Source organism: Bradyrhizobium sp. 172 (assembly GCF_023101065.1).
In the GTDB taxonomy this organism is placed as follows: domain Bacteria; phylum Pseudomonadota; class Alphaproteobacteria; order Rhizobiales; family Xanthobacteraceae; genus Bradyrhizobium; species Bradyrhizobium canariense_D.
On sequence record NZ_CP064701.1, the window covers coordinates 3,501,152 to 4,398,368 of the forward strand.

Annotated in this window: 861 protein-coding genes, 12 tRNA genes and 18 pseudogenes (2 of these 891 cut by a window edge); 476 read left to right on the forward strand and 415 right to left on the reverse strand. The window is 63.6% G+C overall.

From position 1 onward, the window contains the following. Positions 1-564 carry the 3' portion of a glycerol-3-phosphate 1-O-acyltransferase PlsY gene (gene plsY, locus IVB07_RS16895; protein WP_085395627.1) on the forward strand. It extends 120 nt beyond the left edge of the window, so 564 of the gene's 684 nt are visible here — the last part of the coding sequence; its start codon lies beyond the left edge, outside the window; it ends in the stop codon at positions 562-564. A gap of 1,364 nt (positions 565-1,928) precedes the next feature. Here the strand turns inward: plsY (IVB07_RS16895) and rpmG are convergent. Together rpmG and IVB07_RS16905 are read right to left on the reverse strand one after the other, a co-directional pair. Beyond that, the gene (rpmG, locus tag IVB07_RS16900; protein ID WP_007603295.1) at positions 1,929-2,096 is read right to left on the reverse strand and encodes a 50S ribosomal protein L33; all 168 of its coding nucleotides are present in this window, start codon (positions 2,094-2,096) and stop codon (positions 1,929-1,931) included. Between the two features lie 124 nt (positions 2,097-2,220). Beyond that, positions 2,221-3,546, reverse strand: coding sequence for an LLM class flavin-dependent oxidoreductase (locus IVB07_RS16905; protein WP_247296507.1), 1,326 nt, complete (start codon positions 3,544-3,546; stop codon positions 2,221-2,223). Between the two features lie 215 nt (positions 3,547-3,761). Here IVB07_RS16905 and IVB07_RS16910 point away from each other — a divergent pair, with 215 nt between their 5' ends. Further along, on the forward strand, positions 3,762-4,322 hold the full coding sequence (locus tag IVB07_RS16910; protein WP_247338479.1) for a hypothetical protein: 561 nt from the start codon (positions 3,762-3,764) through the stop codon (positions 4,320-4,322). Here IVB07_RS16910 and IVB07_RS16915 read toward each other — a convergent pair whose 3' ends face one another. The 4 genes from IVB07_RS16915 to topA are packed head-to-tail and all read right to left on the reverse strand — an operon-like array spanning position 4,323 to position 10,646. Then, the gene (locus IVB07_RS16915; RefSeq protein WP_085351448.1) at positions 4,323-5,072 is read right to left on the reverse strand and encodes an NUDIX hydrolase; all 750 of its coding nucleotides are present in this window, start codon (positions 5,070-5,072) and stop codon (positions 4,323-4,325) included. A gap of 33 nt (positions 5,073-5,105) precedes the next feature. Beyond that, on the reverse strand, positions 5,106-5,546 hold the full coding sequence (locus tag IVB07_RS16920; RefSeq protein WP_018458336.1) for a DUF983 domain-containing protein: 441 nt from the start codon (positions 5,544-5,546) through the stop codon (positions 5,106-5,108). Continuing rightward, a complete protein-coding gene (rnr, locus tag IVB07_RS16925) occupies positions 5,540-7,894 on the reverse strand; it encodes a ribonuclease R (protein WP_247767757.1) in 2,355 nt (784 codons plus the stop codon). The genes IVB07_RS16920 and rnr overlap by 7 nt, the downstream gene beginning before the upstream one ends. A 7-nt stretch (positions 7,895-7,901) precedes the next feature. Further along, the gene (gene topA, locus IVB07_RS16930) at positions 7,902-10,646 is read right to left on the reverse strand and encodes a type I DNA topoisomerase (protein WP_085383371.1); all 2,745 of its coding nucleotides are present in this window, start codon (positions 10,644-10,646) and stop codon (positions 7,902-7,904) included. 281 nt (positions 10,647-10,927) lie between these two features. Between topA and IVB07_RS16935 the strand changes: the two genes are divergently transcribed. After that, positions 10,928-11,113, forward strand: a complete 186-nt coding sequence (locus tag IVB07_RS16935) for a hypothetical protein (RefSeq protein ID WP_018458332.1) — start codon at positions 10,928-10,930, stop codon at positions 11,111-11,113. A gap of 33 nt (positions 11,114-11,146) precedes the next feature. Here IVB07_RS16935 and IVB07_RS16940 read toward each other — a convergent pair whose 3' ends face one another. Both IVB07_RS16940 and IVB07_RS16945 read right to left on the reverse strand, forming a co-directional pair. Beyond that, positions 11,147-11,701, reverse strand: coding sequence for a flavodoxin family protein (locus IVB07_RS16940; RefSeq protein ID WP_085395633.1), 555 nt, complete (start codon positions 11,699-11,701; stop codon positions 11,147-11,149). Positions 11,702-11,913: 212 nt separating this feature from the next. Then, positions 11,914-12,384, reverse strand: a complete 471-nt coding sequence (locus IVB07_RS16945) for a helix-turn-helix domain-containing protein (protein WP_204511390.1) — start codon at positions 12,382-12,384, stop codon at positions 11,914-11,916. A gap of 121 nt (positions 12,385-12,505) precedes the next feature. Here IVB07_RS16945 and IVB07_RS16950 point away from each other — a divergent pair, with 121 nt between their 5' ends. Beyond that, entirely contained in the window at positions 12,506-13,279 is a 774-nt protein-coding gene (locus IVB07_RS16950) for an SDR family oxidoreductase (RefSeq protein WP_166517487.1), read from the forward strand. Positions 13,280-13,456: 177 nt separating this feature from the next. Next, on the forward strand, positions 13,457-13,639 hold the full coding sequence (locus IVB07_RS16955; protein ID WP_018458328.1) for a hypothetical protein: 183 nt from the start codon (positions 13,457-13,459) through the stop codon (positions 13,637-13,639). A gap of 70 nt (positions 13,640-13,709) precedes the next feature. Here IVB07_RS16955 and IVB07_RS16960 read toward each other — a convergent pair whose 3' ends face one another. Then, positions 13,710-14,318 carry an FMN-dependent NADH-azoreductase gene (locus IVB07_RS16960; protein WP_018458327.1) on the reverse strand — a complete coding sequence of 203 codons (609 nt, stop codon included), beginning with the start codon at positions 14,316-14,318 and terminating at the stop codon, positions 13,710-13,712. Positions 14,319-14,401: 83 nt separating this feature from the next. Here IVB07_RS16960 and IVB07_RS16965 point away from each other — a divergent pair, with 83 nt between their 5' ends. Beyond that, positions 14,402-14,812, forward strand: coding sequence for a helix-turn-helix domain-containing protein (locus IVB07_RS16965; RefSeq protein WP_018458326.1), 411 nt, complete (start codon positions 14,402-14,404; stop codon positions 14,810-14,812). Here IVB07_RS16965 and dprA read toward each other — a convergent pair. Continuing rightward, positions 14,809-15,951: a DNA-processing protein DprA gene (gene dprA, locus IVB07_RS16970; protein ID WP_204511389.1), complete on the reverse strand. Its 1,143-nt coding sequence runs from the start codon at positions 15,949-15,951 to the stop codon at positions 14,809-14,811. The genes IVB07_RS16965 and dprA overlap by 4 nt on opposite strands. A gap of 91 nt (positions 15,952-16,042) precedes the next feature. On the opposite strand from dprA, the gene IVB07_RS16975 reads away from it, so the two are divergent. Beyond that, positions 16,043-17,287 carry an amidase gene (locus tag IVB07_RS16975; protein ID WP_247338480.1) on the forward strand — a complete coding sequence of 415 codons (1,245 nt, stop codon included), beginning with the start codon at positions 16,043-16,045 and terminating at the stop codon, positions 17,285-17,287. Here IVB07_RS16975 and IVB07_RS16980 read toward each other — a convergent pair. The 4 genes from IVB07_RS16980 to IVB07_RS16995 form a co-directional block, all read right to left on the reverse strand. Next, the gene (locus IVB07_RS16980; protein ID WP_247338481.1) at positions 17,279-18,487 is read right to left on the reverse strand and encodes a patatin-like phospholipase family protein; all 1,209 of its coding nucleotides are present in this window, start codon (positions 18,485-18,487) and stop codon (positions 17,279-17,281) included. The two genes, IVB07_RS16975 and IVB07_RS16980, sit on opposite strands and share 9 nt — an antisense overlap. Before the next feature lie 144 nt (positions 18,488-18,631). Continuing rightward, positions 18,632-19,228, reverse strand: coding sequence for a glycerol-3-phosphate 1-O-acyltransferase PlsY (gene plsY / locus IVB07_RS16985; RefSeq protein ID WP_247362548.1), 597 nt, complete (start codon positions 19,226-19,228; stop codon positions 18,632-18,634). Positions 19,229-19,260: 32 nt separating this feature from the next. Beyond that, positions 19,261-20,568: a dihydroorotase gene (locus tag IVB07_RS16990; protein WP_198959261.1), complete on the reverse strand. Its 1,308-nt coding sequence runs from the start codon at positions 20,566-20,568 to the stop codon at positions 19,261-19,263. Further along, on the reverse strand, positions 20,568-21,515 hold the full coding sequence (locus IVB07_RS16995) for an aspartate carbamoyltransferase catalytic subunit (protein WP_007603315.1): 948 nt from the start codon (positions 21,513-21,515) through the stop codon (positions 20,568-20,570). Before IVB07_RS16995 ends, IVB07_RS16990 begins: the two co-directional genes overlap by 1 nt. A gap of 226 nt (positions 21,516-21,741) precedes the next feature. Here IVB07_RS16995 and IVB07_RS17000 point away from each other — a divergent pair, with 226 nt between their 5' ends. From IVB07_RS17000 to IVB07_RS17010, 3 genes are read left to right on the forward strand one after another with little or no spacing between them, the layout of a single operon-like run. After that, positions 21,742-22,512, forward strand: coding sequence for a M15 family metallopeptidase (locus IVB07_RS17000; RefSeq protein ID WP_247767758.1), 771 nt, complete (start codon positions 21,742-21,744; stop codon positions 22,510-22,512). 20 nt (positions 22,513-22,532) lie between these two features. After that, entirely contained in the window at positions 22,533-24,176 is a 1,644-nt protein-coding gene (locus IVB07_RS17005; protein WP_247362550.1) for an acyl-CoA dehydrogenase family protein, read from the forward strand. 23 nt (positions 24,177-24,199) lie between these two features. Next, the gene (locus IVB07_RS17010; protein WP_247364690.1) at positions 24,200-24,964 is read left to right on the forward strand and encodes a type II CAAX endopeptidase family protein; all 765 of its coding nucleotides are present in this window, start codon (positions 24,200-24,202) and stop codon (positions 24,962-24,964) included. On the opposite strand, the gene IVB07_RS17015 is transcribed toward IVB07_RS17010, so the two are convergent. Together IVB07_RS17015 and ruvX are read right to left on the reverse strand one after the other, a co-directional pair. After that, positions 24,961-25,884, reverse strand: coding sequence for an AEC family transporter (locus tag IVB07_RS17015; RefSeq protein WP_247338486.1), 924 nt, complete (start codon positions 25,882-25,884; stop codon positions 24,961-24,963). The genes IVB07_RS17010 and IVB07_RS17015 overlap by 4 nt on opposite strands. A gap of 3 nt (positions 25,885-25,887) precedes the next feature. Next, the gene (ruvX, locus tag IVB07_RS17020) at positions 25,888-26,379 is read right to left on the reverse strand and encodes a Holliday junction resolvase RuvX (protein WP_007603328.1); all 492 of its coding nucleotides are present in this window, start codon (positions 26,377-26,379) and stop codon (positions 25,888-25,890) included. A 46-nt stretch (positions 26,380-26,425) separates the two neighbouring features. Between ruvX and IVB07_RS17025 the strand changes: the two genes are divergently transcribed. Next, a complete protein-coding gene (locus IVB07_RS17025; protein ID WP_247338487.1) occupies positions 26,426-26,641 on the forward strand; it encodes a hypothetical protein in 216 nt (71 codons plus the stop codon). Here IVB07_RS17025 and IVB07_RS17030 read toward each other — a convergent pair. Further along, positions 26,628-27,518 carry a LysR family transcriptional regulator gene (locus tag IVB07_RS17030; RefSeq protein ID WP_247767759.1) on the reverse strand — a complete coding sequence of 297 codons (891 nt, stop codon included), beginning with the start codon at positions 27,516-27,518 and terminating at the stop codon, positions 26,628-26,630. The two genes, IVB07_RS17025 and IVB07_RS17030, sit on opposite strands and share 14 nt — an antisense overlap. 95 nt (positions 27,519-27,613) lie before the next feature. On the opposite strand from IVB07_RS17030, the gene IVB07_RS17035 reads away from it, so the two are divergent. The 8 genes from IVB07_RS17035 (at position 27,614) to IVB07_RS17070 (ending at position 35,658) form a co-directional block, all read left to right on the forward strand. Further along, positions 27,614-28,588, forward strand: coding sequence for a nitronate monooxygenase (locus IVB07_RS17035; protein ID WP_247362555.1), 975 nt, complete (start codon positions 27,614-27,616; stop codon positions 28,586-28,588). Positions 28,589-28,605: 17 nt separating this feature from the next. Beyond that, positions 28,606-29,682 carry a nitronate monooxygenase family protein gene (locus IVB07_RS17040; RefSeq protein ID WP_247362558.1) on the forward strand — a complete coding sequence of 359 codons (1,077 nt, stop codon included), beginning with the start codon at positions 28,606-28,608 and terminating at the stop codon, positions 29,680-29,682. A 178-nt stretch (positions 29,683-29,860) separates the two neighbouring features. After that, a complete protein-coding gene (gatC, locus tag IVB07_RS17045) occupies positions 29,861-30,148 on the forward strand; it encodes an Asp-tRNA(Asn)/Glu-tRNA(Gln) amidotransferase subunit GatC (RefSeq protein ID WP_007603335.1) in 288 nt (95 codons plus the stop codon). 79 nt (positions 30,149-30,227) lie between these two features. Then, entirely contained in the window at positions 30,228-30,440 is a 213-nt protein-coding gene (locus IVB07_RS17050; RefSeq protein WP_007611210.1) for a hypothetical protein, read from the forward strand. After that, the gene (gatA, locus tag IVB07_RS17055; protein ID WP_247362561.1) at positions 30,437-31,912 is read left to right on the forward strand and encodes an Asp-tRNA(Asn)/Glu-tRNA(Gln) amidotransferase subunit GatA; all 1,476 of its coding nucleotides are present in this window, start codon (positions 30,437-30,439) and stop codon (positions 31,910-31,912) included. The genes IVB07_RS17050 and gatA overlap by 4 nt, the downstream gene beginning before the upstream one ends. Then, positions 31,903-32,205 carry a hypothetical protein gene (locus tag IVB07_RS17060; protein WP_247362563.1) on the forward strand — a complete coding sequence of 101 codons (303 nt, stop codon included), beginning with the start codon at positions 31,903-31,905 and terminating at the stop codon, positions 32,203-32,205. Before gatA ends, IVB07_RS17060 begins: the two co-directional genes overlap by 10 nt. After that, positions 32,202-33,686, forward strand: a complete 1,485-nt coding sequence (gatB, locus tag IVB07_RS17065; protein WP_247362565.1) for an Asp-tRNA(Asn)/Glu-tRNA(Gln) amidotransferase subunit GatB — start codon at positions 32,202-32,204, stop codon at positions 33,684-33,686. Before IVB07_RS17060 ends, gatB begins: the two co-directional genes overlap by 4 nt. 1,705 nt (positions 33,687-35,391) lie before the next feature. Then, positions 35,392-35,658, forward strand: coding sequence for a hypothetical protein (locus IVB07_RS17070; protein WP_085351418.1), 267 nt, complete (start codon positions 35,392-35,394; stop codon positions 35,656-35,658). 287 nt (positions 35,659-35,945) lie between these two features. On the opposite strand, the gene IVB07_RS17075 is transcribed toward IVB07_RS17070, so the two are convergent. Further along, positions 35,946-36,038 (reverse strand) — tRNA-Ser (locus IVB07_RS17075). 1,325 nt (positions 36,039-37,363) lie between these two features. On the opposite strand from IVB07_RS17075, the gene IVB07_RS17080 reads away from it, so the two are divergent. Further along, positions 37,364-38,935: a porin gene (locus tag IVB07_RS17080; RefSeq protein WP_018458418.1), complete on the forward strand. Its 1,572-nt coding sequence runs from the start codon at positions 37,364-37,366 to the stop codon at positions 38,933-38,935. Between the two features lie 318 nt (positions 38,936-39,253). Here the strand turns inward: IVB07_RS17080 and IVB07_RS17085 are convergent, their stop codons facing one another. Both IVB07_RS17085 and IVB07_RS17090 read right to left on the reverse strand, forming a co-directional pair. Continuing rightward, positions 39,254-40,072, reverse strand: coding sequence for a YkgJ family cysteine cluster protein (locus IVB07_RS17085; protein WP_247298797.1), 819 nt, complete (start codon positions 40,070-40,072; stop codon positions 39,254-39,256). A 201-nt stretch (positions 40,073-40,273) separates the two neighbouring features. Next, the gene (locus IVB07_RS17090) at positions 40,274-42,667 is read right to left on the reverse strand and encodes a lytic transglycosylase domain-containing protein (protein ID WP_247362567.1); all 2,394 of its coding nucleotides are present in this window, start codon (positions 42,665-42,667) and stop codon (positions 40,274-40,276) included. Between the two features lie 294 nt (positions 42,668-42,961). Here IVB07_RS17090 and dapA point away from each other — a divergent pair, with 294 nt between their 5' ends. From dapA to IVB07_RS17110, 4 genes are read left to right on the forward strand one after another with little or no spacing between them, the layout of a single operon-like run. Further along, on the forward strand, positions 42,962-43,852 hold the full coding sequence (gene dapA, locus IVB07_RS17095) for a 4-hydroxy-tetrahydrodipicolinate synthase (protein WP_007603384.1): 891 nt from the start codon (positions 42,962-42,964) through the stop codon (positions 43,850-43,852). A 25-nt stretch (positions 43,853-43,877) separates the two neighbouring features. Then, positions 43,878-44,321, forward strand: coding sequence for a large conductance mechanosensitive channel protein MscL (gene mscL, locus IVB07_RS17100; RefSeq protein WP_018458414.1), 444 nt, complete (start codon positions 43,878-43,880; stop codon positions 44,319-44,321). Positions 44,322-44,380: 59 nt separating this feature from the next. Then, positions 44,381-44,854, forward strand: a complete 474-nt coding sequence (smpB, locus tag IVB07_RS17105; RefSeq protein WP_007603387.1) for an SsrA-binding protein SmpB — start codon at positions 44,381-44,383, stop codon at positions 44,852-44,854. 4 nt (positions 44,855-44,858) lie between these two features. Next, complete coding sequence (locus IVB07_RS17110; RefSeq protein WP_085351429.1) at positions 44,859-45,452, forward strand: peroxiredoxin; 594 nt, start codon at positions 44,859-44,861, stop codon at positions 45,450-45,452. Here the strand turns inward: IVB07_RS17110 and IVB07_RS17115 are convergent. Together IVB07_RS17115 and IVB07_RS17120 are read right to left on the reverse strand one after the other, a co-directional pair. Beyond that, positions 45,449-46,123, reverse strand: coding sequence for a uracil-DNA glycosylase (locus IVB07_RS17115; RefSeq protein ID WP_106944134.1), 675 nt, complete (start codon positions 46,121-46,123; stop codon positions 45,449-45,451). The genes IVB07_RS17110 and IVB07_RS17115 overlap by 4 nt on opposite strands. Then, a complete protein-coding gene (locus tag IVB07_RS17120) occupies positions 46,104-46,751 on the reverse strand; it encodes an NYN domain-containing protein (RefSeq protein ID WP_247362569.1) in 648 nt (215 codons plus the stop codon). Before IVB07_RS17120 ends, IVB07_RS17115 begins: the two co-directional genes overlap by 20 nt. A gap of 329 nt (positions 46,752-47,080) precedes the next feature. On the opposite strand from IVB07_RS17120, the gene rpoZ reads away from it, so the two are divergent. The 12 genes from rpoZ (at position 47,081) to IVB07_RS17180 (ending at position 59,584) form a co-directional block, all read left to right on the forward strand. Beyond that, positions 47,081-47,473: a DNA-directed RNA polymerase subunit omega gene (gene rpoZ, locus IVB07_RS17125; protein WP_007603391.1), complete on the forward strand. Its 393-nt coding sequence runs from the start codon at positions 47,081-47,083 to the stop codon at positions 47,471-47,473. Between the two features lie 209 nt (positions 47,474-47,682). Further along, complete coding sequence (locus IVB07_RS17130; protein WP_247362571.1) at positions 47,683-49,968, forward strand: bifunctional (p)ppGpp synthetase/guanosine-3',5'-bis(diphosphate) 3'-pyrophosphohydrolase; 2,286 nt, start codon at positions 47,683-47,685, stop codon at positions 49,966-49,968. Positions 49,969-50,013: 45 nt separating this feature from the next. Continuing rightward, on the forward strand, positions 50,014-50,766 hold the full coding sequence (locus IVB07_RS17135; RefSeq protein ID WP_247362573.1) for a pyridoxine 5'-phosphate synthase: 753 nt from the start codon (positions 50,014-50,016) through the stop codon (positions 50,764-50,766). Then, positions 50,763-51,182: a holo-ACP synthase gene (gene acpS / locus IVB07_RS17140; RefSeq protein WP_007611179.1), complete on the forward strand. Its 420-nt coding sequence runs from the start codon at positions 50,763-50,765 to the stop codon at positions 51,180-51,182. The genes IVB07_RS17135 and acpS overlap by 4 nt, the downstream gene beginning before the upstream one ends. A gap of 248 nt (positions 51,183-51,430) precedes the next feature. After that, the gene (gene lepB / locus IVB07_RS17145) at positions 51,431-52,195 is read left to right on the forward strand and encodes a signal peptidase I (RefSeq protein WP_085357518.1); all 765 of its coding nucleotides are present in this window, start codon (positions 51,431-51,433) and stop codon (positions 52,193-52,195) included. Further along, the gene (rnc, locus tag IVB07_RS17150) at positions 52,192-53,058 is read left to right on the forward strand and encodes a ribonuclease III (RefSeq protein ID WP_085357520.1); all 867 of its coding nucleotides are present in this window, start codon (positions 52,192-52,194) and stop codon (positions 53,056-53,058) included. The genes lepB and rnc overlap by 4 nt, the downstream gene beginning before the upstream one ends. After that, positions 53,048-53,974, forward strand: a complete 927-nt coding sequence (gene era / locus IVB07_RS17155; RefSeq protein ID WP_018458406.1) for a GTPase Era — start codon at positions 53,048-53,050, stop codon at positions 53,972-53,974. The genes rnc and era overlap by 11 nt, the downstream gene beginning before the upstream one ends. Positions 53,975-53,995: 21 nt before the next feature. Beyond that, positions 53,996-54,376 (forward strand): hypothetical protein, encoded by a 381-nt coding sequence (locus tag IVB07_RS17160; protein WP_018458405.1) that lies wholly within the window; start codon positions 53,996-53,998, stop codon positions 54,374-54,376. Between the two features lie 122 nt (positions 54,377-54,498). Then, positions 54,499-55,251, forward strand: coding sequence for a DNA repair protein RecO (gene recO, locus IVB07_RS17165; RefSeq protein WP_085353424.1), 753 nt, complete (start codon positions 54,499-54,501; stop codon positions 55,249-55,251). Between the two features lie 100 nt (positions 55,252-55,351). After that, positions 55,352-55,636: a hypothetical protein gene (locus IVB07_RS17170; RefSeq protein WP_018458403.1), complete on the forward strand. Its 285-nt coding sequence runs from the start codon at positions 55,352-55,354 to the stop codon at positions 55,634-55,636. A gap of 60 nt (positions 55,637-55,696) precedes the next feature. Further along, positions 55,697-57,955 (forward strand): DNA topoisomerase IV subunit A, encoded by a 2,259-nt coding sequence (parC, locus tag IVB07_RS17175; RefSeq protein WP_018458402.1) that lies wholly within the window; start codon positions 55,697-55,699, stop codon positions 57,953-57,955. 84 nt (positions 57,956-58,039) lie between these two features. Continuing rightward, complete coding sequence (locus IVB07_RS17180) at positions 58,040-59,584, forward strand: GMC family oxidoreductase N-terminal domain-containing protein (protein ID WP_247362575.1); 1,545 nt, start codon at positions 58,040-58,042, stop codon at positions 59,582-59,584. A 53-nt stretch (positions 59,585-59,637) separates the two neighbouring features. On the opposite strand, the gene IVB07_RS17185 is transcribed toward IVB07_RS17180, so the two are convergent. Continuing rightward, positions 59,638-60,852, reverse strand: coding sequence for a YeeE/YedE family protein (locus IVB07_RS17185; protein WP_085353423.1), 1,215 nt, complete (start codon positions 60,850-60,852; stop codon positions 59,638-59,640). 1,257 nt (positions 60,853-62,109) lie between these two features. On the opposite strand from IVB07_RS17185, the gene IVB07_RS17190 reads away from it, so the two are divergent. Next, a complete protein-coding gene (locus tag IVB07_RS17190; protein ID WP_247298205.1) occupies positions 62,110-62,499 on the forward strand; it encodes a nuclear transport factor 2 family protein in 390 nt (129 codons plus the stop codon). Positions 62,500-62,695: 196 nt separating this feature from the next. On the opposite strand, the gene IVB07_RS17195 is transcribed toward IVB07_RS17190, so the two are convergent. The 3 genes from IVB07_RS17195 to IVB07_RS17205 form a co-directional block, all read right to left on the reverse strand. Next, a complete protein-coding gene (locus tag IVB07_RS17195) occupies positions 62,696-63,391 on the reverse strand; it encodes a DUF899 family protein (RefSeq protein ID WP_247362580.1) in 696 nt (231 codons plus the stop codon). A 278-nt stretch (positions 63,392-63,669) separates the two neighbouring features. After that, positions 63,670-65,055 (reverse strand): chromate efflux transporter, encoded by a 1,386-nt coding sequence (gene chrA, locus IVB07_RS17200; RefSeq protein ID WP_247362583.1) that lies wholly within the window; start codon positions 65,053-65,055, stop codon positions 63,670-63,672. After that, entirely contained in the window at positions 65,055-65,873 is an 819-nt protein-coding gene (locus IVB07_RS17205; RefSeq protein WP_026233570.1) for a chromate resistance protein ChrB domain-containing protein, read from the reverse strand. Before IVB07_RS17205 ends, chrA begins: the two co-directional genes overlap by 1 nt. Before the next feature lie 195 nt (positions 65,874-66,068). On the opposite strand from IVB07_RS17205, the gene dmeF reads away from it, so the two are divergent. The 3 genes from dmeF (at position 66,069) to IVB07_RS17220 (ending at position 68,904) form a co-directional block, all read left to right on the forward strand. Continuing rightward, the gene (dmeF, locus tag IVB07_RS17210) at positions 66,069-67,013 is read left to right on the forward strand and encodes a CDF family Co(II)/Ni(II) efflux transporter DmeF (protein WP_247362586.1); all 945 of its coding nucleotides are present in this window, start codon (positions 66,069-66,071) and stop codon (positions 67,011-67,013) included. A gap of 89 nt (positions 67,014-67,102) precedes the next feature. Beyond that, positions 67,103-67,942 (forward strand): N-acyl homoserine lactonase family protein, encoded by an 840-nt coding sequence (locus IVB07_RS17215; protein WP_085353415.1) that lies wholly within the window; start codon positions 67,103-67,105, stop codon positions 67,940-67,942. Positions 67,943-68,025: 83 nt separating this feature from the next. Then, positions 68,026-68,904 (forward strand): DMT family transporter, encoded by an 879-nt coding sequence (locus tag IVB07_RS17220; RefSeq protein ID WP_018458392.1) that lies wholly within the window; start codon positions 68,026-68,028, stop codon positions 68,902-68,904. Here IVB07_RS17220 and IVB07_RS17225 read toward each other — a convergent pair. Together IVB07_RS17225 and IVB07_RS17230 are read right to left on the reverse strand one after the other, a co-directional pair. After that, a pseudogene (locus IVB07_RS17225) lies at positions 68,901-69,093 on the reverse strand (hypothetical protein). The gene IVB07_RS17220 and the pseudogene IVB07_RS17225 sit on opposite strands and share 4 nt — an antisense overlap. Positions 69,094-69,124: 31 nt before the next feature. Continuing rightward, the gene (locus IVB07_RS17230; protein ID WP_247767760.1) at positions 69,125-70,282 is read right to left on the reverse strand and encodes an MFS transporter; all 1,158 of its coding nucleotides are present in this window, start codon (positions 70,280-70,282) and stop codon (positions 69,125-69,127) included. A 184-nt stretch (positions 70,283-70,466) separates the two neighbouring features. On the opposite strand from IVB07_RS17230, the gene IVB07_RS17235 reads away from it, so the two are divergent. Next, complete coding sequence (locus tag IVB07_RS17235) at positions 70,467-71,726, forward strand: adenylate/guanylate cyclase domain-containing protein (protein WP_247362589.1); 1,260 nt, start codon at positions 70,467-70,469, stop codon at positions 71,724-71,726. A gap of 114 nt (positions 71,727-71,840) precedes the next feature. Here IVB07_RS17235 and IVB07_RS17240 read toward each other — a convergent pair whose 3' ends face one another. Next, on the reverse strand, positions 71,841-73,085 hold the full coding sequence (locus IVB07_RS17240; RefSeq protein WP_018458389.1) for an MFS transporter: 1,245 nt from the start codon (positions 73,083-73,085) through the stop codon (positions 71,841-71,843). A 167-nt stretch (positions 73,086-73,252) separates the two neighbouring features. On the opposite strand from IVB07_RS17240, the gene IVB07_RS17245 reads away from it, so the two are divergent. Further along, a complete protein-coding gene (locus IVB07_RS17245; RefSeq protein WP_018458388.1) occupies positions 73,253-74,605 on the forward strand; it encodes an Nramp family divalent metal transporter in 1,353 nt (450 codons plus the stop codon). Positions 74,606-74,726: 121 nt separating this feature from the next. Here IVB07_RS17245 and IVB07_RS17250 read toward each other — a convergent pair whose 3' ends face one another. The 3 genes from IVB07_RS17250 to hemB form a co-directional block, all read right to left on the reverse strand. Beyond that, positions 74,727-75,503 (reverse strand): arginyltransferase, encoded by a 777-nt coding sequence (locus IVB07_RS17250; protein WP_018458387.1) that lies wholly within the window; start codon positions 75,501-75,503, stop codon positions 74,727-74,729. Positions 75,504-75,666: 163 nt separating this feature from the next. Further along, entirely contained in the window at positions 75,667-76,206 is a 540-nt protein-coding gene (locus IVB07_RS17255; RefSeq protein WP_039800407.1) for an RDD family protein, read from the reverse strand. 345 nt (positions 76,207-76,551) lie between these two features. Then, entirely contained in the window at positions 76,552-77,613 is a 1,062-nt protein-coding gene (gene hemB / locus IVB07_RS17260; RefSeq protein ID WP_018456862.1) for a porphobilinogen synthase, read from the reverse strand. A 122-nt stretch (positions 77,614-77,735) separates the two neighbouring features. Here hemB and IVB07_RS17265 point away from each other — a divergent pair, with 122 nt between their 5' ends. From IVB07_RS17265 to IVB07_RS17340, 16 genes are all read left to right on the forward strand, one after another. Beyond that, complete coding sequence (locus tag IVB07_RS17265) at positions 77,736-78,233, forward strand: DUF6163 family protein (protein WP_007611119.1); 498 nt, start codon at positions 77,736-77,738, stop codon at positions 78,231-78,233. A 406-nt stretch (positions 78,234-78,639) separates the two neighbouring features. Further along, positions 78,640-79,158, forward strand: a complete 519-nt coding sequence (locus tag IVB07_RS17270) for a MarR family winged helix-turn-helix transcriptional regulator (RefSeq protein ID WP_018456861.1) — start codon at positions 78,640-78,642, stop codon at positions 79,156-79,158. A 201-nt stretch (positions 79,159-79,359) separates the two neighbouring features. Continuing rightward, positions 79,360-79,596 (forward strand): hypothetical protein, encoded by a 237-nt coding sequence (locus IVB07_RS17275; RefSeq protein WP_026233256.1) that lies wholly within the window; start codon positions 79,360-79,362, stop codon positions 79,594-79,596. Between the two features lie 37 nt (positions 79,597-79,633). After that, complete coding sequence (locus IVB07_RS17280) at positions 79,634-79,855, forward strand: hypothetical protein (RefSeq protein WP_018456859.1); 222 nt, start codon at positions 79,634-79,636, stop codon at positions 79,853-79,855. Positions 79,856-80,102: 247 nt separating this feature from the next. Next, positions 80,103-81,401, forward strand: a complete 1,299-nt coding sequence (glyA, locus tag IVB07_RS17285; RefSeq protein WP_018456858.1) for a serine hydroxymethyltransferase — start codon at positions 80,103-80,105, stop codon at positions 81,399-81,401. A gap of 29 nt (positions 81,402-81,430) precedes the next feature. After that, positions 81,431-81,913, forward strand: coding sequence for a transcriptional regulator NrdR (nrdR, locus tag IVB07_RS17290; RefSeq protein ID WP_007603426.1), 483 nt, complete (start codon positions 81,431-81,433; stop codon positions 81,911-81,913). Then, positions 81,910-83,058 (forward strand): bifunctional diaminohydroxyphosphoribosylaminopyrimidine deaminase/5-amino-6-(5-phosphoribosylamino)uracil reductase RibD, encoded by a 1,149-nt coding sequence (gene ribD / locus IVB07_RS17295; protein ID WP_018456856.1) that lies wholly within the window; start codon positions 81,910-81,912, stop codon positions 83,056-83,058. The genes nrdR and ribD overlap by 4 nt, the downstream gene beginning before the upstream one ends. Beyond that, positions 83,058-83,681 (forward strand): riboflavin synthase, encoded by a 624-nt coding sequence (locus tag IVB07_RS17300; RefSeq protein ID WP_018456855.1) that lies wholly within the window; start codon positions 83,058-83,060, stop codon positions 83,679-83,681. The genes ribD and IVB07_RS17300 overlap by 1 nt, the downstream gene beginning before the upstream one ends. Positions 83,682-83,753: 72 nt before the next feature. Further along, positions 83,754-84,245 (forward strand): 6,7-dimethyl-8-ribityllumazine synthase, encoded by a 492-nt coding sequence (gene ribH / locus IVB07_RS17305; RefSeq protein ID WP_018456854.1) that lies wholly within the window; start codon positions 83,754-83,756, stop codon positions 84,243-84,245. Between the two features lie 2 nt (positions 84,246-84,247). Continuing rightward, complete coding sequence (gene nusB, locus IVB07_RS17310; protein ID WP_007611091.1) at positions 84,248-84,745, forward strand: transcription antitermination factor NusB; 498 nt, start codon at positions 84,248-84,250, stop codon at positions 84,743-84,745. 176 nt (positions 84,746-84,921) lie between these two features. Next, a complete protein-coding gene (gene thiL / locus IVB07_RS17315) occupies positions 84,922-85,920 on the forward strand; it encodes a thiamine-phosphate kinase (RefSeq protein WP_026233255.1) in 999 nt (332 codons plus the stop codon). Between the two features lie 235 nt (positions 85,921-86,155). Then, positions 86,156-88,276, forward strand: coding sequence for a sodium-translocating pyrophosphatase (locus IVB07_RS17320; protein ID WP_026233254.1), 2,121 nt, complete (start codon positions 86,156-86,158; stop codon positions 88,274-88,276). Positions 88,277-88,926: 650 nt separating this feature from the next. Next, positions 88,927-89,835: a class I SAM-dependent methyltransferase gene (locus IVB07_RS17325; protein WP_245288454.1), complete on the forward strand. Its 909-nt coding sequence runs from the start codon at positions 88,927-88,929 to the stop codon at positions 89,833-89,835. Continuing rightward, the gene (locus IVB07_RS17330) at positions 89,832-91,382 is read left to right on the forward strand and encodes an amino acid adenylation domain-containing protein (RefSeq protein ID WP_018456849.1); all 1,551 of its coding nucleotides are present in this window, start codon (positions 89,832-89,834) and stop codon (positions 91,380-91,382) included. The genes IVB07_RS17325 and IVB07_RS17330 overlap by 4 nt, the downstream gene beginning before the upstream one ends. Before the next feature lie 35 nt (positions 91,383-91,417). Continuing rightward, positions 91,418-92,896: a hypothetical protein gene (locus IVB07_RS17335; RefSeq protein WP_026233253.1), complete on the forward strand. Its 1,479-nt coding sequence runs from the start codon at positions 91,418-91,420 to the stop codon at positions 92,894-92,896. After that, positions 92,893-93,165 carry an acyl carrier protein gene (locus IVB07_RS17340; RefSeq protein ID WP_007603436.1) on the forward strand — a complete coding sequence of 91 codons (273 nt, stop codon included), beginning with the start codon at positions 92,893-92,895 and terminating at the stop codon, positions 93,163-93,165. Before IVB07_RS17335 ends, IVB07_RS17340 begins: the two co-directional genes overlap by 4 nt. A gap of 78 nt (positions 93,166-93,243) precedes the next feature. On the opposite strand, the gene IVB07_RS17345 is transcribed toward IVB07_RS17340, so the two are convergent. Both IVB07_RS17345 and bamE read right to left on the reverse strand, forming a co-directional pair. Beyond that, positions 93,244-94,245: a tripartite tricarboxylate transporter substrate binding protein gene (locus IVB07_RS17345; protein WP_026233252.1), complete on the reverse strand. Its 1,002-nt coding sequence runs from the start codon at positions 94,243-94,245 to the stop codon at positions 93,244-93,246. Between the two features lie 85 nt (positions 94,246-94,330). Next, on the reverse strand, positions 94,331-94,816 hold the full coding sequence (bamE, locus tag IVB07_RS17350) for an outer membrane protein assembly factor BamE (RefSeq protein ID WP_018456846.1): 486 nt from the start codon (positions 94,814-94,816) through the stop codon (positions 94,331-94,333). A gap of 98 nt (positions 94,817-94,914) precedes the next feature. Between bamE and IVB07_RS17355 the strand changes: the two genes are divergently transcribed. The 7 genes from IVB07_RS17355 to IVB07_RS17385 all read left to right on the forward strand — a co-directional run bounded on the left by IVB07_RS17355 (position 94,915) and on the right by IVB07_RS17385 (position 99,631). Continuing rightward, a complete protein-coding gene (locus IVB07_RS17355) occupies positions 94,915-95,466 on the forward strand; it encodes a ubiquinol-cytochrome C chaperone family protein (protein ID WP_026233251.1) in 552 nt (183 codons plus the stop codon). Next, on the forward strand, positions 95,463-96,026 hold the full coding sequence (locus IVB07_RS17360; protein WP_026233250.1) for a DUF177 domain-containing protein: 564 nt from the start codon (positions 95,463-95,465) through the stop codon (positions 96,024-96,026). The genes IVB07_RS17355 and IVB07_RS17360 overlap by 4 nt, the downstream gene beginning before the upstream one ends. A gap of 297 nt (positions 96,027-96,323) precedes the next feature. Then, on the forward strand, positions 96,324-97,385 hold the full coding sequence (plsX, locus tag IVB07_RS17365) for a phosphate acyltransferase PlsX (RefSeq protein ID WP_018456843.1): 1,062 nt from the start codon (positions 96,324-96,326) through the stop codon (positions 97,383-97,385). Then, positions 97,382-98,362 carry a beta-ketoacyl-ACP synthase III gene (locus IVB07_RS17370; RefSeq protein ID WP_026233249.1) on the forward strand — a complete coding sequence of 327 codons (981 nt, stop codon included), beginning with the start codon at positions 97,382-97,384 and terminating at the stop codon, positions 98,360-98,362. Before plsX ends, IVB07_RS17370 begins: the two co-directional genes overlap by 4 nt. 133 nt (positions 98,363-98,495) lie before the next feature. Next, positions 98,496-98,837 carry an integration host factor subunit alpha gene (locus IVB07_RS17375; protein ID WP_018456841.1) on the forward strand — a complete coding sequence of 114 codons (342 nt, stop codon included), beginning with the start codon at positions 98,496-98,498 and terminating at the stop codon, positions 98,835-98,837. A 27-nt stretch (positions 98,838-98,864) separates the two neighbouring features. Continuing rightward, positions 98,865-99,443, forward strand: coding sequence for a MerR family transcriptional regulator (locus tag IVB07_RS17380; protein WP_018456840.1), 579 nt, complete (start codon positions 98,865-98,867; stop codon positions 99,441-99,443). A 110-nt stretch (positions 99,444-99,553) separates the two neighbouring features. Then, positions 99,554-99,631: transfer RNA gene (locus tag IVB07_RS17385), tRNA-Pro, on the forward strand. 61 nt (positions 99,632-99,692) lie between these two features. Here IVB07_RS17385 and IVB07_RS17390 read toward each other — a convergent pair. Further along, on the reverse strand, positions 99,693-100,121 hold the full coding sequence (locus IVB07_RS17390; RefSeq protein WP_018456779.1) for a hypothetical protein: 429 nt from the start codon (positions 100,119-100,121) through the stop codon (positions 99,693-99,695). A gap of 36 nt (positions 100,122-100,157) precedes the next feature. On the opposite strand from IVB07_RS17390, the gene IVB07_RS17395 reads away from it, so the two are divergent. The 3 genes from IVB07_RS17395 (at position 100,158) to IVB07_RS17405 (ending at position 102,265) form a co-directional block, all read left to right on the forward strand. Further along, on the forward strand, positions 100,158-100,631 hold the full coding sequence (locus IVB07_RS17395) for a hypothetical protein (RefSeq protein WP_247298245.1): 474 nt from the start codon (positions 100,158-100,160) through the stop codon (positions 100,629-100,631). Positions 100,632-101,296: 665 nt separating this feature from the next. Further along, entirely contained in the window at positions 101,297-101,644 is a 348-nt protein-coding gene (locus tag IVB07_RS17400; RefSeq protein ID WP_018455146.1) for a hypothetical protein, read from the forward strand. A gap of 234 nt (positions 101,645-101,878) precedes the next feature. Next, a complete protein-coding gene (locus IVB07_RS17405) occupies positions 101,879-102,265 on the forward strand; it encodes a hypothetical protein (RefSeq protein WP_157642930.1) in 387 nt (128 codons plus the stop codon). 330 nt (positions 102,266-102,595) lie between these two features. Here the strand turns inward: IVB07_RS17405 and IVB07_RS17410 are convergent, their stop codons facing one another. Beyond that, positions 102,596-102,835: a hypothetical protein gene (locus IVB07_RS17410; protein ID WP_007603449.1), complete on the reverse strand. Its 240-nt coding sequence runs from the start codon at positions 102,833-102,835 to the stop codon at positions 102,596-102,598. 331 nt (positions 102,836-103,166) lie between these two features. Between IVB07_RS17410 and IVB07_RS17415 the strand changes: the two genes are divergently transcribed. The 3 genes from IVB07_RS17415 to IVB07_RS17425 all read left to right on the forward strand — a co-directional run bounded on the left by IVB07_RS17415 (position 103,167) and on the right by IVB07_RS17425 (position 106,583). Next, complete coding sequence (locus IVB07_RS17415; protein WP_026232886.1) at positions 103,167-104,075, forward strand: dihydrodipicolinate synthase family protein; 909 nt, start codon at positions 103,167-103,169, stop codon at positions 104,073-104,075. Positions 104,076-104,217: 142 nt separating this feature from the next. Further along, a complete protein-coding gene (locus IVB07_RS17420) occupies positions 104,218-105,189 on the forward strand; it encodes an SDR family NAD(P)-dependent oxidoreductase (protein ID WP_085353399.1) in 972 nt (323 codons plus the stop codon). Positions 105,190-105,464: 275 nt separating this feature from the next. Next, positions 105,465-106,583 carry an alpha/beta hydrolase gene (locus IVB07_RS17425; RefSeq protein WP_247362599.1) on the forward strand — a complete coding sequence of 373 codons (1,119 nt, stop codon included), beginning with the start codon at positions 105,465-105,467 and terminating at the stop codon, positions 106,581-106,583. Between the two features lie 10 nt (positions 106,584-106,593). Here the strand turns inward: IVB07_RS17425 and IVB07_RS17430 are convergent, their stop codons facing one another. Next, entirely contained in the window at positions 106,594-107,100 is a 507-nt protein-coding gene (locus tag IVB07_RS17430) for a MarR family transcriptional regulator (RefSeq protein WP_007611061.1), read from the reverse strand. A gap of 406 nt (positions 107,101-107,506) precedes the next feature. On the opposite strand from IVB07_RS17430, the gene IVB07_RS17435 reads away from it, so the two are divergent. Beyond that, on the forward strand, positions 107,507-109,063 hold the full coding sequence (locus tag IVB07_RS17435) for a porin (RefSeq protein ID WP_204511371.1): 1,557 nt from the start codon (positions 107,507-107,509) through the stop codon (positions 109,061-109,063). 304 nt (positions 109,064-109,367) lie between these two features. Here IVB07_RS17435 and IVB07_RS17440 read toward each other — a convergent pair whose 3' ends face one another. From IVB07_RS17440 to IVB07_RS17450, 3 genes are all read right to left on the reverse strand, one after another. Beyond that, positions 109,368-109,847, reverse strand: coding sequence for a GcrA family cell cycle regulator (locus IVB07_RS17440; RefSeq protein WP_018455139.1), 480 nt, complete (start codon positions 109,845-109,847; stop codon positions 109,368-109,370). 73 nt (positions 109,848-109,920) lie between these two features. Beyond that, entirely contained in the window at positions 109,921-110,118 is a 198-nt protein-coding gene (locus tag IVB07_RS17445; protein WP_007603456.1) for a hypothetical protein, read from the reverse strand. A 200-nt stretch (positions 110,119-110,318) separates the two neighbouring features. Further along, positions 110,319-111,260: an acetamidase/formamidase family protein gene (locus IVB07_RS17450; RefSeq protein WP_018455138.1), complete on the reverse strand. Its 942-nt coding sequence runs from the start codon at positions 111,258-111,260 to the stop codon at positions 110,319-110,321. Positions 111,261-111,442: 182 nt separating this feature from the next. Between IVB07_RS17450 and IVB07_RS17455 the strand changes: the two genes are divergently transcribed. Genes IVB07_RS17455 through IVB07_RS17465 form a run of 3 tightly spaced genes read left to right on the forward strand, consistent with a single transcriptional unit; the run spans position 111,443 to position 114,222 of the window. Next, entirely contained in the window at positions 111,443-112,192 is a 750-nt protein-coding gene (locus IVB07_RS17455; RefSeq protein WP_245288410.1) for a YdcF family protein, read from the forward strand. A 54-nt stretch (positions 112,193-112,246) separates the two neighbouring features. Further along, on the forward strand, positions 112,247-113,029 hold the full coding sequence (locus tag IVB07_RS17460; protein WP_018455136.1) for a DUF169 domain-containing protein: 783 nt from the start codon (positions 112,247-112,249) through the stop codon (positions 113,027-113,029). A 14-nt stretch (positions 113,030-113,043) separates the two neighbouring features. Further along, positions 113,044-114,222, forward strand: coding sequence for a saccharopine dehydrogenase NADP-binding domain-containing protein (locus tag IVB07_RS17465; RefSeq protein ID WP_018455135.1), 1,179 nt, complete (start codon positions 113,044-113,046; stop codon positions 114,220-114,222). Between the two features lie 158 nt (positions 114,223-114,380). Here the strand turns inward: IVB07_RS17465 and IVB07_RS17470 are convergent, their stop codons facing one another. Further along, positions 114,381-115,577 (reverse strand): FAD-dependent monooxygenase, encoded by a 1,197-nt coding sequence (locus tag IVB07_RS17470; protein ID WP_018455134.1) that lies wholly within the window; start codon positions 115,575-115,577, stop codon positions 114,381-114,383. A gap of 146 nt (positions 115,578-115,723) precedes the next feature. Here IVB07_RS17470 and IVB07_RS17475 point away from each other — a divergent pair, with 146 nt between their 5' ends. Further along, positions 115,724-116,200, forward strand: a complete 477-nt coding sequence (locus IVB07_RS17475; protein WP_051112981.1) for a MarR family transcriptional regulator — start codon at positions 115,724-115,726, stop codon at positions 116,198-116,200. Here the strand turns inward: IVB07_RS17475 and IVB07_RS17480 are convergent. The 3 genes from IVB07_RS17480 to IVB07_RS17490 form a co-directional block, all read right to left on the reverse strand. Next, positions 116,169-117,425 (reverse strand): O-antigen ligase family protein, encoded by a 1,257-nt coding sequence (locus tag IVB07_RS17480; RefSeq protein WP_026232883.1) that lies wholly within the window; start codon positions 117,423-117,425, stop codon positions 116,169-116,171. The two genes, IVB07_RS17475 and IVB07_RS17480, sit on opposite strands and share 32 nt — an antisense overlap. A gap of 180 nt (positions 117,426-117,605) precedes the next feature. Continuing rightward, complete coding sequence (locus IVB07_RS17485; RefSeq protein WP_018455131.1) at positions 117,606-119,156, reverse strand: undecaprenyl-phosphate glucose phosphotransferase; 1,551 nt, start codon at positions 119,154-119,156, stop codon at positions 117,606-117,608. Between the two features lie 120 nt (positions 119,157-119,276). Further along, positions 119,277-120,410, reverse strand: coding sequence for a glycosyltransferase family 4 protein (locus tag IVB07_RS17490; protein ID WP_026232882.1), 1,134 nt, complete (start codon positions 120,408-120,410; stop codon positions 119,277-119,279). 203 nt (positions 120,411-120,613) lie between these two features. Between IVB07_RS17490 and IVB07_RS17495 the strand changes: the two genes are divergently transcribed. From IVB07_RS17495 to IVB07_RS17535, 9 genes are all read left to right on the forward strand, one after another. After that, positions 120,614-122,890: an exopolysaccharide transport family protein gene (locus IVB07_RS17495; RefSeq protein WP_018455129.1), complete on the forward strand. Its 2,277-nt coding sequence runs from the start codon at positions 120,614-120,616 to the stop codon at positions 122,888-122,890. 291 nt (positions 122,891-123,181) lie between these two features. Beyond that, positions 123,182-124,369, forward strand: a complete 1,188-nt coding sequence (locus IVB07_RS17500; RefSeq protein ID WP_247336591.1) for a tyrosine-type recombinase/integrase — start codon at positions 123,182-123,184, stop codon at positions 124,367-124,369. A gap of 238 nt (positions 124,370-124,607) precedes the next feature. Next, positions 124,608-124,817 carry a hypothetical protein gene (locus IVB07_RS17505; RefSeq protein ID WP_247336594.1) on the forward strand — a complete coding sequence of 70 codons (210 nt, stop codon included), beginning with the start codon at positions 124,608-124,610 and terminating at the stop codon, positions 124,815-124,817. An 81-nt stretch (positions 124,818-124,898) separates the two neighbouring features. Further along, entirely contained in the window at positions 124,899-125,153 is a 255-nt protein-coding gene (locus tag IVB07_RS17510; RefSeq protein ID WP_018454181.1) for a hypothetical protein, read from the forward strand. Further along, a complete protein-coding gene (locus tag IVB07_RS17515; RefSeq protein WP_247767761.1) occupies positions 125,150-127,684 on the forward strand; it encodes a virulence-associated E family protein in 2,535 nt (844 codons plus the stop codon). The genes IVB07_RS17510 and IVB07_RS17515 overlap by 4 nt, the downstream gene beginning before the upstream one ends. A gap of 434 nt (positions 127,685-128,118) precedes the next feature. Continuing rightward, complete coding sequence (locus tag IVB07_RS17520; RefSeq protein ID WP_247361199.1) at positions 128,119-128,364, forward strand: hypothetical protein; 246 nt, start codon at positions 128,119-128,121, stop codon at positions 128,362-128,364. A gap of 51 nt (positions 128,365-128,415) precedes the next feature. Next, positions 128,416-128,682 carry a hypothetical protein gene (locus IVB07_RS17525; RefSeq protein WP_247336604.1) on the forward strand — a complete coding sequence of 89 codons (267 nt, stop codon included), beginning with the start codon at positions 128,416-128,418 and terminating at the stop codon, positions 128,680-128,682. Continuing rightward, complete coding sequence (locus IVB07_RS17530) at positions 128,683-129,018, forward strand: hypothetical protein (RefSeq protein WP_247336609.1); 336 nt, start codon at positions 128,683-128,685, stop codon at positions 129,016-129,018. Beyond that, positions 128,985-129,245 (forward strand): hypothetical protein, encoded by a 261-nt coding sequence (locus IVB07_RS17535; RefSeq protein ID WP_247298174.1) that lies wholly within the window; start codon positions 128,985-128,987, stop codon positions 129,243-129,245. Before IVB07_RS17530 ends, IVB07_RS17535 begins: the two co-directional genes overlap by 34 nt. A gap of 124 nt (positions 129,246-129,369) precedes the next feature. Here the strand turns inward: IVB07_RS17535 and IVB07_RS17540 are convergent, their stop codons facing one another. Next, a complete protein-coding gene (locus tag IVB07_RS17540; RefSeq protein ID WP_247336612.1) occupies positions 129,370-129,948 on the reverse strand; it encodes a hypothetical protein in 579 nt (192 codons plus the stop codon). Positions 129,949-130,350: 402 nt separating this feature from the next. On the opposite strand from IVB07_RS17540, the gene IVB07_RS17545 reads away from it, so the two are divergent. Together IVB07_RS17545 and IVB07_RS17550 are read left to right on the forward strand one after the other, a co-directional pair. Then, positions 130,351-131,442 (forward strand): acyltransferase, encoded by a 1,092-nt coding sequence (locus tag IVB07_RS17545; protein ID WP_247767762.1) that lies wholly within the window; start codon positions 130,351-130,353, stop codon positions 131,440-131,442. Positions 131,443-131,843: 401 nt separating this feature from the next. Continuing rightward, positions 131,844-133,100 (forward strand): serine hydrolase, encoded by a 1,257-nt coding sequence (locus IVB07_RS17550; protein WP_247336617.1) that lies wholly within the window; start codon positions 131,844-131,846, stop codon positions 133,098-133,100. A 656-nt stretch (positions 133,101-133,756) separates the two neighbouring features. On the opposite strand, the gene IVB07_RS17555 is transcribed toward IVB07_RS17550, so the two are convergent. The 3 genes from IVB07_RS17555 to IVB07_RS17565 form a co-directional block, all read right to left on the reverse strand. Beyond that, on the reverse strand, positions 133,757-133,969 hold the full coding sequence (locus IVB07_RS17555; protein WP_247336621.1) for a hypothetical protein: 213 nt from the start codon (positions 133,967-133,969) through the stop codon (positions 133,757-133,759). A 2-nt stretch (positions 133,970-133,971) separates the two neighbouring features. Further along, positions 133,972-134,331: a hypothetical protein gene (locus IVB07_RS17560; RefSeq protein ID WP_247361186.1), complete on the reverse strand. Its 360-nt coding sequence runs from the start codon at positions 134,329-134,331 to the stop codon at positions 133,972-133,974. Between the two features lie 87 nt (positions 134,332-134,418). Beyond that, complete coding sequence (locus IVB07_RS17565; RefSeq protein ID WP_247361183.1) at positions 134,419-135,009, reverse strand: RNA ligase family protein; 591 nt, start codon at positions 135,007-135,009, stop codon at positions 134,419-134,421. Positions 135,010-135,235: 226 nt separating this feature from the next. On the opposite strand from IVB07_RS17565, the gene IVB07_RS17570 reads away from it, so the two are divergent. Continuing rightward, a complete protein-coding gene (locus tag IVB07_RS17570; RefSeq protein ID WP_247767763.1) occupies positions 135,236-135,493 on the forward strand; it encodes a hypothetical protein in 258 nt (85 codons plus the stop codon). Between the two features lie 933 nt (positions 135,494-136,426). Here the strand turns inward: IVB07_RS17570 and IVB07_RS17575 are convergent. Next, a complete protein-coding gene (locus IVB07_RS17575) occupies positions 136,427-136,789 on the reverse strand; it encodes a hypothetical protein (protein ID WP_247336631.1) in 363 nt (120 codons plus the stop codon). A 320-nt stretch (positions 136,790-137,109) separates the two neighbouring features. Then, positions 137,110-137,319: a hypothetical protein gene (locus IVB07_RS17580; RefSeq protein WP_247336634.1), complete on the reverse strand. Its 210-nt coding sequence runs from the start codon at positions 137,317-137,319 to the stop codon at positions 137,110-137,112. A 919-nt stretch (positions 137,320-138,238) separates the two neighbouring features. Here IVB07_RS17580 and IVB07_RS17585 point away from each other — a divergent pair. Next, positions 138,239-138,454, forward strand: a complete 216-nt coding sequence (locus IVB07_RS17585) for a hypothetical protein (RefSeq protein ID WP_247336637.1) — start codon at positions 138,239-138,241, stop codon at positions 138,452-138,454. Positions 138,455-139,238: 784 nt separating this feature from the next. Here IVB07_RS17585 and IVB07_RS17590 read toward each other — a convergent pair. Continuing rightward, a complete protein-coding gene (locus tag IVB07_RS17590; RefSeq protein ID WP_247766646.1) occupies positions 139,239-140,267 on the reverse strand; it encodes an IS110 family transposase in 1,029 nt (342 codons plus the stop codon). 547 nt (positions 140,268-140,814) lie between these two features. On the opposite strand from IVB07_RS17590, the gene IVB07_RS17595 reads away from it, so the two are divergent. Next, on the forward strand, positions 140,815-141,060 hold the full coding sequence (locus tag IVB07_RS17595; protein ID WP_247336640.1) for a hypothetical protein: 246 nt from the start codon (positions 140,815-140,817) through the stop codon (positions 141,058-141,060). A gap of 158 nt (positions 141,061-141,218) precedes the next feature. Here IVB07_RS17595 and IVB07_RS17600 read toward each other — a convergent pair. Further along, positions 141,219-141,634: pseudogene (locus tag IVB07_RS17600) on the reverse strand (hypothetical protein). 170 nt (positions 141,635-141,804) lie between these two features. On the opposite strand from IVB07_RS17600, the gene IVB07_RS17605 reads away from it, so the two are divergent. Next, complete coding sequence (locus tag IVB07_RS17605; RefSeq protein ID WP_247336643.1) at positions 141,805-142,530, forward strand: hypothetical protein; 726 nt, start codon at positions 141,805-141,807, stop codon at positions 142,528-142,530. Between the two features lie 159 nt (positions 142,531-142,689). Further along, positions 142,690-143,079, forward strand: a complete 390-nt coding sequence (locus IVB07_RS17610) for a hypothetical protein (RefSeq protein ID WP_247336645.1) — start codon at positions 142,690-142,692, stop codon at positions 143,077-143,079. 242 nt (positions 143,080-143,321) lie between these two features. On the opposite strand, the gene IVB07_RS17615 is transcribed toward IVB07_RS17610, so the two are convergent. Beyond that, positions 143,322-144,503, reverse strand: a complete 1,182-nt coding sequence (locus IVB07_RS17615; protein ID WP_247362603.1) for a GNAT family N-acetyltransferase — start codon at positions 144,501-144,503, stop codon at positions 143,322-143,324. Positions 144,504-144,629: 126 nt separating this feature from the next. On the opposite strand from IVB07_RS17615, the gene IVB07_RS17620 reads away from it, so the two are divergent. Next, the gene (locus tag IVB07_RS17620) at positions 144,630-145,673 is read left to right on the forward strand and encodes a polysaccharide deacetylase family protein (protein WP_247767764.1); all 1,044 of its coding nucleotides are present in this window, start codon (positions 144,630-144,632) and stop codon (positions 145,671-145,673) included. Between the two features lie 21 nt (positions 145,674-145,694). On the opposite strand, the gene IVB07_RS17625 is transcribed toward IVB07_RS17620, so the two are convergent. After that, a complete protein-coding gene (locus IVB07_RS17625; RefSeq protein ID WP_007603477.1) occupies positions 145,695-145,916 on the reverse strand; it encodes a DUF2842 domain-containing protein in 222 nt (73 codons plus the stop codon). Positions 145,917-146,009: 93 nt separating this feature from the next. On the opposite strand from IVB07_RS17625, the gene IVB07_RS17630 reads away from it, so the two are divergent. Next, positions 146,010-147,092, forward strand: coding sequence for a COX15/CtaA family protein (locus IVB07_RS17630; protein ID WP_018455126.1), 1,083 nt, complete (start codon positions 146,010-146,012; stop codon positions 147,090-147,092). 13 nt (positions 147,093-147,105) lie between these two features. Here the strand turns inward: IVB07_RS17630 and IVB07_RS17635 are convergent, their stop codons facing one another. The 4 genes from IVB07_RS17635 to IVB07_RS17650 all read right to left on the reverse strand — a co-directional run bounded on the left by IVB07_RS17635 (position 147,106) and on the right by IVB07_RS17650 (position 150,512). Beyond that, entirely contained in the window at positions 147,106-147,450 is a 345-nt protein-coding gene (locus IVB07_RS17635; RefSeq protein WP_018455125.1) for a hypothetical protein, read from the reverse strand. Positions 147,451-147,571: 121 nt separating this feature from the next. Next, complete coding sequence (locus IVB07_RS17640; RefSeq protein WP_018455124.1) at positions 147,572-148,852, reverse strand: O-acetylhomoserine aminocarboxypropyltransferase; 1,281 nt, start codon at positions 148,850-148,852, stop codon at positions 147,572-147,574. A 138-nt stretch (positions 148,853-148,990) separates the two neighbouring features. Beyond that, entirely contained in the window at positions 148,991-149,575 is a 585-nt protein-coding gene (locus tag IVB07_RS17645) for a CoA-binding protein (RefSeq protein WP_018455123.1), read from the reverse strand. 112 nt (positions 149,576-149,687) lie between these two features. Further along, positions 149,688-150,512, reverse strand: coding sequence for an enoyl-CoA hydratase (locus IVB07_RS17650; protein ID WP_018455122.1), 825 nt, complete (start codon positions 150,510-150,512; stop codon positions 149,688-149,690). 86 nt (positions 150,513-150,598) lie between these two features. Here IVB07_RS17650 and IVB07_RS17655 point away from each other — a divergent pair, with 86 nt between their 5' ends. The 6 genes from IVB07_RS17655 to IVB07_RS17680 all read left to right on the forward strand — a co-directional run bounded on the left by IVB07_RS17655 (position 150,599) and on the right by IVB07_RS17680 (position 154,284). Continuing rightward, positions 150,599-151,027: a PaaI family thioesterase gene (locus IVB07_RS17655; RefSeq protein ID WP_007603483.1), complete on the forward strand. Its 429-nt coding sequence runs from the start codon at positions 150,599-150,601 to the stop codon at positions 151,025-151,027. Between the two features lie 157 nt (positions 151,028-151,184). Beyond that, positions 151,185-151,649: a 50S ribosomal protein L13 gene (gene rplM, locus IVB07_RS17660; protein WP_018455120.1), complete on the forward strand. Its 465-nt coding sequence runs from the start codon at positions 151,185-151,187 to the stop codon at positions 151,647-151,649. 1 nt (position 151,650) lies between these two features. Further along, on the forward strand, positions 151,651-152,130 hold the full coding sequence (rpsI, locus tag IVB07_RS17665; protein WP_007603485.1) for a 30S ribosomal protein S9: 480 nt from the start codon (positions 151,651-151,653) through the stop codon (positions 152,128-152,130). 229 nt (positions 152,131-152,359) lie between these two features. Continuing rightward, on the forward strand, positions 152,360-153,592 hold the full coding sequence (locus IVB07_RS17670; RefSeq protein WP_018455119.1) for a GGDEF domain-containing protein: 1,233 nt from the start codon (positions 152,360-152,362) through the stop codon (positions 153,590-153,592). A gap of 57 nt (positions 153,593-153,649) precedes the next feature. After that, complete coding sequence (locus tag IVB07_RS17675) at positions 153,650-153,886, forward strand: hypothetical protein (protein WP_018455118.1); 237 nt, start codon at positions 153,650-153,652, stop codon at positions 153,884-153,886. Between the two features lie 101 nt (positions 153,887-153,987). Further along, on the forward strand, positions 153,988-154,284 hold the full coding sequence (locus tag IVB07_RS17680; protein ID WP_018455117.1) for an antibiotic biosynthesis monooxygenase family protein: 297 nt from the start codon (positions 153,988-153,990) through the stop codon (positions 154,282-154,284). A gap of 6 nt (positions 154,285-154,290) precedes the next feature. Here IVB07_RS17680 and IVB07_RS17685 read toward each other — a convergent pair whose 3' ends face one another. Then, positions 154,291-155,427 (reverse strand): AI-2E family transporter, encoded by a 1,137-nt coding sequence (locus IVB07_RS17685; protein ID WP_247767805.1) that lies wholly within the window; start codon positions 155,425-155,427, stop codon positions 154,291-154,293. A 136-nt stretch (positions 155,428-155,563) separates the two neighbouring features. Here IVB07_RS17685 and IVB07_RS17690 point away from each other — a divergent pair, with 136 nt between their 5' ends. Both IVB07_RS17690 and IVB07_RS17695 read left to right on the forward strand, forming a co-directional pair. Continuing rightward, positions 155,564-156,268, forward strand: a complete 705-nt coding sequence (locus tag IVB07_RS17690; protein WP_026232881.1) for a hypothetical protein — start codon at positions 155,564-155,566, stop codon at positions 156,266-156,268. A 90-nt stretch (positions 156,269-156,358) separates the two neighbouring features. Further along, complete coding sequence (locus tag IVB07_RS17695) at positions 156,359-157,132, forward strand: gamma-glutamyl-gamma-aminobutyrate hydrolase family protein (RefSeq protein ID WP_018455114.1); 774 nt, start codon at positions 156,359-156,361, stop codon at positions 157,130-157,132. Positions 157,133-157,450: 318 nt separating this feature from the next. Here the strand turns inward: IVB07_RS17695 and glnA are convergent, their stop codons facing one another. Continuing rightward, entirely contained in the window at positions 157,451-158,860 is a 1,410-nt protein-coding gene (gene glnA, locus IVB07_RS17700; RefSeq protein ID WP_007603494.1) for a type I glutamate--ammonia ligase, read from the reverse strand. A gap of 149 nt (positions 158,861-159,009) precedes the next feature. Then, on the reverse strand, positions 159,010-159,348 hold the full coding sequence (locus tag IVB07_RS17705) for a P-II family nitrogen regulator (protein ID WP_007603495.1): 339 nt from the start codon (positions 159,346-159,348) through the stop codon (positions 159,010-159,012). Positions 159,349-159,728: 380 nt separating this feature from the next. Here IVB07_RS17705 and IVB07_RS17710 point away from each other — a divergent pair, with 380 nt between their 5' ends. Then, the gene (locus IVB07_RS17710; protein ID WP_018455113.1) at positions 159,729-161,228 is read left to right on the forward strand and encodes a bifunctional ADP-dependent NAD(P)H-hydrate dehydratase/NAD(P)H-hydrate epimerase; all 1,500 of its coding nucleotides are present in this window, start codon (positions 159,729-159,731) and stop codon (positions 161,226-161,228) included. Further along, positions 161,228-161,669, forward strand: a pseudogene (locus tag IVB07_RS17715) (GNAT family N-acetyltransferase). The gene IVB07_RS17710 and the pseudogene IVB07_RS17715 overlap by 1 nt, the downstream one beginning before the upstream one ends. A gap of 1 nt (position 161,670) precedes the next feature. On the opposite strand, the gene IVB07_RS17720 reads toward IVB07_RS17715, so the two are convergent. Further along, the gene (locus IVB07_RS17720; RefSeq protein ID WP_018455111.1) at positions 161,671-162,975 is read right to left on the reverse strand and encodes a multicopper oxidase domain-containing protein; all 1,305 of its coding nucleotides are present in this window, start codon (positions 162,973-162,975) and stop codon (positions 161,671-161,673) included. Positions 162,976-163,128: 153 nt separating this feature from the next. On the opposite strand from IVB07_RS17720, the gene IVB07_RS17725 reads away from it, so the two are divergent. The 8 genes from IVB07_RS17725 to IVB07_RS17760 all read left to right on the forward strand — a co-directional run bounded on the left by IVB07_RS17725 (position 163,129) and on the right by IVB07_RS17760 (position 171,795). After that, positions 163,129-163,213, forward strand: a tRNA-Leu gene (locus tag IVB07_RS17725). Between the two features lie 173 nt (positions 163,214-163,386). After that, complete coding sequence (gene tig / locus IVB07_RS17730) at positions 163,387-164,748, forward strand: trigger factor (protein ID WP_018455110.1); 1,362 nt, start codon at positions 163,387-163,389, stop codon at positions 164,746-164,748. A 331-nt stretch (positions 164,749-165,079) separates the two neighbouring features. Continuing rightward, a complete protein-coding gene (locus IVB07_RS17735; protein WP_007611005.1) occupies positions 165,080-165,715 on the forward strand; it encodes an ATP-dependent Clp protease proteolytic subunit in 636 nt (211 codons plus the stop codon). A gap of 441 nt (positions 165,716-166,156) precedes the next feature. Continuing rightward, the gene (clpX, locus tag IVB07_RS17740) at positions 166,157-167,428 is read left to right on the forward strand and encodes an ATP-dependent Clp protease ATP-binding subunit ClpX (RefSeq protein ID WP_007603503.1); all 1,272 of its coding nucleotides are present in this window, start codon (positions 166,157-166,159) and stop codon (positions 167,426-167,428) included. A 322-nt stretch (positions 167,429-167,750) separates the two neighbouring features. Continuing rightward, entirely contained in the window at positions 167,751-170,174 is a 2,424-nt protein-coding gene (lon, locus tag IVB07_RS17745; protein ID WP_018455109.1) for an endopeptidase La, read from the forward strand. Between the two features lie 87 nt (positions 170,175-170,261). After that, positions 170,262-170,666: a GFA family protein gene (locus IVB07_RS17750; RefSeq protein ID WP_018455108.1), complete on the forward strand. Its 405-nt coding sequence runs from the start codon at positions 170,262-170,264 to the stop codon at positions 170,664-170,666. A 63-nt stretch (positions 170,667-170,729) separates the two neighbouring features. Next, a tRNA-Val gene (locus tag IVB07_RS17755) sits at positions 170,730-170,806 on the forward strand. 128 nt (positions 170,807-170,934) lie between these two features. Further along, positions 170,935-171,795, forward strand: coding sequence for a methyltransferase domain-containing protein (locus tag IVB07_RS17760; RefSeq protein WP_085353363.1), 861 nt, complete (start codon positions 170,935-170,937; stop codon positions 171,793-171,795). 127 nt (positions 171,796-171,922) lie between these two features. Here the strand turns inward: IVB07_RS17760 and IVB07_RS17765 are convergent, their stop codons facing one another. The 6 genes from IVB07_RS17765 to IVB07_RS17790 form a co-directional block, all read right to left on the reverse strand. Then, the gene (locus tag IVB07_RS17765; protein ID WP_018455107.1) at positions 171,923-172,888 is read right to left on the reverse strand and encodes a cation diffusion facilitator family transporter; all 966 of its coding nucleotides are present in this window, start codon (positions 172,886-172,888) and stop codon (positions 171,923-171,925) included. Positions 172,889-172,890: 2 nt separating this feature from the next. Continuing rightward, positions 172,891-176,109 carry a CusA/CzcA family heavy metal efflux RND transporter gene (locus IVB07_RS17770; protein WP_247767765.1) on the reverse strand — a complete coding sequence of 1,073 codons (3,219 nt, stop codon included), beginning with the start codon at positions 176,107-176,109 and terminating at the stop codon, positions 172,891-172,893. Continuing rightward, on the reverse strand, positions 176,102-177,091 hold the full coding sequence (ihpB, locus tag IVB07_RS17775; protein ID WP_018455105.1) for a divalent metal ion exporter adaptor subunit IhpB: 990 nt from the start codon (positions 177,089-177,091) through the stop codon (positions 176,102-176,104). Before ihpB ends, IVB07_RS17770 begins: the two co-directional genes overlap by 8 nt. Beyond that, positions 177,088-178,362: a divalent metal ion exporter subunit IhpA gene (ihpA, locus tag IVB07_RS17780; protein WP_247362607.1), complete on the reverse strand. Its 1,275-nt coding sequence runs from the start codon at positions 178,360-178,362 to the stop codon at positions 177,088-177,090. Before ihpA ends, ihpB begins: the two co-directional genes overlap by 4 nt. Before the next feature lie 56 nt (positions 178,363-178,418). Beyond that, positions 178,419-178,781: a hypothetical protein gene (locus IVB07_RS17785; RefSeq protein WP_026232878.1), complete on the reverse strand. Its 363-nt coding sequence runs from the start codon at positions 178,779-178,781 to the stop codon at positions 178,419-178,421. Between the two features lie 120 nt (positions 178,782-178,901). Beyond that, the gene (locus tag IVB07_RS17790) at positions 178,902-179,126 is read right to left on the reverse strand and encodes a hypothetical protein (RefSeq protein WP_018455102.1); all 225 of its coding nucleotides are present in this window, start codon (positions 179,124-179,126) and stop codon (positions 178,902-178,904) included. A gap of 353 nt (positions 179,127-179,479) precedes the next feature. Here IVB07_RS17790 and IVB07_RS17795 point away from each other — a divergent pair, with 353 nt between their 5' ends. Next, positions 179,480-180,373 carry a hypothetical protein gene (locus IVB07_RS17795; protein ID WP_018455101.1) on the forward strand — a complete coding sequence of 298 codons (894 nt, stop codon included), beginning with the start codon at positions 179,480-179,482 and terminating at the stop codon, positions 180,371-180,373. Positions 180,374-180,428: 55 nt separating this feature from the next. Here the strand turns inward: IVB07_RS17795 and pepT are convergent, their stop codons facing one another. From pepT to IVB07_RS17825, 6 genes are all read right to left on the reverse strand, one after another. Then, positions 180,429-181,679 (reverse strand): peptidase T, encoded by a 1,251-nt coding sequence (gene pepT / locus IVB07_RS17800; protein WP_018455100.1) that lies wholly within the window; start codon positions 181,677-181,679, stop codon positions 180,429-180,431. Positions 181,680-181,781: 102 nt separating this feature from the next. After that, positions 181,782-182,096, reverse strand: coding sequence for an HU family DNA-binding protein (locus IVB07_RS17805; protein ID WP_018455099.1), 315 nt, complete (start codon positions 182,094-182,096; stop codon positions 181,782-181,784). 193 nt (positions 182,097-182,289) lie between these two features. After that, positions 182,290-182,366: transfer RNA gene (locus IVB07_RS17810), tRNA-Asp, on the reverse strand. A gap of 160 nt (positions 182,367-182,526) precedes the next feature. Then, complete coding sequence (locus IVB07_RS17815; protein ID WP_026232877.1) at positions 182,527-182,730, reverse strand: hypothetical protein; 204 nt, start codon at positions 182,728-182,730, stop codon at positions 182,527-182,529. Positions 182,731-182,871: 141 nt separating this feature from the next. Then, positions 182,872-184,167 carry an MFS transporter gene (locus tag IVB07_RS17820; protein ID WP_026232876.1) on the reverse strand — a complete coding sequence of 432 codons (1,296 nt, stop codon included), beginning with the start codon at positions 184,165-184,167 and terminating at the stop codon, positions 182,872-182,874. A gap of 60 nt (positions 184,168-184,227) precedes the next feature. Continuing rightward, positions 184,228-185,418, reverse strand: a complete 1,191-nt coding sequence (locus IVB07_RS17825) for an aromatic ring-hydroxylating dioxygenase subunit alpha (protein WP_018455096.1) — start codon at positions 185,416-185,418, stop codon at positions 184,228-184,230. 179 nt (positions 185,419-185,597) lie between these two features. Between IVB07_RS17825 and IVB07_RS17830 the strand changes: the two genes are divergently transcribed. The 29 genes from IVB07_RS17830 to IVB07_RS17970 all read left to right on the forward strand — a co-directional run bounded on the left by IVB07_RS17830 (position 185,598) and on the right by IVB07_RS17970 (position 215,280). Further along, entirely contained in the window at positions 185,598-186,113 is a 516-nt protein-coding gene (locus IVB07_RS17830; protein WP_018455095.1) for a MarR family transcriptional regulator, read from the forward strand. A 199-nt stretch (positions 186,114-186,312) separates the two neighbouring features. Continuing rightward, the gene (locus IVB07_RS17835) at positions 186,313-188,565 is read left to right on the forward strand and encodes a TonB-dependent siderophore receptor (protein WP_018455094.1); all 2,253 of its coding nucleotides are present in this window, start codon (positions 186,313-186,315) and stop codon (positions 188,563-188,565) included. Positions 188,566-189,136: 571 nt separating this feature from the next. Then, on the forward strand, positions 189,137-189,502 hold the full coding sequence (locus IVB07_RS17840) for an NADH-quinone oxidoreductase subunit A (RefSeq protein ID WP_008136158.1): 366 nt from the start codon (positions 189,137-189,139) through the stop codon (positions 189,500-189,502). Next, positions 189,499-190,080: an NADH-quinone oxidoreductase subunit B gene (locus IVB07_RS17845; protein WP_026232875.1), complete on the forward strand. Its 582-nt coding sequence runs from the start codon at positions 189,499-189,501 to the stop codon at positions 190,078-190,080. Before IVB07_RS17840 ends, IVB07_RS17845 begins: the two co-directional genes overlap by 4 nt. An 11-nt stretch (positions 190,081-190,091) precedes the next feature. Next, positions 190,092-190,706, forward strand: coding sequence for an NADH-quinone oxidoreductase subunit C (locus tag IVB07_RS17850; protein ID WP_018455092.1), 615 nt, complete (start codon positions 190,092-190,094; stop codon positions 190,704-190,706). A 2-nt stretch (positions 190,707-190,708) separates the two neighbouring features. Then, complete coding sequence (locus tag IVB07_RS17855) at positions 190,709-191,905, forward strand: NADH-quinone oxidoreductase subunit D (RefSeq protein WP_018455091.1); 1,197 nt, start codon at positions 190,709-190,711, stop codon at positions 191,903-191,905. Beyond that, a complete protein-coding gene (locus IVB07_RS17860) occupies positions 191,905-192,867 on the forward strand; it encodes an FkbM family methyltransferase (protein ID WP_018455090.1) in 963 nt (320 codons plus the stop codon). The genes IVB07_RS17855 and IVB07_RS17860 overlap by 1 nt, the downstream gene beginning before the upstream one ends. 12 nt (positions 192,868-192,879) lie before the next feature. Beyond that, positions 192,880-193,491, forward strand: a complete 612-nt coding sequence (gene nuoE / locus IVB07_RS17865) for an NADH-quinone oxidoreductase subunit NuoE (protein WP_247767766.1) — start codon at positions 192,880-192,882, stop codon at positions 193,489-193,491. Then, positions 193,491-193,694, forward strand: coding sequence for a hypothetical protein (locus IVB07_RS17870; protein WP_026232874.1), 204 nt, complete (start codon positions 193,491-193,493; stop codon positions 193,692-193,694). The genes nuoE and IVB07_RS17870 overlap by 1 nt, the downstream gene beginning before the upstream one ends. A 15-nt stretch (positions 193,695-193,709) precedes the next feature. Further along, complete coding sequence (gene nuoF / locus IVB07_RS17875; protein WP_018455087.1) at positions 193,710-195,035, forward strand: NADH-quinone oxidoreductase subunit NuoF; 1,326 nt, start codon at positions 193,710-193,712, stop codon at positions 195,033-195,035. A 5-nt stretch (positions 195,036-195,040) separates the two neighbouring features. Next, on the forward strand, positions 195,041-197,116 hold the full coding sequence (gene nuoG / locus IVB07_RS17880) for an NADH-quinone oxidoreductase subunit NuoG (RefSeq protein WP_247362609.1): 2,076 nt from the start codon (positions 195,041-195,043) through the stop codon (positions 197,114-197,116). Positions 197,117-197,120: 4 nt separating this feature from the next. Beyond that, a complete protein-coding gene (gene nuoH, locus IVB07_RS17885) occupies positions 197,121-198,188 on the forward strand; it encodes an NADH-quinone oxidoreductase subunit NuoH (RefSeq protein ID WP_018455085.1) in 1,068 nt (355 codons plus the stop codon). 14 nt (positions 198,189-198,202) lie between these two features. Beyond that, positions 198,203-198,691, forward strand: a complete 489-nt coding sequence (gene nuoI / locus IVB07_RS17890; RefSeq protein ID WP_026232873.1) for an NADH-quinone oxidoreductase subunit NuoI — start codon at positions 198,203-198,205, stop codon at positions 198,689-198,691. A gap of 9 nt (positions 198,692-198,700) precedes the next feature. Continuing rightward, a complete protein-coding gene (locus IVB07_RS17895; protein WP_018455084.1) occupies positions 198,701-199,339 on the forward strand; it encodes an NADH-quinone oxidoreductase subunit J in 639 nt (212 codons plus the stop codon). Further along, positions 199,336-199,644, forward strand: a complete 309-nt coding sequence (gene nuoK / locus IVB07_RS17900; protein ID WP_007603558.1) for an NADH-quinone oxidoreductase subunit NuoK — start codon at positions 199,336-199,338, stop codon at positions 199,642-199,644. The genes IVB07_RS17895 and nuoK overlap by 4 nt, the downstream gene beginning before the upstream one ends. A 61-nt stretch (positions 199,645-199,705) precedes the next feature. Further along, a complete protein-coding gene (gene nuoL / locus IVB07_RS17905; protein ID WP_247298475.1) occupies positions 199,706-201,805 on the forward strand; it encodes an NADH-quinone oxidoreductase subunit L in 2,100 nt (699 codons plus the stop codon). Then, positions 201,806-203,314 (forward strand): NADH-quinone oxidoreductase subunit M, encoded by a 1,509-nt coding sequence (locus IVB07_RS17910; protein ID WP_018455082.1) that lies wholly within the window; start codon positions 201,806-201,808, stop codon positions 203,312-203,314. A gap of 22 nt (positions 203,315-203,336) precedes the next feature. Then, complete coding sequence (gene nuoN, locus IVB07_RS17915) at positions 203,337-204,773, forward strand: NADH-quinone oxidoreductase subunit NuoN (protein WP_018455081.1); 1,437 nt, start codon at positions 203,337-203,339, stop codon at positions 204,771-204,773. Between the two features lies 1 nt (position 204,774). After that, a complete protein-coding gene (locus IVB07_RS17920) occupies positions 204,775-205,581 on the forward strand; it encodes a biotin--[acetyl-CoA-carboxylase] ligase (protein ID WP_018455080.1) in 807 nt (268 codons plus the stop codon). Beyond that, positions 205,581-207,251, forward strand: coding sequence for a ribonuclease J (locus IVB07_RS17925; protein ID WP_018455079.1), 1,671 nt, complete (start codon positions 205,581-205,583; stop codon positions 207,249-207,251). Before IVB07_RS17920 ends, IVB07_RS17925 begins: the two co-directional genes overlap by 1 nt. Before the next feature lie 12 nt (positions 207,252-207,263). Then, complete coding sequence (mce, locus tag IVB07_RS17930; protein WP_018455078.1) at positions 207,264-207,668, forward strand: methylmalonyl-CoA epimerase; 405 nt, start codon at positions 207,264-207,266, stop codon at positions 207,666-207,668. Positions 207,669-207,677: 9 nt separating this feature from the next. Beyond that, the gene (locus tag IVB07_RS17935) at positions 207,678-207,953 is read left to right on the forward strand and encodes a DUF1467 family protein (RefSeq protein ID WP_018455077.1); all 276 of its coding nucleotides are present in this window, start codon (positions 207,678-207,680) and stop codon (positions 207,951-207,953) included. Between the two features lie 28 nt (positions 207,954-207,981). Then, positions 207,982-208,329: a hypothetical protein gene (locus tag IVB07_RS17940; RefSeq protein WP_007603574.1), complete on the forward strand. Its 348-nt coding sequence runs from the start codon at positions 207,982-207,984 to the stop codon at positions 208,327-208,329. A 35-nt stretch (positions 208,330-208,364) separates the two neighbouring features. Further along, positions 208,365-209,645 (forward strand): S-methyl-5-thioribose kinase, encoded by a 1,281-nt coding sequence (gene mtnK, locus IVB07_RS17945; RefSeq protein ID WP_018455076.1) that lies wholly within the window; start codon positions 208,365-208,367, stop codon positions 209,643-209,645. 134 nt (positions 209,646-209,779) lie between these two features. Beyond that, positions 209,780-211,366, forward strand: coding sequence for an ABC transporter substrate-binding protein (locus tag IVB07_RS17950; RefSeq protein ID WP_039799326.1), 1,587 nt, complete (start codon positions 209,780-209,782; stop codon positions 211,364-211,366). A 60-nt stretch (positions 211,367-211,426) separates the two neighbouring features. Further along, positions 211,427-212,350 (forward strand): ABC transporter permease, encoded by a 924-nt coding sequence (locus IVB07_RS17955; protein WP_085384783.1) that lies wholly within the window; start codon positions 211,427-211,429, stop codon positions 212,348-212,350. After that, positions 212,347-213,168, forward strand: a complete 822-nt coding sequence (locus IVB07_RS17960) for an ABC transporter permease (protein ID WP_007603580.1) — start codon at positions 212,347-212,349, stop codon at positions 213,166-213,168. The genes IVB07_RS17955 and IVB07_RS17960 overlap by 4 nt, the downstream gene beginning before the upstream one ends. Next, the gene (locus IVB07_RS17965) at positions 213,165-214,145 is read left to right on the forward strand and encodes an ABC transporter ATP-binding protein (RefSeq protein ID WP_018455073.1); all 981 of its coding nucleotides are present in this window, start codon (positions 213,165-213,167) and stop codon (positions 214,143-214,145) included. Before IVB07_RS17960 ends, IVB07_RS17965 begins: the two co-directional genes overlap by 4 nt. Continuing rightward, positions 214,138-215,280, forward strand: a complete 1,143-nt coding sequence (locus tag IVB07_RS17970; protein ID WP_051112980.1) for an oligopeptide/dipeptide ABC transporter ATP-binding protein — start codon at positions 214,138-214,140, stop codon at positions 215,278-215,280. The genes IVB07_RS17965 and IVB07_RS17970 overlap by 8 nt, the downstream gene beginning before the upstream one ends. Here the strand turns inward: IVB07_RS17970 and IVB07_RS17975 are convergent. Further along, positions 215,195-215,818: a LysR family transcriptional regulator gene (locus IVB07_RS17975; RefSeq protein ID WP_026232872.1), complete on the reverse strand. Its 624-nt coding sequence runs from the start codon at positions 215,816-215,818 to the stop codon at positions 215,195-215,197. The genes IVB07_RS17970 and IVB07_RS17975 overlap by 86 nt on opposite strands. 129 nt (positions 215,819-215,947) lie before the next feature. Between IVB07_RS17975 and IVB07_RS17980 the strand changes: the two genes are divergently transcribed. Further along, entirely contained in the window at positions 215,948-216,340 is a 393-nt protein-coding gene (locus tag IVB07_RS17980) for a RidA family protein (RefSeq protein WP_026232871.1), read from the forward strand. Positions 216,341-216,381: 41 nt separating this feature from the next. Continuing rightward, positions 216,382-217,086, forward strand: coding sequence for an L-2-amino-thiazoline-4-carboxylic acid hydrolase (locus tag IVB07_RS17985; protein WP_018455069.1), 705 nt, complete (start codon positions 216,382-216,384; stop codon positions 217,084-217,086). Positions 217,087-217,412: 326 nt separating this feature from the next. On the opposite strand, the gene IVB07_RS17990 is transcribed toward IVB07_RS17985, so the two are convergent. The 4 genes from IVB07_RS17990 to IVB07_RS18005 form a co-directional block, all read right to left on the reverse strand. Then, entirely contained in the window at positions 217,413-218,441 is a 1,029-nt protein-coding gene (locus tag IVB07_RS17990; protein WP_026232870.1) for an ABC transporter permease, read from the reverse strand. A 12-nt stretch (positions 218,442-218,453) separates the two neighbouring features. After that, positions 218,454-219,956, reverse strand: a complete 1,503-nt coding sequence (locus IVB07_RS17995) for a sugar ABC transporter ATP-binding protein (RefSeq protein ID WP_018455067.1) — start codon at positions 219,954-219,956, stop codon at positions 218,454-218,456. Between the two features lie 6 nt (positions 219,957-219,962). Further along, on the reverse strand, positions 219,963-220,985 hold the full coding sequence (locus IVB07_RS18000; RefSeq protein WP_018455066.1) for a sugar ABC transporter substrate-binding protein: 1,023 nt from the start codon (positions 220,983-220,985) through the stop codon (positions 219,963-219,965). 141 nt (positions 220,986-221,126) lie between these two features. Continuing rightward, positions 221,127-221,531, reverse strand: a complete 405-nt coding sequence (locus IVB07_RS18005; RefSeq protein WP_018455065.1) for a globin — start codon at positions 221,529-221,531, stop codon at positions 221,127-221,129. A 476-nt stretch (positions 221,532-222,007) separates the two neighbouring features. Here IVB07_RS18005 and IVB07_RS18010 point away from each other — a divergent pair, with 476 nt between their 5' ends. The 8 genes from IVB07_RS18010 to IVB07_RS18045 all read left to right on the forward strand — a co-directional run bounded on the left by IVB07_RS18010 (position 222,008) and on the right by IVB07_RS18045 (position 230,981). Further along, positions 222,008-222,382, forward strand: coding sequence for a DUF2946 family protein (locus IVB07_RS18010; RefSeq protein WP_026232869.1), 375 nt, complete (start codon positions 222,008-222,010; stop codon positions 222,380-222,382). An 84-nt stretch (positions 222,383-222,466) separates the two neighbouring features. After that, on the forward strand, positions 222,467-224,674 hold the full coding sequence (locus tag IVB07_RS18015) for a TonB-dependent receptor (protein WP_026232868.1): 2,208 nt from the start codon (positions 222,467-222,469) through the stop codon (positions 224,672-224,674). A gap of 122 nt (positions 224,675-224,796) precedes the next feature. Then, positions 224,797-225,315 (forward strand): copper chaperone PCu(A)C, encoded by a 519-nt coding sequence (locus tag IVB07_RS18020; protein ID WP_026232867.1) that lies wholly within the window; start codon positions 224,797-224,799, stop codon positions 225,313-225,315. Between the two features lie 32 nt (positions 225,316-225,347). Further along, the gene (locus tag IVB07_RS18025; RefSeq protein WP_018455060.1) at positions 225,348-225,866 is read left to right on the forward strand and encodes a YcnI family protein; all 519 of its coding nucleotides are present in this window, start codon (positions 225,348-225,350) and stop codon (positions 225,864-225,866) included. Beyond that, on the forward strand, positions 225,866-227,428 hold the full coding sequence (locus IVB07_RS18030) for a CopD family protein (protein ID WP_018455059.1): 1,563 nt from the start codon (positions 225,866-225,868) through the stop codon (positions 227,426-227,428). Before IVB07_RS18025 ends, IVB07_RS18030 begins: the two co-directional genes overlap by 1 nt. Before the next feature lie 153 nt (positions 227,429-227,581). Continuing rightward, entirely contained in the window at positions 227,582-228,901 is a 1,320-nt protein-coding gene (gene proS / locus IVB07_RS18035) for a proline--tRNA ligase (RefSeq protein ID WP_018455058.1), read from the forward strand. Positions 228,902-228,991: 90 nt separating this feature from the next. Continuing rightward, positions 228,992-230,272 (forward strand): lipoprotein-releasing ABC transporter permease subunit, encoded by a 1,281-nt coding sequence (locus tag IVB07_RS18040; protein WP_018455057.1) that lies wholly within the window; start codon positions 228,992-228,994, stop codon positions 230,270-230,272. A 7-nt stretch (positions 230,273-230,279) separates the two neighbouring features. Further along, on the forward strand, positions 230,280-230,981 hold the full coding sequence (locus tag IVB07_RS18045; RefSeq protein WP_018455056.1) for an ABC transporter ATP-binding protein: 702 nt from the start codon (positions 230,280-230,282) through the stop codon (positions 230,979-230,981). Between the two features lie 77 nt (positions 230,982-231,058). Here the strand turns inward: IVB07_RS18045 and IVB07_RS18050 are convergent. Continuing rightward, positions 231,059-232,125 (reverse strand): annotated as a pseudogene (locus IVB07_RS18050) (zinc-binding alcohol dehydrogenase family protein). A gap of 107 nt (positions 232,126-232,232) precedes the next feature. Between IVB07_RS18050 and IVB07_RS18055 the strand changes: the two are divergent. Then, entirely contained in the window at positions 232,233-233,006 is a 774-nt protein-coding gene (locus IVB07_RS18055) for a helix-turn-helix transcriptional regulator (RefSeq protein ID WP_018455054.1), read from the forward strand. Between the two features lie 27 nt (positions 233,007-233,033). Here IVB07_RS18055 and IVB07_RS18060 read toward each other — a convergent pair whose 3' ends face one another. Further along, a complete protein-coding gene (locus IVB07_RS18060; protein WP_247362612.1) occupies positions 233,034-234,452 on the reverse strand; it encodes a PLP-dependent aminotransferase family protein in 1,419 nt (472 codons plus the stop codon). 137 nt (positions 234,453-234,589) lie between these two features. On the opposite strand from IVB07_RS18060, the gene IVB07_RS18065 reads away from it, so the two are divergent. Both IVB07_RS18065 and IVB07_RS18070 read left to right on the forward strand, forming a co-directional pair. After that, positions 234,590-235,051 (forward strand): carboxymuconolactone decarboxylase family protein, encoded by a 462-nt coding sequence (locus IVB07_RS18065; protein ID WP_018455053.1) that lies wholly within the window; start codon positions 234,590-234,592, stop codon positions 235,049-235,051. 111 nt (positions 235,052-235,162) lie between these two features. Beyond that, positions 235,163-235,780 (forward strand): HD domain-containing protein, encoded by a 618-nt coding sequence (locus tag IVB07_RS18070; protein ID WP_245288409.1) that lies wholly within the window; start codon positions 235,163-235,165, stop codon positions 235,778-235,780. Between the two features lie 35 nt (positions 235,781-235,815). Here the strand turns inward: IVB07_RS18070 and IVB07_RS18075 are convergent, their stop codons facing one another. Continuing rightward, on the reverse strand, positions 235,816-236,802 hold the full coding sequence (locus IVB07_RS18075) for a hypothetical protein (protein WP_245288408.1): 987 nt from the start codon (positions 236,800-236,802) through the stop codon (positions 235,816-235,818). A 605-nt stretch (positions 236,803-237,407) separates the two neighbouring features. On the opposite strand from IVB07_RS18075, the gene IVB07_RS18080 reads away from it, so the two are divergent. Both IVB07_RS18080 and map read left to right on the forward strand, forming a co-directional pair. Further along, positions 237,408-240,557 carry a GAF domain-containing protein gene (locus tag IVB07_RS18080; RefSeq protein ID WP_018455050.1) on the forward strand — a complete coding sequence of 1,050 codons (3,150 nt, stop codon included), beginning with the start codon at positions 237,408-237,410 and terminating at the stop codon, positions 240,555-240,557. Positions 240,558-240,635: 78 nt separating this feature from the next. After that, positions 240,636-241,385: a type I methionyl aminopeptidase gene (gene map, locus IVB07_RS18085; protein WP_026232866.1), complete on the forward strand. Its 750-nt coding sequence runs from the start codon at positions 240,636-240,638 to the stop codon at positions 241,383-241,385. Positions 241,386-241,533: 148 nt separating this feature from the next. On the opposite strand, the gene IVB07_RS18090 is transcribed toward map, so the two are convergent. After that, the gene (locus IVB07_RS18090) at positions 241,534-241,782 is read right to left on the reverse strand and encodes a DUF3551 domain-containing protein (protein ID WP_018455048.1); all 249 of its coding nucleotides are present in this window, start codon (positions 241,780-241,782) and stop codon (positions 241,534-241,536) included. 1 nt (position 241,783) lies between these two features. After that, complete coding sequence (locus IVB07_RS18095; protein ID WP_247767768.1) at positions 241,784-242,104, reverse strand: DUF3551 domain-containing protein; 321 nt, start codon at positions 242,102-242,104, stop codon at positions 241,784-241,786. 252 nt (positions 242,105-242,356) lie between these two features. On the opposite strand from IVB07_RS18095, the gene IVB07_RS18100 reads away from it, so the two are divergent. From IVB07_RS18100 to fabZ, 16 genes are all read left to right on the forward strand, one after another. Beyond that, positions 242,357-243,076, forward strand: coding sequence for an outer membrane beta-barrel protein (locus IVB07_RS18100; protein ID WP_018455046.1), 720 nt, complete (start codon positions 242,357-242,359; stop codon positions 243,074-243,076). 455 nt (positions 243,077-243,531) lie between these two features. Next, the gene (dnaE, locus tag IVB07_RS18105; RefSeq protein WP_018455045.1) at positions 243,532-247,029 is read left to right on the forward strand and encodes a DNA polymerase III subunit alpha; all 3,498 of its coding nucleotides are present in this window, start codon (positions 243,532-243,534) and stop codon (positions 247,027-247,029) included. A 114-nt stretch (positions 247,030-247,143) separates the two neighbouring features. After that, positions 247,144-247,662, forward strand: a complete 519-nt coding sequence (locus IVB07_RS18110; protein WP_247767806.1) for a DUF2846 domain-containing protein — start codon at positions 247,144-247,146, stop codon at positions 247,660-247,662. A 112-nt stretch (positions 247,663-247,774) separates the two neighbouring features. Continuing rightward, positions 247,775-248,515 (forward strand): carbonic anhydrase, encoded by a 741-nt coding sequence (locus IVB07_RS18115; protein ID WP_026232864.1) that lies wholly within the window; start codon positions 247,775-247,777, stop codon positions 248,513-248,515. Between the two features lie 191 nt (positions 248,516-248,706). Continuing rightward, on the forward strand, positions 248,707-251,202 hold the full coding sequence (locus IVB07_RS18120) for a caspase domain-containing protein (protein WP_018455042.1): 2,496 nt from the start codon (positions 248,707-248,709) through the stop codon (positions 251,200-251,202). Between the two features lie 219 nt (positions 251,203-251,421). Further along, complete coding sequence (locus IVB07_RS18125) at positions 251,422-252,411, forward strand: 30S ribosomal protein S2 (RefSeq protein WP_007603625.1); 990 nt, start codon at positions 251,422-251,424, stop codon at positions 252,409-252,411. Positions 252,412-252,542: 131 nt separating this feature from the next. Continuing rightward, a complete protein-coding gene (gene tsf, locus IVB07_RS18130; protein ID WP_018455041.1) occupies positions 252,543-253,466 on the forward strand; it encodes a translation elongation factor Ts in 924 nt (307 codons plus the stop codon). A 60-nt stretch (positions 253,467-253,526) separates the two neighbouring features. Continuing rightward, positions 253,527-254,243: a UMP kinase gene (pyrH, locus tag IVB07_RS18135; RefSeq protein ID WP_018455040.1), complete on the forward strand. Its 717-nt coding sequence runs from the start codon at positions 253,527-253,529 to the stop codon at positions 254,241-254,243. A 65-nt stretch (positions 254,244-254,308) separates the two neighbouring features. Next, a complete protein-coding gene (frr, locus tag IVB07_RS18140) occupies positions 254,309-254,872 on the forward strand; it encodes a ribosome recycling factor (RefSeq protein WP_007603628.1) in 564 nt (187 codons plus the stop codon). A gap of 112 nt (positions 254,873-254,984) precedes the next feature. Continuing rightward, positions 254,985-255,743, forward strand: coding sequence for an isoprenyl transferase (locus tag IVB07_RS18145; RefSeq protein WP_007610887.1), 759 nt, complete (start codon positions 254,985-254,987; stop codon positions 255,741-255,743). Next, positions 255,740-256,582, forward strand: coding sequence for a phosphatidate cytidylyltransferase (locus tag IVB07_RS18150; RefSeq protein ID WP_026232863.1), 843 nt, complete (start codon positions 255,740-255,742; stop codon positions 256,580-256,582). The genes IVB07_RS18145 and IVB07_RS18150 overlap by 4 nt, the downstream gene beginning before the upstream one ends. 4 nt (positions 256,583-256,586) lie before the next feature. Further along, positions 256,587-257,810 carry a 1-deoxy-D-xylulose-5-phosphate reductoisomerase gene (gene dxr / locus IVB07_RS18155; protein ID WP_018455038.1) on the forward strand — a complete coding sequence of 408 codons (1,224 nt, stop codon included), beginning with the start codon at positions 256,587-256,589 and terminating at the stop codon, positions 257,808-257,810. Between the two features lie 44 nt (positions 257,811-257,854). Beyond that, entirely contained in the window at positions 257,855-259,006 is a 1,152-nt protein-coding gene (gene rseP / locus IVB07_RS18160) for an RIP metalloprotease RseP (protein WP_018455037.1), read from the forward strand. Positions 259,007-259,193: 187 nt separating this feature from the next. After that, positions 259,194-261,749, forward strand: a complete 2,556-nt coding sequence (gene bamA, locus IVB07_RS18165) for an outer membrane protein assembly factor BamA (protein ID WP_026232862.1) — start codon at positions 259,194-259,196, stop codon at positions 261,747-261,749. A 125-nt stretch (positions 261,750-261,874) separates the two neighbouring features. Continuing rightward, positions 261,875-262,942 (forward strand): UDP-3-O-(3-hydroxymyristoyl)glucosamine N-acyltransferase, encoded by a 1,068-nt coding sequence (lpxD, locus tag IVB07_RS18170; protein ID WP_018455035.1) that lies wholly within the window; start codon positions 261,875-261,877, stop codon positions 262,940-262,942. Beyond that, positions 262,939-263,400 carry a 3-hydroxyacyl-ACP dehydratase FabZ gene (gene fabZ / locus IVB07_RS18175; protein WP_007610868.1) on the forward strand — a complete coding sequence of 154 codons (462 nt, stop codon included), beginning with the start codon at positions 262,939-262,941 and terminating at the stop codon, positions 263,398-263,400. Before lpxD ends, fabZ begins: the two co-directional genes overlap by 4 nt. A 6-nt stretch (positions 263,401-263,406) precedes the next feature. Here the strand turns inward: fabZ and IVB07_RS18180 are convergent, their stop codons facing one another. Next, positions 263,407-263,751, reverse strand: a complete 345-nt coding sequence (locus IVB07_RS18180) for a KTSC domain-containing protein (protein ID WP_085353277.1) — start codon at positions 263,749-263,751, stop codon at positions 263,407-263,409. Positions 263,752-263,926: 175 nt separating this feature from the next. Between IVB07_RS18180 and lpxA the strand changes: the two genes are divergently transcribed. The 4 genes from lpxA to IVB07_RS18200 all read left to right on the forward strand — a co-directional run bounded on the left by lpxA (position 263,927) and on the right by IVB07_RS18200 (position 268,659). After that, positions 263,927-264,718, forward strand: a complete 792-nt coding sequence (gene lpxA, locus IVB07_RS18185) for an acyl-ACP--UDP-N-acetylglucosamine O-acyltransferase (RefSeq protein ID WP_247298534.1) — start codon at positions 263,927-263,929, stop codon at positions 264,716-264,718. 19 nt (positions 264,719-264,737) lie between these two features. Then, positions 264,738-265,595 carry a UDP-2,3-diacylglucosamine diphosphatase LpxI gene (gene lpxI / locus IVB07_RS18190; RefSeq protein ID WP_039799320.1) on the forward strand — a complete coding sequence of 286 codons (858 nt, stop codon included), beginning with the start codon at positions 264,738-264,740 and terminating at the stop codon, positions 265,593-265,595. Further along, positions 265,592-266,791: a lipid-A-disaccharide synthase gene (lpxB, locus tag IVB07_RS18195; protein ID WP_247336816.1), complete on the forward strand. Its 1,200-nt coding sequence runs from the start codon at positions 265,592-265,594 to the stop codon at positions 266,789-266,791. Before lpxI ends, lpxB begins: the two co-directional genes overlap by 4 nt. A 1,694-nt stretch (positions 266,792-268,485) precedes the next feature. After that, positions 268,486-268,659, forward strand: coding sequence for a hypothetical protein (locus IVB07_RS18200; RefSeq protein WP_164988493.1), 174 nt, complete (start codon positions 268,486-268,488; stop codon positions 268,657-268,659). A 202-nt stretch (positions 268,660-268,861) separates the two neighbouring features. Here the strand turns inward: IVB07_RS18200 and IVB07_RS18205 are convergent, their stop codons facing one another. The 3 genes from IVB07_RS18205 to IVB07_RS18215 all read right to left on the reverse strand — a co-directional run bounded on the left by IVB07_RS18205 (position 268,862) and on the right by IVB07_RS18215 (position 270,641). Next, positions 268,862-269,266, reverse strand: a complete 405-nt coding sequence (locus IVB07_RS18205; protein ID WP_247336813.1) for a hypothetical protein — start codon at positions 269,264-269,266, stop codon at positions 268,862-268,864. A gap of 329 nt (positions 269,267-269,595) precedes the next feature. Then, positions 269,596-269,769 carry a hypothetical protein gene (locus IVB07_RS18210; protein ID WP_247336810.1) on the reverse strand — a complete coding sequence of 58 codons (174 nt, stop codon included), beginning with the start codon at positions 269,767-269,769 and terminating at the stop codon, positions 269,596-269,598. 464 nt (positions 269,770-270,233) lie between these two features. Then, positions 270,234-270,641 (reverse strand): hypothetical protein, encoded by a 408-nt coding sequence (locus IVB07_RS18215; RefSeq protein WP_085357631.1) that lies wholly within the window; start codon positions 270,639-270,641, stop codon positions 270,234-270,236. Positions 270,642-271,286: 645 nt separating this feature from the next. Here IVB07_RS18215 and IVB07_RS18220 point away from each other — a divergent pair. Continuing rightward, positions 271,287-272,219: an ABC transporter substrate-binding protein gene (locus IVB07_RS18220; RefSeq protein WP_247397107.1), complete on the forward strand. Its 933-nt coding sequence runs from the start codon at positions 271,287-271,289 to the stop codon at positions 272,217-272,219. Positions 272,220-272,340: 121 nt separating this feature from the next. Here IVB07_RS18220 and IVB07_RS18225 read toward each other — a convergent pair whose 3' ends face one another. From IVB07_RS18225 to gltX, 8 genes are all read right to left on the reverse strand, one after another. Continuing rightward, positions 272,341-273,108, reverse strand: a complete 768-nt coding sequence (locus tag IVB07_RS18225) for an SDR family oxidoreductase (protein ID WP_247336804.1) — start codon at positions 273,106-273,108, stop codon at positions 272,341-272,343. Beyond that, positions 273,105-274,214 (reverse strand): ATP-binding cassette domain-containing protein, encoded by a 1,110-nt coding sequence (locus IVB07_RS18230; RefSeq protein WP_247362619.1) that lies wholly within the window; start codon positions 274,212-274,214, stop codon positions 273,105-273,107. The genes IVB07_RS18225 and IVB07_RS18230 overlap by 4 nt, the downstream gene beginning before the upstream one ends. Positions 274,215-274,224: 10 nt before the next feature. Further along, positions 274,225-275,082 (reverse strand): carbohydrate ABC transporter permease, encoded by an 858-nt coding sequence (locus IVB07_RS18235; RefSeq protein WP_018458097.1) that lies wholly within the window; start codon positions 275,080-275,082, stop codon positions 274,225-274,227. Then, on the reverse strand, positions 275,075-275,998 hold the full coding sequence (locus IVB07_RS18240; RefSeq protein ID WP_085362119.1) for a sugar ABC transporter permease: 924 nt from the start codon (positions 275,996-275,998) through the stop codon (positions 275,075-275,077). The genes IVB07_RS18235 and IVB07_RS18240 overlap by 8 nt, the downstream gene beginning before the upstream one ends. Next, the gene (locus IVB07_RS18245) at positions 275,995-277,281 is read right to left on the reverse strand and encodes an ABC transporter substrate-binding protein (protein WP_085353258.1); all 1,287 of its coding nucleotides are present in this window, start codon (positions 277,279-277,281) and stop codon (positions 275,995-275,997) included. Before IVB07_RS18245 ends, IVB07_RS18240 begins: the two co-directional genes overlap by 4 nt. Positions 277,282-277,338: 57 nt before the next feature. Beyond that, the gene (locus tag IVB07_RS18250; protein ID WP_198957573.1) at positions 277,339-278,517 is read right to left on the reverse strand and encodes an ROK family transcriptional regulator; all 1,179 of its coding nucleotides are present in this window, start codon (positions 278,515-278,517) and stop codon (positions 277,339-277,341) included. A 177-nt stretch (positions 278,518-278,694) separates the two neighbouring features. Further along, positions 278,695-279,999 carry a citrate synthase gene (gltA, locus tag IVB07_RS18255; protein ID WP_018458093.1) on the reverse strand — a complete coding sequence of 435 codons (1,305 nt, stop codon included), beginning with the start codon at positions 279,997-279,999 and terminating at the stop codon, positions 278,695-278,697. Positions 280,000-280,168: 169 nt separating this feature from the next. Further along, on the reverse strand, positions 280,169-281,596 hold the full coding sequence (gene gltX, locus IVB07_RS18260; RefSeq protein ID WP_085353254.1) for a glutamate--tRNA ligase: 1,428 nt from the start codon (positions 281,594-281,596) through the stop codon (positions 280,169-280,171). Between the two features lie 166 nt (positions 281,597-281,762). Here gltX and IVB07_RS18265 point away from each other — a divergent pair, with 166 nt between their 5' ends. The 4 genes and pseudogenes from IVB07_RS18265 to IVB07_RS18280 all read left to right on the forward strand — a co-directional run bounded on the left by IVB07_RS18265 (position 281,763) and on the right by IVB07_RS18280 (position 286,537). Next, positions 281,763-283,439: a glutamine--tRNA ligase/YqeY domain fusion protein gene (locus tag IVB07_RS18265; protein ID WP_085395031.1), complete on the forward strand. Its 1,677-nt coding sequence runs from the start codon at positions 281,763-281,765 to the stop codon at positions 283,437-283,439. Positions 283,440-283,458: 19 nt separating this feature from the next. Next, positions 283,459-283,845 carry a nuclear transport factor 2 family protein gene (locus IVB07_RS18270; protein WP_018458090.1) on the forward strand — a complete coding sequence of 129 codons (387 nt, stop codon included), beginning with the start codon at positions 283,459-283,461 and terminating at the stop codon, positions 283,843-283,845. A gap of 84 nt (positions 283,846-283,929) precedes the next feature. Next, positions 283,930-284,163: a DUF2171 domain-containing protein gene (locus IVB07_RS18275; RefSeq protein ID WP_007610829.1), complete on the forward strand. Its 234-nt coding sequence runs from the start codon at positions 283,930-283,932 to the stop codon at positions 284,161-284,163. A 95-nt stretch (positions 284,164-284,258) separates the two neighbouring features. Next, positions 284,259-286,537, forward strand: a pseudogene (locus IVB07_RS18280) (ComEC/Rec2 family competence protein). A gap of 138 nt (positions 286,538-286,675) precedes the next feature. Here the strand turns inward: IVB07_RS18280 and IVB07_RS18285 are convergent. The 6 genes from IVB07_RS18285 to IVB07_RS18310 all read right to left on the reverse strand — a co-directional run bounded on the left by IVB07_RS18285 (position 286,676) and on the right by IVB07_RS18310 (position 292,066). Beyond that, positions 286,676-287,110 carry a hypothetical protein gene (locus IVB07_RS18285; RefSeq protein ID WP_018458088.1) on the reverse strand — a complete coding sequence of 145 codons (435 nt, stop codon included), beginning with the start codon at positions 287,108-287,110 and terminating at the stop codon, positions 286,676-286,678. Between the two features lie 494 nt (positions 287,111-287,604). After that, the gene (gene lexA, locus IVB07_RS18290) at positions 287,605-288,306 is read right to left on the reverse strand and encodes a transcriptional repressor LexA (RefSeq protein ID WP_026233499.1); all 702 of its coding nucleotides are present in this window, start codon (positions 288,304-288,306) and stop codon (positions 287,605-287,607) included. A gap of 176 nt (positions 288,307-288,482) precedes the next feature. Beyond that, positions 288,483-289,694: a gephyrin-like molybdotransferase Glp gene (glp, locus tag IVB07_RS18295; RefSeq protein ID WP_085395034.1), complete on the reverse strand. Its 1,212-nt coding sequence runs from the start codon at positions 289,692-289,694 to the stop codon at positions 288,483-288,485. Positions 289,695-289,932: 238 nt separating this feature from the next. Beyond that, a complete protein-coding gene (locus IVB07_RS18300) occupies positions 289,933-290,124 on the reverse strand; it encodes a hypothetical protein (RefSeq protein ID WP_026233498.1) in 192 nt (63 codons plus the stop codon). Between the two features lie 167 nt (positions 290,125-290,291). Beyond that, positions 290,292-290,918, reverse strand: a complete 627-nt coding sequence (locus tag IVB07_RS18305) for an HAD family phosphatase (protein ID WP_085395035.1) — start codon at positions 290,916-290,918, stop codon at positions 290,292-290,294. A gap of 14 nt (positions 290,919-290,932) precedes the next feature. Beyond that, positions 290,933-292,066, reverse strand: a complete 1,134-nt coding sequence (locus IVB07_RS18310) for an alpha-hydroxy acid oxidase (RefSeq protein WP_018458083.1) — start codon at positions 292,064-292,066, stop codon at positions 290,933-290,935. Between the two features lie 304 nt (positions 292,067-292,370). Here IVB07_RS18310 and IVB07_RS18315 point away from each other — a divergent pair, with 304 nt between their 5' ends. Then, positions 292,371-293,708: a S41 family peptidase gene (locus IVB07_RS18315; RefSeq protein ID WP_026233497.1), complete on the forward strand. Its 1,338-nt coding sequence runs from the start codon at positions 292,371-292,373 to the stop codon at positions 293,706-293,708. Positions 293,709-293,980: 272 nt separating this feature from the next. Here the strand turns inward: IVB07_RS18315 and IVB07_RS18320 are convergent, their stop codons facing one another. Beyond that, positions 293,981-296,713, reverse strand: a complete 2,733-nt coding sequence (locus tag IVB07_RS18320; RefSeq protein ID WP_247767769.1) for an EAL domain-containing protein — start codon at positions 296,711-296,713, stop codon at positions 293,981-293,983. A gap of 142 nt (positions 296,714-296,855) precedes the next feature. Here IVB07_RS18320 and IVB07_RS18325 point away from each other — a divergent pair, with 142 nt between their 5' ends. After that, positions 296,856-296,957, forward strand: a complete 102-nt coding sequence (locus IVB07_RS18325; RefSeq protein ID WP_247336957.1) for a Flp family type IVb pilin — start codon at positions 296,856-296,858, stop codon at positions 296,955-296,957. A 9-nt stretch (positions 296,958-296,966) separates the two neighbouring features. Here the strand turns inward: IVB07_RS18325 and moaC are convergent, their stop codons facing one another. From moaC to IVB07_RS18345, 4 genes are read right to left on the reverse strand one after another with little or no spacing between them, the layout of a single operon-like run. Further along, a complete protein-coding gene (moaC, locus tag IVB07_RS18330; RefSeq protein WP_018458079.1) occupies positions 296,967-297,509 on the reverse strand; it encodes a cyclic pyranopterin monophosphate synthase MoaC in 543 nt (180 codons plus the stop codon). Position 297,510: 1 nt separating this feature from the next. Then, a complete protein-coding gene (gene trpC, locus IVB07_RS18335) occupies positions 297,511-298,332 on the reverse strand; it encodes an indole-3-glycerol phosphate synthase TrpC (protein WP_204511310.1) in 822 nt (273 codons plus the stop codon). Between the two features lie 7 nt (positions 298,333-298,339). Then, the gene (gene trpD, locus IVB07_RS18340; protein WP_247336787.1) at positions 298,340-299,353 is read right to left on the reverse strand and encodes an anthranilate phosphoribosyltransferase; all 1,014 of its coding nucleotides are present in this window, start codon (positions 299,351-299,353) and stop codon (positions 298,340-298,342) included. A gap of 14 nt (positions 299,354-299,367) precedes the next feature. Beyond that, positions 299,368-301,266: a peptidylprolyl isomerase gene (locus IVB07_RS18345; RefSeq protein WP_247336783.1), complete on the reverse strand. Its 1,899-nt coding sequence runs from the start codon at positions 301,264-301,266 to the stop codon at positions 299,368-299,370. 223 nt (positions 301,267-301,489) lie between these two features. On the opposite strand from IVB07_RS18345, the gene tpiA reads away from it, so the two are divergent. The 3 genes from tpiA (at position 301,490) to IVB07_RS18360 (ending at position 304,590) form a co-directional block, all read left to right on the forward strand. Then, positions 301,490-302,248 (forward strand): triose-phosphate isomerase, encoded by a 759-nt coding sequence (tpiA, locus tag IVB07_RS18350; RefSeq protein ID WP_247362719.1) that lies wholly within the window; start codon positions 301,490-301,492, stop codon positions 302,246-302,248. 157 nt (positions 302,249-302,405) lie between these two features. Beyond that, on the forward strand, positions 302,406-302,792 hold the full coding sequence (gene secG / locus IVB07_RS18355) for a preprotein translocase subunit SecG (RefSeq protein ID WP_007590603.1): 387 nt from the start codon (positions 302,406-302,408) through the stop codon (positions 302,790-302,792). Positions 302,793-302,958: 166 nt separating this feature from the next. Next, the gene (locus IVB07_RS18360) at positions 302,959-304,590 is read left to right on the forward strand and encodes a CTP synthase (RefSeq protein WP_007590604.1); all 1,632 of its coding nucleotides are present in this window, start codon (positions 302,959-302,961) and stop codon (positions 304,588-304,590) included. A 4-nt stretch (positions 304,591-304,594) separates the two neighbouring features. Here the strand turns inward: IVB07_RS18360 and IVB07_RS18365 are convergent, their stop codons facing one another. The 3 genes from IVB07_RS18365 to IVB07_RS18375 form a co-directional block, all read right to left on the reverse strand. Beyond that, positions 304,595-305,257 carry an rRNA adenine N-6-methyltransferase family protein gene (locus IVB07_RS18365; protein ID WP_247767770.1) on the reverse strand — a complete coding sequence of 221 codons (663 nt, stop codon included), beginning with the start codon at positions 305,255-305,257 and terminating at the stop codon, positions 304,595-304,597. A 103-nt stretch (positions 305,258-305,360) separates the two neighbouring features. Beyond that, positions 305,361-306,737, reverse strand: coding sequence for a HAMP domain-containing sensor histidine kinase (locus tag IVB07_RS18370; protein ID WP_247336776.1), 1,377 nt, complete (start codon positions 306,735-306,737; stop codon positions 305,361-305,363). Next, on the reverse strand, positions 306,734-307,408 hold the full coding sequence (locus tag IVB07_RS18375) for a response regulator transcription factor (RefSeq protein WP_247362721.1): 675 nt from the start codon (positions 307,406-307,408) through the stop codon (positions 306,734-306,736). The genes IVB07_RS18370 and IVB07_RS18375 overlap by 4 nt, the downstream gene beginning before the upstream one ends. A gap of 195 nt (positions 307,409-307,603) precedes the next feature. Between IVB07_RS18375 and IVB07_RS18380 the strand changes: the two genes are divergently transcribed. The 3 genes from IVB07_RS18380 to IVB07_RS18390 all read left to right on the forward strand — a co-directional run bounded on the left by IVB07_RS18380 (position 307,604) and on the right by IVB07_RS18390 (position 310,127). Beyond that, complete coding sequence (locus tag IVB07_RS18380; RefSeq protein ID WP_247336773.1) at positions 307,604-307,930, forward strand: NIPSNAP family protein; 327 nt, start codon at positions 307,604-307,606, stop codon at positions 307,928-307,930. Positions 307,931-308,055: 125 nt separating this feature from the next. Continuing rightward, entirely contained in the window at positions 308,056-308,919 is an 864-nt protein-coding gene (gene kdsA, locus IVB07_RS18385) for a 3-deoxy-8-phosphooctulonate synthase (RefSeq protein ID WP_018458071.1), read from the forward strand. After that, the gene (locus tag IVB07_RS18390) at positions 308,919-310,127 is read left to right on the forward strand and encodes an MFS transporter (protein WP_085353232.1); all 1,209 of its coding nucleotides are present in this window, start codon (positions 308,919-308,921) and stop codon (positions 310,125-310,127) included. The genes kdsA and IVB07_RS18390 overlap by 1 nt, the downstream gene beginning before the upstream one ends. Positions 310,128-310,157: 30 nt before the next feature. On the opposite strand, the gene IVB07_RS18395 is transcribed toward IVB07_RS18390, so the two are convergent. Then, entirely contained in the window at positions 310,158-310,574 is a 417-nt protein-coding gene (locus IVB07_RS18395) for a helix-turn-helix domain-containing protein (RefSeq protein ID WP_085395042.1), read from the reverse strand. A gap of 110 nt (positions 310,575-310,684) precedes the next feature. Between IVB07_RS18395 and IVB07_RS18400 the strand changes: the two genes are divergently transcribed. Both IVB07_RS18400 and IVB07_RS18405 read left to right on the forward strand, forming a co-directional pair. Then, positions 310,685-310,987, forward strand: coding sequence for a hypothetical protein (locus IVB07_RS18400; RefSeq protein WP_247336770.1), 303 nt, complete (start codon positions 310,685-310,687; stop codon positions 310,985-310,987). A gap of 17 nt (positions 310,988-311,004) precedes the next feature. Beyond that, entirely contained in the window at positions 311,005-311,628 is a 624-nt protein-coding gene (locus tag IVB07_RS18405; RefSeq protein WP_085395044.1) for a dihydrofolate reductase family protein, read from the forward strand. A gap of 22 nt (positions 311,629-311,650) precedes the next feature. Here IVB07_RS18405 and queF read toward each other — a convergent pair whose 3' ends face one another. Further along, positions 311,651-312,103, reverse strand: a complete 453-nt coding sequence (gene queF / locus IVB07_RS18410; protein ID WP_018458066.1) for a preQ(1) synthase — start codon at positions 312,101-312,103, stop codon at positions 311,651-311,653. Between the two features lie 51 nt (positions 312,104-312,154). Then, positions 312,155-313,132, reverse strand: a complete 978-nt coding sequence (locus IVB07_RS18415; RefSeq protein ID WP_247336767.1) for a lyase — start codon at positions 313,130-313,132, stop codon at positions 312,155-312,157. 173 nt (positions 313,133-313,305) lie between these two features. Here IVB07_RS18415 and eno point away from each other — a divergent pair, with 173 nt between their 5' ends. The 14 genes from eno to IVB07_RS18485 all read left to right on the forward strand — a co-directional run bounded on the left by eno (position 313,306) and on the right by IVB07_RS18485 (position 327,185). Then, positions 313,306-314,589, forward strand: coding sequence for a phosphopyruvate hydratase (eno, locus tag IVB07_RS18420; protein ID WP_018458064.1), 1,284 nt, complete (start codon positions 313,306-313,308; stop codon positions 314,587-314,589). Positions 314,590-314,623: 34 nt separating this feature from the next. Next, positions 314,624-315,757 (forward strand): zinc-binding dehydrogenase, encoded by a 1,134-nt coding sequence (locus IVB07_RS18425; RefSeq protein WP_018458063.1) that lies wholly within the window; start codon positions 314,624-314,626, stop codon positions 315,755-315,757. A gap of 116 nt (positions 315,758-315,873) precedes the next feature. Next, entirely contained in the window at positions 315,874-316,872 is a 999-nt protein-coding gene (locus IVB07_RS18430) for an MBL fold metallo-hydrolase (protein WP_247336762.1), read from the forward strand. A gap of 175 nt (positions 316,873-317,047) precedes the next feature. Further along, on the forward strand, positions 317,048-317,599 hold the full coding sequence (locus tag IVB07_RS18435; protein ID WP_018458061.1) for an NADPH-dependent FMN reductase: 552 nt from the start codon (positions 317,048-317,050) through the stop codon (positions 317,597-317,599). Positions 317,600-317,808: 209 nt separating this feature from the next. Beyond that, positions 317,809-318,126 (forward strand): septum formation initiator family protein, encoded by a 318-nt coding sequence (locus IVB07_RS18440; RefSeq protein WP_007590617.1) that lies wholly within the window; start codon positions 317,809-317,811, stop codon positions 318,124-318,126. 311 nt (positions 318,127-318,437) lie between these two features. After that, positions 318,438-319,460 carry a pyruvate dehydrogenase (acetyl-transferring) E1 component subunit alpha gene (pdhA, locus tag IVB07_RS18445; RefSeq protein WP_018458060.1) on the forward strand — a complete coding sequence of 341 codons (1,023 nt, stop codon included), beginning with the start codon at positions 318,438-318,440 and terminating at the stop codon, positions 319,458-319,460. A gap of 29 nt (positions 319,461-319,489) precedes the next feature. Beyond that, positions 319,490-320,878, forward strand: a complete 1,389-nt coding sequence (locus IVB07_RS18450) for a pyruvate dehydrogenase complex E1 component subunit beta (protein ID WP_026233491.1) — start codon at positions 319,490-319,492, stop codon at positions 320,876-320,878. A 3-nt stretch (positions 320,879-320,881) separates the two neighbouring features. Next, a complete protein-coding gene (locus tag IVB07_RS18455; protein ID WP_007590623.1) occupies positions 320,882-321,184 on the forward strand; it encodes a DUF5076 domain-containing protein in 303 nt (100 codons plus the stop codon). A 2-nt stretch (positions 321,185-321,186) separates the two neighbouring features. Continuing rightward, complete coding sequence (locus IVB07_RS18460; protein ID WP_018458058.1) at positions 321,187-321,639, forward strand: nucleoside deaminase; 453 nt, start codon at positions 321,187-321,189, stop codon at positions 321,637-321,639. Between the two features lie 60 nt (positions 321,640-321,699). Next, positions 321,700-323,049: a pyruvate dehydrogenase complex dihydrolipoamide acetyltransferase gene (locus tag IVB07_RS18465; protein WP_018458057.1), complete on the forward strand. Its 1,350-nt coding sequence runs from the start codon at positions 321,700-321,702 to the stop codon at positions 323,047-323,049. A 48-nt stretch (positions 323,050-323,097) separates the two neighbouring features. Then, the gene (locus tag IVB07_RS18470) at positions 323,098-323,304 is read left to right on the forward strand and encodes a hypothetical protein (protein ID WP_018458056.1); all 207 of its coding nucleotides are present in this window, start codon (positions 323,098-323,100) and stop codon (positions 323,302-323,304) included. 17 nt (positions 323,305-323,321) lie between these two features. Beyond that, entirely contained in the window at positions 323,322-324,743 is a 1,422-nt protein-coding gene (gene lpdA / locus IVB07_RS18475; protein ID WP_018458055.1) for a dihydrolipoyl dehydrogenase, read from the forward strand. 145 nt (positions 324,744-324,888) lie between these two features. Beyond that, the gene (locus tag IVB07_RS18480) at positions 324,889-326,130 is read left to right on the forward strand and encodes a threonine synthase (protein ID WP_247362733.1); all 1,242 of its coding nucleotides are present in this window, start codon (positions 324,889-324,891) and stop codon (positions 326,128-326,130) included. Between the two features lie 86 nt (positions 326,131-326,216). Further along, on the forward strand, positions 326,217-327,185 hold the full coding sequence (locus IVB07_RS18485) for a tripartite tricarboxylate transporter substrate binding protein BugD (protein ID WP_018458053.1): 969 nt from the start codon (positions 326,217-326,219) through the stop codon (positions 327,183-327,185). Between the two features lie 32 nt (positions 327,186-327,217). Here IVB07_RS18485 and IVB07_RS18490 read toward each other — a convergent pair whose 3' ends face one another. From IVB07_RS18490 to IVB07_RS18500, 3 genes are all read right to left on the reverse strand, one after another. Next, entirely contained in the window at positions 327,218-327,604 is a 387-nt protein-coding gene (locus IVB07_RS18490; RefSeq protein ID WP_018458052.1) for a response regulator, read from the reverse strand. An 85-nt stretch (positions 327,605-327,689) separates the two neighbouring features. Further along, on the reverse strand, positions 327,690-328,361 hold the full coding sequence (locus IVB07_RS18495; RefSeq protein WP_018458051.1) for a response regulator transcription factor: 672 nt from the start codon (positions 328,359-328,361) through the stop codon (positions 327,690-327,692). Beyond that, positions 328,358-330,793 (reverse strand): PAS domain-containing sensor histidine kinase, encoded by a 2,436-nt coding sequence (locus IVB07_RS18500; RefSeq protein ID WP_026233490.1) that lies wholly within the window; start codon positions 330,791-330,793, stop codon positions 328,358-328,360. Before IVB07_RS18500 ends, IVB07_RS18495 begins: the two co-directional genes overlap by 4 nt. 744 nt (positions 330,794-331,537) lie before the next feature. On the opposite strand from IVB07_RS18500, the gene IVB07_RS18505 reads away from it, so the two are divergent. The 3 genes from IVB07_RS18505 (at position 331,538) to IVB07_RS18515 (ending at position 332,448) form a co-directional block, all read left to right on the forward strand. Beyond that, the gene (locus tag IVB07_RS18505; protein ID WP_231188449.1) at positions 331,538-331,906 is read left to right on the forward strand and encodes a hypothetical protein; all 369 of its coding nucleotides are present in this window, start codon (positions 331,538-331,540) and stop codon (positions 331,904-331,906) included. After that, positions 331,903-332,091, forward strand: a complete 189-nt coding sequence (locus IVB07_RS18510; protein WP_039800268.1) for a hypothetical protein — start codon at positions 331,903-331,905, stop codon at positions 332,089-332,091. The genes IVB07_RS18505 and IVB07_RS18510 overlap by 4 nt, the downstream gene beginning before the upstream one ends. Positions 332,092-332,157: 66 nt before the next feature. Beyond that, a complete protein-coding gene (locus IVB07_RS18515) occupies positions 332,158-332,448 on the forward strand; it encodes a hypothetical protein (protein WP_231188451.1) in 291 nt (96 codons plus the stop codon). A 91-nt stretch (positions 332,449-332,539) separates the two neighbouring features. On the opposite strand, the gene IVB07_RS18520 is transcribed toward IVB07_RS18515, so the two are convergent. Continuing rightward, positions 332,540-334,732 carry a lytic transglycosylase domain-containing protein gene (locus IVB07_RS18520; RefSeq protein WP_247336756.1) on the reverse strand — a complete coding sequence of 731 codons (2,193 nt, stop codon included), beginning with the start codon at positions 334,730-334,732 and terminating at the stop codon, positions 332,540-332,542. Positions 334,733-335,056: 324 nt separating this feature from the next. Between IVB07_RS18520 and IVB07_RS18525 the strand changes: the two genes are divergently transcribed. The 3 genes from IVB07_RS18525 (at position 335,057) to IVB07_RS18535 (ending at position 337,437) form a co-directional block, all read left to right on the forward strand. Then, complete coding sequence (locus tag IVB07_RS18525) at positions 335,057-336,793, forward strand: adenylate/guanylate cyclase domain-containing protein (protein ID WP_018458045.1); 1,737 nt, start codon at positions 335,057-335,059, stop codon at positions 336,791-336,793. A 105-nt stretch (positions 336,794-336,898) separates the two neighbouring features. Continuing rightward, positions 336,899-337,075: a hypothetical protein gene (locus IVB07_RS18530; protein ID WP_018458044.1), complete on the forward strand. Its 177-nt coding sequence runs from the start codon at positions 336,899-336,901 to the stop codon at positions 337,073-337,075. A gap of 149 nt (positions 337,076-337,224) precedes the next feature. After that, positions 337,225-337,437, forward strand: a complete 213-nt coding sequence (locus tag IVB07_RS18535; protein ID WP_018458043.1) for a hypothetical protein — start codon at positions 337,225-337,227, stop codon at positions 337,435-337,437. Positions 337,438-337,589: 152 nt separating this feature from the next. On the opposite strand, the gene IVB07_RS18540 is transcribed toward IVB07_RS18535, so the two are convergent. Next, complete coding sequence (locus IVB07_RS18540; protein ID WP_018458042.1) at positions 337,590-337,763, reverse strand: hypothetical protein; 174 nt, start codon at positions 337,761-337,763, stop codon at positions 337,590-337,592. Between the two features lie 199 nt (positions 337,764-337,962). Here IVB07_RS18540 and IVB07_RS18545 point away from each other — a divergent pair, with 199 nt between their 5' ends. Beyond that, positions 337,963-338,532, forward strand: coding sequence for a hypothetical protein (locus IVB07_RS18545; protein WP_085353207.1), 570 nt, complete (start codon positions 337,963-337,965; stop codon positions 338,530-338,532). Positions 338,533-338,558: 26 nt separating this feature from the next. On the opposite strand, the gene IVB07_RS18550 is transcribed toward IVB07_RS18545, so the two are convergent. Next, positions 338,559-338,780, reverse strand: a complete 222-nt coding sequence (locus IVB07_RS18550; protein WP_085353205.1) for a hypothetical protein — start codon at positions 338,778-338,780, stop codon at positions 338,559-338,561. Beyond that, a complete protein-coding gene (locus IVB07_RS18555) occupies positions 338,780-339,046 on the reverse strand; it encodes a hypothetical protein (protein ID WP_247336751.1) in 267 nt (88 codons plus the stop codon). Before IVB07_RS18555 ends, IVB07_RS18550 begins: the two co-directional genes overlap by 1 nt. A gap of 700 nt (positions 339,047-339,746) precedes the next feature. Here IVB07_RS18555 and ilvD (IVB07_RS18560) point away from each other — a divergent pair. Together ilvD (IVB07_RS18560) and IVB07_RS18565 are read left to right on the forward strand one after the other, a co-directional pair. Beyond that, positions 339,747-341,471: a dihydroxy-acid dehydratase gene (gene ilvD, locus IVB07_RS18560; protein WP_247767771.1), complete on the forward strand. Its 1,725-nt coding sequence runs from the start codon at positions 339,747-339,749 to the stop codon at positions 341,469-341,471. Further along, positions 341,458-342,279: a tetratricopeptide repeat protein gene (locus IVB07_RS18565; protein ID WP_026233489.1), complete on the forward strand. Its 822-nt coding sequence runs from the start codon at positions 341,458-341,460 to the stop codon at positions 342,277-342,279. Before ilvD (IVB07_RS18560) ends, IVB07_RS18565 begins: the two co-directional genes overlap by 14 nt. Before the next feature lie 15 nt (positions 342,280-342,294). Here the strand turns inward: IVB07_RS18565 and xth are convergent, their stop codons facing one another. Further along, positions 342,295-343,092: an exodeoxyribonuclease III gene (gene xth, locus IVB07_RS18570; protein WP_007610740.1), complete on the reverse strand. Its 798-nt coding sequence runs from the start codon at positions 343,090-343,092 to the stop codon at positions 342,295-342,297. Positions 343,093-343,225: 133 nt separating this feature from the next. Between xth and IVB07_RS18575 the strand changes: the two genes are divergently transcribed. Then, positions 343,226-345,556 carry an ATP-binding protein gene (locus IVB07_RS18575; protein ID WP_247336748.1) on the forward strand — a complete coding sequence of 777 codons (2,331 nt, stop codon included), beginning with the start codon at positions 343,226-343,228 and terminating at the stop codon, positions 345,554-345,556. 9 nt (positions 345,557-345,565) lie between these two features. On the opposite strand, the gene erpA is transcribed toward IVB07_RS18575, so the two are convergent. Continuing rightward, positions 345,566-345,895, reverse strand: a complete 330-nt coding sequence (erpA, locus tag IVB07_RS18580) for an iron-sulfur cluster insertion protein ErpA (protein WP_007610737.1) — start codon at positions 345,893-345,895, stop codon at positions 345,566-345,568. A gap of 134 nt (positions 345,896-346,029) precedes the next feature. Between erpA and IVB07_RS18585 the strand changes: the two genes are divergently transcribed. From IVB07_RS18585 to surE, 12 genes are all read left to right on the forward strand, one after another. Beyond that, positions 346,030-347,238 (forward strand): deoxyguanosinetriphosphate triphosphohydrolase, encoded by a 1,209-nt coding sequence (locus IVB07_RS18585; RefSeq protein ID WP_026233487.1) that lies wholly within the window; start codon positions 346,030-346,032, stop codon positions 347,236-347,238. A gap of 9 nt (positions 347,239-347,247) precedes the next feature. Beyond that, positions 347,248-349,038 (forward strand): arginine--tRNA ligase, encoded by a 1,791-nt coding sequence (gene argS / locus IVB07_RS18590; RefSeq protein WP_018458033.1) that lies wholly within the window; start codon positions 347,248-347,250, stop codon positions 349,036-349,038. Between the two features lie 139 nt (positions 349,039-349,177). Then, positions 349,178-350,752 (forward strand): SPOR domain-containing protein, encoded by a 1,575-nt coding sequence (locus IVB07_RS18595; RefSeq protein ID WP_026233486.1) that lies wholly within the window; start codon positions 349,178-349,180, stop codon positions 350,750-350,752. 45 nt (positions 350,753-350,797) lie between these two features. Continuing rightward, positions 350,798-351,826, forward strand: a complete 1,029-nt coding sequence (gene nagZ, locus IVB07_RS18600; RefSeq protein WP_018458031.1) for a beta-N-acetylhexosaminidase — start codon at positions 350,798-350,800, stop codon at positions 351,824-351,826. After that, positions 351,823-352,662, forward strand: coding sequence for a ScpA family protein (locus tag IVB07_RS18605; RefSeq protein ID WP_007590654.1), 840 nt, complete (start codon positions 351,823-351,825; stop codon positions 352,660-352,662). The genes nagZ and IVB07_RS18605 overlap by 4 nt, the downstream gene beginning before the upstream one ends. 21 nt (positions 352,663-352,683) lie before the next feature. Beyond that, the gene (scpB, locus tag IVB07_RS18610; RefSeq protein WP_247767772.1) at positions 352,684-353,436 is read left to right on the forward strand and encodes an SMC-Scp complex subunit ScpB; all 753 of its coding nucleotides are present in this window, start codon (positions 352,684-352,686) and stop codon (positions 353,434-353,436) included. 166 nt (positions 353,437-353,602) lie between these two features. Beyond that, the gene (locus IVB07_RS18615; protein ID WP_007610722.1) at positions 353,603-353,839 is read left to right on the forward strand and encodes a twin-arginine translocase TatA/TatE family subunit; all 237 of its coding nucleotides are present in this window, start codon (positions 353,603-353,605) and stop codon (positions 353,837-353,839) included. 88 nt (positions 353,840-353,927) lie between these two features. Continuing rightward, entirely contained in the window at positions 353,928-354,482 is a 555-nt protein-coding gene (gene tatB, locus IVB07_RS18620; protein WP_018458029.1) for a Sec-independent protein translocase protein TatB, read from the forward strand. Next, positions 354,479-355,291, forward strand: a complete 813-nt coding sequence (gene tatC, locus IVB07_RS18625; RefSeq protein WP_018458028.1) for a twin-arginine translocase subunit TatC — start codon at positions 354,479-354,481, stop codon at positions 355,289-355,291. Before tatB ends, tatC begins: the two co-directional genes overlap by 4 nt. A gap of 198 nt (positions 355,292-355,489) precedes the next feature. Then, positions 355,490-356,821, forward strand: a complete 1,332-nt coding sequence (gene serS / locus IVB07_RS18630; RefSeq protein WP_018458027.1) for a serine--tRNA ligase — start codon at positions 355,490-355,492, stop codon at positions 356,819-356,821. A gap of 94 nt (positions 356,822-356,915) precedes the next feature. After that, the gene (locus IVB07_RS18635; RefSeq protein ID WP_018458026.1) at positions 356,916-357,278 is read left to right on the forward strand and encodes a hypothetical protein; all 363 of its coding nucleotides are present in this window, start codon (positions 356,916-356,918) and stop codon (positions 357,276-357,278) included. 101 nt (positions 357,279-357,379) lie between these two features. Then, positions 357,380-358,147 carry a 5'/3'-nucleotidase SurE gene (gene surE, locus IVB07_RS18640; RefSeq protein WP_018458025.1) on the forward strand — a complete coding sequence of 256 codons (768 nt, stop codon included), beginning with the start codon at positions 357,380-357,382 and terminating at the stop codon, positions 358,145-358,147. Between the two features lie 35 nt (positions 358,148-358,182). On the opposite strand, the gene IVB07_RS18645 is transcribed toward surE, so the two are convergent. Then, positions 358,183-358,554: a response regulator gene (locus IVB07_RS18645; RefSeq protein ID WP_007590670.1), complete on the reverse strand. Its 372-nt coding sequence runs from the start codon at positions 358,552-358,554 to the stop codon at positions 358,183-358,185. Between the two features lie 225 nt (positions 358,555-358,779). Here IVB07_RS18645 and IVB07_RS18650 point away from each other — a divergent pair, with 225 nt between their 5' ends. Both IVB07_RS18650 and IVB07_RS18655 read left to right on the forward strand, forming a co-directional pair. Then, on the forward strand, positions 358,780-359,430 hold the full coding sequence (locus IVB07_RS18650) for a protein-L-isoaspartate(D-aspartate) O-methyltransferase (protein ID WP_026233485.1): 651 nt from the start codon (positions 358,780-358,782) through the stop codon (positions 359,428-359,430). Between the two features lie 109 nt (positions 359,431-359,539). Further along, positions 359,540-360,925: a LysM peptidoglycan-binding domain-containing M23 family metallopeptidase gene (locus IVB07_RS18655; RefSeq protein ID WP_018458022.1), complete on the forward strand. Its 1,386-nt coding sequence runs from the start codon at positions 359,540-359,542 to the stop codon at positions 360,923-360,925. Between the two features lie 157 nt (positions 360,926-361,082). On the opposite strand, the gene IVB07_RS18660 is transcribed toward IVB07_RS18655, so the two are convergent. Next, a complete protein-coding gene (locus tag IVB07_RS18660; RefSeq protein WP_018458021.1) occupies positions 361,083-362,099 on the reverse strand; it encodes an ATP-binding protein in 1,017 nt (338 codons plus the stop codon). A gap of 181 nt (positions 362,100-362,280) precedes the next feature. Here IVB07_RS18660 and yajC point away from each other — a divergent pair, with 181 nt between their 5' ends. Genes yajC through IVB07_RS18690 form a run of 6 tightly spaced genes read left to right on the forward strand, consistent with a single transcriptional unit; the run spans position 362,281 to position 367,934 of the window. Continuing rightward, positions 362,281-362,646 (forward strand): preprotein translocase subunit YajC, encoded by a 366-nt coding sequence (gene yajC / locus IVB07_RS18665; protein WP_007610701.1) that lies wholly within the window; start codon positions 362,281-362,283, stop codon positions 362,644-362,646. Positions 362,647-362,705: 59 nt separating this feature from the next. Beyond that, entirely contained in the window at positions 362,706-364,310 is a 1,605-nt protein-coding gene (secD, locus tag IVB07_RS18670; RefSeq protein WP_018458020.1) for a protein translocase subunit SecD, read from the forward strand. Positions 364,311-364,320: 10 nt separating this feature from the next. Beyond that, entirely contained in the window at positions 364,321-365,340 is a 1,020-nt protein-coding gene (gene secF / locus IVB07_RS18675; RefSeq protein WP_018458019.1) for a protein translocase subunit SecF, read from the forward strand. Positions 365,341-365,400: 60 nt separating this feature from the next. Beyond that, positions 365,401-365,784: an Mth938-like domain-containing protein gene (locus IVB07_RS18680; RefSeq protein WP_018458018.1), complete on the forward strand. Its 384-nt coding sequence runs from the start codon at positions 365,401-365,403 to the stop codon at positions 365,782-365,784. Then, complete coding sequence (locus IVB07_RS18685) at positions 365,781-366,644, forward strand: phytoene/squalene synthase family protein (RefSeq protein WP_018458017.1); 864 nt, start codon at positions 365,781-365,783, stop codon at positions 366,642-366,644. The genes IVB07_RS18680 and IVB07_RS18685 overlap by 4 nt, the downstream gene beginning before the upstream one ends. A gap of 45 nt (positions 366,645-366,689) precedes the next feature. After that, positions 366,690-367,934: a threonine ammonia-lyase gene (locus tag IVB07_RS18690; protein WP_018458016.1), complete on the forward strand. Its 1,245-nt coding sequence runs from the start codon at positions 366,690-366,692 to the stop codon at positions 367,932-367,934. A 16-nt stretch (positions 367,935-367,950) separates the two neighbouring features. Here IVB07_RS18690 and IVB07_RS18695 read toward each other — a convergent pair whose 3' ends face one another. From IVB07_RS18695 to IVB07_RS18715, 5 genes are all read right to left on the reverse strand, one after another. Further along, positions 367,951-369,129 (reverse strand): aminotransferase class V-fold PLP-dependent enzyme, encoded by a 1,179-nt coding sequence (locus IVB07_RS18695; RefSeq protein ID WP_018458015.1) that lies wholly within the window; start codon positions 369,127-369,129, stop codon positions 367,951-367,953. A gap of 78 nt (positions 369,130-369,207) precedes the next feature. Continuing rightward, complete coding sequence (locus tag IVB07_RS18700) at positions 369,208-369,765, reverse strand: CAP domain-containing protein (protein WP_039800294.1); 558 nt, start codon at positions 369,763-369,765, stop codon at positions 369,208-369,210. Positions 369,766-369,870: 105 nt separating this feature from the next. After that, positions 369,871-370,965: a serine/threonine protein kinase gene (locus IVB07_RS18705; RefSeq protein WP_026233483.1), complete on the reverse strand. Its 1,095-nt coding sequence runs from the start codon at positions 370,963-370,965 to the stop codon at positions 369,871-369,873. A 7-nt stretch (positions 370,966-370,972) separates the two neighbouring features. Then, complete coding sequence (gene trmFO / locus IVB07_RS18710) at positions 370,973-372,400, reverse strand: methylenetetrahydrofolate--tRNA-(uracil(54)-C(5))-methyltransferase (FADH(2)-oxidizing) TrmFO (RefSeq protein WP_247336741.1); 1,428 nt, start codon at positions 372,398-372,400, stop codon at positions 370,973-370,975. Between the two features lie 126 nt (positions 372,401-372,526). Further along, complete coding sequence (locus IVB07_RS18715) at positions 372,527-372,679, reverse strand: DUF1127 domain-containing protein (RefSeq protein ID WP_018458011.1); 153 nt, start codon at positions 372,677-372,679, stop codon at positions 372,527-372,529. Between the two features lie 617 nt (positions 372,680-373,296). Between IVB07_RS18715 and IVB07_RS18720 the strand changes: the two genes are divergently transcribed. After that, positions 373,297-373,623, forward strand: coding sequence for a hypothetical protein (locus tag IVB07_RS18720; protein WP_018458010.1), 327 nt, complete (start codon positions 373,297-373,299; stop codon positions 373,621-373,623). Positions 373,624-373,699: 76 nt separating this feature from the next. On the opposite strand, the gene IVB07_RS18725 is transcribed toward IVB07_RS18720, so the two are convergent. Next, on the reverse strand, positions 373,700-374,524 hold the full coding sequence (locus IVB07_RS18725) for a lytic murein transglycosylase (RefSeq protein WP_018458009.1): 825 nt from the start codon (positions 374,522-374,524) through the stop codon (positions 373,700-373,702). 130 nt (positions 374,525-374,654) lie between these two features. Next, entirely contained in the window at positions 374,655-375,563 is a 909-nt protein-coding gene (locus tag IVB07_RS18730; protein ID WP_026233481.1) for a DUF2189 domain-containing protein, read from the reverse strand. 334 nt (positions 375,564-375,897) lie between these two features. Between IVB07_RS18730 and IVB07_RS18735 the strand changes: the two genes are divergently transcribed. Continuing rightward, positions 375,898-376,281 (forward strand): DUF3597 domain-containing protein, encoded by a 384-nt coding sequence (locus IVB07_RS18735; RefSeq protein WP_026233480.1) that lies wholly within the window; start codon positions 375,898-375,900, stop codon positions 376,279-376,281. 53 nt (positions 376,282-376,334) lie between these two features. On the opposite strand, the gene IVB07_RS18740 is transcribed toward IVB07_RS18735, so the two are convergent. Together IVB07_RS18740 and IVB07_RS18745 are read right to left on the reverse strand one after the other, a co-directional pair. Further along, positions 376,335-376,610, reverse strand: a complete 276-nt coding sequence (locus tag IVB07_RS18740) for a GNAT family N-acetyltransferase (protein ID WP_018458006.1) — start codon at positions 376,608-376,610, stop codon at positions 376,335-376,337. 248 nt (positions 376,611-376,858) lie between these two features. Beyond that, positions 376,859-377,215 (reverse strand): hypothetical protein, encoded by a 357-nt coding sequence (locus IVB07_RS18745; protein WP_018458005.1) that lies wholly within the window; start codon positions 377,213-377,215, stop codon positions 376,859-376,861. Positions 377,216-377,394: 179 nt separating this feature from the next. Between IVB07_RS18745 and IVB07_RS18750 the strand changes: the two genes are divergently transcribed. Continuing rightward, the gene (locus IVB07_RS18750; protein ID WP_247336735.1) at positions 377,395-379,002 is read left to right on the forward strand and encodes an acyl-CoA synthetase; all 1,608 of its coding nucleotides are present in this window, start codon (positions 377,395-377,397) and stop codon (positions 379,000-379,002) included. A 9-nt stretch (positions 379,003-379,011) separates the two neighbouring features. After that, the gene (locus IVB07_RS18755; RefSeq protein WP_247336733.1) at positions 379,012-379,872 is read left to right on the forward strand and encodes a DUF296 domain-containing protein; all 861 of its coding nucleotides are present in this window, start codon (positions 379,012-379,014) and stop codon (positions 379,870-379,872) included. Between the two features lie 16 nt (positions 379,873-379,888). On the opposite strand, the gene IVB07_RS18760 is transcribed toward IVB07_RS18755, so the two are convergent. Next, on the reverse strand, positions 379,889-381,961 hold the full coding sequence (locus tag IVB07_RS18760) for a DUF1217 domain-containing protein (protein WP_018458002.1): 2,073 nt from the start codon (positions 381,959-381,961) through the stop codon (positions 379,889-379,891). A 1,163-nt stretch (positions 381,962-383,124) separates the two neighbouring features. Between IVB07_RS18760 and IVB07_RS18765 the strand changes: the two genes are divergently transcribed. Beyond that, positions 383,125-383,706, forward strand: a complete 582-nt coding sequence (locus IVB07_RS18765; RefSeq protein WP_018458001.1) for an SRPBCC family protein — start codon at positions 383,125-383,127, stop codon at positions 383,704-383,706. Positions 383,707-383,708: 2 nt separating this feature from the next. Next, positions 383,709-384,662 (forward strand): cytochrome D1 domain-containing protein, encoded by a 954-nt coding sequence (locus tag IVB07_RS18770; protein WP_018458000.1) that lies wholly within the window; start codon positions 383,709-383,711, stop codon positions 384,660-384,662. A 48-nt stretch (positions 384,663-384,710) separates the two neighbouring features. Here the strand turns inward: IVB07_RS18770 and IVB07_RS18775 are convergent, their stop codons facing one another. The 5 genes from IVB07_RS18775 to IVB07_RS18795 all read right to left on the reverse strand — a co-directional run bounded on the left by IVB07_RS18775 (position 384,711) and on the right by IVB07_RS18795 (position 390,980). Continuing rightward, positions 384,711-385,385, reverse strand: coding sequence for an HAD family hydrolase (locus IVB07_RS18775; protein ID WP_018457999.1), 675 nt, complete (start codon positions 385,383-385,385; stop codon positions 384,711-384,713). A gap of 18 nt (positions 385,386-385,403) precedes the next feature. Beyond that, entirely contained in the window at positions 385,404-385,967 is a 564-nt protein-coding gene (locus IVB07_RS18780; protein ID WP_026233478.1) for a DinB family protein, read from the reverse strand. Positions 385,968-386,013: 46 nt separating this feature from the next. Continuing rightward, positions 386,014-388,995, reverse strand: a complete 2,982-nt coding sequence (gene uvrA, locus IVB07_RS18785; protein WP_018457997.1) for an excinuclease ABC subunit UvrA — start codon at positions 388,993-388,995, stop codon at positions 386,014-386,016. Positions 388,996-389,277: 282 nt separating this feature from the next. Then, positions 389,278-389,967: an outer membrane protein gene (locus IVB07_RS18790; protein ID WP_018457996.1), complete on the reverse strand. Its 690-nt coding sequence runs from the start codon at positions 389,965-389,967 to the stop codon at positions 389,278-389,280. 230 nt (positions 389,968-390,197) lie between these two features. Beyond that, positions 390,198-390,980 (reverse strand): outer membrane beta-barrel protein, encoded by a 783-nt coding sequence (locus tag IVB07_RS18795; protein ID WP_026233477.1) that lies wholly within the window; start codon positions 390,978-390,980, stop codon positions 390,198-390,200. A gap of 459 nt (positions 390,981-391,439) precedes the next feature. Here IVB07_RS18795 and IVB07_RS18800 point away from each other — a divergent pair, with 459 nt between their 5' ends. Continuing rightward, positions 391,440-391,937 carry a single-stranded DNA-binding protein gene (locus tag IVB07_RS18800; RefSeq protein ID WP_018457994.1) on the forward strand — a complete coding sequence of 166 codons (498 nt, stop codon included), beginning with the start codon at positions 391,440-391,442 and terminating at the stop codon, positions 391,935-391,937. Between the two features lie 370 nt (positions 391,938-392,307). After that, a complete protein-coding gene (gene gyrA / locus IVB07_RS18805) occupies positions 392,308-395,052 on the forward strand; it encodes a DNA gyrase subunit A (RefSeq protein ID WP_018457993.1) in 2,745 nt (914 codons plus the stop codon). A gap of 105 nt (positions 395,053-395,157) precedes the next feature. Here the strand turns inward: gyrA and IVB07_RS18810 are convergent, their stop codons facing one another. Both IVB07_RS18810 and IVB07_RS18815 read right to left on the reverse strand, forming a co-directional pair. After that, positions 395,158-397,011, reverse strand: coding sequence for a KUP/HAK/KT family potassium transporter (locus IVB07_RS18810; protein ID WP_018457992.1), 1,854 nt, complete (start codon positions 397,009-397,011; stop codon positions 395,158-395,160). A gap of 199 nt (positions 397,012-397,210) precedes the next feature. Next, positions 397,211-397,468 (reverse strand): hypothetical protein, encoded by a 258-nt coding sequence (locus tag IVB07_RS18815; protein ID WP_018457991.1) that lies wholly within the window; start codon positions 397,466-397,468, stop codon positions 397,211-397,213. A 247-nt stretch (positions 397,469-397,715) separates the two neighbouring features. Between IVB07_RS18815 and coaD the strand changes: the two genes are divergently transcribed. The 8 genes from coaD to IVB07_RS18855 all read left to right on the forward strand — a co-directional run bounded on the left by coaD (position 397,716) and on the right by IVB07_RS18855 (position 401,614). Next, positions 397,716-398,210, forward strand: coding sequence for a pantetheine-phosphate adenylyltransferase (gene coaD, locus IVB07_RS18820; RefSeq protein WP_018457990.1), 495 nt, complete (start codon positions 397,716-397,718; stop codon positions 398,208-398,210). Between the two features lie 41 nt (positions 398,211-398,251). Then, the gene (locus IVB07_RS18825; protein ID WP_018457989.1) at positions 398,252-398,815 is read left to right on the forward strand and encodes a peptidylprolyl isomerase; all 564 of its coding nucleotides are present in this window, start codon (positions 398,252-398,254) and stop codon (positions 398,813-398,815) included. An 8-nt stretch (positions 398,816-398,823) separates the two neighbouring features. Further along, positions 398,824-399,249: a hypothetical protein gene (locus IVB07_RS18830; protein ID WP_018457988.1), complete on the forward strand. Its 426-nt coding sequence runs from the start codon at positions 398,824-398,826 to the stop codon at positions 399,247-399,249. Continuing rightward, positions 399,246-399,710 carry a peptidylprolyl isomerase gene (locus IVB07_RS18835; RefSeq protein ID WP_018457987.1) on the forward strand — a complete coding sequence of 155 codons (465 nt, stop codon included), beginning with the start codon at positions 399,246-399,248 and terminating at the stop codon, positions 399,708-399,710. Before IVB07_RS18830 ends, IVB07_RS18835 begins: the two co-directional genes overlap by 4 nt. A gap of 142 nt (positions 399,711-399,852) precedes the next feature. After that, a complete protein-coding gene (queA, locus tag IVB07_RS18840; RefSeq protein WP_018457986.1) occupies positions 399,853-400,926 on the forward strand; it encodes a tRNA preQ1(34) S-adenosylmethionine ribosyltransferase-isomerase QueA in 1,074 nt (357 codons plus the stop codon). Positions 400,927-400,983: 57 nt separating this feature from the next. Next, entirely contained in the window at positions 400,984-401,226 is a 243-nt protein-coding gene (locus IVB07_RS18845) for a type II toxin-antitoxin system VapB family antitoxin (protein WP_018457985.1), read from the forward strand. Further along, positions 401,226-401,387 carry a type II toxin-antitoxin system VapC family toxin gene (locus tag IVB07_RS18850; protein ID WP_018457984.1) on the forward strand — a complete coding sequence of 54 codons (162 nt, stop codon included), beginning with the start codon at positions 401,226-401,228 and terminating at the stop codon, positions 401,385-401,387. The genes IVB07_RS18845 and IVB07_RS18850 overlap by 1 nt, the downstream gene beginning before the upstream one ends. Continuing rightward, entirely contained in the window at positions 401,384-401,614 is a 231-nt protein-coding gene (locus IVB07_RS18855) for a type II toxin-antitoxin system VapC family toxin (protein WP_245288491.1), read from the forward strand. The genes IVB07_RS18850 and IVB07_RS18855 overlap by 4 nt, the downstream gene beginning before the upstream one ends. Before the next feature lie 118 nt (positions 401,615-401,732). Here the strand turns inward: IVB07_RS18855 and IVB07_RS18860 are convergent, their stop codons facing one another. From IVB07_RS18860 to IVB07_RS18875, 4 genes and pseudogenes are all read right to left on the reverse strand, one after another. Next, positions 401,733-402,770, reverse strand: coding sequence for an aspartate-semialdehyde dehydrogenase (locus IVB07_RS18860; RefSeq protein WP_018457983.1), 1,038 nt, complete (start codon positions 402,768-402,770; stop codon positions 401,733-401,735). A gap of 219 nt (positions 402,771-402,989) precedes the next feature. Beyond that, entirely contained in the window at positions 402,990-403,592 is a 603-nt protein-coding gene (locus IVB07_RS18865; protein ID WP_018457982.1) for a PepSY domain-containing protein, read from the reverse strand. A gap of 247 nt (positions 403,593-403,839) precedes the next feature. Further along, positions 403,840-404,586 (reverse strand): TetR/AcrR family transcriptional regulator, encoded by a 747-nt coding sequence (locus tag IVB07_RS18870; protein WP_018457980.1) that lies wholly within the window; start codon positions 404,584-404,586, stop codon positions 403,840-403,842. Positions 404,587-404,719: 133 nt separating this feature from the next. Then, positions 404,720-405,919 (reverse strand): annotated as a pseudogene (locus IVB07_RS18875) (patatin-like phospholipase family protein). A 204-nt stretch (positions 405,920-406,123) separates the two neighbouring features. Between IVB07_RS18875 and tgt the strand changes: the two are divergent. Then, on the forward strand, positions 406,124-407,272 hold the full coding sequence (gene tgt / locus IVB07_RS18880; RefSeq protein WP_247296644.1) for a tRNA guanosine(34) transglycosylase Tgt: 1,149 nt from the start codon (positions 406,124-406,126) through the stop codon (positions 407,270-407,272). A 15-nt stretch (positions 407,273-407,287) separates the two neighbouring features. On the opposite strand, the gene IVB07_RS18885 is transcribed toward tgt, so the two are convergent. Beyond that, on the reverse strand, positions 407,288-407,506 hold the full coding sequence (locus tag IVB07_RS18885; protein ID WP_026233474.1) for a hypothetical protein: 219 nt from the start codon (positions 407,504-407,506) through the stop codon (positions 407,288-407,290). Between the two features lie 199 nt (positions 407,507-407,705). Here IVB07_RS18885 and cysK point away from each other — a divergent pair, with 199 nt between their 5' ends. Together cysK and IVB07_RS18895 are read left to right on the forward strand one after the other, a co-directional pair. Continuing rightward, the gene (gene cysK / locus IVB07_RS18890; RefSeq protein WP_018457976.1) at positions 407,706-408,683 is read left to right on the forward strand and encodes a cysteine synthase A; all 978 of its coding nucleotides are present in this window, start codon (positions 407,706-407,708) and stop codon (positions 408,681-408,683) included. A 3-nt stretch (positions 408,684-408,686) separates the two neighbouring features. After that, positions 408,687-408,929, forward strand: coding sequence for a BrnA antitoxin family protein (locus tag IVB07_RS18895; protein ID WP_007610629.1), 243 nt, complete (start codon positions 408,687-408,689; stop codon positions 408,927-408,929). A gap of 76 nt (positions 408,930-409,005) precedes the next feature. On the opposite strand, the gene IVB07_RS18900 is transcribed toward IVB07_RS18895, so the two are convergent. After that, positions 409,006-410,436: a caspase family protein gene (locus IVB07_RS18900; RefSeq protein ID WP_018457974.1), complete on the reverse strand. Its 1,431-nt coding sequence runs from the start codon at positions 410,434-410,436 to the stop codon at positions 409,006-409,008. Positions 410,437-410,639: 203 nt separating this feature from the next. Continuing rightward, on the reverse strand, positions 410,640-411,515 hold the full coding sequence (locus tag IVB07_RS18905) for a DMT family transporter (protein ID WP_085353150.1): 876 nt from the start codon (positions 411,513-411,515) through the stop codon (positions 410,640-410,642). Between the two features lie 150 nt (positions 411,516-411,665). On the opposite strand from IVB07_RS18905, the gene IVB07_RS18910 reads away from it, so the two are divergent. Continuing rightward, complete coding sequence (locus IVB07_RS18910) at positions 411,666-412,064, forward strand: RidA family protein (protein WP_018457972.1); 399 nt, start codon at positions 411,666-411,668, stop codon at positions 412,062-412,064. Positions 412,065-412,115: 51 nt separating this feature from the next. Here IVB07_RS18910 and IVB07_RS18915 read toward each other — a convergent pair whose 3' ends face one another. The 3 genes from IVB07_RS18915 to IVB07_RS18925 form a co-directional block, all read right to left on the reverse strand. Beyond that, positions 412,116-412,661 carry a hypothetical protein gene (locus IVB07_RS18915; protein WP_026233473.1) on the reverse strand — a complete coding sequence of 182 codons (546 nt, stop codon included), beginning with the start codon at positions 412,659-412,661 and terminating at the stop codon, positions 412,116-412,118. Then, positions 412,606-412,950, reverse strand: a complete 345-nt coding sequence (locus IVB07_RS18920; RefSeq protein WP_018457970.1) for a hypothetical protein — start codon at positions 412,948-412,950, stop codon at positions 412,606-412,608. Before IVB07_RS18920 ends, IVB07_RS18915 begins: the two co-directional genes overlap by 56 nt. 200 nt (positions 412,951-413,150) lie before the next feature. Continuing rightward, positions 413,151-413,738, reverse strand: coding sequence for a formyltransferase family protein (locus IVB07_RS18925; protein WP_018457969.1), 588 nt, complete (start codon positions 413,736-413,738; stop codon positions 413,151-413,153). Positions 413,739-413,925: 187 nt separating this feature from the next. On the opposite strand from IVB07_RS18925, the gene IVB07_RS18930 reads away from it, so the two are divergent. Beyond that, positions 413,926-414,213 (forward strand): hypothetical protein, encoded by a 288-nt coding sequence (locus tag IVB07_RS18930; protein WP_247767773.1) that lies wholly within the window; start codon positions 413,926-413,928, stop codon positions 414,211-414,213. A gap of 337 nt (positions 414,214-414,550) precedes the next feature. After that, positions 414,551-414,787 carry a hypothetical protein gene (locus IVB07_RS18935; protein ID WP_026233472.1) on the forward strand — a complete coding sequence of 79 codons (237 nt, stop codon included), beginning with the start codon at positions 414,551-414,553 and terminating at the stop codon, positions 414,785-414,787. Between the two features lie 3 nt (positions 414,788-414,790). Here IVB07_RS18935 and IVB07_RS18940 read toward each other — a convergent pair whose 3' ends face one another. The 4 genes from IVB07_RS18940 to IVB07_RS18955 form a co-directional block, all read right to left on the reverse strand. Further along, complete coding sequence (locus IVB07_RS18940; protein WP_026233471.1) at positions 414,791-415,093, reverse strand: hypothetical protein; 303 nt, start codon at positions 415,091-415,093, stop codon at positions 414,791-414,793. A gap of 91 nt (positions 415,094-415,184) precedes the next feature. After that, positions 415,185-417,233 carry an acetoacetate--CoA ligase gene (locus IVB07_RS18945; protein ID WP_018457965.1) on the reverse strand — a complete coding sequence of 683 codons (2,049 nt, stop codon included), beginning with the start codon at positions 417,231-417,233 and terminating at the stop codon, positions 415,185-415,187. 118 nt (positions 417,234-417,351) lie between these two features. After that, positions 417,352-417,579: a hypothetical protein gene (locus tag IVB07_RS18950; RefSeq protein WP_018457964.1), complete on the reverse strand. Its 228-nt coding sequence runs from the start codon at positions 417,577-417,579 to the stop codon at positions 417,352-417,354. 155 nt (positions 417,580-417,734) lie between these two features. Then, entirely contained in the window at positions 417,735-417,956 is a 222-nt protein-coding gene (locus IVB07_RS18955) for a hypothetical protein (protein WP_018457963.1), read from the reverse strand. Between the two features lie 141 nt (positions 417,957-418,097). On the opposite strand from IVB07_RS18955, the gene IVB07_RS18960 reads away from it, so the two are divergent. Both IVB07_RS18960 and IVB07_RS18965 read left to right on the forward strand, forming a co-directional pair. After that, a complete protein-coding gene (locus tag IVB07_RS18960) occupies positions 418,098-419,207 on the forward strand; it encodes an AI-2E family transporter (RefSeq protein ID WP_026233470.1) in 1,110 nt (369 codons plus the stop codon). A 145-nt stretch (positions 419,208-419,352) separates the two neighbouring features. Beyond that, positions 419,353-419,739, forward strand: a complete 387-nt coding sequence (locus IVB07_RS18965) for an NUDIX hydrolase (protein WP_026233469.1) — start codon at positions 419,353-419,355, stop codon at positions 419,737-419,739. Between the two features lies 1 nt (position 419,740). Here IVB07_RS18965 and IVB07_RS18970 read toward each other — a convergent pair whose 3' ends face one another. From IVB07_RS18970 to IVB07_RS18985, 4 genes are all read right to left on the reverse strand, one after another. Continuing rightward, positions 419,741-420,034, reverse strand: a complete 294-nt coding sequence (locus IVB07_RS18970; RefSeq protein WP_018457960.1) for a hypothetical protein — start codon at positions 420,032-420,034, stop codon at positions 419,741-419,743. Between the two features lie 104 nt (positions 420,035-420,138). Then, a complete protein-coding gene (locus IVB07_RS18975; protein WP_026233468.1) occupies positions 420,139-420,378 on the reverse strand; it encodes a hypothetical protein in 240 nt (79 codons plus the stop codon). A gap of 121 nt (positions 420,379-420,499) precedes the next feature. Beyond that, positions 420,500-420,742 carry a hypothetical protein gene (locus tag IVB07_RS18980; protein WP_026233467.1) on the reverse strand — a complete coding sequence of 81 codons (243 nt, stop codon included), beginning with the start codon at positions 420,740-420,742 and terminating at the stop codon, positions 420,500-420,502. A 308-nt stretch (positions 420,743-421,050) separates the two neighbouring features. Then, positions 421,051-421,221, reverse strand: coding sequence for a hypothetical protein (locus IVB07_RS18985; protein WP_018457957.1), 171 nt, complete (start codon positions 421,219-421,221; stop codon positions 421,051-421,053). 488 nt (positions 421,222-421,709) lie between these two features. Here IVB07_RS18985 and IVB07_RS18990 point away from each other — a divergent pair, with 488 nt between their 5' ends. Both IVB07_RS18990 and IVB07_RS18995 read left to right on the forward strand, forming a co-directional pair. Further along, positions 421,710-422,372, forward strand: coding sequence for a hypothetical protein (locus IVB07_RS18990; RefSeq protein WP_018457956.1), 663 nt, complete (start codon positions 421,710-421,712; stop codon positions 422,370-422,372). Between the two features lie 694 nt (positions 422,373-423,066). Next, positions 423,067-423,273, forward strand: a complete 207-nt coding sequence (locus IVB07_RS18995) for a hypothetical protein (protein WP_026233466.1) — start codon at positions 423,067-423,069, stop codon at positions 423,271-423,273. 83 nt (positions 423,274-423,356) lie between these two features. On the opposite strand, the gene IVB07_RS19000 is transcribed toward IVB07_RS18995, so the two are convergent. From IVB07_RS19000 to IVB07_RS19030, 7 genes are all read right to left on the reverse strand, one after another. After that, a complete protein-coding gene (locus IVB07_RS19000; protein WP_018457954.1) occupies positions 423,357-423,539 on the reverse strand; it encodes a hypothetical protein in 183 nt (60 codons plus the stop codon). 69 nt (positions 423,540-423,608) lie between these two features. Further along, a complete protein-coding gene (locus tag IVB07_RS19005; RefSeq protein WP_018457953.1) occupies positions 423,609-423,800 on the reverse strand; it encodes a hypothetical protein in 192 nt (63 codons plus the stop codon). A gap of 47 nt (positions 423,801-423,847) precedes the next feature. Beyond that, on the reverse strand, positions 423,848-424,231 hold the full coding sequence (locus IVB07_RS19010; RefSeq protein WP_018457952.1) for a hypothetical protein: 384 nt from the start codon (positions 424,229-424,231) through the stop codon (positions 423,848-423,850). Positions 424,232-424,344: 113 nt separating this feature from the next. Beyond that, a complete protein-coding gene (locus tag IVB07_RS19015) occupies positions 424,345-424,701 on the reverse strand; it encodes a hypothetical protein (protein ID WP_018457951.1) in 357 nt (118 codons plus the stop codon). A gap of 674 nt (positions 424,702-425,375) precedes the next feature. Then, positions 425,376-425,451: transfer RNA gene (locus IVB07_RS19020), tRNA-Lys, on the reverse strand. Positions 425,452-425,766: 315 nt separating this feature from the next. Continuing rightward, complete coding sequence (locus tag IVB07_RS19025; RefSeq protein ID WP_018457949.1) at positions 425,767-428,442, reverse strand: glycosyltransferase; 2,676 nt, start codon at positions 428,440-428,442, stop codon at positions 425,767-425,769. A gap of 214 nt (positions 428,443-428,656) precedes the next feature. Next, positions 428,657-429,262, reverse strand: coding sequence for a beta-1,3-glucan biosynthesis protein (locus tag IVB07_RS19030; protein ID WP_018457948.1), 606 nt, complete (start codon positions 429,260-429,262; stop codon positions 428,657-428,659). 329 nt (positions 429,263-429,591) lie between these two features. On the opposite strand from IVB07_RS19030, the gene IVB07_RS19035 reads away from it, so the two are divergent. After that, positions 429,592-431,151, forward strand: coding sequence for a beta-1,6-glucan synthase (locus IVB07_RS19035; protein WP_039800292.1), 1,560 nt, complete (start codon positions 429,592-429,594; stop codon positions 431,149-431,151). Here IVB07_RS19035 and IVB07_RS19040 read toward each other — a convergent pair. Both IVB07_RS19040 and IVB07_RS19045 read right to left on the reverse strand, forming a co-directional pair. Further along, positions 431,111-431,491, reverse strand: a complete 381-nt coding sequence (locus tag IVB07_RS19040) for a hypothetical protein (protein ID WP_018457946.1) — start codon at positions 431,489-431,491, stop codon at positions 431,111-431,113. The genes IVB07_RS19035 and IVB07_RS19040 overlap by 41 nt on opposite strands. Before the next feature lie 110 nt (positions 431,492-431,601). After that, a complete protein-coding gene (locus tag IVB07_RS19045) occupies positions 431,602-432,990 on the reverse strand; it encodes a hypothetical protein (protein ID WP_247336719.1) in 1,389 nt (462 codons plus the stop codon). A 174-nt stretch (positions 432,991-433,164) separates the two neighbouring features. Between IVB07_RS19045 and glmU the strand changes: the two genes are divergently transcribed. Beyond that, positions 433,165-434,520 carry a bifunctional UDP-N-acetylglucosamine diphosphorylase/glucosamine-1-phosphate N-acetyltransferase GlmU gene (gene glmU, locus IVB07_RS19050; RefSeq protein WP_018457944.1) on the forward strand — a complete coding sequence of 452 codons (1,356 nt, stop codon included), beginning with the start codon at positions 433,165-433,167 and terminating at the stop codon, positions 434,518-434,520. 6 nt (positions 434,521-434,526) lie between these two features. Here the strand turns inward: glmU and IVB07_RS19055 are convergent, their stop codons facing one another. Further along, positions 434,527-434,745 carry a hypothetical protein gene (locus IVB07_RS19055; RefSeq protein ID WP_018457943.1) on the reverse strand — a complete coding sequence of 73 codons (219 nt, stop codon included), beginning with the start codon at positions 434,743-434,745 and terminating at the stop codon, positions 434,527-434,529. Between the two features lie 220 nt (positions 434,746-434,965). Here IVB07_RS19055 and glmS point away from each other — a divergent pair, with 220 nt between their 5' ends. The 3 genes from glmS to IVB07_RS19070 all read left to right on the forward strand — a co-directional run bounded on the left by glmS (position 434,966) and on the right by IVB07_RS19070 (position 438,617). Next, a complete protein-coding gene (glmS, locus tag IVB07_RS19060) occupies positions 434,966-436,792 on the forward strand; it encodes a glutamine--fructose-6-phosphate transaminase (isomerizing) (protein ID WP_018457942.1) in 1,827 nt (608 codons plus the stop codon). 89 nt (positions 436,793-436,881) lie between these two features. Next, positions 436,882-437,655, forward strand: a complete 774-nt coding sequence (locus IVB07_RS19065) for a DUF502 domain-containing protein (RefSeq protein ID WP_018457941.1) — start codon at positions 436,882-436,884, stop codon at positions 437,653-437,655. Between the two features lie 104 nt (positions 437,656-437,759). Continuing rightward, a complete protein-coding gene (locus tag IVB07_RS19070) occupies positions 437,760-438,617 on the forward strand; it encodes an NAD(P)-dependent oxidoreductase (RefSeq protein WP_026233464.1) in 858 nt (285 codons plus the stop codon). Positions 438,618-438,645: 28 nt separating this feature from the next. Here IVB07_RS19070 and IVB07_RS19075 read toward each other — a convergent pair whose 3' ends face one another. Beyond that, positions 438,646-439,161: an adenylate kinase gene (locus IVB07_RS19075; RefSeq protein WP_018457939.1), complete on the reverse strand. Its 516-nt coding sequence runs from the start codon at positions 439,159-439,161 to the stop codon at positions 438,646-438,648. A gap of 177 nt (positions 439,162-439,338) precedes the next feature. On the opposite strand from IVB07_RS19075, the gene IVB07_RS19080 reads away from it, so the two are divergent. The 3 genes from IVB07_RS19080 to panE all read left to right on the forward strand — a co-directional run bounded on the left by IVB07_RS19080 (position 439,339) and on the right by panE (position 441,661). Beyond that, positions 439,339-439,728 carry a hypothetical protein gene (locus tag IVB07_RS19080; protein WP_018457938.1) on the forward strand — a complete coding sequence of 130 codons (390 nt, stop codon included), beginning with the start codon at positions 439,339-439,341 and terminating at the stop codon, positions 439,726-439,728. Between the two features lie 106 nt (positions 439,729-439,834). Beyond that, entirely contained in the window at positions 439,835-440,665 is an 831-nt protein-coding gene (locus tag IVB07_RS19085; RefSeq protein ID WP_026233463.1) for a helix-turn-helix transcriptional regulator, read from the forward strand. A gap of 66 nt (positions 440,666-440,731) precedes the next feature. After that, positions 440,732-441,661, forward strand: coding sequence for a 2-dehydropantoate 2-reductase (gene panE, locus IVB07_RS19090; protein ID WP_018457936.1), 930 nt, complete (start codon positions 440,732-440,734; stop codon positions 441,659-441,661). On the opposite strand, the gene recG is transcribed toward panE, so the two are convergent. Next, complete coding sequence (gene recG, locus IVB07_RS19095) at positions 441,658-443,766, reverse strand: ATP-dependent DNA helicase RecG (protein ID WP_247767774.1); 2,109 nt, start codon at positions 443,764-443,766, stop codon at positions 441,658-441,660. The two genes, panE and recG, sit on opposite strands and share 4 nt — an antisense overlap. A gap of 182 nt (positions 443,767-443,948) precedes the next feature. Here recG and IVB07_RS19100 point away from each other — a divergent pair, with 182 nt between their 5' ends. From IVB07_RS19100 to IVB07_RS19110, 3 genes are all read left to right on the forward strand, one after another. Next, complete coding sequence (locus IVB07_RS19100; RefSeq protein WP_018457934.1) at positions 443,949-444,239, forward strand: succinate dehydrogenase assembly factor 2; 291 nt, start codon at positions 443,949-443,951, stop codon at positions 444,237-444,239. Further along, positions 444,236-447,754, forward strand: coding sequence for a transcription-repair coupling factor (mfd, locus tag IVB07_RS19105; protein ID WP_018457933.1), 3,519 nt, complete (start codon positions 444,236-444,238; stop codon positions 447,752-447,754). The genes IVB07_RS19100 and mfd overlap by 4 nt, the downstream gene beginning before the upstream one ends. 237 nt (positions 447,755-447,991) lie before the next feature. Next, complete coding sequence (locus IVB07_RS19110) at positions 447,992-448,201, forward strand: cold-shock protein (protein WP_018457932.1); 210 nt, start codon at positions 447,992-447,994, stop codon at positions 448,199-448,201. A gap of 202 nt (positions 448,202-448,403) precedes the next feature. Here the strand turns inward: IVB07_RS19110 and IVB07_RS19115 are convergent, their stop codons facing one another. From IVB07_RS19115 to IVB07_RS19125, 3 genes are all read right to left on the reverse strand, one after another. Then, positions 448,404-449,630, reverse strand: coding sequence for a hypothetical protein (locus IVB07_RS19115; RefSeq protein WP_018457931.1), 1,227 nt, complete (start codon positions 449,628-449,630; stop codon positions 448,404-448,406). Positions 449,631-449,715: 85 nt separating this feature from the next. After that, positions 449,716-451,221: an AMP-binding protein gene (locus tag IVB07_RS19120; protein WP_018457930.1), complete on the reverse strand. Its 1,506-nt coding sequence runs from the start codon at positions 451,219-451,221 to the stop codon at positions 449,716-449,718. A gap of 4 nt (positions 451,222-451,225) precedes the next feature. Next, positions 451,226-453,094 carry an extracellular solute-binding protein gene (locus IVB07_RS19125; RefSeq protein ID WP_018457929.1) on the reverse strand — a complete coding sequence of 623 codons (1,869 nt, stop codon included), beginning with the start codon at positions 453,092-453,094 and terminating at the stop codon, positions 451,226-451,228. Positions 453,095-453,354: 260 nt separating this feature from the next. Here IVB07_RS19125 and IVB07_RS19130 point away from each other — a divergent pair, with 260 nt between their 5' ends. After that, positions 453,355-454,179: an invasion associated locus B family protein gene (locus IVB07_RS19130; RefSeq protein ID WP_018457928.1), complete on the forward strand. Its 825-nt coding sequence runs from the start codon at positions 453,355-453,357 to the stop codon at positions 454,177-454,179. Between the two features lie 77 nt (positions 454,180-454,256). Here the strand turns inward: IVB07_RS19130 and hspQ are convergent, their stop codons facing one another. After that, positions 454,257-454,586, reverse strand: a complete 330-nt coding sequence (gene hspQ, locus IVB07_RS19135) for a heat shock protein HspQ (RefSeq protein ID WP_018457927.1) — start codon at positions 454,584-454,586, stop codon at positions 454,257-454,259. A 106-nt stretch (positions 454,587-454,692) separates the two neighbouring features. On the opposite strand from hspQ, the gene IVB07_RS19140 reads away from it, so the two are divergent. Continuing rightward, a complete protein-coding gene (locus IVB07_RS19140; protein ID WP_018457926.1) occupies positions 454,693-455,646 on the forward strand; it encodes an AEC family transporter in 954 nt (317 codons plus the stop codon). A gap of 7 nt (positions 455,647-455,653) precedes the next feature. Here the strand turns inward: IVB07_RS19140 and IVB07_RS19145 are convergent, their stop codons facing one another. After that, positions 455,654-456,838, reverse strand: coding sequence for a UbiH/UbiF family hydroxylase (locus tag IVB07_RS19145; RefSeq protein ID WP_018457925.1), 1,185 nt, complete (start codon positions 456,836-456,838; stop codon positions 455,654-455,656). Positions 456,839-456,925: 87 nt separating this feature from the next. On the opposite strand from IVB07_RS19145, the gene pcsA reads away from it, so the two are divergent. From pcsA to IVB07_RS19160, 3 genes are all read left to right on the forward strand, one after another. Beyond that, positions 456,926-457,693, forward strand: coding sequence for a phosphatidylcholine synthase (gene pcsA, locus IVB07_RS19150; protein WP_085353096.1), 768 nt, complete (start codon positions 456,926-456,928; stop codon positions 457,691-457,693). After that, positions 457,690-458,424, forward strand: coding sequence for a TerC family protein (locus IVB07_RS19155; protein WP_018457923.1), 735 nt, complete (start codon positions 457,690-457,692; stop codon positions 458,422-458,424). The genes pcsA and IVB07_RS19155 overlap by 4 nt, the downstream gene beginning before the upstream one ends. Before the next feature lie 75 nt (positions 458,425-458,499). After that, complete coding sequence (locus IVB07_RS19160) at positions 458,500-459,474, forward strand: quinone oxidoreductase (protein ID WP_018457922.1); 975 nt, start codon at positions 458,500-458,502, stop codon at positions 459,472-459,474. Between the two features lie 122 nt (positions 459,475-459,596). Here the strand turns inward: IVB07_RS19160 and IVB07_RS19165 are convergent, their stop codons facing one another. Continuing rightward, positions 459,597-460,793: an acetylornithine transaminase gene (locus IVB07_RS19165; protein WP_247767775.1), complete on the reverse strand. Its 1,197-nt coding sequence runs from the start codon at positions 460,791-460,793 to the stop codon at positions 459,597-459,599. A gap of 403 nt (positions 460,794-461,196) precedes the next feature. On the opposite strand from IVB07_RS19165, the gene IVB07_RS19170 reads away from it, so the two are divergent. From IVB07_RS19170 to IVB07_RS19180, 3 genes are all read left to right on the forward strand, one after another. After that, complete coding sequence (locus tag IVB07_RS19170; RefSeq protein ID WP_018457920.1) at positions 461,197-462,144, forward strand: hypothetical protein; 948 nt, start codon at positions 461,197-461,199, stop codon at positions 462,142-462,144. 125 nt (positions 462,145-462,269) lie between these two features. Then, entirely contained in the window at positions 462,270-462,701 is a 432-nt protein-coding gene (locus tag IVB07_RS19175; RefSeq protein WP_018457919.1) for a MerR family transcriptional regulator, read from the forward strand. Further along, positions 462,634-463,053, forward strand: a complete 420-nt coding sequence (locus IVB07_RS19180; RefSeq protein WP_026233462.1) for a carboxymuconolactone decarboxylase family protein — start codon at positions 462,634-462,636, stop codon at positions 463,051-463,053. Before IVB07_RS19175 ends, IVB07_RS19180 begins: the two co-directional genes overlap by 68 nt. Before the next feature lie 90 nt (positions 463,054-463,143). Here the strand turns inward: IVB07_RS19180 and rimO are convergent, their stop codons facing one another. Beyond that, complete coding sequence (rimO, locus tag IVB07_RS19185) at positions 463,144-464,469, reverse strand: 30S ribosomal protein S12 methylthiotransferase RimO (protein ID WP_018457917.1); 1,326 nt, start codon at positions 464,467-464,469, stop codon at positions 463,144-463,146. A gap of 111 nt (positions 464,470-464,580) precedes the next feature. Between rimO and IVB07_RS19190 the strand changes: the two genes are divergently transcribed. The 5 genes from IVB07_RS19190 (at position 464,581) to IVB07_RS19210 (ending at position 470,401) form a co-directional block, all read left to right on the forward strand. Continuing rightward, on the forward strand, positions 464,581-465,171 hold the full coding sequence (locus IVB07_RS19190; protein ID WP_007590901.1) for an ANTAR domain-containing protein: 591 nt from the start codon (positions 464,581-464,583) through the stop codon (positions 465,169-465,171). After that, positions 465,168-466,331 (forward strand): CmpA/NrtA family ABC transporter substrate-binding protein, encoded by a 1,164-nt coding sequence (locus IVB07_RS19195; RefSeq protein WP_018457916.1) that lies wholly within the window; start codon positions 465,168-465,170, stop codon positions 466,329-466,331. The genes IVB07_RS19190 and IVB07_RS19195 overlap by 4 nt, the downstream gene beginning before the upstream one ends. 331 nt (positions 466,332-466,662) lie before the next feature. Continuing rightward, on the forward strand, positions 466,663-468,444 hold the full coding sequence (locus IVB07_RS19200; protein WP_247362827.1) for a NirA family protein: 1,782 nt from the start codon (positions 466,663-466,665) through the stop codon (positions 468,442-468,444). After that, complete coding sequence (locus IVB07_RS19205) at positions 468,441-470,048, forward strand: sulfite reductase subunit alpha (protein ID WP_018457914.1); 1,608 nt, start codon at positions 468,441-468,443, stop codon at positions 470,046-470,048. Before IVB07_RS19200 ends, IVB07_RS19205 begins: the two co-directional genes overlap by 4 nt. A gap of 200 nt (positions 470,049-470,248) precedes the next feature. After that, positions 470,249-470,401: a hypothetical protein gene (locus IVB07_RS19210; RefSeq protein WP_007590908.1), complete on the forward strand. Its 153-nt coding sequence runs from the start codon at positions 470,249-470,251 to the stop codon at positions 470,399-470,401. On the opposite strand, the gene IVB07_RS19215 is transcribed toward IVB07_RS19210, so the two are convergent. The 3 genes from IVB07_RS19215 to pxpB are packed head-to-tail and all read right to left on the reverse strand — an operon-like array spanning position 470,402 to position 472,970. After that, entirely contained in the window at positions 470,402-471,172 is a 771-nt protein-coding gene (locus IVB07_RS19215; RefSeq protein WP_018457913.1) for a 5-oxoprolinase subunit PxpA, read from the reverse strand. 32 nt (positions 471,173-471,204) lie between these two features. Beyond that, entirely contained in the window at positions 471,205-472,242 is a 1,038-nt protein-coding gene (locus IVB07_RS19220) for a biotin-dependent carboxyltransferase family protein (protein WP_247767776.1), read from the reverse strand. Continuing rightward, positions 472,239-472,970, reverse strand: coding sequence for a 5-oxoprolinase subunit PxpB (gene pxpB / locus IVB07_RS19225; RefSeq protein WP_018457911.1), 732 nt, complete (start codon positions 472,968-472,970; stop codon positions 472,239-472,241). Before pxpB ends, IVB07_RS19220 begins: the two co-directional genes overlap by 4 nt. 245 nt (positions 472,971-473,215) lie before the next feature. Here pxpB and IVB07_RS19230 point away from each other — a divergent pair, with 245 nt between their 5' ends. Both IVB07_RS19230 and IVB07_RS19235 read left to right on the forward strand, forming a co-directional pair. Continuing rightward, a complete protein-coding gene (locus IVB07_RS19230) occupies positions 473,216-473,914 on the forward strand; it encodes a ribonuclease activity regulator RraA (protein ID WP_018457910.1) in 699 nt (232 codons plus the stop codon). A gap of 25 nt (positions 473,915-473,939) precedes the next feature. Continuing rightward, a complete protein-coding gene (locus IVB07_RS19235; protein ID WP_018457909.1) occupies positions 473,940-474,344 on the forward strand; it encodes a cupin domain-containing protein in 405 nt (134 codons plus the stop codon). Positions 474,345-474,487: 143 nt separating this feature from the next. Here the strand turns inward: IVB07_RS19235 and IVB07_RS19240 are convergent, their stop codons facing one another. The 3 genes from IVB07_RS19240 to IVB07_RS19250 all read right to left on the reverse strand — a co-directional run bounded on the left by IVB07_RS19240 (position 474,488) and on the right by IVB07_RS19250 (position 476,834). After that, positions 474,488-474,838: a hypothetical protein gene (locus IVB07_RS19240; RefSeq protein ID WP_007590916.1), complete on the reverse strand. Its 351-nt coding sequence runs from the start codon at positions 474,836-474,838 to the stop codon at positions 474,488-474,490. A gap of 177 nt (positions 474,839-475,015) precedes the next feature. Further along, positions 475,016-475,879 (reverse strand): DUF2147 domain-containing protein, encoded by an 864-nt coding sequence (locus IVB07_RS19245; RefSeq protein WP_018457908.1) that lies wholly within the window; start codon positions 475,877-475,879, stop codon positions 475,016-475,018. 172 nt (positions 475,880-476,051) lie between these two features. Continuing rightward, on the reverse strand, positions 476,052-476,834 hold the full coding sequence (locus tag IVB07_RS19250) for a transporter substrate-binding domain-containing protein (protein WP_018457907.1): 783 nt from the start codon (positions 476,832-476,834) through the stop codon (positions 476,052-476,054). Positions 476,835-476,972: 138 nt separating this feature from the next. On the opposite strand from IVB07_RS19250, the gene IVB07_RS19255 reads away from it, so the two are divergent. Further along, positions 476,973-477,470: a DUF1993 domain-containing protein gene (locus tag IVB07_RS19255; protein ID WP_018457906.1), complete on the forward strand. Its 498-nt coding sequence runs from the start codon at positions 476,973-476,975 to the stop codon at positions 477,468-477,470. Between the two features lie 33 nt (positions 477,471-477,503). On the opposite strand, the gene IVB07_RS19260 is transcribed toward IVB07_RS19255, so the two are convergent. The 6 genes from IVB07_RS19260 to IVB07_RS19285 all read right to left on the reverse strand — a co-directional run bounded on the left by IVB07_RS19260 (position 477,504) and on the right by IVB07_RS19285 (position 483,653). Beyond that, on the reverse strand, positions 477,504-478,001 hold the full coding sequence (locus IVB07_RS19260) for a hypothetical protein (protein ID WP_026233461.1): 498 nt from the start codon (positions 477,999-478,001) through the stop codon (positions 477,504-477,506). 184 nt (positions 478,002-478,185) lie between these two features. Then, complete coding sequence (locus IVB07_RS19265; protein ID WP_018457904.1) at positions 478,186-479,175, reverse strand: hydroxyacid dehydrogenase; 990 nt, start codon at positions 479,173-479,175, stop codon at positions 478,186-478,188. A gap of 33 nt (positions 479,176-479,208) precedes the next feature. Beyond that, entirely contained in the window at positions 479,209-480,309 is a 1,101-nt protein-coding gene (ugpC, locus tag IVB07_RS19270) for a sn-glycerol-3-phosphate ABC transporter ATP-binding protein UgpC (protein ID WP_018457903.1), read from the reverse strand. 6 nt (positions 480,310-480,315) lie between these two features. Next, positions 480,316-481,227 carry a carbohydrate ABC transporter permease gene (locus tag IVB07_RS19275; RefSeq protein ID WP_018457902.1) on the reverse strand — a complete coding sequence of 304 codons (912 nt, stop codon included), beginning with the start codon at positions 481,225-481,227 and terminating at the stop codon, positions 480,316-480,318. After that, complete coding sequence (locus IVB07_RS19280; RefSeq protein WP_007590928.1) at positions 481,227-482,165, reverse strand: sugar ABC transporter permease; 939 nt, start codon at positions 482,163-482,165, stop codon at positions 481,227-481,229. The genes IVB07_RS19275 and IVB07_RS19280 overlap by 1 nt, the downstream gene beginning before the upstream one ends. A gap of 147 nt (positions 482,166-482,312) precedes the next feature. Beyond that, positions 482,313-483,653, reverse strand: a complete 1,341-nt coding sequence (locus IVB07_RS19285) for an extracellular solute-binding protein (protein ID WP_026233460.1) — start codon at positions 483,651-483,653, stop codon at positions 482,313-482,315. 483 nt (positions 483,654-484,136) lie between these two features. Here IVB07_RS19285 and IVB07_RS19290 point away from each other — a divergent pair, with 483 nt between their 5' ends. Both IVB07_RS19290 and IVB07_RS19295 read left to right on the forward strand, forming a co-directional pair. Further along, positions 484,137-484,928 carry a Spy/CpxP family protein refolding chaperone gene (locus IVB07_RS19290; RefSeq protein WP_018457899.1) on the forward strand — a complete coding sequence of 264 codons (792 nt, stop codon included), beginning with the start codon at positions 484,137-484,139 and terminating at the stop codon, positions 484,926-484,928. 111 nt (positions 484,929-485,039) lie between these two features. Beyond that, positions 485,040-485,417: a response regulator gene (locus IVB07_RS19295; RefSeq protein ID WP_026233459.1), complete on the forward strand. Its 378-nt coding sequence runs from the start codon at positions 485,040-485,042 to the stop codon at positions 485,415-485,417. A gap of 62 nt (positions 485,418-485,479) precedes the next feature. On the opposite strand, the gene IVB07_RS19300 is transcribed toward IVB07_RS19295, so the two are convergent. From IVB07_RS19300 to glk, 3 genes are all read right to left on the reverse strand, one after another. Continuing rightward, positions 485,480-485,644, reverse strand: coding sequence for a hypothetical protein (locus IVB07_RS19300; protein WP_162847220.1), 165 nt, complete (start codon positions 485,642-485,644; stop codon positions 485,480-485,482). A 142-nt stretch (positions 485,645-485,786) separates the two neighbouring features. Beyond that, positions 485,787-485,990 carry a hypothetical protein gene (locus tag IVB07_RS19305; RefSeq protein ID WP_018457896.1) on the reverse strand — a complete coding sequence of 68 codons (204 nt, stop codon included), beginning with the start codon at positions 485,988-485,990 and terminating at the stop codon, positions 485,787-485,789. 143 nt (positions 485,991-486,133) lie between these two features. After that, positions 486,134-487,105 carry a glucokinase gene (gene glk / locus IVB07_RS19310; protein WP_018457895.1) on the reverse strand — a complete coding sequence of 324 codons (972 nt, stop codon included), beginning with the start codon at positions 487,103-487,105 and terminating at the stop codon, positions 486,134-486,136. A 254-nt stretch (positions 487,106-487,359) separates the two neighbouring features. Here glk and pncA point away from each other — a divergent pair, with 254 nt between their 5' ends. The 10 genes and pseudogenes from pncA (at position 487,360) to IVB07_RS19360 (ending at position 497,927) form a co-directional block, all read left to right on the forward strand. Further along, positions 487,360-487,998, forward strand: a complete 639-nt coding sequence (gene pncA, locus IVB07_RS19315; protein WP_018457894.1) for a bifunctional nicotinamidase/pyrazinamidase — start codon at positions 487,360-487,362, stop codon at positions 487,996-487,998. 16 nt (positions 487,999-488,014) lie between these two features. After that, positions 488,015-489,130: an alpha/beta fold hydrolase gene (locus tag IVB07_RS19320; RefSeq protein WP_018457893.1), complete on the forward strand. Its 1,116-nt coding sequence runs from the start codon at positions 488,015-488,017 to the stop codon at positions 489,128-489,130. Between the two features lie 146 nt (positions 489,131-489,276). Further along, on the forward strand, positions 489,277-491,310 hold the full coding sequence (locus IVB07_RS19325) for an NAD(+) synthase (protein ID WP_018457892.1): 2,034 nt from the start codon (positions 489,277-489,279) through the stop codon (positions 491,308-491,310). A gap of 14 nt (positions 491,311-491,324) precedes the next feature. Continuing rightward, positions 491,325-491,711 (forward strand): GrlR family regulatory protein, encoded by a 387-nt coding sequence (locus IVB07_RS19330; protein ID WP_018457891.1) that lies wholly within the window; start codon positions 491,325-491,327, stop codon positions 491,709-491,711. A 92-nt stretch (positions 491,712-491,803) separates the two neighbouring features. Continuing rightward, a complete protein-coding gene (locus IVB07_RS19335) occupies positions 491,804-493,057 on the forward strand; it encodes a DUF1236 domain-containing protein (RefSeq protein WP_247767777.1) in 1,254 nt (417 codons plus the stop codon). 362 nt (positions 493,058-493,419) lie between these two features. Then, a pseudogene (locus tag IVB07_RS19340) lies at positions 493,420-493,506 on the forward strand (ABC transporter permease); the annotation flags it as partial. A 245-nt stretch (positions 493,507-493,751) separates the two neighbouring features. After that, positions 493,752-495,602, forward strand: a complete 1,851-nt coding sequence (gene ilvD / locus IVB07_RS19345; protein ID WP_018457888.1) for a dihydroxy-acid dehydratase — start codon at positions 493,752-493,754, stop codon at positions 495,600-495,602. Positions 495,603-495,840: 238 nt separating this feature from the next. Next, a complete protein-coding gene (locus tag IVB07_RS19350; protein ID WP_018457887.1) occupies positions 495,841-496,164 on the forward strand; it encodes a hypothetical protein in 324 nt (107 codons plus the stop codon). 282 nt (positions 496,165-496,446) lie between these two features. Beyond that, a tRNA-Ser gene (locus IVB07_RS19355) sits at positions 496,447-496,536 on the forward strand. A gap of 161 nt (positions 496,537-496,697) precedes the next feature. Beyond that, on the forward strand, positions 496,698-497,927 hold the full coding sequence (locus IVB07_RS19360; RefSeq protein WP_247338840.1) for an integrase arm-type DNA-binding domain-containing protein: 1,230 nt from the start codon (positions 496,698-496,700) through the stop codon (positions 497,925-497,927). Positions 497,928-498,081: 154 nt separating this feature from the next. Here IVB07_RS19360 and IVB07_RS19365 read toward each other — a convergent pair whose 3' ends face one another. Together IVB07_RS19365 and IVB07_RS19370 are read right to left on the reverse strand one after the other, a co-directional pair. Next, positions 498,082-498,384 carry a hypothetical protein gene (locus tag IVB07_RS19365; RefSeq protein ID WP_247374880.1) on the reverse strand — a complete coding sequence of 101 codons (303 nt, stop codon included), beginning with the start codon at positions 498,382-498,384 and terminating at the stop codon, positions 498,082-498,084. 157 nt (positions 498,385-498,541) lie between these two features. Then, the gene (locus IVB07_RS19370; RefSeq protein ID WP_247338837.1) at positions 498,542-498,934 is read right to left on the reverse strand and encodes a response regulator; all 393 of its coding nucleotides are present in this window, start codon (positions 498,932-498,934) and stop codon (positions 498,542-498,544) included. Between the two features lie 565 nt (positions 498,935-499,499). Between IVB07_RS19370 and IVB07_RS19375 the strand changes: the two genes are divergently transcribed. Further along, positions 499,500-499,790 carry a hypothetical protein gene (locus IVB07_RS19375; protein ID WP_247374883.1) on the forward strand — a complete coding sequence of 97 codons (291 nt, stop codon included), beginning with the start codon at positions 499,500-499,502 and terminating at the stop codon, positions 499,788-499,790. A gap of 227 nt (positions 499,791-500,017) precedes the next feature. On the opposite strand, the gene IVB07_RS19380 is transcribed toward IVB07_RS19375, so the two are convergent. Both IVB07_RS19380 and ligD read right to left on the reverse strand, forming a co-directional pair. Beyond that, positions 500,018-500,350 (reverse strand): hypothetical protein, encoded by a 333-nt coding sequence (locus tag IVB07_RS19380; RefSeq protein ID WP_247374886.1) that lies wholly within the window; start codon positions 500,348-500,350, stop codon positions 500,018-500,020. A 1-nt stretch (position 500,351) separates the two neighbouring features. Then, positions 500,352-501,255: pseudogene (ligD, locus tag IVB07_RS19385) on the reverse strand (non-homologous end-joining DNA ligase). A gap of 210 nt (positions 501,256-501,465) precedes the next feature. Here ligD and IVB07_RS19390 point away from each other — a divergent pair. Continuing rightward, a complete protein-coding gene (locus IVB07_RS19390; protein WP_247338831.1) occupies positions 501,466-501,726 on the forward strand; it encodes a PepSY domain-containing protein in 261 nt (86 codons plus the stop codon). Between the two features lie 30 nt (positions 501,727-501,756). Here IVB07_RS19390 and IVB07_RS19395 read toward each other — a convergent pair whose 3' ends face one another. Beyond that, positions 501,757-502,002, reverse strand: coding sequence for a hypothetical protein (locus IVB07_RS19395; RefSeq protein WP_247367708.1), 246 nt, complete (start codon positions 502,000-502,002; stop codon positions 501,757-501,759). 368 nt (positions 502,003-502,370) lie between these two features. Further along, positions 502,371-502,847 carry a cupin domain-containing protein gene (locus IVB07_RS19400; protein ID WP_247367707.1) on the reverse strand — a complete coding sequence of 159 codons (477 nt, stop codon included), beginning with the start codon at positions 502,845-502,847 and terminating at the stop codon, positions 502,371-502,373. Positions 502,848-502,978: 131 nt separating this feature from the next. Between IVB07_RS19400 and IVB07_RS19405 the strand changes: the two genes are divergently transcribed. Continuing rightward, entirely contained in the window at positions 502,979-503,707 is a 729-nt protein-coding gene (locus IVB07_RS19405; protein WP_247374890.1) for a helix-turn-helix domain-containing protein, read from the forward strand. Between the two features lie 805 nt (positions 503,708-504,512). Here the strand turns inward: IVB07_RS19405 and IVB07_RS19410 are convergent. Then, positions 504,513-505,487, reverse strand: a complete 975-nt coding sequence (locus tag IVB07_RS19410) for an ABC transporter substrate-binding protein (protein WP_247402075.1) — start codon at positions 505,485-505,487, stop codon at positions 504,513-504,515. A gap of 195 nt (positions 505,488-505,682) precedes the next feature. Between IVB07_RS19410 and IVB07_RS19415 the strand changes: the two genes are divergently transcribed. The 13 genes from IVB07_RS19415 to IVB07_RS19475 all read left to right on the forward strand — a co-directional run bounded on the left by IVB07_RS19415 (position 505,683) and on the right by IVB07_RS19475 (position 523,194). After that, on the forward strand, positions 505,683-506,648 hold the full coding sequence (locus IVB07_RS19415) for an ABC transporter substrate-binding protein (protein WP_247402078.1): 966 nt from the start codon (positions 505,683-505,685) through the stop codon (positions 506,646-506,648). 284 nt (positions 506,649-506,932) lie between these two features. Next, positions 506,933-508,321 carry a hypothetical protein gene (locus IVB07_RS19420; protein ID WP_247767778.1) on the forward strand — a complete coding sequence of 463 codons (1,389 nt, stop codon included), beginning with the start codon at positions 506,933-506,935 and terminating at the stop codon, positions 508,319-508,321. A gap of 89 nt (positions 508,322-508,410) precedes the next feature. Further along, on the forward strand, positions 508,411-509,559 hold the full coding sequence (locus tag IVB07_RS19425; protein WP_247412785.1) for a hypothetical protein: 1,149 nt from the start codon (positions 508,411-508,413) through the stop codon (positions 509,557-509,559). Between the two features lie 461 nt (positions 509,560-510,020). Continuing rightward, on the forward strand, positions 510,021-510,188 hold the full coding sequence (locus tag IVB07_RS19430) for a hypothetical protein (protein ID WP_247338814.1): 168 nt from the start codon (positions 510,021-510,023) through the stop codon (positions 510,186-510,188). Between the two features lie 911 nt (positions 510,189-511,099). Further along, a complete protein-coding gene (locus IVB07_RS19435) occupies positions 511,100-511,627 on the forward strand; it encodes a hypothetical protein (RefSeq protein WP_247412623.1) in 528 nt (175 codons plus the stop codon). Between the two features lie 33 nt (positions 511,628-511,660). Continuing rightward, positions 511,661-511,873: a helix-turn-helix domain-containing protein gene (locus IVB07_RS19440; protein WP_247767779.1), complete on the forward strand. Its 213-nt coding sequence runs from the start codon at positions 511,661-511,663 to the stop codon at positions 511,871-511,873. A gap of 47 nt (positions 511,874-511,920) precedes the next feature. Further along, entirely contained in the window at positions 511,921-512,394 is a 474-nt protein-coding gene (locus IVB07_RS19445; protein WP_247564001.1) for a transposase, read from the forward strand. Continuing rightward, positions 512,375-512,728 carry an IS66 family insertion sequence element accessory protein TnpB gene (tnpB, locus tag IVB07_RS19450; protein WP_148750250.1) on the forward strand — a complete coding sequence of 118 codons (354 nt, stop codon included), beginning with the start codon at positions 512,375-512,377 and terminating at the stop codon, positions 512,726-512,728. The genes IVB07_RS19445 and tnpB (IVB07_RS19450) overlap by 20 nt, the downstream gene beginning before the upstream one ends. 52 nt (positions 512,729-512,780) lie before the next feature. Then, entirely contained in the window at positions 512,781-514,352 is a 1,572-nt protein-coding gene (locus tag IVB07_RS19455) for an IS66 family transposase (RefSeq protein WP_247384585.1), read from the forward strand. A 111-nt stretch (positions 514,353-514,463) separates the two neighbouring features. Beyond that, positions 514,464-515,066 (forward strand): hypothetical protein, encoded by a 603-nt coding sequence (locus IVB07_RS19460; RefSeq protein WP_247412617.1) that lies wholly within the window; start codon positions 514,464-514,466, stop codon positions 515,064-515,066. Positions 515,067-516,463: 1,397 nt separating this feature from the next. After that, the gene (locus IVB07_RS19465) at positions 516,464-517,930 is read left to right on the forward strand and encodes a hypothetical protein (RefSeq protein WP_247767780.1); all 1,467 of its coding nucleotides are present in this window, start codon (positions 516,464-516,466) and stop codon (positions 517,928-517,930) included. 998 nt (positions 517,931-518,928) lie between these two features. After that, the gene (locus tag IVB07_RS19470) at positions 518,929-522,489 is read left to right on the forward strand and encodes a hypothetical protein (RefSeq protein WP_247413159.1); all 3,561 of its coding nucleotides are present in this window, start codon (positions 518,929-518,931) and stop codon (positions 522,487-522,489) included. 456 nt (positions 522,490-522,945) lie between these two features. Continuing rightward, positions 522,946-523,194 (forward strand): PilZ domain-containing protein, encoded by a 249-nt coding sequence (locus IVB07_RS19475; protein WP_256464739.1) that lies wholly within the window; start codon positions 522,946-522,948, stop codon positions 523,192-523,194. A 99-nt stretch (positions 523,195-523,293) separates the two neighbouring features. Here IVB07_RS19475 and IVB07_RS19480 read toward each other — a convergent pair whose 3' ends face one another. The 7 genes and pseudogenes from IVB07_RS19480 to IVB07_RS19510 all read right to left on the reverse strand — a co-directional run bounded on the left by IVB07_RS19480 (position 523,294) and on the right by IVB07_RS19510 (position 529,487). Then, positions 523,294-523,830 (reverse strand): NUDIX domain-containing protein, encoded by a 537-nt coding sequence (locus IVB07_RS19480; RefSeq protein ID WP_247337970.1) that lies wholly within the window; start codon positions 523,828-523,830, stop codon positions 523,294-523,296. Between the two features lie 258 nt (positions 523,831-524,088). Next, positions 524,089-524,462 (reverse strand): annotated as a pseudogene (locus IVB07_RS19485) (hypothetical protein). Between the two features lie 52 nt (positions 524,463-524,514). Then, complete coding sequence (locus IVB07_RS19490; protein WP_247337974.1) at positions 524,515-524,736, reverse strand: hypothetical protein; 222 nt, start codon at positions 524,734-524,736, stop codon at positions 524,515-524,517. Positions 524,737-525,642: 906 nt separating this feature from the next. Beyond that, positions 525,643-525,969: a hypothetical protein gene (locus IVB07_RS19495; RefSeq protein WP_247337976.1), complete on the reverse strand. Its 327-nt coding sequence runs from the start codon at positions 525,967-525,969 to the stop codon at positions 525,643-525,645. Between the two features lie 1,086 nt (positions 525,970-527,055). Then, the gene (locus IVB07_RS19500; RefSeq protein ID WP_247767781.1) at positions 527,056-528,645 is read right to left on the reverse strand and encodes an IS66 family transposase; all 1,590 of its coding nucleotides are present in this window, start codon (positions 528,643-528,645) and stop codon (positions 527,056-527,058) included. A gap of 69 nt (positions 528,646-528,714) precedes the next feature. Continuing rightward, positions 528,715-529,068, reverse strand: a complete 354-nt coding sequence (gene tnpB, locus IVB07_RS19505; protein ID WP_247304128.1) for an IS66 family insertion sequence element accessory protein TnpB — start codon at positions 529,066-529,068, stop codon at positions 528,715-528,717. Then, positions 529,065-529,487 carry a transposase gene (locus IVB07_RS19510; protein WP_247337981.1) on the reverse strand — a complete coding sequence of 141 codons (423 nt, stop codon included), beginning with the start codon at positions 529,485-529,487 and terminating at the stop codon, positions 529,065-529,067. The genes tnpB (IVB07_RS19505) and IVB07_RS19510 overlap by 4 nt, the downstream gene beginning before the upstream one ends. Before the next feature lie 931 nt (positions 529,488-530,418). Between IVB07_RS19510 and IVB07_RS19515 the strand changes: the two genes are divergently transcribed. The 7 genes and pseudogenes from IVB07_RS19515 to IVB07_RS19545 form a co-directional block, all read left to right on the forward strand. After that, positions 530,419-532,545, forward strand: coding sequence for a type I secretion system permease/ATPase (locus IVB07_RS19515; RefSeq protein WP_247767782.1), 2,127 nt, complete (start codon positions 530,419-530,421; stop codon positions 532,543-532,545). Then, the gene (locus IVB07_RS19520; protein ID WP_247767783.1) at positions 532,532-533,971 is read left to right on the forward strand and encodes an HlyD family type I secretion periplasmic adaptor subunit; all 1,440 of its coding nucleotides are present in this window, start codon (positions 532,532-532,534) and stop codon (positions 533,969-533,971) included. The genes IVB07_RS19515 and IVB07_RS19520 overlap by 14 nt, the downstream gene beginning before the upstream one ends. Before the next feature lie 279 nt (positions 533,972-534,250). Beyond that, positions 534,251-534,808, forward strand: a complete 558-nt coding sequence (locus IVB07_RS19525; protein WP_247413154.1) for a DUF5625 family protein — start codon at positions 534,251-534,253, stop codon at positions 534,806-534,808. A 30-nt stretch (positions 534,809-534,838) separates the two neighbouring features. Next, positions 534,839-536,827: a hypothetical protein gene (locus IVB07_RS19530; protein WP_247478941.1), complete on the forward strand. Its 1,989-nt coding sequence runs from the start codon at positions 534,839-534,841 to the stop codon at positions 536,825-536,827. A gap of 44 nt (positions 536,828-536,871) precedes the next feature. Continuing rightward, positions 536,872-541,812, forward strand: coding sequence for a calcium-binding protein (locus IVB07_RS19535; RefSeq protein ID WP_247767784.1), 4,941 nt, complete (start codon positions 536,872-536,874; stop codon positions 541,810-541,812). Next, complete coding sequence (locus IVB07_RS19540) at positions 541,749-545,318, forward strand: calcium-binding protein (RefSeq protein ID WP_247767785.1); 3,570 nt, start codon at positions 541,749-541,751, stop codon at positions 545,316-545,318. Before IVB07_RS19535 ends, IVB07_RS19540 begins: the two co-directional genes overlap by 64 nt. A gap of 158 nt (positions 545,319-545,476) precedes the next feature. Beyond that, a pseudogene (locus IVB07_RS19545) lies at positions 545,477-545,632 on the forward strand (IS3 family transposase); the annotation flags it as partial. Between the two features lie 20 nt (positions 545,633-545,652). Here IVB07_RS19545 and IVB07_RS19550 read toward each other — a convergent pair. The 3 genes from IVB07_RS19550 to IVB07_RS19560 all read right to left on the reverse strand — a co-directional run bounded on the left by IVB07_RS19550 (position 545,653) and on the right by IVB07_RS19560 (position 548,035). Next, positions 545,653-547,131, reverse strand: a complete 1,479-nt coding sequence (locus IVB07_RS19550; protein WP_247767807.1) for an IS66 family transposase — start codon at positions 547,129-547,131, stop codon at positions 545,653-545,655. Between the two features lie 122 nt (positions 547,132-547,253). Continuing rightward, entirely contained in the window at positions 547,254-547,610 is a 357-nt protein-coding gene (gene tnpB / locus IVB07_RS19555) for an IS66 family insertion sequence element accessory protein TnpB (RefSeq protein ID WP_247767786.1), read from the reverse strand. Then, on the reverse strand, positions 547,607-548,035 hold the full coding sequence (locus tag IVB07_RS19560) for a transposase (protein WP_247767787.1): 429 nt from the start codon (positions 548,033-548,035) through the stop codon (positions 547,607-547,609). Before IVB07_RS19560 ends, tnpB (IVB07_RS19555) begins: the two co-directional genes overlap by 4 nt. 350 nt (positions 548,036-548,385) lie before the next feature. Here IVB07_RS19560 and IVB07_RS19565 point away from each other — a divergent pair, with 350 nt between their 5' ends. Beyond that, the gene (locus IVB07_RS19565; RefSeq protein ID WP_085348421.1) at positions 548,386-548,589 is read left to right on the forward strand and encodes a cold-shock protein; all 204 of its coding nucleotides are present in this window, start codon (positions 548,386-548,388) and stop codon (positions 548,587-548,589) included. Between the two features lie 367 nt (positions 548,590-548,956). Here IVB07_RS19565 and IVB07_RS19570 read toward each other — a convergent pair whose 3' ends face one another. Continuing rightward, positions 548,957-549,136 carry a hypothetical protein gene (locus tag IVB07_RS19570; RefSeq protein ID WP_247412147.1) on the reverse strand — a complete coding sequence of 60 codons (180 nt, stop codon included), beginning with the start codon at positions 549,134-549,136 and terminating at the stop codon, positions 548,957-548,959. 554 nt (positions 549,137-549,690) lie between these two features. On the opposite strand from IVB07_RS19570, the gene IVB07_RS19575 reads away from it, so the two are divergent. After that, positions 549,691-549,900 carry a hypothetical protein gene (locus IVB07_RS19575; RefSeq protein ID WP_247375882.1) on the forward strand — a complete coding sequence of 70 codons (210 nt, stop codon included), beginning with the start codon at positions 549,691-549,693 and terminating at the stop codon, positions 549,898-549,900. A 285-nt stretch (positions 549,901-550,185) separates the two neighbouring features. Then, positions 550,186-550,587: a hypothetical protein gene (locus IVB07_RS19580; RefSeq protein WP_247375884.1), complete on the forward strand. Its 402-nt coding sequence runs from the start codon at positions 550,186-550,188 to the stop codon at positions 550,585-550,587. Between the two features lie 23 nt (positions 550,588-550,610). Here the strand turns inward: IVB07_RS19580 and IVB07_RS19585 are convergent, their stop codons facing one another. Beyond that, a complete protein-coding gene (locus tag IVB07_RS19585) occupies positions 550,611-550,889 on the reverse strand; it encodes a hypothetical protein (RefSeq protein ID WP_247375886.1) in 279 nt (92 codons plus the stop codon). Positions 550,890-551,000: 111 nt separating this feature from the next. Between IVB07_RS19585 and IVB07_RS19590 the strand changes: the two genes are divergently transcribed. Further along, entirely contained in the window at positions 551,001-551,996 is a 996-nt protein-coding gene (locus IVB07_RS19590) for an IS30 family transposase (RefSeq protein ID WP_247767788.1), read from the forward strand. Between the two features lie 1,618 nt (positions 551,997-553,614). Next, positions 553,615-553,806 carry a hypothetical protein gene (locus IVB07_RS19595; RefSeq protein ID WP_247375890.1) on the forward strand — a complete coding sequence of 64 codons (192 nt, stop codon included), beginning with the start codon at positions 553,615-553,617 and terminating at the stop codon, positions 553,804-553,806. A gap of 133 nt (positions 553,807-553,939) precedes the next feature. Here the strand turns inward: IVB07_RS19595 and IVB07_RS19600 are convergent, their stop codons facing one another. From IVB07_RS19600 to IVB07_RS19625, 6 genes and pseudogenes are all read right to left on the reverse strand, one after another. Beyond that, complete coding sequence (locus tag IVB07_RS19600; protein WP_247375892.1) at positions 553,940-554,134, reverse strand: hypothetical protein; 195 nt, start codon at positions 554,132-554,134, stop codon at positions 553,940-553,942. Between the two features lie 1,975 nt (positions 554,135-556,109). Continuing rightward, positions 556,110-557,138 carry an IS110 family transposase gene (locus IVB07_RS19605; RefSeq protein ID WP_247766646.1) on the reverse strand — a complete coding sequence of 343 codons (1,029 nt, stop codon included), beginning with the start codon at positions 557,136-557,138 and terminating at the stop codon, positions 556,110-556,112. Positions 557,139-557,586: 448 nt separating this feature from the next. Then, a complete protein-coding gene (locus tag IVB07_RS19610; protein WP_247375897.1) occupies positions 557,587-557,766 on the reverse strand; it encodes a hypothetical protein in 180 nt (59 codons plus the stop codon). A gap of 173 nt (positions 557,767-557,939) precedes the next feature. Continuing rightward, a complete protein-coding gene (locus IVB07_RS19615) occupies positions 557,940-558,170 on the reverse strand; it encodes a hypothetical protein (RefSeq protein WP_247375898.1) in 231 nt (76 codons plus the stop codon). Positions 558,171-558,566: 396 nt separating this feature from the next. After that, entirely contained in the window at positions 558,567-558,833 is a 267-nt protein-coding gene (locus tag IVB07_RS19620; protein ID WP_247375900.1) for a hypothetical protein, read from the reverse strand. 1,113 nt (positions 558,834-559,946) lie between these two features. After that, positions 559,947-560,563: pseudogene (locus IVB07_RS19625) on the reverse strand (NYN domain-containing protein). 726 nt (positions 560,564-561,289) lie between these two features. Here IVB07_RS19625 and IVB07_RS19630 point away from each other — a divergent pair. Then, positions 561,290-561,625, forward strand: a complete 336-nt coding sequence (locus IVB07_RS19630) for a hypothetical protein (protein ID WP_018457874.1) — start codon at positions 561,290-561,292, stop codon at positions 561,623-561,625. 328 nt (positions 561,626-561,953) lie between these two features. Then, entirely contained in the window at positions 561,954-562,118 is a 165-nt protein-coding gene (locus IVB07_RS19635; RefSeq protein ID WP_018457873.1) for a hypothetical protein, read from the forward strand. A gap of 200 nt (positions 562,119-562,318) precedes the next feature. On the opposite strand, the gene IVB07_RS19640 is transcribed toward IVB07_RS19635, so the two are convergent. Together IVB07_RS19640 and IVB07_RS19645 are read right to left on the reverse strand one after the other, a co-directional pair. Then, positions 562,319-562,567: a hypothetical protein gene (locus tag IVB07_RS19640; RefSeq protein WP_018457872.1), complete on the reverse strand. Its 249-nt coding sequence runs from the start codon at positions 562,565-562,567 to the stop codon at positions 562,319-562,321. Positions 562,568-562,581: 14 nt separating this feature from the next. After that, complete coding sequence (locus IVB07_RS19645) at positions 562,582-562,761, reverse strand: hypothetical protein (RefSeq protein WP_018457871.1); 180 nt, start codon at positions 562,759-562,761, stop codon at positions 562,582-562,584. Positions 562,762-563,278: 517 nt separating this feature from the next. Here IVB07_RS19645 and IVB07_RS19650 point away from each other — a divergent pair. Then, a complete protein-coding gene (locus IVB07_RS19650; RefSeq protein ID WP_018457870.1) occupies positions 563,279-564,022 on the forward strand; it encodes a DUF2786 domain-containing protein in 744 nt (247 codons plus the stop codon). A gap of 41 nt (positions 564,023-564,063) precedes the next feature. On the opposite strand, the gene IVB07_RS40670 is transcribed toward IVB07_RS19650, so the two are convergent. Continuing rightward, positions 564,064-564,270 carry a hypothetical protein gene (locus IVB07_RS40670; protein ID WP_346658296.1) on the reverse strand — a complete coding sequence of 69 codons (207 nt, stop codon included), beginning with the start codon at positions 564,268-564,270 and terminating at the stop codon, positions 564,064-564,066. 307 nt (positions 564,271-564,577) lie between these two features. On the opposite strand from IVB07_RS40670, the gene IVB07_RS19655 reads away from it, so the two are divergent. From IVB07_RS19655 to IVB07_RS19670, 4 genes are all read left to right on the forward strand, one after another. Next, positions 564,578-564,874: a hypothetical protein gene (locus tag IVB07_RS19655; RefSeq protein ID WP_018457868.1), complete on the forward strand. Its 297-nt coding sequence runs from the start codon at positions 564,578-564,580 to the stop codon at positions 564,872-564,874. 187 nt (positions 564,875-565,061) lie between these two features. Continuing rightward, a complete protein-coding gene (locus tag IVB07_RS19660) occupies positions 565,062-567,089 on the forward strand; it encodes a VTT domain-containing protein (RefSeq protein ID WP_085349854.1) in 2,028 nt (675 codons plus the stop codon). Then, positions 567,089-567,784 (forward strand): endonuclease/exonuclease/phosphatase family protein, encoded by a 696-nt coding sequence (locus IVB07_RS19665; protein WP_039800285.1) that lies wholly within the window; start codon positions 567,089-567,091, stop codon positions 567,782-567,784. The genes IVB07_RS19660 and IVB07_RS19665 overlap by 1 nt, the downstream gene beginning before the upstream one ends. A gap of 129 nt (positions 567,785-567,913) precedes the next feature. After that, positions 567,914-568,105, forward strand: coding sequence for a hypothetical protein (locus IVB07_RS19670; protein WP_018457865.1), 192 nt, complete (start codon positions 567,914-567,916; stop codon positions 568,103-568,105). 49 nt (positions 568,106-568,154) lie between these two features. Here IVB07_RS19670 and IVB07_RS40675 read toward each other — a convergent pair. Then, positions 568,155-568,377: pseudogene (locus tag IVB07_RS40675) on the reverse strand (hypothetical protein). 235 nt (positions 568,378-568,612) lie between these two features. Here IVB07_RS40675 and IVB07_RS19675 point away from each other — a divergent pair. The 3 genes from IVB07_RS19675 (at position 568,613) to IVB07_RS19685 (ending at position 570,893) form a co-directional block, all read left to right on the forward strand. Further along, positions 568,613-568,930, forward strand: a complete 318-nt coding sequence (locus IVB07_RS19675) for a DUF1476 domain-containing protein (RefSeq protein WP_162847233.1) — start codon at positions 568,613-568,615, stop codon at positions 568,928-568,930. A 41-nt stretch (positions 568,931-568,971) separates the two neighbouring features. Then, positions 568,972-569,286, forward strand: a complete 315-nt coding sequence (locus IVB07_RS19680; RefSeq protein WP_085349855.1) for a hypothetical protein — start codon at positions 568,972-568,974, stop codon at positions 569,284-569,286. A gap of 671 nt (positions 569,287-569,957) precedes the next feature. Next, positions 569,958-570,893: a septal ring lytic transglycosylase RlpA family protein gene (locus tag IVB07_RS19685; protein WP_083926497.1), complete on the forward strand. Its 936-nt coding sequence runs from the start codon at positions 569,958-569,960 to the stop codon at positions 570,891-570,893. Here the strand turns inward: IVB07_RS19685 and IVB07_RS19690 are convergent. Further along, positions 570,887-571,843 carry an alpha/beta hydrolase gene (locus IVB07_RS19690; protein ID WP_085349804.1) on the reverse strand — a complete coding sequence of 319 codons (957 nt, stop codon included), beginning with the start codon at positions 571,841-571,843 and terminating at the stop codon, positions 570,887-570,889. The two genes, IVB07_RS19685 and IVB07_RS19690, sit on opposite strands and share 7 nt — an antisense overlap. 151 nt (positions 571,844-571,994) lie before the next feature. Between IVB07_RS19690 and IVB07_RS19695 the strand changes: the two genes are divergently transcribed. The 9 genes from IVB07_RS19695 to IVB07_RS19735 all read left to right on the forward strand — a co-directional run bounded on the left by IVB07_RS19695 (position 571,995) and on the right by IVB07_RS19735 (position 581,812). Next, positions 571,995-573,257 (forward strand): D-alanyl-D-alanine carboxypeptidase family protein, encoded by a 1,263-nt coding sequence (locus IVB07_RS19695; protein WP_018457858.1) that lies wholly within the window; start codon positions 571,995-571,997, stop codon positions 573,255-573,257. A gap of 2 nt (positions 573,258-573,259) precedes the next feature. After that, positions 573,260-573,946 carry a dTMP kinase gene (gene tmk, locus IVB07_RS19700; RefSeq protein ID WP_018457857.1) on the forward strand — a complete coding sequence of 229 codons (687 nt, stop codon included), beginning with the start codon at positions 573,260-573,262 and terminating at the stop codon, positions 573,944-573,946. Continuing rightward, the gene (locus tag IVB07_RS19705) at positions 573,943-574,989 is read left to right on the forward strand and encodes a DNA polymerase III subunit delta' (protein WP_018457856.1); all 1,047 of its coding nucleotides are present in this window, start codon (positions 573,943-573,945) and stop codon (positions 574,987-574,989) included. Before tmk ends, IVB07_RS19705 begins: the two co-directional genes overlap by 4 nt. Positions 574,990-575,098: 109 nt before the next feature. After that, entirely contained in the window at positions 575,099-577,120 is a 2,022-nt protein-coding gene (metG, locus tag IVB07_RS19710) for a methionine--tRNA ligase (protein ID WP_018457855.1), read from the forward strand. A 13-nt stretch (positions 577,121-577,133) separates the two neighbouring features. Further along, complete coding sequence (locus tag IVB07_RS19715; RefSeq protein WP_018457854.1) at positions 577,134-577,910, forward strand: TatD family hydrolase; 777 nt, start codon at positions 577,134-577,136, stop codon at positions 577,908-577,910. A 13-nt stretch (positions 577,911-577,923) separates the two neighbouring features. Continuing rightward, a complete protein-coding gene (locus IVB07_RS19720; RefSeq protein WP_018457853.1) occupies positions 577,924-578,721 on the forward strand; it encodes an MBL fold metallo-hydrolase in 798 nt (265 codons plus the stop codon). 165 nt (positions 578,722-578,886) lie between these two features. Further along, positions 578,887-579,480 (forward strand): TRAP transporter small permease, encoded by a 594-nt coding sequence (locus IVB07_RS19725; RefSeq protein ID WP_018457852.1) that lies wholly within the window; start codon positions 578,887-578,889, stop codon positions 579,478-579,480. 2 nt (positions 579,481-579,482) lie between these two features. Beyond that, the gene (locus tag IVB07_RS19730; RefSeq protein WP_007591091.1) at positions 579,483-580,796 is read left to right on the forward strand and encodes a TRAP transporter large permease subunit; all 1,314 of its coding nucleotides are present in this window, start codon (positions 579,483-579,485) and stop codon (positions 580,794-580,796) included. 38 nt (positions 580,797-580,834) lie between these two features. Further along, a complete protein-coding gene (locus IVB07_RS19735; protein WP_018457850.1) occupies positions 580,835-581,812 on the forward strand; it encodes a TRAP transporter substrate-binding protein in 978 nt (325 codons plus the stop codon). Positions 581,813-581,904: 92 nt separating this feature from the next. Here the strand turns inward: IVB07_RS19735 and IVB07_RS19740 are convergent, their stop codons facing one another. From IVB07_RS19740 to IVB07_RS19750, 3 genes are read right to left on the reverse strand one after another with little or no spacing between them, the layout of a single operon-like run. Continuing rightward, positions 581,905-583,554: an acyl-CoA synthetase gene (locus IVB07_RS19740; protein WP_018457849.1), complete on the reverse strand. Its 1,650-nt coding sequence runs from the start codon at positions 583,552-583,554 to the stop codon at positions 581,905-581,907. 23 nt (positions 583,555-583,577) lie between these two features. Further along, a complete protein-coding gene (locus tag IVB07_RS19745; protein WP_026233452.1) occupies positions 583,578-585,467 on the reverse strand; it encodes a TRAP transporter large permease subunit in 1,890 nt (629 codons plus the stop codon). A gap of 15 nt (positions 585,468-585,482) precedes the next feature. After that, the gene (locus IVB07_RS19750; protein ID WP_018457847.1) at positions 585,483-586,502 is read right to left on the reverse strand and encodes a TRAP transporter substrate-binding protein; all 1,020 of its coding nucleotides are present in this window, start codon (positions 586,500-586,502) and stop codon (positions 585,483-585,485) included. Positions 586,503-586,958: 456 nt separating this feature from the next. Here IVB07_RS19750 and IVB07_RS19755 point away from each other — a divergent pair, with 456 nt between their 5' ends. Next, complete coding sequence (locus IVB07_RS19755) at positions 586,959-588,155, forward strand: Xaa-Pro peptidase family protein (protein WP_018457846.1); 1,197 nt, start codon at positions 586,959-586,961, stop codon at positions 588,153-588,155. A gap of 83 nt (positions 588,156-588,238) precedes the next feature. Here IVB07_RS19755 and mdoH read toward each other — a convergent pair whose 3' ends face one another. The 10 genes and pseudogenes from mdoH to IVB07_RS19805 all read right to left on the reverse strand — a co-directional run bounded on the left by mdoH (position 588,239) and on the right by IVB07_RS19805 (position 602,093). Further along, on the reverse strand, positions 588,239-590,383 hold the full coding sequence (gene mdoH / locus IVB07_RS19760) for a glucans biosynthesis glucosyltransferase MdoH (RefSeq protein ID WP_026233451.1): 2,145 nt from the start codon (positions 590,381-590,383) through the stop codon (positions 588,239-588,241). Next, positions 590,371-591,879 (reverse strand): glucan biosynthesis protein G, encoded by a 1,509-nt coding sequence (locus IVB07_RS19765; RefSeq protein ID WP_026233450.1) that lies wholly within the window; start codon positions 591,877-591,879, stop codon positions 590,371-590,373. The genes mdoH and IVB07_RS19765 overlap by 13 nt, the downstream gene beginning before the upstream one ends. Positions 591,880-592,114: 235 nt before the next feature. After that, positions 592,115-592,942 carry a hypothetical protein gene (locus IVB07_RS19770; protein WP_018457843.1) on the reverse strand — a complete coding sequence of 276 codons (828 nt, stop codon included), beginning with the start codon at positions 592,940-592,942 and terminating at the stop codon, positions 592,115-592,117. An 83-nt stretch (positions 592,943-593,025) separates the two neighbouring features. Continuing rightward, on the reverse strand, positions 593,026-594,318 hold the full coding sequence (gene fsrB / locus IVB07_RS19775; RefSeq protein ID WP_018457842.1) for a siderophore utilization protein FsrB: 1,293 nt from the start codon (positions 594,316-594,318) through the stop codon (positions 593,026-593,028). A gap of 52 nt (positions 594,319-594,370) precedes the next feature. Then, positions 594,371-596,343 (reverse strand): annotated as a pseudogene (locus IVB07_RS19780) (TonB-dependent siderophore receptor). Between the two features lie 518 nt (positions 596,344-596,861). Further along, the gene (locus IVB07_RS19785) at positions 596,862-597,527 is read right to left on the reverse strand and encodes a methionine ABC transporter permease (RefSeq protein WP_018457839.1); all 666 of its coding nucleotides are present in this window, start codon (positions 597,525-597,527) and stop codon (positions 596,862-596,864) included. After that, positions 597,517-598,683, reverse strand: coding sequence for a methionine ABC transporter ATP-binding protein (locus IVB07_RS19790; protein ID WP_018457838.1), 1,167 nt, complete (start codon positions 598,681-598,683; stop codon positions 597,517-597,519). The genes IVB07_RS19785 and IVB07_RS19790 overlap by 11 nt, the downstream gene beginning before the upstream one ends. Before the next feature lie 226 nt (positions 598,684-598,909). Then, positions 598,910-600,382: a DASS family sodium-coupled anion symporter gene (locus IVB07_RS19795; RefSeq protein ID WP_018457837.1), complete on the reverse strand. Its 1,473-nt coding sequence runs from the start codon at positions 600,380-600,382 to the stop codon at positions 598,910-598,912. 112 nt (positions 600,383-600,494) lie between these two features. Then, the gene (locus tag IVB07_RS19800) at positions 600,495-601,301 is read right to left on the reverse strand and encodes an enoyl-CoA hydratase/isomerase family protein (RefSeq protein WP_018457836.1); all 807 of its coding nucleotides are present in this window, start codon (positions 601,299-601,301) and stop codon (positions 600,495-600,497) included. A 33-nt stretch (positions 601,302-601,334) separates the two neighbouring features. After that, complete coding sequence (locus IVB07_RS19805) at positions 601,335-602,093, reverse strand: hypothetical protein (RefSeq protein WP_018457835.1); 759 nt, start codon at positions 602,091-602,093, stop codon at positions 601,335-601,337. A gap of 62 nt (positions 602,094-602,155) precedes the next feature. Here IVB07_RS19805 and nthA point away from each other — a divergent pair, with 62 nt between their 5' ends. Genes nthA through IVB07_RS19820 form a run of 3 tightly spaced genes read left to right on the forward strand, consistent with a single transcriptional unit; the run spans position 602,156 to position 603,815 of the window. Next, entirely contained in the window at positions 602,156-602,779 is a 624-nt protein-coding gene (gene nthA / locus IVB07_RS19810; protein ID WP_018457834.1) for a nitrile hydratase subunit alpha, read from the forward strand. After that, complete coding sequence (nthB, locus tag IVB07_RS19815) at positions 602,776-603,435, forward strand: nitrile hydratase subunit beta (protein WP_018457833.1); 660 nt, start codon at positions 602,776-602,778, stop codon at positions 603,433-603,435. The genes nthA and nthB overlap by 4 nt, the downstream gene beginning before the upstream one ends. Continuing rightward, a complete protein-coding gene (locus tag IVB07_RS19820) occupies positions 603,435-603,815 on the forward strand; it encodes a nitrile hydratase accessory protein (protein WP_018457832.1) in 381 nt (126 codons plus the stop codon). Before nthB ends, IVB07_RS19820 begins: the two co-directional genes overlap by 1 nt. A gap of 158 nt (positions 603,816-603,973) precedes the next feature. Here IVB07_RS19820 and queC read toward each other — a convergent pair whose 3' ends face one another. Further along, positions 603,974-604,687 (reverse strand): 7-cyano-7-deazaguanine synthase QueC, encoded by a 714-nt coding sequence (gene queC, locus IVB07_RS19825; RefSeq protein WP_018457831.1) that lies wholly within the window; start codon positions 604,685-604,687, stop codon positions 603,974-603,976. A 136-nt stretch (positions 604,688-604,823) separates the two neighbouring features. Here queC and mazG point away from each other — a divergent pair, with 136 nt between their 5' ends. After that, complete coding sequence (gene mazG / locus IVB07_RS19830) at positions 604,824-605,678, forward strand: nucleoside triphosphate pyrophosphohydrolase (protein ID WP_018457830.1); 855 nt, start codon at positions 604,824-604,826, stop codon at positions 605,676-605,678. A gap of 20 nt (positions 605,679-605,698) precedes the next feature. On the opposite strand, the gene hflX is transcribed toward mazG, so the two are convergent. From hflX to IVB07_RS19850, 4 genes are all read right to left on the reverse strand, one after another. Further along, on the reverse strand, positions 605,699-607,081 hold the full coding sequence (gene hflX / locus IVB07_RS19835; RefSeq protein ID WP_026233449.1) for a GTPase HflX: 1,383 nt from the start codon (positions 607,079-607,081) through the stop codon (positions 605,699-605,701). Between the two features lie 11 nt (positions 607,082-607,092). Continuing rightward, the gene (gene hfq, locus IVB07_RS19840; RefSeq protein ID WP_007591126.1) at positions 607,093-607,341 is read right to left on the reverse strand and encodes an RNA chaperone Hfq; all 249 of its coding nucleotides are present in this window, start codon (positions 607,339-607,341) and stop codon (positions 607,093-607,095) included. A 237-nt stretch (positions 607,342-607,578) separates the two neighbouring features. Continuing rightward, entirely contained in the window at positions 607,579-608,949 is a 1,371-nt protein-coding gene (locus IVB07_RS19845) for a sigma-54 dependent transcriptional regulator (RefSeq protein WP_007591127.1), read from the reverse strand. Between the two features lie 15 nt (positions 608,950-608,964). Then, positions 608,965-611,358, reverse strand: coding sequence for a PAS domain-containing sensor histidine kinase (locus tag IVB07_RS19850; protein ID WP_247766627.1), 2,394 nt, complete (start codon positions 611,356-611,358; stop codon positions 608,965-608,967). A 175-nt stretch (positions 611,359-611,533) separates the two neighbouring features. Here IVB07_RS19850 and IVB07_RS19855 point away from each other — a divergent pair, with 175 nt between their 5' ends. After that, positions 611,534-611,680 (forward strand): hypothetical protein, encoded by a 147-nt coding sequence (locus IVB07_RS19855; protein ID WP_018457826.1) that lies wholly within the window; start codon positions 611,534-611,536, stop codon positions 611,678-611,680. A gap of 166 nt (positions 611,681-611,846) precedes the next feature. Here the strand turns inward: IVB07_RS19855 and ntrC are convergent, their stop codons facing one another. Genes ntrC through dusB form a run of 3 tightly spaced genes read right to left on the reverse strand, consistent with a single transcriptional unit; the run spans position 611,847 to position 615,472 of the window. Further along, positions 611,847-613,289 (reverse strand): nitrogen regulation protein NR(I), encoded by a 1,443-nt coding sequence (gene ntrC, locus IVB07_RS19860; protein WP_007610301.1) that lies wholly within the window; start codon positions 613,287-613,289, stop codon positions 611,847-611,849. 9 nt (positions 613,290-613,298) lie between these two features. After that, a complete protein-coding gene (locus IVB07_RS19865) occupies positions 613,299-614,474 on the reverse strand; it encodes a nitrogen regulation protein NR(II) (protein ID WP_026233448.1) in 1,176 nt (391 codons plus the stop codon). Then, positions 614,471-615,472, reverse strand: coding sequence for a tRNA dihydrouridine synthase DusB (dusB, locus tag IVB07_RS19870; protein ID WP_018457824.1), 1,002 nt, complete (start codon positions 615,470-615,472; stop codon positions 614,471-614,473). Before dusB ends, IVB07_RS19865 begins: the two co-directional genes overlap by 4 nt. A gap of 281 nt (positions 615,473-615,753) precedes the next feature. Between dusB and IVB07_RS19875 the strand changes: the two genes are divergently transcribed. Beyond that, entirely contained in the window at positions 615,754-616,935 is a 1,182-nt protein-coding gene (locus tag IVB07_RS19875; RefSeq protein WP_018457823.1) for a bifunctional 2-C-methyl-D-erythritol 4-phosphate cytidylyltransferase/2-C-methyl-D-erythritol 2,4-cyclodiphosphate synthase, read from the forward strand. 3 nt (positions 616,936-616,938) lie between these two features. Then, positions 616,939-617,538 carry a CinA family protein gene (locus IVB07_RS19880; RefSeq protein WP_018457822.1) on the forward strand — a complete coding sequence of 200 codons (600 nt, stop codon included), beginning with the start codon at positions 616,939-616,941 and terminating at the stop codon, positions 617,536-617,538. Here the strand turns inward: IVB07_RS19880 and IVB07_RS19885 are convergent. Next, entirely contained in the window at positions 617,438-617,767 is a 330-nt protein-coding gene (locus IVB07_RS19885; RefSeq protein WP_346659459.1) for a mechanosensitive ion channel domain-containing protein, read from the reverse strand. The genes IVB07_RS19880 and IVB07_RS19885 overlap by 101 nt on opposite strands. Positions 617,768-617,775: 8 nt before the next feature. Here IVB07_RS19885 and IVB07_RS40680 point away from each other — a divergent pair. Next, positions 617,776-617,880: pseudogene (locus tag IVB07_RS40680) on the forward strand (cytochrome c4); the annotation flags it as partial. Between the two features lie 141 nt (positions 617,881-618,021). Here the strand turns inward: IVB07_RS40680 and IVB07_RS19890 are convergent. Both IVB07_RS19890 and lipA read right to left on the reverse strand, forming a co-directional pair. Next, complete coding sequence (locus IVB07_RS19890; RefSeq protein ID WP_018457820.1) at positions 618,022-618,492, reverse strand: type II toxin-antitoxin system RatA family toxin; 471 nt, start codon at positions 618,490-618,492, stop codon at positions 618,022-618,024. A gap of 6 nt (positions 618,493-618,498) precedes the next feature. Next, complete coding sequence (gene lipA, locus IVB07_RS19895; protein WP_018457819.1) at positions 618,499-619,455, reverse strand: lipoyl synthase; 957 nt, start codon at positions 619,453-619,455, stop codon at positions 618,499-618,501. Positions 619,456-619,585: 130 nt separating this feature from the next. Between lipA and IVB07_RS19900 the strand changes: the two genes are divergently transcribed. Continuing rightward, on the forward strand, positions 619,586-620,188 hold the full coding sequence (locus tag IVB07_RS19900) for a DNA-3-methyladenine glycosylase (RefSeq protein ID WP_018457818.1): 603 nt from the start codon (positions 619,586-619,588) through the stop codon (positions 620,186-620,188). 2 nt (positions 620,189-620,190) lie between these two features. Here IVB07_RS19900 and IVB07_RS19905 read toward each other — a convergent pair whose 3' ends face one another. The 13 genes and pseudogenes from IVB07_RS19905 to IVB07_RS40685 all read right to left on the reverse strand — a co-directional run bounded on the left by IVB07_RS19905 (position 620,191) and on the right by IVB07_RS40685 (position 636,109). Next, entirely contained in the window at positions 620,191-623,067 is a 2,877-nt protein-coding gene (locus IVB07_RS19905) for a valine--tRNA ligase (protein ID WP_085349819.1), read from the reverse strand. Positions 623,068-623,208: 141 nt separating this feature from the next. Beyond that, positions 623,209-623,982 (reverse strand): DUF2497 domain-containing protein, encoded by a 774-nt coding sequence (locus tag IVB07_RS19910; protein ID WP_026233447.1) that lies wholly within the window; start codon positions 623,980-623,982, stop codon positions 623,209-623,211. 306 nt (positions 623,983-624,288) lie between these two features. Next, positions 624,289-625,680, reverse strand: a complete 1,392-nt coding sequence (locus tag IVB07_RS19915; RefSeq protein WP_018457815.1) for a TolC family outer membrane protein — start codon at positions 625,678-625,680, stop codon at positions 624,289-624,291. Between the two features lie 203 nt (positions 625,681-625,883). Then, a complete protein-coding gene (locus IVB07_RS19920; protein ID WP_018457814.1) occupies positions 625,884-626,546 on the reverse strand; it encodes a protein-L-isoaspartate O-methyltransferase in 663 nt (220 codons plus the stop codon). Between the two features lie 136 nt (positions 626,547-626,682). Beyond that, positions 626,683-626,862 carry a hypothetical protein gene (locus tag IVB07_RS19925; protein WP_026233446.1) on the reverse strand — a complete coding sequence of 60 codons (180 nt, stop codon included), beginning with the start codon at positions 626,860-626,862 and terminating at the stop codon, positions 626,683-626,685. A 176-nt stretch (positions 626,863-627,038) separates the two neighbouring features. Beyond that, positions 627,039-627,113 (reverse strand) — tRNA-Asn (locus IVB07_RS19930). A 134-nt stretch (positions 627,114-627,247) separates the two neighbouring features. Next, the gene (locus IVB07_RS19935; protein ID WP_018457812.1) at positions 627,248-627,616 is read right to left on the reverse strand and encodes a hypothetical protein; all 369 of its coding nucleotides are present in this window, start codon (positions 627,614-627,616) and stop codon (positions 627,248-627,250) included. A gap of 974 nt (positions 627,617-628,590) precedes the next feature. Next, positions 628,591-628,974 (reverse strand): RidA family protein, encoded by a 384-nt coding sequence (locus IVB07_RS19940; RefSeq protein WP_026233445.1) that lies wholly within the window; start codon positions 628,972-628,974, stop codon positions 628,591-628,593. Between the two features lie 16 nt (positions 628,975-628,990). Then, positions 628,991-631,324 (reverse strand): acetamidase/formamidase family protein, encoded by a 2,334-nt coding sequence (locus tag IVB07_RS19945; RefSeq protein WP_018457810.1) that lies wholly within the window; start codon positions 631,322-631,324, stop codon positions 628,991-628,993. A 259-nt stretch (positions 631,325-631,583) separates the two neighbouring features. Then, positions 631,584-632,825, reverse strand: a complete 1,242-nt coding sequence (locus IVB07_RS19950; protein WP_018457809.1) for an acetamidase/formamidase family protein — start codon at positions 632,823-632,825, stop codon at positions 631,584-631,586. A 49-nt stretch (positions 632,826-632,874) separates the two neighbouring features. Continuing rightward, on the reverse strand, positions 632,875-634,497 hold the full coding sequence (locus tag IVB07_RS19955; protein WP_018457808.1) for an amino acid ABC transporter permease/ATP-binding protein: 1,623 nt from the start codon (positions 634,495-634,497) through the stop codon (positions 632,875-632,877). Beyond that, on the reverse strand, positions 634,497-635,414 hold the full coding sequence (locus IVB07_RS19960; RefSeq protein ID WP_026233444.1) for an ABC transporter substrate-binding protein: 918 nt from the start codon (positions 635,412-635,414) through the stop codon (positions 634,497-634,499). Before IVB07_RS19960 ends, IVB07_RS19955 begins: the two co-directional genes overlap by 1 nt. A 432-nt stretch (positions 635,415-635,846) precedes the next feature. Next, positions 635,847-636,109 (reverse strand): annotated as a pseudogene (locus tag IVB07_RS40685) (hypothetical protein). 256 nt (positions 636,110-636,365) lie between these two features. On the opposite strand from IVB07_RS40685, the gene IVB07_RS19965 reads away from it, so the two are divergent. Continuing rightward, positions 636,366-636,578, forward strand: a complete 213-nt coding sequence (locus IVB07_RS19965; protein ID WP_018457805.1) for a hypothetical protein — start codon at positions 636,366-636,368, stop codon at positions 636,576-636,578. Positions 636,579-636,665: 87 nt separating this feature from the next. Here the strand turns inward: IVB07_RS19965 and IVB07_RS19970 are convergent, their stop codons facing one another. The 9 genes from IVB07_RS19970 to IVB07_RS20010 all read right to left on the reverse strand — a co-directional run bounded on the left by IVB07_RS19970 (position 636,666) and on the right by IVB07_RS20010 (position 648,752). Then, positions 636,666-636,812 carry a hypothetical protein gene (locus IVB07_RS19970; RefSeq protein ID WP_018457804.1) on the reverse strand — a complete coding sequence of 49 codons (147 nt, stop codon included), beginning with the start codon at positions 636,810-636,812 and terminating at the stop codon, positions 636,666-636,668. A 181-nt stretch (positions 636,813-636,993) separates the two neighbouring features. After that, positions 636,994-637,067: transfer RNA gene (locus tag IVB07_RS19975), tRNA-Cys, on the reverse strand. Between the two features lie 58 nt (positions 637,068-637,125). Further along, positions 637,126-637,878, reverse strand: coding sequence for an ABC transporter ATP-binding protein (locus IVB07_RS19980; RefSeq protein WP_018457803.1), 753 nt, complete (start codon positions 637,876-637,878; stop codon positions 637,126-637,128). A 10-nt stretch (positions 637,879-637,888) separates the two neighbouring features. Beyond that, positions 637,889-638,605, reverse strand: a complete 717-nt coding sequence (locus IVB07_RS19985) for an ABC transporter permease (protein ID WP_085385242.1) — start codon at positions 638,603-638,605, stop codon at positions 637,889-637,891. A 197-nt stretch (positions 638,606-638,802) separates the two neighbouring features. Continuing rightward, entirely contained in the window at positions 638,803-639,537 is a 735-nt protein-coding gene (locus IVB07_RS19990) for a tRNA-uridine aminocarboxypropyltransferase (RefSeq protein ID WP_018457801.1), read from the reverse strand. 41 nt (positions 639,538-639,578) lie between these two features. Next, the gene (locus IVB07_RS19995; protein ID WP_018457800.1) at positions 639,579-642,683 is read right to left on the reverse strand and encodes an efflux RND transporter permease subunit; all 3,105 of its coding nucleotides are present in this window, start codon (positions 642,681-642,683) and stop codon (positions 639,579-639,581) included. Beyond that, positions 642,683-645,832 (reverse strand): efflux RND transporter permease subunit, encoded by a 3,150-nt coding sequence (locus IVB07_RS20000; protein ID WP_085349831.1) that lies wholly within the window; start codon positions 645,830-645,832, stop codon positions 642,683-642,685. Before IVB07_RS20000 ends, IVB07_RS19995 begins: the two co-directional genes overlap by 1 nt. Positions 645,833-645,868: 36 nt before the next feature. Continuing rightward, positions 645,869-647,278, reverse strand: coding sequence for an efflux RND transporter periplasmic adaptor subunit (locus IVB07_RS20005; RefSeq protein WP_247338011.1), 1,410 nt, complete (start codon positions 647,276-647,278; stop codon positions 645,869-645,871). Next, positions 647,268-648,752, reverse strand: a complete 1,485-nt coding sequence (locus IVB07_RS20010; protein ID WP_026233443.1) for an efflux transporter outer membrane subunit — start codon at positions 648,750-648,752, stop codon at positions 647,268-647,270. Before IVB07_RS20010 ends, IVB07_RS20005 begins: the two co-directional genes overlap by 11 nt. Positions 648,753-649,476: 724 nt before the next feature. Between IVB07_RS20010 and IVB07_RS20015 the strand changes: the two genes are divergently transcribed. Continuing rightward, positions 649,477-650,511 carry a cysteine synthase A gene (locus IVB07_RS20015; RefSeq protein WP_204511168.1) on the forward strand — a complete coding sequence of 345 codons (1,035 nt, stop codon included), beginning with the start codon at positions 649,477-649,479 and terminating at the stop codon, positions 650,509-650,511. 21 nt (positions 650,512-650,532) lie between these two features. On the opposite strand, the gene IVB07_RS20020 is transcribed toward IVB07_RS20015, so the two are convergent. The 8 genes from IVB07_RS20020 to IVB07_RS20055 form a co-directional block, all read right to left on the reverse strand. Then, positions 650,533-651,066, reverse strand: coding sequence for a DUF805 domain-containing protein (locus IVB07_RS20020; RefSeq protein ID WP_018457795.1), 534 nt, complete (start codon positions 651,064-651,066; stop codon positions 650,533-650,535). Positions 651,067-651,201: 135 nt separating this feature from the next. Further along, complete coding sequence (locus IVB07_RS20025) at positions 651,202-653,442, reverse strand: glycosyltransferase family 41 protein (protein ID WP_247766629.1); 2,241 nt, start codon at positions 653,440-653,442, stop codon at positions 651,202-651,204. Between the two features lie 113 nt (positions 653,443-653,555). Continuing rightward, a complete protein-coding gene (locus tag IVB07_RS20030; RefSeq protein ID WP_247338013.1) occupies positions 653,556-655,796 on the reverse strand; it encodes a tetratricopeptide repeat protein in 2,241 nt (746 codons plus the stop codon). Between the two features lie 125 nt (positions 655,797-655,921). Continuing rightward, entirely contained in the window at positions 655,922-658,162 is a 2,241-nt protein-coding gene (locus tag IVB07_RS20035; RefSeq protein ID WP_018457792.1) for a tetratricopeptide repeat protein, read from the reverse strand. Between the two features lie 100 nt (positions 658,163-658,262). Next, complete coding sequence (locus tag IVB07_RS20040; RefSeq protein WP_018457791.1) at positions 658,263-659,000, reverse strand: amino acid ABC transporter ATP-binding protein; 738 nt, start codon at positions 658,998-659,000, stop codon at positions 658,263-658,265. A gap of 11 nt (positions 659,001-659,011) precedes the next feature. Beyond that, complete coding sequence (locus IVB07_RS20045) at positions 659,012-660,532, reverse strand: amino acid ABC transporter permease (RefSeq protein WP_018457790.1); 1,521 nt, start codon at positions 660,530-660,532, stop codon at positions 659,012-659,014. Next, positions 660,529-661,734, reverse strand: coding sequence for an ABC transporter permease subunit (locus IVB07_RS20050; protein WP_018457789.1), 1,206 nt, complete (start codon positions 661,732-661,734; stop codon positions 660,529-660,531). Before IVB07_RS20050 ends, IVB07_RS20045 begins: the two co-directional genes overlap by 4 nt. Before the next feature lie 25 nt (positions 661,735-661,759). After that, positions 661,760-662,776, reverse strand: coding sequence for an amino acid ABC transporter substrate-binding protein (locus IVB07_RS20055; RefSeq protein ID WP_018457788.1), 1,017 nt, complete (start codon positions 662,774-662,776; stop codon positions 661,760-661,762). A 395-nt stretch (positions 662,777-663,171) separates the two neighbouring features. Here IVB07_RS20055 and metC point away from each other — a divergent pair, with 395 nt between their 5' ends. After that, positions 663,172-664,356 carry a cystathionine beta-lyase gene (gene metC, locus IVB07_RS20060; protein ID WP_018457787.1) on the forward strand — a complete coding sequence of 395 codons (1,185 nt, stop codon included), beginning with the start codon at positions 663,172-663,174 and terminating at the stop codon, positions 664,354-664,356. Positions 664,357-664,489: 133 nt separating this feature from the next. Beyond that, positions 664,490-666,181, forward strand: a complete 1,692-nt coding sequence (locus IVB07_RS20065) for a Na/Pi cotransporter family protein (RefSeq protein WP_018457786.1) — start codon at positions 664,490-664,492, stop codon at positions 666,179-666,181. A 6-nt stretch (positions 666,182-666,187) separates the two neighbouring features. Here the strand turns inward: IVB07_RS20065 and IVB07_RS20070 are convergent, their stop codons facing one another. The 6 genes from IVB07_RS20070 to IVB07_RS20095 all read right to left on the reverse strand — a co-directional run bounded on the left by IVB07_RS20070 (position 666,188) and on the right by IVB07_RS20095 (position 677,381). Next, positions 666,188-666,526 carry a lipid-A-disaccharide synthase N-terminal domain-containing protein gene (locus IVB07_RS20070; protein WP_007591223.1) on the reverse strand — a complete coding sequence of 113 codons (339 nt, stop codon included), beginning with the start codon at positions 666,524-666,526 and terminating at the stop codon, positions 666,188-666,190. Continuing rightward, complete coding sequence (locus IVB07_RS20075; RefSeq protein ID WP_018457785.1) at positions 666,523-667,269, reverse strand: glycosyltransferase family 2 protein; 747 nt, start codon at positions 667,267-667,269, stop codon at positions 666,523-666,525. Before IVB07_RS20075 ends, IVB07_RS20070 begins: the two co-directional genes overlap by 4 nt. 63 nt (positions 667,270-667,332) lie before the next feature. Further along, positions 667,333-668,178, reverse strand: a complete 846-nt coding sequence (locus tag IVB07_RS20080) for a phosphatase PAP2 family protein (protein ID WP_085385250.1) — start codon at positions 668,176-668,178, stop codon at positions 667,333-667,335. A 1-nt stretch (position 668,179) separates the two neighbouring features. Continuing rightward, the gene (locus tag IVB07_RS20085; RefSeq protein WP_026233442.1) at positions 668,180-669,922 is read right to left on the reverse strand and encodes a glycosyltransferase family 39 protein; all 1,743 of its coding nucleotides are present in this window, start codon (positions 669,920-669,922) and stop codon (positions 668,180-668,182) included. Positions 669,923-669,972: 50 nt separating this feature from the next. Next, entirely contained in the window at positions 669,973-672,081 is a 2,109-nt protein-coding gene (gene pbpC, locus IVB07_RS20090) for a penicillin-binding protein 1C (RefSeq protein WP_247766630.1), read from the reverse strand. 95 nt (positions 672,082-672,176) lie between these two features. After that, positions 672,177-677,381: an alpha-2-macroglobulin gene (locus IVB07_RS20095; RefSeq protein WP_018457781.1), complete on the reverse strand. Its 5,205-nt coding sequence runs from the start codon at positions 677,379-677,381 to the stop codon at positions 672,177-672,179. Between the two features lie 402 nt (positions 677,382-677,783). Here IVB07_RS20095 and IVB07_RS20100 point away from each other — a divergent pair. Next, positions 677,784-677,860 (forward strand) — tRNA-Arg (locus tag IVB07_RS20100). A 179-nt stretch (positions 677,861-678,039) separates the two neighbouring features. Continuing rightward, positions 678,040-678,258, forward strand: a complete 219-nt coding sequence (locus tag IVB07_RS20105; RefSeq protein ID WP_018457780.1) for a hypothetical protein — start codon at positions 678,040-678,042, stop codon at positions 678,256-678,258. Between the two features lie 63 nt (positions 678,259-678,321). Here the strand turns inward: IVB07_RS20105 and IVB07_RS20110 are convergent, their stop codons facing one another. After that, complete coding sequence (locus tag IVB07_RS20110) at positions 678,322-678,687, reverse strand: hypothetical protein (protein ID WP_247338016.1); 366 nt, start codon at positions 678,685-678,687, stop codon at positions 678,322-678,324. A 15-nt stretch (positions 678,688-678,702) separates the two neighbouring features. Continuing rightward, a complete protein-coding gene (locus tag IVB07_RS20115) occupies positions 678,703-679,986 on the reverse strand; it encodes a hypothetical protein (RefSeq protein ID WP_026233440.1) in 1,284 nt (427 codons plus the stop codon). Positions 679,987-680,134: 148 nt separating this feature from the next. Here IVB07_RS20115 and IVB07_RS20120 point away from each other — a divergent pair, with 148 nt between their 5' ends. Further along, the gene (locus IVB07_RS20120; protein WP_018457777.1) at positions 680,135-680,362 is read left to right on the forward strand and encodes a DUF2171 domain-containing protein; all 228 of its coding nucleotides are present in this window, start codon (positions 680,135-680,137) and stop codon (positions 680,360-680,362) included. 334 nt (positions 680,363-680,696) lie between these two features. Here the strand turns inward: IVB07_RS20120 and IVB07_RS20125 are convergent, their stop codons facing one another. Further along, positions 680,697-680,846, reverse strand: coding sequence for a hypothetical protein (locus IVB07_RS20125; protein WP_018457776.1), 150 nt, complete (start codon positions 680,844-680,846; stop codon positions 680,697-680,699). A 244-nt stretch (positions 680,847-681,090) separates the two neighbouring features. On the opposite strand from IVB07_RS20125, the gene IVB07_RS20130 reads away from it, so the two are divergent. Then, positions 681,091-681,252 (forward strand): hypothetical protein, encoded by a 162-nt coding sequence (locus tag IVB07_RS20130; RefSeq protein ID WP_018457775.1) that lies wholly within the window; start codon positions 681,091-681,093, stop codon positions 681,250-681,252. 109 nt (positions 681,253-681,361) lie between these two features. On the opposite strand, the gene IVB07_RS20135 is transcribed toward IVB07_RS20130, so the two are convergent. The 3 genes from IVB07_RS20135 to IVB07_RS20145 all read right to left on the reverse strand — a co-directional run bounded on the left by IVB07_RS20135 (position 681,362) and on the right by IVB07_RS20145 (position 682,914). Next, a complete protein-coding gene (locus IVB07_RS20135) occupies positions 681,362-682,168 on the reverse strand; it encodes a hypothetical protein (RefSeq protein WP_247338017.1) in 807 nt (268 codons plus the stop codon). A 184-nt stretch (positions 682,169-682,352) separates the two neighbouring features. After that, complete coding sequence (locus tag IVB07_RS20140) at positions 682,353-682,601, reverse strand: hypothetical protein (RefSeq protein WP_018457773.1); 249 nt, start codon at positions 682,599-682,601, stop codon at positions 682,353-682,355. Between the two features lie 76 nt (positions 682,602-682,677). After that, on the reverse strand, positions 682,678-682,914 hold the full coding sequence (locus IVB07_RS20145) for a hypothetical protein (protein WP_018457772.1): 237 nt from the start codon (positions 682,912-682,914) through the stop codon (positions 682,678-682,680). Between the two features lie 267 nt (positions 682,915-683,181). On the opposite strand from IVB07_RS20145, the gene IVB07_RS20150 reads away from it, so the two are divergent. Then, complete coding sequence (locus tag IVB07_RS20150; protein WP_018457771.1) at positions 683,182-683,529, forward strand: DUF6481 family protein; 348 nt, start codon at positions 683,182-683,184, stop codon at positions 683,527-683,529. A 139-nt stretch (positions 683,530-683,668) separates the two neighbouring features. On the opposite strand, the gene IVB07_RS20155 is transcribed toward IVB07_RS20150, so the two are convergent. Further along, positions 683,669-683,911 (reverse strand): pentapeptide MXKDX repeat protein, encoded by a 243-nt coding sequence (locus IVB07_RS20155; RefSeq protein ID WP_007591301.1) that lies wholly within the window; start codon positions 683,909-683,911, stop codon positions 683,669-683,671. Positions 683,912-684,230: 319 nt separating this feature from the next. Between IVB07_RS20155 and dctP the strand changes: the two genes are divergently transcribed. The 3 genes from dctP to IVB07_RS20170 are packed head-to-tail and all read left to right on the forward strand — an operon-like array spanning position 684,231 to position 687,159. Beyond that, positions 684,231-685,253 (forward strand): TRAP transporter substrate-binding protein DctP, encoded by a 1,023-nt coding sequence (gene dctP, locus IVB07_RS20160; protein ID WP_247338018.1) that lies wholly within the window; start codon positions 684,231-684,233, stop codon positions 685,251-685,253. Continuing rightward, entirely contained in the window at positions 685,250-685,804 is a 555-nt protein-coding gene (locus tag IVB07_RS20165) for a TRAP transporter small permease (protein WP_247296812.1), read from the forward strand. The genes dctP and IVB07_RS20165 overlap by 4 nt, the downstream gene beginning before the upstream one ends. Continuing rightward, a complete protein-coding gene (locus tag IVB07_RS20170; RefSeq protein WP_007591317.1) occupies positions 685,801-687,159 on the forward strand; it encodes a TRAP transporter large permease in 1,359 nt (452 codons plus the stop codon). Before IVB07_RS20165 ends, IVB07_RS20170 begins: the two co-directional genes overlap by 4 nt. A 45-nt stretch (positions 687,160-687,204) precedes the next feature. Here the strand turns inward: IVB07_RS20170 and IVB07_RS20175 are convergent, their stop codons facing one another. From IVB07_RS20175 to IVB07_RS20190, 4 genes are read right to left on the reverse strand one after another with little or no spacing between them, the layout of a single operon-like run. Next, entirely contained in the window at positions 687,205-688,116 is a 912-nt protein-coding gene (locus tag IVB07_RS20175) for a hydroxymethylglutaryl-CoA lyase (RefSeq protein WP_018457768.1), read from the reverse strand. A 1-nt stretch (position 688,117) separates the two neighbouring features. After that, entirely contained in the window at positions 688,118-690,121 is a 2,004-nt protein-coding gene (locus IVB07_RS20180) for an acetyl/propionyl/methylcrotonyl-CoA carboxylase subunit alpha (RefSeq protein WP_018457767.1), read from the reverse strand. A gap of 4 nt (positions 690,122-690,125) precedes the next feature. Continuing rightward, a complete protein-coding gene (locus IVB07_RS20185; protein ID WP_018457766.1) occupies positions 690,126-691,730 on the reverse strand; it encodes a carboxyl transferase domain-containing protein in 1,605 nt (534 codons plus the stop codon). A 24-nt stretch (positions 691,731-691,754) separates the two neighbouring features. Then, complete coding sequence (locus IVB07_RS20190) at positions 691,755-692,927, reverse strand: isovaleryl-CoA dehydrogenase (protein WP_018457765.1); 1,173 nt, start codon at positions 692,925-692,927, stop codon at positions 691,755-691,757. 113 nt (positions 692,928-693,040) lie between these two features. Between IVB07_RS20190 and IVB07_RS20195 the strand changes: the two genes are divergently transcribed. Continuing rightward, positions 693,041-694,069 (forward strand): AraC family transcriptional regulator, encoded by a 1,029-nt coding sequence (locus tag IVB07_RS20195; protein WP_018457764.1) that lies wholly within the window; start codon positions 693,041-693,043, stop codon positions 694,067-694,069. A 72-nt stretch (positions 694,070-694,141) separates the two neighbouring features. Here the strand turns inward: IVB07_RS20195 and IVB07_RS20200 are convergent, their stop codons facing one another. From IVB07_RS20200 to IVB07_RS20210, 3 genes are all read right to left on the reverse strand, one after another. Beyond that, positions 694,142-694,441: a DUF3551 domain-containing protein gene (locus IVB07_RS20200; RefSeq protein WP_018457763.1), complete on the reverse strand. Its 300-nt coding sequence runs from the start codon at positions 694,439-694,441 to the stop codon at positions 694,142-694,144. A 273-nt stretch (positions 694,442-694,714) separates the two neighbouring features. Further along, the gene (locus IVB07_RS20205) at positions 694,715-695,200 is read right to left on the reverse strand and encodes an Lrp/AsnC family transcriptional regulator (RefSeq protein ID WP_007591345.1); all 486 of its coding nucleotides are present in this window, start codon (positions 695,198-695,200) and stop codon (positions 694,715-694,717) included. A 193-nt stretch (positions 695,201-695,393) separates the two neighbouring features. Further along, positions 695,394-695,699 (reverse strand): ETC complex I subunit, encoded by a 306-nt coding sequence (locus tag IVB07_RS20210; RefSeq protein WP_007591346.1) that lies wholly within the window; start codon positions 695,697-695,699, stop codon positions 695,394-695,396. A gap of 260 nt (positions 695,700-695,959) precedes the next feature. On the opposite strand from IVB07_RS20210, the gene IVB07_RS20215 reads away from it, so the two are divergent. Further along, a complete protein-coding gene (locus IVB07_RS20215) occupies positions 695,960-697,129 on the forward strand; it encodes an OpgC domain-containing protein (RefSeq protein ID WP_018457761.1) in 1,170 nt (389 codons plus the stop codon). Between the two features lie 40 nt (positions 697,130-697,169). On the opposite strand, the gene IVB07_RS20220 is transcribed toward IVB07_RS20215, so the two are convergent. Further along, positions 697,170-697,364, reverse strand: coding sequence for a hypothetical protein (locus IVB07_RS20220; RefSeq protein WP_018457760.1), 195 nt, complete (start codon positions 697,362-697,364; stop codon positions 697,170-697,172). A 335-nt stretch (positions 697,365-697,699) separates the two neighbouring features. On the opposite strand from IVB07_RS20220, the gene IVB07_RS40420 reads away from it, so the two are divergent. Continuing rightward, a complete protein-coding gene (locus tag IVB07_RS40420) occupies positions 697,700-697,831 on the forward strand; it encodes a hypothetical protein (protein WP_256374433.1) in 132 nt (43 codons plus the stop codon). A gap of 336 nt (positions 697,832-698,167) precedes the next feature. Here IVB07_RS40420 and IVB07_RS20225 read toward each other — a convergent pair. From IVB07_RS20225 to IVB07_RS20240, 4 genes are all read right to left on the reverse strand, one after another. Continuing rightward, a tRNA-Pro gene (locus tag IVB07_RS20225) sits at positions 698,168-698,244 on the reverse strand. A 111-nt stretch (positions 698,245-698,355) separates the two neighbouring features. Further along, the gene (locus IVB07_RS20230) at positions 698,356-698,841 is read right to left on the reverse strand and encodes a DUF192 domain-containing protein (protein WP_018457758.1); all 486 of its coding nucleotides are present in this window, start codon (positions 698,839-698,841) and stop codon (positions 698,356-698,358) included. A 111-nt stretch (positions 698,842-698,952) separates the two neighbouring features. Continuing rightward, entirely contained in the window at positions 698,953-699,585 is a 633-nt protein-coding gene (locus IVB07_RS20235) for a cold-shock protein (protein ID WP_018457757.1), read from the reverse strand. Between the two features lie 198 nt (positions 699,586-699,783). After that, complete coding sequence (locus IVB07_RS20240) at positions 699,784-700,545, reverse strand: NAD-dependent protein deacetylase (protein ID WP_247362880.1); 762 nt, start codon at positions 700,543-700,545, stop codon at positions 699,784-699,786. A gap of 274 nt (positions 700,546-700,819) precedes the next feature. Between IVB07_RS20240 and IVB07_RS20245 the strand changes: the two genes are divergently transcribed. After that, entirely contained in the window at positions 700,820-700,984 is a 165-nt protein-coding gene (locus IVB07_RS20245) for a hypothetical protein (RefSeq protein ID WP_018457755.1), read from the forward strand. Positions 700,985-701,051: 67 nt separating this feature from the next. Here IVB07_RS20245 and IVB07_RS20250 read toward each other — a convergent pair whose 3' ends face one another. Next, a complete protein-coding gene (locus tag IVB07_RS20250) occupies positions 701,052-701,345 on the reverse strand; it encodes a hypothetical protein (RefSeq protein WP_026233439.1) in 294 nt (97 codons plus the stop codon). Between the two features lie 278 nt (positions 701,346-701,623). Here IVB07_RS20250 and IVB07_RS20255 point away from each other — a divergent pair, with 278 nt between their 5' ends. Both IVB07_RS20255 and IVB07_RS40425 read left to right on the forward strand, forming a co-directional pair. Next, positions 701,624-701,854 (forward strand): hypothetical protein, encoded by a 231-nt coding sequence (locus IVB07_RS20255; protein ID WP_026233438.1) that lies wholly within the window; start codon positions 701,624-701,626, stop codon positions 701,852-701,854. A gap of 78 nt (positions 701,855-701,932) precedes the next feature. Then, positions 701,933-702,058: a hypothetical protein gene (locus tag IVB07_RS40425; protein ID WP_256464728.1), complete on the forward strand. Its 126-nt coding sequence runs from the start codon at positions 701,933-701,935 to the stop codon at positions 702,056-702,058. Here the strand turns inward: IVB07_RS40425 and IVB07_RS20260 are convergent. The 4 genes from IVB07_RS20260 to IVB07_RS20270 all read right to left on the reverse strand — a co-directional run bounded on the left by IVB07_RS20260 (position 702,055) and on the right by IVB07_RS20270 (position 703,568). Further along, positions 702,055-702,252 carry a hypothetical protein gene (locus IVB07_RS20260; protein WP_026232719.1) on the reverse strand — a complete coding sequence of 66 codons (198 nt, stop codon included), beginning with the start codon at positions 702,250-702,252 and terminating at the stop codon, positions 702,055-702,057. The genes IVB07_RS40425 and IVB07_RS20260 overlap by 4 nt on opposite strands. 195 nt (positions 702,253-702,447) lie before the next feature. Beyond that, complete coding sequence (locus tag IVB07_RS20265) at positions 702,448-702,828, reverse strand: hypothetical protein (protein ID WP_018454367.1); 381 nt, start codon at positions 702,826-702,828, stop codon at positions 702,448-702,450. A gap of 211 nt (positions 702,829-703,039) precedes the next feature. Next, entirely contained in the window at positions 703,040-703,162 is a 123-nt protein-coding gene (locus IVB07_RS40430; RefSeq protein WP_256374376.1) for a hypothetical protein, read from the reverse strand. A gap of 256 nt (positions 703,163-703,418) precedes the next feature. Beyond that, complete coding sequence (locus IVB07_RS20270) at positions 703,419-703,568, reverse strand: hypothetical protein (RefSeq protein WP_018454370.1); 150 nt, start codon at positions 703,566-703,568, stop codon at positions 703,419-703,421. 287 nt (positions 703,569-703,855) lie between these two features. Here IVB07_RS20270 and IVB07_RS20275 point away from each other — a divergent pair, with 287 nt between their 5' ends. Further along, positions 703,856-704,083, forward strand: a complete 228-nt coding sequence (locus IVB07_RS20275; protein WP_247766631.1) for a hypothetical protein — start codon at positions 703,856-703,858, stop codon at positions 704,081-704,083. Positions 704,084-704,335: 252 nt separating this feature from the next. On the opposite strand, the gene IVB07_RS20280 is transcribed toward IVB07_RS20275, so the two are convergent. Both IVB07_RS20280 and IVB07_RS20285 read right to left on the reverse strand, forming a co-directional pair. Further along, positions 704,336-704,512: a DUF2934 domain-containing protein gene (locus IVB07_RS20280; protein WP_018454372.1), complete on the reverse strand. Its 177-nt coding sequence runs from the start codon at positions 704,510-704,512 to the stop codon at positions 704,336-704,338. A 136-nt stretch (positions 704,513-704,648) separates the two neighbouring features. After that, the gene (locus tag IVB07_RS20285) at positions 704,649-704,945 is read right to left on the reverse strand and encodes an HU family DNA-binding protein (RefSeq protein WP_007591377.1); all 297 of its coding nucleotides are present in this window, start codon (positions 704,943-704,945) and stop codon (positions 704,649-704,651) included. A gap of 408 nt (positions 704,946-705,353) precedes the next feature. On the opposite strand from IVB07_RS20285, the gene IVB07_RS20290 reads away from it, so the two are divergent. From IVB07_RS20290 to IVB07_RS20310, 5 genes are all read left to right on the forward strand, one after another. After that, positions 705,354-705,539 (forward strand): hypothetical protein, encoded by a 186-nt coding sequence (locus tag IVB07_RS20290; RefSeq protein ID WP_007591378.1) that lies wholly within the window; start codon positions 705,354-705,356, stop codon positions 705,537-705,539. Between the two features lie 245 nt (positions 705,540-705,784). Continuing rightward, positions 705,785-706,087 carry a hypothetical protein gene (locus tag IVB07_RS20295; RefSeq protein WP_018454373.1) on the forward strand — a complete coding sequence of 101 codons (303 nt, stop codon included), beginning with the start codon at positions 705,785-705,787 and terminating at the stop codon, positions 706,085-706,087. 175 nt (positions 706,088-706,262) lie between these two features. Then, complete coding sequence (locus tag IVB07_RS20300) at positions 706,263-706,535, forward strand: hypothetical protein (protein WP_247338023.1); 273 nt, start codon at positions 706,263-706,265, stop codon at positions 706,533-706,535. A gap of 170 nt (positions 706,536-706,705) precedes the next feature. Beyond that, a complete protein-coding gene (locus IVB07_RS20305) occupies positions 706,706-706,882 on the forward strand; it encodes a hypothetical protein (RefSeq protein ID WP_007610124.1) in 177 nt (58 codons plus the stop codon). A 220-nt stretch (positions 706,883-707,102) separates the two neighbouring features. After that, positions 707,103-707,612, forward strand: coding sequence for a hypothetical protein (locus tag IVB07_RS20310; RefSeq protein ID WP_018454375.1), 510 nt, complete (start codon positions 707,103-707,105; stop codon positions 707,610-707,612). 22 nt (positions 707,613-707,634) lie between these two features. Here IVB07_RS20310 and IVB07_RS20315 read toward each other — a convergent pair whose 3' ends face one another. Continuing rightward, positions 707,635-708,015 carry a hypothetical protein gene (locus IVB07_RS20315; protein ID WP_018454376.1) on the reverse strand — a complete coding sequence of 127 codons (381 nt, stop codon included), beginning with the start codon at positions 708,013-708,015 and terminating at the stop codon, positions 707,635-707,637. Positions 708,016-708,183: 168 nt separating this feature from the next. Then, positions 708,184-708,399, reverse strand: coding sequence for a hypothetical protein (locus IVB07_RS20320; RefSeq protein WP_018454377.1), 216 nt, complete (start codon positions 708,397-708,399; stop codon positions 708,184-708,186). A gap of 160 nt (positions 708,400-708,559) precedes the next feature. Between IVB07_RS20320 and IVB07_RS20325 the strand changes: the two genes are divergently transcribed. Continuing rightward, positions 708,560-708,775 carry a DUF3072 domain-containing protein gene (locus tag IVB07_RS20325; protein ID WP_247364700.1) on the forward strand — a complete coding sequence of 72 codons (216 nt, stop codon included), beginning with the start codon at positions 708,560-708,562 and terminating at the stop codon, positions 708,773-708,775. Positions 708,776-709,399: 624 nt separating this feature from the next. Here the strand turns inward: IVB07_RS20325 and IVB07_RS20330 are convergent. Both IVB07_RS20330 and IVB07_RS20335 read right to left on the reverse strand, forming a co-directional pair. Then, the gene (locus IVB07_RS20330; protein WP_018454380.1) at positions 709,400-709,669 is read right to left on the reverse strand and encodes a hypothetical protein; all 270 of its coding nucleotides are present in this window, start codon (positions 709,667-709,669) and stop codon (positions 709,400-709,402) included. A 5-nt stretch (positions 709,670-709,674) separates the two neighbouring features. Then, a complete protein-coding gene (locus tag IVB07_RS20335; RefSeq protein ID WP_018454381.1) occupies positions 709,675-709,875 on the reverse strand; it encodes a hypothetical protein in 201 nt (66 codons plus the stop codon). 288 nt (positions 709,876-710,163) lie between these two features. Here IVB07_RS20335 and IVB07_RS20340 point away from each other — a divergent pair, with 288 nt between their 5' ends. From IVB07_RS20340 to IVB07_RS20350, 3 genes are all read left to right on the forward strand, one after another. Next, entirely contained in the window at positions 710,164-710,562 is a 399-nt protein-coding gene (locus IVB07_RS20340) for a VOC family protein (RefSeq protein ID WP_018454382.1), read from the forward strand. Positions 710,563-710,790: 228 nt separating this feature from the next. Beyond that, positions 710,791-711,243 carry a VOC family protein gene (locus IVB07_RS20345; protein WP_247338024.1) on the forward strand — a complete coding sequence of 151 codons (453 nt, stop codon included), beginning with the start codon at positions 710,791-710,793 and terminating at the stop codon, positions 711,241-711,243. A 293-nt stretch (positions 711,244-711,536) separates the two neighbouring features. Then, positions 711,537-712,175 carry a glutathione S-transferase gene (locus tag IVB07_RS20350; protein ID WP_247338025.1) on the forward strand — a complete coding sequence of 213 codons (639 nt, stop codon included), beginning with the start codon at positions 711,537-711,539 and terminating at the stop codon, positions 712,173-712,175. 108 nt (positions 712,176-712,283) lie between these two features. Here IVB07_RS20350 and IVB07_RS20355 read toward each other — a convergent pair whose 3' ends face one another. The 3 genes from IVB07_RS20355 to IVB07_RS20365 are packed head-to-tail and all read right to left on the reverse strand — an operon-like array spanning position 712,284 to position 713,016. Beyond that, positions 712,284-712,451, reverse strand: coding sequence for a hypothetical protein (locus tag IVB07_RS20355; protein WP_018454385.1), 168 nt, complete (start codon positions 712,449-712,451; stop codon positions 712,284-712,286). 6 nt (positions 712,452-712,457) lie between these two features. Then, positions 712,458-712,703: a hypothetical protein gene (locus IVB07_RS20360; RefSeq protein ID WP_247766632.1), complete on the reverse strand. Its 246-nt coding sequence runs from the start codon at positions 712,701-712,703 to the stop codon at positions 712,458-712,460. Positions 712,704-712,761: 58 nt separating this feature from the next. Further along, the gene (locus IVB07_RS20365; protein ID WP_007591415.1) at positions 712,762-713,016 is read right to left on the reverse strand and encodes a PilZ domain-containing protein; all 255 of its coding nucleotides are present in this window, start codon (positions 713,014-713,016) and stop codon (positions 712,762-712,764) included. 224 nt (positions 713,017-713,240) lie between these two features. On the opposite strand from IVB07_RS20365, the gene IVB07_RS20370 reads away from it, so the two are divergent. The 7 genes from IVB07_RS20370 to IVB07_RS20400 all read left to right on the forward strand — a co-directional run bounded on the left by IVB07_RS20370 (position 713,241) and on the right by IVB07_RS20400 (position 718,816). Further along, positions 713,241-713,315, forward strand: a tRNA-Glu gene (locus tag IVB07_RS20370). A 99-nt stretch (positions 713,316-713,414) separates the two neighbouring features. Next, entirely contained in the window at positions 713,415-714,062 is a 648-nt protein-coding gene (locus IVB07_RS20375) for a hypothetical protein (protein WP_018454387.1), read from the forward strand. Between the two features lie 165 nt (positions 714,063-714,227). Further along, positions 714,228-714,854 carry a pilus assembly protein PilZ gene (locus tag IVB07_RS20380; RefSeq protein WP_018454388.1) on the forward strand — a complete coding sequence of 209 codons (627 nt, stop codon included), beginning with the start codon at positions 714,228-714,230 and terminating at the stop codon, positions 714,852-714,854. Positions 714,855-714,958: 104 nt separating this feature from the next. Continuing rightward, positions 714,959-715,231 carry a hypothetical protein gene (locus tag IVB07_RS20385; RefSeq protein WP_018454389.1) on the forward strand — a complete coding sequence of 91 codons (273 nt, stop codon included), beginning with the start codon at positions 714,959-714,961 and terminating at the stop codon, positions 715,229-715,231. Positions 715,232-715,801: 570 nt separating this feature from the next. After that, positions 715,802-716,842 carry a PrsW family glutamic-type intramembrane protease gene (locus IVB07_RS20390; protein ID WP_018454391.1) on the forward strand — a complete coding sequence of 347 codons (1,041 nt, stop codon included), beginning with the start codon at positions 715,802-715,804 and terminating at the stop codon, positions 716,840-716,842. A gap of 74 nt (positions 716,843-716,916) precedes the next feature. After that, a complete protein-coding gene (locus tag IVB07_RS20395) occupies positions 716,917-717,495 on the forward strand; it encodes an HdeD family acid-resistance protein (RefSeq protein ID WP_026232724.1) in 579 nt (192 codons plus the stop codon). A 235-nt stretch (positions 717,496-717,730) separates the two neighbouring features. Further along, the gene (locus IVB07_RS20400; protein ID WP_018454393.1) at positions 717,731-718,816 is read left to right on the forward strand and encodes a 3-deoxy-7-phosphoheptulonate synthase; all 1,086 of its coding nucleotides are present in this window, start codon (positions 717,731-717,733) and stop codon (positions 718,814-718,816) included. Positions 718,817-718,870: 54 nt separating this feature from the next. On the opposite strand, the gene IVB07_RS20405 is transcribed toward IVB07_RS20400, so the two are convergent. Genes IVB07_RS20405 through epmA form a run of 3 tightly spaced genes read right to left on the reverse strand, consistent with a single transcriptional unit; the run spans position 718,871 to position 721,321 of the window. Then, on the reverse strand, positions 718,871-719,122 hold the full coding sequence (locus tag IVB07_RS20405; RefSeq protein ID WP_018454394.1) for a hypothetical protein: 252 nt from the start codon (positions 719,120-719,122) through the stop codon (positions 718,871-718,873). Positions 719,123-719,165: 43 nt separating this feature from the next. Then, complete coding sequence (locus IVB07_RS20410) at positions 719,166-720,260, reverse strand: lysine-2,3-aminomutase-like protein (protein WP_026232725.1); 1,095 nt, start codon at positions 720,258-720,260, stop codon at positions 719,166-719,168. Beyond that, positions 720,257-721,321 (reverse strand): EF-P lysine aminoacylase EpmA, encoded by a 1,065-nt coding sequence (gene epmA / locus IVB07_RS20415; protein WP_018454396.1) that lies wholly within the window; start codon positions 721,319-721,321, stop codon positions 720,257-720,259. Before epmA ends, IVB07_RS20410 begins: the two co-directional genes overlap by 4 nt. A 162-nt stretch (positions 721,322-721,483) precedes the next feature. Between epmA and efp the strand changes: the two genes are divergently transcribed. The 3 genes from efp (at position 721,484) to IVB07_RS20430 (ending at position 724,766) form a co-directional block, all read left to right on the forward strand. Further along, positions 721,484-722,050, forward strand: coding sequence for an elongation factor P (efp, locus tag IVB07_RS20420; RefSeq protein WP_026232726.1), 567 nt, complete (start codon positions 721,484-721,486; stop codon positions 722,048-722,050). Between the two features lie 23 nt (positions 722,051-722,073). Continuing rightward, entirely contained in the window at positions 722,074-723,696 is a 1,623-nt protein-coding gene (locus IVB07_RS20425) for a M23 family peptidase (protein WP_247766633.1), read from the forward strand. Between the two features lie 83 nt (positions 723,697-723,779). Further along, complete coding sequence (locus tag IVB07_RS20430; protein ID WP_018454399.1) at positions 723,780-724,766, forward strand: DUF808 domain-containing protein; 987 nt, start codon at positions 723,780-723,782, stop codon at positions 724,764-724,766. A 30-nt stretch (positions 724,767-724,796) separates the two neighbouring features. Here the strand turns inward: IVB07_RS20430 and IVB07_RS20435 are convergent, their stop codons facing one another. Beyond that, entirely contained in the window at positions 724,797-725,294 is a 498-nt protein-coding gene (locus IVB07_RS20435; RefSeq protein ID WP_026232727.1) for a cupin domain-containing protein, read from the reverse strand. A gap of 21 nt (positions 725,295-725,315) precedes the next feature. After that, a complete protein-coding gene (locus IVB07_RS20440) occupies positions 725,316-725,795 on the reverse strand; it encodes a carboxymuconolactone decarboxylase family protein (RefSeq protein ID WP_018454401.1) in 480 nt (159 codons plus the stop codon). A 54-nt stretch (positions 725,796-725,849) separates the two neighbouring features. Here IVB07_RS20440 and IVB07_RS20445 point away from each other — a divergent pair, with 54 nt between their 5' ends. Further along, entirely contained in the window at positions 725,850-726,371 is a 522-nt protein-coding gene (locus tag IVB07_RS20445; RefSeq protein WP_018454402.1) for a MarR family transcriptional regulator, read from the forward strand. 27 nt (positions 726,372-726,398) lie between these two features. Here the strand turns inward: IVB07_RS20445 and IVB07_RS20450 are convergent, their stop codons facing one another. From IVB07_RS20450 to IVB07_RS20460, 3 genes are all read right to left on the reverse strand, one after another. Continuing rightward, a complete protein-coding gene (locus IVB07_RS20450) occupies positions 726,399-726,569 on the reverse strand; it encodes a hypothetical protein (protein ID WP_018454403.1) in 171 nt (56 codons plus the stop codon). An 85-nt stretch (positions 726,570-726,654) separates the two neighbouring features. Continuing rightward, on the reverse strand, positions 726,655-726,906 hold the full coding sequence (locus IVB07_RS20455) for a hypothetical protein (protein WP_018454404.1): 252 nt from the start codon (positions 726,904-726,906) through the stop codon (positions 726,655-726,657). A 58-nt stretch (positions 726,907-726,964) separates the two neighbouring features. After that, positions 726,965-727,225, reverse strand: coding sequence for a hypothetical protein (locus IVB07_RS20460; protein ID WP_018454405.1), 261 nt, complete (start codon positions 727,223-727,225; stop codon positions 726,965-726,967). Positions 727,226-727,360: 135 nt separating this feature from the next. On the opposite strand from IVB07_RS20460, the gene IVB07_RS20465 reads away from it, so the two are divergent. After that, positions 727,361-728,581, forward strand: coding sequence for a lytic murein transglycosylase (locus IVB07_RS20465; protein WP_018454406.1), 1,221 nt, complete (start codon positions 727,361-727,363; stop codon positions 728,579-728,581). A 6-nt stretch (positions 728,582-728,587) separates the two neighbouring features. Here IVB07_RS20465 and IVB07_RS20470 read toward each other — a convergent pair whose 3' ends face one another. The 3 genes from IVB07_RS20470 to recJ form a co-directional block, all read right to left on the reverse strand. Continuing rightward, positions 728,588-729,385 (reverse strand): aldolase, encoded by a 798-nt coding sequence (locus tag IVB07_RS20470; protein ID WP_018454407.1) that lies wholly within the window; start codon positions 729,383-729,385, stop codon positions 728,588-728,590. 109 nt (positions 729,386-729,494) lie between these two features. Further along, positions 729,495-730,304 carry a glucose 1-dehydrogenase gene (locus IVB07_RS20475; protein ID WP_026232728.1) on the reverse strand — a complete coding sequence of 270 codons (810 nt, stop codon included), beginning with the start codon at positions 730,302-730,304 and terminating at the stop codon, positions 729,495-729,497. A 45-nt stretch (positions 730,305-730,349) separates the two neighbouring features. Then, positions 730,350-732,191: a single-stranded-DNA-specific exonuclease RecJ gene (gene recJ, locus IVB07_RS20480; RefSeq protein ID WP_247362891.1), complete on the reverse strand. Its 1,842-nt coding sequence runs from the start codon at positions 732,189-732,191 to the stop codon at positions 730,350-730,352. A gap of 276 nt (positions 732,192-732,467) precedes the next feature. On the opposite strand from recJ, the pseudogene IVB07_RS20485 reads away from it, so the two are divergent. Continuing rightward, a pseudogene (locus IVB07_RS20485) lies at positions 732,468-733,544 on the forward strand (methyl-accepting chemotaxis protein). A gap of 126 nt (positions 733,545-733,670) precedes the next feature. Here the strand turns inward: IVB07_RS20485 and IVB07_RS20490 are convergent. Continuing rightward, positions 733,671-734,690, reverse strand: a complete 1,020-nt coding sequence (locus tag IVB07_RS20490) for a helix-turn-helix domain-containing protein (RefSeq protein WP_018454411.1) — start codon at positions 734,688-734,690, stop codon at positions 733,671-733,673. A 359-nt stretch (positions 734,691-735,049) separates the two neighbouring features. Between IVB07_RS20490 and IVB07_RS20495 the strand changes: the two are divergent. The 3 genes and pseudogenes from IVB07_RS20495 (at position 735,050) to IVB07_RS20505 (ending at position 737,467) form a co-directional block, all read left to right on the forward strand. Continuing rightward, a pseudogene (locus IVB07_RS20495) lies at positions 735,050-736,062 on the forward strand (formylglycine-generating enzyme family protein). A 234-nt stretch (positions 736,063-736,296) separates the two neighbouring features. After that, positions 736,297-737,040, forward strand: coding sequence for an SDR family oxidoreductase (locus tag IVB07_RS20500; protein ID WP_018454412.1), 744 nt, complete (start codon positions 736,297-736,299; stop codon positions 737,038-737,040). A gap of 10 nt (positions 737,041-737,050) precedes the next feature. After that, positions 737,051-737,467: a cupin domain-containing protein gene (locus tag IVB07_RS20505; RefSeq protein WP_018454413.1), complete on the forward strand. Its 417-nt coding sequence runs from the start codon at positions 737,051-737,053 to the stop codon at positions 737,465-737,467. 41 nt (positions 737,468-737,508) lie between these two features. On the opposite strand, the gene IVB07_RS20510 is transcribed toward IVB07_RS20505, so the two are convergent. From IVB07_RS20510 to IVB07_RS20550, 10 genes are all read right to left on the reverse strand, one after another. After that, on the reverse strand, positions 737,509-738,507 hold the full coding sequence (locus IVB07_RS20510; RefSeq protein WP_018454414.1) for a L,D-transpeptidase family protein: 999 nt from the start codon (positions 738,505-738,507) through the stop codon (positions 737,509-737,511). 12 nt (positions 738,508-738,519) lie between these two features. Further along, complete coding sequence (locus tag IVB07_RS20515) at positions 738,520-739,581, reverse strand: glycosyltransferase family 4 protein (RefSeq protein WP_247766635.1); 1,062 nt, start codon at positions 739,579-739,581, stop codon at positions 738,520-738,522. 12 nt (positions 739,582-739,593) lie between these two features. After that, positions 739,594-739,722 carry a hypothetical protein gene (locus IVB07_RS40435; protein WP_018454416.1) on the reverse strand — a complete coding sequence of 43 codons (129 nt, stop codon included), beginning with the start codon at positions 739,720-739,722 and terminating at the stop codon, positions 739,594-739,596. Further along, positions 739,716-739,925, reverse strand: a complete 210-nt coding sequence (locus tag IVB07_RS20520; RefSeq protein WP_083926364.1) for a hypothetical protein — start codon at positions 739,923-739,925, stop codon at positions 739,716-739,718. The genes IVB07_RS40435 and IVB07_RS20520 overlap by 7 nt, the downstream gene beginning before the upstream one ends. Before the next feature lie 130 nt (positions 739,926-740,055). Further along, entirely contained in the window at positions 740,056-741,060 is a 1,005-nt protein-coding gene (locus IVB07_RS20525; RefSeq protein ID WP_018454417.1) for a 4-hydroxythreonine-4-phosphate dehydrogenase PdxA, read from the reverse strand. After that, the gene (locus IVB07_RS20530; RefSeq protein WP_018454418.1) at positions 741,057-742,643 is read right to left on the reverse strand and encodes a tripartite tricarboxylate transporter permease; all 1,587 of its coding nucleotides are present in this window, start codon (positions 742,641-742,643) and stop codon (positions 741,057-741,059) included. The genes IVB07_RS20525 and IVB07_RS20530 overlap by 4 nt, the downstream gene beginning before the upstream one ends. 11 nt (positions 742,644-742,654) lie before the next feature. Next, the gene (locus IVB07_RS20535) at positions 742,655-743,137 is read right to left on the reverse strand and encodes a tripartite tricarboxylate transporter TctB family protein (RefSeq protein ID WP_018454419.1); all 483 of its coding nucleotides are present in this window, start codon (positions 743,135-743,137) and stop codon (positions 742,655-742,657) included. 101 nt (positions 743,138-743,238) lie between these two features. Further along, on the reverse strand, positions 743,239-744,231 hold the full coding sequence (locus IVB07_RS20540) for a tripartite tricarboxylate transporter substrate-binding protein (protein ID WP_026232729.1): 993 nt from the start codon (positions 744,229-744,231) through the stop codon (positions 743,239-743,241). Positions 744,232-744,283: 52 nt separating this feature from the next. Then, complete coding sequence (locus IVB07_RS20545) at positions 744,284-745,543, reverse strand: CoA transferase (RefSeq protein ID WP_204511108.1); 1,260 nt, start codon at positions 745,541-745,543, stop codon at positions 744,284-744,286. A 9-nt stretch (positions 745,544-745,552) separates the two neighbouring features. Beyond that, positions 745,553-746,347 (reverse strand): enoyl-CoA hydratase/isomerase family protein, encoded by a 795-nt coding sequence (locus IVB07_RS20550; protein WP_018454422.1) that lies wholly within the window; start codon positions 746,345-746,347, stop codon positions 745,553-745,555. Between the two features lie 118 nt (positions 746,348-746,465). On the opposite strand from IVB07_RS20550, the gene IVB07_RS20555 reads away from it, so the two are divergent. The 3 genes from IVB07_RS20555 to IVB07_RS20565 all read left to right on the forward strand — a co-directional run bounded on the left by IVB07_RS20555 (position 746,466) and on the right by IVB07_RS20565 (position 750,407). Next, positions 746,466-747,131, forward strand: a complete 666-nt coding sequence (locus IVB07_RS20555; protein ID WP_018454423.1) for a GntR family transcriptional regulator — start codon at positions 746,466-746,468, stop codon at positions 747,129-747,131. A gap of 309 nt (positions 747,132-747,440) precedes the next feature. Further along, positions 747,441-748,412 carry an MBL fold metallo-hydrolase gene (locus tag IVB07_RS20560; protein WP_026232731.1) on the forward strand — a complete coding sequence of 324 codons (972 nt, stop codon included), beginning with the start codon at positions 747,441-747,443 and terminating at the stop codon, positions 748,410-748,412. Between the two features lie 174 nt (positions 748,413-748,586). Then, positions 748,587-750,407, forward strand: a complete 1,821-nt coding sequence (locus IVB07_RS20565; RefSeq protein ID WP_018454425.1) for a peroxidase family protein — start codon at positions 748,587-748,589, stop codon at positions 750,405-750,407. Positions 750,408-750,467: 60 nt separating this feature from the next. On the opposite strand, the gene IVB07_RS20570 is transcribed toward IVB07_RS20565, so the two are convergent. The 5 genes from IVB07_RS20570 to IVB07_RS20590 all read right to left on the reverse strand — a co-directional run bounded on the left by IVB07_RS20570 (position 750,468) and on the right by IVB07_RS20590 (position 755,450). Further along, positions 750,468-751,187 (reverse strand): haloacid dehalogenase type II, encoded by a 720-nt coding sequence (locus IVB07_RS20570; protein WP_018454426.1) that lies wholly within the window; start codon positions 751,185-751,187, stop codon positions 750,468-750,470. A gap of 125 nt (positions 751,188-751,312) precedes the next feature. Further along, the gene (glpX, locus tag IVB07_RS20575; protein WP_018454427.1) at positions 751,313-752,314 is read right to left on the reverse strand and encodes a class II fructose-bisphosphatase; all 1,002 of its coding nucleotides are present in this window, start codon (positions 752,312-752,314) and stop codon (positions 751,313-751,315) included. Positions 752,315-752,394: 80 nt separating this feature from the next. Then, complete coding sequence (locus IVB07_RS20580; protein WP_018454428.1) at positions 752,395-753,711, reverse strand: homoserine dehydrogenase; 1,317 nt, start codon at positions 753,709-753,711, stop codon at positions 752,395-752,397. A gap of 29 nt (positions 753,712-753,740) precedes the next feature. Next, positions 753,741-754,961, reverse strand: coding sequence for an LL-diaminopimelate aminotransferase (locus IVB07_RS20585; RefSeq protein ID WP_018454429.1), 1,221 nt, complete (start codon positions 754,959-754,961; stop codon positions 753,741-753,743). A gap of 213 nt (positions 754,962-755,174) precedes the next feature. Beyond that, a complete protein-coding gene (locus IVB07_RS20590) occupies positions 755,175-755,450 on the reverse strand; it encodes a hypothetical protein (protein WP_026232732.1) in 276 nt (91 codons plus the stop codon). A 254-nt stretch (positions 755,451-755,704) separates the two neighbouring features. Here IVB07_RS20590 and phaC point away from each other — a divergent pair, with 254 nt between their 5' ends. The 3 genes from phaC (at position 755,705) to IVB07_RS20605 (ending at position 758,927) form a co-directional block, all read left to right on the forward strand. Continuing rightward, on the forward strand, positions 755,705-757,513 hold the full coding sequence (gene phaC, locus IVB07_RS20595) for a class I poly(R)-hydroxyalkanoic acid synthase (RefSeq protein WP_026232733.1): 1,809 nt from the start codon (positions 755,705-755,707) through the stop codon (positions 757,511-757,513). A 65-nt stretch (positions 757,514-757,578) separates the two neighbouring features. After that, a complete protein-coding gene (locus IVB07_RS20600; RefSeq protein WP_018454432.1) occupies positions 757,579-757,977 on the forward strand; it encodes an MAPEG family protein in 399 nt (132 codons plus the stop codon). A 182-nt stretch (positions 757,978-758,159) separates the two neighbouring features. Beyond that, on the forward strand, positions 758,160-758,927 hold the full coding sequence (locus IVB07_RS20605; RefSeq protein ID WP_018454433.1) for an outer membrane beta-barrel protein: 768 nt from the start codon (positions 758,160-758,162) through the stop codon (positions 758,925-758,927). 65 nt (positions 758,928-758,992) lie between these two features. Here the strand turns inward: IVB07_RS20605 and argC are convergent, their stop codons facing one another. From argC to IVB07_RS20620, 3 genes are all read right to left on the reverse strand, one after another. Beyond that, on the reverse strand, positions 758,993-759,976 hold the full coding sequence (gene argC, locus IVB07_RS20610; protein ID WP_018454434.1) for an N-acetyl-gamma-glutamyl-phosphate reductase: 984 nt from the start codon (positions 759,974-759,976) through the stop codon (positions 758,993-758,995). Further along, entirely contained in the window at positions 759,973-760,641 is a 669-nt protein-coding gene (locus IVB07_RS20615; protein WP_085353489.1) for an FMN-binding negative transcriptional regulator, read from the reverse strand. Before IVB07_RS20615 ends, argC begins: the two co-directional genes overlap by 4 nt. Positions 760,642-760,864: 223 nt before the next feature. Continuing rightward, positions 760,865-761,395: a DedA family protein gene (locus tag IVB07_RS20620; protein WP_018454436.1), complete on the reverse strand. Its 531-nt coding sequence runs from the start codon at positions 761,393-761,395 to the stop codon at positions 760,865-760,867. A gap of 273 nt (positions 761,396-761,668) precedes the next feature. On the opposite strand from IVB07_RS20620, the gene parE reads away from it, so the two are divergent. From parE to IVB07_RS20640, 4 genes are all read left to right on the forward strand, one after another. Continuing rightward, entirely contained in the window at positions 761,669-763,711 is a 2,043-nt protein-coding gene (gene parE, locus IVB07_RS20625) for a DNA topoisomerase IV subunit B (RefSeq protein ID WP_018454437.1), read from the forward strand. A 455-nt stretch (positions 763,712-764,166) separates the two neighbouring features. After that, positions 764,167-764,949, forward strand: a complete 783-nt coding sequence (locus IVB07_RS20630; protein WP_018454438.1) for an outer membrane beta-barrel protein — start codon at positions 764,167-764,169, stop codon at positions 764,947-764,949. Positions 764,950-765,170: 221 nt separating this feature from the next. Then, positions 765,171-765,356: a hypothetical protein gene (locus tag IVB07_RS20635; RefSeq protein ID WP_018454439.1), complete on the forward strand. Its 186-nt coding sequence runs from the start codon at positions 765,171-765,173 to the stop codon at positions 765,354-765,356. 20 nt (positions 765,357-765,376) lie between these two features. Next, positions 765,377-766,147, forward strand: a complete 771-nt coding sequence (locus tag IVB07_RS20640) for a glucose 1-dehydrogenase (protein WP_247766636.1) — start codon at positions 765,377-765,379, stop codon at positions 766,145-766,147. Positions 766,148-766,255: 108 nt separating this feature from the next. On the opposite strand, the gene IVB07_RS20645 is transcribed toward IVB07_RS20640, so the two are convergent. Continuing rightward, entirely contained in the window at positions 766,256-767,026 is a 771-nt protein-coding gene (locus IVB07_RS20645) for an outer membrane beta-barrel protein (protein ID WP_204511099.1), read from the reverse strand. A gap of 179 nt (positions 767,027-767,205) precedes the next feature. Further along, on the reverse strand, positions 767,206-768,462 hold the full coding sequence (locus tag IVB07_RS20650; RefSeq protein ID WP_083926369.1) for an FAD-dependent oxidoreductase: 1,257 nt from the start codon (positions 768,460-768,462) through the stop codon (positions 767,206-767,208). 119 nt (positions 768,463-768,581) lie between these two features. Here IVB07_RS20650 and IVB07_RS20655 point away from each other — a divergent pair, with 119 nt between their 5' ends. After that, the gene (locus IVB07_RS20655) at positions 768,582-768,830 is read left to right on the forward strand and encodes a hypothetical protein (protein WP_018454443.1); all 249 of its coding nucleotides are present in this window, start codon (positions 768,582-768,584) and stop codon (positions 768,828-768,830) included. Positions 768,831-768,851: 21 nt separating this feature from the next. Here IVB07_RS20655 and IVB07_RS20660 read toward each other — a convergent pair whose 3' ends face one another. Further along, on the reverse strand, positions 768,852-770,366 hold the full coding sequence (locus tag IVB07_RS20660; protein WP_018454444.1) for a caspase family protein: 1,515 nt from the start codon (positions 770,364-770,366) through the stop codon (positions 768,852-768,854). A gap of 210 nt (positions 770,367-770,576) precedes the next feature. On the opposite strand from IVB07_RS20660, the gene IVB07_RS20665 reads away from it, so the two are divergent. The 4 genes from IVB07_RS20665 to fabA all read left to right on the forward strand — a co-directional run bounded on the left by IVB07_RS20665 (position 770,577) and on the right by fabA (position 775,256). Then, positions 770,577-771,542: a helix-turn-helix transcriptional regulator gene (locus IVB07_RS20665; RefSeq protein ID WP_018454445.1), complete on the forward strand. Its 966-nt coding sequence runs from the start codon at positions 770,577-770,579 to the stop codon at positions 771,540-771,542. Between the two features lie 272 nt (positions 771,543-771,814). Further along, positions 771,815-773,383, forward strand: coding sequence for a DEAD/DEAH box helicase (locus IVB07_RS20670; protein ID WP_247766637.1), 1,569 nt, complete (start codon positions 771,815-771,817; stop codon positions 773,381-773,383). Between the two features lie 166 nt (positions 773,384-773,549). Continuing rightward, positions 773,550-774,617 carry a GGDEF domain-containing protein gene (locus tag IVB07_RS20675; RefSeq protein ID WP_018454447.1) on the forward strand — a complete coding sequence of 356 codons (1,068 nt, stop codon included), beginning with the start codon at positions 773,550-773,552 and terminating at the stop codon, positions 774,615-774,617. 108 nt (positions 774,618-774,725) lie between these two features. Continuing rightward, a complete protein-coding gene (gene fabA, locus IVB07_RS20680) occupies positions 774,726-775,256 on the forward strand; it encodes a bifunctional 3-hydroxydecanoyl-ACP dehydratase/trans-2-decenoyl-ACP isomerase (protein WP_018454448.1) in 531 nt (176 codons plus the stop codon). A 60-nt stretch (positions 775,257-775,316) separates the two neighbouring features. Here fabA and IVB07_RS20685 read toward each other — a convergent pair whose 3' ends face one another. The 8 genes from IVB07_RS20685 to IVB07_RS20720 all read right to left on the reverse strand — a co-directional run bounded on the left by IVB07_RS20685 (position 775,317) and on the right by IVB07_RS20720 (position 782,919). Beyond that, positions 775,317-775,757 (reverse strand): TfoX/Sxy family protein, encoded by a 441-nt coding sequence (locus IVB07_RS20685; protein ID WP_018454449.1) that lies wholly within the window; start codon positions 775,755-775,757, stop codon positions 775,317-775,319. Positions 775,758-775,938: 181 nt separating this feature from the next. Next, complete coding sequence (locus IVB07_RS20690) at positions 775,939-776,349, reverse strand: iron-sulfur cluster assembly accessory protein (protein WP_083926365.1); 411 nt, start codon at positions 776,347-776,349, stop codon at positions 775,939-775,941. Positions 776,350-776,423: 74 nt separating this feature from the next. Then, on the reverse strand, positions 776,424-776,795 hold the full coding sequence (locus IVB07_RS20695; RefSeq protein WP_007591551.1) for an SUF system Fe-S cluster assembly protein: 372 nt from the start codon (positions 776,793-776,795) through the stop codon (positions 776,424-776,426). Next, positions 776,792-778,039, reverse strand: a complete 1,248-nt coding sequence (locus IVB07_RS20700; RefSeq protein WP_018454451.1) for a cysteine desulfurase — start codon at positions 778,037-778,039, stop codon at positions 776,792-776,794. The genes IVB07_RS20695 and IVB07_RS20700 overlap by 4 nt, the downstream gene beginning before the upstream one ends. Further along, a complete protein-coding gene (gene sufD / locus IVB07_RS20705) occupies positions 778,036-779,340 on the reverse strand; it encodes a Fe-S cluster assembly protein SufD (protein ID WP_018454452.1) in 1,305 nt (434 codons plus the stop codon). Before sufD ends, IVB07_RS20700 begins: the two co-directional genes overlap by 4 nt. Before the next feature lie 11 nt (positions 779,341-779,351). Continuing rightward, a complete protein-coding gene (sufC, locus tag IVB07_RS20710) occupies positions 779,352-780,104 on the reverse strand; it encodes a Fe-S cluster assembly ATPase SufC (RefSeq protein WP_007609807.1) in 753 nt (250 codons plus the stop codon). Between the two features lie 62 nt (positions 780,105-780,166). Next, positions 780,167-781,663 (reverse strand): Fe-S cluster assembly protein SufB, encoded by a 1,497-nt coding sequence (sufB, locus tag IVB07_RS20715; protein ID WP_007609805.1) that lies wholly within the window; start codon positions 781,661-781,663, stop codon positions 780,167-780,169. 116 nt (positions 781,664-781,779) lie between these two features. Next, complete coding sequence (locus IVB07_RS20720; RefSeq protein ID WP_018454455.1) at positions 781,780-782,919, reverse strand: cysteine desulfurase family protein; 1,140 nt, start codon at positions 782,917-782,919, stop codon at positions 781,780-781,782. Between the two features lie 344 nt (positions 782,920-783,263). Here IVB07_RS20720 and IVB07_RS20725 point away from each other — a divergent pair, with 344 nt between their 5' ends. After that, positions 783,264-783,911, forward strand: a complete 648-nt coding sequence (locus tag IVB07_RS20725) for an alpha/beta hydrolase (protein WP_007591562.1) — start codon at positions 783,264-783,266, stop codon at positions 783,909-783,911. 7 nt (positions 783,912-783,918) lie between these two features. After that, a complete protein-coding gene (locus tag IVB07_RS20730; RefSeq protein ID WP_247766638.1) occupies positions 783,919-784,428 on the forward strand; it encodes a DUF1697 domain-containing protein in 510 nt (169 codons plus the stop codon). On the opposite strand, the gene IVB07_RS20735 is transcribed toward IVB07_RS20730, so the two are convergent. The 3 genes from IVB07_RS20735 to IVB07_RS20745 all read right to left on the reverse strand — a co-directional run bounded on the left by IVB07_RS20735 (position 784,425) and on the right by IVB07_RS20745 (position 786,638). Continuing rightward, positions 784,425-784,748, reverse strand: a complete 324-nt coding sequence (locus tag IVB07_RS20735; RefSeq protein WP_039799056.1) for a multidrug efflux SMR transporter — start codon at positions 784,746-784,748, stop codon at positions 784,425-784,427. The genes IVB07_RS20730 and IVB07_RS20735 overlap by 4 nt on opposite strands. A gap of 10 nt (positions 784,749-784,758) precedes the next feature. Next, a complete protein-coding gene (locus tag IVB07_RS20740) occupies positions 784,759-785,436 on the reverse strand; it encodes a glutathione S-transferase family protein (RefSeq protein WP_247766639.1) in 678 nt (225 codons plus the stop codon). Positions 785,437-785,534: 98 nt separating this feature from the next. Further along, on the reverse strand, positions 785,535-786,638 hold the full coding sequence (locus IVB07_RS20745; RefSeq protein WP_018454458.1) for an anhydro-N-acetylmuramic acid kinase: 1,104 nt from the start codon (positions 786,636-786,638) through the stop codon (positions 785,535-785,537). Positions 786,639-786,802: 164 nt separating this feature from the next. On the opposite strand from IVB07_RS20745, the gene tyrS reads away from it, so the two are divergent. The 4 genes from tyrS to IVB07_RS20765 all read left to right on the forward strand — a co-directional run bounded on the left by tyrS (position 786,803) and on the right by IVB07_RS20765 (position 792,087). Then, entirely contained in the window at positions 786,803-788,056 is a 1,254-nt protein-coding gene (gene tyrS, locus IVB07_RS20750) for a tyrosine--tRNA ligase (RefSeq protein WP_018454459.1), read from the forward strand. Positions 788,057-788,113: 57 nt separating this feature from the next. Further along, positions 788,114-789,385 (forward strand): MFS transporter, encoded by a 1,272-nt coding sequence (locus IVB07_RS20755; protein ID WP_085353503.1) that lies wholly within the window; start codon positions 788,114-788,116, stop codon positions 789,383-789,385. A gap of 219 nt (positions 789,386-789,604) precedes the next feature. Then, positions 789,605-790,009 carry a DoxX family protein gene (locus tag IVB07_RS20760; RefSeq protein ID WP_018454461.1) on the forward strand — a complete coding sequence of 135 codons (405 nt, stop codon included), beginning with the start codon at positions 789,605-789,607 and terminating at the stop codon, positions 790,007-790,009. 383 nt (positions 790,010-790,392) lie between these two features. Continuing rightward, positions 790,393-792,087: a methyl-accepting chemotaxis protein gene (locus tag IVB07_RS20765; RefSeq protein ID WP_018454462.1), complete on the forward strand. Its 1,695-nt coding sequence runs from the start codon at positions 790,393-790,395 to the stop codon at positions 792,085-792,087. 32 nt (positions 792,088-792,119) lie between these two features. Here the strand turns inward: IVB07_RS20765 and IVB07_RS20770 are convergent, their stop codons facing one another. Beyond that, the gene (locus IVB07_RS20770) at positions 792,120-795,917 is read right to left on the reverse strand and encodes a DUF3971 domain-containing protein (protein WP_051112968.1); all 3,798 of its coding nucleotides are present in this window, start codon (positions 795,915-795,917) and stop codon (positions 792,120-792,122) included. 204 nt (positions 795,918-796,121) lie between these two features. Between IVB07_RS20770 and IVB07_RS20775 the strand changes: the two genes are divergently transcribed. The 3 genes from IVB07_RS20775 to IVB07_RS20785 all read left to right on the forward strand — a co-directional run bounded on the left by IVB07_RS20775 (position 796,122) and on the right by IVB07_RS20785 (position 798,868). Next, positions 796,122-796,814, forward strand: coding sequence for a peroxiredoxin (locus tag IVB07_RS20775; protein WP_247766640.1), 693 nt, complete (start codon positions 796,122-796,124; stop codon positions 796,812-796,814). Positions 796,815-796,924: 110 nt separating this feature from the next. Next, positions 796,925-798,283: a M23 family metallopeptidase gene (locus IVB07_RS20780; RefSeq protein ID WP_198957644.1), complete on the forward strand. Its 1,359-nt coding sequence runs from the start codon at positions 796,925-796,927 to the stop codon at positions 798,281-798,283. Positions 798,284-798,382: 99 nt separating this feature from the next. After that, on the forward strand, positions 798,383-798,868 hold the full coding sequence (locus IVB07_RS20785; RefSeq protein ID WP_026232740.1) for a low affinity iron permease family protein: 486 nt from the start codon (positions 798,383-798,385) through the stop codon (positions 798,866-798,868). 117 nt (positions 798,869-798,985) lie between these two features. On the opposite strand, the gene IVB07_RS20790 is transcribed toward IVB07_RS20785, so the two are convergent. The 8 genes from IVB07_RS20790 to IVB07_RS40690 all read right to left on the reverse strand — a co-directional run bounded on the left by IVB07_RS20790 (position 798,986) and on the right by IVB07_RS40690 (position 809,871). Then, entirely contained in the window at positions 798,986-800,221 is a 1,236-nt protein-coding gene (locus IVB07_RS20790; protein ID WP_018454467.1) for an ABC transporter substrate-binding protein, read from the reverse strand. Positions 800,222-800,327: 106 nt separating this feature from the next. After that, complete coding sequence (locus IVB07_RS20795) at positions 800,328-801,239, reverse strand: DMT family transporter (RefSeq protein WP_018454468.1); 912 nt, start codon at positions 801,237-801,239, stop codon at positions 800,328-800,330. Between the two features lie 80 nt (positions 801,240-801,319). Beyond that, complete coding sequence (locus IVB07_RS20800; RefSeq protein ID WP_247338035.1) at positions 801,320-802,195, reverse strand: DMT family transporter; 876 nt, start codon at positions 802,193-802,195, stop codon at positions 801,320-801,322. Positions 802,196-802,208: 13 nt separating this feature from the next. Then, positions 802,209-803,090 carry an NAD(P)-dependent oxidoreductase gene (locus IVB07_RS20805; protein WP_247338036.1) on the reverse strand — a complete coding sequence of 294 codons (882 nt, stop codon included), beginning with the start codon at positions 803,088-803,090 and terminating at the stop codon, positions 802,209-802,211. After that, a protein-coding gene (gene prfB / locus IVB07_RS20810; RefSeq protein ID WP_157642912.1) for a peptide chain release factor 2 occupies positions 803,090-804,221 on the reverse strand; the annotation gives its coding sequence in 2 pieces (ribosomal slippage) (positions 803,090-804,151 and positions 804,153-804,221; 1,131 coding nt in all). The genes IVB07_RS20805 and prfB overlap by 1 nt, the downstream gene beginning before the upstream one ends. A gap of 111 nt (positions 804,222-804,332) precedes the next feature. Next, on the reverse strand, positions 804,333-806,840 hold the full coding sequence (locus IVB07_RS20815; protein ID WP_018454472.1) for a penicillin-binding protein 1A: 2,508 nt from the start codon (positions 806,838-806,840) through the stop codon (positions 804,333-804,335). A gap of 273 nt (positions 806,841-807,113) precedes the next feature. Further along, the gene (locus IVB07_RS20820; protein WP_204511084.1) at positions 807,114-808,406 is read right to left on the reverse strand and encodes an N-acetylmuramoyl-L-alanine amidase; all 1,293 of its coding nucleotides are present in this window, start codon (positions 808,404-808,406) and stop codon (positions 807,114-807,116) included. A gap of 616 nt (positions 808,407-809,022) precedes the next feature. After that, the gene (locus IVB07_RS40690) at positions 809,023-809,871 is read right to left on the reverse strand and encodes a hypothetical protein (RefSeq protein WP_345947065.1); all 849 of its coding nucleotides are present in this window, start codon (positions 809,869-809,871) and stop codon (positions 809,023-809,025) included. 15 nt (positions 809,872-809,886) lie between these two features. Between IVB07_RS40690 and IVB07_RS20825 the strand changes: the two genes are divergently transcribed. Then, positions 809,887-812,184, forward strand: coding sequence for a ribonuclease E/G (locus IVB07_RS20825; RefSeq protein ID WP_345947064.1), 2,298 nt, complete (start codon positions 809,887-809,889; stop codon positions 812,182-812,184). Between the two features lie 64 nt (positions 812,185-812,248). After that, a complete protein-coding gene (locus IVB07_RS20830; protein ID WP_018454475.1) occupies positions 812,249-813,481 on the forward strand; it encodes an FAD-binding oxidoreductase in 1,233 nt (410 codons plus the stop codon). Positions 813,482-813,573: 92 nt separating this feature from the next. Here the strand turns inward: IVB07_RS20830 and IVB07_RS20835 are convergent, their stop codons facing one another. From IVB07_RS20835 to IVB07_RS20845, 3 genes are all read right to left on the reverse strand, one after another. Then, entirely contained in the window at positions 813,574-814,908 is a 1,335-nt protein-coding gene (locus IVB07_RS20835) for a dicarboxylate/amino acid:cation symporter (protein ID WP_018454476.1), read from the reverse strand. Positions 814,909-814,992: 84 nt separating this feature from the next. Continuing rightward, entirely contained in the window at positions 814,993-815,547 is a 555-nt protein-coding gene (locus IVB07_RS20840; RefSeq protein ID WP_018454477.1) for a biotin transporter BioY, read from the reverse strand. 87 nt (positions 815,548-815,634) lie between these two features. Continuing rightward, complete coding sequence (locus tag IVB07_RS20845) at positions 815,635-816,822, reverse strand: aminotransferase class I/II-fold pyridoxal phosphate-dependent enzyme (protein WP_018454478.1); 1,188 nt, start codon at positions 816,820-816,822, stop codon at positions 815,635-815,637. A gap of 234 nt (positions 816,823-817,056) precedes the next feature. Between IVB07_RS20845 and IVB07_RS20850 the strand changes: the two genes are divergently transcribed. From IVB07_RS20850 to aat, 10 genes are all read left to right on the forward strand, one after another. Then, positions 817,057-818,460 carry a M48 family metalloprotease gene (locus IVB07_RS20850; RefSeq protein WP_247766641.1) on the forward strand — a complete coding sequence of 468 codons (1,404 nt, stop codon included), beginning with the start codon at positions 817,057-817,059 and terminating at the stop codon, positions 818,458-818,460. Between the two features lie 126 nt (positions 818,461-818,586). Further along, positions 818,587-819,354 (forward strand): DsbA family protein, encoded by a 768-nt coding sequence (locus tag IVB07_RS20855; protein ID WP_018454480.1) that lies wholly within the window; start codon positions 818,587-818,589, stop codon positions 819,352-819,354. Positions 819,355-819,619: 265 nt separating this feature from the next. After that, positions 819,620-820,483, forward strand: coding sequence for a DUF1236 domain-containing protein (locus tag IVB07_RS20860; RefSeq protein WP_026232742.1), 864 nt, complete (start codon positions 819,620-819,622; stop codon positions 820,481-820,483). A 228-nt stretch (positions 820,484-820,711) separates the two neighbouring features. Next, positions 820,712-821,179, forward strand: coding sequence for a type II 3-dehydroquinate dehydratase (gene aroQ, locus IVB07_RS20865; protein WP_018454482.1), 468 nt, complete (start codon positions 820,712-820,714; stop codon positions 821,177-821,179). Between the two features lie 36 nt (positions 821,180-821,215). Next, a complete protein-coding gene (gene accB / locus IVB07_RS20870; protein ID WP_007591611.1) occupies positions 821,216-821,704 on the forward strand; it encodes an acetyl-CoA carboxylase biotin carboxyl carrier protein in 489 nt (162 codons plus the stop codon). A 60-nt stretch (positions 821,705-821,764) separates the two neighbouring features. After that, entirely contained in the window at positions 821,765-823,123 is a 1,359-nt protein-coding gene (accC, locus tag IVB07_RS20875; RefSeq protein WP_018454483.1) for an acetyl-CoA carboxylase biotin carboxylase subunit, read from the forward strand. Positions 823,124-823,228: 105 nt separating this feature from the next. Then, positions 823,229-824,746 carry a CHASE3 domain-containing protein gene (locus IVB07_RS20880; protein ID WP_018454484.1) on the forward strand — a complete coding sequence of 506 codons (1,518 nt, stop codon included), beginning with the start codon at positions 823,229-823,231 and terminating at the stop codon, positions 824,744-824,746. Beyond that, positions 824,743-825,183, forward strand: a complete 441-nt coding sequence (locus IVB07_RS20885) for a response regulator (protein WP_018454485.1) — start codon at positions 824,743-824,745, stop codon at positions 825,181-825,183. Before IVB07_RS20880 ends, IVB07_RS20885 begins: the two co-directional genes overlap by 4 nt. Next, the gene (locus IVB07_RS20890) at positions 825,180-826,283 is read left to right on the forward strand and encodes a histidine kinase dimerization/phosphoacceptor domain -containing protein (RefSeq protein ID WP_018454486.1); all 1,104 of its coding nucleotides are present in this window, start codon (positions 825,180-825,182) and stop codon (positions 826,281-826,283) included. The genes IVB07_RS20885 and IVB07_RS20890 overlap by 4 nt, the downstream gene beginning before the upstream one ends. Positions 826,284-826,333: 50 nt before the next feature. After that, positions 826,334-827,014, forward strand: a complete 681-nt coding sequence (aat, locus tag IVB07_RS20895; protein ID WP_026232743.1) for a leucyl/phenylalanyl-tRNA--protein transferase — start codon at positions 826,334-826,336, stop codon at positions 827,012-827,014. Between the two features lie 7 nt (positions 827,015-827,021). Here aat and IVB07_RS40570 read toward each other — a convergent pair. After that, positions 827,022-828,070 (reverse strand): annotated as a pseudogene (locus tag IVB07_RS40570) (DUF2155 domain-containing protein). A 202-nt stretch (positions 828,071-828,272) separates the two neighbouring features. Here IVB07_RS40570 and IVB07_RS20910 point away from each other — a divergent pair. Both IVB07_RS20910 and IVB07_RS20915 read left to right on the forward strand, forming a co-directional pair. Next, on the forward strand, positions 828,273-829,220 hold the full coding sequence (locus IVB07_RS20910) for an alpha/beta hydrolase (RefSeq protein WP_018454489.1): 948 nt from the start codon (positions 828,273-828,275) through the stop codon (positions 829,218-829,220). A 12-nt stretch (positions 829,221-829,232) separates the two neighbouring features. Then, a complete protein-coding gene (locus IVB07_RS20915) occupies positions 829,233-830,249 on the forward strand; it encodes a hypothetical protein (protein WP_018454490.1) in 1,017 nt (338 codons plus the stop codon). Positions 830,250-830,328: 79 nt separating this feature from the next. Here the strand turns inward: IVB07_RS20915 and IVB07_RS20920 are convergent, their stop codons facing one another. Then, on the reverse strand, positions 830,329-830,505 hold the full coding sequence (locus IVB07_RS20920; RefSeq protein WP_018454491.1) for a hypothetical protein: 177 nt from the start codon (positions 830,503-830,505) through the stop codon (positions 830,329-830,331). Between the two features lie 182 nt (positions 830,506-830,687). Next, on the reverse strand, positions 830,688-831,629 hold the full coding sequence (locus tag IVB07_RS20925) for a GlxA family transcriptional regulator (RefSeq protein ID WP_026232745.1): 942 nt from the start codon (positions 831,627-831,629) through the stop codon (positions 830,688-830,690). Positions 831,630-831,720: 91 nt separating this feature from the next. Between IVB07_RS20925 and IVB07_RS20930 the strand changes: the two genes are divergently transcribed. Continuing rightward, entirely contained in the window at positions 831,721-832,407 is a 687-nt protein-coding gene (locus IVB07_RS20930) for a DJ-1/PfpI family protein (protein ID WP_247766642.1), read from the forward strand. 420 nt (positions 832,408-832,827) lie between these two features. On the opposite strand, the gene IVB07_RS20935 is transcribed toward IVB07_RS20930, so the two are convergent. Further along, on the reverse strand, positions 832,828-833,235 hold the full coding sequence (locus IVB07_RS20935) for an NADH:ubiquinone oxidoreductase subunit NDUFA12 (RefSeq protein ID WP_026232746.1): 408 nt from the start codon (positions 833,233-833,235) through the stop codon (positions 832,828-832,830). 246 nt (positions 833,236-833,481) lie between these two features. Here IVB07_RS20935 and IVB07_RS20940 point away from each other — a divergent pair, with 246 nt between their 5' ends. The 3 genes from IVB07_RS20940 (at position 833,482) to IVB07_RS20950 (ending at position 837,095) form a co-directional block, all read left to right on the forward strand. Next, the gene (locus tag IVB07_RS20940) at positions 833,482-834,183 is read left to right on the forward strand and encodes a BA14K family protein (RefSeq protein WP_039799071.1); all 702 of its coding nucleotides are present in this window, start codon (positions 833,482-833,484) and stop codon (positions 834,181-834,183) included. Positions 834,184-834,423: 240 nt separating this feature from the next. Next, entirely contained in the window at positions 834,424-834,846 is a 423-nt protein-coding gene (locus IVB07_RS20945) for a response regulator (protein ID WP_085353532.1), read from the forward strand. After that, positions 834,843-837,095 carry a CHASE3 domain-containing protein gene (locus IVB07_RS20950; RefSeq protein ID WP_247338038.1) on the forward strand — a complete coding sequence of 751 codons (2,253 nt, stop codon included), beginning with the start codon at positions 834,843-834,845 and terminating at the stop codon, positions 837,093-837,095. Before IVB07_RS20945 ends, IVB07_RS20950 begins: the two co-directional genes overlap by 4 nt. Here the strand turns inward: IVB07_RS20950 and IVB07_RS20955 are convergent. Next, complete coding sequence (locus tag IVB07_RS20955) at positions 837,092-838,015, reverse strand: arginase family protein (protein WP_247766643.1); 924 nt, start codon at positions 838,013-838,015, stop codon at positions 837,092-837,094. The two genes, IVB07_RS20950 and IVB07_RS20955, sit on opposite strands and share 4 nt — an antisense overlap. Positions 838,016-838,339: 324 nt before the next feature. Between IVB07_RS20955 and IVB07_RS20960 the strand changes: the two genes are divergently transcribed. Next, positions 838,340-838,567, forward strand: coding sequence for a hypothetical protein (locus IVB07_RS20960; RefSeq protein WP_039799060.1), 228 nt, complete (start codon positions 838,340-838,342; stop codon positions 838,565-838,567). Positions 838,568-839,003: 436 nt separating this feature from the next. After that, positions 839,004-839,198: a hypothetical protein gene (locus IVB07_RS20965; protein ID WP_018454499.1), complete on the forward strand. Its 195-nt coding sequence runs from the start codon at positions 839,004-839,006 to the stop codon at positions 839,196-839,198. A gap of 178 nt (positions 839,199-839,376) precedes the next feature. Here the strand turns inward: IVB07_RS20965 and IVB07_RS20970 are convergent, their stop codons facing one another. Continuing rightward, positions 839,377-839,841, reverse strand: a complete 465-nt coding sequence (locus IVB07_RS20970) for a GrpB family protein (RefSeq protein WP_245288385.1) — start codon at positions 839,839-839,841, stop codon at positions 839,377-839,379. A gap of 301 nt (positions 839,842-840,142) precedes the next feature. Between IVB07_RS20970 and IVB07_RS20975 the strand changes: the two genes are divergently transcribed. After that, positions 840,143-840,601 (forward strand): hypothetical protein, encoded by a 459-nt coding sequence (locus IVB07_RS20975; RefSeq protein ID WP_157642913.1) that lies wholly within the window; start codon positions 840,143-840,145, stop codon positions 840,599-840,601. A gap of 802 nt (positions 840,602-841,403) precedes the next feature. Next, on the forward strand, positions 841,404-841,796 hold the full coding sequence (locus IVB07_RS20980) for a hypothetical protein (RefSeq protein ID WP_247766644.1): 393 nt from the start codon (positions 841,404-841,406) through the stop codon (positions 841,794-841,796). 169 nt (positions 841,797-841,965) lie between these two features. Here the strand turns inward: IVB07_RS20980 and IVB07_RS20985 are convergent, their stop codons facing one another. After that, complete coding sequence (locus IVB07_RS20985; RefSeq protein WP_018454504.1) at positions 841,966-842,862, reverse strand: DMT family transporter; 897 nt, start codon at positions 842,860-842,862, stop codon at positions 841,966-841,968. 504 nt (positions 842,863-843,366) lie between these two features. Here IVB07_RS20985 and IVB07_RS20990 point away from each other — a divergent pair. From IVB07_RS20990 to IVB07_RS21005, 4 genes are all read left to right on the forward strand, one after another. Then, positions 843,367-843,561, forward strand: coding sequence for a hypothetical protein (locus IVB07_RS20990; protein WP_026232747.1), 195 nt, complete (start codon positions 843,367-843,369; stop codon positions 843,559-843,561). Positions 843,562-843,622: 61 nt separating this feature from the next. Then, positions 843,623-847,387, forward strand: coding sequence for a vitamin B12-dependent ribonucleotide reductase (locus tag IVB07_RS20995; RefSeq protein WP_018454506.1), 3,765 nt, complete (start codon positions 843,623-843,625; stop codon positions 847,385-847,387). 194 nt (positions 847,388-847,581) lie between these two features. After that, complete coding sequence (locus tag IVB07_RS21000; protein WP_157642915.1) at positions 847,582-848,364, forward strand: NYN domain-containing protein; 783 nt, start codon at positions 847,582-847,584, stop codon at positions 848,362-848,364. A gap of 228 nt (positions 848,365-848,592) precedes the next feature. Beyond that, positions 848,593-849,108, forward strand: coding sequence for a ParB N-terminal domain-containing protein (locus tag IVB07_RS21005; protein ID WP_018454508.1), 516 nt, complete (start codon positions 848,593-848,595; stop codon positions 849,106-849,108). Between the two features lie 142 nt (positions 849,109-849,250). On the opposite strand, the gene IVB07_RS21010 is transcribed toward IVB07_RS21005, so the two are convergent. Then, complete coding sequence (locus tag IVB07_RS21010) at positions 849,251-849,757, reverse strand: hypothetical protein (protein WP_026232748.1); 507 nt, start codon at positions 849,755-849,757, stop codon at positions 849,251-849,253. A gap of 1,001 nt (positions 849,758-850,758) precedes the next feature. Then, entirely contained in the window at positions 850,759-850,923 is a 165-nt protein-coding gene (locus IVB07_RS21015) for a hypothetical protein (RefSeq protein ID WP_247766645.1), read from the reverse strand. A gap of 352 nt (positions 850,924-851,275) precedes the next feature. Here IVB07_RS21015 and IVB07_RS21020 point away from each other — a divergent pair, with 352 nt between their 5' ends. After that, positions 851,276-852,304: a hypothetical protein gene (locus IVB07_RS21020; protein ID WP_026232749.1), complete on the forward strand. Its 1,029-nt coding sequence runs from the start codon at positions 851,276-851,278 to the stop codon at positions 852,302-852,304. Between the two features lie 428 nt (positions 852,305-852,732). Here the strand turns inward: IVB07_RS21020 and IVB07_RS21025 are convergent, their stop codons facing one another. The 3 genes from IVB07_RS21025 to IVB07_RS21035 all read right to left on the reverse strand — a co-directional run bounded on the left by IVB07_RS21025 (position 852,733) and on the right by IVB07_RS21035 (position 853,533). Then, a complete protein-coding gene (locus tag IVB07_RS21025; RefSeq protein WP_007609614.1) occupies positions 852,733-852,951 on the reverse strand; it encodes a hypothetical protein in 219 nt (72 codons plus the stop codon). An 82-nt stretch (positions 852,952-853,033) separates the two neighbouring features. Next, positions 853,034-853,339, reverse strand: coding sequence for a GlsB/YeaQ/YmgE family stress response membrane protein (locus tag IVB07_RS21030; RefSeq protein WP_026232750.1), 306 nt, complete (start codon positions 853,337-853,339; stop codon positions 853,034-853,036). Continuing rightward, a complete protein-coding gene (locus tag IVB07_RS21035; RefSeq protein WP_018454514.1) occupies positions 853,336-853,533 on the reverse strand; it encodes a hypothetical protein in 198 nt (65 codons plus the stop codon). The genes IVB07_RS21030 and IVB07_RS21035 overlap by 4 nt, the downstream gene beginning before the upstream one ends. 374 nt (positions 853,534-853,907) lie before the next feature. Between IVB07_RS21035 and IVB07_RS21040 the strand changes: the two genes are divergently transcribed. Then, positions 853,908-854,642 (forward strand): DUF1236 domain-containing protein, encoded by a 735-nt coding sequence (locus IVB07_RS21040; protein ID WP_018454515.1) that lies wholly within the window; start codon positions 853,908-853,910, stop codon positions 854,640-854,642. Between the two features lie 125 nt (positions 854,643-854,767). Here IVB07_RS21040 and IVB07_RS21045 read toward each other — a convergent pair whose 3' ends face one another. After that, the gene (locus IVB07_RS21045; RefSeq protein ID WP_018454516.1) at positions 854,768-855,238 is read right to left on the reverse strand and encodes an SMI1/KNR4 family protein; all 471 of its coding nucleotides are present in this window, start codon (positions 855,236-855,238) and stop codon (positions 854,768-854,770) included. Between the two features lie 123 nt (positions 855,239-855,361). Continuing rightward, positions 855,362-856,369 (reverse strand): acyl-CoA desaturase, encoded by a 1,008-nt coding sequence (locus tag IVB07_RS21050; RefSeq protein ID WP_018454517.1) that lies wholly within the window; start codon positions 856,367-856,369, stop codon positions 855,362-855,364. 205 nt (positions 856,370-856,574) lie between these two features. Between IVB07_RS21050 and IVB07_RS21055 the strand changes: the two genes are divergently transcribed. Beyond that, positions 856,575-857,372 (forward strand): transglycosylase SLT domain-containing protein, encoded by a 798-nt coding sequence (locus tag IVB07_RS21055; protein ID WP_026232751.1) that lies wholly within the window; start codon positions 856,575-856,577, stop codon positions 857,370-857,372. A gap of 119 nt (positions 857,373-857,491) precedes the next feature. On the opposite strand, the gene IVB07_RS21060 is transcribed toward IVB07_RS21055, so the two are convergent. The 3 genes from IVB07_RS21060 to IVB07_RS21070 all read right to left on the reverse strand — a co-directional run bounded on the left by IVB07_RS21060 (position 857,492) and on the right by IVB07_RS21070 (position 859,322). Continuing rightward, positions 857,492-857,767, reverse strand: coding sequence for a hypothetical protein (locus IVB07_RS21060; protein ID WP_027517656.1), 276 nt, complete (start codon positions 857,765-857,767; stop codon positions 857,492-857,494). A gap of 146 nt (positions 857,768-857,913) precedes the next feature. After that, on the reverse strand, positions 857,914-858,564 hold the full coding sequence (locus IVB07_RS21065; RefSeq protein ID WP_018454519.1) for a hypothetical protein: 651 nt from the start codon (positions 858,562-858,564) through the stop codon (positions 857,914-857,916). 221 nt (positions 858,565-858,785) lie between these two features. After that, complete coding sequence (locus IVB07_RS21070) at positions 858,786-859,322, reverse strand: helix-turn-helix domain-containing protein (protein ID WP_026232752.1); 537 nt, start codon at positions 859,320-859,322, stop codon at positions 858,786-858,788. A 191-nt stretch (positions 859,323-859,513) separates the two neighbouring features. Between IVB07_RS21070 and IVB07_RS21075 the strand changes: the two genes are divergently transcribed. Continuing rightward, positions 859,514-859,864, forward strand: coding sequence for a zinc ribbon domain-containing protein YjdM (locus IVB07_RS21075; protein ID WP_018454521.1), 351 nt, complete (start codon positions 859,514-859,516; stop codon positions 859,862-859,864). 126 nt (positions 859,865-859,990) lie between these two features. On the opposite strand, the gene IVB07_RS21080 is transcribed toward IVB07_RS21075, so the two are convergent. The 4 genes from IVB07_RS21080 to IVB07_RS21095 all read right to left on the reverse strand — a co-directional run bounded on the left by IVB07_RS21080 (position 859,991) and on the right by IVB07_RS21095 (position 862,028). Then, positions 859,991-860,911: a DMT family transporter gene (locus IVB07_RS21080; protein ID WP_018454522.1), complete on the reverse strand. Its 921-nt coding sequence runs from the start codon at positions 860,909-860,911 to the stop codon at positions 859,991-859,993. A 90-nt stretch (positions 860,912-861,001) separates the two neighbouring features. Continuing rightward, positions 861,002-861,148, reverse strand: a complete 147-nt coding sequence (locus tag IVB07_RS21085; RefSeq protein ID WP_018454523.1) for a hypothetical protein — start codon at positions 861,146-861,148, stop codon at positions 861,002-861,004. 247 nt (positions 861,149-861,395) lie between these two features. Continuing rightward, a complete protein-coding gene (locus IVB07_RS21090; RefSeq protein WP_018454524.1) occupies positions 861,396-861,650 on the reverse strand; it encodes a hypothetical protein in 255 nt (84 codons plus the stop codon). 174 nt (positions 861,651-861,824) lie between these two features. Further along, entirely contained in the window at positions 861,825-862,028 is a 204-nt protein-coding gene (locus IVB07_RS21095; RefSeq protein WP_247297420.1) for a hypothetical protein, read from the reverse strand. Between the two features lie 324 nt (positions 862,029-862,352). On the opposite strand from IVB07_RS21095, the gene IVB07_RS21100 reads away from it, so the two are divergent. Beyond that, on the forward strand, positions 862,353-863,663 hold the full coding sequence (locus IVB07_RS21100) for a hypothetical protein (protein WP_026232753.1): 1,311 nt from the start codon (positions 862,353-862,355) through the stop codon (positions 863,661-863,663). Positions 863,664-863,673: 10 nt separating this feature from the next. Here IVB07_RS21100 and pdxY read toward each other — a convergent pair whose 3' ends face one another. The 4 genes from pdxY to IVB07_RS21120 all read right to left on the reverse strand — a co-directional run bounded on the left by pdxY (position 863,674) and on the right by IVB07_RS21120 (position 867,305). After that, complete coding sequence (gene pdxY, locus IVB07_RS21105; RefSeq protein WP_018454527.1) at positions 863,674-864,486, reverse strand: pyridoxal kinase; 813 nt, start codon at positions 864,484-864,486, stop codon at positions 863,674-863,676. A gap of 49 nt (positions 864,487-864,535) precedes the next feature. Then, positions 864,536-865,177 carry an FMN-binding negative transcriptional regulator gene (locus tag IVB07_RS21110; protein ID WP_018454528.1) on the reverse strand — a complete coding sequence of 214 codons (642 nt, stop codon included), beginning with the start codon at positions 865,175-865,177 and terminating at the stop codon, positions 864,536-864,538. 92 nt (positions 865,178-865,269) lie between these two features. Then, positions 865,270-865,914 (reverse strand): TetR family transcriptional regulator, encoded by a 645-nt coding sequence (locus IVB07_RS21115; RefSeq protein ID WP_026232754.1) that lies wholly within the window; start codon positions 865,912-865,914, stop codon positions 865,270-865,272. Between the two features lie 362 nt (positions 865,915-866,276). Beyond that, complete coding sequence (locus IVB07_RS21120) at positions 866,277-867,305, reverse strand: IS110 family transposase (RefSeq protein WP_247766646.1); 1,029 nt, start codon at positions 867,303-867,305, stop codon at positions 866,277-866,279. 78 nt (positions 867,306-867,383) lie between these two features. On the opposite strand from IVB07_RS21120, the gene IVB07_RS21125 reads away from it, so the two are divergent. Beyond that, positions 867,384-868,049 carry a class I SAM-dependent methyltransferase gene (locus IVB07_RS21125; protein ID WP_247362919.1) on the forward strand — a complete coding sequence of 222 codons (666 nt, stop codon included), beginning with the start codon at positions 867,384-867,386 and terminating at the stop codon, positions 868,047-868,049. A gap of 254 nt (positions 868,050-868,303) precedes the next feature. Here the strand turns inward: IVB07_RS21125 and IVB07_RS21130 are convergent, their stop codons facing one another. Further along, positions 868,304-868,618: a hypothetical protein gene (locus IVB07_RS21130; protein WP_018454532.1), complete on the reverse strand. Its 315-nt coding sequence runs from the start codon at positions 868,616-868,618 to the stop codon at positions 868,304-868,306. Positions 868,619-868,701: 83 nt separating this feature from the next. Then, a complete protein-coding gene (locus IVB07_RS21135; RefSeq protein ID WP_026232755.1) occupies positions 868,702-868,881 on the reverse strand; it encodes a hypothetical protein in 180 nt (59 codons plus the stop codon). 139 nt (positions 868,882-869,020) lie between these two features. On the opposite strand from IVB07_RS21135, the gene IVB07_RS21140 reads away from it, so the two are divergent. Next, positions 869,021-869,263, forward strand: a complete 243-nt coding sequence (locus IVB07_RS21140; protein ID WP_018454534.1) for a DUF3551 domain-containing protein — start codon at positions 869,021-869,023, stop codon at positions 869,261-869,263. Positions 869,264-869,317: 54 nt separating this feature from the next. Here IVB07_RS21140 and IVB07_RS21145 read toward each other — a convergent pair whose 3' ends face one another. From IVB07_RS21145 to IVB07_RS21155, 3 genes are all read right to left on the reverse strand, one after another. Beyond that, complete coding sequence (locus IVB07_RS21145) at positions 869,318-869,596, reverse strand: hypothetical protein (protein ID WP_026232756.1); 279 nt, start codon at positions 869,594-869,596, stop codon at positions 869,318-869,320. 174 nt (positions 869,597-869,770) lie between these two features. Further along, positions 869,771-870,757 carry an SH3 domain-containing protein gene (locus IVB07_RS21150; RefSeq protein WP_026232757.1) on the reverse strand — a complete coding sequence of 329 codons (987 nt, stop codon included), beginning with the start codon at positions 870,755-870,757 and terminating at the stop codon, positions 869,771-869,773. 168 nt (positions 870,758-870,925) lie between these two features. Next, positions 870,926-872,848, reverse strand: coding sequence for an FAD-binding monooxygenase (locus IVB07_RS21155; protein WP_247766647.1), 1,923 nt, complete (start codon positions 872,846-872,848; stop codon positions 870,926-870,928). A 103-nt stretch (positions 872,849-872,951) separates the two neighbouring features. Between IVB07_RS21155 and IVB07_RS21160 the strand changes: the two genes are divergently transcribed. Both IVB07_RS21160 and IVB07_RS21165 read left to right on the forward strand, forming a co-directional pair. Next, positions 872,952-873,416 (forward strand): MarR family transcriptional regulator, encoded by a 465-nt coding sequence (locus IVB07_RS21160; RefSeq protein WP_018454538.1) that lies wholly within the window; start codon positions 872,952-872,954, stop codon positions 873,414-873,416. A 179-nt stretch (positions 873,417-873,595) separates the two neighbouring features. Continuing rightward, positions 873,596-874,024 (forward strand): hypothetical protein, encoded by a 429-nt coding sequence (locus IVB07_RS21165; protein ID WP_018454539.1) that lies wholly within the window; start codon positions 873,596-873,598, stop codon positions 874,022-874,024. Positions 874,025-874,031: 7 nt separating this feature from the next. Here the strand turns inward: IVB07_RS21165 and IVB07_RS21170 are convergent, their stop codons facing one another. Further along, positions 874,032-874,628, reverse strand: a complete 597-nt coding sequence (locus IVB07_RS21170; protein WP_198293348.1) for a L,D-transpeptidase — start codon at positions 874,626-874,628, stop codon at positions 874,032-874,034. Between the two features lie 387 nt (positions 874,629-875,015). On the opposite strand from IVB07_RS21170, the gene IVB07_RS21175 reads away from it, so the two are divergent. The 4 genes from IVB07_RS21175 (at position 875,016) to IVB07_RS21190 (ending at position 877,482) form a co-directional block, all read left to right on the forward strand. Further along, a complete protein-coding gene (locus tag IVB07_RS21175; RefSeq protein WP_018454541.1) occupies positions 875,016-876,038 on the forward strand; it encodes a hypothetical protein in 1,023 nt (340 codons plus the stop codon). A gap of 371 nt (positions 876,039-876,409) precedes the next feature. Next, complete coding sequence (locus tag IVB07_RS21180; RefSeq protein WP_007591727.1) at positions 876,410-876,640, forward strand: hypothetical protein; 231 nt, start codon at positions 876,410-876,412, stop codon at positions 876,638-876,640. A 92-nt stretch (positions 876,641-876,732) separates the two neighbouring features. Next, on the forward strand, positions 876,733-877,122 hold the full coding sequence (locus tag IVB07_RS21185) for a hypothetical protein (RefSeq protein WP_018454542.1): 390 nt from the start codon (positions 876,733-876,735) through the stop codon (positions 877,120-877,122). 108 nt (positions 877,123-877,230) lie between these two features. Beyond that, complete coding sequence (locus tag IVB07_RS21190) at positions 877,231-877,482, forward strand: hypothetical protein (RefSeq protein WP_018454543.1); 252 nt, start codon at positions 877,231-877,233, stop codon at positions 877,480-877,482. Between the two features lie 13 nt (positions 877,483-877,495). On the opposite strand, the gene IVB07_RS21195 is transcribed toward IVB07_RS21190, so the two are convergent. The 5 genes from IVB07_RS21195 to IVB07_RS21215 form a co-directional block, all read right to left on the reverse strand. Then, positions 877,496-877,681 carry a hypothetical protein gene (locus tag IVB07_RS21195; RefSeq protein WP_018454544.1) on the reverse strand — a complete coding sequence of 62 codons (186 nt, stop codon included), beginning with the start codon at positions 877,679-877,681 and terminating at the stop codon, positions 877,496-877,498. Positions 877,682-877,857: 176 nt separating this feature from the next. Next, positions 877,858-878,139: a cell division topological specificity factor MinE gene (minE, locus tag IVB07_RS21200; protein ID WP_007591739.1), complete on the reverse strand. Its 282-nt coding sequence runs from the start codon at positions 878,137-878,139 to the stop codon at positions 877,858-877,860. Next, complete coding sequence (gene minD / locus IVB07_RS21205; protein ID WP_007591740.1) at positions 878,136-878,951, reverse strand: septum site-determining protein MinD; 816 nt, start codon at positions 878,949-878,951, stop codon at positions 878,136-878,138. Before minD ends, minE begins: the two co-directional genes overlap by 4 nt. Before the next feature lie 19 nt (positions 878,952-878,970). Continuing rightward, a complete protein-coding gene (gene minC, locus IVB07_RS21210) occupies positions 878,971-879,669 on the reverse strand; it encodes a septum site-determining protein MinC (RefSeq protein WP_026232759.1) in 699 nt (232 codons plus the stop codon). A gap of 273 nt (positions 879,670-879,942) precedes the next feature. Beyond that, entirely contained in the window at positions 879,943-880,959 is a 1,017-nt protein-coding gene (locus tag IVB07_RS21215; protein ID WP_018454546.1) for an ABC transporter substrate-binding protein, read from the reverse strand. A gap of 100 nt (positions 880,960-881,059) precedes the next feature. Between IVB07_RS21215 and IVB07_RS21220 the strand changes: the two genes are divergently transcribed. From IVB07_RS21220 to IVB07_RS21245, 6 genes are all read left to right on the forward strand, one after another. Beyond that, the gene (locus IVB07_RS21220) at positions 881,060-881,707 is read left to right on the forward strand and encodes a TetR/AcrR family transcriptional regulator (RefSeq protein ID WP_018454547.1); all 648 of its coding nucleotides are present in this window, start codon (positions 881,060-881,062) and stop codon (positions 881,705-881,707) included. Between the two features lie 84 nt (positions 881,708-881,791). Beyond that, positions 881,792-882,562: an ABC transporter permease gene (locus IVB07_RS21225; RefSeq protein WP_247766648.1), complete on the forward strand. Its 771-nt coding sequence runs from the start codon at positions 881,792-881,794 to the stop codon at positions 882,560-882,562. An 18-nt stretch (positions 882,563-882,580) separates the two neighbouring features. Further along, positions 882,581-883,618: an NAD(P)-dependent oxidoreductase gene (locus IVB07_RS21230; RefSeq protein ID WP_018454549.1), complete on the forward strand. Its 1,038-nt coding sequence runs from the start codon at positions 882,581-882,583 to the stop codon at positions 883,616-883,618. Continuing rightward, positions 883,605-884,426 (forward strand): GNAT family N-acetyltransferase, encoded by an 822-nt coding sequence (locus IVB07_RS21235; RefSeq protein ID WP_018454550.1) that lies wholly within the window; start codon positions 883,605-883,607, stop codon positions 884,424-884,426. The genes IVB07_RS21230 and IVB07_RS21235 overlap by 14 nt, the downstream gene beginning before the upstream one ends. 6 nt (positions 884,427-884,432) lie before the next feature. After that, a complete protein-coding gene (locus tag IVB07_RS21240) occupies positions 884,433-885,488 on the forward strand; it encodes a dihydrodipicolinate synthase family protein (RefSeq protein ID WP_018454551.1) in 1,056 nt (351 codons plus the stop codon). Further along, a complete protein-coding gene (locus IVB07_RS21245) occupies positions 885,476-886,258 on the forward strand; it encodes an ABC transporter ATP-binding protein (protein ID WP_018454552.1) in 783 nt (260 codons plus the stop codon). The genes IVB07_RS21240 and IVB07_RS21245 overlap by 13 nt, the downstream gene beginning before the upstream one ends. A gap of 155 nt (positions 886,259-886,413) precedes the next feature. Here IVB07_RS21245 and IVB07_RS21250 read toward each other — a convergent pair whose 3' ends face one another. From IVB07_RS21250 to IVB07_RS21260, 3 genes are all read right to left on the reverse strand, one after another. Next, positions 886,414-887,505, reverse strand: coding sequence for a substrate-binding domain-containing protein (locus tag IVB07_RS21250; RefSeq protein ID WP_018454553.1), 1,092 nt, complete (start codon positions 887,503-887,505; stop codon positions 886,414-886,416). A 154-nt stretch (positions 887,506-887,659) separates the two neighbouring features. After that, positions 887,660-887,917 carry a hypothetical protein gene (locus tag IVB07_RS21255; protein ID WP_007609546.1) on the reverse strand — a complete coding sequence of 86 codons (258 nt, stop codon included), beginning with the start codon at positions 887,915-887,917 and terminating at the stop codon, positions 887,660-887,662. 79 nt (positions 887,918-887,996) lie between these two features. Further along, positions 887,997-888,947, reverse strand: a complete 951-nt coding sequence (locus tag IVB07_RS21260) for a DUF2778 domain-containing protein (RefSeq protein WP_018454554.1) — start codon at positions 888,945-888,947, stop codon at positions 887,997-887,999. A gap of 212 nt (positions 888,948-889,159) precedes the next feature. Between IVB07_RS21260 and IVB07_RS21265 the strand changes: the two genes are divergently transcribed. Further along, positions 889,160-889,600 carry a DUF1810 domain-containing protein gene (locus tag IVB07_RS21265; RefSeq protein ID WP_018454555.1) on the forward strand — a complete coding sequence of 147 codons (441 nt, stop codon included), beginning with the start codon at positions 889,160-889,162 and terminating at the stop codon, positions 889,598-889,600. Between the two features lie 87 nt (positions 889,601-889,687). Beyond that, on the forward strand, positions 889,688-891,769 hold the full coding sequence (locus IVB07_RS21270) for a methyl-accepting chemotaxis protein (protein ID WP_247766649.1): 2,082 nt from the start codon (positions 889,688-889,690) through the stop codon (positions 891,767-891,769). 4 nt (positions 891,770-891,773) lie between these two features. On the opposite strand, the gene IVB07_RS21275 is transcribed toward IVB07_RS21270, so the two are convergent. Both IVB07_RS21275 and IVB07_RS21280 read right to left on the reverse strand, forming a co-directional pair. Further along, the gene (locus tag IVB07_RS21275; protein WP_018456361.1) at positions 891,774-892,364 is read right to left on the reverse strand and encodes an NADPH-dependent FMN reductase; all 591 of its coding nucleotides are present in this window, start codon (positions 892,362-892,364) and stop codon (positions 891,774-891,776) included. A gap of 51 nt (positions 892,365-892,415) precedes the next feature. Then, entirely contained in the window at positions 892,416-893,126 is a 711-nt protein-coding gene (locus tag IVB07_RS21280; RefSeq protein WP_245288436.1) for an AraC family transcriptional regulator, read from the reverse strand. 532 nt (positions 893,127-893,658) lie between these two features. On the opposite strand from IVB07_RS21280, the gene IVB07_RS21285 reads away from it, so the two are divergent. From IVB07_RS21285 to IVB07_RS21295, 3 genes are read left to right on the forward strand one after another with little or no spacing between them, the layout of a single operon-like run. Continuing rightward, on the forward strand, positions 893,659-894,756 hold the full coding sequence (locus IVB07_RS21285; RefSeq protein WP_018456359.1) for a DUF2336 domain-containing protein: 1,098 nt from the start codon (positions 893,659-893,661) through the stop codon (positions 894,754-894,756). Further along, positions 894,753-895,073: a PilZ domain-containing protein gene (locus IVB07_RS21290; protein WP_018456358.1), complete on the forward strand. Its 321-nt coding sequence runs from the start codon at positions 894,753-894,755 to the stop codon at positions 895,071-895,073. The genes IVB07_RS21285 and IVB07_RS21290 overlap by 4 nt, the downstream gene beginning before the upstream one ends. A 50-nt stretch (positions 895,074-895,123) precedes the next feature. Beyond that, on the forward strand, positions 895,124-896,245 hold the full coding sequence (locus IVB07_RS21295; RefSeq protein ID WP_026233153.1) for an HD domain-containing phosphohydrolase: 1,122 nt from the start codon (positions 895,124-895,126) through the stop codon (positions 896,243-896,245). 26 nt (positions 896,246-896,271) lie between these two features. Here IVB07_RS21295 and IVB07_RS21300 read toward each other — a convergent pair whose 3' ends face one another. Together IVB07_RS21300 and IVB07_RS21305 are read right to left on the reverse strand one after the other, a co-directional pair. Then, entirely contained in the window at positions 896,272-896,475 is a 204-nt protein-coding gene (locus IVB07_RS21300; protein WP_018456356.1) for a hypothetical protein, read from the reverse strand. 131 nt (positions 896,476-896,606) lie between these two features. Then, a protein-coding gene (locus IVB07_RS21305) for a nitroreductase (protein WP_026233152.1) crosses the window boundary here: on the reverse strand, positions 896,607-897,217 show its 3' portion. It continues 67 nt past the right edge of the window; the window shows 611 of its 678 coding nt (coding positions 68-678); its start codon lies off the right edge, out of view; its stop codon occupies positions 896,607-896,609.

Genomic DNA, 897,217 nt, shown 5'->3' on the forward strand with positions numbered 1-897,217 from the left:
AAGTCCACCGGGGCAACGAATGTCTTGCGCACTCTCGGCAAGGGGGCTGCCTTGTTCGTGCTCGTCGGCGATGTGCTGAAGGGCGTGGGTGCCATCATCGTCGCGCGTTCGTTCTGCCCTTGGCTGTACGCGGAAATATCCCCGCCGCCGACAGCGTCTGATCTGCATGTCTGGGTGCCATGGGCTGTTTGTCTGGCTGGACTTGCTGTGCTGTTGGGACATAGCCGATCGATCTGGCTGAACTTCACGGGCGGCAAGTCGGCTGCCGCGGGGCTCGGTGTGTTGCTGGCGATGTCTTGGCCCGTCGGATTGGGGGCTGCAGCCGTCTTTGGCCTCGTGCTGGCTATGACCAGGATCGTTTCCTTGAGCTCGATGCTCGCGGCTTTGACGTCAATCGTTCTTGTCTGCGCGGTCGAGCACCCATTGCCGTATCGGTTGCTGGTGATCGGAGGCGGCCTCTACGTGATCATCCGCCATCGTGCCAACATCCAAAGGCTTTTGGCGGGAACGGAGCCGCGTCTGGTTCGAAATGGCCAGGGTACGAAAGCGGAAGTGCAGGTTTAGCAGACGACTTATTTGCCGCGCTTATTGAGGTGCAGCAACGCTCAGTTGTCGAACGGCGCTGAGCGATATCAATTCACAATAGCGAACCCAACGGAGGGAACATGGCCTTCAGATCAGCGAGCTTTGTCCTCAATGCTGGAACATGGGAGGCCAAGGTAGGAGACCGTCCGTTTCACGGTTATTACTCATCCATACTGACCAGCGAAAATGGACAACTGAGGATTATCGAAGAAACGGTTGCAGTCGCAGCGCCCTGATCGTCTCGGTGATCAGCCGAAGCGGGAGCGCATAGCGGAGGCGACAGTTCCAGAAGCACGCTTCCTCGCGCTCTCGTGCCCCGGCGCAGCGCGGCGCTTCTTTAGCGGTGCGTTGCAGAGCCGGGGCCCAGTCGCTGGTTGTATTGTGTGGCTTTCTGGGTCCCGGTTCTGCGCAGCAACGCTTGCGCGTTGCAGCGCGCCCGGGACACGCGAGCGCCCAAGACGGGCCAGAAAAAGCCCATTCAAGCTCCGTGACGTCCGCGAACTTACGACAGGAGAGCTAAGTTCAACTGCGCCAGAAAGCCGGCGGACGGGATGGACTAACGCGTGCGTCCTGACCGCTTGAGATCGGCGACCTTAAACCTGTTGCCGGCGGCCAGACTGCTGCACAACCAGTGAGCCTTGTTTCGGTTGTCGCCCAGGAACGTCCTGGTTTCGACGCAGTCCAGGTAGGATTTGTGGGTGATGGTGTCTCGGCAGGTCGGCGAGAAAGGTCCGTAGTCTATGTTGCCGCCCGACACGCTGCATCCAACCCAGGGATCTTTGCCGCTTGGGAAGCTTGATGCACAGCCACCGTTGCAGCTGCTGGCGACTTTCTCCAGGCTGGCAATCCTCCCCATCACAGAACCCGGCGCATACGAAGGCGTTCGCGCGACTGACGTTTGAGCTGTTGAGGCAGTCCGACGCGGCGCAATTGTGTTTGCTCCTCGCTCCGACACGTGCGGCCTTGCCACCTGTTTCGGCGCGTCGACCGTGACGGGAGGAATCGTGGCGGCGGAGCCGGTTGGGATTTGCGACGCTGCCGGCGCGCACAGCAAGACGGTCGACAAGACAGCGATGGTTGAAGGCACGACAAGGCTTGATGCGAATCTCATGACCATGTCCTTCCAAATCCGGACGGAAATTTCCGCCCGGCAAGTGCACGGTAACATACATTCGGGAGCGAGCAACCGAAGGTTGAAAAAAATCTGGCCATGACTCGCTGTGCCCAGCTCGCAGCGTAGCGTCACGTCCACGGGGCGCTGCTGCGTATCCGGACACGAGAGAGGGGCCAAAATAAAACGGGACCCGAAAGGGCCCCGCAAAAGTCTTCTACGTTCCGCGATCTTACTTGATCTTGGCTTCGCGGAATTCGACGTGCTTGCGCGCCACGGGGTCGTACTTCTTCTTGACCAGCTTGTCGGTCATGGTGCGCGAATTCTTCTTGGCGACGTAGTAGAAGCCAGTGTCGGCCGAGGACACGAGCTTGACCTTGATGGTGACCGCTTTGGCCATGTTCAGAACCTCAGGAATGAAGGGAATCTGGAGCCGGCCAAATGGCCCGCGTTGGCCGGCAACCTAGCCAGAAACCGCCTGATGTCAAGATTTTAGGGCTCGAAAAGCACCCAGATCAGGCCGATTACGCCTCGAAGAACCGGTTTTTGGGCCGAGGCAGGCCCAGATTCTCTCTCAAAGTGGGCCCTTCGTACTCTTTCCGGAAAATCCCGCGGCGCTGCAGCTCCGGGACCACCTTGTCGACGAAATCGTCGAGGCCGGCAGGCAGGAACGGGAACATGATGTTGAAGCCGTCGGAGCCGCACCCGACCAGCCATTCCTCCATCTGGTCGGCGATGGTTTTGGCCGTGCCGACGAAGGATAGCCCGCCATAGCCGCCGACGCGTTGGGCGAGCTGGCGCACCGTGAGCTTGTCGCGGGCCGCGAGGTCGACCATGCGCTGGCGACCGCTCTTGCTGGCATTGGTCTCCGGGATTTCCGGCAATTGCCCATCCGGATCGAAGCCGGAGGCATCCGTGCCGAGGATGACCGAGAGCGAGGCGATGGCGCTGTCGTAATGCACGCGGCTGTCGAGCAGCGCGCGTTTCTCCCTGGCCTCGTCGACGCTGTCGCCGACCACGACGAAGGCGCCGGGCAGAATCTTGAGGTGTTCAGGATCGCGGCCGACCTTCTCCATGCGGCCCTTGATATCGGCATAGAGTTTCTGGCTGTCGGCAAGGCTGCCGCCGCCGGTGAAGACGGCTTCCGCGGTCTCGGCGGCGAGCTGCCTGCCGTCCTCGGAGGCGCCGGCCTGCACGATCACCGGCCAGCCCTGGACCGGGCGGGCGATGTTGAGGGGACCGCGCACCTTCAGATATTTGCCGTGATGGTCGAGCACATGCATCTTGGCGGGATCGACGAACACGCCGCTTTCGACGTCGCGCACGAAGGCGTCGTCGGCAAAGGAATCCCACAGGCCCGTGACGACGTCGTAGAACTCGCGGGCGCGCTTGTAGCGCTCGGCGTGCTCCATGTGGTCGTCGAGGCCGAAATTCAGCGCCGCATCCGGGTTCGAGGTGGTGACGATGTTCCAGCCCGCCCGCCCGCCGCTGAGATGGTCGAGCGAGGCGAAGCGCCGTGCGACGTGATAGGGCTCGTCGAACGTGGTCGAGCCCGTCGCGATCAGGCCGATCCGCTCGGTGACGGCCGAGAGCGCCGACAACAGCGTGAAGGGTTCGAACGAGGTGACCGTGTGGCTGCGCTTGAGCGCATTGACCGGCATGTTCAGCACGGCGAGGTGATCGGCCATGAAGAAGGCGTCGAACTTGCCGGCCTCGAGCTTCTGGATCAGCGTCTTGATGTGGCCGAAGTTGAAATTGGCGTCCGGCCAAGCCCCGGGATAGCGCCAGGCACCGGTGTGGATGCTGATCGGGCGCATGAACGCGCCAAGCTTGAGTTGCCGTTGTGCCATCGCCCGGTGTCCGTTCTTGGTGTCGTTCCCGAAGACATAGGCACGCCGCGGAACTCCGCCATCGGGGGAGGTAGGAAGATTATTTTGTTTTTCGCGACGCCCTGAGCACATTCGCGTCATTCCGGGCCGCGCCCGGAATGACGGAGGAGTCCCATCGAACCGATCCACGGCTCACTCCGACCAAGCCATGACTTTCGCTCCCGAGGAGACCTTCGATGGCAGGTGCAATGACCGTGGACGGGCGCATCGTCCGCATCGACCGGCCCATGCCCTGGGTCGGGCGGCTGCTGTCATTGCCGCTGCTGGCGGCGAGCTTCTATCTGCTGTGGAATGTCGCGCTCGGCCTGCGGCAGGATTTCTCCGGTTTTGGGCGGCTCGCCGATGATCTCATGCCGGTGGTGGTGTTCACGGGACTCGGGCTGCTCGTGGGCATCCCCGGAATCATCCTGCTCACCTTTCGCACCTTCGTCGTGCTGAACGAGACGCTGCGCCAGATCGTCATCACCAGGCAGTTCGGCCCGCTGAATTTTCGCAAGCATCGCGATCTCGCCGATTATCATTTCATCAGCATTACCGACGACGACGATCCGGAGCTGACGACATATGATGTCAATCTTTGCGGCAACAAAGGGACCGAGCCGATCACGCTGATGAGCTTCACCAAGCGCGAGGAAGCCAGTCGCTTCGCCAGCGAGCTCGGGCGAGTGCTGAACCTTCCCGCGCGCGACTATGTCGGCACCGAGCCCGACGCGGACAATGCGGACGTCACGAACTGATCAGCTCAAAATATCCTTCTGCATCTTGCCGCCGTAGAAATGGAAGAACGGCACCGGCGCATCGTGGCGGAGCGGGCCGGTGGCAAGGCGCGCGTCGAGCTCGTTGAGCACATTGCGCGTCATCGGATGCAGATCGGCGAGCGGCTTCGAGCCGAGCTCGACCCAGACCAGCTCGACAAGCTCGGCATCGGCGTGGATCACGCCGTCGACGCGATGGGTGATCGCGGAGGCGTCCGCCGTGAAGAAGCGCGTGTCGAACCGCTTGACGCGGCCGGGCGGGGTGATTGCGCGCGCGATCAGGAACAGGCTGGAGGGATCCGGCAACAGGCCCGCATCCGCGAACGGCTTCCAGGCGCCTTCGAGTTTTGTCTTTACCTCGGCCTTGCGTCCGAGGCAGAGACCCGTTTCCTCGCAGGCCTCGCGGATCGCGGCGATCGCCAGCGATTTTGCGCGGGAGGCCGGCGTCTTCGGGCTGCCCTTGGCGAGATTGGCTTCCAGTTCGGCGGTGATCGGCGCCGCGCATGGTACGCGATAATCGTCCTTGTCGACGCGGCCGCCCGGGAAAACGAATTTTCCGGGCATGAACACCACCTTGTCGTGGCGCTTGCCGACCAGGACTTTTGGAATGGCTCCGCTGCGGTCGACCAGGATCAGTGTCGCGGCATCCCTAGGGCGGAAATAGGGATGATGATCGGCTTCCTTGCCCTCGTGGATCTTTGCCTTGTCGGCTGCCTGCGACGTATCCGTCATGTCCTCACCCAAACCACTACTTGTTTATTTTGCTTACACCGGCGGAATACCATCCGTCGGGTTCTCGTCAAACCCGTGCATGCGCAGAGCCCATTGCAATCCGACCACGGCTCCCTTCACCGGCTGCAGCAGTGCCAGCGAGGCGACGAAGGTGAAGGGCAGATAGGCCGCGAAGCTGATCCAGACCGGCGTCGTATAGTTGGTCTCGATCCACAGAATAGTCGGCACCACGATGTGCCCGACAATGACGATGACGAGATAGGCTGGCAAATCGTCGGCCCGATGCGGCGTGACATCGAGGCCGCAGACGGAGCAGTTATCCGCGGTCTTCAGGAAGGCGCGGAACAGCTTTCCCTCGCCGCAGCGCGGGCAGCGGCCGCGAAAGCCGCGCCTCATCGCAGCAAAGACGTCGCGCTTCTCGACGAGGCCGGTGTCGCGGGTCCAGATCTTCGGCGCCGTGCTCGTCGTCACCATGCCTTGCCCTTCTGGCCCTTGCCCTTGCTTTTTCCCTTGGCCGTTTTCCCCTTGCCGGGCTTCTTCGGCTTGTCCGGCTTGCGCTTCTTGTCAGGACTGCGCCCGGGGTGCGCCTTGAACGAGCGGCGGCGTTGCGGACCGGAGGACCTGCGGCCCCGCGGTGCGGTCTCGCCGGACGAGGACAGCAGCTCGAAGCGCAACGCGCCTGCGATCGGAGCCGCCTCGATCAGGCGGACGTCGACAACATCACCGAGCTGATGCATGGTGCCGCTGCGGGTGCCGACCAGGGCGTGGCGGCCCTCGTCATAGTTGAAATATTCCGTGCCGAGGGATCGGATCGGGATCAGGCCGTCGGCGCCGGTCTCGGCGAGCTTGACGAACAGGCCGGCGCGCGTGACGCCGGAGACGCGGCCCTGGAAGCTCGAACCGATGCGGTCGGCGAGGTGATGGGCGATCAGGCGGTCGACGGTCTCGCGCTCCGCTTTCATCGCGCGCCGCTCGGTCACTGAGATATGAGCTGCGACCTCGCTCAACGTTTCCGGCGTCTCGGTGTCGGGCAGCGCGCCTTCGCCGAGGCCGAGCGCGCGAACCAGCGCACGGTGCACGACAAGGTCGGCGTAGCGGCGGATCGGCGAGGTGAAATGCGCATAGCGGCGCAAATTCAGGCCGAAATGACCGTAATTCTCCGAAGAGTATTCGGCCTGTGCCTGGGCGCGCAGCACGACCTCGCTGACCAGCGGAAAGTGGTCGTGGCCTTCGAGCTGCGCCAGCACGCGGTTGAACAGAGCGGGGCGCAGCGCGCCGCCTTTCGCGAACGGAACGTCCAGCGTCGCCAGGAATTCCGCGAGCGCGTGGACCTTTTCCAGGGTCGGCTCGTCATGCACCCGGTAGATCAGCGGCAGCGACTTCTTCTCGAGCATCTCGGCTGCCGCGACATTGGCGAGGATCATGAACTCCTCGATCAGCTTGTGCGCGTCGAGCCTGTCGGGCACGACGATGCGGTCGACCGTGCCGTCGGGCTTGAGCAGGATCTTGCGCTCGGGCAGATCGAGATTGAGCGGATCGCGCTCGTCGCGCGCGCGCTTGACGCAGGCATAGGCGGCATAAAGCGGCCTCAGGATTGGATCGAGCAGGGGGCCGGTGGTGTCGTCCGGCCTTCCGTCGATCGCGGCCTGCGCCTGCGCATAGTTCAGCTTGGCTGCGGAGCGCATCAGGATGCGGTGGAAGCTGTGCGACCGTTTCCGCCCGTCCGGCGCGATGATCATCCGCACCGCGAGCGCGCCGCGCGGCTCGCCCGGCACCAGCGAGCAGAGATCGTTGGAGATGCGCTCGGGCAGCATCGGCACGACGCGGTCGGGGAAATAGACCGAGTTGCCGCGATCGAGCGCATCGCGGTCGAGCGCGGTGCCCGGTCGCACGTAGAAGCTCACATCGGCGATGGCGACATCGACGATGAAGCCGCCCTTGTTGTTGAGATCAGGATCCGGCTGCGCGTGTACCGCGTCGTCGTGATCCTTGGCATCCGGCGGATCGATGGTGACCAGCGGCACATCGCGCCAGTCCTCGCGCCCCTTCAGATTGGCCGGCTCCGCCGCTTCGGCTTCGCGCTCTGCCGCGGGACGGAATTGCAGCGGGATGTCGTGCGCGTAGATCGCGATCAGGCTGATCGCCTTCTCCGACTTGACCGAGCCGAGCTTCTCCTTGACGCGGCCTGACGCCAGCCCAAAGCCGCGCGAGCGGATGATGTCGACGCTGACGAGATCGCCGTCCTGCGCGCCGTGCGTCTCAGTCGGGGCGATGTTCAGCTCGCGGTCGGCGGACTTCTTGTCGACCGGGATGATCCGTCCGCCGCCTTCGGGCAGGCTGCGGAAGACGCCGAGGATGCGGCTCTTGGTCTTGTCGAAAACCTTGATGATGTGGCCGCGATAGGCCGGGCCTTCGGTCTCGTCGGAGCGCTCGACCCGCAGCAGCGCGCGATCGCCAACGCCGGCCGCGGTGCCGGGCTTCGGCCGGCGCGGCATCGTGATGAGGATCTTTGGCGGCTCGCCGCTTTCGACCTCGTCCCATTCAGTGGGGGAGGCGACCAGCTCGCCGTCGGCGTCGCGGCCGGTAATGTCGGCGACCAGCGTCGGCGGGAGGCTGTCCGGCTCTGAAATCGTATGGCGCTTTTTCTTGACGAGCCCGTCGTCGGCGAGCTCGCGCAGCATGCGCTTGAGCTCGATGCGGTCGGCGTTCTTCAGGCCGAACTCGCGTGCAATTTCGCGGGTTCCGACCTTTCCGGGATTTGCCTTGATGAAGGCGACGATGGCTGCCCTGTCGGGAAAGCCACGGTCATTCTTGCGTTTCACTTAGCCTCTATTTGGTGCCGGCACTTTTCTTGGCCGGAGCTTTGGCGCCAGCTGCCTTGGTCGGTGACGTTTTGGCCGTCGACGACACGGCTGCGCGCGCCTTGCTGGTGGATTCGGATTTGGGTTTGGCCGCCTTCTTCGCGGCCGGCTTTTTGGTTTTTGGTGCGGCGTCATCGCCGTCGGCGGCCTTCGCCGCAGCCTTCTTGGCCTTGGCCGGCTTCGCCGCTTTCTTCGGCTTCTTGCCGCCGCCCTTGGCCGCACGCTCGTCGATCAGCGCGATTGCCTGCGGCAGCGTGATGGCGTCTTTCTCGATGTCGCTCGGGATCGTGGCATTGACGCCACCCGCGGTGACATAGGCGCCGTAGCGGCCGCCCTTTACCGTGACGGTGCCGAGGGTGGGATGATCGCCGATCGCCCTGCCGGGATCAGCGCCGAAGCGGCGGCTCGGGCCCTTGGCGATCTTCTCCGCGATCAGCGTCACCGCGCGGTTGATGCCGATGTCGAACACCTCATCGCCGGCCTCGAGGCTGGCATAAGTCTTCTCGTGCTTCACGAACGGCCCGAAGCGGCCGAGACCCGCGGTGATCGGCTCACCGGTTTCCGGATGCTTGCCGATCTCGCGCGGCAGCGACAGCAGCTTGAGCGCAAGCTCGAGCTCGACATCTCCAGGGGACATCCCCTTCGGAATGCCTGCGCGCTTCGGCTTCTCGCCCTCCGCATAATCCTTCTGCTCGCCGAGCTGGATGTAGGGGCCGAACCGCCCGGCCTTGACCCAGACATCGCGGCCCGTATCCGGGTCCTGGCCGAGCGAACGATCGGCCGTTGCCTCGCCGTCGGCGGCGAGCTGACGGGTGTAGCGACATTCCGGATAGTTCGAACAGCCGACGAAGGCGCCGAACTTGCCGGCCTTGAGATTGAGCCGCCCGTTGCCGCAGCTGGGGCATTGCCTGATGTCGCCGCCATCGGTGCGGGGCGGGTAGATGTGCTGTCCCAGCATGTCGTCGAGCACGTCGAGCACCTGCGCGACGCGCAAATCCTTGATCTCGTCGACCGCGCCGATGAAGCCGGTCCAGAAATCCTTCAGCACCTGCTGCCAGGAGATCTCGTTGTTGGAGATGCGGTCGAGCTGCTCTTCCAGATTGGCGGTGAAGTCGTATTCAACGTAGCGGGCAAAGAAGCTTTCGAGGAACGCGACTACGACGCGGCCCTTGTCCTCGCCGTGCAGGCGCTTCTTCTCGAGCTTGACGTAGCCGCGGTCCTTCAGCACCTGGAGGATCGAGGCATAGGTCGAGGGCCGGCCGATGCCGAGCTCTTCCATGCGCTTGACCAGCGAGGCCTCGGAGAAGCGCGGCGGCGGCTCGGTGAAGTGCTGGGTGACGGCGAGCGACTGCCGCTTCAGCGCATCGTTGGGGCTCATCGCGGGCAGGCGGCGGGAGTCCTCGTCCTCCTCGTCGTCGCGGCCTTCCTGGTAAAGTGCGAGGAAGCCGTCGAACTTGACGACCTGGCCGGTGGCGCGCAGGTCCAGCGTGCGGCCGCCGACCTTCGCCGTGATGTCGACCGTGGTGCGTTCCAGCTCGGCCGATTCCATCTGGCTCGCGATGGTGCGCTTCCAGATCAGTTCATAGAGTCTCGCCTGGTCGGACTCGAGCTTGCGGCTCATGCTGTCGGGACGGCGCGACATGTCGGTCGGCCGGATCGCTTCGTGGGCTTCCTGGGCGTTCTTGGCCTTGGCCTGGTACTGACGCGGCGCGTCCGGCACATAGGCGTTGCCGTAATCCTCGCCGATCACCTTGCGGGCCTGGGTGATCGCGGACGGGTCGATCTGCACGCCGTCGGTACGCATATAAGTAATGAGTCCGGTGGTCTCGCCGCCGATGTCGATGCCTTCATAGAGCCGCTGCGCGATGCGCATGGTGTGCGCCGGCGCAAAGCCGTATTTGCGGCTGGCTTCCTGCTGCAGCGTCGAGGTGGTGAAGGGGGCCTGCGGATTGCGGCGGGCCGGCTTGGCATCGACCGCGGTCACCGCGTAGGCGGCTGCTTCCAGCGCCTTCTTGAAGTCTTCGGCTTCCGCGCCGGTGCCGATGTCGAGGCGCTGGATCTTCTTGCCGTCGGCGCCGACGAGACGGGCCTCGAAGGCGTCGCCGCGCGGCGTCAGCAGGGTCGCGATCAGCGACCAGTATTCGCGCGCAACGAACTTTTCGATCTCGAGCTCGCGGTCGCAGACCAGACGCAGCGCCACCGACTGCACGCGGCCCGCCGAGCGGGCGCCCGGCAGCTTGCGCCACAGCACGGGGGAGAGGGTGAAGCCGACCAGATAGTCCAGCGCGCGGCGCGCCATATAGGCGTCGACCAGCGCACCGTCGATCTGGCGCGGATTCTTCATCGCGTCCGTCACCGCCTGCTTGGTGATGGCGTTGAACACCACGCGCTCGATCTTGTGGTCCTTGATCGCGCGCTTCTCTTTCAGGACCTCCAGCACGTGCCAGGAGATGGCCTCGCCCTCGCGATCAGGGTCGGTGGCGAGAATCAGGCGATCGGCGTTCTTGAGGGACTTGGCAATGTCGTTGAGCCGGCCGGCCGCCTTGGGGTCGACCTCCCAGATCATCTTGAAATTGGCGTCGGGATCGACGGAGCCGTTCTTTGCCGGCAAGTCGCGGACATGGCCAAACGAGGCCAGAACCTCGTAGGACGAGCCCAAATACTTGTTGATCGTCTTGGCTTTCGCCGGCGACTCCACAATGACGATATTCATGTAGTTCCAGTAACTTATGGGGAAATTTGGGGCCGAATTCGATGAGATTCGGGTCGGCCCTTTCGTCCCGAACATGGGTGGTGAGGCCGTCGCTGTCAAATCGAGGGCTGTTGAGAGCCCTCCCGATGGGAAAAGTTTCATATCGAGAAAGTTGCAGAATACCACCTTTGAGTTGCGGTCGATGTCGGCGTAATGTTGCCGCGGGGCATGGATTCGGGTGGGGGCTGGTGACTAAGCCAGGAAAGAAACGGGCGGGCGCCGCATCGCGCGCGGGGGGAGGCTTGCGTCACGAGGAACCGGGGGAGGGCGGCGTCGAGGAGGCGGTCGCCTTCATCGCCGAGCAGGTCGGGGCCCTGCGCAAGCTTGCCGAACGGCACAGGCTCGACGTGCTGCATTATCTCCTGGGAATGACCAAGCTCGAGGCGGACGAGCATCTGCGGCTGAGGAGCAAGCGCAGGCTGTCGTGAAGGGGGCGATGTACTGCTCCAACGACGGTGCGGTTAGCCGTTGCGGCTTGCCATTTTGGCCAATCGCAGGCCGAGATATGCGGCCGTGCCGAGGTCGCTCTCCGGCAACGAGCCGTCAATCAAGTGTGTTGCCAGACCAAGCTGGCTGCCCAAACGATTGCGGCCGCTCGGATCCTCGCCACCGGGAATATCCAGTCCGCACCAGAGCATGCCGTGCTGCGCGGCCAGAATGGAAAAGTAGGACAGTGTGTGGAGTTGATCGCCGCTTGCGCAGGCGCCCGTGGTGAACCCGGCTGCGATCTTGTTGGCCCAGCGCTGCTGGCTCCATCGATCACTTGAAGCATCGGCAAACGCTTTGAATTGAGCGGCTGGCCCGCCCATATAGGTCGGGCTGCCAAACGCAACTGCGTCGGCGCCATCGATCGTCTCCAGTAAGCTCTCATTCTGAAAGCGGCCTGACACGATGTCGCCGCCGGTGATGCGACACAGCGTGACCTGCGCTTTGCCATCTGCTCCGCGCGCAACCGCATGCGCCAGCTTCTCGGTGGTGCCCGAGATGGAAAAATAGGTGATGGCGAGCAGGGGCATGGTGGTGCCAGTTTGGTGGGACCTCGCCATCTTTGACGCTGTCGATGGCTTGTACAAGTCCGCCACGCCATATTGCGAGTTGGGACGCTCGGGTACATGCCGACCCGCCTTCGATGAAAGTGGGTCAACCTGCGGAGCAATCGCGGGCTGTCGTAGCCGCGAAGACCGAGCGGAATCGGTCGCCAGGACGACGTTGAAGAGACAGCGCACCGCTATCCCGCTGACCGTCGCCGCGGCGCAGGCCGCGGCTTCAGCGAGGTGTCCGCGAGGCTGAGCAATCGCCCGTCCTCCGCGCGCAGTTCGAGCTTCTTCACCGGTCGGCCTTTCTCGCGATCGACCAGGATGGTCGCGATCTCCGACGGGCGATCGTCGAAATCCTCGCCCCATTGGCGCAGCGCTACCAACACCGGGAAGACGCCGCGGCCTTTCGGCGTCAGCACATATTCCTCGTAAGGGCTGCCGTCGGAGGCGGGGGCCGTGGTCAGGATGCCGTGATCGACCAGCGCGCGCAGCCGCGTCGACAAGATGTTCTTGGCCATGCCGAGCTTGCTCTGAAACTCACCGAAGCGGCGCAGCCCAAACAGCGCCTCGCGGATGATCAGCAGGGACCACCGGTCGCCGATCGCCTCCAGCGATCGCGCGATCGGGCAGGCGTCCCCCTCGAAGCTCGTCCGTTTCACCATGATCTGGTCCTTTCGCGATCGCACGGTCCTGTCACCGTTCACGCGCTCTTGTGGTTGCATCTTAAAACCAGGTGGCCTAGATGGCAATCGTAGTTTTATGATGAAACCACTGGAGGCGAACGTGAGACTGAAGAACAAGACGGCCCTGATCACCGGCGGCAATAGCGGCATTGGACTGGCAACGGCAAAGCTGTTCGTGGCCGAGGGCGCCAAGGTGGTGATCACCGGGCGCAACAAGGAGACGCTCGAGGCGGCCGCGAAGGAGCTCGGGCCGAACGCGCTCGCGCTCGCCGCCGACGCCACCGACATTGCCGCGACCGAATCTGCGATCAAGAAGGGCGCCGAAAAGTTCGGCAAGTTCGACATCCTGTTCGCCAATGCCGGCATCGCCGGCGGTACGCCGCTGGGGTCGGCCACGCTGGAGGTCTTCGAGAAGGTCATCAGCACCAATCTGACCGGCGTGTTCTTCACCGTTCAGTCCGCGCTGCCTTATCTCAACGACAATGCTTCCATCGTCCTCAACGGCTCGGTGATCTCCGTGCTCGGCATTCCCGGCTATTCGGCCTATGGCGCCGCCAAGGCCGGCGTGCGGGCGATGGCGCGGATCATGGCCTCGGAGCTCTCGCCGCGGGGCATTCGCGTCAACGTGGTCGCGCCCGGTGCGATCCGCACGCCGATCTGGGGACCCGCGACCGCGACGCCCGAAGCCGAGAAGGCGTTCGAGAAGCGGATCGCGCTGACGACGCCGCTGGGGCGCATTGGTGAAACAGATCACGTCGCCAAGACTGTGCTGTTCCTCGCCTCCGACGATTCCGCGCATGTGCAGGGCCAGGAAATCTTCGTCGATGGCGGCGCGGTTGCCTCTCCGAGCGGCGCGCCGATCTATCGCGGCTGATCAATCTTGGTGCAAATTGAATCGGTCGGCGCAGCGGCGAGCGGTTGCGCCGGCCGGTTCCCACGTCTCGCGAGCTGTATTTTCTGAACGTTGCGGGAGGCATTGAACCTTCGCTTGCGCTGCCAAGACACTTTTACGGGCAGGGGGTCACGAAGACTCATTTCAAGGGAGCCCGATATGCCAAAGGCAGCTCGTATTATTTCCCCGATTTCAGCACCGCGTATTTACACCGAAAACTCCGCCGTTCCTGCCAAGCGTTCCGACACCTCCGAGTTCGTCGGGGTCGCTCTTTTCTCCGGCATCGGCCTGTTCGTTTCCCTCGTCGCCGTCATCCTGGGCATTCAGGGCGCCTGGTTTTAGCTTCGCCGATCGCGCACCGGTCGATCAGCCGCCGCAAGCGATGTTGCGGCGGCTGATGATGTGCGCGTTATCAGGCCGCGCGGAGGGCGGTCGCCGCCTCGAGCGCGCTTGCGAGCGACTTCTCGCGATGCTCCGGGCCGACCTGGATTCCGTCGGCGCTGATGAATTCGGGATGATGAATCCCCATGAAACCGAACACGCCACGCAGATAGCTTTCGAGGTGCTCCAGCGACGCGGCGGGCGAGCCCGCGCCGTAATAGCCCCCGCGCGAAACCGCGAAGATTACGCGCTTGCCGCCGGCAAGGCCCTGCGGGCCGTTGGCCCCATAGCTGAACGTCTTCCCCGCCACCAGGACCCGGTCGATCCAGGCCTTGAGCTGGCTCGGAATGGTGAAATTGTACATGGGCGCGCCGATCACGACGATGTCGGCGGCAAGAAACTCGTCCAGCGCGGCCTTGCTGGCGGCGAGATCGGGGCCGAGCTCCGCCGGCGCAGGCGCGCCTTGCGCGGCCGCCAGATGCGAGCCGGAGAGATGGGCGAGCGGGCTCTGCGTCAGGTCGCGATAGACGATGTCGAGCGATGGCGTCGCCTGCCTGAGACGGTCGACGATGGCGGCGGAGACTTGCCGCGAAACGGAGTGGGGGCCGAGCACGCTGGAGTCGATGTGGAGGAGTTTCATTCGGGATCACCCTGGTATAAGTTTGTAACCAGAGCTACATGAGTGACTATCGAAATCCCCGCAAGAACGCACCTTTTTGAGCCATGGGCACATCCCTGAAACCTGCGCACATCGATTTGCCCGCCTCACCAAGGCCGGATCCCAACCATGCGGACTGCCGCGGCGTCGCCTCGATCCTCGCGCGCGTCGGCGACAAATGGAGCGTGTTCGTCATCATGATGCTAAGTGACGGGCCCAAGCGCTTTAACGAGCTCAAGCGCATGATCAATGGCATTTCGCAGCGGATGCTGACCTTGACGCTGCGCGGGCTCGAGCGTGACGGCCTGGTCACACGCACGATCTTCCCGACCATTCCGCCGCGGGTGGATTACGAGCTGACCGATCTCGGCCGGGGACTGCAGCAGCCGGTAAAGGCACTCGGCGAATGGGCGATCACGCATCAGCAGCAGATCGCCGCGGCGCGTACGCGCTTCGACGAGCGGACCACTCCTTAAAGCAGCGAGACCAAGCCACCGCCGTGGCGTTCGAGCCGGCCGGCGAGCTCGAGTTCCAAGAGCACGGTACGCACGATGGCCGGCGAGGCGCCGGACATCCGCACGAGATCGTCAATCGTGACAGGGGCAGGGCCGAGCAGGCCGGTGATCTGGTCGCGGTCGTGCCCTTGAGGATCGCTCTCGAACGGCTCGCTGTCGGGCTCGCGCGCGGTACGCATCAGCGGCCGCTCCATGATCGGTGCGACCGCGTTGACGACGTCGGCCGCTTCGGTGACGAGCGTCGCGCCCTGCTTGATCAGATCGTTGGTGCCGGCGGCGCGCGGGTCGAGCGGCGAGCCCGGCACGGCGAACACTTCGCGACCCTGTTCGGCGGCCATGCGCGCGGTGATCAGCGAGCCCGAGCGGTGCGCCGCCTCCACCACGACCACGCCGAGCGCGGCGCCCGAGATCAGCCGGTTGCGGCGGGGAAAGTCGCGGGCGCGCGGCTCGTGGCCGAGCGGCATCTCGGAGATCGCGGCACCCTTGCGGTCGAGGATCGAGGCCAGCAGATCGCCGTGCTCCGGCGGATAGATGCAGTCATGTCCGCCGGCGAGCACGGCTATGGTGCCGCTCTCGAGGCTGGCGCGGTGCGCGGCCTGGTCGACCCCGCGGGCAAGGCCGGAGATGACGACAAAGCCGGCTTCGCCAAGCTCGCGGGCGAGCTGACCGGCGAATTTCAAGCCTGCGCCGGATGCGTTGCGCGAGCCGACGATCGCGATCATCGGTCGCGTCAGCGTTGCATTGTCGCCGCGTACGGCGAGCAGCGGCGGCGCATCGTCGAGCGTTGCCAGCCGCGCCGGATAACCGTCCTCACCGGGCGCGAGCCAGGCAATTCCGAACTTGCGGCTCGCGGCGAGCTCGGCTTTCGCCTCGTCGGCGCTGCAGATGCGCGCCGATCGTTGCGCGCCGCCGCGGCGTGCGAGATCCGGCAGCCGCTCCAGCGCCGCGCGCGCCGAGCCGAAATGCTCGACCAGCGACCGGAACGTGCGCGGCCCGACATTGTCGGACCGGATCAGCCGCAGGCGGTCGATCCTGTCGGCTTCGGTCAGCTCTACACTTGGATTGATGGCGTCCACGGCGGCTCCTTGCAGGGACAGCATGGAACAACCTGAGGGCGTGGGCAACAGTGACGTACGCTTGCGCGACCTTGCCCCGATGCTAAAAGCGATCCCAATAAGAAGGGTATTGCCCATGATCTCACTCGCCGACCTCCAGCGCCGCATCGAAGCGGGCGAGCTTTCGCCCGAGGCCGCCATCGCGCAATCGCATGCAGCCATCGAGGCGCGGGAGAAGGACGTCCATGCCTTCGTCCGTCACGACAGCTCCGCGAAGGCGCAAGCTTCTGGCCCGTTGCGCGGTATCGCGGTCGGGATCAAGGACATCATCGACACCGCCGATTTCCCGACCGAGATGGGATCATCGATCTATCGCGGCTGGCAGCCGCGCGCGGACGCGCCTGTGGTGATGATGCTGAAGCGGGCGGGCGCCACCATCATCGGCAAGACCACGACCACGGCATTCGCCTCGCGCGATCCGACCCCGACGCTCAATCCGCATAACCTCGGGCATACGCCGGGCGGCTCGTCCTCGGGCTCGGCCGCGGCCGTCGGTGCCGGCATGATTCCGCTGGCGCTGGGTACCCAGACCGGCGGCTCGGTGATCCGGCCCGCCGCCTATTGCGGCACCGCCGCGATCAAGCCTTCGTTCCGCATGCTGCCGACGGTCGGCGTCAAATGCTATTCGTGGGCGCTCGACACCGTCGGTCTGTTCGGCGCCCGCGCGGAAGATCTCGCGCGCGGACTGCTGGCAATGACCGGCCGCACCGAATTCGCCGGCATCGTCCCGGCGAAGGCGCCGCGCATCGGCGTTATCAGGCAGGAGTTTGCCGGCGCCGTGGAGCCGGCCGCCGAGGAGGGGCTGCAGGCCGCGATCAAGGCGGCGACGCGGGCTGGCGCCAGCGTGCAGACCATCGATCTGCCGCAGGCGGTGCAGGAGGCCTGGCGCATCCACCCTGTGATTCAGGACTTCGAGGCGCATCGCGCGCTCGCCTGGGAATTTTCCGAACGCCACGACGAGATCGCGCCGATGCTGCGCGCCAGTCTCGATGCGACGGTCGGTCTCACACCCAAGGACTACGACGACGCACGCCGGATCAGCCGCCACGGCCGCCGCGAGATTGGCGAATTGTTCGAGGGGTTCGACGCGCTGCTGACCTATTCGGCGCCGGGCACGGCGCCGGCCAAGGAGCTCGCGAGCACCGGCGACCCCCGCTACAACAGGCTCTGGACGCTGATGGGCAACCCTTGCGTCAACGTGCCGGTGCTCAAGGCCAATGGCCTGCCGATCGGCGTGCAGGTGATCGCGCGCTTCGGCAACGACGCGCATGCGCTGGCGACGGCGTGGTTCCTGGAGCAGGCGCTGGCGAAATCAGGCTAGCGCAGGTTCGAGAGCGACGATGCGCTGGCCGGATGCGGCCGGCGCTGCGCTGTGATCTGGACCTTGCTTGAGCCAGCGCCCGGCAGCCTCGCGGCCGCTCCGGTGCAGCGCGCGAATGAAGCCGCGGCCGAGATCGGTCGATGAGCGCTGCGCCAGGCCGTCCACGAAATCTTCCGCGGCGATCCTGGAGAGCCGCAACGACGATGCGGCCTGCGATTGCGCCCATTCGATCGCCGCGATCTCGGCATTGAGGGCGGCGTTGGCCGCGATCTGATCCAGCCTGCGGTCGATCGCGGCGAGCGTGATCGGCACGTAGCTGTCGCGCGCCGGCGTGGCCTGGACGAGCAGGATTTCGGCGCTCGTCGTGTCCTGCACGAGCCGCAGCAGGGGCGGATTGCCGCCGAGGCCGCCATCCCAATAAGCCTCGCCGTCGATCTCGACCGCGCAATGAACCAGCGGTGGACAGGTCGAGGCCAGCGCGACGTCGGCGGTGATCACGTCGTTGCGGAAGATCTGCTGCTGCCCGTCGCGGATCCGGGTCGCCGCGATCAGAAGCTTCGGGCAGCGCGGGTCGCGCAAGGCGGAAAAATTGATGTCGCGCGACAGCGCCTGCCGCAGCGGATCGAGATCGAACGGATCGAACTGGCCGGAGCGCAGCGTCGGGCCGAACGCGACCGAGCTTCCCGCCGGCGAGAAGCCGCCGATCAGCATCAGCGATCGGAACGAGGCTTCGTGCATCAGCCGGATCCAGAACCGGTTCAGCCGCGCGCGGGCGCCTTCACGGCCGCCCTCGGCGAAACCGGACGCGAGCAACAGCGCGTTGATGGCGCCGGCACTGGCGCCGCTGATGGTGTCGATCGCGATCGATGGCTCTTCCAGCAGCCGCTCCAGCACGCCCCAGGTGAAAGCAGCGAAGGTGCCGCCGCCCTGAAGCGCCAGCGACAATTTTCGCGGCGGCCATTGCCGCGGGGTCCGATCGTGCGTGACGGGCGCTGCAGTTAGGATTTCGGCTGGTTTCCCCGCTTCCACGATCGGATCGGGCTCGCGCGGTGGAGGTGGGACGGAAGCAGGCGCTGGAGCGACAAGCGGCGAGGGCGCACCAGACCAGATGTCCGTCGTCGAGAGTAGCCGGCTTGCCGCGGTGCAGGCAGCACCTCGCAAATCGCCATCGTCTTGCGCGCTGACAATCTTCTCGCTCATTCTGAGCAACCGCGTAGAGCCATGCCCACGTCAGGGCCAAGCCAGGAACCCGTTCGTCCATACAGCCGTGATTCGGCTGCAAGTTGCGAACACCATTTGAGATATAATGCAGAAGGGGTGCCGCGGTATCCGTGGATTCCCGGCTTATGTCTTCTCGCCGATCCGGCTTTCCTTGCCCGATTGCAGCCGCTTGATGTTCTCGCGATGGGCGTAGAACAGCAGCAGCGTCAGCACCGCGGCCATCGCTGCTAGTGCGAGATGGCCAAACCACCACAGGAACAGCGGCGTGATGAAGGACGCCACCAGCGCAGAGAGCGAGGAATAGCGGGTGGTGAAGGCGGTCGCGAGCCATAGCAGGCAGAACACCAGCGCGGCCGGCCAGAACAGCCCGAGCAGAATGCCGATATAGACGGCGACACCCTTGCCGCCGCGGAACTTGAGCCAGACCGGGAGGAGATGGCCGAGGAAGGCGCCGAGCCCGGCCAGCATCGCGGCGTTGGGACCGGCGATGTAGCCGGCGATCACCACGGCCACGGTGCCCTTGAGCGCGTCGAACAGCAGGGTCGCGGCGGCAAGGCCCTTGCGCCCCGTGCGCAGCACGTTCGTGGCGCCGATGCTGCCGGAGCCGATCGACCGCAGATCCTGCGTGCCGCCGAGCCTGGTCAGGATCAGCCCGAACGGAATCGAGCCGAGCAGGTAGCCGATGACGAAAGCGACCGGCAGAAACAGTTCAAGCGCCATGTCTGCAAATTCCCTGGCTGCAGCTCCGCACGTCAGACATGCTCGTACACTGTCCGTCCGCCGACAATGGTGCGCACCACGCGGCCTGTAAAGCGGGCCTCGTCGAACGGCGTGTTCTTGCAGGGCGATTTGAGGTCGGCGGGATCGACCACCCAGGGCACATCGGGGTCGATCACGATGACGTCGGCGGGGCTGCCCGTGCGCAGGGTTCCGCCAGGCAATCCCAAAATCTCGGCCGGCCGGGTCGACATCGCCCGGATCAGCGTCTTGAGGTCCAATTCGTCATTGTGCACGAGGCGCAGGCCCGCCGGGAGCATGGTCTCCAGCCCGATGGCGCCGGGGGCTGCTTCTGCGAAAGGCAGGCGCTTGACCTCGACGTCCTGCGGGTTGTGGTCGGACATGATGACGTCGACGAGGCCGGAGGCGACGGCGGCGACCAGCGCGCGGCGGTCGTCCTCGGTGCGCAGCGGCGGCGACAGCTTCAGGAACGAACGGTAAGGGCCGATGTCGTTCTCGTTCAGCGCAAGGTGGTTGATCGAGGCTGAGGCCGTCACGGCAAGGCCGGCGTCGCGGGCGCGCTTGAGCACGTCGAGCGACTCGATGCAGGTTAGCGACGCCGCGTGATAGCGGCCGCCGGTGAGCGCGACCAGGCGCATGTCGCGCTCCAGCATCACGGCTTCCGCCGCGTTCGGGATGCCCATCAGGCCGAGCCGCGAGGCGAACTCGCCCTCGTTCATCACGCCTTCGCCGACGAGATCGCGATCCTCGGTGTAGTGCACGATCAACGCGTCGAAATCGCGCGCGTAGGTCAAGGCGCGGCGCATCACCTGCGCATTGCTCACGCTCTTGTCGCAGTCGCTGAAGGCGATCGCGCCTGCTGCCTTGAGGAGGCCGAACTCGGTCATCTCCTCGCCGTGCATTCCCTTGGTCAGCGCCGCCATCGGCTGGATGTTGACGATCGCGGTGTCACGGGCGCGACGCATCACGAAGTCGACGGTCGCCGAGTTGTCGATCACCGGCAAGGTATCGGGCTGGCAGATGATGGTGGTGATGCCGCCGGTCGCAGCCGCCTGGCTCGCGGACGCAAAGGTCTCGCGATGGCTGAAGCCGGGCTCGCCGACGAAGGCGCGCATGTCGATCAGGCCGGGGGCGACGATCTTGCCGGCGCAGTTGACGACGTCGGTGCCCTCGGGGACGCCGGCAGCGCCAATGCCGCGGCGGGTCTCCCGGATGATGCCGTCGGCAATCAGGACATCGCCGGGGCCATCGAAATCCCTGCTGGGGTCGACGAGGCGGGCATTGGCAAGCAGGATGGGTCGGCGGTCGGTCAACATGAGCATCACGCGTTCGGCAGGTTGCGGGCGAGCGCTTCCAGCACCGCCATGCGCACGGCCACGCCCATCTCCACCTGTTCGCGGATCAGGGACTGCGCGCCGTCCGCGACCGCGGTGTCGATTTCGACGCCGCGGTTCATGGGGCCGGGATGCATGACAAGGGCGTCTGGCTTGGCGTAGGCGAGCTTCTTCTGGTCCAGCCCGAAATAATGGAAATACTCGGAGGTCGACGGCACGAAGGAGCCGTTCATGCGCTCGCGCTGGAGCCGCAACATCATGACGATGTCGGCGCCGTTGAGCCCCTCGCGCATGTCGCGCGCGACCTCGACGCCCATCCGCTCGATGCCGGGCGGCAGCAGTGTGGAGGGGCCGACGACGCGGACGCGGGCGCCCATCGCGTTGAGCAGGATGATGTTGGAGCGGGCCACGCGCGAATGCAGCACGTCACCGCAGATCGCGACGACTAGGCCCTCAAGCCGGCCCTTGTTGCGGCGGATGGTCAGCGCGTCGAGCAGGGCTTGTGTCGGATGCTCATGCGCGCCGTCGCCGGCATTGATCACGGAACCGTCGACCTTGCGGGCCAGCAGTTCCACCGCGCCGGAGGCGTGATGGCGCACCACCAGGATATCCGGGTGCATGGCGTTGAGCGTCATGGCGGTGTCGACCAGCGTCTCGCCCTTTTTGATGGACGAGGAGGACACCGACATGTTCATGACGTCGGCGCCCAGCCGTTTGCCGGCGAGCTCGAACGACGATTGGGTCCGGGTGGAAGCCTCGAAGAAGAGGTTCACCTGCGTCCGTCCACGCAGGACGGTGCGCTTCTTGTCAACCTGGCGGTTGAGCTCGACATATTCTTCGGACAGGTCGAGGAGGCCGGTGATGTCGGCCGCGGAAAGGCCCTCGATGCCCAGCAAATGCCGGTGGCCGAGGACGAAGGTCGATTTCGATGTCATTAAAGCGAGAGCTATAGGCGGGGATGGCCGGGGGGGCAAGGGCCAAAGCCCGGGCGGGGAGTTATCCCCCGATCTGTCGGTCTTATCGCTGGCGTGAGCTGTCCCCGTCTTCTCCGTCATGCCCGGGCCGAAGCGCGAAGCGCGTCTTCGCGCTAGACGTCCCGGGCATCCACGTTCTTAAGGTGCTGTCGCAGAAAAGGCGTGGATGGCCGGGACAAGCCCGGCCATGACGAAGGGGAGATTTCCGCTGAAAACAACTCTAACAGCGCTCTTGGTCGCGGCTTTTGTTTCCGGGGCCCACGCCCAATCGCTTCCCGGCGGTTTCGTCTATTTGCACGACATCGAGCCCAGCATCATCCAGGACATCCGCTACGCCACCTCGAACAATTTCGTCGGCCGTCCGCTCGCCGGCTACGGGGCCGGCGAGTGCGTGGTGAAGCGGGAGGTTGGGCTGCGGCTGAAGGCGGTCCAGCAGGAACTGGCGGCGCAAAATCTCTCACTGAAAATGTTCGACTGCTACCGGCCGGCGCGGGCCTCGCTCGACATGGTCAGGTGGTCGCAGAACGGCCACGAGACGGCCGCCGAGCGGCGCTACAATCCCAAAATTCCCAAGACCGAGCTGTTCCGCCTCGGCTACATCGCAAGCCGCTCGCAGCATTCGACGGGCGCAGCGCTCGATCTCACGCTGGTCGATCTCAACGCCGACAATTCAGGCAAATACGACCCGTCAAAGACCTACGCGGACTGCACGGCACCGGTCGAGGCGCGATTGCCGGAGGGCAGCGTCGACATGGCCACCGGCTATGACTGCACCGACGTGAAAGGGCATACCGCCGCACCAACGATCAGTCCGGATCAGCGCGCCTGGCGCAAGCGGCTGGTGGCTGCGATGGCAAGGCAAGGCTTTGTGAACTATGCAAAGGAGTGGTGGCACTTTTCGCTGCCGGGAGCGGGCGGTGCGCCGTATGATTTCCCGATCCAGCCGCGGCGGAACTGATTCCGCGCCGAGGACACGAGATGACCCAGCCCAGCTTCGCGACCCACGAGGTCTTCAACCAGTCGCCGCCGTTCGAGGACGCCGATCTCTTCGCCGTGGATCAGCCGCTGGTCGCGGCGGTCAGGGCCAATGGCGCTGCGGCGGCGGAACCGGAGCTCTCGGAGTTCGGCAAGCATTGGGGCTCGGCTGCGATGGCCGATCGGGGGCGCGTCGCGAACGAGAACACGCCGAAGCTGCGCACCTTCGATGCCAAGGGCAATCGGCGCGACCAGGTCGAGTTTCATCCGGCCTATCACGAGCTGATGGCTCACAGCGCCCGTGCCGGCGTGCACAATTCGACTTGGACTGCGGATGGAAGACCCGCGGGCGATGCCGCAGAGGTCATCCGCGCGGCAAAATTCTACATGGCCTCGCAGGTCGAGACCGGCCATCTCTGCCCGATCACGATGACGCGCGCCTCCGTTGCGGCGCTGGCGATGCAGCCTGATCTGCGCGCCAAGGTCATGCCGGTGCTGTCGACGAAAAGCTACGATCCCAGCTTCGCGCCGTGGTGGGAGAAGCGCGGTATGACGCTCGGCATGGGCATGACCGAGAAGCAGGGCGGTACCGACGTGCGCGCCAACATGACGCGCGCGGTGCGCGAGGGAGGCGCCTACCGTATCACCGGCCACAAATGGTTCATGTCGGCGCCGATGTGCGATGCCTTCCTGGTGCTGGCTCAGGCGGACCAGGGACTGACCTGTTTCTTCATGCCGCGCTTCGCGCCGGATGGTTCGGTGAACGCGATCCAGTTCCAGCGGCTGAAGGACAAGCTCGGCAACCGCTCCAACGCGTCATCCGAGGTTGAGTTCGTCGGTGCCTATGCGGAAGCCGTCGGCGATGAGGGCAAGGGCATCCGTACCATCATCCAGATGGTGCAAATGACGCGGCAGGATTGCGCGATCGCCTCGGTCGGCCTGATGCGCTCGGGGCTCGCCCACGCGCTGCATCACACCCGGCACCGCAGCGTGTTCCAGAAACATCTCGCCGATCAGCCGCTGATGCAGGCGGTACTCTCGGACATGGCGCTGCATGTGGAGGCGAGCACGGCTGTGGTGATGCGGCTCTGCCGCGCCTTCGATCGGACGCCGCTCGATCCGGCGGAGGCCGCCTACATGCGGCTGCTGACGCCTGCGATCAAATACTGGACCTGCAAGAGCGCGCCGCCGTTTCTCTACGAAGCTATGGAATGCCTCGGCGGCAACGGCTATGTCGAGGACGGCATTCTGGCGCGGCACTACCGGGAGTCGCCGGTCAACGCGATCTGGGAGGGCTCGGGCAACGTCATGTGTCTCGACGTGCTGCGCGCGCTCTCGCGCGAGCCGGAGGCAGCGGTATCGGTCCTGCAAGCGCTTGCTGCCGAGACCAAAGGTCTGCCAGGGGCAGGCGAGACTGCGGGATTCATCGGCAAGACCTTCGGCCGCCCGGACGGCGAGCGCGTAGCGCGCCTTGCGGTCGAGAAGCTGGCGCTGCTTGCGGCCGCCGCCGCGCTCAACGGCGTGTCACCGCGTCAAGCAGAACTGTTCGCTGCCACGCGCCTCGCCACGAACCACGCCAGCATGTACGGCGCGGTCGAGCTCGAGAGCGGCGACGTGCGCACGCTGCTGGAGCGGGCGCTGCCGTGAGCCTGCCAAACGAAAGCCTCCTGATGGACTCCCTCAATCCCGATCTGCCGCCGCTCACCGAGACGCCGGCGCCGCCGCGAGTCTGGAAGTTCTGGGGCACGGCGCTGTGGGGCATCGCCATCTTCGCAGCCATGTTCGTCGGGCAGATCGGGGCCATCGTCTATCTGGTCTGGGTCGCCCGTGACCCAATCGACCTCGCATCGATGCAGCACATCGGTCGCGAGCCGGCGTCGCTCGCGTTTTCGGTCACGATGGGCCTGCCGGCGACGCTGGCCGCCGTGTGGCTGGCCATCCGCATCAAGAAGGCCTCCTTCGTCGACTATCTCGCGTTCTATTGGCCGTCCTGGAAGCAACTCCTGTTCGGCGCCGTCGGGCTGATCCTGATCGTGGTCGCCTGGGAGACGATGTCGCGGAGTCTGGGCCGCGAGGCGACGCCGGGCTTCATGACCGACCTGTTGAAATCCGGTCGCGACAAGGGCGCGGCGCTGATGCTGCTGTTCGCCTTCAGCGTGGCCGCTCCGATGTCCGAAGAGGTCCTCGCCCGCGGCTTTCTGTTTCGCGGCTGGTCGGCGAGCTTCCTGCGCGTGCGCGGCGCCATCATCCTGTCGTCGCTGGTGTGGACGGTCGTGCATCTACAATACGACCTGTACTTCCTCGCCGAGGTCTTCTCCATCGGCCTGTGGTTCGGCTACATGCGCTACCGCAGCAGCTCGCTCTGGCTCACGATCGTGCTGCACGCGCTTAACAATCTGACGGCAGTGGTGCTGACGATGTGGCTGGGGAGTTAGGCCACCAGCGCGATCGCGATCGGCATGGTGATCGCCGCCAAAATCGTCTGCAGCGTGATGATCTGCGCCAGCAGCGGTGCATCGCCGCCCATCTGGCGGGCCAGCACGTAGGCGCTGGTCGAGGTCGGCACCGCGGCGCAGATCGCGACGATCGCAAGGCTGTCGCCGGACAGTCCGAACCAGACGGCGAGCCCCAGCGCGACCATCGGCATCAGCACCAGCTTGAACACCACGCCGATAGCGGCACCCGTGCTGGGGCGGAGCAGGCCTTCAAGATGCAGTCCGGCGCCGGTGACGAGCAGGCCGATGGCGAGCGAGGAGCGGCCGAGTGCGTCTGCCACCTCATGCCAGATCTTCGGCAGCGGCAGGTGGATGACGTTGACGACGAGCCCGATCACGCAGGCCCAGATCAGGGGATTGCGGACAACCGTCATGACAACGGTGCGCGCGGATTGCTTCTTCGGCGCTGCGTAGTGGGCGAGCACCGCGACGCTGAGGACGTTGACCAGCGGAATGATCGCCACCATCGCGACGGAGGCGAGCGCCAGCCCGACCTCGCCGAACATATTGGCGGAGACGGACAGCGCCACATAGGTCTGCCAGCGGATCGCGCCCTGGAAGATCGAGGTGAAGGCGGGGCCGTCGATATCGAGCCGCGACAGGGCCGGGCGGAGCGCGAGGCAGAGCAGCGACATCGCGAGCGCCGAGAGCAGCAGCGCGCCGCCGACGCCTGCGACCGGGACCTTGGACAGGTCGGCCTTCACCAGCGTCTGGATCAGCAGCATCGGAAACAGCACGAAATAGGTCAGCCGCTCCAGCCCGTTCCATTGCGTATCGAGCCGCATCAGGGTGCGCTTCAGCACCACGCCGAGCACGATCAGAATAAAGACGGGGAGGAGCGCCGCGATCACGACGGCCATGGATCAGTCAGGCCCCGGGGCTGCGCGCAGATTGGCGAGGCGGTCGAGCGCGCCTTGCAGGATGAAGATCGCGGCGTGCTCGTCGATCACTTCGGCGCGCTTGGCGCGGCTGACATCCATGCCGATCAGCTCGCGCTCGACCGCGGCGGTCGACAGGCGCTCGTCCCAGAGGCCGATGGGCAGCGCGGTCAGACCGGCGAGGTTGCGGGCAAACGCCCGGGTCGATTGCGCGCGCGGGCCCTCGCTGCCGTCCATGTTGATGGGCAGGCCGAGCACGAAGCCGACGGCCTTGCGTTCACTGGCGATCGCGAGCAGCCGGGCGGCATCCTGCTTGAACGCCTTGCGCTGGATCGTTTCGACGCCGGTCGCTAACCGGCGGTCTGGATTGGAGACGGCAACGCCAATTGTCTTGGTGCCGAGATCAAGGCCGACCAACCCGCCGCGTTCGGGCCAGTGGGTTGCAGCATCGACGAGAGGCAGGATAAGAGCCGGCATGGTGTTAGCGCATATCACGCGTCGCGCTACGGAGTGAACCCGGAACATGGATGCGCTGACATTATTCGGCTTGTTCGCCGTGACAGCGATGCTGGTCGCTTACGCCCTGGAAGACCGCAGCCACTGGTTCGTGCTGACGTTCGCAATGGCCTGCGTGCTCGGTTCGGCTTACGGCTTCCTGCAAGGAGCCTGGCCGTTTGGCGTGGTCGAGGCGATCTGGGCCGTCGTGGCGCTGCGGCGCTGGCATCTCAGGCCGCGATGACGTCGTCGTCTTGCTTCAGGCAGGCGGCAAATCCGTTCAGTGCACTGGTTTGATGTCCGGCACGACGCTGGATGAAGAGCGTCTCGACCTGCGCGTGCGAATGGCTCAGCGCGTGGATCGAGACGCTGCCGTTGATCGCACTGCGTTCGACCACGGCGCGCGGCAGCAGTGTCACGCCCATGTCGGCGGCGACACAGCCGATCATGCCGTCGAGCGTGCCGAGTTCGAAGCGTGCGGCTGACGGCCAGCCGAGCTCGACAAAGATCTGTTCCAGCCGCTGCCGGTAGGTGCAGCCGGTGCGGAACGTCAGTGCGGTCGGGCCCGACTCCGGCGTGCCGGCGCGCAGCTCGGCGAGCGTGGCCCAGCGCCGCGCACTGACCAGCACCAGCTCTTCGCGGAACGCGCTTGTCGCGGTAAGATCGGAATGCACGATCGGACCTGCGACGAAGGCGCCGTCGAGCGTGCCTTCGAGCACGCAGGCGACGAGGTCGGCGGTGGGCGCGGTGCGCAGGGTCAGCCGGACGGCGGGAAAGCGGCGATGATAATCGGCCAACAGCGGCGGCAGCCGCACCGCTGCGGTCGTTTCCATCGAGCCGATCGCGAGCGGTCCCTTGGGCTCGCCGTCGTCGCAGGCCGCGAGCACGGCCTCGCGCGCTAGTGCGGACATCCGTTGCGCGTAGGGCAAAAGGCGCTTGCCCGCGCCGGTCAGGGTCATGCCGCGGCTGTGCCGTTCGAACAGCGGCGTGCCGATCTCGGCTTCCAGTGCCTTCACGCGCTGGGTGACGTTCGACTGCACCGTGTTGAGCTCTTCCGCCGCGCGGGTGATCCCCCCGGTCCGGGCGACGGCAGCGAAGGTCTGGAGGTCGCTGAGTTCCATAATATCGTTTCTCTTTTGAGATGGCAGCGTTCGTAAGAAATCAATTTTGGAGAATGGTATTCTAGACTAATATTCGTGTCGAGAGCGGAGGAGCCATGCCGATCACCACGCCGCTGACCCAGCTCCTGGGGATCAAGCATCCGATCCTGCTGGCTCCAATGGACACGATCGCCGGCAGCCGGCTGACACGGGCTGTCAGCGAGGCCGGCGGCTTCGGGATCCTGGGTGGTGGCTACGGCGATCAGGAACGGCTCGAGGCCGAGACCAGGCAACTAAGCGGCTTTGCTTCGTTCGGTATCGGCTTCATCACGTGGAGCCTGGCAAGACAGCCAAGACTTCTCGACATCGCACTCGACGCCAATCCGCAAGCGATCATGCTGTCATTCGGCGATCCTGCACAATTTGCAGCGCGCATCAGGGCGTGCGGGGCGCGCTTGATCTGCCAGGTGCAGAGCGAGGACATGGCGAAGCAGGCACTGGATGCCGGTGCGGACATCCTGATCGCGCAGGGTACCGAAGCCGGCGGTCACGGCGCATCGCGCACAACCGTCGATATCGTACCTGCGATCGTCGATCTCACGGCCGGGCGCGTGCCGGTGGTTGCCGCCGGCGGAATTGCCGATGGTCGCGGGCTCGCCGCGATGATGATGCTGGGCGCCTCCGGCGTGCTGATCGGCACGCGCTTCTATGCGAGCGTGGAGGCCAATGGCGCGGAGGAAGCCAAGCAGCGCATTCGCGACGCTGATCCCAATGACACGGTGCGCGGCGTCATCGTCGACTGGTCACGCAGCCTGTTCTGGCCGGCCCCGTTCACCGCGCGAACGCTGGTCAACGATCATATCAGGCGCTGGACCGGCCGCGAGGTCGAGCTGATGCAGCGCGCCGCCGAGGTGACCGTCGAATATGCCGCGGCAAGGGCCGCGGGCAATTTCGAGGTCGCCGCGGTCTTTGCCGGCGAGGCCGTCGGCCTGATCCATGATATTCCGTCCGCCGCCGAAATCGTCGAACGGATCGCGACCGAGGCCGAGCAACTGCTAACCAGCCGGCGTAATTCCAGCGTGTCCGCCTAAACTGCGAGAGAACAACCATGTGGCCGAACCGTCGATTGATCGATCTCTTCAAGACCGAATTCCCGATCGTGCTGGCCCCGATGGCCGGCGTGATGGACGCGGAGCTGGTGATCGCCGTTGCGCAAGGCGGGGGCCTCGGCTCGCTGCCGAGCGCGATGCTGTCGCCGGAGAAAGCGCGCGAGCAGGTCAACATCATCCGGCAGCGCGTCTCCGCGCCGGTCAACATGAACTTCTTCTGCCACATACCGGTCGAGCTCACGGCCGAGGCGGAGGCGCGCTGGAAGCAGCGCCTCGCGGGCTACTACAATGAGCATGGCCTCGATCCCGCCGCACCCATCAATGCCGCGAACCGCGCGCCGTTCGACGCCGGCTTCTGCGAGGTCGTGGAGGAGCTGAAGCCGGAGATCGTCAGCTTCCATTTCGGTCTGCCCGAGGCCGCGCTGCTCAAGCGGGTCAAGGCGGCAGGATGTCTCGTCATCTCGTCGGCGACCACTGTGAGGGAAGCGGTCTGGCTCGAGCAGCACGGCGCTGACGCGGTGATCGCACAAGGCGCGGAGGCCGGCGGCCATCGCGGCATGTTCCTGACCGACAAGGTCTCTGAACAGCCCGGCACCTTTGCGCTCGTGCCGCAGGTGGTCGACGCGGTGAAGGTCCCGGTGATTGCGGCCGGCGGCGTTGCGGATGGCCGCGGCATTGCAGCCGCCTTCGCGCTCGGTGCGGCCGGCGTGCAGATCGGAAGTGCCTATCTGCGCTGCCCGGAATCCAAGGTCAGTGCGGCGGCCCGTGCGGCGCTCGCCGAGGGACGGGATGATTCCACCGTCATTACCAATGTCATGACCGGGCGGCCGGCGCGCGGCGTCCAAAACCGCCTGATGCGCGAGGCCGGCCCGATTTCGCCGGACGCGCCGCCATTTCCCCACGCCGCAACGGCGCTGGGACCGCTCAAGGCTGCGGCCGAGAAGCAGGGCAGGGTGGATTTCACCAATCTCTGGGCCGGGCAGGCGATCGGCCTGGGCCGCGAGGTCCCGGCAGCTGAACTGACCCGCGATCTCGCCAAATCGGCGCTTGCCCGGATGAAGGCGTTGGCCGGATAGGTCCCTAAAGCGCGATGAGCTTCGGGCGAAGCCTGATCGTGCTTTTGGTTCTTGTTTGCGCATGATCTTTTCGGAAAACCGCTTCATACTTTTCCGGATCATGCGCTGGCGCCGGTTGCGGCGCAAAAGCGGCCTCTGCTATACGGCACATAGGTTTTGCCGTGAGAGGCCTTATATAATGTCCGTCGACGCCGCTACCGTCCGCCGCATCGCGCATCTGGCGCGCATTGCGGTTTCCGAGGGCGAGGTTCCGCATCTGCAGGGCGAGCTCAACGCCATGCTCGCCTTTGTCGAGCAGCTCTCGGAGGTCAATGTCGAGGGCGTGGAGCCCATGACCTCGGTCACCCCGATGCAGATGAAAAAGCGGCAGGATTTGGTCAATGACGGCGAGATCGCCGACGATATCGTTGCCAACGCGCCCGCGACCGAAGGCCACTTCTTCCTGGTGCCGAAGGTTGTTGAGTAATTTACGTAGCGTTTTCGAGCGAAGTGGAAGCCGGTTCGCGTAAAGAAAACGCGTCAAAAGAGTCTCAGGACGAAGTCCGATGTGCATGCTTTGCGACGACGAGAAGGCCTATCAGGCTTACATGAACTATCTCGACAAGATGGAGCGGCAGGGCAAGGCTGCCGACCCCAACGTCGCCGTCAATGCCGTGCTCGACGAGATCGAGGCGGCTGCGAAAGCGGCCGCCAAGAAAGACGACCCGGCCAACGACAAATCCCTGTCTCCGTTCTTCTGCAGCCCGATCAATAAATGACCGATTTGACATCGCTGACGCTCGCGGAGGCCCGCAAGGGCCTCGCGGCAAAGACTTTCACGTCCCTCGAGCTGACCGACGCGCATCTGAACGCGATCGAAGCCGCGCGCGTGCTCAATGCTTTCGTCATGGAGACGCCCGACCGCGCGCGCGACATGGCGAAGGCCGTCGACGAGAAGATCGCCAAGGGTGACGCGGGGCCGCTCGCCGGCATTCCGCTCGGGATCAAGGACCTGTTCGCGACCAAGGGCGTGCGCACCACGGCGTGCTCGAAAATCCTCGACAACTTCGTGCCGACTTACGAGTCCACCATCACCTCGCAGCTCTGGCGCGACGGCGCGGTGATGCTGGGCAAGCTCAACAATGACGAGTTCGCGATGGGCTCGTCGAACGAGACCTCGTGCTTCGGCCCGGTCGGCAATCCCTGGCGGCGTGATGGCTCCAACACGACGCTGGTGCCGGGCGGCTCGTCTGGCGGCTCGGCCTCCGCCGTGGCGGCTCTGCTCTGCATGGGCGCGACCGCGACCGACACCGGCGGCTCGATCCGCCAGCCGGCGGCGTTCACCGCGACCGTCGGCATCAAGCCAACCTATGGCCGCTGCTCGCGCTGGGGCATCGTCGCCTTTGCCTCCTCGCTGGACCAGGCTGGTCCGATCGCGCGCAGCACGCGCGATGCCGCGATGCTGCTGCGCTCGATGGCTGGCCACGATCCCAAGGACACGACCTCGGTCGACATGGCCGTGCCGGACTACGAGGCCGCGATCGGCAAGTCCGTGAAGGGCATGAAGATCGGCATTCCCAAGGAATACCGTCTCGACGGCATGCCGGCCGAGATCGAAAACCTTTGGGAAGCGGGCGCGGCCTGGCTGAAAGCGGCCGGGGCCGAGCTCGTCGAAGTGTCACTGCCGCACACCAAATACGCGCTGCCGGCCTATTACATCGTGGCGCCGGCGGAGGCGTCCTCCAATCTCGCGCGCTATGACGGCGTGCGCTTCGGCCTGCGCGAGCAGGGCCGGAACATCAACGAACTCTACGAGAACACCCGTGCAGAAGGTTTTGGCGCGGAGGTGAAGCGCCGCGTCATGATCGGCACCTACGTGCTCTCGGCCGGCTATTATGACGCCTATTATTTGCGCGCCCAGAAGGTGCGCACGCTGATCAAGAAGGACTTTGAGGATTGCTTCGCCAAGGGCGTCGACGCGATCCTGACGCCGGCGACGCCGTCGGCGGCCTTCGGCATCGGCGAGAAGGGTGGCGCGGACCCCGTCGAGATGTACCTCAACGACATCTTCACGGTGACCGTGAACATGGCGGGCCTGCCGGGCATCGCTGTGCCCGCCGGCAAGGATGCGCAGGGCCTGCCGCTCGGCCTGCAGCTGATCGGCCGTCCCTTCGACGAGGAGACGCTGTTCTCGCTCGGCGAGGTGATCGAGCAGGCCGCCGGCCGCTTCACGCCGGCCAAATGGTGGTGAGCATGGCGGCGTATATCGCCAGCCTCGACGGCGCCGCGCCGGCGCCGGACCTCAGCGCTCCACTTGCCGCACTATGGTGGGCCGCCAAGGGCGACTGGGACCAGGCGCACAAGATCGTCCAGGACGAGAGCGGCCGCGCGGCCGCTTGGGTGCACGCCTATCTGCACCGGGTCGAGGGCGACCTCGGCAACGCCGGCTATTGGTACCGCCAGGCCGGCCAGCCCGTGGCAACGGATTCATTACAGGCAGAGTGGGAGCGGATCGCTGCCACGCTGCTCGGGAGCAAGCCATGAACGCACCTGCCGCACCCCACAAACTTCTCAAGGGCTCAACCGGTGACTGGGAGATGGTCATCGGCCTGGAGGTCCACGCTCAGGTGACGTCGAACGCGAAGCTGTTCTCCGGCGCCTCCACCGCATTCGGCGGCGAGCCGAACTCGCATGTGTCGCTGGTCGACGCGGCGATGCCGGGCATGCTGCCTGTGATCAATGAGGAATGCGTCAGACAAGCTGTCCGGACCGGCCTCGGGCTGAACGCGCAGATCAATCTGCGCTCGGTGTTCGATCGCAAGAACTATTTCTATCCAGACTCGCCGCAGGGCTACCAGATCAGCCAGTACAAGTCGCCGATCGTCGGCGAAGGCGAGGTCGTGGTCGAACTGGACGGCGGCAAGACCGCCACCATCGGCATCGAGCGGCTGCATCTGGAACAGGACGCCGGCAAATTGCTGCACGATCAGTCGCCGACCATGTCCTATGTCGATCTCAACCGCTGCGGCGTAGCGCTGATGGAGATCGTGTCGAAACCCGACATCCGCGATGCCGAGCAGGCCAAGGCCTATGTGACCAAGCTGCGCTCGATCCTGCGCTATCTCGGCACCTGCGACGGCGACATGGAGAAGGGATCCTTGCGCGCCGACGTCAACGTCTCCGTGCGCAAGCCCGGCGCGCCGCTGGGCACCCGCTGCGAGATCAAGAACATGAACTCGATCAATTTCATCGGCCAGGCGATCGAGTACGAGGCCCGGCGCCAGATCGAAATCCTCGAGGACGGCGGCGCGATCGACCAGGAGACCCGGCTCTACGACCCCAACAAGGGCGAGACGCGGTCGATGCGGTCCAAGGAAGAGGCGCACGACTATCGCTACTTCCCCGATCCCGACCTGCTGCCGCTGGAGTTTTCGCAAAGCTTCGTCGACGAGTTGAAGGCTGAGCTGCCCGAGCTGCCGGACCAGAAGAAGACGCGCTTCGTCGCGGATCTCGGCCTGTCGGCCTACGACGCCAGCGTGCTGGTCGCCGAGCGCGAGAGTGCCGTGTTCTACGAGACCGTGTTGGAGAAACTCGCCAACCGCGCGCGCGACGGCAAGGTCGCCGCGAACTGGGTGATCAACGAGCTGTTCGGTCGTCTCAACAAGGAAGGCCGGGATATTACGGACTCTCCGGTCGATGCCGCACAGCTCTCAGGGATCATCGACCTGATCGGCGAGGGTACGATCTCCGGCAAGATCGCCAAGGATCTGTTCGAGATCGTCTGGCAGGAGGGCGGCGATCCCCGCGCACTGGTCGAAAGCCGCGGCATGAAGCAGGTCACGGATCTTTCGGCGATCGAAAAGGTTGTCGACGACATCATCGCGGCCAATCCCGACAAGGCGGCGCAGGTCAAGGACAAGCCGCAGTCACTCGGCTGGTTCGTCGGCCAGGTGATGAAGGCATCCGGCGGCAAGGCCAACCCGCAGAGCGTCAACGAGCTGCTCAAGTCCAAGCTCGGCATCTGACCTCGCGCGTTCGAACGAGGTGACGGACAGGCGTCGTCACCTCGCTTTCGGTTCGCGATGCGACGCTCGCGCACATCCTCTGCGACGAACTTCATCCCGATCGAACGCGACACGCCGACCGAATCGCCGTCACGCGATTCGCGCAAAACGGCGACTTGCACGCGCTCTGACGAGCGCTCGCGCCGTTAATCATGAAAATATTTTCGTTGCCAAAAGTCGCGACTCAGAGTCCGCGAAGCGCCTTCGCGAGGCGCTCGGGCGATCGGCAGGATGCATCATTGCAACGATCGTGCGCGATGCACGCGTGCAAGAAAATACTTGCTGCATAGTGTTTTTCTACAATCGCATCTTCTGCAAACGTCGATGCCGCGGGCACTCTCTGCGATCGCAAGCACACCTCATGCAGTCCGTTTGCATCGCGTTCGCCAGCGCAGGCGCGTTTCGCCGTCAACACTTCTTTAAGCGAGACGCTGTTTTTTTCGTTGTGTTGGTGTATTCGGGATGAGTGTGCACTCGATCCCCGACTGCATGCAGCGATTAAGCCATCTCACACATCGGAGGGCAACATGGCCAAGAAAGCTAAGAAGGCAAAGAAGGCGAAGAAGGCGAAGAGCGCAGTGAAGAAGACTGCGAAGAAGACCCGCAAGGTCGCCAAGAAGAAGTAACTTCGCTTTTTGAAGTTGCCGGCTCCTAGAGAGCCGGCACGTCATCAGCGCCTCTCAAAAGGTTCTGGTCGACGATAGAGGGTGTCGGCGAGACATCAGGTCAACGGTCGGATTGTTCTCTTCGCGGGTTCGCTCGCTAAGCCCGGTCCGGCAGAAGAAACAAGTTTTCTTCGTTCGGTGCGGCTCTCCGTAAGGGGCTCCGCAATTTCACAGGCGGCCTTCGGCCAACGTGGAATCTGGTCCTGACGTGTTCGCCGACGCCCTCGTTCTCATGAGGCCGGGGTATTGCCGGCATTCCCATATCCCGACATCGTTGATCTGACCGCGATGTGGCCGTTCTGCCCTTGAGCAGTCAGGGTTGTCGCATATGACGTCAGCGGCGCCTGAGCGAGCACCTCGTCCTTCGAGAGGACCGCTTAGCGGTCCCCTCCGGATGAGGCTCGGCTGCATCCATCTACGTTGATGCTGCCGCATCCTCATCCCTCATCCTGAGGGCCCGCCGCAGGCGGGCGTCTCGAAGGATGGCCGCAGTCGAGCTTCCAGCCATATACTTCTTCATATGCGCGCCCTGCTTGAGCAGGGAGGCTGCAGCGCAATTGCAGGCAGTTCGCGCACCTCTTCTCCATTCGCGGTGTCATCGCCCGGCTCCGACCGGGCGATCCAGTACCCCGCAGCTTCTCGTGGGACCATTGCTGTCTCTGGAATACGGTGACGACAGCAGGCGGGGACACCACAGGACGCGCGTCACCGTGCGCAATGGTTATCGTTCTCCCAAAATCCCAAGGTAAACCGAATCTGACGAATTGCAGAAGTCCCTGCAAAATAGGGATTTCCTGCATTTGTCGTGCGCGCCTGGCGCGGGCGCGTTTACGTCTGCTTCATCGCGATACTTAAACTGCCATTCAAATTTGCCCGCCATCATTACCTCCAACAAGCCGGCAAACGGCACGGGCAAAAAGCCTCGGGGATGAGTTGAACAGTTGATCGGACGGGAGCCGCGCTCGGGGTACGAGACGGCATAAGAAAAAAGGGGATGCGTTATGTTTCAGGGTACTTTCGATCTGGAGACCGCGACGCCGATCGACGCAGGCGCGCTGTCGGACGTGCTGTTCGAGCGCGGCCTCTATTGGGCGAGCGGACGCGCCGGCCTCGTTGATCTCGTCGCCGCGCACAAATGGTTCAACCTCGCCGCGCTCAAGGGCCGCAAGGACGCCGTGACGCTGCGCCAGGAGGTCGCCGGGCAGATGTCGGACGCCGACATCTCGGCCGCCCAGCGCGAGGCGAGGGCCTGGGTCTCCGCCCACTGAGCGGTGAATCACGTCCCGGCGGTCGCAGGCGAACCTGATTTTCGCTAATCGGGTTCCCTCGTGGTCCGCCATCCGGGATTCCGAGCGGCGTGAGCGATCTCGACGAGATGACTGGGCGCAGATCAGAGGCGGCGGATTCAGATCGCGCCCTTGCACTATGATCTGGGATACTTCGACCCGGAGCAGAAAACCCTGCAACCTCTCGACAACCCGTTCGGCACGAGGCTGTCACCCATGTCTTAGGTACGTTCCGTTACCCATGTCTTCGGGCCGGACAAGCTGCGGAGTGGCGGAGAGGGAGGGATTCGAACCCTCGATACAGCTTGAGACCGTATGACGCTTTAGCAAAGCGTTGCCTTCAGCCACTCGGCCACCTCTCCGGTGCGAGCCTTATGCATCTAATTACTTGGGCTGGTCAATTTGGAAGCGTGTGTTTTTGCTCGAATATTCCCAGCGAATTCCGAAACCAGGCGGTTTGCTCTCGGGCCGAGAACGTAACGCCGCGATAACGGACGCCAAGCTGGAGGTTCTGGCGCTTGTATTAAGAGTGGTTCTGGCGCGCATAAAGGCTCCCTTCATCCATATAAACGATTGATTTCGCTTTCAAATTGGATCGGATGGCCCGCGTGTGGGACGACTGCCTTCGTCGCCGACCGCCTCTATCAAGTGATTCATTTGCAAGCGATTGATTTGATTGTCTCTTCCGCGATTCGCCACAAACTATGAGCGGTGATTGCCCTCAGATCGGCCGACGGGGCCCCGTGTCAGGGCTGCGGGAAGGGCGCTCTCACTATTAGTCGGGATAACTCGCTCGCCGGCCGAGGATCTGCCCCGTCGCGCCAGGCGTCGCCGCAACCAGGGAGGGCCTTGTCTGGCGATTTCTCTTTCCGTGGAAACGGCTTTGGAAATCAAAGCAGGGATGATCTGGCACGCTGTTTCATTCTTCAACTGTCAGGACTCCGCCGCTACGGATCTCATCTTACAATAGTCAGGACGTAGAGCATCCAGCTGGGTAGCTCACTGCGAGATATCGATAGGCAATATCCCGACCGCTTCGAGACGTACGCGTTTTCAATCGGTCCTGACGACAACAGCGATCTCCGCAAGCCGCTCGAAAAGTCATTCATCGCTTTGTCGATTGCGAGACAAGCTCGACGGTGAAGTCCTGCAAGCGATCGACGATGCGCAGATCGATATTTTGTCGATCTTGCAGCCGCTTGATGGTCAGGCCAGCCAGTTCCCGAAGGACTGGCGCACGGCGAGTCCCTGGTTGATTCCACGATTCGGGCGCCCCAGACCCACAGCGAGGCGTCTCCACGGATGTGAGGGGCTGGTGCCGGAACTTTTGATGGCAGATGAAGCCTGTCGAAAAAGATCAGCAGATTCAAAGTGTTACAAAGTCGCCCTGATCACATCTGCGTGTTATTTGTGCAACACCCGCCGGAAAACACGCTCGATCGGCCGGTTCTGAAGCGTTCTGTTGTTGTGTGTGCAAGGGGGTTCGGTAATTGTGACTGAGCGACGGAGGGGGGCATCCCGAGGTCGTCCCGTCTTAGGTGGTTCGCTTAAGTCCCTCGCGTTCAGCGGGTGTGTCCGAAGGCGCGAAGCGACTAAGCGGTGATTTTAAGGGACAAGGGAACCAACCTTAGGGTGTCTTCACCCAGCGGATCCGGAACCTTCCCTATGGCAAACTTGGAGGTTTAACATGAAGTTGGTTAAGAGCCTTTTGCTCGGTTCCGCGGCGGGTCTGCTCGCTGTTGGCGGAGCGCAGGCAGCCGATCTCCCCGTGAAGGCCAAAGCGGTCGAATACGTGAAGATCTGCTCCCTGTATGGTGCGGGTTTCTACTACATCCCCGGCACTGATACTTGCATCAAGCTGGGTGGTTATCTGCGCGCTGAAGTCGCGCTGAACACCAACTCTGACTTCAGCGGTCAGCTCACGTCGAACAACGGCGCGCGCAACCGTCTGACGAACTACTACACCATGCGCGCTCGTGAAGATCTCAACATCGACACGCGCACCGCGACCGAGTACGGCGTCGTCCGTACCTTCTTCGACGGCGTGTTCTCCTGGACCACCGGCAACTACGCCGGCACCGGCAGCGCGACCGGCACCACCGCCTACAGCAGCACGCTGGCGCTCAACACCTCGGGTGCGGCCCCGGCTCTCGTTGGTTCGTCGATCAACGGCACCGACGGCGCGACCTCCGGCGGTTCGCTCGGCGTGTACTACGCCTTCATCCAGTTCGCTGGCTTCACCATGGGTAAGGCCGTGTCGCAGTTCGACGCGCCCTGGACCAACTATCCCGGCAACAACTTCGACAGCCTCGTCGGCGGTTCCGGCACGGTCACTGGTGTCAACCAGTTCAGCTACACTGCTGACTTCGGTCAGGGCGTGACGGCGTCGTTCTCGGCGGAAGATCGGGCGGCCTACTATGATGCCGGCAACCTGAACATGACGGGCGCGAGTGCGGCCGGCATTGTTGGCGGTTCGTATGGCTCCAACGCCATCGGCGGCACGCGTTCGCCGAACCTCGTCGGTATGGTCCGTGTCGACCAGGCTTGGGGTCTGTTCCAGGCGTCGGTCGCTGCGCATGACAACCACGTTGCCTACTACGGCGCCACCGAGCCGACTGGCCATCCCGACGACAAGTGGGGTTGGGCTGCTCAGCTCGCTCTGTCGATCAAGAACATCCCGACTGGCGCGGGTGACGTGATCAACATCCAGGGCGTCTACACCGACGGCGCATCCCGCTACAACTTCCAGAACCTGGCGGGCGGCAGCTACTCGATGTTCGGCAGCTCCGGCGTTGCCTACCAGAGCGTCGGCTTCGCCGTCGCTCCGGACACCGTGTTCGTCACCGGTTCCTCACAGGAGACTGTGAAGACCTGGGGCTTCCGTGGTGCCTACACCCACAACTGGGATCCATACTGGAACACCGCGATCTACGGTGCCTACGCTCAGGCACAGTTCGGCTCGCTGGCTAAGACCACAATCTGCGGCGCAGGCGGTGCTGGCGGCGTGTTCGGCGGTCTCGCTGGTGTGACGGGTTGTAATCCTGACTTCGCCATCGGCCAGGTCGGTGTTATCACCCGCTGGACCCCGGTCAAGAACCTGACGTTCTCGGCCGACCTCTCCTGGACCCATCTGGACCAGAAGTACGCTGGTACGGTTGCTGTTGCTCCGTCCGGTGTCACAGCCAAGCCGGCCACTGTGTACGAGCTGAAGGATCAGGACACGCTCGTTCTGCTCCTCCGCGCTCAGCGCAACTGGTAAGTTCGGTCTAACGACCTGACAGAGAGCCCCGGCGGGAAACCGCCGGGGCTTTTTTTTGTACCAGGCGGACCACGGATCTCCGACATGTTCTGAAGAACGAGTGGAGTGTGGAATGATGAGTAGCTTTGGGTGATCAAGAGCTGGGTTCGGATCGCGCGATCAAGTCCACTTCAGCCGCCGCGGCAAGAGGCGGAGTCGCCGGCAGGTCCTTGAGATTCATGGCCACCACGGCGTCCAACGTGGTCTGCCCGTCTCGACCGCAACCAGCGCGAGTCGAGCGGCATAGAGCGAACTAGGCCGCGTCGACGACGTCGGAGTTCAGGCGTGGTGCGACAGCCGTAGAAGAGCCGGCCGATAGGGGGCTTGCGGATCGTCGTCCTCATTCGAGGGAATTGTGCAGGAGCCGAATTCCTGTCTGATCCGCTCGATCTCGGCGATGCGCTCGTGCAGCCGCTGCAGATGCTCCGGGGATTTCGCCCGCCAGAATCGAAATGTGTCGGCGGTGAGCGGCAGGAACGCGGTGCCGAACAGCGTCGGCTCCGGAACGACGGTTCGCCCGAGCAGCAGGAACCGCTCGGCACCGGAGACGACGAGGGTCGCGTAGCCGCGGTTTCCGATCCTCTTGATGCCATTCAGCGACCATTCGGCGAGCTTGCTGAAATAGGGCTCCTCCCGCCAGCGATCGGGGCAATGGTCATCGACGGTAACGTTGACCGCGTCCTGGCTGAAATGCACGATGATGCCCGATTTCGCCGGAAACCAGTCGTCATCCAGATGGCCCTGCAGCCAGGCGCAGACGAAGGACCGGCACATCTGCGGACGGCGCTCGTAGATGGTGCATCCAGTGCCCGTCTGCCAATGCCTGCACAGCTGGTTCACCGGCTTGTCGACGGCCGCCACTTCGAGGATATCGCAGCAGGCATTGCACGAGCCGCATTGCCGGGCTGGCTGGGCTGTCCTCGTCGGGCTGGTTCCGCGAAAACCCTGCCCGTCGCGGACCAGCAGCTTCTGCTTTTCCAGCGCATTCAACGCACGTTCGATTTTGAGACGAGATAGTCCCGTGGCGTCGATCACACCCTTCATCGTCGTCGCGCCTGCCTCTACTGCACGGGCGACGCTCAACATTGCCTGATCCATGTTTGTAGTTCTTTTCTTCTCTTATTGCGGCGCGCCCGATCCGCCCTGCACGATCTTCTCGTTCAGCTTCTCACCGTACGGTCTGGAGCACTCCGGCCCATGTTGATGGCCCCGCCTCAAACGCCGGGAGCTGACCGTGTTACCCCCTCGCGCGGATACCTTGTTATCGGATCGCCGCAAGCGAGTCTCATAGGCACGCCGCTATTCCACGCTGCCGGCGCCACGGCGCAAATCAGCCTCGATCTGCAACCGGGTGCCGCCGCCGAAGCGGGCGCGGTAGACCTGAAGGTTCTCCATGATCCGCTGCACATAGTTGCGCGTCTCGGAGAACGGGATCAGCTCGACCCAGTCGACCGCGTCGACCTTGGGGTCACGCGGATCGCCGTAGCGGTCGATCCACTTCTTCACACTGCCGCGGCCGGCATTGTAAGCGGCGAAGGTCATGATGTAGGAGCCGCGATAGTCTTCGAGCAGTCCACCGAGCTCGGCCGAGCCGAGCGTGGCGTTGTAGGCCGAATCGTTCTTCAGACGCCCCAGATCGTAGGTGCCGCCGTGCCGCTTGCAGACATAGCGCGCAGCGTCCGGCGTCACCTGCATCAGCCCATAGGCCTGCGCCGGCGAGACGACCGAGGGATTGAAGGCGCTCTCCTGCCGCGCGATGGCGTAGATGATGCTGCGCTCGACCTCGGGTCCGATCGGCGTGAATTGCGGAATGCCGTTGACGGGATAGGCATAGAAATCGAACGGCAGCCCGCGATTGAGCGCGGCCTTGCCGAGCAGCAGCATGCCGCGCGCGTCGCTGTGGCGCTGGGTGAGCTCGCCGAGGCCGGCTAGCGCTTCGGGATCGCCGTTCTCGCCCATGTCGGCGAGCAACGGTATCACCATCTCGCGCTCGTCGAGCTCGTAGAGCAGCTGCGCGGCGCGCACGATCTCCAGCCGTTCGGCACCGCGGCTGCGCGGCTGAGCGTTGAGCTCGATCTGCGGCAGGCCGAGCTTGGCGCGTGCGAGCTGGCCGTAATAGCTGGTGGATTGCTCGGCGGCCCGCGCGTAGGCGTTGCGCGCCTCCTGGTGGCGGCCTGCAGCTTCGGCGGCGCGGCCCTGCCAATAGCCGGCGCGCGCCAGCGTGGTCGGATTGACGCTGCCGATCCCGATGCGGGCAAAGTGCTGGGTGGCGGCCGCGGGATCGTTGAGGAAGCGCAGCGCGATCCAGCCGGCGGTGAACTCTTGCTCGGTCTTGTAGATGTCGCGCGAGGGCAGGGCCGCATCGCGCGCGATCAGATAGGCGCTGCGGAATTCCTCGGTGTCGATCATCTTGCGCGCCAGGAGGCGCCGTTCGATCCACCATTCGTCGAGATTGTAGAGCCGGCCCGGATCCTTCGGTGCCGACAGCATGAGCTGGGCGGCTTCCGCAAATTTCTCCTCGCGGCGCAGCAGCTGGATCTTGCTGAAGATGAAGCCCGGATCGCCGTGCAGCTCGCGCGGCACGGCTTCGAGCAGCGCACGAGCGTTCGGCGCTTTCTTGAGGGAGGCGATGCGGGCTTTGGCGAGTGCGACATAGCCGGCCCCGAGGCGCTTTGCAGCCCGCAATGCGGCCTCGTTCTCGCTGCCGTAGAGCAGCGTATCCATCCGCGCCTTCTGATCGCCGGGCGTCAGCAGCGCGCCGAACTGGTCGAGTGCGTTGTTTTCGGTCTCTTCCGACATCGGGTCGCTGCGCCAGGCATCGCGCACCAGACGTTCGGCGTTGGCACGGTCGCCGCGCGCCAGCATCGCCTTGGCGAGCGTGAAGCGGCCCTTGGCGGACACGGGGGATTCGTTCTCGAACCACGACCACGCGACCTGGTCGTCGCGCCTGTCGTCCCACATCGCGGCCTCTAGGCGCCGGCGCAGGAAGGTCTGCGAGGGCCAGCTCGGATTGGCGGACAGGAAGGCGCGGTAGCGCTCCACAGTCGCGCCATTGTCCTCGCTGCGAAGGATGATCCATTCCGCGAGTTTTCGCGCGACCGGATCCGAGATCGTGGCCGCGGCACTGGTGGCGTCGCCCGCCTTGCGCTTGCGCACGAGCTCGATCACGGTCTCCAGCGTGTCCTTGTCGGCTTGCGGCGTCGAGGAGGTCGCAGCAACCGCAGCCGGTGTGACCGGCTTGCGCGGGGCGGCATGCTGGCGGGTCGCCGGAGCCAGGACAGGAGCCGCGACGGGCTTGGCGGAGGCCGGGGCGGTCGGTCTGACGATGGCCGTTGCTGCCGGTGCGGGTGCGGTCTTCGGGACCGAGCCGCCAGCGGCCGGCTGAGGTTTCGGCGCGACAGCCGCAGGCTTCAGCTTGTCCTTCGCAGGTTCCTTGGCTGCGTTCTTGCCAGCATCCTTGCCAGCGTCCTTGGCAGGCTTCTTCGCGGCATCCTTGGCGGGTGGACTGGTCGGGCCCTTGCTTGCGCCCTTGGCGGCGTCCTTCGAAATGTCCTTGCCGGTTCCCTTGGACGCCCCCTTCGCGGTGTCCTTGGCGGCTGGCTTTGCGATTTCCTTCGCGGTTTCCTTCACGGTCTCCGCGGTTGTTTCATTGGATTTGGCCCAGGCGGCGCAGCCGGCCGACGGCCCTGCCATCAGGCACACGACCAGACAGATGGATCGCCATGCGGCGCGCGGAAAGGAGATCACGGCGTTTCGTCGCCCCGAATCAGTCAATTGGCTCAAGACCTAGCTGTACAAGATCTGGCTATATTTGATTGAATATGCGGACAAAATACCAACAGCCGCTTACCTTTGCCGGGTTTGCACCACCACCGCGGCAAAATCGCGGCCTAAACCCGTGCGTCACACGGAAGCGGGTCTTTTACCGGCGGGATAGACCCGATATGAATGCGGCTTGCTCGAGATCGCCGCGTACGGAGGAAGTCCATGGCAGCCAAGACGAAATTCCGGGGATCGTTCACCGCCTTGGTCACGCCGTTCAAGAACGGCTCGCTGGACGAGGCGGCGTTCCGCTCGCTGGTCAACTGGCAGATTTCGGAGGGCACCAACGGCCTGGTCCCGGTCGGCACCACCGGCGAGAGCCCGACGCTGAGCCATGACGAGCACAAGAAGGTCGTCGAATGGTGCATCGAGGAAGCGAAAGGCCGCGTGCCTGTCGTCGCCGGCGCCGGCTCCAACTCGACCAAGGAGGCGATCGAGCTCGCCCAGCACGCTGAAAAGGCGGGCGCCAACGCGGTTCTGGTCGTGACGCCCTACTACAACAAGCCGACCCAGGAAGGCATGTACCAGCACTTCAAGGCGATCAACGACGCGATCGGGATTCCGATCATCATCTACAACATCCCGCCGCGTTCCGTGATCGACATGTCGGTCGACACCATGGCGCGGCTGTGGGAGCTGAAGAACATCGCCGGCGTCAAGGACGCCACTGCCAGCATGGTTCGCGTCTCGCAGCAGCGCGCAGCAATGGGCGAGGACTTCAACCAGCTCTCCGGCGAGGATGCGACCATCCTGGGTTACATGGCCCATGGCGGCCATGGCTGCATCTCGGTGACCTCGAACGTCGCGCCGCGGCTCTGCTCCGAGTTCCAGGCCGCCTGGGCGAAGGGCGACCATGCCACCGCGCTGAAGCTGCACGACAAGCTGATGCCGCTGCACAACAACCTCTTCATCGAGAGCAATCCGGCGCCGATCAAGTACGCGCTGTCGCTGCTCGGCAAGCTGGACGAGACGTTGCGGCTGCCGATGGTGCCGGTCACCGAGCCGACCCGCGTTGCCGTGCGCAGCGCAATGGTTCATGCCGGCCTCATCAACTGACGCGCTGGCCGATCGGGGAGCTTTCATGGCGATCGAGGAAAGAGGCACGCGGATGCTCAGGGAGTTCCGCGAGTTCGCCATGAAGGGCAACGTCGTTGACCTCGCGGTCGGCGTCATCATCGGCGCGGCCTTCGGCGCCATCGTCACATCGCTGGTGGGCGACGTGATCATGCCGATCATCGGTGCGGCCACCGGCGGTCTCGACTTCTCGAACTACTTCACGCCGCTTTCGAGCAAGGTCACCGCCGCAAATCTCGCGGACGCGAAAAAGCAGGGCGCCGTCTTGGCTTGGGGCAACTTCCTCACGCTGACGATCAACTTCATCATCATTGCCTTCGTGCTGTTCCTGGTGATCCGTGCCATGAACAAGTTGAAGCGCAAGGACGAGGCGGAGCCTGCCGCTCCGCCGAAGCCGTCGGCCGAGGTCGAGCTGCTGACCGAGATCCGCGATCTCCTCAAGAAGTCTTGACGCGCGGGCTTCATCCAAACTGTTAGCGTCCTCGCGCATCTCGATCAGGTTTGTCCCCCATGGCCGACAAGAACGAACGTCCGATCAAGGTCATGGCGGAAAATCGCAAGGCCCGCTTCAACTATGCGATCGAGGATACGATCGAGGTCGGCATTGCCCTGACCGGCACCGAGGTCAAGTCGATCCGCAACGGCAAGAGCACGATCGCGGAATCCTACGCCGATTCCAAGGACGGCGAGATCTGGCTGATCAACGCCACCATTCCGGAATATCTTCAGGGCAACCGCTTCAATCACGAGCCCAAGCGGCCGCGAAAACTGCTGCTGCATCGCAAGCAGATCAACAAGCTGATGGGGGCGGTCGACCGCGAAGGCATGACGCTGATCCCGCTCAAGCTTTACTTCAACGAGCGTGGTCGCGCGAAATTGCAGCTCGCGGTTGCAAAAGGCAAGAAGCTGCACGACAAGCGCGAGTCCGAGAAGAAGCGCGACTGGAGCCGGGAGAAGGGCCGCCTGATGCGGGCGAGGGGATAGCGGGATGACTCAGAGAAACCTGCTCGAGGTTGATTGGACCCGGATTCCCGCCCCCGCGGATGACGGCGGCGCCGCGCACCTGAAAGGCATGACGCTGCCGCCGGTCAGCCTGCTCGCCACTGACGACACGTCAGTCGCGCTGTCGGCGCTGCGTGGCCGGACCGTGGTGTTCGCCTATCCGCGCACCGGCGAGCCCGGCAAGATCGCGCTGGTCGACGATTGGGACATGATCCCGGGCGCGCGCGGCTGCACGCCGCAGACTTGCGCGTTTCGCGATCTGTTCGCCGAGCTGAAGGCCGCCGGCGCCGCGCAGGTGTTCGGCCTCTCGACCCAGAGCAACGCGTACCAGACCGAGATGGCCTCGCGGCTGCATCTGCCGTTCCCGGTGCTCTCGGACGAGAAGCTGGCGCTCACGCGCGCCCTGAATTTGCCGACGATGGAGGTCGCAGGCCTGACGCTGATCAAGCGCCTTGCGCTGATCGTCGACGACGCCAGGATCACGCATGTGTTCTATCCGGTGTTTCCGCCCGACCGGAACGCCGGCGATGTGCTGGACTGGCTGAAGGCCAATCCGGCCAAAGGCTTGTCTAGGGATTAGTCGAGGTCGGCCTTCACCTTCGCGAACACGGAGCGGAACATGTCCGGCGTCAGCACGCGGGTGTTCGTGTTGTAGCGGGAGCAGTGATAGCTGTCGTAGAGCCTGAATGCGCCGGCCTGATGCACGGCGCCGTGGCCGAAGGGGGCTTGCGATCCCTTCAGGTTCAGCGGCTTGAGCACGGTGTCGTGCGCAATGCGCCCGAGGGCGACGATCGCGCGCAGGTTCGGCATCGTTGCGAGATTCGCGGCGAGAAACTGCCGGCAGGTGTTGATCTCGACCGGCAGCGGCTTGTTCTGCGGCGGCACGCAATGCACCGCATTGGCGATCCGGCAGTCGACCAGCTTCAGGCCGTCGTCGGGACGCGCCTGATATTGGCCCTTGGCGAAGCCGTATTCGAGCAGCGTGGCGTAGAGCAGGTCGCCGGCATAATCGCCGGTGAAGGGACGGCCGGTGCGGTTGGCGCCCTGCATCCCCGGCGCAAGGCCGACGATCAGCAGGCGCGCCTTGATGTCGCCGAAAGGCGCAACCGGTGCATTGTGCCACAATGGTTCGCGCGCGCGGTTCGCCTCGCGAAAGGCGACCAGGCGCGGACAGAGCGGACAGTCACGGTCGGGGACGAGGCTGAGAGGCTGGCGGCTTGACCGGGCCGCCTCACTCCTCGAAGTCGTCATCGCCCCTCGCCGGCGCCATCGTGGTCGCGCGCTGGAGGAACTGCGGACCGTGGTGGCGCGCCTCGCGGTCGCCGCGGTCACGCGGGGCGGGGCGTTCGGACGGGTCGCGACCGAGCTTGGACTGCAGCTCGACGAGGTCGGTGAAGACGTCGGCCTGGCGGCGCAGCTCGTCGGCGATCATCGGCGGCTGGCTCGCGATCGTGGAGATCACGGTGACCCGCACGCCGCGGCGCTGAACGGCCTCGACCAGGGAGCGGAAATCGCCGTCGCCCGAGAACAGCACCATCTGGTCGATGTGCTCGGCGAGCTCCATGGCGTTCACAGCGAGCTCGATGTCCATGTTGCCCTTGACCTTGCGGCGGCCGGAGGCGTCGATGAACTCCTTGGTCGCCTTGGTGACGACGGTGTAGCCGTTGTAGTCGAGCCAGTCGATCAGCGGCCGGATCGAGGAGTACTCCTGATCCTCGATGATCGCGGTGTAGTAGAACGCCCTAAGTAGCGTCCCGCGGCTCTGAAACTCCTTCAGCAGGCGCTTGTAATCGATGTCGAAGCCCAGAGTTTTTGCCGTCGCGTAGAGATTGGCTCCATCGATGAAGAGCGCGATCTTGTCGGTAGAGGAAGGTGACATTCAGTTTGCTCGCGTAGAGTTCGTGATTGATCGTTTATTGTTGGCGCGGCGACAGCAAGCCGCGCGCTTCTAAAGTCCCGCCGAAACCCGTCGAAACCGCAAATCCGGAGAAGTCGGGGCAATCAAGGTATAGTTATGGCCAACTTGCACATACCCGGCGCCGCCCTCGCCGGCGGCCCGGGTAACCACCCATCCCAGCGCCAATGTGGGGGTAGCAGAGCCGTTTGGCGAGGCCAAATCATAAATTGGCCTTGCGAAACCCTCCCGGTCGCTATAACTACCGGCATTCATCCACATATTTCGTCCCACCCACAACGGAGCGACAGTCGATGGCTCGCGTCACCGTAGAAGATTGTATCGACAAGGTCGACAACCGGTTTGACCTGGTCCTGCTGGCCGCCCACCGCGCCCGCATGATTTCGTCTGGTTCACAACTAACGGTTGACCGCGATAACGACAAGAACCCTGTTGTGTCTTTGCGCGAAATTGCTGAGACCACCATTTCGCCGGAGGACCTCCGCGAGGAGCTCGTGCACTCGCTGCAGAAGTTCGTCGAGGTCGACGAGCCCGAGCCTGACACTGTGCCGCTGATCGGTTCCGCCGGTGCAAGCGTGGATGCAGACGATACCGAAGTCGCCGTTGAGCGCATGACGGAAGAAGAGCTCCTGAAGGGTCTCGAAGGCCTCGCGCCGCCCGAGGAGCAACCCGAGGAAGACGAGTAAATCGTCCCGTCGCGCTCATCGACTTCTTTGTGATCTGATCAAAGGCCCGAACCGTTGTTCGGGCCTTTGCTTTTGTTGGCGTTTTCGTGGTTACCATAGCGTCGTCGGTTCGCGCCTGTCCCTGTCACTGAATTGATCGGACACGCGCGCGATCGGAGCTAAGATGTATACAACGGGCTCTGTCGTGGTCCGTTTGAAGGCAGGACGGCATGGCATATCGACGCCGCACACCAACGCAGATGCAGGCCGCGACCGAATCGGTTGCCGTGGCCCCGACTGCGCCGGTGGCGCGCCCGGCGAAGCCTCGCGCCCGCATGATGCGTCAATATGACCTCGTCGAGCGCGTCCGGTCCTACAATCCCAACACCGACGAAGATCTGCTGAACCGCGCCTATGTCTACGCCATGAAGGCGCACGGCTCGCAGACCCGCGCCTCGGGCGACCCGTACTTCTCCCATCCGCTCGAAGTGGCGGCGATTCTCACCGACCTGAAACTCGACGACGCCACCATCGTGGCTGCGCTGCTCCACGACACGATCGAGGACACCGAAGCGACGCGGGCCGAGATCGACCAGATCTTCGGGCCCGAGATCGGCGCGCTGGTCGAAGGGCTGACCAAGCTGAAGCGGCTGGAGCTGGTGTCGCGGGAAGCCAAACAGGCCGAAAACCTGCGCAAATTGTTGCTGGCCATTGCCGACGACGTCCGCGTGCTCCTGGTGAAGCTCGCCGATCGCCTGCATAACATGCGCACGCTGGACTTCGTGCCGACGGAATCGCGACGGCGCATTGCCGAGGAGACGCTCGATATCTATGCGCCGCTGGCCGGGCGCATGGGCATGCAGGAAATGCGCGAGGAGCTGGAGGACCTGTCGTTCCGGACCCTCGACCCGGAAGCCTATTCGGTGGTGATGCAGCGGCTCGATGCGCTGGCCGAGCGCAACCGCAATCTGATCGGCGAAATCGAGGACCAGCTCTCCAACAATCTGCGCCACCGGGGCCTGGGGGCGCGGGTCTATGGCCGCCGCAAGAAGCCATTCTCGATCTGGACCAAGATGGAGCGCAAGTCGGTCGGCTTCGAGCAATTGTCCGACATCTTCGGCTTCCGCGTCGTCGTCAACGACATCGAGGCCTGCTATCGCGCGCTCGGCATCGTCCACACGAACTGGCCGGTCGTGCCCGGGCGGTTCAAGGACTACATCTCGACGCCGAAGCAGAACGACTACCGCTCGATCCACACCACCGTGATCGGCCCCGGCAACCAGCGCGTCGAGTTGCAGATCCGCACCGAGGCAATGGACCAGATCGCCGAGCGCGGCATCGCCGCGCACGTGTTCTACAAGGAAGGCGTGGGCTCGCCGACCGAATTCCTCAAGCGCGAGTCCAATGCGTTCGCCTGGTTGCGCCACACCATCGGCATCCTCTCGGAGAGCGCCAACCCCGAGGAATTCCTAGAGCACACCAAGCTCGAGCTGTTCCACGACCAGGTGTTCTGCTTCACCCCGAAGGGCAAGCTGATCGCGCTGCCGCGCCATGCCAACGTGATCGACTTCGCCTATGCCGTGCATACCGACGTCGGCAACAGCGCGGTGGGCTGCAAGATCAACGGCCAGTTTGCGCCGCTGTCCTCGGAGCTCCAGAACGGCGACGAGGTCGAGGTGCTAACCTCGGAAGCGCAAGCGGCACCGCCGTCGGCCTGGGAAACGCTCGCGGTCACCGGCAAGGCGCGCGCCGCAATCCGCCGCGCCACCAGGACTGCGGTGCGCGATCAATATGTCGGTCTCGGCCGGCGCATCGTCGAGCGCCTGTTCGAGCGCGCCAAGATCGAATATGCCGACGACAAGCTCAAGGGCGCGCTGCCGCGGCTGGCACGAACCTCGATCGAGGACGTCATGGCGGCTGTGGGACGCGGCGAAATCAAGGCCTCCCACGTCGCGCGTGCGATGTATCCCGACTACAAGGAGGAGCGCATCGCGCGCTACGGCGTCAAGAAGGGGCTTGCCGGCAAGCTCAAGGAGAAGTCGTTCGAACCGCCGCGCACCCCGGTCGCGATCCCGATCCGCGGCATCAATTCCGACCTGCCGGTGAAGTTTGCGCCGAATGGCGGCGCAGTGCCCGGCGACCGCATCGTCGGCATCGTCACGCCGGGCGAGGGCATCACCATCTACCCAATCCAGGCGCCGGCCCTGAAGGATTTCGAAGAAGAGCCGGAGCGCTGGCTCGACGTGCGCTGGGACATCGAGGACTCCGCGCCGCAGCGCTTCCCGGCCCGCATCAAGGTCGAGAATGTCAACGAACCCGGCGCGCTGGCGCAGATCGCGACCGTGATCGCCGAGCACGACGGCAACATCGACAACATCAGCATGCAGCGCCGCTCACCGGACTTCACGGAGACGACGATCGATCTCGAAGTCTACGATCTCAAGCATTTGAGCGCGATCCTGGCCCAGCTGCGCGCGAAGGCGGTCGTCGCCCGCGCCGAACGTGTTAATGGATAGACGCCTTCCGTCATGGTCCATTCCTATGATTCCGTGAGTCCTGAAATGCCTGCACCTCCGCTCCGCCTCGGCGTCAATGTCGACCATGTCGCGACCCTGCGTAACGCGCGCAGCGGCCGCAATCCCGATCCGGTGCGCGCGGCGCTGCTGGCGATCGAGGCCGGCGCCGACGGCATCACCGCTCATTTGCGCGAGGATCGCCGGCACATCCGCGACGAGGACATGGCGCGGCTGAAAGCCGAGATCTCCAAGCCGCTTAATTTCGAGATGGCGGCGACCGAGGACATGATGCGTATTTCGCTCGCCACCAGGCCGCATGCGGTGTGCCTCGTGCCGGAGCGGCGCCAGGAGGTGACGACCGAAGGCGGGCTCGACGTCGTCGGCCAGCACAATGCGCTGGCGCCTTATATCGCGCGGCTGAACGATGCCGGCATCCGGGTGTCGCTGTTCATCGCGGCCGATCCCGCCCAGATCGAGACGGCGGCGCGGCTGCGCGCACCCGTGATCGAGATCCACACCGGCGCCTGGTGCGACGCCGTCGTCGAGGGTCACGCCGACAAGGCCGAGGCCGAATGGCGGCGGATCGTGGCAGGGGCGAAGCTGGCGAAAGAAGCAGGGCTGGAGGTTCACGCCGGACACGGGCTGGACTACGCGACAGCGGAGACGATCGCCGGCTTGCCGGACATCATGGAACTCAACATCGGCTACTACATGATCGGCGAAGCCCTGTTCGTCGGTCTCGCCGAGACGGTTCGCAGCATGCGCGCGGCGATGGACCGCGGCCGGAGACGGGCATGATCATCGGCATCGGCTCCGATCTGATCGACATCACCCGGGTCGGCAAGGTGATCGACCGCCATGGCGAGCGCTTCCTCGACCGCATCTTCACCGCGGCCGAGCGGGCCAAGGCGGAGCGGCGCGCCAAGAACGAGAAGATGGTGGTGGCAACCTACGCCAAGCGCTTCGCCGCCAAGGAGGCCTGCTCCAAGGCACTCGGCACCGGCATCAGGCGCGGCGTGTGGTGGCGCGACATGGGGGTGGTCAACCTGCCGGGAGGGCGGCCAACCATGCAATTGACGGGCGGGGCGCTGGCCCGGCTCCAGGCCCTGACGCCCGAAGGGTTCGCGGCGCAGATCGACCTGTCGATCACCGACGACTGGCCGCTGGCACAGGCCTTCGTCATCATTTCGGCCGTGCCGCTGGCCAAACCCTGACGGTGCTCCGATAATTTTATAATTCGCATTCAAAATCAAGCGCTTATGCAGTTTTGACGCGATCCTTGATTGCGTGGCCTCCGACAACCGTCTAAAAGTCCGCGGACGCAAATCAGGCTGGGCGAATTCGGCTTTACGCCGGAATTGGCCCTCATTATCAGAATCAGGACAATCTCCTTGGGCCGCGAGCGATGGGCTGTTCGCGGGAGGAGGGCGCGCTGTGACCGCCCGCCGGAATTGAGAGAGCAATGAGCGTGACTTCAGGAACGAAAACCGAGAGCGGCATCGGCGAAACGATCCGGGTCGTGATCCACGCTCTCCTGATCGCTCTGGTGATCCGCACCTTCCTGTTTCAGCCGTTCAACATCCCATCCGGCTCGATGAAGGCGACACTGCTGGTCGGCGACTATCTGTTCGTCTCGAAATATTCCTACGGCTACAGCCATTACTCGATCCCGTTCTCGCCGCCGCTGTTCTCGGGGCGGATCTGGGGCTCGGACCCGAACCGCGGCGACATCGTCGTATTCCGCCTGCCGAAGGACGATTCCACCGACTACATCAAGCGCGTGATCGGCCTGCCCGGCGACCGCATCCAGATGCGGGACGGGCTGCTCTACATCAACGACACGCCGGTCGAGCGGCAGCGCATGAGCGAATTTGTCGGCGAGGACCCCTGCGGCGCCGAAAGCAGCGGCGTCTCCCGGGTGAAGCGCTGGAAGGAAACGCTCCCGAATGGCGTGTCCTACGAGACGCTGGACTGCGCCGACAACGGCTACGTCGACAACACCAACGTCTACACCGTGCCGACCGGCCACTTCTTCATGATGGGCGACAACCGCGACAACTCCACCGACAGTCGCTTCCTCGGCCAGGTCGGCTACGTTCCGCAGGAGAATTTGATCGGGCGCGCCCAGATGATCTTCTTCTCGATCGCCGAAGGCGAGCATGCCTGGATGTTCTGGCGCTGGCCCTGGGCGGTGCGCTGGAATCGCTTCTTCAAAATCGTCCGATGAAAGACGAAGCCAAGGACATCGCGATCCTACCGACCGAGGCGCAAGCGGGCCCCGACGGCGAAGCTGCGACCAAGACTCTTGATACCAAGACCCTTGAGGTCAAGACGCCTGAGATCAAGACGCCCGCAAAGAAGAAGCGGGTGCGGAGCAGCAAGGTCAGGGGCTCGGATGCGAATGCGGGGCTCGAGGCACGCATCGGCTACAGCTTTGCCGATCCGAACCTCTTGATGCAAGGCATCACGCATGTCTCCGCGCTGAAGTCCGGGCGCAAGCGCGGCGACAGCTATCAGCGGCTGGAATTCCTCGGCGACCATGTGCTCGGGCTCGTCGTCTCCGACATGCTCTATCACGCCTTCCCGAACGCCGACGAAGGCGAGCTGTCCAAGCGACTTGCCGAACTGGTGCGCAAGGAGAGTTGCGCCGATGTCGCCAAGTCGCTCGGTCTGCTCGACGACATCAAGCTCGGCTCGGTCGGCTCCAGCGCCGACGCGCGCCTGCGCAAGAGCGTGCTCGGCGACATCTGCGAGGCCGTGATCGGCGCCGTCTTCCTAGACGGCGGCTACGCGGCAGCGGCCGATTTCGTCAAGCGCAACTGGACCGAGCGCATGCACAAGCCGCGACGTCCCTTGCGCGATCCCAAGACCGTTCTCCAGGAATGGGCACAGGGCAAGGGATTGCCGACGCCGGTTTATCGCGAGGTCGAGCGCACCGGCCCGCATCACGATCCGCAATTCCGCGTCGCGGTCGACCTGCCGGGGCTGGCACCGGCGGAAGGCATCGGCGGCAGCAAGCGCGCGGCAGAGAAAGTGGCAGCTTCAGTGATGATCGAACGTGAAGGCGTTGGCGGCGGCAATGACGGTTGAAGCAAGCGGCGAGGCGCCCACTGCCACGCGCTGCGGCTTCGTCGCGCTGATCGGCGCGCCGAATGTCGGCAAATCCACGCTGGTCAATGCGCTGGTCGGGGCCAAGGTCACGATCGTCTCGCGTAAGGTGCAGACCACGCGCGCGCTGATCCGCGGCATCGTGATCGAGAACAACGCGCAGATCATCCTGGTCGATACGCCCGGAATCTTCCTGCCCAAGCGCCGGCTCGACCGCGCCATGGTCTCGACCGCCTGGAGCGGCGCGCATGACGCCGACCTCGTCTGCGTGCTGCTGGATGCCAAGGCCGGCATCGACGAGGAAGCGGAGGCAATCCTCACCAAGGTCGCCAGCGTCAAGCACGAGAAGATTTTGGTCATCAACAAAGTCGACCTGGTCCAGCGCGAGAAGCTGCTGGCGCTGGCGCAGGCTGCCAACGAGCGCATGGCCTTCGCAAAGACGTTCATGATCGCGGCGATCTCCGGCGACGGCGTCGATGACCTCAGGCGTACACTGTCCGAGATCGTACCGCCGGGGCCGTTCCTCTATCCCGAAGACCAGATGTCGGACGCGCCGATGCGGCAGCTCGCGGCCGAGATCACGCGCGAGAAGATCTTTCGCAAACTGCACCAGGAACTGCCCTACCAGTCCACCGTCGAGACCGACAAGTGGGAAGAACGCAAGGACAAGTCGGTGCGCATCGAGCAGACGATTTTCGTCGAGCGCGAAAGCCAGCGCAAGATCGTGCTCGGCGCCGGTGGCGCCACCATCAAGTCGATCGGCGCGGACTCGCGCAAGGAGATCGGCGAGATCCTGGGCGTGCCGGTGCACCTGTTCCTGTTCGTCAAGGTGCGCGAGAACTGGAGCGACGATCCCGATCGCTACCGCGAGATGGGCCTGGAATTTCCCAAAGAATAACCAAGAAAAGATCGGTCGACGATGAGCGTACCCAGCAACGTACGGCGCTTCGAAGCGTTGCTCTATGCATCGTTGATGCTGGATGCCTTGTCGGTGGCGGTGCAGGACCGCACGCCGACTGCCGAGATGACCGAACAGATGATCATGACGTCGTCGCTGCTCGCCGGCGGCATGATCCTGCTGCTGGTGTATTTCGTCCGGCTGGCCGCGCACGGGCGCAAGAACTGGCCGCGCTGGGTGCTGGCGGCAGCGCTCGTGCTGTCGGTGATCTCGCTCGGCCAGATCATCGGCGAGAAAGGCATGGAACTCGACAGCGCCATCGAGATCGTCTCCTGCGTGCTGACCGCGATGGGATTGTATTTCTCGTTCCGCGGCGACGCGCAGGGCTGGTTCAACGCGTGAGGCCGTGTCGGGTGGATTGGCGGCGCGCAATTCACCTTCCAGGCGTGCCCCCGCGATTGGCCGATTAGGCCTTCGGCCAATCCGGCCTACGATTGAAGACCGGAATCCGCTAGACTTCACCGATGGAATGGACCGACGAAGGCATCGTGCTGGGGGTGCGGCGGCATGGCGAGAGCAGCGCCATCGTCGAGTTGCTAACCCGTGCCCACGGCCGCCATCTCGGTCTCGTCCGCGGCGGCGCCGGCTCTCGGATGCGTCCGTTGCTGCAGCCCGGCAACAGCCTCCGCGTGGTATGGCGGGCGCGGCTCGACGAGCATCTCGGCACCTATGCCATTGAGGGCCTCAAGCTGCGGGCGGCGACGCTGCTGGGATCATCCCACGGCGTCTACGGCATCACCCATCTCGCCTCGATCGCGCGGTTGCTGCCGGAGCGCGATCCGCACGAAAACCTCCTGGCGTTGCTCGAACATTCGCTGGACGATTTCGACGACATCGGCAGCGCGGCCGTGCACGTGATCCATTTCGAACTGGCAATGCTCACCGAACTCGGCTTCGGGCTGGCGCTGGAAAACTGCGCGGTGACAGGAGAGACCACCGACCTGATCTACGTCTCGCCCAAATCCGGCGGCGCGGTGTCCCGCGGGGCGGGCGAGCCGTGGCGCGACCGCCTGTTGCGGCTGCCGCCGTTCCTGCGCCAAAGCGAGGTGCAGGGCGACCTCACCGATCAGGATCTCCAGGACGGCTTTCGACTGACCGGCCTGTTCCTGCTGCGCCACGTGCTGGAACCACGCGGGCAAGGCCATTCCGATGCGCGGGCAGGCTTCATCAACGCGCTGACGCGACAGCAGGCAAAGGCCGCCATTCCCGCGCCATGAGCTTGGCGCGGCTCTGCGTTGCCTCAGTGGACCAGCCCTTGCTGGAACAAAACTCGGTTCCCCGGACTTGCCATTTTGGGTTCCAACCGGGGATAGCCTCATGCTGATCAAGGGACTTGTGATATCGGCAGCGCTGATTGCGCTGGCGCCGGACGCCCTCGCGGGTGAGCAGCCGGGCGTCTTTCGCCGTGCTTCCTGTACCGTCGTCAGATTCTATGTGGCTAAATATTCCGCTGCAGCCGCAGAGGCATGGGCACGGTCCAAAGGCGCGACGGAGGCCGAGATCGACACCGCGCGGCGGTGCCTGACCAATGCCCCGGCCACCACGCAGGCTAAAGCCGCGCCACCCACCCAGACCTTCACCGCAGGCTGGGCCGGCCAGTAGGCCGCCACAGGGAACCAATCGATCCTTGCCCGATTCGCTTCCACGGTTTAACCGGGCGGCATGGGAAAACGATTGATTCCGCCGGAGGAACCGGCCGAAATTCACGAGGTGCCGCTGCGTGAGGCGTTGGAAGAGCGCTATCTCGCCTACGCGCTCTCCACCATCATGCACCGCGCGCTGCCGGATGCGCGCGACGGCCTGAAGCCGGTACACCGGCGCATCCTGTATGGCATGCGGCTGCTCCGGCTCGACCCGGGCACGGCATTCAAGAAGTCCGCCAAAATCGTCGGCGACGTGATGGGCTCGTTCCATCCGCATGGCGACCAGGCGATCTACGACGCCATGGTGCGGCTGGCGCAGGACTTCTCCTCGCGCTACCCGCTGGTCGACGGCCAGGGCAATTTCGGCAATATCGACGGCGATAATCCCGCCGCCTATCGCTACACCGAAGCGCGCATGACCGACGTCGCGCGGCTTCTGCTCGACGGAATCGATGAGGACGGCGTCGAATTCCGCCCCAATTACGACGGCCAGTCGAAAGAGCCGATCGTGCTGCCCGGCGGCTTCCCGAATCTGCTCGCCAATGGCGCGCAAGGTATCGCAGTCGGCATGGCGACCTCGATCCCGCCGCACAACGCCGCCGAGCTCTGCGACGCCGCGCTGCATCTGATCGAGAAGCCCGACGCGAAGTCGAAGGCCTTGCTGAAATGGGTCAAGGGTCCGGACTTTCCAACCGGCGGAATCTGCGTCGATTCCAAGCAGGCGATCGCTGAAGCCTACACCACCGGTCGCGGTTCGTTTCGCGTCCGCTCCCGATGGGAGCAGGAAGAGGGCGCGCGCGGCACCTGGGTCGTCGTCGTCACCGAGATACCCTTTCTGGTGCAGAAGTCCCGGCTGATCGAGAAGATCGCCGAGCTGCTGGACCAGAAGAAGCTGCCGCTGGTCGGCGATATCAGGGACGAGTCGGCCGAAGACGTTCGCATCGTGATCGAGCCGAAATCGAAGAACGTCGATCCCGCGCTGATGATGGAATCGCTGTTCCGGCTGACCGAGCTCGAAAACAAGATTCCGCTGAACCTCAACGTGCTGATCAAGGGCCGCATTCCCAAAGTCGTGGGGCTCGCGGAGTGCTTGCGCGAATGGCTCGACCATCTGCGCGACGTGCTGATCCGTCGCACCAACCATCGCAAGGCCGAGATCGAGCGCCGGCTGGAGATCCTCGGCGGCTTGCTGATTGCCTATCTGAACATCGACGAGGTGATCAGGATCATCCGCAATGAGGACGAGCCGAAGCCGGCGCTGATCAAGGCGTTCAAGCTCACCGAGGTGCAGGCCGAAGCCATCCTCAACATGCGGCTGCGAAGCCTGCGCAAGCTCGAGGAGATGGAGATCCGCGGCGAGGACAAGGATCTTCGCAAGGAGCTGAAGGGCATCGAGGGATTGCTGGCGTCCGAACCCGAGCAGTGGAAGAAAGTCGGCGAGCAGGTCGGCAAGGTTCGCGACATGTTCGGACCGAAGACCCCGCTCGGCAAGCGCCGCACCACCTTTGCCGACGCGCCAGAGCATGATCTCGCTGCGATCGAGGAGGCCCTTGTCGAGCGCGAGCCGGTGACGGTGGTGGTCTCCGACAAGGGCTGGATCCGCACTCTCAAGGGCCATGTCGAGGATCTCTCGGGGCTGGCCTTCAAGCAGGACGACAAGCTCGGATTCGCGTTCTTCGCGGAAACGACCTCGAAGCTGCTGCTGTTCGCCACCAACGGAAAATTCTACTCGCTCGATGTCGCAAAACTTCCGGGCGGCCGCGGTCATGGCGAGCCGATCCGCCAGTTCATCGATCTCGAGCCGGAGGCCGCGCCGGTCACGCTGTTCGTCAACAAGGGCGGACGCAGATTCCTGGTCGCGAGCCACGAGGGCCAAGGGTTCGTCGTCAGCGAGGACGATTGCGTCGGCACCACCAAGAAGGGCAAGCAGGTCCTCAACGTCGACATGCCGAACGAGGCGCGCACAGTCACCGAGGTGATCGGCGACACCGTCGCGGTCATCGGCGAGAACCGCAAGATGCTGGTGTTCCCGCTCGACCAGGTGCCGGAGATGGCGCGTGGCCGGGGTGTGCGTCTGCAGAAGTACAAGGACGGCGGCCTCTCCGACATTGCAGTGTTCGACGCCAAGACGGGCCTGACCTGGAAGGACTCCGCCGGCCGCGAATTCTCCGCGACCATGAAGGAGCTCGCCGAGTGGAAAGGCTCTCGCGCGGACGCCGGCCGTCTGCCGCCGAAGGGATTCCCGAAGTCGAACAAGTTCGGCAGGGGGATCGGGTAGTCGGGCGACAGTCTGGTTCCGCCGGTGCGCGCGGTCTGATACCGTCCGCCATCCCGGTGTTCTGGAACGTTGAGAAGTAGCGCGATGTACGATGTCATTGTTGTCGGCGGCGGCTCGGCCGGCGCTGCTGTTGCGGCGCGGCTCTCGGAAGATCCCGCACGGCGCGTCCTGCTGCTGGAGGCGGGTCTGGACTGGCGCGCCGACGAGGCGCCCTGGGAGGTGATGACGCCAAATCCCATCCCGATCATCCACAAGCGCGAGTACCAGGAGAAGTGGCAATGGCCGGATCTTCTGACGCGCCGTGTGGCCGGCCAGGAGCCGCGCTTCTACTGGCGCGGCAAGGGGCTCGGCGGCTCGTCGATGATGAACGGCCAGATCGCCATCCGCGGCGTCGCTGCTGCGTTCGACGAATGGGCCGCCAATGGCTGCACCGGCTGGTCGGCCACGGACGTGATGCCGTTGTTCTCGGTGATCGAGGATGATCTGGAATTCGGCGACGCCGCCGGCCACGGCCGCGGTGGACCGCTGCCGGTCTATCGGGCGCCGCCGGAAAAATGGGGGCCGATCGACCGCGGCTTGCGCGATGCGGCCTTGGCGAGCGGCTATCCCTGGTGCGCCGACGTCAACGGCCCTGACGGCGAGGGCGTCGCCTGCTATCCCATCAACAGCCGCGACAGCCGCCGCATCACGACCAATGAGGGTTATCTGGAGCCCGCGCGGGGCCGCGCCAATCTGGAAATTCGCGGGCATGCGCTGGTCGACCGCGTGCTGATCAGCGACGGCCGGGCAACCGGCCTCCGCGTTCACATCGAGGGGCAGGGCACCAGCGAGATCAGCGCGCGCCAGATCGTGCTGTGCGCCGGCGCCATCCACAGTCCAGCGATCCTGCTGCGCTCGGGCATCGGTCCTGCGGAGGAGCTGAAGGCGATAGGGATCGCGGTCGAGCGCAACCTGCCGGTCGGCAAGCACTTCTTCGATCATCCGCTGTTCCGTGCCACGATCCAGCTCCACCAAGACCTGCGGCCGACCGATCCGGACACCCGCCACACCAATTGCTGCGTGACCTATTCGTCGGGCCTCGCCGAGGGCGGCAAGCGCGACATGATCCTGATCGCCTTCAATCACCGCGGCATCGGCGTGCCGGGCGCGATCGGCGCCGGGCTGTTCAACGCGTATTCGCGTGGAACGCTCAAGCTGGCCTCGACCGATCCCACGATCGATCCCGTCGTCGAGGAAAACATGCTGGCCGATCCCCGCGACATGCTGCGCATGAAGGATGCGGTGAAGCGGCTCGCCGTGATCACCTCCCAGCCGGCGCTATCAGGCATCGCCGACTGGATCCGGCTCGCGGACACCGATCTGACGCTGCCGCAAGCCGCGGCCTTGCCGGAGCATGAACTGGATGCGCTGCTGCGCCGTGAGACCGGCGATATCCAGCACGCCGCCGGCAGTTGTCGTATGACCGGCTTTGAGAGCGCCGACGGCGTGGTCAACCCTGACGGCACCGTGAAGGGCATCTCCGGCCTGCGCATCGCCGACGCCTCGATCATGCCATCGGATTGCCGGGCCAACACGCATTTCACGACCGTGGTGATTGGCGAGGCGATCGCGCGGATGATGATGCGTTAGGTTCAATCGTCGTCCGCCATGGCGGTCTGATGAAACGGCGCGCAGACGAAAACCTACCGCTCGACGGCCAAGCCGAACAGCGGTCGGAGATGTGTCCCCAGAATGTTGCCGACGAAAGCCGCCACCAGCCAGCACCAGCCATGCAGGCTGCCCGATGCGATCCCGCTGAAATAAGCGCCGATATTGCAGCCATAGGCGAGCCGGGCGCCATAGCCGAGAAGCAGGCCGCCGATGATGGCGGCGAGGAGCGAGGATGCGGAGATGCGCCATGTCGGATGGAATTTGCCGGCGAGGCCTGCGGCCAGCAACGCTCCCAGGATGATGCCGAAATCCATGACGGAGGTGATGTCGGCGAAGACGCTTTGGTGCAGCGAGGTCGCGCGAGCACCCTGCCAATAGGGCCATGACGCGACGTCGACGCCGAGGCTCATCAGGATCTTCGATCCCCAGAGCGCGAAAGCGGAGGTGATGCCCCAGGGACGTCCCGCAAGATACAGCGTGGCGAAATTTCCGATCGCGAGCAGGATCGCGCCCCACAGCAGCGGCCATGGCCCCTGCATGAAGCGGCGCGCGCCGCGGAGCTTCGTCCGCGCTCCCGGCTCGAGTTCGCCGTGGCGGCCGATCTCGGCCCTGAGGGTGATGAGATAAATTGCAGCCATAACAGCCCAGCAGAGCACGAGCGCCGGCAGCCATCCGAGCCGTTCGATCAACGAGACGGCGCCGATGTTCGGCAGCGCGCTCCACCACGGCAGATGCAATGCACCGAGCGTCGATCCGGCGATGAAGGCCGCCAGTGTCACCAGCATGCGGGTGTTGCCGCCGCCGGCGGTATAAAGCGTTCCCGACGCGCAGCCGCCGCCAAGCTGCATTCCAAGGCCGAACAGGAATGCCCCGGTGAGCATGCCCACGCCCACCGCGCCGAGCTCGCCACGCACGGCGACGCCGAACAGCGTGCCTTGCGCCAGGGCCGGGAAGAAGAGGGCGGTTGCCAGCGCAAGCATGACCATTTGGGCGCGAAGGCCGGCGCCTCGTCGTGCGACAATGAAGACGCGCCAAGCCGAGGTGAACCCGAACAGCGCATGGTACAGCGTCAGGCCAAGTGCGCCTCCGAGAAGAAACAACAATCCCTGTTGCCACGAAATCGTGCCTGACAAGGCCGCTGCGCCCGCCAGAAGAATTGCCGCCGCGACAGCGACGACCGTGAGATTGGCGCCGTGCCGGTCATTGTCAGGGGCAAGCAGCCGCGCATCGATAGATAGATCGGTCATGGCTCGTCCAAAAGCGGATTTCTCCGGCAGTGAGAGCTAACCGGGGCGAATTCTCCCCGTTCCAATCTTTCCACCTTGGAACTGATGCGATAGCGCTAGCCTGTCATGCCCAGGCTCGACCGGGGCATTCAGTACGCCGCGGCATCTCTTCTCAAATCTCGACTGTCTCGGGCTACCGGGTCGCCCGGTCAAGCCGGGCGACGACAGCGAGAGTGGGGCAAGATTAGCCGTCGCGCCGATGCACGTTTCAAACGGCGGACGAGAGTTCGCGATCTCGCGGCGCGTTCCGCCCGAGTCTTGCGTCGTCGCATCGCCCTCATTGAGACAAGGGCGCAGGGAAGGCCGGGCGCCGGCTGGCACCCGCAGGTCCGTGCGCGATCGAAATACACACGGGGTGGACCACAGGTTCGCCGATCGCCCGGCCTTCCCTGCACGATGGTTTTAACGTGTCCTTCGTGCTCTCCCCGGGGAGCGATGCACTATTGCCGCCCGTCGCCTTGCGGATAACTGATGCACGTGCCCGGTCGGGCCGCCACATCACCGCAGGACTTGACGCACAGACCCCGGGCGTCAGGACCACACGACTTGTTCGTCCGCGCACGTCCTCGCTGGGACTTCGAGTGCTGGCGTGTGCTCACACCCGAAGCCATGCGAAGACGCTTTCGGCATCGTGTCGCAGGCACGAAGGCCATTGCTCACAGCCAAAGCCGCCCTGCAATGCCTATCGTGCCCGAAGCCGTCGCGTCCATCGCTGCCCAGCCCGCGGTTCGTGACGATCGCGATCCGCCCCTTGTCTCGGGCCAGGGTGTGTCGCTTATACGTCAAATCCGAATTTCGGTAAAGTGGAATATTTTACGAGGTGGGCTTGACGGGCGATGTGGCGGAAGTGGTCGTCGCTGTTTTGCCCGACGGGCACGGGCAGGCGAGGATGACGGCTTCGCCCAAAGAGTTGAGACGGCAGCTTTGGAGGACAGAGAGTAAGTCCGCCGGCGCGGTCATCATCGACGGCTTGGGCCCCTGGACGGACATTCAACGGAAACCTCGAAATTCCTCATGGAATTCTGGCCAAGCGCGTGCAGCGCGAGCCCGGAACGATTTTTACCGAAGGTTGTTAAGGCTCAAATTATCTGATGTCGCTTCTATCGTGGCATGACGCCAGCAAGGGAGGGCGCTTTCGCCCAGCGTGAGGCCCCGAGCTCTTTGTTGAGGAGTCGCGGTCGGCCTTACGTTCGGTCGAACTCTAAAAGGAAAAACGGCATGACGAAAAGCACGCTCGATCTGGCACGTGCCAGGTTAAAGGCATACGTCGATAAGGATCGGACAGCGATCGAAGCGCTTCTTGCGGACGACTATCACTTCTCAAGTCCAATCGACAATGAGTTGGATCGTGCGACTTATCTGCGCCGTTGCTGGCCCAACAGCGAGAAGACCAATTCGTTCGATGAAGTCATCGCGACCGAGGATGGAAGCCGAGCAGTCATCGTCTATGAGGCAGCTGCCGCAGGGGGGCACAGGTTTCGTAATTGTGAGGTAACCACCGCTCGCGGAGACAAGATCGTTCGGGTGGAAGTCTACTTTGGATGGGATATGCCTCACAAAGCGCCGAAAGGCGGCTCCGTCGAAAATGACGGCGAGGGTCACGCTTAGCGGGATGCCGGTCGAGCTACGATCAACAACGCAGCTTTGGCATTTGTAGGCCCTTGGTCTCATCCCATGCGCGGTCATGCACGTCTCGACCTCGTCCGGGTTCGTCAGGATCACAGGCATCGCTTTCGCGCGGATGGCATTGCAACCTACTAGCGAAGCCGCGCGCGCATTATCACTATCACTGACGGCAGGAGGCTCAGTAAGCGAGCTTTGGGTACCAGTCGGTGCCGCGGCCTTCTGGCGTGGTATCGAGGATGGTCCAGAGCGGATCGAAGTCGGGCGCGCCGCGCGGATCCTGTTGGGGGTCGGCCATCGTGCCGCTCATCTCGCCGGACCAAAAATGTCGGATCGTGCCGTCGCGCTGTGTGAACACGCTGTAGCCGGGCACGTCGGCATCCTCGGCGCTGACATAGTCGCGCGTGTAATCGCCGGAGATGTCAGAGAAGACCTTGTGCCGCGTCCAGCCGCGCGCCTTCTTTGCCTCGATCAACCTGGCGATCGGTGACCGCGCGATGAAGACGAACCCGATACGCTGCTCGATGTCGGGTAATTTGTGCTCCCATGTGCTCATGAATGAGGTGCACATCGGGCAGGGCGTCTGCCGCTGCGGCCCGAACATGTAGCTGTAGACCGCGAGCGTCTGCTTGCCGTCGAACAAATCGGCGAAATTCACTTTGCCATTCTCGCCTTCAAACACGTAGTTTTTCTTCACCTCGCCGCCGGGCCGAAGCGCCCGGCGCAGTTCAGCGACACGCTCGATCTGACGACGCAGCTCGATCTCCTTCGTCAGGAGGTCTTGCCGGGCGCGGCGATAATCGACGCTTTCGTTGGGAAAATGAGCCTTGTTCGTACCAGCAAGCTCCGAAGCAGGCTTCAGGATGGAACTATCCATTGCATGACCTCTGGTTGGGGCCGATATCTGGGAAGACGTCCGGCGGCACCTCGTTCCGACACCTTCGCTCAACTATTTGGAAAGCGCTCGGTTGGTCCAAAAGATCCTGCTGCGGGTCGCTGCGGTGTTTCGAGCGCGCGTGGCCTCTAGGCCAAACGCCTGCTCATCAAGGTCGGTCCTTGGGTCCTTGCCCCTGAGCATAGTCGCCATTCAACCCTGACCGCTTAGCGATGCCTTCCATTGGCAAACCGGACGTGACGAACCAATCAGTCGGTGTCCTAGATCACCCCCGCCAGCCGCAACGCCACGCCCGCCGCGCAACTGCCGGCCAGCACCGTCAACATCCCCAGCTTGAACCGGAAGATCGCAGTTGCCGCCGCGATCGACAGCAGCAGCGCGGGGATGTCGATGCTGGTCAGCGCCGGCATGTCGAAGTCCAGCGGAAACGCATGCACCGGCACGGTGTCGCGGAACAGCGTGTGCAGCGCGAACCAGATCGAGAGGTTGAGGATCACGCCGACGACGGCGGCGGTGATAGCGCTCAGCGCGCCCGCAAGCCCGGTGTTGCCGCGCAGCCGTTCGATGTAGGGAGCACCGACAAAGATCCAGAGGAAGCAGGGCGTGAAGGTGACCCAGGTCGCGAGCAATCCGCCGAGCGTGGCCGCAAGCATCGGCGACAGGCCGCTGGCGTCGCGGTAGGCGGCCATGAAGCCCACGAACTGGAGCACCATGATCAGCGGACCCGGCGTGGTCTCGGCCATGCCGAGGCCGTCGAGCATCTCGTGCGGCTTGAGCCAGTGATAGTGCTCGACCGCCTGCTGGGCGACATAGGCCAGCACTGCGTAGGCGCCGCCGAAGGTGACCATCGCCATTTTCGAGAAGAACAGCGCGATGTGACTGAAGACATTGGCCTGCCCGAGCACAAGCACGAGCGCGATCACCGGCACCACCCAGAGCGCAAGCCACAGCGCGCCGACGCGAATGGTGCGGGCGGTGTTGGGTCGGACATGATCGGGCACGGCGTCGCCCAGCATGCTGTCGATCAAGGCGCTGCTGCCGCCGTGACCATGACCGGCCGGCGCGAACTCCGGACGGCCGCTTCTCGCGCCGGCATAGCCGATGATGCCTGCGGCGATGATGATGATGGGGAAGGGGACGGCAAAGAAGAAGATCGCGACGAAGGCCATCGCGGCGAGCGCGATCATGATGCGGTTCTTCAGCGCGCGCTTGCCGACGCGCACCACGGCCTCGACGACGATGGCGAGCACGGCGGCTTTCAAGCCGAAGAACAGCGCCTCGACGAAGCTGACATTGCCGTAGGCGGCGTAGACGTAGCTGAGGCCCATGATGGCGATGATGCCGGGCAGGATGAACAGTCCGCCCGCCATCAGCCCGCCGGCAGTGCGATGCATCAGCCAGCCGATATAGGTTGCGAGCTGCTGCGCCTCCGGGCCCGGCAAGAGCATGCAGTAGTTCAGCGCATGGAGGAAGCGGCCTTCCGAGATCCACTTCTTTTCCTCGACCAGGATGCGGTGCATCACCGCGATCTGGCCCGCGGGCCCGCCAAAACTCAGGCAGGCGACACGGAGCCAGACGCGAAAGGCTTCACTGAAGCTGACGCCGTGACCGGCATCAGCTCCGGTTTCGATCGTACGCGTATCCATCAAGCCTTTGCCTTGTTGGTCGGCCAGTTATGGGTCTCAGACGTCGCGTCGCGGCACCAGCGATAGAACGCGTCGTAGAGCAGCATACCGGCCTCGAGCTGTTCGAGGTCGTCATCATACATCCGCGACAGCCCGAGCGAAGCCGCGAGCAGACCGGGAGCCTCCGGCGCAAGGTCGGGCCGCCCGGTGTCGGCGCCGCGCACCAGCGTTGCGAGCCGGAGCAGCGCCGGCGCAGCAATCCCGAACTCCTCGATCATCACGTCGAAGGTGCAGAGCTCGCCACGGTGGCTCCAGAACACGTTCTCGATGTCGAACGGGGCTGCCTTGAAGCGTTCGCCGACGGCGACCACTTCGGACGGTGCCACGAACAGGAACACCGCATTGGGATCGACGAAGCGTCGGATCAGCCAGGGGCAGGCAATGCGGTCGACCTTGGGCCGCGCCCGCGTCACCCAGACGGTGCGTCCCTTGGCGTCGCGCGGCGGCAGCTTGCGGGTATCGAGCAGCGGCAGCTTTGCGTCCTTCCAGCCCTCGAATCCGCCTTCCAGCGTCTCGGCCTGGACCCCAAGCTGCCTAAGCCAGGCCGCCGTGCCCTGCGCCAGCTTTGCGCCGCGCAGGCAGGAGACGATGGCGGTGCGGCCGGCGAATTCGGCACCCCATTCCGGAACATTGTCGTGGCTGAGCTTGATCGAACCTGGGATCAACCGCCGGTCGGCGGCAAAATCCTCGTCGGTGCGCACGTCGATCAGGGCAGGGGCGTTTGCCGTGCCGATCAACCGTGCCAGCTTGTCAGATGATATCGTCGTGTAGGAAGACATGATGCGCCCTCGTGAAAAACAACGGGACGCGATACTTGGGCATGTCGCCTCGTGGGGAGATCGCTCAAATCCCCATGGCGTTCATTACACCGAAACGGCACCTACCTGTCAATCGGCTCATTCCGGCGATTTTGCCCAGAAGACTCGCAGGTCTATATTAGGGGTCAACGGCCCGGACCTTTCGGAGACTTTGCGATGCATTCCCATTCCATCGAACAATGGACCCATGACCACGCCTTTCTGGGCGACAAGCACGACGAGAACGAGCGGCGCACCTTGCTCGTCGTCATCCTGACGCTGGTCATGATGGTCGGCGAGATCGTCGCCGGCTCGCTGTTCGGCTCGATGGCACTGCTCGCCGACGGCTGGCACATGGGCACGCATGCGGCAGCGCTGGGGATTGCCGCGTTCGCGTATCGCTTTGCGCGGCGGCATCTGGGGAGCTCGCATTTCAGCTTCGGGACCGGCAAGTTCGGCGATCTCGCCGCCTTCGCCAGCGCGATCATCCTCGGCCTGATCGCGGTCGAGATCGCCTATGAGAGCGTGCTGCGGCTGATCAATCCGGTGCCGATCGTCTATGGCGAGGCGATCGTGGTCGCTGCCCTCGGCCTGTGCGTCAATCTCGCCAGTGCCTGGCTGCTCCGCGACAACCATGGTCATCACCATCATGGCCATGCGCATGATGATCACGATGATCATGACCATGATCACCACCACCACGACAACAATCTCCGTGCTGCCTATGTCCACGTCATGGCGGACGCAGCGACCTCGGTGCTGGCGATCGCCGCGCTCGTCGTCGCCATGTATTCGGGATGGGCCTGGGCCGATCCGGCGGTCGGCCTGATCGGCAGCGCTGTGATCGCGAGCTGGGCGTTCGGCCTGATCAAGACATCGGGCGCGGTGCTGCTTGACGTGCGCGCCGACGAGAAGCTCGAGCGTGTGATCCGGGCGCGCATGGAGATCGGCGACGACCGCGTCACGGATTTGCATCTCTGGCAGGTCGGCCCCGGCCATTGCGCCGTGCTGGTGTCGGTGGTGTCGGACCAGCCGAAGCAGCCGGCGGTCTACAAGAAGCGGCTCGCCGGACTGAAGGGGCTCAGCCACGTCACCGTCGAGGTCGAGACCTGCCCGCACTGAAGCGGTCTGCGGGAATTCTGCGAACGGACCAGGGTTGATCCTCGGTCACAGCCGACAAGACAGCCGACCTGGCTGCAAGGGAGGAACGAATGATGCCAAAGATCAAAAAGATCAAGCTCGCCGTCGTTGTCGCTGCACTCGTTCTGTCCGGTCATGCGGTGCTCGCGCAGTCCGAAAAGACCGGTGTCGAAAAACTCTACGTGCTCAATTGCGGCGAGGGCACCGCCGGCGACATCTCGCGCTGGACGCCCGGTCTCAATGAGGGCAAGACGATGGACTTCGTCGACAGCTGCTATCTCGTGAAGCACGCCAAGGGCTGGTTCCTGTGGGATACCGGCATCGCCGACGCAGTCGCCGCGATGCCGAATGGCCTTGCGCCCGCCGATCCCAAAGCCGTGACCTGGCGCCGGCCGAAGACGCTTGCCGCGCAGCTCGAACAGCTCGGCCTCAAGCCCGGTGACGTCAAGATGATGGCCGTCTCGCACACCCATCCCGACCATACCGGCAATGTCGAGCTGTTCCCGCAGGCCATGCTCTATGTGCAGAAGGCCGAGTATGACTGGCCCGGCGCCAACAACGAGCCGCGCTTCAAGCCGTCGCATCCGGTCGAGCTGCTTGCGGGCGACAAGGACGTGTTCGGCGACGGCAGCGTGACCATCCTGTCGACGCCCGGCCATACGCCGGGACACCAATCGCTGCTGGTGAAGCTGCCGAAGACCGGCGCCGTCGTGCTGTCGGGCGATGCGGTGCACTTCAAAGACAATTGGGACAACCGCCGTGTGCCGAGCATGAACGCCAACAAGGACCAGAGCGCGGCCTCGATGCAGAAGATCGCCGACACGCTCGGCAAGGAGAAGGCGCAACTCTGGATCAACCACGACAAGATCCAGCGCGACAGCCAGAAGATGTCGCCCGAGTTTTACGACTAGCTTCCCGCGACGCCCCTGTTGCCACTACGGTGGCAGCAGGGGCGTGCTAGCGCCCTCAGCAAGCTCCGCAACGGGAGACGATTGTGGGTGAGTGGGCCGGGGTTGCGATCGCGCTGGCGTCGAGCAGCCTTGGCGGCACTGCCGCGGCGATCACCCGCTATCTGGTCGGCGGCGCCGATCCGATCCTGCTCGCGATCCTGCGCTGGGGGATCGGCTTTCTCTGCCTGCTGCCGTGCGCGCTTCTGCTCGGCGTGCGCTGGCCGCAGCGGTCCGACTGGCCGGCCGTGGCGCTGCTCGGCATCTGCTTTTTCGGCGTGTTCTTCATCCTCTACAACATCGCGGTGTCCTACACGACCGCCGCGCGCGCCAGTCTCGCGCTGGCGACGCTGCCGCTCCACACCATGGTGGTCGGCGCCATCCTCGGCGTCGAGCGGCTGACGGCGCGCAAGATCACCGGCGTCGGCATCGCGGTGCTCGGCGTGGCGGCGGCACTGGCCGCGGGCCTGGCGCAAAGCCCGCCCGAGGCCTGGCGCGGCGAGCTGATCATGACCGGTGCCGTGTTCTGCATGGCGTTCTACAACGTGCTGTCGCGCCCGCTGATGCAGCGCTCCAGCCCGCTCGGCTTTCTCACGGTCGGCATGGGAGCAGGCGCCGCCGTGCTGGTGCTTGCGGGTATCGTGAAGGGCAGCTTTGCAGCGCTGGGGCAGTTCACGACGGCGCAGTGGATTGCCGGCATCTATCTCGGCATCGGCGGCGGTGCGCTCGCCTTCGTCCTCTGGGTCATGGCGCTGGCGCGCGCGACGCCGACCCGGGTCGCCAATACGATGACGGTCAATCCGATCGCCGCCACCTTGCTCGCCGCGCTGCTGATCGGCGAGCCGATCACGCCAAATCTACTGATCGGGCTGGTCGCCGTGTTCGCCGGCATCTGGATCGCGACCGGCGAAACGAAGCCGGCCTAGGTGCGCGGTGCCGTGACCGGCGGCGGGCTCGCTTCCGGCGCCTTCTTCGGTTTCAGCGAGCCGGCGTAGAAGGAGATCAGCCAGACCAGGATGACGGCGAGGAGATAGACACCCCAGGCCTGCGGCGGGCGTAGTCGCCCAGCGCAGGAGGCCTTTGAATGTGCGGGGTGGGCGCGTGTCTTCGGTCATGCTGCGCTTGTGCGCGAAAGCTCCGGCCCGGTCAATCCGGCCGCGGTTGCGCGCGGATCATGAACAGCGCGGCCAGCGCCGAGAGGCTGAGCGCGGAGGAGACGATCAGCACCTTGGCGCCCATGACGTCGATGAGCAGGCCAAAGGCCAGCGGCGCCACGGCCTGCGCCATCCGTGCCGGCGCGCCGATGATGCCGAGGCGATAGCCGAAATCCTTGGGGCCGAAGATCGACAGCGGCAGCGTGCCGCGCGCGATGGTCAGGATGCCGTTGCCGGAGCCGTGGAATAGCGCAAACGCACTGGCCGCGGCGCCGCCGAAGATCGCCACGACCACCGCGCCGATCGGGTGAGTGAGGCAGGCGAGCCGCGTCGACCACAGCGGATGAAAGCGGCTGAGGAAGCCTGCCTCCAGAACCCGTGCGGCCACTTGCGCAGGGCCGATCAGCGCACCGGCCGCGATCGCCTCGACCGGCGTCGCGCCGGTTGCCTCCAGGATGCGCGGGAAATGCGCGGCCATCGCGCCGGTGACGGTCCAGACCGCGGCAAAGATGAAGGCGAGCAGCACCATGGTGCGGTCGAGCGGCAGATGCGGCTTCGTCGCTGTCGCCGCTGCTTGCTTGGCGCCCTTGATCGTCGGCAGCAGGAAGAAATTGAGCGGCAGGCCGATCAGGATATTGGCAGCGGCCCAGGCGAAGCAGGTGTCGCGCCAGCCAAAATGCGACAGGCCCCAGGCGGTGAGCGGCCAGCCGACGGTCGATGCAAAGCCCGCCATCAGCGTGATGCCGGTGATCGGCCTGCGCGCCTCGGTGCCGTAGATGCGCCCGAGCGCGGCGAAGGCGGCGTCGTAGAGACCCATCGCCATGCCGATGCCGAGCACGAGCCAGGCCATTGCCATCACCGCCACCGATTGCGAGAGGCCGAGCAGAACGAGGCCGGCGGCGATCGTCAGGTTCGACACCGAGAGGACCTGCCGGCCGCCGACCAGATCGATCTGTCGCCCGATGCGCGGCCCGAGCAGCGCCGAAATCACCAGCGAGGCCGAGAACGCGCCAAACACCCAGTTGGAGGAGATACCGAGATCGCGCGCCATGGGATCGGCGAGCAGCGCCGGCAGATAGTAGCTCGAGGCCCAGGCCAGGGTCTGCGTGGTACCGAGCGCCAGGATGATCGGAAGCTGGCGCTGGCTCATATCCCCGTATTTCTGATCGGCGGTGTCATCATTCGCATTTGCCGCCCGAGGCGGGAGCGCGTCAACAGCGTCCGCGACATATGCGACCTGCCGCGGGCGGGAGCCTTGGCCGTGAGCGGAGCTTTGGCGACGCAAGCTCCGCGCGCCGCCTTTCGCTCGTCACGAATGCACGCCATAATGGCGCATGCAATTGACCTCTCGCCTTGCGCTGATGAACTGGTTGGCCGGCCAGGGGCTCACCGGCCTGCCCGAACCCGAACTGCTGCGCGGCTTCTGCGAGCGCTGCCGCGCCGAGGGGCTGGAACTCTCGCGTGGCCTTGTCGTCATCGATACGCTGCACCCGATCTACGAGGGTCGCGCCTTCCGCTGGAGCGATACACCGACCAACGAGAGCGACGTCGTCGAATACGGCTCGACGGCCGAGGGCGACGCGGCCAACAATTGGCGCCGGTCGGTTTTCTATCATTTGCTCGAGCACGGTCACGACGAGATGGTGATCGACCTCGCCGACGCGCCCTCGCTCGATTTTTCGCAAATCGGCGAGCTCGCCGAAACCGGTCATCGCCATTTCCTGGCCTTTGTGCACCGCTTCGGGGAGACCGGAGCGCTGGGGCAGATGGACTGCCTCTACTCCTCCTGGACAACGCGACGCGACAGCGGCTTCGCCGACGCCGAACTCGCCGCGCTGCGCGATCTCGTGCCGGTGCTGGGGCTCGCGATCAAGTCGGCGCAGCAGGTCGACATCGCGCGCACGCTCGGCCGCGTCTATCTCGGCCGCGATGCGTCAGAGCAGGTCTTGAGCGGACGTATCTCGCGCGGCGTCACCGAGCGCATCAACGCCGTGCTGTGGTATTCGGATCTGCGCGGCTCGACCGGAATCAGCGAGAGCATCGGCCCCGACGAGATCATCCCGTTCCTCAACGACTATGCGCAGGCCGTGATCGACGCGATCCACGACGCCGGCGGCGACGTGCTGAAGCTGATCGGCGACGGCGTGCTTGCGATGTTCACCGGTGAAGACATGGCGCATGCCCGGCGCGCGGCGCTGCGCGCCGAGCATCTGTTCCGCAAGAACCTCGCTGCGCTGAACCTGAGGCGGGGCGCGGAGGGCCGTCCCACCACGTCCGCCTATATCGGCCTGCATGTCGGCGAGGTCTTCTACGGCAATATTGGCAGCGAGGACCGGCTCGACTTCACCGTGGTCGGTCCGACCGTGAACGAGGTCAGCCGCATCGCCTCGATGAGCCGTTCGGTCGATCGCGAGCTGCTGGCATCGGCAGAATTCTACAAGGGCCTCGACGCCGCCGGCCGCCGCTATCTCGTCTCCACAGGCCGCTACGCGCTGCGTGGCATCGGCCGTGCGCAGGATCTCTACACGCTTGATCCGGAGGTGGACGCGAGCGAGCCGGTGACAGGCAGCTACGAGCGGTATCTGGCGAACTAGGCTGGCTGCTTCAACATACTCCGTCATTGCGAGGAGCTCTTGCGACCAAGCAATCCAGACTGTCTCCGCGGACGGATTCTGGATTGCTTCGCTTCGCTCGCAATGACGGTGCAGCTAACACCGCGCCACCGCCTCATCGCCCACCATGTCCGGCTGCCGGTCCAGCGCCACCGCGGGCGAGAGCCAAATGACCAGCGCCTGCACGCCGAACACGGCGGCGGCGAGATAGAGGCACGCTTCGGCGCTCCACAGGCCGCCGACGATCGCACCCAGCGCCGAGCCGACCGGACGGGCGCCATAGCTCATGATGTTGATGGCGGAGACGCGGCCGAGCAGGCGAGGCGGCGTCACCGACTGGCGCAGCGTCGTGGTCGAGATCACCCACAGGATCGGCCCGACGCCGAGCAGAAAGAAGCTCAAGGCCGCAAGCCAGGGCGAGGGGACCAGCACCGTCAGCGCCATCACCACCGCCGCGACGAAGCCGGTAACGGGGCCGAGGCCGACGACCGTGCCGAACGCGATGCGCTTCATCACCCGCGTCGCGAACAGCGCGCCGATCACCATGCCGACACCGTACATCGTCAGCACGGTGCCGACGCCGACCGCGTTTAGGCCGAGGTGACGTACGGCATAGGGCACGAACACCGCGATCTGCAGGAACCATCCGGTGTTGAAGATGAACTGGGTGATGAACACCGGCCGCAGCAGCGGATGATGAAACACGAAGGCCGCGCCTTCGCGGATGTCCTGAAACGGATGCCGCCGTGGCGCCGGCGTGCGGGCGGGCTCGTAGATGCCGGAGAGCAGCACGACGGCGATCGCGGACAGCGCGGCCGCAAAGCCGAAGGCCGGGCTCGCGCCCCACCACCCGACCAGCGCGCCGCCGAGCGCAGGGCCGCTGGCGAAGGCGATGGTGCGTGCGAGCTCGATCCGCGCATTGGCCGCCGGTAGCAGGTCCGAACTCACCAGCGAGGGCACCAGCGCCGGCGCGGCCACGCTGTAGACGACGGTGCCGCACACGGCGGCAAAGCCGAGCAGCGCCAGCAGCGGCAGATTGAGCGCGCCGAGCGCGAGCAGCAGCACGATCGCTGCAAGGGCCGCGGCCCGCAGCGCCTCGGCGCCCGCCATCAGCGAACGGCGGGAGATGCGGTCGGCCAGCAGGCCGGCGGGGATGGCGAAGAGGACGAAGGGCAGGGTCAGCGCGGTCTGGAGCAGGCCGGTCTGGCCTTCTGCCACGCCGAGCGTCAGCACCGCGACGATGGGGGCCGCGGCCAGCGCGATCTGTTCGGCCGACTGTGCCGCCAAATTGGACCAGGCGAGGCGGTTGAATGTCTCGGGGAGGCGCGGGGGAATTGACATGGCTCGTTTCCTGCAAAGTCGGGTTGGCGCCAGTATCCGCCTCGGGAGGCTCCCAAACCCACCCGCTTCCCGACAGGGGCGACACATAGCGACCGCCGAGGGACCGACGCGGCTAGATGCAGTTGCAAATGAGTTGCAATAAGGCTCGACTTCGGTATTCTCGCCGCATGGATGCTCGCTCTCCCGATCTGACCCGAGATGCTGCCGGCTGGCGCAATGACGCGCCGATGACAAAGAGCCTGGCCGAGGTGAATGCCTCGGTCGCCCTCCCCATCGCGGGGGTGTGGTGGCGGCGCCTGCTCGCCTTCGTCGGCCCGGGCTATCTGGTTTCGGTCGGCTACATGGACCCCGGCAATTGGGCGACGGATCTCGCCGGCGGGTCCAAGTTCGGCTACACGCTGCTCTCCGTCATCCTGCTCTCGAATTTGATGGCGATCCTGCTGCAATCGCTGGCGGCACGGCTCGGCATCGTCACCGACCGCGACCTCGCGCAGGCCTGCCGCGGGACCTATTCGCCGGCCGTGAACTTTCTACTCTGGCTTGCCTGCGAGGCGGCGATCATCGCCTGCGATCTCGCCGAGGTCATCGGCACCGCGATCGCGCTCAAGCTGCTGTTCGGCATTCCCCTGATTGGCGGCGCGCTGATCGCCGCGCTGGATGCCTTTTTGCTGCTCATCCTGATGAATCGGGGCTTCCGTTTCCTCGAAGCCTTCGTCATCGCGCTGCTCGTCGTGATCGCAGTCTGCTTCACCGTCCAGCTTGCCGCGGCAGCCCCGCCGGTCGCCGAGATGCTGAGGGGATTTGTGCCGAAGACCGAGATCTTCACCAACCCCGAAATGCTCTACATCGCGATCGGCATCATCGGCGCCACCGTGATGCCGCATAATCTCTATCTGCACTCCTCGATCGTGCAGACGCGCGCCTATGAGCGCAACGACGAAGGCCGGCGCGAGGCGATCAAATGGGCGACGACGGATTCGACCATCGCCCTGATGCTGGCGCTGTTCATCAATGCCGCGATCCTCGTGGTGGCTGCTGCAACCTTCCACAAGAGCGGCCATTCCGACGTCGCCGAGATCGGCCAGGCCTTCGAGCTGCTGTCTCCGTTGCTCGGCCTCGGCATCGCCTCGACGCTGTTCGCAGTGGCGCTACTCGCCTCGGGCCTGAATTCAACGGTGACGGCGACGCTCGCCGGCCAGATCGTGATGGAGGGCTTTCTCGACCTGCGCCTGCCGAGCTGGGCGCGGCGGTTGCTGACCCGCGGCATCGCGATCATTCCCGTGATCGTCGTCACCGCGATCTATGGCGAGCGCGGCACGGCTGATCTGCTGGTATTCAGCCAGGTCGTGTTGTCGATGCAATTGCCCTTCGCCGTCATCCCGCTGGTCCGCTTCGTCTCCGACCGCCGCAAGATGGGCAAGTTCGTCATACCGGTATGGGTCGCGGCGATCGCGTGGATCGTCGCCGGCATCATCGTGGTTTTGAACTTGAAGCTGCTCGCGGACACGCTGTTCGGGTGACCACACCACGGCTGTCGTCGTCCGGCTTGACCGGACGACCCAGTATTCCAGAGACAGTAGTGACTGAGCCGAGGCGCCGCGGCGTACTGGATGCCCCGCTTTCGCGGGGCATGACGGAGAGCTAATCCTGCGGCTCGGACGTCGCATCGCCTTGCGCGTCGATGCGCAGCCAACCTGACGGCGCGAGGCGCTGCTGCGGCAGGAAGCGGGCCTTGTAGTCCATCTTCTTGGAGCCCTCGATCCAGTAGCCGAGATAGACGTAAGGCAATCCCTGCCGCCGGGCGCGGGCAATGTGGTCGAGGATCATGAAGGTGCCCATCGAGCGGCTGACTTCGCCCGGCTCGAAGAACGAATAGACCATCGACAGGCCGTCGCTGAGCACGTCGGTCAGCGCCACCGCGATCAACTCCTCGCCGCGGCCGGTGATGCCGCTGTCGGGACCGCGCTTGCGGTACTCGATGATACGGGTCTCGACGTGGCTGTCCTCGACCATCATGGCGTAGTCGAGCACGGTCATGTCGGCCATGCCGCCATGGCGGTGACGGGAATCGAGATAGGCGCGGAACACCGAATATTGCTCGGAGGTCGGCACCGCGCTGCGCTGCTCGCCGATGATGTCGGCGTTGCGCGCGATGACTTTGCGGAAGTTGCGGGAGGGGCGGAACTCGTTGGCGATCACCCGGACCGAGACGCAGGCGCGACACTGGTCGCAGGCGGGACGGTAGGCGATCGACTGGCTGCGACGAAAGCCGCCATGGGTCAGGAGGTCGTTGAGGTCACCGGCGCGCTCACCTACGAGGTGCGTAAACACCTTGCGCTCGTGCCGGCCCGGCAGATAGGGGCAGGGGGAGGGCGCCGTGAGGTAAAATTGTGGGGTGTCGCGCGAGTGCTGGGTCAAGGGACGTCGTGGGCCTCCAAAATGTGCATCAGCATCGCGCTACGAAAGCCCCCGGTCAATCGGTCTACTCGGCAGGTCAGATCGGACAGCATAGCGGGTCCAGGTTGATAGGTTCTTGATCCAGGTTGGTTGATCAGTAGGTCCTTGATCGAAAGGTCGCTGATCAGTAGGTCCTGGCGCCCTGGGGCACCGGCGCACGAACGGAATTGTTGATCACGACCGTTCCCAACAAGAAATCCTGCAGCAAGCGCCTGCGGCCGTTGAAGAGGCCGACCAGGACGACGAAAGGCGACAGGAACGAGACGGTCACCCAGAACAGCACGGCGTGGGTGGCCCCGAGCACGAAATAGCCGGGCGCGCCGTACCAGGTGCGCAACTCAAGATCCATCACGCGCATGCCGATGGTCGCGGACGACGGACCGCCGATGCAGGCGCCGTAATAGACGATGGCCCAGATCACGGAGGCCGGCCAGGCCAGCCAGAACAGCGCCCAGCCGATGCCGAGCGTGACCACGCCGAACACCGCGATGAAGAGGTAGCCGAGGATCACCGGCACCGAGATCACAACCATGTCGATCAGGAAGGCGAAGACCCGCCGCGTCGCAACGCCGCGGAACAGTTCCGGGTGCAGATAGGGATCGTAGGCATGTGGCTGCGCCCCACCGTCATTGCGCCAGGCATTGCCCGAGTCCGAGTACGACATGACCATTCTCCCGAGGGAAACTCCCGTGGCAGGACTCCCGTGGAAGGACATGGGAACAGGCCGTCCGCGTGCCAAGGGCGCCGAGATTAACAAGCCGAAATATTCCGGCGATTCGGGGGCGGCGGAGGCGGGAGGAAAGGACGCGGCGCCACACCCTCAGTGTCGTCCTGGCGAAAGCCAGGACCCATTACCCCAGGGACAAGCTTGGCGAAAACTGGAAGTTAGTACGTTCGCCGGTATCGATACCGCGTGCTCTCGCTAGATCACCCGGTATGGGTCCTGGCTTTCGCCAGGACGACGATTAGAGACAGGGGCGCTCGGCCTTCGCCGGGACGACCTTGGGGCCTACCCCTGCGTCCGCAGCTTCTCCGCCGCCTTCGGTGCGAAATAACTCAGCACACCGTCGGCGCCGGCGCGCTTGAAGGCGAGCAGGCTCTCCATCATGGCGCGGTCGCCGTCGAGCCAGCCGTTGTTGGCGGCGGCCGCGATCATCGCGTATTCGCCGGACACCTGATAGGCGAAGGTCGGCATCGCGAACGTGTCCTTCACGCGACGGACGACGTCGAGATAGGGCATGCCGGGCTTGACCATCACCATGTCGGCGCCCTCGGCGATGTCGAGCTCGACCTCGCGGAGCGCCTCGTCGGTGTTGGCGCTGTCCATCTGGTAAGTGCGCTTGTCACCGGTGAGCGTCTTGGCCGAGCCGATGGCGTCTCGGAACGGGCCGTAAAAGGCGGACGCGTATTTTGCGGCATAGGCCATGATCTGCACGTCGAGCAGGCCGGTGCGATCCAGGCCCTCGCGGATCGCGGCAACGCGGCCGTCCATCATGTCGGAGGGCGCGATGATGTCGCAGCCGGCTTCGGCCTGCACCAGGGCCTGACGCACGAGCACAGCGACCGTCTCGTCGTTCAGGATCTTGCCGTCGGAGATCAGGCCGTCATGGCCGTGGCTGGTGAAGGGATCGAGCGCGACGTCGCAGAGAATGCCGATCTCCGGGAATTCCTTCTTGATCGCGCGCACCGCCTGGCAGACCAGATTGTTCGGGTTGGTGGCTTCCGAGCCCTCCTCGTCGCGCAGGGACGGATCGGTGTAGGGAAACAACGCGAGGCACGGGATGGTGAGCTTCATCGCCCGCTCGGCGTCGCGCACGGCCTGGTCGACACTGAGACGCTCGACACCCGGCATCGAGGCGATCTGCTCGCGCTTGTTGTTGCCGTCGATCAGAAACAGCGGCCAGATCAGATCGTCCGTCGTGAGCACGTTCTCGCGCACCATGCGCCGGGCCCATTCGGCCTTGCGGTTGCGGCGCGGGCGGACGGTCAGATCGAGGGCAGGGGAGGCCCCAGTGCCATCCCGGCGCGAGACCTCGCGCAACTCGATCGGACGTCCGTATTTGATCGCCATTACTTTTCCTCCGGCTGGAATTATTCTTATACCAGCTCGCATGGTTCCCGTCACCGCGGGTTGACCTGTCGCAAAAGATGGCAGCCGATTGATTTTGCGGGGCAAAGCAGCCAGAAGGGGGCATGTCCGAGATCTCCACCCGCGATGCGGCCCGCGACAGCACCAGGGATGCCGTCCGAGACAATGCCAGAGACAGCGCCATGTCGGTGGCGGCGATCTCGTCGGAGCGGGCTGAATCCGACGACAATGTCTGGACGCGCCGGCTCGTGCTGTTCCTGCGGGTGATGGCGCTGCTCTCGATCCTCAAGGGCCTCTATCATTGGGCGCAGGTGACGGGCTTCGTGGGCGGCGAGGACGAGGCCTTCGAGAACCAGTCGATGGCCTGGCAGGCCTCGACCATTTACTTCGCCGTGATCGAACTCGTTGCCGCGGTCGGGCTGTGGCTGGCGACGCCTTGGGGCGCCGTGGTGTGGCTGACGACCGTGGTGTCGATGGCGGTGATCGAGCTGATGTTCCCGGGCATCTACGGCGGCAGCCTGGTCGTGGTCGGCGTCGAAGCCTTCATGCTGGCGGCCTATCTCGCGCTCGCCTGGATGGCCGCACGCGAACGACCGCCATAGCAAACTCTCTTGCCCCGACTCTGCGCTCGGCTTCGCTGTGCTGGTCCGGGACACGAGATTGTCGCGCTTGGTTGACGGTTGGTTGCGTAAAATTCGACGTAAGTTTTCGCTAACCAGCGTGTTCCGCCACAGCTCTTACGCGGCCGTTTCGAAACGGGGCGGGGCTGTTCTGGAATGCGACAATCGGGGCGGACGGAGGGTGAACAGGACCTTGCGAGAGTCAACAGACTGTTGCGAAAAGTGCTTGTGGGACAGGCTTAATCCGCAATTCACTGTCTTAAATTCATGATCTCTTTATTCTCTTATTTAAGCCGATCTTCAAACGAGCCCCTTAAGTTGCACCTATCAGACGGGACACAAGTTTCGTCGAATGAGTGTCGATAAAAACGACAACAGGGGAAGTGTCATGATGAAAGCCGTCGCAACTGCGGCAGATACCGCAGAGCGCGTCTCCGGCCAGCAGGGTTCGGTGCAGACGCTCTATCTGGAAGCTTTGACTCTGGTGGAGCGGCTGCATCGCCGGCTGCTCGACGTCATCAAGGACGAGTTCGATCGCCGCGGCCGTGCGGACATCAACTCGGTGCAGGCGCTGCTGCTCTACAACATCGGCGACAAGGAGCTGACCGCGGGCGAACTGCGCACGCGCGGTTATTACCTCGGCTCCAACGTTTCCTACAATCTGAAGAAGCTCGTCGAGCTCGGCTTCCTCGACCATCAGCGCTCGCGCGTCGATCGCCGCTCGGTGCGCATCCGCCTGACGCCGCAGGGCCAGGAAATCCGCCGCATCGTCGACTCGCTCTACCAGAAGCACGTCAAGACGGTCGAACAGGTCGGCGGCATCTCGGGCGAGGAGTTCTCGACCCTGAACAAATCGCTGCACCGCCTCGAGCGGTTCTGGACCGACCAAATCCTGTATCGTCTCTGAGTTCTTTTCGACGGGACAAGGCCAAGCCGGCCCGCAACAAGACCGGCAAGCCTCCCGAACGTGCCTGAGCTTCCCCAAGCGCGCCGGCCCGGCTGTGTCCGGACCGGTGCGTTTTTCCATTTCGCGGTTGCGAAAAAATCCCCGACACCAGGGAACGAGTTCCCGGTTCGATGCTTATCTCCTCCGGATCGGAGGTTGACGATGCTGGTCGAGCGTGGCGTGGGGGTGATGAACGTGGAACTCGTGAGCGAGGCCTACGCCATCGCCGCGAACTATCTTCGCCGCTCCGGCGCGATCCGGGACACCCTCGTCACCGACGAGCGCCTGCTCGAGATCGTCATCAAGTTGCTCCAGCACGGCGAATTCAACAAGATCAGGCTGGCCAACAAGGCCATTGTCAGGTTCGAGGCGCAGTCCGAGGCCAAAGCGGTTGCCTGATCTCAAGTCCCAAACGCGGCAAGAACCAGAGGGTGCCATGGAAGCTGCCATCGACCGGATCATGCATACCTACGATTTGCTCGCCAACCGCACGTCCGCGGCGAGCGCGGAGGCGCGGGAAAAGGTCACGAACTACATCACCACCTTGATGGAAGCCGGCGAGAAGGACACCCACAGGTTGACGGTTTGCGGCCTGACCTATCTGCGGCAGCTCGACGGTAGCGTGGATCCCGTGAAGGCGGGGTATACCGGGCTGTAGAGGCCGGCCGCTCGCACCCGCGCGGCCTTTCGAGTCCAAAGCGGACCTTTCCTGGACATGGACGCCGGATACCACCCCGTCGTCCCAATCCTCCAATCCCACCATATCTTGCATAAATCACAGGTCCGACCCGCAAACCCTTGGCCTGTTGCGGGCGATGTGGTAGATCGCGCTCGCCGCTTCCGATCGCCACACCAGACCCGCCCGTAGCCCGCCAAAAGGCTGCGGCGGTGGAGATATTCGCAAGATGACCTTCGCCAAAACCGCCTCCGCGCCCGATTCGTTTTTCACCGCCTCGCTCGAGCAGGCTGACCCGGAAATCGCAGCCGCCATCAAGGGCGAGCTCGGCCGCCAGCGCCACGAGGTCGAGCTAATCGCCTCCGAGAACATCGTCAGCCGTGCCGTGCTGGAAGCGCAGGGTTCGGTGATGACCAACAAATACGCGGAAGGCTATCCGGGCGCGCGCTACTACGGCGGTTGTGAGTGGGTCGACGTCGCCGAGAACCTCGCGATCGATCGTGCCAAGAAGCTGTTCGGCGCCAACTTCGCCAACGTGCAGCCGAACTCCGGCAGCCAGATGAACCAGGCGGTGTTTCTGGCGCTGCTTCAGCCCGGCGACACCTTCATGGGCCTCGATCTCGCGGCCGGCGGCCATCTCACCCACGGCTCCCCGGTCAACATGAGCGGCAAGTGGTTCAAGGCCGCGCACTACACCGTGCGCCGCGAGGACCAGATCATCGACATGGACGCGGTCGCCAAGCAGGCCGAGGAGGTCAAGCCGAAGCTGATCGTGGCCGGCGGCTCGGCTTATTCGCGCGCCTGGGACTTCAAGCGCTTCCGCGAGATCGCGGACAGCGTCGGCGCGTATCTCCTGGTCGACATGGCGCACTTCGCCGGTCTCGTCGCCGGCGGCGTGCATGCCTCGCCCGTGCCTCACGCGCACATCACCACCACCACGACCCACAAGTCGCTGCGCGGTCCGCGTGGCGGCCTGATGCTGTGGAATGATGAGGCGCTGACCAAGAAATTCAACTCGGCGATCTTCCCGGGCCTGCAGGGCGGCCCCCTGATGCATGTCATCGCGGCCAAGGCGGTCGCCTTCGCCGAGGCGCTGCGGCCGGACTTCAAGGTCTATGCCAAGAACGTCGTCGAGAACGCCAAGGCTCTGGCGGAGGCGATGAAGGGCCACGGGTTCGACATTGTCTCGGGCGGCACCGATAATCATCTGATGCTGGTTGACCTCCGGCCGAAGGGCCTGAAGGGCAACGCCTCGGAGAAGGCGCTGGTTCGCGCCGCCATCACTTGCAACAAGAACGGCATTCCGTTCGATCCCGAGTCACCGTTCGTCACCTCCGGTATTCGTCTGGGCACGCCGGCTGCGACCACGCGCGGCTTTGGTGTCGCTGAATTCCAGCAGGTCGGCGGCATGATCGCCGAAGTCCTCAACGCGATCGCGCAGTCCGACGACGGCAAGGCGCCGCTGGTGGAAGCCGCGATCAAGGAACGGGTCAAGGTGCTCACCGACCGTTTCCCGATCTATCAGTAAGGCTCAAGAAAACCGGTCAAGGTCAACGGATGCGCTGCCCGAACTGCAACAGTCTCGATACGCAGGTGAAGGACTCGCGTCCGACCGAGGACTCTTCCGTGATACGCAGGCGGCGCGTGTGCGTCGCCTGCAATTTCCGCTTCACCACCTTCGAGCGCGTGCAGCTGCGCGAGCTCACGGTGATCAAGCGCAACGGCCGCCGCGTGCCGTTCGACCGCGACAAGCTGATGCGCTCGGTGTCGATCAGCTTGCGCAAGCGGCAGGTCGAGCCGGAACGGGTGGAGAAGATGGTCTCCACCATCGTGCGCGAGCTCGAGACCGGGGGCGAGGCTGAAATCTCCTCGGAGGTGATCGGCGAGACCGTGATGGAGCATCTGCGCACGCTCGACGACGTCGCCTATGTCCGCTTCGCCTCGGTCTACCGCAATTTCCGCGAGGCCAAGGATTTCGCCGACGTGCTCGGCGAGCTCTCCGGCGAGGAGGAAGCGCGGCTCGCCGCGATCCGCAAATGATCTTCCGCATCCTGGAGGATCAATTCGCGCAGAAGGCGCGCGAGTCCAGGGATGCCGACCGGCGCTTCATGGAGCTTGCGCTGGCGCTCGGCCGGCGCGGGCAGGGAAGTACCTGGCCCAATCCCGCCGTCGGCGCCGTCATCGTCAAGGACGGCGTGATCGTCGGCCGCGGTTGGACCCAACCTGGCGGACGGCCGCATGGCGAGCCTGAAGCGCTGCGGCGCGCAGGCGAGGCCGCGCGAGGCGCCACGCTCTACGTCACGCTGGAGCCGTGCTCGCATTTCGGCAAGTCGCCACCGTGCGCGGACGCCGTGATCGCCGCCGGCATCAAACGCGTGGTGGCCGCGATCGAGGATCCCAATCCGGAAGTCGCCGGTCAGGGCCACGCACGCCTGCGCGCCGCCGGCATCATGGTGGATGTGGGTCTGTGCGCGCGCGAAGCCGCCTTCGATCACGCCGGGCATTTCCGTCGCATCAGGGATCGCCGCCCGCATGTGATCCTGAAGCTCGCGGTCTCGCCCGACGGCAAGATCGGCGCGGCCGGCGGCAAGCCGGTCGCGATCACCGGCGAGGCGGCGCGCAACCGGGTGCATCTCCTCCGCGCGCAAAGCGACGCCATCCTAGTCGGCATCGGCACCGTGCTGGCGGACGATCCGCAGCTCGACTGCCGCCTGCCGGGCATGGCGGTGCGCTCGCCGGTGCGGGTGGTGCTCGACCAGAATCTGCGTATTCCCGGCGCAAGCAGGCTCGTGGGCTCCGCGCGCGAGATTCCGCTATGGGTGGTGGGTTCTGAACTCGCGGAGGCCGCGGCCGCCACGCGGCTCGGTGCGGCCGGTGCGCAGGTGATCCGCGTGCCGCCCGGCAATGCCTCGGGACTCGATCTTGCGGCCGTGCTGCATGCATTGGCCGGCAAGGGCATCACGCGGCTGATGGTCGAGGGCGGCAGCCGCGTCGCGGCGTCCTTCGCCGCCGCGGACCTCGTTGACGAGATCTGGCTGTTCCACGGCGCGGAAGCGGTGGGCGCCGACGGGGTGGATGCGCTCGCTGCATTGCCCCTGTCGAAAATCACGCAGTCGCAGGCCTACAAGGTTCATGCTAGCGAGACCTTCGATCAGGATACTCTCACCATCTACGAGCGCGCGTGATGTTCACCGGCATTGTCACCGATATCGGCGAGATCGTCGGCTTCACGCCGACGGCGCAGGGCCAGTTGCACCGGCTGCGCATCGCCTGCCGCTACGAGCAGACCACCATTGCGGACGGCGCCTCGATCGCCTGCAACGGCGTCTGCCTGACGGTGGTTGCTTCCGGCGTCGAAGGCGGCAAGGACTCTGCTCAAAGGACCTGGTTCGACGTCGATGCCGCGGCCGAGACGTTGGCGCTGACGACCGCAAAGCATTGGAGGGTCGGCACCAGGCTCAATCTCGAGCGTGCGCTCAAGATCGGCGACGAGCTTGGCGGGCATATCGTCGCCGGCCATGCCGATGGCATCGCGACCCTCGTCAGCCGCGAGGACCTGCCCGACATGGCGCGGTTCGAGCTCTCCACGACGCGGGAGCTGGCGCGGTTCATCGCGACCAAGGGCTCGATCACGCTCGACGGCGTCTCGCTGACGGTTAATACGGTGAAGGACGTGACCTTTTCGGTGCTGATCATCCCGCACACCCTGACGGTCACGACGATCGGCGGCTGGAAGGCGGGAGATGAGGTCAATATCGAGGTCGATCTGATGGCCCGCTACGCGGCGCGGCTGACGGAAATGAAGTGACGGCGTCTTTAAACTTGGCTTACCCGCTGGTGGCGACTACATAGCGCCAACCCCTGTGGAACGGATTTGACGATGGCAGACGCGCGGCGCGCACCCCTGAAGGACCAGACCGACGTTTCCGGCGCACGCGCGCTGATCGTCGAGGCGCGGTTCTATGACGATCTCCAGGACGCGATGCTCGAAGGCGCGGTGGCCGAGCTGAAGGCGGCCGGTCTGACCCACGACGTCATCACGGTTCCCGGTGCACTGGAGATTCCTGCGGCGATCGCCATCGCGGTTGACGCCGCGGCGACCAATGGCAAGCCCTATGATGCCGCGATCGCGCTCGGCTGCGTGATCCGTGGCGACACCATCCATTTCGAGATCGTCTCGCAGGAATCCTCGCGCGCGCTGATGGACCTGGCGGTGGCGCGAAAGCTGCCGCTCGGCAACGGCATCCTCACCGTCAACACCGAGGCGCAGGCCTGGGCGCGGGCGCGCGCCAGCGAGCTGAACAAGGGCGGCGATGCCGCGCGGGCCGCGATTGCGATGCTGCGCATAAAGCGCCGGCTGGCGCGGGCTTGATCATGGCCGATAACAACAAGAAGCCGCCGGCCGGCACGGAGAAGAAGGCGAACCGGCGCGGTGCGGCGCGGCTCGCAGCCGTACAGGCGCTGTACCAGATGGATATCGGCGGTGCCGGCATCAACGACATTTTTGCGGAGTTCGAGAGCCACTGGCTCGGCAACGAGGTCGAGGGCGACACATATCTCCCGGCGGAAGCGGCGTTCTTCCGCGACGTCGTCTCCGGCGTCGTGCGCGACCAGAAGAAACTCGATCCGCTGATCGACGAGGCGCTGTCGAAGGGCTGGCCATTGAAGCGCATCGAAGCGATCCTGCGCGCGGTGCTGCGGGCAGGGGCCTACGAATTGGAACACCGCAAGGACGTGCCGGGCCGCGTCGTCGTGTCCGAATATGTCGACGTCGCCAATGCCTTCGTCGACCGCGAGGAGACCGGCATGGTCAACGCGGTGCTCGACCAGATCGGCCGCCAGTTTCGCGGTGACGAGTTCGGGCGGGGGTGAATTGAGGCGCAGGGCGGTGAATTGATGCGATGTGGCTGCCCCATATTCCGCCGTCATCACCCGCGAAGGCGGGTGATCCAGTACGCCGCGGCCTATCGATGTCACACGATCGTCTCTGGAATACTGGATCGCCCGGTCAAGCCCGGCGATGACAGCGAAGTGTGTGGCTGACGCTGATGACAAACCCGCACAATCCCTCCGCCGAAGACTCCCTCATCGCGCGCTATTTCAAGCCGCTGGCGACTGATCCCGGCGCCTTGGGGCTGGTGGACGATGCCGCCATCCTGCAGGCGCTCGGCAGCGACATCGTCGTCACCACCGACGCGGTGGTCGAGGGCGTGCATTATCTTGCCACCGATCCGCCCGATACCATCGCGCGCAAGGCGCTGCGGGTGAACCTGTCCGATCTCGCCGCCAAGGGGGCCGTGCCGGCCGGCTTCGTGCTGACATTGGCGCTGCGCAGCAAGGAAGACGCTTGGCTCAGGCCGTTCGCGGACGCGCTCGGCGAGGATGCGAAAACCTTCGTCTGTCCGCTGCTCGGCGGCGACACGGTGTCGACGCCGGGGCCGCAAATGATCTCGATTACCGCCTTTGGCCGCGTGCCGCAGGGGCGGATGGTCGGCCGCACCGGCGCCCAACCGGGCGACCGTATCCTGGTGACGGGGACGATCGGCGACGCCGCGCTTGGCCTTGACGTGCTCAAGGGCGGCGCGGTCGCGAATGCGCTGGCCTCCGATCCGCACGCGCGCGAGACGCTGATCTCGCGCTATCGCGTGCCGCAGCCGCGCAATGCTCTCGCGCAGTCCGTGCGTGACCATGCGACGGCTGCGATGGATGTCTCCGACGGCCTTGCTGGAGATCTGACCAAGCTCTGTGCGGCATCAGGCGTCTCGGCCACGATCGACGTGACGAGCGTGCCGCTCTCGGCCGCTGCCGCCGGCCTGATCGCAGGCAAGGTCGTTTCCGTCGAGACGCTGCTGGCCGGAGGGGACGATTACGAGGTGCTGTGCACCGCTCCGCCAGCGCAAGCCAACGCGCTGATTGCCTTGGGGCGTGCGGCAGGCCTTGCCGTCACGGCCATCGGCACGATCGTCGCGGGCCATGAGCGGCCGCGCTTCCTGGACGGGCAGGGCCAGGAGCTGGTCTTGAAGCGGCTCTCCTACAGCCACTTCTAGGAATTGCTCCAAACCGGCGTCCCGGCTGCCAAGACAGGCTAAATACCTGCCGAGATCGGCTTTTCGGCCTTATCTGGCGTTGCACCCTCAATTTGATTTTGGCAAGGTCGTGACCGACTAAGGCCGCGCCTTCGGGCAAGGAGCGGCCTTCTTCAAAATCAAGGCGCCGCACCGCACGACGGAAAACAAAAGGCGCCGGGGGTACGTTCATCAAGGATCTGAGGCAAAAAATCACATGACAGCATTATGGTTGATTGTGCTCTGCGGAGTGCTTTCCGTCGTCTACGCGATCTGGGCGACGTCTTCGGTGTTGAGCGCGGATGCGGGGTCTCCGCGCATGCAGGAAATCGCGGCAGCGGTGCGCGAAGGCGCCCAGGCCTACCTGCGGCGTCAATACACCACGATCGGGATGGTCGGCATCGTCATCTTCGTGCTGCTTGCCTATTTCCTGGGACTCTACGTCGCGATCGGTTTTGCCATCGGCGCGATCCTGTCGGGGGCGGCCGGCTTCATCGGCATGAACGTCTCGGTCCGCGCCAATGTGCGCACCGCCCAGGCGGCGACCACGTCGCTCGCAGGTGGTCTCGAGCTCGCCTTCAAGGCGGGCGCCATCACCGGCATGCTGGTGGCGGGTCTCGCGCTGCTTGGCGTGACCCTCTATTTCGGCTTCCTGGTCCATTCGCTGAAGCTTGCGCCTGACAGCCGCGTCGTCATCGACGCCATGGTGGCGCTCGGCTTCGGCGCCTCGCTGATCTCGATCTTCGCTCGTCTCGGCGGCGGCATCTTCACCAAGGGTGCGGACGTCGGCGGCGACCTCGTCGGCAAGGTCGAGGCCGGCATCCCCGAGGACGATCCGCGCAACCCGGCCACCATCGCCGACAACGTGGGCGACAATGTCGGCGACTGCGCCGGCATGGCCGCCGACCTGTTCGAAACCTATGCGGTGACCGCGGTCGCCACCATGGTCCTGGCGGCGATCTTCTTCGCCAAGACGCCGATCCTCGCCGACATGATGACGTTGCCGCTCGCCATCGGCGGCATCTGCATCATCACCTCGATTATCGGCACCTTCTTCGTGAAGCTCGGGCCGAGCCAGTCGATCATGGGCGCGCTTTACAAGGGTCTGATCGCAACCGGCGTCCTCTCGCTGGTCGGCATCGCCGGTGTGATCCATTACCTGATCGGCTTCGGCAAGCTCGCCGGCGTCGACTATACCGGCATGGCGCTGTTCGAGTGCGGCGTGGTCGGCCTTGCCGTCACCGCGCTGATCATCTGGATCACCGAATACTACACCGGCACCGACTATCGTCCGGTGAAGTCGATCGCCCAGGCCTCGGTGACCGGCCACGGCACCAACGTGATCCAGGGCCTCGCCATCTCGATGGAAGCGACCGCGCTGCCCGCGATCGTCATCATCGCCGGCATCCTGGTCACCCACAGCCTCGCCGGCCTGTTCGGCATCGCGATCGCGACCGCCACGATGCTGGCGCTCGCCGGCATGGTCGTCGCGCTCGACGCGTTCGGTCCGGTGACCGACAACGCCGGCGGTATTGCCGAGATGGCGGGCCTGCCGAAGGAGGTTCGCAAGTCGACCGACGCGCTCGATGCAGTCGGCAACACCACCAAGGCGGTGACCAAGGGCTACGCGATCGGCTCCGCCGGTCTCGGCGCCCTGGTGCTGTTCGCGGCCTACAACGAGGATCTCAAGTTCTTCATTGCGGACTCCGCGCACCACGCCTACTTCGCCGGCGTCAAACCGGACTTCTCGCTCAACAATCCCTACGTCGTGGTAGGCCTGTTGTTCGGCGGTCTCTTGCCGTATCTGTTCGGCGCGATGGGCATGACCGCCGTGGGCCGCGCGGCGAGCGCGATCGTCGAGGAGGTCCGCCGACAATTCCGCGAGAAGCCGGGCATTATGCAAGGCACCGACAAGCCGGATTACGGCAAGGCGGTCGACCTTCTGACCAAAGCGGCGATCAAGGAAATGATCATCCCCTCGCTGCTTCCGGTGCTGTCACCGATCTTCGTCTACTTCGTGATCTATGCGATCGCGGGGGGCGGGGCGGCCGGCAAGTCGGCGGCGTTCTCGGCGGTGGGCGCGATGCTGCTCGGCGTGATCGTGACGGGCCTGTTCGTCGCGATCTCGATGACCTCGGGCGGGGGCGCCTGGGACAACGCCAAGAAGTACATCGAAGACGGTCATTTCGGCGGCAAGGGCAGTGACGCCCACAAGGCGGCCGTGACCGGCGACACCGTCGGCGATCCCTACAAGGACACGGCCGGCCCGGCGGTGAACCCGATGATCAAGATCACCAACATCGTGGCGTTGCTGCTGCTGGCAGTCCTCGCGCACTGAGGTAGACGTTGCTGAACGAAGACCCCGCGGCGCAGGCCTGCGGGGTCTTTCTTTGCGTGTGTGCTGCCGGAGGCCGGCGCATCATCTGAACATGAAACCCGCCCGGCGGGACGCGGAACGCAACAATCCGGTCATCAGAGCGATCCATCGATGCCGAGGGCGTAAGCCGCCCGAAAATGTGCACCCTACGCGTGCGCACATTTAGGGTTGCTTAACCGGCCGAGTTCTAGAAATACGAGAGACTGTCAGCGGCATCTTAGGGAGCTCCGCAGCACGCGTGTGGTGCTCCGCGCGCGGCGCGCTCTCGACATGCTCAGGGGTTCGCTGCCCGCCGCGAGAGGGAGGTTCCGTTGCCTGCACGGCCTGTGAACGAGATTGAGCGGGCATTGATGGCGCATCCGGGCGTGGCGGATGCTTTCCTCAGCGCCGAGCCTGGCCACGGCGGTCAGTCCGAGGTCGCTTTCGTCGCAATTGACCCCGATCATCTGAGCGCCGGCAAGGCGAAGCATCTCCAGGCCGAGTCGGATCGCAGAGTTGCGCAATGGCGTCGCGCTTTCGATCAAGCATATCGCCATGACGCCGACGGTGTTGTGCCGTCATTCGTCGGTTGGACCAGCAACTTCACCAACAGGCCCATTCCCGAACCCGATATGGTCGATTGGCTCGATCATACGATCCTGCAAATTCGTGCTCTTGGCGCAAGGCGGTTGTTGGAGATCGGGTGCGGCGTCGGCTTGCTCGTCGAAAAGCTCGCGCCCGGCTGTGACGTATATTGCGGGACCGACCTCTCGCCGGTGGCCGTTCAGCGGCTGCGTGCGTTCGCGCAGTCGAAGCCCGAGCTTCGGCATGTCGAGTTTCTAGAGCGGGAAGCCGCCGATTTGAGCGGCTTGCCGCTGAATTCGTTCGATGCAGTGGTGCTAAATTCGGTCGTGCAATACTTTCCCGGCATCGAATACCTGCACTTAGTCTTGGAGCAAGCCGCAGGCCTGGTGGCTCCTGGGGGGCACATCTTCGTCGGCGACGTTCGTAACCTCGAGCTCCTGCCGGTCTTCCATCGCGAAGTTCAATCCGCGAAAGTTTCGGGAGCCACGGATGCCGCGCTCGCGCGAAAGATCTTCCTGTCGATCGCCCAGGAGCGCGAGTTGGTGATCGACCCCCGCTACTTTCAGGGTATTTCCGGATCCATCCGGCGGATATCGGGTGCGGAAATCCTGCTCAAGCGCGGATCAAGCTACGAACTGACCCGCTATCGCTACGACGTGGTGCTGCGTGTCGATCGCGAAGCTGCTTCAGCTGACAGCGAGAACAGCAGCCTCGTGCCGGACATGAAGCAAGGGGAAAGTGAGGGCAGGCCGCTGGCGACCGATCCGATGGCCGCCGCGTTCCTTCAGCATCTCGGCATGGAGCTCGGGGACGTGTTGCAGGCCCAGTTTCCGGACGCGAAATTGCCCGCGGCCGTGATCGCGCTCAACCAGCGAGATTTTGCCGAGATCGTGCAGGCCTCGTCGAACGCGCCGGGCAATCCCGGCGACAATGAATTGATCGAGGCGTCGGTATGACCGCCCATAATCTGGCGCTGCGTTTCGAAGAGACCGTTGCGTCCTCGCCGGACGCCGTCGCCCTGTTGTGCGAAGGCGACAGCTTTGCCTTTTCGGAGCTCAACCGATTGGCAAACCGGTTGGCGCGCTGGTTGACATCGCGTGGCGTCAACAAGGGCGCCGTCGTGTGCCTTGAATTGCCGAAAATCGCCGAGGCCTATGCGCTCGCGATCGCCTGCATCAAGATCGGAGCACCCTATGCCTTCCTCGATCCTGCGGCCCCCGAGGAACGTGCCCGGCTGATGCTGGAGCGATGCCGGCCCGCGCTGATCGTCAGCGTGCGCGAGGGAGCTGGGCCGCGGACATTGATCGGCGATGCAATTGCCCGGGCTGCCTTGCATCATGCCCTGTCGCAGCTTGAAGACGACAATCTGCCGCTGACATCCCTGATCACCGGGGCCGATCCGGCCTATGTCATGTTCACCTCGGGATCGACGGGCGAACCGAAGGGCGTGGTCATCCCCCATCAAGGGGTGCTTCACCTGATCGCCTGGGCGAAGAGCGATCTTGGAATTGGACCCGGTGACCGGCTGACGAATGTCAACCCGATCTATTTCGACAATTCGGTCTTCGACATCTATGCCGGCTTCCTGAACGGAGCGGCGGTTGTCGCGCTGGACGCGCAGAAGGGGCGGCCCCCCGCAGAGCTGGTGTCGGAGATCACCAAGCATCAGTGCACGTTCTTCTTCGCCGTGCCGACCCTCTTCATGTTCCTGGACTCCATGCACCTTCTGAGCCCGGATTGGCTGCCGAGCGTCAGCCGATTCATGTTCGGCGGTGAGGGGTTTCCGCTGGCCCGGCTTCGTCGGTTCCACGACGCGTTTGCCGGCAAGGCGAAGCTGATCAATTGCTACGGCCCGACCGAGACGAGCTGCATTTGCAGCGGTTTCGAGATCGTCGAATCCGTTTTTGAGTCCAAGGACGGGTTGGCCCCGCTGGGGCGACTCAATCCCAATTTCAGCTACCGGATCCTGGACGAAGAGATGAAGCCGGCGCTTGCGGGCACTGCCGGCGAGTTGTGGCTGGGAGGCCCTGGGGTAGGGCTCGGCTACATCAACAACCCGGAAGAGACCGCCCGCCGTTTCTGTCAGGACCCTCTGATCGACGGCTATCGGTCGATCCTCTATCGGAGCGGCGACCTCGTGGAGGCCGACCTTGAAACCGGCGTCCTGCGTTTCCGCGGTCGCGCGGATAATCAGGTCAAGCTTCGGGGGTATCGGGTCGAGCTGGAGGAGATCGACCACGCGCTGATGGCGTGCAGGGGAATAACCCGTGCGCTCGCCGTGGTGCAGCACGACGCCAGTGGCGCCAGTCGGCTGCTGGCCGCGTATTCGGGTGCAAGAATGGCGGAAAGCGATCTGCGCCAGCACTGCACTGCGCACCTTCCCGCCTACATGGTGCCGGGCCGGTTCATCTGGATGGAAGACATTCCCGTCAATGCCAATGGCAAGGCGGACCGGCGCTCGGTAGCGTCACTGCTCGGCGAAGCTGTTGCAAGGGCCTCGTAGATGCAACAGCTCGTAGTGATCGCGCGCGTTGTCCGATGAGTGTTGAAAGCCAGCCCTACGGCTACGCGCCATCGGGTCCTCTTGCGAAGCCGTCGTGGCGGTTGATCCCCAAGATCGATCGGGACCCGAGGCTCGTGGCGGGGGTCCAGGACATCGGTGGCCGCGTGCTGCTCTGCTGCGCGGTCGGACTGCTCGCGGTTTTGTTTCGGCAGATAGGTATCGATTTTTCAGCGGCGGGACTCGCGCTGGTGTGCGCCTATGCCGGCCGGTACCGGCGCGTCCTGATCTTGCTCGCAACCTTGTTGCTGCTCTATCGCAGCGGCTTCCTGATCGACCGCGGTTTTCTCGAACGGCTGACGATCGACGAAGGCGTCGGCGACCGGATCCATCAGCCGCTGCTGGAAGCGGTCATGCTGGTCGTCGTGTTTGCGCTGTTCGCGGGCCTGCTGATCATGCAGGGGCCAGGGACGGTGGTCTTCCGCCGCCCGACGCTCAGCCTGTTGCTGGCGTTCCTGGCACTCGTCGCGCTGACGCAGGCCACGATGATGGCCGGCCTGCCGCGTGTTCTGCTGTGGTCGTTTCTGATGACGTTCCAGCCCTATTTGTGGTTTCTTGCCTATGGTTTGGCCGATGCGGGCAGGAAGCGATCTCCGGTGTGGCGGCACCTGAGCGTTTTCCACCCCTTCTGGGGATCGTCGCTGACGCCGTTCGGGAAGGGGCTGTCTTATCTCGACCGCTTCGAGGCCAAGACACCCGAGGAGCTTGCAGTGACGCAGCTCAAGGGCGTCAAGCTTGCGGTCTGGATCCTTGTGCTCGCCATCGTCAGAGTCTGTCTCGTCGAGATCGTCCACGGACGTTTGCAGCTTCCAATGTTCGACGACAACCTGCTGCAATATCTCGCGCGCCATCCCTGGCCGCGTTTCGTCGGATGGGCGAGCCTCGTCAGCTTCTTCGTCGAGGACTTGCTGAGCATGACCGTGTTCGGCGGCGTCATCATCGCCACGGCGCGACTTGCCGGCTTTCGCCTGCTGCGCAACACCTACCGGCCTCTGGAGTCAACGACGCTGGCGGAATTCTGGAATCGCTACTATTTCTATTACAAAGAACTGCTCGTCGACCATTTCTTCTACCCCACCTTTGTTCGCTGCCTCCGCGGCCATCGCCGGCTTCGCATGTTCTTCGCCACCTTTGCCGCGGCCTGTGTCGGCAACCTGCTGTTTCACTTCATCCGCGATATTCATTTCGTCGGCGAAATGGGCCTTTGGCGGGCGGTGGTCGGTCAGCAATCGCACGCGTTCTACACGTTTGTCCTGGCCATCAGTGTCGGGCTCTCGCAGATGCGCCGCGCCCCGCAACTGGCGCCGCGAGGATGGCTGCGTGGCCGCTTGCTGCCTTGCCTGTGGGTGTCGAGCTTCTTTTGTCTCATTCACGTCTTCGATGCGCCGCTCGACCGCGAGCATTCGCTCGGGCAACGCGCCGAATTCCTGTTCTATCTCCTGGGAGTCTCGACATGACCACGAAAGCCGGCCCTGAAGTCAGATCGCAGATGCGACGCTACATCGTGCAGCGGCTGCTGATGAAGGGCGACAGCGCGCCGCTTGGTGACGATGATCTGCTGTTCACCAGCGGCCGCCTCGATTCGCTCGACGCGGTCGAGCTGATCATGAGCATTGAGACCGACCACGGGATCAACTTCTCCGACATCGGCTTCGATTTGACGCGCCTGGACTCGATTTCGGCGATTGCCGCTTTGGTGGGACAGCCGTCGGCCGAGCTTGCATAGCAACCGAGGGTCGCCACGCACTCAACGCGAAAGCGCGGCCCGGCGCTGCATGTTGGGCCGCGTCCGCGGATGCGAAAGCTACTGCACGTCCATCTGCAGCCCTTCCTTCTGGATGATGCCGGCGAACTTCTTCGTCTCGGCGTCCACGAAGGCGGCAAACTGGTCGGGCGTGCCGTAGTCGGCGCGGGCCCCCATGGCCAGGATGTTCTTCTTGATGTCGTCGCGCTCGAGCATCGCCTTCACTTGAAGGTTGAGCGCTTCGAGAACGGCGGGCTGCACACCCTTCGGCAGGAACACCGAGAACCACGACGAGACGTCGAAAGCCGCAAGCTCCGGCGCGCTCTCGCGCATGGTCGGCAGGTTCGGCGCGAGGTCGCTGCGCTCCGTCGTGGTGACGCAGAGGCCGGTGAGGGTGCCGTTCTGTACCTGCGGCAGGCTCGGATAGAGGTTGTCGAACAGGATCTGGATGTCGCCGGCGAGCGCCGCCTGGAGCGCGGGACCGGCGCCGCGGAACGGGATGTGCGTCATCTTCAGCCCGGTGAGCTGCAGGAACCAGGCGCCGGTGAGGTGAGGGCTCTGGCCGACGCCGGAGGAGGCGTAGCTGAGCTTGTCCGGATTGGCCTTGAGATAGGCGACCAGCTCGGCGATCGACTTGATGCCGGTCTTGGGATGCGCCGAGACGATGTTCGGGATCCGGATCATGTTGGAGACCGGCTGGAGCTGGTCCGGCTTGTAGGTGAGGTTCTTGAAAATGCTGTAGGCGATCGCGTTCGGGCCGGGATTGCCGATCAGGATGGTGTGGCCGTCCGGCTTGGCGCGGACCACCTCGGCCGTGCCGATCGTACCGCCGCCGCCGGACCGGTTTTCCACCACGGCCGATTGGCCCCAGGCGGCCTGCAGATGCGCCGCCAGAAGCCGACCCATCACGTCGGTCGAACCGCCGGCGGCAGCCGGCACGACGAGGCGGACGTTTTCGGTCGGCTTCCAGTCCGCCAAGCTCGATCGCGGCAGGATCGCTGCGGCCGAGATAGCGGCAGCGCCAGTGAGCACGCGACGGCGGGACAGCAATTGATTGGGCACGAATCCACTCCCTGCATCTTATTTTGCAGGAGCGTATGGAAGCGTATGCGCAACGGCAAGCCGCACGAAGCCGCAGGCTGAAGGCTCAGTTAAAGCTGAGCAGCTTGAAGATCGGCGTGAGGTAGCTCATCTCCTGACCCGAGGTCGGCGTCGTCCGGCTGATGAAATCGAAGATCTTGCCGTCCTGGAGACCGTAATTCGCAAGCCGGCGCACACGCCGGTTCTTGTCGAAATAGACCGCGATGACGCGCTGGTCGACCACCCTCTGGTTCATGAAGGCGACAATGCGCTCGGAGCGCTGGGAGATGTAATAGAACACCTCGCCGTCGAGGGTTGCGACGGTGGAGGGGGTGCCCATCACGATCAGCACCTGGTCCTGGCTCGCACCGATCGGGATCTGCTCCAGTGCGCCGGGCGGCAGGATGTAACCCTTCTGGAACTGCTCGCCGGTGCAGCCCGCAAGCGCGGCGCCAACCAGGGCCGCGGCCGCGAAAAGGCGCAAGCCGCGCCAACGTGCATGAAGGCCGCGCGGCTTGTCTGCACGCAGGCTGGTCTGGTTCGTTATCGTCATAGCGGAACTGATTCCGTCCCCTTGCGTCGCGCGAGGCGCTGAAGTACCGGGCGGAGGCTCTGAATGCAACACGGGCGCGCCCGCTTGCGGAAACCACAATGCTTTGGCCGTTCAATCACTTCAGGAAACCCCGCCTAGCCTCGCCGGGCACCATTGAAGCCATCTATGGCATGATCGTGACGCAGGCGCGAGAACCCATGTTTTACCGCGACTTGGGCGTGCCGGATACCGTTAACGGGCGTTTCGATCTGTTGCTGCTGCACCTCTGGCTGCTGCTGCGCCGCCTGCGCACGGTCCAGAGCGCCACCGAGCTGTCGCAGGCGCTGTTCGACCGTTTCTGCGAGGACATGGACGACAATCTGCGCGAGATGGGGATAGGCGACCAGACCGTGCCGAAGCGGATGCGGGCCTTCGGCGAGGCGTTTTACGGCCGGGTCCAGGCCTACGATCAGGCCATGGAAGGCGGCGGCGAGGCGCTGGCATCCGCGATCTGCAAGAATATCTTGAATGGGGCCGGCATGGACCAGGCGCAGCAGCTCGCAGCCTATGCCAGGGCGGCCGAGGCCAACCTCGCCCAGACCGGCGAGGCCGCACTGCTGGGTGCGTCCTTCAAGTTTCCTCCAGCGCTTCCTGAGGATGTGACGCCATGACCCGACCGATACCAGCATCCGGGCCCGATCCCTGGCGGGTGCCCGTCATCGTTGCACAGATCCCGGATACCGGCCTGCATCGCAAGCTCGAGGCCTCGGCCGCCGAGCGGCAGGCCATGGCTGAGACGGCAGGCTTGCGCGAGGTTATCTCGGTCCAGGCCGATTTCGATGTCGTGCCGAAAAGCGGCAACCGGATCCAGGTCACGGGGCACGTTCGCGCCCGGATCGGCCAGACCTGTGTGGTCACGCTTGACCCGATGGAGAGCGACATCGACGAGGAGGTGGACCTGATATTCGCCCCCGAGGCCGAGGTCCGCCGCCTGGCCGACCTGATGGAGGAGGGGCACGACGATCGGGAGCAGGTCGCCGACCCGCCGGAGGCGATCGTCAATGGCATCATCGACCTTGGGAGGCTTGCCACCGATGCCCTGTTCCTGGCGGTCGATCCCTATCCGCGCAAGCCGGGGGTCGTGTTTGAGCCCGAGGTTATCGCCCCCGATCCGGAGGACCACCCCTTTGCGGTCCTGAAGGCACTTCAGGACGGGAAGAAAGACAAATAGGTGCCACCTTCTCCAGAGGACCGCTTCGGGACGGGGCGAGATGTTTGCGGCGGTGGTTTGAAAAGCTCGATTATCCGTTTGATTTTGATGTACTTCTTGTGAATTAGTCCGTCCGCAGCCCGATGCTCCCGAATGCAAAAGGCTGGGGGCAAGAGGTTGTTTCGGGATAACAAAACGCTATTGTCGCGCCCCGGTCCGGGTGCGGCGTGGCGCTTGACCGACCGCCATGTTCGTGGCGAACCCATTTGCGGCCCCGCTCGTTCAAGACCGCACCAGACCCAGGTTTCCAGGACTTTTATGCCAAGCAAGGTTCGCATCGCGCTTGACGCCATGGGGGGCGACGCCGGCGCCGCGGTGGTCATCCCAGGCGCCGCCATCTCGCTCCAAAGGCATCGCGAGATCGAATTCCTGCTGATCGGGGACCGCGCCAAGATCGAACCCGAGCTCGACCGCCACCCCGCGCTGAAGGCGGCCTCGAAGATCATCCACACCGATGTCGCGGTCAGCGGCGAGGAAAAGCCGAGCCAGGCGCTGCGGCGCGGCCGCAGGACCTCGTCCATGTGGCTTGCCATCGATGCGGTGAAAAAGGGCGAGGCGGATGTTGCGGTCTCCGCCGGGAATACCGGGGCGCTGATGGCGATGTCGCGCTTCCACCTGCGCACGCTGCCGGGCATCGACCGTCCGGCCATTGCCGGCATGTGGCCGACCAGGCGCGGCGATTCCGTCGTCCTCGACCTCGGCGCCAGCATCGGCGGCGATACGCATCATCTGGTGTCGCTCGCCATCATGGGCGCGGCGATGGCCAGCGTGTTGTTCAACAAAAAGCGTCCCACGGTCGGCCTGCTCAATATCGGGGTCGAGGAGATCAAGGGGCATGAGGAGATTCGCGAGGCCGGCGAAATCCTGCGCGCCAGGAACCTGCCCGAGCTCGACTATCTCGGGTTCGTGGAGGGCGACGGCATCGGCAAGGGGGTGGCGGATGTCATCGTCACCGAGGGCTACAGCGGCAACATCGCGCTGAAGGCCGCGGAGGGAACCGCGCGGCAGATGGCGGAATTGCTCCGGGACGAGATGAAGCGGGGCTGGCTGTCAAAGCTCGGCTATCTCTTTGCGCGCAACGCCTTCCAGGCCCTGCGCAACAAGATGGATCCGAACAAATCCAACGGCGGCGTGTTGCTGGGGTTGAACGGGATCGTGGTCAAGAGCCATGGCGGAATCGCTGCCGAAGGCTTTGCCTATGCGATCGATGTTGGCTATGAGATGGTCAAATTCGATCTCCTCAACAAGATCAATCAGATGCTCAATCGCGAAGGTGGTGCACTCAGTTCCGTGCAGGCCGCGCAGGAGGCTGTTTCGTGACTCAAATTCGTTCGGTCGTGCTGGGCTGCGGCTCTTATTTGCCGGAGCAGGTGGTGACCAACGCCCAATTGGCGGCGCGCATTGACACGTCCGACGAGTGGATCGTGCAACGCACCGGCATTCGCGAGCGGCATATCGCGGCCGAGGGCGAGTTCACCTCGCATCTGGCGCTGAAGGCGGCGCAGGCTGCGCTCGCGGACGCCGGCGTGGACGCGCAGTCGATCGACCTGATCGTGCTCGCGACCTCGACGCCTGACAACACCTTCCCCGCGAGCGCGGTCGCCGTGCAGCACGGGCTCGGCATCAACCATGGCGCGGCCTTCGACCTTCAGGCGGTGTGCTCGGGCTTCGTGTTCGGGCTCGCCACCGCCGATAATTTCCTGCGCACCGGCGCCTTCAAGCGCGCGCTGGTGATCGGCGCGGAAACCTTCTCGCGCATCCTCGACTGGACCGATCGCGGCACCTGCGTGCTGTTCGGCGACGGTGCCGGTGCGGTGGTGCTGGAGGCGCAGGAGCAGCCGGGCAATGCCGCGACCGACCGCGGGATCGTGACCACGCATCTGCGCTCCGACGGCCGTCACAAGGCGAAGCTGTTCGTCGACGGCGGCCCGTCCTCGACCCAGACTGTCGGCCATCTTCGCATGGAGGGCCGCGAGGTCTTCAAGCACGCGGTCGGCATGATCACCGACGTGATCGTCGACGCCTTCAAGGCGACCGGGCTCAATGCCGACAGCATCGACTGGTTCGTGCCGCACCAGGCCAACAAGCGAATCATCGACGCGTCCGCGCACAAGCTCCATATCGCGCCGGAGAAGGTGGTGCTGACGGTGGACCTTCACGGCAACACCTCGGCGGCCTCGATCCCGCTGGCGCTGTCGGTGGCGCGCAAGGACGGCCGCATCAAGCGCGGCGACCTGGTTCTGCTCGAAGCCATGGGCGGCGGCTTCACCTGGGGCTCCGCGCTGGTGCGCTGGTAAGCCACACTCGGTAAAATTTTGCCCGAATCAGCGCGGATTATCGATGCGCCTGCATTGATGAGCGCTGTTGACCGCTGTATCGTAAGCTCATAATTTCAGACAACAATTGTTCGCCGTGATGTGGGGCAGGGCGATGACCGATCAAAGTAAAACCGTAACGCGTGTCGATCTGTGCGAAGCCGTCTACCAGAAGGTGGGGCTGTCGCGCACGGAATCGTCTGCCTTCGTGGAACTCGTGCTGAAGGAGATCACCGATTGCCTTGAGAAGGGCGAGACGGTGAAGCTGTCCTCGTTCGGCTCCTTCATGGTCCGCAAGAAGGGTCAGCGCATCGGTCGCAACCCGAAGACCGGCACCGAGGTGCCGATCTCGCCGCGCCGGGTCATGGTGTTCAAGCCGTCGGCGATCCTGAAGCAGCGGATCAACGCCCAGCACCGCACCAATGGCGACGCCAGCAAGGCGCAACCCGAGGCGTAATCCGCCCTCTGGATAAGGATTTGGCATTTGGACAAGGCGCCGGATGCGTTCCGAACCATCAGCGAAGTAGCGCAGGAACTCGACATTCCGCAGCACGTGCTGCGGTTCTGGGAGACCCGATTCTCCCAGATCAAGCCGATGAAGCGCAGCGGCGGCCGCCGCTATTACCGCCCCGACGACGTCGACCTGCTCAAGGGCATCCGCCGTCTGCTCTACGGGGAGGGCTACACCATCCGCGGGGTGCAGCGGATCCTGAAAGAGCACGGCGTCAAATCGGTGCAGGGCCTCGCCGACAGCGCGGCCGCGGTCTCGTTCGGCGCCATCGAGGACGCCGTCGGCGCCAGCCTGATGGAGCCCGAGGAGGAGACCGGCGTCCGCGGCGCCCGCGACAGCGACGATGACGACTACCAGGGCGAGGAGGAGGAGGGCATCGACTTCCGCTTCTCCGAGACCGATGACGAGGAAATCCTCACCACCTTCCGCAAGGGCGGCACCCCCGCCGCGCCCGCAGGCCCCAGCGCCATCCACCGGGAGCGCCTCGGACGGGTGCTCGCCGAGCTCATCGCCTGCCGCGAAATGCTGGATCAGGCATTGAAGGACGCCTGACGCCGGACTCCGTCGGCTTTGGGCCAGTTCCGAGGCCTTTCGGCGGAGACAGCAAAATGGTGTCACCTCGCCTTGCGCAAAGCGGCGATCCTAGCTAATGGAACGACGTTCGGAGCGTGGCGCAGCCCGGTTAGCGCACTAGTCTGGGAGACTAGGGGTCGGAGGTTCAAATCCTCTCGCTCCGACCAAAACTTAGCCGGATTTCAGGGCGTCCGGATTTTCTCAAGGGTAACGGATAGGGTAACGGGCTTATGTCGCCGGGATGTGAATAGCCCGGATAACCAACGACAGCTTGCCCGCGTGTACGTGGGGCGTACCACCATCGCGCGTTGATTCGCCCGGAGCCAGGCACATGGGCACCTCGGATCGTAGATCGCTGACCTTTGAACAAGCGAGGGTTTGGCACCTCTCCCGGCGCAGCTCGACCGCAAGGAACTTAGTCGAGAACTTCGGGCGAAGCTTTGGGCCTGCATTCATGCAAGGCTTGATCGAGCCTACACCGACATTCTCCATTATCGTGGAAACTGGTCCAGAATTCTGAAGGATCTGCATGTCGACCACCACCACGTTCGCATCGACAAATTCAATCCGAACGGGATCGTCACCAAGATCGGTGACTTGTTCGAAAAAGCCGAATGCCACAAGGTGTACGGTTGGCTTTAGGCTGTTCTTCGGCACCCAAATTGTCCGCCTGATCTCGGTCCAGCAGTTCAGTTGGTATTAGAGAACTGCCGCGCGGCTTACCGCATTGAAGACGGTGTGTTCTGGCCGACTGCCTCAACAGAGGAAGCCGACGCGCTTATCCAGGCGAACACAGCATTATCTGCTTCGCAATTCGGTGGCGCAAAAACTCACTTAAAAAATGCTGCTTCGAAACTCACCGAAGGAGATTACCCAGCAAGCGTTCGTGAAAGTATCAGCGCAGCGGAGTCAGTTGCGCGCGTGCTCGAACCTACTGGCGATCTTTCGAAGGCATTGTCGGGATTAGAACAGAGGATTGCTCTCCATCCGGCGCTTAAAAAGGCGTTCCTATCACTCTATGGATATACGAGCGATGAGAAGGGCATCCGACATGCGCTCTTAAGTGAGGCTGAAGCGGACGTTGATGAAGCTGACGCGATCTTCTTTATCGGAGCATGCGCATCGTTCCTCACCTATCTGATTTCCAAGTCGCACACCAGGCGGTAGGGCAATCGGAGTAATCGACGACGTCCGTAAGTGGCTAAACGACGTACCGCTATGGAAGGAACTCGGGACGATACCTGATCGGACGAAGGCGCTTGAGGAAAAGGTTGCCGCATTGGAGGCGGCCCTAAACGGCAAACGGCCAGGCGACGTATGCCCTTCTGCGGTGCGCAAGGCGGTTCCGATGGCGACGATTTACGCAACTCTGGAAGCCCTCGAAAAGAAGGGGTTCGAATCCATGAAAAAGTGCTGCAATTAGCGTAACGCAGCGTAACGGAGCACTAGTCAGCAGAACTAAGGCGCTGCAATCCAGCGCGCGAGGGCGCTGCGATTCGGTGCGAACGAGCGCGCGGATTAATGGACGGCTTCGAGGGCTTCGAGCGGATTGAAGAACGGCTTCGGTTGGCCGCAATACAATTCTTGCCTGCGCTTGAACTTAGCAGCACAATGAAGACACATTAGTACGGGCTTTGATCTGGGGATCATGCTGTCGGGAATGAGGGTATCAGATGGTCACGTATCGTCTATCGAAACCCGGAATTGTAAAGCAACCATCGGTAGGAACTGGCGACGACGAAGTTTCACTGCCCGTGTGTTGGGCTTGCGCCCTTAGCTCCTGGCTTGAAGCCACTCGCGGGGTCAGTTGGTCATATAGCTCAATCATCCAAATGTTTCAGATGTACTGCAATGGAAATGCGCTCGATCTTGCGTACTTTGGTGAGATTGCAAACAGCCTCTCGATCAACATGGATTACGAGGAAATCGACAGAGCCGACCTCACGTTCGACTATGTATACGAAAAGATGTTTCCTCTGGCGGGGACGTCCGGGAACCATCTCTACATAGTAATGGAAGGGAAAAACCCAGCTCATGTAGTCGTCGCTTATGGGATTCAGCGGGACAACACCGACTACATCGCGATTATGGATCCGCTTCGGGGTGTGCTCGCTGCTCCTACCCTTTCTACCTTCAGAAACAAGGCCACTGGCTTCTTGATAGGCTGGCCCAGGCGATAACGATTGTGAAGCCTACGTCGGGCGGCGCAGCGATTTCTTTCTATTTGTTGCGTTGTAGCCCCGCCCTTACCATTTACCACCGTCGCCGTACCCCGGGCAGTTGGGCGCGGTCTCTCTTGTGCTCTATTTTCTCTCTCTTTTTCCTGTCTACACATTAGTGTCCTGTCCATTTCAATTCACTTCCAAGTTGACTCATGTCGTTGGTTCACTGGTTCACCTATAGGGATAACCAAAGTGAAATCAAAACGATTGGAGCCTTCAACCATAGAAGTCGCGCTGGAGCTTGAACGGATCGCTGCTGTGTTGCGGAATAGCCAAGCCATTGCGGACCAATCTCGGAAGCAAATAGCTGAGATGGGAAAGAGCGCTTCACCTTGGCAAAGGATCAAAGAAGACGGGTATCGAGGATTTGCCGATTCAGATTTGATCAATGCCTTCGAGAAGATATGTGTTGCGTCGCAGGCCATAGGTCTTCTGATCTTAAGGGAGGGAGAGCTAGAAGGCTTTTGCAGGAGCTTTTCCCGCAGAAACAAGGCCGAATGGTTAGCGTCAGTCTTACAGCTGGACCTTGACAAGACGAAAGACTGGTCGAGGCTCGAATCTTTGCGACTAGCATGCTGAGCGTCGTCGCTCGAGTAATTGATGGGCTCCCTCGACTCAAACCTGGATCAGCCACTCTGTAGTTTGATGCCGGGGCGAGGGCGGCGGGCGTGCCGGTCGAGCTGCATCTGCTCCGCGAACAGCCGCACAATTACGCGCTGATGCCGACGCCGGAGGGCGACGCGCGCGTGCGATCATTCTGCGAGCGGTGGCTTAAGGGGAAGGTGTGATCGTTGTCACAAGCGTGCCGCCGCAATGGGGCTGGCGCTGTCGATGCCCGCGCGGAAGGACGATGCGGCCTCCGGGGCGTTTCCTCGTTCGTCGTCTTGGTGTCGGTAGTTTTGCGGGGCCTTAGGCGTGGCCCTTGATCTCGTAGCGACCCGGAACGCATTTGTAGCGATCGAGCCGCCAGTTGGCGTGGTAGATCGGATGCTCGCCCATCCATTTCGCCAATGGAGCCTGTGCGCCGATCGCACACTGCATCATCGACATCTCGGGCGTCATGTTGCTGTCGGTCACGATTTCCTCGATGCAACTGCCTGAGCTGGCTGCACTCAGCCGGCAGAGCACGGCAACGACGGTCACGAACATTCCAGTCACCTCATCGGTAGTTTCTGACCACGAAGAGGATGCAAGCGGAGTGCCAGAGCCTGTGACGCAAACAACACGCTGGCCTGGCCGACTCGACCCAGCGTCCGGACTCCATTTAACGATTCGGATTGTAAAAAAATTGCCCCTGAACCGAAGCCGGGCAAGTACGGGGAACCGGGTCAGTAACAACCGCAGGGATGTCGAATGCTGGGAGCAGCGCCGCGTCGGTGGCGCTTCACAGGCCGCGCGCAGCCGGTAGGCTCGCAGCACCGTGGCCACTCGCCAAAAGAGCGGGGCCGCCACAAGGGATATGGAAACGCGAGGGCACACCATGAAGACACGACCGACCGGCGTAATCCCGCCGATGACGACGCCGTTCCGGAAGGATGGCGAAATCGACTACACCCTCGTAGCAGCCCAGGTCGACTGGATGATCGGCGCCGGCGCACACGGCGTCGCGGCCGGCGGCTCGACCGGCGAGGGGCATACGCTCGATCACGAGGAATATCGCGACCTGATGGAGGCGACGGTCGCCGCGGTGAAGGGGCGCATTCCCGTCATCGCCGGCATCATCGTCGACTCCACCCGCGATGCGATCCGCCGCGGCAAGCTGGTGCGCGACATGAATGTCGCGGCGCTCCAGGTCACGCCGGTGCATTATCTGTTCAAGCCGGACGACGAGGCGATGGTGGCGCATTTCCGCGCCATGGCGGACGAGACCGGCATGCCCATCATCATCTACAACGTGGTGCCGTGGTCGTACCTGTCGCCGGCGCTGCTGACGCGGATCATGACCGAGGTGCCGCTGGTGGTTGGCGTCAAGCAGAGCGCAGGCGACCTGAAACTGTTCGCGGACCTCATGATGATGGCGCCGGACAAGCTGATCTACAGTGCGGTCGATGCCCTGATGTATCCGTCCTACACATTGGGGGCCCATGGCTCGATCGCCGCGATCCTGACCGCCGCGCCGTATGCCTCCGTCGCGCTGTGGGATGCGGTGAAGGCGGGTGATCATCCGCGCGCGCTCGATCTGCACAAGAAGCTGCTGACGCTGTGGAACGCTGTCATCGCCGACAATCTGCCGGCCTGCACGCGCCATGCGCAGACGCTGCAGGGCCTGCCCATGACTTATCCGCGCGCGCCGATGCCGGAGGCCTCAAGCGCGCAGCAGGCGGCGATCCGCAAGGCGCTGGACGGCCTCGGCGCGTTGAACGGGCGGCGGGTCGAGGCGGCCGAATAGTCCGCGCCCCGAAATAACTGATGAGCACGGCAGCGCCGATCCGCTTTTACCTGCGGATGCGGCGCTGCTACATTTTGCGCGCGCTCCGATGCGTGGCGTAGCCATGAAGAAACATACCGACAAGGGAGGGGCCGAAAGTCCCATGAATGATTTTGCAGGAAAGATCGCCGTCATCACCGGCGGCGGTACGGGAATGGGACGCGAGCTCGCGCGGCAGCTCGTCGCCGAGGGCTGCAATGTCGCGATGTGCGACGTCTCGGAAGCCGCGATGGCCGAGACCAAGCGGCTGTGCGAGGTCGAGAAGCTGCCGCAGGGCTTGCGCGTCACGACGCATGTCGCCGACGTCTCGATCGAGGATCATCTCAAGCGATTCCGCGACGAGCTCGCCGAGCAGCAGAAGACCGACCGGATCCACCTTCTGTTCAACAACGCCGGCATCGGCGGCGGCGGCAGCCTGTTCACCAACACACGCGAGCAGTGGGAGCGCACCTTCAACATCTGCTGGGGCGGCGTCTATCTCGGCGTCCGCACCTTCCTGCCGATGCTGGTCGCGGCCGACGAGGCCCACATCGTCAACACCGCGAGCGTCAACGGCTTCTGGGCCTCCATCGGCATGAACCAGTCGCACACCGCCTACAGCGCGGCGAAGTTCGCCGTGAAGGGATTTACCGAAGCGCTCATCAACGACCTCCGCCTGCACGCGCCGCATGTCAAATGCTCGGTGGTGATGCCCGGCCATATCGGCACCTCGATCGTCTCCAATTCGCGCAAGGTGCAGAGCGCCGACGGCTCGGAGCGGCTCAACGCCGACGAGATCGCGCTGACCCGCAAGCGCATGGTCGCGGCCGGCGTGCCGGATGCCGACAAAATGTCGGACGAGGACATCCAGGCGGCGTTCGCCGAGCGCGCCCGCAGCTTCCTCGAGGATGCGCCGACGACGGCGGCTCAGGCCGCCAGGATCATCCTCGACGGGGTCAAGGCGGAGCAATGGCGCATTCTCGTGGGTGAGGATGCAAAGCGCCTTGACGAGCGCGTTCGTGCTACGCCGGAGCAGGCCTACGACCGCGCCTTCTACGAAAGTTTCACGCAGGAGGTCGGCTGGCGGCTCGGCTGACGCAGGCGACGAGCGCGCGCCGATATAGGTATGATGCGCATCATGGCAAGAGGCGCGCAGGCAATTTCACGTGCCACCTCTTGCCAGTTCGCTGCCGGCGTTTCTTGGCCGTGTCGGCCACTCCTGACGCATTGGAATGTCACGCATGCGACACATCCCTGCGTTCAAGCGATGGTGATCTCGAACGGCTCTCATTGGGCGCGCCGCAGCTTGGTCAGGGAACCAAAATAGTTTATTCAGTCACGTGTAAGGCGATGACCAGAGCGTAGCTCCCGATGATACCCGCATGCCTCTCCGACGACTGGATCCTTTGCCCGGAGCAAGAGGACATCTCCGCTGAGTTCACGCGGCTCCTCACCGCGGCCCAGGACGGCGGCGCCACGATCGCCGAATGCCTGATGATCGCGCGGCAGCTGAAGCGGGGCGACGACCAGTCCTGGCATCGCGAGTGGAAGAAGCTGGCGCAGGCCAATCGCCATCGTGCCGAGGCCGCGTTCGCGGAAGGTCACAGGGCGACCGCGCAGCGCAATTGGCTCCGCGCCATGAATTACTACAGCGCGGCCGCAATGCCGCTCGATCAGGCGGACGAGCGCCGCTGGGTCGCGGTCCTCGCGATGCAGGATTGCGCCCGCCGCTTCCTCGCCGCGCGCGACCCTGCCGGGGAAGTCGTGACGATACCCTGGCTCGACGGACATTCGTTGCAGGGCTATTTCCTGCCCGCGCACGCGCCGTTGGGACGCGTGCGAGCCCCGACCGTGATCTGCATCGGCGAGCCCGGCCATCGCAAGGAAGAGTTTCTGTTCAAGCTCGCGCCGCACGCGCGCGAGCGCGGCTTTTCGCTGCTGGCGCTGGACCTGTTCGGCGACCAGCGCGACGATTATCTCGACGCGCTGTTGCGGCGCCGGGATCTCGAGAGTGCGATTCCGTGCGTCATGGACTATCTGGAGACGTGCAGCGAGGTCGATTTCGAGCGCGTCGCGATCGTCGCCGATGGCTGGGGCTCTTCCTTCGTGGCGCGCGCGGTGCTGCAGGAGCCGCGGCTTGCCGCCGCCGTCTGCGATGGCGGCCTATGGGACCTGCACGAGCGGGCCTTCTTTGCCAGCCGATTCGCGATGAGCGACGTCAGCATCGTTCCGGTGCCGCATGCTCCGCTGATGGCCTCCAGCGCCGACTGTCCGGTGCTGATCACGCTCGGCGAGGACGGCTGGCTCAAGGCCGATCGGGCGCGTCAGATCGTCCAGACCTCCCGGCTCGGCAGTTCGGATGTCATGTTGAAGGTGTTCACCGCGGCCGAAACTGGCGCGGCGCAGGCCCATGCGGACAATCCGAGCCTTGCCAATGAATATATCTTCGATTGGCTGGAATCGCGGCTCGGCGCCGCGGGGCGCATCTGAGGACGTCGCCTCAGAAGTCGAGGGTCAGGCGGACGCAGGCCTTTTCGAGACGGGTCTTCAACATCGCGAGCTTGGTGGTGAATTCCGTCAGCTCTTTCTCGTCGAACTCCTGGAAGACGAATTCCTTGATCGTCTTGTACTGCTCGTTGAGGCTCGCCAGGTGCTTTTGCGTCTTCTCGGTCAGTGATAGTCGGACCACCCTTGCGTCGGTCGGCGAGGGGCGCCGGCGCAACAGGCCCTTCTTCTCGAGCAGCTTGGACTGGGTGGTGACGAACGACGGATCGACGTGGAGCAGTTTCGAGACGACGTTGACCGGAATGCCGTCGTCCTTGTCGAGGTCGGAGATCGCCATCAGGATCAGCCATTGCGGGCCGCTGATGCCGAGCGTTCTCGCCCAGAACTGACGCAGCTCCTCCAGATACATGTTGATCGACGATATCTCCCAGGTGAAGCGCCTGATGATATCCAGATTGCCGATGGTGCGGAGGCGCGCCCCTTCTTTCCTCGTCGCTGACACAGCGTCACTCCCGTGATCTGATTTGTATGCGGCCGGTGTCGTGCAAGCCATAGTCCACGCAAGCCTGCTCTGACGCAAGTGCAGAGCAGGGTAATTTTGTCAGTAAAACTACAAAGATGATCAGCTCACGGAATCGGTTCGCAATGGTGTTGCGAACGGGGCACAGGTTTAGCAAAACCAACAAAGCTGACTAAATAAGGTATTTTGATTACCGAAAGGCGCAGGCATATTGCTTCGTGGCGGTGGGGGGTACTCGATCGTCCCGTTGCAGGTGGTTTGCTCACGTCCCTCGCGTCGAAAGAGGGTGTGTCCGAAGCGCAAAGCGGCCGAGCGGATTTCAAAGACGGGGATCTTGGGGGGCCTCACGGTCCGGTCTTCGTAAAATGAGCAACTTGGAGGTTTTAATATGAAAGTGGTGAAGAGCCTTTTGCTCGGCACTGCGGCGGGTCTGATCGCCGTCGGTGGAGCTCAGGCGGCTGATCTTCCGGTCAAGGCCAAGGCGGTCGAGTATGTGAAGGTCTGCTCGCTCTACGGCGCGGGTTTCTATTACATCCCGGGCAGCGACACCTGCATCAAGCTGGGCGGCTATCTGCGTGCCGAAGTGGCGCTCAATGCCGGCGGCAATTACAGCGCCCAGTACAACAACGTCTTCGCGGCCAACAACCGCCTGACCAACTATTACTCGATGCGCGCTCGTGAAGATCTCAACATCGACACCCGCACCGCAACCGAGTACGGCGTGGTCCGCACCTATTTCGATGCGGTCTTCACCTGGACGACCGGCAACTATGTCGGCGCCGGTTCGGGAACGGGTGCGACCCAGTACAGCGGTACGCTCGGCCTCAACGCCGCAGGCACGAGCCTGATCGGCTCCAGCGGCGGCGCCGTCAACGGCACCGACGGCACGATCTCGGGCGGCGCGCTCGGCGTCTACTACGCCTTCATCCAGTTCGCCGGCTTCACCATGGGTAAGGCCGTGTCGCAGTTCGACGCGCCCTGGATCAACTATCCCGGCAACAACTTCGACCAGCTCGTCGGCGGCAGCGGCACCACCAACGGTGTTGCCCAGTTCACCTACACTGCCGATCTCGGCCAGGGCGTGACGGCGATCGTCTCGGCCCAGGACCAGACGCAGGTGTTCCAGACCGCGCTCTGGAATACGGCCGGCATGTCCACCGCCGGCGTCCTCGGCGGTGCCTACGGCTCCAACGATCTCGGCGGCACCCGCTCCCCCGATCTCGTCGGCACGCTCCGTGTCGACCAGGCCTGGGGCCTGTTCCAGGCCTCGGTCGCTGCGCACGACAACCACGTCGGCTATTACGGCGCGAGCGAAGTAACCGGTCATCCTGAAGACAAGTGGGGCTGGGCCGTCCAGCTGGCGCTGTCGATCAAGAACATCCCGACCGGTGCAGGCGACGTGATCAACATCTCGGGCGTCTACACCGACGGCGCGAGCCGCTACAACTTCCAGGAGCTGGCAGCGACCAGCTACTCGATGTTCGGCGGTTCGGGCGGCGCGTATCAGAGCATCGGCTTCGCCGGCGTGTCTGACGCGGTGTTCGCACCCGGCAGCGGCCTCGAGCTGACTAAGACCTACGGCTTCCGTGGTGCCTACACTCACAACTGGAGCCCGTACTGGAATTCGGCGCTTTATGGTGCGTGGGCTGCCGTCAACTACAGCGGCACCGCCAAGGGCATGATCTGCGGCAGCGCCGCGTTCGCGACCCTGACCGGCACCTGCAACCCGGACTTCAACATCGGCCAGATCGGTGTCATCACCCGCTGGACCCCGATCAAGAACCTGACCTTCTCGGCTGACTTCACCTACAGCCATCTTGACCAGAAGTACTCGGGCGTGATCACCACGCCGGCGCTCACCAGCGTTGCCAAGCCCGCGGCGACCTATGAGCTGAAGGACCAGGACACCTACAGCCTGTTGGTTCGCGCCCAGCGCAACTGGTAAGCTCAAGACCTTCGGATAGGACGCAGCCCCGGCGGGACACCGCCGGGGCTTTTTTATGAGGTGGGCTTCTTTGCGAGCGGGCGTTCGGAAATCCGGCGGCACGTGCGGGCGACGAAGACGAGCCATGCGAATCGATCGGCCCAACTTTATTTACTTACCTGAGCTACTAAGCTATATAGCTCCCAGCCGATGACGAAAGTTGCGGCTCTGACTTGATGCTAAACCTCCAGAAACCTCCGGCAATGCCCTGCCGGAGGTTTTTCGTTTTGGGCATGGCTCCAGGACTCGCCTCCAGGACTTGGCTCTAGCCGCGCATGACGCGCGCGCGGGAATTCGGCCGGTAGGCGAGGCGGCTGTGGCCGGCGCAATAGGACTGGCCGTCGGGTGCGGAGTTGCCGCAGAAGCAGAAATCGTCCGCGCCAGGCGTCGAGATCGGCCAGCGGCAGCGGTTCTCGGCAAGCTCGAGTAGCGAGCAGCGATTGGCATCGTCGATCGGACCGGTGACCATCGGCGCACCGGTCTCGCCGTAGATCGTGGCGAGCATCTCATATTGCAGCCGCGGCACGGTCCGCGGCGCGCGCGCCGGCGCCAGGCCCCTGTCGTGAACCTTGCGATCGTCGATGGTTCGGCCGCGCGTGAGATTGAGGCGAGACAGCTTGCCGATCACGGCGTTGCGGCTGACGCCAATGTCGGCGGCGATCTCGCGGCAGGAGAGCCCGGCCTCGAAATGCTGCCTCAGAAGTTCGATGCGTTCGTCGGTCCAGGTGGGTGAGAGAACAGGCATGTGTAACGGTCCCAGGTTGCAGATGTCGGCCATCCGCCTCTCGAGATCCGTCCGCCTCACGTTCGGCGCGCGCTCACGTCCTGCCATTGTCGCGAATCGACAAAAGCCCGTCCTTGATGGCGAGACGGATGCCTTCCTCGATCAAGGTACGTGCGACGCCGGGAACGCTGGTGCCGTGGGTGCCCTGTCTCACCAGCTTCTCCAGATAGGTGATGGTCGAGAGCGCCAAGGTTACAGGAATGCGGTCAGTCTCGGCTTTTTCGGTGGCCATGGCCGAACGCTAGCCTCTTACTCAGGTACATAAAAGTAACGATTAAGACTCTATTTAGGTTTGGAGGCAGAAGTCAAATGCAGGCTGCGGCGCCTGGTCAGCCCGTTGGAATCGCGAGGGAAATTTAGGCATGACAAGGCACGCCGCGCGGCAGGCCGGCGGCGGCGTGGCTTCGACCGGTCAGGAGTGGGCTGGTCGGCTCAGCCGTGCACGATCGTCTTTTCGATCATGCAATGGATGCCCTTGGAGCCGTTGACGGTCTGGGTCACCCGCAGATCGGCCGCCAGGCTGCACAGCGTATAGGCGTCCTCGCGCGACAAATTGCGCCTCTCGCCGAGCAGCACGATCATGTCGCGCAGCGCCCGCACCACGCACTGGTCCAGATCGGGGTCCATCGCCATGGTCATGTAATGCGTCGCCGTCTCGCCACGGGGATAATCGAGCCTGAGGTCCTTGCGCAGCGTCAGGCGAAAGCGGCCCTGAAGCGCGGTCTCGATCGCGGTGACGCAAACCTCGCCGTCGCCCTGCACGCCATGGCCGTCACCGCAGGAGAACAGCGCGCCCGGGACGAACACCGGCAGATACAGCGTCGCCCCGGCGCCAAGCTCCTTGTTGTCGAGATTGCCGCCCATGGCGCGAGGAACGAGCGAGGAGATGCGGCCCCAGGCCGGCGGCGGCGAAACGCCCATCACGCCGAAGAACGGCTTGAGCGGCAGGTCCAGCCCCCACGGCATGCGGGCGACCATCCGGGAACGGTCGAGCGGGATGTTCAGAATGCGCGTCTCGTGGAAATCGTCGGGCAGGGTGCCGGACAGCGGCTTGATCATGTTCCAGCCCCAATCCTGCCGGAGCTGGACGTCGAGGATCTCGACCGCGAGCACGTCGCCGGGCTCGGCGCCCTCGAGCGCGATCGGGCCGGTGAGGATGTGGCCGGGCAGCATGCGCTCGTTCTGGGCATGAACCTCGTGCATCTCGGGCGGAATGTGAAATTTGCTGCGGTCGGGCAGCATGTCCGGACCGCCACTGATGGTGTCGACCGTGACCTCGTCACCGCTCGCGATGGTGAGGACGGGCTTGAGCGCAGCCTCGAAGAACCCCCAATGGCAGGTCTCGGGGCTGGAATGCAGGTGGTGATGGGTCATGTGGCGTCCGTCCGTTTCACAGGCCCGGGCTTGACCAGGCAATCGATCCTCTTCCAAGAAGCTTTCTGAAGATCGACGGGCGGGTCAAGCCCGCGCGCAACAGGCACGATCATTCCAGCGAGGCTCCCCTGCTTTTTGTCCTGTCCAAGACCCTCGGCGCAGCGGTGCTGCCGATCAACTTGATGATCGAGCTCGGAATCGTCTCGGTCGTCCTGATGGCGACGCGCTTTGCCGCCTTCGGCCGCAAGCTCGCCGCGGCCACGCTGATCCTGCTGGCGCTCGCCGCGTTTTCGCCGCTCGGCAACCTCTTGCTCTATCCGCTGGAGTCGCGTTTTCCGCCGTGGGATCCGTCGCGCGGTGCGCCCGATGGCATCATCGTGCTCGGCGGCTCGATCGACACCGATCTGTCGGCGGCGCACCGCACGCCGGTCGTCGCGCACGCGGCCGATCGCCTGTTTGCGCCGGCCGAGCTCGCGCGCCGCTATCCGAACACGCGCATTGTCTTCACCGGGGGCACCGCGAACCTGGTTTCGACGGACTCCCGGGAGGCCGACTACTCCGCGCCCATCTTGGAGAATCTGGGCATCGCGAAGCAGCGCCTGATCCTCGAGCGGGACTCCCGCAACACCTACGAGAATGCCATCTTCACCAAACAATTGGTGGCGCCCAAGGCGGGCGAACGCTGGCTCCTGGTCACGTCGGCCTTTCACATGCCGCGTTCGATGGGGATCTTTCGCAAGGCGGGATTTGACGTCGAAGCCTATCCGGTTGACTGGCGAATGGGCGGGCGTGACGATCTCTTCTCTTTCACCAATGTCGGCACGGACGGGCTCGGCCGAACCGAGGTCGCCGTGCGCGAATGGATCGGGCTCGTCGCCTACCGCCTGATGGGCCGGACTGGCGAGTTGCTCCCGGGACCGGCGAAGGACTAGAACCGTTCAAGAAGCAATAACAGCCGGCGCGCCACTGCCGGCCGGGAGGACGCCATGCAACAGCAGAGTGCAGACAGCATCGATCTTGCCGGCCTCGTCGCCGATCTCAACAGCCTGTTGCGACTGAAGACCACGGTGATCGGCATGAAGCTGTTCGCGCGGACCGCGGACATGGAGGCAATCCCGAAAGTCCGGCGGCCGAACGCGGTCCACACCACCGACCAGATCGTCAGCATGGCCGCGCGTCTGGGCTGGACCGTGGGCATCACGGCCGATGATCTCGTCGGCGCGCAATGCCGCGCGGTGATCGGCCTTGCACCGCAGGACGAAAAATGGCTCGCCGGCGAAAACTATGTCGGGGTCTGGCACGGCACGGCGGAGGACGCACGCAAGCGCCAGGAGGCGCTGGACGTGGTTCCGTTCGGGCAATATCAGGCGCTCGCGGTCAGTCCGCTGGCGAGCGGCCGGCTCGATCCGCCGGACATTTGTCTCGTCTATGCCACGCCGGGGCAGATGATCATCCTAATCAACGGGCTGCAATACACCGGCTACAAGAAGTTCGAATGGGGCGTGGTCGGCGAGACCGCTTGCGCCGATTCCTGGGGCAGGGCGCTCAAGAGCGGTGAGCCCAGCCTGTCCTTGCCATGCTACGCCGAACGGCGCTATGGCGGCGTGCCGGACGAGGAGATGCTGATGGCCCTGAAGCCGGAACATCTCGCCAAGGCGGTTGTGGGCATGAAGGCGCTGGCCAAGAACGGCCTGCGTTATCCGATCCCGCCCTATGGTATTCAAAGCGACGTCCGTGCCGGCATGGGCGTGAGCTACGCGAAGAAGTAAAGCAAAGGCGGATCATGAGCTCTGCGAAATTCGACATCGTCGTTTATGGCGCGACCGGTTTTACCGGCCAGCTCGTCGCCGAATACCTGACCCAGCGTTACAAGAGCGACCACGCGCTCAAATGGGCGATGGCAGGCCGCAGCCTCGGCAAGCTGAAATCGGTCCGCGATGCGATCGGCGCGCCCGGGAATACGGCGTTGATTGTCGCGGATGCGTCGGATGCGGCTTCGCTGAAGGCGATGGCGGAGCAGACCATGTCGGTGATCACCACCGTCGGCCCGTATCAGCTCTACGGCGAGGAGTTGCTCGCGGCCTGCGTGGCCACGGGCACGGATTATTTCGATCTCTGCGGCGAGCCGATCTGGATGCGCCAGATGATCGACAAGTACGAGGCGGCTGCAAAAGAGAGCGGCGCGCGGATCGTGTTGTCGTGCGGCTACGATTCCGTGCCGTTCGAGCTCGGTACATTCTTCGTCCAGGAAGAGGCTAAACGTGTCTTCGGCGCGCCGGCCCCGCGGGTGAAAGGGCGTGTGCGCGACATGCGGGGCACGCTCTCGGGCGGCACCGCCGCCAGCGCTAAGGCGACCTTCGATGCGGTGGCCAAGGATCTCAGCCTTGTCGCCATTCTCAACGATCATTTTGCGCTGACGCCCGGCTTCACCGGCCCGAAGCAGCCGAAAGGCAACAGGGCCGCCTTCGAGGAGGATCTGCAATCCTGGGCCGCGCCGTTCACGATGGCGCTGATCAACACGCGCAACGTTCACCGCTCCAACATGCTGATGGGATTCCCCTACGGCCAGGACTTCGTCTACGACGAGATGGTCCTGACCGGTCCCGGCGAGAAGGGCGAGGCCAACGCCAAGCTCGTGATGGCTGCCAATGCGGGCAAGACCGGCCCCGACGCACCGAAGCCGGGCGAGGGGCCGTCGAAGGAAGAGCGTGAAAACGGTCTGTTCGATCTGCTCTATGTCGCGATCGCACCCGATGGCCGCATGGTTCGCGCCGGCGTCACCGGCGACCGCGATCCCGGCTACGGCTCGACCTCGAAGATGATCTCCGAATGCGCCATCTGCATGCTGCGGGACACGACCGACGTCGCAGCCGGCTTCTGGACGCCGGGCGCGGCGATGCAGCACAAGCTGATCAAGCGGCTTCAGGAGAATGCAGGGCTGACGTTCGCTGTGGAGAAGTAGAGGCGCTCACTTGCCGCAATCACGGTGTCATCGTCCGGCTCGACCGGACGATCCAGTATTCCAGAGACGGCTCTGATCGAATCGAGAGGCCGCGGCGTACTGGACGCCCACCCCAGTGCGCAAGTGCGCATAAGGCGGGCATGACAGCGTTCGTGCCACTACACCGCCCGCGCGTCGTAGGCGTACATGAACTCCATGCTTTTCGCGCCCAGCGGCAGCAGCCACTTCATCATCTGATTGCGGATCCACGCGCCGGTGGCGCTGAACTCGCGCTTGTTGTTGCCGTTGCGGCGGGCCATGGCGACGATCTTTTCCGTGCGCGGGCGCCGTTCGGCCTCGAAGGCCTGGAAGGTGGCGCCGAGCTCCCGGCCTTGCTGCATCAACCGGGCGAGGCGCATCGCATCCTCCAGCGCGAGCGAGGCGCCCTGGCCGGCATGGGGGCTGGTCGCATGGGCGGCATCGCCGATCAGCAACGAGCGCTTGCGCGACCAGGTCGGCAGGGTGGCGACGTCGAGCGTGTCGGTGACCACGATGTTCTCGGCTGCCTCGATGATGCCAGGGATCGGATCGTGCCAGCCGCGGTGGAAGCCGCGCAGGTGCTGCTTCAGCGTTGCATGGTCGAGCGCGCGAAACATCGCCGCGTCCATGCCGTGCGCGGGTTGCGTGCTCCACCACATCACGCCGTCGTTCGGATCGGGGCTGCAATAGCCGTAGCCGAAGAAGCCGCTCTGTCCGAACGTGGTTTCGACGTGCCGGCCGATCGGCCGGCCATCGAGGACGGCGTGCGGTACGAAGCCGCCGAAGCCGATCAGTCCGGTATCGAACGGCTGCGGCCCGTCCGGGACGACTTGGCGCCGCGTCACCGAGTGCACGCCGTCGGCGCCGATCACGAAGTCGCCTTCGGCCGTGGTACCGTCGGCGAAGTAGGCGATGATCGGCTGGTCGGCGCGATCCTCGATCTTGATCAGGCGCTTCTCGAAATAGAGCGAAACGCATGCGCACCAGGCCTTGTCGATCAGCATCTCGTTCAGCGTGGCGCGGCAGACATTGACCGCGGGCTGGCCGAAGCGCCGCGCCATGTCGCGATTGATCGAGCCGAGCCTCTCTCCGGCTTGCGAATAGAAGTCGAACGATTCCGCGATCGAGCCGCGGCTGATCAGCTCATTGGAAAGGCCAATCTCGTCCATGACTTGCATGCCGTTCGGCGCGATCTGAAGGCCGCCGCCGATGCCTTTCGAATAGGGCCAGCCTTCGTAGATCGCGGACTCGATGCCGGCGCGGCGCAGCAGGACCGCCGCGACGGGGCCGGCGATGCCGGCGCCGATGATCAGGGCCTTGCGAGGACGATAGGACATGGCTTGCTCCCGACGTTTCCGTGGTGCTAGGAGAATTACAGTCGCTAAATCTCTTAGTGACTAAGATATATATCGACTAAGATACGAGGTTTGCCTTGTCAAGGACGAAGGCGCGCGCCGCGCTGCTGCAGGAGCTCGAGGAGGCGATGCGCAGGTCGTCCGCGCAGGGCGTGCTTTATGGCCAGACCGTTGCGAACGTTGCCGGAATCGCCAATTCCGACCTCGAATGCATGGACATCCTGTACCTCGAAGGCCGCGTCACCGCCGGCCGGCTCGCCGAAGTCACGGGGCTCACGACCGGCGCCATCACCGGCGTGGTCGACCGGCTCGAAAAGGCGGGCCTGGTCCGTCGTGAGCGCGACGATGCCGATCGTCGCAAGGTCTTCATTGCCGTCGTGCCGGAGGCGATCGAAAGGCTCGGCCAGTTCTACGTGCCGATGCAGCAGGCGATGGAGAAGGTTTTTGGCGGCTATTCCGACCAGGAATTGCGCCTGCTGCTGCGCTTCGCCAATGAGGGCTACAAGGGCGTGCTCGCGGCGACCGCGGCGCTGAAGGGCCTGCTCGACACGCCGCCGGAGAAACGCCCCGATCTCAAGCTGAAGAAGCTTCGTCGCCAGACCTAGCCTTGTAGATCTGTGCAGCCGCGATCATGCCCCACATCGCGCCCAGCATCATCCAGAAGTGCCGCCAGTGGTCGGTGTCGATCACGAAGCTTTCGCCGACGGTGCCGACGAAGGCGGAGAACACCGCCAGATAAGCGCGCTGCCAAGGCACGGGCACGAAGATGTGCCTGACACCCATGATTACGGTCGTGAAGACCAGCGCGGGATAGCAGATGCCTGACAGCCAGCCGCCGGACATGAAGGCGTTGAGATAGGAGTTGTGGGTGTCCTCGGGGAAGAAGCGGTGGAATTGCAGAGGGCCGATGCCGAACGGCAGGTCGAGCGCCATCTCCGCTCCCAGGATGTGCCGCCCGAACCGGCCGAAGCGGCCTTCGTCATAGCTCTGATCGAAGCTCGCGCGCTGCTTGAACATCTCGGCGGTGGAATCGAACGACATCAACACCGCGATCAGCGCAAGGCCCAGCACCGCGGCCAGGATCGCCATGACGATGATACGCGAGCGTTGCGCGTTGGTGCGGCTGGTCAGCACCATCAGCGCCAGCATGAAGGCGGATGTCAGCACCAGCCCGCCCCAGGCGGCGCGGGAGAAAGCGAGCAGGATCGCCAGCGACATGATGCCGAAGGCGATGACGTTGCGAAACGCCTTGCCGAACTTGTCGGAGACGACGCTCTGCAGCGAGAACAGTGCCGGCAGGATCAGGAAGGCGCCGAGCACGTTCGGATCCTTGAAGGTGCCGCGCGCGCGTCCGTACAGCGTGAGGAGGTCGTCGCCGCCGGGAACCAGGTGGAAGTAGCCGGCGACCGCCGACAGCGAGGCGACCATCGCGCCGATCACGAGCCCGCGGCGGAGCATATCGAGCCGGGCGGCGGTGTCCTCCGACGTGACCATGGCGAAGAACACGACTGTGACCGCCATGTACCAGGAGGTCGCAATCCAGCTCACCACCTCGGACTGCTCGAACAGCGGGATCGCGCTGATCGTATAGCCGATATTGAGCAGGACCAGCATCAGCACCAGCGGCATCAAAGCGAGCCGCAGACGCAGTCCGGTGGCGAAGAAGGTGACGGTGGCCAGCAGCGTCACGATCTCGTAGGGGCTCGGCTCGATGAACACGATCGCGCCGGAGGCGCCGACCAGCCATACCAGCGCGCGCTGGAGCGCCAACACGCCGGGCGCAGCCCGAACCGCTGCATTCATCTCCCCGGCTGTTGCCGCATACGCCATCACACGCTCATACGTTTACGCAACTGGTACGCCACAAATACCGCTGTCATCGCCCGGCTTGACCGGGCGATCCAGTACTCCGCGGCGTCTATTGCGGAAGCGGCCGGCGCCGCGGAGTACCGGATGCCCCGCCCCAGTGCGCAACAGCGCACAAGGAGGGGCATGACGGAAAAATTCAACTCAATACGCGTTCTCGTTCTTGGTCAGCAGCGAGATCGGCGTCTTCAGCAGAATGACGAGATCGAACAGCACCGACCAGTTCTCGATGTAATAGAGGTCGAACTCGACGCGCTTCTGGATCTTCTCTTCGTTGTCGATCTCACCGCGCCAGCCGTTGATCTGGGCCCAGCCGGTGATGCCGGGCTTGACCCGGTGGCGGGCGAAATAGCCGTCGACGGCTTCGTCGAACAGGCGGCTCTGCAGCTTGCCCTGCACCGCATGCGGACGCGGGCCGACCAAAGAGAGATCGCCGGAGAAGACCACGTTGAAGAGCTGCGGCAGCTCGTCGAGGCTGGTCTTGCGGATGAAGCGGCCGACGCGGGTGACGCGCGAGTCGTTCTTGGTCACGACCTTCGAGGCCGTCGGATCGGCCTGATGATGGTACATTGAGCGGAACTTGTAGACGTCGATGCGCTCGTTGTTGAAGCCGAAGCGCTTTTGGCGGAACAGCACGGGTCCGGGGCTGTCGAGCTTCACGGCCAGCGCCACCAATCCCATCACCGGCAAGGCCACGAGCAGCGCGAGGGTGCCGACCACGCGGTCGAACAGCCATTTCATCACCAGGTCCCAGTCGGTGATCGGCGCCTCGAACACGTCCAGCGTCGGCACCTCGCCGATATAGGAATAGGAGCGGGGGCGGAAGCGCAGCTTGTTGGTGTGTGCGGAGAGGCGGATGTCCACCGGCAGCACCCAGAGCTTCTTCAGCATCTCCAGGATGCGCGTCTCGGCGGAGATCGGCAGCGCGAACAGCACGAGATCGACGCGGGTGCGGCGGGCGAATTCGACGATGTCGTCGACCTTGCCGAGCTTGCGCGCGCCGGCACAGGTGTCGAGCGCGCGGCTGTCGTTGCGGTCGTCGAACACGCCGAGCACATGGATGTCGGAATCCTCCTGCTGCTTCAGCGCCTCGACCAATTGTTCGCCGTTGCGGTCGGAGCCGACGATGATGGTGCGGCGGTCGAGCCGGCCCTCGCGCCCCCAGGCGCGCACCAGCGAGCGCAGCACCAGACGCTCGCAGAGGAGCGCGGCGAGCCCGAGGACGTAAAAGGCGGCAAGCCAGAGCCGCGATATTTCGCTGCCGAACTTGGCGAAGAAGGAGATGCCGATGAACAACAGGAAGACGAACGACCAGGACGAGATCATCCGCGTCATCTGCCGGAGCTGACCGCGGAACAACTGCACCTGATAGATGTCGGCGGCTTGGAAGCAGACCACGGCGGAGACCGCGACGGCGATGATCTGCGCGGGATAGATCCAGCTGAACGAGCCGGCGTGCGGCATGACATAGCCGAGATAGAGTACAATGCCGACGAGGCTCAGCAGCGCGAAATCGGCGAGGCGCACGAAGCCGGTGATCACGATCGGCGAATAGGCGCGGGCGACCTTCTGGTTGACGACGTCGAGCGCGGCGGCCGAGAGCCGTTGACGCCGCTCCACAAAGGGCCGGTCAGCCGGCTTCGCCGCGGCGCTGGTCGCGGCATCGAGCATCGAGCGTGCGTTGAGCGGTTCCACGGGCGTCCACGTCCATTCCAAAAACCCGCGGGCCACGTCCTTGCGTCCCGGGCGAGCATCCCCTGGCGCTTGGGTTATCGGACAAATCGGAAGATTCTCTAAAGCGGGTCTTAAGAATGGTTAGTGATTGGTAAATGCGTCGCGATAGCCCGCGAGCACGCCCTCGACCATCGCCTGCTGCGAGAAATGCGCGGAGATGCGCTCGCGAAGCGACAAGGCGCGCTGCGCTGTTCCCAGCGGATTGTCGAGCGCGGCCGCGATCGCCTCCGCCATGGCTTCCGCGTTGCTCGGCGCAAACAGAGCCGGGTTCTCCGCGCCGAAAATCTCGGGAATGCCGCCGATCTTGGACGCAATCATCGGTATCCCGGCGGCACCGGCCTCGATCACGACATAGGGCATGGAATCGCCACGCGAGGGAACGACCAGCAGCCGCCCCTTGGAAAAGCCGTAGCGTGCCTTGACGTGACCGATGAAGCGGATGGCGCTGGAGAGGCCGAGCCTCTCGACTTGCGCTTTGAGCGCCGCGGTCTCCTCGCCGTCACCGCCGAGCGTCAGCGTGACCTTCTTACCGCCCTCGTGCAGGCGCGCCACCGCGTCGACCAGCAGATCGGCGCCCTTGATGTGCCTGAACTCACCGACATAAGCGAGGTCGGTGGCGTCGTCGGCCATGACGACAGGTTCGAATTCCTCCGGCGTCACGCCGTTGAAGACGCAATGCACCACGCCCTTCGGCTTGCCGACGATGCGCTGATAGGTGTCGCGGGCAAACGCGCTTTCGAACAGGAACAGGTCGGTCGCGTCCATCAGCGCACGCTCGAGCCGCGCGTAAAACTCGCCCTTGAGGGTGTTGAGGGGATAATGCAGCGAGCCGCCATGCGGGGTGTAGATGCGGATGGTGTCGTCGGATCGCCGCCGCATGCGGATGAAAGCGCCGGCCTTGGCGCCGTGGCCATGCATGACGTCGGGCTTGAGCGTGGCGATCAGGCGCCGCAAGCGGAACCAGACCAGCACATCGTCGGGCGACGGTTCGCGGCGGATCGCCATCCGGTGCACGCCGAGCTTCAGCCGCGGTGCGAGCTCGGCAAGGGCCTTGTCGGCGCGCTCACCGCCGGTGAGACTGTCGGCGAGGATGCCGACATGATGGCCACGATCGACCTGGCCGTTGGCGACGTCGAGGATGTGGCGGAAGATGCCGCCGACCGGAGCGCGCACGGCGTGCAGGATGCGAAGCGGCTGGTCGGGAGAGGGGGGCATGATCAAAACCAGCGCTCGACGGCGAATGCTCGAACAATCTGACGAAATATCGAGACGGATTAAGAGGCCTCGTGGTTAACAAACGGTGACGGACGCACCTGCGCGAGCCGCCCGACGCTGCGATTAACCCAGCGGCAACCTTAATGGAGTGTAATCGCCCTGGTTGAGGTAGGTTCGTGGCGTTGCGCCTGCGGGAGTGTTCGATGCGTTTAGCGTTCTGGCGTGCCGGCAAGGACAAGGCGGTGGTCAAGCGGGCTGTCTCGAAGGCAGCAGCCAAGCGGGCTGAACTCGAGTCCAGCTTTGAAGCAAAGCCTGCGCCCGTTGCTCCGCGGCCGGCGCCAGTCGAATCCGGCGACATCGACCTGCACGCGCTCGGCGCGGCATTGGCGCGCAAGCGCGGCTGGATCATCGTTCCGACGGTGCTGGCGCTCGTCGCATCCATCGCAATCGTCAATCTCATCACGCCGCGCTACAAGTCTGAATCCCGTATCCTGATCGACGGCCGTGAGAACGTGTTTCTGCGGCCCAATAGCGATCGCGCCGAGGAACGGCAGGCGCTCGACGCCGAAGCCGTCACCAGCCAGGTGCAGCTCGTGCTGTCGCGCGATCTCGCGCGCGAGATCATCAAGAAGAACAAGCTTGCGGAGCGGCCCGAGTTCGATCCGGTGCTGCAAGGCGTTTCGCCGCTGAAGTCTCTTGCGGCGCTGGTCGGCATCGGCCGCGATCCGTTCTCGATGACGCCGGAAGAGCGGGTGCTGGACGCCTATTACGAGCGCCTCCAGGCCTACGCTGTCGACAAGTCACGCGTCATCGTGATCGAATTCCAGTCTGCCGATCCCGATCTCGCCGTGCGCGTCGCCAATTCGATCGCCGACGGCTATCTCGTGCTCCAGCAGGATGCGCGCCAGGACCAGGCCCGAAACGCCAGCCAGTGGTATGCCGGCAGGATCGACGAGCTGCGACGGAATGTCTCCGAGGCCGAAGCGAAGGCCGAGGACTTCCGCTCCAAGTCGAGCCTGTTCGTCGGCACCAACAACACGACGCTATCGAACCAGCAGATGGGCGAGGTCAACACCCAGCTCAACAATGCGCGCGCGCTCAAGGCCGATGCCGAGTCCAAGGCGCGCCTGATCCGCGAGATGATCCAGAGCGGCAAACCGATCGAATCGTCGGAAATCTTGAACTCGGAATCGATGCGCACGCCTTCGCAGCAGCGCGTGGCGTTGCGGGCCCAGCTGGCCGAGCAATCGTCGACGTTGCTCGGCAACCATCCGCGCATCAAGGAGTTGAAGGCGCAGCTCGCCGACCTCGACACCCAGATCCGCGACGAGGCCGCCAAGCTCGCCCGCACGCTCGAAAACGATGCGCGCGCCGCCAGCGGGCGCGTTCAGGAATTGTCGGCGAGCCTCGAGCAGCTCAAGAAGCAGGCGACGGCCACCAACGGCCAGGACGTGCAGCTCCGCGCCCTCGAGCGTGAGGCCAAGGCGCAGCGCGACCTGCTCGAAACCTATCTCGCGAAGTACCGTGAGGCCAACACCCGCGAGACCATCGACACCGCGCCGACGGATGGCCGCATCATCTCGCGCGCCGTCGTCTCGAACACGCCGGCCTATCCGAAGAAGCTGCCGATCGTGCTGATCGCGACGATCGCGACACTGCTGCTCTCGTCCGGCGTCGTCGTCACCGGAGAGTTGTTGCGCCAGACCGCGCCCCGTGCGGTGGCGGTGTTCACGCCAGCCCTGACGCGGGCGTCGGCTCGCCAGGAACAAATCGTCCAACCGGAGGTCGTCGAGCCCTTCGCCGATCCGGTCGTCGATCCCGTCATGGCAGAACCCGCGCCGCTGCAGCCGGAGATGACGGCCGATGCCGATGTCGCCGAATTCGCGGAGATCGAGCATCTGGCCGACAGCCTGCGCGCCGCCGGAGCCATGGCGAAGAAGGTCACGGTGCTCGGCACTGCGAGCGGCGAAGCCATCACGCTGTCGACCCTGACATTGGCCCGGCACCTGGCGCGCGATGCGCGGGTCGTCGTGGTCGATCTCGCCGCGTCCTCGCCGACCATGGCCGCCGTGTCCGTCGATGCCTCGGCACGCGGCCTCGCCGAACTGATGCAGGGCGAGGCGTCGTTCGCGCAGATCATCACCCGGGACAAGCTCTCGCGGCTGCATCTGGTCATGGCAGGCCGCCCCGGCTTCGATCGCAGCCTGTTGCAGTCGCCCCGCGTGACGCTCGCGATCGACGCGCTGCTGCGCGCCTACGACCACGTGCTGCTCGATGCCGGCAGTGCCTCCGACCTTCCTGCGGAGCTCCTGACGGCGAATGCCCGCGCCGTCGTCGTGCCCGACGCGTCGATGGCGCCGGATGCGCGCGCACTGATGTGCGAGCAGCTCAGCGCCGTCGGATTCAATGAAGTGACGATGCTGAGCAGGTCCGTGCAGCCGTCGGATGCGAGGGACGCGCCGCGCGTCGTGGCGGCGTAGGCGTTTCTTACCCTCTCCCCCTGTGGGAGAGGGTGGCTCGCCGCGATAGCGGCGAGACGGGTGAGGGGTCTCTCTCCGCGCGTGCCTCTCGCATTTTGACTTGCTGATACAACCCCTCATCCGGCGCTTCGCGCCACCTTCTCCCACAAGGGGAGAAACCGAAGTCCACAGCGACCTATACAGACCCATACAGCTCACATAACTCATTGTGTTTGCTTATCTTATTCCTATTCAGGTACGATGGGTGCCATCCCGACCCACCCCCATTTTGGGGACATTTCGAGGGACACCATGGCCCGCCGCACCCGCTCTTCATTTCTGGAAAACCGTACTGCGCGCTTGAAACTCGCGACACGTAAGAAGCCATACACCGCGCTGATCGCGCCCGGCATCTTTCTCGCATATCGTCGCAACACTGGTCCCGGCACGTGGTCGGTGAAGTGCCATGGCTGGCTCAAGCGGTTCGGTCTCGCCGACGACCACGAAGACGCCAACGGCGAAAGCGTCATGTCGTATTGGCAAGCGCTGGAGCGCGCCAAGATGTTGGCGCGTGCCGGCGAAGCCAACACCGAGCAGCCCATCAGTGTCGCCGAGACCATCAATGCATATGAAGCCGATCTCGAAACGCGCGGTGGCCGCAAGTACAATGCGACTCAGCTTCGCCTGCATCTGACCGACGCCTTGAAGAGCAAGGCGGTCGCACTGCTGACCGAGCGGGAGCTGCGCGACTGGCGCGCCGGCCTGGTGAAGGCCGGCCTGAAGCCCTCATCCGCCGATCGCATCGGGCGTTCGCTCAAGGCCGCGCTGGCGCTGGCTGCCAGGAACGACAAGCGCATCACCAATGCCGCCGCATGGAAGAATGGCGTCAGGAAGCTGCCCGATAGCGAGGTCGCGCGCAACGTGATCCTGCCCGATCAAACCGTCGCCGCGCTGGTTACCGGGTCGTATGATGAGGATCGTGACTTCGGCTTGCTGATCGACGTTCTGGCCGAGACCGGCGCTCGTGAAAGTCAGGTGTTCAAGCTGACGCCAGCCGATTTGCAGGATCATCTGAACGCGGCGCGCTTGATGATGCCGACCAGTCGCAAGGGCAAGAACCGCACGATCGAATATCGGCCGCTGCCGATCTCGACACGGTTGGCTAAGGCGCTGCGTAAGCAGGTTGCTGGCCGGGCCGCTCATGATTCGCTGTTCGCCAAGATGTGGAACTTGGCGGCGAGCTTCCGTCCGGTCGTCGAAAGTCTCGGGCTTGGCCCGGAGGTGACGCCCTATGCGCTGCGGCACTGTTCGATCGTCCGGCACCTGCTGAAAGGCGTGCCGACCCGCGTTGTTGCCGCTCACCACGACACATCCGTCGCGATGATCGAGAAGAACTACAGCCGGTACATCATTGGCGATCCAAGTGAATCGCTGACGCGGGCGGCGTTACTCGATCTCGAGACGAGCGTCACATCCAGCACGAGGTGCCGTGCCGCTTGAGACGCTTCTGTTCATGACCATCGTGCTGTGACCATCCGCGCTTATCGCTCCAGCCTGCGTCTTTTCCAACAGTCCCTGATCTGAAACATGTCTTTTCCAACAGTTCCTGATCTTAAACATGTCTTTTCCATCAGCACGTTCCTTGCTCTTGCAGACAACCGCCAACGCGGCGTTATTAATACTGCTCCTCATGCGGTGAGGTCACCTGGCTTCACCGAAAATTATAAGGAGCATACTGATGCACTCTCCGATGCGACCGAACGGTCCGGATGACGCCGACGCCTACAGTGTTGACGAGTTTTGCGCGCGTAATCGGATCAGCTCGCAGCTCTTCTATAAATTGAAGCCGAAGGGCCTGATGCCCGCGACGTTCAACGTCGGCAGGCGCGTGCTGATCTCGCGCGAGGCTGCCGCAGCGTGGCGTCGTGCTCGCGAGAATGTGGCGTAGCCGGCAGCCAGCGTCGCGTAGTCGCTGAAAAGGCGGCCTGCCAGCCGCCTTTCCCATCATCCTCTCACGGAATTTTTTAGAATGTCGGTGATGAATCCCATCGCGCCCGCGCACACACAACCGTCGAAGCAACAGCTTCAGGCAGCCGCCTATGTCGCCATGGCGCTGCCGGTCATTCCGCTCGCCAAGAGCGCGGATGATCTCCGGTCTTGGTGGAACGACGAGCAGCAGCAAAGGGATAAATATGGTCTCACTGAGACCCAAACTGAAACCTTGATCGAGGCCTGCAAGGAGCACGTCCGCAGCCTCGGCGAAACGCGTGGGGTGCAGCCGTGAACGCGCACGATTCCAATTCGCCGAGCGGGGAGCCGCTGGCCGCCGAGCGTGAGGTTGGCGGCGCCACCGATGTCGCGGTCGATTTTCTCAAGCTGCTGCGTCCCGGCGGGCCGTGGCAGTTGTCCGCGATCAATCCGAAGGTCAACAACGATATCAAGACGGTCACCGCAACCACTCCTGATCAAGCGCGCAGGTTCATCAATCGCTACAACGGCAACCACAATCTCTACTACGCACCCAATCCGGTCCGGATCAAAGACAAGAAAGCGGCCAAGACCGAAGTCAGCGCGATCGAATTTCTGCCCGGCGATCTCGACCCGAACGAAGGTGAAGCGCCCGAGGCCGCGAAGGCTCGCTTTCTCGCGGCACTGAAGTCGTTTGATCCCGCGCCCATGTTTGTGGTCGATAGCGGCAATGGCGTGCAGGTGCTGTGGCGTCTCGATCAGCCGATCCCGCTGCCCGATCCGGTCATGGTCATCGGCGCCGATGGCAAGACCAAGCCGGCCCTCTCGCCGGAAGCGCAAACCATCGTTGACGATGTCGAATCCCGCTCCAAGGTGGCGATGGAGAAGTTGGGCAGCGTCGCCGGGACGCAGAACATCGACCGCATCCTGCGCTTGCCTGGCACCAAGAACCTGCCCACCAAGGCGAAGATCAAGAAGGGCCGCATGGCGTGTCAGTCGAGCTTGCTCGCGTATAACGAGCTTGCGGTGTGCAGGTTGCAAGACTTCGCGACCGATGCCGGCAGCGCAAAAGCCGATAGCCCTGAGGACAGCAGCGCCAGCAATGCCGGTACCAGCAACACCGGCAGCGCCAATCCGACCCGCAGCGCGAGCGGCACCAGCAGCATCGATTGGGCCGCCGTCGAGAAACATCGTGGCTGGCTGAAGAGCGCCGCTGACCTGCCTGCCGACTTCAGCGTGAAGGGCAAGGCGATCGTCGGGCATGCCGGCAATCTCAAGGACCTGAATTTCGATCTCCAACACGCCGGTACTCTTGTCAAACCATACCAAAGCTGGAGCGAGGTTTCTTTGGCGCTTGCTGCCATCCTCAAATCCGATGGTCGCTACAGCAATGAGCAGATCGCGGCGGCATTGCTGTGCGACCTGGAATGCAATCAGCACATCAAGAACCAATCGAACAAGCGGCGAGCCATCGAACGCCTGATCCTGCGGTCACACGCCCCACCGCCGGGCAAGGTACAACGGGCAGACATGCCCAACTGGCGCGAACAGCGCGAAGACGGCTCGCCGCTGCCCAGCCTGCACAACGCACGCCTTGCGATCACTGCCCTCGGCATCGAGTGCAGTTACGACATGTTCCACAACAAGCTGCTGTTCGGCTTCAAGGACGACACCACACGGCACGCCCTCGAACAATTTTTTGGCGAAGTGACCGACAACGGCATCATCGCGCTGCGGCGGATGATGTCCGACACCTTCGGGGTTGATTTTCACGATAAGTACACGCGCGATGCCATCATCTCGCTCGCAATTGATCATTGCTTCGACCCCGTCGTCGATATGCTCGCCCAGGCTGAGGCGGGATGGGATGGCGTCGAGCGGCTGGACCACATGGCGACCGAATACTTCAATGCCGACGATACCCCGCTCAACAGGGCCTTCGTGCGCAAGACCATGATCGCCGCCGTCGCACGGGCACGCGTCCCCGGTATCAAGAAGGACGAAATCCTGGTGCTGGAGAGCGAGGAAGGCTTCAACAAGTCCACGGCCTGGCGCGTGCTCGCTGGCGATGAGAACTTCTCCGACGAGAGCATCATCGGCAAGAATAGCCGCGAGGTGCAGGAGCAGTTGGCCGAGGTCTGGGTTCACGAGAACGCCGATCTCGCCGGGATGAAGAAAGCTGAGGTCGAGACGGTCAAGGCTTACGCAAGCAGGATGGTCGATATTGCGCGACCGGCCTACGGTCACTTTCCCAAGAAGCAGAAGCGGCATTCGATCGAGGTCGGTACCACCAACAGTGATAGCTACTTGCAATCGCAGACCGGGAATCGCCGATTCTGGCCGCTACGGATTCTCAAGGCGATCGATATCGAAAAGCTGAAGCGGGACCGGCTCCAACTGTGGGGTGAAGCCGCGCACTACCAGAGCCAGGGCGAAAGCGTCGTGCTCGATCCGGCACTGTGGGGTGAAGCTGGCCTTGAGCAGGAGTACCGGCGGGTGACCGATCCGTGGGAGGACGTGCTGCGCAACATGCCGGAGATGACGACCTACAGCTACTGGAAGGACGGCAAGCAGCATGAGGGAACGCGGACCATTATTCACTATGCCCGCGATGAGGATCGCCACGCATCGGGCAAGGCGGTGCTCCGCGACGAACAGCGGGTGTCGTCGGAGGAACTGCTGACCTTTGTGCTCAACATCGCGCCCGGCAACCAGCAGACCGGGCATACGATGCGGCTGGCGGCCGTAATGAAGCGGCTCGGCTGGAGCCGTAATGACAACGGTTATGTCAGTATCAAGGGCAACCGGGTGAAGGGCTATTACCGAAGCAAACCATTCGATTTTTAGCATACGCCAAGAGCAACTGAGCGACCTTGAGCGACCTGAGTGACCACTTGTCAGGAGTCTGCGGCGGAGCAGCCCAGCCGGCGCGCTGTGCCCGTCGGGAAGCGGCTTGGCCGCTGGTGGGCTGGCTGGGGAGAAGTTTACCAGATAGGTCGCTCAAGGTCGCTCAGTCGCTCTTTGGCTATGTTTTAAGGGGGCACGGTGCGAGCGACCGTCTCGTACCTTCCGGGCTGAAGTCACTCGGTCGCTCGCCCGACGCCAAGGGCGGGCCTGCCGGCAGGACGCCAGTTGGCGGATCGAAAGCCGGTCACCGGGGGGATGGACTCGAAACCGGCCTGCGAAGCCGCGAGAACCGCACCGTCTGGTCCTTATGGGATGGGACGAAATTCCTAGGAGGGGGTTGCCATTTTGACGGCATTTAGTCCGGGAGGCCCACCGTGAAAACCAAGGCGAAGGCGCACCTTGCACCGACGGCCGCCGCCCAGCGCATGCGGGAACACCGCGCGCGGCAGGCGAGGGGCGCTACGCGAATTGCCATTGATCTCGACGGGGCCGACAAGGACTGGCTTCGCGGCCAGGGCACGCTGCTGGAATGGGACGAGGAAGATGCACGAGCACTCGCGCAAGCTTTGAAGCTGGCGCTGCAGAAACTGCACCGCAAGTTACAGCGTAACGAAGGTTGAGGTCGCGATCTGCTATTTGAAGGTCGACTTCGAAATAATGAGGAGACGACAATGGTCGTCAAGTTATCAGCGACGGACCTAGAAACTGGCCGCCGTTTGGTTGCCCGCAAGATGGGGCGCTCGGTGGTTCGCATTTTGCCGGAAGCCGATGATTTGGTTGCCATCAATCGGATAACCAAGCAAATCCGCGAACTGCTCTGGCGCCGCGATAATCCTGGCAACATGCGCGCGTGTCGCGCGCTGGTCCGCGAGCAAGCTCGGCTGTCGCTTGCGTATGAGCGACGCCATGGGAAGGCCCCCAACATCAAGCACGTGTAAATGACGAACGTCCCAACTCTCGAAGAGCGCCGTGCGATCGAAGCGCAGGTTTCGCCCCAGCGGCGAGCCGAGATCGAAGGCCTCGTCAAATCGCTGGCACCGGTGATCGGCGATTTCGTGCTGGCAGCAATCACGCCGCTGAAAGAGCGGATCAAGGCAATCGAGGCGCGCCCGACGCTGTGTTACCTGGGCATTTGGGATGCATCGCGGACGTATCAGCCGGGATCCTTCGTCACACATTCCGGCTCGGTCTGGCATGCCGACGTGCAAAGCACAGGCATTCGGCCGGGGGAAGGCGGCTTTTGGAAACTGGCAGTGAAGCGTGGCTCGAAATGAAAGTATTGGATCAAGCGAACGCCGAGTTGTGTCGCCATCGCGATCTTGCGCTCACCGCCTATGCGCGGCGTCTGCTTGCTCGCGGTGAAGACATTGACGGGGAAGAGTTTCGTGCGGCTTTGTCGAAATACGCCGGCGAGCTTGAGGCGTGGCGGACCAAAGCCATGGATGCCTTGCGGCAATTTGTCGAGGCGATGATCGAGCGGCCGTCCGCGACGCTGCATTAACTGGCCGCGCTTAGCGCATCCAGGAGTTCGTAAGCGCCGTTAGTCTGCTGTTGTGGGAAAAGCGGAAGTCGCGATTGCGTAGTTCGACTTCCGAGTCTGACTTCAACAGCTTGACTAGCTGCTTTCACCGGGTTCTGCTTTTTAAGCGATACATCAACACTTCATGGGTTTCGATTTGCTGATCTTGTCGGAACATCTGTAGGACGGTCGAAACAGCTTCAAAAATGACCTTAGCGGCAAACAACGTTCTGAAGGGTTGATGCGCAATTCTTCTCAGTTGCGCTAGCTTGGCGAGCTTGCCGCCGAGGTTCCCGCTTTTAAATGATCGACCGTACCACACAGCAGCTCTCAACTGGCTCAAGCGCCCATGTTGTGATTGATAGTGCGTTCCAAGCCAAAATTGCGCATTCCAGTTGCCCTTAAGAGCGAGCTTACGAAGTTCACGTAGCCCTTCTGGTACGCCGCGAAGCTGAAGGAAGCGGGCTCGATGCAAAACACCGTTCTCTTGACCGGACGAAGCGGCACGATCAAACCAATTCCATGCCGTCACGAAATCCGGGTCAACGGCGTCGCCTCGGGCATACTCCCAAGCGAGAGCCAACTGAGCGTCAACGTCGCCGGATGATGCAGCAGCAATCCATTCCGGAATTTTGCTGCGGCGTTTGGTGCGCTCATCAGCGCGGCTTGGTAGTGCTAGTCGCATCGTTTAAGCAATGCCTCTATGGCCCGCGCGGAGTGTCACTCATACGACATTAAGGAAACATCACTCTGCGACTAGCAATTGGAAGCGACGTTCGTCCGCTTGTGGCCCGAAGGCGAAGGTAGCCGTCGTGTCGGGGCCTCGGCAGTCCGAGGCCAAACCGGCCATCGGTAAGGCGCGGGCAAATCGACGCGGACCGACGGATCGGCTTTGTTCCAACGCTCTCTTCCGACGAAAGTCGTAGAGGTGCTAGTTTAGGTTGTAACGTTAGGAAATTTGCAATCTATTCAACCTTAACTTGCGTCGGAATGCAATTCCTTCAAGGCGCGAAGAAACGTCCTCGAACGTGGCACTTCAACAATAACAACCCAATGCGGCGGCGCCGCGATTTGCCTGGAGGCTCGGTTGGCACTCCCAAATAAATACAATCCCGCACTAGATGGACTGCGGGCCCTGGCGATTGGCCTTGTCATTCTGGGGCACTGCCGCGTTCCCCTGTTCCGCCAAGGCTATTTTGGCGTCGATATATTCTTTATCCTTAGCGGCTTCCTGATTACCCGACTCCTTGTTGACGAATTAGACGCAACCGGACGAATCGCGCTGCGACGTTTTTATCTGCGCAGATTCCTTCGCCTCGCGCCGGCTCTCCTAGTATGCTTGAGCGCTTATGTTCTGGTCGCCCCATGGCTTTGGCCGCAATATGAGGTCATCTCACACATCCGGGACGCGGGACTAGCAGCATTCTATCTGGCCGACTATTCGCAGGCCTTTTGGCATAGTCCGAACGTGCTCGTTCACATGTGGTCGCTTTCAGTTGAAGAGCACTTCTACCTTATCTGGCCGCTGGCAATCCTGGTGTTAGCTCGCATCGATCTCCGTTGGAGTCTGTACGGTCTCTTGGCGCTCTACCTGCTTGGCAGCGCGTGGCGCATCTTCGAGTATGAAAGTATGGGATGGGACGCTACCTATTATCGTTTTGATACGCGCTTCAGTGGGCTGGTGTGCGGCTCCATGCTGTCGATGTTCCTGCAAAACAAAGCGCCAATCTCGAAGAGCGCGGCCGATGCAGCGGGCGTCGGCGGGTGGACGGCGCTCGTTGTCTGTCTCTCTATCGGCTACTGGGGCGCCCCCTGGTCCCTTGTCGTGATGACGCCTCTGGCTCATGTGGCCGGTCTCTGTTTGGTTATCTCAGCCTCAACACAAAGCTCCTGGGTCAACTCGATCTTGTCAGCACCGCCCTTGGTCGGCATCGGTGTCATCTCTTACGGGATGTATCTCTGGCACTATCCCGCAGCTTTTTATCTTAGAGAGTTGATGCCCTGGTACCTGACCGCTCCAATCGTACTGGGCTTTTCAGTCATCGCGGCTGCGGGCAGTTACCTGAGCATTGAGCGACCGCTCAACCGATATCGCCTCAATCTCGGGGCTGATCACAACGCAAGCGCAGAAAGCGATGGTCGAGCGTCACAGCCGGCACTCGCTCCGGCAGCAACGTAGCTCTCGTATTCTCTTGTTCGGCTTACGCGCTATTGCGCAGGAACTCCTGACGTCGAGCACGCTGAGACCGTGGCGGCGAAGTCTGCCTGTGGCCCATCGCTGCCGTCCACAGCGCGGCCGCTAACGTCCGCATTGGGGGTTACTGCCGTCATGCCTCTCGGAATTTGGGAAGGCAGCCGTGACCCAAAGCTGACCTCGCTCAAAAGCTGTAGGCCATTGACACAGCACGCTGCTTGGCTCAATGTTACTCACCGTAGCATTCGTGGTGAGGAGCAGTTGGCCCTCTCCAGCGATTTCGAGGTCGGATGGGCCAGGTTTGCGAACCGCGATTTTATCACTCTTGCAAGCGGCGCAGCGGTAGCTCCGATACCAGCGCCGGGAAAGTACTCTCGCGACGCTCTGTGCTGACCGGACTTGCGGCAACCTGCGTTGCGGCGTCGGCGAAATGGAGTTGGGCTGCTGAAATCGGTGGTGGTCCGTCCTTTTTCGCCGATGGCCCGGACGCCGAACTTTACGGCGCGGCCGAGAACTACCCGATCAAGGACCGATGGAGGATCTTCCAGCCCGGCAATCCGGCCTCGCCAAAATACCGCGTCGGCGCATTCAGTCATTACGATGAGATATTCCCGACACGCCACGTCGATCGCGCGGCCACATCCTGGCCATTCAAGCGAACGCCGGCGGATGTCAGCTACCACTACAAGGGAAACCGCGCTTCGCTTGCGGATTATCTGTCGCGCAATCCGGTGACGGGCCTGTTGATCGCTAAGGACGACCGGATTCTGGTTGAGTGCTATCAGTACGGCCGCACCGATCGAGACCGGCTGATATCGCAGTCGATGGCAAAATCTATCACTGGCATGCTGATAGGGATCGCGACCGCAGAAGGCGCGATCAAGTCGATCGACGATGCTGCGGAGACCTATGTTCCCGGCTTGAAAGGCACGGAATACGGTGCAACGCCGATCCGCGCGCTGCTGCACATGTCGTCTGGCGTGAAGTTCGGTGAAGAGAACGATGAAGCGAAAGGCAGCGGAGACGACCTCGATCGCCTGTGGGGCGACATGGTGCGCAAACACTGGTTTTCCCAAAAAGGCACCGTTGCCAGCATCGCGCAATTCAACCAACGGATCGCGCCGCCGGGGACGCGATTCCATTACGCCAGTATCGAGACGGACGTGCTTGGTCTCGTGCTGCATTACGCGACCGGTCAATCAATGTGCGGCTATCTCCAGGAAAAAGTTTGGCAGCCGATCGGCACGGAAGCGGATGCCAAATGGCTGATTGATGCGGAAGGCCGTGAGGTAGCGCACGGGTTCTTCAATGCGGTACTGCGCGATTACGCGCGGCTCGCCCGTCTGCTGGCCCACGACGGAGCGTGGGAAGGCAAACAGATAATACCTGCACAGTGGATGATTGATGCGACCACGGTGCTTGCCTCCGAGACGTATCTGGCAAAAGCCGAGGGAGGGTTCGGGTACGGCTATCAGGTCTACCTGTTTCCCGGCAGCAGACGGCAATTCGCGCTCTTGGGGCACCTCGGGCAGCGTATCCTCGTTGATCCGCCCTCGAAGCTGGTCATGGTGCAGACCGCCGTCGATGAAAAGTCCCCCGAAATCTGGCGTCTGTGGTCGGCCGTGGTCGCGCAGTTCGGGTGACGCCACCTTTTCTCCCAGGGGAAGAGAGGTCCTCCGCCCTCGACGTCGGAATAGAAAAGCCGAATGAGCTGCAAGGTCTGCTTCTGGCCCTTCGCTCCCGTTCAGGCGTGCCGCGACATGTCGGTTCTGAGGGGTAGACCGGAAGTTTGCAGCGGAGTGCTAGACTGACGCTTTTGACCCCGCAGCAGTCGCTTGCGGTGCTCATTCACTTCGGATTTCAGCTCTTCGCCCATGCGGACACCCGCGCCCAAATCATTGTTCGGTCCGCTGCAATCGCAGCAGTCTAAACCTTCGTATGTAGTTCTTTAGTCGGATTTGACGTGCACTGAGAAATCCAAATCGGTAAGCATGCGCTCGGGACATGTGGGCGGGTGTGGATGATCAGGGCAGCAGCACGGCAAAGCTCTGAAGAGTGCCGCAAACTCGCGGCTGAATATCGAACACGCGCCAACATTGAAGGTACGACAAAGCGGGTCGCCAACCTGCTTTTAAACGTGTCCCGAACCTACGCTGGCCTTGCCGCCACCCTCGATTTGCTTGAACAGGTCCAGAACGAGGAGGCACAACGGCTCTCGCACCAGCGTAGGTCAGAGCCACCGGAACCATAGGTGTGCTATTTGTTCCGCTTCAGCCGGTAAGGCGCGTGGCCGCTCCGTCTATTCCAGCACATCCGCCCTCGGCCTAGGATGCACCCGCGCATCGACCAAGACCTCAGTGATAGCATCTCGGAGGCTGTCGCGATCGAGGATGCGGAGCAGCCGGTCGACGGTGGTCTCGGCATCGCAGTCGCGCGTGAGATAGTCGGCCAGCGCGATCATGGCGTCGTCATAGCTCTGCTCAATCTTCTCGGCGGGGGTCAGGCGCGCCATGCTCAAGCAGCTCCGCGCAATGGAAGCGCCAGTTGGACGGCAAAGGGCCGGGTAGCATTCGCTTCGATGAAGGCGCGCAAGGCCGGCGTGATCTCCGCGTTGCCAGCGGCGCACTCACCAAGTTCATCTGCGACTTCGCTGGTCGCGTCACGCGACCAACCTTCAACGGCGTTGAACGCCACGATCCGGACCGGATAGGCATACTGGCCGGAGATGAGGTCGCGGATGATCGTCTTGAAGTCGGTGTCCTGCTCGTCGGTCTCGCGCCAGGAGCAGCCGGCTCGGGCGCCGAAGTCCTCCAGGACCAGGTAGATGTCCCGGTCGAGGCGATCCAGCGGCACGATCGACGGCGCATGACGCATGACGCAACTCCTACTCAGAAGGTGCAATGACGCTGCTGGCTCATCGTTCCCGTGGGCTCGGCCCACGCCATCGGTCGACCAGTTCCTTCAAAGCTCCCGTCCGATCGCGGGATGGCTGCGGTTCTTCACCTTGAGCCAGTGCTTCTGTCGGCCGCCGCGATATGGCCGATCGCGATGCTTCGACACGAGACCTTCAAGGCCCATGCGACACGCCGCAAGGAAAAGCTCCGGCCCGATCTCGCCGCGCTCGAATGGCGCGACGGTGATCCCGTCCGGCCGGCGGGCCAACAGCCGCTCCAAGTTGGTCTTGCGCAGGTGTAGCGGGAGCTGCCGGAGATCGTCACTGCCCACGACGAGAACGTCAAAGGCATAGAGCTGCACCTCGTGCTCATGCTTGCGGGAATGCAGCGCGTTGAAGTCGGAGATCCCATCAAGGCCGAGAATCACGGCCTCGCCGTCGAGGACGAAATGCTTCTGCCGGTTCTTGAGCGCGGCCTCGGCGATCCATGGATAGCGCCTGGTCCAGTCGGTGCCGTTGCGAGAGAACAGCCGCACGCGCTCGTTTTCCCGGATGACCAGCATCCGGTAGCCGTCGTGTTTGATTTCGTGAATCCAGTCCGGTCCCGACGGGACCTGCTTGCCGGCACTGGCCAGGCAAAGCTCGTACGCCATACGCATTTGCCACAGATAGGGCTTTGCGGGCGTTTTGGGAGTAGGGAACAACCGCCAATCAAGGGCATTCCCATTCAGCTACGGTCATCTGAGTCCCACGGGTTGATCGCCAAGGAGTTGTAAGACATGCGCAAACTAGCACTCGCAATGGCTGCCGTTGCCGCTCTTTCAGTGTTCCCAGTATCAGCTTTTTCACAATCTATCGAAATCGGACCTGGCGGGGTCCGGGTGGATGACGGCCGCCGGGCGAGAGGCGGTGGACAATGTGAACAATTGCGCCTTGCCTGCGAAAACAAGGATAGGCTGGGAGAGCAAGGCGAAGGAAATTGTCGCCGCTATCGCGAGACCTGCCAACGGCCCGTTCGGCAAGATGTTTGCGGCGAGCTACGATCCGCCTGTCTCAACAAGGATCGGTTGGGCGAGCAAGGTGAAGGTAACTGTCGCCGCTATAGGGAAACGTGTCGCGGCGGGCGTATGTAGCCAGTTCTAGGAGCTTCTGCGCGCAACGAGAGGCCGCCTCGCTGGCGGCCTCTTTGCGTGCCGGTTCACGCTGACGGCCCCGCTGTTCTCCGGGCGAGAACAGATTGTGATTTTAATAAATCTTCGTTCGTTCCTCGCGCGTGTATTTATAAGCGGAACACCTAGAAGTACGGCCGCCTCAGTTGGCGGCCTGAGTGCTCTCTTTTCGGGGGGCGCCTATAACTTAGGCTATCTGGAACTTGTGTACACTCTGGTACTTAGTGAGTCCTCCGCGAGGGCAGCACTGTGGACCGCGATTTTAAGAACGAAGTCTTTTCCAGCTATCAGCCAAATCCAGTGAAGCCGTGCAATCAGTGTGGCCGCCAGCCGATCTTTGCGGCGAAGATGCTCAACACCCAGACCGGTGGGATCGTTCGCATGTTCAAGTGCCAGTGCGGTGAGCAGACCTGGACCGAGAGTAAAGAGTAAGGGCTGCCTCGGGGGCGGCCGCCAACTGACCGCTCGCCCTAGCTGCTCCGTGGCAAATCACAGTGGCCTGATTTGACTTCAGCGGCCCGTCGCCGGGCATAATCGTTCCGTTTATGGAACGAATGTCATGGCCGCGCTTACATCCTCAACGATGAGGGGCATATCATCGGCGTGCACAAGCTGAATTGCGCGGATGACGATGAGGCTAAACAGCAGCCAGCCAAGTTGCTCGACGGCCACGATTGGAAGTCTGGCAGCACTCACGCCGAGTGGCCATTTTGAAGCACCATACAAGGCATTGAGGCGGCCTAGTTGGCGGCCTATTTCATTTCGTTTGGCGGTTCACGCCGGCGGGGCCTCTGTTGGCGGAGAGACGGCCCCGGCTTCAAGGGAAACTCTGATTAGGGCCGGGGCCGCTCCGCCGGCTTGGGCTGGGAACCGGCGGCCCTTCAACAACCGCCCGCAGTTCGCGTTCCTATTTGCTCATTTCGTCTTTCGATAGCGAGCTAGACTCCGCTCTCGCGAGTGCCCGGGCCTTCTCTAGCGCTTCTGCCCCGGTCAGCCGGTCAGGCCCGAGCCGCCGTCCCGCGATATCGTCCCAATAGAAATAGACGCTCGGCCGACCGTCGCCGAAGCAGACTTCGTAACTGCCGGTTTGCGGCACAGCTTCATGCTTGCGGATGCGGACGGTCGCCATGCCGCCATCAAAGCGGGGCCAGGCGCGGCTGGCAAATTGTCGATTGGTAGGAGGTCGGATCGGCGGCGAGCTGCTGCCTGTCGTGGTGTGGACAAGGGCCGCCAAGGCGGCCTTACTCCTGCCGGAGACGGTCAGGATCATCCGTCTTTGTGGGGATCAAATCTTCCAGCCGCTTCAGCCCAGCCGCTTTAAAGAGACCGAGGACGACGACGATAGTCATCAGCACGGTTCCAATCAGTACTAGTAGCGTCCACATGGGGTGACCTCCATGTCCGCCCCGCGAATAAACTCAGGTGGTCAGGTCGCGGTTCCCCGAAATCAAGGGCTATGGTGGCTGCTGCCAGAGGCATCGGCTGAAGGTTGCCAACGTAGCGGTTGACCACGCGGAAGAGCGTTAGGACGGCGGCTTGGTTGGTGGTGATCAAATAGAGATCGCAAGTGGAGAACACCGGCCGGCGGCCCTACTCGACCTCGATCATTCGCTCCTTGCTCGCCCGCAGGCTGCGGAGGTAATAGCCCCGTGCCTGAACGGCTGATTTGATTTCGTCGCTGACCTTGAGAACTCGTTTTCTGCTCTTGCGCCACTTATGCGCAGAGTAAAGCACGGGTACGGGAGAGCCTGCACTTAGAACGAGCAAGTCGCGCTTGTCATTGCGATAGACATCAAACACCTTCTGCCCCCGCTGATCATACGAACTAAGAACGAAAGTATGCGTCTCGTCGCTATCTAGGAGCTTAGTGTCTCGAATGGTTATGCGGGTTGAAAATCTGCAACGCCTGCCGCATTTCCTTCGTCGTGTTCTCCGAGCTGTTCAAAGCCCGGATCGGCAGATTGGTACCCGACCTCAGCGATACGATACCGTGACGGCACGAGGCAGCGTTCGCGGACTTCAGCCAGCCGCGCCAGCGCGGAGGCGACGGTTGCGATGATTGTCGCGATTTAATCCTACGCTCATCCCTCGTTCACAGAGGAACCTCTACGCTGCCTGCGGAGACTACAGTCAACGGGAGAAACTAGATGAAATTCAGATACGCACTTTTCGCATTGGCCGCCTTAGGTGGCGCAGTGCTTTCGCCCGGAGCCGCTTCAGCAATGCCGCTCGCCCCCTTGGGACAACTCCAGTCCTCCAACGTCGAGAGCGTTGCAGTGGTGTGCGGTCCGCGCGGGTGCATCCGCACGAGACCCGTGTATCGGCGAGGAGCCTATGTCGTCCGCCGCCCCTATGTACGTCGCGGCTATGGCTACCATCGGGGCTATCGTCGGTACTGATCTTGAAAGAGGGCTTCGGCCCTCTTTTTCGTCAGGCGAGACGCTCGAAATCCACGCCACGCGCGCTCGCCCATGGGGCATCGATCTAGCACGTCGGCCGGTTAGCTGCTGCCTGGGCGACGGCGGCATGCCCCAGCGCATCAGGGTCATCTCGGTCCCGGCTTCCATGTTGTGGCTAATGTTCCAGTTCAGGAACGAGTAAGAAAAAACGGCATGCCTTTGAATTGTGGGCATGAGTCTCGCAACTGCCTTCATTACTGCTAGCATCCTCGCCGTTCTTGCGATCTACTTTTCGGCGGCTATCCTGCAGGGAGGGAGCGATGTCCTATACGATCGGATTTCTACGTAAGAACGAACGAGATGTTTGGGCGACCGAAACGCCGACAGCTCATCAGGCGGTCGCTATGATTGCGACACTTCAGGAGAGCGCAGAAGAGATCAGGTTCATCAGTTCGCCTCAAGAAGGTGAGATGGGCATCGAGATGCTTCGGCTGTTGGCGAAGGAAGAAGCTGAAGAATTGCCGAAGGGACGCTAACGCCATAGAAGATCGGCTCGAAGCGAGGAGGAAGGCGCGATCGATTGGGCTGCAATCTCTGGCGATGTGGCAAGCTACTCTATGGGCTATCCGCATTTCGAATAAAGATGGGTGGATTGTCCTTGTCATGGCCGCACGTCATAGAGCCTTACCGAATTTCAGCCGTAACGGTGGGGGCAATTCCGCAGATGTTCGAAATCCCCCGCTGTGATCACTGCGAAGACGGGTTCGCCCCAGAAGAGCTAACCATCCTTCCGCCACCGCACGGGAACGGCGAGCTGATCTGCGTCCGGTGCATGGAAATCATGGTCCGCCGAGCTGTCGCGAAAGCTACCGCTCGGTGGTAACTGATGTCCCAGCGCATCAGCGTTATCTCAGTCTAGGTTTTCGTGTTGGCAGATTACGGGTGCGGGGCTGTCAGGGAAGACGCCGGGCAGGCGGTAGGTTGCCGACGTAGCGCTTGATCACGCGAAACAGCGCGCGGACGGCTTCTTGGTGGTGATCCAATAGAGATTGCAGATGTGGACGGCCCCCCACTTGTCAGGATTGTAGCAGACTTTTGGCCAGATCGCTTGCTATCAGATGTCCGGCCTGTTTGCGCGGACAAAGCCCGCTGGCCGAGATGGTGTTCGCTACGCACGCTCCAAGCACATGGGCGACATTCTTAGTGCCAGTGTAATCTTCGGAAGCTCGCGCGTATCGACCGATCGGTCCTTCCATCTACTGCGTCCTGCAAGTTCGTGGGCAATCCGCCGAGCAACCTCGCTCGCGGGCCGATTTCAGATCAAGTCGGCATGGCGGCTACCGGCTGCTTGTACACGCCACCCGATATCATCAGGCGCCAAGCGATGCGGGCAAACTTGTTTGCCAAGGCCACCGCGACCAACTTTGGCGGCTTTCGCCCCAGCAGCGAAGCGAGCCATTGTGTCGGCTTATGACGGCCCTTTCGGATATGCCTCAGCAGTGCGGTTGCACCGACGATCAACGTCGATCGCAGTATAGAATCTCCGGCCTTTGTAATGCCGCCGAGCCTTTGCCGGCCGCCAGTTGAATGATCCTTGGGTGTCAGCCCGAGCCACGCCGCAAAGTCGCGACCCGATCTGAACGTCTCGGGCGGCGGCGCTTTCATGCTGAGCATCGACGACCCAATCGGACCGACGCCTGGAATTGTCGCAATACGCCTGCTGATGTCATCCTCGCGATGCCACTTCATCAGCTTGGCCTCGATCTTCGCCAGGCGAGCTTGGACCGCGGCATACTCGTCAGCCTGAAGGCGGAAGAGATCCCGCGCCATTTCCGGCAGGCTTTCGTCTTCGAGCACACGTTTGATGAGTGCCGCGACGTTCTGCTGGCCGGCGGGCCCGACGATACCAAACTCAGCGGCATAGCTCCTGAAAGCATTGGAGAGCTGCGACTTCACGCTGACCAGGCGTTCCCGCACAGTCATCAACATGCAAGCCGCTTGCCGTTCCTTCGACTTCACCGGTACGAACCGCATGCTGGGCCGGGTAACCGCCTCGCACAGTGCCTCGGCGTCGGCCGCGTCGTTCTTGCCGCGCTTCACGTAAGCCTTCACGTATTGAGGAGGGATCAGCTTTACCTCGTGCCCGAAAGATTGGAGCAGGCGCCCCCAATGGTGCGAGCTGCCGCAAGACTCTATGGCGACGAGAACCGGCGGAAGCCGCTCGAAGTAGCGGATCATCTCGGCTCGCCGAAATTGGCGCCGGACAACCACTACCTCATTTTCATCAACACCGTGAAGCTGGAACACCGACTTCGAGGTATCCATGCCGATACGAACGGGAATATTCATTAGACTTTCCTCTCATCTTTTCTGTGACGCCGAGAGCGCCATCAAACCGTGGGGATGAGAGGCCGTCCACACCAGCACACGCCATCATTTCCCCGCGCCCTGCTTGACCCGAATTAACTTGCGGGGCCGCCCCACAAAGCGCACCCTTTCAGCATCACCGCCTCGACCCCTTGGCTGCGTTCGGTGACTGAGAGTGTTGCGCTCCCGGCCTATAAAGCGGGTGCGTCATGTCCGAGCCTCGAAAACCTATATTGCCGCAGCGGCCGAACCATGAGGCGCAGGTGCTTGCTAGCCAGCTCCAATGCGTATTGCTGCGGCCCGCGCGGGCTTTGAGCACTGGACACTCCGCTGCACAAGCTGCGGTCGCATCGACCAAATGCAGGTGGACACTGACCCGTTGAACTCCGGGGCGCTGGGCTGGATCCAAGGCGAACTGAGGCCACAGCCTAGAATCTGCGATAACCGAATATGAAAAGCAAATGCGAGCGAGTTGCTGACGCGGACGTAGTGGCCGGTCGGCGTAGCAACAGCGTAGCAGGAGGCTCCCATGTCACGATTTGTCGTCTGCTTCATGAAAGACGTGCTTGGCAATAACGGCCGCGAGCGCGAGGTCTGCCAGAGTTCTATCGAGATCGACGCCGCCGACGAGGGGGTGGCCACCGAGACAGCAAAGCGAAAATTCTGCGCCTTGCAGTCTCTGCGCGACTGGTCACTGCATGCCGACCGGATCAAGACGATCTCGGCGGCCGATTTTCTATCTTGGACGTCTGGTATCGACAACCACAAACTGTGATCGCCATCGGCTCGAATTGATCGGTCGCGGTCTCGCGGCTTAGAAATTCCAGCGTTGAGGAAGTCTGCTGCCAAATAAAAGTGCATGACGCTGCGGAGAAGACGAGCACGCTGTTGGAGAGTCGGCCGGAGTTCAGTAAGACGCCCAATCTAGGCACTTCACCACTCTCCCGGCGACCACGTCGACGGCGGGGTCGCTCGCTGAAATCTTCGTGGGTCGCAGCGCGACGAGATGGCTGCGTTTGCACGGATTAGCGCCGCACCTCCGAACAATCCTTGCACCGCATGTACCGCTCCAGCTCATGGATCGCCGTCGTCTTGGGCCGTCGGACGTCATCCAGCGCGATGGTCTGATGGGTGTCGCAGCCGAGGTATTTCACTTCAAGATACAGGTAACCGGCGTTGAGCACGTCGCCGAGTGCCGGGGACGGCTGCGCGGGTCCCTGCAAGCCGAGCATGCGTTTATTCCATGCGTCGCAGGCGAGCCGATCCGCTTCCTTGCGCGCTTCCGTCGCCCGCTCTGCCGCTGCCCGGATCGATGCGCCGTAGATGGTCTCGCGTGATTTGGTGCCCATGCAACAGGATCGCCGGACGGCGCGCAACAGGCAAGCCGCTATAGATTGGGGTGGATGGCCTGGAAGGCACAACGAGAGCTGGAAAGGCGGGGATAAACTGGTGCCGGTCTGTTGCCAGCCGCCCGCGCTTAGGCCCCCATCGCGCCATGTCGAAGCGTAGTCGGTTTAAGATGAAACAGAAGAAAACGCAGAAGAAGAAGAAGCTAGAGATTAAGAACCTACCGAAACCAGAGCGGATCAGGCTTGCCAAAGCCAAAATGATAAAGGTTCTCGATCACTTGCTCTATGTAGTCGAACTGCACGCCAACAACTCGTTTGTGGTGTTCTCACCGGAGCTTGCTTCTCAAATCACCCGCTCCTATGCAGCGAACGCGTTCAATGTGTTCCAGCGCAGCATGTACCAAATCGAGATCGTGCGGCTCTGCGCGGTCTGGGACGGCGTCGATCTCGAAAAGGAGAACATCCCAACCGTCGTCGAACTGATCAACGATGAGGCGATCATCGAAACGCTAATTGACGAAACGCGCAGCCACCATCAAGATCCTAGGGACAAGCAATTCGCAGACGAACGCGCTGCGCTGGCTCGATCTGCATTGCTGCAAGCAATCGCGGGCGTCCGCGCGGTTCTCAGTTCAACGCGACTGGCCTCAATCATGAACATCCGCGACAAACACCTTGCGCATTCGCTGGAAACCACGCGCCGCGAGAAGAACGGATCTGTTCAGCCGATGAAGTACGGCGACGAAACGGAGTTGCTGAATGCGACAATCCCAATCGTCGAAGACCTCTACTGCTGGGTAAACGGCACGAGTTTCTCGATAGAGAACTCGCAGGAAATAGATCAGCGCAACGCCGAGGCGCTGTGGACGGGCTGCAAATTTGTGGACCTCCGGTAAGGTGGGACCTTGAGCGTGCGCGCCCTGTCGTCTTCTCGCTCACGCTCCTAGAACACCACCTTGATACAATCGTAGTTTTTCCCTCGACACGATATCGCGCGTCAACAGCTCGACCGCGTCACGATCGATGCGGTAGGCTCTGGCGCGGGCAATGATCTGATGTTCACAGGTCTGGGGGAACGTCAGGATATGAAGGGCTTTTTTGTGGGGCTATTCTGCGGCGCCATTGCCGTTGCCAGCGTTTGGGCGGCTATCAACTGGTGGAAGCCTCAACGCTCGCCCGCCGACGACGCGCTGTACGATCATTGTCTCGCGGGTAACGGCGGCAACGCGGTCGCCTGCGATGCATTCATGCGGGTGTATGCCCGCGCGAAGGCAAAGGACGCTGCTTTAGAAAAAATATTGAAAGAGGGAAGCGCGAAGATGGTTGCCTCTGGGGCCAGCAAGCGAGAGATCGTGGAGTGGGCTATTAAGATGGGGGCGGTTGGCTCGCAAATAAGCGACGCTGCGGGCATAACCCTTCAGGACCTTCAGGCCGACCGATACTAAGTTGCGCGCGCATCGGGGTCGCGTAGGGGGACGCGCGTGGTGCGGTCTGGGCTGTTCGACGCATTCGCGTATAGTCAGCGCTCGAACGCATCAGCGCGCCCCTGCGAACCCCACGCGCAGGGAACACGGTGAAAGGGACACTATTGGGACACCCGGTTTGGTTTCCCAGACCGTTCAAGTGGTTACAGAGAGCTTCACTCTCCCACAAGGGGAGAAGGTGGGCAGTCGTGCAATGGCGAGAGCTACCCGAACGCTCGCCGCAGCCGCTGCGCCAGGTCGAACAACATCTGGTTCTGTTTCACCAGCCGCTTGCCGTGGCTCAGCGAGGACATCGCCATGGCCGCGAGCTTTCCGCGTGACGTCAGCGGAACGAAACTGTCGAAGATGTCCTGGTCGTCCTTGCAGAACATCCGCTTGTACTCGTCCGAGCCGATGCCGAGGTCGAGCGAGCGGTAGCCGCGCTCGGCGCAGCGGTCGATGATGTAGCGCATCAGGATCAGCCCGGGGCTGTAGCGGGCGTGCTCGGACATCGTGTAGGTGTTGAACATCATCGAGAAGCGCTGGCCGTCGGCGACGCCAGCGAAGATTGCGATCACCTCGTCGTCGCATTCGAGCGCGTGGATGTCGATGACGCGGCCGTCGCCGCGTGGTGCAAGGCAGGCGCTGCGGACGAATTGCTCGACGCCGGGCTCTGCGAAGACGTTGGGCAGCTTCTGTTCGGCCATCCGAGCCGGCTTGATACGGAAGAACCAGTCGAGCAGGCGGGTGATGTCCGCATCGGTGGTCGCCAAATGATAGCGATGGCCGGCGAGCGCCTGGAGCTTCTTCTCCTTGCTCTTGAGGCGGCGGCGGAAGGAGTTGCTGATCCGCGATGCCGGCGGACCGCCCGGTTCCATCGTGAGCAGCGGGCAGCCGTTGATCGCGCTTTGGCGTGGCAAATGCGCGAACGGGTTCTGCTGGTCGTTCCAGTGCAGCGGCTGCTGCGTCAGTGCGAGCACGTCGGCATGTTCGTTGAGCGGCGCAAGCAGCGCGTCGAGATCACCGCTGGCGACCTGCGCTGCAAATTCGGCGTTCCACAAGCCCATGTTGAAGGTCGTATGCTTGCCGCCCATGAAGCAGGCGGTGCGCACGCCGTGGCTTTGGCGCAGCGAGAGCGGCAGCAGCAGCAGCGGCCGATGCTCGGAGTCGCGGGCAATGACGATAAAGGGGCGGGCGCGTTCCTGCTCGCCGACCAGACGCTGCCAGGGACTGAGCAGATCAAATCGCTGATAGGGCGTGAAGAGATGACCGGGCTGCTCGAAGGCGCGCCAGACGGCCTCGGCCGCGCCGAGATCGGTCACGATATCGACATGCGCGATGCGGCCCGCTGTCGACTGCGCTGGCAATTCTGCCGTCCGGCTTTGCATCGCCGCAGCCATGGTCATTCGCGAACCTGTCGAGAAATCAAAAATATGCGTAATTCGGCCTGTGGCCGACCTTTGCAAAGAAATGTCAACAAAGGGTAATGACTACAAGAGGGGACCGGCCGCCGACGGGCGCGAGGTGGGACATTGGCATCCGACGACAGATGGCTGGAACGGCTGCGACTTGAGCTGACCTGGTTCACGGGCCAGGCTGCGCTGCGCAGTCGTGGAGCCGGCGCCATCCTGCGCTTTGCGCATGTGCGGTCGCGCCGGCGCGGCGGGTTTCAGCCGCTGCGCGAGAACGAGATCACGCCGCATTTCCTCGATCGCGCCATTCGCGCGCTGAAGCGGTGGAACTATGATTTCGTCGGCATGGACGAGGTCTGCCGGCGCGCGGTGACGCTGTCGGAACAGCGGCGCTTCGTGGCACTCACCTTCGACGGCGCCGGCAAGGATCTGATCGACTTTGCCTATCCGGTGCTGGCGCGCCACGCCGTGCCCTTCACGATCTATGTGCCCACGGCGTTTCCCGACGGCGTCGGTGAGGCCTGGTGGCTCGGACTCGAACAGGTGATCGCGCGCGAGAGCCGTGTCAGTCTCTTGATGGGCGAGAAGGAGCAGCGCTTCACTGTGACTGGCAACGCGGAGAAGCAGGCGCTGTTTTCGTTCCTCGAGGCCTGGCTGCGCTCGCTGCCGCCGGCGGATGTGTCGGCTGCGATCGCAGACCTCTGCACGCGCTACCGGGTCGACCTTGCCGCGCTCTCACGCGAGGCATCGATGAATTGGGAGGATCTGGCAAGGCTTTCGGCCGATCCGCTGGTGACAATCGGCAGTGCGACCGTGAACTATCCCGTTCTCGCCAACATGAAGGATGCGGCCGCACTGCGCGAGATGACGATGGGCAAGGCGGTGGCGGAGGCGGCCTTCGATCGCGACATCCGGCATCTCGCCTTTCCGTTCGGTGATCGCGCCTCGTTCCGGCGCAGCCATGTCATCATGGCGGAGGAGGCGGGCTTTGCCAGCGCGGTGACGACGATCCCGGGCGTGGTGGACGCGGAGGGACGCACCAATCTGAGCGCGCTGCCGCGCATTTCCTGGGACGGCCGGGTGCGCTCGCTGCGCATGATGCGGGTGCTGGTGTCGGGGGTCGCTTTTGCGCCGGTGAAGCCGACTGGCACTGCTGGGACCTAGAAGCGCTACGAACTGGAAGCGCTACGAACTCGACTTGGCCCGGTCCGGCCGCTGCATCCAGCTCACGATCGGCATCGCCGGCAGCACCCAGCCCATGCCGACCACCACGTAGTAGATCGCCTGCCGCCAGCCGGATTCGGCGATCCACGGCATCTGCGCCAGCGCCATGCCGAGCAGTGCCCAGACGGTGGCGAGCACCAGGAGCAGGATGGTGCCGAGGAACTTGCGAGTGCGGATCGTCATGACGGAATATCGCGGCTTTCGCGTAACTTGCGCTGCGGGAGCGGGGGACTATAAGGGGCACGCAGTCCGGTTCAAGCTCTGGTTTTGCCTCGAATGACGACGAATTCCGCCCCGTCCGAGCCGTATCGCGCCGTGCGCTGGTGGCTGATCTCAGTGGCTGCGCTGATCGCGCTGATGGTGCTGGTCGGAGGCGCAACGCGGCTGACGGAATCCGGGCTCTCGATCGTCGAGTGGAAGCCGGTCACGGGCAGCGTGCCGCCACTTTCGGAAGCGCAGTGGACGGCGGCCTTCGAGGCCTACAAGACGATCCCGCAATATCGCGAACTCAACGCCGGCATGAGCCTGTCCGAGTTCAAGGAGATCTTCTGGTGGGAATGGAGCCATCGGCTGCTCGGCCGTTTCATCGGCGTCGCCTATCTGTTGCCGTTCCTGTTCTTCCTCTGGCGCGGCGGCCTGTCCGGTGAGTTGAAGCGGCGGCTGTGGCTATTGTTTGGGCTCGGCGGCCTCCAGGGCGCGGTCGGCTGGTGGATGGTGGCCTCGGGGCTGTCCGAACGCGTCGAGGTGTCGCAATATCGGCTGGCGACACATCTTATGCTCGCGCTCGTGATCTTCGCCGGCATCGTCTGGACGGTGCGGCGGCTCGCCGGGCGTCCGCAGATCGCAGCATCGTCGCGGCTGCGCTTTACCAGCGCCTTGCTCCTCGCGGTGACCTTTATCCAGATCTATTTTGGTGCTCTGGTTGCGGGCCTGCGCGCCGGCCGCGCCTACAACACCTGGCCGCAGATCGACGGCGCGTTCATTCCCTCAGGGGAGCGGCTGTGGTTCGAGACGCCGTGGTGGCGCAACATGTTCGACAATGTGCTGACGGTGCAGTTCGAGCACCGGATGACGGCCTATGCGCTGTTCGCGCTGGCGGCGTTGCACGCGTTCGACGCCGTGCGTTCACGCGCGGGTTCGGCGGCAAGCGGCGCGCTTTTGCTGCTGGGCGCGGTCAGCCTGCAAGCATTGCTCGGCATCCTCACGCTGCTCAACCAGGTGCCGATCGATCTCGCGCTCGCGCATCAGGCAGTCGCCATCGTGGTGCTGACGCTTGCGGTGATGCAGACAGAGCGGCTCGCGACGCGTGGCGCAACCGAAGCGCAGCCGCGCGCCGTTCCCGTCGGTCAGGCCGGCTGATCGGATCTGCTCTTCAGCAATAGCCGTAGATGCCGCACGAGTAGGGCAGGCGCCAGAAATAATCGACCTGCTTCCCGCCGTAATACGCGCCCTGGTAATCGTAGTCCCAGGGGCGGCCGTAATAGCCCGGCAGCGTGTGCGAGCCCGGCAGCAGTGGCGTACCCGGTAAATTGCGGATGTAGCTGCCGATGCCGTAGGCCGGCGAGATCAGCGCATCCGGATCGGTCTCGACATAGACCTGCGGCAGTTCCTGCGGCGGAGCGGCGGCCCGCCGCCTCGGCGTGGCCGGCAGATCGGCGGCGAACGCAGCTGAGACTGTCAACATCGCCGCAAGGGCAGGCACCATCCAGCGCAGCATCGTCGGCTCCGAATCAAAGGGGGCGATCCAGTGACGATGTATGCGGCAGATATGGTTAATGACTGTTAACTGGAGCCGGACTCCCGGGGCACATCAAAGCGCCCCGGAATGTCCAGGACAGCTACGTGCCCAGTGCCTGTTCCAGATCGGCGATCAAATCTTCCTTGTCCTCGATGCCGATCGAGAGCCGCACCACGTCGGGGCCGGCGCCGGACTTGACCTTGGCGGCGTCGTCGAGCTGGCTGTGCGTGGTCGAGGCCGGATGGATGACCAGCGAGCGGGTGTCGCCGACATTGGCCAGATGCGAGAACAGCTGCAACTTCGACACCAGGCTGACGCCGGCATCGTAGCCGCCCTTCAGGCTGAAGGTGAACACGGCGCCGGCACCCTTCGGCGCGTATTTGCGCGCGAGCTGGTTGTACTTGTCGCTTGCAAGGCCCGCATAGTTCACCGCGGCCACCGCCGGATGGCCGGCGAGGAATTCGGCGACCGCTTTCGCGTTGTCGCAGTGCTTCTGCATACGCAGCGGCAATGTCTCGATGCCGGTGAGGATCATGAAGGCGTTGAATGGCGACAGCGCGGGTCCGAGGTCGCGCAGGCCGAGCACGCGGCAGGCGATCGCGAAGGCGAAATTGCCAAACGTCTCCTGCAGCCGGATGCCGTGATATTCGGGCCGCGGCTCCGATAACATCGGATATTTGCCGCCGGTCGACCAGTCGAAAGTGCCGGCATCGACGATGATGCCGCCGATCGAATTGCCGTGGCCGCCGAGAAATTTCGTCAGCGAGTGCACGACGATGTCGGCGCCGTGGTCGATCGGGCGGATCAGATAGGGTGAGGCCAGCGTATTGTCGACGATGAGCGGTACGCCCGCCTTGCGCCCCACCGTCGAGATCGCCTCGATGTCGGTGATGCTGCCGGCGGGATTGGCGATGGACTCGATGAAGATCGCTTTCGTGCGCGGCGTGACCGCGCGTTCGAAGCTCGCGATGTCGTCGGGATCGGCCCACACCACGTTCCAGCCGAAGCTCTTGAACGCGTGGGTGAACTGGTTGATCGAGCCGCCATAAAGCTTTCGCGCGGCGATGAACTCGTCGCCGGGCTGGAGCAATTGCTGCAACACCACGACCTGCGCGGCATGGCCCGAGGCCACCGCCAGCGCGGCCGTGCCGCCTTCGAGCGCCGCGACGCGCTCTTCCAGCACGGCGTTGGTGGGATTGCCGATGCGGGTATAGATGTTGCCGAAGGCCTGCAGGCCGAACAGAGAGGCGGCGTGGTCGGCGTCGTTGAAGACGAACGACGTCGTTTGATAGATCGGAGTCGCGCGCGCACCAGTGGTGGGATCGGGCTGTGCACCGGCATGCACGGCGAGGGTCGAAAATCCCGGAAGGCGATCGCTCATTGAGGGCGTCCTGTTCTCGTGGTCTGAAATCGCGCGGCATGCTGATTGGCGCCGCGGCTGCCGTCAAGGCGCGGCTTCACATCGAAACGATCGTGCTACGCATTGTCGCGTTCGCGAAATGAAACCTTCGCAATTGCGTCAGCTTTGCTCGGTCTTGTTTTTGGCGGCGCGGTCCGATGCCGCAGTGTCGCCGCCGCCGACACTCATCCGATTGAGGGATAGCCGCATGCCCTGCGTCGGCACCGGAGCGCGTTTCGAGCTCAGCGTGCGTGAATTGACGCCCATCCACGAGATCTCCGACGACAGGCGGCCATATTCGATCTTGGGGCAGCGGTTCATCACCACCTTGATACCGACCGATTCCGCCTTCAGCGCCGCCGCATCGTCGCGCGCCCCCAACTGCATCCAGATCACCATCGGCAGCGGATCGAGCGTGAGGGCTTCCTCGACCACGGGCATGATGTGGCTGGAGTTGCGGAAAATGTCGATCATGTCGACGGGACGGCCGATGTCGGACAGCGAGGCGACGAAGGGTTTTCCGAGCAGCTCCTTGCCGACATGGCCGGGATTGACTGGGATCATGTCGTAGCCACGCTGGGCCAGATATTTGAACGCGAAATAGCTCGGCCGCACGTTGGCCGGCGAGGCGCCGACCATCGCGATCGATTTCACGTTGTTGAGGATGCCCCGGATGTAATTGTCGGGATAGGCGTCGTGGTTCATTGGCTCATCTTTTCGGGCTCACGCCGTCATTGCGAGGAGCGAAGCGACGAAGCAATCCAGTCTGTCTCCGAGGAGGGATTCTGGATTGCTTCGCTTCGCTCGCAATGACGAATTACTCATCCCGCCATGTCGGCGTGCGCTTCTCGATGAAGGCGCCGATGCCTTCCTCGGCGTCGCGCGCCATCATGTTCTCGGTCATCACCTCTGCCGCATAGCGATAGGCATCTGCAAGGTTCATCTCGGCCTGGCGGTAGAACGCCTCCTTGCCGAGCTTGACGGTATAGGCGGATTTCAGCGCGACCTGTTCGGCGAGCGCAATGGCGGCATGGCGCTCGTTGCCGGCGGCGACGACACGATTGACGAGCCCGATCTCGCGGGCGCGTGCGGCCGGGATCGGCTCGCCTGTCAGCAACATCTCCATCGCCTGCTTGCGCGGCACATTGCGCGACAGCGCCACCATTGGCGTCGAGCAGAACAGGCCGATGTCGACGCCGGGAGTGGCGAAGTGTGCTGCTTCCGAGGCGATCGCGAGATCGCAGCTTGCCACGAGTTGGCAGCCGGCCGCGGTCGCGATGCCCTGGACGGATGCGACCACGGGCTTGGGCAGGTGCACGATCGCCTGCATCATCGCGCTGCAGGCGGTCATCATCTCGGCGAAGAAGGCACGGCCCCGATCCGGATCGGCGCGACGCGCGGTCAGCTCCTTCATGTCGTGGCCGGCGGAGAAGGCGGGACCGTTGGCCGCGATCACGACGCCGCGGACGGTCTTGTCGTCGCGGATCTCGTTGAGCTCGGCGTGCAGGCTTGCGATCATCGCCGCCGACAGGCTGTTGCGGGCGGTCGGGCGGTTGAGGGTCAGGACCGCGATAGGGCCGACGGTCTCGCGCAGCAGGATCGGCAGTTGCGGGGAGGGGGCGCGGGCGGCCTGGACGGACATCAAAGCGTTTCCGGTTGGATTTTTGCGATTGGATGACGCAGATAACTTAATGTAACAGGGGACGTGAAGCGAGGGTGAGGGGCAGCATGGCGTTAGCGAAAATGAGCGTGGCGGAGCTCGAGCAGTTCCTCCGCAACGAGTTTCCCCAGGCCTTCAGCGGCGACGACATCACGATCGAGAGCGCGGACGGTCAGGCCTGCCTTTTGCGTCAGCGCTATAGCGAAAAGATGCTGCGGCCGGGTGGAACCGTGTCCGGCCCGACCCTGATGGCGCTCGCCGATTTCGCGATGTACGTGGTGCTGTTGTCCGCGATCGGGCCGATCGGGCTCGCGGTGACCACCAATCTCAACATTAACTTCCTGCGCAAGGGCCAGCCCGGGCAGGACGTGCTGGCGGAGGCGCGGCTGCTCAAGCTCGGCAAGCGCCTCGCAGTCGGTGAGGTGAAGCTATTGTCCGGCACCTCGCCCGACCCGATTGCGCATGTCACCTCGACCTATTCCATTCCAAACGTTTGAACTTTTTACGGGTATCTTAATACCATATTTCTAAGTCGTTGATATTGAACAAGTAAATTCCGCATTTGGGCATTGACCGCGGCGCCTCTGTTCTCTAGAAAACCGCCAGTCCGGTGCGGTGTTCGCGCCGATGCTCCCCGTTCACGGAAACTCTGACATGAAAACCTTTTCGGCAAAGCCGGCTGAGGTGACGAAGAAGTGGGTACTGATCGACGCCAAGGGTCTGGTCGTCGGCCGTCTCGCCACCATCGTCGCCATGCGCCTGCGCGGCAAGCACCTCCCGACCTACACCCCGCACGTTGATTGCGGCGACAACATCATCATCATCAACGCGCAGCATGCGGTTCTCACCGGCCGCAAGCGCGAGCAGAAGACCTATTACAAGCACACCGGCTATGTCGGCCACGTCAAGGAGCGCACCGCGCGCCAGATCCTGGAGGGCAAGCATCCCGAGCGCGTGCTCGAGAAGGCCGTCGAGCGCATGATCCCGCGTGGCCCGCTCGGTCGCGTCCAGATGGGCAACCTCCGCGTCTATGGCGGCGCCGATCATCCGCACGAGGCCCAGACGCCCGAGAAGATCGACATCGCCAAGTTGAACCGCAAGAACACGAGGGCCGCATAACATGGCCGAATCCATCCAGTCGCTCGACCAGCTCTCGCAGCTCAAGACGGCGGCCGCGCCCGACGCGCCCAAGCACGAGAAGAAAGTCGACAAGTTCAACCGCGCCTATGCAACCGGCAAGCGCAAGGACGCGGTCGCCCGCGTCTGGATTAAGCCAGGCGCCGGCAAGGTCACGGTCAACGCGCGCGAGGTCGAGGTCTATTTCGCCCGTCCCGTGCTGCGCATGATGATCGAGCAGCCGTTCTCCGTGGCCGCGCGGTCCGGCCAGTATGACGTGATCTGCACCGTCGCCGGCGGTGGTCTGTCCGGCCAGGCCGGTGCCGTCCGTCACGGCATCTCCAAGGCACTGACCTATTTCGAGCCGGAGCTGCGCACCGTGCTCAAAAAGGGCGGCTTCCTCACCCGCGACTCCCGCGTGGTCGAGCGCAAGAAGTACGGCAAGGCCAAGGCCCGCCGGTCCTTCCAGTTCTCGAAACGTTAATCGCATCGGTCGCATTCGTCGCGAAAGCGGCTTCAATGAAATGCAAAAGGGCGCTGATTTCAGCGCCCTTTTTGCTGTTCGTTTGTATGCAAATTGATGACGTGTTTCCTGAAAACTTGGGCTCGCATGAAAACCTGAATGGAACCCGCGGGACATAGCGTCGCTTTTGGAAGGGCGCGCAAATCGGTTGATCCGATCGCGTAACTGCTATGTCTAGAAGGGGGCCGACATGATGTCGCTCGATAGCATCACGCTCTATTTGGTCGCCACCATGGTCGCCGCACTGCTCGGCGCCATGATGGTGTTTTTCGGAAGGCAGGAGAATAGCGCTGCGCTGAAATGGTGGGGCACCGCCTATCTCCTCGGCGCCGCATCGGTCGCGCTCTGGACGGCGGCGGGCGACAGATTGGGGCCGCATCTTTACCTTGCGCTGAACGCGGTCGGCTTCGTCGCGTGCGGCATGGTGTGGAATGCGGCGCGCGTCTTCCACGGCCGCAAGCCGAATTGGCCGGGTCTCCTGGTCGGCGCGCTCGCCTGGGTCGCTGCCGCCACGTTGCTCGATCCCGCCGCGTCCATGCTGCGCATGATCGTCGGCGCCGGCATCGTGTCGGTCTATGCGGCGTTGACCGCCAGCGAGCTCTGGGTCGAGCGACGCAAGAGCCTGCAACGGCGCTGGCCGGCCTTCGTGGTGCCGGTGATGCACGGCTGCGTCTTGATGCTGCCGATCGTGCTCGGCAGCTTCCTGCGTCCGCACGATGCGGGTTTCGCCAGCAGCATCTGGGTCACCGTGTTCGCGGTCGAGCTCGTGCTTTATGCCGTCGGCACCGTGTTCGTGATCTTCATGCTGGTGTCCGAGCGCACCGTCACCGCGCACCGGACCGCCGCCTCCACCGATCCGCTGACCGGCATGCTCAACCGCCGCGGCTTCTCGGAAGCCTGCGGGCGCGTGATCGAGCGCGAGGCAAAGGCCGGACGTCCCGTGACCGTGATGATCTTCGATATCGATCATTTCAAGTCGATCAACGACCGGTTCGGCCATCCCGCCGGCGACGAGATGCTGAAACTGTTCTCGACCGTCGTCGTCAGCAATCTGCGCATCAGCGACATGTCGGGTCGCATCGGCGGCGAGGAGTTCGCCGCCCTCCTGCCGTGTTCGCTCGAGGAGGGCGTGCTGGTCGCTGAGCGCGTGCGCGAGGCCTTCGAGACCTCCGGCGTCGTCGTCGACGAGGGCCCGGTCGACACCACCGTCAGCATCGGCGTCGCCGGCGGTCCGGCCGGCACCGAGCTCGAAGTGCTGCTGGCCTCGGCCGACACCGCGCTCTACCAGGCCAAGCGCGGCGGCCGAAACCGCGTCGAGTCGGCGGAGGAGCTGCCACTGTCGCTGGAGAACTGGCGCCGCCAGAGCGCCGCGCGGATCGGCGTGCCCAACACGCAGTCCAAAGCGCAGCCGGCGACCGCCTAGGCAAAGGAGGCCTCGCGGTAATCCCCTGTTTACCATTCGATCCCTACCATTGCGGTCATGGAATCGATCCGTCGACAGAACCCGCAGACCGCCTTGATGTCGCTCGAAGCCGCGGCGACTTCGGCACGCGGCGGCTTCGCGTGCCTGTTCTCGACCGCGGACGAATACGAGAGCGCGCTGATCACCGAGCGCCGCGCCCAGGGGCGCTACACGCAAGGCCGCAATTACTGGCCGCTCGCGCTGTTCGCCGGTTGTGCGCTGATGGTGGTGGGCACCGTTCTGCTGCTCGCCTGAGTGATCTGCATTCTTGGACCGGGCAGGGCGCCGTTTCGGCGCCTTTTTCTTTGTCGCGGGCTGCGGTAGACACGCCCATCGAACAAAATGGGTGGAAACAGATGATCACCGAGATCGCGCAAATCGACGTCAAGCCGGGCAGCGAGAAGGATTTTGAGGCCGCCGTTGCCAAGGCGAAGGCCGCTTTCGGCCGCTCCAAGGGTTTTCACGGTTTCGAGCTGCACAAGTCGATCGAGAAGCCGCAGCGCTATCGTCTGATGGTGAAGTGGGAGACGCTCGAGAACCACACCGTCGATTTTCGCGGCTCCGAGAATTTCACCGAATGGCGCGGCCTCGTCGGCCAGTATTTTGCGGCACCGCCTGAGGTGGAGCACACCGAAACCGTGCTCATCACCTGAGGCGGCTCAGGCCGCCTCCGCCAGAGGCGGCGCTTCATACGTCTTGAAATGGTCGATCACGACTTTGGCGATGGCGACCAGTGGCAGCGCCAGCGCCAGGCCCCAGATCCCGAACACGACGCCGAGCAGGATCTGGAACGCGAACAGCGTGGCCGGCGGAATGTCCAGTGCCTGCCGCTGCAGCAGGGGCGTCAGCACGTAGCTCTCCATGGCGTGGACGCCCATGAAGAGGAGAAACGCCGACAGCGCCGGAATCCATCCTGAGGCGAGGCTCGCCAGCACGACCACGACGCCGGCTATGATGGCGCCGACGGTCGGAATGAAGCCGAGCAGTCCCGCCTGAATCCCGAGAATGAAGGAGCCCGGGATGCCGATGATGAGAAGCCCGATCCAGGTTACCGCGCCGACCGCGAGCATGACGATCATCTGTGCGATCAGCCATCGTTCAAGTGTCTCGCTGACGCGGTCGATGATGACGGCCGTGCGCGCGCGATGTTTTGCAGGCGCGATGAACAGCAATCCCTCGCGATAGACGCTGGGTTGGGCGGCGAAGGCGACTCCCAGAAACAGCACGATGAAGATGTTTCCCACGCCGTGGATGGTGCCAAGCAGCAGCTTGAACGTCTGGCTCACGATCGCCCCGCCGCTGGAGGCAAGGGCGCCTGCGCCGGATATTGCCCCGCGCGACGCCGTGCCGGCCGACGGCGTCGGCTCCGGTTGCGCGTCGGGAGACGAACCGGGTCCGGAGCTCCCGAAATCGAAGAAGCTGGTGTCGATGCCGTGATTGTCCAGGAATGATTTGACGTTGCCGATCTGGGATTTGATGGTTTTGCTGAGTCCCGCCGCCTGATCGGCGATGGTGGCGCCGCCGAGATATGCGATGCCCGCGAGCATCAGCGCGAGGGCCAAGCAGACGATCGCGAGCCGCAGCGTATGCGGAAGACGCGCGTGCCGGCCAAGCGCGTTGGTCAGCGCGTTGAGCCCAAGGCCCAGCAGCACCCCGGCGAAGATCAGGAGCAGGGTGGTGGCGAAGTACCAGGAGAACGCGAGCAGCACGGCGAACAGCACCACACCGATGCCGCCGACCGAAATGCCCCAAGCCAGATCAAAACGGGTCGGGGGTCGTTCATTCGGGAATGTGATCACGCAATGTCCTTTAGGTGGACCGGGGGGCACTCTTTCGACAAACACGCTTTTGATCAAGACCGCGTCAACGCGCTGGTTTGACGCTGCCGTATGAACGGTGCAGACCGACGAGGAGAGAACAGGTGGGGCGCGCTTGAGTTTCATCAGCAAATGGGTGGGTCTGCTCGGGCTTCTGGCCGTGCTCGTGATTGGCGACCAGATCCGGATCAATCGGCCCGGTCACAAATATCGCCTCGCGGTCGAGGTGACGACGCCTGACGGGATCAAGACCGGGTCGGGCATTCTGTCCGTCGTGCCCGATCGCGGCTATAGCCGGGGCGGCCGCACCACGATGCGCGGCGAGGCCGTGTTCGTCGACCTCGGCCGGGGAAAGAATGTGGTGGCATTGCTCGCGCATCAGCAGGGCGCGAAGCTCGATCTCGACGACATCAACTATGTCGCGCTCCGCGCTTATGGCGCTGCGCGAGGCAACCGCGTCTCGTTCAACGAGCTCAACCGGCAGACCGGCGTCGTCGCGGTGCAGGGCGACCTAATGCCCGTGCTGGTGAGCTTTGGCGATCCCCTGGACCCTACGACCGCGCGCCTTGTCGCCGGCGACCATGTGGAGGCGGTGCTGGGCGACGGTTACGCACTCCGTGGCCTTACCGCCGAAACAGTGCCCAACGGGCTTTGGCCGATCGATTTCGGTGGCGCGCTCGGGGAGCCCGTGACGCGCGGAATCGAGACGAAACTGCCCTGGTTGGCTGCGCCGGGCGACCCGGCGGCGACCGCGCTGAAGATCGCCGGCCTGCCCCTTGGCGGCGCGATCGTGGCCCGGGAGGCATTTGCGCGAAAATAGCATTGCCGTCCCGCGTACCCTTCTGTTGAATTTGTTCCACCCTAGGGGCATGTTTGGAGAATCGTCTTCGGCGAGAGGTCTGAACGGGAGATGAGAAAGCCGGTCGTCGGCGTGATCGGGAACGCCCATCGCGTTGAGAATCGATTTCAGGTCCAGATGGTCGGCGAGCGTAATCTGCGCGCCGTGGCCGAGGTTTCCGGCGGTCTGCCGGTGATGTTCGCGGGCTCGCCCGACATCACCGATATCGGCGCGCTGCTCGATACCGTCGACGGAATCGTGCTCACCGGCGCCCGCGCCAACGTCCATCCGACCCGTTTCAACGTCGATCCGTGTGAGGCGCACGAGCCCTACGACATCCACCGCGACGAGGTGGCGCTGGCGCTCTCGGTCGCCTGCGTTGCCCGCGGTATCCCGCTGTTCGGCATCTGCAGGGGCCTCCAGGAGATGAACGTCGCCTTCGGCGGCTCGCTGCATCCCGAGATCCGCGAAATCCCGGGCCGCATGAACCATCGCATGCCAAGGCTTGAGAACGGTGAGATCCATCCCGACCCGACAGTGGTGTTCGCCGATCGTCACGACGTCGATCTGACACCGGGCGGCGCGTTCGCGGAATTGCTCGGCTGTGACAAGATCAGGGTCAATTCGCTGCACGGCCAGGGCATCCTCGATCCCGGCAAGCGCGTGCTGATCGAGGGCATTGCCGAGGACGGCACCATCGAGGCGATCCGCATCGCGGAAGCCAAGACCTTTGCGCTCGGCGTGCAATGGCACGCCGAATACGACCCGCAGCACAATCCGATCAACCGAAAACTGTTCGAGGCGTTCGGTCAGGCCATGGTGGCGAAGCAGCGCGCGGCGGCGTAGCTGCGGGGCTGCGCCGAGGCCTATAAGGCTATCGATCGTTGCGACCGGCGGCGGAGGATTGGCGATTTTCGCAAACAGGCACGAGAACTAGTCTCCAGGATGGATTTCGCGGCGCTGAATGCATCCTGCGAATTACCAACAGCGCTCGCGATCTCTCGGGCGCAATAAACCAGATATCAAGAATTGATGCGCGCCAGTTTTCTCGATTCCGATTCGTTCTTTGAGAACGAAATGGAGTCAGACGCAGAACGAAACTCGATGACCACAAAAAAGGCGCCCCGAGGGGCGCCTTTCGTGCGTCGTGGTCGTTCGGGCCACCTAGCCCGAATAGTACATCTCGAACTCGACCGGGTGCGGGGTCATTTCGAAGCGGGCGACTTCGGTCATCTTCAGCTCGATATAGGCGTCGATGAAATCGTCGTCGAACACGCCGCCGTTCTTCAGGAAGCCGCGGTCCTTGTCGAGGTTTTCGAGCGCCTCGCGCAAGCTGCCGCACACCGTCGGGATCTGCTTCAGCTCTTCCTTCGGCAGATCGTAGAGGTCCTTGTCCATCGCCGGACCCGGATCGATCTTGTTCTTGATGCCGTCGAGGCCAGCCATCAGCATCGCGGCGAAACCGAGATAGGGATTGGCGAGCGGATCGGGGAAGCGCACCTCGACACGCTTGGCCTTCGGCGAAGCAGTGTAGGGGATCCGGCAGGAGGCCGAGCGGTTGCGCGCGGAATAGGCGAGCAGCACGGGAGCCTCATAGCCGGGGACCAGACGCTTGTAGGAGTTGGTCGACGGATTGGTGAAGGCGTTGATCGCCTTGGCGTGCTTGATGATGCCCCCGATGTAGTGGAGGCAGGTCTCCGACAGGTCGGCGTATTTGTTGCCGGCGAACACCGGCTTGCCGTCCTTCCAGATCGACTGGTGCACGTGCATGCCCGAGCCGTTGTCGCCGAAGACCGGCTTCGGCATGAAGGTGGCGGTCTTGCCGTAGATGTGCGCGACCTGGTGGATGCAGTATTTGTAGATCTGCATGTGGTCGGCCATCAGCGTCAGCGTGTCGAACTTCATGCCGAGCTCGTGCTGGGCGGAGGCGACTTCGTGATGGTGCTTCTCGACCTTCACACCCATCTTGGCCATGGCGCCGAGCATCTCCGAGCGCATGTCCTGCACGGAATCCTGCGGCGGCACCGGGAAGTAGCCGCCCTTGGTGCGGACACGATGGCCGAGATTGCCGCCTTCATATTCGGTGTCGGAGTTGGTCGGCAGCTCCGAGGAGTCGAGGCGGAAGCCGGTGCTGTAGGGATTGGCGGAGAAGCGCACGTCGTCGAACACGAAGAATTCGGCTTCGGGGCCGACGAAGACGGTGTCGCCAACGCCCATCGACTTCACCATCGCCTCGGCCTTCTTGGCGATGCCGCGGGGATCGCGGTTGTAGGGCTCGCCGGTGGTCGGCTCGAGCACGTCGCAGGTGATGACCATGGTGGTCTCGGCGAAGAACGGATCGATCGTCGCGGTCACCGGATCGGGCATCAGGCACATGTCGGACTCGTTGATCGCCTTCCAGCCGGCGATCGATGAGCCGTCGAACATCGTGCCTTCGGCGAAAATGTCCTCATCGATCATGCTGATGTCGAAGGTGACGTGCTGCCACTTGCCGCGCGGATCGGTGAAGCGCAGGTCGACGTATTTGACGTCGTTGTCCTTGATCGATTTCAGGACGTCTTTGGCGGTCTTCATGCATACCCCTTTTGGCTCTGCGGGTCGGTTTCCAAACTTCGAGCGACCGTGTTCACGCTTCTTGAGGCGCGCGAGGCACAAACAAAACGAGGCCGCCGAAGCAGCCTATTTCTTGTCAGAATGTCGCAAAATGCGGGATAGCACCCGGCTCAGATAGCGTCCAGCCCGGATTCGCCGGTTCGGATGCGGATCGCCTCTTCGATGTTGGAGACGAAAATCTTGCCGTCGCCGATGCGCCCGGTTTGCGCGGCGCGGCGGATTGCGTCGATGGCGCGCTCGACCAGATCGTCGCCGATCACGATCTCGATCTTCACCTTGGGCAGGAAGTCGACGATGTATTCTGCGCCGCGGTACAGCTCGGCGTGACCCTTCTGCCGGCCGAAGCCCTTGGCTTCGGTGACGGTGATGCCCTGAAGGCCGACTTCCTGAAGCGCTTCCTTCACCTCGTCGAGCTTGAATGGCTTGATGATGGCTTCGATTTTCTTCACTGCGCGCCTCCCGGCCTTTCGAACAAATAGCAACGTCTTCGTCAGGATGCGCTTTCTTAACGCACGATCTTGTCTTCGCTATGCCGGGATCCCTGACCAGTCCGGCAACAACGGCCGGCCACACCCTGATAAATGCCAGTGAGCACGACGAACCGAAGCGACTTCCGCGAAAGCAGGGTCTATGCCAAGTTGCAAATGCCCTGATTATTGGAGCGTTATCAGCCTTTTAACGTGCAGCTCTGATAGGTGGCGCCGACCCGCACAAAATACCGCAGACTACGAAATAGGCAAACGGTTCAATACTTGTGCAGATCGTTGTTCCGCCGGATAGCCCGGTGCGGAACGTGCCTGTTGAAAAGGCTTTTGGACAGGGAAGTGGCATGGAAGTTCTGACCAACGCCGAAATGCAGCGCGCCGACCAGCTCAGCATTGCAGCAGGCACCCCCGGATTCAAGCTGATGCTCAGCGCCGGCCAGGCGGTCGCCGAGGCCGCGAACGCACTGGTGGAGCAGGGGCCGATCCTGATCGTGGCCGGCCCGGGCAACAACGGCGGGGACGGTTTTGTCGCAGCCGCCGAGCTCGCCGCGCAAGGCCGCGAGGTCTCGGTGATCCTGATGTGCGAGCGGGACCAGCTCCAGGGCGACGCGGCCTCGGCGGCGCGGGGTTGGAAACACCCGGTGCTCCCGTTCAACCCGCAGGCGATCGGGCGACCGGCGCTGATCATCGATGCGCTGTTCGGCGCGGGCCTCAGCCGTCCCGTCGAGGGCGAGGCGCGTGAGATGATCGAGGCGATCAACGCCAATGGTGCGCCGGTGCTCGCGGTCGACCTGCCGAGCGGCATCAACGGCACCAGCGCGGCCGTGCTGGGCGTGGCCGTGAACGCCGCCGAGACCGTCACCTTCTTCCGCAAGAAGCCGGCGCATCTGCTGCTGCCGGGGCGCATGCATTGCGGTCACGTCCGCGTCGCCGACATCGGCATCGAGGCGCAGGTGCTGGACGAGATCGCGCCGCGGATTTTTGAGAACGATCCGGACTTCTGGGGCTCGGCCTTTCCGGTGCCGCGCATCGACGGCCATAAATACGCGCGAGGTCATGTGCTGGCGGTCTCGGGCGATGCGGCGGCGACCGGTGCGGCGCGGCTCGCCGCGCGCGGGGCGCTGCGCGCCGGCGCGGGCCTGGTGACTCTGGCCACGCCGCGTGATGCGCTGGCGATCAATGCGGCTGCGCTCACCGCGGTGATGGTTCACCCCGTCGATACCGCCATCGAGTTCGGCGAGCTGCTCGGCGACAAGCGCTACAACACCTGCATCATCGGCCCTGGCGCGGGCGTCGGCGAGCGCACCTGCGATCTCGTCCACACGGCGCTTACCTCCCAGCGGCGCCTGGTGCTCGACGCGGATGCGCTGACGAGCTTTGCCGCCAATCCCGAGCGCCTGTTCGAATCGATCAAGACGTCGCAGGACAAGGCGGTGGTGCTGACGCCGCACGAGGGCGAGTTCCCGCGGCTGTTCTCCGACCTCAGCAATAAACATCCGGGGCGCTCGAAGATCGAGCGCGTGCGCGCCGCCGCCGAGCGCTCCGGCGCGGTCGTGCTGCTGAAGGGCGCCGACACCACGATTGCCGCGCCCGACGGCCGCGCCACTATCGCCGCCAACGCTCCGCCCTGGCTCGCCACCGCGGGTGCCGGCGACGTCCTCGCCGGCATCATCGCAGGCCTCCTTGCGCAGGGCGTCCCGGCGTTCGAAGCCGCCAGCATCGCGGTGTGGATGCATGGCGAAGCGGCGAGCGAGGCGGGGCCGGGCCTGATCGCGGAGGATCTCACCGAGACGCTGCCCGCCGTGCACCGACGGATCTATCATGCGCTGGGGATCGAGTACTAATGCTCAGGCCGCTCGCGCTCACCGATATGGGCGCGGCGGCGCAGGTTCACCGGGCTGCATTCGACCATGCGCTGCCCTGGCTTTGCTGGGCTGCATACGCCGGATGAGGACCGCTGGTTCTACCGCGAGCATGTCTTGGCGACGTGCCGCGTGTGGGGACGCTTCGATGCCGATGTACTGAGCGGAATCATCGCTGTCCGTGACGGCTGGGTCGAGCAGCTTTACGTGCTTCCTGCTGTTCAAGGGCGCGGCGTCGGCACCGAACTCCTCGATATCGCCAAGCGGGCCAGCGAACAGCTGGAGCTCTGGACCTTCCAGCGCAACGCGTTGGCGGGCCGCTTCTATGAAGCGCGCGGGTTCACGCTGATCGAGCAGACCAACGGGACCCGAAACGAGGAGAAAGAACCGGACGCTCGCTATCTTTGGACGCGTGGCCGATAGCTCACTCCACCCCGTACCAGCGCACCAGCCGCGGCGCGGCCCAGTCGGTGACGACGGATTCGATCAGCCACCGCCCGGGAGAGGCCGCAGCGAATGCGATGCGCTGGGTCTGGCCGGGTTCGATCGCGAGCGTGTCGAGCCAATAGGGCTTCCAGCCGTCGTCGAGCTTGTCGAGCAGGCGGAAATGGTGGCCGTGGAGATGGAAGACGGTTGCGACGGAGGCGGGGTTCTTGAGGGCCAACACGACGGTGCGGCCGGCCTTGGTGCGAAAGGCGGGGGCGGAGGACGTCGAGAAATTTGCGGCCCGTACCCACCCGGCGTCGGCTGCCCCGAGAGCGACATCGAATCGCAGGGCGCCCCTCAGATCGAGCCGGTCGGGCAGGTCATTCGGAGGGAGTGGCAAGAGCGGCAACGGCGGCGCGCGCCGGTCAAGCTTGCCGGAGACCGTCAGGCGGCCGACCTGGCGCGCCTCCTTGCCGTCATGCAGCAGGAATGGGGCCGATGTGGCCGCATCCACGAAGGCGTCGGCGCGTGCGCCGGGAGCCAGCACCAGCGCGCCGTTGCGAGCCGGGAACGGCTCAGCCGGCTGTCCGTCCAGGGCCACCACGTGGACCTCGTGACTTTCCAATTTGATCGCCAGAACAGAACGTTGCGAGCCGTTGATAAAGCGCAGCCGCAGCCGCTCATTTGCTGAAGCTGAGAGTTCGAATGAAGTCGTTCCGTTGATTGTATAGAGCGGGGATGTGTCCTTCGGGTCCCGGCCCGGGGCAAGTGCGGTCCCATCCGGCCGCAGCCGCCACTCCTCGATCAAGAGGACCACGTCGCGATCGGCGGCGACCGTGTTGGTCTCGGTGGCGATGATCGGAAGCGGGCGCGCGGGCTGCTTCAGGCCGTCCTCGAACAGCCGGAAGTCGGCCAACAGGGTTCCCGCGGTTGGCACTGAAATGATTGATGTTTCCGTCGCGTCCGGGGCCGTCGGTGCGCGACCCCGAAGCGGGTCGGCCGCGGCCGGGCCATTGAGGCCGTACCAAACTGGTGCAAGCGGCACAGGCAGGTCGTTGCGGAAGACCACCTCGCAGCGGTCGCCACGTTTGAGGCGGACATCCCCGAGATGGCTGACGGCGGCCAGCTCCCAGATGGGTATAGCCGGCTGCCCCGACCTCAGAGCCAGCGTTGCCGGCCTTGCCTGAAGCGCGAGTTGGGCGGTCACGGCCGGGACTGCGCCGCCCGCCGTCAGCCCGGCCGCAGAGGCGCCAAATCCGGCCAAAACCTCGCGCCTCGTCAGGTCGAAGATCCGCGTTTTCATGGGCCGATCCGGACCACGCCGTGCTGGATAAGTCCAGCCGTCGTGCCTAGGTGAAGCCTGCCTCTATCGGGCCATTTTTTTGCTGCGAACAGGCGGGCACATGCTATAAGCCCGCCGCCCGCGGCATCGCGGCCGGTCTTGATGCAAATTTACGCGGGCGTGGCGGAACTGGTAGACGCGCTGGATTTAGGTTCCAGTGACGAAAGTTGTGGGGGTTCGAGTCCCTCCGCCCGCACCAAGCGCTTTCAGCGTTTGCACGGATTACGCGATCTGCTCCCGCGCGGATGTTTGTCCGCCGGAAGTCGGTCCGATGAACCACCGGCGTTGAGGCGTTCGCCTCGCGCCGGATCGATTAATGACAGCGTCCCGACGCATGCGCGCCGGGACCGAACGAGAAGAAGATTGGACACCATGCAGGTCACAGAAACCCTCTCGGAAGGTTTGAAGCGCGAGTTCAAGATCAGCGTTCCCGCGTCTGATCTCGACGCCAAGGCCGGTGCCAAGCTCGTCGACCTCAAGGACAAGGTTCGCATCAACGGCTTCCGTCCCGGCAAGGTGCCGGTCACGCACCTCAAGAAGGTCTATGGCCGCTCGGTGATGGCCGAGACCATCGACCAGACCATCCGCGACACCAACACTCAGCTGTTCTCCGAGCGCGGCTTCCGCCTGGCGACCGAACCGAAGATCACCATGCCGACCGAGCAGGCCGAGGTCGAGGAGCTGCTCAACGGCAAAACCGATCTGACCTACACGGTTGCGATCGAGGTGGTGCCGTCGATTGCGCTCGCCGACTTCAAGACCTTCGAGGTCGAAAAGCCTGTGGCCGAAGTCACCGACGCCGACGTCGACGAGGCGATCAAGCGCATCGCCGATTCGAACCGTGGCTATGCCGCGAAGGGCGAGGGCGCCAAGGCCGAATCGGGTGATCGCGTCACCGTCGCCTTTAAGGGCACCATCAACGGCGAAGCCTTCGAAGGCGGCGCCGGCGAGGGCATCCAGGTGGTGATCGGATCCAACACCTTCATCCCCGGCTTCGAAGAGCAGCTCATCGGCATCGCCGCCAACGAGACCCGCACGCTGAAGGTGGCGTTCCCCAAGAACTACATGAACGACAAGCTCGCCGGCCAGCCGGCCGAGTTCGAGACCACCGCGACGCTGATCGAGGCGCCGCAGGATCTCGCGATCGACGACGAGTTCGCGAAGACGCTCGGCCTGGAATCGCTGGACAAGCTGAAGGAAGCGGCGCGCGAGCGGCTGGTGGCCGAGTTCGCGACCGCGACCCGCCAGCGCGTCAAGCGCGCGCTGCTCGACCGCCTCGACGAGGCCCATCGCTTCGAGGCTCCGCCCTCGCTGGTCGACGAGGAGTTCAATCTGATGTGGAACTCGGTGAAGGCCGAGATGGAGTCCGCCGGCAAGACCTTCGCCGACGAAGACACCACTGAAGACGCCGCCAAGGAAGAGTACCGCAAGATCGCCGATCGTCGCGTGCGGCTCGGCCTCGTGCTCTCGGAGATCGGCGAGAAGAACAAGATCTCCGTGACCGATGACGAGGTCGGCCGCGCCGTGATCGAGCGGGCGCGCTCGATGCCGGGCCGCGAGAAGGAGGTCTGGGACTATTACCGCAGCAACGCCCAAGCCTTGGCCCAGCTTCGTGCACCGATCTATGAGGACAAGGTCGTCGACTTCATCCTCGAGCTTGCCAAGGTGACCGAGAAGAAGGTCTCGCGCGACGATCTCTACAAGGACGACGAGGCGGAAAAGACCGCGGCCTGAGGGCTCCAGAAGAGCCTTTAGGAGAGCCTCCAGGATAGCCTTGCATTAAGGATGATCAGCGAAGAGGTCGAGCTAGCCAGGTGGCCGGCTGGGCCTCTTTGTACGAATCAGCTTCAACTGCCTCACGGATTAAGCCTTAATTCGCTCCGCACTTGTCAGGCGCGAATTGGGCTATATCTGTCGCTACGCCCTCTGCTTCTGCCAAGTGCCTCTACCAAGTTCTTCTGCCAAGTTCCTGCATCACGGGACGTCCATCGGCCTTCCGGCAGATCCAGCCCCGACTGGCAGCCGGGCCTGGCGATGTCCGCCTCTTCAAAACCCTAGGTGACTCATGCGCGATCCGGTTGAAACCTACATGAACCTCGTGCCCATGGTGGTCGAGCAGACCAACCGTGGCGAGCGCGCCTACGACATTTTCTCGCGCCTTCTGAAAGAGCGAATCATCTTCCTGACCGGGCCGGTCGAGGACGGCATGTCGACGCTGATCGTCGCGCAGCTGTTGTTCCTTGAGGCGGAAAATCCGAAGAAGGAAATCTCGATGTACATCAACTCGCCGGGCGGCGTGGTGACGTCGGGCCTCGCGATCTACGACACCATGCAGTTCATTCGTCCGCCGGTCTCGACGCTGTGCACCGGACAGGCCGCCTCGATGGGCTCGCTGCTGCTCTGCGCCGGCGAGAAGGACATGCGCTTCTCGCTGCCGAACGCGCGCATCATGGTGCATCAGCCCTCCGGCGGCTTCCAGGGCCAGGCCACCGACATCATGCTGCACGCCCAGGAAATCCTGAACCTGAAGAAGCGGCTCAACGAGATCTACGTGAAGCACACCGGCCAGACCTACAAGGCGATCGAGGACGCGCTGGAACGCGACAAGTTCCTGACCGCGAGCGACGCCAAGGAGTTCGGCCTGGTCGACAGGGTGATCGACAAGCGCGCCGAGGAAACCGCGTCGCCGAAGACCCCGTAGCACTACTGTGCCGGCAATCCCTCTGGGACCGCGGGCACCATCAGGGAGCGTTCACGTTAAGGACACGTGCGCGCGTCGCAAAACGCACTTTTGCGCCCTGCGACAGGCAGAAAGTTCCGCTTTCGTGCTTGTTTTTCGTGGCAATCCAGCAACGCCGGGGTGATTTCGATCACTTCGCCCGTGCCAAGACCGGAAATCACGGTATTGTCACGGGTAGCCGGCGACCCCCGATTAGCGAATTCTTGATAGTCGGGTGCCAGCATGGTTCGCTATGACTGATCGGCTATGATCGCGGGGAATCGAATGACCGCGATTCGCACGGCATGTAACGCGTAGGGTCTTTTTTGGTACGGAATTTGCTCTATTTGAAGGACTGTACCGGCTGTCGTGCCGGAATAGGGCGATCGAGCGGACGGGATCGAACCGCGGACGGAGACATGAATGAGTAAGGTCGGCACGAGCGACTCCAAGAACACGCTGTATTGCTCGTTCTGCGGCAAGAGCCAGCACGAAGTGCGCAAACTGATCGCGGGTCCCACGGTCTTCATTTGCGACGAGTGCGTTGAGCTCTGCATGGACATCATTCGCGAGGAGAACAAATCCTCGCTGGTGAAGTCGCGCGACGGGATTCCGACGCCGAAGGAAATCTGCAAGGTGCTGGACGATTACGTGATCGGCCAGAACCATGCGAAGAAGGTCCTCTCGGTCGCGGTGCACAATCACTACAAGCGCCTCAACCACCAGACCAAGCACAACGACGTCGAGCTTGCGAAGTCGAACATCCTGCTGATCGGTCCGACCGGCTCGGGCAAGACGCTGCTCGCGCAGACGCTCGCCCGCATCCTGGACGTGCCGTTCACGATGGCGGATGCGACGACGCTGACCGAAGCCGGCTATGTCGGCGAGGACGTCGAGAACATCATCCTGAAGCTGCTCCAGGCCGCCGACTACAATGTCGAGCGTGCCCAGCGCGGCATCGTCTACATCGACGAAATCGACAAGATCAGCCGCAAGTCCGACAATCCCTCGATCACGCGCGACGTGTCGGGTGAGGGCGTGCAGCAGGCGCTGCTCAAGATCATGGAAGGCACGGTGGCTTCGGTCCCGCCGCAGGGCGGCCGCAAGCATCCGCAGCAGGAGTTCCTGCAGGTGGACACCACCAATATCCTGTTCATCTGCGGTGGTGCGTTCTCGGGCCTCGAAAAGATCATCTCGGCACGCGGACGTTCGACCTCGATCGGTTTCGCCGCTCAGGTGCTCGCACCGGAAGACCGCCGCACCGGCGAAATCTTCCGTCATGTCGAGCCTGAGGATCTCCTGAAGTACGGCCTGATCCCGGAATTCGTCGGCCGTCTGCCCGTCGTGGCGACGCTGGAGGATCTGGACGAGGCTTCGCTCAAGAAGATCCTGGTCGAGCCGAAGAACGCGCTGGTGAAGCAGTACCAGCGGCTGTTCGAGATGGAGAACATCGAGCTGACCTTCGCCGACGAGGCGCTTGGCGCGGTTGCCCGCAGGGCGATCGAGCGCAAGACCGGTGCGCGGGGGCTGCGTTCAATCCTCGAGGCGATCCTGCTCGAGACCATGTTCGACCTGCCGGGCCTCGAAGGTGTGGAAGAAGTCGTGATTTCCCGCGAAGTCGTGGAAGGAACGGCGCGTCCGCTCTACATCTACGCCGATCGGTCCGATCGCGCCGTCGAGAACGCCAGCGCCTGATTTCGGCGCTGGAACGCTCCAATCGTCTCCTCAAGCAGGGGCTGCGGAAAGTATCTCCGCAGCCGGTGTTGCGTCGCTTATTTGCGTGCGTAAGCGCCTGATGGCGCGCGTCTTTCAATGACTTGACACCCCCCGGGTCGATAGCCACCTAATGTCGGCGGCGAGTAAAAATTCTCTTCAAGATTCGCCTCAGTTCCGATTCGGCAAGCCGGTCCAACCTCAAAAGGACCGATCGGTATTGCGGGTCGCCTCGGCACCTTGTGGCGGTTGCGCATGAGCATGGCGGGCTGCGTGCAAGGGGGCAAAGCAAAAGGAAAAGGCCATGACCAATCCAAAACCCAGGCCAACCATCGTCCATGGCGAAACGCACGCCTATCCCGTGCTGCCCCTGCGCGACATCGTCGTCTTCCCGCACATGATCGTTCCGCTCTTCGTCGGCCGCGAGAAGTCGATCCGCGCGCTCGAAGAGGTGATGAAGAACGACGCGCTGATCATGCTCGCGACCCAGAAGAACGCGTCCGACGATGATCCGGCACCCGATTCCATTTACGAGACCGGTACGCTTGCCAGCGTGCTCCAGCTCTTGAAGCTTCCCGACGGCACTGTGAAGGTGCTGGTCGAAGGGCTCGAGCGGGCGCGCGTGCAGAAGTACACCGATCGCGCCGACTATTACGAAGCGACCGCGATTGCGCTCGCCGATACCGATGCGAAGTCGGTCGAGGCGGAGGCCATGGCGCGCTCCGTCGTGTCCGACTTCGAGAGCTACGTGAAGCTCAACAAGAAGATCTCGGCCGAGGTCGTCGGCGTCGTGCAGGCGATCACCGATTTTGCCAAGCTCGCCGACACCGTCGCCTCGCATCTCGCCGTCAAGATCGCGGATCGCCAGGGCATCCTGGAGACGCTGTCGGTCACGCAGCGCCTGGAGAAGGTGCTGGGCCTGATGGAGAGCGAGATCTCGGTGCTCCAGGTCGAGAAGCGCATCCGCTCGCGCGTCAAGCGCCAGATGGAGAAGACCCAGCGCGAGTACTATCTCAACGAGCAGATGAAGGCGATCCAGAAGGAGCTCGGCGACGACGACGGTCGCGACGAGCTCGCCGATCTCGAAGAGAAGATCTCCAAGACCAAGCTCTCCAAGGAAGCGCGCGAGAAGGCGCAGCATGAATTGAAGAAGCTGCGCCAGATGTCGCCGATGTCCGCGGAAGCGACCGTCGTGCGCAACTATCTGGATTGGCTGCTGTCGATTCCGTGGAACAAGAAGTCCAAGGTGAAGAAGGATCTGGAAGCCGCGCAGGCGGTTCTGGATGCGGATCACTACGGGCTGGAGAAGGTCAAGGACCGCATCGTCGAGTATCTCGCCGTACAGTCGCGCGCCAACAAGCTGACGGGCCCGATCCTGTGCCTCGTCGGCCCTCCCGGCGTCGGCAAGACCTCGCTCGGCAAGTCGATCGCGAAGGCGACGGGGCGCGAATTCGTGCGCGTCTCGCTCGGTGGCGTGCGCGACGAGGCCGAGATCCGCGGGCACCGCCGCACCTATATCGGCTCGATGCCCGGCAAGATCATCCAGTCGATGCGGAAGGCGAAGTCGTCCAATCCGCTGTTCCTGCTGGACGAGATCGACAAGATGGGCGCCGATTTCCGCGGCGATCCGTCCTCGGCGCTGCTCGAGGTCCTCGACCCCGAGCAGAACGCGACCTTCAACGACCACTATCTCGAGGTCGACTACGATCTGTCCAACGTGATGTTCATCACGACCGCGAATACGCTCAATATTCCGGGACCACTGATGGACCGCATGGAGATCATCCGGATCGCGGGCTACACCGAGAACGAGAAGGTCGAGATCGCGCGCAAGCACTTGATCCCGACCGCGGTGTCCAAGCACGGCCTGGACTCCAAGGAGTTCTCGATCGACGACGACGCGCTGCTGCTTCTGATCCGCCGCTACACCCGCGAAGCGGGCGTGCGCAATTTAGAGCGTGAGCTCTCCACACTCGCCCGCAAGGCGGTGAAGGAGCTGATGATCTCCAAGAAGAAGTCGGTCAAGATCACCGAGAAGACTCTCGAAGAGCTTCTGGGCGTGCCGAAGTACCGCTACGGTGAGATCGAGAGCGAGCCGCAGGTCGGCATCGTCACCGGCCTTGCCTGGACCGATGTCGGCGGCGAGTTGCTGACGATCGAAGGCGTCATGATGCCCGGCAAGGGCAAGATGACGGTCACGGGCAATCTGCGTGACGTGATGAAGGAATCGATCTCGGCGGCGGCGTCCTATGTCCGCTCGCGCGCGATCGTCTACGGCATCGAGCCGCCGCTGTTCGACCGGCGCGACATCCACGTGCACGTGCCGGAAGGCGCGACGCCGAAGGACGGTCCGTCGGCGGGCGTGGCGATGGCCACCGCGATCATCTCGGTCATGACCGGCATCCCGGTCCGCCACGATGTCGCGATGACCGGCGAAATCACGCTGCGCGGCCGCGTGCTGCCGATCGGCGGCCTGAAGGAGAAGCTGCTGGCTGCTGCCCGCGGCGGCATCAAGACGGTGCTGATTCCTGAGGACAACGCCAAGGATCTCACGGAGATTTCCGATGCGATCAAGGGCGGCATGGAGATCATCCCGGTCTCGCGCCTCGACGACGTCGTCGCCAAGGCGCTGGTCAAGAAGCCAGTGCCGATCGTCTGGGAAGAGGACACCAAGGTGACGGTGAAGCCGGACGGCGACGAAGCCGCCGGCGGCCTGACCGCTCACTGAGATCGCAGCTCGAAAAAGATGATAAAACGGCGCCTTCGGGCGCCGTTTTTTTGTGGGGCATTTTGTTTTGGGCAGCGGATGACGACAATGCACATCGACGGGCAATGCCATTGCGGCGAGATTACCTTTGAAGCCGAGATCGACCCGGAGACGGTGTCGGTCTGCCACTGCACCGATTGCCAGACACTGACCGGCTCGCCCTTCCGGGTGACGGCCGTCTGTTCGGGCGCCGAAGTCCGCCTGACTGCCGGCACGCCCAGGATCTACGGCAAGCGCGGCGACAACGGCCGGATGCGCTTCCAGCACTTTTGCGCCGACTGCGGTTCCCCGCTGTTCACGAGCGGCGACGGCGACCAGGAGGACGATTGGGGCATCCGCTGGGGCAGCATCCGCCAGCGCGACAAATTGCGGCCCGTCAGGCAGATCTGGTGCCAGTCGGCGGCGGTGTGGATCGACGCGGTGCCGCTGCTGCCGGGCCGGCCACAGGATTGAGGCCCTGGAATTGGCGTTCCGCGCTTGCCCGTTCGGGGCCGGTAGGGATAAAGAAGCGGCGAGGGGCGGTTAGCTCAGCTGGTTAGAGCATCTCGTTTACACCGAGAGGGTCGGGAGTTCGAATCTCTCACCGCCCACCAGCCTTTGCTCGCTTCGCGAGCTTCGGCTCGGCGAGCCAGCCTCACACGTTATTGGCGCGAAGCGAACGAAGGCTGCCGCGCCGAAGCCGATAGGCGCAGGCGGGCGATACCGAGCCACAGAGGCCCTGATGCAACAACCAAGCGGACACGAGCAGAACGCCGATCAGATCGCCTACTGGAATGGCCCCAGCGGGCAGCGCTGGGCCGATCGCCATGCGGCGCAGGAGAGCCTGCTGGGACCCATTGCCGACGTGCTGATCGCCCGCGCCAGGCCGAAGCCGGGCGAGCGCGTCCTCGACATCGGCTGTGGCTCCGGTGCGACGACGTTCGCGTTCGCGAAGGCTGTCGCGCCTGATGGCTTTGCGCTCGGGCTCGACGTCTCCGAGCCGATGCTGTCGCAGGCGCGCGCGTTTGCGCCAAAAGGCCTGCCGCTCGATTTCGTGCTGGCCGATGCGACGGTGCATCCGTTCGAGCCGGCGAGCTTTGACCTGCTGGCCTCGCGGTTCGGCGTGATGTTCTTCGCCGATCCCATCGCGTCTTTCACCAATCTCCGCCGCGCGCTGAAGCCGACGGGACGGTTGGCGTTTGCCTGCTGGCGCGAGCCGAAGGAAAATCCGTGGATGATGGCGCCGCTTATGGCGGTCTACAAGCACGTTCCCAAGATGCCGCCGGTCGGGCCGGAGGAGCCGGGCCCGTTCGCCTTCGCCTCCGAAGAGCGCGTGACGCGCATCCTGAAAGGCGCGGGCTTCGTCGACGTCGCGATGGAGCCGCACAATCTCGCGATGGACGTCGCGATTGGCGGCGGGCTCGATGCCGCGGTCGAAGGCTCGCTCCAGATCGGCCCGGCGAGCCGCGCGCTGCAAGGGCATCCGCCGGAGACCTATGCCGCGGCAAAAGCCTCGATCCGCGAGACGCTCGCGCCGTTCCTGAAGGGTCAGAGCGTGGCGCTCCAGGGCGCGATCTGGATCGTGACGGCGAAGGCGGCGTAGGCGTCGCTCTGTCCTCATCATTGCGAGCGCAGCGAAGCAATCCAGACCGTTCTCCGCGGAGGCAGTCTGGATTGCTTCGTCGCTTCGCTCCTCGCAATGACGATGGGGACGCAGCAACGCAACTACCTCACACCACGTCATCCGGCGCCAGCGCGCAGCCATTGTCCGGATGCGTCTCGATCTGAAGCGTGGTGTGGCCGATGCGGTGGGAGCGCTTCAGCATCTGCGCCGTCTCCATCAGGAAGGCATCGCCGGCGCCGGTGGGCATGACGAGGTGGCAGGTCAGCGCCGTCTCGGTGGTCGAGATCGGCCAGACGTGGAGATCGTGGATCGCAGTGACGCCGGGCCGCTCCAGCAGAAGGATCTTGATCGCGGCAATGTCGGTGCCCCTGGGCGCCGCCGCCATCGACATGTCGATGGAGCCACGGAGCAGGCTGGTGGTGCTCCAGAGGATGGTGGCGCAGATGACGAGGCTGGTGACGGGATCGAGCCAGAGCCAGCCGGTCCAGATGATCAGCGCCGCCGAGATGACGACGCCGAGCGAGACCGCGGCGTCGGCCGCCATGTGCAGATAGGCGCCTTCGATGTTGATGTCGTCCTTGCGACCGCGCGCGAACAACATGGCGGTAAAACCGTTGATGAGGATGCCGATGCCGGCGACCACCATCACGGTGATGCCGGCGACCGGCTCCGGCTCCCGCAGGCGCAAAATCGCTTCCCAGCCGATCGCGCCGGTTGCGACCAGCAGGAACACCGCGTTCGCCAGCGCCGCCAGGATGGTGGAGGCGCGCAGGCCATAGGTGAAGCGGCCGCTGGGCGCGCGCCGCGCCGCGATCGACGCGCACCAGGCCACGACCAGGCCGAGCACGTCGGAAAGATTATGGCCGGCGTCCGCAAGCAGAGCCGTGGAGTTGCCGATATAGCCGTAGACGGCCTCCGCCAAGACCAGCGCGGTGTTGAGCGAGATGCCGATCGCGAATGCCTTGCCGAAACTGGCGGGCGCATGGGCATGGGCGTGGCCACCATGATCGTGATCGTGGCTATGATCATCGTGATGATGGCCGTGATGGCCGTGATGGTCGTGGCTGCCCACCTCTACCGCTCCCCGGACGCTGCCAAATCAGGCGCTATTGTAGGCGTTTCGGCAGCCCCGTCACGGCGGAACAGCACGTAGAGCGCCGGCAGCACCAGCAGCGTCAGCACGGTCGAGGAGATGATACCGCCGATCACCACGGTCGCAAGCGGCCGCTGCACCTCGGCACCGGCCCCGGTGGCAAGGGCCATCGGCACGAAGCCGAGGGACGCGACGAGGGCCGTCATCAGCACCGGACGCAGGCGTGTCAGCGCGCCCTCGCGCACCGCGTCGGCAACGGGGTGGCCCTCGCTGCGCAGCCGCTCGATGAAGGCGATGATGACGAGCCCGTTGAGGACGGCGACGCCCGACAGTGCGATGAAGCCGACGCCGGCGCTGATCGACAGCGGAATACCGCGCAGCAGCAGCGCCATGACGCCGCCGGTCAGTGCCAGCGGCACGCCGGAGAACACGAGGGCCGCATCAGCCGCCGATCCCATGCCCATGGACAGCAGCAGGAAGACCAGCAGCAACGCCAACGGCACCACGAGCGTCAGCCGCTTGGTGGCGGAGACCAGCTGCTCGAACTGTCCGCCCCAGCCGATCCAGTAGCCCGGCGGCAGCTTGACCTTCTCCGCGACGGCCGCCTCCGCCTCGGTGACGAAGGAGCCGAGATCGCGCGCGCGGACATTGGCGGTGACCACGATGCGCCGCTTGCCGTTCTCGCGGCTGATCTGGTTGGGGCCGGGCGTCGCATCGACGGTGGCAACCGACGACAGCGGCACATAGCGCATCTGGGCGAGGGGGGAGCCGGGCAGTGCCGTCCGGATCGGCGCACCGATTGTCGCATCCTCACCCGGCGGCAGCGGGATCGGGATTGCCCTGATGGCTTCGAGATTGCCGCGCAGATGTTCCGGCAGGCGCACGACGATGTCGAAGCGGCGGTCGCCCTCGAACAGCTTGCCGGCCGACTTGCCGCCGACCGCGATCTCGACGATGCCCTGCACCTCGCTGATGCTGAGCCCATACCGGGCGAGCGCCTGGCGGTCGAGGCGGACGGTGAGGATCGGCAGGCCCGAGACCTGCTCGATCTTGACGTCGCTGGCGCCGCGGATGCCGCGGATCGCGGCTTCGACCTGTTTTGCCGCGCCTTGCAGGATGTCGAGGTCGTCGCCGAAGATCTTGACGCCGACGTCGCTTCGCACGCCGGAGATCAACTCGTTGACGCGGAACTGGATCGGCTGGGAGATTTCATAGGCGCTGCCGGGGATGTCGTCGGCGGCACGGGCGATGGCCTCGATCACCTCGGCCTTGGAGCTGCCAGGGTCGGGCCATTCGGCGCGCGGCTTCAGCATGATGTAGCCGTCGGTCTGTGCCGGCGACATCGGGTCGGTTGCGATCTCGGCGGTGCCGATGCGGGTGAAGAACTCCTTCACCTCCGGAATCTGCTTGACGCGCTTTTCCAGCGCCTTTTGCAGGTCCAGCGACTGGGTCAGGCTGGTGCCGGGAATCCGGATCGAGGCCAGCGCGACGTCGCCTTCGTCCAGGCTCGGGATGAACTCGCCGCCCATGCGCGCGGCGGCAACGCAGCTTGCGACCACGATGATGGCGGCCATGATTGCGACGCCAAGGCGATGGTCGATCGCCAGCCGGAGCACGGGGAGATAGGCGCGCTTCGCCAGCCGCATGAACAGGTTTTCGTGTTCGGACACCTTGCCGGTGACGAAGATGGCAACCGCCGCCGGCACGAAGGTGATGGAGAACAGCACCGCGGCACCCAGCGCCATCAGCACCGTCAGGGCCATCGGCGTGAACATCTTGCCCTCGACGCCGGTCAGCGTCAGCACCGGCAGGTAGACCACTGCGATGATCAGCGTTCCGAACAGGCTCGGCTTGATCACCTCGCTCGACCCACTCCGGATCGCGCGCAGCCGTTCGGAGATCGTGAGCAGGCCGCCTTTCTCGCGCTGGACCTCGGCCAGCATGCGCAGGCAGTTCTCGACGATGATCACGGCGCCGTCGACGATGATGCCGAAATCGATTGCACCCAGGCTCATCAGGTTCGCGCTGACCTTGGTCTCGACCATGCCGGTGACCGTCATGGCCATGGACAGCGGAATGACGCAAGCCACCACCAGCGCGGCGCGGATGTTGCCGAGGATCAGGAACAGCACGGCCACGACCAGGGCCGCGCCTTCCAGCAGATTGCTCTCGACGGTGCGGATGGTGGCTTCGACCAGATCGGTGCGGTCGTAGACGGTCCGCGTCACGACGCCGTCGGGCAGCGATTTGGCGATATCCTCCAGCCGGGCCGCGACACGGCGCGCCACGGTGCGGCTGTTCTCGCCGATCAAAAGCATGGCGGTGCCGAGCACGGTTTCCTCGCCATCGCGCGTTGCGGCTCCCGTGCGCAAATCGCGGCCTTCGGTGACGGTCGCGATATCCCTGATCCTGACGGGATTGCCGCCGCGCGAGCCGATGACGATGTCCCTGATTTCGCCGACATTGCCGACCTGGCCCGGCGAGCGAACCAGATATTGCTCGCCGTTGCGCTCGATATAGCCGGCGCCGACATCGGCATTGTTGGCGGCGAGCGCCGTCATGACGTCGCGAAAGCCGAGCCGGTAGGCCATCAGCTTGCCGGGATCGGGGAGCACATGGAATTGCCGCTCGAAGCCGCCGATGGTGTTGACCTCGATCACCCCCGGCACGTTGCGAAGCTGCGGCTTGATGATCCAGTCCTGCACGGTGCGCAAGTCGGTCAGCGAATAGTCGTGGCCGCCTTGCGTCTTCGCGCCCGCCTTGGCCTCGACGGTGTACATGAAGATTTCGCCGAGCCCGGTCGAGACCGGTCCCATCGCGACCTCGACGCCGGCCGGAAGCTGGTCCTTCACCTGCTGGATCCGTTCGCCGACGAGCTGGCGGGCAAAATAGATGTCGGTGCCGTCCTTGAAGACGACGGTCACCTGACTCAGGCCGTAGCGCGACAGCGAGCGCGTGTAGTCGAGCTTGGGCAGCCCGCCCATCGCGGTCTCGACCGGGAAGGTGATGCGCTGCTCGGTTTCCAGCGGCGAATAGCCGGGGGCGCGGGTGTTGATCTGGACCTGGACGTTGGTGATGTCAGGCACGGCGTCGATCGGAAGGCGTTGGAAATTCCACGCTCCGAAAGCGACGGCGCCGAGCGCGAGCAGCAGGACCAGCCAGCGCTGCTGCAGCGAGACCGCGATGAGACGCTCAATCATGCTCGGCCTCGCCCTTGCCCATCTCCGCCTTCACGACGAAGCTGTTTTCCGCGACGTAATGCTCGCCGGCCGATAGACCGGCCTTGATCTCGACATGGCGCGGGTCGGAATCGCCAAGCTCCACCGGGCGCGCCTCGATCTTGTCGCCGTCCTCACGAACGAACACGATAGTCCTGTTCTCCAGCGTCTGGATCGCGCTTTTGCGCACCGCGACCGCGACGTTGCGGGCGGCGAGGATCAGCCGTGCCGTGACAAACAGGCCGGGACGCAAGCGCCCGTCCCGATTTGGCAGCACCACGCGCGCCAGCGCCGTCTGGGTCTCGCTCGAGCCGATCGGGGCCATGTAGGCGATCGTGCCCTTGATCTCGCCGCGGCCGTCGTCGGGATCGATCAGCACCTCGTCGTTGAGACGAACGCGCCGCAGATCCTGGCGATAGATCGACAGATCGACCCAGATAGTGGAGAGGTCGGCGACGACGAAGGCGGGCTTCTGCTCGGAGGCGTATTCGCCGAGCGAAATCTGCCGCTCGATGACGGTGCCGGCAAGCGGCGCCTTGAGCTCGTAGACGGTGAGACTCTGGTTGCTCTCGATCGCGGCGAGCAGATCGTCCTTGCCGACCTCGTCGCCGATGCGCTTCTGGATCGATTTGGCAACGCCGGGAAAGCGCGGCGTCACCTGCACCACGGCTTCCTGGTTGGCGCGCAGGATGCCGTTGAAGGCGAGCGTGTCGGTCAGCGTGACGCTCCCGGCTTCCGCCAGCGTCACGCCGGCGGCGGCAAGCTTGACGTCGGAGATGCGGATCCGGTCGGCACCGTGCTCGTCCTGCTCGACATGGTCGTTCGGCTTCTCCGGCTTCTTGTCCGCGGCGTGTTCGGCATGCTCGACCCTGGCCGGGCCGAGCAGGGAATAGCCGTAAGCGCCAAGTGCGACGCCAAGTGCGGCGGCAACGAATGCGACGAGGATGGTGGAGGACGTCTTCATCGTGCGCTCTCCCGCGCCAGCGTAAAGGGATTGCCGACGAGCCCTTCGATGGTCGCCACCCCCGCGTGGAAATTCTGCAGCGCCTCCTGCTCGCGCAGCCGCGCCTGGGTGACGCTGGCCTGGGCATCGAGCACTTCGAGCAGGCTGAAGCGGCCCTGGCCGTAGCCTTGCGCGATGGCGTCCGAGGCTTCGGTGGCCTTGGGAATGGCGCTCTCGCGCAGCACCGCGAGCTCGCGCAGCGAGCCCTGCAGCGAGTCGTAGGCGCGGCCGGCGACCACGATCAGCGTGTTGCGGTTGGCCTCGCGCTCGGCCTTGGTCTTGGCGAGGCTTTCCTGGGCCGAAAGGATATTGCCCTGGTTCTGGTCGAACACGGGGATCGGCACCGAGACGGTGAGGCGCGCCGCGTCGTCATTGGTCTCGTTGAAATGGCGCCAGCCGGCGGCGATCCGCACGTTGGGATAGGGCCGCAGCCGCGCCAGCAACAGCTCGGCGTTGCGCTGGGCATAGATCGCGGTCCAGCGCACCAGCTGCGGATTGGCATCGATCGCGGCGACGACCGACTGGAATGTCGGGGGCCGTCCCATGGTGTCGAGCCGGCCGGAGACCTCGCCGAATTTCGGTGCCGCGTCGCCCATCAGGACCGCAAGCTCGCGCCGGGCGCTGGCCAGCGTCGCCTTGAAGCGCTCGCGGTCGGCCTTCACCAGTGCGGACGCCACCTCCGCACGGCCGGTCTCGGCCGGCGAGGAGGCGCCGGCCTCGACGCGTCGGCGCAAAAGCGGCGTCAGCCGGTCGATGGCGGTGATCTGCTCGTCGAGGATCTGGATGCGCCGCTGTGCGCCGAGCACGCTGAGGAAGGCGATCGCGGTCTCCGACAGCACCTCCAGCCTGACGGCTTTGCGCTGGATCGCGGCGACCTCGATGCCGGCGACGCCAGCTGCAATCCGCGCGTCGCGCTTGCCGAACAGCTCGAAGGCCTGGCTGATCTGGAGCGTGGTCTCGGCCGATCGTGTGCCGCGATAGATGCCGGACCCGAACGAATTGTCCTGTTCGTAGGTCAGTTCCGGATTGAGAAGCGCACCTGCCTGGATGCGCTGGCCCGTGGCGATGCCGACATCGCGCTCCGCCGCGGTCAGCCGCGGGCTCGCGGCCAGCGCGCGCGAAAGCGCGCTCCGCATCGTCAGAGTCTGGGCGTGAGATGGCGCAAGCGCCGATCCGGCAATCAGACACGCTGCCGCGCACGCCAGGCGCGCGGCCATTCCCCTGAAAAACATGAAACCGACCTGTGAGGATGAACCGAATGGACGCTCGTGGCGCCCGACCAATCCGTTCAGGCCATATGTTTGGGAGGCGGGGAGTCGGTGTCGGGAACAATGCCGGCGAGCCGGGGTGCGCGTTGCGGGCGCGATGCGGACACGAGCCCGATCGATCCGGCCGGTGGCGTCGGCTGCGCCATCGTCACCGAGAAGCAGCCATGGCAATGATGCCCGCCGATGGCCTTGTGGTCGTTGTGATCCGCCGAGCCGTCAAGCACCGCGCTGATCTCCGAGCCGCCACCGGGCGTGGTGACGTCGATGTCGTGCAGGCCATGCAGCGCTCCCGCGAGCAGGTAGACGACCGCGATCAGCACAGACAGCAGCCCGCGCCAGTTGCGCGGCCGGCATGATCCTGAGGGCTGGCGGTTCGCGAGCACGACGTCACTCTGGTTGCGGTCTGCGCCCGGCCTAGCATGGCGTTGGGAACAGTGTCGACCCGCAACATTGTTACGTTCCGGGAACAATTGCCGCAGCGCTCGCGAAGACGGCAGCTCTTCTCATTGGCGTGTGATCAAGCTCAGCCGAGCATCGGCTGCCGCTCCGCGTGCAACGTTCGGCATATCGCCGCCTTCGACCGTGACGACGGCGCGGCAGCCCGCTTCCATGGCCCGTTCCAGCCATTTGATGGCTTCATCGATCCACTGGTCGTGGTGCTCGGGATCGGCGATCGCCTTTTCCCGGAATGCATCTGCCTGATGAAGGCACGCGGTTCTGCGATCCACGCGGCTCTCCCGATCCGGAGGTTCCCGCCCCGAGCGCATCCTTGATGATCCGAGAGCCGGCGTCGTTAACATAGGACAGGAACCGGCGCACAAAAAGAAAGCCCCAGCCGGGACTTACCGGCTGAGGCTTTCGTGCTCACAAACTTCATCCTTGGGACTTGGACAGATAATCCGCATCGCGCGGGTTCGTTCCCGCTGGCTCGGTCCAATTTGGAACGTTCCTTGTTCATTGTGATTAGCGACGAGGAGAAATTGAGGAGGACGGACCATGGACGGATTGATTTATCTCATCGGCTTGATCGTGGTGGTCATGGCGATCTTGTCGTTCTTCGGCTTGCGCTGAGAGAGCGGCGATGACCATGGAAACTCTCATACGGGAAGACATCGTGGAAGGCGGCGGCGTCGCTGCCGATGAAAGGCGCATCATCCAGTGGAGCTCGGTGATCGCAGGCGCTTTGGCTGCCGGCGCAATGTCGTTCATCCTGGTCGGCTTTGGAGTCGCCGTCGGCCTGGGCGTCAGTTCAGCCTCGCCGACATGGCGCGATGCATCGGCGGCGCTGGCTTTGCTGTCGGGGCTGTATCTGATCATCCAGGCGATTATCAGCTTCGGCTTCGGCGGCTATATCGCCGGCCGGACGACGCGACCAGCCCCGGCGGTCACAACGATCGAAGACGAGGGCGAACGGCGGGACGGGCTGCATGGCCTGATGTCCTGGGCGCTCGCCGTGCTGCTTGGTGCCGCTCTGCTCGCGATGCTCGGCGCAGCTGCGATTGACCGCTCGCCGATGCGCAGTTCGGCGAGCAGTACCTCCGCCGCCGAGCCTCTGTTGAGCTACGAGCTGGATAAGCTGTTTCGCGCAGCGCGGCGGCCCCCCAACACCGACCTCAGGGAACCTCGTGCCGAAGCGGGACGCATCCTGATGACGTCGTCGAGCCACAGCGGCGTCAGCACCGATGACCGGGCCTACCTCGTGCAGCAGGTGGCCGCGTTGACGGGACTTGCAGCACCCGACTCGGAGCGACGGGTCGACACGCTGATCGCGGATTCAAGGACGGCCATCAATCGGGCGCGGCGTAACTCCATCATCGTCGCCTTCTCCGTTGCGGCAGCAACCCTGATCGGCGCTGCGGTGGCCTGGGCTGCGGCTGTTGCCGGTGGCCGGCATCGCGACGGCGCGCCGCTCCCGAACTGGATGGCGAGCTCCAACCGCTTCCATCGCTCTCCGCGTGCGATGCGGGTGCCGTAACGTGCAGGACGATGGCCGGGAGCGATCCCGGCCATATTGCCTTTTGACGAGAGGCCTAAGCCTTCTCCTCCCAGATCATGGCGAGATGGACGATCGTCTGCACCGCCTTCTCCATGTCCTGCCGGCTGACCCATTCGAGCCGGGAGTGAAATGCGTGCTCGCCGGCGAAGATGTTGGGGCAGGGCAGTCCCATGAAGGACAGGCGGGAGCCGTCGGTGCCGCCGCGGATCGCGGTGCGCATCGGGCGCAGGCCGGCGCGGCGGATCGCTTCGATGGCGTATTCAAGAATGTGCGGGTGGCGATCGATCACCTGCTTCATGTTGCGGTACTGCTCCCGCACCTCGAATGTGTAAGTCGAGCGCGGAAAATCCTTCATCACGTCCTTGACGATGTTCTCGAGCAGGATCTCCTTCTCCTTCAGCCCTTCCTCGGTGAAGTCGCGCACAATGAAGGAGAGCGTAGCCTGCTCCAGCGCACCCTCGATCCCGATCGGATGCAGAAAACCCTGCTTGCCTGATGTCGTCTCGGGCGAGCAGCCTTCCCGGGGCAGGCGCTCGACGATGGCGGCGGCGATCTTGATGGCGTGCTCCATCTTGCCCTTGGCATAGCCGGGATGGGCGCTGACGCCGTTGATGGTGATGGTGGCGCCGTCCGCCGAGAAGGTCTCGTCCTCGACGCTACCCGCGCTCTCGCCGTCCATGGTGTAGCCGAAATCAGCGCCGAGCTTCTTGATGTCGACATTGTCGACGCCGCGGCCGATCTCCTCGTCCGGCGTGAACAGGATCTTGATGGTGCCGTGCTTCACTTGCGGGTTGTTGATGAAGAAATGCGCGGCATCCATGATCTCAGCCACGCCGGCCTTGTTGTCGGCACCGAGCAGCGTGGTGCCGTCGGTGGTGATGATGTCGTTGCCGATCTGGTTCTTCAGCGCCGGATGCTCGGCGAAGCGGATCACCTGGCTGGTATCGCCCGGCAGCGTGATGTCGCCGCCGCGATAGTTCTTCACCATCTGCGGCTTGACGTTCTTGCCGGTGACGTCGGGCGAAGTGTCCATGTGCGAGCAGAAGCAGATCACGGGCACCTTCTTGGTCGTGTTCGCCGGGATCGTTCCATAGACGTAGCCGTAATCATCGAGATGAGCGTCCTCGACGCCCATCTCCCTGAGCTCGGCGGCGAGCACACGGCCGAGATCTTTCTGTTTCTCGGTCGATGGCGAGGCCGGGGATTCCGGATCGGATTGGGTGTCGATGGTGACGTAGCGCAGGAAGCGCTCGGTCACGGTATGCGAAAAGGTGAGGGAGGACATTTCTGGTCAAACCGCCGGGTCAGGGGAGAGAGGCGGTATACCAGAAAAGCAGGGTGCGGTGAGGCCGGAGGAGGCTGATCAGGCTTAACGAAACGTGAGTGGTCAGATCGCCTCTTTTAGTTCCTTGACGGGGCGGAAGGCGACCTTCTTGGTGGCTTTGATGTGGATCGGCTCGCCCGTGGCGGGATTGCGGCCGGTGCGGGCGGCGCGCTTGCGGACCTGGAGGATGCCAAGGCCGACGATGCGGACGCGGTCGCCCTTCTTCAGGTGCTTGGTGATGAGTTCGACCATGTCGGTCAGAACGGCCTCGGCGCGCTTCTTCGACAGGTCCTGGCTCTCCGCAATGTCGGCGGCGAGGTGCTTGAGCGTGATGGTGGCGGGCGCGGCAGGCTTCTTCGTGGAATCCTTCTTAGCCATATCTGGCCTCCTCAATCACAGGGGCCCCGGAAAAGGCGGTAAAGGGTGGGGATCCCTCCAAGTCCTGCAAGGCCTAGACGATTCGGGCTTCGGCTGACTATGGCGCAAGTTCTCGACGGATGCCGGCGATCGCCGTCACAGCCGCGAAAGGCGTGTAGAAGTTTGTTCTAAGGCTATGAAGGAATTGCCAAAATGGCGCGAGAGACGGGGCTCGAACCCGCGACCTCCGGCGTGACAGGCCGGCGCTCTAACCAACTGAGCTACTCCCGCGTGGTTCGCTGACAGCGCGCGGAACGAGGGGGGACTTAAAGGCGGGGCTGGGTGAAGTCAAGGATGTTGCGCTTCACCGGCACATCCCGGCTAAGCATTGCTCTGGAAAACGAAAAAGGCCGCCAGGCGGCGGCCTCTGTCAGCCCCGAGCGGGGCGGTGTCAGCGGATCTCCGACGTCCCTGCGCTCGTCACCACCACCGGCTTCCCGGCCTTGATCACATGGGCGGACTGGGCGGTCTGGCTGTAATCGGCATTGGTGCGGGCTGCGATCCCGAAGCCGGCCACTGTAATTCCGGCCACCAGCGCCACCACCACGATCTTCAGATGGGTCGCACGATCAGCAGAGTGGATAGAGTGGTTCATCTGAGCCTCCCGACGGGCTTTGCCGCCGTCTATGGCTCGTCTTGTAAAGACCGTCTGTTTCCGGATGGTTTCGCGGGTTCCGCAAAATGGTTTCATTAATGCGCCCGGTTGGTTTCGCCGGGCTTGCGGCCTGTACCGGCGTCAGGCGGCCGCCCGGCCGATATCGTCCCGGATCGAGCGCGCCGCCCAGACGAACAGGAGTGCCCCCAGCGTGGTCGTGACCGCCGCCGAGAGCAGGGAATAGCGCACCGCGTCGGCGCCGTAAGCGCCCTTCAGGGCATCGTTGACCACGCCCACGGCGAGCGGGCCGAGGCCCTGGCCGAAGCAGGTGGCAGTGAGCGCGATCAGGGCGGAGGCCAGCGCCCGCATGCTCGGCTTGGCGACCGTCTGCGCGATCGCGAAGATCGGTCCGAGATGGAAGCCGACCAGGAACGAGGTCAGCGCCAGCGTGGCCACCATCAGCGCAAAGTCCTGCGTCAGCATGCACAGCGCGAACACCGGGCCGGCAAGGCCCGAGGTGATGGCGGGCGCCCACAGCTTCCAGCGGTCGTCGCGGCGGCTGATCTGCGCCACCACGAAGCCGCCGAGCAGGGTGCCGGCCATGCCGGCGAGACCCTTGAAGGTGCCGGCATAGGTGCCGATCTCCGCGCTCGACAGATGGTGCACACGCGCCAGGAACGGCGGGATCCACGCCGCGGTCGCATAGTTCGTGTAAGTGGTGAGACAGAAGCCGATCAGCACGATGATGAAGCTTCGCTGCGAGGCCAGGAAGCGCAGCGTCGGCCCGAGCGGCTCGGGCACGAAATTCTCCTGCATGGCGCCGCGCTTCGGCTCGGAGATCGTCAGCCACAGGACAACAGCAAGCAGGATGCCGGGCAGGCCCGCAACGTAGAACGCCATCCGCCAGCCATAGTGCTGGTTGACGTACCCGCCCACGAAATAGCCGAGGAATACGCCGAGATAGGTGCCGACGGCGTAGATGCCGAGCGCGCGCGGACGCTCGTTCTTGGCGAAGAGGTCGGCCACGATCGATTGCGAGGCGGGCGAGCCTGCGGATTCGCCGATGCCGACGCCGATCCTCGCCAGCGCCAACGAGGTGACGCTCGAAGCGGCGCCGCACAACGCCGTCATCGCGCTCCAGAACGCGAAGGCGGCGGCGACGATGTTGCGCCGGTTGAGCCGGTCGGCGACGCGCGCGATGGGGATGCCGAGCAGGGAGTAGAACAGCGCGAATCCGAAGCCCGCGAGCAGGCCCATCATGGTATCGCTGAGCTGAAACTCCTTCTTGATCGGCTCGATCAGCACGTTGAAGATCGTGCGGTCGAGGAAGTTCAGCGCGTAGATGATCGTGAGCAGGCCTAGCACGTAATAGCGCCGCGCCGAGGGCTTTGCCGTCGCGGCCGTTTGCACCGACATTTGTGACGTCACATCGACCATCGCTTCCCCCAATTAGTCTTTGTTATCGTTGTCGGTCCAGCCCTGATTGGGGCTGGCAGGTCAGCCTTCGCGGATGTAATTCCCCGCTTCGAATTCGACGGGAGGCGCGCTTGCATCGAACGAGATTCCGATCGGATCGCGGCCTGCTTCCATCGCCTCGAGCTGGTCGCTCAGCATGCGTCGGATCATGAGGATGCCGCGGTCGCTCTGGCCGAAATGCTCCTCGGAATGGATGGTCTGCGGTCCCTGGCCGACCTGGGCTTCGTAATCGCCCGGAAATCGCTGATGTTCTTCCTCGGTCATGTCCCACCAGAATTTGCCGTTGAATTTCGAGCGCATGCGACCGATGTCGCCGGCGTTCTTGACGCGGCCGGCGACGTAGATGCGGAACGAGGTGTCGTCGATCGGCAGCGTCCAGCCGATCGACTCGACGCGGGCGAATTGCGCCACGCGCGGGTTTGGCACAACGCGCAAGGTGGGGAGCGCCGCCTCGGTGACGCGGTAAAACACCTTGCCGTCATCCTGCTTGCGGATCGAGCGCACGGCGATCCCGCGCGGCGTCTTGTCGAACGTCACCTCCGGCATCGATGCCATCATGTTGGTGAATTGCGGACCCGAGAACGAGCCGTGCAGCACCGGCACGTGGTAGGGATCGACCACGTTCTCGAAATGCTGGAGCCAGTTGCAGGGGATGATCGCGGGACCACCGCCGCCGATCGAGGAATCGTCGGCGTCGACGAACTCGCCGTCGTCCATGGTCTCCAGGCACTCATAGGCCGGCAGCACCGGGCGTTTCTCGGCGGGGCCCAGATAGGCGAAGATGAGCCCGTAGCGCTCCTCGACCGGATACCAGGGCTGGCGCACCTTGTCCTTGAACTGGCCGCCATCGGGCTCGCAGGGCTGCTCCAGGCAATGGCCCTCGGTGTCGAACTTCCAGCCGTGATAACAGCAGCGGATGCCGTCCTCCTCGACCTTGCCATAATAGAGCGTGGTGCCGCGGTGGCAGCAGCGGGCGTGCAGCAGGCCGGCGCGGCCGTGCTTGTCGCGGAACAGCACCAGATCCTCGCCGAGCGCGCGGACCTTCTTCGGAGTGTCGGTTGCGTCTCTGATGAGCCCGACCGGATGCCAGTAGCGGCGGAGCAGTTCGCCCATCGGCGTGCCGCGCATGACCGAGGTGAGCTCGGTGTGGGTGTGCGCCGGCTTCATCGCATAGGCCGTTCCGAGATCGCGATCCCGCTGCGTGATGGTCATGCTGGTCCTCCCGCAATCGGCCGTACCGGCCGGGCTTTTTTGATGCCTTGTACCAAGTGAAGATTAGATCGATGACAATGTCAACGATTTCCAAATGCCTCTTATCGCATTCGGATCAGGCTGGGGAGGTCGCGCTACCAAGACTTGGCACGCCGCGGCTTTCTTGGCAGAGGTGGACCATGAGCCAGACATCAGGCAGGGACGGGCGCACATCGTCCGATGCGGACGAAAGTCAGTCGCTGGCGCCGATCACCGTCATGCTGTCGTCGCGGCTGATGGTGCTGGCCAATTTGCTCAAGCGCGGCGCCATCCTGCGCTACAAGCGTCTCGCCGGATTGTCATCGGTCGAGTTCGGCCTGGTCGCCTCGCTTGGCCGGCGGCCGCCGATGAGCGTGGCGCGGCTCGCGGAAGCCGTCGGGCAGGACAAGGGGCAGATCAGCCGCGCGCTTGCGGAACTCGTGTCGCGCAAGCTGATCGCGAAATCGGCGAACCCGAAGGACAGCCGCGAGGTGCTGGTCTCGCTGACCGCAACGGGCCTCGCGGCGCATGATGCGATCGTCGCCGGTGCGCAGGAGCGCAATCGGCGTTTGCGCGAACATTTGAGCGAAGCCGAGTTCGAGACGCTGCTGCAGCAGGTCGATCAATTGACGGCAATCGCCGCCGAGATGCTCGAGAGCGAGAAGATTTCGCGCTGACGTTTCGGCGATCCGGGAACATGTTGGATCGCTTCCAAGACCCTTTCCAAGACTCTTTCTAAGACTCCTTCTAAGAGGCTTTCAATTAGGGAATTCGCGCGCGCTGCCCTAAGCGTCACCGCAAGCGCATGCCGTCATGGGCCGACAGCATGTGCCATCAGAACACGCAGTTTTGGGGTTGCGCGTGAACAGTCTTGGAATGCTGCGGTCGGCCATGTTGGCGACCGCATCCGCTTGGGTTTTGCTGCCGCAGGCATCGCTTGCACAATCTCCTGCGCAGATGATTGGCGCGCAGAACATTCCGTCGGTGACCGTCGCCGCGCCGGAAGCGCGCCGACGAGCCATCTCCGTGCAGCGCCGTGCGCCGCGATCGTCCCAGCAGACCGCCAACCGAAACAGGCCGCAGCCGCCGCGCAATGTCGGTTTCGTCGAGACCCCGCTCGGCCCGGTGCACGGCTACGTCGCCGGCCGCAGCTCGTCCGGCACCAAGACCAACACGCCGATCATGGAGACGCCGCAGGCGGTGTCGGTGATCGGCGCGGAGCAGATTCGCGACCAGAAGGCGAACAAGCTCGACGAGGTCCTGCGCTATACTGCTGGAGTCCGCGCCGGGACCTTCGGCGCGGACACGCGCAACGACTGGTGGCTGATCCGCGGCTTTAAGTCCGACGACGTCGGACTGTTTCTCGACGGCATGCAGCTGTTCTACACCTCCTATGCGAGCTGGAAGCTCCAGACGCCCAACATGGAGCGCGTCGAGGTGCTGCGCGGTCCATCGGCCGTGCTCTATGGCGGATCGAGCCCGAGCGGCATCGTCAACGTCATCAGCAAGATGCCGCCGGCGGAGCCCGTCCGTTTCATCGAGACCGGCGTCAACAATTTCGGCAACGCCTATGTCGGCTTCGATGTTGGCGGTCCGGTCGCAACGAGCCACGAGAACGGCAAGCTGTTCTACCGCGTCGTCGGTCAGGTCCAGAACGGCCCCACGCAGGTCAATTTCACGCCGGACAACAACTACTTCATCGCGCCGTCGGTGACCTGGAAGCCGGACGCCGACACGAGGTTCACGGTACTGGCTTCAGCTTCCCGGCAGGAAACCCGTGGCATCAACTTCCTGCCCTATGAGGGCACGGTGATCAACGCTCGGTTCGGCAAGATCCCGACCAGCTTTTTCGCTGGCGATCCCAGCGTCGACAAGTTCACGCGCGAGCAGGAGATGCTGGGCTATCAGTTCGAGCGCAATCTCACCGACGATTTGACGTTCCGGCAGAATGCGCGCTTTGCCCATGTCGATGTGACCTATCGCGGCTATGTCGGCAATAATTGGGCTGACATCAACACGGCCAGTCTCGGTCGCTATAATTGGTATGCGAAGAACACCGCCAACCAGGCCAATCTCGACAATCAGCTGGAGTACCGCTTCAACACCGGCGCGGTGCGGCATACGATGCTGTTCGGGGTCGATTTGAAGGGCTACCAGATCGACGATTATCAGGCTTTCAACTTCGGCACCGTCCCTTCGATCAACGTCTTCAATCCCGCCTACGGGTTTGACATTCCGTTGACGGGCGCACCGTTCCGCAACTTCCAGATCACGCAGAAGCAGGCGGGCACCTATCTTCAGGACCAGATGAAGCTCGGCAACTTCACGCTGGTGCTGAGCGGCCGCAACGATTGGGTCGAGACGACGCAGGCTGCCCGTGATACCGGCGCCACGCTTGCCAGCCGCGACGACAGCAGGTTCAGCGGGCGCGCCGGGCTGATCTACAATTTCGACAACGGCATCGCGCCCTATGTGTCCTACGCCACGAGCTACAATCCGATCATCGGCCTCAACGCGCAAAACCAGCTGTTCCTGCCGGAGACCGGCCAGCAGACGGAAATCGGCGTGAAGGTCGCGCCGCGGGGATTTGACGGCTACTTCACCGCTTCGGTGTTCGACTTGAAACGTCAGCATGTGGCAACGACCGATCCGGTTTTCACGACCTTGCAGAACCAGACCGGCGAGGTGACCTCGCGCGGCATCGAGATCGAAGCGGTGGCGAACGCCACGCGTGAGCTGAAGCTGATCGGCTCGTTCACGGCCTACCGTTTGTTCAACAGCAGGGATCTGGACCCGGCGCTGGTCGGCAAGACCCCGACCAACACGCCTGAGCTCCTGGTGTCCGGCTGGGCGGACTACACCTTCAAGGACGGGCCACTCGCGGGGTTCGGCTTCGGCGGCGGTCTCCGCTATATCGGTTCGTCGTGGGCGGATACCGCCAATACCCTCGAGGTTCCCGCGGTCGTGCTCGGCGATCTCGCGCTCCACTACGAATGGCAGAACTGGCGCACCGCGCTGAACGTGGTCAATTTGACCGACAAGATCTACGTCGCGAGCTGCGCGGCGGCGTCATCCTGCTTCTACGGCGACCGCCGGCGCGTCACCGCCAGCGTCTCCTACAAATGGTGAGGCAAATGACGAGAACAGGCGAGGGAAGGCCATCGTGAGAGCCTGACCGGCCCGTCGCCGGCTTCCACCACGAGATCGATGAGCTCGCGGGTCATGCCCCCCGGCCCGAAGCTCATGCGAGTGCGGCGCGCGACGACCCAGCCATGTCGCCGCCGCGCTCGCCACCCATTTTCCGCTGCGGCGAAGTGGGCGCCTCCTGCCCGACACATTCGCCAGACGAGCCCAGGTCCGATCGTGATGCATGGCTCCCGGGTCGCTCGCCCGATAATGGGCGCGCTTGCCTCGTTATAATCTGGACTTTGCAGCGTCGCGGCCTAGATAAAGTGAGCCTTCCCAACCACGGACGTCACGGCCCAGCGCGTGTGGACTGATCGGGGCGCCCTTGCTGGGGCTGTCGATCTGCTCCATACCAGCCGCGGGGTGATTCCGGGATTTCCACCGTTCTGAGGGCGACAAAGGGCCTAAAAAGAGCGTGTCTTGCGCCCATTGGTGCACTGCGCTAAGGCTCAGAACAATTCCAAACTGGACGAATCCGTGGCTGTCCCGAGGCTGCGGGAAAAAGGGCTCGTCAATGAGCGGCATTCTGCAGAACTATCTTCCACTCGTCGTCTTCATAGGGGTAGCGGGCCTCATTGGCCTGGTGCTGCTGATCGCGCCGTTCATCGTGGCGTTCCAGCAGCCGGACCCGGAAAAGCTGTCGGCGTATGAGTGCGGTTTCAACGCCTTCGACGACGCCCGCATGAAGTTCGACGTCCGCTTCTATCTCGTCGCCATCCTCTTCATCATCTTCGACCTCGAGGTGGCGTTCCTGTTTCCCTGGGCGGTGGCGTTCGGCAAGCTTGGCGCGACCGGCTTCTGGTCCATGGTGGTGTTCCTCGCCGTGCTGACGGTCGGGTTCGCCTATGAATGGAAGAAAGGCGCACTGGAATGGGATTGACCCCTACGTCGTCCGCCGGTCCGGTTCTCGCGCCGGCCCCCAAGGGCATCCTGGACCCGTCGACCGGCAAGCCGGTCGGGGCCAATGATCCGTTCTTCCTCGAGGTCAATTCGGAACTGTCCGACAAGGGCTTCTTCGTGGCCGCGACCGACGACCTCATCACCTGGGCGCGCACCGGCTCGCTGATGTGGATGACCTTCGGTCTCGCCTGCTGCGCAGTCGAGATGATGCAGGTCTCGATGCCGCGCTACGACGTCGAGCGCTTCGGCTTCGCGCCGCGCGCTTCACCGCGTCAGTCGGACGTGATGATCGTCGCGGGGACCCTGACCAATAAGATGGCGCCTGCGTTGCGCAAGGTCTACGACCAGATGCCCGAGCCGCGCTACGTCATCTCGATGGGCTCCTGCGCCAACGGCGGCGGCTATTATCACTATTCCTACTCGGTCGTGCGCGGTTGTGACCGCATCGTGCCGATCGACATCTATGTGCCGGGCTGCCCGCCCACGGCGGAAGCGCTGCTCTACGGCGTGCTGCTGCTGCAGAAGAAGATCCGCCGCACCGGCACAATCGAACGCTAAGGTTTTACGTCATGGACGACGCCAAGCTCGACGCCCTGGGGCAGACGATCGTTAGCGCGCTTCCGGGCGCCGCCATCGGTCATTCGGTGGCCTTCAACCAACTCACGGTGGATGTCGAGGTCAGCAAAATCGTCGAGGTGGTCAAGTACCTGCGCGATGACCCGAACTGCCGCTTCATCAACTTCACCGACATCACGGCCGCGGATTATCCGTCGCGCGAAAAACGCTTCGACGTGATCTATCACTTCCTGTCACCGACCCTGAACGCGCGGATCCGGCTCAAGGCCCAGGCGGACGAGACCACGCAGGTGCCGTCGCTGATCGAGGTGTTTCCCGGGGCCGACTGGTTCGAGCGCGAGGCCTACGACCTCTATGGCGTGATCTTCGTCGGCCATCCCGACATGCGCCGCCTCCTGACCGATTACGGCTTCGAGGGTCATCCGCTGCGCAAGGATTTCCCGACCACCGGCTTCCTCGAGGTCCGCTACGACGACCAGGAGAAGCGGGTGGTGTACGAGCCGGTCAGGCTCAACCAGGAATTCCGCAAGTTCGACTTTTTGTCCCCGTGGGAGGGCGCCGACTATCCGGTCCTTCCAGGGGATGAAAAAGCAGGGCCGAAGGTCTGATCATGAACGAGCAACCCGAAGTCCTTCGCAACTTCACCATCAACTTCGGTCCGCAGCATCCGGCGGCGCACGGCGTGCTGCGCCTGGTGCTGGAGCTTGACGGCGAAGTCGTCGCCCGCGTCGACCCGCATATCGGCCTGCTTCACCGCGGCACCGAAAAGCTGATCGAGCAGAAGACCTATCTGCAGGCGATCCCTTATTTCGACCGCCTGGACTACGTCGCGCCGATGAACCAGGAGCACGCCTTCTGCATGGCTGCAGAAAAGCTGCTCGGCATCGAGGTGCCGCGCCGCGCGCAGCTGATCCGCGTGCTCTATTGCGAGATCGGCCGCATCCTGTCGCATTTGCTCAACGTCACCACGCAGGCGATGGACGTCGGCGCGCTGACCCCGCCGCTGTGGGGCTTTGAAGAGCGCGAAAAGCTGATGGTGTTCTACGAGCGCGCCTCCGGCAGTCGCATGCACGCAGCCTATTTCCGCGTCGGCGGCGTGCATCAGGACCTGCCGCAGAAGCTGGTCGACGACATCGACGCCTGGTGCGATCCGTTCCTGAAAGTGGTCGAGGATCTCGACCGGCTGCTCACCGCCAACCGCATCTTCAAGCAGCGCAACGTCGACATCGGCGTCGTGTCGCTGAAGGAAGCCTGGGAGTGGGGCTTCTCCGGCGTGATGGTGCGCGGTTCGGGCGCGGCCTGGGATCTGCGCAAGTCGCAGCCCTATGAATGCTACGCCGAGATGGATTTCGATATCCCGATCGGCAAGAACGGCGACTGCTATGACCGCTATCTGATCCGCATGGAAGAGATGCGCCAGTCCGTGCGCATCATGAAGCAGTGCATCCAGAAGCTGAACGCGGCCGACGGGAAGGGTCCCGTCGTCGTCGAGGACAACAAGGTCGCGCCGCCGCGCCGTGGCGAGATGAAGCGCTCGATGGAAGCGCTGATCCACCACTTCAAGCTCTACACCGAAGGCGTCCACGTGCCCGCCGGCGAGGTCTATGCGGCGGTCGAGGCGCCGAAGGGCGAGTTCGGCGTCTTTCTGATCTCGGACGGCACCAACAAGCCCTACAAGTGCAAGATCCGCGCGCCCGGCTTTGCGCATCTGCAGGCGATGGACCACATCTGCCGCGGTCATCTGCTCGCCGACGTCTCGGCGATCCTCGGCTCGCTCGACATCGTGTTCGGAGAGGTCGATCGGTGATGGCGCAGGCGCCGATCCAGTTTGACCGCGCCTCGGGGGCCCTTGAAGGGGCCAACCTGTGGGAGCGGACGGCTGCCTTGGCGCTGGTGACGGGATCGAAGATCTCGTCGCACTTCTCGCATATGGGCTACATCGCCTGCGCCAATCTGCTGCGCAAGACGCTGCCCGAGCGCAATATCGCGATCAAGCTCAATCCCGACGCCGTGTTCGAATTTCCCTACGGCGATGGCTATTGGAGCAAGCTGCTCAACCGCTCCTACAATTACGAGGACGAGCTGGAGCTGTTGTTCGCCGATTCCATCGACGTCGACTACACGCTGCTCGATTGCGGCGCGAATTACGGCTATTGGTCGGTGCTGGTGTCGAGCAAGCCGTTCGGCTCGCACAAGGCGATCGCGATCGAGCCGTCGGGGCAGAACTATCCGAAGCTTGACAACAACGCCCGCATTAACGCCAGCCGCTTCGAGACCATGAAATGCGCGATCGGCGCGGCCCGTGGCACCGCGCGTCTGTCAGGCACCAAGCACGAGGCCTTTAGCATCGCCGGCGATGCGTCGGCGGGCGGCGAGGATGTGCCGGTCATTGCGCTGGATAATCTGATCGACGACGGCAAGGTCGCAGGCACCGGCAAGTACCTGATCAAGCTCGACGTCGAGGGCGTCGAGATCGAGGCGATCAAGGGCGGCGCCCGGCTGCTCCAGGCCGACAGCGTCATCATGTGCGAGGAGCACGGCAGCGACCGTTCGCACGCGGTCTCGCGCTACATCCTCGAACACACCCCGCTGAAGCTGATCGTCTACGATCCCAGCACCCGACGTATGGAAACGGTGACCGAGCTGTCGATCCTCGACCGCATCAAGGTCTCCACCCACGTCGGCTACAATGTTTTCGGCACCGCAAGCGCATTCTGGCAGGACAGGATCAATGCCCTGAATGCGAAAACAGCGCGCCGCGTGCAGTGAGAGATTGAAGAGATGTCCGTTCGCCGATTAGCACCGAAGGAAGTCCAGCCCGCGAGCTTTGCGTTCACGGAGGAGAACCTCGCGTTCGCCAAGCAGCAGATCGCGAAATATCCGGCCGGACGCCAGGCTTCGGCCGTCATCGCCATCCTCTGGCGGGCGCAGGAGCAGCACGACGGCTGGGTCTCGGAAGCCGCGATCCGCGTCATCGCCGACATGCTCGACATGCCCTATATCCGCGTGCTCGAGGTCGCCACCTTCTACACGATGTTCCAGCTCGCCCCGGTCGGCAAGAAGGCCCACGTCCAGGTCTGCGGCACCACGCCGTGCCGCCTGCGCGGCGCCGAGGATCTGATCCACGTCTGCGAGCACCGCATTCATCACGAGCCCTTCCATCTCTCCAAGGACGGCAATTTCAGCTGGGAGGAGGTGGACTGCCTCGGTGCCTGCGTGAATGCGCCGATGGTGCTGATCGGCAAGGATACCTATGAGGATCTGACCAAGGAAAGCTTCGGCAAGGTGCTCGATGGCTTTGCCTCGGGCAACCCGCCCAAGCCCGGTCCGCAGAACGGCCGCCAGTTCTCGGCGCCGACCGGTGGGCCGACAACGCTGAAGGAAATCACCTGATGCGTGATCTCTCACCGCCAGTTGAAGGGAGCAGTGTTGTGAAGAAGTGGGGCTTCGTCGCAATGCATTCCGCCGTGGCGGCCACATTCATTTTCCTGCTTCAGCGCTTCGCCCTGAACGCGTCGCTGGAATCCAGTCTGCTCTGGGCGCTGACCTTCGCCGTCTGCGCCGCCGGGCTTGCCTACAAGCAAGCCAACCGTTGATCGGAAAGCACTGACATGCTCGAGGACAAGGACCGCATCTTCAAGAACCTCTACGGCCTCCACGATTGGGGGCTCGAGGGCGCGCGGCGCCGCGGCGCCTGGGATGGTACGAAGAACATCATCGACAAGGGCCGTGACTGGATCATCAACGAGATGAAGGCGTCGGGGCTGCGCGGCCGCGGTGGCGCCGGCTTCCCGACCGGCCTGAAATGGTCGTTCATGCCGAAGGAATCGACCGACGGAAGGCCGAGCTATCTCGTCGTCAACGCCGACGAATCCGAGCCCGGGACTTGCAAGGATCGCGAGATCATGCGGCACGATCCGCATCTCCTGATCGAGGGCTGCCTGATCGCGAGCTGCGCGATGAACGCGCATGCCTGCTACATCTATGTCCGCGGCGAGTTCATCCGCGAGCGCGAGCATCTCCAGGCGGCGATCGACCAGGCCTATGAGGCCAAGCTGGTCGGCAAGGACAACGTCAACGGCTGGCCGTTCGACATCTACGTCGCCCACGGCGCCGGCGCCTATATCTGCGGCGAGGAAACCGCGCTGCTCGAGAGCCTCGAAGGCAAGAAGGGCCAGCCGCGCCTGAAGCCGCCGTTCCCGGCCAATGTCGGCCTGTACGGCTGCCCGACCACCGTCAACAATGTCGAGTCGATCGCGGTTGCGCCGGACATCCTGCGCCGTGGCGCGGCATGGTTCGCCGGCATCGGTCGTCCGAACAATGTCGGCACCAAGCTGTTCTGCATCTCCGGCCATGTCGAGCGGCCCTGCAACGTCGAAGAGGCCATGGGCATTCCGTTCCGTGAGCTGATCGAGAAGCATTGCGGCGGCATCCGCGGTGGCTGGGACAACCTCAAGGCCGTGATCCCCGGCGGCTCCTCCGTGCGCATGGTGCCGGCCGAGCAGATCATCGACACGCCGATGGATTTCGACAGCTTGAGCAAGCTGCGCTCGGGTCTCGGCACCGCGGCCGTGATCGTGATGGACAAGTCGACCGATTTGATCCGCGCCATCGCCCGCATCTCCTATTTCTACAAGCATGAGAGCTGCGGCCAGTGCACGCCGTGCCGCGAAGGCACCGGCTGGATGTGGCGCGTCTTGACCCGCATGGCCGAAGGCCGCGCCCACAAGCGCGAGATCGACATGCTGCTGGAAGTCACCAAGCAGGTCGAAGGTCACACCATCTGCGCGCTCGGCGACGCGGCGGCGTGGCCGATCCAGGGCCTGATCGCGCATTTCCGTCATGAGATCGAAGCGCGCATCGACCAATATTCGCACAAGTCCGACATCGACGATATCGGCGTCCGCGATCCCGTGAACATGGTCGCGGCGGAGTAGAGAGAATGACCAAGCTCATCATCGACGGTAAAGAGATCGATGTCCCCGCCGAATACACGCTGCTCCAGGCGTGCGAAGCGGCCGGCGCCGAGATTCCGCGCTTCTGCTATCATGAGCGGCTGTCGATCGCCGGCAATTGCCGGATGTGCCTCGTCGAGGTGAAGGGCGGCCCGAAGCCGGTCGCGAGCTGCGCCTGGGGCGTGCGCGATTGCCGTCCGGGTCCCAAGGGCGAGCCGCCGGAGATCTCCACCCGTTCGCCGATGGTGAAGAAGGCGCGCGAAGGCGTGATGGAATTCCTTCTGATCAACCATCCGCTGGATTGCCCGATCTGCGATCAGGGCGGCGAGTGCGACCTCCAGGACCAGGCGATGGGCTACGGTGTCGACACCAGCCGCTTCGCCGAGAACAAGCGCGCGGTCGAGGACAAATATCTCGGCGCGTTGGTCAAGACCTCGATGAACCGCTGCATCCAGTGCACCCGCTGCGTCCGCTTCTCGGCGGAAGTGGCCGGCGCCCCCGAAATGGGTGCGACCGGCCGCGGCGAGGACATGGAGATCACGACCTATCTCGAGCACGCGCTGACCTCGGAATTGCAAGGCAATCTCGTCGACATCTGCCCGGTCGGCGCGCTGACCTCGAAGCCCTATGCTTTCGCCGCGCGCCCGTGGGAGCTCGGCAAGACCCAGTCGATCGACGTGATGGACGGCGTGGGATCCGCGATCCGCGTCGACACCCGCGGCCGCGAAGTGATGCGTATCCTGCCGCGCATCAACGAGGCCGTGAACGAGGAGTGGATCTCCGACAAGACCCGTCACGTCGTCGACGGCCTGCGCACCCAGCGTCTCGACCGGCCCTATATCCGCGAAGCCGGCAAGCTGCGCGCGGCGAGCTGGCCCGAGGCCTTTGCCGCGATCGCCGCGAAAGCGGCCCGCACCGACGGCAAGCGCATCGGCGCGATCGCGGGCGACCTCGCTGGCGTCGAAGAGATGTTCGCGCTGAAGGACTTGCTGGCCAAATACGGCTCGGCCAATCTGGCGGTGCAGGGCGGCGACGCCTTCGATCCCGCGCTCGGCCGCGGCTCCTACATCTTCAATCCGACGCTCGCCGGCGTCGAGCAGGCCGATGCGCTGCTCATCATCGGCGCCAATCCGCGGAAAGAAGCGGCCGTGTTCAATGCCCGCATCCGCAAGCGCTGGCGCGCCGGCGGCTTCAAGGTCGGCGTGATCGGCGCCAAGCCCGACCTCACGTACGACTATGATCACCTCGGCGCGGGCACCGACACGCTGGGTGAGCTCGCGGCCGGCAAGCACTCCTTCATGGACGTGCTGAAGAACGCCAAGAACCCGATCATCCTGGTCGGTGCTGGCGCCGCCTCGCGCCACGACGGCGCCGCCATTCTCGCAGCCGCGGCCAAGCTCGCACTCGACGTCGGCGCGCTCAAGGACGGCTGGAACGGCTTCGGCGTCCTGCACGAGAGCGCCTCGCGCGTCGGCGCTCTCGATATCGGCTTTGTCGCTGGTCAGGGCGGGCTGAATGCGGCGCAGATGACGACGTTCGGGACGCTCGATCTGCTGTTCCTGCTCGGCGCCGACGAGATCAAGCCGTCGGACGGCACCTTCGTCGTCTATATCGGCACCCACGGCGACCGCGGCGCCCATCGGGCCGACGTGATCCTGCCAGCAGCCGCCTATACCGAGAAGTCCGCGATCTACGTCAACACCGAAGGCCGCGTGCAAATGACCGGACGCGCCGCATTCCCGCCGGGCGAGGCCCGCGAGGACTGGGCGATTGTCCGCGCGCTGTCGGAGGCGCTCGGCAAGAAGCTCGGCTATGACTCGCTTTCGGCCCTGCGCCAGGCGATCTTCAAGGCCGTGCCGCATCTGATGCGTCTCGACCAGATCGAGCCCGGCTCGGCCGACCAGATCAAGAAGCTCGCGGGGAAGGGCGGCACGACGGAGAAGGCCCCGTTCAAGCCGCTTGTCGAGGACTTCTATTTGACCAACCCAATCGCGCGTGCGTCCGCCGTGATGGCGGAATGTTCGCGGCTTGCCTCCGGGCAGATGCTGACCGCAGCGGAGTGAGCCGATGGAATTCTTCGAAAGCGCATTCTGGACCGGGTTCCTCTGGCCGCTGATCATCATGATCGCGCAGAGCGTCCTGGTGCTGGTCGTTCTGCTGGTGGCGATCGCCTACATCCTGCTCGCCGACCGCAAGATCTGGGCGGCGGTGCAGATCCGCCGCGGCCCGAACGTGGTTGGTCCCTGGGGCCTGCTGCAATCCTTCGCCGACCTCCTGAAGTTCGTGCTGAAGGAGCCGATCATCCCGTCCGGCGCCAACAAGGGCGTGTTTCTTCTTGCTCCCTTGGTCTCGTGCGTGCTCGCGCTCGCGGCCTGGGCGGTGATCCCTACCAATCTCGGCTGGGTGATCTCCGACATCAACGTCGGCGTTCTCTTCATCTTCGCGATCTCGTCGCTGTCGATCTACGGCATCATCATGGCCGGCTGGTCGTCGAACTCGAAATATCCGTTCCTCGCGGCGCTGCGCTCGGCGGCGCAGATGGTGTCCTACGAGGTCTCGATCGGCTTCGTCATCATCACGGTGCTGCTCTGCGCCGGCACGCTGAACCTCTCGGCCGTGGTCGAGGCGCAGCATGTCCGCGGCCTCGCCAGCCTGATCGGGCTGCCGCAGCTCACCATCCTGAACTGGTACGTCTGGCCGCTGTTCCCGATGTTCGTGATCTTCTACGTCTCGGCGCTGGCTGAAACCAACCGCCCGCCGTTCGACCTCGTCGAAGCAGAATCCGAGCTCGTCGCCGGCTTCATGGTCGAGTACGGCTCGACGCCGTATCTTCTGTTCATGCTCGGCGAGTATGTCGCGATTGCCACGATGTGCGCGATGGCGACGATCTTGTTTCTCGGAGGCTGGCTGCCGCCGGTGGACCTGCCGCCCTTCAACTGGGTGCCGGGGATCATCTGGTTCTCGCTGAAACTATTCTTCATGTTCTTCCTGTTCGCGATGGCCAAGGCGATCGTGCCGCGCTACCGCTACGATCAACTGATGCGCCTCGGCTGGAAAGTGTTCCTGCCGTTGTCGCTGGCGATGGTGATCGTGGTGGCCGGTGTGCTGCACTTCGCCGACATCGCGCCGAAGTGAGGGCCGTCATGGGTATCAACATCAACGCCACTGCACGCTCGCTTCTGCTGTCGGAATTCGTCTCGGCGTTCTTCCTCGCCATGCGCTATTTCTTCCAGCCGAAGCCGACGCTGAACTATCCCTTCGAGAAGGGCCCGATCTCCCCGCGCTTCCGCGGCGAGCATGCGCTGCGCCGCTATCCGAACGGAGAAGAGCGCTGCATCGCCTGCAAGCTGTGCGAAGCGGTTTGCCCGGCCCAGGCCATCACCATCGAGGCCGGTCCGCGCCGCAACGACGGCACCCGCCGCACCGTGCGCTACGACATCGACATGGTGAAGTGCATCTATTGCGGCCTCTGCCAGGAAGCCTGTCCGGTCGACGCCATCGTCGAAGGTCCGAACTTCGAGTTCGCGACCGAGACCCGCGAGGAACTGTTCTATGACAAGGCCAAGCTGCTCGCCAATGGCGACCGCTGGGAACGCGAGATCGCGAAAGCGATCGAACTCGACGCGCCGTACCGGTGAGATGAGAGCATGATCCTTCCCGCGCTGTTCTTCTATCTGTTCGCCGGCGTCTGTGTCGCCTCGGCGGTGATGGTGATTGTCTCGCGCAATCCCGTGCACTCGGTGCTGTACCTGATCCTGGCCTTCGTCAACGCCTCCGGTCTGTTCGTGTTGATGGGCGCCGAATTCCTCGCGATGATCCTGATCGTCGTCTATGTCGGTGCGGTCGCGGTCCTGTTCCTGTTCGTGATCATGATGCTCGACGTCGACTTCCTCGAGCTGCGCGAGGGCTTCATCGAATACCTGCCGGTCGGCCTCGTGATCGGCGGCATCTTCCTGTTCGAGCTGCTGCTCACGGTCGGCTTCTGGGTCATCAACCCCGGCGTCGCCAAGACGATCACGGCGGCGATCCCGACCAACGTCTCCAATACCGAGGCGCTCGGCCTGGTGCTCTATACCAAGTACATCCACTACTTCCAGCTCTCGGGCATGGTGCTGCTGGTCGCGATGATCGGCGCCATCGTGCTGACGCTGCGGCACAAGGCGAGCGTCAAGCGGCAGGACATCAACATTCAGAACGCGCGCACGCCCGAAATAGCGATGGCGATACGCAAGGTGGCGCCGGGGCAGGGGCTCCAGGACTCTGACGCGGCGGAGTGGGTGAAATGACGATCGGGCTCGGACACTATCTTGCGGTCGGCGCGATCCTGTTCACGCTCGGGATCCTCGGCATCTTCCTGAACCGCAAGAACATCATCGTCATCCTGATGTCGATCGAGCTGATCCTGCTCGCGGTCAACGTCAACCTCGTGGCGTTCTCGACCTTCCTCGGCGACATCGTCGGGCAGGTCTTCGCGCTCCTGGTGCTCACCGTCGCGGCCGCTGAAGCCGCGATCGGTCTCGCCATCCTGGTGGTCTATTTCCGCAACCGCGGCTCGATCGCGGTTGAGGACGTCAATCTGATGAAGGGCTGATCGCATGATCCGGAAAAGTGGACACCGGTTTTCCGACCAGATCATGCGGAAAGAGTAAATCATGGTCCAGGCAATCGTCTTCCTGCCTCTGCTGGGCGCCATTCTGGCTGGCCTGATCGCGCTGTTCGGCGCGCATGCCCGCAACCCCTCGGGCGACACGGTCGAGCATCACGATGATCACGGTCATGGCGCGCACGCCCATGCGTCGGACACGATCAACGAGGATGCGTCGGTCGTCCACGAGACTCATCACGAACCCGGAGATGGCCACGACGACCACCACGTCTCCGAGCCGCCCGCGGCGGGCTCGCGCGCTGCCGAGCTGATCACCACGGCGTTGCTGTTCGTGTCGGCGGCGCTGTCCTGGATGACGCTGGTCGATGTCGGCTTCATGCACCACGACATGCGCATTCCGCTGCTGCCGTGGATCCTCTCCGGCGATCTCCAGGTCTACTGGACGCTGCGGGTCGACACGCTCACCGCCGTGATGCTGGTGGTCGTGACCACCGTGTCCTCGCTCGTGCACCTCTATTCCATCGGCTACATGGACGAGGATCCGAACCGGCCGCGCTTCTTCGGCTATCTCTCGCTGTTCACCTTCGCCATGCTGATGCTGGTGACCGCCGACAACCTCGTGCAGCTGTTCTTCGGCTGGGAAGGCGTGGGTCTGGCAAGCTACCTCCTGATCGGTTTCTGGTACCAGAAGCCGTCGGCGAACGCCGCCGCCATCAAGGCCTTCGTGGTCAACCGTGTCGGCGATTTCGGCTTCGCGCTCGGCATCTTCGCGATCTTCCTGCTGGCCGGCTCGACCGATTTCGAGACCATCTTCCACGCTGCGCCCGGGTTGACCGGCAAGACCATCGACTTCCTCGGCTGGCACGCCGACGCGCTGACCCTGACCTGCCTGCTGCTGTTCATGGGCGCGATGGGCAAATCGGCGCAGTTCCTGCTGCACACCTGGCTGCCGGACGCGATGGAAGGCCCGACCCCGGTGTCGGCGCTGATCCACGCCGCGACCATGGTCACCGCCGGCGTCTTCATGGTGGCGCGCCTGTCGCCGCTGTTCGAACTCGCGCCGAACGCGCAGGCCGTCGTGATGTTCTTCGGCGCCACTACGGCGTTCTTCGCGGCGACCATTGGCCTGGTCCAGAACGACATCAAGCGCATCGTCGCTTACTCGACCTGTTCGCAGCTCGGCTACATGTTCGTGGCGATGGGAGCAGGGGCCTATTCGGTAGGCATGTTCCATTTGTTCACGCACGCCTTCTTCAAGGCGCTGTTGTTCTTGGGCTCCGGCTCGGTGATCTACGCGATGCATCACGAGCAGGACATCCGCAACATGGGCGGCCTGTGGCGCAAGATCCCCTACACCTACGCGGTGATGGTGGTCGGCACGCTCGCGCTCACGGGATTCCCGCTGACCGCGGGCTATTTCTCCAAGGACGCGATCATCGAGTCCGCCTACGCCTCGCACAATCCGTTCGCGATGTACGGCTTCCTGATGACGGTCGTCGCGGCCGGCCTGACCTCGTTCTACTCGTGGCGCCTCATCTTCAAGACCTTCCACGGCGAGCCGCATGACGAGCACCACTACGAGGCCGCGCATGAAGCGCCGATCTGGATGCTGATCCCGATCGGTGTGCTTGCGGTCGGCTCCATCCTGGCCGGCTTCCCGTTCAAGGAGCTGTTCGCCGGTCACGGCATCGAGGAGTTCTTCCGCGAGTCCGTGAAGATGAACCCGCATATCATCGAGGAGATGCACCACATTCCCGAGACCATCGCCTTCCTGCCGACGGTGATGATGGTGCTGGGCTTCCTGGTGTCATACCTGTTCTACATCCGCCGGCCTTATCTGCCGGTCGAGCTCGCGAACACGCAGCCAATGCTGTACAAGTTCCTGCTCAACAAATGGTACTTCGACGAGCTCTACGACATCATCTTCGTCCGTCCGGCGAAGTGGATTGGCTATCAGCTCTGGAAGAAGGGTGACGGCTTCATCATCGACGGTCTCGGCCCCGATGGCGTCTCAGCCCGCGTGCTGGACGTCACCCGCAACGTCGTGAAAATCCAGACCGGCTATCTCTACCACTACGCGTTCGCCATGCTGATCGGTGCCGCCGGCCTGATCACCTGGTTCATGTTCGGCTTTGGAGGCCAGTAAATGACGACCTGGCCAATTCTATCCGTCACGACGTTCCTGCCGCTGGTCGGCGCGCTGATCGTCTATCTCAGCCGTGGCGACGACGAGGCGGCCCGGCGCAACTCGCGCTGGATCGCGCTGTGGACCACGCTGATCACCTTCGCTGTGTCGGTGATCCTGGTCATGCGGTTCGATGCGTCGAGCGCCGACTTCCAGTTCGTCGAGAAGGCGAACTGGCTTGCCACCGGCATCACCTACCACATGGGCGTGGACGGCATCTCGTTGCCGCTGGTGATCCTGACCACCGCCATCATGCCGTTTTGCATCATCGCGAGCTGGAAGGCGATTACCAACCGCGTCCGCGAATACATGATGGCGTTCCTGATCCTGGAAACGCTGATGATCGGCACCTTCTCGGCGCTCGATCTCGTGCTGTTCTACCTGTTCTTCGAAGGCGGCCTGATCCCGATGTTCCTGATCATCGGCGTCTGGGGCGGTCCGCGCCGGGTCTATGCATCTTTCAAGTTCTTCCTCTACACGCTGCTCGGCTCGGTGCTGATGCTGCTCGCGATCATGGCGCTGTACTGGAACGGCGGCACCACCGACATCCCGACCCTGATGCACACCGCCGTGCCGCGCTCGCTGCAGACCTGGGCGTGGCTCGCCTTCTTCGCCTCGTTCGCGGTGAAGATGCCGATGTGGCCGGTGCACACCTGGCTCCCCGACGCCCACGTCGAGGCGCCGACCGCAGGCTCGGTGGTCCTGGCCGCGATCCTTCTGAAGATGGGCGGCTACGGCTTCCTGCGCTTCTCGCTGCCGATGTTCCCGCTGGCTTCGCACGACTTCGCGCCGCTGGTCTTCACGCTTTCGGCCATCGCCATCATCTACACCTCGTTGGTGGCGCTGATGCAGGAGGACATGAAGAAGCTGATTGCGTACTCCTCGGTGGCGCATATGGGCTTCGTCACCATGGGCATTTTCGCCGGTACCATGCAGGGTGTCGCCGGCGGCGTGTTCCAGATGATCTCGCACGGCATCGTCTCCGGCGCGCTGTTCCTCTGCGTCGGCATCGTCTACGACCGCATGCACACCCGTGAGATCGCGGCCTATGGCGGCCTCGTCAACCGGATGCCGCTCTACGCGCTGACCTTCATGGTCTTCACCATGGCCAATGTCGGCCTGCCCGGCACCTCCGGCTTCGTCGGCGAGTTCATGACGCTGCTCGGTACCTTCAAGGTCTCGATCCCGACCGCGTTCTTCGCCACCTTCGGCGTGATCCTGTCGGCCTGCTACGCGCTGTGGCTCTACCGCAAGGTCGTGTTCGGGGCGCTGGTCAAGCCGTCGCTGGCGAGCATGAAGGATCTCACCTTCCGGGAGGGCTTGACGCTGTTCCCGCTGATCGCGCTGACGATCCTGTTCGGCATCTATCCGAAGCCGGTGCTCGACATGTCGGCGGCCTCGGTCCAGCAACTCGTCAACAATTACAACACCGCTGTGACGGCCGTGAAGGCCGCCGCACTGCTCCAGTGAGCGGGCAGGTCAGGATATCGCCATGAGCTTTGAGACTGCAGGTTATCAACTGGCGCCGGTGCTGCCCGAGCTCGTGCTCGCGGTCGGGGCGATGGCACTCCTGATGCTCGGCGCCTATCGCGGGCAGGAGACCACCAAGACGGTCACGACGCTTGCGGTGCTGCTCCTGATCGTTGTCGGCGTGCTCGAATACATGCTGCCCGCGGGCAAGCACGTGACCTTCGGCGGCAGCTTCATCGTCGATGATTTTGCCCGCTTCATGAAGATCCTGGCCCTGATCGGCTCGGCGGTGACGCTGGTGCTGTCGACCGAGTTCCTGTCGGATCCGTCGCGCCGCATCTTCGAATATGCGATCCTGGTGCTGCTCTCGACTCTCGGCATGATGGTGCTGATCTCGGCCGGCGATCTGATCTCGCTTTATCTCGGCCTCGAATTGATGTCGCTGGCGCTCTACGTCGTCGCGGCCTCGAACCGCGACAACGCCAAGTCGACCGAAGCCGGCCTGAAGTACTTCGTGCTCGGCGCGCTGTCCTCGGGCATGCTGCTCTACGGCTCCTCGCTGATCTACGGCTTCACGGGCACGGTGGCCTTCACCGGCATCGCGGCGGCCGCGACGATCTCGAATGTCGGCCTGTTGTTCGGCCTGGTGTTCCTGCTCGCCGGCCTCTGCTTCAAGGTCTCGGCGGTGCCGTTCCACATGTGGACACCCGACGTCTACGAGGGCGCACCGACGCCTGTGACAGCCTTCTTCGCCTCGGCCCCGAAAGTGGCCGCGCTCGCGGTCTTCACCCGCGTCACGCTGACCGCATTTCCGGGCATCGTCTCGCAGTGGCAGCAGATCCTGGTGTTCGTGTCGATCGCCTCGATGGCGCTGGGCTCGTTCGCCGCGATCGGCCAGAGCAACATCAAGCGCCTGATGGCCTATTCCTCGATCGGCCATATGGGCTTTGCCCTGGTCGGACTTGCCGCAGGCACGGTCGAGGGCGCGCAGGGCGTCTTGATGTACATCGTGATCTATGTCGCGATGACGCTGGGCTCCTTCGCCATCATCCTGGCGATGAAGCGGAACGGCCAGCCGGTCGAGCAGATCAGCGATTTCGCAGGTCTCTCTCGGACCAATCCGCTGCTCGCCTTCATGTTCGCGATGCTGCTGTTCTCGCTCGCCGGCATCCCGCCGCTCGCCGGCTTCTTCGCCAAATGGTACGTCTTCGTCGCCGCCATCAAGGCGAACCTGTTCACGCTCGCCGTGATCGGCGTGCTCTCCAGCGTGGTCGGCGCCTACTACTATCTCAGCATCGTCAAGACGATGTATTTCGACGAGCCGGCCGGGCAGGTCGATCCGGTGCGCGTCGAAGTCAAGACGGTGCTGGCGGTCGCGGGCCTGTTCAACATTCTGTTCGCCCTGTTCGCGGGCCCGGTGGTGAGCGTCGCCTCCGCCGCCGCCAAGTCGCTGTTCTAGGATGGCATTCGCGCTCGGTCCTCGTGCGGCGTCGGCGGGCTACAAGCTCGCAGCTTTCGAACGGACCGGCTCGACCAACACGGAGGCGATCGAGCACGCGAGGGGCGGCGAACGCGGCCCGATGTGGTTCGTGACGTCGGAGCAGACCGCCGGCCGTGGCCGCCGTCAGCGCCCCTGGATCGCACCCAAGGGCAACCTTGCAGCTAGCGTCCTCGAAGTCCTCGACGTCGCCCCTTCCGTCGCCGCGACGATCGGCTTTGCGGCCGGGCTGGCCGAGGAGGCCGCCCTGGAGAAGGTTAGCCTGGAGGCTGCACTGCGCCTCGGCGAGGGCCGTCCCCGCTACGCCCTGAAATGGCCGAACGACGTGCTGGCCGGCGGCAAGAAGCTGGTCGGCATCGGCCTGGAGGCCGAAGCCATCGGCGACCGTCTTGCCATCGTCGTCGGCATCGGCACCAACGTCGTCGCCGCGCCCGAGGGTACGCCGACGCCTGCGGTGTCGCTGGCCGCGCTCGGCGTCCAGATCAGCGCGGAGGAGCTGTTCTCGGCGCTCTCCGATGCCTGGGTGGAATTCCGCGGTATCTGGGACAATGGCCGTGGCTTTGCCGAAATTCGCAAATTGTGGCTGGAGCGCGCCGCCGGCCTCGGCGAGCGGGTCGCGATCCACACGGGAGTGATGACGCTGGACGGCATTTTTGACACGATCGACGACACCGGCTGCCTGATCGTCCGCACGGCGGAGGGCCGGCGCGTGCCGGTCGCCGCGGGCGAGGTGTTCTTCGGCACGGCCGCCTCCGTGGGAGCTGCGTGATGGCGAAGCCTGAAGAACTGGTATTTGCACCGCTCGGCGGGGTCGGCGAGATCGGCATGAATTTGTCGATCTACGGCCTCGGCAACCGCCAGCAGCGCGCCTGGCTGGCGATCGATCTCGGCGTCTCCTTCGGCGACGAGGAGCATCTGCCGGGCATCGACCTGATCATGCCCGACGTCAGCTTCCTGGAGAAGGAACGCAAGAATCTGATGGGGCTGGTGCTGACCCACGCCCATGAGGATCATTTCGGCGCCATCATCGACCTTTGGCCGAAGCTGAAATGTCCGATCTACGCGACGCAGTTCAGCGCCGCGCTGTTCGAGGCCAAGTGCGCCGCCGAGCGCAATGCGCCCAAGATCCCGGTGACGGTGGTGCCGTCGGGCGGGCGCGTCGATATCGGTCCGTTCAACGTCGAGTTCATCCCGGTCGCGCATTCGATTCCGGAGTCGCATGCGCTGGCGATTCACACCGAAGTCGGCACGGTGCTGCACACCGGCGACTGGAAGATCGATCCGACCCCGATCATCGGCCGCCCGACCGACGAAAAGCGGCTGCGGGAGCTCGGCGATGCGGGCCTGCTCGCCCTGATCGGTGATTCCACCAACGCCGTGCGCGACGGCCGCTCACCCTCGGAAGCCGAGGTTGCGAGCTCCATCACCGAGCTCGTCAAGGCCGCCAAGGGCCGCGTCGCGGTCACGACCTTTGCCTCCAATGTCGCGCGCCTCAAGGCCGTCGCCATCGCTGCGAAGGCCGCCGACCGTGAGGTCGTCGTGGTCGGCCGCGCCATGGAACGCGTGGTGCAGGTCGCGCGCGAGACCGGCTATCTCGACGGCGTGCAGAGTTTCCGCTCCGCCGAGGTCTACGGTCATCTGCCGCAGGACAAGGTGCTGGCGCTCTGCACCGGCAGCCAGGGCGAGCCGCGTGCCGCGCTGGCGCGCATCGCCAATGACGACCATCCCGAGATCACGCTCAACCGTGGCGACAGCGTCATCTTCTCCTCGCGCACCATTCCCGGCAACGAGAAGGCGGTCGGGGCCATCATCAATGGCCTGGTCTTGCAGGGCGTGGAGGTCATCACCGACCGCGACCAGCTGGTCCATGTCTCCGGTCATCCCCGCCGCGACGAATTGCGCGACATGATCGCCTGGACCAGGCCGCAGCTCCTGATCCCCGTCCATGGCGAGGCCCTGCACCTGAACGAGCACGCCAAGCTCGCGCGTGCCGCCGGCGTGCCGCGCGTGCTGGTCTGCCGCAACGGCGATCTCGTCAAGCTCGGCCCCGGCGATCCCGGCATCATTGGGCAAGTGCCTGCGGGCCGTCTCTACAAGGACGGCACGATTCTGGAGGACTCCAAGTCCCGCGCGGTGGGCGAGCGGCGCCGCATGGCCTTCTCCGGCTGCGCCTTTGTCGCCATCGCCATGACGGAGCAGGGCGAGCTTGCCGACGATCCCGCGGTCGAACTCGTCGGTATCCCCGAGAAGAACAAAGCGGGCGAGCCCTTCGACGACCTCGTCTTCGACGCCGTGGTCTCCACCGTCGAGGGCCTGCCGAAGGCGCGCCGTCGCGACCCGGATGCGCTGGCGGAGTCGGTGCGACGCGCTGTCCGCTCCGTGATCAACGAACATTGGGGCAAAAAGCCCCCCTGTCTGGTACATGTGCTGACAGTGTAACGGGAGAGAAACATGCTGGGCCGGCTCAACCATGTCGCGATCGCGACCAAGGACGCCGTCAAGGCCGCCAAAATCTATGGCACCGCATTCGGGGCCCAGATCTCGGAGGCCGTCGCGCTGCCCGAGCATGGCGTCACCACGGTGTTCGCGACGCTGCCCAACACCAAGATCGAGTTCATCGAGCCGCTCGGCGAGGCCTCGCCGATCGCAAAGTTCCTGGACCGCAACGCCGACGGCGGCATCCACCACGTCTGCTACGAGGTGGTCGACATCATCGCCTCGCGCGACACGCTGGTGAAGGAGGGGGCAAGGGTGCTCGGCGACGGCGTGCCGAAGATCGGCGCCCACGGCAAGCCGGTGCTGTTCCTGCACCCGAAGGATTTTTCCGGCGCGCTGGTCGAAATCGAGCAGGCATAGGCCGAAGCCATGGCCATCCAGATATCAACCGCGATCGCGATCTACTTCGTCATCTGGTGGGTCGCGCTGTTCCTGACGCTGCCGTTTGGCGTGCGCAGCCAGCACGAGGACGGCGTCGGAGTGCCGGGCAGCGACCCCGGCGCGCCGATCCTGACGCGGATGGGGGGCAAGCTGATCTGGACCACCATCATCTCGGCGGTCATCTACGGGATCGCCATGGTCGCCTATCACGCCGGCTATTTGTCGATCGAGCGCCTGTCGAAATTGATGGGCATGCCGTTTTAATTTCGTGGTTGGCTTGGTTGGGGGAAGAATGACTTTTCAGAGGATCGTCGTCGCGCTTCTAGTGCTGATCGTCGCCGGTCTCGGCGCCATCGGCTATTTCGAGTGGAAGATGGCCGTGCAGGTGCGCACCCTGAAGGCGTTCGTCGAGGGCTATGTCTTCAACGAGGCCGTGATCGCCTGCGAGCAGGCCAAGAGCTCGACCCCATTCAAATGGAACGGCGGCAAGAGCACCGCGGTGATCGGCCTGAACTCGGTCAAAACAGACAAATACACCGTCAGCGCCAGCTACACGCTGGTGGCGGACAGCGTCTATTGTGATTACGATCCGATCAAAAGAAAGGCCGAGATCGGCTCGAGCTTCCTGGAGCGGGAGTAACGATTCGGCCATGCCAAGCATGGGATGGGATCGTCATGGCGCAGGGGCAGGGGGACTACCGGATTTTGCATGAGGCGGCGTTGCGGGACTATCTCGCGGGCGTTGCGGATCTCGCCGCGACCCTCGGCGGCGAGCCGGCCTCCTGGTCGATCACCGAAGTCGGCGACGGCAATCTCAATCTCGTTTTCATCGTCAAGGGCGGCCGCGGCGGCATCGCCGTGAAGCAGGCGCTGCCCTATGTCCGCCTCGTCGGCGAGAGCTGGCCGCTGCCGTTGTCCCGGGCTCATTACGAATATCTCGCTTTGTCGCGGCAGGCCGAGCTCGCGCCCGGCCTCGTGCCGGCGCTGCTGCATCACAACGAGGCCCTGGCGCTGACGGTGATGGAGCTGCTCGAGCCCCACATCATCATGCGCAAGGGGATGGTTGCGGGCTCGCAGTATCCGCGCTTTGTCGATGACATCACCACCTTCATGGCGCGGACATTGTTCTTCACCTCCGACCTCGCGGTGTCGGCGGCCGAGAAGAAGCAGGGCATCGCAGCTTTCGCCGGCAACCATGCGCTGTGCAAGATCACCGAGGATCTGATCTTCACCGATCCTTACCGCGTCGCCGAGCAGAACCGCTGGACTGCGCCGTATCTCGATGCGCTCGCCGCAGAGCTTCGCGAGGATATGGACCTCCACGTCGCGATCTCCCGGTTGAAGCTGAAGTTCATGGCGAGCCCCGAGGCGCTGCTCCACGGCGACCTGCACACCGGCTCGATCATGGTCACGGGCGGCGAGACGCGGGTGATCGACCCCGAATTCGCGTTCTACGGCCCGATGGGTTTCGATGTCGGCGCCGTGCTGGCCAACCTCCTGATGGCCTATTTTGCCTCCGCCGGGCATGAGCGCACGCCGGGCGAACGGCGTGCTTTCGAGGCTTGGGTGCTGGAGACGGTGGAAACGGTCTGGAACGATTTTACGCGAAAGTTCCTCGAGCTCTGGCGCGCTGGCGCCGCAGGCGATGCCTATCCCGCCTCACTGTTCGCCGGCGAGACAGGCGCGGCACGGCTGGAAGCCGAGCGGCAGGCCTACATGCAGCGGCTGTTCGCGGACACGGTCGGCTTCGCCGCGGCAAAAACCATCCGCCGCATCTTCGGCCTCGCCCACAATATCGACTTCGAGCTGATCGAGGATCCGCGCCGGCGCGCGATCAGCGAAGCACGCGCCGTCAGGCTGGCAAGGGCGATGATGCTCGAGGTGGGGGCGTTTCCGACCATCGCGGATGTCACCGCTGCAGCGCGAAAATTGCGCGACTGGCAGCCGGAGTTCTAGCGGGCTTCTGCGCAAATCGGTGGGGCCCGCGCGCGACGCTCGCATACGTCAACCCCTTCAAGACGCTTGCGCTCGACGTGCCGTGGATGGTCAACTCTCGGACCAGAGCACGCTGCGTTGTCGGAGGGACCATGATGTTCAGGATAGTGGCGATCATCGCGGGTTTGGGGCTGGCACTGGTGGCCTCGGCGGAGGCCCAGACGCCGCGCAAGGGCGGAACCATCCGCATGACCGCGCCTTATGGCTCGAGCTTCACCAGCCTGGACATTCTTACCACGCAGCGCGCCCAGGACGAGATCTACGCCAAGGCGCTGCACCGGTCGCTCTACATCTGGAATTCCACGGAAGGCAAGCCGGTTCTGGAGCTTGCCAAGGAGGACGTCGTCTCGGGCGGAGGCCTCGTTCATACCTTCAAGCTGCGCGACGACGCCTATTTCCACAACGGCCGCAAGATGACGGCCGACGACATCATCTGGACCTACAACCGCATCATGGACGGCACCAAGGCTTATCCCGGTGCGCGCTATGTCCGCGTGATCGAGGGCGCGGCGGCGGTCGAGAAGGGCCAGGCCAAGGAGATCTCCGGCCTGAAGAAAATCGACGACTTTACCTTCGAGATGAAGCTGACCGAGAAGGTCGATCCAGGTTTCTACTTCTGGAACGCGATCACGTCGATCTATCCCGCCGACGAGGCCGCCAAGGAGAGCTTTCTCCAGAAGCCGATCGGTCTTGGACCCTTCAAATTCGTCGAGCACGTGCCGGGGTCGCGCATCGTTCTGGAGCGCTGGGATCGGTTCTACAAGCCCGGCAAGCCCTACGCTGACAAGATCATCGTGTCGGTCATGGGGGAGGCCGCGGCACGCGATGTCGCCTTCCGCAACAAGGAGATCGACACGTCGGTGCTGGGACCGGCGCAATATGTCGCCTATCAGAACGACGCCGACCTCAAGGGCACGGTCGTGGAAGTCGCCGAGGTCTTCACCCGCTACATGGGGATGAATCCCGCGTTCAAGCCGTTCGCCGACAAGCGGGTCCGGCAGGCGATCAACTACGCGATCGACACCGACCTGATCATCAACAAGCTGGTCAAGGGCAAGGCCTACCGGGCCACCAGCTGGCTGCCGCTCACCTCTACCGCCTACGACAAGGCCATGAAGCCCTACGCCTTCGATCCCGCCAAGGCCAAGCAGCTGCTCGCCGACGCCGGCTATCCCTCAGGCTTCGAATTCGAATGGACCACCAGCCAGAACGAGAGCTGGGGTCTGCCGATCGTCTCGGCCGTGATCCCGATGCTGGACAGGGTGGGCATCAAGGCCAAGGTCAAGCAGGTCGAGACCGCGGTGCTGGCGGAGGTGGTTCGCAGCGGCGACTACCAGGCCTTTGTCTATTCGCAGGCGACCGGACCCGATCCGCAGGCCGCCCTCAAATGCTTCCACTCATCGACACCGCAGTCGGCCTGCAACTACATGAACTTCAAGAATGCCGAGTTCGACAAGCTGATCGACGAGGCGGGGCAGTCCGATGACGCTGCAAAGCGTACCCAGCTGCTGCAGAAGGCCAATGCTGTTCTCTACGAAGAGGCGCCGGTCTGGTTCTTCAACTACAACAAGGCGGTCATGGCCGTGCAGCCGTGGCTCAAGGGGGTTCAGCTGAATGCGACCGAACTGACCCATCAGAACGTCGAAGACCTCTGGGTCGACGAGACCTCGCCCGCGAAGTGACACGCGCTCTCGCGCTCCCTCCGTCGCCATGAACGACGGAGGGAGAGAGGAAAAGTGCCGATGCTCTCCTTCCTGTTCCGCCGCCTGCTGCAGACCATTCCGACCGTGCTCGCAGTGGTGGCTCTGGTGTTCGTGCTGTTCAGCGTCGTTCCCGGCAGCATCGTCTCGTCGATGAGCGACGATGCCGATCCGCAGGTCGAGCTGCGCATGAAGAAGCAGCTCGGGCTCGACGATCCCGTCTATGTCCGCTTCGGCGCCTACATCGCCAAGCTTGCGACCGGTGATTTCGGAACGTCGTTCCGGACGCGCGAGCCTGTGACGTTCATGATCGCCAAGCGGATATGGCCGACGCTCCAGCTCATCTTCACCGCCATGGCGTTTTCCGTCGTGATCGGTGTTCCCCTGGGTTTCATCGCCGCGCTGAAGCCGGGGGGTATCGTCGACACGCTGGCCATGGTCGTGGCGGTATCAGGCCTTTCGATCGCCAAATTTTGGCTCGGACTGGTGCTGATGTACTTGTTCGCGTTGAAGCTCGGCTGGCTGCCGAGTTTCGGCTATGGCGATGGCGGACTGAAATATCTGATCCTCCCGGCCGTGACGCTCGGCGTCTCGCCGATGGCGCTGTTCGCGCGGACGACACGCGCCGCGGTCCTCGAGATCATGACCGCGGATTTCGTCCGCACCGCGCGCTCCAAGGGCATGAGCGAGACCCGAGTCGTGAAGTGGCATGTGATGCGCAACGCGCTTGTCATCATTCTCACCACCGTTGGCCTGCAGTTCGGCGCGCTGATGGGGCAGGCGGTCGTGGTCGAGAAGCTGTACTCCTGGCCGGGCATCGGCTCGCTGCTGGTCGACAGTGTCCTGCAGCGCGACATTCCGGCCGTCCAGGGCTCCATTCTTGTCGTGGTGCTGTCCTTTCTCGCTATCAATCTGCTGATCGACGTGCTCTACGGCGTGATCGATCCCAGGATCAGATACGCATGAAGCTCCGCGCCAATCTCATCATCGGTGGCGCGCTGTTCGCGCTTGCGATCCTGGTCGGCCTGCTCGCGCCATGGCTGGCGCATACCGATCCTGTCCTCGACGCCAATCTGCTCAACGCGGAAGAGCCTCCGAGCTGGACTTGGTGGTTCGGCACCGACGACCAGGGCCGCGACATCTATTCCCGCGTCGTCTATGGCGCGCGGGTTTCGCTGACGGTCGGCATCGTCTCGCAGCTCATCAATAGCGTCATCGGCGTCGCGTTGGGCCTGAGCGCCGGCTATTGGGGCGGCTGGTGGGACGATGTCGTCAACGGCCTGACCAATCTCATGCTCGCGATCCCCTCGCTGATCTTCGCGTTGGCCATCATGGCGGTGCTCGGTCCCGGCCTGACCAGCCTGCTGATCGCACTCGGCTTGACCAACTGGTCCTTCACGTGCCGGATCGCGCGGGCCTCGGCGCTGTCGCTGAGGAGCCAGGGCTATGTGCAGGCCGCGACCGTGCTCGGCTACGGCGATCTCCGCATCATGATCACGCAGCTGCTGCCGAACATGCTAGGGCCGATCGTCGTCATCGGCACGCTCGGCATGGGCAGCGCGGTCTTGTCCGAAGCCGCGTTGTCGTTCCTCGGCCTCGGCGTCCGCCCGCCGTTTCCGAGCTGGGGCAGCATGTTGTCGGATGCCCGCGATCAGATCACGACCGCGCCGTGGCTCTCGGTGTTTCCCGGCCTTGCGATCTTCCTGACGGTGCTCGGCCTCAATCTGCTCGGTGACGGCCTGCGCGACATTCTCGATCCGCAATCGCGGAGCCGGCGCACATGACCCGCACGCCGCTGATCGAAGTCGAGGATTTGCGTATCGATCTCGACGATGGATCGCGGCGCGTTGCGGCGGCCGAGGGCATTTCATTCCGCATCGATCGCGGCGAGACGTTCGGCCTTGTCGGCGAATCCGGCTGCGGCAAAAGCATCACGGCGCTGGCCTTGATCGGCCTGTTGCGGCAGCCGTTGTCGATCGGCGGCGGTGTCATCCGGTTTGAGGGACGGGAGATCCAGCACCTTTCAGCCGCCAGGCAACGGGATCTGCGCGGCAATCGCATCGCCATGATCTTCCAGGAGCCGATGACGGCGCTCAACCCGGTCTCGCCGGTGGGCCGGCAGATCGCCGAGATGTTCGTGCTGCACAAGGGCAAGAGCTGGCGGGAAGCCGATAGACTGGCGGTCGAGGCGCTGGCGAGCGTGCGCGTTCCCGCCCCGGAGCGGCGCGTGAAGGATTACCCGCACCAGCTGTCCGGCGGCATGCGCCAGCGCGTGATGATCGCCATCGCGCTCGCTTGCGGTCCGGATCTCCTGATCGCCGACGAGCCGACCACGGCGCTCGACGTGACCGTGCAAGCCGAAATCATCGAGCTGATGCGGAATCTGTGTGCCGAGCGGGGAACCGCAATCCTGATGATCAGCCACGATCTGGGGCTGGTCGCCAATGTCTGCCGCCGCGTGGCCGTGATGTATGCCGGCCGCATCGTCGAGGAGCGCGGCTCGGCCGATATTTTCCGGGCACCCTCGCACCCCTATACGCGAGGCCTGGTTGCCTCGCTGCCGCGGCTCGGCAGTCGCGCAGCGCTTGGCCGCACCCGCCTGACGGAGATCGCGGGTGTGGTCCCGGCCATCACGAATTTCCCCAACGGCTGCCGGTTCAATCCGCGTTGCGCGCAGGCGACCGATATTTGCCGGACCACCCCGCCGGAAGCGGATTTGCTGGACGCCGGCGGCCTGGTCAGGTGTCACCACCATGCATGAGCCGCAAGCTAGTTTGGTTGAAACACGGCCGGACGACGATGTCATTCTCAGCGTCAGAGATCTCGCGGTCCATTTTCCGCTCGGAGGCGGCCTGCTCGGGCGCGGCCGGCGGCTGCTCCGTGCCGTTGACGGCGTCGATCTCACCCTGAAGCGGGGCGAATGCCTCGGCCTCGTCGGCGAGTCCGGCTCCGGCAAGTCGACGGTCGCATTGTCGATCCTTGGCCTCGTGACCCCGACGCGCGGCCGCATCGTGCTGGACGGACAGGACGTGACCAACCGACCATCCGGCGATCGGAAGGCGCTGGCCCGCATCGTGCAGATCGTGTTTCAGGATCCCTACGCCTCGCTCAATCCGCGCCAGACCGTTCGCCGCACGCTGGAAGATCCCCTGCGCGTGCATGGCGTCACGGCCAAGAGCGAGATCGAGGACCGCGTCGCGAAGATGCTGCGGCATGTGGGCCTGCGGCCGGAGCAGGCCGACCGCTACCCGCATGAATTCTCAGGCGGCCAGCGCCAGCGCATCGGCATTGCGCGTGCGCTGATCCTCAATCCGAAGATCGTCATCTGCGATGAACCGGTCTCGGCGCTCGACGTCTCGATCCGCGCCCAGATCATCAATCTGCTGCTGGAATTGAAGGAAACGCTCGGCCTCTCCTACATCATGATCAGCCACGATCTCGGCGTCGTCGAACACATGAGCGACAAGGTCGCCGTGATGTATCTCGGCCGCATCGTCGAGAACGGCCACTGGCGCGAGATCTTCGAACGGCCCGCGCACCCCTATACGCAAGCCCTGATCGCCGCCATCCCCGATCCCTTGCGCCATGCGCCGCTGGCGACGACAGGGGGCGACCTTCCCAACCCGCTCAATCCGCCGAACGGATGCGCATTCAGCCCGCGATGCCGGTATGCGGAGGCTGTGTGTCGGCGCGAGCCGGGGCCTGTGCTTGAAACGCGGGCGGACGGGCACGCGGTGAGGTGTTGGCGAAGTGACGAAATTGGTGCAGCGAGCGTCGCTCTATCTCCGTTACCCTCCGTGCCGGTCGAGCCTATCGTCTGCCACCAACCAGACGAGGGCGGCGATTCGCTATCGAGTTCTCCGCCGGCAGCGCACGCAGCCACGCGCGAAAACTGACGATCTCCGGACAATCCGCGGTGCCTTCAGGCGAAACCAGCCAATCACCCAAACCCGATCCCTGATCGATCCGGTCGCAGCGATAGCCGGGATGGTGGCCGAGGCCGCGGGCGAGCAACAGGTCGACCTTGCCTTCGACCAATTCGTGCAGGCCGGCCGGGTGCAGCACCCGCAAGCCGATCTCCGCATGCGTGCTGCGAAACGCCGCCAGGTCGAGGCGGCGGAGGTCGAAGCCGCCATGGATGCCCAATTGCAGCAGCACCGCACCTGCCGGTTTCAATTGCGAGGTCGCCTCCGCAATGTGGCGAAAGCCTTCGGAGACGCCGGGCAGATAGGCCTGACCGGCGACGGTGAGGACGAGCTGCTTATGCAGCCGCTCGAAGAGCTGCACGCCGAGGCGCGCCTCCAGCGCCTTCACCTGCTGCCCCACGGCGGCGGGCGTCACGTGCAGCTCGTGTGCGGCCAGTTTGAAGCTGAGATGCCGCGCGGCGGCCTCGAAGGCGCGCAGCGCGTTGAGTGGGGGAAGGGCGTAGGTCATCGGGCTCCATTTTGACACTGATGGGCTGTGGCCTTGCAATAGATTTTCTTGCGCTGAACCGCAGCAATGATGCTTTGCGGAGCGGTGATGGCGCCGGATACGGTCCGACCCGCAATCCGGAGAAACCTCGTGCCCCCAGCTCACCTCGTCAGCCACAATCCCGCAACAGTCCATGCGCCTGCCGGCGGCTACTGCATGGGACTTGAATTGACGCAGTATCGCCGCCTGTTGTTCATCAGCGGCCAGGTGCCGGAGAGACTCGACGGCACCGTGCCCGAAGGTTTCGAGGCGCAGTGCGAGCAGGCCTGGCGCAATTTGATCGAGGTGCTTGCTGCCGCCGGCCTTGGCATCGCGCATCTGGTCAAGGTCACCACGTTCCTGACTGACCGCAATCAACTCGTGACCAACCGCTCCATTCGTCGCGCGATGCTGGGCGAACACCAGCCTGCGCTGACGGTCGTGATCGTCGAGACCGTCGACAGCAAATGGCTGCTGGAGATCGAGGCGATCGCCGCGGAGTGAACCAGCCGACTTTGCAATGAGCCAATCATATCGGGTGTCCCATGGCTGAGATCATCCATCCGTTTTACGAAGCGCATCGCGGTGCAATGGAGGCCGCCATGCGCGATCGGCTCGATTTGGCCGAAGCGATGTTGCGTGAGTGCGCGCAACTTTCCGAGATCGACGAGATCAGGCGCGAGGTGATGGACGAGTTCGAAATCGTGCTCATCCAAATGCCCTATGTCGGCGGCGCGGCAAGCCGCATGAGCGATTTCTTCATGCGTCTGATGGGTTTTATGGCCATCAGCCGGGTGCTGCGGCGCCACGGCGTGCCGGTGCCTGTGATCGGCGAGATCGAGCGGGAAACCTACAAGGCGCAATTGCTCACCGCGCCTGAAGCGGAGCGTCTCGCCTCAGGGCGTCAATTCATGTCGCCGGAGAACCAGGCCTTGCTGCGCGAGCAGGCGGCAAGAAGCGCGACTGAAAGCCATCAGACCGAATTTCCGGAAGATTTCGTCTACGATTTCGTCGAGCCTGATACGGGTGACAGTTTTGAGTTCGGCATCAACTACAAGGCTTGCGGCTTCTGCAAACTCGCGGCGCGCCATGGCGACAAGGACATTTTGCCGAACATCTGCGGGCTCGATTTCGTTGCCTACGCAGCGCGAGGCATCCGGCTGGAAAGGACACAGACGTTAGCGGGCGGTGCGAGCCACTGCAATTTCCGGTTCTCGCGGCTTGCGCCGGATGAGAAAGCGGAGAGCTAAGCCGCGTTCTCATGCTCCGCGATCGAGGTGAGGCTGGATTGCCCCTGCTGTCACGTCGTCATTGCGAGCGCAGCGAAGCAATCCAGAATCTTTCCGCGGCGGCAGCCTGGATTGCTTCGCTGCGCTCGCAATGACGGAGTTTGGGGAGCGACCCTGAGCCCATCCGCGCCCGCTGCCACGATGACATCCTGCTCCTGTTTTGCCCGACGAGTCAAATGCCGCCACGGTCGCAGCTACACAATTTCGGGTTTTTGTAAGTCGTTGAATTCCCTCACAGTCTCTACTGTGCATGGGGTTGTTTTCGCGCTTTTTGTTTTGAGGGGCGGCTATTCCACCGCTTTCTCCCTCAGCCGCTGCGCATAAACATTGATCACCAGCGCTGCCAGCAGGATCAGGCCGCGGATCAGGATTTTCAGGAAGCTGTCGATGTTGACGTGGTCGAGGCCGTTGTTGAGAACACCGAGAACGAAGAGACCGACGATGGTGTTGCCGATGCCGCCGCGGCCGCCGAACAGGCTGGTGCCGCCGACGACGACGGCAGCGATGGAGTCGAGCAGATAGGTGTCGAACTCGTTCTGCTGCGCGCTGCCGAAATGAGCGACACCGAGCATGCCGCCGATCCCGGAGCACACCGCCGAAATGACCATCACCGCGCCGAGGATGAGCTTGACGTTAAGGCCGGAATATTCGGCCGCCTCGCGGTTGCCGCCGACCATGTAGACGTAGCGGCCGAAGCGCGTGTAGGTCAGCACCAGATGTCCCAAGAGCAGCATGATCGCGGCGACGATGACGATCCATGGGATGCCGCCGATCGAACCCGAGCCGAGCGTGGTGATCACGCCGGGCACCTTGTAGGCGATCTGGCCGCGCACCAGCAGCGCCGAGATGCCGGCCGCGATCTGCATCATCGCTAGGGTCATGATGAAGGAGGGGATGCCGATCACGGTCAGCCCCAGCGCATTGACGAGGCCGAGCAACGCGCAGAGCAAAATGGCCAGCAGGATCGCCGCGGCGCCGGGCAGGGGAATGTTGGGAATGTTGACGTAGGATTCCTGGAGCGTGAAGTAGGCGACCGCGATGCCCGTGACGTTGGCGATGCTGGCGATCGAGAGGTCGATCTCCGCGCAGAGGATCACGAAGGTGAGGCCGACGGCGATGATGCCTGTGACGGAGACCTGCGTCAGGATGTTGCCGAGATTGTCCAGCGTCGCGAACGACGGACTGGCCAGCGCGAAGAAGCCGGACAGGAAGATCAGCGTCAGGAACGGGGCGATGTTGCGCATCTGCGAGCGCAGGAAGGGCGCAAGCCCTCGCGTCCGCTGCCCCGCCGCCAAAGCCGTGTCACTGCTTGCCATGGTGCTTCTCCGTCACGCCGCTTCCAGCAGGCGGTCCTTGCTGACCGGCTCGTTCTTGAATTCGCGCACCAATGCGCCGCGCTTGAGCACCAGGATGCGGTCGGCCAGCGACAGCACCGTTTCCGGCTCGGTCGACAGCACGATGATCGCGAGCCCCCTGGCGCGGAGATCACGGACGATGTTGATGACGTCGTTCTTGGCGCCGACATCCATGCCGCGAGTGGGCTCGCAGAGCACCAGCAGTTTTGGCGGATAGGTCAGCCATTTCGCCAGCGCGACTTTCTGTTGGTTGCCGCCGGAGAGCATGCCGAGATCGAGGCCGACCACGGGCGGCCTGATCTGGAGCTGCTCGACCTGGCGCTTTGCGATGTCGCGCTCCTGCGCCGGCTTGAGCAGCAACGCCGAGATGCGATCGAGGATGCTGATCGAGATGTTCTTGTAAACCGGCTCCTGGTGAAACAGCATCGCGCGCCGGCTCTCCGGCACCAGCGCCACCCCGGCGCGCCGCGCCGCCGCCGTGCTCGCGAAGGTCTTGGGCTTGCCCTCGACAGCGAGCGTGCCGCCGTCCGGCTTCAGCTTGCCGAACAAGATGCGCGACAGCTCCTGCTGGCCGCAGCCCATGAAGCCGTAGATGCCGAGCACTTCGCCGGCGCGCGCCTCGAAGGAGATGTCCTTCAGGCTGCGGGCCAGCGACAGCTGGTCGACCCTTAGGACAACCGAGCTGTCGCTCGGTTGGGGCAGCATCAAATCGTCGCTGTAGCTGTGCTCGAGCGCTTCGCCGCCGCGGCCGATCATGGCCTCGATCAGCGCGCCCTTGTTGGTCGCGGCACTTGCCGTCTCCGCGACCTTCCGCCCGTTGCGGAACACGGTGACCGTGTCGGACACGCGCAAGATGTCCTCGATGAAATGCGAGATGAAGACGATCGCCGTGCCTTCCTCGCGCAGGCGCCGCAGGGTCGCGAACAATCGCTCGACCTCGGGCGGAGAGAGGGCGGACGTCGGCTCGTCCAGGATGACGATGCGCGCGCCGGAGAACAGCACGCGCGCGATCTCGATCAGCTGCTGCAGCCCAATCGGGAGGTCGCCGAGCCTGCTCATCGGATCGACGTCGATGCCGAAGCGGGCGAGCTGCTCGCCGGCCTCCCGCGCCATCCGCCGCCATTGCACGAGGCCGAGGGCGTTGGTCGGCTGGTTGCCCAGAAACACGTTCTCCGCAACCGTGAGGTCGGGCGCGACGGAGAGCTCCTGGTGCACCATGGCGATGCCGGCGCTGTGGGCATCGCGGGCCGACCGGAAATGCATCTCCTGTCCGTCGATCAGGAAGCGGCCGGAGAATTCGGTGTGCACGCCGGCGATGATCTTCATCAGCGTGCTTTTTCCCGCGCCGTTCTCGCCGACGAGACCATGGATCTCGCCGGGTGAAAGCGCGAAGTCGACACCACGAAGCGCCTCGACGCCGCCGAAGCTCTTCGTGATGCCCTGCAGTTCCAGAATGGGTGAACGATCCTCTCGCATGGAGGCTCAGATCAGGAAATGATCCTGCATCCACTGCATGCCGGCGGCGTTGGCCTTGGTCACGACCGGACCGTCGGTGACGACGTTCTTCGGGATGCCCTGTCCGCTCTTTTCGCCGCCGGCCACGGCGGAGACGCCCGCAATGATGGCGCCGCCATGAATGCGGCAGGACGGATTGCGCACGGTGGCGAACATGCGGCCTTCGCTGACCGCCTGGATCGCCGGCGGCATCGCATCCACACCGCCGATCAGGATGTTGGTGCGGCCCCGCGCCTTCATGATGTTGGCGGCGGCGAGCGCCATGTCGTCATTGTGGAAGAACGCCGCGTCGATCTGCGGATACTTCGTCAGGTAGGTTTCCCAGAGACGCGCGGTCTTCGACACATCCCAGTCGGCCGGCTGGGTGTCGAGCACCTCGATCCCAGGGAATTGCTTCACGACGTTGTTGAAGCCCTTGGCGCGGCCCTGCGCGCCGGTGTGGCCGAGGGCTCCTTGCGTCATGATGATCTTGCCCTTGCCGCCCATGGCGTTGCACAGCGCCTGCGTCACCGAGGCGCCCATGAACTCGTTATCGGGGGCGAGGAAGGAGTGGACGTTGATCTGGTCGAGCGGCGCAATCAGCGTGTCCATGTCGATCACGGGCGTGCCGGCGTCGATCATCTTCTGCACCGGCTGGGTGAGCGTGCCGATGCCAAAAGCCTGGATCGCGACGAAGTCCCATTTCTGCGAGGCCATGTTGTCGATCGCCGCGCGCTGCTTCACGGCATCGAGCTGGCCGTCGAACCAGGTGACCTCGACATTGAACAGCTTGCCCCAGAATTCCGCGGCCTGCTTGCCCTGCGCGCACCAGGTCGCCTGGAGGCCCGCGTTGGAGAACGCCGCCTTCAGCGGCTTCTCGCTTCGTCCGACTTCGGCTGCAAGGGCGGGGTTTATGCCTATGCTGCCGAGGATGGCAGTCGCGGCGCCGGCGGTTGCTGCCGCCTGAAGAAGATCGCGCCTCGTCGTCGAGAAATCTTTCGTCCCGGACATCGCTCGCTCCCATACAATTCTATCTCGGCGCGTCATTGATTGCGCGACCGATGTTCGAAAGTGTCTCACAAGAGTTGGTACCACTCAATCCGCAATCAACGGCGGGGTCGCCGCGAGCCCGTGTTGGTGCAGCGCAAAGCGTCAGGCCGGGGCGCCGGCGAACGCGTCGATCTCGATGAGCAATCGGTCCCATGCCTGCGCCATGTCCGGCGACCATTCATCGCGGAGAAGATCGCGCAGCGTATCCCTGATGACGGTGAAGAAGGCGATGAACAGCTCGCGCGGCGTGCCGTAGCCATCGTGCGATACGACCTCGCATGTGATCAGCCGGAATTGCCCGCGGCGATCACCGGCGAAGTCGAGAATGGCCTCGATCGTGAGAGCCAGCATCGATCCCATCACGAGTTCGCTGCCTTGGGTGCGGAACATCGCCCGCGTTTCGGGATGCTGTTCGAACAGCCGTTGATAGACGTGTGGCGTGAGATCGGTGCAGCGCGAGGCTGCAAGTTCAAAGCTCTGTTCGATCGGATTGGGAGAAGCATTCATCGGTGCTTTAGCCCCGCAGACAAAAAAAGAGCGGGGCCCTAGCCCCGCTCGAAAATTGTGTCGACCCTATTATCCCCGATTCTAAGATTTGATCTTGATTGGCGGGGCGACGCTGCATTTTGCGCGTCAGGGGCTCCTCCCGAGACTTGGACCACCAGACTTCGACCTCGCGGCCAGCCTGAGCAAAAGGATGCTAGATCAACTTTTCTCACTTGTCATCATTTTCGGCAACGAATGTTCAAAATTCGAGCAATTGACGAAATGATCGGACGGCCGGCCGCATAAGTGTATGACAAATATAAGAAATCTGTGGATGGGCCAGGTCTCGACTGCCTCAAATCCCGGAGGTCCCCTCCCTTGGGCCGGCCGGACCACAGTTTCCGGGGAATTTGCGCGGGACCAAGAAGGCGGCGGAACCGGGCTCGACTTGGCCATCCGCCGGTGTTTAGTTAGTAGACGAACAAACGGTTCGGCGGATGCGCGCACGGCTGCAAAAATTCCTACCTCTGGTCCTGCTTGCCCTAGTTATGCAGGTGCTGGCGCCGATTGCCGCCTGTCTGGCGGCCGGCCAGGCCGTGGCCGATCCGCTGTCCGCCGCCGTCATCTGCCACAGCGCAGGCGAGCAAGGCGGGCTGAACGATCCGGCGGGTACGCCGGTCGCACATGCCGGTACGTGTGCCCTCTGTTGCCTGGCGCAGGTGGGCGCGTCGCCCGATTCGCCGCCGCACGCCGAACTCTCCGTTCCCTTGCGCCACGCCCAGCGCGTGGTGTGGCACGCGGCGGAGGCATTCGCCGGCGCGGCCCATAAGGGTACAAACGCCCAGGCGCGCGCCCCGCCTCAATTTTCCTGACGACTCTCGTGATCGCCGCGGTCCGCCGCAGGCGATTGATGCTGTCGAATGGCCGGAGAGAAAGCCCGGCGTCAGGAATGCCCCATGTTACGTTGTCATGCCCGCCTTGGCGTGAGCGTCGTTGCCATTCAGGCCGCGCTGCTTGCGTCGTCGAGCGGAGCCTTTGCCCAAGACAGCAGCGCAGTGCTGCCGCCGATCACGGTTGAGGCGCCTCACCAGAAGCGTACGCCGGCGGTCCGACCGCCACGCAATTCTGCGCGATCGGCCCGCATCACCCGAAGCCTGCGAACGACCCCATCACCGCAGGAAACCGTGAGCGACCAGAGTGCAGGGGCTCCGGGTGCCCTGACGGTTCTGACTGCTCAACAAGCGCTGGCGGAAATTGACCAGACTCCGGGCGGCGTGGCGCTCGTCTCGGCCGATGCCTACAGGAACTCGACGCCGTCCAACACGATCAAGGATGTTCTGGATTACGTGCCCGGCGTGTACGCCCAGCCCAAATGGGGCGACGACACCCGTCTTTCGATTCGCGGATCCGGCCTGTCGCGCAATTTTCATCTGCGCGGCGTGCAGCTCTATATGGACGGCATTCCGATCAACACCGCGGATGGCTATGGCGATTTCCAGGAGATTGATCCGAGCGCCTACAAATATGTCGAAGTCTTCAAGGGCGGCAATGCGCTTCAGTTTGGCGCCAATTCGCTGGGGGGCGCGATCAACTTTGTGACCCCGACTGGCCGCGACTCGTTTCCGAACGGTGTATCCTTCGATGTCGGAGGATTCGGCTACAAACGACTTCAGGCGAACGCGGGAGGCGTCAACGGGCGGTGGGATGGTTTCGTGACCGCTTCCGCGCAGGCCGCAGACGGATTTCGCGATCACAGCTTCGGCTCGAGCAACCGTTTGAGCGGTAATGTGGGCTATCAGTTCTCCGCGGATGTCGAGACACGGTTCTACCTCAATGCCAACGAGGTGCGGCAGCGAATTCCGGGTACCGTGACCAAGACGTCCGCTTTGACCAATCCGGAAGCTGCTGCACCGGCGAATGTTGCGATGGATCAGCAGCGCAATATCGACACTGTCAGGCTCGCCAACAAAACCACCGTTCGTTTCGATGACACCAAAGTCGAATTCGGCGCCTTTGGCGTCGATCGGCATTTGATGCATCCGATTTTCCAGTGGCTGGACTACCGTTGCAAGGACTACGGCGGATTCGCGAAGATCACGGATGACCGCACCATTGGCGGCTTCCGCAACAGGTTGGTCGCGGGCGTCCAGGTGCTGAACGGCAGCATCGACAACCAGCAGTTCGCCAACATCGGCGGGAGGAAGGGCGCTCTGCTTTCTTCCTCGATCGATCGGTCGGAGAACACCTCCGCCTATATCGAAGACAGCTTCTACGTCCTTCCAAATCTTGCATTGATCGGCGGCACGCAATTTCTGTACGCGACCCGTAATCGGCAGGATCGTTTCCTCAGCGACGGGGATCAATCGGGGGCGACGCGCTTTAATCTCTGGTCGCCGAAAAGCGGTCTGTTGTGGCAAATCGATCCGGCTTGGCAGGCCTTCGCCAATGTCTCGCGGAGTGCCGAGGTGCCGAGCTTCGGCGAAAGCGCGATCGGTCTCGGCATTCCGACGATCCCGTTCACCAGCATCCGCCCGCAGATTGCGACCACGTACGAAATCGGGACTCGCATGAAGCGATCTGATTATGCCTGGGAACTGACGGCCTACCGGGCCAACATTCGCGACGAATTGCAATGCCTCTATAGTGCTTTCGGCAATTGCAATGTGACCAATGCCGACCGCACCATCCATCAGGGCGTCGAGGCCGGCGCGGGCGCAGCCATCTTTCGTGACATCTTCGTCAATGGCCCGGCGCCGGACAAGATCTGGCTAAATGTCGCCTATTCCTTCAACGACTTCCGCTTCGACAAAGATCCGATCTTCGGAAACAATCGATTGCCGGGAGCCCCAACTCACTATTTGCGCACGGAGCTTCTCTACAAGCACCCTACCGGTTTCTATGTTGGACCCAACGTAGAATGGGTGCCACAGGCCTACTTCGTCGACAGCATGAACACGCTGACGACAGAGCCTTACGCCCTGTTGGGATTGAAAGCCGGATTCGACAATGGCGGCCCGATGTCTGCCTACATCGAGGGGCGCAATCTCACCAACAAGACCTACATAGCCAGCGCCAGCATCATCGATCGAGCGACGGCGACGTCAGCATTGTTTGAGCCGGGTACTGGAAGAGCAGTATACGCTGGAATGAGGTATCGATGGTGACGCTCTATGCTCGGCTCCGCGGCAGGCCCGCATTCCGAATGCCGATGCTGACGGCGGCGGAAAGTGATCGCAAGAATGCAGGGCCATTCTTGGCCCGATCAATCGAGAAAGAGGCAATCAACATGAAGAATATCGGACGAACTCTCCTTGCGATTTCAGTGTTGCTGACCGCCTGTGCCGTCGCGCAGGCCGAGGACATCAAGGCCGGCGATCTCGTCATCTCGCAACCGTGGAGCCGGGCGACGCCGGGCGGCGCCAAGGTCGCCGGCGGCTATCTCACCATCGAGAACAAGGGCACAGTGGCCGACAAGCTGGTCAGCGTTTCCGCGGATATCGCGGGGAAGGCCGAGGTTCACGAGATGGCGATGGAGAACGGCGTGATGAAGATGCGCCTGCTCGACAAGGGCCTGGTGATCGATCCCGGCAAGACGGTGAAGTTCGCCCCCGGCGGCTACCACCTCATGCTCCAGGAGCTGAAGGGCCCCTTCAAGCAGGGCGACAAGGTGCCAGTGACGCTTCAGTTCGAGAAGGCCGGCAAGGTCGCCGTTTCCCTCGACGTCCAGGGCGTCGGCGCGCAGGCGCCCGGCGACAGTGGGCACATGATGAAGAAAATGCCTGATCATTCTGGAATGAAGATGTGACGAGCATGATCTGGACCTTTGGGAGATCCAATATGTCGAAGCGAACCTGGCTGATTGTTCTGAGCGTATTTGCGGCAACGCCAGCGACTGCGCACGTCTTCCTCGAAGGCAAGCAGGCAACCGTGGGGGGATCGTACAAGGCCGTCTTCGCTGTCCCGCACGGTTGCGCCGGCTCGCCCACGGTGAAAATCCGGGTGCAGATCCCGGAAGGCGTGATCGCGGTGAAACCGATGCCGAAGGCGGGCTGGAGTGTTGACGTGGTCGAGGGCAAATATGCCAGCGAATACGACTATCACGGCAACAAGCTTTCGTCCGGCGTCAAGGAGGTGACCTGGTCCGGCGGTAAGCTGCCGGACAAGAACTATGACGAGTTCGTCATGCACACGGCCCTGACCGACACGCTCAAACCGAACACAATCCTGTACTTCCCCGTCGTCCAGGAATGCGAGACCGGCGTCAGCCGCTGGATCGAGATCCCCGCGGAGGGGGCAGGGCATTCGCACGAGGGCAAGTCACCGGCGCCGGGCGTAAAACTTCTGCCAAAACCCTGATGCGCCTGCTCGCCGCGCTGGCGACGCTGCTTCTCGTTGTCGGCTTCGCGACCGGCGCCTCGGCGCACGCGGCGCTCGTCGCGGTCGAGCCGGCGAGCGGCAGCATGCTCGCGAGCGCGCCGAAGGCGGTGGAGTTGCGCTTCAATGAGACAGTGACGCCGGGCGCGATCCGGCTGATCGACGGCGCGGGCAGGGCGCGGGATGATGTGCGCGTCAACGCATCGGGCGAGACCATCTCGGTCGCGATGCCGATGGACATGCCGCAGGGCACGGCGGTCGTCAGCTATCGCGTGATCTCGCAGGACGGCCATCCCGTTACGGGATCGGTGATCTTCTCTATCGGCACGCCGACGGGGACGCAACCTCCCGCAAACGCCGATCGCGGATTGAACGTGCTGATCTGGCTGGCGCGGGTCGGTCTCTATCTTGGCCTCTTCGTCGGCGTCGGCGGCGCGTTCTTTGCGCGCTGGGTTGCGTGGTCGATGACGGGCATAACCGTCCCGCGTGTGGCGCTCGCCATCGGTCTCCCGAGCGCGGTGGTGTCCCTTGGCGTGTTGGGGCTTGATCTCCTCGGGCTACCGTTGTCGGCTCTCGCGACGATGGCTCCCTGGAAAGTGGCATTCGGGACCAGCGCGGGCCCCGCCTTGCTCGTGGCCGTCGCTGCAATGCTGTTCGCATTGCTGGCGCTAGGCAGCGCGTGGTGCGCGCGCGCTCTGACCATTATTGCCTTCGTCGGCGTCGGCTTGTCGCTGGCAATGACCGGGCACGCCGCTACGGCACCGCCCGAACTGTTGACCCGGCCGGCAATCTTTCTCCATGGTCTTGGTGTTGCCTTCTGGATTGGAGCCCTCGCACCGCTGGTCGCCCTGTTATCGAAGCGGCCCGCCGTGGCATTGCCTGTCGTGAACCGCTTCTCTCGCCTCGCCGCGCCGGTCGTTGGTGTTCTCGCATTGACCGGCCTCGCGCTCGCCATCGTCCAGCTTGAGGATCCGTCTGCATTGGTCGAGACCCGCTACGGGCTCATCCTCTCGATCAAGCTCGCGCTGGTCCTCGTGCTGTTGGCGCTTGCCGCGCTCAACCGCTTCCGCCTGACCCCGGCGCTCGCGGGAGATCACAAGGCTGCGCCGGCCCTGAAGCGCTCGATCGTGATCGAATGCGCCATCGCGCTCGGCATCTTCGCCGTGGTCGCCGGCTGGCGCTTCACGCCGCCGCCGCGGACGATCGTTCCGGAGACCCCGCTGGCGATCCACATCCACACCGACAGGGCGATGTTTCAGATCCTGGTCTCGCCGGGTAAGGCGGGTATCGACGATTTCGTGCTGCAGCTCATCACTGGCGAGGGGGCGGTGCTGGAGGCCAAGGAGGTGACGCTGACGCTGAGCCTGCCCGAACGCGGCATCGAGCCGATGGAGCGGAACGCCTCGCTCGGGCCGGACAGCTACTGGCACGTGCGCAAGGTCGAGCTGCCCTTTGCGGGCCGCTGGCATGTGCGGATCGACGCGCTGGTGAGCGATTTCGAGAAGATCACGCTGGAGGACGAGCTTGAGGTGGCGGCGCCCTGAATCGGGCTCTTCGGCACATCACGTCGAATCTGAAGTCGACGGAAAAATGACAGGAATTCCGCTGTGTTAGCGGGTTTTCCTCATTCCCGGTCTTGTGTTTTGGCTCCCAATCCGGTTTCACTGCAAGTCATCACTGATTCCTCGAGTATTGCCATGCGGTTGTCGCGGTTCTTTCTGCCCATTCTGAAGGAAAATCCGAAAGAGGCGGAGATCGTCTCGCATCGGCTGATGCTGCGTGCCGGCATGATCCGGCAGGAGGCCGCCGGCATCTATGCCTGGCTGCCGCTCGGCTTCCGCGTCTTGAAGAAGATCGAGCAGATCGTGCGCGAGGAGCAGGACCGCTCCGGCGCGCTGGAACTGTTGATGCCGACGCTCCAGCTCGCTGACCTCTGGCGCGAGAGCGGCCGCTACGATGCCTATGGCCCCGAGATGCTGCGCATCGCCGACCGGCACAAGCGTGAGCTGCTGTATGGCCCGACCAACGAGGAAATGATCACCGAGATCTTCCGCGCCTATGTGAAGTCCTACAAGAGCCTGCCGCTGAATCTCTATCATATTCAATGGAAATTCCGCGACGAGCAGCGTCCGCGCTTCGGCGTGATGCGCGGCCGCGAGTTCCTGATGAAGGACGCCTATTCATTCGACCTCAACGAGGCCGCGGCGCGCGTCGCCTACAACAAGATGTTCGTCGCGTATTTGCGCACCTTCGCGCGGATGGGGCTGAAGGCGATCCCGATGCGCGCCGAGACCGGCCCGATCGGCGGCGATCTCAGTCATGAGTTCATTGTGCTGGCCGAGACCGGCGAATCCGGCGTGTTCATCAATCGCGACGTGCTGGACCTGCCGGTGCCGGGCGAGGACGTCGACTATGAGAGCGATTTGACGCCGATCATCAAGCAATGGACGTCGGTCTATGCGGCGACGGAAGACGTTCACGACGCCGCGCGCTTCGAGCAGGAAGTGCCCGCGGACAAGCGGGTGAACACCCGCGGTATCGAGGTCGGGCAGATCTTCTATTTCGGCACGAAGTATTCCGAGGCGATGAAGGCGCTGGTGGCAGGCCCCGACGGTGTCGACGTGCCGATCCACGGCGGCTCCTACGGCGTCGGCGTCTCGCGCCTGCTCGGCGCCATTATCGAGGCCTGCCATGACGATGCCGGCATCAAATGGCCGGAGGCCGTTGCCCCGTTCCGCGTGTCGATTCTCAACCTCAAGCAGGGCGATGCCGCGGTCGATGCGGCCTGCGAGAAGCTCTATGCGGAGCTGTCCGCCAAGTGCGTCGACGTGCTCTACGACGACACCGAACAGCGCGCCGGAGCCAAATTCGCCGCCGCCGACCTGATCGGCATTCCGTGGCAGATCATGATCGGGCCGAAAGGGCTCGCCGACGGCAAGGTCGAGCTCAAGCGGCGAAGTGACGGCGCCCGCGAGACCATGTCGCCTGCGGACGCGGTCGCAAGACTTGTGGGCTGATAAGGCTGGTCGGCTGAATATTGTTCATCGCCCGAGATCGCGGCCGCCAATCCGGCCACATTTGACCCCGAATCATGGGACTATCGAGCGATGGATGAGACCATGACCGAAACTGTTCAAACCGCGCCTTTTGCACCATTCGAGTGGATGCTGTCGGGGCGCTACCTACGGGCGCGCCGCAAGGAGGGATTCATCTCGGTCATCGCCGGGTTCTCCTTCCTCGGCATCATGCTGGGCGTGGCGACACTGATTATCGTCATGGCCGTCATGAACGGCTTCCGCAAGGAGTTGCTCGACAAGATACTCGGGCTCAACGGCCACATCCTGGTCCAGCCGCTGGAATCGCCGCTGACCGACTGGAAGGACGTCGCCGACCGCCTCAGTCAGGTCCAGGGCATTCGGCTCGCAGCGCCCGTGGTGGATGGCCAGGCGCTGGCGTCATCGCCGTGGAACGCCTCCGGCGTCCTGGTGCGCGGCATCCGCTCCGACGACCTCAACAACCTCACCTCGATCGCCAAGAACATCAAGCAGGGCTCGCTCGAGGGCTTCGATGACGGGCAGGGGGTCGCGATCGGCCGGCGCCTCGCTGACCAGCTGTCGCTGCACGCCGGCGACAGCATCACGCTGGTGGCGCCTAAGGGCGCGGTCACGCCGATGGGCACGACACCGCGCATCAAGCCGTACAAGATCGCCGCGGTGTTCGAGATCGGCATGTCCGAGTATGATCTCGGCTTCGTGTTCATGCCGCTCGCGGAGGCGCAGGCCTATTTCAACCGCAGCAACGACGTCACCTCGATCGAGGTCTTCACCACCAATCCGGATCAGATCGTCGCGTTCCGCCAGGCCGTGACGGAGGCGGCGGGCCGGCCGGTGTTTCTGGTGGACTGGCGGCAGCGCAACTCGACCTTCTTCAACGCGCTCCAGGTCGAACGCAACGTGATGTTCCTGATCCTCACCATGATCGTGCTGGTCGCCGCGCTCAACATCGTTTCCGGCCTGATCATGCTGGTGAAGGACAAGGGCAGCGACATCGCGATCCTGCGGACCATGGGGGCCTCGCAAGGCTCGATCATGCGCATCTTCCTGATCACGGGCGCCTCGATCGGCGTGGTCGGTACGATGGTCGGCTTCATCGTCGGGCTGGTGATCTGCCTGAACATCGAATCGATCAGGCAATTCCTGTCCTGGCTGACCAGCACCGAACTGTTTTCGCCAGAGCTATATTTCCTGTCGAAGCTGCCCGCCGAGATCGACATCGGCGAGACCTCGGCCGTCGTGATCATGGCGCTGACGCTGTCGTTCCTGGCGACGCTGTATCCGTCCTGGCGCGCCGCGCGCCTCGATCCCGTCGAAGCGCTGCGGTACGAGTGAGGGGCTGATGGAGCAGCAGGGGGCGGAAGATGTACCGGTCATTTATCTCCACGAGATAAAGCGACAGTACTTGCAGGGCGAGGTGCCGCTGACGATCCTCGACGGCGCCAAGCTCGCGCTGTGGGCGGGGCAGTCCGTCGCGCTGGTGGCGCCGTCAGGCTCGGGCAAGTCGACGCTGCTGCACATCGCGGGTCTGTTGGAAGCGCCTGATTCCGGCGAGGTCTACGTCAATGGCGCGCCGACCTCGCAACTGCCCGACATCGAGCGCACCCAGCTTCGCCGCACCGACATCGGCTTTGTCTACCAGTCCCACCGGCTGTTGCCGGAGTTCTCGGCGCTGGAGAACGTCATGCTGCCGCAGATGATCCGCGGCCTCAAGAAATCCGAGAGCGTCAAGCGCGCCAAGGAGATCCTTGGCTATCTCGGCCTCGGCGAGCGCATCACGCACCGTCCGTCCGAGCTGTCGGGCGGCGAGCAGCAGCGCGTTGCAATCGCGCGCGCGGTGGCCAATGCTCCGCGGGTGCTGTTTGCGGACGAGCCGACCGGCAATCTCGATCCGCACACCGCTGACCACGTCTTCCAGGCCCTGATGCAGCTCGTCAAGGCGACCAAGGTCTCGATGCTGATCGCGACCCACAACATGGAGCTCGCCGGCCGGATGGACCGCCGCGTGTCGCTGTCGAACGGCCAGGTGGTCGAGCTCGAGTAAAAACCGCGAAAACAACCCCATGCACAGTAGCCAAGTGCTTGGGCGCACTGACGAAAAAAATGGTGCTCCCGGGAGGTTCAAGGCCGGATCACCGTCAATTTGAACGGCCCGCCATTGGCTGCGGCATGGGCTACCGCCTCATTGGCGTGGTCGAGGTCGAAGGCCGTGGCCTCGTACTCCTCCAGCCTCAGCAGTCCCGCGCGCACCAGCGCGATCAGGCGGCTTGCCGCATCCGGCGGATACATCCAGACGCCGTGGATGCTGATGCAGTTGCGCATGATCCAGGGGTAGGGCAGCTCGAGGCCAGCGCCGCCGGCCATGCCGACGCCACCCATCAGCACGACGCGGCCATTGGGGCGCACCGTCATGATCGCCGCGCGCACCACATTCGTGCTCACCGAGGGCGGCATGATGTCGAGCACGCAGTCGATCGGCCCGGGCGCCGCACGCTTCATGCTCTCGCGGTCGTGATCCTCGTTGCCGGAGAGTTTGACCGGCTTCACGCGATCGCCGAAACGGCGGACGAGGTCGGCCAAGATCTTGTCGTTGCGGCCGGGCGCGACCACGCAGGCCGCGCCCATCGCGAGCGCGACGGAGACGGCTGCGCTGCCGAAATTGCCGGTGGCCCCGCTCACCAGCACGGTCTCGCCGGGCTGAAGGCTGGCGGCGAGAAAGCCGCCATAGGGCACCAGCAGCGTCCCCAGCGCGCACCATCGCGTGGCGTCCTCCGACGCGATCGTGCCAAGCCGTTTGACGTTCTCCGTCGGCACCCGCATCTGCTCGGCGAACGAGCCATGGCGAAAATGCTGTTGCAGGCGCATGGCGCCGGCACCGGGGGCAGTGAGTCCTTGCAGGGCAATGTCGGGCGCTGCGGCGTCGTCGCGCGAGCGCACCGTCGGGTCGCAGAACACCCAGTCGCCAACGCTGAGCTTGGTTGCGTCCGGGCCGATGGCGCGTACCCGGCCGATGCCGCCTGGCCCCGGGATGATCGGCAGGTCGAGGGCATAGTTGCGTGCCCCGCTGAAGACCTCGTTCATGTAGGACAGCACCCGCGTTGCGATGACGTCCACGATGACCTCGCCCGTGCCGAGCACAGGGTCCGCGGCTTCCTCAATCCAAATGATTTCAATACGGCAGCTTTCATGATCTCACCTCAAAGTGGGTTGAAGCCCATATGCGCCGCCTTTCCAGGCCCAGGAAGGCCTGGTATTATCCTAGTATTCCCCAAGCCCTCCATCGAGGCACGTCACCATGGCCGACCCACGCCGCGTCGAATTCGGCGACTTCCTCAGGTCCCGCCGCGAAAAGCTGTCGCCGAAGACGGTCGGGCTTCCCGCGGGCCGGCGGCGTCGCACGGCGGGCCTGCGCCGCGAAGAGGTGGCGCAGCTCGCCGGCATCGGCGTCGACTGGTACATCCGCCTCGAGCAGGGCCGCACCGTCAGCCCCTCGGTCACCACCGTGGATGCGCTGGCGCGAGCGTTGCGCCTCAGCAAGACCGAGCACGCCCATCTCAAGGCACTTGCGCGCGACGGCGATAGGCGCGCGTTCACGCGCGAGATCGTGCCGCCCCCCGTTCGGCGGATGATCGAGAGCCTGGCGCAGCCGGCCTATGTCACGGGGCGGCGCTGGGACGTGCTGGCCTGGAACGCGGCGGCCGAGGAGATCTTCGGGTTCGGACAATTGCCCGAGCAGGACCGCAACACGCTGCTGCTGGTCATGACGAACAAGCAGACGCGAAAATTCTACGGTGCCGGCTGGGCTGACATCGCCAAGAGCATGGTCGCGATGTTTCGCGCCACTCACGACGTCTGGGCCGGCGATCCCGCCTTTACGGAATTGCTGACGCGGCTGCGCCAGGGCAGTCCGGAATTCGTCAAATGGTGGGAGGCGCACGAGATCCGCAGCACTGCCGCGGGCCTCAAGATCATGAACCATCCGACCAAGGGCGTGCTCCGGTTCGAGCACACGAGCTTTCAGGCCAATGACGATCCGGCGCTGAAGCTCGTGATCTACACGCCGGTGTAGATTGCGGAAACATGGGGTCGAAGCTCGTCACGTATGACGGTCGATGATCTGAAGGAGCCGATCGCAGGACGCCTCGATCCTCTTGTGGGGAGATGTGGCGACGCCCAGCAACAGGCCGGATCGCGCCGAGGCCGCGGACGCATGCCATAGCGATAGGGGCGTGGGCGCCAACCCAAACGATGCTGCTTCCCTCGCGATCGCGACGTCGGAGGTTCCGTCCGGCAGTCTCAGGACCGCGGCCAATCCGGCGATCGCAACGTCCTTCGCAACGTCCTTGGCGCGTGCCTTCAAATATTTCAGCAGCGCATCGACTTGCGCGGCATAGGCCCGCTTCGTGCGTCGAAGATGCCGCAGATAGTGGCCGTCGCGGATGAATTCGGCGGTTGCGAGCTGTACGGAGGGCCCGGGCGCCGGAGCGAGGCATGCCGCTACCTCGGCAAAACGGGATGCCAGAGAGGCGGGTGCAACGACGAAGCCCAGCCGCAAGGCAGGAGTCAGGGTCTTGCTGAACGACCCGATGTGAATCACGCGCCCGAAACGATCGAGAGAGGCGAGCGCCGGTGTGGCCCGCCCTCTCAGCTGAAGCTCGCTCAGATAGTCGTCCTCGATCACCCATACCCCTTCCTGGGCTGCCCAGTCGAGAAGACATGAACGTCTTGCCAGCGACAAGGTGGAGCCAAGCGGTGCCTGCTGTCCCGGCGTCACGACCACCAACGCAGCATCAGGAGCGTGTTTCAGGCCGTAACGGACGTCAATGCCGTCTACATCAACCGGGATCGGCCTGATCGACAACCTTGCAAGCTCAAGGCCGTGTCTTGTGAAGGGGAAGCCCGGGTCCTCCATCCAGACCTTCTTCTGCTCGAGGCCGAGAACCCGCAGTGCCAGTCCGAGGCCGCTGCTGAAGCCGCCGGTGATGATGATCTGCGACGGTGCACATTCGATACCCCGCGCCAGCGCGAGATATGCCGCAATGTCGCGCCTCAATTCCAGCTCGCCGCGGGGATCCCGATAAATGGCCGGTGCGCTGGTTTCCGCGCGCACCGCCCGCGTGCGCATCCTCGAGAAGAGCTTGGCGGGAAAGGTCTCGTGAGCGGGCACACCCATTTGGAAAACGGCCGGTCCCGCAGTGAGCTCCTGGTACATCTCCATGAACGAGCCGGGGTGGGGAGCGGCTTCCTGCCGAGGGGTAAAGGCGGGTCGATCCGCAACACGCGTTCCGGTCGCGCGCGACGCGACGATCAGTTGCGCAGAGGAAAGTTTTTCGTAGGCCGATCGCACGGTGCCGCGCGCCACGCCCAGCTGAGCCGCCAAATCCTGCCATGAGGGCAGACGAGCTCCCGGAGCCAGCACGCCGCTCTCGATGGCAGCTCCGATACCTCTGCGGATTTGTTCCGCCAATGGCGTCTTCGCAGATCGATCGAGCTCCAGCTGCAGCGGTTTGACCATGCCCCCGTGGTACACGATTTTCGTCCATTCTTGGTGCTTTTTTGTAGACCATGGCGGGGCCATTTATCGGGCAGGGAAGTACATGGCGGAAGTACATGGCGACAGCCGCCGAACAGAACCGATCATGGAGTATGAAAATGGCTAAGCGTCTCGACTACGACCGCATTGCACCCGCAGGCATGAAAGCGCTCGGCGGCGTTTACGGCTATGTCATGCAGAGCAATCTTCCTGCAACGCTCGTCACTCTGGTTTATCTGCGCATTTCGCAGATCAACAATTGCGCCTACTGCCTCGACATGCACACGCGCGATCTGCTGAAGAGCGGACAGAAGATCGAAAAGATCGCGCTGGTGCAGGCCTGGGCGGAAGGCGGTCATCTCTTCGACGAGCGGGAGCGTGCCGCCCTCGCATGGGCTGAAACGGTGACCCGTGTGGCCGAAACCGGCATCCCGGATCAAGCTTACGAGGCTGCCCGCGCCGTCTTCGAGGAGCGCGAGCTCGTCGATCTCACCATCGCGATCGGCCTGATGAATGCGTACAATCGCATGGCAATCAGCTTCCGAAATACGCCACAGGCCGCGAAAGAGATGGCAGCCTGACCCCGGTGCCAGACGGCAAGAGGGTAAACACATGCCATCGACTGCGACGGCATGTCCTGAGATATCGGCGATTCAAGGCAGGAGCTTGAAATGACCATCGCAATTTCCGGCGTGAAGATTCCCGACAGCAAGATCACACGGGAGGCCGCCGAGCTGGTGCGCCAGTACGAAAACGACATGTTGTTCAACCACTCGGTCCGCGTCTTTGTGTTCGGCGCGATCAAGGGACATCGGCAAAATCTGAAATTCGATTCCGAGCTGCTCTACATCGCGGCGCTGTTCCACGATCTCGGGCTTGTCGACCATTACCATACACAGACCAAGCGATTTGAAGTTGAGGGCGCCGATGCCGCCCGCGAATTTCTGAGGGGGCACGGCATCGACGAGCCAAAAGCCGATCTGGTTTGGGAGGCGATCGCGTTACATACGACGCCCGGAATTCCACAATACATGCGGCCGGAAATCGCTCTCACGAATGCGGGTGTGTTGGTCGACGTCGTGGGGATTGGCTATGACGAGTACTCGCCAGAGCAGCGCGACCAGGTGACCACCGCATTTCCGCGCGGTGATTTCAAGAACGAATTCCTTCAGGTACAAACCTGCTCGGCCTTGAAGAAGCCGCAGACCACGTTCGGGACTGTCAATTTCGATTACATCGAAGATCACGACCCCACATTTCACAAGCCGAACGCATGCACGCGCATCCGCAACACTCCCTGGCGGAGCTGACCTTCGGCGCGATGTTCGAGTTTCGCCACGTTGACTCATGGCGACGGTGCGGCCGGGGGCGTTACGCTGGCGTTCGGCTGCTGAATGGCCGGCCACGGGCTCTTCGGAGCCGGCGTCGCCGCCGCGCATGACGCCGCAAGCTGCGGCCACACTGACGTCAGGCCCGTCAAGTCGATGTCGAATTTCGTGATGTCCGCCTTGTCGTCGGGTAACAGCGTGGTTTCGCGGACATGGAGGGAGCGGGACGCCAGTATCGCTTTGAGCATGTCCGGATCAATGCTGCCGCGCCAGACTTCGTATTTTCCGGCCCGCAACACAGACCCTCCGGCCGCGTTGTCCGGAGCGGCGTCCGCCGTCACCAGGATGGTGGTCTTGCCGATGGCCGTCTCGTCGATCTCGCGCGCGAATGTCAACGGCACGCGCTTTCCGCTTTCGCAGGACAGACGCCATTCCATAGGCCGGAACGACGCGCCGTTCTCCTTCAGCATCGCGATCTTGCGGACGAAGGGGCGCGCTTCCTTTTCCAGTTTCCACGCCGTTTCGGCAAGCGAACGCGTGTCGATGCCGAAACGATAGAGCTCGGCGCGCGTCAGCAGGTGCAGGTTTTCGAACTTCACCGTCCGGATCAGATCGTCTAGCTCGCGGCTGATTCCCATCGCCGCGATGAACGCAGCGCGATCGCGATCGGCCCTGGCCATCCGGCGCTGCCTGTATTCCGCGACCGCCGCCGGAGGCGGATGCCCGTGAAAGGCAAGGACCAGCCTGGAATTATGGACCGCCAGCGCGGCGTCGGGGGCGACCTCGCGCGATGTCGCTCCGAGAAACAGGTAGCCGCAGGCCGAGTTGCACATCGCATGGTAAGTGGTGAGTTCGGCTTCCACCTCGCCGCCGGTATTTTTTATTTTCAGGCACGCGGCGTCCACCTGCGTGCCCGCGGCGCACGCCGTCGCGATGGTCCGGCCAACCCGACCGATCGCCTTGCGGCTGCGCAACAACCGCCCGATGACATAGGACTGCTCCACGTTTCCGCCCGGTGAATAGAGGTAGATCGGACGCTGCGTGTCCTTGACGCCGGCAAGGAAGCGGCGAATGCGCGGCGCAGCGTCCTGGTCGATATCGCCCTCGATGGCGATCCAGCGGTCGCAGCCCGGTCCGCAGGCGTCTGGTGGTCCCTTGGCAAGATAGATCGTCAGCCTGGATGCAAATCCAGTCTTCTCGGCCGGCGTCCCTTCGGCGTGCAATGCGCCAGGAAGCATCAGCGAGGCCAGGACAAGCAGACTACGGGCGAGCATGAAACGACGGGGACCACCCGCAGTGAAAAGCAGAGATCGATGTTACACGATGATCCGCGCAGCCACAACTTGCGGTGGCGCATCCGCACGGGTCTGTCCGCGACGGCTGGATTGGCAATCTGGGGGCGATGTGGGAGCAGGCAGAACAGCATCTCCCAAGGGGACGGTGACGACAGGAACCTAAATGCCATCATGCGGTTATCGCGCAGACAATTTGCGCGACCCGGCTGCATCACTCAGAAAGTCAGGCGGGCTACCTGTGGTCGAAGCGAACAGCAGCGGGACGATCAAGCAGTAGCTCCTCGTGGAGCTAGGAACGTGGCAGGGGAAGACCAATGACGACAGCGACCGGGATCCGCTCGGCCGATCGCAATTCCGTCTTAGCCACACTCGGCGACTTCATCCGAGAGATCAGCAATCCCGACGATCTCGCCTATGCTGCGGCGGAACTGCTCGGCCGCAGCCTGAACGTCAGCCGGGCGGGCTATGGCACGGTCGACACCTCAGCCGAGACCATCACCATTGTCCGCGACTGGAACGCACCGGGCATCCTGAGCCTCGCAGGCGTGCTGCGCTTCCGCGACTATGGCAGCTACATCGAAGATCTCAAGCGGGGCGAGACCGTCATCTGTGCCGATGCTGAAAAAGACCCTCGCGTCGGCGATCGTGCCGAGGCTCTCGAGGCGATCTCTGCGCGTGCGCTCGTCAACATGCCGATCTCGGAGGCCGATGGGGTCGTGGCGCTGCTGTATTTGAACAATGCCGGGCCGCGCGAATGGAGCCCCGAAGAGCTGGAGCTCATTCGCGATGTTGCCGAGCGTACGCGCACGGCCGTTGAGCGTCGCCGTGCTGAGACGGCCGTGCGGGAGAACGAAGCCCGGCTGCTTTTCCTGGACGCACTCAACAAGGAGACGGCCAGGACCCGCGATGCCGACGGCGTGATGGCGGTGACGACCAGGATGCTTGGCGAGCATCTCGAGGTATCGAGCTGTGCCTATGCCGATATGGATCCCGACCAGGACGGCTTCACCATACGCGGGGATTGGGCGGCGCCGGGCGCGGTGCATATCCTTGGTCACTACAGCCTGGCTGACTTCGGGAAGAAGGCGGTGCGAGAGCTCGGCGCCGGCAGGCCCCTGATCATCAATGACAATTTGAAGGAGCTTGCGCCTGAGGAAGCCGCCACTTTCCAGAACATCGGGATCGGTTCGACGATTTGCATGCCCTTGGTCAAAGAAGGGCAACTCACCGCCTTGATGGCGATCCATCACCGGGGCCCGCACCAGTGGACGCCGCGCGAACTCGCCTTGCTCACCGAAGTGACCGAACGGTCGTGGGCCCACATCGAGCGCGTCCGATCGGAACAGGCGGCGCGGGAGGCCGCCGAACGACTGACGCTTGCAAACAAGGCGGCTGGTATCGGCACCTGGGACTACGACCCGGTCAACAACGTTCTTCGATGGGATAGCCGCTGCAAGGAGGTGTTCGGTTTATCGCCGGACGCCGAAGTCAGCTATGAAGGGTCGTTCCTGAAGGGCCTTCATCCCGAAGACAGGCAGCGCGCCCACGAGGCCGTCTCCGCGGCGCTGACGCCGCACGCGCCGGCAAACTACAACATGGAATACCGGACCATTGGCATCGAGGATGGGGTCGAACGCTGGATCGCCGCGACCGGTCAAGCCATCTTTGCCAACGGCCAAGCTGTTCGGTTCATCGGAACGGTTCTGGATATCACCGCGCAAAAGAAAACCGAGCGTCATCTCAGAATACTCAATGATACCGGGGCCTCGGTCTCTCGCGAACGCGACCTCGACAAGATCGTCCAGATCGTGACGGATGCCGGCGTCGGACTCACCGGTGCTCAATTCGGCGCCTTTTTCTACAACGTTCTGGCGCCGGATGGCGGCAGCTACATGCTGTATTCGCTGTCTGGTGCGCCGCGATCCGCGTTTGAAAACTTTCCGATGCCGCGTAACACAGCCGTCTTTGGCCCGACCTTCGAGGGCTCCGGCGTGGTGAGGTCCGACGATATCCTGCGGGACCCCCGCTATGGCAAGAACGCGCCGCGGAAAGGCATGCCCGAGGGCCATCTTCCGGTCCGATCCTACCTGGCGGTCCCTGTGATCTCGCGCACCGGCGAAGTTTTCGGCGGACTTTTCTTCGGTCACGCCGAGACGGGTAAATTCCAAGCCGAGCAGGAGTCCGCGTTGCTTGGTATTGCGGGCCATGCCGCCACCGCTATCGACAACGCCCAGCTCTTGACCCGGCTCGAGGCGCTCAACGCCGGATTGGAGCAACGTGTTGCCGACGAAATTGCCGAGCGCATGAAGGCCGAAGAGCAATTGCGGCAATCCCAGAAGATGGAAGCCGTCGGGCAGTTGACCGGCGGCATTGCCCACGACTTCAACAATATGCTGGCCGTGATTCTCGGCAGCCTGAATCTTGCCAAGCGGCGGCTCGGCAGGGGAGAGGTCAGCATAGACCGCTTCATCGAGGGCGCCATCGACGGTGCAAATCGCGCAGCCACGTTGACGCAGAGGCTGCTCGCGTTCTCGCGCCAACAGCCGCTCGCGCCTGAGGTCGTGGACATCAACAAGATGGTCGGCGGGATGAGCGAGTTGCTCGAGCGCTCGCTGGGCGAGCTGATCCGCCTCGAGACGGTGTTGGCGGCTGGCCTCTGGCGGGTCAAGGCAGACCCGGCCCAGCTGGAAAGCGCGATGATCAACCTCGCGGTCAATGCGCGCGATGCCATGCCGAAGGGCGGCAGGCTGACAGTAGAAACCAGCAACGTCTCGATAGACCGAAAATATGCTCGCGAGTATGCACTCGCACCCGGGCAGTACGTTCTCGTGGCCGTGACGGACAACGGCACGGGAATTCCGGCCGACGTGCTGGGCAAGGTGTTCGATCCGTTTTTCACGACCAAGGTCGTGGGCAGGGGCACCGGTCTCGGCCTCAGTCAGGTCTACGGTTTCGTGCGGCAGTCGGGCGGCCATGTCAAAATTTACTCGGAAGTCGATGTTGGCACGACCGTGAAGATCTACCTTCCACGCTTCGCCGGCGAGGAGGCGGGCTCAGCTCTGTCACAGGAAGAAATACCCGCCGGTGCAAGCCATCAGAACGAAACCATTCTCGTCGTGGAAGACGACGAGCGCGTCCGCAACATTTCGTCCGAAAGCCTGCGCGAACTTGGCTACAACGTCATCGAGGCAGCCAGCGCCAAAGAGGCGATCAGGACGATCGAAAATGGTTTCGTTCCAGATCTGCTGTTCACGGATGTCGTCATGCCCGACATGACCGGCGCCGAGCTGGCGGCCGAGCTGTCGAAACGATACCCGGCGCTGAAAGTGCTGTTCACCACCGGCTACACGCGCAATGCAATCGTTCACAATGGCGTGCTCGATGCCGGCAAGCATCTGCTTCCCAAGCCCTTCGCTATCGAAGACCTGGCTGCCAAAGTCCGCACCTTGCTCGACGAGATCTGAACGCGTTTTGGAAACGATCTCTTCCGTTTGCAAGCTGCCTTCACAAGGGCTATGTCCCGGCTTTCGGAAGAGCATGACATGACAATCTCGGATGACAACGACCTCGCGCGCCTGAAGGAGATCGGGCGCATTGTCGCCAATACCCTGGAGGCAATGGGAAAGGCGCTCGAGCCGGGCATGTCCACCTCCGAGCTCGACCAGATCGGGCGAACGCTGCTGGAGGCCGCCGGTGCACGTTCGGCTCCGGAGCTGGCCTACGACTTTCCGGGCGCAACCTGCATCAGCGTGAACGAGGAGATCGCTCATGGCATCCCCGGCGATCGGCGGATCGCGCGCGGGGACCTCGTGAACATCGACGTGTCAGCCGAGAAGAACGGCTTCTTTGCGGATGCGGGAGCCTCATTCGCCGTTCCACCCGCAACCCGCGCGGTCGAACGTCTTTGCAGGGACGGCCGGCGGGCGATGTGGACGGGCCTGCAGCAGGTCGGAGCCGGCAAACCGATTGCCGGTATCGGTCAGGCCATCGGGACCTTTGCGCGGAAGAACGGTTACAGCCTGGTCAGGAACCTTGCCAGTCACGGCGTCGGCCTGTCGCTCCACGAGGAGCCGACGGAGATCGCAACGTGGCCCGACCGCTCCGAACGCCGCATCATGAGCGAAGGCCTCGTGTTCACCGTCGAGCCGTTCCTGTCCCTTGGCGCGGAATGGGCAGAGGATGGCGATGATCCATGGACGCTCTACAGCAGCCCCGAGGCGCCGACCGTTCAATACGAGCACACCGTGATCGCTACGCGAAGCGGACCGTTGATCGTTACGATGGCTGGATAAGGAGGCGTCCTCAAGCCACCGGATCTCGGGCAGCATCCGAACGGGTTCGATCATCCAGAGCCAGCGGCGGCGCCGGTCTCGCCGACCAGATTGCCGAGCGTGGCGTCGGAAGCTCAACGCAAGGCGGGCCGCATATCAAAGTCCCGATTTAATTGACGCGCCGCGAGTGGCGAGGGGGCTTCTTCTGCGCAAAATACGGGTTCGCCACGCACGTCGCTGACCGACCGAGGGCTAAAAATCTGCACTGCTCGAGAGAGGTGTAGCGGCAATCGAAATAGCCGACGGGACCGTAGATCTGCATGCAGACCGGATAGCTCGGATCGTAGGTCTGCGCGTGCGCAGGCGCGCCGGCGAGCAGCAGGCCGATCGCGAGGAGCGCGAAGCGAGCGCGACGCATCTCAGCGCGGCAAATAGTAACCGGGCGAATAACCCGGCACCTGCGCGCGCGGCCTGTTCTGATACGCGTAGGGATCGTCGCTCTGGCCTGCGAAATACGGGTTCGCGATGCAGGTGAGGGCGCGGCCCGACGAACTCGCCTGGCACTGCGCGTAAGTGTCGAACGTGCAATTGCTCAGCCCCGGCCATTCATCGCCGGTGAGGCAGAAGGCATGGTGGGTCCCGAACGCGCGCGCAGGCACGCTTGCGCTAAGCGTGAAACCAAATGTGGCGAGGGCGAGCGAAAATGTGGCGAAAATGGGGAGAGCAATTCGTCTGCGCATTCGATTCTCCAATCACGCGAACGTGCGCGCGACGTTGTTACGCGCGCATGCTGCGTATGTCGTGTAGTCGACAATGGAACTCATGAAAACTCTTGTTTCAAAGGGTTTCCCGCGCGCGCTGGTAAATCTTCATTAATTAAGCGCGATCCTTTGGCGCGAACTGTGGCGTCGAGGTTACAGCAATTCTGTCGAGCGCTGCTATGACGACGCTACGGCCCGGGGGCCTAACGACGAAACTGGAACGGGAATCAAATGAACAAGAATCTGTTGCTTGCTGCTGTGAGCCTTGTCGCGCTCGGCGCGACCGCACCGGCGGTGGCTGCTGACCTCGCTGCGCGGCCTTACACCAAGGCGCCGGCGATGGTCGCCGCGATCTACGACTGGAGCGGCTTCTACATCGGCGTCAACGGCGGCGGCGGTTCCGCCCATTCGACTTGGGATCTCGTCGGCGGTGGCCGCGAGGGTTCGCACGATGCGACCGGCGGCACGGTCGGCGGCCAGATCGGCTACCGCATGCAGTCGGGCCAGTGGGTATTCGGTATCGAAGGTCAGGGCAACTGGGCTGACTTCTCGGGCGACAACGTCAGCGCGCTGTTCGCGACGCGCAACCGCTCCAAGATCGACTCGTTCGGTCTGATCACCGGTCAGATCGGCTACGCCTGGAACAACGTCCTCCTTTACGCCAAGGGCGGTGCGGCTGTCGCCGGCAGCAAGTATGAAGTCTCGACCCCTGGCGGCGCGCTGCTGTCCTCGAACGATCAGACCCGTTGGGGTGGCACGATCGGTGCCGGCCTCGAGTACGGTTTCGCCCCGAACTGGTCGGTTGGCGTCGAGTACAACCACATCTTCCTGCAGGACAAGAACGTCACGTTCGCAGGCCTGGTTGGCACCGATCGCATCCGCCAGGACGTCGACATGGGCCTCGTTCGCTTGAACTACAAGTTCGGCGGCCCGAGCCTCGGCCGTTACTGAGTAAAAGACTGCTATCGATCGCTCGACTTCGAGCGGTTGGCGAAAGCCCCGGCCATCGGCCGGGGCTTTTTTGTTGCTTAAATTCAGCGGGTTAACCATTCTGTTTGGAGATGGTCGAGATGGCTTGACTCCTGAGAACGAAATGAGAACAATGTTCTTCATACGTTCTCACCATGGAGTAAGCCATGTTCAGGATTTTCGTTGAAGAGGCCGCCGCGTTGGCGTCGATCGCGCTGTTTGTCGGGATGATTGCGATCTGGGCCCAGGTGCTCCCGCAGCTCTAGGCGCGGGCCTAGGTTGGGGAAAAGCAGGACGACGCGGCCGATCGGCCGCTCCGGCGTGGACTCTGGCACCATGACGCCCCACCATTATGAGGCGAGTCGGCCGGGCGAGTGCAGGATGCCTCCGGTGCCGGTGACCGCTCCATCTCATCTGCAAGAGGCCGTCACGCGACCATGCCGAGCGCCGGATTTGTCCACCTTCACGTTCACTCGGCCTATTCGCTGCTCAAGGGCTCGATCAAGATCGCCAAGCTCGCCGAGCTAGCGAAGAAAGACCATCAGCCGGCGCTGGCGTTGACCGACACCGACAACATGTTCGGTGCGCTGGAGTTCTCCGACAAGATGGCGGGCTCCGGTATCCAGCCGATCGTGGGCTGCGAGATCGCGATCGAGTTCGGCGACCAGGATCCCAATGCGCGCAACGTGCTGCTGCCCTCGCGCGTGGTGCTGCTGGCCGCGCAGGAGCGCGGCTATCGCAGCCTGATGCGGCTGAACTCGCGCGCGTTCCTGGAGACGCCCGACACTCATGCTCCCCACATCAAGTTCGACTGGCTCGAAGGCGAGACCGAAGGTCTGATCGCGCTGACGGGCGGTCCGGACGGACCGATCTCGCTGGCGCTTGCCGGCGGTTATACCGAGCTCGCGGCGGCGCGCTGCGAGCGTCTGGCCAGCCTGTTCGGAGACCGTCTCTACATCGAATTGCAGCGCCACAACATCGAGAAGGAGCGGCGGGTCGAAAGCAGCCTGATTGACATCGCCTACACCAAGGGCCTGCCGCTGGTCGCGACCAACGAGCCGTATTTCGCCACGACCGACGATTATGAAGCCCATGACGCGCTGCTCTGCATCGCCGGCGGGCGGCTGATCGCGGAGACCGAGCGCGAGCAGCTCACGCCCGATCACCGCTTCAAGACCCGCGCCGAGATGGCGGTGCTGTTCGCCGACATTCCGGAGGCGCTGGCCTCGACGGTGGAGATCGCCGAGCGCTGCTCGTTCCGGCCGATGACGCGCAAGCCGATCCTGCCGTTCTTCACGGTCGGCGCTGCCGCAAGCTCCGATGCCGCCGCAGTCGAGGCGGCCGAATTGAAGCGGCAGGCGGAGGAGGGGCTCGCCAACCGCCTGCGCGTGCACGGCCTCTCGCAAGGCACGACGGAAGAAGATTACAACGCGCGGCTTGCGTTCGAGCTCGACGTCATCATGCGCATGAAATACGCGGGCTACTTTCTGATCGTCTCCGACTTCATCAAATGGGCAAAGGGCCAGGGCATCCCGGTCGGGCCGGGCCGCGGCTCCGGCGCAGGCTCGCTGGTGGCGTGGGCGCTGACTATCACCGACCTCGACCCGATCAAGTTCGGCCTGCTGTTCGAGCGCTTCCTCAATCCGGAACGCGTCTCGATGCCGGACTTCGACATCGACTTCTGCCAGGATCGCCGCGGCGAGGTGATCAGGTACGTCCAGGAGCGCTACGGTCGCGACCAGGTCGCGCAGATCATCACCTTCGGGACGCTGCAGGCGCGCGGCGTGCTGCGCGACGTCGGCCGCGTGCTGCAGATGCCCTATGGCCAGGTCGACAAGCTCACAAAACTCGTGCCGCAGAATCCGGCCACGCCGGTGACGCTGGCCGCCGCGATCGAGAGCGAGCCAAAACTCCAGGCGTTCCGCGACGAGGATCCGGTGGTGGCGCGCGCGTTCGACATCGCGCAGCGCCTCGAAGGCCTGACCCGTCACGCCTCGACGCATGCGGCCGGCATCGTGATCGGCGATCGCCCGCTGAGCGAACTCGTGCCGATGTATCGCGATCCCAAATCCGACATGCCGGTGACCCAGTTCAACATGAAATGGGTCGAGCCCGCGGGCCTCGTGAAGTTCGACTTCCTCGGCCTGAAAACGCTGACCGTACTCGACGTCGCGTGCAAACTGCTCAAGCCGCGCAACATCCACGTCGATCTCGCGACGCTGCCGATCGACGATGCCGAAAGCTACCAGATGCTGGCGCGCGGCGAGGTGGTCGGCGTGTTCCAGGTTGAAAGCCAGGGCATGCGGCGCGCGCTGGTCGACATGCGCCCCGACCGTTTCGAGGACATCATCGCGCTGGTCGCGCTCTATCGACCGGGTCCGATGGCGAACATCCCGACCTATTGCGCGCGCAAGCACGGCGACGAGGAGCCGGAATATCTCCACCCCGTGCTGGAGCCGATTCTCAAGGAGACCTTCGGCGTCATCATCTACCAGGAACAGGTGATGCAGATCGCGCAGGTGATGTCGGGCTATTCGCTCGGCGACGCCGACCTGCTGCGCCGCGCCATGGGCAAGAAGATCCGCGCCGAGATGGAGAAGCAGCGCGAGATCTTCGTCGCAGGCGCAGTGAAGAACGGCGTGCCGAAGGGGCAGGCCGATACCATCTTCGAGCTGCTGGCGAAATTCGCCGACTACGGCTTCAACAAGAGCCACGCGGCGGCCTATGCGCTTGTGTCCTACCACACCGCCTACATGAAGGCGCATTACCCGGTGGAGTTCATCGCCGCGTCGATGACGCTTGATCTCAACAATACCGACAAGCTGTCCGAATTCCGCGCCGAGGCGCAGCGCCTCGGCATCAAGGTCGAACCGCCCAACGTCAACCGTTCCGGCGCGACTTTCGAAGTCGGCGACAAGACCATCTACTACGCGCTCGCGGCGTTGAAGGGCGTCGGTATTGCGGCCGTCGAGCAGATCATCGCGGAGCGGACCAAAAACGGCTTGTTCACCTCGCTCGCCGACTTTGCCGCGCGGGTGTCGCCGCGCGCGATCAACAAGCGCATCATCGAAAGCCTCGCCGCGGCGGGCGCCTTCGACACGCTGGAGCCGAACAGGGCGCGGGTCTTCGCCGGCGCCGACTCGATTCTCGCCGCATGCCAGCGGGCGAACGAAGCTGCAACCGTCGGCCAGAACGACATGTTCGGCAGCTCGGCCGACGCGCCGACCATCATGCTGCCGCAGATCGAGCCCTGGTTGCCGGCCGAGCGGCTGCGCCGCGAATATGACGCGATCGGCTTCTTCCTGTCGGGACATCCGCTCGACGATTACGCCACCGTGCTGAAGCGGCTGCGCGTGCAGTCCTGGGCCGAGTTCTCCCGCGCGGTGAAGACCGGCGCCACCGCCGGCAAGGTCGCGGCCACCGTGGTGTCGCGCATGGAGCGGCGGACCAAGACCGGCAACAAGATGGGCATCATGGGGCTCTCTGATCCCACGGGTCACTTTGAGGCGGTGCTGTTCTCGGAAGGCCTCGCGCAATATCGCGACGTCCTGGAACCGGGCGCCGCGGTGCTGCTCCAGCTCGGCGCCGAGCTCCAGGGCGAGGACGTCCGCGCGCGCGTGCTGCACGCCGAGCCGCTGGACGAGGCCGCGGCCAAGACGCAGAAGGGCCTGCGCATCTTCGTGCGCGACACCAAGCCGCTGGAATCGATCGCCAAGCGTCTCGCCGGCCCCGACATGGCGAACGGCGCCGCGCCGAAGGTCGGCAGTCCGGGCATCGCGCCCCGCTCCAACGGCGACGGCGAGGTCTCGCTGGTCATGATGCTCGACCTCGAAACCGAGGTCGAGATGAAGCTGCCCGGCCGCTTCAAGGTCTCGCCGCAGATCGCCGGCGCCATCAAGGCGGTCGCCGGTGTGGTGGACGTGCAGCAGCTCTAGCAACGCGCACGGTGTTGCAGGCGGCTGCATGTCTTGCGCGGGACATGCGGCGGCCCTGTTGCAACCTTTCGCTGTTTTCGGTTAGCATGCACTCGGGGAAAATCTGAGGGCGTGATGCTATTGCGTGGGCTGGTATTGCTCGTGGCTGCGGCACTGCTGTGCGGCTGTGAGACGGCGAGGAGCGGGCTCGGATATTCGGAGACGGTACGAAAGCTGGGTCCGCCGAAAGCCGGGCAGGCCCGTGTCGTCGTGTTTCGCGAGAAAGGCTTCGGCGGCATCGGCGATCCGGACTGGGAATTTTCCCTCGACGGTACGCCGATCAAGGGCCTGAAGATCGGGACATATGTCTATGTCGATCGCCCGGCAGGCCAGCACCAGTTCGTAGCAGAGGAGGCGGCGCTCGGCGTCACGCGCGTGGACTTTTCGGCTCAGTCCGGCCAGACCGTGTTCTTCGTAGCGCGCTTCAGTCAGCGCAAGAGCGCCATGATCGCGAATGCGAGCACGGGGGTGCTGGGCTGGGGTCTCACCCTTGCGATGACGTCCGGCTATAAAAATCAGGGGCCGCTGGATTTCCTGCCCTTGGATGAATCGGCCGCCAGGACGACGATCGCAGAGCTTCGGTTGGCAGAATAGCCTCCGCGCGAAATTCGAGCTCCGCCCGCACCGTCATTTGTGGTGTCGTCACAGCGTTGCGGCTATGATCGCCGTGAGGCCGTTCGTCCATCGCGCCGGGAGGGAACGTGACATGTGCGACAAGTGCAATGAATCCCCACATGAGAGGATCGCGCCGTCGCGACGATCCGCGATGTTGTTGGGTGCCTCGGCGCTCGGCCTCGCCCTGACCGGCAGAGCCTTCGCCAAAGAGACCAAGGCGCCGCCCAAGCCGCAGAACGTGCTGTCGCCCGACGCATCATTGAAGCGCCTGACGGAAGGCAATGCCCGCTATGTCGAAGGCGTGTCGCGGCGGCACGATTTCAAGCACGAGCGCGAGGCGTTGGTCGGCGGACAGAATCCGTTCGCGGCCGTACTGAGCTGTGCCGATTCGCGCATCGCGCCGGAATATGCCTTCGACACTGGCCGCGGCGATCTGTTCGTTTGCCGCGTCGCCGGAAATTTTGCCGGCACCGAAACCATCGCCAGCATGGAATACGCGGTGGCCGTGCTGAATGCGCCGCTGATCCTCGTGCTCGGCCATGACGCTTGCGGCGCGGTCGATGCGACGCTGAAGGCGATCAAGGACAACAAGCCGCCGCCGGGCCATATTCCATCGCTGGTCGATGCGATCACGCCTGCAGCGAAGGCTGCGATGCAGCAGGGTGGGGACGTCCTCGACAGGGCGATCCGGCAGAACGTCATCGACAACGTCGCGAAGCTGAAGTCGGCAGCGCCGATCCTCAATGCGGCCGTGGAGCAGGGCAAGCTGAAGGTCGTCGGCGGCATCTATCGGCTCACGACGGGAACGGTCGACCTGATCGCGCAGGTCTGACGAGACGAACCGGCTCGCGCCGGTTCGTTGTCGCGAGGCTGACGCAGGCGCCCTGGCGTTGGTGCCGGGCGCCATGCCGCCGCCTCAATCCAAGCCTTCGTTATTTGGAAGCCTTTCGTTCAAGTGTCATTCAGCTCGCCACGCGTCTGATGCGTGGCGGCATCTCAACAACAAAAACGGGCAAGCAAGTCATGCGTGGGACGCTCCGAGCCTTCATTTGCCTTCTCCTGCCAATCGCGGTCCTTGCCGCGGGCGCGCCGGATCCGGCGCGTGCACAGCAGCAGGAAAAGCGTATGGCGCTCGTGGTCGGCAACGGCGCCTATGCCAAGTCGCCGCTGGCGACGACGGCAAACGATGCCGGCCTGATCGCGCAGACGCTGCAGGCGGCGGGCTTCGACGTCGTCGGCGCCCGCGATCTCGACGGCGACACGCTGCGCAAGAGCTTTCGCGATTTCATCCAGAAGGCGCAGGCCTCCGGACCGGACACCGTCGCGATGGTCTACCTCGCCGGCTATGGCGTGCAACTTGCCGGTGAGAACTACTTCATCCCGGTCGATTCCAACATCACCCGCGACACCGACATTCCGACCGAAGGCCTGCGCATCGGCGACTATCTCCGCCAGCTCGCCTCCGTTCCGCTCAAGGCCAACATCGTCGTGCTCGACGCTGCGCGGGCGCAGCCCTTCGTGGAGGGCGGCCAGCAGATCGCGAGCGGACTTGCGCTGGTCGAGCCCGACGCCAACATGCTGATCGCGTTCAACGCCGCGCCCGGCACGGTGGCGCCCGAGGAGCCTGGACCTTACGGCATCTATGCGCAGTCGCTGGCGGAGATGATCCGCACCGGCGGCCTACCGCTGCCTGAGGTGTTCGACCGCGTTCGCCTGCGCGTCAACGAGGCCAGCAAGGGCGCGCAAGTGCCCTGGAACGAGCAGAAGATATCGGCGCAATTCTCGTTCTTCGAGCGCGGACCTGACGCGCCGCCGCCTGAGGCCGCACCCGACCAAGTCGCCGCGATGCGCAACAAGCCGATCCGCGATCTCGGCGTGCAGGATGCCTATGCCGCCGCGCTCACGCGCGACACGCTGCCGGCCTACGAAGAGTTTCTCTCCGCCTATCCCGGCGACCCGCTGTCGAAGCGCGTGATGGTGATCGTCGCGGCGCGCCGCGAGGCCATCACCTGGCGGCGGACCTATCGGACCGACACGCCGGAGGCCTATTGGTCGTATCTGCGTCGCTATCCGCGCGGTCCGCATGCGGCGGATGCGCGCCGGCGCTTGGCGATTCTCACCGCGCCGGCCGAGCCGCCGCCGAGCTTCGCGATGATCGACTACGACGTGCCGCCACCGCCGCCGGAGGAGGTGGTCTATGTCGAGCGTCCCGTGCTGTATTTCAGCGATCCGGATTTTGGCTTTGCGCCGCCACCGCCGCCGCCGGTCTATTATCTGCCACCGCCGCCGCCGGATTTCGTCGTGCTGTCGCCGCCGATGCCGGTGGTCGGCCTGTTCGTGCTGCCGCAGCCGATGTTCGTGCCAATTCCTGTGTTCGTCAGGCCGCCGGTCTATGTCGCACCGCCCCCGAACAACATCATCTATCAGAACATCCATAACAGGACGGTCATCAACACGGTGATCAACCAGCCGCCGGCACCGCCGGCGGGTGCGGGTGCCGGAGCGGGCAATCTCGCGCCAGCCATTGCCGGGCGCACCAATCCGGCTGGTCCCGCCATGCCGCAGGCGGTCGTGCAGCGCGCCGCCCTGATTCAGCAGGGCAAGGCGCCGATGCCGCCGAGCGCGACGATGCAGCCGACGGCGAGGCCAGGAATGCCTCCGGCCAGGCCGGCCAATGCCGCACCGACCGGTACGCCACCTACGACTCCACCTGCCAGTCCGCTTGCCACGCCACCGGCCAAGCTGCCCCAAGCCAACACCCTGCCGGTTCCCGGCACCCATGGCGGTCCACCTGTACCGCCAGCGGGAGCCGGGCCACTGCCGGGCGGCAGACCCGGGCTGCCCACGGCCACTGCTCCCGGCACACCGCCGCCGACCCATCCGGGAGGGCCTGCGGGAGCGCCGACGACTGCTGCTCCCGGCACCACGCCGCCGGGTCATCCCGGTGCGCCGACCGCCGCCGCGCCGGCGACTGCGCCCACGGCGACAAACCCGGCCGCTGTGCCCGGCCAACCGCCGAAGCCGCCGGTGGCCCAAGCCCCGCCCGGGACCGGGACCGGGCCTGGGGACCATGGCAAGTCCGCGACCCGCGAGCCGGCTGGTTCGCCGCCTGCTGCCCGCACGCCTCCTGGCGCAGTTGGACGACCGGTCACGCCGCCGCCCTCGGCGGCGCGGGAGCCGATCAGGCCGCAGCATCAGCCGACCGCAGCTCCCGCCCAGGCTGCCCGGCCGTCGGCGCCACCACCGCGGCCTCAGGCCGTGGCGCGGCCGGCGCCTCCGCCTCCGCCGCGTGTTGCGCCGCCGCCACCGCCACGGGCGGCTCCACCCGTGGCGGTTGCTCGACCGGCGCCGCCGCCAATGGCGCGGCCCGCGCCGCCGGTCGCCCGGCCGGCGCCACCTCCGCCGCCCCGGATGGCCGTCGCGCCACCGCCGCCGCCGCGCCCGGCAGCACCTCCACCGCGTCCTCCGGCTCCGCCGCCGGCGGCAAAGAAGTGCCCGCCGAACCAGCCCAGATGCTAGGCAGGGGCTAGGCCGGAGCGATCTTTACGGAAGGGGGCCTCTTGCGGGCGAAAGCCGCCCCGAAAGGCCCTTATTTCCTTGCTTCTGGCCGAAATCGCGCTATACACCGCGCCATCTCACACGGAAGCATGGCTCACAAGGCCGTCCGGTGGCAGCCGGGGCGACAACGCTCTGTCCTGCTCACACGCTTCCGGAGGAACCAACCGGAGAATTAGAACGATGGCACTACCCGATTTCACTATGCGTCAGCTCCTCGAAGCCGGCGTGCACTTTGGTCACCAGTCTCACCGCTGGAATCCGAAAATGGCGCCGTTCATTTTCGGCGCCCGCAACAACATCCACATCGTCGACCTCGCGCAGACCGTGCCGTTGCTGCACAACGCCTTGCAGGCGGTCAGCGACACCGTCGCCAAGGGCGGCCGCATCCTGTTCGTCGGCACCAAGCGCCAGGCGCAGGACGGCGTTGCCGACGCGGCCAAGCGCTGCGCTCAGTACTTCGTCAATTCGCGCTGGCTCGGCGGCACGCTGACCAACTGGAAGACGATCTCGGGCTCGATCAAGCGCCTGCGTCATCTCGACGACGTGCTCGCCGGCGGCGATGCCTCCTCCTACACCAAGAAGGAGCGCCTGACCCTTCAGCGCGAGCGCGACAAGCTCGACCGCTCGCTCGGCGGCATCAAGGACATGGGCGGTCTGCCCGACCTGATCTTCGTGATCGACACCAACAAGGAAGACATCGCGATCCAGGAAGCCCAGCGGCTCAACATTCCGGTCGCGGCGATCGTCGACACCAATTCGGATCCGAAGGGCATCACTTATGTGGTGCCGGGAAATGACGACGCCGGCCGCGCGATTGCGCTCTATTGCGATCTGATCGCGCGCGCAGCGATTGACGGCATTTCACGCGCCCAAGGCGATTCCGGAATCGACGTCGGTGCTTCGGTTCGGCCGGTCGCAGAAGAGCTGCCCGCCACGAGCGGCTTCCAAGGCCTTGCCGGCCCGCGCGGCACGTCCGACGACCTCAAGAAGCTCCCGGGCGTGTCGGGCGCGATCGAGAAGAAGTTCAACGATCTCGGCATCTTCCACTTCTGGCAGCTGGCTGAGCTCGATCACGATACCGCGCACAAGATCGGCGAAGAAGTCGGCCTGCCGAGCCGCGCGGACGCCTGGGTGGCCAAGGCCAAGGCGCTGACCGCGGAAGCGGAATAGTCAAAAAGAGCGATGGGTTGGCCGGACAAGCTCCGGCCACCATTTCAGTTGACGCGAATTCCTGAGATGGACCGCGGCGAGGCGATCTGGCCGCGCCGCGGCAAACCGGCAGGCAAAAAGGATTTTGAACGATGGCAACGATCACAGCTGCGATGGTCAAGGACCTGCGCGAGTCGACCGGCGCAGGCATGATGGACTGCAAGGCCGCGCTGACCGAAAACGACGGCAACATGGAAGCGGCGCAGGATTGGCTGCGCAAGAAGGGCCTGTCGAAGGCCGCCAAGAAGTCGGGCCGCGTCGCCGCCGAGGGTCTGATCGGCGCGCTCACCAAGGGCAACAAGGGCGTCGTGGTCGAAGTCAATTCCGAGACTGACTTCGTCGCGCGCAACGGCCAGTTCCAGGGCCTCGTCAAGATGATCGCCCAGGTCGCATTCAACACCGGCGCCGATGTCGACAAGATCAAGGCCGCCAAGGTCGGCGACGTCACGATCGAAACTGCGATCAATGACGCAATCGCCACCATCGGCGAGAACATGACGCTGCGCCGCGCAGCTTCGCTCGAGGTCAGCCAGGGCGTGGTGTCGAGCTACGTCCATGGCGCGGTGGTCGAGGGCGCCGGCAAGATGGGCGTGATCGTGGCACTGGAATCCCCCGGCAAGGCCGACGAGCTCGCAACGCTTGGCCGCCAGATCGCGATGCATGTCGCGGCCGCCAACCCCCTGGCGCTGGATCCGTCCGGTCTCGATCCGGCGGTCGTCAAGCGCGAGAAGGACGTGCTCGCCGACAAATATCGCCAGCAGGGCAAGCCCGAGAACGTGATCGAGAAGATCGTCGAGTCCGGCCTGAAGACCTATTACAAGGAAGTTTGCCTGCTCGAGCAGGCCTTCATCCACGACACCGGGAAGTCGGTGGCGCAGGCGGTGAAGGAAGCCGAAGGCAAGGTCGGCGGCGCGGTGAAAATCGCGGGCTTTGTGCGCTATGCTCTCGGTGAGGGAATCGAGAAGCAGGAAAGCGACTTCGCGGCCGAGGTCGCGGCGGCCAGCGGCAAGAAGTAAGCGCCGGAACGTTCCTTCCGGCGTGCCGCCGGAAGCGGCGCCCGGACAAGGAAAGTGCTCATGACTGATCCGGTCTATCGTCGCGTCGTGATCAAGCTGTCCGGCGAATATCTCGCGGGACCGCAGGGTTTTGGCATCGATCAACCGACCATCGACCGGGTCGCCGACGATCTGATCGCCGCTCGCCACCTCGGCACCGAAGTCGCCGTCGTCATCGGCGGGGGCAATCTCTTTCGCGGCGTCGAGGTCTCCTCGCGCGGCGTGTCGCGCCCGACCGGTGACACCATGGGCATGCTCGCGACGATGATGAACTGCCTCGCGCTCGAGGCCACGATCGAGCGCAAGGGCACGCCTGCGCGCACGCTGTCGGCCTTCGTCATGCCCGAGATTTCCGAGCTGTTCACCCGCACCGCGGCACATAAATACCTCGCCGAGGGCCGGATCGTGCTGCTCGGCGGCGGAACCGGTAATCCGTTCTTCACCACGGACACGACCGCGGTGCTGCGCGCAGCCGAGATCGGCGCCCAGGCGGTTCTGAAGGCGACCAATGTCGACGGTGTCTACTCGGCCGACCCGAAGAAAGACCCGACGGCGACGCGATTCGACCGTCTGACGCATTCGCAGGCGATCGAGGGCGGCTACAAGGTGATGGATGCGACCGCCTTCGCGCTTGCCCGCGAGACGTCGCTGCCTATCATCGTGTTCTCGATCGCGGAGCCGGGCTCGATCGGCGCTGTACTGCGTGGCGGCGGCCACGGAACCATTGTCGCCGGCTGACGGCTTGTCGTTGCACCCTGAGAGAAGGTGCGGAGAGGTCGCCGGGATTTTGAAGGAGAAACGGGATGGCCACGGACAATTTCGATCTCAACGAAGTCAAGCGCCGCATGCAGGGCGCGATCCAGTCGCTCAAGCACGAGCTTGGCGGCCTGCGCACCGGTCGCGCCTCCGCCTCGATGCTCGATCCGGTGCAGGTCGACGCCTATGGCAGCCACATGCCGCTGAACCAGCTCGCCACCGTCAGCGTGCCGGAGCCGCGCCTGATTTCGGTGCAGGTCTGGGACAAGTCGATGGTCAAGGCGGTGGAGAAGGCGATCGTCGATTCCAATCTCGGCCTGTCGCCGGCGACTGAAGGCCAGGTTCTGCGCCTGCGCATCCCCGAACTCAATGAGGAGCGTCGCAAGGAGCTCGTCAAGGTCGCGCACAAATACGCGGAAGCCGCCAAGGTCGCCGCGCGCCACGTCCGCCGCGACGGTCTCGACGTTCTCAAGAAGCTCGAGAAGAATCACGAGATGTCCGAGGACGATCAGAAGCGCCACGCCGACGAGGTGCAGAAGGCGACCGACGGCACGATCTCCGAGATCGACCAGTTGCTGGCCGCCAAGGAAAAAGAAATCCTCACCGTCTAAGCAGGATGGATCGCGCTCTAGGTTATGTTCGCGCATGATCTTTACGGAAAACCGCTTCGCACTTTGCGCTAACGCGGCCCTTCGGGTCCGGATCATGCTTTAAGGCAGCCTCATGTCCAACGCCGCCGCGCCCGCAACGGAAGGACCAGATCGGTCCGATGCGCCTGCGCATGTCGCCATCATCATGGATGGCAACGGACGTTGGGCGGCCGCGCGCGGCTTGCCACGGGCGGAGGGCCATCGCCGCGGCGTGGAGGCCCTGCGTCGCGTGGTTCGGGCGTCGCATGAGCTTGGCATCCGCTATCTCACCATCTTCTCCTTCAGCTCGGAAAACTGGTCGCGTCCGGCGAGCGAGATCGGCGATCTGTTCGGCCTGTTACGCCGCTTCATCCGCAACGATCTGGCGAGCCTGCATCGCGACGGCGTCAAGGTACGCATCATCGGCGAGCGGGACGGGCTGGAGGGCGACATCTGCGCACTTCTCAATGAGGCGGAGGAACTGACGCGCGATAACACGCGCCTCACGCTCGTCGTCGCCTTCAATTACGGCTCCCGGCAGGAGATCGCGAAGGCGGCGCAGAAGCTCGCGCGGGAAGTCGCCGAGGGCCGGCGCAGTCCCGACACGATCGATGCCGAGACACTGGGGGCGCATCTCGACGCGCCCGACATTCCCGATCCCGATCTCATCATCCGCACCAGTGGCGAGCAGCGCCTGTCCAACTTCCTGATGTGGCAGGCCGCCTATAGCGAGCTTGTCTTCGTGCCGATTCACTGGCCCGATTTCGACAAGGCGGCGCTGGAAGGCGCAATCGCCGAATTCGCCAGGCGCGAGCGCCGTTTCGGCGGCCTGGTCGCGAAAACCGCCTCGTGAGCGAGCCCAACTCCGCACCGGCCGGCTCTCAGCCTGCCCCGAGCAATCTCGTGATGCGAATCCTCGCGGCGCTGGTGCTGGCGCCGCTCGCCATTGCGCTCGCTTATGCCGGCGGCTGGCTGTGGGCGCTTCTCGTCACCCTGGTGTCGATCGGACTGTTCGCGGAATGGCTGATGGTGGTTGGCGCAGGCTCGACCGCGCTGACCGGGGCGGGGACGATCGTCATCGCCGCGATGGGCTTGTGCGTTGCCTTCGGCGCGCTGAAGACCGCAATCATCACCGGCCTGATTGGCGGGGCGGTCGTGACGGTGATCGCGCGGGGCAAGTTCGTCTGGGCGGCCTCCGGATTTGCCTATGCGTCGGCGGCGCTACTCGCCTCGATCCTGCTGCGGAAGGATCTCGTGAACGGCTTCGCCGCGCTGATGTTCGTGCTGCTCGTGGTGTGGGCGACCGATATCGGCGGCTATTTCGCCGGCCGCGGCATCGGCGGACCGAAGCTGTGGCCGCGCGTGAGCCCGAAGAAGACCTGGTCAGGGGCGCTCGGCGGCTTTGCCGCGAGCCTTTTGGTCGCGGTCGCCTTTGCCGCTTGCGGGGTTGGAAAGATAGTTCCATTGCTGCTCGTCAGCGCGGTCCTCTCAATCGTGTCGGCCTGCGGCGATCTGTTCGAATCCGCGGTCAAGCGGCGCTTCGACGTCAAGGATTCCAGTCACTTAATTCCGGGCCACGGCGGGCTATTGGACCGTCTGGACGGTTTTGTCGCCGCCATCCTGGTGGCATGGATTATCGGCTTCCTCCGCCATGGTGTGCATAGCGCCGGAAGCGGTCTTATGGTTTGGTGAACATATGAGCGCGGTCCCATTGCGTAACAACAAGGCTGCGGCATCGAGCGTCCGCAGCGTCACGGTTCTCGGCGCCACCGGCTCGATCGGCGACAGCACGATGGATCTGCTGCGCGCCTCTCCCGAGCGCTACCGTGTCGAGGCGCTGACGGCAAACAGCAATGTCGAGGCGCTGGCAAAGCTCGCGAAGGAGTTCTCCGCGCGCTTCGTCGCGATCGCCGACATCACCAAGTTTGCCGAACTCAAGGCTGCGCTCGCGGGCACCGGCACCGAATGCGGCGCCGGCGAAAGCGCGGTGATCGAGGCCGGCGCGCGTCCGGCCGATTGGGTGATGGCCGCCGTGAGTGGCGCCGCCGGACTGAAGCCGGCGCTGGCGGCGGTCGATCGCGGCGCGCATGTCGCGCTCGCCAACAAGGAATGTCTCGTCTGCGCTGGTGATTTCTTCATGCAGCGCGCGGCGAAAGCGGGCGCCTGCATCCTGCCTGCGGATTCCGAGCACAATGCGTTGTTCCAGGCGCTCGCCTCGGGCAATCGCGACGAGCTCGTCCGTGTCATCATCACGGCCTCCGGCGGCCCCTTCCGCACCTGGAAGCCTGCCGACATCGAGCAGGCGACACTCGCGCAAGCCCTGAAGCATCCGAACTGGAGCATGGGCCAGAAGATCACGATCGATTCCGCCTCGATGATGAACAAGGGGCTCGAGGTGATCGAGGCCTCCTATCTGTTCGCGCTCTCGCCCGACGAGATCGACGTCCTCGTTCATCCGCAGTCGATCATCCACGGCATGGTCGAGTTCTCCGATCGCTCGGTCGTGGCCCAGCTCGGCTCACCCGACATGCGCACGCCGATCGCGCATTGCCTCGGCTGGCCCGACCGTATCAAGGGTCCGGCCGCCAAGCTCGATCTGGCCAAGATCGGCCAGTTGACCTTCGAGGCGCCGGATTTCGAGCGCTTCCCCGGGCTGCGCCTGGCCTTCGATTCTCTCCGGACCGGGAAGGGGGCGACCACGGTCTACAACGCCGCCAACGAGGTCGCGGTCGCCGCCTTCATCGCCGGCAAGATCCGGTTCGGGGCGATTGCCAGGCTGGTGGAGGAGACGCTGGATGACTGGGTCCGCAGCGGGAACCAGGCGCCGCTGACGTCAGCGGACGATGCAATCGCTGTTGACCATGTTGCGCGAAATAGGGCTGCCGCCCTATTGCCTCAAATTGCCTTAAAGGCATCCTAGATGGTTCGGGGCCAGGGCCTTGCGGCACTGGATGAGGGAATTCGATGATCGACTTTTTCGTCCATAGTTTCAATACGTTGAGCCATGGGCTCCTTGGCTACGCGGTTCCCTTCCTGTTCGTCCTGACCATCGTCGTGTTCTTCCATGAGCTCGGCCATTTCCTGGTCGCGCGCTGGGCACGCGTTCGTGTGTTAACTTTTTCGCTCGGTTTCGGACCTGAGCTGGTCGGTTTCAACGACCGCCATGGCACCCGCTGGAAGATCTCGGCGATCCCGCTCGGCGGCTACGTCAAGTTTTTCGGCGACGAGAGCGAGGCTTCGACGCCGTCGTCCGAGAAGCTTGCGGCCATGACGGCCGAGGAGCGCGCCGGCAGCTTCCATCACAAGAAGGTCGGCCCGCGCGCCGCCATCGTTGCCGCCGGACCGATCGCCAATTTCATCCTGGGCGCGCTGATCTTCGCCGGCATGGCGCTGTATTACGGCAAGCCGAGCACGATTGCGCGCGTCGACGGTGTCGTCGCCGATGGCGCTGCGGCGGCAGCCGGCTTCAAGATCGGCGACGTCGTCGTCCAGATCGACGGCAAGCCGATCGAAAGCTTTGCCGACATGCAGCGCATGGTTGCGATGAATGCTGGTTCGCCGCTTGCCTTCCAGGTCAAGCGCGACGGTTCCATCGTGTCGCTGACCGCGACGCCGGCGCTGCTCGAGCGCAAGGATCCCTTCGGCAACAGCCACCGTCTCGGCGTGCTCGGCGTCGAACACAAGTCTCAGGCCGGGGAGGCCTCGACGTCGCCGGTCGGCGTCGGCGAAGCGCTCAAGATCGGGGTGGAGCAGGTCTGGTTCATCATCACCAGCACCTTCAAGTTCCTGGGCTCGTTGTTCGTCGGGAACGGCAATCCGAACGAGGTCAGCGGCGTGCTCGGCATTGCCAAGATGTCGGGGCAGGCGGCCAGCGCCGGGTTCCAGTTCGTGATCAACCTCTGCGCGGTGCTGTCGGTGTCGATCGGCCTGCTGAATCTGTTCCCGATCCCACTGCTCGATGGCGGTCACCTTATGTTCTATGCGGCGGAGGTCGCCCGTGGTCGGCCCCTGTCCGAGCGGACCCAGGAGATGGGGTTCCGAATCGGGCTTGGCTTGGTGCTGATGTTGATGGTGTTTGCGACCTATAACGACATCCTGCGAATGGCCGCATCCTGATAGGGGCTTTTTTGTGGCGTTGCCCGGGCGTTGCTCTTGGGCAACGTCTTGGAATGAAAATGAAATTACGGCGCGCTCGACCGTTTGCGGCGTCGGTGAAATTGTCTACAAGCGGCTTGAACTTGGGGAATCTCCAGACCGGCGTTGGGGTTGGGTCTGGTACGGAATGATAAGGGCGCGTTGCGCAATGAAGTTTGGACTGCGACTCCGGGGGGGCTTGCTCGCAACCCTGATCATGTTCGGCGCGCCGGTGCTTGCCCCGGTTGGGGCTGCCTTTGTGTCTTCGTCTGCGCTTGCTCAGACCGTGCAGTCGATTTCCGTCGAAGGAAATCGCCGGGTCGAGGTGGAGACGATCCGCTCCTACTTCAAGCCGGGTCCCGGCGGTCGCCTGGATCAGGGTGCCATCGACGATGGCCTCAAGGCGTTGATCGAGACCGGCCTGTTCCAGGACGTCAGGATCAACCGCGGGGCCGGTGGCCAGATCGTCGTCTCCGTGGTGGAAAACCCGGTGATCGGCCGCATTGCCTTCGAGGGCAACAAGAAGATCAAGGACGAGCAGCTCACCGGTGAAGTCCAGTCCAAGGCGCGCGGCACCTTCTCCCGCGCCATGGTGCAGTCCGACACCCTGCGAATCGCAGAAATCTATCGCCGCTCCGGCCGTTACGACGTTCGCGTCACGCCTGAAATCATCGAGCAGCCGAACAACCGCGTCGATCTCGTCTTCACGGTCGAGGAGGGCGCCAAGACCGGCGTCAAGTCGATCGAGTTCGTCGGCAACAACGCGTACTCGTCCTACCGCCTGCGCGACGTCATCAAGACGCACGAATCCAACCTGCTGAGCTTCCTCGCCAGCAGCGACATCTACGATCCCGATCGGGTCGAGGCCGACCGCGACCTGATCCGCCGCTTCTATCTCAAGAACGGTTTCGCCGACGTCCAGGTCGTCGCCGCGCTCACCGAATACGATCCGGAGAAGAAGGGTTTCAACGTTACCTTCAAGATCGAGGAGGGCTCGCAATACCGGGTCGGCTCGATCGACTTCCGCTCCAGCATTCCCAACTTCGATCCCACCTCGATGCGCAACTATTCGCGCGTCAATGTCGGCTCGCTCTACAACGTCGAATCGGTCGAGAAGTCGGTCGAGGAGATGCAGATCGAGGCCTCGCGTCGCGGTTACGCCTTCGCCGTGGTCCGTCCCGGCGGCGACCGCAATTTCGAGGCGCACACCGTGTCGGTCGTGTTCAACATCGACGAGGGTCCGCGCACCTATATCGAGCGCATCAACCTTCGCGGCAACACCCGCACGCGCGACTACGTGATTCGTCGCGAGTTCGACGTCTCCGAGGGCGATGCCTACAACCGCGCGCTGGTCGACCGTGCCGAGCGCCGCTTGAAGAACCTCGACTATTTCAAGAGCGTGAAGATCACGACGGAGCCCGGCTCGTCGAGCGACCGCGTGATCCTGCTCGTGGACATGGAAGAGAAATCGACCGGCGACTTCTCGGTCTCGGGTGGTTATTCCACCACCGACGGCGCGCTGGCCGAAGTCTCGGTTTCCGAACGCAATTTGCTCGGCCGCGGCCTGTTCGCCAAGGCGGCGGTGACCTACGGCCAGTATGCCCGCGGCTACTCGCTGTCGTTCGTCGAACCCTATCTGCTCGACTACCGGGTCGCGCTGGGTCTCGACCTCTATCAGCGTGAGCAGAGGTCCAACAGCTACATCTCCTACGGCACCAAGACGCTCGGCTTCTCGCCGCGCCTCGGTTTCTCCCTGCGTGAAGATCTGTCGCTGCAGGTGCGCTACTCGATCTACCGGCAGGAAATCACGCTGCCGTCGTACCTCGCGAACTGTAACAACAACCAGTTCCTTGCCGACGGTGTCACTCCGAATCCGGCATTCAATCCAAGCCCGGCTTTCTCCGCGGCGAGTGGTATTCCTCTGGCTCCCTCGACCAACGGCCTCGGCTGCTACAGCGACGGCGAGGCCTCGCTGCCGGTCCGCAAGGAGCTTGCCAACGGCAAGACCCTGACCTCGGCGCTCGGCTACACGCTGACCTACAACACGCTCGACAACAACAAGAACCCCACCGACGGTCTGCTGGTCGATTTCCGGCAGGACTTCGCCGGCGTCGGCGGCGACGTCTCCTATCTGAAGACTGTGGTTGACGCGAAGTACTACACTCCGCTGGTCTCCGATATCGTCGGTCTCGTTCGCCTCCAGGGCGGCATGCTGAACAAGATGGGCAGCGATCTGCGCATGCTCGATCATTTCCAGATGGGCCCGAACCTCGTCCGCGGCTTTGCCCCGAACGGCATCGGACCGCGCGATTTGAACCCCTTCGGTACGCAGGACGCGCTTGGCGGCACCAAGTATTGGGGTGCTTCGCTCGAATTGCAGATGCCGTTCTGGTTCCTGCCGAAGGAAGTGGGTCTGAAGGGCGCCGTCTACGCCGACGCCGGCGGACTGTTCGACTATCAGGGACCGACGACGTGGTCGGTGACCAACGAACTGACCACGACCAAGAATTCGAGCTGCACGCCGTCGACCGTCAATCCCGCTTCGGCTGGAACCTGCACCGGCCTGGTGTATGACAATGGCAATGCGGTCCGGTCGTCGGTCGGCGTCGGCTTGATCTGGGCCTCGCCGTTCGGTCCGCTGCGCTTCGACTACGCCGTGCCGCTGACCAAGGGCAAGAACGACCGTACGCAGGAGTTCCGGTTCGGCGGCGGCACCTCGTTCTAATTCGAACAGCACGGCACGATCCGGACCACCGGAGCCGGTTTCCGAAAGGGATCGTGCCAATCCAGGAGATGAGGCATGATGCGGCTTGGCCGCTTCATGCCGAAGCCGGACCGCGACGGGGTGGAATGGCGCAGCCGACCTTCTTCACACAGCCGCCCGCCTCAGCGCTGGCTGACATCGCCACGCTGACCAAGGCGGAGTTGGTCGATCCCGCCAGGGGCGGCCAAATCATCAGGGGTCTTGCTTCGCTCGACGAAGCCGGCCCGATGCACCTGACGTTCTTCGACAATCTCAAATATGCCGATGAGCTCAAGGCGACCAAGGCCGGTGCTTGCCTGGTGAGCCCACGCTTCGAGGCGCGGGTGCCCGCGCATGTCGCCGTGCTGCGGGCGCCACAGCCGTTCCGCGCCTTCGTCAGGATCGCGCGGGAGTGGCATGGCGACGCGCTCCGGCCGCAATCCTGGACCGGCAACGACGGCATCGCGCCGTCGGCCATCATCGACCCCACCGCCAGGCTCGAGGACGGCGTGATCGTCGATCCCTTGGCCGTGATCGGCCCTGACGTGGAGATCGGCAGCGGCACGGTGATCGGTGTGGGGGCCGTGATCGGCCCCGGCGTCAAGATCGGCCGGGACTGCAATGTCGGCGCACGCACCGCCATCCAGTGCGCGCTGATCGGCAACGACGTGCTGATCCACCCCGGTTGTTCGATCGGCCAGGACGGCTACGGCTTCATCTTCTTCGGCCCCGAGGGCCATCTGAAGGTGCCCCAGACCGGCCGCGTGCTGATTCAGAACAACGTGGAGGTCGGCGCCGGCACCACCATCGATCGGGGCTCCTTGCGCGACACCGTGATCGGGGAAGGGACCAAAATCGACAATCAGGTCCAGATCGGCCACAATGTGACCATTGGCCGGCACTGCCTGCTGGCAGCCCAGATCGGCCTTGCCGGCAGCCTCACCCTCGGCGACAACGTGGCGCTGGGAGCGAAGGTGGGCATCAACAATCACGTCAAGATCGGGGATGGAGCTCAGGTGACTGCCATGAGCGGCGTCAAGGACGACGTTCCTCCCAACGGACGTTGGGGTGGTTTTTTCGCCAAGCCGGCCAGGCAGTGGTTCAAGGAAATTTTGGCGGTCGAGCGCTTGGCGCGCGACAGCAAGGCCGATCCGAAGCAGGAGGAACGGGAGTGACGGACGAAGCACCGGTCAGGTTCGAGCTTGTGGACATCAACATGATCCTGCAAACGCTCCCGCACCGTTTTCCGATGCTGCTGATCGATCGCGTGATCAACATCCGCACCGATTACAGCGGCATCGGCATCAAGAATGTCACCTTCAACGAACCGCCGTTCCAGGGCCACTTTCCCGATCGCCCGGTCTATCCCGGCGTCATGATGATCGAAGCGATGGCGCAGACCGCGGGTGTGATCGGCATCAAGTCGGTCGAAGGCACCGAGAAGCCGCGCGCGGTCTATTTCCTCACCATCGACAAGTGCAAGTTCCGCAAGCCTGTGCTGCCCGGCGATACCATCGAATACCACATGCGCTCGATCGGCCGCCGCAAGGCCATGTGGTGGTTTCACGGCGACGCCAAGGTCAACGGCCAGGTGGTTGCGGAGGCCGACGTCGGCGCCATGCTGACCGACTGAGCGGGATCAACTTCTCTGGATGCGCTCGCGCGCAGGACACGCGTACCGGCCGCCGCTGACCTCGCGCTTGATGTTCTGGTTGAAGAACTGTCCCATGGACGGTGCGCCCAGCAGGCGCTCGACCGTGTCGACCGGTACGCCGCAATAGCGGTCATAAACGCCTTCAACGGCCACGACGAGGGCCTGCTGCGCACGGTCGTAACAGACCCGCTGAAGCACCGTGCTGCGGCTGATGTCGCGGCACTCGAACGTCGCGAGGTCGATGGGGCGGTGTTCGGCGGTCTCGATCGTCTCGGAGACGATCGGCGCCGCGGCGAACTGTGCGAGGAGAAGTGCTAGGGCCCTGACCACGATACCTGAAGCTCCGCGTGAACTTGTTGATGACCCGGGAAGGCTGCCTCATCCGGCACTTGAAACACGGAGAGATCATACGTCACTGGACAGATCGGGCATAGTCGCGCTAACCAGCGGAAAACCGAGCGACTTCAACACCTAATCAGACCTTCTTGATGAGTCAGATTGCTTGATGAGTAAGATTGACCCCACCGCACGGATCGCGGACGGCGCCGTGATCGGCGAGGGCACCGAGATCGGCCCCTTCTGCATCATCGGCCCGCATGTCGCGATCGGCAATAACTGCAAGCTGATCGGACAGGTCACCGTCATCGGCCACACCTCGATCGGAGATGGCTGCGTGATCTCGCCGTTCGCGGTGCTGGGCGGGGCGCCCCAGGATCTCAGCTACAAGGGCGAGCCCACGAAGCTTGAGATCGGCTCGGGCTGCACCATCCGCGAAGGTGCGACCATGAATGTCGGCACCATCAAGGGCGGTGGCCTGACGCGCGTCGGCAACGACGGCTATTTCATGAACAACAGTCATGTCGGGCATGACTGCATGGTCGGCAACAACGTGATCTTCGCAACCTCGGCGACGCTCGGCGGCCATTGCGAGATCGGTGACGCCGTCTATATCGGCGGCCTGTCCGCAGTGCATCAGTTCACCCGCATCGGCCCCTATGTGATGGTTGGCGGTGTCTGCGGCGTGCGCGACGACGTCATCCCGTATGGGCTGGTCAACGGCCAATATGCGGTGCTCGAAGGCCTCAACCTGATCGGCATGAAGCGGCGCAAGTTCACCAAGCAGCGGCTTGTGACCGTGCGCGCGTTCTACCAGAAACTCTTCCGTGGCCCCGCTACCTTTGCCGAACGCCTGGAGGCGGCGCGGCCGCTCGCCGGTGGAGATCCGGCGATCGGCGAAATCCTCGACTTCATCGGCAAGGGCAAGCGCCCGCTCTGTCTTCCCGCCATCGCGAAGTGATGATGGAATGGCCCCGGGCATGACATCGGCGGCTTCGGAAATTTCATCGCCGGTCGGCGTCGTCGCTGGCGGCGGCGCGATGCCGTTCGCGGTTGCCGACTCGCTCGCCGCCCGCGGCATCACGCCGGTGTTGTTTCCGCTTCGGGGAGCCTGCGATCCCGCGCGGGTAGAGAAATTCCGTCATCGCTGGATCTCGGTCGGCCAGCTCGGCCGCGCCATGCGGCTGTTTCGCGAGGAGGGCTGCCGCGACCTGATTTTCATCGGCACGCTGGTGCGACCTTCGCTCTCGGAGGTCCGGGTCGACTTCACGACGCTTCGGCTGCTCGGCAATGTCATCCGCGCCTTCCGCGGCGGCGACGATCATTTGTTGTCCGGCGTCGGGCGCATTCTCGAGCAGGGCGGCTTTCGCATGGTCGGCATCAAGGATGTCGCGCCCGATCTGCTGATGCCCGAGGGCTGCATCAGCCGCGCCTGGCCGAGCGACACCGGCAAGACCGACATCGAGCGCGGACGCGCGGTGCTGACCGCCCTCGGTCCGTTCGACATCGGCCAGGCCGCGGTCGTGATCGACGGCCATGTGGTGGCGGTCGAGGATATCGAGGGCACCGATGCACTGCTCGCGCGCGTGGAACGGCTGCGCGAAGAGGGCCGCATCCGCGCCGCCACCGGGCGGGGCGTGCTGGTGAAGGTCCCAAAGAGCGGGCAGGATCTGCGCTTCGACCTGCCGACGATCGGCCCGCGCACCCTCGAGGGCGTCGCCGCCGCAGGGCTGGCCGGGATCGCCGTCGTTGCCGGCAACACCATCGCCGCCGAGCCGCAGGCAATGATCGCACTCGCCGACGCAAAATATCTCTTCGTCATCGGCCTGCCGGCGTGATGCAGGGTCGCGATCCCAAGCGCAAGATCTTCCTGATCGCCACGGAGGAATCCGGCGACCGGCTCGGCAGCGCCTTGATGAAGGTGCTGCGCCAGCGCCTCGGCGACGGCGTGCAGTTCGTGGGCGTCGGCGGCCACACCATGGCGCGCCAGGGGCTCGAGACGCTGTTTCCGATCGAGCAGCTCTCGATCGTCGGCTTCGCCGCGGTCGTGCAGCAATTGCCGAAGATCCTGCGGCTGATCCGCGAGACCGCGGAGGCAGTGACCGAAGCCGCGCCGGACGCGCTCGTCATCATCGACAGCCCCGATTTCACCCACCGTGTCGCCCGCCGCGTGCGGACGCGCAATCCGGCGATCCCGATCGTCGACTACGTCTCGCCACAGCTCTGGGCCTGGCGGCCGGGACGGGCGCGGACCATGCTCGGCTATGTCGACCATGTGCTCGGCCTGTTGCCATTCGAGCCGGAGGAATACCGCAAGCTCGGCGGGCCGCCATGCAGCTATGTCGGCCATCCCCTGATCGAGCAATTGCCCTCGCTGCGGCCGAACGCGGAGGAGCAGGCGCGCCGCGACGGCGAGCCGCCGGTCTTGCTGGTGTTGCCCGGCAGCCGCCGCAGCGAGATCAGGCACCATCTCGACGTGTTCGGCGCGACGCTCGGCCGATTGCAGACCGAAGGCCGCGCGTTCGAGCTGATGCTGCCGACCATGCCGCATCTCGAAACCACCATCCGCGAAGGCATCGCGAACTGGCTGGTCAAGCCTCAAATCGTGGTCGGCGAGAACGAGAAGCGCGCTGCCTTCCGCATCGCGCGCGCGGCACTGGCAAAATCCGGCACGGTGACGCTGGAGCTCGCGCTATCGGGCATTCCGATGGTGACGGCCTATCGCGTCGGCGCGATCGAAGCCTTCATCCTGCGCCGCGCGATCCGTGTCTCCTCGGTGATCCTCGCCAATCTCGTGATCGGCAAGGATGTCATCCCGGAGTTCCTGCAGGAAGACTGCACGCCGGAGAAGCTGGCGCCCGCGCTCTCGGAGCTTCTGACCGATTCACCGCTGCGCCGGCAGCAGGTGGAAGCATTCGCCCAGCTCGATACGATCATGTCGACAGGCAACAGATCGCCGAGCGTGCTCGCAGCCGACATCGTGCTGGCGACGATACGCAAGGGTAGGCGGGCGAGCCCGGACGCGTACTCCTAAACTCTTGGCTTACGAGAGCAAAGCGGAAGCCTCTCACGTTGAGCGCGATCGGGCGGCTGGTGGCCTGAGACATCGGCCTCACGATGTGGTATCCGAAAGCCGATGCAGGAGCCAAGCTTCGTGACTTGTGTTCTCAGACCGCCGAGACTTGAAGAACTACCAACGCTCTCGGCTTTGTGTCTTAGGTCCAAAGCTGTATGGGGTTACGGCAACGACTTCATGGACGCGTGTCGGGGTGAACTCACTATCGAACCATACGAACTGCAATCTAGTTCGATTGCGGTGGCGGAAGAGCACGGCAAGATTGTCGGCGTCGCCCAAGTCCAGGTCACTGGAAGCGAGGCTGATTTGTTGAAGTTGTTCGTTGACCCGACGATGCTTCGTAATGGTGTAGGAATGAAGCTGTTTCATTGAGCCACCAGCGAAGCAACAGCCATGGGCGCTCATCGTATGGTGATCGAAGCGGACCCAGATGCTGCACCTTTCTATCGACGAATGGGCGCGAAAGACTGCGGCTTCGCTCCCTCCGGCTCATTACGCGGCAGGATGCTTCCCAAGCTGGTTACGGAGCTGGGATCAATATGAGGTGCATGTCGGCTCCTGGCCCATCGGCGAAGTAGCAGCGCACCGGGTGAGGTCCGATCAGTGAGGCATGGCGGACCAGATTTTCTCACGTTGAGTTCTTCGCATTTTGACCCAAAGCGGATTCCAGCGCATCGAGCTCCCTCTGAGGGAGTGGGCACCGTGTTCTTTAACCTAGCCAAATGCAGGAACCGGCCGGCTTGCTCCCAATTCCGCTATGGACGATTCGACATTTGCCCAGTTTCAGACTACGCGGGAGGACAGTCGCAGGTTGCGCGACGAGGCCCGCACGCTTCGCGCCGCCTTGAGAAAACAACGTGAACTTCTCCGCCTTGCACGCGCCGAAGCGGCAATGGCCCGGGCTGAGTTGATCGCGAAGCGAGCAGACCAGCTCCCCTGAAGAGAACGATCGATCTGGATCAAAACCGCCTGCCACCGTGCGCATGATGTGATGTCCATGAACGATAAGCCTGCGCCCAAGCCAGAAGTGAAGCCCCCGAGAGCCCGACGGCGCATCATCGAAAAGTATGCCGCCGGCCTCAGCGAATTGATCAGGAAGCTCCGCCAGAAGCTGGACTCCTGAAGGTCGGGGAACAGCCTGCAGGCGTCATAAAGCCGCAACGACCGAACTTCGCCAGCGAGCCCGCATTGTCAGAAAGGCTCCACCCCAAAATCTCTTTCTAAGTTGTGCTTCGGCCAAGTGTTTTGAGAGGCTTTTCTCGCATTCTATTAAGGGTCATCATGCGTGTCCCGCCCATCCAAAGTTCGTATATTGCAGCATTGTCGAAACTGCACGAGCAGCAATTAGAACGGCTGCGCATCGATCCAGAGATCGAAAAGCAATATGACGAAATCCGTCAACTGAGGGAAAGACTAAGATTAGCCCTCAGCCGGAAGAAGCTCCGCCCGCCGCTCTCAGCACACGAGTAGTCTCGCAATCTGTCGCTGGCCAAACGGACCTGATGCATCGATGCTCGCTCCAGAGGAGTGCGTATTCGGTTGCAGTTCCTCCAGATGTGGCGCACTACCGATTATCGCCGGCCAAAGGCTTGTCCGTAGGCGTCGGTGCCTGAGAGATGATTTGCGCTCCCGCCTAGACGGGAGCGATCATCATGGCCCAGCCCTTCAGCAGTGAAACGCTAGAACTCTTCGATCGAGCGCAACGAGCGATCGATACCTCGATCCGGCTTCGCCAAGAACGCCGCGATGCGATCCGAAAAGCCCAAAAGTACCAGCTCGAGTTTGAACTGCGGATGAGCCAAGAGCGTTGGCGCTCGATCTCCTGAGGGGATTGGACTGCACCCGTCCTCGTGCGGCGAGGCTTGAGCTGCTCATTTGGCATTCCCGCTTGTGGCCCATCAGCGAAGTGGCGAACCGTCTCATTGAGGTCAGCTTCGTGGGTGGAAGCGGACTGGTTTTGCTCAGGCCGGGTTCTTCGCACCTTGACCCATGGCGGACTACGGGTGCTATTGATTGCCCAACGACGGATCATCCTTCCGGTCCGGGAATGAAGCAGCGCCACAAAGGAATCATTCTTCCTTCGGCGTAGGACGGCCACCACCAAACCAGCGCCCTGCCGCTGAGGTTCTGCCGGTTGAGCACGACAGAGTTTGGCACGTTAAACCATTGCCCGGGTTCGCTTGGGCGCTGCGGATTTTTCAGAAGGACTCTATAGCCGCTTTTTGCCACATCCCACTCGGCTTCCGCGTGTTGGCCGTCCCCTCCATCACAGCACGGCTCACCTGCCTTATTCTTGAGACTTTTGAACCAAGCGTTCAGTTCTGGCCCGATCGGATCATGTGAATAGGCTGTGCTGATGCCGAAAAAATTGACCGCATACAGGGCTACGATCAACCGATAAAAATGCACCGGGCGTCCACTGGAACTGGTCATGGAAACCTCCGTTTCCCTGCCCATTTGCGTGGGTCATCGGAATTGCGCCAAGGTTCAATCGGAAAGTGCATGCCGTTAGAGATGCCGATCACTACCTCGGCACGGCTTTACCTTTGGCGACCGAGTCAATTTCGCCTCTTGGCCCTTAGCCGAAGGTCAATTGAGCGCGTGTCATGCCGGCTGTCAGGGGCAAACCGGACCTCGATCCAACTTGACGTCCACCGCTGCTTTTGGACCCAACCCGGACATAGCTTGCACCGGAGACAAGTAGCCGTTTTGGGTGTCCGGTAAGGCCGCCGCCTCGCCGGACCGATTAAGCTTCGACCGCTTTAGTTGAATGTTTGTAGTCTCAATTTGAGCGATCCGTCGGCTTGGCGTTCGAAGACATGCGTCGCTAAACCACTGAAGGGAGACGGCTTGCCCTCCTTGTCCTTACCCGTGGCGCTCCACTTGGCTGTGCCGAAGACAACCTTATCGTCTCCGCCGGCGTCGATCATCTCCAACTTGTGATCCGTCACACCGCTCGCGAAGAGTCCGGCAAAGAATTTTCTCGATCTCAGCCGGACCCGACGCGACCTGATGTGTGGGTGGCATCAATTTTGCCGTCGCAACATAGGAGGCGCCGATGGCTTTCTCGTCGTGCTTATTGAATGCGGCATCCCAAGCGGCGTAAGCCTTCTCCACGTCGCCCTTGGCGTCCGCGGCCAACGAAATTCCCGGCGCACCGAGCAGACAAATGACTAGTGCTGATGTTAGAGCCAACTTCATAGGATACTCCTCTGTAGGATAACGCCTTCCCGATTGATTAGATCATCACTCCGGTCGTCTGCCGCAGCTGCGGTCCGCCAGTATGACGACACCGTCGCCGGTCGCGTGGCGGCCATTGGTTCATTGCGGAAACCGACGCGATCGGCACCGTCGCGTGCGTCATTCGCTCCCACAATCGATTACTTACGAAGAACGAGCCTTAAGCCTTCAGGTCGGTGATCCGCATAATCGCGACCACGTTCCCATCATTGAACGCCTGCTCCTTTGTGTCCTTGTTGCAGGTCCAGACAAAATTCTTCTTGCCGGTAAAGGTCTTTTCGTCCTGCTCAAGCCGAAGCTCTCCTTCGGTGATATGGCAGACCATGGCATTCATCATCGGGGGCCCCATGGTCTTCGATCCCGGCTGCATGATGATGTCGCGCATTGAGACGGTCTTAAAACCCGGGATCAGCGATGGTGTCTCGCTATCATACTCACGCACCACCACACCTGGCCACGGAGTTGTGTCCTTGTAGCCCGTCGTTTGAGCGGCGGCGGGCTTTATCATGGCCGCCGAAGCCGCTGCCAACCCGAATGTCAATGCAGACCTTCGATCGATCTTGCTCATCGCTTTTCTCCCTGGGTTACTGCAACAAGCCGCCGCAAAAGCTGCGCGCGTGGAAATGTGGAGTCGTGGTGAGAAACCGAAAAGGGGCGGTCTCATAGGGTAGCGCACCTGCCGATAGCGCTAGCACTTCTCGTTGGTCCCGAACGGCGACTTCGGCACATCCCGCTTCTAGGGCAACCACATTCTACGAGACTGGTGCACCCGTAGAAATGGGTGTTTCGCCCCAAGAGGCATAATGCCTCAGCTTGTTTAGGGCCCGGAGAATCGTACTCGCTTTCGGCACCTTCACACGGCGCCCGACTGAATACGCAAGTCAGTGTCGCTGACTGGTCCTACGGTGTGTGCGTGCTGGTCGCCGGGCATATTTCGCGGAGGCCCTGAGAAAGTGATGTAGTCGGCTGCTTTTGGAGAAGTACGCGCACGATAAGGCATGACTTCTAACCAATCCAGTGGTGCGATTACGTGGCAACCTTGGCGCTCGTTTATAGGATATCGGCACGTGACCCGAAGTTGCCGCTGCGCCGATCCCCTGCATCTCCCAGCTGTGAGTGCACCAACTATCGAGACGTGATACTCTGTGTTCGATCGTCCTCGGGCTCCGATGAGGATCGAATGAAGCGGCGGGAGTTCATAGCAGGCAGTGCAATGCTGCTCGTTTCGCCACGGCGTTTGCGGGCCCAGGGCACGCCTCGCCGGATCGGTCTCTTGGGCGGATTCCTAGATTCTCAGGGTCGCAACGCGTGGCGCAGTGGTTTGCGCGAGAAGGGCTGGATCGAGGGCAGGAACCTGCTCGTTGAATATCGTTTTGCCGAAACTCCGGATCGCTTGTCAACCCTAGCTGCGGAGTTGGTGACGCTAACTCCCGATCTGGTAATTGCCCTCGGGCCGTCACCAGCCCTTGCCCTTAAATCGGCAACTGCCACCATTCCGATTGTATTCGTGGTTGTCGCCGATCCCGTGGGGCTCGGCCTCATCCAAAGCCTCGCGCGTCCAGGCGGTAACATGACCGGTCTCGCGAGCTGGGTGCCGGGAGATTGGACCGCCAAACAAATAGAAATCCTCCAGGAACTGGTTCCTGGCGCGTCGAAAATTGCGCTCTTGGTCAATCCGAGCAACCCCATGCACAGGCTGATGGTAGCCGAGGAGGCACCAAGCGCAGCCCGGAAGTTGGGCGTGGCTCTGCCGATAGTTGAGGCGACCGCGGACGAGGAGCTTGATATCGCCTTTGCCTCGGCTGCCGCCCAGCACGCCGATGCAATCATTGTCTTTGGCGATGTTCTTATCATTCGCCAAGCCCCACGAGTTATCGCGCTCGCGGCCAAACATCATCTGCCCGCGATGCATTTCTTCCGACAATTCGCGGATGGCGGATTAGTCGTCTACGGCCCGGATATTTTCGATCTATTGCGTCGTGCTGGCGGCTACGTCGATAAGATCCTCAAAGGCATCAAGCCCCCCGAGTTGCCGGTCGAGCAGCCGACCAGATTCGAGTTGGTGATCAACATGAAGACGGCCAGGGCGCTCGGCTTAACAGTGCCGCCTTCACTACTCATTCGCGCTGACGAGGTGATTGAATAGAGCTATCTCGCTGCGATGCAGGAGTCCGTTCATGGCCCAACTCCGACTCAAGGTGAGGTGGGCTCACGCGGCTGCTCTCGGAGACGGAGCGGACCTCTACGACAGCAGCTCGGATCACGCTCTAGCCGAGACCAGCGTCGACCTGAAAACACTGCCGCGTGATGCGCTGGCTGTCGTCCGAGGCGAGGAAAAGCGCCATGTTGGCGATGTCGTCGGGCGTCACCGCGTCGGGAATGGCCTGACGCGTGCGCAGCTCGGCGATCACCTGGTCGTCCGGGTACCACAGCCGGCGCTGACGCTCCGTGATCACCATCCCCGGCGCTATCGCGTTGACGCGGATGCGGTCGGGCCCGAGCGACCGGGCCAGGGAGTTGGTGAAGCCGACGATCGCGGCCTTTGCCGCGGCGTAGACAGGCAGCCCCGGCGCGCCGCGCATCCAGGCAATCGACGACATGTTGATGATCGAACCGCTGCCGTGCGCCTGCATCTGCGGCACCACCGCTTGCGCGGCAAAGAAGACGTGCTTGAGGTTGACGCCGATCATCCAGTCGAATTCGGCCGGCGTCACCTCGGCCAGCACCTGACGCTGATCATTGGCGGCGTTGTTGACGAGGACCGCGGCATCGCCAAGCGATCCCCGGACCTGCGCCATGGCGCCGCGCAAGGCGTCGATGTCGAGGAGATCGCACGGCACGAACAAGGGTACGGTCCCGGCCGCGGCCTTCACTTCCGCGACCAGCGCCCGGCCGGCTGCTTCATCGAGATCCAGGAACGCGACGCGTGCCCCTTGCGCCGCGAACGCCCGCACGAAGGCGGCACCGATGCCGCTGGCGCCACCGGTGATCAACACCACGCGGTCCCTAAGGCCGGCATAGCTCGTTCTTGTCATGCGATCAGTCGCTCCGTCTCGGGGTCGAACAGGCAGATGCGACGCGTGTCGAGCGCGAACGGGGCGGCGGCGCCCGGTGTGGGGCGGATGTCCGGCGTGATGCGCGCCAGCGCAGGCTCGCCGCCAAGCCGCAGCAGCACGATCGTTTCGGCTCCCGTCGGCTCGACCATCTCCACCGGCGCGGTGACGACGACGGGCGGATCGGCGGAGAACACGCGGCTGCCCTCGGCGAGGCATTCCGGCCTGATCCCGACCACCACGTCACGGCCGACGAAAGGGGCCGCCGCGTCGTATTGACGAAGGCGGAGGCGGACCTCGTCCGGCCGTCCCGCGCCGATCACGACCACCGGCCCGCCGGCATCGGCCTCCAGCCGTGCCGGCATCGTGTTCATCGGCGGCGAGCCCATGAAGCGGGCCACGAACAGATTGGCGGGATAGCGATACACGGTATCCGGGTCGGCACACTGCTGCACCACGCCGCGATGCATCACGGCAATGCGCGTCGCCATCGTCATCGCCTCGATCTGATCGTGTGTGACATAGACGATGGTGGCGCCGATGCGCTGGTGCAGCCGCTTGATCTCCATCCGCATCTCGACGCGCAGCTTGGCGTCGAGATTGGAGAGCGGCTCGTCGAACAGGAAGAGCAGGGGATCGCGCACCAGCGCCCGGCCCATCGCCACACGCTGGCGCTGGCCGCCGGAGAGCTGCGAGGGCTTGCGGCCGAGCAGCGGCTCGATCTGGAGCAGCCTGGCCACATTCGCCAGCGCCTTTTCCTGCTCGGCCTTCGGGACGTGACGGCATTCCATGCCGAAGGTGATGTTCTGGCGCACCGTCATCGACGGATAGAGCGCGTAGGACTGGAACACCATCGCGATGTCGCGGTCCTTCGGCGGAATGTCGTTGACGATACGTCCGCCGATTTCCACGGTGCCTGCGCTCGGGAGGTCGAGCCCAGCGATGATGTTGAGCAGCGTGGACTTGCCGCAGCCGGATGGGCCAACGAGCACGGTGAATTCACCGCTCTCGATGTCGAGATCGATGCCCTTCAGCACCTCCAGATTGGCGTAGCGCTTGGACAGGGAGCGAATGCTTAGGGCTGCCATGACAATCCGATCATTTCACGGCCCCGGCGGTGAGGCCGCGCACGAAATACTTGCCGCCGATCAGATAGATCAGCAGGGTCGGCAGGGCGGCGATCATCACCGCCGCGCTCTGCACGCCATGCTGCGGGATGTCCGCGACTGCTGCGGATAGCGCGATCAGCGCGGCGGTGACGGGCTGTTGCTGACCAGTCGTGAATGTCACGCCGTAGAGAAATTCGTTCCAGATATGCGTGAACTGCCAGATCACGGTGACGACCAGAATAGGCGGCGAGAGCGGCAGGATGATGCGCCAGAAAATACGAAAGAACCCTGCGCCATCGATGCGCGCAGCTCTTATCAGATCCTGCGGGATGGCAGTGTAGTAGTTTCGGCAGAACAAGACCGTAAAGGAGAGTCCCTGGATCGTGTGGATCACGACCAGGCCCGTTAGCGTGTTCATCAGGCCCGTATCGCGCAACACGATGGTCCAGGGAAGCAAGCGCATCTGCTGGGGAAGGAAGAGGCCGAGGGTCACGATGCCGTAGATCCAGTTATCGCCGCGAAAACGCCAGAGCGACACGGCGTAACCGGCGACAGCACCGAGCAGGGTCGAGAAAATCGTCGCGGGAATCGTGACGAGCGCGGAGTTCAGCATGTACGGCCGGATGCCGGCGCAGGTCTCGGCGACGCAGAAACCGCTCCAGGCCGCGGCGTAGTTGCTCCATGCCCATTGCTTCGGCCAGCCGATCATCGACGCCTGCGCGATCTCCTCGTTGGTGCGGAGCGAGTTCAGCACGACAACAACCAATGGCGCGAGCCATGCTGCAGCGATCAGCGAGACGACGAGATAGATCAGAATCCGGCTTGGCGCGATGGTTCGCTCACGCATGGATCGCCCGCCGCCGCTGGACATAACGCCACGCTGCATAGGGCAGCAAAACCGCAAGAAGAATGAGCAACATGAGCACTGCCGCCGCCGCTCCGCGTCCGAGCAGGCTGCGCTGGAACATCAGGTCATAGACGACGAGGGCCGGCAGCTGGGTGGCGATCCCGGGTCCGCCATTGGTGAGCGCGCGGACGAGGTCGAAGGTCGAAATCGCGAACTGCAGCTGGATGACGATGACGGTGATGGTGATCGGCCAAAGGGTCGGCAGGATGACACGCCGGTACATTCGGATCGGTCCGGCGCCGTCGATCTGCGCGGCCTTGATCAGGTCGGCGTCGACGGAGCGAAGGCCGGCGAGGAACAGCGCCATGGCGAAACCGGACGATTGCCAGATCGCAGCGATGACAATGGTCCAAATGGCCATGTCGCGGTCGATCAGCCAGTCGAACCGGAAGGAGGTCCAGCCGAGGTCGCGGACCAGCTTCTGGATCCCGAGGCCGGGATTGAGCAGCCAACTCCAGACCGTGCCGGTGACCACGAATGACACCGCCAGAGGATAGAGGAAGATGGACCGCAGCAGATTCTCGCCGCGAATGCGCTGATCGAGCAGGATCGCAAGGATGAGACCGGTCGCCAGGCTCAGCAACACGAAGGCGCTGCCAAACAGCAGCAGATTGTCCAAGGCAATCTGCCAGTTCCGCGATGCGGCGACCGCAGAATAGTTGCGCAAGCCGACCCAGCCCGAGACCGGGACCAGAGTGGACGGCGTGAACGATATCCAGATCGTCCACAGCGTAAACGCAATGAGATGCGCGGCGGACAACAGCAGCGGCACCCAGATCGTCAGATATTCAGGCAGCCGGCGTACCCAGCCAGAGGCCGCCGGCCGGCCCGGTGTTGTCGAGACGGCGATCGTCAACGTGAGCTCTCGACGGCTTCGGCGAGGCGTATGGCCGCTTGCTCCGGCTTGATCGTCTTGTTCTTCACGTACTCCGTGATCACGTCGATCATCGCTGCGGTCATGCCGTTTTCCTGCGCCATGTTGTGCGCAAGGCTGAGGACGGCCTGATTGCTGGCAATCGCGTCTTTCAGGGCTGCTGCGGTCCGCCGTTGCCCGTCCGACCAGCCTTCGCCGGAGAGATCGACATCGGTGCGCACGGGGATCGATCCCGTGATCTGCGAATACATAGTCTGGATCGCCGGATCCATGACGAGCTGGGCCATCAGCGTCTGGCCGGCCTGCAGGTCGGGCTCCTTGCGCTGCCAGAATATGAAGGCATCGGCATTCAACAGGAAGACCGGCTTGCTATTGTCGCTCGGGCCCGGGGCGATGATGAAGTCCTCGAACTTGAAGCCGGCGTTGCGCAAGACGCCCTGCGCCCACCCGCCCATGATCATCATCCCCATGTCGCCGTCGACAAAGCGCTTCAAGTTGGTCGAAAAGTGCTGGGCGCCGACGTTGGGGTCCATCCAGTCGGCAATCTTGCGCACCTGTACGAAGGCAGCCTTTATCTCGGGGCCCTCCAGGGCCTTCTTGTCGAGATTCATGATGGCTGCGCGGTAAGCGGTGGGGCTGATGCCCGCCAAAGCGGCCTCGAATTTCTGGCCGTCGTCCGGGCGGGTGCCACCGTTGGCGATGGGATAGGGGACGCCGCCTGCTTTCATCTTCTCGGCGAGGTCGTTGAACTCAGCCCATGTGACGGGGACCTTGTCGGCCTTGGCCTTGTCCATCGCGCGTTTGGAGAGAAACAGCATGTTGGTGCTGTAGATCTGCAACGGCAGTGCAATCCACTTGCCCCCCGGCTTGTGCAATTTTGCAAGATCCGGAGCGACAACCTTTTCGTAGCCGGCGGCAGCGACGACGGCATCGAGATCGACGGTTGGGGCAATCTTGGACCAGGCCGCGATCTCGGGACCTTTGAGCTGCGAGCAGGCCGGCGGATCGCCGGCCATGATCTGGGCACGCAGCTTGTTCATCATCTCGGTGGTGAAGCCGGGGACGGGCGAGTGCTGCCAAACCCCGCCTTTCTCCTCGAATTTCTTGCCGAGTGCCGTGATGGCCGCCCCATCGCTACCTGCGGACCATTGCGAGATCGCAGTCAGACGCGGCTTGATCGCGCCTTGCGCGCGGGCGAATGCCGGCAGCGCGAGCGCGGCCGCAGATCCGGCGAGCAGTTGGCGCCTTGTTGTCGTGATCGGCATGGCAATTTCCTCCCGGTGTGAACTCTTTCGCGCGAGAGCCGCGCGGCATCAGGTACGTCAGGCGGCCTCGGCCGATGCGGCCGGCATGCCGCCGCGGCAAGCGAGGCAGAAAGACGCGAATGCCAGCGCCGCCCGCGGATCGTTGCCGTTCGACGGCGGCACGAAAGCGAGCGACACTTGCGCGTGTTTGCGGCCGCCCAACAGGCTGGCGTCGATCCCCTCGACGAGCGCGTTGCGATCGTCCTCGGTGAGGAGCGACGGCCAGCCGCTGATCGCGACGCCCTTGCATGGCTTCACGTTCAGCGTATTGCCGATCGCAAGGCCAAGCCGGAACAGCCGCCGGCGCAATTCCTGCCGCACGCGCGACGAGAGCGGCATCGCGGTCACCCACTCGCTGCCGAGCTCAAGCAACTCGGCTTCCGCGACGCCAAGAAGCTCGGCCAAAGCGGGAAGCGACGTATAAGCCTCGACGCAGCCATGATGACCGCAGCGGCAAATTGGTCCGTCGGCTCCGAACACCATGTGGCCGAGCTCGACCGGCTGGAGGACATCGTCCTCGACCGCGTCATCCATCCAGGTGCCCGCGACGCCCTGACCGACGAAGACGAAGAGATGCGCGCCGCTGAATGGATAATGCTCCGTGCGGCAACGGTGAAAGATGGCGTGCGCGACGACCGAATTGGTGAACTCGACCCGCACGCCGGGAAGCGTCTCGCCGAACATCTCGCTGATCCGCCCGACATCGCAGGGAATGATCGGATTGCCTGACGCGCCCAGCCGGCCGAGACCCGGAATCGAGACGCCGATCTGTGCGAGGGGGATACGTCGACGCCGCGTCCACTCGCGCAGCAATGTCATCGCTTCGCGAAACGCCCGGCCGACCGTCGCGACGGTCGGCGTCTTCGGCAGCGGCACATGCCCGGTGTAGTGCAGTTCGCCCGACAGGCCCCCGACCCCGACGCTGAGCCGCTGAGTGGTCAGCTCGAACGCCGCGAGCGCCACCGCCTTATCGAGCGACACGAGACCCGTGGGGCCACCGACATAAGGGGCAGGGCGCCGCACTTCCTCGATCAGGCCTTCGGCCTTCAGATCGAACAGGATGCGCGACAGGCTCGCTTCCGACAGGCGCACGGCCTTGGCCAGCGGCGGGCGAAAAGACCCGCCTGACTGAAGCAGGTGAGTCAAAATGGCAGCGCGCGTCTGCCGCCGACTTCTCGGCTGCTCCGGCATTTCCATCCCTGTCGTCATTCTTACTTAGAGTAAGAATTTGCGCGCGAAGCGTTGCGACGTCAAGCGTCGGCCGAGATATTGCGCCGACTTGTTGTTGTGCACGGCAGCAGGGTTGTGTCCGTGCAAAACAAAACGGCGCCATCCGGAGATGGCGCCGCTTCGAAAGCCGTGATGGGCTCGATCTTACTTCCGGTTGTTGATCGCAACGTAGTCGCGGCGGGTGACGCCGGTGTAGAGCTGGCGCGGACGGCCGATCTTCTGCTGCGGATCCTCGATCATCTCGCTCCACTGGCTGATCCAGCCGACGGTGCGGGCGACCGCGAACAGCACGGTGAACATCGAGACCGGGAAGCCCATCGCCTTCAGCGTGATGCCCGAATAGAAGTCGACGTTCGGGTAGAGCTTGCGGTCGATGAAGTACTGGTCGCTGAGCGCGATCTTCTCGAGCTCGAGCGCCACCTTCAGCATCGGATCGTCGCCATGGCCGGTCTCCTTGAGCACGGCGTGACACATCTTCTGCATGATCTTGGCGCGCGGATCGTAGTTCTTGTAGACGCGGTGACCGAAGCCCATTAGGCGGACTTCAGAGTTCTTGTCCTTCACCTTGGCGATGAACTCGGGGATCTTGTCGACCGAGCCGATCTCGGCGAGCATCGCGAGCGCTGCTTCGTTGGCGCCGCCATGGGCCGGGCCCCACAGGCAGGCGATGCCGGCCGCGATGCAGGCGAACGGGTTGGCGCCGGAGGAGCCGGCGATACGCACGGTCGAGGTCGAGGCGTTCTGCTCGTGGTCGGCGTGCAGGATGAAGATCTTGTCCAGCGCGTCAGCCAGCACCGGGTTGATCTTGTAGTCCTCGCACGGCACGGCAAAGCACATGTGCAGGAAGTTCTCGGCGAACTTCAGCGAGTTTTTCGGATACACGAAGGGCTGGCCGACCGTGTATTTGTAGGCCATCGCAGCCAGCGTCGGGATCTTGGCGATCATGCGCATGGAGGCGATCATGCGCTGCTTCGGATCGTTGATGTCGGTTGAGTCGTGATAGAACGCGGCGAGCGCGCCGACAGCCGCTACCATGATCGCCATCGGATGGGCGTCGCGGCGGAAGCCCTGGAAGAAGCGGGCCATCTGCTCGTGCACCATCGTGTGATGGATCACGCGGTCGTCGAAATCCTTCTTCTGCGCGGCGGTCGGAAGCTCCCCGAACAGCAGCAGATAGCAGGTCTCGAGGAAGTCGCCATTCTCGGCGAGCTGTTCGATCGGATAGCCGCGGTATTCCAGCACGCCCGCGTCACCGTCGATATAGGTGATCTTGGACTGGCAGCTCGCGGTCGAGGTAAAGCCCGGATCGTAGGTGAACAGGCCGGACTGGCCGTAGAGCTTGCCGATATCGATGACGTCGGGCCCGACGCTGCCGCTGTGGATCGGAAGATCGAAATTCTTGTTTCCGACCGTCAGTGTGGCGGTCTTATTGCTTGGTTTGGCGTCCATCAGAGGTCCCCGATGTATGGTGAAACGGGCCGGACCCGGAGGCCCCGATGAGATATCGCGGGGCAGGCCGGATGTTCCAGAAGGTACGGGTGAGATGGGTATATTATTGCTGTGTGCGCTGCAAGATGGCGCCACGCATGGTCGACTTACGTCGTAGGCTGGCCCTCAGCTAGTCCTTAGCCTGATCCTTAAGCCGGCCCTGGCTTTCCTGGCGTCCCAGGACGTCCAAAACCTCGAATATGCCGGGCGACGTCGTCCGACCGGTCAGCGCGGCCCGCAGCGGCTGGGCGACCGCGCCGAGCTTGAGACTATTTTCCTCGGCAAAGGCGCGCAGCGCGGCTTCCGCATTGGCCGCGCTCCACGTCTCGACTTTCTCCAGCGCGGAATGAAGCTGGCCGATCAGCTTGCGGTTCTCAGGCGTCAGCAGCGCCGCCGCCTTCGGGTCAAGCTCCAGCGGCCGGTCCGCGAAAATGAAATAGGCGCTGTCGATCAGCTCGATCAGCGTCTTGGCGCGCTCCTTCAGGGCCGGCATGGCCTTCAGGAGCTGCGCGCGCGTGGTGTCGTTTAACTTGGCCTTAAGCTCGTCGCGGCTGGGCACGACGTGGTCGAGCACGTCCTCGAACATCTTCACGAGTGATTGATCGTCGGCATTGCGGATGTAGTGGCCGTTGAGGTTTTCCAGCTTGGCAAAATCGAAGCGCGCTGCTGCGCGGCCGACGCTGGCAAGATCGAACGCCGCGATCATCTCCTCCGTCGAGAAGATTTCCTGGTCGCCATGGCTCCAGCCGAGCCGGACGAGATAGTTGCGGAGCGCGGACGGGAGGTACCCCATGGCGCGGTAGGCATCGACGCCAAGCGCGCCGTGCCTCTTGGAGAGCTTTGAGCCGTCCGGGCCATGAATCAGGGGGATGTGGGACATGCTCGGCAGCGTCCAGCCCATCGCGTCGTAGATCTGCTTTTGGCGGGCCGCGTTGATCAAATGGTCGTCGCCGCGGATGACGTGGGTGACGCCCATGTCGTGATCGTCGACCACCACAGCGAGCATGTAGGTCGGGTTGCCATCGCCGCGCAGCAGGACGAGGTCATCCAGATTCTCGTTCTGCCAGACCACGCGGCCCTGGACCTGGTCCTCGATCACGGTCTCGCCGGTCTGGGGCGCACGGAGCCGGATGGTGGGCTTTACGTCGGTCGGGGCCGTCGCCGGATCGCGGTCGCGCCACAGGCCGTCATAGAGGCGCGTGCGCCCCTCTGCGCGCGCCTTCTCGCGCATCGCGGTGAGCTCCTCGGCGGTGGCGTAGCAGCGATAGGCCTTGCCGTCGGCGAGCAGCTGCTCGGCGACCTCGCGGTGGCGGGCGGCGCGGCTGAACTGGTAGATGACGTCGCCATCCCAGCCGAGCTCCAGCCATTTCAGGCCGTCGAGGATGGCGCCGATCGCGGCCTCGGTGGAGCGCTCCCGGTCGGTGTCCTCGATCCGGAGCAGCATCTTGCCGCCGTGCTTCTTCGCATAGAGCCAGTTGAACAGCGCCGTGCGCGCGCCCCCGATATGGAGGAAGCCGGTCGGCGAAGGAGCGAAACGGGTGACGACGGGAGAGGTCATTCTTGGCAGGGCCTATGCATTGGAGGCGCTGGTATATAACAGGACCGGAGCATAACTAAAGCCCGGCAGCGGACCGCCAGGGGTTGCTTGAGACCTTGCTTAAGCCCTTGGCTCAGCCAAGGGAATTTGGCAGAAGGGCCGCTGATTTCCCTACAGGATTTTCGTAATGACAGAACCGGTGGCGAACGAGGTTGGGCGCGATTTCATTCGTGACATCATCCAGGCCGACCTCGAGGAGGCCAAATACAAGGAGATCGTGACCCGGTTCCCGCCGGAGCCGAACGGTTATCTCCATATCGGCCACGCCAAGTCGATCGCGCTCAATTTCGGCATCGCCCAAGAGTTTCCGGGCCGTTGCCATCTGCGCTTCGACGACACCAATCCGGTCAAGGAAGAGCAGGAATATATCGATTCCATCCAGGCCGACGTGCGCTGGCTCGGCTTCGACTGGGGCAAGAACCTGTTCTTCGCTTCGGACTATTTCGACCGCCTCTACGAATGGGCGGAGCAGCTGATCCGCGACGGGCTCGCCTATGTCGATGACCAGACCCAGGAGCAGATTCGTCTTGCGCGCGGCACGCTGACCGAGCCCGGCAAGAACTCGCCGTTCCGCGATCGCACCGTGGATGAAAACCTCGACCTGTTCCGTCGCATGAAGGCGGGCGAATTCCCGAACGGCGCGCGCGTGCTGCGGGCCAAGATCGACATGGGTGCGGGCAACATCAATCTGCGCGACCCCGTGCTGTACCGCATCCTGCATGCGCACCATCCGCGCACCGGGACCAAATGGAGCATCTATCCAAGCTACGACTATGCCCACGGCCAATCGGACGCCATCGAAGGCATCACGCACTCGATCTGCACGCTGGAGTTCGAGGACCATCGGCCGCTCTACGACTGGTTCATCGAGAAGCTGCCGGTGCCCTCGAAGCCGCACCAGTACGAATTCGCGCGGCTGAACCTGACCTACACGCTGCTGTCCAAGCGTGTGCTGACCCAGCTCGTCCGCGAGGGCCATGTCGCGGGCTGGGACGACCCGCGCATGCCCACCATGGCGGGCATGCGCCGCCGCGGCGTGCCGCCGGCCGCGCTTCGCGAATTCGTCAAGCGCATCGGCGTTGCGAAAGCCAATAGCGTGGTCGACGTCGGCATGCTGGAATTCTGCATCCGCGAGGAATTGAACCGCACGTCGCAGCGGCGCATGGCGGTGCTTAAGCCGCTCAAGATCGTGATCGAGAATTATCCCGAGGGGCAGACCGAGGAGCTCGAGGCGATCAACCATCCGGATGATCCCTCCGCCGGCACCCGCAAGATCACGTTCGGCCGTGAGCTCTATATCGAGCAGGACGACTTCATGGAGAACCCGCCGAAAAAGTTCTTCCGTCTGTCGCCGGGCAACGAGGTGCGGCTGCGCTACGCCTATTTCGTCAAGTGCACCGGCGTGATCAAGAACGATGCCGGCGAGGTGGTGGAGCTGCGCTGCACCTACGATCCCGCGACCAAGGGCGGCAACGCGCCCGATGGCCGCAAGGTCAAGGCCACCATGCACTGGCTGCCGGCGGCGACATCCGTGCCCGCGGAAATCCGCATCTACAATCAGCTGTTTGCCAAACCGAGCCCGGACGCCTCGAACTTCGCCGCCGACCTCAATCCGCAGTCACTGGAAATTCTCGCTAATGCCCGCGTCGAGGCATCGGTCGCGGAAAGCAATTCGACCGAGCCGATGCAGTTCGAGCGCCAGGGCTATTTCGTGCGCGACAAGGACTCGACGTCCGACAGACCGGTATTTTCCAGGACTATCGGTCTGCGCGACACGTTCGCGAAGGAAGTTGCCAAAGGCTGAAAAGAGCTGCGAGACCACAATGAGCAACGAAGCCGACGCTATCGTTTCCGGCATCATCGCGAAATGGCGCGCCGGCTTCGCCACGCTCGATGCGGCCGCGCTCTCATCGCTCTATGCGAGGAATGCCTTCTTCTTCGGCTCCAACCCAAAGCTCTACCGGGGCAGGGCCGGCGTCGCAGACTATTTCAACGGCCTGCCGCGCTGGCGCAAGCCGAGCGCGGTGTTTTCCGAGGTGACGGCGGCGCAGGCAGGTCCTGATCTGATCAATATGGCCGCGACCATCTCGTTCGATCTCGCCGGCGAACGCCCCGATTTCTCGGTCAAGATGAGCTGGGTCATCATGCGCGAGGACGGCGAGTGGAAGATCGTCAATCACCATGCTTCGTCGCAGGCGCCGCTGATCTGACGAGCGGGCACACGGCTTCGTCATTCTCGTGAGAGAACGAACGTGCTCCCCGCGCGTTGGGGTGGGTCCAACAAGGAACCCACCATGCAGAACATCGCAGAGCATATGGAAGTGATCGGCGCCGACGGCGTCCACATCGGCACCGTCGACAAGGTCGAAGGCAATCGCATCAAGCTGACCAAGAAGGACAGCGGCGAGGGCAGCCACAAGGGCCATCATCACTTCATCGACAAGGGCCTCGTCGCCGATATCGAGGGCAACAAGGTCAGGCTGTCGGCCAAGGCGGATGTGGCCGTGACGATGGAAGAGGAAAAGTAGCGGCCGCGCCCCTTCGTTCCTGATCCGTACCGCTATCCGCCCACCTGCACGTTCCGGTAGCTTCTGGCTTCGTTGCGTATCATCGAGTGCAGGGAATGGCGGAGCCGGGCCGGCCGGTACGATCGCAGGGGATCGCGGGGACGTGGCCCGCGGGCCGCGCCGCGTCCGCGGGCGGCCTCGCGCCTGCAGGCCTCGACCTCTGGACATCGCTGGCCGAGACCCTCCGCGCCTGGCTGCGCGCCGAGGCGGGCGCCGGGCGGCTGTTGCCGTGGGTGCCCGTCGCGTTTGGCTGCGGCATCGCGCTTTATTTCTCTGCCGATCATGAGCCGGTGCTGTGGGTCGTTGCCACGACCGCCATCGCGCTCCTGCTTGGCGCGGCTCTGTTGCGGCGGAGCCGGCTGTTCGCCCCGGCCATCATGATCGCGGCGGTCGCGGCCGGCTTTGCCGTCGCAACCTGGAAGACGGCGCGCATCGCCCACCCGGTGCTGGCAAGGGCGCTCTATTCGGTGTCGTTGTCGGGCTTCGTCGAGGCTCGCGACATCCGCGAGCGTACCGATCGTTTCGTGCTGCGCGTCACGGCGATGGAGGCGCAGCGCAGCGACGTCAGGCTCGAGCGCGTGCGCCTGTCGGTCCGCAAGGGCACCGCGCCGGAGGTCGGTAGCTTCGTTCAGCTGAAGGCACGGCTGATGCCGCCACTCGCGCCGGTGCGGCCCGGCAGCTACGACTTTTCGCGTGACATGTTCTTCCAGGGCATCGGCGCCTCCGGCTTCGCGATGGGCGCCATCACGGTGGCGTCGCCGCCTGAGACCGGCGGCTTACGGCTGCGTTACGCGGCCTTCATGCAAGGCCTGCGCGATGCGATCGATGCCCGCATCCGGGCGACGCTCGACGGCGACAATCGGGCGATCGCGACCGCGCTGCTCACCGGGCGGCGCGATGCGATCACCACGCCCGTCAACGATGCGATGTTCATCTCCGGCCTCGGCCACGTGCTCTCGATCTCCGGTTATCACATGGCCGTCGTTGCCGGCGTCGTGTTCTTCGCGGTGCGCGCGCTGCTCGCTCTGATCCCCGGACTGGCAGCCGGCTTCGCCATCAAGAAATGGTCGGCCGCCGCCGCGCTGGTCGCCGCTGCGTTCTACCTGCTGCTGTCGGGCGCGGAGGTCGCCACGCAAAGGTCGTTCTTCATGACGGCGGTGGTGCTGATCGCGGTGATGGTCGATCGCCGCGCCATCACCTTCCGCACGCTTGCTGTGGCTGCGCTGATCGTGCTGGCGGTCGCGCCGGAAGCGCTGGTGCATCCGAGTTTTCAGATGTCGTTTGCGGCAACGCTCGGCTTGGTCGCACTGGTGCAAATCGGCATGCCCAATTTGTTTGCCTCGCCGGACAATTCGGCGACTGCGCGCATTGCGACTGGGGTGGGCGCGAGATTGCGATGCTGTTCATGGCTTCGCTGATTGCGGGACTTGCGACCACGCCCTATGCCGCCTTTCATTTCCACCGTGTCACGCCGTTCGGCGTGCTCGCCAATCTCGGCGCGATGCCCGTGGTCTCTGCGCTGGTGATGCCGGCGGGGCTGTTGGGGCTGCTTGCTGCGCCGTTCGGGCTGGACAGCGTGTTCTGGTGGCTGATGGGGATTGGCATCGAGTGGATGGTCGCGGTCTCGCGCTGGGTCGCGGCCTTGCCGGGCGCGGTGGGCCGCATCCCGGCGTTCGGGATCGCGCCGCTGATCGCGGCGAGCCTGGGAATCATTGTGCTCGGCTTGTTGCGCACGCCGCTGCGCTGGTCCGGCGCCCTGGTGCTGCTGGCAGCGATCCTCTGGGGACTGTCGGCGCGGCAGCCCGACATCCTGATTGCCGGGGATGGCGCGAGCGTCGCGGTGCGGGGCAGGGACGGATATCTGCACCTGATCAGGACGAACAAGGACGGCTTTCTGCTCAAGGAATGGCTCGCTGCCGACGCCGATCCGCGCGATGCGGGCAGAGCCTCGCTTGCCGATGGCGTGTCCTGCGACGAATCCGGCTGCGTGACGCCACTGGCCGACGGGAGGCTGGTCGCGCTGGCACTGCGCGTCGACGCTCTCGCAGACGATTGCAGTCGGGCCGCCCTGGTGGTGACGACTCGTCCCGCGCCGCCCGATTGCGCGGCGATGGTGGTCGATCGGCAGCGGCTCGCCAGCCAGAGCGCGCTGGCGCTGACGCAGCGTGGTGACGGTTTTGTGGTTCAGGCAGTGAGGGCGAGAGGCACGAGCCGCCCCTGGTTGCCGGCCGGCGCCGGCGAGGGTGATTTCGACGGCAGCCTCGCGCCAAAGTCGACCGCGCCTCGCATCAAGGACGCAACGCCGGCGGACACCGACCTGCAAGCCGACGATTGATCTGATGGTGCGGAGCAACGCAGTGGTTCGGTGCGTCCGTTCGGATTCGCGGGGCGCAAACCACACCATCTCGCCGGCCACGGCCGGCGATGGCGATTCAATCCTGACCTCCGACCTCGTAGCCGGAGGGCGGCTCTGTCAGCCGATCGGCAGGTGCGTGACGGTCGGCTGCCTGTCGGCGGTGATCTGCGCCTTGTGCTCGCGCTCGGTGACCGACTGAGTCACCGGCAGTTGCAGCACCGTCGCGCGCTGGCCTTCGACGAGCTGCGTCACCAGCACGTATTTGCCGTCGGGGAATTCGATCGCATCATGATGGCGGTCGGGAACGTGCGGATCGATCTTGCCGAACTTGCCGACGCGGGAATTGATGGTGCGCGTCCAGATCCAGCGATTGTCGTAGCGGACGTCGTCGGCGAAGGCGAGCTCCGTCCCCGGCAGCAGGCAGACGGCGACGGACGGATCGGCTGCAGAGGCGAAGCCGCGCGTCGAGGTGCCGCGGAAGCTTGTCGTGACGATCGTCTCGCCGACTTCGGCGGGGCGCGACGCGACGGCATGTAGGCTGTAGTCACACATCGGGTGCTCCTCATGCTGGGATAGCAACCCGCGTCTCTTATCGAGGCGCAGGCCTCTATCAGAGTGGAAGCACGAACGCTGTGCTTGGTTGTGGGCAAATCTGCGGCTGGCTTCCGCAAGCCGCGATCACATTATCTTTCCCGAATTCAATAGGAACAAAGCTCGCCGCGATGCATTCGGGAGGCGCGTACGCGAACATTGCCAACTTGGCTGCAACGGCCGAACTTGACCGCTGGTCGCTGTTTCCTCGAACAACCGAGCCGCGAAGCGGTGCTGCTTGAAGCGGTGCTGCTTCGTCGGCGTGGCGAGGAGCCAGCGTTGGAGGAGGGGCCGGATAGTCTGTGCAGAACCAGAAAGGCTATCCAGCCGGAGCGGACGATGATCCGCTCCAATCTCTGACCGGCGATGCCGATCGGAAGCGCGCGAGGCGCCAAGCACCTCCGGCATGAAGTGCTTCCGATATGAAGTACTGCCGATAGAAAGGACTCCCGGTATCAGTACTTCCGGTAAAGCCCGATCAGCTTGCCCTGAATCTTCACCCGGTTGGGCGGCAGGATGCGGACCTCATAGGCCGCGTTGGCGGGCTCGAGCGCGATCGAGGCGCCGCGACGGCGGAAGCGCTTCAGCGTCGCTTCCTCGTCGTCGATCAGCGCCACCACGATGTCGCCGGTATCGGCGCTCTCGTTGCGCTGGATCAGGGCCATGTCGCCGTCGAGAATGCCGGCTTCGACCATCGAGTCGCCGCGCACTTCCAGCGCGTAATGCTCGCCCGAGCCGAGCATGTCAGGCGGTACGCTGATAGTATGGCTGCGGGTCTGCAACGCCTCGATCGGCGTGCCGGCCGCGATGCGGCCCATCACCGGCACCGCGACGGGACGTTCGCCCTCGTCAGCGGGCAGGCTCGCGCTCGCACGCACCTTGCCGAGATTGCCCTCGATGACGCTCGGCGTGAAGCCGCGGCGGCTGCCAGCGGCTGCCTGGAGCTCCGGCAGCTTGATGACTTCAATCGCACGGGCGCGGTTGGGCAGGCGTCGGATGAAGCCACGCTCCTCGAGCGCCGTGATCAGGCGATGGATGCCCGACTTCGAGCGCAGATCGAGCGCATCCTTCATCTCGTCGAAGGAGGGCGGCACGCCGCTTTCCTTCAGACGTTCACTGATGAACCGCAGAAGCTCGTATTGTTTGCGCGTTAACATCTCGACCAAAGTCCCCCGGTTGATGTCGTCCGATTCCGAGACGCTGAATTCGGCCATAAGCCGCTGCATGCTCGAAACAAATCATGAACAGACACTATATGTTCGATACATGTTCCGCAACTGCTTAATTTACCGTGAACAGAGCAAAGTGCGCGGAACGCGCGTTGCGGGGGCGCTCAGACGGGGAGCCGCAACACTTCGCAAGCCGTGCCGGCTTCGGCCTTCGGCGCGAATGGTGCGCGGACGAGAAGTACCTGTGCTGCAGCGAGATTCGCAAGCAGCGAAGAGTCCTGATGATTGACGGGAACAACGACGCGTGTGCCATCGTCACGCTCCTCAAGATGCGCGCGCAGATAGTCCTCGCGCTGGTCGTTGGCGCCGACGTCGCGGCCGAGCACGGCGCGTTCACGGCGATGGTGAATCACTGAACGGCCCGACAGGGCGCGAATCAGCGGCACCATGAACAGGAAAGCGCACACGTAGGACGATACGGGATTGCCCGGCAGGCCGATCACACCCATTGCGCCGAGTCGCCCGTGCATCATCGGCTTGCCTGGCCGCATCGCGATCTTCCAGAACGCCATCGCGATGCCTTCGTCCCGCAGTGCCTGCTGGACCAGATCGTGGTCGCCGACCGATGCGCCGCCGGTCGTGATCAGGACGTCGGCGCCGCTCTCGCGGGCGCGGCGGATGCCGGCGGTGGTGGCCTCGAGCGTGTCGGCGGCAATACCGAGGTCGATGGTCTCGGCGCCCTCGCTGCGGGCGAGCGCGTGCAGGGCGTAGCCGTTGGAATAGACGATCTGGCCGTGGCCGGGCGTGGTGCCCGGCATCACCAGCTCGTCGCCGGTGGCGAGAATCGCGACCTTCGGACGCCTGACAACGGCAAGGTGCGGATGATTCATCCCGGCGGCGAGCGCGAGGTCTCGCTCGGTCAGACGGCTTCCCTTGCGCAGGAGCACGTCGCCCTCGCGGAAATCGACGCCGGCGGGGCGGATGTGCCGGCCGGCGATCGCGGCTTCCTTGATCGTGATGCGCTTGCCGGCGGCGACCGTGTCCTCCTGGATCACGACGGCGTCCGCGCCAAAGGGAATGACGCCGCCGGTGAAGATCCGCACGGCCTCGCCGGCTCCGACCGTCCCCTCGAACGGTCGGCCCGCTGCGACTTCGCCGATGACGGTGAGCTCCGAATCGATCGTCGCGGCGTCGGCCGCGCGCACCGCGTAGCCGTCCATCGCCGACATCGCTTGCGGCGGCTGCGTGCGCCGCGCCACGACGTCACGCGCGAGCACGCGATGGTAGGCCTCGTCGAGGGAAATCATTTCTTCCGGCAGCGGCTCTGCACCCGCCAGCACCGCGGCAAGCGCGTCAGAAACCGGCATCAAGGCCACGGCGAAAACTCCTGCTCGGCACGTTCGGGCGAATGTTCCGCACGTCTTCTAGCCGAGCGCAGGCGCAGAGGCAAAAGCGGCTGAGCAGGCACAGTCATCCCGCCCCTTCACATTGTTCCGGAAGGCAGGATCAAGCGCGTCGCGGCATGATCCGAAGGAGGTCACAGATCGGCAGGAGAGTGGTCATGGAAGCGACGAAAATCATGGCAAGGCGAGAACGCGCCATGGCCTGAATCGATCAGCTCCCTGCCTGCCCGGGAGTTACGTCGGGCGCCTTGGATCCCTGATCCTTGTCGGGCAGCGGGTCGGCTTGGGATTTCAGGTCGGCGGCCTTGCTCACAAGCTTGGCGGAAAGGTCCGAATCTGAAGTTGTCCTCGCGAATTCAAGAAGAAGAGAGGCCTGCTTGGTGAGGTAGGTTTTGCCCAGCACGATGATGCATCCGTCCGTAGAAGTCCCAACGGACTCTAAGAGTCCGGAAGGCGGTATTCCGTTCCCGGAACTCTGTATAAAAATGTACAAAGTGATCCGGTTCCTCAATTTTTCAAAATTGGTCCGTCGGGCCGTGCCGTCGTGGGTTTCGCGACAACGGACCGTCGTCAAATGCCCAATGCCTTCAATGCGTTCCCGACGTCACGCGGCGAGGTCACATGCACCGCCGTCAAGCCGCGCGCGCGCGCTCCCTCGATGTTTTCGGCAAGATCGTCGAAGAACACGATGCGCCCGGCGGGCACGCCGATCGCCGCAACGACGTGGTCGAAGGCCTCCGCATCCGGTTTGCGCAGGCCGATGCTGGACGACAAATACAGCTCGCGGAAATGGCCGAGGAGGTCGGCATATTCCCTCGAGAAATGGTCCACGTGCGGCCGGTTGGTGTTGGAGAAAGCATAGAGCGGCATCTGTTTCGCTGCGCGCGGCAGCAGCTCGGCGATGTCAGGCATTTCGCCGGCGAAAATCGCGTTCCAGCCTTCCAGGAACTGCGCATCCGAAATGCCGATTCCGAGCGAGGCTCGCAATGAGGCGAAATAGTCCTCATCGCTGATCTTCCCCATCTCGTGCAACCGATAGGCTTCGCTGTCCCGCACATAGCGCGCGACGATGGCTTCGGGCTTGCAGCCGGCATGTCCCGCCCAGCAGGCGATCGCCTTGGAGAAATCGATATCGAGCACGACGCGGCCGAGATCGAACAGGAGCGCATCCGCGCTGCCGGGAGAGAGCGATGTCACCTGCGTCCTTTCACTCAGTATCGATACGGCTCGTGGTCGAACAGCGGAAACGCGCTGAACACACTCGGCGCGTTGGTTGCGGTCGCCTGGTGCAGGCAGGATTTGTTGACCTCGGCGAACGAGGTCGCACCCAAGAGGCCGAGGCAGCGCAGCACTTCGTCCTCGAGCAGTTCCAGCATGCGCGCCACGCCGGCTTCGCCGGCCGCCGCCAGCGCCCAGCATTGCAGCCGGCCGATGCCGACGAGGTCGGCGCCCGCCGCGATCGCCTTGACGATGTCGGTGCCGCGACAGACACCGCCATCGACCATGATCTTGGCGCGGCCGTTCACGGCGTCGACGATCTCGGGCAGCACGTGCATGGCGCCGCGACCGTGATCGAGCTGACGGCCGCCATGGTTGGAGACGTAGATCCATTCGACGCCGTGATCGATCGCGATCAGCGCGTCCTCTGGCGTCGCGATGCCCTTGAGGATCAGCGGGATCTTGAACTTGTCCTTGATCATCTTCACCGTCCGCCACTCCAGACCCTTCTGGTAATCGCCCCCGGTGGCGCGCAAGCGGCTCTCGCGAACGTAGCGCTTGGCGATGTCACGTTCGCGGCGGCTGTAGTGGGCGGTGTCGACGGTCAGGCAGAAGGCGGCGTAGGCGTTCTTCTCGGCCCGGCTGACGACGTCGGCGACGAAGGCGTCATCGCCGCGCACATAGAGCTGGTAGAGCCGCAGCGCGTCGGACGCAGCTTCGGCGGTCTTTTCTAGGCCGGGCTCGGACACCGAACTGAGCATGTGCGCCGCACCGAAAGTGCCGCAGGCGCGTGCCACGCTCGCCGCACCATCCGGATCGAAGATCTCGAGCGCGCCGACCGGGGCGAGGACCACGGGCAGGCGCATCTTGCGGCCGAACTGTTCGACCGAACCTGTAACCTTGCGAACATCGCGCAGCACGCGCGGGCGGAAAGCGATCTCGTCCAGCGCCATGCGGTTGCGACGCATCGTGGTCTCGGTCTCGGCCGCGCCGACGATATAGTCCCATGCATTCTGGTTGAGGTTGGCGCGGGCTTTCCGGATGAATTCATGCAGATTCTGGAACGGCTCGGTGCTAGCGCCGAGCTCGACGTTCCTTTCCGGTTGGATGCGGGGTGCTTCGTTCATTGTTATCCTCCCGAGAATTTGAAGCCTTCCCTGATCGCCTAACCCGTCCGGGGCGCCAAAACCATCCTAAAATGGCATGGCTGCGAGGCGCGGGCCGGCCGGCCGACCCCCGCGGCGCACGAACCGGTCCTGCAACGTTGCCGAAAGTTTGGGTCCGGACCAACCGATTTTTACGGTGTACCCGCCGGCGTGGCATCCCGGCCTTGAAGAAACCAGAATGGTATTGTGAGAAGCAGGCTGGATCGCCATTTGCATGGCGGCTCCCAGCCCCACCGAACCGCGAAGCAAAAAGGCCAGCCTATCCATGCGGAAAACCCTGCTGTTTCCACTGGGCGCGCTCACCGGAGCGTGTCTGACCCTTTTGGTAGCCAGTCCGCACGGCGGCGTATGGGCGGCACGGGCGGCAGCGAGCGCGGATGACGCCTATTCCAAGCTCAATCTGTTCGGCGAAGTGTTCGAGCGGGTGAAGGCGAGCTATGTCGAGAAGCCTGACAATGCCAAGCTGATCGAAGGCGCGATCACCGGCATGGTGACCTCGCTCGATCCGCACTCGCGCTACATGAACGACAAGGCCTGGACCGAGATGCAGGAGACCACCTCCGGCGAGTTCGGCGGGCTCGGCATCGAGGTCACGATGGAGGAGGGGCTGGTCAAGGTCGTCTCGCCGATCGACGACACGCCGGCATCCAAGGCCGGCATCATGTCGGGCGACCTCATCAGCAAGATCGACGGCGATGCCGTGCAGGGCATGACGCTCGAGCAGGCCGTCAACAAGATGAAGGGGCCGGTCGAGACCCAGACCAAGCTCACGATCGTGCGCAAGGGCGCCGACGCCCCGCTCGACGTCGCGATCAAGCGCGAGATCATCCATGTGCGTCCCGTGCGCTTCCACGTCGAGAACGGGGATATCGGCTATATCCGCGTCACCTCGTTCAACGAGCAGACCACCGATGGCCTGAAGAAGGCGATCGCATCGATCACCAAGGAGGTTCCGCCGGAGAAGCTGGTAGGCTACGTGATGGACCTGCGCAACAATCCGGGCGGATTGCTCGACCAGGCCGTGTCGGTGTCGAGCGCGTTCCTGCAGCGTGGCGAGGTCGTCTCGACCCGCGGCCGCAATCCGGAAGAGACCCAGCGCTTTACCGCCCATGGTGGCGACCTCACCAAGGGCAAGCCGCTGGTGGTTCTCGTCAACGGCGGCTCCGCCTCAGCCTCGGAAATCGTGGCCGGCGCGCTGCATGACCACAAGCGCGCGACGCTGATCGGCACGCGCTCGTTCGGCAAGGGCTCGGTGCAGACCATCATTCCGCTCGGCACCGGCAACGGCGCGCTGGCGCTGACCACGGCGCGCTACTACACGCCCTCGGGCCGCTCGATCCAGGCCCAGGGCATCGCGCCCGACATCGAGATCCTCCAAGACGTGCCGCCCGAGCTGAAGGGCCGGATGGACACCATGGCGGAGTCCCAGATGCGCGGTCATCTCCAGGCAGCCGACGGCACCGAGCAGACCGGGTCGCAGTCCTATGTCCCACCGGAAGCGAAAGACGACAAGGCCCTGCATACGGCCTACGACTTCCTGCACGGCCAAACCGCGAATGCGGTCGCCGCCAAGCCGGCGTCGAAGGCTGCGGTGCCGAACTAGGCGCTCGCGACGGTAAGGTGTTGATCGCCCGGGAGCGGATAGCCGTTCCCGGGCGAACTTGTTTCGGGACGCTGTGTCAGCTCGGGTTCATGGCCGCGAAGGTGGCCTCGTAGCAGCCATCGCGCTCGGCCCAGCGGCGGGCGCGGTCGCGCTCGACCAGACCGCGCCGCTGGACCCGCAACTCCAGCAATTGCATGACCTCCGCGACACCCTGCGTCGTGTGTATCGAGGAGAGCTTCTGGGAATGCCGCTGCGCCGACCACGAGGTCGAACTAGCTTGCCTCGCGGCGCCGGCCTTCCTCGCCATTACGCCGGGCGAGACGGCTGCGATGAGCTGCGAACAGCTCCAGCACCTTGTCGGCGGGCTTTGCGGCGCTGAACAGATAACCCTGCATCTCGGAGCAGCCGAGCGCGCGCAGCAACCGCTGCTGCTCCTCGGTCTCGACGCCCTCGGCCGTGGTGGTCATGCGGCGGGCGGCCGCGAGATTGACGAGCGCCTGCACGATGCTGGCGGAGCCGTCGGGGCCGGCGATGTCGTTGACGAAGCAGCGGTCGATCTTGATCTTGTCGAACGGGAAGCGGTGCAGATAGCTTAGCGAGGAGTAGCCGGTGCCGAAATCGTCCAGCGCGATGCGGACGCCGATGGCGCGGAGTTGATGCAGGATCGCAAGCGCCGTGTCGTAGTCGCGGATCAGCACCGCCTCGGTGATTTCGAGCTCGAGCCGGCTCGCCGACAAATTGGAGGCGGCAAGCGCCGCCATGATCTTCAGCGCCAGCGTGCCGCTCTTGAATTGCACCGGCGAGACGTTGACGGCGAGGCGGATGTCGTCGGGCCAGTTCGCCGCGTCCCGGCAGGCGGTCGCCAGCACCCATTCGCCGATCTCGTTGATCAGGCCGGTGTCCTCGGCGATCGGAATGAACTCGGCCGGCGAGACCATGCCGCGCTCGGGATGGCGCCAGCGCACCAGCGCCTCGCAGCCGGTGATGCGGTCGTCCTTCAGGCTGAGGCAGGGCTGGTAATACACCTCGAGGCCGCCTTCGCGTCCGCCTTGGGCGATGGCGTGGCGCAGGGCGATCTCGAGCTGCCGCCGCTCGTGGATCTTGGCGTCCATCTCCGGCTCGAAAAAACGGTAGGTGCGGCGCCCGGCGGCTTTGGCGGCGTACATCGCCATATCCGCGTTCTTCAGGATCTGGTCCAGCGCCGTTCCATGTTGCGGCGCCAGCGCGATGCCGATGCTGGCGTCGGTGGCAAGATGATGTCCCATGCAGTCGAACGGCGCGCGGATGGCCTCAAACACCCGCGCGACGAGTTCGTTGACCTGATCCAGCGATGTCACCGCGCTCTGGACGATGGCAAATTCGTCGCCGCCGAGGCGCGCCACGAAGTCCGCCGGCCCCGCACAGCGGTGGAGGCTCTGCGCGACCGACTTCAGGAGCTCGTCGCCGACGAGATGCCCGAGCGCGTCGTTGACGCCCTTGAACTCGTCGATGTCGATGTAGTGCACCGCGAGTTGTTCGCCGCCGGCGACGAGATCGAGTTCCTGACGCAGATGCTCGTGGAACATGGTGCGGTTGGGCAGGTCGGTCAGTGCGTCGTAATGAGCGAGATGGGTGATGCGCTCCTCGATACGCCGGCGCTCCGTGATGTCCTCATGCGTCGCCACCCAGCCGCCATCCGTGAGCGGTTCGTTCACGATCTGGATCGAGCGACCGTCGGAGGTCTCGACCACCATGGAATTGCGCACGTGGACGTCGCGCAGGACCCGTGCGACATACTGGTCCGCATCGCCGGTGAACGAGCCGGTGGCTTTGCGGTGTGCAATGATGTCGTGAAAGCTGCAGCCGGGTCTCACGATTTCGGCCGACAGCCCGTACATCTCGATGTAGCGCTGATTGCAGATCACGAGCTGCTGCGAGGCGTCGAACAGCAGCAGGCCCTGGGTCATGTTGTTGACGGCGCGGTCGAGACGCTGCTTTTCCAGCGTCAGCCGTTCCCGCGAAAGACGATGCTGCTCCAGGAGCTTGCGAACGATCGCGATCAACACGCCCGCGATGGCGAGCGCAGAAGAGGCCGCGACCGAGATCAGGATGCCGATCTGCTCGCGCCAGTCCGTCAGGGCCGTCGCGCGCGTCGTGGTGGCCATCATCAGGATCGGGAAGTGAGGCAGGGCATGTGAGGAAATCAGCCGGTCCTCGCCGTCGACGGGGCTCATGAAGCGGCCGGTAAAATGGTCGAGCCCGAAAACCCTTTGATGCGCGAACGGACCGTTCTTGAAATTCCGTCCCATCAATTCACTGGAATGGGGATAACGGGCGAGCATCATGCCGTCCCGGTGCAGCATCGAGATCGTCGTGCTTTCGCCGAGCACGGCGGACTCGAAGAATTTTTCGAAGTTTGCCGGCTCAATGCCGCGTCCGACCACACCCATGAATTCGCCGTTCGGTCCGACGACCTTGCGCACGATCAGGATGGTCCATGCGCCGGAGATGCGACTGTAGAGTGGCTCGATCAGGACGTCGGGAGCGTCGGGATCGTACCGGAAGGTCTGGAAATAGGCGCGATCGGCAACGTTCACGTTCGGGGCCGGCCATGCCGCCGACGAATTGATCAAATTGCCTTCGGCATCGATGATATTGACGCCGCCCATGTAGGGCAGTGCCTCGATCTTCGAACGCAGCATCCGGTGGAGGTCCTGGCCGGCGAGGCGCTTGCGATAGTCCGCCGCACTGGTGATGCCGCTTGCGCGGACGTAGTCGACGAAATCCTTCTGGATGACCGCGAAATCCTGCAATTGCTGGTCGAAATGATGGGCCAGCATCAGCACGGTGTTTTCCAGCTCGCGCCCGGAGCTGCGCAGCGCACGTTCGCGGAAATTCTGCGCCATCAGCGTCGCGCCGACGGCGATCGCAGCGATCAACAGCGTGCCGCCCACCACCAGCCAGCGGATCGGTCCGCTGCGCACGAAGGCCTGGTCAAAAAGGCGACTGCCGAATCCCGTCATCATGATCGATCGTTGTCGTGCACACGCCAGGGTCAATTCTTGGCCCCGGAAACATCCGTTGGTTTACGGGAACGGAGTGGAGGCGAAGTTAGCAAGCTGGGTTAATGGGCCGTGAAGGGACCCTCGCAAAAGCAATCAATATGCGATCGAGTATGGGCTGATTGCGCTCGCGATCGTCGCCGTGGTGGACGGCCTGGGCAGCAAGCTCAGTTCAAAATTCGGGTCGATCAGCGCGTCGTTGAAGTAGCAGCCGCAATCAGACGCGGTAATGGCCGGACTTGCCGCCGAGCTTCTCGACCAGATGGATGCCTTCGATGCGCACGCCGCGCTCCACCGCCTTGATCATGTCGTAGATGGTGAGGCAGGCGACCGAGACGGCGGTGAGCGCTTCCATCTCGACGCCGGTCGGGCCCGTGACCTTCACGCTGGCGCGGACGAGGCAGCCCGGCAGCGTTGCGTCTGGCTCGATCTCGACCGTCACCTTCGACAGCGCGAGCGGATGGCAGAGCGGGATCAGCTCCGCGGTGCGCTTGGCGGCCATGATGCCGGCGATGCGGGCGGTGCCGAGCACGTCGCCCTTCTTGGCGTTGCCGGACACGATCAGGTCAAGCGTCGCCCTGGTCATGACGACGCGTCCTTCCGCGACCGCGAGCCGCTCGCTGGCGGGCTTGTCCGACACGTCAACCATCCGCGCCTCGCCGGAGGCGCCGATATGGGTGAGGGCAGGGCCGGTCTTGGTGTTGGACTGGGTCTTGGACTCGGACTTGGCTGGTTTCGTCGCGGTCGGCTTGCGGGCCATGTCAGCGCGTGCCCGTCGCGCGCGCCGTCGTCTCGCGCGCCAGCAATGTGCGCGTCGCAGCGGTAACATCGGCTTGCCGCATCAGGCTCTCGCCGACCAGGAAGGTCGACATGCCGACGCGCTCGAGCCGGGCGAGATCGGCGGGCGTGAAGATGCCGCTCTCGCCGACCATCAACCGGTCGCCGGGGATCAGCGGCGCCAATGTTTCGCTGGTCGCAAGCGTGGTTTCGAAGGTGCGCAGATTGCGGTTGTTGACGCCGATCATCGGCGAACGCAGCTTCAGCGCGCGGTCAAGCTCGACGCGGTCGTGGATCTCGATCAGCACGTCCATGCCGTGGGCGATGGCGGCATCCTCGAGCTCTTTTGCCGCGGCATCATCGAGCGCCGCCATGATGATCAGGATGCAGTCGGCGCCGTGCGCCCGGGCCTCCGCCACCTGATAGATGTCGAACATGAAATCCTTGCGCAGCACCGGCAGTGACGTTGCCGCGCGGGCCGCCACCATGAAGTCGAGATGGCCCTGGAACGAGGGCGTGTCCGTCAGCACGGACAGGCAGGCAGCGCCGCCGGCCTCATAGGCCCTGGCCAACAGCGGCGGATCGAAATCGGCGCGGATCAGGCCCTTTGACGGCGACGCCTTCTTGACCTCCGCGATCAGCGCGTAGTCGCCATTGGCGTGCTTGGCCTTGATCGCGCGCAGGAAGCCGCGCGGTGCTGCTTGCGCCTTGGCCTTCGCCTCTACCGCCGACAGCGGCTGCGCGCGCTTGGCCGCAGCGATTTCTTCGCGCTTGTAGGCTTCGATCTTGGTCAAGATGTCCGACATGTCAGGCTCAGCCGTTCGAGACCGCGATCAAATGTTTCAGCCGCGCGCGCGCCGCGCCGCTGTCGAGCGATTTTGCGCCGATCACGACACCTTCCTTGAGATTCCTGGCACGCCCCGCTACGACCAATGCGGCAGCGGCGTTGATCAACGCGACGTCACGATAGGGGCTCGGCTTGCCGTCGAGCACGCCCTGCAAGGCGATAGCGTTGGCGTCGGCGTCGCCGCCTTTGAGCGCACCGGCCTCGCAGCACGGCAGGCCCGCGTCCTCCGGCGTCACCTCGAAATTCCGGATCTCGCCATTGTGGAGCGCGGAGACGAAGGTCGGGCCGGTGAGGGTGATTTCGTCGAGGCCGTCGGAACCGTGCACGACCCAGGCGGATTCGGAGCCGAGGTTCTTGAGCACTTGCGCCAGCGGCTGCACCCATTGCCGGGAGAACACGCCGACCATCTGCCGTTTCACACCGGCCGGATTGGACAACGGACCGAGCAGGTTGAAGATCGTGCGTGTCGCAAGCTCCACCCGGGTCGGGCCGACGTTCTTCATGGCGGGATGATGGGCGGGCGCGAACATGAAGCCGATGCCGCATTCGCGTATGCAGCGGCCGACCTGTTCGGGCCTCAGATCGATCTTCACCCCCAGCGAAGCCAGCACGTCGGCAGCGCCCGAACGCGACGATAGCGCGCGGTTGCCGTGCTTGGCCACCGGCAGACCGGCGCCCGAAACGATGAAGGAGGCACAGGTCGAGACATTGACCGAGCCGGAGCCGTCGCCGCCGGTGCCGACAATGTCGACGGCGTCCGCGGGCGCATCGACCGTGAGCATCTTGGAGCGCATGGCCGAGACCGCGCCGGTGATCTCGTCCACGGTCTCGCCGCGCACCCGCAGCGCCATCAGGAGGCCGCCCATTTGCGAGGGCGTAGCCTCGCCGGACATCACGGCGTCGAAGGCGGAAGCCGCTTCGTCACGCGACAGGCTGGCGCCGGTCGCCACTTTTCCAATGATCGATTTCAGGTCGTCCATCGCGTGCTTTCAACTCACTGGTTCGCGCCGGTCACCTGCGCGAAGGCGGCCTGATTAATCGTGGTCCCGATGTCGGTTTCAAGCTTGTTGACGTAGGACGCGACCTGCTCCTCGGTCTGCGCGCGGTCGAGACTGTCCTTCAGCTTCTTGACCGCATCGGAAGCGGCATCGACGGTGGGATCGATGATCTCGGTAACGCGGAACACGATCACCTCGGTGCCGCCGGTCACTGCCGTCTGCCCGACGCCGTCCTTGGCGACGCGGAAGGCGGCCGACACGACGGCCGCGGGCACGCTGGCGGGCGAGTCGTCCCGCTTGAAGCCGGTGGCGGTCTCGACCTTGGCGCCGATCGCGGCTGCTTCGTCGGCGAGCTTGCCGCCAGATTCGAGCTTCTGCACCATCTCGGTCGCCTTGGCCTTCAGCTTGGTCGCGATCTGGTCCTGGCGCCAGCGCACCTCGACCTGGTCGCGAACCTCGTCGAGATTGCGGTCGCGCGAGGGCGTGATGGCAAGCACGTCGTACCAGACATAGCCGCCCTTGAACGAGATCGAGTCGTTGTCGACGCCGACATCGGTGTTAAAGGCCTGCGACACCACGTCGAGGCCCTGCGGAATGCCGGAGACCGGCTGGCCGCTCGGCGCGCGGCCGGAACGGTCGACGGCGTCGATGGTCACGGCGGTGAGGCCGAGCTTCTGCGCCGCGTCGATCACGCTGGCACCGCCGCCGCGCTCGTCTTCCATCTTGTCGCGGAGATCGGCGACCTTGACGCGCGCACGCTCGGTGGCGATCTCGCGCTTGATGTCGGCGGCAACGCTCGCGTAGTTCGCCTCAGTGCCCGGCTCGATCTTTTCGACCTTGACGATCGACGTGCCGAGACGGCCCTGGATCGGCTGGCTGATTTCACCGGCGGGAAGCGCGAAGACAGCGTCTCCAACTGCGGGATCGAGCGAGGATTTGGTCACGAGCCCGAGATCGACGTCAGACGCGCTCAGTCCGCGCTCCTTGCCGAGGTCCTCGAACGACGTCCCGCTGGTGAGCCGCTCGCGTGCGGCCTGTGCCTCGGCGGCGTTGGGGAATACGATCTGCTGGATTTGGCGCTTCTCCGGCGTGCCGAGCCGGTCCTTGCGCTGGTCGAATGCTTTCTTGGCGTCCTCGTCCGACACCTCGCTCCACTTGCCGATCTCCTCCGGCGAGACCACGACGAACGCGATCTTGCGATATTCGGGCGCGCGGAACTGGACCTTGTGATCCTCGAAATAGGCGGCGAGCGCCTCCGGCGATGGCGCGTCGATGGTGCCTGCCTGGGCTGCGTCGAGCCTGACGAATTCAATGGCGCGCTGCTCGTTCTGGAAGCGCGTCAGCACGTCGAGCATCGCCTTCGGCGGCTCGAGGCCGGCACCGATCGTGCCGGTGATCTGCCGACGCAGTGAGACCTTGCGCTGCTCCGAAACGTAGCGCTGCTCGGTATAGCCGAAATTGCGGATCACGGACTGAAAGCGGTTCGAATCGAAGTTGCCGCCGACGCCCTTGAAGTTCGGGTCGTTCATGATGAGCTGGCGGATCTGGTCGTCGGACTGGCCGAGCCCGAGCCGGCGCGCCTCTTCGTCGAGGGCGGCTTCCGCGATCGTCTGCTGGAGCACCTGACGGTCGAGGCCGAAGGCGCGCGCCTGCTCAGGCGACAGCGGCCGGCCGAACTGGCGGCTGATCTGCTGGAGGCGATCAGTGTAAATCTGGCGGAACTCGTTCAACGAAATCTCGGTGCCGCCGACCTTGGCCACGGTGGATTGCCCAAAACCCTTGAAGATGTCGGCAATGCCCCAAACGCCGAAACTGATGATCAGCACGCCCATCACAATGGCCATAATGGTCTTGCCGAGCCAGTTTGATGAGGCCTTGCGCATTCCTCGAAGCATTTGGTCCAACTTGTTTGGCAGGAGGGGAACGGGAGCGCGTCTTAATGCAGATTCCGCAAAAGCGCGTCACCAAATTGATCAATCATCATAAAGTGGTGGCTTTCCCCCCGCAACCTGGGGTCTAGCGGGCTTTCGATCCCTGCGGTTAAAAGCCCCTGGTCTCTGGAACTGCCACGGGACCTCTGCTAGCGCATGAACAAACCAAATTTTGCTGGAATTTGACATGACCGATGCCATCCGCCCCCTGATCGCCGGCAACTGGAAAATGAACGGCCTCAAGGCCTCGACTGCCGAATTCGACGCCATGCTCAATGGCGCGGCAGAGGTGGCCGGCAAAGCCGAGCTGCTGGTTTGCCCGCCGGCGACCCTGATCGCTGTCTTTGCCGAGAAGGCACGCGGCAAGAAGGTCGCGGTGGGGGCCCAGGATTGCCACCCCAAAGCCTCGGGCGCCCATACCGGCGACATCGCCGCCGAAATGCTAGCGGATTCGGGTGCGACCGCCGTCATCGTCGGCCATTCCGAGCGCCGCGCCGACCATGGCGAGGGCGAAGCCCTGATCCGGCAGAAGGCTGAGGCCGCCTGGCGCGCCGGGGTGACGGCGATCGTCTGTATCGGAGAGACGCAGGGCCAGCGCGATGCGGGCCAGACCCTGGATATCCTGCTCGGCCAGCTCACCGGCTCGCTGCCGGATGGCTCGACCTCCGCCAATCTGGTCGTGGCCTATGAGCCGGTCTGGGCGATCGGCACCGGCCTGACCCCGACGTCTCGGGATGTCGAGCAGATTCATGGCTTTATCCGGGAATTCCTGACCTCCAGGTTCAAGGCTGACGGCGCCGGGATGCGCATTCTCTATGGCGGCTCGGTCAAGCCCTCGAACGCGGCCGAGCTGATGGCCGTGAAGAACGTCAATGGCGCGCTGGTCGGCGGGGCCAGTCTGAAGGCGGCCGATTTCCTTGCGATTGCGCAGGGCTGCCCTATTTAGGCAGGGCCGTCCCTGGCTGGTTCAAACCACTGGTCCGGGGCTGATCGGGGGTGGCAATGCCCCGTCCGATCGTGTAACACCGCGCAACTTCAGGAAAACCCCGCGAAGCACGATTGGCCGCCGTCTCGGCGCTGTCGGCTTGTGACGGAAGGACACTATGCAGACCGTTGTCATCGTCATTCACCTCATGATCGTCACCGTTATGATCGGCGCCGTCCTGCTCCAGAAGTCGGAAGGCGGGGGCCTCGGCATGGGAGGCGGCGCAGGCTTCATGTCGAGCCGCGGCACGGCGAACCTTCTGACGCGGACCACCGCGATTCTGGCCGTCGGCTTCTTCCTCACCAGCCTGTTCCTGTCCTGGTATGCCGGCTACGACCGCAAGCCGTCGTCGATCATCGGTGCGCCGGCGTCGCAGACACAGCCGGCCGGTGGCGGACCGATCGCGCCGCCGACCTCGGGTGGCATCCTGGATTCGCTGAAGAAGGCCGACGAGCAGCAGCAGGCTCCGGCACCGAGCGGCCCGCAGGTACCGCGTTCGCAATAAAACAGGGGGGCCATGCAGGGCGGCTTCTACCGTCCTGGATCAACAATCCCTATCAAGGCTCTGTCACCACTCTCAGTTCTGGCTCACCCACAGCCCCGCAAAATGTTTGGGGCGGAATACGAATCGCTTTGGCGAATCGAATTCGAGGGATTAGAGGTTAAGCCCCATGGCGCGGTACATATTCATCACCGGCGGCGTGGTTTCTTCGCTCGGCAAGGGTCTGGCTTCAGCGGCACTCGGTGCCCTGTTGCAAGCTCGGGGCTACAAGGTCCGCCTCCGCAAGCTTGACCCCTATCTCAATCTCGATCCCGGAACGATGTCGCCGTATCAGCACGGCGAAGTGTTCGTGACCGATGACGGCGCGGAGACCGACCTCGATCTCGGTCACTATGAGCGCTTCACCGGGCGGCCGGCGACCAAGGCCGACAACATCACGACCGGGCGCATTTATCAGGACATCATCTCCAAGGAGCGGCGCGGCGATTATCTCGGCGCGACCATCCAGGTGGTTCCGCATGTCACCAACGCCATCAAGGATTTCGTCCTCGACGGCAACGACGATTACGACTTCGTGCTGGTCGAGATCGGTGGCACCGTCGGCGACATCGAGGGCCTGCCGTTCTTCGAGGCGATCCGCCAGCTCAAGAACGAGTTGCCGCGCGATCACGCCATCTACATTCATTTGACGCTGCTGCCTTACATCCCGAGCGCCGGTGAGCTGAAGACAAAGCCGACGCAGCACTCCGTCAAGGAGCTGCGCTCGATCGGCATCCAGCCGGACATCCTGCTCTGCCGTACCGATCGCGAGATCCCGAAGGAGGAACGGCGCAAGCTCGGGCTGTTCTGTAACGTGCGCGAGAGCGCCGTCATCGAGGCGCGCGACGCCGACAGCATCTACGCTGTCCCTCAGGCTTACCATGCGGCAGGCCTCGACGACGAAGTGCTTGCCGCCTTCGGCATCGGCTCGCGGATTCCGCCGGAGCTGCGGAGCTGGCAGCAGATCAACGAGCGCATCCGCAATCCCGAGGGCAACGTCACCATCGCCATCGTCGGTAAGTATACCGGCATGAAGGATGCGTATAAGTCGCTGATCGAGGCGCTCTCCCATGGCGGCATCGCCAACAAGGTGAAGGTCAATCTCGACTGGATCGAAAGCGAGATCTTCGAGAAGGAAGATCCCGCGCCGTTCCTCGAGCACGTCAACGGCATTCTGGTGCCCGGCGGCTTCGGCCAGCGCGGCGCCGAAGGCAAGATCCGCGCGGCGCAGTTCGCGCGCGAGCGCGACGTGCCGTATTTCGGCATCTGCTTCGGCATGCAGATGGCGGTGATCGAGGCAGCTCGGAATCTCGTCGGGATCGAGGAGGCCAACTCCACCGAGTTCGGCCCGACCAAGGAGCCCTTGGTCGGCCTGATGACGGAATGGCTGCGCGGCAACGAGCTCGAGAAGCGCACCAACGCCGGCGATCTCGGCGGCACGATGCGCTTGGGCGCCTATCCCGCGGCGCTCAATCGCGGCAGCCGCGTTTCGGAAGTCTATGGCGGCGCGACCGAGATTTCCGAGCGCCACCGCCATCGCTACGAGGTCAACACCGCCTATAAGGATCGCCTCGAGCAGCACGGGCTGAAATTCTCGGGCCTGTCGCCCGACGGCGTGCTGCCGGAGATCGTCGAGTACGAGGATCACCCCTGGTTCATCGGCGTCCAGTTCCATCCGGAACTGAAGTCGCGACCGTTCGAGCCGCATCCGCTGTTCGCGTCGTTCATTCGCGCGGCAATGGTTCAGAGCCGCCTGGTGTAATCGCTCAGCGCGTGGCGGTGCAGTCACCTGCAAGATGCATCGGCTCCGGCGCGGCCGGCATTGACGTATCAGGCGCAAGCGATCCCGTGACGAGCTTCATCTGCGGCCGTCGCGTCAGCTTGTAGACGGCGGCCGGCGGCACGTTCAGCAGGGCACGATCCACCAGCTTTGCGCGCAAGCCCAGCCGGTCGAGCACGGGCCGCGGGATCGGACAACTCATGCCGTAGGTGAACTGGTAGAAGGCGCCGCCGGGGCGGACATGACTGAACGCGCCACCGACGATCGAGACCACCTTGCGCGTCGACATGTTGAGCAGCGGCAGGCCGCTCACGACCGCGCCGACGGGCGCGCCGTCATAGAGGCGCTCCGTTGCGAGCCGCCCTGCATCCATCCACAAGACGCGCGCGTTCGGAAAACGCATCTGGAGCACCTTCATGAAGTCGGAGCCGTATTCGATCAGCGTGAGGTCCTGCTGGCGCACGCCGCGTTTGAGCAGCTTGTAGGTGAACGCGCCGGTGCCGGGGCCGAGCTCGAGAACAGGGCCGGTCGATGCGGTGATCTCGCGGGTGATGAGATCGGCCAGCGCCGCGCCTGACGGCGCGATCGCGCCGACGCGGCGCGGGGCTGACATCCATGACAGGAAGAACGGGAGGAAATCGTTGGGCATGCGCACTCCGGCATCTTGGTTGCGCCTCGCAGGTCAGAGGTGAGGCGGCCGAACAATCGCTTGAGTGCATTGCGACAGCATTGCGTGCCGCCTGTCGATTGCGTCAATTCTCCCGGACGGGCGGCAGTGACATCCTGAAGCACGCGCCGCCGATCGCTGTGTCCGCGACCGAGATGTGGCCGCCATGCAGGAGCACGATCTCGCGCACCATGTTGAGACCGAGGCCGGCACCGCGATCGAGCGGTGTCAGCCGGTAGAACGGTTCGAATATCTGTTCGCGCTGATCGGCCGGAATGCCGGCGCCTTCGTCCGTGACCTCGATGCTCGCGGGCCTGCTGACACGAATGCCTATGGTGCCGCGGCGCGGGCCGTGCTGGATCGCATTCTGCACAAGGTTGGTCAGCGCGCGCTCCAGCGCCGCCGCATCGCCGATCGTTTCGACCGGCGTGGAGGGGGCGTCGAGCGCCAACTCGTAGCCGGCGGCAATGGCCAGCGGCGCAAGATCTGCGGCCGCGCTTTGCGCGATTGCGACGAGGTCAACGCGCGTGAAGGGATGGCCGCAGCGGTCGAGCCTTTGAATGTCCAGCAGCTGCTCGGCAAGCGTTGCCAGGCGCGCGGAATCCTCCAGCAACCGGGTCTTGTCCGGCCCCGCTGGAAGCGACTCCAGCCGCGTGTTCAGGATCGCGATCGGTGTGCGCAACTCGTGTGCGGCATCGGCGACGAAGCGCTTGTGGCGGGCATAGCCCTGGTCTAGCCGCGCCAGCGCGTCGTTGACAGCGGTCACGAGCGGCACGACCTCCAGCGGAATCCGATCCAGCGACAGCCGGGCGCCGCGTTGATGGATGTCGATGCGCCGCGCCTGGTCCGCCGTCGCATCGAGCGCCTCGAAGGCGCCCCGCACGATCATCGGCGTCGCAATGAATGTCGCCGTTCCCATGAGGAGCAGGCCGGGCAGGGCGATGCCGAGCAATGCAAGCGATGTCATGAACAACGCCTTGGCGCCGGTGAGCCTGCCTTGCGTCGCCGTGATGATTTGCACATTGCCGGCGTCGGTGTCGACCCGCTTCAGCCGCGCCGGGGGCTTGCGCGGATCGTCCTCGAACAGCTGCCAGCCGAGCCGGGCCTGGCTGATCTGGTCGAGGCCGCTGCCGATGGCGGCGAATTCGGCCGGCACGGGGCCTTCGCTGAGCGAATGTCCCTGCCTGTCGCGGACCAGGAACCAGAGATCGGGGGTCTCGCTGCGCAATTGCTTCAGTTCGGTCGTCGACCGCAGGACCAGGTCGCCTTGCGCGTCGCGTCCGAGCGCGCGCTGGAAGATATCGATCACGCGATCTTCGTCGCGTCCGGCGATCACGAATCCCGACGCGCTCAATGCCCCGACGACGACGGCAACGAGCGCCGTGAGCAGCACCGCCTGGAGCGACAGCAGGCGCAAGCTCAGCCGCGAGCGCAGACAATAGGGTTCGTGGTGCTTGCTCATGGCAGCTTCTTCAGGAGATAGCCGACGCCGCGGATGCCGTGGATCTCCACGCGCGCATCGGCTTCCGAGAGTTTGCGGCGCAGGCGCGACACATGCGTATCGAGCGCATTCGACTGGATCTCGTCGTCGAAACTGTAGACGACTTCTTCCAGCGCGGAGCGCAGCACGGTCCGGCCCATGCGGCGGACCAGGGCTTCCAGCACGAGGAGCTCGCGTCGCGGCAGCTCGAGCGGAGCCCCGTCGATGCTTGCCTCGCGATGGCCGAAATCGAAGGCGAGGCGGCCGGCGTGCATGATGTCGGGATGCAGCCCGGCGGGCCGGCGCAGCACGGCGCGCAGCCGCGCCAGCAATTCCTCCACCGCGAACGGCTTTGACAGATAATCATCCGCCCCGCAGTCCAGTCCGGCGACCCGGTCGGCGAGTTCGCCGCGCGCCGTCAACACGATGATCGGCACGCCGTCGGCGCGCGCCCTGAGTTTCGGGATCAGGGTGAGACCGTCGCCATCGGGAAGCTGGCGATCGAGCAGGACGGCGGCGTGGACGTCGGCAGAAATGGCCTCTTCCGCCTCGGCAAGCGTCGGGGCGTGGTCCACGACCATGTCGTAGCGCTTCAGCGCCGACACCAGCGCGTCGGCCATTTCGGCCTCGTCCTCGACGAGCAAAATCCGCATGATCCGCACCTCAACCTCAATCGCGCCATTCTAGCGGCCGTATCATTGCGGCAGCATTGCGGGAACCGGCTCTCGATGAAGCGGCTTGAGCGGCTCTAGCCATGCACGGAACGCTACCGGGGCGGCCGAGCGGGCCTCAAGACACCGTCGGGGCCGGCCGTTATAACCGCCGGACCTGATCAGGGAGGAATACGAATGATCTACGAAATGCGCATCTATCGCTGCGTGCCCGGCCGCCTGCCGGCACTGCTCAAGCGGTTCGAGACCGTCACGCTGAAGGTGTGGGAAAAGCACGGCATCAAGCAGGCCGGGTTCTTCACGACCCTGATCGGTGAATCCAACCAGGAGCTGACCTATTTCCTGGCCTGGGAGTCGCTCGCCGAGCGCGAGAAGAAGTGGGCCGCCTTCATGACCGATCCGGACTGGATGAAAGGGCGCGCCGAGAGCGAGGCGGACGGCCAGATCGTCGGCAACATCGTCAGCCAGATCCTGGCGCCGACCGCCTTCTCGTCGGTGAAGTAGAGACGGCCGGCGCGAGGGCGTCGCGGGGAGCCTGGGCGCAACCCTGATATTCTGGGAGCCCAGGCCGAATGGGGTTGATCCGCCCTTCATCGCGGCTATGGTCGCGCCGAAACGAGGGATTTGCCTTGAGCTCTTCGACGTCAGCGGCTCCGGTCGTCACCATTGGCAAGGTCAAATTCGGCAATGATCTGCCGATCTCGATCATTGCCGGGCCGTGTCAGCTCGAAAGCCGCCAGCATGCGCTGGAGGTGGCCTCCGCGCTGAAGGAGATCGCCGCGCGGCTGCAGATCGGCCTCGTCTACAAGACCTCATTCGACAAGGCCAATCGCACCAGCGCGTCGGCCGCGCGTGGCCTCGGACTTGCACAATCGCTGCCGATCTTCGCCGAAATCCGATCGTCGCTCGGCCTGCCGGTCCTGACCGACGTGCATGACGCCGGGCAGTGTGCCGAGGTGGCGCAGGCGGTGGACGTGCTGCAGATTCCCGCCTTCCTATGTCGCCAGACCGATCTGCTGCTGGCGGCGGCCGCAACCGGCAAGGTCGTCAACGTCAAGAAGGGTCAGTTTCTTGCGCCCTGGGACATGGCCAACGTCGTGTCCAAGATCACGAGCGCGAACAATCCCAACGTGCTCGTCACCGAACGCGGCGCGTCCTTCGGCTACAACACCCTGGTCTCCGACATGCGCGCGCTGCCGATCCTGGCGCGCACCACCGGCGCCCCCGTGATCTTCGACGCGACTCATTCGGTGCAACAGCCGGGCGGGAAGGGGACGTCTTCCGGAGGCGAGCGCGAATTCGTGCCGGTGCTCGCACGCGCAGCCGTCGCCGTCGGTGTTGCCGGTATCTTCATCGAGACCCATCCCGATCCTGACAGCGCGCCGTCCGACGGACCCAACATGGTGCCGCTGCGCGAGTTCGAAGGGCTGATCCGAAGGCTGATGGCGTTCGACGCGCTCGCCAAGGATTCGACCAAAGCCGACCCGCGCTGATGCAGCAAGGCGAGGCGCGGGCGCACGATCACGGCCTGCCGGCCGCGCTTTACGTCATCTCCGGTGCAAGCTTCGCCGCGGCGCTCTCCGCGCGCGCGCTCGATCCGGTGCTGCCGCACGTCGCGGAGGACTTTGGCGTCAGCATCGCGACCGCTGCCGGTTTTGCCGCGGTGTTCGCCTTCACCTTCTCGATCATCCAGCCGATCGTCGGCGCCGCCGCCGATCTGTTCGGCAAGACGCGGCTGATGATCGGCTGCCTCGCGCTGCTCGGCCTTGCCAACATCCTGGGGGCGCTCTCGAGCTCATTCTCGGTTCTGTTCGCGACCCGTATCCTCGCCGGTATCGGCTCCGGCGGCGTGTTTCCGGTGGCGCTCAGCCTGACCAGCGATCTCGTCGGTCCGGAGAAGCGCCAGGTCGCGATCAGCCGCACGCTCGCCGGCGCGATGACGGGCAATCTCCTCGGCGCCTCGGCCTCCGGCCTGATCGGCGATTTCCTCGGCTGGCGCGGCGTGCTGGCGGTGCTCGGCGCGCTGGTGATCGTTGCCTCGATCGCGGTCGCCGCCGGTTTTCGTGGCGCCAAGGTCAAGCATCCGCCGAAGACGAGCCTGTCGGCGCTGAAGGCGGGCTATCGCACCATCTTCACCAACCCGAACGCCTATGTCTGTTATGCGGCGGTGTTCATCGAAGGCTGCTGCGTGCTCGGCCTGTTTCCCTACATCGCTTCGTTCCTGTTCGAGCTCGGTCAGACCTCGCTCTCGATCGCGGGCATCGTCATCGCGGGCTTTGCGGTCGGCGGCTTGTTCTACACGCTGACGGTGTCGCGCCTGCTGCCATGGCTGGGCATGAAGGGAATGATGATCGCGGGCATGACGCTGGTGGCTTCGCAGCTCGTTGCCGTCGGCTTCGGCCTGCGCTGGGAAGTGCAGGCGTTCAATCTCATCGTGATGGGATGGGGCTTCTACATCGCCCATGGCTGCCTTCAGATGTTTGCCAGCGAACTCTCGGTCGAGGCGCGCGCAACCGCGTTGTCGCTGCATTCGTTCTTCTTCTTCATGGGGCAGACGGTGGGGCCGCTCGCCTATGGACTTGGCCTCCAGCATGGCGGCAAGATGCCGACCCTGTTCGCGAGCGCCGCGATCATGGTCGCGCTGGGCTTCGCCTGTGCGCGGCTGTTGAAACAGCGGGCGCCATCGGATGCAGTCGCCTAAAAGATGTCTAGCGCCTGACGCGGCGTATCGTCATTTAGAACCTCCTTTCCTCAGTTTTTGCTTCATCTGGGAAAGCATCTTGGGGCCCCCCGCCGATAGTCTCTCGGCAATCGCACCAAGATCCGGATCAGCATTACGATATTTGCTGCCCCATAAGCCAAGCTCGGCGAGGACAGGCAGCAGATCAATGCCCGCCTCCGTAAGGCGATAAATCGCCTTCAGTTTATGCGTGGGGTCGTCATGACGGGTAAGGACGCCGCCTTCTTGCAGCGTTTGAAGCCGCTCCGCAAGCGTCCGCGATGATATCGTTTCATCGGACTGCAGAAATTCCCGGAAGTGCTGTTTCCCCGCGAAAACGATGTCACGCACAATCAGCAGCGTCCAGCGATCGCCGAGCAACTCCAGCGACAGACTGATTGGGCAACCTGATCGCTGTCTTCCCGACATCCGTAGTTCCCTTTGTAAATCGATTTACTATTGACATCATTCGAGGCTGGCGTCAATGCTTCCAAATGTAAACCAATCACAAAGTCTCAATGCTGGAGGAGTGGTGGAAAATGCCCGCAGATATCCATCAGGTTGCAAGCGGCGGCTTTTACATATTTCAGAAGGTGACAGAGCTCCTGGGCAGGAAACTGCGCAAAGACGTGACTTATCGATCTGTCCCGCTCGATGACGCCCGCAGCAGCATGATCGCAAACAGGATATCAGCCAGCTTCACGGAAGCGTTGATCGAAACTCCAGCGAGCTTCAATCGCCAAGAGCGATGGGCACTCGACACGCCAACTTCAGAAAACACAACTCGAACGACCTTCAAACAATGGGCTGCTGAATCGTTCGCAGCTTCGATCCTTGCATGATTCGAGAGAATAGACCGATGCGAAAACTTATCCTTCAGATGCAGGTGTCAGCCGATGGCTTTGTCGGCTCCTACGGAACGGTAAATTGGCAGCTATGGGGTTGGGGTGACAACAACTTTTGGGATGATGAACTGAAGCGCGATTTCAATGCTCACTTCGAGCGCATCGACACGATTCTTCTCAGTCGGAAGATGCTGAATGAAGGGTATCTACGGCATTGGGAGAACGCAGCGAACCGCTACCCAACTGAGCCATTCTACGCGTTCGCTAAGCGTATCACAGAAATGAGCAAAATGGTTCCGACGAATAAGCCAACGGAGCCGGCGTGGGAACGAACCACGCTTGTCAGCGGAGATTTGCACGAGGTGGTCGGCGCCTTAAAGAGCCAACGAGGGCGCGACATTGGCGTGTTCGGTGGCGCGGGGTTTGCCGCGGCGCTGATCGAACAAGGTCTCGTTGACGAGTTTCAATTCTACGTCAACCCGGCGGTATTGGGTGACGGCGTCAGGATCTTCGCGGCGTCGGGGTTCAGGAAGCTAAAATTACTCGAGGCCAAGGCTTATTCGAGCGGCATGGTTGTTAGCCGCTATACCTCGTCCCCCGAGCGAGCAAATCTTCGCGGTCGAGACCGAACGCGGTGAGTCAGAAACGGTCTCTTCAAGCTCAGCCCCGGCCGCGATAGGGCGCGACGCCCTGCTCGGGCACCCACAATCCCTTCGGCGCGCGGCCCGTCTGCCAGAACACGTCGATTGGAATGCCGCCGCGCGGATACCAATAGCCCCCGATGCGCAGGAACTTCGGCTTGATCTCGCTCGCGATGCGCTTGCCGATCATCACGGTGCAGTCCTCGTGGAAGGCGCCGTGATTGCGGAAGCTCGCGATGTAGAGCTTGAGCGACTTCGACTCCAGCAACCATTGGCCGGGGGCGTAGTCGATCATCAGATGTGCGAAATCCGGTTGTCCCGTGACCGGGCAGAGCGAGGTGAATTCCGGCACGGTGAAGCGTACCAGATAGTCCGTGCCCTTTTGCGGGTTCGGCACGCGGTCGAGCTGCGCTTCTTCCGGTGTGTGCGGCCATTCGACCGCGCGGCCCAGCTGAAGGGATTTCTTCGCCATTGTCGTCACATCCTGTTCCGCGTGCCGGGATGGACGCAAATGCCGCTGTCGTCAACCGGCGGCGACCGTCTGGATCATGACGATCCGGTCGTTGCCGGATTCGCAGCCCCAGAGCACGCCCGGCCTCCCGTCGAGCTGGCGCACATTGGCGTTAGCCTTGTCGCTGGCGAACACGTTGAAGCGCTCGGTGGCGGGATCGAAGCGGACGATGGCGTTGGCGGAGAAATCGGTCAGCCAGACTTTGTCCTTGTCATCGACATAGACCGCGTAGGTGCGGGGACGCTCGCCGGGCAGCTTCCAGGTCTTCCAGGAGGCTTCCGCGGGATCGTGCACCGAGACGTGGCCACTGTTCCACTCGCTGACCCAGATCCGACTTTTCGAATCCGACCAAACCCGTCGCGAACCTTGGCTCGGCGTCGGCGGCTCGACCACACTGGCGCTGCCCGTCGCCGGATCGATCCTGGCAATATAGCTGCCGGCAAGCGAGGCATACCAGACGTCGCCCTTGGGCGTGACGGTGATTCCGTAGGGGCCGACGCCCTTGGGCGCCCTGAACACGTCCATCCCGCCCGCGTTCGGCTTGAGGCGGCCGTAATAGCCGGACTGGCCGGTGAACCAATAGGTGCCGTCCTTGTCGAACACGCCGGTGTTGAGATTGGCGTAGGCGAACTTCTCGGGCAGGCGGAACAGGGTGACCTTGAGGTCGGAAGGATCGACGCGGGCGATCGCATTCTGGCCGCCCTCGGTGATCCAGGGCGCGCCGTCGGGGCCGATGGTCACGCCGTGCGGGGCGGCGCCCTGGCCGAGGCTGACCGTCTTATGGCTGCCATCCTTCGGATCGAGCCTGCCGAGCAGGCCCTTGCCCTGGGCCGTAAACCAGACCGTGCCATCGGGAGCGGGAGCGAGGTCGTGCAGACCGATGCCGGAGCTAATGGGATAGTATTTTGTCCGGAACGGGCCTTCCTGCGCAAAACTCGGGCGCGTCGCGAGGAGGGCGATGCTCGAGGCAAGAAACTGGCGGCGATTCATGGCGTTACCCCGACCGTTTCAGATTGAGGTTTTGCGGCAGACCAGATGCGGTCAACCTTAGTCCGAGCCGCTTCACGCGTCAGTCGAAGCCCACCCTCCAAGCGTTCACATTTGCTTGCGGTCCGTGTAAGACCCGCGGCACCGATCAGCCCTAACGAACGGAAGTGCACATCATGACCGCCATCATCGACATCATCGGCCGCGAAATTCTCGATAGCCGTGGCAATCCCACCGTCGAGGTCGACGTCGTGCTGGAAGATGGCGCGCTTGGCCGTGCTGCCGTGCCGTCCGGCGCCTCCACCGGCGCCCATGAGGCGGTGGAACTACGCGACGGTGACAAGACTCGCTATCTCGGCAAGGGCGTCACCAAGGCGGTCGGCGCCGTCAACGGCGAAATCTTCGAGGCCCTGAGCGGCCTCGATGTCGAGCAGCAGGCCCAGCTCGACCAGATCATGATCGACCTCGACGGTACGCCGAACAAGAGCCGGCTGGGCGCCAACGCCATCCTCGGCGTGTCGCTCGCCTGCGCCAAGGCGGCCGCGAACTCGCTCGACATGCCGCTCTATCGTTACGTTGGCGGCACCTCGGCGCGGCTGCTGCCGGTGCCGATGATGAACATCATCAATGGCGGCATGCACGCCGACAATCCGATCGACTTCCAGGAGTTCATGATCCTACCGGTTGGCGCGTCCTCCTTTGCCGAGGGCTTGCGCTATGGCGCGGAGGTCTTCCACACCCTGAAGTCCGAATTGAAGAAGGCCGGCCACAACACCAATGTCGGCGATGAGGGCGGCTTTGCCCCGAACCTGCCGTCGGCGGACGCCGCGCTCGAATTCGTCATGAACGCGATCGGCAAGGCCGGCTACAAGGCGGGCTCCGACATCGTCATTGGCCTCGACTGCGCCTCGACCGAGTTCTTCAAGGACGGCAAATACGTCTACGAGGGCGAGGGCAAGACCCGCTCGATCTCCGAGCAGGCCAAGTACCTTGCTGATCTCGTCTCGCGCTATCCGATCGTGACCATCGAGGACGGCATGTCGGAAGACGACATGGACGGCTGGAAGGAGCTGACCGACCTCGTCGGCAAGAAGTGCCAGCTCGTCGGTGACGATCTCTTCGTCACCAACGTCAAGCGCCTCGCCGAAGGCATCAAGGCCGGACGGGCCAATTCGATCCTGATCAAGGTCAACCAGATCGGCACGCTGACCGAGACGCTCGCCGCCGTCGAGATGGCGCACAAGGCCGGCTACACCTCGGTGATGTCGCACCGCTCCGGCGAGACCGAGGATTCTACCATCGCCGACCTCGCGGTCGCCACCAATTGCGGTCAGATCAAGACCGGCTCCCTTGCGCGCTCCGATCGCACCGCCAAATACAACCAGCTCCTGCGCATCGAGCAGCAGCTCGGCAAGCAGGCGCTCTACGGCGGCAAGGCGGCACTGAAGGCGCTGGCATAAGCCAGCGGTCGGACAAGAACAGGGGAGGATCGACATGAGCGACGGCAAGAACGGCCTGCAACTGCGTTCGCTGATCAAGAAGAGCGGTGAGCTCGAAATCTCGCTGCTCGACGTGCCGACCCCCGAACCCGCCGCGGACGAGGTTGTCGTCCGCGTCGAGGCCGCGCCGATCAACCCGTCCGACCTCGGGCTCTTGATCGGCGCGGCCGACATGAGCACGGCAAAGGCTTCGGGCACCAAAGAAGCTCCCGTCATCACCGCGAAAGTGCCGGAAGGCGCGATGCGGGCGATGGCAGGCCGGCTCGACGAATCCATGCCGGTCGGTAACGAAGGCGCGGGAGTCGTGATCAGGACCGGCTCCTCGGATGCCGCGAAGGCGCTGATGGGCAAGACCGTCGCCATGATCGGCGGCGCGATGTACACGCAGTATCGCACGTTGAAAGTGCGCGAGTGCCTGCCGTTGCCGGAAGGCACCACGCCGGCCGAAGGAGCCTCCTGCTTCGTCAATCCGCTGACCGCGCTCGGCATGACCGAGACCATGCGGCGCGAGGGTCACAAGGCGCTGGTGCACACTGCGGCCGCATCCAATCTCGGGCAGATGCTGAACAAGATCTGCATCAAGGACGGCATCCCGCTGGTCAACATTGTGCGCAGCAAGGAGCAGGCCGACATCCTGCACAAGATCGGCGCCAAATATGTCGTCGATTCCACCGCACCGAGCTTCCTCGGCGATCTCACCAATGCGCTGGTCGAGACCGGCGCCACCATCGCCTTCGACGCCATCGGCGGCGGGAAGCTCGCCGGCGACATCCTCAACTGCATGGAAGTCGCGATCAACAAGACCGCGAAGGAATACAGCCGCTACGGCTCCAACGTGCACAAGCAGGTCTATGTCTATGGCGCGCTCGATGTCCGCCCGATTGAGCTGCCGCGCGGCTTCGGCATGGCTTGGGGCGTCGGCGGCTGGCTGCTGTTTCCGTTCCTGATGAAGATCGGGCAGGCGGACGGGGCCAGGCTGCGCCAGCGCGTCGTCGACGAACTGAAGACCACGTTTGCCAGCCACTACACCAAGGTGGTGTCGCTTTCCGAGGCGCTCGATCCCGCCAACATCGCGGTGTACGCCAAACGCGCCACTGGCGAAAAATTCCTCATCAACCCGAACAAATAATCGGGACGTGCGATGGCACGTCACCGAAAGAAGGTCTTGCCTTCTGAGCGAAGCCGGGGATTATTCCGCCGCCATTTGCACGCGGGAAAACCGCGGGGCGCTCAGAAGGGGACCTCATGACCGATCTTAATCGCCGCCATTTGCTTGCAGGCGCCGCCACCTTCGGTGCGGCTGCCGTGACCGGCTTTGGGCCGACCGCCGCCAATGCCTCAGTACCGCAAGCCGGCACGCAGGCGCCGGGCTTCTACCGCTACAAGGTCGGCAGCTACGAGTGCACCTCCATCAATGACGGTGCGCGCACTTTCCCGATGCCGGACAAGTTCGTCGTCAACGCGCCGAAGGAGGAAGCGCTGGCCGCTGGCGAGGCGGCCTACATGCCGAAGGGCATGGTCACGGTGCCGTTCAACCCGCAGCTCATCAACACCGGCTCCAAGCTCGTGCTGATCGATACCGGCAACGGTGTCGCCAATCTCGAGCCCAGCAAGGGCGCGGTCGGCCGCACGCTGCAGAACCTCCAGGCCGCCGGTGTCGACCCCAAGAGCATCGACGTCGTGCTGCTCTCGCATCTGCATCCCGACCACACCAACGGCATTCGTCTCGCCGACGGCGCGCTTGCCTTCCCCAATGCGGAGATCATGGTGCCAGGCAAGGACTGGGAGTTCTGGACCAGCGAGGACAACGCCGCCAAGGCCGAGTCCAACGCGATGATGAAGAACTACTTCGCCAACGTGAAGAAGACCTTTGCCGGCCTCGAATCCAAGGTGACGAAGTACGAGTGGGGCAAGGAGGTCGCACCGGGCATCACCTCGATCGCGACGCCCGGTCACACCCCGGGGCACACCTCGTTCGCGGTCGCCTCTGGCGATGCCAAGGTGCTGATCCAGTCCGACGTCACCAACATCCCGGAGTTCTTCCTGCGCAATCCGGACTGGCATGTGGTGTTCGACACCGATGCAGCGCTGGCGCAGGAAACCCGCCACAAATTCTACGACATGGCGGCGGCCGAGAAGGCGACCGTGATCGGCTTCCACTTCACCTTCCCCTCGGTCGGCCATGTCGAGAAGGACGGCGCCAAATATCGCCTGATCCCGTCGGCGTGGAATCCGACGATCTGAGCCGATTTGCAGATTTGTACCAGGGATCGGGCCGCCACTTGGCGGCCTGATTGTTTGGGCAACCGTTCAGAAACCCAGCGTTTCCAAATCCGACCGGTCCATGCACTTGCATCTATCGGTCGAGATCGCTTAAGTGCCGACCCGGCACTCCCGCTGAAGATTTCGAGGACACTCCATGGCCTACAATATCGCCACGATCGCCGGCAGCCTGCGTAAGGACAGCTTTTCGCTCAAGATCGCCAATGCGCTCGCCAAGCTCGCGCCGGCCTCGCTCAAGCTCGAGGTCATCACGCCGGCCGGCATCTCGTTCTTCAACCAGGACCTCGAGGGAGCGCCGCCGGCGGATTGGCTGTCTTTCCGCGAAAAAATCCAGAAATCGGACGGCGTCATCTTCGTCACGCCGGAATACAATCGCGCGATCCCGGGGGTGCTGAAGAACGCCATCGACGTCGCCTCGCGGCCCTATGGCAAGAGCTCGTTCAACGATAAGCCGGTCGGCATCATCGCGAACTCGCCGGGCCCGCTCGGCGGCGTCAGTGCCGCCAAGACGCTCCAGAACATCCTGCCGGGCATTTCCGGCCCGATCATGCAGCAGCCGGAGGCCTATCTGAACGGGGTGGGCGACGCGTTCGATGCCGACGGCAACCTGACCAAGGAGTCCCTGAAGCCGGTGCTCCAGGCCTATATCGACGCGTTTGCGGTGCACGTCGCGAAGCATCACGGCTGAGGCCGCGAACCCCGGGTCTCCGTCATGGCCGGGCAAAAGCGCGAAGCGCGTCTTCGCGCTAGATGTCCCGGCCATCCACGTCTTTGCCAAATTGACGAAGAACGTGGATGCCCGACACAAGGCCGGGCATGACGGCTGAGCCAGGCATTGGAACGCCAAGCGGGCGGGCAATTAGCACGCCCTTAACCAACCTGTCCCATCTTCCCAGGATGGTCTCCCGCGCGCGCCTGAAATCGATCCTGACCGGTCTTGCCCTCTATGCGATGGCGGCCGCCATCGTCGGCTATTTCGGCGTCAACGCCTATACCGGCAAATACGGCCTCAACGCCCGCCAGGAGCTCGACCAGGAGATCGTGGCGCTGACCAGCGAACTCGCGCAGCTCAAGCGCGAGCGCGCCAGGAGCGAGCAGCGCGTTTCGCTGCTGCGCTCCGCGAAGATCGACCCCGACATGCTGGACGAGCGGGCGCGCTTCCAGCTCGACTACGTCAATCCGCGCGATCTCGTCCGGACGATCCCGGCGAACTGACACGCGAGCGGCACAAGCGCCATTTGCGGGGTTTGCGGTCTGCCGCTGACTCCATCGAGCCAGCGCGATTGCGATATGCAAGCAGCCCGTTGCTTCCTGCGGCTGACGTGAGCGGATCTGCGATCGGTATTCCACACACGATGTGGGAGTCGGGGAGCTAAATGTTGCCCGATCCGCGTCAAAGATTTTGCAATATTACGATCGCGTTGCAGTGCGGCATAATGAATGGCGTGCCATGCCGCCGCGGTGCTTTCCAAGGGCGTTTGACTTGGGTTAGACAGGGCTGAAGTTTTCTCTGACCCGGAATTCCCATGGCCGCACCCAAGAAAGCCGCCGCAAGTACTGCACAGGACAAGACCGACGGCGGTTCGCCCCCGGAATTCACCAGAGAGCAGGAGCTCAAGGCGCTCCGCGACATGCTCCTGATCCGGCGGTTCGAGGAAAAGGCCGGCCAGCTCTACGGCATGGGCGCGATCGGCGGCTTCTGCCACCTTTATATCGGCCAGGAGGCCGTGGTGGTCGGGATGCAGATGGCCCTGAAGCCGGGCGATCAGGTCATCACCGGCTATCGCGATCACGGCCATATGCTCGCCACCGGCATGGAGGCCAAAGGCGTCATGGCCGAGCTCACCGGCCGTCGCGGCGGCTATTCCAAGGGCAAGGGCGGCTCCATGCATATGTTCAGCAAGGAGAAGCACTTTTACGGCGGCCACGGCATCGTCGGCGCACAGGTCTCGCTCGGCACCGGGCTCGCTTTCGCCAATCACTATCGCGACAACGACAATGTCAGCGTCACCTATTTCGGCGACGGCGCGGCCAACCAGGGCCAGGTCTATGAGAGCTTCAACATGGCGGAGCTCTGGAAGCTGCCGGTGATCTACGTCATCGAGAACAACCGCTACGCCATGGGCACTTCGGTCTCGCGCGCCTCGGCGCAGCAGGATTTCTCCAAGCGCGGCGCCTCCTTCAACATTCCCGGCCGGCAGGTCGACGGCATGGACGTCCGCGCCGTGAAGGCCGCCGGCGACGAGGCGACGGCCTGGTGCCGCGCCGGCAAGGGACCCTTCATCCTGGAGATGCAGACCTACCGTTATCGCGGCCACTCGATGTCCGATCCCGCAAAGTACAGAACGCGCGAGGAGGTCGAAAAAGTCCGCCACGACCAGGATCCGATCGAGCAGGTGCGCAACCGCCTGTTGGCCGCCAAGGTCAGCGAGCAGGATCTGAAGGCGATCGACGCCGAGGTGCGCGACATCGTCAACGCGTCCGCCGATTTCGCCCAGCATGATCCCGAGCCGGATGCCGCCGAGCTCTGGACCGATATTTACCGCTGAACGCGCGCAAGCTTTCTTTTGGAGCCGATATGCCAATTCAAGTGCTGATGCCCGCGTTGTCGCCCACGATGGAGAAGGGCAACCTCTCCAAATGGCTGAAAAAAGAGGGTGAGACGATCAAGTCCGGCGACGTCATCGCCGAGATCGAGACCGACAAGGCGACCATGGAGGTCGAGGCGACCGATGAAGGTACGCTCGGCAAGATCCTGATCCCCGAGGGCACCGCCGACGTGGCCGTGAACACACCGATCGCGACAATTCTGGCCGATGGCGAAAGTGCCGCCGATCTCGCCAAGGCGCCCGCGCCTGCCCAGCAGCAGAAGGCTGCCGAATCCGTAGCCCCTGCCGCCGCGAAGACCGAGGCTCCAGCTCCCAAGGCTGCGCCGGCGCCGCAGGCCGTCGCAGAACCCGACCCGGAAGTGCCCGCCGGCACCGAGATGGTGACGCAGACCATCCGCGAAGCCCTGCGCGATGCTATGGCCGAGGAGATGCGCCGCGACGCCGACGTCTTCGTGATGGGCGAAGAGGTTGCCGAATACCAAGGCGCCTACAAGGTGACGCAAGGGCTGCTTCAGGAATTCGGCGCCAAGCGCGTCATCGACACGCCAATCACGGAGCACGGCTTTGCCGGCATCGGCGTCGGCGCCGCGATGACCGGGTTGAAGCCGATTGTCGAGTTCATGACCTTCAACTTCGCTATGCAGGCGATCGACCAGATCATCAACTCCGCGGCCAAGACGCTCTATATGTCCGGCGGCCAGATGGGCTGCTCCATCGTATTCCGCGGGCCCAACGGCGCCGCTTCCCGCGTGGCCGCCCAGCACAGCCAGGATTATTCGTCCTGGTATTCGAACGTCCCCGGCCTCAAGGTCGTCGCGCCGTTCTCGGCCGCTGATTACAAGGGCCTGCTCAAGGCTGCGATCCGCGATCCCAATCCGGTGATCTTCCTCGAGAACGAAATGCTCTACGGCCACACTGGCGAGGTGCCGAAGCTCGACGATTTCGTGATTCCGATCGGCAAGGCGCGCATCGTGCGCTCCGGCAGCCATGTCACGATCATCTCGTGGTCGAACGGCATGAGCTACGCGCTGAAGGCCGCCGACGAACTCGCCAAGGACGGCATCGAGGCCGAAGTGATCGACCTGCGCACGCTGCGTCCGATGGACACCGACACCATCGTCAACTCCGTCAAGAAGACGGGACGTGCCGTCACGGTGGAAGAGGGCTGGGCCCAGAGCGGTGTCGGCGCCGAGATCGCCGCGCGGATCATGGAGCATGCCTTCGACTATCTGGATGCGCCTGTAACCCGGGTCTCCGGCAAGGACGTGCCGATGCCGTATGCCGCGAACCTGGAAAAGCTCGCGCTGCCTTCGGCTGCCGAAGTGGTCGAGGCCGCCAAAGCCGTCTGCTACAGGTAGACCATGGCGGGTCCGAAGGAGCAGCCATTGCCACCCGACGTCCTCGTCCGCGATGATGCGGTCGAGATCCTGCGCGTGTTCGTGCTGGACGGCGGGCTGTCGATGGCGTTCCAGCGGGCCTTCGACGAGCCCGACATGTGGGGCCTGCTGCTCGTCGATCTCGCCCGTCACGCCGCGCGCGCCTATGCGCGCGAGAGCGAATACACCGAGGAGGACGCGCTGAACCGGATCATCGAGATGTTCCAGGCCGAGATCGAGCGTCCCACCGACACCGGCACCACGACGCCGCGCGGGAAGGGGCACTGACCGTGGCGATCGAAGCCTATCATTTCGATTTCATGCTGGAGGCGATCCGCGAGGCGGAAGCCTCGATCGCGCAAGGCGGCCTGCCGATCGGCGCCGTGCTGACCCGCGACAACAAGGTCATTGCCCGCGGCCACAACAACCGCGTGCAGGAAAACAACCCGATCCTGCACGGCGAGATGAGTTGCCTGCGCGAGGCGGGTGCGATTTCGTTCCACGATACCGTCATGTACACCACGCTGTCGCCATGCGCGATGTGTGCCGGTGCGCTCGCACTGTTCAAGGTGAAGCTCGTGGTGATTGGAGAGTCCGTCACCTTCGAGGGCTCCAAGGACATTCTCGACAAGTTCGGCATCTCCTGGATCGACCTTGCCGACGACCGCTCCATCACCATGATGAAGAATTGGCGTTCCATCCCTGCCAATGAGCGCCTGTGGCAGGGCGATATCGGCAACTAACCTGGTCTGTTCGTCTTCGGTCCGGAGACGGATTTTTGCAAAGTTCTTCTTGAGGTCAGCATGCCCATCAACATCCTGATGCCCGCTCTTTCGCCGACGATGGAGAAGGGCAACCTCGCCAAGTGGCTGAAGAAGGAAGGCGACAAGGTCAAATCCGGCGACATCATCGCCGAGATCGAGACCGACAAGGCGACCATGGAGGTCGAGGCCATCGACGAGGGCACGATCGCCAGGATTCTCGTGCCAGAGGGCACGCAGGACGTGCCTGTCAACGACGTGATCGCGGTGCTGGCCGGCGAGGGCGAGGACGTGAAAGCGGCAGGTGCCGCCAAGCCCAGTGCCTCCGCCGCGCCTCCGAAAGCTGCTGAAGCCCCTGCTGCTGCATCGGCTCCTGCGCCTGCTGCGCCCAAAGCGGCGCCGGTGCCCGCCGCAGCACCTGCACCGCAGGCCGCAGCACCGGCTGCGCAGAGCAACGGCCATGCCGGCCGCGTGTTCTCCTCGCCGCTGGCGCGCCGGCTCGCCAAGGAAGCCGGCGTCGATGTTGCGATGGTGACTGGCACCGGCCCGCATGGCCGCGTGGTGGCACGCGACGTCGAGCAGGCCAAGTCCGGCATTGGCCTGAAGGCTCCCGCGGCGACGCCGTCAGGCGCACCCTCGACCGCGCCGACCATGTCGGACAAGCAGATCCTGGCGCTGTTCGAACCCGGCTCCTACGAGGTCGTCCCGCATGACGGCATGCGCCGCACGATTGCGCAGCGTCTGACCGCGTCGATCCAGAACGTCCCGCACTTCTATCTCACGATCGACTGCGACATCGGCAAGCTGCTCGCCGCGCGCGAGGAGATCAATACGGCTGCTCCCAAGGACAAGGAGAAGAAGCCGCTCTACAAGATCTCGGTCAACGACTTCGTCATCAAGGCGATGGCGGTCGCGCTGCAGAAGATCCCGAATTGCAATGTGAGCTGGACCGAATCCGGCATGGTCAAGCACCACCATTCGGACGTCGGTGTTGCGGTGGCAATGCCCGGCGGCCTGATCACGCCGATTATCCGCAAGGCGGAGACCAAGACGCTGTCGACCATCTCCAACGAGATGAAGGATTTTGCGACACGCGCCCGCTCGCGCAAGCTGAAGCCCGAAGAATATCAGGGCGGCACGACGGCCGTCTCGAATCTCGGCATGTTCGGCATTAGCCACTTCACCGCCGTGATCAATCCGCCGCATGCCACCATCCTCGCAGTCGGCACCAGCGAGGAGCGGCCTGTGGTCCGTGGCGGCAAGATCGAGATCGCGAACATGATGAGCGTGACCCTGTCCTGCGATCACCGCGCCATCGACGGCGCGCTCGGCGCGGAACTGATCGGCGCCTTCAAGCAGCTGATCGAAAATCCCGTCATGATGATGGTCTGACGCGCGGTAGAGGGGGCACCGTTGCATGTCCGTACCCGCTGGCCATGGATGTCGCTGCTGCTTGGAGCAGTCGTCGCGCTCAACCCGATTGGGCTCGATCTTCTTTACTCCGCGTTCTTTGCCGGTGAACAACTGGCACGGAACATCGCCCAGCCGGTCGTGCTGATTGCCTTGGCCGTAATGGCTTTGGCGACGATGCTCGAATGGCTGGTGAGGTCTTTTCTGATCAAGCGCCGCGCCCGCGGCGCCTCTTGAGTTGAATGGGAGCCGCCATGGCCGAGACATCCTTCGACATCATCATCATCGGCTCCGGTCCGGGCGGCTATGTCACCGCAATCCGCGCCGCCCAGCTCGGCTTCAAGGTCGCGATCGTCGAGAAATCCTATCTCGGCGGCATCTGCCTGAACTGGGGCTGCATCCCGACCAAGGCGCTGCTGCGCTCGGCCGAGATCTACCACTACATGCAGCACGCCAAGGATTACGGCCTGTCGGCCGACAACGTCTCGTTCGACCCGAAGGCGGTGGTGCAGCGCTCGCGCGGTGTCTCGAAGCGGCTGAACGATGGCGTTGGCTTCCTGATGAAGAAGAACAAGGTCAGCGTGATCTGGGGCGCGGCCTCGATCGATGCGCCCGGCAAAGTCACCGTGAAGAAGTCGGACGTCGAGGGCCCCAAGGGTGCGCTGGGCGAGGGGACGTATCAGGCCAAGCACATCATCATCGCGACCGGCGCGCGGCCGCGGGTGCTGCCGGGCCTCGAACCCGACAAGAAGCTGATCTGGACTTATTTCGAGGCGATGGTGCCGGAGCGGATGCCGAAATCGCTGCTGGTCGTCGGCTCCGGCGCGATCGGCATCGAGTTCGCCTCCTTCTTCCACACCATGGGCTCGGACGTCACCGTGGTCGAAGTGCTGCCGCAGATCCTGCCGGTGGAGGACGCCGAGATCGCCGGCCTGGCCCGCAAGCGTTTCGAGAAGCAGGGCATCAAGATCCTGTCCTCGACCAAGGTGACCAAGCTCGAGAAGAAGGCCGACAGCGTCGTCGCTACCATTGACGACGGCAAGGGCAAGCCTGTGACGACCGAGTTCGAGCGTGTGATCTCGGCGGTCGGCGTCGTCGGCAACATCGAGAACCTTGGACTCGAGAAGCTCGGCGTGAAAACGGATCGCGGCGTCATCGTGATCGACGGCTACGGCAAGACCAACATCCCCGGCATCTATGCCATCGGCGATGTCGCGGGGCCGCCGATGCTGGCTCACAAGGCCGAACATGAAGGCGTGATCTGCGTCGAGGCGATCAAGGGCCTGCATCCGCACGCCATGGACAAGAACCTGATCCCGGGCTGCACCTATTGTCAGCCGCAGGTGGCCTCCGTCGGCCTCACCGAAGCCAAGGCCAAGGAGAACGGCCGCGAGATCCGCGTCGGCCGCTTCCCCTTCGTCGGCAACGGCAAGGCCATCGCGCTCGGCGAGGACCAGGGCTTGGTCAAGGTGATCTTCGACAAGAAGACCGGCCAGCTGCTTGGCGCCCACATGATCGGCGCGGAGGTCACCGAGCTGATCCAGGGCTACGTCGTCTCCATGAACCTTGAGACCACGGAAGAGGAGCTGATGCACACGGTGTTCCCGCATCCGACCCTGTCGGAGATGATGAAGGAAGCCGTGCTGGATGCGTATGGACGGGTGCTGAATATTTGACGGGCGCGCATCGCCGCCCACCACCGTCATTGCGAGCGAAGCGAAGCAATCCAGACTGCCTCCGCGGAAAGACTCTGGATTGCTCCGCTGCGCTCGCAATGACGAGCGGAGGGATCTGTTTGCAAAACAAGAAGGAAATCACCCCATGCAAGACAACGACAACCTCACCATCGAACGCCCGACCTTCGTCACCCATCTCGAATGCGCGATGGAGGGCGATCATTACGCCGCCGACCGGGTCCACAACCTCTCTAAGGCCGGCAAGCCGCTGCTGGTGCGCTACGACCTTGCCGGTGTGAAGACGGCGCTGACGAAAGACGCGCTCGCCCAGCGCCCCGCCGACATGTGGCGCTACCGCGAGCTTTTGCCGGTGCGTAAATGTCGGGATATCGTCTCGCTCGGCGAGGTCACGACGCCGCTGATCCGGCTGCCCAAGCTCAGTGCAAAACTCGGCGGCGGCGAGATCATCGTCAAGGACGAGGGGCGCTTGCCGACCGGCTCGTTCAAGGCGCGCGGCCTCGTGATGGCGGTGTCGATGGGCAAGGCGCTCGGCATCAAGCATATGGCGATGCCGACCAACGGCAATGCCGGCGCGGCGCTCGCGGCTTATGCGACCTCCTGCGGCATCAAGACCACGATCTTCTGCCCGGCCGATACGCCGGAGGTGAACGTCAGCGAGATCGAGCTGCAGGGCGCCACCGTCTACCGCGTCAACGGCTATATCGACGATTGCGGCAAGATCGTCGGCGAGGGCAAGGCGAAAGTCGGCTGGTTCGACACCTCGACCTTGAAGGAGCCGTACCGCATCGAAGGCAAGAAGACGATGGGGCTCGAACTCGCCGAGCAGCTCGGCTGGGACGTGCCCGACGTGATCTTCTATCCGACCGGCGGCGGCACCGGCTTGATCGGCATGTGGAAGGCGTTCGACGAACTAGAGAAGATCGGCTTCATCGGCAGCAAGCGCCCGCGCATGGTCGCGGTGCAAGCCTCCGGCTGCGCGCCCATGGTGCGCGCCTATGAGGCCGGCACCGAGCATGCGACGCGCTGGGAGGACGCTCACACCATCGCGTCAGGCATTCGCGTGCCGCAGGCGATCGGCGACTTTCTCATTTTGCGCGCGGTGCGGCAGAGCAACGGTTTTGCCATTGCCGTCGACGACGATAAGATCTCATCGGCGCTCAGCGAGGTCGCGCGCGAGGAGGGGCTGTTGCTCTGCCCCGAAGGTGCTGCCACCTACGCCGCCTACAAGGACAGCCTCGCCGACGGCCGCGTCAGCAAGTCCGACCGCGTGATGCTGTTCAACTGCGCCACCGGCCTGAAATACCCGCTGCCGCCGGTCACCCGCACGCTCGATCGCCACAAGCCGATCGACTATTCGCAGTTCTAGCGCGGCATTTCGTCCCTTCAGGAACGATCCCTCTTCCCGTACGCGGGAAGAGACTAAAACAACAATGACATTGCTGGGAGAAGACAATGAAGGCCGCCTGGGCTGCGCTGATTGCTATTCTCGCTGTTGCAGGCGCCGCGCGCGCCGACGACTATCCCTCGCGTCCCATCACCATCATCGTTCCCTTCGCCGCCGGCGGTCCGTCGGATGCGATGGCGCGAGTGCTTGCCGAGCGGATGCGGACATCGCTTGGGCAGCCGCTGGTGATCGAGAACGTCACCGGCGCGGGCGGCTCGATCGGCGTCGGCCGCGCCGTGCATTCGGCCCCCGACGGCTACACGATCTCGTTCGGCCATCTCGGCACCCACGTTGCCAACGGCGCCGTCTACAAGCTCAATTACGACCTGGTCGCGGACCTGGAGCCGGTGGTGCTGCTGCCGAGCAATCCGATGATCGTCGTCAGCAAGAACGCGGTGCCCGCGACCTCGCTGAAGGAGCTGCTGGACTGGCTGAAGTCGCGACCGTCGCCGCCGACCGCCGGCACCGCCGGCGCGGGCTCGGGTAGCCACATCGCCGGGGTCTATTTCGAGAGCGTCAGCGGCATCAAGCTGCAATACGTACCGTATCGCGGCACCGCGCCCGCCCTGAACGATCTCATTGCCGGCCAGATCGACATCATCGTCGACCAGACCTCGAACTCCATCAACCAGGTCCGCGCCGGCACCATTCGCGCCTACGCCATCACCGATGACAGGCGCCTGTCGTCGGCGCCCGACATCCCGACGGCGGAGGAGGCGGGCCTGAAGGGCTTCAACATGACGCTCTGGTCCGGCATGTGGGTGCCGAAGGGCACGCCAAAGGCGATCGTCGCCAAGCTCAATGCCGCTGCCGTGGAAGCGCTGAACGATCCCGGCGTGAAGAAGCAGCTCGAAAGTCAGGGGCTTGAGATGACACCCCAGGATCAGCTCACGCCCGAGGCCCTGGGCGCCCGCCAGAAGGCGGAGATCGCGAAGTGGTGGCCAATGATCAAGGCGGCGAACATCAAGGTGGAGTGAGCGCCGTGTCGCCAGGGCTCGGCGCCAGCGTATCACGTCTCGGTTTGATCGGAGCCGGACAGGGCCATCCGCAGACATTCAAGCAGAGCGGGCGTGGAGAACGGCTTCGCCAGAAAGCAGATAGCGCCCGCTTTCAGCGCGCGGTCGCGCACGGCATCGTCGGGAAAAGCCGTCATGAAAATGAAGGGCGTGTGGTGACCAAGGCTGCGCATGTGCGTCAAGAGCTCAAGGCCGCCCATCAACGACATCTGCACATCCGCGATCACGCAGGACGTCGTCTTCAGTTCGGCCGATTGAAGAAATTCGTCAGCGGAGCGAAATATGTTGACCGTGTATCCCCGCGACGTCAGCAGATTATTGGTCGCAAGGCGGACTGATCGATCATCGTCGATGACGGAAATGGCCGAGGGGATTGACAAGATGATCGCTCCTGATCGGGGAGCCGCCGATCACGGTGCCGCACTTGACGAAAGTGAGCCCTTGGAGCGAGCTTGAAAAGCATACTTAGGTTTGCACCTTTCCGCCCGGGCGTGAGATTCCGAGCGCCTCCACCATTCTGACGAGATCGGCCAACGACTTGGCGCCCATTTTCCGCATGATCTGCCCGCGGTAGATCTTGACGGTAATCTCAGCCAATCCGAGCTCGGCAGCGACTTGCTTGTTCATCAGGCCGGACGCCACCAGGGCGAGGATGTCGCGCTGGCGCGCGCTTAAACCCTCGAATCGGGACCGCACTCCCGCGACCGACTCCTCGGCATTGCGTCGCTTGCGATCCCGTTCGATCGCGGCCTGAACCGCATCCAGCATGTCCTGGTCGCGCACCGGCTTGGTCAGAAAATCGATGGCGCCGCTCTTCATGGCCCTGACGGTCATCGGAATATCACCATGACCGGTGATGAAGATAATGGGCGTGTGAATGTTCGCCTTCGCTAGGTCCGACTGCAGGTCAAAGCCGCTTGAGCCCGGCAGGCGGATGTCGAGCACAAGGCAGCTGGGGACCGCCGGTGGCTTGGCTTCCATGATCTCCGCCGCGGAGCCGAAAGCCTCGACCTTGAGGCCGACGGATTGAAAGAGGTTGGTGAGCGCACGGCGCATCGATGGATCGTCGTCGACGATCAAGACGATCGGATCGTCGGAACTCGTCTGCACCGTCGCCACCTTGGGAAGGTCGGTCACGACGTGTCCTCGATCGGCAAGGGCAGGGCAATCTGGAATGTTGCTCCGCTTCCGTCATTGGGGAAGGCCGAGAGCCGGCCCGCATGAGCCTCGATGATCGATCGGCAGATCGACAGTCCCATCCCCAGGCCGCTCGGCTTTGTCGTGAAGAAAGGTGTGAAGATGCGCTCCGTCGCGCCGTCGCCGAGGCCGACCCCGCTGTCTGTCACGATCAGGAGCATGCGGCCTTCGCCGTGCTCGCTCGCCTGGCTGGAGCGGATCGCAAGCTCGCGCGGACGGTCCACATTGGCGTGCATGGCTTCAATCCCGTTCATGACCAGGTTGATCAGCACCTGCTGCAGCTGGATCCGGTCGCCGCAAACGCTGGGTAGAGCGGACGCCAGCTCCATTCGTACCGACACGGCATGGGTGGCAAGCTCGCGGCGGACGAGCGCCACCGTCTCCCTGACGAGCTGGTTCATGTCGACCGGAGCCATCTCGATCTCGGTCTTCTTCGCAAGCGTTCTGATCCGGCGGATCACCTCGCTGGCGCGATTGGCGTCCTCGACGATCCATTCCACGGAACGGCGTGCGGCATTCAGTTGGGCTGGTTCGCGGCCGAGCCATCCGATACAGGCATCCGCATTGGAGATCACGGCGGCCAAGGGCTGATTGATCTCGTGGGCGATCGAGGCCGTGAGTTCGCCGAGCATCGTGACACGCGTCACGTGAGCTAGTTCGGCTTGCGCCTTGCGCAGCGCTTCTTCGGCCTGCTCGGCGCGGATGGCCGCCGTCACGTCGCTGCTGACGCCACGATAACCGAGAAAGTTGCCGTTCGCGTCGTGCAAGGGCTTGCCGCTGGTGCGCACGTAGATCGGAGATCCGTTGCGATCCTTGCTTCGGTAGACCAGGTCGCGAAACGGAAGGTGGGCATCGAGCGTCGCGCGATGCCGCTCCCACTTCTCGGGCTCGAGCTCGGCATCGGGTGGAATGTCCCAACGGGCGAGGCCGATCACGCCCGTGGGCACGGGACCGGCCGTGTCGGCATGTTCCGAAATCCGTGTGATACGGTGGTCCGGCCCGCTCTCCCAAAACCAGTCCGAGGCGGTTTCGGCATAGTCGCGAAATCGCTGCTCGGACAGCTTGAGCTCGTCAAAGGCTTTTTGCAGCGCTTGTCTGGCGGCAAACTGCTCGGTGACATCGACGTGGGTGCCGATGATTTCCGTGACATCGCCGTCCCCGCCGACGACGGGATGCCCCTCCGTATGGACGTGTCGTACGGAACCGTCCGGACGCAAAATCCGAAAATCAACTTCGAAAGGCTGCTTTTGCCGGATTGCCTGACGTTCCACATCGACGATCCGGCGAAAGTCTTCGGCGAGGATCCGTTGTTGGAAAGCCTGCGCCGACAGATCGATCTGGTCCGGGTTGAATCCGAACAGGCGATAGAGTTCGGCCGATCGGTAGGCAAACTCCTGACTGCGCACGTTCCAGGCCCAGCTGCTCGTGTGGCTGAGGCGCTGGGCTTCGGTCAGATAGGCTTCGCTGCGACGCAGCCGCTGTTCGGTTTCCTTTGCCGTAGTGACGTCAGTGACCGCTCCGACAAACTCGATGTGGCCGGATCCATGTCTCACCACGCGTGCCACGGAATGGAGATATTTGATGGTTCCATCGGGCATCAGCAGGCGATATTCATGGTCGAAATCGCCGACCTCACGGAAGGCCCGATCAAGGGTCTTGCTGACCGCATTGCGATCTTCCGGATGAATGCGCTGGAAAACGAAATCGAGCGTCGGTTTGACCTGCGGGTCACATTGGAAGATGCGAAAGGTCTCCCTGGACCAGACGGCCTCGCGGGTTGCCAGGCTCAGGCCGAAGCTGCCGGTGCGGCTCAACTCCTGCGCTTGGGCAAGGTAGGCCTCGCTCTGCCGCAGCGCATCCTCCGCCTCCTTGCGCTGGGTGATGTTTTCGCAGGCGACCAGCACGATCGGCGTGCCGTCGCCGCGTCGCATGGCCTTGGCGTTCTCACGGACCCAGAGAACCGAGCCGTCCTTCCGGACCTTGCGAATCTCCCAGGTGTGCGACTGGTCCACGGTTTCCAGGCACAGCCCGACACAGCGACGGACGAAATCGCGGTCCTCTTCGAAAAAGACGTTCAGCACAGATTGGCCGGTCAACTCGGCCGCCGTGTAGCCCAGTTGCGCGGCGCCAAATGTATTTACGTTGAGCACCGTTCCGGCCGGATCGACCATGAAATACATGACCGGATTGTGCTCGAACACTTGTCGCCATTGCTTCACGGCGTCGCGCAGGTCGGCATTGTCCTGCCGCCAGCCATCCCCAGTCGCGGACTCGCCTTTCCCCGCATTGCCGAGAGATCGAAGCGCCGCAAGGCCGCCGAGCAGGAATTGCGCGGCCGAATTCCCTAGTTTTGCGATCTGGCCAGGCATCATCGCAAGCGTCCCGGCCCGCGTGGGGCAGGGAGAGTAGAGCACTTTGCGACAGCAGGGGCAATTCCCTGATCAAAGCAGGATTCCGCATCGAAAGTTCGCGGGCTCCGTGCAGCTTGCCAGCGTTGCGCCGTCTCGTTGCGAGCGGACGAAACTCCGGTAAATCACCGGACAAACCTATGTATAGGTCGCGCAATCCTAGTCATACGCTGCATTTACCTCCGTACAATTGAGCGGCCCGTCACATGGGGACTAGTCTCACCGGCAATCCAGTGGTGTCGATCGCAACGCTTGAACAGTTGAGTAGCGCGGGGTCGTGCACTCAAGAGGCCAGCTTCGCCTCCGCTGGCGCTGACTTGCCGATGATCTGGTCACGATTGAGAAGCCGCATTTCGTTGACGAACGTGATGATTGTGCATCAGCGCCCGTGGGGATCCTCGACCGTCAGAGGCGCCCATCAGAGGCCAGGAGGAGAGGATCATGTGCGATAAGCCCGAACACTCCGAGCGCCCTTCCGCCGCAAAAAGCTGCGCCGTCTGCAGCGGGAAGTTCGGCCTGATCCGGTATTATTCCTGGCGAGCGCCGCTTTGCTCCCGGAAATGTCTCGATCGCTTCAGAGCGCGCCGCGAACGCGATCGCCGATGGCTGTTTCGGTCTCAGGCGGCGTAAGCACCAGTCACCGGATCTGCTGCGTTCGGCAATTCTGTATCGGGAGGCTGCGCGTTGAACCGTTGTTGCAAGCTCCTCTTGGCGATCACGCTGCCGCTTTCGTTGATGACTGGAGCGGAGGCGGACGAGGCCGGACAGGATGGCGCACATCGTCATCCGCCTCGGGATCTGCTCCTCCACGAGCAGTTCTATTCGAGTTGGCACATGCCGGACAATCCGGTGCTGACTTGCTGCAACAACGCCGACTGCTACCCGACCGAGATACGGCGGGTCGAGGGGAGCATCTACGCGCTGCGCCGGGAAGACGGGAAATACATCCTCATTCCGCCTCAGAAGGTCGAGCGAAACAGGGATAATCCCGACGGCCGCAACCATCTTTGCGCGCCGCCGCCGTCCGCCTCTCTCGTCGACACGGTCTACTGCTTTGCGCTCGGAGGTGCCACATGAGGTTCATATTGGTGAACGGCAGGACCCCTTTTCGCAAAACGTCCTGCCTCTGGTGCTGCGAGGAGATCAGCGGCGGCTATCTGCGCGATGCGAAGACGCTGCTGCCCTACTGCGGCTACGAGTGTTACGCGCTTCATGGCGAAGCTGCGCCGCTGATCGAGGGGCGCACACGAGCGGCGTCTTGAGCGGATAGGAGGGCGAAACGGGCGGTGGATTTGCCGTCCGGGCGAGAGGACATCGCGATGAGATTCATGTTCGTCAATCAGGAAGGGCCTCGCCACGGCGGTACCTGCAGCGCGTGCGCGCAGCCGCTGGGCGCGAGTTACGTCCGCCATGTGCCCGCTGAGCGGCGGTACTGCGACTATGATTGCTACCGTCGATATCAGCAGACGGCGGTGGAAATGCTCTGGCCTTACCGCAGTTCGCTCGAAGCGATCACGGTGTCGAGCTGGAACTGGATACTGCAGACGGGCGCGCTCTCGCGCTCGCTGACGGAAGCATTTCTGCGCGCGTACGAACCCTCTGACCACGGAAGGAGGTGACGGCTCGCCAAACGATGCGGACCCGCGCAGAGAGGTCGGTCGCAGTCACTGCATCCAGCTTCACGCCGCGTCCAGCCCCGGCGTCGCGAAGCTAGGGCGCGGCGGCTGCGGCCGATGCCGTCGTCGGCATCGCGCCCCTGTTCGGCGTCGTAACGCGCTGCTCGGACTTCGCCGCGACGACGCTGCTGGCCTCAAACCTCGCACGATAGACCAGCACGTTCTCGATCACGCGCTGGACGTAGTTGCGCGTCTCCGACAGCGGGATGCGCTCGACCCAGTCGACCGGATCGACCTTGGGATCCCTGGGGTCGCCGCGCGCCTGCACCCATTCGCGCACGCGGCCCCGGCCGGCATTGTAGCCGGCGAAGGTCATGATCTGGTTGCCGCGATATTCCGACATGAGCGCACTGAGCTCGGCCGCGCCCATCTGCGTGTTGTAGACGGGATCGGAGACCATCTTGTCCCAGTCATAGGTCAGGCCGAAGCGCTTTGCGGTGTCGCGGCCCGCTTCCGGCGTCACCTGCATCAGCCCGACTGCGTTGGCGGCCGATTTGTCGCGCTGGTCGAACGAGCTTTCGGTGCGCGCCACCGAATAGATCACGCTGGGATCGATCGCGGGCGCCACCTGCTTATGTTCAGGGATGCCGATGGTCGGGAAGGCGTAGTGATCGAGCGCGAGCCCGCGCGCCAGCGCCGACTTGCCGACCTCCAGCATCACGCGCGCATCGTTGCGCCGGCCGGCGAGCTCGCCGAGCGCTTCGAGTGCGGCGACGTCGGTGCTCTCCTTGGCAAAATCCTCGGCGAAGTAAAACACCATGTCGCGCTCACCGACGCCGTAGAGCATGTCGGCGGCGCGCACGCGCTCGTCCGCGGGCGGCGCGTCGACTGCTGCCAGCACGGGCGAGGGCGCACGCAGCTCGATGCGGTCGAGACCGAGCCTGGCGCGGGCGAGCTGGCCGTAATAGGCGGTCGGATAGCGCGCCGCCGCCTGATAGCTCAGGCGCGCATCGGCCGGTGCGTTCATTGCCTCGGCCGCGCGGCCGCGCCAATAATGCGCGCGCGACAGCGCGATCGGATTGGCGGAGCCTTCGTCGATCGCGGCGAAATGCGTCATCGCCGCCTTGGGATCATCGAGATAGCGCAGCGCGATCCAGCCGCACATGAAGTGATAGTCGGCGCGATAGACCTCCATCGCGGGCACGGCTGCCGAGCGCACCAAATCATAGGCGGTTTTGAACTTGCCCTGGTCGAGCAGCTTTCGCGCGAGCAGGCGGCGCTCGCGCCACCAGGCGTCGGTGTCTTGCGCCGCCATCGTATCGGGCGCGGCGGCCAGGATCACCTCGGCCGCGTCGTCGATGCGGTCATTCTGGAGATGCCATTGCGCGCGGCACAGCACATAGCCGAGGTCGCGGCGCGCCTCGGCCGAAATGTCCTCCAGGTAATCCTTGGCCTTGCTGGCCTTGCCGGTGACTGCGGCGCAGGCCTTGACGATCGCGAGCGCATCCTCGCCGAGCCGCTTGGCTGCGCGCCGCGCCCCCGCATAGTCCTTGGCGCCGAGCCGCTTGTCCATGCGGGCGCGATGATCCTCGGCGGTCAGGAGATCGCGGAACGCTTGGTAGGAATCCTCCTCACTGCGCTCGGACAATTCGTCCGTGCGCCAGGCATCGCGCACGAGACGCGCGGCCCTGTCGCTGTCGCCCTCGGTCATCAGCACGCGGGCGAGCGCGAACTTGCCCTTGGCGCTGGTCGGCCGGTCCATCGTGAATTTGTGCACGGTCGCCGCGTTGGCCTTCTCCTGCCACAGCCGCGCCTCGGCGCGGCGGCGGAGCAGCGCGCTGCTCGGCCAGTCCGGATTGGCGGCGAGGAAGGCGGCGTAGCGCTTGAAATTCGCCGTGCTTTCGGAATGGCGCAGCATAAACCAGTCGGCGAGTTTCTGTCCGGCCGGGTCGGCAATGCGGTCGCGCGCCGCGCTGGCGTCCTCGGTCTTGCCCTTCCGCGCGAGATCGATGGCATCCTTCAGCGCGGCGAGATCGCCAGTCAGCGGCGGGGCTGCCGGCTTGTCCGAGGGCGCGTCGTCCTGCTTCTTCGACTTGCGCTTGGCCTCGGCATGCTTGCCGTGCCGCGCCTTGCCGGCGGAGGCGTGGCGCTGCTTGCCGGTTTTCGCCTCATGCGTCTTCTTCGGCGCGGACGATTTGTGACCGCTCTTCGCTGCCAGCTCTGTAGGGATGAAGGCCAAAGCGGCCACGGCAACGACACACGCGAGCGAGCGTAGGCACTGGTTCATTCCGTGGTCCCCCTGCGAAACCAGTACAAACCAAAGTCCGCGACGAGATGCGGCTCGAGAATCAAAACGGCGTCAAAATGGTGACACGACGTCGTTTCGCATCCTGAAGCTGTTCCAACAATGCGGCGAAATACGGATGGAGCCAGGGAACCTGTGCAACGGCGGGGCGAGCGGGTCTCTTAACCTTCATTAACGAATACGGCTCGCGCGACGGTTGCGGCGGTTCAGGACGCCTCGAAGCGGCCAAATTGCGCGTATTCCCGGCGGCAAATCCGTTGTATTGGGTTCCAAAGCCTTTCCCCTTCAGCCCATTGTCCCGCGCCCATGCCGATTTTCAACCAGTCGATCCGGCGCAAGATCGTCGGGATTGCGCTCGGCCTCATCATCCTGATGGTCGTCACCGCGATCCTGTCGATGGTGATGTCCAGCCGCGTCGGCCATCTTCTGGATGAGCTGACCGCGCGGTATATTCCGGCTTACGGCCACCTGGCGCGGTCCAATGTGCGTTCGCTGGAGCGGGCGCTGGCGATGCGGCGCATGGTGATCGCCAAAATGCAAACGCCGCCGGACGAGGAGGGCTTTGCGGCGCGGCTGAAGATCTTCAGGGAAACGGACGCCCAGGTCGAGCAGGAGGCCGAAGCCGCGCGAAAGCTGATCAACGCGATCATCGACGATGAGAGCACACCGTCGGACAACGCGGCACTCGCCCGGATCGAGACGCGCATCGAGAATGCAGTCAAGGAGCTTCGCCGCGAACTCGACGAGGAGGACGCCAAGCTGCTCCGGCTGCTCGATGCCAAGGACTTTGCGGCCACGCGCGACGTGCTCGTCCATGTGGACGCGCTCCGCGATCTCTTCACCCAGCGGATCGATGCGATCCGCGCCGAGATGCTCTCGCAGGTGTTCGTGAGCACCGCGCAGGTGATCCGCCATCAGCGCCAGGCGATCATCGTCTCGGGCATCGTGACCATCCTCGCGGCGATCGTCGGACTTGCCTTTGCGATCATGGTCTCCACCGGGATCACGCGACCGGTCCGGCTCTTGCTGGCCGGCACCCGCGAAGTCGAGGCGGGCCGCTTCGACAAGACCATCAGTGTCTCGACGCAGGACGAGATTGGCGAACTCGCCTCCGCCTTCAATCGCATGGTCGAGCAATTGCGCCAGAACGAGCGCATCCGCGAGACCTTTGGCCGCTACATCGATCCCAAGGTGGTGCAGGGGCTGATTGACCGGCCGGAGGTCGCCGTCGACGGTCAGCGCCGGGTGATGACCATCATGTTCTGCGACATGAGCGGCTTCACCGCGATGAGCGAGGGCATGACCCCGCGCGGCCTGGTCAAGGTGATGAACCACTATTTTACCGTCATGTCCGGTCCGATCAGGAGCAACCGCGGCATCATCGACAAATATATCGGCGACGCCATCATGGCCTATTGGGGCCCTCCCTTCATCGAGGAGGAAGAGCCGGCGCTGCTCGCAGGCCTTGCTGCGATCGAAATGGCCGATCAGGTGCCCGCGCTGCAGAAGCAATTGCCGGATCTGCTCGGCATCCGCGCCATGCCCGGGCTTTGCGATCTGCGGATCGGCATCGCCACCGGCGAGGTCCTGACCGGCAGCATCGGCTCCGAGCTGATGATGAGCTTCACCGTGATGGGCGACGCCGTGAACCTCGCCTCACGACTGGAGGCCGTCAACAAGACCTATGGCACCCGTATCCTGATCTCGCAGGCGACGGCGGACGCGATCGGCTCGCACCTCGGATTGCGCGAGGTCGACCGTCTTGCGGTCGCCGGCCAGAGCGCGCCGCAAACGATCTTCGAGGTGATGGGCCGGGCAGGCGCACTCACGGCCGCGCATGAGAGCCTGCGTTCTCACTACGCCGAAGGCCTCGCCGCCTATCGCGCCCGCCGCTTCGACGAGGCCCGCGCCGGCTTCAACGCGGCACTTGAAGCCGTCCCAGGCGACGGCCCCTCGCGGGCAATGCTTGCTCGTATCACGCGGTTCGAGGCCCATCCGCCGGACGAGGGCTGGGACGGCGCCTGGCGGTTGGAGCAGAAATAGTCGGCCGCGCGGGAAAAATTGATTCTACTCGATAACGATGTTCGCAGTGACCTATTTCCCGGGCTTAGGTTTGGTGTCCTTGAGGCGTTTGATGGGGACACGCCGATGACAGAACTTGAGAACAGGCTCGAACGGTTCGAGACGCTCACCGCCGAATGCGAGCTGATCGCCAGGCTCGCCACCGACAGCACCAAGCGTGAGTTTTATCTGAAGCTCTCGGAGCGGTATCGCCAGCTGGCGGTGGACATGCGGCAGGCCATAGCGAGCCAAGCTGCGGCCTGACGCCGGCAATCCGTTCTTAACACTTGGCGCGCATCCTCAATGCAGATGCGAGGACGCCTCCGGTGATTTCCCGCTGTGGAAATGCCGGGGCTCGCTGCGGTGCAGCGCGCCTCGCGAGATTGTTTTGTCGTGCCTAACAGGGCGATCCCATGCGCCTTTTTGCGGTCATCATGTTTGGACTCATGACGGCAGCCTGCAACCAGGAGCAGGAGATCACCGGCTCGACCCCGGTCTGCGCGATGCGGAACTACACTTCCTTCAATCCCCGCGACATGACCCAGTGCGTTGCCGCCTGCAAGGCGTGCGACCACGGCAACACGGTCACCTGCAGCACGTCGTGCACGCTCAAGGGCGCCCGCTGAGCGGCTCCGCCTCCTGGTTCGGGGCCGATGGTGTCTCGACGGTGTTTTGGCACCGGAACGATTCACATGGATCAATCATTGAAGGGATGGCAGGACGCGGAGTCCTTTGGAATGGGTATGCTCGATCCCGGTCGGTTCCTGGTGTCATGCTCTCACTGCGCAGCCTGGCCGATGGCCGCCAATGTAAGACGTTCGAGCTGGTCGGCTTCGCCGAACGAGGTCCGCTTCGTTTGCCCGCGCTGCCGCCGCGAGGAGACCGCGATCATCTCCGCCTCCGGCGAGTTGACGCCGATCCGGCGCGTCGACGTCCCGCCGCGCGACGTCACCGCGGCCTGGGCTCAGGCCCAGCGCCCAAGAGGGCGAGCGTAGCCCGCCGTTTAAGGAGAAGAGGGCCGAGCGCAGCCAGCTGAGGGCAAGAGGGCGCGCGTCACCATCCGTCGGGACCTCTGATGAGGCAGTTGAACTGCCGCGGGAGGTGATCCAAGCAGGTGCAAATGTGCTAGGATCGTCGGCATGAGTTCATCCATGCCCCGTCCAATCCTGCCGCCCCTCCGCGACCGTTTCCGCCTTACCCCGGTCGCGGCGCGCCTTGCGCCGCTGTTCGGCTTCGCGCTGCTGATCGTGTCATGCGCGCTGGCAAGCTTTGCATTCGCCTGTGCCACGCCGTTTGCGGCTTGCGCGGTTGTCGCCGCCGCCATGCTGCCGCTGCGTCCGGCGCTGCTCGTCGTCACCGGCGCCTGGCTGGTGAACCAGGGCATCGGCTTCGGCGCGCTGCACTATCCGATCGACCCCAGCACTATCGCCTGGGGCTTCGTCATCGGCGCTGCTGCGCTGCTATCGACCGCAGCAGCATCGACGGTCCTCCGTAGGCTGCCGCAAGGCCGCACGCCGCTGATGCTTGCGATTGCATTCGTTGCCGCCTACGCGGTCTATGAGTTCGCCGCGACGCCGGTCCTGGGCGGCGAGGGCGCCTTCACCGCCGCCATCGTGACCCGGATCGGGCTGACCAGCGCCATCTGGCTCGCCGGCCTCGTCGCCGCCTGTGAGATCGTCCGTCTGGCCGATCCGTTCGGGCGCGCGATGCGGAACGCCTGAGCGCCAACCAAGGCACTGAAGTCCGGTCATGCCGATAACCGGACCTTTGCCCAGCGCTGCAAGGCGACCGCTGTCCAAACCGTCTCGACAAACCCGAACGGCCAGGCGCCCTGGAGAAAGCCATAGACCCCGCTGAGCGCGCAAGCTGCCGCGAAGGCCAGCACGAAATGCGGTCCGCGCGGCTCGAGCGCGTAAAACAGCAGCATCGCACTGACCGACAGCAGTCCGAAGATTGTGATTGCGTCCATCAGCCGGCCGGAGGCTTCGGCTTCTTGGCGACACCGCGGGTGTGGAAGACGGCGGGCCCCATCACCGGCCACAGCGCGGCCGTCGCGGTCAGAACGGTCGCGGCGCACATTGCAGCCAGCACGGACGATCGGATTTTCAAGCCGCGCGTCCGCGATCGACAGACGATCCAGACCCAGGCGCAGACCACGACGGCGATGGACAGTTTCGTCATCAGCCCGTGCGCATGGTCGAGCACCGCGATCAGGCTGCCCACGCCGGCGAGCACGACAGCGGGTACCCTGCGCCCTCTTGGACAAGAGGGTGAAGCGACGAAGCAAAGCTCGGGCGGAATCAGCCGCGAGAACGCGAAGCGTGTCTGCAAGTTGAATCTGCATTGGCGGATGGCGATTGCTGCCCCTTGCTCCGTCATTGCGAGCGCAGCGAAGCGATCCAGAGTCTTTCCGCGGAGGATTCTGGATTGCTTCCGCCTTCGCTAAAGCTTCGGCGGACAAGTCGCTCCGCTCGCAAAGACGATGTGGAGAGAGTGTGCACAACACTTCGATCTGTGGCCTGGACGCAGCGCCCTTGCGGCGCGTCCGGACAGGCGGGGAGATGATGAAGCGCCGACTCACCTTGGCTGCGCCTCGTCGTCGCGCCGAAGTTGCAACGCAGGCACGCACCGGAAACTTGAAGTTGTGGGATTGTCCTCCCGCCGGGGGTATCCCAGTAAGCTCGATCGTGTCCTCACGGCCACGATTGTGCCGTCCGTGCAACACTCGTCACGGATTTAACCATCTTCTCTGTCCGTTCGCATCGACGCCGCTTTTTGGCCACACCCGAACATGAATAAAATCACTCGAATATTTTAGCGGCAGCGGTGATCCTGGAAGACGACGGAAATCCCCAAGGTCGATTCAAAAGGTCGATTCAAATCTTGGCTCTGATTTTTCGGGTCTGAAAGGGTTGGCCGGGGAAACTGGTTTGCGATGGACGCGAAGAGCAACATCAAGCAGAGGCTGCCGAGCCGTCACGTGACGGAAGGTCCTGCGCGCGCGCCCCATCGCTCCTACCTCTACGCCATGGGTCTGACCACCGACCAGATCCACCAGCCCTTCGTCGGCGTCGCCTCGTGCTGGAACGAGGCCGCGCCCTGCAACATCTCCCTGATGCGCCAGGCGCAGGCGGTGAAGAAGGGCGTCGCAGCCGTCGGCGGCACGCCGCGCGAGTTCTGCACCATCACCGTGACCGACGGCATCGCCATGGGGCATGACGGCATGCGCTCCTCGCTGCCGTCGCGCGAATGCATCGCCGATTCCGTCGAATTGACGATCCGCGGCCACGCCTATGACGCTCTCGTTGGCCTGGCCGGCTGCGACAAGTCGCTGCCGGGCATGATGATGGCGATGGTCCGTCTCAACGTGCCCTCGATCTTCATCTATGGCGGCTCGATCCTGCCCGGCAATTTCCGGGGCCAGCAGGTGACCGTGCAGGACATGTTCGAAGCCGTCGGCAAGCACTCGGTCGGCGCAATGTCGGACGAGGACCTCGACGAGATCGAGCGCGTGGCGTGCCCCTCGGCGGGTGCCTGCGGCGCGCAGTTCACCGCCAACACGATGGCGACCGTCTCCGAGGCGATCGGGCTGGCCTTGCCGTACTCGGCCGGTGCTCCGGCACCCTATGAAATTCGCGACGCCTTCTGCATGACCGCGGGCGAGCAGGTCATGGAGCTGATCGCCCAAAACATCCGGCCACGCGACATCGTCACCCTCAAGGCGCTGGAGAATGCCGCCGCCGTGGTCGCCGCGTCCGGTGGCTCGACTAATGCTGCACTGCACCTGCCGGCAATCGCGCACGAGTGCGGCATCAAGTTCGACCTGTTCGACGTCGCCGAAATCTTCAAAAAGACACCGTACGTCGCGGATTTGAAGCCAGGCGGCCGTTATGTCGCCAAAGACATGTTTGAAGTAGGTGGCATACCGCTTCTGATGAAGACGCTGCTCGACAACGGATTTCTCCACGGTGACTGCATGACCGTCACCGGTCGAACGATCGCCGAAAACCTCAAAAGCGTGAAGTGGAATCCGCACCAGGACGTGGTGCACCCGGCAGACAAGCCCATCACCGTCACCGGCGGTGTGGTCGGTCTGAAGGGCAATCTGGCGCCAGAAGGTGCGATCGTGAAAGTCGCGGGAATGTCCAACCTCAGGTTCACCGGTCCGGCCAGGTGCTTCGACCGTGAGGAGGATGCTTTCGAGGCCGTCCAGAAGCGCACCTACCGCGAAGGCGAAGTCATCGTGATCCGCTACGAGGGGCCGAAGGGCGGTCCCGGCATGCGGGAAATGCTCCAGACCACCGCGGCGCTGACCGGCCAGGGCATGGGCGGCAAGATCGCGCTCATCACCGACGGCCGCTTCTCCGGCGCCACCCGCGGCTTCTGCATCGGCCATGTCGGGCCGGAAGCCGCCATCGGCGGCCCGATCGGGTTGCTGGAGGACGGCGATATCATCGAAATCGACGCGGTCGCCGGTACCCTTAACGTAAAATTGAGCGACCAGGAGCTTGCCCAACGCAAGACCAAATGGACCGCTCGCGCGACTAACCACACGACGGGCGCGCTCTGGAAATATGCTCAGCAGGTTGGACCAGCGGTCGGTGGGGCAGTGACCCATCCGGGCGGCGCGCACGAGAAACAGTGCTATGCGGACATCTAGGCGTACCATCGTTGCGTTTGTGTTGGGGGCTGCCGCGCTGGCCGCGCCGGCTCTCGCCTTTGACGGCGCACCCGTCAGCCAGAAGGATGCGACCATCCCGGTGGTCACGACCTTGCCGGGCGCAGCAGGCAAGGTGCGCAATGTACCGCCAGTCGTGCCCCAGGAAACCTCGCTCAGCGCCCTGCAATATGCCGCGGAGGGTGGCCACCCCATCGCGCAGTGGAAGCTCGGCCGCATGTACGCCAATGGCGACGGCGTCGCCCAGGACGATGTGCGTGCGTTCGAGTATTTCACCCGCATCGCCAACGCGCACGCCGAAGACAGCCCGTCCGCGCCGCAGGCGCAGATCGTCGCCAACGCCTTTGTGGCGCTCGGCCGCTATTATCTCAGCGGCATCCCGAATTCGAAGGTCAAGCCGGACCAGGAGCGGGCGCGGGAGATGTTTTCCTATGCCGCGTCCTATTTCGGCAATGCGGATGCGCAATACGATCTCGCCCGCCTGTACCTGAAGACGCCGGACGCTTCGCGCGAGGATTTCCGCTACGGCGCGCGCTGGCTTGGGCTCGCCGCGCAGAAGGGCCAGCACGAGGCCCAGGCGCTGCTCGGCCAGATGCTGTTCAACGGCGACCGCCTGCCGCGGCAGGCCGCCCGCGGCCTGATGTGGTTGACGCTGGCGCGCGACAGCGCCGGCAGCGACGAGACCTGGATCAAGGAAAACTACAACCGCGCCTTCGCAAAGGCCTCCGACGACGATCGCGCCATGTGCCTGCAGATGCTGGAGCAATGGGTGCAGGGTCGACGGGAGTGATGGGTTGAGGCGGCCTCACGCCGCCTCAAGATCGAGATCCGCCCACACCGGCACGTGGTCCGACGGCTTCTCCCAGCTGCGCACATAGCTGTCGATGCCGACATTGGCGAGCCGGTCGCTGGCCTGTGGCGACAGCAGAAGGTGGTCGATCCGCAGGCCGTGGTTCTTCTGCCAGGCGCCGGCCTGGTAGTCCCAGAAAGTGTAGAGCCCGGGCTCGTCGGTGACGGCCCGAAGCGCATCGGTCAGGCCGAGGCCGAGCAGGGACTGAAAACTCTCCCGCGTCTCGGCCTTGAACAGGGCGTCCTCGGTCCAGGCGGCGGGATTATGGACGTCCCGGGCATGCGGGATAACGTTGAAGTCGCCTGCGAGGATCAGCGGCTCCTCGGTCTTGAGGCGCTCCTTCGAATACTCAAGAAGCCGCGACATCCATTTGAGCTTGTAGGGATATTTCTCGGTGCCGACCGGATTGCCGTTGGGCAGATAGAGGCAGGCGATGCGCAGCACGCCGGACTTGAGCGTCACCACGCCTTCGAGGAAGCGAGCATGGGCGTCCTCGTCGTCGCCGGCCAGCCCCGACTTGGTCTCGTCGAACCGGAGCTTCGAGAGCAGAGCGACACCGTTGAACGTCTTCTGGCCGTGGGTGACCACGTTGTAGCCGAGCGCCTCGATCTCCAGCCGCGGGAAGGCCTCGTCGACGCATTTGATCTCCTGGAGGCAGACGATGTCCGGCTGGCACTCCTTCAGCCAGGTCAGGAGGAGATCGATGCGCTGCCGGACCGAGTTCACGTTCCAGGTGGCTATTCTGATGGGCATCTTGGCGGCTCCGGGCAGGGGCCATGGTTAGAACAAAATGCAAACGCGCCCGTCAAGGACGCTGCGAAATCTCCCACAAAATTAACCCGGCTTAAGTCGGGCCCGGGCCATTGATCGTGAAAAGGTTTTTCGAATGGGACGGCCGAACAAAGCCATGAAGCGAACCGAGCCCCGCGACGGGTTGATCGGCGCGTTCCTGTACTGGCTCGGCGGCTACGAGATCGAGGACGGCCTGACCGCCGGTCTCAGCGAGCGCGAGCTGAGCCGCATCCGTGCCAAGCAGATCGACGCGGTGATACGCCTGATCCCGGTGACGATGGCCGTCACCATGCTCAACGTCGCCGTTGTGCTGATTTTGTTCTGGGGTCGTGGCTGGAACGACTTTCTCGCGATCTGGGGCATGACCCTCGCGACCGCCGCCTCGCTCGCGGTGCGCGCGTGGCGGCGCTCCCACCAGAGCCCGGCGCAAGAAGTCTCGCCCCGTGCCGTGCGGCAGATGTTGCGGCAGGCGTTTTTCCTCGCCGCAATCTGGGGCACGCTGCCGGTCGCGCTGTTCAGCCGCATCGAGCCGACCAGCCAGCTCATTCTGGCCTGCCTTATGGTCGGCATGATGTCCGGCGGTGCCTTCACGCTCTCGACCTTCCCGCGTGCGGGCCTTGTCTATCTCGCGACGACGACGATCGCCTGCGCCGGTGCGTTGCTGTTATGCGGCACCGGGCCTTACCTCGTGACCGCCGTGTTCCTGCTGCTGTTCGCGTTCTTCATGGCGCGCAACATCGTCTCGCAAGGCAATCTGTTCCTTGGCAATCTCAAGGCCCAGCTTGAGCTCGAGCGCCAGACCGAGATCATCTCACTATTGCTGAAAGATTTTCAGGAGAACGCCAGCGACTGGCTGTGGCAGACCGACGCCGAAGGGCATTTGGTCGACGTGCCCGAGCGCTTCGCCGCGGTCGCACAGCTGCCACTGCCCTTGCTGAAGGGCTCGCATTTCGCCGACGTGCTCGACATGCTGTGCCCCGAAGACAAGAGCGCGGCCTACAATGTCGTCGGCCTGATGGAGCACGCCGAACCGCTGCACGAGATGAACCTCAAGGTCGTCGCCGGCGGCGAGGCGCGGCTGTGGTCGCTCACCGCGAAGCCGGCCTACGACCGCGACGGTCAATTCCTCGGCTATCGCGGCTTCGGCCGCGACGTGACCGAGCGCTGGCGCGCGGAAAAGGCCGAGGCCGAGAGCCGCGCCAAATCGGATTTCCTCGCGGTGATGAGCCACGAGATCCGCACGCCGATGAACGGCGTGCTCGGGCTTGCCAGCATGCTGCTGGAGACAAAACTCGATCCGGAGCAGCACGAGGCCGTCACCACGATCCGCGAGTCCGGCGACAATCTCCAGCGCATCCTCAACGACATCCTGGACCTCTCCAAGCTCGAGGCTGGACGCTTCGCGTTCGAGGTGATCGACTTCGCGCCGCAGGCGCTGGTAGAGACATTGGCGACCGTCGTGCGCGCGAGTGCCAAGAGCAAGGGGCTCGCGGTCAAGGTCAAGCTCGATCCGAACCTGCCGCCGACGCTGCGCGGCGATGTCGCGCGTATCCGCCAGGTCCTGCTCAACCTCGCATCCAACGCGGTGAAGTTCACCGACCAAGGCGAAGTCACGATCGCAGCCGTCTGTCAGGCCCGCCGCGATCTGCTCGCCACCGTCGAATGGAGCGTGACCGACAGCGGTATCGGCATCGCCCCCGAGAAGCTTGGCCAGCTCTTCTCCGACTTCGCGCAGGCCGACGCCTCGATCAGCCGCCGCTTCGGCGGGACCGGGCTTGGGCTTGCGATCTCCCGGCGCATCATCGAACAGATGGGCGGCACCATCGGCGTCACCTCGACGCCGGGCGAGGGCTCGACATTCAGCTTCACGCTGGTGCTGCCCTGGAGCCAGGAGAAGGCATCCGACTACATTGCCGACCGCGACGAAGCCGACTACCTCAAGGCGCGTATCGCGAGTCTCGACCGACCGCTGAGGGTGCTGATCGCCGAGGACGACGCCGTCAACCGCATGGTCGTGAGCAAGATGTTAGGGGCCTTCGACGTCGAGCTGCGCGTCGTCACCGACGGCGTCGAGGCCGTCGCGGCGGCCTCGGAGGAAGACTACGATCTCGTGCTGATGGACGTGCGGATGCCCGACATGGACGGCCTTGCCGCAACCCGGGCGATCCGTGCGCAAGGTGGCCGATTCGAATCCTTGCCGATCATCGCGCTCACCGCCAATGCCTTCCCCGAGGACGTCAAGATCTGCCGCGAGGCCGGCATGTCGGACTTCCTGGCCAAGCCGCTACGCAAACCCGCGCTGCTGGCGGCGCTGCTGCGCGCGCTCGATGGACATGTGATGGCGGGAGACGCACCACTTCAGCCGGAGCTCATGTCGGTCGACGTGGAGTGGACGGACGAGGAAAGGCAGATGACCGGCGCCTAGCCGGCGACGTCAGATCGAGAAGCTGGTCCCGCAGCCGCAGGACGCCGTGGCGTTCGGATTGTTGACGCGGAACGAGGCGCCGATCAGATCGTCGACGAAATCGACCTGCGACCCCGCCAGGAACGGCTGCGAGGCGGAATCGACCAGCACCACCGCATTGTCCTGCTCGATCACGAGATCGTCGTCAGTGCGGGCACGGTCAATGTCGAACTTGTACTGGAAGCCGGAACAGCCTCCGCCCTCGACCGAGATCCGCAGCATCGCGCCAGACCCTTCGCCCTTGAGGATCTCCCCAATCCGGCGTGCGGCCTTGTCACTGATGGTCACGTCAGTCGTCATCGTTCGTCTCCGATAGGCCCGCGGTCACACCAAGGTCACCTGAAGGTCACGTGCCCTATTCAGTTGGTATCCCGCGTCCGGCATAGTTAAGTGCCACCATACGCAGAATCAAATGGATAGAGACTAAATTCGCCGTGTCCGTCGGAATGGCTGCCCCCCACGCGCCCTATGCCTGCGATCCCGAGCGCAGTCGCGGCCGATTGGTCGCGGAACCGCCAAGCCGGACCCGCAGCCCGTTTCGACGGGATTGCGACCGGGTGATCCATTCCACCGCGTTCCGCCGGCTGAAATACAAGACCCAGGTGTTCGTGTTCCACGAGGGCGACCACTACCGCACCCGGCTGACCCATTCGCTGGAGGTGGCGCAGATCGCCCGCGCGCTGGCCCGGCAGCTCGGGCTGGACGAGGACCTCACGGAAACCCTGGCGCTCGCCCACGATCTCGGCCATCCGCCGTTCGGGCACGCCGGCGAGCGGGCGCTGGACGCCTGCCTGAAGGATTTTGGCGGCTTCGATCACAACGCCCAGACGCTCCGCGTCGTTGCGGCCCTGGAACAGCGCTATCCCGAATTCGACGGGCTCAACCTGACCTGGGAAGCGCTGGAGGGCATCGTCAAGCACAACGGCCCGCTGACCGATCGCAGCGGTGCGCCGGCCGGGCGTTATCGCGAGCGCGGCGTTCCCGTCGGCATCGCCGACTACATCAAGATCTATGATCTCGAATTGTGGAGTTTCGCCTCGCTGGAGGCACAGGTCGCCGCGATCGCGGACGACATCGCCTATGATGCCCACGATATCGACGACGGTCTGCGCGCCGGCCTGTTTCACCTCGACGACCTCAAGGTGATGCCGCTGACCGCGGAGATTATCGCCGAGACTTCTGCGCATTACCCCGATCTCGAAGACGTCAGGCGCGGCGCCGAGCTGGTGCGCGAGCTGATCTCACACTTGATCGGTGCCGTGTTCGCCGAGGCCCAGATAAACCTTGCCGCCGTGAAACCGCAATCCGCACAGGACGTGCGCCAGCAGAGCCGGGCATTGATCGCATTCCCCGCCGCGGTCGCCGAGGAGGAGGCCGCCATCAAGCGCTTTCTCTATCAGCACATGTACCGCCACAAGCGGGTCATGCGGGTGATGGGCGAGGCGGAACAGATCCTGTTCGACCTGTTCGCAAAATACCTCACCTCGCCCGGCGAGCTGCCGCCGGAATGGCTGGTCGGGGCGGAGGCGGACAACGAGGGCGACCGGGCCCGCCGGATCGGGAATTTCATTGCCGGAATGACCGACCGTTTCGCCCTGACCGAGCACCAGCGGCTCTTTGACTCGACCCCGGATTTGCGTTAGGCGGCGCCCATGCCCGACACATCCTCAGCACTGCACCTGTTCGCCGACGTGCTCGCACGCGTGCACGCGGTCTGCCGCGCGCTCGCGGCGGAAGCCAACTGGCCCGAGGGCATCGATTTCTCGCGCGTGGTGGTCGAGCCGCCGCGCGATGCTTCCCATGGCGACATGGCGACCAACGCAGCCATGGTGCTTGCGAAAGAGGCAAAGGCAAAGCCGCGCGACCTCGCCGAGCAGATCGCCGAACGGCTGCGCGCGGACCCGTTGATCGCCAAGGTCGACGTCGCAGGTCCAGGCTTCATCAACCTGACGCTGGAGCCGGCCGCATGGGCCGAGGCGCTACGGACCGTGCTGCGCGAGGGCGCCGATTACGGCCGCGTCCGCGGCGGCTCCAAGGTCAACGTCGAATATGTCTCCGCCAACCCCACCGGACCGATGCATGTCGGCCATTGCCGCGGCGCCGTGTTCGGCGATGCGCTGGCGAGCCTGCTTGAATTCGCAGGCCGTGACGTCACGCGCGAATATTACATCAACGACGCCGGCGCGCAGGTCGACGTGCTCGCCCGCTCCGCGTTCCTCCGGTATCGCGAGGCGCTCGGCGAAGACATCGGCGCGATGCCGGAAGGCCTTTATCCCGGCGACTATCTGAAGCCGGTCGGGCAGGCGCTGGCGCAGGAGCACGGCGACAAGCTCCTCGCCGTGAGCGAGGGCGCGTGGCTACGGACGGTGCGCGCCAAGGCGATCGCGATGATGATGGACGAGATCAAGGATGATCTCGCCGCGCTCAACATCCGCCACGACGTGTTCTTCTCCGAGCGCTCGCTACAGAACGCCGGCAACAACAAGGTCGCCGAGACCATCGATTTCCTGCGCGCCAAGGGCGACGTCTACCAGGGCCGTCTGCCGCCCCCAAAGGGGGCTCCGACCGAGGATTGGGAAGATCGCGAGCAGTTGCTGTTCAAGGCGACCGCCTATGGCGACGACGTCGATCGCCCGCTGATCAAGTCGGATAATTCCTACACCTACTTCGCCGCCGACATCGCCTACCACAAGAACAAGTTCGATCGTGGTTTCGCGGAGATGATCGACGTCTGGGGCGCCGACCATGGCGGCTACATCAAGCGCATGCAGGCGGCGGTGAAGGCGACCACCTCCGGCAAGGGGGCGCTCGACGTCAAGATCGTCCAGCTGGTGAAGTTGCTGCGCAACGGCGAGCCGGTGAAAATGTCCAAGCGGAGCGGGGACTTCGTCACCTTGCGTGAGGTGGTGGATGAAGTCGGCCAGGACGCCGTCCGCTTCATGATGCTCTACCGCAAGAACGACGCGGTGCTCGACTTCGACCTCGCCAAGGTCATGGAACAGTCGCGCGACAACCCGGTGTTCTACGTGCAGTACGGCCACGCCCGCGGCCACTCGATCTTCCGCAACGCCCGGGCCGAGGTGTTCCCGGAACTCCCGGAGGAAACGGAAAAGCGCATCGCCTGGCTGGGTGAGTCGGCGGTGGAACGGCTGTCGGACCCGGCTGAACTCGACCTTCTTAAGCGGCTCGCAATATTTCCGCGCATGCTGGAAGCGGCCGCAACCGCCCACGAGCCGCACCGAATTGCCTTCTATCTCTATGATTTAGCCAGCGAATTTCATGCACTTTGGACGAAGGGGCGCGATTTGCCCTATTTACGCTTCATTATCAATAATGATGCAGATCTAACGAAGGCGCGGCTGGCCATGGTCCAGGGCGTCGTCTCTGTCCTGGCATCGGGCCTCGCCATCCTCGGCGTCCATGCTCCGGACGAGATGCGGTAGTTTGGGGCGAACTACTTAAGGGATTTCGGGGGTAACCGGCAGAAGCCGGATCGCTTAGACTTGGTTGAAAGCCTTGTGGGTCGAAAGCCGCGCCTTGGTCGAGGGGCGCGCGGCTTTCCCGAAGGGACGCATCATCACGATGGCCGAACGATATCAGGACAGACCGTTTCCTTCCGATGACTATCGCGGTGGCGATCAGCATGGGAGGGCGGAGAGCGGTGATCCCTTGGCCGAACTTGCCCGCCTGATCGGGCAGACCGATCCGTTCGCAGCGCAAGGGCGGCCGGGCGTGCACCCGCCTGCAGCACCTGCGCCTGCCCAGAGCTATCAGGACGACGACTATCGCCAGGACGATGGCCAGCAGGACTATGCCGACCAAGCCCCGCCGCCGCCCGGGCCACCCTCATGGATGCGGCGCGCCAATGTGCAGCCGCAGACGGTGCCAGCTGAGCCTGCCTATCCCGCTTCCGTAAACCCGGTTCATCCACTGCATCGTTATTCAGCCCAGCCGACTGCGCCCGAGCCTGAACCTGATTATCGTCAGCCGCAGGCCTATCCGGATCAGGCCTATCAAGCTCGCACCCATCAGGGGCAGGCCTATCAGGATCAGGCATATCAGCAGCCCGATCAGGCTTACCAGGAGCAAGCCCACCAGCAGCCCGATCCGGCGCGCTACGACGAGGCGCTCTACGGACGGCTGGAGGCGGGCGAGCAGGACTATCAGCGCGATCCCGCCTATCCCGACGATCCTTACGCGTTCCAGAGCGACTATCCCGAGGCCGATCTCGACGAGCCGAAGAAGCAGCGCGGCGGCATGATGACCGTCGCGGCGATCCTGGCCCTTGCCGTGGTCGGGACCGGCGCTGCGTTCGCTTACAAGACCTATGTGGGCTCGCCCCGCAGCGGCGAGCCGCCGATCATCAAGGCCGACAACACGCCGACCAAAATCGTGCCGGCGCCGTCGGACTCCTCGGCCAAGGTACCGGACCGCATGGTCACCGGAGATGGCGCCGAGAAGATCGTGCCGCGCGAGGAGGCGCCTGTCGACGTCAACGCCAAGGCGGGAGGTCCCCGCGTGGTGTTCCCGGCGCTGAACCAGAACGCGAACCCGCCGCCAGTCGCGAGCGTGTCGCCGTCCAGCATTCCGCTGTCGAGTGCGGGCCCGAATCCGAGCAACGGCACGCTGCCGAACAATTCGCCGCGCGCGATCAGGACCGTGGCCGTGAAGGGCGATCAGACCGACGCCACCGCGTCGCAAGCGACCACGGCCGCGAAGCCGACAGCTCTCCCGAAGCCCGTTGCGGCACCAGCTGCACCACGCACGCCGCCGACCTCGGCCAATGCCAGTGCCAATCAGCCGCTCTCGCTTGCGCCGCAATCGGCGCCGGCCGCGGAGCCACCGCAGCGGATGGCTGCGACCAATCCGACGCAAATTGCGCCCGCGAGCAGCGGTGGCGGCGGCTACGTCGTGCAGGTCTCCTCGCAGCAGACCGAGGATAGCGCCCACGCCTCGTACCGGGTGCTTCAGAGCAAGTACGGCAGCGTGCTTGGCTCCCGCGCACCCGTGGTCAAGCGGGTCGACCTGACCGACAAGGGCAAGGGAATCGTCTACCGCGCCTTCGCTGGGCCGTACGGATCGCTCGAAGAGGCGAACCAGGCCTGCAACAGTTTGAAATCCGCTGGCCTGTCTGCCTGCTTCGTCCAGAGGAATTAACGGCCGTTTCCTTGACCCTCTCGCGGGTCAGGGTTAATCGGCCGTATGAGCACGCGGGCCTTCATTACCGGCGTTTCCGGAACGGAACTAACCGCCGCCGAGCGGGAGTTTATCCGCAGCGAACGCCCGTGGGGCTTCATCCTCTTCAAGCGCAATGTCGAGACGCCGGCTCAAGTTGCTGCACTCGTTGCGGAATTGCGGGCGGTTGCGGGTTTCGCTGATGCCCCTGTCCTGATCGATCAGGAGGGTGGGCGGGTGCAGCGCCTGACGCCGCCGCATTGGCCGGTCTATCCGCCGGGCGCTATTTTCGCAGGCCTCTACGATACTGATTCGGCGCTCGGGCTGACCGCGGCGCGCCTCAGCGCCCGGCTGATCGCCTGCGATCTCGCAGATCTCGGCATTACCGTGGATTGCTTGCCGCTGGCCGACGTGCCGGTGGCTGGCGCCAACGCCGTCATCGGGAACAGGGCTTACGGCACCGAACCGGGAAAGGTCGCCGCGATCGCCCGCGCGGTCACCGAGGGCCTGGAACAGGGTGGCGTGTTGCCGGTGCTCAAGCACATCCCCGGCCATGGCCGAGCTACGGCCGATACCCATTTCAATCTGCCGACGGTCGACACGTCGCGCGACGAACTGGATCGCACCGACTTCGCGGCATTCAAGCCTTTGGCGGATTTGCCGATGGCCATGACTGCACATGTTGTGTTTAGCGCGGTCGACCCCGCCCATCCGGCGACGACATCTGCGACAATGATCGCTGAGGTGATTCGCGGCGCAATCGGGTTCCAGGGTTTGTTAATGAGTGATGACGTGTCGATGAACGCGCTGTCGGGCAACATCGCCGAACGGACCCGCGCCATTTTTGCGGCCGGCTGCGACATGGCCCTGCATTGCAACGGCAACATCGAGGAAATGCGTGAGGTCGCCGGCCAGACACCCGAACTGGCGGGCAGGGCGCTGGAGCGGGCGAACGCCGCGCTCGCTGCGCGTAAAGGACCGCAACCGTTCGATCGCGCGGCCGCGCGCGCCGAACTGGAGGCATTGATCGCACGGGCAAACACGGCATCGGCATGACCGCAGAAATCCTATCGTTTGAAACCGGGCGGCCCGCAGAGCTCGCCGAGGGTGAGCCGGCGTTGGTGGTGGACGTCGAGGGTTATGAAGGTCCGCTCGACCTGCTGCTCGCACTGGCGCGGCAGCAGAAGGTAGATCTCGCCAAGATCTCGATCCTGGCGCTCGCCGACCAATATCTCCACTTCATCGAAGCCGCGCGAAAGATCCGCCTCGAGCTCGCCGCCGACTATCTCGTGATGGCGGCATGGCTCGCCTTCTTGAAATCGCGTCTGCTGCTGCCGGAGCCGCCGAGTGCGGAAGGCCCGAGCGCGGAGCAGATGGCGACGGCGCTCGCCAACCGCCTGCGCCGGCTGGAGGCGATTCGTGAAGCCGCCAACCGGCTGATGAACCGGCAGCAATTGCTGCGCGACATCTTCCCGCGCGGCGAGCCCGAGCAGATCGCCGAGATCAAGCATCCGAAATACACGGCAACGCTCTATGACCTGCTCACCGCCTATGCCGCGCAGCGCCAGTCGCGCGTGCTGGCGAGCGTGCATCTGGCCAAGCGCACGGTGTGGTCGCTTGCCGAGGCGCGCGCCACGCTGGAGCGGCTCGTCGGAAGCATCAGCGAGCAAGACGATTGGGGCGTTCTCGACGATTTTCTGCTTCAGCATGTCGCCGATCCGACGCAGCGCGCGACGGTGCTCGCCTCGAGTTTCGCGGCTGCGCTCGAGCTGGTGCGCGAAGGTCAGCTCGAGCTGAATCAGAAAGAGGCGTTTGCGCCCATCTATTTCCGGAAGGGGCGCCCCAAGCCGGTCATGGACGCAGCTCCTGCGCCCGATGCGCCGGTCGCTTAAGTGCAACAAGGAGAATCTGCCATGGCAAGCCTGGCTGAAGTGCGGGTAGAAGAGGCCGAGCCGATGGAGAACGAGTCCCAGGCACGTCCCGAAGAATTGCGGCTGCTGGAAGCGCTGCTGTTCGCTTCGAATGAACCGCTGGACACCGCGACGCTGGCCAAGCGCATGCCCGAGGGCGTCGACGTGAAGGCCGCGCTCGAGCAGTTGCAGGCCGACTACTCCCTGCGCGGCGTGAATCTCGTGCGGGTCGCCAACAAATGGACCTTCCGTACCGCGGGCGATCTCGCCTGGCTGATGACCCGCGAGAGCACCGAGACCCGCCGCCTGTCGCGCGCCGCGATCGAAGTGCTGGCGATCATCGCCTATCACCAGCCGGTGACGCGCGCCGAGATCGAGGAGATCCGCGGCGTCGTCACCTCGAAGGGCACGCTGGACGTGCTGCTGGAAACCGGCTGGATCAAGCCGCGCGGTCGTCGCAAGACGCCGGGCCGTCCCTTGACCTTCGGAACCACCGAGGACTTCCTGTCGCAGTTTACTCTGGAACAGCTCGGCGATTTGCCGGGCCTGGAGGAGCTGAAGGGCACGGGCCTGCTGGATTCGCGCCTGCCGACCGGATTCAGCGTGCCGACGCCGTCGGATGACCCGACTTTGCGGGAAGACGAGGATCCGCTGGAGCCGGGCGAGGACCTTGATCTGGCGCTGGCGCCCGCGGTCGAGCCCGAGACGCCGCCGGAAGGCGGCCATGCGGGGGGCGGGGGTGGCAGCGAGGACTGACGTCCCGGCCTTTTACCGGCCGCCTGCGACCAGTTAACACTAGCAAAATTACGCAGCGCCAACAGCGAATTGGCGCTGCCTTGGTCCTTGTTTTTGACACCTGCCAAGCCTAGGTTTCGGTGAAGATCGGCCGGTCCCCGGCCATGCGCGTTTGGAGGGTTGCAGGATGGGTTCACTCAGCATTTGGCACTGGGTCCTGGTGATCGCAGTGGTCCTGCTGCTGTTCGGTCGCGGCAAGATCTCGGATCTGATGGGCGACGTGGCGCAGGGCATCAAGGCGTTCAAGAAGGGCATGCAGGACGACGACAAGGTCGCCGACAAGCCCGAGCCGGCCAAGTCCATCGAGCACAACAATGCCGCGCCGACCGCGGCACGGTCGGACGTCGGCAGCAAGGCCGTCTGAGCCAGAGAGCACGCGAGACGCGGGTAGCGGACCCGATCCTGCGCGCGAGGGATTGGGCCGGCTGCGGCTGGCGTGAACGGAAGACCTCATGTTCGACATCGGGTGGAGTGAACTGGTCCTGATCGGGGTCGTGGCTCTGATCGCCATCGGCCCGAAAGAGCTGCCGGGCGTGCTGCGCATGGTCGGGCAGTGGATGGGCAAGGCGCGCAAGATGGCCGCCGAATTCCAGGGCCAATTCCAGGAAGCGATGCGCGAGGCCGAAATGGCCGACCTCAAGAAGAGCTTCGACGAGGTCAAGGAAGCGGCTTCCGGCTTCGCCGGCAACAATTTGATGACCTCGCTCCAGAAAGACGTCAGCGACGCGCTCCGCGTCGATGCACTGGACAAACCCGCCGAGACCTCGATCTCCACCGCTGTCGAACCGTCGGCGACTTCAAGCGAAGCGCTGACGACGCCCACCACGCCGGAAGCGCCGACGCCGGAGACCTTCGTGGAAGCCGAGGCACATGCGGCCGTGAACGAGCCGCTCGCCATCACCCGTGAGGTCGAGCAGGCGCAGGTCGCTCAAGGTTCGGTCACGCAAGATTCGGTCACCCAGGACACTGCGCCGGCCGAGGCGATTAAGGGCGCCAAAGCGTCATGAGCGCCGCCGATATCGAGGCCAGCAAAGCTCCCCTGATGGACCATTTGATCGAGCTGCGTTCGCGGCTGATCAAAGCGCTGCTCGGCTTCGGCATTGCCTTCATCTTCTGCTTCTTCTTCGCCAAGCAGATCTACAACGTGCTGGTCTGGCCGTTCGTGTGGATCGCGGGTCCCGAGAACTCGAAATTCATCTACACCGCGCTGCTGGAATATTTCATCACCCAGCTCAAGCTCGCGCTGTTCGGCGCCGGCTTCATCTCGTTCCCGATCGTCGCGACACAAATCTATAAGTTCGTCGCTCCCGGACTCTACAAGCACGAGAAGCAGGCCTTCCTGCCGTATCTGGTCGCGACCCCGTTCTTCTTCGTGCTGGGCGCAGCACTGGTCTATTTCGTCGTGCTGCCCATGCTGGTCCGCTTCTCGCTCGGCATGCAGCAGGCCGGCAGTGACGAGACCGCGCAGATCCAGCTGCTGCCCAAGGTCGGCGAATATCTGTCGCTGATGATGTCGCTGATCTTCGCCTTCGGCATCGCCTTCCAGCTTCCGGTGATCCTGACGCTGCTGGGGCGCATCGGCATCGTCACGTCTAAAATGCTGCGCGAGAAGCGCCGCTATTTCATCGTCGTTGCCTTCGTCATCGCGGCCGTTCTGACCCCGCCCGATGTGCTCAGCCAGTGCTCGCTCGCGATTCCCTTGCTCGCGCTCTACGAGGGCTCGATCATCGCGGTGGGAATTGTGGAGAAGAAGGCTGCAGCTTCGCAAGCCTCTAGCGGCACCGACGTATCGACGCCGGCCAATCCGGCAGAGTAGGGCGCCCCATACTCCGGTGTCATTCCCCGCGAAAGCGGGGAATCCAGTACGCCGCGGCCTATGGGGAATCAGTGATGTTTCTGGAATACTGGATCGCCCGCTTTCGCGGGCGATGACAGCCGTGCTAGGGGAAGCAGCCATTTGCATAAATGCAAATCCAGGATTTGCAGGGTTGCAACAAGCCCCAGGACCACGGCCATGCACGACATCAAATCGATCCGCGACAACCCGCAAGCCTTCGACGCCGGCCTCGCACGACGCGGCCTGAAGCCGATGTCGGCGTCGCTGCTTGCGATCGACGAGACCCGGCGTGCGGCGATCCTGGCTTCCGAGCAGGCGCAGGCGCGGCGCAATGCGGCCTCAAAGGAAATCGGCGATGCCAAGAAGACGAAGGACGAGGCGCGCGCGGCGAAGCTGATGGCGGAGGTCGCCGAGCTCAAGACCACCATGCCGGAGCTCGAGGCGACCGCGAAGGCTGCCGACGAGGAGCTCGCCAAGGAGCTGGCGGCGATCCCCAATCTGCCGCTCGGCGAGGTGCCCGATGGTGTCGACGAGCACGGCAATGTGCAGCGCCATGTCTTCGGCAACAGGCGCAACTACGCGTTCGTGCCAAAACCCCATGACGATCTCGGCGCCGCGCTCGGTGACATGGATTTCGAGACCGCAGCGAAACTCTCCGGCGCGCGCTTCGTCGTGTTGAAGAAGGGACTGGCGCGGCTCGAACGCGCGCTCGGCCAGTTCATGCTGAATCTACACGTTGACGAGCACGGCTATACCGAGATCAATCCGCCGCTGCTCGTGCGCAACGAGATCATGTTCGGCACCGGACAATTGCCGAAGTTCGAGGACGACCAGTTCTGGGCGATCAAGGGCGAATTGCTCGCCGCGCCCGACCATGAGCGGCTCCGGACCGAGCGTCTCGGGATCATTCCGACCGCGGAGGTGGCGCTCACCAATCTCGTCCGAGAATCCATCCTCGACGAAAAGCAGCTGCCGATGCGGCTGACTGCGCTGACGCCGTGTTTTCGCGCGGAGGCGGGCGCCGCAGGGCGCGACACCCGCGGCATGATCCGGCAGCACCAGTTCACCAAGGTCGAACTGGTCTCGATCACGACGCCGGAGACGAGCAAGGACGAGCACGAGCGCATGCTCGCCTGTGCCGAGGAAGTGCTGCGACGGCTCGAGCTGCATTACCGCGTGATGACGCTGTGCACCGGGGATATGGGTTTCTCGTCGCAAAAAACCTATGACATCGAGGTCTGGATGCCGGGTCAGGGCGACGGCGGGGCATTCCGCGAGATCTCGAGCTGCTCGGTTTGCGGCGATTTCCAGGCCCGCCGGATGGACGCGCGCTCGCGCGGCCCCGATGGCAAGCCGCGGTTCGTGCACACGCTCAACGGCTCCGGCACAGCGCTAGGCCGCGCGTTGATCGCCGTGATGGAGACCTATCAGCAAGAGGACGGCTCGATTGCGGTCCCCAGCGTGCTCCAGCCCTATATGGGCGGGCTGAAGGTGGTCGCACGCGACTAGGCGTGCCGCCAATCTGAAACGGAGAAACGTTTGGTTGCGAAGATCGGGCGGCCGGTTATCCTGCCGGCCACCCGACAACGCGAACCGATCGTTCATGGCCTTGCACCGCGATATCTTCTGGGTCGGCAGACAATGGGCGGTGACGGGTGCCGGTATCCAGGCCGTCGATCAGCGGCTGCGTGGCGTGCTCGACATCGCGATCACGCGGCTCTGGGACGACGATCTGGTCCAGAGCCGGCGCGCCAAGCCCGGTGTGAATGCCGCGGATTTCGACCAGGCACTGTCGCTGGCACGCGAACGCTTTCCGCAGGCGCCGGTGCCGGACCCATTCGTCGCGCAGCTGGAGGCGCTCGGCGTGATTGAGGCGCCGATGGTGAGCCCGGTCGTGCCGGCGATGAGATTGCACGCGGAGGGCCGGCTTGCGCGCTTTCTGCCGCAATGGCGAGTTCGCCGATAACCGCCAAGCCGGCGACCAGGTGCCGCCCGGTCGGCCGGTTTGCCTGATCGGCCCCGGCCGGATAAGACGGCTCAGACCCGCTTCAGGAATCGACCTTTCCCATGCGCATTCTCTGCACCAATGACGACGGCATCCACGCCCCCGGCCTCAAGGTCCTGGAGGAGATCGCGCGCGCATTGTCCGATGACGTCTGGGTGGTCGCGCCTGAGCTCGACCAGTCCGGCGTGTCGCATTCGCTGTCGCTCAACGATCCGCTGCGCCTGCGCGAGGTCGGTCCGCGGCATTTCGGGGTGCGCGGCACGCCGACCGACTGCGTCATCATGGGCGCGCGCCACATCCTCGGCGCCAAGCTGCCCGATGTCGTGCTGTCCGGCGTCAACAAGGGCCGCAACGTCGCCGAGGACGTGGTCTATTCCGGCACCATCGCCGGTGCGCTGGAGGGCACCATCCTGGGGCTGCCGTCCTTCGCCCTGTCGCAGGAGTTCAGCGTGGAGACCCGCGACCGGCCGCTGTGGGACACGGCCCGCAAATTCGGGCCCGACATCCTGCGCAAGGTGATCGCCGCCGGCATCCCGAAGGACACCGTCATCAACGTCAACTTCCCGGCCTGCGCGCCGGAGGATGTGCTGGGCATCCGCGTGACGCGGCAAGGCAAGCGCAATCTCGGCTTCCTAAGGATCGACGAGCGCAGGGACGGCCGTGGCAATCCGTATTTCTGGATCGGCTTCGAGCGCACCGCGATGATGGATACGCCGGCCGACGGCACCGATCTCGCGGCGCTCCGCGAACGCTACGTCTCCGTCACGCCGCTCAGGCTCGACCGGACCAACGAGGCGTTTTCCGAGGCGCTGAGTGCGACGCTGAAGTAAGTCCGACGCTGAAGTAATCCGACCTGGAATGGGGCCTAGCCGCCGCGAAGCGCGGCTTCGATGGTCTTGCCGAGGGCGTCGAGCTGAAATGGCTTCTGAAGCGCCGGCCGATCGCGGTACTGCTCGGGCAGGCCCGAGGAACCGTATCCGGTGGCGAAGATGAACGGGCAGCCCTTCGCCTTGATGACATCGGCGACCGGCGAGATGACCTTGCCGTTGACGTTGACGTCGAGAATGGCGATGTCGAACTCGGTTGCCTGGGCGAGCCGCATGGCTTCGGTGATGTCGCCCGCCTCGGCTGCGATCTTGTAGCCAAGCTCTTCGAGCATGTCCGCGACCATCATCCTGATCATCACCTCGTCTTCGACGAGGAATACAGAGCGGCCAGTAAGCCCCGTCGCGGTCATGGTCGAGTCCTTGCCCATTGCCAAAAACGTTCGCAGATAACATGAATCGACGCAATGCGCGTTTCGACGAACGGATGCCTGAAAATGGCCATCGCGGCTCGCCCGTTGCAAGCCAATTTATGGTCAACTACGCCATCCGAAGCCTATCATGGGTTCCCTGAGCCGGAACAGGAATCTCGCGCCCGGGTTGGGCGTTCCGGACCGCAAACACAGCACAAGCAGGCAATGACCCCCCATCAGCACCCGCCGGAAAAGATGATGTTTCAGCTCACGCTGAGGCGTCGGGGCATCAGCGACCAGGCGGTCCTGAGGGCCATGGAGGAGGTGCCGCGCGATCAATTCGTCGACGACGCCGATCGGGACGGCGCATATCGCGACAGCGCGCTCCCGATCGCCTGCGGGCAGACCATCAGCCAGCCCTTTGTCGTCGCCTACATGACCGAGCAGCTCCAGCTTCAGAAGAAGCACCGCGTCCTCGAGATCGGCGCCGGCTCGGGCTACCAGGCGGCGGTGCTGTCGCGGCTCGCCGGCCAGGTGTTGACGGTCGAGCGCTACCGCAAGCTTGCGGATGCCGCACGTATCAGGCTTGAAAAACTCAACTATCACAACGTCGAGGTGATGCTGGGCGACGGACTCAATCTGCCCCCCAATATTGGCCCGTTCGATCGCATCATCGTCACGGCCGCGATGGAGCAGCTCCCGGAGAACCTGGTCGAGCGGCTGGAGGTGGGTGGCATCCTGATCGCGCCCGTCGGCCCGCATCAGGGGGTGCAGACGCTGATCCGGCTGAGCCGGACCGAAGCCGGGATCGAGCGCAAGGAACTCGTCGAGGTCCGCTTCGTGCCGGCGCTGCCCGGCGTGGCGCGGGAGCTGTAGAATTCCGGATTGGCTGCGCTGCCAACATCTTATTGGGAGGGTTAAGCCGTTATTTACTCGGCGCGTGTTTACTTAAAACACCAGTTCTGTTGCGTACGAGTGAGTAACCATGTCCGTTGCCGCCGAGTTGCTTTACTCGCGCCGTGTGCCGCAGGTCGCGGTGCTGGCGCTGATCTCCTTCAGCTTCGCAGGGTGCAGCGCCGACATGTCGTCGCGCATGTCCCAGTCGAACTTCTCCAATCCCTTCGCGCAGGAATCGACCGGTTCGGTGCAGCAGGCCCCGCCGCCGCAGCGTGAGTTGCCGCAATATTCGCGGCCGCAGACGCAGTCCGGTTATTATCAGTCGCAGCCTTTGCCGCCGGCGGTATCCACGCCGCAATCCTACCCCGTTGCAGCAGGCGGTGTGTCCGGAGGCGGACGCGGCGTGGGCTCCTACGCACCCCCGGCGCAGCCGCATCTCGAGACCACGGCCACCGTGCCGCCACGCTCGGTTGCAGCCGCCCAGCCGGTCGGCGGAACCAAGATCATCGTCGGCACCAGCGATACGCTCGACCTGCTTGCCAAACGCTATCGCGTCACGCCGCAGGCGATCCTCGCCGCCAACGGCTATAAGGGGCCGCGCGCGCTCTCGCCCGGCCAGCAACTGATCATTCCGCACCAAGCTACGGCGGCTGCGCCCGCGCCGCTCATGGCTTCCGTTGCCGCTGCCCCAGCGCCCGCTGCGAAGCCGGTTGCGGCCGTTGCCGCGCCGTCAAGCACGCACTTCGTGAACCACGGCGACACGCTCGCCAGCATTGCCCGCAAGAACCATATCTCGGCGGCCGAATTGGCCCGCGCCAACGGCCTCGATCCCTCTGCAAAACTCAAGCTCGGCGCCAGGCTGGCCGTGCCCGGGGCCAAGACCGCCGCTGTCGCAGCACCGCTTGCCGCGGCTCCGGTCGGAGCCGCTCCCGTCGCGGGGACGCTGCAGCCGGTTGCTGCCGCGCCTGCGCCCGCCACCAAGATGGCCGCCGTCGCCGCGCCGGTGCAGAGCGCGCGCCTGGCCCAGGCCACCGCCAACGTCGAAGACAAGGCCGCGGACACTCCCGCGAAAGCTGCGGAGACCACCAGCGCGCTGCCGACTTTCCGCTGGCCGGTGCGCGGCAAGGTGGTCACGAGCTACGGCGCCAAGACCAATGGCAAATCCAACGACGGCATCAATCTCGCGGTGCCCGAGGGCACGCCGGTCAAGGCGGCCGAAGACGGTGTCGTTGCCTATTCCGGCAACGAGCTGAAAGGTTACGGCAATCTGGTCCTGGTTCGGCACTCCAACGGCTACGTCACCGCATATGCCCATGCGAGTGAGCTGATGGTGAAGCGCGGCGATACCATCAAGCGCGGCCAGGTCATTGCCAAGTCGGGTCAATCCGGGGAGGTGGCGTCGCCGCAGCTCCACTTCGAGATCCGCAAGGGATCGAGCCCGGTTGATCCGCTTCAATTCCTGAACGGGGCGTGATGAGGCCTACATTGTCTCCCAACTGAAGCTGTCGTCGCCCGGCTTGACCGGGCGACCCAGTACGCCGCGGCCTCTCGATCGATCACAACCGTCTCTGGAATACTGGATCGCCCGCTTTCGCGGGCGATGACAGTTTTGGGTTGGGCTATGACTGTGGCTACGTCGCCGCCAGCTTGACGCCGAGCCGTCCCGCAAGCTCCTGGACGAACTGCCAGGCGACACGGCCCGAGCGCGAGCCGCGCGTCGTCGACCATTCAAGTGCCTCGCGTTCCAGGGCGTCATCGTCGATCTTCACGCCGAAATGGCTGCAATAGCCCCGCACCATGGCGAGATATTCGTCCTGGCTGCACCGGTGGAAGCCGAGCCAGAGACCGAAGCGATCCGACAGCGAGACCTTCTCCTCGACGGCTTCGCCGGGATTGATCGCGGTCGAGCGCTCGTTCTCGATCATCTCGCGCGCCAGCAGATGGCGGCGGTTGGAGGTGGCGTAGAGGATGACGTTCTCCGGCCGCCCCTCGATGCCGCCTTCGAGCACCGCCTTGAGCGATTTGTAGGACGCATCATTGCCGTCGAACGAGAGGTCGTCGCAGAACACGATGAAACGGAAGGATGAGGCGCGAAGCTGTTCCATGAGGGCGGGCAGGCTCTCGATGTCCTCGCGATGAATCTCGATCAGCTTCAGTCTGTCGGCCGGTTTGCGCTCCGCGTTGATGCTGGCATGCGCCGCCTTCACCAGCGACGACTTGCCCATGCCGCGCGCGCCCCAGAGCAGCGCGTTGTTGGCGGGCAATCCGTTGGCGAAACGCTCGGTGTTCTCCATCAGGATGTCGCGCATCCGGTCGACGCCCTTGAGCAGGAACATTTCGACGCGGCTGACCCGCGGCACCGCCGCAAGGCGGCCGTCCGGGTGCCAGACGAAAGCATCCGCCTGCTTGAACGACTCGCGTTCGGCGGCGGGCTTGCCTTGCGCGGAGAGGTGCGCCGCAATCGTCTCCAGCGCGCGAACGATGCGCTGCTGGGAGACGTTTTGGTTCGTCTTGGACGTCGTCTTGGAAATCGTCTTGGAAGCCGCCTTGAGGGCCACCTTGGGACGTTTTGCCGCGACGCCGGCTGCCTTCGCGGCAGGGGTGCGAGGGCCTTTGCCGGCCGGGCTTTTGCTTGGTTTTTGGGGCATGTCCGAAGTTCCTGAGAATGCAGCCTTATCGGGCCTGTGCGCGCGCCGCAAGGTGGCTAAAAGGGGCGGTCTGGCAGCGTTGCAATTGGGGCAATGGCCGCTATAGTCCGCGCGAATTTGACCGAACCGGTCGCCATTTGGGCCTGACCGGTTTTCCCCCGTTCTCACGAGGATCGTCCGAATGCTGATTACCCCTGCGTATGCCCAGGCTGCGGGCGCCGGCGACACCAGCGGCATGTTGATGTCGCTGCTGCCGTTCGCCCTGATCTTCGTGATCATGTACTTCCTGATTCTGCGTCCGCAGCAGAAGAAGGTCCGTGACCACGCCGACCTGGTGAAGAACATCCGCCGCGGCGACACCGTCGTGACCTCGGGCGGTCTCGTCGGCAAGGTCACCAAGGTCGTCGACGACGACCAGATCGAGTTCGAGATCGCCGATGGCGTGCGCGTGCGGCAGATGCGCTCGATGGTCTCCGGCGTACGCGCCAAGGGCGAGCCGGCCAAGGAATCCAAGGAAAGCGCCAAGGAAGACGCCGCGTCGAAGTGAGTGCTTCCGCGAGTCTCTCAAGTTTTCCTGCAAATCTCCTGATCTGACAGGTCCAGTCGATGTTGTATTTCACGCGGTGGAAGGCGCTCGGGATTATCCTGACGGCGCTGATCGTGTGCCTCTGCGCGGTCCCGAACTTCTTCCCCGAAGCGCAGGTCAAGACCTGGCCCGCCTGGGCGCAGCGTCGGCTCGTGCTCGGCCTCGATCTTCAAGGCGGCTCCTATCTGCTGCTCGAGGTCGACGGCAACTATGTGAAGAAGGAGCGGCTCGACCAGGTCCGCGACGACGTTCGCCGGACGCTGCGCGATGCCAAGATCGGCTTCACCGGCGGCGTCACCGTGCGCAACGACGCGGCCGAGGTTCGGATCACCAAGGAATCCGATCTGCAGCCTGCGCTCGCCAAGCTGCGCGAGCTGTCCCAGCCGCTGGGAGGACTGGTCGGATCCAGCGGTCAGCGCGACCTGGATGTGACTGACGCCGGCGGTGGCGTGATCCGCCTTACCATCCCGCAGGCCGCGATGCTCGACCGCATGCGCAAGACGATCGAGCAGTCGATCCAGATCGTCGAACGCCGCGTCAACGAGCTCGGCACCGTCGAGCCTGTCATCCAGCGCCAGGGTAACGACCGCATCCTGGTGCAGGTCCCCGGCCTCCAGGACCCGACTCGTCTGAAGGAATTGCTGGGCAAGACCGCGAAGATGGAATTCCGCATGGTCGATACGTCGGTGCCGCCCGATCAGGCGCAGCAAGGACGTTTGCCGCCGGAATCCGAGCTTCTGATGAGCGCGTCACCGCCGCCCACACCCTATGTGGTCAAGAAGCAGGTGCTGGTCGCCGGCGGCGACCTGACCGATGCCCAAGCGAGCTTCGACCAGCGCACCAGCGAACCCGTCGTGAGTTTCAAGTTCAATACGTCGGGCGCGCGCAAGTTCTCGCAGGCCACGCAAGAGAACGTCGGGCTGCCTTTTGCGATCGTGCTCGACAACAAGGTCATCTCGGCTCCCGTGATCCGCGAGCCCATCACCGGCGGACAAGGCCAGATCTCGGGCAGTTTCACGGTGCAATCGGCCAACGATCTCGCGATCCTGCTGCGCGCCGGCGCGCTGCCGGCACCGCTCACGGTGGTCGAGGAGCGCACCGTCGGTCCGGGCCTCGGCCAGGACTCGATCGAAAAGGGCGAGCTCGCCGCCTATGTCGGCTCGATCTTGGTCATCATCTTCATGCTCTTGACCTACCGGCTGTTCGGCGTGTTCGCCAACATCGCGGTGGCCATCAACGTCGCCATGATCTTCGGCCTGTTGTCGCTTCTCAACGCCACGCTGACGCTGCCGGGCATCGCGGGCATCGTGCTCACCGTCGGTATCGCGGTCGATTCCAACGTGCTGATCTACGAGCGCATCCGCGAGGAGTTGCGTGGCGGCCGCAACGCGATCTCGGCGATCGACGCCGGCTTCAAGCGGGCGCTTGCGACCATCCTCGATTCCAACATCACCACTTTTATTGCCGCCGCGGTGCTGTTCTACATCGGTACCGGTCCGGTGCGCGGCTTCGCCGTGACGCTCGGAATCGGCATCATCACCACGGTGTTCACCGCTTTCACCCTGACCCGGCTGATCGTGGCCTGGTGGGTGCGGTGGAAGCGGCCGCAGAGCGTGCCGATCTAGGAGCCTGATCGTGAATCACACTGTTCTCATCGGGCTCGGCGTCCTCATTGCCATTCTCACCGTGGTTGCGGCATTCGGCTGGCTGCCGTCGCTGCGCATCGTCCCCGACGATACCCATTTCGACTTCACGCGTTTTCGCCGGATCAGCTTCCCGATCTCGGCGGCGTTGTCGATCGTCGCGATCACGCTGTTCTTCACCCATGGACTGAATTTCGGCATCGACTTCCGCGGCGGCACCCTACTGGAGGTGCAGGCCAAGTCCGGCACCGCCGATATTGCGGCGATGCGTACGACGTTGGATGCCCTGCGTCTGGGCGAAGTCCAGTTGCAGCAATTCGGCGGCCCCGCCGATGTCCTGATCCGTGTCGCGGAGCAGCCGGGCGGCGACGCCGCCCAGCAGGAGGCCGTGCAGAAGGTCCGCACCGCGCTTGGCGATTCCGTCGACTATCGCCGCGTCGAGGTGGTGGGACCGCGCGTATCGGGCGAATTGCTCGCCTACGGCATGCTCGGCCTGATGCTGGCGATCGTCTCGATCCTGATCTACCTCTGGTTCCGATTCGAGTGGCAGTTCGCGCTTGGCGCCATGATCGCCAACGTGCACGACATCGTGCTCACGATCGGGTTCATGTCGATCAGTCAGGTCGATTTCGACCTGACCAGCATCGCGGCGCTTCTGACGATTTTGGGCTATTCGCTCAACGACACCGTCGTCATCTACGACCGCATCCGTGAAATGCTGCGGCGCTACAAGAAGATGCCGATGCCGCAGCTCCTCAACGAATCAATCAACTCGACGCTGTCGCGCTCGATCATCACCCATTTCACTGTGACGCTGGCGCTGCTGGCCCTGCTGCTGTTCGGCGGCCATGCCATCCACAGCTTCACCGCGGTCATGATGTTCGGCGTGGTGCTGGTCGGCACCTATACCTCGATCTTCATTGCGGCCCCGATCCTGATCTATCTCGGCGTCGGCGAGCATCGCGAGGATGCGGTCGATAAGGCTACGCCGGCGAAGAAAAGCAAGGCATGATCCGAACCGCATGCCCTCGCAGGAGTTTGGGAGGGCAGTAAGCTCATTCGGACGAAGCTCATGGCCGGCGATCCCAACGCACCGCATTTCCCCCGCTCGGCGCCGATCGAAGCCTATGGCAAGGGCGGCTTTGCCTTTGCCGGGATGTCGCATCGGGGATCGCTGCTTTGCCTGCCCGACGCGATCTGGGCCTGGGACATAACGGACCCTGCAAAGATCGACCGCTATTCGCTGGATCGAGTCTTCAAGTCTGCCAACAGCATCGACACGCTCCTGGTCGGCACCGGAACCGGGGTCTGGCTGCCGCCGCCGGAACTGCGCCAGGCGCTCAAAGCGGCGAGGGTGGTGCTGGATGCGATGCAGACCGGTCCCGCCGTGCGTACCTACAACATCATGATGGGCGAACGGCGGCGCGTCGCGGCCGCGCTGATCGCCGTGCCATGAGTGGCTCCGCGCCGCCGCCGGATTCTGCTGCGTTCTGTGCTGACCTCGTGCGCAGCCACGACTTTCCGCACTATGCCGCGACCCTGTTCGCGCCCGCTGCCGAGCGCCGCGGGCTGCTGGCGCTCTATGCCTTCAATGTCGAGATCGTCCGCGTCCGCGATCAGGTGAGCCAGCCCTTGCCCGGTGAAATCCGCCTGCAATGGTGGACCGACATGCTGTCGGGCCAAGTCCATGGCAGTGCCGAGGGCAATCCGGTGGCGGCGGAGCTGCTCCGCGCAATCCGTGATTTCGACCTGCCGGTCGAGCCGCTGTCGCTGCTCGCCGACGAGCATCAATTCGATCTCTACAACGACCCAATGCCAACAATGGCGGCGCTGGAGGGCTACCTCGCGGCGACCTCATCGGCGCTGTTCGATCTCGCCGCCCGGATCATGGGACCACCGTCGGCGGCGGCCGAGCATCTCGCCCGCCATGCCGGGCTGGCGCAGGGCATCGTACAGGTCATCGCCAATCTGCCGCGCGATGCGGCGCGCCGGCAATTGTTCCTGCCGCAGCAGGTGCTGGCGAGCCACGATTGCGACGTGGAAGACGTGTTCGCCGGAAAGGAGACGCCAAACTTGCGCGCCGCGCTGGGCCAACTCTCGGGCGAGGCGCAGCAACATTTGACGACGGCCTTGTCGCTGCTGGTGGAGGTGCCGGCATCAGTGCGTCCAACGTTCCTTCCGCTCGGACAAGCGCGGGCCGACCTCAAGCGCCTGTCGCAACCCGGGCGCAATCCATTTACGCCGCAACCGTCATCGCGGCTGCGTACGCTGTGGACGCTGTGGCGGGCTTCACGTTCGCGGGAATTTACCAAATAGCGGTTGGCTTATCGCCGGAGCCGGGCAAATGCTCTATGCTGTCCTATGGCTGAGTTGTCCCAAACCATATCTTCCGATCTGGGCGGCCTTCCGGTCGTACCGGCCGACATCCATGCCGCCGCCGAGACGATCCGCGGCGCCGTCGTCGAGACGCCCTGTAGCTACAGCCGCACGCTGAGCAATATCTGCGGCTGCGACATCTGGCTGAAATTCGAGAACCTCCAGTTCACGTCCTCGTTCAAGGAGCGCGGCGCGCTCAACCGCCTCAAGGCGCTGACGCCGGAGGAGCGCGCGCGGGGCGTCGTCGCGATGTCGGCGGGTAACCACGCGCAGGGCGTCGCCTATCACGCCAAGCGGCTCGGCATTCCCGCCACTATCGTCATGCCGGTCGGCACGCCCATGGTGAAGGTCGAGAACACCAGGCATCACGGCGCCGAGGTGGTGGTGACGGGCGCCACGCTGGAGGAGGCGGCCGCGTATGCGCGCAGCCACGGCGAAGTCCATGGCATGATCTTCGTCCATCCCTATGACGATCCGCTTGTCATCGCAGGGCAGGGCACGGTCGGGCTGGAAATACTTGAGGCCGTGCCGGAGCTCGATACGCTGGTCGTCCCGATCGGCGGCGGTGGCCTGATCAGCGGGATCGCCATTGCCGCGAAATCGATCAAGCCGTCGCTGCGGATCCTCGGCGTCGAGGCCTGGCTCTACCCCTCGATGTACAATGCCATCCATGACGGCAATTTGCCGGCACGTGGCGACACACTCGCGGAAGGCATCGCGGTGAAGTCGCCCGGCAAGATCACGACCGAAATCGTCCGCCGCCTTGTCGACGACATTGCGCTCGTCAACGAAGCCGAGCTCGAGCGCGCGGTGGCGACCCTGATCTCGATCGAGAAGACGGTCGTCGAAGGCGCCGGTGCCGCTGGCCTCGCCGCGCTGATGTCCGACCCGTCCCGTTTCGCCGGTCAGAAGGTCGGGCTGGTGCTGAGCGGGGGCAATATTGACACACGTCTGATCGCATCGGTCCTGACCCGCGAGTTGGCGCGCGAGGGGCGGCTCACCCAATTGTCGCTCGACATTCCCGACAGGCCCGGCCAATTGGCTGCGGTCGCGGCACTGCTGGCCGAGGCCGGCGCCAACATCATCGAGGTCTCGCACCAGCGCACGTTCTCGGATCTTCCGGCCAAGGCGACGTTGCTGCAATTGGTGATTGAAACCCGCGACAGCGCCCATCTCGACGAGGTCATGGCGAAGCTTGGCGCATCCGGATTGAGTGCGCGCTGTACCTGAGCGTGCATGATCGCCGCTATCGCCGCGTCAAACCCGCCAAATGGACGATCAGCCGATCGATCTCCGCGTCCGTATTGTAGTAGTGCGGGGAGGCGCGCACCACCGGCGGCAGCGAGCGGATTTCGGCATCGATGCGCGTGCTCGACGGATCTGAGGCACCGATCGTGATGCCGGCTGCGGCCGCGTCGCTGACGACCGCTTCCGCCTCGTACCCTTCCACCGTGAAGCTGACGATGGCTCCCGGAGCGCGTCCGAGGTCGCGAACTCTGATGCCGCGAATGGATGCAAGGCCGCCCCGGAGGCGGTCCGCCAGCATGCGGCAACGCCGCTCGATCGGGCCGATCCCGACATCGAGGGCATAATCGACAGCCGCGCCGAGCCCAAGCCGGGCTGCGTAGTTGTTCTCCCAGGTCTCAAAACGGCGCGCATCGTCACGCAGCCGAAAAGCGTCCCGGGAGACCCAGGGTGCGGCGAAGTGATCGATCATTGGCGGTTCGAGCCGCTGCAGCATTTTTCGGCCGACGTAGAGAAAGCCGGTGCCGCGCGGGCCGCGGAGGAATTTACGCCCGGTCCCCGACAACATGTCACAGCCGATGGCCTCGACGTCGACCACCATCTGTCCGACTGCCTGGCAGGCGTCGAGCAGATAGGGGATGCCGTGCGCCCGCGCTATCTTGCCGACGGCTGCAGCCGGATTGACCAGCCCGCCATTGGTCGGAACCCAGGTGATCGCAATCAGCTTCACGCGCTCATCGATCATGCGTTCGAGCGCGTCGACGTCGAGCTCGCCGCTGGCATCGCTCGGCACGACGTCGATCGCGACGCCTGTTCGGTTGGCGACCTGAAGAAAGGCGACATAGTTGGCCGCGTACTCCGCCTCGGCGGTCAGGATCCGGTCGCCCTTGCTGAATGGAAGCGCGTAGAAAGCCATCTGCCAGGCAACCGTCGCGTTCTCCATGAGGGCGATCTCATCGGGCGCGGCGTTCAGGAGGCGGGCGACCGAGCCGTAAACGGATTCAAGTCGGCGCGCCTCGCGGTCGGCGGCGGCATAGCCTCCGATCTCGCTCTCCAGATCGATGTGTTCCTTCATCGCCGCAACAACCGACGCCGGCATCAGCGCTGCGCCCGCGTTGTGGAGATAGGCGAGCCGAGAGGCAGCCGGGGTGTCGCGACGAATTCGGTCGATATCCATCATCCATGCCTCCGCGTCTCGCGATCCTCATGCATGGATTAAACGCGTCGAGGGATGCGAACAAGATGGCCAAGCTTGGTCTCAGATGCAAAGGCCGAGCAGCTTGATGTGGCAGCCGCCGGATTTTGGCTTGCTGGCGGGCGCAGCCTCGCGCTTCACCGCAACCAGCGGCTCCCCGTCTTTCTTGCCTTTGCCTTTGCCCTTCGGCTCGTAGTCGCCGGCGATCACCATTGCCCAATAGGTGCGCTTGCCGCTAGCGTTTTTCGCGCTCGCGATCCCGACGCGGGAAGCGTTGTGCAGCAGCAGATTCTTGCGGTGTCCCGACGAGTCGATCCACTGTCCGAGGGTCTTCTCGAAATTGTCGTAGCCGTAGGCGATGTTCTCGGCGGCGCGGCCTGCGCCGGCCGGTGCGACCCGGCGGTTGAACGGGCCGAGGGCGTCGTGACTGAGGTCGTCCTTCGTCGCCATCGCGCGCGCCTGGTCCATGGCGATGCGGTCGAGGGTCGAATCGCGGACGACGCGGACCTCACCATGCTTGAGGCGGAAGCTCGAGATCAGCTCGGCGGGGGACTCGGCCATTGCGGACGTGGTGGCGAGCAGCAGAAGGCTAGCGATCAGGCCGCCAACCACACGATGCATCATGTACCCCCGAGTGCCCATGACCCCGCCAAGTCCCCCCACCAAGTTCGAATTATCGGATCGCTTCTCTATCGCCAATGTGGACGCTTCAAGGCGTGATCCACGTTAGCTCGCCGGCAGGTCGGCCTCGAAATTGAAGCGGTCGCGCAGGTTCTTGCGCTGCTCCAGGATGTCCTTGAGGAAAGCACGGTCCTGGTCGTTCTTCATCATCGGCTCGATCAGGTCGAGCTGGTTCATGGCGACCAGTTGCAGGATCTCCGTGCGCGGCTTGCCGTCCGGATTGCGTGGCAGTGCGTGCACGACCTGGATGTGTTCCGGCGGCTTTGGCCCCTTGGCAGCGGTGAGCTCGATGCGCAATTGGCCTTCGAGCGCGGCCTGATCGGCTTCGACGAAGGCATAGAGGCCGACACCGGAGCGGCGGTCGGCAAAGGCGACGATGGCGGTGTCGCGCACGGCGGGGTTCTTGCGGATCAATTCTGCCAGCACCGGCGCGTCGTTGACGAGCCTTCGGCCGCCGCCTTCACGGTCGGTGAAGTTGAACAGGCCGCGGGTGATTGCCCGATAGACCTTCTTGCCGGTGGCGAGCCAGAGGCTGGCGGCGAACGACTTCTTCGCCAGGATCTTGCGCTCGCGCGGCGTCAGCGCCTCGGGCGCGTAGGATCGCTTGTGCTTGAGCAGATGCCGGAGATCTTCATAGGCCAGGATCCGGTAAAGCCGGCCGCGACGGTCGAAGCAGGCGGCGAGCTGGAAGTCGGTCACATAGGCGCGACCGTCGCGGCCGACCAGCCAGTTCTGTTCCTTGGCAAGATCGTTGTGGCAGATTCCGGCGCGGCGCAGCCGTCGCAGCGCGGCCTTCGCCGAGCGAAAATAGGCGAGGTCGCCATGCGGTTTCGCCAGATGCAGTGCGACACCATCGACGAAGCTGCGCACCAGCGCGCGGCGTCCGGCCCACAGCAGCTCCGGGCCGACATCGAGTCCCTTAGCGAGTGCCAGCGCATGCTTCTCGCGGGCGAACAGGTGGCGCGCCAAAAGGAATGACCACCACGGCACCTCGTCGAGGCGGCGCAGCACCGCGTCGACCTCGCCGTCATCGTCGCGGAATCGGCCGCGCTCGACGGTCGAGAACACGTCGCGCTTGAGCAGCACGCCCTCGGTCCAGCGCGCCGAGAGTGTTGCGGCGTCGTCTTTGGGAAGGTTCATCGAAAACTCACGCCGCGGCGGCAATGCGCAGGTGATCGGCGATCCAGCGATCGAGATCGGCGAGCGCCAGCGCGCTCATCGCCTGCTTTTTGGCCACCGTCTTCTCGTTCCCGCGCAGCCGGCTTCCGTCGGGCTTCTTCGTCGGCGCGCTGGCGAGCGGCGGGAACAGGCCGAAATTGATGTTCATCGGCTGGAACGAGCGCGTGCCGGGCTCGATGGTCTCGATATGGCCGCCGGTGATGTGGCCGAGCAGGGATCCGAGCGCAGTCGTGACCGGCGGACTCGCAAGCGTCTCGCCGCGCACCTCCGCTGCCGCATAGAGACCGGCAATCAGGCCGACGCTGGCGGATTCCACATAGCCCTCGCAGCCCGTCATCTGGCCGGCAAAGCGCAGCCGCGGCTGCGCGCGCAGGCGCAATTGGCCGTCGAGCAGCTTTGGCGAGTTGAGAAAGGTGTTGCGATGCAGGCCGCCGAGGCGAGCAAATTCGGCCTTCTCCAGCCCCGGAATGGTGCGGAAGATGCGCTGCTGCTCGCTGTATTTCAGTTTCGTCTGGAAGCCGACGATGTTGTAGAGCGTGCCGAGCTTGTTGTCCTGGCGCAGCTGCACGATCGCGTAGGCCTTGGTGGTGGGATCGTGCGGATTGGTGAGGCCGACCGGCTTCATCGGTCCATGGCGGAGAGTCTCGGGGCCGCGTTCCGCCATGACCTCGATTGGCAGACAGCCGTCGAAATAGGGCGTGTTGGTCTCCCATTCCTTGAACTCGGTCTTCTCGCCGGCGACCAGCGCTGCGACGAAGCCGTCATACTGCTCCTTTGTCATCGGGCAGTTGATGTAGTCGGCGCCGGTGCCGCCGGGACCGACCTTGTCGTAGCGTGACTGAAACCAGGCCACCGACATGTCGATGGATTCGCGGTGCACGATCGGCGCGATCGCGTCGAAGAAGGCGAGGGCGTTCTCGTCGGTCAACTCGCGGATCGCATCGGCCAGCGGCGCCGAAGTGAGGGGGCCGGTCGCAACGATGACGTTGCTCCACTCGGCCGGCGGCAGGCCTGCGACCTCACCGCGGGCGATCTCGATCAGCGGATGATCGTTCAGCGCCTTGGTGACGGCCGCCGAGAAGCCGTCGCGGTCCACCGCCAGCGCGCCGCCAGCGGGTACCTGGTTGGCGTCGGCTGCGCGCATGATCAGCGAATCGAGGCGGCGCATCTCGGCATGCAGCAGGCCGACGGCGTTGTTGGCGGCATCGTCCGAGCGGAACGAATTGGAGCAGACGAGCTCGGCAAGCCCATCGGTGCGGTGTGCCTCGGTCATGCGGGTCGGCCGCATCTCGTGCAGCACCACGGGCACGCCGAATTCGGCCACCTGCCAGGCGGCTTCGGAGCCGGCAAGGCCTGCGCCGATCACGTGCACGGTATTTGATTGGGGTCCTGTCATGGGGCGGACAGGTAGCGCTTTTCGGCGATCAGTGGAATCGCCGAGATCGAGTTTTCTGCCTCCGGATGCGACAACGCCCGCACGAGGCGGGCGCTATCGGTCCGTCCGGTTCAGGGCTGAACGATATCAGCCCTGATACTGACCGGCGGCAACGCGCGGGATGTCCGAGCGATCGAGGCCGATATCGGAAAGCTCGCGATCGCTGAGCTGGGACAGCTCGGCAACATTGCGCTGATAGTCCCGGAAAGCTTGGATCATGCGGATGAGCGAGAGCAGCATTGGTAATCTCCTGTAGTTCGATTCAGCTCTTGCCCGAGCCTCATCGTTGAAATGAATATAGGTGAGAGTGGTGCAGTGCGAAAGTTCCGATGCTGCGATGCAGCTAAGCGCTGAGTGCATGGCGCTGGTAACGGACGATTAACCCGAAAGCACTCCCGCCCAAAGGGTAGGCGGAACAGGGAGCACAGGTCTGAAGTCCCGTGAATTCACGGATTTGCTATGGGCTAGTCGGTTCCGTTCGGAGCGAAATAAGTCGCTTTGCTCTTGTCCGCAAGCGGATCGACTAGCTTCTATAACCAAGTCTCACATGCGAGAATCGCATGATTCTAATGAATTGATACTCATTAGTTGGCGCGTGCGTACACTTTTGCCAACTCTCGCCAGCGATTCGCCTGGTTGCAGCGGATCCACATGACGAAGGGCGGCGAGTCAGGACTATCCCGCTTGGTTAGCCACAACCGTCCCCGCTCGCAGTGCACACACGCTGAACGTGTGGCGTTGATTACAAGCGTGTAATGAAAATCAGAAATTTTGCATGCAGCTCTGCGCGCCGCGCAACATCACGCAATTCTCGCGGGGAATTCATTGCGTCAAGTTGCCGCGCCCGGAGGAAGGTGATGTCGCAGATTCCGGCAATGTCGCTGGCTCTGGCCCAAGAACAAGAGAAGGAAGGTAACGTCATGACGAAGTTACTCGGGGTTATCGCAATTGCCGCCGTTGCGTTCGCCGTCACGCCGGCCCAGGCCGCCAAGCACGCCGCCGGCGGCTGCAGCTCGGCCAATCTGGAGAAGACAGAGACCGCGATCGAAAACATGGCCGATGGTGACGGCAAGTTCGTCGCGCAGAAGGAGATCGCGGCCGCGCAGGACTCGCTGCTCAACGGCAAAATGGGTGCGTGCGGCGCGCATCTGAACAAAGCGATGCACGCCACCATGGGCAAATAGGAACTTCAGGAACGCATTAGGAGAGGGCCGGTCGCCGAGCGATCGGCCCTACGCTTTTGTCCTGCAAGCATCTCATCTAAGGGGCGCGCGCGAGCTGGGTGGCGAAATAGGCGACGGTCTTCGAGTAGACCTCGCTCTTGTTCCACTGCTGCAGCACCGCGAAATTCGGACTGCCCGGCTGCCAATCCTTACCCTTCTGCCAGCCATAACCGGCAAGATAGTTCGCGGTGGAGGCGAGCACGTCAGGGGCGTTGTGCAGGAGATCGCGCTTACCATTGCCGTCGAAATCGACGGCGTATTTCATCCATGACGACGGCATGAACTGGGTCTGTCCGAGCTCGCCGGCCCAGGCGCCCTTCATGTCGGCCGGTGCGAGGTCGCCGCGCTGGACAATGCGGAGCGCATCCAACAGCTCGGCGCGAAACTGCTCGGAGCGCCGGCAGTCATAGGCCAGCGTCGCCAGTGAGCGGATGGTCGCGAACTTGCCGGTATTGACGCCGAAATCGGTCTCGAGACCCCAGATCGCGACCAGCACCTCGCCAGGCACGCCGTAGGTCTGCTCGATACGCGACAGCACCGAGCCGTATTGCTTCATCATGTTGGAGCCGCGCGTCAGGCGCGGCGGCACCATGCGGCCGGAAAACTCCTCGAAGGTCTGGCTGAAGACCTTCTGCGAGCGGTCGCGGTTGAGCACGTTCTGATCGAGCGTCACACCGGCGAGCCCGGCGGAAATGGCCTGTTGCGAGACGCCCTTGGCCGCGGCGTCCGTTTTGAAGTCTGCAAGCCACGCGTCGAAATTGCCTGAACCGCAGGCAACAGCGGCGAGCGCTGGCTGAGCGGATAGGATGGACGCGGTGATGGCTAAGGCTGCGAGGGCGAGACGAGAAATCGTCGGGGTCATTCGAGCAAATAAATTCCGTGAAGTGATCTGAACGGCGCGCGCAATCTCGATGGAAACCGCGGCCAAAGCAAGGCGTATGACAGTGCGCGATCCTGCCCGCACCGGGGCAGGATCGCATGTCACGATATCGTCAGGCGTCGGTCCGATTGCGCCAGGGGAAGAGGTTGGCGGGGAAGTCGGCGGCCGGCTTGCGTGCACGATGCGGCGGAGGCGGCACCGGACGCGCGCCCGGATCGGCCGCGATCACCTTGCGGTAGAGATGCCAGGTGGCATGGCCGAGCACGGGGACCACCACGGCAAGGCCGAGGAAGGCCGGAATGGTGCCCAGCGCCAGCAGGACGGCCACGATCAGGCCCCAGGCCGCCATCGGCACCGGGTTCTTCGCGACGACGCGCAGTGACGTCACCATGGCCTCGAACGCGCCGGCATGGCGGTCAAGCATCAGCGGGAACGACACGGCGCTGATGCACAGCGCGGCAAGGGCGAACAGGAAGCCGGTGCCGCAGCCGACCACGATCAGCCACCAGCCTTGCCGGCTCGTGAGCACGCGCGTCAGAAAATCCGAGATCCCGGATGCGCCTTCATAGCCGAAAGCGGCGACATAAATTGCCTGCGCGGTCGCAACCCAGGTCACGAACAGGGCCAGCAGCAGCGCGCCGAGACCGAGCATGGCGCCGAACGAGGGCGAACGCAGCACCTCCATGGCGTCCCAGGCGCTGGCCTCCTCATGGCGCTCGCGCCGGCTGGAGAGCTCGTAGAGACCGAGAGCGGCGAACGGGCCGATTAGCGCGAAGCCTGCGGCCAGTGGGAACAACAACGGCAACACTGAATAGCCCATCACCACGCGGGCGAGCACGAGGCCCAGCACAGGATAGATCACGCAGAGGATGATGGCGTGGCTCGGCACCGCCTTGAAATCGTCCCAGCCGCGCTTGAGCGCATCCTGCAGATCGGAGAGTTGGATGGTTCGGATCACCGGTCCAGCCGCTTCGGCGGTCTGGGCCATGGACGGGACATTGCCCGGGTAGAGTGTGGCCATGGTCGCTAGCTCCCTTGCCATGCGGCCGCATCTGGCGCCAGCAACGGCGCAAGCGGCCGCTATTCTGAGTTTCGCGATCCCCAACCAGACGCGAATTCCGGATGGCATCGCGAACTGAACGTCAACCGTACGCCCATTTGCGAGTCCTGTCCCTCACGCTTGGGTGAGATTCGATGCCGCGGTGCAATCTCTACAGTGTCATTCGGTCGTTATTTCGCCGCAGATAAGCTGATGCTGCGTGCTTGTTCGCGGAACTTTGGCGGGCGCAACGACGCAACTTGGTCTATAAGTGCCACTCAAGGCCCTTCCAGCGGGTCCTTTTCGGGGAGCAGACATGAGCATTTTCGGGAAAATTATGGGCGCGATCTTCGGTAGCCAGCCAGCTTCCGCCGCGCCCGCAGGCAGCGCACCGTCGGGCAGCGCGCCCGCAGGGGCCGCGCCGAGCGGATCCGCGGCGACGGTGGACGTTGCCGCGATCGTCGACGCGGCGGCCGCTGCGCACAAGGGCGAAAAGCTGGAATGGCGCACCTCGATCGTCGATCTGATGAAGGCGCTCGACATCGATTCCAGCCTCGCTGCGCGCAAGGACCTCGCCAAGGAGCTCGGCTACAGCGGCGACACTAACGATTCCGCGACCATGAACGTCTGGCTGCACAAGCAGGTGATGTCCAAGCTCGCCGCCAATGGCGGCAAGCTGCCGCCGGAGATCAAGCACTGACCGATCGCCCGGTCGCAATCCAAGGGCCCGCGATCGCGCGGGCCCTTTTGCATTCAGGCGACGAGATCCGCATCTTCCGGATGCCTGTCGAGATAATCGACGACGAAACCGCAACCGGCAATCACCTTCCTGCCGTCGCGCCGGATCAATTCCAGCGCGCCCTTGACCAGCTCGGAGCCGATGCCGCGGCCGCGCAGCGCGCGCGGCGTCTCGGTGTGGGTGATGATCACCGCCGACGGCGTCAGCCGGTAATTGGCGAAGGCGATTTCGCTGCCGACATCGAGCTCGAAGCGGCTTCTGTCCTTGTTATCCCGTACCGACGGCGCCATGCAAAAATCCTTCCGACATGCTGCTTGCCTCTGATCTAGGCGCCTCAACCGGTCCTTGCCAAGGTGCGAGCAAGAGTGGTTGCCGCAGGGGAGATATCCGGAAACTGCGTGTCCCGCTCAGCCTGGAATTGAAGCCGGGCTTGCCGACGGTGCAGGAGTCGTTATGGAAGCTCGGGGCGTTGTAGCCCCCCGCCGCTTCTCGCAACGCCGGCGTTGGATCTCTTCCTAGGCCTGATCGCCCGGATGCTTCAATCGGTCGCCTTGGCGAGCCTGGAATCCTCCGGCTGCGCCTGCGGGCGCAGGCATCCCTGGCAGATGACGAGGGAACGGTTGACCATGGCGTCCCGTTCCTCCTCGATGCCATCCTTCGCCTGCCACCATTCCTTTGAATAGGGCTGAAGCGCGGCTTGCGACCTGTTGCGCTCGGATCGGGCCGCGCGCACTGGTTCTGAAGCAGCGCGCGGGTGATTGGGATTTTCGCCGGCGCCGTCCCAGGCATAGCGCGCGGGCTTGAAGGCAGGATCGGAGGCGAGGTGCGCTTGTGGGCCCACGGCACATCCGGCAAGCGCCAGCGATAACATGAGGAGGGCGGGCGCTTTGACCATGATGCGGCACTCTGTACGCGAGAACTGAGCGAGGTTGCGCCGATCATGTTTAAAATTTCCTGAACGGTTGGATGGGCTGCGCTGCGCCCGGCAACCTTGCAGGGCTCCTGGCGATGGCGATAAATGGGCTGCAATGAGCGGCCGGCTCGCGTGCCGTCCGCCGCCGAAGAGGAAGCCCGATGCAGCCCCTGCGCATGTCCCGCCGCGTCATGAATCTCGCTCACATGCTGACCCAGAATGCGCGGCGGCATGGGGCGCGTCCCGGTTTCGTCTGGGGCGACAGATCCTGGACCTGGCGCGAGATCGATGCGCAGGTCTCGGCACTGGCAGCCGCTCTCGCGGCGCGCGGGATCGCGAAGGGCGACCGCATCCTCGTTCATTCCAAGAACGGCGATGAGATGTTCTTCTCGATGTTCGCCGCGTTCCGGCTTGGCGCGGTCTGGGTACCCACCAATTTCCGCCTGATGCCGGACGAGGTCGCCTATCTCGCGCAGGCCTCCGGCGCGAAGGCGTTTCTGTGCCATGTCGATTTTCCCGAGCACGCCGCGGCCGTAAGCGGTGGCGCGCTGGAATTCACCTGGAGCATCGACGGTCGGGCGCCGTTTGCCGAGACGTCGGTTGCGGATGCCGTCGCGTCGCGCGCCGGCACGGTGGTCGAGAACGTCGCAGTCGAGCACGACGATCCCTGCTGGTTCTTCTTTACATCGGGCACCACCGGCCGCTCCAAGGCTGCGGTGCTCACCCACGGTCAGATGGGTTTTGTCGTCACCAACCATCTCGCCGATCTTACGCCCGGCGTCACCGAAGCAGATGCCTCGCTGGTGGTGGCGCCGCTGTCGCATGGCGCCGGCGTGCATCAGCTGGTGCAGACCGCGCGCGGCGTGTGCACCGTGCTGCTGCCGACGGAGAAATTCGACATTGACGAGGCGTTCCGCCTGATCGAGGCGCATCGCGTCAGCAATCTCTTCGTGGTGCCGACCATTCTGAAGATGATGGTCGAGCATCCCGCCGCCGACAAATACGATCATTCCTCGCTGCGCCATGTGATCTATGCGGGTGCGCCGATGTATCGCGAGGACCAGAAGGCTGCGCTGAGGAAGCTCGGCAAGGTGATCGTGCAGTATTTCGGCCTCGGCGAGGTGACCGGCAACATCACCGTGCTGCCGGCAGCGCTGCATGACCCCGAGGACGGGCCGCACGCGAAGATCGGCACCTGTGGCTTCGAGCGTACCGGCATGCAGGTCTCGATCCAGGACGACGAGGGCCGTGAACTCGGCGCCAACCAGAGCGGCGAGATCTGCGTAATCGGCCCCGCGGTGCTGGCCGGCTACTATGACAATCCCGAAGCCAATGCGAAGGCTTTCCGCAACGGCTGGTTCCGCACTGGCGATCTCGGCCACATGGACGAGGAGGGGTTCGTCTACATCACGGGACGAGCCTCCGACATGTACATCTCCGGCGGCTCCAACATCTATCCGCGCGAAATCGAGGAGAAGATTCTGACCCATCCTTGCGTCGGCGAGGTCGCGGTGCTCGGCGTACCCGATGCGACCTGGGGCGAGGTCGGCGTTGCCGTCTGCGTCGCCCGCGAAGGCGCGAAGCCGGTGAGCGAAGCGGAGATGGCGGCATTCCTCGGCCCCAAGGTCCCCCGCTACAAGATGCCGAAGCGGTTCTTCTTTTGGGAGGCCTTGCCGAAATCCGGCTACGGCAAGGTTCCCAAACGGATGGTTCGCGACGAGCTCGAGGCGCGCGGGCTGCTCGATCTCGACAAGACACGGGCGGGCTGAGCGAAGGTCATGCGCAGCATCAAGCAGCCCGGCGCGCCGGTCGCCGAGCGCATCCAATGGGCGGAGGCGAGGGGACGCGCTTTCTCCTTCACGCTTCAAGCAGGTCTGCCGCTGCTGGAGGCGGCGCGCCGCGGTTTCGCCGCGGAGGGATTCGCCGGCGGCGTGCTCAGCTTCGGGCGCGGCGCGCTCGGGCCGTTCGGCTATGTCATGCCGGCGCTGTCGAAGACCAGCGAGAATGCCGCGTTTTATAGCGACACATTCCGGCCAAGCGGCGTGACGCGCACCAGGCTCGGCAGCATGACGCTGGGCATGCACAATGGCGCCCCGTTCTTTCATTGCCATGGGCTGTGGACGGAGGCCGATGGCCGCGCCGGTGGTGGCCACATGCTGCCGGACGTGACCGATGTCGCCGAGCCGTTCGAGGTCGAGGCCTTCGGCATCGATGGTGCGATGTTCGCCGCAGAGCCAGATCGCGAGACCAATTTCAAGCTGTTCGGGCCCGTGGCGGCTGCGAGCACCGGCGCACGCACGACCAGCCGCGCTTTCGCGCTGCGGCTGCGCCCCAATCAGGATTTCGCGGGCTGTCTCGAAGACTTCTGCCGCGCGCAAGGCATCGCGCGCGCGAGGATCCATGGCGGTGTCGGCTCGACCATTGGGGCGCGCTTCACCCATGGCGGCGTGACTGAGCCCTTCGCGACCGAGCTTGCGGTAACCGGCGGCGCGATTGCGGCCGGCTCCTCCGGCGCCCTCGAAGCCGCACTCGATGTCGCCCTGATCGACTACACTGGCGGCATAGCGGAGGGCCGTCTGATTCGTGGCGACAATCCCGTGCTGATGACCATGGAGCTGGTGCTCGAGGTGTTGGGCTAGTATCGGCGAGCGATCATCAGCGGGTGCGCAGCTTGGCGATGGCCAAGTATGTGGAGTCACTGATCCCCGAACTGGATCCCTGAAACAGGTTGAGCAGGGGGGATTGACCCTGGCCGGTGCTCTGGCTGTTTCTGATGTCATACATGGCGGAGAAACGGCTCAACAGCTTTGTCACCTTCGCGGGATCGGACAGATCCTTGATCTTCATGAATCTGTCTACGAACTTGGCCTGCTGATCGATCGGCATCGCCGCCATCGAGTCAGGCAAATCGAAAGTGGTCCTGAACACCTCCGAAAGAGCCTTGTCGGCAAGGATGTCGTATGCGGACGTGATGTCCCCCGCCTTTCGCTGGAAATAGAGCGCAAGGCGCACGCCGGGATTGGCATCGCCCTGCTGCTGCTCCAGGCTTTGCTCGACATAGTTCGCTTGTGTTTCCCGAAACTGATCCCGCTTTTGCGGACCCATCATCGGAAGACGCGCGACGTTGCCTTTACTGTCGAAATTGAACGACGCCACGATTTCGGCAAAGCGAGGATCGCTCTCGGTGTTCGCGAAGCTCTTTGGATCGTTCAGGTCGGAGCTGAAGATCTTCTTGAGAAATTCGGTGCTGACCTTCCTGGGATCCAGACCCTTGGCCAAGAGAATGAAATCGACCATCGGCCTGTTTGCGAGAAGATCGGAAACACTGTCGATGCCGGCGATGGCCTGCTGATATTCCGACGCATCCTTCGTGGCCTGTGCCCGAACTGCGGCCTGCTGCTGGGGAGTCGCCGTGCTGGCGCTCTTCACCGCTCCAATGACGTAGTCCTTGGCGATCTGGAGGACTTCAGCCGAGTCCTGAGCCACCAAGGGGGTGGTCAGATTGCCTTTTGCGTCGAAGTTGAAGGCGCGTGCCAGCTCCAAATATCGATTGTCCTTGAGGGTATAGACGTAGCTTTTGGGGTCGTTGATGTCGCTTTCGAGCACGGCCTTGACAGTCGCCGGCGAGACGTTCGCGGGCTCGAGGCCGACAGCTCCCAGCGCAAATTCATACACGCCCGGTGTCGATACGAACGCCTGGACTGAATTGATCTTGAGGATGGCAGTTCTAAATTGCCTGATTGCAAAAGCTTCGTTCAACGGGCTCGCCGCCGAATAGACGGCGGACTTGCTGTCGTCGAACTTCTGTTTCGTGATCGTGACATTTGCAGCAGTCTGCGCCGACACACCTGACGGAAGCGACCCGTCGGAGGAAAACTCGAACGCACCGGCCAGGTCGACGAACCCGCCAATCGTCCCTATCTGCTCGCTAAGGCTGGAAATGCTGCTCGCATATGACTCCAAATGATGCTTTTCGACCAGAATCTGGACGTTCAACTGGGTCACGTTCGCGCCCGGTTGCGATAGTTGGGCGGTGTAGTCGGCGATCCTTGAATTGGCCGCGGTGACATCCGATCGGGCCTGAGCAAGGTCGGCGTTGAGGCCACTTAGCTGAGAAGCGAAAGTGGTGTTGACGTAGCTGTTGGGATCGGATGGATCGCTGCGCAAGACCTGGCTTATGGTGTCACGCGACCACTTGCTTTGATCGATCCCGTACGCCGAATAGACATAGTTGCGAAGACGGTCGTTGTTCAGGAGCTGGTCTGCACTGCTGATGTTACCGATTTCGGCGCTGTAGTAATTCGAATCGCCGGCAAGTGCATCGACCTGGCTTTTCCTGGTCGCCGTGTACAGACCAATCATCTCGTCGGTCTGGTTCTCCGATTGCGCCACCGGCGTGGCACTGCCATTGAAGGAAAACGCGGCGGCGAACTCACGGTAACGCTTGTCGACCAGCTTGTTGACAAAGCTGTTTGCGTCGGAGAGGTCGCTCTCCAGCACCTTTTTCATGAAGGCCTTGGCGTAGGCCATGTCTTCCAGGCCATACGCCTTCGTTGCATAATGATAAAGGCGATAGTCTTTCATGAAGTCGTCGACGGACTTCACGTTGCCGATGTGGGCTTTGTAATAGGCGGCCTCTCGCGCTACGTCCTGTTGCTGTTCGACCCGCGTCAGGGACTGCTTGAGATTGCGCGTGATGTAGCTGTAACTGAAATACGTTGATACCATCGCGCACTCCTACGGTCCCGGACGTCCGTCAATCATTGCGGGGTCGCGAGGTGGGGCTGGCCTCATGCCGGCAAACTGTCTCAGAGCCAGGTTCTCCAAGGCCATTTTCGGACCGCGATCCCAGATTCAAGTTTGCCCTCGCGAGGCATATCGGGTTTTGTTGCTGCATGTTTCTCAGATACAGCTTTCGTGAGGGTTGCGTTCCGGATATGTCCCGATCAAGAGATCGATCGGAATGGCTCTCGTCCCGAACGCGACGCAGCGCCATAGCGCGTCGAAGACGCGCGTAAACGCGCTTACGGCGGTGTGGCGTTGAGCCGGGATCCAGAAGCCGTGCATTCTGCCGCAGGATGGGTCACGGCTCTGCGGCGCATCGCCGAAGGGGCGCTGCGCCGCGTCCGGGGCACGAGAGCCCGAAGTCATCTGGCATTGCTATTCGCGTGATACGCGCGGTTTCGCATTCTCGCGGCCTGTGCGGCCCGAGCTTTGCGGCATTCTTTGCCCCCAAAATGCCGAGGGCGCAGGGAAGGCCGGGTGCCGGCTGGCACCCACGGTCCACTGTGCGAAGGTTGCGCTACGAGAGGCTGCACAGCGGCATACAGGTGAAGCCCAACACACGGCCTTCCCTGCGCAGTGGTTTTACGGCTTATGTCGTGATCTCCCCGGGGAGCGATGCACTATTGCCCCCGTCGCCTTGCGGATGGCTGACGCTGCGGCCCGGTCGGCCCGCACGCATCACCGCAAGACTTGGCGCACAGACCCCGGGCGCCAGGACCACACGATTTTGCCGTACGCAGGCTGCACCGGTCGTGTGCGCGACACTTTCGCTCACGGTTGCCCGCCCTGCGAAGCCTTCGCGCCGGTGTGGCCCACGTCCACCACGTCCCATCCCGCGTTCGTGACGATCGCGATCCGCCCCTCGGCCGGGTTGGGATGGCTCTTTATGTGATAATCCGAAATGCGGATAAAGAGAAATATTTTTAAGCGCCGTGATTGACCCGCTTATTGGTGTTTTGCCCGCCGGGGCGGCAAGGGGTTGTGGGGCGCGCGAGCCCCGCCGCAACGCGGCCACGAACGGGTCTCCCCGCGGCCGCAAAATGCGCTACCATGATTCCAGCGCGCTTCAAGTCGCGCATGATCACCGACACGTATGAGGAAACGAGATGAGGGTGACGATTGGACGGCGCACGGTCCTGGCCGCGGTGCTGATTGCCGCGGGCGCGGTGGCTTTGACGGCGGCGTTTGGCCCGGTTTCGACATCGGCCTGGGCCCACGGGCCGACCCGTCAGAAGGTGCGCGAATCCATCGAGATCAACGCCGCCCCGGCCAAGGTGTGGGCCGCAATGGGCAATTTCCAGGACATGAGCTGGCTGCCACCTGTCACCAAGACCGAGGGCGAGAAGGGCAACGAGATCGGCGCGACGCGCAAGCTGACGCTGACGGGAGGCGCGACCGTCGACGAGGAGCTCTACAAGTTTGACGCCGCCGCGATGAGCTATTCCTACCGGATCACCAATGTGGACGTGAAGGTGCTGCCGGTCACCAATTATTCCTCGACATTGACGGTGACGCCGAGCGCTGACGGCAAGGGCTCGACGCTGGAATGGGCCGGCGCGTTCTATCGTGGCTTTCCCAACAACGAGCCGCCGCCGGAGCTGAGTGACGAGGCCGCGGTCAAGGCGGTGAAGGGGCTGTACCAGGCGGGCCTCGAGGCACTCAAGAAGAAGATCGAGAGCGGAAGCTGACGGTGCGGGCGCTGGTCCTGGCGGCGCTCGCCGCCAGCTTTTGCCTGGCCGGCATCGCGCATGTGTTCGCCGAAGAGGCATTCGTCACCAACCAGCTCAGCGACGATCTGATGGTCGTGGACCTCGCCACGGCGCGCAGCGTCGCGACCATCCCGATCGGCGGCAAGCCGGCCGGCGTCGCCGTCAGCGCGGACGGACGTTTTGCCTATGTCACGAGCCCGGATGCCAAAGCCGTGACGGTGGTGGACGCAGCAACGCGGCAGGTTGCGGCGCGGATCGAGGTCGGCGGCGGGCCGCTCGGCATTGCCGTCGCGCCGGATGGCCGCACCGTCTATGTCGCGGACTGGTATGCGGCGGCGGTGCGGGTGATCGACGCGGCCTCGCGCAGCGTCACGGCCAGCATTGCGGTCGGCGCCTCGCCATCGGGGCTCGCGGTAACGCCGGATGGCAAGCTGCTGCTCTCGGCCGACCGCGACGACGACAGTGTGTCGGTGGTCGACACCGCGACGCGCCAGCGCACGACGACCATCAAGGTCGGCACCCGTCCGTTCGGCGTCACCATCGATGCCGAGGGCAAGCGCGCCTACACCGCCAATGTCGGCTCCAACGACGTCTCCGTGATCGACATCGCCACTGGGGCCGAGACCGGCCGCGTGCAGGTCGGGATGCGCCCTTATGCGGTGGCGTTGGCGCAGGGCCGCGGCTTCGTCACCGATCAGTATGGCGGCACTGTCAGCGTGTTCGATCTGGCGACCTTGAAGCCGCTCAAGCGCATCAATGTCGGCGATTATCCCGAAGGCATTGCCGCGACTGCCGACGGCAAGCGCATTATCGTCGCCTGCTGGGAAAGCAACACGCTCGATATCATCGATGCGGTCGAGCTGAAGCTGATCGGCGAGGTCAATACCGGCGACGGCCCGCGCGCGTTTGGGGCATTCTTGCGCAGGACGGAGTAGGGGCGTGTAGCCCGCGTGAGCGGAGCGACATGCGGGACGGGGCTCTCCTCATCCACCGGCGTTCCCGGATATCGCTTCGCTCATCCGGGCTACGGCACCGGGGCACAGCGTCCATACAATCTCATCCATCTGATCAAACATGTGATCCGGCACCATCGCCCGCAGCGCCGCCGGCGCCGCATAACCCCAGCCCACCGCTCCGCAGGCAATTCCCACTGTCCGCGCCGCCTCGATGTCGCGCACTTCGTCGCCGATCGAGATGACCTTGCCCGGCTCCACGCCGGCGCGGCGGATGACCCGTCGGAACTTCGCGGGCTTGCCGAAAAGCGAGGCCGCGCAATCGAAATGGGCGAACAGCGTCGCGCAATCGCCGAGCTTCTCGCGCGCATTGGCTTCGCTGTCCGACGTCACCATCGCGAGCTGCACGCCACTCTCCGCCAGCGTCCGCAGCATTGTCTCGACCCCCGCAAACAGCGAAATCTCCGCTGCAGCCTCCGCCTTCAGTCGCCGCGCATGCCGCGCGATCGCCGGCAGCTTCCACAGCGGCACCTCGAGCCGGCTCAGAATCTCCCGCGAAGAAGCATGCCGCAGCCCCTCGATATCCTCGTCCGCGACGCGGCGGAAGCCGAAGCGATCGGCGACGTCGTTGATGGTGCGCAGGAACCACGGAAAGCTGTCGGCCAGCGTGCCGTCGAGATCAAAGATGGCGAGGGAGTAGGGCATGGAGACGAAGCTACACCGCTAGGCTTTCCACACGGTTTCCTCGGTCCATCCGAGTTGGTCGAATTCGGTGGCCCTGAGCGGCGCCTCTCCCTCGGCGAAGAACTCGTCAAGCTGAGGCGGCGCGACGCTCGTTTCGGACAGCATGGCGTGCGCTTGTCCGCGGTGATGAATTTGATGCTGGAACAGATGCATGAGCAGTCGGTCGCGGCGTTCGGCCTGGACCCGCGTGTCGCGGTTGATCCGCACAATGCCGTTGAGAATCTCGGGCGTCAGTGCATCGCACATGGCGATCAAGCGCTTGTCGATCGCGGCTTGCGCAGGCTTCAGCGCAGCAAGGGAAAGGTGCGGCACGTCGTTCTTCCAAGCTGCCGGTCCCAACCATCCGCCCTCCAGTGCATCGACATAGAAGAGGTCGATGACATGGATGTGGTTCAGCGTGCGTTGCAGGCTCGGAAAGAAGCCGGTCCGCTCGGCTTCGAAGTCGGCCTGAGACAGCGCCGCGCAAGCGGTGAGCAGCCGGTGGTTTGCCCAAGCATTATTGTGGGCGAACGCACGATAGGTTTGCACAAGTCCGGCAGGCAAACTCAGTCTCCCTCAGACAATGTGTCGGCCGCTCCCGCGGCGTAACCTACTCGGCCGCCTCGCTCGCCGCGCGTCTCCGCTTCGGCTTCCGAGCCTTCGCCAGCACCGGCGCCAGGAACTTCCCCGTATAGCTCCGCGGCGCTTTTGCGATGTCCTCTGGCGGGCCCCAGGCGACGATCTCGCCGCCGCCATCGCCGCCTTCGGGGCCGAGGTCGATGACCCAGTCGGCGGTCTTGATCACTTCGAGATTGTGCTCGATGACGACGACCGTGTTGCCCTGCGCGACCAGCTCGTGCAGCACCTCCAACAGCTTCTTGACGTCGTGGAAATGCAACCCGGTGGTCGGCTCGTCCAGGATGTAGAGCGTGCGGCCGGTGGCGCGCTTTGACAGCTCTTTTGCGAGCTTGACGCGCTGGGCTTCGCCGCCCGAGAGCGTCGTGGCCTGCTGGCCGACATGGATGTAGTCGAGGCCGACGCGATGCAGCGTCTGGAACGTCTCGCGTACACGTGGGACCGCCTTGAAGAACTCGGCCGCTTCCTCGACGGTCATGTCGAGCACGTCGGCGATGCTCTTGCCCTTGAATAGGACCTCCAGCGTCTCGCGGTTGTAGCGCTTGCCCTTGCAGACGTCGCAGGTGACGTAGACGTCGGGCAAGAAGTGCATCTCGATCTTGATGACGCCGTCGCCCTGGCAGGCCTCGCAGCGGCCGCCCTTGACGTTGAAGGAGAACCGGCCGGGCTCGTAGCCGCGCGCTTTCGACTCGGGCAGGCCGGCGAACCATTCGCGGATCGGCGTGAAGGCACCGGTATAGGTCGCGGGGTTGGAGCGCGGCGTGCGACCGATCGGCGACTGGTCGATGTCGATGATCTTGTCGATGTGCTCGAGGCCCTCGATGCGGTCGTGCGGCGCGGCGCCTTCGCTGGCATTGTTCAGCTTGCGGGCGATCGCCTTGTAGAGCGTGTCGATCAGCAGCGTCGATTTGCCGCCGCCGGAGACGCCGGTGACGCAGGTGAACAGGCCGAGCGGAATTTCGGCCGTAACGTTCTTGAGGTTATTGCCGCGCGCGTTGACCACCTTGATGGTGCGGCGATGGTTCGGCGGGCGCCGCTCGGGCACCTCGACCTCGAGCTCGCCGGTGAGATATTTGCCCGTCAGCGAGTTGGGGTTGCGCATGATCTCGGCGGGCGTGCCTTCGGCGATGATGTTGCCGCCATGCATGCCGGCGCCGGGGCCGATGTCGAGCACGTGGTCGGCGAGCAGGATCGCGTCCTCGTCGTGCTCGACCACGATCACGGTGTTGCCGAGGTCACGAAGTCTCTTGAGCGTGTCGAGCAGGCGCGCGTTGTCGCGCTGGTGCAAGCCGATCGAGGGCTCGTCGAGCACGTAGAGCACGCCTGTTAGCCCCGAGCCGATCTGCGAAGCCAGCCGGATGCGCTGGCTTTCGCCGCCGGAGAGCGTGCCGGAGGAGCGGGAGAGCGTGAGGTAGTTGAGGCCGACGTCGAGCAGGAAGGTGAGGCGCTCGCGGATCTCCTTGAGGATGCGGCCGGCGATCTCGTTCTGCTGGGTGTTCAGCGCCTCCGGCACGGTCTCGAACCACGCGCCGGCGCCCTTCACCGACATCTCGGAGATGTCGCCGATATGCTTGCCGCCGATCTTGACGCAAAGCGCCTCGGGCTTCAGCCGAAAGCCGTGGCACGCCTCGCAGGGCACGTCGTGGAAGTACTTCGCCAGCTCCTCACGCGCCCACTCGCTCTCGGTCTCGCGATAGCGGCGGTTGATGTTGGTGATGACGCCCTCGAACGGCTTCTTGGTGTCGTAGGAGCGGACGCCGTCCTCGTAGGAGAACTTGATCTCGTCCTCGCCGGAGCCATGGAGGATCGCGTTCTGCGTCTTCTTGGGCAGATCCTTCCATTTGGTGGTCAGCGTGAACTTGTAGTGCTTGCCGAGCGCAGTCAGCGTCTGAATGTAATAGGGCGACGAGGATTTGGCCCAGGGCGCGATTGCGCCCTTGCCAATGGCGAGCTCCTTGTCGGGAATGACGAGGTCTTCGTCGACATGCTGCTCGACGCCGAGGCCGCCGCACGCAGGACAGGCGCCATAGGGGTTGTTGAACGAGAACAGCCGGGGCTCGATCTCGGGGATGGTGAAGCCGGACACCGGGCAGGCGAACTTTTCCGAGAACAGCATGCGCTCGGGTCCGCTCTTGTCGTGGATCTTTGCGGTCTTCTTCTTCTCTTCCGCGGGTGCTGCCGCAGCCGGCGCATCCGCGAATTCGATGACGGCGAGGCCCTCGGCAAGTTTCAGCGCGGTCTCGAAACTTTCGGCGAGGCGCTGGCCGATGTCGGGGCGCACCACGATGCGATCGACGACGACGTCGATGTCGTGCGGGAATTTCTTGTCGAGAACAGGGGCTTCGGCGAGCTCGTGGAAGGCGCCGTCGATCTTGACGCGCTGAAAGCCCTTCTTGAGCCATTCGGCAAGCTCTTTGCGGTACTCGCCCTTGCGGCCGCGCACGACCGGCGCGAGCAGATAGAGGCGCGAGCCCTCGGGCAGCGCCAGCACGCGATCGACCATCTGCGAGACGATCTGGCTCTCGATCGGCAGGCCGGTGGCGGGCGAATAGGGCACGCCGACGCGCGCCCACAGCAGGCGCATGTAGTCGTAGATTTCGGTCACCGTGCCGACGGTGGAGCGCGGGTTCTTCGACGTCGTCTTCTGCTCGATCGAGATCGCCGGCGACAGGCCGTCGATCTGGTCGACGTCGGGCTTCTGCATCATCTCCAGGAACTGGCGGGCGTAGGCAGACAGCGATTCGACGTAGCGGCGCTGGCCTTCGGCGTAGATGGTGTCGAACGCGAGCGAGGATTTGCCGGAGCCCGACAGCCCCGTGAACACCACCAGCTTGTCGCGGGGAATCTCGACATCGACGTTCTTGAGATTGTGCTCGCGCGCGCCACGGATGGTAATTGCGCGCAGGTTTGATCCCACGTTCTGCTGTTGGCGCTTCGCCTTGATCACTTCATCCATCCGGGTTGCCCTCAAGGAATCCCAAAGGCGCGCGATCGCGCCAACAAAAAAGGCGCGCTTCGCCCGGAACCGGGATCGGCGCCGATGGGGTTGTCAGCGAACGTAGGAAGAACGGAGACGGATTTCCAGTGGGACTTGCGAATCGTCAACGGATTGTTGGCGCACTGGCGGCATCTGGCAGGAGCAGGGTGGAACTGCGCGGCAACGTGCCCGACAAAACAAAAAGGCCGGCACAAGGCCGGCCTTTCGTAACGCGGATGGCGTTGGGGCTAAGTACTGAACTCAGTACTTGGCGACCACCGGGCCCCCGAAGTGATAGTTCACGCCGACCTGCACGGTGTGAAACTCGAGCGTGCCGGAGGGCAGGGCGCCCGAGAAGTAGGTCTCGCCGCCGAGGCTGCGAAAGAGGTACTCGCCCTTGACCGACCACTGCGGAGCGAAGAACGCTTCGACGCCCGCACCGACGGTCCAGCCGGAGTGCCACTTGCTGTCGGAAACGGTCACGCCGAGCGCGCTGACGCTGAGCTTGTTGTCGATCCAGGCGTAACCACCGGTGCCGTAGAACAGGACGTTGTTGACGGCGTAGCCGATGCGGCCGCGCACGGTTCCCATCGCATCGGTTTTGGAGCTGAGGGTGGTGCTGACGAGGCCGAAGCCGGGGACGGCAACGGGGCCGGTGACCGACGCGCTGACATCAGCCCAGGAACCATCGGCCTCGACGCCGAGCACGACATTGCCGGTCTGCCAGTTGTAGCCGGCAGTACCGCCGACGAAGCCGCCCTTCATCTTCGGGTCGGTCGAGGAATTTTCCCAAGCGCCGCCACCGACGATACCGAGGTAGAAGCCGGTCCAGTTGTAGACCGAAGCCATGGCCACCGGGGCCTTGGTGTAGGGGCGCGCCGCGAGATCAGCGGCCGAAGCCGGGGCGGCGAGAGCGAACAAACAGGCCGAAGCCAACAAAACCTTTTTCATTTTCAACTAATCCCAGTCCCAGTTTCTGATTGTGCCTTCCACGATAGGGAGGGCATCGGACTCACTTGCCCAACTGATGCCGTACTTACACCAGTGAAGCCGCAAGTTGTGTCACTCAAAAGCAACAACGGTCGGAAAACGGAACGGTTATTGACCGATTAATATTGGAGAACTGCACAGCAAAAGGCCGGCGCAAGGCCGGCCTTCGAAGTGCGATATGTCCAGCGCGATCAGTACCTTGCGATGGCCGGACCGCCCCAGCGATAGTTCAAGCGCACCAGGCCCATGTCTACGTCCTGGCGAATCCGGTCGCTGCCGAATACCGCACCCGCGGGCGTTGTGAAGCCGATCGTGCGATCGCCAAGGAAGATGTGGTCGTACTCAAAGCCCAGCGACCAGTTCGGGGCGAAGCCGAATTCCAGACCGGCCCCGACCGTGCCACCCCAGCGAGTCTCCCGGGCCGAAGCCAGCAGCGCGCCCGCGCCGGGCGTACCCGCAGCAGCGTAGATGTCGTACTTGTCACCGACGACGGCGGCGCCGCCCTTCACGTAAAGCAGCACGTTGTTCCAGGCGTAACCGACCTGACCGGTGATGAGACCGAAAGCGTCGATGCGGGAACGGTTGCGATCACCCGTCACCAAAGCGGTACCAGGGAAGAGGGTGCTCACGTTGTCGCCCCGGAAGTCAGCCCAGTTGCCCTGGCCTTCCAGACCGAACACCCAATTGGCGGACTGCCAGCGATAGCCGATCTGGCCGCCGACGGTGCCCCCTGTTGCATTGTGACAGCCTTCGCCGACGAGAACGCCGGTCGCGGGCGTGACGAAGTCCCAGCACTTGTGGCTGGAGCCACCGCCGCCGTTGATGCCGATGTAGAAGCCGCTCCAGTCGTAGATGGCGGCAACCGCCGGCGGCGGGGCTTTGGTGTAGGGACGCGCGGCCATGTCCGCCGCGCTTGCGGGAGCCGACAAGCCCATCGCCACTGCACCGATTGCACAAATAAGAAGCTTATTCATTGCCAGTCTCCCCAGGTTTCGTCCGCTTCTTATTTCCCCGAAGCGGCTGATCAGGCGCGAGGGCCCATATGAACTAAGTCCGAGGCAACCGTAGCTCTACGGAGCGGCAGAGTCCGTCTCCCAAATGCAACAAGACCGGGGCAGTGCGAGTACCCATAACTTGCTGAATGTTAAGTTCTTTCTTCCATTTTTGGGAACCTACAAAGGTTCCAATCGACGTGTGCCTTTCCGCAACACATGTGGCCGATCGATCCCACGCCTTCAGATCTGTCTTCGCCAAGAACAAATCTGGAACGAACCGGAGGTCGATGCTATATGTGGGGATAACCGGAAGGGTGACGGCCTGATCGTCGTCCGCAAGTGTTCGGCGAGCGTATAGGGTCGCCTCAACAGGCACGGCGGAACGCGGGAGCGGACCGGCCTTCTTGAATTCAGTGGCATTCGGAGCGGAGAGCGGAGATGGCGGGAAGCGTCAACAAGGTCATTCTGGTTGGAAATCTCGGCAAGGATCCTGAAATCCGCCGCACCCAGGACGGGCGGCCGATCGCCAATCTGAGCGTCGCGACTTCGGAGACGTGGCGCGACAAGGCGACTGGCGAGCGCAAGGAAAAGACCGAGTGGCACCGCGTCGTGATCTTCAATGAAGGGCTCTGCAAGGTCGCCGAACAGTATCTGAAGAAGGGCGCCAAGATTTACGTCGAGGGTGCGCTCCAGACCCGCAAATGGACCGACCAGAGCGGTGTCGAAAAGTACTCGACCGAAGTCGTGCTGCAGGGGTTCAACTCGACCTTGACGATGCTGGACGGTCGTAGCGGCGGTGGCGGAGGCGGCAGCTTCGGCGACGAGCCGGGCGGCGATTTCGGCTCCTCCGGTCCGGTCAGCAGCACGCCGCGGCGCCCTGTTGCCGCCGGCGGCGGTGGCCGCAACAGCGACATGGACGACGATATCCCGTTCTGAGCGATTCCGCTCCAAGAACGCGGCGCCTGATGCGGACGCCCGGCCGGATGGGCGGCGCTTCTCATCTCATGTCAGAACATCCCACTAATCGACAGGACGGGCTCGGCATTTCCGGGCCCGCTTCATGTTTGGGGTGAGCTCGGATTGCGGCTTGGCAAACGCGCCGACGCGGCAAGCTCACCGCGCGGTTTTCCACGCGTGAGCGGCGATTTTGCAAGGCCGATGCGAGTGCTGTCCGAGACACCGCTCGCAAGGGCTTAAGTTGTTGGAAAAATAGGCGGAAAAAGCGCTTCCCAGAACGCCGCGAGGGTGGTTATCAGAGGCTCGATGCGCTATATGATTCCCAGATAAAACCTCACCGGATTTCCCCTTGGCTGACGACGACGACAAGCCCGGCGACCAGCCGGCGCAACCCTCGGATATTCGCCCCGTCTCCATCTTCGAGGAGATGAAGAAGTCCTATCTCGACTACGCCATGAGCGTGATCGTGGCGCGGGCGCTGCCTGACGCCCGCGATGGCCTGAAGCCGGTGCATCGCCGCATCCTGTACTCGATGAACGAGCAGGGGCACACGCCGGACAAGAAGTACGTCAAGTCCGCCCGCGTGGTCGGTGACGTCATCGGTAAATATCATCCGCATGGCGACCAGTCGATCTACGACGCCATGGTCCGGATGGCGCAGGACTTCTCCATGCGCGTGCCGCTGATCGACGGCCAGGGCAATTTCGGCTCGGTCGACGGCGATCCCCCGGCTGCCTATCGTTATACCGAAGCCCGATTGACGAAGGCGGCGCTGGCTCTGCTGGCCGACATCGACAAGGACACGGTCGACTTCCAGCCGAACTACGACAACAACGAGACCGAACCGTCGGTCTTGCCAGCCAAGTTCCCGAACCTTCTCGTCAACGGCGCCGGCGGCATCGCGGTCGGCATGGCGACCAACATCCCGCCGCACAATCTCGGCGAGGTCATCGACGCCTGCGTCGCGCTGATCGACAACCCCGCGCTCACCATCGACGAGCTCATCAACATCGTGCCGGGACCGGACTTCCCGACCGGCGGCGTCATCCTCGGACGGCAGGGCATCCGCGCCGCCTATCACCTCGGCCGCGGCTCGGTCATGATGCGCGGCAAGGTCGCGATCGAGACCATCCGCAAGGAGCGCGAGGCGATCATCATCACCGAGATTCCCTACCAGGTGAACAAGGCGACGATGGTCGAGCGCATCGCCGAGCTGGTCAAGGAAAAGAAGATCGAAGGCATCGGCGACCTGCGCGATGAATCCGATCGCGACGGCTACCGCGTCGTCATCGAATTGAAGCGCGACGCCGTGCCGGATGTGGTGCTCAATCAGCTCTACAGGTTCACGCCGCTGCAGACGAGCTTCGGCGTCAACATGGTGGCGCTCGACAGCGGCCGTCCACGGGTCATGCACCTGAAGGACCTGCTGGCGATCTTCGTCGACTTCCGCGAGCGGGTCGTCACGCGGCGCACCAAGTTCCTGCTCGCCAAGGCCCGAGATCGCGCCCATGTTTTGGTCGGTCTCGCCATCGCAGTCGCCAATATCGACGAGATGATCCGCGTCATCCGGACCTCGCCCGACCCGACCACCGCCCGCGACACCCTGATGTCGCGCGACTGGCCGGCCCGGGACGTCGAGGACATGCTGACGCTGATCGACGATCCGCGCCACCGCATCAGCGAGAACGGCACGATCCGGCTGTCGATGGAGCAGGCGAGGGCCATTCTCGATCTGCGCCTGCAACGCCTCACCGCACTCGGCCGCGACGAAATCCGCGAGGAGCTCGACAAGCTCGCCGGCGAGATCGCCGACTATCTCGACATCCTGCGCTCGCGCGACCGCGTGCTGGGCATCATCAAGTCCGAGCTCGCCGAAGTGAAGGCCGAGTTCGCAACCCCGCGCCGCACCGTCATCATCGAGCAGGAAGGTGAGGTCGAGGACGAGGACCTGATCCAGCGCGAGGACATGGTCGTCACCGTCTCGCACGCCGGCTACGTCAAGCGCGTGCCGCTGTCGGCCTACCGGGCCCAGCGCCGCGGCGGCAAGGGCCGCGCCGGCATGCAGACCCGCGATGAGGATTTTGTCAGCCGGCTGTTCGTGGCGTCCACGCATACTCCGATGCTGTTCTTCTCCTCGCGCGGACAGGTCTACAAGATCAAAGTCTGGCGCCTGCCGATGGCCGCGCCGAATGCGCGCGGCAAGGCGCTGATCAACATCCTGCCGCTGGAGCAGGGCGAGCGCATCACCACCATCATGCCGCTGCCGGAGGACGAGTCCACCTGGGGCAATCTCGACGTGATGTTTGCCACGACAGGCGGCAACGTCCGGCGCAACAAGCTGTCCGACTTCGTGGATGTCCGCCGCTCCGGCATCATCGCGATGAAGCTCGACGACAATGAAGCGATCGTCGACGTGCAGATCTGCACTGAGCACGACGACGTGCTTTTGACCGGCGCCGGCGGCCAGTGCATCCGCTTCCCCGTGACCGACGTGCGGGTGTTCACCGGCCGCACCTCGATGGGCGTGCGCGGCATTGCGCTTGCCGAGGGCGACAAGGTGATCTCGCTGGCGATCCTGCGCCACGTCGAGACGACGTCCGACGAGCGCTCGGCGTACCTGAAGATGCGTCGTGCGGTCGCCGGCGAAGCTGCGGCCGAGGAGCCGGCGGCGGACGCCGAGACCGAGGAGACCTCCGGCAGCTTCCAACTCGCCCAGGAGCGTTACGTCGAGATGTCAGCGCAGGAGCAGGTCGTGCTGACCGTGTCCGTCAACGGTTACGGCAAGCGGACGTCGTCCTACGAGTACCGCACCACGGGCCGCGGCGGCAAAGGCATCGTCGCCATGAGCGTCAACAACCGCAACGGCAACCTCGTAGCGTCGTTCCCCGTGGAGGATGCTGATCAAATCATGCTGGTTACCGACAAGGGTCAGCTGATCCGCTGCCCGGTCGAAGGCATCCGCGTCGCCGGCCGCTCGACCCAGGGCGTGATCGTGTTCGACACCGCGGAGGACGAACACGTCGTCTCGGTCGAGCACATCACGGAAGAGGCCGAGAGCGGAAACGGGGCGAATGGGGAGTCGAACGGGGAGTGATGCGTCACCCCGTAGCCCGGATGGAGCGCAAGCGAAATCCGGGTTCTTCATTCGGACGGCTGTCCCGGATTGAGTTGTGCTCGATCCGGATACTGCACTGACCAGCTAAATCTCCAGCTCCGTGCCGAATTCCACCACCTGCTTGGTAGGTACGCCGAAGAACGCGGCGGAGCGTTCGGCGTTGCGTTGCAGGAAGGCGAACACGGTTTCGCGCCAGACCCACATGCCCGGCACGTCCTCGCGCGGGATGATTGTCTCGCGGCCGACGTAATAGGTGATGTCGGAGAGGTCGATGCCGGGCAGCTTGCCGTGGCGGCAGGCGAAGGTCAGCCCTTCGTAAATCGTCGGGTTCTGCATGAAGCCGTAATGCAGAACGACGCGGGTAATGCCGGGAATGATCTCGATCACCTCGATGCGGTCTTCGTCGGCGATGTGAGGAAGCTCCTCGATCAGCACGGTGACCAGGACGATGCGCTCGTGCAGCACGTGGTTGTGCTTGACGAACTGGGTCAGTGCCAGCGGCACGCCGCGCGGCGCCGAGGCCAGGAACACGGCGGTGCCGGGGAGTCTGGCGCTGCACTGGTTGACCGCGGTCTCGATCAGATCCTCCTCGGGCTGGCGCAGCTTCGCGCGTGCGGCTTCGACGAGCTTCACGCCGCTGCGCCAGGTCAGCATCAGGAAGGCGACGAAGCCCGCCAGCATCAGCGGAAACCAGCCGCCCTCGAACAGCTTGATCGAATTGGCCGAGAAGAAGATCAAATCGATCACGAAGAAGAAGCCGTTCACGGCAACCACGAGCCACGGTGAATAGCCCCACTGGATCGCGACCAGGGCGGCGAGCAGCGTGGTGATCGCCATCAATAGCGACACCGCGATGCCGTAGGCGCCGGCCAGCGCCTCCGAGCTGCCGAAACTCAGCACGGCGCCGAGCGTTGCGGCGGCGAGCAGCCAGTTCACCAACGGCACGTAGATCTGGCCGATCGCGTCGCTCGTGGTGTGACGGATCTGCATGCGCGGCAGGAAGCCGAGCTGGATCGACTGCTGCGTCAACGAGAACACGCCGGAGATGATGGCTTGCGAGGCGATCACGGTCGCGACCGCCGAGAACGCGACCAGCGGATAATGCAGGGCGTCAGGGCAGAGCTGGAAGAACGGATTTTCGATCATGGTGGGATCGGTGATCAGCAGCGCGGCCTGGCCGAAATAGTTCAGCACGAGCGCAGGCAGGCAGATCGCGAACCAGGCCAGCCGGATCGGCAGGCGGCCGAAATGCCCCATGTCGGCGTACATGGCTTCGCCGCCGGTCACCGCGAGGAAGGCGGCCCCCAGGATCGCGAAGGAGACATGAAAATCCTGATGGATCAGGAAGTCGAACGCATAGAGCGGGCTGAGCGCCGCCAGCACCGCCGGCGCCTTGACGATGCCGTGGATGCCGAGCGCTGCCAGCACGAAGAACCAGGCCAGCATCACCGGTCCGAAGATGCGGCCGATGAAGCCGGTGCCCTGCTTCTGCATCATGAACAGTCCGATCAGGATGACGACGGTCACGGGCACAACCGCCGGCGCGAGCGAGGGTGCGTCGACCTTCAGACCTTCGATGGCTGAGAGCACGGAGATGGCCGGCGTGATCGCGCCGTCCCCGTACAGTAGCGCGGCGCCGATGAGGCCGACGACCAGCAAATGCGCGCGCCAGGTACCGGGTTGAGCGTTGCGGGCATGCAGCAAGGCCAGCAGCGCGACGATGCCGCCTTCGCCGCGGTTATCCGCACGCAGAATCAACAGCGCATATTTCAGTGAGATGATCAGCAACAGCGCCCAGAGGATCAGCGAGGCGACGCCCAGAACGGCATCGTTCGTCAAAGTGCCGCCATGGGCGGCGGCCTTGGCGGCTTCCTTCAGGGCGTAGAGGGGGCTGGTGCCGATATCGCCATAGACCACCCCGAGGGCGCCCATGGTCATGGCAATCGGCAGTGGATCAGGTTGATGGCCGGAGGCGACTGCAGGCGTGCTGGCGACCCCCCGATGGGATCGCGCCCGACGGGTCATTCCGACGGGCGCGAGCATCAGGCAGTGTGCGACGGGACGTCGCAAATATCCATGGGGTATATCTTTGGGGTTTATCTTGAGAGTTAGCTGACGCGAAACTGACAGACCCCCACTACGGAGTACGGTTGGCAGTCACAAGGCGAGCCTCGCGGATGTTGGCTTTGGTGCCGGCCTGGCGGAGGCAGGACGCTTCGAAATTCGGCCAGGCCTGCTGCGAGCAGTCCTTGCCGACGGTACGGATATCGAGCCGGTCGCTCTTGGCAAGCGGCTGCGGCACGCTCGCCTCGACGGTGGGGGCGAAGCCGGGCAGGAGCGTGAGGGTGGCAGCAACACACGCAGAAATGGCGATCGCCGAAAGAGCCTTGATCATGACAGTCCCCTGTGATGCGGCCGCTACGCCCAGTGTGCGGCCCGTCGTTCGTTGGCTGGATTAGTAACCATGGCCAGTTTCCGGACGTCTTCGCGAACGCGGGAAATGGTTTCGTTCGCGCTCCGTTTTGTGTCGTGGCCGCCCTCAGGACGAAACAATTCGGCGCATTCCGACACGCTTCTGCGGAAAAACCGCCAGGGAACCTGACCGGCTTGCCGGGCCGGGCAGGGCGCGGTAGGACGTGGCCATGCCGCGCATTGCTTTCTATCCAGGTTCCTTCGACCCCATCACCAACGGCCATCTGGACGTGGTCCGGCACAGCGTGTCGCTGTGCGACAGGCTTGTTGTCGCGATCGGGGTGCACCCCGGCAAGAAGCCTCTGTTCTCGACCGAGGAGCGGCTGAAGATGCTCCATGACGTCTGCGGGCCGGTGGCCGCCCAGGCCGGCTGCGTGCTCGAGGCCGTGACGTTTGACGATCTGTCGGTGACCTCGGCGCGCAAGCACGGTGCCACGATCATGATTCGGGGCCTGCGCGACGGCACCGACCTCGACTACGAGATGCAGCTCGCCGGCATGAACGAGGCCATGGCGCCCGAGGTGCATACGATCTTCCTGCCGGCCTCTCCCATGGTCCGCCCGATCACCGCCACTTTGGTGCGCCAGATCGCTGCCATGGGCGGGGATGTCTCGGCCTTCGTCCCGCCGCTGGTTGCGGCCCAGCTCAAGGCAAAATTCGCCTGATAACGGCGCGTTTCCTTTCTCATCTCTGATCCGGAGTTGTCATGATCCGAATTCTCGCAGTTCTTGCCGCGGTTCTGTTCGCGGTGCCGGCCTTCGCGCAAGCCTTGCCGGCCGGCCTCGACAAGGCCAACGCCATCGTCATTGACTCCACCAAGGGCCGCATCGTCATCAAGCTCCGGCCGGACCTTGCGCCCCAGCACGCCGAGCGAATCAAGCAGCTCGCGCGCGAGGGTTTTTACAACAACGTGCCGTTCCACCGCGTCATGGATGGCTTCATGGCGCAGACCGGCGACGGTCAGAACTTCAATGGCACCGGCGGCTCGAAATATCCGAACCTGAAGCAGGAATTCTCGAAGGTGCATTTTGCGCGCGGCATCGTCGGCATGGCCCGGCGCGGCGACAGCGTCGACACCGCCAATTCGCAGTTCTTCATCATGTTTGCCGACGGCGGCAGCCTCGACAACCAGTACACCGTGATCGGCGAGGTCGTGCAGGGCATGGACGTCGTCGACAAGCTGAAGAAGGCGCCTCCCGGATCGAGCGGCGGCACCGTCACCGACCCCGACAAGATGGTGAAGGTGCAGGTCGCTTCCGACATCAAATAGGAGCGGCGATGGCGCGCTGCGGTGGCAAGCTCCTGCTGGTTGCCGCGGTGCTGCTGCTCGGCGTCCCAGGCGCGGTCGCCGAGGACGCACAGGTCAACACCATTCAGGACATCTTCCGGCATTTGCGCACCTGCTGGAAGCCGCCGCCCGCCGCCAGGGCCCGCCCGATCGACATCACCGTCGTGGTGAGCTTCAACCGGGCTGGAAACATTCTGGGCCATCCGAGGATTACCTATGAATCCGCGGAGGCTTCCGACAATGACCGGCTGCAATACCGGGTCGCGGTGATGGAGGCATTGCAACGCTGCACGCCGATGCCATTTACCGATGCGATGGCCGGCGCCGCTGCGGGGCGTCCGTTCGCGATCCAGTTTCGCAACCGCAAATCTTCACCTGACAGGACTTCACCCCCAACCCAAGAGAGACGAGCATGAGCGCCACCGAAAACACACTGATCCTCGAGACCACGCAGGGCCCCGTCACCATCGAGATGCGGCCTGATCTGGCGCCCGGCCACGTCGCACGCATCAAGGAACTCGTGCGCGAAGGCTTCTACGACGGCATCGTATTCCATCGCGTGATCGACGGCTTCATGGCGCAGACCGGCTGCCCCCAGGGCACCGGCACCGGCGGCTCCGGCCAGAAGCTGAAGGCCGAGTTCAACAAGGAGCCGCATGTGCGCGGCACCACCTCGATGGCGCGCGCCGCCAGCCCGGATTCCGGCGATAGCCAGTTCTTCATCTGCTTCGACGATGCCCGCTTCCTCGACAACCAGTACACGGTGTGGGGCAAGGTCACCGAGGGCATGGAGAACGTCGACAAGATCAAGCGTGGCGAGCCCGTGCAGAACCCCGACAAGATCGTCAAGGCGCGGATGGCGGCTGACGCGGCGTAGGCGTTCAACCCTCATGGTGAGGAGGCGCGTGGCGCCGTCTCGAACCATGAAGGCCGAGCTGCAGCAGCGGGGCCTTCATCCGTCGAGACGCGCGTTCCGCACCCCTCAGGATGAGGAGTGACTGTGCGGCCCTGAGACCGAGATGCGCACCGACTTCTTCGATTTCGACCTGCCCGCCGAGCGCATCGCATTGCGCCCGGCGAGCCCGCGCGACTCCGCGAAGATGCTGGTCGTCGATCGCGGCACGCTGCGCGACCAAATCATCACCGACCTGCCGCAATGGCTGAAGCCGGGCGACCAGCTCGTCGTCAACGACACCAAGGTGATCGCGGCGCAATTAAAGGGCCGTCGCATCGGCCGCGAGACCGAGCCGAAGATCGAGGCAACGCTGATCAAGCGCCTCGACGGCTCGCGCTGGCAGGCGTTGGTGAAGCCTGCCAAGAAACTCATCGCCGGCGACCGCATCCGCTTCGGCAATGAGGGCAAGGTCTGCCTGCTCGGCCATCTCGACGCCGAGGTCGAGGCGAAGGGCGGGGAAGGCGAGGTGACGCTGTCATTTTCGTTTCACGGCCCGACGCTGGATCAAGCCATCGCCGATCTCGGCAGCCCGCCGCTGCCGCCCTACATCGCCTCGAAACGCACGCCTGATGATCAGGATCTCGCCGACTACCAGACCATGTTCGCTGTGAACGAAGGCGCCGTTGCCGCGCCGACAGCAGGCCTGCATTTCACCCCGGCGCTGGAGCAGGCGATGCACGCGCGCGGCGTCGGCATCAATCGCGTCACGCTGCATGTCGGGGCAGGGACCTTCCTGCCGGTGAAGGTGGACGACACCGAAGGCCACAAGATGCATGCCGAGTGGGGTACGCTGTCGTCCGAGACGGCGGAGCGGCTCAACACGGCGCACAAGAACGGCGGCCGTATCATCGCGGTTGGCACCACGTCGTTGCGCCTGATCGAAAGCGCAGCCAGCGAGGACGGCACCATTGAGCCGTTCGCCGCCGAGACGTCGATCTTCATCACCCCCGGCTATCGCTTCCGCGCCGTTGATATTCTGCTGACCAATTTCCATTTGCCGAAGTCGACACTGTTCATGCTGGTGTCGGCGTTCTCCGGGCTGGAGGCGATGCAGCAAGCCTATGCACACGCGATCGCAACCGGCTATCGGTTCTATTCGTACGGGGATGCCTGTTTGCTGTTTCCGGCGCGGGAGTGACGCGGGCGGCGTTCTCGTGCTATACTGCTCATACGTTTTGCATGGATCGAGTGGCCGATGAACATCCGTTCCGCGAAAGTCGATGAGCTTGCCCAGCGCCTCGCCCGCTTGACGGGGGAAGATATCGAGACGGCGCTCGAACGCGCCATCGAGGAGCGCTTGTCTCGCGTGGCATCGCCGGCGGTCGATAGGAGGGCCGCCCTGACGTCGTTCCTCGAGCGAACCGCTGGCTTGCCCGTTCTCGATTCTCGGCCTGCAGACGAAATCCTCGGCTATGACCGTTTCGGGCTGCCGTCCTGATGGTGCTGGATACGTCTGCGATCGTCGCGACCGTCACCAACGAGCCAGATGGGCAGCGCTATCGGAAAGCCATGCTGGATGCTGCCAGCCTGTCGATGTCAGCAGTAGCAATCCTGGAAACAAGATCGTTCTCTCTGCTCGCCTCGGAGCATCGGCCGTGAAGTTCTTCGACGAATTGCTGGAGACTGCCGGGATTGTCGTAGTGCCGTTCGACGCAGACATGGCGAAAGGCGCGTTCGAGGCATTTCAACGCTTCGGCAAGGGCGGGGGGCATCCGGCGCAGCTCAACATCGTCGATTGTGCGGTCTACGCTTGGCGAAAGCGCGTTCGCAACCGCTGCTCTTCAAGGGAGCCGACTTTGCTAAGACAGACATTCTCCCCGCGTTGACCTGACCGCGCTATTTGCCATTGTAGGGTGGGCAAAGCGAAGCGTGCCGACCAACTTTCTTGATGCGAAGTGGTGGGCACGGCGCTTGCGCGCCTTTGCCCACCTTACGCATCTTCCGTTACGCCATCACCCGCTGTGGCAGGAGCTCCGCGATCTGCACCGCGTTGAGCGCAGCGCCCTTGAGCAGCTGGTCCGCCGCCACGAACATCGAGATCGAATGCCCGGAGGGGTCGCTGAAGTCCTTGCGGATGCGGCCGACCAGGACGTCGTCCTGGCCCGAGGCGTCGATCGGCATCGGGAAGTAGTTCCTGGCACGGTCGTCGACGACCTTGACGCCGCGCGCTCGTGCCATGATGGCGCGGACCTGGTCCTCGCTGATCGGCTTCTCGCATTCGAAGGTGATGGCCTCGCAATGAGCCCGCAGCACCGGCACACGCACGCAGGTGACGCCGATCGCGATCTTGTCGTCCTCAAAGATCTTGCGGGTTTCGTTGATGACCTTGGTCTCTTCGTCGTTGTAGCCGGTGTCAGGGTCGATCGCCGTGTTGTGGTTGAAGAGGTTGAACGCGTAGGGATGCGGCATCACCTTCGGCGTATAAACCTGCCCGTTGAGGTTGGCGCGGGTGGACTCGACCAGCTCCTCCATCGCGGCAGCGCCGGCGCCGGAGGCCGCCTGGTAGGTCGAGATGATCACCCGCTTGATGCGGTTGCTCTGGTGGATCGGCCACAGCGGCACCAGCGCCGTGATGGCGGCGCAGTTCGGGTTGGCGATGATGCCCTTGTGGTCGCGGATGCGATTCGCGTTGATCTCGGGGATCACCAGCGGCACGTTCGGGTCCATGCGGAAGGCGGAGGAGTTGTCGACGACGACGGCGCCCGCCTTGACTGCGATCGGCGCGAACTTCTTGGAGATGCTGCCGCCGGCGGAGAACAGGGCGATGTCGACGCCTTCGAAGGCGCGTTCGGTCAGCTCCTCGATGACGACGTCTTGCCCACGGAACGACACCGTCTTGCCGGCCGAGCGGGCGCTGGCCAGCGCCTTGAGCTTGCCGACGCGAAAGCCGCGCTTGTCCATGGTGGCGATGAATTCGGCGCCCACCGCACCGGTGACGCCGACAATCGCGACGACGGGATCGTTACTCACTTTGTCCTCCATTGAATTGCGATCTAAACAACAAAAAAGCCCCGGACCATCATGGGCGGGGCTTCGGTAGAGTGGATTGCGTTCTAGTCGACGACTACACGCGCACGCCTCCCCGGGCCCCGAAGGCCGTGGTGGTTTTAGTCGTGCGTTTGGTGGTCGCGAACATGGCGGGAGCTTATGCGGGAGAGTCCTGCCCCCGTCAATGGCTTTTCGGCGGGATTGGGGCTGCCGCTATTTGGTCCGGGCGCCCGGCGGTTCGAGGATGACCTCCTTGAGGTTGTCGCCACTGATGACGACGATCGCGAAATTCAGCCGGCCGCGTTCGCGCACCAGTCCGCCGCTGATGGCTTTGCCGGAGGCCGCGCGTTCGGCGACGTGGACGGCATCCGCAAGTCGGTGCTTGATGGCACCGAGCGCTGCGAGATTGCTGCGATCGTCGAGGTCGAGCTCGGCGAGAGGGAGGGCGGCTTCCCCGCCGACGAGCTCGCCGGTCGCGGCATTGATGGTGTGGCGCCAGATCCGGTCGTTGTGCAGGGTCTTCACCCGGTAGACCGGCACGCCTGAGGCTCCGTCGAAACTCACATCCGCCGTGGTGGCACCGACGTGGCGGGCTTCCGCAATCGCCATGGCCTGGTTGATCGAGATCGACGAGCTGCGGAAGCGCTCGATCTCGCGGCTGACCGCTTGGCGGTCGGCCTCGGCGTCACCATCTGTGTCGTTGTGAAGGGTGGTCGGCGTGCCCGTGCTCACGATCGCCCGCGCCGGCGCTGCGAGGAGGAGTGCGGACAGGGCGATCGCGAGCAGTCCCGAGATCCGTCGTTTGGCCGTCGTCATGCTCGAACCCTCGGCCAGCGAGTATGCCGGATGATCGTCAAGAATTTGCGGCCGACCTTGGGCATCGGTCGGCCGCTGAGCGTCGCGACGGGCTGTACCGCCGGGACGATCGAAGCGGTGCGGACCTCTTGGGGCTGGTGAAAAAGCGATCCGCATCGCCCTATAATTAAACCATACCGTATCGTTTTGTTTCGGTCAACGGCGCGGCCACGAGATCTCCCGGAAAGTTCGCAACCTCACGGAATTGTCAGCGCGACGGGCGGCGTCGCTGAGTGCCCTTGGCGGCACTCTGGCTGCCGTCCGCTGATCCCAGCGCGCCTGCCAGGAACAGCTTGATCGCAGCGCGCATGCGCTTTTCCGCGGCCTTCATCTCCGGCGGCGTTCCAAACGTCGCCAGACGATGGTTATGACCGACGACGACGTCGAGGAACACTTCCGCCGCGATGGTGGTGTCGTCGACGTCGAGCGCGCCTTGCGCCACCAGATGGTCGAAGAAGCGTGCCGTGGTGGCGACGGCCTTGAGCCAGCCTTCCTCCTTGCCGAGCTTGGCGATGTCGGGAAAGTTGATGGCCTGCGACGTCATCATGCGGCTGAAGGCGACGGCATCGGGTCCGCAGGTGAATGTCAGCATCTCGCGCCCGATCTCGACGAGCCGTTGCTCGACCGAGATATCCGAGGCGCTGCCGAGCTGCGTCTCGGCGGCCGCGGACAGCGGTGCCAGCCATCGCGCGATCTCGCGTCTCAGCACGGCTGCAAACAGGCCGCGCTTGTCGCCGTAACGGGCATAGACGGTGGGCTTGCTCACTCGCGCGGCTTCCGCGACCGCATCGAGCGAGGTCGCATCAAAGCCGCGATCCAGGAACAGGCGGGTTGCGACCTCGATCAGCCGCTGATCGCGCTCGATCGCGGCGCTTTTCGTCGGCCGGCCGCCGCGCGATTTCGGCACCTCGCGCCGCGGCGCCGCCGGTCTTGTCCTGGTCGCAGTCAATCCCATGCCCAATGATTCCTGCGCGGTCGTGACATCAGTCATTGCTCTATAACGCGCGGCAACGAGTGCGTCATGGCTAATCTGGCCGAATGATCGCATCGTCAACCGTCTCGGCACGGCCCCGTTCCTCACCGAGCGCTCACGGAAGCGTCGAAGTCCAGGCCTCGCCCGAAGCCGCCTTCTCATATCCGTACTGATACAGCGCCCGCATATAAGCGGTGTCGAACCCTTCCGAGGGGGCGGCCGGATAATCGCGCGCGATATAGGAGAGATGGAAGCCCAGGCGGTTGCGCTTCGCAAAATCATAAGTCGAGAAGATGATCGAGCGGGTCTGCGACTGACGACAGGCTGCGGGAGGCAACGTCGATGGTGCTGTTGGAGACGAGCTCGAAATTGCGTTCGATCTTCTTGTTGACGAGGATGTAGATGTCCAGCTTCGCAGGGCCGGGAAGGCGACTGCCCTGGAAAAGCAAGGCTTCCGGCAGCGTCAGCACCGGGGCCGTCACACCGCCGTCGACATGCATCTCCTGAAATCTGCGGCCCTCGCCTTCGGCGTCGATCATGATCGGCGGAAACACCAGCGGGATGCTGGCGGAGGCCGCCATCACGTCGCGAAACAGCTTGAGCGCCTCGGGCGTGCCGACCGCGGCGATCCTGCCCATGTCCCAGATCGCGGTGCGCTGGGTGTCGAGATCGGTCGTCACCACCAGCAGCCTTCGGCCCTTGGCGTTTTCATGGGCGACCTGCGCCATGATCTCCGGTCCGACATAGCGGGCGACGAGCTCGCGCAGCCGGGTGTTGCCGAACAGGCCGGATCCGAACAGCACGCGCATGATGCTGGGATCGCTCAACAGGCTCTCCGCGACGCCGCTGGTATAGACCTCCTTCAGCGTGTCGTCATATTGCGAGCCGAGAAACGCAAAGGGCGCAATCAGGCCGCCGGTGCTCACGCCCGAGACAACCGAGAAGGTGGGACGGGTTCTGGCCGCGGTCCAGCCGTTGAGCACACCGACGCCGTAGGCGCCATCTGCGCCGCCGCCTGACAGCGCCAGGTAGGACTTCGTCGCGGTGCTGGTGTCCTTCTCGAAATTGAATTTCGTGATGGGTTCGTCGGCGTAGCGCCGCAGGCCATCAATATCGAGCACGCGCGATGTGCTGGCTTCGGTGGCCGTATAGGGCGTGCGGGGCAGGGAGGTGCAGGCGCCGAGCGCCAAGCTGCACGTCAGGACCAGCAATCCGAACAGGCGGGCGCCGGTCCACCTCGTCCAGCCATGCGAACGGCCGGCTGGGTCAGTCGAACTTGAAGGGAGGGGCATTGCGGTGGCTGGCGATCACGCATCTACCGCCGCCGGCAACATCGCCGCGGCATCTCGTCCAGCCCAAGGTAAAACTACACTGTGTCGTTTTGTTTAACAAGCGTCGCAGGCGCACAATTCCGTGTCCCCCAATATTTGAACCCATTGTCCCAGTCTGATGCATAAGCCGGCCGAGGCATCGCCCGAGCGGGTTGATCGGCCTGCTCCGACACGCAATAAGCACCGTCATGAATCGTCCTGACACCGGTCTGCCCAATCATTTCGAACTGCTCGCCACCGATGGCGCCGCGCGCACCGGGCGCCTGACCACGCCGCACGGCGTGGTGCGCACGCCCGCCTTCATGCCGGTCGGTACCGCCGGCGCGATGAAGGGCATGCACTGGCGCGAGGTGCGTGAGGCCGGTGCCGACATCGTGCTCGGCAACACCTATCATCTGATGCTGCGTCCCGGCGCCGAGCGGATCGCGGCGCTTGGCGGCTTGCAGACATTCACCGGCTGGAACGGGCCGATGCTGACGGATTCCGGCGGCTTCCAGGTGATGTCGCTGGCGGATCTGCGCAAGGTCAGCGAGCAGGCCGTGACCTTCCGTTCGCATATCGACGGCGCCAAGGTCGAGCTGTCGCCGGAGCGCTCGATCGAGGTGCAGCGTTTGCTCGGCTCCGATATCGCCATGCAGATGGACGAATGCGTGCGACTGCCCGCCGAGCGCGCCGACATCGACCGCGCGATGCAATTGTCGCTGCGCTGGGCCGAGCGAAGCAAGCGCGCCTTCGAGAGCGCGCCCGACGGCTACATGCTGTTCGGCATCGTGCAGGGCGGCGACATACCCCAGCTTCGCCATGCCAGCGCGCAAGGCCTCATCGAGATCGGTTTCCATGGTTATGCCATTGGCGGCCTCGCCGTCGGTGAGCCGCAGGCGGTGATGCTGGCGATGATCGACGAGACAGCGCCGCTGCTGCCGAGAGAGCGGCCGCGCTACCTGATGGGCGTCGGCACACCCGACGACATCCTCGAGGCGGTCAAGCGCGGCATCGACATGTTCGACTGCGTGATGCCGACGCGCAATGGCCGGCATGGCGTTGCCTTCACACGCTTCGGCCAGGTGAATTTGCGCAACGCGCGCCACGCCGACGATCCCCGTCCGCTCGACGAAGAGAGCTCCTGGCCGTCGGCGCGCAGCTACGCGCGCGCCTATTTGCACCATCTCGTCAAGGCGGGCGAGACGCTGGGTGCGATGCTGCTGTCCGAGATCAATATCGCTTATTACCAGTTCCTGATGCAGGGCATCAGGGACGCGATCGCACAGGGAACGTTCGAGGAGTTCTATCGGCGTACGCGCGAAGACTGGGGGAGGGGCGACATCGCCCCGCGCTAGGTCAAGTGCAAAACGTCAGTTGCAGACGAGGCGCTGCTTGACGGAGTGCTTGGTCACGAAGCCGTAGCCGCAATTGTCGCAGGTCCAGAGATAGCTGATCACGTGTTCCGACAAATACGCAGAACCTTCGGCGGCGATCATGGAGTCGGCGCAGACGGGACAGGCCGGCAACTCACTGCAACGCGGAGCGCGGTTCGGTGCGACGGTCGACAACACTTCAGCGACTGCTGACATCGTGGTGACCTCCCAGCTTGAGACCTAAGTCTAACATAAGCAGAATCAGTTGACGAGGTCGCAACACAAATGCGTTGGTTTTCTGATAATTATTGCTCACGCGATTTTGCGATGCAGCGTATTTAACATGTAACGCAATCTCGCTTGCGTGTCGCCGCAGGCTGTCTAGAAGCACAATCGTCGCCACAGGGAGTTCATCATGGACGCATCGTCCACCACGGGTGCAGCGCACCAACCCGGCCGCGGCCGGATCTATGACTCGATCGTCGATGCTTTTGGCGACACGCCGATCGTGCGCTTGCGCCGGCTGCCGGGCATGCATGGCGTGAACGCGACCATTTTGGCAAAGCTTGAATATTTCAATCCCGCCGCAAGCGTGAAGGATCGCATCGGCGCGGCCATGATCATCGCCATGGAGAAGGCCGGAATCGTCAAGCCCGACACCGTGCTGATCGAACCGACCTCCGGCAATACCGGCATCGCACTGGCCTTCGTCGCGGCGTCGCGCGGCTATAGGCTCAAGCTGGTCATGCCGGAGTCGATGTCGATCGAACGCCGCAAGATGCTGGCCTTTCTGGGCGCGGAGCTGGTGCTGACACCGGCCGCGCAAGGCATGAAGGGCGCGATCGCGACGGCCGAAGAGCTGTTGAAGACGACGCCGAATTCGGTGATGCCGCAGCAGTTCAAGAATCTCGCCAATCCCGAGGTGCACCGCCGCACCACCGCGGAGGAGATCTGGAATGACACCGCCGGCAACATCGACTTCTTCGTCGCCGGCGTCGGCACCGGGGGCACCATCACCGGCGTCGGCCAGGTGCTGAAGCCGCGCAAGCCCTCGCTGCGCGTGGTTGCGGTCGAGCCGGAGGAGAGCCCGGTGCTGTCGGGTGGCCAGCACACGCCGCACAAGATCCAGGGCATCGGTGCGGGCTTCGTCCCTGACATTCTCGATCGCTCGGTGATCGACGAGATCGTCAAGGTCAACTCGACGACGGCGATCGAGACCTCGCGGGCACTGGCGCGGCATGAGGGCATTCCGGGCGGCATCTCCTCGGGCGCCGCGATTGCCGCGGCCGTCGAGATCGGCAAGCGACCCGAAGCTGCGGGAAAGACCATCCTGGCTATAGTGCCGTCCTTCTCCGAGCGGTATCTTTCGACGGCTCTGTTTGAGGGAATCTAGGACATGGCGGATCAACCACCGAGGCGGCCGCGGACGTTGGGCGACGCCAGGACGGAGGCCGAGGCGGCGTTCAAGAAGGTGACGGCGAAGGTCGCTGCGGCGCCGCCAAAGCAGAACGTGGCGCCGGGGGTCAAGGAGCAGGTCACGCTGCGGATCGACCAGGACGTGCTGGAGCATTTCCAGTCCGGCGGGCCCGGCTGGCAGGACCGCATCAACGAGGCGCTGCGAAAGGCCGCGGGGAAGTAGACGCCAAAGCTTTGGTTTATTCGTAACGAAAAAGCCCGGCGCGAGCCGGGCTTTTGTATCTGCGATTGGCCTCGCCTCAGCGGCGGAACATGCCGCCCATCATGCCGCCGACGACACCGCCGACGAAGGCTGCGCCGGCAGGATCGCCGCCGCTGCTGCGATGGGGAGCAGGTGCGGGCGCGCTGCTGGCCGCGGGGGCGGCGGCCCGGCGGGCTGCCTTCTGGCTGTTGTCGCTCGCGGTCGGCGGGCCGGCCACGACTTCCGAAAGCAGAGCCTTGTGCTGGAGCTTGTTCAGGTAGCCAGACGCGGGATAGCCGCGCGCCGCCTGCCAGCGCTTGAGCACCGACCGGGTCTCGTCGCCGAAGACGCCTGTCTGTTTGTTGTCGAAGCCGAGCCCGCCCAAGCGACGCTGAACGTCGCGGCGCTGGTTCTTGTCGAGTCCGATTTGGTCCTCGGTAAGCTGGGTGGCCTCTTCGGTGAAGGTCGCGGGATCGACGCCAGCGGTGAGGGTGCGCGTCGCGGTCGAGGGGCCGCTCTTGATGGCCGCGAGGCGTGCCAGCGCAAGCGCCTTGAACTGACCGTTCGGGTAGGCGGAGAGGTAAGCGTTGAGCTCTTCCGACTTATTGCTCTCCTTGACCGAACGCCAGTATTCGAGCTCGACACCGTCCGAGCTGCCGCCCGTCGCCATTGGCACGCTGCCAGCAGCCGTCGGTGCCGCATTGGCGACCTGCGTCGTCGGAGCCTGGTTGAGATAGACCGCGCCGGTCAAATTGGTGTGGCCCCAGGGCAGCTGCCCCTTGTGGGTCTCCTCGTTGACCTGGGCGCGGACCGACGTCATCGCCTGCTGGATCTCGACACCAGGCTTGGTGATGTTGTCGATGAGCGCACGGGTGAACGGGCTGTTGTTGCCCTCTTGGCCGTCGAGCGCGGTCTGGCCCGGGCCGGTGGCGAACGCGATCAGCGTGCCTTCGCCGGATTTCATCTCGGCAAGACCGCTCTGCACGTTGACGCTGCGGGTCGCGGAGTTCGATTTGATCTTGGCGGCAAACGGATTGTCGCGGCAGGCGTCAAGGAACACCAGCTTGACCTTGGCGTCGCCCATGGTCTGCTCGAGCGTCAGATCGATGTTGATGGCGGCACCGAGCTTGACGTCCATCTCCGACTTGATGTCGGCGTCGACAGGCAGAAGATAATTGGAGCCGCCGACCGCGATGCCGTGACCGGCATAATAGAACACTGCGACGTCGGAGCCCTGCGCCTTGCGGCCGAAGTCCAGCAGCTTCTCCGTCATCTGGTCGCGCGAGAGGTTCGAACCTTCGATCACCTCGAAGCCGACATTGCGCAGCGTTGCCGCCATCGCCTTGGCGTCGATCGGCGGGTTCGGCAATTGTGCGACGTTCTTGTAGGTGCCGTTGCCGACGACGAAAGCAACGCGGCGGTCGGCCTTCGCGGCACTGACCGACAGTGCCATGCACATCAGCGACGCGAGGAGGGTGAGAGTGCGCATCTGGAATCCCCAACAGAATCGAAATTGCAGGCAGCAACGAATTGGCACGAACTTACATGAAGTGCCCGCCTCGGCGCCACCAAAACGGCAGTTCGTCGCGTTCAACCCGCTGCTGTGTGGCAGAATGTGCACGATGGAATACCCTTCCAACGTGATCCAAATCACACGGCCACTTGGTTTTGTCGCGCGAGGCGGCGCGAGGTTCAGCGCGCGGGAGCAGGATCTGCCGGAGCTGGCTTTAGATTCAGGAGATTGCCGAACAGGATCAGCGCGGCGCCGACCACCGTCCAGGTGTCAAGCCGCTCCGAATACAGCAGCCAGCCAGCGGTCGCGGTCAATGGAACTCGCAGGAAGTCCATGGGAACAACGATGGTCGCATCCGCATAGCGCATCGCGCTGGCGAGGCAGTAGTGCGAAAACGTGCCGCAGACGCCGATCACGCCGACCCACGCCCAGACGTAGGCGGAGGGCCACGTCCAGACGAACAGCGTCGGAATGAAGCCTGCGACCGATTGCACCACCAGCATCCAGAACAGGATCGACAGCGCGCTTTCGGTGCGGGTCAGCGATTTGACGAGCACCATGGACACGCCAAAGCCCATGGCGGCGCCGAGTGCGATGAGTTGACCGGGATTGATCTCGCCGGTGGCGGGTCGGACGATGACGATCACACCGAAAAGGCCAAGCGCGATGGCGGCGATCTTCCACGGCGTCATGCGCTCGGAGAGAAGGCTCGCTGCGAGCAGCGCCGTCCAGATTGGCATGGTGAACTCGATTGCCACCACCTGGCCGATCGGGATCAGCGTCAGCGCGAAGAACCAGCCGAGCTGCGCAACATAGTGCACCAAATTGCGCCCGATGTGCTGCGGCAGGCGCGACGTCCTGAGCACTTTGAAGCCGCCGGCCCGATAGATGAACGGCGAAAGCAACAGGAATCCTAGCAGCGAACGCACTTCCATGATCTGAAATACATTCAGCTCGCGCGTGGTCTCGCGTCCGGCGACCGCCATGACCAGCATCAGCGACAGCCAGCCGGCCATCCACAGGGCAGCCATCGTTTTGGACGGTGTCGTGTTCATCGGCGCGGGTGTGAGAGGCGAGGTCTTGAGGGAAGGCCGGTATCGGCGACATCCTCGCCGTTTGCAACGGTCAAATCTGCCGGTGCAGCGATGCAGGGCGCCGTGCTAAGGCATCAGTGAACAACGAGAACAATCGGGAGATCTTCGCTCATGCACATCTTGCAGCCGGCCGAGTGGAAAAAACCGCGCGGCTTTTCCCATGGTGTCGTGGTCGAGGGGCCGGGCCGCTGGGTGGTGCTGGCCGGGCAGACGGGCGGCGACGAGACCGGCAATTACGCGCCTGACATGGCAGCGCAGGTCGGGACCGCGCTGAAGCGGATCATCAAGCTCCTGGGCGAGGCCGGCGCCAGCCCCGAGCATATCGTCCGCCTGACCTGGTACCTGACCAGCCGCAGCGAATATGAGGCAGCCGGGGCCGGCATCGGCGCGGCCTGGAAGGAAACGCTGGGGCGCAATTTCCCGCCCTCGACCTTGCTCTACATCGGCGGCCTCGTGGATGACCGGGCCAAGGTCGAGATCGAGGTCACGGCGTTCGTGCCGGGCACATAAAAATCGACCCGGCGAGATCGCCGGGTCGATTGTCAATCTACTCGTATCGGCTTAGCGCGACAGCGAGATGTTGGCGCCGCGGAACTGGCTGTCGGCGCGCATCGTGACGTTCTGCTTGTTGCCGGACGTCTTCAGCGAAATGTTGGCGTTGAAGCCGGCAGTGGAGGCGAGCAGCTCATAGTTTCCGCCGGCCCCGCGACCCGAAAGGGAGCCGCTGATATTACGGCTGGCCTCGGACCAGCTGCCCGCGATGGCGCTGCCTTCAGCCTTGACGTTGGCGCCGAGGTTGAACTTGTAGGCGTCGCTGGCGCAGGTCAGAGACAACTCCATGGTCGGTCCGATCGGAGCGTATTTCGCCCGGCAGCGGATCCGTTCGGTCGAGCCGTCATCCAGGGTGACCGTGCCTGAGCCGCTCCAGCTGCCGGCCAGCGGGGCGAACGGGCCGGACTGGGCCTTGCTCTCGGAGTTTGCAATTCCGGCGGCAAACATAACGGCGGCCGCGATCAGCAGCCGCCGGCCCACACCGCTCGTCACGATTTTTCTATTGGCGCGATGCTTCCCACCGCCCGCTGCACGGTATGCCTGCAGATGCTCCATTCCACTTCCCCGATCCGGCGTTGCCGCTGAGTTGACCGTTGGCATATGCACCATTGATCGAAACTTTCACAAGTCCCCCGCTGCCGATGGTGCCGGAAACGTTAGCGCCGGGCGCGGTGATCTTGCCGTCGGCAACCGTCAGCAAGGAGCTCGCGGTCGGCTCGCAGGTGCCGCTCTTGGTGACGATGGTGACGTGCCAGTTGCCGTCATAGGGGGTCTGGGCAAAGGCGGGCGCGGCGAGGGTGGTAACTGAGGCGGCACAGAACGCCGCAATGCGAGCAAAACGCATAAAATCCGTCCTTGAATTTGTCTGATATGCTGACCCTTATTCGGGCCAAATGTGACGGAAATTTGGTGCAGTGCCAAATCGAAAATTGTTCCTGTGGGAACAATGGTTTATTTGGGTTTCAAGCTGGGATTCTTGAAGCAAAATCAATGCCCCGTTACGTTAAGAGTAAACGTCAGGAGATCGACTCAGGATAAAGGGCCTCAGGAAAGACTTGGCGCTGAAGTCGCGAACTGCTCGTCTTGAGTCTTGGACGGCAGCGCCTTGTGGACCTTGGCATAGTCGATCACGTCGGCCAGCAATTTGAGCCCGAGCGGGGCGAGCGCGCGCTCCCACAGTTCCCGCGCCGTCTCGCCCTTCTTGACGAAGCACCACTCCTGGGCCGCAATGGCGCCAGCGTCCATGCGGTCGGCGAGGTGATAGATCGTGCCGCCGGCGATCGGATCGCCTTCCTTGATGGTCCATTCCACGGCCGCCTTGCCGCGGTGACGCGGCAGCAGCGAGGGATGATAGCCGATACCGCCCAGCTTCGCTGCCTCAAGCGCGTCCTTGCCGATCCGGGCGTGGCTGTGCGCGGTGACGATCAGATCGGTGTCGGGGGCGATCTCGGAGGCCACCACCAGTTTGGGATTGGCCTGGACCACGACGTCGATGCCCGCCGCCTTGGCCGTTGCGGCGAGACGATCCTCGGCGTCGGCCACCACGACGCGCACGATCGAGACACCATGCTCCCGGAGCATGTTCAGGGTGGTCACGCCGAAATGGCGGGAGCCGACAAGAGTAATGCGCATGGGTGTCCGATCCGTCTCGCAACTGCGTCATCTCCCGATAACACGTCCGGACGTCCTGTCACCACCCGCGCTGGGTTTGCGCCGGTTATCAACAACGCGCCGGGCGAGGCTGCGCGATGAATTCCGCGATTGCGGTGTCGGCCGGTCCGGTGCTTCCATGCGCATGGCATCGGCTCGGAGTGAACGCATGCGGAGCGCGTGGTTTGTCCTTCTCGCGGCCTTGGTTGCAACCACTTCGGCGCGCGCTGGCGGACAGCCCTATCCCGTGGTTCCGCCCGAGGTCGGGGTGGCGCCCTTCATCGGCCCGACCTGGGACACCTATCGCTGCGCGGAAGGGCCGGTCACCAATTTTTATCACGGCGCCTATTACGGCCAGGAGCCGCCGGCGCTCTATCGCGGCTACGCGTACCGGCCGCATTACCGCTACAGCGCCTACCGCAGGCTGCCGCGCAAATATTTCTGCGGCACAGACTAGCGTTGCCGCGCCGCCACGGTGGTGCGGCGAGTGCCGACGGCCGGTTCCTGTGTTTCGTTTTTGACAGAGAGACCCAGGATTTGCCGTTAGAACGTGGACCGACCGGGGCTGGCGACATTTCAACCCGCATCCGTTTTCGAACCCGGATTTGGCCGCTGGCGTGATCGCCAGCGGCTTTTTCATGCTCGGTCATCACGAAATCATCTGACGGTAACGTGATCTCAACCAGCTTGGCGTATCGACGAATCCGTCGCGGATTTGTATTGCGTACCGCGACACCGAGATTGTCGCGCCGGCGCGGGTGCGCCGTGCGGGCTTTTTCGCCGGGACCTATTTCATGCCGAGCGCGATTGAGCAGATCGTCGACGTCTATGTCCGGCTGAAGAACCGGCGCGGCCTTGACGAGCTGATGATGCACAGGCAACGGCTTGCAGTCGATCTGAAGAGCAGGTCCGGCTACGACTTCAGCCTGCCGATCGGCCAGATCGACGAGGAGATCGCGATCATCGAAGCCGGCCTCAGCCGGCTCAAGTCGGGCGATATCGCCGCGACGGACGACGGACGGCCAGTTTGACGTTCAGTCGCGCCGGCCACCGTCGATGACGGTGAACAACGGCCGCGCCTGGGTCGGCTCGACCAGCAATTCCTCCACCAGCGCGGCCGCCGCATCGACATATTTGCGCGTCGGCTTGTCGAGGGGACGCGTGGCCTCGTCGTCGAGCGCGACCTTGGCGGCCTCGACCAGCTTGCGCATTCGCGCCGCGTGGTCATCGCCCGCCGTCAGCGTCGCGCGGGCCAGCGAGCGCAGCACGAACAGCTCGCCCTCGAGGCGGAGCAGACGGTCGTTCAGCCTGGAGAGGACGGCGTTGAGGTCGGCCATGGCGCGCGTTCGCTGCGGAAGATGCATCCTGCTCTAGCGGCGATCGGTGAACGGAGTCCAAACGGCATCGGCGCAATTGCGGCGATCTCCCTCAAGTCTCGCTCCGCGCCAGATAGTCGCGTGCGAAGGCGAGATACCAGTCGAGACAGGCGGGATTGGCCATCGCCTCGCGGTTGATGACCTTCTCGACGGGCTGGCCGAGCAGCAGCTTCTTGATCGGCAGCTCCTGCTTCTTGCCCGAGAGCGTGCGGGGAATTTCGGCGACCGCAAAAATCTCGTTGGGCAGGAATCGGCGCGAGAGGCCGGCCTCGATCGCCTTGTTGATCTTCGCCTGCATCGCGCCGTCGAAGGCGACGCCTTCGCGCAGCACCACGAACAGGGGCATGTAGCTGTCACGGCCGAGATATTCGAGATCGACGACGAGGGAATCCAGCACCTCCGGCAAGGCCTCGATCGCGGAATAGAGTTCGCTCGTGCCCATGCGCAGGCCATGCCGGTTGATGGTGGCATCGCTGCGGCCATAGATGATGCAGGAGCCGTCCGGGTCGACCTTGAGCCAGTCGCCATGCCGCCACACCGGCCCACGGCCGGTGCCGTCGAAATTGTCCGGATAGGTCTCGAAATAGCTCGCGCGATAGCGCGCACCGCCCTTGTCGTTCCAGAAATAGAGCGGCATCGACGGCATCGGCTCGGTGCAGACGAGCTCGCCGACCTCGCCGATGACGGCGCGGCCCTGTTCGTCAAAGGCTTCCACGGCAGCACCCAGCAGACGGCACTGCATCGCGCCCGGCGTCTGCGGCAGTTCGCGATTGCCGCCAATGAACGCGCCGGCGAAATCGGTGCCGCCGGAGATGTTGGCCCACCAGATATCGGCCTGCGCCTTGCTGCCGTTGGTCTTCGACAGGCCAGCGAAGCGGTTGTTGAACCAGGCTTGGGTGTCGGCGCTCAGCGGAGAGCCGGTCGAGCCGAGACATCGAAGCTGTGAGAGATCACCGGCGGCGACGAGGTCGACCTCGGCCTTGGCGCAGTTGGCGAAGAACGCGGCGCCCGCGCCGAAGAAGGTCGCTTTCGACTGCGCGACGAAGCGCCACAGCGTGGTCCAGTCTGGTTTGTCCTTGGCGCCGCCGGGGCTGCCGTCGAAGATGCAGCAGGTGGTGCCGCTGAGCAGGCCGCCGACCTGGCTGTTCCACATGATCCAGCCCGTCGAAGAGTACCAGTGATAGCGCTCGCCGAACGAGTTCTCGTGGTAGGAGCAGCCAAGATCGTTGTGCAGGCCGAGCAGCGCCAGCACCACGATGATGATACCGCCATGGCCGTGCACGATTGGCTTCGGCAGGCCGGTGGTACCGCTGGAATAGACGATCCAGAGCGGATGATCGAACGGCAGCCAGGCCGGCTCGAACGCGTCGATCTCCGCGCCGGTTGTTGCGCTAATTTCGGAGAGCAGGGCGTCGGCCGCTGCGGGCGCGGCGGCCTCGCTGTGCAGGATGACGTGCTCGACCGTCGGCAGCGACCGCCGCAGCTCGGCGAGGACGTCTTTGCGATCGTGCCGGCGGCCGGCATAGGTGACGGCGTCGCAGGCAATCAGTACTTTCGGTTCGATCTGCTTGAAGCGGTCGATCACGGCGGGCGCGGCCATGTCGGGCGCGCACAGGCTCCAGATCGCGCCGATGCTGGCGCTCGCCAGGAATGCGATGATGGTCTCGGGGATGTTGGGCAGATAGGCGGCGACGCGGTCGCCGGGCTTGATGCCTTTTTCTTTCAGATGCAGCGCGAGCGCAGCCGCCTTGCGCCGCAGCTCCGGCCAGCTCGTCTCGCAAAGCCTGCCGTCCTCGCCACAGCTGACGATTGCGGGCAGGCCGGCGGCGTCAGCCGCGTCCACGTGGCGGAACACCTGCCGGGCATAGTTGACCTGCGCGCCGGGAAACCAGAGCGCGCCGGGCATCTTGCGCTCGGTGATCACGGCGGCAAACGGCGTCGGCGATTGCAGATCGTAATAGTCCCAGATGGCGTGCCAGAACCCGTCGAGATCGCGCACCGACCATTGCCGCATCTCCTCGTAGCTGTCGAAGTTGAGGCCGCGCTTCTCGGCGAGCCAGGTGCGGTAAAGGGCGATCTGGGGAACGAAGGGTGAGGTCATTGCGTGTCGGCTTCAGTTGCGGGGCGGAGAGTTTAACCGTTGCCGCAGAGTAGCAGAAGCCGCAGTTCGGGCAGGGGGCGTTGACGGGAGTAGCTGGTCTGGGTCCGGTGGAAGCAGTCTACCCGCCGGCTCCGGCCCAACGCCTTCCGAACACGGGTGGCTTGGTTTTCACCGCTTCCCAGCCGAAGAAATGATGTTTGCCGGACCATGTGTGCACCACGCCGCTGCAGATGCTGCACTTGAAGGTGCCGGAATGCGCTTCGGCGTGCTCCTCCCTTGTCGCCGTGTAGTTCATGCTGCAACCCGCGCAGGTGAATTCTTCGATCGTCCAGATGGTATTGGCCATTGCACCGAAGTGGTTTGAGGGACCTCGATGGAAGCGTAGGTGCACGCCTTTGCATCGACGTAAACCGGTCGGCCGAAATCCGGTTAATCACCGTTAGCCAAGCCGGCATCACGTCGCGCACCTTGCCGGCGCTCGCCCACGGCGCCGCCGCAAGATCAATCGCCGGTCCGGATGCTTCGCATGTCCCGGTCGATGCACATCTGAACGCGCCTGATGGCGAGCAACGGCAGCCTGCCTTGCACGCGCCCGGTGCGGGCCCTGTCGCCGACGGCATAGGCGTAGCGCCAATAGCCCGGTGCGCCGTTTGGCTTCAGCGAAAAGCGGATGCCGCGGTGAATTCCCGCGTGTGCGACGGGCTCTCTGGGGCGGCGTGCCATCGTCTCGGAATGCAGAATGGCCCGATGCGTTCCTAATCGCCGGCTCGTGCCGGCCCGGTCGTCTTGACGCCGGGTGCGCGGCTGGCAATAACGCGGGGCCGCGCAAGTGCCGGAACCCGCGTCAATGCCGCAAGGAAAGCCGTGCCCGTGAAAAGTCTGCGTCAGCTCCTGACGGGCGAGGACATCATCCAGCTCGTGATCCGCGTCGGCCTGCTCGGCCTGCTGATCATCTGGACCTTGCTGATCATCCGCCCCTTCGTGCCGATCCTTGCCTGGAGCGGCGTGCTCGCGGTCGCGTTCTACCCGGCCTTCAGCTGGGTCGCCAAGATCCTCGGCGGCCGGCCCAAGACCGCAGCGGCGATCCTGACCCTGATCACGCTCGGCATCGTCATCGGTCCTGCGACCTGGCTCGGTATCAGCGCAGTGGACGGAGTGCGCGAGCTGGCGCACCAGCTCGGCACCGGCGACCTCGCGCTTCAATCGGCGCCGGAGCAGCTCAAGTCGTGGCCGGTCGTTGGCCCCTGGTTATTCGACCTCTGGGAGCAGGCCTACAACAACATCCGCGCAGTGCTCCGCGAGGTGGCGCCGTATCTCCAGCCGCTGGCGGGACCGCTCTTGTCGCTCGCGGGCGATGCCGGCGTCGGCACGCTCCAGTTCCTGGTCTCGGTGTTCGTGGCCGGCTTCCTGTTTCCGCACGGGCCGCGGCTGGTTGCGGCCGGCCGCGGTTTCCTGTTTCGCATCGTGCCCGAACAGAGCGAGCATTTCCTGGGGCTCGCGGGCGCGACCATCCGCGCCGTGGCGCAAGGCGTGATCGGCGTCGCGATCGTGCAGGCATTGCTCGCCGGCATCGGCTTCAAGCTTGCCGCGGTGCCGAGCGCCGGCCTGCTCGCCTTCATTGTGCTGCTGCTCTCGATCGTGCAGATCGGCGCCTTCCTGGTGCTGCTGCCGGTGATCATCTGGATCTGGACCGCCAAGGACGTCACCACCGCGCTGCTGCTCACCGTGTTTCTCGTCCTCGTCGGTTTCCTCGACACCATGTTGAAGCCGCTGGTGATGGGGCGCGGCCTGACCACGCCGACCATCGTCATCTTCGTCGGCGTGATCGGTGGCACGCTCGCCCACGGCATCGTCGGCCTGTTCATCGGCCCGATCATCCTGTCGGTGGCCTGGGAGATGATGATGGCCTGGATCAGGACGGAGGACCGGGCAGAGGCGGGGGCAAGGGCGGGCACAGCGGCGGGCGAGGGCTGATCTGGCGCCTCGAACGGCGGGATCGGCCTGCCGGGTTTAATCAGATCTGACGGCCTTGGCCCGGGTGATCAAGATCCATCCGGAACTTGTCTATCCGACTAGACAAGTTACCATGGGCTCGATTCTATTTTCGATTACGGCGGACATGGCGAAGTCTTCCAAACTGGTTGCCGCCAAGCGCGGCAAGGTATTGTTGGTCAGACGCCGGTCGGACGGCCTGTGGATGTTTCCGGGCGGCCGCAAGCGCGCGCGCGAGTCCGACAAGGACTGCCTGCGGCGGGAGATCAAGGAAGAGCTGCCCAAGCTGAAGCTCGGCCGGATCAGCCTCTGGAAGGAAGTGACGGCCAGGAACAAGCGTTCCGGCCGCAAGATGAGCGACGCGATCTTCATCGCCAAGGGCGCCAAGGGCAGGCTCGCGATCGGCGACAAGCACGAGATCGACCGCGCCGTCTGGCAGAAGCCGCGCGGCATCCGCCTAACGCCGACCTCGCGCTATATCCGCGACCGCCTGTTTCCGCGGAAGCGCGGGTGAGCTAGGCCTCCTCGTCGTCCTCCGACGAGAGCTGTATCCGTCCGGTGTGGGCCCGCGAAAAATTGGCGCGCGGTTGCGGCGCGGACATTCTGGCCATTTCGGCTTCGCGCTGCTCCTTGCGAGCCTTGCGCGCGCGCTTCATGGCCTGCTTGACCTGAGGGTTCGGTGAATCCTCCGCGAAGAACAGCACCACCTCGCAGCTCGGACATTGCCTGGAATAGCCGTCCTGCAACCGTCCCGCGCGGTCGCGGAATACGGTCTTGCAGCGCGTGCACTGAATCTGGACGAAACTCATGCGCGGTCGATCGACAATGACTGATGAAAATGGATCGTCAGGTGATCCCAAATGTCTGAAGAAAGCTTGAACGCGTCGGCGACTTCAAGCCGCTCGATCAGGCGCTATTGCTTGGCCGCCATCGTGTCCAGGCAATGGTTGAGATAGACGGTGCGATCCCTGGGCAGCACCTTCTCGAGATCCGCCTTCAGCGCGCATTCGCGCTGCCGCATCTGCTCGGCCCGCCGCTTCTCGGCCGCCTCGCGATATTCGGGAGCAACCTTGTTGGGATCGACGAGAGCCTGCGAGCGGGCGGGAGCCGTCACGGCGAGTGCAATGGCGGTGATGATCATGAACTGTTTCAAATGAGCCTCCGTAAAAGGCTCATCCTAGCGCTCGGGCGGCGAGGGCTCAAACGGCAAGTTCGCCGAGACGCCCGGCAGCCCAGTTGATTCAACTACCTGAAGTTGGGACTCGTGACGTCCATCACTTCGGGACGTGGTCGATCTTGTGGCTGAGATGCCCGGTGTCGTGATCGCGCCGCAACTGGCTGAGCGATGTCTCGTTCAGCTGATGCAAGACCTCGCTGAGTTCAGTCGTATCCGGATAACCGGCAGCAAAACCCTTGCCGTAGATCTTGCGCAACGTACCGACCAGCGTGTTGCCGTGCTTCTTGCTGATCGCGCCATCCTTGTCGCGGTGGCGATGATCCAGGCCCGTGTCCTTCATGGCTTTCTCCCTGAGCGGCGTCTGCGCGCCTGGAGAGAGCGTGCTCCCAAACGAGTTGATTGGCAACGGCACGGCGCGCGGCAGTTGAGCCTCGTCAAGATGTGGAAAGATCGAAGGCCGTGTGAAGCAGTTCACAAGCGATGGTCGAGATCGCTGCTACGAAGGCCTCATTGCTTGACCAAATGATATTTTGAAAACGCCCCAGCGCTCCACCAGGCGCTGGGGTTTTCACGTCTATCACCGCAACGGCCAGACCGCGCGGCGCGCGATCGGTCGGGTGCTTTTCGAATGATGCCGAAGGCGGGCGACTACGCGGCTTGCTCCTCGAACGAGGTGTAGACCTGGCCACCCGGACCAATCACCTGAACGCCCCAGCATCCGTCGGCGATGAGCTCCTTGGCCTTCTTGAGGGCGGCGGCGAGTGACAGCCGCTTGAGGCTGACGATTCCTGCCGTGTCGAAACCGCTGATTTCAAACATGCCGCTCCTCCCTGTTTTGTCGAATCCTACACTTTTTGAGCGGGTTGTCTCGCGGCTTTTGGGACAGGGGCCCGGCGCACGAGCAGGCGATGGCCAAAATCGCCAAAACAACCCCATGCACAGTAGCTAAGTCCCGCTGGCGCAACGCTTTCTTTTTGGCACATGGCGGTCCTGCATCCGGCGGAGACGCCGGTTGACGCGTCGGGCAAAACAGGGGTAGTCTGCCAACTTCGGAAAATCCGCTTCGGACCAGGGCGGCTTCCCGGGATCGGGAGGAGCTCGCGCACCGGCCTGCCTGTCATGACCCTCGCACGACCCCGTAGTCGGCCGGGATGGCCGGGGTCTGCAGCAGGCCGCGGCCGCTAACGTGGAATTAAGCTGAAAAGCCCACAATTTTAGACAGTTGTAGATGGGTGCTGCGTAAGGGAGCTGTCGCGAGGACGTTCCGGCGACGGCTTCCTGTTGCTCGCTCATTTGGGGTCAATGCCATGACCGCGACTTTCGAAACGCAAGGCCTTGTCGAACAGCTCGACCCTGCAGCACTGGCTGCGGCCATCGCCGCCGGCGAACCCGCAAGCTTGGACGCGCCAGAACCGATCAAGCGGTCCGGCCGGACGTCGGTCATGGCGCTGTCGGTGTGTGCCCTGGCCATCAACGGCGCGGCGGCGATCTACACATGGCCGTCCGGCCTGCCATCGCTGAATCTGAGCAGCCTGGCTGATCTGCTCCCGCGCCAAGAGGCTTCAGCGCCAAAGCCGGATCCGGTTGTCGCGGCCTTGAAGGATATTCAGTCGACCCAGCAGCAACACACGGCTTCGCTGCAGGAGAGCAATCAGGCCTTGCAACAAAACGCGGCTGTGCTGCAGGCGGATTCGATGGTGCTGCTTTCGCTCCGGCAGAGCATCACGGATGAACGGGTCGATGTGAGGAAGGTATCTTCGCAGCTGTCCACGCTGATTGCGAAGATCGACTCGCTGCAAAATGCCATGATGTCGGACGTCACGTCCTCCGTTCGAAGAGCGCATGCGCGCTATGGACTGTCCGCAGCGATGCGCAAGCGGATCGTTCGGCAGTCGAAATCTGCAGGTCCCGTTTCAGTTGGAGGAGCGCCGTTGAGCGTGCCTGCCACAGTTTCGGGCCCGGAGAGCTGAAGATAGGGTCAGGCAGGTGATCTGAGACTTTGTCCGCGCTCACTTGGCGGGCTAACGTGAGCGCGGCTTTTTACCCGACTTGGAACTACGGAATGCTGGTGACAGTGCGCTCCGGCACTGTCACCGGATCCTAAGAAGCGACCAGGGGCCCGCCGGTTTGCCCTGAGGGGCCGTTCAATAGTAACGACGCCGCGGACGGCGCTCGTAATAGTCATCGCCGTAATAGCCTTGCCGGCCCTGTTGAAACTGCGGCGGAACCGTTCCGGTCGGGTACACTGGCCGTCGCGGGTATCGATATCGGCACCGTTTCCGCAAGGAACGGGATAGTGGCCATAGCTTCTACCGCCTCCATAGTACTGCCGTGCGGCCTGTTCTTGCGGCGGCAAGTAGCCGTTGGGGTAGCACATGCCGTCGCGGGCGCTGACGTCCCAGCCGTGGCCGCACGGCGGTGGGTGCACAGGGACACGGTATTGAACCTGATGAACCTCACCGAGCTGTAGAGCCAGCAAGGTTGCCACAACTGCACCGATCATCGGACTTCTCCCAATCGCACTATGCCTACGCCTGAGCGGCTGAATGATCGCTGAACGGGTTCACGCCGGCGATCTTAACCTCACTTTAGGAAATCGTTGTTCGGCGGCGTGCCGTTGGATATAAAGGGAGCCGCCGTTAGCGTCAGTTGCGTCCGTGAGTCATGATTACCTATAAGCAGTACCACATCCAGCAAGTCGAGCACGGGCCCAAGCGCTGGGTTGCTCGCATCACGCGGACAGACGGCCAAAACATCCGCACGATAATGCCGGCGACTGAGCGTCCCTATCTCGACACGAAGCCGACAGCGTCCGCCGAGGAAGCCGAGGCGCTCGCCAAGGAAGGCATCGACTTCGGCGGCGTGGTGTAGGCGGTCATCGCGGTCGACTGCCATTCGTTCGCGAACTCGCCGGTGGCTTCATCCGCCTCCGCAGCCGGCTTTTCACCCGAAAACTATTGTGGCTCGGTTGGCTTGTCTCGCTCATGGCTCTCGGCTTCGGCGGCCGCGCACGCATCCATGCCATGGCATTTGCTCAGATAGTACCGAGCGCCTGCGAAGATCGAGCAAACAATCACCACGGAAACCAGCAGGAAGATCATCCACCGTCGGTTCAACATTCCCATGACCTTCTGCACCCGCCATCCGACGCGGCCCGTTCGCCTGACCGGCCCAGCCAGGCGAGGCGAAGGGTCGATAAGCTCAAATCAGACCTTGCGCTTCGGATTCAGTCTAGCCTCACGCTCCAGCCGCTCGGACTTCAGGCGTTTGAGGTTTTCCTGAAACTCCGGAGTGGCTTGGCTGTCCGCTATTGTCTGTCTCGATCCTATCGGATTGAGGGTCCTTCGATCGGCTTCGTCCGCGACTTGTTGCGCGGCCGACCGTTTGGGTTTGATCATTTGCTTTTTGCCTTCAGGCGAGATTGACCAGGCGGGCGCCGGTCAATTCATTTTCGATTTGGCCGGTCGCGTCGAACATTCTGGAATTCCTCGGGTCCCTTGACGAGCCGCCGCTTGCGGCTGGCCTGGTCATCCGGGCTCGCTTTGTTGTCTTTGAGCTTGTCGATCGCATTACCCGCCATTTCCCGAGCCCGCTCGGACGAGGCCTTGGCGGTAGACGTAACCGCGAGGGCGGAGGCGGGTTTGCCCAAGCCAATATCAACCAGCCGACGGATGGATTCAGAGCGAGCCGGAGTGTCTTCCTGCCCCGACGCCCATGCGTCGATCTGAGCGACAGTCGCCTCCGGCCAGCGCGTGCCGATCTGGACGCCTTGACCAGTAGCGGGGCGGCCGCGATGCTTTTTGGCACGAATCTTTTTTGCTGGTTTCATTTTATTTGGTACCAAAAAATCATGCCGAAGGGAAGCGCGAACCTCCGATGGCTGTGCCTGTTTAGTGCACTGGCACCGCAATCCCCACGCAACATCACGATCACAGATTGAACTCAGGCGGCCCCCCGTAGAGGAAGCGCCAGTTGTACAGCAAAAGGTCGGGAAGCATTTGCTTGGACGAAGGCCTGCAAGGCCGGCGTGATCTCGCTACTCGTGACACGCTCGGCAAGCTCATCTGCGATCTCGCTGGTGGCATCGCGAGACCAGCCCTCGATGGCGTTGAAGGCGACGATACGGACGGGATACGCGTACTGCCCGGAGAGTAGGTCGCGGATGATGGTCTCGACGTCGGTATCCTGCTCGTCGGCCTCGCGCCAGGAGCAGCCGGCGCGCGCGCCGAAGTCTTCCAGTACCAGGTAAATCTCCCGGTCGAGCCGATCCAGCGGCACAATCGACGGCGCATGACGCATGACGCAACTCCTACTCAAGAGGAGCAATCGTTCGACTGTCCGTTCGTTCCGCCCGGAACTCAGGCCGATAGGCAAATGAAAGAGGCGGACGTTTGAGAAGCGGCCTTACTTCTTTGGCAGAAGTCCCAAGACGAACCATTGAGCCGGAAACAGTGGAAACAGCAGCGCTCCCCAGATGAACCAAATGCGCCTAGACCGGCCTCTCTGTGCCGCGAAATTGGCGGTCACGCGCCCACACCACATCATCAGGGTGACAATGACCAAGCCAAACATGATTGAGGCAAGCATGGAGTGGCTCCTGCCGATGGTCCGTTGGCTATCATATAGGATTGGCCTGTCGCCGGGGAGAGAGCCCAAATCAAGATTGCGCGCTTAAGGCGGGGACGACCGGCGCCGCCTTACTTTACTTGTTCTCTGGCTCCGGTGACGAGGCGGAGCCCGGCGTGCGGGACGTCGGCACCGTCTGAGAGAGCGGCAACTGAGGCGGCCTATTTGGGGCGGAATGGCTTTGGGCACACCAGCTTTCCGGAAGAGTCTCGTCGGCAAGCGCCGACATCAAAGCGCCGCTCGTTTGCGGCGGCAGGACGCGTCGGCAGCGGCAATTCAGCTGCCGACACAGTGCCGACATGGAGCTTTCTGTCGAAGTTGCGTTTGGGATTACTGCTTCATTGTGTTGGTGAGCGCGCTGGGGCTCGAACCCAGGACCCCGTGATTAAAAGTCACGTGCTCTACCGGCTGAGCTACGCGCTCCCATGGCCGCTGATGGCTTCACAGAAATAGCCATCGTCTTCGGTCATTTGGAAAAGCATGTCTTGCCGCCACATCGACGCAAGCGTTGCGGAAAAACCGGCTGTTTCCGGATCATGCTTTCGGCCCGCGCTGTGTAGGGGGATGGGGCGCGGAGGTCAATAGCTCGGGTGGTTGCCGAACTTGAAGGCAACAGCGGGAATTCGCTCGCCGTTTCCAATGCTTGAGCCGGGATTTTCAACCCGAATGGCGGCCGTCATCCACGCCGAAGAAGCCGCGACGTCCGCCCACGGGACGGATGCCACGCTCGGAGCCCCGTCAGTTCGCTTCCCGCCGGACCTCGCTCGGCACCGGCACTTGCTGCGGCGTGCCGGCGGGGGTGGGTAGCGCGACCGGGCGCAAGCCGATCAGCTCGGCGGTGCGGATCGCGCTGTCGCGCCAGAACTGGAACGAGTTGATGCGGCTGAGCTCGAGGATGGCGATGGCGACCGCGGCCAGGAACGGCAGGCTCTGCAGCACCAGCACGCCGGCGAAGATGTAGATCTCCGTGATCTGGCGGTAGCTGTTGGAGGCCACCAGCACGCCGGCACCGATCAGGAGCAGGGCGCCGATCACGGCCTCCCAGAACGCCTGGAACTCGATCGACATCCTCGACAGGCCGCCCTTGGAGGTGCGCGCGAACGCGATGTGCTCGGTGATCAGTCCTTGCGCCACCGCGCGCGACACCGTCCACTGCACGCTCATCGCCGCGATCATCGCGCCCAGCATCTGGCCGGGCTTGATCGCGACGCGCGCGCGGTACATCGACAAGAAGTGTACGAGCGAGACGATGAAGGCGCCGATGATCGGCAGCGTCAGGATCTTGTCGGGGATGGCGATGTCGGCGAAGGCGACGATCGGCACCCAGACGAGGTTGAGCAGCGCCACGACGACGCCGAGGCTTTCGGCACCCAGCCAGTTCAGCCAGCCGAGGCCATATTCGCGCTTCTGGTCGGGCGTCAGCCGGCTCCGTCCGGGCAGGAAGTTCCGCCAGTGCTTCTTGACGATCTGGAGGCCGCCATAGGCCCAGCGGTGACGCTGCTTCTTGAAGGCCTCGTAGGTGTCGGGGAGCAGGCCCTGGCCGTAGCGGTGGTTGGTGTAGTGCGTGGTCCAGCCGAGCTGCTGGATCGAAAGGCCGAGATCGCTGTCCTCGCAGATCGTGTCGGACGACCAGCCGCCGGCCATGTCCATCGCGGCGCGGCGGATCAGGCACATCGTGCCGTGCACGATGATGGCGTTGGTCTCGTTGCGCTGGACCATGCCGATGTCGAAGAACCCGGCATATTCGCCGTTCATGATGTAGTGCATGATCGACAGGTCGCCGTCGCGATGTTCCTGCGGCGCCTGCACCAGGCCGACGCTGGGATCAGCGAACGCCGGCACGAGGTCCTTCAGCCAGTCGGGATCGACGACGTAGTCGGCATCGAGGATGCCGATGATCTCGGCGTCGACGGCGGTGCGGTCCATCGCGATGCGCAGCGCACCGGCCTTGAAGCCCTGCACCTTCTCGGCGTTGATGAACTTGAAGCGTTCACCGAGCGTGCGGCAATGATCCTGGATCGGCTGCCAGAAGGCAGGGTCCGGCGTGTTGTTGATGATGACGACACATTCGTAGTTCGGATAGTTCAGCCGCGACAGCGCATCGAGCGTCTGCTTGAGCATCTCGACCGGCTCGAAATAAGCGGGGATGTGGATCGAGACCTTCGGGCAATAATTCTCGGGCACGTCCTCGACCGGCTTGCCTTTCGTGAGCAGCCGCTGCGGCGGCCGGCCGAACGCGACGGCCGCGATCTCGTCGATGCGCGCCATCGCGATCAGCACGAGGGGAACAAGCAGGATCATGCCGAGCGTGAGCGCGAAGGCCGAGCCGAAGATGAAATAGTGCCCGTTCCAGAACGCGAACACGGTGGCAGCCCAGGCGCCGACGCCGTTGGCGGTGGCCGACAGCAGGAACGCCTGCTTCGCCGTCGGCTGCTGCAGCCGCAGGATTGGCAGCGACAGCAGGATACCGACGAGGAGCGCCACACCCATCAGCTTCCAATAATCGGGATTTTGCACCGGGCCGGTCCAGGCAAATTTCGGCTCGCGGCTGGCGTTGAGGATGCCCCAGTACGGACCGACGCCGCCTTCGAAGTATTTCCAGGGCTGATCGATGGCCTCGACGATGTTGTATTCCATGCCGATGGCGTCGGCGCGGCTGACGAAGTTGCGCAAGGTCAGTGCTTGCTGGAACGGACCGGGGTCGGCGTTGCGTAAATTGTAACCCGCGCTCGGCCAGCCGAATTCGGCGATCACGATGCGCTTGCCGGGGAACAGGTTGCGTAACAGATTGTAGCGGTCGACGGCCTGGTCGACCGCCTGATCCGAGCGGAAGTTTTCCCAATAGGGCAGCACGTGGGCGGCGATGAAGTCGACGTTGGAGCCGAGGTCGGGATTGTCGCGCCAGATGTTCCAGATCTCACCGGTCGTGACGGGTACGCGGACCGCGCCCTTGACCTTCTTGATCATCTCGATGAGGTCTTCGACCTTCTGCTCGCCGCGGTAGATCACCTCGTTGCCGACGACGACGCCGTTGACGTTGCTGTTCTTGCGCGCGAGCTCGATGGCGGCCTTGATCTCGCGCTCGTTGCGATCCTTGTCCTTGTCGATCCACGCGCCGACGGTGACCTTGAGGCCGAACTCCGCCGCGATCGGCGGCACCAGTTCCACGCCGCCCGTGGACGAATAAAGGCGGATCGCGCGCGTCATCGTCGACAGCGTCTTCAGGTCGGCGCGGATTTTCTCCACCGTCGGAATGTTGTCGATATCAGGATGAGCCGAGCCCTCGAACGGGGCATAGGAGACGCTGGGCAGCAGGCCCTTGAAGTCGGGCGCGGGTTCCTTGTCGCGCAAGACTCCCCAGAGGCCGGCGTGGAGCGCGGACACAAGCAACAGAACGGCGGCGACAACCCGCATCGCGGCTAAACCAAAAGGGGCTGAGGGGGCAGGGAAGCGGATCCGACCCCGAGATCCGACCAAGTCCGCGGCAAATGGAGCATACCTCTGCCGCGCGGTTTCACAACTGTCATCGCCTCATGACCGAATGAGGGCATGCACATTTCGAAATTCGCAGCAGTGCCAATTGCTTCTATCGCCGATCGTTCCTGAACGGAGGCTGAAACAATCGCGGCTATTTCGGGGGCGCCGGTGACGGGCTTGCCGCCGGCGAGGGGCTCGCGGCCGGCTGCGGCTGCGCATTGCCCGATGCGGGCGCGGCCGGCTGCGAGGCCGCGGCCGCCGCCTGCTGCGGCTGCGACGCCGGGTTGATCCAGCAAGCGTGCACACGGCTGTCCAGGGTTTCGGCGACCTTGGGATCGATCTGGCCGCCGAAGCGGGTCAGGCAGCGGAAGGCGGCCTGGATGTGGCCGCCGGGGCAGCCGAAACGGTCATAGAGGTCGAGATGGCGGAATGCGGTATCGAGGTCGTCCCGCCACATCAGCCGCACCACGCGGCGGCCGAGCCAGACGCATTCGGGGTTGCCGGCCGGGCCGCTGATGACCTGGGCTGCTTCGGCGAATTCGTCGGTGCGGCGCTGATTCTGAGCGGCATCCTTGGCCGTGTCGGCGGGCTGGGCGGCTGCCTTGCTCTGGTCGGGGGCGGGCGTGCCGCTCTGGGCGGAGGCCGCGCCGATACCCATCAGGCCGATACCCATCAGGATGACAAGGGAAGAAACGGCCAAGGTGGCGGCGAACTGCCGCAGGACCGCATTTCGTAACTCGAACACCCGTTGCCGCATGAATTCCCCAATATATCACTGACCGTCCGCGTCAGGACCTTCGCGGACGCGCTCGGTGATGGCGTCCAAATGGGTCTCCAATGCGGCGGAAAAGTCCTCCCCAGTCCATGGCCTGAATCTGGAATTTTGTCCAGCAAAGTCACGATCCTAGGCCTCGGTCGAACGGCCGCAGGTAAATTCCTCAGGGGAGGGATGGATCCATAACGGAGTCACCCCCTTGGCAGACGGCGTGCTAGCAGGTAATCGACGGCCCTTCGCGGAGGACGGAACCGATTTCTCTTCGTACGCCACTGGCGCTTCTGCTCGTTTCATTGGGTGCGATCGCTGCCGTGTGGTGGTGGCTTGCCACGCCGATCTCGCTCGCGCGCGCCCCGATCGATCCCGCCGACAAGGTCCAATGCGTCTCCTACGCGCCGTTCCGCGGCGAGCAGTCGCCGCTGAACGCATGGACTCATATCGAGGCCGATCAGATCGAGCAGGACCTGCGCCAGCTCAAGGAGATCACCGACTGCGTCCGCACCTATTCGATGGAGAACGGGCTCGACCAGGTGCCGGCGATCGCGGCCCGGATCGGCGGGCTGAAGGTGCTCCAGGGCATCTGGCTCTCCAGCAACCGCACCAAGAATTTCGAGCAGGCCGCGCTCGCCATTCGCCTTTCCAAGGATTTCCCCGGGATCATCACCAGCATCATCGTCGGCAACGAAGTGCTGCTGCGCGGCGAGATGACGACCGCGGACCTCGTCTCCATCATCCGCTCGGTGAAGGCGCAGGTCAGCGTGCCCGTCACCTATGCCGATGTCTGGGAGTTCTGGCTCAGGAATCGCGAGATCTATGACGCCGTCGACTTCGTCACGATCCACATCCTGCCCTATTGGGAAGACAATCCGGTGCGGGCCAAGTTCGCCGCCTCCCATGTCGAACAGATCCGCGAGCGCATGGCGGTCGCATTTCCCGGCAAGGAGATTTTGATCGGCGAAACCGGCTGGCCGAGCGAAGGGCGCATGCGAGATGGCGCGCTGCCGTCGCGCACCAACCAGGCGCGCGTGGTCTCGGAGATCCTGAGTCTGGCGAAAGCGCAGAAATTCCGCGTCAATCTGATCGAGTCCTACGACCAGCCGTGGAAGCGCAAACTGGAAGGCACCGTCGGCGGCTATTGGGGCCTCTATGACTCGGTGCGCCGTGGCCTGAAATATCCGCCGGGCGAGCCGATCAGCAATTTCCCGTACTGGAAATGGTACATGGCCGCCGGCATGGGCCTCTCCGTGCTGGTGTTCGCGGTCGCGGGCCTGACGTTGCGGCGCAGACCGTGGACGCCGCGCTTCTCGTCCTGGCTCGGCGTGGCGATCTCGGCAACCTCGGCCGGCATTCTGCTCGGGATCGGCGCCGACAAGATGTACTACGAGAGCTACGGCATCGGCGGCTGGCTGCTGTGGGGCGCGCTGCTCGCGGCTGGCATCCTGTCGCCGATCTTCTGCGCGCAGGCGATGGTGATCGGCCGCAGCCTTCCGACCTTCCTCGATCTGCTTGGTCCGCGCGAGGGCCGGAAATGGTCGAAGCTCACCGCCGTGCTCGGCTTGACGCTGGCAGTGACGGCGGTCATCGCGGCGCAGACCGCGCTCGGATTCGTGTTCGACCCGCGCTACAAGGATTTCCCTTACGCCGCGCTGACGATGGCGGTTGTGCCGTTTGCGCTGTTGATGCTGAACCGGCCGCAGATCGGCCAGCGTCCGATCGCGGAATCGGTCTTCGCCGGCGTGCTGACGCTGTCGGCGGCCTATGTGCTGTTCAACGAGGGCCGCGACAATTGGCAGTCGCTGTGGACCTGCGCGATCTATCTCTTGTTCGCGCTCACGCTGTGGCGGGCGCGGGCCGAGCAAATCCAAGAATGAGCAGGCCGATCGCCAGGCCCGACAGCACGACATTGTAGAGCACGATGCCAAGGCCCGCGGCGATGATGCCGGCGGTGAGCAGCACGATGGACGGCCGCATCAGGTTCAGCGTTGCCACCACCAGCGCGACGATGCCGAACACCGAATTCTTGAACAGCACGGTCGAGACCGAGCGCGCCTTGCAGACCAGGGTCTGAAGCCCGGCGTCGCAGGCGAGACCGACCTGCGAGTTTTCGATTCCGAGATAGCGCAGATAGAGCGCATAGCCGACGCTGGCGAAGCCGACGACGATTAGGAACTGCACCTGATAGGGCGTGAGGCGGAAGGGCTTTTTTGTCATGGCGGCAATATGGTCGGGATGGTGGAACGGGGCAACAGGGGAGGCGCAAGTTTCTCGCGACCTGCGTGAGATCCTTCACCCATTACGCTGATGAATTGCCGCGAGGTAAGCTACCTTCTGAAGAACGACGACAGCGTCGATCCCGCCGACGCCGTCTCCGGCTTCGGCTGTGCGGCCGGCTGCGCCGCAGGAGCAGGCGCGGGCTCCTCGCGCTTCGACGAGCGTTTTGAGGAATAGCTGCGGCGATGCTTGTCCGGCTTGGCGGCCGGCGCGGGCGCCGGGGCGGTCTCGGCTTGCGGCACCGAGTCCTGGTTCTTGTCGGAGTTCTTCTCCTGAACCCTGTCTTGCGTCTTGTCTTGGGTCTTGTCTTGGGTCTTGTCTTGCCCCTTGTCCTGCTTCTTCTCTTGGCCGCCGCGCATTGACAGCCGCTGGCCGTCGAACACGGTGGTCTCGCAGTGGCGGTCGTTCTCGGCGAGGCCGGCGCAGAGTTTTGCTGCAGCCGCTGCATTGATCAGCGGACCGGCGCCGAGGCGGATCTGCATGCCAAGGCCGGTGTTGCCTTCCTTGATCATGATGATCGGCCGCAGCGCTGCGATTTCGGGATTGGATTTGGTGACCCCGCGCCACAGCGCGCGCAGGCCATCGAGCGAGTTGGCGCCACCGAGATCAATCGCAAAGCGCGTCTGCTGGACCGCGATCGCGGGAGCCTCGCTTTCGGCGGCCTCCGGCGGCTTGGCAGGTGCCGCGGCGACTTCGATCGGAGCGGGCGCCGGTTCTGGCTTCGTCTCGGCAGCCTTCTCGGTCGCCTTCTCTGCGGCCTCGGGCTGAACCAGTTTCGGGGCGGCCGGATCGGGCGGCGCCATGATCGATTTGGATGGGACCAACGGAAGCATCGGCAGTGCCGAATTCGTCGCCGGCGACTGCGCGACCAGCGAGGCCGCGGCCGCGCTCTGCGGCGGCGGACTCCACGGCTCCTTTGCGGCCTCGGCGCGCGGCCTGTCGTTGGCCGGAGCCGGTGTCGAGGCGACCTGCGCGATGCCGGGCGCCGGCGGGCCGATCAAGGCCGGCGCGTCCTGCGGCTTCGCAACGGACGCCTGCGGCGGCGTTGTCGTCTGCTTGGCGATGGCGCCGGTCACGGAATCGAGCCCTTGCTCCAGCACGGTGACGCGCGAATAGAGCCGGTCGCGATCGGTGTTCAGCGTCTCGATGGCGGAGGCGAGCCGGCGGGCCTCGTTCTGGCTCTCCTTGGTCAGGATCCGGAGCCGGTCGGCCTGGCGCGCGAGATCGGCGGATGCGACCTGGTCGCGCCGCCAGCCGAGCTGGGCCTGGTTGGCGAACACGGCAAGCACCACGGCGCCGACGGCCGTCACGCCCCATGAGCCCAGCCGCCACATCATGCCGCGATCGAACGAACTCTCCTCGGCCACAAGTCCGGAGAACAGCCCGCCGGTCTCCTTGGCGCCGAAGGCATCCGCCAGTGGGTCGGAATCCTTTGCCATGAACGTTAAGTGCCCAACCCCTGTCCGGCTTCCCCGAATCAATCAGGGAACATTAACAGGAAAAGCGTGTCGCACTTGAACTCCGGGCGTTTGCGGGGGTAGCAAGGCGATAGCTGATGAGGGCGGCCCGTCGCCCGCTGGCGCCGATTGATTCGGCCGATTGACAGGATTGCAATGACCGCCCGTTCCAGCCTCACGATCGTGCTCGCCGCCGGCGAAGGCACGCGTATGCGCTCACACCTGCCGAAAGTGCTGCATCCTGTCGCGCACCAGAGCTTGCTCGCCCACGTGCTCGCCGCGGCGCCCAAGGGAACCGGCACCTCGCTCGCGGTCGTGATCGGACCCGATCATCAGGCGGTGGCGGACGAAGCAAGGCGCATCCGTCCCGACGCGCTCACCTTCGTGCAACAGGAACGGCTCGGCACCGCACATGCGGTGCTGGCGGCGCGTGATGTCATTGCGCGGGGCGTGGATGATCTGCTGATTGCGTTCGGCGACACGCCGCTGATCTCGGCCGAGACCTTTGCGCGGCTGCGCGCGCCGCTGGCCAAAGGCGCCGCAATTGCCGCACTCGGCTTCCGCGCCGCCGATCCCACCGGCTATGGCCGCTTCATCGTCGAGGGCGACCGCCTGGTCGCGATCCGCGAGCAGGCCGATGCCAGCGCCGAGGAGCGCAAGATCGACCTGTGCAATGCCGGGGTTATGGCGATCGACGGGCATCGCGCGCTCGCGATCCTCGACAAGATCGGCAATGCGAATTCCAAGGGCGAATATTATCTGACCGACGCGGTCGGCATTATCAGCGAACAGGGATGGGATGCCGTGGTGATCGAAACCAGCGAGGACGAAGTGCGCGGCATCAACACCAAGGCGCAGCTCGCCGAGGCTGAAGGCGTGATGCAGGCGCGGTTGCGGAAAGTGGCGATGGAGTCCGGCGTCACGCTGATCGCGCCCGAAACCGTCTATCTCGCCGCGGATACCGTATTCGGCAAGGACGTGACGATCGAGCCCTTCGTGGTGATCGGCCCCGGCGTTTCGATCGGCGACGGCACGGTGGTCCATTCCTTCTCGCATATCGTCGAGACCAAGCTCGGCAAGAAGGTCTCGATCGGCCCCTATGCGCGGCTGCGGCCCGGCACCTCGCTCGGCGACGGCGCGCGCATCGGCAATTTTGTGGAGACCAAGGCCGCGACGCTGGAGGCCGGCGTCAAGGTCAACCATCTCTCCTACATCGGCGATGCCATCATCGGCGCTAATTCCAACATCGGCGCCGGCACCATCACCTGCAACTACGACGGCTTCAAGAAGCACAAGACGATCATCGGGCAGGGCGCCTTCGTCGGCACCAACTCCTCGCTGGTTGCACCGGTGATAATCGGCAACGGCGCCTATATCGGCTCGGGCTCCGTGATCACGCGCGACGTGCCTGATGACGCCATGGCGCTGGAGCGGAGCCCGCAGACCATCCGCGAAGGTGGTGCGGCGCGCTATCGCGAGATGAAGACGCGAGGGAATAAGCCGGCGAAATGAGCGCCGCTATTCGTCGTCGGCGAATTCGGAGAAGATCGCGCGCGTCAGGCGCCAGCCGCGCGGCTTGGCACGCTTCGCCGGCTCGCCGGCGACGTGCTTGATGAAGACGGGCTTGCTTTCCTTGCCGCGCTGGGGCGGCGGCCAATGCGCGAGGTGCGTGCCGGTGGTCTCGCTGGCGCGCACCGCCATCGATGACAGGCCTTTGCGGTTGGATGAGCCTTTCATGGCCTCTCTCCTTGGTACGCAAGGGTTGGCCAAATTTGTTGACAACAAGTTAACGCGCGCGGTTTAAGGCCCAGCCAGTTCGACGCAGGCGAGGCTCGGTCGCCGTCGGTGCTGTCTCAATCAGCAATAATTATTGAGTATCTGGTTCCTTAGGAACTTCGCTAAAAACTGAGCTGGTCGTTTAGGCGATTTTTCGACGATTTGGGGGATATTGATCCGCATGTGCGGGATTGTCGGCATTCTCGGGCGCCAGCCGGTTGCAGAGCAATTGGTGGATTCGCTCAAACGTCTTGAATATCGCGGCTATGATTCCGCGGGCGTCGCCACGCTCGAAGGCAAGCAGCTCGAGCGCCGCCGCGCCGAGGGCAAGCTGAAGAATCTGGAGAAGCGGCTGGAGGCCGAGCCGCTCAAGGGCACGACCGGAATCGGTCACACCCGCTGGGCCACCCACGGCAAGCCGACCGTGAACAATGCGCACCCGCACGCGACCGAGCGTGTCGCCGTGGTTCACAACGGCATCATCGAGAATTTCCGCGAGCTGCGCGAGGAGCTCGAAAAGAAAGGCACGGTGTTCCACACCCAGACCGACACCGAGATCGTGCTGCATCTCGTCGACGACCTGCTCACGCGCGGCAACAAGCCGGTGGAAGCGGTGAAATTGACGCTGGCGCGGCTGCGCGGCGCGTTCGCACTCGGCTTCATCTTCGCGGGCGAGGACGATTTGATGATCGGCGCGCGCAACGGTCCGCCGCTCGCGATCGGCTATGGTGACGGCGAGATGTATCTCGGCTCCGACGCCATCGCGCTCGGGCCGTTCACCGACACGATCAGCTATCTCGAGGACGGCGACTGGGTCGTGCTGACCCATACAAGCGCTTCGATCTTCGACAAGGACGGCCATGCCGTCCAGCGCGAGAAGACCAAGCACGCGGCCTCGACCTCGCTGGTCGACAAGGCCAATTACCGCCACTTCATGGCCAAGGAGATCCACGAGCAGCCGGAAGTGGTCGGCCACACGCTGGCACGCTATGTCGACATGGCGACCGAGCGGGTCTCGCTGCCGGTCAAGCTGCCGTTCGACTTCAAGAACATCCAGCGCATCAACATCACGGCTTGCGGCACTGCGAGCTACGCCGGCTTCGTCGCAAAATACTGGTTCGAGCGTTTCGCGCGCGTGCCGGTCGAGGTCGATGTCGCCTCCGAATTCCGCTACCGCGAGGCGCCCTTGCGCAAGGGTGATCTCGCCATCTTCATCTCGCAGTCGGGCGAGACCGCCGACACCTTGGCCGCGCTGCGCTACGCCAAGGCCCAAGGCGTGCACACGGTGGCCGTCGTCAACGTGCCGACCTCGACGATCGCGCGCGAAAGCGAGACCGTGCTGCAAACGCTGGCCGGCCCAGAGATCGGCGTCGCCTCGACCAAGGCGTTCACCTGCCAGCTCATGGTGCTGGCAAATCTTGCGATCGCGGCCGGCAAGGCCCGCGGCGAACTGACCGACGAGGACGAGACCAAGCTCGTTCACGGGCTCGTCGAAATCCCGCGTTTGATGTCGGATGCGCTCACCACCGAGCTCCAGATCGAGAAGCTCGCGCGCGAGATCGCGAAATCTCGCGACGTGCTCTATCTCGGTCGCGGCACCAGCTTCCCGCTCGCCCTCGAAGGGGCGTTGAAGCTGAAGGAGATCTCCTACATCCACGCCGAGGGCTATGCCGCCGGCGAGCTCAAGCACGGCCCGATCGCGCTGATCGATGAGACCATGCCTGTCGTCGTCATCGCGCCCTACGACCGGGTGTTCGAAAAGACCGTCTCCAACATGCAGGAGGTCGCCGCTCGCGGCGGCAAGATCATCCTGATGACCGACGCCAAAGGCGCGCAGGAGGCAACCGTCGAGTCCCTCGTCACCATCGTCATGCCCGATATGGCGGCGGCGTTCACGCCGATGGTCTATGCGGTCCCGGTTCAGCTGCTCGCCTATCATACGGCGGTCATCATGGGGACCGATGTCGACCAGCCGCGCAATCTCGCGAAATCCGTGACGGTGGAATAGGCAGAGGGGTCGAGTGCGGGACGCTTCGTGGTCTTCCAAAACCTGCTAGAAGACCCTAGCTTGGACGAAGCGACTGACTTGGAACCCGAATGAACCCCCGTGACGACGCGCCTGCGCCTCTTGATGCCGTGCCCGAGCCGCATACCGGCCTGATCGGCCGCTTCCGTAACTATTTCCTCACCGGCCTCATCGTGACGGGGCCGATTGCGATCACGCTGTATCTGGTCTGGTGGTTCGTCACCTGGGTCGATGGCGTGGTGCGGCCGTTCGTGCCGCTGGCCTATCGGCCCGAGACTTATCTGCCCTATGTCATTCCCGGCTGGGGGCTGATCGTCGCATTCTTCACGTTGACGCTGGTCGGCTTCCTCGCGGCCAATTTGATCGGCCGGACACTGGTCGATGTCGGCGAGACCTTCCTCGGCCGCATCCCGGCGGTACGCGCCATCTACCGCGGCCTGAAGCAGGTGTTCGAGACGCTGTTCTCGGGCAAGGGCTCGAGCTTCCGCAAGGTCGGCCTGGTTGAGTTTCCCTCGCCGGGCATGTGGTCGATCGTGCTGATCTCGCAAGCGCCGAACGAGGACGTCTCCCGCAGCCTGCCGGGTCAGGAGGAGCACGTCTCGGTGTTCCTGCCGTGCTCGCCGAACCCGACGACCGGCTTCTTCTTCTATGTGCCCAAGAGCAAGATCGTCGAGGTCGACATGAGCACCGAGGATGCCGCGACGCTGATCATGTCGGCCGGCGTCGTGCAGCCGGGCTCAGCGCCCGATTCGAAGAAGGCAGCGGCGCTGGCGGGCATGGCGAATGCCGCGCGTATTGCCAACGCCTCGGCGGCGGTGCAGCCCCAGCCTGCGAAGGTGGAGTAGGGCCATTCCCCTGCGGGATGGCCGCCGTTCACGCGGGCGTCTCGTCCTCTGCTAGTCTCCGATTGAACTGAGCGCGTTGCTCGGGCTTCGATCTGGAGTGCACGATGTCCAAAACTATTGCGATCCTCGCGCCCGGTGCCATGGGCAGTGCCGTGGCCCGCCGTCTCGGCGAGCACGGTGCGCGTGTGCTGACGTCGTTGAGAGGGCGGAGCGAAGCGACGCGCAAACGCGCCACGGATGCCGGCATGATCGGCGCCGAGGACGACGCGATCGCGGACGCCGACATCATCCTGTCGATCGTGCCGCCGGGCGAAGCCGTGGCGCTCGCCGAGCGGCTGGCCGGGCTGATCGTCCGGCGCGAGAAGAAGCCGGTCGTGGTCGATTGCAATGCCGTCAACGTCGATACCGTGATGAGGATCGAGGAGATCATCGGCTCGGCACAGGCGCCGTTCGTCGATGCCGGCATCATCGGGTTCCCGCCCCAGCCCGGTGGCAAGAGCCCGGCCTTCTACATGTCGGGCGAGCACGCCAAGGATGTCGCCGTGCTGAAGGATTTCGGGCTCGACGTGCGGATCGTCGAAGGGCCGGTCGGTGCCGCGTCCGCGCTGAAAATGTCCTATGCCGGGATCGTCAAGGGCCTCGCCGGGATCGGCGCGGCGATGGTGGTCGCGGCAACGAAAGCGGGGGCTGCGGATGCGCTGCGCGACGAACTCGCACTCAGCCAGCCCGCGGTTCTGGCCCGGCTCGAAGTCGCGCTGCCGGACATGATTCCGAAAGCCTATCGCTGGGTCGCGGAGATGCGGGAGATTTCCGGCTTCCTCGGCCCCGATCATCCGGCGAGCCAGGTTTACGAAGGCTTTGCGCGCTGGTTCGAGCACCTCGCCGAGGATGCGAAAGGCGAGGCGGCGGATACCGACCTGATGAAGGCATTCGCCGCGCGCATCGCGCAGAAGAAATCCTGATCGTCCGGTCTCACGTCACCGCCATCCATCATGTGCCGTGCAGCGAATCCAGAAACCCCTGGATGTCTCGATCGCGTCTCAAGCGCACGACCGGAACGTCAGCGCCATACTGCATACGCTCGGCCTCGATGACAGGCGCGCGCTCGGTGTCGTAGCGCCACGCCTCGCGCATCAATTTCCAGTCGAACTGCTCGGGGCACCCCTCCGGGAGATCAGGCCGGGCCTTGTCGCGATCGAAGGCGGATCGCAGGAGAATGCGCCACTGGCAGAGCCAGCGCGGGCGGTCGATGACGACCAGCGTATCGGCGCGCGCGAGCGTGAGATCGAAGGCAAGTCCCGAGAAGCTGCCGTCGACAACCCATGCGTCGCCCGCGATCGCCTCGGTAACCCGTGCTCGGAAGTTCGGTTTGTCGGATGGCTTCCATCCCGGCCGCCAGTAGAGCACGTCGAGATGCACCACCGGCAGCGCGAGCTTTTGCCCGAGATTTCGGGAGAGGCTCGTCTTTCCGCTACCCTGACAGCCTACAACGATGATCCGGCGCATCGTCGTAGGGTTCCATAAAGTCGGGCGAAGGGAAAGAGGAGGCCTCCGAACGCGCCTTATTACCTGGCATGTAATTGAGCCCATCTGCAGCCTGGCTACTGTCCCGGTCATTCACCCGACAGGAAGCATTCCATCAAGCCTCCTGTCGCGTGTGTGTCGGTGCATGAGGAGAGAGCTATGCAAGTCGTGTTTACGAAGAAGGAGCCGCCGCAATGGCTGCTCGACATGTGGCGGGAGATCGACAACAAGACCTTCGGACCAGGCTTCGACTGTTTTACGGAAGATGCCGTTTGCAACCTCGGCGTCGCCGATTGGAAGGGGCGCGAGGCGATCCGCGGCAATCTGAAGGCCTTCATCGACACCGGATTCACCGCGCTCCATCACATCACCGAATATTGGGACGCGGGGTCGCTGAAGGTGTTTCGGGGTGTCGTGGACATGACACCCGATGATCCCTCAATGAAGACGGTTCATCCCACGATGACGCACTTCTTCTACATGGACGAGAGGAACGACACCAAGGTACGGCACTGGGTCGGTGCCGTGGGGCCGGTCGCCTTCGGTTGATCGCCACGAACCTGCTACCATCGGCGGTGGTGCCTCGGACAAGCCGACGTACCGCCGCCGATGCGCGTTGACGATGCCGCACATCGACAGGAAGGATCAGTCGGCCATGAAAGCGACGGCCAGTGCCCTCAAGACGCGCGCCAGTTCCGCGGGCGCGCTGCTGCGTCAATGGCGGGACATTCGCGGCAAGACGCAGCTCGACCTGTCCTTCGACGCCGGCGTCTCGCAGAAGCACATCAGCTTCGTCGAGAGCGGCCGCAGCGTTCCGAGCCGCCAGATGCTGCTCGACCTTGCGCAAGCCCTCGACGTGCCCTTGCGCGAACGCAACGAGCTGCTGCTGGCCGCCGGCTATGCGCCGTCCTATTCCGAGCCCGCGCTCGAGGCGCCCGGCATGACGAGCATCAACCGTGCCCTGCAACGCATGCTGCGTCAGCACGAGCCGTTTCCCGCCATCGTCATGGACCGGTACTGGAACGTGCTGATGACCAATGAGGCCGCGCCGCTTCTGTTCAATTGCTTCATCGACATGTCCGCACGGCCGGCGCCACGAAACCTGCTGCATCTTATGTTCGATCCGGAGGGCATGCGCCCTTTTATCGCGAACTGGCCGCAGACCGCACGCGGGCTGCTGGCGCGGGTGTATCGCGAGGCAGTCGGACACGTGGTTGACATCAGGACGAAGGCGTTGCTGGAGGAGCTGTCGCAATACCCCGGGGTGAAGCCGGAATGGCGTGCGCCGTCGGCATCCGATGCGATGCCGATGATCCCGTTGTCCTTCGTCAAGGACGGTGTGACGCTGGACTACTTCTCCCTGATCACGACGGTTGGAACGCCGCAGACGGTGACGGCGGAGGAGCTGCGGCTCGAGTGCATGTTCCCCGCCAACGAGGGGACCGAAGCCGAGCACGGCAGGTTCTTGCGCGCGCACGCCGGTTGAGGAGACGTCGCGAGGCTCATCTGTTATTGTTTCAGCGAAAGCGGTCACTCCGCAATGGGAGTTCGAATGAGAGTGCTTGTGATCGGCGCGGGAGCGCTCGGAGGCTACTACGGAGCGCGCCTGGTCCGAGCCGGCGGCGACGTGAACTTTCTGGTGCGGGCCGGGCGTGCGGAGCAATTGCGGCGGAATGGATTGCAGGTCGTGAGCCCGCAGGGCGATTTCGCCGTGCAGCCGAAGATCATCCTGGCCAACGACCTCAAGGAAACGTTCGACGTCGTGCTCGTCGGGGTGAAATCCTACTCGCTCGACGATGCGATGGCCCAGTTTGCCCCGGCCGTTGGCGCCCACACGATGATTTTGCCGATCCTCAACGGGCTGAAACATGTCGACGCCCTGACGGCGCGGTTCGGCGCCGCTCAGGTTCTCGGCGGGCTCGCGAACGTCAGTGCCGGGCTCGATGCGGATGGTCGCGTCGTTCAGTTCATGGCCAATCAGACCATCGTCTTCGGCGAAATCGGGGGGTCGTTGAGCGAGCGTGTGCTCGCCCTGGAGACGCTGCTGCACGTGCCCGGTATCGACGTGCGCGCCAGCGAAGCGATCATGCAGGACATGTGGGAGAAATTCGTCCAGCTCTCGACGCTCGCCGGCATCACCTGCCTGATGCGTGCAAGCATCGGAGACATTCTGGCCGTTCCGAACGGCGAGCAATCCATCTTCCGCCTGTTTGCCGAATGCTGCGCCGTCGCCACGGCCTCGGGTTTTGAGCCGCGAGCGCCTTTCATCGAGTTTGACCGGAAGCTGTTCACGACCCCGGATTCCCCGCTCAAGGCCTCGATGCTGCGTGATATCGAGCGCGGCTCGGTCACCGAGGCGGAGCATATCCTCGGCGATATGGCCAACCGGGCTCGTGCACTCGGCATCGACACGCCCCTGCTGGATCTCGCCCGGGCGCATGTGGCGGCTTATGAGATTGGGCGGCAACGAGCGGCCAGCTAACCCGCTCCGATCAGCGGGATCGCTTCATCCCGCTCATACAGATACAGCAGGCAGCGCAGTGCCTCGCCGCGCTCGCCCTTGAGTTTTGGATCGTCCTTCAGGATGCGCAGCGCCTCGTCGCGGGCCTGCGTGATGAGCTGGCCGTGCACCTCCGAGCGGGCGATGCGGTAGCCGGGCAGGCCGCTCTGGCGCACGCCGAGCACATCGCCTTCGCCGCGCAGCTTCAGATCTTCCTCGGCGATCCGAAAGCCGTCGGTGGTCTCGCGGATCACCTTCAGCCGTGCTTTCGACATCTCGCCGAGCGGCTCGGAGTAGAGCAGCAGACAGGTCGAGGCCTCCGAGCCGCGCCCGATGCGGCCGCGCAATTGATGAAGCTGGGCGAGGCCAAAGCGTTCGGCGTTCTCGATCACCATGATGGTCGCCGCCGGCACGTCGACACCGACCTCGACCACGGTGGTCGCGACCAGCAGACCGATCTCGTGGGCGGCGAACTGGCCCATGACGCGGTCCTTCTCGGTGCCCTTCATCTGGCCGTGGACGAGGCCGACACGGTCGCCGAAACGCTTTTGCAGGGTTTCGAAGCGCTTGGTCGCATTGGTCAGGTGCTCGGTACCCTCGGCCTCGGATTCCTCGACCAGCGGGCAGATCCAGTAGACCAGCTTGCCGGATTCGAGCGCGCGGCCGATGCTGTCGGTGACCTCGCCGAGGCGGCTCATCGATATGGTGCGAGTTTCGATCGGCTGGCGGCCGGCCGGCTTCTCCCTGAGCTCGCTGATGTCCATGTCGCCGAAATAGGTCAGCACCAGCGTGCGCGGAATCGGCGTGGCGCTCAGCACCAGCACGTCGACGGCCTCGCCCTTTGCCATCAGCGCCAGCCGCTCGCGCACGCCAAAACGATGCTGCTCGTCGACGACGGCGAGGGCGAGATCGCTAAAGATCACGTCGTCCTGGATCAGCGCATGGGTGCCGACGAGCAGGTCGATCTCGCCGGCTTCGAGTTGTGCCAGCAGGTCACGCCGCTCCTTGCCCTTTTCGCGGCCGGTGAGGATCGCGACCCGCATGCCCGCGCGCTCGGCGAGCGGCGCGATGGTCTTGATATGCTGACGAGCCAGAATTTCGGTCGGCGCCATCAAGGCGGCCTGCTTGCCGACCTCAGTGACGGCAGCGGCGGCCAGCAGCGCGACCACGGTCTTGCCGGAGCCGACGTCGCCCTGGAGCAGGCGCAACATGCGCACCGGCTGTTGTAGATCATTGGCGATGGCGGCTGCTGCGTCGCGCTGGGAGGTTGTCAGCGCATAGGGCAGGGCATCGATGATTTTGTTGCGGAGGTGCCCGTCGCCGGCGTTGCGCACACCGGCCGGGCGTCGCAATTGGGCGCGGATCAGGGCAAGCGCAAGTTGCCCGGCCAGGAGTTCGTCGAAGGCGAGGCGCGACCAGAACGGCTGGTCGGGCAGAATGTCGGTGAGCTCGACCGGCTGGTGCACGCGGGTGAGCGCCTCGGCGATCGGCGGGAAGCCGCAGCGGCGCAGCACCTCCGGGCTGATCCATTCCGGCAGTGCCGGGAGCTTCTGCAGCGCCTGCGCGACCGCACGGCGCAGCGAGCCGAGTGCAAGGCCCTCGGTCAAGGGATAGACGGGATCGATGCCGGAGAGTTTGGAAATCGCCTCCTCGTCCAGCACCCGGTCGGGATGCACGATCTGCGGGACGGCGTCGTACATCTGGAGCGTGCCGGAGACGAAGCGCTTCTCGCCGATCGGCAGCAGCTTCTCGACATAGCCGGGCTTTGCGCGGAAGAACGTCAGCACGACGTCGCCGGTGTCGTCGCTGGCGTAAACGAGGTAGGGCGCGCGCGCATTGCGCGGCGGGGGCGGGCGGTGGCGGTCGACCGTGACCTCCAGCGTCACCATGGTTCCCTGCACGGCGTCGCGGATCTTCGGCCGGGCGCGACGGTCGATCACCTGGCTCGGCAAATGCAGCAACAGATCGACCAGCCGCGGCGTCTCATTGCGGCTGAGCAGATATTGCAGCAGCTTGTCCTGCTTCGGACCGACGCCGGGCAGGCTGGTCACGGGGGCAAACAGCGGGTTGAGCAGGCTGGGGCGCATCAGGCGAATCTAGGACCGTTTTCGCTCGTCATGCCCGGCTTTATGCCCGGCATCCACGTGTTTTTCGTGCCCTTGCGGGGCAGCGGGCCATGACAAATCGAGGGCTGACAGGGCCCGCCCGAGTGGCTATATCACCCCGGCCCGGCACGTCCGGGCTTTTGGCGTTTGACTGGAATTGAGACATGACGGGAACGACACGATCGAGCAACGGGCTGGACGACCGCCGCAAGCGGCTTCTGTTCCGCTGCTGGCACCGCGGCACGCGCGAGATGGACCTGATCCTCGGCCGGTTCGCGGATGCCGAGATCGGCAATCTGTCCGATGACGAGCTGACGCAGCTCGAGACCCTGCTCGAAGAGGCCGATCCCGACCTCTATGCCGCCATCACCGGCGACAAGGTGCTTGCCGCCGACGTCATCGGCCCGCTGTTTGCGCGCATCAAGGGGTTTCCGATCGCGGACCGCGACGTATGAAGCAGGGGATGAAATCGCCGGCCGAGCTGCTCACGCCCGGCCGCGCGCTCACGCTTGCCAATGTTGCCGAGGGTGCCGAGGGCCTCGTCATCTCTGATCTCGCGCGCGCCATCGCGGCGCGGCCGAAGAAGCCGGCTGTCAGCCTCGCGGTGATCTGTCGCGACGGGCCGCGGATGCAGCAGCTCGAACGTGCCCTGCAATTCTTCGCGCCCGATTTGCCCGTGCTGACCTTCCCGGCCTGGGACTGCCAGCCCTATGACCGCGTCTCGCCGCATGGTGGCGTCCTCGCGCAGCGCCTGACGACGCTGGCGCGGCTGGCGTCACTGACCGGTAGCGACAAGCCGCTGATCGTGCTGACCACGGTGAACGCCGTGGTACAGCGCGTGCCGGCGCGCGAGCTCGTCGCGGCGCAGGCGCTGTCGGTCGCCCCCGGCAACGTCGTGCCGATGGATACCATCATCGCCTGGCTCGAGCACAACGGCTACAACCGCTCCTCGACCGTGCGCGAGCCCGGCGAATACGCGGTGCGCGGCGGCATTCTGGACCTGTTTCCGGCCGGCCTGGACCAGCCCGTCCGTTTCGATTTCTTCGGCGACAGCCTGGAATCGATCCGCACCTTCGATGCCGAGACCCAGCGCACGCTGCTCGACATGCGCGCGCTCGATCTCGTGCCGATCTCCGAATTCCAGCTCGTCACCGAGACCATCCGCCGCTTTCGCATGGGCTACGTCGCTGAGTTCGGCGCGCCCGAGCGCGACGATGCGCTCTACGAGGCCGTCAGCGAGGGCCGCCGCCATCCCGGCATGGAGCATTGGCTGCCGCTGTTCCAGGACCGGATGGACACGCTGTTCGACTATCTGCAAGGAGCTTGCGTCGCGATCGAGCCGCAGGCCGAGGACGCCATCCGCGAGCGTTTCAAGCAGATCCTCGATTATTACCAGGCCCGCCGCGACGCCATGGAGCATCCGGGCGGCGGTGCCATCTACAAGCCGCTGCCGCCTGACAGGCTCTACCTGACCGAGGAGGAGTGGGGCAAGCGTGAGAGCGGGATGCCGTTGGTGCGGCTCACCCAGTTTTCGGTGCCCGCTGATGGTACCAGCGTGGTCGATGCCGGCGCGCGCAAGGGACGAGACTTCGCCCCGGAGCGCAACGATAACAAGATCAATGTCTTCGAAGCCGTCGTCGCACATGTGCATGGGCTACTGACAAACCGCAAGAAGGTGGTCATCGCGCTCTGGACGGAGGGCTCGCGCGACCGCATGACCTCGATGCTGCGCGATCACAAGCTCACCCCCGTGACCAGCGTCAACAGCTGGCGCACGGTGCAGGCGACCCCGCGCAACGAGACCATGCTGGCCGTGCTCGGCCTCGAAAGCGGATTCGAGACCGACGAGATCGCTGTCATCAGCGAGCAGGATATCCTTGGCGATCGCCTGGTCCGACCGCGCAAGGCGAGCCGCAAGCTCGACAATTTCATCTCGGAGGTGACGAGCCTCGCCGCCGGCGATATCGTGGTCCATGTCGATCACGGCATCGGCCGCTTCATCGGCCTGCAGACGCTGGACGTCGCCGGCGCGCCCCATGACTGCCTCGAGCTGCATTATGCCGCCGAGACCAAGCTGTTCCTGCCGGTCGAGAACATCGAGCTGCTGTCGCGCTATGGCTCCGACCAGACCACGGTCGAACTTGATCGTCTCGGCGGTTCGGGCTGGCAGACGCGCAAGGCCAAACTCAAGAACCGCATCCGTGAGATCGCGGGCGAGCTGATCAAGATCGCCGCCGAGCGCCACCTCCATGAGGCGCCGAAGCTGCCGGTGCAGCCGGGCCTCTACGACGAGTTCTGCGCGCGCTTCCCCTATGACGAGACCGAGGATCAGCTTGGTGCGATCGAGTCCACGCTGAAGGACCTCGAGCTCGGCCGTCCCATGGACCGGCTGATCTGCGGCGACGTCGGCTTCGGCAAGACCGAGGTGGCGCTGCGCGCCGCCTTCGCGGTGGCGCTCGAAGGCAAGCAGGTCGCGGTCGTGGTGCCGACCACGCTGCTCGCCCGTCAGCATCACAAGACGTTCACCGACCGTTTCAAGGGTTTCCCGGTCCAGGTCGCGCAGGCCTCCCGGCTGGTGCCCGCCAAGCAGCTCAATCTGGTCAAGAAGGGCCTCGCCGACGGCTCGGTCGACATCGTCGTCGGCACCCATGCGCTGCTCAGCAAGTCGATCAAGTTCCGGGATCTCGGCCTGCTGATCGTCGACGAGGAGCAGCATTTCGGCGTGACCCACAAGGAGCGGCTGAAGCAGCTCCGCGCCGAGGTGCACGTGCTGACGCTGTCGGCCACGCCGATTCCACGCACACTTCAATTGGCGCTCACCGGCGTGCGCGAGCTCTCGATCATCGCATCGCCCCCGGTCGACCGCCTCGCGGTCCGCACCTTCGTCGCCCCGCACGACCCCTTGATGATCCGCGAGGCGCTGCTGCGCGAGCGCTATCGCGGCGGCCAGGCGTTCTACGTGGTGCCGCGCATCGACGACCTCGCCGAGGTCAGGGATTTCCTCGACAAGAACGTGCCGGAGATGAAGGTTGCGGTTGCGCACGGGCAGATGCCGCCCGCCGTGATCGAGGATATCATGACGGCGTTCTACGACGGCAAGTTCGATATCCTGCTGTCGACCACGATCGTGGAATCCGGCCTCGACATCCCCAACGCCAACACGCTGATCGTGCATCGCGCCGACATGTTCGGCCTTGCCCAACTGTATCAGCTCCGCGGCCGCGTCGGCCGGTCCAAGCTGCGGGCCTATGCGCTGTTCACGCTGCCGGCGCAGCAGAAGATCACGGCGCAGGCCGAGCGCCGGCTCACCGTGCTGCAATCGCTGGAGACGCTGGGCGCGGGTTTCCAGCTCGCCTCGCACGATCTCGACATCCGCGGCGCGGGCAATATCCTGGGCGAGCAGCAGTCCGGCCATATCAAGGAGGTCGGCTTCGAGCTCTATCAATCGATGCTGGAGGAGGCGATCGTCAACCTCAAGGCTGGCGTGTCCGAGCCCGCGGCCGACCGCTGGTCGCCGACGATCACCATCGGCATGCCCGTGCTGATTCCGGAGGATTATGTCGGCGATCTCTCGGTGCGGCTGTCACTCTACCGCCGGCTCGCCGACCTCGACAGCGAGGAGGAGATCGAGAACTTCGGCGCCGAGATGCGCGACCGGTTCGGCGTGTTGCCGGACGAGGTGCGCTATTTGTTCAAGGTCGCCGCGATCAAGGCGTTCTGCCGCCAAGCCAATGTCGGCAAGATCGACGCCGGTCCGAAGGGCGCCGTCATCGCCTTCCGCGACAATTCCTTCGCCCATCCCGACCGGCTGGTGAGCTTCATCCGCAGCCACGGCCAGGCCGCGAAGGTGCGGCCCGACATGAAGGTGGTGTTCCTGCAGGACTGGGAGACGCCGGAAGAGCGTCTGGCCGGCACCACCGAGATCATGCGCCAGCTGGCGCAGCTCGCGCAGAGCAAGAAGGCGGCGTAGAGGTTTCCGGAGGCGGCGCGAAACGACGCGCCGCACTCGGATCTCGGAACAGCGACATATGATCACTTGCGCAATGATCGAACAGTTGCTAGGTTCGGTCTATCGAGTTTCGGCCGAACGACTTGGCCTCGCCGCTGAAAAGCGCGCCTGACTGACGACCCTCCCTCCAGATCTCGACGACACCCACCGCGCTTCTGAGCGCGGCTAAACGTTTATCTATCTTAAAGGACGATCCCCATGACGACGGGAACTGTGAAGTGGTTTAACAGCCAAAAGGGCTTCGGATTCATTCAGCCGGACGAGGGCAGCCAGGATGTCTTCGTTCACATCAGCGCCGTTGAACGCGCCGGCATGAATACCCTCAACGAAGGGCAGAAGGTTTCTTTTGAAATCGTTGCAGATCGCAAGACCGGCAAGTCTGCTGCTGAAGATCTGCGCGCCGCATAGGCTGTCGCAATCCCAATGACGTTGCTTTGACCACGGATGTACTGGCAGAGCTTCTGATTTTTTGACCCGCGACCGTTTACCGGCCGCGGGTTTTTTGCGCCAGCGGCCGGCCCTCGCGAATGAGAATGCGAACGGTGCGTTTCGCGTAAAGCTTCCACATGTGAGCAGTCGAGCTCCGACGGCAGCGAGCGCTCGCGGATGATTACGACGCCGCCCGCGATGCCTCGGCCGACAGCCGCCCAAGCAGCGACCTTGCCGTATCCGAGGGCGACAGCGAATCCACCGAAACGACGGGATCGCTGCGCATCTCGTGCTTGCCGTTCGACGTGTGCCGCATCACCGCGGAGAGGCGGCGGGCGATCATGTGCGCAGTGCGGAAGTCGGTCTCCGCGAACACGACGACGACCGAGCCGTCCTTCTGCGCCACGCCAAAATCCATCTGCCGCATCAGCCGGCTGAGAATGCGCGCGGCATCGAGCTGGGCGCGGGAATTGCCGGGATCGAAGGCGAAGCGTGCGACCGAGAGGCCGCCGCCGCGAGCCAGCGTCTGCTCGACCGCCTTGGCAAAATCACGCGCAAAAGCTTCCGCCGTGAGCAGGCCGCTGCGCGGGTCGAGCCAGCCGCCGGCATCGATCGAGCGCAGCGTACGGCTCAGCTGGGCTTCCATGGCGTGCTGGCGGATCAGGGGCAGCGCGTTGGCGGCGACCTTCGCTGACTCGCCGGGGATCAGTTCGAGATTAGGCAGGTCGTAAGTCTGCGTCAACTGATGCGCAGTGACGACCACGGGCAGGCTGCGGAAGCGGGTGTCCTCGGCGAGCACCGTGAGAAAGGCATCGGTCACGCGGGGGGTAAAACCTTCGGCGAGCACGACGCCGTCGAGGTCGCGGGTGTTGAGATGCTTGGCCGCTGCCTCGATCGAGAGCGCCCCGATGACGCCGACGCGCTCGCCGAGCGCGACGGAAAGCGCGGGGTAAGCCGCGCCGCGGCCGATCAGAAGCACCGTGGCATCGCGAACGGGATCAGCCTCCGGCAGCGCGACTTTGACCTCGGGCAGCCGGCGCAGCACCGTGGCGTGAAGGGTACGAATCCGTAGAGCGGCGCGAAGCCGCGCGATCAGGCGTTCGGAATGGCCGGCGCGCGAGGAAGAGAAGGGCAGGACGTTGTGCGGGAGCGCGCCCGCCGCATCCAATGCCACGAAGGGAAGGTAAGGGGATTGCTCCGCAATCTTGCTGGCGAGCGGCGCCAGATGCGGCTCGTGCCCGGCATGCATCGCGGCGAGAACCACGGCCGGCTGCACCTCTTCGACCGCGCGCACCGCGCCGGCCCAGCCGGTGTCGATCACGGGAAAGAAGCGCGCCTCGTCCAGCGCCGCAATGAAGGCCGGCCGCTCGCCATTGGACACAAACAGGATCGGGCCGGCCTGGGACATCGAGAGACTCTGATCACGCGACAGGTGCCGCGCAATCTAGTCCGGCCGCCTTAATGCAGCGTCAATGGAACGGTCGAAACTACGCTTAGACCGGCCCGGAGCGGTCGCGAAAAGCTTCGACCATCAGGGGGTTAAGCCCGAGTTCGCTGAGCGCCTCGCGGGCGCGGGCATTGTCCTGGGCGCGGCCCGCGAGCCGGTGACCGGAGAGCCGGTCAGGCAGCGCGGTCAGCAGGGCGCCCTGGCCGAGCCGGCGCGCCCATTCCTGCAGGTCGTTGGAGAGGAAGCGGTAGCCGCCGACGGCCATGATCCCGGAGGGCGGCGCGGTGATGCAGATCGCGCCGCTCGGACGATCGAGCCGCGCGGCATAGCCGGTATCGACATAGTCGCGTGGCGGTTGCGCGATCAGGGTGTCGCCGACCGGCGGCGGCGGCGGGGCGTAGGCCGCGATCGGCACCATAGGGCCGCGCAGCCCGAGCGTGCCCTTCGGCGTCAGCAGAATCTCGCCGGCGATCGACGAACCCGACTGCTCGCGCGGCGCGCCGTGCGGTCCCGGCATCACCGGCACCGGCATGCCGTCCTCGCCACGCCGGGCGCCGAACAATCCGGCCTCGCCGAACAGATAGACGTCCGTGAAAGGCGCATGCGGCGCAATCCATGCCTCGCTCGCCGACACCTGCTCGGGGGCGCGCCACAGGCCGATGACGTTGCGCAAGCTCGGCATCCGCGCCGCCAGCTCGGAATCGCCGAGCCGCTGGGCGAACTGTGCCGGTGCGATCAGCACGTCGCATTCGTGCGCATTGATCTGCTGCTCCAGCACGTCGTTCTCGAAGGGGTGATGCAGCGCCAGCGTGCCGCCGCACAGCAGCCACACCGCGAGCGAGGAGGCGAGCCCTGCGAACGACATCGGCGTGAACGCCGCCATCACGGTTGCGCCTTGCCTGATGTCGGCTTCCAGCGACATCGCGAGCCCCCCGGCGATCAGGCTGAAATGCGGCCGCGGCACCGGACGAAAGCCTTCCGCGGTGACGTCGAAGGAGATCATCGCCGCCTTGCGGCCATCCTGAATCACGGCGCGCGCTGTGCCGGGCGGACGGGCCTGCACGTCGTCGAGCGAGGCCATGCCTTCGGGCAGGTTGGTGCCGAAGCCGCAGACATGGCGAATCGAGAAGGCTTCCGCGGCCGCGTGCATGGCGAGATCGGCATAGCTGACGCCGTCGACCGTGCTCATGGTGACGATGGCGCGCGCCGCGGTACGATTGAGAGCGGCGGTCAGTTCGGCATGGCGCCAGAGCAGCGGCAGCACGGCGACGACAAGACCGGCGCGATGGGCGGCGAGAACGGTGAGCACGAACTCGACCGTATTCGGCAGTTGGATGGCGATGACGGAATTGGCCGGCAGGCCTGATTCGACGAAAAAGGCGGACAGCGCCTCGATGGCGGTGTCAGCCTCGGCATAGCTCATCCGCCGCGGCTCGTGCCCGGTCACGCGGAACTTGTTCAGGGGGTCGAGCAGAGCGGTCGCGTGCGGCTGCCGCATCAGCGTGCGCTGAAACAGTGTGTCGAGCGTCGGCGATACGGCTGGCTGGTTCACGGCGTCACTTTGCTTGATGAGCTTGCGGCTGCCCCTTCGACCACCAGGTCTCCGGCAAATAGCCGGACAGCGAGGTGGCCTCTGGCCGTTCTATCCGATTCCAGCGCGCGATCCATTGCTCGGATAAGTTAAACAGGGGGATTGTATAGAAACCGGAGATCAAAGCGCGGTCGAGCGCCCGCACCGCGGATACGAAATCCGTGTGTTCACGGGCTTCCAGCAGTGCGGCGATCATCGCATCGACCGCGGGATCCCGGGCCCCCATGTAGTTGCGGGTGCCCGGACTGTCGGCGGCAGCGCTCCCCCAGTAGAAATATTGCTCGTTGCCGGGCGACAGGGACTGGTCCCAGCGGTTCTGGATCATGTCGAATTCGTAGGCGAGCCGGCGCTGGTCGAACTGCACGGGATCGACCGATCGCACGCTGGGCTCGATGCCGGCGCGCCTGAGGTCGCGCTGAAAGGCAAGCGCGACGCGTTCCTGGTCGCGGGTCGTGACCAGGATCTCGAAGGTGAAGGGCGCCTTGGTCGCACGGTTGCGCAGCACGGTGCCGTCGAGATCGTAGCCGGCCTCCGACAACAGCTTCAGCGCCGCGCGCAGCGTGGTCCGGTCGCGGCCCGAACCGTCGGTCACCGGCAGGCGGTAGCTGCCGTCCATTATGTCAGGCGGGATCTGCGCGGCGAACGGCTTGAGCAACTCGCGCTCGCGCGCATCCGCAGGCTTGCCATACGCTGAGAGGTCCGAGCCGGCAAAATAGCCGGCGACGCGCGAGTAGAGGTTGAAGAAGTAGTTGCGGTTCACCAGCTCGAAATCGAACAGCAGCGTCAAGGCCTGGCGCACGCGGATGTCGGCGAATATGGGACGCCTCGTGTTGAACACCAGAAATTCGGAAGGTTGCGGCACGCCCGGCTTGAAGGTGTCGCGGATCACGTCGCCATTCTTCGCCGCGGGAAAGTCGTAGCCGTCGTGCCAGCGCAGCGGCTCGTGCTCGATGCGGAAATCATAGAGGCCGCGCTTGAAAGCTTCGAACTGGCCGTTGGCTTCGCGAAAATAGTCGAGCCTGATCTCCTCGAAATTGTAGAGCCCGCGATTGATGGCGAGGTCACGGCCCCAATAGTCGGGATTGCGGGTGAGCGTCACGCTGGCACCGGGCCTCACGGCGGTGACGCGATACGGGCCGGAGCCGACCGGGCCCGACAGCGTCGTCTCCTCGAAAGCCGCGACGTCGACCGCATGTTTCGGCAGGATCGGCATCAGGCCGAGGATCAGCGGCAGTTCGCGGTCATTGGCTCCCGCAAGGTCGAAGCGGACGGTGAGGGGATCCGGCGCCTCGGCCCTTGCCACCTTGCCGTAATATTGCCGGTGGTTGGGGCGGCCGTGGTCGCGCAGCAACTGCCAGGAGAACAGCACGTCCTCGGCGCGGACCGGCTTGCCGTCGGAGAAGCGCGCGCGGGGATCGATGTGGAACGTGACAAAGCTGCGCTCGTCATCGGTCTCGACCGATCTGGCGAGCAGTCCGTAGAGCGTGAACGGCTCGTCATTGCCGCGCGCGAGCAGGCTCTCGACCACGTAGTTCCGGACCGGCTGCACGGCCAGTCCCTTGACGATGAAGGGATTGAGGCTGTCGAAGGTGCCGAGAACGCCCCAGGTCAGCCGGCCGCCCTTGGGGGCGTCAGGGTTGACGTAAGGGATGTGGGTGAAACCGGCAGGCATCGCCGGCTTGCCGTGCATGGCGATGGCGTGGGCTTCCTCGGCCTCTGCGCCGCTGGCCGGAAGCCCCAAGGAAAACGGGAGCCCCAAGGCGAAAGCCAGGACACAGAGGCGGACGCAAAGACCTTCAGGACGGCCCTCGAGAAGGCGCTGGAACATGAACATGTGGACACGTTGATTCGAGGACCGCAGGCCTGAATCCTATCACAGGGATTTTCCCGGGGGCGCACGCCGACGCGCGGTCAAAGGCGCTTGTCGGCATTGATCTTTTCGTCGGCCACGTTAAGAAGGCACGCAATCGCGCAAGAGCGCCGAGCCCGTCACTTATCTGCCTCATTTGACGGGGAGAGAGCCGCGCCCAACGCGGCCAGGCTCGGTGCGTCGAAGCGGTTCGGGCACTTCCCGTTCAGAAAGGGTTTTCCGCAATGAATTTCCGTTACTTGGCCGCGTCCGTCCGGCCGCGCGGGCGACTTCTCGCCTTGTTGACGGCGACGGCGTTGGCCGTCCCGTTTGCCGCCGAGGCCCAGGCTCCCGCGCCAGCTCCGGGCACGCCCGCGCCCAAGGCGACCCCGAAGGCCGCTCCGAAGGCTGCCCCCAAGGCTCCGGCGCCGGCCGCTCAGGCACCGGCCCAGCCGGCACCCGCCCAGGGCGCTCCGGCGCAGGGCGCTCCAGCGCAGCAGGGCGCGGCCCAGCCGGCCGATCAGCAAATCCAGCTGATCTACGCCCCCTGGACCAAGTTCTGCCTCAAGGGCCAGGACGCCAATGCCAAGCAGGTCTGCTTCACCGGCAAGGACGGCCGTATCGAGTCGGGCCAGCCGGTCATCGCGGCCGTCATCATCGAGCCAGAAGGCGAGCCGAAAAAGATCCTGCGCGTGACGCTGCCGCTCGGCATGCAGTTGGTGCACGGCACCCGCATCATCGTGGACAACAATCCGCCGTTGCAGAGCCCGTATGTGATCTGCTTCCAGAACGGCTGCATGTCCGACTACGAAGCCACGCCCGAGTTCATCAACAACATGAAGAAGGGCCAGAACCTGGTTGTTCAGGCGATCAATGCCAACGGCGCACCGCTGACGCTGCCGCTGCCGCTCGCCGGCGAATTCCAGAAGGCCTATGACGGCCCGCCGACCGATCCGAAGGTGTTCGAGGAAACCCAGAGGAAGCTGCAGGAAGAGCTCCAGAAGAAGGCTGAAGAGCTGCAGAAGAAGCAGCAGCAAGCGCCTGGCGCCGCTCCGGCCGGACAGAAGTAATCAGGGATCAATCCCGCACATGAAAAAGGCGCTCGGTTCGAGCGCCTTTTTTGCTGGCCAGTTGATGGCTTCGAAACTCAGTTCAGCGAAGGATTGCGCGGGCGATAGCCGGTCTTGTCCTTGACGAAGATCTCGGCGACCTGGGAATGCCGGACCGGCTCGCCGGAATCGTCCGGCACGAGATTCTGCTCGGAGACATAGGCGACGTATTCCGACTCCGAGTTCTCCGCGAGCAGGTGATAGAACGGCTGGTCCTTGTGGGGCCGCACCTCCTCGGGGATCGACAGCCACCACTCTTCGGTGTTGTTGAATTCCGGATCGATGTCGAAGATCACGCCCCGGAACGAGAAGATCCGGTGGCGCACGACCTGTCCGATCTGGAATTTGGCGGTCCGCGCTTTAATCATTCCCCGTCGATAGACCAGGATTGTGGCCGATGCTAGTGCCCTGATCTGGAATTAACCCGCGGTTGCGGGGCAGATAGGCCCCCAATCTTCAGAAAACACTTCATCAATGGTCGATATCCTCAATCTGGCTCTACCATATTTCGGCTTGATCTTCGTTGGATTCGCCTGTGGCAAGGTCAAATCCCTGCCGGAATCGGGCCTCGCCTGGATGAACTTCTTCCTGCTCTATGTGTCGCTGCCGGCGCTGCTGTTTGCGATCATGTCGAAGACGCCGTTTTCGGAATTGAACAACCCGCCGTTCCTGGTCGCGACCACCCTGTCGACCGTTGCGGCGTTCACACTCGCGCTGGTCGTCGGCAAGGTTTTGGGCGGGCTGACGCTGCGCGAGGCGACGCTCGCCGGGCTCTCCGGCGGCTACGGCAATATCGGCTACATGGGACCGGGGCTGGCGCTCGCCGTGCTCGGGCCGAAGGCCTCCGCGCCGACTGCGCTGATCTTCTGCTGCGACAGCATCTTCCTGTTCACGATCGTGCCGTTGCTGATCGAGCTCTCCGACCGCGATCATCCCTCGATCGTGCATGCCTTCGGCGTCGTGCTGAAGCAGATCGTGCTCAACCCGCTGATCATGTCGGCCTGCTTTGGCGCGGCCTTCGCATCGCTGCATATCGAGATGCCCGTCGCACTCGATCGCACCATCACCTTCCTCCAGAACGCAGCCGCTCCGACCGCGCTGTTCGTGCTCGGCGTGACCGTGGCGCTCCGCCCGTTCGATCGGGTCCCGTGGGAAGTGCCGGGCGTGATCGCGATCAAGCTCCTGGTCCATCCGCTTGCAGCTTTCGGCCTGATGCTGGCGCTCGGCCCGTTTGCGCAGCCCTGGGCCGCGACCGCCGTGCTGATGGCCTCGCTGCCGCCGGCGCTAAACGTGTTCGTCATCGCCCGGCAGAACGACGCCTGGATCGAGTCTGCCTCCGTCGCGGTGCTGCTCGGGACGTTTGCGTCCGTGGTCACGCTGACCAGCGTGATGTGGGCGATCCAGACTGGCCGGCTGGCGTTTCCTTGAGCGGCGGTTACTTCCGCCAAGTCGGCGTGAGCCCCTCGCGCATCGCAAAACGCCGGAGCGGGCCGATCGCGCCGAGCAGGTGCATGCCGACCGCGCGGACGGGCTGGAGTGGCAGGAAATCATTGAGCAGCGAGCGGTTGGCGATGTCGATCGCAAAGGTCCGGCTCAGGATGTCCGGACGCCGCGCCCGGTCATAACGCTTGAGCACGTCTGCTGCGCCGGGATCTTGGCCTGATGCGATGGCCTCGCCTGCAAGCCTCGCAATGTCGGCGGCATCGCGGAGGCCGAGATTGAGACCCTGGGCGCCGATCGGGGGAACCACATGGGCGGCTTCGCCGACCAGCGCAATGCGGTCGCCGCCGAAGGATTTGGGACGTTCGATCGCCAGCGGGAACAGATGGCGGCCCGGCTCCACCGTCATGCGCCCGAGGATCGAATGCGACTGCTTCTCGATCGCGGCGGACAATTCCTCATCGCTCAGGCCGCGAAGCCGCTCGGCGTCCGCAGGCGCCGAGACCCAGACGACGCTGGAACGATCGCCGGGCAGGGGCACGAACACGCAAGGACCATGCGGGGTGTGGAACTCGGTCGAGACGTTGCGGTGGGGCCGCGCGTGCCCGACGTTGAAAGTCAGTGCCGTCTGGGTCAGCTCGCGCCGCGTCACCGCGATGCCGGAGGCTTCGCGGCACAGCGAATGCCGGCCGTCGGCCCCGACCACGAGGCGGGCCGAGAGAAATTGCGCAGCGGCCGTGCGGATCGCGACGTCATCGGCTTCGATGACGACAGTTTCGGCCTCGTCGTCGAAACGGACGACATCGGGCAGTTCGGCCGCGCGCGCTTCCAGCGCCAGCATCAGCGAGCGGTTGTCGATGTTGTAGCCGAAGGCATCGAGGCCGATTTCGTGGCAGGAGAACCGGACCTCCGGCGCACGAAACAGCCGGCCGGTGTCGTCGACGAGCCGCATGATTTCGAGCGCGGCCGCCTTGTCCTTGCAGCGCGGCCAGACGTCGAGGCTCTCCAGCAGATCGACGGAGGCACCGAGTAGCGCCGTGGTTCGATTGTCGGCATAAGGCATGCGACGCGCCACCAGCGCGGTCCGTGCGCCCGCCTGCGCCAATGCGATGGCGGCGCTCAGTCCCGCCGGTCCGCCGCCGATCACGGCCGCGTCAAAGAGTGTCGATGCATCTGTCATGGAACGACATTGGACATGCCCCGCGGCAAATTCAAGCCCACTCATATTTCCCTGATTTTATGACGAATTGTGCGACCAGGCGCCGCAATGGCTTATGTGCAAACCGGTGTCATTCTGATAGCAGAAGTCATGGACAGCCAAGAGGATTCCCTGAAGCCCAGGCCCGCGATCCGCGCCGCTGCCTTCTCGGTGCACATCTTCACCGCGTTCGGTGCGGCGATCGCGCTGCTGGCGATGCTTGAGGCCGTGCGTGAGCACTGGGCGGCGATGTTTCAATGGCTGGGCGTCGCCCTCATCATCGACGCGATCGATGGGCCGATCGCGCGCCGGCTCAACGTCAAGGACGTGCAGCCGAACTGGTCGGGCGACGTGCTCGACCTCGTGGTCGATTTCGTCACTTACGTCTTCGTGCCGGCCTATGCGATCGTGGCCAGCGGCTTGCTGCTGCCGGTCGCAGCTCCCCTGCTCGGCGTCGCCATCATCGTCACCAGCGCATTATATTTCGCCGATCTGCGCATGAAAGCGGACGACAATCATTTCCGTGGTTTTCCGGCGCTGTGGAATGCGGCGGCGTTCTATCTGTTTCTGCTGCACTGGCCGCCGCTGCTCTCGACGCTGCTAGTAGCGGCCCTGGTGGTGCTGACCTTCGTGCCGTTCCACGTGCTGCATCCGGTGCGCGTCGTGCGGCTGCGCTGGCTGACGATGTCGCTGATCGCCATCTGGGCTCTGCTCTCCTTCTACACGCTGCAGATGGACTTTCGCGTCGGCACCGGTGTGACTGTCGCGCTCTGCGCGATCGCGCTCTGGATCAGCTTCAGCGACGCATTGATCCGGCTGACAAGATCCTTCGCATGATGCACCTGTTGACCAGCCCCGAAGCCTGGGCCGCGCTCCTCACCTTGACCGCGCTCGAGATCGTGCTCGGCATCGACAACGTCATCTTCCTGTCGGTGATCGTCTCGCGCATTCCCGAGAAGCAGGCGCACCGCGCCCGCCAGATCGGGCTCGCGCTGGCGCTGATCTTCCGCATCATCCTGCTCAGCCTCCTGGTCTGGCTGATCGGCCTGACCGCGCCGGTGTTTTCGTTTTCCGGTTACGGCTTCTCCTGGCGCGACCTCATCCTGATCGGCGGCGGTCTGTTCCTGATTGCGAAGGCGACGCACGAGATTCATGGCGAGGTCGAAGCCGATGACGGCGAGGGCGGCGAGAAGTCACCTCGTAACGCTTTCTTCTGGGTCATCGTCCAGATCGTGATCATCGACATCGTGTTCTCGCTGGACTCGATCATCACGGCGATCGGCATGGCGCAGGACCTCGAAATCATGATCGCGGCCGTCGTGATCGCCTGTCTCATCATGTACATTTCGGCCGGACCGGTGTCGCGGTTCGTCGCGGAGCATCCGACCACGAAAATGCTGGCTCTGGCCTTCCTGGTGCTGATCGGCGTCGCGCTGGTTGCGGACGGATTCCAATTCCACATCCCGCGCGGCTACATCTATTTCGCGATTGCGTTCTCGGCAGCGGTCGAGTTTTTCAACGTGTTAGCGAAACGCAACCGCAGGAAGACCGGCAAGCCGTCGGTCTAGGCGTTCCAGCCCGCGTCGAGTTGACAAGGCGGGCGCGATGTCTTTCGCTGGCCCGCGAGAAAAGGAGGTCAGGTGATGACCAAAGCCGTCCGTGTGCACAAGGTCGGAGGCCCCGAAGCCCTGGTCTATGAGAGCGTCGATGTTCCGGCGCCCGGGCCCGGCGAGGTGCGCATCGTCCAGCATGCCGTCGGCCTGAACTTCATCGACGTCTATTACCGCACCGGCCTCTACAAGGCGCCGGGGCTGCCCTTCATCGCCGGCAACGAGGCCTCGGGCGAGGTCGTCGCGGTCGGGCCGGGCGTGACGAATTTCCATCCCGGCGACCGCGTCGCCTACTACCACAATCTCGGCGCCTATACCGGGGAGCGCAACATCCCCTGGGAGCGGCTGGTCAAGCTGCCCGACCACATCACCCACGAGCAGGGCGCCGTGCTGATGCTGAAGGGGCTGACGGTGTGGTATCTCCTGCACAAGACCTTCAAGGTCGAGCCGCATCATCGCGTGCTGATCCATGCCGCGGCCGGCGGCATCGGCCTGCTTGCCTGCCAATGGGCGAGGGCAATGGGTGCCCACGTCATCGGCACCGTCGGCTCGCGCGAGAAGGCTGCGCTTGCCGAGGCCAATGGCTGCGACCATGTGATCCTCTACAACGAGGAAGACTTCGTTGCGCGCGTCAAACAGATCAGCCGCAACGAGGGCTGCGACGTGGTTTATGACGGTGTCGGCAAGGCGACGTTCCCGGGCTCGCTGTCCTGCCTGAAGCCGCGCGGGATGTTCGTCTCCTTCGGCAATGCCTCAGGCCCGGTGCCGCCGTTCTCGATCGCCGAGCTCAACACCCACGGCTCGCTGTTTGCGACCCGGCCCAAGCTCAACGACTATATCGGAACGCGCAAGGAGTTGCTGGAAGGCGCTGACACGCTGTTCGCCGCCGTCATTAACGGCAAGCTGCACGTGCCGATCAACCATGCCTACGCGCTCAAAGACGCCGCCAAGGCGCATATCGATCTCGAGAGTCGCAAGACCACGGGCGCGTCGATCTTGAAGCCGTAGAGAACGTCTTGCCGAAGTCGTCATGCCCGGGCTTGTGCCGGGCATCCACGCTCTTCGTGCCGCGCCTCAAGGCGTACATGGCCGGGACAAGCCCGGCCATGACGGAGAAGAGAGCGGGCCGTCTACGCCACCCGCCGTGCCGCGCCGGCTCTGGTCAAGATCCCGTCGAGACAATCGATCATCTCGGCGATCTCGGCCCGCGTGACGTTCAGCGCCGGCATGAAGCGCAACGTGTCCACCTGCGGCGCGTTGAGGAGGACGCCGGCCTCGAACGCCTGCGCGACGATGCCGGGCGCGATCGGCAGCTTGAGGTCGAGCGCGAGCAGGAGCCCGCGACCTCGCACTTCCCCGAGCCCATGCCGCGCCGAGACCTTCTGCAGCTCGCTTTCGAGCAGCAGCCCGGTTTCGGTCGCCGTCTTCAGGAACTCCGGCTTGCTGACCTCGTCGAGCACCGCAAGCCCCGCCGCGCACATGATCGGGTTGCCGTTGAACGTGCCGCCCTGGTCGCCGTGCTCGAAGCAGGCCGCGCGTTCGGTCGCGAGCAGCGCCGCGAGCGGCACGCCGCCGCCGATGCCCTTGCCGAGCGTCATGATGTCGGGCGCGATGCCGGTGTGCTCGTAGTGGAAGAGCTTGCCGCTCCGGCCCATCCCGGTCTGGATCTCGTCGAAGACCAGGAGGAGGCCGTGCGCGTCGGTGAGGGCGCGCAACTCCTGCAAGAACTGGTCGGTCGCCGGCCATACGCCTGATTCCCCCTGGATCGGCTCGAGCATCACAGCGACGGTGTTGTCGTTGATCAGCTTTTCGACCGAGGCGATGTCGTTGAGCTTCGCCTTCTTGAAGCCGGCGACCTTTGGCTCGAACAGCGGCTCAAAGGCCTTCTTGCCCGAGGCCGACATCGTCGCCAAGGTGCGGCCGTGAAAGCCGCCTTCGAAGCTGATGATCTCGTACGCGCCACCTCGATGCAGGCTGCCATATTTGCGCGCGAGCTTGATCGCGCCCTCGTTGGCTTCCGCGCCGGAATTGGCAAAGAACACCTGGTCGAACGCGCTGTCTGCAACCAGCGCCTGCGCGAGCTTCAGGCTTGGCTCGTTGTAGAAGGCGGGGCTTGGCGTCAGCAGCCGCTTGGCCTGCACGGCAAGCGCGTTGGCGATCGCGGGCGGGGAGTGGCCGAGGCAGTTGACCGCCCAGCCCTGTACGAAATCGAGATAGCGCTTGCGGCTGTCGTCCCAGAGGTAGGAGCCGGCGCCGCGAACGAACACGGCCTTGGGCCGAGCGGTGATGTCCATCAACGCGTCATACGGATGGGTGGCGGTGGTCATGTCGAACTCCTCTGGAGGCGGGTGGAAAAGGGGGCGCGAAAAGCAAGAAGGCCGCACCTTGCGGGTGCGGCCTTCTCGAAAACCTACGCTGAATTCAGTGCTTCAGCGGCGTCGTCGGACATGGCGCACCCTCTCATCGTCGCGGAAGCGACGGCGGAGCATTTCGGTGCGCTGATGGGTCCGAGCGTTGATCATGGGGCGCGGCAATACATGCGAATGGCCGGGCTTGTCAAGCGCCGCCTTGCAGACCACACGCCCAGCGTGCATGGGGCAGGAGAGAGATGGGCGGCTGGAAACCATTACGTCTCTAGCGCGTTTGTGATCAGCGAACGCGAATTGGCTCGAACCGAACGGATGACGGTTCGGACCAAGAGGGGCGGGACCAACCAGATAGTTTTAAGCCTTGTCCGACACGCCTTATTCGATCGACCTCGACAGCATTCGCGGCGCGTTTCCGCCGGGCATCGAGGCGCCGCCGCTGTTGCTGGACTTTGCCGGCTGGCTGAAGGGACGGCCCTGGGGCAGCGTCGGCTGCTTCTCGCTGCAGGGCCAGTTTTCCGATCAGGCGCCTATTGTTGACGGCAGTCCCTTGCGCGACCGGTTTTCGCTGTTCATGCGGCTGTCGGATGGCTCGGCTGTTGGCGGCTGGTATGGCGCGGGTCTCGACCGCGACAATCCGCCGATCGTGGGGCTTGGGTCCGAGGGCGATCACGAGCTGCTGGCGCCGAGCCTCGATGGTCTGCTGGCAAAACTGACATCACAGCAATTCGACAACGCTTGGAGCGATCTGAAGCCACATGACGAGGTCGAATGCCAGACGGTCGAACTCGCGCAGTGGCTGACAGGACGGCCGACCGGGGAGACGGCGGCGGCCGATAACCATCCCTCGGAGCTGCCCGACTTTCGCGGCTTCATGGAAAGATGGAGCCGGGAGCGCGAAGACTATTGGGCCAATCATCGCCTGATGGCCGAGCTCGGCTGGCGCCTGACCGCGCATCTCCCCAAGGGCAAGAACGCCTGGGACAAGACGCATTTCGAGGTCGCGATCGTCGGCAAGCAGTACGAGGCGCGCGTCCTGTCGCGCGGGCCGCAGCCGTTCGAGGAAGCCGCCTCGATCGAATCCCTGCTGCGCGATCTGCGTGAGGAGATGCGCCGCGCACAGCCCGAGCTCGGGCTGTGGTACGCCATGAAATTCGGTCTCTATGCCGACGGCCGCGTCATGCCGAACTTCGAATATGATGTGCGCCCGACCATCGAGGGCGAGCCCGCGAAGCTGTCGGAGGCGCAAGCCGATCTTGCCCGCGCCCCGCGCCCGGAGCGCTGGGTGCCGAAATGGCTGGCGGAATCTTGAAGCTCGGAGTGCCGCGACGCTGCCGCCCAGCCGGCGCGCCGAAATCTTTGCACCTTCGATCCCCCTTGACTTAGAGCGCGCTCGAAGGGGTATCTGTACGTGCGTCAGTACGAGAACGGGCACACATGAAGATCGGCGACCTCGCAAAACGGACCGGCCTGTCGACGCACACGCTGCGCTATTATGAGCGCATCGGGCTGCTTCCATACGCCGACCGGGATCGCTCCGGCCAGCGCGACTTTGACGCATCGATCCTCACATGGATCGCATTCCTTGGGCGGCTCAAGACCACGGGAATGCCGATCCGGGACATGTTGCGTTACGCGGCGCTTCGGGATGAAGGCGACGCTACCGGCACAAGCCGGCGGCAGATTCTGGAAGTCCACCGGGAACAGGTACGCACGCAGATTGCCGAACTCCAGGAATGCCTGCTCGTCCTTGATACCAAGATCGCCGGCTATGCCAGCGACGAACAGAGGACGAAGGAAAATGACGCACGCCCAAACACAAGACGAAAGCCGCTTCGATCGCGGTCAGCGGGCCCTGTCACGTATTGACGGCAGTGCCGGCGAAAAGGTCGTCGCCTCACTCGCCGACATAGCTCCGGATTTCGCACGATACGTGATCGAGTTTCCGTTCGGCGACATTTACTGCCGCCCGGACCTCGGCCTGCGCGATCGAGAGATCGCCACGATCGCCGCGCTGACGGCGCTCGGAAATGCCGCGCCTCAGCTCAAAGTGCATCTCGAGGCGGGTCTGAACGTCGGCCTGTCTCGCGACGAGATCGTGGAGATCATGATGCAGATGGCCGTCTATGCGGGCTTCCCGGCGGCGCTGAACGGGCTGTTCGCAGCCAAGGAAGTGTTCGCCGCACGCGACGAACAGCAGGCGTCGGGAGAAGCGACATGACCTCGTAGTTCGGGCACGCCCAGCCTGAACGCCGGCTGGTGGAAAATGCCTAAGGCGCGCCGGTCTTGCCGGCGTGCCACGACCGGAATCTCAGAATCCCGCGACGCTGCCGTGGAGGTCGTACTGGTCCGCGCGCTCGATCTTGGCGGTGACGATCTCGCCGACGCGCAAGGGGCGGCGGCTCGACAGGTAGACGGCGCCGTCGATCTCGGGCGCATCAGCCTTGGAGCGGCCCCTTGCGACGGTCGGGCCGACCTCGTCGATGATGATCTGCTGGCGCGTGCCGACCTTGCGCTTCAGCCTGCGCGCAGAGATTTTCTGCTGGCGCGCCATCAGTGCATTGTAGCGCTCCTGCTTGATCTCTTCCGGCACGGGGTTCTCGATCGCATTCGCCGTGGCGCCGGCGACCGGCTCGTACTTGAAGCAGCCGAGCCGATCGATCTCGGCTTCGTCCAGCCAGTCGAGGAGATAGGCAAAGTCCGCATCGGTCTCGCCGGGGAAGCCGACGATGAAGGTCGAGCGCAAAGCGAGATCAGGACATTGCTCGCGCCAGCGCTTGATGCGCGCCAGCGTCTTGTCCTGCGCCGCCGGGCGCTTCATGGCCTTCAGTACTTCGGGGCTCGCATGCTGGAACGGGATGTCGAGATAGGGCAGCACCTTGCCCTCGTTCATCAGCGCGATGACCTCGTCGACATGCGGGTAGGGGTAGACATATTGCAGCCGGACCCAGGCGCCGAGCTCGCCGAGCTCGCGCGCGAGGTCGATGAATTTGGCGCGGACCTGGCGATCCTTCCACGGGCTCTCGGCGTATTTCAGATCGACGCCATAGGCCGAAGTGTCCTGCGAGATCACCAGCAGCTCTTTCACGCCGGCGTCGACCAGGCGCTCGGCCTCGCGCAGCACGTCGTTGGCCGGTCGCGAGACCAGGTCGCCGCGCAGCTTCGGGATGATGCAGAAGGTGCAGCGGTTGTTGCAGCCCTCGGAGATTTTCAGATAGGCGTAGTGCCGCGGCGTCAGCTTGATGCCTTGCGGCGGCACCAGATCGAGATGCGGATTGTGGGCGGGCGGCAGCGCGCGATGCACGGCGTCCAGCACGCTCTCATATTGCTGCGGGCCGGTGATGGAGAGCACGCCGGGATAGGCCTGCTCGATCTGCTCGGGTTCCGCCCCCATGCAACCGGTCACGATCACCTTGCCGTTCTCGGCCATGGCCTCGCCGATCGCCGAGAGCGATTCCTGCTTGGCGCTGTCGAGGAAGCCGCAGGTGTTGACGATGACGATGTCGGCCCCGTCATGCTTGCGGGCGAGCTCGTAGCCCTCGGCGCGCAGACGCGTGATGATGCGCTCGGAATCCACCAAAGCCTTGGGGCACCCGAGCGACACGAAGCTGACCTTCGGCGCAGCCGTCTGATCCATATCCAAATCTGCCTGATTGACAGGGTTGAGCTAGTCCCAATTGCCCATAATTACAACCCTTTGCATGGCTCGCGGGCATGCTATGGATGAATCACTGGTGGTGAGTGAGCAATGAGCGCCGAACAGTCGCCCAAAATCGTGATCGTCGACGAAAGCCCGATCCGGGCTGCGATCCTCGAAGAAGGGTTGCGGGAGGCCGGATTTACGCAGATCGTCCATATCCGCGAGATGCAGAGCCTGCTCGCCCGGATTTATGCGGTCGATCCCGACATCATCCTGATCGATCTGGAAAACCCCAGCCGCGACGTGCTGGAAGCGATGTTCCAGGTCAGCCGCGCCGTGAAGCGGCCGATCGCGATGTTCGTCGACCAGAGCGATTCATCCTCGATCCAGGCCTCGGTCGAGGCGGGGGTCTCAGCCTATATCGTCGACGGGCTGAGGAAGGAGCGCATCAAGCCGATCCTCGACCTCTGCGTGTCGCGCTTCAATGCCTTCGCAAAACTCCAGGAGGAACTGGAGCGTACCAAGTCGCAGCTCGAGGATCGCAAGGTCATCGAGAAGGCCAAGGGCATCCTGATGAAGGTGAAAGGCCTCACCGAGGACGAGGCCTATGTGCTGCTGCGCTCCACTGCGATGCGCGAGAAGAAGAAAATCGGCGAGATCGCCCAGTCGATCATCACCGCGTCGGAGATGCTGAAATGACCGCTCCCCTCCGCATCGGGTTCATTCCGCTGGTCGATGCCGCAGCGCTGATCGTTGCCGTCGACAAGGGATTTGCCGCGGCTGAAGGGCTCGAGGTCGAACTGGTCCGCGAGGTCTCCTGGTCCAACGTCCGCGACAAGCTCAATATCGGCTTGTTCGACGCCGCGCATCTGCTCGCTCCCGTCGCGATTGCGTCCTCGCTCGGGCTCGGCCACGTCAAGGTGCCGATCGCGGCGCCCTTCAATCTCGGCATCAACGGCAACGCGATCACGGTCTCGCCGGCGCTTCATACCGCGCTGATGGAGGAGATCGACGGCGACCGCTTCGATCCGCTCGCCACGGCAAAAGCGTTGGCGCGCGTGGTCACCAAGCGGCGCAAGGCTGGGGCCGATCCGTTGACCTTCGGCATGACCTTCCCGTTCTCGACCCACAATTATCAATTGCGGTTCTGGATGGCGGCGGCCGGCGTCGATCCCGACGAGGACGTGCGGCTGGTCGTGCTGCCGCCGCCCTATATGGTCGACAGTCTTGCCAATGGGCATGTCGATGCGTTCTGCGTCGGTGCGCCCTGGAATTCGATCGCGGTCGATCTCGGGATCGGCCACATCCTGCATTTCGTCTCCGACATCCTGGCCCATGCGGCGGAGAAGGTGCTGGCGCTCCGCCAGGTCTGGGCCGACAAGAATCCCGACGTGGTAGCCAGCCTGGTGCGCGCGGCGGTGAAAGCCGCCGAGTTCATCGAGCATCCCGAAAACCGGACCGAAGCGGCGCAGATCCTGGCGCAGCCGGAGCGGATCGGCGTCGATGCCGAAGTCATCCAGCGCACCCTCACGGGGCGCCTCAAGATTTCGCCGGACGGCACCTTTCGCGAGAGCGGCAGCTACCTCCTGGTGGGACGCGAGGAAGCAGGGCGCCCCGATCCGGTCCAGGCCGCCTGGCTCTATGCGCAGATGGTGCGCTGGGGGCAGACGACGCTGACGCCCGACGGCGTCAAGACGGCGATGGCCGTGTTCAGGCCCGATCTCTACGACGGCGCCCTCGGGCGCCGGCCGCCCGCCCAAGCCCCCGCGGCATTCGGCGCATTCGCCGGCCCCGCCTTCGATCCCGCCAATATTCGGGGGCATCTCGAGGCCTTCGAGGTGGGCCGCTGGAAGGTGTGATTCGGGTCTGCATCGTTTTTGAGCGCTGGAGATCCGAGTCTAAATTTTAGGCCGACTGCTCGAATTTCATAAGAGTTCCGGAGCCCAGAGTTCCCCGGCGCGCTCTTAATTACCTGATACCTCACACATTTTCATTTCATCGAAGCTGGCACGCAACTTGAATGTTGCAGTGCGGCCAGCCTGTCACAGATGCCTGCTGCGCCAGTCCCCAGCAACGAAGCTGTTCGGACCGCTGGGTGCGCAGCCGGCTCTCGAGCCAGCCGAGCTCCTCGCGGGTCGTGCACTTTCCGTCGATACCACCCAGGTGGCCGCAGGAGCTTCGTTACTGACCATGAAACTCGACACCGTCTCAGTCGACTTTACCGACGACCAGAAACGCTACCTTGAAGGCTTCACGACCGGTCTGCAGATCAGTCGCGTCGGTCGCGGTCTCGGCGGCGGCGCCGGCAAGGCGAACGCCGAGCCGACCGGTCCCGATGCCGTGCACATCAAGGCGCAGGACAAGGTGATCGCCGCGGGCAAGAAGCTCGCCGACCAGGAGAAGGTCAAGCGCGACGAGCATCCCTTCGATGCCTATCCGCGTCTCCGCCAGCAGGCGCTCGATAATACGCCGCCAAGCCCGGCGGACAATTTCCGCTGGCGCTATTACGGCATCTTCTACGTCGCGCCGACGCAGGACTCCTACATGTGCCGTCTGCGCATTCCGAACGGCATCATGAAGCACTGGCAACTGTCCGGCCTTGCCGACCTCGCCGATGAAACCTGCGGGCCCTACAGCCACGTCACGACGCGTGCCAATCTCCAGCTTCGCGAGATCCCGCCGAAGAACGCCGTGAAGCTGATCGAGGGCATACAGGATCTCGGCCTGTGCTCGCGCGGCTCCGGCGCCGACAACATCCGCAACGTGACGGGAACGCCGACGGCGGGCATCGATCCGCAGGAGCTGATCGACACGCGGCCTTATGCGCGCGAGTGGCACTACCACATCCTGAACGATCGCTCGTTGTATGGCTTGCCGCGCAAGTTCAACGTCGCCTTCGACGGCGCCGGCAAGATCGCGGTGCTCGAGGAGACCAACGACATCGCCTTCACGGCGTATGAGGTGAAGGATGGGTTCGGCGTCGAACCCGGGATCTGGTTCCGCCTCGGCCTCGGCGGCATCACCGGCCACAAGGACTTTGCGAAATATTCCGGCATCGTCGTCAAGCCTGAAGACGCTACCGCCGTTGCCGACGCCATCGTGCGCGTCTTCATCGAGCACGGCGACCGCACCAACCGCAACAAGGCGCGGTTGAAATACGTGCTCGACGCCATGGGCCATGACGGCTTTCTCAAGCTGGTCGAAGAGCGGCTGAAGACGCCGTTCACGCGCGTGACGGAAGAGGCGTTTGCGCCGCGGCCGGCCGCGGACCGCATGGCGCATATCGGCGTGCACAAGCAGAAGCAGGACGGCTTGAACTGGATCGGCGTGTCGCTGACGCTCGGCAAGATCAGCTGCGATCAGATGCGGGGTCTCGCCAACGTGGCGCTGGACCTCGGTGACGGCGAGATCCGTCTGACCGTCTGGCAGAACCTGCTGATATCAGGGGTGCGTGACGAGAATGTCGAGCTTGCCGTTGCGGCGATCAAGCAGATCGGGCTCGCGGCCGAGGCCTCGCACATCCGCGCCGGCCTGATCGCCTGCACCGGCAATGCCGGTTGCCGCTTTGCCGCCTCCAACACCAAGCGTCACGCCGCCGAGATCGGCGAATGGTGCGAGCCGCGCGTCGAGATGGACAAGCCGGTCAACATCCACGTCACCGGCTGCCACCATTCCTGTGCCCAGCACTACATCAGCGACATCGGTCTGATCGGGGCGCGCGTGCCTGTCAACGAGGAGGACACGGTGGAGGGCTATCATCTCTTCACCGGCGGCGGGTTCGGTCCTGACGCCGACGTCGGTCAGGAGGTCTATCACGACCTCAAGGCCGAGGACGCGCCGAAGACGGTCGAAGGGCTGCTCAAGGCCTATATCGCCCATCGCTCGTCTCCTGACGAAACCTTCCTGTCCTTTGCGCGCCGCCACGACGGCGAGACGCTGCGCAAGCTTGCCGATGCCGAGGTGTCCTCATGAACCAGATCAGCCCTCCACCCAAACTCGACATTATTCCCACGAGCGCCCCGTTCTCCGACGCGCAACGCTCCTGGCTGAACGGCTTCTTTGCCGGGCTGCTGTCGCCTGAGGCGGCCACGCCGCTGTCGGCGGAGCAGGGCGCCGCGGTCATGCAGGCTGGTGACGGTGACGACGGTGAAGCGCCGTGGCACGACCAGACCATGCCGATCGCCGATCGGATGAAGCTCGCCGAAGGCCGTCCCGTGCGGCGCAAGATGATGGCGGCGATGGCGCAGCAGGATTGCGGGCAGTGCGGCTACAATTGCCACGACTATTCGGAGGCGATCGCGAGCCGCAGTGAAGCGCGCCTCAACCTCTGCGTCCCCGGTGGCAAGGAAACCGCACGGATGCTGAAGTCGTTGCACGAAGAGCTGGATAAGGCGCCGGCGGCAAAGCCGGCTGACAAGCAAGACGCGGTGGCGGCCCCCGCCGTGACCGTGACGATCGCCGAGCCCGGCCGCTCGCGGGACAACCCCGTTGCGGCGACCTTCCTGTCGCGCCGTCTTCTCAACAAGGGAAAGTCCGAGAAGGAAACCTATCACGTCGAGTTCGATCTCTCCGAGAGCAAACTCGACTACGTCGTCGGTGACAGTTTTGGCGTGTTCGCGCGGAACGAGCTCGGCCTCGTCGACCAGGTCATCGCGTTGCTCGGTGCCTCCCACACCACGAAGGTCAACGGCAAGACGCTGCGCGAGGTGCTGATCGACGACGTCTCGTTGTCGCCGGCGCCCGACACGCTATTCGAACTGCTCTCCTTCATCACCGGCGGCGCGCAGCGCGAGAAGGCGCGGGCGCTGGCACAGGGCGAGGATCCCGATGGCGATGCCGCAACGCTCGACGTCATGGCGGCGCTGCAGAAGTTCTCGGGCACGCGGCCGCATCCCGAAGCCTTCGTGGAGGCGCTCGAGCCGCTGCAGCCGCGGCTCTATTCGATCTCGTCCTCGCACAATGCGACGCCTGGAAAGCTGTCGCTGACGGTCGATTCCGTGCGCTACGTGATCGGCAAACGCAAGCGCATCGGCGTTGCCTCGACCTTCCTCGGCGAGCGCATCGCTGAGGGCGAGAAGCTCAAGGTCTATGTGCAGAAGGCGCACAATTTCGGCCTGCCGCAGGATCCGAAGACGCCGATCATCATGATCGGCCCCGGCACCGGCATTGCGCCGTTCCGCGCCTTCCTGTTCGACCGCAAGGCGACCGGTGCGCCTGGCAAGAACTGGCTGTTCTTCGGCCATCAGCGCAGCGATTGCGACTTCTTCTACCAGGAGGAGCTCAACGCGATGAAGACCTCGGGCCTGCTCACGCGTATGTCGCTGGCCTGGTCGCGCGACGGCGAGAAGAAGTTCTATGTGCAGGACCGCATGCGCGAGGTCGGCCGCGAGGTGTGGACGTGGCTCGCCGAGGGGGCGCATTTCTACATCTGCGGCGATGCCAAACGCATGGCCAAGGACGTCGAGCGTGCACTGGTCGATATCGTCGCCCAATTCGGGGCGCGTTCGACCGACGAAGCCGTCAGTTTTGTCGCAGAACTCAAGAAGACGGGCCGCTTCCAGGCTGACGTCTACTAGATGTCATCCTACGGTCATCCGAGCCGGTTCCAACTGGCTCGGATTTGAGCGAATAAGATTCTCGGAAGTGGCGGGCGAGGAGAATTTGCTCCTGCGATGGGGGGTTTTCAGAGAACCCGCATCGCTATTTCCGCCGGTCTCTTGCCCGCCACCCCGGTTGATCCTTCATAATCGTCCGAATGGGGCGTTGGAGATCGACCATGCGCGAACTATCGGCGGAAGCCAGGCTGCACTTCTACGCGCGCTCGCTCTCGCGGCGGACCGGTGCGAGCGTGCATCATGCCGCAATGTACAGCGCCTTCGCCGTCATCGCCGCGATCGTGTTCGGCACGCTGTCGGTACACCCGTTCTGATCACGCTCCGCGCTTGAACGGCGCGACCTCGATCCCTGCATCCTTCAAAGCCTGCCGCAGACCGCGCGCGATGTCGACGGCGCCCGGCGTATCGCCGTGGATGCAGACCGTGTCGGTGCGCATCTTGATGACCTTGCCGGTGACCGAGACCACCGCGCCGTCCTGCACCATGCGCACCACGCGGTCGGCGATGGCCTTGGCGTCATGCAGCACTGCACCGGGCTTCTTGCGCGAGACGAGATTGCCGTCGTCCTCATAGGCGCGGTCGGCGAACACCTCGTGCACCATCGGCAGATTGGCGGCTTCGCCGGCCTTCACCAGCTTGGAATTGGCGAGCACGACGAAAATCAGGCTCGGGTCGACCGCCTTGATGCCGGCGGCGATCGCCTTCGCCGTCATGTCGTCCTCGCAGGCGACGTTGGAGAGCGCGCCATGCGCCTTCACATGCGTTACCTTGTGGCCGGCCGCGGTCGCGATCGCCTGCAGCGCGCCGATCTGGTAGGCGACGAGGTTCTCGATCTCGGAGGCCTTCAGACCCGCGATCGGATGGCGGCCAAAGCCGTGCAGGTCGCGATAGCCAGGGTGCGCGCCGACCGAGACGCCGCGCGCCTTCGCCAGCTCGACCGTTCGGCGCATGATGTCGGGGTCGCCCGCGTGGAAGCCGCAGGCGACGTTGACCGAGCTCGCCAGCTCGATCATGGCGGCATCATTGCCCATCTCCCAAGCGCCAAAACCTTCGCCGAGATCGCAATTGAGATCGATCGTCTTCATGGGTTGCTCTCCGTCTCTGGTCGTCTTGTCGTTTACGGCTCGGCCGCGACCTGCCAGGTCCCGGCGTCGACGGCACTGACAGCATGGCCCGCGACGTTGGCATCGCTGAGCGCTTCGATGTTGAGCGCCACGGTGTCGGCAGAGCGCAGGCGATCGGGCAGGTTGCGGATCAGCTGCGCAAATTTCTTCGCCTCGTCCTGGGCCTCGGCCATGCTGACCGCCTTGAAGCGGAACGCCGTTCCCGCCGAGGTCTGCGCGAGACGGCCGACATCGGCCGTGATCACGGTCGCGATCTTCGGGTAGCCGCCGGAGGTGCCGCGATCCATCATCAGCGCGATCGGCGCGCCGTTGCCGGGCACCTGGATGCTGCCGTTAACCGTGCCGTCGGAGACGATGTTGTGGCCGTGCAAATGTTTGATCGCGGGGCCCTCGAGCCGGTAGCCCATGCGATCGGAGGTCGCCGAGATCTTCCACTCGCTGTCGAGGAACAGCGCCTTGTTGGCGTCGTCGAACTCGTCGTCCTGCGGACCCAGCAGGACGCGGATCGGACCGCTCGACGGCTTCGGCAGTTCGATGCGCTGTTCCGGTGCACCGCTTGCGGCATCGACGCTGAATTCGTCGTCGGCCTGCAGCGGGCGCGGGTAGGGGCTGCCGAGACCGGCACGGGCGTTGACTGCGAGACTGCCGAACACCGGCTCGCCCTTGATCCCGCCTTCGATCGCCAGATAGGTGAACGCACCGCCGCGAGCAAAACCCAGCGTCAGCGTCTCGCCGTCCTTCAGCGTCACCGATGTGTCCGTGGCGACCGGACTGCCGGCGATGTCCGCATTGCGCGGCGCGCCTGAGATCGCGACGCGCACGGCACCGTCGCGCGCGGTGAACGCGGCGCCGAACGGGCCGACCTCGACAGCGGCTGCGAACGGTTCGTTGCCGACAAGCGTGTTCGCCGCCGCGAGCGACAGGCGGTCCATCGCTCCGCTGACCGTCAGGCCATAGCGTTGCGCGCCATGGCGTCCGCCGTCCTGGACCGAGCTTGCGGGCCCGATGCTGGCGATCACGAGCCGGCTCATGCCACCACCTGCTCGGCAATGATCTCGCCGGCCCCGGCAGCGCGGTCCTGTTCCTCGAATGTCTTGTGGTCGATCGCGAAAAACGTCACGCGATCGCCGGGTTCAGTGAGGAAGGTCGGATTGCGGTGGAGCTGATAGGTCCGCACCGGCGTGCGGCCGAGCAGGTGCCAGCCGCTCGGGGCCGCCAGGCACTGGATTCCGGCCTGGATGCCGCCGATCGAGATCGTGCCGGCAGGCGTCAGCAGCCGTGGATTCTGCCGCCGCGACATCTGCAGGGATTTGTCGAGGCCGCTGAGATAGGACCAGCCCGGCGTGAAGCCGATCATGGCAACCTTGTAGTCGCCGGCGACGTGGCGCGCGACGATGTCGTCGGGTGTGGTGTTCAGCGCCTTCGCGACGTCCTCGAGGTCGATGCCGTGCTCGCCGCCATAGGCGACGGGAATTCGCCATCGGCGGGCCTTGGTGGCCGGCGGCAGCGGCCGGCTGGCGAGCGCGAGCAGCTTTTCGCCAAGTTCATCGAAGCCGATCTTGCCGGGATCGTAATGCACCAGCAGCGAGCGATAGGTCGGCACGGACTCGGTGATGCCATCGATCGGACTCGCTGCGAGCGCCTTGTCGAGCGCCAGCACGCGCTGGTTGGCGTCGTCGTCGATGGTACGGCTGAACTCGACCGTGACGGCGCTGTCGCCACTGGGCAGCAGGCGGGGCGGGGGAAGCGTCGCGGACATGGGCTGTCGAAATCGGGCTTCTGGAGATACGCGGGCTCGGCCTTGAGCTCCGCTCGTCCCTGCTTCGCGTAAATGCGCCCGCAAGTCCAATAAATTAATGCAGGGGGAGGCGATAAACCCTTGTTATCGCGACGCATAACAGCGCTGCGGCCCTGCATGATTGGTAGCTTGTTGGCCCTTGACGCAAGGCCCGCACCCCGCAAGATGCGCGTTCTTTCCCGCCCATCCGGAGCTCGTCTGTTTCCATGTCGCTGTCCCCCGAAGCCCGCAAGACCCTCGCCGGCATCACCACTGCCACCATCACCACGGTCCTGCTGAAGAAGGGCCTGCGCAACATCTGGATGCGCGGCGCGCGTCCGCTGCGTCCGGGTCTGCCGCGCCTGGTGGGACCGGCCTTCACGCTGCGCTTCGTGCCGGCGCGGGAGGATCTGGCGACGCCGGAGTCATGGTCGTCGCCGATCTCGACCCGCACCGCGATCGAGGCAATGCCGGAGGGCTGCATCGCCGTGGTCGACGCCATGGGCATCACCGACGCCGGCATCTTTGGCGACATCCTATGCGCGCGCATGATGAAGCGCGGCGTCACCGCACTCGTCACCGACGGTGTCGTGCGTGACGTCGAGGGCGTGCTCGGCACCAACCTGCCGGTCTGGTGCGACGGCTATGCCGCGCCGCCGTCAGTCGCCGGTCTGACCTTCGTCGGCTGGGGCGAGCCGATCGGCTGCGGCGGCGTTGCGGTGTTCCCGAACGACATCGTTGTTGCCGACCAGGACGGCTGCGTGCTGATCCCGCAGGCGATGCTCGAACAAGTGCTCAACGAGGGTGTCGAGCAGGAGCGGATGGAAGCCTGGATCGTCAACGAGGTGAACAATGGCGCGGTGCTCCCGGGCCTCTATCCCATGAACGCCGAGACCAAGGCGCGCTACGCAGCAAGCAAGAAGTAATCGGGAAAGAAGCGAGGTAATCCCAATGGAGATCACTGTTGCAGGCACGCGGCTGACCCGCCGCGCGCCCAAGGAAAATTTCACCGGCACCGTCTGGCAGGACCCGGTGATCATGGCGCCCGCGCCGGCACGGCTGAACTGCTCGCGTGTCTCGTTCGAGCCTGGCGCACGCACCAACTGGCATCATCATCCGCTCGGGCAGACCCTCTACGTCATCTCCGGTGTCGGCCGCGTTCAGACCAAAGGCGGGCCCGTCAGGGAGATCCGTCCCGGCGACACCGTCTGGATTCCGCCGGGTGAGGTGCACTGGCACGGCGGATCGCCGACCAACGGCATGTGCCATATCGCCATGCAAGAAGCGCTCGACGGCGTCTATTCGACGTGGCTGGAGCCGGTGAGCGACGCGGAGTATGGGGCCGCGTTGGGCTAGCTCTCGTGCCCCGGACAAGACGCATCGCCCCGCGGCGATGCGTCGCCGATCCGGGGCCCAAAACTTTTGACGGCATCAGGACTGCTGAGTCCCGGCTCTGCGCAGCAACGCTTCTCGTCGCTGCTTGTCCGGGGCACGACACCTTACATCCGCTCGGCGGTCCACGTTCCCGTGCACATGCTGCCGCGCCACGTGCCGGAGCCGGAGGTGCCGCTGAGGCGGCCGAAGCCGACGGCGCGCTTGATGCCGGTGCTCAAGGTGACATTGATGCTGCCGGCATCCGCGACGCGGCCCGACGCCGTCACCATTGCGCTGCTCGAGGCGATCTGACCGTTGTTGATGCCGATGGCGACGGTCGAGCCGTTGCCGCAGGTCTCGCTCGATGACGAGATGCGGACATTCCATGCGCCGTCGAATGTGCTGGCGCTGGCCTGCGCGGCCGGCAACGCGATGACTATGATTGTGGCGAAGAGAGCCTTGCGAAATCCGTTCATGACACGCCCCTAGGGTTGATTATGCGGGGATCGTGTCACGGACGCGGAACCGGCGATGTGAGGGCTGTCACGCGCGCGACGGGCTCTGTGATGTCGCGCACATCCCGGAAAGCGAGGGGTAAAAGCAAAAGGGCCCGCATTGCGGGCCCTTTGTCTCGGTCAGAGTGTCGCGGGAAGTCAGTTCACCCGCGTCCAGGTCTGGCCGCCGCAGAACATGCCGCCGAAGGCGCAGCCCTGCACGCGCAGGCGATCGGTGCCCTTCAGCGCGATGGTTGAATCGTAGGTCGAGCCGGAGTTCGGATCGAGGATCCGGCCGGACCATTTTGGGTCCTTGTTCTGGTCCTTGCCGGGCTTCATGTTGATCAGAACCTGCTCGCCATTCTGGTTCGATTTCGAATCGACCGAGTAGCCGCAGAGATTGCTGCCGCATTGCTCGATGCGGACCTTGCCTTCCTTCTCCTCGGTGAGCCAGACGCCGAGCGGTGAATTGAGGTCGCGCGTGGCCGCGGTTGCGGGAGCCGGCGGCGCGACGGCGGCCGACTGAACGGGAGCAGGCGCCGGGACAGGAGGCGGAGATGGCGCCGGCGGCGCGACTCCCACCGTCGGGGCAGCACTTGGGGTCGGCTGAGGCGGCGGCACAAGCGCCTCTTCGGCCGGAGCCTTGTTAGCCGTGGTGGCCGGAGGCGCTGGCGGGGCAGGAGGCGCCACGGCCACGGGGGCTTGGACGGGAGCTTGGACAGGGGCCTGCTCGGCCGCCGGCGGCGCCGTGACAGGTGTTGGGGCCGGCGCCGGATCGGCAGGCGGCTGCGGATCAGCCTTGGCCTGTTGCGGTGCCTGCGGGTCCGCTTTGGGAGCCCCCTTGGCATCGTTCTTGGCTTTCTTCGCCTTGCCTTGGCCGGTGTTGTCGTAGACGCCGGGGATCTGCACCGTGCCGCGGTCGGGATCAATGCGGATGGTGCGCCCGCCATAGTCGAAGGTGTACTGCGCCTGCGCAGCGGTGCTCGCCAAAAGGAATGCGGCCGTGGCCAACAGCTTCCTCATTTCGCATCTCCTGAAACAGGTGGTCCCCGCACCGACGCTTACGCCCCGGTTCGATCGCAAAAAGTGATCTAGATCACTGTCACCGTATGAGTCGTGGCTTCTGCGTTTCGGGTTCAATAACACCGGAGCCGGTCCAAAGTTTGGCCGGCACAAGCGACAGGAGGACGCGGCCCTAATCGAACCAGGCGGCGTAGATCTTCTTGTAGCTGCCGTCCTGCATCGAAATATGCAGCCATTGATCGACGAAGGCCTTCAGCGCCATGTCGCGCTGGAGCCAATAGGCCTTCTCGGAAAAATCGAACGGCTTGTCGGGATGCACCGCGCAGAGCACGCCTTGATGCTGCTTCTGCTGGTAGCGCGTCTCCGAGGCGTCGGTCATCATCAGGTCGGCATTGCCCTTGGCGATCTCGTCGAAGATCACGGTATTGTCCGGGAAGACGGTGATGTCGGCGTCCTTGATGTTGGCACGCGCGAAGCGCTCGTTGGTGCCGCCGGGATTGACGATCACGCGGGTGCCCTTCTTGTCGATGTCGGTGATGCTCTGGTATTTGCCGACATCGGCACAGCGCGCGATCGGCGTCTTGCCCTCGCGCATGATCGGCGTGGAGAAGAAGCCCTTCTTCTGCCGGTCGAGCGTGACCGAGACGCCGCCCATGGCGATGTCGAACTGATCGGCCTCGAAATCCTTCATCAGCTTCGGCCAGGCCGTCGGCACGAATTCGACCTTGACGCCGAGCGCCTTGCCGAGTGCCTCCGCCATGTCGACATCGAAGCCACTGAATTGCTGCGTCGTCTTGTCGAGATAGGTGAAGGGCTTGTAGTCGCCGGTCATGCCGACGCGCAAAGTGCCGCGCTTGACTATCTCGTCGAGGCGGGACGGCGCCGTCTGCTGTGCGTGGGCCGAAAGGTTTGCCAGCAGGACCACGGCCAAAGTCGCCAGAATTCGAATGGTCATTCGAACGATCATCTCTTTTCCACCCATGTCCAAGCTGTCATTGTGCAGCTCTCGAGGCCTGTCTTGAGGCCTGGATTTAGACCAGATGCCCGTCTCTGGCGAGGCGGAATTGAAGGGAATTTTGAAGTGACGATCTCAATGTATGACGCCTCGGTCGGACTCTTCGTGCCGTATCTGCGCAACCTCTCCGCACTGCTCGACAAGGGCGTTGCCTATGCCGAGGCCCGGAAGTTCAACCCGGCCGTCCTGCTCGGCATGCGCATGGCGCCCGACATGTACGATCTGGCGCAACAGATCGGCGAGGCCTGTCGCCACGCCACGGTCGCCGCGGCCTTGCTCGCCGACCGCGAGCCGGTGGCGCTGCCGGTGCTGGAGCACGACATGGCCGGGCTCCAGGCCCGCATCGCGACGTCAATCGAGTTCATCGAAAGCCTGCCGCGCGCAGAGATCAATGCTGCGGCGGAGCGGAATGTCTTCTTCAGGCTGAAGAACGGGACCGAGTTGCCCTTCACCGGGCGGACGCTGCTGCTGACCTTCAGCGTTCCGCAGTTCTTCTTTCACGTCACGACCGCCTACGACCTGTTGCGGCACGCAGGCGTCGAGCTCGTGAAGAAGGATTATCTCGGACGACGATAAGCCGAACCGGCATCCACTTCGCGCGAGAGCGCGCTAGGCTTCGCCCTTGCGCTCGTAATCGGCGAGCGAACTGCGGCCGGCGATCTCGCTGCGCAGCTCTTCGAAGCGCCGATGCGCCTCGTCCTCATGCGCGTCGACGAAATGCACCGCGGCTTCGCCGGTCATCGGGCCGCTGACCACGGGCACGGACTGCTCGCCGATGGTCTCGTGGACGTAGAACTGGCCGTCATCGCCGCGATGGACCGTCCATTTCAGACGGATCGCCACCATCGGCCCGGGGCCGACCTTGCTGTAGCCGTCGGCGTCGGCGTGCTCCGGCACCAGCGGCTGCTCCTCGACCACCGGATGCTCGTCGACCATCGGGGGCTCGTCCGCGACCCCATGCTCACCAGCAACCACCATTTCGGTCACGGTGACGGTCTCGGTCTCGCGCACGGTCTCGGTTTCGCGCACGACGAGGACGGGTTCAGGGTGCTCCAGGATGCTGGCGATGGTCGCCAACGCGTGGTCGGTCGGGTCGATCTCTGACAAGGGTCCATCCTCCAGCTCGACGCGGCTGGCAAGTCTGTCCCACTGCCGCCGCGGCCGGACCTATTACGCGGGTTTGATTAAGGCTGAGTGAGGGCTCGATCTGCACCAAAATGGGACTCATTCTGGCGTTCCGAAGGCGGGGGCAGCCGCCCGCCCAGGAGAACCGCCTAGCCCAGAGATGCGCTCAGCCCAGGACATCCTGATTGATGATGTTCTGCCGAATGGGATCGCCGTCCAGCACACTCAGGATGTTGCGCGCGGTCTGCTCGCTCATCCGGCTCACCGCCTCGACCGTGACGCCGGCGACGTGGGGAGCCATGATGACGTTGGGCAGCGCGAACAGCGCGTTGCTGACCGGCGGCGGCTCGACCTCGAACACGTCGATGCCGGCACCGGCGAGCTTGCCCGAGACCAGCGCGTCGTACAGCGCCGCTTCCTTCACGATGCCGCCGCGTGCGGTGTTGATGAGGTAGGATTTCGGCTTCATCCGGCCGATCCGCGCCGCATCGAACAGGCCGACGGTCTCCGGCGTCTTCGGGCAGTGGATGGTGACGAAATCGGCGTGAGGCAGCGCGGCATCGAGGTCGGCGACCGGCTCGCAGCCTGCTGCCTTGATCTCTGCGGCTGCCTTGTAGGGATCATAGACCTGCACATTCATGTCCATCGCCAGGCAGCGCTTGGCGGTGCGGGTGCCGATGCGGCCGAAGCCGATGATGAGGACGGTCTTGCCGTAGAGATCGAACGGCAGCATGCCGAGACGGTCCGCCCATTTGCCGTCTTTCACGCAGGCGTGCATCTCCTGCGCGCGTTTTGCCAGTGTCAGCATCATGAACAGCGCCTGTTCGGCGACCGAGGGCGAGTTCGCGCTGCCGGCGACCATCAGCGGCACCTTGCGGCGGGAGAGGGCGGGGACGTCGACGGCGTCGTAACCGACGCCGATCCGGGTCACCACCTTCATGTCCTTCGAGGCTTCGAGCTCGGTCTCGCCGAAAGCGGTGGCGCCGAGCGCCACGCCATGGACCGGCGCGTGGCTCTTCAGCAAGGCCTCGAAATCCCTGGCGGAGATCAGGTTCGGAAACTCGATGAGCTCGATATCATCTCGCTGGGTGAGGAGGGCGCGCGCCCCTTGCGACAAAGTTTGCGTGACAAAGATTTTCTTCTTGTTGGTCGACATCGTCCCTACCTGCGCGAGTTTCTTGGCCGGCCGTCACAAGACGGCGCCGGTCGCCTCGTTTAGCAGGTGCATATTGTTGAGGTCCATCGCCAAACGTATGGGTGCTCCGTCCTTGGCGCCCGCATTGGGATCGACACGGCCGCAGACGGGCGTGCCTTCCAGTCCGAAATAGACCAGCGTCTCCATTCCCATCGGCTCGGTGACATCAAGCACGGTGTCGAAGGTCTCGACACCCGGCTCGAGATGCGCATGCGATTCCGTGAGATGTTCGGGACGGATGCCGAGCAACAGGTTTTCAGATCGGGGCAGCGCGCTGTAACGGGCGGCGCGGGCCGGCGGCAACGGGAATGAGATGCGATCCGTCAGGCGGACGTTGAGCTTGCCGCCAACGTCCTCGAGACGGCACGGAATGAAGTTCATCGCCGGCGAGCCAATGAAGCCCGCGACGAAGCGCGTCGCCGGCTTGTGGTAGAGCTCGTTCGGGGTGCCGATCTGCTCGATCCGACCCTTGTTCATCACCACGACGCGATCAGCCAGCGTCATCGCCTCGACCTGGTCGTGGGTGACGTAGACCGTCGTGGTGCGCACTTTCTGGTGCACCTTCTTGATCTCGATCCGCATCTGCACGCGCAGCTTGGCGTCGAGATTGGACAGCGGTTCGTCGAACAGGAAGACCTTTGGGTTGCGCACGATGGCCCGCCCCATGGCGACGCGCTGGCGCTGGCCGCCGGAGAGCTGCTTCGGCTTGCGGTCGATCAGGTCGGTGATGTCGAGGAGGCGGGCGGCTTCCGTCACCCGCGCCTTGATCTCGGCCTTGGGATAGTGCTTGAGCCGCAGCCCGAACGACATGTTCTCCGCGACCGTCATATGCGGGTAGAGCGCGTAGTTCTGGAACACCATCGCGATGTCGCGATCCTTCGGCGGCACGTCGTTGACGACGTCCCCGCCGATCATGATGTCGCCGTCGGTGATGTCCTCGAGTCCCGCGATCATCCGCAAGGTCGTCGACTTGCCGCAGCCGGAGGGGCCGACGAGCACGATGAACTCATGGTCTGAGATGTCGAGATCGATGCCGCGCACCGCCTCGACGTCGTCGTACCGCTTGACCACCTTCCGCAACGCAACCTCAGCCATAAGACATCAACCCTTTGTCGCGCCGGCGGTCAGGCCGGCAATGTAATAGTCCATCAGGAAGGCGTAGATGACCAGCGGCGGGGCAGCGCCAAGCAGCGCGCCGGTCATGATCTGCCCCCAGTTGAAGACGTCGCCCTTGATCAGCGTGGTGGTGATGCCGACCGGCAGCACGAGCTGGTCGATGGATGTCGTGAACACCAGCGGATAGAGGAACTGCGCCCAGGACACGGTGAAGGCGAAGATGGTCGCTGCGATCAGGCCAGGGAGGGCAACCGGAATGAAAATCCGCGTCAGGGTCTGGAGCCAGGAGGCGCCGTCGATGAGAGCCGCCTCGTCCAGCTCCTTCGGGATCGAGGCGAAATAACCGATCATGATCCAGGTGCAGAACGGCACGGTCAGCGTCGGATAGATGAACACCAGCACGTACCAGCGGTTGAGAAGGGTGATGCCGGTGACGTCCTGGACCACCGCGAGCATCTTGAACAAGGGAATGAACAGGAGGCTGTCCGGGATCAGATAGGTGAGAAAGACCCCGGTCGCGAGCGTCGCCGAGCCCCAGAACTTCATCCGCGCCAATGCAAACGCCGCCGGAATGCTGATCAGCATCGTCACGATCACGACCACGATCGAGATCATCGACGAATTCCAGAAGAATCGCAGGAACTGGTTCGAGGTCAATAGCTCCACATAGTTCGACAGCGTCGGATGAAATACCCACCACGGATTGGTGGCGGCCGAGATCTCCGCGCTGCTCTTGAGCGAGGTGATCAGCATGTAGATCGGCGGGATCAGGAAGAAGATCGCAAACAGCACCAGGAAAAAGTAGGACCAGCGCAGCGCCCAGGTGCGGTCGCGGCTCATGCTTCGAAGCTTGACCTTGCGTGTCGGTCCGGCCTTGTCGATTGCGAGCGTGCTCATCAGGCTTCGTTCCCACGTTTGTTGACATCGCGCAGGATGAAGACCGCTGCGACGGCGAGGATCGGCACCATGAACAGCGAGACGCAGGCGCCGAGCGGAATGTCGCTGCTCTGGATGCCGACCTGGAACGCCCAGGTGGCGAACAAATGCGTCCGGTCCAGCGGACCGCCGGAGGTGAGGATGCGCACGATGTCGAAATTGGCGAAAGTGACGATCAGCGAGAACAGCGTGGTGATGGCGATGATGTTGCGCATCATCGGCAGGGTGATGTGCCAGATCTTCTGCCACCAATTGGCGCCGTCGATCGCTGCGGCTTCGTAGAGCTGGTCGGGTACGGATTTCAAGGCGGCCAGGTACATGATCAGGAAGAACGGCGCGCCGTACCAGACGTTGACGAGGATGACGGAGAAACGCGCCCAGAAGGTGTCACCGAGCCACGGGATCGGACCGATGCCGAAGAACGACAGCGTATAGTTGAAGGCGCTGTAGGAGGGATCGAACAGCCACAGCCATGCCAGCGTGCTCATCGCCGGTGGGATCACCCAAGGCACCAGCAGCATGCCGCGCCATTTACGTTGCTTCTTGCCGGGAATGTTGTGGACGAAATGCGCGACGATGAAGCCGATCAGCGCCTTGAAGACCACGGCGGTAATCGCAAAAATGCAGGACTGTCTCACCACCATCCAGAACGTTTCGCGCTTGAACAGGAAGGTGAAGTTGCTGAGACCGACGAACTTCGTCATCGCCTTGTTCAGCGTCGCCAGGTAGACCGAATAGAAGGCGGGATAGAGCACGAGCAGGGCGATCAGGAGGATCAGCGGCAGCGTCAGGAAGAACGCGACGGTCGATTTCCGTCCCATTGCATTGCGCAGGCTCGCCCGTTTGCGCGGGCTCGCAGCTCGAGCGGGACGGCCTTGCTCAACGACGACATCGGCCATGACGTTAGCCTCTTTTGCAGGACACGTAGCAGGACATGTAGGACGGCGAAGCCGGCGCAGCCGTCGGCTTCATTCGGCAAGCGGATCGAGCGAGTGTGCCTCGGCGGCTCACGCGCGAAGCGTGAACCGCCATGGCACATACCCGGCTCAGGTTCGCATGAAGCCTTCGCACTCGCCTTCGGCCCAGGCGAGCGCGGTTTCCAACTTCTCTCCTTGCGCAAAGCGCAGCGCCATCTTGGTCAGCGTCGCCTGGAAGTAGATCTGCTGGGCGATCTTCGGCGGCGCCGGAGACGCGGCGATCGACATCGTCTGCTGCTTGTAGGGATCCGGATAGTGGAAGAGCGTGCCCTTCGGCGGCCCTTCCTCGGCCCAGGTCTTGAACTTCGTCATGTTCGCGTAGGCCGGCAGATCGTACCCGCCGCTCGCCGCGACGAACTTCTCGATCGCCGCCGGCGAGGACAGGTGAACAAGCAAGCTCTTGGCCGCTTCCTTGTTTTTGCCAAAGGCCCAGACGCCCCAGAAGTACGGCAGGAAGGGCGCAAAACGTCCCTTCGGACCGGACGGGAAGCCGTGCGTCCAGCACTGTTCGGCGACTTGCGGTGCGTCGCGCTTGGCGACCGCCCAGGCACTCGGCGGATTCAGGATCATCGCCCCGCGGCCCGAGATCAGCCATTTGTTGTTGGAGGCATCGTCCCAGGACGGCGCGTCGGTGGGCAGGACGGCGATCAGCTTCTTGTAGAATTCGAGCGCCTGCCGCACTGCATCGGTCTTGACGGTGATATCGCCCTTGGCGTTGACGAGCTCGGCGCCGAACGACTGGAAGATCGCGCCGGCGGTGTCGACGCTGTCGGTGGTCTCGCCGAGACCGATGCCGAAGGGGAAGCCGGCCTTGTGGCAGGCCTCGGCCGCCTTCAGGAACGTCTCCATGGTCCAGTTGTCTGCTTTTGGCGGAGCGCCGACTGGATACATCTCCTGCACGTCGATGCCGGCGTGTTTCTTCATGAGATCTATGCGGGAGCAGGGGCCCTTGATCTGGCTTCCCGGCGTCGCGGGCACTGCGAGCCATTTGCCGCCCGACCGCCCGAGATATTTGACGGTGTCGTTCACCTCGCCGTTCTGCTTGATGAGCGGCTCCATGACGTCGTTGAGCGGTTCGAGATTCTCGGAATAGGCGTGCGGCCACCAGCTCGGCATCTGGAGAATGTCGTGACCGGACTTGGCCTGGGCTTCGGCCGCTGCCGTCAGCTCGATCTTCTTGTTGTTGCTGGTGATGTAGTCGATCGAGACTTCGACCTTCTCCTTCTCGCCCCATTCCTTGACGAGCGCGGTGGAGGCATCGTTGGCGCCGGGCACCCAGTGGTCCCAGAAGCCGATCGAGAGCTTGCCGGCGGCGTAAGCGCCTCGGACATAGGGCGCCGTGATCAGCGCCGCGGAGGACATTGCAGTGGCAGCCACAAATTGACGTCGCGTCAGTGTCTTGCGTGACATCTCGTTTCCTCGCTTGGGTGTTTTATTGTTCTGGCGTTCCTCTGAACTCTTCCGAGTTCTGCTTTTGATTTTCTTTTCGAAAGTTTCTTGTTCGACGTTTCTTGTTGATGCCGTCGGCTTCGAAGGCAAATTGGTAGCGCGATCAGATCATGATTGATTGCGTCTGTCGAGAAAACCGAACGGCTTGCGCCTAGAACTAACGTTGTGTCCGGGAACGCGGCAGCGCCCTCGACCTCATGCGCGGACCATGAACCACGGCCGGTTGTTTTGCGACGCACACTTGGCGCTGGCGCGCCCGACCGACATGTGCGCAATTACGCCGCAGTTTCCAAGGAGCCTGCATAAGCACCTCGCGGCAAACACTTTTCGGGCGTGGATAGCATTTGTCGGCGCCTAGACCTCGAAGCGGTGAAAACGATAGAGTTGCAGCTGGCGGGTGGTTCTCATCCCCAAGAGCCTAATCAGATCGAGATGGAGACCAGAATGATCAACCCGGCGCCGCCCGCGCGGCTTTACCTGCGACGATGGTTCGCGCTGGGGTCCGTTTTCGTGTTGCTGCTCGGCGCAGCCGCGGTGGCGAATGCTCAAGGCCTGGTCAAAGGGGTTCAGGAAGGAGCGGCGGCCGGGAACAAGGCGGCGGGTCCGGTCGGCGGTGTGCTCGGCGGCGCGATCGGCGGTGTGGTCGGTGTGTTCACCGGCGTGCTCGGCGTTGGCAATAATGGCAATCAGGCGCCTGCCGCCAGAGATCCGAGCAAGGATGCAAGCAAGGATGCGGCCAAGGACGCCAAGCAGGGCGCCGGCAAGGACAAAGATGCCAAGAGCGCCAAGGCGGGCAAGGGCGCCAAGGCGAGCAAGGAGGCGAAGAACGCGCCGCAGGACAAGGATGTCACGGTCCTCACCCAGACCGGCGCGCCGCAATTGACCGCCGACCAGATCGTCACCAACAGCGACTCCTATATCGAGCGGATCAAGACCGAGCTGAACCTCACGCCCGAGCAGGAGAAGCACTGGTACGGTTTCTCGAGCGCCATGCACTACCTCGGGCATAACGGTGCCGAGCGGCTCAACCTGCGGGTTGCGCGCGCCAAGCGGGATCCTCCCGACGACATCGTCGAGCAGATGCGCAACGAGGCCCAATTCCTGATCGACCGCGCTGCCGACCAGCGCAATGTCGCCGACGCCGCCGAGCCCCTCTATTCGAGCCTCGATGACAAACAAAAGCAGGTGTTCGTGCAGGAGATGGTGCGGCTCAGCCACGAACGAGGATTGGATTGATCAAGTGGAATCGGATCGGGCGCGTCGAATTAACGGACCCCGCCACGAATTCGTGAATGCTCTTCGCAATTCGGTTATGATTAGCTTGGGAAGCTGATGGGCGGGGTTGATATGGCGGACGGACTCTCCGTTTTCCTGGTCGAAGACGAGACGTTGATCCGGATGATGATGACGGACATGGTGGAGGAACTCGGCCACCACGTCATCGCGGAAGCGGATAATGTTCGGGACGCCAGCGCTTTCGCCATGACCGCGCAGTACGATCTTGCGATCCTCGACATCAATCTCAAGGGCCTCTACGTCGATCCGGTCGCCGATCTGATCGAGCGTCGCGGGAAGCCGTTTTTGTTCGCCACGGGCTACGGTCCGGAGCTGCTGCCGTCCTTGCTCAGGCGCCGGCCGATCCTGCGCAAGCCGATTTCGATCGATCAGCTCAAGGCGATGATCGATTCGATGTTTCCGGAAGCGGCAGCGAAGACGCCGAACTGAGACCAAAATGAAAATGGCCGCCCATCAGGGGCGGCCATTTCGCGACGGAATTCGTCGCGGCTTCACATCAGGCCGGCGCCGAGATCGATGCCGCGCGCCATCAGGCCGAACGAGGCGACCAGGCCCGTGCAGCAAAACAGCAAGATGGTCTTGAACGAAGAAAACGAAGAATCGGCCAAACGCGTTTCGCTGGTGGCCGGCATCGCGGCGATCGAAATCATGCTCATGTTCATTCCCCCCTTTGTTGCCCCTGAATTGGATCAGGTGGGGAACTCCTAGAGCAAAAAGTTTGACGCGAGCTTTCGAGGGATCGTTAACGAAATCGCAATCGATACCGCATTTTCGGGCACTGGAGTGCGATCACGCGTTTCAGTGGCGCCCGTTCTTCAGCACCGTGGCGATGGTGTGGGCCGTCATGGCGGCGCGGTCCGAAGCGCGCTGGGCTGCGAGGCGGTCACGCGCCTTTTCCTCGATCAAGAGCTCGATCAGGGCCAGCCGCTTGCCCTCGTCGTCCGCCTCGAGCAGCAGGCGGTGATAGCGGTGATAGTCGAAACCCAGATCCTGCTTACGCATGTCACGCCCCCGCAACTACGCCACGCACAAGCTAGGATTGTTTCTCATCCGGGACGTGCGCGCAAGCACGATCCCGCGTCGCGCGCGCGTGCCGCGCAATCAGCTGTGCATGACTGGAACCCGCGGACGGAGGCGCGCGCCGTTTAAGGCTGGTTGTGCTCCGCGAACATCGTCAGGCCGAGGAAACTCGCATCAGGTTTCGTGACCAGTCTGGTCGGGATGTCGCGCAGATAGTCCTGGAAGCGTCCCTTGGCTTCGAAGCGCGCCCGGAATGCGGAGGCTGCGAGGAAGTCAGGAAAGCGCGGCACGATTCCGCCGGCGATATAAACGCCGCCGCGTGCGCCGAAGGTCACCGCGAGATTGCCCGCGACCGAGCCGAGGATGGCGCAAAACATCTCCAGCGTCTTGCGGCTGAGCTCGCAACTGCCTTCCAGGGCGGCCTTCGTGATGGCGGCAGCATCGCGATGCGGCACCTGAGCGCCTTCCACCTCGGCCAGCGCCTCGTACAGGCTTTGCAGGCCCGAACCGGACAACGCGCCACGCTCGATGGAGACATGGCCGAGGCGTCGGCGCATGCACGCGATCACGCGTTCCTCGCGCTCGTCCTCCGCCGGCAGGGTCGCGTGGCCTGCCTCGGTGACGACGGCCAGCCGTGAGCCGTGGCGCTCGACCAGGCAGGACACGCCAAAGCCGGTTCCAGGGCCAACCACCAGCAACGGCTCTCCGGGAAGGCCATCCTGTCCGCCGAGCGGGATCAGGTCGGCGGGCTGCAGGGCGGGCAGGGACCAGGCCACCACCTCGAAATCGTTAAGAACATGGACGCTGTCGAAGCCGAGGGCCGGCTGAAGCTCGTTGCCGTCGATGACCCATGGGCTGTTGGTCATGACGCAGCGGTTGTTGGTCACCGGTCCTGCGACGGCCAGCACGGCCCTTGGGGGCGGTTGGCCGTGGCAGCGACGCGCGAGAACATCGGCAATGGCTTCCCGGACGGTCGGGAAGTCTGCCACTTTGACGTAGTCGATCGGTCCGGTCTGATCGCCCTGACTGAGCGCGAAGCGCGCATTGGTGCCGCCGATATCGGCGAGAAGAATCTGTCCTGTCTTGCCGATGGTCATGTGCGTATGGCTGCCGCAGCCTTTCCGGCTGCGGGAACCGCTTCCTCCGCTCTATCCGATCGCAAGACGCGAACGGCTGTCAGAATCCGTCCCCGGGTGGATCTAGTCAACACGCATCAGCCCAAACCGTTGCATCCCGGGACCGACGGGGCGCATTCGCGCAGATCGCCGCACCTTCTCGTTGGTTGCGAAGCAGCCCGGGAAGATCGACACTGCAGACGTGCCTTCGGCGCCGCTCGCGCGGATGGCCTGGAATGGACCTTGCGATGAAGATTTCCGACCGCGACGTGCTGCTGGTCATCGACGTGCAGAACGATTTTTGCACGGGCGGGGCGCTCGCCGTGCCCGGCGGCGAGAAGGTCGTCCCCGCCATCAATCGGATCGCCCAAAAATTCGCCAATGTGGTGCTGACCCAGGACTGGCATCCCCGCGATCATGTCTCCTTTGCGCCGAACCATGCGGGCAAACAGCCGTTCCAGACCATCGTGCTCGACTACGGCGTCCAGGTGCTGTGGCCGAGCCATTGCGTGCAGGGCACCGCAGGCGCCGAATTTCATCGCGATCTCGACGTCACCCGCGCAAATCTGGTGGTGCGGAAGGGATTTCGGCGCGGCATCGATTCCTATTCGGCGCTGTTCGAGAACGACAGGACAACGCCGACCGGCCTGCTCGGATATTTGCGCGAACGCGAGTTGAACACCGTCTTCGTCGCCGGCCTCGCGTTCGACTTCTGCGTTCGCTTCTCGGCGGACGATGCCCGCAAGGCCGGGTTCGAGGTCGCCGTCATCGAGGACGCCTGCCGCGGCATCGATCTCGACGGCTCGGTGGCCGCGACCCATCAGAGTTTTCGCGAGCGCGGTATTTCGCTCGTCAGCTTCGAGGCCTTCCTGTGAGGACCGTGGGATAGCCATGGCGGAGAAGACCGGCAAACAGCTGCGCGCACCGGAGCCGGTCCCGGATGACCCGCTGCTGTGGCCGTTCGCTGCGGCGCGGATTGCCATGGACGCCTGCTTTGGATGGCTCGAGCGCGGCCCGTCGGAGCTGGCCGACAGCAGCCTGCCTTGGACCACGCCCAACTCCGTCGCGCTGGAGCTTGCGACCATGCGCCTGCGTAATTGCGCGCGGACGGGGGCCGGCCAGCCGGCACTGGTCTGCGCGCCCTATGCGCTGCACCGGGCCCTGATCGCCGACTTCGCGCCCGGCCACAGCGTTGTGCAGTCCCTGCAAAATGGCGGCATCGACCGGGTCTATCTCACCGACTGGCGCTCGGCCGCACCCGACATGCGCTATCTCTCGATCGACAGCTATCTCGGTGATCTCAACGTCGCCATCGACGAAATCGGCGCGCCGGTCGATCTCGTCGGCCTGTGCCAGGGTGGCTGGCTCTCGCTGCTCTATGCGGCGCGCTTTCCCGCCAAGGTGCGGCGGCTGGTACTGGCTGGCGCGCCCGTCGACCTCTCCATTGACTCCAGGCTGTCGCAGCTCGCCCGCAACGCGCCGGAGATGGTCTACGACCAGCTCGTCGCCCGCGGCGGCGGCAATGTCAGCGGCGAAGAGATGCTGCGGCTCTGGTCGAAGGCACCGAGCCGCGACGACATCGCGACGGCGCTGCAGAGCGACCTCTCCGGCGAGGACGGTGCGGCGCTGCTGGCACGCTTCGAGCGCTGGAATGCCGAGCCCCTCAATCTGCCCGGCACCTACTATCTCGAGATCGTCAACTGGATTTTCCGGGAGAACCGGATCGCGCGCGGCCAGTTCACGGCACTCGGCCGCGGGATTGATCTGAAGGACGTCAAGGCGCCGGTCTTCCTTTTGGCCGGACTCGATGACGACGTCGTGCCGGCTGCGCAGGCGCTCGCCACCGCCGGCTTGCTCGGCACACCGCCGGCGTTCATTGCGGCGGCCTCCCAGCCCAGCAACCATCTTGGCCTGTTCATGGGCGCGCGGACCCACGCCCATGCCTGGCCCCGGATCGCCGAGTGGCTGCGCGACGATCTGCCCGGCATGCTGGCGCGCAGAGCCTGAGACTGCCTCAAGGGCACGGCCGGGCAGCGAAGCTGCAAATCCGTTATGCATGCCGTTGAATGGCCTGCACGGGGCCATGTCGATGGGTTAAATGGAGTCCAGAGCCGGCGGAGGCCGGTCGCGACGAGACAAAGGGACTGTGCTCGATGAGTTTCCACTCGATCTATGCCCACGGATTTGCGCGCGTGGCGGCCTGCGTCACCACCTCTCATGTGGCTGATCCCACGGCCAACGCAGCTGCGGTTCTGGCGGCGGCGAAGGACTGCCACGCGCAGTCGGTGGCGGTTGCCGTGTTCCCCGAGCTCTGCCTGTCCGGCTATGCAATCGAAGATCTCGTGAAGCAGGATCCGCTGCTCGATGCGGTCGAGCGCGGGCTTGTGGCCATCGTCGAGGCATCCTCGTCCCTGATGACCGTCCTGATCGTTGGCGCGCCGCTGCGCTTTGGCAATCGGATCTACAATTGCGCGGTCGTCATCCATCGCGGCAAGATCCTCGGCGTGGTGCCCAAGAGCTACCTGCCGACCTATCGCGAATTCTACGAGGGGCGGCATTTCGCCTCCGGCGCCGGCATCGTCGGAGAGATGGTCGCCTTTGGCGGGCTGCATGCCCCGTTCGGCGTCGACCTCCTGTTCGCAGCCGAGGACGTTCCGGGCCTGACCATCGGCGTCGAGATCTGCGAGGACATGTGGATCCCGGTAACGCCGGCCTCCGAGCTCGCGCTTGCGGGCGCGAGCGTGCTGATCAATCTCTCGGGCAGCCCGATCACGATCGGCCGCGCCCGCTCGCGCGCGCTCTTGTGCCAATCGACGTCGGCCCGCTGCCTCGCGGCTTACGTCTATTCCGCGGCCGGGGCAGGAGAATCGACCACGGATTTGGCCTGGGACGGCCAGACCTCGATCTACGAGAACGGCGTGCTGCTGGCCGAGGGCGAGCGGTTCCGCCAGGGCGGCCAGATCACGCTGGCCGACGTCGATCTCGACCTGCTCAGGCAGGAACGCGCGCTGATGGGTACGTTCGACGACAATCGCCGGCAGCGCGAAGCCTTCTTCCGAAAAGTCGGCTTCGCCCTGAAGGCGCCGGCCGCCGATATCGGCTTCCTGCGCAAGGTCGAGCGCTTTCCGTTCGTGCCGAGCGACGAGAGCCTGCTCGAGCAGGACTGCTATGAGGCCTACAACGTTCAGGTCGCGGGCCTCGTCCAGCGCATGCGTGCGACCGGTACCAAGCGCGTCGTTATCGGCGTCTCGGGCGGACTCGATTCCACCCATGCTTTGATCGTCGCCGCTAAGGCCGTCGACCTTCTTGGCCTGCCGCGAGAGAACATTCTCGCCTACACCATGCCGGGCTTTGCCACCGGCAGCGACAGCAAGACCAATGCGCTGGCGCTGATGAAGGCGTTGCAGACGAGTTGGCAGGAGCTCGACATTCGCACCACGGCGACGCAGATGTTGAAGGACATCGGCCATCCCTTCGGCAAGGGCGAGAAGGTCTATGACGTCACATTCGAGAATGTGCAGGCGGGTCTGCGCACGGACTATCTGTTCCGGCTCGCCAACCATCATGGCGGCCTCGTGATTGGCACCGGCGATCTCTCCGAACTCGCGCTGGGCTGGTGCACCTATGGCGTCGGCGATCAGATGGCGCACTATAACGTCAACGCCGGGGTGCCGAAGACGCTGATCCAGCATCTGATCCGCTGGGTGATTGCCTCCAAGCAGTTCACCGACGACGTCAACCAAACGCTTGGATCGATCCTGTCGGCCGAAATCTCGCCGGAGCTGGTTCCGGCTGAGCCCGGCGAGAAGCCGCAGAGCACGGAAGCTTCGGTCGGCCCCTACGAGCTCCAGGATTTCAACCTGTTCTACACGCTGCGGTTCGGCATGCGGCCGTCCAAGATCGCCTTTATGGCGCTGCAGGCCTGGAAAGACGTTGCCCAGGGCGAGTGGCCGCCGGCATTTCCGACCGACAAGCGCAAGGCCTACGATCTCAAGGAAATACGCCGCTGGCTGGAGGTGTTCTTGCGCCGCTTCTTCGCTTTCAGCCAGTTCAAGCGCTCGGCGATGCCGAACGGACCCAAGGTTTCGGCCGGCGGCTCGTTGTCGCCGCGCGGCGACTGGCGTGCGCCGTCGGATTCGAGCGCTGCGGCGTGGCTTGAAGATCTCGAGCGGAATGTGCCGGTTTGAACGGGAGATGAGCGATGTCGGCCGGCGATGGGCTCGAGCAGGGCGGCAACCCACAGAAGGTCCTCAACGGCCTCTACATCTTTGAGATCGAGATGCGCGACGGCAAGCGCGGCCAGGCCAAAGGCGTCGTCGTGCTCTGCGATGGCCGCATCATGGGCGGCGACAGCTATTTCTACTACACCGGCAGCTACACCTTCCGGAACGGGAAATGGCGTGGCGACATGACCGTCAATCAGCACACCGAGGCCGTCGGCAAGCCGCTCGCGTTCGGCGGCAGGGAAGTGACCTGCGGCTTTTCCGGCGACTATTCCGCCGACGGCGCCGAAGTCGAAGGCATGGCGCTGGTTGGCAAGACCAGCGTGACATTCACGGCGCGGCTCACGCTGAAGGACCCGATGTGAGACCCGCGTGATCAGCCCTCGTTCCTGATCAGGAACCTTCGCACCCACAGAACGTTCGCGTCTGTTGTTGCGAATTTTCCAGGAGAGGGACCATGCGCAAGCACTTGATGTTATCGACCGCGGCTATCGGACTGATGCTTGCTTCCGGCTTCGCCTACGCCCAGGCGCCCGGTGAGCGAAGGGACGAGCCGAGACGGACCGAGGAGCCGGCGAAAGGTGCCGGGCCGCAACGCGGCGGCGCCCAAGAACGGGTTCAAGAGCGCGCGCAGGGCGCCCAGGAGCGATTGCAGGGTGCGGGCCGCGAGGAGAAGGGCGGCGCTGCCAAGCAGGACGCGAGTGACGACAAGCGCCAGCCGGCCAGTTCTGCCGAGCGCAACCAGCCGAAGTCGAAGGATCAGGCCCAGGAATCTCGTGAGCCTTCGCGCGATCGCAACCGTGAGGCGGAGAGCCCGAAACCGGGACGCGACGGCAAGAACAGCGCCGAGACGAAGCAGGACAAGTCCGCGCCGCAGAAATCAACGGCCGAGTCCGAGAAGTCCAAGTCCGGCACGTCTGGCCAGCAGAACGAGCGCACGGGAGCTGCGGCCAACCAGAACGAGCGCAACCAGACCCAGCCGCCGCGCAACGCGGCCGAGCAGCAGCAGCCGGCGCAACAGAACAACCGACCGGCCACAGCGACCGACACGAACCGGACGGCCCCGACCAACAATGCGCAGACCGCGCCTGCCACTTCAGGCACGCAGACCAATCAAGCCAATCAGACGCCCCAGACCAACACGCAGGCCAATCAGCAGACTCAGGTGACGTCCGAGAAGCAGGTGCGGATCTCCGAAACGGTGAGCCGCGCACGCCTGGCGGAGCCGGAGCGTAATCTGAACATCTCGATCCGGGTCGGTGAAACCATTCCCTCGCGCGTGCGCCTCCACAGGCTTCCGCCCGAGATCGTCGCGATCGAGCCCGAGTATCGGGACTACGAATATTTTTCGACGGGCGACGACGTCGTCATTGTGGAGCCGCGGACGCATCGCATCGTCAGCCAGGTGCCCCGCGACCCCTCACGAGCCCGCGCCCAGATGAGCGGCGGCACCTCATCGAGCATGGCGGCCGCCGGGGGCAGCAATGTGAACTGCCAGATCATGCGGCGTGACGCCTCGGGTAATGTGGCCCAGGCAGAACCCTCGACCGTGGGCTCGAGCGCGCGAACGGACTCCCTGAGCGTGACTGTCCAGATGCCCGGCGGCGGCTCATCCGCGCCGATCGCCCTCGGCGCTCCCGCGGGCAACATCGTGGTCGCGACGCAAGGGCAGGGCGACTGCACGGTGACGATCGAGCCGCAGACACGCTAGCGCCGTGTCGGCATAACGACGCCAAAACGACTTCGCGCCGCACGGCTGATCAAGCCGGCGGCGCGAAATCACGTTCAAACTAGAAAGTCCCGAGGTCCGGAGTGCCTAGGAGTCCGGACCTCGTAACCTTGCCCCAGCCTTTGATCCCCCCGCCCCATGTGGTCCCCCAACCCCGTGGTGCGCGATCAGAGGGTGATGCCCTTGGAAGGCCGCCGATCGATGTCCCGCGATGTACGCGACATCGGAATAGGATTCCATTCCGGATCACTACGGATTTCATCGCGCTTGAATTTTCGCGGTGCATGCGCCTGCACGCGCGGTTGCCTGAAACCAATGCAAGCGCGCGAGCGCATGTGGCCCTGATCATGCCGGCACCGGCGACCACCATCGTCGTGACCACGCTGCCGGTCTCCGTGATCGGCGACTGGCTCGATCCCGAACTGCAATAATTCCGTCATGGCCGGGCTTGTCCCGGCCATCCACGACCTTTCCGCATCAAGAACGTGGATGCCCGGGACAAGCCCGGGCATGACGGCTGAGACCGCCGGTGCCCACGCGCCGGGAGCAGGGGAGCCCTGTCCGGCCCAAGTTCCCGTTGCGCGCGTTCCCCCCGTGCGCTATCCGGCCGGAAAGGCCTGAGGCGGCTTCGAAAATTTGCCCCGCCCTGCCAGCCAAACCGAGGACGGAAACCGCCATGCCAGCCTATCGCTCCCGCACCACCACCCACGGCCGCAACATGGCGGGCGCCCGCGGCCTCTGGCGCGCGACGGGCATGAAGGACGGCGATTTCGGCAAGCCGATCATCGCGGTCGTCAACTCCTTCACCCAGTTCGTGCCCGGCCACGTCCATCTCAAGGACCTCGGCCAGCTCGTCGCCCGCGAGATCGAGCAGGCCGGCGGCGTGGCGAAAGAGTTCAACACCATCGCGGTCGACGACGGCATCGCCATGGGCCATGACGGCATGCTCTACAGCCTGCCGTCGCGCGAGCTGATCGCCGACAGCGTCGAGTACATGGTCAATGCCCATTGCGCCGACGGCATGGTCTGCATCTCCAACTGCGACAAGATCACCCCCGGCATGCTGATGGCGGCGCTGCGGCTCAACATCCCTGCCGTGTTCGTCTCGGGCGGACCGATGGAGGCAGGCAAGGTCACCCTGCAGGGCAAGACCAAGGCGGTCGACCTGATCGATGCCATGGTCGCAGCCGCCGATTCCAAGGTCAGCGACGAGGACGTCAAGGTGATCGAGCGCTCGGCGTGCCCGACCTGCGGCTCGTGCTCGGGCATGTTCACGGCCAATTCGATGAACTGCCTCACGGAAGCCCTTGGCCTTGCGCTCCCCGGCAACGGCACGGTGGTCGCAACCCACGCCGATCGCAAACGCCTGTTCGTCGAGGCCGGCCACACCATCGTCGATATCGTGCGCCGCCACTACGAGCAGGACGACGCTAGCGTGCTGCCGCGCAATGTCGCGAACTTCAAGGCGTTCGAGAACGCGATGACGCTGGACATCGCGATGGGCGGCTCGACCAACACGGTGCTGCATCTGCTCGCGGCCGCCCATGAAGGCGAGGTCGAGTTCACCATGCGCGACATCGACCGGCTATCGCGCCGCGTGCCTGTCCTTTGCAAGGTCGCGCCGTCGGTCGCCGACGTGCATGTCGAGGACGTGCATCGCGCCGGCGGCATCATGGGCATCCTGGGCGAGCTCGACCGCGCCGGCCTGATCGACACGTCGGTCTCGACCGTGCACGCGCCGAACATGGGCGACGCGCTGGAGCGCTGGGACATCAAGCGCTCCAGGAGCGAGTCTGTCCGCACCTTCTTCCGGGCGTCGCCCGGCGGCATCCCGACCCAGGTCGCCTTCAGCCAGGAGCGCCGCTACGACGAGCTCGATACCGACCGCGAGAAGGGCGTGGTCCGCAACCTCGAGCACGCCTTCAGCAAGGACGGCGGCCTCGCCGTGCTCTACGGCAATCTCGCGCAGGACGGCTGCATTGTGAAGACCGCCGGCGTCGACGCCTCGATCCTGATATTCTCAGGCCCCGCCCGCGTATTCGAAAGCCAGGACGCCGCCGTGGAAGGCATTCTGGGCGGCAAGGTCGTTGCCGGCGAGGTCGTGGTGATCATCTATGAAGGCCCGCGCGGCGGTCCCGGCATGCAGGAGATGCTGTATCCGACCAGCTATCTGAAATCGATGGGCCTCGGCAAAGCCTGCGCGCTCGTCACCGACGGACGCTTCTCGGGCGGCTCGTCGGGCCTGTCGATCGGCCATCTGTCGCCGGAAGCGGCCGAAGGCGGCAACATCGGTCTGGTCAGGACCGGCGATCGCATCGCCATCGACATCCCGAACCGCAGCATCACGCTGGAGGTCTCCGACGAGGAGCTCGCCAGGCGCCGCGCCGCGGAAGAGGCGAAGGGCGATGCCGCATGGCAGGCGATCGGCCGCAAGCGCAACGTCTCGACCGCGCTTCAGGCCTACGCCGCGCTCACCACCAGCGCCGCGCGCGGCGCGGTGCGCGAGGTGAAGCGGCGCTCGAAGTAAGTGCGTCACGTGCGGGTGTGATCGCAAGCATCACGCATCGCGCATGGTCAACAAGTTCTGAACGGCCGGCGCAAGCCGGCCGTTTGCATTAAGGATGCCCCGATGAACTTCGGCAGCTCAGAATTTTGCGGCGTATACTGCCATCGATCTTCGCAAATCCGTTTCGGGCAATTGGGGCACCACAATAATGTCTCGCACTCTCGCTGTCGTTTTCTCAACAGTCGTCGCTGCGATTTCAATGACCGGCGCGGCTTCCGCCGGCTGCTACAATTGCTACACGCCGCCGCCGTGCACGACCTGCTACCAGCAGCAATACGTGCAGCCGCAATACCGCACCGTCGACGAGACCGTGATGGTGTCGCCCGGCTCCGTCGTGGCGCACCGCGCACCGGCGCAGTACCGCACCGTGATGGTGCCGCAGACCGTGATGGTGGCGCCGCCGAGCGTCCAGTACGAGCGCATCCCGCCGCAATACGCCACGCGCCAGCGCGTCGAGATGGTCCAGCCGGGCTATTCCTATTACGCCCCGGTGCAGATGAACTGTGCCTCCTGCGGGAACTGAGCCAAGCTAGCTTACGAAGAATTCAAGCGGCGCTCCCAACGGGGGTGCCGCTTTTCTTTGCAGCCAGCAAACGAGGCCCGGAAACGGAGGCGACTCCAAACCGGGCCTCGCAACCGGCGACGCCCTGGGAGATGTCGCCAGTGTCCGGGATCGCCGAGAGGGCATAGGGTAAGGGAACAGGCTGACGCTCGCCTGACAGATCCGATGCCGGGGAAGGGGCGGGCGCCAACTTCGCGTTGCCATGCGCCGTCGACTGCGTTAAGCGACAGCAATTCCGAACTTGGAAGGGTGGCCGAGTGGTTTAAGGCACCGGTCTTGAAAACCGGCGTGCCCGCAAGGGTACCGTGGGTTCGAATCCCACCCCTTCCGCCAGTATATTGTTCTCCTCTGTTCGCAGTCGTTCGAACTCCACAGCAAAATCAGTGACTTGCGCCGAACCGCTGTACTTCGCAGTTCGCCGGGGTTCATCCTAGTCAGGTCGCTGACCGTAGATTTTGACCGTGGGTTCGGAGGACGGTTTTCCTGGGGGAACAATGGCTGGAAGGCTCAAACCATTCGACGTCGATCGCCAAACCAAGCCCGGCAAATACGCCGATGGCGGTGGGCTTTACTTGATCGTTACAGGACCAACATCGAAAAGTTGGTCGTACCGATTCTGGAAAGATGGCAAGGAGCGCTGGCACGGGCTCGGCTCCTTAAAAGATGTGTCGCTAAAGGATGCGCGGCTGGCACGCGATGCAGCGCGGCTGCGCGTGAAGGGCGATCGCAGCACCGCCGGCGTAGACATTGTGCAGGAGAGGCGGCAGGCGCGCGAAGAGGCGAAAGCCGTCGAGGCCAAGGTCGTCTTGCCGACGTTCGAGGAATGCGCGGAGGTCTACATCCGGACGAACTGGTCGACCTGGAGCGAGAAGCATCGCGACCAATGGCCTTCTTCTCTCAAGCGCTACGCTTATCCGACCATAGGGAAGCTGACGATCCCGGAGATCAAGCCAAGCCACATCCACGATCTGCTCAAGCCGATCTGGTTGGAGAAGCGCGAGACTGCGAACCGGGTCCGGGGTCGGATTGAAACGATCATCGCGAAGAACGTCGATATCGACGACCCGGACTTCCGCAACCCGGCCGAGCTAACGAGGCAGTTGCGCGAAAAGCTGCCAAAGCGCCCCAAGCGGGTCGTCCGCCATCATCCAGCTTTGCCTTATACTGAGGCGCCAGCGTTCATGAAACTCCTTGCCGGCGCGCCCGGGATTGCTGCCGCAATGCTGCGCTTCCTGATCTTCACAGCTTGCCGCACGAACGAGGCGGTTGAAGCGCATTGGTTGGAGATCGATCGCCCAAGCGCGACCTGGAAGATCCCTGGCGAGCGAATGAAAATGGATCAAGACCATTACGTTCCGTTGACCGATCCCGCGTTGGCAGTCTTCGACGAGATGCGAGACGGACGTCAAGGCGAACTTATCTTCACCAATCCCGAGGGTGGAGCATTCTCCGAAAACGCGATGCTCGCGGTACTTGATCGTCTCGGCTACGGGCATGTGACAGTGCACGGTTTCCGGTCGACCTTCGCAACTTGGGCTGAGGAATGCACCGACTATCCGGACGGGGTACGCGAGGCCGCGCTGGCTCACAAATACAAAAGTGAAACCACTGCAGCCTATCAGCGAGGCCAGAAGTTGGAGAAGCGCCGGGCGTTAATGAAGGACTGGGCCGCATTCCTGAGCGGCGCCAGCGTGGCCGATTTGGATGACCGGAGAACAGCGTAGGGCGTCCGGTCTACCCCAAGGAGCCGACTTAGCAAAGCGCTCGCCAAATGGTCGGCTAAGGGCCCAAGAGCCGACGTTAGCGAGCGCGTTGCTAGGACTAGTTCGGGTTCTGGCTTTCCGACCAGTTTCGCTATCGGCACCGCGAGGGAGGCAATCAGTTGGAGCGCCGGGAACGGGAAAACTTGAAGGCAGCAGAAACCCTCTCGTAGGCTTCGAGGGCAGCGTCGGTCGATAGTTCGATCATTTCTCGGAACCGTCCATCGCTCACGTGCGTGAAGCTTTGGCGTATGGCTTCGGTGAGTTCACCATCGCTGACAGATGGTCCCTTGGGGGTCGTTCGCCCCGTAAGCTGATTAAATAAATTTAGCCGGTAGGTGTCTGCCGCGACTTGCAAGGCCCGGTCGTGCAGGTCGTCCGCCTTGCGCATCTTTATCGGCTGCCTGGAAAGGTTGAACATTTCGGTTACAATATCCGCAATTCCCAATATCAAATACGTGAGGTTCTCATCGTTCCTGAGAGCCGGGTACGCAAAGGCGTGCCTCGTTAGGTCCGCTGAGGGTCAAAAGCGTCGGTCCAACGCTCACTGCAAACTTCCGGTCTAACTGGGGCGCGGCTTAATCATGTGGCGGGGGCATCTCGTTGAGCAGCTGAGACACGGCCGTGACGACCTGTGCAGGCGCGAATGGCTTGTTCAAAAGAAGGCTATTCGGCACGCCGTGAGACGGCCACTCATTAGCCGCCGCCCCGGTCATGTAGACCACCGGTATCTCTGGATTGACTTCTCTGGCGCGCTTCGCAACATCCCAGCCGGTGAGCGTGCCTTTCAAGTGAATGTCGGTAAGCAGCGCGCGATAGTTCGTCGCGTCGTCTTGAAGCAGCGTGATCGCTTCCTCGCCAGAGCCAACAATCTCCGTTTCAAATCCACCTTCCGTAAGCGCGGCTTCAACCAATTCTTGAATTAATCGCTCGTCCTCAACCACAAGGACCAGCAATAAAGTATTTTCCACTTACCCTGCCTCCGACGCGCTCCTGCGGCCCATGCCAAGTTCCAAAGTGCACATAAGTTCCGCGCCTGAAACTAAGCAGCAGGGGCAGAGCGTCAGCTGGTCTTCGGCGGCTTGCTCCTAAGACGGCCGAGAGCGCCACTCCCGGGTGAGAAGGTACCGGTCGGTGTATTCCGCGTGGCCGCAACTCGCGCATATAAACTCGTGGACCGTTACCGATCCTGTCGGGTGACGAACCAGTTCGGACCTGAACCATCGCATTGCGACGTCGCAGGATGAACAATTTGGGGTTTCCGTGCAAAGTGAATGTTGGCCCATGGGCGCGAGCCTAGCCGACCACCAGCCACCAAGTTGTATCAAAAGATATCTAGGGCAGGTGAGAACAAAGGTGATCTCAAAACTGGTTGTGAGCCCGCCACGGCTGACCGGACTTCGTCGTCCGCTTGGGTCACAAGCTGCCCATAGCAGACTGCTTCACCTTGGTCGGGTCATCACCCGGAAGCAGACGTTGTGGCTCTCCGAGTGAAGGTCATCCATCATTCGCGTGACCAACCTGCGAGAGCCGACATTGACCGGCGTCATCGCGGCGCCGACAGATCCACTGTTCACGCTGGCCGATCAGACAATCTCTCGATCAGTACCGACCCATATTCGCAGAGACGCCGTTGTCATGCTGGCAATAGCCTTATGGTTGGGCGAAGTGAAGTCAGAGGACGTTGGGCAAGCCGCGAAAATATTTGTGCGCGCAGCGTGGAAAGAGGACAGCGTAGACCCGGGCTTTGTCTCGCTGGATGCACCGGCGTTTCGAGGCGGTAAGACGCCGCTGTTAGACAGGCTTAGCGCCGGCCATTGGTCCTAATCAAAGCGCGGCCGAGCTAGAGCACGGGCTCGCTGGTTCACGCTAGCGGGCCTCTCTATCTTGTGCCGCAAGTAGGACCGGGCGGCGTCTCAGGCTTGGCGGCAATATTCGCGTCAGATCACACCGGCTCCTATGTCTTGCGGAAGAACCGGGCCAGATCCGCCAATCGGCCGAAGCTGAACCGAAAGCCCGCTGGCGGTCGCGGTCGGTCGGCTTCCGAGGAAGCATTACAGCGGGGGCAAGGATCGCCGGCTGCGCCGCAGCCGCAGGCGTGTGGACCATCCCAAGAGTGGTCCGGGTGGGCTTCGCATACCCAGCCAGTATCTTGGCAGGCGGCGCAGTTCATGGATCAACCTTCGGGGCATCCGATGTTGGCCTCGGATGCACCCGCGCGTCGACCATGACCTCGGTGAGGCATCGCGCAGGCTGTCACGATCGAGAATGCGGATCAGCGCGTCGATGGTGGCCGTGGCATCGCGCTCGTGCGTGAGGTAGTCGGCCAGCGCCATCATGGCGAGGTCGTAGCTCTGCTCGATCTGCTCGGCGGGAGTCAGGCGCACATCAGAGGTCCTCCCGGATGCCCTTGAAGGACGGGTGCCGGACCTTGCCCTCGGCGGACTTGCCCCGATACTCGACCTCCGCGAGGAGCTTCGGCTCGACCCAGAAACCCTTGTGCGACACCCGCTTCGTGTAGGGTTGCGTTTTCCTGATCAGCGGCTTCAGGAGCTTCCGCAGCTCGGTCTCGGACTCCTTGTCGAAGCCGTGGTCGACCTTGCCGGCGTAGATGAACTCATCGCCCATGTGTCGACCGACAAAGAGGCCGTCCCATTTGCTGCCGTCCAGCGCGAACCCGGCGATGGCCAGCGTCTCGCGGTGGGCGCAGGTGGTCTTGACCCAGTAGTCGCCGCGTATGGCGAGCTGCCGACCTTGGAGACGATGCCCTCCAGCCCTGCTTTGCAGGCCCCGCGGTATAGCTCGGCACCGCCGATCTCGAAGTGCTCGCTGAGCTCGATCGCGGTGCCCGCGATCACCGGCTTCAGCAGGGCCTTGCGGTCGACGAGCGGCACCCTCCGAAGGTCTCGCCCGTTGAGGTACAGCATATCGAACGCCACCATCACGATGTTCTCGGCGGTCCCCCTGAGGCTGTTCTGGAGCATCGAGAAGTCGGTCTTGCCGCCTTCGCCAGGAACGACGACCTCGCCATCGATGATCACGGAGCCGACGCCGATCAAGTCGGCGTCGGTTGCGATCTTGCGGAAGCGCTTGGTCCAGTCGTGGCCGCGCCAGGTGTAAACCTTTATCGCACCATGTGGAGCTGGGCGCGGTAGCCGTCGTACTTGATCTCGTGGAGCCAGCGCTCCCCGCGCGGAACCCGCTCGACCATCTGGGCGAGGAGCGGCTCGATGAAGCCGGGATACGGCGTTTTCACCCCAATCGCGCTTGCCTTCTTACGCTGAGACGCCACTGACAAACTCCACGACGCAACACACAGGGACTGGAGTCTCGCTTGGTGAATTTGTTCCCCGACCGAAGTTGGACCGGTCGGGAAATGTTGCAGCATCGCCCAGTGGAGCTTCATGGCGCAGAGCGACAACGCTGACGTTTTTTTCAGCAAACCCTGAAGCAACGAATACTCGCTCGCCTCGTTGCAGGTGACCCGGATAGGAGACGATTTATGCGCAAACTCGCCGCCGCTACCGCTTTGGCCTCGATCTTGTTGGCCCCCCCATTCGCCTACGCTGATCAGCCTGGGCCAGATTGGATGCCCATGGAACAGGTCCAGGCAAAGCTTATGCAATCTGGCTATTCGCAGGTTACGAAGCTCGAAGCCGATGATGGCCATTGGGAGGGTGAAGGCATCAAGGGCGGCAAGAAGATGGAGTTCCATGCCGATCCACGGACTGGTCAGATCACCTCAGAGAAGCAAGATGATTGACGCCGTGGGAGCCCGCCAACTCAGGCAGCCTTACTCTCTTCGTGCGGGCAGGACGACAGCGGCGATGGTGGGCTCGCTGCCCGGCCTGACGTCGGCGCCGCGCTTCCCACACGCCTTGCAGACGAATCGCGGCGCGAGATCGGAGAGCCTGACCTCGTCCGGCCACTGGTCGGCGGCGTCGCGCCCCAGGATGACGTTGTGGCTGGCGTTGCGCAGGCAGAAGACGATGAGACCACGAACGCCGGCCGAGCGCATTTCACCCAGCGTGATCTTCACCGGGCGGCCATCAGGTAGGTTCCGGTTTTCGTGGGGGCAGGCTTGCGCATTTCGCGCTCAAACCCCGCGTCGGCCGGTTGGCAAATTGGCGATAGGTGGGAGGTGGGAACGGCGCTCAGCTACCGCTGGTCGTGGGTGTGGACAGAGGCCGCAACTGAGGCGACTCAGCTACAGCACGCGCCCTTACCGTTCTCTTGCATCGGCGGGCACGAAACGGTGCCGAAGGAACAGAACACGCAGCAGTTGCCAGGGACGGCTTCAGGCGCCACGTTGACGACGGTCCGGATGTCCCATCCAGGGATTAAATGGACAGTCCGCTCGCAGCGGCCAAGCTCATTTGCGAGCCCACGTCACAGGCGAACGACCTTCTAATGATGTCTGACCGGAATCAGCGAAGGACCATTCAGGCTAACCGGCAGTATTTCGAAGAGCACGTGCACCATAGGTGTATCCGTCTTGTTAAAAACGGTGTGGTTTATATCCCCAGATTCAAAGAAGAAATCGCCCGGGGCGTAAACTACAGTCTTATCCGGCAAGACGTAAGTCATGTAGCCGGAGGTGACTTGGCGGATGCCCGGGCCCTCGTGATTGTGCTCACCCACATGTCCGCCGGGCGCAAGCGTCAACTCGGTGACTCTGAGCTTGTACTTTCCATTGATCTCCTTGAGAAATCCTTCAAGCGGCGCCTCGAACTTGATTTTGGCGACCAAGCCGCTGGTATCGACTTTGACTGGGCTTACGCCTACTTGCGCGCGCGCTTCGCCGGCCTGTCCAAGCAATGCCGCGAACGGTGCCGTTGCGAGAGCCAGAAGAAAATCGCGTCTGACGGGTTTATCGTTTGGCATGATAAATCTCCTGTTGCCGCTAGTCGACGCCAATGGCTATCGAAGCTGCAGCGTAAGCCGCTCGCCGGGCGCTAAACTAGTGCGTAGACCGGACTACTTCCGCACCCCTGCGCGGCGTGATACGCTCAATCATGCACCGTTACGGCCAATATTGTCCCGTGGCGCGAGCGGCGGAAATCCTTGCCGACCGTTGGACCGTGCTCATTGTCCGCGAGCTGCTTGCCAACGTTAATCACTTCAACGAACTTGAGCGCGGTCTTCCTCGCATGTCCCGCACACTGCTTGCGGGACGGCTGCGGCGATTGCAGCAAGCCGGCGTGTTGGAACGGCGCGGTGCCCCACGGGGCAAGCAGACTGAATACCGACTGACATCCGCCGGGCGCGACCTGCAACCGATTATCGACCAATTTGGCGGATGGGGAGCGCGCTGGGCTTTCGGTGATCCGCGGCCGAACGAACTCGATCCCGTCGTCCTGCTGTGGTGGATGCGGCGCCGCGTGCGCATCGAGGCCGTAGGGAAACGCCGCGTCGTGATCCAGTTCGACTTCGGTGGTGGGCCGAGGCGGCGCTATTGGCTTCTGATCGAGCGCGCGGATGTTTCGGTCTGTCTCAAGAATCCCGGTTTCGATATCGATGTGATCGTCTCGACGGACATCGTGGCGTTTTATAGAGTTTGGCTGGGGCGCATAAGCTTCTCCGAAGCCTTGCATAGGCAGCAGGTCCGGCTGGACGGGACGCCCGCCGACCTTCGAGCTTTCTCGGGTTGGTTTGCTTGGAGTCCGATGGCAGACACGGTACGAGCTGCGCTGGCCGATCGGCGGACTGCGTCGTCCAACGATCGTCATCCCAAGCTAGACTAGCCAAAATGAGCGCAGGCCGAAGCTGTGCGTCGTTCGGTATGTCCGGGTGGGTCAAAGGCGGCGGTCCCCACTGGAGCGATGACTTCTGCTCTGCCCTGATTCCAGACCTGCCGCTGCACTGGGCAGCCGACGCAATGCGCCACAACCGGAAATTGACATTCGTCGCTGCGCTCGGTTAAGCAAGCGCTCAGTAGATGGCGCGCCCAATGGCCGAACAATCCAGCAGCGCGGGTGAGTACAGGTTCTTTCTCGACCTGTTCATCGTGCATCCAACCTTAGTGCCGGACCAAATCACCAGAAGCCTAAGAATGGAGCCCGACGTCACTCATTGTGTCGGCGCTCCCCGAAGAACCGCGAAGGGCACGCCCCTGTCCGGAACGTATGCTACCACGCGATGGCGGCGCAGCACGGAATACGTCGTCGAAGATCCAGGCTTTGCGTCTGAATTATCATGTCTGATCGGCGCACTGGTGCCTCACAAGGCGTTCTTTTCGGAGCTCAAAGCCAACGGCGGAACTGCAAGCATCATTATTCAATTCATGGACGGCTTTCTCGCCGACGAATTGTCCAGCGTAATGCTTGCTCGACTTTTGGAGCTCGATTTATCACTCGGGATCGAGTGCTACGCGGGTCTTCCAAAGTCGCGGACGGCTCAACGTGTTATGGAAAAAACAACGTATGTCCGGTTCGGGTCAAAGGCGGCGGTCCGCACCGGCGGCGGTGACTTCTGCTCTACCCCCGACTCCAGACCTGCCGCTGCACAGCGCCAACCGACGCAATGGGCCAGATGCGGAAGTCCCTGTCACTATTCGATTAGCTCATCGGCCCTCGCGAGCAATGATGGCGGCACGGTGAGACCGAGCGCCTTTGCAGTCCGCAGATTCATGCTCATCACATATTGCGCAGGCTGTTCGACCGGAATATCTGCAGGACGCTCGCCTTTAATGATTTTGTCTACCAATCGCGCGCTTTGACGGCCCAAGGACACCAAATCAGGTCCAAGACTTATCAGTCCCCCGGCAGCCACGGCCTCCCTAAAACCGTGGCAAGAGGGTAGCCCATTGACCAACGCGAGATCAGCTGTCTCCTTAATGCTGCCATATGTGAGCGAGCCGGAAACTACCAATAGAGCTTGCTGGCGAGTCTGCTTCATCTCATCGAACGCGCGTGGTAGGTCGTCAGCGGAATTTACGGCGACCCGCGTTAGTAAGACTTTTAAGCCCGGAGCAGACCGCTCCAATGATACCATCGCAAATGGAAAATTCGGATCGCCAACAGCTCCTAATATGGCCACGTTAGAAAGACCAGGCACAACCTCCGTCAAAAGTTGAAGCCGCTTCGCGTACGTTTCCTCGGCCGCTTCAAACGTCACCCCTGTCATATTGCCGCCGGGCTTGGCCAAGCTTCTTACAAGTCCGATATCTACAGGCGCGCCGACTGAAATAAATACTACAGGAATCTCAGCAGTCGCGGATTTTGCCGCGACGCCGCCAACAGTTCCTCCGACGACAAGAATATCGACGTATGGAAGCACTGCCAAAATGGCTTCTTTCATTTTCTCTACAGTTGGAGCGGCAAACTGTTGGCGGACCAGCCTGATGTTTTTGCCATCAACATATCCGAGTTCACGAAGACCGGTAAGCAATCCTTCCATACCCGCACTGCGAGATGCGGCGTCGACGTATCCGACCGTAGCGACCCTTGTGCGTTCCTGTGCCTGCGCTGTGGTCTGCCAAAAGGCGGCACTGAGAAGCGCACCAATAAAGCCACGGCGTTTCATGTCGTCCTCCAAGGACGTGTTGCGTGCGTCGGACTATAGCAGCGTCGCCATGGCGGAAGATATTACAATGAACCCCTCTGGTCCGCCCACCAATGGATAGGAGAACCCAGCACGCTTGACGATGCTCCATCTGCATCTCTCGATTATTGACTGCGAAGGTGCTAAAAATTCCGGGCGGTTTCTAAGGGTAGATCCATGCGCCCATTCGTAACCCGCCGTGCCTGGTTGACCAGCGGCCTTGCATTTCTTCTTGCGACAGGCGGGAAGAGTGAAGGATCGCGTCGGTGGCGCGTGGGATACCTTGATTCCGGGAGATCCCCAGTAGGCAGTAATACATTGAGAGGTGCGCTTCGCGCGCTGGGCTACGAGGAAGGAAGGAACCTCGTCATCGACGTTCGAGAGGCAAATGGGAAGTATGGCTTGCTTCCGGCTCTCGCTGATGAACTCGTGGCCCTGAACCCTGACGTCATCGTTGCAAACGCAACGCCGGCGATCGCAGCGGCACAGAAGGCGACTTCAACAATCCCGATTGTCATGTCGCCGGCGACAGATCCCATCGGATCTGGTTTCGTGGTAAGCTTCGCACATCCAGGCAGAAATATAACCGGTGTCGCCAATATGTTCGGCGACACAACCACAAAGATGCTGGACATCATTCGGTTGGTGTTTCCGACTGCAAAGAAGATTGGCATCTTGACTTCAAACAATCCTACTCATCCGCCCCTAGCCGCTCTTGCAGTGTCCGCAGCCGAAAAGCTTGGCATTTCAGCAACCCCTTTCGCAGCGAGAGACCCTGAAGATCTGGAGCTTGTGTTCGCTCAAATGAAGACGTCTCATTGTGACGTCGTTTACGTTCTTGCGGATCCACCGCGCCCCTCCTTACCTCAAATCGCGCTGCGGGCCAGCTTGCCGACTGTTTTTCAAGTGAACAGCTACGTGACCAACTATGAGGGGCTAATAAGCTACGGCCCTGACACCACAGTCTTCTTTAAGATGGCGGCTACGTACGTCGACCGGATTCTAAAAGGCAGCAAGCCAGCTGACATTCCGGTAGAGCAGCCCTCGGCGTTCCAGCTTGTTGTCAACCTGCGTGCTGCCAAAGCACTGCAGATAACAATCCCAGAGGGCGTCCTGCTAATGGCGGATCAGGTAATTGAGTAGCCAATGACGACTTCCGCTGTGGGTCAAACGCTGACGTTCGGCCGACAACGTGACAAGGTCGGCTCCTGGCCCAGCGGCGGACAGTCGTTCGACGAATTCCGGTCTACCCCGATAGCCAGACATAACTCATTCGTGAACCGCCACAGGGCGACCGCTGTCCTTGCGAGTGAACACAAGGGACGGCAAGGGCGACCAACCCTACAGCGGGAAGACTTGCCACGGCGCCTGCCTCCGGCTGCATGTCAGGACGCTCGAGGCAGCATTCCCGTTCCGGGAGGCGCGATATGCTGCAGTTGAAAGACAAGGTCGGACGGTTCGCGACGACAGGGCGCAGCTGCCAGAACTGGAAAAAGGATCAGGAACTGGTTATTTCGCTGCTCAACAAGATCGCCATTTCCGACGGCGGCGCCGAGAACACGCTCAAACCACAGATGGTCGTGACCGGTTATGCCAGCGACGGCCTTTACAACTCGATTCTGTACTTCCAGAAGAAGAACTTTCCCGGCACGCCTGACGGCTATGTTCGGCCTGCCGGTCCGACATTCAATCGGCTCGTTGAACTGTCGACGAAGGCGGCCGCCAAGCCCGCCCCGCCAAAGGGCCAATGGGACGCAATCGCGACTCCTTCCGTCGATGCTGCACTTCGCAAAGGTCTCATCGACGATTCAAAGCTGGACTACGCAGAGGTCGTTGACATCATCCGGGCTACCGTTGCAGACGGTATGGTCACCGCATTCGAGCTGGACGACCTGACCACCATTGCGAACACCTCCAGAACGCTCTCCCCCACCTCGAAAAAGCTCATCACGCTCTTCGTCGGAGAAGAATACAAGGAGAAGCGCGGGATCGGACCGTATGATCTCAATTCCGACCAGAAAAAACTAGCCGCGGAAATGGTCTGCGATTTCCTGAAAAATACGAGGACGACGTTCTTTCCGAAGCTCGACCCACACCGCGTCGGCATAGGTATTCTCAGGCGCATTGCGAAACCGAGCCTCATCAATCAAGACCAGGGAAGTCTGTGCGGGCCATCCGCCCTGATGTTCGGCTACGCGTCGGACAAGCCAGGGTCTTACGCGCGCTTCGCGATCGATCTCTATCAGAAGGGGCAGGCGAATCTTGGCCGCCTGCTGATCAAGCCGGGAAAGGATGTGAGGAACTTCACGCCACCCTGGTCGCTGGACCACGTCGACTGGCTGACGTGCGCCTCCATACGCGATTCGGAGAACTGGTTCCTGGATTTCGACGACACAGGCAAGATCAGCGATCTTGCGGGTGTCACCCTGCCGAGCGAAATGGAGCAATGGTTTCGCAAGGCAGGATACCGGGACGTGCGCGAGAATACCAACATTTCACGATTCAACAAAGACATCGACGATGTAAACGAAGCCAACCGGCTGCTCGACAGCGGATATCGCGTATGTCTTTTCACAAGCGCCAATATGATCGACTATGACGACCAGTCCGATAAAGGCTCCGCGCTTACGATGCACTGGGTCGTGCTGCGCGAGAAGATACAAGTGATGAACGGGTTCGTGAAGGCGAAGGTCTTCTCATATGGCGATGGAGACTATTTGATACCGCATCCGCAGGAAAAAACCCATGCCGTCAAGCCCCTCGCGGTTCGGGACTTTCTTATGAATTTCTATGGGTACGTTGCTGCCAAGGGGTGACCGGGGCCAGAAGCGCCAAGGCAAGACGATGCTGGCCACGCACGAGATGGCCTTCTCAGCCGATGTCTCCACCCGCGTCGGCTTCATGAATGCCGGCATCATGGCCGAGGATCGGCACGCCCGAGGAAACCATCCGCCAGCCGCGCAGCGAACGGCCGAAGGTTCAAAATTTCGCGTTGACGGTCCGAACTAGAACAGGAGAACCGGACATGGCCGCTTTCCAAGAGGTTTTCCGCCGCTCCGGCATCGATGAGGGCCGCAGCCCGCCAGGCATGGTGGTGCCGTTCGGCGGCTCCAACATCGTGGCTCTGATCGATCCCGGAAGAAAGCTCAAAGTCGATCCTAACCCCCATGCCCTCGGGATCAAGGAGATCGATGGCGCCGATACTCTTAGACGTGTCATGCAGACCAAAGACACCTTCTCCGCACCCGACATCGATCCGCAGCTCAGGGCGGCGTCACTTCCCGCCACCTTCAATGGCGATGCACGGTTTTTCGAAATCAATGGCCGGATCAAGCCGATTCCCTTTCCCGGTCTGGAGGTGGTGGCCCGGTCGGCCGGCCGGAAGATCGAAGCCAAGCTCTATGTTGTCGTGCTGCCGGAAATCAAGATCAAGGTGGCGTTCCGCAACGTCATGATTCCGGGCAGCGGCGGCGCTCCGGCTTTTCACGCCAAGAAGCCCTGCAGTGAGCAAGATGAATTGCTGACGATGAACAATATATGGAGGCCGCAGGCCAACATCCGCTTCGAGCGGGTGCCAACCGACTGGCTGGTCATCGACGACTCGCAGGCTGCCGTCAAACAGGAGCTCGCCAATGCGACTGGCATGAAGGATGCGAGCCTTGCGATCCTTCCCGATGTGATCGATGTCGAAAAACTGAAGAGCTTCTTCGCCAAACACAAAGTTCAAGGCGCCCATCTCACCATTTTCTGTGTCGACAAGCTTCGGTCCAAGGGCTCCTTTCCCAATGGCTCGTTTGCTCGATCGCTGGACCTTGCCTTCATCAGCTCGCAACGCGGGCCTAACACGTCTGCCCATGAAGCCGGGCATTTTCTCGGCTCCTACTCGAAGAGCGCGACCAAGCCCTGGGACAGCAACGGCCACACATTGGAGATCGATCCGAAAACCGGAAAAGAAAACAGGGCGGAAGACATCAAGATGCTGATGCGCGACGGAGGCGCCGGGTGGAAGATTCCGTTTAATCTCGTCAAGGAGTTCCGCGACTTCCCCGGCTAGCATCCAAAGCTCAGACGGCAGCTGGAAATCACTCCTGACGTCGAATGTCGCCTTTGGGCCACTTTCAGAATCGTGCAAGGCAGCAAATGGAATCAGCCTGTCGGGACGCTAGTGGAATCAAAATCGCAGGTACAGATACCGTTGTTGTGCGGGCCGCTTCGTCATGTAGACCGAGCGGGGGGGAATCCAAATTCTCCAATTGCGGGTTTGGTGGACTGGCCGTCTAATCGCGAGGCGAGCAAAGCTGGCGTGAGCCTGCTCTGATCCAGCCCTCGGAAGCGGGCCACCTACTTCGGAAGCACAGGCGGTTGGCCCGCTGGGCGGTTAAGCGATTTAGGGCACGCCATCGGACTGGCAACGCCAGTGACTTCGCGGACCATTGCGGTGCTGTGCGAGTGGACTGAATCCGGGCAACAGTTCCTCCCTGACCGATTTGATAGCCAACGATTTGGAATAAGTCGATGTTCCGGAATCTGTTCGCGGTCGCGCTGATGGTATCGACCAGCGCCGTGCTCGCGCACGATCACAATCGGCTTGATCTGTCGAAGTGGTTTGCGGAGCTTTATGACCGAAAGGGAGATCTGTGCTGCGATGGTAGCGAAGCGATGCATTTGTCAGAGGTAGATTGAGAGATCACCGGCAACCATCCATTACCGTGTCCGCGTGCCGACAACGCCTGGGGGCTTCGGGCGCGATGGCTGGCGCCACCAACGTGGAAACCGAGTGGGTTTACGTACCCGACGACGCCGTCATCGACGAGCCGAACAGGGCTAAAGCGACGCTGGTCTGGCCGCTCTATGGCCCGATGGGTGTGAGCATTCGCTGCTTCATACCCGGGACGATGAAGCGCCTCCGATTTTTAATCGGCGCAAGGCGGAGTTCGGCTTAGGGTCAAAAGCCGGCATCTGGGCGCTCTAAGATCTTCGTCTGCTTCCAACCCAAAAGCCGACCACTCCGCGCTCCGTGGTTGAGAGACGCTGCTTCGCGACCTGATCGTGGATTTCAACCGTAGCTATCAAGCTGAGCCGCAAAAGAGCGAACGCAAACAAAGCGATTTGGAGGAGGGAGTATCCCCTGATGTAGGATGGGCGATCAATGGAGCATGTACTCCACTGTGCGCTTACGCCGGGCGTCCTGCGCCTCCATCACCAGCGTTAGGAGTCGCAAGGGCCTTGTTGCGATCTAAATGGGTGCGTTGCCATCCTCAGTTTGAGCGCGGCCGTGGTTGCGGCGTTTGGTCTCTTCCTTAATTCGACGCGCGATATAAGCCTCAATGCTGCGCCACGTGACCTTGCGGGAGGATCCCTCTAGGTAGCTTTCGAGCTCGTTTGCATTAAGAAGCTCATAGGTTTTTGCCCGTCCTATCTTCAGCGTAGCCATAGTCTCGTTGACAGTGGCGACAAGCGCCCGCGGGTCGCGATCCGAGCCGTCACAAGTGCTGGGCATTGGATATTTTTTCCGTCGAAAGAGTCGAGACAGTTGCACTAACTTTCAACTCGTGCAAAATACGTATTACGTTTTTAACGCGGGCGCAAGAGGTATGTCAGATTACACGCTTTCCGATCTGTCAAGGGTCGCCGGGGCAAGGCCTAGGTCCGTTCAGCTGTGGGCAGACGCCGGTATCATCAAAGCCGCCTCGGCCACCGATCGGGCGGGTTCAGGGACGCACCGCCGGTTTAGTAGGCAAGAAGTGATCATAGCGTGCATCGTCGCAGCATTTGCGGAGCAGAAGATCGCTATAGGCGGTCTGACCCAGATAGCAAATCGCTTGAGAGCGCTGTCTGAGCTCCGTGACCGGACCCAGGGTAAGATCGATTTCTTGGAGGAAGCGCTTCGGGGAATAAGAGTATTTCTTGTCGTGAAGTGGGGATTGTTGAAGGGCAAGACCCAGATTGTTGGCTCGCTACTGGTGTCTGAAAAGGCGACTCCAACGATGGAATTCTTCTCCGCGTTTCGCTCAGCTGAAGAAATTTATGTCCACGGCAAGTGGGTGACAGTACCAATCAAAAAGTTCGATGTCGTGTCCATCACTGAGTGTCTGAAAGCACTTGGTCCGGCCGAAACGTGAAATCTTCAAATGCAAAATTTATGAGGGTGAACAGTGACTAAGCTAGCTGATGATTTGATGATCGGCGCAAAGCCGATTGCCACAGAATTAGGTGTGCCACTCAGGCAGGCCTTCTACCTGCTGGAGACGGGCAAAATTCCAGGTTTCAAAATCGGCGCCAAGTGGGCCGCTCGCAAATCCACTCTGAAGGCATTTGTGGACAACCTTGAACGTAAGCGCGAATTTCCCTGCACCTTTTGCTTTTGAGTGCTCTGATGCATGAGGTGTCCACCAAAATAGGTGGACACCTTGTGATGGCAGACGATGATCAGAAACTGCGGGTCAGGCTTGTTGGTCGGAACGGTCGCCGGCGCTACGAGGCGGCATCGAAGGAGCGTCTTGTCGCGAGTTGTCTTGAGCCTGGCGTTTCGGTATCGAGACTTGCGCTCGAACACGGGGTCAACGCGAACCTGCTTCGGAAATGGATCAAGAAGCACACCGCGACCAGGTCTCTCCCGCGGTCTCCCCCATCGGCGTTCATCCCGGTTCAACTTGAGGGGGCTTCCGATCGCGCCCTGTCGCGGGGGAGCAGCGTGGCGATGATGGGTTTGCCGGCGGCTTGCGATGAAGTGCGCGGGTCGGAACCCAAGGGGACTACAGCTTTTTGTTCTCCGGCCAAAGTGAGCGCGTCGCTGCCGAACGGCGTGAAGGTCGCGCTGGAATGCGGCGATGTGGATGCATTGACGGCGATCATCGGAGCCCTGGGCCATGTTCAGACTGGGCGGTGACCTGCAGGTCTATCTGCACCGTGAGCCGATCGACTTCCGGGCTGGCATCAACAGCCTTGCGGTTCTGGTCCAGGAGACGATGGCGCTCGATCCGTTCGCTCCGGCGGTTTTTGCGTTCTGCAATCGCCGTTGCGACCGGATGAAGTTGCTGTTCTTCGACCGGTCCGGCTTTGTGCTGGTCCTGAAGCGGCTGACCGAGGACAAGTTCCGATGGCCGCGCCGCCAGGAGGCGGTCGTCACGCTGACGACCGAGCAATTGCACTGGATCCTTGACGGCATCGATATCGATGCGATGGTCCGCCATCCGGTGCGGCAATATCAGGTTGCCGGCTGAGCTCTCGACTTGAGCGGTTGACGCGTCGGTACGGTTCAGATTCAAGAATCCGATGAATCGAACCGGCGAACCGAGTGTCGAAGCGCTGTTGGCGCGCATTGCTGCGCTGCAGGTGGAGAATCGTCAGCTCACGGAGCGCGTCGTCAGGCTCGAGGAAGAACTGGCGCTGGCACGCCTGCATCGTTTTGCGCCGCGCAGCGAAAAGCACGTCGACCGTCTGTTCAATGAAGCCGAGCAGGCCGCCGACGAGGATGATGCCGGCAGCGAAACGGACAATATCGCCGAACTTCCGGACACGGGCTTGCCACCCGTCGAAAGCACAACGGGAAAGAAGCGCGGCCGCAGACCGCTGCCGGCGAACCTGCCGCGTGAGCGGGTCGAGTATGACCTGCCCGACGATCAGAAGGCGTGTCCTTGCTGCCGTGGCCAGATGCATCGCATGGGCGAGACTGTCACCGAGCAACTTCATATCGAGGTGAAGGCGAAGGTTTTACAGAATGTGCGCTTCAAATATGGGTGCCGCCATTGCGATCGCACCGGGATCAATGCCCCTGTCGTGACCGCGCCGATGCCGACGCAGCCCTTGCCGGGCAGCGTTGCCACGGCCTCAACGCTGGCGTTCGCGCTGGTTCACAAATATGTCGATGGCACGCCGCTCTACCGTCTGGCGCAGGCCTTCGAACGCGCAGGTGTTCCTGTCAGCCGCGGCGCTTTGGGTCACTGGGTGATCGGCTCGAGCGAGAAGCATCTGCATCGCATCTCAGACGCCCTGAAGCTGCGGCTCAGACTGCAACCTCTCATCCATGGCGACGAGACGACGGTTCAGGTCCTGAAGGAGAAGGACAAAAAAGCCACCAGCACATCGTACATGTGGGCTTATCGCAGCGGCCAGGGCAGTCACGAGCCCATCGTTCTTCTGGATTATCAGCCGGGCCGCGGCCAGATCCACCCGCAGGCCTTCCTCGGCGATTACCGTGGCATCGTGATGAGTGACGGCTATACCGCATGGCGCACGCTGGAAGGGACCACCCACATTGGATGCATGGCCCACTCCCGACGGCGCTTTGTCGATGCCCTCAAGGCGAGGAAGAAGGGCGGCGGCCCGCCAGAGCAGGCGCTGCGGTTCTTCGAACAGCTTTACCGGGTTGAAAGGCAGGCGCGGGACGAAAAACCAGACAGAGGCGAAACGCCAGATCAATGCATTCGCCGCTTCCGCCAGCAACACAGCATTCCCGTCCTGAACGCCCTCAAGGAATGGCTCGATCAAATCGCCCCGAAGGTCTTGCCCGACAGCAAGCTTGGCGATGCCGTATCCTACACTCTGAACCAATGGTCATATCTGACGCGCTACACGCAAGACGGCAGGATGCCGATCGACAACAATCTCCTGGAGCGCGATATCAGAATCTTTGCCACTGGCAGAAAGAGCTGGCTGTTCAGCGACACCGTCGAGGGAGCCAGGGCCAGTGCCGTCGTCTACAGTCTGATGCTGACCTGCCGCGCCTCACGCGTCGAGCCGTTAGCCTGGTTGCGCCACGTGCTCACCGAATTGCCTCAGCGCGCCGACGACGCCGATATCACCGACCTGCTGCCCTTCAACTTCCCCAAAACCGCCGCTGCCTGAACGGGTCAGATGCCGCCCTCGATACGAAGGCCATCCGTCAAAAGCGCGGGCGTCATCGTGCGGAGAAAATCGCGCTTACCCTTGAACGTGCCGCAAAGCGAGTGTCGGATAGTGCACCACCCTAAAAGGCGGAATCTCGCCATCGCACCACACGAGGAACCGGGTTCAACAATTGAGCAGCTCGGTGGTCAGCTCAATTTTCGCAATAGCCACGTGCCTGGCTACATTCAAGGCGAAGCGGTGGAGCCTTTCGAGCCCGCCTGCCTCAAAGCGATGACCGGGGCTGAGCAGCAGCGCCGTCACAGACAGCGCAAGGTTAACACAAAACGTAATGCTCAATCGAGTAACGATCGCAGCTCGACTGTCGAAAAGAGGCAACCCGTTGATAATACGATTGCCCGGCTCTCCGAACACATTGCGGAGCCTTGGCAACGCATTGTCAACGCACCCTTAACGGTCGTTACGACAGCCGCTGTCCCGTTCGACGGCGAATGTCTTCCCAGTGGGCGAAACTCTCTTCGAGACATTCGTCAAAGAGGACTCTCGCCTCGCGGTCGAGCTCACCTGCAGGCGCATTACGCAATCTGGCAGACATCGCGCGTCGGTGGCGGAAACGACGTTGTGGTGATCCCGGGTGAGCGCATGATGGAATTTGTTGATCGCCTCATGGAGGCGGTCGGCATCAGCTCATCTCGTAGGCAGTACCAAAAATGAGCCCTCGATCCAGACAGCAGGGGCGCTATGTGCGTTTGCCAGAATACATGCTGGCAAGCCCTGCTTGGCGCGCCCTCGACGGCAATTGCCGCGCCCTCTACGTCGAGCTGGCGAGGCGCTACAGAGGTCCGGGATCAAACAACGGAAAGATCCCGTACAGCGTCAGGGAAGCAGCCACAGAGCTCGGCATTGGCCGGAGCACAGCACAAAGGTGCTTCGAGCGTCTCCAGGCTCTGGGGTTCATCAAAACAGGTAAACGAAGCGGGTTCAACATGAAGGGCAGGGTAGCCACCGAGTGGCTGCTGACCGAGTTCGCTGATGATCGGCACGGGCCCATTCGTGACGTATTCGGCTCCAAGGATTTCATGAGGTGGACGCCAGAGAATTCATTTCACAGTCCCACCACAGACATGCGAAGTCCCACCTGAGAGCCAGGTATGGTCTCCGGATGGGACCGTGTTGCCGGAGGGCAACGTTTATGGCTCTCTCATGGGACTCTCAGCGTCGAAATCCAAGCCCCACAGTCCCAGCACAAGGACACTACTCAATATGCCAGGGGGTAGGGGAGCTCTGTGTGTACCTCACCGTCTTGTCGAGTTGTGCATTAGGAATTGCGCCGTCAACACTTCGCACGAACTTTTTGGTCCTCGCGAGATTTCAAGAGCGGGCGCGCTTAAACGCGCGACCGCGAGCAAGCTCATCTCTCACCAAAGACCCTCTTGCCGACTCCCCGACGCCCGGTGCTCCATAGGCCGCCTTTAAGCGCCCGCAGGCGCTTCAAAGTGGCGCCATGTCAAAGGTGGGCCGGTCGGAAGAAAAAACTCGGCAAAATGTTAAGGTTCGGCAGCAACCAAGGGATTTCACAGCTCGGCGCCTCGTCGTTGCAGCATCAGCGTTAACCCCACCGTGAGAGAGCCATGTCGCACGGCGGGCTGTGGGCGGCGTGGTGGCGCATTTGTACGTAGCGGGAATTTTTGTAACGCGATGCAAATCGGAAGCAGTGTACTTGTGAAGGCGTCGCCCTGATCATGCATCCAAATACGGGATCGATGCATGGCAGATGCGGCACATTTCCTAATTGCAGCGGAAACTGAGCGCCTGGACGGCCGCACGCGATACGCTAAGCGTTTGCGCGCGCTCGTCATGGGCTTGCTTGAGGGGCTCGGTGGGCCACCTACGGTGGCCGATCAACTGCTCGCGACGCAGATTGCGACGCTGACGGTACGGCGCGAGGCAATTGAACGGGCCATGGCTGCCGGTGAGACTGTGGACGGAGTCGAGCTAACGAAGCTCAGTGCGGTGATAGTGCGCTGCCTAGCAGCGCTACGCGGGAAGGCGGCCGCACGAAACGGGAGCGGGAAGAGGCAGAGCCCCTTTGACGTCCGAGACTTAATAGCGTGACTAACTCGAAGGCTCAGCTGCCCGCTAACATCATTGCGGCGGTAACCTCGCCTTCGTGGTGGGGGCCGTGGTTTCCAAACCCGGAAAGCTGGGCGGCTTGGTTCACCTTTTGGCGGACGATCTTCGCGCTTCCGATGAGCGCTGAAGATCTTCGTCTTTTCCAGCAGTGTACTGGGCGAGATCAGCCGCCATCAGAGCCGCCTCGCGAGGTCGCCGAGATTATCGGCCGAAGAGGAGGCAAATCACGGGGTGCCGCAACCACGGCGGCCTGGTTGGCGCTATTTCTCGATTGGCGAATTTACCTGGCACCTGGGGAGAAAGCGATGGTGCTGCTGTTAGCGGCCGATCGGCGCCAGGCGCGCGTAGCGTTCCGCTTTCTTCGGTCGCTGATTGTTGATCACCCCGAACTTCGTAAGCTGGTGGTGTCGGAAACGCAGGAGGCCATTGAGCTTCGAAACCGTGTCGTTATCGAGGTCACGACGGCGTCTTTCCGGACAATCCGAGGATATTCGATAGCAGCTCTGGTCGCGGACGAAATTGCATTCTGGTTTGATGGCGAGGCCTCGGCTAATCCCGCTGAAGAGGTGCTCGCGGCGGCACGGCCGGCTATGGCAACAATGGGCCCAAGTGCCCTCTTGCTATCGATGTCTTCGCCTCATGCGCGTCGCGGCCCGCTTTGGAAGGCTTTCTCCCGACATTACGGAAAGCGGGACGCACCCGTATTGGTTTGGAAGGCGCCCAGCAAGACAATGAACCCGTCGTTGCCTCAATCGGTAATCGATGAAGCCTACGAGCAGGACCCGGCCCGGGCTAGCGCAGAATTTGGTGCCGAGTTCCGGGTCGATCTCGAAAGCTTTCTTGACCGTGATGCAGTCGAGGCTGTGGTTGTCCCTGATAGATTCGAGTTGCCTCCCGTGCAGGGTGAGCAATATCATGCCTTCGTAGATCCAAGCGGCGGATCCGGCGATAGCATGACGCTCTGCATCGCACACCGCGACGGTAAGTGCGCCGTCGTCGACGTGGTGCGAGAGGCGGCGCCGCCCTTCTCTCCGGATAAGGTAGTGGCCGAATTTTCGGCCCTGCTCAAGGTATATGGCATACGCCGAGCCGTCGGCGACAAATACGCCGGCGTATGGCCGGGTGAGCGCTTTCAGGTTTACGGTATCGAGTATGAACCCAGCGCCAGACCAAAATCGGAACTCTACTCCGAACTATTGCCGCTCATCAACGGGAAGCGCGTCGAGTTACTGGATCACAAGAAACTGATTGCACAGCTTTGTAGCCTCGAACGTAAGACGGCACGCGGCGGACGCGATACCATCGATCATCCGCCGAATTCACACGACGACGTCGCGAACTGTGTTGCCGGCGTTGTTACAAGCCTTTGTCGACCGAGGATCGAAATCGACACTGATATCGGCGGCATTATTTGCGTTCCTGCGGCCCCCCGCATATTGTGGTGATTATTTGGGCGACGGCACTATCTCGCTTGCACGACTATCAGACTGCCACTGCTAGCCAGCCTTCTATTGTATTCGATCTCCGCTAGCGTCGATTTCATCAGGCCGAGCTCCAGAAGCCGCCACAACAACGATCAAGCGCCTGTCGTATCAGGCGATAAGGGGAGGCCACATCGAGGCTCGAGTCTGCTTGTCTTCGTCTGCTAGGTGCATAGGACCGAAACGACCCGGAGGAACGGGGCTCCTCCGAACTGCACCTGCTAAGACATTGAATTGAATGCAATGCATAGGAATGCGTTCAGAAACCGCGTGCTTAGCCTACGGCGATTATCTACGGACTAGGCGCAAAATCAGGCCGTGACATCCGGGGCGCGATCCAACGAAGTTGATATCGGTGCTTTCCGCCAGCAAGATGCCGTTGCTCGAGTGTCTGACCTAACGGCGTGAGCAAGTTTGAACGTGCGAAGCCGCCTAGCTTACGCTTACTTGAGTCGTCCGTTTCTGAGAGCGCGCGTCAATGCCGACATCGAAAAGCTAAGTCATTCTGTCTGCCGACACTTGCGCGACGCGCGAGCGCTCGAGAGCAGCATCTATGTACGTCGCGTGTCGCGTCGATCGGCCATGCGCTACAATTGGTCTAACGGGGGTTGGCCCACCCAAATTGTTCAAATTGGTTGTATGTTTTTCGAACTAGTCTAAATCGATTCGAGGCTGGACACACTATGCACCCGATCTTCTCCGTACGCTCTGAGGAAATTCAAAGACTTACAGACGTACAAGCACGAGAATTGATCGCGAGACTATGCAAATCGGAGCTACGGGCCAAGAGCATCTCAACCGCGGCGGTAAGTTGGGGAGGAGATCAGCGAGCTAAGGATGGAGGTGTCGACGTTAGGGTTGATGTAAGTCCACCGCTCGGGATCGGCGGATATATCAAGAAGGATCGCTGCGCATTCCAGGTGAAAGCGGAGACGTTTAGCGCGTCAAAGATACCGGGTGAAATGGCACCGAAGGGCGTCGTGCGCCAAGCGTTAACGGACCTTGCAGCAAGCGGCGGCGCTTATGTCATCGCCTCGACGAGGGATAATCTTTCGGACAGTTCGCTGGCTGATCGTAAGGCCGCGATGGAGCTATGTTTATCTAGCTTTTCCATGGCCGGAAAAATTGAGGTCGATTTCTTTGATTGTCGCCGCATTGCGGATTGGGTCGAACAGTTTCCTGCGATGGTTATCTGGGTGAAGGTAGCTTCCGGCAAGCCTCTAGTGGGCTGGAGGCCGTATGGTCCCTGGGCATATCAAGAAAGCGACGCCGACTCTGAATACCTCATCGATGATCGAGTGAAGGTTTTTGTCCCAGATGCTGACGAAGGGAACGATGTCTCATCCGCCATAGCGCGCCTTCGAACGGATTTGAGCAAGAATGTATCCGTTCGGATGGTGGGCTTATCCGGAGTCGGAAAGACAAGGCTTGTCCAGGCTTTGTTCGACAAGCGTATATGCCCGGGCCAGCCGGCGCTTGATTCAGAAAACGTGATCTACGCAGACTTGTCGGATGCCCCCACACCGCAGCCGGGCATGATGGTTGAGGCTCTCGTTCAATCGGATTCCGACTGTATTGTCGTTGTCGACAATTGCGGCCAAGACGTTCATCGCAGGCTGACCGAAATTGCAAAGCGACCGGGAAGCAAAATACGACTTATCACTGTTGAGTATGACATTCGTGACGACCTGCCAGAGGGCACTGCTTGCTACCGTCTTGAGGGGTCTTCTGACGAGATAATCAAACGCCTTCTCAAGCGCCGGTTCAGTCTCCTTTCGGAAAATGACCTCGACAAAATCGCAGAGTTCTCCGATGGCAACACCCGAGTGGCCTACGCCCTTGCGTCCACGAGCGAGACAAGTGGCGAGCTTGCCCGGCTCAGAGATAGCGAACTCTTCCACCGGCTTTTTCATCAGAAGAATGTTGAAAGTAGCGAGCTCTTGAATTGTGCTGAGGCTGCCAGCCTTCTGTATTCGTTCGACGGTGAGGATACATCCCAAGGCTCCGAGATAAGCATTTTTGCCGGGTTGGTTGAAGTCTCAGAAGTAGCATTTCTGCGCAGCGTCATGCAGTTGCAGAGGCGGGGTCTTGTCCAACAGCGCGGCAAATGGCGCGCCGTGCTCCCTCATGCGATTTCCAATCGTTTAGCGGCAATTGCGGTGGACGCATATCTGCCCGAGCTCCTGAACCGCCTCTTGGTTGAGGACGCATCCGAGCGTGTGGCCCGATCGTTCTCTCGCCGACTCGGTTTCTTGCACGAGTCAAAGCGGGCGGTCCAAATGGTGTCATCATGGCTAAACCCCAGCGGATGCCTCGGCGACTTGACAACTTTGAACGACCTTGGTCGTGGAATGTTCAACAATGTGGCGCCAGTAAGCGAAGAGGCCGCGTTGGCCGCTTTGGAGCGGGCCGCTGTGAACAGCAAGTTCACATCTACGGAAAACTATAGCCGACGCGAGTTCGCTCGTGTCGCGCGATCGATTGCGTATGATTCTCGATTTTTTGACCGAGCAGTGCATATACTCATCTGTTTAGCCTTGGCCGAACCGGATGATTATAACTATGAGCCGGTTCGCGATGTTCTCAAGTCATTGTTCTTTTCCCGTCTCTCTGGGACCGAAGCCAGGTCCGCACAAAGGTCCCAAGTAGTTCGAACGCTCTTATTCTCGGCTAGCGAGCGGGAGCAAAAACTAGGGTTAGTGCTCTTGGATGCGGCGCTGGAGGCTTGGCATTTCACGTCTGTGCACGGATTTGAGTTTGGTGCTCGAAAGCGGGGTTTCGGGTGGTGGCCTCGAACTCAGGAGGAAGTCCGGGAGTGGTACACACCCTTCTTGGATATCGCGGTTGAGATCGGCGGCACGAACTCTCCCCTTGGCCGAGAGGCGAGGTCGGTTCTAGGTGCATCGGTTCGTGGCCTCTGGGTGCGAGCCCGATTGACTGATGAGATCGTCAGAGCCGCTCGTGTGCTGAAGTCTGTAGATGGCTGGCCAGACGGCTGGCTGGGAACGCGGCGCATACTTCAGTTGGACAAGGGTGCCCTCAGCACAGATTCGCTTACGCAGCTTCTACTGCTGGAGCAGGAACTGGCACCGCGTGATTTGAGGGCCCAGATCGGTGCAAGAGTCATCGCTCGCGGGTCATTCGCGGATGACGTCGATCTACCCGATACAGGGGATGGGCGCAGCGCCGATGCCGCTTCCCGGTTCCGTGCGTCCGAGAAAGCGGCTGAGAATCTTGGAAAGGCTGCAGCCCACGAAGATAATCTCTTCGTTGAAATCCTGCCGGACCTGATTCGTACAGGCACCAACAGCAAAGTTGGGAGTTTTGGGTTTGGCATAGGACAAGAATGCGCCAATGTAGCTGGCTTGCTGGAGAAAGTCCGCGCTTTGATCATCGACTCTGTATCGGGTTCGGTGAGTTTAATTCTTGTTCGCGGCGTACTCTCTGGCTGGAACAAAGCGGATCCGGCTGGAGTGGCGTCGTTCCTAGAAGACGCGCTCTATGACGAAGTTTGGGGTAAATGGTTTCCTGAACTTCAGTTCTGTGTGCAGCTCGATGCTAGGGGTTACGAACGTTTGTTGAAATCGCTTGAGCTGGGTAAGTCTCCCATATGGCAGTACCAGTATTTGGGCCTGGGTCGAGCAACCGATCCTCTATCGATCGAGCAGATTGCAAAGTTGGTCGACGGCATATCCGCGAAATTGGACGGCCTTGAGGTTGCTGTCGATGTACTCGGGATGGTCATTCACTGTGCAGCAGAGAAGAATGATCTATACCGCAGTGAACTTGGACGCCTCTGTATTAGTTTCCTTCGAAACCTCGGTTGGTCGAATGTTCGCATTGACAACGATCGCAGCGAACACGACTTCGATGTAATCTTGGAGTTCGCTCTCGGCGCGGCAGACGCAGATGCCGAGAAGTTGGCGGTCCTGCACAATCTGATGGTATTTGAACGATCCTCGCGGCGATCCTACTACCAACGAGGCCGACTGCTCGCCCCCTTTTTCAAGCATTTGCCTAAAGAGACGCTCGATGCGATTTATGTTCCAGACGAGGACGGGACATACCGCACGGCTATGAGTGTCGTCTCCAAAATTGATAGCGACAGACGGGAAACGGCCGTTCAGAGCGTACCTACTGATGCACTCATCGAATGGTGCGGGACATCGCCGCCTGACAGATATGCCTTCGCCGCTGAAACGTGCCGCCTTTTCGAAAAGGGATCCGATGACGCCGGTCCGCTAACGATCTCCGATGTGGCAGTGCGCATCCTCGCGTCGGCGGATCAAAGGGCGAAGATTCTCAGCATCTTTATCAGGCGTTTTCGACCCGCGACTTGGTCCGGCCCACTCTCGATCGTCCTTCGCGAACGCTTGCCTCTGTTGAGTAAATTGAATCCCACGGGAGATTCGGCGATGAGCGCACAGATCGACGAAGCTCGGAAGGAGTTCTTGGATTGGATCTCCAAAGAGGAAAAAAAGGAGGAAGCTGAGGAAAGGGCACGAAGCGAAGGCTTCGAGTAGGCTCTAACACAGATGGTTCAACCCATCCGACATTCGGCAGGCTCCGTTGATGTTTGAAGCGATAGGCAGCTCAAGGATGTACGATCCACGGATCACCGCTCCTCCATACCAACTTGGCTATGCAGTTGGTATTTCTATGCTTCTCGAACGAGATGCCGTTATTTCCCATCGAAGCTACGGTCGGAAGCTACGCTTTCTCGAATTGTGGTTCGACGATAAAGCTGGACCTCAGAGTGGTGGTTGCGGCAGTGCAAGCCCTTGAAATCGGAGATGCCATCGACCCGAAGTGCTTCTGCCGGTTCTTCAGCGCCGCCTCGGCAATCCACGGATAGCGCTCTTCGGAATCGACTAGCATCCCGTAGCTGAGCCAGTCCGCACCGGCTCGCGCCGTAAACTATTACAGTTCGAGCTATTCTGTTTCCGGAAGATTCAGCTCTAATGAGCAAACTGTAGCCTATGGAGAACCAACGGACTGCGTCACGAGAGAAGGTTCTAAAGCCCGGAATGATCGAATTCGGGGGCAATGCAGTACCGTGCATCGTCCGCAATGTCTCCGAAGCTGGGGCGTCTCTCAACGTGACCAGCCCATTCGCCATTCCGGATTTTTTCACGCTGGTTTTGACGCTGGACGGTCAGCGGCATCCAGCTCGGATCATCTGGCGCAAAGACATGCAGATCGGCATCGCGTTCGAGCTGGCCCTTTAAAGCAGAGCGCCACAAACCCGCGTCGCAAAGCTCCCGCTCTATCGCGTCAATGATAGCGCTTGGCGAAACTCAGAACCTTTGCCATTTGGGAGAAATCAGTCACTCAGAGACTAAACTTCCGAGTGCTGTTAGGGCCAGTCGCGTGGATGGCGCGAGGTTCGGTTCTATTCCGCTCAGATCATCCGGCCTGACGATCAGAAGAGATCCTTCGGTGATCACCAGATTCTGCGACGGAATGTCGCGAGCAACGAAGACTTGGCGCTGGATTATGCCTCCCTCAACATTGGGATCACTACCCAGTCTTTCTAGCAAATGCTCGAACCGCTCTGGGGGAATGAAGTAACCGATTTCTTCATGTACCTCCCGGACTACGCATTCCAGGAAAGTCTCGTTCCCTTCGCAATGCCCACCAAAAAGACCTACCATGCCTGGATATAAGATGTCGGGAACGTCGTCGCGCTGCTGAAGCAGGAAACAACCATCAGGGTCGATGATGATCGCGGAAGCGGTCTTCCGAACTGGCGGCGCACTACGGTTACCCATTTCTGCCTCAGCTCGAGATCGACCGGCCGGCGGATGTTCTGATAACCGACGCGCGAGCGCAAGAACCTTCAGCGATCTGCCTTCGCTCACCACGGACGTCTCTCCTGAAATTGAACGCCGCAGCATGACAGAAGCTGATTAAAACGAAGAAGCCCGCGCCTACCGAAGGTTTATTTTAGAATGCGAGTCGGACAAAGGAGCGATTTCGTTTCCGCAGCTTGATCACCGCGAAGACTACTGGCGCTTAAGTCCATCGAAATCGGAAACTTAGGACGATCTCAGGGGAGCTGCCGGGCGACGGAACGGCGCCTTGGCGGGAGCGCAATGCAGGCTCGCAGGCGCTTTCATAGCTTAGCGAAGGGGGCGGCAGCGGCTGAAGAAAAAATTGCTGGGGGTGAACTTTCGGGCCACTGCGAGCGCGCTGCCCTCGCTCGCTTCGAGCGCGATCTTCTGGGCGAGCATGACGTCTCCGATCGGCAGATCGCCCGCCGGCAGGAAACATAGGCCCATGTTTGGGCGACCGTTTTCGCCCATCTCGCAGACATTCGCCGCGGCCCCCGCATAGATCCTGTAGCGCTTGCCCGTGTCGCCTCCGACGACTTCGAAATAGCTGCGAATTGTCCCCGCTGGGCCGGCGAGAGCCAGCGCCGCAAGAGTAGCAGCGCACGTCCTTCCGGAGTCCTTTCGGCGCCGTGTCTAATGAACAGTGCCTTTGCGGCCCTCATCCGCGAGCCTTCGCCCGGCCGGGACGGTTTAAAGCGCCACATGGCTTGGCGATTACCCGCCGACCAGCCTGGGGAAGAAGACAGTTTCCTCCGCTGTGGGGTCGAACGATCGGATCTGCGACACCTGACCTGAACCGGTCCGGACCGCGGCCGTGAAGCCGACGTTCGTCAGCTTACGGAAGCGCTGCTCCGCCTTGGCCAGTTCTCGTGCATCGTTCTCGTCGAAAAAGTGACGGCTGTCGCCGGCACGGTCCATCACAATCTGGATCGCCATGCGGGTCCCTCCTTCTTGCTTAATGACTGAATGTTGTTGAACCTCCGAAGTTCCTAGCTGGTCAACCGTCCTGCCTTCGCGCGTCGAAACAAATGCTTCGGTATGTTGGGACGCAGATGGCCCGCTAGCTATGCGCAGTTTCCCGGAATTCGGCGAACAGCATCAGCCCGCCACAGGCTCGCCCGAATGACCACGGTGGAGCGGCGGTCCGTCCGTTCCATAAACCGGAGTCGCATTCACATACGATAATTCGCCTGATGTGAAGCGCAGTTGCACTGGGCTTGGCCTTGGGTTCAGAGGCTTTCATGCCGTATTAAGAGTTTGAGCTTGTCACCGATGCGACGTGCCAGCATCAGGGCGGAATGATCCTAGAAGATGACAAGGAGCGGCGGACCAAGCAGAACGTCTTGCGGCAGAGCTCACGCTGGTCCGGCCAGAACTGATGTCCCACAACTCTGCAATTCGGGTTCGAGATCAAAGCAACGCGGAAATCTTCGCACCGCTCTCGATACTTCTTTAATCCGCAAACGCCACCCTGGCCCCAACAAAGTCTCGTACTCACGATAGCACAACCTTCGCGCTGCGCGATCGCAACTCCGCCAGGCCCGCAGCCCGCGAAGCTGCAACCGGGCTTTTACCGAGGCGGATTCAGCTCACCAGCCAGCCAGCCGACCGCGTCTGTCTTCATTGGATCCACAGCGAAGGATGCCACTTCGGTACGTTCGCAGGTCGAGCATTCGAAAGTGCGCTTCTCGAATCCGGCTTTGGCCGGAGAGATGCGCGCCAATGCCATCCGGTGTTTGCATACCGGACACATCGGCCGCTCATTCATACGCGCAGTCCCCCACTGGCTCCAAAAGATACTCATTACCCCGCCCCGCAATTTGATACAGAAATGACGAAAGGCTAAGCGGCATCCCGACGAGAGGTGGAGCAGTCTTCAACATCCCTTGAGAGCGCAGTCGCCGCCAAATGCTCCCAGTATTCTGCCTCCGCGAGCAGTCTCCAACTTCTATCAGGACGAAGCGCGGCACTTTGTCGACAAAGCGCGGCCATCGCGCGCAAGCGCTGTGTGGTTTTCATTCCAGCCTCCCGTGTTTTCTCCACCCTATTTTTTGTTTTTACGTTGGAGTCATCATGATTATGCATCAAAACTAATTTTTTGATCTTTTTGCCGAGCCAGCAGCGATTCGGCGCGCGCTTGCTGCGATTGGTTTTCGTTTCGAGCTCCAATGCTGTTCATTTGACGAAATTTTCCGGCTGGCGTCCGTTCCTCACTTGGACCTCCATGCTCTGTCTCGACCAACTTCCCTCGCTGGGTGTTGCCATCTGGAGAGAAATGCAGCTGGATGGCACGATCTTCCGGGAAGCGACGTCGCGAACAAGAGCGCAAGACTAAGCGGTCCCGATTGGCGCAGCTGTTCTGTGAACTATTGTGTCGAGCGCGCCTCTCCCAGCGCGATCGCGATGGCAATTGCTTCGAGGAGCCTCACAATCAGGGTCATTGGTCGTGACGTTTTTAAAAAGCCGCTGGCTTCACAGAACAAACAGCGCCTCACGCGGTTAGAGAGCAAACTCGCGAGGTGAGCTCATGCGTCGATCAGATGTGACTGCCATCCTATTTCTACTGTCTAGTTTCATGCCGCTCAGTGCTTCTGCTCAGCAAACAATGCCAGATGCTAACCAAGCCTCTCCCCAAGCGCGGCCGGAGGCAATGCCGCAGCAGCCGGAGCAAATCCAAACGCAAAATGCTCCAGTTCAGCCAGAGCGTACACCGCAGCAATCGGATCAGGCACGCGACTCAGACCGCCAGAGGGCTGAGGACACGCGGATTAATCGCGATTGGACCACTCGCCAGCAGCGAGGCGAGGGCCCTATGGATATGGACCGGATGCGTCAGATGCATCGGCAGATGGGCCGTATCATGGACCAAGATGAGGATCACCGAACCACGGGCCGAAACTGGCATCGTGAGGAGGATGATATGGACCGCGGCTCTAGATATGGGTCGTCGGGTCGCAGCGAAGGCCGACATTATAACGAAATGCGACGTTTTCCTCGCGTTAAGACCTGCATCGAGTATGAAAACGGTGACGAGTTCTGCCGGTATCGGGATTGAGCGGACACCCGGAACGTGCCGGTTGCCGCCGCTCATCGCGCAGGGCGTCAGCTCTACTGCGGAGTAGGCGAGACCTTTGGCGGCCGCCGGCCCCACTGGTTCTCCCGGCGTCTGGTTGGGACCCGCGGTCTTTGTTGCCGGACGAACTTGGACCGCATGCACCCGGCTACACGGATCAGCGTAAGCGCTTAGCCGTGACCCTATTGAGGCTGGCTTGACGTTTTGCGGAATCGCCACGGCATGAGATCATCGATCTTGCTATGGGGATGACCGTCGATGATCGCCTCGAGTGTTTCAGCGATGTAGGCAGCCGGGTTGACGCTGTTGAGCTTGCAGGTAGCGACTATCGACGCCAGCATGGCCCAGTTTTCTGCCCCGATTTCATGGCCCGCGAAGAGCGCATTTTTTCTGGTTAGGCAGACCGGCCGGATGGCGTTCTCGACCGGGTTGGTGTCGAGTTCGAGACGCCCGTCTTCGAGGAAGCGGGTCAACCCCTGCCGGTGATTGGGCGCATAGCGGATGTCCTCGGCGAGCGTTGAGCCGCTGGAGATCATGGAAAGCTGCTTCTCAAACCACGGTTTTAAAGCCGCAATGAGGGGCAGCGAGTGCTCCTTGCGCGCGGCCAACCGGATGTCCGGCGACGAGCCGCGCACCATGGCTTCGATGGCGTAAAGCTGCGCGATCTGCCGGACGGCGGCCTCGGCGATCGGAGACTTGCTGTTGCGCACCAATTTGACGAAGCGCCGGCGCAAATGGCTCCAGCAATGCACGAGCGTCCACGGCCCTTGCGGTCGAACGACTTCGGTCAGCCGGTCATAACCGTCATAGGCATCGCATTGCAGGAAGCGTCCGCCAAAGCCATCCAGGAACTGCTCAGCGAAGGCACCGCTGCGACTGGGGGCATATCGGAACAGCACGATCGGCGGACTTGGGCCGCTGTGGCCGCGGTCGTCTGAGGCAATCGCCCAGAAGTAGCCTTTCTTCGTTTGGCCGCGCCCCGGATCGAGTACCGGCGCCTTGGTCTCGTCCATGAACAGCCGATCCGCCGTGGCCAGGTGGTGGCGCATGTGTTCCGCGATGGGCTGAAGATGGAAGCAGGCGCGGCCGGACCAGTTGCCCAGTGTCGCCCGATCAAGCCGGATGCCCTGGCGCGCATAGATCTCGGCCTGACGGTAAAATGGCGTATGGTCGCCAAATTTGGAGACGATCACGTGCGCGATGGCCGCTTCGGTCGGCAGCCCGCCGGGCACGACGTGCTCCGGTGCGTGCGCCTGCACGACGGGGCCGGAGCAGCGGCGACAGATGTATTTTGGGCGGCGTGTGATCAGCACGCGCCATTGCGCCGGGATCACGTCGAGGCGCTGGCTGACGTCCTCGCCGATCTTCGTCATGGCGCCGCAACCGCACGGGCAAAGCGTACTCGCAGGCTCGATGATCCGTTCCACCCGCGGCAAATGGGCAGGCAGGCAGCCGCGATTGCGATGAGAACCTTGATCCGGCGCGCTCCGCGATCGGCCCTTGATCACAGCCTCGGCTCTCTCCTGCGCCGCGTCCAGGATGCCTTGCGCGATCTCCACGTCTTCCAGCGGCAAGTGATACTGATCTGGCCGCAGCTTCTCGGACGTCGCGCCGAACTTCTCGCGTCGCAATTCGCCGAGAATGATCTCCACCCGACGCCGCGCTTCCTCCGACGCCGCCAGCGCCCCCTGATGCTCGCTCAAGGCCGCCTGCGTTTGCGCCAAAAGCGCCTTGAGGCGTTCGTTTTCGTCGCGTAGCGCCGCGATGCTCATGTGCTATTTCGAGCACATCGCCGCCGCGCGTGCCACGCTCAAAATAGCTGCCGAGTCATTCTGCCGCACTTATCCAGCGACCTGCGGGCGCCGTGCTTCTTCCGGGCGGACCAACCTCCAATCCAGCCCCTCGAACAAGGCCGCGAACATCGCCGGCGACATCCGCATCACGCCGTCCGCGATCGTTGGCCAAACGAACTTGCAACCTTCGAGGCGCTTGTGAACCAACACCAGGCCCGTTCGATCCCACACCAAAATCTTGATTCGGTCCGCTCGTTTCGATCGGAACACGAAGGCTGCCCCGCTGAACGGATCGAGACGAAGCATCTCCTGCACCTTCGCCGCAAGCCCATCGTGGCCACAGCGGAAGTCGATCGGCCGCGTTGCAACGTAAATCTTCAGATCTGCACCGACCGCGATCATCGTGACGCTCGCACCGCGCGGATCACCCGGGACAGCTGCTCGCCATCTATGGCCGTATCCGTCCGCAGAACGACATCACCGATCGCAATCTCAAGCTTGATCGCCGGAACCTGACGCTCCTCCAACGCACCTTCCACGACCAGCGGCGCGAATGTCGGATGCGACGCCTCGCACGGCGGCAACACGCCTCGTTGCCGAAGCCGCCGTCGCCAATCGTAGATCTGCCAGCGCGTCGCTCCGTGCTTGCGCGCCACCTCGGCCACCTGGGCACCGGGCAACAGACTCTCGGCGACGATCCGAGCTCTCTCCGCTTCCGAACGCACGCGGCGCCCCGACGGTCCTTCAAGAACTTCCAACCGGCTCACCGACCCCGCCGACGGGCCGTCTAAATGGACGTCCTTTTTGCTGTCCAATCCCATCTCAAACCTCCGTCCAACCCGGAGGCTTCTTCGCACAGCTATCCCGATCCCGAACCAAGGGCTCCGGCTAAGCGCTTACGGATCAGCTGCAGGAGGCAGATCTGAAAGGTGGGCCGGTTCAGACCTCCGCCCAGAATGAAGGGCAGCCGTTTGAAGCGGGATCGGTTGGATCGAAGGTCCGATCCGAGCTCACAGCAGCATCACCAGCTATCTGGACGGCAGCGACAAGGCGCGTCGATTACCGCGCCTTATGCACGCCATTACTAGTTCGCAGAGTACAGCCAGGCCATGTTTGCCGATGACAAAACATGGAACGCCGAACACTTGCGCTGCCTGATCGATATTTCGCAAGCACGCGGTTTCCAGCGACTGCGTCCGCGCCTTTTTTCCAACTCCTTTCGGAGACCTCCCTGAGGCGGTTGAGGTCGGCAGATATCCACTCCTTCGCGCTCAGCTGGTCAAGACGTTGGAAAGCCAGCGTTCTTGTGGACACGGGTTGGCCGACATCGGGGCAAGCTACGGTGCCTAGCTACGAATGGCCTCCATCCTCCATTTCGAGACTCTACTACGGTCGTTCGCTAGGGTTCGCAGCCGAACATTCAAGATCCGTTGAGACTCCCCTCCAGCTTTTCGCAGGGGAAGCCGCTGAGAGGCACGTCTATTCAGCACCTGGCAACGACGCATGCTTGTGAAAGGGTCGGTGCGCGACCGGTCAGCTCTCCGGGCCGGTGACGTCAGCTGACTCCCCGACGTAGCCAGATCATCGCCGCCGTCCAGTCCAGAGCGCGCGATTTCGGCGACTGGAAGGTCAGTGTATTGACGATAATGTTATGAAGTTCCTCGTCCACAACCTGGGCGAGATTTCGCTTTGCCTCCCGGAAATAAACGTGCAATAAAAAGTAAGACGACCGGAAGTAGTGGCGGGGCGACGTTGGAAGCGGTACGGCAAGATTCGGGGCTGCAGTGCCTTGCGCTGTTGTTGCGGTTCCATCAGATCGCGGTCGATCCCGCGCAGATCGCGCATCAATTCGCCGGCTCTGTGGTTGGCGTTCAGGAAATGCTCCGCTGCGCCAAGCAGCTCAAGTTGAAGGCGAGGGCGGTCCGCGAAAGCTGGTCTGGTCTTGCCAAGCTATCCTTGCCCGCGATCATCGAACGGCACGACGGTAGCTTCGCGATCCTCGGCAAGGCCGGCACCGACGACGTCCTGATTCACGATCCCGCAGTCAATCGTCCGCAAGCCATCAAGCGCGCCGAGTTCGAGCAGAGCTGGACCGGCCGCATCGTGCTGATGACGCGGCGGGCCTCGCTGTCCGATCTGGCGCGCCGCTTCGATGTCACCTGGTTCCTCCAGGCCATGCACAAATACCGGCGCTTGCTTGGCGAAGTGCTGGTTGCCTCGTTCTTCCTGCAGCTGTTCGCGCTGGTCACGCCGCTGTTCTTCCAGGTCGTGACCGACAAGGTGCTGGCGCATCGCGGTTATACGACGCTCGACGTTCTGGTGTTCGGCCTTATCGTCGTCTCGATTTTTGAGGCCGTCCTTGGCGCGCTCCGGACCTACGTCTTCTCCCACACCACCAACCGCATCGACGTCGAGCTCGGCGCGCGCCTGTTCCGGCACCTGATCGCGCTGCCGATCGCCTATTTCGAGGCGCGGCGGGCCGGCGATTCCGTGGCGCGGGTGCGGGAGCTCGAGAACATCAGGAACTTCCTCACCAGCTCGGCGCTGACGCTGGTGATCGACCTCGGCTTCACCTTCGTCTTCCTCGCGGTGATGTTCTACTACTCGCCGTTCCTAACCTGGATCGTGGTGGGCTCGTTCCCGTTCTATATGGCGATCTCGGCCGGCGTGACCCCGATTTTTCGCGAGCGGCTGGACAAGAAGTTCGACCGCGGCGCCGAGAACCAGGCCTTCCTGGTCGAGAGCGTCAGCGCGATCCAGACGCTGAAGGCGATGGCGATCGAGCCGCAGATGCAGCGGCGCTGGGAGGAACAGCTCGCAGGCTATGTCAGCGCCAGCTTCGACGTCCTCTCCCTCGGGAACTGGGCCAGCCAGTCGGTGCAGTTCATCAGCAAGCTCGTGACCGCGCTGACGCTCTATTTCGGAGCGCACCTCGTCATCGAGGGCAATCTGTCGGTGGGCGAGCTCATCGCCTTCAACATGCTGGCTGGGCGGGTGGCGCAGCCGGTGCTGCGGCTGGCCCAGCTCTGGCAGGATTTCCACCAGGCGCGGGTTTCGATCGCCCGGCTCGGCGATATCCTCAACGCCGCGCCCGAGCCGATGTTCGATCCCTCGCGCGCGACACTGCCGCCGATCAAGGGCGAGGTGACCTTCGACCACGTCAACTTCCGCTACCGGCCGGACATGTCGCTGGCGCTGCAGGACGTCTCGCTGAAGGTGCTGCCGGGGCAGGTCATCGGCATCGTCGGGCCCTCCGGTTCCGGCAAGTCGACGCTGACAAAACTGATTCAGCGGCTCTACGTGCCGGAGGCCGGCCGCATCCTGATCGACGGCATCGATTTGACAGTCGCCGACGTCGCCTGGCTGCGGCGCCAGATCGGCACGGTGCTGCAGGAGAACGTGCTGTTCAATCGCACTATCCGCGAGAACATCGCGCTCGCTGACCCTGGTATGGCGATGGAGCGGGTGATTGCCGCGGCCGAACTCGCTGGCGCGCACGAGTTCATTCTGGCGCTGCCGGACGGATACAACACCGTCGTCGGCGAGCGCGGTGCCAGCCTGTCGGGCGGCCAGCGTCAGCGCATCGCCATCGCGCGGGCGCTGGTCACCAACCCCCGCGTCCTGATCTTCGATGAGGCCACCAGCGCGCTCGACTATGAGAGCGAGAACATCATCCAGCGCAACATGCGCAAGATCTGCGCCGGCCGGACCGTCTTCATCATTGCGCATCGCCTTTCGGCCGTGCGCTACGCCGATCGCATCATCACCATCGAGGGCGGCCGCCTGGTCGAGGACGGCAGCCATGACGAGCTGATCAAGAAGGCCGGGCGCTACGCCATGCTGCACCAGATCCAGGCGGGGCTCCATGTCGTCGGCTGACGTCATCGAACGCAAGAACCGCGCGTTCTGGCGCCGCCAGCGCGACGCGCGCGAGTTCCTGCCGGCGGCGCTAGAGATCCTGGAAACGCCGGCCTCGCCCGTCGGGCGGGCGGTCGGCCTCACCATCATCCTGTTTTTCGCGCTGGCGATCGGCTGGGCGACGTTCGGCCATGTCGACATCATCGCGACCGCCACCGGCAAGGTGGTGCCGACCGGCCGCACCAAGACGATCCAGCCGCTGGAGACCGGCATCGTCTCGGCGATCCATGTCCATGATGGCGACAGGGTCACGGCGGGCCAAGTGCTGGTCGAGCTCGACCGCACCGTGACCCAGGCCGAGCGCAAGCGGGTTGGGCAGGACCTCGTCGTGAGCCTGCTCGACGTCGCCCGCCTGTCGGCGCTGCGCCGCAGCTTTCCAGATCTCGCCGCCCCCCACGATATCGAGGAGCCCGCCGGCGCATCCGAGGTGGAGATCGCGCGGGCGCGCTCGGCCATGCTGGCACAGGCCGCCGAACAGCAAGCCAAGCTTGCCTCGGTGGTCCAGCAGATCGACCAGAAGCGCGCCGAGGCGCACTCGGTCACCGCCGCGATCGCCAAGATCGACGCAACGCTGCCGCTGCTCGAGGAGACGCTGACCATCCGCAAGAAGGCGATGGACATCCAGTACGGCAATCGCATTGCCTGGATCGACGCCCAGACCCGCCTGATCGACCAGCAGAACGAGCGCATCGTGCAGGAGCGCAAGCTGGTCGAGATCGAGGCCGCGCGCCGCGCGCTGGAGCAGCAGCTCGCCCAAACGAAGTCGGGCTTCGAGCGGCAGGTGCTAAGCGATCTCTCCGATGCCCAGAAGAAGGCCGACGAATTTCAACAGGATTCAGTCAAGGCGCAGCGGAAGACCGAGGAGCAGCTGTTGCGCGCCCCGATCGACGGCACCGTGCAGCAGCTCGCGATCCACACCGTGGGCGGCGTGGTCTCCCCCGCGCAGCAGCTGATGATGATCGTGCCGCGCGGCTCCAGCATCGAGGTCGAGGCGATGATCTCGAACCGCGACATCGGCTTCGTCGAGCACGGCCAGGACGCCGAGATCAAGATCGATACGTTCAACTTCACGCGCTACGGCCTGCTGCACGGCAAGGTGATCAGCGTGTCGCGCGATGCGATCATCAAGGACAAGCCGCTGGGCGGGCCGGGCACTCCGAAGCAGGGTGGCGCGCTCGTCGAATCGAGTGAGCCTGCCGGCCAGGAGCTGCTCTACGCTGCGCGCGTGTCGCTCGATGGCACGAAAATGCAGGTCGACGACAAGATGGTCAACCTTGCGCCCGGCATGGCGGTGACGGTGGAGATCAAGACGGGGCAGCGGCGGATCATCGAGTACGTGATGTCGCCGTTGCTGCGGTATCGGCAGGAGAGTTTGAGGGAGAGGTGATTGGTGGCGTCGGCTTCTCGAAAGAGGCTGGTGGAATCTAAGTCACCTGTGGGATGAGGTCTATCGTCCCGCGGGCTCACAGATTGACTATGAACCGTTAGGTGTTTAGCGCGATATGTACATCCTATGTAAGAGCCGGCACATTTTCCGTGGATCGTGGGTTAGCGCGTCTATGTGTGCGAAATCATGGGTCACGTCGTCTGCTGACTGCCTTTTTCGCAACGACAGACATAGTTGGGTTGGCCATGCGATCCACCGGGGGAAGCCGAGCCGGTGTCGATGCAGAGGCTGATCAAGACCTTGGCGGGGATCGCTATAGTGCTTGTCGGGGCGGCTTTGCTCCGAGTTGTGGCGGCATGGATTATGGGAGAGTCGCCCTACCTCCAGTATTTGAGGCTAGTTCACAACGACATTCCAAGGCTCACAGTTCCGGTCCGACTGCAACGCGACGTACCCTCAGCGTTTCGAGTACGAATTGTTAAAGGCCGAAGCTATGAGCTCAATCTCTTGGTTTACTTCTCTGGCGATGCACAACGGGCCGAAGTCCACGATTTAATCGGCGGACCGATTGCCCAACCAAGCAATCTAGCTGATCCACCAGGCAAGCTTCGCTCCGTCTGTCACATTGTCGTGCTGGATGAGAACGGACAGACCATTCTTGACCGCACGGTTCCGTCTGACGGGCATGTTGCGTCCACCGGCTATTCCTTCAGTCGCAACCTCGATCGGATGCGACTTGAGGAGGGCCTGTACATCGTCAGCATTACTCCAATGAACAACATCTCTAGGTTGGAGCCATTTCGGACAGAGCTCGAGCTTACGTACACGGCGAAATAGCAGTTTGCCACAACGCAGGGGGATAGAGAGATGCCCAAGCTTACAATCAAGATTGCGCCGCCCGGAAGCATGACGAGCGACGGACCGTCGCAGACTGGGCATATGTGGTACGAATTGACTGATGCTCAAGGAAATACGATCAGCTTTGGCTTTCATCCGTTAGAGCCGGGAACGCCGATCGGTGCGGGGACTGTAAGGACTGATGACAATACAAACCACGACACTATCTCATACTCGCAAACTATCGACATATCTCAGTCGCAATACGATAAGCTGAAAGCCTTTGGCGAAAATCCCGGCGGTGGGCAGTTTAGCCCGATCTATAACGGCCTAACAAACAGCTGCATTGACTTCGTATTCAATGCCCTGAAGCAAGTTGATTGGGGAATGCTGCCTGGCAATGAAGGCTTTGTATGGCCCAACCACTGGCTTAACAAAACTTGGATTGACCATTCGCTGGTCCGAATCGATCTATTACGGTTCTTAGGTGAATTCGGTGACAATCTTCGTGAAGCGCTGAAATTGGCGCTCGTTTCGCCGCTTCTATTTATCAATCGCGATCCGCTTGTGCTGGACCTCGATGGTGATGGCGTCGAGCTCTCGTCTCTCGCGGCCTCCTCGGTCCATTTTGACTATAACGGCGATGGCTTCGCAGAACTGACAGGCTGGGTCTCAGGTGACGATGGTATCCTCGCGATCGACGACAACGGCAATGGCCTTATTGACAGCGGCATTGAGCTGTTTGGGTCGTCTACCCAGGACGGTTTTGCTGTCCTCGAGAAGCTGGACACCAACGGTGACGGGAAGATAGATGCGCTAGATCAAGAATTCCATAAGCTTCGCGTTTGGCGTGATCTCAATCAGAACGGTGTATCCGAAGCAGGCGAGCTCGGAACCTTAGCTGACGCAGGGATCGCGTCACTGTCGCTGCAAAGAACCGCAGTAAACGGTACCAACCAAGATAATGGTGTGGGCTTTGGTGCTGTCTTTACGCGCAGCAACGGAAGCACTGGCGATGTCCAATCGATCTATTTTAAGACTGACGGTCAACAGACTGTTGCAGATCACACACAAGCCTATACGCCGCTTGAAGGCGTTGACAAACTGCCTCAGTTGCCAGGCTTTGGGCAGATTGACAATACCGAATACAAGGCCAGCACGGACGAAGGATTCCGGATCGCGTGGACGGCTCTCGCCGATGATGTCTTCACCATGGACCCAGCCGCGCTTCGAGCGAACTTTCGAAGCTTGTTGTTAAACTGGGCTGGTGTTGACGCGATAGATCCTGCTAGCCGGGGCCCCTACGTTGATGCCGCCCATCTTGCTTTTGTTGAAAAGTTCTACGGTGACACTTATCGTGAGCTGCAACGGGACAACGAGCTGCGAACCTATCCGGGGAGCAAAGCTCTCGGTTCAAAAGTCGAAAGTACCTTTGAGCAAATTGCCGATATTTTGGAGTTGTACTTCCTGTCTCAAGTTACATGGAGCGCTTCCGCACGAGGGAACGAGACTTTAGCGGCAGAGAACAGTCCATATCTGTTCTTCAGCATGCTAGACTTCGGCACGTATGCCGCCGGAGAGCCGCAGCCGGCTACACCTGCAAACATCGGAACGGTTGTTGATCTTATGGCTGCATTCGCACCCACGTCGGGTGGCGTGCTTGCGGGTTACCTGGCGAAGGGGCTTCTCGGCCTCGAGGGTCTCGTTCAGTTGAAATTCAACGGCGATCGTGCCGCGTACGAGAGCGCCGTCCTGCCTCATCTAGACGCTGTCCTCGACACGGCTGCTCGCAGTGTGGCAACGCACATCATCGATGGAACAGCGCTTGTTGGATCATCGTATGCTGAAGGCATCAATGGCACCTCCGCCCAGGACGTCTTCATCGGGGGGGCGGCGGCGATCTGCTCAGTGGCGGCAGCGGCAGCGATATCTATGTCTACAACAAGCAAGACGGCGATCTCTGGATCAGGGATGATGGTGCCGCGACCGACACCGATCGGCTCGTTCTCACCGATCTGAACTCGACCGACCTCACCTTCGATCGCATCGGTGACGATCTGCTGATGCGGATTACGGCAACCGGAAAGACGATCGTTATCGATGGCTTCTTTGCGAGCCAAGGCATCGACGTCCTGCGCTTCGCGGATGGCACCGAGTGGGGCCGCTCGCAGCTGGCAGGCGCCAGCGTGTTTCGGGGCGACGGGCACAACAACGTCATCTCGGACTCCGGGGGGCATGACGTCATCCGCGGCGGCAAGGGCGACGACTATATTAGGATCAGTGGGGGCAGCGATACGATCCTCTATAGCAAAGGGGACGGATATGACATCGTTCACGACACGCTCGGCCCGGTCAGTGAGCGCGATACCTTTGTACTGACGGATCTCAACGCCAGCGACATCCAACTGTCGCGGGTTGGCGGTCACCTTCTGCTGACGGTCAAGTCGACCGGCGAGTATATCGACTTCGACAATTTCTTCCCGAACAACAGCGCCGACAGCAAGTCCAAGAACATCGACATCATCAAGTTCGCAGATGGTACGAGTTGGGACCGTGCGCAGATCATGCAGCAGGCCTGGGTTCGTGGCACGGATGGGATGGACACGCTCGCCACCGGCTCAGATCTCAACGACACGATCTACGGCGGCAAAGGTGACGACTTCCTGCAGGGCTGGAACGGGAGCGACACCTACGTCTGGAAGAAGGGCGACGGCAACGACGAGATCTACGATTTTTCTTCGAAGATCGGCAATCCCAGCAATACGGATATCGATACGCTGTGGCTGCAGGACGTCTCAGCGGGTGAGGTGAGTTACTCCTACCAGGACAGCACGCTCCTCATCACGATCAATACAACCGGCGAAATCATCCGCGTTGATGGATTCTTCTCAGGCGTTACCAGCCTCTTGGACGGCAATGCCGGCTACTGGGTCGGTATCGACCAGATCAAATTCCAGGACGGCTCGGCAATCGACCGGGCGCAGATCACCTACAATGCCGGCCGCGACTATCTCGGTTGGGACCCTGTGGTCGTGACCATGGTCGAGCAGGGGTTGATCATTTGGCAGACGTACTGGGATGAGTTCGGCCATGAAGGAAACATCGTCGCCGGCGCGTCGCCCGGCATCGACGATATCTGGAATGCTTCCAGCTATGGCGGACTGGGCGGAACGCTGGGGATTCCGGATGCGCTGCAGCCCAATCCGTTCCACGGTGGCGGCAATAACAGGCTCAACGGTAGCGGCAACATCGACATCATGGCGGGCGGTCTTGGTGCTGACGTCCTAAACGGACTGGCCGGTAATGACGTCCTCTATGGAGACGAAGTTGGGTCGGATACAGTCGGCGGCAACGACGTTCTCCTTGGGGGATTTGGCAACGACGTTCTCTACGGCGGCGGCGGATCGGATTATATCGATGGCTGGATCGGCAGCGACTTTATCTCTGGCGGCGACGGGAAGGATTATATCCTGGCGAACGACGGTGATGACATCGTCATCGGCGGCAAGGGCGACGATATCATCTATAACAACAACGGCGCCGGCAGCGGGAACGATACGTACATTTATGCCAAGGGTGATGGCAACGATCTGATCGTTGAGGGCAATTCGGCGGAAACGGACGTCCTAATTCTCACCGACATCAATTCATACGACGTCGAGCTGTCGCAATCTCTCGACGACCTCCTGATCAAGATCAAGGCGACGGGCGAGGTCATTACCGTCGCGGGTCATTTCATCGGTCTCAACGCGCCGGGTGCGGGGCTCGAATATATCCGGTTTGCGGACGTTCAGTGGGGCCGCACGCAAATTCAGCAGGCCTCCTGGATCCGTGGGACGGACGGCCGCGATATCCTGGATGGCACCCAGACGCTTTCAAGCCACTTTCTCGGTCAAACGTTTCAAGGCGGCAAGGGCGACGATATCATCTATTCCGGCTATCAAAGCGGGAGTGGCAGCGACACGTTCGTCTACGCGAGGGGAGATGGCAACGATACCATCAGTGAACAGACCTGGCGGTCCTTTGGTCCGACCGAGACCGACGTTCTGAAGTTCACGGATATCAGCAGCCCAGACGTCCAGCTGACTCGGTCTGGCGACGATCTGCTGATCAAGATCATCTCGACTAACGAGACGATCACGGTCCTGGGACAGTTCGGCGAGACCCCGGACGCCCCCGGTATGGGTCTCGAAACCATCCAGTTTGCGAACGGTGAGGTCTGGAATCGGGTCGATATCCAGAAGAATGCCTGGTTCCGCGGTACGGACGGACGGGATCTCATCGACGCCCGGATCAGCCGCTGGGACGATACGATCGAAGCCGGCAAGGGCGACGACATCATCTACTCAGGCCTGCAGAGCGTCAGCGGCAACGACACCTTCATCTATTCGAAGGGCGACGGCAACGACACCATCTACGAGAACACCTGGCGCTCGTTCACCGCGACCGACACCGACGTCCTTGTCCTGAAGGATATCCAGGCTTCCGAGGTGAACCTGACCCGCTCCGGCGACAATCTCCTGATTCACATTCTGCCGACCAACGAGACGATCACGATCGTCGGCCAGTTCGGCGATGCCACGGACACCCCGGATTCCGGCATCGAATACATTCGTTTCGCCAATGGCGACCAATGGGGCCGCTCGACCATTTACGGGATCGCGACCAGCAATGCGCCGTTCTTCGCGGGCACCGGTGGAAACGACGTTCTGGTCGGCTCGAGCGCCAACCAGAACTTTTATGGCGAGGCCGGCGACGACCGGATCGACGGACAGGGCGGCAACGACCTCCTCTATGGCGGCCTCGGCAACGACACCCTCCTGCTGAGCGTCAGCGCTCCCGGCGATGTCGCCACCATCAACGGCGGCGTGGGAACCGATACGCTGGACCTCAGCGGCTTCGGGTCTGCGGTATGGGTCGATCTCGTCACCAACGGTGCCGAAGTGCGCACGACCGACCAGGGCGATCTCGCAAGCGGTACCTGGCGTGACATGGCGCAGGTCGAGCAGATCGAAAACATCGTCGGCACCGAATTCTCCGACCAGATCGCCGGCGATGCCGGCAACAATCTGATCGTTGGCGGCGCGGGGAACGACGTGATCGATGCGCGCTCCGGCGATGACGTCGTCTCCGGCGGCAGCGGTGACGACACGCTGACCGGCGGCATGGGCAAGGACAAGCTCGATGGCGGCACCGGTGTCGACGTCCTGAACGGTGGGCTCGACAGCGACATTCTGATCGGCGGCGCCGACAACGACGTCCTGACGGGTGGCACGGGCGGCGACATATTTGTGGTCGGCGTCGGCGACGGTTCGGACACGGTCACGGATTTCACGGCGGGAAGCGGGACGGACCACGATATGGTGCGGTTCGACCGCACCATGCTTGCCGATTTCGCTTCAGTCATTGCCGTCGCGTCGCAGGTCGGCGGCGATGTCATCATCTCCCTCGGGAATGGCGACAATCTCACTTTGCAAAATGTCGATCTTGCCGCGCTGACCGCCGACAACTTCGAGTTTCGGCGGCTCGGTAACGAGGCGCCCACCGCGATTGCTGTGACCGGCGGCTCGGTACAGGAGAACGCTGCGGGCGGAACGGTCGTTGCGACGTTGGCGGCGGTCGATGCCGGTGACGCCGGCGCGCACAGCTTCAGTATTGTGAGTGCAGACGATCTATTCGAGATCGTCGGCAACCAGATCCGTGTCAAGGACGGCGCCGTCCTCGATTTCGAGACGCAGTCGCAGCACGCGCTGGCTGTCAAGGTCGTGGACGACGACGGCATGTCCGTCACGTCGACGGTCGTGATCGGCATCACCGACCAGATCGAGACAGTTGCGGGGACCTCGGGCAAGGACATTCTGGCCGGCGGAGCGGGGTCCGATATCCTGATCGGCGGCGCCAGTGCTGATCGTATCAGTGGCGGCAACGGTTCAGACGAATACCGTTACAATCTCGGGGATGGCAGCGACCGCATCGTCGACAGTGGTGGCAGCGCCGATACCGATCGTTTGGTGCTCGGGAGCGGAATCGATCCCGCCACGATCAAGGTCGGCCGGTCCTCGCTCGATAATTCCGATATCGTGCTGCAGCTTGCGAACGGCGACACCATCGTGCTTCAGGATCAGCTCTCGGCGTCCGCCGGTGCAGGCCTCGAGCAGATCGTCTTTGCCAATGGTGCGGTCTGGAGCCGATCCGACCTGCTCGGTCGGTTGGACGGCCACCTGCTCATCGGCGGTGCCGATACCCAGGCCTTGGCGGGCTCGGGCACAGCCGATGTTTTTGTCGCCGGAAGTGGCGCCGAAACTCTGACCGGGTACGGCGGCAGCGATACCTACCGGGTGGGCGCTGGTGCCGATAACGTCACCATCTCCGAAGATGCCGAGGACGGCACGGATCGGCTCGAACTTGTCGGCCTCAACGCCGCCGACGTCACGTTCATTCAGCGCGGCGCCGACCTCATCGTCAAGAACAAGGCGAACGGTCACACCACGACGATTGCCAATGAGTTCAGCTATGCCCCAACCGGGGTCGAGCAGGTCGCGTTTGCCGATGGAACCGCGTGGGACAAGACGCAGATCGCAGCCCATTCCGTGCTGCCCAATGCAGCCGGAAACTATACGATCCAGGGGACACCGGAGGACGACACCTTCCAGCCGGGGGCCGGAAACGATTTGATCCAGGGCGGCGCCGGCAGCGACACCGTTATCTATGCCTTGGGTGATGGCAGCGACACCATCAACGACGGCTACAACTCCGCCTCGCAGGTTGACGTTCTCAAACTCCTCGATCTCAAGCCCGGCGACGTCATATTCTCGCGGCTCGGATCAGATCTTTCGATCGCGATTCCGGGAAGCGGAGATGTCATCACCGTACAAGAGCAGTTCACCTCGACGAGCGACTATTGGGGCCTCGAGCAGGTCCAGTTCTCCGACGGTACCGCATGGGACCGCAGCGCGATTGCCCTGCAGCATGGATCCGCGGCACCAGCGCGGCGGACACGCTGAACGGCTTTGCGACGGCCGATACGCTGGACGGCGGAGCTGGCGGAGACACGCTTATTGGCGGTGACGGTGGTGACACCTACATCTACCACGTAGGCTCAGGCAACGATGTCATCCAGGAGAGCGGTGCGGACTCCGGCGCGGACGTGGTGAAGCTCGTGGGCCTAAACGCTTCTGACGTAAGCTTTGGCCAGAGCGGCGATGATTTGTTCATCCAGATTAAATCTTCCGCCGAAGTGCTGAGGCTTCAGGGCCAGTTCAACGGGACGAACGGTATTGAGCAAGTCCTGTTCGCCGATGGGACGCGGTGGGATCGCGCACAGATCGCCAATGCGTCCCAGTTGGTGGGGACGGGGGGCAACGATTCCGTCACATTGCCGGCGGACGGTGCGACCATCGATACCGGCGCAGGTGACGATACTCTCAGCGTCAGTGGCAACGGTTCCGATCGGATTATCTTTTATAAGGGTGCGGGGCATGACACGCTCAACAATCCGGGTGCAGGATACGTGCGCGCGGACGTTCTCGATCTCACGGACATCCTTCCATCGGAGGTCCAGCTCACGAGATCGGGCAACCAGCTTATTGTAAGTGTGCCATCAACTGCAGACAGCTTCACCGTTCCCTTGCAGTTCAATGGTAACAGCTATGGGCTCGGCAGCATCAAATTCGCCGACGGCACTATTTGGGACCGCACGGCGATTACTGCCAATGCGTGGCTGCGTGGTACTTCCGGAAACGAATCTTTCGGGCTTCCGGCCACCGGAGTTACGGTCGATGCGGGTGCTGGCGATGACACCATAAGCGTTTCGGGCAATGGCTCGGACCGCATCATTTTCGGAAGCGGCTATGGGCACGATACCCTTACTAACCCCGGCTCTGGCTATAATCGCGACGACACACTTGTTCTGAAGGACCTGAATCGGTCGGATGTTCAATTGAGCCGTAATGGTGACGCCATGACGCTCAAGTTGTTGTCGACGGATGACACCTTTGTCGTGGACTATCAGTTTTGGGGAGATGGCAGCCAAATCCAGGGCCTAACGGGTATTCAGTTCGCCGACGGCACCCTCTGGAATCGCGCGGCAATTACTGAGAATGCTTGGATTCGCGGGACGGTTAACGGAGAAACGCTCTCCGGGCTGTCGTCGAATGACACGATCCTCGGCGATCTTGGAAACGACCGTCTGCAGGGCCGAGATGGCTCGGATACCTACGTCTACAGGTCGGGGGACGGCAACGACGAGATCGATGATCAATCGGCCTCGACGACCGACGTCGACACGATCAAGTTCACCGACCTGAATGCGAGCGATATCGTCCTGAGCCGCGCGGGCAACACCCTGTTTGCAACGGTCACGGCGACCGGTGCCACCATCCAGATCGACAATCAATATTACTCTCAGAGCGCCTACTACGGCGTGGAGAGGCTTCTGTTTGCGAACGGCGACAGTTGGGATCTTCCAACCATTGCCGCGAATGCCTGGTTCCGCGGGGCCGCCGGCAACGACTCGATCTCCGCGGCGTCGTCGAACGACACGATACTCGGCGGCACCGGAAACGATTACCTGCAGGGCCGAGATGGCTCGGATACCTACGTCTACAGGTCGGGGGACGGCAACGACGAGATCGATGATCAATCGGCCTCGACGACCGACGTCGACACGATCAAGTTCACCGACCTGAATGCGAGCGATATCGTCCTGAGCCGCTCGGGCAACGCCCTGTTCGCAACGGTCACGGCGACCGGTGCTACCATCCAAATCGACAATCAATACTACTCTCAGAGCGCCTACTACGGTGTGGAGAGGCTTCTGTTTGCGAACGGCGACAGTTGGGATCTTCCAACCATTGCTGCGAATGCCTGGTTCCGCGGGGCCGCCGGCAACGACTCGATCTCCGCGGCGTCGTCGAACGACACGATACTCGGCGGCACCGGAAACGATTACCTGCAGGGCCGAGATGGCTCGGATACCTACGTCTACAGGTCGGGGGACGGCAACGACGAGATCGATGATCAATCGGCCTCGACGACCGACGTCGACACGATCAAGTTCACCGACCTGAATGCGAGCGATATCGTCCTGAGCCGCGCGGGCAACACCCTGTTTGCAACGGTCACGGCGACCGGTGCCACCATCCAGATCGACAATCAATATTACTCTCAGAGCGCCGACTACGGCGTGGAGAGGCTTCTGTTTGCGAACGGTGACAGTTGGGATCTTCCGACGATTGCCGCGAATGCCTGGTTCCGCGGGACCGCCGGCAACGACTCGATGTCCGCGGCGTCGTCGAACGACACGATACTCGGCGGCACCGGAAACGATTACCTGCAGGGCCGAGATGGCTCGGATACCTACGTCTACAGGTCGGGGGACGGCAACGACGAGATCGATGATCAATCGGCCTCGACGACCGACGTCGACACGATCAAGTTCACCGACCTGAATGCGAGCGATATCGTCCTGAGCCGCTTGGGCAACACCCTGTTTGCAACGGTCACGGCGACCGGTGCCACCATTCAGATCGACAATCAATACTACTCTCAGAGCGCCTACTATGGCGTGGAGAGGCTTCTGTTTGCGAACGGTGACAGTTGGGATCTTCCAACCATTGCCGCGAATGCCTGGTTTCGTGGAACGTCAGGCAACGACTCGCTGAATGGAGCTTCATCGGCTGATACCCTTTTCGGTGGTATGGGAAATGACTACTTGCAGGGCAACGACGGCTCCGATACCTACGTCTACAGATCCGGAGACGGCAACGACGAGATCGCTGATCGGTCCGGCTCCGTCACGGATATCGACACCCTGAAGTTCGCTGATCTGAATGCGAACGACATCACCGTCAGCCGCTCCAGCAACGCTCTGCTCGTTATGGTCAATTCGACCGGCGCAACTATTACGGTCGACGATCACTTCTATTCGCAGACTGCCAATTGGGGCATCGAGAAGCTGCTGTTCGCCGATGGAAGCAGCTGGAACAGCTCCAACATCGCCGACGCCACGTCAACGTTCATCTGGGCCGGCAGTGTCGCGAACGCGACGCTCATGGGCAACGACTACGGCTTGAACATCTTCCAGATTGGCGCGGGCGCAGAGACAATCTATGGCGGAGCGCGGAACAATGTGTACCAGATTACGACGAGCGCTGGACAAGCGCAGATCAACCTTTCCCCAGCGACCGGCTCGAAGAACGAGATCGATTTCCTGAGCGGTATCACCGATCAGAACCTCTGGTTTGAACAATCCGGCAACGATCTGAGGATCGATCTCCTGGGCACTAACACGAGCACAACGATCGGCAACTGGTTCTCGGGAAGCTCGGGTGCATTGCAGGAGATCACCGCCGGAGGTCTCAAGATCGACAGCCAGCTCTCTCAGCTGGTGCAGGCGATGGCGACGTATTCGGCGAACAACACCGGGTTTGATCCGACGAATTCCACGCTTCAGGCGCTACCAAACGACGGCGGGCTGCAGAGCGCGATCGGAGCGGCTTGGCACACTTGAAATCGAGGTCGATTTTATGCGGATTGATATGCCGACGCAGATTGAAAAATTGAGGTAGCCGGCGTCGGCACAATATACTTCGCCGCGCGCCGCCGCCCTTGAACGGCGCATCTATCGCATCCAGCGCTTTCTTCCGCAGGATGGTGCATCTGCTCGCCTACCGCCGGCTGTTCGTGCTGCTTCGCCAGCAGGGCGAGCCGTCCGGGCGGAACCGGATCTACCGTCTGTATCGAGAGGAAGGCCTCAGCGTGCGCAAGCGCCGGGCCCGCCGCCGCGCCGTGGGCACCCGAGCGCCGATACTGGTCGAGGCTCGGCCGAACGGTAAGCGTCGTTCTCACGCCACGGCTTTGAGGGATTGCGCGCGATAGGCCCAGGGAAGCAGCTGATCGATTTCGCTGTTTGGGTGACCGTTGACGATCCTGGTGAGCGCGTCAGTCAGGAAGGCAAGGGGATCGACGTCGTTCAGCTTACAAGTTTCTACCAGGGATGCGATGATGGCCCAGTGCTCGGCGCCGCCGTCGGAGCCAGCGAACAGTGCATTTTTCCGGTTGAGTGCGATCGGACGGATCGAGCGCTCGACGGCGTTGTTGTCGAGCTCGATACGGCCATCATCGATGAAGCGCGTCAGGCCCTCCCAGCGTGAGAGCGCATAGCGGATTGCGTCTGCCAATTTGCCCTTTTGACTGATCAGCGCAAGCTTGGCGCGGAGCCACCGTTCGAACGCTTCCGCCAGCGGTCGGCTTTTCTGTTGCCGAACGAGACGGCGCCCCTCGGCGCTGCGGCCACGGATGTCCTTCTCGACGGCATAGAGCTCGGCGATTTGCTTGAGCGCCTCGCTCGCAATGGGCGCCGGACCGGGTGTGGCAAGCTCGTAGAAGTTACGCCGCATGTGCGACCAGCAGAATGCAAGCCGAACATCGCCACGCTCGGCGAGCTTGCCATAACCGGCATAGCCGTCGACCTGCAGAATCCCCTTGAAGCCTGCCAGATGAGCGATCGGTCGATCGGCTTTGCGATCGGGGGCATAGACATAGGCGACGCCGGGCGGATCTGCGCCGCCCCACGGCCGGTCGTCCGCAGCATAGGTCCAGAGCTGACCGGTCTTGGTGCGCCCACGGCCGGGATCGAGCACCGGCATCGTCGTCTCGTCGGCGAACAGCTTTGGCCGTTGCTTAAGCTTGCCTAGGAGGCGCTCATGCAAGGGACGCAGATGGAAGGCTGCCTGCCCGACCCAGTCCGCCAACGTTGAACGATCGAGCTCAATGCCCTGGCGTGCATAGATTTGCGCTTGCCGATAGAGCGGCAGGTGATCGGCATATTTTGACACCAGAACCTGTGCGACGGTTGCTTCCGTTGGCAGTCCGCCCTCGATCAGCCGAGCCGGAGCTGGCGCCTGCATGACGCCATCCTCGCTAACCCGGCAGGCGTATTTGGGCCGCCGGGTCACGAGGATCCGGAACTGCGCCGGGACCAGGTCCAGCCGCTCGCTTCTATCCTCGCCGACCCGATGTAACTCGCCTTGGCAGCAGGGACAGGTCCTGTCCTCGATGTCGACGATGACCTCGATCCGCGGCAGGTGCGCCGGCAAGGCGCCACGGTTGCCCCGGCGCTTGCGAGCTCGCGCATCACGGCCTTCAGGTGCACTGATGTCCTGTGCCGTCTCGCCGTACGCTGCGACTTGCTCGACGTCTTCCAGGCCCAGCGGCATCTGGTCTTCAGGCAGCGTCTCTGCCCGTCGGCCAAACCGATGCCGCTGCAATTCCTTGATGATCTGACGCAGCCGCTCGCTCTCGCACCGCTCGGCGAGCAGCATCGCTTTCAGCGTCTCCGGATCGTCAGGCAGGACGTCGCTCACAGCCAAATCAGAGCATATTCGCCGCCATCTGGCGACGCATCCGACGGTCCTGATTCACTTCGCCGCAGCGTTGCCAACAACTACCCGGGCTGCGCTGGCGCCGGCGTCCCCCGTGCCTCGTGCACAAGCCGCCAGTCGAGTCCTTCCAGCAGCGCCGACAATTGCGCTGCCGACAGGCGCATCACACCGTCCTCGATCTTCGGCCAGCGGAAGGTCCCATCCTCAAGCCTCTTGGCGAACAGGCACAGGCCCGTTCCATCCCAGAACACCAGCTTGATCCGGTCCGCCCGCTTGGCCCGGAACACATAGACAGCTCCCGAGAATGGATCTGCACCCATGCTCTCGCGCACCAGGGTCGCAAGACCCTCCATGCCCTTGCGGAAGTCTACCGGCTTGGTCGCCACCATCACCCGGACCGCAGCTGACGGACCGATCACCGGCTCGCCTTCAGCGCCTGGACAATCGACGCAATCATCGCCGTATCCGCTCCACGACCGGCTCGGATCGTGATGCCGTCGACTTCAATCTCGATGATCCCGCTATCTGCCTTGCGCACCGTTTTGCGCTCCCGGTGAGCACTTGGCGCCGGTACCACTGCGTCCACCACCGCCGGCACAAACTGTACTTCGTTAGCTTCGGAATGACCGCCTGCTGCTTCTCGCAACTGACGTCGCCAGCCAAACAGCTGCTGCGGCGACAATCCATGCCGTCGAGCCACGGAACACACCGAGTCGCCACTCGCCACGATCTCCGCGACGATCCGCACCTTGTCCTCGTCGCTCCACTTCCGCCGACGACCGGCTCCGGTGAAGACCTCGAGCCGCCGCACCGGCTCCGTGATAGCAGTATGCACTGTGTCCATTCTAAGCCTAACGGTCGAAACCGAACCGCAGACTCGCAGATCACACCGTCATCGGGTAGGTGGCCGCTGAACAGCGCTTACAATTATGGCAGCTAGCATGCCGCCAAACCACCGCTTACAGGTTGGGCAGTCGTACAGGCGCACGCCGGATGCCTGTATTAGCACCTGTGTCCCGGCAGGAGGGCGTCACCGCGCGCTGCGGCTGCAATCAAGGGCGCGAAGATGGCGGGTGTTGTGACGGGGGAGGACCATCGGCTATCCAACCCATTGCGCGAAAGCGCGTCCGCACGAGCCTTGCTTTTGTCGAGATTCGGATACTAGTTTTCGTTTTTGAAAAATGGAGAAGTTAAGTGGCTATGGGGACGGTGAAGTGGTTCAACCCGACGAAGGGTTACGGGTTCATTCAACCTGACAACGGCGGCAAGGACGTCTTCGTCCATATCTCAGCGGTTGAGAAGGCTGGTTACACCTCCTTGGCAGAGGGAGCCAAGGTTAGCTTCGATGTCGTGAACAACCGCGGAAAAGACTCGGCTGAAAATCTACGGATGGGGTGAGGCCCTCCAAACGCGCCGTGAAGATAGGCGCCACAGGAAAAGGCCGCAGCGGCGGACCACTGCGGCCTGCCGGGTAAAATGAAGACGTGAAATATTGATTCCAGCCCCGGCAACACAAGCCTAGAGCGACAGTGCGGGGGCGCAATGTCGTTGATGTCACACTTATGGAAAACTTAAACGTCAGTCTTGCTGACTGAGGGAGGGCCCGCCGGGGCTGGCGGTAGCGAGCCCTCAACCTCTAGCACGAGGCCGCGAGGTTCTGCGGCGCATCGCAAGACGAATAATCTGCACCCGAGCGTGTCAGATTGATGTCAAACCAGTATCGAAATTCGGCAGGTCGGTTCTGTGTGAGCCAGCGAGCTTTCAATCACCGCTGATGGCCCAGACCAATTCCCAAGTAGAGCGCCTTCTGACGTAGCGAGCCCTCGGTTCGCTTGGTCATCTTGGCTATTTTCACGACAGGCGTTCGTGCCTTTGAGTGCGCCTTGAGTTCCTTGACGTCGGACGTGGTCCACTCGCGACGAACTACTTGTTTCTTCTTAGGCAAGCGGCGCTCCTTCAATCTTGAGGGCGCGGTCTAACAACATAATGCGCAGTTCGCAAGCAGCGCACTTAACCGATCCATTGCGCGAAGGCGCGCCTGCTGGTTCGGCTTACTCGGCCTCGCTGCCTGCGGAAACGTTGTAACCGACCGTAGACGGCCTGGCGACTGCGACCCAAGCGCTCGCCAAGCTCGGTTGCAGTCATGCCCTCATCGAGTAGCGCAAGTAGTTGTGCTTCTTCTTCAGGCGACCACGGGCGGATCTCTTGTCGATCGTTGGACATCGATTCATGCCAGCACAGGCGCTGCGGAGCGCCATCGTACGTCAAGATCGTAAACGATGAGTTCCAGGTTTGGCGCGCGTTGACCGCAGCAACAACGCTCGACGCCTCCCGCTAGACAGCGTGGTAACGCTAGCTGACCTTGTGCGACGACACACGCGGCGGGGTCTGTGAGGAGGGTGCCCGGTGATCCGCTTGCCAAGACCCTGTCGCTTTTGACAGGTGCGGGCCGTCCCGACGTGTGGACATGATCGCGTCTTAAAGACGAGGGCCGCGGATATGCGACGTTACTACTTCCCGATTTTACACAACGGCGAGACACAGGCGGACGATGTGGGAGAGCTATTTCGCTCCGCTGAGTTGGCGGTCCAATACGGCGCCCGTGTCGCGCGCGATATCGCCAGCGATCCAGATTGCGACCGTGATGCGGGCACAGTCGTGATCGTGGTTGACGCCTACGGTGCCGAGATCGCGCGGCATAAGGTCTAGGGCAGACGGAAGCGGTGGAGGTGAGGGCGGCAATGTTGCTTCTGTCTGACGCCCCCGTGTACACTCGGGCATGCCCTCAAGGATCGATACCTACACCTCGGTTGCAAAGGCCGTTTCGGCGTCCCTGGAATTCCTCAAGGAGGTTTGGCCTTACATTGGGGGTGCGGTGATGGCTGTTGTGGTTGCTGCTTGGCCTATCTCACACAGTGGGGCTACATACCGGTCCTTCTATTCTCCCTCGGCGCCTTCGTACTTAGCTTGTTTGGGCTAAGGCTGCTTAGAGGCATGCCACCAAAGGAAGATGCGGTTGTGGGCAATGAGTCAACAAAGCCGACGGGGAACGTTTACGTAACCTCCCATAACCAGTCGGGCGGCATCACCGCTCAGAATGTCCACGTTAATGCCGCGTCGCAGCGGGTGATGGGCGACAGTTTAAAGTCGGGCCTGCTCAACGCAGTGCCGAGAAATAAGCTGGTGGTTGTTTGGGGCGCCATGGGAAGCCACGAGTCATATGTCCTGGCCAGCGAGATATTCGCTTTTTTGAAAAGGAACGACTTCCGCCTCTTCGGCAACTCCGCCCAACAGCAGATGTTCGTTACGCCGCTACATGGAATCCGACTTCGCGACGAGGAAGGCGAGAACTTTCATGTTGAGGTCGGGCTGCCCGATGGCTCTGAGGTTCGTTAGACAGAAAGCGTTTGGCGCGGCTTTTACGACCACTTGCCCATAGCGCGTCCCGCGTTCACCAAGAATGTTCCAAAGGTGCCAATCGCAGCGAAGATCGCGATCCATCTTTCAACCGTGCCCAAGCGTATGGCGTTGCGTGTAACGACCTCTTTTCCGTCCCAATAAAGTTTGCCGGATCTCTCGTGGATTCCAAGCAATGCTGAACCCTTTACGGAGATCGCATATACATCTTCCGGCCATTCGGGCGGCCGCTCGGTTGAGAGACGATATTTGCGAACGACTTCCCAATCGACGTCGGACATTCTGGCTCCTTAGATGTTCAGCGGAGTATTCGAATCAAATCCCAGGGCTTAGTCAGGCTCGGGGCCTGAGTTCACAAACGAAGTGCAACACTTCCATCTGGAGGTGTTGCCATGGGGCGGACTTACAAACAGCTCTCCCTTGACGATCGATGCGAGATTGCCCGCCTTTCGGCCAATGGCGGCTCGGTCGGGCAAATCGCGGCAGCTTTGGATCGGCCGCCATCAACGATCTCTCGGGAGCTGAGGCGGAACCGTGGCAGGCAAGTCGGCTACAAGCCAAGCTATGCTCAGCAGCAGACCCGGGCGCGGCGCTGGAAGGGCTCTCGCCTCGAGCGGGACGCCAGCTTGCGCCGCGAGGTCTTGGCAGGCTTGAGCCGCGGTTGGTCACCCGAACAGGTCGCAGGCAGGCTGGCCCGGGAACGTGGCCGTAGGGTGATCTCCTGCGAGAGCATCTACCGCTTCATCTACGCCCAGATCACACGCACGACGGACTTCACCTGGCGGCGCTATCTGCCTCGAGGCAAGAGCAAGCGAGGCCACCGCGGCAAACGAGGCGGGAGCCCCGCAAGCTTCATCGAAGGCCGTGTTTCGCTGGCAGAACGGCCTGCCGAGGTCGCCGATCGCAAAGTCCCGGGCCACTGGGAAGCCGATCTGATGATGTTCTCCAAATACCGGCAGGCCATCCTGGCCGTCCACGAGCGAACCTCGCGCCTGCTGCTCGCCGTTCCCATCGAACGCAAGTTCGCCGCCGGTATCGCTAGCCATCTCGTACGCCTGTTCAAAGCCGTACCGGAGGCACTGCGCCGTACCGTCACCTTCGACAACGGCACCGAGTTCGCCGCCCACCTTTCCTTGCAGAGCCTCTTGATGAAGACCTTCTTCTGCGACCCGCACGCGCCGTGGCAAAAGGGCGGCATCGAGAACGCCATCGGCCGCTTGCGCCGCTTCATCCCCCGAAAGACCGACCTCGAAAAGCTCCCAACCAGGCGCTTCCGTCAGTCCATTGCCGCCTACAACAACACCCCGCGCAAATGCCTTGACTTCAGAACCCCGGCAGAGGCCTTCTCCTCTCAACTGTTGCACTTCGAGTGTGAATCCACCGGGTGAAGGGTTCATCCGGTGATGTAGCTCTGACACTCGCTCGAAGAGGGGGCTCAGCTCTCTAAGCGAATGTTCAGCGACCGCCAAGAGCGTCAATCCCGCGATTATCGCAGGAACGTCGCGCATTGCCTTCACGGCGTCATATGTCACGGTGCCGTTGCCGTAGTCGGTCGTCGTAAACATCTGATGATGACCGAGGGAGTTTGGGTGGCACCGCTCCGACAAGCGATTGTAATGGCTTAGTGCCCCCGGCAAAAGCTTATCCAGCTTTTCAACGTGGGTGAGCGCATTTACCGTTTTGAACGCGGGAGACTGCTTCAACCATTCTTCGTCGCGGCTGGAAAAAATCCTGTTCATCGCGAGTTCGTCAAGTCCCTCCAGATCCTCGGCGTCGAGTAGCTTGGACACGCGCCCTTCGAAATCGACAAGTAGAGCAACAGTTTCAACGAGCGCTCGTGTGCAGAGAAAGGCCGGTAGCGGCATCGCATGATTCCAGGAGAGTGCCGTCCCTTCGGCAAGCGCTACGACCCTATAGAGCACAGCCTCTGCGAAGGTCTCAATTTTCCATCCGATTTTCGATCGGGCCAGGTGACCGGCCACAGTAATCGTTGGTCGGCGCCGCTTCGAAAGCCGCACAATTTCATCATTGATCGACGTTAGCGCCTCCGCGTCGCGCGGAGCGATTTCGTCAGTTATTTGGAACTGTTGAATTGGCAGGACAGGCATCTGAAAAGGTCCATTAAAGCCTTACCGAACAGCAACCAGAGCGAGAGCGCAAGGCCAGCAACCGGTGGATTGCCACCAATCATCCTTTGACCCGCCGCGACTCAGGCACGCTCTTCCACAGCGCAATCAAGCGCTGTGTGGAGGCGAGCATGTCGCGTGTCCAAGCATATCGATCACATGAGGAGCGTAGTGCGGCCAGATGGAAGTGGATGAACGAGCCTCCCGGCATGACACCTGGACTTGCCGACGAGTTCATGCGGCGACTAGAGAGAGGCGAAACGCTGCGAAAGATCACGTCGGGCGATAAGCGATGCGGTCCCGCTTTGGTGACCCCGCAACGCTTCAAAAAGCATTGTGAGTTGGATCCTGAGTGGGCTGTTGAGGCAATGCGGCTCGCGAAGCTAAACGCAAAAGCCGCTGACGCTCTCAAGTCACCCATCCTGCGAGGAAGGATGCATTGTAATCGCGGCGACTCGCTAGAAGGGGCAAGGATCTACCGGTGAGATGGCTACCCGTACCGGTTTTGCCTTGAGTGCCGAAAGATAGTCGATGCGAAGGGAGGCATTCTTCGCCCCGAAAAGGGAGAGCAGATCAAAACGGCGCTGCAGGACCCGAATGCTACGATCAGCAGCATCACGGACAGCGGCAGCCCTGGCTATCTGCTCCGACACGTATCGTTGCAGGCATACCGGCGCGCGGATCCCGAGATAGAGCACCTCGTCACCGTAGTTGTCGCCCGGGCATCGATCACCGCCGGCCGCAGTCAGCGGCTGCGCTATCAGCGAATTAGGAACAATGTCGTTCGCGAACAGAACAACGATTTCTACAAGATCATTGCTATGTTGCCGGAAAATTTTCCGATAAAATTGATGTTGTTGCGGCGATTTTTGAGGACCTGATGACGGGCGCTTTGAAGCGCGAAGACGTCAGAACTCGGGTGAAATCCTACGTGGCCGCGCACAACAAGTTGTTTCCAACCAAGTATGCGAAGTTCGGCAACAGCCTGCTGCTGGCTTTGGATGAAGCCATTTTTGACGACGGCGGCGGCAGACGTGGTGACAACGTGACCCACGGCCTCTGGGCTGCTTAAGCTTGGTGGAGGCCGCAGGTCACCACTTGCGGCGCCTGCGGCCTTTGCCAATAACGTTCCGCACGATCGGTATGGCGATCGAGTGAAGCTCAACCGCGCCCGGTGAGCAATACCAGAACGCGGGATTTCGGCTCTACGGGTCGACGACCACGTGACAGGGAGCATACTTCTCGCCGCAAGGGCTTTTTCTCGTGACCGAAAAGCGGATGTCATCGGTGTGCTCCTCAACCTTGAGCACGGCTCGCCACGTGAGGATCTGAAGGGCGATTATTCCGGTCAAAAGCAGAGCAACTTTGTTGCGCGCTAACGTGTCCCAGAACCTGTGCATGACTTCTCCTTAAGTTCGGCCGCTGTGAGCGGCACCTGTCATGGAGAACGCCGATGCGCAATCCCCCCGGAAGGGGATGGATTTTTGAGCAAATCAGGAGCAGCATGTCCGTGGGCCTCAGAACCCGGACCAGTGCTATAGCCGCATCATGCTTGGTCAACATGTCCACTCGATTGGCGTCGAGGGGTCTCGGCTGAATGACGACCGGGATTTCCCCGGACAGAGGATGACGAACCTTCACTAGGCGCGCTGGAAGGCCATACTGATCAACAGGCTTGGCATGTGGCGTCAGTCAGCGACTACGAGTTAGACCACTCGGAGAGCGGCATTGGCGACCTCGATGGCCTGCTCGAACAGATCGGAAGGCAGGACTGGCAGCAAGGAGCGATGGCATGACCCAGCCGCCCCTAGATCTTCTCAGGGAGGCACGGAACCTCACTAGCCTGCTTGTCATTGTCCTCGCCGGTCCCGACGCGGACACAAGGTTCGCCAAATGGCGTCTTGAACGTCGGCGCCGCTGAATCTCATCAAAGGCCCGCCGGTTCACGCTGGCGGGCCTCTCTCCCAGGGCGAACTGGTGCTATAATTTGAGGATCGATTCTTCGGGCAATCGGTTGGATGGGCATGCGCATCCAGGTCTTTATGTGGGCAGGTTCGCTGACCCTCGGCGGTCTCATCGTCTCAGCTTGCGCGCATTCAACTGATTCCAACTCGCCGTCAGCTATTCGCTCTGGGGCACCATGGGCGCGAGACCTCAACGAGCCGCCCCCAAGTAGAGAACCCGCCGGTGCGACAATGCCGCAGATAAAGGCGGATCTAGATGCTGCGCGTGTGAAAGCTTCTCGCTAGCTAAAATGCCGGCGTAAGTGGCCCGCCGGTTCACACGGGCGGGCTAGTGCTTCTCTAGGCCTTCTGAGGCTTCGTCTGATCGTCCTCCCGCATCTGCCCTGTGCCGTGGCACGCCGAGCAGACAGGTTGTGGCGGTATAGGGCGCCCCATCTGAGCGGACGCATCACCAGAACGAAGCCGTCGATACAATTCGGGCACTTCATGATTGCTCTCCAATCGGCCACCATTGGCCGCGTGGATGAGAGTGAAGCAATTGGGCGGGCCAGCAACGCACCGGCCCTGGTTCACGCTGGCGGGCCCGTTGTTCTCCCGGCGAGAACAGATCGCGATAATAATAAATCTTCGTTTGTTCCCTGCGCGTGTATTTATAAGCGGAACACCTAGAAGTAAGGCCGCCTCAGTTGGCGGCCTCTTTCCTGTGTGCCGGTTTACGCCGGCAGGGCTTTTCGCGTGAACGAAAGTTCTGAATCAGTAGCGCCGATAGTATCGATGGGCATAAGGCCGACGGACGACGACTACGCCGCGGCGATAGGCGGGACGATAGACCGGGCGAGTTCGGACACATCCGTGCCGGCCGCACACCATTGCTACTGTCTCAACGTTCGCGACGTTGTTGGATTGTCCCAGCGGAGCAACTGGCATTGCCGATGCCGTTGCAATTGTGAATGCGGTCCCACCGAGAACGGACAGGGCGGCAAGAGTAAGTTTGAATTTCATCCATGCTACTCCAGCGGAGACTATCCCCGCGAACCAAGCTTAGACGTTCCTCCCTGAACCTTGGATGACCAAGCAGCCTCACGCTCTCAATGAGCGCCCCGGAACGCGCGCGAGCTACTGCGCGTCGGGGGTTAGACATTGCAGATGTGGACGGCCCCCCACTTGTCAGGATTGTAGCAGACTTTTGGCCAGATCGCTTGCTATCAGATGTCCGGCCTGTTTGCGCGGACAAAGCCCGCTGGCCGAGATGGTGTTCGCTACGCACGCTCCAAGCACATGGGCGACATTCTTAGTGCCAGTGTAATCTTCGGAAGCTCGCGCGTATCGACCGATCGGTCCTTCCATCTACTGCGTCCTGCAAGTTCGTGGGCAATCCGCCGAGCAACCTCGCTCGCGGGCCGATTTCAGATCAAGTCGGCATGGCGGCTACCGGCTGCTTGTACACGCCACCCGATATCATCAGGCGCCAAGCGATGCGGGCAAACTTGTTTGCCAAGGCCACCGCGACCAACTTTGGCGGCTTTCGCCCCAGCAGCGAAGCGAGCCATTGTGTCGGCTTATGACGGCCCTTTCGGATATGCCTCAGCAGTGCGGTTGCACCGACGATCAACGTCGATCGCAGTATAGAATCTCCGGCCTTTGTAATGCCGCCGAGCCTTTGCCGGCCGCCAGTTGAATGATCCTTGGGTGTCAGCCCGAGCCACGCCGCAAAGTCGCGACCCGATCTGAACGTCTCGGGCGGCGGCGCTTTCATGCTGAGCATCGACGACCCAATCGGACCGACGCCTGGAATTGTCGCAATACGCCTGCTGATGTCATCCTCGCGATGCCACTTCATCAGCTTGGCCTCGATCTTCGCCAGGCGAGCTTGGACCGCGGCATACTCGTCAGCCTGAAGGCGGAAGAGATCCCGCGCCATTTCCGGCAGGCTTTCGTCTTCGAGCACACGTTTGATGAGTGCCGCGACGTTCTGCTGGCCGGCGGGCCCGACGATACCAAACTCAGCGGCATAGCTCCTGAAAGCATTGGAGAGCTGCGACTTCACGCTGACCAGGCGTTCCCGCACAGTCATCAACATGCAAGCCGCTTGCCGTTCCTTCGACTTCACCGGTACGAACCGCATGCTGGGCCGGGTAACCGCCTCGCACAGTGCCTCGGCGTCGGCCGCGTCGTTCTTGCCGCGCTTCACGTAAGCCTTCACGTATTGAGGAGGGATCAGCTTTACCTCGTGCCCGAAAGATTGGAGCAGGCGCCCCCAATGGTGCGAGCTGCCGCAAGACTCTATGGCGACGAGAACCGGCGGAAGCCGCTCGAAGTAGCGGATCATCTCGGCTCGCCGAAATTGGCGCCGGACAACCACTACCTCATTTTCATCAACACCGTGAAGCTGGAACACCGACTTCGAGGTATCCATGCCGATACGAACGGGAATATTCATTAGACTTTCCTCTCATCTTTTCTGTGACGCCGAGAGCGCCATCAAACCGTGGGGATGAGAGGCCGTCCACACCAGCACATGAAGCGAACCGGCCCGGCTTGGCGGGCGGATGCGGGGACAGTGTGCGATAGTTTGATTGCGGCAGGATAGCTGGCTTGAACCGGGGCACCATAGGCGCATATTCGGCGGATGTTCGAGCAGCGACCAATTTTCATGGCTCGGAAAAATCCCGGACTTGGCTGGGGGGTGGATATTCTGTGGCCCGATGGCGAAACGGAAGTAATCAAGGGCTTTATTTCGGAAGGCGACGCGGTCAAGTGGATTGCTGAGCATGAGCACTCGAAGCCGTGGCAGGGAAATACGAATCAAAAACCACCCCTACAGCCTTAGAGACCCGGAATCGCCAATTCTCACCAGATCCTCGAAAGGCCGCCGCCGCCTATCGCCATCAATTGTGCTTCACGCTGTCCGCGATTGCGCGTTCAACTTCTGAGGCGAGAACCGTCAGGTGATCAGCCAGCCTCGGAAACAGCTCTCGTTTCTTCGGGTCGGTCGCCAAATCACCGATGAGAGCGCACTCGGCGGCATCTGTGCGGAGCTTTTCCAACTGAACCTGCATGTCTTTCATTGCAGCTACTCCGTTCCCCGAGGGGAACTGTACTGCCAAGGTGTGAAAGCGAACAGAGCGAAACGCCGAACTTTCCTAGGCTCGGGTCGCTGGACCGACGCAGTCCAGCACCTCCAGCGGCCCCGGCCTCCCACACCTCAAAAGCCCCCACGGCCGGGGCCGTCTTTAAGTGGCTATCGATAGCTCAAGCCACCGAAAGGCGCTTTGGCCTTCCAGTCGAAGTCCGGCCGAACGTCGGCACCGCGAGATCCGCACCCTTCGCAAACGAACCGTGGTTCAATATCAGACAAGCGAACATCGTCTGGCCGGCGATCGGCGCGTAGTGCAACTTTGTGACCGCAATGGCAGTAGACCAGGACGCCACGCAGGCTCATCTCGCGCATGTCGCCAAAGGTAATCTTCATCTGCCGGCCGTCGGCGTGTGTAGGAGCGGGCGCGTTTGTTCAGGCCCCGCCTCCACGCCCTCATGGAGCTGTTCTTCCCAGACTAAGTCGCCGCATTCGCATTCGAAGATCCGGAGGAAGCCGGGTGGCTTTGGGTTCCAAATGCGCTCCATAACCCGTGTCGGTCGGTCGCACTTGGGACATCGGACGGAATCTTGTCTTGATGTCATAGGCACGTCTCGCCACTACGTGGGCAGACTCTGGACGCAGCTTTATGTTCCCAAGCAAGCCCGCGGAGTACGGCAAGGCCGCGCGGCTTAGAGACGGCCCCGGCTGGATTGCCTGGGGGGTCAAGGCCGGGGCCGCTCCGCCAGCTCGAAGAAGAGAGCTAGCGAGACAGCAAGCCGGGCAGTGATGCTAGGTTCCTACCGGAGCGCCAGCAGATCCTGGCAGCCGCACGTAGGTACCGCTCTCGTGCAGCTCTAGCCAGCCCTTCTCGACTGCGCACCTGATGCCGGCGCCGAACTCTGCCCCGCTTGCGTTGAGCGTGTAGAGGAAGGGGTAGTTGATCTTCTCGATATGGATTCTGCCGTCCTGGACCGGCTCGATGCCCGAAGCCAGCTGAACGAGCTGACGCGCGGCGACTTCCGGATCGGCAAAAGGGCGTTCGGTGACGTGCTTCATCGCTGGAATCAAAACCTCAGGCGCCCATGCTTGGCCTGACTTGCCCGCGACTGTCATGCCAGTTCGGGACGATATGCACAGATCCTGCGGCGCCGCACGCTGAGCAGACCAGGCGCAAGGCCGACGCGCGACCAAGGCTGATCTTGCGGGAGTATGTCGAGCCGCACGTCCGCCCTGCGATCGCAACAGCCGTTCAGGCATTGGATGTTGCAGGTCACATGGCCGTCAGCCAGCCATTCCGCAGGGCTGCAGGGCGGATAGTGTCCAGACCATTTCGTGTGCCGAGGAGCGCGCATGCCGCCAGCAAAGCGGCATCTTAGGTATTTCGCAAATTATCGATTCCTAGTAGCTCGGAACGCGCGTCAGCTACCGCTTGTCGTAGGTGGGAAAAAGTCGCGTCGCCTGAAGCTCCGCCGATCCGCGCTCAAGTGAAAATAACGCCGCCGGGCAAACAATACCTTGTCCCGGCGGCGATGGGTTTAGTCCAGCCCCGAGAGGGATCAACAAAATCCCGGATACTGATACTACGAACGGAGGCGCGCGTAGTTTCAGTGCACCTCTCCGTGCATTGGCCCCCGGGTCACCCGCGGGCCCTTGCGGGCGCCATCGTTACGTTGGCGTGCGCAAGCCTGTGGAGCTCAGCCATTGCTGAATGTGCAGGGCGTTCTCACTCAGGCGCGCGGCTTTTAGCAAAGCTTCCCGCTTGGGGCCCGGAGGTGTTGCCTCTGCCCGGCTGCGAGCGGCGCTCGCCATTTGGGTGAGGCGTTCTGTCAGGGATGGGGTGAGCATGGGCATAAATGGCTCCGCATATCTTGGCGGGAGCACGGGGCTCTCAGTCACCGATAGAGGCCGTGATGGGCCGGTGATGGATCCACTAGGCGCCTATTCCACAGGATTAGATAGTCAATTCCGAGGCAAGTGGCACGCCAGGGCGAGGCGGCGCCTTGGTCCTTCTTGGGGGACAGTTCCGCGATCGCCGCTGCCCGCTGTTTCTCGAAATCTATTCGGCGGTCACTAAGTTCACTTTTGGTCAGTGTCCATGCGATTTTTAACCTAGGTTAAGATGGCAAAGGCGCCCCGCCATGCTCGCAGGCGAGGCGCCGCCTTCAGAGTCTAGTCGTGTGGGTCGTTTCCCTTCGGTTCCTGCAAGAACTTTGGCATGTGTCCACGCGCTTCACGATCGCGCGGGGCGGGGCGTTCGGACGGGTCGCGGCCGAGCTTGGACTGCAGCTCGACGAGGTCGGTGAAGACGTCGGCCTGGCGGCGCAGCTCGTCGGCGATCATCGGCGGCTGGCTCGCGATCGTGGAAATCACGGTGACCCGCACGCCGCGGCGCTGAACGGCCTCGACCAGGGACCGGAAGTCGCCGTCGCCCGAGAACAGCACCATCTGGTCGATGTGTCGGCGAGCTCCATCACGTTCACGGCGAGCTCGATGTCCATGTTGCCTTTGACCTTGCGGCGGCCGGAGGCGTCGATGAACTCCTTGGTCGCCTTGGTGACGACGGTGTAGCCGTTGTAGTCGAGCCAGTCGATCAGCGGCCGGATCGAGGAGTACTGCTGATCCTCGATGATCGCGGTGTAGTAGAACGCCCTAAGCAGCGTCCCGCGGCTCTGAAACTCCTTCAGCAGGCGCTTGTAATCGATGTCGAAGCCCAGAGTTTTCGCCGTCGCGTAGAGATTGGCTCCGTCGATAAAGAGCGCGATCTTGTCGGTCGGGATTGGTGACATTCAGTCCACGCTTTCCGTAAAACAGCGCACATTACTGGAATCATTGCGGGACGGCGACACGGATTAGAACCGCATTGAGCAACAAGGCGTGCCGCCGACGGCAGGAGTCTGATCGGCCGCACGGGGCGGCATCAGCACGACATCGACGAGCTCACTCGTGGAGCGTATCTGGCGGAGGAGAGCAGGGTGCCCGGCGAGTCCGGCGCGCTGCTGGAAATAGCTGAGAACTACGATCGCGCGGCTGCGAGATATAACCGTGGGCAGGACCGTAGATTGCTCTTCGATGTAGGCGGAAAAGGCGTGCGACTTCAGCAAGGTTTGACAGACACCCCTTCCGCCACCTCCTAGTCCAATAGTGCCCAATCCGTCTTTCTGTTTCGAAGAAGCGCTTGATCTAAAACGGTTGGGTTCGTTGCTTGGGCTTGGTGGCAGCGCGGGCTCCAGCAGCGTGCCCACGTGGTCTGGTGCCGCTCTCGGCGCCGGAGCGGGCGGCCTCTCCATTCCCATGTTCGCAAGCGGCACCAGTTCGGCCCCGGGTGTACTCGCCATGGTGGGCGAGAAAGGTCCCGAACTGGTCAACCTTCCGCGCGGCGCGCAGGTTTTCAAGCCGTCAAGCGCGGAGAATGCTGGAGGATCAGAGCGGCCCTGCTGTGGTCATGCAGGACGGTGTGCTGGGAGTAGCTGCCGAACTTGTGGACTGGCCGCTCCGCCGCTACGATTTGCGGCATGGGACAGACCAAAAAGCTGATCGATTGCCACGACTGTGACCACCCGGTTTCACCGAGTGCGTCGGCCTGTCCAAATTGCGGCTCGAAGGTGCCGTTCGGTCCTCCCGTTCTTCACCGCAAAAGGCCCCCGGTCTATAACATCGAGGCGCGCAACGACCGCAACATGGTCGTCTTTGCCGTGACGCTGGGAGGCTTAGGCGCAGCTTACGGATTTGCGACAAGCGCAGGGCCGCTTAGCGCTGCGCTGCTGGTCACATCGTACGGCATGCTGGGTGTGTTGGTAGGCGTCCCGCTTGCGGCGTTGTTCAACGTCACGCGCCGGCTGTGGCGGTAGCGACCTCCGGAATCTGGGAAGTCTACGTACCAGCCCAGCGTCGCTCCCGGCGCTCTCATCCGCAATGAGCATGGGCCTAGTAAGGAAGCGGTGCCATTTCCACACCCGAGTGACAATCCGGGCCACCCCGAATTCCGGTAGTCTTACGGAATCCTTTTTCGGAACACGGTGTTCTACTGTGAGAACACCGGCGAGATTTAAGTACCAGTTTCTAATTTGCCCGGGATGGCCGCAGTGGGGGCTGGAACCACCCTGCGGCCTTTCGCTTTAGCGAACCCATTTCTAAGTTGAGCCGTACCGTCTCGGAGGCGAAGTCGGCGGAGAATTCGTGAGCATTCAAATCATTATAGCCGCCATGTTGGAGCGCGAGCTAGCGGCGCGCGGCGTGCAATCGTTGGGACCTTCCGATTGCATAGAGATCGTCGAGAACCTGCTTGAGCGCTTGAAAGATCTGGATCGGGAGTTAGCTGCGCGAGGCGCAACGCGGCGGTAGGCTGATGGAGAGACGGCCCCGGGTTGGAGGGGCCGGGGACTGGTTAGACCGAGGCCGCTACGCGGGAGCTTTGGCATTCTCTTGTTCACGATGCAGGTCCGCAGGAGTCGCAGTCGATCGCGGATCGACATTTGCGATTGCGGTCTGGCAGGCGAGCAATCCGGTCATCGGGACGCGTCGCGCCGTGAGCACGATGAGCTTTAGATCGTCTTCCGGTGTCCAATGGTCAGTGCGTATTTGTCCGCTCCAGGCTCAAGATGCTGAGGCCAGTCAATTGCCGTGCAGAACAAGCCGCGTCGCTCGATTTCCCGTGCAAGAGCTTCCGCGCGCAGCCTCGCTGGCAATCCGACAAAACGCGCGCCGGCTAGCCTATCTGCTTGCACCTCTTGGCGAATGAACTCGTGCATCCGCAGAATGAAGTGGTCAGAGAGGCCTTCGAATTCGCTCATGCCAGCCAATCGCGTCAGTCAAAGATATAGGCAACCAGAAAGGTGGATGGCTGCCAAGCGATGAACCCAATCGCCTCCAGCGAAACAGCTGTGGCCAGGAGGGCTACAGCGCTGAAGGTGAGGTGAATGACGAGATCAAAAAAGTTGTGGGGCTCGTCTGCATCTGCAGTTTGAAATGCGGTTCTATTGGACATTCGAATATTCCTCTATTCGAGGTCATATCGAGTTCGACGCTCTCAGCCAAACGTTCGCTGGGGTTAACCTGACCGCTAAACCTTAACAGCGGGTCCAGTCCCTATGTGTCGCGGCACAAAACCGATCGACGGCCTTGATCAGTGCGTCCTTCAATCCACCACTCTGCTGCGGCTAACCTCAACAAGCGCAGGGATCAAAGCCGGCTGGCTGCAAGCTCGAAATACTGTGAACACGACGCCGCCGCCAAAGCCAAGGCGCTCACGCAACCCCGTTCGGCTTGTGGTGGTCTGCTCCCGACAGTGATTTGTCAGTTGCGGTGGAAATCGAGCGAGTGCGCGATTGTAGTGAAGCCTCGTCTCTGCATTCTATGGTCAGTGCCGCGAGGTCGTGCACCGCACGTAGAAGGAGTGAGGTCCGTTCGAAAAAAGTCGAAGATCAATACAGTTGACAAGAGACCCCTTCCGCCGGTCTATCCGACCGGGTTCTATCCGTCGGGTTTACCCGGACAGGTGATCGGTGAATCAGACATCCAATCCAGCTGCACTCGACAAGCTGAAGCTCCGCATTCAGGCGTTGCGTTCCAAGACCATCGCCAATGGCTGCACTGAGGACGAGGCGCTGTCTGCGGCCGCCAAGGTCGCCGAACTGCTGGATCGCCACGATTTGTCGCTGTCCGACGTCGAACTGCGGGCGTCGCCGTGCGAGCGGAAGGTCTACGAGACTTTTCGCAAGAAGCGAATTCCCCTGGACGACTGCATCGGGGCGATCGCTCGTTTCTGCGATTGTCGGGTCTGGCGCGAGAAGAACACGGCCGGCGAGAGCAGCTATGTGTTCTTCGGCCTCGGCGCGGACATCGAGGTCGCGCATTATCTGGCCGAATTGATCGACGGCGCCGTCCGCGCCGAGCTCGGCCGCTTCAAGACCTCGGTCGACTACAGCAGGTTCCGGCACCAGGAGCGGCATCTGGCCAATGCCTCCTTCGCGCTCGGGATGGTGGGGTCCATCGCGGACAGGCTGGTGGCGATCAAGGCCAGTCGCGATCAGATCAACGAAAGCACCGGCCGCGGGCTGGTGGTTCTCAAGACGTCGGTGGTCGATGCGGAGTTCGACAAGCTCGACCTGAAGATGCGGACCCAGCGCAGCAGCAGCCGGATGGTGTCGATGACGGCCTATGAAGCCGGCGGCGCCGCCGGCGCGTCGCTGGCCATCAATCCCGGGCTTGCAGGGTCGCAGTCAAGGACCGCTCCCAAAGGGAGCTGAGCGCGTCGGGGGAGGGCGTGCAGCGTCACCGTCATTGCAGTTCAGTCGATCGACTTCTCGAGCTTCTGGGCTGCCCGGAAGTCGTCCATGTGCTGCAGGTTGGGCCCATACGCAGCCTCCTTGGTCAGCAGGTGGTAGATCCGGGCCACGACGGTTTGCAGATGTTTCATTCGTCGGCGCGGCATCGCCCGGGCCTTGCAAAGGGCTCGGACCGCGTGCGCTCGGAAATAATCAAAAGCGTCTGACATCGCGGACTCAACGTCCCGCGAAACGATTGGTTCTTGGATTGGTCCTCGTTCGCGCGCCCCAAAGCGCCTCCAGGAACGCTGTCGAATGGGAGAACTTAGCTCGTCACGAAGCTATGGGATGGGCGAGGTATGTTCTTCTTTTTCTCGAACCGGCTGGGATGTCTCGGCTCGCTGCTGGTCTCCGGGTTGATCACTCTCGCGCTGCTTGTTCTGTTCGGGATCGTTCGGTTCTAACCGCCCGCGGGTTCAGGAACCTGGCCCTCGCTGACCCGTTGTTGGCACTCTCGTCCAGCCATGGAGGGCGCCCTTGGAAAGTACGATCATCGGAGAATTCGACACGCGCCGCGGCGCCGAGCTTGCGGTTGAGCATGTCGTGCAGGAATGCGGCGTGCCGCGAAGCGACGTCTTCGTCCAGCCCGTCGGTGGCGCGAACACGTCGGGGACACGCCCGGCCGGTCCTGACGCCAAGGCCGCGCCTGCGCCGGAGGGACACCAGAAGCTGGAAGGCCGGATCGAGGTCTCCGTGGATTTTCACGGCGATGCGCCTGAGAAGATCGCGGACGCCTTGAAAGGCGCAGGTGCGAAGACTGTCCGAACCAAGTAGCGGCAATGGGCGACTGTGGCGCCGGAATCCGCGCACGCTGCAACGGCCACTCTGGTTCTGAGTCGGGGAACCCCTTGCGCGGTCAGTGCGTTTCAACGCGAACGCAGATTGCGAGGTCTCCCTGCTTCAGAGCTCATCGACCCTGATCCCCGGCGACACCGTCTGGCGGCGGTGCGAGGCGCGGCGTGTGGCGGTTCTGAACGATGCTGCCGCTTATTTCGCGGCCCTGCGGCAGACCCTGCTGCAGGCGCAGGACCTCGTCTATATCGTCGGGTGGGATATCCATAGTGAGACCAGGCTGGTCGGCGAGTCCGGGCGAGCGGATGATGGCTTGCCGGAGCAACTCGGCCCATTCTTGCGCGCGCTGGTCCACCGCCGTCCCACCTTGCACATCAACATTCTCGTCTGGGACTTCGTCTCGTTCTACGCCTCCGAGAGGGAATGGAATTCCGCGGCCAAATTTACCGCCGACACAGATGGCCGCGTCCGGTTTCACCTGGATGCCACGCTTCCCTTTGGGTCGGCCCAACACCAGAAGATCGTCTGTGTCGATGGTTCACTGGCGTTCGTCGGCGGGCTCGATCTGACGATCAGGCGTTGGGACACCAGTGATCATCGCGCCGATCACGCATCGCGCTGTGATCCCCAGGGCAAGCCATACCTGCCGTTTCATGATGTTCAATGCGTGGTCGATGGGGATGCGGCGGCGCAGTTGTTCGACCTCGTGGAGCAACGCTGGCGCGCGGCGGGCCAACAAATTGATGATCGGCGCCCGCTGAAAAGCTTGCGCTGGCCGGCGATTGTGCCGGTCGAGGCTGAACATATTCCGGTGGGTATCGCCAGGACCGAGGTGGTTTGTCCGGCAGGTTCGACGCTCCGGGAGGTCGAACGCTCGCTGATTGCAGCGATGCGGTCCGCGACGAAATTCGTGTACATCGAGAACCAGTTCACCAGCGCCACCAAGATCGCGCGCGAATTGGCGGAGCAGATGCTGCGCGTGCCTTCGCTTCGGGTTCTGATCGTCACCCCAAAACTGCACTCCTCATGGCTGGAATCCCAAGCGATGCAGAACGGCCGGGGCGCTTTCATCGATTGCTTCAGTTCGGCCGGCGTCGCCGATCGCATCCGCTTCGTCTACCCGGTCTCGGGGAACGGGGATACGGAAGCGGCCGTGATGGTGCACAGCAAGCTCATGATCGTCGACGATCGGATCTTGAGGATCGGTTCGGCCAATTTGAACAATCGATCGATGGGTGCCGATAGCGAATGTGACCTGATCTTCGAAGCCGCATCAGACGAGCATCGGGAGTTCATCGCCTCGGTCCGCCGTCGCCTGATCGCCCATTTCTGCGGTCTCGATGAACAGACCGTCGCGCAAAACGAAGATCGTCTTTTTGCGCTCCTGGACGACGTCGCAAGCGGGACGAAGGCGCTGCGGGACGTTGAATCCTCGGTCCTGACCAGCGCTCTGGCCACGATGGTTCAGCCGGTGGCGGACCCTGAGGCGCCTCTTCATCTGGAGCGGGCGGCATCGCGGATGTGGAGCACGAAGACGATCATCGGGATGGTCTCGATCGCCGTGGCGCTTTTTGGACTGGCGATGGCCTGGTCCTACACGTCGTTGAGCGATTTCGCCGACGCGGGCCGGATGTCGACGCTTCTGTCTGCCTATTCGCAGTCCGTTTGGGGTCCGCCATTCGCGATTGCAGCTTTCGTCGTCGGCGGGTTGGTCGTGTTTCCGGTTCTCGTGCTCATTGCGGCGACTGCTGCCGCACTGGGACCATGGCTAGGCTTCGTCACCGCCATGACGGGGGTCGTGCTCAGCGCCTTTATCCTGTTTGCGATCGGACGGGCACTCGGGCGCGAACGCCTCCAGCGTTTGCTCGGACGACGTACCGCGCGCATCCAGGAACGTGTTGTCGGCAAGGGGATTCTGGCTGTCGTCGTCATCCGGATGATCCCGATCGCGCCGTTCTCAGTGGTGAATGTCGTGGCTGGCGCGAGCACGCTGCCTCTGCGTGACTTCCTGGTCGGAACGCTGCTCGGCATGACGCCCGGCATTCTCGCCATGGCAGTTTTGGGGGCTCAGATCGCTGATCTCGCCAGGAACGCGTCCTGGGTCAACATGTTGCTGCTCGCACTGGCGTTCCTGGGCTGGCTCGCGATCTGCGCCGGCGCGCAATTCGTCGCGACGTGGCTCGCCGGGAGGCGCTGATGCGCTTCATGACGTGGAATGTGCATGGCACCTTCAATCTCAATCCGAAGTTCGATCTGGAAGGGATCTGTTCCATCATTCGCAAATGGGCTCCCGATGTCGTCGCGCTTCAGGAGGTGGATTCGCGATCGCGATCGGACGATCCGTTTGCGAAGCTGGCGAGCGTCGTCGGCGATCACGGTGTTCACGCCAAGTCGATCGTCACGGCCGATGGCGACTACGGCCAGACGCTCCTGAGCCGCTTTCCATTCTCCGGCCCGCCCGAGATCGTCGACGTGTCGTATCGTGAGCGGGAGCCGCGCCGAGCGATCGCCGCGGGACTGCTGACACCGGTTGGCGATGTTCGCGTGGTGGCCACGCATCTCGGCCTGAGCATCCACGAGCGCCACGCGCAGGCTCAGGCGCTGGTGAGCCTGGTGAAACCTGGAAGGACCGTCGTCCTCGGGGATTTCAACGACTGGTTCTGGATCAAATCGGTGCGGCGCGTGCTCGCGCAGGTCTGCCCAAACCGTACGCGGCTGCGAACTTTCCCGTCGCATTTGCCCCTGCTGCGGCTTGACCGGATCTATGCGACGTCCGACAGCCCGATCGGGAAGGTTTGGACCGACGAAGGCGCGAGGGCCTATTCAGACCATTTGCCTGTTATTGCAGACATCGAGATCCCTGCGGGGTCAAACGCATCGAAAGTGCGATAAAAAAAGTGCTGTCTGCAGAAGGACTTGGCTACTGTGCATGGGGTTGTTTTCGCACATTATGCAGTCGGCCCGCAGTGCCGCTCAGCGGGACCACGAGGAACTCTTTCCTCACCTCAGCATTATCTGGCCATGACGGAAGACATTTCCTACCGGCGCAAGCCCTTGACTCCCGAGCAGCGGCAGGCGCGCGATGCGACACGCCGTGTCGAAGCCGAAAAAGCCATGCGCGATCATGAAGCTGCGCAGAAGGCGTTTTATGCGAACAAGGAACGGCTAAGGGCCGAACGGTTGGCACGTGAACAGACGGAGGCGAAGGGCTGACCGTACGCGGTCGCCCCGTCAAGGATGTCCTTGCCCGCGAGCGCCGGTCTCAGTGCCGGTGAGGGATGCGGGTCACGCTCAACGCCTGCTTCAGCGCCTGAACGGCACTTGCGAAAGGTCTGCGAGGCGATTGCGCCTCGATCGCTTCGGCTGCGACGCGACAATCGTCAGCGACCTTGCAACCCGCCTCGCGCGAGGTCCATGGTGGAGAGGGCTGCCTGCTCCAGGCAGACCCGTTCAAGCCGTCGAAACTCCCGCAGTTCTTTGTTCATGCGTCAGCTCTCGATGTCCCCGGCCATGCGGCGCTGAGTCTGCTTAATGAACAGTAAACATCTCTGCCTAGCCGGGTTGGCTGGCGTAGAGCTGGTGGGTGCCTTGGGCACGCCCAGCGGGCTTGACGGCGTTTGGCTTCCGCCGGAAGCTTCCAACGACCCTGATTTGAACCACGGAGACGTTCGCTTCCAGCCAGTCCGATCCCGATCAGCGAAAAACGAAATGGAGCTGACCATGACCACGTTCGACAAGCGCGAGCAGGGCTTTGAGGCCAAATTCGTCCACGACGAGGAGCTCATGTTCAAGGCCACGGCCCGGTCCAACAAGCTGCTCGGGCTCTGGGCCGCAACCCAGCTCGGCCTCAGCGGCGATGCCGCGGCCGGCTATGCGACGGCGTTGGTGACGGACCATCTGGAGAACCACTCGATGGACGAGATCCTCGACAAGGTGGCAGGCGATCTTGCCGCCAAAGGCGTCGCGCGCGAACAGGTCGCAGCCAGGCTTCAGGAATGCATGCACCAGGCGTTGCAGCAACTCGAAGCGGACAAGTGAAAGCAGGCCGGCCCTCGACGGCTGGGATCGGGAGGCGGGTGGTGTCTTGCGGAATATCTTGCGGAGTATCTTGGAGCAGCTTCCGCAAATGGGCCGGCGCGATCGCACTCGCTGCTACGATCCTGGTCGGCTGCTGCGGCGCTGAGGTATCGGCCACGCCGCTGACGCCATTTCGCTACGAGGCGCAGGCGCAGCGTCACTGCCCGCACGACCGGGTTGTCTGGCTCGATTTCAGCAAAGGTGTCTATTACGGCAAAGGCCAGAAGCGGTACGGCCAGGGTTTTGACGGCAGCTTCGTCTGCCTGAGCGAAGCCCGTGACAGTCTCTATCGGCGTTCGCTGCTTGGACTGCGGTAAGCGTATTGTTCGGGAAGTGCTGGGTGCTCAGGCGAAGGCCAATGCCACGAGGCTGGAGCACAGCAGGACCAGACCACCGGCGGTCAATGCCAGGAAGCCATCGGATACGAGGTCATGGTTGCGCATGGGACACCTGCCGCTCTCGTCTGCGATGCTCGATCGGATCGATTAAAAATGTCCGAACGCGCCGTCTTGAAAGGGTGATGCTTGCCGTCCGCGCGAGTGCCTCAGGCCCTCGTGCGGTAACCTTCAAACGCATGGGCCAGGAAGATCCCCGCGCTTACCAAACCCATCAGTGCCGAAACCGTCTCGATCATCGTCTCATTCCATTCCGCCCTGCACGCGAGAAAACGCGGGCGGCCTTGCACAGTCAAAAGAATTCCAGTGAGCGGCGCGACAATGGGGTGGAGTGAGGATTTGGCGCAACAGAATGTCCAGGCGTGGCACAGAGCAGGGCACCGGCGCCCCGTAGTTCAACGGGGCGAGCGCATACGCCCTGTTTACCATCCCGGCGTGAACGCCGTGCGCTCCCCATTTCCGCCGTGTTCGGGTTGCGTTATCGTTACCACTTCCGACGCGGTGGTGGGCCGCCTCGGAGCAAAGGACCGGACAGCGCTACCCGTAGCCAAAGCGGGTTAGGTACGCCTCCGGCAAAGTGGTATTTGGGGCGAATGGGGATCCGACGGTCAGATTCGGTTTTGCGGGCCGCGCGCGCTGCTGCGATGGCCGCGACCTGCCTTGCGCTCGCCAATTGCGCCTCCTCCAACAAATTCGCCAGCCGGGTCGATCCGAAATACGGCGTGTCCTCGAGCCCCCGGGTCGTGGCTTTGGGCGATCCGGTCCCGAAGGGCGGCGGCGCCTATCGCGTCGGCAAGCCCTATGTGGTGGGTGGCCGGACCTATGTGCCCGAAGAGGACGTCAACTACCGCGCCGAGGGCATGGCGTCCTGGTACGGCGACGATTTCCATGGCCGCCTGACCGCCAATGGCGAAGTGTTCGACATGGGCTCGCTGACCGCGGCGCATCCGACCCTGCCGATGCCGTCCTATGCGCGGGTGACCAACGTCTCGAACGGCAAGTCGCTGATCGTCCGCGTCAATGACCGCGGGCCCTATCACGGCAACCGGCTCATCGACGTCTCGAACAAGGCCGCCGAACTGCTTGAATTCAAAGGCAATGGGATCGCCAAGGTCCGTGTCGAGTATGTTGGCCGGGCGCCGCTGGAAGGCTCCGACGACCGCCAGCTGATGGCCACCTTGCGCACCGGGACCCCGGCGCCATCGCCGTCGATGGTCCGGGTCGCCTCCGCGAGACCCTTCGTGCCGGAGCTGCCATCGTCGAACCGCGGCGCCATGCGCGGCGAAGTTCCGACGCCGGAGGGACGGCCCTACAATCTCGGCAACACCTCCGCCGACATGGCTTCACTCAGTGCGACCTCGGAAATGTCGGCCTCGAGCCGCAACCGGGGTCGGGCGCTCCAGAACGCGCGCGCCGTGTCCTATGACGGGGACGGCCGCTATGCGACCGAGAGCGCTCCGTCCGGCGCCTACGCCTCGGACGGCGCTGCCGAGGCCCGCGGCATCCTGAGCGGCCGCGGCCTCTACTGAGCCGCGCTTTCCTTCAGGAAACTCATCAGCGCCGCATTCACCTCGTCGGGCCGCTCCTGCTGGACCCAATGGCCGGCGCCCTCGATGATCAGCTTTCGCTTCAGATTGGGCAGCACGCGCTCGAGTTCGTTGACGCGCTTGGCTCCGATCAGGCCGGTGATGACGGCGTCGTTCGAACCGGCAATGAAGAGCGACGGCTGATGGATTTGCGCGTCCTGCCAGGGCGCCGTCAGCTCCCAATTGCGATCGAGGTTGCGATACCAGTTCAGCCCGCCGCGGAAGCCGGACTTGCGGAAGGTTTCGGTGAAATAGGCAAGGTCAGTCTCGGTGAGCCAGGCCGGCAGAGGCTCCTCCGGGTTGCCGTGGCCGAGGAATCCCTTGCCCTCCAGCACGAACATGGCTGCGGAGGGATCGGCAAGGCCGCGCCCGCCGAGCACGATGCGCATGGTGCGCGCGACGTCGCGCTCGAACTCGGCTTCGGCAACGCCGGGCGCCTGGAAGTACTGCCAATAGAAATTGGTGATGCCGCCGTGGCGCAGGAGTTCGAGCGGCTTGCCGCGGCCGCGGAACGGCGGTGGCACGCTCAGGCCGGCGACCGCCGTGAAGATGTCGGGCCGGAACAGCGCCGCGTGCCAAGCCACCGGTGCACCCCAGTCGTGGCCGACCACCATGGCCTTGGTCTCGCCAAGCGCCTGCACGAGGCCGACGATATCGCCGACCGTGTCGAAGATCGAATAGGCCGTCGCCTCGGGCGGCGCTGAGCTCTGGCCATAGCCGCGCATGTCGGGGGCGACGACGCGAAACCCGGCCTGCGCCAGCGCCGGGATCTGGTGGCGCCAGGAGTAGGAGAGTTCCGGCCAGCCGTGGCACAGCACCACCAGCGGCCCCTGACCGGCTTCGCGGATGAACAGGTCGATCCCGTTGGCCTTGATCACGCGGGTGGATGACATCGCTTTTCCGCCTTGTTTCAGGGGTTTGGTCAGAAAATCTGAGGTGCCACGATAGGGGCGGGACGAGAATCGTGCAATCTCGGGACAAGCGGCCACCCCGTGTTGTTTGCACCGGCTCCAACTGTTAGAACGCCGCTCTCAGGGCTTGGCCATGGAATTTCGTCTTTCCTCGTTTAGGCGCACCTGGTTTACCGCCGGAGCGCTGGCGCGCGGGCTGATCGCGACGGCTCTGGTGGCGGCCATTGGCTGGAGCGGGGCGCTCTACGCCGCCAACCAGAGCGTCCAGGGCGCCAAGAAAACAGATGATTCCGGCTTCGACGGCGACGCCCCGACCGCGATCCTGATCGAGGCCTCCAGCGGCAGTGTGCTGTTCGAGAAGAACGCCGACGAGCTCCGCGCGCCCTCGAGCATGATGAAGCTGATGACCGCCGAGGTCGTCTTCAACGCCATCAAGAAGGGCGACATCAAGCTGACCGACGAATACCGGATCAGCGAGAACGCCTGGCGCAAGGGCGGCGCACCCTCCGGCGGCTCGACCATGTTCGCCGCCATCAACAGCAAGGTCACGGTCGACGATCTCCTGCACGGGGCGATCATCCAGAGCGGCAACGACGCCTGCATTGCGCTGGCCGAGGCCATGGCGGGCAGCGAGCGGATTTTCGCCGCCGACTTCATGACCAAGCGAGCTCGCGAGCTTGGCCTCACGAAATCGACCTTCGGCAATTCCAACGGCCTGCCGGACCCCGCCAACAAGATGACGGTGCGCGAGCTCGGCATTCTCGCCCGGCACATCATTCTCGACTTTCCCGAATTCTACAAACTGTTCGGCGAGAAGGAATACACCTGGAACAAGATCCGCCAGCCCAACCGCAATCCGCTGCTCAATTCGATGGAAGGCGCCGACGGTCTGAAGACCGGCTACACCAAGGAAGGCGGCTACGGCATGGTCGGCTCGGCGGTGCAGAACGGCACGCGGCTGATCGTTGTCATTAACGGGCTGGAAGACCCCGACGATCGCGCGACCGAAGCCAAGAAGATGCTTGAATGGGGTTTTCGCAATTTCGAGACCCGCACCCTGATCGCGGCCGATCAGCCGGTCGGCTACGCCAAGGTGTTCGGCGGCGAGAGCCGCTCGGTCAAACTGGTCGCCAAGACGCCCGTGAAGGTGATGGTGCACAAGAACGGCAGCGACAAGCTGATCGCGCGCGTCATCTATAACGGCCCGGTGCGCGCGCCGGTCGAGGCCGGGCAGAAGGTCGGGCTGGTCAGGGTCTGGCGCAGCGGCAACATCGCAGTGGAGACGCCGGTCTATGCCGCTGACGCGATCGGCACCGGCTCGACGGTGCGCCGCGCGATCGACGGCGCCAGCGAGCTGGTGATCGGCATGTTCCGTGCGGGCGCCGAGAAGCTCTGATCATGAGTGAAAGCGCGGTAAAGTGGCCGTCCGGACGCGGGCGTTTCGTCACCTTTGAAGGCGGCGAGGGGACAGGCAAGTCGACCCAGATCAAGAAGCTCGCCGACCGTCTCAAGGCCGCCAGGATGCGTATCCTCGTCACGCGCGAGCCGGGCGGCTCGCCGGGCGCCGAGATCATGCGCCATCTGGTGCTGTCAGGCATGGGCAAGCTGCTCGGACCCGAAGCCGAGACGCTGCTGTTCGCGGCCGCCCGCGACGATCATGTCCACACCGTGATCCAGCCAGCGCTCAACCAGGGCACGTGGGTGCTGTGCGACCGCTTCGCCGACTCGACGCGGGCCTATCAGGGCAGCCTCGGCCGCGTGCCGGCCGCGCTGATCAACGCGATGGAGCGGGTCACGATCGGCGATCTCAAGCCGGACCTCACCATCATCCTCGACCTGCCGGTCGAGATCGGCCTGCAGCGCGCGGCCGCGCGCCGCGGCAGCGGCACGCCGGACAGGTTCGAGGCCGAGAAGCTTGGTTTCCATCAGGGCCTGCGCGAAGCCTATCGCAAGATCGCGGCGGACGATCCCGCGCGCTGCGTGCTGATCGACGCCAATTCCGATCCCGACACGGTTGCCGGACGCATCTGGATCGCGATGCGTGATCGCCTGCTCCCGACGCCGGCAACGGTGGTGTCCATATGAGCCCGCGTCAGACCGAGCGCGAAACTGCCATGTCTCATCCGCGCGAGACGAGCGTTCTGTTCGGCCATCGCGAGGCCGAGACCGCGCTGCTCGCCGCCTATCGCAGCGGGCGTATCCCGCACGCCTGGTTGATTGGCGGACCGCAAGGCATCGGCAAGGCGACGCTGGCATATCGGATGGCGCGCTTCGTGCTCGCTCACGGCCAGCCGCTGGCGCTTTCGGTGCAGCGCGCCGAAGATCTCGCCATCAATCCTGATCACGCCGTGGCGCGGCAGGTTGCGGCGAGCTCGCATGGGGGTCTGCTGACGCTGGAGCGCACCGCCAACGATCGCGGGGTGATGCGCACGGTGATCACCGTGGACGAGACGCGCGAGACGATCGGATTCTTCGGCTCGACCGCGGCGGCCGAAGGCTGGCGCGTCTGCATCGTCGATACCGTCGACGAGCTCAATCCAAATGCCGCCAACGCGCTGCTGAAAATTCTCGAGGAGCCGCCGCAGCAATCGCTGTTCCTGCTGGTGAGCCACGCGCCGGCGCGCGTGCTCGCCACAATTCAGTCGCGCTGCCGCAAGCTGCGCCTGCGCGCGCTCGCAACCGACGACGTGATTGGAGCAGCCGCAACCGCTGCCGATCTCGACCCGAACGATCCGGCATTGCGCGAGGCGGCGGAGGCGTCCGAGGGCAGCGTCGCGCGGGCGCTGACGCTGCTCGGCGGCGACGCCCTGAAGCTCCAGCAACGCACGGCCGCATTGTTGGCGCGACTGCCGCAGGTCGATCCGCGCGAATTGCACACGCTCGGCGAATCGCTCGGCACAAGCGACCGCGTTGCGCTTGCCGCCTTCATTGACGGCATCGATCGCTGGATCGCGGAACGCCTGCACGCCGACGAGGCCAATGCCAACCAAAATCTGCCGCGCCTTGCGCGTCTAGCTGAGGTATGGGAAAAGATCGTCCGCGCCGCGCGCGACACCGAAACCTACAATCTGGAGCGAAAGCCCTTGGTTTTCTCGGTGTTCGGCTGGCTGGCGGACGCAACGCGCTAGAGCATGATCCGGAAAAGTGTCCAGCGGTTTTCCGGTTGGATCATGCTCAAGACAATAAACTAACGCAGATTCGTTTCCCAATTTCGAGAAGCCGGTAAAGGAATTCGTCGTGGCAACGCGAGCTAAGAAAACCGCTAAGGGCAAGAGCAGCAAGAAGAAGGCTGCCACGAAGGCCGTCAAGAAAGCCGCGAAGAAGGCTGTGAAGGCGCGCGCGCGCAAAGCTGCCAAGAACGTCAAGAAAGCCACGAAGACCAAAGAGGCGGCCGCCAAAAAAACCGGGAAGAAGAGCGCCGCGAAGACGGCAAAGAAGGCAGCGAAGAAGCAGGTCGTCGCCAAGAAGACGGTGAAGACAGGAACCAAAAAGCCAGCCAAGGCTTCGGCGAAGAACAAGGCCTCGGCGAAAAACAAGGCCCCGGCGAAGAAGATAGCCAAGACGGCGAGGGTGGCTGCGCCCGCAGTGACCGCCGCACCAGCTCCTGTCGCGACGCCGCCGAAGACTGCGAAGCCCGATGTATCGAAACCCAAGGCCCCGCGCGCGCCGAAGTCCATCGCAGCGCCGCACGCCAACACGCCCGTGGCCGTCCCCGCGCGCGACAACGTCTTCTACATCACGACTGCGATCGCCTATCCCAATGGCAGCCCGCATATCGGCCACGCCTATGAGGCGATCGCGACCGATACGTTGGCGCGCTTCGCGCGACTCGACGGCAAGGATGTGTTCTTCCTGACCGGCACCGACGAGCACGGCCAGAAGATGGTTCAGACCGCGGCCGGCGAAAAAATGTCCGTCTCGGAGCTCGCCGCCCGCAATGCCGGCCGTTTCAAGCAAATGGACGAGCGCCTGAACGTGTCGTTCGACCGCTTCATCCGCACCACCGAGGAGCAGCATCACCGCTCCAGCCAGGAGATCTGGCGGCGCATGGAAGCGAACGGGGATATCTATGCCGACATCTATGCCGGCTGGTATTCCGTGCGCGACGAAGCCTATTACGCGGAGGACGAGACGCGCCTGAACGAGGACGGCGTGAGGCTCGGGCCGCAGGGCACGCCGGTCGAATGGGTCGAGGAGAAGAGCTACTTTTTCCGCCTGTCGGCCTATCAGGACAAGCTGCTCAAGCTGTACGAGACGCAGCCCAATTTCATTGGGCCCGACTCCCGCAAGAACGAGGTGGTGAGCTTCGTCAAGGGTGGCCTGCGCGACCTCTCGATCTCGCGCACGACGTTCGACTGGGGTGTCAAGGTGCCCGGCGACGAAGATCACGTGATGTATGTCTGGGTCGACGCGCTCACCAACTACATCACCGGCGTCGGCTTCCCCGACGAGAGCGACAACAACTGGCGTTATTGGCCTGCCGACGTGCACATCATCGGCAAGGACATCATCCGCTTCCATGCGGTGTACTGGCCGGCTTTCCTGCTGTCGGCCGGGATCCCCCTCCCGAAGCGGGTCTATGCCCATGGCTTCCTGTTCAGCAGGGGCGAGAAGATGTCGAAGTCGGTCGGCAACGTGGTCGATCCCTTTAACCTCGCCGACCAGTACGGCGTCGACCAGATGCGCTATTTCTTTCTGCGCGAGGTGCCGTTCGGCCAGGACGGCAACTACAATCACGAGGCCATCGTCGCGCGCATCAATGCCGATCTCGCCAACGATCTCGGCAACCTCGCGCAGCGCTCGCTGTCGATGATCGCGAAGCAGCTCGGCGGCGTGCTCCCGGAGCCCGGCGAATTCAGCGACAACGACAAGGCGATCCTGTCACAAGCAGACGGCATGCTCGCGGCGTCCCGCGAAGCGATGGCGACGCAGCAAATCCATCACTGGCTCAATGCCGTGTGGGCCGTGGTCGCGGAAGCCAACCGCTATTTCGCGGGCGAAGCGCCGTGGGCACTCGCCAAGACCGATCCTGTCAGGCAGAGGACGGTGCTCTACGTCACCGCCGAAGTCGTGCGCCAGATCGCAATCCTGGCCCAGCCGGCGATGCCGACGGCCTCGGGATTGCTGCTGAACAGCCTCGGTATCCCCGAAGCGGAGCGCAACTTCGCCGCGCTTGGTGGCGCAACGCGCATCGCGCCCGGTACGACGCTGCCCGCGCCGACGCCGGCCTTCCCCCGCTATATCGAGCCGGCAGCCTAAAGGCGTTCGCACCATGCTGGTCGACAGCCACTGCCATTTGGATTTTCCGGATTTTGCGGAGGATCTCGACGGGATCGTGTCGCGGGCGCGAGCGGCCGGCATCGGCCGCATGGTCACGATCTCGACGCGGGTGAGGAAACTGAACCAGCTTTTGGCCATCTCCGAGCGCTATGACGACGTCTATTGCTCGGTCGGCACCCATCCGCATAACGCTGATGAAGAAGACGGCATCGCGCCGGACGAGCTGATCGCTTTGACGCAGCATCCCAAGGTCGTCGCGCTCGGCGAAGCCGGGCTCGACTATTTCTACGACAACGGCTCGCCGGAGGCGCAGGCGAGGGGCTTTCGTGCCCACATCGCCGCCGCCCGCGCCACCGGCCTGCCGCTGGTGATCCACACCCGCGAGGCTGACCAGGATTGCGGCCGTATCCTTGAAGAGGAGACGGCAAAGGGATCGTTTCGCGCGGTGTTGCATTGTTACACCGGCGGGCGCGAGTTGGCGCTGAAGGCGGTCTCGCTCGGGCTCTATATCGGCTTCACGGGCATCCTGACCTTCAAGAAGTCCGAGGCCTTGCGCGCGCTTGCGGCCGAACTGCCGTCCGACCGTATTCTGGTTGAAACAGACTCGCCCTACCTTGCGCCGGGCAAGTACCGGGGCAAGCGCAACGAACCGGCCTATGTGGTCGAGGTCGCAAAAGTGCTCGCCGAAACACGCGGCGTGTCGTTTGACGAGATCTCGCGCCAGACAAGCGAAAACTTCTTTCGCCTGTTCTCTAGGGTGAAACCTTAGAACTGGGAGCCGCATGACGCTGACGCTGACGATCCTGGGCTGCGGCTCCTCCGCCGGCGTGCCGCGTCCGGCACTCGGCTGGGGTGCCTGCGATCCCAACAATCCCAAGAACCGCCGTCGCCGCTGTTCGCTGCTGGTCGAGCAGACATCGGGCGAGGGCACCACGCGTATCGTGATCGACACCTCGCCGGACCTGCGCGAGCAATTGCTCTCGACCAATGTCGACCACATCGATGCCGTGTTCCTGACCCACGAGCACGCCGATCAGACCCACGGCATGGACGACCTGCGTTCGGTCGTGATGCACATGCGCCGGCGGATTCCGACCTATCTCAATCAGACGACTGCGAACGACATCATGTCGCGGTTCTCCTATTGCTTCGTCTCACCGGCGGGCAGCGACTATCCGCCGATCCTGACGGCGCAGTCGATCGAGGCCGGTGACAGCCAGACCATTCAGGGGAAGGGCGGCCAGGTGACGATGACGGCCTTCCTGGTGCAGCACGGCAACATTCCCGCGCTGGGCTATCGCATCGGCGATGCCGCCTACACGCCCGATCTCAACGACATCCCACGCGAGAGCTGGGGCGCCCTGGAAAATCTGGATCTCTGGATCGTCGATGGCCTGCGCTACACCAGCCATGTCAGCCATTTCAGCATCAACGACGCGTTGTCCTGGATCGAGCGCTTCAGGCCGAAGCGCGCCGTCATCACCAACATGACGGCCGACGTCGATTATGAGGTGATCCGGCAGTCGCTGCCGGCGGGAGTGGTGCCCGCGTATGACGGGCTGCGGCTGGAGACCCGCTGAACCTGCGGGGGAAATTCCGGCGAGAGCCGGCATACTCCTTGCTTGCGCTAGCCCCATCATGTTGATCTAACGTCTGAAAGACAGGCGCTGGGCAGGGGCGATATTCATGCAGGACCGGCGCGCGACGTGCGATCGCCGGGACCTTCTGAATCGCTTCGTATGAGGATGGGGATCGCGTTGGCAGGGGACGATGTCACGAGCCGGGGGCCGGTGCGACGCGCGCTAGATCTCCTTTATCTCGGTGCGGGCTACGCCGCCGGCGCCTTCATGGTTGCGATCTTTGCAATCATGATGATCATGTCGATCGGGCGCCAGTTTGCGGTCAACATTCCCGCCGGCGATGATTTCGCCTCATGGTGCATGGCCGCGATGGCATTCCTCGGCCTCGCTCACACCTTCAAGCGCGGAGAGATGATCCGGGTCGGCCTGTTGCTGGAGCGTCTGCATGGGCGCTCCAAACAGGTGGCGGAGGTCGTGGCCCTTGGTATTGCCGCCGCTTTCATCCTCTATTTCACCCGGCATGCCGTGCAGATGACCTACGATTCCTGGCGCTTCAACGACGTGGCGCAGGGCGTCGTCGCGCTTCCGCTCTGGATTCCGCAGCTCGGGTTTTCCGGCGGACTCGTGATCCTCTCGATCGCGCTCATTGATGAAATGGTCAGTGTCATCAGCGGCAACCGGCCGAGCTACGAGAAGGGCTCGCCGGACGAGACTCCGGACGAATTCATCGAGCGGATATCGCAGGGCGGCGGAGGTTGACGATGGCCAATCTCGGCATGATCGAACTATCGTTCATTCTGCTCGGCGTCATGATCGTGCTGCTGGGAAGTGGCATCTGGATCGCGGTTTCGCTGGGGCTTGTCGGCTTCGTGGCGATGGCGCTGACCACGAGCCTGCCGCTCGGCTCCGTGCTTGCGACCACGACATGGAGCGCAAGCTCGTCATGGACGCTGGCTGCGCTGCCGTTGTTCATCTGGATGGGCGAGATCCTCTTCCGCACCAAATTATCCGAGGAAATGTTCCGGGGCCTGTCGCCCTGGGTGCAGTGGCTGCCGGGGCGTCTGACCCATGTCAACGTGATCGGCTGCGGCATCTTCGCGGCAGTGTCGGGTTCGTCGGCGGCGACCTGTGCGACCATCGGCAAGATCGCGCTGCCCGAACTGGACAAGCGTGGTTACGATAAGGGCTTGAGTCTAGGCTCGCTCGCGGGCTCCGGCACGCTCGGCCTGCTGATCCCGCCGTCGATCCCGATGGTGGTCTATGCGGTCACCGCGAATGTCTCCGTGCTTCAGGTGTTCCTCGGCGGCTTCCTGCCGGGCGTGCTCGTGATGGTGCTCTATTCGGGCTACATCATCATCTGGTCGCTGCTGAACCCGAAGAAGATTCCGCCGCGCGATCCCCCGATGCCGTTCCGCCAGAAGCTGCGCGAGTCGGCCAGGCTTGCGCCCTGCCTGTTGCTGATCCTGGCAGTCTTCCTCTCCCTCGTGCTCGGCTTCGCGACGGCGACGGAATGCGCCGCCTGGGGCGTTTCGGGCGCGCTGCTGCTGGCGTGGTGGAGCCGCACGCTCACGCGCAAGAACTTCCTCGAGAGCATCATGAGCGCGACGCGCCTGACCTGCATGATCATGCTGATCCTGGCAGGCGCTGCCTATACGACCGCAGCGATGGCCTATACGGGCATTCCGGCGGCGCTCGCCACCTGGGTCCAGGGCCAGCAGCTGACGCCGGGCATGCTCGCGCTGTATCTGAGCATCATGTACATAATCCTGGGATGCCTGATCGACGGCATCTCGATGATCGTTCTGACCGCCGTGATCGTGCTGCCGATGGTCAAGCAGGCCGGTCTCGACCTGGTCTGGTTCGGCGTCTATCTCATCATCCACGTGGAGATGGCGCAGATCACGCCGCCGGTCGGTTTCAATCTGTTCGTGCTCCAGAACATGAGCGGGCGTGATACCTTGACCGTCGCGCGGGCGGCGTTCCCGTTCTTCGTCCTGTTGCTCGCCGCCGTGTTCATCATCACGGAATATCCGCAGATCGTGATGTTCCTGCCCAAGCTTGCTTTCCCAGACTGAGCGTACCGGTTTTGAAATTGACTGTGAGGAGAAGCCCGATGATGTCTCGTTTATTCCGCGCATCCTTGATCGCCAGCGCCGTGCTGGCTGCGACACCCGCTTTGGCTCAGACCAAATGGAATCTGCCGGCGGCATATCCGGCCGACAATCCGCACTCCGAGAATCTCGTCGCGTTCGCCAAGGACGTCGAAGCCGGCACGTCCGGCAAGCTCCAGATCACGGTTCATCCGGGCGCCTCACTGTTCAAGGCGCCCGACATCAAGCGCGCGGTGATGACCGGGCAGGCGCAGATGGGCGAAGTCTTGCTGTCGATCCACGAGAACGAGGATCCGGTATTCGGCGTCGACGTCGTGCCGTTTCTGGCGACCAGCTTCCCGGATGCCATGAAGCTGTACCAGGCGTCGAAGCCGCTGATTACGAAGAAGCTGGAGGCGCAGGGGCTCAAGCTGCTGTTCGTCGTGCCGTGGGCGCCGCAGGGCGTCTATGTCAGCAAGCCGCTTGCGACCATCGAAGACATGAAGGGCCTTAAATGGCGGGCCTACAACGTTGGGACCGCGCGCATCGGCGAACTGGTTGGCGCGCAGTCGGTCACCATTCAAGCCGCCGAGCTGCCGCAGGCACTTGCGACCGGCGTCGTGAACTCCTTCATGTCGTCAGGCGGCACGGGCTACGATGCGAAGGCATGGGAGTCGCTGAAGTACTTCTATGACGTGCAAGCCTGGATCCCGAAGGACTACACCTTCGTCAACAAGGCTGCGTTCGAGGCGCTCGACAAGCCGACCCAGGAGGCCATCCTCAAGGCCGCCGCGACCGCGGAAACCCGCGGCTGGAAGGCCTGGCAGGACAAGAGCACCTGGTACATCGATCAGCTCAAGGCCAAGGGCATGACGGTCGAGCCGCCGAGCCCGGCCCTGAAGGCTGGCTTCCAGAGGATCGGCGAACAGCTCACCGCCGACTGGCTCAAGAAGGCGGGAGCCGACGGCCAGGCCCTGGTTGACGCCTATAAGAAGATGTGAGGTCGAGGGGGCCCGGCGAATCTGACTAGTCGAAACTGCGCAACGACTTCGCGGCGACACCCAACCGCCGCGGAGGTCGAGACAAGCGGCTCTCAGCTCGAGATTGCCTTCGCCGATCCCGCTTCGTTGCGCAGCAGGAATTTCTGGATCTTTCCCGTCGACGTTTTCGGGATGGGCCCGAACACCACGGCCTTCGGCGTCTTGAAGCCGCTCATATGCGAGCGGCAGAAGGCGATGATATCGGCTTCGCTCGCGCTTGCGCCGTCCTTCAGCTCGACGAAGGCGCAGGGCACTTCGCCCCATTTCGGATCGGGCTTTGCGACCACGGCGGCAAACAGCACGGCGGGGTGCTTGTAGAGGATGTCCTCGACCTCGACGGAGGAAATGTTCTCGCCGCCGGAGATGATGATGTCCTTGGAGCGATCCTTGATGATGACGTAACCGTGCGCGTCGAGCACGCCGAGATCGCCGGTGTGAAACCAGCCGCCCTCGAAGGCTTCCTGCGTCGCCTTGTCGTTCTTGAGGTAGCCCTTCATCACGATGTTGCCGCGGAACATGACCTCGCCGATGGTCTCGCCGTCGCGCGGTACTTGCCTCATGGTCTGCGGATCGATGACGGTGACGGCTTCCTCGAGCGGGTAGGGCACGCCCTGCCGCCGCTTCAGGCTGGCGCGCTCGGCTGCGGGCAAATCATCCCAGCCAGGCTGCTCGGCGCAGACGGAAGCGGGGCCGTAGACCTCGGTCAGGCCATAGACGTGCGTCAGCTTGATGCCGATGCTCTCGGCGTCCTCGAGCACCGCGACCGGCGGCGCGGCACCGGCGATCAGGCCGACGACGCGGCGCGCGGCATCGCCCTTCGGTGCATCGGGCGCGTTGATCAGCGTGTTGTAGACGATCGGCGCGCCGCACATATGGGTGACGCCGTGCTGCTTGATCAGCTCGAAGATTTTCGTCGGCTCGACCTTGCGCAGGCAGACGTTGATGCCGGCGGCGGCTGCGATGGTCCAGGGGAAGCACCAGCCGTTGCAGTGGAACATCGGCAGCGTCCAGAGGTACACCGGATGCTGGCCGAGTTGGCCCGCGAGAATATTGCTGACGGCGTTCAGATAGGCGCCGCGATGATGGGTGACGACGCCCTTGGGATTTCCCGTGGTGCCCGAGGTGTAGCTCAGCGCGATTGCGTCCCATTCATCGCCCGGCAGGATCGCCGCGAAGTCAGGATCGCCTTGCGCGAGCGCGGCCTCGTACTCGATCTCGCCGATGCGCCCGCCGCCCTTGAAGGCGGTGTCGTCGACGTCGATCACGAACGGTTTTGGGCCACTCATCTGTGACAGCGCATCGGTGATCACGCCGGAAAACTCGGGGTCGACCAGAATGATCTTTGCGCCGCCATGGTCGAGCTGAAATGCGATCGAAGGCGCATCGAGCCGGATATTCAGCGCGTTGAGCACGGCACCGGTCATGGGGACGGCGAAATGCACCTCGTTCATCGCCGGAATGTTCGGCAGCATCGCCGCGACGGTGTCGCCGACGCCGATACCCTTGCCGGCAAGATACGAAGCAAAGCGCTTGCAGCGCTCATGCGTCTCGCGCCAGGTGAAGCTGCGCCCCTCGTAGACTGTGCTGACGTGATCGGGATAGACCGCGGCGCTGCGTGCGAGAAAGCTCAACGGGCTCAGCGGCACGTAATTGGCGGGCGTCTTGTCGAGGCCGATATTGTACTGGTTCTGCCGCTCGCTCATCGACACCTCCCTTACGCGCCGGCCTACAGGAATCCGATGGAGATCCACGGAAAGACGGCGACCACGATCAATCCTACCAGCAGCGCCAGCAGATAGCCCCAGATCGGCCTGATGCCTTCGGCCGGATCGACGCGTCCGATGGCGCAGGCGGCATAATAACCGACCCCGAAGGGCGGGGCGAATAGCCCGATACCCATGGCGAGAATGATGACCATGGCATAGTGCACCTCGTGGACGCCGACGGCGCGCGCAATCGGAAACAACAGCGGCCCGAACAGCACGATCGCCGGGATGCCCTCGAGCACGCTGCCGAGGATGGTGAAGGCCAGGATCGAGACGGCGATGAAGGTCGCCGCGCCGCCCGGCAATCCGGTCATGGCGGATGCCAGCGCCCGCGAGAAGCCTGATTGCGTCAGGCCCCAGGCCATGCCGGTCGCCGTGCCGATGATCAGCAGGATCGCGCCCGACAGCGCCGCGGTTTCGACCAGCATCGGAAACAGCCGCCGCCAGTCGAAGCGGCGGTAGACGAGGAGGCCGACCAGGGCGCCATAGACGATGCCGATCGTGGACACTTCGGTGGCGGTGGCGATGCCTTCGACCACGGCGTAGCGGATCACGAAGGGCAGCGCGAGCGCGGGCAGGGCGATGACGAAGGTCTTGCCGATCTCGCCGCCTGTGGCGCGGCGGACATGGCTCATGTCCTCGTGGCGATAGCGCCACCACACCAACATGCACAGCGTTATGGCCAGCACCACGCCGGGCAACAGGCCGCCGGTGAACAGCGCGGCGATCGAGACGCCGGTGACCGATCCGATCGTGATCAGCACGAGACTCGGCGGAATGGTTTCGGTCTGCGCGCCGGTGGCCGCAAGAAGCGCGACGAGATCGCCGGGCTTGGCGCCGCGCTGTTTCATCTCCGGGAACAGCACGGGCGCGACCGCGGCCATGTCCGCGGCCTTGGCACCTGAGATGCCGGAGACCAGGTACATCGCGCCGACAAGCACGTAATGCAGCCCACCGCGGACATGGCCGAGCAGGCTGGCCAGGAACGCCACCATGGCCCGTGCCATGCCGGTCATTTCAATCAGGAGCCCCAAAAATACGAACAGCGGCACCGAGAGCAAAATGAGGTGGCTCATGCCCTCGTCCATCCGCCCGACCAGTACCATGACCGGCGTGCGCGTGGTCAGTGCCAGATAGCCGAAGATCGCGAGCCCGAAGCCGAACGCGATGGGAACGCCGGCAAAGACGCAGAAGCCGGCGACGCCGACGAAGAAGATGACGAGGTTGAGATTGCCGAGCGGCCGCAGATATGGCTGCGCCAGCCAGAACAAGCCGACGACGACGGCAACGGCGACCGCGGCCGTCAGCACCATGCGGTAATCGACTGCGCGCAGCAGCCGCAACAGCGCGAACGCCGCCATCAGGCAGATGCCGGCCGGCAATGCCGCGGCGCGCCACATATTGGAGATCTGCAGCGCCGGCGTGGTGATGAAGCTTTCCTCGTAGGCGTAGTCCCAGGACGGCCAGACGATCAGCGCCAGGAAGGCCAGCGCCGCGCAGGTCGCGACCAGATCGAGCCAGGCCCGCGTGGCCGGCCTGGTGCTGGCGACGACCGCGGTCATGCGCATGTGCTCGGAACGGCGGAACGCCACCGCCGCGCCCAGCATGGCGAGCCACAGGAACAGGATCGAGGCCAGCTCGTCCGACCAGATCAGCGGCCGGTGCAGGCCGTAGCGCGCGACCACGCCGGCAAACAGGATCGCAATCTCGGCGACCACCAAAATGGCCGCCGGAATTTCGACGAGGAGACCGAGTGCGCGCTCCGTCGAGGCCAGCAAGGAAGGCCGGTGAGGGGACCGAACAGCCGCCTCGCCCGCCACTCCGCTCACTTCGACCTCAAGATGAGCCATGACGGCTCCAACGCGTTACGACAGCTTGCCGACGGCTTTTTCCAGCAGGTCCCAGGCCTGGTCGCCATATTTGCCTTTCCACTCGGCATAGAAGCCGGCGGAGCGCAGCTTGTCGCGGAACGGCGCGACCGCGGGCTGATTGAAGGTCAGGCCCTTGCCCGCGAGCTCCTGCTGCAGATTGGCATTGAGCTTGGCGGTATCCTCACGCTCCTTGAGCGCTGCGGCATTGATGTTCTTGGCGACGATGGTGCGCACATCCTCGGGCAGGCTGCTCCACGCCTTGCGATTGGCCAGGAACCAGAAGCCGTCCCACATGTGGTTGGTCAGCGAGCAGTATTTCTGCACCTCGTAGAGCTTGGCGGTCGAGATGATCGCCAGCGGGTTCTCCTGGCCCTCGACGATCCTGGTCTGCAGCGCGGAATAGACCTCGGCGAAATTGATCGAGGCGGGCGCCGCATCGAATGCCTTGAACATTGAGGTCCATAGCGGCGACACCGGCACGCGGATCTTGAAGCCCTTGAGATCGTCCGGATGGGTGATCGGCTTGCTCGACGACGTGGTCTGGCGGAAGCCGTTGTCCCAAATCTTGTCCATGACTTCGAGCCCGGCCTTCTTGATCTCGCCGCGGACAAAGGCGCCGAGATCGCCGTCCATCGCCTTCCAGACCGTGCCGTAGTCCGGGAACGCGAAGCCGATGCCGTTGATGGACGCCGCCGGTACCAGGGTCGACAGGATCAGCCCCGACAGCGTGAAGAACTCGACGCCGCCGGACCGGATCTGGCTCAGCATGTCGGTGTCAGACCCGAGCTGGTTGTTCGGGAAGATCTGGAGGTCGAACTTGCCGCCTGTCTCGGCCTTGATCGCCGCGGCCATCTCCTTGGCGCGCACGTTCAGCGGATGCGTGTCCGGCAGGTTATTGGCGTATTTGTAGGTGAACTCGGCGCTCTGGGCGCGGGCCACATGGGGCGCACTGAGGCCGCCCAGGACCGCGGTCGCGGCGGAGGCCTTGAGAAGCGTGCGGCGGGAAAAGCTCATGGGTCTGCTTCCTCGGAAAGTTTGTTGTTGTTCTGAGATGCAAACCTATACGGACGGAAGGTCAGAAGGTCATCTGCGATCTCGCGAAGCCTCGCTTATTGCAGCCGGACATCCTCACGGCAATATCGGCTTTCGGCGGCATCGGCCCGATTCAAAAACCGAAAAACAACCCCATGCACAGTAGCCGTCGAAAGTCGGGACCACGTCCGACGGCCAGCCTGGAAATGGACCGGGAACGAAGGTGCGATGAGAGGAATTCTAGCTAAATAACTGATCTGATTTGATATAATGATATTCCATAATATACCTTATGCGAATCGTGGATATGGCTGTGCAGGTCAGGCCAGATCATTCCGCAGCTACCCAGAACCCCTCTTTCGGATCAAACTTGTGCCAACAAATCCCCGGGCAAACCGACGCAGCGGTTGTCGCCACGGCAGCATTGGGAGGTTCGTCATGCAGGAGAACGTCGCCCGCGCAGACCGCTCGCGCGCCATTCCATTCGACGCCGCCAAGCTCGACCGCCTGATGGAGGCTGCCGGCCTCGACGTCCTGGTCGCGACCTCCAAGCACAATGTGCAGTACCTGCTGGGTGCCGAGCGCGCGATCTTCTTCGACTACATGGATGCGCTCGGCGTCAGCCGCTATCTGCCGGTGCTGGTCTATCCCAAGGGCGCACCCGACAAGGCGGTTTATGTCGGCCACCGTCTGGAAACCCATCAGCGCGCCGTGGCGCCGCCATGGGTGGCGCAGGTGCGGACCGAGTCCAACGGCTCGGTCGATGCGATTACGCGGGCCGTAAGCCTGATCCGCGATGCCGGCGTGCCCCTGAAGCGGGTCGGGGTCGAGATGGCGTTCCTGCCGATGGATGCGGGCCGGGCGCTCAGTGACGCCCTGCCCGGCGCCGAGCTCAAGGACGCGCTGCTGGTGCTGGAGCGGCTGCGGGCGGTGAAGTCGGCGGACGAGCTTGCGAAGCTCAAGACGGCGTCCGAACTGGTGATCGCCTCGATGCTGGCGGTGATCGCCGGGCACGGGCCGGGCACGACCAAGCAGCAATTGTCGGACGCCTTGCGGCTCGCCGAAGCCAATCGCGGGCTGACCTTCGAATACTGCTTGCTCGCCTGCGGCAACAGCCACAACCGGGCGCCCTCGGCGCAGCGCTGGGAGCAAGGTGACGTGCTGTCGCTCGATTCCGGCGGCAATTATCACGGCTATATCGGCGACCTCGCGCGCATGGCCGTGCTCGGCGATCCCGATGCCGAGCTGAAGGACTGTCTGGCCGAGATCGAGGCGGTCCAGCGCGCCGCCTTCGCGGCGGTCAGGCCGGGCGCCATGGGCGGCGACATCTACGTCGCGGCCGAGCGGCAGCTCGCGAAGATCACCCAGCGCGACTGCACGGAGTTTTTGGCCCACGGCATGGGCCTCGTCAGCCACGAGGCCCCTCGCCTGACGGCCAAAGGTCCGATCCCCTACGACGACACGGATGCGCGGCTGCCGCTCGAAACTGGCATGGTGGTGTCGATCGAGACCACGATGAAGCATCCGAAGCGCGGGTTCATCAAGCTCGAGGACACGGTTGCGGTGACGGCGACGGGTTACGAGATCTTTGGCGAGGGTGGTCGCGGCTGGAATTTGGGTGGCAGTTCGCTGTAGGCTGGGACCGCGCGCACAGCAGACATCTCGCTCTCGGCCCAAGCCCAGCCGGGTCGTCAACCCCTGTCCTACACCGCCATGACCTAGACTTCCGCGGAAGCGGTAGCTCGCGGCATGCGCATGACCTGCTCGAGGGCGTGTGGGTGCTTCAGCACGGCAAGCGTCTCGCGTGCGCTGAGGCTGCTGACGACTTCCTCGAAATCGTCGCTCTGCTCAATCTTGGCCCGGCCGATCGCGAGATCTATGTCGATTTGGCCCGATTTGCGCGGCGGCGTTTCGAGGGACTGCATGTGCGGTCCCAGCAACGCGGGATTCTGTCTAAGTTCGATCAGGGCCCCGTGTGGCTCGATTCGATCCAGGCTGGCAAGCTCTCTCGCCCTCTGCAGCAGCGCCGGCACGCGATTGTCCTCCGGGGTTGCAAACAGGCGCGCCATTCGCGGTGCCGTCGAGGTGACGAGACCGATCGGAATGGCGCAAACCAGGCCGATGATCACCGGTGACATCCAGAGCAGCAGCGGAAGCGACACGGCGTAGGCGCTTGCCGCCATGGCCAGACCGCATAGGGTCGGCACCGTGAACTTGCGATAGACTTCGTCGCGCGTGATCCTGCCATCGCTTCGCCGTTGCACTTGCCAGCCCGCGTCACGGCCCAGCAGGATCTCCGCCACGGCGGTGGATTGAAAGATCATCATGGAGGGGGCGATCAAGGCGGCAAGCAGGCTCTCGGCGACCACCGCCAGCAGCACGCGAAATCCGCCGCCGAATGCCTGCCGTTCCGCACGCTTGGTGAGCAAAACGAGGTAGGCCAGCAATTTGGGCACGATGAGCAGCCCCATTGTCGCGGCAAAGACCCAGGCGGCGAGCACGGGATCCTGTGCGGGCCACGTTGGAAACAACGAGAAGCCCTTGGGAAAGTACTCCGGCTTGACGAAATAGGCCTGCAAGGAGGTCAGGATTCCGAGCAATAGAAACAGCAGCCACAGCGGCGCGGTGAGGTAGGATCCGATCCCGGTCAACAGGTGAAGCCTGGAGACCCAGTGCAGGCCTCGAGCCGGTAGAACGGCAAGATGCTGGAGATTGCCCTGACACCAGCGGCGGTCGCGCGCCGCGAAATCCAGAAGCGACGGGGGCACCTCCTCGAAACTCCCGCCGATACCTGGAGCCATGAAAATTCCCCATCCCGCTCGTCGCATTAGTGCGGCTTCGACAAAATCGTGGCTGAGGATATGGCCGCCGAAAGGCTTCCTCCCGCGCAACTCGGGCAGGCCCGCCTCTTGCGCAAAAGCCTGCACCCGGATGATGGCGTTATGTCCCCAGTAGTTGCCCTCTGAGGCGTGCCACCAGGTGTTCCCGGCCGCGATCAGCGGGCCGTACAAACGACCCGAGAACTGCTGAAGCCGGCTAATCAGGGTTCGCGCATTGACGACGATCGGAAGCGTTTGAATCAGCGCGGCTTGCGAGTTCGATTCCATCGCGCCCGCCAGCCGCACGATGGTCTCTCCGCTCATCAGACTGTCCGCGTCGAGAATGATCATGTAGTCGTAGGCGCCACCGAACCGCCTCACCCATTCGGCGATGTTGCCGGACTTTCGGGCGGTGTTGTCGGATCGGTGACGATAGTAGAGATGGCCCGAACCGCAGTTGCGCTGCAGTTCCAGAAACGCAAGCTCCTCGGCAATCCAGATGTCCGGATCTGTCGTGTCACTGAGCAGAAACCAATCGAACAACGGGTCCTGTCCGGTTTCGTCGACCGACTCGTACATGGCGCGGAGTCGCGCCATGAGATGGTGCTGATCCTCGTTATAGGTCGGCAACAGCATCGCCGTTCGGCCGGTGATCGTGGGCAGCGGACCCTGGCTGTCAATTGGCAGCACATCCGGTCGCCCCCGCAGGAGCACAAAAAAACCGGCGACTGAAGACACGAACGAAAACGCGATCCAGGCGAGCAGCACGAGAAACAGCCCGAACACCATGCCTTCGAGGACCGTGACGCCACCAACCTTGAGAACATCGTACATCTCAACAGCGCCCGCAGCGGTAATCGCGACCGTTCCGCCAAGAATGAACAGGCGTCGCGCTGCAACGGCAGGGGCGGTCCGCAGTCGCCCCGGATCGGCACGGTTAGTCCGGTCCAATCGGCAAGGCTGCATGGGGAGAGGCGTTTCGTCGGGAAGATACCGAGTGCCAAGCTCAAGCGAGAGCGCGGGCGAGGTCGTCAGGGCGCCCATCGGTAAACCCAGACTTCAGAGATCGGCTGTTCGCCCTGCATCAAGATCGCCCTCAACTCGATCGGCGCGTCCTTCACGGCGCACTGGAAACTCAGGCGCCAGCCACCGGTTTCCGGGTTTGGCTGTGTGACGACGTTCTTGATCTCGGATTTGTCGGCGCTGACGGCACCCCTTACCTTGTTGGGATCGACCGCCTTCAGTCCGTCCCCGACGATTTCGAGCACGAACAATTTGCTGTCGTCGCCCCGCGCGCCAACGCCTGTGCGGGTGAACCGAGCCAGCGAATTGGGCTTCGGCGCGTCCGGACCCCAGTGCAGACGGTAGGTGTAGTTGTTTTCGCTCTTGGCCTGGAGAGCTGTTTTCGGGCGCCAGAAGGCGGCGATGTTGTCGTGAACTTCCTCCTTGGTCGGGATCTCAAAGAGGACCACACTGCCCTCTCCCCAATCTCCGATCGGTTCGACCCAGAGGCTTGGGCGACGCTCAAAGCGCGATTCGATGTCCTCGTAGGCAAAGAAGTTTCGTTCCCGCTGCATCAGGCCGAAGCCGCGAGGATTGAGATCATTGAATGTGCTGGCTTGCAGATCGCGCGGATTGTTGAGAGGACGCCAGAGTTGCTCGCCCTTTCCGTTGAACACGGCGAGCCCATCGGAGTCGTGCACGGCAGGGCGGAAATCGTCGACATCGTGTCGGTCGTTCGGACCGAAAAAGAACATGCTTGTCATGGGCGCCAGGCCGGCATGCTGCAGCTCGATCCGCGGATAGAGCGACATCTCCACGTCGAAGACCGTCGGAGCGCCCGGCCTGATCGTGAAGCGATAGCTTGCCGTAGCGCTCTTGCTGTCAAGCAGCGCATGGACCACCACAGATGTGGCACCCGGCGCGGGCTTCTCCAGCCAGAACGCCTTGAAGAAGGGAAATTCCTCCCCCTTGCTCTCGCCGGTATCGATCGACAGACCGCGCGCGGACAGGCCATACGTCTCGCCTTTGGCAACGGCACGGAAGTAGCTGGCGCCGAGAAACGCGCAAACCTCGTCGTAATAGTCGGGGCGATTGATCGGGGCGTGAATGCGAAACCCGGCAAACCCGAGATCGGCGTCCGGTACCTGGCCGATATTGTCGCCGAATGCAAAATCGTCGCGCCGGTACCTGATCGGTACGGCTCGTCCGCCGGCGACCTCGTAAATGTCGACCCTGTTCTTATAGAAAAAGCCGCGGTGGAAAAACTGAACCTCGAAGGGCAGCTTCTCGCTACGCCAAGCCGCGCGCTCCGGCAGAAAGCGAATTGACCGGTACTGGTCGTAGGTGAGATCCTTGAGCGCGTCCGGGACCTTTTCCTCTGGTGGCGCAAAGGGCTTACTCGCCAAATTGCGGGCAAGGTCGCGGACATAAGAGGGACCAAACGGCAACTCCGCCGCCGATGCCGCAGAGACTGCGCCAGGTAGTAATGTCGCCAATGGCGTCAATGCCGAGGCTTCCAGGAATTGCCGGCGATTCAACTGTGCTACCCGTTCGGTTCCAACCGCAGTGCAACCCCCTCGTCGCGAACGAGTTCCACGAGCGCCGCCGAATCCGGGCGGAGTGTGGCCGACGACCTCGTCGAGCGGGCTTGGGGCGATTTCGCGCTGCTTGGCCTTGGTTGCGCCTGCAGGACAAGCTGCAATTTCCGATTGCGCATTCTTGAGCCAGGGCGGCGCGCAACGTTGTAGCCCCGAAGGTAACTGGATGATCGCTCTAGCGCACGAGCAGCAACTCCAGCTGGCTCTGCGCTTTCTTGACCGCCGTCGCATACCAGCTCTGGCTTGGTGCCTCCTTGGCGAAGCACGCCGTGTACGCGGTCATCGCGTTGTCTTCGCGGGTGATGTCGCCGCGGGGGTCTTTCTTGTCGATGGGTTTGGCCATCATCTGCTTCCAGACCTTTTCGCAGGCCGGGATCTCAGCCGTCTTCACCGCGTCGCTTGCGGCGAGAAAGAAGACCTTGTCGCCATGGATCGCGACGACGTCGATTTCATGCGGCGGTCCCTTCAGGTCGCCATTGCCGCGCACGCCCAGCACGGCGACGGCCGCGCTCGCTCCCGCGGGCTTCGTGATCGGCAGTTCGGCGTATTTGGCGAAGGCGGAGTCCTGGATCGCCTGATAGTAGAAGCGGTCCGATTTGAAGGCCGCGCCGATCTCCTGCGGCATGCCGTCCTCGCGGTGCTCGCGAAGCCAGTGCCTGAGCAAGCCGGTCGTGGTCGCCACCGCTTGCATCTTGTCGCCTTCGGAGGCGAAGCCGAGGCCGTCGAGATGGCCAAAGCCGGAGTCGCCCTTGAAGAGCGTGTCCGCATTCGTCTTGCCGTCGGCCGGCAGTCCCTTGATCACGACGGGGCCCACCAGGCCGCGCAGGACGCCCGTCAACTCCTTGAGCGCCGCATCGTGCTGCTTATAGGTCTCGTCGTTCTCCGCAGCTTTCGAGAACTTTGCGATGTAGCGATCGCGCAGGTCGAGATAATGCTGCTCGGGCGTGGCCGCATCGGCGGGCGTAGCAAAGACGAGCAGGCAGAGCAAGGCAAGCGATCTCATGCGATTTCCGGAAAGGCGGGGAGTGATCTCCAGTCTTTGTGCCGGTGCCGGGCCGTAAGGTTCATCCGCGCCGGACGAACGCCCTACTCCGCCGGCGTCAGTTGCTGCCGGCTTGGGCGCATCGCAGCCGTCGCCCGCACGCGGACACGGGCGCGGCGCTTGCGCCACCAGATCACGATTCCGGTGACCGAGAGCGCCGCCACCACCAGCCCCATGACCGAGATCAGAATGCGGCCGAACAGCCCGACGATGCGGCCCGAATGCAGCGGGAATTGCGCCTGTACGAAGATGTCGGCGGCGGTGCCGACCCAGGGCAGCCGTTCGCCGATCGGACGACCGTCCTCGCTGTCGTAATAGAGCTGCGCCGGGCCGACGCCGCCGGCGCCGTGATCGTCGCCGGGGTGGAAGAAGGCCGCGGCATAGACGCCGTGGGCCGGGCCGTGATTGACCGAGCCGACCGGGATGGTCCACCCTCGCCCCTTGCCGTCGACCGCCGCGCGCGCGGCGATGTCGGCGAAGCTGACCTTGGGCTCGATGGGGTCGTCGAGATCGCGATACGGCCGCTGCTCATAGGGCGTCGGCGTGTAGTTCGACACCATTTTCATCAGCGGCGAGAACACCTCGAAATAGAGGTTCAGCGAGAACGCCGTGAAGGCGATGATGAAGAGCACGCCCCAGGTCCACAGGCTGAAAGCGCGGTGGATATCGAAATTGATCCGGTAGGCGCTGCCTGACGTCTTGATGGTCCACGCGGGCGCCCAACGCGCCCAGAAGCCGCGTTCGAGCTGGCGCGTGACCTGGGGTGCCCGCGCCGCCCGGGCGCGCCGGCGCGAGGGCAGCGTCAAATACAAGCCGACGAAGCAGTCGATGGTCCAGATGATGGCGATCACGCCGAGCAGGCGCATGCCCCAGCGGTCGCTGCCCCAGAATTCCGGGATGTGCATGGTGTAGTGCAGCTTGTAGAGGAACGAGACGAAGTTTTCGCGCGTCACCGGCCACACCGCGCCCCAATAGCGCCGGCCGAGCTCGGCGCCAGTATTGGGGTCCAGAAAGATCTGATTGTAGTCGAGCGGATAGCGCTTGCCGGTCGCGGGATCGATCCTGGGCATGACGAAGAACCACAGCGAGTGGCCCTCCTCCGGCGTCATGAACAGGTAGACAACGCGCGCGCGGGGATCGCGCTGCTCGATCATCTTGGCGAGATCGATCGAGGGAATGGCCGGGCCCTTGCTGCTGACGTCGAACAGATGGCTGTTCAGGACCTCGTCGATCTCGTGATCCCAGGAGATGATCGCCCCGGTGATACCGGAGAAGAACAGGAATCCGGCCGTGAGCAGTCCCGCCCAGCGATGCAGCTTGCCGAATATCGCTCTCATCGTCTTCTCTCATCAAGCAGGCCCGGCCGCCATTGCCGGACCGTCCTAGACCTCACCACCGATACGTCAGCTTGCCGATGGCCTTGCGTCCCTCTGCGTAGAAGCAGCCCGACAGGCTGTAACAGGCGGCGACGTAGCGGGTGTCGGCGAGATTGGTGACGTTCAGCGACAGGCGCCAATTGTCCCTGGTGTAGGCGAGCAGCGCGTCCAGCACGGTCGCGGATCCGACCTTGAATGTATTGGCGTCATCGCCCCAGGTCGCGCCGACATAGCGGACGCCGCCGCCGAACTGCAGGCCCGCGAGCGGCCCGGTCTGAAGCGTATAGTCGTTCCACAGCGAGGCGCGGTTGAGCGGCACGGTGACCGGCGCCTTGCCGACATTCACCGGATCCTGCGTGACGATTGCATCGACATAGGCATAGGCCGCGCGCAGGTTCCAGCCGTCGGCGAGCGACATCGTGCCTTCGAGCTCGAGGCCGCGCGATTTCACTTGGCCGGTCTGCTCGGCAATGTTGAGCGGAGGCGCAAAGGTGACGACGTTGTCGCGCGTCAGGTCGAAGGCGGCGAAGGTGAACAGCGCGTTCCATCCGAGCGGCTGGTACTTGACGCCCACCTCGTACTGCACGCCGGTCTCGGGATTGAGCAGCTGTCCGCTCGGGCCGGTCGCGAGCACCGGCAGGAACGATTCCGAGTAGCTGAAATAGGGCGCGATGCCGTTGTCGAAATTGTACATCATTGCGGCGCGGCCGGTGAAGGCCGACGCATCCTTCGCGACCGACGTATTGAAGATGCCGCTGCCGACCTGCGTCGTTACAAAATCCTGGCGGCCACCGAGCTGGAACGAGAGCCGGCCGAGCTTGATCTGGTCCTGCGCGTAGAGGCCGACCTGCGACTGCTTGACCCCGGTGTCGTCGCTCATGGCGCCCATGGTCCAGTCGTAGCTGTAGACCGGGCTGAAGACGTTGATCTCGGGCGCGGACGTCGTGACGCCAAAGGCGGTGTCGCGGAATCTGGTGTTGCGATAGTCGATCCCGACCAGCGTGGTGTGGCTGAGGAAGCCGGTGGTGAATTTGCCCTGGAGCTGGTTGTCCACGGCGAAGGAGTCGATGTAGGAGTTGCTGTAGCTGCCGAAACGGGCGAGCTGTCCCGCGGCCTCGTCGGTATAGCCTCCGCCGAAAAACACCTTCTCCTCGTTGTGCTGGTAGGCGTAGCGCAAATTCTGCCGGAATGTGATGTTGTCGGTGAAATTGTGCGAGAGCTGGTAGCCGGCGGTCGCGATCTCGGTGTTGAACGCGTTGAAGCTCGGCCGACCGGGATGGTGCGGCCGTTGTTTGGCCACACCGTGCCCGAGGCCGGCAAGAACTGGAGGCCCCACCCTGCCCGGTCGCGCTGGTAGTTGGCGAGGATCGTGATGGTGGTGTCATCGTTCGGCTTGAACGTGACGGCGGGCGCGACGAAGACGCGGTTGTCCTTGGTGAAGTCGACCTGGGTTTCGCCGTCGCGCACCACGCCGGTCAGGCGCCACAGCACGGTGCCGTCCTTGTTGGCGGGACCGCCCATGTCGAACTGGCCCTGATAGCGGTTGAAGCTGCCGCCCGAGATCGAGACCTCGCCGAACTGCTGGGCCGTCGGCAGCTTGGTCACGTAGTTGAGGATGCCGCCGGTGCCGCTGCCGCCATACATCGCCGAGGATGGGCCCTTGAGAACCTCGAGACGCTCGGCGCCATAGGGATCGAGGCCGTTGAAGTGCACGTAATTGCTGGAGGGAATCCGCAAACCGTCGACATAGAGGCCCGACATGGTGGTGTCGAAGCCGCGGATCTGGAGGGCGCCGAAGCGCGTGTCCGAGCCGCCGTTGACGTCGCCGCTGACGCCGGCGGTGTAGCGCAACGCCTCGCCGATCGAGACCGCGCCCTGGTTCCTGACCTGGTCGGTCGTGACGACGGAGACGGACTGCGGGGTTTCGATCAGCGGCGTATCCGTCTTGGTCGCGGTGCCGCTGCGCGTCGCAACGAAACCGCGCACCGGACCATTGGAGCGTTCACCGGTGGCGTCGTTCGAGGATGCCGACTGGGTTGGCGCAGCTTGCTGCGACGGAGAGCGACGATTGGCGCGCGCGGTGCGTGTCGCCGCTGACTGTCGCGTTGAGGCGACCGCTGCAGGCCGGGCGCGCTGAGCCGGGGCTTCGACGGTGACGGCGGGGATCTGCGTTTGCGCCTCCACGGCACCGAAGGGAACGACGAGAGCAAATGTGCTGGCCGCTCCGAGGAAGAGAGTCTGTATCTGTCGACGACGCGTGTCGGCACGCGAAGCAAGTTGGAAATCGGTCACGTTTGTCGAGGCCCCACGCACTGCCGGCTTCGCCGGTATCGTTTTTGATGCCTCGCCCTAACGCAGGCGATTTCGGAGTGCGATAGGAACTGCGTTAGAATTTCTCCAGACGCGTGCGCAACGCGTGCGACGAATGCACTCAGTCGTGTCTCGAAGTTTGGAATGCTTCCAGACCGACAAGAACCTGCTTGTTCGAAATGTCTTAAACGGCGTCAGCGATGTCGCAGCCGGCGATTAACCCGGCGCGCGAGATAATCGCCGGCGCTCTGCACGAGCTGCACCAGCGCGATCAGCACCACGACGACGGCCAGCATCATCTCCGGCATGAAGCGCTGATAGCCGTAGCGGATGCCGAGATCGCCCAGGCCTCCGCCTCCGACGGCGCCGACCATGGCGGAATAGCCGAGCAGGCTGACAACCGCGAGCGTCAGCGCCAGCAGAAGACCCGGCAGCGCTTCGGGGATCAGCACCTTGAGCACGATCTGCATCGGCGAGGCCCCGAACGAGGACGCCGTCTCGATCAGGCCGCCATCGACCTCGCGGATCGCGGCCTCGACCAGGCGCGCGATGAACGGCGCCGATGCGATCGTCAACGGTACGATCGCGGCCGTCGATCCGATCGAGGTGCCGGCCACCAACCGCGTGAACGGGATAATGGCGACGACCAGGATGATGAAAGGCGTGGATCGCGTCGCGTTGACGACGGCACCGAGCACGCGATTGACGATGGGCGCCGCGAACAGCTCGCCTTTCCGGCTGGTCGCGAGAAAGACGCCGAGCGGCAGGCCGAAGGCGGTGCCGATCAGCGCGGCGAGCCCGACCATGTACAGGCTCTCGCCGGTCGCCTGGATGATCAGGTTGATGAGTTCAGGCGACATAGCCGAGACGCTCCGCGGGGAATTGATATTGTGAAAGCCAGGCCAGCGTGCGCGTCGTCGCGTCCTCGCCGCCGGACATGCCGAGAGGGATACCAAGCGTCAGCGAGCCCACATGCTGGCCGCCGATCTCGTCGATGCGGGCCGACAGCAGCGACACGTCGAGGCCGAGCTCGCGCGCCAGCCGCGCCACCATCGTGTCACCGGCCCCTGCCCCGCGCACCTTGACGCGGATCACGGCCTGTCCGGCCGGAGGCTGCTCCGAAACGATCCGGCTCGCCAGCGACACCGGCAGGCTGTCTCCGATTACTTCGGCCAGGAAGGATTGCGTGATCGGATGCTTGGGGTAGGTGAAGATGTTGGCGACATGGCCGCTCTCGACGACGCGGCCGGCATCGAGCACCACGACATCCCCCGCAAGTTGGCGCACCACGGACATCTCATGGGTGATCAGTACGATGGTCACGCCCAGCTCGCGGTTGATGTTCGCGAGCAGATCGAGGATCGCCCGCGTGGTCTGCGGATCGAGCGCCGAGGTCGCCTCATCCGACAGCAGCACGCTCGGCCGCGTCGCGAGCGCACGGGCAATGCCGACGCGCTGCTTCTGGCCGCCGGAGAGTTCTGACGGGTAGCGATCGTGCTTGTCTGCGATGCCCACCAGCGCAAGCAGCTCGGCCACGCGCGCGCGGATATCGGCCTTGGCCCAGCCGGCGATCTCCAGCGGCAGCGCGATGTTGGCGGCAGCGGTGCGGGAGGACAGCAGATTGAAGTGCTGGAAGATCATGCCGATCGAGCGCTGCGCCAGCCGCAAGTCGCGGCCCGAGAGCGCCGAGATATCTCTGTTATCGACGACGACGCGGCCCGTGGTCGGCCTCTCCAGGCCGTTGATGAGCCGGACCAGGCTCGATTTGCCGGCGCCGGAGCGGCCGATGATTCCGGTGATCGAACCGCGCGGGATGGCGAAGTCGATGTTTTGCAGGGCATTGACGCCGGGCTTGCCGCGATAGGCCGGATAGGTTTTCGAGATGCCTTCGAAGCGGACCATCGCGTCGGACGCAGTCGCGGCAGGTGAGATCGCGTGAGCTGAGATCGCGTCAAACTTTTCGATCGGCTGTCCGATCGCGAGCGACGGGTGGACGTTCATGGAGGCGGCCTTCATGCACAATAGTTCCCTTGCCCCTGGGCATCCGGGAACGGTCGCATCAAGCGACGGAGAGTGAAACCGCGATGAGGACTCGGCTGGAGCGCGCTGCACCGCAGCACGCACAATCGCCCTTTCGGGTCGCTCTGGCAATGTCAGATATTTGCGGGGAGTTGGACGAAGTTTTTCAAATGTCTTCCCGCTGAAGAAAATTCATCTGCCGCCGCATTGCCTCCCGCCCGACTCAGTGGACCTGCAACCAGGGCCATACGATCAGCAGGAGCCCCGCGAAATAGAGCATCCCAAAGATCAGCCCAAAACCCCAGAACTGACCCTTGCCGATATAGCCGCTCCCGAAATACATCGGCGCCGGCCCGGTCGCGTAAGGCGAGATCACCCCCATCAGGCCGAGCGAATACATGCAGAGCATGGCGAGCGTCGTGACTGGTAGGTCGGGGATGCCGGATCCGACCGCGAGCACCACGGGCAGCACGGCGGCGGCATGCGAGGTGATGCTCGAGAAGAAATAGTGGATCCAGAAGAACAGCGCGACCAGCAGGAGCATTGCGGTCGACGGCGACAGCCCGGCGAGCGGCTTTGCGTATTCGGTCGCGAACCATTTGATGAAGCCGATCTCGTTGAGGCCCGAGGCCAGCGTCAGCAGCGAGGTGAAATAGAAGAACACCTCCCAGGCGCCCTTCTCGGCGACGATGTCGGCAAACTCGATCACGCCCGTCACCAGCATCAGCGAGATCACGATGAACACGACGGTGGTGGCGTTGACGAAATTCGAGCCCAGAAGCGGCACGCGGATGTCCGGGCTCGAGCCCGCGATCCACAGGAACATCGCGAGCAAGATCAGCGCCAGCATGATCCATTCATTGCGCGACATCGGGCCCATCTCCGCGAGCTCCTTCGATGCCCATTCGGAAATTTCCGGGCTGCTCTTCACCTCGGGGCGGCAGACCGCGTAGCTGAGCAGCGGGACCAGCACCATCAGGAGCAGGCCGAGCGGCGCAAAGCCGATGAACCACTGCGCCCAGCTGACGTCGATTCCGGCGGTCTTCTTGGCGATGGCGAGCGCCGCTGCATTGGGCGCCAGCGCGGTGAAGAACAATGAGCTGGTGACGGCGGTCGACGCGAACGCGGTCCACATCACGTAGGTGCCGATCTTGCCGGCAGTCGGTCCTGGCTCGGAGCCGTAGATGCGCGGGATGTTGCTGATGATGGGATAGACGATGCCGCCGCTGCGCGCGGTGTTGGACGGTGTCGCCGGCGCCAGCAAGAAGTCCGACATCGCCACCGCATAGCCGAGACCTAGCGTGTTGGTGCCGAGCTTTTGCACCAACACGAGCGCAATACGCCGGCCCAGCTGGCTCTTGCGGTACCCGATCGAGAACACGAAGGCGCCGACGATCAGCCACACCGTGCTCTCGGCAAAGCCCGCCAGCATCCAGCGCAGCGATTTGGTCGGATCGGGATCGATATAACCGCCGACGCCGGCAACCGTCAGCCCGATCAGGCCGACCGCGCCGACCGGCATCGATTCCAGGATGAGCCCGGTGATGACGGCCGCGAAGATCGCAAAATAGTGCCACTGATTGGCGTTGAGCCCTGCGGGCACCGGCCACAGATAGATCAGCAGCCATACCGCGAGCGGCGCGATCAGCTTCCAGCGAAACCCTTTCGCCTCGGGTGCCTGCGTGCCAGTGGTCATGGGCCCTCCCCCTCGATCGTCATTGTCGTCTGCCGGCCCGTTGATCGGGCCTATTTTGTCCCAGCGCCGCGTATACGGATAGTCGGCGGCGCAATCAATGCCTGGCCGGCTTCTACCGCCCTCTGAACTTCGGTTTGCGTCGCGTCAGGAACGCCTCGACGCCCTCCTTATGGTCCTCGCTAAGGCTTGCCAGGGCGAACTGGTCGACGTCCATGTGGCTGGCGAGATTATCCAGCGCATGCGCCAGCCGGTTGACCGTGAGTTTCGTCATGGCAACGGAGAGCGGCGGCTGCGCGGCCACCTTGCGCGCAAGCTCCATCGCGGCATCGAACGCATGGCCGGGATCGACCACCTGCTCGACCAGGCCCCACTCATAGGCTTCATCCGCGCTGATGCGCTGATCGGCCAGGATCACCGCCTGCTTGGTGCGCGCCGGGCCGATCAGATGCAGCATGCGCGGAATGCTCTGCCAGCTCATGTTCATGCCGAGCCCGATCTCGGGCACGCGCAGATGGGCATCGCGTCCCATGACGCGGAAGTCGAGCGCGACGGCCAGCGCCACGCCGCCGCCGACGCAAAACCCCTCGATGGCGGCGATCGTGATCTGCTCCATCTCCTGCCAGGCGTGGGTCAGGCGCGGTCCGAGCTTGAGATGCCGCCGCAGCGTGCCGAGGTCCATGTCCTTGCGCGCGCGGCCTTCGGCATCCTTGAGGTCGAAGCCGGCGCTGAACGCAGCCGCGCTGCCTGTCAGCACCACGGCAGAGGTTGCGGCGTCATCCTCAAAACTGCGCGCGGCCGCGGTGAGCTGGCGTAAAGCCTCTGGCGATAGCGCATTGATGCCGTCGCCGCGGTCGAACCGCACCACCGCAATCCGTCCCTCCGGCCCGAGGCCCTTCTCGATCTTGACATAGTCAGGCAACGCAAACTCCCCTGGTCTTGGTCTTCCTGGCGCTCACAGATGCCCGGTGCGCCGATGTTCGGGTTCGCTTCCATGGACCGGAAACCGGATCGTGGTCCCGATGGTGATCCAGTTGGCATTTTCGCCGGTGATGTTGCGGCCGTAGATCAGATCGACGGAGAATATCTCGTTCGGTCGGTAGCGGACACCGGTCTGGAAACGCGGCTGCACGATGCTTGCGACCTCGGCGGCGCCGGCCTGCCCGTACGCCTCGATCGTCCATTGCAGCGTGTCGGTGAATTTCCAATCGAAGCCGATGCCGTAGGTCAGGTAATGGCGATCCACCGTCCGATCCCAGAGCCAGCCGCCGTTGACGTTGATGCGCATGGTCTCCGACAGGCGGAAGGTCGCGGGGATGACGGCAAAGGCGGCTAGCGCCTCGCCGGTCGCCGCGTCGAACGATCCTCCGCCATAGGCCGACAATCCCCACCGGCCGATTCCGGTCGGGACGAAATTCGTCTTGGCTTTTGGCGCGATTGTCGTGCTCCAGTCGCCGCCGCTCCGGGCCCGGATGGTCTGCAGGCTCAGCTCGATCGGCCTGAAGGGATCGACGACACAGGAGGGATTGGCGACCGCCGAAAAATCCGTGTTGGAAGCCGCCGACAGCCAACTTTCCACCTTGCAGGAGCCGACATCGGAAATGTCGGCGGCATCGACCGCATAGGCGCCATTCGCGGCGCGCGCATCCTGCGCCGCGAATGCGCCAAGAGCCGCGATTGCGACGGTTATTCCGGTTCTTGCAGCCCAGCCCATGGTGCGATGTTAGCAGAGTCTTCGCCTCGACAACGCCCGGATTCTGGGACTATCTTCGCCCCATGAGCGACCATCATCACCACGATCACGACCATTCCGAGCTGTCGGAGACCGAGCTGCGCGTGCGCGCGCTCGAGACGATCCTGACCGAAAAAGGCTATGTCGAGCCGGCCGCGCTCGACGCCATCATCCAGGCCTATGAGACCCGGATCGGCCCCCATAACGGCGCGCGCGTTGTCGCCAAGGCCTGGAGCGATCCGGCGTTCAAGAAGGCACTGCTGGAGGACGGCTCGAAGGCGATCGGCACGCTCGGCCATGTCAGCCGCGTCGGCGACCACCTCGTCGTGGTCGAGAACACGCCGCAACGTCACAACATGGTCGTGTGCACGCTGTGCTCCTGCTACCCCTGGGAAATGCTGGGGCTGCCGCCGCTCTGGTACAAGGCCGCGCCCTATCGCTCCCGCGCGGTGAAGGACCCGCGCGGCGTGCTCGCCGATTTCGGCGTGCAAGTCGCCAAGGACGTTGAAATCCGGGTATGGGATTCGACCGCCGAAACGCGCTTTCTGGTGCTGCCGATGCGCCCCGCAGGGACCGAAGGCTGGAGCGAGGAGCAGCTCGCCGAGCTGGTCACGCGCGATTCCATGATCGGCACCGGCTTTCCCAAGGCGCCGGGGGCGCCGTCATGAACGGCGTGCACGACATGGGCGGCATGGACGGGTTCGGCAAGGTCGAGCCCGAACCGAACGAGCCGGTGTTCCACGAGGAATGGGAGTCGCGTGTTCTCGCCATGGTACGCGCGATGGGCGCGGCCGGCGCCTTCAACATCGACACCTCGCGCTTCTATCGCGAGACGATCCCGCCGCATATCTATCTCTCGAGCTCCTACTACAAGAAATGGTTTCTCGGGCTCGAGGAGATGCTGATCGAGAAGGGCTACCTCACTCGGGAGGAAGTCGCCGCCGGCCACGCGATGCAGCCGGCCAAGGCGCTCAAGCACGGCAAGTTTGATCTCGGCCAGGTCGAGCGCATCATGGTGCGCGGCAAGTTCGCCCGCCCTGCCCCGGCGCCGGCGAAATTCAAGATCGGTGACAAGGTCCGCGCGAAGAACATTCACCCGGCGACCCACACCCGCCTGCCGCGCTACGTGCGTGGTCATGTCGGAATCGTCGAGCTGAACCATGGCTGCCACGTGTTTCCGGACTCGGCGGCGATGGAGCTCGGCGAGAATCCGCAATGGCTCTACACTGTCGTGTTCGAGGGCCGCGATCTCTGGGGCGCGGACGGCGATCCGACCTCGAAAGTCTCGATCGATGCGTTCGAGCCGTATCTGGACCCGGCGTGATGAGCAGCACGGCTGCTGCTGCCGCGACGGCAGCGATCCCGAGCATTCCGCGCGACGATGACGGCCCGGTGTTCCGCGCGCCCTGGGAGGCGCACGCCTTCGCGATGGCGCTGACGCTGCACGAGCGCGGCGTGTTCACCTGGCCCGAATGGGCGGCAGCCCTGGCCTCCGAGATCAAGCGCGCGCAGGCGGCCGGCGATCCCGATACGGGCGAGACCTACTATCTCCATTGGCTCGCCACGCTGGAGGGGCTGGTCGCGCGCAAGGGCGTTGCGTCTGCGGAGACGTTGCATCGCTACCGCGACGCCTGGGACCACGCGGCCGATCGCACCCCGCACGGCAAGCCGATCGAGCTGAAGGCGGAGGATTTTGCGCCGTAGTCCCTTTGCGCGTTGCTTGGGTACACTCTAATCCCAACCAACACTGTCATTCCCCGCGAAGGCGGGGAATCCAGTACGCCGCGGCCTGTCGATTATCGCTACCTTCTCGGAGTACTGGATCACCCGCTTTCGCGGGTGATGACACCGAGTCTATGGTATCACCGTCCCGCCACGTACTCCCGCCACCCCTTCGCCCGCAGGCTGCACGCCGGGCATTCTCCGCAGCCGTATCCCCAATCATGCTGCGCGCCGCGTTCGCCGAGGTAGCAGGTGTGCGACTGCTCGCGGATGAGGTCGACCAGCCCGTCGCCGCCGAGGTCATGGGCGAGCTTCCACGTCGCGGCCTTGTCGATCCACATCAGCGGGGTATGCAGCTCGAACTTGCGGGCCATGCCGAGCGACAGCGCGGCCTGCATCGCGCGGATGGCGTCGTCGCGGCAATCGGGATAACCGGAATAGTCGGTCTCGCACATGCCGCCGACGATGTAACTGATGCCGCGCCGATAGGCCAGCGCCGCGGCGAAAGTCAAAAACACCAGATTGCGGCCGGGCACGAACGTGTTCGGCAGGCCGTCGGCGCCCATCGCAATCGCGACGTCGCGCGTCAGCGCCGTCTCGGACACGGCCGCCAGCGTCGGGATCGCTAGCGTGTGGCTCTCCCCGAGCCTGGAAGCCCAATCCGTGCGCAGGCCCTTGATGCCGTCGAACAGCCGGTCGCGGCAGGCAAGCTCGATGGCGTGGCGCTGCCCGTAATCGAACCCAAGCGTCTCCACGTGCGCAAAACGATTCAGCGCCCAGGCAAGGCAGGTGGTGGAATCCTGGCCGCCGGAAAACAGCACCAGCGCGGTTTCGGATGAAGATGCGTCAGTCATGGCCCGCGCTTTAGCACTGCGCACGCGGCTCGCCAATCTGGCGCGCCAACCGGTGGAAATCACCCTGTTCCGCCGCGCTACGCTGGGAACGGGGGCGCTTTTGGCATAAGGCTTGAGAGCCAGGAGAATGCCCGCAATGACCCCTTCCCGCGACATTTCCCGCCTGATCGAGATCATGGCGGCGCTGCGCACGCCGGTGACTGGCTGCCCCTGGGACCTCGAGCAGAATTTTGCGACCATCGCCCCCTATACGATCGAGGAAGCCTATGAGGTGGTCGAGGCCATCAGCCGCGGCGATCTCGACGATCTCTGCGAGGAGCTCGGCGACCTCCTGCTGCAGGTGGTGTTCCATGCTCAGATGGCCGAGGAGCAGAACGCCTTTGCCTTCGGCGATGTCGTCGAGGCCATCACCCGCAAGATGATCCGGCGCCATCCGCACGTCTTCGCCGACAAGGAGGGCAATCTCGCCTCCTCCCACGTCAAGGAAGTCTGGGACCGCATCAAGGCCGAGGAGAAAGCCGAGCGCGCCGCGCGCCGGCCACCCCAGGAAGCGCCGTCCCACAAGTCGCTGCTGTCAGGCGTGAAGGCCGGCCAGCCCGCCCTGACGCGCGCCATGGAGCTGCAGCGCAAGGCCTCCACTGTCGGCTTCGACTGGAACGATCCGCGCGCGGTGCTGGCAAAAATCCGCGAGGAAGCCGACGAGATCGAGGCCGCACTCGATCGCAACGACAGCGAGGGGTTGGCGGAAGAGACCGGCGACCTGATGTTCGCGCTGGTCAACCTCGCCCGCCATGTCGATGCCGATCCGGAAGCCGCGCTGCGGGCGACCAACACGAAGTTCGAGCGGCGGTTTGCCTATATCGAACGGGCGCTGGAGGCGCAGGGGCGGACCCTCGAGCAGGCGTCGCTGGCGGAGATGGACGCGTTGTGGAATGAGGCGAAGAGTGCGAAGCAGTCGTCACCAGAGGAGCGCAAGCAAGCCGGCCGCTAACTCGGCCGGGACGACACTAACTACACGGACAGTCGCGGCACGGCATCGAACCGGTTCACCACGATATCCCGCTTGGTCTCGTCCACCCGCACCGTCATGTCGAAGCGGCCGTCGTGCAGCTCTTTCGCCAGCACTTCGGAATTCCGATGCAGCCAGCTGATGCCGGCGCCGTCGGAGGCATCGATGGAGAGGTCGAGCGTGATGCGCTTGGCGGCCAAGCGCTCCTCGATCGCGGCGAGCAGCGCGTCGACCCCTTCGCCCGACACGGCCGACACCAGCATCGCGGGATGGTCCTCCGGCCTGCGCGCGGCGATATTCAAGAGTTCTTCGCGCTGTTCGGGACCATAACGGTCGATCTTGTTCCAGACCTCAATGATGCGGCCTGAATCATCGGGATTGATGCCGAGCTGGCGCAGCACCGCGTCGACGTCGCTCTGCTGCGCCTCGGCATCGTCGTGCGAGATGTCGCGCACATGCAGGATGACGTCGGCCTCCAGCACCTCCTCCAGCGTGGCGCGGAAGGCGGCGACGAGCTGCGTCGGCAGATTGGAGATGAAACCGACGGTGTCCGACAGCATCGCCTTGCCGCCATGCGGCAGGGTGAGCGCGCGCAGGGTCGGATCCAGCGTGGCGAACAGCATGTCGGCGGCCTGCACGTCGGCGCGGGTCAGGCGGTTGAACAGCGTCGATTTGCCGGCATTGGTGTAGCCGACCAGCGCCACGACGCGGTACGGCACCCGCTGGCGGCCTGCGCGATGCAGGCGGCGTGTGGCCTGCACCTTCTTCAGTTCGCCCTCGAGCTTGGAGATGCGCTCCTGGATCAGGCGGCGGTCGGCTTCGATCTGCGTCTCGCCGGGACCGCCCATGAATCCAAAGCCGCCGCGCTGGCGCTCGAGATGGGTCCATGAGCGCACCAGGCGCGAACGTTGATAGTTGAGATGCGCGAGCTCGACCTGGAGCGAGCCTTCCTTGGTCTTGGCGCGGCGGCCGAAGATTTCCAGGATGAGACCGGTGCGGTCGAGCACCTTTGCCTGCAACTCCTTCTCGAGGTTGCGCTGCTGGATCGGCGCAAGCGCGCAATCCATCACCACGAGTTCGACGTCGAGGCTCTTGGCGAGCGCGGCGATCTCCTCGACCTTACCCTTGCCGATATAGGTCGCAGGGCGGATCTGGCTGATCGGCGCGATGATGGCGTCGGCAACGACGAGATCGATCGCGCGCGCGAGGCCGGCGGCTTCGTCGAGCCGGGCTTCCGCGTCACGCACGACATGAGCTTCCGATTGCGCGTCGGCACTGCCTGCGCGCACCCGCAAATAGGGACCGATGACAAGCACCCGCCCCGTCTGCGTACCCCCTGCCGACCGCGGACGGTCGGCATCCCCGTCGAAATTCCGGGGTTCCAATCAGATCACTCTCAAGCCGGCTGATCCTCACCGCCTTCGAACAGCTGGATCGGAGCGCCCGGCATGATGGTCGAGATCGCATGCTTGTAGACGAGCTGCGAGTGACCGTCGCGCCGAAGCAGCAAACAGAAATTGTCGAACCAGGTCACGATGCCCTGGAGCTTCACTCCGTTGACCAGAAAGATCGTCAGTGGCGTTTTGGTTTTGCGAACGTGATTAAGGAAGGTGTCCTGCAGGTTTTGTGCGCGGTCTGCCGCCATTGTTTTTTTCTCGCTTTGAGTTTCTTTTTATTGCGCCGGTTGCGGCCCTCTTTTGAAACTCGGGGTCCTCGTCCGGTTGCCGTCCCTCATGAGATCCCCCTCGGGGGGACAGCGGTTCAATTAGAGGACAGGTAGGCTTATTAGGCAAGCCGCTTCACGCGGCAGCCCATGCCGTATTGCCCCGAAAAACTACGGAAATCGATGATTTTCCTCGCCTATTCCAACGACGTCGCAGCGTTAGCCGACGCCGAGCGCCTTCAACTTCCGGTGCAGCGCCGAGCGTTCCATGCCAACAAACTCGGCCGTGCGAGAAATATTTCCTGAAAAACGGCTGATCTGTGCAATCAAATAGTCGCGCTCGAACACTTCGCGGGCTTCGCGCAGCGGCAGGCCCATGATGTGCTCGCCATTGTTGCTGGTCGGCATCGCGGGCACCATGGAGCCGACATCCTGCGGCAGCATGTCGGCAGTGATGATGACTTCCGGCCCGCCAGCGGCGAGAATCATGACTCTCTCAACGTTGTTGCGGAGCTGGCGCACATTGCCCGGCCAGACATGCGACTGCAGTACCGCCATCGCGTCCTGGCCGATCTGCCGCTTGGGCAGGCCGCTGCCCGCGGAGATCTGCTCCATGAAATAGTCGATCAATTCCGGAATGTCTTCACGCCGCTCCGACAATGCGGGCACGCGGATCGGCACCACCGAGAGCCGGTGATAGAGGTCCTCGCGGAAATGACCGGCCGCGATTTCCTCTTCGAGGTTGCGCGCGGTGGAGGAGATGATGCGGACGTCGACCTGCACCTTGCCGTTGCCGCCGACGCGCTGGAACGACTGCTCGACCAGCACGCGCAAGATCTTGTTCTGGGTCTCGCGCGGCATGTCCGCGATCTCGTCGATGAACAGCGTGCCGCCATGAGCCTCTTCGAGTGCGCCGGGCTTGCGCGCGTGCTCGCCGTTGGACTGCTCGATGCCGAACAGCTCGTGCTCCATCCGCTCGGGCGTGATCGCAGCGGCGTTGATGACGACGAAGGGGCCGTCGGCGCGGCCCGAGGCCGTGTGCAACGTGCGGGCGGTCAGTTCCTTGCCGGCGCCCGCGGGGCCGACGATCAGGATGCGGCTGTTGGCCTTGGCCGCACGCTCGATGGTCTGGCGCAGCTGGTTCATGCTGGGCGAGCGGCCGACCAGCGAGCTTGCGCTCGGCGCGAGTTGCTTCAGCTCCTTGACCTCGCGCTTGAGCCGCGAGTTCTCCAGTGCACGGTTCGCGACCAGGATCAGCCGGTCGGTCTTGAACGGCTTCTCGATGAAGTCGTAGGCGCCACGCTTGATCGCGGCGACCGCGGTCTCGATGTTGCCGTGGCCGGAGATCATCACGACCGGCAGATCGGGGTTGTCCTTCTTGACCTGCTCCAAGAGCTGTAAGCCGTCGAGCTTGGAGCCCTGCAGCCAGATGTCGAGGAACACCAGATGCGGCCTGCGGTTGGCGATCTCGGCGAGCGCCGTATCGCTGTCGCGCGCGGTCCGGGTCACGAAGCCCTCGTCTTCGAGGATGCCCGCAACGAGATCCCGAATATCGGCCTCATCATCGACAATCAGAATTTCACTTGCCATGGATCGCCTGTTTTCTCAGCTGCCTGTTGAGGCTTTGATCTTCGTTGAATCATTGGTCTTTTCAGCCGGCTCTTTGGTTTCGACGGCCGCCTCTTTTGTTTCCGGATCCTTGAGGGATTGCGTGGCCGTTGCGCCGCTTTCCGGCTTGGTCGTTGCCGCGGCTGCCGGTTCGGCCCCCTCGCTTTTCGCGGGAGCGCCGGCGATCGCAAAACGCATCCGCATCCAGGCGCCGCGCTGGCCCTCGCGGAAGTCCGAGGCATCCTTCAGCTCGATGCGCCCGCCATGGTCTTCCAGCACGCGACCGACGATCGCGAGCCCAAGGCCGGTGCCTTTGGCGCGTGTCGTCACATAGGGCTCGAGCAGGCGCGAGCGCGCCACCTTGGGCAGGCCGATGCCGTTGTCGACGACGTCGATCAGCACGTCCTCGCCCTCGCGCGAGACCACGACGTCGATCCGGCCTTTGCCGAGCTCCTCCAGGGGGACCTGCTCGATCGCCTCGGTGGCGTTCTTGACGATGTTGGTGACGGCCTGCGAGATCAGCCGCCGGTCGAACTGGGCGCGCAGCGGGTCTTCCTTGAACTCGGCCTCGATATCGATCTCGGGGTGGGCGACCTTCATCAGGAACACCGCCTGCCGCACTGTGTCGGCGACGTCCTCACCCTCCATGACCGGCTTAGGCATCCGCGCAAAGCGCGAGAACTCGTCGACCATGCGGCGGATGTCGTCGACCTGACGCACGATGGTGTCGGTGCACTGTTCGAAGATCTGCTTGTCCTTGCCCTCGGTGATGTCCTTGCCGAATTTGCGGCGAATGCGTTCGGCGGAGAGCTGGATCGGGGTCAGCGGATTCTTGATCTCATGCGCGATGCGGCGCGCGACGTCGCCCCAGGCCGAGGTGCGTTGCGCCGAGACCAGTTCGGTGATGTCGTCGAGCGTGATGATGTAGCTGTCGTGCGGCTGGCTGGTCTTCTCGGCGCTGACGCGGACCGACAGATTGCGTTCCTGCCCGTCGCGCGTGATCGTGATCTGCCCCTGCACCAGGCGCTGGGTCCCTTCCCGCGCCGTCTTCATCATCTCTTCGAGCTCGGGCAGCACGTCGGAGAGCGGATGGCCGAGCGTCTCGGCTTCGGAGTGACCGATCAGCTTTTCGGCGGAACGGTTGAGAATGCCGACGCTGCCTGAGGTATCGACACCGATAATGCCGGCGCTCGCGGACGACAGCACCGCCTCGATGAAGCGGCGGCGGCTGTCGATGAGCTCGCTGGCGTTGACGAGCTCGTCGCGCTGGCTACGCAACTCCTCCGTCATCTTGTTGAAGGTCTCACCCAGCTGGGCGAGGTCGCCTTCCGACTGGTGCACCGGCACTTTCACATGGAGATCGCCCGTCGAGACCGTCTGGGCCGCGTTCATCAGGCGTCGGATCGGCGAGACCAGCGAGTTGGCGAAGTTGAGGCCGATCAGCACCGAGGCCATCAGGATGGTCAGCGCGATCACCGCGAACATCAGCGCGAACGCGACCTGGATGCCGAGCCGGCGCGACTCGATCTGGGCGTATTCGGCGACGCTGACCTCGGTCTGCTTGAGCTGGTTGACGACATTCGGATCGAGCGGCCGTGCGACGTAGAGGAATGTGTCACTGAAGGCGCGCAAGCGGACCACCGCGGCGACGAAGCTCGCATCGGGCAGCACCGCGATCTCGGGTTCGGATTCGTTGACGTTGCTGAGGAAGTCCGGTGCCGGCGGCGAATAGGCCAGCCGCATGCCGGTGTCGGCGGATTCGAGAATGTTGGTGTTCTTGTCGATGATCATCGCGCCCGGCAAATTGCGCGAGGCGGCGCTGGACGTCAGCAATTCGCGAAACGAGCGGCGATCCTGGTCGTAGAGCGGCCGCGCGTGGGCGATGTCGTTGGCCATGCCGAGAATGTCGCCCCGGATCAGCTGCGCATGGTCCTGCATGTAAGCCCGCGCGATCGTCAGTGAATTCTGGATCACCTCCTTGGTCGGGCCGGAGAACAGGCGGTCGAGGCCGCGCTCGATGGTGACGTTGGCGACGACGGCGACCAGCACCGCCGGCAGCACCGCCACGATCGAGAACAGGCTGACGATCTGGACATGGAGGCGCGCCGCCGCCCTGCCCCGCCGTCGCGCCAGGATCAGCTGCCAGAGCTCGCGGATGATGATGCCGACCAGCAGCAGGATGGTGGCTGCGTTGCTCAGATAGAACGAACGGACAACTTGCGGCGTCAGTTCGATGCTGGTGAGGCCGGTCAGGACCAGGAAGGTGAGCAAGGCCGACAGCAGCGCCAGCGCCACGGCGAACGGCGCCAGCCAGCGTCGCGCCGACCAACGCCGGGGCTCTTCTGCTGGGGCCGTGTCAAAGGATGCGGCCGAGGTGTCTGCGCTGGTCATTCCGGCAATGGGTGCTGAAAACGGGGGGGCCGCGGCGGGCGGCTACTGATGTATTCGTACCACATTGTTGCCGAATTGCGACAATTCCGCGGCGTCACCGCCGCGACCGACCCGCGCATCCACAGCGACATGCCGGAGGGCGGGAACGGATTCCAGCCCCGGCGGCTTGACCAGCATGCACAGGTTCTTTCTCGCGATGATGGTATCGGCCGTGCTGCTGCTGATCGTGGCGGCGGACCTGCTGGTCAATGGTCTCGGGGTGCAGGAGCCCAATGCGAACGTCGCCAGCGCAATACAGGTCTCAGGCCGGTTTGTCAGATAGGTGTGAGGCCGCGTTCCGCGGCTGAAATCACCCTTTGAATGTTCCTGCGGAACATTTCAGTCCGATCGGGACTTCTGCTCACCGCGTCAGCCACGACGGCCAGCGCGATCGGACAGGCTCAGCTCCGCTTGGTAGGGGGAGCTGAGCCACCGGCCGTTGCGTGGGGCTAGCCGCCGCTCCGATACACCTGGATATCGAGATCCCGGATCTTCTTCCGCAGCGTGTTGCGGTTGAGGCCGAGCAGATCGGCGGCGCGGATCTGGTTGCCGCGGGTGGCCGCGAGCGCGGCCGTGAGCAGTGGCACCTCGATCTCCTTCAAGATGCGATGATAGAGGCCCGGCGGCGGCACGCCGTTCGGGAAGCCCTGGAAGTGCGAGGAGAGATACGCCTCCACGGCGCCACCGAGATTGTCGACGCCATGCTGGACGGCGGCACCCGGGCTGACCGTGGGTGGCGCCAGCTCGCCGTCGATGACGGAGCCCGTGATCACATCCTGGGGATACAGCGCCGCGAGGCGACGGGCGAGGTTCTCGAGCTCGCGCACGTTGCCCGGCCAGCGGTGCTGCTTCATCCGCTCCAGCGCCAGCGTGTCGAGCTTTTTCGGCGGCAGGCCGTCCTTCTCCGCCAGCGCGAAGAAATGACGGATGAGATCGGGCAGATCCTCGATGCGCTCGCGCAACGGCGGCAGCCGTAGCGGCACGACGTTGAGGCGGAAGAACAGATCTTCGCGGAACAGGCCTTGCTGGATCAGGACGCGCAGATCCTTGTTGGAGGCCGCGACGATGCGCACGTCGGTCTTGATCGGGGTGCGACCGCCGACCGTGGTGTATTCGCCCTGCTGAAGCACGCGCAGCAGACGGGTCTGCGCCTCCATCGGCATGTCGCCGATCTCGTCCAGGAACAGCGTGCCGCCCTCGGCCTGCTCGAACCGGCCGGAGGCGCGGGTGTTGGCGCCGGTGAAGGCGCCGCGCTCATGGCCGAACAGCTCCGACTCGATCAGGTCGCGCGGGATCGCCGCCATGTTGACCGCGACGAACGGGCCATTGCGGCGCTTGCCGTAGTCGTGCAACGCGCGCGCCACCAGCTCCTTGCCGGTACCGGACTCGCCCGTGATCATCACGGTGAGGTCGGTCTGCATCAGGCGCGCCAGCACGCGATAGATTTCCTGCATCGCCGGCGAGCGGCCGACCAGCGGGATCGCCTCCATCTCGGCGTCCTCGTTCGGCGTCGAGACCCGCTCCTTCGGCTCGGCCAGCGCGCGGCCGACGATGGCGATCAGCTCCTTCAGATCGAAGGGCTTCGGCAGATATTCATAGGCGCCGCGCTCGGAGGCCCGGATCGCCGTCATGAAGGTGTTTTGCGCGCTCATGACGATAACAGGCAAATTCGGCCGCATCTTCTTGATCCGCGGCAACAGGTCGAACGCGTTCTCGTCGGGCATCACCACGTCGGTGATGACGAGATCGCCCTCCCCCTGGCTGACCCAGCGCCACAGCGTTGCGGCATTGCCGGTCAGCCGCACTTCGTAGCCGGCGCGCGATAGTGCCTGATTGAGAACCGTGCGGATGGCGGTGTCGTCATCAGCAACGAGAATGCTACCTGCGGGCATCGTTAATCCTCATTTCGCCCCCTGTGACGCAGACGACGACTTTCCGGCAGAGCCGTCGTGACTGCTTTGATCGGCATGTTTCACCGATGTGGAATACATCGGCATCAGCACGCGGAAGGTTGTCTTGCGCGGCTGAGATTCGCATTCGATGATGCCCCCGTGATCCCCGATAATCTTTGCGACCAGCGCGAGGCCCAGACCCGAGCCGGTCTGTTTGGTGGTGACGAAGGGATCGAACAGGTTTGGCAGAAGATCGTCCGGCACGCCTGGTCCGTTGTCCTTCACGCAGAATTCGAGCGGCAGGGATACACGGGATTTTTGACCGGGGACTGACAGGCGGACGCCGGGGCGAAACGCGGTGGTGAGCTGGATTTCACCGTCGGGAACGTCGATCAGCGCTTCGGCGGCGTTCTTCACCAGGTTGAGGAACACCTGGATGAGCTGGTCCTGGTTCGCCAGCACCGGGGGCAGCGAGGGATCGTAATCCTCGACGAAGCGGATGTTGCGGGCAAAGCCGGACTGCGCCAGCCGTTTGACGTGATCGAGCACCGAATGGATGTTGACGGGGCCGCGCACCACGGGGCGCTCGTCGCCGAACACCTCCATGCGGTCGACCAGCGTCACGATGCGGTCGGCCTCGTCGCAGATCAGCCGCGTCAGCATGCGGTCTTCCGAGGAGGCCTGCTGCTCCAGGAGCTGCGCCGCGCCGCGGATGCCCGAGAGCGGGTTCTTGATCTCGTGCGCCAGCATCGCGGCGAGCGCGATCACCGAGCGCGCGGCGCTGCGATGGGTGAGCTGGCGGTCCATCTTGTCGGCGATGGAGCGCTCCTGGAGCATCACCACGATATGGCCGGGCCGTTCCGTGACGGGGGCAACGTGCAGATCGACCTGGCGGTCCCCGCCCATGCGCGGCGTGCCCAGATCGACCTTGTACTCGTTGACAGGTGCATTCGACGAACGCACCTGGTCGATCAGCGCCAGCAAGGGGCTGCCAAACGGCACCAGCTCTTTCAGCGACTGCCGCTTCAAGAACTGCGTCGAGATATCGAAGAAGGCTTCGGTTGCGATGTTGGCGGCGACGATTTTGCCGTCCGGCCCGATCATCAGCACGGGATTGGGAAGTGCGTCCAGGATGGCATCGCTGTCGGACGGAAACGGCCGACGATGTTCAGCAACTGAGCTCATGCAGCGGCGCTCCATGCGAAGTCGTCGAAGGCATCTTGCAGTGACCGGTGAACGAGGTGCGGATCCTCCGAGGTGAGGATTTTCTGGCGCCAGGATTTCAGCTTCTCGGCCGGCGCACGGCTCACATCGGCCGCGACGTCGAGCGCCCAGCCCAGATGTTTTCGCGCGTGCCGCAGCCCGATGCGCAGGCCGTAGAGCGCGCAGACGCCTTCATAAAGCGTGCGCACATAATGCAGCTGCGTCTCGAGCGGCGGCGTGGCTTCCACCGCCCCACCCTTGAGGCGGCGGCCGATCTGGCCGGGCAGCCAGGGCTGGCCCTGCGCGCCGCGGCCGATCATCACGGCATCTGCGCCGGAGGCCTTTAACGCCGCGAGGGCCTTCTCGTAAGTGGTGATGTCGCCATTGACGACGAGCGGAATGGAGATGGCCTCGCGTACGGCGCGGATCGCATCCCAATCGGCCTCGCCCTTGTAGAACTGGCAGCGGGTGCGGCCGTGCACGGTGACGAGCTTGATGCCTGATGCCTGTGCGCGCCGCGCCAGTTCCGGTGCGTTGCGGGTGCGGTCGTCCCAGCCGAGCCGCATCTTCAACGTCACTGGCACCTTCACCGCCGCGATCGTCGCTTCGATCAGGCTGACGGCGTGGTCGAGGTCGCGCATCAAGGCGGAACCGGACTGGCCGCCGGTGACGTGACGAGCCGGACAGCCCATGTTGATGTCGATGATATCGGCGCCTTCGGCTTCAGCGATCCGGGCGCCCTCCGCCATCCAATGCGTCTCGCACCCGGCGAGCTGGACCACGTGGGGACCGATCCCCGTGGCTTCGCAGCGCAACCGGGACATATGATGGCCATTGGCGAGTTCGTCGCTGGCCGTCATTTCGGACACCACCAGACCGGCCCCCAACTCCGCGGCAAGCCGGCGGACGGGCGAGTCAGTCACCCCCGACATCGGTGCCAGGAAGACCGGGGTGGCGACATCAATATCGCCTATCTTCAATGGCTTAGAGCCTGATACTACCGAGCCGGTCACAGGGGTCTCGTTGCGTTGGCAGCGCCTCATCGCGCCTGCCATGACCTATCTTGCGCACAATTCTTGTGCAGTCAAGCGTCATGCCTACAGTTTAGACAGTTCTGCAAATCTTTCAAGTGCAGTGCAGCAAAATGCTGTTTCCCACAATCCGGGGAAACCCCCTTTTATTGCGGGCCTGCCGTGCTAGAGGCATGCGGCGATCACCCCACCCCCGACTCTCTTCATCACCAAATGAGTATTTGAGTCCTATGGCGAAATCACAGCGCACCGCAGTCGTCCTCGTCGCTGCCGGACGCGGCCTGCGCGCAGGCGCCGGTGGCCCCAAGCAATATCGCGAGATCGGCGGCGTGCCGGTGATCTATCGCGCCATGGAGGCCTTCAGCCGTCATGCGGACGTGTTCGCAGTTCAGCCCGTCGTGAACCCGGACGACAGCGCCATGTTCACGGCGGCGGTCGCAGGGCTCGGCCACGAGGCGCCGGTCAATGGCGGCGCGACCCGGCAGGCCTCGGTGCTCGCCGGTCTCGAAGCGCTCGCCAGGCACAAGCCCGACATCGTCCTGATCCACGACGCCGCGCGACCCTTCGTTTCGGAAGGCGTGATCACCCGCGCGATCGATGCGGCCAGCCGCACCGGCGCGGCGATCCCCGTCGTTCCCGTCACCGACACCATCAAGATCACCGGCGAGAATGACAATGTCGAGGACACGCCGGACCGGGCGCGGTTGCGAATTGCGCAGACGCCGCAATCCTTTCGTTTCGACGTCATCCTCGAAGCGCATCGTCGCGCGGCCAAGGACAGGCGCAGCGATTTCACCGACGATGCCGCGATTGCCGAATGGGCGGGATTGACGGTTGCAACCTTTGAAGGCGATGTTGCCAATATGAAGCTCACCACTCCCGAGGATTTCGTGCGCGAGGAAGCGCGGCTGGCAAGCCTGCTCGGCGACATCAGGACCGGCACGGGCTACGACGTCCACGCCTTCGGCGAGGGCGACCATCTCATGATATGCGGCGTGCGCGTGCCGCACACCAAAGGCTTCCTGGCCCATTCCGACGGCGATGTCGGCCTGCATGCGCTGGTCGACGCCATCCTGGGCGCGCTCGCTGACGGCGACATCGGATCGCACTTTCCGCCCAGCGACGCGAAGTGGAAAGGCGCCTCCTCCGACCAGTTTTTGCAATACGCCATCGAGCGCGTCACCCAGCGCGGCGGCCGCATCGCCAATCTCGAGGTGACCATGATCTGCGAGCGGCCGAAGATCGGCCCTTTGCGCGAGACCATGCGCGCGCGCATCGCCGAGATTTCCGGCGTCGACATCTCCCGCGTCGCGGTCAAGGCGACCACCAGCGAGCGGCTCGGCTTCACCGGCCGCGAGGAAGGCATCGCGGCCACCGCGAGCGCCACCATCCGTCTGCCCTGGAGTGTCTAGGCCATGGCCGGCAGCGACGCACGCGCCCTCTCCCGCTCGCTGCTCGATTTGTGCCGGATGCGCAAGCTGACGATCGCGACCGCGGAATCCTGCACCGGCGGCCTGGTTGCCGGTGCGCTGACCGACATCCCCGGCTCTTCCGACGTCATCGATCGCGGCTTCGTCACCTATTCCAACGACGCCAAGCGCGCGATGCTCGGCGTCGAGGTAAGCACGCTCACCAATTTCGGCGCCGTCAGCAGGGAGACGGCAACAGCCATGGCGGTCGGCGCGCTGGAGCGTGCCGGCGTCGATCTTGCAGTCGCTATCACCGGCATTGCCGGCCCCGGCGGCGCCACGCCCGGCAAGCCGGTTGGCCTCGTGCATTTCGCCGCCGCCGCGCGCGACGGACGCATCGTCCATCGCGAGCATCGCTTTGGCGCCATCGGCCGCACCGCCGTGCGTCAGCGCTCCGTGGTCGAGGCGCTGCGCATGCTGATGGATCTCGCCCGCGGCCCGCAAGTTACGGCCAAGCCGAAACGTGCCGCCGCAGTAACCCGCCTGCGCCCGCGCGTGACACGATCACCGCGCCGGCACGCGGTGAAGCGCAGGCCGCCGCGCTGACCGCGGGGGTGAGATCCCTCACGCAGCCGCGAGTTAAGCACTCACGTGATCGAGCACGCACTGCTTGATCGCGCTGTGATCGACGATGGCTGCGCCCCACACCAGCCCGTAGAGACTTGACCTTTCCCGCCATGCAGGTGACCTCGACGTCATTGCCGATGTGGAAGGGTCGAAACAGCAGCAGCATGACGCCGGCGGCGATGTTGGAGAGTGGGCCCTGTAATGCCAGACCAACGGCGAGAGATGCGCAACATTGCCCGTGCGATGACGCCGCTGGAGATCGAGCAGGCCGCTGCGTATTATGCCTCGCAGCCGCCGGATGTCGTGAAGGCGGTGGATTGAAATTTTGGCACGCCTGCCTTCCCCATCGTCATTGCGAGCGCAGCGAAGCAATCCAGAGTCTCTCCGCAGAGGGATTCTGGATTGCTTCGTCGCAAGGGCTCTTCGCAATGAAGGAGGAGAGAGCGTGCCCGTCCGCAACCACTACGACGACACCAGCTTCCGCCGTCCGTAGATCGCATCCGCCCGCTTCTCGAAGGCGATGGAAAATCGCGCGAACGCGGCGTCGAACATCGAGCCCATCAGGAGCGCCAGCATGCGGCTCTTGAACTCGTAGGCAAGGAAGAAGCCGACATCGCAAACGCTCTCGCCTTTGGGCTCGAACGTCCAACGGTTTTCCAGATTGCTGAAGGGACCTTGCAGATATTCGACCAGGATCTTCAAATTGGCGCGGTCGAGCGTCACGCGGCTGGTGAAGGATTCCCTGACCAGCTTGAACGACACCGTCATGTCCGCGACCAGCACCTCGGTGCCGTCGGGTTTCGCCATGCGCTGACGGACCTTCAGCGCACTGCACAGCGGCACGAATTCCGGGTAGCGCTCGACGTCAGCGACCAGATCAAACATCTCGGACGCGCTGTGATCGACACGACGCTTGCTCGAAAAATTGGGCATGGCGATTCAGCGGGCGCTTGCTGCCCGCGCGGCCTTCAGTTTCGCAAAATCCTCGCCGGCATGATGCGACGAACGGGTGAGCGGGGTCGCAGACACCATCAGGAAACCCTTGGTGTAGGCGACCTTCTCGTAGGACGAAAACTCGTCCGGCGGCACGTAGCGCATCACGGCGTGATGCTTGCGGGTCGGCTGGAGATATTGCCCGATGGTCAGGAAATCGACGTCGGCGGAACGCAGATCGTCCATCACCTGCTGCACCTCGTGGCGCTCCTCGCCGAGGCCGACCATGATGCCGGACTTGGTGAAGATGGTGGGATCGAGCTCCTTGACCCGCTGCAACAGCCGGATCGAATGGAAATAGCGCGCGCCCGGCCGCACCGTGAGATAGCACGACGGCACGGTCTCGAGATTGTGGTTGAACACGTCGGGCTTCGCCGCGACGACGACCTCCAGCGCCCCCTCCTTGCGCAGGAAGTCGGGCGTCAGGATCTCGATCGTGGTCGAGGGGCACGCGGCGCGGATCGCGCGGATGGTCTGGGCGAAATGCTCGGCGCCGCCGTCAGTGAGATCGTCGCGGTCCACGGAGGTGATGACGACATGGGCAAGGCCGAGCTTGGCCACAGCCTCGCCGACGTTCTGCGGCTCGGCCGCGTCAAGTGCATTCGGCATGCCGGTCTTGACGTTGCAGAAGGCACAGGCGCGGGTGCAGGTGTCGCCCATGATCATGAAGGTCGCGTGCTTCTTGTCCCAGCACTCGCCGATATTCGGGCAGCCCGCCTCCTCGCACACCGTATGCAGGCCGTTGGCGCGCACGATGTTGCGCGTGTCGGCATAGCCGCGGGTGTTGGGCGCGCGTACGCGGATCCAGTCCGGCTTCGGCGGCGAAGCGGAATCGGGCCGGTTCACCTTTTCGGGGTGACGTGGGCGCAGCGGGTTCGAGATGGTATCGACGATAACGACCATGGGGTGTCCGGTCTGACCAAGTCCTACCTAGTCGGTCTGGCCGGGCATCGCAACCCGGCTCGCACCGCTTCAGGGAACATGGCAGATATGGGCAATATCCTGCTCTGTTCTCTGGCGATTCTCACCTCGAATGGCTCCAGTCTCGAAGACCTCTACTCCTCGGCTCGGCAAAGCCCTGAAGCCTACCTTTTTCGCGCGCAGCGTCCACGAGGTCGCGCCCGATCTGATCGGTGCGACCATGCTGGTCAACGGCGTTGGCGGGATCATCGTCGAGGTCGAGGCCTATCATCATACCGAGCCGGCGGCGCACTCCTACAATGGCCCGACGCCGCGGAACCAGGTGATGTTCGGCCCGCCCGGCTTTGCCTATGTCTACCGCTCCTACGGCATCCACTGGTGTGTGAACTTCGTCTGCGAGGAAGAAGGCTCGGCCAGCGCCGTGCTGATCCGCGCGCTGGAGCCGACCCACGGAATCGCCGCGATGCGGCGGCGCCGCCATCTCCAGGATTTGCACACGTTGTGCTCGGGCCCGGGCAAGCTGACCGAAGCGCTCGGCATCACCATCGCGCACAATGCCTTGCCGCTCGACCGTCCGCCGATCGCGCTGCATGCGCGGACGGAGGACTTCGAGGTGGCGGCCGGCATCCGGATCGGCATCACCAAGGCGGTCGAGCTGCCCTGGCGCTATGGTGTCAGGGGCTCGAAATTCCTCAGCAAGCCGTTTCCGAAATAAGCTTACGACGCCTGCTTGAGCCGCTCCAGCGCCTCGAGCAGCTTGGCCTTGCGGGCGAGCGCGGCCTCGCGCTTCTCGCGCTCCTCCTCGACGACCTCCTCGGCCGCGTTGGCCACGAATTTCTCGTTGGCCAGTTTGGACTCGGCACGCTTGATGTCGGCGTCGGCCTTCCCGATCTCCTTGTCCAGACGCGTGCGCTCGGCGACGACGTCAATCACGCCCTTCAGCGGCAGCGCGGCCACCTCGCCGCGCACCAGGAGCTGGACCGCGCCGTCGGGCGCACGGTCGGCGAAGGAGATGTCCGACAGCCGCGCCATGCGCTTGATGACGTCGCTCCAGCGCGGCGCGCGCTCCTTCGTCTCGGCCGAGGCGCCTGCGAGCACCAGCGCCGTGAGGGTCGCCGGCGGGATGTTCATCTCGGCGCGCACCGAACGGATCTGCGTGACAAGGTCAATGACCCAGCCGATCTCGGCCTCGGCCGCGGGATCGGTGAAGTCGGCATGGTCGAAGATCGGCAGCACCCAAACCGGCGAGACGAGCGCGTCGGTCGGCCCCGTCGTCGCCGCGAGCATCGCAAGCTGCTCCGGCGTCGGCCCGGCCGGCTTCAGCGGCCACGGTGCCAGCGCGAGCAGACCGTCGCGCTTGGCCGTCACCTCCCACAGCTCCTCGGTGATGAAGGGCATGAAGGGGTGCAGCAGTTTCAGGATCTCGTCGCGCGCCCATGCCACCATGGCGCGGGTCTCGGCCTTGGCAGGGCTGTCGGGGCCGAGTAGCACGGGTTTTGCGAGCTCGAGATACCAGTCGCAATAGACGTTCCACACGAAGCGGTAGATGCTGCCGGCGGCGTCATTGAAGCGATAGGCCTCGATCGCCTCGGTCACCTCGCGCGTGGTGTGCGCACTCTCATGTGCGATCCAGCGGTTCAGCGTCTCTTTGACCTTCGCCGGCTCGAAGCCTTCGGGCACGGCGCAATGGTTCATCTCCGCAAAGCGCGACGCATTCCAGAGCTTGGTCGCGAAATTGCGATAGCCCTCGACACGGCTGGTGGCGAGCTTGATGTCGCGCCCCTGCGCGGCCATCGCGGCCAGCGTGAAGCGCAGCGCGTCCGCACCATATTGGTCGATCAGGCTGAGCGGATCGATGACGTTGCCCTTCGACTTCGACATCTTGGCGCCCTTCTCGTCGCGGACGAGGGCGTGGATGTAGATCGTCGAGAACGGCACCTCCTTCATGAAGTGCAGCCCCATCATCATCATGCGGGCGACCCAGAAGAAGATGATGTCGAAGCCCGTCACCAGTGCGTTGGTCGGGTAGTAGCGCTGCACTTCCGGCGCGTCTGCGGGCCAGCCGAGGGTCGAGAATGGCCACAGCGCCGAGGAGAACCAGGTGTCGAGCACGTCCTCGTCGCGCGTGATGAAGCCGTCCCGCTTGTTGCGGTCGAGCGCCATCTCGCGGCCCTGCTCGACCGTGATGACTTCCTGCTCGACGTAATAGCCGAGGGCGTGGCTGACGGCCTCCTCCTCGGTCTCGGCGACGAACACCTTGCCATCAGGACCGTACCAGGCCGGGATCTGGTGGCCCCACCAGAGCTGGCGCGAGATGCACCAGGGCTGGATGTTCTCCATCCACTCGAAATAGGTTTTTTCCCAGTTCTTTGGCACGAAGGTGGTTTCGCCCGAACGCACGGCGGCCATCGCGGGCTTCGCCAGCGTCTTGGCGTCGACATACCATTGGTCGGTCAGATAGGGCTCGATCACCGTGCCGGAGCGGTCGCCATGCGGCACCATGTGGGTGTGAGGTTCGATCCGCTCGACGAAACCGAACGATTCCAGTCGCTCGACGATGCGCTTGCGCGCTGCAAAGCGATCGAGCTTGTTGAACTCCTCGGCGAACTGCGAGGCACCTTCCGGCAGGTCGCGCAGATAATCCTCGTTGTCGAGGAGATCGAGGCAACCTTCCTTGTCGATGACGCTGATTCGGGCGAGGCCGTGGCGATTGCCGACCTCGAAATCGTTGAAGTCGTGCGCCGGCGTCACCTTGACCGCGCCCGAGCCCTTCTCCGGATCGGAATAATCGTCGGCGACGATCTGGATCTTGCGGCCGACCAGCGGCAGGATCACGTTCTTGCCGACCAGCTTCTGATAGCGCTCGTCGTCGGGATGCACGGCCACCCCGGTATCGCCGAGCATGGTCTCCGGGCGCGTGGTGGCAACGACGATGAAGCTCGAGGGATCCTCGGGGCTGAAGATCTTGCCCTCGATCGGATAGCGCAGGTACCAGAGGCTACCCTTGACCTCGGTCTGCTGCACTTCGAGATCGGAGATCGCGGTGAGCAGCTTGGTGTCCCAGTTCACCAGCCGCTTGTCCTTGTAGATCAGGCCGTCGCGGTGCAGCTCGACGAACACCTTGACCACGGCCTTGGACAGGCCCTCGTCCATGGTGAAGCGTTCGCGCGACCAGTCGCAGGAGGCGCCGAGCCGCTTGAGTTGGTTGATGATGGTGTCGCCGCTCTCGGCCTTCCACTGCCAGACCCGCTCCAGAAACTTCTCGCGGCCCATCTCGCGACGGCTGGGCTGCTGGCGCTCCATCAGCTGCCGCTCCACCACCATCTGGGTGGCGATGCCGGCATGGTCGGTGCCGGGCTGCCACAGCACGTCGCGACCGCGCATGCGCTCGAACCGGCACAGGATGTCCTGGAGCGTGTTGTTGAGGGCGTGGCCCATGTGCAGCGAGCCCGTCACGTTCGGCGGCGGGATCACGATGGTAAAGGGCACAGCGTCGCGGCGGTCTGGGCGGCCGGCCTTGAAGGCAAGGCTGTCCTCCCACACGACGGACATGCGGGCTTCGATATCGGCGGGCTGGTAATTTTTCTCGATCATGGCGCTGTTAGAAAGCCGCGCACGGGGTCCAAGTCAACGGACAAGTCAACGGAAAGCCAGGCGGCAACAGGGCTTTCCGGTCCGGTCGGGAAACAGAATATTACCCACAAGCAGGGCTTTATGAGGGCTCTGCGGCCCGATCTACCTGCCGCCGCGCGATACCCGCTCGATTTCGGCCTTCACGATGCGTTCGACCAGGCCCGGCAAATTGTCGTCCAGCCAGGATTTCAGCATCGGACGCAGCATCTCCTTGACCAGATCCTCCAGAGTTCGCGCATTGCTGCTGAGCACCGTGTGGGCCAGGGAATTGAAGGCGGATTCGACCGCGGAGACCGTCGATTGCGCCAGCATCGGCTGTTGGGGCGGCAGCGGCGGCGCATCGAAGTCGACGGGCGCATAGGATGCCGGCGTCGGACGCGGCGCCGGCGATTCGGCGAATTCGAGATCGTCGCGCGGCTCGACCTTGCGGAAGCTCGGCGGCGGCGGAGGCGGCGTCGGCTCCATCGCCAGCGCCATATCGTCGGTCAATTCCAGCACGTCGGGCTCAGGTTCGGGCTCCGGCTCGGGAGCACGGATTTCCGGCGCGGGCGTGGCTGCGTCGAGCCCCGCCAGCAGCGCGTCGATATCGTCCTGATTGTTGGATGCATCCACCTCGGGTGCGGCGGCCGGCGGCGCTGCCGGCTTTGCGGCCGGAGCCGGTGCCGGCTTTTCGGCGGCCGGTTTGGGCGGCGCGACCTTGGATGGCGGAATATCGTTGATCACCTGCGGCTTCGGTGACGCGGCGGGGGCGGCAGCTTTCTCGGGCTTAGCGGCATCCGCCGGCGGCGGCTTGGCCTCATCGTCGGCAATGATGCGCCGGATCGAGGCCAGAATCTCCTCCATCGAGGGTTCTGTGACCTTTGCAGGCTGCGTCATCTCCGACTCCACATCATCAACGCCCTCGCATGCGTTGTTTTACACCAAGCACGACAGGATTGGCCGGTTCCGGATGGGTGGCCCGACATTTTCGTCACGGCAGCCCGACTTGTCCCCAGATGACAGCTCAACGTGCAGCGGTGCGCCCCTGCCCTCGGCACTCATGCTTTACGCACACGGCATCGGATGCAGAGCGAATCGACCCGCATCCTTCTTGGCAAGGCTATGTCAGGGATTTTGCTGATTGCAAGCAAAGCACCGGTCGGCTTCGGCTATTTGCGAGGCCGACCGGATGATTACGGGACTCTAGCGTCCGTCTGGCGTGCGTACGCCGGCCCAGCTGTCGCGGACCTGATGGTAGTGCACGCTGGGATCGTAGACAGTGGTGTTGAGGCCGAGGACTTGCGGCGCGAGACGACCGACCGCGTTGAGCACCGAATAGGACGCCACCACGCGGTCATGCTGGGCAGTGACGAGCGCCACGCGCGCGTTGACCAGCGCCTGCTGCGCGTTGAGCACGTCCAGCGTGGTGCGCTGGCCGGCCTTGGCTTCCTCGCGCACACCGTTCAGCGCGATCTCGGAGGCCGTAACCTGCGCCTGCGCAGACTGCACCTGCGCCTTGCCGGCTTCCAACTGGCCCCAGGCCTGCACGACGTTGGCGCGGGTCTGATCGCGTGTGGTTTCAAGATTCAGGCGCTGCTGCGCCAAGTTCTCTTTCGATTGGCGGATCAGCGCATATTCAGCGCCGCCCTGATAGATCGGCACCGAGGCGGTCGCGATGGCGGAAGCGGTCGTCGTTCGGAAGACCGTCAGGGTCTGCTGGTACGACTGGGTGATGCCAGCCTGAACCGTGAGGGTCGGCAGCAGCGCGCCTTCGTTGATCTTGACCTGGAGATAATTGACGTCGATGCCGAACATCGATGCCGTGACGTTGGGGTTCTCCACCAGGCTGAGACCGACGGCGGAGGCGAGCGTCCCGGGCAGGAAACGATCGACCGGCGAGCCCGGCGCAAGGTTCGTCGGCTCGTTGCCGATGATCCGGCGGAAATTGGCACGCGTCGTCGTGAGATTCGATTCGGCCGTCAGGGCCTGGGTCCTGCCTGCCGCGAGCTGCGCTTCGGATTGCGCCACGTCCGTGCGCGTCACCTCGCCGACATTGAACCGATCGCGCGTTTGCTTGAGCGTCTGTTCGAGGACGCGCACATTGCTGCGCTGAACTTCGAGTGTGGCGGAGTCACGAAGATAATCCATGTAGCTGGTCGCAGCCTGCAGCAGGACCGTCTGCTCGAGCACACGCAACGCCTCGCGGGATCCCGAGACCTGGCTTTCCGCCACGCGCGTCCTGTTGGCGGTCTGATTGCCGTTATAGAGCGTCTGGTTGATGGTCAGGCTGGCGCTATTGGGCTGAAGGGGCGGGTCGCTATGGATCGGCACAGCCTTCTGCGTCTGCTGAATATCCTGATATTGATAGCCGGTGCTGAGATTGATCCCGACCTTGGGGCGATAGCCCGACAGCGCTTGCGGCACGTTCTCGTCAGTCGAGCGCACCTGGGCGCGCTGCGCGTTGAGCTGCGGATTGTTCTGATAAGCGCGCACCAGCGCAGCCTCGATCGTATCCGCCAAGGCAGGCGTCGGCGCGGCAAGCGCCAGCAGCAGGACCGAAACCGCTGCTCCGGTGAAGAGCTTCACCCCATGCATCCAAAAATTCCGTTCATTCTAACGCCCGGCTCGTGCCCGCGAGCTGGGTTACCGTCTACGAGTGGAGTCGTTGCCCCGCCGCAACATAGGACGCGGTCAAGCGCGACGGAACTACCTGAGGGGTGTTCTCGGTGGAAACTCTTCACGTGCAGCATCCCGGCCACACTTCTGATTCAGAACGGGATTTTAACGGGCCAAAGCCGTCAGAAGACGAAGGCGGCGGCCCGTTCCAGCCCCGGAAGGACCGGGGCTGCGGCATCGAACAGCGCCCGATGGCCGAATTCGCCGTGGGTATGGGTCACGATCATGGCTCGCGGCGGCCTGGATTCGGCCGAGACCCCCACCAGGCGCCCCCCCTCCTTGAGCTGCCCGAGCAGCCCTGCCGGGGTCACCTCGGTGGCGCCGTTGAGGACGATCACATCATAGGGACCTGCGGCGGCATCACCCTCGGTGCAGGCCGCGGCCTTGCAGGCCACGTTGGCCAACCCGAGGGCGGCGAAGGCGTCGTTGGCCTTTGCCGCCAGGCCCGAATCGCATTCCGTCGCGATGACTTTGCGCGCGAGCTTGGCGGTCAGCGCAGCGAGATAGCCCGTGGCGCAGCCGACGACCAGCACGTCGTCATCCTCGCCGATCTCGGCGGCCTGGAGCAGCTTGCCGGTCAGCTGCGGCTTGATCAGGAACCGCTTGGCGCCTCCCTCGCTGACGTCGAGATCGAGGTCGAGATACGCCAATGCCTGCCGGCTGGCGGGCACGAAAGCCTCGCGCGGAACCGTGAGCATGGCGTCGAGAACACGACGGTCGGTGACGTCACTGGTGCGCACCTGGCCATCGACCATTTTTAGGCGCGCCGTCGAGAAAACGGACATTTGCGGACCCTGCAAGGCGGACGATGCCGCGGACGAAAGTTGGCGGCATCTTTGGAACAGGCCCTGCGAAAACGCAACATGGCTTTGGCCCGCAAACCGGGCCCTTCCGCAACTCGCAACGTCGAGGGTGAGCCGCCTATTCGATCGTGACCGCGAGGCGGCCGATCAATGCGGCGACTTCGTCCAGCCGTGCCGAATCGTGGGTCTCGACCGCCCGCGCCAGACAAGCGAGGCATTCGTCGTCGCTGAGTTCGGGGATGTCCGCCGGCAGAATGGAGGGGGCCAGCGGGAAACGGTCGACCTGGATGTCTCGCATGGGAATCAGCTCCATAAAGGACCGGCCTCTGGAAGCTCGATTTCAATTGAGTCGTTTTGGCGTCACCGCGGAGGATGCGGGCTCGCCGCGGTACACATCTAGTTGAGGATCTGCTGCAACGAGATCGCACGCCAGATCAGAGTCTGGGCGCAAGTTGCTGAAAATGAAGCGGAATTTGGCTCCCCGGGCTGGATTCGAACCAGCGACCATCCGATTAACAGTCGGATGCTCTACCGCTGAGCTACCGAGGAAAAGGGCGAACCTGTCGTTCGCGCGCGGCTGCGTATAACAAAGCCGCTTGCGCTTGCAAAGGACGAATTCGCTATGTGGCACATTGCGGCGAGGAAGGGCACGCGGCCCCTCCTCCGCCCGGCCTCAGGTCAAGTTACTCGGCGACGAACGAAGTGGTCTTGGTGCCGGAATCGTAGCGCAGCCGGAGTGCCGTGAACTTGCAGAGGTTGACGTTCTTCCAGAGCACGGTCTCGTCATAGTTCTGCCAGTCAACGCGGACGTTCCAGACGCATCCTTCGTCGTCATCGTCGAACTCGACATAGGTGCTCGCCTGGTTCTGCAAAACCTTGTCCAGCTCGTTGTCCCATTCGTCCATGCCATCGTCCGGGGCGTTGAAGCCCAGGAATTTGATGGCATAGCCGGTCTCGTTGACGACAGTGACGTTGCGGGCGTCAGTCGCGTACGACGGCGCGGCGGCAATCGATAGACCGACCGCGATCAGTGCAGACAGAAAATACTTCATATGAAATTCCCCCGATCGAAACGGGCTTTCGGTGCCTGACGTCGATCGGCGCAGGCGCCGCGGCAACCAATGGCGTTGCCTCGAAGGATTCGTCGGAGGCGCAATCGAAAGGTGCAAGACGCGATCGATCCGCCTCCGGCTCTCTGCACGACGCGAGACGCGCAGCGAGCAATTCTTATCGATTCGAATTCTCCGCAGCAATGAACCGGCATTCATAGATCGCGGGGTTTGTTGTCTCCGGGGCGGGCGCCCGGCACCGCGCGAATATGATTCTTGTCGCAGACACAGCTTCGCGCCCTCGCGGCTTGGCTCGCCCGAGCTTTGCTTTGTTTCGTACACCCTCCTCGTCAGAGGGCGCAGGGAAGACCGGGTGCCGGCTGGCACCCACGGTCCACTGTGCGAAGGTTGCGCTACAAGAGGCTGCACAGCGGCATACAGGTGAAGCCCAACACACGGCCTTCCCTGCGCAGTGGTTTGACGGCTTATGCCGAGCTCTCCCCGGGGAGCGATGCACTATTGCCCCCGTCGCCTTGCGGATGGCTGATGCTGCGTGCCCGGTCGGGCAGCGACATCACCACAAGACTTGACGCACAGACCCCGGGCGTCAGGACGACACGGTTTTGCCGTACGCTAATAGCACCGGTCGTGTGCGCGACGCCTTCGCTCACGGTTGCCCGCCCTGCAAAGCCCTTCGCGCCGATGTGACTAGCGTCCACCGCAGCTCACCCCGCGTTCGTGACGATCGCGATACGCCCCGCTGACAGGGATGAGGTGGCGACTGAATACGCCAAAGTCGAATTTCGGTAAAGTAGAATCTTTTCGCGCGAGCGGATTGACCCGTCGTTTGGGTGTTTTGCCCGTCGGGCAACGCAAGGGCTTGTAGCCCGGAGGGAGCGAAGCGTAATCCGGCACCCTGTATCCGTTAAACGAATCCCGGATTGCGCTTCGCTCCATCCGGGCTACGGATCATCTCCTCACGGCCGGCGGCAGACCAGGTCGATCTCGATCAGCGCGTCGTAGGCAAGCCCGGTGACACCGACGCAGGTGCGGGCCGGCAGGCGGTCGGGCGGAAAGAACGCGCGATATGTCTCGTTCATCGCGGTGTAGTCTTCCTTGAAACGCGTGAGATAGATGCGTGTCATCACGACGTGCTCGAAACCGAGATCGAGGCCCGCCAACACCACCTTCAAATTCTCCATCACCGCCCTCGTCTGCGCCACGATGCCCTCCGGCAGCACGCCCGGGATTTGCGGCGTGTCCGGCATCTGGCCGGTGACAAAGACAAAACCGTCGGTCTCCACCGCGTGGCTGAAGGGCGCGACCGGCTTGGGTCCGCCGCTGATCATGTGGAATTTCACTGGAGTATCCTTCGGTTTAAGGCGCGTCCAGAAACAGGCGCTTGCTGATGATCGCGTGCACGCCCCAATTGCCGTCGACCACCTGCGTGACGCCGAAGTCGACGGCGGCCGACATCAGCGCGATCGCCTCGTCCTCGCTCAACCCCTTCACGTTCATCAGGAAGCGTCGCATCTTGCGAAACGCATCTTTCATGGCGAGATCGAGCGAGGACTTTGCGTAAACCTCGCTCTGGCCCTGAGCGCCGAACTCGGCGAGGTAGTTGGGATGGCTGAATCCGGTCAGGACCCAATCAGATTCGGTTTCGATCAGGGGATAAGAGAGATCGGCGAAGGGTTGGCCGGAGAGGTCGGCCTTCTTGTGCAGGATCACCTCGAAGGTTCCGGTCATCGAGCATTCAATCGCGGTGCCGCTCAATTCGCCGTCGCCTTGCGTGGCATGGGGATCGCCGACCGATAACAATGCGCCGGGAACGGAGACCGGAAGATAGACGGTCGCCCCCTTCCCCAAGCGCCAATTGTCGAGATTGCCGCCGAAATAGGACGGCGGCACGGAGTCGATGAAATCGACCTCGCGCGGCGCCACCGCGATCACGCCGAAATGCGGGCGCAAGGGAATGCGGATGCCGTCGAGCACGGCGTGGCGGCGCTTCACGGTGCCGGGCAAGACCGGAACGCCGGGATAGTCGTAGGTGGCGTGCACCACGCCAAACGGGTCGGTCTGCGGCTCCCAGCGGTAGGAATACAGCGCGCGGGCATGCGGCGCATCGGTATCGTCCAGGATTTCGTAGATCGTCACGACCTCGCGCGGCTTCGGTCCTGAAAGAAATTCGTCGTAATGATAGCCCCACCAGGCCGCGACCGAGGAGCCGAACACGCGCCCTGAATGTTTCGGATGACGACTTGTGCGCGGTACGATGTCGAGGATCCGGACTTCCAGCACGTCGCCGGGCTGGGCGTCCTTCACCGACACGGGCCCCGTGCAGATGTGCACGCCAAAGCCTTCGCCGGCGCCGCGCCCGAATATGCTGGCATCCATCGGACCCGCGCCGCGGCGATCCACGTTCTTCCTCGCCTTGGTCCAACCGAATACACTTTCGGCGGCGGTATCGCCCGCGATCATCAGCTCAGGATCATCGGAGGCATGCTGCGTTAGCGTTTCGATCGTGATCGTATCACCCGAATTGATCTCGAGCTGCGGCTGTAACGCGCGACTGAAATATCCCCAATGAACACGGTGGGCTTCGATCGGAAGATGATGATGCTTGCGTTCGGCCGTTCTCGGCTCGTCGATGTCGGTTCGGGCGAGATTGCCGCGCGCCTCGGCGCTCGCCGGGTGCACGCGAAGCTGCGCCAGCGCATCCTGCGGCCAGCCGCGCTGACCGGCTATCCCCTGCTGGGTCGTCGCCCGCTCCGCTTCCTGCTGGCGAAACTCGCGCGGCGGCAGCCCGAAGCGATGGCGGAAGGCGCGGCTGAAATGCGCGGAATCGCCAAACCCATAGGCGTAGGCGATCTCCGAGATTGAGCGATGCGCCTCGGACGGATTGGACAGATCGGCCCAGGCGCGCTGCAGCCGCCGCTCGCGAACGTAATGAGTAAAGTTGTCGCCGACCGTCTCGAACAGCTTTTGCAGATAGCGCTCGGAAATCCCTTCGGCCTGCGCGACGCGCGCCGGCACCAGTCCGGGATCGTCGAGGCGGCGTTCGATGGTCTGGCAGATCCGGTGCAGGAGTGCCGACTGCGTCGCGCTCGATCCGGCGTCGGACGTCGAAGCCGCCAATTGATGGGCGAGTGTCAGCAGCAGATCGACGAGCGACTGCGTGACCGCATTCCATTCGGCATCGCTCAGCGTGTCGAGCGTGCGCGCGGTCGCGTCCATCAAGCGCGCGAAGACATCGGCAAAGCCGCTGGGCGGAACGACCCTGGGTTCGCCGAGCCGCGGCCTGCCCGAGAGGCGGCCGTGCAGCGCCTCCGAGGTCACCGACAGCACGACGGCGCGCATGTCGCGCTGGAATACGATGCTCCAGTCCCCGCTCCGCGGCAGCAGCACGAGATGGCCCACCGGAACGATGCGATGGCCGGCGGCGCTCTTGAGCACCATGCCGTCCTCGACCGGCATCAGCGCAATCGGCAGGTCTTCGTTGGCCTGCGGACGCGGACCGATGGTCTGGGCGCCGGCCGCCATGCGCGTCAGCGCAACGCCTGCGGCGTGGCGATGTGACGCCGTTGCGTGCCCATCCAGGAAGCAATGGCCTGCCGCCGGCTGCAGGCCGACCGCGGCGAGCACGTCCCGCCAGGCTTCGGGGCGGTCGTCTTGAGCGTAGGACTCGCTCGTGAAAGGACGGAAGCTCATCGGATCGACCCAGATTGCAGTGGATCGAAGCAACCTCTGTGCCAGACGAACGTGGTCATCCGTCGCAGCGAGGGGCCGCAAATGACGGTCTTTTGTCACGTCCTCATCCTGGAAATGAGCTGTTCTTCAAAGTGTTGGAGCGCGATGTCAACGTCGAGCACGATGTGTAGCCTGGATGGAGCGAAGCGTAATCCGGGGGCCTTTTGAGTCCGGCGTGACAAACCCGGATTGCGTTGCGCTCCATCCGGGCTACGGCCCATCAGTCGCACCGAAAGATGTTTTTGCGGATCGTGCCGTGAACTCCCCAATTGGCATCGACCACCTGGGTGACGCCGAAATCGGCGCCGACCGATAGCAGCGAAATCGCCTCGTCCTCGCTCAAACCGTGCACGGTCATCAGGAACCTCCTGAGCTTGCGGAACGCATCGCGCATCGCACGGTCGAGACTCGAGTGGTTGGCAATCTCGGTCTGTGCGTCGGCGCCGAGCGCGGCGAGGTAGTTCGGATAGGTGAAGCCGTAGAACGACCACGCCTGATCGGTCTCCAGCATCGGATGATCGAGACCTTCGAGGCTGGTGCCGGCGAGATCGGCCTTCTTGTGCAGGACGAACTCGAAATCGCCGGTCAGCGAGGTTTCGATCGCGGTGCCGCCAAGCTCGCTGTCGCCTTGCGCGGCGTGGGGATCGCCGACCGAGAAATAGGCGCCGGGGATCGCGACCGGATAGAACATCCGCGCCCCCTTGCCGATGCGCCAGTCGTCGATGTTGCCGCCGGTATAGCTCGGCGGGATCGAGCTGACGAAATCGGCCTCCGACGGCGCGAGCCCCATGGTGCCAAAATGCAGCCGTGCCGGCACCCTGACGCTTGTGAGGATGTTCTCGCGCTTCTTGATGGTGGCGTGATCGACGCGCACGCCGGGATAATCGATGGTCGGATGCACGATGCCGTCGGGGTCGGTCTGGGGCGTCCAGACGTAGTTGTAGACCGCTTTGGCGCAGGGCTCGCCTGACGTGTCGAGCTCGAAGATGGTGACGACCTCGCGCGGCTTCGGCTCCTCGATCAGATCGTGATAGTGAAAGCCCCAATTGGCGGCGATGTTGGAGCCGAAGCAGCGCCCGGCATGACAGGCGCTGCAGCTCGGCCGCGGCCGGATATCGAGGATGCGCACTTCGAGGATGTCGCCGGGTTCGGCGCCTTCGATCGCGACCGGACCGGTGAGGAGATGCACGCCGATCCCCTCGCCTGCTCCGCGGATGAACGGGCCTTCGGTCGGGCCCGAACCGCGCCGCCCGACGGCCTTGTGCTCGCGCGTCCATTGGAACACGCTCTCGGCGCCGGGATCACCCTGGATCATGCGCTCGTAGTCATCATTGGCGTGATGGGTCAGCGTCTCGATGGTGGCGCGATCCCCCGAGCGCAGGGTCAGGGCCGGCGCGACCTTCTTGGAGAAATAGCCCCAGTGGACGGTCTTCGGCGAAACCGGCAGCGTGACATGCTTCATGAGGTGGCCTCTTCTGGAAACGCGGTCTTGAACGGTGTGGGTGCGGCTCTCATCGCACCACCTCCGGAGTTTTGTCGGCTTCCATCACGCTGAGGAAACGCGCGGTCAGCGGATTGCGGGGGTTGGAGAGCACCTCGTGCGCGGGCCCCTCCTCGATGATCGTGCCGCCGCTCAGGAACGCGACGCGGTCGGCGACCTCGTCGGCGAAGCGGATCTGGTGCGTCGAGATGATCATGGTGAGGCCGTCATCGACGGCGAGCCGCCGGATCACCTCCAGCACCTCGCTGACGAGCTCGGGATCGAGCGCCGAGGTCGGCTCGTCCAGGAGCAGCACGCTGGGGTTCGGGGCGAGCGCTCGGGCGATCGCGACGCGCTGCTGCTGGCCGCCGGAGAGATGCCGCGGCAGCGCGTCGGCGCGGTGCGACAGCCCGACCCGCTCGAGCAGCTCGGCGGCGCGGCGATCGGCATCAATGCGGGTCATGCCGTGCACCCAGCGCAAGGGCCCGGCGATGTTCTCCTTGGCCGAGAGATGGGCAAACAAATTGAATTGCTGGAACACCATGCCGACGCCCACGCTTGCCCGCTCATTGGCGATCGCGCGGGGCGGCAGCAGCTTGCCGTCGTCGCCAAAACCGAGGCGGCGGCCGCCGACACGCACCGTGCCTCCGTCCCAGCTTTCGAGATGATTGATGCAGCGGAGCAGCGTGCTCTTGCCGGAGCCGCTGGGCCCGAGCAGCGCGACGACCTCGCCGACGCGTACGGTGAGATCGAGGCCGGCAAGCACCTTTTGCCCGCCGTAGCTCTTGGTGAGGTCCTTGGTCTCGACCGCGATGTTGTTGCGTGAAATCGTCGCCGCGCGCCGGGTGCGTTCCTCGCGGGTCAAGGCCAGCGGTGGCGTGTCGGTGAGCTCAGCCTGTGCAGGCACTTGGACGTCGACGATCGCTGCGGCAAGTTCGAGCTTGGTGGCGAGGTCGACGCGACGCCAGGGCAGGTAATCGGCGAGCCTGCGCTGGCGGCCCTTGGTACGATCGAGATCGAGCAACCATTCGACGAAAAGCTGGATGATGCTGATGGCAAAGGTCAGCACCAGGTATAGCAGGCCCGAGGCGAAGAAGATCGAGAAGAAGTCGAAGGTCGAGGACGCAAGCTGGGTCGAGCGCAGGGTCAGCTCCTGGACCGCGACCACGGAGGCGAGCGACGAATTCTTCAGCGCACTCACGGCCTCGTTGCCGAAGGCCGGGATCATGGTGCGGATCGCCTGGGGCGCGATCACCCGCCACATCAGGATCCGCGGCGTCATGCCGAGCGCCTGGCCGGCCGTCACCTGCCCGCGGTCGACACCGAGCACGCCGGCGCGCAGCATCTCGGCGATGAACGGCGCCTCGTTGCAGGCCAGCGCAAGGCCGGCGGCCAGCACCGCCGGCAGCTTGATCCCGATATGCGGCAACGCGTCGTAGGCGAACACCATTTGCAGGATCAGCGGCGTGCCGCGGAAGATCACGGTGTAGGCCCTGGCGATCGCCGCCAGCAGCCAGAAGCGGGAGAGCTGCATGCCGGCGAGGATCAATCCAAGGATCAATCCGCCGCCGAGCCCGAGGGCAGTCACCTCGAGGGTGAGCTCGATGCCCTCGAGCAGATACGGCATGCTCAGGTAATGGAGGAATAGCGACATCAGTCGGCCGTCAGAATGTCAGGCTCCTTGAAGTTGTTCACGTCGAGCCCATGCTTCTTCAGAAGCTCCATATGCGTGCCGGCCTTCTGCACCTCGATCAGGGCTGCGAGCACGGCGTCGCGGAATTTAGGCTTGTCCTTCGGGACGGCGATGCCGACCGAATACGGGATCGTCACCGCGGTCGCCTTCTCCAGCTTGTCCGGATAGGCCTTCACCGCGCTGTCGACGGTGTTGACGTCGTTGACATAGGTGTCGGCACGACCGGCGAGGATCGCCTGGATGCAGTTGGCGTTGTTGTCGTAGAGCTGGACGGTCGGCTCGGCCTTGCCGGCCTTCTTGCACTCAGGCATCAGCGTCTGGATCAGCGGCACCTCGACATAGCCGGTGTTTTCAGCGGCAGCGGCGCCGCACATCGACATGTTGATGCCGTTGATGCCCTTCGGATTGCCCTTGGCGACCAGCACGCCGTCGAACACTTTCGAATAGGTGATGAAGTCGGCGGCCTTGGCGCGCTCCTTGGTGGCGTAGATGTCGGAAATCACGATGTCGGCTTGTCCCGCGGCCAGCGTCGTCAGGAGCGCCGCGAACGTCACCGGCTTGTAGGTCAACTTGAAGCCGAGGCATTCGCCGATGGCTTCGCCGAGATCGATGTCGAAGCCGATATACTTGCTCGGATCCTTCGGATCGATGGTCTCATAGCCCGGCGTGTGCGGGTTGATGGCGTTGACGAGGGTCTTGCCCTTCCAGTCCGGATATTTGTCCTGGAGCGCGGCGCAGGCCGCAGGCGCCGCAGCCTGCGCGCTCAGGGGCGCGGCTGCCAGCGCGCCGAAAGTGACCGCGGCGCCGAGCGCGGCCTTGTGCCAAGACAGCGATGCACGTGCGTTCCCCCGCGCCTGGGGCAATACGGGTCTCTCCATCTCCAGCTCCTTCGAATTGTCATGGCAATGGCCATGTTCCAGATCGCGGAAGCGAGCCTAGGAGGAGAGCGGACCGGAAAGCTTGTCCGCGGGCGTACAAAAAATTGGATGGAGGGAGCCCGCCATTTGGGCAGGCAGCTGCTCAAAAACTGTTCGTGAATGCGGGACGCTGTAGCGCGCAATTGCGAATTCGGGGAAACCACATGATCTTGCGTGACGCCGCGATCTGCACGATCAGCGAATCATGCGGTGAGGTCATTTGACAGAGATATGACAATCAAAGGACGCATCTGCGGCCGACATCCGAAGCACATCCCCCGCCGTCCCCAGCCTGTCCGCAGCATACCCACAGGTGTATCCACAGGACGACTATGCCGGATTCGCCTGCCCGCGCGAGCCACTTGCTGCGCACAAACCCACAGGGCCGGTATGTCAGCCGCCGGCCTGATCGAACACGATGCGGCAAGCCTCACTCAAGCTTGGCCTGTTACGGCGCAGGCAGGCCGTGATGGCGCGGACGTTGGGGATTTCGCCGGCGCAGAGCCGGTAGACGTCGGGGGTACAGGCCCGGCGCTGCTCGGGTGTTCCCTGCTCGCATGGGCGGCGGAGGCAAACAGCGTCAGGAACAGCCCGACCGTCGAGGCCCGGCGCGCCCGGCTTTTCACGCCCGCAAATCGCAAGAACCGCGCCTTCATGACCAGTCTCCCGTCTGCTTTGCCCGACCGGCCTGTATTGGCCGGTGTGCAAAGGGGTAGGAGAAATAAACAGCGAAAGATGTGACATCCTTCACACTGCGGGCACCCCGGCAGGAACCTAAGTTTCCCAACGCGATTTCATCAATCGCTAACCAATCGGGACCCGATTGGCGGATCGTTAAAATGCGATCGATCGGCTCAACCGGGAAACAAACCGGCTTTGCGATATTGCGCCATCCGCGGTCCGGAGGGTGTGATGAGCGAAGCCGAATTCAACTTGCTGCTGGATGCCGTCCAGGACGCCATGGTCCATGAAGATCTGGCGTTCGTGCCGGGGGAGGATCTCGTGCCGCGCTCGTGGACGTATTACGCGAAGCCCAACGCCTCCGCGAAGCCCAAAGCCGCCAATGACAATGAGGGCGCCTGGCCCTTGGTGCCTTTCCCGGACGGCTGGTACGCGGCCTGCTGAAGCCAATTTCACCGTGAGCCGACGCGCCCGCGCTCCGCGGGCGTTTTGCTATGGCAGCTACGCGGTGAAAATCCCGCGTGATCGCGATCAGGTCTTGACCCGCTCTCCGCCGTCCTGCGGCGCCTGGTCGGGTGCGGCCGGCGGAAAGATGCTGTCATAGATCGCACGGGCCTCGCGGATGAGGCGGGCCCGCTCCAGCTCGGATTTCGGGACAAATCGGACGGTTTCGCTCACGTGCTCTCCAGCGCTCGATCGTTGGGATGCATCACTTCGCAGATGCGAAGACTATGCCAGCGGGCTGAATGGCGGGTTTCCGCCGGGCCCCGGGCAAACCCGGTGCCAGCACGCATCGCCCGCGCGGGCCGATGGCAGCCGCGATACGATCGAATATTGCTGAAATATCAGGAGGTTGAGATGGAGGCCACGTCGGGACTCGAACCCGAGTAAACGGTTTTGCAGACCGGCGCGTAACCACTCCGCCACGTGGCCCCAACGAGGGCGGAGCAATATAGGGGATCACAGGTTTAGGCAACCCCGACCGGACCAGCTACGCCTTCGCGCCGCCGAGATATTGGCCGAGAATTTCATCGGTCGCGCCGGCGGCCACAATCCACCCCTCCTCCAGCAGGATCGCGCGGTTGCAGGTGCTCTTGATCAACTCGATGTCGTGCGAGGCGAGCACCAGAATGCCGGCGCGTACAACGATCTCGTCGAGCCGCTGCCGCGCCTTCTTGCGGAACTGCTGGTCGCCGACGCCGATCCATTCGTCGAGCAGCACGATCTCGCCCTCGACGGCGGTTGCGACTGCAAAGATCAGGCGCAGCATCATGCCGCTGGAATAGGTGCGCAGCGGCAGGTCGAGCCGGTCGCCCAGTTCGGTGAATGCGGCGATCTCCCCCCGCTTGGCGTCGATCTCGGAGCGCCGTGCGCCGATCACGAGGCCACGCCGCATGATGTTCTCGTAGCCGGTCGCTTCCTCGTCGAATCCGGCCGAGAGATCGAACAGCGGCAGACAGCGGCCCAGCACGTCCACGCTGCCCGACGTCGGATGGTAGATGCCGGCGAGCACCCGCAGCAGCGTGGTCTTGCCGGCGCCATTGGCGCCGATGATGGCGACGCGATCGCCGGCACGGATGTCGAGGTTGACGTCATTCAACGCGGAGACGATGTGCGGGGTCGCCGTGGTCCGCCGCAGTGTCATCGCGTTGACGAACCGGCTGCGCAGCGAGCGGTCGCGGAACGACAGCACCGGAAACCTTACCGAGACGTTGCGAAGCGCGATATGAGCTGCGGGGGTCATATCTCGTGCCTCACAGCCAATACGCCACACGATGGCGGTATTTCGCGTAGCAGCCGAGGCCGATGACGGCCACGACGGTCGCATAGATGACCCCGAGGAGCCATTGCTCCGCATCGGTCGACTGCGACAGTAGCGGCCTGCGCACCAGATCGAGCAGCGTCGCGAACGGATTGGCGCGGATCAGCCAATAAAACGCGGTGCCGCGCGCGCTGTCTTCGGTCCAGATGATCGGCGTCAGGAAGAAGACGAATTGCAGGCCGCTGACGATCGCCGAGCCGATGTCACGAAACCGCGCGCAGAGCATACCGAGCGCGACCGAGCCACCCAGCAGCACAGTGAGCAGGATCGCGAAGCCCGGTACCGCGAGCAGCATGCTCCCATGCAGCGGCCACGGCATCAGGAGATAGAGCAGGACGACGATCACCAGATGATGCGCGAAGATGAGGACGTTGCGCGCCATCATCTGGAGCACGTGCACGATCAGCGGCGCCGGCACCGCCTTGATCAAATGGCCTGATGCCACGAAGATGTGGGAACCTTCCTGGAGCGTCGTCGCGATCAGCGTCCAGACGATCAGGCCGACGGCAAAGTGCGGCAGAAAGCTCGTGATGTCCTGTCTGAACAGTGCCGCATAGACCGTGCCGACGCTGGCAATGGTCGCCGCGAGCGTCAGTGTGATCCAGAGCGGGCCGATCACGGTACGCCGATAGCGCAGCGAAACGTCCATCAGGGCAAGCGTGCCCCAACGATCGAACCGCGCCGCCTGGGCAAGGATCTCCTTGGCTGCAAGCTGAATGCGACGGCCCCTTCGTTTCCGGCGTTCCGATCGTGCGAGAGCATAGCAGATAGCGGCCTATTGGCCGACGGTCTCTATCCGCCCGCCTCTCGCGGGACAATCGGCCGTACGGATGATCCGGACCGGAGTCAGGCTCGCTTGACCCGCCGGACACCGCGCCGGCGGTCCTTCACCGGCGGCTTTGGCGCCAATTCGGGCATCTCGGTCTGGACCTCGCGGTAGCGGGTTAACATCCGTTCAAAGCTGGCATTCAGCGTCTCGGCGATGTCCGGGCGCTTCTCCAGAGCGGAGAGGATCGTCGCCGCAGCCTCGATGGTCGACAGTCCGTCCTTCCGAGGCTCCTTGCGCAGGCGCCCGTACCGCGATGGGGTGGTCGGGTTCAGGATGACGCGCTGGCATTTCAGCATCCACGGGTTGCGCCACCACAGGGCCTTGGCTTGGCTCCAGGTGCCGTCGAGCAGCACCACACCTTCGAGCTTGCCGAGGCGCGCGCGCTGGTTGTCCGCGACCTCGCTCTTGCGGTTGAGAGCCAGGATTTCGCCCTCGGCCTCGAGATCGGTGGCGTGCGCCGAGCCGAGATAGAGCACCGCCCAGTGCGAGGCGTTCTCGATGGGTTGCCCCAGCGCTTTCGACAGGCTCGGCCAGGACAGGCCGACCCGCAGCGTGGCACCGGCGAAATGCTTCGCAAGCAGCCGCGCAGTGCCGAGCGCCCTGTCCTGCTCCTGCGGATGCTGAAGGATCAGGAGCGAGAGCCGGTTCTTGATGGGCGTGACGCTGTCGCAGATGCACAACGGCATCGGCTTCTGGCAGTGCGGGCATTCGGGGATCGGATCGGCCGGCGCGGCGGCGGTGGGGTTCGACATAGTCGCCGCTATACGCTCTGCACGGCGGTTCAACAACCCGCCTATTCCGCCGGCGCGGCCAGCGGGCGCGGTTCGGAGCGGCGGCGCAGGCGGTCGACCAGCAGGTAGATCACGGGCGTGGTGTAGAGCGTCAGGATCTGCGAGACGAACAGCCCGCCGATGATGGTGATGCCGAGCGGACGGCGGAGTTCCGTGCCGGGCCCGGTCGCGACCACCAGCGGAATGCCGGCGAACAGCGCCGCCATCGTCGTCATCAGGATCGGCCGGAAGCGCGCCTGGCAGGCCTCGAAGATCGCCTCCGCCGACGACAGGCCGCGCTGGCGCTCGGCATCGAGCGCGAAATCCACCATCATGATGCCATTCTTCTTGACGATGCCGATCAACAGGATGATGCCAACGAAGGCGATCACGGTCAGTGGCGTGTTGGTGAGCTGCAAGGCCAGCAGCGCGCCAAGTCCCGCCGAGGGTAGCGTCGAGATGATCGTGAGCGGATGGGCGAGGCTCTCGTAGAGCACGCCGAGCACGATATACATCGCCACCAGCGCGCCGAGGATCAGGAGCGGCTGGCGGCCGCTGGTCTTGGCGAAATCGCCAGCATTGCCATCAAAACTGCCGCGAATGCCTTCCGGCATGTGCAGCTCCTCGACCGCGCGCTGGATGTTCTGCGTTGCGGCCTGGATCTGCACATCCGGCAACAGGTTGAACGACACCGTGGTCGATGGGAACGACTGCGAATGATAGACCGCGAGCGCGGCGAGCCCGCGCGTCGCATGCACCACGGCCGACAGCGGCACCTGCGCGTCGCCCGCGCCGGCGACATAGATGCGATCGAGGTTGGAGGGGTCGACCTGGAATTTCGGGTCGATCTCCAGCACGGTCATGTACTGGTTGCGCTGGGTGTAGATGATCCCGATCTGCCGCTGCGAGAACGCGTTGTTGAGCGCGTTGTCGATATCCTGGACGCGGACGCCGAGTGCGGAGGCCTTCTGGCGGTCGATCGACAAGGTCAATTGAAGCCCGCCGGGATCGCGGTCGCTGGAGATGTCGGTGATGCCTTCGACGCTCTCCATGCGCTTGGCCACGATCGGCGCCCACTTTTGCAACAGGCCGAGGTCGGTGCTGGTCAGCGTGTATTGGTAGTCGGAATCGCTCTGCCGTCCGCCGGCGCGCACGTCCTGGGCGGCGAACATGAACAGGCGGATGCCGGGCACCGGGTATAACGCCCGCCTGAGACGGTCGATCACCACCTGGGTCGAGACGTGGTCGCGCTCCTCCGGCGGCTTCAGGCTGATGAACATGGTGCCGCGATTGGAGGTCGCGCCGCCCGGTCCGCCGCCGCTGCCGACGGTGGAGCCGATGCCGGCCACTGCCGGATCCTGCATCACGATGTCGGCGAGCCGCTGCTGCAGGCTCAGCATCGACTGGAACGAGATGTCGGCCGAGGCGCGCGTCGCCCCGATGACGAAGCCGGAATCGTCGGTCGGGAAATAGCCCTTAGGGATCTTGATGTAGAGCGTAATTGTTAGGCCGATGGTGGCGAAGAACACCAGCAGCGTCAGCAGCGGATATTCCAGCACGGTGCGCAAGGTGCGGGTGTAGAACGCGACGATGCGCGACAGCGAGCCCTCGATGATCCGGTCGAACAGGGTCGCCGTGCCAGACGTGGTCTGGCGGATGTAATGGGCGCAGATCATCGGCGTCACCGTCAGCGACACCAGGGTCGAGACCAGGATGGCGAAGGTCAATGTCAGGGAGAACTCGCGCAGCAGCCGGCCGACGACGCCATCCATGAAGATCAGCGGCGTGAAGGCCGCGATCAGCGACAGGCTGATCGACACGACGGTGAAGCCGATCTGCCGGGCGCCGTCCAATGCCGCCTGGAGCGGGCGCATGCCGTGCTCGAGATTGCGGTACATGTTCTCGATCATGACGATGGCGTCGTCGACCACGAAGCCAACGGAGATCGCCAGCGCCATGAGCGAAAGATTGTCGATCGAGAAGCCCGCGACCCACATGCCGGCGCAGGTTCCGGCCAGCGCCAGCGGCACCGAGATTCCGGCTGCGATCGTCGGCGTGAGCCGTCGCAGGAATACGAACACGACGACCATCACGAGAATGGCAGTCGCGAGCAAGGTCCACTGCATGTCGAGCACGCTGGCGCGGATCGTACTGGTGCGGTCGACCAAGGTGGAGATATCGACCCCGGCCGGGATCCACTGCTTCAGCGCGGGGATCAGCGCCTTCACCCGGTCGACGGTATCGATGACGTTGGCATCGCCCTGCTTGGTGATCTGGATCAGCACAGCCGGCTGCTTGTTGAACCAGGCGATGGAACGGGCGTTACGGACGGAGTCCTCGATGTCGGCAACATCGGAGAGCCGGACGAAATTGCCCTTCGCGCTCTTGATGACGATGTCGCGGAACTCTTTCGCCGTCCGCATCTGCTTGTTGAGCGACAGCGTCTCGCTCTGGCGCTCGCCGTTGAAGATGCCGACCGGACCGAGCGGGTTGGCGTTGATAATCGCAGTTCGCACGTCGTCGGTGGCGATGCCGGCATTGGACAGCGCGACAGGATTGAGCTGAATCCTGACCGCCGGCTGGTCGGCACCCGAGATCGTCACATTGCCCACCCCCGGCACCTGCGAGATGCGCTGCGCCAGCACGGTGTCGGCGACGTCGTAGACCGCGCTGGCGGACAGCGTCTTCGAGGTCAGCGCCAGCACGAAGACCGGCGCGCCTGCGGTGTTCGCCTTGCGGAAGCGCGGCAGCGTCGGCAAATCGCTCGGCAGGTCGACCAGCGACGCATTGATTGCCGCCTGCACGTCGCGGGCGGCTTTGTCGACGTTGCGGCCGATGTCGAACTGGAGCTGGATGCTGGTCGTGCCGAGTGACGAAGTCGAGGTGATCTGGCTGATGCCCGCGATCTCGCCGAGCCGCCGCTCCAGCGGCGAGGCAACCGTCGCGGCCATGACGGACGGGTCGGCGCCAGGACGGCTGGCCGAGACGAAGATGGCGGGAAAATCGATGTTCGGAACCGAGGCAACGGGGAGGAACTCGTAAGCCACGATACCCAGCAGGAACAACCCGATCGACAGCAGCGTGGTCGCGACCGGGCGGCGGATGAAGGGCTCCGAGATCGATGCCATCACTGCATCCCCTCGGTCGCGCCCGCGACGGGCGGACCGCCGGATTCGGCCGGCGGCAGCGCCTGCTCGAGGCGGCGGTTGATGCGGTCGAGGGCGAGATAGATCACCGGCGTGGTGTAGAGCGTGAGCAATTGGCTGAGCAGCAGGCCGCCGATAATGGAGATGCCGAGTGGGAAGCGCAGCTCGGCGCCGGTGCCGCTCTCGATCGCCAGCGGCAGCGCACCGAACAGGGCGGCCAGCGTCGTCATCATGATCGGACGGAAGCGCAGCAGACAAGCCTGTACGATCGCCTCGTTCGGCGACATCCCCTGCCCGCGCTCGGCCTCGAGCGCGAAGTCGATCATCATGATCGCGTTCTTCTTGACGATGCCCATCAACAGGATGATGCCGATCAGCCCGATCACCGAGAGATCCTGCCCGCACAGCATCAGCGCCAGGATCGCGCCGACGCCGGCGGACGGCAGCGTCGAGAGGATCGTGATCGGATGGATGTAGCTCTCGTAGAGCACGCCGAGCACGATATAGATCGTGATCACCGCGGCCAGCAGCAGCCAGGGCTGGCCGGCGAGTGCCTTGGCGAATTCGGCGGCGTCGCCGGCATAGACGCCGACGATGCTGTTGGGCATCTCGATCCGGGTCTCGATGGTCTTCACGGCCTCGACGGCATCGCCAAGCGCCGCGCCCGGCGCGAGGTTGAAGCTGAGCGAGATCGACGGGAATTGCGCCTGGTGCGAAATCGCGAGCGGCGCGGTGGTGCGCGTCAGCGTCGCCACGGCGGAGAGCGGCACCTGCGCGTTGGGCGCACCGGCGGTCGCGCTCGCCGCGCCCGGCAGATAAAGCTTCGACAGGATCGAGGGATCGCGCTGGTACATCGGCAGCGCTTCCAGCACCACGCGGTACTGGTTGGCCTGGCCGTAGATGGTCGAGATCTGGCGCTGCGCGAAGGCGTCGTTGAGCGTGTCGGTGATGCCCTGAAGGCTGACGCCGAGCTGGCCGGCGCGGGTGCGGTCGACCGTGAGCTGCGCCCGCAGACCGCCTTCCTGCGCTTCCGAGGAGACGTCGCGGAACAGCGGATCGCGCCGCATTTCGGCAACCAGCTTGCGCGCCCATTCCGACACCAAAGCGGCGTCGGTGCCGGTCAGCGTGTACTGGTATTGCGAACGGCTCGACTGGGTCGAGATCTGCACGTCCTGCACCGGCTGGAAATAGACGGTCATGCCGGGGATGGCGGCCACCCGCTCCTTCAGGCGGGTGATGACGACGCTGACATCGTCGCGCCGCTCGCCGCGAGGTTTCAGCGTCATGACAAGACGGCCGACATTGGTGGTCGGATTGACCGAGCCTGCACCGATCACCGAGACCACGCCGGTCACATCGGGATCGGCCTTGATGGCGTCGGCCGCCTCGGCCTGCCGCTTCTGCATCTCCGCAAACGAGACGTCGGGACCGGCTTCGGTCACCGCCGTGATCGAGGCGGTGTCCTGCAGCGGCAGGAAGCCCTTTGGCGCGACGACATAGAGCGCCAGGGTCGCGATCAGCGTGGCGAAAGTCACGACCAGTGTCGCGCGCTGGCGCTCCAGCACCCAGAGCAGCGTGCGGTGATAGAACCCGACGGTGCGGTCGATGAAGCGGCTGACCGCGGCAAGACCCGGCACTGCCAGCTCTTCATGGGCATGCTTCAGCAGGCGCGAGCACATCATCGGCGTCAGCGTCAGCGACACCACGGCGGAGGTCACGACCGCGATCGTCAGGGTCAGCGCGAATTCGCGGAACATGCGGCCCACAAGGCCCGACATGAACAACAGCGGGATGAACACCGCAATCAGCGATACCGTCAGCGAAATCACGGTGAAGCCGATCTCGCTGGCGCCCTTCAGCGAAGCCTCCATCGCGCTGTCGCCGTTTTCCATGTGGCGGACGATGTTCTCGATCATCACGATGGCGTCGTCCACGACGAAGCCGGTGCCGATGGTGAGCGCCATCAGCGACAGATTGTCGAGGCTGAAGCCGGCAAAATACATGATGCCGAAGCTCGTGATCAGCGACAGCGGCAGCGCCACGCCGGCGATCAGCGTGGCGCGTAGCGAACGCAGGAACAGCAGCACCACCAGCGTCACCAGCACGACGCTGAGGATCAGCGTGAACTGCACGTCGCGCACCGAGGCACGGATGGTGACGGTGCGGTCGGAGACGATGGTGAGGTTCACGCCGGCCGGAATAGCGCGCTGGACCTTTGGGATTTCCGCCCGGATCTGGCTGACGACGTCGATCACATTGGCGCCGGGCTGACGCTGGATGTCGATGATGACGGCGGGCGAGCCCTGGTACCAGCCGCCGGTGCGGTCGTTCTCGAGCCCATCGACGATCTGGGCGACGTCGGCGATCGTGACCGGCGAGCCGTTGCGGTAGGCGATGATGACAGGCTTGTAGGCGTCGGCGGCGGCGATCTGGTCGTTGGCGGCGATGATGTAGGATTGCTGCGCGCCGTCGAGCGAGCCTTTCGGCCCGGAGACGTTGGCACTGGCGATCGCGGTGCGCAGGTCTTCCATGGCTATGCCATAGGCGGCGAGCCGCGCGAGATCCGCCTGGATGCGGACGGCTGGCTTCAGTCCGCCGAGCACAGAGACGCGCCCGACGCCGGAAATCTGGCTCAGCCGCTGCGCCAGAAGCGTATCGGCGATGTCGCTCATCGCCCGCAACGAGATTGTGTCGGAGCGCAGCGCCAACGTCATCACCGGCGCATCGGCCGGGTTCACCTTGGCGTAGGTCGGCGGATAAGGCAGCGTCTTGGGCAGCACGCCGGCCGCCGCGTTGATCGCAGCCTGGACGTCCTGGGTGGCACCGTCGATGTCGCGGTTGAGATCGAACTGCAGCGAGATCTGGCTGACGCCGAACGAGCTCGTCGAGTTCATCGCCGACAGCGACGGGATCTGGCCGAGCTGCCGCTCCAAGGGCGCGGTGATCAGCGAGGCGATCACGTCGGGGCTCGCGCCGGGCAATTGCGTCGTCACCTGCACGGTCGGGAAATCGACCTGCGGCAGCGCGGACACCGGCAGCGCGAAATAGCCGAGCAGCCCGCCAATCAGAAGCGCGATGCCGAGCAATGAGGTCGCGATCGGACGGCGGATGAAGGGTTCGGAGACGCCCATGGGATGCGCCTGCCGCTCAGGCGGCTGTTGTCGGGATCATGGCTGCTTAGCTCCACTTCCCGATGCACCCGGACTTGACGGAGGCCCTGGTGCCGGTCCGGTCTGGCCCTTCTGGTCGCCTTCGCTGCTCTTGCGCTTGGCGCGGAACTCGCCGTCCTTGTCTTGTCCGTCCTTCTGGCCGTCTTTTGCGCCGTCCTTCTTTTGACCATCCGGCCCGCGCGAGCGCTTGCGCGGCGCGAGATCGGCCGACGGGGTCTGATCGTCGCGCCCGATGACCACCTTGGAGCCGTCGGACAGATTGGCAAAGCCCGTCGTGACGACCTTGTCGGTCGCCGACAGGCCACTGGCGATGACGGCGTCATGCTCGTTCTGCTGCGTCACCGTCACCGGCTTGGCCGAGACGATGTTATCCTCGCCGATGACATAGCTGAAGGTGCCGATCGGTCCGCGCTGCACGGCCGAGGTCGGCACCACCAGTGCCTGGGTCAGGGTCTCGACCTTGAGGCGGACATTGACGAACTGGCCCGGCCAGAGCTGGTAATTGGCGTTGGGGAATTCGGCCTTGAGCCTGAGCGTGCCGGTGGTCTGGTCGACCTGGTTGTCGATGCCGGTGAGCTTTCCGGTGTCGATCACTGTGAGGCCATCATTGCCGAACACGTCGACCGCGAGCGCGCCCTTCGACGCGGCGGCATTGACCCGCATGATCTGCTGCTGGGGCAAGCTGAACCACACCGCGATCGGCTGCAATTGCGTGATCACCACGAGGCCGGTGGTGTCGGAGGCGTGGATGATGTTGCCTTGATCGACCTGGCGCAGGCCGGCGCGGCCCGAGATCGGCGCCACGATCTTGGTGTAGCTCAGCGTCGCCGCCGCATTGTCGATCGCGGCCTGATCGGCCTTGACCAGCGCCTCGGTCTGCGCGACCAGCGCGCGCTGGGTGTCGGCCTGCTGCTTGGATCCGGCGTTGGACGCGGCGAGCTGCTCGTAGCGCGTGAGGTCGATACGCTGGTTGGCGAGCTGGGCCTGGTCCTGCGCCTTCTTGGCGACCGCCTGATCGTACGTCGCCTGATAGAGCGCCGGGTCGATCTCGCCGACCACGTCGCCTTTCTTGACGTCCTGTCCCTCGGTGAAATTGACCGCGATCAGCTTGCCGTCGACCTGCGAGCGGACGGTCACGGTGTTGAGCGCGCGGATCGCACCGACGCCGTCGAGATAGACGGGAACGTCCTGGATGCGGGGCGTCGCCGCCAGCACCGGCACCGGCAGATCCGGCCGTTGATTGCGGCCGTTCGCCTGCTGCGGCTGCTGGTGCCAGGTGGTCCAGCCGTAGTAGCCGAGCCCGCCGAGGATCGCCAGCGTGATCAGGGTCATGACGAAGCCGCGCCCGCGCGACTTCTTCGCCGTTCCCTCCTTCACGCCTTGCTTGGTATCCGGCTTAAAGAGCATTGACCGGTTTCTCCATCCTCGGCTCCCAGCCGCCGCCGAGCGCCTGATACAGGCTGACGATAGCAAGAAGGCGGGCAAGTTGCGCCTGCGACAGCGCGTCTTCCGCCTGGAACAGGGTCAGTTGCGTATTGAGCACGGTGACGATGTCGGCCGTGCCCGCGCGCAACTGCTGCTCGGAGAGATCGAATGCGCGGCGGGAGGCGTTGAGGACGTCACGCTGCAATTGCAGCCTGATCGTGGTCTGCTTGATCGAAAACAGCGCGTTGTCGACATCGGCAAAGGACTGGATGATGGTCTTGCGGTAAGTCTGGAGCAATTCGTCCTGCCGCGCCTTGGCAAATTCGAAATTGCCGAGGATCTTGCCACCGTCGAAGATCGGCTGCGTCGCGCTGCCGACGAGCTGGAAGAACGCCGCATGCGGCTGGAACAGCGAGACCAGGGCCGAGCTTTGATAGCCGCCATTGCCGGTGAGCTGGATGGTCGGAAAGAACTGCGCGCGGGCATTGCCGACGTTCGCTGTCGCGGAGGCGAGCTGGGCCTCCTGCCTGCGGATGTCGGGCCGTTGCGTCAGGAGCTCCGACGGCAGTCCCGGCGTCACGCGCGGAATCGCGATCCGGTTCAGCGAGCCGCCGAGCACGCGCACGCTCTCCGGCGGCCGCGACACCAGGACTGCAAGCGCATTGACGTTCTGGTCGAGCGTCTGGCGCAGCGGCGGCACCAGTGCCTTCTGGTTTGCGAGCACGCTCTCCTGCTGGGCGACGTCGAGGTCGGTGCCGGTGCCGGCCTTGCGCCGTTCCCTGACGGCATCGAGGATGCGTTGCGCGCTCGCGATGTTGCGCTGTGAGGTCCTGATGCGATCCTGCGAGGCCAGCACCTGGAAATAGGCGTTAGCGACGCCTGCAAGCGTGGTCAGCGCAACGACGTCGCGATCGAAGCGGTTGGCATTTGCCGTCTCTTCCGCCGTTTGCAGGGCGTCGCGATTTTGGCCCCAGAAATCGAGCTGGTAGCTCGCGCTCAGCGAAGCCTGGTAGTTGACGACCTCACGGCCGCCATTGGTTAGCCCCGAGGCGGAGGAACCGGAGGTGCGCGAATAGGCCTCCTGCCCGGTGCCGGACAGGCTCGGCAGCAGCGCCGCACCCGCCTGCCGCGCCTGAGCGTCGGCCTCGACGATGCGCGAAACGGCGGCGGCGATGTCGAGGTTGACGGTGTGCGCCTCTTCCATCAGCTGTGTCAGCTCCGCGGAGCGGAAGCTGCGCCACCAATCCAGCGACGGCGGCGCATCGGCCTTCCCGGCATATTTGTATTGCGTGGGAACGTCGAGCGCGGGATCAGGAAGATCCTGCGTCAGCACGCAGGCGCCCGAACCGGCGGCGAGGCAAGCGACCGCAAGCCAGCGCGCCGCACGTCGCGTCCGGGACGTCGCGCCTGGTGACCGCCGCACGGCGATCGCCGGAACACGTTGTGTCACATCCACCCCCCGCCGGGCAGATCGAACCGCCGCCGCGCGGCCGGATTAGCCGATTCGCAGCGCGGTCGTCGGGGGGCTTTGGACAACTCGTTCACAAGTGATGCTTTCGGCGAAATTGTGCGCCTCATACTAGCCGGACGCGGAACCGCGGGACAGTCCCGCAGTTGCGATGTGCCCCCCAAAGCGCGACGATCTTAGAGCTGAGAAAATACAAAAGGGTGCTGTCCTGCAGGTGTTTCTTGAATTTCAGGGCCGTTCCTGAGTGCGTTCGAGCTTACCAAGATTTCATGTGATACTGCCGCCACACCGACGCCAACCCCCTCCAATCCGCCTGCACCGCTCGCGATGCGGCTTCAGTCCGGCCGCGAAACCGGGCCTGGCCACTTTCGCGAGGTTGTCCATTATCGGAAAACGAATAAGCGTTCGTCGTGCCGATATCTTGACCGCCTCCCGCGTACTATCCGCACTCTTCGACGGCGACGGCTGACATCCAATGGAGGGTGCGCTGGCGACGACCCTTATCTTCCATGTTTTGGCAGAAGCCGGCCACATCCTCCTACCGATATCCCGCGGCGTAGCACAGCAGCAGCGGCGATCTCTCCTTCCAAATTTTCACTGCTTACGGGGATTTTCGCGGGTTTCGCCGCAGCGCAAAAGCCTTCCCCTTTGGCATTTCAAGCACTAGGTTCTGGCCAACCTAATCAACCCCTTGCCAGTGATTTCCCCTGACATGACCATCAAAAACGACGTTGTCGAAGCCATCGGCAACACCCCGCTGATCAAGCTCAAGCGCGCTTCCGAACTGACCGGCTGCACCATCCTGGGCAAGGCCGAATTCATGAATCCCGGCCAGTCGGTGAAGGATCGCGCCGGCAAATGGATGATCCTCGAGGCCGAGAAGCGCGGCCAGCTCAAGCCCGGCGGTCTCGTCGTGGAATCGACCGCCGGCAATACCGGCATCGGTCTTGCGGTCGTGGCCAGCGCCCGCGGCTACCGCACGCTGATCGTGATCCCGGAGACGCAGAGCCAGGAGAAGAAGGATTTTCTGAAGCTGTGCGGCGCCGAGCTGCTGGAATCGCCGGCCCTGCCCTATTCCAATCCGAACAATTACCAGCATGTCGGCCGCCGTCTTGCCGACGAGCTGCGCAAGACGGAGCCGAACGGCGTGCTGTTCGCCGACCAGTGGAACAACCTCGACAATGCGAAGGCGCATTACGAGTCCACAGGTCCCGAGATCTGGGAGCAGACCGGCGGCAAGATCGACGGCTTCGTCTGCTCCGTCGGCAGCGGCGGCACGCTGGCCGGCACCAGCCGCTTCCTGAAAGAGAAGAGCAAGGACGTCAGGATCGCCTGCGCCGACCCGCACGGCGCCGGCATGTATGAATATTTCAGAACGGGCGATGCCAAGGCGACGCCGGGCGGCTCGATCACCGAGGGCATCGGCCTCAACCGGGCGACCGCAATCGTCGAGAGCGCAAAGGTCGATGACGCCTATCTCATTCCCGATGCGGAAGCAGTCACGGTGATCTACGAACTGCTCCAGCACGAAGGCCTGTGCCTCGGCGGCTCGACCGGCATCAACGTTGCCGGCGCGATGCGTCTCGCAAAACAGCTCGGGCCCGGCAAGACGATCGTCACCGTGCTTTGCGATTCCGGCAGCCGTTACCAGTCGAAGCTGTTCAATGCGGACTTCATGCGCGCCAAGAGCCTTCCTGTGCCTGAATGGCTGGAGAAGCGCAGCAACATCAAGCTGCCGTTCGTCTAGAACGTTCCGGAAGCCGGCCGTCTAGCTCCAGTTCGAGCGAGACGATCCCTGCGACACCCGCGCGAGGCGCTCGTTCGATAGCGAAGGCTTGTTCGCGCGTGTGCGCGGCGGGAGGGGAGCGCCGTAGGAGCCCTCGCTGTCGCCGCTCGGCCAGAACATGAGCGCGAGCATCAGCGCGAGGTTGACGAGCGCGCCGACCGCCGTTGCCTGGTGCTCCTCCCCGATCGCCCAGGCCGGAAACCGGCCCGCGACGACATGGTCGACGATCATGAGCGCGAACCAGGCAGGCACCACGCAGACCGGATCCCAGCCGATGTCGCGGATGCGCATCGATTGCAGCGTGAGGGTCGCAACTCCGAAGAACACGATCGCGGCGATCATCGCCCAGCTCTTGGTGAGGTCTTCGGGTCGGATCGCGCCGGGCGAGGTGTTGTTCAGCACGGCCATTGCGATTGCAAAGCAGATCGCCGTCATCACGATCGCAAGCGCGACCGTCGCGAGGAAGAAATGCAATCGCCCGAGCCGGGCGTTCAAGCCGAAGACGAAACCGAGCATTGGCGCACCCTTTTGGCGCCACATGCCCAGAGATAGCTTTCGGAGCCATGAACCGGCACGGTCGCGCAGCGCCGCATGGTTTCCGGAGGACTAAGGTGGCCGGCGCAATTCGAGGCTACGCCCCAACCGGCAGGGTCAGGCGCCCCCGCTGCCTTCGACAGCCGCGGCACAATAGTCGCGCCAGAACTGGCGATAGCCCGCTTCGACCTTGCGCGTGTAGATTTCGACATTGCCGGCGGGAGACGCTGCGATCCGGGCCGGCAAGTCGCTGCGCAACCTCGCCAGATACGCCGGCTGCGCCGCATATTTGCAGGCGATCGCGGCATAGCCCTCGTCGTCCTCGGCGACCCAGTCGTCGAGACCGACCGCAGCCACGATCGAACCACCGGCACGCGACGAGGCGCCGTTGCCAAGCTTGGCCACGACCGGAACGCCCGCATAGAGCGATTCCCAGGTGCTGACGCCGCCGTTTTGCGGGAATGTGTCGAGCGATATGTCGACGTTCGCAAACGCCCGCAGGTGCTCGGGGTGCGGCGACGAGCCCAGGCAGGTGACATTCTCCTCGGCAACGCCCTGTGCCACGAACCGCGCGACCAGATTGTCGCGCAACATGGGATCGTCAAGCAGAGTATGCTTGATGATGATCTTCGAACCCGTCACCTCGCGCATCACTTTCGACCACACCCCGATGGCCTCGTCTGAGATCTTGTAGATGCGGTTGAACACGCCGAAGGTGACATGGCCGTTGCGGAGCATGGGCGGCTCCGATGCAGGTAGATCCAAAATGGGATCGATCGTGATCAGGCACGGCAGGTCGTAGACCTTTTCAGCCAGCAGATGGCGCGCCGATTGCGGAATGAAGACCGGATCCGCGAGCACGTAGTCCATGGTCTGAAGGCCCGTGCCCGTGGCGTGACCAAACCCGGAGACTTGGATCGGGGCCGGCTTGCGGGCGAAGACATGGAGCCTGTTGCCGGTCGTGTGCCCGGATACGTCGATCAGGATATCGACCTTGTCGGCCTGGATGCGATCGGCCAACTCGTCATCCGACATCTGCCAGGCGTCGACCCAGACATCCGCCGAGGACCTAAATGCGGCGGTCATCTCATCTCTTACCGGCGAGCACGAATAGCAGACGATCTCAAACCTGGCGTGATCATGATGGCGCAGCACCGGCAACAGAGCGAACGCCGCCGAGTGATGCCAAAACTCGGCAGCAACATAGCCGACCACGATCCGCCTGTCGGGATCAAGCTGCCGGGGGGCAAGAGTCCTTCGCGGCAACTTCGAGCCGATCGCGTCCCACCACTGCTTTCGTGCGGCCTGCTGAACCGCGAAATCGGCCTCGGAGAGATAGTCGAGGAAGAAGATCTTCCGGCCGATCAAGGATGCATCCGGCACAATGGCCAGCGCCGCATCGAGAAGCTCGATCGCCGACGCGATCTCTCCCTGATTTGCAAAACAAGCGCTCAGCAGCGCCATCGCGATCGCTGAGCTTGGATATTCCTCCAGCAACATGGTGCAGGCTAAAATCGCTTGCGCCGTGTTTCCCATGGCGAGCGCGACTTGTGCCTTCCCCTGCAAGGCCACCTCGAGCTTGGGCGCAAGCGCAAGGGCCGCGTCGAAATCCGCCGCCGCCTGTTCCAACCTCGACGTCTCAAGATTGAGCCGTCCACGGTTCGCCAGGATTTTCGCCGAGCCTGGCCTGATCGCGAGCGCCGCCTCCAGCGCGCCTTTGGCCTCGTCGAAGTTTTTGAGCTCGATATTGACCAAACCTTTGCCGACGAGCGCCTCGACGTTTCGCGGCTGAAACAACAGTGCGCGCTCGAAGCTCTGTTTGGCGCGATCAAGCTGGCGCAGCGCGAGCTCTGCCAGGCCGCGATTGCAAAGCGCATCGGCATGATCGGGCTTCAGCCCGATCGCGCGATCGTACATTTCGATAGCCTGCTCGACACGGTTTAGATGCAACAAGGTATTTCCGAGATTGGCCAAGGCCATCGGTAAGCTGGGCTTCAACGCGATGGCTCTCTCCAGGGACGTACGCGCGTCCTCATATTCCCCAAGTGCGAAATGCGTGGCTCCCAAATCGGAAAAAGCCTGTGCCGAGCGTGGGTCGACCGTCACGGCATATTTGAGGGCCTGTTTCGCTGCCTCGAAGTGTCGGCTCGCGAACGCGCCCAAGCCAAGCAGGTGCAAGGCGCCGAAATGCTCCGGAAGTTCATTCAGGATCTGGCGGCAGAGCGCCTCGGTCTCCGCATACCGGCCCTGGCCATAGGCCGCATTCGCGGTCGAAATGATCGCGTCCGCCTGCTTCTTCAATTTCTTCTGCAATCGCGCGTTCTGGAACGCGCGCGCGCCGGCGCCGCTGCTCTGCAAGGATTCTCTCCGGAGGATGTCCGAGACGATTCTAGCTGATTCGCGGCCAGAGCCGCCGGTTTAGGCGGCCCGGCAATCCCCCGGAAGATGCCGGTGCCCAACCCGGGCCTCGCCTACGCAACGTCAGCGTTATCCGCGGCGGCGGCACAATAGTCGCGCCAGAACTTTCGGTAACCCGCCTCGAGCTCCCGCGTGTAGGTCTCGACATTTCCGGCGGGCGAAGCCGCGATCCGGGCGGGCAAATCCGCGCGCAATTTCGCCAGATAATCGGGCTGCGACGCAAACCTGCGAGCGATCTCGACATAACCATCGTCATCCTCGGCCACCCAGTCGCCGAGGCCGACGGCAGTCACGATAGAGGCGCCGGCACGCGAGGAGGCCCCGATGCCGAGCTTGGCCACGACGGGAACGCCCTTGTAGAGAGATTCCCAGGTGCTGATGCCGCCATTTTGCGGGAACGTGTCGAGGGACATATCGACCTGGGCGAAAGCCACCAGATGGTCGTCGCGCGAGGTGGTGCCGAGGCAGGTGATGTTCTCCTCGGTAACGCCCTGCGCCAGGAAGCGCGCGACCAGGCTAGCGCGCAGCAGGGGATCATCGAGCAGACCATGCTTGAGGACGATCTTCGATCCCGGCAGCTCCCGCATGATGCGCGACCACACACGGATCGCATCATCCGATATTTTGTAGATGCGGTTGAACACGCCGAAGGTGACGTAGCCGTTGCGGAGCATCGGCAGCTCCGAAGGCGCCAGATCCGAGACAGGCTCCATGGTGATCAGACACGGCAGATCGTAGATTTTCTCGGCAAACAGATTCCGAACCGACGGCGGAATGAAAATGGGATCCGCGAGCACGTAGTCCATAATCGGCATGCCTGTGCCCGTCGCGTGTCCGAAGCCAGTGGCCTGGATCGGGGCCGGCTTACGCGCAAAACACTGCAGCCTGTTACCGGTCGTGTGGCCCGAAACGTCGATCAGGATGTCGACATTGTCGGCTTGGATACGATCGGCGAGTTCGTCGTCCGAAAGCCCCCAGGCATCGACCCAGACGTCGGCCAATGATTTGAACATGGCGGTGTACTCGTCCGCGCCCGGCCATGAGTAGTAGCAGATGATTTCAAATTTAGTGTGATCATGATGGCGCAGCACTGGCAGCAGCGTGAGCCCCGCGGAGTGCTGCCGGAATTCGGCAGCGACATAGCCGACCACGATCCGCTTTTCCGGGTCCAGCGGCCGCTTCGGCAACTCCCTTCGCGGCTGCTTGGAGCCGATCTGGTCCCACCAGGATTTTCGCACCGCCTGCTGGACCACGAAATCGGCCTCGGCGCGGTAGTCCTCCAGGAAGATCTTTCCTCTGATCGCATCCCCATAGTCCGGCCGGACTGCCAGCGCGCGATCGAGATACTCGATCGCTGCGTCCATGTCCCCCTGGTTCGAATAAGAGAAGCCCATCAGCGCCAGCCCCACCTCGGAGCGCGGATTTTGCTCGATCAGGGCCGTTGCGGCTGCCATCGCCTGCGCGGTCTTTCCAATGACGAGGCAGGCCTGGGCCTTGCCGCGTAGCGCCAGCTCGAGCTTGGGCGAGATCGCAAGCGCCGCCTCGAAATCCGCAAGCGCGGGCTCCAGGCGCTGCAACTCGTAACTGAGCCGCCCGCGTTGGGCCACGATCCTCGGCGAGCCGGGCTTGATCGCCAGCGCCATGGCAAATTTGGCGGCCGCCTCGTCGTGGTGCCGCAGCTCCATGCTGACCATGCCGCTGCCGACGATAGCCTCGGCGTGACGGGGCTGAAACAGCAGGGCGCGGTCGAAGCTTTCCTTGGCGCGCATGATCTGTCCAAGCACAATCTCGACCATACCGCGATTGCAGAACGCGTCGGCATAATCCGGCTTGATCTTGATGGCGCGCTCATGCAGCTCGAGCGCCTGTTCGTACTGCCCCAGATGCATCAGCGTGTTGCCGAGGTTGGTCAGCGCGACCGCAAAATTCGGCTTTAGCGCGATGGCCCTCTCCTGGCACCGCCGCGCCTCCTCGTAATTGCCGAGATCGAAATGCACGGTCGCGAGGTTGTTATGGGCATCGTGCAGGCGCGGATCGAGCACAATCACGCGCTTGAGCAGCTGTTGCGCCTCCTCCAGGCGCCGGCCGTCATGCGCGCACATGCCGAGCAGGTGCAGAGCGTCGACATGATCGGGCAGCGCTTTAAGGATCTCCCGGCAGAGTGCTTCAGTCTCAGCATATCGGCCCTGGCCATAGGCGGTAGCCGCGGCGGAGAGGACGGCGTCCGCCTGCTTCATCAATTTCTTCTGCAATCGCGCGTTCTGGAATGCGCGCGCGCCGCCGCTGCTCTGCAAGGTGTCTCTCCGGAAGATGGCCCGGGGCAGAGTCTAACTGATTCGCAAGCCCGACCTGCCGGTCAGCTGGCACGGTGACACCCCCGGGATTTCCCGGGGCTCAGCGGCCCGGCGCTGCCGGTCCCCTACGCAACCTCGCTGCCTTCGACAGCCGCGGCACAGTAGTCGCGCCAGAACTGGCGATAGCCCGCTTCGACCTCGCGCGTGTAGATTTCGACATTGCCGGCGGGGGACGCTGCGATTCGGGCCGGCAAGCCGCTGCGCAACCTCGCCAGATACGCCGGCTGCGCCGCATATTTGCAGGCGATCGCGGCATAGCCCTCGTCGTCCTGCGCGATCCAGTCGTCGAGACCGACCGCAGCCACGATCGAACCACCGGCACGCGACGAGGCGCCGTTGCCGAGCTTGGCCACGACCGGAACGCCGGCATAGAGCGATTCCCAGGTGCTGACGCCGCCATTTTGCGGGAACGTGTCGAGCGATATGTCGACGTTCGCAAAGGCCCGCAGGTGCTCGGGGCGCGGCGACGAGCCCAGGCAGGTGACATTCTCCTCGGCAACGCCCTGTGCCACGAACCGCGCGACCAAATTGTCGCGCAACATGGGATCGTCAAGCAGGGTATGTTTGACGATGATCTTCGAACCGGTCACTTCGCGCATCAATTTCGACCACACCCGGATGGCCTCGTCCGAGATCTTGTAGATGCGGTTGAACACGCCGAAGGTGACATGGCCGTTGCGGAGCATGGGCGGCTCCGATGCAGGTAGATCCAAAATGGGATCGATCGTGATCAGGCACGGCAGGTCGTAGACCTTTTCAGCCAGCAGATGGCGCGCCGATTGCGGAATGAAGACGGGATCCGCGAGCACGTAGTCCATGGTCTGAAGGCCCGTGCCCGTGGCGTGACCAAACCCCGAGACCTGGATCGGGGCCGGCTTGCGGGCGAAGACATGGAGCCTGTTGCCGGTCGTGTGCCCGGATACGTCGATCAGGATATCGACCTTGTCGGCCTGAATGCGATCGGCCAGTTCGTCGTCCGACATCTGCCAGGCGTCGACCCAGACGTCCGCCGAGGACCTGAATGCGGCGGTCATCTCATCTCTTACCGGCGAGCACGAATAGCAGACGATCTCGAACCTGGCATGATCATGATGGCGCAGCACCGGCAACAGAGCGAACGCTGCCGAGTGGTTCCTCAATTCGGAAGCGACATATCCGATCAAAATCCGCTTGTCCGGATCAAGCGTGCGGGGCGCCAACGCCCTTTGCGCCAATTTGGCGCCGATCGCGTCCCACCATTGTTTTCGCGCAGCCTGCTGAACCGAAAAATCGGCCTCCGGGAGATAGTCCAGGAAGAATATCTTGCGCCCGATCAAGTCCGCATAATCAGGCGCCATTGCCAGCCCGGCGTCGAGATGTTCGAGCGCCGTCGCGATGTCTCCCTGGCTCGCATAGCAGGAAGCCAGGAGCGCAATTCCGATGTCGGACCGCGGATTTTCCTCCAGCAAGGTCTCGACGGCCGCAATCGCCTCGGCCGTGTTGCCCTTGACAAGGTTGACTTGCGCCTTTCCCTGCAAGGCCACTTCGAGCCTCGGCGAAAGCGCCAGCGCCGCATCAAAGTCCGCGAGCGCCTGCTCCAGCCGCAACAGATCGAGATTGAGCCGTCCGCGCTGCGCCAGAATCTTCGGCGAATCCGGCTTGATCGCGAGCCCTGCCGCGATCGCCGCGGCCGCCTCTTCGTAGTGCCGGAGCTCGATGCATACCATGCCCCTGCCTGCGATCGCTTCCGCGTGACGCGGTTGAAACGCGAGGGCGCGATCGAAACTCTCCTTGGCGCGCTGGGACTGGCCTTCGATCAGCTCCGCCATGCCCCGATTGCAAAATGCATCGGCATAGTCCGGCTTCAGCCTGATAGCGCGATCGTGCAGCTCGATAGCCTGCTCGGCGAGGCCCATGTGCAGCAGCGTATTGCCGAGATTGGTCAAGGCGATCGGAGAATTCGGCTTCAGCGCAACGGCCTTCTCCTGGCATGCGCGAGCCTCCTGAAACTTCTGGAGGGTGAAATACACCGCCCCGAGATTACCATGGGCATCGGGCGAACGCGGATCGAGCACGGTCGCGCGCTCGAGCAGTTGTTGCGCCTCATCGAGCCGCCCGCCATCATACGCGCGCAGACCGAGCAAGTGCGCGGCGTCGAAATGATCCGGAACCTCCGTCAAAATCCGGCGGCAGAGTGTCTCGACCTCCGCGTATCTGCCTTGGCCGAGTGCCTGAACCGCGGCGGACATGAGTGCGTCCGCCTGCTTCTTCAATTTCTTTTGCAATCGCGCGTTCTGGAATGCGCGCGCGCCGGCGCTGCTCTGCAAAGTCTCTCTCCGGAGGATGGCCCGAAAAGAGCTTGGCCGATTCGCATGGTGCCAAGCTGGCGGGCCGGTTAGACCCGCGACGCCACCGGATTGCAGGTGCTCAGCGCAGGATCTGGCTCAGGAACAGTTTTGTTCGGGCGTGCTGTGGGGCCGCGAAGAACTCGTTGGGCGTGTTGGCTTCGATGATCTGGCCCGCGTCCATGAACACCACGCGGTTGGCGACCTCGCGGGCAAAGCCCATCTCGTGGGTGACCACCAGCATGGTCATGCCCTCCTCGGCAAGGTCGACCATGGTGTCCAGCACCTCCTTGACCATTTCGGGGTCGAGCGCCGAGGTCGGCTCGTCGAACAGCATCACCTTCGGGTTCATCGTCAGCGCGCGGGCGATCGCGACGCGCTGCTGCTGACCGCCGGACATCTGTCCCGGAAACTTGTTGGCCTGGTGCGGGATCTTGACCCGCTCCAGAAACTTCATCGCCGCAGCCTCGGCGTCCTTCTTGGGGATGTTGCGCACCCAGATCGGCGCCAGCGTGCAATTGTCCAGCACGGACAGGTGCGGAAACAGGTTGAAGCTCTGGAACACCATGCCGACTTCGCGCCGCACCGCATCGACGTGCTTGAGGTTCGGCCCGAGCTCGATGCCGTCAACGACGATCTCGCCTTCCTGAAACTCCTCGAGCGCGTTGATACAGCGGATCAGCGTCGACTTGCCCGAGCCGGAGGGGCCGCAGATCACGATGCGCTCGCCCTTCTCGACCGTAAGGTCGATGTCGCGCAGCACGTGAAACTCGCCGTACCATTTGTTCAGGCCGGAAATCTTGACGATGGGGTCGGACATGGTGACCTCGATCAGTTGCGGCGGTGAGCGTTGAGGCGGTGCTCAACGAAGAGCGAGTAGCGTGACATTCCAAAGCAGAAGATGAAGTAGATGATCCCGGCGAAGGCGAACCCTGTGAAAGCGGTCGATGGCGACGACCATTTCGGATCCGAGAACGACGCCCGCAGCGAGCCGAGGAGATCGAACAGCGCCACGATCGAGACCAGCGAAGTGTCCTTGAACAGCGAGATGAAGCTGTTGACGAGGTTCGGAATGACGTGGCGTAGCGCCTGCGGCAGCACGATCAGCGAGGTCGTCTTCCACCAGGACAGCCCCAATGCCGCGGCCGCCTCGCCCTGCCCGCGCGGGATCGCAGCCAGCCCGCCGCGGACGTTCTCGGCCTGATAGGCGCCCGTGAACAGAGAGATTCCAATCAGCGCACGCACGAGACCATCGACCGTGAAATTGCCCGGCAGAAACAGCGGCAGCATGTAGGTGGCAAAGAACAGCACGGTGATCAGCGGCACGCCGCGCCAGAACTCGATGAAGGCGATCGAGAAGATCCGGATCAACGGAATGGTCGAGCGGCGGCCAAGCGCCAGCGCAATGCCGATCGGCAGCGAGGTGACGATGCCGGTGACGGAGACCACCAGCGTCACCAGAAGTCCGCCCCACAGGTTCGTCTGCACGATCGGCAGTCCGCCGTGATCGAGCCCCATCAGCTTGATCACGATTGCGATGGCGGCGAAGGTGACGATGCTGGATGTGAGGGCCCGCCCCCCGGTGCGGAGGCCGCCGCCGAGAACGAAGGCGATCAGTGAGACGATCGCGGCAGTGATGGCGAAATCGGCCCAGACCGACTGGCCTGTCCCCTGCAACTGGTCACGCAGCCAGGTCAGCGGAAAGATCAGCCAGTAGATCGCGGTACCCACGAGCACGATGACATTGCCGACGACCCACAACAGCGGTGCGGCAGAGGAGGTCTTGCCGAGACCGAGCAGAGCCTGCCCAGCGCCGATGATGCTGTCGTCGAACAATTGCAGCAGGTCAGCGGTCCAGCTCAGGCCAAATCCCTTGATGCCGCCGCCATGCAGCAGAAAGAATGCGACCACCGGAAACGCAAGGAAGAACAGGCCAGCGTTCAATCCTTTCGACGGCAGTCGCGGAATGAGCAACGGCACCAACAGGACTACTGACAACACGAGCGTGAGGTTGACCCGCCAGCGTTCGGCTTCGGGGTAGAAGCCGTAGATCAGTTGCGGCAGCTTGGCCTGGATGTAGGGCCAGCAGGCGCCGACCGTAAAGCCGGCGTTCTCGGCGAGGCAGGCCGTGCGATCCTTGCCGGTCCAGACTGCATCGACCATCAGGAATTTGACGGAAGGAATGATGGTGAACCAGAGCAGCAAGGCGCCGACGATCGTGAGCAGGATGTTGGTCGGCGAGTTGAACAGGCGCGTCCGCACCAGGCCGACGAAGCCCGTGGTCTTCACCGGCGCGGGACGCTCATCCAGAAGATCCCGGCGAACGAAACTGGACGAGGTGATATCGCTCATGCGCCGAGACTCCGGCTGACGCGCCAACCGTAGACGCTCATGACGGCGCTGGTGATCAGCGAGATCAGGAGATACACGCCCATCGTCATGGCGATGATCTCGATGGCCTGCCCGGTCTGGCTCAGCGACGTGCCGGCGAACACGGAGACGAGGTCGGGATAGCCGATCGCGACGGCCAGCGACGAATTCTTGGTGAGATTGAGGTACTGGTTGGTCAGCGGCGGAACGATGACGCGCATCGCCTGCGGCACGACGACCAAGCGCAGCGTGGTGCCGCGGCTCAGGCCCAGCGACGATCCCGCCTCCATCTGTCCGCTGTGGACGGAGAGGATGCCCGCGCGCACGATCTCGGCAATGAAGGCGGCCGTATAGGTCGACAAGGCCAACGTGAGCGCCACGAACTCCGGGATGATCCGCGAGCCACCGGCGAAATTGAAACCCTTGAGCTGCGGCAGCTCGAAGCTGAAGGGCAGACCCGCTACCAGCATGGTGACGAGCGGCAGTCCGAACAGCAGGCCCAGCAGATAGGGCCAGATCCGGATCACCTGACCCCGCTCGAACAGCGCCCGGCGCGCATGGATGCGCAACGCCACCGAAGCCACAATGCCGAGGGCCAGCACCGCCAGAAACGCCTCGAAGCCGCTCTCGCCGATCGGGCGGGGAATGACGAGACCGCGATTGCTGACGAAAGCTATGCCGAGCAGCGAAATGCTCTGTCGTGGATTGGGCAAGGCCGCGAGCACCGCCAGGTACCAGAACAGGATCTGGAATAGCAGCGGCAAGTTGCGGATGATCTCGACATAAATTTCGCCAATGCGCGCGAGCAGCCAGTTGGGCGACAGCCGGCACAGCGCGACGATGAAGCCGATCAAGGTGGCGAACACAACGCCCACCACCGAGACCACGAGCGTGTTGAGGAGCCCGACCAGGAATACGCGCAGGAACGTGTCCGAGCCGGTATACGAGATCAGCGTCTGATTGACGTCGAAACCGGCGTTGTTCGCGAGGAAGCCGAAGCCGGCGGCAATATGCTGGTTCTCGAGGTTGGCGCGGGCGTTGGAGACGATTTCATAGGCAATCCAGCCCAGGATCGCAGCGAAGGCAAACTGGACGGCGATGCCGTTCCAGCCTGTCTTGCCCCCCAGCACCCGCCTGATCTTCAGCGCGATCTGGGGCGGGGGTTTGCGAGCCTCGATGCTCATCGCCGCGAGCGCGGGTCAGGCCGGATCAGCGGATCGGCGGGGCGTATTGGAGACCGCCCTTGTTCCAGAGATTGTTGAGACCCCGATTGATACCGAGCGGCGAGCCTGCGCCGACATTGCGGTCGAACACTTCGCCGTAATTGCCGACGGCCTTCACGATGCGCACCACCCAATCCTTGCTTATGCCGAGCTGTTCACCGAAATTGCCATCGGTACCCAGAACGCGCTTCAGTTCAGGATTTTCCCCTTTCGCCTTTTCGTCGACGTTTTTCGCGGTCACGCCGAGCTCTTCGGCGGTGATCATGGCAAACAGCGTCCATTTCACGATGTCGAACCATTGGTCGTCGCCGTGGCGCACCATCGGACCGAGCGGCTCCTTCGAGATGATTTCCGGGAGCACCATGTGATCGCCGGGATTGGCAAGCTTCAGGCGGTTGGCGTACAGGCCCGACTGGTCGGTGGTGAAGACGTCGCAGCGCCCGGCCTCGTAGGCCTTGACCGTTTCGTCGTTGGTGCCGAACGCGATCACCTCGTACTTCATGTTGTTGGCCTTGAAGTAGTCGGCGAGATTCTGCTCGGTCGTGGTGCCGGTCTGGACGCAGACCGACGCGCTGTTGAGCTCGAGCGCCGAGTTCACCTTGAGCGACTTCTTCACCATGAAGCCCTGCCCGTCATAATAGGTCACGCCGGTGAAGTTGGCGCCGAGCGAGGTGTCGCGCGAGATGGTCCAGGTGGTGTTGCGCGACAGCACGTCGACTTCGCCGGATTGCAGCGCCGTGAAACGGTCCTTGGCGGAGAGCGGCACGTATTTGACCTTGGTCGGATCGTTGAAGATCGCCCCGGCGATCGCGCGGCAGACGTCGACATCAAGCCCGGTCCAGTTGCCCTTGTCGTCCGGCGAGGAGAAGCCGGGCAGGCCCTGGCTGACACCGCAGGACAGCATGCCGCGGTCCTTGACGGTCTTGAGCGTTTGCGCATCGGCGGCTTGGGCAGTCAGGCCGGCGGCGAGAGCGAGAGAGAGAGCCAGGGTTACGCGTTTCATGGGCTTTGGGCCTTTCAAAGTCGTCTCAAGGTCAGGAACGTTGTCTTTGCGATCGCCTCTGCCAGGGCTAGCCGTCTCAAGACCAGCCCTGCAAGAGTCATGCTGGAAATCCTTGCCGATCACCCGCCGATCCCGGGAGGCCCTGCCTTAATCCCCGCCGACAGGCGCCCGCCGTTACGGCTGTGGCGCTTGGTCCGGTCAGGCGATGGATCGAAGGTCGCGGCAGGCCCCTCAACATGCGGCGACTGAATAGCACCTGCGATAACAGAACGACTGGCCTGCCGGGTCAAGGGGTTGACGGGACTCTTCTGTGTTCTGTTATTAACGACAGCGGCCTTTCGGCCAGCCCGCGGGCGCAGCGTGCCTGGTGGAAACGCGCTTTTGAAAGCAGACGCATGGATTCCTCACCCCCCTCCGAACAGCACGCCGAGACCCGGCTGGTCACCTCCGGCCGCGACACCAAGGCGCAGAAGGGGTTTGTCAATCCTCCGGTGTTCCACGGCTCGACCGTGCTCTATCCGACCGCCGAGGACCTGCACGCCCATCGCGGCGAGTTCACCTATGGCCGCCATGGTTCCCCCACCACCAAGGCGTTCCAGGAGACGCTGATGACGCTAGAGGGGCCGCAATGCGCCGGCGTCGGCATCGTGCCGTCGGGTTTGTCGGCGATCTCGACCACCCTGCTCTCGGTGCTGAAGGCCGGCGACCACATCCTGGTCTGCGATAACGTCTATCGGCCCTCGCGCAATTTCTGCAACGGCATGCTCACCCGCTACGGCGTCGAGACCACCTATTTCGATCCGATGATCGGCGCCGGCATCGACAAGCTGTTCAGGCCCAACACAAGCGCTGTGCTGGTCGAGGCGCCAGGCTCGCAGTCGTTCGAGATGCCAGACATCCGCGCCATCGCCGAGGTCGCGCATGCCCGCGGCGCGATCGTCATCGACGACAACACCTGGGCGACGCCGCTCTATCACCGCTCGCTCGAACAGGGCGTCGACATCAGCATGCAGGCCGCCACCAAATATATCGGCGGTCATTCCGACATCATGTTCGGCACCATCTCGGCCAATGCCAGGGCATGGCCGCAGATCGCCGAAGGCATCCGCCTGCTCGGCGTCTGTGCCGGTCCCGATGACGTCTTCCTGGCACTGCGCGGCCTGCGTACGCTGTCGGTGCGGCTGGCGCAGCATCATCGCTCCGGGCTCGACATGGCGCGCTGGCTTGCGAGCCGTCCCGAGGTCGCGCGCGTGCTGCATCCGGGGCTCGAGACCGATCCGGGTCATGCGATCTGGAAGCGCGACTTCACCGGCGCTTCGGGCCTGTTCAGCATCGTCTTGAAGCCGGCGCCGCAGAAGGCGGTCGACACCATGCTCGATACGCTCAAACTGTTCGGCATGGGCTTTTCCTGGGGCGGCTTCGAGAGCTTGGCGATTCCCTTCGATTGCGACGCCTATCGCACCGCCACGACATGGTCGCCGGGCGGCCCGACGCTGCGTCTGCATATCGGGCTCGAAAGCGTCGACGACCTCAAGGCCGACCTCGATCGCGGCTTCGCTGCCCTCAAGGCAGCAATGTGAGCCTGCTCACAAGGCATCACGCCGTGGGAACGTGCAGAAGCCGCAAACGTTAACGCCGACGCGCCAACGAATGGTTTGAACCTCAAGCATTTGGCGCTAGCCTCACCAATCGACTCCAATCCGGACACGGAGCATGGGAACGTTGGTACTGCTCGATCTGATGGGCGGCGTGGCGCTGTTGCTGTGGGGCCTGCACATGGTCCACAGCGGGATTCTGCGCGCCTTTGGCCCGGACTTGCGACGGCTCCTCGGCAAGGCGCTTGGTAACCGCTTCAACGCGTTCGCCGCCGGTCTCGGCCTTACTGCCCTGCTCCAGAGCAGCACCGCGACCGCGCTGCTCACGAGTTCGTTCGCAGCCGAGGGCTTGCTCAGCCTGGTCACCGCGCTCGCCATCATGCTCGGCGCCAATGTCGGCACGACGTTGATCGTGCAGGTGCTGTCGTTCAACATCGCCGCCGTCGCGCCGGTCCTGTTCGTGCTCGGACTGGTCGCCTTCCGCGTGGGTCCACGCTCACGGATCAAGGACGTTGGCCGTGTCTTGATCGGCCTCGGGCTGATGCTGCTGTCGCTGCACATCCTGCTCGACACGCTGGCGCCGGCCGAGAACGCGCCGGGCGTCCGCATCGTGATGTCCTCCATCACGGGCGATCCCGTTCTGTGCATCGTGATCGCGGCGCTCGTCACCTGGGCGGTGCATTCGAGCGTCGCCAGCGTGCTGCTGATCATGTCGCTCGCCTATTCGCAGTTCATCTCGCCTTACGCGGCGCTCGCACTGGTGCTTGGCGCCAATCTCGGCAGCGCCATCAATCCCGTATTCGAAGGCGCCAAGCGTGACGATCCCGCCAGTTATCGCCTGCCGGTGGGCAATCTCGTCAACCGCGTGATCGGGATCGCCTTGGTCCTGCCCTTCCTGGGCCCGATCGCCGAGCACATGCACGCCTGGCAGCCCGATCTCGCCAGGATGACGGCGGCGTTTCATATCGCCTTCAACGTCGGCACGGCCATCATCTTCATCGGCCTGCTCGATACCGTGTCGCGCCTGTTGACCCGGCTCCTGCCCGATCGTGTTCAGGAGGCCGATCCGGCCCGGCCGCGCTATCTCGACGAAACCGCGCTGGAGTCGCCGTCGCTGGCGCTGGCCGATGCCGGCCGCGAAACCCTGCGCATGGGCGATCTCGTCGAGATCATGCTGCGCAAGGTGATGGCGGCGATGATGAGCGGCGACCGTGCGCTGGTCGACCAGGTCTCGAAGATGGACAACATCGTCGACGGCCTCGACGAAGCCATCAAGCTCTACGTGACTAAACTCATGCGCGGCAGCCTCGACGAGAGCGAGGGCCGGCGCGCGATGGAGATCATCTCCTTCGCCATCAATCTGGAACATATCGGCGATATCATCGACAAGAGCCTGAGCGAGCTCGCGACCAAGAAGATCAAGCGTCGCTTCCAGTTCTCGCCCGAGGGCGCCGAGGAGCTCGCCGCCTTCCACAAGCGCACGATGGATTCGCTGCGCATCGCCTTCGGCGTCTTCATGTCGGGCGACGCCAACGAGGCGCGCAAGCTGCTGGTGGAGAAGACTGCGCTGCGCAATACCGAGCTTGCCGCCGTCGAGCGCCACCTCGACCGCCTGCGCGAGGGCCGCCCCGAGACAATCGAAACCACGTCGCTGCATCTCGACGTGCTGCGGGACCTGCGCCGCATCCACTCGCATATCTGCTCGGTCGCCTATCCCGTGCTCGACGCGGCCGGGGAGCCCCATCGCAGGCACGAAGCGGAGACCGCCGCCCTGCCCGCGCCGGGCGCGGCGTCCGCGTTGCCGCGCTAGCCTGGATCAGCGCTCCAGCGTCTTTGACGCGCGGCCGCGGTTCTTCACAATCAACATGATGTTACGGATATAGATGATGGTCGCGAGCGCCTGGCCGAGGATGATGACAGGCTCGCGCTTGACGACGCCATAGACCAGCGTCATCAGCCCGCCGCCCATCGAGCAGAACCAGAACGCCATCGGCACCACGCTGTTGCCGGCGCGCTCGCTCGCGATCCACTGCACCAGGAAGCGTGCCGTGAAGAACAGCTGCGCGACGAGGCCGAACGCGAGCCAGAAGTCGAACTTGGCCACGAAGACATCGTAGAAATAATTGCTCAGCGCCTGACCGTATTGGATGATCATGCCGTCACCTCAGTCACATCCGGCGTCGGCTTCTTGCGGCGGATCAGCCACCAGACGCCCACGAGATCCATGATCCCGATCCACAGCCGGTCGAAGAAACCGTAGTTTGACACGCCGGAGCGGCGCGGACGGTCGATCACGTCGACATAGGCGATCTCGTAACCCTCGCGGCGCACCAGCGCCGGCAGGAAGCGGTGCAGCCCGTCGAAATAGGGCATCATCAGGAACACCTCGCGCCGGAACGCCTTCAGGCCGCAGCCGGTGTCGCGCGTACCGTCCTTCAGGATCGCGTTGCGGACGCCGTTGGCGACACGTGACTGGAATTTCTTGAAGCCGGTATCCTTGCGGCCGACGCGTTGTCCAGCCGCAAGTCCGACCTTGCTTCCGTTCTCGACAGCCGAAATCAGGTCCGGCAGGAAGGCCGGATTGTTCTGGCCGTCGCCGTCGAGCGTCGCCACGATCGCGCCGCGTGCCGCACGCACCCCGCTGCGCACGGCCGCGGATTGGCCGCCTGATCTGGCATGGCGCAGCTGGCGCAGATTGTCCCGCTGCTTCATGACCGCGCCAAGCCGTTCGCCGGTCGCGTCCGTCGAACCGTCATTGACGTAGATGATCTCATAGGCCCAGCGGCCGTCGAGCGCCGCGCCGATCTCCTCGATCAGCGGCACGATGTTGTCGGCTTCGTTGCGCACGGGAACGACGATGGAAACCGAGGGCTGGAAAACCGAAGGCTGGGACGACAAATCGAAGCTCGTGGTTGGAATTGGCTTGGCTCGGGAACCGGCGGTCCCGGCAGGCAGCCGCTTTTATGGGGCGGATGCCCCGTGGGCAACCCTTTTGAGGCGGCCTGAGACTGCCCCCGCAAGAGGCACAATGGTCCCGTCGGCACGGATGGCAAAGCCGAGCCTGCGGGCCGCGAACCAGTAGCGCACCGCCATCGCGCCGACCATGCCGACCAGGGCGCCGGCCACCACGTCACTCGGGTGGTGCGCAAGCAGCACCAGTCGCGTCAGCAGGATCACGATCGCGTAAGTGAACATGAACACGCGCAGGCGCGGCCACAGCGCCGAGACCGCAAACGCCAGGGCGAACGCCGTCACTGCATGCCCCGACGGCAAGCTGGCATAGGCCCCGGTCCCCTCGAACGGGATGAAGTTGAAGGGATTGGCCTTGCCGCCGACAAACGGACGTCCGCGGCCGATGAGATATTTCAGGATCTCGGCGACGAATATCGGCACGGCAACAGACAGAAACACGAACTGCAGCCGCGTGCCGAGGCCGAGCAGCAATGCGCGGCTTGTGCCGTGCAATCCCGCCGCAACCAGCACCAGCACCACCAGCACACCCCCGAGCACCGAGAGCACATACTCGTCCTTGCCGAAATCGGTGAGGATGCGGATCGGCCACAGGCCTGGCGTGCCACGCGGCGGCATCAGCTGGATCTCGGTCAGGTCGAACACGACCATCAGCGCGATGACCAGGGCTGCACCTGCAGCACTCAGCCAAAGCGAATGCCGCGCCAGCTTTCGCGCGGCCTCGGCGCGGCGCGAATGCGAGGGCGTGCGCACGAGCTGTGCCAGGGCGCGCCCCGAGAGCGTGAGCAATTGTGCGGGATAGCTCGCGCGCGGCGAGATGTCGGTTGGTGCCGACATCCTACTCGGTGCCTTCCGAGCGGAAGATCGAGATCGAGATCGCGCGCCCTTGCGAGAAATTGTAGCCGTCGATGCGGGTGCCAACCTTGTAGCGCAGCCCGATCGCCTCGGCGCGCTGCACGAAGCCGCGCTCCGAACGCTGCTCGATCAGCGCGAAACGGCAGCTCCCCTGCCGCAGGAAATCCGCCGCACCCGAACCGTCGGTGAGCAGCGTCTGCGTACCCGTCAGAAAGACCAGGCTCGGCTCGTGATAGCCGGCCGCGGCCGCCTTCGGGCCCACGCAGGTGACGTTGCGAAGGGCGCGTGCGATCTCGATGCTCGGAAACAGCGGCGTCAGCGACGGCAGCACGATGCCGTAGACCGTTAGCGCGAGCATCAGGGCTGCGACCAGCGCGTTGAGCAGCGAGCGCTCGGCGTGATTGTTGTCGTGAAGCCACCAGGCGAACAGGCCAAAGATCAGCGAGGCCGCGATGAACGGCCATGCCACGAAAGCAGGCTGCCGCGTCAGCATCACCGCGCCGACGACCGCGATGATCGAGCCGCCCACGGGGATTGCGAACCACCATGCCGAGCCGCGCATCAGCCAGGACCACGACAGCACCCGCCGCTCGAGCGCGCCCGCGGTGAGGATCGCGATCGCAGGATACAGCGGCAGCACGTAATGGGGCAGCTTGGTCAGCACCACCTCGAACACGATCCAGGACGGGACCAGCCAGGCCAGCAGGAATTGCGCGCCGGGCTCGCGCCGCGCGCGCCAGACCGCGGGCGCGGCCATCGCCGCGAGCGGCGCGCCGGGCCAGAACGTGATCCAGAACAGCACCAGATACAGTCCGGGCGGCGCGCCGTGGGATTCCTGCGCGCCCAACTTGCTCAACATGTCGCCGCCGACGGAATCGGCGAAGAAGGCATCGCCCGCGCGCCAGAAGATCGCGACGAACCAGGGCAGCACCAGCACCAGCATCCACATCAGGCCCCAGAGCGGGCGCAGCTTCCACAGCCAGGAGGCATCGCGGTCCTGGATCGCGAGCGCGATGATGGTCAGGCCTGCGAACATCAGGATCAGCGGGCCCTTGATCAGGATGCCGACAGCGAGAGCCGTCCAGAAGATCGCGGGCCAGCTCCAGGGCGGATGGGTCTCGTCCTCGGCGCGCTGCCACGACAGATACGCCCGTGCCATCGCGCCCATCGCGGCGACCACGCAGAACAGCAGCATGGCGTCGGTCTTCGCAAGCCGCGCCTCGACGCCGAGCAGCACGGAGGCGCACATCAGAAGTGCTGCAAGCACCGCGGCGCGCCGCGTGACGAAGCCGAGCGCCGTCCAATAGGTCATGAGCACGGCGCCTATCGCGCCGATCAGCGAGGGAAGCCGATAGACCCAGATGCGCAATTCGGCCCGCGGCAGACCGAGCGCCGATGCCGTCTCGACCGCGGCCGATTGCAGCCAGTAGATGCCGACGGGCTTCTTGTAGCGGACGTCTTCCTGGAAGCGGATGTCGACATAATCGCCGCTCTCGACCATCTGCTTGGTGGCCTGCGCAAAGCGCGCCTCGTCGCGATCAACCGGCGGAATCGTAAAGAAGCCCGGCAGGAATAGCAGCAGCGCGCACAGCAGCAGGAAGGCGACCGCGCGGACGTGGCTGGCCGTGGCGATGTCGAACATGGACACGAGCCGGCTGCCCGGATTCACCGGGGATTTCGGCTCGCGGGGAGCTCCAAAACGGGGTGTTGGATAGGTCTCGGCCATCGGTTCCGCTTACGCTGAAACCGCCATCGCCACAACCGCTTGAGGCAGGGTCACTGAATTCGAATGACAACTGTGTCCGCGGCGCCCGTGGCATCGATGACGGTCAGCCGCGCAAAGCCCGGACCGGGCGGATCGATCAGCCGCTGGCGCCGTCCGTCGATCTCGCCCTGCGCCGTTCCGTTAACCATGACGGTCATGGGCAGAACGCCGCCGGCGACCTTGACCGGCATGGCTGCGCCGCCCTCGCCACCTGAGCGATCGACGTCGATCCGCGAGCCGTTCAGCGGAAACTGGATGTGCAGGGCCTGCTCGCCCCCGGTCCGCACCAGATCCCCGACCGGGCGGAACCGCCTCAAGGGCAATGGCAGCTTGGCGTTGCTGGCCACGAGAGTTCCTTTCGGCGGCTTCGGCAACGGCAGGAGCGTCTTGCCGGTGCGGGCGAAGGCGTCGAACAGGATCGGCGCGGCGGCAACCCGACCGATCAGGCCCGGAACCGGCGCGCCATCGGGCCGGCCAACCCAGACCCCGATGGTCATGCGCCCGTCGAAGCCCATCGACCAGGCATCGCGGTAGCCGTAGGAGGTGCCGGTCTTGAAAGCGATGCGGTTATGAGCCGCGTTCTCCGGCGGCGGGGTACCGAGCAGCACATTGCCCACTTGCCAGGCCGCGACCTGATCGAGCAGCCGCAGCGGCTCGCGCTCGTCCCCGTCGCTCATGATCTCGCGCAGCGGCTTGGTGGTGCCGAGCCGGGCGAAGCCCGCATAGAGCCGGGCGAGGTCCTGCAGCGTCACGCCGACGCCGCCAAGGCCCATGGCAAGTCCCGGCGCCTCGTCTTTGGGCAGAACCAGATTGCCACCGGCCTGACGCAGCCGCGAGGCCAGCCGGCTCGCGCCGACGCGGTCGAGCAGCACGATCGCGGGCACGTTTAACGACAGCTGCAGCGCCTTCTTCACCGGCACCGTGCCCTGAAACGTCATGTCGAAATTTTCCGGCGCGTAGGAGCCGAAGCGCACGGGCCGATCGTCGATCAGACTGTCCGGATGAACAAAACCGTCCTCGAAGGCCAGCCCGTAGATGAAGGGTTTCAGCGTCGAGCCCGGCGAGCGGATGGCGCGGGTCATGTCGACCTGCCCTGCCCGGCGCTCGTCGAAATAATCGGCCGAGCCGACGCGCGCGAGCACGTCGCCGCTCTCATTGTCGACGACGATGATGCCGACCGAGATGTTCGGCCCCAACGCAATGGCACGATCGCGCGCTAGCGGCTCCAGCACCTTCTGGAGGGTGGCATCGAGCGTCAGCTTGATGACTGGCGCGTCCTTGACCGTCGCAAGCGCCGCATCGGAGGCGTGCGGCGCCAGGATCGGCATCGGCTTGCGCAGTTTCGGCACAGGAACGGCTTTCGCCTGCTTCGCATCGTCGAGGCTGATCTGTTGCTCCTCGACCATGCGGTCGAGCACGCGGTCACGCGCTTTGCGCGCCGCATCGGGATAGCGATCGAGCCTGCGGGTCTCCGGCGATTGAGGCAGCGCGACCAGCAACGCGGCTTCAGCCAGCGACAACCGCTTCGGCTCCTTGCCGAGATAGGCGATCGAGGCAGCGCGAATGCCCTCGAGATTGCCGCCGTAAGGCGCGAGCGCCAGATAGAGGTCGAGGATCTGCTCCTTGCTCAAGCTGCGCTCGATCTCGATCGCACGCACGATCTGCCGCAGCTTTGCATGGAGCGAGCGCTGCCGCCGAGGCTCCATCAGCCGCGCGAGCTGCATCGAGATGGTCGAGCCGCCCGAGACGATGTGGCCGCGCGTCGCAAGCTGAAACGCAGCGCGCCCCAGCGCCACCGGGTCGATGCCGTCATGTGCGTAAAAGCGCTGGTCCTCGTAGGCGAGCAGCAGCTTCAGATAGGTCGGATCGACGTTCGTTTTTGTCTCGACCGGCAGTCGCCAGCGTCCATCCGCCATCGCATAGGCGCGCAGCAGCTTGCCATTCCGATCGACGATGGTGGTGGAAACCTGGCGGGCGTCGTCGAAAGGCAGCGGACCGAGGGAGTAAACCCACGCGACGACGCCGACGATGGTGAGGATGAGCGAGAATGCCAGCGCGGAGAGGACACGCGGGCCCCTGCCCCTTGCTCCGTCATGGCCGGGCTTGTCCCGGCCATCCACGTTCTTGCCTCTCGCACCAAAGTCCGTGGATGCCCGGGACAAGCCCGGGCATGACGGCGGAGCATGTGGCTCCTTGTCGCTCATCCCATCACCACTCACTTCGCCGCCCGCACCTCGACCGTGCCGGTCCCGGTACGGCCGTAGCGCGAGGGATTGTACATGTCCTCGACATAGGCCTGCGGCAGCACGTATTTGCCGGGTGAGACCACACGCACGACGTAGGCCACCGTGAAGACCGCCTTGGAATCCGAGGCCCGATCGACGGCAGCCGTGAAACGATCGTCGCGGAACTCGGTATCTTCGGGCTCTTCGCCATCCTCGATCCAGCCCAGCGTGCCGCTGTCGCCCGACGACACCAGTTTTGGATTGTCGATTTCCAGGCCGGCCGGCAGATAGTCGGACACCATGATGTGGCCGTATTCGGGCTTGGCCTCGGTGATCTTCAGCACCACGGCGAAGCGGTCGTTCTGCTTGACCTTGCTGATATCGGCGGGCTTGCCGTCGAGCGTGAAGAAACTGCGCTCGATCTTGAAGCCGTTCGATGCCGCGGGCTCAGGCGTCACCGGCGACCCCGACACCGAGACCACCGCCTGCACCGGCGCGTCTCCGGTGTTGGTGATCTTCAGCGGCTTGCCTTCCAGAGTGGCGGCCTTGTAGCTGCGGTACAGCGCGGTCTTGACCGGCTGGCCGTCCACCTCCATCGACAGGTTCTCCTTGGCGAGCGCGCGCGCCGCCAGCACCAGCCACGCATTTTCCTGCGTGGAGGTGTAGGGCGTCAGCCCGCGCGCAGTCTCGACCCGCGACACCGCCTGCGTCAGCGTTGCCTTCGGCGCGTTGCCTTCACTGGCAAGCGACACCAGCGCTGCGGCATCGCGGAGCTGCGAGCCGTAGTCGGTGCGGCCGAACTCCAGCACCGGCTTTGGGGCGAGACTGTCGAGGGCTGCGCCATAGACCCGCTCCGCGCGGTTGCGGTCACCGACCAGCGCGAGCGCCGCGGCGAGCTGCGATTTCGCGATGGGAGTGGCGAGGTTGCTCAGCTTGGTGTCGGCGAGATAGCGGAGGTCGCCGATCGGCGCCGCGCCGTTGCGCGCCAGCACATAGAGGCCGTAGGCGAGATCGCGGCCGCCGTCCTTCTCCGGCTCGTTGCCGTTGACGACCGAGTTGCGGATGCGGTCGAGCGCGGTCTTGAACAGCACATCCGGCACCACAAAGCCCTTTTCGCGGGCGCGAGTCAGGAAGTCCGTCACATACGCGTCCAGCCAGGAATCGTCACCGCCTGCCGACCACAGCCCGAACGAGCCGTTCGAGCCCTGGCGGGCCAGCAGCCGCTCGATGGCGTCGCGGATGCGCTGGTCGACCTCGGTGTCCATGGCCAGGTGCGCACCGGCCGCGAGCTCGTTGACATAGAGCAACGGCATGGCGCGGCTGGTGATCTGCTCCGAGCAGCCATAGGGATAGCGGTCAAGTGCTTTGAGGATCGTCGCCGCATCGAGCGCAGTGGACAGGCTGGCCGAGACCGAGACGCTACCGGTGCCCGGCACGAGATCGGCGAACATATCCGAGGTCAACGTCAGGCTCTCACCCTTCGCCAGCGTCCGGATCGAGCGCCGCGCCAGCACTTGCGTCGCCGCCTTGACGTCGAGCGCATAATGGCGCGCCAGCGCCAGGCCATTCGGCCCCTTGATGTCGACGTCGAGTGTCGCCTGCCCCGCCGCCGTCGCGTCGATGGCGAGCGTGAACGAATTCCGCTGCTTGGCGGCAAGCTTGACCGTCGTCGCGGGATTGCCGGTCATTCTCACTGGCCCGCCGGTCTTCACGTTGATGACGTAATCGCCGGCCTGCCCCTCGACATTGTCGATCTCGAGATTGACCGTGCCGTGGTCGCCGTTGAGCAGGAAGCGCGGCAAGGTCGTGGTCAGCACGACAGGGTCGCGGATCACCACGTCCGTGTTGGCGCGACCGAGCTTGGTCGCGGTCCACGCCACCGCCATCACGCGCGCGGTGCCGGCGAACTCCGGAACGTCGAAGCTCACTTCGGCCGTGCCGTCGGCGGCAACGGTGACGATGCCCGAATAGAGCGCGAGCGGCTTTTGCGCGGGCGGCGAGCCCTGGAGCTCGGCGGCACCGGCGTCGCCGCCGGACTTGATCTGCCCGCGCGTGCCCGACATGCCGTCGATGAGTTGCCCATAGAGATCGCGGATCTCCGCGCTCAGGCGGCGCTGGCCGAGATAATAGTCGTCTGGCGCCGGCGGCTTGTAATTAGTGAGGTTGAGGATGCCGACGTCGACCGCGGCGATCACGATCTTGGCGTCCTCGCCCGGATTGAGCCCGTCGAGCTTGACGGGGATCTTCAGCAGCCCATTCGGCCGGATCAGAGCCGGCGGCGTCAGCTTCACCTGCAATGTACGGGTCTGCTTGTCGATACCGAACCATTTGAGTCCGATCGCCCGGCCCGGCATGCGTTTCGCGGCCGCATCGAGCGGACGGCGCAGCGTTGCCACAACATAGGCGCCGGTGCCCCAGTCCTTGCCGACCGGGAGCTTCACCTGGGCGGTGCCTTCCTTGACGTCGATGGTCTGCGTCGTCAGCAGGCGATCGCCGAGCACGTTGACCGTCAGTTTGCCGGCGCTGCGGACGTTGACCGACACGGTCATCGTGTCGCCCGAGGCGTATTGCGGCTTGTCGATCGAGGTCTCCAGGAGGTCCGGCGTGTCGGCGCTGCCGTCGGAATACCAGCCGACGTCGAACTGTACCGAGGTCACGGGCCCGTCGGCGTCGTTCGACTTCACGTCCAACCGGTAGCGGCCGGGCTGTGGGGTCAGCGAAATCCGCGACGGCTTGTCCGCGGCAACTGTCACGTCGCCGTCGGAGACGCGCGAGGTCGATTTGACCGGCTCGTACTCCCAGTAATTGCTCTGGCGATACCATTGGTAGCGCGACTCCATCTTCAGGAGCTCGTAGCGCAGGCCGTCGCGGCGAAGCCTCTCACCCTCGGGCGAGACGAACACAACATCGAACTCGGCCTTGTCGCCCTCGGCGACGTTCTTGTCGCCGAATAGCGGCTTGATGCCGATCATCGCGGCAGCAGGCGCGACCGGCAGCACGATCTTGCGCTCGACGGCGCGGCCGCCGGTCTCGACCATGCGGACGAAGATCTGCGCCTCCTGCGGCCGCGTCGAGGCCGGCTGCTTGTCGAGCGTGACCGGGAAGGTCGCAACGCCGTTGGCGTCGGCTTCCGGCAGGTTCTCCAGCGGCGTGCGCTCGTTCGAGGTGGTCTCCTCGTCGGCGACGCCGAACTGGTAGCCGGCGAAGCCCGGCCGCTCGGACGCGGGCGCGACCAGCATGTCGCCTTCGAGCGCTAGCCCCGAGGCCGGCGCGCCATAGAGGAAATGACCGTCCGCCTTAAGCTCCACTGGAGCGTTAGCTTTGATCAGCTTGTCCTTGGCAGACAAGTCGAATTCGATCCGATCGGGGACGTAGTCCTCGACCATGAAAGTGGTCTCGCCGACCGAAGAGCCCTTCGGATCGGTGAAGGCGCGCACCCGCCAGGTCCCGGTCGGGACGGCCGAGTTGAGCGGCACCGACAAGGTGCGCCCGCCCGCGCCCTGGTCGGACAGCACGGCGCGGCGGAATTCGACGCCATCAGGACGCTCGATCACCAGGGTCATCGGCCCGCCGGTGACGGCGTTGCCCTGCCCGTCGCGCAACAGCGCGGTGAGATAGACGGTCTCGCTGGAGCGGTAGACGCCGCGCTCGGCATAGACGAAAGCGTCGGCGCCCGCAGGCACGGCCCTGCCCGAAACGCCGCGGTCCGACAGGTCGAAGGCGGAGGACTTGAGGCTGAGGAAGGCATAGTCGGCCTTCTCGCCGGTCACGGTGAGCATCGCCGGCGACAGGCCGCCCTCGCCGCGCGCAAGCCCCGCCTCGAACAGCACATGGCCGCTCTCATCGGTCTTGCGGGTGGCCAGGATCTCGTTGTTGCGCGCGACCAGCCGCACCTCGGCTTTGCCGACCGGATCGGTCGAGGCCAGCGAATTCACGAAGACATGGATGCCGTCATTGCCGGAATAGGCCGTGACGCCGAGATCGGAGACGATGAACCATTGGGTGGCGAGCTGATAGTCGTCGTCCGAGCCCGGCCCCTTGGCCGCGGCCGTCATCACATAGACGCCGGGCTGGAGTTCACCAAGCGCCTGGTCGACCGGGAATGCCGTGGTGACGTCCTGGTTGAGCGTCATCGCGGTGGCAAGCTCGCCGGTCCAGACTTTCACGCCGCGCTCGCCGCCGAGATCGCTGAGCTGGTATTTCGACAGGGTCTTCTGGAAATCGCTGTCGACCACCGTGTTGATCAAATTGCGGTCGCCGATCCGGAACACGTTGATGTTGACGGCTGGCGTGTTGACGCTGACGACGGGAATGCCGCGCTGGCCCGTCCTCGGCAGCACATAGGCGCGGCTGGTGAAGCGCACGAAGGGCTTGCGGTCGCGCACATAGACGTTGAACTCGGCCGATTTCGGAAGGCCTTCCTTCACGGTGGACGGCAGGCCGGCGCGCAAATTGATGTTGTAGCGCTCGCCATGCTTCAGCCCGTCGACGCAGAGCTGCTTGGCCTCGGCCGACAGGGCCGGCTTGTCCTGGCCGGCCAGCGCGAGGTACGGCGCGAAATCGGTGCGTTTTGCCAACTCCTCCGAGAACTGGAAGCAGGCGCGCGGACTGGCGGAGTCCGAGTCCACGGTGTAGTCGAGCAGCCGAAAACCGTGCTCGTCGCGCATCTTCTCATATTGGCCGCGGACGTCGGCGACCTCGCGCATGTCGAGCGACAGCCGCAGAGCATCCAGCGCCGGCCGCCACAGCTTGCGTTCGGAAAGAGACTTGCCGAGCACCGCGAGCGCGTCGGCCTCCTCGCCCGCATTCCCGGCGCGCTGGTAGGCGATGTAGGCGGCGGTCGAGGCGCGCTCCAGCAGGAACGTCTGCTCGCTCGAGCTCTTCGGCGATATCTGGAAGATGACCTTTGCCAGCCGCAACCAGTTGCCGGCGTCCTCCGGCGTGGTCGCCGCGATCTGGCCGAGCACCGACAGGCCGGTGCGATAGTCGTTGCGCCGGAAGGCAACATCGGCGTCGGTGCGCAAGCTCGCGCCGGTCTTGGCGACCGGCCCCGCCTCGCCCTTGATCTGCGCCTCCAGCTTGATCGCGGAATCGGCGAGGTCGTCCCGCTTGAAGGCTTTGTCGGCGGCCTGCGCGACGCTAAGGCCGAACGCCAGCGTGGCGCAGAGTGTGACGGCGCGAACAAGACCGATCATGGATGGACTCCCGGAAATCGCGGACGAACGCCGCTTGTCGCATGAAATGCGCGGAAAGGTGACGGACTCAAGGCGATGGAACCAAAGGTGCAAACCGTCGCATTCGCCATGACAAGGCACGCCCAGAGGAGACCGATCAAGCTACCGCCGCGCACGCCGTCCTGATGGCGCAGCAATATCCGACCAGTCGTCCGGCGGCCGTGTCCCGGAAGCTGATCAGCGTTCCCGGCGATGTGATCCATCGTCCAGTCTGCTGCCGCTCAACCCGGCACCCTGACACCCCACCGTTCCGCTTTGTCGCGGCTTCGACGAAAACGGTTCGGTTCAGGCTTGGCGAAAGACGATATTTTTCATAATGGCATAGTAGATGAACAGCGGCCCCCAACCAGGGCGGCTCAAGACGGTCCCGTAGCTCAACTGGATAGAGCATCAGATTTCTACTCTGAGGGTTGCAGGTTCGATTCCTGCCGGGATCGCCAATTTCGGTCTCATCCGTTCATCGTGAGCCAGATCTACGGCGCGCACCTGCAGAATCCGTCCTTCACGAACGCGTGGGCCGCCTCGCTCCGGCCTTTGATCCGGGCAAACGAGCCCTATCTATTCGCCGGGCGACGTGCGCCCGATAAGGACTTCGATGCCACTATCCGACTTGACAAGAATGGCGATCGCGTCGGCGGTGGCGGTTGTAGCAATATCGTTTTTGGCAGTTGACGCGGGAGTCGTGAACTCCGGTGTGGTCACAAAGCCGATCGCGACGGCCCGGGCCACCATCGCGGACGCGGCAGCGAGTCAGCACCAACTCGCCTTCGCCGTTCAAGCGTGGGCGCGTCGCGGCCACCAGAAGCCGGCCGTGGAAGAATGCCTGGCGATCGATTGAAACAGCGCAGTTTGTCGCCCCTCTCGTCTGGCGGATGTATGCGCAACGTAACAATCATGTTTGTTATAGGCCGTTATTCCCCCGGATGAAGATCGTCCAAATCCAGCCGAGCAGTGCGCTCAAGGCGGCGACCGATGCGGCGATTGCCGCGGTCCGAGTCCACCAGATCTGCCGCTCGTGCCGTTCGATATCCGCCTCGGATTTTTGATTATCTTTCCAGTTCAGCCATTCCTGGGCGAACCCGATCGTCATGACGGGCGCGGTTCCGATCGCGATCGCTCCTGCGGATGCCGCGACGGTCTGGGCAAGGCGCGCTCGGACGTTGGCTGCACCCGTCTTTTCAAGCACCGTAAGCCATTGCCGGGACTGTTCGTCTGAAACATGCCACGTGCATTCCCTGTAAGGAAACGCTTTCGGTCGCTCTGTCATGGCCTTGCACCGCACTCACCCTTCAGTGTCGCCTTGATGTCGCGCCCACCACCCGGCAATCGCCGCTGCTAGATCCTTCCACAACTCAGTCGGCAAATCCGGCACCGCCACCCGGACGCTGTACCGATCCGTCGTCGCGTCGTGAAACCACTCGGTCGCCGCGAAATCGAAACCAAAACTGCCGGCGTGGCGAATGGGGAAGCCTTTGCCGCTCAGGTCGCGGCTCATGTCCTCGGCGGCCTGCCGCGCGGTCGCCTCATCGAGGGCGCGCCTGCCGCGAAGCGTGACATAGAGGCCGTGGGTGAAATGCAGCTCGGCCGAGAGCGAAGCGAGCTCGGCGGCGAAATATCGCGCCGCGTGGCGACCGTTGCGCAGAATCGCAGCGACGCGCGTTTTCGTCAGGGCCCAATAGGCCACAGAGCCCACGAATGGCGGGAAGTGCGCCGGCAACGCCGCGCCACCGAGAAGCCGGACGGCATTGCGGGTTTCCGCCGCCAGGCTTTCGGACAGCAGCTGGCCCGCCTTGAGGTCCTTCCGGCTCCAATGCACGAACACGGCAGAGCCGAGCCGGCCGTATTCCACCCCGAGCGAATCCAGCTTGTTGTGGCTTCGCACCAACACGACGGGAATGTCCCATCGCGCGGCCCATCTCAAGACACGCCGGATGCGCGCCGATCTGCCGGCGAAACATGTCGTGTCGAAAATCAACAGATCGAGCCCCGAACCGTCACAACGCAGAGCTGCCTCGAACGCCCGGGCAGGGGCGCATGAATCGAGCAGGAGCAAGCGTGGCAAGGCTGCCGCAGCGAACGCTTCGCCCAGCGGGAGGCTGGCGATGACAAGCCGCAAATGGGGGACGAGGCTCTCGATCAGCTCCAGTGTCTCGCCGTAAGTGCCCGGCAGCACCACGACGTCTGCTTTGCCGATGATCCGTGCGGACGCGAGCAGCAGCGCGGAGATCGCGGCCATGCCGGAGGCGGTATAGATCGCATCGCTCCTGCAGCCCCGCTCGAGTTCATAGAACGAGGGACCACTCACCTTGAGGTCCGCGCGCTGATAGTCGTAGCTGAACACGAACGGACCGCTGCTGGGAGACGCCGCATGCGACCAGGCCGTCTCCGTCGCTCTCCAGTCCTGCAGCGCATGTTCCGCGCGTAGTGCGGCGGCGAGCTGAAACTTGGAGACCACAACCTCGTCGACCGATTGCGGCCGAGCCAAATGCAGCGGGCTCCTCAGGCAATCGTTCAGCAGCCCGATTTCCCTGTGCTTTCGATCGAGATAGGCTTCGGAGGTCTCCATGCGGATCTTGATGAGCGTCTTGATGCGGATCTTGGCAATTGCGACTGCCATTCAACGTCCGGCGAGCGCATTGGCTCCAACAGCCGGGCCCGCCTATCCTTGCAACGAAGACCGGTCCTCGCCGTTGACACGGCACAAGGAGAACATCATGAGCGAGATCAGAGAGCACATGAAGATCGTCGGCAAGGACGGCGCACATGTCGGCACCGTCGACCGCGTCGAGGGCAACCGTATCAAGCTGACGCGGAAGGACAACCCGGAAGGTCACAAGGACCATCATCATTACATCGACACGAAATATGTCGGTGCCGTCGAAGGCGATGTCGTCAAGCTTTCGGTCAATGCCGACGCGGTGCCGAAGTCGGAAGCTGCCTGACACAGTGCAGCCCTTCGGGGACTTTTTGTTTGTTCACGATCCTGCTCCGCTTCGTTCCCCGAAACGAATCGCGATCGGAAAATCGTCGTCCGAACGAGTCTTAACGTAGCGTTTCGGCGGCTCGCGTCAGGCGTCGAGTGTCACGAGCATAGGCGCCGATGGCGGCGTTCTCGCGCGAAATGAATTGAAGGGGGCGCGGAACGAACTTGCGATCGGCGCGTTCGAAATCCAGTGGTGCCGATTTGCCAGCCCCGATCGGCTCTCGAGAACCCCGTGCTTGTCCCCCGAGCACGGGGTTTTTCTGTGAATACCAGTTCTCTCGTAAAGAGAGAGCTCAGTCCGTCCGCTCTTCGCGCCGGTCGCGGGCGAGTTGATGCCAGGCCAGGGCCAGCTCGATGAGACGTTGCCGGTCAGGACCTTCGGCCGCCACGGCGCGCTTCATCGCCGTCTCGGCTTCATGCTGTGGATCGTACTTGGTACACATGAAGCCAATTCTAGCCGGACGATCTGGACAAGCGCGTGGCAATTTCGTCCGTATGATTGCGGGGTAATGCCGTCCTCGCGGATTTGCGACGCAATCCAATTCACGCATCTGTCGAACGACCCGCCCCGATTGGGGGCTTGATGCGTACCGATCTGTGAAGTGCGTCACAGCCGGCGCACGGCGCCTCCGCTAAACAGTCCTCAGCGCTCCCAGAGAGCGAGAAGGCTTGGGAGATATTCCCGTCATGACGCAAGAAGCCGCAGCCGAAATTCCCGTCCCGGCGCGAGGCGAAAGATCCGACCCGCTCGGCATCGCTTATCTTGCGACCATCGGCATCGTGATGCTGGCCTGGATCGCAGGCCTGGTCTGGGCCGCGATCGCGTTCTTCAACTGGGTAGTGTCCTGACGCGCGGGGCGATCCCCTTGAATCAATTCCCGGCCAGCTGAGGGCCAGCGCCAAAACGAAAAGAGGCGGCTTTTCGCCGCCTCTTCGCTTCAGCCCTCGCCTGGCGTGCTCAGTAACAAGCCCGTGGATCAGCCTGCACGTACTGGCCGCTCGGATAGCGGTAGTAGCAGTTGCCTTGGGCCAGATAGTAGCCGGGGCGCGAAGCAGCCGTCGCGCCGGCGATCGCGCCGGTGGCACCGCCGATCACAGCGCCTGCGGCCGCACCCGAGGCGTTGCCCGAGATCAGGCCGCCCAGCACGCCGCCGACGATAGCGCCGCCAAGCGCGCTCGCGCCGGGATCGGCCGCTGGCGGCGGCGGCGGCGGTTCGTAGGCGACGGGCGGAGCATAGGCCACGGGGACGTCGTCGTAATAATCCTCCGAGATATAGGCCGGAGGCCCGTCCATCCGCTGCGGATAATAATACCGCGCGCCGCCCACATCCCACCACCAGCCAGAGCGGCCGTTGTGGACTTCGTGGCGCCAGCGTCCGCCATCCCAGGCGAGATGGCCGCGATAGGTGTGTCCGCCCCAGTCGCGCGCCGGTGCGGGACCCCTGGCGTAATTGCGTCCGGGCGGCGGACCGCCGGCATTGCGAGGGCCAGGACCTGGACTCGCGAGAGCAGGATTTGGACCCGGACCAGCATGACCAAGACCGCCGGCGTAGGGCTGGACGCCGGCCTGTGGCGCCGGCCGGGCAGCCTGCTGCGGCGGCGGCCCCTTTCGCATGTTCTGCGGCGGCGCGCCGGCGCCTGGCCCGGCCGATGGCTGGGCGGCGTCTCTCGGCGGTCTGGCGTCCTGAGCCTGCGCCGGGACGGCGAGCAATGACATCGCCGAAACCAAGGGAATGATGATCTTGATGCGACTGGACACACTCATGCGTGCTTGCCCCCTACTCTTTCGATTGCCGTCAACCGCCGTGATGCCTGGCGCGATAGACGATTCGGCTCGCGCTGAGCTGATGCCGGCTGACATGACTGACCTGCTTTGGTCGGCTAAGTCCCGTTACAAATGATTAAGATCACGACATTTTTTCGTCCGCGCGGGTCGCTCTGGCATGCCTCTAGCGGGCCGGCTCGATCACATTGCAGTTGCTTCGCCCGGACATCAGGCAGTCCTGCATCTTGCTCGCGGAGGTGAGATCGCGGGCGAGCCACCAGCCGACGCCGAGGATCAGGATCGCGATGATCAAGCCAGCGATGGCGCCGCGGCGGTTGTCACCGGATTGAGGTTTTGGAGTGGATTTCGGCTTCGCGCCCGGTTCGGGCTTAGGTTCGGAGTTGGCTTCGGAACTGGCTTCGGGCTTGGACATGGCTGACCGATCACGGGGGCGAGCGGGCTTTATCACCTCTGCGGCGTGGCGTCACATCCCGTCCAGCTTCTCCCGGTTAGCCTCGGGTCGGCCGGATCGCTTCCTTGCGGGAGGTTTCGGCCGCCGGGATCGCCTGCTGGACGCGCGGAGCGCAGGTCGTAAGCACAAACGCGGTCTGGGTGCATTCCCAATCTGTGCCCAGGACGGCACTTTCGATCGGCTGCGGACGGGCGAGCAGCAGCGTGGCACCGGCCAGGGTTGCCACCACGACCGCGATTGCGAGCGCCTTCAGGCTCAGTCGTGAGATCGTCATACCCGTGCTCCGCGTCTCATACCAGGCGGACGCTAGGCACCGCCCTGGTGCCCCCTTATGAGGGACATCACAATTAGGCAGTTTTTCCGGGCTACGAGAGATCGTCGGGGGCGGCGATTTTCGTCTACCTGATCGGCTGCGATTATAGGTGGCATCACGGCGCGCGCCGATGTACACGCATCTGCGTCGCGCGGCGCCCGCTATGCCCAGCCGACGTACCAACAGGCAGTGATGTAGGATCGAAAGCGAGGATGACAAGGTTCGCCGATGAGTGGATTTAGGGAACCAGGCTTCTCCGACCGGCAAAAGGCGGCACAGGAAGCACGCAAGAACCTTTTGAACAAATTCAAGTCGCAGCCGGGGCCGGATGATCCCGCGGTTGTGGCGAAGCGTGCGGAGCGCGAGGCCCTTGCGGCCAAGCGCGCCGAAGCAAAGGCTGCGCGCGACACGGAAAAGGCCGAGCAGAAGCGCCTTCAAGAAGAAGCTGCCGCGCTCGAGGCCGCGCGGATCGCCCGCGAGGCCGAAGAAGCCGTCGCGAAGGCGGCCGAAGCCGAGGCCGAGCAAAAAGCCAAGCGGGACGCCCGCTACGCCGCCCGCAAGGCGAAGCGCAAGTAACGTTTGCAAGTCTAACGCGCGCAAGTCACGTTCAATTGAATTTGGACTGAAACAAATGCTCTGGGGGCGGTCTACGTGACCGCCCCCGGATTTTTGGCGCGCGTCTGCCTGTCGCAAGCGCCTCCTCGACGTTGGAAGATCAGTGCTTCTTCATCATCCCGTCGTCTTTCTTCATCCCGTCCTTCGACATCGTGTCCTTCTTCATGCCGTCGTCCTTGGACATGGTGTCCTTCTTCATGCCGTCCTTGGACATCGTGTCCTTTTTCATCATGCCGTCATCCTTGCCCATCTTGTCCTGGGCAAAGGCGGCAGGCGACAGCGCGAGGCCGAGCGAGAGAACGGCCGCCGAAACGCCGAGCGCGATGCGGGTACGAATGGTCATGACTGGTCTTCCCTTCGAGATGGATGTTGGTCAGCGACGGACGCCGCTATCTGATCTCGACGGATTGCCACGGGGCGTTGTTACGCGGCCGCCGATAAATTTCCGCGAGCCCATCCTAGGTTCTGCGGATGTAGGAGATCGGGAGTGTGCAATGCAGCATCACCGACGCTTGCCGCGGCATTCGGTCTCGAACTATCAGACTAGAGAACATTGTCTGAAAGACCGGCTAGGATGGGCCTCAGCGCGGTCTCCAAGACCGGCCCAAAATCACGGCAAAGCAAACAAGAACCTTCCAAGAACCGTCCAAGGGAATCACGCCATGTTCACGCGCCGCCACCTGATCGCGACCGCCGTCGCCGCACCCGCCATTCTCCGTTTCAGCACCGGCACCGCGCATGCCGCGACCACGCTGAAGATCTCGCATCAATTCCCGGGCGGCACCGTCGACAAGGGCGATTTCCGCGACCGGCTCTGTCGCGTGTTCGCCGCCGAAGTCAGCAAGCGCAGCAACGGCGACATCGCCGCCGAGATCTATCCGAACTCCTCGCTGATCAAGACCAACGCGCAGTTCTCCGCGATGCGCAAGGGCGCGCTCGACATCAGCCTCTATCCGATGCCCTATGCCGGCGGCGAATTGCCGGAAACCAATATCGGCCTGATGCCGGGCCTCGTCACCACCTACGACCAGGGCATGCGCTGGAAGAAGGAGCCGGTCGGCAAGGCCTTGACCGACTTCCTCGCCGACAAGGGCATCATCCTGCTCAGCTGGGTGTGGCAGGCCGGCGGCGTCGCCAGCCGCTCCAAGCCGATCGTGGCCCCCGAAGATGCCAAGGGTCTCAAGGTGCGCGGCGGCTCGCGCGAGATGGACATGGTGCTGCAGACTGCCGGCGCATCCGTGCTGTCGGTGCCCTCGAACGAAATCTACGCAGCGATGCAGACGGGGGCGTGTGATGCCGGCATCACCTCCTCGACCAGCCTGATCTCGTTCCGGCTTGAGGAGGTCGCGAAATCGCTGACCTCGGGCGCAGGCGCGTCCTATTGGTTCATGCTCGAGCCGCTGATGATGTCGAAGGCGATCTTCGACAAGCTGCCGAAGAACCAGCAGGACATCCTGCTCGCGGTCGGCACCGAGCTCGAAGCCTTCGGCCGCAAGGGCGCGCAGGACGACGATGTCGAGGTCGCCAAGGTCTACGAGAAGGCCGGCGCCAAGGTCTCGGCGCTCGATGCCGCGACCGTCGGCAAGTGGCGTGACATCGCCCGCGACACCGCATGGAAGGACTACGGCGCCAAGACCGCGACATCTGCCAACCTGCTCAAGCTCGCGACCGACGTCGCCGCATGAGCCACGGTCCGCTTCCGGATCGTGACGGCCAGGTAAACGCTGCCGCAAGGACCGGCCTTGCGGCAGCGATCGATCGCGGTCTCGCCATCCTCAACAACATCATCGTCGTGTTCGCCGCGATTGCGCTGATCGCCGCCTGCGCCATCCTGAGCTACAGCGTGCTCAGCCGCGCCTTGTTCAAGGCTGCCAATTACTGGCAGGACGAGGCCGCGGTGTTCCTGCTGGTCGGCGCGACCTTCATGACGGCCGCCTACGTGCAGCAGAACCGCGGTCACATCGGCATCGAGGCCTTCGTCGGCCTGCTCTCACCACTGGCGAACCGGATCAGGCTCTGGCTGGTCGATGCCGTGACGCTTCTGTTCTGCGCTTTCTTCGCCTGGAAGTCCTGGACACTGGCGCATGAAGCCTATGTCGATGGCCAGGTCTCGAACTCGATGTGGTCGCCGCCGCTGGCCATCCCCTATTCGCTAATGGCGTTCGGCATGAGTCTGCTCTGCGTCCAGATCCTCGTGCAGCTTGCGCTGCCTTTCGCTGGAGCCAGGCGTTCATGAGCGTTTTCGGTATCGGCCTCGCCTACGGGATCGCGACGCTTGTCGTGATGTTTTCGGGCATGCCGATCGCGTTCGCGCTCGGCGCGGTCGCAGTCGTGTTCATGGGCATCTACATGCCCGCCGCCTCTCTCGACACGGTGACGCAGAATGTCTACGAGGAAATGGCCTCGATCACGCTGCTGTCGATCCCGCTCTTCATCCTGAAGGGCGCCGCGATCGGCAAGTCGCGCGCCGGCCAGGATCTCTACTCGGCCCTGCACGCTTGGCTGCACCGCGTCCCCGGCGGGCTCGGCGTCGCCAATGTGTTCGCCTGCGCGCTGTTTGCGGCGATGGCGGGCTCCTCGCCCGCGACCTGCTCGGCAATCGGCTCGGCCGGCATCCCCGAGATGCGCAAGCGCGGCTATTCCGGCGGCTTTGCCGCGGGGATCATCGCCGCCGGCGGCACGCTCGGCATTCTGTTGCCGCCGTCGATCACCATGATCCTGTTTGCGGTCGCCGCCGAAAAATCGCTAGGACGGCTGTTCCTCGCCGGTATCGGGCCCGGCCTGCTGCTGGTCTCGCTGTTCGGCGTTTACGCCGTGATTCGCTTCCGCCAGGAATACGCCGCGGCCGAAGCGATCTACAAGAACGGCGGCCCGGAAGCTGCGATCCTCGCCCGCGACGAGTACACGCTCGCGGAACGCTTCAGCGTACTGCCGCGCGTGATCCCGTTCGTGCTGCTGCTCACCGGCGTCATGATCGCCCTCTATGGCGGTTACGCCACGCCATCAGAGACTGCCGGCCTCGGCGGCCTCTTGGCGCTGGCATTGATCGCGGCGATCTACAGCGTGTGGCGGCCGAGCGACCTTGCCCCGATCCTGAAATCGACGATCCGGGAATCGACCATGCTGATGATGATCATCGGCATGTCGCTGCTCTATTCCTACGTGATGAGCTATCTGCACATCTCGCAATCGGCCGCCGAATCCGTCGTCGCGATGCATTTGCCCCGCTGGGGCCTCTTGTTCGCGATCCTCGTCATGGTCGTCGTGCTCGGTTTCTTCCTGCCGCCGGTCTCGATTATTCTCATGACCGCGCCAATCATCCTGCCGCCGCTCCGCGCCGCCAATTTCGACATCATCTGGTTCGGCGTCGTCATGACCATCGTGATGGAGATGGGACTGATCCATCCACCCGTCGGCCTCAACATCTTCGTCATCCGCAACGTCGCGCCGGATATTCCCCTGCGCGAGGTGATCTGGGGCACGCTGCCGTTCGTGCTTTTGATGATGCTCGCGGTGCTGCTGCTCTGCTTCGTGCCGGGCATCTCGACCGCACTGCCGGACCTGGTGATGGGGCCGGACGGGAGCAGGTAGCTGCGTCCACCATCATTGCTTCGCTGCGCTCGCAATAACGGAGAACTAGGAGCTGGCGCGCTTCCTCTTCGCGTTCAGTGCGGAGGCCACGCGGCTCACCGGCGGCTTGCCCAGCACGCCGCTCATCTCGTTGGTTGCCGCCAGCAACCGGTCCATATCGACACCCGTCCTAATCCCCATGCCACCGAGCATATAGACGACGTCCTCGGTCGCGACGTTGCCGGTCGCGCCCGGCGCGTAGGGGCAGCCGCCGAGGCCGCCGGCGGCGGCGTCGATGACGCGGACGCCTTCCTCCAGCCCCGCATAGAGATTGGCGAGCGCCTGGCCGTAGGTGTCGTGAAAATGCATCGCGAGATTGGCGGGAGGGATGTTGGCGCTGACCGCCCGCAGCATCTCTTTGGCTTTGGCAGGCGTACCGACACCGATCGTGTCGCCGAGCGAGATCTCGTAGCAGCCGAGCTCCCACAGCGTGGTGGCGAGATCGGCGACCGCTTTCGGCTGGATCTCACCGTCGAACGGACAGCCCAGCACGCAGGAGATATAGCCGCGGACCTTGACACCATCGTCCCTGGCGCGCGCCAGCACCGGCTTAAACCGTTCGATGGACTCCGCGACCGTGCAATTGATGTTGGCCCGCGAAAAGCCCTCGGAGGCCGCGGCGAACACCGAGACGATCTTTGCGCCGGCCGCGCACGCGGCGTCATAGCCCTTCTCGTTCGGCACTAGCACGTGGAATTCGGCACTGGTCAAATGGCTAACGCCGCGCAGCACGGCGTCCGAGCTCGCCATCTGCGGGATCGCCTTGGGCGAGACGAAGGCGCCGACCTCGACTGTATTGAGGCCGGCCGCGACCAGCGCCTCGATGAAGGCGATCCGGGCCTCGACACTGACCGCCGTCTTCTCGTTCTGGAGGCCGTCACGCGGCCCCATTTCGATGATGCGGACCTTATCGCTCATCTCATTCTCCGGAAGGATCGACCACGGCGAGCTCGACGCCCTCCTGGACGATGTCGCCGACCTTGCATTTGATGGATTTCAGCACGCCGGCATAGGGGGCGCGCAGCGTCTGCTCCATCTTCATCACTTCCAGGGTGAGGATCGGCGCCCCCTTCTCGAGCTTGGCGCCCTCCTCCGCCAGCACGGCGACGACCGTGCCCGGCAAGGGCGCTGCGATCTTGTCCGCGCCGACCTGCTCCTCGGTCTCGCCGCCGAACGGATCAACCCAATGCAGATCGAAGCGGCCGTTGCGCGTGCGCAAATACAGCTCATGGCCGTCGATCACGGCCGCGACCGACGTTTTGACGCCGTCGAGGGTCAGATCGAAGCCGCCGTCCTTCGCTACCATCGTAAACGCCAGCTCGCGCTCGCCGATCACGAGCGTCGACGGGCCGCTGCCATAGTTCAGCACAACCTTCTGCTCCGGCCCGTGTCCAACGCGGAAAGCAAAGCCGCGCCGACGGCGGCCGACCGGCATCCAGCCAAAGGTCTGCCAGGGCGAATTCGCGTCCGCCTGTGCAGCCTGCCGCTCGTTGTTGATCACAGCGGCGACCGCGGCACACAGCTCGAGCTCGCCTGGTGCCGGCGACGCCTGCGTCAGGACCGCCAGCTCGCGCTCGATGAAGCCGGTGTCGATCGCGTTCGCCCTCACCTTCGGATGCGTCATCAGCGCCGACAGGAACGGGATGTTGGTGACGATGCCGCGGACGTCGGACTCTTCCAGCCCGCGGTTCAGCCGCTCGATCGCGACATCCCGCGTCGGCGCCCATGCGATCATTTTTGCCAGCATCGCATCGTAGTATGGCGAGACCGTATCGCCTTCCCGATAGCCGGAGTCGATGCGCAGCCCCCCCGTTTCAGCGGGCAGACGCCAGGTTGATATCTTGCCCACCGACGGCATGAAGTTCTTGGTCGGGTTCTCCGCATAGACCCGCGCCTCCACGGCGTGGCCATGAAGCTTGATCTCGTCCTGCTTCAGCGGCAACGCCTCGCCGAAAGCGACGCGCAACTGCCACTCGACCAGGTCGATCCCCGTGATCAGCTCGGTCACGGGATGCTCGACCTGGAGACGAGTGTTCATCTCGATGAAGAACACGTCCTTGCCGTCGGAGACGAACTCGATGGTGCCGGCGCCGACATAGTTGACGGCCCCCGCGGCCTTTCGCGCGGCGGCACAGACCGCCTCGCGCTGGGCGGGATTGAGCGTCGGCGACGGTGCCTCCTCGATCACCTTCTGGTGGCGGCGCTGCAGGGTGCATTCGCGCTCGAACAGCGAGAGCAGATTGCCGTGGCTGTCGCCGATCACCTGCACCTCGATATGCCGGGGGTTATCGACATATTTTTCGATCAGCATGCGGTCGTCGCCGAACGCGGCCTTGGCCTCGCGCTTCGCGCTGACGATCGCAGGCGCCAGTTCATCCGCGGAGCGAACGATGCGCATACCACGGCCGCCGCCGCCGGCGGACGCCTTCACCAGAATCGGGAAACCGACCTTCTCGGCCGCCTTCGCCAACGTCGCATCGTCCTGCGCCTCGCCGTGATAGCCGGGCACCAGCGGGACGCCGGCCTTCTCCATCCGCGCCTTGGAGCCGGACTTCGAGCCCATGGCAGTCATCATTGCCGCTGTCGGGCCGACGAAGACCAGGCCGGCGTCGAAACACGCCTGGGCGAATTCGGCATTCTCCGACAGGAAGCCATAGCCGGGATGGATCGCCTCCGCGCCGGTCTTGCGCGCGGCCTCGATCAGCCGTTCGGGATTGAGATAGCTGTCGCGGGCACGCGCAGGCCCAAGCAGCACGGCCTGGTCGGCGAGCGCGACATGCATTGCGTCGCGATCCGCCTCGGAATAGACCGCGACCGTGCGCAGGCCCATGGCGCGCGCGGTGCGGATCACGCGGCAGGCGATCTCACCGCGGTTGGCGATCAGGAGGGTGCGAAAACGGCGGTAGAGCTTTGAGCGGTCCATCGCATCACATCCTGAACAGGCCGAATTTCGTCGGCTCGATCGGCGCATTCGACGCCGCCGAGAGGCCGAGGCCGAGCACCAGCCTTGTATCGGCCGGGTCGATCACGCCGTCGTCCCAAAGCCGCGCGGTCGCGTAATACGGGTGCCCCTGGCTCTCATATTGCGCGCGGATCGGCTCGCGGAATTTATCTTCGTCTTCTTTCGACCAGCTGTCGCCCTTGGCCTCGATATTGTCGCGGCGGACCTGGCTCAGCACCATCGAGGCCTGCTCGCCGCCCATCACCGAGATGCGCGCGTTAGGCCACATCCACAGGAAGCGCGGGGAGTAGGCGCGGCCGCACATGCCGTAATTGCCGGCGCCGTAGGACCCGCCGATCACCACGGTGAATTTCGGCACCGACGCGGTCGCGACCGCCGTCACCAGCTTGGCGCCGTCACGCGCAATGCCGCCGGCTTCGTATTTCTTGCCGACCATGAAGCCGGTGATGTTCTGCAGGAACACCAGCGGAATGCCGCGCTGGCAGCACAGCTCGATGAAATGCGCCCCCTTCAGCGAGCTCTCGCTGAACAGGATGCCGTTGTTGGCAATGATGCCGACCGGAAAACCCCAGATGTGGGCGAAGCCGCACACCAGCGTCGTGCCGTAGAGCTTCTTGAACTCGTCGAACTCGGAACCATCGACGACGCGCGCAATGATGTCGCGCACGTCGAACGGCTTGCGCCCGTCGACGGGCACCACGCCGTAGATCTCCTCCGCCGCGAACAAGGGATCACGCGGCGGATGCATGTTGAGGTTTGGTCGTACCGACGGCTTCAGCGTGCCGACGATGCGGCGGGCGATGCCGATCGCGTGTGCGTCGTTCTGGGCATAATGATCGGTCACACCCGATTGCCGCGAATGCACGTCGGCGCCACCAAGCTCCTCCGCGGTCACCACTTCGCCTGTCGCGGCCTTCACCAGCGGCGGCCCGCCGAGGAAGATCGTGCCCTGGTTGCGCACGATGATGCTCTCGTCCGACATCGCGGGGACATAGGCGCCGCCGGCTGTGCAGGAACCCATCACGATGGCAATCTGCGGGATTCCTTGCGAGGACATCTGCGCCTGGTTGTAGAAGATGCGGCCGAAATGCCGCTCGTCGGGAAAGATCTCGTCCTGCAGCGGCAGGAAGGCGCCGCCGGAATCGACCATATAGATGCAGGGAAGATTGTTCTGCCGCGCCACGTCCTGCGCGCGCAGATGCTTCTTCACGGTCATGGGATAATAGGTGCCGCCTTTGATGGTGGCGTCGTTGGCGACGATCACGCATTCGCGGCCCGCGATGCGCCCGACCCCGGTGACGACGCTCGCCGAATGCACGTCGCCGCCGTAAAGGCCATAGGCCGCGAGCGGCGACAGCTCCATGAACGCGGTGCCGGGATCGACCAGCAGGTCGACGCGCTCGCGCGCCAGCATCTTGCCACGCGAGGTGTGGCGGTTGCGCGAGACCTCGCCGCCGCCGCCCGCAACCTGGCTCAGCTTTTCGCGCAGATCCGCGACGAGGGTGCGCATGGCCTCGGAATTGCGCGCAAAGTCCGAAGAAGACGTATCGATGCTGGAATGGAGCGGCATGTTGGTTCCAATTGCGTGAAGGTTTTAAGCCGTCTCAGCCATCAATTCGCGACCGATCAGCATGCGCCGGACCTCCGAGGTGCCGGCGCCGATCTCGTAGAGCTTTGCATCGCGCCACAGGCGTCCGACCGGAAATTCGGAGGTGTAGCCGACCCCGCCAAGCGCCTGGATCGCCTCACCCGCCATCCACGTCGCTTTCTCGGCGGAATAGAGGATCGCAGCGGCGGCGTCCTTGCGCAAGCTGCGCGCGTGATCGGCGCGGTCGCAGGCACGCCCCACCGCATAGACATAGGCGCGCGTGGCCTGCCAGGTCGCGTACATGTCGGCGAGCTTGCCCTGCATGAGCTGGAAGTCGCCGATCGGCTGCCCGAACTGCTTGCGCTCGTGCATATAGGGCACCACCGCGTCCATGCAGGCCGCCATGATCCCGAGTGGTCCACCCGAGAGGACCGTACGCTCATAGTCGAGGCCGGACATCAGCACCTTGACGCCCTCGCCGACCTTGCCAAGCACGTTCTCCTCCGGCACCTCGCATTCGTCGAAGAACAGCGGATACGTGTTGGAGCCGCGCATGCCGAGCTTGTCGAGATGCTGGCCGTGGCTGAAGCCCTTCGTCCCCTTCTCGACCAGGAAGGCGGTCATGCCGCGCGGGCCCGCTTCCGGATCGGTCTTGGCATAGACCACCAGCACGTCGGCATCGCCGCCATTGGTGATCCACATCTTCGAGCCGTTGAGCACGTAGCGGTCGCCGCGTTTGTCGGCGCGCAGTTTCATCGAGACGACGTCTGAGCCGGCGCCGGGCTCGGACATCGCGAGCGCGCCGACATACTCGCCGGAGATCAACTTTGGCAGATAGCGCTCGCGCTGCGCATCATTGCCGTTGCGGCGGATCTGGTTGACGCAGAGATTTGAGTGGGCGCCATAGGAGAGGCCGACCGCGGCCGAGCCGCGCGAAATCTCCTCCATCGCGACGATATGGGCGAGATAGCCCATGTTGGAGCCGCCATATTGCTCCGGCGCGGTCATGCCGAGCAGGCCGAGGTCGCCAAGGCGCTTCCAGAGGTCCGCCGGGAATAGATTGGCCTTCTCGATATCGGCGGCACGCGGGGCGATCTCCGCCTCCACGAAGGCGCGCAGCGTGTCGCGCAGCATGCTGATGTCTTCGCCCAGATCGAAATCGATGCTCGGGATATTCAAGGCGATTCCTCCCTATTTTGGGGACCGAACCTAGCGGCATCGGGGCCCTTCTGCGGTCGAAAAGGTTGCATTTTCCGCCAAACTTGGCGAGGATTTTCCCAGAGGATTTTCCGATGCCTTTTCAAGTCGCAACCGCGATCCCGCGCCGTGCCGTGACCCCTGCCGCCTTCGTCCGCGGCGTCGTTGCCGCTTACGAACGCTACGGCCGCGATCCGACCGAGGCGCTGAGCCGGGGTCAGGTAACGCCGGACCTTGTCAATTCTCCGGATGGGCGGGTCACGGCCGGCCAGTTCGAGGCGCTGGCGGGCCATGCCATGCGCGAACTCGATGACGAGGCGCTCGGCTGGTTCTCGCGGCGGCTGCCCTTTGGCACCTACGGCATGCTGTGCCGCGCCTCGATCACCGCCCCGACGCTGGAGGTCGCGCTCAAGCGCTGGTGCCGGCACCATCGTCTGCTCACCGAGGACGTGCTGCTCGATCTCGCCGTCGGCGAGGAGACCGCGGTCGTGTCCATCCGCGAACTGGCCGACCTCGGACCTCTACGCGAATTCTGCCTGGTCACCCTGCTCCGCTATGTTCTCGGCTTCTCCTGCTGGGCGGTGGATTCGCAAATCGCGCTCCGCGCCGCGGAATTTCCGTACCCCGAGCCCGGCCACGTCTCGGTCTATCCGACCATCTTTTGCCGAAACATCCGCTTCGGTGCGGACCGCGCTTCCATCACCTTCGACAAGCATTACCTGTCGCTGCCGCTCACCCGGAGCGCGGCGGACCTCGACAACATGCTCAAGGGCGCGCTGCGGCTGACCGTACTGCCCTATCGGCGCGACCGGCTGCTGGTCGAGCGCGTTCGCCGCGTACTCCGCAATGCGCGCGGACGCAGTCTCGGCGCCGAGGATGTCGCAAGCGAGCTGGCACTCTCCACCCGCACCATGCATCGGCGCCTGCGCGATGAAGCGACCTCACTGCGGGATCTCAAGGAAGAGGCAAAATTCGAGCTCGCCAAGCAGGAGTTGATGCGCGGTCGCAGCCCGATCAAGCGGATCGCGGAGATCGCCGGCTTCCGCAACGAGAAGAGCTTTTCTCGCGCCTTCCGCACCTGGGCCGGCGCCTCCCCGCGCGAGTTTCGCGGCAGGTATCGCTGAAGCGCGGGTTGTCATGCTGTTGCGGCCTCCGAGATCCAACTTGGAGGCCGCAACATTTCCAAACGGTCTCGCTCAGTTCGAGTTGGTCTGCCCGCCCGGGCGCAGCTTGGTGCGCGAGTGCGTCTGCTTCGGCTGGAAGGCCAGCGCGTCGGCCGACGTCTTCGCGCCGCCGCTCTGTGAGCACGAGCCGCCGATGCCGCCGGCCGCGGCCCGGCAGGCCTCCATCGTCGGATAGCCGCAGCCATGCGCGGCCTGGGCACCATTGGTGATGCAGTAGTCTTCTGCCTGGGCAGCCGGCGCGGTCATCATGAGAAACGCAGATGCAAACAGCGTCGCAGCGGATGCGACGAACGTCTTCGAGATCGAGGTCATGTTGTCTTTTCCTGCTTCAGGGTCCCAGAAAAGAGGCCTCGGCATGCGACGCAGGCTGAGGTTCACACCTCGCATGTAGGCCAGCACCAGGAACCGGCAATCACGCTTCGGCGCATTGCAGAACTTCGCAAATCACATGTCACAGTTAGGTGAGTTACTTATGTTTATATCCGCCTTATCCGAACCTGTATCCCGGTAAGGGAGTCACTCCCGCGCCTTCGGATGTTTGGACGTCGTTACGCGAGCTACGTTTTGGGACCCGTCGCCGCCGAACTATCCTGCCGCCGCGATCTCCTGCAATGGCAGCGGCACGTCCTTCGCCACGCCCAGCACCGGAAAGCTGCGGACGTTCTTCACGTTCGGCATCGCGGCGAAATGCAGGAGCTGCTGGCGCATGCTCTCGACGCTCGGCGCCACGCATTTGAGAAGATAGTCGGTGTCTCCCGAAATCCGCCAGCACTGCTGGATGCGCGGGATCGCGGCGATCGAGCTCTCGAATGCCGCCAGCACCGGCTGGGCTTGGCTGCCGAGCTGGATCGAGACGAACGACACCACCTCGTAGCCGAGCAGCCGCTCGTCGATAACGGCGCGCACCGCCCGGATCACGCCGCGGCTGAACAGCGATTTCAGCCGCCTCACGCAGTTGGGCCCGGACACCCCGACGCGCAGCGCCAGCTCGTTATTGCGAACCCGCCCGTCCTGCTGCAACTCGGAGAGTATTTTCAGATCGACGCCGTCGAGCTGGTCACGCCCCGCCATAGCCCACCTCGTCATGGTCGCATCATGCGAGACAGCGAAGCACGGGGCGGAATGGCTGCCAAGGGCAGGACGATGGGAAGAACCGGCGTGGTTGGCCGAGCTTGTCCCGGCCAACCGCGGGCTTTTTACGTGGACGCTAAAACGTGGATGCCCGGGACAAGCCCGGGCATGACGAGAGTTTCGTTGCCCGCCCTCAATGCGTCCACGGCTCGCCGCGGCGGAACGAGAAATTGTCCGCATAGGCGACCGGGCGGCGCACCGATTCCTTTGGCTCGATCACCTGGTAGGCGATGCCCTTGCGCTCGCAATAGGCGACCGCCTCTTCCTTGCTGTGGAAGTGCAGCGTGATCTGCTGCTTCATGTCGCCGGACGAGGTCCAGCCCATCAGCGGCTCGACCGCGCGCGGCTGCTCGGGCTCGTAGTCGAGCTGCCATTCCTTGGTCTTCGACCGGCCGGATTGCATCGCGTTCTTGGCGGGCTTGAAAATGCGTGCGGTCATGGACGGTCCGGGCCTCTTGTTCGTCTTTTCGTTCGATTTCGATGCGTCACGGTAGCAGTTGGTGGAAACCGCGGGCATAGTATAGAGACACCTTTAGGGAACTGATCGGTGATTCCGGCCCCCCGGGATGGCTCGCCGATGGGTATAATCATTATGCTGCATCGTGACAATTGCGTACCCGCCTTCCGCGCCGGGGTCTCGCCCGGTGGCCCTGCTTCGTTGACATCTACCTGTCCGTCCCCTCCGAAAGCTCCCGTCGCATGTCCTTCCTGAACATCAACGCCACGCTCCCCGAGAAGGGCCGTGACCTCAGGCTCGACCTGTTTCGCGGCATTGCGAACTGGGCGATCTTCCTCGACCATATCCCCGACAACGTGGTGAACTGGATCACCACCCGCAACTACGGCTTTTCCGACGCCGCGGATTTGTTCGTCTTCATCTCCGGCTACACCGCCTCCTTCGTCTATGCGCGGATGATGCTCGAGCGCGGCTTCCTGGTCGGTGCTACGAGGCTGACCAAGCGGGTCTGGCAGCTCTACGTCGCCCACATCATCCTGTTCGTGATCTACATCGCCTCGATCAGCTATCTGGCGCTGCGCTTCGGCGATTCCGAGATGATCAACGAGTTCAACGTCGCCGGCCTGGTGGACAACGCCACCGAGACGCTGCGCCAGGGCCTGTTCCTGCGCTTCAAGCCGCTCAATCTCGACGTGCTGCCGCTCTACATCGTGCTGATGGGGCTGTTTCCGCCCGTGCTCTGGTTCATGCTGCGCAAGCCGGACCTGACGATGGCATTGTCCATCGTGCTGTGGCTGACCGCGCGCCATTTCGGCCTGAACCTGAACGCCTATCCGGCCGGACAGTGGTACTTCAACCCGTATTGCTGGCAGGTGCTGTTCGTGTTCGGCGCCTGGTGCGCCATGGGCGGCGCGCGGCGCTCGATGACGCTGATCAACGCACCGGTCACGCTGTGGCTCTGTCTTGGTTACATGCTGTTTGCGCTGGTCATGACCATGGCCGGCCGCTTCCCGACCCTCGGCGGCATGTTCCCGGAATGGCTGTTCTCGGCGTTCAACCCGAACGACAAGACCAACCTCGCGCCCTACCGCTTTATCCACTTCGTCGTGATCGTGATCCTGGTGATCCGCTTCGTTCCCAAGGACTGGCCGGGCCTGGAATGGAAAGGGTTCGACCCCATCATCGTGTGCGGCCAGCAGTCGCTCGCCGTGTTCTGCGTCGGCGTGTTCCTGTCCTTCGTCGGTCATTTCGAGCTGTCGATGAGCTCGGGCTCGCTGTTCGCGCAGATCTTCGTCAGCGTCGCCGGGATCGCGATCATGACGACGGTGGCCTATTACATCTCCTGGTCGAAGAAGCAGGACAAGCCGCTGAAGCCGCCGCCGCCCAAGACTGCGGCCGCAAAGGCCGCTTGAACGGGCAGCTCCGATCCCGCCGGACGACAGCGCCGCCGCTTCAGGCCGCCGCTTCGCTGTCGTACTCGGTAAACTTCTTGTAGATCCAGTCACGGCCGTCGTGGCGGCGCCAGACCTTGCCGTAAACGAGCTGCCCGTTGATCGAGCGGCGCGGCACGAACACGGTCCAGAGGTGCCAGATCTCGGTCCAGCTCGCCTGCGGACCGACGGTTCGGACGTTGCGATCGAGAGACATGATACAGAACTCACAGGATACGAGCGCTGCGACGAACTGTGATGTCGTGTGAGCACGAATTTCAGGCAGACCGTCGCAAGCCGAACCGATCTGATAACAGTCGCGAAGGCGCCCGCAACAACCGCTCGCTCTTAACCTAACCGATCAACCTTACCTCCTGTGAGCGCGTGGCGAGACCGGTTGAAAGCGGCCGCCGATTTTCCTAGACTGTGTGCGATTTGAGAATGAGCGCGTCGTTTTGAGGACGCGCGTTGATTTCCAGCCTGACGCGAATTTTTGAAAACGATTGATGGGCGGGGGCCACCACGATGAATTTGCAATGTGCATGTCTGCGCTTGGCGCTGCATTCGACGCCGCCTGCTCTGCCCGCGAAGACGCCGGAGCAGGAGCCGCGGAAGGTCGCCAACGACAATCAGCTGGCCTGGCCATTCCTGCCGTTTCCGTTCGGCTGGTACGCGACGAACTGATGGTTGGAAAAGCGTAACGCCGCGCAAGCGGAATATCATCGCTTGGCGGCGTCCGCTAGGCATTGGGCGCTGAAATCCCCAACACCAATATGTCTAGGACGACGCCTAAAGGTTCGACAAAGTTTTACGCATTCCGCGCCGCCCGACCCGCCCCAATGCCTTGAAATGTCGCGCGGAAAGTCGCGTTGCGCAGGGAATGAGCGCCGAGGGTTAGGAAGGCTTTGGCGGCTGCGGGCATCGGCATCGAACGCGCGCCATGCACGGCTGGAGCTGCGCTCGCCTGGCGCCTCGCCGATTGGCTATTGTTCTGAGGCGCGGGTCTGGCCCACCTCGGACTGGTCGGGGCAGCTGGATTCGAACCAACGACCTGCAGTACCCAAAACTGCCGCGCTACCAGGCTGCGCTATACCCCGAATGTCCGGCGAGCCCCGTCGATACACGCTTCCCAAAGCGCCAGCAAGCCTTCCAAAGGCGCGAGCAAGCTTCCCAAAAGACCGCCAGGACGGGGCAATAAGCCCTCCCGCCTACTTGCTGCCGAACAGCGGGTGGCCCACGCGGTCGCCGGCGCGGATGCCATATTTCTGCGCCGTGCCTGCCACCACCTCCAGAACAGCCCGCGCGGGCCCCCTGGATGAGATGATCTTTGTCGACATCGGCTCGGTATTTTCGGCGATGCGCAGAATTCGGCCGTCGGCGCGAATGAAGATCATGTCGAGCGAGACGTAGGTGTTCTTCATCCACATCGACACCTCCTGCTCGGGATTAAAGTCGAACAGCATGCCTTTGCCGTCCGCCAGTTCCTTACGGTACATCAGGCCAGTCTGCTTCTCTTCCTCCGTCGTCGCGACCTCGACCGAGAACACCTGCACGCCGTTCCTGGTGACGATCTCGAGGGGCTGGAAGCTGGCGGCGCGCACGGGTGCGCTCGCGACGGCACAGCCGGCGATGACAAGGATGGCGGCAAGCCAGCCCTTCGCAAGGGCGAAGACGGCCTTTCGATCGAAATTCATGGATGGCTCTCGAGGCGTGGGACTGGACCAGTCCTTACGTGGCGGTCACCGGAAAAGCCAGAGGCGCGCCGGCCAGCCAGCGCGCCTCTGCTCACGATCGCGGGAATGGAATTAGTGGGACGAAACCGGCGATCCCGTCTCGGGATGGATCTCGGCCGCCATCATGCCCTTGGAGCCGGGCCCGAACCGGACCAGGACATACTGGCCGGGCCGCAACTCGGTCATGCCGAAGCGGCGCAGCGTCTCCATGTGCACGAAGATGTCGGGGGTGCCCTCGCCGCAGGTCAGGAAACCGAAACCGCGCAGCCGGTTGAACCATTTGACCTGAGCCCGCTCCAGCCCGCTGGTCGCCGTCACCGTGACATGGGTGCGCGGCGGCAGCATCTGCGCCGGATGGATCGCAGTCGACTCGTCCATCGAGACCACGCGGAACGCCTGGTAGCCCTTGGCGCGCTGGATGCACTCGACGACGATGCGGGCGCCCTCGTAGGCGGTCTGGAAGCCGTCGCGCCTAAGCACGGTGACGTGCAGGAGCACGTCGGGCCAGCCATTGTCGGGAACGATGAAGCCGTAGCCTTTTGAGGCGTCGAACCATTTGATGACGCCGTGAACCTCGACGAGGTTGGCGCTGCTCTCACCAAGTCCGGTGAACGGACTGAGTGCACTGTCGCGACCGCCACCGCCGTGTTCGCCCACCGCGGGAACTCCGACCTTCTTGGACTCAAATCCGTCCGACGACCCCATAACCCCGGACCCCACACATGCCATGCAACCCGCCTGAATGGCGGCGCCGAATCACGCGTCTTTAGAGAATCTTCTCAACTCGACGCGACGCGAATCTTTCGACTCAAAAGATAACACTCCCGGTTGCGACGCATAGACAAAAAAGAGATTCGGCGGAACCTATGAACAGCTTGCACAGCCGCGAATCAAATTGCTGCCTCAATTACCGACAAAGGGCCCCAGCGTTTCGCCGATGTCGTGGCGGATCACAAGGTCGGCGATGTCGTCCTGCTCGGTTGGCTCGCGATTGACGATCACCAGGCGTGCACCTGATTCCTTCGCCATCATCGGAAAGCCCGCGGCCGGCCATACCACCAGCGAGGAACCGATCGCGATGAAGAGATCGCAGGCTTGCGACAGCGCCGTCGCGCGCTGCATCTCGTCCTCGGGCATTGTCTGGCCGAAGGAGATCGTGGCGGTCTTCACCGGCTCGTCGCACACGGTACAGTTGGGCGCGGCGCCCTCCTCGTCGAAGCGGCGCTTCACCCAATCAAGCGGATAGGCCTGCCCGCATCCAATGCAGCGCGCATACGTGGTGTTGCCGTGAAGTTCGATCACGTGATCGCTTGCGACGCCGGAGGCCTGATGCAGATTGTCGATGTTCTGGGTGACGATCGCGGGAACCTTGCCGGCGCGGTAGAGTGAGGCGAGCGCGCGATGGCCGCGGCCGGGCTTGGCCGCCGCAAAGACCTCCTTCATGGCGAAGCGCCGGCGCCAAGATTCGTCGCGCGCCTCCTGGCTGGCGACGAACTCGTCGAACGGGATCGGGCGGTTGCGCGTCCAAATTCCGCCCGGCGAGCGAAAGTCGGGGATGCCGCATTCGGTCGAGATGCCGGCGCCGGTGAACGGCACGATCCGTTTGGCTTCGGCGATCATGTCGCCAAGACGCTCGACGCCGCTGCGAAGATCCGATGCAATCAACGCCGCCTCCCGTTTTGCTTTTGTTTTACTGATTTGTTTTTGCGCTAGCTGCAACATGCGCAAGCGACAAGATTATTGACGCTGTTCTCCACCGCCACGCAAGACATGGTCGGCAATTTTTTCCGACCCTCGCTTATCACAATCCTGCAATGCCTCCTCCCCATTGACGCCCCAATCAGAAGCGCCAATGCATGTGTTGACGCGACTCAACGTGATTGCGGCGGCAGTGCTTGGGTTCAGTAGGACACATACTCACGTGCAGAGGGGATTTAACATGACCGAGGACGAACAACGCAAAATCCGCGAACGCGAAGAGATCGCCGCCCGTGTCGCCGCCTTCCGTGCCACCCAGGAAAAATTCAAGCGCGAACGTGAAGAGTATTTCGTGTCGACGCTCGACAACGCGCGCAAGGCGGAACGGCCCTCGCTCTGGCCGTAACGACACCGGATCACCGAGCATGAAAAAAGCCCGGAGCATTGCTCCGGGCTTTTCGTTTGTTCAGCCGTTACCAGTGACGGTAATAATGGTGGCGGCGGTAGTATGGTCCATCACCGTAATAAGCGTAGGGACCAGGGCCGTAGGCATAAGCGGGGCCGCCATAGTAGCCATACCGCGGGCCGTAGCCATAGCCGTAAGGATGCGACGCGGCGACGGCGCCCGCGGTGATGGCGCCGGCGGCAAGACCGAACGCGAGGCCCGGACCGATGCCGCGGCCGCGCGCCTCGGCAGGCGAAGGCGCCGCGACCGCGGTCACGCCAACGGCCGCGACGGTAGCCAGAACTGCCAGTGTCTTCCTCATCATGAATCTCCTCCTTCGTATCTCGCGCAGACAACGCCGGCGCGTTGCTATGGTTGCGCGCAAGCCTGTGGAACCGAGTTCGGAATAAATCCGGCCACGCATGGAACGGGCACGCGTTCCGCGAATTGTTTGCTCAAGTGCGGAAGCCTCCGCCGTCCGGTTGAGGCAACAGCACGAAGACCCCGTCAGCATCACCGATGCTGGCGGGGTTTTCAGTTCCACGCACAGCATTGGCAATGCGCCACAATTGCTGCCAGCGGGGAGCCGAGGAGGATAAAGTGCCGATATCCACGTTGCTGGCCCGTATCCGCAGGCTCGTTCCCAGATCCGGAGATCAGCATTACGACGAGATCGTCCGCAGTTTCGGTGTCGGTACGCTGCGCCCGCCGCCGACCCCGATGAGCGACGGCGAACTGGCGCGGGCGATTGCCGAGTTCCTTAAGGAACAGCCGTCGAGCGAGTCCGTAGGCGCCCTCGGCCGGCGGCTCGACCCCACCACCCCACTTTGAGGCGCCGGTCCGCCTTTGTCCGGGAACATGCGCTTCGCGCGCACGTTGGCGTAGCCTTCAAGGAGAAAGGAGGCCGACATGCCCGTTTGGCTCGAAATCCTGCTCAACCTGTCCGGCTATGCCGGCTTCGTGGCGCTCGCCTCACACGGCACCGCGTGCCCAAGCAATTGCGCCGACCATCAGACCTCCACCGACGACCGTTAATTCGTGTGCGGTAGCTGGCCCGCCGTACGCATCAGCCTGTCGGCTTTGACCGCGACACGCGTGTCCTCGAGCTGTGGCCGCAGCGAGACGCTGATCACCACGAAAGCCAGACAAAAGAGCGTGCCGACGATGGCGATGCGCCGGTAGGTGTGGGGGTCGCCCTGACAAAAGGACGGTTCTGAAAAAGGTGTCATGAATTCGTTCTTGGCAAAATTGCTTGTTGGCCAAAGTCGCTTGTTGGCCAAAGTCGGATCGCGTCTTCGCCAGACACCTATCGCAAGTGGCGGCAAGTGCAACGCGATTGCGCTTTTAACCTAACCGAATAGGGTTATCGGCTTCGCGGCAAGCTTCCGTTAGGAGTTCGCCAAGCCTCTTCAGAACAAGCGTCTTCAGAACTCGGCGAGCCGCTTCAGGCTCGCGCGAAAACCGAGGCTGCGATGGCCTGCGACCAGCACGGTGCCGAACACCTCGGCCGTGTCGTCGCTGAACGTCCCGGAGAAGCCGCTCGTTGCCTCCACTCCGCCGAACAGCGGCCGGGCGAAGCCATCCGCAAACGGCGTATGCTGGTTGGTGACAAGCTCGCCCTTCCAGGTCCCGTGCTCCGAAGGGCCGTTGTCCGAATTGCCGTTCCGGATCGTGTAGGCGCCGCGCGACCAGAAATACGGCCCGCCGCCGAGCAGAACGCCGTCACGCAGGATCAGCACGCCGCTGTCGCGGCCCTTCACGCCGTCGAGCATGTGGATGTGGATGGAATAAAGCCCGTTCTTCATGTTGCGTCCGCCGCTGGAGCAACGATAGCGCCGGCGACGGAGAGCGTCGAGACGGTGAAGCGAAGCTTGTGGTGATCCGTCGTCCGGCTTTGTTCCAGCTTCGCCTGCCTTTCGTTCTCGGAGAACGAATCGGAATCGCAGAAACCGGCAGGAAGCAAGTCTTAATATATTGTTCGCATGCAAACGAGCGCCGTCGCCAACGATCGCGCGCTCACATGGCGTCTTCGGACTTCGACCGCGGTGGCACCTGCGGCACCGAGGGCCTGTCGTTGCGCAAGCGCGGGTGCCGGTCGTACCAAAACACTTTTGCGATCTCGGCGAACATCTCGAGCAACAGCACGCATCCATGTCGCGTCTCCCTCGCCTCACTCGTAGCGAGGACAGGCGAACGGGACTGTGCGAAGCATCACGCCGGCTTGGTCAGGAAAGGCGTGTCCCGCATCGACACAGAAGCCACGACTTGTTCTGCATCCGACTCCATTTCGTTCGTAAGGAACGAATCAGAGTCGAAAAACCAGCGCAAAACGATCCCTAACGATCGGTGAAGGCGCGCGCGATTGCCTGTTGTCATCGAGATAGTGCGATGCTCATCACGCCGCTCGCTTCGCCGTATCCTTCGATAGAGCCTTCTCCGAAAAGCATTCGAGGATCTGGATGCGGAGTTCTTCCGCGGCCGGACCATCAAGCTTCCTGAGCTGATTCCAGAGCCTGATCACTTCGCGTTGTTTCTCGACAGTCATGGGCACCTCCAAAGAATGTCGCTGCCAAAAGAGATGCCTCACTAGAACAAAATGGGAACAACAAGTCCAGCCCCTCCCGTGAAATTCGCCGGGCACATCGCCTTGAGCCTTCCGCGCGCCGACGGTTGCTTTTTAGGTTTTCAACCTTAAGTTCGAGCCACGGCGCGGCGGCTAGGCGCTGAAATCCCTTCCCCGCCAGCCAAGAAGGCCCCGTGCGAAAGCGCGGGGTTTTTCTTTTGGGGAACGCGCCACCGCCCTCCCCGTTAGTCATTCCGGAGCGAGGGATCGTGACCAGAAAATACTACGCCGTCGAAGTGGTGCGTCAGATCGAAGAGACCGTGGAGATCATGGTCGAAGCGCCGGATCAGACCACCGCACATGATGCAGCGCTCGCGCACCTGAAGGCGCGCGGCTCCGAATATCAGTGGCTCAATCCCAAATGCGATCTCATCGTCTGGCGCGAGCGCCAGGTCGATACGCCGGCGATCATCGACGTGTCCGTATCGCCGGACTAGCGGCCGGAACGAGTTTTCCCGGCCCGCGTTGTCAGGTCGAATTCGGTGGTGCTGGCGGCATGTCGCAACGCGGCCGACCAGCTTGAAGAGCCCCGGTCCCCAAGACCGGGGCTTTTCTTTGAGGCGGCCGCACGGAGGCGACTCGATTCGAACGAGGGCCCGAACAGCAAAGCAGCCACCCGGGTGTTATGCCGGGTGGCTGCTTTGAGAACTGTCGACGCTCGCCCCTGTCCGCCTGTTAGACCAGCAAAGTCAGACCGACAAATTGTCGGTCATGCCGGGTGGGACTTCGCCTTGCTTGGTCCGCTCGGCGAGAAGCTCCTTTTCGGCCTCATACCAGAAGGTGTCCATCGTGCCTGCGGGCTCGCCAGCCTCCTTCCAGAGGTGATAGGCCCGATTTCGAATCTCTTCTTCGCTGAGACCAGTCATGTGATTTCTCCCTTTCGGAAGCAAAGCCTGACGACGCCCTAGAGTTCCTTAAGAGAGTTCCTCATTGGTTCAGCACAAGCAAGCAATCATTGCAGCGCTCCGCGAAAAGAAGCCTCCGCAACGAAAACGCGAGCCCTTAGACGGAGTCTTTGGCCACCTTCAGCGGCGAGGCCTTCACCGACTTGCTCGCCGGCTTCGCGGCGAACTGCATCGGCTCCTTGGTGAAGGGATTGACGCCCATGCGGGCTTCGGTCGCCGGCTTGTTCACCACCGACATCTTCACGAAGCCGGGAATGACGAACTCGCCGGACTCGTTGAGCTCCTTGTAGCCGACCGTCGCCATGTACTCGATGACCGACTTCACGTCGTTCTTCGACAGCTGCGTGCCCTCGGCAATTGCATCGATCAACTGAGTCTTCGTCATCTTCGCCATGTCTGAATTTCCTTCTGTGCGCGCGAGCAGGCTTTGCTCAGGACGCGGTCCGACCGCGCAACGCGCTTCTGTTTCATGCCAACTTTCATGAAGTGACGGGGCTTAGAACCCATCGACGCCCAAAACGCAAGCAGGGGTTCTGCGGAGGGCCGGACGCCCCGGCAAAGATGCCGCAGCTTCCGCCGTTTTCGCGTTGAACCATTTTCTCCCCGAGGCGTCTAACTCTTTGAAGTCCCCAAGCTTCACCCCCCATCAGAGAGCCCCGCTTCCCCCAGGCGGGGCTTTCGTCTTTGCCTGGACCCGGCCCCGCACTGCCGATCAGGCTGGCCCCCGAGGTCTGCGCCCGGCCACCCCGGTGACCGTCACAAGGCAGGTTCTCTTTTTCGGCCATCTCCTGCATAATGCGGCATGGCAAAAACAAAAGTGACCTTCAAAACCGTCCGCATTGCAGACAACGACTGGAAAATCCTGGCGGATTACCCGGACAGCGAACAGCGCGAAATCAAGGGCTTCACCAGCAAGGCAGACGCCGACGACTGGATCAATGGCGACCGCAAGATCGCGTGGCTCCGCTCCCAGGGATACGCCAAGTAAACCGCACATGAGTCACGCGCGTATCGCGTGACGCCCGTATGGGTATGAGGCGCGCTCCGTCCCTCCCGCTCCATAGGTTCTTTCCGTGCCGGCGCCTTGCCGAGCAAGCGGCAACGCCCGCGCGTCCTATCGGCTGGACGGGAGCGCCTGGTCGATAAACCTTTGGCTGGGCATGCGCCGTTGAGACTTCGGTAACCTAACGCCTCCAAGCTCCTCTTAGTATCGTTGCGTTGGAGTACCCCACAGTGCTGGATTTTAACGAGCTGCGTGAACTCGCGGCCGATGTTCGCGTGTTCGTCGACATTGCCGAAGACAAGGCCGAAGCGCTTCGCGCCGTCATCACAGCCTATGACGTGGTGCTCGCGATCTTCCCGTCGGGAGAGGGCATGGGTCTCCACGTCATCAAGGGCGGCGAGATCCTGGACAGGATTGCAAACTCACGAACCAATACGAGCTACAGCCACACAGCCATTGCGGTTCCCGACCTGGAGCACGCGGAAGTGCTCAAGCACCTGACGGGCCCGGCCGATCAGCGGCTTGCGGCTTAGAGCGTTTTCAAATTCGCGGGACGAAAACGCGTCACAACAATCTGGAGCAGTTCTGATTCAAGCAGAACCGACAACGCCTCGTTGCAGACGAGAATTTTTGCACTCCAGAACGCCTTGTTTTAGGAACACGGTTTCTGCGCTCCCGTTGGCCCACACAACCAACCAGGAGTTTGAGATGAAGAAGCTCGTCATTGCGACCGCCGCCCTCGGCCTCATGTGCGGCTCTGCCTTGGCCCAGACCCAGACCGGCCCCGCCGCGCAGTCCGACAACATGCAGAAGCCCGGCATGACCAACACGGACAAGGGCACGATGAGCAGCGGCACGACCGGCGTGAGCCATGACGGCATGAGCAAGGGCGAAATGGTGAGGCCCGACGCCTCCGGCCAGGGCGGCTCCGGCCCGGGCAGCGACCAGGGCGGTACCAAGACCCGCAGCAACAAGAAGTAAGCCGGTTTCCTGTACGGCTCGCTTCCCGGCCGCGTCGCTTCCACAAGCGGCGCGGCCATTTCATGAGAAGGGGTCTTTGGAACCTGTCGAATGCACTCCTCACAATCGTGCGCGCACCGGAACGGTCAGGTCTTGCCGCGAGTTGCCCCATCTCCAGCAAGGAGATCGTCATGAGCGTTGAAGGCAAAGTGAAGGAAGGCGCCGGATTCATCAAAGAAGAGATGAACGAACACGGCAAGTCCCCCGAGAGCCAGAAGAAGGCCCAGGAAGGTCGCGACTTGCGCAACGAAGGCCGGATCGAAGACGGCAAGCCGCCGAAGACGACGAAGCCGGGCACCGGTCACTAGATCGCGTTCGAAACCCCGTTTGGTGAAAGCCGCCCCTGGTCATGTCAGGGGCGGTTTTTCACGTTCATGACCAGCCGATACGTGCCCATGCGATCTTCCGAAGCTGTGATCCTCCGAAGGTGCAGTCCTACAAAAATAGCCGGAGGCTCGAAGCATGCAGGGCGATGGCTGGTAGAACGCTCCGGCTGTTGTATGGTCGAACGTTTCTTGTGAGGGGCTGATGAAGATTGCCATTGTTGTCGCCGGCTTGATCGTTGTTGTTGCCGCCGTTCTCGTGGCGGTACAGCCCGGCTTTCTAAAGCCTGCGTCTATGGCACTCGTGAAGAAGTCCGACATCCTCGGCTTTTCGCCAGGGATGACATTCGACGAAACCAACAAGCTCGTCACGCAACGTCGCTACCGCTGCCGTCAGATTCGCGATTCCTACGTCCTGGAGTGCGCAGTCGACGGCGCCAAGGTCACGATCTTTGCCGACGACGTTGACCCTGGGAATCCTGATCCCAAACATCGCATCTGGCGCGTCATTGCGGAGTTGAACAATCCGGGTCCCCAAGACGCTGCCGTCAAATCGATCTCCGACCAGTTCAACGCCCAGCCAACCAGGGACTCCCGGGACGGATGGATATGGACTGTCGGCCGTGGGCTCAAGCTGAGCTACGACGGCGCCGCCTTGAAGCTGGTGGACGAGGCTGAGGAAATCAGGCGTGGCAAGCAGGAAGCAAAGCGCTAGGGAGCGCGACGCCGGGTGCCCTTCAGTGACGAAACCGGTTGACGGCCAACAGCGGCAGCCATGATCCCAGCACCATGCAGATCGCAATGGCTGCGACTAGGACGTATTTCAGGGGATGTTGCGAGGACGCGAGCGAACCTTCGAGGTGAAGGTATGGCAGCATCGCCTCCACGGCCATCCCGATCAGGGCAACCGCAACCAGCCCGCCAACCGCCGAAGCGAACAGGTTGACGATCCATCCGATCGCGCCGCGCTCGTTCGACCAAGCCTCGTAGATCGCGACAGCCAGCATCACGAGCACAAAGACCAGCATGAAGCTCATCGAGCCGCCGACGCTCGCCTTCGACCCGAAGATTTCCACCAGCAGCATGGCCGCCACCGCGAGCAGTGTGATCGCCTTCACGACTTTCCTCTTTGGTGTCTCAGCACATAGGCCGCGAAGCCAATTCCGATGCCGAGCAGGCTTTGCAGCATGGCGGTTGGTCGCGCCGGGCTTCGCCGGGGTTCAACAAATTGCACTCGGAGAACTGCAGGACCGCCGCGCAGTGACGACCGAAGGCCGGGGACCGATCTATGCAGCTTGCCTATTGGAAAGCCGCTCGAACGCCGTGATGGCCCGGTTGGCCAGCATGAGGCGTCTGTGCTCGCCCTTGCGGACCATCTCTTCGACGGCGGCCGAGAGAAAGCGGCTGGTGAACGGCGCGTCGCTGACTTGTCCGGTGCGCTCCAGATAATCCCAGGCGATCTGCACGGAATGTTCGATGAGATGGGACAGGTTCTCGCTCATGCAGAACCTACGCTTGGCGGGAGCGCTTGTTCCGCGCTGGCCAGTAGGTCGGTTCTTCATGGCAGATCTCGAGACGTTCAATTTCCGCACGTTTTCGACTGACGAACAAATGAGGAACGACAAGCGCGCGCCGACGTTAGGTGGAAAAGGAGAGATCGCGATGGCTGACAAGACAGCTGACAACACCGGGGACAACACACAAAAGGATCCGAAGGATTGGGTTTTCGGCGACGACCCGATGACCGGCGCCCAGGAATCCTACCTCAAGACCCTCGCCGAGCAGGCGCACAAGCCCCTCCCCAAGAAGGATCTGACCAAGGCAGAGGCGTCAGAGCTGATCGACACGATGCGGCAAAAGGCCGGGCTCGAGAAGTAGACAGCGGGCATGTACGCCCCGCCCCTGCGAGACGGAAGAACATGACTCACCGATGATCAGAAGTGTCGCGGGAAGGTTGCAGGCGTTCGGCCAACGCTGCATTCACAAACGTTGAGCGCGCTGCATTTCGTCGGGCACAGACAGCGTCGATTGAGCGCACGAGCAATGTCGATTCCACAACTTCAATGCCGGGATCGCGGCCTGTCGCTTTGCGAGCCGGGCACTCATCCTGCTTTGCCTTGCTTCACGTCATGTACGATGTCACCGATGGTGCTTCCCACGACAATCGCGGCAACAACAGGCCAACCGGCGGCTACCATAAGGATGGCCCCGTAGCGCATGTCTTCGCCGGGCCGTTTGTAACTGTCTCGGCCCGAGAACAGGAGCACCGCGATCAGGCAGCCAACTGCGTATCGTCTAAACCATTTCACGACGAGAGACCTTCGTTTACGGGCATTCGTCGCCTCGAACTCCGTCGTGGTTCATGATGTCGGCCGTCCGGCCGCTCGCCGGCAGGCGAAATTTCAGACGATCATGCAAGGCGCGTCAGGCGCCTTGCATGACCTGCTGCCGCTCATTTTCTTGAGCGCGCTGAGCATCGGCTCCGCGCCGAGCTCAGTTCTGTCACTTCGGCAGATCGCGGATTGCCAGCTTGATGACTGTAAGGACAACGAAAGCGGGCGCCCCGTAAACGATGGCGTTCACGGCCCAAGTGATGGCGACGCCCAAGAAAACGGAACTGCCGACAGCTCCCCAGAAAAGGTAAGCTGCGGATATACCCGGCATCTCCCATGCCATCACAGGGGTGGAGTAGTCGGTTAGCTGCTCCATGACGAGCAGCACCGTCGAGACGAGGGCCCCGATTGCCAGTGCGACGGTGAGAACGGATTTCATTGTCTTCAAAGGCCCAACAGCGCCATCACGATCGGAATCATAAAAAAGGCTGCCAGGCCGAGGAGGCCTCCTACGGCAATCTTCACCCAACGCCGTTGAATTTTCGGCTCGAGCCATGTCGCCAGTTTGACCCAGAGCGCATACGCCCATCCGGCAACAATCGAGCGGATAAGTGCAAACAGAAGCTCGCCTAGAATATTGGCCATAGCGGTTAGTCGCGTGAGTTCCGCGGGGAGTTCATCTGCCAACGGCTAAACAACCCCGTGTCCCCCGTGAGTGAGGTGGCCCAGTTCTGCGATTTGCGTCACGTTCTGAGGACCCGGTTAGCGCTGAGGGGCTTCGTGAAGGGCTCGTTTTCTAGCGCTTGAGCAATGCCATCGCCATTCACGGCGCGCTCGGCGCGGCATCGTGACTGCTGACATCAGGGTGGCAGCAGCGGTGTGCGACGAGCCCCGCGATGCCGCTCAAATCTGCGGTCAACCAAAGGACATGCCATGAAGTTCGCCTCCACTCGCCTGATCGCTACTGACATCAAAATCATGGTTTCGTTCTACGAAATGGTGACCGGATGTTCCGCCGAATGGCTCGCGCCGGTGTTCGCCAAGATCGTGACGCCGGGCGCCAACCTCGCAATCGGCGCAGCCGAGACGGTCACGCTCTGGAAAGAAAACAGTGCCGAGCCCGGCGCGAACCGCACCGCCGTGATCGAGTTTCAGGTTGAAGACATCGATGCGGATTATCAGCGCCTGAAAGACAAGGTTACGCTGGTGCACGAGTTGAAAACGATGCCATGGGGCAACAGGACGTTCCAGTTTCGCGACCCCGAAGGCACGGCGGTATCGCTCTTCATGCCGCCGATCGAGCAGGCCGGACACCGCCTCGCGGCGCAATAGGTCGCGGCAGCAGACCGCCCCGCACACACAGCCAATGGCGCGTGTGCGGCACTGGATTTTCGGTGAGAGTGCATTGAAATTTCGCCGGCTGATTTACTTCATCAGCCGGCTTCACCCTCATGCACATGTGCACCCGCCCCCTGCCCCTCCCCGGATTTTCCTGCTATCTCCTACTCCCTTCGGCTCGGCCGAACCAAAAACCCTCCATCCACCCAGGGAGCAACAACCATGCGATACCTCCACACCATGCTGCGCGTGCGCAATCTCGATGTCGCGCTGAAGTTTTACCAGGATGCGCTGGGGCTGAAGGAGGTTCGGCGGATCGAGAACGACAAGGGGCGTTTCACGCTGGTGTTCCTGTGCTCGTCGGACGATCTCGAGGCGCTGAAGAAGCAGCCGCAGACGCGCGGCGCGCCGCTGGTCGAGCTCACCTGGAATTGGGACGAGGAAAAATACGGCGAGGATCGCTTCTTCGGCCATCTCGCCTATGAAGTCGACGACATCTACGCGACCTGCGAGAAGCTGATGAAGGCCGACGTCACCATCAACCGTCCGCCGCGCGACGGCAACATGGCCTTCGTCCGCTCGCCGGATTTGCACTCGATCGAGCTGTTGCAGAAGGGCGATCCGAAGCCGCCGCAGGAGCCGTGGTCGTCGATGCCCAACATCGGCCATTGGTAGGCCTTTTTGCCGGAACCAGCCCCTCTCCTAAGCGTTCTCTCTTCGACAATGCAATTGGAGGAGGACGCGATGGGACGCGGAATTTTGTTGTGGATGCTGGGCGTGCCGATCCCGGTGATCATCTTGCTGTGGCTGTTCTTCGGCCGCTGATCGCCTGACCAGGCTTTGCCTTGCAATGAAAGCTCCGCCTCGGGCGGAGCTTTTTGCATGCGAGGATCGGCGCAATCGCGCGTCGCCCGCCGCAGTGGATTCCGCTATCACCTGCGCCGAAAGAAACGCCTGGGGAGGATGACGTGCCGGACCAAAAGCTGACGATCTGGGGCCGCGCCAATTCGGTCAACGTGCAGAAGGTGCTGTGGTGCCTCGCCGAGCTCGGCCTGGCTTACGAGCGCATCGACGCCGGCATGGCGTTCGGCAAGACCCGCGAGGCCGACTATCTCGCGATGAACCCCAATGCGCGGATCCCGACGCTGGTTGAGGGCGACTTCACGCTGTGGGAATCCAATTCGATCATGCGCTATTTCTGCCTCGCGCATGGGCGCGGCACGCCGATCTATCCCGAGGCGCCGAGGCTGCGCGCCAGCGTCGACCGCTGGCTCGACTGGACGCTGTCGATGGTGCAGCCGGTCGACCGCCCGGTGTTCTGGGGCATCGTGCGCACGCCGCCCGCCGAGCGCGAGATGATCCAGGTGCAAAAGGATGCCGATGCCGCCGCCGAGGTCTGGGCCATCGCGGACCGCCTGCTCTCCACGCGTCCGTTCATGGACGGCGATGCGTTCACGCTCGCCGACATCGCGGTTGGCGCCTATGCGCGGCGCTGGCTCGGCGTCGAGGGCATCACCCGGCCCGCGCAGCCGCATCTGACGCGCTGGCTCGCCGAACTCGGCAAACGGCCCGGTTTTGCGCAATTTGTGGCACCGCCGATGTCGTGAGCGGTGGCGCGGCTTAAAGTCCGTTACGAGCACGATGAATCGGCATTTTGCCGCGCGGCGCCGGGAGATGGCGGCTACTGTGCATGGGGTTGTTTTCGCTTTTTTTGTTTAGGGCCAGCCGCGCTCGAACAGCAGCACGCAGAAAATCAGCACGAGCGTGACCGCCGCGGTGCCCAGCCGCGCAGTCCAGCTCAGGCCGCGGCCGACCCACCACAGCAGCGCGCAATACATCACGAACGGGACGATGATCTCGGGCCGCATGATGTCCGGCGGCATGGGGGCTCAGCGCCTGACCGTGGTCTCGACGCTGATCGAGCCGCCGATCTTGACGCAGGTGCCGGTGCTCTCGACCAGATGGAAGCCGCGGCCATAGGCGGCGCAGGAGCCCGCTTTCGCGGTCCCGCCGGCACCGTTCAGCGGCAAGGCCTTGCCGGCCTGTGGGCGCTCCGGAGGCGGCAGACGCAAGGCTTCCGCCGCGGCCGCGGCCGTCGTCAGCAACGAGATCAGGATGAGGAGCGGCGCACGCATGCAGGCCGTTCTAGCCCGGACCGGCGTCGCGCGCCATCGGGGTCGCTTTGCCCGGGGATCAGATGAACTTGATGCCGGCCGATTTGCCGCGGCGCCACACCACCTGGCAGCTCCGCCCGGTCCGCGCATCGCGCGCGAACGCCATCCGGATCACGCCCGGGAGCTGGCTCGCATCCTCGTCCAGCGTGATCTTGGCGCCCGTGGCGGAGATGTCCTGGACCAGGCATTGCCGCGCTGCGAATCCGCCGTCGAGCGTGATCCAGGCATGCTGCGACAGCGACTTGCGGGCTGCGCGCTTCTTGGGCGGTGGCATCGGCTTAAATTCTCCCAGTCCAGCGCTAGCTCAGGGAACCTAAGAAACCGTTGAATTCGGCCGACCGATCCTTGGGTGGGATGCTATCCACCGGTGCCAAAAGACCGTTCCCGAACGGCTTGCCCAGGGCGCCAAAGGCCATTATAGGTTCGCCCGCTGCAGCCGCCGGGCATGACTCGGGCGGCCAGCGGCCGTGCCGCGAAAAGCGGCGGGGCCCTGGGTTTGCTCCCTTCGTCTATCGGTTAGGACGCCACCCTTTCACGGTGGAGAGAGCGGTTCGATTCCGCTAGGGAGCGCCATCATCCGCCGTTGGATGACAGGGCGAAATCTGCCGCCCCGCATGAACCTCCCCGCCCCTCGCCTCCGACCAAGGTCCAGATGGAACTGGATGCAGGCCGATGGCGCAGCACAAATCTCCCTCGGACGACCAGGCCGGGATTGCCTCGCCGACGCCTCCGCCATGGATCCACCGCACGGCAGCCTACGTGCCGGAGCGGCGCGCCAGAATGCTGGAGCACATGGCGCGCGCCAGATCGCGGCCTCGGGCAACGACTGCGTCGGAGCCGTCGCATACGGCAGGCACGACCATTCTCGCTGACGCCTGCGGCTACGCCGTCCTGTTCGGCATCATCGCGCTGCTGTTTCAGTCGCGCGTTCCTCTCTACCTCGGCGCGTTTCTCTTCTTCACCGATGGCGAGCGCATCGAACTCGCTCTTGCAAAGATCGGCATCCGTCTCGAGCTTGGTACGATCGGGCCCGACATCATCAAGGGCTTCGTATCCCTGTTCGGATGGTTCGCGCTGCTGGCATCGCTGAAAGCGTCCGTCCCCGCCTGGCTCGCGACATGGATGCTTCCAGACACATCGTGGTCCTTGCTCGCCGGAATCGCTCTTTTGTTCGCCATCGTCGAAGCATTCGCAACGCGCGCGATGCAGCATGCATTGCCGTGGTTCGGATTTGAGAGGCGACCGAGCGGCCTGGCCTGCGCGACGATCAAGCTCGCTATGGCCCTTGGCGTGCTGGCTCTGCTGGTGCTGCTCGGATGACGCGATCGTGAGGTCACGGGCCTGACAATCGCGGCGCTATGCCGCCCGCCCCGATCTGCGCATTTACCGGAAATTTACCCCTGCTCGTGAGCGCCGGTATCATTTGCTTAGAATTTGATTGCTATCGTGGAATTACGGAAAACCTCCGAAACACGATTGGCGCCCATGTCCGTCGCAGAGTTCCTCAGACAGCGTGCCGTGCATGTCACCGTGAGTGGCAGCTACTCGCTGCCGCGTTGGTACGATTGCGAGGGCAAGCTCCGTACCTTCGCCTGCCGCACCAGCCGCGTTTCACCGTTCCGCATGATGGTCGACGTTCCCGTAGTCGGAAAGGTCGGCGAGCGCGTGACCTCCTACTTCCAGGATTTTGGCGAATTCCAATGCACCATCAGCGCGACGCTGAAATCGGGCTTCCTGATGGAGCTCGACATGACGCGGGCCCGGCGCGCCTGGATGTCGGAAAAGCTGACCTGGCTCGAGAAGAAGCAAAAGGACGCCAGCGTCCAGGAGCTGCGGAATGACGCGCGCTTCGTTCCGCAGGTCGCGCACACCTTCCTGACGCTCGCCGACGGCAGCACCCATGCCTGCTTCATCATCGACGTCTCCACGGCCGGTGTCGCGATATCCTGCGAATACGATCCGCCAGTGGGAACCCCGCTTGCGGTCGGCGCTTGCGTCGGGCGCGTGATCCGCAAATTCGAAAACGGCTTTGCTGTCAAATTCGCCGAAAAGCAGTCGCGGGACGACGTCGTCCGGCTGATCGTCCGCACGGCCATGCTGCAATCGGCCTGATCCTCCGGCCGCGCTGCCCTATCGCAGCCCTATTTCGAGATAAGCTTTTGAAGGTCCGCGCCTCGTTCCGGACGTCATTTGCAGACTTGCGATCGGGGGACCGAATGGCAGTCGAGAAAATTACAGTCGATAAGGTCAGAGTCGACAAGATCACCTGGGACAGGGTCGGCCGGGTCACCGAGCCCGGACGCTACATGTACACGTTCGGCTGGCTCACCATCACCGCCGACGATCTCGATATCTGGAAGCAATACCCGCAGGCCGCGTTCACGCTGATGGCGCAGCATTCCGAGCCGGACGCGTCCACCGGCGAGGAGTTCCATCTCGGCGCCTTCGACGTCGCGCCCGACGCGCCGCCGCCGCTCACCACGCATTGAGACAGTCAAAGCGGGCTACGATCGGCAGCCAGCCGCCGCGGCAGGGCGCGTGGCGGGAACGCGTGGCACGCCCGTTGCTTTATCATTGCCATGACTCACATCCCCGCCTTCGATCAGGCCTTTCTGCTGTTGCTCATCGTGCTCTGCCTTGGTACGTGCCTTATCCGCGCCTTCTGGGAGGTGGAGCAACTCCGGGGCCGCCGCACCGCGTCCCCATCCCGCGCGATCAAGCGTGACTAGACCGGCTCGGCCGGCCGTGCGTAGCCCGGACGGGGCAATCCCGGCTCTGGACTTGCCGCGGCGACACGTGCATCGTCAATCGAAGAAACCTGCACATTGCCTTGATCTGACTTACCAATCGCGATCCGATGACGGGCGCGCGACCGTTGTCATGGGATGACGAGGTGGTTCTGTCATGCAATTGATTGCGCTCGTTATTCTGCACCTCGGCGACTGTCCTGATGAACGCAGGCTGTCACGCTTGTTAAGAGACGCGACAGCAAGCGCATGACACAAGGTCGCATCAGGGAATGTAGATAAGCGGATCAAGGGAACCTATTTTCGGCGCCGATGTACCTGATTGAAGCGTTACCCACCGTCATCGGAACGGCCGCCATTGCCCCGGCGCTGCTGATGCTGTGGCTCGTCATTGCCGCCGAGGAACGCCCCGGACCGCCGGCCCAGGTCTGGACCGCTTTCCTGCTCGGCGCGGCCAGCATTTCGCTGCTGGGCCTGGCCCGCGCCCCTTTCGCCAAGATGGTTGCGGCCCCGGACAACCCGTGGGCGGCACTGGCCATGCATTCGATCTTCGGCGTCGCGCTGCCGGAGGAAGCGGTCAAGGTGATCGCGATCGTGCTGGTCGCCTCGACCAAGCGGCGGACCTTCGCCAATCCGATGGACACCGTGGTCTATGGCGCCGCGGTTGGCCTGGGCTTCGCCGCCTACGAGAACCTCGCCTATCTCGTCCAGCACGCCGAGATGTGGCGCTCGCTGGCCGCCTTGCGCAGCGTGCTGACCGTGCCGTTCCACGGCGCGCTCGGCATCATCGCCGGCGCCTATCTGACCATCGCGCGCGCCGGCACGGCGCTGGGTGCCAACCGCCATCATCGCGACTGGGCTCGTCTCTCCAGCCGGCTGCTGATCTTCGCAGGTCCGCTCGCCCTGCATTCGGCCTTCGACTTCCCCCTGCTCACGCTTCAGCGCATGCCGGATCTCGATCCGGCGCTGCGGATGTGGTTGGGCGGCGCGAGCCTGCTGATCGGCTTCAGCTCGATCGCCTTCGCTATCCGCCTGGTACGGCGCGTCGCGCGCCATCACGCGCCCCGAACCGACGTCGCGCGCGAGCGCCTCAGCCAGCTCCGCCGGATGTGGGCGCTGCTGCTTGCCGGTGGCGGCGTCGGCTTTCTCGGGCTCGCCTTCGTGCTGACCTCGATCCATCACTGGCTCATCAATCCCGAGCGCAATCTGACGCTGGCCCTGATCCCGATCGGCCTGGTCTCGATCCTGCTCGGCCTCGCACTTCTGATCGTCACGACCGCGATCTATGTTCTCGGCCGCAACCGCATCCGCACCAGCGGCGAAGGTTTTTCGTCGGCGCACGGCGGCGGCTGAGCCGCGGGATGGCAAGCGCGGTGTGCACGTACTAGACTAGATTGAGGACACACCTCTCGATCCGGAGCCTGCCCATGACATCGCCTGAGGATTTTTCCCGGCTGCAATCCGCCATGAGCGGGACGGTCAAGGCACATTGGAAGGCCTTTCTGTTCGAAGGCATCCTGCTTGCGGTGCTTGGCGTCGCCGCGCTGATCCTGCCGCCGCTCGCAAGCCTTGCGATTGCGATCTTCCTCGGCTGGATGTTCCTGATCAGCGGCATCGGCGGATTGATCGCCACCTATTGGGCGCGCAGCACGCCGGGCTTCTGGTGGTCGCTGATCTCGGCCGCGCTGGCCGTGCTTGCAGGCATGCTGCTGCTGGCGCGGCCGATCCAGGCCGTGCTGACGCTGACCATCGTGCTCGGCGCCTATTTCCTCGCCGAGGGCGTCGCCACCATCATGTACGCGCTGGAGCATCGCCGCGAGCCGGGCGGCCGCTGGTCGTGGCTCCTGATCTCGGGCCTCGTCGACATCGCGATCTCGTTCATGGTGATCACGGGACTGCCGAGCTCGGCGGAATGGGCGATCGGTATCCTCGTCGGCATCAACCTGCTGTTCGGCGGCGCCACCCTGATCGGCATGGCGCTGGCGGCACGCAAAAGCAACAGTTGAGGCGCCGCGTGGCCGTCACGTCTATTGGGGGGTGACAAGCCGCCGATCGCACGCTATATGACGGGCGATGATCACCCTCGTCACCAGCTATATTTGGTACTTTAGCTACGACAGCTCGCTGGCGGCAGGAGGATCGCGCTCAATCTGAAACATTGCAGCAAACGTCCGAACAAGCCGCCAGACCCTGGCGGCTTTTTTATTGGCCGGCAGGGTCTCAAAATGACAGGAGCCCGCCGTGCTGAGCACGACCGACGATCTTCGTATCCGCGAACTGAAAGAGCTGAGCACGCCCGAAGAGGTGATGCGGGAAGTCCCGCGCACGCTCACCGCGACGCGCGTGGTGATGGCCGCACGCAACGCCATCCATGCGATTCTCAATGGCCAGGACGACCGGCTTCTGGTCGTGGTCGGCCCCTGCTCGGTGCATGATCCCAGGGCCGCGCTCGAATACGCCGAGCGCCTCGCGAGCTTGCGCGAAGAGCTTGCCGACCAACTCGAGATCGTGATGCGGGTCTATTTCGAGAAGCCGCGCACCACGGTCGGCTGGAAGGGCCTGATCAACGATCCTGATCTGGACGGCAGCTTCGACATCAACAAGGGGCTGCGGCTGGCGCGCAACGTGCTCTCGGCGGTAAATAATGTCGGCCTGCCCGCCGGCACCGAATTCCTCGACATGACGACGCCGCAATACATTGCGGACCTCGTGTCCTGGGCCGCAATCGGCGCGCGCACGACCGAAAGCCAGATCCATCGCGAGTTGGCCTCGGGGCTGTCCTGCCCGGTCGGGTTCAAGAACGGCACCGACGGCAATGTGCAAATTGCGGCGGACGCTGTGAAGTCGGCCTCGAATCCGCATCATTTCATGGCGGTGACCAAGCTCGGCCGCTCGGCGATCGCCTCAACCGCGGGCAACGAGGATTGTCACATCATCCTGCGCGGCGGCAGCACGCCGAACTACGATGCGGCAAGCGTCGCGGCGGCCTGCAACGATCTGGCGAAAGCAAGCGTCGCACCGCTCGTGATGGTCGATGTGAGCCACGCTAATTCGAGCAAGAAGCCGGAAAACCAGCCGCTCGTGACGGCCGACATCGCCGGGCAAATTTCTGGCGGCGAGAACCGCATCATGGGGGTGATGGTCGAGAGCAATCTCGTCGCCGGACGCCAGGACGTGGTGCCGGGCAAGCCGCTCACCTATGGCCAGAGCATCACGGACGGCTGCATCGACTGGGCGACCACGGCAACCGTGCTCAAGCAGCTCGCTAACGCGGTCGAGATCCGGCGCAACATCAAGCGCGCAGGGCTGCACGAGCGCTCCGCCTGACCAAACGATTGCGGGCGGGGTGAGGCTGTCGCACCCTGCCCGCTTTCCCGGCGCCTAGCAGCCGCGGCAGATGCTCTTGATCTTCTTGTCGAGCGCCTGATTTTCCTTGCTGAGGGGATCGTTCGGGTCGCTCAGATTCTTCTCACTTGGCACGTCGCCAGCGCGCGGCTGCCGATGACCGACGGGCGCAGGCGGCAAAGAACCCGCCGATTGTCCCGAGGTCGTCGATCCCTTGCTTCCCGTTTGCGCGAAGCCGGCGCTGCCGAACACCGTCAGAAGCGACAGTGCTAGGATGATGCTTCTCATTTTGCTTCTCCATTCCTCGGGCCAGCATCTCCATCACGACCAATCAGGTCTCGGGCGGATAGAGGTGAACGTCGCCGCAATAATCCACGATACGATAGCGCGTTTCCGATGCCGCATCACCCGCATCAGGTGCGGTATTTTGCATCGGCAACACGTAATTCGGCCCCACCGGCGACTTGCCGGCACCGCCGGGGATGTCGATGACATAGTCGGGCTGACACAGTCCTGACACCCGTCCGCGCAGCTGCCGCATCAAATGCTGCCCCTCGGCGAGTGTCGTTCGCAGATGCGCCGTGCCGGGCGCGAGATCACCGTGATGCAGATAATAGGGCTTGATCCGGCATTCGACGAAAGCTCGCATCAAATCCGAAAGAGCGATTGCGTTGTCATTGACGCCGCGCAAAAGCACGGACTGGCTTACCATGGGAATTCCGGCATCGACCAGCCGCGCGCAGGCGGCACGCGCGGGCCCCGTCAGTTCGCGCGCATGGTTGGCATGCAGCGCCACCCAGGTGGTGGCGCCTTCGGCCTTGAGCGCCGCCACCATCTCGTCGCTGATGCGCGCGGGATCGGCCGCCGGCACGCGGGTGTGAAGGCGGATGATCTTGACGTGATCGATTCCGGCCAGATCGGCCATGATCTCGCCCATCCGCCGAGGCGACAACATCAGGGGATCCCCCCCGGTCAGGATCACCTCCCAGATCTCGCTGTGCGCGCGGATGTAGTCGATCGCCGCGCGATAGGCGGCGTCCGAGAGCGCGTTCTCCTTGCCGGGTCCGACCATCTCGCGGCGGAAGCAGAAGCGGCAATAGACCGCGCAGACGTGAACGAGCTTGAACAGCACGCGGTCGGGATAACGATGCACGATCCCGGGAACCGGCGAGTGCGAATGATCGCCGATCGGATCTGCATTCTCGCCCGGCTGCATCTCCAGCTCTGCGGCAGTCGGAACGAATTGGCGCGCAATGGGATCGTCGGGATCGGACCTGTCGATCAGATCGACCAGCGCCGGCGTGATCGCAACCGCATAGCGTGCGGCAATGCGATCGAGCACCGGCAGCGCTGTGGCTGACACCAGCTGCTCGGCCACAAGTTCGGCCGGCTCGCGCAATGTGCGCGCAAGATTGCTCTTCATCATGTCTCGCTCAACGTTTCATTTGCAGGCGGCGTCCACACCACCTGATCAATTCGCGATGCGCCGCTCGCCAGCATTACCAGGCGGTCGAATCCGAGCGCGACGCCGCTCGCCTCCGGCATCGCCGCGACCGCGGCCAGAAAGTCCTCGTCCAGCGGATAGGCTTCGCAGTAGCGGCGTTGCTTCTCTGCCATGGATTGCGTGAAGCGCTTGCGCTGCTCCTCGGCGTCGGTCAGTTCGCCAAAACCGTTGGCGAGCTCGACACCGCAGGCATAGACCTCGAACCGCTCGGCGACTCGGGGATCGCCCGCCTTCACGCGCGCCAGTGCCGCCTCTGGAGATGGGTATTCGAACAGAATGGTCAAACGGCCCTGCCCCAGATGCGGCTCGACATGCTCGACCAGAACCTTGCTGAAGATGTCGGACCAGGTGTCATCCTCGGCCACGCGGACCTTGCCGGCAACTGACCGCGCGAGCGCGGCGCGGTCGCCCTCGCCGCCGGAAATGGTCGCAAGCAGGTCGATTCCCGCAAACTGCTCGAAGGCGCTGGCAACCGTCACAAGCTCCGGCTCGGCGAAAGGATCTGCGGTCCGGCCGCGGAAGGTGAAGGCGCCGATACCGGTCGCCTGGGCCGCGCGGGCGATGAGGACGACGCAGTCGGCCATGATGGCGTCATAGGGCGCGCCTGCCCGGTACCATTCCAGCATGGTGAATTCGGGCAAATGCAGGTCGCCGCGCTCACGGTCCCGGAACACCCGGGCGAACTCGAAAATCCGGGTCTCCCCGGCCGCCAGCAGCTTCTTGCAGGCGAATTCCGGCGAGGTCCGCAAATATCGGCTCACACGGCTGCCGTCGGGCCGCATGATCTCGGTCCGGGGGGCGTGCAGGTGGGTCTCGTTGCCCGGGGAGACCTGGAGAACGGAGGTTTCGACCTCGACGAAGCCCTGCTCGACGAAAAATCCCCGTAGAGCCCCAGTGATGGCTCCCCTGGCCTGCAAGAAGGGCCGGCGGTCGAGATGCCGCGAGGGGGACCAGAACGGCGACATCGGCTTGTCCCCAGCCATTAACCGGCTGTCCCGCAAGCCAGCAAAATGCTGGCATCCAACGGCAAAACCAGTATGTTGCGGCCCGAAACGGGTGCCGCGGTCTGATTTGGGGCCCCAGGTCCCCCATCAATTTGACCACGTCCTGGCCCGAGCCGGGCCAAGCAAGCAGGAAATACAGCTTTGAGAGTCATCGCCAGTTCTATTCGCAAGGGCAACGTGATCGAGCAAGACGGCAAGCTATATGTCGTCGTGACCGCCGAGAACATCCATCCCGGCAAGGGCACCCCGGTCAGCCAGATCGAAATGCGCCGAATCTCGGACGGGGTAAAGATCTCCGAGCGCTACAAGACCACCGATCAGGTCGAGAAGGCCACAATCGAAGAGCGCAACTACACCTTCCTGTATGAAGATGGTGACGGCTATCACTTCATGAACCCGGAGACCTATGACCAGGTCCAGGTGTCCAAGGATGTGATCGGCGATGCGGCGGCCTATCTTCAGGAGAGCATGACGGTCAAGCTATCGCTGCACGGTTCCAACCCGGTATCGATCGCCCTGCCGCAGCGCGTGACGCTGGAAGTGATCGAGACCGAGCCCGTGACCAAGGGGCAGACCGCCTCCTCGTCCTACAAGCCCGCCGTGCTCTCGAATGGCGTTCGCACCACGGTGCCGCCGCACATCGCCGTCGGCACCCGAATCGTCGTGATGACCGAAGACGGCTCCTACTCCGAGCGTGCCAAGGACTGACGGGACCAAAGCGAGCGCAACAGGTGCCGCCGGGGGGCGAGACAGTGGTTGGGAAAAGTTTCCGCTTCGTCTCGCAACTTCTGGCGTCGCTTTCGCTCCTCATTGCCTCTCCACTTGCTGCGGATGAGTTCCGCAGCCCCTCACTCACGGCGCTGCGCGTCGATTGGCGCGCGGCGCTTGACCAGCTCCGCACCGAAATCAACGTCCATCCCCGGGCCGCGGAAGACTTCATCTTCGCACCCCGTCGTTCGGTGCCGCGCTACGATCCGCGCGCGATGCCGGCGCTGGTGCAGCTCAACGCGATCTCCTCGCAATTCTTCACCGGCATCGCCCGCAGCTCCGTGCCCGTGCTGCTGCCGTTCGACGCTGCCGCGTATCTCGAAGCTCGGCGCAATGGCGCGCCGGCGACCGTCGCGCTGTCGCGCTACCAGGCTGACTTCAATTCCGTCGACCTGTTCGATGCAGGTCCCGCCGGCTACAGCGCGACCTTTTCGTTCGAGCCTGGTACCGGAGACGGCATGCCGAGCCGGGTCTTCGCAAGGCCGGTCGAGGTGCAGATCACGGGCTCGGCGCTGGTCTATGACATTGCCGATCCCTCGGGCGGCAAGGGCGAGCCGGTCAAACCGCTCGCGGCGCTCTACCCGGACCTGCGCAAGTTCATCCGGGAAGGCTATATGCGCTACGCTTTCACCCGTTTCGGCGTCGCCTATGTGGTGTCGATCCAATGCCTCGACAGCGTTGCCAAGCCGCGGCGGCTTGCCTGCAAGGAGGCCTATCCGATCGCCGAGCGCTTCCTGAAGGCGCTGCGCGTGGCGGGCGGCCAGCGCATGCGGCCGCTCACGGACATCGCTTCCAACATTCTCGATCGTCCCACGGTACGCTCCGCGGACTTCACCTACAGGCCGAGCGGCGACATCATCCCGAACACCGGCTATCGCAAGCAGGGCGGCCATCCCGACGTGATGGCCTACGCACAGATCCGGTTTCCTCTCGAGAAGGCGCCCGCGTTCGTGCACTCGCAATCCTATGCCAAGCGCGACAAGATCGAGAGCACGACCGCCTATCCCTGGCGCGACAATTTCTGCGAATCCCGGAGTTTCGAGGTCTGGCAATGCGGCGGCGGCTATGGCCATCAGGGCGAGGACATCCGCGCGGCCGAGTGCCCACCGCCTGGTGAAGGCCGCCAAGCCTGTGATCCCAAGCAGCGCGCCGTCGTCGCCGTGCGGGATGCGAGGGTTATACGCGCTTCCAAGGACCAGGCTGTGACGCTGCAAATCAACAGCCGGAGCGAGCACATTCGCTTCCGCTACATGCATATGAACCCGCAGGCGCTGAACGCCGATGGCCTGCTCAATGGCCGCATCGTATCGGAGGGCGAGAAGATCGGCGTGGTCTCGAACTATCTCGACCATCCCGCCGGCACCTCGATGCACCTGCATTTCGACGTGCAAGTGTTCACCCGCGACGGCTGGATCTGGGTCAGTCCTTACGTCACGCTGGTCTCCGCCTATGAGCGCCTGATCCACGCCCGCGGCCGCGAGGTCGGCCCGGAGATCGCCGGCACGCCACAGCCTGTGGCGCATGCGCTGCCGGAGGACGTGCTCAAGCCGGACCTGCGCGAGGGATCGGGCGGCGACGAGAACTAACGGCTTGCTCCTTCCATTGCCAGGCAGTGCAAAAGCGTGTTGTCGCACACACCGCCCGATGGAAGGCCGAAGGAACTGGGTTGATGAGTGTCGGACTGATTGGTCTTCTCGACGATATCGCAGCGATCGCAAAGGTGGCGGCAGCCTCGCTCGACGATGTCGCGGGCCAAACGGCCAAGGCGGGAGCAAAGGCGGCTGGCGTGGTCATCGATGACGCAGCCGTCACGCCGAACTACGTGATCGGCTTTGCCTCGAAACGCGAACTGCCGATCGTAGGCAAGATTGCGGTTGGGTCGCTGCGCAATAAATTGCTGATCCTGCTGCCCATTGCCCTGTTGCTTGGTTATTTCCTTCCCGCCGCGGTCACGCCGCTGCTCATGCTGGGCGGCGCCTTTCTGTGCTATGAGGGCACCGAGAAGGTGCTCGAAGCCGCGATGCCGCATGATGCGCGCCACCACGAAGCCCAGCCCCAGCCAATTGCATTGAACGCGCGGTCGGTCGAGGACAAGAAAGTCGCAAGCGCCATCAAAACGGATTTCATCCTGTCGGCGGAGATCATGGCGATCACGCTGGCGGCCGTCCCGGCGGGCAGCATCTGGACCCAGGCGCTCGTGCTCGCACTCGTCGCCATTTTCATCACTGTTGGAGTCTACGGCGTGGTCGCCTTGATCGTGAAGGCGGACGATGTCGGCCTGGCCCTTGCGCGGTATGACGGCGCCTCGCTTGTTGGCGGCGCAATCCGATTGCTTGGACGTGCGCTGGTCCGCGGCATGCCTGTCTTCCTGGCGGTGCTGAGCACCATCGGCACCGCCGCGATGATCTGGGTCGGTGGCGGCATCATCCTGCACGGCATCGAACAATACGGCCCACCGGTAGTCGGCCATACGGTTCATGCCGCGACCGAGGCTGCCGCGCACCGCCTTCCCTCCATTGCCGGCACCGTCGGATGGGCGGTCGAGGCAGCCATTTCAGGCGTTATTGGGCTCCTTGTCGGCGCAGTTGCGATACCGGCCGTCACATACGGTCTTTCACCGCTATGGAAACGTCTGAAGCGATCGCAGCCGACCTGAACAAAAGCGGCTGCAGATTGCGGGTGCCGGCTACTCCAGCAACGTCGTGAGTTGCGCGCCCTCGTCCGCCACGAACACGGCAATCAATTCCGCCGGCTCCGTGGTGCTGGCATTGGCCGAGACCAGATGCGTCGAGCCGGGCGGCTCGAAGAAGGACTGGCCGAGGCCGAACGTCTCGACCGGGCCGCCGCCGAGCTGGGAGCGGATCTTGCCCTTGGTTATGTAGGCGGTGACGGATCCTGCGTGACGATGCGGCCGCGAGAACCCGCCAGGGCCGTAGAACACGCGCACGATGGTGACGCGCTTGCCCGGCACGTTCGGCAGCGCGTAGGAGTCGATCGGCTCGACCTTGTCCAGCGGCGAGCTTTCGGCGGCGGTGGCGCAGAGCGGCGCGAGTGCGCCGGAAATGGTGTCCATCGTCACCGGCAACGCCTTGCCGATCGCAAGCGCGCACGCAAGCCCGCCGACGACGGCGATCGCCATCGAACGCGATGGCGCCAATGTGGTGGGCAAACTTACTACCGTCATCACGATCTCCCTTCGTTGCAATCAGGATGCCGCCGCATTCGCTGCGACCGGTCGCTTCGCCGGTGTCCAGCGAAACGCCGCACCGAAACGATTCCAGACGTTGATCGAGGCAACCGCAGAGGTCAGGTACGTCAGTTCGGTCTCGGAGAATTCACGGCTCGCCTCGGCATACACGCCCTCGCCGACTCCGTCGGGCAGGCAGGTCAGCGCCTCGGTCCAGGCCAGCGCGGCACGTTCGCGCGCGGAAAAGATCGGCGCCTCGCGCCAGACCACGACCAAATTGAGCTTGTCGACGGGCACGCCGATCCGCTCCGAAAGCAGGATGTGATGCTGCACGCAGAAGGCGCAGCCGTTGATCTGCGATGCCCGGAGCTTGACCAGTTCGAGAAGCTGCTTGTCGAGACCGGCCTTGGCCGCCACCTGGCCGAGCGCCAGCACCAGCTCATACGCATCCGGCGCGATCTTCTTGAAATCCTCGTATTCGCTGCGGGCGTGTGACATTGCCGTTCACCTCGTGGTATTGTAAGACCGCTTACATCTTATAAGAGCACTTACATGTTGCGCAAGTCGCCCAGTATCACGAGATCGAAATCCCGGCGCAAGACTGCCAAGCCTGACGCCGTGCGCGTGCCAGCCCCAGGGGAAGGCAAGCGCGGCGAGCAAGGCTATCTCGGCTATCTCTTGCGCCAGGCCCACGCCGCAGTCCGTCTGACGATGGAGCGGTCGCTCGCCGATCTCGGTGTCACCTCACCGCAATTCGCGGTGCTGACCATGCTCAACGCCTATCCGGGCCTCTCGGGCGCCGACGTTGCCCGCCTCACCTTTCTGACGCCCCAGACCGTCGGCGTCATCATCCGCAATCTCGAGCGTGACGGCGCGATTGTGATGACGCCGCATCCCGTCCACGGCCGCATCCAGCAATGGACGCTGACTCCGCGCGGCACGGCGCTTTTGAAAGCGTGCCGGGAAAGGGTGATTGCGTTGGAGAAGCGGCTGGCCGCCGGGCTCGATGTCAAGGCCGAGGCAAGCATTCGCCGCTGGCTCGCAGGCATCGCGGCCGATTTGCAGGAGGACTAGGCGAAGCGCGCTTGCCGCTGGCGGGACCTAGTCGCCGCCTCCGCCGTCGCCACCGTCCGAATCCGGGAAGTCACTGACGGCGCCGTGGCCTTGAATACCGCGCCCAAAGTTCTCCGCGAGGATCATCAGGACGACGACGAACAACCCGGCGCCGAACGGCCAGGGATTGGCGCGGATGATGTCGAACAGCTCCTGCATTCACGCATTGTGCGCAGACGGAAGCGAATCGACCGTAAAGTGACAGGCTCAAAATTGGGGATATCCGACCCGTTGCAGGCGCGCCCTACCCGCCCTTCAACACTTTCTTAACCTCGCCATCGGGCCAGGTCTCGCCCGCTGCGATCACCCGCACGCGGCTTTGATCGGCGTCGTTCACCAGCTCATGCGAACTCACCCGCTCGCCGCTTCGCTCCAGGTGCAGATCGGTTTCGGGCTTCCAGCTCAGTGTGGTGGCGAGATCGCCAGGGAAAATCTGCCATTGTGATCCGTCGTCGAGCTCGACGACGTGGCTCTCTGCATGCGCGCGTATCTTCATTCGACCCCGAATTCTCGACGGAAGGCGGGCCCCGACCATCGGCCGGGGCCCCGCTCCGTTAGTCGTTGTCGTGATGAATCACGGTCTTTTCGCGGTCACCGAATTCATCTTCCTTCTTGATGACGGTGGTGCGGTCGGCAGGCTCGCGCTCCTTGATCACGGTGGTGCGATCACGATCGCGGTCACGCTCTCGATATTCCGGGGACTGTCCGACGGTCACGCCGGCGCCGACCGGACCAACATGAACACCGACTTCGTCGGCGAATGCGGGGGCTGCGATAGCGGTGACCATGGCGGCCGCAAACAGATATTTCCTCATCTCGTCCTCCTCGATTGCATGCGGAGGGAATGCGTGAGTGCGACAATTTGTTCCGGAAGGAACAGGACGGACGTCCCGTTCCCGACCCTCCAGGAACCGACTCACAGGAGCCGCATTTCCCGCTACAATAAGTCGATGAAACACGCTGATTCCTCGATCCATCATACCCGCCGCGCCTTCACGATCGGCGCCGCCACCCTGCTCGCTTTCCCGACGCATGTCTTCGCCGCACCTCCAGGCTTCGACGAATGGCGTGAGGGTTTTCGCGCTCGTGCCATGGCCAAGGGCATCTCGGCTGCGACATGGCAGCGTGCGATGGCGCGGGTCGAGCCCGACATGAGCGTGTTCAAGCAGATGCGGAACCAGCCCGAATTTCATGAGCAGGTCTGGCAATACATCAACCGTCGCGTCTCCGACTGGCGCATCATCAACGGCAAGATCGCGCTGAAGAACAACGAGGCGCTGCTCGCGCGCATCGAGCGCGATTTCGGCGTCGAGCGCGGCACGCTGCTGGCGCTGTGGGGCGTCGAGTCCGCCTATGGCGATCCGCTGGTGCAGCAGAACCACATGACGCCGGTGTTTCCCTCGCTCGCCGCCCTCGCCTGGAACGAACCGCGACGCAAGGCCTATTGGGAAACCGAGCTGATCAACGCGCTACGCATCGTCGACAAGGGCTGGAGCACGCCGGAGCAGATGCAGGGATCCTGGGCCGGCGCGATGGGGCATTCGCAATGGATGCCGGAAGTCTGGCTCAATGTCGGCATCGACTATGATGGCGACGGCAAGGTGTCGCCGTTCGGCAAGCCCGACGACGCGCTGGGCTCGACGGCAAAATATCTCGTCAATCGCGGCAAGTGGCACCGCGGCGAGCATTGGGGCTACGAGGTGCGCACGCCCGGTGAGATGAGCGGCAGCCGGACCTATGCGGCTTGGCAGGCGGCCGGCGTCACCCGCGCCGACGGCCAGCCATTCCCGCAAGCCTCCGCATCCGCGCAGATGTGGACGCCGGTTGCGGGCGGGCCGACGTTTCTGCTGGGACCGAATTTCAACGCGGTGAAGAGCTACAATCCCTCGATGAACTATGCCCTGGCGATCTGCCATCTCGGCGACCGCTGCCTCGGCGCCCCGCCTTTCATCCAGCCGTTCCCCGGCTCCGAGCGCGCGCTGACACTCGCCGAGGTGCAGGAGATGCAGACGCGCCTGACCAAGGCGGGCTTCGACACCGGCGGCACCGACGGCCGCGTCGGCAACGACACGATGAAGGCAATCAAGGATTTTCAGCAGAGGGCCGGTATCGTGCCTGCGGACGGCTATGGCGGGCTGAAGGTGCTGGCGAAGCTACGCCAGGGGTCTTAGGCCGGCTCAATGCCGGTATTGCGGCTCCTCCGCATCGAGCTGCCGCCGGATCGCCGCAAGATGCAGCCGTGCAGATTCGGAATCGCCCTCGCGCATCTGCCTGTAGGTCTCGGCTGCAATCGCGGGATCGACCGGCAGCATCTGTCGCCCGGTCGACATCGCCAGCACCTGCACCTCGGCGGCGCGTTCGAGATAGTAGAGATCGTCCCAGGCTTCCGCGATGGTCGGTGCCAACACCATCACGCCGTGATGCTTCATGAAGATGATATCGGCATCCCCAACGGCGGATGCGATGCGCGCGCCTTCGCGGTTGTCGAGCGCGAGGCCGTTGTAGTCGCGGTCCACGGCGGTGCGACCGTAGAACTTGAGCGCGGTCTGGCCGGCCCAGATCAGCGGATCGCCCTCGGTCATCGACAGCGCCGTGGCGTAGGGCATGTGGGTGTGGAAGGCGACCTTGGCGCGCGGCAGGCGCTTGTGCATCTCGGCATGGATGTAGAACGCGGTCGCCTCGGGTACGCCCTCGCCGTCGAGCACGCTGCCGTGGAAATCGCAGATCAGCAGCTTTGACGCGGTCAGCTCGCGGAAGGCGTAGCCGTAAGGGTTGACCAGGAAGAGATCGTCATGGCCCGGCACCACGGCCGAGAAGTGGTTGCAGATGCCCTCCTCAAAGCCGTTGCGCGCAGCCATCCGAAAGCAGGCGGCAAGATCCTCGCGCGCGCTGCGGATCGCGTCGGTGACGAGGTCCGGACGGTTCGAGCGGAACGTTGCTGGCGTGGAGGACGATGAGTGAAGGCTGTGCGCCATGGCGGAAGGACACCTCTGTCGATCGGAAGACGCCCGCGTTGTACAGGTCCGACGCCTGCGCGTCAGCCCCCGCGGGCGCCACCCTGCCCTTCGCAGCCCGCGAGGCGGTCTATTGCCGCCGCGGCACGCCGCCGGCATTCATGCCGCCGTCGATGACGAGCTCGCTGCCGGTGACGTAGCACGAGGCATCGGAGGCCAGATACAGCACGCCGGAGGCAATCTCAGAAGCATGGCCGGCGCGGCCGAGCGGCGTGACGAGGCGCGCACGCTCCTCGGGATCGATCGGTGCATTGCCCTGGTTGCCGGTCGCGCCGGTCGGGATCTTGCCCCAGATCGGGGTGTCGATGATGCCGGGATGGACGGAGTTGACGCGGATGCCGTCGCCGGCGGCCGCGCACTCCATCGCGATTGACTTCGCGAACAGCCGCACGCCGCCCTTGGTCGCCGAATAGGCCGACAGCCCAGGCGCGCCGCGCAGGCCCGCGAGCGAGGACATCATGACGATCGAGCCGCCGCCGGTCTTGCGCATCAAGGGCAGGCAATGCTTGACCGAGAGGAAGACGCCGTCGAGGTTGATCGCGTTCTGCTTGCGCCAGTCGCTGAGCGTCATGTCGACGATCGAGGGCACGGCGATGCCGATGCCGGCGTTGGAGACGAGAATATCAAGCCGGCCAAAGCGCTTCGCGATCTCGGCTGTGATCTCGATCCAGCGCTCTTCGCTGGTGACGTCCTGCTCCAGGAAAATCGCCTTGCCGTCGGCCTTGGTGATGCGATTGGCGAGCTCGGGGCCGCGCAGCTCGTCGATGTCGGTGGCAATGACGGTGGCGCCCTCGCGCGCGAATAGCTCGACGACGGCTTCGCCGATGCCGGAGGCGCCGCCCGTCACCAGCGCCACTTTACCCTCAACCTGCCCTGCCATGTTCACTCCCAGTTTTGCTGTTAGCTTTTTTGTTGTTTGCCGGGCCTATCTAATCATGGATGGTCCCTGATCGGGTAGCGCGACGTCGATGACGCGAAATTGCACACGCTCGGCGCCCTGATAGCGATCGACCGACAATGATCCCGCGACATGCAATTGCTGGCCGCGATTGGCAACGAGCGCGTTGCCGAGCTTCTGTCCGATCGAACGGAACGCGATGCCGTTGACGATGGCGCCCTCGCCCGACTTGAAGCGTAGCCTCAAATGTGCCTGTCCCACCTCGTCGGCATAGACGAGCTGGTGCGCCGGCAGCGCCAACACGGCTTCCGGATTGCCGCTGCCGAAGGGACCCGCGCGGTTGAGCGTCGCTGCAAGCTCGGTCGTCACCGCGCGCGCGGAGACCGCGCCGTCGATGTAGAGCTCGTTGACGTGGCGCGCCTCGGCAACGTCGCGCCCCAACGCATTCTCGAGGTAGGCGCGAAACTCGGCGAGTTTTTCCTTCCGCAGCGTGACCCCCGCAGCCATCGCGTGGCCGCCCCCCTTCAGCAGAATGCCATCGGCGACCGCCTGCCGCACGGCCTTGCCGATATCGACGCCGGCAATCGAACGGCCGGAGCCGGTGCCGATGCCCCCGGGCTCCAGCGCGATCGCAAAGGCGGGCCGCGAGAACTTCTCCTTCAACCGGGACGCAACGAGACCGACCACGCCGGGATGCCAGCCTTCGGAGGCCGTGACGATCACGCCGATCTTGTCCTCGAGCCCGATCGAGGCGAGCGCCTCGGCTTCGGCCTGCGCTTCGGCCGCCTGCTCGATGACCCGGCGCTCGCTGTTGAGGCGGTCGAGTTCGGCGGCGATCCGCGCGGCCTCGACGCTGTCACCCTCCAAAAGCAGGCGCACGCCGAGATCGGCGCGGCCGATGCGACCGCCGGCATTGATGCGCGGCCCCAGCATGAAGCCGAGATGCCAGGCCTCCGGCGGGCCGTTGAGCCGCGCCACGTCCATCAGCGCTGTGTGGCCGACATGGTCGCGCCGCCGCATCGCGATCAGGCCCTTGGCGACGAACGCGCGGTTGAGACCGATCAGCGGCGCGACATCAGCAACCGTGCCGAGCGCGACGTGATGCAGCATGCCGAGCAGATCCGGCTCGGGCATCTCCGCATTCCAGAAGCCGCGCTGGCGTAATTCACGATTGACCGCGACCAGCGTCACCAGCACGAGGCCGACGGCGGCGAGATGGCCGAGGCCGGAGAGATCGTCGAGCCGGTTCGGATTGACCAGCGCGTCGACCTCCGGCAGCTCCGTGCCGGCCTGATGATGGTCGATCACGACGACGGACATGCCGATACGTTTTGCTTCGGCGAGCGGCTCGATGCTGGTGGTGCCGCAATCGACGGTGACGAGCAGCGTGGCGCCCTTTTCGGCCAGCGCGCGCACGGCTTCCGTGTTGGGCCCGTAGCCCTCGAAGATGCGGTCGGGAATGTGGATCAGCGGATCGAGCCCGCAATGCCGCAGATGCCAGGTCAGCAGCGCCGCCGAGGTCGCGCCGTCGACATCGTAGTCGCCGAAGATCGCGACCTTCTCGCCGTTCGCTGCGGCATCCGCGATCCGCTTCGCGGCGGCCTCCATCTCCGTCACCGTGAACGGGTCCGGCAGAAGCTTGCGGATGGTGGGATCGAGGAAATCTGCGACGGCGTCGCTGTCGACGCCGCGGCCTGCCAGCACCCGCGCCAGGAGCTCGGGCAGTTGGTGGCGCTGCACGATGGCAAGCGCTTTCGCCGCCCCGCGGGCATCCAGCCGGTCGCGCCAAAGCTTGTCGGTGAGCGAGCGCGCCACTCCCAGGAACGCCTGGGGCGCTTCGACGGGCAAGGCGGTAGCGGGCGGCGTCATGAACAGCTGTCGGTTTGAGGAACCTGGGAGCCGGAGGGATTGCATCGTCCGGCCGACGGACGATTGGCCCGCAATCCCTCGGGATTTGCAACGTCTGCGCGGCACAAAGCGGTGGATTGCCGCTTTGCTACCCGGACTGACTATCATTTGAGCATTCCGCAAAACAGCAAATTAAGCAGGCGTAGGCGGAATCTTCGAAAAAGAATCGTATTCGATCTGTCAGTGATTGTTCCGGGTTCGTTGCAGATCAGACCTCATTGCCAAGGGAAGCCCCCGATGTCTGCTGCGCTGGGTCTCAAAGCCAAGCCGATCGCAAATGAACCCGCTGATGATGATTCCGACATCTCCGCGCTGATCAACCGCCTCACGGCGGAGGTCAACCAGATCGCGGTCGACAAGACCAAGGCGATCCAGCAGATCACCAACCAGATGAAGATGCTGGCGCTGAACGCGTTGATCGAAAGCTCGCGCGCCGGCGCGCAGGGCGCGGGCTTCGCCGTGGTGGCGCAGGAGGTCCGCGGCGTCGGCCAGCAGGTCGAGACTATCGCCCGCGAACTCGAAAGCCAGCTGACCAAGCGCACCGGCGACCTCGTCGCCTCGATCGACCGCATGAGCCAGCGCTCGCGCGGCGAGCGCATGGTCGACCTCTCGCTCAACGCCATCGAGCTGATCGACCGCAACCTCTATGAACGGACCTGCGACGTGCGCTGGTGGGCGACCGATTCCGCGCTGGTCGGTTGCGCGGCCTCGCCCGACGCCGCGGCCGTGTCCCATGCCTCGCAGCGTCTCGGTGTGATCCTAGGAGCCTATACCGTCTATCTCGACCTCTGGCTCTGCGATCTCGACGGCAACGTCATCGCCAACGGCCGCGCCGACCGCTTTCGCGCTGTCGGCCAGAACGTCGCCCACACCAAATGGTTTCGCGAGGCCAAGACCCTGCGCTCCGGCGACGACTATGTCGCCGGCGACGTCGAGAACCAGCCGCTGCTCGGCAATGCCCAGGTCGCGCCCTATTGCGCCAGCGTCCGCGCCGGCGGCCAGGCCAACGGCGCGCCGATCGGGGTGCTCGCCATCCATTTCGACTGGGAGGCGCAGGCCCGCGCCATCGTGCAAGGCGTGCGCGTTGGCGACAGCGACAAGGCGCGCGTGCTGCTGGTCGACTCCAATATTCGCGTGATCGCCGCTTCCGACGGACAAGGCATTCTCAGCGAACGCATCTCGCTGTCGCTCAACGGCCAGCGTTCCGGCTTCTAGCAGGACGGCTCGGGCACGCTGGTCGCGTTCCATGCGACGCCCGGCTACGAGACCTATCGCGGCCTGGGCTGGTACGGCGTGATCGTCTGCGGGGCCTGAAGCTGGAGGCGGCTCGCCTATCCAACTCAAAACCGTGAAAACAACCCCATACACGGTAGCCATCCGGTTGTTTTCATGACAGTTTTTTCGCCGTTTGACGCCTGCAAAACACTGGCATGCATGCCATCATGGCGTCGTTCGCGGTCCAGGCTCAAAGCGCGAGGCTCTGGCGATCTCGTCTTCGGCGGCCTGCACCGCCGCGATTCCGAGCGTTTGCGACGGACGCTCTCCGAACATTGCCAGGTAGTATTGCGAGAACCGGCCGAGTTCGTAAAAGCCCTGCTGCATGGCGACCGCTGTCACGGTGGTCGAGCCGGGTGCGCTCTGGTGCAGGATCGAATGAACAGCGCAAAGACGCTTGTGCCTGAGGAAGCTGACCGGGCCGAGACCGAATACCTCCTGAAACGCGCGGTGAAGGGTGCGCCGCGATACGCCGAGCGCCGCGCAAATTTCCGACACGTGCACCGGACGGGTGCCGGCGTCGTCGAGAAACTCCTCGACCTTGCGGATCAGCCGTCGCGCGGAAGGGAGCCAGCCATTGCCGTCGGGTGGCAGCGACGACGCGACGTTGGCAGCCATGCATTCGGCGATCGATCGTTTCCAGAAATCGGCTGTTGATGGCGTCAGTCCGTATTTGTTGTCGCGCAGGTGCGACATGATCCGGACCAGGCGGCGCGAGGCGATCGCGCCGCTCTCGATGTCCGCGCGGAAATGACCGCGGCTGCGCCAGGTGTCAGGATCACTCAGCCGTGCTTTTCCGGCGAACAGCGTCGCGACCTCGTTGAGGTCGAACCGCATGGCGGCGTAAGCGGAGCCGCCGTGAAAAACACCGTCATGTTCGAGCAGCGGCGGAATGACGAGCACATCGTTGAGCTGCATGTCGAACGACCAGTGGGCGACGCGCTCTTCGGCCGCGAGCAGCATCCCGATGATCAGCTTGTCGTCGCTGGAAACCCGCTGCGTGCGCATGCCGACGTTGAACGCACCAATGCTGAGCGAGAAGTCGCCGATGCCGACATGGGACAACGTTCCGCGCAACCGACCGCGGCCGAGTTGCATCACATCGACATGCGAGCCGTGGACGGCCTGCTGAAGTCCTTCGAAACCGTCCAGCTTGCGCGAATCAACCAGGAGGACTTGCCCCATGGCTGTACCGTGTTACTGAAGCGCGACAATTCTGCGGCACGCGAGGCCTCACCAACTCCCCCGCAGACTGGCACAAACTGCACATCACAGCCGTCCAATCTTCGGGTACCGTTTGCAACCTTAGCGATATTGAGCGGACGCGCTTTGGGGATGGCAGAGCGCACGCGGCATGGATTTGCCGCGTGGTCGAAAACGTGCGTGCAAAAGAAAGAGATGTTGACGCAGCGTCCTCCTCTCCCCGAGTGCCAAAAAAACGGGGCTAGACAATGCGTCTAATGGGCCGGGCAGAGAGCTATCGTCGAAGTCTGCCAGGTTGGCGCAGTAGCATCAGGTGGACTACGAGCATCGGAGCTTCCACCATGTTGCGAGCAGATCTGGATCACTGCGAGTGGTTGCCGGATGATTTGAAGACCGGCGAGATGGTCTTCATTCCCGGCGGAACCTTTCGCATGGGATCCGACCATCATTATCCCGAGGAAGCGCCGAGCCATCGCGTTGCTGTCGACGGCTTCTGGATAGACCGCACGCCCGTGACCAACCGGCAGTTCAAGCAGTTCGTCGACGCAACCGGCCATGTCACCGAGGCGCAGATCGTTCCCGATCCGAAGGACTATCCGGGCGCGCTGGCAGAGATGCTCTACGCGGGATCGCGGGTGTTCTCACCGCTGCCGCGCATCACCGATCTCACCGACTGGAGCCAGTGGTGGACATTCCTGCGCGGCGCCAACTGGCGTCATCCCTATGGTCCTGGCAGCACATCGAGGATCTCGACGATCATCCCGTCGTCCACGTCTCCTTTAGCGATGCGGCAGCCTATGCCCACTGGGCCGGCAAGGGCCTGCCGACGGAGGCGGAATGGGAATTTGCGGCGCGTGGCGGCCTCGAGGCGGAGGAATACGCCTGGGGCGATGCGCTGATGCCGGGCGGCAAACACATGGCCAATATCTGGCAGGGCAACTTCCCCGTCCAGAATCTCGGCGAGGATGGGTACGAGCGTACCTCGCCGGTCATGGCCTTCCCGCCGAACGGCTACGGCCTCTACGACATGATCGGCAATGTCTGGGAGTGGACCTCCGACTGGTGGTCGTCAAAACACGCCGCCGACGCCGCAAAACCCTGCTGCATCCCCAAAAATCCCCGCGGCGGCGGTGAGCACACAAGCTACGACCCTCGCCTCCCCGACATCCAGATTCCGCTCACGGTCCTCAAGGGCGGCTCGCACCTCTGCGCGCCGAACTATTGCCGCCGATACCGCCCGGCCGCGCGGCACGCCGAGCCGGTCGATACCTCGACCAGCCATGTCGGGTTCCGCTGCGTAGTGCGATTGCCGTCTGTAACCGAACGCCGACACGAAGGACGTGCTGCAATCTAGCGCGCGCCGCTGGTGGTGGCTGGCGCCAGCGGTGCGCTCCGCGCGTCGGGCTATTTCGATATGCAACTTATCTATCGGCGATCGATAAACATCTTCATCATTTTTGGACAAGGCAGGCCGGTTACAGGCAAGAGCCTGCCCCATTTCCCCGGTAAGAGTCGCCTCATCGCATCGCGACGCGCGCGCCGTCGACCCTGAAACGCTCGCGCCCGCAACGTGCCGAGGAGATAGGCCATGAAGATCGTCGTGATCGGCGGGACCGGATTGATCGGATCCAAGCTGGTGGCGAAGCTCAAGCAGCAAGGCCACGACGCGGTCGCGGCTTCGCCGAAGTCGGGCGTGAACGCGGTGACCGGGGAAGGTCTCGCAGCAGTGCTGGCGGGCACCAATGTCGTCGTCGACGTTGCCAACGCGCCGTCCTGGGAGCCCGCGGCCGTGCTGGAATTCTTCGAGCGTTCGAGCAAAAACCTCGCTGCGACTGAGGCCGCAGCGGCCGTGAAGCATCATGTGGCGCTCTCGATCGTCGGAACCGAGCGCTCGCCCGATAACTCCTATTTTCGCGCCAAGCTGGCGCAGGAGACTATCATCAAGTCTTCGCCGGTCCCCTACTCGATCGTCCGCGCCACCCAGTTCTTCGAATTCCTCAGCGCCATTGCCGAGATGGGTGCGGCCGAGGGTGGGATCGTTGTTCCCTCGGCATTGTTTCAGCCCATCGCGGCCGAGGACGTGGCCGATCGCCTCGCAGAAGTCGCGATGAGCCCGCCGCTCAACGGCACGATCGATATCGCAGGACCTGAGAAGGCGCCCTTTGATGAATTCATCGCACGCCGCCTGAAGGCGTCCGGCGACCCCCGACCGGTGGTGGGAGACCCAAAGGCGCCGTACTACGGCGCTCCCATCGACGACACATCGCTGAACCCTCTCGGCGAGGCGCGGCTTGGCAAAACGCCGCTCGCAACATGGCTCGCGAGACTTTGAGGAGACCCCCATGCGCAGATTGCTCATCGCAACCGCTGTTTATGCCGCATCATTCCTGACAGCCCATGCCGCCGAGACGGCGACGCCCACGGCCAAGGTGACGGTCGTGTTCGACCAGGCGCTGCCCAATGTCCCGGGCAAGAGCATGAAGGGCGTACTGGTCGAGTATGGTCCCGGAGGCTCCTCGCCGGCCCACATCCACGCGCCCTCGGCTTTCATCTACGCCACCGTCCTGGAAGGAGCGATACGCAGTCAGGTCAATGACGGCCCGGCCAAGGTCTTTCACAAGGGCGAGAACTTCTCCGAAAAGCCCGGCGACCGCCATGCCGTCAGCGCCAATGCCAGCGAGACCGAACCCGCAAAATTGCTGGCCGTCTTCGTGGTGGATACGGCCGACAAGGAGCTGACGATGCCGATCCCGAAATAGCGCACAATCGGCGAGCGGCGTTGCCACCTCGAGGCGTTTGTTCATCCGGGGCTGCCCACGAATGCCACCGGCGTGCCCTTCGAGACACGCCCGGCGACGCGCTCGGCATCCCAATTGGTCAGACGCACGCAGCCGTGAGATTCCGCCTTGGAAATCTTCTCCGGCGAAGGCGTGCCGTGAATGCCGTAGCCCTCGGCAGACAGGTTGATCCAGACCGTGCCGACCGGATTGTTCGGGCCGGGCTTGATGGTGAAGGGCTTGCGGGAATGGACGCCCTTGAAGCGATAAGCGGGATTGTAGCGATAGTACGGATTTCGGCTGACTTCCGTGACCTTGAGCGTACCTGAGGGCGACGGCTTCTCTTCGCTGCCGACGGTCGCGGGATAAAATCCGATCAGCGCATTCGTTTTGTCGAACAGTTTTACGGTCTGCCTGATCTTGTCGACCTCGATCCTCTCGGCCTTGGTGGGGATGCCCTCGCCTGCGCCTGATGTGTCCACCACGACGATGGTGTCGCCGGCGCGATCGAAATGACGCCCGGAGTTGAGCGCGACCAGGAGCTGCTCGCTCATGTGAAATTTCTCGGCCAGGGCCTCGCGCGCACTGGTGAAGCCGAGCTTTGTAAGCTCCTTCATGTCCTCCATCCTCGACGGCAGCTTTTTCAGGAAAGGACCCGCCACGTCCTGCTCGGTGATGGCATAGGTCATCGTCACCGGCCGGTCGTCCGCCCGTAACGCGGTCCAGACATCGTCCGTCACGGCGTCCGAAACCGGCAGCTGCCGTGCTTCGGCATAGGCCCGCAACGCCTTTTTGGCGTTCTCGCCGAATCTGCCGTCGATCTCGCCGGGCGAGAAGTGCGCGCGGTCCAGCAGGACCTGCAACCGGACCCCCGCCGCGGTCGGCTTATCGTTCGACAGGGTTTTCTTCGACGGCTCGGCGACGTTGATGGCAGCGGCGTCGATCTCCGCGGCGAACGCCGGCGGCGCAGCCAGAGCGAAGACCAGAAAGATGCAAATCTGCCCCGCTTTTCCGAGCGACATCGGCTGCTCCTTTCACGTTTCCGACGGTTCAGTGATCAACTCCCGAGCCGCGGCGCCAGCGAGCCTGCGGTATTGGTGTTCGTACTGCCTCGCCATTCGGCTCGCAGAGAAGCGCTCCTCGAAGCGGGCGCGCACCTTCCTTCGATCCAGTTTTCCCAGTTCGCCGATCGCCTTGACGGCCTGCTCCTCGTTCTCGACGATGAAGCCGGTCAATCCATGTTCGATGACTTCGGGGACGGAGCCGGAGCGATAGGCGATCACGGGCGTTCCGCATGCCATCGCTTCGATCATGACCAGCCCAAACGGCTCCGGCCAATCGATCGGAAACAGCAGAGCAGCGGCTTCGGCAAGGAAGGGCTGTTTCTTCGCGTCATCGACTTCCCCAACAAGCCGGATATCCTTGCCGTCGACGTTCGGCTCGATGTGGTTCCTGAAGTAGGCCGTCTCGGCGCGCGGGACCTTCGCGGCGATATGGAGGGGCATCTGGACTGCGCGCGCGATACGGATGGCGTCCTGCGGACCCTTGTCTGCGGTGAGCCGCCCGAGAAACGCCAAATAGGACCCCGGTTCGTAGGACGGCCGAAACAGATCGGGCGGCAGCCCGTGCTGGATGGTTCCGATCCATTTCGCATCCGGAAGCGGCAGCCGCTGATGATCGGAAATCGACACGAAGCATGCTTCAGGGAAGTGCCTGAGGACGTCGGGTAGCCCAGGCAAGTCGAGGCGACCGTGCATGGTCGTGAGGAACGGCACGCCGAGACGACTGAGCAACGGCAGGGACAGCCAGTCGACATGCGCGTGGATTACGTCGAATTCTTTCGCACGCCTTGCGATTGCCTCCATCAGCATCGCGCTTGCGGCGGTCGGGTCCGCCCCCTTCTGTCCGAGCCGCAGCGCGCGGGGCCAGACCGGATGAAGCGCACCATTCGTCCTGGAATCGCCGCTCGCAAACAGCGTGACTTCGTGGCCGAGCTCGACCAGCCCATCCACCAGCCAGGCCACCACCCGCTCGGTGCCCCCGTAGAGCTTCGGAGGGACGCTTTCGGCCAGGGGAGCAAGCTGAGCGATGCGCATGGCAGGCTACCGTCAAGCCGCCGCACGCACGATCAGCACGATCGCGGCGGACAGAAGGTTCGAAATCGCGAGCAGCGTCCAATTCGGCCTGGCACTTGCGGCCGCGACCCGGCAGACGAGCCCTTCCACGAGCCTTAACATTCGTCCTCGGGAAGCCGATCGAGGTAGGCAATCCCGAATCCCGTGAGTTCTTCGGCATCGCTCCCGCGCGCTTCCCATCTCCCTTGCAGATGACGCTCGAGCAGGCAGCGACGGCAATCTGCGGCATCGACGTGGCGATGCCGGGCGCGGTAAACGGACCAAGCAATATCCACCGCCGTTCGCAGCGGGTCGTCGTCTACCATGTTCCAACTCCGAGATGGAGACGTTCATGGGACAGCAACTCGTTACGACGGCGGAAGTTTCCACTTTTTCCCGGTGGGGCCCGAAGCTGCGCACGGCCACCGCGGGCACAAGCAGGCGCCCTCGGAGAAATCAGGCGACGCGACGAGCCGCCATCTCTCCGGCTAGCACCAGCGCGGCGCGGCTGGCCCCGATTGATGCAATGCCCTGCCCGGCAATGTCGTACGCGGTGCCGTGCGCGGGCGTGCAGATCGGGAACGGGAAGCCGCCAAGCAAAGTCACGCCACGATCAAAACCCATCAGCTTCATCGCGATCTGGCCCTGGTCGTGATACATCGTCAGCACCGCATCGAAGGCGCCGCCCTTGGCGCGCAGGAATACGGTGTCAGCGGGAAATGGCCCTTCCGCGGCAATACCATCGCGCTGGCCGGCGGCGACCACGGGCGCAATGATGTCGATCTCTTCGCGGCCGAAATTGCCGCCGTCACCGGCATGCGGATTGAGACCGGCGACCGCGATGCGCGGCCGTGCGAAGCCGGCGTTGCGCATGCAGGCATCGGTCAGCTTCAGCGCGCTATGGATGCGTTCGCCGGACAGTCGCGCGGCGACGTCCTTGAGCGGGATGTGGGACGTCACGCGGGCGTTCCACAGCCGGTCCAGCACATTGAACTCGCTTGCGGGGGTTTTGAGTCCGACCACTTCGGCGGAGAATGCGATCTCGTCGTCATACTCGGCGCGGGCCAGCCGCATCGCCTGCTTGTTGAACGGCGTGAAGCAGACGGCATCGACCCGGCCGTCGCGGCCGAGCTCGAGCGCGTGCTTGTAGTTGGCAAGCGCGAACCTGCCGCCGGCAAGGCTCGCGATCCCCTGCTGGATGTCGCCGGGATCGAGATGGCCGAGGTCGACGAACAGAGTCTCGCCCTCCGCCGCGCGCAGATCGGCCCCCTGCTCCACTGTTGTCAGCTCCGGCTCGACGCCGGCAACGCGCGCGCCCGCGTCGAAGATGCGGCGGTCGCCGATCACGACAATCTGGCTGCGGGCGCGGATATCGTCCTGCACCACGAGCTTTGCGGTCAATTCCGGGCTGATGCCGGCGGGATCTCCCATTGCCAATGCAATGAGCGGCTTTGCGGTCATATGATCACTTTCTCCCGAGCGGTCTCTTGAGCGGTCTCTTGAGCTCTCTCTTGCGTTCTCTCTTGGGCTGTCGTCTCGTCGGTGGACGGCGCAGGCTTGCGCAGCAGGCGCGCAAGCTGCAGCACGAGCGGAAGCAGCAAAAGTGCGATGCCGGCCACGATCAGGCATGTCACCAGCTTGTTGGCGAAGAAGATCCCGAGCGATCCCTTGGACATCAGCATCGACTGCCGGAACGCGTCCTCGGCCTTGTCCCCGATGACGATCGCGAGCACGAGCGGCGCCAGCGGATAGAACAGCTTCTTGAAGAGATAGCCGACGATGCCGAAGCCGAGCATCATGACGACATCGAGATAGGAGTTCGATACCGAATAGGCGCCGACGACGCAGATGATCACGATCAGCGGCGCGATGATCACGAAGGGAATCCGCATCAGGGCCGCGAAGACCGGAACGGTCAGCAGCACGAGTGCGACGGCGACGATGTTGCCGACATACATCGAGGCAATCAGGCCCCAGACAAAGTCCTTCTGGTCGACGAACAGCATCGGCCCGGGATTGAGGCCCCAGATCATCAGCCCGCCCATCATGACGGCCGCAGTGGCCGAGCCGGGAATGCCGAGCGAGAGCATGGGCAGAAGCGCGCTGGTGCCAGCCGCATGATCGGCCGTCTCCGGCGAGATGATGCCTTCAAGCTCCCCGGTGCCGAAATATCTGCCACGGCGCGAGAAGCGCCGGGCGATGCCGTAGCTCATGAACGATGCCGCAGTCGGGCCACCGGGCGTGATCCCCATCCAGCATCCGATCGCCGCGCTGCGCAACAGCGCAACGCTATGCCGCGGCAGGCGACCGATCGCGCGAAACACCTCGCGCCACTCTATCTTCGACGAGACCGCGCGGGCATGAAACTCCTCTTCGACGGCCACGAGCAGCTCGCCGATGCCGAACAGGCCCATCACCGCGACGACGAAGTTGACGCCCTTGACCAGCTCGTCGACGCCCATGGTGAGGCGCACGCTGCCGGAGACGGTGTCGATGCCGATGGCGGCGATGGCAAAGCCGATCGCCAGCGCGACGACAGTCTTGATCGGAGCAGCCCCGCCCATGCCGACGAAGCTGGCGAAGGCAAGAAAATAGACCGCAAAATATTCCGCCGGCCCGAAGGCGAGTGCGACTTGCGCCACCCATGATGCGAGGAAGGTGATCAGGATGACGCCGATCAGCGCGCCGAATGCCGCCGAGCCGAAGGCGGTGGCGAGCGCCGTCGTCGGCCGTCCATCGCGCGCCATCGGGTAGCCGTCGAAGGTGGTGGCGACAGACGACGGCTCGCCCGGGATGTTGAACAGGATCGAGGTCACGGATCCCCCGAACAACGCGCCCCAATACATGCTGGAGAGCAGGATGATGGCAGAGACCGGCTGCATGCCGAAAGTCAGCGGCAGCAGCAGCGACACCCCGTTCGGAGCACCCAGCCCGGGCAGCACGCCGACGAGAATGCCGAGCAGCACGCCGATCACCATCAGCGCCAGATGCGGCAGCGTGATCGCGATACTGAAGCCGTGAAGGAGTTCCCCGAGATTGTCCATCGGCCTCTCCGTCAGAAGCCGAACGCCGCGGCGAGCGCGCCGTGCGGCAAGCTCACCTGGAACATGCGCTCGAACACGATGTAGAGCGCAAGCGCTGTCGCCGCCGCCATGCCAAGCGCGCGCGGCACGGATTGTTGTCGGGGGATCGCCAGTACCGCGAAGATGTACAGGGCCGAGGCGACGTACACCCCGGCCAACGGGATCGCAGCCACGAAAATCGCGGCCGGCACGAACAGGCCGGCAAGCCGGCGCAGCTCGATCGATGTGATGGCAATTGGGACGCTGGCGAGCGTCGCGGCCGGCATGACACCTCGAAACAGGTTGTAGAGGCTCCCGAGCACGATGATGATCCCGGTCAGGAACGGAAACGTCCCGGCGTCCACGCCCGCGCTCGACCAGCCGATGCCGTTATCGAGGCTGGAAATGACGACCGCCACACCGAAGCTGCCGGTGAGAACGGCTGTCGCAAGTTCGAGAGCGCGGCGCGATATCATCGAGGGCTCCGGTCAGGCCACGTACAGTGTCCGATTATGGCGCACGTGTTTTCCCAGCGTTCGCTGTCGTTCCGGCGGAGGGGTTTGAGGCGTGCGCAGCCTCACTTGACCAACCAACCCTGCTCGCTCGCAACCAGCCTGACGCGCTCGAGATCCTCCTTGATGAACTTGTCGAACTCGGCACCGGTCAGGAACGTGTCGACCTGGGAGGTTTTCTCGATGTAGTCCTTCCAGTCCGGCGTCGCCTGCACCTTCTTCATCAGGTCAACATAGAACGCGGCCTGGTCCGGCGTGACCTTGCCGGGGAGCCACACTGTGCGCGGCTGCTCATACTGCTTGATGTCGAGGCCCTGCTCGACGCAGGTCGGAACATCGCCCCAGCCTTCGGTCGCGGTGACCTTGGCGCCCTGCGGCAGCCGCTTCGGGCTGAAGACGCAAAGCGGGCGCTGGGTGGCGCCACGCCATTGCCCGAGACTCTCGCTGGGATTGTTGACGTGAGAGTCCAGGTGTCCGCCGGCGAGTTGCACGGCCGTCTCGGCGCCGCTCTTGAAGGGAATATAGGTCAGCTTGATGTGGCCGGCCTTCTCGATCATGCGGGTCAGCACCTCGTCGGTATCCTTTGACTGCGCGCCGCCCATCTTGAACTCGCCTGATGCGGCCGCCTTCAGATAATCGCCCGCCGTCTTGTAGGGCGCGTCCTGCTTGACCCAGAGCAGGAACTCGTCCTGCGCCATCGCCGCGATCGGGGTGAGATCGGTGTAGTTGAAAGCGACCTTGGAGACGAGCGGCTGCTGCCAGGCATTCGACGTGCCGAAGATCACCTTGTAGGGATCGCCGGCGGACGCCTTGCCGTAGACATAGCCTTCCGCGCCGCTGCCGCCGCCCTTGTTGACGACGACGATCGGCTGCTCCACCAGCTTGTGCTTGGTGATGATGTTCTGCACGGCGCGCGCGAGATTGTCCGTGCCGCCGCCGGGCCCGGCGGTCGCCACGAACTCGATCGGCTTTTGCGGCTGCCACGCCGAGAGCGCCGGCGTCGTGCCGGCGAGCACAATTACGGCTGCGGAGAGCAGAAGTTTTGATGTCTGACCCATGATGTCCTCCAGCTTATTTTTGTCTCTTGTTCTTGTTGTTTTCGACGTCCGGTCAGGCGACCCGTTCCTCGCCTCTTCCCGATGCCAACACGATTGCGCCTTCTTGTTCGAGCGCGTCGATCTGCTTCCGGTCGAACCCATGCTCGGCCAGCACCTCGCTTGTATGCTCACCGTAGACCGGCGCGCCCGTGCGCACTTTGCCTGGGGTCTCCGAAAACTTGACCGGCAAGCCGATCGTCTTCACGGGCCCGAGCGTGGAATGCTCGACCTCGACAACCATCTCGCGCGCCAGCGTCTGCGGATCGCTGAGCGCCTCCAGCATGTCGTGCACGGGCCCGCACGGCACGCCCTTCTCGTCCAGTGCCGCCAGCCAGTGCGCGCGCGTGCGGGTGCGGAAGCGCTCGCTCAGAACAGCTTCGAGCTCCTTCAAATTGGCCATGCGGTCGGCGCCGGTGACGAAGCGTGGATCGGCTGCGAGCTCGCTTGCGCCGAGCGCCTCCAGCATCAACAGCCAATGCTTCTTGTTGGCGCCGCCGACCACCAACCAGCCGTCCGAGGCCTCGAACGCCTGATATGGCGCGTTGAGCGGATGCGCCGAACCCATGGCCCGCGGCGCGGTGCCCGCGGCCAGCGCGATGGTCGACTGCCAGTAGGTCTGCACCAGCGCGGCCTCATAGAGCGAGGTCTCGACCCACTGCCCTTCGCCGGTCTTGAGACGGTGCGTGTAGGCCGCGAGGATGCCCATGCTCGCCAGCAGGCCGGCGGTGATGTCGGACAGCGGCGGGCCGCATTTCACGGGCGGACCATCGGGACGTTCGCCGGTAAAGCTCATGATTCCGCTCATGGCCTGGGCGACCAGATCGAAGCCGCGGCGATGCTTGTAGGGTCCGGTGCGGCCGAAGCCAGACAGCGAGCAATAGATCAGCGTTGGATGCTGCTTGTGCAGGTCGTCATAGCCGAAGCCGAGGCGCTCCATGGCGCCCGGCGCAAAATTCTCGACCAGCACGTCGGCGCCCGCGATCAGCCGCCGCAACACCTGCTTGCCGCCATCGGTCTTCAGATCCAGCACGATGCCGCGCTTGTTGCGGTTCATCATCAGGAAGGAGGCCGCCTCGTCGCCGATCTTCGGCGGCACCGAATGGCGGGTGTCGTCACCGTTCGGCGATTTCTCGATCTTGATGACGTCGGCGCCCATATCGGCCAGCATCAAGGTGCAGGTCGGCCCTGCCATGACATGGGTGAGATCGATCACCTTGAGGCCGGCAAGCGGCCCCGAACGGCCGGAGGTTGATTGCGAGCGATCGCTTTGCATCGGGGCGTCCTATTGGCCGCGCCATTGCGGCGCGCGCTTGGTGAGGAAAGCATCGAGCCCTTCGCGAAAATCCTGGCTCGTGTAGCACATCAGGATGAGGTCTTCGCCCTCGTCGGGCGTCAGGCGCCTTTGCAGGCGCGCCACGGCCTGCTTGGTCGCATTCAGCGTCAGCGGCGCGTGGCTGGCGAGCAATTTGGCAACCTCGTCCGCGCGCCTTTCGAGCGCGGCGATATCCTCGACGACCTCGCCGAGCAGCCCGACACTGGCAGCCTCGGTCGCGTCGACGAGCCGCGCCGTGAAGATCAGATCCTTGACGCGGGCGGCGCCGATCAGCGCGGTGAGACGACTGACATTGGACATCGACAGGCAGTTGCCGAGCGTGCGGGCAATGGGAAAGCCGATTTTCGCGCTTTGGGTGCCGATGCGGAGGTCACATGCCGCGGCAATGCCCGCGCCGCCGCCGGTGCAGAACCCGTTGATCGCCGCGATCGTCGGCACGCGGCACTGCTCGAGCGTGGTCAACACTCGATCGATGCGGTTCTCGTAGTCGATCGCGTCCTGCGGCGACTTGAAATCGCGGAACTGATTGATGTCGGTGCCCGCGGCAAACGCCTTGTCGCCGGCCCCGCGCAGCACCAGTACCTTGATCGCGTGATCGTCGTTGATCTCCTCGCAGATCGCGGCGAGCCGCTCATACATCGCGAAAGTGAAGGCGTTGCGCGCCTGCGGGCGGTTGAAGGTGATCCGCCCGATCCCGTCCTGGCGCTCGAAAACGAGGTCTTCCGCCTTCACCTGCTGGTCCATTTCCTCGATGTCCTTCTGCTTTTCTACATTTTTGAATGCAAAATGATCAATTTACAAGCCGGAACTTGCATTAATGCGTATATAGCTCCATTTTTGCATTCAATTGGACTTCAGACCCATGCTTCATGAGGAAGTCGTCGGCCGCATCCGGGCCATCCTGCTCGACGGCGAGATCCCGCCGGGCGCGCGGATTCCCGAGCGCGAACTGTGCGAGCGGCTGCAGATATCGCGCACGCCGCTCCGCGAGGCGCTCAAGGTGCTCGCCGCCGAAGGTCTCGTGCAGCTCCTGCCGCATCGCGGCTCGCGCGCAGCAAAACTGACCGACAAGGACATGCGCGACTTGTTCGAGGTCTGCCAGGGTCTCGAGGCGCTCGCCGGCGAACTCGCCTGCGAACGCATCACCGATGCCGAGATCGACGCGATTGCCGCCGCGCACGCGGACATGGTGCGGCATTATCGCGAACGCGATCTGATCCAGTACTATCGCGGCAACCGCGCCATTCACGAAGCCATCGTCGTTGCGGCCGGAAACCCGGTGCTCGCGGGGCTGTATACGTCCGTGACCGCGCGCATCCGCCGCGCGCGCTATGTCACGCCGATGACGCCCGAACGCTGGGCGGTCGCCGTGAAGGAGCACGATGCCATCCTGAACGCACTGCAGAGGCGCGACGGCGTCGGCCTCGCCCATATCCTGCGAGCGCATTTGCGCCACAAGCGCGAAGAGGTTTTGCAGGCGGGCTTTGCCGAAACGGAAGGGAGCGAGCTCGCGCCGAGAATTGCATGAGCCATAGGTCGCGGCGTACAAAGAATCTTGCGGTCACGCCGTATCGGGCGGCCAGCAGACACAATCACGACACAATCATTGATTGCCTTTGGCCGTACTGGCACGGATCGTGCTGACGAGGCTCGTCGGCAACGGACGTCTTTTGTCGCGCGCCGGAATTGCGCATCCAACTTCGACAAACCGAGATCATCGCCAAATCAATTCCACTTGCTCGCCTGCCTGAACCGGCGCAGCATTCGACCATCGGCGCGGGCCGAATGTAACGCGCAAGCAATTGCGCAAAACAAAAGACAAAAGCGGAGGAAACGCATGACAATCGATGTCTCACGTCGGTCCTTGTTGACCCTCGGGGCTGGCCTTGGTGCCAGCGCAATGCTCGGCGGCAGCGCCTTGGCGCGCGCTCCCAAGCTCGGCACCCAGACGCCCTACTGGCACCGCTTCGTTCTCGGCGACGCCGAAGTCACCGTCGTGTCCGACGGACCGCTTCCCCTGGGCGATCCCTCGGGCACCTTCACCGGTGTTTCCAAGGAAGAGGTGAAGAAGATGCTCGTCGACAATTTCCTGTCGCCGGACAATGTCGTGCTCGAGCAGAACTCGCCGATCGTCAACACCGGCGACAAGCTCATCCTGTTCGATACCGGCATGGGCTCATCCAAGATGTTCGGCGTCACCACCGGTCGGCAGCAGAAGAGCATGACCGAGGCCGGCATCAAGCCCGGCGACATCGACGCCGTGGTTTGCTCGCATGCCCATATCGACCACATCGGCGGCATCGTGGACGACGGCGGCAAGCCGCTGTTTCCCAACGCGCAGATCTACATCTCGCAGACCGATTTCGACTTCTGGACCGACGAAGGCAAGCTCGGCAGCGCGGCCAAGGATTTCGTCGTTCACGCCCGCAAGAACCTGCTGCCGGTCCGCGACCGCATCGTGTTCTTCAAGGACGGCCAGGAATTTCTGCCTGGCGTGCAGGCAATCGCAGCGCCCGGTCATACCGTCGGCCACACCATCTTCATGGTCTCGTCGGCCGGCAAGTCCTTCGCCTTCCTTGGTGACCTGTCGCATCATCCCGTCCTGCTGCTCGAGCGGCCGCGGATGGAATTCTCCTACGACACCGACCCGAAGCAGGCGGCCGAGTCACGCGTAAAACTGCTGACCATGCTTGCTGCGAACAAGACGCCCGTGATGTCCTATCACTTCGCCTGGCCGGGCTATGGCCATGTCGCCAAGGCGGGTGAAGGATTCCACTATTATCCCGAACCGATGCAGATGACTTTGTAATCGCCGGATCTGGTCCGGGCGACACACGCGCCGCCCGGACCATCCGAACGATCACCGCCGTCCGACTGGCCGGTAAAGAACTTCAAATTGCGTGATGCCTCCGGCGGCGTTGGCGAACATTACTTCCTAGTTGCAAGTTAAGTTCATTTCGCTCAATTGCGTTTGGGAGCGTCAATGTCCCGCGAGAACGATGGTTTTGTCTTCCATCGCGACCTGCTCCAATGGGTCCCGGATGTTATCTATCGGGCCGTCAACTTCTTTGTCACATGGGACAAACTGCCGACCCTGCTCGGAGCCGTCAATCTCTCGGCGTTCCGCGACCGGCTGCGGGAGCGCAATCTGCACCATACCGGCTACGGCACGACATCGCCTCGCTGGAACACGGGCAATGACCGGTGGCGTTCCGCCGACGGCTCGTTCAACAGCCTCGACCATCCGCGCATGGGGATGGCTGGCGCCCGGTTCGGACGTAACTTCGCGCTGTCCGAATGCGTACCGGACAGCCTGGACGACCTGCTCGAACCCAGTCCGCGCGTGATCTCGGAGGAATTGCTGGCGCGCCACGAATTTATTCCGGCGACCAGCCTCAATCTGCTGGCCGCCGCCTGGATCCAGTTCGAAACGCATAATTGGTTCAGCCATGGGGCCCCTAAGTCGGGAAACGAGTTCAAAATTCCGCTGACGCCAAACGACGAATGGCCTGCGGATGAGCGGATCGACGACTGCATGAAGATCCGTCGGACCGTTTGCGACGAGACGCCACGTGAACCATGGCTCGGCGCGACCCCCACGTTCCGCAACCTCAACTCGCACTGGTGGGACGCCGGACAAATCTACGGCAGCGACCGCGCAAGGCAGATGCAGATCCGTTCCGGGGCAGATGGGAAGATCGCGGTCGGCGATGATGGGATGCTTCCAGCCGATCCGGTGCATCCCGGCGCCGATCTCACCGGCTTCAACGACAATTGGTGGGTGGGGCTCAGCCTGCTGCACAATCTCTTTGCACGCGAGCACAATGTCATCTGCGACGGCTTGAAGGCGCGGTATCCGACCTGGAAGGACGAGGAGCTATTCCAGCATGCGCGCCTGATCAACGCGGCCCTGATCGCCAAGATCCACACCGTCGAATGGACGCCAGGCATCCTCGGCCATCCCGCACTGGACTTCAGCATGCACGCCAACTGGTCGGGGATCCCGTGCCGGGTGCTGCGCGCCGTGCTCGGCAAGAACAGCGAAGCCGCCTTTGGCATCATCGGCTCTCCGACGGATCAGCACAGCGCGCCCTACGCGATGACCGAGGAATTCACCGCCGTGTACCGCCTGCACCCGTTGATCCCGGAAAACCTTGATGTACGGCGGCTCGATAGCACAGAGATTACCGCTAGCGACTTGGTCAAAATGCAGGGCCCCGCCTCCCGCAAGTTCATGCAGACTCACGGCTTCGCGAACCTGCTGTACTCGTTCGGCACCGCTCATCCCGGCGCCATTCGCCTCCACAATTTTCCCAACTTCCTGCGCCGGTTCACGAAAGACGGCCAGCCGCTGCTCGACGTGGCCGCGATCGACATCATGCGTGATCGCGAGCGCGGCGTGCCGCGCTACAACCGGTTTCGCGAGCTGGTCGGCAAGAAGCGGGTCAACACATTCGAAGAAATCACCAGCATCCCCGGTGCCGCCAGGAAGATGCGCGCGATCTACAAGGGCAACGTCGATCGCGTTGATCTGATGGTCGGATTATTGGCCGAGGACCTGCCGGAGGGTTTCGGCTTCAGCGATACCGCCTTCCGCATTTTCATCCTGATGGCATCGCGGCGTCTGAAGAGCGACCGGTTCTTCACCGATGACTACCGCGCGGAAGTCTACACCAACTTCGGTCTGGACTGGATCCACAACAACGGAATGAAATCGGTGCTGCTGCGGCATATGCCGCAACTCGGACCGGCGCTCGAGGGCGTCAACAATGCCTTCGCCCCGTGGAACGTCCTGCGAGGCTGAGCCTTGGCCCATATGTTCAGCATTCCGGGCCTCGTCCGCCTCGGATGAGCGTCAGCCGCCCTAGCACCCGAGCTTGTCGGCGATCCCACCAAAATCCTTGGCGACGATGTCCCAATTGCCGGTGGCCTCGAAATCGACCTTCTGAAGCGGACCGTATTCGGTCGGCCGCGCCACGAAGGCCGTCTTCAGCCCGTTCTTCTGCGCGGCGGCGAGATCGCCGTTGTGGGCCGCGACCATCATCACCTGCTCCGGCTTGAGGCCGAGCAGGCGCGCGGCGCCGAGATAGGTTTCGGGATCGGGCTTGTAGTGCTCGAACAGCTCGGCCGACATGATGAGGTCCCAGGGAAGCCCTGCGAACTTCGCCATGTTGGTGAGCAGCGCGACATTGCCGTTCGACAGCGGCGAGATCACGAATTTCGTCTTCAGTCGGGTCAGGCCGGCGACGCTGTCGGGCCACGGGTGCAAGCGGTGCCACCCCTTGGTGAGGTGATCGAGATCGGCCTCGGTCAGCTTTGGAATCGAAAATTGCGCGACCAGTTTTTCGAGCGAGCGGCGATGCAGATCATCGAGCATGACGTAGCCGCGCTCGGGATGTTTGCGCACGTCATCCATCGAAGCCATGTACATGCCGCGCCAGCCGTCGACCAAGGCGGTCCAGTCGGCGCTGATGCCGCGGCCCTTCGCCCACCACATGAAGTCGGTGATCAGGCTGGTGCGCCAGTCGACGACGGTGCCGAACACGTCGAAGACCAGGGCTTTGACGGCGGAGAGGTCGGACATGTGCGCTTCCTCTTTTTGTTGTTCGTCATTCGGGGACTCTCGTCAGAGCGGCCCCGGAATCCAGAGGTTATTGGCACGAGATTCCGGCCTCGACGCTGTCGCGCCGTCCTGAATGACGGCAGTCGTCAGTCGAGGTGGAATTTCGCCAGCTCGCGGTGCTCGGCCTTGATGTAGCGCACGGTGCCGGTGACGGAGCGCATCACCACCGTCTCGGTCTCGATCACGCCGTCCTTGCGGAATTTGACGCCCGACAGCAGCGAGCCCGTGGTGACGCCGGTGGCTGCGAACAGGCAGTCGCCGCGCGCCATGTCCTCGATGCCGTAGATCATCTTGGGATCGCTGACGCCCATCTTGGCGGCGCGCTCGCGCTTCTCGTCGGAGTCGAGGATGAGACGGCACTGCATCTGGCCGCCAATGCAGCGCAGCGCCACGGCCGCGAGCACGCCTTCCGGCGCGCCGCCGGTGCCGAGATACATGTCGACGCCGGTATTGTCGGGGTCGGCGCAGTGGATCACGCCGGCGACGTCGCCGTCGGTGATCAGGCGCACGGCGGCGCCAGTCGATCGCACGCTCTCGATGATGCTGGCATGGCGTGGCCGGTCGAGCACGAGAACGGTGATGCCGTCGGGCTTGACGCCCTTGGCCTTGGCGAGCCGGCGGACGTTTTCGGCCGGTGTCGCATCGAGCTCGACGACGCCCTTGTCGTAACCGGGACCGATCGCGAGCTTCTGCATATAGACGTCGGGGGCGTGCAGCAGCGTGCCGCCGTCGGCCATCGCCATGGTGGCAATCGAGCCCGGCATGTTCTTGGCGCACAGCGTGGTGCCTTCAAGCGGATCGACGGCGATGTCGACCTGCGGGCCGGCGTTCATGCCGACCTTCTCGCCGATGAAGAGCATCGGCGCCTCGTCGCGCTCGCCCTCGCCGATGACGATGGTGCCCTCGATCGGCAGCTTGTTGAGCTCGCGCCGCATCGCGTCCACCGCGGCCTGGTCGGCCGCCTTCTCGTTGCCGTGCCCGCGCAGACGCGCCGAAGACACCGCCGCCCGCTCCGTCACACGCACGATCTCCAGCGTGAGAATGCGCTCGAGCAATGCTTGCGGCGGGACTGAAATATGGGTCGACATCGGCTCACTCCTTCGAAACAGTTTTGGACGGACATCTCCGCCGCATCAACTCGTAACACCCACAGTTCGTTCGAACCGTGTCAGTTCTTCTCGATCCTGATAACCTGTGGCCGTCCGCTGATCACCTTGTCCTTCTGCACGGCCGCGAGCGCACGGCGCACGGCGTCCTCATGCGTGGCATAGGTGATGAGAATGACAGGCACCGGGACCGCCTTGCCGTCTGCCGGCGCAGGGCCGCCATTGGGGTGGCGCTGCACGATCGACTCGATTGAAATCTTCTGCTCGGCGAGCCGGGTCGCGATCGCAGCCGCGGTGCCCGGGAAATCGCGTGCCAGAAGGCGGATGTAGTAGCCGCCCTCGTGGCGCTCCATCGGCGCCTTCTTGGTGTCGCGCAGCTGCGAAATCGGCCGGCCGAACGGATTGGCGCGAATGCCGCGCGCAACGTCGGCGATGTCGGCGACGACGGCGGATGCGGTCGCGGCGCCGCCGGCACCGGGGCCGACCAGCGTGATCGGCGGGATGCCCTCGCCATCGATCGTGACCGCGTTGGTGACACCCATCACCTGCGCTATCGAGGAGGATTTCGGAACCATGGTCGGATGCACGCGCTGCTCGATGCCCGTGGCGGTGCGAACCGCGACGCCGAGCAGCTTGAGCCGGTAACCGAGATCGTCAGCGGCACGGAGATCTTCCGGCGCGATGGAGGAGATACCTTCGACATACACCGCGCTTTGAGCAACTTTCGTGCCGAAAGCGAGGCTGGCGAGAATGGCGAGCTTTTGCGCGGTATCGTGGCCGTCGACGTCGAATGACGGATCGGCCTCGGCATAGCCGAGCCGTTGCGCGTCCTTCAGGCATTCGGCGAAGGACAGGCCCTCCTGCTCCATCCGGGTCAGGATGTAATTGCAGGTGCCGTTGAGGATGCCGTAGACCCGGTTGATGCCGGTTCCGGCAAGACCTTCGCGTAACGTCTTGATGACAGGGATCGCAGCGCCGACGGCTGCTTCGAAATTCAGCGCGCCGCCGTGCTTTTCGGCGGCCTTTGCCAGCTTGAGGCCGTGCTTTGCCAGCAACGCCTTGTTGGCGGTGACGACGGACTTGCCGGCGGCGAGCGCGGCCTCGACCGCCGCCAGCGCGGGATCGCCCGCGCCGCCCATCAGCTCGACGAAGCAGTCGATGCCCGGATGCGTGGCGAGGGCAAGCGGATCCTTGACCCATTCGATGCCGCGCAGATCGACGCCGCGCTTCTTCGCCTTCGAGCGTGCGGTGACGGCGACGACACGGATGCCACGGCCGCTGCGGCCGGCAAGCACCCGCGCCTGCGTTTCGATCAGACGGACAACTTCGGCGCCCACGGTGCCGAGCCCCGCTATGCCCACTTTCAGGGGTGCAACCATGATGCCTTGGAAAACCTGCGGAAGAGAACTTAACGCCGAGTGGCGAGCGGAACGACGTTGTGCAACGTTTCGATGCCGCTTTCAAGGAAGCGGCGCACGCCACGCGCGGCCTGCCTGATCCGTTGCTCGTTTTCCACCATGGCGATGCGGACATATCCTTCGCCATGCTCGCCGAAGCCGACGCCGGGCGAGACCGCGACACCGGATTTCTCCACCATCAGGGTCGCGAACTGCATGCTGCCGACGCTGCGGAAGGCTTCCGGCAGCGGCACCCAGGCGAACATCGATGCTTCCGGCGGCGGGATCTCCCAGCCGGCACGGCCGAACGATTCCACCAGCGCGTCGCGCCGCTTGCGGTAGGTGTCGCGCATCTCCTTGATGCAATCGTCCGGTCCGTTCAGTGCGGCGGTCGCTGCGACCTGGATCGGCGTGAACGCACCGTAGTCGAGATATGATTTGACGCGGCCGAGTGCCGCAATCACGCGCTCGTTGCCGACCGCGAAGCCCATGCGCCAGCCAGCCATCGAATAGGTCTTCGACATCGAGGTGAACTCGACGGCAACGTCCATCGCGCCCGGCACCTGGAGCACCGAGGGCGGCGGGTTGCTTTCGTCGAAATAAACCTCGGCATAAGCGAGATCCGACAGGATCAGGATCTCGTGCTTCTTCGCGAACGCGACCAGGTCCTTGTAGAAGTCGAGGCTCGCGACATAGGCGGTCGGGTTCGAAGGATAGCAGACCACGAGCGCCAGCGGCTTCGGGATCGAATGCACGATCGCCCGCTCGACAGCCTCGAAGAATTGCGGCGTCGGCTCCGAGGGCACCGAACGGATCACGCCGCCCGCCATCAAGAAGCCGAAGGCGTGAATCGGGTAGCTCGGATTGGGACAAAGGATGACGTCGCCGGGCGCGGTGATCGCCTGCGCCACGTTGGCAAAGCCCTCCTTGGAGCCAAGCGTCGCCACCACCTGGGTGTCGGGATTGAGCTTCACGCCGAAGCGGCGGGCGTAGTAGCCGGCCTGGGCCCGGCGCAGCCCGGGGATGCCGCGGGAGGCCGAGTAGCGGTCGGTGCGCGGCTTGCCCAGCGTCTCCTTCAGCTTCTCCAGCACGTGCGCAGGCGCCGGCAGGTCCGGATTGCCCATGCCGAGGTCGATGATGTCGGCGCCGGCGTTCCGCGCGGCTGCCTTGGCCCGGTTGACCTGTTCGAACACGTAAGGCGGAAGGCGGCGGATGCGGTAAAATTCTTCCATGGCTCTCTCGGCTCCGGCAACCGGTCAGGACAGAATCGACAGGCCATAAAGACCAGGCGGAAGGCGCCCGCATCTCTCGCGAAAATTACTCAAGATCAAATACTTAGAGCAATCATCGACGACGTTGACTGAAGTCGTTCGCCCTGACTCTCGGCTGAACTAAGGTCTTTTAGCACGGCGAGGCGGAGGCGCCAGCGATTACCTTGCGGCGCCCTATTTCGCGTCCTTGGTGGCAACCGCCTGACGGTCGCGCGCGGCAGCAAGTTCGGCCTCGATCTTGGCGCGTTGGTCCGGCGGCATGACGGCCTGATCGCGATCCGGCGGCAGATCGTGCACCGGCAGATAGCTGCCGGCCTCTCTGGGATGCGCTTGAGCATCGGAAGGCGTCATATCCGCGAGCTGGCTCGAGCAGCCGCCCAGGGCGAGCGTCGCCATCAGCAGCGCGCCACAGATCCGCCGCGACTTTTGCAGGTCCCACAACGCCAACACTAGGGAAATCCCCACTTCGTCCCAAAGCACGGCCCCGGGCAACCTTACCCAAGTCCGCGCCCAAGCTCAAACCATTGCTGCCCAAATGGTGCGAGCGAGAAAATAGCCCCAGTCCATCAAGCCGAGCGGTGCGGCTCGATTGTGACGGAACCAAGAAAATTTTGTCGCACTGCAACACATCTTCGAGAGTGTTTAACGCCAAACATGCGAGCTTCGCGGTGACGAATACGGAATGAATCGTTACTGTTCTCCTCATGAGTATGGCCACCACCGATACGCCCAAACCCGAGACGAAGTTCGATGCGGAAGCCTTCGCGATGAATGTCGCGCGGGCGATGGAAAGCGGCGGCAAGGCGCTTGCCGCGTACCTGAAGCCGCGCGAGAGCGGCGAGGTGCAGGATCGTCCGCCGGCGGAGCTTACCGAGGTCATCAAGACCTTCACCGCCGTCGCCGAATACTGGCTGTCGGATACGTCGCGGGCCTCCGCACTCCAGACCAAGCTCGCCAAGGACTATCTTGACCTCTGGGGCTCGGCGGCGCGCCGCATGGCCGGTCAGGACGCACCGCCCGCGATCGCACCCTCGCCGCGCGACAAGCGCTTTGCCGATCCGGAATGGAAGTCGAACCAGTTCTTCGATTTCATGATGCAGCTCTATCTGCTCACGACCAAATTTGCGCAGGAGCTTGTGCGCGAAGCCGAGGGCCTCGATCCGCAGACCCGCCGCAAGGCCGAGTTCTACGTCCAGCAAGTCACCAACGCGATATCGCCCTCCAACTTCGTGCTGACCAATCCGGAAGTGCTGCGCGCGACGGTGGCCAGCAGCGGCGAAAATCTCGCGCGCGGCCTGAAGATGCTGGCCGAGGACATCGCCGCCGGCAAGGGCACGCTGAAGATCCGTCAGTCCGATCCGGACAATCTCGTCGTCGGCGTGAACATGGCGACGACGCCGGGCAAGGTGATCTACCAGAACGAGATGATGCAGCTGATCCAGTATGCGCCGGCGACGGAGAAGGTGCTGCGCACGCCGCTCCTGATCATCCCGCCCTGGATCAACAAATTCTACATCCTCGATCTCAAGCCGGAGAAATCCTACATCAAATGGTGCGTCGATCAGGGCATCACCGTGTTCGTGATCTCATGGGTCAATCCCGACAAACGCCTCGGAGCCAAGAGCTGGGAAGACTACATGAAGGAAGGCCCGCTCACGGCGATGGACGTGATCGAGAAGGTCACCGGCGAGATGAAGGTGCACACCGCCGGCTATTGCGTCGGCGGCACCATGCTCGCGACCACGCTGGCCTGGCTCGCCGAGAAGCGCCGCCAGCGCGTGGCGTCCGCGACGTTCTTCGCGGCACAGGTCGACTTCACCCATGCCGGTGATTTGCTCGTGTTCGTCGACGAGGAGCAGATCGCATCCCTCGAGCAGGACATGAAGGCGGCGGGCGTGCTCGAAGGCTCGAAGATGGCGATGGCCTTCAACATGCTGCGCTCCAACGATTTGATCTGGTCCTATGTCGTCAGCAATTACCTCAAAGGCCAGCAGCCGAGCGCGTTCGACCTGCTGCACTGGAATTCGGACGCGACCCGCATGACCGCGTCGAACCATTCGTACTACCTGCGCAATTGCTACCTTGAGAACCGGCTCTCGACCGGCACGTTGGTGCTGGACAACACCTTGCTCGATCTCTCCAAGGTCATGGTGCCGATCTACAATCTCGCAACCCGCGAGGACCATATCGCGCCGGCTGAATCGGTGCTGTACGGCTCCCAGTTCTTCGGCGGCCCGGTGAAATACGTGCTGTCCGGCTCGGGCCACATCGCCGGCGTGGTCAATCCGCCCGCCTCGAACAAATACCAGTACTGGACCAACGACAACGTGAAGTCCGCCAACGTCGCCGAGTGGATGAAGGGCGCGGTCGAGCACAAGGGCTCCTGGTGGCCGGACTGGCGGCAATGGCTGGGCGCACTCGATCCCGAGGAAGTCCCGGCCCGCACGGTCGGCAGCGAGGCGTTTCCCCCGATCGAGGACGCACCCGGCAGCTATGTCAGGGTTCGCGCATAGCAGAATCTTTCGCGCTTTCGTATAAGCTCCATGCCTGCAGCAGAAATTGATGAGGGGACCGGGTTATGACGCGTGAATTGTTCTGGCTGACACTGACGGTGGTCCTGACTGGAATCCTCTGGATTCCCTACACCATCAACCGCTGCCAGATTCGCGGGCTTGGTGGTGCGATGGCCAATCCCTCGCGCACCGACAAGCCGCAGTCGGAATGGGCGAACCGCCTGATGTTCGCGCATGACAACGCCGTCGAGAACCTCGTGCTGTTCGCGCCGCTGGTGCTGATCCTGAATGCGATCGACTACTCCTCGAAGTGGACGGTGCTTGCCTGCGCCGTCTATTTCTGGTCGCGCGTTGCGCATCTGATCGTCTATGCGATGGGTATTCCCGTCTTCCGCACCCTCGCCTTCACCGTCGGTTTTCTCGCCCAAGCCGTGCTGGCGCTCGCGATCTTCAAGGTGCTCTGATCGGCCCCGGTTGGGTTGGCGCCTGCAACGAACGGGTGAAATCTCGAAGGCCTATCGCGGCTGCCGGTGTTGCCGAACGACGACAGTGCGGAAAAAAGCAGCAATGCACTCTTGGGCTGACACGATGGATCGCACATCCAGAGGTATATTTGCCCATCGCAATTGATTGATTCGGGGCAGACATGAATTGGAAGATTGCATCCGCCGTCGGCGCGTTGTCGCTCGTTGCCGTCGCGACCCAGGCTAACGCCGCAGATCTCGCCGCCCGTCCCTACACCAAGGCGCCGCCGATGATCGCCGCGATCTATGATTGGAGCGGCTTCTACATCGGCGCCAACGGCGGATATGGCTCGTCACGCAATTGCTGGGACCAGACGGTTGGTTTCGCGGCCGGCGTTGCGGAAGGCTGCCATGACGCGACGGGCGCCGTCGCCGGCGGCCAGATCGGTTATCGCTGGCAGAGCAGCGCCTTCGTATTCGGCCTCGAAGCGCAGGGCGACTGGGCGGACCTCTCCGGCCGGAACGCCAGCACCGTGCTCGGCGTCGCGAACCGCACCCGTGTCGATGCTTTCGGCCTGTTCACCGGCCAGATCGGCTACGCCTGGAACAGCGCACTGCTTTACGCAAAGGGCGGCGCCGCCGTCACCCGCAATCGCTACCGCGGCATCGGAACCGGCGGTCTGGCCGGAGCCGAGTTCGACGGTGCCGACGACACCCGCTGGGGCGGCACGGTCGGCGTCGGCATCGAATACGGCTTTGCGCCGAACTGGTCGGTCGGCCTCGAATACGACCATCTGTTCATGGGCCGGCGCGACGTTACCCTCACGGCAAACGGCGTGCTGGCACCCGTCGGCACGTTCTCACGTACCGACCGCATTGGCCAGGACGTCGACTTGATCACGGCCCGCATCAACTACAGGTTCGGCGGCCCGATCATCGCGAAGTACTGAGAAGCGCCCCTCGCGGCCGTCATGCCCGGGACCAGCCCGGTCATGACGAGCAGCGAATGTTGCTCCTACGCCTCCGGCAATCCCAGCATCAGTCGCATGTTCTGCACGGCCGCGCCGGACGCGCCCTTGCCGAGATTGTCGAGCCGCGCGACCAGCACCGCCTGATGGTACTTGTCGCTGGCGAAGACGTAGAGTTCGAGCGTGTTGGTCTCGTTGAGCCCTTCCGGCTCGAGCTTGCCACCCTTGGTCGTCTCGTTCTGCAGCGGCATCACCGAGACGTATTTCGAGCCGGCGTAACGCTTTGCCAGCGCGGCCTGGAGATCGGCGCCGCTGGGCTTGCCGGGCAGCGTGTCGAGCTGGAGCGGCACCGACACCAGCATGCCCTGCCGGTAGTTGCCGACCGACGGGATGAAGATCGGCCGCCGCGTCAGGTTCGAATAGAGCTGCATCTCCGGCAGATGCTTGTGCTCGAAGCCGAGGCCGTAGAGTTCGAAGGACGGCGCGCTGCCGTCCTCGAAACTCGCGATCATCGACTTGCCGCCGCCGGAATAGCCGCTCACCGCATTGATGGTGACGGGATAGTCGCGCGGCAGCAGGCCGGCATCGACGATCGGTCGCAGCAGCGCGATCGCGCCGGTCGGATAGCAGCCGGGATTGGACACCTTCTTCGCAGCCTTGATCTTGCCAGCCTGATCCGGCGTCAGTTCCGGAAAGCCATAGGCCCAGTCGGGCGCGACCCGGTACGCGGTCGAGGCATCCAGCACCTTCGGGCCCGACGGCCCCATGCTGTCGATGAGCGCAACCGTTTCCCTGGCAGCATCGTCGGGCAGACAGAGGATGACCAGATCAACCTTCTCCATCAGCGCCTTCTTGGCCGCGGGATCCTTGCGCTTGTCGTCGGCAATCGTCTTCACGACCACGTCGCTCTGCAGCTTCAGCCGCTCGTTGATGCCAAGCCCGGTGGTGCCGGAGCCGCCGTCGACGAAGACGGTGGCCGGCTTTGTCGCAGCGCCAGTGGTCGGTGCTTTCGTCGTTTCAGTGAGGCTCATGGCGCGCTCCTTTCGAGCATGTTGGTTTCGGATGCGAAGGCCTCCGGCCTTACGTCCTGCATCAGTTGCGCGATCTCCCTGGCGTCGGCATGGGCTTGCGCGCCAAGCGCATTGGCGATCGCCATATAATCGGCGTCGGACTTGTGCTGGTTGAGCTTGAAGCTGGCTTCGACCTCCTCAACCGTCATGACCAGACCCACGATCGCCTTCTTCATCGCCTCGAGCCGCCCGGCCGTCATCTTGCCCGACGTCCACGGCTTCTTCGGCAACAGCCAGTTCTCGAACTTGTTGCTGAGCGTATCGATTTGCACGGCCAGTTCACCATCCGACAACAACCGCACCGGCCCGGTCAGATGGACCGACTGGTACAGCCAGGTCGGCACCTGATCCGGCGAGACGTACCAGTCCGGCGACACGTAGGCATCGGGGCCGTTGACCGCGAGGAGCCAGGAGGTCGTCCCGTCCGCAAGCTTTAGCAGCGGATTGTGACGGGCGACATGAAACGCGGCCTGCGGCGTGCCGTCCGCGGCATAGGTCAAATAGAACGGCAGCGGCGAGGCGATCGGCTTGTGGCCGTCGAAGGCGCACATGGTGCCGAAGCCGCGCGTGTCGGCGAATTTCAGGCTCGCGGCGCGGTCCTGCTTGAAAAAGGGTGGCGTATACATCGTAGTCTCCTGCTGGCCTCCTTGGTGGCCGCCGGATCAGATCGCACTGACAGGAGAGAGAATGCCGCGGATCGGATCCAGCGGCAAAGACGATGATCTCAAACGCGATCGACCGCCCAAACCGCTAAAGAGCGGCGGCGGCGACGGGCGAACAGGATGGTCGCGGCGTTGATCATGGCGCGGTGCTATAAGGCCAGTTGCGGTCGCCGTCAAGGTTCCGACGTCACACCACGCCCCAGATCCATTCCATGATCTTGGCGATCACATCTCCGAACAGCAGCAGCGCCGCCGACCAGATCAGTGCCGAGACGAAATTGGCGGCCTGGAAGCTCCAATAGGGCATCTCGAAAATGCCGGCTGCAAGCGGCACGGAGGCACGCAAGGGGCCGAAGAAGCGGCCGATGAAGATGCTCGGCACGCCCCAGCTGCGCACGAAGGCCTCGCCTCTGGGCAGGAGTTCCGGATAACGCGAGAGCGGCCACATCTGCGCGACCTGCTCCTTGTAGCGATAGCCGAACCAGTAAGAGACCCAGTCGCCCAGCGCCGCCCCGATGCCACCGGCGATCCAGACCGGATAGAAGCTGATGCCACTCGCGCCGATCAGCGCGCCGATAGCGACCAACGCGCCCCAGGCCGGGATCAGCAGCGAGATGAAGGCGAGCGACTCCCCGAAGGCGAGCACGAACACGATGGGAGCTGCCCACGTCTGGTGAGCGCGCACGAAATCGGCGAGCCCGTGCGCAAACTGCTCCATTCAAAAATAGCCTTTCCGTCCTGCCCGAAGGTGCTGCTCGATGAAAAGGACTGGTAAGCCAATGACTTGTGTGACATCAAGTCACAAAGCCAGGTCCAGCCGGACCGGACCGTCACATTGCCGGGAATTGATGGGGATGCGGCGTAAAATCGCCGGGATTGGCTCCCAACCACACCGCCCGGCCCGCCCCGCGATAACCTTTCCAAGTCAGAAGTGGCATAGTCGGCCCAACCGATTCGCCGCTCATGCGGCCCTCAAAACGCATAAAGATATATGTCCAAGCAGTTGAAGCCCAAAGCAAAAGACGATTTTTTCGGCGGCGATGAGCCCAAGCCCCGCGCCGCCAAGGCCGCCCCGCGCGCGGGCGGTGCCGAGGCCGACTACACCGCAGCCGACATCGAGGTCCTCGAAGGTCTGGAACCGGTGCGCCGCCGGCCCGGCATGTATATCGGCGGCACCGACGAGAAGGCGCTGCATCACCTCTTCGCCGAAGTCATCGACAACTCGATGGACGAGGCGCTCGCGGGGCATGCGACCTTCATCGGAGTCGAATTGAGCGCGGACGGCTTTTTGACCGTCACGGACAACGGCCGCGGCATCCCGGTCGATCCGCATCCAAAATTCCCGAAGAAGTCGGCGCTCGAAGTCATCATGTGCACGCTGCACTCGGGCGGCAAGTTCGACTCCAAGGTCTACGAGACCTCGGGCGGCCTGCACGGCGTCGGCATCTCCGTGGTGAACGCCCTCTCCTCGCTGCTCGAGGTCGAGGTCGCGCGCAGCCAGAAACTCTATCGCATGACGTTCGAGCGCGGCCACCCGAAGGGCAAGCTCGAGGATCTCGGCAAGATCAACAACCGCCGCGGAACCCGCGTGCGCTTCAAGCCGGACACCGACATCTTCGGTGCCAAGGCCGCGTTCAAGCCGCAGCGCCTGTTCAAGATGACGCGTTCGAAGGCGTATCTGTTCGGCGGCGTCGAGATCCGCTGGAATTGCGCGCCCGAACTGCTTAAGGGCGTCGACGACGTGCCGGCGGAAGCGACGTTCCACTTCCCCGGTGGCCTCAAGGACTATCTGGCCGCCGCGATCCATGCCGACACGCTGGTGCATCCCGACATCTTCTCCGGCAAGTCGGGCCGCAACGGCGCCCATGGCGCCTGCGAATGGGCGGTGGCCTGGACCGCGGATGCCGACGGCTTCCTGTCTTCCTACACCAACACTGTGCCGACGCCCGACGGCGGCACGCACGAATCCGGGCTGCGCAGCGCGCTGCTGCGCGGCCTCAAGGACCACGCCGAACGCGTCGGCCAGGGCAAGCGCGCGTCGTCCATTACGTCAGAAGACGTGATGGTGGGTGCAGCCGTGATGCTCTCGGTGTTCGTGCGCGAGCCTGAATTCCAGGGCCAGACCAAGGACCGTCTCGCCACCGCCGAAGCGCAGCGCATCGTCGAACAGGCGATGAAGGATCCGTTCGACCATTGGCTGTCGGGCAATCCGAACCAGGCCAACAGGCTGCTCGACTTCGTGGTCGACCGCGCCGAGGAGCGGCTGCGCCGCCGCCAGGAGAAGGAGACCGCGCGCAAGACCGCCGGCAAGAAGCTGCGCCTCCCCGGCAAGCTCGCCGATTGCAGCGATGCAGGGTTGGAAGGCTCAGAACTCTTCATCGTCGAGGGTGACTCGGCCGGCGGCAGCGCCAAGCAGGCGCGCGACCGCAAGACCCAGGCCGTGTTGCCGCTGCGCGGCAAGATCCTCAACGTCGCGTCCGCCGGCAAGGACAAGCTGACGGCGAACACGCAGCTCGCCGACCTCGTGCAGGCGATCGGCTGCGGCATGCTCGCGCAGTATCGCGAAGAGGATCTGCGCTACCAGCGCATCATCATCATGACCGACGCCGATGTCGACGGTGCCCACATCGCGTCGCTGCTGATCACCTTCTTCTACCGGCAGATGCCGCGGCTGATCGATGAAGGCCATCTCTTCCTCGCCGTGCCGCCGCTCTACAAGCTGACCAACGGCACGAAGTCGGTCTACGCCCGCGATGACGCGCACAAGGCAGCGCTGATCAAGAGCGAGTTCAACGCCAACGCCAAGGTCGAGGTCAATCGCTTCAAAGGCCTCGGCGAAATGATGCCGGCGCAGCTCAAGGAAACCACCATGGATCCGGCCAAGCGGACCATGCTGAAGGTGGTTCTGCTCGCCGACGACCGCGACACCACGGCGGATTCGGTGGAACGCCTGATGGGCACCAAGGCCGAAGCCCGCTTCGCCTTCATCTCGGACAAGGCCGAATTCGCCAATGACGACCTGCTGGACGTCTGATCCGCAGGCGCTGCCCGGTCGTATCCATCCAGAGCCCCGGCATGATGCCCGGGGCTCTTTTGTTTTTTGGGAGATGACAACCGCTCTTTCCGCCAATCCCGCCAACGTCCGCCTCGATTTCGTTGATTCCCGGCCTCATCGCGCCGCGACTCGGCCAACGACTCACCGAGCCATGACTGATGCAGGACTGCCTCCATTTCGGACAAAGCCGGATTCGCTAACGAGAAGCTACCAAAACGCAAATCGCAAAATTCGACGTACTGCATTGATAATGCGTACTTATTTCACATTTCCACGACGGCACCCAGAATCCCTGCCGTGCGGCGTTTCCCGGCGACTGTGCCTGCTCTGCAACAGCATTTCGGAGAGAAGCAGGTATAGTCCGGGACATCAGATCACACGGACTTCAGTGCGCTCGCGCCTGCCAGACAGACCAAAGCTTGGGGATTTTTAAGATGAAGAAGATTTTGCTCGCACTGACCGCGGTTGCTGCCATGACCGCTTCGGCTTCGGCCGCTGACCTTGGCGCCCGTCCCTACGCGAAGGCCCCGATGGCGGCTCCCGTCGCCAACTGGACCGGCTTCTACATCTTCGGCGGCGCCGGCGGCGGCCTCTCGGCCTCTGACCAGCGCGTCCAGACCACGGTTGGCGCAGTTCCCCTGACGATCGATCAGCGCCAGGGTGGCTCGGGCTGGTTCGGCACCGTCGGTCTCGGCTACGACTGGCAGTTCAGTGGCACCTGGGTCGCCGGCGTGTTCGCTGACGGTCAGTTCGGCAGCATCCGTGCTACCATTCAAGATCCCCTGCTCGGCATCACCGGCAACCAGAAGCTGGAAGACTCCTGGGCCGCTGGTGTGCGCCTCGGCTGGCTGGTCGCTCCGAACGTTCTCTCCTACGTCAACGGCGGTTACTCCGGCGCCCACTTCGGCAGCACCAACTTCATGACCTTGGCTGGCGCTCCGGCCGGCGTTCACCTCAACGGCTACAACCGCAATGGCTGGTTCATCGGCGGCGGCGTTGAGAACAACCTGAACATCTTCGGCATCCAGTCGCCCGGCTGGTTCATGAAGACCGAGTACCGTTCGGCCTTCTACAATGCCAAGACCCAGGACATCCTGTTCGATGCCGGTAACCTCCCGGTCGGTCAGAGCATTCGCGCCAACAGCTGGAACCAGACGATCTCGACTTCGCTGGTTTACCGCTTCAACTGGACCGGTCCGGTCGTCGCGAAGTACTGATCCGAACGCAAGTTCAGACGTCAAAGCCCCGGCATCGTCCGGGGCTTTTTCGTTGTACGGTGCTTCAGCGGACCTTGCGTATGGACATGCATCCGCCCTGCGGCCTGCATCAGCGGCCATTGTATCCCGACCACGGCTACGGCTAGTCTCCCGGCAAGTTTTCGGGCCGCGGCAATCGTCATGTCGCGTCACGACAGAAGCAAACCGCCGGGGAGGAATGCATGCGCAGATTTCTGCTGATAGCAGGCCTGTTTGCCCTTGCCGTCGGGCTGCTCTGGATCGGACAGGGTACGGGCACCGTCGCGTGGCCGCGATCGAGCTTCATGGTCAACCAGCTGCAATGGGCCGGCTATGGCGCAGCCTTGGCCGGCTTCGGGCTGGTGCTGATCTGGCAGAGCAACCAATAGAAGAACCAGGGAATAGCAGCATGACAACCAGTCGGTTCGATCTCCGCGGCAAGGTCGCGATTGTCACGGGAGGCAATGGCGGCATCGGGCTCGGAATGGCCCGTGGCCTCGCCGATGCCGGCGCCAACATCGCCGTGGTCGGGCGCAACGAAACCAAATCCGCCGCCGCCGTCGCTGATCTCAGCCAGCGCGGCGTGAAGGCGATCAGTGTTGCCACCGACGTCACCGACAAGGCGGCCATCGCCGCGATGATCGATCGCGTCGTCAGGGATTTCGGCCGCATCGACATCCTCATCAACAATGCCGGCATGAGCATCCGCAAGCCGCCGCACGAGCTCGAGCTCGACGAGTGGAACACGGTGATCAACACCAATCTCACCAGCGCCTTCCTGTGCTCGAAGCTGGCCTATCCGGCGCTGAAGGCGTCCGGCAACGGCAAGGTGATCAACATCGGCTCGATGATGTCGATCTTCGGCGCGAGCTTCGCAACGGCCTATGCGGCGAGCAAGGGCGGCATCGTTCAGTACACGCGCGCCTGCGCCAATGCGTGGGCGCCCGACAACATCCAGGTCAATGCCATCCTGCCGGGCTGGATCGACACCGACCTGACCCGCGGTGCGCGGCAGCAGGTATCGGGATTGCACGCGCGGGTGCTGGCACGCACGCCTGCGGGGCGGTGGGGCGACATCGACGACTTCGCCGGCATCACCGTGTTCCTCGCCTCATCCGCCTCCAACTTCGTCACCGGCACCGCGATCCCCGTCGATGGCGGGTTCTCGGTGATGGCGTAGGCCGCACCAATAAATCTGCACACAAAAAAGAAGCCCCGGACAATGCCGGGGCTTTTGAATTTGGGCAGTGATCGTCTTTTATGGCTGCTTGGTCGTTCGTTGACCCACTTAGTAGCGGGCGATGACCGGCGCGTCGAACTTGTAGCTGGCGCGCACGACGGCCCACTGCAGGTCGCGCGGCTTGGCATCGAAGCTGTAATTGCCGGAGGTGCCGCCGAGTTGATAGGTCTGGCTGGCGAAGGCTGCGTAGTTGTACTCGAGGCCGACGATCCAGTTGCGGGTGATGCCGTATTCCCAGCCGGCACCGACGGTCCAGCCGTTGGCCCAATGGGTCTGACCGCCGGAACCGGTGGCCGGACCGACCGTATCGGTGACCGACAGACGGTTGTTCACGCCGGCATAGCCGCCCTTGATGTAGAACAGGTTGTTCTGCACGGCGAAGCCCGCGCGACCGACGACGGTGGCAAGCACATTGGTGCGCCAGGAGAACACGTCGTCACCCGCGCCGAACGCGGTGTTCAAGAACGAGCCCTTGTTGTCGAGGCCCGAGATCGTGCCTTCCATACCGAACACGTAGTTGTTGGCCTGCCAATTGTAGCCGATCTGGGCGCCGCCCAGGATGCCGGAGTTGCGCTGACGGTAGCCCTGCCCCGGGGTCAGATCGCCAAACGGTGCCCCGGTCCCGTTGTTGATGAACTGCTCGTTGGTCCATGCACCGCCGATGTGGCCGCCGACATAGAAGCCGGTCCAGTTGAACATCGACTCCATATAGGCCGGCGCCTTTGTGTAGGGCCGAGCACCGAGATCGGCGGCGGAAGCGGCGCCGGTCGAAATCAGAGCGGTCGTGCAGGCGAAGGCGGCAATCAACTTGTTACGCATGGTACACCCCGTGTCCTTTGATGGGTGCACGCTCACACGCAGGTCTTACTCAAATTTGAATCAAGACAGTTAAGACGTCGGATTGGCAAGCAGCGCGCCTTCAATCCGTTTGCGCTGTTGCACGCAGGCAACGCGTCGAGCGCGATTTAACGCCGCGTTATCCCTACCGGGCCCTTGCGCTACCGTGCCGGCGTAGCCTTCGACTGCACGTGCTCGGGCCGGACGCCAAGCGCGAGCAGGCGCGCCGGAATGCCCTGGAGCCACGGCAGCGCGGTGATGAGGCGCAGGACCAGCGGCACTTTCAGCGGCCGGTCGCCGCCCTGCAAGGCGCCGCTGATGATGTTGTTCTGCACGATCATCTGCATCCGCTGCGTCATCTTCACCGGGAATTCGCGGCGACGGCGCACGGCATCGAGTTCGTCCTCCGACGGGCAGCCGCGCTGCAGCTCGTCCGCCAGCAGGTTTGCGGTCGCGACCGCATCCTGGACGGCGAGATTGACGCCGACACCGCCGACCGGCGACATCGCATGTGCGGCGTCGCCGATCAGAAGCAGGCCCGGCCGCGTCCAGCGCGGCAGGCGGTTGATCGCGACGGTGAGCAGCTTGACATCGTCGAAGTTCTTCACCTCGGCTATGCCGCTCTTCAGGACCGGCGCCATGCGAACGACGTCGTCGAGCAGCGCCTGCAATCCCCTCGCCTTCACCGCGTCGTATTGTCCCTTGGCGATGACATAGGCGCACTGCCAATAGTCGCCGCGGTCGAAGGTGATCATCATCTTGCCGGGCTCGACGCGCGCGAACAGGTTCTCGGTCTCGTTCGCCTTGCGTCCGACGCGGAACCACAGCACGTCCATTGGCGCGCCGATCTCCTCGACCTCGAGGCCGGAATGCTGGCGCACGGTCGAATGCCGGCCGTCACATGCGATGGTGAGATCAGCTTCGATGTCCACGATACCGTCAGGCGTATTCGCCCGCACGCCGGCGATGGTCTCGCCGCGGCGGATCAGATCGACGGCCTCCGTGTTCATCATCACCTGCAGCGAGGCGAAGCGCTGGCCGGCCTCGCGCAGGAAATTCAGGAAATCCCATTGCGGCATGAAGGCGATGAAGGGGTACTTGGTGCGGAGGCGGCTGAGATCGGCGATGCGAACGGGGGTACTGCCGAACAGGCCGTCCAGCTTTTGCAAGCGCTGATGCGGCAGCTTCAGGAATCCGTCGATCAGGCCGAGCTCGTCCATCACCTGGAGCGTCGAAGGATGCACGGTGTCGCCGCGGAAGTCGCGGAAGAAATCCGCATGCTTCTCCAGCACCACGACATCGATGCCGGCGCGCCCGAGGAGATAGCCGAGCATCATGCCCGCCGGTCCGCCGCCGACGATGCAACACCGCACCTTCAGCGGGGAGCCCTGGGGACGCTGCAACGTATCGGGTTTCACGGTCGGGTCCTCCTTCACGAGCCAAGCATTCTGTGCAGTGCAGCAAGCAAGATTCATTTGCTGCGGTTGTGAATGGCCGTTAGCCTTGCCTCCAATTCCGACTCATTCGGGAAATTGCAGTGCAGACAATCCTCATACTGCTCGGCGTCTGGATCCTGATCAACGTGCTTTTCGTCTTGATCATGATCGCACCGCGCAGGCCGCCGCTTGCGCCGGTGCGCATCGAACAGAACGGTTATCCGCACGAGGAGCAGGTCAAGCTCCTGCCGCGCCAAGTCATCATCTCGATCGCGATGGGCGCTTTCTTCCCGCTGACCCCGTCCTTGATCGAGGCCCTCAAACGCTTCATCCGGAAGCGCCGCGAATAGCTAAGCGGCCTGCTCGACACCTCAGTTGTTGCTGCGGTTCGCGCTGCGGAAGCTCTTGATCTCCGACACGCTGCCGTCGCGATAGGTCAGCTCCACCGAGATGAACTGCGTTGCCGGCGCGAGCTTCATGGAGAGCGGCATGCCGGCGCTGATCGCACTGGGATCGCGCATGTCGCAGCCCGGCATCTTCAACACCTGGTTCGGAACGGCGGTATCGATGCCGATGCGCACCTCGCGGATGGCGCAGCGGTAGGACACTAGGTGCGTGTAGTAGACCAGCAGCCCGTTGAACTCGCGGAATGACAGCCAGCTCGTCGCGGTCATGTCCAGGATCTTGCGCTGGTCACGGATCAGCGCGGCTTCGGGATCGAACCTGATCGGGAACGGCCCCTGCATGTCACCGGATTGGTCGACATAGCGAACCTCGATGGTGCCGGCCTGCGCGTCCGGCGGCAATTCGATCGACGGGTTCGGCATCCTCTTGCGCGTGCGCGGGTCGAGCGTATCGATGAAGCCGGTTTCGCGGAAGTCGCCGTTGCCGGCCATGCGCCAGGAAACGCCGAGGGTCGGATCGGCAAAGGAGAACACCACGCTCCAGCCGCCATTGTGACGCGAGAAGCTCGCGATCGGCGCGTTGGTGGTCTCCTCCTTCGGCACGCGCGGCACCGACACCGGTGGCAGCGCCGCGAGCTTCTGCGCCGGCGGATCGGCCGGGCGCGCGGCGGCATCCTTGGCGATGCCGCTGAGGAAGACGTCATCGACCATCTGATCGAAATAGACCGGCACCTGCCTGTGCTTGACAGTGTCGGCCATCTCGCTCACGAGACGGCGCGTACGCTGCGCCACTTGCACCAGGTTCTCGCCGGGCTGGAGCAGTTCCTTGGCGAAGGTGCGCGTGAATACCGAATTGGGATTGGCGTCGTCATTGGAGAGGCGGTCGAGCGCGGTCTGGCGCGGGCCCGCCGAGAAGACCGAGAACACGCCTTCGGGCAGCTGCACCATCGGGGCAAGCCCGCCGCCACCGGAGACGGCGCGGGTACCCTTGCGCTCGAACGGGTTGTTGCGGCAGGCGTCGAACACCAGGATCGAGGTCCGCGCCTTCTTGTTCTGGAGGCGCTCGACGATGCGATCGGCCAGGATGGAGGCGTCACGCACCAGTTCTTCCTGCCCTTCCGTCGCCGCGGGCACGTCCGTCGGCAGCAGATAGTTCTGGCCCGCGATCTCGAAGCCGTGGCCGGCATAGAAGAAGAACGCGGTGTCGCCGGGCTCGATCGTCCGATCGAACGCGAGCAGCGTCTCCGAAAATTGCTGCCGGCTCTGGTTTTCGGCGAGCATTACGGAGAATCCGAGCTGCTTCAGCGTATCGCCCATGGTGCGGGCGTCGTTGACCGCCTTGAGCAGCTTCGGAACGTTCCTGTAGTCGTTGTTGCCGACGACGAGCGCAACGCGCTTCTCGGCACAGGCGGGAAGCGCGAAACCGCTGAGGCCGGCCGCAAGGCCAAGCGCTGCCAGTACTCTGAGAAGCCGACGCGTCATCGAAAATCCCTCAAGAACGGCCCACGCCGGTTCCCTCGAACAGCGGTTCATGGGAACCGCGCCGTTGATGTGATAGTCGGCCCAGCCACATCGCTGGTTCAACCGCCCTGAGGACTCAGGTCTGTTGTCTAGCCTATGGTAGATGCCACCGGAATTTGCTTTTTCTCGGTCAATTCTTGTGGGCAATTCCGCTGGAAGCGAGGGGCCGCCGTGTATCGCTGGTGCACCGACGAGGTCGAGCCGCACGACCGCTTCGACTTTTGGCGCGAGGTGCGCGCCAAGGGCCTGTTCGGCGTCACCGTCGAACTCGAGCCCGAACGCCGCGCGAACTTCTTCGGCGAATTCTCGCTGCGCCAGCTTGGCGGAGCCGGCCTCGTCGAGCTGAAGGCCTCCCATTACACGGTCGAGCGCAGCGTGACCGATATCGCTCACGCGCCGGGCGACAGCCTCTGCGTCTATCAGCAGCTCGGCAGCGGCGGCTGGTTCGGCGGCATGCGCGGCAGCAACTTCACGATCGCCAATGGCAGCTTCGCTACCAGCCATACCGACCAGCCCTATCGCGCCGCGCCGCTGGGCACGGGAGGCTTCCACCTGCGGATCCTGAAAGTCTCGCTGAGCGGCCTCTCCACGCAGGACAAGCGCATGCGCGAGCTTGCGCCCCGGACGTTCGACGATCCCGGCTTGAAGCCTCTACTCGGCGCCTGCTTTGCGGATCTCGGCGAGGTTGCCGCGGGTGATGACGGCGCGGCCGATGCCGCTTCCCTCGTCGAGGCTTTAGCTCATCTGGCGCTGATCGAGCGCGGCATCCTGCGGCCCGGCAGCCGCCTCGGGCAGGCCGCACTGCGGACCGCCCGGCTCTCGTACGCACGGCGCCTGATCGCGCGGCACCTGCAAGACCCAAATCTGGCGCCGACCATGGTGGCCGACCTGCTCGGCGTCTCCGTGCGTCACCTGCATACGTTGTTCGAGAGCGCGGCCAGGAGTTTCTCGCAAACCGTGACGGACGAACGCCTGAACCAGAGCCGCCGCTTGATGCGCGAAGCCCCGGACCGGTTGATTGCCGACATCGCGACCTCCTGCGGCTTCGAGAGCGTCGCGACCTATTACCGGGTCTTCAACGCCGCCTACGGGATCGCGCCCGGCGACTTCCGCGCGCAGGGGCCGGAGGGGCGCTAGCCGACGTTTGGGCGGAAAACCGCAGCCGCTCCCACTATTTGGGCGAAAACCTCAGGTTTTTTAGGGCCTTCCCGCGCCCGCTCCATTGACTTTGGCCGATTCCCCCCTATGTTCCGTGGCGACGCGGCTCAGATCGAAGAGCGATTCCTGAGCTTGGCGCTTTGTTCGCGTGAGTCAGCACCCCCAGCTTCTTTGAGAGCGCGCCGTTTTGGGGTGGAACGCGACAGCCTTATTACCCTCGATTCCGAACGGCGGTTTCGACCAGAGGCTCAATGTCTTTTACCCATCTCGGACTATCCGAAAAAGTCCTCGCTGCAGTGGCGGCCACCGGTTACACCACCCCCACCCCCATTCAGGAACAGGCGATCCCTCACGTCCTCGCTCGCAAGGACGTGCTCGGCATCGCCCAGACTGGCACCGGCAAGACCGCGGCCTTCGTGCTGCCGATGCTCACCATCCTCGAAAAGGGTCGCGCCCGGGCGCGCATGCCGCGCACCCTGATCCTTGAGCCGACCCGCGAACTCGCGGCGCAGGTGAAGGAAAACTTCGACCGCTACGGCGCGGGCCAGAAACTCAACGTCGCCCTCCTGATCGGCGGCGTTTCCTTCGGCGACCAGGATGCCAAGCTGACGCGCGGCGTCGACGTGCTGATCGCCACTCCCGGCCGCCTGCTCGACCACACGGAGCGCGGCGGCCTGCTGCTCACCGGCGTCGAGCTGCTCGTCATCGACGAAGCCGACCGCATGCTGGACATGGGCTTCATTCCCGACATCGAGCGCGTCTGCAAGCTCGTCCCGTTCACGCGGCAGACCCTGTTCTTCACCGCGACCATGCCGCCGGAGATCCGGCGCATCACCGAAACCTTCCTGCACAATCCGCAGAAGATCGAGGTATCGAAGCCCGCCACCACCGCTGTCACCGTTACGCAGTGTCAGGTCCCGGCCGGGCGCGAGGCGCACGAGAAGCGCGAGCTGCTTCGCCGATTGCTGCGCGAGGCCAAGGATCTCCAGAACGCGATCATCTTCTGCAATCGCAAGCGCGAGGTCGCCGTCGTTCACAAATCGCTGCAAAAGCACGGCTTCAGCGTCGGCGCGCTGCACGGCGACATGGACCAGTCGGCCCGCACGGCGGCACTCGAGCAGTTCCGCAAGGGCGAGCTGCCCCTCCTGGTCGCATCCGACGTCGCCGCCCGCGGCCTCGACATCCCCGAGGTCAGCCACGTCTTCAATTTCGACGTTCCCCACCATCCCGACGATTATGTCCACCGCGTCGGCCGCACCGGTCGCGCAGGCCGGTCCGGCATGGCGATCTCGCTCGTCACGCCGCTCGACCAGAAGTCGATGGTGGCGATCGAGAAGCTGATCGGCCAGAGCATTCCACGCGCGGAGGGCGATTTCGAAGTCCGCACCGATGCTTCCGACGCGAGCGAGCGTCCGCGCGAGCAGCGCGGCCGTGAACGTTCACGCGGCGGACGCGGCAAGCCGCAGCGCGGCCGCGATCGTGAGCGAAGCCACGAGCCGCGCGAACCGCGTGGCGAGGCACAGCCTCCGGCCGAAGCACGGTCCGCTCCCGAGACAAGGCCCGCTTCCGAAGCAAGGCCCGCGCGCGAGGCAAGGCCTCCGCGTGAAGCAAGACCTTCGCGTGAAGCCAGGCCGCCGCGCGAAGCCAAGCCATCATCCGAGCCGCGTGACGGTGCGCGCCAGCAGGCCAATCCGTCGCATGTGCCGTCGATCGGCCGTCCCGAGCCGCGCCGCCAACGCGAAGCCGACAGCGAGCCGGGTGACCACTCGCATCTGCCGGCCTTTCTGCTGCGTCCAGTTCGCTCCCCCGCCGGCGCCTGAAGCACGATGCGCGCCCGGCTTTGGTTGAAACCAAGCCGGCGCGCACTTTTTCGGATGCATTCGTGGACGTATATTTACGGGGCGTTCACGATCGTCCGTTAGCCTACGAACATAATTTAAGTATTGCTGCGGTCGTCGGCGCGCCGGTCGCTGTGGGGTATGTTCCGTGGTCAAGGTGCTCGACGAACACGAACGCACGATGGCGTTCGCCGAGGTGGCGCTCGGTCAGATCCGATCGCTACGGCAGACGGCTATTCCCCGCAATTACGAGATCTGGTACGTCTACGCCACCGGCTACAACGCCCCGCTCAACAAGATCATCAACGAGACGCTGACGCGAAGCGGCAAGCTGACCGAAGCCGATCTCGATCAGATCTACGAGACCTATCTCTCCCACATCAAGACCACCGAGCGCATCGACAAGGTCGGCGCGCGCGTCATCGGCGAGATCGACGACGTCATAAAGGTTCTCGGCGACGCGCTCGCGATGACCGGCTCCTACGATGCGAGCCTGTCGGACGCGACCAAAAAGCTGTCATCGGCCGAAAGCCGCGAGCAGATCAAGTCGATCGTCGAGACGCTGCTGCATTCGACCAGCGAGATGCGCGAGACCAACAAGGCGCTGGAAGACCGGCTGACGCTCTCGAGGAGCGAGATCAGCAACCTCCAGCAGAGCCTGGAGGCGATCCGCGCCGAGAGCCTGACCGATCCGCTGACGGGGCTCGGCAACCGCAAATATTTCGATCGCATGATCGACATGGCCGTGCAAGGCGCGCTCGCCTCCGGCGAGCCGCTGTCGCTGCTGCTGGTCGACATCGATCATTTCAAGTCGTTCAACGATTCCTACGGCCATCTCACCGGCGACCAGGTGCTGCGGCTGGTCGGCCTGTCGCTGAAGCAGACCATCAAGGGCCAGGACATCACCGCCCGCTATGGCGGCGAGGAATTCGCGGTCGTGCTGCCCAACACCGCGCTGCGCCAGGCCCTGACGGTGGCCGATCACATCCGCCGCGCGGTGATGGCGAAGGAACTAAAGAAGAAGTCCACCGGCGAAATCCTTGGCCGGGTCACCATCTCCGTCGGCGTCTCCATGCTCAAGCAGGGCGACGACACCGATGCGCTGATCGAACGCGCGGATGCCTGCCTGTACGCCGCCAAACGCAACGGCCGCAACCGCGTGATCTGCGAGGCCGATCCGGAATTCGCGGTCGAGACGCATAACCGGGTGGCGTGAATCCGAAGCTGCGCACCGACAGCCGCGCTTGACATTCTGACCCGACGAACGACATCTCCCTCGCCGTCTCAAGGCGTCCGACTGCGAGCATCCGGAGGACTTTTCGCCTTGCCAAACCCGCATGATTTTCACTCACCGCAACCGTCCTACACCAGGGACGAGCTGCTGAGATCGAGCGAGGGCGGCTATTTCGGCCCGGGCAATGCGCAATTGCCAGCGCCGCCGATGCTGATGATGGATCGCATCACGGAGATCAGCCTGGATGGCGGCGAGTTCGGCAAGGGCCATATCGTCGGCGAACTCGACATCGCGCCGGGCCATTGGTTCTTCGATTGCCACTATCACGGCGATGCCACGATGCCAGCGTCTCTGGGTTTGGATGCCATGTGGCAGATGGTCGGCTACTGGCTGGGATGGTCGGGCTCGCCGGGCAAGGGCCGCGCCATCGGCGTCGGCGAAGTCGCGTGCACGGGCGAGGTCACACCGAACGCGCAACGCGTGCGCTACGAGGTCTCCGTGAGGATGGTCCGGCGCGGCAAGCTGGTGCTCGGAATTGCCGACGGTCGCGTGCTGGCCGACGGCGTCTGCGTCTTCACCGCCAGGGACATGCGGGTTGGTCTGACCAAGGCCGTGGAGTGAAGTCCCATCGGGTGGGCAAAGGCGCTCAGCGCCATGCCCATCATCTCCCACACCAGCACGTCAGCGGAGGGCACGCTTCGCTTTGCCCGCCCTGCGCACTGTTTTCTTCTTGGTCGGCCGCTTCGTTGCAACGGGCTTCTTCGCAACCTTCTTCGCCGCCTTCTTCACCTTGGGCGGCTTCTTCACCTTGGCGCGCTGGGCAGCAGCAAGCGCGGCCCTCGCCCATTGCGCGAGTTCCGCGGAATCGTCGAACAGGCGGGCCGGCAGCTCCCAATAGGAGTTCACCACCACGGTCTTGGCGCGGGTCGAGTATTGGAACGGCTTCGAGCCTTCCGCCTCAAAATCCGGGATGGTCATCTCGTCAGCGCGGAAGAACAGGCCGGCGCGCAAGGCCAGCGCGAAGTTGACGCCGTCGGCGGAGATGCCGTAGCCGGAGAACATTTTCCGGATGGCGACGGGGCCGAAATCGGCGAACAGGTCGATCAGAAATTCGCGGTCCATGGCTGAACTATTTCCGCACGGTCGTCCTGGCGAAAGCCAGGACCCATTCCACGGGAGGGAGTTTAGCGAAGACTGCCAGTCGTGCCAGCGTCGGTATTGGCACCGACGATCACCGCGAGATCACGCGGTATGGATCCTGGCCTTCGCCAGGACGACAGCGGAGTGATTTGCGAGAAACGGACTACCCGTCGATCTGCGCCGGACGCAGCTCGACCGACTCGCCACAGCCGCAGGCGGAGACTTGGTTGGGGTTGTTGAAGACGAACTGGGCCTGCATCTTGTCGGCCTTGTAGTCCATCTCGGTGCCGAGCAGGAACAGCACGGCCTTGGGATCGACCAGGATCTTGACGCCCTTGTCCTCGACGACCTCGTCGGTCGGCCGGACATCATGGGCGTATTCGACGGTGTAGGACTGTCCGGCACAGCCGCCGTTCTTGACGCCGACGCGCAGGCCAACGATCTCGGAATCGGCCCGCTGGGTCAGCTCGCTGATGCGCTGGGCGGCAGCGTCCGTCAGCCGCATGACCTGCGGGCGGGGCCGCCTCGGCTTTGGAGTGGATGCTGGTGTCGAGCCCGACGATATCTGTGTCATGTCAATGATGTGGTCCGTTGCCGAGCGAATTCAATGCCAAGGATCTAACAAGGATCTAAAGCCGAGGTTACGCGTCACCACATGTTGAGCACGAGGCGGGCCTCGTCGCTCATGCGTTCCGGCGTCCAGGCCGGCTCCCAGACCACCTTGACGTCGACCACGCCGACGCCGGGGACGCTGGCGACCGCGTTCTCGACCATGGTCGGCAGCTCGCCGGCGGCCGGGCAATTCGGTGTCGTCAGCGTCATTTGCACATCGACGGAACGATCGTCCTTGATCTCGACCTTGTAGATCAGGCCGAGCTCGTAGATATCAGCCGGGATTTCCGGGTCGAACACGGTCTTGAGCCCGGCGATGATCTCGGTGGTGAGACGCTCGGTCTCCTCAGGCGGCAGCGCCGACTGGGTTTCCATCGGATTGGCTTTGATTTCGGCCGTGTCACTCATGCGAACAAATCCCGCGCCTTCAACAGCGCCTGTGCCAGATGATCGACTTCTTCCCGCGTATTATACATGCCGAACGACGCCCGGCACGTGGCTGTGACGTTGAACCGCTCTAAAAGCGGCATCACGCAATGGGTGCCGGCGCGCACCGCGATGCCCTGGCGGTCGATCACGGTGGCGACGTCGTGGGCGTGCGCGCCCTTGAGTTCGAAGGAGATCACCGGGCCCTTGCCCCGCGCCGTGCCGATCAGCCGCAGCGAGTTGATCTCGCGCAGCTTATCCTGGGCGTAGGTGACGAGATCGTGCTCGTGCGCGGCGATGCGCTCCTTGCCGATCGAATTGACGTAGTCGATCGCGGCGCCGAGCCCGACGGCCTCGACGATCGCCGGCGTGCCGGCCTCGAATTTGTGCGGGGGATCGCCGTAGGTGACGATGTCGCGCGAGACCTCGCGGATCATTTCGCCGCCGCCGTTATAGGGGCGCATCGCGACCAGGTGGTCGTACTTGGCCCAGAGCACGCCGATGCCGGTCGGCCCGTAGACCTTGTGGCCGGTGAAGACATAGAAGTCGCAGCCGAGGTCCTGGACGTCGACTGGGATATGCACCGCGCCCTGGCTGCCGTCGACCAGCACGGGAATGCCGCGGGCGTGGGCGATCTTCACAACGTCCTTGACCGGGACGATGGTGCCAAGCGCGTTCGACATCTGCGTGATCGCGACCAGCTTGGTCTTCGACGTCAGCAGCTTTTCGAATTCGTCGATGAGGAAATTGCCCTCGTCGTCGACCGGCGCCCATTTGATCACGGCACCATGGCGTTCCCTGAGGAAATGCCAGGGCACGATGTTGGAGTGGTGCTCCATGATCGAAATGACGATCTCGTCGCCTGCTTTGATGTTCGGCTCGCCCCAGGACGAGGCGACGAGGTTGATCGCCTCGGTCGCGTTGCGGGTGAAGATCACTTCCTCGGTCCGCGGCGCGTTGATGAACTGCGCCACCTTGGTGCGGCCGCCCTCATAGGCTTCGGTCGCGGCGTTGGCGAGATAATGCAGGCCGCGGTGCACGTTGGCATATTCGGAGGTGTAGGCCTGCGTCATGCGATCGAGCACGGCGCTCGGCTTCTGCGCAGATGCGGCGTTGTCGAGATAGACCAGCGGCTTGCCGTAGATCTGCATGGCCAGCGCCGGAAAATCCTGGCGCACGCGCGCAACGTCGTAAGAGCCGTTCTTGACTGCCGGATGCGTGCTCATTGGCGCCGCTCCAGCCAGCGCTCGGCAATGCCGATCACGTGCTCGCGCAGATCATCGTCGGCGATCTGCTCGATCGCCTCGCCGACGAAGGCCTGGATCAGCAGCGCCTGGGCCTGCTTCTCCGGCAGGCCGCGCGCCTTCAGATAGAACAGCAGACTGTCGTCCAGCGCACCGGCGGTGGCGCCGTGACCGCAGGAGACGTCGTCCGCAAAGATCTCGAGCTCGGGCTTGTTGTCGGCTTCCGCCTCATCCGAGAGCAGCAGCGCGCGGATCATCATCTTGCCGTCGGTCTTCTGCGCATCGGGACGAACGATGATGCGGCCCTGGAACACCGAATGGGCGCGATCGTCGATCACGGCGCGGAAAACTTCTCGGCTGACGCAGTTCGGCACGGCATGGTCGACCACCAGCGTGGTGTCGCCGTGTTCGGTCTTCTGCAACAGGTTCACGCCGTTGACCGAGAGCTCGCTGCCCTCGCCTGCCAGCGTGATGAAGCCTTGCAGGCGGCTGACTGCCGCGCCGGTCGTCATGTTGAAGAAGTTGAGCTTTGTATTCGCACCGACCGTGACGAACTGCGAGGTGATGTTCACCGCATCCGGCGAATCGTCCATCAGACGGATATGCGCGATGTCGGCATTATCGCCAACCGAGAGGATGACGGCATCGTTGACCTGGTAAGCCTTGGCGCCGGCCGCGACAAAGCTCTCGATGATGGTGGCACGAGCGCCCTTCCCGACCGCAACCTGCGAGCGGGTGAAAGCCGACGCGGAAGATGCAACCGCGATGTGGATGATCTGGATCGGCGCGGACAGCTGCGTGCCGTCGGCGATATCAAGCACGACACCGTCGGTCGCCATCGCCGCGTTCAGCGCGATCACCGCATCGATGGCCGCGGTCCTTAACAGACCGGAATCCTTCTCCAGCGTCTCCCGCAACGTCTTAAAGCTCGCCTCGGAGGCGAGCGCCTTGACGTCGGAGAGATCGGGAGCGAACACACCGTCGACCAGCACCAGCTTGCGGGCGCCGGCGATCGCATGTGCTTTCACCGCGTCCGCGGCGCGCTTCAACGCAGTCGCATCGGGCGCAGCCGCGAGCGGCAGTACCTCGCCGACCAGCGCGCGCAGATCGGTGTACTTCCACTCCTCGATCCGGCGGTGCGGCAGGCCGAGACGCTCATAGGTCTCGAACGCCTCGCGGCGTACCGCGATCACGGAAGGCGAACCCGGCAGCCGGCTTTCGGCGCTGGCGAAGAGATCGCTCACCGCGCGGCCGTTTCCGGTCTTTGCCACAGCAACGTTCATCTCAAAATTCCTTACGCGGCGTCCTCGAACTGGGCGTAGCCGGACGCTTCCAGCTCCAGCGCCAGTTCCTTGCCACCGCTCTTCACGACACGGCCTTTTGACATCACGTGCACGACGTCAGGCACGATATAGTTCAGCAGCCGCTGATAATGGGTGATGACGACCATCGCGCGCTTGGGCGAATGCAGCGCGTTGACGCCGTCGGCTGCAATGCGCAGCGCGTCGATGTCGAGGCCGGAATCCATCTCGTCGAGGATGCACAGGCTCGGCTCGAACAGCGCCATCTGCAGCACCTCATTGCGCTTCTTCTCGCCGCCGGAGAAGCCGACATTGACACCGCGCTTGAGCATGTCCTGCGGGATGTTCAGCGACTTCGAGACTTCGCGGACTTTCTTCAAAAAGTCGGGCGTCGAATATTCGCCCTCGCCGCGCGCCTTGCGCTGCGCGTTCAGCGCGGTGCGCAGGAAATTCATGGTGGAGACGCCGGGGATCTCGACCGGATACTGGAACGCCAGGAACACGCCCTTGGCGGCCCGTTCGTTGGGCGCCATCGCGAGCAGGTCTTCGCCCTTGAACAGGATCTCGCCGTCGGTGACCTCGTAACCAGGCTTGCCGGCGATGACGTGGGACAGCGTCGATTTGCCGGAGCCGTTCGGCCCCATGATCGCGTGGATCTCGCCCTCGTTCACGGTCAGCGTCAACCCATGGAGGATCTCACGCTCCTCGACACGAACCTTGAGGTCTTTCACTTCAAGCAAAGCCATCTTGGTGTCCAGTTTATTCAAATGATGCATAGGGCGCGCGACGCGCGCCGCGAGGGCCGGCGCTAGCCGACCGATCCTTCAAGCGAGATCGAGATCAGCTTCTGCGCTTCCACCGCGAATTCCATCGGCAGTTGCTGCAGCACGTCCTTGACGAAGCCGTTGACGACGAGGCCGACCGCCTCCTCCTGCGTGAGGCCGCGCTGGATGCAGTAGAACAGCACGTCCTCGGAGATCTTGGACGTGGTGGCCTCGTGCTCGAACGTCGCCGACGAGTTCTTGGCTTCGATGTAGGGCACGGTGTGCGCGCCGCATTTGTCGCCGATCAACAGCGAATCGCAGGCGGTGAAGTTGCGCGCGCCGGTCGCCTTGCGATGCGCCGTCACGAGGCCGCGATAGGTGTTCTGCGATCTGCCGGCGGCGATGCCCTTGGAGATGATACGGCTCGACGTGTTCTTGCCGAGATGGATCATCTTGGTGCCGCTGTCGACCTGCTGATAGCCATTCGAGATCGCGATCGAATAGAATTCACCACGCGAATTGTCGCCCCGCAGGATGCAGCTCGGATACTTCCAGGTGATCGCCGAACCTGTCTCGACCTGGGTCCAGGAGATCTTGGAATTGTTGCCGCGGCAGTCACCACGCTTGGTGACGAAATTGTAGATGCCGCCTTTGCCTTCCGAATTGCCGGGATACCAGTTCTGCACCGTCGAATATTTGATCTCGGCGTCGTCGTGCGTGACGAGTTCGACCACGGCCGCGTGCAGCTGGTTCTCGTCGCGCTGCGGCGCGGTGCAGCCCTCGAGATAAGAGACGTAGGAGCCCTTGTCGGCAATGATCAGCGTGCGCTCGAACTGGCCAGTGTTGCGCTCGTTGATGCGGAAGTAGGTGGACAGTTCCATCGGGCAGCGCACGCCCGGCGGCACGTAAACGAACGAGCCGTCCGAGAACACCGCCGAGTTCAGCGTTGCGTAGAAATTGTCCGACGTCGGCACCACGGATCCCAGATATTTCTGCACCAGCTCGGGATGCTCGCGGATCGCCTCCGAGATCGGCATGAAGATCACGCCGGCCTTCTTCAGCTCGGCCTTGAAGGTGGTCGCAACCGAGACCGAATCGAACACCGCGTCGACCGCGATCTTGCGCCTGTTGGGGTCTTCCTCGCCGGGCTTCGGCTCGACGCCTTCGAGCATGGCGACTTCCCGCAAGGGAATGCCGAGCTTCTCGTAGGTCTTCAGAATCTCGGGATCGATCTCGTCGAGCGAGGTGATCGTCTTCTTCGGCTTGGGAGCCGAATAATAATAGAGGTCCTGAAAGTCGATCTTGGGATAGTCGACGCGGGCCCAGGTCGGCTCGGTCATGGTCAGCCAGCGCCGATAGGCCTCGAGCCGCCACTGGAGCATCCAGGCGGGTTCGTTCTTCTTCTCGGAGATGAACTTGACGGTTTCTTCCGACAGCCCCTTTGGGGCCTTGTCGGACTCGATCAGGGTCTCAAACCCATAACGATACTGATCGACGTCGATGCGCTTCACGCGCTCGACCGTCTCTTGCACGGCTGGCATTCTATCCTCCGCTCGCGGTTTCAAGGACCGCGGTGGATCATCAAATTCGGACGACTATTACGATGTTTCTTGGCGGGACGCACGCGCTTAGAACCGTTCAAGCCGTGTTTCATCGCTTATCCCTTAAGTAGGGTATTACCGAGCTTTCGCCAAGCCTCTAACGCCCTGTTGATGTCATCCGGCTCCGTGGACCAGCCCAGACTGAGACGCACCGCTCCTTGGGCGACGGTGGGATCATACCCCATCGCCGACAGCACGTGGGACGGCTGTACCTTGCCCGAGGAACAGGCAGAGCCCGAGGACACCGCGACACCTTCGAGGTCGAAACCGATCACCGCGGTCTCGGCTTTCAAGCCGGGAGCCGTGAAAAGAACGGTATTTGGCAACCGCCTGGCGTCATCTGAGAAGACCGTTGCGCCGGCCATGGAGCGAATGCCATTTTCCAAGCGATCTCTGAGGGTTGCCATCCGTTCCGCATCCTCCGGCAAAGCCTGAAGGGCAGCCCGCACGGATGCCCCGAAGCCGGCAATGCCGGCGACATTCTCGGTTCCGGCACGCCGGTTCAGCTCCTGCCCGCCGCCCCGCAGCACCGGCTCAAGTCCGGCCACGCCCTCGGCCACGACCAGCGCGCCGACCCCCTTGGGGCCGCCGATCTTGTGCGCAGAAAAGGTCGCAAGGTCCGCACCGATCACCTTGATATCGAAGGGGATTTTCCCAAGCGCCTGGATTGCGTCGACGTGCAGGAGGCCGCCGGCCCCGTGAACGATTCCCGCGGCCTCGGCGATAGGCTGCAGCGCGCCCGTCTCGTTGTTGGCCGCCATGATAGAGACCAGCGCCGGCGGGCCCTCTCTGAGCAGCGCCTTCAAATGATCGAGGTCGATCACGCCGGAGCGTGTGACCCTGATCTGACCGATCTCATCTGCCGGGAACCGGCCGCCTGCCAGTACCGAAGCATGCTCGACGGCCGAGACCAGAAGCCGCTCGACAGGCCCCCCAGACTGCCCCCGAAGCCCCGGTGAAAGCGCCAGCGCGTTGGCTTCGGTTCCCGTGGAGGTGAAGACGACGTTCCGCGGCAGCGCGCCTACTGCGGTCGCAAGGATGGCCCGCGCCCCCTCGACAAGCCGTCGCGCCTCGCGCCCCTCGGCGTGAACAGAGGACGGATTGCCGATCAGCTCGTAGGCTGCGAGCATTGCGCCTCGCGCCTCGGAGCGAAGCGGCGTGGTCGCGTTCCAGTCGAGATAAACACGGCTCGGCATGACGTATTATGTTACCATTCGGACCAGGCTGCTTCGCCCGCACTGGTACCCGACATGGGCCCCCGGGCAGCGCTTGGCAATCTCGATTCCCAATCGCCTTCGCGCGATGACGGCCATGACACGCTAACGTCTTGAGCCGATTGCGGGATGTTCAAGATGCTTGCTTTTTGACCCTCGCCTCATGTTAGAACGCGCGCGTCAGTTCGCCGCGCGCCGCTCGCGCATCATCCGAGGGCGCCGCTCCACCCTTCCATTCGCGGCTTGATCGGCCCAGCAGCCGATGAAATCCGCACAATCGGTTGATTGTTGAAGAGCGTCTTCAAGGGATCAATCAAGAGATCATCATGCCTGAAGTTATTTTCACCGGCCCCGCCGGCCGCCTCGAAGGCCGCTACCATCCGGCCAAGCAGAAGAACGCGCCAATCGCGATGGTCCTGCATCCGCATCCGCAGTTCCACGGCACGATGAATCATCAGATCATCTACCAGTGCTACTATGCGTTCGCGCATCGCGGCTTCTCGGTGCTGCGTTTCAATTTCCGTGGCGTCGGCCGCAGCCAGGGCTCGTTCGACCACGGCACCGGCGAATTGTCGGACGCGGCCGCGGCGCTCGACTGGGCGCAGACCATCAATCCCGAAGCGCGCGCCTGCTGGGTTGCCGGCTTCTCCTTCGGCGCCTGGATCGGCATGCAGCTGCTGATGCGCCGCCCCGAGGTCGAGGGCTTCATCTCGATCGCGCCGCCCGCCAACCTCTACGACTTCTCGTTCCTCGCACCCTGCCCGTCCTCGGGGCTGATCGTGCATGGCGAGAAGGACGCGGTGGTGCCGCCCAAGGACGTCAACACGCTGGTCGAGAAGCTGAAGACCCAGAAGGGCATCGTGATCGACCAGCAGGTCATCCCGGGCGCCAACCACTTCTTCGACGCCAAGCTCGAGCCGCTGATGGAAACCATCACCGCCTATCTCGACATGCGCCTCGCCAACGTGCGCTGAGCTTTCCGTGGGTGCGTTCATCGCATTGCTGCGTGCCGTGAATGTCGGCGGCACCGGCAAATTGCCGATGAGCGAACTCAAGGCCATGTGCGAGGAGCTCGGCTACGCCGCCGTGCGCACCTATATTGCAAGCGGCAACGTCGTCTTCACAAGCCGCAAGTCGCAATCTGCGATCAAGACCGCACTCGAAAAGCGATTGCACGCCTATGCCGGCGCGCCGGTCGGCGTGCTCGTGCGCAGCGCCACCGAGATGGCGCAGGTCTTGGCCGATAATCCGTTTCCAAAGGCCGCCCCCAACCGTACCGTCGCGATCTTCCTCGACAAGGCGCCGCCGGCGGATGCGCTCGCCGGCATTCGCGGCCAGAACAAGGAGGAGATCCGCCTCGGCCGCCGCGAGATCTACGTGCATTACGGCGACGGCATGGGCACGTCGAAGCTGGTCATCCCGCCGCCAACCGGCACCGCGCGCAACATGAAAACGATCGCGACGCTCGCGAAAATGGCCGCAGAGCTCTAGGCCAGCTTGAGCGCCGCGATCCCCGTCAGCACCAGCAGGATCCCCGCGATCTTCATCGCGCTCAGCGCCTCGCCGAACAGCACCACACCCATGACGACGGTGCCGGCGGCGCCGATGCCGGTCCAGACCGAATAGGCGACGCCGACCTCGAGCACCTTCAAAGCACGCCCGAGCAGGACAACGAAGGCTACGAGCAGCACGAGCGAAACGACGCTCCAGCCAGCGCGCGTGTAGCCTTCCGCATATTTCATCGAGATCGCCCAGCCAACATCGAGTGCGCCTGCGATCACCAGCATCAGCCAGGCCATGGATTGCGACATCGGCGTGGGCTCAGGCCGCAAGCTTGAGCAGATGCGCGTCGTGGCGCACGAGGAAGGCGCGCAGCAATTGCGGATAGTCCGCGCCCACCGCAGTACGGACGCTCGGACGCTTCGCCAGTTCGGCGCGCCATGCGCGGACCTTCGGCACATCGCGGAAAATGCCGTGGTTGGTCAGCTCGTCGAACAGATCGAAGTAGCGGAAGACGGGGGCGAATACGGCGTCGACGAGACTGAACGCTTCGCCAGCAAAATAAGGACCGGCACCGAGCGCCGCTTCGACCCGGGCGAACTTCACCATCAGCGCCTGGCGCTTGCTCTCGAACGTCGCCGCATCGGTCGTGGTCTCTAGGCCCCAGAGATCGGCGAGCACTGCTGAACCGAACTCCATCCACGCCCGGTGCTCGGCACGCTCCAAGGCATCCGCCGGATGCAGTCTCACGCCGCCTTGCGTCTCCTCGATGTACTCGCAGATCACGTTGCTCTCGAACAGCGCGACCTCGCCCTTCTCGCTCGTCACGACCAGCACCGGCACCTTGCCGAGCGGCGACAGTTTGAGAAACCAGTCGGGCTTATTGGCGAGATCGATGTCGACCCGCTCGAACGGCACGCCCTTCTCGTTGAGCGCGATCACCGCGCGCTGCACATAGGGGCAAAGCTTGTGGCTGATCAGTTTCAGTGAAGCGGTCATGGCGAGAATCCCGACGGTTAGATGCAACTGCATCAAAGATAGATGCATGTGCATCTACCTGTCAAGATCAATGCATCTGCATCATCCCGCCTATCATCTCAAGGCCGCGCGATCACCCCGCCCGTCATCGGCATCGGCACGCCCGTGGTCCCGGGATACGACAGCGGCAGGCCCTTCAGGCCGCGCGCGGCGAGGAAGCCGAAGGCCTGCGCCTCGATGGCGTCGGAGGCCCAGCCGACTGCCTCCGCGGCCTCGACAGTGGCGGACCCAACGCGCTCCCGCAGCATCTGGAGCATGGTCCGGTTGCGGGCGCCGCCGCCGCAGACGATCCAGCTCCGCGGCCTGCGTGGCAGCAGCGGGATGATGCGGGCGATGGCCGCCGCGGTGAAGGCGGTCAGGGTCGCGGCGCCGTCGGCCGGCAGGACATCGCCGAGCTTTAGTGCGGCAAAATCGTTGCGGTCGAGCGATTTCGGCGGCGGGCTTACGAAGAACGGCAGCTCCAGCGCCCGCGCGATCCAGGCTTCGTCCGCCTTGCCGAGGGCTGCGAGCTTTCCGTCCGCGTCGAACGCCTGGTTCATGGTGCGGTACATGAAATCGTCGAGCAGCGCGTTGCCGGGTCCGGTGTCGCAGGCAATCAGCGTGTCGTTGCCGTCGATATAGGTGATGTTGGAGACGCCGCCGATATTGACCACGATGATCGGCCCTTCGCGCTCCAGCGAATGGGCGAGCGCGCGGTGATAAACCGGCACAAATGGCGCGCCCTGCCCGCCGGCCTCGACGTCGGCGGCGCGAAAATCATGCATCACGGGGATATGGATCGCCCTGGCCAGCGCCGGCGCGTCGCCGATCTGCACCGTCAGCCGCTTCTCGGGGCGGTGCAGCACGGTCTGGCCGTGGAAGCCGACGATGTCGATGTCTTCCGGCTTCATCCGGTTCTGGGCGACGAAGGCGGCCACCGCCTCGGCATGCGCGAGCGTCACTGCGCGTTCGGCCTCGGCCAGAACTCCCGGCCTAGCATCGCGTTGCGCCAGGTGCACGGCCTCGCTCAGCGCCTGACGCAGCAGGTTGCGCTCCGCCGGGCTATACGGCCGGTAGCCGGACGGCCCGAATGCCTTCACCTGCTTTCCGTCGGTTTCGATCAGCGCGACATCCACCCCGTCCAGCGAGGTGCCGCTCATCAAACCGAGTGCCGTCAACATCATGGATCAGCGTCCTCAAGAGACCCTTCCGGCATGCCGATCTTGTGCCAGAGGGACACATCTTATAATGCCACAGGCCAAAGTAGCGGGCAGCAACCGAGTTCCCACGGATGACCCTTAAATTGCTCCCAAAACAGTAAACCAAGAATTGTCAGGCGCGCCGACAAATGACTGCATTCAAATCGGATTTCCTCAATACGCTGCAGGAACGTGGATTCATCCACCAATGCTCCGATTTCGAGGGGCTGGACGCCCTCGCCGCCAAGGGCGAGGCGACGGCTTATGTCGGTTACGATTGCACCGCCCGCTCGCTGCACATCGGCAACTACCTGACCATGATGATGCTGCACTGGCTGCAGCAGTCCGGCAACAAGCCGATCACGCTGATGGGCGGCGGCACAACCATGGTCGGCGATCCCTCCGGAAAGGACGAGACGCGCGCGATCCGCACCGTCGCCGAGATCGAGGCCAACAAGGAATCGATCCGCGGCGTGTTCGCAAAGGTGCTGCGCTATGGCGGGGGCAAGAGCGACGCCATCATGCTCGACAATGCCGAGTGGCTGACAAAGCTCAACTACATCGAGATGCTGCGCGACGTCGGGCGGCATTTCTCGGTCAACCGCATGCTGACGATGGACTCCGTGCGCCTGCGCCTCGAGCGCGAGCAGGAGATGAGCTTCATCGAGTTCAACTACATGATCTGCCAGGCCTACGACTTCGTCGAGCTCGCCAGGCGGACCGGCTGCAACTTGCAGATGGGCGGCTCCGACCAGTGGGGCAACATCATCATGGGCGTCGATCTCGGCCGCCGCATGGGCACGCATCAGCTGTTCGCCCTGACGACGCCGCTGCTGACGACGGCGTCGGGGGCCAAGATGGGCAAGACCGCTCAGGGCGCGGTCTGGCTCAACGCCGACCAGTTCTCGCCGTATGATTTCTGGCAGTACTGGCGCAACACCGAAGACGCCGACGTCGGCAAGTTCCTCAAGCTGTTCACGACGCTGCCAATGACCGAGATCAGGAAGCTCGAGGCGCTCGGAGGCTCCGAGATCAACGAGGCCAAGAAGGTGCTCGCCACCGAGGCGACCGCGCTCCTGCATGGCCGCGACGCAGCGAACGAGGCGGCCGAGACCGCGCGCCGCACCTTCGAGGAAGGCGCGCTGGCCGAGAGCCTGCCGACCGTGGAAATTCCGCGCGGCGAGTTCGACGCCGGCCTCGGCGTGCTCAACGCCTTCGTCAAGGCGGGCCTCGTTGCCTCCAACGGCGAAGCACGGCGCCAGATCAAGGGCGGCGGCCTGCGCGTCAATGACGAGCCCGTCACCGACGAGAAGATGGCGTTGTCGGCGGCCGACCTGACGCCGGAAGGCGTGGTCAAGCTGTCGTTCGGCAAGAAGAAGCACATCCTCCTGAGGCCTGCATAGGCGTATGAGCTTTTCGCTGCTTGTCAGGGCGCGCTGAAGCGCGCTCCCTGATCGGCAATGGACCAGAACACGCTAGAGGAACAGTCCAAGCAAGCGACCAGGGAACGCGTCACGGCGACGCCGCAGGGCGTCGTGCGCACCGCGCTGGTGGTGCTCGCGCTCTGCTTCACACTCGCCGTGCTCGGCCGCGGCCTCAGCGAAAGCTTCACCGTCTTCCTGAAGCCGATCTCGGAAAACTTTGGCTGGGATCGCGCCCAAGTGGTCTCGATCTATTCGCTGACGTGGCTCGTCAGCGGACTGACGGCGCCGTTGGTCGGGCGCCTGTTCGATCATTCCGGACCGCGCATCGTCTATGCACTGGGCCTTTTGCTGCTCGGCTCGGCCTTCCTGATCGCAAGCCACGCGCAGTCACTCTGGCAGTTCCAGCTCTCGATCGGACTCTGCGTCGGCATTGGCGTCGCCTTCATCGGCAATGTGCCGAACTCGATCCTGCTGGGCCGCTGGTTCGGCCCAAAACTCCCGACCGCGATGGCGGTGGTCTACTCGGCCATGGGTGGCGGCGTGCTGGCGCTGCTGCCGGCCTCGCAGCTTTTGATCGATCATCTGGGGTGGCGCGAAACCTACCAGCTGTTCGGCTTCGCCGCGCTCGGCCTGCTGGTGCCGCTCATGCTGCTGCCATGGCGGCTGTTCGCCTCGGGCTCGCCGCAGATCGCGAAGAAGACCGATCCGGATTTCGTCGATCACGGCTGGACCCTTCCGAGCGCGATGCGCCATCACGCCTTCTGGGCGCTGTTCTCGACATTCTTCTTCACCGCGGTCGGCATGTATGCGATCGCCGCCCAGATCGTGGCCTATTTGATCGATGCCGGCTTTCCACCGCTGCAGGCCGCCACGGCCTGGGGCTTCTCCGGCATCGTGCTGGTGTTTGGCATGCTAGGCGTGTCCGCGCTCGACGGCCTGATCGGTCGCCGGCCGTCGGTGCTGCTCAGCTACGCGATCTCGATCCTCGGCATCTTCCTGCTGTGGCTGTTGCAATACTCCGCCAATTTCCTCCTGCTCACCGGATTCGTGGTCTGCTTCGGCAGCATGATGGGCTCACGTGGACCGCTGATCACGGCGACCGCGATGAAGATCTTTGGGGGCAAGCGCGTCGGCACCATCTACGGCACCATCTCGATCGGCAGCGGGCTCGGCTCGGCTTTCGGCTCCTGGAGCGGCGGCCTGATCCATGACGCGACCCATGGCTACAACGCGCTGCTCGCCTTCGCACTCGCGAGCGTGGTGCTCGGGATGATCCCGTTCCTGGTCGTGCCCGCCTTGCGGCGGTAGGTCTCCTGAAGGTAACTTGAGCGCATTCGCGTCACCGGGAAATTACGGATGGGCACGACGCGAACAGCTACGAAGATGTGGATCGCACGCGGCTGAAAGTCCTTCCTGCGGTGTTTTGTCCGACATGACAAAAATGTCAGCGCAAATTGCCCTTGGGCGGCTTGCAGGGCGGAACTGAATGCGGTCCTAGTCGCAGCATTGGATGGAGGGCACAAACCAATGAACTTTCCCTATCTCGTTCGCTTTCAACCGGTTCTCTTGAGCCTGTTTCGCTTCATCACCGGCCTGCTGCTGTTCCAGTACGGTGTCGCCAAGCTGTTCAAGTTTCCGGTGCTTCCCTACTTCGCAAACATCCCGCCGATCATCTACGCAGCCGGTACGCTTGAGCTCGTGCTTGGCGCGTTGCTGATGATCGGCCTGTTTACCCGCCTCGCGGCATTCATCCTCTCGGGTGAGATGGCCTTCGCCTATTTCATGGGGCACATGTTCAAGGGCGAAACGCCGGTGTTCCTGCCGCTGCTCAATGGTGGCACCGCGGCGATCCTGTTCTGCTTCGCCTGCCTCTACCTCTCGGCAGCCGGCGGCGGCTCGGTCAGCGCCGATGCGGCGATGGGCAAGGACTAGCGGCGCGTTCGCGCGGCGCTGAGGCGTCAGCGATTGATTCGCGAATGAAGAGATGGCATCCGTATGTTCACGGGTGCCATCTCAGCGCGAGCCCAGCACGTTCCAGACCAGGACGAGGACCGCGACCAGCAGCATCGACATGATGAGGCGGTGAACGAATCGGTTCATTGCCGCTCCCAACGGATTAGGTCGCGACTAAAGACCCACACGATTTTTCTCCGAGTTGACGCGCCATGCGCCCGAGAAGCGCATGACGACCTGCATGTTTGCGCACGCGGCTGCGCACGCAGCTTGCGCAGCAGCCGTCGCACGCGTCCATTCATGATTGGTAAGAATTTCATGCTACCGACGCGAGCAACAATAACCATTCCGTCGAGGCCGTGATGAAGCTGCTGAGTCACCTCAAGATCCGCACCAAGCTCGCCAGCATGGTCTGTCTTTCGGCACTCACGGTCACGGCCATCATCGGGGTGTCGTCCGTGCTCAGCAAGAGCCGCATGCTGGAGGATCGCGTTCAGCAGATGCGGACCGCGGTCGACATGCTCCACAACCTCGCCCAATCACTCGAAGAGGAGGTCGGCGCCGGCAAGCTGACGCAGGCCGAAGCGAAAATCCAGTTCCATCTGCGCGGCCGCCGCATGAGCTTCAATGGCGGCCAAGGCTATCCGGTGGTCTATAACGCCGATACCTCGATCCTGATCAATGGCGCGAACCAGCAGCTCGAAGGCAAGATCACGGGCGCCAAGGACTCCAACGGTGTCCTCATCGCAGATGCGATCGTAACGGCCGGCAACCAGGCTGCTCAGGGCGGCGTAACCTCATATCTCTACCCCCGCCCCGGCCAGACGGAGCCCGTCCGCAAGACCGTTTTCGCGCGCAAATTCGCGCCCTGGAACGCGACGATCAGCTACGGCCTCTATGTCGACGACATCGACGCCGACGTGCGAGCCTTGACGCTGGAGCTGGGGGCGATTGGCATCGGCTTGATGCTGCTGATGGCGACACTGTCCTGGCTGATCGCCCGCGACGTGCTCGGCGCGCTCGATCGCCAGAAGAACCGCATGCAGGCCATTTCCGAAGGCGCCATCGACACGGCGGTCGAGGAGACCGGTCGCGGCGACGAGATCGGCCGCATGGCCGAGACCCTCGAAGTGCTCAGGCAGACCGCGCTGACGGCCCGCAAGCTGGAGGCGGAGCAGGTCGCCACCAAGACCCGCAGCGAACAGGAGAAGCGCGACGCGCTGATCTCGCTTGCCGACCGGTTCGATGCCTCCGTCGGCCAGCTCGTCGGCCTGATGGCCTCGGGCTCCGGCGAGCTGGAGGTCACCGCCAAGTCGATGTCGTCGACCGCGGAAGGCACCAACCGCCGCGCCGCCGTCGTCGGCTCGGCCGCCACCGAAGCCAGCCAGCGCGTCCAGACGGTCGCGGCCGCGGCCGAGGAGCTCTCCTCCTCCATCACCGAGATCAGCCGTCAGGTCGCGCAGTCCGCCGTGGTCACCGGCCGCGCCGTGGACAGCGCCCGCCGCACCGACACCATCGTGCGCGCCCTCTCGGACGGCGCCCAGCAGATCGAGCACGTCGCCGAGCTGATTTCCAGCATCGCGGCGCAGACCAATCTGCTCGCGCTCAATGCCACCATCGAGGCCGCACGCGCCGGTGAAGCCGGCCGCGGCTTTGCTGTCGTCGCTTCGGAGGTGAAGTCGCTGGCGAGCCAGACTGCAGAAGCCACCCGCGAGATCGGCGACAAGATCGCCCAGATCCAGGGCGCGACCAAGGAAGCGGTGGACGCCATCGGCGGCATCACCGCCACCATCGAGGAGGTCAGCCGGATCGCGACCTCGATCGGCGCCGCGATCGAGGAGCAAGGCGCCGCCACGGCCGAGATCGCCCGCAGCGTCTCCCAGACGGCCGAGGCAACCCAGGAAGTCACCACCAATATCGGGGGCGTCAGTACGGCAGCGAACGAGACCGGCAATGCCGCAGGCATGGTGCTCGCAGCAGCCTCAAACCTCTCCAAGCAGGCCGAGCAGCTCTCTGGCGAAGTCGGGACTTTCCTGGCGGGCGTGCGCGCGGCGTAAGGCGGCGCGGAAACCAAGGTGTAGCCTCGCCACTAACGTCGCGCGAGGGTGCAGCCGCTCGATAGCTGGCGCGTCGATCCGGTCGAGCCATCGTTCGACTGCGACGGGAATTCCTCGAACGGCGAGTTCTGTTTGCCGGTGTTGAATTCGAAGATCTTGCGGAACAGACCGGGGGCCATCGCCGAAATCGGGTTGACGCGCATTACGGGCGCTGCCGGCGTGCCGACGACCTCGTAGGTCACGCCGATCAATCCTTCATTGTTGCCGCCGCCGAGGAAGATGCCGAACAACGGGATCTGGCCGAAGATGTTGTTGACGCCGTACATCGGGACGAAGGTGCCGCTCATACAAACCTGGTTGCCGGGAAAGTCGATTGAGCCCTCGATGGTGGCGCCGATCATCGGCCCCTTGACCACGCCGTCGCGGATCGTGAGCGCGCCGTTCTGCCGCGTGAACTCCGCGCGCATCGCCGTGAAGGCTACGCCGTTCTGGGCGCCGTTGGGAGCCCCCGCCGCGACGCGATCGAGTTGCTCCATTCCCTTGACCGAGAAGTCACGCACATTGATCAGTCCTTCCCGTGTCGTAGGCTCGGACGTCGGCGGCTCCATCGCCACCACCATCTGGCCGCCGAAGACCTTGTTGGTGGTGTCTGTGAAGCGCAGGAAGTTGCCGGCATCGCTGGTCTGGAGATAGATGACCTCGCGGTTGCCCTGGGCGCGGCCGCCGCGCAGGTCGGCTGCCACGGGCGTGTCTTTTCCGATCCTGCCGCTCAGCGTGAAGGCTTTGACCGCACCATTGCGCCGCGACATCTTGGCGTCGACGCTGCGCATCGCCTCGCCGTTGAAACCCATGACGGCGCCGAGCTTCACGTCGATGTCGAAATCGAGGTTCTTCGTCTTGCTCTTGGCATCGTCCTTGGAATTGCCTGAGATCGCCGACTTCAGGAAGCCGCGGCCGTCGAATACGTCGCCGCGCATCGTACCCTTGAGCACGCCGTCCTGGCTGCGCTCCACTTTCAGTGAGGCCTTGTCGCCGTCGGATGGCGCGTAGGTCGGGAAGTTCGCGTTCATGAGCTCGCCGTTGGCATCGACCTCGAGCGACCCCTTGATCGAGGCGCCGCCGCCTTCGATGACGATGTCCTCCAGACGCGTCGATTGCGCCGTCGGCACCACCTTGAAGCTGGCCTTGCCCGCTCTTCCCGGCAGCTTGACCCAGCCGGGCAGGATGTTGTCGAGCTTGACCGAGGTCAGGTCGGCCTCGATGCCGAGCTTCGTCGTCTGGTCGGGTCCCCCGGCGATCTTGCCCGACAGTTTGATCGGCACCGATCCGCTGACGGCGGGACCCAGATCGAATCCGAGGCGCGCGCGGCTCGCATCGTCCAGCGTGGTCTGCAGTTTGACGTCCGCATCGCCCTCGGCCGGCTTGCGGTAATCGAGCGAGGCCGCCTGCCCGTTGATCTTGACGTCGCCCTTGACCTGATAGCCCTGGTTGCTCGCGACGATCTTGAGGTTGTTGGCCTCCAGCTTTTGGTTCATCACCAGCTTGTCGGCACCAAAACCGTTGAGATCGGCCGTAACGCTGTAGGTGGTGTCGGCTTTGGTCAGCTCGCCCTTGACCGGCAGCCCAAGCTGGACGTTCGCCGAGAACGTCCCCTTGCTGGTATTGGGATCGATGACGGTCGACGACAGATCGCTCAAGCGATCGTTGGAAAGCATTTCGGCGGCCGCAGGCACCGGACCTTCGACACGAAACCTCGTCCGCGACGGCGACGGCTTGGGCGCCATATCGGGCACCTCGAAAACAAAGTCGGAAATCGTGACCTTGCGCCCCGCCGGCGTATCGGCAATGCCCTGCCCGATATTCACCGTCGCGGTGCGGCCGGTCACGCGCGCCTTCAAATCGGCATCGTGCACCACGGGCAGGCCATCGACGGGGCGAACCGTGACACCGCTCGCCACGATATTGACCGACAAGCCGTCGTCGGGAATGGGTGGGCCCTTGCGCGGAAGATTCTTCGTCGGCGAATTAACGCCGATCTCGATGCGCTGGAGCGTTCCACGCTCGATCCGCTCGATCACCCATTCGCGCAACTCGGGAACGACAAGCGTCGGCCACATCCGCTTGAGCGCGGAGGCCGACATCGGCGTTCCCGCAAAACCCAATGTCAGCCGCGGCTCGCCCGAATAGTCGATGGCACCGGTGCCGGCGACGCCGATCTCTCCGTTGGAGATATCGGCCTGGGTCAACAGCAGCCTCTTGTGGTCGGTATCGAAGCGGAAGCCGATCGCAATGCGGTTGAAGACCAGCGGCGGCTCGTTGTCGATGCCGCCGAGCAGGATCGAACCGCCGCTGAAACCGAGCTGCCAGTCATTGACGGTGCCGTTGGGCGGCTCGACATGAGCCAAAAGCGTCAGGCGGTTCGCGCCCGAGAGGACCTTGAACGGAGCAACCAGCACCCGCCGATTGGCGTCCCACTCGACATTGATCTCGGCCGAGTCGATCGCCATCGGATAATCGGGCGTATCGGTGTCGATGATGTTGCCCGCACCGACCGTGATCTTGCCGCGAAAGAAGGTCGGCACGCCGTCGCGGCCGAGCTCGCCCTTGAGCTCGCCGGTCAGCGGCAGGTCGGCGGTGTAGGTGAGATCCTTCACCCGCAGCGCCAGCAGGATGTTGGCGGTCGAAACCTTGTCGGCGCGGATATCGACCGAGCGCACGCCGTTCTCGGTGGGGCCGATCGTGGCACGCAACGACCACGGACGTGCGCCCTCTTCACCGAGGCTGAGCGCGACGCCGCCACGGCTCGGTCGGCGCAGGCTGAGCGTGATGTTCTCAAACGTCCATTTGCTGCCGCGCTGCTGGTCGTCGACGATCAGATTGCCGTTCTTCAGGCCGATCTCGTTGAGATTCTGGCCGTCGAGGCCGGTCATGCTCAGACTGTCGAGCCAGTCGAGGCCCTGAAGAATGCCAGTCGGGGACGTGGCCTGGGGCGCGGCTTGCGGTGCGTCGGAGGTCGCAGGCTCGGTGGCGAATGGCGGCGGTGGCACACCGTTGCGCGGGAAAGTCGGCGGCAGTCCCGCGTCCCTTTTGGAGGCGACGCCGGTTGCGAGCGGCTTTGCGGTGTCGCCGGCCGATACCGTGACGGTGCCGTCAGGCGCGATCCGGATTGCGAGCTCGGCATCGACAAGGTTGAGGCTTTCGGCGCGCAGATGCCCCATCAGCAGGCCCGCACCCGACAGCTTCACCTCGGCCTTCGGCGCGGTGGCGACAATGACGTGATCGTGGTCGCGCACGACGATATCACGGATGCGCACGGCGATGCGGATCCGCCCGGCCCGCTCGATCTGCGTGCCGCCGACCTCCACGGTGTTGCCGTGACCGATATTGTCCTCGATCGCGGCCGCGAGCCACGGCGTCGCAATGTCGAGATTGATGGGACCGGCGCCGAGCCGCCACCACAGCGCGCCGAAACAGCCGACGAAGATGACGACCAGGACACCGACGACCACGGTCACGCGCTTCAGCCAGCGACCGCCGCCCAACCAGCGGCGCAACGGCCCAAACCCGTCAGCGAAGCGATGGAAGCCCGAATTGGAACGCGACAACAGCCGGCGCGCCCGATGGCCCGCCGCCGCTTCCTGATCCGGATCCCAGTCGGCGTCGTCCCATTGCTGCTGCTCTGGTTGGCTGCCGCGCCGATCCAAATCCCGATTGTAATCCTGGGGCGACGTATTCCTTGCCATTGCCTCTCGATACAGGCGCCCGTCGTGGGATTGAGCGCCGCCGGGGCCGCAGCCGTCGACGGGAAGCGAAGCTTCCCGCGCCGGCATTGCCGCCATACCTCGAATATTCCTTCTGTTCGTCATGTCGCCCCGGGAGCGCGTTCAACGAGCAGTGGGGTGGTGCGTGGAATTCCTTGTAACCAGACTCCGGCGTCGTCAGACTCGCCCCGCCGAGGGCACGATTCCGGCATAGCGGAAAAGGGCTGCAATACCGCTTTGGTTGACCCGCCGAAAGCGACGAAAGGAAGGCGTATGTCCAAGAAATCCCGAAAGAAATCGTCCAAAACGCCCTCCGTCACTCCGACGGCTAAAAAGACGCCCGTGAAAGCGCGGGCTGCGACTCAAACCAAGCTCGCGAAAACACAGCGGACACCGGCGAGCAAATCAACTGGGACCATAGCAAAGACAACATCGCATAAGGCCGCATCGAAACGGTTAAATTCTTCCAAATCGGCATCCGCGCCTGAAACGGCGGCGAAGGCCGGCTTGGCTGAGGGGCAGAAGGCTCCCGCCTTCCGCCTGCCCCGCGACGGCGGCGGCGTCGTCGCGCTGTCGGATTATGCCGGCCAGAAGCTGGTCCTGTTCTTCTATCCCCGCGCCGACACGCCAGGCTGCACCAGGGAGGCCATCGATTTCACCCGGCTCACCGGCGCCTTCGCCAAGGCTGGCACCGCCGCGCTCGGCATTTCCGCCGATCCGGTCAAGGCTCAGGACAAGTTCCGGGACAAGCACGGTCTCGGCGTGCCCCTCGTCTCGGATGAGACGCACGAGATGCTGGAGGCCTACGGCGCCTGGGGCGAAAAGTCCATGTATGGCAAGAGCTTCCTGGGAATGCTTCGCACCACGATGCTGCTTGGCGCCGACGGCAAGATCGCCCGGATCTGGCGCAATGTCCGGGTCGACGGCCACGCCGACGAGGTGCTGGAAGCCGCAAGGAGCCTTTAACCAATCATTTAAATTCAAGGGGTTCCCTTTCCGGAAAATTAACCATGACCGGCCCAGATTGCCGCGGCAATTAGGCCGCACGGACTCATCCGATCGGCGCGGGAGTGCCGATGTCGAAAAGTTCTGCCCAACTCTCGCAGTACCCCCAACATCACCCGCACGACCATGGACGGGCCTTTCATCGCCGTGCCGCCGCAGTGGCAACCGCGCTTCCCCTTCCCGACACCGACGACGCCTACACCATCGTGCATCACGGCAAGCAGGTTCGCCTGGGACCTGTGGTGTTCTGGATCGTGGTCGGCACTGTCGTGTTGCTCGGGCTCTGGTCGGCCGCAACCGCGACCTATTTCGCCTTCCGCGACGACGTCCTCACCCGGCTGATCGCCCGGCAGGCCGAGATGCAATACGCCTATGAGGACCGCATCGCCGAGCTCCGCGCCAAGGTCGACCGCACCACCAGCCGGCAGCTGCTCGACCAGGAGCAGTTCGACCAGAAGCTCGACCAGATCATGAAGCGCCAGACGGCGCTGGAGTCCCGTGCCACGGCGCTCGGGTCCATGCCGGACGTGACCGGATCGATTCCACGTTCCACCCCGCAGCGTGGCGATGCCAGCCAGACGACGCAGGGCACGCCAAAGCCCTCGCCGATCAGCGACACCGTGATCTTCGTGGCGCCGCCGGATCGCGAAGCGCGGCTCGAATCGCGCGCGCCGACCCTCGCAGCTCCGCCCGTCAATCAATTCGCCAAGAACCAGGGGTTCGACAACGTCGTCGTTCGGCTCACGACCTCGCTGGACCAGGTCGAGCGTCGCCAGATGGCGGCGCTCAACGCCGTCGAGGAAGGCATGGATTCGCGCATGCGCCGGATGCGCGGCGTCGTCAGCGATCTCGGCCTGAACCTCGCAAATCTCGAAGCCGCCGTGCCGCGCACCGCGATGGGCGGGCCGTTCGTGCCTGTTAAAATCACCGCCAGTTCGGGGCCGTTCGAGAAGCAGCTCTATCGCATCAACAACACCCGAGCCGAGATGGACCGGCTCAATCGCACGCTCGCGCTCGTGCCCTATCGCAAGCCCGTCATCGGCGAGGTCGAGTTCACCTCCGGCTTCGGCGTGCGCAGCGATCCGTTCCTCGGCCGGCCTGCGATGCATACCGGGCTCGACTTCCGCGCCGCGAGCGGCGATCCCGTTCGCGTCACCGCCAACGGCAAGGTCGTCTCGGCCGGCTGGTCCGGCGGCTACGGCCGCATGATCGAGGTCGATCACGGCAATGGCCTTGCGACGCGCTATGGCCATCTCTCCGAGATCAATGTCCGGGTCGGCGAGATCGTGAGAATCGGCCAGGTCGTTGGTCTCGTCGGGTCGACCGGCCGTTCCACCGGGCCGCATCTGCACTATGAAACCCGGATCGACGGCGAAGCGGTCGATCCGCAGAAGTTCTTGCGCGCCGGCGTGCGACTCAGCGCGGGCTAGGCTCGTTGAGAGCGCGCTCGTCTCGTCCCAGGTTTACATGGCGGAACTTCGGAGTTCCCTTCGCGTTAGGTCGCAGGTCCTCAATGGCGCGATCTTCTGATGCAACAGATCCATACGAAAGCTCGTCCGGCCAAGGGCAAAGCGGACCAGCCACGTAACAACGCGGCTCAACTCTTCAGCGATATTGCTAACCGAACATCTCAAGCGGCCGGGCGAGCGCTGACATTCATGATTGCAGCCGGCATCATCCTGGTTTGGGCGGTCACCGGTCCCATCTTCCATTACTCCGACACATGGCAGTTGGTGATCAACACCGGCACCACCATCGTGACATTCCTGATGGTCTTCCTGATTCAGAATTCCCAGAATCGCGATAGCGCGGCCATTCAGGTGAAGCTCGACGAACTGATCCGGGTGAGCGCGGTGCAAAATTCCTTCGTGGGAATTGAGCATTTGACCGACGACGAGCTCGACGAGATCCGCACCAAATGTGAGCTTCGCGCCAAGGCCGAAAAGGTCGGAGACGAGACAGTCAAGAATACCGGCAAGAAGGCGAAACGCGCCGCCGATCTCGTCACCGAATAAGCGGACGGATGCCGGGAACGACGAGGTGCGCAGCTTCGTTCGCAATCGCAACGCTTCGGCAGGCTCGCCCCGTCTTCATCACACCAGGCAACTGGCCCGCCGCGGAGCCAGCCCTGACTATTGGCCGCGCTCGTGGCCGACCTCACCGGTGATGACGTCGCCGAACAACTCCCAAGCCTGGCCGTTGAAGCGCATCAGCTGCATCTGCTCGATCGGAAAATAATCGTCGGCCGAAGTGTTGACCATGATCCCGGGCAGCATCAGGTCGGTGTGAAAATCCTTCAGGCTGGTGGCCTGCTTCATCACGTTGTCACGGGTGAGATTGTCGCCGCACTGCCTCAGCACCTGCGCCATCGCCTCCGCCTGGACGTAGCCATAAAGGTTGTTGGCGTTGGTCTTGTCCCCTTCGGGATAGTACTTATCCATGAAGGTGCGCCACGCGACGACCGCCGGATCCTTGTCCCAGGTCGGGTCGGTCGGATCCTTCAAATATGCTGTCGAGATGATATCCTTGGCATAGTCGAGCCCGGCGGGCTTGAGCACCGAGGCGATCGAGGTAGCCGTATTGGCGAGGAAGAATTTTGGCTTCCAGCCGAGCTCGCCGACCTTCCGGATCGCCTGTGCCGAGCCTTTCGGCGCGGCCCATGAGAAGAAGATGTCGGCGCCGGAATCGTGAAGCGCAACGATCTGCGAGTCGATCGAGGGATCGCTGACCTCATAGGATTTGTCGGCGATGATCATATCGGCCTTGTCACCGAGTCCGTCCTTCAGGCCCTTGAACTGGTCCTTGCCAGCATCGTCGTTTTGCCAAAGAACTGCGATCTTGCTGTTGGGGAAGTTGTCGCGGATATACTTCGCGTAGATCCGCCCCTCGCTCTGGTAGTTCGGCTGGAAGCCCATGGTCCAAGGGAAATTCTTGGGGTCGCCGAATTTGGTGCCGCCGGAGGCGACGAAGAGCTGCGGCACCTTCTTGGCGTTCATGTATTTCATGATGGCGGAGTTCGAAGGCGTGCCGAGCGGCTGGAAGATCAGCAACACCTCGTCGCTCTCGACCAGCTTGCGCGCCTGCTCGATCGCCTTTGGCGGCGAATAGGCGTCGTCATAGCTGATGAAATTGATCTTGCGACCGTTGATGCCGCCCTGGTCGTTGATCATCTTGAAGAACGCGGCCTCGGTCTTGCCGATCACGCCATAGGACGACGCCGGCCCGCTATAGGGCATGATGTTGCCGAGCTTGATTTCGGTGTCGGTGGCGCCGGGATCGTATTTCTTCTGCGCCAGGGCCGGCGTCGTGACGAGCACGCCGGCAGCAAGAATGGCGAGGGCAGCAAGGTTATTGCGACGACCCAGCATCGTTCTCTCCCCTGTTTTGTAGTCTTGTTTTGCCGAGAGTGTCGCAAGCTCGCTTACGGCTGGCAAGCGCCGCGATTTTCCGTGAGATGAAACGAGCGCTCCAGAACTATGTGCCGCGCCGCAGCAGCTCCAGAACGCGCCCGTCGATCACCAGCAATGCGCTGCCGATCACGATCGCGCCCGCGATCTCTCGCATCCAGATCGGCTCGCCCAGCACAAGCCATCCCAGAAGAATGGCGGTGACGGGAATGAGCAGTGTCACCAGCATCACATTGGTCGCGCCCGACCGCCGCAGGATCTGGAAGAAGACGATATAGGCGAGCGCCGTCGACAACCCGGCAAGGCCGAGCACCGCGAGCCAAATCGTCACGCCCGGCAGCGGGAGACGCCACGGCTGCTCCGCTGCGCCGGCCACGATCGCCATCATCACCGTGGAAGCCATCAGTTGAAACGCGGCCGTCCCCAGCGGCGGGGAGTCCTTCAACAACCGGCGCGCCGCCGGCGCGGCGAAGCCATAGCTGAAGGCGCCGCCGAGGCAGAGCAGGATGCCCAGCCCCTGCCCCGCCCGTGTCTCGACACCCCATCCGTGCAGGATGATCACGCCGGCGAGGCCCAGTGCCACGCCGGCGACGCGGCGGAGCCGCAAGGCCTCTTCGCCCGCCGCGGCCATCACGATGACCGTGAACAGCGGCGTGGTGGCATTCAGGACCGACGCCAGCCCGCTCGGAATGAAGGTCTGGCCGACCACGATCAGCGAGAACGGAATGACGTTGTTGAGGAGCCCAATCGCGACGAACGGCTTCCAGCCGGCGATGCCCTTGGGAAAGCCAATACCCTGGATACGGAGCAGCGGTAGCAGAATGGCGGCGCCAAGTGCAACGCGCAAAAGCACCAGCGTGAGCGGCGGCAATTCCCGCAGCGCCGCGCCGTCGAAAAAGAACGAGCCGCCCCAGAGCACCGAGAGCACCGTGAGCAGCGACCAGTCGCGCGCGTCGATACGGTTGTCGTTCGGGGACATGGGCGTCTCACAGCGATGGTCCGATCTGCTAGGACTGCGCGACCAGAATTGCCACCCGATTTCCGGGTAAAGGGCGAGATTCAGGATCGATCGCGACTTCGCGCGTCAACCGCGATATCCGCAACCACCGCCCCAATGACCAGGGCACCGCCAACAAGGGCGTGGACAGCAGGTATCTCGCGAAAGGCAATCCAGATCCAGAACGGCATCAGCGGCGTTTCCAGCGTCGCAATCAGGGAAGCCTGGCTCGACGGCAGGAGGCGCGAGCCGAGCATGTAGAATGTCAGCCCCAGCGCCACCTGAAAGCAGCCGAACATCGCGAGGATCGCGAGGTTGGCGCTGTCGATATGGACGAGGTCGTGCGCAAACGGAAGGCTGACGAGGCTTCCCAGGAAATTCGACAACGCCGCAGCTGCCACCATCGATGTCTCCTGGTAGCGTCGGATCACAACCGTCATCGCCGAGATGGCGAGTACCATGAAGCAACTCAGCGCCACGCCTCCAACATCAGCCCCGGCTTCGATGCCTCCGACCGTGATGGCGACGCCGCCAAAGGCAACGAGGCTCGCGATCAGGGTACGCCATGTTACGGCTTCGCCAAGCCACAGCCACGCCAGCGCCGCGGCCACGAACGGCTGCGTGGAGATCAGCACAGCCACATTCATCACCTTGGTCATCTGGAGCGCGGGGATGAAGGAAACCATGCCGAGCGTGGACAATGAGGCGACGAGCAAGCCGCCGCGTCCCGGCGCCACCAATTGCCGCAGCGCGCCGCGTCCCTGCATCAGGACGAGAAACACCGAGATCAGACTGCCGCCGAACACGCCGCGCCAGAACAGAATGGTCCAGGGATCGAACGGCAACAGACGTGTGAAGAACGGCGCCGTGCTCCAGGCAATCGCAGCTGATATGACGAGGGCAATGCCGAGACCGCGTTCCGAACGAGGCTGCCCCATGTCGATGCGACCGCTAGGACGGTTTCTTCGGCCGCGACACCAGTTCGATCATCTTGCCTTCGTCGTCGTCAGGCATCGCGGCCTTCGCTTGCGCGTAGGCTTCCACCGCGGCGCGCGCGACCAGCGGCTTGTCGGCCAGCAGGCTCTCGGCGAGCTTCACCGCGTAGGCGGCATCCTTGTGCCGCAGCGCTGCCGTGAATGTCGCGCCGGAGAAATCGCGGGAGACCATGCGCTTGGAATGACGCTGCACCTGCGGGCTCGCGGCCACGCCAGCCTGAATCGACTCCAGCACGAGGTTCATGTCGAGCCCGGCCTGCTCGGCAATGGCAAGCCCCTCGGCGAGGCCGGCGATCTGGATCGCGCCCATCAGATTGTTGATCAGCTTGTAGACCGTGCCGAAGCCGACCGCGCCGAAATGGCGGATGGTCGAGCCGATCGGCGTCAGATAAGGCCGCGCGCGTTCGAGATCGGCGGCATCGGCACCAACGAGCAAGGTCAGCTTTCCGCTCGCGGCCGCATCCGGCAATCCCGTCACGGGGCAATCGATATAGATCAGCCCGCGAGCGTTCATCTCGCGGCCCATCTCGCGCGCATGGTCATAGGAGACGGTGGAGCATTCGATCGCAATGGTGCCGGCCTTCGCGGTCTTGGCTGCGCCCTCGGGCCCGAGCCAGACCGCACGCGAGGCCTCATCATCGGCGACCATGGTCACGACGGCGTCGGCGTCGATCGCCGCGTCCTCAGGCGAGGTCGCCCAGAGCGCGCCGCGCGCGATCAGGTCTTCCGCTTTTGTTTTACTGCGATTCCACAGCGTCACCGTGAAGCCAGCATCGAGATAGCGGCCGGCCATGCCATGGCCCATCCGCCCAAGCCCGATGAAGGCGATCCGGGGCATCAGTCGACGTCCTCGATGTCGGCGCCGGGAGTGCCGAAGGCGCGCTGCGCCAGGGTCGCGGCCATGAAGTCGTCGAGATCGCCACCGAGCACGCCTGATGTGTCGGAGGTCTGCACACCCGTGCGCAGGTCCTTCACCATCTGGTAGGGCTGGAGCACGTAGGAGCGGATCTGGTGGCCCCAGCCGATGTCGGTTTTGGCGGCCTGGTCGGCGGCGGCCTTCTCTTCGCGCCGCTTCAGCTCGATCTGGTAAAGCCGCGCGCGGAGCATGTCCCAGGCCTGCGCCTTGTTCTTGTGCTGCGAGCGGCCGGCCTGGCAGACCACGGCGACACCGGTCGGGATATGCGTCAGCCGCACCGCGGACTCGGTCTTGTTGACATGCTGGCCGCCGGCACCACCGGAGCGCATGGTGTCGACGCGGACGTCGGATTCCTTGATGTCGATCTTGATGGTGTCGTCGATCACCGGAAACACAGCGACGGACGAGAACGAGGTGTGCCGCCGCGCGTTGGAATCGAACGGCGAGATCCGCACCAGGCGATGCACGCCCGCCTCGGTCTTCAGCCAGCCATAGGCATTGTGGCCGGAGACCTGGATGGTCGCGGACTTGATGCCGGCCTCTTCGCCCTCGGACTCTTCCAGCACCTCGACCTTGAAGCCGTGGGTTTCGGCCCAGCGCGAGTACATGCGAAGCAGCATCTGGGCCCAGTCCTGGCTTTCGGTGCCACCGGCGCCGGCATGCACTTCGAGATAGGAATCGAAACTATCCGCCTCGCCCGACAGCAACGCATCGAGCTCGCGCCGGGCGACTTCCTTCTTGAGGGTCTTGAGCGCGGCTTCGGCTTCCTTGACAACGCCCTCATCGCCCTCGGCTTCGCCGAGCTCGATCATGCCGATGTCGTCTTCGAGCTCCTGCTCGACCTTGCCGATGCCGGAGAGCGCATCCTCAAGCGAGGTGCGCTCCTGCATCAATTTCTGGGCTTTCTGGGGATCGTTCCAGAGATTGGGATCTTCTGCGAGCTTGTTCAGCTCAGCGAGGCGCGCCGTCGATTTCTCGACGTCAAAGATGCCTCCTCAGCAGCCCGACAGACTGCTTGATCTCTTCTACCAACCGTTCGATTTCGGCGCGCATGTGGTTCTCTGGTCTCGCGGAATTTTTCCGCGTCTAATGACAACGGGATGTAGCGGCGGCGGCTGCAAAGCGCAACCGCCGCGGCGACGAACGTTTGTCTTGTCCTAGGCCTTAGTACAGCCCGCCGGTGCCCGGCCGCATGAAGAAACCGGAATCCGGCTGCTGCTGCTGCGACGCCGGCACGCCGCCTCGCCCATCGGCATCGGCAACGCCGATGACGGAGTAGTTATCCGGCGGCGCCGTGCCCGGCTTGAAGGCTTCGAGAATGGTTCCGCCGGTCTCGCCCGGACCGGCGCGCATGCCGGACTTGGCGACGACCCGCACCAGCTTGATGCCGGCCGGCACCTTGAACGGGACCGCGGGCTTGTCGGCGAGCGCGAGCTGGAGGAAGTCGCGTGCGATGGGAGCTGCGAGATGGCCGCCGGTCGCGGCGTTGCCCTTGCCGAGCGGACGCGGTTTGTCATAGCCCATATAGATGGCAACGGCGACGTCGGGCGAGAAGCCGACGAACCAGGCGTCCTTGGCCTCGTTGGTGGTGCCGGTCTTGCCGGCGATCGGCTTGCCGACCTGCTTGACCACGGTCGCGGTACCGGCCTGGACCACGCCTTCCATCAGCTCGGTGATCTGATAGGCGGTCATGGAATCCAGCACCTGCTCGCGGCGGTCGATCAGCTGCGGCTCGTTCTGGTTCTTCCAGCCGCCGGGCGCGTCACAGCCACGGCATTCGCGCTGGTCGTGCTTGAAGATGGTGTGGCCGTAGCGATCCTGGATGCGGTCGATCAGGGTCGGCTTCACCCGGCGGCCGCCATTGGCGAGCATCGAATAGGCCGTGACCATGCGCATCGCCGTGGTCTCGCCGGCGCCGAGCGCGTAGGACAGATAGTTCGGCAGTTCGTCATAGACACCGAAGCGGCGGGCATATTCGCCGATCAAGGGCATGCCGATGTCCTGGGCGAGGCGCACCGTCACCGTGTTGAGCGACTGCCGCAATGCGTTGCGCAGCGTCACCGGCCCCTGGAATTTGCCCGAGGAGAAGTTTTCAGGCCGCCACACGCCCGCGCCCTGGCCTTGATCGATTTCGATCGGGGCGTCGAGCACGACAGTCGAAGGCGTATAGCCGTTGTCGAGCGCAGCCGAATAGACGATCGGCTTGAACGACGAACCGGGCTGCCGATAGGCCTGCGTGGCGCGGTTGAACTGGCTCTGGTCGAACGAGAAGCCGCCGACCATCGCCAGCACGCGGCCGGTCCAGGGGTCCATCACCACCATCGCGCCGGACACTTCGGGGATCTGGCGCAGGCGGTACTGGCCCTCGACAGGCTGGGCGTCCTTGTAGAGCGGATCGGCGTAGATCACGTCACCGGGCTGGAGCACCTGCGACACCGCGCTCGCCGCCCTGCCCTTCGCAGCCCCAGAGGCCGCTCTTGCCCATTTGATGCCGTCGAGCGTGATGAGGCCGGTCTCGCGCTGCTTGCTGATGGCGCCGCCGAGTTCGCGGCTCGGCTGGAAGCCGATGCGCGCCGACTGGTCGCTGGTCTCCAGCACCACGGCCATGCGCCATGGCGAGATATCGGACAGAGACTTGATCTCGGCGAGCTTCACGCCCCAGTCGCCAGAAATGTCGAGCTTGCTGATGGCGCCGCGATAGCCCTGCTGCTCGTCATAGTTGACGAGACCGGCGACCATGGTCTTGCGCGCCATGACCTGAATCTTGGGATCGAGTGTGGTGCGGACCGAGAGACCGCCCTCGTATAACTTCTTCTCGCCATAACGCTCGAAGATGTCGCGGCGCACTTCCTCGGCGAAATATTCGCCGGCGAAGGTGTGGGCGCCGTTGGAACGGCTGGTAACGGCCAGCGGCTCCTTGCGCGCCTTGTCGGCATCGGCCTGCTTGACCCAGCCGTTCTCAACCAGACGATCGATCACGTAATTGCGGCGCTCGATGGCGCGGTCGCGGTTGCGGACAGGATGCAGCGTCGCGGGCATCTTCGGCAGCGCCGCGAGATAGGACGCTTCCGCCACGGTCAGCTCGTTCACCGACTTGTCGAAATAAACCAGCGACGCGGCTGCGATGCCGTAGGCGCCAAGGCCCAGATAGATTTCATTCAGATAAAGCTCGAGGATCTTGTCCTTCGAGTAGGTCTTCTCGATCCGCATCGCCAGCAACGCTTCCTTGATCTTGCGGGCGAAGGAGACCTCGTTGGTCAGAAGGAAGTTCTTGGCGACCTGCTGGGTGATCGTGGAAGCGCCCTGCGGACGGCGGTTGGAGCCGTAGTTCTGGATGTAGACCACGCCGGCGCGCGCCATGCCGGTGTAGTCGATGCCGCCATGCTCGTAGAAATTCTTGTCCTCGGCCGCAAGGAAGGCGTTGATCACGAGTTTCGGCACCGCCTGGATCGGCAGGTACAGCCGCCGCTCCTTGGCGTATTCGCCGAGCAGCGAGCCGTCGGTCGCGTGCACGCGGGTCATCACCGGCGGCTCGTAATCCTGAAGCTGAGAGTAGTCCGGCAAGTCCTTGGAGAAATGCCAGATCAGGCCTGCGACGGCACCGACCCCGACAAGGAACAACACCGTTCCCGCGGCGAACAGGAAGCCCATGAACCGCACCAGCAAGCGCATTATCTGTTTATCCGTTCAAACTCTGGATCAGCCCAAAGATCAGCCCTGGCACCAGAAACAGGCGCCAAACCATCGCGAATTCACCGGCTTTACTCAATACTATTAGTGCCGGACTCAAGGCGCTTGCCGAGCGGGATTCTCGCCGATTCCGGAACCCCCTGCGGCGTTTTTATAAAGCGCCCGCTGTGGCCAAACTAGGGCTTTTGCGGCGGGACGGAAAATCACTCTCAATTCGACGATCCCCGGGTCGTCAATATGACGATCCCCCGGTCGTCAATTCGACGATCCGGCCGTGGCCATCCGTTTGGCCAAAAATCCATCGATCGCCTGCGCCATCGAGCCCACGGCACGCGACCGCCATCCCTCGGAGACCAGATGCTCGAGGTCGCCCTTGTTGGAGACATAGCCGATCTCCACCAGGACCGACGGCACGTCGGGGGCCTTCAGCACCCGGAAGCCGGCTGACTTCAGGGGATGCTTGTGCATCCGCACCGTCGACTTCATTTCGCCCATCAACAGGCGGGCAAAACGGCTTGAAAAGGTACGGGTTTCCCGCTGGGTGAGATCGATCAGGATGTCGGCGACATCGGTCGGCTCCTCGGCGAGGTTGAAGCCAGCGATGGCGTCCGCCCGGTTCTCCGCATCCGCCAGCCGCTGCGCCTCGGCGTCGGAGGCCTTGTCGGACAACGTGTAGATGGTCGCGCCCTGCGCATCGCCCTCGGCGCGCGGCAGCGCGTCGGCATGGATCGAGACGAACAACGCCGCCTTGAGGTTGCGGGCGACTTTGACCCGGTCGTTGAGCGGGATGAAGGTGTCGTCGTCTCGGGTCATCACCACGCGATATTTGCCGGTCTTTTCCAGCCGTTCGCGTAGCGCCAGGCCAAAGGCCAGCACCAGATTCTTCTCGCTCTCGCCGCTCGACTGCGTGCCGTTGTCGATGCCGCCATGGCCGGGATCAATGACGACGACCGCGCGGCCATCGGCCTTCTGCCCGGCTTCAGGGTGGGCAGATGCGGGAACCGTCGCGGGCGGCGGATCGGCAATAGCCGGCCGCAGCTCAGGACGGTTTTCCGGAGCCAGCGACGGCACGAAGGCGGTGCGCTCGACCTCCTCCATTTCGAGCACCAGCCGCGCCGGCTGGCCGTTGGCAGCCTCCACCACGTAGGAATTGGCGATCTTGGCGGGGCCCGTCAGGTCGAACACGATTCGGGAGCCTCCGGGCATCACCAGCCCATAGCGGAAGGCCTTGACCAGTCCGCGTCCGCCGGACCCGGTGCCGGCGGGAAGTTGAAAATTGACCTGGGGAACGTCGACCACCACCCGATACGGGTCGGCCAGAGTGACTGCGCGGAAGCTAACGGTCTGATCGATGTCGAGGACAAAGCGAGTCTGCCTGCCGTCCCCGGCCAGTCGGGCGGCCGAGGCCGTTGGGAAATTCGCTGATGCAACAGGGAGTTGAGGCTGACTTTCCGCGGCCTTCAGGCGCGAGGAATCAGCACACGGCAATGCCGCCGCGCAGAGCAGCACGCATCCCAGCAGGATCCTTTGATTTGCGCGGCTCGCCACCGATTCCGTGCCTCCGAGCAGCCTCTTTAACGCAATAGAACCACAGGGTTAAACGATCCTTAATGACAGACACGCGAAACTCGCTGACTGTGACCGCCGTGCGACGCTCCTTGCACGGATGGCCCAATCCACGTATGTACGGAATGCTGACGGCCGATATTTCCGGTTGTGTCGCATTCAGCCTCCCGGTGCAGCGCCGGAACTCTCAAGGTTTGGGAATTCCAGCGTTTTTCCGTTCCCCTCTAAGTCCAGCGCGGTGCGCGGCAGCAAGGTGGAGCGGGGCAAGCCCCGGCGGCGGAACGGTCCTCGGTTACCAACACGTTTCCGGGACGGTTCTGACAGCGGCGCAACCCGTTACCCGGTCCCTTAATCCCAAGGGAGCGGTTCGTAATACCCCAAGGCGAGCGCGCTCGCGCCATGCCTGGCCAACAGCAACTGATTGAGGGGCGGCCCCGCCGCCCAATGTTTCATACGGGCCGACGCTTGATGCGCCAGACTGTGCCGACCAATTCTGAAGGACCATTCGCGACGCTGCGGAGTGACAATTCCGCGCGCCGCTTCGGTCCTCCGGCTTTCGGTTCGGCAAGGCGCGAGAGACGGTGTTTCGGCCTTCCCCTCACCCCCGAATCAGGTGGACCGTCGCGTCACCCGGCAGCGCTGATGGCGCCCACGGTGAATCGCGCCCGCCGCCGCCAAGAGTTAAGACATGCCCAACAAGATGTTGATCGATGCCACCCACCCGGAAGAGACCCGGGTCGTCGTGGTCCGCGGCAATCGCGTCGAAGAGTTTGATTTCGAGACCGCGCAACGCAAGCAACTGCGCGGGAATATCTACCTCGCCAAGGTCACAAGGGTCGAACCCTCGCTCCAGGCCGCTTTCGTCGAATATGGCGGCAACCGCCACGGCTTCCTCGCCTTCAGCGAAATCCATCCCGACTACTACCAGATTCCGGTTGCCGACCGGCAGGCGCTGATCGAAGCCGAGGAGCAGGCCCATCGCGAGGCCGAGGAAGAGAGCGAGAACCGCTCCCAGGGCCGCCGCCGCTCCCGCCACCGCAATTCCCGCCGCCGTAGCCATGGCGAGCGCGTCCGCAGCGAGGTCGTCGAAGGCGATCCCGCGGCCCGGCAGGTCCAGGGCGAGGCCCTGCCTGAGGGCGCTTCGCACGAGGGCGCGCACCTGCACGCCGACGCAGAGCATCACGGCGAGCACGAAGGCCACGATCATCACGGCCACGAAGCACATGACCACGAAGGGCATGACCACGACGACCATCATCATGCCCATGGTGACGATCATCACGCGCACGATCATCACGACCACGATCATCATGGCGAGCACGATCATCACGACCATGATCATGCCGACGAGACACCGGCGCCTGTCGCGGCGATCGGCGCCGAGCCCGCGGTCGCCACCGAGGCCGTTGCCGAGCCGGAGGAGTTTGCCTCCGACGCGCACGCTCACGATCTTGCCGAGGCCGTGACATCGGCTACTGAGCCTGCCGACGCCGTGTACGCCGCAGGTGAGAGTGCGCAGGCTCCGCATCACGACTCCGAAGCGACGGCCGAGGATGACGACGAAGACGAGGACGACGAGGAAGCCGAAGAGGACGTCGTTGAATCCGTCGGCGGCGACGATGTGCTGGAGGAAGTGCCGGAGCGCACCTTCCGTCCCCGCCGCCAGTACAAGATCCAGGAAGTCATCAAGCGTCGCCAGGTGATGCTGGTGCAGGTCGTCAAGGAAGAGCGCGGCAACAAGGGCGCGGCGCTGACGACCTACCTCTCACTCGCCGGCCGTTATGCCGTTTTGATGCCGAACACCGCGCGCGGCGGCGGCATCAGCCGCAAGATCACGAGCGCGCAGGACCGTTCGCGCCTGAAGGAAGTGGTGCAGGATCTCGATGTGCCCGAGGGCATGGGGATCATTCTGCGCACGGCGGGTGCCGCCCGCACCAAGCCCGAGATCAAGCGCGATTTCGAGTACCTGATCCGCATGTGGGAGACGGTGCGCGACATGACGCTGAAGTCGCAGGCCCCGACCCTCGTCTACGAGGAAGGCTCGCTGATCAAGCGCTCGCTGCGCGACCTCTACAACAAGGAGATCGACGAGATCCAGGTGGCGGGCGATGCCGGCTACCGCGAAGCGCGCGACTTCATGAAGATGCTGATGCCCGCCAATGTGAGCGCGGTGAGACAGTATCGCGACGGCCAGCCGCTGTTCTCGCGGATGGGCGTCGAAAGCCAGCTGGATGCGATGTTCTCGCCGACCGTACAGTTGCGCTCCGGCGGCTACATCGTGATCAACCAGACCGAAGCGCTGGTCTCGATCGACGTCAACTCCGGCCGTTCGACGCGCGAGCATCATATCGAAGATACCGCGCTCAAGACCAATCTCGAGGCCTCCGAGGAGGTTGCGCGTCAGCTTCGGTTGCGCGACCTCGCCGGCCTGATCGTCATCGACTTCATCGACATGGACGAGAAGCGCAACAACCGCGCGGTCGAACGCAAGCTGTCCGATTGCCTCCGGCAGGACCGCGCGCGGATCCAGGTCGGACGCATCTCGCATTTCGGCCTGCTCGAGATGTCACGCCAGCGCATCCGCGCTAGCGTGCTGGAATCCTCGACCGATCCCTGCACGCATTGCGGTGGCACCGGCCATGTCCGCTCGGTGTCCTCGGTTGCGCTCCAATTGCTGCGCGGCCTCGAAGAGATCCTGATGAAGGGCGCAACCCACAACCTCGTGGTCCGCACCCGCACCGACGTCGCGCTCTATGTGCTGAACCACAAGCGCGGCCATCTGCGCGACCTTGAGAACGGCTTCAAGGTCACGCTGTCGGTCATCGCCGACCCGAGCGTCAGCGGACCGCAGGCCTATGTCATCGACCGCGGCGAGCAGGTGCATACGCTGGAAGCCGCCAAGGCTCTGCTGGCGGCGCAGGCGGCCGCAAGCCCGCCGCCCCTGGTCGAAGAGGCCTATGACGACGAGGAGTTCGATCCGGAGACCGAATCCGAGGTCGAGACCGAGGAGACTGAAGGTCTCGCCGAGGAGCAGACCGCAGGCGACGCCGTTACCGAGCAGGACGGCCAGCGCCGCAAGCGTCGCCGTCGCCGCCGCGGTCGCGGTGGCCCGCGCGACGAGGAGACGCGCGAGGATGGCGCTCCCGTTATTGCCGAGACGGCCATGGCAGCCGGCGAAGGCGAAGAGGATGCCGAGGCCGAGCCGGACGGCGAGGAAGGCGAGGAACAGGCAGCCCGTGGCGAGCAGCAGGGCAGCGCCGACCGCCGTCGCCGGCGTGGTCGCCGTGGCGGACGCCGCCGTCGCGGTCCTGGAGAGGAAGGTCTCGCCGGCTCCATCAGCGACGAGCTCGCTGCCAATGCACCGTCGGAAGCGACCGACGCAGTCGCCGATTTCGACGGTTTTGGCAGCGAGGCTGCGCCCTCGATCGCGCAGGCCGAGCACACCTCTGAACCCCAGGTCAACCAGCCTGAGCCGCGCGCCGAGGCAAAGATCGAGGCAGCGGCCCAGCCTGAGCCGCCTCCTGCTGCCGCGGACGAAGAGCACGCCGACGACAAGGCCGCACGACGCCGCTCGACGGTTCGGGAAAAGGTGAGCTTCCTGTCGAGCAGCCAGAGTGAACCGACACCGATTGCACAGGCGGCCGAGCCGGTTGCCCCGCCCGCCCCCGCTCCGGAGCCCGCGCCCGCAGCGGCAAGCGAAACCTCGCCCGCACCGCGTCGTGCCGGCTGGTGGTCCCGCCGCTTCGGCGGCGGCGAATAGAGCAACAAGATAGTTGAAACCGCCCGGCCAAACCGGGCGGTTTTGATTTGGCGAGGTCAGTTCAATGCAAAGCGCGATCGTCCTCGGCGGCGGCATGATCGGCGTCAGCGCGGCGCTGCACCTGCAGCAGCGTGGCTGGTCCGTCACGCTGATCGACCGCAGAGAGCCGGGCCGAGAGACCAGCTACGGCAATGCCGGCATGATCCAGGCGGAAGCGGTGCGCCCCTACCCGATGCCGCGCGACCTCGCCACGCTCCTGAAGATCGCGACCGGCCGCACCAACGACGTGCGTTACAGCCTGTCTTCGCTTCATCTCCATATCGAGCCCCTGCTTCGCTATTGGTGGCATTCGGCGCCGAAGCGGCATCGTGAGGCGATCGACGCCTGGGCGCGGCTGATCGCCTACGCGACGGCGGAGCACGACATCCTCATTCGCGAAGCCCACGCCGACAATCTGATCCGCCGCGCGGGATACCGGCACCTGCATCGCGACGCAGCTTCGTTCGATCTCGCCGTCAAGGCGGCGGAAGAAGACCAGCGCGAATTCGGCGTGAGGTTTCGTGCGCTCTCGGGCGCCGAGCTCGCCAAGGCCGAACCTGTCCTGCGCGACGACCTGCCCGGCGCGATCCATTGGCTCGACACCTGGACCGTGTCCGATCCCGGCGCGCTGGTCACGGCCTATGCCGATCTGTTCGAGCGCCTCGGCGGCACCATCGTGCTCGGTGATGCCCAAAGCCTTCATCAGACCGCCACCGGCTGGTCGGTCAAGACAGACCATGGGCGCGTCGACGCCGCCCACGCCGTCGTGACGCTCGGGCCGTGGTCGCCCGATCTCCTGCTCAAATTCGGCTATCGCATCCCGCTGGTGCGCAAGCGCGGCTACCACATGCATTACAGCGGCGGCGCCTCGCTCGATCTGCCGCTGGTCGACAAGGCCGGTGGCTACGCCATGGGTCCGATGGCGAAGGGTATCCGCATCACCACCGGCGCGGAGCTGACCGGCCTGGACGCGCTCGCAACGCCCCTGCAGCTCGCCAGCGCGGAAGCTTCCGCGCGCGAGCTGATCGACCTCGGCAAGCGGGTCGAGCCCGACCCATGGTTCGGCACCCGCCCCTGCACGCCCGACATGCTGCCGGTGCTCGGCCCTGCCCCACGCCATGCCGGCCTCTGGATGAACTTCGGCCACGGCCACCAGGGCTTTACGCTTGGACCCGCGACCGGCCGCCTGCTCGCGGAGATGATGAGCGGCAAAACGCCCGCGATCGATCCCACGCCGTACCGGCCGGAGCGGTTCTAAGCCCTCGCAGCGAAAGAAAAAGGGCTGATCGAGGATCTCGACCAGCCCTATTATTTCAACATCTGACGGCGCTCGGCACCGTCACATGCAGATCAATCCGTCGTGACCGCCGTTTCCATGTCGGTCGGATCGATCTGCCGGGCGAGGTTGGCGTTGAGCTTGTCGCGATCGAGCTCGCCCTCCCACCAGGCGACGATCACGCAGGCAACGCCATTGCCGCACAGATTGGTCAGCGCGCGGCACTCGCTCATGAACTTGTCGATGCCGAGCACGATCGCCATGCCCGGCACGAGGCGCGGATCGACCACGGCGAGCGTCGCCGCCAGCGTGATGAAGCCCGCGCCCGTGATGCCGGAGGCGCCCTTCGAGGTCAGCATCGCCACCACCAGGATGGTGAGCTGCTGGCCGAAGGTGAGATCGAAGCCCAGCGCCTGCGCGATGAACAGCGTCGCCAGCGTCATGTAGATGTTGGTGCCGTCAAGATTGAACGAATAGCCCGTGGGCACCACGAGGCCGACCACCGACTTGGAGCAGCCGAGGCGCTCGAGCTTTTCCATCAAGGACGGCAACGCGCTTTCCGAGGACGAGGTGCCGAGCACAATCAGCAGCTCGTCCTTGATGTAGGCGAGGAACTTGAAGATGGAGAAGCCGGCGAAGCGCGCGATGATTCCGAGCACGACGAATACGAACAGCGCCGCGGTCAGGTAGAACGTCGCGATCAGGCCGACCAGGTTGAGGATCGCCCCGGTGCCGAACTTGCCGATGGTGTAGGCCATCGCGCCGAAGGCACCGATCGGGGCTGCGCGCATCACGATGGAGATGACGCCGAACACCGCATGCGCGGCGTCGTCGATGAACGAGCGGATGGTGTGGCCGCGTTCACCGAGCCCCATGATGGCGAAGCCGAACAGCACCGAAAACAGCAGCACCTGCAGGATCTCGCCTTGCGCGAAGGCGCCGACGACGGTGTCCGGAATTATGTGCAGCACGAAGTCGACCGACTTCTGGCCTTCGGCCTGCTTGGCGTAGTTGGCGACGGCCTGCGCATTGGCGGCGGCACCGCCGAAGCCCGCACCCGGCTTCACCAGATTGCCGATGACTAGGCCGATCACCAGTGCGAAGGTCGAGACGATCTCGAAATAGACCAGCGCCTTGACGCCGATGCGGCCGACCTTCTTGGCGTCCTGGATATGGGCGATGCCCGAGACAACGGTGCAGAAGATGATCGGCGCGATCACCATCTTGATCAGCTTGATGAAGCCGTCGCCGAGTGCCTTGATCCACTCATTGGTGGCGACCGACGGCCAGAGCCAGCCGACGATGGCGCCGAGCACGATCGCGATCAGCACCTGGATATAAAGTACCTTGTACCACGGCTTGGCGGCGGGCGGCGCGACCGGCGCCCCCACCATCGTTGTCGTCGTCATTGTTTCACTCCCCCTCAAAACGCCAGGCCAGCCAAGATCAACTTGGCCGGCCCTGTCAATCGGAACTGCTCGATATTGCGCGCTTTACCCGCGATCGACCACCCGGCGTATCGCCGGCATCAACGTCGCGCCCAGCGCGTTCTTGACCAGCGACGCCGCAACGAACGGCATCAGGCCGACCTGCCACGCCTTTGCGGCGCCCAGGCCGAGACCGAAGGCCAGCCAGCCAAAGCCCGCGGCCAGAATGAGGATGTGGCCGGCCGCCATGGCCGCAAACAGCAGCGTTACGCTGCGATCCCAGCCGCGCTCGGCGAGCCAGCCGGTGACGAAGGCGGCGCCAATGAAGCCGAACAGATAGCCCGCGGTCGGGCCCACCAGCGGTGCAATTCCACCGACAGGGCCGGCGAACACCGGCAGGCCCATTGCACCCTCGGCGAGGTAGGCGATCATGGTTGCGCTGCCAAGCCGCCAGCCATAGGCGGCGCCGATCATCAACACGACCAGCGTCTGCAATGTCATGGGCACGTAAGGCAGCGGCAGGTTCACCTTGGCTGACAGCGCCATTAAGGCGGTGCCGAGCGCAATCAGCACGACAGCGCGCAAGGCGCCGACGGTTTCACCCGGCCGGATCGGCCACATCAATGCGGCGAGAGGAGAATGCGTGGCGGTAGAGGGGACGGAACGGTCAGACAAGTTGCACTCCAGAAGGCGGGCGAAAACTGGCGGCTATTTAAGCCAGTGAGCGATCCGGTCAACTGCTTCCCGCATCTCCGCAGCCGAACGCGCATAAGAGAGCCGTATGAATGAACGACCATGGATGGGATCGAAGTCGAGGCCCGGCGTGACCGCGACATGGGCCTGTTCGAGCATCTGCTTGGCGAACTCGAAACTGTCGGAGGTGAAATCCGAGACGTCCGCATAGAGATAGAACGCGCCGTCGGCCGGCAGAAATCTGGTCAGGCCGGCCTTGGGCAATCCCTCGATCAGGATGCGCCGGTTTTCCTGATAGCCGTGCTTGATCTCCTCCATCTCGGCCGCGCCGTCGAAGGCCGCTTCGGCCGCGATCTGCGACAGCGACGGCACCGAGATCGACAGGTTCTGCTGCAGCCGCTCGATCGGCCGCACCAGAATCTCGGGCACGACCATCCAGCCGACGCGCCAGCCCGTCATGCAGAAATACTTCGAGAACGAGTTGATCACGAGCGCGTGGTCCGACAGCGCCGCAGCCGTCACGGCGGGAAACGCGTAGTCGAGCCCGTGATAGATCTCGTCCGAGATGAAACGGATGCCGGCGTCTTCCGCCGCAGCGATCAGGCCGGCGAGCGCCTCGCGGGACATCATCGTCCCGGTCGGATTGGCGGGACTGCCGACCAGCACGCCCTTCAGCGGCGCCTTGCGATGGGCGGCCAGCAGCGCCTCGCCCGTCAGCGCATGGCGGGTCTCGTTCGTGGTCTCGATCAGCACCGGCTCGCAGCCGAGCGCGGTAAGGATATGACGGTACGGCGGATAACCCGGCACCGTCACGGCAACGCGGTCGCCCGGCTCAAACATCGCCAGGAAAGCCAGAATGAACCCGCCGGAGGAGCCGGTGGTCACTACGACCCGCTCGGGGCTGACGTCACAGCCATAGGCATCGCGATAATGCCGCGCGATGCGCTCGCGCAAGGAGGGGATGCCGAGCGCTGAGGTATAGTCGATCCGCCCGGCCTCGAGCGCCACATGGGCGGCTGCAATCGCGGTCTTAGGCGCGCCGGCGGCGGGCTGGCCAACCTCCATGTGGATGACATGGCCCCCGGCCGCCTCGATTCGGGCCGCCGCGGCCATCACGTCCATCACCATGAACGGGGGAACATCGCTGCGGCGGGAGGCCGCGAGCCACTGCCCCAACCGGTTCCTCAAGGTCGCATCGTGCATCGATTTCTGCTATTCGCTGGCGGGGCCGATCCGTCCGACCCGGGAAAAACGGGGTGCTTGCGCCCCAGACTGGCCGCATTGTACGGCTCATAAGGGGAACGGCTCAAAAGGGCATATCGCGTATCCGGTCCGCCGCCAATCGCCAAAACCAATCACGAAACTGCTCGACCAAGACTGCTCGACCAAGAATGCTTGACCAGCCTGCTGATAAGACCGTTTGACCCAGACCGCTTGATGTTGTTCCAGATCGCATTGCGCAAGAAGGCCACCGCCCTCATCTCCCTCCTCGCGGCGGCTGCGATCGCGCTGACGCCGTTCTCGGCCGCGCATGCGCAGGCCAAGGGGCCGCCGGTCCTGCGCGACACCGAAACCGAGCAGCTGCTGCGCGAATACACCCGCCCGATCCTGCGGGTCGCCGGCCTGGAGAAGCAGAACATCCAGATGGTGATCGTCAACGAGGGCTCGTTCAACGCGTTCGTCGCCGATGGCCGCCGCATCTTCGTCAATTACGGCGCGATCCTCCAGTCGGAAACGCCAAACCAGATCATCGGCGTGCTCGCGCACGAGACCGGGCATCTGGCCGGCGGCCATTTGTCCAAGCTGCGCGAGCAGCTCGCCAACGCCCAGACCCAGATGATCATCGCCATGCTGCTCGGTGCTGGCGCGATGGCGGTCGGCAGCACCCGCGGCAGCGGCAGCGCCGGCAACAATGGCCTTGCCAATGCAGGAGCCGCCGCCCTTGCCGGCCCGCAGGAGATGATCCGCCGGACCTTGCTGTCCTATCAGCGCCAGCAGGAGGAGAACGCCGACCGCGCCGGCGTGAAATTCCTGACTGCGACCCAGCAGTCGCCGAAGGGCATGTACGAGACCTTCAAGCGCTTCACCAGCGAGAGCCTGTTCGCGGCTCGCGGCGCCGATCCCTATCTCCAGTCGCACCCGATGCCCGCCGAGCGCGTCGCTTCACTGCAGGAGTTCGCCAGCGCCAGCCCTTATTGGGACAAAAAGGACGATCCCGCGCTCCAGCTGCGCCACGACATGGTGCGCGCCAAGATCTCCGCCTTCATGGAGCGGCCGGAAACGGTGTACCGCCGCTATCCCCTGACCAACGACAGCATGCCGGCGCGCTATGCCCGCGCCATCAGCACCTATCTGCACGGGGATTTGCGCAGCGCGCTCACCCAGATCGACGCGCTGATCCAGGTCCAGCCCAACAACGCGTATTTTTACGAGGTGCGCGGCCAGGCCCTGCTGGAGGGCGGCAAGCCGGCGGAGGCGATCCCGGCCCTGCGCAAGGCTGTCGCACTTTCGAACAACGCGCCCCTCATCGAGATGTTACTTGGGCAGGCTCTGGTTGGGTCCGATAATAAGGCCTACACCGATGACGCCGTTCGGATTCTCCGGGCCGCGGTCGCACGGGAACCGGAGGCCGTGCTCGGCTACATGCAGCTCGCGATGGCGTATGGCCGGAAAGGCGACTATGCCGAGGCGGATCTGGCGTCGGCGCAGGCCGCCTATCTGCGCGGCGACAACAAGACCGCCCGCGAGCTTGCGACGCGCGCGAAAACCCGTTTCGGCGTCGGCACGCCCGGATGGGTCAAGGCCGACGACATCGTGGCGTCGAAACCGCCGCGCAACTGACAAGACCAAGACGATCTTACAAGACGACGCCTTACGCCACGACGCCTTACGAAACGACGTCACGACACCGAGCTTAAGTCCGCCGGGACGTTTTCCGAAACCTGCTTTGGATAAGAGGATTTGCCTATGCCTTCGCTGCGCCTGCTTGCTCCCGCGCTGTTTGCGCTCGCCATGTTCGGCGCAGCCGCGCCCGCGTCGGCCGACAGCTTCTCCGATGCCCAGCGCACGGACATCGAGGCGATCATCAAGAACTATCTCGTCACCCATCCCGAGGTGCTCGAGGAAGCGATGACCGAGCTCACCAAGCGCCAGGCCGCGGCGGAGACGCAGAAACACGAGGCCAGCGTCGCTCAGAATTCCGATGCGATCTTCAACTCACCGCGCCAGGTCGTGCTCGGCAACAAGGACGGCGACGTCACCTTCGTCGAGTTCTTCGACTACAATTGCGGCTACTGCAAGCGCGCGATGGACGACATGCTCACCCTCATGAAGGCCGATCCGAAGCTGAAGGTGGTGCTGAAGGAGTTTCCGGTACTGAGCCAGGGCTCGGTCGAAGCGGCCCAGGTCGCCGTCGCGGTGCGCATGCAGGATCCCTCCGGCAAGAAGTACCTCGACTTCCACCAGAAGCTGCTCGGCGGTCGTGGCGCGGCCGACAAGGCGCGCGCACTTCAGGCGGCCAAGGAAGCTGGCCTCGACACCGCTCGAATCGAGAAGGACATCGGCAGCGCCGAGGTGCGCAGCACCATCGAGGAGAACTTCAAGCTCGCCGAAGCAATGGGCATGAACGGCACGCCGAGCTACGTGATCGGCAAGCAGATCGTTGTCGGCGCCGTCGGCGTCGATAGCCTGAAGGAAAAGATCGCTGTGGCCCGCTGCGGCAAGGCGACCTGTTAAAAAGGCGACCTGCTAACAAGGCGACCTGCTAACAAGGCGACTTGCTGATCAGCGATCTGACTGATCAGCGATCTGCTCTACAACTTCACGCATGCAAAAGGCCGGCTGAAAAGCCGGCCTTTTCATTGCGCCGAAATTTGGCGCACGCATTCATCTGGCATTCAACAAACAAAAGCCTCGGAACCACCGAAGTTCCGGAACAACTCAAATCTCCTTTCGTTGTCGGCGCGGGCAATGACGCAAATGAACCCGTGAGGAGAATTCCATGTCTAACCGCTTTATGATCTCGGTTGCCACACTCGCGCTCGTCGCGGGCACCGGTCTGGCGAACGCACAGGGCACCATGAACCGCGACAGCGGTGGCGGCGCCGGTGGTGCGCAGACGCAGCATTCGCAGCCCTCCGGCGGCGCCGCCGAACGCGGCGGCTCGATGGGTAAGGAATCCGCCCATGAGAAGGGCACCGTCGGCCAGGCCGGCGGCTCCAGCAGCATGAAGTCCGGCACGTCCGCCGAGGACAAATCCTCCGGCGCAACAAAGGACGAGCACTCCGGCCGCGAGATGAACAAGAACGCGGCTGAGGACAAGTCCGGCGCCACCAAGGGCCAGCACACCGACGAACGCGCGCAGGGTCAGCAGGACAAGTCCAAGAGCATGAGTCAGGACACGAGCAAGTCCGGCGCCAAGGACCAGAAGGACATGAAGGCTGAGGGCGCCAAGAGCGGCACCAGCAGCACCAACAATGCCGAGAACCAGAAGGGTACCGAGACGCGCACCAACCAGAACGCTCAGGGCCAGACCGGCACCAGCACCAACCAGAACACGCAGGGTCAGAGCAGCACCAACACGACGGTCGGTCAGGCCGGCGCGGGCGCCAAGCTCTCGACCGAGCAACGCACGCAGATCACCTCGGTGATCCGCGAGGAGCACGTGCGTCCGGTGACCAACGTGAACTTCTCGATCTCGGTCGGCACCCGCATTCCGCGCGAGGGTATTGAGCTGCACACCCTGCCGTCCCGCGTCGTGACGATCTATCCGGAATGGCGGACCTATCGCTACGTCCTGGTCAAGGATGAGATCGTGATCGTGAATCCGGACACCTATGAGATCGTGGCTGTCCTGAACACGTAAGACGATACCCGGCAACCATCGGGGGCGGGCAGCAATGCCCGCCCCTTTGCCGTTCGGCCGGCAGCCATGCTTCGGACTGGTTAACAAGCAATTTCCGTAGCTTCCACACAGATTTTTGCACCCCGGATGAGGTATCTGAAGCCACCTCGGAGGTCCTTCAAGGCTTCCCCTCACGCGCTTTGTTACCTATAACCCCCGCCACGCTGAAGCAGCTCTTGCGGGATTGGAATGGCCGAACCAGCAACCGACACGATCCTTGTCCTGAACGGGCCGAACCTCAACATGTTGGGGACGCGCGAGCCCGAGAAGTACGGGCATGCGTCGCTGGCCGACGTCGAGGCGCTGTGCCGGGAGACGGCGGCGACGTTCGGCCTCAAGGCCGACTGCCGGCAGTCCAACCGCGAAGGCGAGCTGATCGACTTCATCCACGAGGCACACGCCCGCAAGATGAAGGGCATCATCATCAATGCCGGCGGCTATTCGCACACGTCGATCGCGCTGCACGACGCGCTGCTCGCGGTGCAGATCCCGACGGTCGAAGTGCACGTCACCAACATTCACGCCCGCGAGAATTTCCGACATCACTCCTACACCGCGCGCGCGGCCTTCGCCTCCCTCTGCGGTTTCGGCATCGAGGGCTACCGCCTCGCCATCCAGGGCCTTGCCGCCAAGCCCGGCATCAAGCCCAAAGCCTGACGCTCCCCTTCACACAGAACATTCGGATCAAACAACATGGCGCGCCAGCCAGACGACAAAGCAGCCGCAAAGTTTTCCAGCGAGGATTCTGCCCTCGTCCGCGAGCTCGCCTTGCTGCTCGATGAGACCAGCCTCACCGAAATCGAGATCGAGCGTGCCGGCCTGCGCCTGCGCGTCGCCCGCAATATCAGCGTCGCCGCGACCATGCCGATGCAGATGGCAGCTGCCCCCGCCGCGCTCCCGGCGGCCGCAGCTGCCGCCGCGCCTGCCGCTGCCGACCTGTCGAAGCATCCCGGCGCCGTGACCTCGCCGATGGTCGGCACCGCCTATTGGGCGCCGGAGCCCGGCGCCAAGCCGTTCATCGAGGTCGGCAGCAAGGTCTCGGTCGGCCAGACGCTGCTGATCATCGAAGCCATGAAGACCATGAACCAGATCCCCTCGCCGCGCGCCGGCACGGTGACGCAGATCGTGATCGAGGACGGCCAGCCGGTCGAGTACGGCGAGCCGCTCGTGATCATTGAGTGACGTTCGAGGGCGGTCTCATCGCCCTCGCCGCTTTCCGCGCGTCAGTCCAATAAGGACACCATGTTCGACAAGATCCTCATAGCCAATCGCGGCGAGATCGCCCTTCGCATCCTCAGGGCCTGCAAGGAGCTCGGGATCGCGACCGTCGCCGTGCATTCAACCGCCGACGCCGACGCCATGCATGTGCGCCTGTCGGACGAGAGCGTGTGCATCGGGCCGCCGGCCTCCAAGGACAGCTATCTCAACGTGCCCGCGCTGCTCGCGGCCTGCGAGATCACCGGGGCCGATGCCGTGCATCCCGGCTACGGCTTCCTGTCGGAAAACGCGCGCTTCGCCGAAATCCTCGCTGAGCATAATCTGCATTTCATCGGCCCGAAGGCCGAGCACATCCGCCTGATGGGCGACAAAATCGAGGCCAAGAGGACCGCCAAGAAGCTCGGCATTCCCGTGGTGCCCGGCTCCGACGGAGGGGTCGGCCCCAACGACGACGCGATGGCGATCGCCAGGAAGATCGGCTTCCCCGTGCTGGTCAAAGCCGCGGCGGGCGGCGGCGGCCGCGGCATGAAGGTGGCCGAGAGCGAGGCCGATCTTCAGGTCGCGCTGTCGACGGCCGCCAACGAGGCCAAATCCGCCTTCGGCGATGCTTCCGTCTACCTCGAGAAATATCTGCAGAAGCCGCGTCACATCGAGATCCAGATCCTCGGCGACGGCCGCGGCGGCGCGATTCATCTTGGCGAACGCGACTGCTCGCTGCAGCGACGCCACCAGAAGGTCTGGGAGGAAGGCCCCTCGCCCGTGCTGACCGCGGCTGCGCGCGCCAAGATCGGCGAGACCTGCGCCAAGGCGATGCGCGAGATGAAATATCTCGGCGTCGGAACGATCGAGTTCCTGTTCGAGGACGGCGAGTTCTACTTCATCGAGATGAACACCCGCATCCAGGTCGAGCATCCCGTCACCGAGAGCATCACCGACATCGACCTCGTGCTGGAGCAGATCCGCATCGCCGCCGGCGGCGACCTGCCGGCGAGGCAGGACGAGGTCCAGGTCATCGGCCACGCGATCGAGTGCCGCATCAACGCCGAGAATCCGCAGACCTTTCGTCCTTCGCCCGGCCGCATCACGCAATATCACCCGCCCGGGGGGCTCGGCGTGCGGATCGATTCCGCAGTCTATCAGGGCTATACGATCCCGCCTTATTACGACTCGCTGGTCGGCAAGCTGATCGTGCACGGCAAGACCCGCGGCGAGTGCCTGATGCGGCTGCGCCGGGCGCTGGACGAGATGGTGGTCGAGGGCATCGAGACCACCCTGCCGCTGTTCCGCGCTCTGGTGCGCGAAGACGACATCATCAACGGCGACTATCACATCCACTGGCTGGAACAATATCTCGCCAACAAGGCGGAACCCGCCCCGAAGTAGCCGTCCTTTCCCGTGGAACCCTTTGGCCCCAATCGCGTTTGGCACGATGGGGACAGTTCCGAGGGGCGTTTTGAAGTCCGGCAAGCCTGATCGAGCGAGACCGTCGTGATCGCTGACGCGCAGCGGCGGCGTAGATTCTGGCAGATCCTGCTGTTCGCAGCCGGTCTCATGGTGCTGACCGTGATCAGCGCCGGCTCCGTCTACCTCGTCAACAAGGCGAGAGACGACAGCAAATGGGTGATTCACACCATCGAGGCGGAGAACCAGATCAACGCCCTCCTGCTGGAAATCCGCCGCGCCGAGAGCACCGCCCGGGGTTACCTTCTGACACAAGGCGAGGATTTCAAGGTCGACCATGACAAGGCCGTGGCGGCCATCGTCCCGGCTCTCGACAGGCTCACGCGCCTGATCGGCGACAATCCGGAGCAACGCCAAAGCATCGAGAAGCTGAGCGCGGCGATCGAGACTAGGCTCGGCCAGTTCGTGCAGGAGATGGACTTCATCCGGCGCGGCGAGCCGGAGAAGGCCGCAGCGCTGGTCCGCGAGATCGCCTCCACGGACACCACGGCCGCGATCGCCAATGTCGCGACCGGGATGATTCAGGAGGAGGAACGGCTGTTCCGGCTGCGAACGGTCAATTCGGACCGCAGCCAGACCCTGGCCGCGTCGATGACCGGCATCGGCTCCGGCCTCGTCGTGCTGCTGGCCCTGATCTCGATCTGGCTGGTGCGGCGCTCGGCCCTTGCCCGCGACGATGCCGAGGCGCGCCTGCGCGATGCCAATGTCAATCTGGAGGGCGTGGTCGACGAACGCACGGCCGATCTGCGCGAAGCCAACAACGAGATCCAGCGCTTTGCCTATATCGTCAGCCACGATCTGCGCTCGCCACTCGTCAACATCATGGGCTTCACCAGCGAGCTCGAAGAGCTCGGCGGCGACATTTTCCGCCGTATCGGCAGCCTCACCCATGTCCCGGCCGACGGGCCGCCGTTGCCGGACGGCGAGATCGCGCTCGAAGGTCCGGACAAGCAGCTGTCAGAGGATTTTTCCGAAGCGCTGGGCTTCATCAAGTCGTCGATCGCCAAGATGGACCGCCTGATCTCGGCGATCCTCAATCTCACCCGCGAGGGCCGGCGCGAGTTCCAGCCGGAAAAGATCGACACGCGCGAGCTGATCGAAGCGATCGTATCGACGCTGGCGCATCAGGCCGCCGAAGCGCAGGCCGAGATCCACGTCGCGCCGCTGCCGGATCTCGTCAGCGACCGCCTGGCGCTGGAGCAGATCTTCTCCAATCTGATCGACAACGCCATCAAATATCTCAAGCCCGGCGTCCCCGGCGAGATCAGAATCCGCGGGCGCACCAAGCTCGGCTACGCTATCTTCGAGATCAGCGATAACGGCCGCGGCATCGACGCCAAGGACCACCAGCGGATCTTCGACCTGTTTCGCCGCGCCGGAACCCAGGACAAGCCCGGTCAGGGCATCGGTCTTGCGCATGTGCGTGCACTTGTGCGTCGCCTCGGCGGCACCATGTCGGTATCATCGGAACTGAATACGGGCAGCACGTTCACCATCACGCTGCCCATCACCTGGAACGCCAGCAACCGGAACGCGGATCAATGACTCAACCCGTCACCATCATCATGATCGAGGACGACGAGGGCCACGCGCGGCTGATCGAGCGGAACATCCGGAGGTCCGGCGTCAACAACGAGATCATTTCCTTTGCCAACGGCACTGAGGCGATGAAGCACCTGTTCGGGCCCGACGGCAGCGGGCTCGTGCAAAAAGGCAATGCGCTCCTGATCCTGCTCGATCTCAACCTCCCCGACATGACCGGGATCGACATTTTAAAGCAGATCAAGGAGAACAAATACCTGAAGGCCTCGCCCGTGGTGGTGCTGACCACCACCGACGATTCCCAGGAAATCAAACGCTGCTACGAACTCGGCTGCAACGTCTACATCACCAAGCCCGTGAACTACGAGAATTTCGCCAATGCCATCCGGCAGCTCGGCTTGTTCTTCTCGGTCATCCAAGTCCCACCCGCCGCCCCATGAATCAACGTACGCCCACACTGCTCTACATCGACGATGACGGGGCGCTGGCGCGCTTGGTCGATCGCGGCCTGACACGGCGCGGCTACAAGGTCGTTCACGCCGCAAGCGGCGAGGAAGGCCTCGAGCACATCCGCCGCGCGGCCACGACCGGCGGTATCGACGTGGTGGCGCTCGACCAATACATGCCCGGCCTCGACGGACTGGAAACGCTGGAGCAGATCATGGCGATCCCGGGCGCGCCGCCGGTGGTCTTCGTCACGGCCTCACAGGATTCCAGCATCGCGGTGACGGCGCTGAAGGCGGGCGCGGCCGATTATCTCGTCAAGGACGTCAAGGGCGACTTCATTCCCCTGCTTCACGTCGCGGCCGATGGCGCGCTGCGCCAGGCCGAATTGCAGAAGGCGCGCGAGGAAGCCGAAGCCGAGATCCATGCCTCGCGCGACCGCTACGCTGCTCTTGCAGCCGAACGCGAGCTGCTATTGCGCGAGGTCAACCACCGCGTCGGCAACTCGCTGCAGATCATCGCCTCCCTCCTGCACCTGCAGGCCAGCTCCGCCGCGCAGGACGAGGTCAAGGCTGCGTTGACCAATGCGATGGGCCGCGTGGCCGCAGTCGCGCAAGTGCACCGCCGCCTCTACACCTCGCAAGACCTGAAGAGCGTGGTCCTGAACCAGTATCTGGACTCGCTGCTCGAGGATCTGCGCCGCTCGGCCGAGGGCAACCGGATGTCGCGCCTGACGCTGAAGGCCGAACCGATCGAGATCGATCCGGACCGTGCAGTCGCCGTCGGCATCATCGTCAACGAGCTGGTGATGAACGCGGTAAAATACGCCTACCCTGACGGCGCCGGCCCGATCCATGTGGAGCTGACCTCGCAGGGCGACGATCTCCTGCTGTCGATCAGCGACGATGGCGTCGGCGACAACGTCAAGGCCGATCCGCGCTCCACCGGCATGGGCCAGCGTATCGTCGCAGCCATGGCCAGCAAGCTCGACGCTTCGGTCGAGCGCGACCCCAACCATTCCGGAACCCGCGTCATGTTGATGTTCCGCCGTGTCCCGGCTGCCGCCGGCAAGCCGGCTGCTGCCGCAGCGAACTGATCCGCACCGCCCATCGCAACCGCCTTGCGATCCTGCTATTATGGCGCGCCATGACTTCGCGCGACTCTGCCCCGTCTGAAATCACACCAGCCGTGCTGCTGCGCGCCTATGCCTGCGGCATCTTTCCGATGGCCGAAAGTGCCGATGATCCCACCCTGTTCTGGGTCGAGCCGGAGTTGCGCGGCGTCATCCCACTCGATGGTTTTCGCGTGGCCTCGCGGCTCGCGCGCACCGTGCGTTCGGATTCATTCCGCGTCACCGTCAATACCGCCTTCAAGGCCACGATCGCCGGCTGCGCCGCACCCCAAGCCGGGCGCGAGGACACCTGGATCAACAAGCGCATCCGCGACCTCTATGGCGGGCTGTACGAGCTCGGCCATTGCCACAGCGTCGAGGCCTGGCAGGGCGAGGACCTCGTCGGCGGCCTTTACGGCGTCAGTCTGGGCCGGGCTTTTTTCGGCGAAAGCATGTTCCACACCGCACGCGATGCCTCCAAGGTCGCATTGGTGCATCTGGTCGCGCGGCTCATCCATGGCGGCTTCGAGCTGCTCGACACCCAATATGTCACCGAACACCTGAAGAGTTTTGGCGCGGCCGAGATTTCGCGGCGGCGCTACACCGCGCTGCTCGACAAGGCGCTCGCGGGCGAGCCTGGCGATTTCCTGAGGCTCTCGGCCGGCGAAGCGATCCCGGGCGCGCGCGCGCTCGAGATCATCGCTGCGCGGCAATAATCAGCAATTACCGGCCAAACCCGGGGAAACCGAACAGACCAGGCCGCTGCTCGGGCGGCGGAGGTGGTGGCGGCGGTGCCGGCTGCTGCTGCTGGATCGGCGGTAACGGCTGCGGCGGACGCTGCTGCACCTGCTTGGGCGCGGCCTTCTTCTGCGCGGGCGGCGGCGGTGCCGGCTTGGTGCCGGGATCCGGTGCCGCGGTCGCAATCGTTTGCTGCGGATCTTTGCAGTCGGTGAGCCAGATATCGTAGATCGGGTGCTCGACGCCGTGCAGGCCCGGACTTGCCGCGTACATCCAGCCCGAGAAGATGCGCTTCACCTCACCCTGCAAGGTGATCTCGTCGACCTCGACGAAGGCGTCGGTGTTGGCGGCCTCGGTCGCCGGCCGCGTGTAGCAGGCGTCGGTTTTGACGCGCAGCGCCCCGAATTGCACGGTCTCGCCGATCTCCTCGTCGAAGTTGATGATGCGCCCGGTGATCTTGTCGAGGCCGGAGAAGGTCGCTTTCTTGTTCACGATCTTCTGGGCCGGCGGCTCGGTGACGACTTCGTCGCCCGGCTGAAGGCTCGCCGGCGTCTGCGGGACAGCGCCGCCCGGTCCGCCCTTCTGCTGTGGCTGGCGCTGACCGGGCGCACCCGGGGCGCCTTGCGGATTGGGCGGAGCGACCGCGACGGGCGGCGGCTGGTTTGGCGGAGCGGCGCTAGAACCGGGCGGCGGCGCCAGAGGTTGGGTCTCGACCGGCCCCGGCATCACATTGCCCTGCCGGCCCGGCGGTGGCGCCATCGGACGTGACGGCAGCACACGGCCCTGCGGCGGCAGCTCCGGCACCTCTTCGTCGTCATCGGGGATCTGCGGCTGCGGCTGGGGCTGGCCACGCGGAATGGTGCCGGGCGGCCGCAGCGGCGGCGGATCGGAGAAGATCGTGCCGATCTGCGCCTGCGCCGGCGTCGCAGCCGTCAGTGCGGTGGCGGCCAGAAGCGCCGCAAGACCTGTCAGGGTAAATGTTCGAAACATATCTCGCGCGGCTTCAACAGCGAATCGGGCTTGCTGGAGGACATTCTACAGGGGCTACCGCCGCTCGCAGGCCATCCGGTTAACACGGCGAATACGGCGGGGGAAGGGCGGCATCCCTGCCCTTCCCGGCCCGGTCTGGCCAGATCGGCCCCCGGATGGAATAGTCGAGCACGCTTCCCGGCGGCCGAGGCGGCCCGCCCCCGAAAAGAACTCCAACGATAACTGGAAACCCAGAGGTCGCTCCCCATGCCCGTTGTGCTCGATCCCGATGCCGCCGCCGTCTACAAGGCCTTCCAGGAGGCCGGCCGGCCCGCCTACGAGACCCTGACCGCGCCGGAAGCGCGGGCCTATTACGCGCAGGCGCGCTTTGCGACCAATCCCGAGCCACCTGACCTCGCGCGCGTCACGCCGCTGTCGATCCCGGCACCGCACGGCGCCATTCCCGCGCGCCTCTATGTTCCGAAAGAGCCGCGCCGGTATGATGGCTTGTCCCCGGCGCTGGTGTTCTTCCACGGCGGCGGCTGGGTGATCGGCGATCTCGACTCCCATGACGTCGTCTGCCGCCAGCTCGCCGACGCCGGCGCGCTGATCGTGATCTCGGTGGACTACCGCCTCGCGCCCGAGCACAAATTTCCCGCCGCCATCGATGACGCGATCGCCGCGACCAAATGGGTCGCCGCCAACGCGCGCGAACTCGGCATCGACGCCTCCCGGCTTTCGATCGGCGGCGACAGCGCCGGCGGCAATCTCGCCGCAGTCGTCGCGCTCGCCGCGCGCGACGGCGACGGTCCGGCCATCGCGGGCCAGTTGCTGATCTACCCGGCAACCGATTTCGCCATGACGCACGGCTCTCACCGCGAACCCGAGACGAGCGTGCTGCTGACGCATTCGGTGATCCGCTGGTTCTGCGACCATTATCTCAACGGCGCCGCCGATATCCACGACTGGCGCGCCTCGCCGGCACGGGCGACAAACCTGGCCGGCCTGCCGCCGGCCTATGTGCTGACCGCCGGTGCCGATCCCCTGCGCGACGAAGGCGACGAATATGCCGAGCGGCTGAGGCAGGCCGGCGTGGCCGTGGCCTACAAGCACTATCCCGGCCAGTTCCACGGCTTTCTCACGATGGGGAAATTGCTGCGAGAGGCCAATGTCGCCGTAAGCGAGATCGGCGCGTGGCTGAAAGGATTGGCCTGAACGCCATTCCCGATGCCGCCCGTTCTTCAAAGCATATTCGCCCTCCCGCTGCGCGGTCTGACATGGCTTGGCGGCCAGGGCACCCGCGCGGTGGCCGCCGTCGTGTTCATCGCGCTCGCGGTGCCGCCGCTCGGGGCGTTGCTGCGCCCCTACGTCACCGAGGCGATCTTCGTTCTGCTCTGCATCTCCTTCATGCGGGTCGACCTTGCCGCGCTCACCGGCCATCTGCGCCGGCCGGCGCTGGTCGCGACCGCGACCGTCTGGACCATGATCGGCGTGCCTGTGATCATCGGGCTGATCGTCCATGTCACCGGGCTCACGGCGCGCGCGCCCGACCTTGCCCTGGCGTTGATGCTGCAGAGCATGGCCTCGCCGATGATGGCCGCACCGGCGCTGGCCGCGCTGATGGGCCTCGAGGCCACGCTGGTGCTGGTCACGCTGGTGAGCGCGACTGCGCTGGTACCGTTCACGGCATCGCTGTTCGCAAGCCTGTTCCTCGACGGCATGCTCAGCATCTCGCCGCCTGCGCTGGGCTTGAAGCTGCTCGGCATCCTCGCCGCATCGCTCCTCGCCGCCACCGTGGTCCGATATATCTTCGGCGCGGCCGCGATCCAGCGCCACAGGCAGCCGATCGACGGCTTCAACATCGTCATCCTGCTGGTCTTCGCGACCGCGATCATGGGCGACGTCGCGAGCGATCTCGTCGCCCGGCCGGTCTCCACCCTCGGCTTCGCGGCTCTCGCCTTCGCGATCTATTTCACGCTGCTCGCCGTCACGACGCTGCTGTTCCGCCGCATCGGCTATGAGCGCGCGCTGGCGCTCGGGCTGATGGTGTCACAGCGCAATCTGGGCCTGATGCTCGCCGCGACCGCCGGCGCGCTGCCGCCCACCACCTGGCTCTATTTCGCGATGACGCAGTTTCCCATTCACCTGGCGCCCTACATGCTGATGCCGATCGCGCGGCGCTTGACGGCGCGCGCGCAGGCCTCGGGCGCTGCGGCGACCGGCGGCAAGGCCGCATCGGGCTGAACCAATCCGCAAGCCTTGCCAACACGCAAGTCATGACCGCTCTGCCATCGCGAGGCCGCTGGTGACCCAGCGAATGTCGTCACGCAGCGCGCCAATGTCCCTTGTGAATATCAAACTTCACGGCGCCTTCGTCACGCATCTTCAACAGGAGCGATTGGCAGTCGTCCTGATTCTTGATGTTCACGCGCTTCATGACTTCGAAGGTCTTCAGAGGTTTTTCGCGAAGGGCAATCAGAATCTTTTCTCGATCGGTCATTGGGGTTCCTTGCATCGGATCGGCGACGGTACGTGTTGTACACATCGTCTACAACGGGTGCATTCGCTTGACGAGGTCCGTTCCGGCTCCAAAAGGGGAAATGCCGCGCAATATGCAAGTCTGCTCAAATATCCAAGTGTGCTCACCTGCTCAAGCGGGCTCTCCAACTCGATCAATTCTCCCTACCCGGCCCTTGCCGCGCGCCGCAGCGCTTGCGGCGGCTGGCCGAAGGCGCGGATGAAGGCGCGCCGCATGCGCTCGGGATCGCGGAAACCGGTTGTCTCCGCGACGAGTTCGATCGCCTCGCGCGAGGACTGCACGCGCTCGCGCGCGACCTCGATGCGCAAGCGCTCGATGGCCTTCGAGGGCGTCGTGCCGGTCTCGGCGGCAAAGGCGCGGGCAAAATGCCGCGCGCTCATGCCGGCACGGTCGGCGAGATCTTCGACAGTCAAGCGAGCGTCGAGGTTCTCGCGCGCCCAGGACAGCAGCGCACCGAAGCGGCCGTTCGGCGTCTTCAATTCCAGAAGTGACGAGAACTGCGACTGGCCGCCGCTGCGGCGATGATACAGCACGAGCTGCCGCGCCGTGTCCTGCGCGATCTGCTCGCCGTGATCTTCCGTTACCATCGCGAGCGCAAGGTCGATGCCGGCCGTGATGCCGGCCGACGTCCACACATTGCCGTCGCGGGTGAAAATCTGGTCCGGCTCGAACTTCACCTTGGGATAGCGCGCGACGAAATCCCGCGTGCGTCCCCAATGCGTGGTGGCGCGGCGGCCGTCGAGCAGGCCTGCTTCGGCGAGCACATAGGCGCCCGAGCAGACGCTCGCGACCCGCACGCCGCGCCGCGCCAGCCGCTGCACGAAGGCGCGCGTGACCTCGCAGCGCGCGGCATCCGTCACGCCCGCGCCTCCCGCCACGACCAGCGTCGTGATCGCATTGGCCGACTTGAAGTCGCGCGCCATCATCTCCACGCCCGACGAGCTGCGCACCGGCCCCGCGCTCACCGCCAGCACGCGGATCCCGGTCGTCGTCTTGCCCGTGCAGCGCGCCGCGATCTCGAACACGGAGATCGGGCCGGCCGCATCGAGCAACTGGAAGTCCGGGAAGATCAGGATGCCGATCATGGTCATGTCCGAAAGCGAGGGAAATACGCCATTCTGGACGGAAAGGCATCATGAGAGGCTGCTTCCGTCAAGCTCATAATTGGAGGCTCTCATGTCGTCCCCGCTCCAGATCGGTCTCTTGGTGTTTCCGCGCGTCACCCAGCTCGATTTCACGGGCCCCTTGCAGGTGTTCTCCTCCGTGCCCGGCGCAAAACTGCATTTGATCTGGAAACGGATCGAGCCCGTGCCGAGCGATTCCGTGCTGACGCTGACGCCGACCACGACATTCGCCGACTGCCCGCAGCTCGACGTGATCTGCGTGCCCGGCGGCGGCGGCACCAACGATCTGCTCAATGACGAGGAGGTGCTCGGTTTCCTGCGCCGGCAGGCCGAGGGTGCCAAATACGTCACCTCGGTCTGCACGGGATCGCTGGCGCTCGGCGCCGCCGGCCTCTTGAAGGGCTATCGCGCCGCCACGCATTGGAGCGCGATGGAGATGCTCGCTCAGTTCGGCGCGACGCCGACCAAGACGCGCGTCTGCGTCGACCGCAACCGCATCACCGGCGGCGGCGTCACCGCGGGAATCGATTTCGCGCTGACCCTGGTGTCGATCATGGTCGATCGCACCATCGCGGAGGCGATCCAGCTTCAGCTCGAATACAATCCGGCCCCGCCGTTCAATGCAGGCTCGCCGGATACCGCGCCGGCGGAGGTGCTGGCATTACTCAGGGAGCGCGGCGCAGCGAACCAGGCTCGCCGCCTCGAAGCGGTGAAGCGTGCGGCCGAGCGGATGACCTAGTCTCCACTCTCGTGTCCCGGACGCGCTGCAGCGCGTAGCGGTGCTGCGCAGCGTCCGGGGCACGCGAAATCCAGTCGCCCGTCTACCAAAGAAAAAGGCCGCCCGGTTTCCCGAGCGGCCTTTCCTGTCTTACGGCGGCTGCACATTTCATCGGGCGATTTCGGAGCTTCCAGACCGGGGGCCTATCTCCCGATCGAGTCCTGGTCGGCGGCCGCTGCATTTCGGGACAGTCGCGAACTGTTGCCCGAACCGAACGCGATGGTCTCCCATCTCCGTAAGATGCGACCATTGAGCCGCATCGCCCGCGTGGCTGCAACCCCCGCGCAGGACTCATCCCCGCTGTTCCCGTTGTCCACAGTAAAGCGAGGCGGATGCGGCTGCATCCACTCCCACGACAAGGGTGAGACGGGAATCGGAAGGCTAGCTCGGCGTCCAGGGCTGATAGTCGCCGGTCGCCTTCGGCCGCTTGCCGCTGGCGAGCGTCGAGCCCGCGGGACGGTAGGCGTTGGCCGTGCCGGTGAGATTGGGCTGGTGCGGCTTTTCCCATTCGCGCGGCTGGTAGTTGTCCTGCGTCGGCGGCACGTCGACGGTGTGATGCATCCAGCCGTGCCAGGACGGCGGGATACGGCTGGCCTCGGCGTAGCCGTTATAGACCACCCAGCGGCGCTCGAAGCCGAGCACCGGGTCGATCGCCCCGCCGCGGGTGCGATAATAGAGGTTGCCCTGCTCGTCCTGGCCGACCAGCTCGCCGTAGCGCTTGGTCCAGAGTTGGGTGCCAAACGTCTGGCCATTCCACCAGGTGAAAAACTTGAGGAAGAACTGTTTCATGCGGCAAGGGCCCTGCTTCGTCGGGTCCTGATGCCATCCGGACGGCGAAATGTCCAGTTCGGCGCGGGCGGCAATGCCCCGCTGCAGATGCGGTCCCCGGCACGGAACGCTGCCGCAAATCGGACGCGATCCGTTCATGCCGGATACAGCGTCGCCATGAGAACTTTTCGTCGCACGCAAACCCCCGTGATCCCAGGAACTCCGGCCCTTTCATGGGGTTTGCTTCCGGGAAAAGGAGTTTTGATCATGAAAAGTCTGAAAGTCTTGAGCACGGCTGCGGCAGTGACATTGGTTATCCCGTTGGCGACGCCGAGCTTTGCCCAAAGTCGGGCCGCAGCGGTCGGCGGCGGCGGAGCACACTTTGGTGGCGGCGGCGGCGGAGCACACTTCGGTGGCGGCGGCGGCGGAGCACGCTTCGGTGGCGGCGGCGGCGGCGGGGCACATTTCGGTGGCGGCGGCGCCCGCATGGGCGGCGGCAACTTCGGCGGCAACTTCGGCGGCGCGCGGATCGGCGGCGGCGGCGGCAATTTCGCGGCCGGCGCAGCAGTACGTCCGGGCGGTGGCAGCTTCGCAGCCGGCACGGTGAGCCGACAGGCCTTCTCGCCGTCCTACAGCGGTACACGCAGCGTCGCGACTGCGGGCAACTGGCAGGGCGGTGGCGGCAATTGGAGTGGTCGTCACTGGCATCATCGTCACGGCGGCGGCTTTTGGCCCGGGTTCGCGGCCGGCGCTGCGATCGGCGGCCTCGGCTCGTACGCCTATTACGGCGGCGGATATTACGACGACCCCTACTATTACGGCGACAGCTACTATGATGAACCGACAGTGGCCGTGGTCCCCGATGGCGGCGGCGACTCCGCGGCCTACTGCGCGCAGCGCTACAAGTCCTACGATCCGGCGTCCGGCACCTATCTGGGCTATGACGGCCAGCGTCATCCCTGCCCGTAACAGGACCTGAAACACTTGAAGAAGAAGGCGTCGCAGCGATGCGGCGCCTTTTTCATTCAGGCGCCTCACCTGTTTCGCTCGCCTCGTATTCGTCATCGGCAAGTGTCGCGTACAATCGATGCGAGCGGACCTTTATTCACCGCACCGTGCATATCTACCCTTATCCAATCCCAAATTGACCCGACGCGCGATTCACCTGTATCAACTTGGCTGTGGGGACTTCGATGACTGGGAAGTGTCATGCCGCGCATTCTCGTGGTTGATGACGATCCGATGGTCGGCGCGACCATCGAGGTCCTCCTCCAACGTCAGGGCTTCGACGTCACGTTGACTGACGGCGGAGAAACGGGTTTGGCTGCGCTCGAAACACAGAATTTCGACGTGATGCTGGTTGACATCTTCATGCCGCATATGCGCGGCTTCGAGTCCATTCGCATCTTTCACGAGCGCGCGCCGGCGGTTCCGCTAATCGCGATGTCCGGCTACGCCTTCGCATCATCCGCCTCGCCCTCTCCCGACTTCCTCCGGATGGCGCTGGAGCTTGGCGCGACCCGCTGCCTGCGCAAGCCGTTCACGCCGGACACGCTGCTGACCACGATCCGGGAATGCATCGCCGTGCCGGGCGATGGCTCGCAGCCGAAGGACAAGAAAGAAGTCCCTTGATCCCAACGCAGCGCGTCATTCTCGGTGCTGGACTTGCCATCCTCCTGATCATCACCGCGGCCTCGATCGGCCTCGACGTCAAGTCACGGTCCGATGCGGCCTGGGTCAATCACACCGTCGAGGTGCTGAAGAAGATCTCCGACCTGCGCGTGCTGATGCGCAGTGCCGAGAGCGCCGCACGTGGCTACGAGATCTATCGCAACCCGAGCTTCAGCGAAGAATTCCAGGCGGTGCACGCCCGGATCGCACCGGCACTCGCCGATCTCAAGCGCAGCGTGCGCGACACTCCCGAACATGTCGCGCTGCTCGAGGGCACCGAGCCGCTGGCGCTGCGCCGGATCGAGATCGCCGCCGAAGTGATGCGCCTGCGCGCCGGAAACGATCAGGCCGGCATTGCCGCAGTCCAGGGCAAGGGCGAGGGCCGTGGCCTCATGGACACGGTGATGGGCAATTTCGATCATTTGAGCGCAGAGGAAGAACGATTGCTCGCGGCGCGCTCCCAGGATTCGCGCCGCACCGGCATCGTGCTGCTCGGCATCGACGTCGCCGGCGCGTTGGTGATCCTGCTGCTGGTCGTGATGATGATGCGCGAGAGCCGGCGCAGTGAGGGCGCACTCAAGAGCACGCTAATGGAGACCACGGCCGCCAAGCAGCAGCTCGAGGCCGCGGTGGCCGAGCGCACCGAGCATCTGGTCACCGCGCATGACGAGCTGCGCCTCTCGGTCAACGTGCTCCAGAGCACCTTTCACAGCATGGCGGAGGCGGTGCTGGTCATCGATGCCGAGGGCAATGTCCTTCTGTCCAATCCCGCCGCCGAGCGCATGCTGCTGCACCGGACCGGCATGAACCTGCGCAATCTGCGCGCGATGTCCATCGTGCTTCACGGCGACGGCGTCACCCCGCTCAAGGCCGACGAGTTACCGTCGGCACGCGTGCTGCGTGGCGAGCCGTTCGAGAACATGGAGATGATCGTCCGCCCGCACAGCGGCAATGCTCCCCGTCATCTCATGATCAGCGGCCGGCCGATGCTGGACGGGAAAGGCAACGTCTCCGGCGCGGTGCTGGTCTATCACGACGCGACCACCTCGCGCGAGACCGAGCGGCAATTGTACCAGTCGCAGAAGCTGGATGCCATCGGCAAGCTCACCGGCGGCGTCGCGCACGACTTCAACAACATGCTGACCGTGATCTCCGGCAATACCGAGACTCTGGTGGCGAGCCTGAAGCAGCAGCCCGAGCTCCAGCGCGTGGCACGCCTGATCGACGAGGCCGCCGAGCGCTGCGCCGAGCTGATTCAGCATCTGCTCGCCTTCGCGCGCAGGCAGCCGCTGCAGCCGCGCAACGTCGAGATCAACGCCGCGGTCGCGGATATCGCGAAACTGCTGCGCCCCACCCTCGGCGAGCAGATCGAGATCGAGACCGTGCTCGAACAGGGGCAGATGACCGCGCACATCGATCCGTCCCGCCTCACCAATGCCCTGCTCAACATGGCCATCAACGCCCGCGACGCCATGCCGAACGGCGGCAAGCTGCTGCTCGAGGCCCACCGCGTCGTGCTCGATCAGGCCTATGCGCAAAGCAATCCCGACGTGCGGCCCGGCCCTTACGTGATGCTCGCCGTCAGCGACACCGGCACCGGCATGCCGGCCGAGGTGCAGCAGCAGGCGTTCGAGCCGTTCTTCACCACCAAGGAGGTCGGCAAGGGAAGCGGCCTCGGCCTTTCCATGGTCTACGGCTTCGTCAAGCAATCCGGCGGCCACATCAAGATCTACAGCGAGGAAGGCCACGGCACCACGATCAAGCTCTATCTGCCGCCGGGCGAAGGCATGACCGAGCCAGTCACCTCTGCCGCACCGCCGGCCGAGGGTGGCGCCGAGACCATTTTTGTGGTCGAGGATGATCCGCTGGTGCGCAACTTCGTCACCGTGCAGCTCCAGAGCCTCGGCTACCAGACTGTCGCCGCACCCGACGGCAAGGCCGCGCTGGAGTTGATCCGGGCCGGCCAGCCGTTCGATCTGCTGTTCACCGACGTCGTCATCCCCGGCGGCATGAGCGGACGCGACCTCGCCGACAAGGTGGCGACGATCCGCCCCGGCGTGAAGGTGCTCTACACTTCCGGCTATACCGACAACGCCATCGTCCACCACGGCAAGCTCGACGACGGCGTCATGCTGCTGACAAAACCCTACCGCCGCAACCAGCTCGCCGCGATGATCCGCAAGGCGCTCGGACACATGCCCACCGGCTAGCGTTTCTGCTTGGCGATATGTCCAATGGCGTTGCAGATGATCCGCGTTGCGCAGATCGCCCCAATATTCTGCGGATCACGCTCCGGCACCAATTCGACCAGATCAAGACCGACAATTCTGGCCTTCGAGGCGACGCCCGCGATCAGGTCTATGACGTCGAAATAGGACAAGCCGCCAGGCTGCGGCAGCAGCACGCCGGGAATGACGGACGGATCCAGGCCGTCGCAATCGATCGTGATCAGGCAGTTCGCGCTGTCCTCGATTGCACTCAGGACGGCTTGAACGCCCCGGCTTTTGACGTCTCGTGCCGTAAAAATCCTGGAGCCCCAGTTCCGCGCGCAACTGAGCTCCTGCAGGCCCGAGCCACCGATACCCCTTAAACCGACCTGCACAATGCGTTCGACCCAAGGCAACTCGCTGGCGCGCCGCATCGTGCTGGAAAACGTATGTGCTGAGCCGTCGCGCTGGTCCTTCCAATCCAGATGCGCGTCGATCTGCAGGATCGTCAGCTTGCCCATGTCTTCGAACGCCTCGAAGAACGGTATGGGGACAGAATCATCTCCGCCGAGCAGCATGGGTACCGCGCCGGACTTCAGGATCTTCCTGGTGGCGGACCTGATTGCATTCCGGTTTTGCTCGGGGGCCTCGGGTGACGTGGCAAGATCGCCGCCATCGACGACCCGGATTTGCTCCGGGTCGAGCAGGATTCCGTCTTGGTCGAAATCCCACCTGGCAAGGTCGGTCTGATAAACGCGCAAAGCATTGCGAATGGCCGCTGGGCCATTCGCGGCATGGCTGGTCCTGCCCTTCAAATGCGGCGTGGCGTCGGCAGCTCCGAAGATGACGACGTCGGCTTCGCCAAGAGGCAGGGCAAGGTCGCACGCCGCGACGCCGAGGAATGTGTTGCGGTCGCTCGCCATAGCCGTCTCGCTGGAGGCACTCAGTCCGGCCGACAGAGCCAATCCGCAACGCCTCCGCGAGTTCCTGACCTGCTCTTGGCCTGCCGCCGAGCCGAGCGGTCGAAGCCGCTCTCGCGGAGGACGTGACCTCATAAACGTCGGCTTACCAAGGCAAAGCGGAAGCTCCCACCTTCGGCGTGGTCGGCGGCTTGTGACCACAGCGGACTCCAGCGCGTCGAGCTTCCCCTGAGGGAGTGGACGAGCCGCTTTCTTCTGGAACGAATTAAATTGATTTAATTCAGTTATTGTGATTTAATTTGGGCTTATCTCTGGACGGAGAAACGCATGCCAGATCAGGACGACCGTCGCGAGTTCTTAAGAACCTGCGGAAAGTTCGCGGCGGTGACACCTCCAGCCGTCACCCTACTCCTGTCGACATCCCTTACATCGGATGCGATCGCGAAGTCGGGCGCAGGCGCGGTCCACGACGACCATCACCATCACGGCAACAACGGCTGGGGCAACGGCGGCGGAGACGGCAGCCCCAACGGCAAGGACGATAGAGGCCGCTGAGACGACGACACACGGCCTCCGGAAGGAGACACAATGCAGCCCAGGCGCCGCGACGTAGATTGGCATTTCGCCAGCTTCGTTGTTTCGATGATCTGGCTCGCGATTGTTGCTGCCGCTCTTCTTGCAGTGCTCTTCCGAGGGCACCCTTGAGGAGTTATGAAGTACATTTTCATCGCGGTCGGCTGCTGGCTGCTGCTGAACCTGCTCTTCGTTGTGCTAGTCACGCCGCCGCGTAGTCGCCGGCCGCGACAGCTTGCTCGCACGATTCATGCGGTCAAGAAATTCATTATGAGCAGACGGCAGCCCCCTACCTGATGAGGGCAGTGACGCGCTGCAAAAAAAACGACAGTAAGGCTGGCTGTTTATTTCCAGCGACGCCGCACCGCAGTTCGCTGTATCGTGGCGTTCCGTTTTTCCAACAGCGGATTTGATTGCCATGCACCACATCCAGAGTACGCATATTGCCGCGATATTGAAACTGACCGCCCAGCAGCTTGAAGCACTTCGCACCCGCCCAGAGATCCAAAAGGAATATTCCGAAATCCTCGTTTTGAGAGAGAAAATAAAACTGGCGACCGATCTGAAGAAGGCTCGCCGGCAGCTCCTTACTCGGTCCCTGCCAAGCGCCTGAAGGGAGAGAACTCCACCCGTGCCTTGCGCTGTGAGGCTCGAGCAAGGAGCTGCTCGTTGGCATTCCCGCTTGTGGACCCGAAGCGGACATCTTAGCAGCGCCGCACGGCATATCCCGTCGCTGTGGCAGCGCAAACAATACTTCCCGAATGCTGATAGCGCCTTGTCGGTTATCTCCCTCACAACCGATGTTTTGTTTTGCGAAAGCCCTCGATGTTCTTGCCAAATTCATCCGCGAGCGATTTCTTTTGGCTTCCGTACGCGGCAGCGATTTCCGGGTGTAAGCGCAAGTAGTCGCGAAACAGCAGGAAATCTCTCCAGCGTGGATTGCATTGCTCCATGATGTGAAGATGGTGTGTCCAGGGTCCAGGCATCCTCTTCCGAAAAAACAGTTCACCAGGTAACCATGCTTCGTACTCGGGGATGTAGGTGTATCCGAGTTGCGCGAATGGCCTCACAAACGTGGACTTCGCGCGCAACAAGTTCGGGAGGCCGACCAAGATGTCGATAATCGGTTTGGCCGAGAGGCCGGACACAGACGTACTGCCCATGTGTTCGATCTTGAGCGCCGGACCGACCACAAATCGCAAGCGACGGCACTCCTGCTGGAAACGAACTGGCCAGTCGGGGTCATAGTCACGCACCTCGATGGCGCCCCTCCATACTTCTCCATTCTGTCCCCTCGCTGGAAGCTACCCTTCTCAAACGGCCATGTTGGAACAGACCACCGTTCCTGCATGTGATCGGAGTCACTGCAATGCGCGGCATCTCCCGATATACGGGTCAGCTTTTGGCGCTTCAGCGACGTCGTCGGCGCACCATATTGAGGTCCATCTAGCGAGGCATGGCGGAGTAGATTTGCTCAGGTTGAGTTCTTCCCACTTTGACCCGTAGCGGACATCTCACGTTCCGCTATCATGTGAACTTCAGATGCATGGAGGCAGCTTGTTCCCTGATCCCACTCTCAAATGGCGGCAATATGCGTCGATTATCGATGGTATCGAACGCCCGCCTTATGTTTTCGATCAAGGCCTTTGGCGTGGCGTGCTCTACCTCATTGTCGTGGCACCAAATCCCAGTCCTCGCGCTTATGGCATCGAAGTGTCCTGCGAGATTTACGCGGGTTTCGATGAAATGATCTACTCGGTAGCCGATCATGGGGATAGCGCGGGAATGTACGACGGCGGTGTTTATGTCAAGGAGGCTGTAAATTCCGCACTGTTGAAAGCATACGCGGCGACCGATCCAGTCGGCCGGAAGCCACGACATTTCTCCTTCGTCGGTAGCGAGTACTGCTATGAGGTGCTCGGCTTCTCGGAGCCGATGATCCGACCGTTCGACAGCCGCGAGGAGGCGTATGCGTGGGGACCCTCCAGACAGGGCTCACCGTGGGATTTCCACTAGCTTTGTTCCCATGAGGCGTGACGCCGATGCTCGCCCAAAATGACTCCGACCAAAACAGCATGTCTGTCGCCTTGTGGACCCATTGCGGACTAACTGGTCTCGCGCGGTTGTGTTGAAGCTGCTAGACACGTGAAGTGTCGCTGTTCTTACTCTTTTTTGGACTTTCACTGCTGGGCATTGCCGGATGGGGATTTCAATCCATCGTGGCAGAGCTAGATAGGTCGTGCCTCCCCCGGACGGACGCAATTTCTCGCAAGTTTCAGGTTGAGGCGTTTATCTGGGGGGACCGCGCGCCATTGGCGCTGAGGCGTCGGTATATCGCAACACAAGCCTGCGCGGTCCCGGCGCTCCTTTGCCTGGCGGCTCTCGTGTGGCTCAACGAGCCGCGCCGCGATGTCCGCGCTTTGGGGGTGATCGCGTTCTGTTTTGTGTCGTTTGTCGTGGCCGCTTCCTTGGCCTGGAAGACTGCCCGAAGCAGCGGCTCAAACTTATCCTGACGGAGGCAACAATGCGTGGCCTGAGCTACATTTGGGGCGCGGGAATACCGCTTCTGGTCGGGCTTGAGATATATCTCGCTAGAACGCTCTCCGAAACCTCGCTCCCGGGGTAGAAAGAAAAGACGTAGTATTTCTGAGAAGGTTTGCAGATGGCGGCAGCCCTCCAGGAGGTCGCTCCCCGAAGCATGGCGGACCAGATTTGCTCAGTTGAGTTCGTATGCTGACCCGAAGCGGATGTTGTACTGTTTGCCAATGGCGAGTTGCTTTTGTCCCCCCATCGGACCACGTACGATGGCGCCCGACCCATGAATGATCACCGAAAGATCAAAGTCTTTTTCGAAGTGTTGGGACGGCTCCTGTCGCGAGTTGGGTCTCAAGCGCTGGCCCGTATTGGCGCCGAGCTGGGACCTGAGGAAAAAGTCACGCTGACCAATGGGCTGTACTTCCGCGTCGAACGGTCTGGTTTGACCCTTGTGTCGGTCGGCGCTGGTGAGTGTCAATCGATGAAGCTTTCGGTCGATGAAGCAAAGCAGATATTCTCATCGATCGAGTCCGCGTGCACCAGTCGCGATGTTGTCAAGGTCCGGGCCGGAGAGCTATCTTGGACGACCGATGCTCGGCCGAAATCCAATCCTGAAAAGGTGGTTATCAGGTTCACAGGACCGCTGGGATTCCACACGCACGGACGCCAGGCGTAAAGATGTTGCAGCAGCGGTCGTAGAGTTCGCCAACCGATTTGGTAGAGACAATCCCCCGCAAGGCAGGTCGGCTCTTGGCCCATCTGCGAGCTCGGAGACCTTCCGCTCTCCGGCCGATGTTGACGATGAACCGGAAGTCCAGGCGGCCAGCCGCTCATGAATATACGCCCTACCGCGTCGCCAGCACCACGGCCGCCAGCGTGAAGATCAGCGCGGCGATCTGCCCTGCCCCCAGCGGCTCGTGGAGCGCGATCGCGGACGCCACGACGCCGATGACGGGCACCGCCATGGTGCCGATCGCGGCGACGGAGGCCGGCAGGCGCGCAAGGGCAGCGAACCAGCTGACATAGGCGATGCAGAACTGCACCACGGTCGAATAGACCAGGAGCCACCAGCCGACGGGCGTCACCAGCTCCAGATGCGTGGTCTCGATGGCGAGGCCGATGATCGTGATGGGCAGGCAGCCGATCCCGATCTGCCAGGCCGCGGCCGTGATCGGCGGCAGTCGGATCGGGTACTTCTTCGAAAACACCGTGCCGGCGGCGAAGCCGAGCGCGCCGCACAGCGCCATAACGATGCCCGGCAGCTTGTCCGCAGTGGCGGCAAAGCCGTTGCCGCCCATGATCGAGGCCAGGCCGGCAAAGGCCATCACCAGCGCGATGGTGCGCAACAAGGTCGGCCGCTCGCCGAGCACCGGCCAGGCGATCAGCGAGGCCCAGACCGGCATGGTGTAGGCGATCAGCGCCGCTTCGCTCGCCGGCAGCCACAGCAGTGCCAGACCCATCAGCACCATCCAGCCGGTGACGTTGAGGATCGCGGCGGTCACGAGGCGCGGCCAGATCGCGCGCGGGACGCTGAGGCTGTCAGCGCGGATCAGTGCCAGCGCCGCCAGCAGCACCGCGCCGAGCACGCCCGTCGCCCCGCGCAAGGTCAGCGGCGGCAGCTCGGAGAGCAGGAATTTCGTCACCGGCCAATTGAAACCCCAGCCCACCGAGGTGATGGCGAGGAATATCAGGCCGGCCGGGGCGATGCGCGCTCGCAGCACCGGCCGAGTCGAATCAAGCATATGGGTAGTCCGGCAAAATCGAGGGCAGCTTGGCGCGGATTCGCGCCTCCCACCACCACCCCGGCGGGCATGCCTGCCCTCACCTTCCGTAGCCCTACGTGAGTCCCCCCGAGGCAAGCCCGCGATTCAAAAATATACCTGCCCTGTGAACAGCGGGGTGAAGCCTCAGCGGCCCCCCAAGATGCAAATTTTTTCGGTTGGGAATCCCTGAGGACTCACTGATACTTGGCTCAACAACAGGCGCGGGCCTGCCCCCTGTTATCCCCCACAATCCACCATATTTAGTATTTGATTCAGGAACTCGCACTAGTTCTTGACGGGCGTAACGGAGAGTCCTAGTTTTCGATCCGTTCGGCGCGAGTGTGTTTGCGTCCCGCCGGCACTCCCCCAAAGGGTCTGCAAAACAGCACTCCGCCAAGCCAGACAAGGGCAGCGGGATACGGGCTTGTCTGCCCGGCGAGAGCGGACTTTTCGGGCGCCTGAACGGGCTGGAAACAGGCCCGGATGGCAATGGTTGAAGACGTGACGTTGTGGGGCGTTGAACGCATGTCGGGCTCATCCCTTTGGGGCGGATGGGTCTGGACGTGCCGGCGGATGATCGGTGCGCGCATCGAGCAATCGCGTCGGGAGAAAACGGGCCGGGTCTACCGGCTGAGCTGCGATGCCAAGGGCCAGGCGGCCTCGAGCACCGCGAAATGAAATGATGACCCGGCACGCCTGAACGGAGGCGGTCCGGTCAAAGATAGGACGGGGCAAGACCATGCGGATTGAGCGGCGCCACACCACTTCGGGACAGTCACCTTACGCCGGCATCGATTTCCGGCTGACCACGTCGGAGATCAGGAATCCCGACGGCTCGGTCGTGTTCAAGCTCGACAATGTCGAGGTGCCGACCGCGTGGTCGCAGGTCGCCTCCGACGTCCTCGCCCAGAAGTACTTCCGCAAGGCCGGCGTTGCCGCGCGCCTGAAGAAGGTCGAGGAAGAGTCCGTCCCCTCCTTCCTGTGGCGCTCCGTTCCCGACACCGAGGCGCTCGCCCTCCTGCCCGAGAAAGAGCGCTATGTCAGCGAGCTCTCGGCCAAGCAGGTGTTCGACCGTCTCGCCGGCTGCTGGACCTATTGGGGCTGGAAGGGCAAGTACTTCTCCTCCGACGAGGACGCCCAGACCTTCTACGACGAGCTCCGCTACATGCTGACCATGCAGATGGTCGCGCCGAACTCGCCGCAATGGTTCAACACCGGTCTGCACTGGGCCTACGGCATCGACGGTCCCGGCCAGGGCCATTATTACGTCGACCCCTTCACCGGCAAGCTGACCCGGTCGAAATCCTCCTACGAGCATCCGCAGCCGCACGCCTGCTTCATCCAGGGCGTCGGTGACGACCTCGTCAACGAGGGCGGCATCATGGACCTCTGGGTCCGCGAAGCGCGCCTGTTCAAATACGGCTCCGGCACCGGCTCCAACTTCTCGCGCCTGCGCGGCGAAGGCGAACGCCTCTCCGGCGGCGGCCGCTCGTCCGGCCTGATGAGCTTCCTCAAGATCGGCGACCGCGCCGCGGGCGCGATCAAGTCGGGCGGCACCACGCGCCGCGCCGCCAAGATGGTCGTCGTCGACGTCGATCACCCCGACATCGAGACCTATATCGACTGGAAGGTGAAGGAGGAGCAGAAGGTCGCCGCTCTCGTCACCGGATCCAAGATCAACCAGAAGCACCTCAAGGCGGTGCTGAAGGCCTGCGTCAATTGCGAAGGCTCGGGCGACGATTGCTTCGATCCCGAGAAGAACCCGGCGCTGCGCCGCGAGATCAAGCTGGCGCGCCGCAGCCTCGTACCCGACAACTACATCAAGCGGGTCATCCAATTTGCAAAACAGGGCTACAAGGACATCCAGTTCGACGTCTATGACACCGACTGGGATTCGGAAGCCTATCTCACGGTTTCGGGGCAGAACTCCAACAATTCGGTGTCGCTGAAGGACGACTTCCTGCGCGCGGTCGAGACCGACGGCGACTGGAATCTCGTGGGACGCACCACGAAGAAGATCACCAAGACGCTGAAGGCGCGCGACCTCTGGGAAAAAATCGGCTACGCCGCCTGGGCGTCGGCCGACCCGGGCCTGCACTTCAACACCACCATGAATGACTGGCACACCTGCAAGGCGTCCGGCGACATCCGCGCCTCCAATCCGTGCTCGGAATACATGTTCCTGGACGACACGGCGTGCAACCTCGCCTCCGCCAATCTGCTGACGTTCTACGACATCCCCTCCAAGCGTTTCGACGTCGAAGGCTACGAGCATCTCTGCCGGCTCTGGACCATCGTGCTCGAAATCTCGGTGATGATGGCGCAGTTCCCGTCGAAGTCGATTGCCGAGCTCTCCTACGAGTTCCGCACGCTCGGCCTCGGCTACGCCAATATCGGCGGCCTCTTGATGACCATGGGTCTGTCCTATGACAGCAAGGAAGGCCGCGCCATCGCCGGCGCGCTGACCGCGATCATGACCGGCATCACCTACAAGACCTCGGCCGAGATGGCGGCCGAGCTCGGCACCTTTCCCGGCTACAAGAAGAACGCCGCGCACATGCTGCGCGTGATCCGCAACCACCGCCGCGCCGCCCATGGCCAGTCCAACGGCTACGAGGGGCTCAGCGTCAACCCGGTGCCGATGGACCTGGTGTCGTGCCCGCAGACCGACCTCGTCACCCATGCGCAAGCGGCCTGGGATGCGGCGCTCGAGCTCGGCGAGAAGCACGGCTATCGCAACGCCCAGACCACGGTGATCGCGCCGACCGGCACGATCGGCCTCGTCATGGATTGCGACACCACCGGCATCGAGCCCGACTTCGCCCTGGTGAAGTTCAAGAAGCTCGCCGGCGGCGGCTACTTCAAGATCATCAACCGTGCGGTCCCCGCAGCACTGCGCGCGCTGGGCTATCGCGAGAGCGAGATCGCGGAGATCGAAGCCTACGCCGTCGGCCACGGCTCGCTCTCCAACGCGCCCGGCATCAACGCCTCGACCTTGAAGGCCAAGGGCTTCACCGACGAAGCCATCGCCAAGGTCGAGAAGGCGCTGCCGACCGCGTTCGACATCAAGTTCGCCTTCAACAAATGGACCTTTGGCGAGGACTTCATCCGCGACCAGCTCGGCATCGGTGCCGAGGCCATCGCGGCCCCCGGCTTCGACCTGCTCCAGGCCGTCGGCTTCACCAAGCGCGAGATCGAGGCGGCCAACGTCCACATCTGCGGCGCGATGACGGTGGAAGGTGCCCCGCACCTCAAGGCCGAGCACTATCCGGTGTTCGACTGCGCCAACCCTTGCGGCAAGGTCGGCAAGCGCTATCTCTCGGTCGAGAGCCACATCCGCATGATGTCGGCGGCGCAGCCCTTCATCTCGGGTGCGATCTCCAAGACCATCAACATGCCGAACGACGCCACCGTGGAGGACTGCAAGTCCGCCTACATGCTGTCGTGGAAGCTGGCGCTCAAGGCCAACGCGCTCTATCGCGACGGCTCCAAGCTCAGCCAGCCGCTCAACTCGCAGCTCATCGCCGACGATGAGGACGAGGACGATGCGGTCGAGAGCCTCTACGACAAGCCGATGGCGGCACGCACCGCCCAGGTCTCGGAAAAGATCGTCGAGAAGCTGGTCGAGCGCATCATCGTGATGCGCGAGCGCGAGAAGATGCCGGATCGCCGCAAGGGCTACACCCAGAAGGCGGTCGTCGGCGGCCACAAGGTCTATTTGCGCACCGGCGAGTATGACGACGGCCGCATCGGCGAGATCTTCATCGACATGCACAAGGAAGGCGCGGCACTCCGCTCCTTCATCAACAACTTCGCGATCGCAGTGTCGCTGGGCCTCCAGTACGGCGTGCCGCTCGACGAATATGTCGATGCCTTCACCTTCACCCGCTTCGAGCCGGCGGGCCCGGTGCAGGGCAACGACAGCATCAAATACGCGACCTCGATCCTCGACTACGTCTTCCGCGAGCTGGCGGTGAGCTATCTCAGCCGCTTCGACCTCGCCCATGTCGATCCCAGCGAGACCGGGTTCGACGTGCTCGGCAAGGGCGTCGAGGAGGGCAAGGAGCCTGATGATCACGGCCAGCGCGCCTCCAAGCTGGTGTCGCGCGGCCTCACCCGCTCCCGCACCGACAACCTCGTGGTGATGCGCGGCGGTTCGACCGCGGTCGCCCAAGGCAACGACAGCGCACCGGCCGGCGGAAGCAAGGTCACCTCGCTCGCCTCCCACGGCGCAGGCCGTGCCGGCGACGTCCTGGAAGGCGCGGTCGCGCTGAAGCAGGAAGTGACCCACGACCTCTCGCCCACCGAGAAGCTCGAAGCCCTGCAGTGGAGCAAGGCCGGCAGCGCGCAAGTCGCGGTGCCCAGCAAGGCCGAGCGCCGCGCGGAAGCCAAAGCCAAGGGCTATGAGGGCGAGATGTGCAGCGAGTGCGGCAACTTCACGCTGGTGCGGAATGGTACTTGTATGAAGTGCGATACGTGTGGAAGCACGACGGGGTGTTCGTGAGGGGCTAGACAGCTAGGATTGCTGAGCCCGGATTTGCCTCGAGCATCTACGAAGGGCGGCCAGAAGGCCGCCCTTTTTTCATTGTCGCCTTGCAACTTATGGTTTTCTATCGATAACTACTTCTGAACCTGGTTGAAATGAGCTTTGGGACACTTGGAGCCCGCGGAGGCGGCAGATCGAGGGATACAGCAGCCGTGACAAAATATGCATTTGTTGATGGTGGCTTTATCGACGCAATGGTGCGGAAGACATCCGAATATTTCGCGATCGACCTCAGTCGTAACAAAATCGATTACCGGGCAATCGCTGGCGGGCATCAAAGAACCTTTTACTACGATGCTTTGCCCGCCCAAAAGGACAATGAATCTGGCGAGGAATACGAACGACGAGTGAAACGCAAGCGAGAACAATTCGAGCTGGTTAATCGCACGCCTTTTATGCACGTTCGAGAGGGGCTGACGCGGGGACAAAACAAGACGCTGCGTCAAAAAGGCGTCGACATCTTACTCGCAATCGACGTTTTCAAACATGCAACGTCTGGCCACATGTCCGAAGCCCACATCATGACGAAGGACCTAGACTTCTTTCCACTTTTTGAAGCATTGCGGGACACCCCTGTAGCAGTGCATTTGCACTGCTATCCGGCCGAGACTTCCAGTGAATTAATGGCGTTGGCTGATGTCGTGGTGCCAGTCAATCCATTCAAGATATTGCAGTGGATGCACCACCAATCGAAGGATAGCTACGTCGAGTGGAACATCGCTTTGGGCGACGTGAATCCTCAGAAGCTATGCATGATCGGCAATTACGAAGGGCTAGACTTCTATATTTACCAGGACGACGACATGCCGTTCGTTGGTCGCGCCATGGCGTATAATCCTTCGAGCCTGATGCGCTCTAACCGATGGGAGCATATTGTCGATGCCTTTGAGGCCCGCGTCGGCAAGCGTGTCCACCTGGATCAATTGAACCGCTAACTGTAGCTCGCAGGATGGCTGGAGTGCAGCCCGTAGGATGGGTGGAGCGAAGCGATACCCATCGCCGCCAGATCGACAGAAGGGATGGGTTTCGTAAGGGCTCAACCCATCCTACGAGCTCATCAACACCCTGCCGCCGAATTGCCTTTGCGGTCGAGCCCTTCCCTCCTAAACTCTCGTCCTCACCGGCATCGGTTCCGGCGGGCCCGGTAGAAGCGGAGTCAGATTATGCCCAAACCGGAAAGCTTCCCGATCGAGAAGATCTTCGTTCCCACGAAGCAGAAGAAAGCCATCAAGCCCGAGATCGTCGGGGAGATCGCTGAAAGTATGCTGGACATCGGACAACAGGAACCCATTTCCGTCCGGCTCGACGGAGACCGCCTCGTTCTGGTCGAGGGACTGCATCGGCTCGAAGCCTGCAAGGCGCTCGGCGAGACAACCATTATCGGTGTCATCGTCCCGGCGGAGGTCGCTCAACACAAGCCGCAGCTTGCCGAACGGCCCGAAGTCGAGGCAGAGCGCCTCAAGATGGCGCGATTGAAACAGTTGCGCCTGGAGAAGGAAGCCGCGGAGGCATCGATCGCTGGCCGGAAGGGCGTCAACGGAACGGAAGCGCCGCGCACCCGTACGACGAAAGGCGTTCGCGACAATCCGAAGGCATCACCGGGCCGGACTGCGAAATCGACACCGAAAACATTGTCGGACTGGATCACGCAGCAAAAGGGCCACGGCGGTCGCTATTGATTGTTGGCTCCAGCTCGTAGGATGGGTGGAGCGAAGCGATACCCATCACCGCTCGATCGGCGAGAGATGAAGGGTTTCGTAAGGGCTCAACCCATCCTACGACCTAGAGCTCAACCCAGCCTACGCGCTATCTACGCCCGCCTCACCGTATCTCGCTCATCGACACCTTGGCGGCGATCCCGCTCAACTCGGGCTGTTGCGGTGCGAACTCCTCGTTGGACGATGAGCCTAGCGAGACGTCGACCATCCTGCGCTTGACCTGTTCGCATGTCTTGCGGACGTCTTCGGTGAACAGCGCGCATTCTTCGATGCGCTTGAAGATCTTCCGACCCTCTTCACGATACTCCGCCGCCGTTTCTCGCATGAAGGCGATCGCATCATGGACCTGGGCAGTCAGCGCCTCGCATTTTTGCGCGGCGTCGATCAACTCGGTGCCCATGGCCTCGATCTCTTTTGCAGCGGACTCATAGTCCCGAACGACCGCCTCTGCACTGAGCGCGCCGACGCGCGTCACGCCCGCGGTGTGCTCGACGTAATCAGGCAGAGCAATGGAAGCAAGAGAGCTTCCCGAGCGTATCGATGCAATGTCCTCCTCGAGCTGGACCAAGTTTACTCCGTCCCGCCTGCGCAATTGTTCGACATTTGCCATTATTGATCTCCCATACGCACCCCGAACCCTTAACAGCATCGGGTTTATTACGGGGATAAGCTCCGTTCTACTCTGATGTATCCTTGACAGCCGCAGTTTTGCCGCTTTTTCCCGATTGCCCAATTGCACGCATGGATAGATTTGTCGGCGTTCAACGTCTCTTGGTCGCGGCCGGCGAAGATGGCACGTGCGCCTCGCTAGAAGTCGACCTGTCGAGCAACAGACGCGCCAATACGCACGGTGAAGCGAGCACAGCTCGGATCGCGTGTGTGCGGGCCCGGAACTCGGATCACCTCTCCCCACTCGGAGAGAGGTGCTCCGCGCACAGCCGACCGACGGTGCTCTGGCCGCTGCGCAAAGACCGGCTACAAGACCGGCTAGTAGCAGGGCGGGTAAGGTTCGTAGCCGCAGCGGCGATAGCCGCCGTAGGCTCCGTAGCTCCGTAAGCTGCCGCACCAACCGCAGCAGCTCCGACGCCTACGGCAACTCCGCGGCGCACGGCTGCACCACGATAGACGCCACCGCGATAGACACCGCCGTGATGAACACCAACCCGACCAACCCCGACGCCTCTTCGATAGGCGAAGGCGTCAGTCGAAACAGTCACGATGCAGGCGATGCCAATGATTGCGGATGCGGTAAGTGAAACGATGGTTCGGCGCGACATGTCCACTCTCCTTCCTGGATTGGGACGGTGCGTCAGCGCAATTCGCTAATGAGCGGGTTTGTTGATTTAGAACAATGCGGGCCCTTGCGATCTGGCGGCCGGTTCATAACGAGACAGCGAAAGTGTCACGCTTTACCTACATAGGGCATGAGCGGGAGCCACACCGCTTTCGGTCATGTACCTGACGCTCGCGACGCATGCCGGTTCGGCAATGCCACGCCCCACCCCCGTGCCCGCGATAATTTCTCGTTCGCACGCGCGTTGGGGGGACAGCGGCGCAACCTCTCCTTCCGGCGATAGGACTGCCGCACTCCGAGGCTGGGCGGCCCCGCCCCTACTTCGTATTGGCCTCGACCGCCTCCAGCAGCGGCATCTCGCGATGCGACTCGCAGAAGCGCGAGAGCTTGTTGCCGTTCTTGTTCAGCGCTTGCGTGTCCACGACGGGATTGTTGCGGCGACCGGCGTAGAACCCGGCGAGCCAGACGTTCACGGTCTGCATGTGGGTAATGCGCTGGGTGATGTACTGGTCGCAGCTGATTTTGGAAAACGTCGACCAGCACCTGGGCCTTGGCAGGGACGGCCAACAGCAGGGCCGCGAAGGCACCAAGGATGATCGCTCTTGTCTGAACCATGTTTTCCTTCCGATGAATGTCTGCACGGTGGCGACGGTCGGGCGCCGCATGCTTGATCCAGATCAAGGGCGCCCGTTGCATACCCCGCGACCGCCCCACCCCGAGGCCTCGCCATAATTTCTCCTTCGGACGCGCGTTGTGTTGGATGACGGCGAGACCTATCGTTCCGATCGGACTGCCACACTTCCATTGACGCCCGACGGAAGCGAGAGCGCATCGGTGCCCGAGACGAACGACCCCAAACCTGACGACCACAAGCCAGACGCCCCCAAGCCGGACGAGGGGCGCGCCGATGGCGGGCTGGCGCGGGCCTACGATCGGATCAAGAGCGCGGAGCAAGACCTTGCGCGGCTGGACCGGCTGGTTTCCGGAATGGAACGCGGCAGCGAAATCCCAGCGGCCTCGCGAGCAAGCGCCGGTGCGGAGGCTGTCGAGACTCCCAAGGACAAGGCTCCCGAGGCCAAAACTCTCAAGAGCACGGCGCCGGCGCCGGATGGCAGGGTTCGCAGTCAAGGCCTGAGGGGAGATCGGCCCATGCTGCGCGCTTTGGTCGGCCTCGTGCTGGCGATCGGCATTCTCGGTGCCGCCTTCGCTTCGCAATACAGCGATCGGGCCAGGTCTATGACCAAATCGATCATGGCGCGATGGGCTCCGCCGGCCGCGACTGAGCCTCGCCAAACGTCCGCGGTTGAAACTCCGGCGCAACCGCCGGCGGTGCAACTGGCTGCCGCGGATGAGCCCGGCACGGTGCCCGCGCCGCCGGCCGGCAAGGACACGGAGAGCAATGCAGGGTTTGACGCTTCAAGACCCGACGCTCCAACAACGGGCGCCACGACGCCCGACCCCTCGTCGTCCGATCTCGCGCAATCGCTCAAGACCATCACCAGCGAGCTTGCGAACATCAACGGAAAGCTCGAGCAATTGAAAAGCCGCAACGAGCAGACGCTGCGCGAGCAGGCCGACACCATTCAGCAGCTCAAGGCGGCGCAGGAGAAGGATGCGGCGGCCAATGCGCGCCTCGCCGCACAGGTCCAGGCGCTGCAAAAGGAGCTGACGACGTCATCCGCATCGTCATCCGCACCTGCGTCCGCGAAACCCGCCGCGCGTAGCGTGATCACCAACGAGACCGCTGCGCCCGCACGGCCCCACGTGCAAGCGGCCGCACCTCGGCGACCCCGGCCGTCGCGAGGGCCCTGGATGCCCCCGCCCTATATGGTCGATCCCTACTATGGGGATCCGGATTGGTGAGCCCGCGGGGCGGATGAGCTGACGTTACGGAGCCGCCAATCGAAGGCGGCCCCGGATGTTGCGTTGGTGCGGCTAGCGCCAACCGCGATGACGGCCCCTGCTCCAGCCGTAGTGATGACCGCGACCGCCACGTCCCATGTGACCGTGGCCATGTCCTCCGCGCGCGAGAATCACCGGACTGTCGGAGCCAGCGACCAACGTCTCAGCCGCAACGCGGGGCATGGCAGAAGCGGAAAATGTCGACATTGCCGCGATTGCGCACGCGGCAACGCCGATCAACAAATGACGTATCATGTGGGGATTCTCCAGGAGCCGCGTGATAGCGGCAGAGATGAATGCTTCCGCCGCCCCAGAGTTCCATCGAAACATCAGGGAACGGCAATGAACGCGAGCCCTTCTGCGCCGGCACGCACGCTCGCGGACCGGCATCAATCACGCGGCGAGATCTGAAGCTCCATCAACGCCATGCGCTCCAGGACAGCGGGGTCTCGCTCGCCCTCCTTCGCTGTGCGAAGGATTGTTTCCGCGATCGACCGGACATGCGCGGAGCTGACCGGGGCCGGCAGTGACGCCACCGCCGTGTCCAGCGCAGTTTTCATGATGCCGATGGTTTCAGGCGTAAAAGATGCATTTGAAAAGTCTAACATGCTGGATCCGATCCGGAGGTCATCACGAGCGTCTTTGCCGCGGGCGTCTCACCGGCGCCTGATGCGGCTGCGTGAGCAAGGGTCACCAACGCCGGCCCCAGCTGCCGCGCCAGCTGCTTCCCCATCCACCACCACCGCGCACCAGCCGGACGACGAGGAGCAGCAGGACCGCGCCTACGGTCGCGTTGACGATCGCGCTGATCATGCCGCTGCCGAGATGCACGCCGAGCTGAGGCAACAACCAGCTGCCGACAAACGCGCCCAGGATTCCGATGATGATATCGCCGATGATCCCAAAGCCGGTCCCGCGGACGATCTGGCCCGCCAGCCAGCCGGCGACGAGACCGACAAACAAGACCACCAAAAGGCTTTCGCCGGACATTCTCATTTTGTGACCTCGATCACTTGGTTCGAATGGCTGCTGATCTGCGCAATCCGGTCGACCAAGGCCGTCAAATGTCGCGGTAATGGGTCGTGCTCACCCCGAAGCCTGATCCGAAGGCGGTCTGCTATTTCATGAGAGATCGCCAGGCTGGAGCCGCGGTCGATCTGAATGGCATTGCGAACATCGGGGTTGTTCATGAAGGTTTCCGGTTGATACGCACGGAGGACGCTTCGCGCCGAGTCGCACTCACAACGCGACTGCGGTCTTTAACTCAGGCGAGGATCGGAGGTTCGATCTCGCAACGCTCGGGGATCACTGACACAACAGCCTCATCGAGCAAGAGTTCCTTCCGATCACAACTTATGTTTGAAATTCATCGGTCGCGTCCAAGCCAACGCGGGATGCAAAGCTCTTGTTATCGCCGACTCATCTATTTTGCAGCTTTTTCGGATGTCGAGGCATCAATCGTCGTTAAACCAGAAATAGAATCGGAACTGCAGCCCGTCGAGACCGTTCGTTCCCGTGGCTGACGTTCGTCGGCATCATATTCAAATGAATTGAAAGAGATCAGATGAAACATACTTTGCTGGCTTCCGTCGCCGTTGTGGCGTTGTTCGCTGCGACCGGCACTGCAATGGCTCAAGGCGTCAATCAGGGCGGCGCCAAGGGTGCGGAGTCCCCCGCTGCCGTTTCGCCGAAAGCCGAAACCGCGGCACCGATGAATGCGCCCACAGCAAAGGACGCCCCCACCGCGGCACCGCACGGCTCGCCGGCAGCGGCAACGCCGCAGCACGCACAGGGCGCGCCTGACGCAAAGCACTCCGGCGACGTCAAGGCCGATGGCAAGGCGAAGACCACGGAAACAATGGCCCCGGCCACCACTTCGAAGCCGACTGCCGACAGCAAGACGCCCGGCGAGATGAAGGCGAATGGGATGACCAAGGCGCCCGATTCGGCCACCACGTCGAAGGACGTGAAGACCCCGACCGCCGAGAGCAAGCCTTCGGCGCCCGAGGGCAAGACGACCGGCAATGCCGCTACCACGGCGGTCGCGGCGCCTCCCGCCGAAAAGCGTACCCAGATCACTTCGGCCATCAAGCAGGAGAAGGTCGAGGAAGTCACCAACGTGAACTTCAACATCTCGATCGGCACCACCGTCCCGGCAGGCGTTCGTTATCATGCGATCCCGAGCCGCATCGTCGAAATCTATCCGGAGTGGCGCGGATACGAGTTCATTCTGGTGCACGGCAGGTACGTCATTCTTCGTCCGCACACCCACGAGATCGTCTATATCATCGAGGGCTAAGCGAAATCCGACGGATGACGCGCAAACCAAAAGGGCGGCTTATGGCCGCCCTTTTGTCGTTCGGCCCCACGCGATCATGATGGGTTTCGCAAGGGCTCAATCCGCCCGAACGGCTGCATATCCATTCACCCCTCTCCCAAGCCGAGAATGAAGGTTTCAAGATCGGGCGCGAGTTCGTTTGTGTTCGGGAAATCGGCGAACATGTCGCCACCGTCCACCGGTTCATGCTCGTGATCCCAGTAGAAGACCTGGCCATAACTGTCCTCCTCCAGACTCAGCAGGAACAGGTCGCCGCCGGGATCGGGAGCGAAGGGGCAGCTCAGTCGGGGAATTCGATTCATGCCCCGATACACATCGTAATTGTCGATGACGCCGTAGCTGTCGGTCGGATGCGTCGTGAACAGCACGTCCAAAACGGTGCGGTCGTTGCGCCAAGGCAGCTCGACGCCGCAGCGGTCGAAGCCGCCGCCGTCCGATTGCGCCAGTAGCTCCTTGTAGGGCGCGGGCAACGGCGCACCGATGTGTTGCTCCAGCGCACGGATGGCGTTGGAGGGCGCCGGTGGCCGTCGGTCGTCCATGAGATCCAGATAGTTCATCGGCCTAACTTTGTGCCCCGTGGGTCATCAAAGCGCCCGCGCCAGTGAGCCAACCGCCTCACCACACAACCAGATTGGTGTGGCCGAATCCCTTGGCGTAGTGGAACACCGAGCCCGTATGCTTCAGACCATCGCTTCGGTATCTGCCACTGGACGTTTTCCGCCGTCCGGATCTCCCGAGCGAAGCGTCCGGCTTCCGGCAGAGAAAATGTCCTGCACCAACCCGAGCTTGCCGAGTCCCAAAATGATCAGGCCGTTGATGTCGATCTCGTACCAGGCGTGCGAAATGTAGGCGTCGCGCGGAAACCGGTGATGGTTGTTGTGCAGGCCTTCACCGAAAGTGAGGATCGTGGTCACGAACTCGTTGGTGGTGCCGTCGTCGAGATCGAAGCGGCGGTAGCCGTAGCGGCCGTCGCTGTGGCAGACCGAGTTGACCAGTGATGTCGCCATGGTCATGAGGTAACTGCGGAACAGGCCGGAGAACAGGATGCAGCCGGTCATCGTGTGCACGCCGCCAAACGCGTAGCCGATCGCGCCCGGAATAATCACTGCCGAGAGCGCGTACCAGTACCAGCGCGTCCTGGTGAAGAACATGGCGATCGGATCGGCCAGGATATCCTTGGCGTAGTATTCGGCATCCGTGGTGGCCTGGTCCCACACCCAGCCGCCTTGCGCATGCATCATCCCCTTGGCGAAGGTGACATAGGGGTTGCCGTCGCCGTCATAGTAAGGGCTGTGGACGTCGCCGGGCTTGTCGGAGTGAAGATGATGCCGGCGATGATTGCTCACCCATTTCAGGATCGAGCCCTGCACCGCCATGGTGGCGATGGCCGCGAACAGCGTCCGCATCACCGGACCGCAGCGGAAGCTGCGGTGCACGAAGTAGCGGTGCATGAAGCCGATGCCGACCGTGGAAAGCGCGAACGTGCCGGCGAAGACCGAAACCTCCACCCAGCCGATGCCTTGCCAGAAGGCCCAGACCAGCGCCGCGATCGACCCACCGATCATGATGACGAAGGAGATGTAGGAATCGCGAAACTTGGCGTCGACCACGGGACCTTCGACCAGTACGCCCGGCGGCATTTTCCGCTCCGCAGCTTCCGCCGGCACCACGCTTTCGATTACGGTCATTCCAGCCGATCCATTCACACAAAATTAACCCTGCTGCGGCGCACAGTACAACCTCGGGTTATTTCCATCAAGGATTCGAGCTGCCGTGGGAGTACGGAGCGGCGACTTGAAAACAGGCGACCAGAGGAAAAAGAAGCCGGATTTCAAGGCCTGGTGACAGCGTTAACCAGGTACAAAGCCTCCGCAATGCACTCCCAGAAGACCGATGCCAGGACAAAGCAAGCGCCCCCTCCCTCGCCTTCGCAAGCTCCGGCGTAGCGCGCGATCGATGCGAAAGACCTTCGCCCGCGCACCGCGGATGGTTCGGATCGCGGGCGGCGCGGCGATGCTGCTTGCGGTCCTCGTCCTCGTGAACATCGCCTATCAAACGGTGCGCAAGCCGACCGAGCTGTTCGTCCTAGTCGGCCATGCGCTCGACAAGGAGCCATCGGACACGTGGCGGCAATACGGGCCGCTGTTCCGCAAGCATTCCACCGCGACGATCACGCCGGAATTGCTGGCCGCGCTGGCGCAGGTCGAGACATCGGGCAATCCGCTCGCGCGCACCTACTGGCGCTGGCGATGGAGCTTCAATCCGCTCGCGATCTATCGGCCCGCATCGAGCGCCGTCGGCCTCTTCCAGATGCTGGACGCAGCCTTTGCTGACGCCGCGCGGTTCTGCGTTCGTGGCAACGCGGTCACGGAGGCCGGCTGCGGCTCGACCTTCCTCTATAGCCGCGCGATTCCGAGCCACGCCATCGAGCTGGCATCGGTGTATCTCGACCGCAATCTCGCCGATGTTCTCGCCCGCGCGGGCGATGTGAAGGCGAGTGCACGCGAGAGGCAGGATCTCGCCGCCTTCATCCATCTCTGCGGCGCAGGCCCCGCAACGGCCTTCGCACGCCGCAAGTTTCAAATGGCCGCCGACGAACGCTGCGGCGATCACCTCGTCGCGAGCTATGTCGCCAGGGTCAACGCGATGAAGCGGCAGTTTGTGCGGCTCGCCGCGGAGGACGGCGACTAGCAAAGGAGCGTAGCCCGGATGAGCGAAGCGACATCCGGGAATGCTGCGGCAACGTCCCGGATATCGCTTCGCTCATCCGGGCTACAGGAGCCAATCAATTCCGCGTCCGTCGGTGGCCTTCACCACCAGTACGGCCAGCGCCATCCCTCGTAGCGGACATATGACGATACCAAGGGCGGGCCGTAGGGATCGACCCGGTCGTCTTCCGGGCGATAACGATAGCGTGGAACGATATTGTAATCCCACGGCGTCGGCCGGAGCACGGGGACATCCACCCTCAGCCGTTGTTCATCCACCACTCGCGCCTTCCGCGCCCGGGCTTCGGCATCCGATATCCCGAGATTGCACAGCACCAGGGCGGTTCCGAGCGCACACGCGACAGTCATGATCTTCATGCGTTGGTCTCCTTCCCCCAAGAGTGCAAAAGGACGTCAAGCAAGGCAAGCGAATTTGCGATCAAGCTTTGCCGGAATGACCGATGCCGGCCGCCCCGCCGTCATTGCGAGCGGAGCGGAGCAATCCAGACTGTCGACCGCGGCCCCTACTCCCGCGCGCGCCGCACCGCCTCCGTCAGCTTCATCCTCTGCTTGTCCCACCGGCTCTGCTCCGTCTCGGCACGCTCCTCGAGCGCCGCGCGCTCAGCTTCGATCGCCTCCGCCCGCGATTCGTGCTGCCGCCTCGCGTCGTCCAGCGCCGCCTGCGCGTTCGCGACTGCCTTGTCGCGGCGCGCGCGCTCCTTGGCGCGAGCGGCCTCCTCCTTGCGGCGCTCGGCTTCCCGCCGCCGCTCTTCCTTCTCGAACGCCGCGGCGGCCTTGCGCGCCTGTTGATCGTCGACCTTGCGGGATGGTTGCTTTGCAGCCTTCGCCGGAAGCTTTCTCGGCTTGGACTTCGCTTTGGGCTTTTTTGGCTTGGCCTCGTCGTCAGCGAGATCGGTCGGCAACTCGGAATGCTCGGTGAACGGGCCGTCCGAGCCGACCGGACGCCGGAGCACCACGCCCGGCTTCTCCATCGTTGCCGCGACGATGTCGGGGTCGTCGGTCTCCTTCGCGGCGCCCTGATGGAACAGATTGGACCTGGCGCCCCAGGCGTCCAGTGCCGCCTTCATCGAGGGCGCGGCGATCGCCTGGTCGTAGAAGCCGAGCGAGGTCTGGTAGGTCTTGAGTTTTCTTTTTGGTTTTGCTTTTTTCGGCATGTCGCTCCGCAGCTGGCAAGCCACCAGCTTCCTGCGGCGCCATCATGCCATACTGCCCCTGTTTTGCCCGACGAGTCAAATTCGATTCGGTATCGCCGAAGTCGATACCGGGCGCGGAGGCCCAATACCAACGTTTTCGGATTTCCAACACACTGAAATCCCTCGAGATTTCTACTGTGCATGGGGTTGTTTTCGACGTTTTTGTTTTGACGGCTCGCCACCTACGCTGCGTCGACATCCTCAGGCGCCGGCCCCGCGACGAGCCCGTCGAGGCCGACCATCAGGAGATCGGCGATGTGCATGAGCTGGTAGAGCGGAATGTCCGCCTCACCCTGCTCGGCCAGCGACACGAAGACCGGCGTGGCGCCGATCAGCTCTGCGAGCTGCGTTTGCGTGTAGCCGCGCCTCTCGCGCGCGCTTCTCACGCGCGCACCGATCCCGAGCCGGTGCCGGGACTGCTCGTCCGCGGTCATCATCACGGCCTGCTCGTCCGCGCTGGCATAGCCGTCCGCGAACGCGCTGCCGATCAGCCTCCCCTTGCGCCAGGCGACCCGGCAGTCCTTCCGCAGTCCGCTGCTGAAGACCAGCGTGAACTGCTCGGCGACCCAGAGCGAGGCGTTGAGGCCGAGGCGCGCGCCGGTGCCGGAGACATCGCGGATCGTGCAGGGCGCGCTGATGACCTTGCCGGTGCCGTTGTCGAACTCGACAATGCCGGTCCGCAAAATGTGATGTCTGACGGCGGCGCGATGCTCGCTCATGACGGGACGCTCCTTGCGCGGCGACGTCGCAGCCGCAAATTCCGGACCTCGATACCGCAGAGTTTTTCCTGAACTCCTAAATTTCCAAGGGTTCGACCAGGACTGAAAGCCATGGTAAAGGATTTGCTCCCAATCCACCTTTATCCGGCGGACAGCGTGCGGCGCGCCCGTGACGGGCGACGAGGCGAATAATGACCGACGCGATGAAATGCCCGACCTGCAACTCCGAGCACGCCTATCAGGATCGCGGCCTCTGGGTCTGCCCGGAATGCGGCCATGAATGGAGCGGCACGGCAGAGGCCGTCGCGGACGCCGCGCAAGAGGCCGGCGTGCGCGATGCCAACGGCAATGCGCTCGCCGACGGCGACAGCGTCATCGTGATGAAGGATCTCAAGGTCAAGGGCTCCTCCTCCGTGGTCAAGGGTGGCACCAAGGTCCGCAACATCCGCCTGCAGGACGCCACCGACGGCCACAACATCGCCTGCAAGATCGACGGCATCGGCGCGATGAACCTGAAATCGGAGTTCGTGAGGAAGGCGTAGCCGAGGCCCCGGACTCGCCAGGGCAAATCCGCCAGCGAGCGCGCCGAACGGCTGGGGCGGGAGCTGACCTGCCGCGGCGTCAAGTTTACCACCATCGAATGGTAAGCGCCGTCCGGTGGCTGCGATCTATCGCTGTCTCTGCGCCAGATAGAATCCGCACAGCACCGTCACCAATCCCGCCGTCTGCAATAGTGTCGGCGGCTCGCCGAGCAGGAGCCAACCGGTGAGCACCGTCAGCGCGGGCACGCAGGCGGGGACAACGGCGGCGCGGGCGACGCCGAGGCGTTGGACCGAGACGGCGAACAGATAAAGCGCAGCCGGGCCTGCAAGCACGCCCTGTGCCAGCGCCTGGATGGCGTTCTCACCGACACCGATCGCCGCGATCCGCGCGAGTCCGCCGGTCATGAGGTAGATCGGCAGCAACAGCAGCGACAGCACGTTGATGACGAGCGCAGCCGACACGGCGGAGACCCGCCAGTGGCGCACCAGCGCGCCGAAACCCGCGAACATCAACCCGGTCAGCACGAAGGTCAGATCGCCGAGCACGCCGTCAACGCCGATATGACCGATCGATTCCGCGCCGATCACGCCGAGCCCGCCGACGATGACGACAGCGCCGGCGATGCGCGACCAGGAGACATGCTCTTTCAGGAACAAGGCCGCGAGCAGCAGGCCGCCGAGCGTCGCGCAGGAGGGCTGGATCACGCTGCCATGGCCGAGCGGCACGAACAGAAAGCCAGTGTAGGAGATCAGCGACATCACGGGGCCGCCGAGCACCATCAGCACAAGGCCCCTGCCCCAGCCGATGCCGCAGAGATCGGAGATTCCGCCGCGTATCACCAGCGGCAGGAACGCGATGCCGGACCAGACATAGCGATGCACGAGCAGATCGACCGGCGTGAAGCCGAGCTTGAGGCCATGCCGCGTGCCGGCAAAGCCGAGCGCCCAGAACAGCGCCGCGGCGAGGCCGCAGAGCACGCCGACAAGCGCCGGCGCTTGATCGTTCTTCCGAATGCGAGCGTCAGCGCCGCTCGTCCGCTGATCCATGGGACAAAGCGGTACGCCGACAGAGGCCGTCGCTCAACCCATGTGCCTGCAAGGCTGGCACGCAAGCGAGAGACGCCAGCGCGCCTTCGCTCAGAAAAATCCCGGGCTGAGATCGAGCCCATACGTCAGGCTGAGCACGAACACGAACAGCGCGGCGGCTGCGAACAAGGCGAGATGCTTGAGAATGAACGCGCGGGGCGAGACGCTTGCAACAACGGCTTTCTGTGCAACGGGCACGACTACTCCATTATGAAAATGATTCTTGGCTACTCAATATGCGGCGCCCGCATCAAGCGCCGCGATCCAGAAAGCAACTATTAAAGAGATCACACTCGCTTTGAACGGCCGTACACAACCGGCACGTGATCATGACTCGCTGCGCCAAAAAAAGACCGCGCTCCCGAAAGGGAACGCGGTCCGGGCAGACTCGGAGAAAGCGAGCCTGCATCACATTGGCTTGACGTTGGCTTGTGGCGCCCCCAGATCAGCGGGCGCTACCCGTCGTAACATCAGCGGTCTTCACCTTGCGCGGCGACAGAACGCGGGCCTGGTGGACCGAAGCAACGTTGGTGGGCGCCGAGGCCTGCTGCTCGACATGCGCGGCACCGAGCACGCGCACCTGCATCGGGGAGACCGGAAAGCCGTTCGCCTCATAAGTCGGCAGTTCGGCGGCGAAAGCCGCGGTGCTGCCCGCGATCGTCAGGATGGCGGCGGCGATTGACAGAGTCTTCTTGTTCATGGGTGATGCTCCTTCAGTGGAAGATTCGGAGCACATTTAAGCGCATTTTGCTGCATTGCGACATGTGCTGTTGCAATGCAACAACGCGCCGGGTGCATGGCAATATGTTTAATGCGCGCGATGTCTTGGCAAAATCACCGCCCCGGCGCGAAATGACACCCTAATGAGCGGCGGTCAGCCGCCGAGCACGTGGCCCCAGCCGTCGAAAACGTAGGCTTTCCAGATCACGGTTCCGTCTTGGCCCGGCCGGCTGGCACGCCTGAAATCGTCGGCCTGCTCAGCAGTCCAGGTGATGATCGTATCGGAGAGTTGGTCGTGCAGGATGGCGGGCTCGGTGGGATCGAAGGCGTCCATCGGACGAAGCGAGGAATGCGTCATGCGCGCCTAACGCGCTAGCCGTGACAAGGTTGCCCAACGTGCCTGCGAAACACCGCCACGCGGCCTGCGCCAAAATATTCGCCTTTATCGAATTTTGCACAACGCTGGCGAGCAAGCGCCCGTGGAACCGGAACCCGCGTTGCCGCCGCGCAACACCTGCTCGAAAAGCCCGCTTTCGCCGAATTGCGCCATTGCGCCGCCACACCCTCCCCAGAACAATCGACGCGCGGCGTGCCTTTTCGTGCAAGACTGTTTGGCCAAGACTGTCTGGTCAGACTGTTCGGAGAAGACGAGGTTCAACAGAACCGTTTGGAGGCAGGGATCATGAATGATCGGCGGTCTCTTCTGGTGGCGGTCTCCTGCCCCTCGGCGGTTCTCGCCGGCTGGCTGGCGCTCTCTCTGTCCGCCTATGCCCCGGCCCTCATCGAGAACAGCGGCGCCAATGCTTCCGCCGTCTCGCGCGCGAAGGATCTCAGCCGACTTGACCTCGCCGACATCCCGCACGCTGCGGCCATCGAGGACGGCGTCGCCCTGACCTCCGATATCGCGGCCGCTATCGCTGCGACACCAGAATTGGTCAATGCTGAAGCGGCAGCGCCCGAGGCGCCAGCTCCGGCCATCAAGCTCGCCTCGGCCGACCCAGTGCTGATCTTGCCGACCGAAGCGCCGCTCGCGCCGCAGATGTCGCCTGACCCGACACCAGTCGCCAGCGAGGTTGCTCCGGCTCCGGCGCCGGAGCCCTTGGTAAAGCTCGCATCCGCCGATCCCACTGAGATCGTGACGACGGAGGCGCTGTCGCCCGCGACAATCGCGACCGGCCCCGCGCCCGTGGCGAGCAAGGCCTCGGCGTCTGCGGACACGACCGCGGTCCTCGACGAATGCTACGTGATGGAAGCCTGCATCGACCGCTATCTCTGGGCGCTCTACCAGCGCACGGCCAAGGAAGACTCGATCAAGGTCACAGATCGCCGGGCCGTCACCGTCAAGCGCAAGGGCAAGATGGTCACAGTGATGCGCAGCTTCACGAAGCTGGTTGACGAGGACTTTGGCTGGAAGGATCCGAAGGCGGCCGACCGCGCCGGCATGTCGATGATGGACTACGTCATCGGCGGCATGGACAAGAGTTTCAAGAAAAAGCTGTTTCGCACACTGCTCGCGGCTGAGGCTGCCGGGCTTTCGCCGGGCATCACCAGCGCGTTCCGCGACGACTATCGCCAGTCGATCGCGAGTGGCCTGAAGGCCGCCTCCGACCGTTCCTATCACGGCGGCAGCACGCGCGGCGGCTACGGGCACGGCATGGCGGCCGACATCGTCAGCACCAAGGGCGACAACCGCGCGCAGCGCTGGGTCTCGACCGAGGTGCTGTGGAAGTGGGTCGACGCCAATGGCAAGGCGCTCGGCATCGGCCGCCCCTATCTCGGCCGCGATCCCCCGCATGTCGGCCCGGTCGATGGTACGGAATACGTCTCGCGCCGAGGCACGTCGGACCGCAAGGAAGCCAACGTCAAGCCGAGAAAAGCGCGGGCCGTGGCAAGCGCAAAGCCGCCGAAGGCGAAGGCACAGGCGACGCGCGAGCAGAAGGTCCCCGCGAAGCCGCAGAAATCAGCGCAATCAGCCACGAAGCGCGCGACCTGAGTTTGACGGCTTATCGTCGCGGCGTCGGCAACGGCACAAGCCGCATCTCCGCGGTGCCTGCTTCCTGCGTGCGCACCAGCACCGCATAGATGGTTTCGACTGCGAGCCGCACCGCCGCCTCGGTCGCTGTGCCCTTGGCCAGATGCGCCGCGATCAGGCCGGTGAGAAGATCGCCGGTGCCTGAGGGGCGGATCGGAAGGCGCGGCGTCGCAAAGCGCGACAACTGACCGCCGGCGCACAGAATCGTTTCCACCTGCCCTTCCGCCGTATCAGTGAGCGTGCAACCGGTGGCGACCACGTCGATGCGCCCAGTCCCGGCCAGCGCCGCGCACGCCGCGCGCAGGCCCTGCGCATCCGCGATGTCGAGGCCTGCGAGCAGCCCGAGCTCGAACTGGTTCGGCGTGGTCAGATTGGCGGCGGGCAGCAGCCGGTGCCGGACCACGTCCAGGATGCCGTCGGCGACATAAACCCGGCCGTCATCGCCGATCACGGGGTCGCAGAGATAGACCAGCTTCGAATTGCGGGTCAGCGCCCGCTCGACGAAATCGGCAATGACAGCGGCATTGCTGGGCGAACCGAGATAGCCGGTAACGAGGACCGCAGCCTCGTCGACGAGATCGCGCTCTTCGACGCCTCTCAGCAGATCTGAAACGAGCTCTGTCTCCAGCACCCGCCCGCGCAAGGTCGGATAGCGCGGATGGTTCGACAGCAGCGTTGTCGGCACCGCCGCGACATTCACCCCTTCCGCCTGCATCGCATAGGCGGCGGCGCTGTTGCCGACATGGCCGTGGACCACCTGGCTTTGAATGGAGATGACGAGCATGAGGGAGGTCCGTAGGAGTAATTGTCTAGCGAGAGAAGGGTCGCCCGGATCACGAAAACTCATATCCAAGTCCCGGCCGCAGCGCTTGCATCTTCCGCGCCAGCCGCCGATGCCCGCTCTCCTCCGACCGCGCAAGCCGGCCGGCGACCGCGACGTGGTCCACATCGCTCTTGTGCTGATTGAGCTTGGCCTGCCCCTCGACGGTATCCACCACGAGATCGACGACGCGGATCGCAGCCAGCATGCTCTCGCGCTTGCCGGGCTCCATCTGTGCGAGGTCCCAAGTTTTTTTTGGCAAGCGCGCTTCCGAGACCGCGAGTAGTGCATCGCCGTGCCTGCGGTTCTCGTCGAGCCCGCGCAGATGCGCTACGCCCGACAGGTGCACGGCCTCGTAAAGCCAGGTCGAGACGTTGTCGCGCGAAGAATACCAGTCATTGGAGATGTAGGCGTCGTCGCCGGCAACGATCAGCAGAAAGCGCCCCGCACCATCCGCGAGCGGGACGAGCGGATTCCTGGCGGTGAAATGGATTTGCACGATCGTGTGCCCGTCGCGCTGCTCCAGCACGAAGGGCACATGCGAGGCGCGTGGACCGCGCTCATCCGCCGCGACGATCGTGCCGAAGCCGCGCTGGCTTGCGAATTCCAGCGCTTGCTGCTCCTCGATGCGGAATTGGGGGCGGAGGACATGCATGGCGGGGCGCTCGTTGACTGGCTGAAGGACAAACCGAGGCTAACTCATGATCCAGTCAAGTCAGAAGGGGTATTGGCCCGCAAACGCGGATGTCAGGAATGATCCCGGAGTCGTGCCAGCTCATCGATATAGGCGCAGAACATGTCGGCCATTGCGTCGGCGTGACGCGCGATCTCCGCCTCGTTGCGCGGTGTCTCCGAGAACTGCTTGCCAACCTCGCTCAGCGTCGTCTTGATCAACTCGCCGGCAAGCGCCCGCGTCGCATCCGGCGCCCTGGGCAGGGCCTCCCGCATGAAGGCCGCGACGATGCCCTTACCGGCGGCCCGCGCGTCGTGTGCTTCGGGCGCATCGCGATAGAGCGGCGCGGCGTCGCTGAGCGCCGTGCGGATCGCAGCCTCCTCGCACTCGGAACGAATGAAGGCGTGGACGAGCGCGCGCAGCCGTACCAGTGGCGGTTTCGCCCGGTCCGCCAGGATGCCGCGCAGGAGCTCGCTCGTGCGCCGCCACTCGTCGCTCTGGAGGCGGAACAGGATCGACGCCTTGTTCGGAAAATATTGATAGAGCGACCCGACGCTCACCCCGGCCCGCTCGGCCACTCGCGCCGTCGTGAAACGCTGCGCCCCCTCCTTGGCCAAGACCTGAACAGCCGCGTCCAGAATGGCCGCCACCAGCTCGTTCGAGCGGGCCTGCTGTGGCTGTTTTCGTGAGGAAACTGAATGGCTTCGGCGATCTGCCATGGCACCCTCGGGCAACGCGAATAGCGAATGCGACGAATTAGTCGTATTTCAATTCTCACGCAAGCACTCGCAGCACGGCGACATCTGGAGACTACAGATGTGGACGGCCCCCCACTTGTCAGGATTGTAGCAGACTTTTGGCCAGATCGCTTGCTATCAGATGTCCGGCCTGTTTGCGCGGACAAAGCCCGCTGGCCGAGATGGTGTTCGCTACGCACGCTCCAAGCACATGGGCGACATTCTTAGTGCCAGTGTAATCTTCGGAAGCTCGCGCGTATCGACCGATCGGTCCTTCCATCTACTGCGTCCTGCAAGTTCGTGGGCAATCCGCCGAGCAACCTCGCTCGCGGGCCGATTTCAGATCAAGTCGGCATGGCGGCTACCGGCTGCTTGTACACGCCACCCGATATCATCAGGCGCCAAGCGATGCGGGCAAACTTGTTTGCCAAGGCCACCGCGACCAACTTTGGCGGCTTTCGCCCCAGCAGCGAAGCGAGCCATTGTGTCGGCTTATGACGGCCCTTTCGGATATGCCTCAGCAGTGCGGTTGCACCGACGATCAACGTCGATCGCAGTATAGAATCTCCGGCCTTTGTAATGCCGCCGAGCCTTTGCCGGCCGCCAGTTGAATGATCCTTGGGTGTCAGCCCGAGCCACGCCGCAAAGTCGCGACCCGATCTGAACGTCTCGGGCGGCGGCGCTTTCATGCTGAGCATCGACGACCCAATCGGACCGACGCCTGGAATTGTCGCAATACGCCTGCTGATGTCATCCTCGCGATGCCACTTCATCAGCTTGGCCTCGATCTTCGCCAGGCGAGCTTGGACCGCGGCATACTCGTCAGCCTGAAGGCGGAAGAGATCCCGCGCCATTTCCGGCAGGCTTTCGTCTTCGAGCACACGTTTGATGAGTGCCGCGACGTTCTGCTGGCCGGCGGGCCCGACGATACCAAACTCAGCGGCATAGCTCCTGAAAGCATTGGAGAGCTGCGACTTCACGCTGACCAGGCGTTCCCGCACAGTCATCAACATGCAAGCCGCTTGCCGTTCCTTCGACTTCACCGGTACGAACCGCATGCTGGGCCGGGTAACCGCCTCGCACAGTGCCTCGGCGTCGGCCGCGTCGTTCTTGCCGCGCTTCACGTAAGCCTTCACGTATTGAGGAGGGATCAGCTTTACCTCGTGCCCGAAAGATTGGAGCAGGCGCCCCCAATGGTGCGAGCTGCCGCAAGACTCTATGGCGACGAGAACCGGCGGAAGCCGCTCGAAGTAGCGGATCATCTCGGCTCGCCGAAATTGGCGCCGGACAACCACTACCTCATTTTCATCAACACCGTGAAGCTGGAACACCGACTTCGAGGTATCCATGCCGATACGAACGGGAATATTCATTAGACTTTCCTCTCATCTTTTCTGTGACGCCGAGAGCGCCATCAAACCGTGGGGATGAGAGGCCGTCCACACCAGCACATGACCACCCCGACCATCACATCACTTGCGCCACTGCTCGATCGTCTGTTCGACCAGGACGAAGCGGCGCGCGGCGCGATGCGAGCCGCCTTCGCCGATGTGACCGACGCCGACCGCGCACGGATGATGCGGAGCAAGACCGCTTACCGCGACCTCTACGGGCGGCTGAAGGACGCACCGCTCGCGGTCTCCCGCGAGACCGGTCATCTGCTTTACATCCTCGCACGCAGCTCCCGCGCCAAAGCGATCGTCGAGTTCGGCACCTCGTTCGGCATCTCGACCCTGCACCTTGCCGCGGGCTTACGCGACAATGGCGGCGGCCGCCTCATCACCAGCGAATTCGAACCGTCCAAGGTGGCCCGGGCGCGCGAGAACCTCGCGGCCGGCGGGCTGCTGGACCTCGTCGAAATCCGCGAAGGCGACGCGCTGAAGATGCTTCAAGTCGACCTGCCCGACACGATCGATCTCGTGCTGCTCGACGGCGCCAAGGCGCTCTACCCCGATATCCTGGATCTGGTCGAAGGCCATCTCCGGCCGGGCGCGATCATCGTCGCCGACAACGCCGACGACAGCCCCGACTATCTGGCGCGCATGCGCAGCCCCGGAAGCGGCTACATGTCCACGGCCTTTGCCGAGGACGTCGAACTCTCCGTGCGGATCAACTAACGCCACGTCGAATCGGCGCGACACCAATGAGCCGCCGCGCGAACCATCGCGCGGCGGTTTCGTGCTGCGCTCCGCCGTGTCGCAGGTTCGTCACTGACGCGTGATAGTTGGACCCGGCAATGTCGCTGCCGCCTTCGTCGGCATCGCGCTGATCGTGTCCGGAGTGGTGGTCATCAACCTGTTCTCGGCGGCCACGGTGCATTGATGCCGGCAAGGCCTTCAGCTTCGCGACGCCGTCTCGCAGCCGGCTCACGCTATTGGCTTTGCGACGGCTTGGGAGGATGCGGCCTGGATCGCTTCGCGCCAGGCTTGGCCGCAACTCGCGGCGGCGCCGCATCGACCGATTCCAGATAGGCGGCAAGTGCCTTGGCTGTATCCGAACTGGTTGCGTAATGGTCCTTCAGGAACCAGGACAGCGTCAGGTTGAAGCGCCCTTTGGCAAGGCCGCGGGGGCTGCGATGGCACGTCGTGCAAGCATCGGCGAAGAGCTTTTGCGGCGACTTGCCGGCATCGAGATTTTGCGCGGCGGCAAATGTCGCCGTCAGAACGGCCGCGGCTGCAAGAGTCATCGTTGGAAGAGTCATCAGGGGCGCGATCAGATCGCGCCCCGGTCGAAAGTACGAGATCAATGTCGTCCTGCCCGGTCTTGCGGTCAGGCCGCCAATAGCTGATCGAAGTCGGGCGGCGCGTAGGCCTTGCCGTCCTGGTCGGTGATGACGACCTTCCACCCCTCGCTCGCCCAAACCTTCGCCTTCGCCACGATGAGCAAACGGCTCTCGCGGGCAAAACTGCACTTCTCGTTGTCGCGTTCTGCGACCATCTTGTAGGCCAATGCGCATCCCCTTGCGTTGCCCCTGCACCTGCTCTCGTCGTGGCAGCGGGCTTTGGCGGCAATTCGCCGGGAGCGTGGCAATTTGGTGCCATCCGCGGCAGCATTGTGCTTTGTTCCGGCTGAGCGAAGGAGATCGATCGTGCGCCGCTTCATCAATGCGATTCTGCTTGTCGCGGGCTTGTTTGGTGCGGGCCTGCTCGGCGTGCCGCCGACAGCCGCCCAGACCTACGATCCGCGCCATCCCGTCTGCATCGAGATCTACACGATCGACGGCCGCAGCATCGATTGCAGTTTTGCGACGATCGCGCAGTGCGCCGCGACCGCCTCCGGGCAGTCCGCCCAGTGCTACGCCAATCCTATGCCACGCGGAGCAGACAGCTGAGCCCGGTTCCGTCGCCGCCGCGACGAAGCCGATAGCATCAGGTCAGCGCTCCGATCAGTGGACGCGAATGATATGGGGACGGCCAAGATCGATCAGCCCCTGCACCGCCGAGAGGCGGTCGTCGAGAGCTGCGATGGTCAGCAACAAATTGTTGCGGCGTTCGTCGAGAAGGCCCATCTCGGCGCCGGAGAGTTTGGTGCTCGATCGCTCCTTTTGAATCACCTCGAGAGATTGGCGCAATCCGGCAATCAGGCCGGACAGCTGCTTGGCTTCCTTGGTCATCGACCGCTTGGCGACATTGTGGCGGCGCGTCTCCGCCTGGTTCTGTCTCATCGTCGTCATCCTCCCGTGCCCCGCTGCCCCGAGTGGAATGCTTACAGCTTTGAGTAGACATATTACGATCGATGAAATCTGCCCGCGAAGAAGCTTCTTAAATTGTATGGGCAGGGAACCCGTTCCGGCCCAAACAGAAAGCCCGGCGCGAGGGCCGGGCTTTCGTTGGCAACTTTAGTGCTTTTGGTGCCCGCCACCGGGACCGCCGGCCGGGGCACCGCCGCCGTGCGGCGCGGCGTTGATGTGAGGTGCGCCGCCGCCACCGCCGTGAGGCATCGCAGGCGCAGCCGCGCGCGGCGCAGGCATTTGGGCATGAGCGTTCATCGGCGAACCGTGGCCGACGTTCGGCTGAGCCACATGCGGCATCGCGGGCCGGCTTGCGGGAGCGGCTGATACGCGCGGCGCCTCATGTGGGCGCGCCATCGGCTGCGCACGCAGAGCCGCGCGGTGTGCGGCCTGCTCGTGCATGATGCGGGCCTGAGCGTCCCGCGGATTGCGGCTCTGCAGATTGGTCCGCTCATGCGCGATGGGGTCAGCTCGTCCCGCACGGCTCCGGTCCGTCGTCACCGGAGTCTCGTGCCTGGCGATGGCGGCGTCGTGCCGTGAAGTTGCGGCATCACGGCCGGAGACCGCGGCCGCGCCCTTGACACTTTCCTTGGCATTCGCGCCGTTGCGCCCGAGTGCGACCGCCGCATCGCGCGTTGCCGCGCGGCCGATGCGAGCCGCGCGTGGATCGATCGTCATCCGCGTCGCGTCGCGCTGATGCGAAGTCCAGTAGCTATTCCAGTGAGCATGCCGCCGATACCAGGGCCGCCCCTGATAATAGCTCGACCAGTACGAGGTCAGCACGAAGGGGACGATCGGCACGTCGACCTCGTCGACATAGTCAGGGAGATAGACGTAGTGATTGCGATAGAGATATTCGAGATATTGCGACGACACCCAGCCACGGTCATCCGAGAAGCTCACGTCGCACCAGGCGTTGCCGCGCAGGCAACCATGGATGTCGACGCGGGCGCCCTCGGGGATGCGATCGACCAGGGGAAAGCCCGAACCCGGCCCGGCGCGCAGGCCGGTCGAGACGGTGACCATGCCCGGTGCGGCCAGCGCGGCCGTCGGGGCGAGCAGCAATGCGGCTAACAACACGCTTCGGAATTTCATGGCGTAGTCCTCCTCTTTCGAGTCGGAACGCGCTAGCGGAACGGGCGTTCCGCGTACGAAGGTCTCATCCGCCAAAAGATCGAGACGGATGCCGCGCGCGGTTCAATATTCATTCGCCGTTCATCGACACCGCGCGCAGAGAGAGCCTACGTGTGCGCCGCCGGCCCGTCAGTTCACTTGCAGCATGAAGCCGTCGAAGTACGCAGCAAGCGCAGCAAAATCATCGAGCGGCAGCACGGTCGCGACATACTGATCCGGCCGCACCACGACCATGCAGCCCGCCTTGCGGTCAATGCCGCGCATGGTGAAAACGTCCTGACCATTCTTGAGGTCCGGACAGAACATCTTCTCGTAGTCGATCAGGCCGTAGCGGCCCTTGCGCGGCAGCAGCAGCGCAGGCATCGCCTCGAGAGCGAGCTCGCGATGATCCTGCTGGAAGACCGCCCGCAGGTCGATCACGCTATCGATGTCGGCGACCGCGGGGGTGTAACGCCGGACCGGCGACTCCCGCGCATCGGAGAGAAAATTGCACAAGGCGCGAACGGCCGATCCGGTTGCTGCAGGATCCTCAGCGCCGGAGAAAGCGTAGATGCGGAAGCGGCCATCCGCCTGCGCAGCGTGACCGAGATGCACCGGCTTGGCATCCGCAAGCCGGATCACCGGTGCGGAATGAAATCGCGTGCCGATGACGAGGCCTTGCGCGAGATGCTGGTGGGACGTCGCTCCCGTCAGAACCGACGGGCGGTAATGCGTCGCCGTGCCGGCGGTGTAGCGACCGTGCCTCACGAAATAGTCCTGCGTCCTGGCGGCGTCGGCGCCGCCGGCCTTGGCGGCGGACGCAAGAATCCCCGCCCATTCCCGGTCGAAATCGATCAGCTCTTTGGCAATCGCCTGGCGCTCGGCCGAATAGGAATGCAGCAGGCTCGGCGCAGACTGCTTCCGCAAAACGGCAGCGAGCTTCCAGCCGAGATTGAAAGCGTCCTGCATCGAGACGTTCATGCCCTGCCCCGCCTTCGGGCTGTGGGTGTGGCAGGCATCGCCGGCGATGAAGATCCGCGGCAGCCGCGTAGCGGTCTCGGTCTCCGGCACGTCGTCGAACTTGTCGGTCAGGCGCTGGCCGATCTCGTACACCGACCACCACGCGATCTCCTTCACATCGAGCGTATGCGGCTTCAGGATCCGCTGCGCCTTCGCGATCACGTCATCGGCGGTGATGTTGCGATTGGCGACGCGCTCGCCGATGTCGAGCTTGGCGAGCTCGACATAGAGGCGCACCATGTAGCCGCCCTCGCGCGGAATGATCAGCAGGCTGCCGTCCTTTGCCGACTGGATCAGAGCCTTGAAGCGGATGTCCGGAAAATCGGTCACCGCCAGCACGTCCATCACGCCCCAGGCATGATTGGCGGAATCGCCGAGCAACTCGCGACCGATCGATTTGCGCACTGTGCTGCGGGCGCCGTCGCAGCCGACGACGTAGCGCGCCTTGATCGTCTCGATCTTGCCCTCGTTCCTGCCATCGACCCGTTCGAGCCGCGCCGTCACGGCATGGTCGGCGGGACCCGCGGCCGGATCGACCTGAAGGTCGAGCAGGCGCCGGCTGTAATGGGGCTCGAGCCTGCCCGGCGCCTTGCGCATGACGTCGAGAAAACCGTCATGGATGCGCGCCTGGTTGAGAATGACGTGCGGGAATTCCGACAAGCCGTCCTCGACGTCCTGCACCCGGCCGCTACGGACGATATGTTCCGGCACCCGCTCGTCCGGCTTCCAGAATGTCGTCTCGTTCACCCAGCAGGCTTCCTTGAGGACGCGCTCGCTGAATCCGAAGGCGTGGAACATCTCCATGGTGCGGCATGCGATGCCGTCGGCCTGCCCGACCAGCAAGCGGTCCGGTTTCTGCTCGACGATGCAGGTCTTGATGTCGGCAAACTGCGCAAGCTGGCCCGCGAGCGTCAGGCCCGCAGGGCCACAGCCGACGATGAGGACATCGACCTCTTCAGGCACGGCGCCCGTTGCGCCAGAAGGCTGAATGCGCGCGGCGGGATCGGCGATTTCAGGGTCGCCCGGCTGAAATCCATTGAGATGGAATTGCATGAGCACCTCTCCCGCCGATGTTCCGGTTGGATATTGATCAGTATGCTGACTATCAGTATACTTGTCAACGATCCCGGCCGTCCCGCCCCAACGGAGAAATTCGGTGAAAGACAACAACGACATGCCCGGACATCTGGCGCGCCGATTCCAGCAGATCGCGGTCGCGGTGTTTTTGGCCGAGGTCGGGGATGCCGGCTTCGACCTCACGCCGGTGCAATACGCCGCGCTCGCGACCATCAAGGCCAATCCGGGGCTCGACCAGGTGACGCTCGCAGGATTGATCGCCTACGACCGCACCACCATCACCGGCGTGATCGACCGGCTCGTGCAGAAGGGGCTCGCGGAGCGCCGCGCCTCGCGCCGCGACCGCCGTGCCCGCGAGCTCGAGATCACCGACGAAGGCCGCCGCACGCTGCGCAAGATCACGCCGGCCGTCGAATCCGCGCAACGCATCATGCTGCGTGGCCTCAGCGCGAAGGAAGGTGATGATCTGATGCGCCTCCTGCACAAGGCGATCGCCGCCGGCAACGAACTCAGCCGCGCCCCGCTGCGCGGAGTGCAGGCATAGAGCGTTTTCGAGCGAGGTGGATACCGCTTCGCGTCAAGAAAACGTGCCAAGACAGAAAGCCCCGTAATTCTACCCCTCATTGTCGCAGTATCGCGAAACCAGGAACTAACCTTCGGCTGTTACGGTCGACGGCATTCGGCGTTTAACGCGCGATTAACTTTGCCGGTCTGGAGTTTCGGATGTTCAGGTTCCTCATTGCGGCAGCGGCGATCGCGCTCTCGACCGCTCCGGCGCTCGCGAATGGCCATGGCGGCGGCGATGCCCCTCCGCCGCCGAAGCCCGCGACCTCACCGGCGAAAGTCATCCTGACCAAGCAGGGCCCCACACTCGTGGACCTCAACGGCATGACGCTCTACTATTACGAGCGCGATACCACCGGCAAGACGTCGAACTGCAACGGGAAATGCGTCGAGAGCTGGGTGCCGCTGCCCGCAACGGCCGATGCCAAAGCGGTCGGCGACTTCACCGTGATCAACCGTAACGACGGCAGCAAGATGTGGGCCTATCGCTATCGTCCGCTCTACACCTCGCCGGCCGACAAGGCGCCGGGCGAGGCCAATGGCAATGCCACGACGCTGCAATGGCGCGTCGCCCGTCCCGAGAACTAGGGCGACCTCACCCGCGCCAGCTGGGCCGCGCCTCGACTTGCGCGTTCTGTCCGGGCGGCAGCACCACGACCATTGAGTTGAGCTTCACCCGGTCATAGAGATCGATCACGTCCTCGTTGCGCATCCGGATGCATCCGGACGAGATCGCCTGCCCGATATATTCCGGCTGGTTGGTGCCGTGGATGCGGTAGAGCGTGTCCTTGTTGCCGGCATAGAGATAGATGCCCCGCGCGCCCAGCGGATTGGCGGGGCCTCCGGGCACCCGCGCCGGATAGGGCCCGAGCCGCGCCTGGATGTCCGCCGTCGGAACCCAATCCGGCCATTCCGCTAGACGACCGACCCGCGCGACTCCGGAGAACGCCATGGCTTCCTCGCCGACCGCGACGCCGTAGCGGATCGCCTTGCCTTCGGGCAGCACGAAATAGAGATAGCGCGCATCGGTATCGACCAGGATCGTGCCCGGCTGCTCCTTGCGCGGATAATCGACGATATGACGGAGATATTGCTCGGGCACGTTTGCTTGCGCGTAAGGCGTATGCGCCAGCAACTGCCGGTCGCGGGTCGTCATGCTCGCGTCCGTCGATGGCGAAAGCGTCGTCTGCATGCAGCCGCCCAACGGAAGCATGGCAAGGACGAGTAGAACGAATAAGGATCTTGGCACCGCCGGCCCCGATAGCGATAGCAGCGCCCCCAGCAACACCAGATGCTGCCAAAATCGTGCTGAAAACAAGGCATTGTGGAACAATTACGCGTGTTTTCTGAGGCGGGTTCCATCACCACAAACGGCGCAAGAGCGTCGCACAGTCTCCATCCCCTCGCCTTGCTTTGGTCAAACCCGGCTGGACTCGTGGGTCATGGTGCTTGGGCCTCATCGGATTTGGGGATTTGGATGGGCCCACCTCAACGGATCTGCTCGCGCCAATGCGAACGACCGATACCTCAATACTCAACACCTGGGGCTTCAAAACACCCAGGCTTCAAAGGAGCTGCGATGCTCGCGACGCTGAACTCTCGGCAAATCGTCGATGAGATCGTGAAGGACACGGTCACGAACAACGACCCGCACGACGCCGTGCAGATTTCGCCTGACATTTTGCTGGCCTCGCGCCCTCTCAGCGTTGCGCCCGCGCTCGCGCCTGAGATCACGACCCGTCCGGAACCCAAAATAGATCCGGCGTTCCTGCTGAAGCCCAGAATGAATCCGGAGCCGAAGTTCAGTCCCGTCGCGGAGCCGCAGCCGGCAGCGCCCTCGGTCGACACCGCCGTGCGCGTCGCGGCCAGTGATGGCCTCAGCCGGCAGAAGCGCTCTTCCGCCGGCAAGTGGCTGCGCGGTGCGTTCGTCACGATGCTGTTTGCGGGCGGAAGCGCAGCCGCCACTGTCGCCTGGGAGAAACATGGCGACACCGCAAGACAGATGCTCGCCGAATGGACCCCGGCTTTGGCGTCGCTGTTGCCTTCGACGTCGCAGACGGCACCGGTCGCCGCCGCGCAGGCCGCGTCGCCTGCGGACCAGCCCGCAACTGATCAAGTCGCAACGGATCAAGCGGCCGACCAATCGGCGGCTCCGCCTGCAACCCAGGTTGCAGCAGCAGTGCCCCCGGCAACACAACCCGATCCTGTACAATCGGTGCAGTCGATGACGCGCGATCTCACCGCGATGGCGCAACAGATCGAGCAGCTCAAGGCCAACATCGCCGAGTTGAAGGCCGGGCAGGAGCAGATGGCACGCGAGATGGCGAAGCCGCCCGCGCCGAAGCCGGTGGCCGATACGAAGCCGCGCGTCGATCCGCGCGCGCAAATGTCCGCGCTACCGCCGCGGCCCGCGGCGCCGCCGGTTCGCAAACCGAAGCCGGTCGTGTCGCACACCTACATGCCGGCTTATTCGCCGGCGCCGCTCGCTCCGCCGCCGCCGGCCTCGCAGGCTGCCGCAGCCCCACCGCCCGCTGCCATGACGACGCAAGCCGTTGCCGACGACGACGGACCTGTCGTACGCCCGCCAATGCCGCTGCGCTGAACCATCGTCACGCGACGACGCGTCGCACCAGCGATGCTGTCAGAGTCGATGTGATGCGTTGAATCCGGATGACTACGGGAAGCGAGCTTCGATCGTTTTCCATCAAGAGAAAAGGCCGTCGGGATCTATGCCGGCGGCCTTCTCTTGCAGCTGCCGGTTCCCGGAGCCCGGTTCTGCTGCAATTCCATGCCTCATGATCACGCCGACATATTTAATAAAATCTTAACACGCTTGAATGCTGCACATCATTTCTGCGCATAAGCAGAGAGATTGCGCGCGCCGTTCATTCGATAAACATCGACTCAGTGGTACCATCGGTCATGTGTTGAAACGTCCACCCGAAGCTCAATTCGTCACACCGGGGAATTCGGATGCCTTACTATTCCTTCGATCTCGTGGTTGGTGAAGAGTTCAAGAACCAGGGCGGTATCATCCTCGAAGACATCGAGGTCGCCTCCGATCGCGCCGTTCAACTGGCCACCGAGCTGTCGCAGGTGAAGCCCGAGCTGCAAAGCAAGGGTTGCGCTGTGCGCGTCACCGACCGCGATCACAAAGAGGTCTATCGCACGCCGCTCGATCCGGTGCCGGCCTGGCGGCGCTAACCCGCCGGCCGGCTTCGCGGGCGCACGCTATCCCCATTGCGGAGCGGCGCGGCAGCCGCTAGCCTTCCCGAAAATTCGGGGAGGTACCAAGGATGCGCACTGGTTTTCTGATGACGGCCCTGTTGCTGCTGGCCGCGTCCGCCCAAGCGGCCGACCATCCACGCTCGACCTATGTCACGTTGGTCTTGCAGGCCTTCGCCGCCAAGGTCGAATGTCCGGGCACCGATATCGCCTACCAGGATCTGGTGCAGAAGGCGGAGCAGATGCAGCTGCCCGAAGGCACCACCGAGAAGGTCCGCAAGGCGATCGCCTGGATGCACACGGGTGGCAAGATGGGCGAGAAGCAGGACGACGATCTGATGGCCGAGGTCGCGGTGGCCACCCAGGCGACCGACCTCAACCAACGCCGCCTCGGCATGCCCAACTGGTGCGAGGCCCAGAAGACCAACCTCGCCGGCCTGATCCGCAGCAAGGGCGGCTAGCGTGATCGTGCGGCGTTAAGCACGCCGCGCCGGAATTTTTGCTTCGGCCAATAATCGTCACATTTCTCGCCAGCATGCGGCTCTTTCGAACTCGAACAGGGGAGCTCCATGCGGATCAACCATGTCCTTCTCGCGGTCGCGTTTGCCGTCGCACCGATGCTGACTGCGCCCGTGCTGGCGAAGAATTCCAATGCCCAGAAGGGCGAGGACAAATCGACCTCGTCTTCGTCGTGTAGCGCTTATCAGCAGGCGCCGGATGGCTCGTGGGAGCCGCTCCCCTGCAAGGAGACGGGCGAGCGCTCCCAGCCGCAGACACAGAATCGCACCTCGCCGCAGGGCGCTGACCGCGGGGAGCGTTGAACGCGGGGGAGTGTCAGCTCTGGTGCGGACCGCGGATGATCTTCATCGCGTCCGCGATGTGACGCCACTCTTTGGCCTCGTCGGCCTCGCCGCGGCCCTCACAAGCCCTGGCCTGTTCGGCGGCCTTCGCGATCGCAGCAAAACCATGCTGTTCCAGCATCTGGCGCGCGACGGTGTGGACCTGGACCTCGGTCATCATGGGCGTTCTCCCGTTTGACGAAACCGCGGTGCATCGCGCCGCCGCGGGTTGTTCACAACGATTGAGCCCCGGACCTCGTTCCGTAGCGTTCACGTCAGCAAGCAAAAGGCGGCCCGCTATGCCCAGCGGACCGCCTTTTCACCAACCCCAAATTTGAAGCGTCGCGGCCGAGGTCCCTAGCCGGCCGCCGCGCGCTTGCGCTCGAAATCGTTGGGCACCTCGATATCGACCTCGAGGGTCGAGACCTCGTCGCCGCGATCGAGCCGGACGATGACCTTGGTCGGGTCCAGCGTGACGTGCCTGGAGACGACCGCGAGAATTTCCTCACGCAGCACACCGAGCAGATCGGGCTGGCCGCGCAGTCCGCGTTCATGGGCAAGCAGGATCTGCAACCGTTCGCGCGCGACGGGTGCAGAGGCCTTGTTGCCGCGGAGAAGCCGAAGCAGACCCATGCTCATGCGGCCCTCCGTCGCAGCAGGCGGTCCATGAAGCCCTTGCGCTCGGTCGGCACCTGCATGGGCACGGTGTCGCCGCACAGCCGTCGGGCCGCGTCGATATAGGCCCGCGCCGGTGCGCCTTCCGCGTTCGACAGCGTCACGGGCGTGCCGACGTTGGAGGCGCGCAGCACGTCCTGGCTCTCCGGGATGATGCCGAGCAGGGGCGTTGCAAGAATTTCGAGGATGTCCTCGATGGTCAGCATCTCGCCGCGCGCGGCGCGCGAGGGATCATAGCGGGTGATGAGAATGTGCTTCTCGACCCGCTCGCCCTTCTCGGCCCGCACCGTCTTGGAATCGAGCATGCCGATGATGCGATCGGAATCGCGCACCGAGGAGACTTCGGGATTGGTGACGATCACGGCTTCGTCGGCAAAGCGCATCGCCATGGAGGCGCCGCGCTCGATGCCGGCCGGACTGTCGCAGATCACCCAGTCGAAACGGCTGCGCAGATCGTCGATGACCTTGCCCACGCCCTCTTCGGTCAGCGCGTCCTTGTCGCGGGTTTGCGAGGCCGGCAGCAGCCAGAGGTTCTCCAGCCGCTTGTCCTTGATCAGGGCCTGCGGCAGCTTTGCGACGCCCTGCACCACGTTGATGAGGTCGAACACGACGCGGCGTTCGGCGCCCATCACGAGGTCGAGGTTGCGCAAGCCGACGTCGAAATCGACGACGACGACCTTTTCGCCGCGCTGCGCGAGCGCAGCCCCCAGTGCGGCGGTCGTCGTGGTCTTTCCGACGCCCCCCTTGCCTGACGTCACGACCAGTACCTTGGCCATCTCTCAAATCTCCTTCTGGTCAGTTCAGCGCAGTAATTCGCATGGTGTTGCCCTGCAGCCAGGCCTGGGCCGGCTTGCCGCGCAGGGCCGCGTCGATATCGTCGGCGGTCTGGTAAAAACCATCGATTGCAAGCAGTTCGGCCTCGATCTTCTGACAATAGATGCGCGCGCTCGTGTGACCGTTCACGCCCGCCATGGCGCGACCGCGTAGCGCGCCGTAAATGTGAATGGAGCCGCCGGCAACGACCTCGGCGCCGGAGCCGACAGAGCCCAAAATGGTGACGTCACCCTCGGGGAAGATCACGGTCTGGCCCGACCGCACGGGGCTTTCGAGCAGCAGCGAGGTCGGCTTGGTCTCGACCTTTGCCTCGACCTTCTTGGGCGCACTCGGCTCGACCACGCAGCTGCGCCCGCCCGAAAGCAGCGGCGGCATCATGGGGTTCAACCGGCCCTCCTCCACGCCCTCGATCCCGAGCACGCGGATGTTGCGGTCCTGAAGGCTGGTGAGCAGATGGCCGATGCCGGACTGGCTGAGATCGACCGAGGACAGGTCGATCACCACGGGGCGGCCGGCGAAGAAGCCCGGCGAGCGCGCGATGGTGGTGTCGATCTCCTGCAGCCAGTCCTGGATGGGAACCGTCGGCACGAAGACGAAGGCCACATAGGAGCGCCCGCGCAGGCGAACCATTTGGCGTTGAGGTTTTACTGCAGCCTCCATAGCGGCCGACTCGTCCCCTGTTATTGAATGGTTAACGATGCCGCCGATATGGTTAATGGCCGGTTAATTTCTCCGTGGGGTTACGTGGCATGGAAGCGCACCAAGGGCGTTGAGCAGGCGCTCTCGCCCCGCACAACGGTCATCGCCCGCGAAGGCGGGCGATCCAGTACTCCGAGACGGTTGCGGGTCAGCCGAAAGGCTGCGGCGTACTGGATGCCCCGGTCAAGCCGGGGCATGACAGCGGAATGTGGGGCCGGCGCGGCGACCAGCCCCCTACTTCTTCACCTTGCTCGCATCCATCTTGATGGCGGGGTCCAGCATCTTGGTCGTGAACGCCGTCGTGACGTCGAACGGCTTCTCCATGCCGAGATAGGTCTGGACCAGATCGTAGTCCTTCTTCATCCGCTCGCCGTCGATCCAGCCGAGTGCCTTCGTCGTCGTGAATTCGTCCGTCATCAGGGACTTGATGCGCTCCCACTGGCGCTCCTGGTTCTCCTTGTCGAGACCGGAGACCTGATCGAGCAGCGCCTTCAGGCAGGGCGCGGCGTCGGCGACGCAGGTCGCGAAGGCCTTTTGCGTGACCCGCACGAACGCCTCGACCAGCTTCGGGTTCTTCTGCAGATAGCCGCCGTTGACGATCAGCGAATTGCCGTAAGGGTTGAGCCCGATGTCCTTCCAATTGACGTAGCCGAGATCGCTTCCGAACTCGATCACCTTCAAATCGTGCTCGTTGTAGAAGTCGCTGATGATGTCGACCGTATGGCTCTTGAGCGCGGCGATCTTCGCCGTCGGCCCGACATTGACGAAGCCGACGGAGTCGGGCGCAAGCCCTGCAGCCTTGGCGAAGGCCGGCCACATCACACGCGAGGCGTCCCCGGGCGGATTGCCGATCTTGTGGCCGGCAAAATCCTTCACCCCGTTCACGCCGTAGCTCTTCAACCAGTAGAAGGTCTGGCCGGTGTTGGCGTAGACGCTCATCACGGCAACAGCGTCAGCCCCCTTGCTCTTCGCCACCAGCATGGTGGCGAGATCGGCGACGCCGAAGGGCGAGCCGCCGGAGCCGACCTTGGCGGCGGAGACGCCGGAGCCCTTGCCGACCTCGATGGTCAGATCGATGCCCGCTTTCTCGTACCAGCCTTGCGCCTTGGCGTAATAATAGGGCGAGTGATCGGCCGTCGGCGCCCAGTTCAGAATCAGATTGACCGCCTCGCCCGCGTTCGCGGGCACGACTGGTGATCCGAGCATCAGGGCCACCGCCAGGGCCGAGCCCGCCGCCTGCAAACGCTTCATCGCATCTCTCCTCGTTGCCCGCGACCGGCTTGTCGCTCTCCCCCCGTGAGGATACCAATGCAACAAGGCCGCCCTCAACTTGTCAACTGTTTGGTTGGAAATGCCCGCAAAACGTTCAGGCGACACCGTGCCGCAGCGGCGCGACCCGGTCGCCACACGCAAGAAGCTGCTCACCGCGGCGCGCGAGGAGTTCGCCCGGCACGGCTTTGCCGGCGCCCGCGTCGACGAGATCGCAGAGCGCGCCGGTGTCAACAAGCAGCTCGTCTACCACTATTTCGGCGACAAGGACGCGCTCTATCTCGCCGTGCTCGAATGGGTTTACGCCGATATCCGCGAGCAGGAACGTCAGCTCAATCTCGAAGGCCTGCCGCCGGGAAAGGCGATCCGGAAACTGATCGAGGCCTCGTTCGATTACCTCGCGACGAACCCCGATTTCATCGTGCTTCTGAACGACGAGAACCGCGGCGGTGCCCGCCACGTCCGCGGCTCGACGCGGCTGGAGGCGATGCATTCGCCGCTGGTGAAGAGCGTGTCCCACATCCTTCACGAAGGCGTCCGCGCCGGCATGTTCCGCAAGGGGATCGACCCGATCCAGCTCTATATCTCCATCGCGGGCCTCAGCTATTTCTATCTCTCCAACACGCCGACGCTGTCGGCGATCTTCGGCAAGGACCTGTCGAGCCGGGCCGCGCGCCGCGCCCGCCGCCGGCACGTCGCCGATCTCGTGCTGCATTCGCTCCGGCCATAATCAACCAACTGGTTGAAACTTCCCTCCGGGACGGCTAGGCTTGCGACCAGCGGCAAGGTGGCCGCTGACAGCAGGGGGTAACCGGTGACAGGAGACGGCGCCCGCAATACGCGCAGCTTTGCGATCGTCCTAATCGTGCACTTCGCCGTGCTGGTGCTCTGGCAGGTGCTGGTCGATGCCTTCCACGTCCCGAAGTTCATCCTGCCCTCGCCGCTCGCGACAATCCAGACGCTGGGAACCGCGAGCTACGCCTGGGACGCCAACACGCTGGTGACGGCGATCGAGATCCTCGGCGGCTTTGCGCTCGGCGCCTTCGTCGGCGTGACGCTGGCCGTCATCTTCAGCTGGGCGCCGCTGATCAGCCTCGTGCTGCTGCCGCTGTTCGTGACGCTGAACATGATCCCGAAGGTCGCGCTTGGTCCGCTCCTCATCGTCTGGTTCTCCTACGGCATCGTGCCGAACATCCTGATCGCCTTCAGCATCTGCTTCTTCCCGATCCTGCTCACCACCGCGCGGGGCTTGCGCGAGGTCGAGCCGGATCTGCTCGACCTCGTCAAATCGCTGCGCGGCTCGCGCTGGACGCTGTTCCGCAAGATCCAGCTGCCGGGATCGCTGCCTTACATCTTCTCCGGAATGAAGGTCGGCGCCATCCTCGCGGTCGCCGGCGCCATAGTCGGCGAGTTCATCGCCTCCGAGCGCGGGCTCGGCTACCTCATGATCCAGGTGCAGTCGTCGCTCGACACGCCCGCGATGGTGATGGCCGTCGTGCTGCTCACCCTGCTCGGCGTCGCGCTTTACGGCTTCGTGCTCGTCCTCGAACGCATCTTCGTCGTCGGCGACGCAAGACAAACTTGAAGATCAAGGACCAAAACCATGCTCCTCACCCGCCACAACCTGCCGAAGACCATCCCTGATATCGCTGCGCTCGACGATCTCCTGTGCCGGCCGACCCAGGCATTGATCGACGACCTCGCCCGGGTCGACGGCGACATCATGATCCTCGGCGTCGCCGGCAAGATGGGGCCGACGCTTGCGGGGCTTGCCAAGGCCGCAGCGCCCGATCGCCGTGTCATCGGCGTCGCCCGCTTCAGCGACGCCGGCGTCAAGGACTGGCTGCACGCGCGTGGCGTCGAGACTATCAATTGCGACCTAATGGACGAGACCGCGATTCAGGCGCTGCCGAAGGCGCCCAACATTGTCTTCATGGCCGGCCGCAAATTCGGCGCTGAGGGCGATCTCTCGCTGACCTGGGCGATGAATGCGCACGTGCCGGCACTGATCGCGCAGGCCTTCCCCTCGTCGCGGATCGTGGCGTTCTCGACCGGCTGCATCTATCCGTTCGTCCCCGTCGACGGCAAAGGATCGGGCGAGGACATGGCGCCGAACCCGCCCGGCGAGTACGCCCAGTCCTGCGTGGGCCGCGAGCGCATGTTCGAGTATTTTTCGCGCAAGTTCGGAACGCCCGGGCGGCTATTCCGCCTCAACTACGCGATCGACATGCGCTATGGCGTGCTGCACGACATCGCCTTGAAAGTGCTCACGGGCACGCCGATCGACCTCAGCATCGGTCATGTCAATTTCATCTGGCAGGGCGATGCCTCATCGCAGGCGCTGCGCTGCCTCGCGCATTGCACAGCGCCGACCTCGCCGATCAATGTCAGCGGCCACGAGATTTTGGCGGTGCGCGACCTCGCAGCAAGATTCGGCGCCAGGTTCGGCCGTATGCCGGTGCTGACAGGAAACGAAGAGCCGACCGCGTGGCTGACCGACACGTCCAAGGCAGTCGAGCTTTTCGGCCTGCCGGTCGTCGACACCGAGCAGCTGATCGCCTGGACGGCGGATTGGGTGTCGCGCGCCATGCCGAGCCTCGGCAAGCCCACCAAATACGAGGTGCGCGATGGACGCTACTGACGATCCGCGCATCATCCAGCTTGGCGTCGAGGATGCTGCGGCGGGCCTCGCGCTCTCGACAGAGGCGCACTGGAACCAGAATGAAGACGACTGGCGGTTTTTCTTGAGCGACGGCGTCGCGTTCGGCATCCGTGATGGCGCGCAACTGGTCGCGACCGCAGCACTCCTGCCCTACCCCGGCGACAACGCCTGGATCAGCATGGTGCTGGTGACGGCAAGCCATCGCCGACGCGGTCTCGCCACGCGGCTCGTCGACGCCTGCCTGGCGATGGCGCGCGAACGCGGCCTGACGAGCTGGCTCGACGCAACCCCGGACGGTGCTGCCGTCTATGGGCCGCTCGGGTTCACGCCGACCCTGCAATTGCGCCGGCTCAAGCTGGTGAAATCGGCATCCGCGTCCGGGCAGGCACCTTCGTCCGCGACGCTCGACGCGCTCCGCGCGCGCGACCGGCGCGCCACGGGCCTCGATCGAACCGCCCTGCTCTCCAACTTCGCGCAGCGTTCCGGCTCGCGCATCGTCGCCGCGAACGGCGCCATCGCGCTGGTTCGCGACGGACGTACCGCGCGCCATATCGGCCCGCTGCTTGCCGACGACGCGGCAGCCGCGCTGACCCTGGTCGATGCCATCGCGCGATCGGAGACCGGACCGCTGCTGCTCGATGCCGTCGCGTCGCAAGCCGCGTTCCCTGAAGGATTGACCGCATCCGGCTGGATCATCGAGCGCCCGTTCCAGCGCATGCGGTTCGGCCCCGCTAAGACCGCGGGTGAAGACATGCCATTCGCCGTCGCCGGCCCTGAATTCGGATAGGACATCATGCACCACAGCCAGATCAACAGCGAGATCCGCAAGCTGATCGCCGACGGCACCGTGCTGCCGGCGCATCCCCTCGCGCTCACCGCCGAACGCCAGCTCGACAAAAAGCATCAGCGCGCGCTGACGCGCTATTACATCGAAGCCGGCTCCGGCGGCCTTGCGGTCGGCGTGCACACCACGCAGTTCGCGATCCGTGACGTCGGCCTCTATCGTCCCGTGCTGGAGCTCGCCGCCGAGACGGCGGCGAACTGGACCAAGCGTCCGCTGGCGCTGGTCGCGGGCATCGCCGGTCCGACTAGGCAGGCCACCGCTGAAGCCCGCACCGCGCGCGACATCGGCTATCACGCAGGGCTCCTCAGTCTCGCTGCGATGAAGAGGGCGTCGGAGGACGAGATCATCGCGCATTGCGCAGCGGTCGCAGCCGAAATTCCGCTGGTCGGCTTCTATCTTCAGCCGGCGGTCGGCGGCGTGGTCCTGTCGAGCCGGTTCTGGCAGCGCTTTGCCTCGATCGACAATGTCATCGCGATCAAGATCGCGCCGTTCAACCGCTACCGGACCCTTGATGTTTTGCGCGGCGTCGCAGCAGCCGGCGCGCTCGACCGCGTTGCGCTCTATACCGGCAATGATGACCACATCCTGCTCGATTTGATGCTGCCGTTCGACCTCCGCGACAACGGCGTCACCACGCGCACTTATTTCAAAGGCGGCCTGCTCGGCCACTGGTCGGTGTGGACGGCGAGCGCGATCAAACAGTTCGAGCGCTGCAAAGCGGCACGGCACAAGGACAGCGTGCCGGCCGATTTGCTCGCGCTCGATGCCCGCGTCACCGATTGCAACAGCGCCTTCTTCGACGTCGCCAACGATTTTCACGGCTGCATCGCCGGCTGCCATGAGGTGCTGCGACGGCAGGGCCTGATGCAGGGCCTGTGGTGCCTCGATCCGAACGAGGGCCTGAGCCCCGGCCAGAAGGACGAGATCGAGCGCGTGTACCGCGAGCATTCCGACCTCAGCGACGACGCGTTCGTGGCCGCAAACTTGGATAAATGGCTGGCATGAGCTCAAGCCCCTTCATCAGCCTGCACGGCGTCCGCAAGGTCTATCGCAGCGGCGGCGCCGAATTCCTCGCGGTGTCCGACGTCACCATGGACGTGCAGGAGGGTGAGCTGGTCTCGCTGGTCGGCCCGTCCGGCTGCGGCAAGACCACCGTGATGAAGATTTTGGCCGGCTTGCACGACGCCGACGGCGGCACGGTGAAGATCGGCAACGCCAAAAGCCCGTTCGATCCGACCCGCGACATTGGCATGGTGTTCCAGCAGGCGTTGCTGCTGAAATGGCGGACCATCCTGGACAACGTGCTGCTGCCGGCAGAGATCGTCGGTCTTCCGATGAAGGCCGCGCGCGAGCGGGCGCGCGATCTGCTCAATCTGGTGGGTCTTGCCGGCTACGAGCAGAAATATCCGCGCGAGCTGTCCGGCGGCATGCAGCAGCGCACCGCCATCGCGCGCGCCTTCATTCACGACCCGAAACTGATCCTGATGGACGAGCCGTTCGGCGCGCTCGACGCCTTGACGCGCGAGCAGATGAATCTGGAGATGCTGCGGATCTGGCGCGAGAGCGGCAAGACCATCATCTTCATCACGCACTCGATCCAGGAGGCCGTGTTCCTGTCCTCGCACTGCGCCGTGCTGACGGCCGGACCTGCGAAGATGGCCGATTATTTCCCCATCGACCTGCCCTTCCCACGGGCTCTGCCGCTGAAAACGACGGACGCGTTCGGCGCCTATGCGCGGCGGATTTACGAGAAGCTGGGTTTGGGCGCGGCTTAATTCACCGCACGATAGATGCTGTAGGGTGGGCAAAGCGACTTGTCCGCCGTAGCTCGAAGAGCGAAGGAGGAAGCGTGCCCAACATGGCGAGGCAAGCAAGCAGTGGTGGGCACGGCGCAAGTGCGCCTTTGCCCACCCTACGGGAGTTTGCGCGATCAAGCCTTGTTGCGCATCTTGCCGAGCAGATAATTGTCGTAAAAATTCTCCGCGATCTGCGTGTAGAACAGCAGCTCCTTCATATAGGCGTCGTGGCTTTCCTTGGTGCGCTTGAACAGGTCGCTCTTGATGGCGAGCTCGTTCAGATGGTCCTGGGTCGCGGTGTAGCAGGCCTCCAGCACCGGCTGCGGAAACGCCTTCAGCTCCGCGCCGTTGGCGATCAGCCGCTTCAGCGCCGCCGGATTCACGCTGTCGTATTTCTCGAGCATCCAGGCGCCCGCGGCCGACGCGGCCTGGTTGACGATCGCCTGGTACTGCTTCGGCAGCGACGCCCACTTCTCGTCGTTGACGATCATGTGCAGCATGGCGCCGCCTTCCCACCAGCCGGGGAAGTAGTAATATTTGGCGACCTTCTGGAAGCCGAGCTTCTCGTCGTCATAGGGGCCGACGAATTCGACTGCGTCGATCGTGCCCTTCTCCAGCGCCGGATAGATGTCGCCGCCCGCGATCTGCTGCGGGACCACGCCGAGCCGCGCCAGCACATGACCACCCATCCCGGCGATGCGGAATTTCAGGCCCTTGAGATCGTCGACGGTCTTGATCTCCTTGCGGAACCAGCCGCCCATCTGGGTGCCGGAATTGCCGCAGAGGATGGCATGCGCCTTGAACGGCTTCAGCGCCTCATTGGTGAGGTCGGCGCCGCCGCCGAAATGCCACCAGGATTCCTGATGGCGATGGTTCATGCCGAACGGCGCGCCGGTGGCATAGGCCAGCGCCGGCTCCTTGCCGATGTAGAAATAGAGCGGGGTCTGCGCCATGTCGACAGAAGCGGTGCTGACCGCATCGAGCGCCTGCAGGCCGGGAACGAGCTCGCCGGCCGCGAAGGTCTGGATCTGGAATTTGTTGTCGGTGGCCTCGGCAACATATTTCGCAAAAGTCTGAGCGGTGCCGTAGATAGTGTCCAGCGACTTCGGGAAGCTCGAGGTCAGGCGCCATTTGATCTCGGGCGCGCTTTGCGCGATCGCAGGTGCGGCAACCAGCGTCGTCGCGCCGGCAACCGCGCCGCCCTTGAGGAATGTACGGCGTTTCATGATGGTCTCTCCCTGAACTATGTTTCAACGTATCGGCTTGAGCGCGATCTTCGCAGACCATGGCCTGTTGCTATAGCGGAGTTCAACTAGTGAGCGGTAGCCCGGATGGAGCGCGGCGCAATCCGGGAATCTTCCCAAATTTCCCGTGTCGCTCTCAGAGCAGCTTGGCGCTCACAAACAGCGCGCGCACGGCGTTGGTCGCCTGCACCACGAGCATGGCGTTCTCGGCGGCGCCTTCGAGCGCCGCGACCGCGTCTTCATGCAGCGAGCGGAATTCCATCCACTCGACCGATTTGAAATTGGTGAGGAATTGATAGGCCTGGCCGACGGTCGCGATCGCCAGCGTGTCGCCGTTCAGCTTGATCTTGAACGTCGTGCGCAGCGGGGTCTCGGAACTTTGCGGATCACTCATGGGCTGCTTCTGGACGATGACGGCTTAACGAAAGGAAAACGGCAGCCCCGCCGTAGCAGGCCAATATCCGGAGCAGATATCAGGACTCGGTGCTCGCGCGCTGCGAGGCGGTCGCCGATGGGGTCAGCCTCGGCACCACGACCAGACGGTTGAACTCACCGTTGTCGTAGGCTTTCATGAATCGATCATAGTCCTTGATCGAAACGCAGCCGTTGGAGTCGCCACGAGGCCCGAGCATGTAATTGTGGGTGAGCAGGCCGACGCGGCCGAGCGCGCTGGTGCCCTCGGTGGGCGTCAAGCGCAGTGCGCGGACGCCGTGAAACAGTTTTTCGCGCGGCTTCAGGTCGTAGGTCGCAGGCGGGGTCGCGCCAACCATGCGCTGGTCGACGTGCTCCGGGTCGTCCATCAGCGCGCCCATGCCGGAATGCGCTTCCAGCGCGATGCCGCTCGGCAGGTAAAGCGCCTTGGCCGAGATGTCGTAGACCGCGGTGCGCGAATCGTAGCCAAGCGCGGCGAGATCCGGCGCCTTGCCGAACAGGCCGCTGTCGGGCGTCAGCGAGGCCAGCCTGATCTTGTCGGTGAATTTTTCGAAGAAATTGCGGTTGTCGACACGGGGGTTGGTCTCGGCATAAGCCTGGCTTGAGGCAATCTGGGCGGAGATGTCCGCCTGGGGCGGGCGCGAGCGCGGCATCGGGATGGCGTCAGCACGCTGCGATTGTCTCGTCTCCTCGGACATATGCCGGTCGTCATCGGTCAGGGTCGAGCGCCAGTCGTCGGCCTGGAGCTTCTGGGCGAGCATCGCCTTGGCATCGCGCAATTTGAGCTGGACTGCATTGACCGCGGAGCGCTCCAGCGTTCGCAGGCCGAGCTCGCGGGCGGGCGGACTGCTGGAAGCCGAAGCGAATCGATCATCGAACGAAGGCGCATTGGCCGGCGGCAGTGCGGCGGTGACCAGCGAGGCCGAACCGCCGATATCCGCGACCCAGGCGGCAGCGCCCAGTGCCAGCGCGACGGCGGCCAGAGACAGCAATATCGTCTCGGCTCGCCCAATACGGCGGCGCGACAATAGCCCCTCGGCTCGTGCCCGGTCGGAAACCATCAGATCCCCAAAATCGACCCCCGAGGGGACCCACCCCCACCCGGAGATTCTCTACCAGCTACCACATTGGGAGCCAAAAGTTAGGCATAATCGCGGCCGGCAAGGGCCCCGGCAAGCCATTCCAGGGTATCCCAAGGTATCTTATGACCGATCCGTTCGATCTAGAGCGCTTTGTCCGGGCCCAGGACCCGGTCTATGGCGACGTCCAGGGGGAGCTGACCCGGGGCCGAAAACAGAGCCACTGGATGTGGTTCGTCTTCCCGCAGGTCGCCGGTCTCGGCTTCAGCGCCATGTCCCAGCGCTACGCCATCACCTCCCGCGCCGAGGCCCAGGCCTATCTCGCCCACCCCATCCTCGGTCCGCGCCTGATCGAATGCACGCGGCTCGTGCTCGCCGTCGAGGGCCGGACCATCAACGCCATCCTCGGCGCGCCCGATGATGCCAAATTCCGCTCGTCGATGACGCTGTTCGACGCGGTGTCCGATGAGCCCGTTTTCGACGAGGCGCTCGCCCGGTATTTTTCGGACAAGCGCGATCAGGCAACGCTCGATATCCTCGCGGCCCTTGACCGACAGCCCAAGTGACCGCAGCCACCAGCGTAAACCCGGGATTAACATCGCCTGCCTATTGTCCGTGCAAATAATTTCCCGCGCCAGTTGCCGGACAGAATCATGAAAATCGGTACGCTCCTGACCACCGCCATCGTCTCGCTCTCGACAGTGGGCGGCGGCCTCGCCGTCTACGTCGCCGTGACGAAATACCAGACGATGGAACGGATCACCGAAGCGCAGGGGCGGCTGGCGATCGTCCGCGCCGTCAGCGACATCCCGCGCTACCTCAATCCCGAGCCCGGCTTTTCCACCAACATCCTCTATGGCCCTCCCGCGGTCGACCCGGCGCTGCTTGCCGAGCAGGACAAGCTGCGCAAGCAGACCGATGCCGCCCGCGACAGGATGAACGCGCTGCGCAAGGACCTGCCCGGCCCGTTCGATGACGGCAACACCACCGGCGGCAACATCGACGCCATCAATTCGAAGTTCACGGCGCTGCGCGAAGCCATCGACAAGGCGATGGCAGGCCCGCCGGAGGCGCGCAAGGATGCCGCCAAGAAGATCGTCGCCGACAACGCCGTGCTCAACGCCGGCGGGACCGCGCTGCTCAACGAGCAGGTTCGCCGCATGGCGATCCTCAACGGCGATGCCTACCGGCAGGCCAGCTACGCCAACATCGCGATGACATTGCGCGACGTGGGCGGCTTCAACTCCAGCCTGCACAAGAATCTCGTCGGCGGCAAGAAACCGGCGACCGATGCCGAGAAGGCCGAGATCAGCCGCTCGCAGGGCCGCAACGATCAGATCGTGATGTCGCTGCTGGAGTTGCGCGGCAATCCCGCAACGCCGGCGAACGTCGCCGCCGCGCTGGAAAAATTCAACGCGATCTACATCGAAGAGTTCGGCCGCGAGCTCAAGCTGGTGAAGGAGGGTGCGGTCACCGGCAAGTACGAACACGACATGGACACCTATTACACCGCCACGCAGCGCGGCCTCAGCACCATTATCGAGGTCCGCGACGCCTTCTACGACAACGCCGAGCAGATTCTCGCCGGTGCCTCCACTGCGGCCCACACCAGCTTCACCATCGCACTCGCGGGACTCCTCGCCGTGCTGATCGCCAGCGCCGGCCTCATCGTAACGGTCCGCCGCCGCGTCTGCGCCCCGATCGTCAACCTGACGACGCGGATGTCGCGGCTTGCCGAAGGCGAGGTCACGGACCAGATTCCCGGCGCCGAGCGTTCCGATGAAATCGGTGCCATGGCCGCGGCGGTCCGGGTCTTCAAGGACAACATGATCAGGGCCGACAGCCTCGCGGCCGAGAAGCAAGCCGAGAACGACGGCAAGATGCGCCGCGCACAGGCGCTCGACGGGATCACCCGCGCGTTCGAAGCCAAGGTCACCGAGCTCGTCGGCGGCTTGTCCCGCGCTTCAGCCACCATGGAAAGCACGGCGCAGTCGATGACCTCGACGGCTGCCCAGACCAACAGCCAGGCCGCCGTCGTCGCCGCCGCCTCACAGCAGACATCGAGCAACGTGCAGACGGTCGCGAGCGCCACCGAGGAGCTGACCTCTTCGATTTCGGAGATCGGCCGTCAAGTGGCCCAGTCCACCGAGATCGCGGCCCGCGCCGTCGACAACGCCCGCCGCACCGGCGACACCGCCCGTGCGCTGGCCGAGGGCGCGCAGAAGATCGGCGACGTCGTCACGCTGATCCAGAGCATCGCCGAGCAGACCAATTTGCTGGCGTTGAACGCGACCATCGAGGCCGCCCGCGCCGGCGACGCCGGCCGCGGCTTCGCGGTAGTTGCTGCCGAGGTGAAATCGCTGGCGGGCCAGACCGCCAAGGCCACCACCGAAATCTCCGAGCAGATTTCGGCGATCCAGGCCGCGAGCGACGAGACCGTCACCGCGATCCGCAACGTCGCCGACGTCATCGGCGAGATCGACCAGATCGGCACCGCGATCGCGGCCGCGATCGAGGAACAGGGCTCGGCGACCAAGGAGATCGCCCGCAGCGTCCAGGAAGCCGCGCGCGGCACCCAGGAGGTCAACACCAACATTTCAGGCGTGCAGCGCGCCGCCGACGACACCGGTACGGCCGCGCGGGAGGTGCTGGGCGCAGCCGAGCAGCTCTCGTCCCAGTCACGCGATCTCGCCGGACAGTTCGACCGCTTCCTCGGTGAGGTCAGGTCGGCGTAAGGGCTTAGTACGGCGGCGCCTTGCGCGCCCGCTGCGCCTTGGCCGCCTCGATCCACCATGCGAGATCGTCGGCGAAGCGCGGGAACGAGCGTTCCAGCGCTTTGCCGCCCTCGCCGATCGGTTCACCCGCTTCCGACAGCGTCTGTGCGATCGGGCCGACGCCGATGGTGCTCGACACCACCACCATGCCCATCTCCGACAACGTGCCATGCCAGGCGGTCGAGGCACGCGCGCCGGACAGGCGGCCGGCCGAGTAGCTCACGATCGCGGCTGGGCGCCAGAACCACTCCTCGAGGAAGTGGTCGGTGAGATTCTTCAGGCCCGGCTGGATGCCCCAATTGTATTCGCCGGTGACGAAGACGAAACCATCTGCGCCGCGGATCTCTCCGGCGAGCTTCTCCAGCGCCTCGGGTGCGGAGCCCTTGCGGTATTCCTTGTACATGCGATCGAGCATCGGCAGGCCGATCGCCTTGGCGTCGATAAACACGACGTCGTCGCCGCGGGCGCGCAGGCGATCGATGACGAAATTCGCTAGGCGTATGCCCATGCGGTCGGAACGGTAGGAACCGTAGAGGACGAGAATGCGATTGCTCATGGGCAGCAGTATAGCACGGATCATCAGGCCGGCCCTCAACGTTTTGACGCGCTAAGTTCGCCGTCCGGATTCAAGCGTTTGCGACGGTGTCTCGCCGAACTGGTCGCGATAGCTTCTGGAGAAGTCGCCGAGATGCCAGAAGCCGAACGCCAGCGCGACGGCCTTGACACTATCGGCACCCGCGAGCAGCCGCTGACGCACCAGCCACAGCCGCCGCAGGCGCAAGTAGCGGTGCAGGCTCATTCCACGATAGCGGCGGGCGACGTCGTGCATGGTGCGAACGGACAAGCCGAGTTTGCGCGCGATCTCGTCGCTGTAGATGGGCAGCGAGAGGGCGTCGGAAAGCAGCGCGCGGATGTCCTGAAAGACTTTGAAGTTGCGCTCGTCATTGGGGCGCAGGGTCCATCGCGCGGGAACGATACTTTCGAAAATTGCGTCCACAGCGCCGAGCAGGGTCTCCTTCATGCCGGCCGCCTTCAGCGGCAAGTCGGGCGAGGCGACGGGCTCCGACGCGGCTTCCAAGACTTCCCGGACCACACCGCGAAGCCGGCTCAAGCCCGCAGCGGTCGTTTCGAAGATGTTGAAGCAGAGGGTTGCTTGTGGCCAGCCGCGATCCGTCACCTCCGGCCTGAACACCACCGAGGCGATTTGCCGCTGCACCTCCTCAATGATGGTGTAAGCCGCGCCGCCGCTGCCGATGACGATAACGGGTCGTATACGCCGCGCGCCGTTGAATCGAACGGTCACGTCCAAATCGTCCATCGTGAATCCGATCGCGGTACAATTCTCGACGAGCTGTGCGTCGACGACCCGCGGAAATGCCCGCGTCAAATTCACGTCGCAGCCGGGTAGCGACAGAATACTCTGCTCGGCCGAAATCCTCCGTACAAAAGGCGTGAACTCGAAGTCGAGCCCTCGTATGGCGTTTCGAATTCATCGACGTCGGTGAAGCGAAATACCTTTGGCGCCAGCGTCGGCGGATCATCACTTCTATTCATGGCAATGTGAACTTCGCGTCGCAACACACGCGTCCGGCGACGATGCCGGCCCGCTTCTGCGCTCCGTGTGCCTTAAGTCTGAAAGAATCACTTCGAACTATGCCGACCAGTTGGCGAGCGTCGAAGTCCAAGGACAAGGCGGCGCATCAAATCTCGCCAATTTTCGATAGCGTTTTCCGTGTGGCCAGCGGTGCAGATATACCTAGACGAGCAAAATCCAAACTTCAAATTAACGTCTGTCGGGCGGAATAGGTGCAGTTCGATAGTCCAAATTAATTTTAGGTCAGGCCCCTGCCATGATGGCAAATTCGCCTGCTGATATTCTTGCTGAATTGGAAGAGGTGGTCGCAACCTACCCACCGCACCGTTGCGCACGCATTCTCGCCGGCATGGTGCAGTTGCTCACTGGCAGCCGCGGCCAGTGCCGGGAATTGCTCGTCAACGTGGTCGACGGTGTTCTGCTGCGATTGACGGAACGGGTCGAGGCCAGCGCACTGGTTCAGCTCAGCACGGCGCTCGCGGAACTTGACATCGCGCCTCCCGAAACATTGTGGCGTCTCGCCTCGCACGATAGTCCGGACGTGGCATGTCCTGTGTTGCTCAAGTCGCGTGCACTTTCCGCAGCCGATCTCGAGGCTGTCATTGACTCCCGTGGCGAGTGGCATCGACGCGCGATCGCCGCGCGCAGCGACATCGCGCCGACGGTGACTGAGGCGCTGATCAAGCACGGCGGCCCGATCTGCCTTGACCTGATCAAGAACCAGGGAACGAAATTCTCCGACGCAGCCTATGCAGCGCTAATTGCCAAGGCCGACCAGGACGGCGAGATCGCGAAGGCGCTGGTGCTCCGGCCCGGCACGCCCGATCTGGTCGTGCGCAAGCTGCTCTCCGCCCCACCAGCCCGGAAGGCACCCGCCCCGTCCGCCGCAGCGCCGGTGCCGGAAGCGGAGCCGGCTCCGCCAAAGCGGCCTTGCCGGGCCGACTACGCGGGCGCGAGGCCGGAGATCGTCGCCCTCAACCGCGTCGGCAAGCTCAACGATTCCACGGTGAACCGCTTTGCGATCCGCGGCGAGACGGCCAATTTGTTCACGGCGCTGTCGGTGCTTTCAGGGGCGCCGCTCGAAATTATCGAGCATGTCGCGAGCGATGACGATTGCGAGGGGCTGGTCATGGCGTGCCGGGCGTCGCGGCTAAACTGGCAGACCACCCTTACCATCCTGAGCAACCGCAGCGGAAAAAGGCTCTCCTATTCCGAGCGCGAGCGCGCGCAACGGATCTTCGAGACGCTGCTTCTGTCCACCAGCCAATGGACAGTGCGATGGGGGCAAATAGTAGCAAACGCCAGCACAGGCGACCCGGGAAATTGCAGCCCGAAGATGGGGGTTAGCCGATGAAGTTCGACGGTCGCAAAGCGATGCGCGTAAAAATGGATCACAAGCAGCCTGTCAATCTAATGGGCTCGGACGGCACTTGGCGGCGCAGTTGCGTTTTGCTCGACATATCGCAAAGCGGTGCCAAGATCGAGGTCGAGGGCACGCTCGACGTGCTCCAGGCCAAGGAATTCTTCCTGCTGCTGTCCTCGACGGGGCTCGCCTACCGGCGCTGCGAACTGGTCTGGATCGACGGCACCACGGCCGGCGTGCACTTCGTCACCGCAGACGGCAAGAAGAAACCGGCAGCCTCTGTGCAGGCTGCCGCTCAGAACAAATAGGCCCAAGGATTCATCAGCCCGATCCAACTCCAGCATGATTCAGGTCAACCGTGCAGAACGCGCGAACTATATCCCGCCCCGTCAAAGGCGACGGCGGCATCCGAGAGAAGGAAGCGGCACGCCCATTCGTGCATGTGCTGGCTGACTCCTCGGAAAAATTGTCGAGCGTCTGTTCGATTCTCGAGCAACGGTTTGCCTTCGCAGGCGAACGGCTCGACGCAGAAGCCAAGCTGTCCCAGATGCCGTTCGCGATCGTCATCCGTGCGGAATTGCGTGACGTCCACACCATCGCGGCCATCAAGAAACGAGCCATAAAGTTCGCAAAGGCAACGAAGCGCATCTTCCTGGTCGAGCACCCCTCTCACATGAGTATCTCGCAGGCCTACGCGCTCGGGGCCACGCTCGTCCTTCCCGGGACGATCGACAAGATCAAGCTGCTGGCAGCGCTGGCTGATTCCGCCGAAGAGGCGTCTGCTTCCTCAGGTCAGGCGCCGCAGCAGGACAATGCCGTCGAGGCCGCGGCGACGGCGATCGCGTCGATGTTCACGGCCGTCGCGCTCGGCGAGCCCATCGATGTCGACGGCACGAAGGAAGCCGGCCGCAAGATCGCTGATCGCATCACCCAGCATGGCTTGTCCGAGTGGCTCACCACTGTGCGGCGCCACCACGAGGGAACCTACCAGCACTGCCTGCTCGTGACCGGCGTTGCGATCGACTTCGGACTGAGTCTCGGTGTGGGCCGCGCCGATCTCGAGCGGCTGTATTCGGCGGCCATGTTCCACGACCTCGGCAAGGCCCGGATCCCGCTTGCCATCCTCGACAAGCCCGGCCGTCTCGATCCGGCCGAACGTGCCATGATCGAGACTCACCCGATTGCGGGTTACGATTTCCTGAAAGACCACGACAATATCTCACCGGAGATCCTCGATGCCGTGCGGCATCATCACGAATTTCTTGACGGCAGCGGCTATCCGGATGCACTCGGGGCCGAGAGTATTGGCGACATCGTGCGGATTCTCACGATCTCGGACATCTTCGCGGCCCTGATCGAGTATCGGCACTACAAGCCGACGCTGCCACGCAGCGAAGCCTATGACATCCTATGCGGGATGAGCGGAAAGTTGGAGAAGGCGCTGCTGACCGCGTTCAGGCAGGTCGCTCTCACGAGGTAAGCGCAGCAACCCGTCTCGACCCCAGTCTAGTGCGCGGCGCGATGTCTGGTGCGGCGCGGAACGGTCCGGCAGGCGAGCCCTTCGGCCAGCAGCTTCATGTCCTCGTGCCGGCCGCTGCGGATCAGCCGGCCGAACTCTTCGGGTGTGAAAGGAAGACTTGGATCATCATCGATCGGACGCCGCACTCGCGGGCCGAAGAACCGTCGAACCAGGCTAGCGAGCCGCCGCATGTCAATTCCCTCGCGCCAGCATCAAACCTTTCAGTCCGCACATTGTTCCTCCTGCACGATCGAGATTGCAAGAGGCCGCCAAGCGGTCCGCACCAAAAATTTCGGCGAGAGAATAATCTCCTCTGCCCGCACTACTCGGCGAATCCGACGTAGCGCACGAAATCGTCGTTGCCCTCGCGATCGGAGCGCACCGCGTTCGCGGCAAAGTTGTCGTCAGGATAGCCCATCGCGACGCAGGTCATGATCACCTCGTCCTCCGGAATGTTTACGACCTCGCGCACGATGTCAGAGCGCATGATGCCCTGCCCGTTGATCACCGAACCGAGACCGCGGTCCCAGGCCGCGAGCACGATGCCGTAGCAGAGCGCGCCCAGGTCGAAATGGCAGACCGCGCCGGGATCGAGCACGCGGTCATAGGTCAAGACCAGCGACACCGGCGCATCGAACTGGCGGAAGCCGCGCAGCACCCAGTCCTGCCGCATCGGCTTGTCGTCGCGCGCGATCCCCATCGCGCCGAACAGTTTCTTGGCGACGTCGACTTGCCGGGTCCGGTGCACGCCCTGATACTCGCCGTGACTGACGATGTCGCGCTTCACCTTGGCGCCGCCAACCATCTCCTCCATGTTGCGTCGGCGCAGCCGTTCCAGCGGACCGCCCGTGAGCACGTGGACGTGCCAGGGCTGGGTGTTCATCGACGAGGGCGCACGCTTGGCGCTGTCGATGATCGCTTCGATCACCGCGC

Excerpts from the sequence above, each read along its gene's own strand:
- IVB07_RS20325 (WP_247364700.1), top strand. The coding sequence starts at position 708,560 with ATGGCTGACAAGACAGCTGACAACACCGGGGACAACACACAAAAGGAT.
- panE (WP_018457936.1), top strand. The coding sequence starts at position 440,732 with ATGAGAGTGCTTGTGATCGGCGCGGGAGCGCTCGGAGGCTACTACGGA.
- IVB07_RS19295 (WP_026233459.1), top strand. The coding sequence starts at position 485,040 with ATGGCGGACGGACTCTCCGTTTTCCTGGTCGAAGACGAGACGTTGATC.
- accB (WP_007591611.1), top strand. The coding sequence starts at position 821,216 with ATGGCGCGCCAGCCAGACGACAAAGCAGCCGCAAAGTTTTCCAGCGAG.
- sufD (WP_018454452.1), bottom strand. The coding sequence starts at position 779,340 with ATGAACGTTGCTGTGGCAAAGACCGGAAACGGCCGCGCGGTGAGCGAT.
- tnpB (WP_247304128.1), bottom strand. The coding sequence starts at position 529,068 with ATGATCGCGGTCGGTGCAGATCTGAAGATTTACGTTGCAACGCGGCCG.
- tatC (WP_018458028.1), top strand. The coding sequence starts at position 354,479 with ATGAGCGCCGCCGATATCGAGGCCAGCAAAGCTCCCCTGATGGACCAT.
- IVB07_RS18315 (WP_026233497.1), top strand. The coding sequence starts at position 292,371 with ATGCGGAAAACCCTGCTGTTTCCACTGGGCGCGCTCACCGGAGCGTGT.
- IVB07_RS21145 (WP_026232756.1), bottom strand. The coding sequence starts at position 869,596 with ATGAGACAGAACCAGGCGGAGACGCGCCGCCACAATGTCGCCAAGCGG.
- IVB07_RS20375 (WP_018454387.1), top strand. The coding sequence starts at position 713,415 with ATGGCGCAGCACAAATCTCCCTCGGACGACCAGGCCGGGATTGCCTCG.
- IVB07_RS19585 (WP_247375886.1), bottom strand. The coding sequence starts at position 550,889 with ATGTCCGACGTCGATTGGGAAGTCGTTCGCAAATATCGTCTCTCAACC.
- IVB07_RS17470 (WP_018455134.1), bottom strand. The coding sequence starts at position 115,577 with ATGTCCTATCGTCCTCGCAAGGCCCTGATCATCGGCGCCGGCATCGCC.
- secD (WP_018458020.1), top strand. The coding sequence starts at position 362,706 with ATGTTGTATTTCACGCGGTGGAAGGCGCTCGGGATTATCCTGACGGCG.
- IVB07_RS20800 (WP_247338035.1), bottom strand. The coding sequence starts at position 802,195 with ATGGGGCAGCCTCGTTCGGAACGCGGTCTCGGCATTGCCCTCGTCATA.
- IVB07_RS19015 (WP_018457951.1), bottom strand. The coding sequence starts at position 424,701 with ATGCGTCATGCGCCGTCGATTGTGCCGCTGGATCGGCTCGACCGGGAG.
- IVB07_RS17830 (WP_018455095.1), top strand. The coding sequence starts at position 185,598 with ATGAGCCAGACATCAGGCAGGGACGGGCGCACATCGTCCGATGCGGAC.
- glyA (WP_018456858.1), top strand. The coding sequence starts at position 80,103 with ATGACCTTCGCCAAAACCGCCTCCGCGCCCGATTCGTTTTTCACCGCC.
- IVB07_RS20450 (WP_018454403.1), bottom strand. The coding sequence starts at position 726,569 with ATGCAGGAGCTGTTCGACATCATCCGCGCCAATCCCTGGCCGTTCGGC.
- IVB07_RS17235 (WP_247362589.1), top strand. The coding sequence starts at position 70,467 with ATGCAATTGACCTCTCGCCTTGCGCTGATGAACTGGTTGGCCGGCCAG.
- IVB07_RS20670 (WP_247766637.1), top strand. The coding sequence starts at position 771,815 with ATGTCTTTTACCCATCTCGGACTATCCGAAAAAGTCCTCGCTGCAGTG.
- IVB07_RS20120 (WP_018457777.1), top strand. The coding sequence starts at position 680,135 with ATGAGCGAGATCAGAGAGCACATGAAGATCGTCGGCAAGGACGGCGCA.
- clpX (WP_007603503.1), top strand. The coding sequence starts at position 166,157 with ATGAGTAAGGTCGGCACGAGCGACTCCAAGAACACGCTGTATTGCTCG.
- IVB07_RS20185 (WP_018457766.1), bottom strand. The coding sequence starts at position 691,730 with ATGCCGCTCCATTCCAGCATCGATACGTCTTCTTCGGACTTTGCGCGC.
- IVB07_RS18065 (WP_018455053.1), top strand. The coding sequence starts at position 234,590 with ATGGCTAAGCGTCTCGACTACGACCGCATTGCACCCGCAGGCATGAAA.
- trpC (WP_204511310.1), bottom strand. The coding sequence starts at position 298,332 with ATGTCGGACATCTTGACCAAGATCGAAGCCTACAAGCGCGAAGAAATC.
- IVB07_RS20020 (WP_018457795.1), bottom strand. The coding sequence starts at position 651,066 with ATGCTCGGTTTCGTCTTCGGCTTGAACGCCCGGCTCGGGCGATTGCAT.
- IVB07_RS17820 (WP_026232876.1), bottom strand. The coding sequence starts at position 184,167 with ATGGTCGATGTGACGTCACAAATGTCGGTGCAAACGGCCGCGACGGCA.
- IVB07_RS18635 (WP_018458026.1), top strand. The coding sequence starts at position 356,916 with ATGGCCTTGCACCGCGATATCTTCTGGGTCGGCAGACAATGGGCGGTG.
- IVB07_RS19965 (WP_018457805.1), top strand. The coding sequence starts at position 636,366 with ATGAGCGAAGCCGAATTCAACTTGCTGCTGGATGCCGTCCAGGACGCC.
- IVB07_RS16905 (WP_247296507.1), bottom strand. The coding sequence starts at position 3,546 with ATGGCACAACGGCAACTCAAGCTTGGCGCGTTCATGCGCCCGATCAGC.
- IVB07_RS19875 (WP_018457823.1), top strand. The coding sequence starts at position 615,754 with ATGGCGAAATCACAGCGCACCGCAGTCGTCCTCGTCGCTGCCGGACGC.
- IVB07_RS18720 (WP_018458010.1), top strand. The coding sequence starts at position 373,297 with ATGTCGCAGATTCCGGCAATGTCGCTGGCTCTGGCCCAAGAACAAGAG.
- IVB07_RS18425 (WP_018458063.1), top strand. The coding sequence starts at position 314,624 with ATGAGCGACGGCAAGAACGGCCTGCAACTGCGTTCGCTGATCAAGAAG.
- IVB07_RS19305 (WP_018457896.1), bottom strand. The coding sequence starts at position 485,990 with ATGCGTAAGCAGGATCTGGGTTTCGACTATCACCGCTATCACCGCCTG.
- IVB07_RS17895 (WP_018455084.1), top strand. The coding sequence starts at position 198,701 with ATGATCCTTCCCGCGCTGTTCTTCTATCTGTTCGCCGGCGTCTGTGTC.
- IVB07_RS17720 (WP_018455111.1), bottom strand. The coding sequence starts at position 162,975 with ATGAAAACGCGGATCTTCGACCTGACGAGGCGCGAGGTTTTGGCCGGA.
- IVB07_RS19630 (WP_018457874.1), top strand. The coding sequence starts at position 561,290 with ATGGGACAGACCAAAAAGCTGATCGATTGCCACGACTGTGACCACCCG.
- IVB07_RS20135 (WP_247338017.1), bottom strand. The coding sequence starts at position 682,168 with ATGAGTGTGTCCAGTCGCATCAAGATCATCATTCCCTTGGTTTCGGCG.
- IVB07_RS17040 (WP_247362558.1), top strand. The coding sequence starts at position 28,606 with ATGTGGCCGAACCGTCGATTGATCGATCTCTTCAAGACCGAATTCCCG.
- IVB07_RS19265 (WP_018457904.1), bottom strand. The coding sequence starts at position 479,175 with ATGTCGACCAACAAGAAGAAAATCTTTGTCACGCAAACTTTGTCGCAA.
- IVB07_RS17495 (WP_018455129.1), top strand. The coding sequence starts at position 120,614 with ATGCGTTTAGCGTTCTGGCGTGCCGGCAAGGACAAGGCGGTGGTCAAG.
- IVB07_RS18605 (WP_007590654.1), top strand. The coding sequence starts at position 351,823 with ATGACCGCAGAAATCCTATCGTTTGAAACCGGGCGGCCCGCAGAGCTC.
- IVB07_RS17680 (WP_018455117.1), top strand. The coding sequence starts at position 153,988 with ATGATCACCGAGATCGCGCAAATCGACGTCAAGCCGGGCAGCGAGAAG.
- IVB07_RS18830 (WP_018457988.1), top strand. The coding sequence starts at position 398,824 with ATGGCGCGCTGCGGTGGCAAGCTCCTGCTGGTTGCCGCGGTGCTGCTG.
- IVB07_RS17590 (WP_247766646.1), bottom strand. The coding sequence starts at position 140,267 with ATGAATATTCCCGTTCGTATCGGCATGGATACCTCGAAGTCGGTGTTC.
- IVB07_RS17640 (WP_018455124.1), bottom strand. The coding sequence starts at position 148,852 with ATGAGCGATCGCCTTCCGGGATTTTCGACCCTCGCCGTGCATGCCGGT.
- rpsI (WP_007603485.1), top strand. The coding sequence starts at position 151,651 with ATGGCCGAATCCATCCAGTCGCTCGACCAGCTCTCGCAGCTCAAGACG.
- IVB07_RS20860 (WP_026232742.1), top strand. The coding sequence starts at position 819,620 with ATGTCTAACCGCTTTATGATCTCGGTTGCCACACTCGCGCTCGTCGCG.
- pyrH (WP_018455040.1), top strand. The coding sequence starts at position 253,527 with ATGACTGATCCGGTCTATCGTCGCGTCGTGATCAAGCTGTCCGGCGAA.
- gatA (WP_247362561.1), top strand. The coding sequence starts at position 30,437 with ATGACCGATTTGACATCGCTGACGCTCGCGGAGGCCCGCAAGGGCCTC.
- IVB07_RS20560 (WP_026232731.1), top strand. The coding sequence starts at position 747,441 with ATGACAATCGATGTCTCACGTCGGTCCTTGTTGACCCTCGGGGCTGGC.
- IVB07_RS17130 (WP_247362571.1), top strand. The coding sequence starts at position 47,683 with ATGGCATATCGACGCCGCACACCAACGCAGATGCAGGCCGCGACCGAA.
- IVB07_RS18970 (WP_018457960.1), bottom strand. The coding sequence starts at position 420,034 with ATGAGTTTCGTCCAGATTCAGTGCACGCGCTGCAAGACCGTATTCCGC.
- IVB07_RS18395 (WP_085395042.1), bottom strand. The coding sequence starts at position 310,574 with ATGTCGGGAAGACAGCGATCAGGTTGCCCAATCAGTCTGTCGCTGGAG.
- IVB07_RS21080 (WP_018454522.1), bottom strand. The coding sequence starts at position 860,911 with ATGGATCAGCGGACGAGCGGCGCTGACGCTCGCATTCGGAAGAACGAT.
- IVB07_RS18390 (WP_085353232.1), top strand. The coding sequence starts at position 308,919 with ATGCAGCAAGGCGAGGCGCGGGCGCACGATCACGGCCTGCCGGCCGCG.
- IVB07_RS16990 (WP_198959261.1), bottom strand. The coding sequence starts at position 20,568 with ATGCTCATGTTGACCGACCGCCGACCCATCCTGCTTGCCAATGCCCGC.
- IVB07_RS18010 (WP_026232869.1), top strand. The coding sequence starts at position 222,008 with ATGCGCGCACGGCTGCAAAAATTCCTACCTCTGGTCCTGCTTGCCCTA.
- IVB07_RS18405 (WP_085395044.1), top strand. The coding sequence starts at position 311,005 with ATGCGAAAACTTATCCTTCAGATGCAGGTGTCAGCCGATGGCTTTGTC.
- cysK (WP_018457976.1), top strand. The coding sequence starts at position 407,706 with ATGGACGCATCGTCCACCACGGGTGCAGCGCACCAACCCGGCCGCGGC.
- IVB07_RS18845 (WP_018457985.1), top strand. The coding sequence starts at position 400,984 with ATGAACATCCGTTCCGCGAAAGTCGATGAGCTTGCCCAGCGCCTCGCC.
- pncA (WP_018457894.1), top strand. The coding sequence starts at position 487,360 with ATGGACCTTGCGATGAAGATTTCCGACCGCGACGTGCTGCTGGTCATC.
- IVB07_RS17835 (WP_018455094.1), top strand. The coding sequence starts at position 186,313 with ATGCTGCGGTCGGCCATGTTGGCGACCGCATCCGCTTGGGTTTTGCTG.
- IVB07_RS19415 (WP_247402078.1), top strand. The coding sequence starts at position 505,683 with ATGCGCCCATTCGTAACCCGCCGTGCCTGGTTGACCAGCGGCCTTGCA.
- IVB07_RS19470 (WP_247413159.1), top strand. The coding sequence starts at position 518,929 with ATGGCACCGAAGGGCGTCGTGCGCCAAGCGTTAACGGACCTTGCAGCA.
- IVB07_RS17090 (WP_247362567.1), bottom strand. The coding sequence starts at position 42,667 with ATGGCAGGGCCGTCGGCCGGCTGCGCCGCCTGGGCCAAATCCAATGAA.
- IVB07_RS19960 (WP_026233444.1), bottom strand. The coding sequence starts at position 635,414 with ATGGAGAGACCCGTATTGCCCCAGGCGCGGGGGAACGCACGTGCATCG.
- IVB07_RS20990 (WP_026232747.1), top strand. The coding sequence starts at position 843,367 with ATGGCAATGGTTGAAGACGTGACGTTGTGGGGCGTTGAACGCATGTCG.
- IVB07_RS19785 (WP_018457839.1), bottom strand. The coding sequence starts at position 597,527 with ATGTCGCCTGAACTCATCAACCTGATCATCCAGGCGACCGGCGAGAGC.
- tig (WP_018455110.1), top strand. The coding sequence starts at position 163,387 with ATGCAGGTCACAGAAACCCTCTCGGAAGGTTTGAAGCGCGAGTTCAAG.
- recJ (WP_247362891.1), bottom strand. The coding sequence starts at position 732,191 with ATGACGCCGCCCGCTACCGCCTTGCCCGTCGAAGCGCCCCAGGCGTTC.
- IVB07_RS19905 (WP_085349819.1), bottom strand. The coding sequence starts at position 623,067 with ATGATCGAGAAAAATTACCAGCCCGCCGATATCGAAGCCCGCATGTCC.
- IVB07_RS19805 (WP_018457835.1), bottom strand. The coding sequence starts at position 602,093 with ATGGGCTGGGCTGCAAGAACCGGAATAACCGTCGCAATCGCGGCTCTT.
- IVB07_RS18450 (WP_026233491.1), top strand. The coding sequence starts at position 319,490 with ATGCCAATTCAAGTGCTGATGCCCGCGTTGTCGCCCACGATGGAGAAG.
- pdhA (WP_018458060.1), top strand. The coding sequence starts at position 318,438 with ATGGCCGCACCCAAGAAAGCCGCCGCAAGTACTGCACAGGACAAGACC.
- epmA (WP_018454396.1), bottom strand. The coding sequence starts at position 721,321 with ATGGCTGGGGACAAGCCGATGTCGCCGTTCTGGTCCCCCTCGCGGCAT.
- IVB07_RS17355 (WP_026233251.1), top strand. The coding sequence starts at position 94,915 with ATGCTTTGGCCGTTCAATCACTTCAGGAAACCCCGCCTAGCCTCGCCG.
- IVB07_RS18735 (WP_026233480.1), top strand. The coding sequence starts at position 375,898 with ATGAGCATTTTCGGGAAAATTATGGGCGCGATCTTCGGTAGCCAGCCA.
- dprA (WP_204511389.1), bottom strand. The coding sequence starts at position 15,951 with ATGCTGTCCCTGCAAGGAGCCGCCGTGGACGCCATCAATCCAAGTGTA.
- IVB07_RS18525 (WP_018458045.1), top strand. The coding sequence starts at position 335,057 with ATGCCGATTTTCAACCAGTCGATCCGGCGCAAGATCGTCGGGATTGCG.
- IVB07_RS19715 (WP_018457854.1), top strand. The coding sequence starts at position 577,134 with ATGCTGGTCGACAGCCACTGCCATTTGGATTTTCCGGATTTTGCGGAG.
- IVB07_RS20470 (WP_018454407.1), bottom strand. The coding sequence starts at position 729,385 with ATGGCGCACAGCCTTCACTCATCGTCCTCCACGCCAGCAACGTTCCGC.
- tnpB (WP_148750250.1), top strand. The coding sequence starts at position 512,375 with ATGTTCAGACTGGGCGGTGACCTGCAGGTCTATCTGCACCGTGAGCCG.
- IVB07_RS18910 (WP_018457972.1), top strand. The coding sequence starts at position 411,666 with ATGCACATCTTGCAGCCGGCCGAGTGGAAAAAACCGCGCGGCTTTTCC.
- surE (WP_018458025.1), top strand. The coding sequence starts at position 357,380 with ATGCGCATTCTCTGCACCAATGACGACGGCATCCACGCCCCCGGCCTC.
- IVB07_RS20850 (WP_247766641.1), top strand. The coding sequence starts at position 817,057 with ATGTTGTTCCAGATCGCATTGCGCAAGAAGGCCACCGCCCTCATCTCC.
- accC (WP_018454483.1), top strand. The coding sequence starts at position 821,765 with ATGTTCGACAAGATCCTCATAGCCAATCGCGGCGAGATCGCCCTTCGC.
- gltX (WP_085353254.1), bottom strand. The coding sequence starts at position 281,596 with ATGACCTCTCCCGTCGTCACCCGTTTCGCTCCTTCGCCGACCGGCTTC.
- IVB07_RS19220 (WP_247767776.1), bottom strand. The coding sequence starts at position 472,242 with ATGAGCCGGCTCGTGATCGCCAGCATCGGGCCCGCAAGCTCGGTCCAG.
- IVB07_RS18930 (WP_247767773.1), top strand. The coding sequence starts at position 413,926 with ATGCGGAGCGCGTGGTTTGTCCTTCTCGCGGCCTTGGTTGCAACCACT.
- acpS (WP_007611179.1), top strand. The coding sequence starts at position 50,763 with ATGATCATCGGCATCGGCTCCGATCTGATCGACATCACCCGGGTCGGC.
- IVB07_RS17435 (WP_204511371.1), top strand. The coding sequence starts at position 107,507 with ATGAAAGTGGTGAAGAGCCTTTTGCTCGGCACTGCGGCGGGTCTGATC.
- IVB07_RS17490 (WP_026232882.1), bottom strand. The coding sequence starts at position 120,410 with ATGCCCCCCTCTCCCGACCAGCCGCTTCGCATCCTGCACGCCGTGCGC.
- parE (WP_018454437.1), top strand. The coding sequence starts at position 761,669 with ATGTCCAAGCAGTTGAAGCCCAAAGCAAAAGACGATTTTTTCGGCGGC.
- IVB07_RS19025 (WP_018457949.1), bottom strand. The coding sequence starts at position 428,442 with ATGCGGGTTGTCGCCGCCGTTCTGTTGCTTGTGTCCGCGCTCCACGCC.
- IVB07_RS19575 (WP_247375882.1), top strand. The coding sequence starts at position 549,691 with ATGCGACGTTACTACTTCCCGATTTTACACAACGGCGAGACACAGGCG.
- IVB07_RS21090 (WP_018454524.1), bottom strand. The coding sequence starts at position 861,650 with ATGAACAAGAAGACTCTGTCAATCGCCGCCGCCATCCTGACGATCGCG.
- IVB07_RS17190 (WP_247298205.1), top strand. The coding sequence starts at position 62,110 with ATGACGAAAAGCACGCTCGATCTGGCACGTGCCAGGTTAAAGGCATAC.
- IVB07_RS18235 (WP_018458097.1), bottom strand. The coding sequence starts at position 275,082 with ATGCGTGAGCGAACCATCGCGCCAAGCCGGATTCTGATCTATCTCGTC.
- IVB07_RS20840 (WP_018454477.1), bottom strand. The coding sequence starts at position 815,547 with ATGTGGCCGATCCGGCCGGGTGAAACCGTCGGCGCCTTGCGCGCTGTC.
- IVB07_RS17910 (WP_018455082.1), top strand. The coding sequence starts at position 201,806 with ATGACGACCTGGCCAATTCTATCCGTCACGACGTTCCTGCCGCTGGTC.
- IVB07_RS19510 (WP_247337981.1), bottom strand. The coding sequence starts at position 529,487 with ATGGGATTGGACAGCAAAAAGGACGTCCATTTAGACGGCCCGTCGGCG.
- IVB07_RS19125 (WP_018457929.1), bottom strand. The coding sequence starts at position 453,094 with ATGTTCATGTTCCAGCGCCTTCTCGAGGGCCGTCCTGAAGGTCTTTGC.
- IVB07_RS19215 (WP_018457913.1), bottom strand. The coding sequence starts at position 471,172 with ATGAAGACGATCGATCTCAATTGCGATCTCGGCGAAGGTTTTGGCGCT.
- glmU (WP_018457944.1), top strand. The coding sequence starts at position 433,165 with ATGACCGCCCGTTCCAGCCTCACGATCGTGCTCGCCGCCGGCGAAGGC.
- IVB07_RS18415 (WP_247336767.1), bottom strand. The coding sequence starts at position 313,132 with ATGAATCGCCGCCAGTTTCTTGCCTCGAGCATCGCCCTCCTCGCGACG.
- IVB07_RS18615 (WP_007610722.1), top strand. The coding sequence starts at position 353,603 with ATGGGTTCACTCAGCATTTGGCACTGGGTCCTGGTGATCGCAGTGGTC.
- IVB07_RS21170 (WP_198293348.1), bottom strand. The coding sequence starts at position 874,628 with ATGCAGACGACGCTTTCGCCATCGACGGACGCGAGCATGACGACCCGC.
- IVB07_RS20165 (WP_247296812.1), top strand. The coding sequence starts at position 685,250 with ATGAGCCACGGTCCGCTTCCGGATCGTGACGGCCAGGTAAACGCTGCC.
- IVB07_RS20150 (WP_018457771.1), top strand. The coding sequence starts at position 683,182 with ATGAGTGGATTTAGGGAACCAGGCTTCTCCGACCGGCAAAAGGCGGCA.
- IVB07_RS18740 (WP_018458006.1), bottom strand. The coding sequence starts at position 376,610 with ATGGCGCCGTCGGTACGGGATAACAAGGACAGAAGCCGCTTCGAGCTC.
- IVB07_RS20345 (WP_247338024.1), top strand. The coding sequence starts at position 710,791 with ATGCGATACCTCCACACCATGCTGCGCGTGCGCAATCTCGATGTCGCG.
- IVB07_RS20095 (WP_018457781.1), bottom strand. The coding sequence starts at position 677,381 with ATGATCGGTCTTGTTCGCGCCGTCACACTCTGCGCCACGCTGGCGTTC.
- IVB07_RS21245 (WP_018454552.1), top strand. The coding sequence starts at position 885,476 with ATGGCTGGCATGAGCTCAAGCCCCTTCATCAGCCTGCACGGCGTCCGC.
- IVB07_RS21150 (WP_026232757.1), bottom strand. The coding sequence starts at position 870,757 with ATGAAATTCCGAAGCGTGTTGTTAGCCGCATTGCTGCTCGCCCCGACG.
- rnc (WP_085357520.1), top strand. The coding sequence starts at position 52,192 with ATGAAAGACGAAGCCAAGGACATCGCGATCCTACCGACCGAGGCGCAA.
- mtnK (WP_018455076.1), top strand. The coding sequence starts at position 208,365 with ATGGCGCAGGGGCAGGGGGACTACCGGATTTTGCATGAGGCGGCGTTG.
- IVB07_RS17445 (WP_007603456.1), bottom strand. The coding sequence starts at position 110,118 with ATGGCCACCGAAAAAGCCGAGACTGACCGCATTCCTGTAACCTTGGCG.
- IVB07_RS18860 (WP_018457983.1), bottom strand. The coding sequence starts at position 402,770 with ATGGAGGACAAAGTGAGTAACGATCCCGTCGTCGCGATTGTCGGCGTC.
- IVB07_RS40425 (WP_256464728.1), top strand. The coding sequence starts at position 701,933 with ATGCCCGTTTGGCTCGAAATCCTGCTCAACCTGTCCGGCTATGCCGGC.
- IVB07_RS20320 (WP_018454377.1), bottom strand. The coding sequence starts at position 708,399 with ATGAGCGAGAACCTGTCCCATCTCATCGAACATTCCGTGCAGATCGCC.
- IVB07_RS17265 (WP_007611119.1), top strand. The coding sequence starts at position 77,736 with ATGTCCGAGATCTCCACCCGCGATGCGGCCCGCGACAGCACCAGGGAT.
- IVB07_RS20085 (WP_026233442.1), bottom strand. The coding sequence starts at position 669,922 with ATGGCCGAGACCTATCCAACACCCCGTTTTGGAGCTCCCCGCGAGCCG.
- IVB07_RS18990 (WP_018457956.1), top strand. The coding sequence starts at position 421,710 with ATGACCGCGACTTTCGAAACGCAAGGCCTTGTCGAACAGCTCGACCCT.
- nusB (WP_007611091.1), top strand. The coding sequence starts at position 84,248 with ATGGCCGATAACAACAAGAAGCCGCCGGCCGGCACGGAGAAGAAGGCG.
- IVB07_RS21240 (WP_018454551.1), top strand. The coding sequence starts at position 884,433 with ATGCACCACAGCCAGATCAACAGCGAGATCCGCAAGCTGATCGCCGAC.
- IVB07_RS19365 (WP_247374880.1), bottom strand. The coding sequence starts at position 498,384 with ATGTTCAACCTTTCCAGGCAGCCGATAAAGATGCGCAAGGCGGACGAC.
- IVB07_RS20220 (WP_018457760.1), bottom strand. The coding sequence starts at position 697,364 with ATGTCTCTCGATCGCAACGTCCGAACCGTCGGTCCGCAGGCGAGCTGG.
- IVB07_RS19275 (WP_018457902.1), bottom strand. The coding sequence starts at position 481,227 with ATGAGCACGCTCGCAATCGACAAGGCCGGACCGACACGCAAGGTCAAG.
- IVB07_RS19925 (WP_026233446.1), bottom strand. The coding sequence starts at position 626,862 with ATGCGAGACATCCAGGTCGACCGTTTCCCGCTGGCCCCCTCCATTCTG.
- IVB07_RS21285 (WP_018456359.1), top strand. The coding sequence starts at position 893,659 with ATGATGGCAAATTCGCCTGCTGATATTCTTGCTGAATTGGAAGAGGTG.
- IVB07_RS18015 (WP_026232868.1), top strand. The coding sequence starts at position 222,467 with ATGTTACGTTGTCATGCCCGCCTTGGCGTGAGCGTCGTTGCCATTCAG.
- glmS (WP_018457942.1), top strand. The coding sequence starts at position 434,966 with ATGTGCGGGATTGTCGGCATTCTCGGGCGCCAGCCGGTTGCAGAGCAA.
- recO (WP_085353424.1), top strand. The coding sequence starts at position 54,499 with ATGGAATGGACCGACGAAGGCATCGTGCTGGGGGTGCGGCGGCATGGC.
- IVB07_RS17465 (WP_018455135.1), top strand. The coding sequence starts at position 113,044 with ATGAGCTCTGCGAAATTCGACATCGTCGTTTATGGCGCGACCGGTTTT.
- scpB (WP_247767772.1), top strand. The coding sequence starts at position 352,684 with ATGGCAAGCCTGGCTGAAGTGCGGGTAGAAGAGGCCGAGCCGATGGAG.
- IVB07_RS19300 (WP_162847220.1), bottom strand. The coding sequence starts at position 485,644 with ATGAGCATGATTTCGATCGCCGCGATGCCGGCCACCAGCGAAACGCGT.
- lepB (WP_085357518.1), top strand. The coding sequence starts at position 51,431 with ATGAGCGTGACTTCAGGAACGAAAACCGAGAGCGGCATCGGCGAAACG.
- IVB07_RS20725 (WP_007591562.1), top strand. The coding sequence starts at position 783,264 with ATGCCTGAAGTTATTTTCACCGGCCCCGCCGGCCGCCTCGAAGGCCGC.
- IVB07_RS18285 (WP_018458088.1), bottom strand. The coding sequence starts at position 287,110 with ATGTGTGACTACAGCCTACATGCCGTCGCGTCGCGCCCCGCCGAAGTC.
- IVB07_RS19865 (WP_026233448.1), bottom strand. The coding sequence starts at position 614,474 with ATGAGCTCAGTTGCTGAACATCGTCGGCCGTTTCCGTCCGACAGCGAT.
- IVB07_RS18215 (WP_085357631.1), bottom strand. The coding sequence starts at position 270,641 with ATGAGCAAGATCGATCGAAGGTCTGCATTGACATTCGGGTTGGCAGCG.
- ribD (WP_018456856.1), top strand. The coding sequence starts at position 81,910 with ATGATCTTCCGCATCCTGGAGGATCAATTCGCGCAGAAGGCGCGCGAG.
- IVB07_RS18595 (WP_026233486.1), top strand. The coding sequence starts at position 349,178 with ATGGCCGAACGATATCAGGACAGACCGTTTCCTTCCGATGACTATCGC.
- IVB07_RS19055 (WP_018457943.1), bottom strand. The coding sequence starts at position 434,745 with ATGAAAGGCTCATCCAACCGCAAAGGCCTGTCATCGATGGCGGTGCGC.
- IVB07_RS20335 (WP_018454381.1), bottom strand. The coding sequence starts at position 709,875 with ATGGCCAATATTCTAGGCGAGCTTCTGTTTGCACTTATCCGCTCGATT.
- IVB07_RS19730 (WP_007591091.1), top strand. The coding sequence starts at position 579,483 with ATGGCCAATCTCGGCATGATCGAACTATCGTTCATTCTGCTCGGCGTC.
- IVB07_RS17585 (WP_247336637.1), top strand. The coding sequence starts at position 138,239 with ATGTCCTATACGATCGGATTTCTACGTAAGAACGAACGAGATGTTTGG.
- IVB07_RS20195 (WP_018457764.1), top strand. The coding sequence starts at position 693,041 with ATGCCTTTTCAAGTCGCAACCGCGATCCCGCGCCGTGCCGTGACCCCT.
- IVB07_RS18360 (WP_007590604.1), top strand. The coding sequence starts at position 302,959 with ATGGCGCGGTACATATTCATCACCGGCGGCGTGGTTTCTTCGCTCGGC.
- IVB07_RS19180 (WP_026233462.1), top strand. The coding sequence starts at position 462,634 with ATGACGCACGCCCAAACACAAGACGAAAGCCGCTTCGATCGCGGTCAG.
- IVB07_RS18510 (WP_039800268.1), top strand. The coding sequence starts at position 331,903 with ATGAGGTTCATATTGGTGAACGGCAGGACCCCTTTTCGCAAAACGTCC.
- IVB07_RS18765 (WP_018458001.1), top strand. The coding sequence starts at position 383,125 with ATGAGGGTGACGATTGGACGGCGCACGGTCCTGGCCGCGGTGCTGATT.
- erpA (WP_007610737.1), bottom strand. The coding sequence starts at position 345,895 with ATGACGACTGACGTGACCATCAGTGACAAGGCCGCACGCCGGATTGGG.
- IVB07_RS19600 (WP_247375892.1), bottom strand. The coding sequence starts at position 554,134 with ATGCACAGGTTCTGGGACACGTTAGCGCGCAACAAAGTTGCTCTGCTT.
- IVB07_RS19605 (WP_247766646.1), bottom strand. The coding sequence starts at position 557,138 with ATGAATATTCCCGTTCGTATCGGCATGGATACCTCGAAGTCGGTGTTC.
- IVB07_RS19645 (WP_018457871.1), bottom strand. The coding sequence starts at position 562,761 with ATGTCCAATAGAACCGCATTTCAAACTGCAGATGCAGACGAGCCCCAC.
- IVB07_RS17575 (WP_247336631.1), bottom strand. The coding sequence starts at position 136,789 with ATGATCCTGACCGTCTCCGGCAGGAGTAAGGCCGCCTTGGCGGCCCTT.
- ilvD (WP_018457888.1), top strand. The coding sequence starts at position 493,752 with ATGCCAGCCTATCGCTCCCGCACCACCACCCACGGCCGCAACATGGCG.
- IVB07_RS20920 (WP_018454491.1), bottom strand. The coding sequence starts at position 830,505 with ATGACCGATCGAGAAAAGATTCTGATTGCCCTTCGCGAAAAACCTCTG.
- IVB07_RS19720 (WP_018457853.1), top strand. The coding sequence starts at position 577,924 with ATGACGCTGACGCTGACGATCCTGGGCTGCGGCTCCTCCGCCGGCGTG.
- IVB07_RS21110 (WP_018454528.1), bottom strand. The coding sequence starts at position 865,177 with ATGCATGTCCTCCGCCCCCAATTCCGCATCGAGGAGCAGCAAGCGCTG.
- IVB07_RS18760 (WP_018458002.1), bottom strand. The coding sequence starts at position 381,961 with ATGGTATCAACGTATTTCAGTTACAGCTACATCACGCGCAATCTCAAG.
- IVB07_RS21275 (WP_018456361.1), bottom strand. The coding sequence starts at position 892,364 with ATGAGCAATCGCATTCTCGTCCTCTACGGTTCCTACCGTTCCGACCGC.
- sufB (WP_007609805.1), bottom strand. The coding sequence starts at position 781,663 with ATGCCAGCCGTGCAAGAGACGGTCGAGCGCGTGAAGCGCATCGACGTC.
- IVB07_RS20265 (WP_018454367.1), bottom strand. The coding sequence starts at position 702,828 with ATGAAGAACGGGCTTTATTCCATCCACATCCACATGCTCGACGGCGTG.
- IVB07_RS19530 (WP_247478941.1), top strand. The coding sequence starts at position 534,839 with ATGCCCAAGCTTACAATCAAGATTGCGCCGCCCGGAAGCATGACGAGC.
- IVB07_RS17675 (WP_018455118.1), top strand. The coding sequence starts at position 153,650 with ATGGAATCGATCCGTCGACAGAACCCGCAGACCGCCTTGATGTCGCTC.
- IVB07_RS17940 (WP_007603574.1), top strand. The coding sequence starts at position 207,982 with ATGACTTTTCAGAGGATCGTCGTCGCGCTTCTAGTGCTGATCGTCGCC.
- IVB07_RS18100 (WP_018455046.1), top strand. The coding sequence starts at position 242,357 with ATGAACAAGAATCTGTTGCTTGCTGCTGTGAGCCTTGTCGCGCTCGGC.
- IVB07_RS19080 (WP_018457938.1), top strand. The coding sequence starts at position 439,339 with ATGCAAGTCGTGTTTACGAAGAAGGAGCCGCCGCAATGGCTGCTCGAC.
- IVB07_RS17625 (WP_007603477.1), bottom strand. The coding sequence starts at position 145,916 with ATGACGATCCGCACTCGCAAGTTCCTCGGCACCATCCTGCTCCTGGTG.
- dctP (WP_247338018.1), top strand. The coding sequence starts at position 684,231 with ATGTTCACGCGCCGCCACCTGATCGCGACCGCCGTCGCCGCACCCGCC.
- IVB07_RS17650 (WP_018455122.1), bottom strand. The coding sequence starts at position 150,512 with ATGTCCGTCCAGGCCGCCCGCGCCCCCTCCCCGCAACTGCCGATCCTG.
- IVB07_RS16980 (WP_247338481.1), bottom strand. The coding sequence starts at position 18,487 with ATGAGCGAGAAGATTGTCAGCGCGCAAGACGATGGCGATTTGCGAGGT.
- IVB07_RS20740 (WP_247766639.1), bottom strand. The coding sequence starts at position 785,436 with ATGACCGCTTCACTGAAACTGATCAGCCACAAGCTTTGCCCCTATGTG.
- tsf (WP_018455041.1), top strand. The coding sequence starts at position 252,543 with ATGGCAACGATCACAGCTGCGATGGTCAAGGACCTGCGCGAGTCGACC.
- IVB07_RS19500 (WP_247767781.1), bottom strand. The coding sequence starts at position 528,645 with ATGAGCATCGCGGCGCTACGCGACGAAAACGAACGCCTCAAGGCGCTT.
- bamE (WP_018456846.1), bottom strand. The coding sequence starts at position 94,816 with ATGACGATAACGAACCAGACCAGCCTGCGTGCAGACAAGCCGCGCGGC.
- IVB07_RS18865 (WP_018457982.1), bottom strand. The coding sequence starts at position 403,592 with ATGACGACGGCCAAACGACGGATCTCGGGACTGCTCGCGATCGCCCTG.
- IVB07_RS18005 (WP_018455065.1), bottom strand. The coding sequence starts at position 221,531 with ATGAATGCTTCTCCCAATCCGATCGAACAGAGCTTTGAACTTGCAGCC.
- IVB07_RS20780 (WP_198957644.1), top strand. The coding sequence starts at position 796,925 with ATGTCGAAAAGTTCTGCCCAACTCTCGCAGTACCCCCAACATCACCCG.
- moaC (WP_018458079.1), bottom strand. The coding sequence starts at position 297,509 with ATGGCCCGCAAGCCGACCGCGACGAAACCAGCCAAGTCCGAGTCCAAG.
- IVB07_RS21075 (WP_018454521.1), top strand. The coding sequence starts at position 859,514 with ATGACCGACGCGATGAAATGCCCGACCTGCAACTCCGAGCACGCCTAT.
- IVB07_RS20965 (WP_018454499.1), top strand. The coding sequence starts at position 839,004 with ATGCACCACATCCAGAGTACGCATATTGCCGCGATATTGAAACTGACC.
- IVB07_RS18225 (WP_247336804.1), bottom strand. The coding sequence starts at position 273,108 with ATGACAAGAACGAGCTATGCCGGCCTTAGGGACCGCGTGGTGTTGATC.
- IVB07_RS20785 (WP_026232740.1), top strand. The coding sequence starts at position 798,383 with ATGCAACAGATCCATACGAAAGCTCGTCCGGCCAAGGGCAAAGCGGAC.
- IVB07_RS18220 (WP_247397107.1), top strand. The coding sequence starts at position 271,287 with ATGCTGCTCGTTTCGCCACGGCGTTTGCGGGCCCAGGGCACGCCTCGC.
- uvrA (WP_018457997.1), bottom strand. The coding sequence starts at position 388,995 with ATGGATGAAGTGATCAAGGCGAAGCGCCAACAGCAGAACGTGGGATCA.
- IVB07_RS18685 (WP_018458017.1), top strand. The coding sequence starts at position 365,781 with ATGAGTGGCTCCGCGCCGCCGCCGGATTCTGCTGCGTTCTGTGCTGAC.
- IVB07_RS20385 (WP_018454389.1), top strand. The coding sequence starts at position 714,959 with ATGGCAGTCGAGAAAATTACAGTCGATAAGGTCAGAGTCGACAAGATC.
- IVB07_RS17950 (WP_039799326.1), top strand. The coding sequence starts at position 209,780 with ATGTTCAGGATAGTGGCGATCATCGCGGGTTTGGGGCTGGCACTGGTG.
- IVB07_RS20570 (WP_018454426.1), bottom strand. The coding sequence starts at position 751,187 with ATGTCCGACCTCTCCGCCGTCAAAGCCCTGGTCTTCGACGTGTTCGGC.
- plsX (WP_018456843.1), top strand. The coding sequence starts at position 96,324 with ATGCCAAGCAAGGTTCGCATCGCGCTTGACGCCATGGGGGGCGACGCC.
- IVB07_RS18815 (WP_018457991.1), bottom strand. The coding sequence starts at position 397,468 with ATGATCAAGGCTCTTTCGGCGATCGCCATTTCTGCGTGTGTTGCTGCC.
- IVB07_RS19745 (WP_026233452.1), bottom strand. The coding sequence starts at position 585,467 with ATGGCTCATCTTGAGGTCGAAGTGAGCGGAGTGGCGGGCGAGGCGGCT.
- IVB07_RS18120 (WP_018455042.1), top strand. The coding sequence starts at position 248,707 with ATGCGTGGGACGCTCCGAGCCTTCATTTGCCTTCTCCTGCCAATCGCG.
- nuoG (WP_247362609.1), top strand. The coding sequence starts at position 195,041 with ATGACCAAGCTCATCATCGACGGTAAAGAGATCGATGTCCCCGCCGAA.
- IVB07_RS17805 (WP_018455099.1), bottom strand. The coding sequence starts at position 182,096 with ATGGCTAAGAAGGATTCCACGAAGAAGCCTGCCGCGCCCGCCACCATC.
- IVB07_RS17010 (WP_247364690.1), top strand. The coding sequence starts at position 24,200 with ATGGACTCCCTCAATCCCGATCTGCCGCCGCTCACCGAGACGCCGGCG.
- IVB07_RS20110 (WP_247338016.1), bottom strand. The coding sequence starts at position 678,687 with ATGACAGAGCGACCGAAAGCGTTTCCTTACAGGGAATGCACGTGGCAT.
- IVB07_RS18850 (WP_018457984.1), top strand. The coding sequence starts at position 401,226 with ATGGTGCTGGATACGTCTGCGATCGTCGCGACCGTCACCAACGAGCCA.
- IVB07_RS17280 (WP_018456859.1), top strand. The coding sequence starts at position 79,634 with ATGGAAGCTGCCATCGACCGGATCATGCATACCTACGATTTGCTCGCC.
- pdxY (WP_018454527.1), bottom strand. The coding sequence starts at position 864,486 with ATGCTCGTCATCTCCATTCAAAGCCAGGTGGTCCACGGCCATGTCGGC.
- IVB07_RS19155 (WP_018457923.1), top strand. The coding sequence starts at position 457,690 with ATGATGCACCTGTTGACCAGCCCCGAAGCCTGGGCCGCGCTCCTCACC.
- IVB07_RS18245 (WP_085353258.1), bottom strand. The coding sequence starts at position 277,281 with ATGCCGATCACGACAACAAGGCGCCAACTGCTCGCCGGATCTGCGGCC.
- IVB07_RS19175 (WP_018457919.1), top strand. The coding sequence starts at position 462,270 with ATGAAGATCGGCGACCTCGCAAAACGGACCGGCCTGTCGACGCACACG.
- IVB07_RS21040 (WP_018454515.1), top strand. The coding sequence starts at position 853,908 with ATGAAACATACTTTGCTGGCTTCCGTCGCCGTTGTGGCGTTGTTCGCT.
- IVB07_RS20510 (WP_018454414.1), bottom strand. The coding sequence starts at position 738,507 with ATGTCGCTCGGAAAAGCGGGGCAGATTTGCATCTTTCTGGTCTTCGCT.
- IVB07_RS18985 (WP_018457957.1), bottom strand. The coding sequence starts at position 421,221 with ATGTTTGAAATCAGCGGTTTCGACACGGCAGGAATCGTCAGCCTCAAG.
- IVB07_RS21005 (WP_018454508.1), top strand. The coding sequence starts at position 848,593 with ATGCCCAAACCGGAAAGCTTCCCGATCGAGAAGATCTTCGTTCCCACG.
- IVB07_RS20635 (WP_018454439.1), top strand. The coding sequence starts at position 765,171 with ATGCGCAGATTTCTGCTGATAGCAGGCCTGTTTGCCCTTGCCGTCGGG.
- IVB07_RS18430 (WP_247336762.1), top strand. The coding sequence starts at position 315,874 with ATGACCGATCTTAATCGCCGCCATTTGCTTGCAGGCGCCGCCACCTTC.
- pcsA (WP_085353096.1), top strand. The coding sequence starts at position 456,926 with ATGGCTTATGTGCAAACCGGTGTCATTCTGATAGCAGAAGTCATGGAC.
- IVB07_RS18320 (WP_247767769.1), bottom strand. The coding sequence starts at position 296,713 with ATGATGACGGGATTCGGCAGTCGCCTTTTTGACCAGGCCTTCGTGCGC.
- IVB07_RS18655 (WP_018458022.1), top strand. The coding sequence starts at position 359,540 with ATGTCCGTTGCCGCCGAGTTGCTTTACTCGCGCCGTGTGCCGCAGGTC.
- dnaE (WP_018455045.1), top strand. The coding sequence starts at position 243,532 with ATGCCGAGCGCCGGATTTGTCCACCTTCACGTTCACTCGGCCTATTCG.
- IVB07_RS19455 (WP_247384585.1), top strand. The coding sequence starts at position 512,781 with ATGAATCGAACCGGCGAACCGAGTGTCGAAGCGCTGTTGGCGCGCATT.
- IVB07_RS17850 (WP_018455092.1), top strand. The coding sequence starts at position 190,092 with ATGGACGACGCCAAGCTCGACGCCCTGGGGCAGACGATCGTTAGCGCG.
- IVB07_RS20745 (WP_018454458.1), bottom strand. The coding sequence starts at position 786,638 with ATGATGTTGACGGCACTCGGTTTGATGAGCGGCACCTCGCTGGACGGG.
- IVB07_RS20140 (WP_018457773.1), bottom strand. The coding sequence starts at position 682,601 with ATGTCCAAGCCCGAAGCCAGTTCCGAAGCCAACTCCGAACCTAAGCCC.
- IVB07_RS18940 (WP_026233471.1), bottom strand. The coding sequence starts at position 415,093 with ATGGCCGACCTCAACGCCGTCCTCTCCAGGCTGAACGACCGTCTGCTC.
- IVB07_RS21235 (WP_018454550.1), top strand. The coding sequence starts at position 883,605 with ATGGACGCTACTGACGATCCGCGCATCATCCAGCTTGGCGTCGAGGAT.
- IVB07_RS18800 (WP_018457994.1), top strand. The coding sequence starts at position 391,440 with ATGGCGGGAAGCGTCAACAAGGTCATTCTGGTTGGAAATCTCGGCAAG.
- IVB07_RS20250 (WP_026233439.1), bottom strand. The coding sequence starts at position 701,345 with ATGAGGAAGACACTGGCAGTTCTGGCTACCGTCGCGGCCGTTGGCGTG.
- IVB07_RS18750 (WP_247336735.1), top strand. The coding sequence starts at position 377,395 with ATGCAGCCCCTGCGCATGTCCCGCCGCGTCATGAATCTCGCTCACATG.
- minC (WP_026232759.1), bottom strand. The coding sequence starts at position 879,669 with ATGGAGGCTGCAGTAAAACCTCAACGCCAAATGGTTCGCCTGCGCGGG.
- dmeF (WP_247362586.1), top strand. The coding sequence starts at position 66,069 with ATGCATTCCCATTCCATCGAACAATGGACCCATGACCACGCCTTTCTG.
- frr (WP_007603628.1), top strand. The coding sequence starts at position 254,309 with ATGGCCACGGACAATTTCGATCTCAACGAAGTCAAGCGCCGCATGCAG.
- IVB07_RS17530 (WP_247336609.1), top strand. The coding sequence starts at position 128,683 with ATGACGAACGTCCCAACTCTCGAAGAGCGCCGTGCGATCGAAGCGCAG.
- IVB07_RS19520 (WP_247767783.1), top strand. The coding sequence starts at position 532,532 with ATGTCGTCGGCTGACGTCATCGAACGCAAGAACCGCGCGTTCTGGCGC.
- IVB07_RS21250 (WP_018454553.1), bottom strand. The coding sequence starts at position 887,505 with ATGAAACGCCGTACATTCCTCAAGGGCGGCGCGGTTGCCGGCGCGACG.
- IVB07_RS19990 (WP_018457801.1), bottom strand. The coding sequence starts at position 639,537 with ATGTCGAACCCCACCGCCGCCGCGCCGGCCGATCCGATCCCCGAATGC.
- IVB07_RS19590 (WP_247767788.1), top strand. The coding sequence starts at position 551,001 with ATGGGGCGGACTTACAAACAGCTCTCCCTTGACGATCGATGCGAGATT.
- IVB07_RS17240 (WP_018458389.1), bottom strand. The coding sequence starts at position 73,085 with ATGTCAATTCCCCCGCGCCTCCCCGAGACATTCAACCGCCTCGCCTGG.
- IVB07_RS17035 (WP_247362555.1), top strand. The coding sequence starts at position 27,614 with ATGCCGATCACCACGCCGCTGACCCAGCTCCTGGGGATCAAGCATCCG.
- IVB07_RS17525 (WP_247336604.1), top strand. The coding sequence starts at position 128,416 with ATGGTCGTCAAGTTATCAGCGACGGACCTAGAAACTGGCCGCCGTTTG.
- IVB07_RS20835 (WP_018454476.1), bottom strand. The coding sequence starts at position 814,908 with ATGACGACGACAACGATGGTGGGGGCGCCGGTCGCGCCGCCCGCCGCC.
- tatB (WP_018458029.1), top strand. The coding sequence starts at position 353,928 with ATGTTCGACATCGGGTGGAGTGAACTGGTCCTGATCGGGGTCGTGGCT.
- IVB07_RS17500 (WP_247336591.1), top strand. The coding sequence starts at position 123,182 with ATGGCCCGCCGCACCCGCTCTTCATTTCTGGAAAACCGTACTGCGCGC.
- IVB07_RS18375 (WP_247362721.1), bottom strand. The coding sequence starts at position 307,408 with ATGCGGATTTTGCTCGTCGAGGACGAGGCCGAAATGGCCGACGCGCTG.
- queA (WP_018457986.1), top strand. The coding sequence starts at position 399,853 with ATGCGCACCGACTTCTTCGATTTCGACCTGCCCGCCGAGCGCATCGCA.
- IVB07_RS20540 (WP_026232729.1), bottom strand. The coding sequence starts at position 744,231 with ATGGGTCAGACATCAAAACTTCTGCTCTCCGCAGCCGTAATTGTGCTC.
- IVB07_RS17275 (WP_026233256.1), top strand. The coding sequence starts at position 79,360 with ATGCTGGTCGAGCGTGGCGTGGGGGTGATGAACGTGGAACTCGTGAGC.
- IVB07_RS20645 (WP_204511099.1), bottom strand. The coding sequence starts at position 767,026 with ATGCGTAACAAGTTGATTGCCGCCTTCGCCTGCACGACCGCTCTGATT.
- IVB07_RS18935 (WP_026233472.1), top strand. The coding sequence starts at position 414,551 with ATGCCGAGCGCGATTGAGCAGATCGTCGACGTCTATGTCCGGCTGAAG.
- IVB07_RS19290 (WP_018457899.1), top strand. The coding sequence starts at position 484,137 with ATGATCAACCCGGCGCCGCCCGCGCGGCTTTACCTGCGACGATGGTTC.
- IVB07_RS21055 (WP_026232751.1), top strand. The coding sequence starts at position 856,575 with ATGCCAGGACAAAGCAAGCGCCCCCTCCCTCGCCTTCGCAAGCTCCGG.
- IVB07_RS19240 (WP_007590916.1), bottom strand. The coding sequence starts at position 474,838 with ATGAACGGATTTCGCAAGGCTCTCTTCGCCACAATCATAGTCATCGCG.
- IVB07_RS20050 (WP_018457789.1), bottom strand. The coding sequence starts at position 661,734 with ATGAGCATCGAGGCTCGCAAACCCCCGCCCCAGATCGCGCTGAAGATC.
- IVB07_RS19075 (WP_018457939.1), bottom strand. The coding sequence starts at position 439,161 with ATGCGCCGGATCATCGTTGTAGGCTGTCAGGGTAGCGGAAAGACGAGC.
- IVB07_RS17060 (WP_247362563.1), top strand. The coding sequence starts at position 31,903 with ATGGTGGTGAGCATGGCGGCGTATATCGCCAGCCTCGACGGCGCCGCG.
- IVB07_RS17595 (WP_247336640.1), top strand. The coding sequence starts at position 140,815 with ATGTCACGATTTGTCGTCTGCTTCATGAAAGACGTGCTTGGCAATAAC.
- IVB07_RS20600 (WP_018454432.1), top strand. The coding sequence starts at position 757,579 with ATGACGCGTGAATTGTTCTGGCTGACACTGACGGTGGTCCTGACTGGA.
- IVB07_RS20940 (WP_039799071.1), top strand. The coding sequence starts at position 833,482 with ATGAAAAGTCTGAAAGTCTTGAGCACGGCTGCGGCAGTGACATTGGTT.
- IVB07_RS20410 (WP_026232725.1), bottom strand. The coding sequence starts at position 720,260 with ATGATGAAGAGCAATCTTGCGCGCACATTGCGCGAGCCGGCCGAACTT.
- IVB07_RS18030 (WP_018455059.1), top strand. The coding sequence starts at position 225,866 with ATGCGCCTGCTCGCCGCGCTGGCGACGCTGCTTCTCGTTGTCGGCTTC.
- IVB07_RS20040 (WP_018457791.1), bottom strand. The coding sequence starts at position 659,000 with ATGTCCGACCCCATCGTCAAGATTTCCGGCCTGAACAAATGGTACGGC.
- IVB07_RS18705 (WP_026233483.1), bottom strand. The coding sequence starts at position 370,965 with ATGAACCTTCCCAAAGACGACGCCGCAACACTCTCGGCGCGCTGGACC.
- IVB07_RS19040 (WP_018457946.1), bottom strand. The coding sequence starts at position 431,491 with ATGACAAAAAAGCCCTTCCGCCTCACGCCCTATCAGGTGCAGTTCCTA.
- IVB07_RS17440 (WP_018455139.1), bottom strand. The coding sequence starts at position 109,847 with ATGCCTGTTCTCTCACCCACCTGGACCGACGAACGCATCGAACTTCTG.
- rpmG (WP_007603295.1), bottom strand. The coding sequence starts at position 2,096 with ATGGCCAAAGCGGTCACCATCAAGGTCAAGCTCGTGTCCTCGGCCGAC.
- IVB07_RS18365 (WP_247767770.1), bottom strand. The coding sequence starts at position 305,257 with ATGCCCAACGATTTCCTCCCGTTCTTCCTGTCATGGATGTCAGCCCCG.
- proS (WP_018455058.1), top strand. The coding sequence starts at position 227,582 with ATGCGGTTGTCGCGGTTCTTTCTGCCCATTCTGAAGGAAAATCCGAAA.
- IVB07_RS17475 (WP_051112981.1), top strand. The coding sequence starts at position 115,724 with ATGCGCAGGTCGTCCGCGCAGGGCGTGCTTTATGGCCAGACCGTTGCG.
- IVB07_RS20770 (WP_051112968.1), bottom strand. The coding sequence starts at position 795,917 with ATGCCGGCGCGGGAAGCTTCGCTTCCCGTCGACGGCTGCGGCCCCGGC.
- IVB07_RS18810 (WP_018457992.1), bottom strand. The coding sequence starts at position 397,011 with ATGACCATGGGCGCCCTCGGGGTGGTCTATGGCGATATCGGCACCAGC.
- IVB07_RS21125 (WP_247362919.1), top strand. The coding sequence starts at position 867,384 with ATGACCACCCCGACCATCACATCACTTGCGCCACTGCTCGATCGTCTG.
- IVB07_RS20270 (WP_018454370.1), bottom strand. The coding sequence starts at position 703,568 with ATGACTGTCGAGAAACAACGCGAAGTGATCAGGCTCTGGAATCAGCTC.
- IVB07_RS17615 (WP_247362603.1), bottom strand. The coding sequence starts at position 144,503 with ATGACCATGGCTGCGGCGATGCAAAGCCGGACGGCAGAATTGCCAGCG.
- IVB07_RS21045 (WP_018454516.1), bottom strand. The coding sequence starts at position 855,238 with ATGAACTATCTGGATCTCATGGACGACCGACGGCCACCGGCGCCCTCC.
- IVB07_RS20280 (WP_018454372.1), bottom strand. The coding sequence starts at position 704,512 with ATGACTGGTCTCAGCGAAGAAGAGATTCGAAATCGGGCCTATCACCTC.
- IVB07_RS19235 (WP_018457909.1), top strand. The coding sequence starts at position 473,940 with ATGGAGATCACTGTTGCAGGCACGCGGCTGACCCGCCGCGCGCCCAAG.
- IVB07_RS18435 (WP_018458061.1), top strand. The coding sequence starts at position 317,048 with ATGGCCTACAATATCGCCACGATCGCCGGCAGCCTGCGTAAGGACAGC.
- IVB07_RS18680 (WP_018458018.1), top strand. The coding sequence starts at position 365,401 with ATGGCCGGCGATCCCAACGCACCGCATTTCCCCCGCTCGGCGCCGATC.
- minE (WP_007591739.1), bottom strand. The coding sequence starts at position 878,139 with ATGAGCATGGGTCTGCTTCGGCTTCTCCGCGGCAACAAGGCCTCTGCA.
- IVB07_RS17400 (WP_018455146.1), top strand. The coding sequence starts at position 101,297 with ATGTTTCAGATGTACTGCAATGGAAATGCGCTCGATCTTGCGTACTTT.
- IVB07_RS19070 (WP_026233464.1), top strand. The coding sequence starts at position 437,760 with ATGTCCAAAACTATTGCGATCCTCGCGCCCGGTGCCATGGGCAGTGCC.
- IVB07_RS17605 (WP_247336643.1), top strand. The coding sequence starts at position 141,805 with ATGAAACAGAAGAAAACGCAGAAGAAGAAGAAGCTAGAGATTAAGAAC.
- IVB07_RS18895 (WP_007610629.1), top strand. The coding sequence starts at position 408,687 with ATGGCGGATCAACCACCGAGGCGGCCGCGGACGTTGGGCGACGCCAGG.
- IVB07_RS19065 (WP_018457941.1), top strand. The coding sequence starts at position 436,882 with ATGAACCCCCGTGACGACGCGCCTGCGCCTCTTGATGCCGTGCCCGAG.
- IVB07_RS19850 (WP_247766627.1), bottom strand. The coding sequence starts at position 611,358 with ATGACCAGCGCAGACACCTCGGCCGCATCCTTTGACACGGCCCCAGCA.
- IVB07_RS17270 (WP_018456861.1), top strand. The coding sequence starts at position 78,640 with ATGATGAAAGCCGTCGCAACTGCGGCAGATACCGCAGAGCGCGTCTCC.
- IVB07_RS20460 (WP_018454405.1), bottom strand. The coding sequence starts at position 727,225 with ATGAGGAAATATCTGTTTGCGGCCGCCATGGTCACCGCTATCGCAGCC.
- IVB07_RS21025 (WP_007609614.1), bottom strand. The coding sequence starts at position 852,951 with ATGTTAGACTTTTCAAATGCATCTTTTACGCCTGAAACCATCGGCATC.
- IVB07_RS20910 (WP_018454489.1), top strand. The coding sequence starts at position 828,273 with ATGCCCGTTGTGCTCGATCCCGATGCCGCCGCCGTCTACAAGGCCTTC.
- smpB (WP_007603387.1), top strand. The coding sequence starts at position 44,381 with ATGGCCGACAAGAACGAACGTCCGATCAAGGTCATGGCGGAAAATCGC.
- map (WP_026232866.1), top strand. The coding sequence starts at position 240,636 with ATGACAATCTCGGATGACAACGACCTCGCGCGCCTGAAGGAGATCGGG.
- IVB07_RS17135 (WP_247362573.1), top strand. The coding sequence starts at position 50,014 with ATGCCTGCACCTCCGCTCCGCCTCGGCGTCAATGTCGACCATGTCGCG.
- IVB07_RS18200 (WP_164988493.1), top strand. The coding sequence starts at position 268,486 with ATGGCCCAGCCCTTCAGCAGTGAAACGCTAGAACTCTTCGATCGAGCG.
- IVB07_RS19945 (WP_018457810.1), bottom strand. The coding sequence starts at position 631,324 with ATGAGCTTCCGTCCTTTCACGAGCGAGTCCTACGCTCAAGACGACCGC.
- IVB07_RS21100 (WP_026232753.1), top strand. The coding sequence starts at position 862,353 with ATGAATGATCGGCGGTCTCTTCTGGTGGCGGTCTCCTGCCCCTCGGCG.
- IVB07_RS18115 (WP_026232864.1), top strand. The coding sequence starts at position 247,775 with ATGTGCGACAAGTGCAATGAATCCCCACATGAGAGGATCGCGCCGTCG.
- IVB07_RS17000 (WP_247767758.1), top strand. The coding sequence starts at position 21,742 with ATGACGAAGGGGAGATTTCCGCTGAAAACAACTCTAACAGCGCTCTTG.
- IVB07_RS20765 (WP_018454462.1), top strand. The coding sequence starts at position 790,393 with ATGAAGCTGCTGAGTCACCTCAAGATCCGCACCAAGCTCGCCAGCATG.
- IVB07_RS19580 (WP_247375884.1), top strand. The coding sequence starts at position 550,186 with ATGCCACCAAAGGAAGATGCGGTTGTGGGCAATGAGTCAACAAAGCCG.
- nrdR (WP_007603426.1), top strand. The coding sequence starts at position 81,431 with ATGCGCTGCCCGAACTGCAACAGTCTCGATACGCAGGTGAAGGACTCG.
- IVB07_RS19325 (WP_018457892.1), top strand. The coding sequence starts at position 489,277 with ATGAGTTTCCACTCGATCTATGCCCACGGATTTGCGCGCGTGGCGGCC.
- IVB07_RS18125 (WP_007603625.1), top strand. The coding sequence starts at position 251,422 with ATGGCACTACCCGATTTCACTATGCGTCAGCTCCTCGAAGCCGGCGTG.
- IVB07_RS18835 (WP_018457987.1), top strand. The coding sequence starts at position 399,246 with ATGAGCGCCACCGAAAACACACTGATCCTCGAGACCACGCAGGGCCCC.
- IVB07_RS20945 (WP_085353532.1), top strand. The coding sequence starts at position 834,424 with ATGCCGCGCATTCTCGTGGTTGATGACGATCCGATGGTCGGCGCGACC.
- IVB07_RS21220 (WP_018454547.1), top strand. The coding sequence starts at position 881,060 with ATGCCCGCAAAACGTTCAGGCGACACCGTGCCGCAGCGGCGCGACCCG.
- IVB07_RS20235 (WP_018457757.1), bottom strand. The coding sequence starts at position 699,585 with ATGGGGTCGTCGGACGGATTTGAGTCCAAGAAGGTCGGAGTTCCCGCG.
- IVB07_RS18455 (WP_007590623.1), top strand. The coding sequence starts at position 320,882 with ATGGCGGGTCCGAAGGAGCAGCCATTGCCACCCGACGTCCTCGTCCGC.
- IVB07_RS18090 (WP_018455048.1), bottom strand. The coding sequence starts at position 241,782 with ATGCGTCGCGCTCGCTTCGCGCTCCTCGCGATCGGCCTGCTGCTCGCC.
- IVB07_RS18485 (WP_018458053.1), top strand. The coding sequence starts at position 326,217 with ATGAAGGCCGCCTGGGCTGCGCTGATTGCTATTCTCGCTGTTGCAGGC.
- IVB07_RS18550 (WP_085353205.1), bottom strand. The coding sequence starts at position 338,780 with ATGGACGCAATCACAATCTTCGGACTGCTGTCGGTCAGTGCGATGCTG.
- IVB07_RS18060 (WP_247362612.1), bottom strand. The coding sequence starts at position 234,452 with ATGGTCAAACCGCTGCAGCTGGAGCTCGATCGATCTGCGAAGACGCCA.
- IVB07_RS20845 (WP_018454478.1), bottom strand. The coding sequence starts at position 816,822 with ATGCACGATGCGACCTTGAGGAACCGGTTGGGGCAGTGGCTCGCGGCC.
- IVB07_RS18440 (WP_007590617.1), top strand. The coding sequence starts at position 317,809 with ATGGTCTCCCGCGCGCGCCTGAAATCGATCCTGACCGGTCTTGCCCTC.
- IVB07_RS19525 (WP_247413154.1), top strand. The coding sequence starts at position 534,251 with ATGCAGAGGCTGATCAAGACCTTGGCGGGGATCGCTATAGTGCTTGTC.
- IVB07_RS16910 (WP_247338479.1), top strand. The coding sequence starts at position 3,762 with ATGGCAGGTGCAATGACCGTGGACGGGCGCATCGTCCGCATCGACCGG.
- IVB07_RS19475 (WP_256464739.1), top strand. The coding sequence starts at position 522,946 with ATGGAGAACCAACGGACTGCGTCACGAGAGAAGGTTCTAAAGCCCGGA.
- aat (WP_026232743.1), top strand. The coding sequence starts at position 826,334 with ATGACTTCGCGCGACTCTGCCCCGTCTGAAATCACACCAGCCGTGCTG.
- IVB07_RS20885 (WP_018454485.1), top strand. The coding sequence starts at position 824,743 with ATGACTCAACCCGTCACCATCATCATGATCGAGGACGACGAGGGCCAC.
- IVB07_RS18515 (WP_231188451.1), top strand. The coding sequence starts at position 332,158 with ATGTTCGTCAATCAGGAAGGGCCTCGCCACGGCGGTACCTGCAGCGCG.
- IVB07_RS20355 (WP_018454385.1), bottom strand. The coding sequence starts at position 712,451 with ATGCCGCCGGACATCATGCGGCCCGAGATCATCGTCCCGTTCGTGATG.
- IVB07_RS20115 (WP_026233440.1), bottom strand. The coding sequence starts at position 679,986 with ATGGAGACCTCCGAAGCCTATCTCGATCGAAAGCACAGGGAAATCGGG.
- IVB07_RS19550 (WP_247767807.1), bottom strand. The coding sequence starts at position 547,131 with ATGCTGCTCGCCGAGCGGTGCGAGAGCGAGCGGCTGCGTCAGATCATC.
- ihpB (WP_018455105.1), bottom strand. The coding sequence starts at position 177,091 with ATGAAGACGTCCTCCACCATCCTCGTCGCATTCGTTGCCGCCGCACTT.
- IVB07_RS18310 (WP_018458083.1), bottom strand. The coding sequence starts at position 292,066 with ATGAACGAAGCACCCCGCATCCAACCGGAAAGGAACGTCGAGCTCGGC.
- IVB07_RS17760 (WP_085353363.1), top strand. The coding sequence starts at position 170,935 with ATGCAACAACCAAGCGGACACGAGCAGAACGCCGATCAGATCGCCTAC.
- lpxI (WP_039799320.1), top strand. The coding sequence starts at position 264,738 with ATGACATCGGCGGCTTCGGAAATTTCATCGCCGGTCGGCGTCGTCGCT.
- IVB07_RS16920 (WP_018458336.1), bottom strand. The coding sequence starts at position 5,546 with ATGGTGACGACGAGCACGGCGCCGAAGATCTGGACCCGCGACACCGGC.
- IVB07_RS20700 (WP_018454451.1), bottom strand. The coding sequence starts at position 778,039 with ATGAGCACGCATCCGGCAGTCAAGAACGGCTCTTACGACGTTGCGCGC.
- thiL (WP_026233255.1), top strand. The coding sequence starts at position 84,922 with ATGACAAACCCGCACAATCCCTCCGCCGAAGACTCCCTCATCGCGCGC.
- IVB07_RS18645 (WP_007590670.1), bottom strand. The coding sequence starts at position 358,554 with ATGACCGCGACGGGGCTTACTGGCCGCTCTGTATTCCTCGTCGAAGAC.
- IVB07_RS17420 (WP_085353399.1), top strand. The coding sequence starts at position 104,218 with ATGAATGATTTTGCAGGAAAGATCGCCGTCATCACCGGCGGCGGTACG.
- IVB07_RS19675 (WP_162847233.1), top strand. The coding sequence starts at position 568,613 with ATGACCACGTTCGACAAGCGCGAGCAGGGCTTTGAGGCCAAATTCGTC.
- IVB07_RS20620 (WP_018454436.1), bottom strand. The coding sequence starts at position 761,395 with ATGGAGCAGTTTGCGCACGGGCTCGCCGATTTCGTGCGCGCTCACCAG.
- hfq (WP_007591126.1), bottom strand. The coding sequence starts at position 607,341 with ATGGCGGCAGACCGCGCACAAAACCTGCAGGACACCTTCCTTAATCAC.
- IVB07_RS20330 (WP_018454380.1), bottom strand. The coding sequence starts at position 709,669 with ATGAAATCCGTTCTCACCGTCGCACTGGCAATCGGGGCCCTCGTCTCG.
- IVB07_RS19405 (WP_247374890.1), top strand. The coding sequence starts at position 502,979 with ATGCACCGTTACGGCCAATATTGTCCCGTGGCGCGAGCGGCGGAAATC.
- IVB07_RS17555 (WP_247336621.1), bottom strand. The coding sequence starts at position 133,969 with ATGGCGCGCCTGACCCCCGCCGAGAAGATTGAGCAGAGCTATGACGAC.
- IVB07_RS20755 (WP_085353503.1), top strand. The coding sequence starts at position 788,114 with ATGGACCAGAACACGCTAGAGGAACAGTCCAAGCAAGCGACCAGGGAA.
- IVB07_RS20615 (WP_085353489.1), bottom strand. The coding sequence starts at position 760,641 with ATGTATACGCCACCCTTTTTCAAGCAGGACCGCGCCGCGAGCCTGAAA.
- glk (WP_018457895.1), bottom strand. The coding sequence starts at position 487,105 with ATGACCATCGGCAAGACAGGACAGATTCTTCTCGCCGATATCGGCGGC.
- IVB07_RS19560 (WP_247767787.1), bottom strand. The coding sequence starts at position 548,035 with ATGGACACAGTGCATACTGCTATCACGGAGCCGGTGCGGCGGCTCGAG.
- IVB07_RS18370 (WP_247336776.1), bottom strand. The coding sequence starts at position 306,737 with ATGAGCAAGCACCACGAACCCTATTGTCTGCGCTCGCGGCTGAGCTTG.
- IVB07_RS18465 (WP_018458057.1), top strand. The coding sequence starts at position 321,700 with ATGCCCATCAACATCCTGATGCCCGCTCTTTCGCCGACGATGGAGAAG.
- IVB07_RS17320 (WP_026233254.1), top strand. The coding sequence starts at position 86,156 with ATGACAGCATTATGGTTGATTGTGCTCTGCGGAGTGCTTTCCGTCGTC.
- IVB07_RS17460 (WP_018455136.1), top strand. The coding sequence starts at position 112,247 with ATGCAACAGCAGAGTGCAGACAGCATCGATCTTGCCGGCCTCGTCGCC.
- gatC (WP_007603335.1), top strand. The coding sequence starts at position 29,861 with ATGTCCGTCGACGCCGCTACCGTCCGCCGCATCGCGCATCTGGCGCGC.
- IVB07_RS16955 (WP_018458328.1), top strand. The coding sequence starts at position 13,457 with ATGCCAAAGGCAGCTCGTATTATTTCCCCGATTTCAGCACCGCGTATT.
- IVB07_RS20545 (WP_204511108.1), bottom strand. The coding sequence starts at position 745,543 with ATGCAAAGCGATCGCTCGCAATCAACCTCCGGCCGTTCGGGGCCGCTT.
- IVB07_RS18265 (WP_085395031.1), top strand. The coding sequence starts at position 281,763 with ATGACAGAACCGGTGGCGAACGAGGTTGGGCGCGATTTCATTCGTGAC.
- IVB07_RS20915 (WP_018454490.1), top strand. The coding sequence starts at position 829,233 with ATGCCGCCCGTTCTTCAAAGCATATTCGCCCTCCCGCTGCGCGGTCTG.
- IVB07_RS18695 (WP_018458015.1), bottom strand. The coding sequence starts at position 369,129 with ATGATGGATATCGACCGAATTCGTCGCGACACCCCGGCTGCCTCTCGG.
- IVB07_RS20200 (WP_018457763.1), bottom strand. The coding sequence starts at position 694,441 with ATGACCTCGATCTCGAAGACGTTCGTCGCATCCGCTGCGACGCTGTTT.
- IVB07_RS18000 (WP_018455066.1), bottom strand. The coding sequence starts at position 220,985 with ATGTCCGGGACGAAAGATTTCTCGACGACGAGGCGCGATCTTCTTCAG.
- IVB07_RS21115 (WP_026232754.1), bottom strand. The coding sequence starts at position 865,914 with ATGGCAGATCGCCGAAGCCATTCAGTTTCCTCACGAAAACAGCCACAG.
- IVB07_RS20855 (WP_018454480.1), top strand. The coding sequence starts at position 818,587 with ATGCCTTCGCTGCGCCTGCTTGCTCCCGCGCTGTTTGCGCTCGCCATG.
- IVB07_RS20360 (WP_247766632.1), bottom strand. The coding sequence starts at position 712,703 with ATGCGTGCGCCGCTCCTCATCCTGATCTCGTTGCTGACGACGGCCGCG.
- IVB07_RS18545 (WP_085353207.1), top strand. The coding sequence starts at position 337,963 with ATGCCCCGTCCAATCCTGCCGCCCCTCCGCGACCGTTTCCGCCTTACC.
- IVB07_RS18725 (WP_018458009.1), bottom strand. The coding sequence starts at position 374,524 with ATGACCCCGACGATTTCTCGTCTCGCCCTCGCAGCCTTAGCCATCACC.
- IVB07_RS20065 (WP_018457786.1), top strand. The coding sequence starts at position 664,490 with ATGGGAACGTTGGTACTGCTCGATCTGATGGGCGGCGTGGCGCTGTTG.
- IVB07_RS17300 (WP_018456855.1), top strand. The coding sequence starts at position 83,058 with ATGTTCACCGGCATTGTCACCGATATCGGCGAGATCGTCGGCTTCACG.
- IVB07_RS21010 (WP_026232748.1), bottom strand. The coding sequence starts at position 849,757 with ATGGCAAATGTCGAACAATTGCGCAGGCGGGACGGAGTAAACTTGGTC.
- IVB07_RS18945 (WP_018457965.1), bottom strand. The coding sequence starts at position 417,233 with ATGACCTCACCCTTCGTTCCCCAGATCGCCCTTTACCGCACCTGGCTC.
- IVB07_RS20130 (WP_018457775.1), top strand. The coding sequence starts at position 681,091 with ATGACGCAAGAAGCCGCAGCCGAAATTCCCGTCCCGGCGCGAGGCGAA.
- glpX (WP_018454427.1), bottom strand. The coding sequence starts at position 752,314 with ATGTCGACCCATATTTCAGTCCCGCCGCAAGCATTGCTCGAGCGCATT.
- IVB07_RS18965 (WP_026233469.1), top strand. The coding sequence starts at position 419,353 with ATGGCGAAGTCTTCCAAACTGGTTGCCGCCAAGCGCGGCAAGGTATTG.
- IVB07_RS18500 (WP_026233490.1), bottom strand. The coding sequence starts at position 330,793 with ATGATGCCTGGCCAGATCGCAAAACTAGGGAATTCGGCCGCGCAATTC.
- IVB07_RS21015 (WP_247766645.1), bottom strand. The coding sequence starts at position 850,923 with ATGCAGACCGTGAACGTCTGGCTCGCCGGGTTCTACGCCGGTCGCCGC.
- IVB07_RS19820 (WP_018457832.1), top strand. The coding sequence starts at position 603,435 with ATGAGCAGCACGGCTGCTGCTGCCGCGACGGCAGCGATCCCGAGCATT.
- lexA (WP_026233499.1), bottom strand. The coding sequence starts at position 288,306 with ATGTTAACGCGCAAACAATACGAGCTTCTGCGGTTCATCAGTGAACGT.
- rplM (WP_018455120.1), top strand. The coding sequence starts at position 151,185 with ATGAAAACCTTTTCGGCAAAGCCGGCTGAGGTGACGAAGAAGTGGGTA.
- IVB07_RS20550 (WP_018454422.1), bottom strand. The coding sequence starts at position 746,347 with ATGGACCAGCAGGTGAAGGCGGAAGACCTCGTTTTCGAGCGCCAGGAC.
- IVB07_RS19615 (WP_247375898.1), bottom strand. The coding sequence starts at position 558,170 with ATGAAGATTACCTTTGGCGACATGCGCGAGATGAGCCTGCGTGGCGTC.
- IVB07_RS19795 (WP_018457837.1), bottom strand. The coding sequence starts at position 600,382 with ATGACCACTGGCACGCAGGCACCCGAGGCGAAAGGGTTTCGCTGGAAG.
- IVB07_RS17735 (WP_007611005.1), top strand. The coding sequence starts at position 165,080 with ATGCGCGATCCGGTTGAAACCTACATGAACCTCGTGCCCATGGTGGTC.
- IVB07_RS20580 (WP_018454428.1), bottom strand. The coding sequence starts at position 753,711 with ATGGTTGCACCCCTGAAAGTGGGCATAGCGGGGCTCGGCACCGTGGGC.
- IVB07_RS17750 (WP_018455108.1), top strand. The coding sequence starts at position 170,262 with ATGCACATCGACGGGCAATGCCATTGCGGCGAGATTACCTTTGAAGCC.
- IVB07_RS19935 (WP_018457812.1), bottom strand. The coding sequence starts at position 627,616 with ATGAAGTATTTTCTGTCTGCACTGATCGCGGTCGGTCTATCGATTGCC.
- IVB07_RS17925 (WP_018455079.1), top strand. The coding sequence starts at position 205,581 with ATGGCGAAGCCTGAAGAACTGGTATTTGCACCGCTCGGCGGGGTCGGC.
- IVB07_RS19845 (WP_007591127.1), bottom strand. The coding sequence starts at position 608,949 with ATGGCAAGTGAAATTCTGATTGTCGATGATGAGGCCGATATTCGGGAT.
- IVB07_RS18775 (WP_018457999.1), bottom strand. The coding sequence starts at position 385,385 with ATGCCCTACTCCCTCGCCATCTTTGATCTCGACGGCACGCTGGCCGAC.
- lipA (WP_018457819.1), bottom strand. The coding sequence starts at position 619,455 with ATGGTCGTTATCGTCGATACCATCTCGAACCCGCTGCGCCCACGTCAC.
- glnA (WP_007603494.1), bottom strand. The coding sequence starts at position 158,860 with ATGAAGACCGCCAAAGACGTCCTGAAATCGATCAAGGACAACGACGTC.
- mazG (WP_018457830.1), top strand. The coding sequence starts at position 604,824 with ATGACCCCTTCCCGCGACATTTCCCGCCTGATCGAGATCATGGCGGCG.
- xth (WP_007610740.1), bottom strand. The coding sequence starts at position 343,092 with ATGCCCATCAGAATAGCCACCTGGAACGTGAACTCGGTCCGGCAGCGC.
- IVB07_RS20520 (WP_083926364.1), bottom strand. The coding sequence starts at position 739,925 with ATGGTAGACGACGACCCGCTGCGAACGGCGGTGGATATTGCTTGGTCC.
- IVB07_RS20525 (WP_018454417.1), bottom strand. The coding sequence starts at position 741,060 with ATGACCGCAAAGCCGCTCATTGCATTGGCAATGGGAGATCCCGCCGGC.
- IVB07_RS17015 (WP_247338486.1), bottom strand. The coding sequence starts at position 25,884 with ATGGCCGTCGTGATCGCGGCGCTCCTCCCCGTCTTTATTCTGATCGTG.
- IVB07_RS20735 (WP_039799056.1), bottom strand. The coding sequence starts at position 784,748 with ATGTCGCAATCCATGGCCTGGCTGATGCTGGTGATCGCAGGCGCACTC.
- IVB07_RS20985 (WP_018454504.1), bottom strand. The coding sequence starts at position 842,862 with ATGCTTGATTCGACTCGGCCGGTGCTGCGAGCGCGCATCGCCCCGGCC.
- IVB07_RS17815 (WP_026232877.1), bottom strand. The coding sequence starts at position 182,730 with ATGAACCACTCTATCCACTCTGCTGATCGTGCGACCCATCTGAAGATC.
- IVB07_RS19690 (WP_085349804.1), bottom strand. The coding sequence starts at position 571,843 with ATGTCATCCACCCGCGTGATCAAGGCCAACGGGATCGACCTGTTCATC.
- IVB07_RS19770 (WP_018457843.1), bottom strand. The coding sequence starts at position 592,942 with ATGAGATCGCTTGCCTTGCTCTGCCTGCTCGTCTTTGCTACGCCCGCC.
- IVB07_RS20695 (WP_007591551.1), bottom strand. The coding sequence starts at position 776,795 with ATGAGTGACACGGCCGAAATCAAAGCCAATCCGATGGAAACCCAGTCG.
- IVB07_RS19230 (WP_018457910.1), top strand. The coding sequence starts at position 473,216 with ATGTCGCTGTCCCCCGAAGCCCGCAAGACCCTCGCCGGCATCACCACT.
- IVB07_RS17330 (WP_018456849.1), top strand. The coding sequence starts at position 89,832 with ATGACCGCCCATAATCTGGCGCTGCGTTTCGAAGAGACCGTTGCGTCC.
- ntrC (WP_007610301.1), bottom strand. The coding sequence starts at position 613,289 with ATGCCCGCAGGTAGCATTCTCGTTGCTGATGACGACACCGCCATCCGC.
- argS (WP_018458033.1), top strand. The coding sequence starts at position 347,248 with ATGCCCGACACATCCTCAGCACTGCACCTGTTCGCCGACGTGCTCGCA.
- IVB07_RS17670 (WP_018455119.1), top strand. The coding sequence starts at position 152,360 with ATGATGTCGCTCGATAGCATCACGCTCTATTTGGTCGCCACCATGGTC.
- IVB07_RS21230 (WP_018454549.1), top strand. The coding sequence starts at position 882,581 with ATGCTCCTCACCCGCCACAACCTGCCGAAGACCATCCCTGATATCGCT.
- IVB07_RS18795 (WP_026233477.1), bottom strand. The coding sequence starts at position 390,980 with ATGAATAAGCTTCTTATTTGTGCAATCGGTGCAGTGGCGATGGGCTTG.
- IVB07_RS17005 (WP_247362550.1), top strand. The coding sequence starts at position 22,533 with ATGACCCAGCCCAGCTTCGCGACCCACGAGGTCTTCAACCAGTCGCCG.
- IVB07_RS20475 (WP_026232728.1), bottom strand. The coding sequence starts at position 730,304 with ATGGCAGGGCAGGTTGAGGGTAAAGTGGCGCTGGTGACGGGCGGCGCC.
- IVB07_RS20565 (WP_018454425.1), top strand. The coding sequence starts at position 748,587 with ATGTCCCGCGAGAACGATGGTTTTGTCTTCCATCGCGACCTGCTCCAA.
- IVB07_RS17840 (WP_008136158.1), top strand. The coding sequence starts at position 189,137 with ATGAGCGGCATTCTGCAGAACTATCTTCCACTCGTCGTCTTCATAGGG.
- IVB07_RS17110 (WP_085351429.1), top strand. The coding sequence starts at position 44,859 with ATGACTCAGAGAAACCTGCTCGAGGTTGATTGGACCCGGATTCCCGCC.
- nuoH (WP_018455085.1), top strand. The coding sequence starts at position 197,121 with ATGGAATTCTTCGAAAGCGCATTCTGGACCGGGTTCCTCTGGCCGCTG.
- IVB07_RS17505 (WP_247336594.1), top strand. The coding sequence starts at position 124,608 with ATGCACTCTCCGATGCGACCGAACGGTCCGGATGACGCCGACGCCTAC.
- IVB07_RS20300 (WP_247338023.1), top strand. The coding sequence starts at position 706,263 with ATGAAGAAGCTCGTCATTGCGACCGCCGCCCTCGGCCTCATGTGCGGC.
- IVB07_RS20170 (WP_007591317.1), top strand. The coding sequence starts at position 685,801 with ATGAGCGTTTTCGGTATCGGCCTCGCCTACGGGATCGCGACGCTTGTC.
- IVB07_RS20045 (WP_018457790.1), bottom strand. The coding sequence starts at position 660,532 with ATGAGCGATATCACCTCGTCCAGTTTCGTTCGCCGGGATCTTCTGGAT.
- IVB07_RS21065 (WP_018454519.1), bottom strand. The coding sequence starts at position 858,564 with ATGCCGAAAAAAGCAAAACCAAAAAGAAAACTCAAGACCTACCAGACC.
- IVB07_RS20890 (WP_018454486.1), top strand. The coding sequence starts at position 825,180 with ATGAATCAACGTACGCCCACACTGCTCTACATCGACGATGACGGGGCG.
- IVB07_RS17070 (WP_085351418.1), top strand. The coding sequence starts at position 35,392 with ATGTTTCAGGGTACTTTCGATCTGGAGACCGCGACGCCGATCGACGCA.
- rseP (WP_018455037.1), top strand. The coding sequence starts at position 257,855 with ATGATCGACTTTTTCGTCCATAGTTTCAATACGTTGAGCCATGGGCTC.
- mdoH (WP_026233451.1), bottom strand. The coding sequence starts at position 590,383 with ATGGGCGCCCTGACGACCTCGCCCGCGCTCTCGCTTGAGCTTGGCACT.
- IVB07_RS21130 (WP_018454532.1), bottom strand. The coding sequence starts at position 868,618 with ATGACTCTTGCAGCCGCGGCCGTTCTGACGGCGACATTTGCCGCCGCG.
- IVB07_RS20380 (WP_018454388.1), top strand. The coding sequence starts at position 714,228 with ATGTCCGTCGCAGAGTTCCTCAGACAGCGTGCCGTGCATGTCACCGTG.
- IVB07_RS18700 (WP_039800294.1), bottom strand. The coding sequence starts at position 369,765 with ATGCATCGTGTGGTTGGCGGCCTGATCGCTAGCCTTCTGCTGCTCGCC.
- IVB07_RS20805 (WP_247338036.1), bottom strand. The coding sequence starts at position 803,090 with ATGCCCCGGATCGCCTTCATCGGGCTTGGGCGGATGGGCCATGGCATG.
- IVB07_RS18095 (WP_247767768.1), bottom strand. The coding sequence starts at position 242,104 with ATGCGCAGACGAATTGCTCTCCCCATTTTCGCCACATTTTCGCTCGCC.
- IVB07_RS21280 (WP_245288436.1), bottom strand. The coding sequence starts at position 893,126 with ATGGACGATTTGGACGTGACCGTTCGATTCAACGGCGCGCGGCGTATA.
- pepT (WP_018455100.1), bottom strand. The coding sequence starts at position 181,679 with ATGTCCTCCCTCACCTTTTCGCATACCGTGACCGAGCGCTTCCTGCGC.
- tpiA (WP_247362719.1), top strand. The coding sequence starts at position 301,490 with ATGACCGATGCCATCCGCCCCCTGATCGCCGGCAACTGGAAAATGAAC.
- IVB07_RS19995 (WP_018457800.1), bottom strand. The coding sequence starts at position 642,683 with ATGGCATCGATCTCGGAGCCCTTCATCCGCCGCCCGGTCGCGACCACG.
- IVB07_RS17825 (WP_018455096.1), bottom strand. The coding sequence starts at position 185,418 with ATGACCATCACGCAGCGGGATCGCGATCTCGGAACGGCCTATGCGATG.
- IVB07_RS19725 (WP_018457852.1), top strand. The coding sequence starts at position 578,887 with ATGGGGATCGCGTTGGCAGGGGACGATGTCACGAGCCGGGGGCCGGTG.
- IVB07_RS20285 (WP_007591377.1), bottom strand. The coding sequence starts at position 704,945 with ATGGCGAAGATGACGAAGACTCAGTTGATCGATGCAATTGCCGAGGGC.
- IVB07_RS20365 (WP_007591415.1), bottom strand. The coding sequence starts at position 713,016 with ATGCCACCGCCCAAGAAGCGCGCAGCCCGCAAGTCGCTGTCGCAGCAT.
- aroQ (WP_018454482.1), top strand. The coding sequence starts at position 820,712 with ATGGCCGAACCAGCAACCGACACGATCCTTGTCCTGAACGGGCCGAAC.
- IVB07_RS18575 (WP_247336748.1), top strand. The coding sequence starts at position 343,226 with ATGGGACGGCCGAACAAAGCCATGAAGCGAACCGAGCCCCGCGACGGG.
- IVB07_RS17870 (WP_026232874.1), top strand. The coding sequence starts at position 193,491 with ATGCGTGATCTCTCACCGCCAGTTGAAGGGAGCAGTGTTGTGAAGAAG.
- IVB07_RS19410 (WP_247402075.1), bottom strand. The coding sequence starts at position 505,487 with ATGAAACGCCGTGGCTTTATTGGTGCGCTTCTCAGTGCCGCCTTTTGG.
- IVB07_RS21120 (WP_247766646.1), bottom strand. The coding sequence starts at position 867,305 with ATGAATATTCCCGTTCGTATCGGCATGGATACCTCGAAGTCGGTGTTC.
- IVB07_RS19985 (WP_085385242.1), bottom strand. The coding sequence starts at position 638,605 with ATGGACGTTTCGCTGCGCTATCGGCGTACCGTGATCGGCCCGCTCTGG.
- IVB07_RS19910 (WP_026233447.1), bottom strand. The coding sequence starts at position 623,982 with ATGACGCAGCCTGCAAAGGTCACAGAACCCTCGATGGAGGAGATTCTG.
- nuoL (WP_247298475.1), top strand. The coding sequence starts at position 199,706 with ATGGTCCAGGCAATCGTCTTCCTGCCTCTGCTGGGCGCCATTCTGGCT.
- IVB07_RS21190 (WP_018454543.1), top strand. The coding sequence starts at position 877,231 with ATGCGGATCAACCATGTCCTTCTCGCGGTCGCGTTTGCCGTCGCACCG.
- IVB07_RS21070 (WP_026232752.1), bottom strand. The coding sequence starts at position 859,322 with ATGAGCGAGCATCGCGCCGCCGTCAGACATCACATTTTGCGGACCGGC.
- IVB07_RS18020 (WP_026232867.1), top strand. The coding sequence starts at position 224,797 with ATGAAGAATATCGGACGAACTCTCCTTGCGATTTCAGTGTTGCTGACC.
- IVB07_RS18110 (WP_247767806.1), top strand. The coding sequence starts at position 247,144 with ATGCTATTGCGTGGGCTGGTATTGCTCGTGGCTGCGGCACTGCTGTGC.
- hemB (WP_018456862.1), bottom strand. The coding sequence starts at position 77,613 with ATGGCGATCAAATACGGACGTCCGATCGAGTTGCGCGAGGTCTCGCGC.
- IVB07_RS20440 (WP_018454401.1), bottom strand. The coding sequence starts at position 725,795 with ATGTCACACGCCCGCAGCGAATACGAGGATTTCAAGAAGATCGCGCCG.
- IVB07_RS18520 (WP_247336756.1), bottom strand. The coding sequence starts at position 334,732 with ATGAACCAGTGCCTACGCTCGCTCGCGTGTGTCGTTGCCGTGGCCGCT.
- IVB07_RS19100 (WP_018457934.1), top strand. The coding sequence starts at position 443,949 with ATGACGGGAACGACACGATCGAGCAACGGGCTGGACGACCGCCGCAAG.
- IVB07_RS17085 (WP_247298797.1), bottom strand. The coding sequence starts at position 40,072 with ATGGATCAGGCAATGTTGAGCGTCGCCCGTGCAGTAGAGGCAGGCGCG.
- IVB07_RS21180 (WP_007591727.1), top strand. The coding sequence starts at position 876,410 with ATGCCTTACTATTCCTTCGATCTCGTGGTTGGTGAAGAGTTCAAGAAC.
- IVB07_RS17025 (WP_247338487.1), top strand. The coding sequence starts at position 26,426 with ATGGATGCGCTGACATTATTCGGCTTGTTCGCCGTGACAGCGATGCTG.
- IVB07_RS20720 (WP_018454455.1), bottom strand. The coding sequence starts at position 782,919 with ATGCCGAGCCGTGTTTATCTCGACTGGAACGCGACCACGCCGCTTCGC.
- IVB07_RS17975 (WP_026232872.1), bottom strand. The coding sequence starts at position 215,818 with ATGACCTACGCCCTTCCCCCACTCAACGCGCTGCGCGCCTTCGAGGCC.
- IVB07_RS20980 (WP_247766644.1), top strand. The coding sequence starts at position 841,404 with ATGAATGATCACCGAAAGATCAAAGTCTTTTTCGAAGTGTTGGGACGG.
- dxr (WP_018455038.1), top strand. The coding sequence starts at position 256,587 with ATGAGCGCGGTCCCATTGCGTAACAACAAGGCTGCGGCATCGAGCGTC.
- IVB07_RS19435 (WP_247412623.1), top strand. The coding sequence starts at position 511,100 with ATGTCAGATTACACGCTTTCCGATCTGTCAAGGGTCGCCGGGGCAAGG.
- IVB07_RS19110 (WP_018457932.1), top strand. The coding sequence starts at position 447,992 with ATGACGACGGGAACTGTGAAGTGGTTTAACAGCCAAAAGGGCTTCGGA.
- IVB07_RS20830 (WP_018454475.1), top strand. The coding sequence starts at position 812,249 with ATGCAAAGCGCGATCGTCCTCGGCGGCGGCATGATCGGCGTCAGCGCG.
- recG (WP_247767774.1), bottom strand. The coding sequence starts at position 443,766 with ATGCGCCCCAGCCTGCTCAACCCGCTGTTTGCCCCCGTGACCAGCCTG.
- IVB07_RS18825 (WP_018457989.1), top strand. The coding sequence starts at position 398,252 with ATGATCCGAATTCTCGCAGTTCTTGCCGCGGTTCTGTTCGCGGTGCCG.
- IVB07_RS18920 (WP_018457970.1), bottom strand. The coding sequence starts at position 412,950 with ATGCGTTTTGCTCGCATTGCGGCGTTCTGTGCCGCCTCAGTTACCACC.
- IVB07_RS17375 (WP_018456841.1), top strand. The coding sequence starts at position 98,496 with ATGACCGATCAAAGTAAAACCGTAACGCGTGTCGATCTGTGCGAAGCC.
- IVB07_RS17170 (WP_018458403.1), top strand. The coding sequence starts at position 55,352 with ATGCTGATCAAGGGACTTGTGATATCGGCAGCGCTGATTGCGCTGGCG.
- IVB07_RS18345 (WP_247336783.1), bottom strand. The coding sequence starts at position 301,266 with ATGCTTCGAGGAATGCGCAAGGCCTCATCAAACTGGCTCGGCAAGACC.
- IVB07_RS20490 (WP_018454411.1), bottom strand. The coding sequence starts at position 734,690 with ATGGGGCAAGTCCTCCTGGTTGATTCGCGCAAGCTGGACGGTTTCGAA.
- IVB07_RS19320 (WP_018457893.1), top strand. The coding sequence starts at position 488,015 with ATGGCGGAGAAGACCGGCAAACAGCTGCGCGCACCGGAGCCGGTCCCG.
- IVB07_RS18755 (WP_247336733.1), top strand. The coding sequence starts at position 379,012 with ATGCGCAGCATCAAGCAGCCCGGCGCGCCGGTCGCCGAGCGCATCCAA.
- IVB07_RS18205 (WP_247336813.1), bottom strand. The coding sequence starts at position 269,266 with ATGACCAGTTCCAGTGGACGCCCGGTGCATTTTTATCGGTTGATCGTA.
- coaD (WP_018457990.1), top strand. The coding sequence starts at position 397,716 with ATGCCGCGCATTGCTTTCTATCCAGGTTCCTTCGACCCCATCACCAAC.
- IVB07_RS16995 (WP_007603315.1), bottom strand. The coding sequence starts at position 21,515 with ATGACATCGAAATCGACCTTCGTCCTCGGCCACCGGCATTTGCTGGGC.
- pxpB (WP_018457911.1), bottom strand. The coding sequence starts at position 472,970 with ATGTCCGCGACGCTTCCCCCGCCCCGCCTGCTGCCCAGTGGCGACAGC.
- IVB07_RS17635 (WP_018455125.1), bottom strand. The coding sequence starts at position 147,450 with ATGCTGCGCTGGATGGTGCCTGCCCTTGCGGCGATGTTGACAGTCTCA.
- IVB07_RS19160 (WP_018457922.1), top strand. The coding sequence starts at position 458,500 with ATGACCAAAGCCGTCCGTGTGCACAAGGTCGGAGGCCCCGAAGCCCTG.
- argC (WP_018454434.1), bottom strand. The coding sequence starts at position 759,976 with ATGAGCCTCACTGAAACGACGAAAGCACCGACCACTGGCGCTGCGACA.
- IVB07_RS19280 (WP_007590928.1), bottom strand. The coding sequence starts at position 482,165 with ATGGCCGATGTCGTCGTTGAGCAAGGCCGTCCCGCTCGAGCTGCGAGC.
- IVB07_RS18270 (WP_018458090.1), top strand. The coding sequence starts at position 283,459 with ATGAGCAACGAAGCCGACGCTATCGTTTCCGGCATCATCGCGAAATGG.
- nthA (WP_018457834.1), top strand. The coding sequence starts at position 602,156 with ATGAGCGACCATCATCACCACGATCACGACCATTCCGAGCTGTCGGAG.
- IVB07_RS40435 (WP_018454416.1), bottom strand. The coding sequence starts at position 739,722 with ATGTTAAGGCTCGTGGAAGGGCTCGTCTGCCGGGTCGCGGCCGCAAGT.
- IVB07_RS17860 (WP_018455090.1), top strand. The coding sequence starts at position 191,905 with ATGGCGCAGGCGCCGATCCAGTTTGACCGCGCCTCGGGGGCCCTTGAA.
- IVB07_RS21265 (WP_018454555.1), top strand. The coding sequence starts at position 889,160 with ATGACCGATCCGTTCGATCTAGAGCGCTTTGTCCGGGCCCAGGACCCG.
- IVB07_RS18530 (WP_018458044.1), top strand. The coding sequence starts at position 336,899 with ATGACAGAACTTGAGAACAGGCTCGAACGGTTCGAGACGCTCACCGCC.
- gltA (WP_018458093.1), bottom strand. The coding sequence starts at position 279,999 with ATGGACGCCAAACCAAGCAATAAGACCGCCACACTGACGGTCGGAAAC.
- IVB07_RS20630 (WP_018454438.1), top strand. The coding sequence starts at position 764,167 with ATGAAGAAGATTTTGCTCGCACTGACCGCGGTTGCTGCCATGACCGCT.
- IVB07_RS19540 (WP_247767785.1), top strand. The coding sequence starts at position 541,749 with ATGGGACCGCAGCGCGATTGCCCTGCAGCATGGATCCGCGGCACCAGC.
- IVB07_RS19430 (WP_247338814.1), top strand. The coding sequence starts at position 510,021 with ATGTTCCGGAATCTGTTCGCGGTCGCGCTGATGGTATCGACCAGCGCC.
- IVB07_RS20180 (WP_018457767.1), bottom strand. The coding sequence starts at position 690,121 with ATGGACCGCTCAAAGCTCTACCGCCGTTTTCGCACCCTCCTGATCGCC.
- IVB07_RS20935 (WP_026232746.1), bottom strand. The coding sequence starts at position 833,235 with ATGAAACAGTTCTTCCTCAAGTTTTTCACCTGGTGGAATGGCCAGACG.
- IVB07_RS20405 (WP_018454394.1), bottom strand. The coding sequence starts at position 719,122 with ATGAGAAGCATCATCCTAGCACTGTCGCTTCTGACGGTGTTCGGCAGC.
- IVB07_RS18275 (WP_007610829.1), top strand. The coding sequence starts at position 283,930 with ATGCAGAACATCGCAGAGCATATGGAAGTGATCGGCGCCGACGGCGTC.
- IVB07_RS21030 (WP_026232750.1), bottom strand. The coding sequence starts at position 853,339 with ATGAGAATGTCCGGCGAAAGCCTTTTGGTGGTCTTGTTTGTCGGTCTC.
- IVB07_RS17215 (WP_085353415.1), top strand. The coding sequence starts at position 67,103 with ATGATGCCAAAGATCAAAAAGATCAAGCTCGCCGTCGTTGTCGCTGCA.
- IVB07_RS17630 (WP_018455126.1), top strand. The coding sequence starts at position 146,010 with ATGACGACGAATTCCGCCCCGTCCGAGCCGTATCGCGCCGTGCGCTGG.
- IVB07_RS19750 (WP_018457847.1), bottom strand. The coding sequence starts at position 586,502 with ATGAGCTTTTCCCGCCGCACGCTTCTCAAGGCCTCCGCCGCGACCGCG.
- IVB07_RS20055 (WP_018457788.1), bottom strand. The coding sequence starts at position 662,776 with ATGAAACGCGTAACCCTGGCTCTCTCTCTCGCTCTCGCCGCCGGCCTG.
- IVB07_RS19210 (WP_007590908.1), top strand. The coding sequence starts at position 470,249 with ATGCGCGAACTATCGGCGGAAGCCAGGCTGCACTTCTACGCGCGCTCG.
- IVB07_RS18715 (WP_018458011.1), bottom strand. The coding sequence starts at position 372,679 with ATGCTGCTCTCGCTCATCCGCATGATCCAAGCTTTCCGGGACTATCAG.
- IVB07_RS17540 (WP_247336612.1), bottom strand. The coding sequence starts at position 129,948 with ATGCGACTAGCACTACCAAGCCGCGCTGATGAGCGCACCAAACGCCGC.
- ribH (WP_018456854.1), top strand. The coding sequence starts at position 83,754 with ATGGCAGACGCGCGGCGCGCACCCCTGAAGGACCAGACCGACGTTTCC.
- mce (WP_018455078.1), top strand. The coding sequence starts at position 207,264 with ATGCTGGGCCGGCTCAACCATGTCGCGATCGCGACCAAGGACGCCGTC.
- era (WP_018458406.1), top strand. The coding sequence starts at position 53,048 with ATGACGGTTGAAGCAAGCGGCGAGGCGCCCACTGCCACGCGCTGCGGC.
- IVB07_RS17180 (WP_247362575.1), top strand. The coding sequence starts at position 58,040 with ATGTACGATGTCATTGTTGTCGGCGGCGGCTCGGCCGGCGCTGCTGTT.
- IVB07_RS20955 (WP_247766643.1), bottom strand. The coding sequence starts at position 838,015 with ATGGCGAGCGACCGCAACACATTCCTCGGCGTCGCGGCGTGCGACCTT.
- IVB07_RS19005 (WP_018457953.1), bottom strand. The coding sequence starts at position 423,800 with ATGATCAAACCCAAACGGTCGGCCGCGCAACAAGTCGCGGACGAAGCC.
- IVB07_RS17645 (WP_018455123.1), bottom strand. The coding sequence starts at position 149,575 with ATGAACCACGACGCCTATCCCGACAATTACATCCGGGGCATCCTCAAC.
- IVB07_RS20445 (WP_018454402.1), top strand. The coding sequence starts at position 725,850 with ATGTTGCGCAAGTCGCCCAGTATCACGAGATCGAAATCCCGGCGCAAG.
- IVB07_RS18790 (WP_018457996.1), bottom strand. The coding sequence starts at position 389,967 with ATGAAAAAGGTTTTGTTGGCTTCGGCCTGTTTGTTCGCTCTCGCCGCC.
- nuoK (WP_007603558.1), top strand. The coding sequence starts at position 199,336 with ATGACGATCGGGCTCGGACACTATCTTGCGGTCGGCGCGATCCTGTTC.
- IVB07_RS20760 (WP_018454461.1), top strand. The coding sequence starts at position 789,605 with ATGAACTTTCCCTATCTCGTTCGCTTTCAACCGGTTCTCTTGAGCCTG.
- IVB07_RS17990 (WP_026232870.1), bottom strand. The coding sequence starts at position 218,441 with ATGGCAAGCAGTGACACGGCTTTGGCGGCGGGGCAGCGGACGCGAGGG.
- IVB07_RS17120 (WP_247362569.1), bottom strand. The coding sequence starts at position 46,751 with ATGTCACCTTCCTCTACCGACAAGATCGCGCTCTTCATCGATGGAGCC.
- IVB07_RS19735 (WP_018457850.1), top strand. The coding sequence starts at position 580,835 with ATGATGTCTCGTTTATTCCGCGCATCCTTGATCGCCAGCGCCGTGCTG.
- IVB07_RS19335 (WP_247767777.1), top strand. The coding sequence starts at position 491,804 with ATGCGCAAGCACTTGATGTTATCGACCGCGGCTATCGGACTGATGCTT.
- IVB07_RS17985 (WP_018455069.1), top strand. The coding sequence starts at position 216,382 with ATGGCTGAGATCATCCATCCGTTTTACGAAGCGCATCGCGGTGCAATG.
- IVB07_RS18900 (WP_018457974.1), bottom strand. The coding sequence starts at position 410,436 with ATGCGCACTCTCACCCTCCTCGCGTCGCTGATGTGCATGGCACTGTCG.
- IVB07_RS17480 (WP_026232883.1), bottom strand. The coding sequence starts at position 117,425 with ATGGCGTATGCGGCAACAGCCGGGGAGATGAATGCAGCGGTTCGGGCT.
- IVB07_RS19915 (WP_018457815.1), bottom strand. The coding sequence starts at position 625,680 with ATGCATGGGGTGAAGCTCTTCACCGGAGCAGCGGTTTCGGTCCTGCTG.
- IVB07_RS17050 (WP_007611210.1), top strand. The coding sequence starts at position 30,228 with ATGTGCATGCTTTGCGACGACGAGAAGGCCTATCAGGCTTACATGAAC.
- ihpA (WP_247362607.1), bottom strand. The coding sequence starts at position 178,362 with ATGTTTTTCAGGGGAATGGCCGCGCGCCTGGCGTGCGCGGCAGCGTGT.
- IVB07_RS20530 (WP_018454418.1), bottom strand. The coding sequence starts at position 742,643 with ATGGACAATCTCGGGGAACTCCTTCACGGCTTCAGTATCGCGATCACG.
- IVB07_RS19085 (WP_026233463.1), top strand. The coding sequence starts at position 439,835 with ATGAAAGCGACGGCCAGTGCCCTCAAGACGCGCGCCAGTTCCGCGGGC.
- IVB07_RS20260 (WP_026232719.1), bottom strand. The coding sequence starts at position 702,252 with ATGACACCTTTTTCAGAACCGTCCTTTTGTCAGGGCGACCCCCACACC.
- IVB07_RS19425 (WP_247412785.1), top strand. The coding sequence starts at position 508,411 with ATGCCGGCATCATGGCCGAGGATCGGCACGCCCGAGGAAACCATCCGC.
- IVB07_RS20080 (WP_085385250.1), bottom strand. The coding sequence starts at position 668,178 with ATGTCGGCACCAACCGACATCTCGCCGCGCGCGAGCTATCCCGCACAA.
- IVB07_RS19685 (WP_083926497.1), top strand. The coding sequence starts at position 569,958 with ATGGGGATCCGACGGTCAGATTCGGTTTTGCGGGCCGCGCGCGCTGCT.
- IVB07_RS19400 (WP_247367707.1), bottom strand. The coding sequence starts at position 502,847 with ATGCCAAACGATAAACCCGTCAGACGCGATTTTCTTCTGGCTCTCGCA.
- IVB07_RS18400 (WP_247336770.1), top strand. The coding sequence starts at position 310,685 with ATGCCCGCAGATATCCATCAGGTTGCAAGCGGCGGCTTTTACATATTT.
- IVB07_RS17160 (WP_018458405.1), top strand. The coding sequence starts at position 53,996 with ATGAGCGTACCCAGCAACGTACGGCGCTTCGAAGCGTTGCTCTATGCA.
- IVB07_RS17695 (WP_018455114.1), top strand. The coding sequence starts at position 156,359 with ATGAGAAAGCCGGTCGTCGGCGTGATCGGGAACGCCCATCGCGTTGAG.
- IVB07_RS19640 (WP_018457872.1), bottom strand. The coding sequence starts at position 562,567 with ATGAGCGAATTCGAAGGCCTCTCTGACCACTTCATTCTGCGGATGCAC.
- ruvX (WP_007603328.1), bottom strand. The coding sequence starts at position 26,379 with ATGCCGGCTCTTATCCTGCCTCTCGTCGATGCTGCAACCCACTGGCCC.
- IVB07_RS19255 (WP_018457906.1), top strand. The coding sequence starts at position 476,973 with ATGTATGACGCCTCGGTCGGACTCTTCGTGCCGTATCTGCGCAACCTC.
- IVB07_RS20000 (WP_085349831.1), bottom strand. The coding sequence starts at position 645,832 with ATGGGCGTCTCCGAACCCTTCATCCGCCGTCCGATCGCGACCTCATTG.
- secG (WP_007590603.1), top strand. The coding sequence starts at position 302,406 with ATGCAGACCGTTGTCATCGTCATTCACCTCATGATCGTCACCGTTATG.
- IVB07_RS17080 (WP_018458418.1), top strand. The coding sequence starts at position 37,364 with ATGAAGTTGGTTAAGAGCCTTTTGCTCGGTTCCGCGGCGGGTCTGCTC.
- tmk (WP_018457857.1), top strand. The coding sequence starts at position 573,260 with ATGAGTGAAAGCGCGGTAAAGTGGCCGTCCGGACGCGGGCGTTTCGTC.
- IVB07_RS20005 (WP_247338011.1), bottom strand. The coding sequence starts at position 647,278 with ATGCTCTTTAAGCCGGATACCAAGCAAGGCGTGAAGGAGGGAACGGCG.
- IVB07_RS20465 (WP_018454406.1), top strand. The coding sequence starts at position 727,361 with ATGAAACACGCTGATTCCTCGATCCATCATACCCGCCGCGCCTTCACG.
- IVB07_RS20245 (WP_018457755.1), top strand. The coding sequence starts at position 700,820 with ATGACCGAGGACGAACAACGCAAAATCCGCGAACGCGAAGAGATCGCC.
- IVB07_RS18745 (WP_018458005.1), bottom strand. The coding sequence starts at position 377,215 with ATGGTCAAAGCGCCCGCCCTCCTCATGTTATCGCTGGCGCTTGCCGGA.
- IVB07_RS18250 (WP_198957573.1), bottom strand. The coding sequence starts at position 278,517 with ATGGAAATGCCGGAGCAGCCGAGAAGTCGGCGGCAGACGCGCGCTGCC.
- IVB07_RS19130 (WP_018457928.1), top strand. The coding sequence starts at position 453,355 with ATGAATTTCCGTTACTTGGCCGCGTCCGTCCGGCCGCGCGGGCGACTT.
- IVB07_RS21050 (WP_018454517.1), bottom strand. The coding sequence starts at position 856,369 with ATGACCGTAATCGAAAGCGTGGTGCCGGCGGAAGCTGCGGAGCGGAAA.
- IVB07_RS18480 (WP_247362733.1), top strand. The coding sequence starts at position 324,889 with ATGCAAGACAACGACAACCTCACCATCGAACGCCCGACCTTCGTCACC.
- IVB07_RS18955 (WP_018457963.1), bottom strand. The coding sequence starts at position 417,956 with ATGGCACGCCGCCCCAGAGAGCCCGTCGCACACGCGGGAATTCACCGC.
- IVB07_RS18145 (WP_007610887.1), top strand. The coding sequence starts at position 254,985 with ATGTCCAACGCCGCCGCGCCCGCAACGGAAGGACCAGATCGGTCCGAT.
- IVB07_RS17335 (WP_026233253.1), top strand. The coding sequence starts at position 91,418 with ATGAGTGTTGAAAGCCAGCCCTACGGCTACGCGCCATCGGGTCCTCTT.
- IVB07_RS17855 (WP_018455091.1), top strand. The coding sequence starts at position 190,709 with ATGAACGAGCAACCCGAAGTCCTTCGCAACTTCACCATCAACTTCGGT.
- IVB07_RS21300 (WP_018456356.1), bottom strand. The coding sequence starts at position 896,475 with ATGCGGCGGCTCGCTAGCCTGGTTCGACGGTTCTTCGGCCCGCGAGTG.
- IVB07_RS17415 (WP_026232886.1), top strand. The coding sequence starts at position 103,167 with ATGAAGACACGACCGACCGGCGTAATCCCGCCGATGACGACGCCGTTC.
- nthB (WP_018457833.1), top strand. The coding sequence starts at position 602,776 with ATGAACGGCGTGCACGACATGGGCGGCATGGACGGGTTCGGCAAGGTC.
- IVB07_RS18080 (WP_018455050.1), top strand. The coding sequence starts at position 237,408 with ATGACGACAGCGACCGGGATCCGCTCGGCCGATCGCAATTCCGTCTTA.
- IVB07_RS20555 (WP_018454423.1), top strand. The coding sequence starts at position 746,466 with ATGCTTCATGAGGAAGTCGTCGGCCGCATCCGGGCCATCCTGCTCGAC.
- lpxA (WP_247298534.1), top strand. The coding sequence starts at position 263,927 with ATGAGTAAGATTGACCCCACCGCACGGATCGCGGACGGCGCCGTGATC.
- IVB07_RS17965 (WP_018455073.1), top strand. The coding sequence starts at position 213,165 with ATGACCCGCACGCCGCTGATCGAAGTCGAGGATTTGCGTATCGATCTC.
- IVB07_RS20205 (WP_007591345.1), bottom strand. The coding sequence starts at position 695,200 with ATGGCGGGGCGTGACCAGCTCGACGGCGTCGATCTGAAAATACTCTCC.
- IVB07_RS20215 (WP_018457761.1), top strand. The coding sequence starts at position 695,960 with ATGTCCTTCCTGAACATCAACGCCACGCTCCCCGAGAAGGGCCGTGAC.
- dapA (WP_007603384.1), top strand. The coding sequence starts at position 42,962 with ATGGCAGCCAAGACGAAATTCCGGGGATCGTTCACCGCCTTGGTCACG.
- IVB07_RS17255 (WP_039800407.1), bottom strand. The coding sequence starts at position 76,206 with ATGTCGTACTCGGACTCGGGCAATGCCTGGCGCAATGACGGTGGGGCG.
- IVB07_RS19420 (WP_247767778.1), top strand. The coding sequence starts at position 506,933 with ATGCTGCAGTTGAAAGACAAGGTCGGACGGTTCGCGACGACAGGGCGC.
- IVB07_RS16965 (WP_018458326.1), top strand. The coding sequence starts at position 14,402 with ATGGGCACATCCCTGAAACCTGCGCACATCGATTTGCCCGCCTCACCA.
- IVB07_RS20640 (WP_247766636.1), top strand. The coding sequence starts at position 765,377 with ATGACAACCAGTCGGTTCGATCTCCGCGGCAAGGTCGCGATTGTCACG.
- IVB07_RS16915 (WP_085351448.1), bottom strand. The coding sequence starts at position 5,072 with ATGACGGATACGTCGCAGGCAGCCGACAAGGCAAAGATCCACGAGGGC.
- IVB07_RS21060 (WP_027517656.1), bottom strand. The coding sequence starts at position 857,767 with ATGAAGATCATGACTGTCGCGTGTGCGCTCGGAACCGCCCTGGTGCTG.
- IVB07_RS19245 (WP_018457908.1), bottom strand. The coding sequence starts at position 475,879 with ATGAGGAAGCTGTTGGCCACGGCCGCATTCCTTTTGGCGAGCACCGCT.
- IVB07_RS21035 (WP_018454514.1), bottom strand. The coding sequence starts at position 853,533 with ATGAACAACCCCGATGTTCGCAATGCCATTCAGATCGACCGCGGCTCC.
- IVB07_RS19140 (WP_018457926.1), top strand. The coding sequence starts at position 454,693 with ATGGTCGATATCCTCAATCTGGCTCTACCATATTTCGGCTTGATCTTC.
- tyrS (WP_018454459.1), top strand. The coding sequence starts at position 786,803 with ATGACTGCATTCAAATCGGATTTCCTCAATACGCTGCAGGAACGTGGA.
- eno (WP_018458064.1), top strand. The coding sequence starts at position 313,306 with ATGACCGCCATCATCGACATCATCGGCCGCGAAATTCTCGATAGCCGT.
- IVB07_RS40670 (WP_346658296.1), bottom strand. The coding sequence starts at position 564,270 with ATGTCAGACGCTTTTGATTATTTCCGAGCGCACGCGGTCCGAGCCCTT.
- IVB07_RS19350 (WP_018457887.1), top strand. The coding sequence starts at position 495,841 with ATGACCGGCGCGGCTTCCGCCGGCTGCTACAATTGCTACACGCCGCCG.
- IVB07_RS17970 (WP_051112980.1), top strand. The coding sequence starts at position 214,138 with ATGCATGAGCCGCAAGCTAGTTTGGTTGAAACACGGCCGGACGACGAT.
- IVB07_RS18565 (WP_026233489.1), top strand. The coding sequence starts at position 341,458 with ATGCGGACATCTAGGCGTACCATCGTTGCGTTTGTGTTGGGGGCTGCC.
- IVB07_RS18380 (WP_247336773.1), top strand. The coding sequence starts at position 307,604 with ATGATCTACGAAATGCGCATCTATCGCTGCGTGCCCGGCCGCCTGCCG.
- nagZ (WP_018458031.1), top strand. The coding sequence starts at position 350,798 with ATGAGCACGCGGGCCTTCATTACCGGCGTTTCCGGAACGGAACTAACC.
- IVB07_RS19900 (WP_018457818.1), top strand. The coding sequence starts at position 619,586 with ATGGCTCCAGTCTCGAAGACCTCTACTCCTCGGCTCGGCAAAGCCCTG.
- IVB07_RS19880 (WP_018457822.1), top strand. The coding sequence starts at position 616,939 with ATGGCCGGCAGCGACGCACGCGCCCTCTCCCGCTCGCTGCTCGATTTG.
- IVB07_RS20340 (WP_018454382.1), top strand. The coding sequence starts at position 710,164 with ATGAAGTTCGCCTCCACTCGCCTGATCGCTACTGACATCAAAATCATG.
- IVB07_RS17325 (WP_245288454.1), top strand. The coding sequence starts at position 88,927 with ATGGTCGATTGGCTCGATCATACGATCCTGCAAATTCGTGCTCTTGGC.
- IVB07_RS19330 (WP_018457891.1), top strand. The coding sequence starts at position 491,325 with ATGTCGGCCGGCGATGGGCTCGAGCAGGGCGGCAACCCACAGAAGGTC.
- IVB07_RS19610 (WP_247375897.1), bottom strand. The coding sequence starts at position 557,766 with ATGAAAGACATGCAGGTTCAGTTGGAAAAGCTCCGCACAGATGCCGCC.
- rpoZ (WP_007603391.1), top strand. The coding sequence starts at position 47,081 with ATGGCTCGCGTCACCGTAGAAGATTGTATCGACAAGGTCGACAACCGG.
- IVB07_RS18980 (WP_026233467.1), bottom strand. The coding sequence starts at position 420,742 with ATGAAGGACACGGGCCTGGATCATCGCCACCGCGACAAGGATGGCGCG.
- IVB07_RS19195 (WP_018457916.1), top strand. The coding sequence starts at position 465,168 with ATGACCGCTCCCCTCCGCATCGGGTTCATTCCGCTGGTCGATGCCGCA.
- IVB07_RS21165 (WP_018454539.1), top strand. The coding sequence starts at position 873,596 with ATGTTCAGGTTCCTCATTGCGGCAGCGGCGATCGCGCTCTCGACCGCT.
- lpdA (WP_018458055.1), top strand. The coding sequence starts at position 323,322 with ATGGCCGAGACATCCTTCGACATCATCATCATCGGCTCCGGTCCGGGC.
- IVB07_RS20605 (WP_018454433.1), top strand. The coding sequence starts at position 758,160 with ATGAATTGGAAGATTGCATCCGCCGTCGGCGCGTTGTCGCTCGTTGCC.
- IVB07_RS20430 (WP_018454399.1), top strand. The coding sequence starts at position 723,780 with ATGAGTGTCGGACTGATTGGTCTTCTCGACGATATCGCAGCGATCGCA.
- IVB07_RS18925 (WP_018457969.1), bottom strand. The coding sequence starts at position 413,738 with ATGCGCATTACTCTTGTCGGCTCCCGCCATTTCGGCGTGACCACCCTG.
- IVB07_RS20585 (WP_018454429.1), bottom strand. The coding sequence starts at position 754,961 with ATGGAAGAATTTTACCGCATCCGCCGCCTTCCGCCTTACGTGTTCGAA.
- IVB07_RS19695 (WP_018457858.1), top strand. The coding sequence starts at position 571,995 with ATGGAATTTCGTCTTTCCTCGTTTAGGCGCACCTGGTTTACCGCCGGA.
- IVB07_RS17450 (WP_018455138.1), bottom strand. The coding sequence starts at position 111,260 with ATGACCCATCACCACCTGCATTCCAGCCCCGAGACCTGCCATTGGGGG.
- bamA (WP_026232862.1), top strand. The coding sequence starts at position 259,194 with ATGAAGTTTGGACTGCGACTCCGGGGGGGCTTGCTCGCAACCCTGATC.
- ugpC (WP_018457903.1), bottom strand. The coding sequence starts at position 480,309 with ATGGCTGAGGTTGCGTTGCGGAAGGTGGTCAAGCGGTACGACGACGTC.
- minD (WP_007591740.1), bottom strand. The coding sequence starts at position 878,951 with ATGGCCAAGGTACTGGTCGTGACGTCAGGCAAGGGGGGCGTCGGAAAG.
- IVB07_RS19755 (WP_018457846.1), top strand. The coding sequence starts at position 586,959 with ATGCAGGAGAACGTCGCCCGCGCAGACCGCTCGCGCGCCATTCCATTC.
- IVB07_RS19705 (WP_018457856.1), top strand. The coding sequence starts at position 573,943 with ATGAGCCCGCGTCAGACCGAGCGCGAAACTGCCATGTCTCATCCGCGC.
- IVB07_RS17655 (WP_007603483.1), top strand. The coding sequence starts at position 150,599 with ATGGCGTTAGCGAAAATGAGCGTGGCGGAGCTCGAGCAGTTCCTCCGC.
- IVB07_RS19445 (WP_247564001.1), top strand. The coding sequence starts at position 511,921 with ATGGCAGACGATGATCAGAAACTGCGGGTCAGGCTTGTTGGTCGGAAC.
- IVB07_RS20390 (WP_018454391.1), top strand. The coding sequence starts at position 715,802 with ATGTACCTGATTGAAGCGTTACCCACCGTCATCGGAACGGCCGCCATT.
- IVB07_RS19890 (WP_018457820.1), bottom strand. The coding sequence starts at position 618,492 with ATGCCCAATTTTTCGAGCAAGCGTCGTGTCGATCACAGCGCGTCCGAG.
- IVB07_RS18055 (WP_018455054.1), top strand. The coding sequence starts at position 232,233 with ATGGCCGACCCACGCCGCGTCGAATTCGGCGACTTCCTCAGGTCCCGC.
- trpD (WP_247336787.1), bottom strand. The coding sequence starts at position 299,353 with ATGGACGACCTGAAATCGATCATTGGAAAAGTGGCGACCGGCGCCAGC.
- IVB07_RS16940 (WP_085395633.1), bottom strand. The coding sequence starts at position 11,701 with ATGCCCCTGCTCGCCATCACCTATTTTTCCATCTCGGGCACCACCGAG.
- tgt (WP_247296644.1), top strand. The coding sequence starts at position 406,124 with ATGAATCGTCCTGACACCGGTCTGCCCAATCATTTCGAACTGCTCGCC.
- nuoN (WP_018455081.1), top strand. The coding sequence starts at position 203,337 with ATGAGCTTTGAGACTGCAGGTTATCAACTGGCGCCGGTGCTGCCCGAG.
- IVB07_RS20455 (WP_018454404.1), bottom strand. The coding sequence starts at position 726,906 with ATGAAGATACGCGCGCATGCAGAGAGCCACGTCGTCGAGCTCGACGAC.
- IVB07_RS20505 (WP_018454413.1), top strand. The coding sequence starts at position 737,051 with ATGCGCAGATTGCTCATCGCAACCGCTGTTTATGCCGCATCATTCCTG.
- IVB07_RS21255 (WP_007609546.1), bottom strand. The coding sequence starts at position 887,917 with ATGAGTGATCCGCAAAGTTCCGAGACCCCGCTGCGCACGACGTTCAAG.
- plsY (WP_247362548.1), bottom strand. The coding sequence starts at position 19,228 with ATGGCGCTTGAACTGTTTCTGCCGGTCGCTTTCGTCATCGGCTACCTG.
- IVB07_RS20015 (WP_204511168.1), top strand. The coding sequence starts at position 649,477 with ATGACCATCAAAAACGACGTTGTCGAAGCCATCGGCAACACCCCGCTG.
- IVB07_RS20305 (WP_007610124.1), top strand. The coding sequence starts at position 706,706 with ATGAGCGTTGAAGGCAAAGTGAAGGAAGGCGCCGGATTCATCAAAGAA.
- IVB07_RS16945 (WP_204511390.1), bottom strand. The coding sequence starts at position 12,384 with ATGGTGAAACGGACGAGCTTCGAGGGGGACGCCTGCCCGATCGCGCGA.
- IVB07_RS21215 (WP_018454546.1), bottom strand. The coding sequence starts at position 880,959 with ATGAAGCGTTTGCAGGCGGCGGGCTCGGCCCTGGCGGTGGCCCTGATG.
- IVB07_RS19045 (WP_247336719.1), bottom strand. The coding sequence starts at position 432,990 with ATGGCAAAGGATTCCGACCCACTGGCGGATGCCTTCGGCGCCAAGGAG.
- IVB07_RS19490 (WP_247337974.1), bottom strand. The coding sequence starts at position 524,736 with ATGGCGATCCAGATTGTGATGGACCGTGCCGGCGACAGCCGTCACTTT.
- IVB07_RS17205 (WP_026233570.1), bottom strand. The coding sequence starts at position 65,873 with ATGTCTTCCTACACGACGATATCATCTGACAAGCTGGCACGGTTGATC.
- IVB07_RS19200 (WP_247362827.1), top strand. The coding sequence starts at position 466,663 with ATGAAACTCGACACCGTCTCAGTCGACTTTACCGACGACCAGAAACGC.
- IVB07_RS20070 (WP_007591223.1), bottom strand. The coding sequence starts at position 666,526 with ATGATCATCCAATACGGTCAGGCGCTGAGCAATTATTTCTACGATGTC.
- IVB07_RS19950 (WP_018457809.1), bottom strand. The coding sequence starts at position 632,825 with ATGAAGCATGTCACGCTGCCGGTTTCGCCGAAGACCGTCCACTGGGGC.
- queC (WP_018457831.1), bottom strand. The coding sequence starts at position 604,687 with ATGACTGACGCATCTTCATCCGAAACCGCGCTGGTGCTGTTTTCCGGC.
- IVB07_RS18690 (WP_018458016.1), top strand. The coding sequence starts at position 366,690 with ATGGCTGAGTTGTCCCAAACCATATCTTCCGATCTGGGCGGCCTTCCG.
- serS (WP_018458027.1), top strand. The coding sequence starts at position 355,490 with ATGCACGACATCAAATCGATCCGCGACAACCCGCAAGCCTTCGACGCC.
- IVB07_RS17710 (WP_018455113.1), top strand. The coding sequence starts at position 159,729 with ATGGAAGTTCTGACCAACGCCGAAATGCAGCGCGCCGACCAGCTCAGC.
- IVB07_RS20535 (WP_018454419.1), bottom strand. The coding sequence starts at position 743,137 with ATGATATCGCGCCGCGCTCTCGAACTTGCGACAGCCGTTCTCACCGGC.
- IVB07_RS17195 (WP_247362580.1), bottom strand. The coding sequence starts at position 63,391 with ATGGATAGTTCCATCCTGAAGCCTGCTTCGGAGCTTGCTGGTACGAAC.
- IVB07_RS19920 (WP_018457814.1), bottom strand. The coding sequence starts at position 626,546 with ATGTCCGTTTTCTCGACGGCGCGCCTAAAAATGGTCGATGGCCAGGTG.
- IVB07_RS17030 (WP_247767759.1), bottom strand. The coding sequence starts at position 27,518 with ATGGAACTCAGCGACCTCCAGACCTTCGCTGCCGTCGCCCGGACCGGG.
- IVB07_RS20925 (WP_026232745.1), bottom strand. The coding sequence starts at position 831,629 with ATGATCGGCATCCTGATCTTCCCGGACTTCCAGTTGCTCGATGCGGCC.
- IVB07_RS19620 (WP_247375900.1), bottom strand. The coding sequence starts at position 558,833 with ATGAAGCACGTCACCGAACGCCCTTTTGCCGATCCGGAAGTCGCCGCG.
- IVB07_RS20960 (WP_039799060.1), top strand. The coding sequence starts at position 838,340 with ATGCCAGATCAGGACGACCGTCGCGAGTTCTTAAGAACCTGCGGAAAG.
- IVB07_RS20125 (WP_018457776.1), bottom strand. The coding sequence starts at position 680,846 with ATGTGTACCAAGTACGATCCACAGCATGAAGCCGAGACGGCGATGAAG.
- IVB07_RS17360 (WP_026233250.1), top strand. The coding sequence starts at position 95,463 with ATGACCCGACCGATACCAGCATCCGGGCCCGATCCCTGGCGGGTGCCC.
- IVB07_RS20515 (WP_247766635.1), bottom strand. The coding sequence starts at position 739,581 with ATGCGCATCGCTCAGCTTGCTCCCCTGGCCGAAAGCGTCCCTCCGAAG.
- IVB07_RS19205 (WP_018457914.1), top strand. The coding sequence starts at position 468,441 with ATGAACCAGATCAGCCCTCCACCCAAACTCGACATTATTCCCACGAGC.
- IVB07_RS19790 (WP_018457838.1), bottom strand. The coding sequence starts at position 598,683 with ATGAAGGCCGCCTCCATGAACGTCCACCCGTCGCTCGCGATCGGACAG.
- IVB07_RS17565 (WP_247361183.1), bottom strand. The coding sequence starts at position 135,009 with ATGCGTATGGCGTACGAGCTTTGCCTGGCCAGTGCCGGCAAGCAGGTC.
- IVB07_RS21270 (WP_247766649.1), top strand. The coding sequence starts at position 889,688 with ATGAAAATCGGTACGCTCCTGACCACCGCCATCGTCTCGCTCTCGACA.
- IVB07_RS19390 (WP_247338831.1), top strand. The coding sequence starts at position 501,466 with ATGCGCAAACTCGCCGCCGCTACCGCTTTGGCCTCGATCTTGTTGGCC.
- IVB07_RS19955 (WP_018457808.1), bottom strand. The coding sequence starts at position 634,497 with ATGTCGCTATTCCTCCATTACCTGAGCATGCCGTATCTGCTCGAGGGC.
- sufC (WP_007609807.1), bottom strand. The coding sequence starts at position 780,104 with ATGGCTTTGCTTGAAGTGAAAGACCTCAAGGTTCGTGTCGAGGAGCGT.
- IVB07_RS20795 (WP_018454468.1), bottom strand. The coding sequence starts at position 801,239 with ATGTCCCCGAACGACAACCGTATCGACGCGCGCGACTGGTCGCTGCTC.
- IVB07_RS17770 (WP_247767765.1), bottom strand. The coding sequence starts at position 176,109 with ATGATTGAGCGTCTCATCGCGGTCTCGCTGCAGCAGCGCTGGCTGGTC.
- IVB07_RS17560 (WP_247361186.1), bottom strand. The coding sequence starts at position 134,331 with ATGCGTCATGCGCCGTCGATCGTGCCGCTGGATCGCCTCGACCGGGAC.
- IVB07_RS21195 (WP_018454544.1), bottom strand. The coding sequence starts at position 877,681 with ATGATGACCGAGGTCCAGGTCCACACCGTCGCGCGCCAGATGCTGGAA.
- phaC (WP_026232733.1), top strand. The coding sequence starts at position 755,705 with ATGAGTATGGCCACCACCGATACGCCCAAACCCGAGACGAAGTTCGAT.
- IVB07_RS20685 (WP_018454449.1), bottom strand. The coding sequence starts at position 775,757 with ATGGACCGCGAATTTCTGATCGACCTGTTCGCCGATTTCGGCCCCGTC.
- fsrB (WP_018457842.1), bottom strand. The coding sequence starts at position 594,318 with ATGAGAGCGATATTCGGCAAGCTGCATCGCTGGGCGGGACTGCTCACG.
- IVB07_RS20395 (WP_026232724.1), top strand. The coding sequence starts at position 716,917 with ATGACATCGCCTGAGGATTTTTCCCGGCTGCAATCCGCCATGAGCGGG.
- IVB07_RS19670 (WP_018457865.1), top strand. The coding sequence starts at position 567,914 with ATGACGGAAGACATTTCCTACCGGCGCAAGCCCTTGACTCCCGAGCAG.
- IVB07_RS19595 (WP_247375890.1), top strand. The coding sequence starts at position 553,615 with ATGACGGGCGCTTTGAAGCGCGAAGACGTCAGAACTCGGGTGAAATCC.
- IVB07_RS17340 (WP_007603436.1), top strand. The coding sequence starts at position 92,893 with ATGACCACGAAAGCCGGCCCTGAAGTCAGATCGCAGATGCGACGCTAC.
- IVB07_RS19115 (WP_018457931.1), bottom strand. The coding sequence starts at position 449,630 with ATGTCCCAGGCCGGCCCGATCCTGTTTGTGTCCAATGGCGAGCGGCCG.
- IVB07_RS19980 (WP_018457803.1), bottom strand. The coding sequence starts at position 637,878 with ATGACCCCCGCAGCTCATATCGCGCTTCGCAACGTCTCGGTAAGGTTT.
- IVB07_RS19285 (WP_026233460.1), bottom strand. The coding sequence starts at position 483,653 with ATGTCACGCAAGACACTGACGCGACGTCAATTTGTGGCTGCCACTGCA.
- mscL (WP_018458414.1), top strand. The coding sequence starts at position 43,878 with ATGGCGATCGAGGAAAGAGGCACGCGGATGCTCAGGGAGTTCCGCGAG.
- lpxD (WP_018455035.1), top strand. The coding sequence starts at position 261,875 with ATGGCGCAGCCGACCTTCTTCACACAGCCGCCCGCCTCAGCGCTGGCT.
- IVB07_RS20145 (WP_018457772.1), bottom strand. The coding sequence starts at position 682,914 with ATGACGATCTCACGACTGAGCCTGAAGGCGCTCGCAATCGCGGTCGTG.
- parC (WP_018458402.1), top strand. The coding sequence starts at position 55,697 with ATGGGAAAACGATTGATTCCGCCGGAGGAACCGGCCGAAATTCACGAG.
- IVB07_RS16975 (WP_247338480.1), top strand. The coding sequence starts at position 16,043 with ATGATCTCACTCGCCGACCTCCAGCGCCGCATCGAAGCGGGCGAGCTT.
- mfd (WP_018457933.1), top strand. The coding sequence starts at position 444,236 with ATGAAGCAGGGGATGAAATCGCCGGCCGAGCTGCTCACGCCCGGCCGC.
- IVB07_RS21175 (WP_018454541.1), top strand. The coding sequence starts at position 875,016 with ATGCTCGCGACGCTGAACTCTCGGCAAATCGTCGATGAGATCGTGAAG.
- IVB07_RS18950 (WP_018457964.1), bottom strand. The coding sequence starts at position 417,579 with ATGGCCAATACCATCTGGACGATCGAAGAATTCACCTGCGCGGGTTGC.
- IVB07_RS17510 (WP_018454181.1), top strand. The coding sequence starts at position 124,899 with ATGTCGGTGATGAATCCCATCGCGCCCGCGCACACACAACCGTCGAAG.
- trmFO (WP_247336741.1), bottom strand. The coding sequence starts at position 372,400 with ATGACAGGACCCCAATCAAATACCGTGCACGTGATCGGCGCAGGCCTT.
- IVB07_RS18915 (WP_026233473.1), bottom strand. The coding sequence starts at position 412,661 with ATGGAGCATCTGCAGGCATACCGTGCAGCGGGCGGTGGGAAGCATCGC.
- IVB07_RS17995 (WP_018455067.1), bottom strand. The coding sequence starts at position 219,956 with ATGCGAGAGGATCGTTCACCCATTCTGGAACTGCAGGGCATCACGAAG.
- IVB07_RS21155 (WP_247766647.1), bottom strand. The coding sequence starts at position 872,848 with ATGCAATTCCATCTCAATGGATTTCAGCCGGGCGACCCTGAAATCGCC.
- IVB07_RS20105 (WP_018457780.1), top strand. The coding sequence starts at position 678,040 with ATGGCGATCGCGTCGGCGGTGGCGGTTGTAGCAATATCGTTTTTGGCA.
- IVB07_RS17920 (WP_018455080.1), top strand. The coding sequence starts at position 204,775 with ATGGCATTCGCGCTCGGTCCTCGTGCGGCGTCGGCGGGCTACAAGCTC.
- IVB07_RS20690 (WP_083926365.1), bottom strand. The coding sequence starts at position 776,349 with ATGACACAGATATCGTCGGGCTCGACACCAGCATCCACTCCAAAGCCG.
- IVB07_RS21095 (WP_247297420.1), bottom strand. The coding sequence starts at position 862,028 with ATGACGCATTCCTCGCTTCGTCCGATGGACGCCTTCGATCCCACCGAG.
- IVB07_RS18885 (WP_026233474.1), bottom strand. The coding sequence starts at position 407,506 with ATGTCAGCAGTCGCTGAAGTGTTGTCGACCGTCGCACCGAACCGCGCT.
- IVB07_RS19190 (WP_007590901.1), top strand. The coding sequence starts at position 464,581 with ATGAGCGCCGAACAGTCGCCCAAAATCGTGATCGTCGACGAAAGCCCG.
- IVB07_RS20210 (WP_007591346.1), bottom strand. The coding sequence starts at position 695,699 with ATGACCGCACGCATTTTCAAGCCCGCCAAGAACGCGATGCAATCCGGC.
- IVB07_RS19360 (WP_247338840.1), top strand. The coding sequence starts at position 496,698 with ATGGCTGGAAGGCTCAAACCATTCGACGTCGATCGCCAAACCAAGCCC.
- IVB07_RS20930 (WP_247766642.1), top strand. The coding sequence starts at position 831,721 with ATGTCGTCCCCGCTCCAGATCGGTCTCTTGGTGTTTCCGCGCGTCACC.
- IVB07_RS18470 (WP_018458056.1), top strand. The coding sequence starts at position 323,098 with ATGTCGCTGCTGCTTGGAGCAGTCGTCGCGCTCAACCCGATTGGGCTC.
- IVB07_RS17570 (WP_247767763.1), top strand. The coding sequence starts at position 135,236 with ATGACGGCCGCCGGGCGAGAGGCGGTGGACAATGTGAACAATTGCGCC.
- IVB07_RS21185 (WP_018454542.1), top strand. The coding sequence starts at position 876,733 with ATGCGCACTGGTTTTCTGATGACGGCCCTGTTGCTGCTGGCCGCGTCC.
- IVB07_RS20435 (WP_026232727.1), bottom strand. The coding sequence starts at position 725,294 with ATGACGGTAGTAAGTTTGCCCACCACATTGGCGCCATCGCGTTCGATG.
- IVB07_RS20310 (WP_018454375.1), top strand. The coding sequence starts at position 707,103 with ATGAAGATTGCCATTGTTGTCGCCGGCTTGATCGTTGTTGTTGCCGCC.
- IVB07_RS20155 (WP_007591301.1), bottom strand. The coding sequence starts at position 683,911 with ATGACCATTCGTACCCGCATCGCGCTCGGCGTTTCGGCGGCCGTTCTC.
- IVB07_RS18650 (WP_026233485.1), top strand. The coding sequence starts at position 358,780 with ATGACCCCCCATCAGCACCCGCCGGAAAAGATGATGTTTCAGCTCACG.
- chrA (WP_247362583.1), bottom strand. The coding sequence starts at position 65,055 with ATGGATACGCGTACGATCGAAACCGGAGCTGATGCCGGTCACGGCGTC.
- ilvD (WP_247767771.1), top strand. The coding sequence starts at position 339,747 with ATGGACGCGAAGAGCAACATCAAGCAGAGGCTGCCGAGCCGTCACGTG.
- IVB07_RS18905 (WP_085353150.1), bottom strand. The coding sequence starts at position 411,515 with ATGAACACGACACCGTCCAAAACGATGGCTGCCCTGTGGATGGCCGGC.
- IVB07_RS18045 (WP_018455056.1), top strand. The coding sequence starts at position 230,280 with ATGGAGCAGCAGGGGGCGGAAGATGTACCGGTCATTTATCTCCACGAG.
- IVB07_RS19855 (WP_018457826.1), top strand. The coding sequence starts at position 611,534 with ATGCACAGGTTCTTTCTCGCGATGATGGTATCGGCCGTGCTGCTGCTG.
- IVB07_RS18660 (WP_018458021.1), bottom strand. The coding sequence starts at position 362,099 with ATGCCCCAAAAACCAAGCAAAAGCCCGGCCGGCAAAGGCCCTCGCACC.
- gatB (WP_247362565.1), top strand. The coding sequence starts at position 32,202 with ATGAACGCACCTGCCGCACCCCACAAACTTCTCAAGGGCTCAACCGGT.
- IVB07_RS18870 (WP_018457980.1), bottom strand. The coding sequence starts at position 404,586 with ATGGGATTGACTGCGACCAGGACAAGACCGGCGGCGCCGCGGCGCGAG.
- IVB07_RS18230 (WP_247362619.1), bottom strand. The coding sequence starts at position 274,214 with ATGGCAGCCCTAAGCATTCGCTCCCTGTCCAAGCGCTACGCCAATCTG.
- IVB07_RS17960 (WP_007603580.1), top strand. The coding sequence starts at position 212,347 with ATGAAGCTCCGCGCCAATCTCATCATCGGTGGCGCGCTGTTCGCGCTT.
- IVB07_RS17115 (WP_106944134.1), bottom strand. The coding sequence starts at position 46,123 with ATGACGACTTCGAGGAGTGAGGCGGCCCGGTCAAGCCGCCAGCCTCTC.
- rimO (WP_018457917.1), bottom strand. The coding sequence starts at position 464,469 with ATGGATCAGACGGCTGCGCCGAAGGTCAGCTTCGTGTCGCTCGGGTGC.
- IVB07_RS17955 (WP_085384783.1), top strand. The coding sequence starts at position 211,427 with ATGCTCTCCTTCCTGTTCCGCCGCCTGCTGCAGACCATTCCGACCGTG.
- IVB07_RS18535 (WP_018458043.1), top strand. The coding sequence starts at position 337,225 with ATGCGCCTTTTTGCGGTCATCATGTTTGGACTCATGACGGCAGCCTGC.
- topA (WP_085383371.1), bottom strand. The coding sequence starts at position 10,646 with ATGAATATCGTCATTGTGGAGTCGCCGGCGAAAGCCAAGACGATCAAC.
- IVB07_RS18730 (WP_026233481.1), bottom strand. The coding sequence starts at position 375,563 with ATGGCCACACTCTACCCGGGCAATGTCCCGTCCATGGCCCAGACCGCC.
- IVB07_RS19010 (WP_018457952.1), bottom strand. The coding sequence starts at position 424,231 with ATGAAACCAGCAAAAAAGATTCGTGCCAAAAAGCATCGCGGCCGCCCC.
- yajC (WP_007610701.1), top strand. The coding sequence starts at position 362,281 with ATGCTGATTACCCCTGCGTATGCCCAGGCTGCGGGCGCCGGCGACACC.
- IVB07_RS20815 (WP_018454472.1), bottom strand. The coding sequence starts at position 806,840 with ATGCGCTTGCTGGTGCGGTTCATGGGCTTCCTGTTCGCCGCGGGAACG.
- nuoF (WP_018455087.1), top strand. The coding sequence starts at position 193,710 with ATGCTCGAGGACAAGGACCGCATCTTCAAGAACCTCTACGGCCTCCAC.
- IVB07_RS16960 (WP_018458327.1), bottom strand. The coding sequence starts at position 14,318 with ATGAAACTCCTCCACATCGACTCCAGCGTGCTCGGCCCCCACTCCGTT.
- IVB07_RS17610 (WP_247336645.1), top strand. The coding sequence starts at position 142,690 with ATGTTCACAGGTCTGGGGGAACGTCAGGATATGAAGGGCTTTTTTGTG.
- IVB07_RS20500 (WP_018454412.1), top strand. The coding sequence starts at position 736,297 with ATGAAGATCGTCGTGATCGGCGGGACCGGATTGATCGGATCCAAGCTG.
- IVB07_RS19145 (WP_018457925.1), bottom strand. The coding sequence starts at position 456,838 with ATGACAGATGCATCGACACTCTTTGACGCGGCCGTGATCGGCGGCGGA.
- IVB07_RS17185 (WP_085353423.1), bottom strand. The coding sequence starts at position 60,852 with ATGACCGATCTATCTATCGATGCGCGGCTGCTTGCCCCTGACAATGAC.
- metC (WP_018457787.1), top strand. The coding sequence starts at position 663,172 with ATGGATTCCTCACCCCCCTCCGAACAGCACGCCGAGACCCGGCTGGTC.
- IVB07_RS20995 (WP_018454506.1), top strand. The coding sequence starts at position 843,623 with ATGCGGATTGAGCGGCGCCACACCACTTCGGGACAGTCACCTTACGCC.
- IVB07_RS21290 (WP_018456358.1), top strand. The coding sequence starts at position 894,753 with ATGAAGTTCGACGGTCGCAAAGCGATGCGCGTAAAAATGGATCACAAG.
- hspQ (WP_018457927.1), bottom strand. The coding sequence starts at position 454,586 with ATGATTAAAGCGCGGACCGCCAAATTCCAGATCGGACAGGTCGTGCGC.
- IVB07_RS19740 (WP_018457849.1), bottom strand. The coding sequence starts at position 583,554 with ATGAGCGAGCGGCAGAACCAGTACAATATCGGCCTCGACAAGACGCCC.
- IVB07_RS20660 (WP_018454444.1), bottom strand. The coding sequence starts at position 770,366 with ATGACGCGTCGGCTTCTCAGAGTACTGGCAGCGCTTGGCCTTGCGGCC.
- IVB07_RS17245 (WP_018458388.1), top strand. The coding sequence starts at position 73,253 with ATGGATGCTCGCTCTCCCGATCTGACCCGAGATGCTGCCGGCTGGCGC.
- IVB07_RS17935 (WP_018455077.1), top strand. The coding sequence starts at position 207,678 with ATGGCCATCCAGATATCAACCGCGATCGCGATCTACTTCGTCATCTGG.
- nuoE (WP_247767766.1), top strand. The coding sequence starts at position 192,880 with ATGTCCGTTCGCCGATTAGCACCGAAGGAAGTCCAGCCCGCGAGCTTT.
- IVB07_RS20175 (WP_018457768.1), bottom strand. The coding sequence starts at position 688,116 with ATGAGCGATAAGGTCCGCATCATCGAAATGGGGCCGCGTGACGGCCTC.
- IVB07_RS17410 (WP_007603449.1), bottom strand. The coding sequence starts at position 102,835 with ATGTTCGTGACCGTCGTTGCCGTGCTCTGCCGGCTGAGTGCAGCCAGC.
- IVB07_RS20290 (WP_007591378.1), top strand. The coding sequence starts at position 705,354 with ATGGCAAAAACAAAAGTGACCTTCAAAACCGTCCGCATTGCAGACAAC.
- queF (WP_018458066.1), bottom strand. The coding sequence starts at position 312,103 with ATGGCGAAGAAATCCCTTCAGCTGGGCCGCGCGGTCGAATGGCCGCAC.
- IVB07_RS17795 (WP_018455101.1), top strand. The coding sequence starts at position 179,480 with ATGACCATGGAAACTCTCATACGGGAAGACATCGTGGAAGGCGGCGGC.
- IVB07_RS19030 (WP_018457948.1), bottom strand. The coding sequence starts at position 429,262 with ATGCGGCAACGGGTGTTCGAGTTACGAAATGCGGTCCTGCGGCAGTTC.
- IVB07_RS17455 (WP_245288410.1), top strand. The coding sequence starts at position 111,443 with ATGATCGAGCTCGGAATCGTCTCGGTCGTCCTGATGGCGACGCGCTTT.
- IVB07_RS20230 (WP_018457758.1), bottom strand. The coding sequence starts at position 698,841 with ATGAATTTCGATCGAAAGGCCGTCTTCGCCCTTGCGAAGGGCTGGCTT.
- IVB07_RS19250 (WP_018457907.1), bottom strand. The coding sequence starts at position 476,834 with ATGACCATTCGAATTCTGGCGACTTTGGCCGTGGTCCTGCTGGCAAAC.
- IVB07_RS18040 (WP_018455057.1), top strand. The coding sequence starts at position 228,992 with ATGGATGAGACCATGACCGAAACTGTTCAAACCGCGCCTTTTGCACCA.
- IVB07_RS20775 (WP_247766640.1), top strand. The coding sequence starts at position 796,122 with ATGTCCAAGAAATCCCGAAAGAAATCGTCCAAAACGCCCTCCGTCACT.
- IVB07_RS19665 (WP_039800285.1), top strand. The coding sequence starts at position 567,089 with ATGCGCTTCATGACGTGGAATGTGCATGGCACCTTCAATCTCAATCCG.
- IVB07_RS18025 (WP_018455060.1), top strand. The coding sequence starts at position 225,348 with ATGTCGAAGCGAACCTGGCTGATTGTTCTGAGCGTATTTGCGGCAACG.
- IVB07_RS18995 (WP_026233466.1), top strand. The coding sequence starts at position 423,067 with ATGATTACCTATAAGCAGTACCACATCCAGCAAGTCGAGCACGGGCCC.
- IVB07_RS19535 (WP_247767784.1), top strand. The coding sequence starts at position 536,872 with ATGCGGATTACGGCAACCGGAAAGACGATCGTTATCGATGGCTTCTTT.
- IVB07_RS17230 (WP_247767760.1), bottom strand. The coding sequence starts at position 70,282 with ATGAGCCAGCGCCAGCTTCCGATCATCCTGGCGCTCGGTACCACGCAG.
- IVB07_RS19165 (WP_247767775.1), bottom strand. The coding sequence starts at position 460,793 with ATGACCACCGCCACCCATCCGTATGACGCGTTGATGGACATCACCGCT.
- lon (WP_018455109.1), top strand. The coding sequence starts at position 167,751 with ATGACCAATCCAAAACCCAGGCCAACCATCGTCCATGGCGAAACGCAC.
- IVB07_RS20790 (WP_018454467.1), bottom strand. The coding sequence starts at position 800,221 with ATGCTGGGTCGTCGCAATAACCTTGCTGCCCTCGCCATTCTTGCTGCC.
- IVB07_RS17425 (WP_247362599.1), top strand. The coding sequence starts at position 105,465 with ATGATACCCGCATGCCTCTCCGACGACTGGATCCTTTGCCCGGAGCAA.